Source organism: Limimaricola variabilis, assembly GCF_034371605.1.
Lineage (GTDB): Bacteria > Pseudomonadota > Alphaproteobacteria > Rhodobacterales > Rhodobacteraceae > Limimaricola > Limimaricola variabilis.
Window position 1 is genome coordinate 437,501 of record NZ_CP139691.1, and the last position, 887,411, is coordinate 1,324,911.

Genomic DNA, 887,411 nt, shown 5'->3' on the forward strand with positions numbered 1-887,411 from the left:
CATGAGTTCGTGGGATCAGACCCGAAACCGAGTGATCTAGGCATGTCCAGGATGAAGGTGCGGTAACACGCACTGGAGGTCCGAACCCACACCTGTTGAAAAAGGTCGGGATGAGGTGTGCCTAGGGGTGAAAGGCCAATCAAACTCGGAGATAGCTGGTTCTCTGCGAAATCTATTTAGGTAGAGCGTCATCCGAATACCCCGGGGGGTAGAGCACTGGATGGGTAATGGGGCCCCACAGGCTTACTGATCCTAACCAAACTCCGAATACCCGGGAGTACTAGATGGCAGACACACGGCGGGTGCTAACGTCCGTCGTGGAGAGGGAAACAACCCTGACCTACAGCTAAGGCCCCCAATTCGTGGCTAAGTGGGAAAGCAGGTGGGACGACCAAAACAACCAGGAGGTTGGCTTAGAAGCAGCCATCCTTTAAAGATAGCGTAACAGCTCACTGGTCTAAATAAGTTGTCCTGCGGCGAAGATGTAACGGGGCTCAAGCCACGAGCCGAAGCTTAGGATGCACTTAGTGCATGGTAGCAGAGCGTAGTGTGACATAATCCCATGTCTCCTTACCGTCCTCCGGGTCGGCTTGGAGACGCGGGATTTTCTGTGAAGCCGGGCTGTGAGGCATCCGGTGGAGAGATCACTAGCGAGAATGATGACATGAGTAGCGACAAACAGGGTGAGAGACCCTGTCGCCGAAAGTCCAAGGGTTCCTGCTTAAAGTTAATCTGAGCAGGGTAAGCCGACCCCTAAGGCGAGGCCGAAAGGCGTAGTCGATGGGAACCAGGTTAATATTCCTGGGCCAGATGGAAGTGACGGATCGCGGACGTTGTTCACCCTTATCGGATTGGGTGGGCAGCCAGGCGGTCCCTGGAAATAGCTCCATCATGAGATCGTACCCTAAACCGACACAGGTGGACTGGTAGAGAATACCAAGGCGCTTGAGAGAACGATGTTGAAGGAACTCGGCAAAATACCTCCGTAAGTTCGCGAGAAGGAGGCCCGGTTTTTACGCAAGTAGAGGCCGGGGGCACAAACCAGGGGGTGGCGACTGTTTACTAAAAACACAGGGCTCTGCGAAGTCGCAAGACGACGTATAGGGTCTGACGCCTGCCCGGTGCCGGAAGGTTAAAAGGAGAGGTGCAAGCCTTGAATTGAAGCCCCGGTAAACGGCGGCCGTAACTATAACGGTCCTAAGGTAGCGAAATTCCTTGTCGGGTAAGTTCCGACCTGCACGAATGGCGTAACGACTTCCCCGCTGTCTCCAACATCGACTCAGCGAAATTGAATTGCCGGTCAAGATGCCGGCTTCCCGCGGTTAGACGGAAAGACCCCATGCACCTTTACTACAGCTTCACACTGGCATCAGGATTGCGATGTGCAGGATAGGTGGTAGGCTTTGAAGCGGGAACGCCAGTTCCCGTGGAGCCTCCCTTGAGATACCACCCTTCGCACTCTTGATGTCTAACCGCGGTCCGTCATCCGGATCCGGGACCCTGTGTGGCGGGTAGTTTGACTGGGGCGGTCGCCTCCCAAACAGTAACGGAGGCGCGCGAAGGTTGGCTCAGAACGGTCGGAAATCGTTCGTCGAGTGCAATGGCATAAGCCAGCCTGACTGCAAGACTGACACGTCGAGCAGAGTCGAAAGACGGCCATAGTGATCCGGTGGTCCCGAGTGGAAGGGCCATCGCTCAACGGATAAAAGGTACGCTGGGGATAACAGGCTGATACTGCCCAAGAGTCCATATCGACGGCAGTGTTTGGCACCTCGATGTCGGCTCATCTCATCCTGGGGCTGGAGCAGGTCCCAAGGGTATGGCTGTTCGCCATTTAAAGAGGTACGTGAGCTGGGTTTAGAACGTCGTGAGACAGTTCGGTCCCTATCTTCCGTGGGTGTAGGATACTTGAGAGGAGTTGCCCCTAGTACGAGAGGACCGGGGTGAACGATCCACTGGTGGACCAGTTGTCGTGCCAACGGCAGTGCTGGGTAGCTATGATCGGACAGGATAACCGCTGAAGGCATCTAAGCGGGAAGCCCCCCTCAAAACAAGGTATCCCTGAGGACCGTGGTAGACCACCACGTCGATAGGTCGGAGATGTAAGCGCAGCAATGCGTTCAGTTGACCGATACTAATGGTCCGATAGGCTTGATCCGATCCAGAAACAGCAAGGCTGGATCCGAAAGCATACACAATCAAGGAAATGTACGACGACCTGGAACACCGCTCCCCCCAATCGGGGCAGGGCGGCTGATATGGTGACCTCCCCCCAAGCGACGCGACAGGCCACACCGGCCTCGAGCAGCGCCCCGCGCGGCAGGCCACCGAAGATGTTCTTTTCTCGGTCTGGTGGCCATAGCACGAGCAAAACACCCGATCCCATTCCGAACTCGGCCGTTAAGTGCCGTTGCGCTGATGGTACTGCGTCTCAAGACGTGGGAGAGTAAGTCACCGCCAGACCTAGTAAAGAACATCCCACATTCTCTCTGACACGATGCCAGAACCGATCCGGCCTCAAGCAGCGCTCCGCGCAGCAGGCCAAACATCCTGTCGCGGGATGGAGCAGCCCGGTAGCTCGTCAGGCTCATAACCTGAAGGTCGCAGGTTCAAATCCTGCTCCCGCAACCACTGAAATCTGCATCGCAGACAAGGCAGCGCCCCACGGGGCGCTTTCTGCGTTTCCCCCAGCGGGTCGGCAGATCCGGGACGCCTCGCCCCGGATCTCGATACGTACCCCATCCCGGGCGTCGGGGTCCTTCCAGACCCGCACGTCTCTGAGTATCTGCCGCAACAGCGCGTTCGCCTCCACGATCTGACCGCTTCCGGTCAGCAGATCCTCAAGCCGGCGAACCTGTTGGCCATAGATGGTTTCCAGACCCTCAAGGGTCGGCACGACCACCTCGGTGGCTTTCCCGAGTTCGATGATCTCGTCGCGTAGCGCGTCGCGCTCTGCCTCTCTGGTTTTCAGGCGCGCCAGCAGCGAGTCTCCTGTCTCCTCGGTTTCCAACCGATCCAACAAGCGTTCGATGGCCGTCTCGGTCCTCTTCAGCTGCGCTTCAAGCGCCTTTTTTTCAGCTTCGCCATTCGCCGGTTGCAGCAGGAGGAGGCGATTGACCTCTTCGGCAAACTGCCGGGCAAAGCCCGGGGTCAACAGTCCCTGTCGGATACGGGCCAGGACCCGGCTTTCAAGCTTTTCCCGTGCGATCGTACGGCTGTTCTCGCACTCTTGGCTGCCCTGGGTCTTGCGAGTGTAGCAGCCGTAGCGGTCCTTTCCGGTGATCGTGTAGCCTCCGCCGCAGCAACCGCATTTGACGATCCCATTGAGGACATACCGAGCACGGTGGCTGTCGTTCAGCGGTGCCGTTTTGCCCGCATACTGCTCATGCGTGGCCGCGAGGCGATCCTGTACCGCGTTCCAAACCTCGTCCTCGATGACTGCGAGCTGCGGCGCATCCCCGTGGACCCTGTGGTCCGGATCGGCAGGACGAGAGAGGCGATTACCAGTCTCGGGATCGCGGTAGAAGCGGTTTCGCCCGTAAACGATGATGCCGATATACGCCTCGTTGCGCAGCATGCCGTCCCGCTTCTTGGCATTGCCCCTGATGGTGCTGTCGTTCCATTTGCCTCCGGACGGGGAGGGAATACCCTCCTCGTTCAAGGACGCGGCAATCTTGCGGGGCGACAAGCCGTCGGCGTAGTCATCGAAGATGCGCTTTACGACAGCCGCCTGCTCCGGGACGATTTCACGATTCAGTCCCCGCGCGCCGGGGACGACGCGATAGCCATACGCAAGTCCGGCGGCCACACGTCCACCGACGGTTTCCCCCTGCTGGCCCCTGCGGGTCTTGTCGGCGATCTCCCGCGATTGATGCTCGGCGATGGCTGCGAGGAAAGGCACGAGCTTCCAATCAAATTTTCCCCCATTCGCGGCATACAGGTCGATGTTCCTGCTCTCGAACCACCCCGCAAGGATAGATATGTCGGCCGCCCGCCGACCGATCCGTTCGATGCCCTCCACGATGACGGCCGCGATGTCGCCTTGTGCGACGCGCTCCTTCATGGCCGTGACGCCAGGACGGGACCGTAGCAGCGTCAGGCCGGTCTTGGCCTCATCGCGATATTCGCCAGCGATCTCGAAACCCTGTTTTGTTGCGGTTTCCCGGGCGATCCGGAGTTGATGCTCGCAGGACTGGTCGTTCTGCTTGTCCATGGAGTAGCGGGCGTAAAGCACAACCTTCGGCTTCTCACCGGGGGCAGGCAGGGCGGTAGGCGCGCCGGTGGCGCGCCTCACATTGCGGACAGGGTCGGTCATGCCTGGCTCTCCCTCTTGTCGGTTTTGCCCGTGGCCACGTGAGCCCTGGCCATCAACGAAACGAACGAAGACAGCAAAACCGTGATCTCGGTGGCGCCCCCGGGATTGTCGTTCGCAGCGATAAGGGTTTGGGTTTCGGCGTTGGTCTTGGTCATGAGTTGATCTTTCAAGGTCTCACCACGCTTGTTGGTGGCAGACGGGAGATCGGGCCGGTTCTGGCGCATCGATTTAAGTTTATTGATGGGGTCCAGATCCCACGGAGGGTGACGCGCCGGCGCTGTCGTAGCAGCAGTGGAGCGGTGGCGATGCCGGCGCGTCGTTCGACGGTGATCCATGCCGTCGGATTGTGGAGCCGAGGCCCCTCAAGGAACGGCGCCCTACCGGGCGCCGTGCAGTCACTGCATGCCGAGCAGACGGAAGCTCTGCCTTATCGCGTCGGCGTGGTCGAGCGCCCTACGGGTGGCGCGATAGAGCACCCCGATCGGCTGCATGGCCGCCTGGAGCACCTCCTCCTCCGGGGTGAGCTGCCGACACGCCCCGAAGCTATGGTTGTTGCCGAGTGCACCGCTATCCGGGCCCGTGGCCTCCTTGCCGTGAGCCTCCGGCGGAAGCACCTTGCGGATCTCCCCGAGTGCGACATCGAGGAAGTAAGGGAGATCGTCGTCTATGTCGGTCTCTTCATCGAGATATTCGATGACCTCCCTGACCACCTCCTGCGCAGCCGGGTCGAGGTACGGCAGAACCTGCCGTGCCAAGTGCTGGCTCATGTCCGCCCGCAACTCGATGACGGGGCGGACGAGGGCGACCTGTTGTTCCAACAGGTTTCTGGCGGACTGGACGCTCATTTCTGCACCTCCTTTCCCGCATGGCGGGGCTGGTGAGGCAATTGCCTCTCACCATGGGTGTTCCGGCCACGAACGGTCCGTGAGCGGGAGCGCTGCCTCGACCGGCGATCGGCGGCGATGTCTCGCTCTGCGTGAATCCGACCGCGCACGGCGTTCATCGCTGCAAACGGCCTTCCGTCGAGGCGTCCGAGTACGGCCGAACCGGTGGTCCGGCAGATGCAGAAGCCGCTGTTCGTCAGCGGCACGAGCAGCCGCCGTGCGCCGACGAAGCGGGTGGGTTCGTTCAGTCCCGCAGAGAGGTACTCGGACCGGCGACGCGCGTGCACCTCATAGCCGATGTTAGAGCGACGGCGAGAGGTGGTGCCATACGCAAGCAGCGCGTAGCGCAGGCCGTCACGCTCCTCGATATCGAGGACGAGGCAGGGCCGCGCCTTCGGGCGCCCGGTGTGGCCCTCCTCGGCCAGCGGAAAGCGAAAGGAGAGGATGTCGCCGGCGGTGATGTGATCCTGCCAGGCCGGGGTCATGGTGAGATTGGTTTGGATGCTGTCGAGCATTGTCGGTGTCCTGAGATGGTGGATGTTCGACGCGCCCGATGTCGTCTTTTCCTCTCGGCCGGGTCCTTCCGTCGTGCGCGTCACAACGCGCGCGCACGGCGGAACGGGGCTGGCCTGCTTCCTCGTCCCATCATCATGCCTGCGCTGGTGGGGAGAGCGTCGAGAGGGGACGCCCCTCTCGACCCCGCCGAGAGGGCGAGCGGAGATGGGTTCGGGAAGAGGTGCGGTACGCTCTTCCCGGGAGTGGGAGGAGGTACGGAGGAGAGCGCGGAGCGGCGTCCTCTGGGAGTAGGGGGTCTTGGGGGAGAGCGGATCGACGACCCGAGCCCGTCGGGGGACGCCAGGGGGTGCAGGGGGAGCGGCGAGCGATGACCCTGCCGCCGTCTGCGGAGGACCGCACGCCGCGCAGGCGGCCCCCGGCAGGGCCCTCGGAGAGCCCCCGGAGGGCCGACGCGTATTGAGCCGCCATGGGCGGCGTCTCGCAATACGCAAAGTCGGTCCCTACACCTTGTCAGAGGGACCCTTGCAGGCCCGCCTTTCAAGGTCGGGCGTGACATCGACGCGTCGTTTTTTCGTGGCCTTGTATTTCCCTATTTCCGCTTCGCCGAAACCGAAAGAGGCGGAGCGAGATCATGCAGGGCTACCAGTTCGCCCATATTGAAACCTGGTCGCGGAAAGGCGTGGCCAAAAACAACGGCAAGGATGAAAAGGTCCGCCGAAATGGGCAGCGCGGATGGACCGCGGAACAGATCATCGATGAAGCCGCGCGGGAGCCATGGGCATCGGAACATGTGGGGCGAGGCAGGCGTGACCCGCTCGTCATTTCCGGCACCTGCGCCTCCTTCGATGAGCTGCGTGCAGCACATGAAGAAGCCTGTCGGGCCAAGGTTTCGGTGCCCTACACCAACCGGCAGACGAAGAAGAAAGGTACGCGAAGGCGGTCCGTTCGCGTCGACACGCACACGCTCTACACCGCGGTCATTTCCCTCCCGATCCTGAGTGCCGATGCCCGCGAGGATCAGACCGTCATGGACGAATGCAGGAAGGCTTTCGACCTCGTCATCGCCTGCGAAAAGCGCCGCATCAAAGACGCTGGCGGGGAGTTCGCTATGGGAGCCATTCATCTTGATGAACGCCACGTCCACCTCCACCTCTATGGCCTCGACCGACATCGCGGATCGGTAAATGGACTCCATCCGGGCAAGGCGGCGCTGGATGAGTTCCGGGCACGCCATGGGGCGCTTTCCTCGAAGGACTCCGATCTGTTCCAGCGATCGAAACGCGCCTACTGCGACGCGATGCGCGAGTGGCAGGATGACCTTCATCGGGAGGCGCTGGGGCGGGTCGGCCTCTGCCGCTTTGGCCCGCGGCGGTTCAGGTGTTCCCGCGGTCAATGGAACGAACGCAAGCGCGAGGAAGAAGAGCGGGCAAAGGCACAGACTACAATCGAAGCAGTCGGAAAAATTACAGCATCCCAGAGGGCCGCAAGCGATGCGCTGGCTGAACGGGAGGCGAATGTCTCGGAAATGCAGGAAAGCCTCCAAGCCGAACACGAGAAACTGGCCCAAGGGCGAGCTTCGGTGGAGGAGGATGCGCTTCGCCTCGATGCAGGGCTGGCAACGGTGGAGGCGATGGCCGCAGGGTATATTGAGGAGCATCAGAGCGCGGGCGAAAGTACCATCAGGGCTACGCCAGATACGAAGAAATCGGACAAGAAATGGCAAGAACTCCGGGCGCGACTGAGCCGTGCCCCAAGTGAAGCAAGCCGCATCGGCGCCCTGATTGGAGCATCACTTCGAGACCTCCGAGCGGAGGCAAAACGGCAGGCGCGGGAGACCGCGATGGCAGACGCGCGGGCCGAGATCGAACGACGTTTTCCGGGGCTGGGCGCGGTGCACAGGGTCGCTCAGGGCCTGATCAATCGCTTGTCGACACCGAGGGAACGGCTCGAGGCGACGAACGAGTTGGACAGAGCCGCAAAAGCGGAGGCCAAGGATGTCGCCAGCTTCCGTAAGGAGGGGGGGCCGCCGCCACGTTCTGGAGATGGCCAAGAGCAATAACCCAGCGGCCTCATGGCAGGATCAGGCGTGGCCGATCGCTGCCATTCTGGAGGGTCGCGATCATCTCATCCCGGGCTGCGAGTTCTGCCTCGAGATCATCAGTAAATCGCTCCAGGTTCTGCTTCTCCTGACTCGCCCGGGTCAGGGCCGCCTCAAGCTGGCCGATACGTTGCAGAAGCGGTGCCTTCGCTTCAGCTTGAGCACAGGCGATCACGGTAGCAAGCCCGCGGGAGTGTCCCTCGATCGCAGTAGTCAGTTCCGGCGACTGAATCTCACCGCCCAGCTCGATGCCAAGGCGTACGGGGAGCTGCCGGTCCCGGTGTTCGAGCCACGTGTCCCACGGTGTCTTGGAGAGGCCCCGCCGGCCGAGCTCGTTCCATAGCGTTGGCCGTTCGGGCTCGACGCCTCGAGCGCGCATGGCCATGCCGGCGGCGATCACCTCGGCGGGGGAGTAGGCGGGTTTCTGGGACATCTGAGGGCTCCGTAAGCTGGTGGAGCCCGGTAGATGTAGCCGAAGCTGAAAGATGAAAAACAATGATCCGCGGAGGCGTCTCAATCAAGCTCACAAGCTCACAAGCAATGCGACGTCGCCAATACCGGCACGAGCGTCCAGGCCGTGCCAACCACGGCAGCCGCGGCAAGCGTCATGCTGATGCCGTGGATGGCGGCACTGGGATGGGGCCATCGTGACGACCTCAGCACGGCAAGCAGCATGACCTGAAGCGCCACGGCGACGAGTGCCGCGCCGACAAGCAGGGCTCGGCCTGGAACCTCCGGGGCGATCGTCGCCCACCGGCTCGAGCACAGCAAGCCGTGCAGCCCGTAAACCGCGCTGAAGGCAGCGAGCCAAAGCGTCAGCGGCAGCGACAGGCGCAGGATAGCGTTCATGTCAGCACCCCGGGCAGCCCGATCGCCGCGGTCGTCAACAGGGCGACCAATAGGGTGTAGTCGCTCCACAGGCGGGCGATGCGCGTCGCGCCGAGCGTGGTACCCGCCGAATGGCCCGACAGGCGGCGTAGCCCCACGGCCGACCACATCAATATGCTGACGAGGCAGTGCAGCAGCCCGTACCCGACGAAAACCCAGACCGTCGCGTCATAGGCATGAAGGGTGGGATCGGGGCTCTCGGACAGCACGGGCAGCGCCGCGCCGGCGATGAGGGCGAGGCCGAAGAAGGCCGCGCTCTGACCCATCAGCGTGCCGAAACGGGGCCCGAGGAAGGCCAGACCGGCGCCGGCAAGCACGAGGACCAACGGAAGGACGCCCGGTTCGAGATAGGCCGGGGGCGGCCAGTTCGGGGCAATGGAGAACAGGAAGGCATAGCCGAACAGCAGCGAGCCGAAGAAGGTGCCGTTGGCCAGCAACAGGAAGACCGAGCCCCACCAGCCGGGCGGGTCGGACGCTTCGGCCGCCGTGGGCAGCGACAGGCCCCGACCTACCGGCAGATGCCCCTCCGGCGCGCGGCGCCCCAGCCCCCAGACCCAGACAAGCGCGCAGCTGATCACCCCCAGCGCCGAGATCGGCACGAGCCAGTAGGCCTTGAGCAGCATTCCGAGGAAGAACAGCCCCGTGATCGCCGACATCAGCATCGGAAGCGCGGTGTTGCCCGGGAAGATAACGACGTAGCGGGGCTCGCCGGTGGCGATATCGACCGAGAGCGTCTCGCGCCGGCCGCGGGCCGGGTCGCCGAGATATCCCTCACCGCGCGCCAGCCGCACCGGCAGTTCGGGGTCCTCGTAGAGCGGCTCGCGCGAGGTGACATGCGCGAGGCTCGCGAAATTGTAGGGCGCCGCCGGCGTCGGCATGGCCCAGTCGAGCGTGCCCGCGCCCCAGGGATCGCGCGAGCCGCGGATCGCCACCACGGCGTTCACGACCACGTCGATCAGCACCAGCGCGAAGCCGATCGCCATGACGAAGCCGCTGATCGAGGCGATGATATTGATCGTCTCCCAGCCTTGGCCGGCTTCGTAGCTGTCGATCCGCCGCCGCATCCCCAGGAGCCCGGCCCAATGCAGGGCCAGGAAGGTGCCATGGAACCCCGGCACCACGAGCCAGAACGCCGCGTGGCCGAGCTTGAAATAGGTCTTGCGGCCGGTGAAATGTGGCATCCAGTAATAGAGCGCGGCGATCATCGGGAAGACGAAGCCGCCGACCAGCACGTAGTGCAGGTGGGCGACGATGAAGTAGGTGTCGTGCGCCTGCCAGTCGAAGGGCACGATCGCCACCATCACGCCCGTCAGCCCGCCGATCACGAAGGTGGCGAAGAAGGCCAGGAGCCACAGCATCGGCAGATGCATCGCGGGCCGGCCCTTCCACAGCGTGCCGATCCAGGCGAAGATCTGCACCGCCGTCGGCACCGCGACCAGCGTCGAGGCGGCCGAGAAGAAGGCGAGCCCCATATGCGGGATGCCCGTGGTGAACATGTGGTGCACCCAGAGCCCGAAGCTCAGCACGCCGAGGCTCACCGCCGCCGCGATGATCCAGCCGTAGCCCATGAGCGTGGTGCGCGCCATCACCGGCAGGATGGTCGAGATCGCGCCCGCCGCCGGCAGGAAGATGATGTAGACCTCCGGGTGGCCGAACAGCCAGAACAGGTGCTGCCAGAGCAGCGCGTCGCCCCCTTGCGCCACCTGGAAGAAGGGCATGCCGAAGGCGCGTTCCAGCTCCAGCAGGATCGAGCCGAGGATCAGCGGCGGAAAGCCCGTCAGGATCATCACCGCCGTGACCAGCGCGTACCACGCGAAGATCGGCATCCGCGACAGCGACATGCCCGGCGCGCGGTAGCGCAGTACCGTCACGGTGATCTCGACCGCGGCCGAGATCGCCGAGATCTCGACGAAGGTGATGCCGATCAGCCAGAAGTCCGAGTTGATCCCCGGCGCGCCGATGGTCGACGACAGCGGTGGATACATGAACCAGCCGCTGTCGGGCGCAAGGCCCGCCAGCAGCGCGAAGATCATCATCGATCCGCCGAAGACGTAGCACCAGAAGCCGTAGGCGGTGAGCCGGGGGAAGGCGAGGTCGCGCGTGCCCAGCATCTTCGGCAGCAGGTAGACCGCGAGCCCCTCGAAGAAGGGGATCGCGAACAGGAACATCATGATGGTCCCGTGCATGGTGAAGATCTGGTTGTAGTGGTCGGGGCCGAGAAAAGCCGAGCGAGGGCTGGCGAGCTGCGCCCGGATCAGCATCGCGAGAATGCCGCCCACCACGAAGAAGGAGGTCGCCACGAGGAGGAACATCCGGCCCAGATCGGTGTGGTTCACGGTGGTGAACCAGCCCTTGAGGCCGGGGTCCGAGGCCCAGATCCGCGACAGGGCACGATGGCGCCTGAGCGCGTTCATGGTGTCTCTCCTTGCAGGAAGGTCCGCCAGCCCGCGTCGTCATGCGCGATCACGGTGAAGCGGTGGTCGCGGTAGCCCGCGCCGTTGAACTCCGATCCCAGCCCCTCGTATCGCCCCGGCAGGTCGGCCTCGAGCCGCAGCACGTTCACATGGCCCGGCACGGCGTCGAGCTTGCCCGCGAGCCGTGGCACCCAGAAGCCATGCACCACGTCGACCGTGGTGATGGCCACGTCGACCGGGCGGTCGGCCGGGATGTGCAGTACGTTGTTGGTCTCGAGCCCCGGCAGGTCGTCGTACCGGAAGCGCCAGGCCCATTGTCGCGCTTCGGCGTGAACGCGCACCAGATCGGGCGTCGCGCGCGGCAGCAGGCGCTCGCCCACGACGAGGCCATAGGCCAGCAGCGCGGCCAGCACGGTCATGGGGAAGGCCAGCCCGAGCCAGATCACGAAGCGCCGCTCCTCCGTTTCTGCCGGTGGCCGCCGCCAAGCGAGCACGATCAGCGCCGCGACGAAGAGGAAGATCGCCGTCGCGCCCCCCAGAAGCACCCACCACAGCTGGGCGATGACCGCGGCCGCCGGGCCCGCCGGGTGCACCGCCGAGAGGCTTTCCTCGCAACCCGCGAGCAGCAAGGGTGTTGAACCGGTGAGACCCCAGCGCAGGAGAGACCGGACATGGCCGAGGAAATGGTCCAGACGAAAAACGAAGAGCTTCACGACCCGATCGTGGAGGCCGCCGGCTACGACGAGACCGAATCCGTCGTCGGTATCTGGGGCCATCCGCTGCACGCGATGAGCGTGGCCTTCCCGGTGGCGCTGACCTTCTGCACCTTCGGGGCGGATGCGCTCTACTGGTGGTCGGGCGAGCTGTTCTGGGCGCGCGCCGCGATCTGGGCGGCGGGCACGGCTTTCCTGTTCGGTCTCGCCGCCGGCGCCACCGGCACAGCCGAGCTTCTGATGGTGCCGGGCATCCGCATCCGTGCCCCGGCGTGGTCGCATTTCGTGATCGCGGTGCTGCTGCTGTCGATCCTCGGCGCAAACTGGGGTTACCGGTTGCAAGGCTACGAGGCAGCGGTGCTTCCTTACGGCATACTGATCTCGGGATTCAGCGTGCTCGTGGTGATGGTCACGGGGTGGCATGGCGGCAAACTCGTCTTCGATTATCGTCTGGGCACGTCGAAGGGCAGCTGACGGTCGAGCGGCTCCGCCAGCCAGCCCGGCACCGGGATCTCGCCAAGCTCGGGCTTGGCGAGCACCAACGCCAGGATGCCGAGGATCGGCAGCATCAGAAGCATCAGCGGCCAGACCGGCCGCGGCGCGCGATGCGCGCCCTCACGCTCGGCCACCGCGACCAGAACGTAACCGACCCAGACATGGAAGCTCACCAGCGCCGCCACGAAGACCAGCTTGGCGAACATCCATGTCACGAAGACCTCGCGCAGGAAGATCAGTCCCGTGCCGGAGGCGATGGCGATCACCGCCGCCGGGGTGATGCCGAGGGTATAGGCGTAATGGGTGGCCCGGCGGATGCGCTCGTAGTCGCCTTGGCCGATCGCCGGGTCGTGCCGCGCCAGCATCAGGGGCAGGGCGAAGAGGCCGCCGCACCACAGGATCAGCATGCCGACATGCAGCGCCTTGAGGTGCGGGATCAGACCGTAGAGCCAGCTCACGCGAGGCCCCGCTCATTCCCGGCCCACCAGCCGCGCCGCGCCGAAAGCGCGATCATCGCGGCATAGGGCAGCATCGCCGGGACCCACATGATCAGCCCGCCGAGCTGCTGATCGGCCAGTGGCGTGAGACCCCAGGCCAGCGGCGCCAGCCCATGCACGGCATAGAGCGGCGCCGGCGCGAAGGTCAGCAGCGCGCCGAGCGCGCCCATCTGCATCAGCCCGGCCAGCGACCACAGCACGGCATCGATGCCGCCGCGCGCGCTCAGAACAGAACGCCAGAACCAGACGGCTGACCCCAGCAGGGTCAGCTGCATGACCCAGTAGACGACCACGTCGCTCAGCGCGAGGTCGTAGGCGGCCGGAAGATGCCAGGCCCAGAGCAGCGCCGTCGAGACGAGGAAGGACAGGGCAACGCCCGAGCGCCGGCGGGCGGGCAGGGTCGCGGCCAGCAGTGGCGCCGCGACCGCGACGAGAAGCACGTGATGCACCACGCGGGCCGAGAACAGGCCGACCGAGATCGCGCAGAGAGGAGAGACGAACGCGAACGCCAACACTCCGACGGCGGCGGGGCCGGTCCGCGCGTTTCTGAGGACCACCAGCAAAAGGAGCAGTCCCGCCAGCAGCAGAGGGTCGAGATTCCAGCTGCGCAACGCCAGTTCGGGCAGGGGCGCCGCGCCGCAATAGCTGCCCGGGAGAATGTCGATAGGCATTGTCACGCTCCTCACCCTGGCCGCGCCCAAAGCCAATCAACGAACTGCGCGGCCTAACGACGCTACGCCGAACCAGTTAGACCGGTAAGATTATGGTTCAAATGAATATTCCCAATGCCGATCGAAACTGTTCGCCCCGGGCTAATCGGACCGGTTTTCCTTCAGCCCCCTTGCTTTCATGCGCTCACACCCGGATCGCCGAAACCGGCTGCCCGAGCTCCCTGTCTCATGCAGATGATGATCGCCAATACCAAAAAAGGCCGATGATTGATAAGGGAAGGGCATTGGTGCGCTTCTTGGGTTTCGTTTGCCTCAATAGATGATGCCTGCTTCCTGACAGAGCCTTTCCGAGATGCCGGACATGTCGGGGCTTGCTCCTCCGGAGCCTTCGCTCTCGTTCTCTCCGGAAGCCAGCTGATCCAGTGCGACACCGGATGCGCCGTCGTCGAAACGGCGGGTCGAGGTCTGCTCGGGCCGTTCACTTTCCGCCTGTAGATCGGATGGCTCCTCCCCATTCGATCCACCACGCCCGGTTTCTCGCGCGACATCCGTACAATGCTGAACGATGGCCTCCATCGCGGCGCGGTTCCCAGTATCGAATTTCTCGTTCCCGAGGTAGAGGGCTTCGGCCTGCAAGGGGGCGGCTGAGGCAAGGGCCAAAGCAAGAGAGATAAGACATGAGCGCATCATGGGGTCACCTTCAGTGCTCCTCTTCGGCAAGATAGTCGCGCATCTCGGCTACTTGCGAGGCTGAAATCGGGCCGGCGCGCCGATCGCCGGTGCCGCGCAGGTAGGTCAGGAGGTCGGCGATCTGCGCATCGCTCAGCTTCCAGGAGAAGGGCGGCATGGCGAGCATGCTGGGAATGGTGTCGGTGGGCTGCGCCCGCGCCCCGCCGAGGATGATGCGGATAGCACTCGAGGGGTCTTCGGCATGGACCTTGTTGGACGTGCTCAGCGGCGCGAAGAAATATGGCACGCCGGACTGGTCCGCCGCGTGGCAGGCGGCGCAGTTGTCGAAGTAGATCCCGGCCCCGGTCTCGAGACGCGCCGCCTCGGGGGCATCTTCCACCTCAGGTATCTCGTCCTCGAGGCTCTTGAGATAGGTCGCTACGGCGCGCAGGTCCTCTTCGCGCAGGTGCTGGGTGGATATCGAGACCACTTCGCCCATGCGCTGCATGGGGGCGGTATGCTTGGCACGGCCATGCTTGAGGAACTCGACGATGTCGTCGGTCTCCCAGTGCGCTATGCCGCCGCCTGCCCCGGCGCGGATGTTGGGCGCGAACCAGTTCTCCAGCAGCCCACCGCGCAGGTATTCGTCCTCCTTGCTGGCCCCGAGCAGGTTTTTGCCCGAATGGCAGCCGCCGCAGTGCAGCGGTCCGTCCACGAGAAAGCGGCCTCGGTTCCAGTCTTCGGAGCGATCGGGGTCGGGGACAAACGTCTCGTCCTCGAAGAACAAGAGCTTCCAGCCAGCCACTGACATGCGGATGTTCAGTGGGAACGGCAGATCGTTCTCCGGATCTTCGGCATGGACTGGCTCGAGCGACTGGAGATAGGCGAAGATCGCGTCGGTCTCGTCGCGCGACATCAATGTGTAGTAGGGGTAGGGCATCGCCGGATAGAGATGTTGGCCCTCGTCGTCGATGCCTTCGTTCAGCGCGTTATGGAAATCCTCTCGCGTCCATCGACCCAGGCCGGTCGCGTCATCCGGAGTAAGGTTGGGGGAATAGATCGTGCCGAAAGGGGTGCCAAGCGCGCGACCGCCCGCGAAGGGCAGGCCGTCATTCTCGATATCTGTGTGGCAGGCCTCGCAATCGCCCGCGATGGTCAAGTAGCGGCCGCGCTCAACCTGCGACGAGGACAGCTCCTGCGCAGCGGGCGCGGTAGCCGTGACGGACGCCATGCAGCTGATGGCGGATATCAGTGCAAAACCCCTCATGCCTGCACCAGCGGGCCCGGCTGGCTCAGATACTTGCTGATGATCGCATCCACCGACCAGTAGGCCAGTGCGCCGACCGTGTCGGTCGGGTTGTAGCCAGCATTCTGCGGGAACAGCCCGGCCCCAGCGACGAAGAGGTTCGGCAGGTCCCAGCTTTGGCAATAGCGGTTGCACACGCTGGTTTGCGGGTCCGTCCCCATGATCGTGCCGCCGGTGTTGTGAGTGGTCTGGTAGGGGACCGAATCGTAGGAGCCCTTGCGCTCGCCAACCACGACCTCGCGTCCGCCCATGCCCCGCGCAATCTCCTCGGCGACAGGGGTGAGATGAGCGCTCAACCGGCGGTCGTTGAGTGTGAAGTCGAATGTCATGCGCAACAGCGGACGGCCATGCCTGTCGGTATAAGTCGGGTCGAGATCAAGGTAGTTGCTGCGATGCGCCATAGAAGCGCCATGGACCCCCACCGAGGCGGTCTTGAGAAAGTTGGCCTGCACTGCCTGCTTCCATTCGCTGCCCCAGCCAGGCACACCGTCCGGGACGGGGTGGCTCTCGATCGGGCGAGCATTGGTGGTGTAGCAGGCGATATAGCCGCCGCCAATGAAGCCGAGACCGGAATGGTCGAAGTTGTCGCCGTTGTAGTCGTCGACCGCCATGCCCAAGGCCCCAGCGCCGACGAAGCCGTTGGTGTATTCCTTGTCGAAGAATACTGTGGCGCCGGACATCACCTGATAGCAGTAGTTCTTGCCGACCACGCCTTCCCCACTGCGCGGGTCGTAAGGCTCGCCGATCTGCGAAAGGAGCATCAGCCGGGTGTTCTCCAGCGGATAGGCGCAGAGCACGACGATATCGGCGGGCTGGAAGAAGCTCTCACCGCTGGTATCGACATAGGTGACGCCCGTTGTCCGCGACCCGTCCGCCGATTTCTCGATCGACAGCACCTCGCTGTCGGTGCGCAGCGCAAAGTTCGGCCGTTTCATCAGCGCCGGGATGATCGTCGTTTGCGGCGAGGACTTCGAGTAGTTGCCGCAGCCGTGCTTTTCACAAAAACCACAATAGGTGCAGGGCGCCAGTTGCAGGCCCAGTGGATTGACATAGGCGCGCGACATGTTGGCCGAGGGCACCGGGAAGGGATTGAGCCCGACATTGCGCGCAGCCGCCTCGAAGCGGTCCTGCGAGAAGGTCATCTCCATCGGCGGGTTGGGATATTCGTCGCTGCGCGGACCCTCGAAGGGGTTGCCGCCCGCGACGATATTGCCATTCAGGTTGCCCGCCTTGCCGCAGATGCCGCAGATCTTCTCAAAATAGTCGAAATGCGGCTCGAGCTCCTCATAGGTGACACCGTAGTCTTGGATCGTCATCCCCTCGGGCAGGGGGCCGTAGCGCTCCTCGTTATGGCTCTTGGCCACGAAATCCGAGGGCAGGAAGCGATAGGTCTGGCCGTTCCAGTGCACCCCTGATCCACCGACGCCATTGCCCGGCAGGAACGACCCCCAACTGCGCATTGGCAGCGCCGTCTGAGCAGAGTTGTTTCGGAAGGTGACCGTTGATTGCGCCGCCTCTTGGAACATCCCGTGCCGCCAGTAGTAGCGCAGCTCGTCCTGCGCGAAGGTGGTGGCGAAATCCTTGGTCGTGTCGCGCCATGGCCCCCGCTCCAAGGCCAGAACGTCAAGCCCGGCGTCTGTCAGCTTCTCGGCATAGATCGCGCCGGTCCAGCCGAAGCCGACCAGGACCACGTCGACACCTGAGAGCTGCTTTGCCATTCGTTACCTCTTGGTTGACGTTTCAGGGACTGCTCCAGCCTGGGCGGCCCATAAGGCTGACTGGCTCCAACTGGATGCGTGCGCCATTGTGGCCGACGAAGTCGCGGTAATCGTAGCGGGTGCCAGGAAAGCCTATGTAACGCCAAGCGACCATGTCGCGGTTGCCGCCATAAATCGGGTCGGCGAAGAAGCCTTCGATCGTATTTTTCAGGATCAGGTCGAAGAAGGTCTTGGCCGATACCTTTTCAAAGGTGATCTCTTCTTCGTCCAGGCCCTTCAGCACCGCGTCCTGCCGGTCCTCGGAAAGCTCGGCGAAACCGGCCTCGTAGGCGTCACGGCAGTATGTGTCCAACGCGACGAGCGCATGGCGATAGAGCTGCGCGGGCGGGTGCTCGCTCTGGTAGCCCTGCGTTGCGGTGCCTTCGAGGAAGGGTCCCTGCATGTACCAATGCTGGCCGCGGCCGTAAAAGCTCGCCATCTGCCGATCGATAAAGGTCACCACATCGGCGTCAGACGCGCCCGGCCCATCGTCGCTTGGTATCAGCCGTGCGCATATCGCTGCCACCGCCCCGCGCTCTGCCGGGGTAAAGAACGAGGCTTCGACCGTTCCATAATAGGGCGGCTGGCCTCTGAACGGCGACCACGGCATGCCCTCACCGCGCCCGTATTCGGCCGCGTACAACGCAGAGGGCGCCGCGATGGCGGTGCCGCCGAACAGCAGAGCCTTCAAGACCTTGCGTCGTGTCGAAGAAAACAAACTATCTCTCCTGTTGCTGCCAGCTACGGTTGCACGAGATCGTGAGAGAAACTGGATTGGTTCTCTCGGCCGTCAAGGGAATAGCTGGCGCCGGTCGAAGCCAGAATGCGCATGCCATTTCATAAGCGGATCGAATATCCCTATTGTCGAAAGGCGCAGAAAGGGAGTTCAGATGTGAGTGCTCTTTGAATTTGGCAATGGTGCTCAGGTCCGCTTACGTGGGATTGCTACGATATTTGTAGCAGCGATCTCAGACGGTTTGCCCCTTCGATGTCGGCTCCACATCGGCTTGTGTGACAAGCGGCCAGATGATGCTGGCTTTTCAACCTGAGGAACAGCCAAGAATGCACAGATCTCGGTGGCTTCAGGCTCCCGCAACCAACAAACTCGTACCGAACGCACAACCGCCGTGGCCCGCAAGGGCGCGGCGGTTCCGCGTTGTGGCATCCTCCGAAACGAAGGCCAGAACCGAAGCCAGGGCGCCGACCAGCGTCACGCGGCAGGGCCCGCGTGTCGTCTGGGGTGGGCCGACCTCGATCCGGTCGATCAGGCCGCGAATGGCTTCCATCGCCTCCGGACGCGTCTCTTGGTTCTCCAGAAGCTCTGCCAGCTTCGCCACCTGGCGCCGGTACATCTCGGGCAGGTTGGGGTGAATCTTGATGGCCGGGGAGGGGAGGTCGGCCTCAAGTCCGGCGAGCTCCGCCTCGAGACGTGTCTTGTCGGCCTCCAGATCCTGCAGCTTGCTCCGCACGCTGGCGGGCGGCGTGTCACTCGACAGGATGTAGTCGAGGCAGCGGGCGATGCCGCGCTCCGTCTCGGCCAAGTCCCGGCGCAGCTTCGTCGCGTCCGACTGGCGACTGCCGCGCAATCGCGCGAGCTCTTGCCGGAACGCCTCCGCGAAGGCGTCGAGCAACGCCTCGTTGCCGACCAGCAGCCGCTGCAAACCGCCGAGCACCCGAGCTTTCAGATCGGCTACCGCGATGCCATGACGGGCGTCGCAGGTAACCTTCTCCCGCCGCGTGGCGCAGTAGTAGCGGTCGCGACGCGCGATGGTCATGCTGCCGCCACAGCAGGCGCAGACCGCGAGGCCCGACAGGAGCCGTTTCCTGGTCTGGCGGGTATTGCCGGCCCAGCCGGCATAACGGCTCTTCAGCTCCTGAACCCGGGCCCAGGTCTCGTCGTCGATGATCCGGAGCTCCGGGATCTCGGTGGTGATCCACTCCGTTTCCGGGTTGGGGCGGGAGATCCGCTTGCCGGTTTCGGGATCCTTCACGAAGTGCTGCCGGTTCCAGATCAGCCGGCCGAGATAGAGCTCGTTGTTGAGGATGCCGTTGCGGCGCTGGCGGCTGCCGTTGACGGTCGAGGCGTTCCAGGCGCCGCCCCTCGGACCCGGAATGCCCTCGGCGTTGAGGCCGGCCACGATCGTCCGCGGTGGGTGGCCCGCGGCGTATTCGTCGAAGATGCGCCGCACGATCTCCGCCTCCAAAGGCTCGATCTCGCGTTCTCCGGTGACGGCCGTGCCGTCAGCCAGAAAGCGGTGCACCACCCGGTAGCCGTAGCTGTTACCACCACCCGAAAAGCCGGCCTCGACCCGCCCGCGGAGACCGCGCCGGGTCTTCTGTGCCAGATCCTTCAGGAACAGTGCGTTCATCGTGCCCTTCAGCCCGATGTGCAGCTCGCTGATCTCGCCCTCGGCCAGCGTCAGCAGCCGGGCCTTCGCATGAGTGACCCGCTTGAAGATGGCCGCAATATCCTCCTGGTCGCGGCTGACCCGGTCCAGTGCTTCGGCGACACCAGATCGAAGCCTTTGGCGCGCAGATCCGCCAGCAAGGCCTGCATTCCGGGCCGGGTCTTCAGCGCGCCGCCGCTCAGCGCATAGTCGGTGTAGATCTCGACCGCCTGCGCACCCTCGCGCTCCATCACCTCTCGGCACAGGCGGATCTGGTCCTCGATCGAGCTGGCCGACTGCAAATCCGAGGAGTAGCGGGCGTAAATGGCGGCGCGCATGATGCGATCCTCCCTGTTCATGGGGTCTGCTGTAGGTCTGCCGCCGCGCGGTTGAGGCGGCCGCGCTCGACTGCTGCTGCTCTCGCGCTCCGGCGTCGGTCCTGCAGGTGTCTTTGCCAGAGGCTGACCGCGGTCGTGTCGCGGGCCTGATCGTAATGCATCTCGGCAATGCGCCGGTCGGCATGATGCAGCAGGGCGGGGGCAAGCCAGACCAGCTCGGGGTCGATCTCGCCGAGGCTGGTCACCGCGCAGTCCCGGAACCGGTGCGGCGGGATGCCAATGCCGAACGCGGCCCTGGTCCGGGCCATCACGCACGCGTAGACTCCGGTCTCGGCCAGCGGCGCGCCGCGCCCGGAGATCCACAGATGGTCGTCCTCGCCTTGGCCAATGAGCAAAGGCCGGTACTGCGCAAGGTAGCGCTCGATGGCGGGCGTGAGGGCCTCGGGAAGAGCTTGTTCGAAGCACCGGTGGTTCTTGGTTTCGCTCTCTTCGAGCAGGAGGACATAGCTGTTGTCCCGTTTCACGATGTGCCGCCCCAGCCGCAGCCCCGCCAGGTTGCTCCGCCGCAGCGGCCGGCAGGTGAGCATCAGGATCATCAGCCCGTCGCGATAGAGCGCCGCCCGCCAGAGCGGCCGGGCCACGGCGCCGTGCTCGGCGCGCAGGGTCAGCGGGGCGACAGTCGGCTGCAGCTCGACGATGAAGCCCCGGAGCCGATTAGGGGTAAGCCGCTCTACCGGCGCGCTGCCTTCGCCCAACCATCTGTTGCGGTCAAGGAAGGTGAGCCAGCGGCCATAGGCGTCCTGCACCGATTTCCGCGTCGCCGGCCGCCAGCGCCCCGCCAGCCTGCACTCGTCGAGAAGCCCGCCGGGAGTGACAGTAGCCTCCCAGGCGCGCCGATCCGCCTCGGGCCGGTCGGGCAGCTTGCGACAGCGTCGGGCCGGATCGCGCTTGGGGTCCATTCGTTTCGCGCCCTCAGACATGGCCGATCCCCTTCAGCACCGCGCCGCGGATTCCCAGCAACAGCGCATCGCAGCGGGACATCGCGATCTGGTCGTGTACCCCGGCATAGCTGCGTTGCGTCGTGTCGGCGCCGCGATGACCAAGCACTCGCCGGACCACGTCGAGGCCCTCGGGGTTTTCGGTGAGGTAGAGCGTCGCTGCGAAATGGCGCAGCAGATGCGGGTAGACGTAGATGGGCTGCTGCCGGTCCCGTAAACAGCAATTTAAGGTAGCATTGCGCGGGCCTCGAACTCCATCGGGCTGATATAGCCCAGCTTCGAGTGGCGGCGCTTCGAGTTGTAGAAGCGCTCGATGTAATCGAAGACGTCGCTGTGCGCGGCGTCCCGGGTGCGATAGACCTTGTGGGCGATGCGCTCGGTCTTCAGCGAGGAGAGTGAGCCGCGAACGCCATCGGTTCGAGAGAGCGGCGAACGCTCTCCATCGCAGAATTGTCCCAGACATTGCCGGCCCGGCTCATCGAGCAGGTGATGCCGTGATCGGCCAGAAGCCTCTGGAACTGGTCGCTCGTATACTGGCTGCCCTAATCCGAATGATGCAGCAGAGCGTCTGCCTTGCCGCGCCGCCAGACGGCCATCATCAGCGCGTCCATGACGAGCGCGGCATCGCGCTCCGCCTTCATCGACCAGCCGACAATGCGACGCGAGAACAGGTCGAGGACGGCGGCGACGTAGAGCCAGCCCTCGGCTGTCCAGACATAGGTGAAGTCGGCCAGCCACTTCTGGTTCGGTCCGTCCGCGCGGAAGTCTCGGCCGAGAAGGTTCTCGGCGATAACGGAGCGCGCCCCTTGGTCCTTCGGCAAGCCACGTCGACGGGGCCGTGCCCGCAGTCCTTCCTCAAGCACGTCCCGCCAGACGCGCCGGGCGCGCGTCACGTCCGATCGCTGGCTTGAAAGCCCAGGCGCATGACCTCGCTCAGCTTCTCGTCATAGATGGACCGGGCACTGACGGGCCGGTTCAGCCAGGCATGAAAGCCTGAGCGGGAGACCCGCAAAGCGGCGCAGATCCAGCTCACGGGCCAGACATGCCGGTGCTTGGCGACGAAAGCGAACTTCATGTCGCATCCCGCGCGAAGAACGCGGTCGCCTTTTTAAGATGTCACGCTTCGCCTTGAGACGGGCGACCTCCTTGCGCAAGGCCACGATCTCGGCCTGCTCCGGGCTGACCCGCCCGTGGCCGGGGAATGCTCCAAGCGGAGTGTCTCCCACCTCGCGCATCCATCGGCGCAGCACGCTTCCGGACAGCTCAAGATCCCGGCATGCCTGGATAACGGCGACACCGCGCTCCGTCACCAGCTTCACAGCCTCGAGCTTGAACTAGCGGCTGAACGTTCGTCTCTTCATATGAGGTCTCCAATCCCATGGTCACGATCTTATCGTCGTGTCCACGGGACCGGCAGCAGCCCACTCCTCCCAGGCCCAGCGGTCCAGTTTCTCGGAAGCAGGTCAGCGAGCCGGCGCAACCCGACCCCGCGCTACGCCCATCGACGGTTGACGGCGGCGCAGCTCAAGGGCGAGTTGGAGCGTGAGGATTTGGGCCGTCATGGGTGGGAGAGCTGGGTCTATGCTTGCGAGATCTTTGGCTTCCGGAAGGAGAAGCGGCCCAGAATCTTCCGATGCGCTGTCGTCATTGCCGCTGATATAGCGGCTCAACCCGGCGCGATCACCACCAGATGCGGCTGATGGGCCGCGGCGCGCATCGCCGCCGCGAGTTCCGGCAGGGCGCGTGCGCCTGCCGCGATCAGCTCGACCCGGCGGCGGGGGGCGGCGAAGTCGCCTGCCAGATGCGCCATGGCGCGGCTTATGATTTCCTCGCGCCAGGGCAAGGGTCGGTCGAGCATGGCCAGCGCGGGGACGATGCCGCGCTCGATCCCCTCGGCGCGGTCGAGCCAGTCAGGGGCCTCGGCAAAGACCGCGAGCGTGGCCTCGATGCCCGGGTCGCGGATCGAGATCAGCCGCAGATGGCCAGTCACCGGGTCGAGCCGGGCCTGCGCGCCATAGGCGCCGATCCGGTCGCGGACATTCGGCCAGAGCCAGCCAGTAGCGAGGCGCTGCGCCGCCGCCGCCACGCTGCCCGGCTGCGGGCCGAGATCGAGGCCGCGCGCCACCGTCGCCGCGGCGACCGGCAGCGCGAGGCGGACGGGTCCTAAGCAGGGGGGCGCCGGCCGTGCCGGGCTTGGCGGGGCGCCTTCGGCGACCGTTCGGGCCAGCGCGTCGTGCAGTGCGTCCAGCGTCGCAGCGGGACCGGAGAGCGCGCAGAAGGGGCGCGTGCCGAGCAGCTGGTCGCGCAGCGCGGCAAGGCGGGTGGCGTCGGCGCTGACGGGGGCTGTAAGCGCGGCCTCGGTCGCGCCCGCGGCCCCCATCTGGGCGCGCAGCATTAGGTCGGCGGCCTCGTGGCCCTGCCCGGTGAGGTGCGCAAGATGGCGGGCAGCGCGGGCCGCCGCCAGCGGCGCCGGGTCGGGCAGGGGGCTAGTGCGAAGCGCGAGCAGCGCGGCGACCAACTCGGGCGCATCGGCCACGGGCGCGGTGCCGCGCAGCCAGAACTGGGCGACCGGGCCGCCATTCGGGCGCGGCGCGGCGCGGGTCTCGGCGGTAATGCCAAGGGGCGCGGCGTGGCGCAGCGCCTCGGCCAGCAGACCGGCGAGGGGGAGGTCGGAGGCGGTCAGCTGCGCGAGGTCGAAGCCGAGATCGAGTTGTACCAACCCGCCTTCGCGCGGCATCGACAGCGCCTCGGCCGGGCCAATGCGGATCAGGTGGGCGGGCCTTTCGGGGGCGTCGCGCGGCCAGTCGGCGCAGGTGGGGGCGCCGAGTGCAGCGCGCGCGCCGGGCCGCTCGGGGCGGTCCATGGTTGCGGCGCGGCGGCGGGCGCGGCGGCGGGCCGCCGGATCGGCGGCCATTGCCTGGGCGCGGGCGGCGAGGGCCGGGGAGGGGTCGGTCGCCTCATAGGTCAGGGTGACGCGGTGCGGGTTGTCGCGGAGCGCGGTGGCGAGCAGCGCCGCGAGCCGGGCGGGGTCGGCGCAGCCGACTTGGCGCAGCGCCGCGATCGGGTCGCCGCCGTCCCGCCAGCCGCGCAGCGCTGCCAGCCCGCGCAGCAGCGGAGCGGGGCGGTGGGTATCCTCGGCCAGCCCGTGCCGCAGCACGAAGCGGGTGCGCGCGGCGTGGAGATCGCCCAAGTCGAGGCCGCGTGACAGCCGCGCGATCGCCGCGAGCAGGCAGGCCTCGAAGGCTGCGACCCGGTCGGGGGCGATGTCGGGCAGGGCGATGCGCAGCACCGGCTGGTCGGCCTCGAAGTCGATCGGCTCAAGTAGCGGCTCCGCCGCGAAGCCCGCATCGGCCAGCGCCCGTCGTAGCGGCGAAGTGGAGGTGCCAAGCAGCGTCTCGGCCAGGAGCGCGGCCTCTGCGCCGGTCGCGCCGCGCAGCCACCAAGCGATGGCGGCGGGGGCGGGGCCGCCCGCCGCGATCCGGCGGCGCGGCTCGGTCCAGCGGCTGGGTGTTGCGGGCGCTGGCGGTACCCGGCCGGGGGCCGCGTCGAAAGCGCGGGCCAGCATCGGCAGCCGCGCCTCAGGGTCCGGCCCGGCGATTACGGCCAGTGTGGCGGCGGCGCGGTAGTGGCGGGCGTGGTAGCGGCGCATCGCGGCGAGGCCAAGGTCTGGCAGTCGGGCCGGGTCGCCGCCGGGGTCGAAACCTTGCGCGGCGCCGGGAAATAGGGCCGAGCGGATCGCGTCGCCCAAGGCGCGCGGCGTGGCGCGGTGGCCCAGCATCTCGTTCAGCACCACGCCGGTGAGGCGCGGCGGGTCGAGCGCGAGGCGCCAGCCCTCGCGGGCGAAGGCGTCAGCGCGCAGGAGCGGGTCGAACGCCGCGTCGAGCCATATATCGGCCAGCCGGTCGAACTCACGGTCGTGGGCACAGGCGATCTCGTAGACGGTCAGGCCGGGCAGGGTGGCGGCGTTGAGATGGCCGTGCAGCGCGCCGTCGAGCAGCGCCGCGAAGCCCCGGCGCAGCGGAAAGCGGCGCGAGCCCTGCAGCACGCAATGCTCCAGAACATGGGCGATGCCGCTGTCGTCGGGCAACGGCGTTCGGATGCCGAGCGAGAGGGCGTGCAGATCGCCGCCGCGCAGGGTCAGCACCGCGCCGCCGCTCGGGTGGTGGTGCAGCCGGGCCAGCGCGCCGATCTCGGGCAGATGCGCCTCGGCGGCGACGGCGAAACCGCTCACCGCGCCGCCAACGCGGCGATCGCCGCGCGCAGGGCGGCGAAGGTGCCGCCATCGGCCATGTCGTGCCCGGCATCCTCGATGACCTCGACCGGCGCGCCCCATCGCGCGGCGAGCGCGTGGCTGGTCGCGGGCGGGCAAAGCAGGTCGTGGCGGCCCTGGACGATGTGGCCGGGGACCGGGCGCAGCGCCTGCGCCCGGTCGAGGAGCGGCGCGTCGAGGAAGCAGTTGGCGCGGAAGTAATGCGCCTCCATGAACGGGGTGGCGGGCAGCGGGCCGGGGGCGGAGAGCGCGTCGCGGTCGAGCCGGGCCGCGGCGGGGGTGATCCGCGACAGGATGCGCTCGGTCCCGGCCCAGGCGCGGGCGGCGGGGCGGTGAATCTCCGGGGCGGGGTCGAGAATGCGGGTCCAGTAGGATTCGAGCGGATCGGCACGCTCGGGCGCGTCGAGCAGCGACAGGAAGTCGTCGAAGAGCGCCGGGTGAAAGCGCGGCAGCGTGTCGAGAAAGGCGGTCTCCAGCTCGGCGCGGGTGCCGAGAAACACTGCCCGCAGCACGATCCCCGAGACCCGTTCGGGATGGGCCAGCGCGTAGGCCAGCGCCAGCGTCGCGCCCCAGGACCCGCCGACCACCAGCCAGCGGTCGATGGCGAAGCGGGCGCGCAACGCCTCGATGTCGCGGATCAGATGCGCGGTGGTGTTGGCGTCGCGCGCGCCATGCGGGCGCGAGCGCCCGGCGCCGCGCTGGTCGAACAGCACCAGCCGCGTGGCCTCGGGAAACAGCGCCCGGTGGGTGGGCTGGCAGCCGCTGCCCGGCCCGCCATGCAGGAACAGCGCGGCCGGAGCATGGTCGGGGCCAGTCAGCTCGGCATAGATCTCGTGGCCGTCGCCGACATCGACATGACCGGCGAAGCCGCTCATCTGTCGCGCTCGGGTGTGCCGCCGGAGAAGTCGCGATAGGTGTAGCGGTCGGAGCCTTCGGAGAAGGCCAGCGCCGCCTCGAACACCTCGGCATGGCGGGGCGAGAATGCGCAGGCCGGATCGGTCGCGCCTGCGTCGCCCAACAGCGCCGCCGCCTGGCAACGGCAGCCGCCCCAGTCGTCATGCTTGTGCGCGCAGGAGCGGCAGGGCTCGGGCATCCAGTCGGTGCCGCGATAGCGGTTCATCGCCTCGGAATGGTCCCAGATCCAGGCCAGCGGGTGGTCGCGCACCGAGTCGAAGCGCAAGCCTTTGATGCTCTCGGCGGCGTGGCACGGCAGCACCTTGCCCGAGGGCGAGATGTTGAACACCTGCCGCCCCCAGCCGCCCATGCAGGGCTTGGGCCGGGCGGCATAGTAGTCGGGCTCGACATAGTCGATGACGAGGCGGCCATGCAGCCTTTCGCGGGCCCCGTCGACCACGCGCGAGGCGTTGTCGATCTGGTCCGGCGTCGGCATCAGCGCGGCGCGGTTCTTCAGCGCCCAGCCGTAATACTGGACGTTGGCGACCTCGAGCCGGGCGGCGCCGAGATCGAGCGCCATCTCGATCATTTCCGGCAACTCGTGCAGGTTCTGGCGGTGCATGACGGCGTTGAGCGTCAGCGGCAGGTCGCGGGCGCGGACCCATGCGGCGGCGGCGCGCTTGCGCTCGAGCGCGCCGCGCAGGCCGCCGATCCGGGTGGCGAGCGCGTCCTCGACCGACTGGACGGAGATCTGCACGTGGTCGAGACCGGCCTGCGCCAGTGCATCGAGCCGGGCCTCGGTCAGGGTGACGGCCGAGGTGATCAGGTTGGTGTAGAGGTCGAGCGCGGCGGCGCGGGCGACGAGGGTTTCGAGATCGCGGCGGGCCAGCGGCTCACCGCCCGAGAAATGCATCTGCAGCACGCCGAGATCGGCGATCTCGCCCAGCACCCGCAGCCATTCCTCGGTCGACAGCTCGGCGCTGGCGCGTTCCAGCTCGACCGGGTTTGAGCAATAGGGGCATTGCAGCGGGCAGCGATGGGTGATCTCGGCCAGCACGGCGATCGGGATGCCATGGCTGCGGGCCGGGTCGGGGCGCAGGCGGGCGGAGAGCTCGGTCATGCCGCCTCGCGGTCGCAAAGGAAGCCCTTGGCCTCTAGGTCGCCTAGCATCGCGGTGACGTCCGTGAGGATCTGGGCCTCAGGGGCGTCGTAGCGGGCGGCGAGGATGGCGGCGATGGCCGAGAGCGTCGCCTCGCCGTCGCAGAGCTTCAGCACCTCGACTGCGATCTCGTCGGGGATCAGGATCCGCTCGGGTGCGAGCAGGAGCCAGGTGTCGCGGGCGCGGTCGAAGCGCAGTTTGACGAAGCGGGGCAGGGCGGGGCGGCTGTCGGGGGTCACAAGGCGTCCTCCGGGACGAAGGCGCCGGGCGGCGGGTGGCCGGTGACATAGGCGTGGTAGAGCGCGTCGAGCTGGACCCAGAGCACCTCGGTCTTGAAGAGCAGCGCCTCGCAGACCAGCGCGCGGCTCTCGTGCGTGCGGGCGTGGGTCCTGACGTGATCGAGCGCGAAGCCCGCGTCGCGCGGCGCCTGGCCGAGCCGGGTCCTGAAATAGGTCATGATCTCGGGGGTGATGAAGTCGTAATTCTCCAGCATCCCGGAAATGCGCCGCTCGTGGATGTTCGGCGCAAACAGCTCGGTCAGCGACGAGGCGATCGCCTCGAGCGGCGAGCGGGTGGCGACGAAATTGACATAAGCGTCGACCGCGAAGCGGGTGGCGGGCAGCACGCCGCGGGCCGAGGTAACGTAGCCGGGGTCGAGACCGAGGCCGGTGGTCAGCAGCAGCCAACGGTCGATGCCGCCGGCGTCGCTGTCGTGGCCGTCATGGTCCTCGATCCGGTGGCGCCATTCACGGCGCAGCGCCCGGTCGCGGAAGCGCGAGATCACCAGCGCGTCCTTGATCGGGATCGAGGACTGGTAATACCAGCGGTTCAGCGCCCAGGCCTGCACCTGGCCAAGGTTGAGTTTTCCGTCATGCAGCAGGTGATGGAACGGGTGGCGGTCGTGGTAGCGGGCGGCGCCTATGGCCCGCAGCCGGCGCTCCAGCGCTTCGGCGTCGTCGAGCGGCTCGTTCGTGAAATGGAACGTCGTGTCGAAATCGGGGGCGGGGGGCTGATGGGCGTTCATGGCGCGATCTCCTCTCCGGCGTGGGGCAGGCGCCAGCCTGCAGCCTCGATCGCGGCGCGCTCGGGCGTGCCGGGGCGCAGGATCGGGTTGGAGTTGTTGACGTGGACGAACAGCTTCTGCGCGATGTCGAGATCGGCCAGACGGGCCATCGCGCCCTCGGGGCCCGAGACCGAGACATGGCCCATGCGGCGGCCGGTCTTGGCGGCCAGCCCCTGGTCGATCAGCTCGTCGTCATGCCACAGCGTGCCGTCGAACATCACCATCGCCGCGCCGCGCAGCCGGTCGCGCAGGCCGTCGGTGACCCGGCCGCAGGCGGCGATGACGAAGGCCTCGGGCCCGCCGGTGGCGGCGCGCAGCCGCAGGCCGAGCGTGTCGCCGGGGCGCTCCTCGCTCGGCTCGGCCCGGCCCTCGAGATGCCAGGCGGGTTTGCCCGGTACCTCAAAGGCCTCGACGATCAGCCCCGAAGGGGTGCCGTCGGGCAGGGCGGGCTCGAAGGGGGCGTCGAGGGCGATGGCGTGGCGCGGCACGCGGGTGCGGTCGAGCACGTCGAAGAGCGGGTTCTCGGCCAGCACGTCGAGGACGCGGGGATGGGCATGGATCGAAAAGGGCGAGCCCTCGCGCAGCGACAGCAGGCCGGTGACAGCGTCGATCTCGCCATTGGTGAGGATGACGCCGGCGATCGGCGTGTCGCGCAGCCGACCCACGCGCGGGTGCAGGGTGGGCGTAGCGTTGATCTGGGCGCGGATGTCGGGCGAGGCGTTGATCAGGAACCAGTGCTCGCCATCGACCGAGGTGGCGATCCCGGCCTGTCCCTCCTGGGTGTCGGGCGCGGCGCGGGCGGCGCGGCAGCCGTCGCAGTTGCAGTTCCATTGCGGGTAGCCGCCACCCGCCGCGCAGCCTAGGGCGATGAATCTCAGCATGCGAGCCCCTCCCCAAGGCGTCGCGGCGGGCGCGGCCGCCGGTCACTTGCGCTTGGCGCAGGCGTACATGTTGATTTCCATGCCGGCTTCGACTTCGACGATCTTCGGGGCTTTCCAGGCCATGCAGCACTCCCTTCAAAGGCTCCGCCGGTGCGCCCGGCGGCGGCGCGGGGCCGGGGGCCGGTCCCTTGGGTCAGGCTAGCAGCGCAGCGGGGCGGGGCGGTATCGGCAAAAGGTCGTAGGCGCCGGGCCGCTTAGCCGGCGGGGCGGGGCGCGCCGGTCGAGCTGCGCATCTGCAGCGTCGGCCTTGGCCGATGCCCGAGATGTCCGGCGGTTGGGGGCAGCGCCTCGATGTGGCGTCGGGCCTTGCGCCAAGCGTGACCATCGCATGCTCCATGGCGCGGCCGGTCGCGCCAAACGGGCCTGCTCGGACACTCGAGGGTGCTGGTCTGCCACGGTGTGCGGAAAGGGCCGGGAGCCATGCCCTTGTGCCGATCGCGATGTGCGGGCGCAACTATAGGATGACTGTGGTTTCGCAGGAGATCAGGTAGGCTGCATGCCGCAAAACGCCGGATCGACTGACATTGACTGCAAATGAGTGCCGTGGCCGAACGTCGGGTGCGCGGCCCGCTTCGGACTTCAAGCGCGCGACGGTGATCATGTCGCGAGGTTGGCTAGCCGAGGACGAGATCCCGAAAAGATGCGCCCGGCCGGGGGGCCGGCCGGGCGCAATGGCAAGGCAGTGCCGGGTTACTGGGCGGAGGCCAGCTCGGCGAGTGCCTTGGGCAGCTTGAAGGTCCACAGCGTCGCGCCTTGATTGAGGAAGTTGACCTTCTTCGCCACCTCCCCGCCCCACAGAGGCACAGCGCCGCCCCAGCCCGAGATCACCGAGACGTACTGCTCACCATCCTGCTCCCAAGTGATCGGCTGGCCGACCACGCCCGAGCCGGTCTGGAAGCTCCACAGCTCCTCGCCGGTGGCGTCGTCGAAGGCGATGAACCGCCCCTCAGGGGTGCCAGTGAACACGAGACCGCCCTTGGTCGACATCACGCCCCCCCAGAGCGGGGCGTCGTTCTTGAACTCCCACACCCATTCGCCGGTGGCCGGATCGATCGCCTTGAGGCTGCCAATGTGATCTTCGTAGAGCGGCTTGATGGTGAAGCCCGCGCCCATGTAGGCCGCGCCCTTCTTGTAGCTTACCGGCTCGTTCCACATGTCCATGCCCCATTCGTTGGAAGGGACGTAGAACAGCCCGGTGTTCTCCGAGTAGCTCATCGGCATCCAGTTCTTGCCGCCGAGGAACGACGGCGCGGCGAAGATCGTCTCGCCCTTGGCCTCGCCGGTTAGCTCGGCCGGGCGGCCGGGGCGGTTGGCCTCGACGAAGATCGGCCGGCCGGTGTCGTCGATGCCCTCGGCCCAGGTAATGTCCTTCACGAAGGGGAAGGCGTCGACATAGCCGCCATCGGCGCGGTCGAGCACGTAGAAGAAGCCGTTGCGGTCGGCAGTGCCGTAGCGCTTGTTGCCATCCTTGTCGGTGAAGCCCACCACCTCGTTGACACCGTCGAAATCCCAGCCCTCGCGGGGCGTGGTCTGGAAGTGCCACTTGATCTCGCCGGTGGCCGGATCGAGACCGACGCGCGAGGCGGCGTAGAGGTTGTCGCCGGTGTTGCCTTCCGTGGGTTCGCCCGCGTTCCTGAGCCAGCTGTTCCAGGGCGCCGGGTTGCCAGCGCCAAACACCAGCGTGTCGGTGTCGGCGTCATACGCCCCGCCAAGCCAAGTGGCGCCGCCGCCCTGCTTCCACATGTCGCCCGGCCAAGTCGCGTTCAGCGTCCCGGTCATGGTCGATTCCTCGCCGTTCAGCGTGCCCATGTGGCCCTCGATCATCGGCCGGGTCCAGACCAGCTCGCCGGTCTCGGCGTCGCGGGCCTGCACCTCGCCGACGATGCCGAATTCGCCGCCGGAATTGCCGGTGATGATCAGCCCGTCGTGAATCAGCGGTGCGGCGGTGTAGCTGTAGCCTTCCTTGTAGTCGGCGATCTTCTTGTTCCAGACCACGTCGCCGGTCTTGGCGTCGAGCGCCACCAGCCGCGCGTCGAGCGTGCCGAAATAGACCTTGTCGCCCCAGAGCGCCGCGCCGCGGTTAACCACGTCGCAGCAGGGCAGGATGCCTTCGGGCAGTCGGGCGTCGTACTGCCACAGCTCCTGCCCGGTGCGGGCGTCGATGGCGTAGAGCCGCGAATAGGAGCCAGTGATGTACATCACCCCGTCCTTCACGAGCGGCTGGGTCTCCTGGCCGCGCTGCTTCTCGCCGCCGAGGCTGAAGGCCCAGGCGGGGATGAGATATTCGACCGTCTCGCGGTTGAGCGTGTCGAGCGGGCTGTAGCGCTGCAGCCCGCGGCCCATGCCATTGGTAACGACGTCCTCGACGGTGGTCGCGTCGTTGGCGATGTCCTCGTCGGTGACCTGAGCCTGTGCGGCGGTGCTTGCGATAAGCGTGGCGCATGCGGCGGCGATGAAGCGGTTCATAAGGGTCCTCCTCCCTGGCGTGGCGGCTCCGGCGGCCCTTAGGGACCCCTCGCGCCGCCCACATGATCCCCGGCGGGACGGAGCGCGGAAATCGGACGATGGTCGTAGCCGCACCCCCCCGCCAAGGTCGTAGATCGGCGACCCGCGCAGGGAGAGCCCCTTGAACGGCGACCGCCGCCCCCGGGAGAGACAGGGGCGGCGGCATGGTCGGCAGCAGGCCGAAGCGGGAAACGATCTTCGGGATGTCTCCAGTCTGGCCCGGAACGGCGCGCCTCGCAGCCCCGACCATGGTCGAGGGGTCAGTCGCCGCGCCTCCGGCGCGCCATAGCCCGGCCGCGGGCCGGCTCGTAGCCCCACAGCGCCAGACCCAGGAACACCGCCCCCGCCAGCGCCACCCAGCCCAGGGCCTGCCAGTTCGCCGCGCCGTAGAGGGCGAAGCGGATCAGCTCGACGGCATGGGTGAAGGGATTGACGGCGCAGATGTCGCGCAGCAGCGCGCTCGCCTCGGCCATCTTCCACAGCGGGTAGAGCGCGCTCGACATGAAGAACATCGGGAAGATCACGAAGTTCATCACCCCAGCGAAGTTCTCGAGCTGGCGCACCGTGCTCGAGAGGGCGAGCCCCAGCGCGCCGAGCATCAGCCCGGCCGCGAACAGCGCCGGCAGCACGGTGAGATAGCCGGCCCAAGGCAGCGTCGTCCCGAACAGCGCCGCGACGCCGAGAAACGCATAGACCTGCAGGATCGAGATCAGCGTCGAGGCCACCAGCTTACAAGACAGCAGCCACCAGCGCGGCAGCGGCGCGGTCAGCAGCAGCCGCATGGTGCCGGTCTCGCGGTCGAGCACGAGGCCGAGCGATGACTGCATGCCGTTGAACAGCAGGATCATCCCGCACAGCCCGGGCAGGATGTAGGTCTCGTAGGTGACGTAGGTCTGGTAGGGCGGCGTGATCGACAGCCCCAGCGCGGCGCGGAAGCCGGCGGCGAAGACCAGCAGCCAGACCAGCGGCCGCACCAGCGCCGAGACCAGCCTCGCCCGCTGGCGGAGAAAGCGCAGCGCCTCGCGGCGGGCGATCCAGAGCAGCGCCACGGCATGGGCGCGGACCGCGGCGCGGCGCGGGCTAGCCCCAGGCGCCGCCTGGGGGGCCGGTGACGGGAGCGTCGCGTCGCTCATGCCGCCGCCGTAAGGTCGAGGAACCGGGCGGCCAGATCGCCGTCGGGCGCGATGCCGCGCGCCGGGGCGTCCAGCACTACCCGGCCGCGATGCAGCACCACCACCTGGTCGTTGGGGGCCACCTCGTCGGCGAGATGCGTGGCCCAGAGCACGGTCAGCCCCCCCTGCCTAGCCAGATCGTGGACATGGGCGGTGATCGCCGCGCGGCTCGCGGCGTCGAGACCAACAGTCGGCTCGTCGAGAAGCAGCACCGCGGGGCGATGCAGCAGCGCGCGGGCGATCTCGGCCCGGCGCCTGTGGCCGCCATTGAGGTCGCTCACCCGCTCGCGGCCGCGCTCGGCCATTCCGAGCCGGACCAGCGCGGCCCCGATCCGGCGGCCCGCCTCGCGGCCCCAGATCCCGTGCAGCGCGGCGGCGTAGCGCAGGTTTTCGGTCACGGACAGGTCGGGGTCGAGCGAGGATTGCTGGAACACCACCCCGATTCGGGCCAGCGCCGCGCGCGGGGCGCGCGCCATCTCCTGCCCGTCGATCTCGATCCGGCCGGCCTGCAGCGCGGTCAGCCGCGTCAGCAGCGAGAACAGCGTCGACTTACCGGCGCCGTTCGGCCCCAGCAGGGCACAGAACCGGCCCGGGGTGATGCGGAACGACACCTCGTCGAGGGCGCGGCGCGCGCCGTGGTCATGGGTGACGCCGCTGACTGCCAGGCCGCTCATTCGATCGCCACGTCGAGGCGCTGGGTCTCGCCGGTGGAGCCGGGCACCCTGATCTCGTAACGGCCCGGCTTGATCGCCACAAAGCCGATCTCCATCACCCCCGCCTCGTCGAACTCGAGGCTGTCGAGGCCAAGCGGGCGGATCTCCAGCCCCTCGATGACGATTTCGTCGATCCAGATCGCGCGGAAGAACTCCGGCGCGACCAGTGCCAGCTCTTGGCTCCCGTCGGCCTCGATCTCGATTTCGTAATAGCCGCCGGATTTCAGTGTCAGCGGCGCCTCGGCCAGCGGAATCCCCGCCGAGAGGGTGATTGGCGGCAGGTCGTGCTTGTTGCCCGAGGACAGCACGCCCGCCGGGCCGAAGCCGGTCTCGTCGTGACTGTCGGCGAGCGCGGGTGCGGCCGCGAGGGCGAGCACGAGAACGTGGGATCTGATCATGCCGGGTCTCCCGGGGCAGGGCGGAAGGCCGCGCCCCAAGGGAAACGGCCGACCTTGATTGTCTTGAGGGCCTCACGTTCTGCGACGTCGATCACGGTGACGTCGCCCGAGACCCCGTTGGTAGTGAAGAGAAGCGAGCGATCGGCGTTGAAGGCCATGTGCCAGACCCGGCGGCCCACGAGGATGTAATCCTCGACCTCCCAGGTTTCGGCGTCGACCACCGCGACGTGGTTCGACGGCCCCAGCGCCACGAAGGCGGTGCTCTCGTCCACGGTCAGCTCGAAGCCCACTGGCTGGATGCGGTCGGGGTGGATGCCGGCGATCTCGAAGCGGATCTTGGCCTTTTCGGCCTGGGTAGCGACGTCGAACACCGAGATGGTGCCGCCGATCTCGGCCGAGACCCACAGCTCGGTCCCGTCCTTGACGAATTCGGCATGGCGCGGGCGGGCGTCGACCAGCGTGTTGGCGAAGAGCACCTCGTTCTCGGTGTCGATCCAATGCGCCATGTTGGTCGTCTCGGAAGTGGTGATGGCGATGCGGCCGTCCGGGCTCACCGCCATGCCCTCGGGCTCGATGCCGACGTCGATCTGGGCGATCACCGACCGTGTCTCGGTGTCGACCACGGTGGTGATCGCGTCGTCCTCGTTGGCGATGTAGAGTCGCCGGTCGTCGGGGTGCAGCACGAACTGCTCCGGGTCCTCGCCGGAGGGCAGGTCGTGCAGGATTTCGCCGGTCTCGGGGTCCATAACCTGCACCGCATCGCTGTCGGAGGCGCAGATGTAGAGCCGCGAGAAGTCATGGCTGAAGGTCAGCCCCCGCGGCCTCTCGCCGGTGGGGATGGTGCGTACCACCTCCAGCGTGGCGACGTCGATCACGCTCAGCGTGTCGTCCTTCTCGTTGGTAACCCAGATCTCGCCCTGGCCCTGTGCGAACGCCGGCGTGACGAGAAGCGCAAGGATGGCTGCGAATCTCATGATCTCTCCTCGAAGGCAGCGCAGAGGGTTTCGGGGGCGTCGGTGCCGAGCGTGTCCATCTCGCTCACCGGGTGCAGGAAACCTTCGAGGGGCGCGGTGGCGACCACGGCGCGCTCGGTCACCAGCGGGATCGGCTGGCGCATCTGGCCGTCCCAGCTCCGGAACGACAGTGGCGCGCCGAGAAAGCCTCCCAGTTCGAAATCGGGGCCGAGGATAAAGTCGCGCAGCACTTCGGGGTCGGCCGAGCCGGTGCGGGTCACGGCCTCGCCGATTGCGCGCATCCCCGCCCAAGCGGCGTAGTCGCGCGGACGCATCGCGCGGCCCGCCATCTCCTCGAAGCGCGATTGCAGCTGCGCCGCACCCCAAGCCTCGACCACCGGCGCCCAAGCCACCGGCCTGAGCCCCTCGGAGCCCGCGAGCGGGCGCGGCGTCCAGGCGTTGTACGCGATGTAGCGGGCGAAATCCCCGGCCTCGTCGGCGACCAGAAGCACGTCGTGATCGGGCAGGGCTTGGGTGAAGACCGGCACCTCCTGCCCGGCGTTGCGGCGGATGTCGGCATCATCGAGCCAGTCGCGCTCGGCGCGCAGCTTCAGACCGAACTTCGCCAGCGAGCCTCGCAGCGCCTCGGCATAATCGATGTCCTCCGGCCGCTGCCCGGCGATCAGCGCCAGATCGTCCCAGCGGCGCTGAACGAGGAACTGCGCCAGCGCGTCGGTGCGCATCGCGGTCGAAGGGAGGGTGTGCAGCAGGTTGGCGCGGCAATCGGCGCCGCGCAGCCGCGCCCCGGGGGCGGCGGCGTTGAACAGCAGCGCGCCCTGCGCCTCGGCCATGTCGGCCACCGCCAGAACGGCGTCCTCGGGCGCGTCGAGGATCAGCAGGCCACCGCGCGCCAGCGCCGCGCGGGCCGCCGCCTCGAGGTCGCCGCCCTCGGGCACCGAGACGGTCTCGAGCGCGTAGTCATGACCGAGGAAGCGCCCGGTGGTGGCGTTGTCGTCGCGGCCGAGCTCAGCGCCCGCGCGGCCCTCGTCCTGGGGGATCTCGTCGAGGTTCGACAGCACCGGCGGGTGCGCCACCTCCTGCCTGAGCCAGGTCACCGGCACCTCGATAGCGGCCTGCGCAGCGCCGGCCCAAAGGCCCAGCATCACGATGGATGTCGCCTGTCGCAGCATGGTCGTCCTCCCGACCCGCAGGCTAGCAGGGCCGTCCGGCCCGCCCCCATACGACCATGGTCGCGGCCCCGCCGAAGGTCGCATAGCGCCGCCCCCGCCGGCCCGGCTATCGCTGTGACCTAGGATTAAGGGAGGACCGACCATGCCCCGCACCATACGCATCTTGGCGTCGCTCGGCGCGATCGCCGCCGCTGCGACCATCGCCCAAGCCGCCGGCCTGCCGCTCGACATCCAGGCGGTGAACACCGACGCGCTGCCCGATGTCAGCGAGGAGTGGCTGACCGAGAACCCCTACCGCGACCAAAGCGAGGAGGTTTGGGCCAAGGCGATCGAGATCGGCGCATCGGGCTACAACCAGAACTGCGCCCGCTGCCACGGCTTGGGCGCGGTGTCAGGCGGCCTCGCCCCCGATCTGCGCTTCCTCGAAGCGGAGGAATACGGCGACGAATGGTACATGGAGCGGTTCCGCCACGGCTTCACCCAGAACGGCGTCACACGGATGCCGGCCTTCGGCGAGCTTCTGGGCCAGAAGGCCGGATGGGCGATCCGCACCTATCTCGAAACCCGTCCTGACGAGGACGCGGTGAGTGCCAGATCCGCTGAGCTCAAGGCGCTGCGCGACACGCTCGCGGCGGGCGACGAGGTCGACGCCGAGGCGGTCAAGGCCGAGCTGTCCGGCATCGCCGAGGAGATCGAGACCCTGTCGGGGGCGCCGGTGGCCGATTCGATCGCCTATCGCGCCGCCGCCCAGATCGACGGCACGCCCGAAAGCTTCCACAAGGCCGCGGAGACGCTGACCGTGGGCCTGTCGGCCGCGCAGTGACGCGCCGCGCGGGCCTTGCGCTGGCGCTCGGCCTCGCCCTCTCGCTCGCGGGGGGCGGGGCCCTTGCGCGTTGCGAGGATTGGGTGCCGCAGCCCAAGCCCCAGAACGCCGATCGCGACTATGTCGGCCAGACGCTGGACGAGATCCTCGACCGCGGCTTCGTCGAGTTCGCGGTCTACGAGGATTTCCCGCCCTGGTCCCATCGGGTCGGCGGCGCGGCTACGGGCATCGACGTGGAGATCGGCCAGCTGATCGCCGAAGGCATGGGCGTCGCACCGCGCTTTCGGCTGGTTGCCGCGGGCGAGGACCTGGCCGCCGACCTGCGCAACTGGGTCTGGAAGGGGCCAGTGGTCGGCGGGGCGGTCGTCAATGTGATGCTGCACGTCCCCTATGACAGCGCCTTTACCTGCCGGGTCGAGCAAGTGATGTTCACTGGCCTCTACGGGGTCGAGACGCTGGCGGTGGCTTATGACGCGGGCGTGTTCGGCGCCGAGGGTCCGGGCCCGGCAATGTTCCGGATGCACCGTGTCGGGGTCGAGAACGACTCGATTTCGGATTTCTACCTCTCGGCAATGGCGGGTGGGCAGTTGGGGCCGAACATCTCGCGCTATCCGACCACCGAAGCCGCGATGGCGGCGCTGGCCATTGGCGAGGTGACGGCGGTGATGGGGCCGCGCGCGCAGCTCGAGGCCGATCTCGGCGAGGCACAGGTCCATGTTCCGCCCTTCCCGGGGCTGATGAAGCCCGACTGGGCGCTGGGCGTCGCGGTGCATCACAGCCACCGCGACCTCGGCTACATGATCGAGGGCATCGTCGCCGAAGCGGTCGCCGACGGCCGGATCGCGGCGATCTTCGAGGATCACGGCCTGAGCTGGACCGCGCCGGAATGGTAAGGCTCTAGAGCGTCGTCAGGTCGCCCGCGGCATCGACCAGTCGCACGCGTCTCATCCCCGCGATGCGAAGCGCCGCGATCTCGTCGCGTCCCATCAGGCAGAAGGCGGTCGACAGCGCGTCGGCCAGCGCCGCGCTGTCGGCCTCGACGCTGACGCTCGACCAGGCGGGCGGCACCGCGCCGCCGCTTCTGGGGTCGAGGATGTGGCTCGCGCCGCCAGGCAGAAACAGCGCGCCGGGGCTCGATGTCGCGATCGCGCCGCCGGTAAGGGTCGCCCGCCCCAGCAGCCCCCGCGCATGGTCCTCGATGCCGATCCGCCACGGCCCACCTAGCGCCCGCATCTCGCCGATATTGACCAGCGCCCGGTCGAAGCCGCGCGCCGCCAGCCCCTCGGCCACGCGGTCGCTGGCATAGCCCTGGGCGATGCCGTTGAAGGTCAGCGCCTGCCCCGGCCCGAGCCGGAAGCTCGCGCCGCGCGCTACGCGCTCCCAGCCGACGCGCGCGGCGGCGGCGTGAACGTCGCCGTGCTCAGCCAGCGCCCGCCAGAGCGGTTGCACGGTCGGATCGAAGCGTCCGCCGGTGGCGGCGTGAGCCGCGTCGCACAGATCGATCACCGCCATGAATTCCGGTGCGGGCGCGTGGAGCCGGCCGGTGGCGTTGAGCCGGGAAAGCGCGCTGTCCGGGCGGTGCAGGCTGAACAGCGCCTCCATCCGCTCCAGCGTGGCGCGGGCCTCGGCCAGCGCCGCCTCGACCTCCCGGCGCGGCCCCGAAAGCGTGATCGCCGCCTCGGCGCCGAGCGCGGTGCCGCGCCAGCCCTCGGCGTGGATCGCGCCCGGCGCGGCGAGGGTGGCGGCGGCGATGGCGAGGAAACGGCGACGGGTCTGCATGGCGGCTCTCATTCGGCGGCGACGGGACGGGGCGGGGGGCGGCCGGGGCGACGGGCATCGAGCACCAGCGGCACGCAGCGCGCCGGGTCGTCATGGATCGACACGCAGTCGAGGCAGCCGAAGCACTCGGAATAGTCGATCCCACCGGTCTTCTCGATGGCGCCATAGGCGCATTTGACCCGGCAGAGCTGGCAGGGCGAGCCGCAGGCCGCGCGCCGGGCGATCCAGTCGCGCCCCCGCAGGAGCCCGCCGATCGCGATCACCGCGCCCAGCGGGCAGAGATAGCGGCAGAACCCCTTGAACAGCACCATGCCGAGAGCCAACCAGAAAGCGGCATAGGCGACATAGTACCACTCCCGGACGAAGAAGGTGGTGATTGCGGTCTTGAACGGTTCGATCTCGGCGGCGGTGTCGACATGCTCGGGCGCGAGGATGGCGATCAGCACCAGACCGGCCAGCGCCACGTATTTAAGGAGCTTGAGCCGCGCGTCCCAGGCCGCCGAGGGCCGGATCTGCGGCATGCGCAGCAACCGGCCCGCGTGATGTGTGAACTCCTGCAGCGCGCCGAAGGGGCACAGCCAGCCGCAGAACAGCGCCCGGCCCCACAGCACGAAGCCGATGACCGCCGCCCCCCAGACCGCGAGGCCGAACGGATCGTAGAGCAGGAAGGCGAAGCTGCGCCCCTCGATCGCGGTTCGGATCGCGCCCAGCACCGTGACCACCGACAGCTGCCCCTGTCCCCACCAGCCCACGAAACCCGTGGTCACCGCCAGCGCCCCGAGCCGCAGCGGCGTCAGCGTTCCCGGCGCGGCGGCGCGGCGCAGACCCGGCCCGAGGGCCGCGAGGAGCGCGGCGAGGAACACCGCCAGCATCCCGAGATCCCCGGCCCGCGCCGCCAGCGCCGCCATGGCCGGCGTCTGCGGGGTGACGACTTCGGGTCGCTCGAAGAACCGCTCGGGCGTGACGTGCGGCAGTTCGAACACGGTGGCGCCGATCTCGGGCATCAGCATGCCGTGTTCGCGGGTGGCGCGCACGTCCAGCACCCATTCCGCCGCCGGGTCGAAGCCCAGCCGCCGGTCGGCGCGCAGGATCATCGCCGTGCCCTCCGGCGCGCCGGGCGCGGTCTCGACGAAGATGTCGGCGTCGCGCAGCGCGACCGGCAGACCGCCCTGTCGGGCCGAGACCAGTTCGGGGGCGGTGTTGCGCACGAAGTCCGGCCCGACCAGACCGTGCCGCCCGGCCTCGATCAGCAGCAGGGGCTCGTCATGCGGGGCGATGGCGCGCAGCCGGTCGAGTTCGTCGAGGGCGCCGGGCGCAAGCGCCGCGCGGGCGATGGCGGGCGGGCCGAGATCGACCAGCCACAGATCGAGGAAGGCCGCGTCGGGGTCGTCGCGGGCCTGCGGGTCGTCGTCGGCCCAGATCGTGCCTTCGAAGCGGGCATCCAGTTCGGCGTTGGTGACGGATAGGCGGGCCACGAGCCCCTGCGCCACCAGCACCTCCCAGTCGAGCAGCTCGTCATGTGACATGTCGGGCCGGGCAGGCGGCGCGGCTTTGATGCCGCGCATACGCTCACGCGCGACCTTGAGTGCGGCGGCGAGGATGGTCTCATGCGCGATGCGCACGCTGGCCGTGGCCTTGCTCACCCCGTCGAGATGTACCAGCGCCGAGCCCGTCTCGCCCGCCCCGTAGGGCGTGCCGACCACCATGTTGTCGTCGATCGACAGCCCGCGATACTGCTCGAGAAACGCCCGGAACGGCGCCTCGCCCAGACCGGAGACGAAGATCGGCTCGTTGTGCGACAGGAGCTTCGCGTCGATGAAGCCGCCCGAGAGGTCGAGCGTCACTAGCATGTCGATTGGTGCGCCGGAAAACCCCGGCAGCGGTGCCAACGGTTCGGTGCGGAAGGCGTAGCCCGCCGCCGCGCCGCCCGAGTTCGAAAGCCGCCAGACCCCCTCGCCCAGTTCTTCGCCCAGCGCGTAGGGCGGCACGATCAGCGCCTCGATCTCCTCCCGCGCGGGCGCTTCGGCCCGCGCCAGGGTGAACGGCAGGCACGCGACGAGCGCGGCGAGAAGCAGGGCGCGGTGGCAAGACATGGCGGAAGGCTAGGCGCGCGCATGGGGGCGCGGGAATCCGACCTTGGTCGCGGGGCCCGCGGCATGGGACTTTTGGCCTATGGGGCGGCCGGGCGGACGCTGGTAGTCTGGACAGGGACGCAAGGCACGGGGTGCGATCATGGCCGGGACGCAGCAGGAGAACGGGGTCTTCGGGCGGGCGCTGGTGATCGACGACCACCCGCTGTTCTGCGACGCGCTGGGGCTGACGCTGAGGCACTTCGTGGGCATCGCGCAGATCGACACCGCCGACCGGCTGCAGGCGGCGCTCGACCGGCTGGGGGCGGGCGAGGTCTGGGACGTGGTCCTGCTCGATCTGCACCTGCCCGACGTGTCCGGCCTCGACGGGCTGGTGCGGCTGCGCCGGCTCGCCGGGTCGGCGCCGATCGTGGTGGTGTCGTCGCTCGCCGACCGGCAGGTGGTCTCGGCGGCGGTGCGCGCCGGGGCACGCGGTTTCGTGCCCAAGCACAGCGCGCGCGAGGTGTTCCTGACCGCCTTCCGGGTGATCGCGGCGGGCGGGCTCTACCTGCCCGACGGCATGGACCTGCCCGACGCCCCCGGCCGCGGCACCGAGGAGGCGATCGACCGGCTGGCGCAGCTGACCCCGCAGCAGGCGACGATCCTGCACAAGATCTGCTGCGGCGCGATGAACAAGCAGATCGCCTACGACCTGTCGATCGCCGAAACCACCGTGAAGGCGCATGTCACCTCGATCATGCGCAAGCTCGGCGTCCAGACCCGCACCCAGGCGGTGCTGCTGGCCAAGGAGGCGAGCTTCGGAAACATGTTGCCCGAGCAGCCGCCGGGACGATAGCCTCGCCGCGGGGAGGAGATCGTGATGCAGGCTGTCGCCGACGCGCAGGAGGAGGCGCGATCCGGGGCGAAGGCGGTGCTGCGCACCGCCAATGTCTCGGTCTTCGAGCCGGAGCCGGCCGCCGCGCTGATGCGCGCGCTGGGCCCCGGCCCCTTCGCCCTCGTGCTGATCTTCGCCGCGCCGCGCGCGCCGATGGAGGCGCTGGCCGCCGCCGCGGCGGCCTGGCCCGGCGCGCGGGCGGTGATCGGCTGCACCACCGCCGGCGAGATCACCGGCGCGGGCTATGCCGAGGACGAGATCGTCGGCGTCGGCCTGCCGGCCGAGCTGTTCGAGGTCGAGGTCATGCCGATCCCCGATCTCGACCGGATCGGCGACCGGGCGATGCTGCGCGACATGGCCGAGGCGCGGCAGCGAGTCGAGGGGCGGCGGCCGGACTGGTCGTCGGACTTCGCGATGCTGCTGGTCGACGGGCTGTCGCGGCGCGAGGACGCGCTCGCCGCCGCGCTTTCGGCCGGGATCGGCCGGATGCCGCTATTCGGCGGCTCGGCCGGCGATGGCGAGGCCTTCGGCCAGACCCGCATCCTGATCGACGGCAGGTGGCACGCCAACGCGGCGGTGCTGGCCTTCGTGCGGACCGCCTGCCGGGCCTCGGTGTTCAACCTCGACCATTTCGACCCGACCGAGGAGCGGATGATCGTCACCGAGGCCGACCCGGAGGCCCGCGTGGTGCGGCGCTTGAACGGTGAGCCCGCGGCGCGCGAATACGCGCGGGTGCTCGGGCTCGACCGGGCGCAGCTTTCGGCCTTCACCTTCGCGGCGCATCCGCTGGTGGTGCGGATCGGCGGGCGCCATCACGTAAGGGCGATCCAACGCGTCACCGAGGCCGGCGAGCTGGTGTTCTACGCCGCGATCGACGAGGGCATGGTGCTGTCGCTGGCCGAGCCGCGCGACATCGCCGCGCATCTCGACACCGCCTTCGAGGCGATGGCCCGCGCCGAGGGGCCGCCGGCGTCGATCCTCGCCTTCGACTGCATCCTGCGCCGGCTCGAGGCGACCGAAAAGCAGCTCGGCGGCAAGATGAGTGCGGTGCTGCGCAAGCACCATATCGTCGGCTTCTCGACCTATGGCGAGCAGATGAACGGGCTGCACGTGAACCAGACCATGACTGGCGTGGCGCTGCACCTGCCGTGACCGAGACCAGGATCGTGACCACGCCGATGTCGCATGCCTATCTCGACCCCGAGGACAGCCTCGAGCGCCAGAACGAGAAGCTGATCCAGATCGTCGACGCGCTGGTGCGCCAGGTCGAGCGCGGCGGCTCGGGCTCGGACGAGGCCTATGCCCAGTTCCGACGGGCCGCGCTGCTCGAGGAGCAGGTGCAGGCGCGCACCGCCGAGCTCGAGACCACGCTTGAGATGCTCAACCGCTCCAACGCCCGGCTGGCGCAGGCGATGCGCGAGACCGAGGCGGCGCGGCGCGACCTGTCCACCGCGATCGAGACGGTTCAGGAGGGCTTCGCCATGTTCGACCCCGAGGGGGTCATGGTGATGTGCAACTCGCGCTTCGGGATGCACATGGACGATATACGCGACACGCTGGCGCCGGGGTTGCGCTTTGCCGACTACATCGACAGCGTCGCCCGGTCGCGAGCGCTGTCGCTGCCGCCTGGCGAGACGCCGGAGATCTGGCGCGCGCGGCGATTGGCGCGGCACGACGACCGGCACGCAATCTTCAACATCTCGCTTTCGGGCGACCACTGGGTGCAGATCAGCCAGCATCGCACCCCCGGCGGCGGGACGGTGATCCTGCAGACCGACGTGACCGACATGATCCGCGCCGAGCGGCAGGCCCGCGAGCGGATGCTCGACGACCAGTCGCGGATGGCGCGGGCCACGCTCGACCACATCAAGCAGGGCATCTGCATCTTCGATGGCCGCATCCGGCTGGCGGGCTGGAACGATGGGCTGAGCCAGCTGATGGGGGTGCCAATGCCGCGGCTGCGGCGCGGGCTTCCCTTTCCGGCGCTGTGGCGGATGATCGAGGCCGATTTCGGTTTCGACGGCGAGATGACCCGCGAGCGGCTATCGGCCTGGGTCGAGACGCCACTGGCGCGTCAGCCGCTGCGCTTCGCGATGCGCAGCGAGGACCGCCGCTTCATCGACGCGTCGGCACAGCAGTTGCCCGATGGCGGCTTCGTGATCTCGTTTACCGACATCACCGCCGAGCGCCGGGCAATCGACAATCTGGCGCGGGCAAACGAGGCGCTGGAGGAGCGGGTGCGCGAGCGCACGCTGGAGCTTGAGGACGCGCTGGAGCGGGCCGAGCGCGCCAACGCCAGCCGCTCGCGCTTCGTCGCGGCGACCAGCCATGACCTGCTACAGCCACTCTCGGCGGCCAACCTGTTCCTGTCGGCACTGGTGCAGGACGACCCGGCCAACCGCGCGGTGTTGGGCAAGGCGCATGACGCGCTGCACAGCGTCGAAGCGATCCTACACGCGCTTCTCGACATCTCTAAGCTGGAGCTGGGCCACGCTTCGATGGACGTGGGCCCAGTGGCGCTCGACCTGGTGCTAGGCCAGCTGCGCGACCAGTTCGCGTTGCAGGCCGAGGCTAAGGGGATCGGACTGCGGATCCTGCCCTGCGCGCTCACCGTGACCAGTGACCGGACCTATCTGAAACGGGTGCTCCAAAACTTGATCGGCAACGCGCTGCGCTACACCGAGACGGGCCGGGTGCTGGTCGGCACGCGCCGCCGGGGCGGTGCGGTGGCGATCGAGGTCTGGGATACCGGGCCGGGCATCGCCGAGGAGGATTTCCAGACCGTCTTTCGCGAGTTTGCGCGGCTCAACGCCCGCGCCTCGGCCTCCGAGGGGATGGGGCTGGGGCTGGCAATCGTCGAGCGCGCCTGCGCGATCCTCGGCCATCCGCTCGATCTCGCCTCCGAGCCGGGGCGTTACACCCGGTTCTCGGTCACCGTGCCGGTGACCGAAGCGCAGGACCGGCTCGAGTCTCCGGCCCCGGCGAGCGTCGCGCAAGAGGAGACGGGCGACCGGGTGGCGCTCCTAGTCGAGAACGACGCCGAACTGCGTCGCGCCATGTGCCACCTGCTGGAGCGCTGGGGCGTCACCGTGCTCGACGTCGACAGCGGCGAGGCGGCGCTGGCGTTGATCGCGGAGACCGGGGCGGAGCCGGACTTACTGCTGGTCGATCAGCAGCTGGGCCGCGGGCTGACCGGCCTCGACACCATCTCGGCGCTGCGCGAACTGCTGCCAGAGGGTGTTGTGCGGCCGGTGCGTCTGGTCACCGCCGACCGCTCACCTGAGCTGCGCGAGGCGGCACGGCGGGCAGGGGTGACGATTCTGCCCAAGCCGGTCGGCGCCGAGGCGCTGCGTGCGGTGTTGGACCCTAGCCCCGGCGCCTGACGCCCCCCGCCCGCACGCGCCCTGCGACCAAGGTCTTACGACGATGGCCGCATTTCCGGCCCCCGCCCATTTCGGCATCCTTCCCTCGACGCCGCCCGCATCATGGCGGGGACCGCGTCCCTGTAGGGAGGACAAGATGAACATCCAGACGCAAGACGGTCAGAGCCGTTCGGTGAGCGCCGCGCTCGACACCAGCCATCTCGGCGTGCCGTTCCCGTTCAAGGCGCGCTACGGAAACTACATCGGCGGCGAATTCGTCGAGCCGCGCTCAGGGCGCTATTTTGAGAACCCGACGCCGATCACCGGCGAAACGATCTGCGAGATCGCGCGCTCCGACGCCTCCGACGTCGAGGCCGCGCTCGACGCCGCTCATGCGGCCTTCCCAGCTTGGGGCAAGACCTCGCTGGCGCATCGCTCGAACATCCTCAACCGCATCGCCGACGTGATCGAGCGCAACACCAACCTGCTCGCCGCCGCCGAGACCATCGACAACGGCAAGCCGATCCGCGAGTCGGTCAACGCCGACATCGCGCTGGCGATCGACCATTTCCGCTACTTCGCCGGCGTCATCCGCGCCGAGGAGGGCTCGATCGCCGAGATTGACCACCAGACCTTCGCCTATCACTTCAACGAGCCGCTGGGCGTGGTTGGCCAGATCATCCCTTGGAACTTTCCGTTGCTGATGGCGACTTGGAAGATCGCTCCGGCGCTGGCCGCCGGCAACTGCATCGTCCTAAAGCCCGCCGAGCAAACCCCGGCCTCGATCATGGTGCTGATGGAGCTGATCGGCGAGCTGCTGCCCGCGGGCGTGCTCAACATCGTGCAGGGCTTCGGCCTCGAGGCCGGCAAGCCGCTGGCGCAGTCGAACCGGATCGCCAAGATCGCCTTCACCGGCGAGACCACGACCGGCCGGCTGATCATGCAATACGCCTCGCAGAACCTGATCCCGGTGACGCTGGAACTCGGTGGCAAGTCGCCCAACGTGTTCTTCGAGGACGTGATGCAGGCCGACGACGCCTATTTCGACAAGTGCCTCGAAGGCTTCACCATGTTCGCGCTCAACCAGGGCGAGGTCTGCACCTGCCCGAGCCGGGCGCTGATCCAGGAATCGATCTACGACGACTTCATTGCCCGTGCGATCGAGCGGGTCGGCAAGGTGTCCCAAGGCAACCCGCTCGACATGAACACCATGATCGGCGCGCAGGCCTCGACCGAGCAGATGGAGAAGATTACCTCCTATCTCAAGCTCGGCCGCGACGAGGGCGCCGAGGCGCTGATCGGTGGCGACTGCGCCAGCCTCGGCTCGGGGCTGGAGAACGGCAACTACATCCAGCCCACCGTCTTCCGCGGCAACAACAAGATGCGGATCTTCCAAGAAGAGATCTTCGGCCCGGTGCTGTCGGTCACGACCTTCAAGGACGAGGCCGAGGCGCTTGAGATCGCCAACGACACGCTCTACGGCCTCGGCGCCGGTGTGTGGACCCGCGATGGCTCCCGCGCCTTCCGCATGGGCCGCGCGATCCAAGCCGGCCGGGTCTGGACCAACTGCTACCACCAGTATCCCGCCCATGCGGCCTTCGGCGGCTACAAGCAGTCCGGCATCGGGCGCGAGAACCACAAGATGATGCTGGATCACTACCGCCAGACCAAGAACCTGCTGGTGTCCTACGACCCGAACGCGCTGGGCTTCTTCTAAGAGGCTGCGCCTCCCCGCCCGGACCGGCGAACTCCCGCGCCGGTCCGGGCCCCATCCCCCTTCCGGAGACAGGCCCATGGCCGACACGCCCCGCCCGATGGTCACCGCCACCCCGGCCGCGCTGGACCTGATCGAGGAGATCAAATCACGCCACGGCGCGGAACTGCTGTTCCACCAGTCGGGTGGCTGCTGCGACGGCAGCGCGCCGATGTGCTTCGTCGCCTCAGAGTATGTCACCGGGCCACAGGACGTGCTGCTGGGCGAGATCGGGGGCGTACCGTTCTACATGAACCGCGACCAGCACGAGCGCTGGAAGCACACCGCCCTGACCATCGATGCGATCGACGGGGTGGGTGGCATGTTCTCGCTCGACAACGGCACCGGGCGGCGCTTCCTGACCCGCTCCGAGGTCTGTCTCTGACCCCCACCCGAAAGGACTGAACCGATGCGCTTCACCGCGACCCTTGTCGCGGCCATGACCTTGGCCGCCCCCGCCATCGCCGAAACCTACGAAATCGAGATGCTCAGCCGCGACGCCGAAGGCAATATGATGGTTTTCGCCCCCGCCTATCTGGAGATCTCGCCCGGCGACAGTGTTACCTTTCTCGCTACCGAGAAGTCCCATAACACCGAGACCGTGGACGACATGCTGCCCGAAGGTTTCGATGGCTGGAAGGGCAAGCGCGACGAGGAGGTCACCGTCACCTTCGACGCGCCAGGCTACTATCCGTACAAGTGCAAACCGCACGAGGCGATGGGCATGATCGGGCTGATCAAAGTCGGCGAACCCGAGTCGACGCCCGAAATCGGCAAGTTGCGTGGCAAGGCCGGGCCGATGATGAAGGAGCTGCTGGCGCGGGCAGGCTCTTGAAATGGCGAGGAGTGGGCTGCTGCCGGTCCCGTGGGCACGACGATAAGATCGTGACAATGGGATTGGAGACCTCATATGAAGAGACGAACGTTCAGCCGCGAGTTCAAGCTCGAGGCTGTGAAGCTGGTGACGGAGCGCGGTGTCGCCGTTGTCCAGGCATGCCGGGATCTGGAGCTGTCCGAAAGCGTGCTGCGCCGATGGATGCGCGAGGTGGGAGACATTCCGCTTGGAGCATTCCCCGGCCACGGGCGGGTCAGCCCGGAGCATGCCGAGATCGTGGCCTTGCGCAAGGAGGTCGCCCGTCTCAAGGCGGAGCGTGACATCTTAAAAAAAGGGCGACCGCGTTCTTCGCGCGGGATGCGACATGAAGTTCGCTTTCGTCGCCAAGCACCGGCATGTCTGGCCCGTGAGCTGGATCTGCGCCGCTTTGCGGGTCTCCCGCTCAGGCTTTCATGCCTGGTTGAACCGGCCCGCCAGTGCCCGGTCCATCTATGACGAGAAGCTGAGCGAGGTCATGCGCCTGAGCTTTCAAGCCAGCGATCGGACCCGACGCGCGCCCGGCGCGTCTGGCGGGACGTCCTCGAGGAAGGACTGCCCTGCGGTCTGCATCGGATCGAGCGTCTGATGAAGCTCAATGGCCTGCGGGCACGGCCCCGTCGACGCGGCTTGCCGAAGGACCAAGGGGCGCGTTCCGTTATCGCCGAGAACCTTCTCGGCCGAGACTTCCGCGCGGACGGACCGAACCAGAAGTGGCTGGCCGACTTCACCTATGTCTGGACAGTAGAGGGCTGGCTCTACGTCGCCGCCGTCCTCGACCTGTTCTCTCGTGTTCGGCATGGCCTCGAACCGGTGGCGGCGCATGCCTCACTGTCGGCTGGTCGATGAAGGCGGAGCGCGATGCCGCGCTCGTCATGGACGCGCTGATGATGGCCGTCTGGCGGCGCGGCAAGGCGGATGCGGGGCTCGCATCATTCGGATCAGGGCAGCCAGTATACGAGCGACCAGTTCCAGAGGCTTCTGGCCGATCACGGCATCACCTGCTCGATAAGCCGGGCCGGCAATGTCTGGGACAATTCCGCGATGGAGAGCGTTCGCCGCTCTCTCGAACCGATGGCGTTCGCGGCTCACTCTCCTCGTTGAAGACCGAGCGCACCGCCCGCAAGGTCTACCGCACCCGGGACGCCGCGCGCAGCGATGTCTTCGATTACATCGAGCGCTCCTACAACTCGAAGCGCCGCCACTCGAAGCTGGGCTATATCAGCCCGATGGAGTTCGAGGCCCGCGCAATGCTACCTTAAATTGCTGTTTACGGGACCGGCAGCAGCCCACGCAGCTGATCTTTCGCTTGGGAGAGAACCAACGTTCACAAGGCAAGAGGAAGCATTATAAGCAAGCTCACCGCGCTGACCGTTCTCACAGCTTCGATAGCAGCCTGACAAGTTGCGCCGCCTCGTGGGGCGACAACTTGTCCTCGATCTTCTCGAAGAGCACCTGCGCATAGACGGGCCACATCGCCTGCCTGACGGCGTGCCCCTTGTCCGAGATGCAGACGATCTGTCCGCGCCCGTCGTCGTCGCACTCCCGCCGGTCGATCAGTTCCGCCTTGGCCATCCGGTCCAGCAGGCGAGACGTGCCGTATTGTGGCAACAGAAGACGCTCCTTGAGTTCGAAGGGGCGCAAGCCGTCCGGACCGGCCTTCTCGATCTCCAGCAGCGCATCATACCAGGCCAGCTGTGGCAGCCCGGCATGCTTCAGCGCCGCCTCGACAGCTTCGAGGAGCGTTCGACTCTTGGAGACGATAGCTACCCAAGCAGCCTGAACGACGGGATCCGGTGTGTTCACATTTACAGTATGACATGTAGATGCATCTGCATCAAGATTGACATGAGGACCCAGTGAGAGCAATTTAGATGCAGGTGCATCTAAATGAGGACACCGTCATGTCACAGACATATCTCACCGAACTCGCCGCCTTCGTTCTGCGCGTGGCGCTCGGAATTATGTTCCTGGCCCACAGCCTCATCGTGAAGCTGTTCGTCTTCAAGCTGCCGGGCACCGCCCAGTTCTTCCAGGCGCTCGGGCTGCCGGGCTGGCTTGCCTATGCGGTCTTCGCCATGGAGGTCGTCTCGGGCCTTCTTCTCATTCTCGGCGTCCAGACCCGATGGGTGGCCCTCGCGACCGTGCCGATCCTTCTCGGCGCGACATGGGCGCATTCCGGCAATGGATGGATGTTCGCCTATGAGAATGGCGGCTGGGAGTATCCTGCCTATCTGGCGCTTCTGGCCGGCGTGCAGGGCCTGCTCGGCGACGGAGCCTTCGCGCTCAACCGCTCCTTGTCCCCCCGTGCGATTGTCGGATGGAGCAAGAGGGAGGCGATGCAATGAAACATGTGATCTGCAATCTCGCCGACGTTCCCGAAGAGGGCGAAGCGCGCGTGTTTCCGTTCTTCGGGCGGGAGGTTCAGGTCTGGCGGCGCGGAGATCGCATCCGCGCCGCCGCCAACACCTGTCTCCACCTCGGCGGTCCGCTCGAATGCCAGGACGGGGCGTTCGTCTGCCCCTGGCATGGGGCCCGGTTCGACATGGCCGATGGTCGGCACATGGATGGTCCGTCCCCGGCAAACGCGCGGCTCATGTTCCTTCCCACGCGCATCGAAGGGGAGGAGCTTGTCTATGTATGGGAGGAGCCATCATGACCCTTCATCTCATCAGCCACGACCTCTGCCCATACGTGCAGCGGGCCGTGATATCCCTCGCCGAAAAAGGCGTCGACTTCGAGCGCAGCAATATCGACCTTGGCAACAAGCCGGACTGGTTTCTTGCCATCTCGCCCCTCGGGAAGACGCCGGTCCTGCTGGCCCATGGCATGCCGATCTTCGAATCCGTCGTGATCCTCGAATATCTTGAAGAGACGCAGCCCCACCCGCTGCATCCGGGCAGCCCGCTCAAGCGCGCGCGGCATCGGGCGTGGATGGAGTTCGGATCGGCCACGCTGAACGACATCGCGGGCTTTTACTCCGCATCGGACGAGCGAACATTCGCTGCCAAGACCGCCGGTCTTCGCCGCAAATTCGAATGGCTCGAAGGCGAACTGGGGGAAGGCCCTTATTTCTCGGGGGACCGTTTCAGCCTTGTCGACGTCGTGTTCGGTCCCGTGTTTCGCTATTTCGACACGTTCGACCGGATCGCCGATTTCGGAGTTCTGGCAGAGCTTTCCAAGGTCGGAAGGTGGCGCCGGGCCCTGGCTGCAAGGCCGTCTGTCGCCCAGGCCGTCGCCGGCGATTACCCGCGCCTGCTGGAGCGGTTCATCGAGCGACGTGGGTCCAGGTTGTCGAGAATACTCGAAGAGAACACCCTTCAGCTCGATGGCGGCACTTGGCAGGCCACCTGAGCGATAGGGCATGAGCTCGTAAACGGACCCTGAGCGGATCTGCGCCACGCCTGGCAGGACGATCCGCTCAGGGCTACGCGTGACACCCAATAGAAGAGGCTGAGGCCGGCAGCTGCGGAGAAATATCGAGGCCACAGTCCCTGCCTGCCCCAGGCCATTGATCTACTCCGCGACCATCAGGCGCGCACCGACCCACGGCAGGACAAAGGTCTCGAGACGGTCACCGACTTGCTGGCGGTGGTCGCCGTCATGGACGTCCAGCAGATGGGGAATGCGCTCGGCTCCGAGGCGCTGCGACAGTTCGATCGTCCCGGGCGGGATGTGCAGGAACTGATCGCCCAGACCGACGTCGAGGCCGAGACCCCGCAGGGCGCGCAAGTCGTCTCGCGCCGCGCGAAGCTGACGGGTCGGCAGGGAATCGAGATACCGATCATAGGCCGCGTCATCGAGCACCACCTCACCGCGCACGATGTCGAACGGAAAATCTCCATGGACCGGCGGATCGCCGGCCTCCGCGCTGAAGGCCGACAGGATGCCCAACAAGGCAATGGCGTAAAAATCCTGATCGGCCAGAAGCTTTTCGATATCCTCCGCCGTGTCGACGCGCGCCGCGCGCTTCCACGCGTCATTGCCGAAGCCGAAATCATCGGTCGCGGCCAGGCAGCAGGGGCTCATCGACCAGACAACGGAGAAGGTGCCGGGGCGGCTGATCGCCAGATTGAGGGCGCCGTAGCCACCCATCGAATGACCGACGACCGCGCGGCTGTCCGCGCTGGCCATCGTGCGAAATTCCGCATCGACATGACCGACGAGATCGTCGGCAATGTAGTCCGCCCAGTTCCCGCTGATCGGTGAATTGCGGTAATAGCCGCCGCCATACTTGTTGCCGGCATTGGGCATGACCACCAACGCCTCCGGCATCGCCTTAGCCGTCATCAGGCGGTTCAGCCGCGCAGGCACATCCTCGATCTCGAGCCAGACCCCGTAGTCGTCGAAGATGCCGTGCAGCAGGTAGATGACGGGATAGCGGCGGTCGGGCGCGCTCTCGTAGCTCGGCGGCAGATAAACCGCTGCATCCTGCATTTCGGAGGTTCCGAGCAGGTTCTCCGCCAGTGCCGGAGCCGGCACCTCGATTTCGACGACCCGGCTGGTTGCGTCAGACAGTGACTGGGCGGTCGACGATACCGGCCCTCCGAAGATGAGCGCAGCTGCCACAAGAAGAGCGAGGTGCAGTTTCGGCATGGTCAACGCCTCCACAGATGCGTCACTCTACCGGTAGTCGTTCGAAACTCCAAACTAACGGACGGCACGGCCGCACAAGCAGTGTTGTCGTCCCGACATTCCGCTTCCGTCAGCTGCGGTGTCATCTCCGCAGGTGAAAGTGAGTTTTCACCACGCTTGAGCGGACGACCGCTTCTCGTGTCAGCTGCCTGACGGGCCCCCGGTCACGAGGGGCCAACTGACCCCGGTCACATACCTCGCTTTGGGGCCAGCCAGATAGGCGGCGACGACAGCGACTTCGCTCGGGCGGCCCGCGTTGCACGATGCGACATCGACGCGGCGATGGCCCACCGATGGGTGCTATCCACGGCACGCCTTACTCCACGCAGGTTCGGCATCTCGCCCAAGAGGATCGATCGGAGGCAATTGTCGCGGCGGCTGCCGAAGCAGATCGGGACCGCACGACATCCAAATCGAACCCAGCAGCCTGCGAGGTTGACTTGTACTCCACCAGAAAAGAATAGACGCCCGATTTTCGGCGGACCGAGGTTCGGGGCGGTGATACGGTCTGGCCATGCTGTTTGACTTGCCAGATCACGACGCGCTGTACCGCGCCCTCATTGACCGGGATGACCGTTATGACGGCCAAGCTTATGTCTGCGTCTCGACCACCGGCATCTTTTGTCGGCTGACCTGTCCGGCCCGCAAGCCCAAGCCCGAGAACTGTACGTTTCACGAGACGATCGGCGCCTGCATCGAGGCCGGGTTTCGTCCCTGCAAGCGCTGCCACCCGCTGCGCGCCGCGGCTCTCGCCGACCCGGCCATCGGTGCGCTTCTGGCGGCGCTGGACGAACGGCCCGACATCCGCTGGTCGGAGCGCCACGTCGAACAGCTCGGCTTCGATCTCTCGACAGTGCGCCGCAGCTTCAAGCGCCAGTTCGGCATGACATTCCTGGAGATGGCTCGGCAAAGGCGCCTGCGCGAAGGCTTCGAGGCACTCTCGAGCGGCGACAAGGTCATCACCGCGCAGCACGAGGCCAGCTTCGAGTCCGCGAGCGCGTTTCGGTCCGCCTTCGCGCGGCTGCTGGGCTGCTCGCCCGGCGCGCTGAGCCACGATGCGATGTTGCGCGCCAGCTGGATCACGACGCCGCTGGGCGACATGATCGCGGTGAGCAGTGCTACGCATCTGCACCTGTTGGAGTTCATCGATCGCAGGGCGCTCGCCGCCGAACTGAAAAAGCTTCAGGCACTGACGCCACAAGGCATCGGCTTGGGGCTGTTTGCGCCGACCGAACAGGCCGAGGTCGAGCTGTCGGCCTATTTCGCGGGCCAGAGCGCGCGGTTCGAGACGCCGCTGGCGTTTCAGGGCTCGGCGTTCAGCCGAGACGTCTGGCACGCGCTGCGCCGCATCCCGCCGGGCGAGACCCGCAGCTATTCCGAGATCGCACGCGAGATCGGCAACCCTGCGGCCACGCGCGCCGTGGCGCGGGCGAATGGTGCCAACCAGATCGCGCTCATGGTGCCTTGCCACCGGGTGATCGGCGCGGATGGCAGCCTGACAGGCTATGGCGGCGGGCTGTGGCGCAAGCAGCGCCTGATCGAGATCGAGCGTCAATTCAAGGCGGATACACAGGATACCCCACTTCATGTCTCAGGCTGACAGGGCGCGCGCGCTCAAAGCACTTCACGTCGCGAATGACCCGCTCGTGCTCTACAACATCTGGGACGCAGGCGGCGCGACCGCCCTTGCCAAGGCGGGCGCCGCCGCCATCGCGACGGGAAGCTGGTCGGTCGCGGCGGCGCATTGCTTTGAGGATGGCGAGGCGATGCCCTTCGACTTCGCACTGAGGATCATCGAGCGGATCGCCCGAAGCACCGACCTTCCCCTGACCGTGGACTTCGAGGGCGGCTATGCCGAAGCGCCCGAACAGGTCGCGGCCAACGCGCATAGGGTGATCCAGACCGGCGCGGTGGGCCTCAACTTCGAGGATCAGGTCGTGGGCGGAGAGGGGCTCCATGACGTCGAAGCACAGGCCGCTCGGATCGCTTCCATTCGCGGCGCGGCGCGGGAGGCAGGGGTGCCGTTGTTCATTAACGCGCGGACCGATCTGTTCCTGCAATCGGAGGCCAAGGACCACGCCAGCCTCGTCGACGCGGCCTTGGCGCGGCAAGCGGCCTATGCGGAGGCTGGAGCCGACGGCTTCTTCGTGCCCGGGCTGACCGACCCGACGCTCATTCGGGACATCTGTGCGCGAAGCTCGCAACCAGTCAACGTCCTGATGAGGGGCGGCTTGCGCGCGGTGCGGGACGTTGAGGGGCTGGGGGTGTCCCGGATCAGCTTCGGTCCCGCTCCCTATATCTCGGCGCTCGAAGATCTGACGAAACGGTTCATCGCGATCTGAGGCTTTCGCTCTGGCTCTGCTGCCTTACTCGGGAGCGTCCCCTTTGGTCGGCGGGAGAGGGCCCATGCACATCAGCCCTCGCCCAACAGCCGCTCGAATTCCTTCGCCCCGGTGCGGGAGAAGACCACGACCCGGGTCTTCGGATCGCGCCTTGCCCATGACAGCTCCTCGAAACGGGAGAGGAATGCGCGCCCCAAGCTGCCCGCCAAATGCGAACGTCGTTCGCTCCAGTCGAGGCATTCGCGGCAGAGCGGCGTGCGTTTGCGGCGCAGCTCGTCGAGGTCGATCTCGAACCGGGCGGCAAATTCCGCACCCGCGTCGGTGAGGCTGAGCCCCTCGTCCTCCACGGTCAGAAACCCCCGGGCGATCAGGCTGTCGAACAGCTGGGTGCCCATGTCGCCCGCGAGATGGTTGTAGCAGACCCGCGCCCTGCGCAATTCCGCATCCTTGGGACCGGTGCGCATACGGAGGTTTCCGGCCCCCGCCGCCAGCCCCATCAACCCTTCGAGCACCCGCGCCACCTCGTCGCTGGCCAGCGAGAAGTATTTGTGCCGGCCTTGCTTGCGCGGGCGAAGCAGTCCGCCAGCGTCTAGCTTCGACAGGTGGGAGCTGGCGGTCTGGATCGTCACCCCGGCTTCTTCGGCCAGCTCGCTGACGGTCAGGGCCTTGCCGCTCATCAGGGCTGTCAGCATGTTGGCACGGGCGGGGTCCCCGATGAGCGCGGCAACGCGAGCGATATCCGGACCTTCCTTCATGGTTCGATCGTAGTCGAACCATCCGCGTATCTCAACGGCGTAGTCTTTGATCAGGCCTCGATCAAAGGATACCCCCATGCTCACCTGTGTGATCCGCTACCACATCGACCCGACGAAGAAGGACCAGTTCGCGCGGTATGCCCGCAACTGGGGACAGGCGATCCCGCGCTGTGGCGCGGACCTGATCGGCTACTACGCGCCGCATGAAGGCTCGAGCACGCTCGCCTATGGCATCTACAACGTGGCGAGCCTCGCTGATTACGAGGCCTACCGTACGAGGTTGGCCGCCGACCCCCTTGGCCGAGAGAATTACGACTTCGCGCAGACCGAGAAGTTCCTGCTGCGAGAAGACCGGACCTTTCTGAAGTGCGTCTCGGCACCGCACGGCCCAGGGGTGTCGGCATGATCGCCGTGATCTTCGAGGTCGAACCTGCGGAGGGCCGGATGGACGACTACCTCGAACTGGCCGCCAGAATGCGGCCGCTGCTCGACGAGGTGGAAGGTTTCATTTCCGTGGAGCGGTTTCAAAGCCTGACCGATCCGAAAAAGATCCTGTCCCTGTCGTTCTTCGAAGACGAGGCGGCCATCGCGAAATGGCGGAGCTTGGAGGCCCATCGGGCGGCCCAAACGAAAGGCCGGGGCGGTGTCTTCGCCGACTACCGACTCCGAATTGCGAGCGTGGTTCGGGATTACGGCATGTTCGACCGAAACCAGGCTCCGGTCGACAGCAGAAAGGCACACGCAGAACATTCGCGCTGAGACTGATTTCGATGCTGCGCCGACGCGTTCCATGTTGGTCGGACCTACTGTCGGCGGCCAAAGTCACCGAAGCCTCGCATCCTCAAAGCTGCGCGTGTCGTGGCAAAGATTGCAGCTCTTGCCGAACTGGCCGTCATGGGCGTCGTCCTCGGCGTGGCAGGAGACGCAGTCCTGGGCGATCTGCAGGCTCGCGGCCTTGTCAGGCGTATGGCACGATCCGCAACTCATGCCCTGATGCGCGCCGGTGAGGGCGAAATCGGTCTGGGCGTCATGGTCGAAGGTCCAGAACTCCCAGCCATTCGGGTTGTGGCAGGTCTCGCATTGGTCGGAGAGGCTTCCCTCGTGGATGTCGTCATCCTCGTGACAGCTCGCGCAGGCCGGTTCGGCCGAGCGGAACGCGGGGTCGAGATGGCAGCCCTCGCAGGGCACGAGGGTGTGCAGCCCGAGAAGGGGGAAGCGGGTGATGTCGTGGTCGAAGGCCACTTCCTCGGCCCAGCCGCCGGGCGCGTGGCAGGTATCGCAGGCCTCGCCGAGCTGGCCGTCATGCGGATCGTCGGCCTCGTGGCAGGCGACGCAATCGGTGGCGAGGTCCTCGGCGAAGGCGTTCGTCGTGTGGCAGGCTTCGCAGGCGGCATCCTCATGCGCACCGACCAGGCTGAACTCGGTGTCACGGTCGTGGTCGAACCGCACCTCGGTCCAGACCTCGACCACGTGGCAGCTGTCGCAATCCTCCCCGAAGCGCCCCGAATGCACGTCTTGGATCTGGTGGCAGCCGACGCAGTCCGTGGGCAGGCCCTCATAGACCTCGCCGACATGGCAGGCCGAACAGGCCACCGCCTCATGCGCGCCTGCGAGCGCGAAGCCGGTCTCGGAGTGATCGAAAGGTTTGAGACCGGCCCACCCCGTCTCGGCATGGCAGGCGGCGCAGTCGGAGCCTAGTCGCCCCTGATGCGGCTGATCCTCTTCATGGCATCCGACGCAATCGCTCGCTGCGTCCCGGAACTTCGCCTCGGCTGCGTGGCACGAGGCGCAGGGCAGGGTCGCATGCGCTCCCTCCAGCGTGAAATCGGTATTTGTGTGGTCGAAGGTTTCCGTATCGAGCTGCACGATATCCGCGTCGCGACCGTCATGGTCGGTGTGGCAGTACCGGCATTCCTGCTCCAGAACCTCCTGTCTGCGGCCGTGAAAGCCGCGACGATCGGCGATGTCCTGATCGACCTTCTCGTGGCAATCGAGGCATAGCGCGGACTCGCCTTCCTCAGAAAAGGAGACATGGCAGTTCGCGCAGTCGCTTTCGAGATCGGCGTGCCCCTCGATGAGATCGCCCGGCATGACCAGCCGTTCGAGCAGCGATTGCGCGGAGGAGGGGGTGGGCATCAGCAGCAGGAAGACCCCGGCCAGAACCTGGCAGACGGCGCGGAGCGTTATGCTGCTAACAAGGCACATTCAATACAGATGAACCCCCACGACATGCACGATAGCAGCAAAGACGAGGATCACGAACAGCGGAAGGTGAAAGAGGTGCCAGAGCGCGAACAGCCGCTCATAAAGCGCGAAGGACTGCGCCCGCGCGACGGCGTGGAGATAGCTGTCGAGATGCTGTCTCACCAGGCCGCTGCGATCGCGCTTGGGGCCGTCCTGCCGGCGGAGGAGCTCGGCGTAGCGCCGCATGACCTCGCGCCGCAGCCGAAACCGCGAGACCGGTCCGGTCAGCGTGCGATGGAAATTCGACCATAGGTCCTGCGTCTGGGGCAGGCGACGCGCCTCGTAGGCCTTCAGGGTTTCCAGAAGCCAGGACGGATCCGGCATGTCCGTGTCGAACTCGTGCTTGAGGGCTTCCATGTCGTTCAGATATTCACGCACCGAAGCCCGCCGCCCGTAGAGCCCCTTGTGGATGCGCGCGTAGAACAGGCGCCCGATCAGGCCGCTGGCCGCCACGATGAGCATGGCAAACAGGGCCATCGTGCTGTTGAGCGATCCGAGCGTGAAGTTGGAATGCAGGATGATCAGCACCGGGCCGATGATGCCCAGCATCATGTGAATCCTGAACCAGTTGCGGACATTGCCGATGAAGCGCAGCCCCGCGAACCGTTTGCGCAGCGGGTAAAGAAGCAGGGTCAGCATCGCCAGCGCACCGCCGATCCCCAGGAAATATCCCAGGCCGGTCTCGGCTGTGAGATCCCCCTCGAGGCGCCGGGTCCAGGCATAGGCAAGAACGACGAAGGAGAGCGTCAGCATGATCGGCAGCTCGAACGCGCCGGTTTGCCGCCGCGCGGCCTTCGGCTTTTCACCCTTCGACGGGGGCGCATTTTCGCCCGACGAGCGGGCACCGGATTTCATTCCGGAAATTCCAGCGAGCGTTGCAGTCATCTACGAACCTCGGGGCAGGGAAGCTTTGCTTTCGACCGACGCCGCGTAACGCCCTCCCGAAATACGCGCCACGTTGCTCGCGCCGAGGCGCCGATTCCGGCGGGTTTGCGCGCGCGGGCGGGGCTGCCGCGGCGGAAACTGGCGCAAAATTGCACAGCTCATTGCCACATTTCTGGACAAAACTCTGTTATGGGCGAAGAATGCGAGGAAGCGCTCCGATCGGGCGGGACCCTTGGAGCGCCGCCTTGCAGTGTCCTCGATGACCGGCGGAGCGCCGCGAAGCCGTCGTCAGGCGCCGCCGAAAGATCAGGGGTGATCGGCGATGGTGGCGGAGATCGGACAATTCGCCCTCGTGCTGGCGCTGATGATCGCGCTCGCCCAATCGGTCGTGCCGCTGATCGGCGCCAGGCGGGGCGAGACCCAGCTCATGTCATTCGCCGATGTCGCAGCCGTGGTGCAGTTCGGCTTCGTCGTCATCGCCTTCGCGGCACTGGTCCGGGCGTTCATGGTGACCGACCTGTCGCTGCGCGTGGTCGTCATGCACTCGAACTCCGCGATGCCGATGCTGTTCAAGGTGACCGGCGTCTGGGGCAACCACGAAGGCTCGCTGCTCCTGTGGGTGCTGATCCTGACGCTGTTCGGCGCGGCGCTCGGCCTCAGGGGCGACAACCTTCCCGCCACGCTCAAGGCGCGCGTTCTCGCGGTGCAGGGCATGATCTCGGCGGCGTTCCTCGCGCTGATGATCTTCACCTCCAACCCCTTCGCGCGGGTGTCTCCGGCGCCGGCCGATGGACAGGAGCTGAACCCGCTGTTGCAGGATGTGGGTCTCGCGATCCACCCGCCGTTTCTCTATCTCGGCTATGTCGGGTTCTCGGTGACCTTCGCCTTCGCCATCGCTGCGCTCATGGAGGGCCGGGTGGACGCGAGCTGGGCCCGCTTTGTGCGGCCCTGGGTGCTCGCCGCGTGGTGCTTTCTGACCATCGGGATCACGCTCGGCAGCTTCTGGGCCTATTACGAGCTGGGCTGGGGCGGCTGGTGGTTCTGGGACCCGGTCGAGAATGCTTCCTTCATGCCGTGGATCGTCGGCACCGCGCTGTTGCACTCCGCGCTCGTGGTCGAGCGGCGCCAGACGCTGATCGTCTGGACCGTGCTGCTGGCGATCCTGACCTTCTCGCTGAGCCTGGTGGGGACGTTCCTGGTGCGCTCGGGGCTCCTGACCAGCGTCCACGCCTTCGCAACCGACCCATCGCGCGGCATGGGGGTTCTGGCGATCCTGTTTGCCGCAACCGGCGGCGGGCTGATCCTGTTCGCCATGCGGGCAGGGAAGTTCGACAAGCCGGCCGTCTTCGCACCGGTCAGCCGCGAAGGCGGGCTGATCCTGAACAACATCTTCCTCGTGGTCGCGGCCGGCACGGTCTTCGTCGGGACATTCTACCCGCTGGTGATCGAGGTGCTGGGACCGGACAAGATTTCGGTCGGGCCGCCCTATTTCAACCAGACCTTCGTGCCGCTGATGATCCCGCTGCTCGTCGCCGTCGCGGTGGGTCCGATCCTGCGGTGGAAGCGCGACAGCCTGCGCCGGGCGCTGGGCCAGCTACGCCCGCCGGCGGCGGTGGCGCTCGTCGTGGCGGCGGCGGTCTTCGTCGCGGGCGGCGGGGCGCATCCCTTCGCCGCCGCGGCATTCGGCCTCGCGGCATGGCTGGTGGCCGCGTCGCTCTGGGCGCTGGCGCTCTGGGTCCGGCTGTTTCGCGAGCCGTGGCGCCGCAGCGCGACGCTCGCCCGCAAGGTGCCACGCTCGGTCTACGGGATGGCGATGGCGCATGCGGGCCTCGGCCTTCTGGTGGCGGGCATCACCGGCGTCACCGCCTTCCAGGAGGAGCGGATTCTCTCCATGTCGCCGGGCGACCGGGTGACGCTGGCCGGCTACGAGGTCAGCCTCGACCGGGTCGAGCAGCTCACCGGCGAGAACTTCATCGCCGAGCAGGGCCAGTTCACGATTGAGCGCGACGGCGAGCCCTTCGCTGCCATGACCTCGGAACGCCGCTTCTACACGGTGAGCCGCAACACCACCACGGAGGCCGGTATCCGAGCGGTGTTCCTGTCGAACCTCTACGTCGCGATCGGCGAGCCGAATGACGGCGGGCAGTGGGTCGTGCGGCTCTATCACCATCCGCTGGCGCTGCTGATATGGCTCGGCCCGCTGTTCATGGCGGCGGGCGGTTTCGTGTCGCTGAGCGACCGCCGGATGCGCATCGGCGCGCCGCAGCGATCGCCCCGCCGCCCCCAAGGCGTGGAGGCGTGATGGCAGGTGGCATCCGCAAATCCGTGCTGATCCCGGTCGCCATCTTCCTGCTGGTAGGCGGGGTGTTGTTCTCTGTCGCGGCGGGCGGCCGCGAGGTGAGCGGCGAGGGATATCTCGACCGCCCGCTGCCGGAATTCGCGCAGCCGCCACTCATCGGCGACGAAAGGGGGCTCTCGGCCTTGGACATCCGGGGCGAGGTGGCGCTGATCAACGTCTTCGCCTCGTGGTGCGCCGTCTGTCTCAGCGAACACCCGATGCTGATGCGTCTGGCCGCCGAGGAGGGGGTCCCGCTTTACGGTCTCAACTGGAAGGACCGGCCGGGGGCGGGCAGGCGATTCCTCGACCGGCATGGCGACCCCTATGTCGCCACGGGGGAGGATGCCGCAGGCAGGCTCGGCGCGCAGCTCGCGGTGACCGGCGTGCCCGAGACCTATCTCGTCGATGCCGAGGGGCGCATTCGCTATCGCCATGTCGGCGCCCTGACCGAGCGGGTCTGGCAGGAGGTTCTCAGGCCCCTGATCCGCGATCTCGAGAGACCGTCATGACCGGGTTGCGGCAGCTTGCGCGCGCGCTGGCAGTCGCCTGCCTCTGCGCGCTTGCGCCGGTTTTCGCATTGGCCGTGCAGCCTGACGAGATGCTGGCCGATCCGGCGCTGGAGCAGCGCGCGCGGGCGCTGAGCCTGGAGATGCGCTGCCCGGTCTGCCGGAACCAGTCGATCGACGACTCCAACGCCGAGCTTGCGCGCGACCTGCGGGTGCTGATCCGCGAGCGGCTGGTGGCAGGCGACAGCGACGCCGAGGTGATCGCCTACCTCGTGGACCGCTACGGCGCCTATATCCTGCTTCGGCCGCAGATGGGCGCGGATACGCTGCTGCTGTGGCTGGCACCAGCGCTGATGCTGGGCGCGGCCTTCGCCGGTTTCTCGATCCTCTGGAGGCGCAAGGGACCGCCTCCGCCCGAGCCCGAGGCCTTGTCGGAGGACGAGAAAGCGGTGCTCGCACAGGCGCTGGGGCAGGGGCCGGGACAGGGGAGCAGACCATGACGCTATGGATCATCTTGACGGCCATGATCTCGGTGGCGGCCACGCTCGTGATTGCGCCGTTCCTGCGACGCCAGATGGGCGGCGCGGGCACGAATGAGCAGTCCATCGCCTTGGCCCGCAGCCAGATCGAGGCGATCGATGCGGAGGTGGCGCAGGGCCTGCTTGCGCCGCAGGAGGCTCAATCGGCGCGCCGGGAGATCGAGCGGCGGATCGTTGCGGCGACGCGGGCGCCGCAATCCGCGCTGGGCGAGGCATCCGACAAGGTGCGGCTGGTCTCCGTCGCGGTCGTCTCGGGATGGGTGGTGATCGGCTCGGCGGCGCTCTACCTGTCGATCGGGCGGCCCGACCTGCCGGCGGCGCCGCATATGCCGATGGCCAGCCTCGCCCAGCCCGTCGCACCCGCGTCTGCGCCGGCTACAGCGCCGCTCGCCAGCCCTGCGCAGGTGGAAATGTCCCAGCCCGCCGGCAGCGTCGACAGCTCGATCGCCAGCCTCGCCGCCCGCCTGCGCGAGACGCCCGAGGATGCCGAGGGCTGGCGGATGCTGGGCTGGTCCTACTTCAATACCGGGCGCCACGCCGAGGCTGCCGACGCCTATGCGCGGGCTGTGGCGCTCGTCGATGACGACCCCGATCTCTGGTCCCATTACGGCGAGACGCTGGTGAGGGCCGCCGACGGGCTGGTCACCACGCCCGCCAAGGAGGCCTTCGACGCGGCGCTCGCCCTGAACGCCGACGACGCGCGTGCCCGGTTCTTCAAGGGGATGGCGCTGGAGCAGGATGGCGATCCGCGCGCGGCCCTCGATCTGTGGATCGGGATGTTGGCCGATGCGCGGGCCGACGCCGACTGGGCGCCGGGCGTCTTGCAGCGCGTGCGCGAACTGGCTAGCCAGCACGGCATCGATATCGCCGGGCGGCTGCCTGAGACGGAGCCGCTGCTTCCGCCTGCTCCGGTCGCTCCGGGTCCGACGCAGGCGGATGTCGATCAGGCGGCGCGGATGACGCCCGCCGACCGGCAGGCGATGATCGCCGGCATGGTGGACGGGCTGGAGGCCCGGCTGAACGACGATCCGAACGATCCGGATGGCTGGATGCGGCTGATGCAGTCGCGGATGGTCCTGGACGGTCCCGATGCGGCCCGCGCCGCCTATGAACGCGCGTTGCGACAGTTTTCCCAGTCTCCCGACACACGTGCCCGGATCGATGCGAAGGCCACAGAGCTGGGCCTCCGGGCGGATTGAACAGAGGAACGGATCCCTGATTGATACGACATTCCTGATCTATGCCGTGCCGCTGGCATTGGTGTGGGTGGTGTTCGTGGTCCTGCGGCGGCAGGGCGAGCGCAGGGCGCTGGCAAAGAAGCAGGAGGCGCAGGCCGCTGGGCTGACCCAGCCCGCCTCGCTGCATCCGGACATCGACGCGAGCATGTGCATCGGCTGCGGGGCCTGCGTCCGCGCCTGTCCCGAGGGCCAGATCCTCGGGCTGGTGAACGGCAAGGCCGAACTGGTCGAGCCTGCCAACTGCATCGGGCACGGTGCCTGCGCCGCGGCCTGCCCGATGGACGCCATCAGCCTCGTCTTCGGCACCGCCGAGCGCGGCGTCGACATCCCCGAGGTGGGGCCGGATTTCCAGACCAACGTGCCCGGCATCTACATCGCGGGCGAGCTTGGCGGCATGGGGCTGATCCGCAACGCGATCGAACAGGGCCGCCAGGCGATCGGCGAGATCGCGAAGCGGAAGGCGCAGGCGCCGGAGGGCGAGGTCGACGTGGTCATCGTCGGTGCCGGCCCGGCGGGCTTCGCGGCCGGCCTCGGCGCCAAGCAGCACGGGCTCAAGCACGTGATCCTCGAACAGGAGAGCTTCGGCGGCACCGTCTCGCATTTCCCGCGCGGCAAGCTGGTGATGACCGCCCCGGTGACGCTGCCGATCTACGGCAAGGCGAACTTCCGCGAGACGACCAAGGAAAAGCTGATGGAGTTCTGGACCCAGGTGCTCGAGGACACCGGGCTCGAGATCAACTACGAGGAGCGGGTCACCGACATCGCGCCCGAGGGCGAGGGCTTCGTGGTCACCAGCACGAAGGGCACCTACCGCACCCGCTCCGTGCTCCTGACCATCGGGCGGCGCGGCACGCCGCGCAAGCTGGGCGTCGAGGGCGAGGAGCAGAGCAAGGTGGTCTATCGCCTGATCGACCCAGAGCAGTATCAGGGCCAGTCGGTTCTGGTGGTGGGCGGCGGCGACAGCGCGATCGAGGCGGCGACCAGCATCGCGGAACTGCCCGACACCGACGTCACGCTGTCCTACCGGAGTGCCGCTTTCTCGCGGGTGAAGCCCAAGAACCGCAAGCGGCTCGAAGAGGCCGAGACCGCCAAGCGCCTCGACGTGATCCTCAGCTCCAACGTCAAGATGATCGGCGAGACGCATGTGGAGATCGAGCAATCGGGCGAGACGACGAGTCGTCCCAACGACGCCGTCATCGTCTGCGCGGGCGGCATCCTTCCGACTCCCTTCCTGAAATCCATCGGCATCACCATCGAGACCAAACATGGCACTGCATAGACCGCCTCTCGTGTTGGCCTTGGCCCTGCTGGCTGCTCCGGGCCTTGCGGAGGAGCAAGGCGACCCGACCATGGCTCTTCGGATCGAGGAGGCGCAGACGGCGGTGCGCCAGCGCAACTACGCCGAGGCCGCCGAAACCCTCGCGGAGCTGGCCGCTGCCGGCAATGCCGAGGCGAACTACATGCTGGCCACGCTCTACCGGGACGGCCGTGGCGTGCCGCAGGACGAAGCGACGGCCTTCGATCTCACGCTGGCGGCGGCCGAAGCCGGACATGTTGAGGCGCAGTACAGCCTCGGCACCCTCTACCTCTCGGGCCGCGGAACCGAAGAGGAGGCCGCCGAGGGACGCCGCTGGATCGCCGCTGCCAGCGCCGCGGGGCATGCACGGGCCAAGGAGGCGCTGTCCGAGCTGGAGGCCCGCGCCGCCGAACCGGTCTCGGATGCGGAAATCTCGCCGCCGGAGGAGGCGCCCGAGGTTGCGGACCTGGCGCCATCGCAGATCGCGACCGAGCTGGGCTGGACCCTCCTGATCGAGGCCGCCCGCCGGGGAGAGGAGCAGACCGTTCGAGCCTTGCTCGAACAAGGCACCGCGCCGGACGAGACCGACAAGCAGGGGCGCACGGCGTTGATGCACGCGGCCGAGGCCGGGCATCTCGACACGGCCCGCTCGCTGATCGATGTGGGCGCCGATCTCGACCTGCAGGATGCCGAGGGCAAGACCGCGCTGGCGCTCGCGACCGAAGCCGGCCATTTCGAGATCGTCGAATACCTCGTCATGCAGGGCGCGCGGAGCGATCTGGCCGACGATGCCGGTGCCCGACCCCTGCTACGGGCGATCGAGGACGGGCAGGCACGCATCGCCATGCTGCTGGCGGGCGAGGCCCTTCCTGTCGAGGACACCGACCTCCAGACAGTCCTGCTCATGGCCGCGGCGCGCAGCAGCGGGCCCGAACTCCTGCGCCTGTTGTCCGATCACGGCCTGCCCTTCGATCTGGTGGACGAGGATGGCCGGGGCGCGCTCTGGCACGCGGCCGCGTCGGGCAACGCGGCGGCGACGGCCTTCCTGATCGAGAACGGCGTGGGCCTCGACCGGGCGGACGAGGCCGGGGAGGCGCCGCTGCACGCCGCCCTTCGATTTGGCCAGGCAGAGACGGCCAACTTGCTGCTCGCCGGAGGCGCCGATGGCAGCCTCGCGACCTCCACCGGCAACACGCCTTTGATGATCGCCGCGCAGCAGGGCAATCTGGACGCGGTCCGCCGCCTGCTGGAAGCGGGCGTCGATATCGACCTGCGCAACGCGAAACGCAACTCGGCGCTGATGCTCGCGGCGCAGGCCAACCGCGTCGAGGTCGTGCGCCTGCTGCTCGAAGCCGGCGCCGACAAGCGGCTCCGCAATCAGGATCGCCATCGCGCCCATGACCTCGCCGTCGCGGCGGGTCATGCGGAGATCGCGGAGATGCTGGAATAGGTCGCGGCTATGGGTCAGAAATCCTGCCTGATCCCGAAGAAGGCGTAGCTTTCGGTGCTGTTGTCGCGCGATGTCGATGTCTCGGTGCGCGACAGGCGGCCGCCCAGCTCGAGTTCGAGCATAGTGTTGTCCCGGATCTCGTAATCGATCGTCATCGAGGGGATCGCGAAGACCTCCGTGCCGCCGGTTCTCTTCAGGTCCCGGTGGCCCAGCCGGAGACGCGGACGCAGCCGCCACCGATCGGTCGGTTCGAACCGGTAGGAGGCGTCGGCGAGCACCAAGGTCGAGGAGGAGGTGTCGGCATAGCGCGCCGACGCGCTCACGACATCGGTCTCCGAGAACACGCCCGAGCCGAAGACGCCGATGGAGGCGTAGTAATCCTGTCCCGGCGCCGGGATCTCGGCCACGCCCCCGGAGGCCGGATTGCCCTCCGTGTCGAAGATCGTGGCATCCATGTTGAGCAGCCAAGTGTCGTCGATGGGATGGAAATAGGTGAGGGTGACCGAACGCGACGCGGTGGTGCGGTCGAGCGCGAGCTGCCGTAGCTGATCGAGCGTGAAGCTGTCCCGCAGGTCGTCCAGCGACCTGCCGAGCTGACCTTGCTCCGCATTGCTCAGCGCGAGGGTGGGGGACTGGACGAAATCGAGGCTGAGCGTGATCGTTGAGCGGTCCGCGAAGATATGCGTGCCCGAGACGCGGGCATAGTTCAGCCGGTCGAAGTAGATGTCGTAATCCATGGCCGTGCTGGCGCTGAACCACTCTTCCTCGTATTCCAGCTCGAACCCGACCGTGCGCCGATCGACCAGCGATCCGGCACGCTGTTCGTTGGCGTAGATCGTCAGATCGGTGTCGGGATAGATCTCCGCGAAATCGACGCTGGCGCCATAGGTCAGCCGGTCGAAGCCGAACAGCGGATCGCGCACGCTTTCGACGGGCGAGCCGATCTGGAAATGGGTGCTGACATCCTCCTGCAGCTGCCAGCTGATGGTCGCGCCGTCGAACCGGTCGAACACCCCGCCGGATCGGACCAGGTGCCGGCCGAAGCGGAACGACAGTTCGGACCCTTTCGGATCGTAGTCGAGATAGAGCCGCGAGAACCGGAAGTTCTCCTCGTCGTCATCGAAGTCGACCTCGAAGGCGCCCGCGACGCGCCAGGACAGGATGTAGTCTTCGGTCTCGTAGGAGCCGATGGTGCTCAGGCTCGTCACCAGCGAGTTCTGCAGCACGAAGTCGTCCACCGATCTCCGGGAGGTGTCGAACTCCGTGAAGCGGGTCGTGCCCTGCCGAAAGAAGTAGGTGGCATCGACGCTGCCCGAATATTCGAGCTTCGGCAGCGTCTCTTCCTCCTCGCGGTCGTCCTCCGCCGGCTCGGGCGCATCGGAGGGTCTCCGTGCGATACCGGACGGCTCGACGGGCCGTTCCTGATCGGTGGAGGCGGGCGCCTCCTCTTCCTCGTCCGCCGGTTCGGGAGCGGCGCGATCCGCTTCGGCGACCTCGCGCAGCGGCTCGGGCGGGGCGCCCCTTGCCGTGGTCAGCGCGTCCAGACGCTGCCGGACGCGAACCGCGCCCTCGCTGTCGGGATAGCGCTCCAGATAGAGCAGGTACTCGGCCTCGGCCTGCGCGAACTGCTCGTTGCGCTCGCGCACGACACCGAGCAGTTCGCGGGCCTCGGCGCTGCGGCTGTTCTCGGGCGCGTTCAGGATCCTGGTCAGCAGCCGGATCGCGAGGTCGTAATCCTCTGCGGTGATCGCTGCGCGCGAGTCGGCGAAATCGGTCTCGATATCGGCCTCATCTCGCGCGACCTCATCGGGCGCCGTCTCCGGTGCCTCGGCCTCCGGCTCCGGCGCGGCGGGTTCAGGGCCGTCCCCGGTGAGATTGGCGAGACATTCCCCGGTATCCTCGGCACCGGCCACCGCGATGGACAGGCGCGTCCCGTCTGCGGACATGATGGCATTCGTGACCATCGCGCTGGCAAAGGAGATGCCGAGTACGAGGTCGGCCCCGGACTGTTCAAGCTCGATGCGCGTCACGCCGAGATCGCTCGACGCAGGCGCGGGAACGACCTCCGGCGCCTCCAGTTCGAGGCCCTCGGCATCCTCGGCCTCGCCGCGCAGGACGAGATCGAGCCGGTCGCTGGCCTCGGCCCCGGATTGCACGAGAAGATCGAGCGGTTCCGCGAATTCCACCGCGAGGATCGGGCAGCCCAAATCCGAATTGAAATCCGCGCTCGCCCCGACAAGCAGTGCCTGCGCCCGGGCCGTTTCCGGGAAGGTCAGCGCGGCGAGCAGGGCAAGAGCCGCGGTCGGGCCGCAACCTGGTCTGCAGTCGAACCCGTTGCGGTCGCCCATCCCGATCCCTCCCCTTCGCACCAGTCCAGCTTCGGGGTTTCAAGAAACATGTCAATTAACCGAAATCGGGGGGTTAGCTGGGGATTCCCCGTATGGCCAGGCGAGATCCGGCTGACCGCCGGAGCTGCTGTCGATACCGCCGATGGAAGCGGGCGGCGCAGGCGGCCCGAACCGAAGACCCGCTGCATCAATCGTCCCAGTCGCGGGTGTTGTGGCAGTCATCGCAGGCGTTCGACGACTGCGGATGGTCGCTGGGCTTGCCCTCGGCAAAGCCGCCATTGTGGCAGGTGACACAGGCGCCGGCGACAGAGTCATGATTGACCCGCACCTCCGACCATTCCGTGGTCTGGTGGCAATCCTCGCACAGATCGCTGCTGGGGATGTGGTTGCCGGGCTTGCCGGTGGCGGTGCTGCCGTTGTGGCAGCTGGCGCAGGCGCCGGTGACCGAAGCGTGGTCGAAGCGGACATCGGTCCAGTCGGTGACGACGTGGCAGTCGTCGCAGGTGTTGCTGCTGGGGATGTGGTTGCCGGGCTTGCCGGTGGCGGTGCTGCCGTTGTGGCAGCTGGCGCAGGTGCCGGTCACCGAGGCGTGGTCGAAGCGGACATCGGTCCAGTCGGTGGTGACGTGGCAGTCGTCGCAGCTGTTGGTGCTGGGGATGTGGTTGCCCGGCTTGCCGGTCGCGGTGCTGCCGTTGTGGCAGCTGGCGCAGGCGCCGGTGACCGAGGCGTGGTCGAAGCGGACGTCGGTCCAGTCGGTGGTGACGTGACAGTCGTCGCAGGTGTTGGTGCTGGGGATGTGGTTGCCGGGCTTTCCGGTCGCGGTGCTGCCGTTGTGGCAGCTGGCGCAGGCGCCGGTGACCGAGGCGTGGTCGAAGCGCACGTCGGTCCAGTCGGTGGTGACGTGGCAATCGTCGCAGGTGTTGGTGCTCGGGATGTGGTTGCCGGGCTTGCCGGTGGCGGTGCTGCCGTTGTGGCAGCTGGCGCAGGCGCCGGTGACCGAGGCGTGGTCGAAGCGGACATCGGTCCAGTCGGTCGTGACGTGGCAGTCGTCGCAGGTGTTGCTGCTGGGGATGTGGTTGCCGGGCTTGCCGGTGGCGGTGCTGCCGTTGTGGCAGCTGGCGCAGGCGCCGGTCACCGAGGCGTGGTCGAAGCGGACGTCGGTCCAGTCGGTCGTGACGTGGCAGTCGTCGCAGGTGTTGCTGCTGGGGATGTGGTTGCCGGGCTTGCCGGTGGCGGTGCTGCCGTTGTGACAGCTGGCGCAGGCGCCGGTGACCGAGGCGTGGTCGAAGCGCACGTCGGTCCAGTCGGTGGTGACGTGGCAATCGTCGCAGGTGTTGGTGCTGGGGATGTGGTTGCCCGGCTTGCCGGTGGCGGTGCTGCCGTTGTGACAGCTGGCGCAGGCGCCGGTGACCGAGGCGTGGTCGAAGCGGACATCGGTCCAGTCGGTGGTGACGTGGCAGTCGTCGCAGGTGTTGCTGCTGGGGATGTGGTTGCCGGGCTTGCCGGTGGCGGTGCTGCCGTTGTGACAGCTGGCGCAGGCGCCGGTGACCGAGGCGTGGTCGAAGCGGACATCGGTCCAGTCGGTGGTGACGTGGCAATCGTCGCAGGTGTTGCTGCTGGGGATGTGGTTGCCCGGCTTGCCGGTGGCGGTGCTGCCGTTGTGGCAGCTGGCGCAGGCGCCGGTCACCGAGGCGTGGTCGAAGCGGACATCGGTCCAGTCGGTGGTGACGTGGCAGTCGTCGCAGGTGTTGCTGCTGGGGATGTGGTTGCCGGGCTTGCCGGTGGCGGTGCTGCCGTTGTGACAGCTGGCGCAGGCGCCGGTGACCGAGGCGTGGTCGAAGCGGACATCGGTCCAGTCGGTGGTGACGTGGCAATCGTCGCAGGTGTTGCTGCTGGGGATGTGGTTGCCCGGCTTGCCGGTGGCGGTGCTGCCGTTGTGGCAGCTGGCGCAGGCGCCGGTCACCGAGGCGTGGTCGAAGCGGACGTCGGTCCAGTCGGTGGTGACGTGGCAGTCGCCACAGCTATCCGTACTTGGTACGTGATCACCGGGCTTGCCGGTGGCGGTGCTGCCATCATGGCAGCTGGCGCATGTGCCGCTGACGGCGGCGTGGTCGAAACGGACATCGGTCCAGTCATTGGTGACATGACATGAATCGCAGGTGTCAGCGCTCTCGACATGGTCCTCGGGTTTGCCGGACGCGCTTTCACCGTCATGGCACTCGACACAGTCGCCGGTGACGAGGGCGTGGTCGAAGGCAAAGGGCTTCCAGTTCTGGACGGTGTGACATTGGCCGCAGCTGTCGGAGGCGGGCGGGTGCGATCCGGGCTTGCCGACCGCCATCTCGTTGTCATGGCAGCCGACGCAGGTTTCCGGGGTATCGGTCAGGACGCCGTCCAGATGGCAGCTTTCGCAACTCAGTTCCCCATGGGCGCCGTCCAATGCAAATCCGGTTGCGCCGTGATTGAAGTCGGAGAAGGCGCCCGCGATTCCCTCCTCATCCTGGGCCCGGAGGCTGGACCCCAGCACGACGAGGCAGATCAGAAGCAGGACCCGAAGACCCCATGCCACGGCGACGGTCAGCCCGGCTCTCTGGGACTTTCTCTGGACGCCAACGGCGCTTGCGCCATCCGGGTAACACATAAGGCAACCCCAGTACCGCTTGAGTACCGCTTAGAAGACCAGATTGCCTTCGAGACGTGCAGCACGGCCTGCAGCCGGGAAACCGGCGGGCAACGCGGTCGTCGAATTGCCCAAAGATAGCTCCAGCCCGATTTTTGAGCAACCTCGGCGTTGGCCGGCTGCGGCCTTCGGCAGCATTTCGCTGTCGTGAGATTGAGGATTGGATCACCTATATCCTCGATGATCGAGCAATCCACGCGAGGCTTTTTGAGCGTCAATCCTGCTGAAAATCGCGCCTTCGCAATCAGAGGTGCAGGATATTTCGCAGCCCGGTCGCAATGCGTTTCTCTTGGGGAGTGACGCCATACAGGACGGTTCGTCGTTCAAGGCGGGGCGAAGAAATATTGACCAAGCCTCTTGGTCCGGGTTCAAACACAGACCAACCCGAAACCGACACCGGTCATTTCCAAGTTCGAGCTCTGCTTCGTATCGAATTGTCTATTCGTCATCGAAGGGTTCAGCAGATCCAACTCAAGGAATCGTTTTTTCCATAAGAAGCGCTCTCGCAGTTTCCTGCGAGAGCGTATGCCCGTTTTACTGTTAGTCGGGGCCATCAGGCCTTGGCAGTCGCCTTCGAGGGCTTCGCCGCATTGACCTCGCCAACCGCCAGCGCGGTCAGCTTGGCGTTGGTCGCCTTCTCCTGGTCGAGGATCTGGGTCAACAGGTCGTGCGCCTCATCCTCGCCGAGCTGGCGCGCCCATTCGCGAAGCGTGCCGTACCGGGCGATCTCGTAGTGCTCGACCGCCTGGGCCGCGCCGATCAGCATCGCATCGAGAGCCGCACCCTCGGCTTCCTCGATGATGCCATCGGTCTCCTTGATCAGCCCCTCGATGGCATCGCATTTCTCGCCTTCGGCCTTCTTGCCGATCGATTTGAAGACCTGATCGAGCAGCTTGATCTGCTCCTTGGTCTCGGTCAGGTGCGCCTTCAATGCTTCCTGAAGATGGGCACTGCTCGCGGCCTTTGCCATTTTCGGCAGCGCCTTCGTCAGCGCGTTCTCGGCATAATAGATGTCTTGCAGCGTATGCTCGAAAGCGTCGTTCAGCGTCTTCATGATGAGCCTCGTCACTTGCGGGCACCGCGCCCGCGCTGCCGAGAAACGAGCAGAACCGTCCGGCGTTCCCTGCGCTCGGCACGGAAAGCGAGAGATGGCGCATTTGGTGATAAGAGCGCGCGGTGACTTGGCCATTCCGCCGAGCCGGGCCGGGGGAAGAAGACCAATTCCTGCCGCCGCGACCGACCAATGCGTGACCTAGAGGTTGGGGTGTTCGCAGTCCTGCCGGGCCCCCATGGAGGCTCGCCATTACTACTTCGGGCTATTGCCGATGGGAAAGGTGCGGCCGAAGCTGTCCCCAGGATGGAGATCCTCAGGGAAACAGCCCTCGGCCGCATTTCATTTCATGGTCAGCCGGACAGGGCCGCCTGCAACGCGTAATAAGAGCTCTTCGGGGTCCGCTCCAGCGTTTCGAAATCGACATGGATCAGGCCGAAGCGCTTTTCGTATCCCCACGCCCATTCGTAGTTGTCGAGAAGCGACCAGTAGAAAAAGCCCTTCACGTTGGCGCCGCCCTCTATGGCCCCGCGCGCGGCTTCGAGATGCCCGGCGATGTAGCTGGTGCGCTCGGCATCGGTCACGGTGCCATCCGTGACCTCGTCGGCCCAGGCCATGCCGTTCTCGGTCACGTAGATCGGAAGATCCCCGACATAGTCGCGGGCCATCCGGGTCAGGAGGTTGCTCAGTCCCTCGGGGTAGATCTCCCAGCCCATCTGCGTCTTCGGCAGCGGCCCTTCATGCCCCTTGGTGGCGGGCCAGGGCGCGCCGGGATCGGCGGAGACGATGCCGCGCGAGTAGTAGTTCACGCCGAGCCAGTCGATCGGGGTGGAGATCGTCGCCATGTCGTCCTGCCAGTTCGCCGGCAGGTGCGGTTCCAGCCCCTCGAGCGCGGCCTCGGGGTAGGTGCCCTTGGCGACGGACTCGATGAAGAAGCCGTTGTTGATGGCATCTGCCGTCGCCACGGCCTTCTCCTCGCCCTCGCGGAAGGGCAGGATGTCCGCAAGGTTCAGCACGATGCCGAGATTGTCGTGGCCGAGGCCGCGCAGCCGCTCGACACCGAGCCCGTGCGCGAGCTGGACATGGTGCATGGCGCGGGCGGCGGCACGGATGTCGCGCAGGCCCGGCGCCTGCTCGCCGAGGTAATGCGACAGCCAGCTGACGCACCACGGCTCGTTGATCGTCGCGGTCCGCTCGATCCGGTCGCCGATCCGTGCCATGACGGTTTCGGCGAAATCGGCGAAGCGCAGGGCGGTGTCGCGGTTCATCCAGCCGCCGTGATCGGCCAGCGCCGAGGGCAGATCCCAGTGGTAGAGCGTCAGGAACGGCCGCAGCCCGCGATCGACCATGCCGTCGACGAGGCGGTCGTAGAAGTCGAGCCCCTCCGGGTTGACGGTCCTGCCGTCGGGCATCACCCGGGCCCAGCTGGTCGAGAAGCGATAGGCGTCGAAGCCGCCGTCGCGGATCAGGTCGAGATCGCTTTCCCAGCGATGGTAATGGTCGCAGGCGAGCGACCCGTCCTCGCGACGCACGACGTTGCCGGGCGTCGCCGCAAAGCTGTCCCAATGCGACGAGCCGGCGCCGCCGAACTTGTGCCCCTCGATCTGGTAGGCCGCGGTGGCCGCGCCGAAGACGAAGCCCTCGGGAAAGCTGGAGCGGCGGGGCATCGTCACGTTGCGCGCGGTGCCGGGCTCTGGGCTGCGCTCAATACAGATGGCATCTGACATAGTGGTTCTCTTCGAGTTGGGTGATGGGCGGCATGTCGGCATGGCACTGGTCCATGACCTTCAGGCAGCGCCCGGCAAACGGGCAGCCCCGGCTTTCGGGGGTGCGCATCGGAATTTCCGCCTTCTTCGCCTTGCGCTCGCGGGTCTTGCGGATGCCGGCTTCGGGCACGGCGCTGATCAGCAGCTGGGTATAGGGGTGGCGCGGCGACTGGGTGACGCTGTCGCTCTCGCCCCATTCGACCATATGGCCGAGATACATGACCGCCGTGCGCTCCGCGAAGTAGCGCGCCGTGGCGATGTCATGGGTGATGTACATGAAGCCGATCCCCTCGCGCTTCATGTCGTCCATCAGGTTCAGGATCCCCAGCCGGATCGAGACGTCGAGCATCGAGATCGGCTCGTCCGCGAGGATGAACCGCGCCCCCACCGCAAGCGCACGCGCGATCGCGACCCGCTGGCGCTGGCCGCCCGACAGCTCGTAGGGGAACTTTCCGGCGGTCTGCGCGGCCGGCGACAGGCCGACCCGCTCCAGCGTCGAGATGACGCGCGCCTCCACCTCCGCCGCGCTCAGCTCCGGGGCATGGATCCGGATCGGCCGGGCGAGGTGATGGCGGATCGTGTGCACCGGGTTCAGCGAGCCGAACGGGTCTTGGAAGATCATCTGGACCTTGGAGGCGTAGTCGCGCTGGCTCTGCCGGAAACCGGGCGCGGTGATCTCGACCCCATCGACACGGATCGTGCCACCGGTCGGCGGGGTGATCCGGGCGATGGCGCGGGCGCAGGTGCTCTTGCCGCTGCCGCTTTCGCCGACGATGGCCAGCGCTTCTCCCGCGCGGAGCGACAGGCTGACGCCGTTGGCGGCGCGCAGGTATCGCTTGCGGAACAGGCCGCCGCCCACGGGGAAGTCGATGACCATGTCCTCGACGGTGATCTCGGCGATATCGCTCATGAGGTGGCCTCCTCGACGACCCTGGTGTCGGCCTCCGTGGCCGCGCTCACCAGATGACAGGCGGCAAGATGCGGCGGCACTTGGGCCACCGTCAGGAGCCGGGGCTCGTCGGTCTGGCAGCGCGAAATGCAGGCTGTGCAGCGCGACTGGAAATTGCAGCCCTGCGGCAGCTGGAGCAGGTTCACAGGATTGCCCGGGATGCCATGCAGCCGCGTCTTGGGCCCATGAATGGTGGGGAAGGAGCCAACGAGACCCTTGGTGTAGGGATGCCGAGGCTGTTCGAGGACCTGCCGGGCCTCGCCCAGCTCGACGAGGTTTCCGGCATACATGATGCCGATCCGGTCGCAGATCTCGCCCATCAGCCCGAGGTCGTGCGAGATGAACAGGATCGCGAAGCCGTAGCGCTCCTTGAGGTCCTGCAGCTCGTCCATGATCTCGCGCTCGACCACCACGTCGAGCGCGGTGGTCGGCTCGTCCATGACGATCAGCTTGGGGCGCAGTACCAGCGCGATGGCGATCACCACCCGCTGCCGCATGCCGCCCGAGAGCTGGTGGGCAAAGGAGGTCATCCGCGACTTGGCGATGCCGACTGTCTCGAGCAGCTCCTCGCCCCGGGCCCAGGCCGCGTCGCGGGAAATGTCCTGGTGCGCGAGGATCACGTCGATCAGCTGTTCGCCGATGGTGATCACCGGGTTGAGCGCGTTCATCGCGCTCTGGAACACCATCGCGGTCTCCTTCCAGCGGAACGCCCTGAGGTCCCGGTCGGACATCTTCAGCACGTCGCGACCCTCGAACAGGATCTCGCCTTCGGAGATCAGGGCGGGGGCGTTGTGCATCCGGGTGATGGCGAAGGCGAAGGTCGACTTGCCGCAGCCGGATTCACCCGCGAGGCCCACGGTCTCGCCGGGATGAATGTCGAGGGTGACGCGGTTGCAGGCCCGCGCGTTGAGATTGCCGACGACGTAGTCGACCGAAACGCCGCGACAGCTCAGCAAGGGTCGGGCAAGTGGGGTGGGATTGCCGTCCATGATCTCAGGCCTCCTGACGCTTGGCGTTGATCTCGGCGTTCAGCCGGCGCCATGTCCTGAGGTAGGAGCCGGTCTTGAGCTTCGGGTTCGAGATCTGGTCGATCGAGATGTTGATCAGCGCGAGCCCGCCGCCGACCAGCGCGATGAAGCTGCCCGGCACGATGAAGTCCCACCATGCGCCGACGAAGAAGGCCGCCGAGGATTGCGCCCAGTAGAGCATGGTGCCCCAGCTGGTCACCGTCGGGTCGCCGAGGCCGAGAAACTCGAGCCCCGCCTGCGCGCCGATCGCGTAGAGCGCGGTGCCCACGAACATGCCCGCCGCGAGGCTGACGAGGTTGGGCATGATCTCGATCACGATGATCCGCCACTTGGCCTCGCCCATGATTTCGGCGGCGGTGATGAACTCCTTGTTGCGCAGCGCCAGCGTCTGCGAGCGCATCACCCGCGCGCCCCAGGGCCAAGAGGTCAGGCCGAGGATCAGCGCGATCACCAGCGGGCCGACATTGCCGAGGAAGGCTGCGAGGATGATCAGCAAGGGTAGCTGTGGGAACACCAGCATCACATTGGTGACGGCCATCATGATCTCGTCGGTGCGGCCGCCGAAATAGCCCGAGGAGACACCCACGGCGAGCGCGATGATCGAGGTCACCGTGGCCGCGGCAAAGGCCACCATCAGCGACACCCGGCCGCCATAGAGCGCCTGCGACCAGACATCCTTGCCGGCGCGGGTCGTGCCCATGACGTGCTCCGTGCTGGGCGGCTGGTGGCCGCGGGCCACGCGCTTGTCGGGATCGAAGCCGGTCAGCGCCGGGGCGGCAAGGCACATGGCGAGGATCAGCGCCACGATGGTCGAGCCGACGATGCCGGCGGTGTTGCCGCGATAGAACCCGGCGATGCCGCCCAGAAGGGAGAGAAGTCGTGTCATGTCGGCCTCACTTGCGCAGTCGGGGATCGAGCCAGACGTAGAGGATGTCGGCGACGAAATTGGCCATCAGCACGCAGATGACGATGAGGAGGAAACAGGCCTGCATCAGCGGGTAGTCACGCGACGCCACGGATTTGATGATCAGCTGGCCGATGCCGGGATAGTTGAACACGGTCTCGATGAAGACCTGACCCGCCACCGCGAAGCCGAGCGCCATCGAGACGGCGGTGACCACCGGCAGGATCGCGTTGCGGGCCGCATAATGGGTCATGATCCGGCGCGAGGACAGGCCCTTGGCCTTGGCCATGGCGATGTAATCCTCGCCCAGCACGTTCACCATCGCGTTGCGCATGGTGAACACCCAGGTCGCGATCATCGACAGCATCAGCGTCACCAGCGGCAGCACCGCGTGATAGGCGACATTGGCCAGGAAGCCCGGCCGCAGTCCCGGGTCGAGATCCGGATCGAAGCCGAAGCCGAGGGGGAACCAGCGCAGGGTCAGGGCGAAGACGAAGAAGATCGTCAGCGCCGTCACCGCCTGCGGCATCGAGGCGATGAACTGCCAGAACACCGGCATCACCCGATCGACGATGCCGCCACGATTGTAGGAGGCGTAAAGCCCGATGAAGCAGCCGATCACGATCGACAGGATCGTCGCGATCCCGGCGAGGAACACGGTCCAGGGCAGGGTGTTCGACAGAACCTCGGTCACCGGCGTCGGGAACAGCATGATCGACGGGCCGAGATCGAGGGTCACGACGCTCTGGAGATATTGCAGGTATTGCTGCCACAGCGGCGCGTCGACGAAGCCGAGCATTTCCTTGTAGGCGGCAAGCGTTTCCGGCGGCAGCTTCCCCCCGGCGGCGGCGAACATCGCGTCCACCGGATCGCCCGGCATCAGCCGCGGCATCACGAAATTGAAGGTGATCGCGACGAAGATCGCGACGCAGTAGAAAACCAGTCGTCTCAGGATGAACGCCATTCGAGAGGCTCCTCCGGGCAAGGGGACGGGCGGGCAAGGGGACGGGCGGGCATGGGGAGAGACGGGCCCGGCGGGCAAACCCCGGGCGGCGTCGTCGCAGGCTGGCTGCGCGGTGCGGCTGCGGGTGGACTGAGGACCACCCGCATGCCGGCTCACTTCTGGTAGAGGCCTTCGAAGACCGCCAGCTTGCGCCCGACCGAGTAGAAGACCGGCTGCACCACCGAATTCTCGGCCGTGGGCCAGCCGCCGATCCGGGTGCTGTTGTACTGGTACCAGGTCGGGTTCGAGAACAGCGGCACGAAGGGCATGGTCTCGCCGGTATAGACCATCAGTTCGGCCAGGATCTCCTCCCGGCGGGCGGCATCCGTGGTCTGGCCGTATTCGTCGACGAGCGCGCCCATCTCCGCGGAGGCCTTGCCGTGATTGACGTGCCAGCCCTGGCCCACGCGGCTCGGGTGGTAGTAGTCGTTATAGGTCTGGATCGGATCGACGCCGGCGGTCGACCAGCTCATCGACACCTCGTAGCTGCCTTCCTTGAGGGTGCTGTCATAGACCGACCAGTCGACCGTCTCGGTACTGGCCCTGATCCCCACCTCGGCGAGGTACTCGGTCACCATCTGCGCCGACTGCACCCAATCGGTCCACCCGTTGACGACCTGGATGCCGAAGTCGATCGGCGCGCCATCGGGCGTCTCGCGGAAGCCGTCGCCGTCGACATCGACATAGCCGGCCTCGTCCAGAAGCGCGATTGCGGCGTCGGGGTCATATGCGACGTACTGGTCGTACTCGGCGTCGACCTCGTCGTTGAAGCTGGCCGCGTAGTATTCGCCCAGCCCCGTCGCATGGGTGGCGACGGTCGGATAGCCATAGGCCGCCAGGTCGACGATCGTCTCGCGGTCGAGCGCCATCGACATCGCGCGGCGGAACGCCAGGTCGTCGAACGGGGCCTTGCGGGTGTTGAGGTAGAGATTGACGAGGTCGTTGGCCGGGTACCAGAAGCCGTGGTTCTCGGGGTCTCGGGCGACATAGGTGCTCTCGATGTCGGCGATGAAGTTCGAGCCCCAGTCGATCTCGCCGGCCATCAGGGCGGGCTGGATCTGCGCGTTGTCCGAATACTGGCGGAACTTGATGCAGTCGAGGAAGGGCAGACCATCGCTCGCCTTGTAGTAATGCGGGTTGCGGCAGATCTCGACCTGGTTGTCGCGCATCGTCACGACCTCGGTGATCGGGCCGGAACCCACCGGGGCGGAGTTCTTGAAGGTGATCTTGTCCTCGACATCGCGCCAGACATGCTCGGGCACGATGTAGATCCCTTCGACATACCAATCGAAGGTCGAATCCGGGCGGTTGAAGGTCACCCGCACCGTGGTCGGATCGACCGCTTCGACCGAGGCGAGCAGCCCGTCGGCCCATTTGCCGGTCTTGTCGAGGGTCGCGTCCTCCTGGCCGAGGCCGATCGAGTAGGCCACGTCCTCGGCATCGAGCACCTCGCCGTCCGACCAGGTCAGGCCATCGCGCAGGGTGATGGTCATCGACATCAGGTCGTCGGCATAGGTGAACCCCTCCGCGAGGCGGAAGTCGATGCCGCCCTGCATCACGTTATGCGCCCAGAGCGGCTCGAACATCGTGCCGCGGACCAGATCCTCCTGCGCGTTCGAGAACGGGTTGAAGTCCTCTACGAAGGTGGCGGTGATGATCGGCACCGTCAGCGTGCCGCCCTGCGGATGCGCGCCTTGCGCGCTGGCGATGGCCGCAGCCGCTGTCGTGGCCATGGCCGACGTGATCAGGATCGAACGCTTCATGATGCTCCTCCAAGCGCGGTCTGTAACGTTACAGTCGGTTCTATAACGTTACAGTGCGTCTAATCAAGCGCTATTGAGGCGGGGTTGGCTTTCGGATAGCAACGCAGGATCGAGGAGGGGCCGTCATGAATGATATCAATGGCCAACCGCGTGACCGGAGCACCCGGCCGACCCTCAGGACCATCGCGGAGCTGAGCGGTCTCGCGGTGACGACGGTATCCCGCGCGCTGGGTGACGCCCCCGATATCAGCGCGGAAACCAAGAAGAAGGTGCGCGAAATCGCCGATTCGGTGGGTTACACGCCGAACCGGGCAGGGGTCCGACTGCGCACCGGCCGGACCAACGTGATCGCCCTCGTTCTGGAGCCCGAGCCGGACGGGCTGAACATGTCGCCACGCATGATCGCCTCGATCGCGCAGGCGCTCGCGGGCACGCCCTATCACCTGGTGATGACGCCCGAGATGCCGAACAGGACACCGCTGGACGCGGTGCGCTACATCGTCGAGACCCGGTCGGCCGATGCTGTGATCATCAACAAGATCCAGCCCGAGGATCCGCGCGTCGAGTATCTGCGCAGGCAGAATTTTCCATTCGTCACCCATGGACGGACCGTCTGGGCGGAGGACCATGCTTATTTCGACTACGACAACAGGGCGTTCGGCCGGGTCGCCGTCGAGACCCTGGCGCGCCATGGGCGCAGCAACCTGCTCCTGCTGGCACCGCCGCAGGACCAGAACTATGCGCGGGACATGATCGACGGCGCGGTCGAAGCGGCCGGGGAGCTCGGCCTCTCGCTGACGCTGGCACAGGAGATGACCAGCGACAGCAGCGAGGCGGAGATCCGGCGCGGCCTCGCCCGCAGTCTCGAGGCGCATCCCGATCTGGACGCCCTCATCTCGTCCAACCCGAACGGCACCATGGTCGCGACGGCCGCGATCGAGGCGACGGAACGCGTCATCGGCAAGGATTTCGACGTCTTCTCGAAAGAGACCATTCCGTTCCTGAAGCTGTTCCGCCCACAGATCCTGACGCTGGTCGAGGACATCCAGAAGGCGGGCACGTTCCTGGCCAAGGCAGCCGTCCACGAGGTCGCTACGCAGGGCGGCGACCACATGCAGATGCTCGATCGCCCGGAGAATGGCGCGGAAACGAGCTGACGGACCTGTACCCGGAAGAGCTGCAGATTCTCAGATTGGTTGCACGGTGCTTCCTAGGGTGATGGCTATCCTCGGATAACTCGAAGCGGCCCATGCTCGCCTAAATCTACAGACGGCAACCCCGCGGCCAGCTTCCTTCTCAGCCTTCATGCAAGGTGTTCCACCTAGTTGCATCCGTCCTGACAGACGGCCAGCTACCTAGTGCTGCGCGAGCAGCACGGTGAAACCCGACACGCCGGTCGCGCTTTCCATGCCACTCACCTCGTCGGACAGCTGTTGCGCTACCTTTGCTCCAAGCAGGGATTCGGACTTCTCCCGCAGCCGGTCGGCGATGCCGTTGGTATCGCCCGCGTCGAGAATGTCGTGGGACGCCTCGTGCACCTCGCCCGCCGCGCGCAGCCGGACGCGGGAGGCCGTGTCGGCAAGCCCCTCATCGGTGACGACGCGAACCTTGTCCCGGAGCGCGATCAGGTCGGGCCGGGCGCAGGTCGCGTCGCTGTAGCTGTCGAGCGCCGCGGTATCGATCCCCAGGAGCTGCATCGCGGCCGTGACCCGGTAGCTGAACTTGGCGCCGAGCCCGGTCTCGGGGGCGGGCTGGTTGCAGACCGCGAGCCAGCGGGGATGGGTGGTGATCTCGATCTCCTCGACTTGGGCCGGATTAATGGGGCCCAAGCTGCGTAGCGCCTCCAGCATGGCGTGGAGGCCGTGACAGCAGGCGTGGAACTTGTAGGAAATCCCCTTGAAGACCCAGCGCTCGCCGAGGCCTGCCCAGGCCGCCTCCTGCATCGCCGCCGCGTGCGTCGGGCCGAAGCCCTGCGCTCCCTCGATCGCCATCTCGGAGGAATGCGCACCCGTACTGGCCAGCAGCGCGCAGGTCACGCCCGCCTCGGCGGCGAGGCCCGCGTTGAGCGGCTTGCCCATGGTGCCGAACTGGCTCTTGAGGCCGGAGGCCCGGGTCGCGGTCAGGCCCAGCGCATGGGTCATGGCGTCGGCGTCGAGGCCGAGGAGCCGCCCGGCCGCGACGCAGGCGCCGAAGGCGCCCGAGGTGCCGGTCTGGTGGAACCCCGCCTCGTAATGCGACCGTCCCAGCCAATCGCCGATGCGGCAGGCCGTCTCCAGCCCAACCGCGAGGGCGTCGAGAAAGGCGGCACCGTCGATTTCCCGCGCCTCCGCTACGGCGAGGGCGGCCGGGATGACCGCGACGCTGGGATGACCGATATGGCCGAAATGCGTGTCGTCGTAATCGAGCGCGTGGCTGATCGCGCCATTGGCCAGCGCCGCGGCGCGCGGTGCAGCGCGACCGCCGCCGATCAGGGTCGCGCCGTCGCCCCCCTCCGACAGCGCCACGGCGCGGGCGGCGCGCGAGACCGGCTCGTCACGCCCGGCGATGCCGACCGTGGCCCAGTCGAGCAGCGACATCCGCACGTAGCGGGCCATCTCGGCGTCCGGGGCGATCGGCCCGGTGGCGAATTCGGCGATGCGACGGGCGATGCTCATGCCTGCTCCATGGCCTGAAGGATGGCGCGGGCGCGGATGCGGACCGGCTCGTCGACCATGGCGCCGTCGACGGCGACCGCGCCATCGCCGGAGGCCAGGACGCGGCGGGCCCAGTCGATCTCGGCCTCCGAGGGCAGGAAGGCCGCGCGCACCGGGGCGATCTGGCGCGGGTGGACGCAGAGCTTGCCGGTCATGCCCAGATCGCGGGCATGGCGGGCATCGGTGCGGGTGATCTCGGGGTCCGACAAATCGGCGGTCACGCCGTCGATCGGCGCGGCGATCCCGGCGAGGCGCGAGGCCAGCACCAGCTCGGCGCGAACGGGCAGCAGCCCCTCGCGCAGATGCGCGCAGCCCAGATCGGCGCAATAGTCGATCGAGCCGAAGACGAGCCGCGCGACGCCTTCGGTCGCGGCGATGGCGCGGGCATTGGCCAGCCCGCGCGCGCTCTCGATCAGCGCGAGGAGCGGCACGCCGCCCAGCTTGGAGACGAGGGCCGCGATCATGTCCGGCTCTTCGGATTTCGGCAGCAGGATTGCGGCCAGGGGCAGGGCACGCGCCGCCGCGATGTCGTCCTCGTGCCAATCGGTGCCCATGGCGTTGACCCGCAGGATCACCGGCAGATCTGTGAAGCCGGTCTCGACCATGCCGCGCGCCGCGGCCTTATCGTCCCGGGCCACCGCATCCTCCAGATCGAGGATCACCGCGTCGGCGCCGGAGGCCGCGGCCTTGGCAAAGCGCTCGGGGCGGTTGGCCGGCACGAAGAGCGGGGCGCGTATCATCGACAGATCTACCATTCGGCGCGCGCCTCCATCGCGACCGGGCCGCCCGCGCGGGCGGTCCATAGCTCGAGCGCTGTGCCGTCATCCTTGGCGTTCAGCGCGAAATCATCGGTATCGAAAAGCGGCGACAGGCTGCGGAAGGAGAACCGCGCCGGGGGCGCGCCGCGCAGCTCCGCCGCCAGATGCACCAGCATCGTCGCCTGCATCGGCCCGTGCACGATCAGCCCGGGATAGGCCTCGACCTCGCGGGCATAGGGCGCGTCGTAATGGATGCGGTGGCCGTTGAAAGTCAGCGCCGAATACCGAAACAGCAGGGTCGGGCTGGCCGTCACCACGCGGCGTATCCGGCCTTCGGCAGCGGCGGGCGCGGGCGGCGGGGTCGCCGTGCTGTCGGAGCGATAGACGATGTCGTGGCGCTCGGTCACGGCAGGCCGGCCGCCGCTTTCGATATGATGCATCACGGTGACGAAGCAGAGCGGGCCGGTGCGGCCGTGCTTAAGGCGGACATCCTCGATCACCGAGCGCCGGCGCACGACCTCGCCGATCCGGATCGGTTCGTGAAACTCGAGCGCGCCGCCGGCCCACATCCGGCGGGGCAGGGGAACCGGCGGCAGGAAGCCGCCCCGCGCCGGGTGACCATCCGGGCCGAGCGCTGCGGTGGGCGCGGCGGGCTGGCACAGGCAGAGATGGATCATCGGCGCGGCATCGGCCCCATCGTCGAGCGAACCGGCGCGGTCGAAGGTGGCGTCGAAGCGCTGCGCCAGCGCCGGGGTCAGAAGCTCCTCCTGCCGCTCCTCGCGGCCGATCCAGCCGCGCAGCTGCGCGATGTCGATCTCGGTGCTCATACGGGTTCTCCCCGTGCCGGCGACCTCATCAGAACGACCTCGGCAGGCCGAGCACGTGCTCGGCGACATAGGACAGGATCAGGTTGGTGGAGATCGGCGCCACCTGGTAGAGCCGGGTCTCGCGGAACTTGCGCTCCACGTCGTATTCGGCGGCGAAGCCATAGCCGCCATGGAATTGCAGGCAGGCATTGGCGGCCTCCCAAGAGGCCTTGGCGGCGAGGTATTTCGCCATGTTGGCCTCGGCGCCGCAGGGTTCGCCCGCATCGAACAGCCGGCAGGCCTTCTCGCGCATCAGGTTGGCGGCCTCGATCTCGATATAGGCCTCGGCGATGGGAAACTGCACGCCCTGGTTCTGGCCGATCGGCCGGCCGAACACCTCGCGGCCAGAGACGTAGTCCACCACCCGGTCGGTGAACCAGTAGCCGTCGCCGATGCATTCGGCGGCGATCAGCGTGCGCTCGGCGTTGAGCCCGGTGAGGATGTATTTGAAGCCCATCCCCTCCTCGCCGATCAGGTTCTCCTCGGGGATCTCGAGCTCGTCGAAGAAGATCTCGTTGGTCTCGTGGTTGACCATGTTGAGGATCGGCTTGACGGTCATCCCGGTCTTCATCGCCTGCGCGATGTCGACGAGGAAGATCGACAGGCCCTCGGATTTCTTCTTCACCTCCGACAGCGGCGTGGTGCGCGCCAGCAGGATCATCAGGTCGGAATGCTGGACGCGGCTGATCCAGACCTTCTGACCGTTGACCACGTAACGGTCGCCGCGCTTCACGGCGGTGGTCTTGATCTTGGTGGTGTCGGTGCCGGTGGTGGGCTCCGTCACGCCCATCGACTGCAGGCGCAGCTCGCCGCTGGCGATCTTGGGCAAGTACTTCTGCCGCTGTTCTTCGGAGCCGTGCCGGACCAGCGTGTTCATGTTGTACATCTGGCCGTGGCAGGCGCCGGAGTTGCCGCCCGCGCGGTTGATCTCCTCCATGATCACGCTGGCTTCCATCAGCCCCAGGCCCGAGCCGCCATAGGCTTCGGGAATGAGCGCCGCCATCCATCCGGCCCGGGTCAGCGCCTCCACGAACTCTTCGGGGTAGCCGCGTTCCTGGTCGATCCGGCGGTGATACTCGGCCGGAAACTCCGCGCAGAGCGCGCGCACCGCCTCGCGGATGTCCTGATATTCATCGGTCCTGTTGCGATACATTCCGTCCTCCGGGGAGCGTGCTCTCGCCCTGTCTGCGCCTCGACGGTCGAGATGGCCAATACGCATGCGGCCTGAGCGTCATAGGCAGGGGCGATGGTGTGGTGGGTCAGTCGAACTCGATCACCTGCCGGATGGCGGTGCCGTCGGCGAGCTGGTCCATGGCGAGATTGATCTGATCGAGGCGCAGCCGATGCGTCAGCATCCGCTCGACCGGAAGCTTGCCCGCCGCATGCAGCGACAACATCCGCGGCAGGTCGCGCTGCGGCACGCAGGAGCCGATATAGCTGCCCTTGAGCTGGCGCTCCTCCGCCACCAGCTTGAGCGGGCTGAGCGCCATGCGCTCGCTGGGATGCGGCAGCCCGGCGGTGACGGTGGTGCCGCCGCGCGCGGTCACATCGAAGGCGGTCTCGAGCGCGCGGGCCGAGCCCGCCATCTCCAGCGCCACGTCGACGCCGCCCGCCGTCAGCTCGCGCACCGCCTCCACCGTGTCGGCATCGGCCCTGACGCAATCGGTGGCGCCCATGGCGCGCGCAGCGTCGAGCTTGCTCTCGAACGGGTCGATCGCGACGATCCGGCCCGCTCCGGCCGCCGCGGCGCCCAGGATCGCCGAGAGGCCGACGCCACCGAGGCCCACCACCGCCACCGTGCTGCCCGGCGCCACCCGCGCGGTGTTGAAGGCCGCTCCCGCGCCGGTCAGCATGGCGCAGGAGAACAGCGCCGACAGATGCGGCGCGATCTCGTGCTCGACCTTGATCAGCGAGGGCCGGGCCAGCACCGCATGGGTCGCGAAGGCCGAGACGCCGACATGGTGGTGCACTGGGGCGCCGTCCATCGACAGCCGCCGCTGGCCGGTCATCAGCGCACCGACGCCGTGATGCTCGGCCGCCGTCACGCAAAGCGCCGGGCGCCCCTCGGCGCAGGGCCGGCACCGGCCGCAGCCGGGGGCGAAGATGCACAGCACGTGATCGCCCGGCGCCAGATCCTCGACGCCCGGCCCGACCTCCTCGACGAAACCCGACGCCTCGTGACCCAGAACCATGGGCAGGGGCCGGGGGCGGGTGCCGTTGATCACCGACAGGTCGGAATGGCAGATCCCGGCAGCGGCCATGCGGATCAGCACCTCGCCCGGTCCCGGCGGGGCGAGATCCAGTTGGCGGACCGTCAGCGCCTGGTTGGCCTCGAACCCGCTTTCGATGCCGCCTTCGGTCAATACCGCGCCGGTGATCTTCATGGCCCGCGTCCTCCCCTTCGCATGCTGGCCCCCATGCTAGCCGAGCCGCGCGGGATCGAAAGCCGCATGACCGAGCAATAGGCTGAGCCTATGCCCGAAATCGTACCTTGATATGGGGCGAGGGGCGGCATCCCCCGTAATGTTCCGGAACAGCCGGTCCGGGGAGTGGGCCGACGGCACGCCAGCGCATCGATCGCCGGAGCGTGCAGCGAGGGGAGGACGGGCCGTGCCGGGAGGGCACGCGCTCGCGGAACGAGCGGCGCCGGGGAGGCGCCCAGCCCCGTTCCGGCAACAACTGGAGGACCAAGCCGATGAAGACACTGTTCGTGACGACCGCGCTTTGCGCCGCGCTGCCGCTGGCGGCGCTGGCCGCCGAAAAGCCCGAGACGCTGAAGATCGGGATGACCACCTTCCTGACCGGCCCGGCCTCGGTGTTCGGGGTGCCGGCGCAGGAGGCTGCGAAGATCATCGTCGAGAACATCAACGCTGAGGGCGGCATCAACGGCGTGCCGCTCGAGGTCAGCTTCATCGACGAGGGCGCCGGCGCCGAGGCGCTGACCTCGGAATACCGCCGGCTGGTGGAGAGCGAGGGCGTCGAGGTGATGTTCGCCTCGATCTCCTCGGGCAACTGCCAGACGCTGGCGCCGCTGGCCGAGGACCTGCAGGTGCCGAACTTCATGTGGGATTGCGGCACCCAGAAGATCTTCGAGGAGCAGGATTACGAATACGTCTTCCGCACCCAGGCCAACGCCACGCCCGAGATGCTGGCCGCCGTGATCTACCTCCTGAAGACCAAGCCCGACTTCAAGACCATCGCCGTGGTCAACCAGGACTACGCCTGGGGCCGCGACAGCTGGAACATCTTCTCGACCGCGCTCAAGGCGATGAAGCCCGATGTCGAGGTGGTGGGCGAGTTCTTCCCGAAATTCGGCGCGCCCGACTTCTCGACCGAGATCTCGCGGCTGCAGGCGCTGCGCCCCGACGTGATCCTGAGCACCTCCTGGGGCGGCGATCTCGACACCTTCGTGCAGCAGGCCTCGCAGCGCGGGCTGACCAACAGCTCGACCTTCGTGCTGCCGCTGGCGGAATCCTCCTTCGAGCGGCTGGGCGCGAGCCTGCCGGCGGGCCATATCGTCGGCGCGCGCGGCGACCACTACTTCCTGCATCCCGAGCGCCGCGAGGACGCGGACTTCAAGGCCTTCATGGAGGAGTATGAATCCCGCACCGGCCAGGTCTCGGTCTATCCGGTCTTCCACACCAGCCAGGCCTTCGCGGCGCTTCAGGCCGCCTACAGCAAGGCGATCGAGGAGAATGGCGTCGACTGGCCAAGCGAGGAGCAGCTGCTCGCCGCGATGGAAGGGCTCGAGTTCCAGGGCCTCGGCCGACCGGTGAAGATCCGCGAGGATCACCAGGGCGTCGAGGACCAGATGATGGGCACCACCGTGCAGAACGGCGACTATCCCTTCGCCACGATGGAAAACATCATGATCTTCGACGGCGACGACATCACCACCCCGGTGGGCGAGGAGTCGATCGAATGGGTCAGCGGGCTCGATGCGGGCTTCATCGACACGGTCGCTGTCGACAGCTTCGAGAACTGAGCCTGCCGCGGCGGGCCATGCGCCCGCCGCATCCCTTCGCCAGCCATAGCGGGAGCCGCCATGAACCTGACGATCTTTCTCCTCGCCCTGTTCGACGGGATCGCCTACGCGGCGCTCGTCTTCATCGTGGCGCTGGGCCTCACGCTGATCTTCGGCGTGATGCGCATTCTCAACGTCGCCCATGGTTCGCTCTACGCGATCGGCGCCTATGCCACCGTGGCGCTCACCGGCTTCTTCCTGTCGCTGGGCCTCGCGCCCGCGCTGTCCTTTCCGCTGATGCTGGTTGCGGCGATCCTCGTCGGCATCCTCCTCGGCGGCCCGATCGAATGGCTGCTGCTGCGCCGGATCTACGACAAGCCCGAGGTGCTGCAGCTCCTGGTCACTTTCGCGGTGTTCATGATCCTCGAAGACGTGCAGCGCCTGGTCTGGGGCACGCAGCCCTATTTCGAGGCGCGGGCCCTGCAGGCGCTGGGCAACGTCACCGTCTTCGGCGTCACCTATACCGTCTACCAGCTGATCCTGCTGCCGGCGGTGGCGCTGGTGCTGCTGCTCGGCCTGCGCTTCTTCCTGCGGCGCACCATCCTCGGCAAGCTGATCACCGCGACCACCGAGGACCGCGAGGCGGCGCAGTCGATCGGCATCGACGCCGACAAGGTGTTCCTGCTCACCTTCATCGTCGGCGCGGCGCTGGGGGGCTTGGGCGGCGCGCTGGCCTCGCCGACCACGTCGATCCTGCCGGGCATGGGCGCCGACATGATCGTGCTGTCCTTCGCGGTCGTCGCCACCGCCGGCCTGGGCCAGATCGAGGGTGCGGCGCTGACCGCGCTGATGATCGGGCTGGGGCGGTCCTTCGCCGTCTATGTCTGGCCCGAGGTGGCGGTGCTGGTGCCGTATCTCATCATGGTGCTGGTGCTGCTGGTTCGCCCCGAGGGGCTGTTCGGCAGCCCCGCCGCCCGCAAGATCTGAGGAGGCCGCGATGTCGATCCATTCCGATGCCGGGGCGATGTCCCGAAGCCCCGCCGAAAAGGAAACGCGCATGACCGCCGGGACATGGCTGGCGATCGCCGGGCTGGTGCTGCTCGCCGCGGTTCCGATCTTCGCGCCGAGCCTGCAGCTGCTGGTCAACCTCGCGCTGGCCAAGGGGCTCGCCGTGCTCGGCGTGACCGTGCTGCTGCGCGCGGGGCAGGTCTCCTTCGGCCACGCGCTCTACTTTGCCGTCGCCGCCTATGCCGGGGCCTTTCTGCTGGCCGCGTGGCCGGGCGCCGACCTCCTCGTGGTGCTGCTCGCCGGCGCGCTGGGCGCCGCCGTCTCCGGCCTGCTGGTCGGGCTCTTCGTGGTCCGCTATCGCGGCATCTTCTTCGGGATGCTCAACCTCGCCTTCTCGATGATCTTCTGGTCGATCCTCGAGAAGTTCTACCACGTCACCGGCGGCGCCGACGGCATCCGCCTGCCGCGCCCCTCCGTGCTGGGCATGGAGATGGGGCGGCATGATTTCGAGCTTGTGCTGTTCTGGCTGACGCTGGCCCTGGTCGGCGGGCTGGGCTGGTTCACGCTGCGCTGGCTCGCCTCGCCGGTGGGGCAGCTGTTCCGCACCGTGAAGACCAACGAGACGCGGCTCGAATACTTGGGCGTCTCGCCGCGCCGGGCGCTGCTCTCGGGCTACCTGCTCTCGGCGGTGCTCTGTGGGGTGGGCGGCGCGATCATGGGCGTGGCGCAGGGCGTGGTGACGCCGGAATACGCCTGGTGGATCCGCTCGGGCGAAATGGTGTTCATCGCCGTTCTCGGCGGCGCGGGCTCGGTGCCGGGCGCGTTCATCGGCGCGCTGATCTACGAATTCGTGCGGGTCTTCGCCTCGGCCTTCGCCGGCGATGTCTGGCAGATGCTGCTGGGTGGGTTCCTGCTGGTCATCATCCTGTTCGCGCCGGGCGGCGTGGTGGGGCTGTTCGAACGCGTCACCCGCCGCGGGGCCGCCAAAGAGGAGGAGGCCGCATGAGCGCGCCGCTGCTGGAAACCCGCAACCTGATGATCCGCTTCGGCGGCGTCATCGCCGCCAACGACGTCTCGCTCAAAATCGAGGCCGGGCGCAACCTCGCCATCATCGGCCCCAACGGGGCGGGCAAGACCACCTTCCTCAACATCTGCACTGGCTGGATCAAGCCCAAGAGCGGGCAGGTGCTGTTCGAGGGCGAGGACATCACCCCGCTGCCGCCGCGCAAGATCGTGCGTCGCGGCGTCGCCCGGGCGTTCCAGATCCCGCAGCTGTTCACCGAGCACACCGCGCTCGAGAACCTGCTGATCTCGGCCGCTGCCCGCGAGGGGATGCGTCACCCGCTGCGCGACCTGTCGCGGGTGCCCGAGCGCGAGGAGATGATGCACCTGCTCGAGATGGTGAACTGCGCCGATGTCGCGCATCGCACCGTCGACGAGCTGTCCGAGGGCCAGCGCAAGCTGATCGACATCGCGGTGGCGCTGGCGCTCAGGCCGCGGCTGCTGCTGATGGACGAGCCGACCTCGGGCGTGGCCTCCTCGCAGAAGCACAAGATCATGGAGATCCTGATCCGGGCGCTGGCCGAGGCGCGCGTCACCTCGGTCTTCGTCGAGCACGACATGGGCATCGTCGGCGACTATGCCGACGAGGTGGCGGTCTGGAACGCCGGCAACGTGCAGCTGCGCGGCACGCCGACGGAAATACTGGAGCACCCGGACGTGATCCGGGACGTGATCGGGGAGGTGGCGTGATGCTGGAACTTCGGGACGTGAACGCCTCGATCGGGATCATCCCCATCCTGCGAAACCTCGACTTCTCCATCGGCGCCGGCGAGACCGTGGCGCTGATCGGACGCAACGGCGCGGGCAAGACGACGCTGCTGCGCACCATCATGGGCTTCACCAAGATCACCGGCGAGATCCGCTTTGACGGGCGCGCCATCGGGGCGATGCCGCCGCCGGCGCGGCCCGGCCTCGGCATCGGCTACGCCCCCGAGGACCGGCGGCTGTTCTCGGCCTTCACGGTCGAGGAGAACATCCTGCTGCCGGCCCAGGCGGCGCGGCTCTCGGCCGAGGAGACCAAGCGAAGGCTGGATCGCGCCTACATGATCCTGCCGGAGCTGCGCGAGATGGCGGGGCGGCCCGCCGGCAACGTCTCGGGCGGGCAGGGCAAGATGGTGGCGCTGGCCCGCGCGCTGATGCTGGGCACCAAGCTGGTCATGCTCGACGAGCCGTTTCAGGGCCTCGCTCCGGCGCTGGCGCAGCGCTACGCCGAGGCGCTTCGGGCGCTGCGCGACGCCGACCGCTCGGTGACGCTGATCATCACGGAATCGAACCCGGCGCTGCTGCGCGGCTTCGCCGACCGCACGCTCGTCATCGAGCGCGGCGAAGTGGCCGAGGGCGCGCTGGAGCCCGAGACGACCCCGGCGTGACGGGGTCGGAGAGAAACAGGGAGGACGGGAATGAGACTTGAGGGCAAGACGGCGCTGGTGACGGGCGCCGCATCGGGCTTCGGCCGGGGCATCGCCGAGGCCTATATCCGCGAGGGGGCGCGGGTCGCCATCGTCGATCTGAACGAGGAGGGCGCGCGGCGCGTGGCGGACGAACTTGGCGACAACGCCATCGCCCTGCGCTGCGACGTCAGCCGGGCCGAGGATGTCGAGGCGGCGGTGGCCGCCACCATGGAGGCCTTCGGCAGGCTCGACATCGTCGTCAACAATGCCGGCTGGACCAACCCGAACCGGCCCCTGATGGAGACCGACGAGGCGACCTTCCGCAAGATCTACGACATCAACGTCGTCTCGATCTTTCACATGACCAAGACCTGCGTGCCGCTCTGGCGCGAGCAGGGCGGTGGGGTGATGCTCAACGTGGGCTCGACGGCGGGCATCCGGCCGCGTCCCGGCCTCACCTGGTACAACTCGTCCAAGGGCGCGGTGAACCTGATGACCAAGTCGCTCGCGGTGGAGCTGGCGCCCGACCGGATCCGCGTCTGCGGCATCGCGCCGGTGATGGGGGTCACGGGGCTTCTGGAGCAGTTCATGGGCGTGCCCGACACGCCGGAAAACCGCGAGAAGTTCATCGCCACGATCCCGCTGGGCCGGCTGTCCGAGCCCCGCGACATCGCCAATGCCGCGCTCTATCTCGGCTCCGACGAGGCCGAGTTCATCACCGGGGTGATCCTCGAGGTGGATGGCGGTCGCACCGTCTGAGCTAACTGGACCTTCGGTAGACACGGGCCGCGGGATGATCCCGCGGCCCGTGTCATGTCAGGCGAGGATCAGCACGTCGCGGCGCCAGCGGGCGGGGCCGCTCTGGTGCACCGAGCGGCCCTGCGTGTCGACCGCGACCGTCACCGGCATGTCCTCCACCTCGATCTCGTAGATCGCCTCCATGCCGAGATCCTCGAAGGCCACCGGCCGGGCCGACCGGATCGCCTTCGACACCAGATAGGCCGCGCCGCCCACCGCGATCAGGTAGGCCGCGCCATGCTCGCGGATCGCCTCGATCGCCTGCGGGCCGCGCTCGGCCTTGCCGATCATCAGCTTGAGCCCGCTGGCGGCCAGGAGCTTCGGCGTGAACTTGTCCATCCGGGTCGAGGTGGTCGGTCCGGCCGGGCCGATCACCTCCGATCCCACCGCGTCCACCGGGCCGACATAGTAGATCGCGCGTCCCTTCAGATCGACCGGCAGGTCCTCACCCCGGTCGATCATCTCGACCATTCGCCGATGCGCCGCGTCGCGCCCGGTATAGAGCCGTCCCGACAAAAGCAGGGTCTCGCCGGGCTCCAGCCCGTCGAGCGTCGCCTGGTCGAGCGTGTCGAGATCGACCCGACGGCCGCCGGCCTCGCCCAATCCCAGATCCGGCCAGAGCGACAGGTCGGGGGGCGTGAAGACCGGCGCCTCGCCCGACAGGGTGAAGTGCAGGTGCCGGGTGGCGGCGCAGTTCGGAATGAGCGCCACCGGCAGCGATGCGGCATGGGTCGGGAAGCTCGCCACCTTCACGTCGAGCACGGTGGTCTGGCCGCCGAGGCCCTGCGCGCCGATGCCCAGCGCGTTGATCCGCTCGTAAAGCTCCAGCCGCAGCTTCTCCTCGGCGGTCTCCGCCCCCCGCGCGCGCAACTCGGACATGTCGAGCGGCTCGTTCAGCACCTTCTTGGCCATCGCCATCGCCTTGTCGACGCTGCCGCCGACGCCCAGCCCGATGACCCCGGGCGGGCACCAGCCGGCGCCGAGCTTCGACACCGTCTCGACCACCCAGTCGGCGACCGAATCCGAGGGGTTCAGCACCGCGAACTTGGTCTTGTTCTCCGAGCCGCCGCCCTTGGCCGAAACGGTGACCGACACCGTGTCGCCGGCCACCAGCTCGGTCTGGATCATCGCCGGGGTGTTGTCGCGGGTGTTGCGGCGCGCGCCCAGCGGATCGGCCACGATCGAGGCGCGCAGCGGGTTGGCCTCGAAGGCGTAGGCACGGCGCGCCGCCTCGTCGACCATCTCCTGCAGCGAGCGGGTCCAGTCGGTGCGCGCCTCCACGCCGACCTCGATGAAGACGTTGACGCTGCCGGTGTCCTGGCAGATCGGCCGCTTTCCGATCGCGGCCATCCGCGAATTGACGAGGATCTGCCGCATCGCGTGGCGCGCGCTCTCGCTCTCCTCGCTCTCATATGCGGCTGAGAGCGCGGTGATGAAGTCGGCGGGGTGATAATGCGAGATGAACTGCAGCGCCTCGGCGATGCCGTCGACCAGATGCGCTTCGGTGACGACACCGCTCATGCGGCGTTTCCTCGGACGGGGCGGGGCGTGCTCATGCGGGCCTCCTTGGCGGGTGGGGCGCGACGGACGCGCCATGATCTGGGCCGCTATATACCCCCGGCGCGGCCCCCCGGGCCATTCGATTCAGCGATGCCCCCCAGAGCGCCGGGCTATTCCCGTAACCGGTTTTCCATGTCCCTCTGCCCTGCGGCCTCTTCTCATCCTCCGGCCTTCTGTTCACACTGCCCTCGGGAGGACCGTCATGAACCTGCGCCAACTCAAGTACTTCGTTGCGATCGCCGCCGAAGGATCGCTGTCCTCGGCCTCGCAGAAGCTCAACGTGGCGCAGCCATCGCTGTCGCAGCAGATCCGAAAGCTCGAGGAAGACCTCGGCGTCGAGCTGTTCCTGCGCTCCTCGCGCGGGGTGGCGGTGACCGAGGCGGGGCAGTTGCTGCTGCAGCGCGCCGGCCAGATCCTCGACTGGGTCGCCGAGACCGAGACCGACCTGAAGCAGATGGGGGCCGACCCGGTGGGCGAGGTGAGCTTCGGCCTTCCGTCCTCGATCTCGATGGTGCTCTCGGTGCCGCTGGCCGAGACGGTGCGGATGCAGTTGCCCAAGGTGAAGCTGCGGGCGGTCGAGGCCATGTCCGGCTTCATCCAGGACTGGCTGGTCGAGCAATCGGTCGACATGGGGATGCTCTACGACGTCTCGGCGGTGCGCCATCTCGCCTACAAGCCGTTGATGACCGAGGAGCTGTGCTTCTTCTCGGCGCCCGACGCCTGGCCGTTCCGCAGTCGCGCCGGTCAGCCGGTGCGGCTCGCCGATCTGGCCGAGGTGGAGCTGGTGCTGCCCTCGCGCTCGCATGGGCTTCGGGCGCTGATCGACCGCGCCGCCCGCGCCAACCGGGTCGATCTCAACGTGGTGCTGGAGATGGATGCGCTCAGCCAGATCAAGGCGCTGGTGGCGCGCGGCAGCGGCTATACCATCCTCGCCCCGGCGGCCGCCTTCGACCGGGTGCAGCGCGGCGAGCTGCTGATGGCGCCGATCGTCGACCCGGCGATCAGCCGGTCGATCTATCTCGTGCGCAACCCGGCGCGGCCGCAGACCCGCGCCGCCCGCGCGATCGAGGAGGTCACCATGGAGGTGATCTCCGATCTCGTGCGCCGCGGCATCTGGCGGGCCGAGGAACTGCACACTCCATAGCTTTCGCCTATGGCCTCCATGCCACGCTGGTATTTCCGCGCCGGGTCCCGCCGCTGCTAGTCCTGTTTCCGGAGAGGAAGGCCGCATCGCTGAGCGGGCGGTCGGCACCGGGGAGGCAGGCATGAACATCCAGGCAGATGAGGCGACGCTCCGCATCGCCGCCGTCTCGGACGGGATCTTCATCGACAACGCCTTCCACGGCGCGGCCTCGGGCCGCAGCCTCGCCGTGCTGGACCCCGCCACCGGGCACGAGATCGCCCGCATCGCCGACGGCACCGCCGCCGATATCGACGCCGCCGTTGCCGCTGCCCGCCGGGCGCTTTCGGGCGAGTGGGGCGCATGGTCGGCGCTGAAGCGGGGCAGGGTGCTGGCGGAAGTGGGCCGCGCCATCCTGACGCAGGAAGAGGATCTGGCGCGCCTTGAATCTGCCGACACCGGCAAGCCGATGGCGCAGGCGCTGGGCGACATTCGGGCCTGCGCGCGCTACTTCGAATATTACGGCGCCGCCGCAGACAAGCTGCATGGCGACACCATCCCCTACCGTCCCGGCCATCTCGCGCTGACCGAAACGGTGCCGCATGGCGTCACCGGCCATATCATCCCGTGGAACCTGCCGGCCCAGATGTTCGGCCGCACCATCGCGCCAGCCTTGGCGATGGGCAATGCCTGCGTGCTGAAGCCCGCCGAGGATGCCTGCCTGACACCGATCCGGCTGTGCATGATCGCGGCCGAGGCCGGGCTGCCCATGGGCGCGCTCAACTGCGTGCCGGGGCGCGGCGAGACGGCGGGGGCGGCGCTCTCGGCCCATCCGGGCATCGACTTCATCTCCTTCACCGGCTCGCCCGAGGTGGGCGAGCTGGTGCAGATCGCCGCCGCCCGCAACCATATCGGCTGCACCCTGGAGCTGGGCGGCAAGTCGCCGCATCTGGTCTTCGACGACGCCGATCTCGACGCCGCGGTTCCGGCCATCGTCGCCGGGATCGCCGCCAATGCCGGGCAGACCTGCTCGGCCGGCAGCCGCGTGCTGGTGCAGGAAGGCATCCGCGCCGCGCTGCTGGCGAAGCTGGCCGAGGCATTCTCCAAGCTGGAGGCGGGGCCGCCGGGCAGCGGCAGCCAGCTCGGGCCGCTGATCAGCCTGACCCAGAAGCGCCGGGTGGAGCGCTTCTTCGCCCAGGCCGAGGCCGACGGGCTGCCGCTTCTGGCGGCGGGCCGGATCGCGGCGGGGGCCGAACCGGCAGGCTTCTTCGTCGAGCCGCGCGTCTACGGCCCGGTGCCGCATGACAACCGGCTGAACCAGGAGGAGATCTTCGGTCCGGTCCTCTCGGTGACGCTCTTCGCGGACGAGGAAGAGGCGCTACGCCTCGCCAACGGCACCGATTATGGCCTCGCCGCCGCGGTCTGGAGCGTGGATGGCGGACGTGCCCTGCGCGTCGCGCGCCGGATCCGGGCGGGGCAGGTCTTCGTCAACGGCTACGGCGTCGGCGGCGGCGTCGAGCTGCCCTTCGGCGGCATGAAGAAATCCGGCCATGGCCGCGAGAAGGGGTTCGCGGCGCTGCGCGACTTTTCGACCACCCGCACCCTCGTGGTCCGGCACGGCTGAACGACACTGCCCGGGGCCCCGCGCGTCGCGGGCCGGGCGGACCAATTCCCGAAATGGCATCGATCTCTGGGAGGAGACAACATGGGACTGAAGACATATCTCGCCAGCGCCGCCTTCGCGGCCGGCAGCCTCGCCGCCCCGGCGCTGGCGCAGGACGATCAGGTCAAGCTCTTGGTGCTCGACGACATGACCGGCACCTATTCCGGCAATGGCGGCCCGAACACGCTGCTGGCGGTGCAGATGGCGGTCGAGGATTTCGGCGGCGAGGTGCTGGGCCAACCCATCGAGGTGCTGAGCGCCGATCACCAGGGCAAGCCGGATATCGGCTCCTCGCTGGCGCAGCGCTTCATCGACGAGCAGCAGATCGACGTGATGACGCTGGGCGGCTCCTCGGCCGTGGGCCTCGCCGCGCAGGGTCGCGCCGCCGAGGCGGGCATCGTGACGCTGGTCAATGGCGGCTACGCACCGAACTTCTCGGGTGACCAATGCGCGCCCTTCGGCAGCCAGTGGGCCCCGACCACGCGCGAGCTGGCGCGCGGCGTCGCCGGCGCCGTGGTGAACGAGGGCGGCGAGAGCTGGTACATGCTGACCGCCGACTACGTCTTCGGCCACGGCCTTTCGGCCGATGCCGCGGCGGCGGTCGAGGAGGCCGGCGGCAAGGTGCTGGGCGAGACCGTGCACCCGCTCAACACCACCGACCTCGCCTCGGCGCTGCTCTCCGCCCAGGGCTCGGGCGCCGACGTGATTGGCCTCGCCAATGCCGGGCCCGATCTCGAGACCGCGATCAAGCAGGCCCGCGATTACGGCCTGTCCGACAAGCTGGTGGCGATGCTGGTCTTCACCAACAACGTGCAGTCGCTGGGCCTCGAGGCCACGCAGGGCATCCGCATGGCGGCGTCGAGCTACTGGGACATGAACGACACCACCCGCGAATGGGGCACCCGCTTCATGGAGCGCAATGGCGGCGACGTGCCGACCATGGGCCACATCGCGGCCTATGCCTCGGTGACCCACTACCTCAAGGCCGTGGCGGCCGCCGGCACCGACGACGCCGAGGCCGTCAACGCGAAGATGAAGGAGCTGCCGATCGACAGCGGCTTCTTCGAGAACGCCAAGATGCTCGATAACGGCCGGGTGGTCTACGACATGCTGCTGGTCGAGGTGAATTCGCCCGACGAGTCCACCGGCCCCGCCGATCTCTACGAGATCGTCGCCCGCATCCCCGGCGAGGAGCTGTTCCTCACCGCCGAGGAGAGCGGCTGCCCGCTGACCGCGAAGACCAACTGATCCCACGACCCGCCCCGGCCTTCCTGGTCCGGGGCGGGTCTCCCGCGCCCCGGCGCGCCTTCCATGAGGATGACCCCATGAAGCTGATGAAGAGCACGACATCGCCCTATGGCCGGCTCGCCCATGCGGCGCTGATCGAGGCCGGGGCCGAGCCCGAGATCGACCTGCTCAACCCCTGGGCCGATCCGGCGCAGCTGATCGAGATCAACCCCGCCCGCCGGGTGCCGACACTGGTCCTCGATGACGGCACGGTGCTGACCGAATCCTACGTGATCGCCGCCTATGCCCGCGACATCGCGCCCGAGGAATCGCACCTGAAATCCCCCGCGCCCGGCGCCTACGAGATCGCCGGTCTCGCGCAGGGCGTGATCGACGCCGCGGTCTACATCATGACCGGGCGCAAGATCACCTCCGACGACCTCGCCAACCCCGCCTTCGACGCCCATCCCGTGGCCGCGCGCCGCCGCCGCGCCATGGTCGAGGGGCTGACCCGGCTCGACGCCATGGCCGACCGGCTGAGCGAGACCGAGATCGGGCTGGCCGAGATCGGCGTGGTCAACGCGGTCCAGTATATCGACTTCCGCTTTCCCGACGCCCACTGGCGGCCCGAGATCCCGGCGCTGGATGCTTATGTCGCCCGCGTCATCGCGCGGCCCTCGCTGCAGCGGACGATCCCGTCATGAGCGCGCCGGCCATCGACACCGCCGCGCAGCCGATCCTGAGCGCGCGCGGCCTGGTGAAATCCTTCGGCGGCTTCAAGGCGGTCGACGGCGTCGATCTTGACGTCGCGCCCGGCTCGATCCACGCGCTGATCGGACCGAACGGCGCCGGCAAGTCGACGCTGTTTGGCCTGCTCACCCGGTTTCACACGCTGAGCGCGGGCAAGATCACGCTCGACGGGCACGACATCAGCCACACGAAACCGGCCGAGGTGGTCCGCCTCGGCATGGTGCGCAGCTTCCAGATCTCGGCGATCTTCCCGCATCTGTCCGCGCTGGAGAACGTGCGCGTCGCGCTGCAACGCCGGCACGGCTTCGACCGGCAGTTCTGGAAGCCGGTGGCCAGCCTGCGGGCGCTCGATGCCGAGGCGATGTCGCTGCTCGAGGCGGTGGGGCTGCAGGACCTGCGCGATCACGTCGCGGTCAACCTCTCCTACGGCCGCAAGCGGGCGCTGGAGATCGCCACCACGCTGGCGCTCGACCCCAAGGTGATGCTGCTCGACGAGCCGATGGCCGGCATGGCCGCCGCCGACGTGGCGGTCGTGGCCGAGCTGGTCCTCAAGGTCCGCAAGGGCCGCACCGTGCTGATGGTCGAGCACAATCTCGGCGTGGTCGAGGACCTGTGCGACCGGGTCACGGTGCTGGCGCGTGGCCGGGTGCTGGCCGAGGGCTGCTTCGACGAGGTTCGCGCCGACCCGGTGGTGAAAGAGGCCTATATCGGAGCGTCCGACGATGACTGAGCCGATCCTTCAGATCGAGAACCTGCACGGCTGGTACGACGAGAGCCACGTGCTGCACGGCGTCACGCTCGAGGCCCGGCGCGGCGAAACCGTGGCGCTGATCGGCCGCAACGGCGCGGGCAAGACCTCGACATTGCGCGCGGCGATGAACCTGCTCGGACGCCGCGAGGGGTCGATCCGCGTGAACGGGCGCGAGACGATCGGCATGCCGCGTCACAAGGTCGCCTATACCGGTCTCGGCTACGTCCCGGAGGAGCGCGGCATCTTCGCCTCCCTCTCGGTGCAGGAGAACCTGATGCTGCTGCCGAGCATCGGCGAGAACGGCATGAGCGTGGCCCGGATCTACGAGATATTTCCGAACCTGCGCGAGCGGCGCCGCGCCGCCGCCGGCACGCTGTCGGGCGGTGAGCAGCAGATGCTCGCCATGGCGCGGGTGCTGCGCACCGGGCCGCAGCTGCTGCTGCTCGACGAGCCGACCGAGGGGCTCGCCCCGGTCATCGTCAAGGCCATCGGCAGCCTGCTCGCGCAGCTCAAGGCCGACGGCATGACCATGCTGCTGGTCGAGCAGAACTTTCATTTCGCGCGGCGTCTCGCCGATCGGTTCTACCTGATCGAGAACGGCCGCATCACCGATCATTTCGACCGCGCAGGCCTCGAGGCCCATGCGGATCGCGTCGCCGACGTGGTGGGGGTGTGACATGACCGAACTGTTCGGAATCCCGATGCCGGTGCTCTCCGGCCAGATCCTGCTGGGGCTGTTCAACGGCGCCTTCTACGCGCTTCTGAGCCTCGGCCTCGCGGTGATCTTCGGCCTGCTGCGGGTGATCAACTTCGCGCATGGCGCGCTCTACATGATGGGCGCCTTCATCGCCTTCCTGCTGGGCCAATGGCTCGGCCTGCCGTTCTGGGCGCTGCTGGTGGTGGCGCCGATCCTCGTCGGCGTCTTCGCGGTGGCGATGGAAAAGCTGCTGCTGCGCCACGTCTACGGGCTCGACCCGCTCTACGGGCTGCTGCTGACTTTCGGCGTCGCGCTGGTGATCGAGGGCATGGCGCAATACATGTTCGGCGTCGCCGGAAAGCCGTTCTCGCAGCCGCAGGCGCTGTCGGGCGTGAGCATGATCGGCGGGATGATCCTGCCGCATTACCGGGTCTTCGTGATCGTCGTGGCGCTGATCACCTGCCTCGGCACCTGGGCGCTGATCGAGCGCACCCGGCTCGGCGCGTTCCTGCGGGCCGCGACCGAGAACCGCCCGCTGGTCGAGGCCTTCGGCGTCAACGTGCCGGTCCTGCTGACCGCGACCTACGCCTTCGGCGCGCTGCTCGCCGGTTTTGCCGGGGTGATGGGCGCGCCGGTGTTCCAGGTGAGCGCCTTCATGGGCTCGAACCTGATCATCATCGTCTTCGCGGTGGTGGTGATCGGCGGCATGGGCTCGATCGGCGGCGCCATCGCCTCGGGCTTCTTGCTGGGGCTGTGCGAGGGGCTGACCAAGGTGGTCTATCCCGAGGCCGCCAACATCGTCGTCTTCGCCATCATGGCCGTGGTTCTCTTCTTCCGCCCCTCGGGCCTGTTCGGAAAGGCTGCCTGACATGCAAAGCACCGATCTCTACATCCGTCCCGAACTGGGGCAGGGCGCGCGCCGCCTGCCGCTGCAGGCGCTGCTGCTGGCGGCCGGTCTGGTGACGCTCGCCGCCGCGCCCTTCCTGCTCTACCCGGTCTTCGTGATGAAGCTGCTGTGCTTCGCGCTCTTCGCCTCGGCCTTCAACCTGCTCCTGGGCTATGTCGGCCTCTTGAGCTTCGGCCACGCGGCGTTCTTCGGGGGCGCGGCCTATGTCACCGCGCACAGCGTGAAGGTCTGGGGGATCGACCCGGTGGCGGGCATCCTGCTGGGCACCCTCGCCGCCGCCGTGATGGGGGCCGCGATGGGCGCCATCGCGATCCGCCGGCAGGGCATCTACTTTGCCATGACAACGCTGGCGCTGTCGCAGATGATCTACTTCCTGTTCCTGCGCGCGCCTTTCACCAATGCCGAGGACGGCATTCAGAACGTGCCGCGCGGCCATGCCTTCGGCCTGATCGACCTGAGCCAGACGCTCAACATGTACGGCCTCGTCGTGGCGGTGTTCCTGATCGGCATGTTCGCGATCTGGCGGGTGATCAATTCGCCCTACGGGCAGGTGCTCAAGGCGCTGCGCGAGAACGAGACCCGCGCCGTCTCGCTCGGCTACCGGGCCGACCGCTACAAGCTCGGCGCCTTCGTCTTCTCGGCGGCGATCGCCGGGCTGGCGGGCGCGACCAAGGCGTTGGTGTTCCAGATCGCGACGCTGACCGACGTGGCTTGGCAGATGTCGGGCGAGGTGATCCTGATGTCGCTCCTGGGCGGCGTCGGCACGCTGGCCGGTCCGTCGGTCGGTGCCGGCCTGATCGTCACGATCCAGAACTATTTCGCAACCACCGGCTTTCCGGTGAACGTGGTACTCGGCCTGCTTTTCATCCTCTGCGTGCTGTGCTTCCGCTCCGGCATCGTCGGAGAGATCGCCAAGCGCGCCCGCCGCTGACCTAAAACCCGCGGTGCGGCCCCTTGGCCGCGCCGGTTCCCACCTCACCTCTGCACTGCCCGATCGGGGCACACGGGAGAGACATGCCATGACCGATCTCGCCGGGCTGAACGTCGTCAGCCTCGAACACGCCGTCGCCGCGCCCTACGCCTCGATGAAGCTCGCCGATGCCGGCGCGCGGGTGATCAAGGTCGAACGTCCCGAGGGCGATTTCGCCCGCGGCTACGACAACCTGGCCAAGGGCGGCAGCGCCTATTTCGTCTGGCTCAACCGGGGCAAGGAATCCGTGGCGCTCGACCTCAAGGACGAGGCCGACCGGGCGCTGCTCGACGCGATGATCGCCAAGGCGGACGTGTTCATCCAGAACATGGGGCCGGGCGTGATCGAGCGGCTGGGCTTTGCGCCGGAGCGGCTGCGCGCCCGCGATCCGCGCCTCATCATCTGCTCGATTTCGGGCTATGGCAGCGAGGGGCCGCGCGCCCGCCAGAAGGCCTACGACCTGCTGATCCAGGCGGAATCGGGGCTGGCGGCGATCAACGGCACGCCCGAGGGTCCGGCCCGCGTCGGCGTCTCGGTCTGCGACATCGCCGCCGGGATGACCGCCTATCAGGCGATCCTCGAGGCGCTGATCGGGCGCGGCATCTCGGGCAAGGGGCGGCATATCGAAGTGTCGCTCTACCACGCCATGGCCGACTGGATGAACGTGCCCTATATCCAGCACCATTACGGCGGCAAGACGCCGGGGCGTCAGGGGCTGAAGCATCCGACCATCGCGCCCTACGGCGCATTCGAGTGCGCCGACGGCCGGGCGCTGCTGCTCTCGGTGCAGAACGACCGCGAATGGGCGCAGCTCTGCGCCGCTTTCGGCGCGCCCGAAGCGGCGACCGACGACCGCTTCCGCACCAACAACGACCGCGTCGCGAACCGGGCCGAGACCGATGCGCTGGTCGCCTCCTGGCTGGCGCGCGCCGACCGCGAGGCGAACATCGCGCTGCTCGAGGAGGCCCGGATCGCGGTCGGCCGGCTGTCGGATTTGCAGGACGTGGTCGAACACCCGCAGAACCGCTTCGTCGAGGTCGAGACCCCGCAGGGCAGGCTGCGGCTGCTGGCACCTGGCGCCATCGACCGCGACGGTGCCGCGCGCCACTACGGGCCGGTGCCCGAGCTCGATCAGCATGGCCGCGCGATCCGCGCGGAATTCGCGGAGGCACGCGCGGCGGCCGAGAGCTGAGACCGATATGGAATGACGGACGGCATGGGGCCGACGCGGATCGGCCCCATGCTCTCGGAATAGACCTGTTTGCGCCCCTGAAGGGCTCGCAAGGCTGCTGGCCTTGGAACGAGTGCCGGGAGGCGCGTCGCGCAGCGGCGCCAAGGCGCCGGACCCCTGAGACGACCCGAACTCAGCGGCGGGCAGGGTCCCCGACCTGCCGCACGACATCGGTGACGCTGCCATCCCGATACTCCGACACGGCGACGACGCGCCCTTCGGCGCGCGGCGGAACGGGGCGGCTGGCGGCAGCTGCGGCGCGCGCGGCCAGATCCTCGATCCCGACCACGGGCAGACCCGCGGCCCGCAGCTGACCGGCCAGTTCCTCGCGGCGGGGGTTTACCGCGATCCCGCCATCGGTGACGATCACGTCCACCGTCTCGCCCGGCGTGGTCAGCGTGCCGACCCGCGGCACGATCTTGGCGAAGCCCGCCGCCGTCAGCCGCGTGGTGATGATCGCCAGCCGCGACCCGGCGGCGGTGTCGGCATGCCCGCCCGAGCCGCCGATGATCTCGCCGCCCGCCCGCGTCGTGACGTTGACGTTGAAGTCGAGATCGACCTCGGCCGCGCCCAGCACGACCGCGTCGATCCGGTCGACCACCGCGCCGCCGACATGCGGGCCGGCATAGACCGCGGCCGACATCGCCTGGTGCCGCGGATCGCTCTGGTAGGAGCGCACCGCCTCGAGATCGAAGCACTGCACGTCCATCAGACCGCGAAACAGCCCGGCCCGCAGCATCTCCACGTGGAAGCCGGTGATGCCCCCGGCGCAGAAGCTGCCGGTGACGCCGCGCGCGGCCATCGCCTGTCCGACCTCGGCGGCGGTGGCGAGCGAAATGCCCCCTGCGCCGGTCTGGAACGCGAAGCGGTCCTTCAGAAGCCCGCTCGCCGCGATCACCGCGGCCGCCTGCGCGCCGATGGCGCGGCTGCCCGGATCCTCGGCCGGGCGCGTGGTGCCCGAGGCGATGCCGGCGGGGTCGCCGATGCTGTCGACCAGCACGACGTGGTCGACCCGGTCCTGCGGGATGTCGATCGCCGCAGCGGGAAAGGGCACGAGCGTGTCGGTGACGGCGATGACGTGCTCGGCCGCCATCACGTCGGTCAGCGGGTATCCCAGCGTGCCGCAGGCCGTCCGCCCTGAGCGCCCCGACAGGTTCCCCAGCGCGTCCGCGGCGGGCGCGGCGACGAAGGCCGCGTCGATCTTCAGCTCGTCATGCGCGATCGCCCGGGCCCGGCCGCCATGGGTGCGCAGCACCACCGGCAGGTCGAGGGCGCCGCGGCTGATGGCGGCACCGACCGGGCCGGAGATGAAGCTGGCCGAGATCCGGGTCACCGTGCCGCTGGCGATGTGCTCCAGAAGCGGCGCATGCACCGGGAAGATCGAGGTCGCCGCGACATGCAGATCCTTCAGCCCGCGCTGCGCCAGCGCCGCCATCACGAGGTTGAGCACGCCGTCGCCGTCGCGCAGATGGTGATGGAAGCTGACCGTCGCGCCGTCGCGCAGGTCGCAGGCCTCGATCGCCGCCCTGATGCTTTCAAGCAGCTTGCCGCGACGCCGATCGGTCTGGGCGACGCGGATCCTGGTGGGGCGCAGCGGGCCGTAGCCGGGAAGGGCGGCGGGCAGATCTTGCATCACTCTCTCCATGACGGGCGCCGGATATGGGAGCGGCAGGCCGGACGTCTGTCGGGCCTGCCGTCATAGGGTCAGGGCCGGCGTCTGCGCGCCGGCCGGCTGTTAGCCCGGCAGCAGGCCGAGCTGTTGCTGCAGGCCGAGATTGTCGATCGCGGGCCATTGCTCGGCGATCTTGCCGTCCTGCATCCGGAACAGGTCGAGCACGGCGACGTCGAACCGCTTGCCGGTGGCCTCATGCGGGCCGAACGGGCCGGAGTGGACTCCCCGGAACTGCAGCCGCACCAGCACCTTGTCGCCCTCGGCCACGGTGTCCTGGATGTCGAGCTCGATCTCCGAGAAGGCGCCGAGCAGCAGATCGCCCAGCTGCAGAACCCCGTCCGGCCCTTCGACCGGAAAGGGAAGGGTGGTGTCGCGGCGGACATAGCTCGCGGCGACGTTCTGCTCGAGCCAGTCGCGATCCTTGGTGGCGAAGGCCTTGAAGTAGTCCTTCGCGCGCTGGCGGTTGGCCTCGATGTCGGTCTGGTCGGTCATGATGTGCGATCCTTGGAGCATGGGATGTCAGGCGACGCTGCGGACGGCTTCGGCCGCCGGCAGCACCTCGAAGCCGGCGCGGGGGAAGTGAACATGCACGCGGCCCACCATCGGGTCCTCGCGCGCGATCACCACCTCCTGCGCATCGGCGGCCACGAGCAGGCCCTCCACCGGCACGCGGGCGTTGTCGTCGGGCGTCACGGTGACCCGGCTGCCCTGCGCCAGTCCCGACGGGTCGTCGCAGCCGATGCCCGGCTCTGCAGGTTCGGCGGCGCGGGCCGCCTCGATCGCCGCCTCGGGCGCGATCTCGACGCAGGTGCCATGGCCGATCGCCGCGACCCGGTCCAGCCATGCGGTGACGCGGCCCGAGAGGCCGAGCTGGGCGTCGATCGTGTCGGCGCCGCAATTGGCCCGCAGCAGCCAGAGTGTGTGGTGGCAGGTCAGATCGGCGGCGCTGACGGCGGGGCCGGTCAGATAGTCGCCATGCTCCGCGAGCATCGAGTCGAGCCACTGCGCGAAGGCGGTCAGCTGCTGGACATAGGCGGGCAGCATCGGCGCCATGGCGGGTTTCGAAATGTCGTAGCCGAGATAGTTCATCTTGCGGTCCACGAGAAAGGCCTCTGGCAGATGCTCGCCGATGTGATGGACCAGCACGCCGATCGCGGGCTTCCAGGTGGCGCGGTCCCACCACAGCGACAGCGCCTTGGCGATGCCTTCGCCGCGCGGGTAGAGCGTCGGTTCCGGCGCGATCCGCTCGAGCGCGCGGTAGACCATCTCGCTGTCGCAGTAGATGTCGGCGCCGATCTGCAGCACCGGCAGGCGCCGGTAGCCGCCGGTAAGCGCGTCCAGCAGGGGCCGTGGCGGCACCGCCTCGACCTTGACCGAGCGCCAGGTCAGCCCCTTGAGGCCCAAAGCGAGGCGGATCTTTTCGCAAAACGGCGACAGGTCGTAATGGTGCAGGATGATGTCGGGCATGTCTCGGGTCTCCTCCGCGACCGCCGCTCCTCCCGGGGCCGCTCCCTGAGAGGGGACAATAGCAGGGCCTCGGGGCCGGCCGGTAAGAGCGTTTGATGAGGGCGGGTATAGGAGAGCGGAATGGGTCGGGTGACCGGGATCAGGCGGCATGCGAACCGGGTCTTCGACGCGGGGGCGTCCGATGGCCTGTCGCTGCAACGGGATGGCGCCCAGCGACCGCACCCCGGACCATAGGCAAAAATCGATGGTGAGAGGCTTGTCGGTCGGTCGTTCTCCTGGACCCATGTCCAGTACTGAGGGCGACAGTCGCCGGAGATCGGGCGCTCGACGCGCTGGCTATAGCCGCAAGCTATGCCCGCCAGATGGCAGCGATCTTTGCATCCGGGGGGGATTTGGGGCTTTCTGCCGCTCGACCGAGTGCGTTGAGTGGAGGCCGCGCGATGGGTGAACGTCTGAAGGACAAGGTGGTGTTCGTCACCGGCGCAGGTTCGATCGGGCCGGGCTGGGGCAACGGCAAGGCGGCGGCGGTGGCCTTCGCCCGCGAGGGCGCGAAGGTGTTCGCGCTCGACCTGAACGAGGCGGCGGTCGCGGAAACCGCCGGCATCATCCGCGAGGAAGGCGGCACGGTCGAGACCGCCGTCTGCGACGTGTCCAAGGCCGATCAGGTCGAGGCGGCGGTGGCGCAGGCGATGGAGGCCTTCGGGCGGATCGACGTGCTGCACAACAATGTCGGCATCATCGACCCCGGCAATCCCGAACAGCTCTCGGAAGAGCAGTGGGACCGGCTGATGGCGATCAACGTCAAGTCGATCTACCTGACCTGCCGCCACATCCTGCCGATCATGACCCGGCAGGGCGGCGGTTCGATCGTCAACATCTCGTCGATCGCCTCGACCCACAGCCTCGGCTACAGCTGCATCAGCTATTCGGCCTCGAAGGGGGCGGTGAACGCCTTCTCGCGCGACATCGCGCTGAACTACGGGCCCAAGGGCATCCGCTGCAACACGATCCTGCCGGGCCTGATGAACACGCCGCTGATCCACAAGGGCAACGTCACCGAGGTCTACGGCTCGACCGAGGCGATGGTGAAGCAGCGCGACGCGCTGGTGCCGCTCGGCCATATGGGCGACGCCTGGGACGTGGCCTGGGCCTCGGTCTTCCTCGCCTCCGACGAGGCCAAGTTCATCACCGGGATCGAGCTGGTGGTGGATGGCGGCATCACGCTGAAGGTCAAGTAGGCCGACGATCCGAACCCGCCCCCCGGCACGCCCGGGGGGCGATCCGCAGTTACCGGGCGCCCCAGCGCGCCATCCCGACGTCAGGAGGCAACCATGTCCGACCAGGCCACCCGCGCGAATGCGAGCGCCACCGAACTCGAGCGGCTCGACCACTGGATCGAGGGCGCGTCGGCGCAGCCCGCCACGGGCGACTACATCGAGACGGTGAGCCCGATGACCGGCGCGGCCCATCTGCGGGTCGCGGCGGGGGATGCGGGCGACGTGGCCCGCGCGGTCGCCGCCGCCGAGGCCGCGCGCGACGGCTGGCGCCGCTTCCCCGCGGCCGAGCGCGGGCGGCTGATGCTGGCGCTGGCGCAGAAGATGCGCGCCGAAAAGGAGCGCCTCGCCCAGATGGAGCGCGCCGATACCGGCAAGCCGATGGCCGGCGCGCTGGGCGAGATCGAGGGCTCGGCCCAGTATTTCGAATTCTATGGCTCGCTGGTCTACCTGCCCGTGGGCGACGTGCTCGACGTGGCGCCCGACCAGCACGTCTTCACCCGGCGCGAGCCCTATGGCGTGATCGGCGTGATCACCCCGTGGAACCTGCCGCTCAACCAGGCCGCACGGGCGATCGCCCCGGCGCTGGTGGCCGGCAACACCATCGTCGCCAAGCCCTCCGAGATCACCTCCCGCACCACGATCGAGATGGCGCGCATGGCCAGCGAGGTCGGCTTTCCGGCGGGCGTCATCAACATCGTGCTCGGCACCGGCGAGGCGGTGGGCGAGGCGATCGTGCGGGCCGAAGCGGTGCGCAAGGTGGCCTTCACCGGCTCGGTCGGGGTCGGGCGCGCGATCGGTCGGATCGCCGCCGAACGGATCATCCCGCTGACGCTGGAGCTGGGCGGCAAGTCGGCGAACATCGTCTTCGAGGACGCCGATCTCGACCTCGCGGCGGCCGAGGCGGTCAAGGGCTTCACCCTCAACGCGGGTCAGGTCTGCTCGGCCGGCACGCGGCTTCTGGTGCAGCGCTCGATCTATGACCGGTTCATGGACAAGCTCGCCGCCGAGATCGCCAAGATCGTGCCGGGCGAAAATCTCGGCCCGCTGATCACCCCGGCGCAGTTCGAGCGGGTAAAGGGCTATTTCACCACCGCCGAAGAGGATGGCGCGCGGCTGCTCGCGGGGGGCGGCATCGCCGAGGTCGCGGGGCAGGAGGGCGGCTTCTACGTGAAGCCCACGATCTATGCCGACGTGACCAACTCCATGCGCATCGCCCGCGAGGAGATCTTCGGCCCGGTCGGGGTGGCGATCGCCTTCGAGGACGAGGACGAGGCGGTGCGGATCGCCAACGATTCCGACTACGGCCTGATCGGCACGCTGTGGAGCCGTGATGTCAGCCGCGCGCTCAGGGTCGCCGACCGGATCGAGGCGGGGCAGATCTTCGTCAACGTCTGGAACACCATGTCGGTGCAGACCCCCTTCGGCGGCCACAAGAACTCGGGCTATGGGCGCGAGAAGGGGATCGAGGCGATCCATCACTACTCGCACCTCAAGACGGTGACGGTGAAGATCTGACGACCCGGTGGGTCGGGCGGCGCATGAAGACGCCGCCACCCGATCATGGTGCCGGGCAATCCGGCCCCTCCCGGCGTGACCGGATGGGGAGCCAGCTTGAGGGCAACGGGGCGATCCGAGCCCGTCACGGCTATCTCGAGCCCCGCAAAGGAAACCAGCCGTTTCGCGGATCAAGCGGCGCAGCTACCTGACACGCGAAGTAGCCTGACGGAACGTGTTCGGCTGCGTCGAGATGCTCTACAACCCCCAGCAAAAGCGCGCGCCGAACGGGAGGCTGTCGCCCGCCGGCTTCGGGCGGCAGCAGGAACTGAGGCGTCCGGGAAATGTGGGGCCATTCACCCGCAAGCGAACGGCCGCCCTCGGGCGGCCGTCGGTGTTTCCGGATCGTCGGCGTCAGAGTACGACGGTCGTGACCTCGATGTTGCCGTTGGTGGCGTGCGAGTAGGGGCAGATGCCGTGGCCCGCCTCGGCGACCTTCTCGGCCTCGGCGCGCTCGACGCCGGGCAGGCTCACCTCGAGCGTCACCACGAGGCCGAAGCCCTTGTCGGCGCGCGGGCCGATGCCGACCGTGGCGCGGACGGTGGCGTCGGCGGGCACGCGGGCGAGGCTCTTGTCCTGCGCGGTCGCGAAGCGGATCGCACCGAGATAGCAGGCGGCATAGCCGGCGGCGAAGAGCTGCTCGGGGTTGTTGCCGTCGCCGGAGCCGCCAAGCGCCTTGGGCGGGGCGAGCCGGAATTCCAGCATCCCGTCCTCGGTCTTCACCAGCCCCTCGCGGCCACCGCCGCTGGCGAGGGCGGCAACGCTGTATTTCGCTTCGATCGACATGACATGCTCCTGATGAGTCGGGTGCGATTGTATCGTGTGCGATGTATCTAGCCGGCGCCGCGCAGCCCTGCAAGAGATTGCGACAAGATCGTGCGCGATATATTTACCGCCCAAAGGAGGCCTGCCATGTCCGACAACGCACTGCTCTGCCTCAGCCTCTATGCCGCCTCGCGGGCGATGACCCGGGTCTACCAGCCGCTGCTCGACGCGCTGGACCTGACCTATCCGCAATACGTGGTGCTGCTGTCGCTCTGGGCCGAGGACGACCAGCCGGTGGGCGCGATCGGCCGGCGGCTGATGCTCGAGACCAACACGCTGACGCCGCTGCTCAAGCGCATGGAGGCGGCGGGGCTGCTGCGCCGAACCCGCAGCGCCCGCGACGAGCGGCAGGTGATCGTCTCGCTGACCGAGGCGGGCAGGGAGATGGAGGCGCGTGCCGCCCATGTGCCGGGCTGCATCGTCGCGGCGACCGGGCTGGATCTGGACGAGCTGCGCGATCTCGCCACCCGTGTCGCCGCCCTCAAGGATCGGCTGGCAGCGCAGGCGTGACGGCGCGGGGCCGGTTCGGCCATCGCATGCGGATCGCTCGCGGCATCGCTGCCTTCTTGACAGCTCCACGATCCGGCGCGCACCATGACGACATGGGGCCCGCGACCGCCCCACGAGGCGCCAGCCGAAGATCGCGTTCCATGCCACCCGTGTAACGGAGGAACGCAGATGCCTGCGCCAAATGCGATATCACCGGAAAAGCTCGCCCGCCTGATCGGCACGCCGAAGACGCCGCTGCTGCTGGATGTCCGCTCCGACGAGGACCGTGCCGCCGATCCGCGCCTGCTTCCCGGCGCCCTCGCGGTCGGCGACCGCGCCCCGACGGAGCTCGCCGCCGAGCTGGCCGGCAGGCCCTCGATCGCCGTCTGTCAGGCCGGCCACAAGCGCAGCCAGGGGGCGGCCGCGTGGCTGCGCGCCGAAGGCTGTCCGTCGGAATATCTCGAAGGCGGGTTCGAGGCGTGGCGCGAGGCCGGCCTGCCGCTGGTCGACACGAGGCATCTGCCGCCGCGCGACGGGCAGGGCCGGACCGTCTGGGTCACGCGTGCCCGGCCCAAGATCGACCGCATCGCCTGTCCCTGGCTGATCCGCCGCTTCGTCGACCCCCGCGCGGTGTTCCTGTTCGTCGCCCCGGCCGAGGTCGAGGGCGTGGCCGAGCGATACGGCGCGGCGCCCTTCGACGTGGAGAACGTGTTCTGGAGCCATCGGGACGCGCACTGCACCTTCGACGTCATGCTGTCGGAATTCGGCCTGTCGCTGCCCGCGCTCAAGCGGCTCGCCGTGATCGTGCGCGGCGCCGACACCGCGCGGCTCGACCTCGCGCCAGAGGCGGCGGGTCTTCTGGCCGCCTCGCTCGGCCTGTCGCGCATGCATGCCGACGATCTGGAGCAGCTCGACGCCGGGATGCTCATCTACGACGCCTTCTACCGCTGGGCGCGGGACGCCACCGACGAGACCCACAACTGGCCCACCAACAAGCCCGGACCGCACGGCCCGCAATGAGACAGGATCGCCCTTATCCCAGCCTCGCCGAGGCGACGCGCATCTGGGCTCGGATCGGCCTGCTGAGCTTCGGCGGGCCGGCCGGTCAGATCGCGCTGATGCACCGCATCCTCGTCGAGGAGCAGAACTGGCTGGGCGAGCGGCGCTTCCTGCACGCGCTCAACTACTGCATGCTGCTGCCGGGGCCCGAGGCGATGCAGCTCGCCGTCTATATCGGCTGGCTGATGCACCGCACCATCGGTGGGCTGATCGCGGGGCTGCTCTTCGTGCTGCCCGGCGTCGCGGCGATCATGGCGCTGAGCTGGATCTACGCGCTCTACGGCAATGTCGGGCCGGTGGAGGCGCTGTTCTTCGGGCTCAAGGCGGCGGTTCTGGCCATCGTCGTGCAGGCGGTGGTCCGGATCGGGTCCCGTGCGCTGAAGAACAGGGCGATGCTGGCGGTCGCCGCGGCTTCCTTCGTGGCGATCTTCGTCTTCGCCGTGCCGTTTCCGCTGATCGTCCTTGCCGCCGGGCTGATCGGCTTTCTCGGCGCGCGTGCGGGGCTGCCGGCCTTTCAGGATGGCGGCGGGCACGGCAAGGTGGGCGCCGTGCAGGTCGACGACGCCGAGACGCTGCTGGGCAAGGAGACGCCGGAGCATACCCGCGTCAACCGCGCCTGGGCGCTGCGCGTCTCCTCGGTTCTGCTCCTGCTCTGGTTGACGCCGGTCGCATTTCTCTTCCTCCTGGCGGGGCCGGCCGATGTCTTCACGCAGATCGCCGGGTTCTTCAGCGTCATGGCGGTGGTGACCTTCGGCGGCGCCTATGCGGTGCTGGCCTATGTCGCGCAGGAGGCGGTGCAGAACTTCGGCTGGCTCGCGCCCGGCGAGATGCTCGACGGGCTGGGCATGGCCGAGACCACGCCCGGGCCGCTGATCATGGTGACGCAGTTCGTGGGCTTCATGGGGGCCTATCGCGACGCCGGGGCCCTGCCGCCGCTGCTGGCGGGCACGCTGGGCGGGCTGCTGACCACATGGGTGACCTTCATGCCCTGCTACCTGTGGATCTTCCTCGGCGCCCCCTTCATCGAGCGGATGCGCGGCAACAAGGTGCTGGGCGCCGCCCTGACCGCGATCACCGCCGCCGTGGTGGGGGTGATCCTGAACCTCGCGATCTGGTTCGGGATGCACGTCATCTTCGAGGAGGTCAGACCCGTCGCGGGCATGGGCGTCGACATGGAACTGCCGGTGCCCGCTTCGGTCGACCTCGCGGCGCTGGCCCTGGTGGTGCTGGCCGCCATTGCCGTGTTTCGCCTCCGCCTCGGCCCGGTCACGGTGCTGGCCGCCTGCGCGGCGGCGGGCATGGTGATCGGGGCCGTGGGCTGGGCCTAGGCGCCGGGCAGGGCGCCGGCACCCCGCCTTCGGCACTTGCCCGGCGCTTCGGCCGACGATCTGGCAATGGAGCAATGGGTCGGTGTCGGCCTCAGGGCCGAAGCCCAGAACCCGCGCCGCCGCAACCGGCGGGAGCACGCGATCCTGACTGCGCCTCGCGTTTCCGGGTCGGCTGCGCCCTGTGCGAATTGGCGCCGGGTGTCACCGACATGCCGCAGCGCGCCTGGACGGGCTGTCCGCCGGTCGTCGCCTTTCCCGTGGCAGAAATGTCATTGGATCAGCGTGCGAAACGGTACCGCGCCGGCCACGCCACAGAAATGCCCGACTTCATGAGGAAAAGTTAACAGGGGAACGGCTCGATCCGCTGCGGCGGTGGGGCGACATGACGGGATACGAGGGAACGAGATATGCGCAACCTGAAATTCACGGGCGGCATGAAAAATGCCGGCGTCTCGCTTGCGCTGGCTTTGGCCATGGCGGGCGGTGCCAAGGCCGATCCGGCGGCGATGGACGCGCTGGCCGAACGCGGTGCCGCCGCGATCGGGCGGCTGCACGCCAACGCGCAGCGGGCGCTGGTGACGGTCGCCCAGGACGAGGCCTTCACCGCCTATTTCGAAACCCATGAGAATGGCGACCGTCATCTCCACAAGGCGCGCATCGACCAGGTGTCGCTCGCCACGCAGGACCGGTTCCACGTCGAGGAAATGTGCCTGATCGACCCCAACGGTGCCGAGATCTCGCGTATCGTCGGCGACCAGATCGCGCATGACCTCGCCACCGACGAGGCCGATGCCTCGTTCTTCGCGCCCGGTTTCGCCACCGCGCATCGGCAGGTCTATACCTCGCCGATCTACCTGTCGCCGGATGCCGACAAATGGGTGGTGGCCTATGTCACCCCGGTGATGGTCGGCGACGACAAGCGTTCGATCCTGCATTATGAGCACGCCTTCACCGCCTATGGCGACGTGCTGCAGCGGCTGGCCGCGAATGGCCCGGGCGAGTTGATGATCGTCGCCGATACCGGCCACGTGATCTATGACAGCCGTCAGGAGATCCCGACCGCGCGGGTCGGCGATCTCGAGGCGCGCGACGACTATTTCGAGCGGTTCGAGTTTGCCGGGCTCGACCTCGCGGGGTTCCGCGCGGCGATCGGCCAGGACGCGACCAGCGGTCAGGGCCGCATCGAGGCCGGTGACGTGGCGCGCGACGCCGCCTTCCGCGTCATCGGTCCCTGGACGCTCATCGGCTGGCAGGACAGCTGATCATGGCGAGGCGCATCCCCGATCTCGGTTGGGCGCGGGCGGGGCTGCGTCTCAAGGTCTCGGCGACCCTGTTCGCCTGCGCGGTGGCGTCGCTCGGCATCGGCACGGTGGTCGCCACCCAGTTCGGCGAGCGCGCCCTGCAGACCGAGATGGCGGACAAGGTCACCCGCGCGCTGCAGGCCGACATGCACGATTTCGAGCGGCTGCTCGACCGCGCGATGTACGACCTGACCACTCTCTCCGAGACGGCCGCGATGCAGGACGTGCTGATTGCCGACGGCATCGGCGAGATCGCGCGCTCGCTGCGGATGGTGCGGACCCGCTACCGCGAGTTCGGAGCCTTCGTGGTGACCGACGACACCGGCACGGTGATCGCGGCCGAGGGCGCCGACACCGCGCCCGGCGACAGCTTCACCTTCGATCAGCTGGGGCGCAGCCTCGAGGGCCTGCCGATGGTGGGCCAGTTCGACGCCCATCCCGAGCTTGCCGACGATTCCTTCCTGTTCAGCGTGCCGATCCGGGCCGAGTACGACCCGCTGACCGTGATCGGCGTGCTGTCCGGCGTGATCGACATGTCCCAGCTGCAGGCGCAGCTCGCCCGGATCCAGATCGTCGACGAGGCGCAGGGCGCCGAGCGGGCGCTGCTCTTGTGCGACGGCGAGGGGCGGCTGATCTACCGCACGCCGGACCCGGCCGCCGACGCCATCGTCGGGCGCCTGATGGACGCCGCGGTCAAGGCAGGGGCGGCCCAGCCGGTGGCCCGTGGCGGCGATCTCGTGACCGCGGCGGACATGCCCCGCGGCAGCGCCTTCGATCACCTCGACCTGCGGATGGTCGCCGGCGTCACCGAGCAGGCGGTGTTCGGCAGCATCGACCAGCTCAAGCGCAACCTCGCCCTGACCACCGCCCTGATCGCGCTGGTCATGCTGGTCCTCGGCCGGTTCGGCGCCCGCAGCCTGACCAACCCGATCACCGCCATGAGCGCGGCGATGAACCGGCTGTCGCAGCACAGCCGCGACGACGACCGCGTGCCCGAGGTCGACGGGCTGATCGCGCCCGCCATCCTCACCCGCAAGGACGAGATCGGCGTGCTGGCGCGCAGCTTCCGGCGGCTGATCTCGCAGCTCGCGGAGGCCCGCCAGCGGCTGATCGAGCAATCCGAGGCCGAGATCGCCCAGCGCGCCATCCAGCTCGATGCCGCGCTCAACAACATGTCGCTCGGCCTGTGCATGTTCGGCCCAGACGGCAAGCTGGTGGTGCACAACCACCGCTTCGAAGAGATCTACGGCCTGTCCGCCGAGGCGCTCCAGCCCGGCATGGCGATCGGCGAGCTGCTCGACGTGATCCGCGGCGCCGGCCACGACCCCGATGGCGAGGACCTCGATTTCGTCTCGGTTCTGGCGCGGCGCGACGGCAACCGGGTGACGCGCAGCCATCTCGCCACCACCGGCGACGGCCGCTCGGTGTCGATCTCCTGCGTGCCGATGCCCACGGGCGGCTGGGTCGCCACCTTCGAGGACGTGACCCAGCGCAAGTATGACGAGGCCCGGATCGAGCACATGGCGCATCACGACGCGCTCACCGATCTGCCCAACCGCCTGCTGTTCTCGCGCCGGATCGAAGAGACGATCGCCAGCTCGGCGCGCGGCCGCGAGCACGCGGTGTTCTATCTCGACCTCGATCATTTCAAGTCGGTCAACGACCTGCACGGCCACCCGATCGGCGACGCGCTGCTGCGCCAGGTGGGCGCGCGGCTGCAGGGCTGCCTGCGCCCCACCGGCGTCGTGGCCCGCTTCGGCGGCGACGAGTTCGCGATCGTCGAGAGCGACATCTCCTCGGGCGAGGAGGCGCGCAAGCTCGCCGAGCGGATCATCGAGGAGATCTCCCGGCCCTTCGAGATCGACGGTCACCTGGTCGTGGTCGGCACCAGCATCGGCATCGCGCTCTATCCCGGCGATGGCGGCGACGCCGAGACGCTGGTCAAGGCGGCCGACATGGCGCTCTACCGGGCCAAGGCCGATGGGCGCAACGGCTTCCGCTTCTTCGAGCAGGAGATGGACAGCTCGATGCAGCGGCGACGCCTGCTCGAGCGCGACCTGCGGCTTGCGCTCAAGAATGACGAGCTGGAGGTGTTCTACCAGCCGATCGTCAATATCGGCACCAGCCGGGTCAGCTGCTTCGAGGCGCTGCTGCGCTGGACCCATCCCGAGCGCGGCGCGGTCTCCCCGGCCGAGTTCATCCCGCTGGCCGAGGAGATTGGCCTGATCGGCGAGATCGGCCACTGGGTGCTGGAGCGCGCCTGCGAGGCCGCCTCCGGCTGGCCCGAGCATGTCCGCATCGCGGTCAACCTCTCGCCGGCGCAGTTCCGCGCCCACAGCCTCGTCGACCAGGTCGCGCGGGCGCTGGAGCGCACCGGTCTCGCGCCGCACCGGCTCGAGCTGGAGATCACCGAGTCGATCCTGCTGCGGCAGACCGATCTGGTGCTGACGATCCTCAAGCAGCTGCGGGCCATGGGCGTGCGCGTCTCGATGGACGATTTCGGCACCGGCTACAGCTCGCTGGGCTATCTGCGCTCCTTCCCCTTCGACAAGATCAAGATCGACCGCTCCTTCATCCGCGACGTCGAGAAAGGCGGCGACGCGCTGTCGATCGTGCGGGCGATCACCGGTCTGGGGGCGAGCCTCGGCATGACCACCACCGCCGAGGGGGTCGAGACCATTGAGCAGCTCAGCCGGCTGCGCTCGGAGGGCTGCGACGAGGTGCAGGGCTTCTATTACAGCCCGGCGGTCCGGCTCGAAGCGGTGCAGGCGCTGCTCGACGGCATCGGCGCGGTGCCGCAGCCCGGCTCGAAGGTGCCGACGGCGCTGAGCGCCTGAGGCGGGGGCGCGCCACTTCCGCACCGCCGGACCCCACCGGGCCCGGCGGTCTGGGCCGTGCCCGGGCCGCAAAACCCCGCGACGCTCGAAACAAAGGACCGAAGACCGGCCCGACTTTGCCCCATTCAGCCCCCAATCGGGTGGTGATGTGAACCTGACCATCAACGGCGGGGGCGCGTCATGGCTGTCTATCTCTTTTCGGGCTTCACCGAATCCGACCTGACGACCAGGGACCACATCGCTGTCGGTGACGCGATCGATGTGCCCGGCGCGACCACCCACAGCTTCCGCGTCGAGGATGACGACGCCCGGATGTCGGGCGACACGATCACCGAGGGCCAGAGCGACGACCGCACCCAGAGCGTCAGCATCCGCAAGGGCGCCACGAATGTCGTCGACGGCACGATCTATCTCGACGAGGTCTACACGCTCGAAGACCCCGACGGAAACCGCTACACCATGTACGAGATGGAGGTGGAGGGCACCGGCGAAGACTTCTACGTCTTCCAGGATCCGCCGCCGCCGCCGGGCACCAAGCTCATGGTCGTCGGCCGCGAGGACGCCACCGCCGGCGACGTCTCCTACGACCAGTTCTCGGGCAATGACGGCTTCGAAGCGAACGACCGCGAGGTCGGGACGGTCCATGGCGGGCCGGGCAACGACACCATCGCCGGCACGCCGGGCGACAACGCCCTCTATGGCGGCGCGGGCGACGACAAGATCAGCGGCGGCAACGGCGCCGACCAGATCTATGGCGGCGACGGCAACGACACCCTGAACGGCGAAGCCGGCAACGACACGCTCTATGGCGGCGCGGGCAACGACGTGGTCGAGGGCGGCACCGGCGACGACCAGCTCTATGGCGGGGAGGGCGCCGACAGCCTCTATGGCGGCCATGGCAGGGACACCCTCAATGGCGGTGCGGGCGCCGACACGCTCTATGGCGGCGAGGATGACGACCTCTTCGTGCTGGAGGACGGCTTCGGCGCCGACCGGATCTATGGCGGCGGCGTCGCGAACGGCACCGATGTCGACAGGATCGACCTGAGCGGGCTGAGCTCGGGCGTCGAGATCACCTATACCGGCGAGGAATCCGGCACCATCCGGCAGGGCGACAGCCTCGCCCGCTTCGAGGAGATCGAGCGCATCGACGGCACCGCCCATGGCGACCGGATCGATGCCTCGGCCCGCAGCGACGCCGCCACCATCGACGGCGGGGCCGGCAACGACACGATCACCGGCGGGGCGGGCAACGACACGCTGTCGGGCGGCGCGGGCGCCGACCGGATCGCCGGCGGGGCGGGCAATGACCGGATCGATCTCGGCGCCCAGCCGGGCGAGGCCGACACCGTCGTGCTCTCGGATGGCGACGGCCAGGACGTGGTGCTGAACTTCGAGCCACCGGTCGAGAACCCGAATGGCAGCTGGACCGCGATCGACCGGATCGACGTGTCGGGCCTGCACGATGCCAACGGCCAGCCGGTCAACATCTGGGACGCGACCGTGACCTCGGCCGACAATGGCGACGCGATCATCACCTTTCCGGGTGGCGAGAGCCTTCGCCTCGTCGGCGTGACCGCCGCCCAAGTCAGCTCCCCCGGCGCGATGACGGCGATGGGCATCCCGCCCTCGGACGGCACCATCACCGGCACCGCGGGGGACGACGTGATCACCCCGGGCTGGGCCGATGCCGATGGCGACCGGGTGGATTCGAACGACGCCATCCTCGAACGCCACAGCGGCGACGACGACCTGATCCTCGCCGGGGCGGGCAACGACATCGTCGAGGCCGGGGCCGGGAACGACACCATCGCCGGCGGCAGTGGCGACGACGAGCTTTATGGCGGCACCGGCAGCGACCGCTTCGTGCTGTTCAACGGGTTCGGCCATGACCGGATCGCGGGTGGCGAGGACACGAATGGCGACGATGTCGACAAGATCGACGGCAGCCACCTGTCGCAGGGCATGGACGTCACCTTCACCGGCGACGAGGCGGGCCGCCTCGAAGCGGGCACCGACAGCGCCGAGTTCAAGGAGATCGAGGCGGTGCAGGGCAGCGGGCAGGCCGACCGGATGGACGCCTCCGCGACCACCGGGGGCATCTCGCTCTCCGGCGGCGGCGGCGACGACACGCTGATCGGCGGCAGCGGCGAGGACCACCTCGCCGGGGGCACCGGCAATGACGATCTCACCGGCGGCCGCGGGGCCGATCGTCTGAACGGCGGTGACGGCAACGACACGCTGCGGATGTCGCATGGCGACGGCGCTTCGGGTGGGGCCGGCGACGATTTGTTCCTGTTCGAGGATCTGGGTGAGACCGGGACCGGCGATACCACCGCCAATGGCGGCGAGGGTTTCGACACGCTCGACCTCGGCATGGCCGCGCGGATGGAGACGCTCAGCATGACGAGCGGGCCCGACGGCTATTCCGGCTCGGTGCAGATGGACAACGGCTCCACCATGCGCTTCTCGCAGATGGAGCGGGTGATCTGCTTCACCGCCGACACCCGCATCGCCACGCCCTTCGGTCCGCGCCGCGCCGCCGATCTGGCGGTGGGCGACCTCGTGCTGACCCGCGACAATGGCCCGCGGCCGCTGCGCTGGGTCGGCAGCCGCCGCACCACCGCAGTTGGTCCGCGCGCGCCGATCCGGATCCGGCCCGGCGTGCTGCCGGGGCTGGAGCGGGACCTGCTGGTGTCGCCGCAGCACAGGATGCTGTTCGAAGGCTACCGCGCGCAGCTGTTGTTCGGCGCCGACGAGGTGCTGATCGCCGCGCGCTACCTCGTCGACGGCCACGACGTGACGGTCGAGCGGGGCGGCGAGGTGCACTATGTCCACCTGCTGTTCGACGCCCACGAGATTGTCATGGCCGAGGGCGCCGCGACCGAGAGCTTCCAGCCCGGCCTGCGCGGCATCATCGGCCTCGACGCGCCCTCGCGCGAGCGGCTCTTCACGGTCTGCCCGCAGCTGCGCGCGATGCCCGATGGCTGGGGCCGGTCGGCGCGCCCGACGCTCCGGGCGCACGAGGCGCGCGCGCTGCTCGCTGCTTAAAAAGGGAGTGTCTGCAAACCGTGTTGCGATACCAAGCGGACAAGGTCGAAACTCGGCATCCTTCACAACTGATGTGAGACAAGAACCGAAAATGACAGCTGCCTATCGCCTGCCCGAGGCATTCGAGACGGAGCGCTATCGCCTCAGACGCCTTCGGGTGGAAGATGCTCCAGCTATCTTTGACGCCTACGCGTCCGATCCTGCGGTCACGAAGTATCTGACATGGAAGCCGAGCGAGACCGTGGCGGAAACTGCTGCCGTCCTCAAGATCCTGTCCAGCAACTGGGATCGGGGCGAAAGCTTTCCGATGGTCGCGTTCCATCGTAAACAACCCGAGGACCTGCTTGGCATGTTCGAGGCCCGGCTGATCGGTTCGCGGGTGAATTATGGATACGTCCTGAAGGCCGCTGCTTGGGGTAAGGGATGCGCTTCGGAAATCATGCGCGCGCTCATTCCGCATGCGCTGTCCCATCCGGAGATATTCAGAACGGAAGCATATTGCGATGTCGACAATCCGGCATCGGCTCGAGTGCTGGAGAAGGCGGGCATGATCCGCGAGGGAACCCTGCGCCGCTACCTCGTTCATCCGAATGTTTCGGAGGAACCGCGCGATTGCTTCGTCTATTCGAAGGTCGCGTAGAAGCCTCTAGGAGGCACCCGCACGGTGTGCGGACACTCCCTGAAGAAGGCGCGGGGGTCTCCCCCCCGCGCCCATGGCCCTCAGAGCCGGATCACGAAGCGGGCGAAGCCGTCCGGCCCGTCGCCAGCAGGCGCGATCTGCACGTCCTTCACGTCGTTGAGATACTCGGCCGCGCGCGGGCCGGTGTCGAACAGCACCGAGGTGCCGTCGAGCGGCGTGAAGTGCCAGTTGGCGTCGGCCGAGGGGCTGATCGTGCCCTGTTCGACGATGTAGCGCACGATCACGTCGCGGTTGGTGTCGGGCGCCTCGAATACGATGGTCGAGCCGTCCGCGCCGGGGAAGCTACCGCCGCCGGTGGCGCGGTAGTTGTTGGTGGCGACGATGAACTCCTGTTCGGGATCAATGGGCTGGCCCTCGAACTGAAGGTTCTTGATCCGGCTGGCATCGGGGTTCACCACGTTGCCCTCGCGGTCGAACTTCGACGGCTCGGAGAGGTCGATCTCGTAGGTCACCCCGTCGATCACGTCGAAATTGTAGGACGGGAATTCGGGGTTCAGCAGGACCTGGTCCTCCTGTCCCGGTTCGACCTGGTTGAACATGCCCGCCGAGCGCTCCAGCCAGTCCTTGACCTGCGCGCCGGTGATCCGCACCGCCCGCACCGTGTTCGGGTAGAGGTAGAGATCGGCCACGTTCTTGATCGCCACGTCGCCGGTCGGCACGTCGGTGTAGTATTCCGGACCGCCGCGACCGCCGGCCTTGAAGGGCGCCGCCGCCGAGAGGATCGGCAGACCCTCATGCTCGGTGCCGGCCAGCATCTGCTCGATGTACCAGCGCTGCGCGTTGGAGACGATCTGCACCGACGGGTCGTCGGCCACCAGCGCGAAGTAGCTGTGCAGCGGCGCGTCGGTCTTGCCTACCGCGCGGCGCACGTAGTCGAGCGTCTCCTGGTGCTCCTGCGCGACCGATTCCAGCACCGGCTCGAAGCTCTCCACCAGCGGCGTGATCGACCGGTCCTCGCCGCGCTCGTAGATCGGGCGCGCCTCGACCTCGGCCTCGGCCACGCGCCAGCCTTCGCCGTCGCGTTCGATCATCAGGTCGACGAGACCCATGTGGCTGCCCCAGAAGCCCGCCATCACGCCCGGCTTGCCGCCGATCGTACCGGCGGCGACGTCGACCCCCTCATGCCCCTCGTAATCGGGGCCGGGGAAGACGAGGTGGCTGTGCCCGGTCAGGATCACGTCGATCCCCTCGACCCGCGCCAGCGGGATCGCGGCGTTCTCCATGCCTTCCTCGTGCTCGGCCGCCCCGATGCCGCTATGGCTCAGCGCGATGACGATGTCGGCGCCTTCCTCGCGGATCTTGGGGACATAGGCCTCGGCGGCGCGGACGATGTCGCGCGGCTCGACCTTGCCCTCGAGATGCTTGCGGTCCCAGTTCATGATCTGCGGCGGCACGAAGCCGATCACGCCGATCCGGATCGGATGGGTCTCGCCGTCGCCGGTGGTGATCTCGCGGTCGAGGATCACGTAGGGCGGCACCAGCGTCTCGTCCTCGACGATGCTCTCGCCCTTGGTCGTCACGACGTTGGCCGAGACGATCGGGAAGGCGGCGCCGGCGACCGAGTTCATCAGGAAGTCGAGCCCGTAGTTGAACTCGTGGTTGCCGAGCGTCGAGGCGTCGAAGCCGAGCGTGTTCATCGCCTCGATCACCGGGTGCATCGCGCCTTCGGGCATGCCGCGCTCATAGGCGATGTAGTCGCCCATCGGGTTGCCCTGCAGGAAATCTCCATTGTCGAACAGAACCGAGTTGGTGGCCTCGGCGCGGATGTCCTCGATCAGCCGCGCGGTGCGGGCGAGGCCGACCGTGTCGATCTCCTTGTCGGCGTAATAATCATAGGGGTAGACGTGGACGTGGATGTCCGTCGTCTCCATGATGCGCAGATGCGCCTGTCCACCCTGGGCCCTGACCGAGAAAGGGTGCAGCGCCAGCATGGCCGAGCTTCCGGCGAGAAAGCCGCGGCGGTTCAGGATCAGTGTCATGATCGTCTCCCTGCTGTCGGGGGTCGTGCGCCCCCGTGTCATGCCGGCAGGGTAACGGCTTCGCGTTACAGGGGAATGACCTTTCGCATCTTGCCGTCGCGGAAAGGCGGCGTCGCCTCAGGCGTGGAGGCGCTCCGCGGTCGCGGGCGGAAAGGCGATCAGCGCCGCCAGCCCCTCGGGCCGCCAGTCGAATTCGAGCCGCCCTCCCGCCGCCTCGACCATGCTGCGGATGATCGCGGCGCCGTTGCGCCGCTGCGGCGGCACCACCTCCGGGCCGCCGCTCTCGCGCCAGCGCAGCGCGAGGCCCTCGGCGTCGTCGACCGCGATTTCGACCCGGCCCGTGGCGCGGCTCAGCGCGCCGTGCTTGACCGCGTTCGCGGCCAGCTCGTGCAGCGCCAGCGTCAGCGCCGAGACAGCGGCCCCCGGCACCCGCGCATCCGCGCCCACCAGCTCCAACTGCGCCGCGCCTACCGGCGCATAGGCCGCGAGCAGCGGCTCGATCAGCGGGCGCAGCCGCACCGTCTCGTCCGGCGGGGTGGCGAAGGCGCGGAAATGCGTGTCGCTGAGCGCCCTGAGCCGCCGCTCGATCTGCACGGCCAGCGCCTGCGGGTCGCTCTCGTCGCGGGCCGACATCCGGATCGTGACCGACATCACGTTGACGATGTTGCGCAGCCGGTGCTCCAGCTCGCGCGTCGCCAGCTCGCGGCCGCGCCGCTCGGCCTCGCGCTGCGGGGCGGCGTCCATCTGCGTACCGAAGAAGAACCGGGCCCGGCCATTCTCGTCCTCGAGCGGCCCGATCTGCAGCGTGTTGATGAAGGCCTCGCCATTCTTGCGGTAATTGACCAGCTCGACCGTGCCGACCCGTCGCTCCGCCAGGATGCGGCCGATCTCCTCGACGCTTTGCGGGGTGGTCGCCGGGCCCTGCAGGAACCGGCAATTGCGGCCCAGCGTCTCCTCGGGCGGATAGCCGGTCAGCTCGCAGAAGGCGGCGTTGACATAGACGATCGGGTTGTCGGGCAGGGTGGGGTCGGTGACGCAGAGCGGCAGCCGGGTGTGGCGGATCGTGGCCAGCAATCCTGCCTCGTCGAATCCCGGTGCGCAGGCCCAGAGCGGTTCGTCGGTTGCCAGCTTCATGTCGCGCCCTCCGATGTCGCCATCAGGACGGCCCCAAGGGAGAGTCGGGTCAACCCGAACGGCCCGGATGGAGCCGATGTGACGTAGCGTCACAAGCGCGCCGCCGGGCTGGCGCCGGGACGTGGCAAACCTATGGGGAGCTTGACATGCGAAAGGGGCCGCACCTTCGGATGCGGCCCCTTCCGGGGTCTCGTGGCGGGGGCTTCAGCCCTCCGAGCCCTCATCGTCATTGGCGGCGCCGCCGATGTCGTCGAACAGGCCCTGGATCTCGAACTCGGCAGCGGCTTCTTCTTCCGCGGCCAGTTCCTGGATCGACTTGCCCGACGCCTGCAGCTCGGCTTCTTCGGCCGAGCGCGCGACGTTGATCGCGATGGTCGCTTCGACCTCGGGGTGCAGAACCACGCTCACTTCGTGCAGGCCCAGCTCCTTGATCGGGCCGCGCAGCACGACCTGCTTGCGGTCGAGGGTGAAGCCGTCGGCGGTCGCCGATTCCGCGATGTCGCGGGTGGTGACCGAACCGTAGAGCGCGCCGCCGTCGGAGGCGGAGCGGATCACGACGAACTGCTGTCCGTCGAGCTTCTCGGCCATCTTCTCGGCGTCTTTCTTCGACTCCAGGTTCTGCGCCTCGAGCTGCGCTTTCTGGTCTTCGAAGCGGGCCTTGTTGGCCTCGTTGGCGCGCAGCGCCTTGCCCTGGGGCAGAAGGAAGTTACGGGCGTAGCCGTCCTTCACCTTTACGATCTCGCCCATCTGGCCAAGCTTGGCCACACGTTCCAGAAGGATCACGTCCATGTGTCGGTCTCCTTATTTCACGGCGTAGGGCAGCAGCGCCAGGAACCGCGCGCGCTTGATCGCCTGGGCGAGCTTGCGCTGGTTCTTGGAGCCGACGGCGGTGATGCGCGAGGGCACGATCTTGCCGCGCTCGGAGATGTAGCGCTGCAGCAGACGGGTGTCCTTGTAGTCGATCTTCGGCGCGTTCTCGCCCTCGAAGGGGTCGGTCTTGCGGCGACGGAAAAACGGTTTGGTGGCCATTCTCTTATCCTTTCCTGGAGGCGATCAGCGGCGCTCGCGGCGCTCGCCGCGCTCTTCGCGCTTCTGCATCTGGACCGAGGGGCCCTCTTCGTGGGTGTCGACCTTGATGGTCAGGACACGCATCACGTCGTCATGCAGGCGCATCAGGCGCTCCATCTCCTGCACGGCGGCCGAGGGCGCATCCGAACGCAGGAAGGCATAGTGGCCCTTGCGGTTCTTGTTGATCTTGTAGGCCATGGTCTTGACGCCCCAGTACTCGTTCTCGAGCACCTTGCCGCCATTGTCGGCGAGGACGGTCGAGAAGTGCTCGACGAGGCTTTCGGCCTGCGCGTTGGACAGGTCCTGACGCGCGATGAAGACATGCTCGTAAAGCGGCATGCGTTCTCCAGTTCGGTTTCTCGGCGCATTTCATAGAACGGGGCCTGAGCCTTCCGCTCCCCGTTCACGAGAGTCTGCGCGGTTCATGCGAATGCGCGGAAGGATGCGGCCTTATACAGACTGCGCGGCGCGGCGCAAGCCTCGCCCCGGCAGGGCGTTTGGACGCGACGTCGAAAACGCGGGACGCAACGTCATAACGCCTGTTTGGCGCCACAATCGCGCCCCGTTCGATGCTCAACCTCAAGTTATCCCGATCGTCGCCGTCCAGAGGTGTCCATCATGACCGCAGCCGTCCCGACCCGCTCCATCCGCGCGCCCTTCATCCTGGGCGGGCAGCGCCGATGGCAGAGGATCGCCATGCTGACCGCTTTCGCGGCCTGGGCCTTCGCATTGGGCGTCACCGCGGCGGTGGGGGCCATCTGGCTGTCGCCGATGGGGCTGAGCCTCGACGGCGAGCTGTGGCTGCGGCTGGTCGTGGCGGTGACGCTGGGCGGCGGGCTGGTCTGCTACGGCGCGCTGGGGCGCCGCGAAGAGATGCATTTCGACGCCGAGCGCCGGATGGTACGGGCGGTGCTGCGGCGGCCCTCGGGCCGGATCGAGCCGGTGGCGCGCTGGCGCTTCGAGGATTTCAGTGGGGTCGAGATCCGCAGCCGGGCCGAGGCGCGCAGCATGGCGCTGCGGGCCGAGCTGCATCTCGTCGGCCGCGGCCTGTCGGTCCGCGTCGCCGAGGGCGACCTCGACGCGATGACCGCGCTGGCCCGGCGGATCGAGGCCGAGCTGGGCCTCTCGGCACCGCGCGGCGGCCGGCTGTTCCGCCGCGGCGCCTGACGCTTTCTTGTCGTGGCGGCGCCAAGCCGCTATGCGATGGCCCGACGCACCGCATCACAAGGGAGCAGGGCCATGCGCGCATTCGTTTTTCCGGGGCAGGGGTCGCAGACAATCGGCATGGGCCGGGCGCTGGCCGAGGCCTATCCGGCGGCGCGCGACGTCTATGACGAGGTCGATGCCGCGCTGGGGGAAAAGCTCTCCACGCTGATCTTCGAAGGCGAGATCGAGACGCTGACCCTGACCCGCAACGCCCAGCCGGCGCTGATGGCGACCTCGATCGCGGCGATGGCCGCGCTCAAATCCGAAGGCATCGACGTCACCGCGGCGGATTTCGTCGCCGGTCACTCGCTCGGCGAATACTCGGCGCTCTGCGCGGCGGGCGCGCTGCGGCTCGACGACACGGCGCGGCTGTTGCGGCTGCGCGGCGAGGCGATGCAGCAGGCGGTGCCGGTCGGCGAGGGCGCGATGGCGGCGCTCCTGGGCCTCGATCTCGACACCGCCCGCGCGGTGGCCGAAGCCGCGGCGCAGGGCGATGTCTGCCAGGCTGCCAACGACAACGACCCCTCGCAGGTGGTGATCTCCGGCCGCAAGGCGGCGGTCGAGCGGGCGCTCGACATCGCCAAGGAAAAGGGCGCCAAGCGGGCGATCCTGCTGCCGGTGAGCGCGCCGTTCCACTGCGCATTGATGGCGCCCGCCGCCCGCGCCATGGCCGAGGCGCTCGAGGGCGTCGAGATCCGCGAGCCGGCGGTGCCGGTCGTCGCCAATGTCCGCGCCGCGGCGGTCTCCGACCCGGCGCTTATCCGCACGCTGCTGGTCGACCAGGTCACCGGCGCGGTGCGCTGGCGCGAGAGCGTGGAATACATGGCCGGTCAGGGCGTGACCGAGTTCTGGGAGATCGGCGCCGGCAAGGCGCTGACCGGGATGATCCGCCGGATCGCCAGGGGCGCCGAGACCCGCGCCATCGGCACCCCCGAGGACGTGGCCGCGGCCAAGGGCTGATCCCGCTCCGGGCCGTATCCAAGATCAAGACGAAGATCCCGCCCGCGTGCCACGGCGCGCGGGCTGTGGCCCGGACGCGGCCTTGCTGCTAGACCGGGCACAAACTGAGATCCTGAGGAGAAAGAAGATGTTCGACCTGACCGGCAAGACCGCCCTCGTCACCGGCGCCTCGGGCGGCATCGGCGGCGCCATCGCCACCGCGCTGCACGGCGCCGGCGCCACGGTGGGGCTTTCGGGCACCCGCACCGCGCCGCTCGAGGAGCTGGCGGCAAGCCTGGGCGACCGCGCCCATGTCCTGCCCTGCAACCTCTCGGATGCCGAGGCGGTGAACGCGCTGCCCAAGCAGGCGATCGAGGCGATGGGCGGGCTCGACATCCTCGTCAACAACGCCGGCATCACCCGCGACAACCTGTTCATGCGGATGTCCGAGGAGGACTGGGCGCAGGTGCTGGAGGTCAACCTCACCTCGACCATGCGGCTGTGCAAGGGCGTGGTGCGGCCGATGATGAAGGCCCGCTGGGGCCGGATCATCAACATCTCCTCGATCGTCGGCGCCACCGGCAACCCCGGCCAGACCAACTACGCCGCCGCCAAGGCGGGCATGGTCGGCATGTCCAAGTCGCTCGCCTACGAGGTGGCCAGCCGCGGCATCACCGTGAACTGCGTGGCGCCGGGCTTCATCGAGACGGCGATGACCGACAAGCTCAACGACGAGCAGAAATCCGGCATCCTCGGCCAGATCCCGTCGGGCCGCATGGGCACGCCCGAGGAGATCGCCGCCGCCGTGCTCTACCTCGCCAGCCCGGAAGCCGGTTACGTCACCGGCGCGACGTTGCACGTCAATGGTGGCATGGCGATGCTCTGAGCCACCGCATTCCGTGCAGGGAAGGGGGCGAAAGCGTTTGCGCCTCCCGAAATCTCTGCTACATGACCACGTGATTTGCCGAATTTGGCGCTTTGGCGCCGGTCGGTCAGCGGCCCGAGCGGGCACATCAAGCCGCCCCCTGGGGCAAGCAGTGAAAAGGCCCGGAGTGGCCGGAAAGACGTGAGGAATTGACATGAGCGACGTCGCCGATCGCGTGCGCAAGATCGTTGTTGAGCATCTGGGTGTCGAAGAGGACAAGGTCGTCGAGAACGCCTCCTTCATCGACGATCTGGGCGCCGACAGCCTCGACACCGTCGAGCTGGTCATGGCCTTCGAGGAAGAGTTCGGGATCGAGATCCCCGACGACGCCGCCGAGACCATCCAGACCTTCGGCGACGCGGTCCGCTTCATCAAGGAAGCGCAGTAACATAACGGGCCGCGCCTTCGGGACGCGGCACCGGGCCGGGATCTTCGGATCCGAGGCATGCAGCGGCACCCCACGGGGTGCCGTTCGCGTTTCCGGGCCGCGTTTGCACGGCTCAGCCGGGCTGCGGCGCGGCGCCCTCGGGCTCCGGCAGGGTCAGGATCGGCGCCACCGCGTCCTCCGGCAGCGGCCGCAGGAACTGCACGCCGACATAGTGGCGGTTGCGCCAGCGCGCCCGCGCCCCGATCCGCCGGTCGCCCAGCGTGATGATCACCGCGCCCAGCGGCCCCGGCTCGAACTCCGGATCGAGCCGCAGCTTGGCGCCGAGCCGGCTGATATCGACGAGCCGGGTCTCGGTTTCCGACCGGCCGGCGCGCAACCGGGCCGGGAGATTGACGGCATGCCGCCGGGCCTGGCGTCGACGGCGGCGGTTGCGCCGCGCCAGCACGCGCCCGAGCAGGGTCCCGAGACCGGCCAGCACCAGCGTGCCCAGCCCCAGCCCGGCCAGATCGGCCATCCGCATCCCGGCAATACCGTCGCCCGCCGCCGGGCCGGGCCGCTCCTCGGCCTCGGGCACCGCCTGCGGCCCCGCCGCGCGCTCGGGCGCGCAGGCATGGCGCGCCAGCAGCAGCACGAGCCGCCCCTGCACCGCGCGCGCCGCGGGGGCGGCAAGCCGGGCCCGGGCCGCCGCCTCGCCGTCGCGCCGCGCCAGCGCCACCGCCTCCTCGGCCAGCCGCAGCGCGGCGTCGAGATCGGCGCGGTGCCGCGCCAGCGGGTGGCCGCGCAGATCCCACATCGCCCGTTCGGTATCGATCCGGCGCAACGCCCGGTCGAGCCCGGCGAGGTCGCCCGCGCGACTGCCCGCCGCGACCCGCCCCAGCGCCGCGATCGCCTCGCAGGCCGGGTCGGCGCGCAGCGGCGCCGCCATCAGCATCACGATCAGCGCCAGCCAAAGCCGCATCGAACCCTCCGTTTCGCACATTTGACCCAAGGAGGCTGAAGGTGGCGTTAAGCCCGACTGGGCGGCGGGCCGCCAAATTCGACACGCCCGCGCTCTTGCTCCCGCGCGAAGCCCTGCGGTATCAGGGCGCGAGTTTTGACGAAGAGGATGGTCAGATGCGGCGAGTGGTCGTGACGGGGCTGGGGCTGGTGACGCCGCTGGCCGACAAGGTCGAGCCGAGCTGGGAGGCGATCCTGGCGGGAAAATCGGGCGCGGGCACCATCACCCGCTTCGACGCCGATCACTTGGCGACGAACTACGCCTGCGAGGTGCCGCGCGGCGACGACGCCGACCCGGCGGTCCGGTTCGATCCGAACGCCTACATGGAGCCGAAGGAGCAGCGCAAGGTCGACGACTTCATCCTCTACGGCATCGCCGCCGCCCAGCAGGCGGTCGAGGATTCGGGCTGGATGCCCGAGGATGACGAGAGCCGCGAGCGCACCGGCGTGATGATCGGCTCCGGCATCGGCGGCCTCAACTCGATCGCCGAGACCGCGCTGCTCATTCGCGACAAGGGCCCGCGCCGCGTCTCGCCCTTCTTCATTCCCGGCGCGCTGATCAACCTGATCTCGGGCCAGGTCTCGATCCGCTACGGCTTCAAGGGGCCGAACCACTCGGTCGTCACCGCCTGTTCGACCGGCGCGCATGCCATCGGCGACGCGGCCCGGCTGATCAAGTACGGCTCGGCCGACGTGATGGTGGCCGGTGGCGCCGAGGCGGCGATCTCCGAGATCGGCATCGCCGGCTTCAACGCCTGCAAGGCGCTCTCGACCAAGCGGCGCGACGATCCGCAGGCCGCGAGCCGTCCCTATGACAACGACCGCGACGGCTTCGTCATGGGCGAGGGCGCGGGCATCGTCGTGCTCGAGGAATACGAGCACGCCAAGGCCCGCGGCGCCAAGATCTATGCCGAGGTGCTGGGCTACGGCCTGTCGGGCGACGCCTACCACATCACCGCGCCGTCGGAGGATGGCGAGGGCGGCGAGCGGGCGATGCGCGCCGCGCTCAAGGATGCCGGGATCACGGCCGACAAGATCGACTACATCAACGCGCATGGCACCTCGACCATGGCCGACACGATCGAGCTCGGCGCGGTGGAGCGGCTGATGGGCGAGGCGGCCAGGAACGTGACCATGTCCTCGACCAAGTCGATGACCGGCCACCTCTTGGGCGCGGCTGGCGCGATCGAGGCGATCTTCTCGATCCTCGCGATCCGCGACCAGGTCGCACCGCCGACCATCAACCTCGACAACCCGGCGGTCGAAACCGTCGTCGACCTCGCGCCCAACGCCAAGCGCGAGCGCAAGATCGACGTGGCGCTGTCGAACAGCTTCGGCTTCGGCGGCACCAATGCGAGCGTGCTCTTCGGCCGGGTCGCCTCCTGATGTGGCGTCATCTCGCCTCGAACACGATCACCTTCATGATCGTGGGGCTCGCAGGCGCCGCCGGCGTGATCGCATGGGGCGTCAACGAGTATTCGGGCGAGGGCCCGCTTGAAACGGCGATGTGCCTGCGCGTCGAGCCGGGCACCAACATGCGCGCCGTGAGCGCCCGGCTCGAGGAGCAGGGCGCGATCGGCTCGGCGCCGATCTTCCGCATCGGCGCCGAATATTCCGAGAAGGCCGGCCAGCTCAAGGCCGGCAGCCACCTGATCCCCGAACAGTCCTCGATGGAGGAGATTCTCGACATCGTGACCCGCGGTGGCGCCTCCACCTGCGGCACCGAGATCCTTTACAAGATCGGCGTCAACGCGGTCGCCGCCGAGGTGCGCGAGCTCGACCCCGCGACCTCGAGCTACACCGAGCTGGCCGAGTTCGACCCGACCGCCGAGGGCGTCGAGATCCCGGCCGAATACGAGACCATGCGCGAGCGCGCCGACACGCGCTACCGCATCTCCATGGCCGAGGGCGTGACCTCCTGGCAGGTGGTGCAGGCGCTCAACGCGATCGACACGCTCGACGGCGATGTCGAGGAAATCCCCGCCGAGGGCAGCCTCGCGCCCGACAGCTACGAGATCGCGCCGGGCACCCAGGTCGCGGCGGTGCTCGAACGGATGGAGGCCGCACAGGCGGCGATCCTCGCCGAGGCTTGGGAGAACCGGGCCGAGGGCCTGCCGCTCGAGACGCCGGAAGAGGCGCTGATCCTCGCCTCGATCGTCGAGAAGGAAACCGGTGTCGCCGCCGAGCGGCCGCAGGTCGCCAGCGTCTTCGTGAACCGGCTGCGGCAGGGCATGCCGCTGCAGACCGACCCGACCGTGATCTACGGCATCACCGAGGGCAAGGGCGTGCTCGGGCGCGGGCTGCGGCGCAGCGAGCTGCAGGCCGAGACGCCGTGGAACACCTACGTGATCAACGGTCTGCCGCCGACGCCGATCGCCAACCCGGGCCGCGCCGCGATCCAGGCGGCGCTCAACCCGGCGAGCACGGATTACGTGTTCTTCGTGGCCGACGGCACCGGCGGTCACGCCTTTTCCGAGACGCTGGCCGAGCACAACAGCAACGTCGCCAAGTGGCGCGAGATCGAGGCACAGCGCGCTGCGGGAAATTGATTTTCCGTAAACGGGTCGGGCGGTTATAGCCCGTTCCTCAGATCGTCGAGATTGACTTTTGGTACGCAGTGTCGTAGGGTAAACGTCAGGCTGAGACAAATGCACGGCGGCCCCGGAGAAATCCGGGGCCGCCTTTTTTCGTGCCCGCGTCTCGGCCGTAGGTTGAGGAGGAACAGGCATGACGACGGATGACACGGGCGGCGTGACGGCGGCCGAACAAGCCGCGCGCCGCAAGGAGTGGGAGGATGCGTGGACGCTGCTCTCATCGGTGCGCTCGACGTTGGCGGACCTGCTGGAAGCGGCCCGCTACGAAACCGGCGTACCAAGGGAAATTTCCAAGAAGATCAGTGATCTGGAAAGCGCGCTTAAGGCAGCGTTCGAAGTGGAGAGGCGTTTCAATGACTGGCTCAAGCGACAGGATGGCGGCCTCGCCGCAGGCGAGATCGACCTCGACGACGCCCGGCGGCGGATCACCTGCCGGCTGGATCGCCTGCGCGCCTGCTGCCGAGAGGACCGCCTTTCTTGACGGGCTCGACCCGGCCGCGCTGGCGGCGCTGCCGCATCTGTTCGATCTCTGGGCGCTGCCGCATCAGCGGCCGCCGGGCGGCGACTGGCGGACATGGGTGATCCTGGGCGGTCGCGGCGCGGGCAAGACCCGGGCCGGGGCGGAATGGGTGCGCGGCCAAGTGGAGGGTCCGCGTCCGCGCGATCCCGGCCGGGCCCGGCGCGTGGCGCTGATCGGCGAGACGCTCGACCAGGCGCGCGAGGTGATGGTCTTCGGCGATAGCGGCCTGATGGCCTGCGCGCCGCCCGACCGGCGGCCGGACTGGTCGGCGACCCGGCGGATGCTGACATGGCCCAACGGCGCCACGGCGCAGATCTTCTCGGCGCATGACCCCGAGGCGCTGCGCGGCCCGCAATTCGACGCCGCCTGGGCCGATGAGCTGGCCAAGTGGAAACGCGGTCAGGTGGCGTGGGACATGCTGCAGTTCGGGCTGCGGCTGGGCGATCCGCGCGCCTGCGTCACCACCACCCCGCGCAACGTCGCGGTGCTGCGCGACCTGCTGGCTGCCGACAGCACGGTGACCACCCATGCGCCGACCGAGGCCAACGCCGCCAATCTCGCGCCGGGCTTTCTGGACGAGATGCGCCGCCGCTACGCCGGGACACGGCAGGGCCGGCAGGAGCTCGACGGCGTGCTGCTGGCCGATGCCGAAGGGGCGCTGTGGACCGCCGCGATGCTGGCCGGCTGCGTGGTCGAGGGGGCGCCCGATCTCGACCGGATCGTGGTCGCGGTCGACCCCTCGGTGAGCGCGCATGCAGGCTCCGACGCCTGCGGCATCGTCGTCGCGGGCGCGGTCACGCATGGCCCGCCCGCCGACTGGCGGGCCTATGTGCTCGAGGACGCCACCGCGATCCGCGCCTCGCCGCAGGGCTGGGCGCGGGCCGCCTGCGCCGCGATGGCGCGGCACGGGGCCGAGCGGATGGTGGCCGAGGTCAATCAGGGCGGCGCGCTGGTCGAGACGGTGGTGCGGCAGGTCGACCCGCTGGTGCCGTTCAAGGCGCTGCATGCCGGGCGCTCCAAGGGGCTCCGGGCCGAGCCGGTCGCCGCGCTCTACGAACAGGGCCGGGTGCACCACCTGCGCGGGCTCGGTGCACTTGAGGACCAGATGGCGCAGATGACCGCGCGCGGCTTTCTCGGATCGGGCTCGCCCGACCGGGTCGACGCGCTGGTCTGGGCGCTGCACGAGCTGATGATCGCGCCCGCGCAGCACTGGCGCAGCCCGCGCCTGCGGATGCTCTGAGCCCGCGCCCCGGCTGGCCGCCGGGCGGGGTGTTGCGTGCCCGGCCGGGGCACCGCGCGCCGCGTTCCGGCTTTCCCAACCCCGCGCTGCCATTCTCCCTGCCAAGCCAAACGGACGACCAGCGGGGGGCGGCGATGTTCGAATTCTTCAAGCGCGGCAAGGGGGCGCCGGAGGCCAAGGCCTCTGCGGCGGGGCGCTGCCTGGCCTGGCCCGGCGCGGGCCGCCCGGCCTGGAGCGCGCGGGACACGGTCTCGCTCACCCGGGCGGGCTTCGTGTCGAACCCGGTCGGCTTCCGCGCCGTGCGGCTGATCTCCGAAGCCGCGGCGGCGCTGCCATTGGTGCTGACCGAGGCCGGGCGTCGCCATGACGCGCACCCGGCGCTGGCGCTGCTGGCGCGGCCCAATCCGGGCCAGGGCCGGGCCGAGCTGATCGAGGCGCTGGTCGGCCAGCTCCTGCTCACCGGCAACGGCTATGTCGAGGCGGTGGGCACCGACGGGCTGCCGCTGGAGCTGCACGTGCTGCGCTCGGAGCGGGTCGCGCTGGTGCCCGGCCCCGATGGCTGGCCGGTGGGCTATGACTACGCTGCCGGCGGCCGCACCCATCGCTTCGCGGTCGAGGGCGGCGTCTCGCCGGTCTGCCACATCAAGAGTTTTCACCCCCAGGACGATCATTACGGGCTCTCGGCGCTGTCGGCCGCGGCCACGGCGATCGACGTGCACAACGCCGCCTCGGCCTGGTCCAAGGCGCTTCTGGACAACGCCGCGCGGCCCTCGGGCGCGATCGTCTATCGCGGCGCCGACGGGCAGGCGTCTCTCAGCCCCGACCAGTACGACCGGCTGGTCGAGGAGATGGAGAGTCAGCACCAGGGCGCCCGCAACGCCGGGCGGCCGATGCTACTCGAGGGCGGGCTCGACTGGAAGCCGATGGGCTTCTCGCCCTCGGACATGGAGTTCCAGCAGACCAAGGCGGCGGCCGCGCGCGAGATCGCGGTGGCCTTCGGCGTGCCGCCGATGATCCTCGGGATTCCGGGCGACGCCACATACGCCAATTACCAGGAGGCCAACCGCGCCTTCTACCGGCTGACCGTGCTGCCGCTGATGGCGCGAGTTGCGGGCGCGCTGGCCGAATGGCTGTCGGACCTTTCAGGCACGCGCTTCGAGCTGCGCGTCGATCTCGACCAGGTGCCCGCCCTGGGCCCCGAGCGCGACGGCCAGTGGCGCCGGGTCTCCGAGGCGCTGTTCCTCACCGACGCGGAGAAGCGCGCGCTGCTCGGCCTGCCGTCGCGCGGGGAGGACGGGGATGGATGACCTGCGCGAGACGGGCTTCGCCTGCGCGCCGGGTCTCAGGATCGAGGCGCATGAGCGGCTGGTGGCGCTGCAATTCGCGCAGGTGGCCGCGACGCTGGAGCGGATCGAGGCGGTGATGGAGCGGCTGGAGCGCCGGCTCTGGATCGCCGTCTACGGCGTGGTCGCGGCGATCGGCGCGCAGGCGGCGCAGCAGATCGTGGGGATGTGAGGGAGGCGATGATGGAGTTGGAGCGCAAGTTCTGCGCGGGCGGCACGGATGGCACCGGGCCGCTGGAGATCGGCGAGGGCGCGGTGATCGCGGGTTACGCCTCGCTGTTCGACAGGCCCGACCAGGGCGGCGACGTGGTGGCGCCGGGCGCCTACACCGCCTCGCTGGAGCGGCTGGCGGCGGCGGGCGGGAGGGTGCGGATGCTGTGGCAGCACGATCCCGCGCGCCCGATCGGCGTCTGGGACGAGGTGCGCGAAGACGGCAAGGGGCTTTGGGTCCGGGGCCGCATCCTCGAGGCGGTGGCGCAGGGCCGCGAGGCGGCCGCGCTGGTCGCGGCGGGCGCGATCGACGGGCTGTCGATCGGCTACCGCACCCGCCGCGCGCAAAAGGATGGCGCCGGGCGCAGGCTCACCGAGCTGGAGCTGTGGGAGGTCTCGCTGGTGACCTTCCCGATGCTGCGCGAGGCGCGGGTGGGGGCGAAGCGCGACGACGCGCTGGTCGCAAAGCTGCGCGCGGCACGGCGCAGTCTCAGGGGTGACGAGGGGAAACAGGATGCGTGACGACGATGCGCTCGGCCGGGAGATCGGCGGGCTGATGGACGAGCTGGGCCGGTTCTCGGCCGAGATCCGAACCAAACTCAAGGCACAGGACGACCGGATGACACGACTGGACCGCAAGACCGCGCTGGCCGCGCGACCCGCCCTCGAAGCCAAGGCCGAGGGCCAGCCGCACCGCGCCGCCTTCGGCGCCTATCTGCGCACCGGCGAGGATGACGGGCTGCGCGGCCTCGGGCTCGAGGGCAAGGCGATGAGCACCACTGTCGCCGCCGATGGCGGCTATCTCGTCGATCCGCAGACCGCCGACCGGGTGCGCGGCGTGCTTGGCGCCACCGCCTCCCTGCGTGCGGTCTCGAACGTGGTGGCGGTGGATGCCGGCTCCTACGACGTGCTGATCGACCACGCCGAGGCCGGCGCCGGCTGGGCCGACGAGACCAGCGCCCGGGTCGAGACCGGCACGCCGCAGATCGACCGGGTCAGCATCCCGCTGCACGAGCTGTCGGCCCTGCCCAAGGCGTCGCAGCGGCTGCTCGACGACAGCGCCTTCGACATCGAGGGCTGGCTCGCGGGCCGTATCGCCGATAGCTTCGCCCGCTCCGAGGCGGCGGCCTTCATCTCCGGCGACGGCGTCGACAAGCCGGCGGGGCTCCTGAGCTACCCGCAGGTCGATGATGACGGCTGGGCCTGGGGCAGCCTCGGCTACGTCGCCACCGGCACCGATGGCGGCTTCGACATCGACAACCCGGCCGACGCGGTGATCGACCTCGTCTACCGGCTTGGCGCGCCCTACCGGGCGGGCGCGCGCTTCGTGATGAACTCGCGCACCGCAGGCAGCCTGCGCAAGTTCAAGGACGCCGATGGCCGGTTCCTGTGGACCGACGGCCTCTCGGCGAGGGAGCCGGCGCGGCTCTTGGGCTACCCGGTGCTGATCGCCGAGGACATGCCCGACATCGCCTCCGACGCCTGCGCGCTGGCCTTCGGCAATTTCGAGGCGGGCTACACCATCGCCGAGCGGCCCGACCTGCGGGTGTTGCGCGATCCGTTCTCGGCCAAGCCGCACGTGATCTTCTACGCGACCAAGCGGGTCGGCGGCGCGGTCAGCGACTTCGCGGCGATCAAGCTTCTGAAATTCGGCATCGCCTGATGGACCGCCGGGCCGCCCGGCAGGGGCGGCCCGGCTGCGGGCTGGGACCGGGGGAGGACGGGCGATGAGAGTGATCGAGACGGGCGCGGTGCCCGAGGCGGCCCTGCCGGTGGACGGGCTGCGGGCGCATCTGCGGCTGGGCACCGGCTTTGCCGAGGCCGGGCTGCAGGACCCGGCGCTGGCGGGCTTCCTGCGCGCCGCCATCGCCGCGATCGAGGGCCGCACCGGGCGGGTGCTGCTGGCGCGGGGCTTCGTGCTGGAGCTGGCGCGCTGGCGCGACGCGGCCTGTCAGGTGCTGCCGCTGGGGCCGCTGCGCGCGGTGACGGCGGTCGAGATGGTGGATGCGGAGGGCGCGGCGACGCCGGTCCCGGCATCGCTCTGGCGCGCGGTCGCCTGCGATCAGCGGCCCCGGATCGAGGCGTGCGGCGCCGCGCTGCCGTGGTTCCCGACGGGCGGGCTGGTACGGATCCGGTTCGAGGCGGGCTATGGCGCCGACTGGACCACGATCCCGGCCGATCTGGCGCAGGCCACGATGATGCTGGCCGCGCATTACCACGAATACCGCCATGACACCGGGCTAGGGCCGGGCTGCATGCCCTTCGGCGTCACCGCGCTGACCGAGCGGTTCCGCATGCTGCGGCTCTCGGCGGGGGGCCGGGCATGAGGCCCGCGCGGCTGAACCGGGCGCTCCTGCTCGAAGCGCCGCTGCGCCGGCCCGACGGCGCCGGTGGCTTCGACCAGGGCTGGGCCGCGCTCGGCACGCTCTGGGCCGCGATCGAGGCCCGCTCGGGGCGCGACCTCGACGACATGGGCGCGGCGCTGAGCCGGGTGCTCTTGCGGATCAAGGTCCGCGCCGCGCCGCCGGGCAGCTCGATGCGGCCCCAGGCCGGGCAGAGGCTGCGCGAGGGGGCGCGCCTCTTCGCGATCCGCGCGGTGCGCGAGGCCGACCCGGATGGCCGCTACCTGATCTGCGAGGCCGAGGAGGAGGTGGCGCGATGAGCTACGCGGTTTCCGAGGCTTTGCAGGCGGCGATCTATGCCCGCCTGACCGGGCATGGCCCGCTCACCGATCTGCTCGGCGGGGCGATCTACGACGCGCTGCCCGCCGGGCCGCTGCCACCGCTCTACGCCACGCTGGGCGCGGAACGGGCGCGCGACCGCTCCGACGTGACCGCGCGCGGCGCCGAGCACGATCTCATGGTCAGCGTGGTCAGCGACGCCGCCGGTTTCCGCGCCGCCAAGGCAGCCGCGGCAGCAGTGTCGGACGCGCTGGCGGCACCGCTGCCGCCGCTGGCGCGGGGCCGGCTGGCGGGGCTGTGGTTCCTGCGCGCCCGGGCGCGGCGCGAGGGCAGCGGCGACGCCAGGCGCATCGACATGGTGTTCCGCGCGCGCACCGAGGACATCTGAAAGAGGAGGGCCAGGCAATGGCGGCTCAGAACGGCAGGGATCTCCTGCTCAAGATCGACATGACCGGCGACGGGCTGTTCGAGACCATGGCGGGGCTGCGCGCGACGCGGCTCACGCTCAATGCCCAGAGCATCGACGTCACCCATCTGGGATCGGGCGGCTGGCGCGAGGTGCTGGGCGGCGCGGGGGTCCGCTCGGCGGCGATCTCGGGCTCGGGCGTGTTCCGCGACGCCGATACCGACGCCCGGGCGCGGCAGATCTTCTTCGACGGCGAGACCCCGGATTTCCAGGTGGTGATCCCCGATTTCGGCACCATGACCGGCCGGTTCCATATCGCCTCGATCGACTATGCCGGCAGCCATGACGGCGAGGCGAGCTTCGAGATCGCGCTGGTCTCGGCCGGGCCGCTCGCCTTCGAGGCGGCGGTCTGATGGCCAACCCGCTGGCCGGCGAGGTGGCGCTGGTGCTCGATGGCGAGCGGCGCGTGATGAAGCTGACGCTGGGCGCACTGGCCGAGCTGGAGGAGGCGCTCGGCGCCGACAGCCTGGCGGCGCTGGTGGCCCGGCTCGAGGGCGGCGAGGTTTCGGCCCGCGACGTGCTGGCGCTTCTGGTGGCGGGGCTCAGGGGCGGCGGCTGGCCGGGCCGGGCCGCCGATCTGGTCGCGGCCGAGATCGAGGGCGGGATCGCCGAGGCGGCGCGGCGTGCGGCGCTTCTGGTCGCCCGCGCCTTCGGCGAGGCGGCATGACCCGGCTCGATTGGGCGGCGATGATGCGCGCCGGGATCGGCGGGCTCGGGCTGCGCCCGGCGGAGTTCTGGGCACTGACCCCGGCCGAGCTGCGGCTGATGCTCGGGCCGGCCGGGCCGCGCCCGATGAGCCGCGCCCGCTTCGAGGCGCTATGCCGCGCCCATCCCGACGAGGAGAGGACATGACCGAGGACGAGTTCGAGGCGCTGGAACGCGCCATGGAAGAGGCGGGCGGCGTGGCCGAGAGCTTCACCCGCGAGCTGGACCGGATGCGCGCCGGGATCGGCGAGACGACCCGCGACCTGGGTCGGCTGGAGCGCGGCTTTTCGGGCGGAATTCGCCGCGCCGTCGACGGCGTGCTGTTCGAGGGGCGCTCGGGCGGCGCGGCGCTGCGCGGGCTGGCCGGGAGCATGGCCGACACGGTCTATGGCAACGCGATGCGCCCGGTGACCGACCGGCTGGGCGGGCTTTTGGCGCAAGGCGTGAACGGGCTGGTGGCGGGGCTGATGCCCTTTGCCGAGGGCGGCGCCTTCGCGGGCGGGCGGGTCACACCCTTTGCCAGGGGCGGCGTGGTCTCGGGGCCGGTCGCCTTTCCGATGCGCGGCGGCGCCGGGCTGATGGGCGAGGCCGGGCCGGAGGCGATCCTGCCGCTGGCGCGCGGGCCCGACGGGCGGCTCGGCGTGGCGGCGGGCGGCGGCAATGGCGGCGCGGCGCGGGTGACGGTCAACATCACCACGCCCGATGCCGAGAGCTTCCGCCGTTCGCGCGGGCAGGTGGCGGCGCAGATCGCGCGCGCGGTCGATCGCGGCCGCCGCGACAGGTGAGGGAGAGCGGGATGGCATTCCACGAGACACGGTTTCCCGTGGCGCTGAGCTTCGGCGCCGCGGGCGGGCCGGAGCGGCGCACCGACATCGTCACGCTGGAAAACGGACACGAGGAGCGCAACACCCCATGGGCGCATGCAAGGCGGCGCTACGATGCCGGGCTGGGGCTGCGGTCGCTCGACGATGTCGAGACCGTGCTCGGCTTCTTCGAGGCGCGGCGCGGGCCGCTGCATGGCTTTCGCTGGAAGGACTGGCTGGATTTCCGCTCGGCCCCGGCCGGGCGGCCGATCGGGCCGCTCGACCAGCAGATCGGGCTGGGCGACGACGCCACCGTGACGTTCCAGCTCGCCAAGAGCTATGGCGACGGCCCCGACCGCTATCTCCGCCCGATCGCCAAGCCGGTGATCGGCACGGTGCAGGTCGCGGTGGATGGCGATCCGCTGGCCGAGGGCGAGGGCGTGACGATCGACCACGCCACCGGCCGCGTGACCTTCGCGCTGCCGCCTGCGGTCGGCGCCGTCGTGACCGCGGGGTTCGAGTTCGACGTGCCCGCGCGCTTCGACAGCGAGAGCCTGACCGGCTCGCGCGCCAGCTTCGAGGCGGGCACGATCCCGGAGATCCCGGTGGTGGAGATCCGGCTGTGAGCGGGCTCGACGATCACCTCGTGGGTGGGGTCACGACGCTGTGCCGGGCCTGGGCGCTCAGGCGCGCCGACGGGCTGGAGCGCGGCTTCACCGATCACGACCGGCCGCTCTCCTTTGATGGGATCGCGTTCCGCCCGGAGACGGGCTTCGCCGCCAGCGCGCTGGTGCAGGGCGCCGGGCTGGCCGCCGATACCGGCGAGGCGCTGGGCGCGATTTCGGATGCGGGCATCACCGAGGCCGAGATCGCGCAAGGCAGGCTCGACGGGGCCGAGCTGCGGGTCTGGCGGGTCAACTGGGCCGCGCCCGAGATGCGGGCGCTCGAATTTCGCGGCCATCTGGGCGAGATCCGCCGCGAGGGGACGCTGTTCCGGGCCGAGCTGCGCGGCCTGTCCGACCTGCTCAACCGGCCGCTGGGCCGGGTCTACCAGCCGCGCTGCGACGCGGTGCTGGGCGATGCGCGTTGCGGCGTCGACACCGACGCGGTGGGGATCGCGGTCGACCGCCCGCTCGCCGTGGCCGATGGCGCGCGGCTGCGCTTCGACTGGCCCGGCGGGCCCAAGGCGGGCTGGTTCGCGCATGGCCGGGCCGAGATCCTCGACGGGGACGGCGCCGGGCTCTGGGCGGCGATCCGCGAGGACCGGGTCGAGGGATCGGCGCGGATCGTCGATCTCTGGGCGCCGCCTGCCACGGAGCTCGCGCCCGGCAGCCGGGTCCGGCTGGTGGCGGGCTGCGACAAGCGCGCCGGGACCTGCCGGCTCAAATTCGACAACTTCTTGAACTTTCGCGGCTTTCCACATCTGCCCGGGGCCGATTGGCTGATGGCGGCGCCGCGTCCGGGGGGCGGATGAGCGCGCGCGCCCTGATCGTCGCCGAGGCGCGCGGCTGGATCGGCACGCCCTATCTGCACGGCGCGGCCCAGCGCGGCGCGGGCTGCGACTGCCTCGGGCTGGTGCGCGGCGTCTGGGCGGCGCTGGCGGGGGCCGAGCCCGAGCCGGTACCCGCCTATCCGCGCCGCGAGGCGGGGCCGCGCGAGGCGCTGCGCGATGCCGCCCGCCGCCACCTGCGCGAGATCGCGCCCGATGCGGCGGGGCCGGGCGACCTGCTGCTGTTCCGGCTCGGCCCCGGCGCCCCGGCGCGGCATCTAGGGCTGCGCGCCGCGCGCGACGGCCACCCGAGCTTCATCCATGCCTATGAGGGGCACGGCGTGGTCGAGAGCCTGCTCACGCCGCCATGGCGGCGGCGCGTCGCCCATGCCTTCGCATTGACGGAAAGGATCGGCTGATGGCGACCATCGTGTTCGGAGCGGCGGGCATGGCGCTGGGCGGCAGCGTCGGTGGCAGCCTGCTGGGCCTGTCGGGGGCGGTCTGGGGCCGCGCGGCGGGGGCCATGCTGGGCCGGGCGATCGACGCGCGTCTCCTGGGCGGCGGCGCCGACCCGGTGGAGACCGGCCGGGTCGACCGCTTCCGCCTCACCGGGGCGGGCGAGGGCGAGCCGATTGCCCGGCTCTGGGGTCGGATGCGGATCGGCGGGCAGGTCATCTGGGCCTCGCCCTTCGAGGAGCGCAGCCATAGCTCCGGCGGCGGCAAGGGCGCGCCGCGCCCGGAGGTGACCGAGTATTCCTACGCCGTCAGCCTCGCCATCGGGCTCTGCGAGGGGCCGGTGCGCCGCGTCGCCCGGATCTGGGCCGACGGGGTCGAGCTGGGCCGCGACGAGATTACCTGGCGGCTCTACGAGGGGCGCGACGACCAGCTGCCCGATCCGGCGATCGAGGCGGTCGAGGGGATCGGTCTGGCGCCGGCCTATCGCGGGCTGGCCTATGTGGTGATCGAGGATCTGGACCTCGCGCGCTTCGGCAACCGGGTGCCGCAGTTCTCATTCGAAGTGCTGCGCCCGGCCGATATCGACGATCCGGCCGGGGCCGAGGACATCGCCCATCTGGTGCGCGGCGTCGCGGTGATCCCCGGCACCGGGGAATACGCGCTGGCCAGCGCGCCGGTGCATGTCGCCACGGGCTTTGCCAGCCGCGCCGCCGCCAACCGTCACGGCCCGACCGGGCCGAGCGACGCCGAGGCGGCGCTCGACGATCTGGTCGAGGAGCTGCCCAATTGCCGCGCCGCCTCGCTCGTCGTGTCGTGGTTCGGCGACGATCTGCGGGCCGGGCGCTGCCGCATCCGACCGCGCGCCGAACGGCTCACCGGCGAGGGCGAGGAAATGCCGTGGCGGGCGGGCGGGCTCGATCGCGCTGCCGCCGGCACCGTGCCGCTCCACGAAGGGCGGCCGGTCTATGGCGGCACACCGTCGGACCTGTCGGTGGTGCAGGCGATCCGGTCGATGAAGGCGCGCGGGCTGGAGGTGACCTACTACCCCTTCATCCTGATGGAGCAGATGGCGGGCAACGGGCTGCCGGACCCCTGGGGCGGGGCCGAGCAGGCGGCGCTGCCATGGCGGGGGCGGATCACCACCGCGCAGGCGCCGGGCCGCCCCGGCACGAGCGATCGCAGCGCCGCCGCCGAGGCCGAGGTCGCGGCTTTCTTCGGCACGGCGCGGGCCAGTGACTTCACCATCGGCGCGCAGGGGCCGGAGTATCACGGGCCCGCCGAATGGGGGCTCAGGCGCTTCGTGCTGCACCAGGCGCATCTGTGCGCCATGGCGGGCGGGGTCGAGGCGTTCTGCATCGGCTCGGAGCTGCGCGGGCTGACCACGATCCGGGGGCAGGGCGACCTCTACCCGGCGGTCGCGGCGCTGCGCGCGCTGGCGGGAGAGGTGCGGGCCGTGCTCGGCCCGGGGGTGAAGCTCTCCTATGCCGCCGACTGGTCGGAATATCACGGCCACCAGCCGGGCGGTGCCACCAAGCGGTTCCACCTCGACCCGCTCTGGGCCGACACGGAGATCGATTTCGTCGGCATTGACAACTACATGCCGCTGTCGGATTGGCGCGACGGCACCGATCATCTCGACGCCGCGAGATACCGCGCGATCCACGATCTCGACTACCTCGCGGGCAATGTCGCGGGGGGCGAGGGGTATGACTGGTACTACCATTCGCCCGAGGCGCGCGCGGCGCAGATCCGCACGCCGATCACCGATGCCGATGGCGAGCCTTGGGTCTGGCGCTACAAGGACATCGCGGGCTGGTGGGGTCACGCGCATCACGACCGCATCGACGGGGTGCGGCAGCCGCAGCCCACCGCCTGGCGGCCCGGCATGAAGCCGATCCGTTTCACCGAGCTGGGCTGCCCGGCGGTGGATCGCGGCACCAACCAGCCCAATGTCTTCCTCGATCCGAAATCCTCGGAATCGCATCTGCCCTATCATTCGCGCGGCCATCGCGACGAGCTGATCCAGATGCGCTACCTGCGCGCCGTGCATCGCCATTTCGCCGATCCCGCCGCCAACCCGGTCTCGGAGGTCTATGGCGGGCGGATGCTCGATACCGGCCGGATGCTGGTCTGGGCCTGGGATCTGCGGCCCTACCCGTGGTTTCCGGCGCTGTCCGAGGCCTGGTCGGATGGCGCGAACTGGGCGCGCGGGCACTGGATCACCGGGCGCACGGCGCATCGCGACCTCGCCTCGGTGGTGCGCGAGATCTGCGCCGAGGCCGGGGTCACGGCGATCGACACCTCGCAGCTCTTCGGGCTGGTGCGCGGCTATCTGGGGCAGGGCACCCAGAGCGCGCGGGCGCTACTGCAGCCCCTGATGCTTGCGCATGGCTTCGACGCGGTGGAGCGCGACGGGATGCTGGTGTTCCGCTCGCGCGACGGCCGGAAAGATGCCGAGATCGATCCCGGCGATCTGGTGCGCGAGCGCCCCGAGAGCCCGCCGCTCGAGATCGCGCGCGAAGGCGTGTCGGCGCTGCCCGACCGGGTGCGGCTGGTGCATGTCGCAGCCGGTGGGACCGGCGACGCGGCGAGCGTCGAGGCGGCGCTGCCGGGCAGCCCGGGGCGGCATATCGAGACCATGGAGCTGCCGATGGCGCTCACCCGGGCCGAGGCGCAGGGCATCGCCGCGCGCTGCCTCGCCGAGGCGCGGCATGGCCGCGAGACGGCGCGCTTCGCGCTGCCGCCATCGGGCCATCCACTCGGGCCGGGCGACGTGGTGGAGATCGGCGGACAGCCCGGCGGCTGGCGGATCACGCGGGCCGAGACCACCACCCATATGGGCGTCGAGGCGGTGCGCAGCGCGCCGGGCCTCTATCTGCCGCCGCCCGGCGAGGAGGAGGAGGCCGCGCCCGGCGCCCATATCCCGCCGGTGCCGGTGGAGGGGGTGTTTCTCGACCTGCCGCTGCTCACCGGGGAGGAGGTGCCGCACGCGCCGCATTTCGCGGCCACCGCCGATCCATGGCCGGGGGCGGTGGCGCTGCTGCGCGGGGTGGAGGATGCCGATCACCGGCTCGACCACGTGCAGCCGCTGGCCGCGACCATCGGCACGACCCTGACCTCGATGGCGGCGGCGCCGCCCGGCATCTGGGATCGTGGCCCGGCGCTCCGGGTGCGGCTGGCGCAGGGGCGGCTGGTCACCGCCTCCGAGGCCGCGGTGTTGTCGGGCGCGAACCTGATGGCGATCGGCGACGGGGCGAGCGATCACTGGGAGGTCTGGCAGTTCCGCGAGGCGGTGCCGGTCGCGCCGGGGGTCTATGACCTGTCGCTGCGGCTCAGGGGGCAGGCCGGGACTGACGCGGTGATGCCCGATCACTGGCCCGCCGGGAGCCGCGTGGTGCTGCTCGACGGGGTGCCGCGGCAGGTCGATCTGCCGGAGGCGGCGCGCGGGCTGGAGCGGCATTACCGCTATGGCCCGGCCCGGCGGCCGATGACCGATCCGAGCTGGCGGCACGAGCTCCGCGCCTTTGCCGGGGTCGGGCTCAGGCCCTATGCGCCCGCGCATCTGCGCGCGGCCGAGAGGGGCGGCGATCTGGCGATCTCGTGGATCCGGCGGGCCCGGAGCGGGGCCGATGCCTGGGCCGGGCGCGAGGTGCCGCTCGACGTGCCGCGCGAGGCCTATCTGCTGCGGATTCTGTCGGAGGGGCTGCTGCGGCGCGAGGTCGAGCTGCAGGCGCCGGGCTTCAGCTATGACGCGGCGATGCGGGCCGCCGACGGGGCGACGGGGCCGCTGGTGGTGCAGGTGGCGCAGGTCACGGACGCCTGGGGGGCGGGGCCCTTCGCCACGCTGGAGGTGCCCGGGTGAGGCCGATCCTGCCGGGCTGCCTCGATCGCGGGGTGGCGGCGCTGCTGGCGGCGCGGCCCGAGGCGCGGCCGGCGCTCGCCGCGCGGATCGTCGCGGAGGCGCGCGCCGCCGATGCCTGGCGGCGGCGGATGGGCCGGGCGCACCCGCTTTGGGGCGACGGGTCGCTGATGGCGGCGGCGCTGCGGCACCCGGCCCGGCCGCTGCCGCCCTCGCTCGGGCCAGAGGCGCGCGCGGCGTTGCGGCAACTGCTCGATGCCCTTGACGCGGCTTCGGGGCTTTGATCTTGGCGCGCAGGCCCTATCTTGGGCAGACGAGGACGCGGGATCAGGAGGCCATGGCGATGGCGACACCACAGGCGCAACTGGCCGAAATCGACCCGGTCTGGAGCCGAATTCGCGGCGAGGCAGAGGACGCGATCGCGGCCGAGCCGCTGATGGGCGGGCTGGTGCATTCCAGCGTGCTGCACCACCAGAGCTTTGCCTGCGCGCTGGCCTATCGGCTGTCGCTCAAGCTCGCCTCCGACGAAATGCCCGCGCAGATCCTGCGCGAGATCATCGACGGCGCCTATGCCGCCGAGCCGGAGCTGGTGGTCTCGGCCCGCGCCGACCTGGTCGCCACCTATGAGCGCGACCCCGCCTGCCATCGCTTCTTGCAGCCGCTTTTGTACTTCAAGGGCTACCAAGCGATCCAGTCCTACCGGCTCGGCCATTGGCTGTGGCAGGAAAACCGCCGCGACCTCGCCTATTTCGTGCAGATGCGGGTTTCCGAGACCTTCGGCGTCGACATCCACCCGGCGGCCCGGATCGGGCGCGGCGTGATGATCGACCACGCCCATTCGGTGGTGATCGGCGAGACGGCGGTGGTCGGCGACAACGTGTCGATGCTGCATTCGGTGACGCTCGGCGGTACCGGCAAGGAAGAGCAGGACCGCCATCCCAAGATCGGCAACGGCGTGCTGATCGGCGCCGGCGCCAAGGTGCTGGGCAACATCCGGATCGGCGACTGCTCGCGGATCGCGGCCGGGTCGGTCGTGCTGATCGACATCCCGGCCTGCAAGACCGTGGCGGGCGTGCCCGCGCGGATCGTCGGCGAGGCGGGCTGCGCCCAGCCCTCGGTGTCGATGGACCAGACCTTCAAGGGCGAGTAGCCCCGCCGCGGGGCGCGGGGCCGGGGAGACGAAGATGTCGAAGATCCTGTGCGCCGCGCTGCTGCTGACCGCCTCCGGGGCCATGGCTGAGGGGGTACTCCCGGGCGACGATCACCCCCGCCGCGCCGCGCGCGGGGTCTTCGATACCGAGGGGGTGATCGCCTGCGCGATGAACCCGGGCGAGGCGCTGGGCGAATGCGGCTTCGGCCTCGCGCTGGGCCCGGATGGCGACGCCACGCTGGTCGCGACCTTTGCCAACGGCTTTCGCCGCACGCTCAGCTTCGATGGCGGGCGCTTCGTGCGGGGCGATGCGACGATGTCGGGCACCGGCACGGACATCGACTGGCGGATCGAGGACGGGCTGCATCTGATCCGCGTCGACGACCAGCGCTACGAGGTGCCGACAGCGACGCTGCCGGGACCGGAGGCCGCGCCGCCCGAGTGATCTCGGGCGTTTGGGGCTATTTGTGGGGCCGGAGCAGGCGGCGCAGCAGGATCTCGACGACCATCCCGGCCAGCGACAGGGCCGCGAACCAAGCAAACCACGACCATTCGGTCGCCTCGGCGAGCCGGTAGGCGACCATCAGGACGATCACCGAGATTCCGCCTCGCAGAACTGCGATGCCCCACGCCTTCATGATATTCGACCCCGTGTGATGCGGCTTCGGGACGGATCGCCCGAGGCGATGCTGCTGAACGCGAGGGGTGCGTGCAAGCGTCATGTGCGACGACTTGCGATAGAGAAGGGGCCGCACCTTCGTTCGAAGGCGCGGCCCCTTGGCATCCGGGTGTGGTGCGGCCTCAGGCCAGCATCACCATCGGGTTTTCCAGCGCGTCGGCGATCTGCTTGAGCAGCTCGGCACCGAGCGCGCCGTCGATCACCCGGTGATCGACCGAGAGCGTCACCGACATCACCGTCGCCACCTCGATCTCGCCCGCGTCGTTGACCACCGGCTTCTTCACGCCGGCGCCGACCGCGAGGATCGCGCCATGCGGCGGGTTGATGACAGCGTCGAAGTTGTCGATGCCGAACATGCCGAGGTTGGAGATCGCGAAGCTGCCGCCCTGGTATTCATGCGGCGCGAGCTTCTTGTCGCGGGCCCGCTTGGCGAGGTCCTTCATCTGCGCAGAGAGCGACGACAGCGAGCGGCTTTCGGCGTCGCGCAGCACCGGGGTGAACAGGCCACCCTCGATCGCCACGGCGACGGCGACGTCCGACGGCTTGAGCTTGAGCACCCGGTCGCCGGCCCAGACCGCGTTGGCATCCGGCACCGCCTGCAGCGCCAGGGCCGAGGCCTTGATGATGAAGTCGTTGACCGAGAGCTTCACGCCGCGCCCTTCGAGCTGCTTGTTCAGCTGGCTGCGGAATTTCAGCAGCGCGTCGAGCTTGATGTCGCGGCGCAGGTAGAAATGCGGGATGGTCTGCTTGGCCTCGGTGAGACGCGCCGCGATGGTGCGGCGCATGCCGTCGAGCTTGACCTCCTCGAACTCGCGATCCGCATACATCTTGCGGATCTGCTCGGCCTGCGCGCCGGGAGCGGCGGGCGCGGCCACCGGGGCCTTGTCGGCCTGGGCGGCGGGGGCCTTGGCAGCCTCGGCCGCGGCGGGCTTCTGGCCCGGCTTGGCGCTCTCGACGTCGGCCTTGACGATGCGGCCGTTCGGGCCCGAGCCCTTGATCTGGCTCAGGTCGAGGCCCTTGTCGGCCGCGATGCGCCGCGCCAGCGGCGAGGCGAAGACCCGGTCGCCATCGCCCGAGCGGGCGGCAGGCGTGGCAGAGGCGGCGTCGTCGCCCTTGCCCTGCTGCGCGGCGGCGCCGTCATCGCCATAGCCCTTGGCCGGCGCGGTGGCCTGCTCGGGATGCGGTGCGGCGTGGCTGTCGGCGTCGCGATCCTTCGCGCCGCCGGTCTCGCCGATGTCATCGGCGCTTTCGCCTTCCTCGAGCAGCACGGCGATCGGGGTGTTGACCTTCACCCCCTCGGTGCCCTCGGCGATCAGGATCTTGCCCACGACGCCTTCGTCGACGGCCTCGAACTCCATCGTCGCCTTGTCGGTCTCGATCTCGGCCAGCAGGTCGCCGGAGGAGACGGTGTCGCCCTCCTTGACCAGCCATTTCGCCAGCGTGCCCTCTTCCATGGTGGGCGACAGCGCGGGCATCAGGATTTCGGTCGGCATGTCTCGCGCTCCGTTACTTGTAGGTCACTTTGCGCACCGCCTCGACGACCTCGTCGGTCGTGACCAGCGCGTGCTTCTCGAGATTGGCGGCATAGGGCATCGGCACGTCCTTGCCGGTGCAGTTGATGACCGGCGCGTCGAGATGGTCGAACGCCTCCTGCATCAGCACCGAGGAGATGTAGCCGCCGACCGAACCCTGCGGCCAACCCTCTTCGACGGTGACGCAGCGGTTGGTCTTCTTGACGCTCTCGATGATCGCGTCGGTGTCCATCGGGCGGATGGTCCGCAGGTCGATCACCTCGGCCTCGATGCCGTCGGCGGCGAGCTTCTCGGCCGCCTCGAGGGCGTAGGTCATGCCGATGCCGAAGGAGACGATGGTCACGTCGGTGCCTTCGCGGGCGATGCGCGCCTTGCCGAGCGGGATGGTGAAGTCATCCAGCACCGGCACCTCGAAGGAGCGGCCGTAGAGAATCTCGTTCTCGAGGAAGATCACCGGGTTGGGGTCGCGGATCGCGGATTTCATCAGGCCCTTCGCATCGGCGGCGGTGTAGGGCATGACGACCTTGAGGCCGGGGATCTGCATGTACCAGGCGGCGTAGTCCTGGGAGTGCTGGGCACCGACGCGGGCGGCGGCGCCGTTGGGGCCGCGGAACACCATCGGGGCGCCCATCTGGCCGCCCGACATGTAGAGCGTCTTGGCCGCCGAGTTGATGATGTGGTCGATCGCCTGCATGGCGAAGTTGAAGGTCATGAACTCGACAATCGGGCGCAGACCGCCGAAGGCGGCGCCGACCGCGATGCCGGCGAAGCCGTGCTCGGTGATCGGCGTGTCGACCACGCGCTTGGGGCCGAACTCGTCCAGCAGGCCCTGCGAGATCTTGTAGGCGCCCTGGTACTCGCCGACCTCTTCGCCCATCAGGAAGACGTTGTCGGCGCGGCGCATCTCCTCGGCCATGGCGTCGCGCAGCGCTTCGCGGACCGTGGTGGTCTTGGTCTCGGTGCCCTCGGGCCAGTCCGGGGTGCGCGGCGGCTTGGGCGCGGCAGCGGCGGGCGACGAGGCGGCGGGGACGTCGGCGGGCAGGGTGTCCTTGGCCTTAGTCTCTTCCTTGACCTCGGTCTTGGCCTCGCTGCCGGCGTTCGTTCCGGCGCTCTCGGCGGCGGAGGCGTCTTCGCCCTCCTCGAGCAGCACGGCGATCGGGGTGTTGACCTTCACGCCCTCGGTGCCCTCGGCGATCAGGATCTTGCCGACGGTGCCTTCGTCGACGGCCTCGAACTCCATCGTCGCCTTGTCGGTCTCGATCTCGGCCAGGATGTCGCCGGAGGAGACGGTGTCACCCTCCTTCACGAGCCACTTGGCGAGCGTGCCTTCCTCCATGGTCGGCGAGAGGGCGGGCATCAGAATTTCGGTCGCCATGGATCAGGCCTCCTGCGGGGCTTCGTCAGCGTAGATGTCGGTCCAGAGCTCCTCGAGCGCGGGCTCGGGGCTCTCCTTGGAGAACTCGGCGGAGTCGTTGACGATCTCCTTGATCTCCTTGTCGATCGCCTTGAGATCTTCCTCGGTCGCGTGGTTGCCGGTCAGCAGCAGCTTGCGGACCTGCTCGATCGGGTCGCGCTCGTCGCGCATCTTCTGCACCTCCTCGCGGCTCCGGTACTTCGCCGGGTCCGACATGGAGTGGCCGCGATAGCGGTAGGTCTTGATCTCGAGGATGTAGGGGCCCTTGCCTTCGCGGCAGTGGGCTACGGCGCGCTCGCCGGCTTCCTTGACCGCCAGCACGTCCATGCCGTCGACCTCTTCGCCCTTGATGCCGTAGGCGGCGCCGCGCTCCCACAGGGAGGGGCTCTTGGTCGAACGCTGGACGCTGGTGCCCATCGCGTACTGGTTGTTCTCGATCACGAAGACGACCGGCAGCTCCCACAGCTGGGCCATGTTGTAGGTCTCGTAGACCTGGCCCTGGTTGGCCGCGCCGTCGCCGAAATAGGTGAAGGTGACGCGCTTGTTGTCGAGATACTTGTCGGCGAAGGCGAGGCCGGCGCCGATCGGCACCTGCGCGCCGACGATGCCGTGGCCGCCGTAGAAGTGCTTCTCCTTCGAGAACATGTGCATGCTCCCGCCCTTGCCCTTCGAGTAGCCGCCCTCGCGGCCGGTCAGCTCGGCCATCACGCCCTTGGGGTCCATGCCGCAGGCCAGCATGTGGCCGTGGTCACGGTAGGAGGTGATCCGCTTATCGCCTTCCTCGGCCGCGGCCTCGAGCCCGACCACCACGGCCTCCTGGCCGATATAGAGGTGGCAGAAGCCGCCGATCAGGCCCATGCCGTAGAGCTGGCCGGCCTTTTCCTCGAAACGCCGGATCAGCAGCATCTCGCGGTAGTAGTGCTTCAGCTCATCGGCGGGGATGTTGGAGCCCTTGGGGGCAGGATTGGTACCCTTGGCGGGCGCCGCGTCGGAGGTCTTCCGGGTCGCCATGGCGTCTCCCTTCGCGCTGTGACGGATAGTTTAGCCTTGAACTATCCCTTACAGAACTTGCGCGGGATGCAACAGGGCAATTCGCGCAACCCGGAAATGCGCGACGCCGCGCGGATCGGATCCGGCGCGGCGCAACAAAACAAGGCGATGGAGGCTTCCGCCGGGTCAGCGGATGACGATCTCGTCGGCGCGGATCATGCCGAGCACCTCGCGGGCGCGGGCGTCGAGCAGGTCGAGATCGAGGTAACGGTCGGACAGGCGGCGGGTGAGATTCTCCATCCGCGCGACTTCCTCGCGCAGGCTGGCAAGCTCCTTCTCCAGGCCCCGTGCCTCGGATTCGACCTCTGCGCGGCGGAACACGCCGTAATCGCCCTGAACGGCGGCAAAGGTGAAATAGAGCCCGATCAGCAGCGAGCCGATCAGGTAGAGGGCGGGGCCCAGAGAAGGGGTGCGCTTCAACATCACTCGTGCCTCGTGCGCCGCCTCTTTGCCGGACGGCTGCCATCAGCCTGCCATGAAAAAGGCGGCGGAAACATCGCGTTCCGCCGCCTCGGCCCGAATTCGCCTAGTGCTGTGACCCTATTGCCTCTTTCGACAGGCCGATCGGGTCAGGCGCGGCGAAACCTGGTCGTCAGGCCTTGCCCAGATAGATGTCCTGCAGCTTGCCCAGCAGTTCGAGCGCCTCGGCGCGCGGCCGCTGGAACGAGTTGCGGCCGATGATCGAGCCGTTGCCGCCGCCGTCGCGGATCGCGCGGGCGTCGTCATAGACCGAATCCGTGCCCTTCTTGGCACCGCCCGAGAACACCATCAGGCGACGGCCGGCGAAGGCCGACTGCACGCAGTGGCGCACGCGCGCCGCCTGGGTCGAGATGTCGATGCCCTCGGCCTCGTAGACCTTCTTGGCCTCCGGAAGCGACAGGTGGTCGGTCGACAGCTTGATCTTGATGACATGGGCGCCGATCAGCGCCGCGATCTGGGCGGCATAGGCGGCGATGTCGATCGCGGTCTCGCCGTCCTTGTCGAGCGCCTCGCCGCGCGGGTAGGACCAGATCACGGTGGCCACGCCCTTGGCGGCGGCCTCCTTGCGCATCTCGACGATCTCCTCGAACATCTCGAGCGCGCAGTCCGAACCCGGGTAGATCGTGAAGCCGATCGCCGAGCAGCCGAGCCGCAGCGCGTCGTCGACGCTGGCGGTGACGGCCTGGTTCTTACCGGCGGTGCCCGACATCAGCGAGTTGGCGCTGTTGCATTTCAGGATGGTCGGGATCTGGCCCGCGAAGCTGTCGGCGCCGGCCTCGATCATGCCCAGCGGCGCGGCATAGGCGTTCAGCCCGGCATCGATGGCCAGCTTGTAGTGGTAATGCGGGTCGTAGCCTTCGGGGTTGGGCGCGAAGCTGCGGGCGGGGCCGTGCTCGAAGCCCTGGTCGACCGGCAGGATGATCATCTTGCCGGTGCCGCCCAGCTTGCCCGCCATCAGCATCCGGGCGAGGTTGGCCTTCACGCCGGGGGTCTCGCCCTCGTAGTTGCGAAGGATGTCGCGGACGATTTCGGTGGTCTGCATGGGGCGCCTTTCGGTTTGCATCTGCAGCGAACGTTAAGGCGCTCCCCGGTGGCTCACAATGCTGTTAGCGCCACCGGGGGGCAGTGTTAGCGCAACCAAAACCCCGTGATCTCAGGGGTTTGGGGATTCACGACCGGCCGTAGGCCCGGCCGGCGATCCGGGCGCTCAACCCGCGCGGCAGAACCCGTCCGGCGAAGGCCGCGATCCGGGTCATGCCGCCGGGCACGACGGTCTGCCGACCGGCCAGCATCGCTTCCCAGCCGGCCTGCGCGACGTCGCGGGCGCGGGCCGGGCGGACCGGTCCGGCCGGGCCGTCGGGATGCATGCCCGCGGTCTCGAAGAAGTTGGTCTCGACCGGGCCGGGGCAGAGCGCGGTCACGGTGACTTCGCTCTCCTCGGCGCGCAGCTCGCTCGAGACCGCGTCCGACAGCGACAGCAGATAGGCCTTGGTGGCGTGGTAGACCGCCATGCCGGGGCCCGGGATGAAGGCCGCGACCGAGGAGACGTTCATGATGTGGCCGGTGTTCTCGCGGCGCATATGCGCCACCGCCGCCTGCATCAGGATCGTCGCCGCCGAGACGTTGACCGCGACCAGCCGCTCGACCTCCTCGGTGCCGCCATCGCCGAAGCGGCGGTGCAGCCCGAGACCGGCATTGTTGATCAGGATCTCGATCCGGCGGCCCTCGGAGGCCTCGCGCCAGAGACGCTCGGCGCCGCCCGGGCGGGCGAGATCGGCGGGGATCACCACGACCTCGACGCGCTCGCGCAGCTCGGCGGCCAGCGCCTCGAGCTTGTCCTCGGAGCGGGCCGAGAGGATCAGCCGGCGGCCGCCGCGGGCGGCGATGCGGGCGAACTCGACGCCGAGGCCCGAGGAGGCCCCGGTGATCAGCGTCCAGCCGCGGCTTTGCGGGACCAGGTCGGTGCGTGCCAGCCCGCTCATGCGCCCAGCGCCTTCACGCCCGGCAGCACCTTGCCTTCCATCCATTCCAAGAACGCCCCTCCTGCGGTGGACACATAGGAAAAATCATCCGCGACGCCGGCCGCGTTGAGCGCCGCCACGGTGTCGCCGCCGCCGGCGACGGAGATCAGCTTGCCGGCGCGGGTCAGCTCGGCGGCCTTGCGCGCCGCGGCCACGGTGCCGCGATCGAAGGGCGCGATCTCGAAGGCGCCGAGCGGGCCGTTCCAGACCAGCGTCTTGGCCTGCTCCAGCGCCATCTCGACATGGGCGACGCTGTCGGGGCCGGCATCGAGGATCATCGCGTCGGACGGGGTGTCCTCGGCCTTGACCACCTCGTTCTCGGCGCCGGCCTTGAACTCGCGCGCCACGACGACGTCGCGCGGCAGCAGGATGCTGCAGCCCTTCTCGGCGGCCTTGGCGGCGATCTCCTTGGCGGTGCCGGTCAGGTCGTGCTCGCACAGCGACTTGCCGACATCGAGGCCCTGCGCCGCGAGGAAGGTGTTGGCCATGCCGCCGCCGATCACCAGCGTGTCGACCTTTTCGACAAGGTTCGACAGCAGGTCGAGCTTGGTCGAGACCTTGGCGCCGCCGACCACGGCGACCACCGGCCGCTCGGGGTTGCCGAGCGCCTTTTCGAGCGCCGAGAGCTCCTCGGCCATCAGCCGGCCCGCCGCGGCGGGCAGCAGCCGGGCCAGCGCCTCGGTCGAGGCATGGGCGCGGTGGGCGGCGGAGAAGGCGTCGTTGACGTAGACATCGCCCAGATGCGCCAGCTTCTCGGCGAAGTCGGGGTCGTTCTTTTCCTCGCCCGCATGGAAGCGGGTGTTCTCCAGAAGCAGCACCTCGCCATCGGCGAGCGCGTCGACCGCCGCCTGCGCGGCATCGCCGATGCAATCCTCGGCGAAGGCCACCTTGCGGCCGAGCTTCTCTTCGAGCGCGGGCAGGATCTGGCGCAGCGACATCTCCGGCACGACCCGGCCCTTGGGGCGGTCGAAATGCGCCAGCAGGATGACCTTGCCGCCCTTGTCGGCGATGTCGGCGACGGTGGGGCGGATCCGCTCGATCCGGGTGGCGTCGGTGACGCGGCCATTCTCGACGGGGACGTTCACATCCACCCGCACCAGCACCCGCTTGCCCGCGAGGTCCATCTCGTCGATCGTCTTCCAGCCCATGCGCCGTCCTTTCCGTTTCGTGTTGGCGAATAGGTAGCGCCGGGGGCCGTGGCTCTCAAGCCATTGGCTTGCGCGCGCGAGGGGCTTATGTCGGGGACAAAGCAGCAGGAGGACCGGCAATGGCCGAGATCAAGGACCCCGAGAACACCATCATCATCGAGCTGAAGGACGGCCCGGTGGTGATCGAGCTTCTGCCCGACGTGGCGCCGAAGCATGCCGAGCGCATGAAGGAGCTGGCCCGCGCCGGTGCCTATGACAACGTGGCCTTCCACCGCGTGATCGACGGCTTCATGGCGCAGACCGGCGATGTCGAGCACGCCAACATGGAAAAGGACTACAACCCGCGCCGCGCCGGCACCGGCGGCTCGGACAAGCCGGACCTCCCGGCCGAGTTCTCCAAGCTGCCGCATGACCGCGGCACGCTGGGTGCGGCGCGTTCGGCCAACCCGAACTCCGCCAACTCGCAGTTCTTCATCAACTTCAAGGACAACCACTTCCTCAACGGCCAGTACACCGTCTATGGCCGCGTGATCGAGGGGATGGAGCATGTCGACAAGATCGCCAAGGGCGAGCCGCCGGCGAATCCCGACCGGATGATCAGCGTCAAGGTGGCGGCCGATGCGTAAGCTCGCCGTTCTGCTGGCGCTCGCCGCCAGCCCCGCCGCCGCCACCGGCCTCGAGATCGACGTCGCGGGCCAGGCCAATGGCACGATCAAGATCGACCTGCTCGAGGACGTGGCCCCCGGCCATGTCGAGCAGATCACCGCGCTGGCCGAGGAGGGCGCCTATGACGGCGTCGTCTTCCACCGGGTGATCGACGGCTTCATGGCGCAGACCGGCGATGTCGAGTTCGGCCGCGAGGGCGGCGACATGTCGATGGCCGGCATGGGCGGCTCGGAGCGCGACGACCTGAAGCAGGAATTCTCGGACATCCCGTTCGAGCGCGGCACGGTCGGCATGGCCCGCAGCCAGGATCCGAACTCGGCCAACAGCCAGTTCTTCATCATGTTCGGGCCGGGGGATTTCCTCAACGGCCAGTACACTGTGGTCGGCCAGGTCACCGAGGGTCTCGAGGTGCTCGACGCGATCAAGCGCGGCGAGGGTCCGAACGGCGCCGTGATCGGCGCGCCGGACGTGATGCGCGAGGTCCGCGTCACCGAGTGACGCGACCGCTTCGTGACACGGCATCAGGGGGCGCTTCGGCGCCCCCTTTTGTCATTCATCGAGCTTGGGAAGCGGGAAGCGGATTTCGATCCGGGTGCCGTCCGGGCCGCTCTCGCGGTGGATCGCGCCCTCGATCCGGGCGACCGAGGCGTCGATGATCTGCCGGCCGAGTCCGGTGGGACGGGCCGGGTCGGTCACCATCCGGGCGCTGCCGGCGCCGTCATCGACGATCTCCAGCATGCCGTGATCGCCAAGCGCGGTGAGCCGCACGGTCACCGAGCCCGGCCGGTCGCCGGGGAAGGCGTGCTTGACCGCGTTGGTCACCGCCTCGTTGAGCGCCAGCGCCAGCGCCGCGGCCACCTCGGAGGGCACCTGCATCGCCTCGAAGTCGCGGATGATGCGCAGCTGCGGCGGCAGGGTCCGTTCCAGGTGCCGGATGATGTCGGGCAGGAAGTGATGCAGGGTGATCTCGTTGCGGGCCGAGACCTTGTGCAGCTCGGCATGCAGCATGGAGATCGCCGAAAGCCGGTCGATCGTCTCCGAGAGCGCCTCGCGGGTTTCCTCGCTCTGGGCCTGGGCGCGCTGGATGCGGACCAGCCCGGTGACCATCTGCAGCGAGTTCTTGACCCGGTGGTCGACCTCGGCGGCCAGCGTCTCCTGCACGACCAGCGCGCGGCGCAGCTCCATCCGGCGCGTCACCTGCCGCGCGAGGATGATCAGCAGGCGCTTGGTCTCCTCGGAGAGCTTGCGCGGCTCCCGGTCGAGCACGCAGAGCGCGCCGATCGGCACCTCGCGGCCGAGCTTGAGGATCGCGCCGCCGTAATAGCGGATCGCGTCCGGCCCGGTGACCAGCGGGTTCTCGGAGGTGCGCGGGTCGCGGGTGGTGTCCTCGATCTCGAAGAAATCCGGCCCGGTCAGCCCGTGCGAGCAGATGGACTCGTCCATCGTGTAGTCGCGCTGCCCGGTGCCGAAGGCGGATTTCGCCCATTGCCGGTTGGTGTCGACCAAGGTGACCAGCGAGATCGGCGCGCCGGTGATCTCGGCCGCATAAGCGGTGATCTCGTCGAAATCGACCTCGTCCTCGCTATCCATGATGCCAAGCGAGCGGATCGCCTCGGCGCGGCGTTCGGCAGTCAGATCTGGAACGTCACGCATTGGCATATACTCTGCTTGGTCCCGGTCAGCTGGGACGGAAACGGAAACGAAACGGGGCATTATTAAGACTTACTAGGTGCCGCAGAAGGTCCTGTCGACCCTATCACCTTCTCCGGGTGGGTCGACGTAACGTTTTGCAAGGTCCGGGTCGGGATCGAACGGCCGGGTCACCACGCCGAGCATCTCCTCGAACGGGGTGAGATCGCCGGTCAGGGCGGCGCTGATCGCCGCCTCGATGCGGTGCAGGCGCGGGATCACCTGCGGGTTGGCCCGGGCGGCGATCGCAAGGTCGGGGTCACGCGCGCGCCACGCCGCGATCCATTCGGCGTCAGAGGTCGCGCGCTCGGGCGCGTCGTCGGCCAAGGCCCGGAAGCTGTTGGTGAAGTCGCGCTCCTCGCGGGTCATGGCGGTAAGCAGCCCCTCGATCAGGGCGCGGTCCTCGGGCTGCGGATCGGCAAGGCCGAGCTTGGCCCCGAAGCGGCGCAACCAGGCGGCCTGGTAGAGATCGGCGAAGCGGTTGATGATCGCGGTGAAGTCGTCGACGGCCTTCTGCTGGTCGGGCATCAGCGGCACCAGCGAGGTCGCGAATTGCGCGATGTTCCACAGCGCGACCTGCGGCTGATTGCCATAGGCGTAGCGGCCATGTGCGTCGATCGAGGAGAAGACCCGCGCCGGGTGGTAGACATCCATCATCGCGCAGGGGCCGTAATCGATGGTCTCGCCCGCGACCGCGCAGTTGTCGGTGTTCATCACCCCGTGGATGAAGCCGAGGCTCATCCATTGCGCGATCAGCTCGGCCTGCCGCGCGACCATCTGCGCCAGCAATTCGGGCACCGATCCGGCCGAAGGGAAGTGCCGGGCCATGGTGTGCTCGGCCAGCGCGCGCAGGCCCTCGGTGTCGCTGCGGGCGGCCAGCACCTGGAATGTGCCGACGCGGATATGGCTTTGCGCCACGCGGGTCAGGATCGCGCCGGGAAGGGCGGTCTCGCGGATCACTTCCTCGCCGGTGGTGACGGCCGCGAGCGCGCGGGTGGTCGGCACGCCAAGAGCGTGCATCGCCTCGCTCATCAGGTATTCGCGGATCACCGGTCCGACCCAGGCGCGCCCGTCGCCCATGCGGCTGTAGGGCGTCTGGCCCGAGCCCTTGAGCGCGATGTCGCGGCGGACGCCGTCGGGGCCCACCACCTCGCCGAGCAGGATCTGCCGCCCGTCGCCGAGCTGCGGGTTCCAGCTGCCGAACTGGTGGCCGGCATAGAGCTGGGCGATGGGGGTGGCGCCCTCCGGCACGGCGCTGCCGGCGAAGACGCGCAGCCCCTCATCGGTGCGCAGCGCGTCGGGGTCGAGCCCCATCTCGCGGGCCAGACCGTCATTGAGGGCAATCCAGCCGGGATCGGCGACCGGCACCGGGGCCTGTCGGGTGAAGAGCCGCTCCGGCAGCCGGGAATAGGAATTGTCGAACGAGATCGCAATAGTCATAGATGGCATCTATGCCGTCGCGGCGCCGGGCCAAGATGCTCGGCCCGGCAAATCGCCTTCTCTTTGGGCCCGTGTCGGGACGGGCCCGGGTTTCGCGCCGTCCCGGAGCCGTGGCGCCCGCTCAGAGCCGGCCGATCCGCTCGGTCAGCAGGTCGAAGAAGCCGGCCCGGTCGACATCGCCGATGAAGAGCGCGTTAGGCGCGCGGTCGGTCACGCCCCACCAGTCGGCGACGGTCATGCCCAGCGTCAGCTCGGAGCCGGTCTCGATCTCGACATTGATCTCGCGGCCCGAGAAGAGATCGGGGCGCAGCAGCCAGGCGATCACGCAAGGGTCGTGCAGCGGCGCGCCCTCGGAGCCGTATTTCTCGGTGTCGAAGCGCTCGAAGAAATCGGTCCAGCTCGCCACCACCTCGCCGATCCGGCCCATGCCGCGCATCGTCGCGATCCAGTCGCGCGAGGTCAGCGCCTTGTGGGTGGCGTCGAGCGGCAGCACGGTGATCGGGCGACCGCAGGCGAAGACTTCCTTGGCGGCCTCCGGATCGACATAGATGTTGAACTCGGCCGCGGGGGTGATGTTGCCGCCCTCGAAGAAGCCGCCGCCCATCAGCACGATGCGCTCGACCTTCTCGACGATATCGGGGGCGCGGCGGAAGGCGGTGGCGATGTTGGTCAGCGGCCCGAGCGGGCAGAGCGTGACCGTGCCGGGCGCCTCGCGGCGCAGCGTCTCGATGATGAAGTCGACGCCGTGTTGTTGCTGCAGCGGCAGGTTGGGGTCGGGCAGAGTGATGCCGTCGAGCCCGGTCTTGCCATGCACGTGCTCGGCGGTGACGAGCGGGCGGGCCAGCGGTCGGTTGCAGCCGGCGAAGACCGGCGTGTCGCGGCCCGCGAGCTCCACCACCTGCCGCGCGTTGCGCTGGGTGAGGTCGAGCGGCACGTTGCCGGCCACGGCGGTGAGGCCCAGAATCTCCAGCTCGGGCGAGGCCAGCGCCAGCAGGATGGCGACGGCGTCGTCCTGGCCGGGATCGGTGTCGATGATGATCTTTCGCGCGCCCATGCGGTCCTCCTGTAAGATCCGCAGAAAGGCAGGAACGCCGCGCCGAGGCAAGCCCCGCGCGGCGTCAGGTCAGACCCGCGCCTCGGGGCCGCGCGACAGCGCCGCCACGCCGGTGCGCGCCAGCTCGGTCAGGCCGAGGGGGCGCATCAGGTCGGCGAAGGCGTCGATCTTCTCCGGGGTGCCGGTGATCTCGAAGACGAAGCTCTCGAGCGTCGAGTCGACCACGTTGGCGCGGAAGATGTCCGCGAGACGCAGCGCCTCGACCCGCGCGTCGCCCTCGCCGCGCACCTTGAACAGCGCCAGCTCGCGCTCCACGGTCGGGCCCTCGACGGTGAGGTCGTGGACCTCGTGGACCGGGACGATGCGGCCGAGCTGCGCCTTGATCTGCTCGATCACCTGCGGCGTGCCGGAGGTGACCAGCGTGATCCGCGAGCGGTGGCCGGTGTGGTCGATCTCGGCCACGGTCAGGCTTTCGATGTTGTAGCCGCGGCCCGAGAACAGGCCGATGACCCGGGCGAGCACGCCCGGCTCGTTGTCGACGATCACCGCGAGGGTGTGGCGTTCCTCGACGTCGGAATAGACCGAGCGGAGGTTGTAGGCGGAGTGGCTGGTCGAGCCGGCCTTGATGTTCAGCATGGGGTCGTCCTTTCCCCGGGCCGGGACCCGGGACGTTTCGAATTGTCCTGCGCAGCCCCCGGGGGGACCGCGGTCACACCAGCACCGCGCCGCCGGCCTCGATGGCATGCGCGGTCGAGACCTCGCCCATCAGCATCTCGTTATGGGCCTTGCCCGACGGGATCATCGGGAAGCAGTTCTCGTGCTTCTCGACGAGGCAGTCGAAGATGACCGGGCCGTCATAGTCGAGCATTTCCATGATCGCGTCGTCGAGATCGGCGGGGTCCGAGCACTGGATGCCCTTGGCGCCGAAGGCTTCGGCGAGCTTGACGAAATCGGGCAGCGCCTCGGACCAGCTCTGCGAGTAGCGCTCGCCATGCAGCAGCTCCTGCCACTGGCGCACCATGCCGAGCCGCTCGTTGTTGAGGATGAACTGCTTGACCGGCAGGCGGTACTGCACCGCGGTGCCCATTTCCTGCATGTTCATCAGCCACGACGCCTCGCCCGCGACGTTGATCACGAGCGCGTCGGGATGCGCCATCTGCACGCCGATCGAGGCCGGGAAGCCGTAGCCCATGGTGCCGAGGCCGCCGGAGGTCATCCAGCGGTTCGGGTCCTCGAAGCCGAGATACTGGGCAGCCCACATCTGGTGCTGGCCGACCTCGGTGGTGACGTAGCGGTCGCGGCCCTTGGTCAGCGCCTCGAGCCGCTGCAGCGCGTATTGCGGCTTGATGATCTTGTCGGAGTTGCGGAAGGCGAGGCAGTCCTTGGCGCGCCACTCGGCGATCTGCGCCTGCCATTGCGCCAGCCCCTCGCGGTCGGTCTTGCGGCCATTGGCGGACCAGGCGTCGAGCAGGTCCTTGAGCACATGCGCGACGTCGCCGATGATCGGGATGTCGGTGCGGATCACCTTGTTGAGCGAGGAGGGGTCGATGTCGATATGGGCGCGCACCGAGTTCGGCGAGAAGGCGTCGATCCGGCCGGTGATCCGGTCGTCGAAGCGGGCGCCGACGCAGATCAGCAGGTCGCAGCCATGCATCGCCATGTTGGCTTCATAGAGCCCGTGCATGCCGAGCATGCCCAGCCACTGCTCGCCCGAGGCCGGATAGGCGCCGAGGCCCATCAGCGTCGAGGTGATCGGGAAGCCGGTGGCGGAGACCAGCTCGCGCAGCAGCTTGCTGGCCTCGGGGCCGGAGTTGATCACCCCGCCGCCGGTGTAGAAGACCGGGCGCTTGGCGGTTTCCATGGCACGCGCCAGCGCCTCGATGCCGGCCGGGTCGCCCTTGACCGCGGGGGCGTAGCGGGTCGAGCGGGTTTCCTTGCCGCCATATTCGCCGGTGGCGAACTGCACGTCCTTGGGGATGTCGACCAGCACCGGGCCGGGGCGGCCCGAGGTGGCGACGTGGAACGCCTCGTGCAGCGTCGAACCGAGCCGGTCGGTCTCCTTCACCAGCCAGTTGTGCTTGGTGCAGGGGCGGGTGATGCCGACGGTGTCGGCCTCCTGAAAGGCGTCCGAGCCGATCATGAAGGTCGGCACCTGGCCCGACAGCACGACGATTGGGATCGAGTCGAGCAGCGCGTCGGTCAGGCCGGTGACGGCGTTGGTGGCGCCGGGGCCTGAGGTGACCAGCGCGACGCCCGGCTTGCCGGTGGAGCGGGCATAGCCCTCGGCCGCGTGGATCGCGCCCTGTTCGTGGCGCACCAGCACGTGGCGGATTTCGTTCTGCTGGAACAGCTCGTCATAGATCGGCAGCACCGCGCCGCCCGGATAGCCGAACACCGTGTCGACGCCCTGATCCCTGAGCGCCTGCACGACCATCTTCGCGCCCGTCATTTGCCCTGTCATCGTGCCGCTTCCCTGTCTGCTGCCCTGTCAGTGGATACGAAAAAGCCCCCGGTGATCCGGGGGCGCATGGTCGACCGTCATGGTCCTGCCGTTACCGGCCCACGCGCCCAACCTCACCAAGTACGAGAAGGAGATCCATGTTCTCCGGTCCTTTCCGTTCCGCCCGCGCAGATATGCACGGGCGGGCGGGAGCGTCAACCGCAAACGGCGGAGAAAATGTCGTGGACCCGCGCGTCAGGGTAACTTTCTTATGGCAAGGGGGTGCGTGACGGTCGAAGCGCAAAGCTTATTGCGCCACCGAATTGCCCGACTCGGCCTTTGCATCCTCCATCAGCGGGTCGTTCTTTGCATCCTCGGGTTGCGGGTCATGCTTGGCTTGGCGCTCCATCTCGCTGTCGAACTCGGCCCCCATCAGCACGATGAAAGAGGACAGCCACAGCCACATCAGCAGCACGATCACGCCGCCCAGCGCGCCGAAGGTCTCGTTGTAGCCGCCGAAATTGCGGACGTAAAAGGCGAAGCCGATCGAGCCCACCAGCCACAAAAGGCAGGCCAGCCCGGCGCCCGGCGTGATCCAGCGCCATTTCTTGTCGCCCCGGTCGGGGCCGTAGCGGTAGAGGATCGCCAGACCCAGCGCGACGAGGATCAGCAGCACGGGCCAGCGCACGAGGTTGATGATCCACTCGGTGGTCGCGCCCCAGGGCAGCACGCCCAGCACCGCCGGCAGCAGCGCCGCGACCGCGATGATCAGCAGGAAGCCCACGATCATGCCGAGCGTCAGCGCCAGCTTGACGAGGTTGAACCTGACCAGCCCGCGGGTCTCCTCGGCCTCGAAGGCGACGTTGAGCCCTTCCATCAGCGACTGCACCCCCTTGGAGGCGGAGTAGATCGCCACCAGGATGCCGAACAGCGCGGCGAGGCCGAGCCCGCCCTCTTCGGAGCCGGCGACCTCCTTGGCCTGGCTCAGAACGATCTCGGCGGCCTGTTGCGGCAGGAAGCCCGACAGCGCCTGCAGTTGGTCGACCACGGTGGAGGGTTCGAAGAACAGCCCGGCGATCGCCATGGCGGCGACGATGCCGGGGAAGATCGCCAGCAGGCCGTAGAAGGCGCAGCCGGCGGCGATCAGGCTGACATGGTCGTCGCCGATCTCGGAATAGACCCGTTTCAGCGTGGCGAACCAGCCGGGCTTGTTGATGTCGCCCGGATGGGCGTCGGGGTTCTTGGCATGCGCCATCTGGGCCTCCTTGCCTGTCTGTCGTGACGACAACGTGACAGCACGCGGCCCGTTCCCGCGGGTTCCCGCCGATCGGCGATGAGACAAAACTCTTACAGAACCGTCGCATGGGTTTCATCTGCCGCGCCTAGCAGGGCGGCGTGAGCCCCGACGGGGCTTTGATGACAAGGGACACGCCATGAAGCGCTTCAACATCAACAAGATCAGCTGGGACGAGCTGGACGAGCTGCGCCGCCCGACGCCCGAGACCACCGATTTCGATCGGGTGGTGCAGGCCGCTGTGTCGCGGCGCGGGTTCCTGACCGGCCTGGTGGCCTTCGGCTCCGGCGCGGCGGTGATGGGTGCCGGGGCGGTCCGCGCCTCCGGCGAGCTGAAGCAGGGCGCGGCGCGCTTCGCCTTCACCCCGATCGCGGCGCAGACCGATTTCACCGTGCATGTGCCCGAGGGCTACGAATGGAAGGTGCTGGCGAGCTGGGGCGATCCGCTGTTCTCCGACGCGCCGGCCTTCGACCCGGCCAATGGCACCACCCCCGAGGGGCAGGCGCGGGCCTTCGGCGAGAACACCGACGGCATGGAGCTGTTCGATATCGACGGCCACGAGGTGATCGCGGTCAACCACGAATACGCCAATCTCGACATCAACCTGCCGCAGAACGACGAGGGCGCGCCGCTGTCGGTGACCGATGTCCGCAAGATCCAGGACGCGCAGGGCGTCGCGGTGTTCGAGGTGAAGGAGGGCGAGAATGGCTGGGAGGTCGTGATCGACAGCCCGTTCAACCGTCGGATCACCCATAACACGCCGATGCGGATCGCGGGCCCCGCCGCCGGTCACGCGCTGCTGCGGACCGAGGCCGACCCGTCCGGCACCGAGAGCCTCGGCACCTTCAACAATTGCGGTGCGGGCCGCACGCCCTGGGGCACCTATCTGACATGCGAAGAGAACTTCAACGGCTACTTCGGCTCGACCGATGAAGCGTTCGAGCGCCCCGAGGGCTTCGCCCGCTACGGCATCGAGCTGGAGTCGGGCTATGACTACGAGAAGTTCGACCCGCGCTTCGACATCTCGAAGACCCCCAACGAGCCGCACCGCGCCGGCTACGTGGTCGAGATCGACCCTTCGGACCCCGCCTCGACGCCGGTGAAGCGCACCGCGCTGGGCCGGTTCAAGCACGAGAACGCCGAGGTGACGCTGGCCGCCGATGGCCGCGTGGTGGTCTATCTGGGCGATGACGAGCGCGGCGAGTTCCTCTACCGCTATGTCTCCGACGACGTCTATGTGGAGGGCGGCGACACCTCCGGGCTGCTCGATGCGGGCCAGCTCTATGTCGCCAAGTTCCACGAGGACGGCACCGGCGAGTGGCTGGCGCTGACGCCGGAGGCCACCGGCATGGATCGCGCGATGATCCACATCCACACCCGGCAGGCGGGCTCGGCGGTGGGCGCCACGACCATGGACCGCCCGGAATGGGTCGCGGTGAACCCGACCCGGGTCGAGGCCTATTGCGCGCTCACCAACAACAAGAACCGCGCGGTGAAGGCCAATGCCGGCGGCGACGAGACCCCGGCCACCGGTCCCAACCCGCGGGCCGAGAACAATTACGGCCAGATCGTCCGCTGGCGCCCCGAGAACGAGGACCATGCCGCCGACCGCTTCGACTGGGATCTCTATGTCATGGCGGGCAACCCGGAGGTGCATGCGGACGCCTATGCCGGTTCGGCGAACGTCACGCCGGGCAACATGTTCAACTCGCCCGACGGGATGAAATTCGACAGCCGCGGCATGCTGTGGATCCAGACCGATGGCGACGACAGCAACGAGGGCGAGTTTGCCGGCATGGGCAACAACCAGATGCTGGTGGGCGATCCGGCCTCGGGCGAGATCGCGCGCTTCATGACCGGGCCCAAGGGGTCCGAGGTCACCGGTGCGACCTTCTCGACCGACCGCCGGACGCTGTTCGTGGGCATCCAGCATCCCGAGAACTTCCCCGACCCCGAGGCGCTGCCGCGCAGCTCGATCGTGGCGATCCGCCGCGCCGACGGCGCCGAGATCGGCTGATCCGGAGAGGGGCCTCGGCCCCATGGGCGGCCCGGAGCGATCCGGGCCGCCCCTTCGCGCTCTCGCCGCCGGGTCGCGGCGGCCTAGCTGGTCGGGCAAAGGAGATCCTCCATGCTCGACCTGTGGTACAAGAACGCCGTCATCTACTGTCTCGACGTCGAGACCTTCATGGACGCCAATGGCGACGGGGTGGGGGATTTCAGCGGCCTGACCGACCGGCTCGACCATATCGAGGGGCTGGGGGCGACGGCGATCTGGCTCAACCCGTTCTACCCAACCCCGAACCGCGACAACGGCTACGACATCACCGATTTCTACGGCATCGATCCCCGGCTCGGGAACGCGGGCGATTTCGTGAGCTTTGCCCGCGCCGCCTCGGATCGCGGGCTCAAGCTGATCATCGACCTCGTGGTCAACCATTGCTCGGTCGACCATCCCTGGTTCCAGAGCGCCCGCTCGGACCCCGACAGCCCCTATCGCGACTGGTTCGTCTGGTCGAAGGAAAAGCCCGCCGACATCACCGAGGGGATCATCTTTCCCGGCGTGCAGGAGGCGGTCTGGACCTATGACGAGAAGGCGGGCGCGTGGTACATGCACCGCTTCTACGCGCATCAGGCGGATTTCAACATCGCCAACCCGGCGGTGCGGGCCGAGATCCTGAAGATCATGGGCTATTGGCTGGAGCTGGGGGTCTGGGGCTTCCGGATCGACGCGGTGCCCTTCCTGATCGAGTACAAGGGCCTCGACGAGGAGCCGGATCGCGACCCGATGCTGCTTCTGTCGGAGATGCGCGATTTCCTGAGCTGGCGGCGCGCGGGCGCGATCATGCTGGCCGAGGCCAATATCGAGCGCGAGAAGGCGCCGGAGTATTTCGGCGGCCGCGAGTTCGGCGCCGACGAGCGTATGCACCTGATCCTCGACTTCCCGCTGAACCAGGCGATGTGGCTGGGCTTCGCGCGCGGCGCGGCGACGCCGGTGATCGCGGCGCTGGGCAGCCGGCCCGAGGGCGCACCGCTGCAAGCGCAATGGGCGACCTTCCTGCGCAATCATGACGAGCTGTCGCTCGACAAGCTGACGGACAGCGAGCGGCAGGAGGTGTTCGACGCCTTCGGCCCCGATCCGGACATGCAGCTCTATGATCGCGGGCTGCGCCGCCGCCTCGCGCCGATGCTCGACGACACCGACCGGCTGGCGTTGGCGCAGTCGCTGCTGTTCGCGCTGCCGGGCACGCCGGTGATGTGGTATGGCGACGAGATCGGGCAGGGCGAGGATCTGTCGCAGAACGAGCGCGACGCGGTACGCAGCCCGATGCAATGGGCCGACGAGCATCGCGGCGGCTTCTCGCGTGGGACCGGCGACCTGCTGCGCCCGGTGGTCGAGGACGGGCCGTGGGGGTTCCACGAGACCAACGTTGCGGCCCAGCGTGGTCGGCCGGGCAGCCTGCTCACTCGCGTGCAGCAGCTGGTACGCTGCCGCCGCGCCTGCCCGGAGATCGGCTGGGGCGACACCGAGGTGGTCGAGGAGCTGCCGGAGCAGGTGCTGGGGTTGGTGTCGGCGTGGCGCGGTACGCGGGTGCTGACGCTGCACAATTTTTCGGCCGAGCCGGTGCGTTGCGCGCCGAAGATCGCGGATGCGCATCACCTCGTCGCACTGCTGGGCGGTCCGGACGAGGCCGCGCCCGGACAGCTCGATCCCGGCGGCGAGATCGAGCTGCAGGGCTACGGCTATCGCTGGTACCGGATCGACGGCGAGCGCGCATGATCGGGGCCAATGCGGACCCCGGCGGGGTCCGCGACCGCGCGTTCAGCGCGCCCGGACGGGTCGGGTTTCGGGGAGGGTGATCCGGGCCACCTGCTCGGAGATCGGCGCGACCGAGAGCGGGTGGGTCTCGGCGCGGTAGTCCTCCTTGTCGCCCATCGGCTGCCACTGGCCACCGCGATAGAGTTCGATCGCCGAGAAGCGGGACTTGTAGTCCATCTTGGGGCTGCCGGGGACCCAGTAGCCGAGATAGACGTAAGGCAGGCCCATTTCCTGCGCGATCCGCACATGGTCGAGGATCACATGGGTGCCGAGCGAGCGGCGGTCCTCGGCGGGGTCGAAGAAGGAATAGACCATCGACAGCCCGTCATCGAGGATGTCGGTCAGGCAGACCGCCCGCAGCCCGTGGCGCGCGTCATGCGCCGCCGACGGGTCGCTGTATTCGACCAGCCGGGTGCGGACCGGCGTCTCCTCGACCATCGCGGCGAACTCGAACATGTCCATGTCGGCCATGCCGCCGCTGGCGTGGCGGCTGTCGAGATAATCGCGAAACAGCGCGTATTGCTCCTCGGTGGCCCAGGGCGAGGTGGCGCGCCGCGCGAGGTCGCGGTTGCGCCGCAGCACCCGCGACTGGCTGCGCGAGGGGGTGAAGCGGGCGACGTCGATCCGGGCCGAGAGGCAGGCGGTGCATTCGGCGCAGGAGGGGCGGTAGAGCACGTTCTGGCTGCGCCGGAATCCCTGCTTGGACAGCGAGTCGTTGAGCTTCTCGGCCTGTTCGCCCTGCAGCGCCGTGAACAGCTTCCGTTCCATCCGCTCCGCGAGATACGGGCAGGGCTGCGGGGCCGTCACGTAGAATTGCGGCGCAAAGGGCAGTGTATGGCGCATCGGCAGGGCTCTGTCGGCAGCTACCGGCCAAAGCTAGCGCCGCGTCCGCGTCCTGCCAAGTCCCGGAGGGGACATGGCAGGCATTCGGCACGCGACGCTGCGTTCAGCGCCGGCGGCGCAGGGCGGTGGTGGCGAGCACGCTGTCGGTCAGGCCCTGGCCGTGCGGGGTCAGCAGCATCATCGCCATCGAGACCAGCTGCAGCGGGAAGATCATGATCGAAACCGCGTAGCCGGCCGTGTGCAGAAAGGCCTGCGTGGGATCGAGCGGCCGGTCGCTGCCGTCACGCAGTTCGATCGCCATCAGCCGCATGCCCCATGTCGCCGAGCCGCTCGCGAGGGTCCACCAGCGGTACAGGAAGCCCACGACCATCATCATCATCGGGAAGAAGAACAGCCCGACGAAGGCGGTGAGCGGAACCAGCAGCGCACAGATCACCGCGATCAGGGTCACGTCGACGAGCCAGGCGATGCCGCGCTTGAGCGCGACGCCCTCGTAGCAGTCGGGGCTCGTCTCGGGGTCGGGCAGGCCACGCAGCCGCGCGGCGAAGGTCGGTGAGGCGGTCATGGCACGATCCTCTCATGCGGGCAGGGAGGGGGCAAGCGGCCCCCCGTGGGGGCCGCCGCGTCGGGATCAGGCGGCGTCCTTGTCGCCGTTCTCGTCATCATTGCCGGCCTCGCGGGCCTTGGCGGCACGGTCGTCCATAAACTGGTCGAACTCGGCCTTGTCCTTGGCATCGCGCAGCCGCTCGAGGAAGCTCTCGAAGGCGCGCTGCTCGTCTTCGAGCCGGCGCAGGGTCTCGGCCTTGTAGGCGTCGAAGGCCGTGTTGCCCGAGGAGCGCATGGCGGTGAAGGGCGAGACGCGGGCCCGGTGACTGCGGCAGGATTTGGCGAACATGCGTTTGCTCCAGATCATGTAGGCGAGAATGGCGAGGCCGAGGGGCCAGAAGGCGATGAAGCCGAGCACCATGGCGGCGATCCAGGCGGGCTTGCCGCGGGCGTCGAGCCAGCTCTCGGCGCGGACGAGCCAGTCCTTGAACCCGGACCGTCCGACGTGGCGTGACAGGGGCATGTCGGTCGTGGACATCGAGGAACTCCTTCGTGGAAGGGGCCCGCTGCCGGGCCGGTTGGGGATGTGAATGTCTTTCACATTACGGCAGATGGGCGTGGCATGGCGGCGCTTCAAGGGGTGATGTGAAGGGTTTTCACATTTTTCGCGCCAAAGCCCCTTCCGGCGACCGTTGACGCTCCCCGCGCCGCGCGCCACCTTCGCGCCATGACAGACCTCGCCTCGCGCCTGAGCCGCGCCCCGCGCCCCTTTGATTCCGACATGGCCGCCGAGGCGCGCGCGGCCTGCGGCTGGGCCGACCCGGCCGTGGACGAGCTGATCGCCGGCACCGCCGGCTGCAGCCCCTTCCTCGCCGGGCTGATCGGCCGCGAGGGCGACTGGCTGGAGGCGGCCTGCGCCGATCCCGAAGCCGCGGTCGCCGCGGAGCTGGCGGCGATGAAGGGCAAGGACGCCGCGACGCTGGGCCCGCAGTTGCGCCGCGCCAAGCGCCGGGTGGCGCTGATCGCGGCGCTGGCCGATCTCGGCGGCGCCTGGCCGCTCGAGGAGGTGACGGGCAGCCTGACCCGGCTCGCCGACGCGGCGCTGCAGGCCGGGCTCGAGGCGTTGCTGGCGCCCGAGATCGCGCGCGGAAAGCTGCCGGGGATGGGCGAGGACGACATCGAGAGCGGCGCCGGCATGGCGCTCTTCGCGATGGGCAAGATGGGCGCCTTCGAGCTGAACTACTCCTCGGATATCGACCTGATCTGCCTTTATGACGAGACCCGCTACGAGGGCACCGACCAGCACGAGGCGCGCAGCGTGCTGGTGCGGGTGACCCGCAAGCTCGCCGGGTTGATCGGCGACATCACCGGCGAGGGCTACGTGTTCCGCACCGACCTGCGGCTGCGGCCCGACGCGGCGGTAACGCCGGTCTGCCTGTCGATGGGCGCGGCCGAGCAGTATTACGAGAGCGTCGGCCGGACCTGGGAGCGGGCGGCCTGGATCAAGGCCCGGCCCTGCGCCGGCGACCTCTCCGCCGGGGCCGATTTCGTCGAGACGCTGCGCCCGTTCGTCTGGCGGCGGCATCTCGATTTCCATGCGATCCGCGACGCGCATGACATGCGGCTCAAGATCCGCGACCACAAGGGTCTGGGCGGCGCGCTCAGCCTGCCGGGCCACGACATGAAGCTCGGCCGGGGCGGCATCCGCGAGATCGAGTTCTTCACCCAGACCCGGCAGCTGATCTCCGGCGGCCGCGACCCCTCGCTCAGGGTGCGTGGCACGGTCGAGGGGCTGGAGCGGCTGGCGCAGGCGGGCTGGATCGAGACGGAGACGGCCGAGGCGCTGACCCACCACTACCGCGCGCATCGCGAGATCGAGCACCGGGTGCAGATGATCGGCGACCAGCAGACCCATATGCTGCCCTCCAGCGAGGAGGGCTTCGCGCGGCTCGCCGCCTTCATGGATCGCGACCTCGCGGAGTTGAAGGACGAGCTGACCGAGCGGCTGGAAACCGTGCACGCGCTCACCGAGGATTTCTTCGCCCCGGGCCATGCCGCCGCCGAGACGCCGGATTTCGGCCAGGAGGTGACGGCGCGCTGGCCCGGCTACCCGGCGCTGCGCTCCGGCCGCGCGGTCGAGATCTTCGACCGGCTGCGGCCCGAGATCCTGAAATCGCTCTCCGAGGCGGCCCGGCCCGAGGAGGCGCTGGCCCAGTTCGACGCGTTTCTCGCCGGGCTCCCGGCAGGGGTGCAGCTGTTCTCGCTGTTCGAGGCCAACCCGCAGCTGACCCGGCTCATCATCGACATCTGCGCCACCGCGCCGGGGCTGGCGCAGTATCTGTCGCGCAACGCCGGCGTGCTCGACGCGGTGATCGGCGGCGGTTTCTTCGAGGACTGGCCCGGCACGGATGCGCTGCGCGCCGATCTGGCGGCGCGACTGGCGCGCCAGCCCGATCACGAGGCGCGGCTCGGGGCGGCGCGGATCTGGGCCAAGGAGCTGCATTTCCGGATCGGGGTGCACCACCTGCGCGGGCTGATCGACGCGGCCCGGGCCGGCACCGAATATGCCGAGCTGGCCGAGGCGGCGGTCGCCGCGCTGGTGCCGGCGGTGATCGACGAGATGGCCCGCCGCCACGGCCCGCCGCCGGGACGCGGCCTGTCGGTGCTCGGCATGGGCTCGCTCGGGGCCGGGCGGCTGGGGTCGTCCTCGGATCTCGACCTGATCGTGATCTACGACGCCGCCGGGGTCGAGGCCTCTGACGGGCCGCGCCCGCTCGCCGCGCGGGCCTGGTACGCGCGTTTCACCCAGTCGCTGATCACCGCGCTCAGCGCGCCGATGCCGGATGGCAAGCTTTACGAGGTTGACATGCGGCTGCGCCCCTCGGGGCGGCAGGGGCCGGTGGCGACCGCGCTGCCCGCCTTCCGCGCCTATCAGCGCGACGAGGCCTGGACCTGGGAGCATCTGGCGCTGACCCGGGCGCGGGTGGTGGCGGGCGAGCCGGGGCTCGGCGACGAGATCGAGGACTTCCGGCGCGCGCTGATCACCGAGAAGTCGACCGGGGAGACGGTCCTCGCCGATCTGGCCTCGATGCGCGCCCGGCTGGCCGAGGCCCGGCCCGGCGGTGCCGGCTGGGAGACCCGCGACGGGCCGGGTCGGCTGCAGGACGTGGAGCTGTTCGCCCAGAGCCTCGCGCTGCGCGCCGGGTCTCCCGAGCGCGCGGTCTCGGCCCAGATCGCGGCCGGGCGCGAGGCGGGGCTGATCGACGAGGAGGAGGCGGCGGTGCTGAGCGAGACCGCCGACCTGCTGCGACGGGTGCAATGCGTGGCGCGGCTGCTGACCGGGGGCGAGCCGCTGCCGGAGGCGCCGGCCGAGGGCGGCGTGCGGCTGCTGCTGCGCGAAAGCGGCTGCGACAGCCTCGACGACCTGCGCCGCGCCCTTGACGCCGCCGCGCGCCGCGCCGAGGAGGTGATCGACCGGGCGCTGGCCGGACACCGAGCGGGAGAGGCGAAATGAGCGACGGGATCGACCCCAAGGGGCTGGTGCGCGAGGCCTACCGGATCGAGGGGATCACCGAAGCGGAATGCCGGTCGATCTTTCTCGACTGGGCGCTGTCGCTGCCCGAGGGGCAGGAGAGCGGCATGGCGATCCGGCGTCTGCTGGAGCGCCACGCCACGGCCCCCGAGGGGCACCCGATGACGCGGGTGCTGACCGAGGGGCTCGACGTGTCGCCCGAGCCGCGCAGGCGCGGCGGGCGGGCGGGCCGCACGGCGGGCTGACCCGCCGCGCGACGGGGTTCAGCGCGCCAGCTGGGCGGCTTCGGCGGCGAGACGGGTGATCCCGGCCCAGTCGCCCGAATTGACCATCTCCTTGGGCGCGACCCAGCTGCCGCCGACGCAAAGCGTGTTGGACAGCGCGAGGTATTCGGGCGCGTTCTTGAGGCTGACGCCGCCGGTCGGGCAGAACTTCACCTGCGGGATCGGCGCGCCGATCGCCTTGAGCGCGGGCACCCCGCCATTGACCTCGGCCGGGAAGAACTTCTGCACGCTGTAGCCGCGATCGAGCAGGCGCAGCACCTCGGAGGCAGTGGCGGCGGCGGGCAGCAGCGGCAGGTCGTTGGCCTCGCAGGCATCGAGGATGCGGTCGGTCGCGCCGGGGCAGACGCCGAAGGTCGCGCCCGCCTCCTTGGCGGCCTCGACATCCTTGGGCGACAGCAGCGTGCCGGCGCCGACGACGCCGCCCTCGACCGAGGCCATCTCGCGGATCACGTCGAGCGCAGAGGGGGTGCGCAGCGTCACTTCGAGCGCGGGCAGGCCGCCCTCGACCAGCGCGCGGGCCAGATCCGCGGCCCGCGAGGCGTCATCGACCACCAGCACCGGGATGACCGGGGCGAGGGCGCAGACCTTGGCGGTGAGTTCGGAGGCGTGTTCGGGGGTCATGTCGCGATCCTGTCGTCTTTGAGTTGAAAGTGAGAAAAATCTGTCGCCGTTAACGTGCAGTTAACCAATCCTCGTCAAGCTGTAAGAGCTGGAGGAGGAAGGCAATGGCGAACGGCGGTTCGAGGGTCCTTGCGGGCGCCATTGTTCTGGCCGGGTGTGGCGGCGGCGGAGATGAGGCGAGCCCGCCGCCGCCCGCTTTCGACCGCTCCGACTTCGGCGCGCTCTCGGCGCTGCCGCCCGCGACCGACCTGCCGCTGCGCGGCGGTGCCCGTTACGCGGGCGGCTTTGTCGCCGACATCCGACATGCCGACGTGACGCCCTCCGGCCGGATCGAAGGGGAGCTGACGCTCGATCTCGACTTTGCGGACCGCAGCGTGACCCTGCCGATCGAGGGGCGGCTGGAGCGGATCTCCGGAGAATTCCTGGGCGAGGCGGTGGCCATCGACACGCTGCCGCTGGTGCCCGGGGCGGGGCAGCTCGCGCTGACGCGCGAGGGCGCGGCGATGCGCGGCGAGGTCACGGCGGGCTTTGGCGACGATCTCGCCTTGGCGGGCGAACGCCGCCGTCTCGACATCGACATCGAAAGCCCGCTGCGCGGACCCGGCGGACGGGCCCTCGCAGGGCCGGTGTCGGGCACGATCCTGACCGCGCCCTTCACCGACCAGCCGCATGTCCTGACGGGTCAGTTTCATGCGACGTCCGACTGATCAGACCACCACGGCCGCGCCATAGGCGGCGCCGCCGACCTGCTGGCGGAAGGTCTCGAACAGCTCGCGGCCGACGCCGTTGCCATTGCCGGCCAGATCGGCCGGGGCCGGCACGCGACCCTCGAGGCTTGCCAGCACCTCGAGCGTGCCCGCGGGCGCATCGAGCCGGACCATGTCGCCGTCGCGGATCAGCGCGATCGCGCCGCCATCGGCGGCCTCGGGCGTCACGTGGATCGCCGCCGGCACCTTGCCGCTCGCACCCGACATCCGGCCATCGGTGACCAGCGCCACCTTGAGCCCGCGATCCTGAAGCACCGCGAGGGTGGGGGTCAGGTTGTGCAGCTCGGGCATGCCGTTCGATTTCGGGCCCTGATAGCGAACCACGACGATCGTGTCCTCCTTGAACTCGTCGTTGCGGAACGCGGTCTTGACCGATTCCTGGTCGTGGAAGACCCGGGCCTTGGCCTCGATCACGTGGCGCTCGGGCGCCACGGCGGAGGTCTTGATCACGGCGCGGCCGATATTGCCGGTGAGCTGGCGCAGGCCGCCGGTCTTCTGGAACGGGTTGGTGGCCGGGCGCAGGATCTTGTCGTTGAGCGTCTCGCGGGTGCCGGGGGCATAGGCGACGCGGCCCTCCTGCAGCTTCGGCTCCTGGGTGTAGAGCTCGAGCCCTTCGCCCGCGACGGTGCGGGTGTCGGGGTGCAGCAGGCCGGCGTTCAACAGCTCGCCGATCATGTAGCCGAGCCCGCCCGCCGCGTGGAAATGGTTCACGTCGGCGAGGCCGTTGGGGTAGACCTTGGCCATCAGCGGGGTGATCGCCGACAGCTCCGCGAAATCCTCGAGATCGAGGATCACGCCCGCTGCCTTGGCCATCGCGGGCAGGTGCAGCACGAGGTTGGTCGAGCCGCCGGTGGCCATCAGGCCGACGATGCCGTTGACGAAGGCCCGCTCGTCGAGGACGTCCGAGACCGGCGTGAACTCGTTGCCGAGCGCGGAGATCTGCGCCGCGCGCTCGGTGCCCGCGACGGTGAGCGCGTCACGCAGCGGCGTGTTCGGGTTGACGAAGCTGGCGCCCGGCAGGTGCAGCCCCATGAACTCCATCAGCATCTGGTTCGAGTTGGCGGTGCCGTAGAAGGTGCAGGTGCCCGGCCCGTGATAGGAGGCCATCTCGGCCTTCATCAGCTCCTCGCGGCCCACTTCGCCCGAGGCGAATTGCTGGCGCACGCGGGCCTTTTCATCATTGGGCAGGCCGGAGGTCATCGGGCCCGCGGGCAGGAACACCGCCGGGATATAGCCGAAGGTGGCGGCGGCCATCACGAGGCCGGGGACGATCTTGTCGCAGACGCCCAGATAGACCGAGCTGTCGAACACGTTGTGCGACATGCCCACCGCCGCCGCGAGCGCGATCACGTCGCGCGAGAACAGCGACAGCTCCATCCCGGTCTGGCCCTGGGTGACGCCGTCGCACATCGCCGGCACGCCGCCCGCGACCTGCGCCGTGGCGCCGGCCTTGCGCGCCGCCTCGCGGATCATCGCGGGATAGGTCTCGAACGGCTGATGCGCCGAGAGCATGTCGTTATAGGCGGTGATGATGCCGATATTCGGCACCCGCGCCTCGGCCAGCGCGTCCTTGTCGGGACCGGTGGCGGCATAGGCATGGGCCTGGTTGCCGCAGGTCAGATGCGCGCGGCGCGGGCCTTCGGCGGCCGCGGCGGCCATCCGGTCGAGATAGGTGCGGCGCGACCCCTCGCTGCGGGCGCGGATCCGGTCGGTGACGGCTTCGAGCGTGCGGTTGAGGGCCATCTTCGGCTGCTCCTGTCGATAATCGGGTTGCCGCGCGCTTAGCACGGATCGTTAGCGCTAACAACCTGTCCCGGGGGTCTGGTCCGACGGGATCGGCGGCGCTTGGGAGAAAACCCGCGCCTGCCGGGCCCGGTTTCGTGCGGAGCGGCTTTTCGTGGCCCGGCGGGCGGGGTAGGAGGGCGCATGACACCGTTCCCGCACCTCCCGCCCTATCCGACCGTCCGGCTGCTGCCCAAGGCCGATGCCCGCGCGATCCGCCATGGATTTCCCTGGGTCTTCGCCAACGAGATGGTCCTCGACCGCCGCACCAAGAAGCTGGCCCCCGGTAGCCTCGCCATCCTCGAGGATGCCGAGCGGCGGCCGATGGCGGTGGTCACGGTCAACCCCGAGTCCAAGATCGCCGCGCGGGTGCTCGACCGCGACCCCGAGGCGGTGATCGACGGTGACTGGATCGCCGAGAAGCTGATCCGCGCGCTGCGCCACCGCGAGGCGCTGTTCGACGCGCCGTTCTACCGGCTGGTCCATGCCGAGGCCGACGGGCTTCCGGGCGTGGTGATCGACCGCTTCGGCGACATCGCGGTGTTGCAGCCCAATGCCGCCTGGGCCGATGCCGGGGCCGAAACCATCGCCGACGCGCTGCTCGCGGCGACCGGCATCCGCCGGGTGGTGCTCAACGGCTCCGGCCGCGCGCGCGGGCTCGAAGGACTGGGCGAGGAGCTGCGGATGCTGCGCGGCGACGCGCCCGAGGCGCCGGTCGAGGTGCCGATGAATGGTGCCCTCTACATGGCCGACCTGATGGGTGGCCAGAAGACCGGGCTGTTCTATGACCAGCGCCCGAACCACGCCTTCGCGGCCGGTCTGGCCAAGGATGCGCGCGTGCTCGACGTCTTCTCCCATGTCGGTGGCTTCGGCCTCGCGGCGCTGGCGCATGGCGCGGCTTCGGCGCTGGCGGTCGATGGATCGGCCCCGGCGCTCGATCTGGCGCGCAAGGGGGCCGAGGCCTCCGGCGTCGCCGACCGGTTCGAAACCCGCCAGGGCGACGCCTTCGACACGCTGGCCGCGCTCGACAAGGAGGGCCGCCGTTTCGAGGTCGTGGTCTGCGACCCGCCCGCCTTCGCACCGTCGAAATCGGCGCTGGAGCCGGGGCTGCGGGCCTATGAGCGGATCGCCCGGTTGGCCGCACCGCTGGTCGAGGAGGGCGGCTATCTCGTGCTCTGCTCCTGCAGCCACGCTGCCGACCTGTCGAAGTTCCGTGCCGCTTCGGCGCGCGGCATCGGCAAGGCGGGCCGCAAGGGTGCGATCTGCTACACCGGCTTTGCCGGGGCCGATCACCCGGTGCTGCCGCAGCTGGCCGAGGGCGGCTATCTCAAGGCGCTCGTGTTCCGGCTGTGAGGGTCCTGCTCGACGCCTGCGTTCTCTATCCCACGGTGATGCGCGAGCTGCTCTTGGGCTGCGCGTCCCGGGGGCTGTTCGATCCGCGCTGGAGCGCGCGGATCTCGGAGGAGTGGGCGCGGGCGGCGGCGCGGCTCGGGCCCGAGGGCGAGGCGATCGCGCGGGGCGAGATCGCGGTGCTGGCGTCGCGGTTTCCGCGCGCCGAGGTGGCACCGAACCCGGATCTGGAGCGGCGGCTCTGGCTGCCGGATCCGGGCGACATCCACGTGCTGGCCAGCGCGGTGGCGGGCCATTGCGACGTGATCGTGACCATGAACGCCAAGGATTTCCCGCGCGACATCCTCGCCGAGGAGGGGCTGTCGCGCGCCGATCCGGACAATTTCCTGCTCGGCCTGTTCGAGGCCAGCCCCGGCCCGGTGGGCGAGGTGGTGGCGGCGGTGGTGGCCGAGGCCACGCGCCTGTCGGGCGAGGCCTGGACGCCGCGCGCGCTGCTGAGGAAGGCGCGGCTCAACCGGTTCGGCAAGGCGGTGGAAGCGGCGGCGGGCTAGGCGCCCAGCCACTTCTTTTCGTTGGCGGCGATCGCCTCGATCCGCGCGGCGGTCTTGGGGTGGCTCATCAGCCAGGCCGGGGTCGCGCCATGCGCGCCGGCCATGGAGTCGAGCTTGGAGAGCAGCGATTTCTGCGGCCCCGTGCCGAAGCCCGCCTTGATCATCAGCGCCGAGGCATAGGCGTCGGCCTCGTATTCGTCGGAGCGGCTGATCCCGGCGGCGACCAGCCGGGTCAGCCCGGCGGCGATCATCCCGCCGATCCCGGGGATCAGCCGTGACAGCACCGCCGCAAGGGCGGTGCGCAGCGCGTTCTGGGCGGAGAAATCCACCATCCGCCGGCGCGAATGCCCGAGCGCCACGTGGCCCAGCTCATGCGCGACGACGCTGGCGATCTCCTCGGCTGTGACGGCGCCGGCCGCGAATTTCTCGAGAAAGCCTCGGGTGAGGAAGATCCGTCCGTCCGGCGCGGCGAGGCCGTTCACCGGGGCGATCTCGTAGACGTGAACCTTGATGCGGGGCAGGTCGAGCGCCCGCGCCAGCCGCTCGCAGACCGCGCGCAGCCTCGGCTCCGCCAGCTCCGTCGAGCGCGCGTCGAGTTCGCGCCGCGTCCGCCAGACCGAGACCTGGTAGACCGCGAATCCGTAAAGCAGCGCGAGGAGCAGCGGTGAGAGCTTCAGCATTATGGCAATATGGTGGCCGTCGGGCAGTGCGACAAGCACCGTTTCTGGTATGTCACATGCGTTCCTTCCGCCACAGGTTGCGTCAAGTGTGATTAACCTGAAGGGAACCGAATCCCGGCTAATGTTATTGTCCAACTGTCAGGGGGGTTGTCCAACTGAACGAGGCAACCATGAATTTCGAGCAACACGACCAGCAAGTCCGCGACGCGTCCCTCAAAAGGGCGTTTCCGGTCGAACGCGACACGCCCGAGCAGCTGCGCCAGTTGCTGGAGCAATTGTCGAGCCGAACCCGGCCCCGCGAAGGCGGCGAGGCCGAACGAACGCGCTGAGCCCCGGGCCCACGCGGTACAGGACGCGCGGGTATAGAGGTATCGGGATCACATCCCGAAAGATGTCGCGAAAGACCTAGGCCGCGAGACGGCTCAGCAGCAGAAGCAGGAATAATCCCACCACCGCGAGCGCGATGCCATGCGCGGCGCCCCACTGCGCCATGTCGGCGACCTTGCCGCCACGACGCCGGGCCCGCCAGGCACCCCAGATGCCGCCGATCAGCAGACCGGTCAGGGGAAGGATCATCGGGGTCACTCCGCTTGCCGCGGCCCTGCCGGCCGCCCCGGCCCCCTAGCGCGACAGCGGTCCCGCTGTCCAGAACCGGACCGCCCGGATCGCCGCGGCGCGGCGTCGCGGGCGCAGCGACGCCCCGTCATTCGCACCCTGCGGGAGAATCGTGATAGGATCACATCAATCCCCGGGCGCAGGCCCGAGGGGCCCAAAACGCTTGTTTTCAAAGCTGACGCGTCAGTTGCCGCTACGACACGGCAGTGCAGAAACAGGGGTGACAGGAGGTGACGCAGGGAGTAGGACGGCGGCATAAAAAGGGCAGGCCGGCCGCGGGGTGGATCTGGGGACCCGGCACAGGCCCTTCAACGGGAGCACACATGAAAGCCGAGTCCTTCCTTTCCGACGACTACCGGCCCGCCGAAGACGAGCCGTTCATGAACGAGCGTCAGCTCGAATATTTCCGTCGCAAGCTGTTGCACTGGAAAGCCGAGCTGCTCTCCGACAGCCGCGACACGATCGAGGGGATGAAGGACGCAACGCGCAACATTCCCGACATCGCCGACCGTGCCAGCGAAGAGACCGACCGGGCGCTGGAACTGCGAACGCGCGATCGCCAGCGCAAGCTGGTGTCCAAGATCGACGCCGCGCTGCGGCGCATCGACGAGGGCGAGTACGGCTATTGCGAGATCACTGGGGAGCCGATCTCGCTGCGCCGCCTCGATGCACGTCCGATCGCCACGATGAGCCTCGAGGCGCAGGAGCGTCACGAACGCCGCGAGCGCGTGCACCGCGACGACTGACCTTCGATGCCCGCGACGCCATTGCGTATTGCCGTCGCGGGTGCCGGCATCGGCGGCCTGAGCGCCGCCCTCTGCCTGGCCCGGGCCGGGCACCATGTCTCGATCTATGAACGCGCGCCTGCGCTGCGCGAGATCGGGGCCGGAATCCAGATCACCCCCAATGGCGCCGCCGTGCTCGAACGGCTGGACCTCGGAGCCGCGCTCGACGCCGCCGCGATCCGGGCGCGCGCGGTTGTGCCGACCGACGGGCATGACGGCCGCGCCATCGCGCGCTTCGCGCTCGATCAGGGGCGCTTTCCCTATCGTTTCCTGCATCGCGCCGATCTCGTGGCGCTGCTGGCCCGCGCCGCGACCGAGGCCGGGGCCACTCTCATGACCGATCACATGGTTACCGGGGCCGATCCGGTCGTCGGGCGGCTTTCATTCGCCGAAGGGGCCGATGTCGCGGCGGATCTCGTCATCGCGGCGGATGGGCTGCGCTCGGTGTTGCGCCATTCGGTGACCGAGGCGGCGGCGTCGTTCACCGGGCAGGTCGCTTGGCGCGCCGTGATCGAGGATGTCGCGGCGCCGCCCGAGGCAAGGATCTGGATGCTGCCGGGGCGGCACGTCGTGACCTATCCGCTGCCCGGCGGGCGGCTCAACCTCGTGGCGGTGCGCGAACAGGCCGACTGGGCGCCAGAGGGCTGGGACCATGAGGACGACCCGGACATCCTTCGTGCGGCCTTCGCCGACGCGGCCCCCGAACTCGCGGAGTTGCTGGCGCGGGTCACGCGGGTGCGCCGTTGGGGCCTGTTCCGCCACCCGGTGCCGGAGCGCTGGCACGTGGATCGACTGGTGCTTCTGGGCGACGCCGCGCATCCGACGCTGCCGTTCCTGGCGCAGGGGGCGAACCTCGCCATCGAGGATGGGTGGGCGCTCGCCCGCGCGCTTGAGGGAGACGGCGATCTCGACAGGAAGCTGCGGCGCTATGCCGAACTCCGTGCGCCACGGGTGCGGCGCGCCATCGCGGCGGCGCAGGCCAATGCGCGCAATTATCACCTGTCGGGCGTGGCGCGCCGGGTCGCCCATGCCGGCCTCGGCGCCATCGGGCGGGTCGCGCCGGCGCGGTTCACCGCGCGGATGGCTTGGCTGCATGATCACGACATCACAAGCGAATGGCCCGCCACCTGAAAGGTGACGGGCCGGGCTCTCCTGGAGTAGAGAGGCGGTCGCGCGATCAGTTGGAGACGCGCAGTTCGCGGGTCGCGGTCACCTGGCCGTCGGCGTCGTAGAGAACGGCGAAGACGTTGTCGCGATAGGGGCGGTGCGTCAGCTGCACGCGGACGTCGGATTCCAGCCCGGGACGGACGTCTTCGCTGCCGAGCAGCACGCCGGTGGCGATGCTGGAGCCGTCGAGGATCTCGACCCAGCCGCCGGTTTCGCTGACGACGCGATCGAGATCGACATGGCCGGCGTTCTCGACGCTGAACTGGGCACCGAGGTTGTCGGCGGAGGCGATCGCCGGGAGGGTGGCGGTCAGGGCGGTCGCAAGGGCGGCGGCGATGGTCAGGTTTTTCATGTCTCTTGCCTTTCGGTGGTCCCCGGGGAGGAGGGGATGGGTGGGCGCCGGGGAGGGCGGCGCGGGTTGCAGAACCGGATATCGGGGAGATCGCGGCGAATGGCCAACATGGCCTTGTCGCGGAATGTCGCAGAGGGGGAAGCTGTTACACGCGGCTACAAAACCATGAGCGGAAGGGGGAAATTTGAGTCCCTTTCCATTGGTCGATCCGGCTGCAGGCCCCTTCGGCGTCGCGTCTCCCTCATCCAGTGCTGCAGTTCACATAGGTGTCGCGACCGGTGAACTGAACAGTTCAGTATGTGCCGTTTTGCAGGGCGCCTTGTGCGGCGCATCTGCCGTCGGGGCAGGCGGGTGATGTGGCTTGCAGGTCCACGCGAAAACGGGCGCGGCACCCATCGGCGCCGCGCCCGTTTTCAGTAATCGGACGACTCTAGGCTCAGGCGTCGATGTCGATCCAGACCGGCACGTGGTCGGACGGCTTCTCGCGGCCGCGCACCTCGCGTTCGATCCAGGCGTCGTTGAGCAGATCGGCGGCCTGCGGGGCGAGCAGAAGGTGGTCGATGCGGATGCCGTTGTTCCGCTCCCAAGAGCTGGCCTGATAGTCCCAGAAGGAATAGTGGCCCGGCCCGCGCACCCGCGCGCGGAACGCGTCGGTGAAGCCCAGCGTCTCGATCCGGCGGAAGGCGGCACGGGTCTCGGGCCGGAACAGCGCGTCCTCGATCCAGGCCTCTGGCCGGGCGGCGTCCTCGGGCTGCGGGATCACGTTCCAGTCGCCCGCGAGCAGCGCCGGCGCCTCGAGTTCCAGCAGCGCCTGCGCCCGCGCCCGCAGCCGCTCCATCCAGGCCAGCTTGTAATCGTATTTCGGGCCGGGGGCGGGGTTGCCGTTCGGCAGGTAGAGACAGCCCACCCGCACCGGCCGGGTCTCGCCGATCACGGTCGCCTCGATATAGCGGGCCTGCTCGTCGCTGTCGTCACCGGGCAGGCCGCGCGTCACGTCCTCGAGCGGCAGGCGCGACAGGATGGCGACGCCGTTGAAGCCCTTTTGGCCATGGGTTTCGACCGTGTAGCCCATGTCCTCGAAATGCTCGCGCGGGAAGCCTTCGTCGGCCGACTTGATCTCCTGCAGCAGCGCCACGTCGGGGCGGCTTTCGGCCAGCCAGTCCGACAGGGCGCCGATCCGCGCCTTCACGCCGTTGATGTTGAAGGTGGCGAGTTTCATGCGGGCCTCCTTGGCGCGGGTGTGCCGCAGGCTTGTAGCAGCCTGCGGCGGACCCACAAGCCTAGCGGGTGCACAGCTTGCGCGGGCCGGAATAGGGCTGGAAGGTGCAGTCCGAGGCACGGAAGGAGCGATAGGCGCGCGAACAGGCGCGCACGTCGCATTGCGGCTGGGCCGCGGCGTTGTTGCGCAGCCGGTTGGCATTGGTGCTGACCACCTCGGTGCCGCGGCGCGCCCGGACCGGTGTCTGGCTCTCGGCCGAGGGTGCCCGCGCGGCGCCGGCACCGCCGGCCGCGAGCACGACCTCGCGCCAGATCTCGGCCGGAAGGCTGCCGCCGGTGACCGCGTCCATCGGCGAGTTGTCGTCATTGCCGATCCAGACGCCCACCACCAGCTTGTCGGTGAAGCCGATGAACCAGGCGTCGCGGCTGTTCTGGCTGGTGCCGGTCTTGCCGGCGGCGAAACCCGGAATCTGCGCGCGCTTGCCGGTGCCGTCGGTGACCACGGCCCGCAGCATCGACAGCATCGGCTCGCGGGTGCGATTCAGCTCGACCGCGTTGGGATCGGCGCCGGAGACCGACAGCGCGACGCCGGTCTCGCCGAGCTTGAGGCTGGCGATGCCAGTGGCCTTGATCGGTGCGCGGCCCGCGAGGATGGCGGCATAGGCCTCGGTCATGTCCAGCAGCGACACCTCGGAGGTGCCGAGCGCGAGGCTGGGGGTCTGGGTCAGCTTGCCCTCGATGCCGAGCTGGCGCGCCACCTCGATCACTTGGTCGATCCCGACCTCCTGCGCGAGTCGCACCGTGGCGGCGTTGAGCGAGCGCGCGAAGGCCTCGCGCAGCGTAACCACACCGGCATACTGGCCGTTGAAGTTCTCGGGCTTGTAGCCGTTGATGTCGATCGGCTCGTCGGGCAGGCGGGTGTCGGGGTCGGCGCCCATCACCAGCGCGGCGAGAAAGACCGGCAGCTTGAAGGTCGAGCCGGGCTGGCGCAGCGCGTCGGTGGCGCGGTTGAACTGGCTCTCGCCGTAATCGACGCCGCCGACCATGGCGCGCACGCGGCCGTCGGGGGTCATGGCGACGATGGCGCCCTGGCTCGCACCGGCCTGCGCGCCGGGACCGGCGAGCGCGTCGCGCAGGATCTTCTCGGCCTTGGCCTGCAGCTCCATGTCGAGTGTCGCGGTGACGGTGAGCGGGCCGTCGACGGCGCCGGACAGCTCCTGCGCCTCGCCCAGCACCCAGTCGGCGAAATAGCTGCCCGCGCGGGCGGGCGGCGGCGACGGCTCGAGCGCGGCCATCTCGCCGCGCGCGGCCTCGAAGGCGGCCTCGTCGATGCGGCCGAGATCGCGCATCACCGACAGCACCACCAGCCCGCGCTCGCGGGCGCGCTCCAGATTGGCTTCGGGGTTGATCACCGATGGCGCCCGGATCGTGGCGGCGAGGATCGCGCTCTCGGCGAGGCTCAGCTCCTGCACCGGCTTGTCGAAGTAGAGCTGGGCGGCGGCGGGCATGCCCCATGCGCCCGAGCCGAGATAGGTGGAGTTCAGGTAGAGCTCCATGATCCGGTCCTTGCCGAGCTGACGCTCGAGGCCCAGCGCGAGGACCATCTCCTGCAGCTTGCGTTTGTAGGTCCGGTCGGGGTCGAGATAGAGCACCTTGACCAGCTGCTGGGTGATGGTCGAGCCGCCCTCGACCACGCCGCCGGAGGAGAAGTTACGCCACATCGCGCGGCCGATGCCTTCGATGTCGACGCCGGGGTGATCCCAGAAGCGCCGGTCCTCGATCGCCGAGACCGCCTGGGCCAGATGGTCGGGCATCTCGTCGAGCGGGACGTAGCCTGCGCGGTAGGCGCCACGGGTGAACAGCGTGTCGCCCGCCTCGTCCTGCACGGTGAGCGTCGGCTCTTCGAGCGGCGGCAGCATGTCGGCCAGCGGCAGGTCGCGCACCGCCCAGATGAGGATGCCGCCGATCATCACGGCGCCGAGCAGCACGAGGAAGGCCAGCCCGAACACGGTGCGCCAGATCCAGCGCGTGGCGCGGACCGTGGCGGCCGGGCGCAGCTTGCGCTCTTCGAGCCGGGCCCGGCGGCGGGCGGAGGCGTCGCGCCAACCCTGCGCCGCGCGGGCGGTGAGCGAGGGGCGCGGGGCGCCGGCCTCGATCGGGGCCGTGGTCGCGGCATCGGGATCGGCGGTGGTGTCAGAACTGCGCTGCCGCGCCGCGCGCAGCCGTTGCGCGGTGGTCGCGGCCCCGGCGCCGGCGCGGGCCGACACCTCGCGCAGGGCCCGGCCGCCACGGTCGAGGCCGCTGGCCCCGGCGCGGCCCATCGCCCGTCCGCCACGGCCCATCGCCCGCATCAGGGCGGCCCAGAAGGCGCGCGCGGCCTCGCCCAGATCACCGCCCTGCGGCGGTTCGGCGGGTCGGTCCGACGGCGGGGTGATCGGCTCCGGCGCCGCCCCCTCGGGTTGATGAACGGAGGCGTCGGGCGTCTTGTCGTCGGTCATCTGCGTGAAATTCCGGTATTATCGGTACCGGAGGGTAGCCGGGCCGGGCGGCCCGTCAAGCGCGCCCGCGCTCAGATCGAGAAGCTGGTGCCGCAGCCGCAGGAACTGCTGGCGTTCGGGTTCTCGATCACGAAGCGCGCACCGATCAGCTCGTCGGCGAAATCGATCGTGGCGTCGGCCAGAAAGGGCAGGGAGACGCTGTCGACCACGACCTTCTCGCCCGATCCCTCGAGCACCAGATCGTCATCCTTGGGCTCGTCGAGCGCGATCTCGTACTGAAAACCCGAGCAGCCGCCGCCTTCGACCGCGACGCGCAGCGCCTTGCCTTGGGCATGGGCGCCGATCTCGGCCAGGCGCTCCCAGGCGCGTGGGGTGACCTTGGGGGGCAGCGTCAGCATGGCGGAACCTATCCGTGGGCAGCGTCATTGGGCCGGTCCGATCTTGGAAAACGCGGCGTTTTCCCTGTCCGGGCGGCATCATGCCCCATATAGGTAAGGTGAATAGTGACGACAAGCTGGCGGTGCACATGACGGCTCCCTACGCCTCCGACCCGCGCGACACGCGCGGCAGGCTTCATCCCGAGGAGGAAAGCGCGTTTCGTTCGCCTTTTCAGCGCGACCGCGACCGCATCATCCATGCGAGCGCCTTCCGCCGCCTCAAGCACAAGACCCAGGTCTTCATCGAGCATGAGGGCGATTATTTCCGCACCCGGCTCACCCATTCGATCGAGGTGGCGCAGGTGGCGCGGACCATCTCCGGCGTGCTCGGGCTCAACACCGAGCTGACCGAGGCGGTGGCGCTGGCGCACGACCTCGGCCATCCGCCCTTCGGCCATACCGGCGAGGACGCGCTCGATGCGCTGATGAAGCCCTATGGCGGTTTCGATCACAACGCGCAGGCGATCCGCATCGTCACCTCGCTCGAGCGGCACTACGCCGAGTTCGACGGGCTGAACCTGACCTGGGAGACGCTCGAGGGCATCGCCAAGCACAACGGCCCGGTGACCGGCGACATTCCCTATGCGCTGGCCGATTACGTGGCGCTGCACGATCTGGAGCTGCACACCCATGCCAGCGCCGAGGCGCAGGTGGCCGCGCTGGCCGACGACATCGCCTATTCGCATCACGACCTGCATGACGGTCTGCGCGCCGAGCTGTTCTCGACCGACGAGCTGGCCGAGCTGCCGATCCTCGACGCCTGCTTCGCCGAGGTCGACCGCAAATATCCCGGGCTGAACTACTACCGCCGCCGCCACGAGGCGCTGCGCCGCTTCTTCGGCGTGCTGGTCGAGGACGTGATCGGCGTGGCGCGGGCCAATCTCGCCGAGGCCGATCCGCGCTCGGTGCGCGACATCCGCGAGGCGGGGCGGATGATGGTGCGCTTCACCCCCGGCCTGTGGTCGGATCTGAAGGTGCTGCGCAAGTTCCTGTTCCATCGCATGTATCGGGCGCCCGAAGTGGTGGTGATGCGCGAGCGGGTGACCGGCGTGATCCACGACCTGTTCCCGCTGTTCATGGCGCATCCCGAGAACCTGCCGAAGCAATGGCGCAAGGACGTGGCCGAGGCAGCGGACGAAACTGCCTTGGCACGGATCGTGGCGGACTACATCGCCGGAATGACGGACCGTTTCGCGCTGCAGGAACATGCGCGGCTGACCGGCTCGGACATACTCGAAAAGACCAATCTCGCGGGGGCCTGGAGTGGCGATTGAAACGGCAACGGAGCAGGCGGCGGCGCTGAGCCCGATCATGGCCTTCGCGCTGGTCGGCGCGATCGGCGTCGGTTCGCAATGGCTGGCCTGGCGGCTCAGGCTGCCGGCCATCGTGCTGATGCTGGTGGCGGGTCTCGCCATTGGCCCGGGGCTGGGCTGGTTCGTACCTGACCGCGACATCGGCCCATTGGTGCGGCCGATGATCTCGATCGCGGTGGCGATCATCCTGTTCGAGGGCGGCCTGACGCTCAACTTCCACAGTCTGCGCGACGAGGCGAAGGGGGTGAGCCGGCTGGTCTTCATCGGCGCGCCGCTGGGCTGGCTGCTCTCGACGCTGGCGCTTCGCTACGGTGCCGGCATGAGCTGGGAAAGCTCGGCGGTGTTCGGCGGCATCATGATCGTCACCGGCCCGACGGTGATCGCGCCGCTCCTGCGCACCGCGCGGCTGGCACGCCGTCCGGCTTCGCTGCTGCAATGGGAGGCGATCGTCAACGACCCGATCGGCGCGCTCGCGGCCGTGCTCGCCTTCGAAGTGGTGCTGGTGCTGCGCACCTCGGTCACCGTCGGCAACGCGATATGGGAGCTGGCGCTCGGCATCGGCGTGGCGCTGGTGCTGGGCGCGGCCGGGGCGGCGGTGGTCGCCTGGGGCTTCCGCAAGGGGCGCGTGCCCGAATACATGAAGGTGCCGGTACTGTTCGCATTGCTGCTCGCCGTATTCGCGGTCTCCGACACGGTTCTGCACGAGAGCGGGCTGCTCGCGGTCACGGTGATGGGTATCGGCATCGCCAATGCCGACTTGCCCTCCTATGCAGAGCTGCGCCGCTTCAAGGAGCACGCCACGATCCTGCTGGTTTCGGGCGTGTTCATCCTGCTGGCGGCAGCGATCGAGTTCGAGACTCTGACCGCGCTCAACTGGCGGGCGGTGGTGTTCATACTGGCGGTGGTGCTGGTGGTGCGTCCGCTCACCGTCTTCCTCTCGCTCATAGGTGCGGGCGTGCCGTGGCGCGAGCAGTTGCTGGTGGCCCTGACCGGGCCACGCGGCGTGGTGCTCGTGGCCGTGGCCGGCCTGTTCGGCGAGCGGCTGGCCGATCTCGGCGTGCCGGACGGCGCGACGGTGGCGCCGCTGGCCTTCGTGCTGGTGGCGGTCACGGTGGTGGTGCACGGCTTCACCCTCGCGCCCTTCGCGCGAATGCTGGGCCTGTCGGGCGGCGCGGTACCGGGCGTGCTGCTGATCGGCGGCTCGCGCTTTACCCGCGGGCTGGCCGAGGCGCTCAGGAAGGTCGAGGTGCCGGTGCTGATCGCCGATCCCAACCACAACAACCTGCGCGCTGCGCGCTCGGAGGGGATCCCGACCTATTCCGGCGACATCCTGTCGGAATCGGCCGAGCACTGGCTCGAGCTGGTGAGCTACGACCTCGTCGTCGCCGCGACCGAGAACGACGCCTACAACACCCTCGTGGCGACCGATCTCGGCCCGGAATTCGGCCGCGACAACGTCTACCAGATCGCGCGGCAGAAGATGGAAAGCGCGCGTCACGCCCTGTCGAGCAGCCTCACCGGGCGCGAGTTCGGCCCCGAGGAGACCTATGATGGTCTCGAGCGGATGATGCGCGAGGGCTGGAGCTTCCGCGTCACCCGGCTGACCGAGGAATACGGGCTCGTGGAGTGGCGCGAAAAGCGGCCGCACGCGAAGGTCGTGGCCCGGATCGGGCCGCAGGGCACCACCGAGTTCATCCGCGAGGACGAGGACATCCGCCCCGCGCCCGACGTGCGGATCATCTCGCTGCTGCCGCCGGGCGAGGAGAAGGGCACCGATCCCGAAGCCGGGCACGAAATCGCGCGCCGCGCCGCCAAGAACAACAGCGGCAAGGGGACGAGCCATCCGCCCAACAAGGGCGGCAGCATGGCGGGCGTGAAAGCCCTGGGGCGGGGTCGCGGGCTGGCCGGGTTCGGCCGCAAGGGCGGCAAGCCGCCGCGCGCCGCCTGAGGGCCTCCAGCCGCGTCCACCGGTCTTTGGCGGCGCCTGCGCGTTGACGCGCGGCGCCGCCGTGGTAAAGGGTCGCATCTCGCGGCACGAACGGCCAAAAGGACTGCGCATGAACCTCTTCACCGACATCCGGGCGCTGGTGCTCGATACGCTGGACGCGATGGCGCGCGACGGCGCGCTCCCCGAGGGGCTGGAGACCGGCGCGGTCACGGTGGAGCCGCCGCGCGACGCGGCGCATGGCGACATGGCGACCAACGCGGCGATGGTGCTGGCCAAGCCCGCGGGCAAGAAGCCGCGCGACATCGCCGAAGCCCTGGTCGAGCGGCTCGGCGCCGACGACCGCATCGCCTCCGCCGAGGTGGCGGGGCCGGGATTCATCAACCTCCGCCTCGCGCCGTCGCTGTGGCAGGGCATCGTCCGCGCCGCGCTGACCGAGCAGGGCTTCGGCCGCTCGACCATGGGGCAGGGCGAGAAAGTCAACGTCGAATACGTCTCGGCCAACCCCACGGGGCCGATGCATGTCGGCCACGCCCGCGGCGCGGTGTTCGGCGACGCGCTGGCGCGGCTCCTGGCCTATGCCGGTCACGACGTGACCAAGGAATACTACGTCAATGACGGCGGCGCGCAGGTCGACGTGCTGGCGCGCTCCTCCTTCGAGCGCTACCGCGAGGCCTGCGGCATGACGCCGGAGATCGGCGAGGGGCTCTACCCGGGCGACTACCTCGTGCCGGTGGGCGAGAAGCTCAAGGAGATCTGGGGCGAGCAGATGCTCAACAGCCCGGAATCCGAGTGGCTCGACGAGGCCCGCGAAATCGCCACCGAGGCGATGATGGAGATGATCCGCGACGACCTCGCGGCGCTCGGCGTGACGATGGACGTGTTCTTCTCGGAGAAGTCGCTCTACGGCACCGGCCGGATCGAGGAGGCGATCGAGAGCCTGCGCGCCAAGGGGCTGATCTATCGCGGCACGCTCGAGCCGCCCAAGGGCAAGACCCCCGAGGATTGGGAGCCGCGCGAGCAGACGCTGTTCCGCTCCACCGCGCATGGCGACGACGTCGACCGCCCGATCATGAAGTCGGACGGCGCCTGGACCTATTTCGCCCCCGACATCGCCTATCACCACGACAAGGTAACGCGCGGCTTCACCCAGCTGATCGACGTGTTCGGCGCCGATCACGGCGGCTACGTCAAGCGGATGAAGGCGGCCGTCTCGGCGCTCTCCGAAGGGCGCGTGCCGCTCGACGTGAAGCTGATTCAGCTGGTGAAGCTGTGGAAGAACGGCGAGCCGTTCAAGATGTCCAAGCGCGCCGGCAACTTCGTCACGCTGCGCGATCTGGTCGATCAGGTCGGCTCGGACGCGGTCCGCTTCCACATGCTGACGCGCAAGAACGACGCACCGCTCGACTTCGATTTCGACAAGGTGCTCGAGCAGAGCCGCGAGAACCCGGTGTTCTACGTGCAATACGCCAATGCGCGCATCAACTCGGTGCTGCGCAAGGCCGACGCGATGGGCATCGCGGTGGATGACTCGACGCTGGCGGCGGCCGATCTCTCTGCGCTCGACCACGAGGCCGAGCTGGCGCTGATGCGCAGCCTCGCCGAATGGCCGCGCCTGGTGGAGATCGCGGCCAAGGGCCACGAGCCGCACCGCGTCGCCTTCTACCTCTACGATTTGGCCTCGGCCTTCCACGCGCTGTGGAACCGCGGCAATGACGAGCCCGGCCTGCGCTTCGTGCAGGAGGGTGATGCGGCCACCACGCAGGGCAAGATTTCGCTCGCGCGGGCGGTCGGCGTTGTGATCGCGGAGGGGCTTGGTATCCTCGGCGTCACACCGGTCGAGGAGATGCGCTGACGGCGCAGCACGACAAGGCAAGGGGCACCAGACCCCGTGGAAGCGAGCGGCGGAGAGTCTGACATGGCACAACCGAGCGATCCGCAGGGGCCGGGCCGACTGGCCGCAGCCACCGCGCTGGCGTTCCGCTATGCCGGGGCGCTGCTGTCGCTCGCGCTGGTGCTGGGCCTCGCCATCTGGGGCTGGAAGCTGTGGATGCGCGACGTCACCGGCATCCCGGTGGTGCGCGCCATGGAAGGCCCGATGCGCGAGGCGCCCGAGGATCCGGGCGGCGAGATCGCGCTGCATACCGGCCTCGCGGTCAACGACATCGCCGCGATGGGCGAGGCGGCCGGTCCCGAGGAGCGCCTGGTGCTGGCCCCGCAGCCGCCCGGCCTGACCGAGGAGGACCTGATGGTCCAGCCCACCGCCGAGGCCGGCGAGCGCCGCCCCGGCGACACCCCGGAAGACACGCTCGCCGCCTTCGACCCGGATCGGGCGATGTCTGCCGAGGACGTGGCCGAACTGGCCGACAGCCTGATCGAGGGCGTGGCGCCGCTGGGCGAGGTTGAGGCGCCGGCGCCGGGCACCGTCGACGGGCCCGACCCGTCGGTGATCGCCGCCGCCAACGGCGCCACGGCCGACCCGGCCTCCGGCGCGCCGGCGCGCCCGGCGCTGCGGCCGCAGGCGCTGCGCCCGGCCACCGCCATGGCCGCTGCCGCCGCGCCCACCTCGGAGCCGCAGGCCGCGCCCGTCAATGTCAGCACCCGCGAGATCCCGCCCGGCACCAGCCTGGTGCAGCTCGGCGCCTTCGAGAGCCCCGAGGTTGCCGGGCAGGAATGGCTGCGCCTGACCGCCCGCTTCGGCGAGCTGCTCGCCGGCCGCGAACGGCTGGTTCAGGAGGCGGTGAGCGGCGGCCGCACCTTCTTCCGGCTGCGAGCGACCGGCTTTGCCGATCTCGCCGAGGCCCGGCGCTTCTGCTCGGCGCTGGTCGCCGAGGACGCCGCCTGCATCCCGGTGGTGGTGCGATGACCGCCGCCGCGATCCTCGGCCCCGAAGGCGCCCGGCTCGGCCGCGACGAGGCGGCGTTCTTCCGCGACGCCGACCCTTGGGGCTTCATCCTCTTCGCCCGCAACGTCGAGACGCCCGATCAGCTGCGCCGCCTGACCTCCGATCTTCGCGAGACGCTGGGCCGCGAGGCGCCGATCCTGATCGACCAGGAGGGCGGCAGGGTGCAGCGGATGCGGCCGCCGCATTGGCACGCCTACCTGCCTGCGCTCGACCAGATGCAGCGCGCGCTCGATCCGCTGCGCGCGCAATGGCTGCGCCACCGGCTGATCGCGGCCGAGCTGCACGAGGTCGGCATCGACGTGAACTGCGCGCCGCTCGCCGATCTGGTCGAGCCGCAGACCCATCACATCCTGCGCAACCGCCTCTATGGCGACACGGTCGATGGCGTCGTGGCCGCCGCTCGGATCGCCGCGGACGGCCTACTGGCGGGCGGCGTGCTGCCGGTGCTCAAGCATATTCCCGGCTATGGCCGCGCCCATGTCGACAGCCACAAGGCGCTGCCACGCGTGTCGGTGCCGCTCTCAGAGCTGCGCGCACGCGACTTCGCGCCCTTCGTGGCGCTTGGCGACATGGCGATGGGCATGACCGCGCATATCGTCCTCGACGCCGTCGATCCCGACCGCCCGGCCACCACCTCGGCCAAGGCGATGCGGATGATCCGCGAGGAGATCGGCTTCGACGGGCTGCTGATGACCGACGACCTGTCGATGGAGGCACTCTCGGGCGACATCGACGCGCGGGCCGAGGCCAGCATCGCCGCCGGCTGCGACGTGGTCCTGCACTGCAACGGCGACCGGGATGAGATGGAAGCGGTGGTCGCGGCCTGTGGCGTGATGGGCACCGATGCAATGCGCCGGGCCGATACGGCGCTGGCGCAGCGCCGCACCCCCGAGTCCGCCGATCTCGACGCGCTGCGCGACGAGCTGGGCGCGCTCACCGGGGAGGACGTGTGATGGATGGCGGGCAGGAGAGCCTGGCGCGCCCCTCCAGCGTCGAGGAACGCCGCGCCGCCGAGGCGCTGATCGTCGATGTCGACGGCTTCGAGGGGCCGCTCGACCTGCTGCTGGTGCTGTCGCGCACCCAGAAGGTCGATCTGCGCCAGATCTCGATCCTCGCCCTGGCCGAGCAGTATCTGGGCTTCGTCGAGAAGGCCCGCGCGCTCAGGATCGAGCTCGCCGCCGATTACCTCGTCATGGCGGCCTGGCTGGCCTATCTGAAATCGCGACTGCTGCTGCCGCCCGATCCGACCACCGAGGAGCCGTCGGGCGAGGACATGGCCGCGCATCTGGCCTTCCAGCTCGAGCGGCTGCAGGCGATGCGCGAAGCGGCCGATGCGCTTTTCGCGCGGCCGCTTCTCGGCCGCGACGTCTTCGCGCGTGGCGATGCCGAGGCGGTGACCGTGCATCGCTCCACCGTGCATCACGCCTCGCTGCTTGACCTCATGCAGGCCTATGCGCGGGTCAAGACGCGCGACGAGTTCCGGCCCTTCGTCATGGACCGGCGCGACCTGATGACGATGGAGCAGGCGCTCGACCGGTTGCGCGCGCTGGTGGGCGAGAGCGCCGATTGGGCCGACATCTCGGCCTATCTGCCGGAGGACTGGCACGCCGCGCCGCGTCGCCGCCGCTCGGCCACCGCCGCGACCTTCGCGGCCTCGCTCGAACTGGCCAAGGAAGGCCGCATCGAGATCCGCCAAGGCGACATCTTTGCCCCGATCCAGATCCGCCGCAAGGAGCGCGCATGACCCAGCAGCCCGAACCCGCACAGTTCGACGCCCCGACCCGTGCCGAGGCGGCGCGGATGATCGAGGCGCTGCTCTTCGCCAGCCCCGAGCCGCTCTCGACCACCGAGCTGGGGCGTCGCCTGCCAGAGGGCACCGACCTCACCGCCGCGCTCGAGGAGCTGCGCGCCCGCTATGCCGGGCGCGGGGTCGAGCTGTGCCGGGTCGGCGACGCCTGGGCGTTCCGCACCGCGCCCGATCTCGGCCACCTGCTTGAGCGCCACGCGGTCGAAACCCGCAAGCTCAGCCGCGCGGCGACCGAGACGCTGGCGATCATCGCCTATCACCAGCCCGCCACCCGTGCCGAGATCGAGGAGATCCGTGGCGTCTCGGTCAGCCGCGGCACCATCGACCAGCTGATCGAGATGGGCTGGGTCCGGCTGGGGCGGCGCAAGATGACACCGGGCCGGCCCGCCACCTTCGTGGTCACCGAGGGATTCCTCGACCATTTCGGCCTGTCGAGCCCGCGCGATCTGCCGGGGCTGCGCGAGCTGCGCGCGGCCGGGCTGCTCGACAGCCGCCGGGCTCCCGACGAGGATGAGGGCGAGGCCGGCGCGGAGCAGGAGAACCTTTTCTGATCCTGAACGCGCTCCTTGGTGACACCACGTCATCGTTGGCCTTTATGGGCCGCTTTTGCGTTCAATGCCCGGCGTCAATCCTAACTTAAGCTCCGGCATGCATGCTCCCGGCAACGCAGCGCCGGCGCGACCCCGCCCGGCAGGACCAGACCGGGACCATCGACATGCCCATCGAAACGGCGCGGCAGATCTCGGCCCGCAACGTCGCCGAGATCCGGGGCGCGATCCGGATCATCCGCAGGATCGAGGCGCAGCAGCGCCGCTTCGCCGCGGCGGCGGTGTCGGTCTGCTTCGCCTCCCTGGCTGGCTACGCGCTCGACCTGCGGCTGCTCTATCTGCCCCTGGCCGAGGGCGGCGGCACCCACCCGCTGACCGCCGTGGTGGCGCTGCTGCTGGCCTCGGCGCGACTGTCGCGGCAGCGCCGCGGCGAGGTGGCCTTCACCATCCTGGCGCTCGGTCTGCTGGCCTGGCGCGCGGCCGAGCTGCTCTGGCAGGTCGCGCCGCTCCCGCTGGAGCGCTGGCTCGACGGGCCGGAGCGGGCGCTGCCCCGTCCGCCGGTGGAGCTGGGGCACAACACGCTGATGGCGCTGGCGGCGATCTCGGCCGCGATCCTGCTGCGACATCGGACCGCGCTCGGCATGGCGGCGCTGGTCACGGCGTTCGGCATCTGCGGCACGGTGATCGTCGCCTACAGCTACGCGCTCGACGCGGCACTCGGGGGGATGTCGCCGGTGACGACGCTGATCGCGTTGCTCTTGGCGCTGGCCTGCCTGTCGCGCCATCTCGACCCGATGGCGCTGCGGCTGCTCTTGTCGGACAGCACCGTGTCGCGGATGCTGCGCCGCCAGTTGCTGCTGGCGATGTGCGGCTTCTGGATCGGCGGACTGCTGCTCCTGCAGCTCGACCCGACCGAATGGGTGGCCGGGGCGCCGCTGATCGTCACGGTCATGCTGGTGGTCGCCGCTGCCGGGCTGATGTCGAGCGTGGCGATGCTGTCCTCGGCCGAGAGCGAGCGGCAGCGCCATCAGGCCGCGCTCGAGCGGCTCTCGGTCACCGACGCGCTCACCGGGCTCGCCAATCGCTGGGCCTTCGACCTCTTCGCCAGCCGGGCCGTGGCCGCCGCGCGGCGCGAGGGGACAGGCCTCGCCGTGGTGCTGATCGACATCGACCGGTTCAAGCTGGTCAACGACCGCTTCGGCCATGCCGCGGGCGACCGGCTGTTGCGCGAGGTGGGGCATCTGCTGCCGCGCTGGCTGCGCCGCTCGGACCTCGCCGCCCGCTGGGGCGGGGAGGAGTTCCTGTTGATCCTCACCACAACCCGACTGACCGGCGCGATGGCGCTGGCCGAACGGGTGCGCCGCTGCTTCGAAGATCGGCTGACGCTGCCCGACGGCTCGGCGCCGGTCACCGCCTCGATCGGCTGCGCCGAGCTGCTGCCGCATGAGGAGACGATCGACGCCGCGATCAGCCGCGCCGACGCGGCGCTCTACCGGGCCAAGAATGGCGGTCGCAACCGGGTCGAACCGCCACCGGCGCGGGGGTCCCGGAAGGATGCGGAAACCGAAGCGCCGCCGCATCGCCGCCGGTCGGCGGACAGGGTTGCCGCGAGCTGAGCGCCGCTCAGGGCGCGCGGAACTGCTTGGAAAGCTTGAGCCCCTGGCCCTGGTAGTTCGAGGCGATCCCCGCGCCGTAGAGCTGGTCAGGAATCTCGGCCATCCGCTCATAGACCAGCCGGCCGACGACCTGCCCATGCTCCAGCACGAAGGGCGCCTCGTGGCAACGCACCTCGAGCACGCCGCGCGAGCCCTGGCCCTGCGCCGATGCATGGCCGAAGCCGGGATCGAAGAAGCCCGCGTAATGCACCCTGAATTCACCCGCCATGGCGAGGTAGGGCGCCATTTCGGCGGCATAGGAGGGCGGGATGGTCACCGATTCGCGGCTGACGAGAATGTAGAAAGCGCCCGGATCGAGAATGATCCGGCCCTTCGGGCTCGGCACGGTTTCCCAGAACTCGGACACATCGTAATAGCCGATCCGGTCGAGATCGATCACGCCGGCATGCGGCTTGGCCCTGAAGCCCGCGCAGGCGGCGAGGGCGGGCGACAAATCGACCGAGAAACCCAGTCCTTCCGAGATCAGCGCCTCGCCATCGACCAGCGGCTCGCGCGCGTGCAGGTCGGCCAGTGCCGTGTCGTCGAGCACCGCCTGTCCCTGTCGGAAGCGGATCTGGTTGAGCCGCATTCCGGGCCGCACCAGAACCGAGAAGCTGCGCGGACAGATCTCGGCATAGAGCGGTCCGTCATGGCCGGGGGCGATCCGGTCGAATTCGGTGCCGCCATCGGCGATCAGCCGGGTCAGCAGGTCGAGCCGTCCGGTCGAGCTCTTGGCGTTGGCGACGGCGGTGACGCCGTCGGGCAGGGCCAGCCGCTCCATCAGCGGCACGACGTAGACGCAGCCCTTTTCCAGCACAGCGCCTTGGTCCAGATCGATGCGATGCATCTCGAATTCGGCCAGCCGGTCCTCAACTCGACGGCCTTCGCCGGCGAGGAATGAGGCGCGGACCCGGTAGGCGACGCGGCCGAGACGCAGGTCGAGACTGGCGGGCTGGATCTGCTCGGGCAGGATCGGTGCTTCGGCGGCGATGGCGCCGCTTTCGATCAGTCGGGCGATCCCCTGGCGGGGCAGAACTCCGGTCACGCGCGGCCTCCTTTGATATGACGACGCCCGCCGCTTGGAGGCGGCGGGCGGTCATAAATGGTCGGGCTAGCAGGACTCGAACCTGCGACCTTCCGTCCCCCAGACGGACGCGCTACCAGGCTGCGCTATAGCCCGACTGAGGCTGCTAATGCCTTATGTGGCGGGCAGGGGCAAGTCGAAACCGGCAAAAATTTCCCGAAATCAGGCGCTGCCCTCGCGTCCCGAAACCGCCGTTTCGGCCCGCGCCGCAGCCAACCTGGCACGCAGGGATTCGAGCCGCGACAGCAGCGGCGAGAGCCGGTCGGCGCGGCCGGCAAGACGCGGCGCGCCCTCGCGCAATAGCGCCATGAGAGAGGGGGAAACCTCCTGCCGGGGCCGCGCCACCACGCCGGTTTCGGCCGGGCAGACGGCGGCGGGGGGCGGGTCGAGCACCAGCACCGCATCCTCGATCTCGGCTGCGTTGCCGGCGGCGGAAGCGGGGGCCTGCGTTTCGGCCGGTACGCGCTCTTCGCGGCCCTGACCCGCGACATGGCGCACGCCCTTTTCGCGCAGGAGCTTCTGGACGCCCTTGATGGTCATGCCCTGATCGTGCAGCAGCATCTTGATGCCGCCGAGCAGTTCGAGATCCTCGGGTCGGTAATAGCGCCGCCCCCCGGCGCGCTTCACGGGGCGGACCTGAGAGAACTTGCTCTCCCAGAACCGCAGCACATGCGCGGGGGTGTCGAGCGCCTCGGCGACTTCGCCGATGGTGCGGAAGGCTTGAGCCGATTTCGCCATGAAGCCGGCCTCAGCTCCGGTTGCCCGAGGCGACCCTGTCCTTCATCAGATGCGAGGAGCGGAAGGTGAGCACTCGTCGCGGGTGAATCGGCACCTCTTCGCCGGTCTTGGGATTGCGGCCGATCCGCGCCGCCTTGTCGCGCACCGAAAACGTGCCGAAGGAGCTGATCTTCACCTGTTCGCCCGCCACCAGCGCGTCGGAGATGTGGCCCAGCACCGCTTCGACCAGCTCGGCGCTGTCGTTGCGCGACAGGCCCACCTCCTCATGCACCGCTTCGGCGAGATCCATCCGCGTCAATGTCTTGTCCGCCATCTCGATCTCCCTGCTCTGCCGCAACTCTAAGGGCAGCGGCAATTTCAAGTCAATCTCAAGCGGATGGCAGACACAGTTGCAGCGACGTCACGCTGATCACCAGCGCAGCACCACCGAGCCCCAGGCAAGGCCGCCGCCGATCGCCTCGGTCACCACCAGATCGCCGTCGCGGATCTGCCCGTTCGCGCGCCCGACCGAGAGCGCCAGCGGGATCGAGGCGGCCGACGTGTTGCCGTGATCCTGCACGGTGACGACCACCTTCTCCATGCCGAGACCGAGTTTCTTCGCAGTGCCTTGGATGATCCGGATATTGGCCTGATGCGGCACCACCCAGTCGATGTCCTCGGCCGTGAGGCCGGCCTTCTCGAGCGACAGTTGCGCGGTCTGGGCGAGCTTCTCGACGGCGTGGCGGAACACCTCGCGCCCCTCCATCCGCAGATGCCCGGTGGTGCCGGTCGAGACGCCGCCATCGACGTAGAGGATATCGCGGTGACGCCCGTCGGAGTTGAGATCGGCGGCGAGGATGCCGCGGTCGGCCGAGCTGCCTTCGCCCTCCTGCGCCTCCAGCAGCAGCGCGCCGGCGCCGTCGCCGAACAGCACGCAGGTGGTGCGGTCGGTCCAGTCGATGATCCGGCTGAAGGTCTCGGCCCCGATCACCAGCACGCGCTTGGCCTGTCCGGTGACGATCATCGCGTTGGCGGTGGTCAGCGCATAGACGAAGCCGGCGCAGACCGCCTGCACGTCGAACGCGAAACCGTGGGTCATGCCCAGTTCGCGCTGCACCATGGTGGCCGCCGAGGGGAAGGTCAGGTCCGGCGTGGAGGTGGCGAGGATGATCGCGTCGACCTCCTCCGCCGCCTTGCCGGCATCGGCCAGCGCGGCGCGGGCGGCATTGGCCCCGAGGCTGGAGGTCGTCTCGCCCTCGGCCGCGATGTGGCGCCGCTCGATGCCTGAACGCGACCGGATCCATTCATCCGAGGTGTCGACCAGCTTCTCGAACTCGGCATTCTCCATCACCCGTTCGGGGAGGTAATGGCCGACGCCCGTAACGACCGCGCGAATGGTCATGCCTTGATCTCCTTGGGCGCGTCGTGATGCAGGGCCGAAACGCCGGCGATGCGCGATGCCAGTCGTTTGGAAAAATCGGACCGCGCGAGCTGCGCGGCGAGGCTGAGCGCGGCGGCGACGCCGGTGGCGTCGGCCGAGCCGTGGCTCTTGACCACCAGCCCGCCGAGGCCGAGGAACACCCCGCCATTGACCTGCCGCGGGTCGATCCGGGTCCGCAGCCGGGCCATCGCGCCGCGCGTCATCAGCGCCGCGACCTTGGACAGCGCGGAGGACATGAAGGCCTCGCGCAGCAGGTCCGAGATGAGCCGGGCGGTGCCTTCGCCGGTCTTGAGCGCGACGTTGCCGGTGAAGCCGTCGGTGACGATCACGTCGACGCGGGTCGATGGGATATCGCCGCCCTCGACGAAGCCGACATAGTCGAAACCGCCCCGCTCGGCGGCGGCGGCGATCAATTCGGAGGCGGCCTTGAGCTCGGCCCGGCCCTTGTGCTCCTCGGTGCCGACATTGAGCAGCCCGACCCGGGGGCGCGACAGGCCGAGCCCGTTGCGCGCATAGGAGGCGCCCATCATCGCATAGGCGAGCAAATCGTCGGCATCGGCGCGGATATCGGCGCCGACATCGAGCATCACGTTGAAGCCCTGGGGATTGCGCGAGGGCCAGAGGCAGGCGATGGCCGGGCGGTTCACGCCCTCGGCCTTGCGCAGGCGGATCATCGACACCGCCATCAGCGCGCCGGTGTTGCCGCAGCTCACGCAGACTTCGGCGCGCTGGTCGCGCAGCGCGTCGACGGCGGCCCACATCGAGGTGGCCTTGCCATTGCGCATCACGTGGCTGGGTTTGTCGGTCATCGTCACCACGTCGTCGGCATGGTGGATCTCGACCCGCTCGGCGAGGGGGGAATTCTTGAAATGCGGTTCGAGCGCCTCGCGCCGGCCGTGCAGCAGCACGCGGGCGGTCGGATCGGTCTCGAGAAAGCGGATCACGCCACGGGCCACGGCATCGGGCCCCTGATCGCCGCCCATGGCGTCGACCGAAAGCGTGATGGATCTGTCATGGGACAAGCCCGTCATCGCGACCCCGATGTTCTGGGCGCGGTCATTTCAGGCGCGCGCCGGTCTTGGCAGCGGACATCCGGGCAAAACCCCGAGGGGCGGCGCGGCCGGGGCGAACCCGGTCCGCGCCATGGCCCGGCAAAGGGCTCAAGCCGCGTCGTCGTCCAGCTCGGTCTCGGCGGCCTGCGCGATCACTTCACGATCGGCATAGCTGCCGCAGGACGGGCAGACGTGGTGGGGACGCTTCAGTTCCCCACAGGAGGGGCATTCGTTGGGGTTGGCGCCGGTCAGGCCGTCATGGGCCCGACGCTGGTTGCGGCGCGACTTGGAGATCTTGTTCTGCGGAACGGCCATGTCACAACCTCGAAGTAATCTGGCTCTAGTCTAAATGGGCCGGCGCGTGTCCGGCCCGGTTGGCGGGTGGGCGCATGGCCCCGGTCAGGGGATCCATCCCGCGACGTCCGGCCGCTCTTAGGGGATAAGAACCGGGCTGTCGAGCCGTGGAATGGATGAAGGCCGCGAAAATACTGCGGCCGCTACGGAAATCAAGTGAAACCTCTCACTGGGGCGTCTCATCGCCGCCGCCGAGCTTGTCGCGGAGTCCCTTGAGCCCGGCAAAGGGCTTGAGGTCGGCGTCGCGCAGCGGCTCCACCCCCGGCTCGCTCACCGCCACATCGCCGGATCCGGCCTCTGGGGCGCGCGGGTAATCGGGCAGGGCGAGCGCCAGCGCCTCGATCATCACCTGCGCGATGTCGATCGCGGCGGGCAGCGGCTCGACCGTGTCGTCCTCGGGCATCTCGACCTCGGAGCCCTCCGGCTCGGACAGGCCGGGCATGTAGCGTCGCGTCACCGTCTCGTCGATCCGGGTCACCACCGGCTCGAGCGTCACCACGCATTCCTGCACCACGGTGGCGCCGAGCTCGCCGGTGAGCCGCCAGCCGCTGGCGCCCTCGGGCGTGAGCGTGGCGGCAAAGCGCAGCTTGCGGATTCCGGGAATGTCGAGCTGGCGCGCGACGGCGGCGCGGGCCCCGGCATCGGGTTCGATCAGCGCCTGGCTGTCGCGCCGCTGTGACAGTTCGGCGAGCCGGATCACGTGGCGCGGGAGTGGGGCGGCGTCGGCCATGGTCCGCTTCCTTCCTTGAAGATATACACGGGGTTGTTGTAAGCGGCTTTAGAAGCCGGAAAGGCTTGGGGCAAGAGCAGGGGCAGGCAGAGATGGTCAAGCATACCGGCGGCGACGGGATCGGCCGCGGGCTGCGCTGCGGCGTGGCACTCCTGGGGCTGGCGGCGCTGACGGCCTGCAGCCCGACGGAACGTTTTCACGGCTACGTCCCCGGCGATGCCGCACTGTCGAGCCTCTCGCTCGGCGAGGACCGCGCCTCCGTGGTCGAGAAGATCGGCCAGCCGACCACCACCGGCGCGCTGGGGGAGAACACCTTCTACTACGTGCGCTCGGTGTTCCGGCATTACGGCTTTCTCGCCCCCGAAGAGGTGAGCCGCGACGTGGTGGCGATCAGCTTCACCCCCGCGGGCGGCGTCTCCAACATCGAGACCTTCGACCTCAGCGACGGCCGCATCGTGCCGCTGACGCGCCGGGTCACCGAGGACACCGTCGCCGACGGCACCTTCCTGCGGCAACTCGCCGGCGCGGCCGGAAACTTCGATCCGAGCGCGCTGATCAACGACGAATGAGCGCGGCCTCAGGCCGCGCCCTCCGATTCCTCGGGGCGGAACACCAGCGCCACGCCATTCATGCAGTAGCGCAGCCCGGTCGGCGCCGGGCCGTCGGGGAAGACGTGGCCGAGATGCGATTCGCAGGCCGCGCAATGGACTTCGGTCCGCTTCATGAAGAAGCTGCGATCGGTCTTCTCGCCCACCGCGTCGGGCGAGAGCGGTGCGTAGAAGCTCGGCCAGCCGGTGCCGCTGTCGAACTTGGTCTCGGCGTCGAAGAGCGGCCGGCCGCAGCCCTTGCAGGCGAAGGTGCCGGGCGCCTTGGGAAAGTCGTCATGGGTGAAGGCGCGCTCGGTGCCGTGCTTGCGCATCACCTTGTATTCCAGCTCGTCGAGCTGCTCGCGCCACTCCGCGTCGGTCTTTTCGATCCTGTCCATCTCGTCCTCCGTGAACTCATGGCCCTATGTAGGCAGCCCCGCCGGAGATGCCAGCGGCGCCGCGCATGGGGATGATCCTGAAGGGCGGCGGCCTGGTGGCGCGCAGGGCCCGAACCACGGACATGGCGCGCGTCATGGCGCTGCGGGCGGCCTGCTTCGGGCCGGCGGGCGGGCCGGACCGGTTCGACCCGGCGTTCCGGCATCTGCTGGTCGAGGACGAGGCCGGTCGGGCGCTGTGCACGCTGCGATGGCAGGTGCTCGCGTCAGGGGATCTGCCGCGCGCCGCCTGCGCCGAGAGCTATGATCTCGCGCCGCTGGCCACGCGGCCGGGTCCGTCCATGGAAATCGGCCGGTTCTGCACCGCACCGGAGGCTCGCGACGGGACCGCGCTGCGGCTGGCGCTGGCGGCGCTGACCCGGCTGGTCGTGGCGGGGCGGGTGGCGCGGCTGTTCGGCAGCGCCTCGCTGCCCGGCGCCGATCCCGACCGCCACGCCCCGGCGCTGGCCTGGCTGGCCGCGCATCACCGCGCGACGCTCGACGCGCCGCCGGCTTGGCACGCGGCCGAGACCGTGCCCCTCACCGGGGCGGCGCCGGACCGCGCCGGGCTGCCGCCGCTGCTGCGCGCCTATCTCGATCTCGGCGCGCAGGTCGGCGATCACGCCGTGATCGACCGGGCGATGGATACGCTTCACGTTCTCTGCCTGCTCGAGGTGGAGGCGATCCCGCCGCGCCGTGCGCGGGCGCTGCGCGCCCTCGCATTCGGCACTTGAAGTGGCGCGCGGCGCCCTCTAGCTGGCGATCATGGCACGCGCACCCCTTCTTCAGCTCACCGATATTTCCCTCACCTTCGGCGGCGATCCAGTCTTCGACGGGCTATCGCTCGCGGTCCAGCAGGGCGACCGCGTCGCGCTGGTGGGCCGCAACGGCTCCGGCAAGTCCACCTTGATGAAGGTGATGGCCGGCCTCGTCGAACCCGATCGCGGCACCCGCGCGGTGCCCCCCGCGACCTCCGTGGGCTACATGGAGCAGGACCCCGATTTCGCGGGCTTTGCGACCTTGGGCGAATGGGCCGCGCAGAACCTCGACATGGGCGAGGAATACAAGCTCGACGTGGTGGCGGAGGGGCTGAAGTTTGACCCGCATCGCGACCCGGCAACGGCCTCAGGCGGCGAGCGGCGCCGCGCGGCGCTGGCGCGGCTGATGGCCGAGGCGCCGGAGCTGATGCTGCTCGACGAGCCGACCAACCACCTCGACATCGAGGCGATCGCCTGGCTCGAGGCCGAGCTCAAGCAGACCCGCGCGGCCTATGTGCTGATCTCGCACGACCGCGCCTTCCTCAGGGCGCTGACCCGCGCGACGCTGTGGATCGACCGTGGCGCGGTGCGCAGGCAGGAGACCGGTTTCGAGGGCTTCGAGGCCTGGCGCGACAAGACCTGGGAAGACGAGGACATGGCGCGCCACAAGCTCGATCGCAAGATCAAGTCCGAGGCGCGTTGGGCGGTCGAGGGGATCAGTGCGCGGCGCAAGCGCAACCAGGGCCGGGTGCGGGCGTTGCAGGATCTACGCGCCGAGCGCGCCAACCAGATCCGCCGTCAGGGCACGGCGGCGATGGCGCTCGGCGAGGGTCCAACCTCGGGCAAGAAGGTCATCGAGGCCTTCGGTCTGAGCAAGGAATACGCGGGCAAACGCATCGTGCAGGGCTTCGACCTGACGGTGATGCGCGGCGACCGGATCGCCTTCGTCGGTCCGAACGGCGTCGGAAAGACCACGCTGATCAAGATGTTGCTTGGCGAAGTTGAACCCGACGAGGGGCGCGTTAAGCACGGCACCAACCTCGAGATCGCGGTGTTCGACCAGGCCCGTGCCCGTCTCGATCCAGAGGCGACCCTCTGGGATAGCCTGACCAACGACCCGCTTATGGCGGTCTCTGGCAGCTCGGACCAAGTGATGGTGCGCGGTACGCCCAAGCACGTGGTGGGCTATCTCAAGGAATTCCTGTTCGACGAAGGGCAGGCCCGCGCGCCGGTCAAGTCGCTCTCGGGCGGCGAGAAGGCGCGACTGTTGTTGGCGCGGATCATGGCGCAGACCTCGAACGTGCTGGTGCTCGACGAACCGACCAACGATCTCGACATCGAGACGCTGGACCTGCTGCAGGACCTGCTCGGCGATTACGACGGCACCGTGCTGCTCGTGAGCCACGATCGCGATTTCCTCGACCGGGTGGCGAGCACGACCATCGCCATGGAGGGCGACGGACAGGCGACGCTCTATGCCGGTGGCTGGAGCGACTACCAGAGCCAGAGGAAATTCAACGAGACGCCCGCGCCGGCGCAGGCCCCCGCGCCGCGGGGAAGTGCGCCGACCCCGACGCCGAGCGCGCCGAAGCCGAAACCCGCTGCGCCGAAATCCGGCCTCAGTTTCACCGAGAAGCACCGGCTGGACGAATTGCCGAAGGTGATCGACCGGCTCACCGCCGAGATCGCCAAACTCGAGGAGCTGCTTGCCGACCCCGAGCTGTTCACCCGCGAGCCGGTAAAGTTCCGCAAGGCGACCGAGGCGATGGCCGAGCGTCAGGCGGCGCTGGACGCGGCCGAGACCGAGTGGCTGGAGCTGGAGGAGAAGGCGAGCGCCTGACCCAATTCACGGGTTTAAAAAGAAAAAGCCTCGCCTTCGGAACGAAAGCGGGGCTTTCTTTCGACTGGCCGGCATCAGCCGTCGAAGTTCACTTCTTCCATGATCCGCAGCGCGGCGGCACGGTGACCGGCGATGGTCGGCAGGTCGGTCTCGTCGGCGGTGAACTCACCCCAGCCCTTGACCAGCTCAGAGGCTTCGGCGCCGCCCAGCACGGGGTATTCGTAGTTCGCCTCGGCATAGACCTCCTGCGCCTCGGGGGAGACGAGGAATTCCATGAACTGGACCGCCTCTTCCTTGTTCGGCGCGGCCTGGGTCAGCGCGACGCCCGAGACGTTCACATGGGTGCCGCCATTCTCGAAGGTCGGGAAGACGATGCGCACGGAGTCGGCCCATTCGGTCTGCTCGGGATCCTCGAGCATCTTGCCCATGTAGTAGGTGTTGCCGAGCGAGATGTCGCACTCACCGGCCCAGATCGCCTTGACCTGCGCGCGGTCGTTGCCCTCGGGCTTGCGCGCGAGGTTGTCCTTCACGCCCTGCGCCCATTCCTTGGCGTATTCCTCGCCGTGATGGGCGATGATCGCGGAGACGAGGGCGAGGTTGTAGTCGTGCAGGCCCGAGCGGGTGCAGATCCGGCCTTCCCACTTGTCCGAGGCGAGGTCCTCGTAGGTGGTGACTTCGCCGTCAGCGACGCGCTCCTTGCTGGCATAGACGATGCGGGCGCGGGTGGTGACACCGAACCATTCGCCGTTCTCGCCGCGCAGGTTGGCGGGCACGGCCTCGTTCAACACTTCGCTCTCGACCGGCTGGGTGACGCCGGCATCGACGATCTGGCTCAGGTTGGCGATGTCGACGGTCATCACCAGGTCGGCCGGCGAACGCTGGCCCTCGGCTTCGAGCCGCTCGACGAGGCCGTCTTCAACGAAGGCGAGGTTGACGGCGATGCCGGTCTCTTCGGTGAAGGCGTCGACAACCGGCTGGATCAGCTCGGGCTGGCGGGTGGTGTAGACGTTGACGTCCGCCAGGGCCGAGGTGCCGGCCAGAGCGGCCGCGATGGTGAGGACGGGGCGAAGGGTCATGATGCGCTCCAATCAGGCATTGCGATTGGCGGCGCTTAAATCCGAGTGATTTGCTCGGGTCAATACCCGACTTTTTCAGTTGGCAGTTTTTTCCGCCCGCCGGATCTCGTTCCAGAGCGCGTCCATCTCGTCGAGGTCGCTCTCGACCAGACGCTTTCCGCGCTTCTCAAGTTCTCGTTCTATGTATTTGAAACGGCGCGTAAACTTTTCGTTGGACCGGCGGAGCGCCACCTCGGGATCTACCCCCATGTGGCGGGCGAGGTTGGACATGACGAAAAGCAGGTCACCGATCTCGGCCTCGATCTCATCCGGGCCGAGGCGGTCGCGCGCCTCCACCAACTCGTGCGCCTCTTCGATCAGCTTGTCGAGAACCTGCGTCGTCTGCGGCCAGTCGAATCCGACCCGGGCGGCGCGCTTCTGCAGCTTGGCCGCCCGCATCAGCGCCGGCAGACCAAGCGCCACGCCGTCGAGCACACCGGTCTCGGCCTTGCCCGCACGTTCGGCGGCCTTGATCGCCTCCCACGCGCTGGTCTGCTCCTCGGCGGTACGGTCGCGGCTCTCGTCGCCGAACACATGCGGGTGACGTGCGATCATCTTGTCAGCGATGGCCCGCGCCACGGCGGCGAGATCGAAATGTCCGGCCTCGCTCGCCATCTGCGCGTGATAGACCGATTGCAACAGCAGATCGCCCAATTCGCCCTTGAGCTCTGGCCAATCCTCGCGCGAGATCGCGTCCGCCACCTCGTAGGCCTCCTCGATCGTGTAGGGCGCGATCGACGCGAAATCCTGTTCGATGTCCCAGGGGCATCCGTGATCGGGATCGCGCAGCGCCCGCATGATGGCCGAAAGCCGCGCGACCTCGCGGGCGGCGTCAAGGTCGGTGTCGCGGATCTCGGGCGAGGTCTGGGGCATTGCGGTAGGCTCCTGTCGATGGCAAGCCGCAGGCTAGGATTTCAGAGCCCGGAGCGCCAGACATGCCCGTCGTCAACCGCATCGCCGATTTCGCAGACGAGATGAAGGGATGGCGCCGCGCGCTCCATGCGGCGCCGGAGGTCGGCTTTGCCTGCCACCAGACGGCGGCCTTCATCACCGAGCGGCTGCGCGAATTCGGTGTCGACGAGATCCACGAGAGCATCGCCACCTCTGGTGTGGTCGCGTTGATCCATGGCCGTGGCGAGGGGGCGGTGATCGGCCTGCGCGCCGACATGGACGCGCTGCCGATGGACGAGGAGACCGGCCTGCCGCACGCCTCGACCAACAAGGGCGCGATGCATGCCTGCGGCCATGACGGCCATAGCTCCATGCTGCTGGGCGCTGCGAAGTACTTGGCCGAGACGCGCAATTTCGCCGGCACCGTTGCGCTGATCTTCCAGCCCGCCGAAGAGGGCGGCGGTGGTGCCGGCGTGATGGTCGAGGAAGGCGTGATGGAGCGCTTTGGCATCAAGGAGGTCTATGCGCTGCACAACGAGCCGGGCCTGCCGGTCGGCCATTTCCGCACCGCGCCCGGCGCGATCATGGCGGCGGTCGACGATTTCACCATCACCGTGACCGGCAAGGGCGGGCATGGCGCGATGCCGCAGGACGCGGCCGACCCGGTGGTCGCCGCCTGCGGCATCGTCACCGCGATCCAGACCATCGTCAGCCGCAACCACGACGCGCGCGAGGATCTGGTGATCTCTGTCACGCAGATTCATACCGGCAGCGCCGACAACGTGATCCCCGCCACCGCCTGGATCAACGGCACGGTGCGCAGCTTCGACAAGAAGGTGCAGGCCATGGTGATGCGGCGGATGCGCGAGATCTGCGAGGGGCAGGCCATGGCATATGGCGTGCGCGCCGAGCTCGATTACTGCCTCGGCTATCCGGCAACGATCAACGACGCCGACCGTGCGGGATTCGCGGCGGAAATCGCGGGTGAGGTCGGTCTCGCCAGCGATCCGGACAGCCGGCGCGCGATGGGGGCCGAGGATTTCTCCTTCATGCTCGAAGCGCGTCCGGGCGCCTATCTCTTTCTCGGCAACGGCGAAACCGCCGGGGTGCATCACCCGGAATATGATTTCAACGACGAGACGGCGCCTTACGGCGCGTCCTTCTTTGCCCGGCTGGTCGAACGCTTGCAGCCCGCGCGGGGTTGAAGGCCCGAAGGCGCGCGCAGCGATGCCCGCCCCGACCATTTCGGCCCGCGCGGCCAAGCCCTGAAGATCGGACGGCAAGGGATTGAAAAGAATGGCTTTGATGACCGTGTCGGCGTTGGTCGCGGCGGCTGTGCCGCTTACCTGGATCCGGGTGGCACCCTCGGATGTCGCCCGGTGGCATGTCGATCCGATGGAGGTCGCGCGCGTGCCCGAGAAGCCGCGTCAGGGCGGCTGGTTGGTTCGCACCGGGCCCGCCAACGCGGCGCCGCCGGTCTTTGCGACCGATCCCGCCACGCTGTTCTCGGCGTTCGACGAGATCGTGCAGGCGAGCCCGCGTACCAAGGCCCTTTTCGTCAGCCCGTCCGAGGGGCGCGCGACCTACATGACCCGCAGCGCGGTGATAGGGTTCCCAGACTACACCAGCGTCAAGGCGGTGCCCGAGGCCGGTGGGGCGGCGCTGATGATCTGGGCGCGCAACCGCTTCGGCGGCACCGACATCGGCGTCAACCGGCGCCGGGTCGAGGGTTGGCTGGCCGAGCTCTCCACGCGGCTGCCGCGCCGCTGAGCGTCACTTGACGCCTCGGGGGCGATGGAGGATGGGTGATCCATGATCGCACAGGACAAGATCGACCAGATCACCGCCCGCTTCGAGTTCATCGAGGCGAAGATGTCGTCCGGCGCCTCGGGCGGCGAAATCGCCGAGCTGGGCCGGGAATACGCGGAGCTCAAGCCGGTGGTCGAGACCGCCGCCGAGCACGCCCGCCTTGCCACCGAAATCGCCGAGGCGCAGGCGATGCTGCGCGATCCGGAGATGCGCGACCTCGCCGAAGAGGAACTTCCCGGGCTGCGCGAGCGGCTGGAGGCGGCCGAAACGGCGCTGCGCCTCGCGCTCCTGCCCAAGGATGCCGCCGATGCGCGGCCCGCGATGATCGAGATCCGACCCGGAACGGGGGGCGACGAGGCCGCGCTCTTCGCCGCCGACCTGCTGCGGATGTATCAGCGCTATGCCGATACGCGCGGCTGGCGCTTCGAGATCATCGAGGAGCAGGCGACCGAGCTTGGCGGCGTCAAGGAAGTCGTGGCGCGGGTCGAGGGCGAGGGCGTGTTTGCCCGGCTGAAATATGAGAGCGGCGTGCACCGGGTGCAGCGCGTGCCCGAGACCGAGAGCGGCGGCCGCATCCACACCTCGGCGGCCACCGTCGCCGTGCTGCCCGAAGCCGAGGCGGTCGATGTGAAAATCGATCCGAACGACATCCGCATCGACACGATGCGTGCCTCGGGCGCGGGCGGCCAGCACGTGAACACCACCGACTCGGCGGTGCGGATCACCCATATCCCAAGCGGCATCGTCGTGACCTCGAGCCAGAAATCGCAGCACCGCAACCGCGAGCTCGCGATGGAGGTGCTGCGCTCGCGGCTCTTCGATCTCGAACGCAGCCGGGCCGAGGGCGCCCGCTCCGCCGATCGCCGCGCGCAGGTCGGCAGCGGCGACCGCTCCGAGCGGATCCGGACCTACAACTTCCCGCAGGGCCGGCTGACCGATCACCGGATCAACCTGACGCTCTACAAGCTCGACGCGGTGATGGCGGGCGATCTCGACGAGATCATCGACGCGCTGACCGCCGAGGCGCAGGCGGCGTTGCTGGCGGAGATGGAAGCATGAGCCCCTTGCCGAGCGGCCCGTTGACCGGGGCCACAGCGCTCTACGCGGCGACGCGCCGGCTTTCCGAGGCCGGGGTGGCCGATCCCGGCCGCGATGCGCGCAGGCTCTTTGCCCATGCGATCGGCGTCGATCCGGGCCGGCTGACGCTGGTCCTGCCGGAGCCGGTGGAGGGCGAGGCGCTCGCCGCCTTCGAGGCGCTGATCGAGCGGCGCTGCGCGCGCGAGCCGGTCAGTCACCTGACCGGCAGCCGTGCCTTCTACGGTCGCCGCTTCAGGGTCACGCGCGACGTGCTCGACCCCCGCCCGGAGACCGAGCTTCTGGTCGAGGCGGCGCTGTCCGAACCCTTCGGCCACGTCCTCGATCTCGGCACCGGCTCGGGCTGCATCCTGCTGAGCCTGCTGGCGGAAATGCCCGATGCGCGAGGCGTGGGCGTCGATGTCTCGGAGGCGGCCTGCGCCGTGGCGCGCGAGAACGCCGCCGCGCTGGGGCTGAGCGACCGGGCCCATATCTCGGTCTCCGACTGGGTCAGCCGGGTCGAGGGGGTGTTCGACCTCGTGGTGTCGAACCCGCCCTATATCGCGCAGGAAGAGATGGCCGAACTGGCGCCCGAGGTCCGCGACTGGGAACCCAGCGGCGCGCTGACCGATGGCGGTGACGGACTGTCTTGCTACCGCGCGATCCTCGACGGCGCGCAGGAGGTTCTGGCACCCGGCGGGCGGCTCTTGATGGAGCTCGGCGCCGGGCAGGCCGAGGCGGTTGGCACGCTCGCGGTTGCACGCGGCTTCGCGCCGATCGCGCTCATTCCCGATCTCGACGGGCGCGACAGAGTGATCGTGCTGGGAATGCCGCATTCGGGCTTCTAGCCCGCGAAAACGCGCGGATCCTGCGTTTTCGCGCAGTTTCCACTTGCCTGCGAGCCATTCGCATGGTTAGTCCTTGGTATCGGACGGAGGAAGGCGCGGGCCTTCCCGATCCGAACGCTGCCAGATCATCGCAGGCTCCCACGTCGCAGCAGCCGCGCTTTCCGCGCGCGGACCGGGGCCAGAGCGCAACGCCCGAGCCGGGCCGAAACCGAAGAATCACATGAGATCATCGAAGTCACGCTCGCGCGGCAACAAGAACCGCAACAACCGTCCGTCGGGTGGCAACATCGTCAACCGAGTGTTCGACAGTTCGGGCCCGGACGGCAAGGTACGCGGCACGCCGCAGCAGATCATCGAGAAATACACCCAGCTGCATCGCGACGCGCAGCTGTCGGGCGACCGCGTCGCCGCCGAGAACTTTGCCCAGCACGCCGAGCATTACCTGAGGATGCTGGCCGAGGCGCAAAAGGAGATCGACGCCAAGCGCGAGGAGGCCGAGGCCCAGAACCGCGAACGCCAGGCCGAGCGCGATCGCCAGGCCGAGCGCGACCGCGAGCGCGCCGCCCGGCTGCGCGCGCAGGAGGAGCAGGCCGCCGCCGCGCAAGCGCCGCAGCCCGAGCAGCGCCCGGCGCAAGAAGAGCGCCAGCAGCAGCCCGCCGCCGAGGCGCCCGAGCCCCGCGCATCGCGCGAGGAGATCCCTTTCCAGGCCGCCGAGACGCCCGCCGCCGAGGCGGATGCCGAGCCCAAGCCCAAGCGTCCCCGCAAGCCGCGCGTGAAGCGTGATACGCCCGAGGGCGAGGCCGCCCCGGCGCCGCGCACCCGGCGCAAGGCGTCCGAGAAGGCCACCGACAAATCCGACAATGGCGCGGCGGAAGCGGCCGAATAGGCCCACGCGACGTGGACGACATGAAAAGGGGCGGCATCTCGGATGCCGCCCCTTTGTCGTTCCGGGTTGTCGGTCGCGGCTCAGCCGGCGGCGACGGAACGGGCCAGCGCGCACCACTGCTCCAGCCCGACCTGCTCCGCGCGTTCGGTCGGCGGAATTCCGGCGGCGGCGAGGTGATCCTCGATCCCCGGCGCCACGCCCTTGAGCGAGGCGCGCAGCATCTTTCGCCGCTGGTTGAAACCGGCCGCCACGACGCGGCTCAGCACCGCCGGATCGGCCGGAAAGCGCGGCTCGGGCAGGGCGGTGAGGTGCACCACCGCCGACGACACCTTGGGCGCGGGCACGAAGGCCTGCGGCGGCAGGTCGAGCACGATCCGGGCAGAGGCGCGCCACTGCGCGAGGATCGCGAGCCGGCCATAGGCCTTGGAGCCCGGCTGGGCCACGATCCGCTCGGCCACCTCGCGCTGGAACATCAGCGTCAGGCTTTCCCAAAAGGGCGGCCATTCCTTGGGCGTCAGCCAGCGGACAAGCAGCTCGGTGCCGACATTGTAGGGCAGGTTGGCCGCGATCCGGATCGGCGGCGTCAGATGCGCCAGCGGGTCGATCTCGAGCGCGTCACCTTCGATCACTTGCAGCCGACCGGGATAGCGCGCCTCGATCTCGGCCAGCGCCGGCATGCAGCGCGAGTCCTTCTCGATCGCGAGGACCTTGCGTGCGCCCTCGGCCAGCAGGCCGCGGGTCAGCCCGCCCGGCCCGGGCCCGATCTCGAGGATGTCGGAGCCCGGCAGGTCGCCCGCCGCCCGCGCGATCCGCGCGGTCAGGTTGAGGTCGAGCAGGAAGTTCTGGCCCAGCGTCTTCTTGGCGCGCAGGCCGTGGGTCTCGATCACCTCGCGCAGCGGCGGCAGATCGTCGATGGCGGCCATGGGCATGTCCTGTTGCTGTGAAACTTGCGCGGCTCCGCGCGGGCGCGCCGCTCCCTTAGCGCGTGGCGCGGGCCTGCGCCATATCGGCAGCCATGCGGATCGCGGCGATCATCGACGACGGGTCGGCCAGCCCCTTGCCGGCGATGCCGAAGGCGGTGCCGTGATCGGGCGAGGTGCGGATGAAGGGCAGGCCGAGCGTGACGTTGACGCCGCCCGAGAAGTCGATGGTCTTGATCGGGATCAGCGCTTGGTCGTGATACATGCAGATCGCCGCGTCATAGGTGGCGCGCGCGGCGGCGTGGAACATCGTGTCCGCCGAAAGCGGCCCGGCGAGGTCGAAGCCCTCGGCCCGCATCCCGTCGAGCAGCGGCGAGATCATCGCGATCTCCTCGCCGCCCATCTTGCCATCCTCGCCCGCATGCGGGTTGAGCCCGGCGATGGCGAGCCGCGGCGCGGCGATGCCGAAATCGCGGATCAGCGCGTCGCGGGTGATCCGGATCGTCGCTTCGAGCAGTTCGGGCGTGAGTCGGGCGGGCACCTCGCTGAGCGGCAGGTGGATGGTCGTGGGCACGACGCGCAGCGCCGTGCAGGCGAGCATCATCACCACTTGGTCCACCCCGGCCAGATCGGCCAGGAATTCGGTATGGCCGGGATGGGCGAAGCCCGCCCCGTCGATCAGCGCGGCCTTGTGGATCGGCGCGGTGCAGAGCGCGGCGCAGTGTCCGTCCCGCACCAAATCGACGCCGTCGCGGATGGCGTCGATCACGCCCTGCGCATGGGTCGGGTCGGGGCGGCCCGGCACCGCGGGCGCGCCGAAGTCGCGCGCCAGCACCGGCAGCGCCGTGGCGGAGACCCGCGCGGCCTCGGAGGCGTCCGAGACGGCCTGCCAGCGCGTCTTTTCGGGCAGGTGGCGCGGATCGCCCAGCCACAGCAGCGGGATCTCGCCGCGCAGCCGCTCCCAGGCGGTGACCGCGATCTCGGGGCCGATGCCCGCAGGCTCGCCGCAGGAGATCGCGATCGGCTTCACGGCGCGATGCGCGCCTGCGCCCGCAGCTCTTCGAGCAGGATATCCGCCCGGGCGGCGAGCTTCTGGCCGACCAGCTGGTTGCGCACGGCATCGCGGTCGCTGCCCTCGGCGGCGGCCGGGGTGCGTGCGCACAGCATGGTGAACAGCAGCGCGCCGTTCTGCGTCAGGTTCCAAGAGGCCTCGTTCGGATCGAGACGCGCCAGCTCGAGCCCGAGATCGCGCGGCAGCGCGGCGGGGGCCACGGCGTTGCGCACCAGCCGTTCCTTGGGCAGGCCCTTGGCGACGCCGTAGAGGTCATCGCAGGTATCGACCGCGCCGCGCACCCGCTGCGCCTCGGCCAGCGCCTCGGCGGTGCCGGCGCCGGGGATGGCAAATTGCGCGTATTCGATCTCGGCGATTTCGGCCGGGGCCTGCGGCGCCTCGCGGATGTCGCGCAGCTGGAACAGTGCGACGCCGTTGGTGATCGGGATCGGCTGGCTGACCTCGCCCGGTTCGAGCGACAGGAACAGCCCGTGCAGCCCGGCGGGGAAATCGCTCAGCGCGCGCCATTCGAGCCGACCGCCCTGCTCGCGCGAGGGCAACGCCGAGACGGCGCGAGCCTCGGCCTCGAAGGCAGCGGTGGAGCGTAGCTTGGAGATCGCCTCGGCGCGCGCCATGGCGGCGGCGGCGCGGGGCGGCGGCGCCGGGATGATGATCTCCGACAGCAGCACCTCGACCGAATCCGGCCCGCCGGTGCGGGCCAGCGCCGCGTCGATCTCGGCCTCGGTGACATTGATCTGGGCGTTGTAGCGGCGGCGGATGTAATCGCGCCAGGAGACGTTGACCTTCACGAAGTCGCGCAGCGTCTCGCGGGCGATGCCCTGGCTCGCGAGCTGCGCGAGGAAGGCGTCGAGCGGCTGGTTCGCGCGCTGCGCGAAATCGGCCATCGCGGACTCCAGCCCCTCATCGGTGAGTTGCATCCCGGCCCGGGTGAGTTCCTGAAGCTTGAGCTTCTCCTCGACCAGCTGGGTGCGGGCCTCTTGCGCCGGGTCGCCCGGCGCGTTGAAGGCGGCAAGCAGCTTGGCGCGCTGGTCCAGCTCGTAATTGGTGACGGCGCTGCCGTTCACGGTGATCGCGGGGGCGAACATGCCCTGCGCGGCGGCCCCGAGCGGCGCCGCCATGGCGGTGGCGAGCGCCACGGCCTTCACGAAATCCAAAGCCCGCATTCCGGCTCCCATCCTCGTCCGATCCTTGCGTCTCATCCCTCGCAGTCGCCAGCGGCCGGCATGGCCGTCTGCGCGGTCGAGAACCCGTTCAGATTGACCGACAGCGCGAAGCTCGTGGAGGGGTCCACGTCGTCCGTGTCGGTGTAGCGGCGCGATGCCGAAACGTCCACCGTGACGCATTCGTTGCGCCAGCCGGCGCCGATCCGGGTCCGCACCGGCGACGCGGCGGCAATGTCGTAGCGGCCCTGCGCCGAGACGGTCCAGCGCTCACCCAGCCGCAGCGTGGTGTCGATCGACACCTCGCTGACCCGGTCGAGGCCGGTCTCGGAGGCGGGCTCCAACCACAGATAGGCGCCGGAGAGATCATAGTTCGGACGGTCGAGACCGAGCCGCGCCTCGGCGCCCGAGACGTCGAACGCGTCGTCGAATGTGGTCACCGTCTCGAGCCCCAGATCCGCGCCGAGATCGAGGCTGGTCGAGATCAGCCAGTCGGAGCGGGTCTCGGCGATGCCGGTGCTCTCCTCGAGGCCGCCCTGCGCGCGGTCGCGGATCAGCCGGCCCGCGAGGACCGACAGGCCGCGCCCCTCCTGGTCGAAGCGGCTCCAGCGCAGGCCAAGCCCGGCGCTCGCGCCTTCCTCCTGCAGATCCTCGCCGGGAAAGCGGTCGATCGCGAAGAGCGAGGCCGCATCGAGCTCCGCGAGGCGGGAGTCCTCGTTGGGCACATCGCCGCCCTGCACGGCGGCGTAGGACAGGCTGGCCACCGGCTCGAGGGTCTGCACCGCCACGTCGGACGCCTCGCGGCGCAGAAGCGGCCAACGCAGCGTGACGCCGACGCCCTGCGCCGCGCGCAGCACCGCCTCGTCATAGGCCGCGTCGTCGGTGATCGCGTAGCCATCGACGCGACCGCGCGCCTCGGCCGAGAGGCGCAGCCCAGGCCCGACCAGCCGGTCGCCCTGCCAAGCCGCCGACACGCCGGCCCGCGTCACGTCGCGCAGCGCGTCGGGGTCGTCCTCGCTGCTGTCGCGCCACAGCGCGTCGAGCTCGGCGCGGAGCGTCAGGCGACCGCCCATCGGTGCCGGGCGCAGCACCGTCTCGCGTTCGGCCCGGGCCACAAGCGGCGGCAGCGAGTCGCTGGATTCGTCGTCGCGCAGGCTTTCGTAATAGGTGATCTCGGCGAGCGCGTAGCCATCCTCGCCCAGCCGGTAGAGCCGCAACCGGCTGTCGAGCCGGTCCTGGTCCGAGAGGTCGTAATCCAGCAGGAAGGCGTCGTCGGAGACCGCCTCGACGTCAAATTCGAGGCGGATATCGCGGGGCAGGATGAAGGCGCCCTCGGAAAGCAGCGCGTAGCGGCCGGAATCACGGCTGTCATCCTCGGCGAGATGGGTCTGCACCTCGGCCCAGCCGCCCCGGAACGCCTGTCGGTAGCGCAGCTCGAGATTGCGCGCGCGGGTGGCGATCCACGGCGTGATGGTGAGGTCGCGACGCCCGCCCAGCCGCACGAAATAGGGCAGCTGCAAACCGAAGCCGAGCGTGTCCGAGGTGAAGAGTTCGGGGATGAGCAGGCCGGAGCCGCGCTCGAGCGTGGGGTCGGGCAGGCGCATGCGCGGCAGCCAGAGCAGCGGCACGCCACGCACCAGAAAGCGCGCATCGTCGAAGTAAAGCTGCCGCTCGACCTCGTCATGCACGACGCGGGCAGCCCGGATCTCCCAGAGCGGCGGGCCATCGCCGCAGACCCGGCAGGAGGTGGCGGCCGTGCGGGTCAGCGCGGTCAGGCCGGTGCCGGTGCGATCGATCCGTGCGGCCGAGACCTGCAGCTGCCGGTCGAGCACCAGCCGCGCGCCGCGCAGCAGGCCGGCCTCGAGGCGCGGATCGATTTCCGCCGCCTCGGCGGTGAACACTTCCCCATCCGGCGTGGTGATCAGGATCGGCCCGGTGACGCTCAGCCGGTCGGCGGCGCGATCATAGGTGATCGTCGAGGCCATGAGCCGGGTGCCGTCGTAGAAGGCCTCGACATTGCCGCGCGCCACCAGCACCTCGTCGGCGGTGACGGTCACGCTGTCGGCCACGAGCTGCGCCAGCCCCTGCGACAGGGCGGGCAGCGGCGCCAAAGCGGGCAGCAGCGCGGCCAGGGCGGTGGCCAGCCGCTTGCGCGCGCGGGTCATGAACAAGGGCCGCCCCGCCGGGGCCGCGAACCGGCGTTGAATCATCCGTCCTCCAGATGCAGTAGCAGGCCGAGCGAGGACAGGATCGCCGCCACCGGTGGCGCCCAGGCCGCCAGCGCCGGCGGGATCTGCCCGTTCTCGCCAAGGATCTGCGCGAAATTGCGCAGGAAATACACGCCGAAGCTCAGCAGGATCGCGCCCAGCACCATCACGCCGACCCGGCCGCCGCGCTGGTGGCGGAGCGTGAAGCCGGCGCCGATCAGCAGCATCGCGGTCAGGAAGGCGGGCTGCGCGAGCTCGGTATGCAGGAACACCTCGTGGCGCCGCGCGGTGAAACCCGCCTCCTTGAGCCGGGCGATGAAGCCCGGCAGCTTCCACACCGAGATCGCCGCCGGATCACCGAAGCTGTCGCGGATCTGGGTCGCGGTCAGCGACGAAGCGAGCGTCATCTGCGGCAGCCGTTCGGCCGCGGTCTCGGGGTTGTCGGCCGAGAGCGGCCAGCGTTTGACCCCGCGCATCAGCCAATGGCCCGGCTGCAGCTCGGCGAAATCGGCCTCGACGCGCTCGCGCGGGCGGCCCTCGGTATCGAAGGTCAGGAAGCTCGCCTCACGCAGCACGGTGCCGTCGAGATTGGCGCCCTTGGCCCGGATCACGGTCTGCGCCTCGGCGTCGCCCTGGCGCAGCCAGAGCCCGTCATCGGACAGGGCGATGACCCGCTGCTCGCCCTTGAGGCTGTCGGTGCGCGCCTCGTAGGCGCGGGTGGTTGCGGCGACCAGCGGGTTGAACAGCGCCACCGCCGCGATCCCCAGCAACAAGGTCACCGTGACCGGTGCGAGGAGCGCCGACAGCGCCGAGCGCCCGGCCGCCCGGGTCACCACCATTTCTGAGGACCGCGCGAGGCCGAGAAACAGCGTGATGCCGGAAATGATCACGATCAGCGGCAGGATCTCGTAGAGCTTCGAGGGCGCGTTGAGCAGGCTCACCGCCAGCAGCTCGGCGATGCCTGTGCTGTCGCCGTAGCGCCGCGCCTGCTCCACGAGGTCGATCATCGTCAGCAGCGTGAAGAACACGCCCAGCGTGCCGAGGAACGCCATCACGTAGCGGCGCGCGAAGTAGCGGTGCAGGATCATGTGGACACCCCTCGCCGTCGTCGCGCAGAGAGCGCAAGGGCCGCTGTACCCATGGCGAAAGCGGCTAGGCCCGGCAGGTAGATCAGTGGCCAGCGCTCGGGATCGCCGCGCAGCGCCGAGGTCACCGTCGATTCGAGCGCCTGCACCACGATGATCAGGCCGATCGCGGCGAGGATCTGCCGCCAGACGCCGAAGCGCGAGAAGCCCCCGGTGAGCAGCGTGGCAAAACCGATCAGCGGCGCCGCCGCCGCCAGCAGCGCCCCTGCGACGCGGTCATGCGCCTCGGCCGTCAACTGCGCCGCGCTGCGCCCGGTGGCTTCGAGCGTCTCTGGCGCGCCGCGCAGCAGCTCCAAGGTCGAGATCTCGCGCGGGCGGCGGCTGCCGCTTTCGGAGGCGCTGGTCAGCGGCGCGAGGTCAAAGGCGAAATCGTTGAAGCGGGTGGTCGCCAGCCGGGCGACACCGGGGCGCAGCACCTGGATCAGGCCGTCGATCATCACCAGCTGCGGCGCGGTCGCGGTCTCGACCAGATAGGCGCTCGAAGCAGTGTAGGTAACCGTCTCGTCCGGGTCGCGGCTGTCGGAGATCAGCAGGTCGCGCAGCTCGCCCTCCGGGGTGATGTCGCGGATGTAGATGGTGATGCCGTCGACCGGCGACAGGAACTCGCCCTCCTGCAGCAGTCGCGCCGTGGCCGAGCGGGCGATCTCCGCCTGCCGGTCGGCGAGGCGGGCATGGGCGAGCGGGTTGATCACCAGCGTCAACGCGCCGGTCAGCATCCCGGCCACCAGGCCGAACATCAAAACCGGTCGCGCCAGCCGCCAAGGCGAGAAGCCGGTGGCCTGCATCACCGTCAGCTCGCTGTCCGATGAGAGCCGGTTGGTGACGTAGAGTGCTGCGGCAAAGCCCGCGATCGGCAGCACCAGCCGGATCAGCGCCGGCAGGGTGAGCATGGTCAGTTCGAGAAACACCGACAGGTTCTGGCCGTCGGCCACCAGTTGGTCGAACAGCTGCACCGCGCTGTTGACCCAGTAGACCAGCACCAGCACCAGCGCGAAGAAGCCGAACAGCATCATCAGCTGCGACAGCATGTATCTGTCGAATCGCGCCACCGGTCCCTCGTCCATGTCGGGCCGCCGGGGAGGCCGCCTGTCTGCAGCGCATCCTAGCCGGTCCGCGTGGCGGGTTGAACCGCGATCTGGTCATCGCGGCGCGCGGCGGCTAGGCTCCGCCGCCAAAGCAAAGCGACCCGAAGGAGCCGGCATGTCCCGCACCCCCCGCATCGATTTCCAGCCCCATGACGCCGACGCACTGGCCCAGACCCAAGGCCGCATCGCCGTATTCGTGGCGGCGGACGGCCCCGACAGCGATGCCGCGCGCGGTCTCGACGCGCTGATGGGCGGGGCGCTGACGCGGCTCGCGGACGGCGCCCGCTGGGGCCGGGTCCGGCCGGGCGAGGCGGTCGAGATCGCGGTGCCCGCAGGCCTCGCCGCCGACGCGGTCATCGCCGTGAAGCATGACAGCGAGGCCGACCGGCTGGCGATGCGGCGCGCGGGCGGCGCGATCGCCGCCGCGGCCGGGCGCGGCGACCTGACCGTGCTGACCGCGGGGCTGCGGCATGCCGAGGAGGTCGCGCTGGGTGTCGCGCTCCGGGCCTATCGTTTCGATGCGCACCAGAAGCCCGACGACGAGGCCGGCCCCGAGGGCACCGTTCGGATCACCGGCGACGATTCGGAGGCGCTGGCCCGTGCCGCCGCGCCGATGGCCGCGATCGCCGAGGGCGTGGCCTTCACCCGCGATCTGGTGAACGAGCCCGCCAACGTGCTGACCACCGATGATTTCGCCGCCCGGCTCGCGGCGATGCAGGAGCTGGGACTCGAAGTCGAGATCCTTGAGGAGGACGAGCTCGCGCGGCTCGGCATGGGCGCGCTGCTGGCCGTCGGGCAGGGCTCCGACAGCCCCTCCAAGGTGGTGGTGATGCGCTGGCAGGGCGGTGGCGACGAGGCGCCGCTGGCGCTGGTCGGCAAGGGCGTGGTGTTCGACACCGGTGGCATCTCGCTCAAGCCCGCCGCCGGCATGGAGGACATGACCATGGACATGGGCGGCGCCGCCACCGTGGCCGGTACCATGCGGGCGCTGGCGCTGCGCCGGGCCAAGGCCAACGTTGTCGGCCTCGTGGGGCTGGTCGAGAACATGCCCTCGGGTCGCGCCACCCGTCCCGGCGACGTGGTGCGCTCGATGAAGGGCGACACCATCGAGGTGATCAACACCGACGCCGAGGGCCGGCTCGTTCTGGCGGACGTGATGTGGTACGCGCAGGAGCGGTTCAAACCCTCCGGCATGATCGATCTCGCCACGCTGACCGGCGCGGTGATCATCGCTCTGGGCCATGAGAATGCGGGCGTGTTCGCCAACGAGGACGGGTTCGCCGAGGCATTCCTCGCGGCGGCGCAGGCCGAGGGCGAGGGCGCGTGGCGGCTGCCGATGGGAGACGCCTACGACAAGGTGCTCAAGAGCCGGATCGCCGACATGCGCAACGTCGGCACCGGCCGCGAGGGCGGGTCGATCACCGCGGCGCAATTCCTCAAGCGCTTCGTGCAGGACGGCACGCCCTGGATCCATCTCGACATCGCGGGCACCGCGTCGCTGAAATCCGACAGCGCGCTGGCGCCCAAGGGCGCGACGGGCTGGGGCGTGATGGCGCTCAACCGCCTCGTGGCCGACCGTTACGAGGGCTGACGCGATGGGGGCGGCCCTGTTCTACCACCTGACCGACAGCCCGGCCGAGGCGCTGCTGCCGCAGCTTCTCGGCCTCGCGGGCAAGCAGGGCTGGCGGGTGGAGATCCGTGGCGGCAGCGCCGCCGCGATGGATCGGCTTGACGTCGCTCTGTGGCGGACGGGGCCGCCCGAGAGTTTTCTGGCGCATGGCCGCGCGGGCGGGCCGCATGACGCGGCGCAGCCCGTGCTGCTGACCGCCCAGGGCGAGGCGGCGCCGAAGCTGCCATGCGTGATCTGCCTCGACGGGGCGGAGGTCGCCCCCGACGAGGTTCAGGCTGCCGAGCGGGTTTGCATCCTGTTCGACGGGCATGACCCGATGGCGGTGCAGGCGGCGCGGGGACAGTGGAAGGGCCTTACCGGCGCCGGCTGCGCGGCGCAGTACTGGGCGCAGGAAGACGGCCGCTGGACAAAGAAGGCCGAGGGCTGATCTGTATCAGCGGGTCAGCATCAGGCGGCCGTTCTCGATCTCGATGCGGCCAAACAGCCGCAGATACCCCATGCCCAGAAGCGAGCCGGTCAGGTCGCCATCGGTAACCACGGCGCTCAGCCCCTCATCCTCGATCGAGCCCAGCGCCACGCTGTCGAGGGTGACGCGGGCGGTGCGGACCGTGCCGTTGGCGGTCGCGGCCGAACCCATATAAACCAGATCCTCGGGGTCGATCCCGGCCCGGCGCGCGTCGTTGCGGCCCAGCACCATGTCGGTCGCGCCGGTATCGACCACGAAGTCGATCGGCTCGCCGTTGATCTCCAGCGTCAGGTAGTAATGCCCGTCGCGCGCCTGCGGCACCTCGATGCCCTCGGCGCCGACCATGGTCTGCCGGGGCACGACGTCGTCGCGGATGTCCGACCACAGCCCGGCCGCGGCGATCACGCCGACGAAGATCAGCGCCCAGACGACGGCCTGCTGCGCCAGCTGACCCAGCCGGTCGCGGTTCTGCAGCAGGAACCAGCCGGCGATGGCGGCGCCGAGCAGTCCGAGATAGGCGAGGCTGGCGAGGTTGTCGGGGCTCATGCCCATAATATGGTGCGTTCAGGCGCCGGGAAAAGGCATGCCGAAGCCGGAGCCGTGCAGGCCGTCGATGATGAACTGCACCGCCAGCGCGGCGAGCAGCATGCCGAGCACCCGCGTCACGACGTTGAGCCCCACCGGACCCAGCACCCGCGCCAGCGGCCCGGCCAGCTTGAAGGCGATCCAGACGGTGCCGAGCACGGCGAGCGCCACGCCATAGATCGCGGCGTAGCCGGTCACGTCGGCCTCCGCGGTGAGCAGGATCAGCGTGGTGATCGCGCCGGGGCCGACGATCAGCGGCAGTGCCAGCGGAAAGATCGAGGGGTCGTGATCCGGCTCGGTATCCGGGCCGCTCGCCTCCTCGGCATTGTCGCGGCGCCGGGCCTGGCGGCGTTCGAACAACATGTCGAGCGCGGTCAGGAACAGCAGCACACCGCCCGCGATGCGGAAGGCCGGGACCGAGATGCCGATGAAGCGCAGCACCGCGTCGCCCAGCACCAGAAAGAGCAGCATCAGACCGGCCGAGGTGATGATCGCGCGCGCCGCGACCCGGCGCCGCTGGGCCGCGCTCATCCCGGCCGTCATCGCAACAAAGAGCGGCGCGAGGCCGATCGGGTCGACGATCACGAAGAGGGTGGTGAAGGCGGTGATCAGTGTGGCGAGGTCGAGCAAGTCCTGTCTCCGGTCCGAGATGCGTCGCCACCCTGAAGGCGGCCCCGCGGCGGGGCAAGCCCCGGGCGGGGCATGACGCGACGCCTGCGGGCGCTTTTGCGCGCGACGGCGCGGCGGCTCAGACCGCCTCCGCCGCCTCCAGTTTCTCGAGCGCGGCCATCCAGAGCGCTTCGGCCCGCCTCAGCGCTTCCATCGCCTCGGCGTATTTCTTGTTCCAGGTCTCGAGCTCGCCCTTGCGGCCGTCCTCGTAGAGCGCGGGATCGGCGAGCTTCTTGGCGAGCTTGTCGCGCATCTCGTTGATCTTGTTCACCCGCTCCTCGGCCTTGCGGGCCTCCGAGCGCAGCGCGAGGATCGCATCACGCGAGGGTTTCGGCGCCTTGGGCTTCTCGGCCTTGGGCTTCTCGGCGGGCTTTTCACCCGAGAGCAGCATCTTGCGATAGGCTTCGAGATCCTCGTCATAGGCGGTGACGCGGCCGTCCTTCACCAGCCAAAGCCGGTCGGCGACCATCGACAGCAGGTGCATGTCGTGGCTCACCAGGATCACCGCGCCGCTATAGGCGGTCAGCGCCTCGACCAGCGCTTCGCGGCTCTCGATGTCGAGGTGGTTGGTCGGCTCGTCGAGGATCAGCAGATGCGGCGCGTCGAGCGTGGCCAGCAGCAGCGACAGACGCGCCTTCTGACCGCCTGAAAGGCGGCCTACCTCGGTTTCGGCCTGCGCCGCGCCGAGGCCGAAGCCCGCGAGCCGCGCCCGGAGCTTGGGCGGCGCCACGTCGGGCAGGGCGCGCTGGATATGCTGCAGCGGCGTCTCCTCGACGCGCAGTTCGTCGACCTGGTGCTGCGCGAAGAAGCCGATCCGCAGCTTGTTGGAGCGGATGATCTTGCCGCCCATCGGCGCGAGCCGGTCCGACAACAGCTTCGACAGCGTCGACTTGCCTTCGCCGTTGCGGCCCAGGAGCGCGATGCGGTCGTCCTGGTCGATCCTGAGGTCGAGCTTGGACAGGACCGCCTTGCCGTCATAGCCGACGCTCACCCCCTCGGTGGCGATGATCGGCGGCGACAGCTCCTCGGGCTCGGGGAAGGTGAAGACGGTGCGCGCCGCATCCTCGGGTACGCGGATGGTTTCCATCTTCTCGAGCATCTTGACCCGGCTCTGGGCCTGCTTGGCCTTGGAGGCCTTGGCCTTAAAGCGGTCGACGAAGCTTTGCAGGTGGGCGCGCTGCGCCTCCTGCTTCTTGGCCGCCGCGACCTGCACGGCGCGCTGCGCTGCGCGGGCCTTGGCGAACTGGTCGTAGCCGCCGGTCCAGTAGGTGAGCTGACGGTTCTCGAGATGCAGGATGCCACCCACCGAGCGGTTCAGGAGCTCGCGGTCGTGGGAGACGATCAGCACCGTGTGCGGGTAGCGCACGAGGTAGCTTTCGAGCCAGAGCGCGCCTTCGAGGTCGAGATAGTTGGTCGGCTCGTCCAGAAGCAGCAGGTCGGGCTCGGAGAACAGCACCGCCGCGAGCGCCACGCGCATCCGCCAGCCGCCCGAGAAGGCGGAGCAGGGCATGAGCTGCTCTTCATGGGTGAAGCCCAAGCCGCGCAAAATGGTGGCGGCGCGTGCCTCGGCCGACCAGGCGTCGATATCGGCGAGCCTGGTCTGGATTTCGGCGATGCGGGCGGGATCGGTCGATTCCTCGGCCATCAGCGCCGCGCGCTCGGTATCGGCTGCGAGCACGGTGTCGATCAGCGACACTTCGTTGCCCGGCACCTCCTGCGCCACGCCGCCGATCCGGGCGCCCTTAAGCAGTTCGATCTCGCCGGTGTCGAGCGACAGCTCGCCACGGATCAGCTTGAACAGCGTGGTTTTCCCCGTGCCGTTGCGACCCACGACGCCGACCTTGTGGCCGGCCGGGATCACGGCGGAGGTATGTTCGAGGAGCGGACGGCCCTCGACCGAATAGGAGATGTCTGTGATGCGCAACATGGACGGGCCTTGCCCGAAGCGCCGTGCGAGGTCAACGGGGCGGGCGCTCGGGCCCAGGCGTGGCGCCCGCGTATTTGTGGAATGGTGAAGAAAAGAGGCGCGCGATCGTCCTTCACCATTCCGCAAATACGCATTTGCCAACGGCGGGGCCGGGCATGCCGCCAGGGCCTTCGGGCGGCTTGCGTCTTTTCAGCCCGCGTCCCGCATGCTAGGTCGCGCGGCGACCGGGGGTGCGTGTCGCGCCTCCCGACGCAACCCGTTCAAATGAGGGACATCATGGCCACCGAACGCACGCTCTCGATCATCAAGCCCGACGCCACCAAGCGCAACCTGACCGGCAAGATCAACGCCAAGTTCGAAGATGCGGGCCTGCGCATCATCGCCCAGAAGCGGATCCAGCTCACCCAGGAGCAGGCCGGCAAGTTCTACGACGTGCACCGCGAGCGTCCCTTCTTCGGCGAACTGACCGAGTTCATGGCCTCCGGCCCGGTCGTCGTTCAGGTCCTCGAAGGTGAAGGCGCGATCGCCAAGAACCGCGAAGTGATGGGCGCGACCAACCCGGCCGACGCCGCTGCCGGCACCATCCGTGCCGAGTTCGCCGAGTCGGTCGGCGAGAACTCGGTGCACGGCTCGGACGCCCCCGAGACCGCCAAGGAAGAGATCGCCTTCTTCTTCTCGGGCCTCGAGCTGGTCGGCTGAGCCGAAGCTTCGTGACCTGACGGAAAGGCCCGCGCGAGAGCGCGGGCCTTTTTCTTTGGGGATTAGCCTGATTGCGCGGCGCAGTGCGGTCGCTCAGGGCGCCTCGCCGATCTCGCCCTCGATCACGAATGTCCGCTCGGTCTCCGAGGCGGGCTTGATCTGCAAGGTGCCGACGCCGGTCATGCCCGCCAGCGCGCCGGTGCCCGATACCATCTCCCAATGGCCGTAATCGATGAGCCGGGGGCCTTCCTCGCCCTTCACAAATACCGCCCGGACGATCCATTTCAGATAGGCGATGTCACCCGCATCGGTCGTGACCTCCAGATAGCCCTGCGGGTCGCCGCCCGAGGGGGGCATGATGTCGTGATAGCCATGCTCGACCACGCGCGCGCCGTCGAACATGCCGTCCCCCGTGGCCTCGCCTTCGCGCCGGACCATGAGCAGGAAATGCTTGCTGTCGTCGCCGAACTCCATCCGGATTTCGTCGGTCGGCGCGAGGGTCGCCTCGAAGGCGATAGGCTCGGCCAGCGCCGCCGTGGAAGAAAGCGCCACGGCCGCGGCCGAGATGATGAAATGCTGTCTCATTGTAACTCGCTGAAAATATTATGATCAGGGAAAGGTTACAGGCCCCGGCTCCGGTGCCGAAACAACGTTTGCGTCATGAGTTGGCGGCGAAGACGGACCAGCCGGTGCGGTCGGCGAGCATCTCCAGCGCGATCGAGGCGAGATGCGAGTTGCCCACCGCGTTGAGCCCCGGCGACCAGCAGGCGATCGCCGCGCGGCCCGGCGCCACGGCGAGGATGCCGCCGCCGACGCCGCTCTTGCCCGGAAGCCCGACGCGGAAGGCGAATTCGCCCGAGCCGTCGTAATGACCGCAGGTCAGCATCAAGGCGTTGATCTGGCGGGCCATGCGCGGCGCGATGGCGCGCGACCCGCCGGGGCTGAGGCTGCCGTCAAAGGCCAGGAACCGCCCCGCATGGGCGAGCTGGCGGGCGGTCATGGCGATGGCGCATTGGTGGAAATAAGTGCCCAGCACCTTGTCCGGGTGGCGCTGGATCGTGCCGAAATCGCGCATGAAGTTGGCCAGAGCCGCGTTGCGCCAGCCGCTGGCGGTCTCGGACTTGGCCACCGCCGGGTCGATGGCGATGTCGTCATCGCCCGCGAGGAACCGTACGAATTGCAGGATCTGGCCCAGCGCCTCGCGCGGCTCCGACCGGGCGAGGATCGCGTCGGTCACCGCGATGGCGCCGGCGTTGATGAAAGGATTGCGGGGGATGCCGCGCTCGTGCTCAAGCTGGACGATGGAGTTGAACGGATCGCCCGAGGGCTCGCGCCCCACGCGGTTCCACAAGGCGTCGCCGACCCGGCCCAGCGCCACCGCCAGAGCGAAGACCTTGGAGACCGACTGGATCGAGAAGCGGGTGTCGGCGTCGCCGTCCGCGATCACCGCTCCATCGGGCAGCACCAGCGCGAGCGCGAATTGATCCGGATCGACATCGGCAAGCTGGGGGATGTAGTCGGCGACGCGGCCCCGCTCGGTCTCGGCGGTCATCGCGTCGCAGATCTCCTCAACGATCTCGCGCAGTCGCTCAGGATCGGTGACGCTCACCGGCTCAGCACTTCACTTCGCTGTCGCGCAGGCCGGTTTCGACCAGCAGGCAACGGTTGCGGGCTTCGTAGTAGTAGCCTTGCGAGTACCATTTCACCGCCTTGTCGCGGTTGCCGTTGGCGACGATCCAAGCGCCGCGCAGGTATTTCACCGCGTAGCGCAGGTTGGTGTCGGCATCGAGCAGTTCCTCGGCCGGGCCGCGATGGCCCATGGTGCGCGCGGTCTCGGGGCTGATCTGCATCAGCCCGTAATAGGAGCCGTTGCGGGCGCGGGGGTTGTAGGAGCTTTCGCGCTTTACCACCCGATGCACCAGATCGCGCGGCACCTTGTAGGCGTCGGCATAGGCGTTGATCAGTCGCCGGATCTGCGGCGACTCGTTCGGGTAGAGATCGGGGGTGGCGGGTTGGCGGCGGCCGCAAGCGGCAAGCGCGACGAAACCCAGAAGGGCGGCGCGGCGGTCGAGATGCATCGGGTCACTCCGTCGGTGTCGATGTCTCTCTAGCCCGCCGCGCCGCGCCTTGAAAGCTTTGCGCTCAGATCGCGGCGAAGTCGCGGAACAGCGGCTCGGGGGTCTGGCCGTCCTTGCGGTTCTGGGCAGGGGCGTCTTTCTGGTTCTGGTTGCTCGGCATGTCGCGTTCCTTAGTTGCGGCGTTGCATGTGCCGCCTCTGACGGGCTGCTTCACTCCGGCCGTTGCGATTCTTCAAGCCTGCACGCGCAAGGCGACAGCGGCCGGGCGAGAAAGCGACACCGTTTGGGCGACCTTCCGCCAATCCAACCGCTTTACGTGATCACAGGTCCCTCAACAGGGCGTGAGGGTCACCGGATCGCCGGCCTGCGTGGCCAGTTCGCGACACTGCCCGTCCGCGCAGAGTTGCCAGCCCGCGCCGGTCGCGCCCGAGGCGGCCAGCGAGAGTGACGGGACGACGAGGCCGGGGCTCCAGACCCACCAGCCGTCCCGCAGCACAGCGTCAGGCCCCGGCTCCATGCCCGCGCCCGATCCGCGGACGCGCGCTTCGACGAGCTCCAGCGCGTCGCGCTCGACGCGCCAGCGCTCGCGCCACTCGACCTTCTCGACCGAATGGGTCCAGGACAGCTCGAACGCGCCGGTGGCGAGGCCAAGCGCCGCCACCCCGACCATCAGGCAGGCGCTCATGCCGCGGCAGCGACCGGCCGGCGCCGGATCAGCAGCCCCACCAGCAGCGCGAGCGCGAGGCCGATCCAGTCGGTGATCGGCCAGGCCGCGACCAGCGTGAAGGCCGCGATCATGGCCAACGCCCGGAGCCAGCTCGGCAGCGGCCGCCCGACCCAGCCGATCACTGCCGCGCCCCACAGGCCGATCGACAGAAGCGACTTGGTCACGATCCAGGCGACGGCGGGCCAGTAGCCGATCGCCTCGGCCAGCGGTCCGCCCGCCTGCAGCATCAGCGCCGGCGAATATACCGCCATGAAGGGGATGACGAAGCCGGCCGCCGCGACCTTGATCGCCTCGATCGAGATCTTCAGCCCGCTCTCGCGCGCGATCGGCGAGGCGGCGAAGCAAGCCAGCGCCACCGGCGGGGTGAGGTCGGCGAGAATGCCGAAGTAGAAGACGAACATGTGGCTGACGATCAGCGGCACGCCCAGCGCAAGCAGCGCCGGTCCCGCGATCGAGGAGGTGATGATGTAGTTCGGGATGGTCGGGATCCCCATGCCGAGGAGCAGGCAGGTGATCATGGTCAGCACGAGGCTGAGGAAGAGGTTGTCCTGACCCACGGCCACGATGAACTGGCCGAAAGTGTTGGCAGCACCCGTTAGGGTCATCGCGCCGATGATCACGCCCACCAGCGCGCAGGCCACGCCGACCGGCAGGGCGGTGCGCGCCCCGTCTGCGAGGCTGTCGCGGCACAGGATCAGCGTCTCGCGCCCGCCGCGGAAGAACAGGCAGATGGCGATCAGCACGAGGATCGCCGCGACCAGCACCTCGATCCCCCATTGCAGGAAGGCCGCCGCCACGAGGCCGAGGCCGACCCAGACGATGGCGCGCAGAACTGCGTTGGGCAGGCCCAGAGCGATCGAGCCGCCGAGGATCAGCAGCACGGTGAGGCCGAGGCCGACGGTGCCCGCGAAGAGCGGCGTGTAGCCCGCGAACAGCAGCCAGACGAGGATGCCCAGCGGCACGATCAGCATCCAGTTCTTCTTGATCGCCGCGAGGGCCGAGGGCAGCTCGGCCTTGGACAGGCCGCGCAGCCCGTGCTTGCCGGCCTCGAGATGCACCATCCAGAAAGCGGAGACGAAGTAGAGGATGGCGGGCACGATGGCGGCCTTGACCACCTCGACATAGGCGACGCCCAGCGTCTCGGCCATGATGAAGGCGACCGCGCCCATCACCGGCGGCATGATCTGCCCGCCCATCGAGGCGGTGCTCTCCACGCCGCCCGCGAAGGCCGCGCGGTAACCAAAGCGCTTCATGAGGGGAATCGTGAACTGGCCGGTGGTGACGACGTTGGCCACGCCGGAGCCGGAGATGGTGCCCATCAGGCCCGACGACACCACCGCGACCTTGGCGGCGCCACCTTGGCGGTGACCGAACAGGCCGAGCGCCACATCGGTGAAGAGCCGGATCATCCCGGCCTTCTCGAGGAAGGCGCCGAACAGGATGAACAGGAAGATGTAGGTCGACGACACGTAGATCGGGATGCCGTAGATCCCTTCGGTGCCATAGGCCATGTGGTCGATGATCTGTTCGAAATCATAGCCGCGATGGATCAGCGGCGGCGGCAGCTGCCGGCCGAGGAAGGTATAGGCGAGGAACAGCCCCGAGATGATCGGCAGCGCCGGGCCCATCAGCACCAGCGCCGCGGCAAAGACGGTGACGAGCGCCACGACCCCGAAGAAGAGATCCATCGGCAAGGGCCGCCCAGCGCGCAGGATCAGCGGCTCATACTGCCACCACTGGTAGAGCGCGACCGCCACGCCCGCCAGCGCGAAGGCCCAGGCCACTGTCTTGAACGCCGCGCCGCGCCCGCGCGCGGCGGCGACCAGCGGAAAGGTCATCAGCATCAGGAAGCCGACATGCAGCGCCCGTGTCACCTGGCTCGGCAGGTCGACGAGATGCGCCGCCGTCACGATCTGGTAGGTCGAGAAGGCGACCGCGATCCAGAACAGAAGCCGCCCGGTCAGCCCCGGCGGAAAGGCCGAGATGTGGTGATCGGGTCCGCCCGCCTCGGCGGGGATCTCGGTGAGCGGGTCGGTTTGCGCGGTCATGGGGCGGGCCTCTCGTCTTGAGCGAAACGCCCCGTCATCCGAGGGATGGCGGGGCGCGGTCGGGAACAGGTCGGGCAGGGCGCAAGGGCCCCGTCGGGTCCGATCAGTCGATCATGCCCTGCTCGCGGTAGTAGCGCTCGGCGCCCGGGTGCAGCGGGATCGGCATGCCGTCGAGCGCGTTCTCGATCTTGATGTCGGCGGCGGCCATGTGGTTGGCCTCGAGCGTGTCGAGGTTCTCGTAGAGCAGCTTGGTCATCTGGTAGGCCAGATCGTCGGACACGCCGGCATGGGTGACGAGGTAGTTCGACACCGCGACGGTGGGCACGTCCTCTTCCTGGCCGTCATAGGTGCCCGCCGGGATGGTGGCGGCGATATAGGGCGCGCCGAGGCTTTCGGCGGCTTCGGCCGGGATCGCCACGACGTTGATGTCGATCGAGGAGGCGAGGTCGCGGATCGAGGCCACGCCCAGGCCGGCCGACTGCAAGGTCGCGTCGAGCTGACGGTTCTTGATCAGCTCCACCGATTCCGCGAAGGGCAGGTACTCGGTCTTGCCCAGATCGTCATAGCTCATCCCCATCGCGCCGAAGATGGCGCGGGCGTTGAGCTCGGTGCCCGATGCGGGCGCGCCGACCGACAGGCCCTTGCCCTTCAGACCCTCGAAATCGGTGATGCCGCTTTCGGCGGAGGCCACGACCTGAATGTAGTTTGGATAGATCGCCGCGATGCCACGGATCTGGTCGAGCGGCGCGGTGAAGCCCGCATCGGCGTTGCCGTCCCAGGCCATCGCCACGGTGTCGCCCAGCGCGAAGGCCAGCTCGCCGCGGCCGTCCTGCAGCAGGTTCATGTTCTCGACGCTGGCCTTGGTCGACTGCACCTGCGTGCGCGCGCCTTCGATGTTCTCGCCATAGATGTTCGAGAGGCCGACGCCGAGCGGGTAGTAGACGCCCGAGGTGCCCCCGGTGAGGATGTTAATGAATTCCTGCGCATTGGCGGCAAGCGGCGTGGCCATGAGGGCCGCGGCGGCGGTGGCGCCGCGCAGAATCGTGGTGATGGTCATGTAGTCCTCCCGATGTGGCGACCCTCCCCGGTCGCCGTTCCGGTGCCGAGACTGCATGAGGGGCGGAACTCTGGCAAGAAGCTTGGTCAGGAAAGCTGACCGGGACGCGCCGGTGGCGCGTCATGACGACGCTTTGCCGCCGATCCGGGCCGCGGCGCCATTTCCCGCGCCGCGACAAGGCTGTATCGGACGGTCATGGACATCGTCATCGCCACCGTCATCCTCGCCACCTTCTTCCTGCTGATCGGTCTGGGAGAGCCGCTCGCCGCGCGGTTGCGGCTGCCCTTCAACGTGATCCTCGCGGGTTTCGGCCTCGCGGCGGGTGCCGGCGCGACCTTCTTTCTCAACACGCAGCTGACGGATGCGCTCAACCCGGTGGCGGAGGCGATCCTGAACCTGCCGATCCGCTCCAACGTGTTCCTCTACGTGTTCCTGCCAACGCTGCTGTTCCAAGTGACGCTGGGGGTGAACCTGCGGCGGATGCTCGACGACTGGGTGCCGATCCTGACGCTGGCGGTGGTCGCGGTCGTGGTGGCGACGCTCACCGTGGGCTACGCGCTGTTCCTGACGGGCGTGCTGCCGCTGATGGCCTGCCTGCTGATCGGTTCGATCGTCTCGACCACCGACCCTTCCGCGGTGGTCTCGATCTTCCGCAACCTTGCCGCCCCACGCCGGTTGAGCCGGATCATCGAGGGCGAGAGCCTCTTGAACGACGCCGCGGCGATCGCGCTGTTCGGCCTGTTCATGGGTTTCGTGATGCGTGGCGTGCCCAACCCCGAGCTGGGACCGGCGCTGGCGCAGTTCCCCTGGCTCCTGGGGGCGGGCGGGCTGACCGGCTGGGCGATGGCGCAGCTCGCGGTGCGGCTGATGCGCTGGCTGGGACGCTTCCCGCTGGCGCAGATCTCGATCTCCGTGGCGCTGCCCTACCTCGCCTATATCGTCGCCGAGAAGCTGGTCGGCGCCTCCGGCGTGATCGGCGTGGTCGGGGCGGGCCTGACGCTCAACCTCGCGGCGCCGGGGCGGCTTTCGCCGCTGGCATGGACCAACATGCGCGAGGTCTGGGACCTGCTGGCGCATTGGGCCGGGGCCTTCATCTTCCTGCTGGCGGCGCTGCTGATCCCGCGCCTGCTCGATGGCGCGCAGCCGGTCGATTTCGCGCTCGTCGCCGTCGTCACGTTGGCCGCGCTGGGCGCACGGGCGCTGATCCTGTGGGGGCTGCTGCCGCTGTTGGCCCGGCTTCGCCTGTCGCCGCCGGTGGAGCGCAGCTACCGGGTGGCGATCCTTTGGGGCGGTCTGCGGGGCGCGATCACCCTGGCGCTGGCGCTCGCCGTGACCGAAAGCCTGCGGGTGCCCGAGGAGGTGCGGCGAATGACCGGCATCCTCGCCACCGGGTTCACCCTGTTCACCCTGATCGTGCAGGGCGTCACGCTCCGGCCGCTGATTAAGCGGCTGGGGCTCGAGAAGCTGTCGCCGATCGACGCGGCGCTGGCGCGGCAGGTGGTCGCGGTCGCCCTGCAGAGCGTGCGCGAGACCGTGGCCGAGGCGGCTGAGAATTACGGGCTGACCCGCGAGACGGTGCGCTCCGAGGCCAAGAGCTTCGCCGAGCGGCTCGACGACGCGGTGGCGCGCGCCGAGGAGGGCGAGGCGATCTCGGATCGCGACCGGATCACGCTCGGGCTAATCGCCCTTGCCGGTGCGGAACGCGAGCATGTTCTCCAATTGTTCCGTGAGCGCGCGATATCCAACCGGCAGGCCGAGCGGGCACTGGCCGAGGCTGACCGGCTGATCGAGACGACGCGGGCGGGTGGCCGTCCCGGCTACCGGCGTGCCGCGCGCGAAAGCCTCGGGCAGGGCGGGCCGACCCGCGTCGCCGCCTTCCTACACAATCGTCTGCATATCTCCGGGCCGCTGGCGGGGCTGACCGCCGACCGGTTCGAGTTGCTGCTCACCCAGGGCCTCGTGCTGCGCGATCTCGATGGTTTCATCGACAGCCGTATCCGGCGCATCCATGGGCGTCGGGTCGCCGAGTTGCTGCACGAGCTGATCGGGCGGCGACGCGAGGATGTCGAGCAGGCGCTCGACGGTCTGCGGCTGCAATATCCCGGTTATGCCGAAGAGCTGGAGCGTCGCTTCATCCGCCGCACCGCGCTCAGGATCGAGGAGCGCGAATATGCGGCGCTGCGCGATGACGGGCTGATCGGGCCCGAGCTGCACGCCACGCTGCTCAGCGGTCTGGAAGCGCGCCGGGCCGAGGCCGAAGCACGGCCGCGGCTCGACCTCGCGGTGCAGAAGGCCGTGCTGGTGCAGCAGTTCCCGCTCTTTGCCGATCTCGACAAGGCGGTACGCCAGCGGCTGTCCAAGGCGCTGGTGACCCGCTTCGTCGCCGCCGGTGAAGTGCTGCAGCATCGCGACGCGCCGGCCCGGTCTGTCAGCTTCATCGCCTCCGGCGCGGTGGAGATCGAGACCGCCGGCCAGACGTTGCGCCTCGGTCGCGGCGAGATGTTCGGCCAGCTCGCGATCCTGAGCCCGAAGCGACGCCGGGCCGAGGTCCGCGCGCTCAGCCACGGGGTGCTGCTGGAGCTGGACGAGGCGCGGTTCCTGCGGCTGCTGCGGCGCTCCCCGGCGCTGCGCGAGGCGGTGCGGGAAAGCGCGATCAAGCGTGGCATGGACCCCGAGCGCGCCGCCGCGCTGGGCGCCGCGCCTCAGGCGAGCGAAGCCTAGCCGCGCGCCGCCTGCCAGACCGCGAATTCGGGCTCGCGCTTGCGCCGGAGCTTGGCGGCGACATGGTCGTGCAGCTCCATCGGATGCTCCGGCGAGACGTTGAGGCGCGGCAGCTCGATCTGCATCGACAGCCGCTCCTCGAGAAAGCCGATCAGCTGGTCCATCGCCTCGTAGCGGAACAGGTGATCGACGCCGATGCTGCCCTCACCGTCGCCGACGAAGCGCGCCTGGCTGCCGACCGAGGCGAAGGGGGCGGGCTTGCCGCGCGCATACTGGTCGACGAATTCCTCGAAAGCGATGCCCCGCGTCGAATTGACATGCCCCACGAGATCGTCGCGCTGCCGGTAACGCCACCAGCTGCCGAGCCAGTCCACAGGCTCGCGCACCGCGGCGACGGTTTCGAATCCGCTGCCGCCCGCCGCCTCGATCAGCGGCACCACGAAGCGCCGGGCGCGGTAGAGCGGCGCGTGCTTGATCTGCGGCGGGTCGCGCAGCACGAATTGCGCGCGCGGCGCCAGCGCCCCCTCCAGCGCGGTGGTACCCGTCTTGGGCACCGCGAGCAGGATCAGTCGCTCTTTCCAGAAGACCAGCATGACGCTCTCCGTGTCGTGATCGCGTCAACCATACATTAACCCGGATGAAGGAAAACCGAACGCAGCTTTCACTTGCAATGTTCCCGTTCTGGTCTCATATGGGGTGGACAAGAACAAGACATGAACGACGCGATGATTGCCGCCATGTGGCGGGTGTGGGATAAGGATTGCGAATAATGGCAATGGCAGATCTTCTCCAGATGAGCGACAAGCGCACGGCAGACCGGCAGAAGGCGCTCGACAGCGCCCTGGCCCAGATCGAACGGCAGTTCGGCAAGGGCTCCATCATGAAGCTCGGCGGGGAAAACAAGTTTCCCGACATCGAGGCAACCTCCACCGGCTCGCTCGGGCTGGACATCGCGCTGGGCATCGGCGGCCTGCCCAAGGGGCGGATCGTCGAGATCTACGGCCCGGAAAGCTCGGGCAAGACGACGCTGACGCTGCATGCCGTCGCCGAGGAGCAGAAGAAGGGCGGCGTCTGCGCCTTCGTCGACGCCGAGCACGCGCTCGACCCGCAATACGCCAAGAAGGTGGGCGTCAATCTCGACGAGCTGCTGATCTCGCAGCCCGACACCGGCGAGCAGGCGCTCGAGATCGTCGACACGCTGGTCCGCTCCGGCGCGGTCTCGATGGTCGTGGTCGATTCGGTCGCGGCACTGACCCCCAAGAGCGAGCTCGAAGGCGACATGGGCGACAGCTCGGTCGGCGTGCATGCCCGCCTGATGTCCCAGGCGATGCGCAAGCTCACCGGTTCGATCTCGCGCTCCAACTGCATGGTCATCTTCATCAACCAGATCCGGATGAAGATCGGCGTCATGTTCGGCTCGCCCGAGACGACGACCGGCGGCAACGCGCTGAAATTCTACGCCTCCGTGCGCCTCGACATCCGCCGCATCGGCGCGATCAAGGATCGCGACGAGGTGGTCGGCAACTCCACCCGCGTGAAGGTCGTCAAGAACAAGGTCGCACCGCCGTTCAAGCAGGTCGAGTTCGACATCATGTATGGCGAAGGCATCTCCAAGACCGGCGAGCTTCTCGATCTCGGCGTCAAGGCGGGCGTCGTCGACAAGTCGGGCGCCTGGTTCTCCTATGGCGACCAGCGGATCGGTCAGGGCCGCGAGAACGCCAAGACCTTCCTCAAGGAAAACGCCGCCGTCGCCAACGAGATCGAGGACAAGATCCGCGCCGCGCATGGCCTGGAATTCGTGATGTCCGACGATGACGGCAGCAGCGGCGACGACGATCTCGTCGACATGTGATGCATGCCCCGACGGGCAATGCGAGGGCCGGGGCGCAAGCTCCGGCCCTTCGCGTTTGGGGCCCGCGCGCCCGCGCGGGACTTTACCTGCCTCATGGCCGGGGATAGGACGAGCCTGCCGCGACCCGAAGGAGACGACATGACCAGCCTCGCCGATATCCGCTCCACCTTTCTGGATTTCTACCGGCGGCAGGGCCACGCCGTGGTGCCCAGCTCGCCGCTGGTGCCGCGCAACGACCCGACGCTGATGTTCACCAATTCGGGCATGGTCCAGTTCAAGAACCTGTTCACCGGGGTCGAGACGCGCGACTACAGCCGCGCCACCACCGCGCAGAAATGCGTGCGCGCCGGCGGCAAGCACAACGATCTCGACAATGTGGGCTACACCGCGCGGCACCACACCTTCTTCGAGATGATGGGCAACTTCTCCTTCGGCGACTACTTCAAGGAAGAGGCGATCCGCTACTCCTGGGAGCTTCTGACCAAGGATTTCGGGCTCAACCCCGACAAGCTGCTGGTCACGGTGTTCCACACCGATGACGAGGCGGCGAACCTGTGGAAGAAGATCGCGAACCTGCCCGACGAGCGGATCATCCGCATCGCGACTTCGGACAATTTCTGGATGATGGGGCCGACCGGTCCCTGCGGCCCGTGCTCGGAGATCTTCTACGACCACGGCCCCGAGATCTGGGGCGGCCCTCCGGGCAGCCCGGAAGAGGATGGCGACCGGTTCATCGAGATCTGGAACATCGTCTTCATGCAGTACGAGCAGTTCGAGGACGGCACCCGCCGTGACCTCGACCAGCAGTCGATCGACACCGGCATGGGGCTGGAGCGGATCGGCGCGCTGCTGCAGGGCAAGCACGACAACTACGACACCGACCTGATGCGCTCGCTGATCGAGGCCTCGGCGCATGCGACCTCGTCCGATCCGGATGGTAACGGCCGCGTGCATCACCGCGTGGTCGCCGACCACCTGCGCTCGACCTCCTTCCTGATCGCCGACGGCGTCATGCCCTCGAACGAGGGGCGCGGCTACGTGCTGCGCCGGATCATGCGCCGCGCCATGCGCCACGCGCATCTGCTCGGCGCCCGCGATCCGCTGATGCACCGGCTCGTCCCGGCTCTGGTCAACGAGATGGGCGCGGCCTATCCCGAGCTGGGCCAGGCTCGCGCGCTGATCGAAGAGACCTTGCGCGCCGAGGAGACCCGCTTCCGCCAGACGCTGGAGCGCGGCCTGCGCCTGCTCGACGACGAGCTGGCCGGCCTGCCGGAAGGTGCGGCGCTGCCTGGTCAGGCGGCGTTCAAGCTCTACGATACCTATGGCTTCCCGCTCGACCTCACCCAAGACGCGCTGCGCGAAAAGGGCCGCAAGGTCGATACCGACGGCTTCGACGCGGCCATGGCCGAGCAGAAGGCCAAGGCCCGCGCGGCCTGGGCCGGCTCGGGCGAGGTGGCCGATGCCAACCACTGGTACGATCTCGCGGATCAGCACGGCGCGACCGAGTTCCTCGGCTATGACACCGAAGCGGCCGAGGGCCAGATCCTCGCCATCCTCGACGGCGCCGACCAGCTCGACAAGGCCGAGGCCGGCCGCAAGGTGCAGCTCGTGCTGAACCAGACGCCGTTCTACGGCGAGAGCGGTGGCCAGGTCGGCGACACCGGCACGATCCGCACCGAGAGCGGGCTGGTGCGCGTCTCCGACTGCCGCCGCATCGCCGGGCTCTTCGTGCATGTCGGCGAAGTGACCGAGGGCAATGTGAGCAAGGGGCAGGGCGCCGAGCTGAAGGTCGATCACGACCGCCGCACCGGCATCCGCGCGAACCACTCGGCCACGCACCTGCTTAACGAGGCGCTGCGCCGCGCGCTTGGCGAGCATGTCGTCCAGCGCGGCTCCCTCAACGCGCATGACCGGCTGCGCTTCGACTTCAGCCACGGCGCGGCGCTGACCGCCGAGGAGATCGAGAAGATCGAGGACGAGGTCAACGACATGATCCGGCAGAACAGCCCCGTGGAAACGCGGGTGATGACGCCGGACGAGGCGCGCGGCCTCGGCGCGCAGGCGCTGTTCGGCGAGAAATACGGCGACGAGGTCCGGGTCGTGTCGATGGGCAAGCTCGACGGTTCGGGCAAGGGCCACGATCAGGCCACCTATTCGATCGAGCTGTGCGGCGGCACCCATGTCCGCCAGACCGGCGACATCGGCGCCTTCGTCCTGCTGTCCGACAGCGCGTCCTCCTCGGGCGTGCGCCGGGTCGAGGCGCTCACCGGCCGCGAGGCACTCAAGCATCTCGCCAAGCAGGGCCAGACCCTCACAGAGGTGGCGCAGATCCTCAAGACGCCGGTGGCCGAGGTTCTCGACCGCGTCAAGGCGCTGGCCGATGAGCGCCGTCGCCTCGCCAACGAGGTGGCGCAGCTCAAGCGCGAGATGGCGATGGGCGGCGGTGGCGGTGCGGGCACGCAGGCGGTCGAGGTCGCCGGCGTGAAGTATCAGGGCCAGGTGCTCAACGGGGTGACCGGCAAGGACCTGCCCGCGCTGATCGACCAGATCAAGGCGCAGATCGGCTCGGGCGCGGTGCTGCTGATTGCCGATGCCGGTGGCAAGGCCGCTGTCGCCGTGGGCGTGACCGACGACCTGAAGGACAAGGTCTCGGCCGTCGACCTGCTGCGCGCGGCCGTGGCCGAGCTGGGTGGCAAGGGCGGCGGTGGCCGTCCCGACATGGCGCAGGGCGGCGCCGCGAGCGCCGAGAACGCCGAGGCTGCGATCAAGGCCGCCGAGGGCGTCCTCGCGCAGGCGTTGGAGCGCGTTGCATGAGCGCGCTCTGGATTGCCCATGTGAGCGTCACCGACGAGGCCGCCTACATGGAGTATGCCAAGCGCGCCACCGGGGCGATCGCCGATCACGGCGGCGTCTTTCTGGTGCGCGGCGGCACCTATGAGCAGCTCGAGGGACGCGACCGGCCGCGCAACGTGGTCGCGCGTTTCCCGAGCCTTCAGGCGGCGCATGACTGCTACCACTCGGCCGCCTACCAAGAGGCGCTGAGCTACGCCCAAGGTGCCGCCGAACGCGATCTGGTGATCGTCGAGGAGCTCTGAGGCTGGAGACGGTCGCCAGTCTCACGGGGCGGTTTCCCCACCCGGGCCGGGTCGACTGGATCGGCCTGCGCCCGGCGCGCCGCGCGGAACTCCGGGCCGTGGACGCCGCCGATATCGAGCTTTCCGGGCTTGCGGGCGACCATGCCCGCCCCGGCAAGCGCGCCGTCACGCTCATTCAAGCCGAGCATCTACCCGTCATCGCGGCTCTCGTCGGGGCAGGCGCGATCGCGCCTGAAACCCTGCGCCGCAACATCGTCGTCTCAGATCTGAACCTGATCGCCGCCCGGCACCGGTCGCTGCGCGTCGGTTCGGCGTTGCTGCGCATCACCGTGCCCTGCGCACCCTGTTCGCGGATGGAGGCGGCGCTGGGGCCGGGCGGCTACAACGCGGTGCGCGGCCATGGCGGCTGGTGTTGCGAAGTGGTCGAGCCGGGGCGGGTCGCCCTCGGCGACGAGGTGATCCCGGAGTAGGTCCCCCGATGGAACGAAAAACGCCCGGTCGTTCCGACCGGGCGTTTCGTATTCAAGGCCAGGGGCGATCAGCTCGCCTTGGCTTGCCGCTTGCGCTCATGCGGGTCGAGGAAGCGCTTGCGCAGGCGCACCGCGTTCGGGGTGACCTCCACCAGCTCGTCATCGTCGATATAGGCGATCGCCTGCTCGAGGCTCATCTCGACCGGCGGCGTCAGGCGCACGGCTTCGTCGGTGCCCGAGGCACGGACGTTGGTGAGCTTCTTGCCCTTGAGCGGGTTCACCTCGAGATCGTTGTCACGGCTGTGCTCGCCGATGATCATGCCCTCATAGACCGGGGCCTGCGGGTGCACGAACATCTTGCCGCGATCCTCGAGGTTCCACAGCGCGTAGGCCACCGCGGTGCCGTTCTCCATCGAGATCAGCACGCCCTGACGACGGCCCTGGATCGGGCCCTTGTGCGGGGTCCAGCCGTGGAAGATCCGGTTGAGCACACCCGAGCCGCGCGTGTCGGTCAGGAACTCGCCGTGATAGCCGATCAGACCGCGCGACGGGACATGCGCGATGATCCGGGTCTTGCCGGCACCGGCGGGCTTCATCTCGACAAGGTCGCCCTTGCGCGCGCCGGTCAGCTTCTCGACCACGGCGCCGGTGTACTCGTCATCGACGTCGATGGTGACTTCCTCGACCGGCTCCATCCGGACGCCGTCCTCGGTCTTGAAGATCACCTGCGGACGCGAGATCGACAGCTCGAAGCCCTCGCGGCGCATGTTCTCGATCAGCACGCCCATCTGCAGTTCGCCACGGCCCGACACTTCGAAGGCTTCGCCGCCCGGGGTGTCGTCGACGCGGATCGCGACGTTGGACTCGGCTTCCTTGAGCAGGCGCTCGCGGATCACGCGCGACTGCACCTTCTTGCCGTCGCGACCGGCCAGCGGGCTGTCGTTGATGCCGAAGGTGACAGTGATGGTCGGCGGATCGATCGGCTGGGCCGGGATCGCGTCTTCGACCGAGAGGTCGCAGATCGTGTCGGCCACGGTCGCCTTGGACATGCCGGCAAGGGTCACGATGTCACCGGCTTCGGCGACCTCGATCGGCTGCTGGCCGAGGCCACGGAAAGCGAGGATCTTGGAGACGCGGAACTGCTCGAGCTTCTCGCCCTTGCGCGACAGCGCCTTCACGGTCTCGCCGGCCTTGAGCGTGCCGCTCTCGACCCGGCCCGTCAGGATCCGGCCCAGGAAGGGGTCGGCCGACAGGGTGGTGGCGAGCATACGGAACGGCTCGGACTTGGCGGCCTGCTGCTTGGGGGCGGGGACGTGCTTGACGATCAGGTCGAACAGCGCGGTGAGATCCTTGCGCGGCCCGTCGAGCTCCATGTCGGCCCAGCCGGAGCGGCCCGAGGCGTACATCGCCGGGAAGTCGAGCTGCTGGTCGTCGGCGCCGAGATTGGCGAACAGGTCGAAGCATTCGTCGAGCGCGCGGTCGGGCTCGGCGTCGGGCTTGTCGACCTTGTTGAGCACGACGATCGGGCGCAGGCCCAGAGCCAGCGCCTTGGAGGTCACGAACTTGGTCTGCGGCATCGGGCCTTCGGCGGCATCGACAAGGAGAACCACGCCGTCGACCATCGACAGGATCCGCTCCACCTCGCCGCCAAAATCGGCGTGGCCGGGGGTGTCGACGATGTTGATCCGGGTGTTGCCCCACTCGACCGAGGTCGCCTTGGCGAGAATGGTGATACCGCGCTCGCGCTCAATGTCGTTGCTGTCCATGGCCCGCTCGGAGACGGCCTGGTTCTCGCGGAAGGCGCCGGACTGTTTCAGGAGCTCGTCCACCAGCGTCGTCTTGCCATGGTCAACGTGCGCGATGATCGCGATGTTGCGGATATCCATTCGATTCACTCTTTCAGGGGTCAGCGCGCCTCTACACCAGATACGCGCCGATGGCTACCCTTCTCGCCGCAGCGCGGCGTCATGGCGGTCATGCGCCGACGCGGCGGGATCGGAAGGGACGTCGTGCGGGCTGGTGCCCGAGAACAGGTTGATGACCAGGATGCCGGCGAGGATCAGCCCCATGCCCAGCACCGCCGGCGCGTCGAGCTTCTGGCCGAAAAGGCTCCAGCCGATGGCGGCGATCAGCACGATCCCGAGCCCCGCCCAGACCGCGTAGGCCACGCCCACGGGGATCGCCCTGAGCGCCTGGCTCAGCAGGTAGAAGGACAGGCAGTAGCCCAGCACCGCGATGATCGAGGGGCCGGGGCGGGTGAACTGGCGGCTGGCATGCAGCGCGGTGGTGCCGATCGTCTCGGCGAAGATGGCGACCATCAGGATGACCCAGGGCATGTCGGCTCCCCTCAAGTGGCGACGTAGCGGTCCCGCCGGTGGTTGATCGCGATCACCGTGTTGAGGATCACGGCGCCCAGAAGCGACCACAGCACGACCGGCGTGTCGAACAGAAGAAGCGCCGTCGCGAAGATCACCGCATCGGCACATAGCTGCACATAGCCCGCGCGGAAACCGAGGCGATCCTGAACGATCAGCGCGACGATGCCCAGCCCGCCGAGGCTGCCGTTGTGGCGGAACATGCCCAGCAGGCCGAGCCCGGTGAAGACGCCGAAGATCAGCGCCCCGAGCCAGGTGTCGAGGCGCGCGATGACGAAATGCCCGGGCAGGAACTCGGTCAGCAGCGACAGCGCCGTCACCGAAATGATCGACTTGAGCGTGAACTCCGAGCCGAGCCGGAACCATGCCAGCACGTAGAAGGGCAGGTTGATGACGAAGAACACCGCCCCGAAGGACCAGTTGGTCAGGTAGGAGATGATCACAGCGACGCCGGCAGTCTGGCCGGTGATCAGCCCGACATGGGTCAGCACCGTCAGCCCGATGGCGCAGGCAAAGACCCCGATGCCCAGCCCCTGGACGTCTTCGATCAGCGAATGGCGGGTGGGGGTGGAGGCACGGCGCATGGACGCCATCTAGGACAGTATTGTTGACCTGTCCAGTGGCTCAATCGCCCCTGAGCCGTGGCGGCAGTTCGCACCCCCAGCGGGTCAGCCCCGGCACCCATGCATGCGGCAATCGCGCGGGCAGGTTCGGGATCTTGCAGGCGTGGAAGGGCGGCTCGGCGTCGCGCGGCAGCGTCGCGCCAGGTGCCAGCCAGATCCGGCGGTCGAGACCCCCGACCTGCACGACGAGATCGGCCTCGCAGCGGTTGGTCTGCACGGCCGAGATGCAGTCATTGGCCAGCGGCAGCCGCTCGGGGCCGAGCCGGTCGCGGGCCACGGGCAGAAGAACGGCGGCCCCGAGAAGGGCCGCCGCGATCAGCTTGATCTTGCGCATCAGGCGCATCGCGCTCAGGCGAGCGACTTGTTGAGGTACTCGTCGATCTTCTCGAGGAAGCCCATGGTGGTGAGCCACTTCTGATCGGGGCCGACGAGCAGCGCGAGGTCCTTGGTCATGTGACCGTCCTCGACCGCCTGCACGGTGACCTTCTCCAGCGTCTCGGCGAAGTTCAGCAGCTGGTCGTTACCGTCGAGCTTGGCGCGGTGCTTGAGGCCGCCGGTCCAGGCGTAGATCGACGCGATCGAGTTGGTCGAGGTCTGCTCGCCACGCTGGTGCTGGCGGAAGTGACGCGTCACGGTGCCGTGCGCGGCCTCGGCCTCGACGATCTTTCCGTCCGGGGTCATCAGCTGCGAGGTCATCAGGCCAAGCGAGCCGAAGCCCTGCGCCACAGTGTCGGACTGCACGTCGCCATCGTAGTTCTTGCAGGCCCAGACATAACCGCCCGACCACTTCATCGCCGCGGCGACCATGTCGTCGATCAGGCGGTGCTCGTAGGTGATGCCCTTCTTCTTGAACTCCTCGGCGAACTCGTTGTCGAAGACTTCCTGGAACAGGTCCTTGAAGCGGCCGTCATAGGCCTTGAGGATCGTGTTCTTGGTCGACAGGTAGACCGGCCAGCCGCGGGCGAGGCCGTAGTTCATCGAGGCGCGAGCGAAATCGCGGATCGAATCGTCGAGGTTGTACATCGCCATGGTGACGCCGGCACCGGGGGCCTGGAACACCTCGTGCTCGATGGTCTCGCCATCCTCGCCGACGAACTTGATCGTCAGCTTGCCCTTGCCGGGGAAGCGGAAGTCTGTGGCGCGGTACTGGTCACCGAAGGCGTGACGGCCGACGACGATCGGCTGGGTCCAGCCCGGCACCAGACGCGGCACGTTGCGGCAGATGATCGGCTCGCGGAAGATCACGCCGCCGAGGATGTTGCGGATCGTGCCGTTGGGCGAACGGTACATCCGCTTCAGGCCGAACTCCTCGACGCGGGCCTCGTCGGGGGTGATCGTCGCGCATTTGACGCCGACGCCGTATTTCTTGATCGCCTCGGCCGCGTCGACCGTGATCTGGTCGTCGGTCTCGTCGCGCGCCTCGATGCCGAGGTCGTAGTATTTCAGGTCGATGTCGAGATAGGGCAGGATCAGCTTCTGCTTGATGAAGTCCCAGATGATCCGGGTCATCTCGTCGCCGTCGAGCTCGACGACCGGATTTTCGACTTTGATCTTGGTCACGGGGGCCTCCGCGTTTGTTGCACTGTCTCGCCGCGCGGCATAGCGCGTTCCGAGACGGTTTGGAAGACGGCATACACTGGTATACGGCCGAACTTCCGCCGGTCTCGCGGGTTGGGGCCGCGAAAGGAGCCCGCCCATGCCCAAGGATACCACCGGCGTCACCCGCCACGCCGAGGAACTGGCCCGTCTCGACCGGCTGGCGCATCTGATGGATGCGCGGTTCCGGCTGTTCGGCTTTCGCTTCGGCTATGACAGCCTGCTGGGGCTGATCCCCGGGATCGGCGATACGGTCGCGCTTGCGCCCTCGGCCTGGCTGGTCTGGCGCGCGCATCAGCTCGGCCTGCCCAAGAGCAAGATCGGCCGGATGGCCGTGAATACCGGGGTCGACTACGTGGTGGGCTCCATCCCAGTGGTCGGCGATCTGGTGGATTTCGGCTTCAAGGCAAACTTGCGCAACGCCGCGATCCTGCGCGAGCATCTGGAGCAGGAAGCGGCCACGGGGATTCGCGACGTCACCCCGCCGCGCCGCTGAGGCACACCTGCACCCGTCGGGGCTACTGCCCCGAAGTCAGTTTGCCGCGAACCAGGCGTCGATGCGGGATTTCAGCCCGGTCCAGAGGGCAGGCGCGCCGCGCGCCACCTTGGTGCCGACGCGGGTTTCGAGCTGCTCCGGCGTGACCTTGTATTCGGGCCAGGTGCCGCCGCCGGCCTCGAGGTTGGACAGCACCGGCTGCACCCGGTCGATCGACTTGGCAAAGACCGCGTCGTCGCTTTCGGCCGCCTCGAACTCTTCCCAGATGGCGCGCAGCGCCTCCCGCTGGTCGACGGGCAGCAGGCCGAAGATGCGGTCGGCGGCGGCCTGCTCCTTGGCTTCCTGCTCGGCCGGGTCGTGATCGCCATGGATCGGCGCGTCGCCGGCGTCGATCTCGACCAGGTCGTGCAGCAGCAGCATGGTCAGCACGCGGGAAATGTCGACCGGCCGCGCCGCGTGCTCGGCCAGCACCAGCGCGTGCAGCATGACGTGCCAGCTGTGCTCGGCCGAATTCTCGCGCCGCGAGGCGTCGTGCAGCGTGGTGGCGCGCAGCACCGACTTGAGCCGGTCGGCCTCCGCGAGGAAGGCCAGCTGCGCATCGAGCCGGGTCGGGCCGCCCGGCACGGTCACCGGGTGTTCTCGGTCAGCCTGCGCCCGACATAGCCCTTCACCGAGCCGATCAGCGTGTCCATGTGCGGGTCTTCGAAGAAGTGCCCGGCGCCATCGACGACTTCGTGGGTGATGGTGATGCCTTTCTGCTCGTGCAGCTTGTTGACCAGCCCGACCGTGTCGGCGGGCGGCGCGACGCGGTCGGCCGAGCCGTTGATGATCAGACCCGAAGAGGGGCAGGGCGCGAGGAAGGAGAAGTCGTACATGTTGGCCAGCGGCGCCACCGAAACGAAGCCGGTGATCTCGGGGCGGCGCATCAGCAGCTGCATCCCGATCCAGGCGCCGAAGGAGAAGCCCGCGACCCAGCAATGCTTGGCGTTGTTGTTCATCGACTGCAGGTAGTCGAGCGCCGACGCGGCGTCGGACAACTCGCCCACGCCTTGGTCGTATTCGCCCTGGCTGCGGCCGACGCCCCGGAAGTTGAAGCGCAGCACCGTGAAGCCCATCTCGTAGAAGGCGTAGTGCAGGTTGTAGACCACCCGGTTGTTCATGGTGCCGCCGAATTGCGGGTGCGGGTGCAGCACGATGGCGATCGGGGCGTCGCGGTCCTTTTGCGGGTGGTAGCGGCCTTCGAGCCGGCCCTCGGGGCCGGGGAAGATGACTTCGGGCATGGGCGTCCCTTGCGGCTGTGATGTCCATGACAGTTTCTTGACAGAAACCATCGGACACCTTAGAACGGTTCTAACTCCGCGAGACCGGCTGCGGAGCGGCTGTCAGGGAGTTAACCAGCCCCCTTTGCGGCGTCAATGAGAATGGCCCCTCGGCTGGGCGCCAAAGCGGAGCAGAAACGCAATGAAGCTGTCGACCAAGGGGCGCTATGCCATGGTGGCGCTGGCCGATCTGGCCTTGCAGCCCGCCGAGCGGCTGGTGACGCTGGGCGAGATCTCCAAGCGTCAAGACATCTCGCTGCCCTATCTCGAGCAGCTCTTCGTCAAGCTCCGCCGCGACGGTCTGGTCGAAAGCGTGCGCGGTCCGGGCGGCGGCTATCGCCTCGCGCGGCCGGCCTCCGAAATCCGCGTGGCCGAGATCCTCGGCGCCGTCGACGAGACGGTAAGCGCGATGCACAAGGGGGCCGGCGTCTCGGGCGGTGCCTCCGGCAGCCGGGCGCAATCGCTCACCAACCGGTTGTGGGAGGGGCTGTCGGCGCATGTCTATGTGTTCCTGCACCAGACCCGGCTGTCTGACGTGACCGGCAACGCTCTGGCGCCTTGCCCGGCGGTGCCCTCGCTGTTTCAGGTGGTGGACGAATGAGCCGGATCTATCTCGATCACAACGCGACCGCGCCGCTGCGGCGCGAGGCCCGCGACGCGATGATCGCGGCGATGGACGTCACCGGCAACCCGTCCTCGGTCCATGCCGAGGGCCGGGCGGCCAAGGCGATCGTCGAGCGCGCCCGGGCCGATCTGGCCGAAGCGGTGGGCGCGATGGCCGCCGATATCGTCTTCGTTTCGGGGGCGACCGAAGCGGCGGCGCTGGCGCTTGGCGATCGCGGCCTCGACGGCGCGGCGATCGAGCACGACGCCGTGGCGGCCTGGGTGTCGGACACGCTCGCGGTGGACGGGCAGGGCCGGGTGACGGTGCCCGAGCCTGCGCGCGCGACGCTGCAGCTCGCCAATTCCGAGACCGGCGTGATCCAGTCTTTGCCGCAGGGCCTCGCGGTGTCGGACATCACCCAAGGCTTTGGCCGCATCCCCTTTGCCTTCGACTGGGCGGGGCTCGACATGGCGATTCTTTCGGCGCACAAGTTCGGCGGCCCCAAGGGGGTCGGCGCGCTGATCGTGAAACGTGGCACCGAGGTCGCGGCACGGATCCGCGGCGGCGGGCAGGAGATGGGCCGCCGCGCGGGCACCGAGAACGTGATCGGCGTGGCCGGCATGGCGGCGGCGGCCAAGGCGGCGCAGCGCGATCTCGACGCCGGGGCCTGGGCGCGGGTGGAAAGCCTGCGTGACATGATGGAGCAGGCGGTGGAAAACGCCGCGCCAGATCTTATCTTCGCGGGCAGGGATGCCGCGCGGCTGCCCAACACGAGCTGCTTTGCAGCGCGGGGCTGGAAGGGCGAGACGCAGGTGATGGCGATGGACCTCGCCGGCATCGCGATCTCGGCCGGGTCGGCCTGCTCGAGCGGCAAGGTCCGCGCCAGCCGGGTGCTGACCGCGATGGGACATGACGAGGAGACGGCGCGATCGGCGATCCGCGTGTCGCTCGGACTGGAGACGACCGAGGAGGAGGTGACGCGCTTCGCGCAAGCCTGGGCCTCGGCTTACGGAAAAATGCGCGCCCGCGCGGCGTGAGGTGGAAAAGGAGACCGTCATGGCGATCCTCGAGCAGGACATGACCAAGGAAGCCAAGGAAGGCGTCGATCAGGAGACTGTCGATGCCGTGGCGAAGCTGTCGGGTGCCTACAAGCACGGCTGGAACACCGAGATCGAGATGGACTACGCGCCCAAGGGCGTGAATCCCGACATCGTGCGTCTGATCTCGGACAAGAACGAAGAGCCCGAGTGGATGACCGAATGGCGTCTGCAGGCCTTCGCGCGCTGGGAAAAGCTCGACGAGCCGAACTGGGCGATGGTCAACTACCCCAAGATCGATTTCCAGGACATCTTCTACTATGCTCGCCCCAAGAGCATGGAAACGAAGCCGAAATCGCTCGACGAGGTCGATCCGAAGCTGTTGGAGACCTACAAGAAGCTCGGCATTCCGCTGAAAGAGCAGATGATCCTCGCCGGTGTCGAGGGGGCCGAGAACGCCGCACCCGCCGATGGCGAGCGCAAGGTCGCCGTGGACGCGGTGTTCGACTCCGTCTCCGTCGGCACCACCTTCCAGAAGGAGCTGGAGAAGGCGGGCGTGATCTTCTGCTCGATCTCCGAGGCGATCCGCGAGCATCCCGAGCTGGTGAAGAAGTATCTCGGCACCGTGGTGCCGCAGTCCGACAACTTCTACGCCACGCTGAACTCGGCCGTGTTCTCCGACGGCTCCTTCGTCTACGTGCCGCCGGGCGTGCGCTGCCCGATGGAGCTGTCGACCTATTTCCGCATCAACGCCGAGAACACCGGCCAGTTCGAGCGGACGCTGATCATCGCCGACAAGGGCTCCTATGTGAGCTACCTCGAAGGCTGCACCGCGCCCAAGCGCGACACCGCGCAGCTGCACGCCGCCGTGGTCGAGATCATCGTCGAGGAAGACGCCGAGGTTAAATACTCCACGGTGCAGAACTGGTATCCGGGCGACGAGAACGGCAAGGGCGGCATCTACAACTTCGTCACCAAGCGCGCCGATTGCCGCGGTGACCGGGCCAAGGTGATGTGGACCCAGGTCGAGACCGGCTCCGCCGTGACCTGGAAGTACCCGTCCTGCATCCTGCGCGGCGACGACAGCCAAGGCGAATTCTACTCGATCGCAATCGCCAACAACCACCAGCAGGCCGACACCGGCACCAAGATGGTCCATCTGGGCAAGCGCACCAAGTCGCGCATCGTCTCCAAGGGCATTTCGGCCGGCCAGGCGCAGAACACCTATCGCGGCCTCGTCTCGATGCACCCCAAGGCCAAGGAAAGCCGCAACTACACCCAGTGCGACAGCCTTCTGATCGGCGACAAATGCGGGGCGCACACCGTCCCTTACATCGAGGTCAAGAACAACTCGTCGCGCGTCGAGCACGAGGCGACCACCTCGAAGGTCGATGACGAGCAGCTGTTCTACTGCCGCCAGCGCGGCATGGACGAGGAGGAGGCGGTGGCCCTCGTGGTCAACGGCTTCTGCAAGGAGGTGCTGCAGGCGCTGCCGATGGAATTCGCCATGGAAGCCCAGAGCCTCGTCGCGATCTCGCTCGAAGGCTCGGTCGGCTGATGGATCAGGTCGCGCCCCCGGACTTCGCCTTTCCGGAGGCGGAGGCCCGTGCCCTTGGCACGGCCTATGAGGGTGCGACCACGATCCTCGAATACGGCGCCGGCGGCTCGACCGCGATGGCGGCGCTGCTGCCGGGTCGGACGGTGTTCGCGGTCGAAAGCGATCGCGGCTTCATCGCCCGGCTGAACCGCTGGTTCGAGGCCAGCCCGCCCGAGGCCCGGGTGCATCTGCACCACGCCGATATCGGTCCCACTGGAAAGTGGGGCCAGCCGGCGGACGAGGCCGCGACCTGGCGGCGGTTTCACCGCTATCCGGCCTCGGTCTGGGATCGCGACGATTTCGTCCATCCCGACGTGGTGCTGGTGGACGGGCGGTTCCGCGCCGGCTGCTTCCTTGCCACGCTGTTCCGGATCACGCGTCCGGTGCGGCTGTTCTTCGACGATTATGCCGGACGTCCGATCTACCACGAGGTCGAACGCTACGGCGCCCCGGTGGCGATGCATGGCCGGATGGCCGAATTCGCCCTCGAACCCACACCGATCCCGGCAGGCGACCTGACCTGGATCCTCGAGACATTTACCCGCAGGAAGTGATGCGGAAGGAGAAAAACATGCTCAAGATCAGCGGCCTGAAGGTCAAACTTGAAGAAGAGGACAAGCAGATCCTGAAGGGTGTCGACCTCGAGGTCGGCGCGGGCCAGGTGCATGCGATCATGGGGCCGAACGGCTCCGGCAAGTCGACGCTGTCCTACGTGCTGTCGGGCCGCGACGGCTACGAAGTGACCGAGGGCTCGGCCGAGCTGGAAGGCGTCGACCTTCTGGACATGGAGCCCGAGGAGCGCGCCGCCGCCGGCCTGTTCCTGGCGTTCCAGTACCCGGTCGAGATCCCCGGCGTCGGCAACATGACCTTCCTGCGCACCGCCTACAACGCGCAGCGCAAGGCCCGCGGCGAGGACGAGGTCTCGGCCGCCGAATTCCTCAAGCTGGTGCGCGAGAAGGCCAAGGACCTGAAGATCGACGCCGAGATGCTCAAGCGTCCCGTCAATGTCGGCTTCTCCGGCGGCGAGAAGAAGCGCAACGAGATCCTGCAGATGGCGGTGCTCGAGCCGAAGATGTGCATCCTCGACGAGACCGATTCCGGCCTCGACGTCGACGCGATGAAGCTGGTCTCGGATGGTGTGAACGCGCTGCGCGATGCCGGCCGGAGCTTCCTGGTCATCACCCACTACCAGCGCCTGCTCGACCACATCACGCCCGACGTCGTGCACATCATGGCGAACGGCCGCATCGTGAAGACCGGCGGCCCCGAGCTGGCGCTCGAGGTCGAGAAGAACGGCTATGCCGACCTGATGGACGAGGTGCAGTAATGGCGCTGGCAAAAGCGAAATCCGACGCCACCGAGGCGCGGCTCGCCGGGCTGCCGCTGCCTGAGGGCGGCGCCTCCTGGGCCCGCGAGGCCCGTCAGGACGCGCTCAACCGCCTGACCGGCATGGGGCTGCCCCAACGCCGCGACGAGTACTGGCGCTTCACCAGCCCGGCCGAGTTCCTCGCCCCCGAGACGCCGCGGGCCGAGATCGCCCTCGACGCGCCGGGCTTCGACGACACCGAGGTGCTGCGCGTCGTCTTCACCGACGGCGTGTTCGATGCCGAGGCCTCCGACGATCTCGCGCAGGAGAACCTCGAGATCGAGCGCTACGCCGATGCCGTGACCAAGGATATCCATTGGATCAAGGGCTTGCTCGGCGTTCTTGAGACGGCCGGCCAGAACCGGGTCGACCGTCCCTTCGCGACCTTCAACACCGCCTTCGCCGAGGACGGCATCGTCCTGCGCGCGACCGGCAAAGTGTCGAAGCCGGTCCATCTCGACTATCGCCGCTCGGACGATCGGGCCGAGGCGGTGCTGCGCCACATGGTGCGGGTCGAGGATGGCGCCGAGCTGACGCTGCTCGAAAGCGGCGTCGGCGCCGCGCGGCTCAACACCGGCATGGAAGTGGACATCGCGGATCGCGGCACGTTCCACCACGTGCGGATGCAGGGCCGCGATCACGAGCGCCGCGCCGCCACCCATGTCTTTGCGCGTCTGGGCGAGGAAAGCGTGTTCAAGAGCTTCACGCTGTCGCTCAACGGCATGATGACCCGCAACGAGGTAATCATCACGCTCAAGGGCGATGACGCGGTGGCGCATGTGGCCGGGGCCGCGCTCGGCGACGGGCGCGACTTCCACCACGACGACACGGTGTTCATCACCCATGACGCGGTGAACTGCGAGAGCCGTCAGGTTTTCAAGAAGGTGCTGCGGAACGGTGCCACTGGCGTGTTCCAGGGCAAGATCCTGGTCGAGCCCGACGCGCAGAAGACCGATGGCTACCAGATCAGCCAGTCGCTGCTCCTGGACGAGGACGCCAACTTCCTCGCCAAGCCGGAGCTGGAGATCTACGCCGACGACGTGCAGTGCAGCCACGGCTCGACCTCGGGCGCCATCGACGAGACGGCGCTGTTCTACCTGAAGTCGCGCGGCATCCCCGAGGACAAGGCCCAGGATCTGCTGGTGCTGGCCTTCGTCGCCGAGGCGCTGGCCGAGATCGAGGACGAGGGGCTCGCCGAGACGCTGCGCGGGCAGCTGGCCGGCTGGCTCGAACGGCGCCGCTGAGATGGCGGTGTCCTCGGACATTCTGAGGACCTGGCGGCACCCCCGCCAGGTCGTGGCCGACCTGCTGGCGCAGGGGCGGCGCGAGGATCGGGCCATCGCCATCCTGATGGCGGGCTGTGGCCTGGTCTTCGTGGCGCAGTGGCCGCGGCTGGCGCGGGTGGCGCATGAGACCGGCGACGAGCTGGCCCGGCTCCTCGCCTATGAATTGCTCGCCTGGATCTTCGTCTGGCCGCTCGCCTTCTACGCGCTGGCCGGGCTGAGCTGGCTGATGCTGCGGATCGTGCGACGCTCGATCACCGCCTATGCCTCGCGGCTGGCGCTGTTCTGGGCCTTTCTCGCGGCCACCCCGGCAGGGCTGCTCTACGGTCTGCAGACGGGGTTCAACGGCGCCGATGCGGCCAGCCGACTGGTCGGCGCGGTCTGGCTCGCGGCGTTCTTCCTGTTCTGGGCGCAAGGGCTTCGCGCGGCGCTGGAGCGGCGGGGCTGAGATGTGGACCTATCTGACTGATCTATTGCGGCTGAGCCTGCGCGCGCCGGGTGACGCCGCCAGCCGTTTGCTGGTGACATGGCCCGGACGCACCGCCACTTGGCAGGCCCTGACCCTCGTCGTCTGCCTGAGCGTGGTTCTGACCGCACTGGTGCAGGGCGCCATGCCGATGATGCCGGTCGAGGCGACCGGCGCGGGCTTCGGCCTGACCCCCTTCGGCTATGCCGGCCTGCTCGGCGTGTCGCTGGTTCTGCTGGCGGCAGGTGTCGCCGGTGCGGGCCGGCTCCTGGGCGGAACCGGGCGCTTCGTGCCGGCGCTGACCCTCATCGTCTGGCTGGAAGTGCTGGCGATGGCGCTGCGCCTCGTCCAAGGCGTGCTGATCCTGGTGCTGCCGCCGCTGGGCGGGCTCGTCGGGCTCGCCGGTCTGTTCTGGCTGTTCTGGTGCCTCACGCGTTTCATCCAGGCGTTGCACGGGTTCAACGGCGTCGGCCGCGCCCTGGTCACGCTCTTCATCGCCTTCATCGCCATCGGGGCCGGTCTCGCGATGCTGTTGGCGCTCACCGGGCTCGGCGCCCAGGGAGGAATGCCCCATGTATGACATCGATCAGGTCCGGGCGCAGTTCCCGATCCTGTCGCGCGAGATCAACGGCAAGCCGCTGGTCTATCTCGACAATGGCGCCTCGGCGCAGAAGCCGCAGGTGGTGATCGACGCGATCACCCGCGGCTATGCCGAAGAATACTCCAACGTCCATCGCGGCCTGCACACGCTCTCGACCATCGCCACCGAGAAATACGAGGGCGTGCGCGAGGTGGTCCGCCGCTTTCTCAACGCGCCCAGCCAGGACGAGATCGTCTTCAACACCGGCACCACCGAGGGGATCAACATGATCGCCTATGGCTGGGCCATGCCGCGCATGGAGGCCGGCGACGAGATCGTGCTGTCGATCATGGAGCATCACGCCAACATCGTGCCGTGGCACTTCCTGCGCGAGCGGCAGGGCGTGGTGATCAAGTGGGTGGAGACCGACGCCAATGGCGATCTCGACCCGCAGGCGGTGATCGACGCGATCGGTCCGAAGACCAAGCTCGTCGCGGTCACCCACATGTCGAACGTGCTCGGCACGGTGGTCGACGTGAAGGCGATCTGCGACGGCGCTCGCGCAAAGGGCGTGCCGGTGCTGGTCGATGGCAGCCAGGCGGCGGTGCACCAGCCGGTCGACGTGCAGGAGATCGGCTGCGACTTCTACGCGATCACCGGGCACAAGCTCTACGGCCCCTCGGGATCGGGCGCGATCTTCGTGAAGCGCGAGCGCATGGCCGAGATGCGCCCCTTCATGGGCGGCGGCGACATGATCGACCAGGTGACCCGCGACGAGATCACCTACAACGTGCCGCCGATGAAGTTCGAGGCGGGCACGCCCTCGATCGTCTCGACCATCGGCATGGGCGTGGCGATCGACTGGATGATGGATCTCGGCATGGAGGCCATCGCCGCGCATGAGCGCTCCTTGCGCGATCACGCGGTCGCGCGGCTCGGCGGACTGAACTGGCTGAACCTGCAGGGCCGCTCGGCGGGCAAGGGGGCGATCTTCTCTTTCACCATCGAGGGCGGCGCGCATGCGCACGACATCTCGACCGTGCTCGACAAGAAGGGGATCGCCGTGCGCGCCGGCACGCATTGCGCGATGCCGCTGATGCAGCATCTGGGCGTGGGCGCCACCTGCCGCGCGTCGTTCGGGCTCTACAACACTCCGGCGGAGGTCGACCGGCTGGTCGAGGCGCTGGAACTGTGCCACGACCTGTTCGGCTGAAATTGACGCGGGGGCGGGCGCGAAAAGCCGTTGCGCCCGCCCGATCTTTCGCCTATCCCGGCGCTCAGGCACCCGTAGCTCAGCTGGATAGAGCGCTGCCCTCCGAAGGCAGAGGCCAGAGGTTCGAATCCTCTCGGGTGCGCCATTAACATTGGCATTTCCTCACATCGCAGCATTCGACCCGGCCCGGTTTCGTCCCGGGTTTCGCTCCATCACGTCCAGAACGGACTGATGATCGGAGGGGCTCAGATGCCAGTGGGCCCGCTTGATCGCCTCGATGTTTGAGGCTTGGCTTGCCCCTTAGGGGGGAGGCCGGTTCATCGGCCTCCGTTGATTACTCCTGCCATCGGCGGCCGGGCCCTGAGGCTTCCAAGAGGTATCAGCCTCCATGGGCAATAGACGACGACCTCGTCCTTACTTCTTACCTGCGGCCCCGGCCGAGACTTCGGCCTGAAAGTCCCGCTCGCGCTCGGGCCAGCTGGTCTTTATGAAGGCCAGCACCGCCTTGATGTCCGCGTCGCTCAGCACCTCCGCGAAGGCAGGCATGTCGCTCTCGTAGCCGGGCACGATCGCCCCGAGGCCGTGCTTGGTGATGGTGAAGAGGTCGCGGTCGGCATGGTGCCAGGTGTGTCCGCTCTCGTCGTGCGGCGGGGCGGGCATGCGCCCGTCTTCGGTCCGACGGCGCCAATCGGGCTGACCCTCAAGCTGCGCGCCATGGCAGGCGGCGCAATTCTCGGCATAGACCGCGTCCCCCCGCTCGACTATTTCGGGCGTGACGGGCTCTCCGAGGATGGAGAGCCCTGCGATATCTGTAGTCGGTGTCGTGGCATCGTCGATCAGGCCCTGCGCCACCGCCGCGATCGCCGCGGCGCCGAGCAGGCCCGCGCCGGCGGTGATGGCCAGCTTCTGTTTCATCGCGCGCTCCTCAGGAACTTGATCAGTGCCGCCACGCCCAGCACGAGCAGCACGAGTATCAGTACCATCACGAGGCCACCTCCGGCCATCATGGCGCCCATCATCGGTCCGTTCATCATCGATCCGTCCATCATCGACATCATTCCTTCCATGCAGTCATTCATCGGAGAACACCGTGATTTCGTCGCCCGAGAAGGCGTAGGTCTTGAGCGTGCCGCTCTTGCCGCCCATGCCGGGCGCATTCATCGGCATGCCGGGCAGGGTGATGCCGGTGATCTCGGGGCGCTCGGTCGTAAGCCGCGCCACGATCTCGGCCGGGACCAGCCCGCTGACATAATAGCCGTCGACCTCCGCGAGATGGCAGCCAAGGCCCTGTTCGGGCACCCCGGCCTCGATCGAGCGCTTGTCGAAATCGCGGTCGTCGATCCGCGTCACGTGATAGCCGTTTTCCTCCATGTAGTCGGCGTAGGCGTCGCAACAGCCGCAGCTCGGGTCGCGCCAGATCGTCATCTGCCGTTCGGCGGGGAGGGTGGCCTCGTCAGGCGCGGCTGCCGCGTTGTCTGGTTCGGCGGTGGTGATGTTCGCGATCCCGATGATGCCGGCGGCAGCGAGGGTCAGGGCGGTACCGGTGAATAGCTTGTGGTTCATATCAGTTGTCCTTGGAATTTTCGTAGGAGGTCCAGCTGGTTCCGCCGTCACGTGAGACGCGCAGCCCGGTGGTGCCTGCGGCCAGCACGTGCAGCGGATCGGAGGGATCGACGGTGAGAGCGATGAGAGGCTCGCGCGTGGCCTGCGCCCAGTTCACGCCCGCATCCTCCGACAGCCACAGCCCCGAGGGTAGCGCCGCATAGAGGCGCCCCGGCGCATTGGGCGCCAAGGCGAGGATCTCGACCGGTTCTCCCTCGGGCAGCGAGGCGGCGGCCACGGGGGTATCGCCTGCGACGAGGGCCTCCATCGCGTCGCCCGCAACCACGTCCTGCCAGCGGCAGAAGCAGTCGGGCACCCGTGTCAGCCCGGCCCGCGTCCCGGCATAGAGCCAGATGCCGCCCATGCCGGTCTCGTGGGCCACGGAGACGAGGCTTTGCACGTCATGCTCCGCGCCGCCGAGATAGGGGCGATCCATGACGAATTCCCACGTCGCGCCGCCGTTTTCGCTGCGCCACAGCCCGTCGCCTTCGAGCGCGGCATAGACGGTATCGGGTGCCTTTGCGGCCAGCGTGAGCGAGCGGATCGCGGCGCCCGGCAGCCCGTCATCGGCCGCGCTCCAGCTTTTCCCGCCATCCTGGCTGCGACGGAGGCTGCCATCCTTCCATCCCGCGAGGACCAGGCCCGGGCGGTCCGGATGGGTGGCGAGCGAGACGGGGCCCGGCGGAACGTCCAATCGGGTCCAACGATCGGCCTCCCGGCGCAGCAACCCGTCAGGCGTCGCGGCGAGAAGGGCAGCTCCGTCGAAGGCGAGACCTGTGACGGTATCCGGAGGAGACGACCGGGCAAGGCCCGGGGCGAGCATCGTCATGCCCATCGCGGCAAGGCCGGAGGATAGGACGCGACGGCGCGACAGCGCGCCTGCGACGAAAATGGTCATGAGGGGTATCCCGAGGAGGAGTAGGTCGGTTCGACGCCCGCCTGCGGTCAGGCAGACAAGGCGATACCGGGCCGTCACCTCGCGGTGCGGCCGGTCAGCTCAGGATGGTGGTTCGTGGGGGTGCGGGATCGAAGCCGGGCTGGCGCGCCCGCGCAGTCGCGTCGAGGGGCCATGAGAGAATAGTCCCGGCGACCGCCTGCGGCAGTGCCTCGGGCGACGTCTCTGTCGACAGCAGGGGGGCAGTGCAGTCGAAGTCGCAGACCATCTGCTCTTCCGCATCCTGCGCGCAGGCGGGGCAGGTGTCGTCCTGCTGCCCGGCCATGGCCGTCGCCGTCATGTCCAGCGACATCCGCGCCCCGGCAACGTCGTGCAACAGCACCCCTCCCAGAAGGGCGAGCGAGAGGCAGAACGAGGCGAGGCGGACCCAGAGGCGCATGATGCCGATCTAGGAAGGCGCGCGCTTCCTGTCCACTGGGCGACGCCGAAAGCCGCTCACGAAGCCGTCAGTATCGGGGGCGCCGTCGAAAGGCGCTCATCGCCGGAACGTGGGACGGTCTCATCCGTTCCTCCTGACATGCAACACAGGAGCGGATCATGCAGGTTCAGGACATCATGACGCGCGACCCCGCCTGCTGCGCACAGGACAGCACTATCCAGGAGGCCGCCAAGCTGATGGCGCAGCATTCGATCGGCGCCGTGCCGGTGCTCGACGATACGGGCGCGCCCATCGGCATCGTCACGGATCGCGACATCTGCTGCGGCGCGGTCGCCGAGGGCAAATCAGGGGAGATCGCGGTCGCGGAGATCATGACAAGGGACGTTCTCACCACCTCGCCCGAGGAGGATGTATCGTCGTGCTGCAACAAGATGGAGCAGCGCCAGGTGCGCCGTGCCGTCGTGACGGATGGCGACGGCAAATGCTGCGGGATCGTGGCGCAGGCCGACGTGGCGCGAAAGGCGCAGGGCGCGGAAACCGCCGACCTTGTCCAGAAGGTCTCGCAGCCCTGAGGCGGCTTCGGCGTTGCGACGAATGACCGGCAGCCGCCCCATTTTCCGGGCGGCTGCGCCGATGTGCCATGCCGGGTTACAAGGCGTTCAGGGCAGGACGGTCTGAGCCCCGCTCAGGTGGCCGCAGCTTCCAGAAGCGGCAGCTTGAAGGCGAAGGTCGTGACCCCGTCCTCGCAGTCGAGGTCGATCCGGCCGTTATGGGCGGTGGCGATGGAGGACGCGATATAAAGCCCCAGCCCCAGCCCTTCGCCATCCGCATGGACGCCCCGCTGAAACGGGTGGAACAGCTGCTGGCGCAGGCCCTCGGGGACCGCCTCGCCGCGGTTGGCGACCGTGATCGCAACCTCGCAGCTGCCGATCGAGCCATGGACCGCGACCGGATGCCCGGGCGTGCCGTAACGGACCGCGTTCGACAGCAGGTTGGAGATCGCCTGCGCGACACGGGGCGCGTCGCAGCTCACCGCCCGGTCGAAGGCGAGGTCGAGCGTGATCTCCTGATGGGGAGAGGCCGCGCGGATTTCCTCGACCACCTGGGTCACCGCCTCGGCCAGCGGCGCATCGGGCGAGGCAGAGATCCGGATGCCGCCGCCCAAACGCGCCCGGGCGTGCAGCATGATGTTCTCGATCAGGTCGTTCATCCTGTGCAGCGACGACCGCATCAGGGGCAGGATCTTTCGCGCCCGGTCGCCCAGCGGCTCCCGGTCGAGCTGCCGGAACCCCGCCTCGAGGGCGGCCACCGGATTGCGCAGATCATGCCCGAGCACGGCCACGAACTCTTCCTGGATGCGGGCCATCTCGCGCTCCTGCTCGACGAGGCGTTCCTGCGCCTCGAGCCGTTCCTCGGTTTCGAGGCTTTGGCCGATGATGTCGGCAAACATCTCCAGCATCGCGACGGCCCGGGGATGTTTGACATCGCGCGGCTCGGTGTCGATCGCGCAGAGCGTGCCGAAAAAACTGCCATCGCTGCGGCGGATCGGGATCGAGGCGTAGCTGACGATGCCGAACTGGGCGGCGAGCGGGTGATCGCCGTAATCCTCATCGGTCGCGGCATCGTTGAAGATGACCTTCCGCGCCGTCTCTCGCACCGTCTGGCAGAAGGTGGATTCGATCTGGATCTCGTCGCCCGGGGCGAGGCCGAAATCGATCTCGTCCACGGTGCGGCAGGCGACCCAGCGATCCGCCGTGACCCGGGCGACACCGGCGAAACGCATGTTGGTGGCGAGCATGACGGTTTCGAGGATCGTGCCCACCAGATCACTCTGCGTGAGCGTTGCGATGTCATCCTGGAAGTCGTGTCCACCTGCAAGAAATGCGGCATGATCCTGGATGGTCGCCTGCCGCAGCATCTCGTCGCTCATTCCGCACCCCTGTCAAAAGACATGAGGGGCAACCTCTCACGATCACAGGGGAACGACAATGGCAGCCCGTGCCCAACCGCAATAGGCTAAGGTACAGGTCACCCTGTGCGTTGGGACGCGAGCCTCGTAACGACACCCTCGCTGGGCCCACCGGGAACCCCGCCACCAGCGATCCCGTTTAGGTCGAAACATCCCTGTGCGGAGAACCGACATGGCATCGCGTCCCGTTTGGAAGGGCCAGCTGCGCCTGTCGCTGGTCGCGATCCCGATCGAGCTGCATTCCGCCCGTGAAAGCGGGTCGAAGACCTCGTTCCGGCAGATCCACAAGCCCTCGGGCAAGCCTGTGAGCTACCAGAAGGTGGTGGCGGGGCTCGGCCCCATCAACACGGACGAGATCGTGAAGGGCTTTCAGACCGCCAAGAACGAATACGTTCTGATCGAGCCCGAAGAGATCGAGGAGATCCGGCTCGAAACCAAGAAGACGCTGGAAATGGTGCAGTTCGTCGAGCAGGGCGAGATCGCGCCGCTCTACTACGATGCGCCGTACTACGTCGTGCCTGCCGACGAGCTCGCGCAGGACGCCTATCGCGTCGTCCGCGACGCGCTGCGCCAGACGGGCAGGGTGGGCCTGGGCCAGTTGACCATGCGCGGGCGCGAATACCTCTGCGCGATCCGGCCTTGCGGCGACGGGCTGCTGCTCGAGACGCTGCGCTACGAGGACGAGATCCGCAAGGCCGACCCGCTCTTCAGCCAGATCGAGGACGACCCGGCCGACAAGGAGCTTCTGAAGGTCGCGACCCAGCTGATCGAGAGCAAATCGGCGCCGTTCGACGCCTCGATCTTCGAGGATCACTATGCCCGGGCGCTCAGGGAGCTGGTGGCCCGCAAGTCCCGCTCCAAGAAGGCGCCGCGCGCCAAGCCGGGCGAAGACAAACCCGAGGTCGAGACCGATGCCAAGGGCAACGTGGTCGACCTGATGGCGGCGCTGAAGAAGAGCCTCGCAGCCGACAAGGCTTCGGGCGGCAAGAAGTCCACGCCGCGCAAGAAGGCCTCGTAGGAGGCCGCGCCGTGGACCGGCTGAAGGATTACGAGGCCAAGCGCGACTTCCGGGCAACCCCGGAGCCGCGCGGCAAGGGCCGGCGCGGCGACGATCGCCTGAGCTTCGTGGTGCAGAAGCATGACGCGACCCGCCTGCATTACGATTTCAGGCTCGAGCATGACGGCGCGCTGTGGTCCTGGGCCGTGACCCGGGGCCCGTCCGACGACCCGCAGGAGAAGCGCCTCGCGGTCCGCACCGAGGACCATCCGCTCGACTATGCGGGCTTCGAAGGCGTGATCCCCGAGGGACAATACGGCGCGGGCACCGTCATGCTGTGGGATCGCGGCCATTGGGAGCCGCAGGACGACGACCCGGCGGCGGCGCTTGCCGCGGGCAAGCTCAAGATCCGGCTGCATGGCGAGAGGATGCGGGGCGGCTGGACACTCGTCCGGATGAAGGGCGGGCGAAAGGGCGACAAGGGCCGCGAGAACTGGCTGCTGATCAAGGAGCGCGACGAGACGGCGACCGATCAGCCCGACGCGTTGACCGAACGCCATGACATCTCCATCGAGAGCGGCCGGCGCATGGAGGAGATCGCCGCCGGAAAAGGGTCGAAACGCCGCAAGAAGGCCGAAAAGAAGACCGGCAATGGGGCAGGGCGCGGCTACCCGACGCCCGCACCGGTGACGCCGCAGCTCGCTACGCTGCGCGAGACGGCCCCCGTGGGCGAGGAGTGGTGGCAGGAGCCGAAATTCGACGGCTATCGCTGCCTGCTCGCCATCGGCGCCGACGGGGTGAAGGCCTGGAGCCGCAATGGCCATGACTGGAGCGACCGCTTCGCGCCGCTGATCGGCCCGGCCGAAGCCTTGCCCTGCGAGGCGGCGTTGATCGATGGCGAGGTGACCGCCGGGGAGGGCGGCGGCGATTTTTCCACCCTTCAGAAGGCGCTGTCGAATGGCGATCCGCTGACCTTCTATGCCTTCGACCTGCTGCATCTCGACGGCGAGGATCTGGTCAGGAAACCGCTGCGCGCGCGTCGCGCGGCGCTCGACGCGCTGCTGGGTGACATGCCCGAGGACGGGGCGATCCGGCTTTCGCCCTATATCGAGGGCGCGGCGGAGAAGGTGCTGACCCATCTTTGCGGCGCAGGCGCGGAAGGCATCATCTGCAAGCGCGCCGACGCGCCGTATCGCTCCGGCCGCTCGACCGACTGGATCAAGGTGAAATGCATCAAGGGCGCCGAGTTCGTGATCGGGGGCTGGTCGCCCTCGGACAAGCGGGGCCGTCCTTTCGCCTCGCTGCTGATGGGCAGTTTCGAGGGCGACCGTCTGATCTATCGCGGACGGGTCGGCACCGGCTTCGACGCCGAGACGATGCGCGATCTGGCGGACAGGATCGAGCCGCTCGCGTGCAAGTCATCGCCCTTTGACGACGTGCCGCGCGAGGTGGCGAAGGACGCGCGCTGGATCACGCCCGAGCTGGTCGCACAAGTGCGCTACGCCGAGCTGACGGCCGATGGCCAGCTCCGCCACGGCGTGTTTCAGGGGCTCCGCGAAGACAAGGGCGCGAAGGAGGTCAGCGCCGCGCAGGAGCTTGCCGTCGATCGCGCCGACGGGGCAGGCGAGGTGGAGTATCGCGGCATCCGGATCTCCAGCGCCGACCGCGTGATCTATCCCGGACCGGCGCTCAGCAAGGGCGGCGTCGCGCGCTATTACGACCGCGTGGCCGAGCGAATGATGGAGCATGCCGCCGGGCGGCCCGTGGCGCTGGTGCGGATGCCCTCGGGCCTTGATGGGCAACGCTTCTTCCAGCGCCATCCCGGCAAGGGGTTTCCCGAGGCGGTGAAGTCGGTGCGGCTGACCGAGACCAACGGCAGCAGCGCAGATTACATAACACTTCCCGATCCCGCGGCGCTCCTCGGCGCGGTGCAAATGGGGACGCTCGAAGTGCATATCCATGGGGCGCGCAACGACCGGCTCGATCGGCCGGATCGGTTGGTCTTCGACCTCGATCCCGATGAAGATCTGGGCTTCGCCGCAGTGCGGAAAGCGGCTCGGGAGATCGGGGATCTAATGGCGCGGTTCGGCTTAGCCTCGGCGCCGATGGTCACCGGCGGCAAGGGCGTGCATGTCGTCGTCCCGCTGCGCCGTACAGCCGGTTGGGAAACGGTGCGCGGCTTCGCCGAGGCCGTGGCGCGCGGGTTCGAGCGGCGTGCGCCCGAACGCTTTACCGCGACGGCATCCAAGTCCGGCCGCAAGGGACGGATCTTCATCGATTGGCTGCGCAACGGCGCGGCGGCCACGGCCGTGTCGCCGTATTCACTGCGGGCGCGTCCCGGTGCACCGGTCGCGGTGCCCGTGGATTGGGACGAGCTCGCGCGACTGGACCGGGCAGACGGCTTCGACATCGAGGCGGCCGTCGCGAGAGCGCAACGAGATTGCCCGCTGCTCGACGCCAGCCGGGGCGCGCCGGGGCTGTCGCAATCGGTGCTCGACGCGATGGAGGATTGGCTCGAAGAGGCCGACTAGGCGGCTCTCCGAGCCCGGTGCTCATGATCAGGCGCTCTCAGCGAGAGCGGATGAATTGTAGAAGCTGCCACTCGCAGCATCCTGCGCTCATAAGAATGTCTGGCGCGAACAGAGGCGCGCCAGACACTTGATTTCAAACTGAGAAGGAGGAGACATCGACAGGTTACGACGTCTTATCTGCCGTCATAACGGATTGCTCATAACTGGTATTATGTAAGCACGCTGAACTACCAAGCGTATTCATCCATTACTCTATATACGGTTCACCTCTCACGGAACGCGCGCGTCATGCTGTCCTTGATCGGTTTCGTGATGTACTGGGCGAAGGTCCGCGACGCCGTCTGGATCATGATCTGCGCCGGCATGCCCGGCGTCGGTGAAAAGCCCGGTACCCGCTCCAGCTGCTCCGGCTCGAGCGAGATCCGTGCGAGATACACCTCCCGCATCTCCGGCCCCAGCCCTTCGGAAATCGCGTCGGCCGAGACGTAGAACACCTCTCCGTCCAGAACCGGCGTCGTCCTCTGGTTGAGCGCGGTCAACTGCACCGTCGCCGGCTGGCCGCGCCGCACGCTGTCGATCTCGACGCGCGGGATCTGGACCTCGATGATCAGCGGCTCGTCCACCGGCAGGATTTCGAGGATCGGCCGACCGCTCTCGATCACGCCGCCGGCCGTATGGAAGTACAGCCGAACCACAGTGCCGGAGACCGGCGCCACGACATCGGCCCGAGCACGGACCGACTGCGCCGCGCGCGATTGCTCGCGGATGCTCTCGAGTTCAGCCTCGACGGCCTGTAGTTCGTCGAGAGCCTTTTCGCGGTAACGGTCGACTTCCTGGGCGATCTGGTCCTGATGCTTCAGGATCACTTCCTCGATCTCGGCGATCTCCGCCTCGAGCCGGCCGATCTGGCCCTGCGCCTCGAGCTTTGCGCGCTCGATCGCCATCAGTTCAGGCCGACGCAGCAATCCGCGCTCGAATAGCTTGGCCTTGTCGGCGAGCTCCGCGGAAAGCAGTTCGAGCTGGCCACCATGGGTGATCAGCTGGGCCGCGTAGCCGCTGGCTCGGATCTTGAGGGCCTGCACGTTGCGCTCCAGGAGCGACAGATCGTTTTCGAGCGCAGCGCGCGACACCCGGAAGGTCAGCTCCTGCCCGTCAAGGATGTCGGCCACCGCCAGATCGGCGCGCGCCGCCTCGAGGTGGCGCGGGAAAGTCAGCTCCTCGCGACGCTCTTCCTCGGCCAGCAGCCGGGCTTGCGTCGCCTCGAGGCGCAGTTGCCGCAGCTGCAATTCTCGCTCAGTGGCCACCGCCTGCGTGCTGTCGAGCCGCAGCAGCAGATCGCCCGCCTCGACCCTGTCGCCCTCGGCCACGAGGATTTCGTCGATGATCCCGCCTTCGAGGTGCTGGACGATCTTGTTTTGGCCGGTGGCCACGAAGCTGCCCTGGGCGATCACCGCCGCGGCCAGCGGCGCGCCGAAGGCCCAGGCGCCAAAGCCACCGAAGGTCACCACCAGCAGCGCCAGCGCGATGACGGTATGCCGGCGCACCGAACGCGGCACCTCAACGAACCACTCACCTGCATCGGCTGTCGTCGTTTGCGGCAGGTTCATTTCCCGGCTCCCCCATTCGGGCCCGGCATGCGGGGTGCCCCGCCCTGCCCTGGCATGCGCGGCGTGCCGCCCGCCGCCTTGTCACCGGCCAACCGCTTGAGCACCTCCATCCGCTCGCCGAACATCTGGATGGTGCCGTCGCCGAGCAGCATGATCTTGTCGACCGCGGTGAGAAGCGACGGCTTCTGCGTCACCACGATCACCGTGATCTTGTTCTTCTTCGCGTGCTGGATCGCACGCGCCAGCGCCTTGTCGCCGGCGCTGTCGAGGTTGGAGTTCGGCTCGTCGAGCACCACGAAGCGCGGGTCGCCGAAGAAGGCCCGCGCCAAGGCGATGCGCTGCTTCTGCCCGCCCGAGAGCGGCGATCCGTCGGCAGCCACCACGGTCTCGTAGCCCTGCGGCAGGTTGGCGATCATCTCGTGGACGTCGGCCAGCGCTGCGGCGTGGTAGATCTGCGCGTCGGTCGCGTCCTCGCGCATCCGGCCGATATTGTCCTTGATGGAGCCCGGGAAGAGCTGCACGTCCTGCGGCAGGTAGCCGATATTCTCGCCGAGCTGGCGCGGATCCCAGTTGCGCAGATCCATCAGGTCGAGACGGACATTGCCCGATGTCGGCAGGATCGATCCCACCAGCATCTTGCCCAACGTGGTCTTGCCGGCGCCGGAATTGCCGATGATGGCGAGAGTGTCGCCCGGGCTGAGCGAGAAGCTGATACCGTTGAGCACGACCTGCTTGGTACCGCCCGGCACGTAGAGCAGCCGCTCCACGTCGAGCCGCCCTTCCGGTCGCGGCAGGTTCAGCCGCTCGAACTGCAGGCGCGAATTGCGCAGCAGCGCGGTGATCCGGCCATAGGAGGAGCGCGACATCGCATAGGCGCTCCAGCCGTCAATCGCGCCCTCGATCGGCGAGAGCGCGCGGCCGGCGATGATCGAGGCGGCGATCACCATGCCGCCGGTGATCTCGCCCTGGATCGCCAGATAGGCGCCCCAGCCGAGCATCGCGATCTGGGTGAGCAGCCGCACCGCCCGGGAGATCGCCGAAGCCGCGATGTTGCGGTCCTGCGCCTTCACCTGCGCGGTCAGCGAGGTGGCCGTGTCACGGCCCCAGATCCGCACCGCTTCGGGGATCATCGCCAGGGCGTTGATAATCTGGCTGTTGCGGGCCATCGACTCGAGATGCAGGTTGGCCCGACTCTGCGCGGCGTTGGCCTCGGCAAAGGAGCGCGCCGTGCATCTCTGGTTGATCAGCGTCACCACCAGCAGCGCCAGCGAGGTGCCGACCACGATCATGCCGAGATGCGGGTGCACGAGGAAGATCGCGAGGATGAAGAGCGGCGCGAAGGGCACGTCGAGGAAGGACAGAAGCGTCCCCGACACCAGGAAGCCCCGCAGCTGCTGCAGGTCGCCCAGCGTCTGGTACTCGCGGCCCGAACCGTGCAGCGCGGCCGCCGAGGCGGCGCTCAGGATCGGCGCGCCCAGACGGGCGGCGACCTCGACCGCGGTGCGCATCAGCATGAAGCGCCGGATCGCGTCGAACACCGCCTGCAGGATCACCGCGCCGACGATGACGATGGTGAGCATGATGAGCGTGTCGACCGAACGGCTGGTCAGCACCCGGTCCGAGATCTGGAAGAGGTAGATCGGGATGGCGAGGATCAACAAGTTGGTGGCGCAGGTCAGCACCAAAACCATCACCATGTTGCGCCGCACGGCACGGATGCCGAGCCGCAGCGCGCGGCCGTAATCCTCGGGTCCGACCCGCTTGTGGAAGCGCGGCGGCGCGGCGCCGCCATTGCCGCCGCCACCGCCGCCGCCGTCATCGCCGCTGCCGCGACCACCGGTGTCGCCGCCTTCGAGGCCCGGCGTCTTGCGGCGCAGAGGTCCACGATCGGCCTCGATGATCGGCCCCGGCAAGGTCGGATCCTCAGGCCCGCGCGCGACGGTTTCCTCCGGATCCGGCGTGGCACGGGCGGTCACCGGATCGGCGGCCCCTGCCCCTTTGGCCGTGGCATCGCCCGGCGCCTCGGGCGCCGCGGCCGGTGGGTCGGTCGGCACCACCTTCTGGGCCGGCGCCTCCGTCGTCGGTTGGGATGCGGCCTGCGGCCTTGCCACCTGCTGCGGCGCCGCCTGCACCGGGGTGACCTTGGCCGTCGTCGCCGGCGCTCTATTCGCCTGCTCCGGGACCGCCTGCACTGGCGCTGCCGTCGCCTTGGGGGCCTCGGCCTGCGGTGCTTCCGCCGTTCCGCCCTCGGCCATCCGGGCCGGACGAACCAGGAAACCAGGCAAGCCGGTCGGGTCCGTGGGGCGCCGCAAAGGCGGATCGACCCGGGTCGGACTGACGAACTCTGTCACGCGCATATCATAAACCCCGTCAACTCAGCATTGTTTGCATCAGATCGGCCTGGCCCGCCTGGGCCCCAGCCAATCCAGCCTGCGTCGCGGCATCTCCGGCCGCGATCGCGTCTTCCATCGTCCCGGCCGCAAGGCCCTCGGCGCCGTCGACCATCCCCTCTGCGAGGAAGGCCACCGCTTCGTTGGCCAAGGCCGCCATGCCGACGCCTTGCGGCGCGGCGGTCTCGTCGATCAGCCCCGCCTGGTGCAACAAGGCGTCGTCATAGGTGCCGCCCTTGGCCATGATCTGGCTGTCGACGCCCTGATCGTTGATCGAGGCGAGGTTGGCCAACAGGTTGGAATCGGTGATGATCTGCGCGCCGTCCTTCGCGGCGAGCTCGCCCTGCAAGGCATCGACCATGTCGGAATCGCCCATCACGTTGATCTGGTCGATCCAGTTCAGCGTGATGAAGTCGCCCTCGATGACCAGCACCTTCAGAAACTCGACGCCGTCGAAGAAATCGAGACCGAGCACCTCTTGCCCGATCTGCTGGGCGCCGCCGGTCAGGGCCTTGCTGGCATTGGACAGCGCGTTCGGCATCTCGGCCGCCGTGTCGACGCCCTTGGTCTCGATCCGCGCCTCGTTGTAGAGGAGGTTTGCCGGTGCCGGCTCGGCGGCCGGGGCTTTCGCCACCTCGGTCGTCTTCGGAGCGGTCTTGTCGCTGCCATTGCCTTTCGGCCCTTCGACGCCCTTGAGGTCGGCGGCGCTCTTGCTGCTGCCATCCACGGCCTTGCTGCTGCTGGCCGTCTTGTCGCCACCAATCTCCAGCGTCTTCTTGCTGCTGTGCACACTGTCGCTGCCGGCATCGAGCTTCTTGCCGCCGACCGCGGGCGCAGCGCCCGCACCGCCGGGCCCCGTGGCCCCGACCGTGCCGGTGATCTGATCGTCATCGAGCAACAGGTTGGCCTGCCGCACGATGTTCATGTCGATCATGTTGCCACCGACGAAGATCACGTCGAAGTTCCAGCCGAACTGGTTCAGCGTCGCGATGTTGGCGAGCGAGTTGTCACCGGTGCCGAGCCGCAGCTCGTAGCCGCCGAAACTGATCCGGACATGGTCGGTGTCGTTGACGAAGTTGTATTGCTGGACCGTGTTGATCTGCACCAGATCGCCCTCGATCCGGGCGATCGCATAGCCCATCGGGCCACCCATCCAGCCGCCCGTGGAAGCCACGTTCGACACGGTGGTGATCTGCGCCGCGTTGTGGGCGAGCGAAGGTCCGGACTCCATCGAAGCGCTGGGCCCGCTGTCGCGGTTGAACAGCAGGTTGACCTGCGAGATGGCGTCGAAGTTGCGGGCGTAGCCCTCGACGACGATCACCGGCGCGTCGAGCCAGTCGGAATTGATCGAGGCGGAGTTGATCGCCGTGTTGCCGCCGGTGACCAGCTGATGGGTCGGAAGATCCTCCCGGTAGGAGACCGGCCCGGCCTCGCCGCCGGGACCGCGCATCGCCTCGGCAAAGCGCGCCTCGAAGCTGTCGGCCGGGGCGGTGCCCGGCTCGCGCCCGTCCTCGTCCGGATCCTTGAGGCGCTGATAGATCGGCCGCAGCGTCATCCAGTCGGGCAGTTCCTCGACGCTGACCCCGTCGAGATGCAGCCCCTGCGCCGCCTCGCCGCGCAGCACCACCGCACCGAGCGCGCCGCCTTCGAGGCTCGCGGCCTTGACCATGATCTCTTCGGTCATACCGGCCCAGTCGAACCCGGCGCCCGCCTTGGCCAGGATCCCGGCCAGCGGTGCTGCGAATGGTGCGAGTTCATCGAGCTGTTCGGCAAGGGTCCGCAGCGCGCCGTCCATCTGCATCGCGTTCTGCAGCGCGCGGGCGAGGTCCGCCGGGTTAAGGATGCCGAACAGGTCGCTATCGTCGAGCCAGATTTCAGAAATCGTGACCGTCGCGACGCTCGAGGGCGGCGGCATCTCAGGCGTCACGCCCTCGGATCCCGTCTGCTCGAGCTTGACCTCGTCCTGCTGCTTGACCGGCATCGGGGGAAGCAGGTCGATCTTCTCGTCCGGCGGCAGGCGCAGCGGCGGCAACTCGGCCTCGCGCGGCGCATAGGGCGGCGGAAGCGGCGTGTACTTCACCTTAGGGTCGAGGTCCTCGATCTTGTACTTCTGGACCAGCCGCAACCCCTCGAAGACAAGCGGCCCGAGCTCCTGATCCTGGAGCTGGGCCGCTCTGAAACTGTCGTAATCGGCCCTGAGCCGTGCTGCCTCTTCGGCCAGCTCAAAGGTGCCTATGAAATGGGCAATGCTGTCGGTGACGCGTTCTCGGATCATGATGCTGCTGCTGACCCCGCCTTTCCCGAGCCGGGCCTGGACCCGTGGCTGCCAAGTGGAATTCGGATTGGCGGAGATTGACGATGCCGGTCCGCCACCGGCCGAATGGTGACCGGGGCCGGTCGCAAGACCGGCCCCGGATCGTCTCGCGGCTTACATGCCGTCCTGGTCGTCGCCGACATAGGTGGAGCTGAAGGAGCCGCCGACCACGTTCATGTCCACCGTGTTGCCGAGGACGTTGGCCCCCATCACGATGTCCTGGTTGAACGCACTCTGATCGAGCTGCGCCGCCGCCGAGGCGAAGGATTCGCCGGTGACGTAGCCGGAGTCGCCGTTACCCGAGCCCCAGCTTCCGCCGTTGCCGCCGCCGCCGCCGTCGCCATTCATGGCGTTGCCGGCATTGCCGCCCATCGCGTCACCGCCCCAGGCCATGCCGCCATCGGCCATGCCACCATTGGCGCTGCCGCTTGCACCGCCCATAGCGCTCGCTGCGCCGGCGTTGCCGCCATCGGCGGTCGATGCCACCGCGCCAGCCGCGGAGGTCGCCGCGTTGGTGGTCATGGAGCCGTCAGCCGCCCCGCCGTAGCCGGTGTCGATGTCGGAGTCGTTGTCGGCATCCGCCATCGCCATCGCTTCGAGGGCCATCTCCGACAGACCGCCGTAACCACCATCGCCTTCGGTAGTGCCGGTGTTGGTGCTGGTCGAGGTCGAGTCGTTGTCGGAACTGGTTGCACCGCCGACGCCGCCGGTGCCATCGGCCATCGCATCACCCGAGATGGTGTTGGTATGGGTGCCGTTGGTCGTCAGGGTTCCCCCGCCGGACTCGCCGGTGGTATGGCCGTTGGAGTTCGCATTGACTGCGTTGGTGGCGTCGTTGTCGGTGCCTCCGGCACCGCCATCGCCGGTGTGGACCTTGTTGCCATTGTCGGTGTCGACAGTAGCGTCATTGTCCGTGCCGGCTCCACCACCGTTCACGCCACCCACTTCGGCCTTGTTGTGCACGTCGCTGTGGGTCTTGTTGTCGGCCGTGCCGCCGTCACCGGAGGCGCTTCCTCCCGCTCCGCCATCATTGTCGGCCGAAGCGTCGGTATGCGCCTTGGACTTGTTGGCAGAGTCTGCCGCGCCGCCAGCGCCGCTATCCGAGTCGGTCGTGCCCTGGCTCTGGGCATTGGCCTTATCGGCGTGGGCTGCATTGCCGCCGGTTCCGGCACCGCCGTCGCCATCGCTTTGGGACTTGGCCTTCGACGTGTTGTCGGCATCGCCAGCCTTCGCCTTCGTTTCGGCCTCGCCCTTGGCTTTGGCATGGGCGTCGTTGTTGGCCGCGGCACCGGCACCGCCGTCGCCCTCAGCATCGGCCTTGGACTTGGACATGGAGTCGTTGTCGGCCGCACCACCGGCGCCGCCATCGCCATCGGCCATGGCCTTGGACTTGGCGTCGCTATCGGTCGATCCGGCACCGCCGGCCCCACCGTCGCCATCCGCCATGGACTTGGCCTTGACCTCGTGTTCGGCATCGCCGCCTTGGCCACCTTCTTCGCCGTTATTGCCACCTTTGCCGGGGCGGCCGTAGGGGATCATGTAGCCGTCGTCGTCGCCCCCTGCGTCGCCACCGTCGCCGTCAGCTTTGGCCTTAGTCGTAGCGTCGTTGTTGGTCTTGCCCCCATTGCCGCCATCGGCCCAACCATCGGCATAGGCCTTCGACTTGGCGTCGCTGTCAGATGCACCGCCCGCGCCGCCGTTACCGTCGGCCTTGGCCTTTGACATCGACATGGCGTCGTTGTCGGTTCCGCCGCCTGCGCCGCCGTCGCCGTCAGCCTTGGCCTTGGCCTCGGAGGTATTGGTGGCGTCGCCCGAGGTGGCGTCGGTGTCGGCTTTGCCCTTGGCCTTGGCGGTCGAGTCGTTGTCGGTATCGCCACCGATGCCCTTGCCGCCAGTGGCATCGCCGCTGGTCGTGGACGTGTTGGTACCGGTCACGTCGCCATCGGCCTTGCCGGATTCACCACCATCGGCATGGCCCTTGGCGGTAGAAGTGGCATCGCCATCGGTATTGCCGTTGCCATTACCACCGTTGCCGCCGTCATGCTTGGCATCCGCGTCGGCTTCGGTATCGGCGTGGATCTTGCCCTTCTGATCGCCGGTCGAGCCACCATTACCGGCCGTGCTGTTGGCATCGCCGGCCGTGCTGTTGGTCGTCCCGGTAGTGGCAGTCGGATCCGAGTTGCCACCATTGCCGCCATCGGCATCGCCCTTGGCCTTGGCCTTCACGTCGACGTCGTTCTTGCTCTTGATGTCGCCCGATTTGCCGCCGCTGGACATGATATGGGCAGACACATTGGCATCGCTGGCATCACCTTCGGCCTTGGTATCGACGTCGCCGCCATCGCCACCTTCATCGTCCGAATACGCCTTGGACTTGGTCTTGGTATCAAAGTCGTTGTCGTTGTCGGTGCTGCCACCGGTTCCGCCGGTCGACGTATTGTCGTTCTGGTTAGTTGAAGGAGTCTGAGTGGCGTTGTTGGTCGAGTCGTTGTCACCGCCACGGCCACCGGTGGCATTCGTGTTGCCGTCGGTATCCGCACCAGTGACCATATGTCCGTTGGCACCCGAGCCGCCGCCATTTCCACCGGTTCCACCGGTCGTGTTGGCGTTGCCGCCAGCGCCGCTCGCGCCACCATTGGCGGTGCCATTGGCCGTGCCGCCCTGGCCAGCATCGGGATCGCCGCCCTCGGAATGGGCGTTGCTGCCGCCTTGGCCGCCGTCGCCGCCGGCATTGATGCCGTCACCCGACTTGGCATGGCCACCTGTAGCAGTGCCATTCTGAGTGAAGGTGCCGCCGGCATTCGAAACGGTAGCGTTCTCGATGTTGTCGGTGTCGTCGAGGTTGATCTGCTGGAGGTTGACGATGCCGGCGTCATTGCCGCCGCCGCCCAGCGAGTCGCTCAGCACGTCATCCATGCCGACGTCATCGCCCGGGTTGTAATCGTAATCGATCGAGCCCTTGGCGTTGAAGAACTTGTTGCCGTTGGAGTTCTTCAGGTCGAAATCGCCGATGTCGTTGTCGTTATGGGCGCCGACATCATCGAGATCCATGCCAATACCGACGTTCACGTCGACGTCGACATCCGTCTTGCTGTAATTGTCGTTGTCGTTCGTATTGACGTTGTCGCTGCCGCTCCAGGCCTTGGCATGGGCGTCGCCCTTGGAGTGGCTGTGGCTGTCAGCGTCGCTTTCGGCGTCGCTCTTGGCTTTGCTCTTGTTCAGGTTCTTGTTGAAGTTCCCGTTGTGGTTGTCGTTGTCGTTGTCGTTATCATTGTCATTGTCATTGTCATTGTCATTGTCGTTGTTGTTGTTGTTGCCGTCACCCATCTCCTCTTCGGGATCGACTTCGCCATTGGGCTCTTCATAGTCGTACTCGTCTCCGTCCCAGTCGTCATGTTGACCACCGTTCGGGCCGAAGCTGAACAGGCCGTTTCCGCCGTTACCGTTGCGCGTGCTCATTTCAAAGTCTCCAGAGATGCCGCCACCGTGCACCGCCAGTCTGTCCAAAGCGGTGGTCGCGATCGCGTATGGTTGGAAGATTTGGTAGTTGCGTCCTGTCGGACAGCCGCCTCGAGGCCGATGGCCTCATGGGCGTCGTTCGTTCCCTATGGGTAAAACCTCCCCGACTGGTCCGCTAAAGCACCGACCCGAGGACAAACGCGGCGATCAATCAAAGGACGATCATCCGGCCAGTCCCGACCCGATGGGGAAAGGGTGCCGCGAAGCCATGAATCGAGCAGCCCGGAAATAGCGACTAGACCGATTCAGCGGCAGGACTGCCTGAAATCAGGGCAGTTCCTGTTTCGTGCCAACCGAACCGAACGATCACACTAACGTGAAGTTGCAGGGGGGAGGCAGGATCTTGCCGACATGAGGCGACCTTACGTCAACACAGCGGCATCTTAACGGCTTGTTTTTGATGTCGAGTTGCAGCTCTGGCGCGAGAAAACCAAAGGACAAGCTGTGGAGTGCAAGATACTGTCAATTTACCAAGTTTAATCTTTGGATATATGTGCCGTGCGTGGCCTCGTGGATACACTTCTTTTTGCCAGCATTGTGGCAAAATAGACGTCTCATTTTTCGAGGTGATCCATGTTTTCCCGCGACAGAGCCCTCGGGCTTCGCAAGGTTTCGGACCAGCACATTGCGCATAGTCCCTATGTTTCCATGGTCGGTGACGAGTTTTGTTTCCCAGACGGCCTCATTGACCTTCTTTCCAAAGGATTTCCCACGATTTCGTTCCGACGGGCCGCCCTTCACGATGAGGGCGAACCGCAGGCATGGGCGGAAGCCGAGGCGCATCACCGCTTGATCATCATGGACGCCACTTATGTGGCCGATCTGGCCGACGCCGCGCGCTTCTTGAAAATGAGCGGTGCCGAGAGACTGGTTCTCGCCTATCAGCATCAACCGCCCGACCAGGCTTTATTGCTGCATGCGCTGCAGCAGGATGCCACGCCGCGCTTGGGTCTCCTGCCGCTGAACGTGCAGATCGACGTGCTCATCTCCATGGTACGGCTGTTGCTTCACGGGCAGCTCGTCTTTCCGATCGAAGCCCTGCACGCGCTGAGCATCAGCAACGGACAGGTGACGACCCTCGAGGGTGAGCAAGCCGTGCAACTCACCCCCGCGGCGCTGCCAGCCGAGGACGACCACGCGGGCGAATTGACGCCGCGCGAATGGGAGGTGCTCACGCTTCTCGCGCAGGGCAAGCAGAACAAGATCCTCGCCGCCGAGCTCGGTCTGTCCGAGCACACGGTCAAGCTCCACATCCATCATCTGATCCGCAAGCTCGGCGTATCGAACCGAACCGGCGCGGTGGTCTGGTATCTGGGGCATGTCGAGGCCGCCCAGGCGGCGGCCGCGCGCAAATGACACCCGGAGCGGCCACCCAGCCGCTCCCTCCCGGCGCGGCGGAGCTGAGCGAGTTCGATCGGCTCCTGCTGCTCGTCGGGCACATGAATTACAGCTGGAGCAACACCGAAAGCTTGCTGATCCATCTGATCGCCGGGCTCGCGGGCACCGACAAGACCAGCGCCGTCATCATCTTTCTCACCCTGAACACCACCCGGGCCCGACTCGACCTGGTCGAGCGCCTTGCCAAGTCGGGCCGGAGCGCGCCGGAGCTGCGCGACCGCATCCTCGAACTGACCGGCCGGATCCGCCGGCATCAAGCGCTGCGCAACCATTACAGCCATTCGCTCTACAGCTTCGATGCCGAAAGCGGCGCGGCGCGGACCATCACCATGCGGATCGCGGATCGCAAGACCGGCCTGAAGATGGGCCAAAGTGACGCGGTCGACGCCGAGGCCATCGAGCGGGTCGTCGAAACCATCGACGCGCTGCGCCAACTGAACCACGATATCTGGACATTGATCATCGCCGAGAAATTCCCGGTCTGACTGAAGGGGCCGCGACCGACGACAGGACATGGAGATGCCGCCGACCGATATGCCGCCGAGGGACGACACCGCCGATTACATCCTCTCCCTCACCGCCATGACCGATCCCGAGCGGTTGTGGCGCGGCCATCACGCGCGCATGGCGGCCCATGGGATCGACCGGATCTGCTATGCCGCGCTGCCCGATCTCGATCCGGATACACTGACGCCGCGCGAGGGCATGCTGCTTTGCGCCGATCCTTGCGGCTGCAGCCTTCGTCCCCTCGGGATCGACGATACCGAGATCGCCCGGTGGGTGATCGGCGAGATGCACGCGCCCCCTTGCCAGCCGGGGCCGGCGCATACCCTGCGCTTCGGCGACGCGGGCGCCCGCTGGCGTGGCGCCATCGCGCTCGGCCGCGGCGACGGGACGGCCGCGTCGCCGCCTCATGCCGCCGTTCAGGCCGAGAATGCCGTCTTCCACCTCCGTCTGACCTCCCTGCCCGGCCGCTGCATCCAGCTGACCCCCCGGCAGGTCGAGGTGCTCGATCTGGTCGCGCTCGGTTACACGATGCGAGAGGTGGCCGAACGGCTCAATCTGACGCCGACCACGGTCGAGAAGCATCTTCGCCTGGCGCGGGAGGCGCTGGGCGCGCGCAACACCACGCATGCGGTGTTCCGGGCTGCTCAACTGGGCGGCGTACTGGACCAAAAGGACAGGTGACGGCAAAAACTGAGGAATACCCCACTTACGCCGAATCCCGATCCGTGACAGATTCGAGAAGTATTCAACCAGTGACGGTGTTTTGACCACTCGACATCAGGCCTGACCGGTCTGGTGACGATACCGACAGCAGCAGGTCGGTTAGTCCAGCATGAAGCAGTCGCGTCCGTCACCGCCGACGGGCGCGACGCTTTCGTTTGGGGCCCGCGTCGCGACACCGGACACGAAAAAGGACGCCGCCCGAACCGGGCGGCGTCCTCATTTCTCGTACCGATCGCGATGGATCAGCCCTTGGCGACCTTGGCGACCTCGGCGGCGAAGTCCTCTTCGACCTTCTCGATGCCCTCGCCCACGGCCATCCGGACGAAACCGGTGATCGTCGCGCCGGCGTCCTTGGCAGCCTGCTCGACGGTCAGGTCGGGGTTCACCACGAAGGCCTGACCCAGCAGGGTCGACTCGGCCATGAACTTCTTCATCCGGCCTTCGATCATCTTCTCGATGACCTGCTCCGGCTTGCCGCTTTCGCGGGCGATGTCCATCTGGACCTGCTTTTCCTTCTCGACGATCGCGGGGTCGAGATCGGCCTCGCCGAGGGCGGCGGGGTTGGCGGCGGCGATGTGCATCGCGACCTGACGGCCGAAGGCCTCGTCACCACCGGTCAGCGCGACCAGCACGCCGATGTTGCCCATGTCGGTCGCGGCGGCGTTGTGGACGTAGGTCACGACCTTCTCGCCCTCGATCGCGGCCAACCGGCGCAGGGTCATGTTTTCGCCGATCTTGGCGATCGCATCGGTGACCAGCGTGTCGACCGGCTTGCCGTCGACCTCGGTGGTTTTCAGCTCTTCGAGGCTCGACGCCTTGAGGCCGGCCTGGGCGATCTTCGAGACCAGCGCCTGGAAGTCGGCGTTCTTGGCGACGAAGTCGGTTTCCGAGTTCAGCTCGATCGCCACGCCGCGGCCACCCTCGACCGCGACGGCCACGAGGCCCTCGGCGGCGGTGCGGCCGGATTTCTTGGCGGCCTTGGCCAGACCCTTGGTGCGCAGCCAGTCGACCGCGGCTTCCATGTCGCCGTCGGTTTCGGTCAGCGCCTTCTTGGCGTCCATCATGCCTGCGCCGGTGCTCTCGCGCAGTTCCTTGACCATGCTCGCGGTGATCGCCATCGCGTCTCTCCTAGAATTTGAATGGACTCCGGGCGCGGCATATCCGCGCCCGGCAACCGTGATGTGACGGATCGCCCTTACTGGGCAGCGGCTTCTTCGGCCTCAGCGGCGAGCTGCTCTTCGGTGTACTGCTCCATCGCACCCATGTCGACGCCGGCGGCGCCGAGCTGCGCGCTCATGCCGTCGAGAGCGGCGCGGGCGGCGAGGTCGCAATACAGGGCGATCGCACGGGCGGCGTCGTCATTGCCCGGGATCACGTAGTCCACGCCCTCGGGCGAGCAGTTGGTGTCGACGACGGCGACGACCGGGATGCCGAGCTTCTTGGCTTCGGAGATCGCCAGGTCTTCCTTGTTGACGTCGATGACGAACAGCAGGTCCGGCACGCCGCCCATTTCGCGGATGCCGCCCAGCGACGCCTGCAGCTTGACCTGCTCGCGCTCCATGCCGAGGCGCTCTTTCTTGGTCAGGCCGGCAAAGCCCTGCTCGGCGGCTTCGTCGATGGCGCGCAGACGGTTGATCGACTGCGACACGGTCTGCCAGTTGGTCAGCGTGCCACCGAGCCAGCGGTGGTTCATGTAGAACTGCGCCGACTTCTCGGCGGCGTCGGCGATCGGCTGCGCGGCCTGGCGCTTGGTGCCGACGAACAGGACGCGGCCGCCCTTGGCGACGGTGTCACGGATGACCTGCAGAGCCTTGTCCAGCATCGGGACGGTCTGGGTCAGGTCCATGATGTGGATGCCGTTGCGGGCGCCGTAGATGTACTCGGACATCCGCGGGTTCCAACGGGCGGTCTGGTGGCCGAAGTGGACGCCGGCCTCAAGCAGCTGGCGCATGGAGAACTCGGGAAGAGCCATGTCTCTATACCTTTCCGGTTTAGCCTCGGCGGAGGATCAGGGCAGATGCCCCAACCGGTGGACCTTGGGGGATGTCTCCCCCCGAAGGCCCGCCCCCGCCTGCGGGATTGATCGTGCGCCGCCCTTAGCGCCGCACGCCGGAAAAGGCAAGCCCGGCCCTGCCCCGTTTCGCTCCGGTTCGCCCCGGATCAGCTCCGGGTCAGTTCCGGCGCAGCCGCTTGATCAGCGACGAGGTGTCCCAGCGACCGCCGCCCATCTGCTGCACCTCCTTGTAGAACTGGTCGACCAGCGCCGTCACCGGCAGGCTGACCGACAGCTCGTCGGCCGCGTCGAGGCAGATGCCGAGATCCTTGCGCATCCAGTCGACCGCGAAGCCATGCTCGAAATGATCGTCGAGCATCGTGCCGTGCCGGTTGACCATCTGCCAGCTGCCGGCGGCGCCCTGGCTGATCACCTCCACCAGCGCCCGCCCGTCGAGACCGGCCTTCTCCGCGAAGGCCAGCGATTCCGACAGGCCCTGCACCAGCCCCGCGATGGCGATCTGGTTGGCCATCTTGGCGAGCTGGCCCGCGCCGCTCTCGCCCAGCCGGCGACAGATCTTGGCATAGGCGTCGATCACCGGCTCGGCCCGGTCGAAATGCTCCTGTGCCCCACCGCACATCACCGAGAGCTGGCCGTTCTCTGCCCCTGCCTGACCGCCCGAAACCGGCGCGTCGACGAAGCCGAGTCCCTTCGCATCCGCCTCGGCCGCCAGTTCGCGGGTGACGGCGGCGCTGACCGTGGTGTGATCGACGAAGAGCGCGCCGGACGCCATGCCCGCGAATGCGCCGTCCTCGCCGAGGCAGACGCCGCGCAGATCGTCGTCATTGCCGACGCAGGCAAAGACGATCTCGGCATCCTGCGCCGCCTCGCGCGGCGTGGCAGCGTGGCGACCGCCATGTTCGGCGGCCCATTTCTCGGCCTTGGACGTGGTACGGTTATAGACCGTCACCTCATGTCCGGCCCGCGCCAGATGCCCCGCCATGGGATACCCCATCACGCCCAGTCCCAAAAACGTCACTCTTGCCATGGCGGCCTCCCTGCCTCGGGGCTTTCGCTCGCCCCCGAGGCGCGATACTCAGCATCCCCAACCGGCCCGTCAAGCGCGGGTGCCCAAGCCCCCCGGAGGATCGATGGCCACCCTGTTCCGCTGGCTCATGCGCCTGACCGTCGGCGCGATCCTGTTCGGCCTTCTAGCCTTCGTGCTGACCTACTGGTTCTTCGCCCGTTCGCTGCCCGATTACGACGCCCGCACCCGCGTAGCCGGGTTGGCGGCCCCGGTCGAGATCGTGCGCGACCACGCCAACGTGCCGCATATCTTCGGCAGCACCGATCGCGACAGCTTCTTCGCATTGGGATACGCCCATGCGCAGGACCGGCTGTGGCAGATGACGATCCTGCGCCGCACCGTGCAGGGCCGGCTGTCGGAGCTGTTCGGCCGCCGCACCGCCGACAGCGACATCCTGATGCGCCGGCTCGATCTCTACCGTGCCGCCACCGCCTCGGTCGACGACCAGGACGGCCAGACCCGCGCGGCGCTCGACGCCTATGCGGCGGGCGTCAATGCCTGGCTGGCCGAGGTCAATGCAGGGGCCCGCGGCCGCGGCGCGCCGGAAATGTGGCTGTTCAACCAGCCGGTCGCGCCCTGGCAGCCCGCCGACAGCATCGCCATCCTCAAGCTGATGGCTTGGCAGCAGACCGACCACCTGCAGGCCGAGGTCTTGCGCGCCCGCGCGTCGCTGGTGCTGGAGCCGGAGCGGCTGCGCGACATCCTGCCCGACGTGCCCGGCCCCGGCCTGACCGCGCTGCCGCGCTACGCCGATCTGGTGCCCGACATCCCTGAACGCCACGCCGCCGCCGCGACGCCGATCGATCCGCTGGCCGCCAGCCTGCCGGCCGGCTTCCCGGGCGCCTCCAACGCCTGGGCGGCCGGGCCCTCGCGATCCGCCAGCGGCGCGACGCTGCTGGCCAACGACCCGCACCGGCTGCTCACCGCGCCGTCGATCTGGTACCTGGCCCGGCTGGAGCTGGCCTCGGGCGGCGTGATCGGCGCGACGGTGCCGGGCATTCCGCTGATCCTCGCCGGGCGCAGCGCCGATCTGGGCTGGGGCATCACCGCCGCCTTCGCCGACGATCTCGACCTCTATGCCGAGGAGGTGAACCCCAAGAACGCCGCCGAGTACCGCACCCCCGACGGCTGGGCGCGGTTCGAAGCGCGCGACAGCATCGTCGAGATCAAGGATGCCCCGGCGGTGACCCTGCGGCTACAGCGCACCGCCAACGGCCCGGTCCTCCCGCCCGAGCAATTCGCGCTCGACACGATCCGGCCCCGCGGCCACGTGATGACCCTCGCCTGGTCGGGCCTGTCGGACAGCGACACCACCATGACCGCCGGGATGCGGCTGATGCGATCCCGCTCGATCGAGGAGGGCATCCGCGCCGGGCGGCTGCAGGTCGCGCCGAACCAGAACCTGATCCTCGCCGACCGCAACCGCGTCGCGCTCAAGACCGTGGGCGCCGTACCCCTGCGCGACCCGGAACATCAGAGCCAGGGCCGCCTGCCGACGCTGGGCCATGTCGCCGAGAACCGCTGGCGCGGCTGGATGGCCTATTCCGCCCTGCCCGAGACGACCGAACCGGCCGGTGGCCTCGTCGGCAACACCAACAACAAGACCATCGACCAGCCTTTCCCCGACCACGTCTCCTTCCACTGGGGCGACACCCAGCGCATCGCGCGCTGGCGCGGGCTGATGCAGTCGCGCGAGGTGCATACCCGCGACAGCTTCATCGAGGCGCAGCTCGACACCGTGAGTCCCACCGCCCGCGCGCTGCTGCCGATCGTCGGCGCCGATCTGTGGTTCACCGGTGCGCCGGCCGCCGAGGGCACGCCCGAGCGGCGCCGCCAGCGCGCGCTCGAACTCCTGGGCGAATGGAACGGCGAAATGAACGAGCATCTGCCCGAGCCGCTGATCTACGCCGCCTGGATGCGGGCGCTGCAGGAGCGGCTGATCCGCGACGAGCTCGGCCCGCTCACCTCGGCCTTCGTCCATCCCGAACCGCTCTTCATCGACCGGGTGTTCCGCGACATCGACGGCGCGAGCGCGTGGTGCGACATCCGCCCCTCGGCCGCCGAAGAGAGCTGCGCCGACATCGCGCGGCTGGCGCTCGACGACGCGCTGATCTGGATCGGCGAGACCTATGGCAGCAATCTCGACGCGCTGCGCTGGGGCGACGCGCACGAGGCACGCCAGGATCACCCGGTGCTGGGCCAAGCCCCGCTGCTGGGCTGGTTCGTCAACATCCGCCAAAGCACCTCTGGCGGCGACCACACTCTGATGCGCGGGCTGACCGACGGGCGCGCGCCCAACCCGTTCCACAACATCCATGCCGCCGGCTATCGCGGGGTCTATGACTTCGCCGATCCCGACAGCTCGGTTTTCATCATCTCGACCGGCCAGTCGGGCCACCCGCTGTCGCGCCATTACGACGATCTGGGCGAGTTGTGGCGGCGCGGCGAATACATCCCGATGTCGCTCGATCCCACCCTCGCGCGCGGTGCCGCCGTCGGCGTGACCCAGCTCTTGCCGGCGCGCTGAGGCGGAACCGCCCCGGTCCGCGCCGGTTTGGCCCCCGACAGCTGATGGAGGCCGGCATGAGCGGCAAATCGCATGACGAGATCTGGGACGAGTTCCGCGAGCTGGTGAACATGGCGCCCAAGGAGGTCGAGGATTTCCTCGAGACCGAGGAGAGCAAATCGGTGGGCGACACCGGTGGCGATGGCGAGAGCACCGGTCACAAGTCCGGCAAGCGGATCGTCGAGATCAAGCGCACCAACAAGTCGGATCTGAGCGACGACCAGTGGGACCACATGGCCAAGGTGGTGGGCTATATCAAACGTCACAAGGCGCAGGGCGGCCCCGAGGACGACGTCGAACATTCCAAGTGGCGTTACAGCCTGATGAACTGGGGCCACGATCCTCTGAAGTAGGATTCAGATCGTCTGGCAGATCTCGATCCGGTTACCGAAAGGATCGGCGACGTAGAGCCGGCGCAGACCCGGCAGGTCGATATCGGGACACGCCTCGATCCCATGGGCCTCGAGATGACGGCGCATGGCGTCGAGATCCGCGACCCGCAGCGCCGGATGCGCCTTGCGCGCCGGGGCGAAGGGCGTCTCGACGCCCAGATGCAGCGACAGCCCCGGCCCGTCGAACCAGACACCGCCCCGCCCCGCAAGCGCCTCGGGCTTGGCAACCTCGGCGAGACCGAGGATTTCGCCATAAAAGCCGCGCGCCGCTTCCTCCTCGCCCTCGGGCATGGCGAGCTGGACGTGGTGAAGGTCGATGATCATGGGTCTGCTCCGGTCTCGTGCCGTCCCGAAGTAGCGTCATCGGCCGGGGCCGTCATCCCCTTGCGCGTGCATGTCATCCACGACATGCAGCCCGCCGCGCGCGCGCAGCGGCGCCAGCAGGTCCTCGAGGAAGAAGCCGGTGAGTTGCGATCGGCTGGTCAGCCCAGACTTGCGATAGACGGCGGTGGCGTGCTGGCGGACCGTGGCGCTGGAACAGTCGCGCAACGTCGCGATTTCCTTGTGGCTCAGACCCTTGAGCATCAAGAGCGCGACCTCGCTCTCGGTCTCGGTCAGCTCCCATTGCGCGAACTGCGCGGCGATCGCGCGGCTCAGCCCGTCGACATGGGCGCGGCTGGCTTGCCGCCACTGCTCGCCCTCGCGACGCGCCCGGTCGAGATCGCCCAACAGACGCGCCCTCTCGCGCCGCATCTCGCGGCTGGCTTGCGAGCCAAAGGCGGTGAAGACGACCGCCCCGGCGAGGAGCGCGGTCTCGAACAGGTCGATGGCGAAACCTGCCCATGTGAAGGGCTCATCGGCCTGGAGCGCCTCGAGCACCACCAGCAGACCGAAAAGGCCCGCGGCGGCCGCGGCGAAGATGAGGATGCGGGACATGGCCGCCCTCCCTGACAACGGAAGGATGCCACGGTTTTCGTTCCGTGGCACCCCGCGGCTTCAGTCTTCGGTGACAAAGAAGCCGAGCGCGATGGTCTGGTTGCCCGAGCGCTCCAGCGCCAGCACCTCGATCTCGTAAAGCGTGCCGGGCCGCAGGAAGGTGGCCGGCACGGTGAAACTCGTGACGTCGGGTCCCAGATGCACGTCGAGTTCCGGCTGCGAAAAGCCGTGCGGATCCTCGTGCTCGTCATCGGTGACGATCAGCTCATAGCCGGTGATCTCCGGCGTCCGCTCGTCGAGCGAGGTCGTCACCGGCTCCCATGTCACCTGCAGGTCGGCGACGGGCATGACTGGCGCGTCCTCCTCGTCCTCCGACAGCGCGGGCGCGGTGATGACGGGCGGCTGCGGCACCAGCGTCGTGAACCGCGCGACGCCTTCGCGCCCGGTGCCGTCATAGAGCGTGGCACGGATCAGGTAATCGCCTTCGGAAAAGGCGGCCGACAGCGCCGCGTAGTCCCAGACCTCCTCGGGCGGCTCGCGGCTCTCAAAGAAGAACGAGCCGAGGCCCAGTTCGCCGAGTTGCGCCTGAGGGTCGATATGCAGCACCAGCGCGCCCGTGGGGTCGAGGATACACAGCGCGTTCCAGCCATCGTCATCGCCATAGCCATGCACGCCGATATCGCCGTCGGTGTGGTTGTATTCGATGATCAACCGGGCCGCCGCGATCGGCTCGGTTTCGGTGGGCATGTCGCCGCAGGGCTCCTGCGCCATCGCCGGCAGGGCGATGAGCGCAAGGAGGGGAATCGGGATCAGGTGTTTCATGGCGTCTCTCCCCTTGATGATCAGGGAAAGCCTGCGCCGGTTGCGTGGCCGCGCCCATCCGACAGGGCGCGGCCACGGCATTTGTCGGTGGCTCAGAGCCGGTCGTAACGGGCCTTTTGCGCCGCCGACCAGCGGACCTGCATCTTGTGCCCGTCCTCGGTCGGCGTGTCGGCCTCGACCAGCCCCTGCTCGAAGAGCCAGGCCCGCTTGCGGCCCGCGGCGAAGGGCACCGTTAGCTCCTCGACATGCTTCACGCCGCCGAGCGCCTCGGAGATCTCGGCCAGAAGCGCGTCCATCCCCTCGCCGGTGATCGCCGAGACGGCCGAGACGTTCTCGGTCCGCGCCGCCCGCTCCAGCGCCGCCTCGCGGCTATCCTCGGGCAGCGTGTCGATCTTGTTCCAGACCTCGATCTTCGGCGTGTCGTCCGACAGGCCGAGGCTCGACAGGATGCTCTCGACCTCGCGCGCCTGTTCCACCGTCTGGGCGTGCCCGATGTCGCGCACATGAAGCACCAGATCGGCGTCGAGCACCTCTTCGAGCGTGGCGCGGAAGGCCGCGACCAGCTCGGTCGGCAGATCCGAGATGAAGCCCACTGTGTCCGACAGGATCACCTCGTCGCCGGTCGGCAGCACGACGCGCCGCATGGTCGGGTCGAGGGTGGCGAAGAGCATGTCCTTGGCCATGACCTCGGCGCCGGTGAGCCGGTTGAACAGCGTCGACTTGCCGGCGTTGGTATAGCCGACCAGCGCCACGATCGGGAACGGCACCTTGGCGCGCGAGGCGCGGTGCAGCGCGCGGGTCTTCACCACCTTGTCGAGCTGACGGCGCAGCCGCACCAGCTGTTCGTCGATGGCACGACGGTCCGCCTCGATCTGGGTTTCGCCGGGGCCGCCGACGAAACCAAGGCCGCCGCGCTGCCGCTCGAGGTGGGTCCAGGCGCGGACCAGCCGCGTGCGCTGATACGACAGCGCCGCCATCTCGACCTGCAGCACGCCCTCTCGGGTGGCGGCGCGGTCGCCGAAGATCTCGAGGATGAGGCCGGTCCGATCGAGGATCTTGACCTTCCACTCCTTCTCGAGATTGCGCTGCTGCACCGGGCCGACATGGCCGTCGATCAGCACCAGCTCGATCTCGTTCTGCTTGAGACGGGTGCCGAGCTCCTCGATCTTGCCGGTGCCGAAAAGCATGCCGGGATGGCGCTTGGGCAGGCGGACGATCTCGGAGCCCTTGATCTCGAGCCCGGGCAGCGCATGGGCCAGCGCCACGGCCTCGGCCAGCGCGGCCACGGGCTCACGCCGGTTCTGGTCGTTCTTCACCTCGGGGTGGATCACCCAGGTGCGGGTGTCCGGCCGTTCGGGAATATAGTAATCGGTCAATCTTCACCGTCATAGAGGTTCACGGGCTGCGACGGCATGATGGTCGAGATCGCGCTCTTGTAGACGAGCTGGCTCTGACCGTCGCGACGCAGCAGCACGCAGAAATTGTCGAACCAAGTGATCACGCCCTGAAGCTTCACGCCATTGATCAGGAAGATCGTCACCGGCACCTTGATCTTGCGGACGTGGTTCAGGAAGGCGTCCTGAAGGTTCTGCTTGTCACCGGCCATCACTGTCCCTTTGTTCTTGTGGCCGCGTATCGGCCTTTTCCCTCGTTGGAAAGGAGTATGTCGCGCCCCCTGCGGAGTTTCCAGCCCGGAAATCAGCCCCTTTCGCGCAGGCAGGCCCTGCGTGGCCTAGCTGCGCCAGCCCGCAGGGTTGAGCAGCGCGATGATCGCCAACGTTTCTAGCCGGCCCAGCACCATTGCGAAGGCCAGCACCACCTTGGCCGCATCGGGGATGCCGGCATAGGAAATCGGGTACTGCGCGCCGATCTCCGCGAGCGGCCCGGTGGTCGACAGCGCCGCGACGGTGAGCGTCATCGCCACCTCGAACTGCACCCCGGTAAGCGACAGCGCCAGCATCACGCCCGTCACCGACAGCGCGAAAAGCATGAAGAAGATCCAGGAGATGAAGGCACCCTCGCGGCGGATGCGACGTGCCTCGATGCCGTCGCCGCCGACCGAATGCGGGTGCACCAGCCGCTCCAGCTCGCGCTTGCCATGCATCCAGAGCGCATAGACCCGCAGCAGCTTCACCCCGCCCGCCGTCGTCGCCACCCCGCCGCCGATCAGCGCCACGCCGACCAGGATCAGCCCCGGCGTCTCCAGCCCCGACCAATCGGCGGCGCCGAGCCAGTAGCGGCTCTCGAAGCCGGTGGTGGTGAGAAACGAGCCGACGGTGAACAGCGCGCCCCACAGCGCGGCGGCGGCCTGCGGCAGATCGGCGGTCACCCGGTCCTCGACCGCGCCGAAGAAGTGGCGCATGAACAAGAGCCCCGGCACGATCAGCACCAGCGCCAACCCCATGCGCAGCTCCGGGTCGCGCAGCAGCCGTCCGCCCTGATCGCCAAACATGTTGCGCGCGAAGGTCAGCCGCGACAGCGCAAATACCGAGAACAGCAGGATCAGCGCCTCGCCCAGAAAGCCCGAACTGTCGTAGCCCAAGCCCCCCAACGGGCTGATACCGCTGGTCGCGAGCGTCGACATCGCGTGGCAGAAAGCCACGAAGGGCCGGTCGCCCGCTGCCACCAGCCCCAACCAGAGCAGCCCCGTCAGGCCGACATAGACCGGCAGCAGCCGCTCGGTGTAGCGCACCAGCCGCTCGGAGGGATCGGCGACGCGGGTGATCTGGCTCAGCCGCATGCCGCCCGGACCGATGCTCGACGGCGCGCGCACTTCGAAGCCGCCGAGATTCATCGGCGCCAGAATCGAGACCGCCGTCACCCATACCAGCAGCCCGCCGAGCCAGCCGACCAGCGCCCGCCACAGATGCAGGCTGTCATTGAGCCGGACGACGTTGTCGTAGACCGTGGCCCCGGTGGTGGTGAAGCTCGACACCATCTCGAACCAGGCGTTGAGAAACGACGTCGTGCCGAGCGCCTCGTGGAACGGCACCGCGAACATCACCGGCAGCACGGTGAAGGCCGCCAGCAGCGCCGAGAGCTGGCTGCGCGGCACGCTGGCGGGCCGGTAATTGGCGGTAGCCAAACCGATCAGCAACGACAGCATCAGCCCGAGGATCGCGGCGTAGAGGAAGGTCCGCGAGGTCAGCCAATCCTCGCGGACCAGCGCATGGATCGCCGGCAGCATCATCGACGCCGCGCCGATCGCCATCAGCAGGACAAAGAAGGGGACGCGGGTGAGACGGCGTTCCATCGCGTCAGAAGAAGTCGATCGAGACCTGCAGCAGGCGCTCGACCTCCGGCACGTCCGAGGCCATGGCGAAGAGCGCGACGACGTCGCCCTCCTCGATCCGGAGCGCACCGTGGATCTTCATCATCCGGCCGTCCTTGAGCACGCCACCGACCAGCACGCCTTCGGGGAAGGCGATGTCGCGGATTCGCTGCCCGGCGATCGGCGAGGTGCCAAGCACCTGCGCCTCGATCATCTCGGCCTCGGCGTCACCGATCGAATAGACGCCCCGCACCCGGCCATGCCGGATATGGCGTAGGATCGAGCTCACGGTGGTGGCACGCGGGTTGATGTAGGCGTCGATATCCATCGCCTGCATCAACGGCACCAGCGTGGGATCGTTGACCAGACAGATCGCCAGCGGGCAACCGAGCGCCTTGGCGCGAACGCTGGCCAGCAGGTTGGTCTTGTCGTCGTCGGTGACCACGAGCACGGCGTCGGCGGTGCCGATCTGCGCCTCCTCGAGCAGCGCCGCGTCGAGACCGTCGCCGTTGAGCACGATGGTCCGGTCGAGCTGATCGGCGGCGCGCTCGGCGGCACCGCGGTCGCGCTCGATCATCTTGACGCGCATCCGCTCGACCCGGCTCTCGAGCGCACGGGCAACGCCGAGGCCGACATTGCCGCCGCCGATCACCACGACGCGCTCCTGCTTGGCGTGGCGCTTTCCGAAGATCTCCAGCGTGCGCAGCATGTCGTCGGTATCGGTGAAGACGTAGATCGAGTCGCCGGGGAAAATCTGGTCCTCGGGGCTCGGCGCGAACAGCCGCCCGCGGCGGCGGATGCCCACCACGATGGCGCGCAGCGTCGAGAACAGGTCGGTGAGCTGCCGCAGCGGTGTGTTGATCACCGGGCAGTCCTCGTCGATCGAGATGCCCAAAAGCTGGGCCCGGCCGTCGAGGAAGCTTTCGGCGTCGAAAGCCTGCGGCGCGGCGAGCCGCTGCAGCGCCGCCTCCGCGACCTCCTTCTCGGGCGAAATCACCACGTCGATCGGCATGTGGTCGCGCCGGTAGAGGTCGGAATAGATCGCGTCGAGATAGGATTGCGCCCTGAGCCGCGCGATCTTGCGCTGGATCGAGAACACCGAATGGGCCACCTGGCAGGTGACCATGTTGACCTCGTCGCTATGGGTGGCGGCGATGATCATGTCGGCGTCGCGCGCGCCGGCGCGGTCGAGCACGTCGGGATAGCTCGCGAAGCCAGTGATTCCCTGCACGTCGAGCGTGTCGGTGGCCCGGCGCACGAGATCGGGGTTGCTGTCGACGACAGTGACGTCGTTGCGCTCGCCAGACAGGTGGCGGGCGATCTGCCAGCCGACCTGGCCCGCGCCGCAGATGATGACCTTCATCCCTGATCCCGGTCCTTTGGGGCGCGCCCGTGGCGGCGCTCATGCCGCCACGAAGTGCCAGAGCCGGAGGGGCCGGTCAATCAGTCCTCGACATGCGCGACCCGCGCGCCGGCCTTGGACGAGGTCACCACGCCCAAGCTCTTGAGCTTGCGGTGCAGCGCCGAGCGCTCCATGCCGACGAAGGCCGCGGTGCGGGAGATGTTGCCGCCGAAGCGGTTGATCTGGGTCAGCAGGTATTCCCGCTCGAACAGCTCGCGCGCCTCGCGGAGCGGCAGCGTCGCCAGCCCGCCCGACAGCACGACCCGGCCGTCATCCTTGTTCGGATCGTCGAGGCCCGGCAGCTCGCGCGCGGTGATCTCACCCGAGGAATCTCCAAGGATAAGAACGCGTTCTATGACGTTCTTCAACTGCCGCACATTGCCCGGCCAGAGCATGGTCTGCAGCAGCGCACGGGCGTCTTCGCCCAGCGGGCGCAGCGGCAGGCCCTGGCTCTTGCTCAGCTCGGCGATGAAGTGCTCGGCCAGGACCGGAATGTCCTCGCGCCGCTCCTCGAGGCCAGGCACGTGGATCGGCACGACGTTGAGGCGGTGGTACAGCTCCTGCCGGAAGGAGCCGGCGCGGATCGCCGCCTGCAGGTCGCGGTTGGTCGAGGAGATCACCCTCAGGTCGACCTGCACCTTGCTGGAGCCGCCGACCCGCTGGAACGACTGGTCGACCAGCACGCGCAGGATCTTGGACTGGGTGCCGAGCGGCATGTCGGCCACTTCGTCGAAATAGATCACGCCGCCATTGGCCTGCTCGAGGAGGCCCGGCTCGATCCCCTTCTCGGCGCTCTCGCGGCCGAACAGCACCTCCTCCATCCGCTCCGGCTCGATGGTGATCGAGTTGACGGTGACGAAGGGGGCGTCGGCCCGGTTGGAGTTCGCGTGGATGTAGCGCGCCGCGATTTCCTTGCCTGACCCCGGCGAGCCGGTCAGCATCACCCGGCCGTTCGAACGGGTCACCTTGTCGAGTTGGCTGCGCAGCGAGCGGAAGGCCGCGCTCTCGCCCAGCATCTCGGCCGGCGGCGCGTCGCCGCGCTTGAGCTCGCTGTTCTCGCGCCGCAGCCGCGATGTCTCCATCGCCCGCTTGATCACTACCAGGAGCTGGTCGATGTTGAACGGCTTCTCGATGAAGTCGTAGGCACCCTGCTTGATCGCCGCGACCGCGATCTCGATGTTGCCATGGCCCGAGATGATCACGATCGGGATGCCGGGATGGTCGCGCTTGACCGCCTTGAGGATGTCGATCCCGTCCATCTGGCTGTCCTTGAGCCAGATATCGAGGATCATCAGCGCCGGCGGCTGATCTTCGATCGCGCTCATGCATTCATCGGAGGTGCCGGCGAGCCGGGTCGAATAGCCCTCGTCGCGCAGGATGTCCGAGATCAGTTCCCGGATGTCGCGTTCGTCGTCGGTAATCAGGATGTCGGTCATCTCTCGCCTCATGCTGTTGCCTGCAATGCCGGTTTCCCGGTCTTCTCGATGTCCCCCGATTCGCCATGACCCATGCGCAGCACCGGCAGGGTGATGACCGCCATGGCGCCCTTGCGGGCGCCCTCCTCGAAGGCTGGCGCGTCGACGAGGACAAGGCTTCCGCCATGCTCCTCGATGATCTTCTTGACGATGGGCAGGCCGAGGCCGGTGCCCTTGTCGCGCGTCGTCACGTAGGGTTCGAACAGTTTGGCCCGGTCCTCGGGCAGACCGATGCCGTTGTCGGCGATGGTGATGCGCGCATCGTTCTCCGACGCCTCGAGCCGGACCCGGATCGTCGGGACCAGCCCCTCGGGCGCGCCGCGCTCGACCAGCGACTCGATCGCCTCGCCGGCGTTCTTCATCAGGTTGGTCAGCGCCTGGGTGATCATCGTCGCGTCGATATCGGCCGGCAGGCTGCCATGCGACAGCTCGACCTCGAAACGCACATCGGGCTGCCCCACCTCCTGCAACGTCACCGCGTCGCGCAGCAGCGCCACCAGATCGTTGGGGCTCCGGTCGGGCTCGGGCATGCGGGCAAACTTGGAAAACTCGTCGACGATTCGCCGCAGATCGCCGGTCTGGCGCACGATCACCTCGGTCATCGAACTCAGCGCCTGCGCGTCGGTCTCGCCGAGCTGGCGGCCGAACTTGCGCTGGATACGCTCGGCCGAGAGCCGGATCGGCGTCAGCGGGTTCTTGATCTCGTGCGCGATGCGCCGCGCCACGTCGCCCCATGCGGCCATGCGCTGCGCGCTCACTAGGTCGCTGACGTCGTCGAAGGCCACCACGTAGCCTTCGAGCGCGCCGTCATCGGCACGGCGGGGCGCCATCCGCACCAAGAGAGTCTCCTGCGCGCCGCCACGGAGCAGCCGGACCTGCTCCTGCACGCTGTCGCGCTCTTCGCCGCACAGCGCCTCGAAGAGCGGCTCGAATTCCGGCACCAGCTGCCCCAGCGTCGTGCCTTCGGACAGCGTCTCGATCCCCAGCAAACGCAGGGCCGAGCGGTTGGCGAAATCGACCCGCCCGCTGGCATCGAGGCCGACCACGCCGGAGGTGACCGAGCCCAGCACGCTGTCGAACAGCCGCCGCCGCGCCTCGATCTGCCGGGTGTTGTCGAGCAGCCGGTCGCGCTGGACCTTCAGCTCGGTGGTCATCTGGTTGAAATAGGTGCCGAGCTGGGCGATCTCGTCGTCGCCCTCCTCCTCGATCACCCGCACGTCGAGATCGCCGGATCCGACCCGCTGGGAGGCCGCGACCAGTCGGCCGACCGGCTTGGACAAACGCTCGGCGAACCAAAGGCCGAGCCAGATCGCGGCGAGGATCAGGATCACCGCGAAGCCCAGATAGAGCAGGCCGAACTCGAATAGCAGGCGGCCGCGCTCGGCCTCGAGCTGCTTGTAGAGTTCGACCGTTTCCTGGGTGTCGTCGAGCAGCGCGAGAATGCCGCCATCGACCTCGCGGGTGACATAGAGGAACCGGTCGGTGAAGGCCGAGAGCGGGATCAGAGCCCTGAACTCGTTGTTGGTCCAGTCCTCGATGATGGCGATGCCCCGGGAGTTGGCGCGGCGGAAGGTCTCGGCCGCCGGCCGCTCGTAGTCGAATTCGTAGCTGCGGGCGCCACGGGCGCGGATTTCGCCCGCGCCGTCGATCACATAGGCCTCGGTCAGCCCGCGCTCGATCTGACCCTGCACCCGACCGAGCGCCTGACGCACCTCGCCATCGGACAGGAAGGGCTGGGCCTGCCGTTCCGAATTGAGAAACGCCGCCAGTTCGAGCCCGTCACGCGACAGGTCCTGGCGATGCTCTTCCTCATAGGCCTGCGCAGCCGTGAGCGAGGCGCCCAGAACGGTGCGCACCCGCTCCGAGAACCAGCCCTCAAGGCCGACATTGATGGTCAGGACCGAGAACACCGCGACCAGCACGGTCGGGATCAGCGCGATCAGCGCGAACACTCCGGTCAGCCGCAGGTGCAGCCGCGAGCCGGCCGAGCGCGCGCGCCGGTCCGAGATCATCCGCGCCACCCGGAACGACACCAGCGCCGCGACCAGCAGCGTGTAGACGAGGTCGGCCAACAGGACGAGGCGCAGCAGCGGCGAACTCGCGCCCTGGTCGAGCGGACCCAGCACCCAGAAGGTCGCCACCGCCAACAACGGGCCGAGAACCACCAGCGACAAGGTCGCAGCGTTCTGCACCCGCCGCTGGCGTCGCCAGCGCGCTACACGCGAGAATCGGGAGGTCGATAGCCGCCTCAAACGCCCTGCCCCATTGATGGGAACGCAAGTTCCGCAACCTCATTGCCGTGATCTCGCCCCGGTGCTGAGACCGGGGGGTCACGGTTCTGTTGCGGTTTTACATCAACTTGCGGCGTCGTGTCACGCGAATATCGAGGTCCGTGATTTTCTTGCGGAGCGTGTTCCGGTTGATGCCCAGAAGATCAGCACATTTCGCCTGGTTACCGCCGGTCGCGTCGAGCGCGATTTCGATCAGTGGCGTCTCAATCTCCTTGAGAATCCGCTGGTAGAGGCCCACCGGCGGAAGCTGGCCGCCATGCAGGTCGAAATAGCGGCGCAGATGCCGCTCGACGCTGGCCGAGAGCTTCTCGCCCTCGCCGCCGCCGCGCAGCGGCTCAGCCGCGGGCTGACCACCCAGAACCGATTCCACGTCGGTCCGGGTGATCTCCTCCTCGGAGGAGGTCACCACCAGCCGCCGCATCGCGTTCTCGAGCTGACGCACATTGCCGGGCCAGGAATAGGCGCGGATCATTTCCGTGGCCTGCGACGACAGCCGGCGCGGCCCGAGCCCGTCCCGCTCGGCCCGGACGAGAAAGTGCTCGGCCAGCAGCGGGATGTCGTCGACCCGCTCGCGCAGGCTCGGCACCTCGATGGTGACGCCGGCGAGGCGGTAGTAGAGATCCTCGCGGAAATCGCCCGCCTCGATCCGCTGAGCCAGATCGCCCTGCGAGCTGGCCATGATCCGCGGCGCGCTGTCGCCCATCGCGTCGAGCATCCGTACGATCCGGGCCTGCGCCTCGCCGTTCAGATCGCCGACCTCGTCGAACAGGATCGAGCCGCCGCGCGCCCGGCTCAGCACCGCGCCGGGGCCGTCCATGCCGGTCAGGTCGCTGGCCGAAACGGTGACGAAGGGCAGCGACCGGCGGTCGGAAAAATCGTGGATCGCCCGCGCGATGAGGGACTTTCCGGTGCCGCTCTCGCCGGTGATCAGTACCGGCAACGCGGTGTTCATCACCCGCGCCACCAGCCGGTAGAGCGCCTGCATTGCTTGGGTGCGCCCGACCAGTGGCAGATCGCCGCCAGCCGCGCTGTCGGGCGTGGTTTCGCGCGGTGCGGGGGCGCGGCGTTTTGTCTCGAGCGCGCGACCGGCCCGCTTCATCAGGTCCGGCAGGTCGAAGGGTTTGGGGAGATAGTCATAGGCCTCGGCCTCGGCTGCCTGGATCGCCGTCATGATCGTGTTCTGCGCCGAGATCACGATCACCGGCAGGCCCGGCCGGGCCTCGGCGATCTTGGGCAGCTGCTCGATGCCGTTGCCGTCGGGCATGACGACGTCGGAGATGACGAGGTCGCCCTTTCCTTCCTCTACCCAACGCATCAGCGTCACCAGCGACGAGGTGGCATGTACCTTGCAGCCCGCGCGCGTCAGCGCCTGGGTCAGCACGGTGCGGATGGTGCGGTCGTCATCGGCGACCAGGATCGTTCCGTCCATCAGTTCTCTCCGCTCGGGGGGTCGTCATTGGCGCGCGGCAGCGAGATCCGGAACACGGTGCGGCCCGGATCGGAATCGACCGAGATCCAGCCGCCATTCTCGGCCACCAGCTTGGAGACAAGCGCGAGGCCGAGACCGGTGCCGTTCTCGCGGCCCGACACGAAAGGCTCGAACACCTCGGCCGCGATTTCCGGCGGCAGGCCGGGGCCGTCATCCTGTATCTCGATCTGCAGCGGGAGCCGCGCGTGGCTGCCATCGGGCTGGCGGACCCGCAGCGACGGCTCGTAAAAGCTGCGCAGCCGGATCGTGCCACCGGGGCGACCGGCCTCGCAGGCGTTCTTGACGAGGTTCAGCACCACCTGCAGCAGCTGGTCGCTATCGACCTGAGCGCGCGGCAGCGAGGGGTCGTAATCCTCGACGAACTGCATATGCGCGCCGAAGCCCACCGTGGCCGACTGCCGGGCGCGGTCGAGCACGTCGTGCACGTTGACCGGGCGCCGCGCGGGCGGGCGCAGATTTCCGAACTGCTCGACCTGTTCCAGCAGCTTCACGATCCGGCGGCTTTCCTCGACGATCAGGTCGGTCAGCTCGCGATCCTCGGCCGACAGCCCCATCGACAGCAGCTGCGCCGCGCCGGTGATGCCCGCCAGCGGATTCTTGATCTCGTGGGCCAGCATCTCGGCCATGCCGATCGCCGATTTGGCGGCCTTGCCGGTGGCCTGGTGCTGGGTCAGCCGATGCGCCATCTCGCGCGGCGAGATCATCATCAGCATCTTCGACTCGCTGCCCATCAGCGGTGCGAACAGAAGCGAGCATTGGACCGGCCCGCGATCGCCCGAGCCGACATCGACGTCGTTGACGAAGAGCGAACTGCGCTGCGCCCGGGCCCGCGCGAATGCCTCTTCGAGCTGGGCGTCGGTCCTGACCCGGTCCCAGACCCAAGCGCCCTGCAACGCACGCTGCGAGAAGTTGAGGAACAGCTCGGCGGCGGAGTTTGCATCCGCGATGCTGTCATCCCCCGCCAGCAGCAGCGCCGGCACCGGCAGCGAGTTCCACAGGGCGGTGTCGAGGATCATGCCGCCCGCCTTTCGCCATCGAGCGCCAACGGCAGCGTCGCGAGAACCTGCTCTGGCTCGGCGGTCAGGACCTCGCGTCGCAGCGCCTCGGGCGTGCCGGCCTCGTCCATGTACCAGCCCAGATGCTTGCGCCCGACGCGACCACCGAGCGCCTTGCCATAAAACCTCAGCATCGCCTCGTAATGATTTGAAACCATGTCGATAAATTCGGACTCATTCGGCACGTTTGGCGGCCGGGTTCCGGTCAGGGCGGCGCGGATCACGGCCGGCATCCAGGGCCGCCCCTGCGCGCCACGCCCGATCATCACCCCCGCCGCGCCCGAGCGGTCGAGCGCCAGCCGCGCGCTGGCCGGATCGGTGATGTCGCCATTCGCGATCACCGGGATCGACACCGCCTCGCGCACCCGCGCGATCGCCGCCCAATCGGCCGAGCCCTTGTAGAACTGGCACCTCGTGCGGCCATGGATCGTCACCATACGCACGCCCGCCGCCTCGGCCCGCCGCGCGATCTCGGGCGCGTTGAGCAGATCGTCGTCCCAGCCCAGCCGGGTCTTGAGCGTGACCGGCACCGACACCGCGCCGACCACCGCCTCGATCAGGCGCAGCGCGTGGTCGGGGGTCTTCATCAGCGCCGAGCCAGACAGCCCGCCGGTCACCTTCTTGGCCGGGCAACCCATGTTGATGTCGATGATCTTCGCGCCGTTGGCCTCGACCATGCGCGCGGCCTCGGCGATCCAGTAGGGATCGCGGCCCGCGAGCTGCACCGCCGTATCGGCGCGGCCATAGCCCAGCTCGGCGCGCTCCCGCACGCCCGGCTTGGCCTGCACCATCTCCTGGCTGGCCACCATCTCGGACACCACCCACCCCGCGCCGAAGGAGGCGACGAGTTCGCGGAACGGCAGGTCGGTGATCCCCGCCAGCGGCGCCAGCGCCACGGGGGCGTCGATGATCGTGCCGGAGCCGAGATCGATGGGGGTAAGGGGGGCGGGTGTCATTTGCCTAAAACCTGTGCGTCTGGGTCCGATCTACGGAGCGGCGCCATGCGTCACAATCGCAAGGCGTGTGCAACTGCCACAGCATATCGCGTTTGCATAAAAAATGTGCAGCAATCTGCTGGAAAGGATGGAATTGCGCCGTCCCGAGGCAGCCCCTACACAAGCCCGAGCGCCGCGTGAAGGAGACGATGTGAGCGATAGCCCTGCCCCCGCCAATGCCGGCGCCGCCGTGATCATCGTCGCCGCCGGTCGCGGCCGTCGAGCCGGTGGCGAGTTGCCCAAGCAATGGCGCGATCTCGGCGGCCGCAAGGTTCTGGCGCGTACGCTCGATGCGTTTGCCGGGCTGGGACCGATCTGCCTCGTGCTGCACCCGGATGAAATCGGCCGCTATCCCGAGATCGAGGCCGCGGCTGATCTGGTGGTGCCGGGCGGCGCCGAGCGGGCGCTGTCGGTCCGCGCCGGGCTCGAGGCGCTCGCCGATCGCCCTCCCGCTAGGGTGCTGATCCACGACGCCGCGCGCCCGCTGGTGCCGCGGGGCGTGATCGAGGCGGTGATCGCCGCTCTCGACCACAACCTCGCGGCCGCGCCGGGTCTTGCGGTAACGGATGCGCTTTGGCGCGTGGCCGACGGCGCCGTAGTCGACGCCCCCTCGCGCGAGGGGCTGGCGCGGGCGCAGACGCCGCAGGGCTTCGATTTCGCCGCGATCCTCGCTGCGCACCGCGCCCATGACGGCCCACCCGCCGCCGACGACGTCGCGGTCGCCCGCGCCGCGGGGCTTGCGGTCGCGGTCGTCGCGGGCCACGAGAACAACGTGAAGATCACCGGGCCGGAGGATTTCTCCCGCGCCGAGAGGATATTGGGGTGCGACATGGATGTGAGAACGGGCAACGGCTTCGACGTGCATGCCTTCGAGCCGGGCGAGAGCCTGTGGCTCTGCGGCGTGGAGATCGCGCATGACCGCGGCCTCAAGGGCCATTCGGATGCCGATGTCGGCATGCACGCGCTGACCGACGCCATCTACGGCGCCATGGCGCATGGCGATATCGGCCAGCATTTCCCGCCCTCGGACCCGCAATGGAAGGGCGCCCGTTCGGAGGTGTTCCTGTCGCATGCCGCCGACCTCGCCCGGGTCGAGGGTTTCGCCATAACCCATTGCGACGTCACCCTGATCTGCGAGCGTCCCAAGATCGGTCCGCATGCCGAGAAGATGCGCGCGGAACTCGCGCGGATCATGCAGATCGAGCCGGGTCGGGTCAGCGTCAAGGCCACGACCTCCGAGCGGCTGGGCTTCCCGGGCCGCGAGGAAGGCATCGCCGCCATCGCCACGGCCACGCTGGTGAAGGCATGAGCCGGCTGATCGCCACCTTCTTCTACAGCGGCCTGATCCGCCCCGCGCCGGGGACTTGGGGCTCGCTTGCAGCCCTCGTCGCGGCGCTGCCGATCTACTGGATCGGCGGGCCGTGGCTGATGCTGGCGATGATCGCCCTCGCTCTGGCGGCGGGCTTCCCGGCCGCCCGGGCCGAGGCGGCGCGGTCGGGCGATCACGATCCCAGCCACGTCGTCATTGACGAGGTGGTGGGCCAGTGGATCGCGCTATGGCCGGTGCTGTTCGGTGCCGCCCATGTCGGCGCGCCGGTGCTCGACCTCTGGCCCGGCTGGATCGCGGCCTTCGGGCTGTTCCGCCTTTTCGACATCCTCAAGCCGGGCCTCGTCGGCCGGATGGACCGGCGCGGCGACGTGACGGGCCTCATGATGGACGACGTGGTCGCCGGGATCTTCGCTGCCATCGGCGTCGTTATCCTCGCGGTGCTGGCGCATGGCGTGATGATCCTCGGAGGCTGAGCATGGGCGACACGGCGAGACTGGTGAACGGGGCCCGCGAGGCCGGGCTCCGCGTGGCCACAGCCGAGAGCTGCACCGGCGGCATGGTCGCCGCCGCCATCACCGAAACGCCCGGCGCCTCAAACGTCTTCGACTGGGGCGTGGTCACCTATTCCAACGAGGCCAAGATGGCGTTGCTGGGCGTCTCCGCCGGCACGCTCGAGGCGCATGGCGCGGTCAGCGTAGAGGTCGCGCAAGAGATGGCGGAAGGTGCACGCGAGCGCTCCGGCGCCGACATCGCCGTCTCGATCACCGGCATCGCCGGCCCTGGCGCCTCGGAGCATAAGCCCGAGGGCCGCGTCTGCTTTGGCGTCGCGACCGCCGCGGGCTGCGAGACCGAGTTGGTGGAGTTCGGGGCGCGTGGCCGCGACACGGTGCGCAGCCTCGCGCGCGATCACGCCGTCGCGCTGGTGATCGGCGCGATCAAGGCTCAGGGCCGGTCGTAAAGCTCGTGCGCGCGGCGCTCGAAGGCGCGCACCACACGCTGCATTGCCTCGTTGAAGAACAGCCCTGCCGCGCCCTGCAGCAGCCGGTTGCGGAACTCGAAATCGACGTCGAAATGCACCTCGGCCCCGCCCTCTACATCGCGGAAGCTCCAGTTGCTGACGAGGTGATGGAACGGCCCGTCGATGTATTCGGTGTGGATCTTCTTCTGCTCCGGCCAGAGCGTCACCCGGCTGGTGAAGCGTTCGCGGAACACCTTGAAGGAGATCACCAGATCCGCGAGCATCACCTCGTGATCGCCCTGCGGCGTCACCGACTTCACCCGCGCCGCTGCCGTCCAGGGCAGGAACTCGGGGTAATTCCCGACATCGGCCACGAGGTTGTACATCTGCTGCGCCGAATAGGGCAGCGTTCGGGTCTCGGAATGTGTCGGCATCTGGACTCCCTGATCTGCGCGACCATCTCGCCGCTGGCGGGGGCGAACGCAACCCCGCCGGCGCGCGGTCTCGGCACCGATCTGGAGCGCGGCCGGCCTGAGGAAAGGGCGAGATGAACATCCATTGGTTGCTCCGGCTGGCGCATTGGGCGCGTCACCCGCCATCGCCCGGCCGCGTCGCGCTGATCCTCGCCGTCATCCTCGCCTGCCTCGTTCTCGTCGGGGTGGAGCGGATCTGGGGCTGGCCAGAGGCGCTCACCGTCGCCCCGTTCGGGCGGGGTCCTCTGCTGCGCTGAACGCCCAAGTGGCCACAACGAAATTTCTTTACCAATGCCTGCTTGCCGTTAGGGTAGTCACGACGAGTTCAACCACAAGGAACGACATCATGATTCACCTTCGCCGCCCCGCAATCGCCGCCGCCGCGCTCGCGCTGCTGGCCGCTCCGCTCTCCGCCGAGGTCTTCGAGCCGAAGAAGGCGCAGGAACTGCGCGAAAGCCACATGAAGCTGATGGGCGCGCATCTTGGGGTGCTCGGCACCATGGCCAAGGGCGAGATGGAGTATGACGCCAATGTTGCCTCCGCGGCGGCCGAGGCGCTGGCCGGACTCGCGCAGGGCACGAACGGCAACTACTGGGTCGAGGGCTCCTCCACCGAGGATCTCGAGGACAGCCGCGCCCTGCCCGAGCTGTGGCAGGACATGGAAGATGTCGGCCAGAAGGCCGCGGCGCTGCGCGACGCCACGCAGGCGATGCAGGAGGCAGCCGGCACCGATCTCGCCGCGCTGCAAGGTGCGATGAAGTCGGTGGGCGACGCCTGCGGTGATTGCCACAAGGCCTATCGCAAACCCGAGGAATGATCGCGCGCGCCCTCGGCGCGGGGGCTGCGATCATCCTGCTCGGGGCGGCCGGGGTCTGGGTGATCACCGCCCCTGAGCCGCTGCCCGCCGCGATGATCGAAGGCCCGCCGGGTGACGCCCAGCGCGGCGCGACGATCTTTGCGGCGGCCGGCTGCGCCGCCTGTCACATCGCGCCCGAGGCCGAGATCGACGATGCGCCGGTTCTGTCGGGCGGGCGCGCCTTCGCCTCGCCCTTCGGCACCTTTCACGCGCCCAACATCTCGCCCTCGCCGCAAGGCGTGGGCGACTGGTCGGATGCCGAGATCATGGATGCGGTGATGCGCGGCGTCGCGCCCTCCGGGGCGCATTACTACCCCGCCCTGCCCTATACCGCATACGCGCTGGTCGAGCCGCAGGACATGCGCGACCTGATCGCCCATCTCCGGACCTTGCCGCCTTCGGAGGCCGAGAGCCTGCCGCACGAGTTGCCCTTCCCGTTCTCGATCCGTCGCATGGTCGGCATCTGGAAGCGGCTGAACATGTCCGACGACTGGACGCTAGAGGGCGAGATCTCGCCGCAGGCCACGCGCGGGCGCTACATCGCCGAGGCGCTGGCCCATTGCGGCGAATGCCACACGCCGCGAGGGCCCTTGGGCGGGCTCGACCGGAGCCGCTGGCTCGCAGGCGCCGAGAACCCCTCGGGCGACGGGCGCATCCCGAACATCACCCCGGCCGGGCTCGACTGGTCGGAGGAAGATATCGCCTATTACCTCGAAAGCGGCTTCACCCCGGATTTCGACACCGCCGGTGGCGAGATGGCGCTGGTGGTCGAGGAGATGGGCCGGCTGACCGCCGAGGATCGCGCCGCCGTGGCCGCCTATCTCAAATCGGTGCCGCCGGTCGAGTGACCGGCGGGCACGTTGACGGCGTCAGGCGCCGAGACGGGCCAGCCGCGCCGCGCGCAGCTGCGCGAAGTCATCGCCTGCGTGGTAGGACGACCGCGTGAGCGGCGTGGCGGAAACCATCAGGAAGCCCTTGCCCCGCGCCGCCTTCTCGTAGCTCGCGAACTCCTCGGGCGTGACGAAGCGGTCCACGGCGTGATGCTTGGGCGTCGGCTGCAGGTACTGGCCGATCGTCAGGAAATCGATGTCGGCGGCGCGCATGTCGTCCATCACCTGATGCACGGACTGCTTGTTCTCGCCCAGCCCCACCATGATGCCCGACTTGGTGAACATCGACGGGTCGAGCTCCTTCACCCGCTGCAGCAATCGCAGGGAATGGAAATAGCGCGCGCCGGGGCGCACCTCCGGGTAGAGGCCCGGCACGGTCTCGAGGTTGTGGTTGAACACGTCCGGCTTGGCCTCGACCACCACCTCGAGCGCGCCCGGCTTCGCCTTGAGGAAATCGGGCGTCAGGATCTCGATCGTGGTGCCGGGCGACTGGCGCCGCACGGCGCGGATCGTCTGGGCGAAATGCGCGGCGCCGCCATCATCGACATCGTCGCGATCGACCGAGGTGATGACGACGTGGTTCAGGCCGAGCTTCTTGACCGCATCCGCCACGCGACCCGGCTCGAACACGTCGAGCGCGTCGGGGCGTCCGGTGGCGACGTTGCAGAAGGTGCAGCCCCGGGTGCAGATCTCGCCCATGATCATCATGGTGGCGTGACCCTGGCTCCAGCATTCGCCGACATTGGGGCAGCCCGCCTCCTCGCAGACCGTCACCAGCTTGTGCTCGCGCATGATGTCGCGGGTCTGCTTGTAACCCTCGGATGTCGGCGCCTTGACCCGGATCCATTCCGGCTTCTTGGGCTGCGGCGCGCTGTCGGCGCGGCGCGCCTTTTCGGGGTGGCGGTCGCCGGGGATCTTCAGGTCGCGCACGGTCATGCCTTTCCTCTTGGCCTGACCGATACATATGCCCCTCGCGGCGTCCACGCAACGCAGCTTGGGCCCCGCGCCTCCCGATTGCCGCAACCCTGCCATGCACCGACCGTTCCCCGGCTCTGCGCCGCAACGCAGCATTGCGCCCCCCGGCATGATTTCCTAGACCCGGGCCGAACCTTCGAACCGACCAAGACAGGAGCATCCCATGCAGCCCGGCGCCCGTATCCCCGACGTGACCTTCCGCACCCGCGTGCGCGACGAGAGCCTCGGCGGCCCCAACCCCTTCCGCTGGGAAGAGCGCGACACGGCGTCCTACTTCGCCGGCAAGCGCGTGGTGCTGTTCTCGCTGCCCGGCGCTTTCACACCGACCTGCTCGACCTACCAGCTGCCCGGCTTCGAGAAGAACATCGAGGCGTTCCGCGCCCATGGCATCGACGCGATCTACTGCATGTCCGTCAACGACGCCTTCGTGATGAACCAGTGGGCCCGCGCGCAGGAGCTCGAGCATGTCGAGGTGATCCCCGACGGCTCCGGCGAGTTCACCCGCCGTGCCGGCATGCTGGTCCGCAAGGACAATCTCGGCTTCGGCCTGCGCTCTTGGCGCTATGCGGCGATCATCAATGACGGCCGGGTCGAGGCGTGGTTCGAGGAGCCGGGCCTGTGCGACAACCACCCCGAGGATCCCTATGGCGTGTCGTCGCCCGAGAACCTGCTGAAGTATCTCGACGAGGCGTCGCGCGAAGCCGCCGCCTGATCCGTCACGCGCAGACGGCGCGGGCCGAGTCCAGAAGCTCGGCCCCCGCCTCCCCCAAAAGCGCCGCCAGCGGCGCGACCCAGCCGTCATCGCCCCCCGCGCGCCGGATCAGCGCCAGCTCCCGGGCAGGCTCCGGATCGGCGAAGCGGCGCAGTGCCAGCCCCGGCGCGGCCGCCGTCTCGGCCCTCAGCGCGATCTCGGGCAGCAGCGTCAGCCCGAACCCCTCGGCCACCAGCCCGGTCAACGTCGCCAGCGACGAGGCACCCAGATCGACGCGTCCCCGCCCCCTGAGCCCGCAGACCTCCAGCGCCTGATCGGCAAGGCAGTGCCCCTCGTCGAGCAGCAGCAGCTGGTCCGGCGCCAGCGCGTCCGGCCGCAGCGCCGAGCGCCCCTCCGCCCAGCGCGCCAGCCGCCCCGGGGTCCCGGCCAGAACGAAGCGGTCGGTGATCAGCGGCGTCACCGCGAGGTTCGGCTCGGCCACCGGCAGCGCCGCCACCATCGCGTCGATCCGCCCGGCCTCGAGATCGGCCAGCAGCGCCTCGGTCTGGGCCTCGCGCACCCGGATATCGAGCGTGAGGTCTCGCGCCCTGAGCCGGGTCAGCGCCAATGGCAGCAGGTAGGGCGCCACCGTCGGGATCACCCCGAGCCTGAGACGCCCCGACAGGCCCCGCGTCATCCGGGCCGCGCGTTCGAGATCCGCGACCTCGGCCATGATCCGACGCGACCTCTCCAGAACCTCGCGCCCAGCGCGGGTGAGCCGCACCCCGCGCGGCAATCGCTCGACCAGCTCGACACCGAGGATCGTCTCCAGCTCCTTGATCTGTTGGCTCAGCGCCGGCTGGGTGACATGCACGATCTCAGCGGCGCGGCCGAAACCGCCGGTCTCGGCCAGCGCCACGAAGTAGCGCAATTGTTTGAGTGATGGATTCATGACGAACCGATAACCTCAGCTTATGGCAAAGGCCAGAAAATCCGATTTTGCCTTTGCCTCCCCCCGGGCCATATTCCGCCCCGAAGCCAATCCCGGAGGACAGCCATGACCGATCGCCCCCGCCTCACGACATCCGCAGGCGCGCCCGTCGCCGACAACCAGAACGCCAAGACCGTCGGACCCCGCGGCCCCGTCCTGCTCGAGGACTACCAGCTGATCGAGAAACTCGCGCACCAGAACCGCGAGCGCATCCCCGAGCGCGTCGTCCACGCCAAGGGTTGGGGCGCCTATGGCACCCTGCGCGTCACCGAGGACATCACCAAGTACTCCCGCGCCGCGGTGTTCAAGCCGGGCACCGAGACCGAGATGCTGGCCCGCTTCTCTACCGTGGCCGGTGAACAGGGCGCGGCCGATGCCGAGCGCGACGTGCGCGGCTTCGCGCTGAAGTTCTATACCGAGGAAGGCAACTGGGACCTCGTGGGCAACAACACGCCCGTGTTCTTCGTGGCCGACCCCTACAAGTTCCCGGACTTCATCCACACCCAGAAGCGGCACCCCAAGACCAACCTGCGTTCCGCCACCGCGATGTGGGACTTCTGGTCGCTCTGCCCCGAGAGCCTGCACCAGGTGACGATCCTGATGTCGGATCGCGGCCTGCCGCAGACGCCGATGCACATGAACGGCTACGGCTCGCACACCTTCTCGCTGTGGAACGACCAGGGCGAGCGGTTCTGGGTGAAGTTCCACTTCAAGACCCAGCAGGGCCACAAGCACTTCACCAACGACGAGGCGGTGCAGGTCATCGGCAAGAGCCGCGAGACCTACCAAGAGGCGCTGTTCGGCACCATCGCCAACGGGCATTTCCCGAAATGGGACATGTTCATCCAGGTGATGCCCGAGATGGAAGCGATCGAGTTCGAGAAGAAGACCGGCTGGTCGGCATTTGATCTCACCAAGGTCTGGCCGCATGGCGACTACCCGCTGATCAAGGTCGGCGAGATGGAACTTAACAGGAACGCCGAGAACTACTTCACGGAAATCGAGCAGTCGGCTTTCAACCCGTCCAACGTGGTGCCGGGCATCGGCTTCTCGCCGGACAAGATGCTGCAGGGCCGTCTGTTCTCCTACCCGGACGCGCATCGCTACCGGATCGGCACGCATTACGAGAGCCTCGAGGTCAACAAGCCGAAATGCCCGGTGCATCACTACCACCGCGACGGCACCATGCCGTTTGGCCTGCGCACCAACCCCGACGCCTATTACGAGCCGAACTCCTTCGGCGGGCCGGTCGAGGATCCGTCGGTGGCCGAGCCGCCGCACCGCTACGAGGGTGAGGTCGGCCGCTACGACTTCCGTTCGGAGGCGGATCACTACAGCCAGCCGCGCGCGCTGTTCAACCTGTTCGACGACGGCCAGAAGAGCCGGCTGTTCTCGAACATCGCTACCGCGATGACCGGCGTGCCGCAGGAGATCATCGATCGCCAGCTGTCGCATTTCGACAAGGTCGATCAGGCCTATGGCGACGGCATCCGCGCGGCGCTCAAGCAGCAGCACAGCGAGAATGTCGGCGTCGACACCAGCCACGCCGCCGAGTGAACGGCTGACATCACCGGACTTGCAGACGGCGGCGGGGAAACCCGCCGCCGTTTTAATTCCATTGCCAGTTGCACGGGGCGCGCGCAGCATCCGCCACGTGTCATCAGCGATCGGAATCACCCGAAATGACCCCTGCAACGATCTACGGCTTTGCCCCGGCCTTCGGCCTGCCGACCTCGGGGCCCTTCACCCTGAAGCTTTTGGCTTGGTGCCGGCTCAACGGGGTGCCCTTCGAGTTCAAGGTCGAGAACAACCCCGGCAAGGGTCCGCTGAAGAAGAGCCCCTGGGCCGAGATCGACGGCGAGACGGTGGCCGACAGCGACGTGATCATCGCGCGCCTCGCCGCACGCCACGACGTGCCGCCTCCCGCCATCGACACCGCTCCGGCGGCGGCGGGCCGCGCCTGGAAGATGGCCGCCGAAGAGGGGCTGCACCAGATCTACGAGCACGAGCTGATCATGCTGCCGGAGGGGTCGGCCTGGTTCCGCGACTTCCTGCGCGCCGACATGCCCGCACCGATCGCGGCGCTGGCCCATGCCGCCTTTCGCCGCTCGCTGGGCCGGCAGCTCCACGCGCGCGGCATGACCCGGCTGGGGCCCGAGGGGATCGCGGCGCGCGGCCGCGATTTGCTCGACGCGCTCGACCTGTGGCTCGGCGTGCACGACTTCGTCGAAGGACCGGCGCCCGGCATCGCCGACGCCACGCTCTACGGGATGCTGGCGCCGATGCGGCGCTGGTCGATGCAAACCCCGGTCGCACGTCACGCGCGCGGCCTCCCGGCGATCGCCGCATGGGACGAGGAGCTGACACGCCGCTGCGGCTTTGCCGCCGACTAGCCGATCATCTCTCCGCCCCCCGTGGCGTCATAATGGCGCCTCAGCCGCTGCAGGGCGATGCGGAGCACGATCTTGCCCGAGCGCGCCGACCAGCCCATGCGCCGCTCGAGGCTCTCCATCCCCTCGAGGTGACAGCAGCAGCTCAGCGCCACGTCCCCCAGCCCCGGGCCGAGATCGTCGAGCGCCGCGGCCAGCCGCTCGCGCGCGGCGCTGGGCGGCTGGCGTGACCCGGTCCCGCCGCTGCAGCCGCCGGTGAGAAAGCGCGACCAGTCCTGCGTCGCCCGCGGCCCGATCTGGGCCAGCTCGAAATCCTCGCGCAGCCGCTCGCCGGCGGCGACCAGCGCCCGGTCGAGAAAGGGCCGCCCGTCCCGATCCCGACGCCGGGCCAGCAGGGTCAGCGGCCCCTCGGCGAGGGCCGGGCGGGCAGCGCCGGGAGCCGGGGCAAAGCTGGCGCCGGCCTCGGCGAAGCCCGCAGGCGCCTCGGTCTCGCGCAGCGCCGCGCGCCCGGCCGCGGTGATCCGGTAGCGCGCCACCCGTCCCTCTTCGGCGCGCGCCGCGATCCAGCCACGCAGCGCCAGCGCCTCGGCCACCGGCCGGTCGAGGCGGGCCAGCCGCTGGGTCGCGCCGTCCGGCGTCTCGCGGATCACCGCCGCCACCGGCAGGTCCGGCGCCACGGCCAGCACCGCGTCGGGCTCGGCCAGCCGCCGCAGCACCCGCATCGTCTGTGCCGTGGTCGTCTCATCGCGGGCTGTGCCCGATCCCATGCGCGCGTGACGGGTCATCGGAACCTCCCTCGGTGTGACGGATCTGTAGTCGCGCGACAGCCGTCGCAGCGCCGCGTCGACCAGCGGGTCGTCGCGTCGGCTTTCGAGATTGCGGACCTGGCGCAGCACGGTCGAGGCATGCACCGCCGCGCGCCGTGCCAGCACCCGGATCGGCGCGCCGCCCTCCACATGATCGAGATAATGCCGCACCGCGGGCGGCAGCCAACCCGGCAGCGGCCCCGCCGCGACGCGTGCAGGTGCTTCGTCTTCGACAGGCGGCGCCGGCCGTCCTACCGGCCCCGCCCTGACATCCCCAAGTCTCACGGTCCCAACTCTCGTTTGCCCCTGGTTACCGAAGGATTAACCACACTTCGGCCGCGTTCAGCTTGGTTGAAGAATCCCAAACAAGGCTGAAGCCACCGCGCGTCGCGGGGCCGCGTCACGCAACGCGGCCCGGGGCGTGAGACAAAGGGGACTGCCAACACAGCCTGTCAGGGAGAAGAGCCATGCTGGACCCGATGAGCCGGATCGCCGCGCTGCGGCGCCCCCAGATCCTGGTCGATGCCGCGCGTTTCGGGATCGACCAATACGACCGTGCCCGGCTGTTGCCGCGGCTGATCGGTCCCGGTCCCTGCGGCCCGGCGCGGGCGGTCACGCTGCTGCTCGACCGCGAGGCCGAACAGGAGCAGCGCCGCCGTGCCGGGACGGGCGACTACCGCCCGGCCCGGCATGTCGAGCTGATCGTGGCATTGATGGCCGAGGCGCGATTGTGGCGCGCCGCGCGGCCTAGCTGAAGCTGTCGCTCATCGAGGCCTTGCGTTTCTCGACATACTCGGTGAGCCGTTGCGCGATCTCCGGGTCGAGCGGCGGTTGCCGGTAGTCGCCCAGGAGCTTGGCCACCCGCGCCGAGGCGAGCGACTGGGTGTCGCGCGCGCCCTCCTCGTCCCAGGTCTCGAAGGGCTTGTAGTCGAAGGCCTCGGAGCGCCAGAAGGCGGTCTTGAAATTGGCTTGGGTGTGGGCGCAGCCGAGGTAATGGCCGCCCGGCCCGACCTCGCGGATCGCGTCCATCGCCTGCATCTCCTCGGAGATGTCGACGCCCTTGGCCATCTGGTGCAGCGCGCCGAGCTGGTCGGCATCCATCACGAACTTCTCGTAGGAGGCGACGAGGCCGCCTTCGAGCCAACCGCAGGCGTGCAGCATGAAGTTGACGCCCGACAACAGCCCCATGTTCAGGCTGTTGGCGCTCTCGTAGCCGGCCTGGGCGTCGGGCAGCTTGGAGCCGCAGAAGGCCCCGGCAGAGCGGTAGGGCAGCCCCATCCGCCGCGCCAGCTGGCCCATGCCATAGGTGATCAGCGAGGCCTCGGGCGTGCCGAAAGTCGGCGCGCCGGAGTTCATGTCGATCGAGGTGACGAAGGCGCCGACGATCACCGGCGCGCCGGGCCGCACGAGCTGGGAATAGGCCACGCCCGCCAGCGCCTCGGCCAGCACCTGGGTCAGCGTGCCCGCGACCGAGACCGGCGCCATCGCGCCGCCGACGATGAAAGGCGAGATGATGCAGGCCTGGTTGGCCTTGGCATAGACCTCGAGCGCGCCCATCATGATCCCATCGAAGGTCAGCGGCGAGTTGATGTTGATCAGCGAGGTCATCACCGTGTTCTCGGCGACGAACTCCTTGCCGAACAGGATCTCGCACATCTCGACGCAGTCCTGCGCCCGCTCGGGCGCGGTGACCGACCCCATGAATGGCTTGTCGGAATAGACCATGTGCGCGAGCAGCATGTCGAGATGGCGCTTGTTCACCGCCACGTCGGTCGGCTCGCAGACCGTGCCGCCGGAATGGTGCAGCCATTTCGACATGTAGCCGAGCTTCACGAAGTTGCGGAAATCCTCGATCGTGGCGTAGCGGCGGCCGCCTTCGGCGTCGCGCACGAAGGGCGGGCCATAGACCGGGGCGAGCACGAGGTTGCGCCCGCCGATCTCGACGTTGCGGGCGGAGTTGCGCGCGTGCTGGGTGAAGGTCGCGGGCGCCGTGGCGCAGAGCTTGCGCGCCAGCCCGCGCGGGATGCGGACCCGCTCGCCATCGATATGTGCCCCGGCCTGCCGCCAGCGCTCCAGCGCCTCCGGATTGTCCGAGAACACCACGCCGATCTCCTCGAGAACGGTCTCGGCATTGGCCTCGATCACCTCGATCGCCCGGGCGTCGAGCACCTCGTAATCGGGGATGTTGCGCTCGATGAAGCGCGCGGTCTCGACGCTCACGGCGGTGCGCTCGGCGCGTCGCGCGGCGCCTCCACCCGACCGCCCGCGTCGCCCTGCCCGCTCTCCGGCCATCTGTGCCGCTTCCGTCATCGCCCGCTCCCGTGATGCGTCCTCATCTCGTCATAGCCGGGCCGCCGTCGCCCGCTTGGCCGGATTGCGCCGCCTCAGACGCGAAAGCGACATCGCCACCGCCGGGGGACGGTTTTTCGAGGCCGACGCCTCTTGCGCGATGAGCCGCCCGGGCCTATGCGCAGGGCCATGACCGAGCATAGCCAACAGCACCAGCGCCTTCTCATCGTGGATTTCGGCTCCCAGGTGACGCAGCTCATCGCGCGTCGGCTGCGCGAGCTGAACGTCTATTGCGAGATCCATCCCTTCAACGCGGTGGACGAGGCCTTCCTCGACCGCTTCGAGCCGCAGGCGGTGATCCTGTCGGGCGGCCCCGCCAGCGTGCCCGACGAGGGCAGCCCGCGCCCGCCGATGCGGGTGTTCGAGCTGGAGGTGCCGGTTCTGGGCATCTGCTACGGCCAGCAGGTGATGATGCAGATGCTGGGCGGCGAAGTGCTGCGCGGCGACGGCACCGCCGAGTTCGGCCGCGCCTATGTCGAGCCCGAGGGCGAGGCCACCGACTTGCTGCGCGGCTGGTTCCTCGAAGGCCGCGAGCAGGTCTGGATGAGCCATGGCGACCACGTCTCCAAGCTGGCGCCAGGCTTCGCGGTCTGCGGCACCTCGCCCGGTGCGCCTTATGCGATCACCGCCGATCTGGAGCGTCGCTTCTACGCGGTGCAGTTCCACCCGGAGGTGCACCACACCCCGAACGGCAAGACCTTCCTCGAGAACTTCCTGCACATCGCGGGCTTCACCGGCGACTGGACCATGGGCGCCTATCGCGAAGAGGCGATCCGCCTGATCCGCGAGCAGGTCGGCGACCAAAAGGTGATCTGCGGCCTCTCGGGCGGCGTCGACAGCTCGGTCGCGGCGGTACTGATCCACGAGGCGATCGGCGACCAACTGACCTGCGTCTTCGTCGATCACGGCCTGCTGCGCGAGGGCGAGGCCGAGCAGGTCGTGACGATGTTCCGCGACCACTACAACATGCCGCTGATCCACGCGCAGGAGCAGGACCTGTTCCTCGACGCGCTGGAGGGGGTCTCCGACCCCGAGGTGAAGCGCAAGACCATCGGCAAGCTGTTCATCGACGTGTTCCAGAAGCACGCCTCCGAGGTCGGCGGCGCGACCTTCCTCGCGCAGGGCACACTCTACCCTGACGTGATCGAGAGCGTCAGCTTCTCGGGCGGGCCGAGCGTGACCATCAAGAGCCACCACAATGTCGGTGGCCTGCCGGAGAAGATGGGCCTGAAGCTCGTCGAGCCGCTGCGCGAGCTGTTCAAGGACGAGGTCCGCGCGCTCGGCCGCGAGCTCGGCCTGCCCGACAGCTTCATCGGCCGTCACCCTTTCCCGGGACCCGGTCTCGCAATCCGCTGCCCCGGTGAGATCACCCGCGAGAAGCTGGCGATCCTGCGCCGCGCCGACGCGGTGTTTATCGATCAGATCCGCAAGCACGGCCTCTATGACGATATCTGGCAGGCTTTCGTGGCGCTGCTGCCGGTGCGGACGGTCGGCGTGATGGGCGACGGGCGGACCTACGACTTCGCCTGCGCGATGCGCGCCGTGACCTCCGTCGACGGCATGACCGCCGACTACTACCCGTTCAGCCACGAGTTCCTCGGCGAGACCGCGACGCGGATCATCAACGAGGTGCGCGGCATCAACCGCGTGACCTACGACGTGACCTCGAAGCCGCCGGGCACGATCGAGTGGGAATGAACTGACTGGGGGCCCTTCGGGGCCCCTTTTTCATGGTGCCCGCTGATGCAGCGATGTGACGCTGCGACGTGCACGTCAACCTGCCGTTGCGTCATAGATTGCCGTAAGGCGCGCGCCGACCTCTCCTCGTCGCCGGAGGACGCATCATGCGACAGGGAGACAACATGAAACTGCATCACGGCGCCACGAGCGCGCTGGCGCTCGCGACGGCGCTGATGGCCAGCCAGGCCGGAGCGATCGGCCTCGACCGCTCGAACCAGGACATCACCGCCATCTTCGAAGAGGGCAACGTCCTCGAGCTGAGCTTCGGCAAGGTGTTTCCGGACATCTCGGGGAATGACGGCGAACATGCGATCGTTCCCACGACCGACGCTCGCTATGACAGTGTCGGGGAGGACTTCACCAACCTGTCCGGAAGCGTCAAGTTCGACGTCTCCCCACAGGTCTCGATGGCGCTGATCGCCGATCAGCCCTTCGGTGCCGACATCGCCTATTCCGAAAACCCGATGAGCAATCTCGGCGGCACCACCGCGCAGCTCGACAGCCACGCGATCACCGCCGTCGGCCGCTACAAGTTCAACGACAACTTCAGTGTCCATGCTGGCGTCCGGCGCGAAACGCTGTCGGCCGACATCGCCCTCTCGGGCTTTGCCTACGGGCCGACCTTCATCGGGACAAACCGCACTCTCAACGGCTATTCGGTGACGCTCGATGAGAGCAGCGCGAACGGCTATCTGGTCGGCGCGGCCTATGAGAAGCCCGAGATCGCGCTCCGCGTGGCGCTAACCTACAACTCGGCGATCGAGCACGAGTTCGATACCACCGAGCGGCTGGTGGGCAACGTCGTCGCGGCAGGCGGCACCACCGAGGTCGAGACCCCGGAATCGTGGAACCTCGACGCCCAGACAGGCGTCGCCGCCGATACGCTCGTCTTCGCGAACATCCGTTACGCTGCCTATGAGGACACCCGCGTGTCCCCGGCCGTGTTCGCCGGAGCCACGGGCGGCGCCAGCCTCACCAATATCGACGACAACTACCAGATGCAGGTCGGCGTCGGCCGTAAGCTCAGCGACATGTTCGCAGTGCAGGCGGCAATCGGCTTCGAGGCCGAGGGCGACGAGCGCATCTCACCGCTCGACCCGACCAACGGCAAGCGCTGGGTCAGCCTGGGAGGCGCCTACACCATGGAAACGGTGACCATCTCCGGCGGCATCCGTTACACCATGCTGGGCGACGCCAATCCCGAAACGACGAATCCGTTGACAGGTCGGCCCGAGGATCGCGCCGTTTTCAACGACAACTCCGCCGTCGCCATCGGCATGAGCGTCGCCTACCGGTTCTGAACCGACCGCACGAGACCCGAAGGGGCCGGCTCACCGCCGGCCCCTTTCGCGTTTGCATGCAAACCGCATGTTCCGGATTGCGCCTGCCCGTGCGGCGTGCAGAGTGCCCGCCATGACGGCACAAAAGACCATGACAAACGCGGCCTGGGCGCAGCTCGGCCTGCTCGCCCTGATCTGGGGCGGCTCGTTCCTCGCCGTCCGGGTGGCGCTCGACCAGATCGGCCCGCTCTGGGTGGTCGGGCACCGCGCCATCTGGGCGACGCTGGTGCTGTGGCCGGTGGTCCTTCTGCGCCGCCTGCCATTGCCGCGCGGCGCGCGGCTCTGGGGTGTGCTGATCGTCATGGGCGCGCTCAACAACGCCATTCCCTTCGGCCTGCTCGCTTGGGGCCAGCAGCATGTCGAAACCGGGCTGATCGCGATCCTCAACGCCGCCACGGCGATCTTCGGCGTGCTCTTCGCCGCGATCTTCTTTGCCGATGAGCGGCTCACGGCGCGCAAGGCGGCCGGTGTGGCGCTGGGCTTTTCGGGCGTGGTCTGGGTGATCGGGCCGTCGGCGCTGTCGGGCTTCGATCCCGGCGCGCTGGGACAGGTCGCGGCGATCGGGGCGACCGTCTCCTACGCGCTCGCCGGGGTCTGGGCACGCAAGATGATGGGCGGGCTGCCGCCGCTGACCGCCGCCGCCGGCATGACCACCGGTGCCGCGCTGATCATGGTGCCGCTGGCCTGGACCTTCGAGGGCGCGCCGCTGCTCGACCTCGCGCCCGCGACCATGGCCGGGATCGCCTATGTCTCGATCGGCTCCACCGCACTGGCCTACATCATCTATTACCGGGTGATCGCGCTGGCCGGCAGCGGCAACGTCCTGTTGGTGACGCTGATGGTCGCGCCGGTGGCGATCCTGCTGGGCGTGGTCGTTCTGGGCGAGACGCTGCCGCCGCGCGCCTATGCGGGCTTCGCGCTGCTGGCCGGCGGACTGGCGGTGCTCGACGGGCGGCTGTTGCGGCGGCCGCGGGCCCGCGGCGCCGCGCCCGCGCCGAAGTTCTGAGCGACGCCAACTTCGCGCTGGATTGTGTCGCGCGGCTTCTTTAGCCATGCGCGCATGATCCATTCTTCCGCCTCCGACTGGCTCTCCGCCCCCCGCAAGCGCGTCCTGTTCTTCGGCATGTCGGGGCTTGGCAAGACCCATGTGTCGAACCTGCTGCGCCGCTCGGGCGACTGGTTCCACTACTCGATCGACTACCGCATCGGCACGCGCCACATGGGCGAGCTGATCGCCGACAACGCCAAGCGCGAAGCGATGAAGGTGCCGTTCCTGCGCGACCTGCTGCTGTCGGACTCGATCTACATCGCCTCCAATATCAGCTTCGATAACCTTACCCCCGTCTCGACCTATCTCGGCAAGCCGGGCGACGCGCAGAAGGGTGGCCTGCCCTTCGACACCTATCGCGAGCGTCAGGCGCAGTTCCGCCGCGCCGAGATCGCCGCTCTCGAGGACACGCCGTGGTTCATCGAGCGGGCGCAGGCGCTCTACGGCTATCCGCATTTCGTCTGCGATACCGGCGGCTCGATCTGCGAATGGGTCGATCCCGACGACCCCAACGACCCGCTGATGACGCTCCTGTCGGAAAAGATGCTGATGATCTGGATCGAGGGGTCGGAGGCGCATACCGCCGAGCTGATCCGCCGCTTCGACCGGGCGCCCAAGCCGATGGCCTACAGCCCCGACTTCCTGCTCGACGCGTGGCAGAGCTATCTGGCCGAGACCGGCCTCGAAGAGGCGCGCGTCGATCCCGACGCCTTCATCCGCTGGACCTACGGCCGGGCGCTGGCGCATCGTCAGCCGCGCTATGCCAAGATGGCCGCGCGCTGGGGCCTCGCCATTCCGGCCGAGGCGCTGTCCGGCCTCACCTCGGCGGAGGATTTCGAGGGCGTCGTGGCCGAGGCGCTCGAGGCCAGACTTGGCAAGAGCCGCCGGGAAGCATAGATCACCCCTTCAAATCAGAAGGTTCGACCATGCCCATCAAGATCCCCGAAGCCCTTCCCGCCTATGACGTGCTGACGCGCGAAGGCGTGATGGTGATGTCGGAGGATCAGGCGGCGCGGCAGGACATCCGACCGCTGCGGATCGGCCTGCTGAACCTGATGCCCAAGAAGATCCAGACCGAGAACCAGTTCGCCCGGCTGATCGGCGCGACGCCGCTGCAGATCGAGCTGTCGCTGATCCGCATGTCGGACCACGAATCGCGCAACACCGCCGCCGCCCACATGGAGGAGTTCTACCGCCCCTTCGAAGAGGTCGCGGCCTCGGGCGAAAAATTCGACGGCTTCCTCGTGACCGGTGCGCCGGTCGAGCATCTCGACTTTGACGAGGTGACCTATTGGGACGAGCTGCGCCGGGTCTTCGACTGGACCGAGACCCATGCCCATTCGACCTTCGGCGTCTGCTGGGGCGGGATGGCACTGATCGCGCATCAGCATGGCGTGGCCAAGCACCTGCTCGACCGCAAGGCCTTCGGCTGCTTCCGACACCGCAACCTCAAGCCCGGCAGCCCCTATCTGCGCGGCTTCTCGGATGACTGCACCGTGCCGGTCAGCCGCTGGACCGAGATCCGGCAGGAGGACATCGACGCGCGGCCCGAGTTGGTGACTCTGCTGGCCTCGGACGAGGTCGGGCCCTGCCTGGTCGAGGACCCCGCGCGCCGCACGCTCTACATCTTCAACCACTTCGAGTATGACAGCCACACGCTCAAGGAAGAGTACGACCGCGATGTCGCCTCGGGCGCCGCGATCTCGGTGCCGGTGAACTACTTCCCCGGGGATGATCCGACCAAACAGCCGTCGAACCGCTGGCGCAGCCACGCGCATCTGCTCTACGGCAACTGGATCAACGAGATCTACCAGACCACCCCTTACGATCTGGCCGACATTGGCCGCTAGAATCACCGCCCTCGCCGCGATCCTGGCGCTCGCCGGCTGCGCGCTTGTCGACGCCCGCGCCGACAAACGCGAGGCCGAGGCCATCGCCGCGCATCCCCCCTTGGGCCGCTTCGTCGAGGTCGAGGGGCGGCAGGTGCATGCGGTGGTGACCGGCGAAGGCCCCGACCTGGTGCTGATCCACGGCGCCTCGGGCAACCTGCGCGACGTGGTCTTCGACCTGGCCGACCGGCTCTCGTCCCGCTACCGGGTCATCGCCTTCGACCGGCCGGGGCTGGGCTATTCCGACCCGATCGACCCGGCGGCCGGAGCGGCCTTCGGCACGCAGGCCGACAGCCTCGCGGCGCAGGCCCGCCTGCTGCAGGCGGCGGCGGCCGAGCTGGGCGCCGAGCGTCCCGTCGTCGTGGGCCACTCCTATGGCGGCGCGGTGGCCATGGCCTGGGCGCTGGAGCGGCCCAAGGACATCGCCGCGCTGGTCGACCTGTCGGGCGCGACCCTGCCCTGGGACACCGGCCTCGCCCCGCTCTACCGCGTCAACGGCTCGGCGCTGGGCGGCGCCGTGGCGGTGCCCGTCCTCGCGGCGCTCGCGCCCGAGCGGATGATCGACGACACGCTGACCGCGATCTTCGCCCCCGATCCGGTGCCCGAAGGCTATGCCGATTTCGTCGGCGCCGGGCTGGCGGCACGACGGGCCAGCCTCCGGATCAACGCCCGCCAGGTCAACGCGCTGCTCGATCAGGTGACGCGGATGCGCGCGCTCTACCCGTCGCTCGACCTGCCGGTCGAGATCGTTCACGGCACCGCCGACACGATCGTCCCGGCCGAGATCCATTCCATCCGGCTGGCGCGACTGATCCCCGGGGCGAACCTGACCCTGCTTGAGGGCGTTGGCCACATGCCGCATCATGCCGCCCCCGAGGCGGTGGTCGCGGCCATCGACCGGGCGGCGGCACGGGCGGGATTGCGCCGCGACGCCCCCTGAGGGCATCGTGGAGCGCGAGGAGAAACAGATGGACAAGCCGTTCGACGGGGCGATCAGCCGCTTCTACGAAGAGGAGGCGCCCGAGGAGGTCCGCGAGGCGCTGCGCAACGCCGGCAAGGACGACATCTCCAGCCCGCGCTTTCCCTATCCTTCGCGCTGGAAGCGCAAGGAATACGAGGCGGCGATGGACGCGCTGCAGGTCGAGCTGGTCAAGATGCAGGCCTGGGTGAAGGCCACCGGTCAGCGCGTCGTGGTGATCTTCGAAGGCCGCGACGCCGCCGGCAAGGGCGGCACGATCGGCCGCTTCCGCGAGAACCTGAACCCGCGCGGCGCCCGCGTCGTGGCGCTGGCCAAGCCGTCGGAGATCGAGGCCGGGCAATGGTATTTCCAGCGCTACGTGCGCGAGCTGCCGACCGCGGGCGAGATCGTGTTTTTCGACCGCTCCTGGTACAACCGCGCCGTGGTCGAGCCGGTCTTCGGCTTTGCCGACGCCGAACAGGTCGCGCATTTCTACGCCCAGGTCGAGAATTTCGAGCGGATGCTCTGCGAGGACGGCATCCTGCTGTTCAAGCTGTGGCTCAATGTCGGGCGGGCCACCCAGCTGGAGCGGTTCCTCAAGCGCGAGAACGACCCGCTCAAGCAGTGGAAGCTGTCCTGGGTCGATGTCGAGGGTCTGCGCAAGTGGGACGCCTATACCGACCGCATCGCCACCATGTTCGAGCGGACGCATTTCGAGCGCGCCCCTTGGACCGTGATCCGCGGCGACGACAAGCGGCGCGCGCGGGTGAACGCGATCCGCAGCGTGCTGGCGCGGCTCGACTACCCCGACCGCGACGCCGCGGCGGTCTGCGAACTCGATCCGAAGATCGCGGGCGGTCCCGATCTGTGGCCGCGCGACTGACGTGGCCAAGCAGGGATATCATCACGGCAACCTGCGCCAGGCGCTGGTCGAGGCCTGTCTCGAGCTGATCGAGGCCAAGGGCCCGACCGGTTTCACGCTGTCGGAGGCGGCCCGCGCCGCCGGCGTGACCCCCGCCGCCGTCTATCGCCATTTCGCCGGTCGCGAGGACCTGATCGCCGAGGCCGCGCGGCAGGGCTACGAGATCTTCGCCGACCTGCTGGAATACGCCTACGACTCCGGTCGGCCCTCGGTGCTGGCAGCCTTCGAGAAGACCGGCCGGGCCTATCTCGCCTTCGCGCGCAAGCATCCCGGACACTATGTCGCGATGTTCGAAAGCGGCCTGTCGATGCAGCGCAACCCGGACCTCGCCGCGGCCTCGCAGCGGGCGCTGGGCGTGCTCGAACGCGCGGCCGAAGCCCTGTCGCAGCGCATCCCGGCCGATCGGCGCCCGCCGCCGCAGATGTTTGCGGCGCATGTCTGGGCGATGAGCCATGGCGTGGTCGAGCTGTTCGCGCGCGGCTCGCCCGGCACGCGCGCGCCGTTTCCACCCGAGGAACTGTTGGAAACCGGTATCGGTGTCTATCTGCGCGGCCTCGGCCTGATCGCGCCTGACGAATGAGGGTGGCGGAGCCCGCCCGGATACCGGAAAACTAGGGGAACGACTAAATGAGCAGGCCCCGCCGGAACCATTCAATGTCATAGCACTTACTTTCGTGCATGGTGCGTTTGCACTAAACCCTAGATTGTTTTTCGAGTAAGTTTTAACCCCATGGTTATCAGTGCTGTCATCGAGCGGCTGAGGGATCATCTATACCAAAGCGCTATACGCCCTAACCTATGGGAATATCTGCCAAACCACCTCGCGGAGGCGGCTGGCGGCGGCGCTTGGGCCTTGCAGCTCGTCAGGCCCGGGGCGCCGCGCCGTGTCGAGATTCATGGCTTCAACTTCGATCCGACGCTGCTTCGGCAGTATCCGGAGCGCTTCGCGCAAAACAACCTGTGGTTGAGCGAGGTTCTCCAAGCCCCGATTCTCCAGCTCGTCGACAATGCCGGGATGGTGGATCAGAGCTGCTTTCTCGAGAGTCTCTACTATTCCGAGTTCCTGCACCCGCAGGGTGACCTCCGCCACAGCCTCGGTATGGGGCTGTCCCGCTCCTTTGCCGGGCAGCTGGTCGTCAGCTGCAACTTTGCCCCCGATCAGACAAGCGACGTAGGTCCGGCCGCGGGCGAGATCCTGTCGCAACTCGGTCCGGACCTCCAGCGCGCGGTCCAGCTGACGCGGCAGGCCGAGCGGGCGGCGATGGCGACCGGCATTCGGCTGGCCGCCGGGATGGATCGACAGCAGGCCTGCTATGTCCTCGACGCGCGCTCGCGACCGGTGGCGATCAATCCGCGGGGGCGCGAGATCGTGGCCCGCGACGCGGTGCTCGGCCTGAAGGCGGAGCGGCTGCGCTTTGACGACGAAAGCGCCAATGCGGCGCTCGACGAGGCGCTGGCGGGCACGATGCGGGCGGTATTCCCGATCGGGCATGATGGGCCGCACCGGCTTCTGGCCCGGCTGACGCCGGTGACCGAGCCCGGCCTGATCGCCCCGATCGAGGCGTTCCTGCATGGTGAAAAGGCGGTCGCGACTTTGCAACTGGTCGGATCCGGCAGCCCCGAGGCCGTCGAGGACGACCTGCACCTCCTGTTCGAACTGACCCCGGCCGAGACCTTTGTCCTGCGCCGCCTCTGCGAGGGCCTGTCGATGGCCGAGATCGCGGAGCTGCGCGGCGCGAGCACCAACACGGTGCGAAACCAGCTGCGCAGCTTGTTCGACAAGACCGGGACAAGCCGTCAGGCCGAACTGGTTGCACTGGTCGCACGTCTCGGAGCGTAGGACCGAAACGGCTTGCTCGAAGACAGGCCTGCGGCGAGGCTGGGAATGTCAGGCCCAGGAGGACCGCATGAACGGATCGCTCGCCGCGCTTTTCGCGATGGTATCGCTGACCGACCTCGCCTTTGGTGGCTGCGGTGACGATGTCTGCCAGTTGAAGGACCAGGGTCCGGGCCGCGTGGCACTGCAATATGGGGGCATGCTCTACCAGCGGGAGCGCGAGGGCGGCGAAGTCTATCTGCAATACCACGCCCCGACCCGGCTGGGCCGGTTAGAGCCGGTGCTTGGCCTGTCGGTCAGCGCCTCCGGCGACACCTGGATCGGCGCCGGGCTGCAATGGACCGGCGCGCTGCCATATGACAGCTTCGTGCAGCTGTCGCTGCTGCCGGGGATCTACGCGCGCAGCAGCGGGCCGGAGCTGGGACACCCGGTCGAGTTTCGCTCATCGGCCGGGGTGGGCTACGCCTTCGACAGTGGCGCGCGGCTGTCGCTGCAGTTCGACCATCGCTCCAATGCCGGTCTGTCGGGCGCCAATCCGGGGCTGGAAACCTTCGGCGTCAGGCTGGCCCTGCCTTATTGATCAGGCCGTGAGCAGCACCAGCGCCCGTTCGTCCCAGGCCAGCCGGGTCGTCGCGCCGACCTCGAGCACGGGCCGACCGATCAGGTTCTTCATCGACACGGTGAGCGGCCGGTCGATCCCGTCCACCCGGACCTCGTAATAGGTCATGTCACCGTAATAGACGACCTCGGCCACCGTGCCGCGCGTCTCGCGCCGGGGCGCGGTGTCGCCGTCGAACAGGATCGCCAGCGTTTCCGGCCGCAGGCCGACGGTGATCTCGCCGCCCTCCGGCAGCGCCTGCTCCGGCGCCAATTCGGCCCGGCCGAGCCCCGCGACCTCGATCGCGCCGCGCTGGTCCAGCATCCGCCCCGGCAGGAAGTTCATCTTGCCGATGAACTGCGCGACGCGCCGGTTGGCGGGCTTGCGATAGAGTGTCTCCGGATCGGCGAGCTGCCCGATCTGGCCGTCGAACATCACCGCGATGCGGTCCGACATGACCAGCGCCTCTTCCTGGTCATGGGTGACGAGGATGAAGGTGATGCCGACCTGGCGCTGCAGCCGCATCAGTTCGAGCTGCATCTGCTCCCGCATCAGCCGGTCGAGCGCGGAGAGCGGCTCGTCTAGCAGCAGCACCTTGGGCTCGAGGATCAGCGCGCGCGCCAGAGCCACGCGCTGCCGCTGGCCGCCCGAGAGCGCATGCGCGCGCCGCTTGCCATAGCCGCCGAGTCCCACCATCTCGAGCGCCTGCTCGACCGCCCGCGCCTTCTCGACCTTGGAGCGTGGATCGCGGCGCAGGCCGAAGCCCACATTCTCGGCGACGCTGAGATGCGGGAAGACGGCGTAGGACTGGAACACCATGTTGGTCGGGCGATGGTTCGCGGCCACCCCCTTCATGTCACGGCCGTCGATGCGGATCGTGCCGGACGAGACCTCCTCCAGCCCGGCGATGGTGCGCAGCAAGGTGGTCTTGCCGCAGCCCGAGGGGCCCAGCAGCGAGAAGAACTCGCCGGCCCGTATCTCGAGGTCGATGCCGCGCAGCGCGTGGTAGTCGCCGTAATGCTTCTCGACGCCTTTGAGTTCGATGAGTGCGGTCACAGGAAGCCTCCGGTATCCTTGATGCCGGCCCGGGCAAGGCCACGGCGGCGGAACAGTTCCGCGATGACGAGCAGCACGACCGACAGCGTCACGAGGATCGTGCCGAGCGCCATGACCACGGGCAGCTGCGCCGGAAAGCGCAGCAGGCCCCAGATATAGACCGGCATGGTCGGGTTCGCGCCGGTCAGGAAGAAGGCGATGATGAATTCGTCGAGGCTGATGGTGAAGGCGATCAGCATCGACGACACGATCCCCGGCATCACCAGCGGCAGCGTCACGAGGCGGAAGGCCGACAGCCGGCTTTCGCCCAGATCCATCGCCGCCTCCTCGATCGAGGGGTCGAGGTTCTGGAAGGCGCCGTTCAGGATCGCGATCGAGAACGGCGTGCAGATCAGCACATGCGCCGCGATCACCGTCCAGTTCGACAGGTTCAGCCCCAGCACCTGCCGCATCACGATCAGCAGCGAGACCGCGACGATGATCTCGGGCAGCACGAGCGGCAGCATCACGAAGCCGAGGATCCCGCCCTTGCCCGGAAACCGCGCCATGGCGCCGGCACGGGCGGCGCAGATCCCCAGCAGGGTCGCGAAGATCGCCGTCATCGCCGCGATGAAGAGCGAGTTGCCGACCGCCTGCCGCAGCGCCGCGTTGCCGGCGAGATCGCCGAACCAATGGGTGGTGAAGCCCGTGAGCGGAAAGGCGATGATCGTCGCGTCGTTGAAGGCGAAGAGCGGCAGCAGCGCGATCGGCGCGTAGAGGAACAGCAAATACAGGATCGCATAGACCCGGAGCGGCAGACCCTTCATCCCCGCCCCCTGAGCCAGCGGCGGTTGAGCATGACGAAAGCCAGCGCGATGGCGGTGACGCAGATCATCGCGACGATGGCGATGGCCGCACCCATCGGCGCGTTGTTGAGCTGCAGGAACTGCGTCTGGATCATGTTGGCGATGAGCTTGCCTCCGGCGCCGCCCATCAGCTCGGGCGTGACGTAGTCGCCGATGGTCGGGATGAAGACGATCAGCACGGCCGCGACGAGGCCGGGCATCGACAGCGGCAGCGTCACGCGGAAGAAGGTGGTGAGACGGGTCTCGCCCAGATCGCGGCTGGCCTCGATCAGCGAGCGGTCGATCTTTTCCAGCGCCACGAAGATCGGCAGGATCGCGAAGGGCGCGAAGGCATGCGCCAGCGTGATGATCACCGCGTTCACGTTGTAGAGGATGAAGCTCAGCGGCTCGTCGATGATCCCGGCGCCGATCAGGCCCGAATTGATCACGCCGTTATAGCCGAGGATCACCTTCCACAGGAACACCCGGATCAGGTAGCTGGTCCAGAACGGGATGGTGATCAGGAACAGCCAGAGCGACTTGCGCTCGGGCCGGACATGGAACGACAGGAAGTAGGCCACCGGGAAGGCCAGCACCACGGTGACCAGCGTGACGATCCCCGACACCATCAGCGACCGTCCGAGAAGCACGGTATAGATCGGCTTGTCGAAGAACTCGCGGTAATTTGCCAGCGTGAAGCTGGTGTCGATGGTCATGAAGTCCTGCGTCCAGAAGCTGAACAGCACGACCGCGAGAATCGGCAGCGCGAGCAGCGCCAGCGCGTAGAGAAAGGGCGGCGCCAGCAGCATGGCCGCGCGGCCGCCCTCGGATTTCGTGAAGTTCCCCAGACCCATGGCCGCCCCGTGATGCCCCGCGAGGATGCTTGACCGCGCAGCGGCAAAGATCAACCGCACGCGCGCCTTTCGCCGCATTCGCGACGCTGCGCAAGTGGTCTCGTGCGGCCGGAACCATCACGCGGCGATCCCGTGTTCGGCCGCCACATGCGAAAAGGGCGGCCCCCGCAGGGACCGCCCTTTCCTGTCGCGAAATCCGCGAGGGATCAGCGCTTCGAGAACTGGAAGCTACGACGCGCCTTGCGCTTGCCGTACTTCTTACGCTCGACGACGCGGCTGTCACGGGTCAGGAAGCCCGCGGCCTTGAGCGCGCCGCGCAGCGAGGGATCGTACAGCTGCAGCGCCTTGGAGATGCCGTGCTTCACGGCACCGGCCTGGCCCGAGAGGCCGCCGCCGGCGACGGTGGCGTAGACGTCGAACTGGCCCGAGACGTTCGCGACCTGGAACGGCTGGCGCAGGATCATCTGCAGCACCGGACGGGCGAAGTAGACGTTCATCTCCTTGCCGTTGACGGTGACCTTGCCGGAGCCCGGCTTGATCCAGACGCGGGCGACCGCGTCCTTCCGCTTGCCGGTGGCGTAGGAGCGGCCCAGCTCGTCGCGGACGGGCTCGCGCGGGGTCAGGGTCTCGGTCGCGGCGGCCTGGCCTTCGGTCGAGACGGCCGAGCCCAGCTCTTCGAGCGAATTGATCTGATCGGCCATTATGCGGTCCTCGTGTTCTTCTTGTTCATGGACGCGACGTCCAGAACCTCGGGCTTCTGCGCCTCCATGCCGTGCTCGGCACCGGCGAAGACGCGCAGATGGGTCATCTGCTGACGCGACAGGCGGTTGCCCGGCAGCATCCGCTTGACGGCCTGCATGACGACGCGCTCGGGGTGCGCACCATCGAGGATCTGCTGCTTGGTGCGCGACTTGATGCCGCCCGGGTGTCCGGTGTGCCAGTAGAAGTGCTCTTCGCGCTTCTTGCCGGTCATCTGCACCTTGTCCGCGTTGATCACGATGACGTTGTCACCCATGTCCATGTGCGGGGTGAAGGAGGCCTTGTGCTTGCCGCGCAGGCGCATGGCGATGATCGAGGCGAGGCGACCCAGAACGACGCCCTCGGCGTCGATCAGGATCCACTTCTTCTCGATATCCGCCGGGGTAGCGGTGAAGGTTTTCATGGTTCTGCCCTTGATCTGCAACGCGCACCGCCCCGAACGGGCCGCCCGCGCAAATTCGATGGGCGGGTTCTAAACGAAGCAGTGGCGCAGTCAAGCGCACATCTTCCAAAATAATCTTTACGAATCAATGGCTTGAAATTAAGGTATCAATATACCCCACTATTTCAGACCTCCATCACATGCGGCGGCGAGGAAAGCAGCGCCGCAAGCCGGTCGATCGCCGCCACGAAGGCCGCATCCTCGCGCAGGCCGGTCACCGCGATCCGCACCGCGGAGGGCGCCCGCCCGTCGATCAGCGCGAACTCGTCGGCGGGCTTGAGCCGCACGCCCTCGGCCTCGGCGGCGCGCGACAGCGAAGACGGGCGCCAGCCGCGCGGCAGGTCGAGCCAGGCGAAGGGCACGCCCTCCCGGGTGCGGGGCTGCCACGGCGCGAGCCGGTCGCGCAGGATCGCGAGGCGGCGGGACTGCACCTCGAGCACGGCGTCGCGGACCCGCGCCGCCACGCCCGAGGCCAGCGCCGCCTCGGCCAGCATCACGGTCGGGCGCGAGAGGCCGAAGAACTGCTGCTGCGCCGCGACGCGGGGCAGCGCCGCCCGGCCCGGCGAGGAGAGGATCGCGCCGAGCCGCAGATCGGGGCTCAGCGTCTTGGACAGCGTCGTCACCACCCATGAACGCTCCGGGGCGAGGCGGCGATAGCTGGCATCCTCCCCGGCATCGGAGCGGAAGCAGTCATCGTCGATGATCTGCATATTGTACTCTCGCGCGATGGATACAATTTGCGCGCGACGCGTCGGGGAGGTGCGGATGGTCGTCGGATTGTGTGCCTCTGCACTGGTACAAAGCAGCTGTGCCCCGGTCTCCCGGCAGGCCCGCTCCAACGCGTCGGGCAGCAGCCCCTCCTCGTCGAAGGCAACGCCCTGGATCTCGGCCCGGACCAGCGCCGCGGCGTGGCGGAAGCCGGGATAGGCCAGCTCCTCGGTCAGCACGACCGGGCGAGGCCCGTGCAGCAGCGCCTGCAGCAGCACCACCATGCCGTGCTGGGCGCCGGAGGTGAGCACCACGTCTTCGGCCGTGACCGGGCCATGGGCGGGCGCGGCGAACCATTCCCCCAACGCCGCGCGCAGCCCCGCATCGGCCTCCGGATCGGGATAGCTGACATAGGCGCCGGGGGCGGGATCCGGCAGTGTTTTCAGCAGATCATGCAGCATTCGCCCCTGCCCGACATCGGCCACCTGCGCGGTCCGCAGGTTCAGCATCCGGCCATCGGCGGCAAAGCCTGCCGTGTCGAGCAGCGCCGGCAGCGGTGCCGGAATATCCGGCTCGGCGACGAAGGTGCCGCGCCCGACCACCGCCCGCAGCACCTCCTGATCGACGAGGTCCTTGTAAGCGCGGGCCACGGTCCCCGGCGTCACGCCGAGCCGCCAAGCCACCTCGCGCACCGGCGGCAGACGGTGGCCCGGCGCGATCGCCCCGGTGCCGATCGCCTGCTGGATGGAGCGCTTCAGCGCCTGATGCTTGACCGGGCCACCCTCGTCGAGGCTGGGCCACCAGATTGTATCCATGACAAAACTTCCGTGGACGTCAATACGCGTTCATTGTATGCCTATTTTCACAGCATAGCAGCACATTGTATCGACACAAGAGAGACCGTCATGACCACCCTCGCCCGGACCACCCTGCCCTATGAGGCCGCCCTCGATCAGGGGGCCATCTCCGCCCTTCTCGTCGGCCTCGCCCGCAAGGTCGCCGTGTGGGAGCGTCGTGCCCGCACTCGCCGGGCGCTGTCGCATCTCGACGCGACGGCGCTGCGCGACCTCGGTCTCGACCCCATGACCGCGCAGGCCGAAGCCGCGCGCCCGTTCTGGAAGGGCTGATCCCCGGCCCGACCATGCCTGCGGGGCCGGATGCGTCCGGCCCCTTTTTTCATGCCGGTGCCGCGCCCTGCGCTGCGCCGGGCGGGATCGAGTAGGTCATCGAGGCCCGCGCCACCGGCGCCGCCTCCCCCTCGCTGAACAAGAGCGCCTCACCCACTGCCAGCCGGCGACCGAGCTTCAGCAGGCGCGTCTCCGCCAGGAGATCGCGCCCCGCATCCGGCTTGCGCAGGAAATCGATCGAGGCCCCGGTCGTCACGGCGAGCCCCACCGGGCCGATCCGCGACAGGATTGCCAGATAGATCGCCACGTCGGCGAGGCCGAACATTGCTGGCCCCGACACCGTGCCGCCCGGGCGCAGATGCATCTCCTCGACCAGAAGCCGCAGCACCAGCCGCGCCTCGGTCGCCTCCTCCACGGCGAACTGCGTCGCCACCTGCGCGAAATCGCGCGCCAGGAACGCGGCCAACGCCGCCCGGTCCATCTTCATATGGTCTCCTCCCGCCGTCACGTTCGGTCGGCGCCTCGATCCGCGCAAGCCCGGAGTTGAGCGCGCCTCATGATGGTGCTGCCCCGTTTTCATTTGCATCGCCGTCGGTTGCGATGCAGGCAGTGTCGGAAACGACCGCGACCGATGCCTCGATCCGGGCATTGATCCGACCGAAAGACATCGCCCGCCCCGAGGAGTGCCGCGACATGGCCGACGAAGACGACCTGATCCTTTCCGAACTCGATGACGAGGAACTCGTCGCGCAGATGTTCGACGACCTCTATGACGGCCTCAGGGACGAGATCATGGAGGCCACCCAGATCCTGCTCGATCGCGGCTGGGCGCCCTATGACGTGCTGACCAAGGCGCTGGTCGGCGGCATGACCATCGTCGGCAACGATTTCCGGGACGGGATCCTGTTCGTGCCCGAGGTGCTGCTCGCCGCAAACGCCATGAAGGGCGGCATGTCGATCCTCAAGCCGCTGCTGGCCGAGACCGACGCGCCGCGCATGGGCAAGATGGTGATCGGTACCGTCAAGGGCGACATCCACGACATCGGCAAGAACCTCGTCGCGATGATGATGGAGGGCGCGGGCTTCGAGATCGTCGATCTCGGGATCAACAACGCGGTCGAGAGCTATCTCGAGGCCCTGGCGCGCGAGAAGGCCGACATCCTCGGCATGTCGGCGCTGCTGACCACCACCATGCCCTACATGAAGGTCGTGATCGACACGATGAAGGAGCAGGGCATCCGCGACGACTACATCGTGCTGGTGGGCGGCGCGCCGCTGAACGAGGAATTTGGCCGCGCGATCGGGGCCGACGCCTATTGCCGCGACGCCGCCGTCGCGGTCGAGACGGCCAAGGACTGGATCTCGCGCCGCCACAATCAGATGCAGGCGGGCGCCTGAGCGGGCCCGGCCCCTCCGACGCCGCGCTGACGCGCGAGGGCCTCGCCCCATCCGGGCGGGGCCGCGTGCTGGTGATCGCCTGCGGTGCGCTGGCGCGCGAGATCCTCGCGCTGATCGGGCAGCGCGGCTGGGATCACCTCGACCTGCACTGCCTGCCCGCCATCCTGCACAACCGACCCGACCGGATCGCCCCGGCGGTCGAGGCGGCGGTGACCGCCCGGCGCGACCGCTATGACAGGGTCTTCGTCGCCTATGCCGATTGCGGCACCGGCGGCGATCTCGCCCGGAGCTGCACCCGGCTGGGCGTCGAGATGATCGAAGGCCCGCATTGCTACGCCTTCTACGAAGGCGTGGCGGCGTTCGAGGCCAAGGGCGAGGTGACCTGCTTCTACCTCACCGACTTTCTGGTACGGCAGTTCGACGCCTTCGTCTGGGAGCCGCTCGGCCTCGACCGGCATCCCGAGCTACGCGACATGTATTTCGGCAATTACACGACGCTGGTCTATCAGGCGCAGACCGACGACCCCGCGCTCACCGACCTCGCCCGGCGTCATGCCGAACGGCTGGGGCTGGGCTTCGAGCGTCGGCTGACAGGATATGGCGAGCTGGAGACCGCCTTGGCGCGGGCCTAGGCCGCGGCGAGCGCGGTCTCGCGGATCCGCTCGACCATGGCGCGCAGCCCGTTCGAACGTTGCGCCGAGAGATGGTCGTTGAGGCCGAGCCGGGCCAGCTCGCCGCCGGCATCGACCCGGGGCACCTCGGCCACGGGCAGCCCGTCATAGAGCGCGTGCAGCACCGCGATCAGCCCGCGCACGATCATCGCGTCGCTGTCGCCCCGGAAGTGGTAGGCACCGCCCTCGGGCGCAGGCACGAGCCAGACCTGGCTGGCGCAGCCATGCACCTTGGTCGCGGGCACCTTGAGCGCATCCTCGAGCGGCTCCATCGCGCGACCAAGTTCGATCACGTGGCGGTAGCGATCCTCCCAGTCATCGAGAAACTCGAAGGTCTCGGCAATTTCCTCGAAGGCGGGCTGGGCCATCTATGTCTCCTGCGGTTCGGGCATGCCTTCTACGTAAGGATGCCGCCCGGTTTTGCCAGTGGCAGGAGCGTCTTCCCCGCCGCTTGGATCATTGAAATGCCGGCGCGGCTCAGAGTTCGACGGTCACCACCTGCGCGCCCTTCGCGGCGAGCGCCACGCGGCCCTCGCACAGCGCCAGCGCCTGCTCGCCGAACACCTCGCGGCGCCAGCCATAGAGCGCGTGCACCTCGCGTTCGCCCGCCGCCAGCGCGTCGAGATCAGCCGACGACGCGATCAACTTGGGCGCGACACCCTCGGCCTCGGAGCGCGCCTTGAGCAGCACGCGCAGCAGGTCGGCGAGCGCCGGGTTGACCTGAAGCTGGTCACGCGGCTTCTCGGCCTTCGGCAGCTTGTCGGCGGGCAGCTTCGCGGCCCGGTCGATCGCCGCAAGGATGCCTTCGGCGATCTCGCCCTTGCGGGCCTCGCGCAGCAGCAGGCGTGACCGGCCCAGATCCTTTTCCGAGGCGGGCCGGGTCGAGGCCAGCTCGACCAGCGCGTCATCCTTGAAGACCCGCGAGCGCGGCACGTCGCGTTCCTGCGCGTAGGCTTCGCGGAACTGCGCCAGCTCGCGCAGCGCGGCGATGAATTTCGGGCTGTTGGAGCGCGTCTTGACCCGCTGCCAGGCTTCGGTGGGATCGACCCGGTAGGTGGCGGGATCGTTCAGCACCGCCATCTCCTCGGCAACCCAACGGGCGCGGCCGGTCTTCTTGAGCTGGGCCGCGAGCCATTCGTAGATCACCCGCAGATGCGTCACGTCGGCCAGAGCATAGGCCATCTGCGCCTCCGAAAGCGGGCGGCGCGACCAATCGGTGAAACGCGAGGACTTGTCGATCTCGGCGCGCGCGATCTTGCGCACCAGCGTCTCGTAGCCGGCCTGCTCGCCGAAGCCGCAGACCATCGCCGCGACCTGAGTGTCGAACAGCGGCGCGGGGATCAGCCCGGCCTCGACCTGGAAGATCTCCAGATCCTGACGCGCGGCGTGGAACACCTTGACCACGCCCGGGTCGCGGAACAGCGTGTAGAGCGGCGCGAGGTCGAGTCCCTCGACCAGCGGATCGACCAGCACGGCACTGCCCTCGCCGCCATCCGGGCCGTCGGCGCCGGGATGGGCGAGCTGGATCAGGCAGAGCTTGGAATAGTAGGTCCGCTCGCGCAGGAACTCCGTGTCCACCGTGACATAGGGGTGCTTCGCAGCCCTGTCGCAAAAGGCGGCGAGGTCTTCGGTGGTGGTGATCGTCTGCATGTCGTCCCGGGCTTGCGGAGAAAAGAGGGCGGCGCTGGCGCGCCGGTCCCCGTTCTCTTAGGCGATGCGCGCCGGGATGGAAAGCACGGCCCTCAGAGCAGCACCGGCCGGCGGTCGCCGACGGCGAAACGCCGCAGCACCATCGGGTAGAGCCGGTGCTCCTGCACCAGTACCCGGGCGGCCAGATCGTCGGGGGTATCGCCCGCCTCGATCCTGACCCGCGCCTGTCCGAGCACCGGGCCGCCGTCGAGCTCGGCGGTCACCTCGTGCACCGAGCAGCCATGCTCGGCATCGCCGGCCTCGATCGCCCGGGCATGGGTGTGCAGCCCGCGATATTTCGGCAGCAGCGACGGATGGATGTTGAGCATCCGGCCCTCCCAGCGGCTGATGAAGCCCGGGGTCAGGATCCGCATGAAACCCGCGAGGCAGATGATGTCGGGCCGGGCCCGCTCCAACCTCTCGGTCAGGGCGGCCTCGAAGGCGGCGCGATCCTTGCCGAAGGGCCGGTGATTGACCGCCGCCGTCTCGATCCCGAGATCGGCGGCCCGGGCCAGCCCGGCCGCCTGCGGGTCGTTCGATGCCACCAGCACCGGCCGCGCCGGGTGGTCGCCCGCCATGTCGCGGACCAGCGCCAGCATGTTCGAGCCGCCGCCCGAGATCAGGATGGCGACGCGCTTATGGTCGGTCACGACAGCGTGCCCTCGTAGGCGACCCCCTGCCCGGCCACGACCCGGCCGAGCCGATGCACCGTCTCGCCCTCGGCGACCAGCAGCTCGGTCAACGCGTCGGCACGCTCGGCCGAAACGGCCAGCACCATGCCGATGCCGGAGTTGAAGGTCTTGAGCATCTCGGCCTGCTCCAGCCCGCCTTCGCGCATCAGCCAGTCGAAGACCGGCGGCAGCGACCAAGCGCCCAGATCGATCTCGGCGCCCAGCCCCTCAGGCAGGACGCGCGGCAGGTTCTCGGTCAGGCCGCCGCCGGTGATATGCGCCAGCGCGTGCACCCCGCCCGCGCGGATCGCCGCGAGAACCTGCTTTACATAAAGCCGGGTCGGCGCCAGCAGCGCCGCGCCGAGGCTCTCGTCGGAGAAGGGCGACGCGTCGTCCCAGTCCAGCCCGGCGCGCTCGACGATGCGGCGCACCAGCGAATAGCCGTTCGAATGGACGCCGTCGGAGGCGAGGCCAAGGAGCACGTCGCCCTCGGTCACGCCGTCGGGCAGCGCCTGGCCGCGCTCCATCGCGCCCACCGCGAAACCGGCGAGGTCGAAATCGCCGGCGGGGTACATGCCGGGCATCTCCGCCGTCTCACCGCCGATCAGCGCGGCCCCGGAGGCCTCGCAGCCCGCGGCGATGCCCTCGATCACCCGCGCCGCATCGTCGAGCGCGAGCTTGCCGGTGGCGAAGTAGTCGAGGAAGAACAGCGGCTCGGCGCCCTGGCAGACGAGGTCGTTGACGCACATCGCCACGAGGTCGATGCCGACGCCGTCGACATGGCCGGTATCGATCGCGATCCGCAGCTTGGTGCCCACACCGTCGGTCGCGGCGACCAGGATCGGGTCGGTGTAGCCGGCGGCCTTGAGATCGAACAGCGCGCCGAAGCCGCCGAGGCCGGACATGGTGCCGGGTCGGTCGGTACGTTTCGCCGCGGGCTTGATCCGCTCCACGAGCGCGTTGCCCGCGTCGATATCCACCCCCGCCTGCGCGTAAGTGAGCCCGTCCTTCTGCATCGCGTCCCCCGAATGCCGGTTTGTGAAGTGACGCCGCGATACCTCAGACCCCCCGCGAGGGCCAGCGCCAACTTGACCCGGACAGGCTGTCTGCTAGGAGAAAGCCCGGGGGCCCGTAGCTCAACGGTCAGAGCAGACCGCTCATAACGGTTTGGTTGGGGGTTCAAATCCCTCCGGGCCTACCAAATCATCATCTCGAACCGCGGCAGTGGTGAAAGAACCGCCATGCGCGGTTTCGGACCTGTCCGGGGCTGGACCCGCACGGAACGCGTGTGGCACCCTCGAACGGGGGCCTTGGGGACGTGGAATAGCAGATGATCGAATTGCCTTGGGGGCTCGGCCGGCTCGACCGGCGGGTTCTGTTCACCCTCGTCGCGCTCGATCTCGTGCTGCTGGCGATCGGCATACGCTACGGGGTGATGGTGGCACTCGACCCGTCCGTGCATTGGCCCCGCCCGCTCCAGTTCGACCACGACTGGGGCATCGCCGAGATGCTCAACTACGTGAAATGGCTGGTCGCCGCCGCCGCGCTCGGCCTCGCATGGCGGCGGGATCGGGCGCTGCTGCCCGCGGCGATCGCGGCGACGTTGCTGCTCGCGGTACTCGACGATGCCGGGCGGCTGCATGAGCGCGGCAGCATCGCGCTGGCGCTCGGCACCGGGCTTTTCGACCGCATCGGCAGCCTCGCCTTCCAGCTATGCGAACTGGTGGTCTGGGCCGGGCTCGGCCTGCTCTGCCTCGGCCCGCTGCTGCTCGGCTGGCGCCGCGCGGATGCTGGGCTCCGGCGCCGGGCGGCGGGGCTCGGCCTGTTCTTCGGCGGCGTCGCCCTCTGCGCGATGGGCATCGACACGCTGCATGTGCTTGTCGGCCTGGCCTGGCCCGACCAGCCGCTGCTCGGCGGCCTGTTCATGGTGGCCGAGGGCGGCGGCGAGAACCTGTTTCTCAGCCTGATGACGGCGCAGGCGGTGGGCAGCTTCGGTCGTGGCGGCCTCAGCGCACCAGCACCAGTTCGGCCCTGAGCCCGCCGAGTCGCGGGCTGTCGCCCAGATGCAGCGTGCCGCCATGCGCATGCGCGATGTCGGCGACGATGGCGAGACCGAGCCCGACGCCGCTGCCGCGGTCCTGGTTGCGTGCCGGGTCGAGTCGGGTGAAAGGCCGCATCGCCTCCTCGCGCTGGTCGGCGGGAATGCCGGGGCCGTCATCCTCGACGAGGATCCGCAGGCTGCGCGGCCCGATGATCAGCGACACCTCGCAGCGCGTGCCGTAGCGCAAGGCGTTGTTGATCAGGTTCTCGAGCGCCCGCCGCAGGGCGAGCGGCCGCAGCGGCATCGGCTCGGAACGCCCCTGTCCCGGGCGCAGCGCCACCGCCTGCCCGGCGCGCTGCGCATCCTCGACCACCCGGGCCACCAACGTCTCGGGATCGGTCTGCTCCACCTTCTCGGACGCGTCGCCGCGCGCGAATTCGAGGAAGGCGTCGATCAGCCGGCGCATCTCGTCGACGTCACCGGCCAGCGGCGCGGCCTCCTCCTCCGGCAGCATCGACAGGCCGAGCCGGAGCCGGGTCAGCGGCGTGCGCAGATCGTGGCTCAGCCCCGACAGCATCAGGCGACGCGCCTGGACCTGCCGCTCGATCCGGTTGCGCATGTCGAGAAAAGCGTTGCCCGCCGCCCGCACCTCCCACGCGCCGCCGGCCCGGTAGGGCACGATCCGGCCCTTGCCATAGGCCGAGGCGGCCGCCGCGAGCCGGGTGATCGGCCGCAGCTGGTTGCGCAGGAAGAGATAGGCGATCAGCGTGAACAACGCTCCCAGCACCACGATCATCACCAGAAGTTGGTGCGGGTTGCGGGCCGAGATCCGGCGGCGGTCGAAATTGACCTCGAGCGCCCCGTGATCTGTGCCGAGCCAGACCCCCACCCGCCGCTTGGCGCCGAGATCGACCGCCAGCACTTCGTCGAGCCCGGCGTTCAGCGCCGCCACCACCTGCCGCCCCGACAGGTCCCAGCGATCCACGCGGTCCTCCGGCGGCGGCGGCGCGAAACGGGTCTCTAGCTCCAGAGCCCGGCCCAGCCGCGCCGCCACATCGCGGGCCGCGCTCGGACCGGGTGCGGCATCGACCGATTCGACCAGGTGGTTGAGTTCGAGCAGCACCGATATTGCCATCTGCCGCGTCACGCCCTCGTAATGGCGCTGCACGAAGCTGATCGAGATCACCAGCTGCAAGGTGACCACGGGCAGCAGCAGAATCAGCGTCGCGCGCCCTTGCAGGCCGCGCGGCAGCCATCGTTTCAACCAGTCGAAAGCCATGGCGCAGGCTAGCCGCGCCGCCGGGAAAGGAAAAGCATGACCGACGCGCCCCTGATCCGCTACGAGCCCGACCTGCTGCGGCTGCGCGCGCCGAATCCCTCGCCGATGACCGGCCCCGGCACCAACAGCTGGATCCTCGGCGACGACCGGCTCTGCGTGATCGATCCCGGCCCTGACGATCCGGCGCATCTCGCCGCGCTGTTGGAGGTCATCGCCGGCCGCCCGGTCGCGGCCATTCTCGTCACCCATGCCCATCTCGACCACTCGGCTCTCGCACAAAAGCTGGCGCAGGCCACCGGCGCGCCGGTCTGCGGCTTCGGACCTGCGGATTCGGGGCGCAGCCCGCTGATGCGCGCCCTCGCCCGGGACGGCGTGGGTGGCGGCGAGGGTCTCGACCACGGTTTTCGCATCGACCGGCGGCTGGAGGATGGCGCGACCGTGGCCTTCGGCCGAGACGAGCTCGTCGCATGGCACATGCCGGGCCACATGGCCGGGCATCTGTGCTTTGGCTGGCGAGGCACGGCGTTCTCGGGGGATCTGGTGATGGGCTGGGCCAGCACGCTGATTTCCCCGCCCGACGGCGATGTCGCGGCCTTCCGTGCCTCCTGCGCCCGGCTGCGCGACCTGCGCCCGCGCCGGCTCCTGCCCGGCCACGGCGACGCGATCGAGGACCCGGCCGCGCGCATTAACTGGCTCCTCGACCACCGCGCCGCGCGCGAGCGTCAGATCCTCGCGGCGCTCGAACAAGGCGCGCAGACGACTGCGGGGCTGGCCGCGACGATCTACACCGACACGCCTTCGGCGCTGCAGCCAGCTGCGCGACGCAACATCCTCGCGCACCTGATTGATTTGATGGAGAGAAAGCTCGTGAAGGCCGACGGCGCACCCCTGCCCGAGGCGCGGTTTGAATTGACGTCGGGAGAGGTCGAATTTTTCTCGGAGAGGCACTAGACACCGCCGAACGGATGACTGTATATCGCCCCCATGTTCCGGCGTAGCTCAGCGGTAGAGCAGTTGACTGTTAATCAATTGGTCGTAGGTTCGATCCCTACCGCCGGAGCCAAAATCCTCAAATAGTATCAGAGGATTACGAGTGAGCCCCCGCAAGGGGGCTTTTCTCGTTTAGGCTTGAATCGCCACCGAGTCGCCACCGTGACGGGAATTGCCTGCCTCGCGCCGCACAATCGTCAGTGACCTTGAGACCACATGCGGTCGGCTTGTGAGAGCGCCTGAACGTGCTTCATAGCCTTTCGCCCCTTCAAAGCATCCATGTCATAGCCAAAATTGGCGAAGAAGACGCTCTGCTCATCGGTCAAAAGCTTGGCGACCCGCGTAGCCGGGTAGAATGTCACGCCCTCGTTAGCCCGGCTCGTCGACACCCCTGGGCGGGACGCACGCTCTGCCATCAATGGAAGCAGACAGCGGGCCACTTTGTCGCCATAGTGCGGGGAAGCGCGCTCGATTGACTGGAAGAATGCGCTTACCAGAACATCCGCCAACTGCAATCCGGCCACCTGCGAGGCGGTGGCGCGTTCGATCTCGTTCCAGCGCAGCACGCCAGCTTTTATCTCTCGGGTGTTGAGATAAGTTGTTCCGGCCACGGCCTGATTCATCAACTGGGCGACATATGCCTTGAACCGCCCGAAATGATGGCCCTTCCGGCTTGCCATGACGATACGCAAGACCGGATCACGGATGCCGTGCCGGGGCGCAGAGTTGACCACATAGTGCGTGGCACGCTCAAGCAGCAGGCGGCCAACGAAGTTGAAGAGAACATCCCTTGGATTGCCCGAGGCCGATGCCGCTCGCTCATTATAGTGGCCGATCATGGTTTTCTTGTAGGAGCAGACCACAAACCCCCGTGCCGGATAGTCGCGCGAGGCAAGTTTCTGGGCTGCTAGTAGGCGGTTCTTAGGTTTCAGGTTGCGATAATGCAGAACCCCGCCCCTTTGCCCTCCAAAGGAAAGAAGGATTTCATCCCTTCTTCGGTCGAGGTCAGGCTCAACTTCTGCTCGGACCAAATAACCGCCAAGGCAAAGCCATTCAGAATTTCCATCATGGAAATCCGGCTTGAGGCGATCAACTTTATCATCGCCAGCTTCATCAATAAAAAGCGTGTAGTGGTGTGCCAACATTGGCTCCGACGGAAAAGAACTATCTAGCCATGCCCCCCGGCCTCCCTCGCAAGATCGCAAAGGGAAAAGGCGGATCACGTATACCCGGGGACCAAGAGTCGCAGATCTCCCATGAAGCTCTCAAGCGTCTGAATGTCCGTCCGGATGCTGGCCGGGAATTTCTCGATTAGAGGTTCGGGCACCACAAGCTGCACGTTGGCCTGCGTCATTTCCCGGAACTGCGCCTCGGAAACGCCCTCCTGCAAGGTCAGGAGGTGCTTCACCGGAATCCGGTCTGCCTCATTCAGAATTTGCCGCCAGCGGTCGCGGCAGGTGGTCTTAGTGGCGAGCATCCGAAGCCGCGAGGCCGGGAAGCTAGGGTCACGATAGGCCGCCTGCGACGGGAACAAGAAGTCCGGCCGCCTGCCAGGTTCCGATTGCGGCCCGTGCTCGAAGTCTGCCCCCTCCCGGAACCGTTCCTCTATCAGGATTTCACGGGTATGCAGTTCAAGCGAGCGCCCGGAGCGCGCCTTGCGCCGTTGAAGAACAGTCTGCGCGCGGGAGATAAAATCGTCTAAATTGACGAAGCCCGCCTTGATCGCGGGGAGCTCTATCGCCTCTTCCACGCTGCGGAAAATTTCAAATTCGCATTCCCGGCGGCGCAGAAGCCGCTTGTCAGGCAGGGTGCCGTGCTCGGGGCGAAGCTCTACCGTCTTGCGCACGATCTCGGCCCCGGACGGGAACTCTGCCAGCCATGCGGGCGGTATTTCGGCCGGATCAAGCCAGCAACTCGCGCGCCTAGTGGCATAGGGCGGAAAAAGCCCCGGTTGTTCGGGGGACCACATGACGAAGCGCCCGGGCTCAATCGGCCCGAACCGCTCCTCGGCTATATCTTCCTCGGTCTCGTGGCGGCACACCCAGACATGGCAGCTCCTCGCGGAGCCGTTCTCGTCCAGCGGAAAGGCGAAGACGGCAAGCGCGCCCGTACTTTCGGGGTCGAGTAGCGCCGAAGCCCCGCCCCCAAAATTGGTCAGCCGAGTTTCGTCGCGCCCGTTCGGTTTCCCCTCGTGGCGCTTCGAGTTGTAATAGATCACCCGCACTTCCCGGGCGTCCATGTGGGAGTCGACGGCAAGTTCAAAGCGATGATCGGGGTTCTTTTGGTCCGTCCGGTTGATCATCGGGAAGATGCGGAACAGGAAGTCTTTTGGGATATAGGGGCCTGCTTGATTCGCGCCGTTAGCGAGTGTGTCATTGCCCGAAAGGCGCTTCACGAAAAGTGCCACCCCGGGCGCGCAGAAAACCCCGAGCCAATCTGTGAAATCAGAAACTGCCATTTGCCCCGCCCGCAATCGTTTCTTCTATCGGGCCATTGGCCAGCCAATCCGCTGCTCGGTCAAGTACCTTGTCCACAGGCACCCGCTCCCGCCCCTTGAGAGCACATTCCCAGATCGTCAGAACCCGCCATCCATTGGCTAGAAGGGCGGCCTCGGCGGCCCGATCCCGGGCGCGGTTGCCCTCTATCTTCGCCTCCCAGAACTCGCGCCGCGTGGTGGGCAGCCGGAACAGGTGGCAGCCGTGACCGTGCCAGAAGCAGCCGTGAATGAAGATCACCGCGCGACGCCCGGGAAACACGAGATCGGGCGAGCCGGGTAACCGGCGATCGTGAAGCCTGTAGCGGAAGCCCCGGGCATGGAGCCCCCGCCGCAGGATCATTTCGGGCCGCGTGTCCTTTCCCCGGATTCCCGCCATCATCCGGGAGCGGGTCGCGGCGTCCACCACGTCAGCCAACGAGTGGCAACCGCCTTTGCAAGTGTTCTAGATTCTGCGCCGCCTCGGCAGTGATGTAAGGCAGCATGTGGCGGGCAACCGCTTCGATCACTGGCACGGCCACTGAGTTGCCGAACTGCTTGTATGCCTGCGTGTCGGAAACCGGGATGATGAACTTGGACTCGCCGGGATTGTCGAACCCCATCAAGCGGGCGCACTCACGGGGGGTCAGACGGCGCGGGTTCTTCCCCTCGCCCCGGTCAATCAAGATTTCCGAGCCGTCCTTGTAGTAGCGGGCCGAAAGGGTGCGCGCCGTGTCTCCTCGGCCCACGAGCCCGAAGCCGAACCCGTTCCCTGCCGCCCGGTGCTTGGCCGCGTAGTTTTGCAGATACTGCCAGAGGTGATCAGTCAGGGTGTATTTGTCGCTCACCCGGCCCGTGGCATCCGTATAGTGCTTGTCGGGCCCCTTCTCGGAGCCGTCTTCGGGGTGCAGGATCGTCCCGAGTTTCGGCCCGTTGAGCGGCGAAGGCACGTCCAGATCGGCAAACGAGAAATCGCACTCCTCCCGGAACCCGGCAATCAAGATACGTTCCCGATGCTGAGGTACATAGCCTTTGGCATTGATCACGCGCGGCGTGGGAACATGATAGCCGAGGTCGCGCAAGGTCCGCATGATCACCTCGAACGTGCGCCCCTTATCGTGACTCACGAGGTTTTTGACGTTCTCCAGCAAGAATGCCTTGGGGCGATGCTCGGAGACGATCCGAACCACATCGAAGAAAAGTGTCCCCTGCGTCTCGTCCGCAAAGCCGTGCGCGCGCTTGAGGGCGTTCTTCTTGCTTACTCCAGCGATGCTGAAAGGCTGGCAAGGAAAGCCCGCAAGTAGAAGGTCGTGCTCGGGAATATCCTTCGCCTCGGTTTTGGTAATGTCCCCCGAAATCTCGTGATCGTCGTGAGGGAAGTTCGCTGCATAGGTAGTCTTGGCAAAGCGGTCCCATTCCGAGGTAAAGACGCACTTGCCGCCCAGCGGCTCGAAACCCCGACGAATGCCGCCGATCCCTGCAAATAGGTCGATGAACCGAAATGCAGGCTTCTTAGGCTCGGGCGCACCGCGTTGGTTCACGAGGTCTTCCAGCACCATGAGTGCTGCTTGCCGGGGCATGGCCTCGCCGCGCTCCCACCGATAGAGAGTTGCGGGGGAATATCCCATCAAAGGCGCCAACGCCTCTACAGACAAGCCCGCGCGCTCGCGCAGTCGAGAAAAGTCAGAGCGGGGTTCATCAAGCATCGGCGGTCCCTCGGGGTCGATTTTTCTCATCCTTGCTACATGTGACACGAAGACACAAGAACAAAGGTGGAATTCCGTGCCGACCACCGCGTCGAAGAAGTCAACGTTCAATTTCCGGTGCTCCGAGGGCTTAGGACACCGGGCCGGGCAGTAGCTAGATCACAGGACGCGAAGAGGCTGAGCTACCGGGCCACAAGGGTCCGGGCCCGGAGTCATCGGTAGTCATGGGCTTAAGCGTGTTCGCTGACAAGCCAACGCAGGTAACGGCCTCAGCTAGGTTGAGCATCCATTGGAGCATGAGCGAGGGAGGCATCGTGAGTTCGGTCGTTTGGCCGGCTTGCCTCCCCGAGGACGATCAGGTTCCCGCCAATAGCACATGCCCGAACAAGCGAAACACCAAAGAGGCTGGCTGCTCAGAGGCGCTCGGGTCCTTCCGGCTAGAGTGCTTCTGTCGGGGGGTGCGTGGAGCCCCGGCTCAAGAAAGTTTTTCAGAATTTTTTGGATTTTGTTCAGTGTTTTTCGGAGTTGAGGGGGGCATTAGATTCAGAGGTAGTTGTGCGACGGGAAAGACTGGAGCGTCGCGTCCCCAGTGCGCAACCAGACGGAAGGGACCTGTAAGATAAGGATTGGAACTACAGTAATGACTTGCGCTGAGGGCGGGACGTGGGACATGCGGGACATGTTTGCCGGTTCCACCCCTATCGGAGTGGAAATGGTGCCTTAGTCGATAAACCGGAAGACATGTCCCACTCGTCCCAATTGAAACGTTACAAGGACTTATACCAGATCATCAAAATCATCCCGCACTCGCTCACGCAGTTTCAGTCCGATGAATCCTCGCCCACGAATCCCGCCCCTATTTTTGACGCCCTCGAACCCAGCCTTCTTTAACTTCTCGGGAAACGTTCTCTGCAACGAACCCGGGTCTTCCCGGTTGCGGTAAGCGTAGTCACGCCACGACTCGAAAAGCTCCGCCGTAAGGGTTGCCTTATCCGGAATTCGTTCGCATTCGTCTTCCAGCCAGCGGGCAAACGTGTCCTCCCTTGCGAAGTAATCCCGAGTTGCGGCTTCCACAACAGCCGGGCGAACCAAACCATTTTCCTGCCAGTCCAGCGCCCCCCGGATCGCCCACGACAAAATCCCCGGCCACTCGGACTTCAGCTTCTTGGGCAGGTGTTCGTCTTTTGCGGCGGGCGGATGGTCGAAGGGAAGAATCAGGAAGCGGCGCCGGATCGCGGAGTCTACGTCGCTCAAGCCAGGTGCATTGTTACCCACAATGGTCAGCTTGAAGGCCGGGCGGAACTCGAAGCTATCCTGACGCATGAAGCGCGCCGTGATCGGGTCGCCACCCGTCAGCGCCTTGATACGGTTCTCGGCCCATTTTGAGCCCGCTTCCGTTTCGCTGGCTACCGCCATGCGCGGCCCGTGGAGACGTGCCAGTTCTTCTGGATGCGCCTCATGCCGTTGCGCCGTCAGCGTAGAAGTGGCGACGTTGGCAGCATACTCGGCCATCAGATCATAGAGCACCGAAACTGCCGTGGTCTTTCCAGAGCCGCCCGGCCCGTAGATGAAAAGTAGCACTTGTTCGCGGGTCTCGCCCGTTAGGTTGTATCCGGCCCATTGCTGGAAGAAACGGATCGCCGCCGTGTCGCCGCCAAGCGCTTGGTCAAGGAATGCGAGCCAACGTGCGCAGTCGCTTTCGGGGTCGAAGGAGCCGAGCGGAACGGGCGTGATCGCCGTCGCTTTCGACACGTAGTCATCAGGCTGCCCGGGGCGAAGCTGCCCTGTCCGCAGGTCCACCACGCCGCCCGGGGTGCCGAGCAGCATGGCGTCACTGTCCCAACCAGAAGCCGAGAAAGCGAACTCGCGCACGGTGCGTGCGCCGCGCTCAATAGCTTCCCAGACGTTCACATTCTTCAGTGCCTTGGCTTTGGAATCGCGTGCCGCCAAATCAACGGAAATGGCGCGTGCGTAGTGCTTAGCGAGCTGCGTTTCTTCGCGCTCCCAACGATGCCCTATGAAGCGGAACCAGCGCCCAGCGTTATGGTCGAAGAGCAATTCCCCAACGTGCCTATCCGTGAAGGCGCGGATGACACCATCTTGGTCCAAATCAAAGCCAGCAAGTTCGTCAACAAGTTCGGGTTCTTCGCCGTCAGGGTGCTGGTCAATCCAGATTTCGTCGAACTCGGCCATCAGGTCGTCGTCCGCCGAGCGCACGACCTTGGACATTTCGCGGCCATAGACATACGTGAGAATATCCGGGATCGACTTTACGCGCTCATACCAGCGCGAGTCCCGCTCCGTGTCGGGCACTTCATTGAAAACACTGCGCAGTTTCTCGCCAACGCGCAGCAGGGGTTCGCCTCGTGCGGCCCAATGCCCGGCCAGCCGAATGGCGGCGACGTGGAAGTTTTCGGATGTACGGATCGCTTTCAACGCAGCGGCTACGTCCAGACGTTCGTCATTTCCAGTAGCTCCGCTAGTGGTCCCGGGCTTACCCATAGCCCCAGCGTCTAGGTCATCGGCCAGGTCGAGGTAGCGGCCCTCGGCAAGGAAGGTCTGGACAGGGGGTCTGCCCTCGACGCCCCCCGCATAGTAGCATTGAGATAGCACGAAGGACTCGCCTGCTAGGGCGCCCTTCAAGACACCATTGACGCGCGCTAGCAGGCCATATCGGTCGTTCGGTGGCATGGGCTTGCTGAAGGGGCAGATGACGCGCCAGCGAGGCTTCTGGGGCGTATGCGAAGCTGTAGTGTAGATCAGAGCCGCGAGGCGGGCCGCTTGCAGCAAAGCGCGCGCTTCCTCGGGTTGCATTGCCCCCGTGTCATGGTCCCCCTCCACGCCGTTCACTGCTTCCACGTTTGCATTAGTGCGGTAGCTTTTGCCGGAGGGCGAAAGCGACGTGTCGTCACCGAAGGTTGCCGCCTTAATCCACGGTAGCTCTTCCTTGCTCTTAGCGGTCTTGGCCCCAATTTGTGCGGCCAGCTTGCGCAGCGAAACGCGAACCTTTCTCTTCTCGTAGCCCGTTCGGTTCGGAAAGCGCGTGAAGGTCATAGGCCGGTCAAGCGGACCGCGGCCTATGCGTCTAGCCGAATTATGTTCAGGTGGCATGATTAATCCATTTTGGATGCTACGGCACAGGAGCTTGCAGCCCCAGCGCACCGGATTTCAGTCAGTTTCCCCCTCCGTACAGAAAGCGGCTTATTCGATTCAGAGGGTGCCCCGCGCAGAGCGTCGATGTCGGCGCGAAGCGAACGGCCCTAGTTTGTTACGCCGCTGGTATGCACTGTTAGGTCGAGAACAAGTTCAGTGCGGATCGCGCTGCAACAGGAAAATATAGGTGGCGAGCGCGGAACGGGCGGTCATTTCACCACCTCCAAATTTTGCCATGCAGAAGGGCAATAGCTTCCGCCGTGTCGTCGGATACCGCCTCGGGTTTGAGTTGGTCGCTTAAGATAAGGTGCGATTTCGCCCGCACCCCTTCTCTAAGTTTCTGGACAAGAGTAAAATGCGCTTTACCGCGAGGCGCGACGGGAAAATTCAACTTGGCGTCGGCGAAGAGAGCAGCGGAACGCATAACGGCGTCGGCAAGCGACTGTCCCTTTTTCGGCACTGGGAGATCGTCGGGATCAGGAAAGAACTCTCCCGGGATCATTCGGCGAATTCTAAAATTTCTTTCCGGATGGGCGTCAAACCAGTCGCGGTCTATGGGATTGATTTGATCGGTCATCATGCGGCCCCATGGCTAACGGTACGGGTTTTAGCCCATTCCAGTAGCGAGGGAACGTGGTACCGGATCGCGCCACGGCCGAAGACCACGAAGGGCGGCCCCTTGCTGTCGCGGAAATGGCGATATTTCTCAAGCGAAGAGCGCGAAATCCCAAGCAGGTTCGCGGCGGTCTGCGTGTCGATATAGAGCGGCTGGTTCTCGTGTTGCATATTCGTCTCCGGGCTTTGATTCGCCCAGCAACGAAAACACGGAACTCAGAAATAAACTAATCGACGCAGGCACTTATATTCTAACAGCTAGCACTGAGAATCTTCAGCCCTCCGCCTCCTCAGCATTGGTCGTAGTTTCAATCTCTCTTACCCACCGATAGACCGTGCCGCCCGAGGGAAGATTCTCGTCGGGCTCATCGCCAAAGTCATCAACCAGCCGCCGAACGATCTCTGCGGTGATGACTCCAGATTTATGGAGTTCCCGGACAATCGGGAAAAACCGTCGCCGCTTAGGGTCATTGTCACGCTTGGCCCTGCCCCCGAGCGAGGCGACTTCTCTGGCAGTCAGTGGGACGCGCGGCAGATCAGCTAAGGCGTCCACTGCCCCGGGCGGCAGGTATTTCCGGCACCACTCGTCATCACGGGCAACGTTAAGCCACGGTATCGGCACCCCGGCGGCAATCGTCTTCGCAATCACCTCTGTGGGGGGCATGGTGGTCAATCTCAACCCGCCGATGTAGCCACGTTGCTCCTCGATCCCGGCGTCCAGAGCCCGCAGGTCATCGGGTTCCCGCGCGCCCACCGGGACACCGTAGAAGTCATGCGCGCCCGGCAGCAAAGCCGTGTTAGCGGCGCAAGTGTTTTGTCCCACCTCGGGAACACAGCCGCACAGCACGTCCATCGCCTGCGAGGGCTTCCACGCAGGCACAGCTATCCAATCGCGCAGCCGCCGCATCATAGCCCGCTGTTTGGGAGGAAGGTGTGCAAGGTCGGGGTAGTCGTCCGACTCGCCCAGAAGGTGCATTTCCTCGATCACGCCGTTTTCTCCCGTTTCACGCCATCAATCGGCACCACGTTGGCCCCCAGCCCGAGCGCCGCCGCCACCTCACTCCCGATTAGATCGGCAGCCCGGCGCTGTGGATCGGCAGCAAGGTGGGCATAGCGTTTCGTGGTTGCCGTCTGCGAATGGCCGAGAAGAGCGCCGATCTGGTGCAGGCTCAGCCCCACCCCTGCCCCCACGGCTGCATTGGAATGGCGAAGATCGTGCAACCGCGTCCCTTCGATACCAGCCTCTCGGCAGACCGCCCGCCAGAGCCGGTTGACATCGGCGCGCGGCTTCTCGCCCTTCGTTCCAGCCGAGGTGCTGGCGATTACATAACGTCCGACGCGTGGCAGCCCGTCCAGCAATGCCAGCGCCGCCCCGCCGAGCACGATTACTTTCGCCCCGGTCTTGGAGTCAGTAAGGCGAAGCATCCCGCGCTGAAAATCGACGTGCTGCCATTCCAGATCAAGGATTTCGCGCACCCGGGCACCAGTCAAGAGAAGGAGCCGGATCGCCGCCACCGAGTGCAGATCAAAGTGGGCGCGGCGCTTCTCGGGCGCAGGCAGGTACTTCGCACCCGGCTTATTCTCGTTAACCTGCCAAGGCAGCCCTTGCGTCTCTGCTAAGGTCAGGGCGGCTCCGAGGCGTTGCATTTCTTCCGAAGAGAGGAAGCGTTCGCGGCCCTTCTCCTTGAACCCCTCGACACCCGAGGCCGGATTCGTTGAGCCTACCGGGAGCAAGCCCAGATCGGTAGCCCACGAGAACATCGCCTTGATAACCGCCAGCGCCCGGTTTGCGATGATCGGGCCGCCGCGCGTCTTGTGGGCAGCCGTGCGCTTAGCCCCGGGCCTCTTAGAGCTCTTCTCCTTCCGAGCGATTGCTCCGTGCAGCTTCGCTACGTCGCTGCGCGTGAGCGTCACCGCTTTCCGGGAGCCAATCGCAGGGAGAATGTGCGTAATAAGAACCCCGCGATAGAGCTTCGCGGTGGCCTCCTTACGCTTGGGCTCAACGTGTCGGGAAAGCCATTCGGCAGCAATTTCGGCAACCGTGTCAGCCGCCCGGGCTTCGGCTCGCTCGGCGGCAGGGTCAGCCCCAAGGCGCACCTTAGCGAGCATGTCTTTTGCCATGTCGCGGGCTTGCTCCGGCGTGACGGTTTGAGGGCTGCCTAGCACTACACGCTTCTTGGCCGCGCCGCGTCCACCCGCTCCTGTACGGTATTCGAGAATCCACGAGCGTGAGCCCGAGGGGCGAACGAGAAGCCCGAAGCCTTTTAAGGCGTCATCGTAATAGGTGACGGGCTTCTCAAGGGGCTCGATAGCCGCGATGCTGCGGCGGGCAATCTTGATGACAGGCATGGCGGTCTCCGCGCTTCCAGTGGCGACCTGAGGGCGGAATCGCCACCGAGTCGCCACCGACCATTGAAACCGCAAGATAGGTGATCCGGCTGCGCATACAATTATGAAAGAGAAAACAGTGCTTTATTGAAAGACCGTAAAACCTTATGAAATCCTGTGAAACCGGATTTCTATAACTGTTAATCAATTGGTCGTAGGTTCGATCCCTACCGCCGGAGCCAAACTTCCAGCAAGCCGCTGAAGTTTAGGCAGAAAACCCCCGAGTCTCGGCAGAGACCCGGGGGTTTTGCGTTTGGCTTTGCACAATGCTCTGCACAGGATCCCCGATTGCCTTGCGACACCTCCAACTCAGGAGGCCCCTCGCCGATGGCGATCAAGCAACCCCATCTCGAACGTCGAAGCACAGGTTACTACTGGCGCCGCCGCGTTCCCGCGCGTGCCAGATCCCGTTTCAAACCGGAATTCTTCTGCTTCCCACTGCGCACGCAAATCCCCCGCGATGCCGCAGAGCTCGCCCGGCGACTGACCGCCGTCAGCGACCTCTGCTTCAACGCGGAGTCGCTCGTGTCGCTAGAGGTCATGACGAACATCCTGGTCACCTACGCCGCGATCGACATCGAGGCCGCCGATCGCCTGCGCGCCTTGACCGGTCCTCGCACCAGACAGGCCGCTGAAGTGGCGATGGCGGTTGAGGAAGCGGCGCGCGCGTCTCTGCGCGATGCTATCTTCCTGTGCGATATCACTCCCGCCCTGGCCCCGATCCGGGATACCGCGAGCCGCTTGGGCCTCACCCTCGATGAGAGCGAAGAGGATTTTGCCATTCTGGCCGACAGGATGATCCGCCTCATGATCGAAATCAGCGAGGAAAAGGAACGCCGCGCCCGCGGCCATTTCTCCGAGCCCCAGCCCTATCTCTCGGCTGCGCTCGGCCAGTCGGCCGCTCCTGCACCCGCTTGCATGGCGCTCGCGGCCCCGGCTGTCTCGCCCGCAGCCCCGGCGCAGCCCGTCATTCAGGCAGAGCCGCAGGAAACGAAGATCGAAGTTGTAGATGCTGAAGATCTACCTTCGCACCGACAGCGGTCGAGGGCGAAGCCCCGGCGCCGTTTCACCAGCGGGAGGGGCTGGCGGTCTCGGTCGATGCCGGCCAGGGCGTGCCGGCGCGCTGCTTGGACGGGTCGGATCCCCGCCTCTTGGACCTCTGGGACGAATTGTTCGACGAGATGTCCCGTGGCGTGCGGACCGAGGGCGCCTACACCTTCGAAGATGCCGGCAAGGCCGAGCGCTTCGTGAAGGACGCTGACACCACCCGCTCCACCCGCAAGCTGATCGCAGATATCCTGGGCAACCCGCGCATTTCGGAAGTAGGCGGGGCGGACTGGACCCGGTTCAACAATACCCTGCGCCGGCTTACCAACAATCACGGCCGGTCCAGCAAGCTGCGGCACCTGACCATTCTCGAGTTCATCGAACATCAAGAGGATAAGGAACAGACGCAGATTGCCGCCGCTGAGAAGGAGATCGCAAGGCGTGGTCTTGAAGGTGATGCGAAGGAAGCGCTCCTGCGCAAGGCCAGGATCGCCCGCATCTCGCCGCGCACGTTCCAGCGCCACCAGAAATACCTGTCGGCGCCCCTGGATCATGCTGTGAGCAAGGGGCGGATTTCGCACAATCCGTTCAAGCTTTTCGTCGTTGGCGAAGCCACGATCGAGGACATGCGCAAATCGCTCCCCGCGACATCGCGCCAGTGAACTGCCCCCACTGAAGTGCTCCGCCCACTGAGATTGATTTATCTCGTTAGGAGGAGGACCACTGGATGGTTGGAAAGCGAGAGAAGCCCGAAGACATCGTGCTGAAGCTGCGGCAGATTGAGGTGCTGCATGGCCAAGGCATGCCGGTCGCCGATGCGGTGCGCCAAGTCGGGATCACGCAGCAGAGCTACTATCGCTGGCGCCGGCAATATGGCGGCATGAGCCGGAGCCAGCTGAAGCGGCTGAAGGAGCTTGAGAAGGAGAACCAACGGCTCAGGCGGGCGGTCTCCGATTTGACGCTCGACAAGCTCATCCTGGCTGAGGCGGCGCGGGGAAACTGTCTCAAGCCCCTCGCGCCGACGCCAGTGCATCGACCATGTGCGGCAGGAACTGGGCGTCTCCGAGCGCCGCGCTTGCCGCACACTCGGCCAGCATCGCTCCACGCAGAGAAAGGTGCCGCGCGGCCGGCCAGACGAAGCGCGCCTGACGGCGGACATCATCGAGCTGGCGCGCCAGTATGGTCGCTACGGATACCGTCCCATCACTGCGCTGCTGAAACAGTCCGGCTGGCAGGTGAACCTCAAGCGGGTCGAGCGCATCTGGAAACGCGAGGGGCTGAAAGTCCCGCAGAAGCAGAAGAAACGAAGCCGGCTCTGGCTGAATGACGGCTCGTGCGTCCGGCTGCGACCGGAGCGACCGAACCACGTCTGGTCCTACGACTTCGTCCAGGACCGGACGCATGACGGCCGAGCCTACCGCACCCTCAATATCATCGACGAGTTCACGAAGGAGGCGCTGATGATCCATGTCGATCGGAAGCTCAACTCCACCGACGTGGTCGATGCCCTGACGGACCTGTTCATCCTGCGCGGGCCGCCCGAGTTCATTCGCTCAGATAATGGCCCCGAATTCGTGGCCACGAAGGTGCGGGACTGGATCGAGGCCGTCGGTGCCAAGACCGCCTTCATCGAACCCGGATCACCTTGGGAGAACGGCTATTGCGAGAGCTTCAACGCCCGCTTCCGCAACGAGCTGCTCGATGGGGAAATCTTCTACTCACTGCGCGAGGCGCAGATCCTGATCGAGCGATGGCGAAAGCACTACAACACGGTCAGGCCCCACAGTGCCTTAGGCTATCGCCCGCCGGCACCGGAAAACATCGTGCCCATCGACCGGAGACCGACCATGCACTAACAATTGACCTGGAGCACTCAGGTGGGGCAGCTCAAGCATGGCGATGATTTGCTCCTCCTCGCTTGCCATGAGGGGGCGTTGTTTCCCTTTCTCGCGGACACGGAGGTTGTAGAAAAGCTGTTGCCTCTTCTTCTGATTCCGGGTGGTCTTGCGGGTCTTCGTCGTCATGTCGTGCACCTTGTGGGCTGTTTCAGTGCACGGGAGATGCAGACGTTCCCGAAAGGCCTCGCATCGGTTTGATCCCCATCCCACAGAGGGAGACCTCGGCCGTCGCCGACAGCCGACATCGATATCAAGCCATTGATATAGAAATATAAATTATGACGCCGGCAACCGACAGAGGACCGACATACCGCCGGCCTATTCTCCCGCTGAGCAGCCCTTGGTCGTCGAGATATGTCAGAGACATCGCGATATTTTTTCGACCGTCCTGAAGCAAACGTCAGAAGTCAGCTTCTTGCGGCGGCTTCAAGGATATCAGCGAGGAACTCGGAAATGGGTTCTACTCCTGACAGCCAGAGGTGATCTCTGGCACGAGTGGCTGCCACGTATAGGAGATGACGTTCAGTCGCCATCACCTCGTCCAACTGGGGTTCATCCCGGGCTGCGTAGATCCGCCCTTCGTCAGGCAGCTTGTCATGATCCAGTGCAGCGACAGCAACCGCTCGGAATTCCGCTCCTTTTGCTTCGTGCATGGGCAGCAGAACGAACTTGTCGAAGTCGGAAAACTCTTCAACCAGCTCTTCAGACCTGACCAGAACTGCAATCTCGTCCGGCTCAATGCCATCGCTTCGCAACAACTGAGCCCATTGGGACAGGGCAACGAGCTCGCTCTCACGATCCGGGAACACATGGATCTCCGGAGGCGGCCCGTCGAATACCGACGTTACCCCAAGTCTGCTCTCTTCAGAGCCATCTGCCTCTACGAGAGCTTCGGGGAGAAGCTCATCACCGCACCGCCGAATTTGATGAGAGGTGCGATAATTTACCTTTAAGCTCCGAGATCTACCGTAACCGCCCGATTGAGACCGCGGCTTAGGCGTCGGGCGCCCATCTCCACGGGAGCAATTCGGCGAGCCGATTGATCTTGTGATCGTGGATGCGCTCGAGCACGTCGGCGAGCCAAGCCTGCGGGTCCAGCCCATTCATCTTCGCGGTCTCGATGAGCGTCATGGCACGGGCAAGGGTCTCTCCGCCGCTGTCCGAGCCGGCAAAGAGCCAGTTCTTCCTTCCGATGCCGATCGGGCGCATGGCGCGCTCGGCCGGGTTGTTGTCGATGCCGATGCGTCCGTCCTCGAGGAACAGCTCGAAGGACGGCCAGCGGGACAGCCCGTAACGGAACGCCTTGGCGAGGTCGCCCTTGCCGGGAATACGAAGCAGCTGGGTTTCGGCCCACGCCTTGAAGGCGTCGACCATAGGTTTGGAATGCCGCTGCCGCGCGGCCTTGCGCATCTCGGCGGACTGGCCGGCGATCTCTCGTTCGACATCGTAAAGCTTCCCGATCCGGTCGAGTGCCTCCCGCGCGATCTCGGACTTCGTGGTCTCCCAGACGTCGTGGAAGTCGCGCCGCAGGTGTGCCCAGCAGGCGGCCTCGCGGAACTGGCTGCTACCGTCCGCGCGTTGCTCGTAGAGCTGGCCGAAGCCCGCATAGGCATCCGCTTGAAGGATGCCAGCACTACCTTGGAGGTGCCGCCGGGGATGCTCTCCTTTCCGGTCCGGTGAGAAGCGGTAGACCACGCCGGGCGGGGCCGCGCCGGCCCAAGGTCTCTGGTCCGAGACATAGGCCCAGATCCGTCCCTGCTTGACCCCCTTGCCCAAGCCCCGGTCGCGGCGGGACCGGTCCAGAACGCGGATCGGCGTGTCGTCGGCGTGCAGGACCGACGCGGCCATGACTTCGGCCTCGATCCTGTCGATGATCGGCTCGAGCACCTTCATGGCCCTGCCGCACCAGTCCAGCAGCGTGCTGTCGGGCACGTCCGCACCCATGCGGGCGTAGATCTCGTTGAGGCGATAGAGCGGCAGGTGGTCATCGAACTTGGAGACCAGCACATGCGCCAGCAGACCCGGCCCCGCCATGCTGCCAGGGATCGGACGGCTCGGGGCAGCGGGCTGCACCATCTTCTCACACCGGCGACAGGATTTCTTCAGCCGCGCGATCTGGATCACCTTCATCTGCGCCGCGACCATGTCGAGCAACTCGCTCACATCCTCGCCGACCACGCGGAGGTCGCCGCCGCAATCGGGACAGCAGGTGCCGGGGTCGAGCTCGCGACGTTCGCGGGGAGTGGCGTCGGACACCCGTGGCCTGCGACGGGGGCGCAGTTCAGCGGTCCCGGGATCAGCGGCCAGAGGCTCCTCGTCCTCTTCGTCGACCGGCTCGCTGCGCTGCTCGGCGGCCGCGACCAGCAGGTCTTCCAGCGCGAGCTCGAGCTGGGCGATCTCTCGTTCGATCTTCTCCGAGGACTTGCCGAAAGCCTGCTTCTGGAGCCTGGCGATCCGCAAGCGCAGGGCTTGGACCAGCTGCTCATGGGCCTGAAGCGTGGCCGACATGCGCGCATTCTCCGCCTGAAGCGCGGCTATCATCGCCTTCAGGACGGCAGGGTCATCGGAGAGAATGTCGGCGTCTTCGGACATGCCGACAGATACCATGCGGCATTCGGAATGGCCAATGAAACAAGGGACTTGAGCAGGACAAACTACCCGACGCGGGCCGGCGGCGCACCCCAGTCCGGACGCCGCCAATCGATGCCTTCCCAGAGCATCGCCAGCTGCGCAGAGGTGAGCCGGGCAGCACCACCCTCGGCACCAGGCCAGGGAAAGCGGCCGCGTTCGAGCACCTTGTAGTAGAGGCAGAAACCTTGGCCATCCCAGTAGAGCAGCTTCAGACGATCGCCCCGGCGCCCTCGGAACGCGAAGACCGCGCCGCTTGCGGGCTTCTGGCGCAGGACATCCTGTGCGATGGCGGAGAGACCGGCGATGCCCTTCCTCATGTCGGTGACGCCGCAGGCCAGATAGACCCGCACCCCCGTTCCGGGCCCGATCATGCCGCCTCCACCGCCCGGATCAGCCGGGTCAGCGCGTCATCATCCATGCTGCTGTCGAACCTCAGGCACCGCCCGTTGCTCAGCCGCAGTTCGATCAGGACCGGCCGCGAGGGGGCGGATACGGATGCGCAGGCAGGTTCCGGGGGCGCATCGAAGTCCACCGGAAGGAAGACAGTTCCGCGATCCGGCGACCATAGCCCTTTCTTCTTCAGATCCCGACGCCACCCATAGATCTGCGACCGGGTGAGCTCGTGGCGCTGCGCGACCTGCGTCACCGTCGCACCGCCAATGCCGACCTCCGAGAGGATCTCGAGCTTCTCGTCATCGCTCCATCGACGGCGCCGCTCGACGCCCAGAACTTCGCCCAGCATGGCCCCTCCAGATAAGACACGTCGTTAACGACGCCGTTATGCACGTGTCTTAGATCAGAGAGCCCCAGTCAGGCAGGCGGTCTCAATCGGGCGGTTACGGAGGAGCAGTGCAACGACCGGGTGCACCGGATTGGGCAATCTCGTCCGATCGAAGTGCACGTGCCAATGGCCGTCCATCCCGAATATGGTGCCAGCTCCTTCGATTGCCTGCTGCACAGCCTAATGCATCGCAAACGCCAGCTTGCCTCGCAGGCGCTTTGGCCGATGGGGGATACGAAGGGCGACCTCTCGACACTGCAGGCGGGGCTCGGCCAGGAGAAAGACCCGGCACGACCGATGTCGATTGCGGAGTGCATGGCCGAACTATTCCAGAGGGATCAGCTCCCCCCTCCCACCCCCGACCTGCGGGGCGCATACCGGATGCCCTGAACCTTCACGAGATGTGAAGGGGCGGCTCGAGGCGCACACCTTTTGGTGGGCGGCGTTTCCGGCTGAAATGAAGCGGGTTGAATCGAGACCGGCACGACACCCTGCTGTGCCGAACATGAACCCCTAACCGATCCCTTCGATCGGATGGGCGCCGCTCGCTTTTGCGGTTCCGGGGCTCTCTGGGACTTCCGCGAGGCGGCGTTCTACCACTCCGACCACCTGGGCATGATCAGGCAGCGCGACCGCCGACACCTCGCACATAGCCACTACGAATTCCCAGACCGCATCAACGAGCTCCTCGGCAGAAAGGCTCGTTATCTCAGGCTTGACCTCCAGCCCGCCCAAGGCACAGGCTGCGGCCCATTCGGCTTCACGGCCCTTGTTCCGTTCTATGGTATCGTCCCGCATGATTTCGACCCGCCTTTCATTCAAGCCGGCTGCAATGTAACCCGCGGACGCGCGCCCCCCAGATCCTGGAACGCCAGTTGTCGGCAGGAAAACACGAGGATCTGCTGCTCCGACGCCACGCGCGTCAATGCGGTGAACATCTTGATGATCCGGTCATCATCTGAATAGACGAGCGCGTCGTCCAACACGATCGGCATGCAACGCCCTTGACGCGCGAAAAGACGCGCGAAGGCGAGCCGCGTGAGAATTGCGAGCTGCTCCTGCGTTCCACCAGAAAGCGTTTCAACCATCTCCTCCACCTCGCCCCTTGCAAGGGCGCTGGGCAGGAGGGTCTGGCTGTCAAAGGTAAGGTCAGCGCCGCCGTGCAATATGGACAGAAGCGGCTTCAGCTCGTCTCGCACGGGGCCGAAATAGGCGTCCCTGGCCGCACACCGCTCCGCGTCGAGCGCGGACTGCAGGCGCATGAGGCTCTCGGCCTGCCGGGCAAATCGCGCCTCGCGCAGGCGCGCCTGCTCGAGCCGTTCCCTGCACTCGTCCCAACATTCCTCAACGCCAGCGCCGGCAAGCGCCCGGATTTCAGCGGACAGGGACGCCAACTGTTCGGATGTCTGGGCACGACGCTCGTTCACCGAAGCCACCGCCTGTCGCGCCCGATCAAGATCGGCTCGAAGGGTCTGCAGATCCGGTGCTGAGGCTTGCAAGTCTGCGACGGCGACTTCGGCTTCCTGCCTGTCGCTCTCGGCCGACTTGTGAGCTCGCAGGAGATCGGCCTGCCGGGCTTCCCGACTGTCGCCTGCGCCGGCTGCAGCCATCGCTCGATCGAGGTCGCGCTGGGCGGCCTGTGACGACGCCTGAGCAGCGCTGGATTGTTCTCTGAACTCTGCCAGCTGACGCGCGGCCGCTTCGGCTTCACGCCGAGCGGTGAGCTCCTCTTGCCTCGCATCTTCGACTTCGGCTTCGAGTTCGCTCCGCGGCGGTAGCTCCTCCCGTGACGCTTCACCGGCACGCAGATCGGCATCGGCCTTCTCAGCCCTGAGCGCATCGAGGCCCCGCGGCGCGAGGCCAGCGAGCAGCCTATCCGAGAGCTCCGCCGCCCGACTGGCGTCTTCGTGGCGTCGGGCAGCAATACGTGCCTCCGCGATCGTGGCCACCCCCACTTCGCCGAATATGGCGCTTCGCAATTGCCGCGCCTTGTCGAGCGCTTGCGTAATCTCCCGAGCCGAATGTCCTTCTCCCGACGTGACGATGAGCTGGCCGATCCCGGGAAGATCGAGTTGCGCCTGCGGCCCGAGCGGAACGGTTTCACCATCCCTAAGCTGGCGGCCGTCGACCGTCACTCTGGCTTCGGCGGTATACTCGACTCGCACCTTGGCCGATTGAGCCGCGGCTGCGTGCTCAAGCTGTATCACTTCTGCCTCTGCCACCTCGGCTCGATGGATCCAGGCCGCATCGGCTTTGGAGACCTTCAGTTGCGCCTTTGCCATGTCTCGCCGCCGGGCCTCGGCTTCAGCGCGCTCGACCACACCTGAGAGCCGCTCCGCATCGAGCCGCGCCCGCCGGGCCCCCTCCTGCCGGAGAGCCAGGTTCAATCTGGCGCGTCCCGCTTCCAAGCGTTCCTTTGCCCTGTCATGCGCCACACGGGCTTCAGCAGCCATGCCTTGATTCAATGTCACCTGGCCGGCCGCATCGGAGGCATTCGCGCGTTCCCTGTCCAGCGTCAGGCGGGCCAAACGCAAAGCTTCCTGGGCGGCAAGGAAATCGTCCAGGGCCTTGCGGGCGGCGTGCTCCCGAAGGGTCGCCAGATCCCGGGCCTGTTCAGCCTGGTGGAGCCGCGAGACATGGGCCTCAGCTGCTTGCATGGCGGTTTCCGCCGCCGCGCATGCGGCCTCACGCCGGTTTTTGGCCGCTGGATCATCAAGCCGCCTGATCTCTGCTTCACAGCTCCGGCGCGACAGCAGCGCTTCGTCAAGCGAACGCATTTTCGTTTCGAGTTCGGCGGCTTCGGCCTCAAGAGAGGCCACCTCATCCGCAGCGGCCTTCCAAGGGCCGGACTTTCTGCCGGTCTTGGTCGTGATTTTCATCAACTCCTCAGTGACGCGGCGCATTACCCGGTCCATGCGCCGCCCTCCGGTCATGATATCGATTTCGCCTGCGACGGAAGACAGCAGGTCCCGCCGTGTCTCCATCTGCTCGGTCTTCTCCTTGGCATTGTCCGGCTCGAGCCCGGTGAGGCCCTGACGCACCCACAGGAGGCCCGCCGGCCCACTGCCGGACGTTCCGAGCAAATTTGCAATCCAGCGTTCGGCTTCATCATCCTGCGCAATGGTGGTGCGGTCAGAGATCCGGATGATCCGTGCCGATTTCTTGCTCAGAAACCGCTTCTCCAGCCGGAACGCTCCGTCGTCGGTGTCGATCTCGGCCGCGATCTCAACAGCACCACCGGCGCGAGGTTGCAAAAGCTTCACGGGCTTCGCCACCGAGGAATACTTCTCGAAGAACAACGCGTGCAACGCGTCGAAGAATGTCGATTTTCCGAATTCGTTCGCCTCGGAGACCACAGTGACGCCGTCGCCAATGTCCGAGATCGAAGCTTGCTGACCGGTGAACTTCCGCACGTTGACGAGATGGAGGGCGCGCAGCTTCATGTCAGGTCTCCAAAGCGAATGCGAACAACGCCGAGAGCGCCGATTGCGCGGTCTCGCGCGAGGCGGGCGGCAGGTTGGGATCGGCCGCCTCGCGCGCGAGGGACTCGGCGGCGGCACGCAGCGCGCCCCGATGGTCCAAAACATCGAGATCTTCGGTGTCGTGCACCATCCCGAGGTCATCGAAATTGGCCACGTGCCAGAGGAAATCGTGGCTGATGTCCTGCACTGCCCGTTCCAGAGAAGCACGATCCGAGGCGCGCGCGCGCCCGGTGACCACGAGATCCATCAATGTCCTCGGGCGCGCCGAGAGTGTAGGAAGCAGAGCCTCATGCCTCGCCATGACGTCATCGCTCTCACTGAGATCCAGCGTCGCGCGTTGCCAGTTCAACGTGCCTGTCGGGATGCTCTTGGTCCGAACCGGGCTTCCGTCTCCCCTGATCTCGACCAAAAGCGCGGCGGTCGCGCCGTCATGCTTGAAGCTGTCCGCTTCCGGCGCACCGGAATACCAGGTTTCCGCCGCCACCCTCAGCTGTCCATGCCAGTCGCCCAGCCCAAGATAGGCCAAACCGGACCGCGTCGCGCGATCCGGCGGGATGGTCGAGGATCCGCCATCCTCACTCGAGCCGAAGCTGGTGACCGATCCATGCGCGAGACCAATACGGACGGAGTCTCCGGTCTCGGCACGATCGAACCACTGGGTAAGATCGCGCCCGGGATGACGCTCGGGGGGCGGTGCCGGCAGAAGGACTGCCCTATTACCGAGATCGAGCGGCTTGGGCTCAAGGGCGAGTTTCAGATTGTCTGGCGCGTCCTGCGCTACAGTGCGCCACAGTTCGGTTGCATTGGCGTGGTCGTGGTTCCCCGGCATGAGCACCCAAGTGAGATCCTGCGCCGCGCCCATTTCATTGAGTGCATGACGGATTACCCTTGGGGCCGGTGTCGTCTGGTCAAAGGTATCACCCGCCAGCAAAATGTGGGTTGCGGCGTTCTCGCGCGCGATCGCTGTCAACCGCGACAGACTATCTTGTCGCGCCTGTCGTAGGCGCACGCGAACGTCTTCCGGAAAGCGCCCGAAGGGCTTGCCCAGATGCAAATCGGACGAATGGAGAAAGCGGATCACGCCGGGCTCCTCAGATCACCTGAAAGCGGTCTTTCTGACGTCACGTAGCTCCAGCCTCGTAACCCAGTGCAGTTTCCAACGGCCGCATGGCCGCCAGCGGGGAGCGCGCCGCTGCAGATGTGACTTAGAGCGGACCTTAACGGTCCCACATCGCTGTCGGGCACGACGTTCCCGATCTGAACGAGGGGATCCCTCGCTTCGCGAACGCGCTTCATCATCAGCGTCTTACTCCGCCTCGCAGACGCTTCGGCCCACGTGAACAAGCCCCCGTCGGCCGGGACGCCATGAGACCGCGCCTTCGCGACCCGTAACATGTGGACGTGCATCAACCTCCCTTTCATTCCGCAGCTTCCGCGCGATCCGATACGGTGACGCTCCGTTCTGCAAGTGCGCAGAGCGTATTGACGCGCGCCATGTCTTCTATGCTCTCGCACTTCGCCTCGAGCAGGCGCGGCGCAGCGAAAACCAAGGCCAGCGCTTTGGCACGCGACAGCGCCACGTTGATGCGGTTGCGCGAGAGCAGGAAGTCGAGGCCGCGTGGCATGTCGTCGCCGCTCGACGAGGTCATCGAGACCAGACAGACCGGAGCTTCCTGACCCTGGAACTTGTCAACCGTGCCGACCCGGATGCCCGGCGGCAGAGCCGTGCGCAACGCATTCACCTGCATGTTGTATGGCGCCACCACGATGATGTCGGCCTCACGCAAGGAACGCACCGTCCCGTCCTTTTCGGTCCACAGGCCTCCCAGCAGCCTGCGCGCCGTTGCAGCGATCGCTTCAATCTCCTCAGGCGACATCTGCGCATTGCCCTCATGTGGCACGGGGACGAGATGCGCCCCAGCCCCAGGCAGTCCGTCGACATCGACAAACTGGGTTTCACAGTCAGCATGGCTTTCAAGGCGGCCCTCGTAGACTTGCTCTGAAACGAAGCTGCACAACGCAGGGTGCATTCGGCGCGAGACCCCGAGAAAGATGCCCCGATCCGCAGGGACCGTGTGGTGCTCACCCAGCATCCACTCGAGGCAGGACAGGTCCAGCGGGCTTGGATGCGCGCCCTGGATCACCTGTGGCAGCTGACAGGGGTCGCCCACCAGGACCACGTTTCTCGCCGCCGTAGCCATGGCCACGAGGTTCGCGAGACCCACCTGCCCTGCTTCGTCGACGAAGAGCGTGTCGAACTGTCCCCGGTTCTCGGGTCGGGCAAAAAAGAAGGCCGTGCCCCCCACGACAAGTCCACTCTCGGCCGCCTCTGCATTGCTCTTGGTGCGGCGCACACGGATCTCGTCTTCCGGGTAAGGGTCGTCGCTGATCTTGTGGATCACGTCGAATTCGCGATCATCGGAGCCACGCTCCTCCACAACCTTCAACAGCACATTCTTGACCGCCTCATGGCTGTTCGAGGCAACCGCGACACGGCGACCCTCCCGGACGAGCGCAAGAATGGCGTGAGATGTCACGTAGGTCTTGCCAGTGCCGGGCGGCCCCTGGATCGGCAGCACACCACCATCGAGGTCGAGCACCGAGGCGACGGTCCCCTCGACCGTGTCCCGCTCGCCCAGGATGTCAGCGCGTGAGCCCGAGCGAAAACGCGGCGTGCGACGCGAGAGCAGGTCATCGATGGCCGTATATGCCTGTGTCTCGCATTGGTCGGTAATCGCGTCGCGCACCGCCTCGGCAATGATACCGGTGTCGAGCGGCGGCGTCGGGTGCAGGCCGGTAATCCTGGGAAGCAGGGCGGCATTCGCAGCTCCGGTCTTGACCCAGACACGCCGCGCCTTCCGATCGAGCTCGGTGACGGTGAGGGTCTTGGATCCCTCAGGAGTCGGTATCGAGACGTTGGCCCGGTTCGAAGCGCGGATCTTGGTTTCCTGTTCGGGGAAAGCGTAGCACTGGACCACGGATCTTTTCACCGGCTCCGGCGCCCCAATGAGCACCAGCCCACCCATCGCATCAACGCTGTCGATTAGCTCATCCTGTTCCTTCGTGAAACTTTCGAACAACGCCCACCAGGCGGGCTTCGCCTCCCGCTTGTGGAACTGGGCCAAATCGAACAGCAGCTGCTGCCGGTCCGCGGGCAGATCGGAGGCCGCAAGCCGGGCGCGCAGGGCTGCCAGTTCAGCATCTTCCTGTTCCTCCTGCTCGGCCTTGCTTTCAAGCACCGGCCAGGGACCTTCTGGCCGCAGGCCGACCAGCCAGTTGCGCAGCATTTCGGTGCTCACGCAGTCGATGCGGTTGTAGTCCTCGATCTCGTCCAGGATCTTCTGGTCCCCGTTTTCGCGCCATGCCTCGTAGGCAACGACCGAACCCCCAGCGGTCTTCACTTCGCCAGCGCGCTTCACGCCGTAGAAGGCCTCCATCGACTTGATCGAGTAGTTCGGCTCGGAGGCGATCAGTCCGCCGCGCACAGCGGCATAGAGATCTACGAAGCGCCGCTCCCGCAGCAGCCGGTCGAGGAACACCTCCCCGACGCCGTATTTTGTCGTCAGGCGTTTGAGCGCGGTGACCTCGTAAGGCGCATAGTGGTAGATGCGCGCCTGAGGGTATGTCTCGAGCCGAACGCGCAACCAGTCGACCAGCCGCATCAGGGCGGCCTTCTCCTCGGCATGGTCATGCGCCCAGATCGCCAGGAACTCGCCGTCGAACCAGAGCCCGTGCAGGTATTCGAGGCCGCCCTCGAAATGCGGGTCTCCTTCGATATCGTAGAAGACATCGCCCGGCTTTGGCTGCGGCAGGAGATCGAATCCTTTTCCCGGCTGGCTCGGACGCAGTTCGACACTCGGCTCGCCCGATTTGCGGGCCTGCTGCAACCGCGCCTGCACACGAAGCCGGTCCCAGCTCGCCTCGGCCATGCCCCGCGGCTTCTCTTCGTTGGTGGCAAGTGCGGCCATGGTGCCAATGCCGGCGGCTTCGAGCCTCGCAACTTGCTGTTTTGTGATATTGGCAACGTTGAACAGGCTGTCGGTCTCGGTCCACGTCGCTTCGCAATGGTCAGCCCAGCGACAAAGCGCGCAATCCGAGCACGGCACTGGTCGCGTCGTCGGCGGCGCGGCTGCGAACGCCTCGAGCCGGTCGCGCATGCGGCGGGCATAGGCGGTATACTCCGCAAGGCGGAAGGAAGCCCGTTCGCTGGATCCAAGCTCGACATGGGCACGCTCGGGGGCGACCCCTTGCAACTCTGCAAGAAGATCGGAGTAGAGCACCAGTTGCAGAAGGTGCTTCGGGTGGGGCGTTCGCTTCAGCTTGGTGTCCGCTGCCTCGTAGGAATAGTTGCCGAAGCGAGACGGCCGCTCCGTCCGCTCCAGAAAATCCGTCCAACCACCCCAGACTCCGTTTGACAGCGCGCCCTGAAAGATGAAATCCGGCCCTGCCTCCATCGCAGCTCGCGTCGCCGCGACACCATCCGCGAAGGATTGCTCGCGCGAAATCTCAATGATGTTGAGTCCCGTCGCCTTCAGCCGCGCGAGGTGGTCGGCCTCATGACCATCTCCGCGCGCCTGCAACAAGACCGCGTCTTTACTGTCAGAACGGGGGTCCGGTCCGTTTCCGCTCAACCGCTTCAGATCGAGCGCGATGGCGTATGCGCACCCCGAAAACCGCATCAGGTCGGAAGCTGAAAAAAGAAGCCCATCATCAATCAACTGCACGAAAAGGTCCTTCCCAGGCAACCGGACTCGGAGCCAAGTGAGAGGACCAATTCCGAGGGCTGTCAATTGCTGTCGCCCCACACGGGGAGCGTGTATTGCAAATCTACGCCTGCCCTTGCATCGAAAAAGTTGCCGTCAGCTTTCGCCCTCGATCAAGCTCCAAGCTTCTCTGTATGTCAGTGGACAAGACCGAAGTTCCGTGCGCTCTTGACGCGATATGCCGCACGGAAAGATTGAAGGGAGGATCAGCCTATGGAAATCACACGCGGTCTGATCATTGCAGAACCCTGGATCGAATACATCCTTGACGGCAGCAAGATATGGGAGATGCGCTCGACAGCGACGTCGCATCGCGGCTGGTTCGGACTGATCCGGAAGGGCAGCGGCCAGATTCATGGCATCGCGCGCCTTGTCGACTGCGGAAAACCTCTGACGCCTGAGGAGATGATGGCAACGACCCAGCACCACTGCATTCCGGCCAGAATGATCGGGTCCGGTAAAATTGGCAAATGGGTCGTGCCTTGGCAACTTGAGGATGTGCGGCGCCTTCCGGTGCCCGTCGATTACCAGCACCGCTCGGGAGCCGTTACTTGGGTCAACTTCGACCAGGCCGTTCGCGACACCCTCACGGACATCATCAGGGGCCTGCCTGTCCGTGACCGGTCGAACGCGGCCTTGGACCACACGCCCACAAAGCTTTCGGCGACGGTGGCAACGACGGCCATTCCGGAGAAGCAGACTGGCTACAAGTGCCCTGCCAGAGGGCCCCTCGACTCTCTGAGGGTTGATGCGGACCATGTCATCGGACGGACCCAGCTGACCGGCGGGAATCTGCGGCACAATCACTTCTACCTGACACCGATGCTCGACAAGTTCCCGGCTGACGCGATCGGCGGGCCCAACAAGGCCTCGCGAGCTCCCAAGGACCTCATCATTCACTGGGGCGGACCGGCTCCGGTGCGCTGCGATATCGACAAGAAGAAAAAGCTCTTCAGGTCGAGAGGTTGGGTTGGCGATTTCCTTCAAGCGAGCGGTGCCCAGGAGGGAGACTGGGTCGTCGTTCATGGGGTGGCCCCATACGAGATCCGCGTGACCCTGGAAAAGGCTGTGAACTGAGGCGATGGATGCCCGATGATGGCAGCGTCGACGGGCCAGCCGACACTTGTCCTGTCTTTCTTTTTGCGGCGCTGGGCGCGGACCTCACCGCAGCTATGCGCCACGGCTTGCAACGTTTCCTGCCTCAACCTTGTGGGCTTCGTTCGTCCCATCAAAGGGGGTCGTGGCTCGGCCAGTGTGTCGCGATTCACAACGGCGACGACGATGCAGAAGTCCTTTGGGATTTGGTAGAGCCCGGCTTTCCCGGCGGCAATCTCTAAGGACCCTGCGGGTCGGTCTGTCCTTTTCCTGTTTCAGGGAAGGATGGGAGGGCGTGCGTCAGGGCAGGCCTGCTTGGCATGGACAAGACGGCAGAAGGCATAGAGGCCGATGTCTTCGCCGGCCCAGCCACGTCCCGCGAAGAACGCCTCCTCTTTCGAGCCCGGCTTGCCCGCCAGTTTCACAAAACGTTCCGTCCGGATCTCGCTATCCTCGGACGGGACCTCTCTGGTCGCTATCTCTCTTTGCAACGCCGCTTCGATCTCTACCTGATCGACCATGTGCCATCCCTTCCCCTCACGCATATCCACCATCTTCGATGCGAGAGAGATAGACCTTCACCGCCTATGCGCGCCCCGCGCGCAGCAGGTCCGCTGCCGTTTCCCCTGTGAACGACAAAAGTGGCTGCGAGGTAAAGAGAAAGAAGGCATGGCCGAAGGAGCCAGACCAGTCCGTCAGCTTCCTCAGAATCTGAACCAGATCCCCGATCCTGCGCTCGGTTTGTGGGCTTGCCGCCCGCGTGTCGTCACCCAGGGACTGCTCCGAGGCGCCGATGGTTTCGGCAAATTCGGTCCTGGTCAGCCCGAGGGACGACAGCAAGGCCTTGATGATAACACTCCCGTCCGAGCGAAGTAGGTGCGTAGATCCATCCTTCGTCCTTCTAAGACGAGGATAGCATCCCTGCAAACGCGGCCCTACGGTTCCTGCTGTTTACGCGGCTCACCGTTAAAGCGGGAGCGTTCGCAGATCATATGGGTCCGCCTTGGCTGACCGCCGATGATTTTGCCCGATCATGCAACACTGGGGGTGTGGAGGTTTCCAGGAGCCCCAGAACCCGGGTCTCGAGATACTGAACTGAAAAGGAAATCCCACTCCCCTCTACCCAACCCATCATGGGGCGTCACGCTTCAAGATATCGAAGTCTCAATGAACCTGGCAGCGATGCCATGCGACAACGATGATAGAAAAAGGAGGCTTCATGTTTCTTTGCAGGGGAGACGGTCTGGGAGCTACGGCTACTGTTGCCCTCAACGGTTCCCAAGGTGAATGAATGTTCCAGATTGACCGCTCCGCCAACCGCCTTCGTAAGCTTGAGCGCACCAGCTTCTCCGAAGTCGGGTTCCGGGAGCGCGAGCACCTTCAGGAGTGGCTCGCCACGATGCCCGACGCTCTTTGCGAGGCGATGAGTGAGGGCGAAGATGGCCTGCTGATCATTCAGAAGGAATTTGATGGGTTCGACGGGACGCGGGAGCGGCTCGACTTGCTGGCTCTCGACCGGGCCGGGCAGCTGGTGGTCATCGAAAACAAGCTGGACGATTCCGGCCGAGATGTTGTCTGGCAGGCGCTGAAATACGCTGCCTACTGCTCAAGCCTGAAGAAGGCCGAGATCGTGGGGATCTTCCAGCAGTATCTCGATCGCCATGGCGGTGGAGATGCGGCCAGCACAATCTGCGAATTTCTGGGCGAGGACACCCTCGACGAGGTGGTCCTGAATGACGGCATCAGCCAACGCGTCGTCTTCATCGCCGCGAACTTCCGTCGCGAGGTGACGGCCACGGTGCTCTGGCTTCGCGAGCATCAGATCGACGCACGTTGCGTGAAGGTCGTGCCTTACAGGTTCGGCGAGGAAACCTTTGTGGACCTCCGACAGGTCATCCCGACGCCGGAAGCGGCCGACTACATGATCCGCATGGCCGAGAAGGATAGTGAAGAAAAGTCAGCTAAAGGCGAATTACGCCGATCGCATCAGACACGCCTCGCATTCTGGACGGAAGTGTTGGAAGCGATGAATGCCGCCGGCCTTGAGCGGTGGCAAAATATTACTGCGTCACGTGATCATTGGCTCACCTCCAGCATTGGCGTCGCCGGATGTAGCCTTGTTCTGATTTTCGTGCGTGACGAGGTAAGAGTTGAATTTCAGCTCAACCGCCCCAGTGCATCAGAGAATAAATGGCTCTTCGATCAGCTCATCCAAGAGCGGGAGCGATACGAGCAACTTATGGGCGAAGAATTGGAATGGCGCCGGATCGATGAAAAGAAAGTCAGCATGGTGGTCTGCAAGACGCCGGCGCAGGGCTATAGCAAAGAAAACTGGCCAGAAATGATATCTTGGCTGGTCGAACGCTATCGCAAGATGGACAAAGTATTCTCAGAGCCCGTGCGCTCCCTCGCCTCTCGCGTGAGGCTCGGTGACGGGCAGGTCAAATCCAGTCACGACTGAGCGACGAGATCGGCGCGAGCATCTGTGCGCGCAATGAAATTTCTTAATCGTGCTTGATCAGCGAACGACACCACGATCAGAATGAAGATGATTGAGGACCACGCGAAATGGTCTTTTCATAGATAGGCCGCCTGAACCCGTGATGACCCTCCCTGCCCCTTCGTTGTCGCCCGATCCTGTTGTTGAGCTCGAACTGATCCGGTGGAGGCAAGCCCGCTTCGACCGCATTACCGAATGCGTGGAGGACGCACTCCCCGAGCTTATGACGAAGATCGAAAGCACCGTCGCCTCGATGACGTCGATCGCTGTGGGCAGGGCACAAATTTCGCCCGAAACCCTATGGAAAACGCTCTTTGAACCTTGGGCACGGCAGGTTGCCAGTCGCGTCGAAGCAGAGATGGAGGAAGAAATCGGTGTGCTCGCCGCGTCGCTTTCTGAGAAAGGCACCAGTCGGGATGTTCTGCGCGTCGCGCTACCCGCGCTCGCCGGAGCAGGTGTGCTCGCCGCATCCCTCGCCGCCATTCCCTCGGTCATTTCGATAGCAACGGTGACGACGACCTCTTTCTTCTTCATCACCACCACCACGATCTCCTGGCCGGTGCTTGCGGTTGGAGGCGCCGGGATCGCCGTGGCCTCGTTTACCGGCAGCCGTATTATCGACCGGCTCAGTGATCGAAATCGCGCCCATCTTGTCACCCGTCTGCAACTACGCGCCCGCATCGCAGCATTGGGTTGCGGGCTCGCTTCGAGCGAACGCAGTCTCGTCACGGATCTACAAGCGGCCACGCTGCGGAGCCTTGAAGCCAAATTGGAAACCGCCTGATGCCGCTGCTCTACGCCATTCCTCCAGGCCTTGATGCACTTGTCTCGTCCGGCCAGGCTCAACTGATTGGCGCGATCATCAAGGACGCTTCCTCTGGTCAGATCCTGGGTCACGTCCAGCAGACGCGGGGCTTTGCTCACGCATTGGCGCAAGCCGGTGGAGCCGCGGCACAAACGGGCTTCTCGCCCCTCGGAGTCGTGGGCCTCGTTCAAAACGAACAGATCAAAGCCTCCCTGAAGGAGTTGGGGCAAGGCATGGCACTGCTGCAGAATTTGCAGTTCGCCAATATGGCCCTGACCGGAATCGGGATCGGCGTGTCCGTTGCCGGCTTCGCGATCATGAAGATGCGCCTGGACGCCATCGAGAACCATCTCGGAACTCTGAGAGACGAGGTTCGAGAGATCGGCAGGCTGATACAGGGGGCCGAGCTTCGACGCCTCTTCAGCAAGATCCGCTCGGCGCTCAAGGATCTCGACAGCGTTGTCACCCGAACGGATTGCCTCTCCCTCGCAAGCAACCTGCAGAGACAGCTTTCCACCCATGTGAGCACCCTCTCAGACCTGCTGCGGGAGGCCATGGCTTTGGGTAAGGTCACTGTCCTTCCAATGGAACAACTGGACCTGATCTGGACCTTGAGCTCGGCGAAATGGCTCTGCGAGGAGGCCGAACTGCGAACGCTTTTCATTTCAGAGGATCTGGCACACGCGGGCGATTACGCGGCGCGCTACCGGGACGACAACATCAGGTGCCTGAACCAGCTGAACCCGGATGCGCTGGCGCGCTTGGTCGCCGCTGGCGAAAAGGATCTGGCCGACGCCGTTTCCGCACGACGCAACGCGGCGACACGTCTTGGCCGGATTGCCGACGGGTTTGCCGGTGCCGTCACCAGTCTCAGCCATCAGCATTCACTGGCACAGGCGCTCATTGATGGCGGAGTTGGAGGGCGCGCGTTCGTTCAGGCCGCCACCCAGGAAACAGACAGCCCCTTCCTCCTCGTCACGCCCAGGCGGTAGCCCACCCACATCGCCTTCTGTCGCGCAGCATGCCCCGTGTTTGACTGCGCAAAGCGGGCGCGTGGTGACATCTGGTTATGCCGATCCCGACCGACGTGAGCGGGCAAGCTGGTGGCGGCCACCGTCAGCTCCGAAATCGATCAGGAGAAACGCTCGTTCAGATCTCGAGACTGACGAAGCACTCTCTTCGCGACCGCTTGGCATGCTGCACAGCTCGTGGCACAGTCCTTTGCACAAACTGGTGTCGCATGTGCTGCTGCTCCAGGTTTTCGGTTTGAATTCAGCGCTGTGCATTTTGGCTCCGGGCCCTACCGCCGGAGCCAAATAATTCCAAGCTACGGCTTATTAAGGGCTTTTTCGACATAGCGTCGAAGAAGCCCTTTTTGCTTGCGCTTCCTGTTTTCGCTGCCTGGCACAGGAGCCGAAGCGCTGCACACCCGTCCAACCGACCAACCCCACCTCGCACACCGCCCCTCCGGCTTCCACGGGCGCCGACGCTGGCCCCGGAACTGGTTTGCCGCAGAGATCTGGACCACACCGAATAACTTGTCACTTCACTTTTCGCTTCGGTCGCACCTCCCGGCCGAAGCGAAGGTGGTGGCCTAGAAACCGACGACGGACACTGCTGAGTACCCGGCTCGCATCAGGCGATCCTGGCCAGGGGCTCACCCACTCGAAATAGGTGTTACTGGCAGCGGGCAGCTGCCCAACTATCGCCTCATAAGAGCCTCGCTCGATCGACGCCTCGCTAATTCTATCGCCGGTCTTGAGGCAGCCGCTGTATCAATAACGCTGGGGCTTGGTTCCAGTGCGGCCCCACTTCTGACGCCGCTCGCCACCGCAGAACGGGCACTTCTGGTTCAGGTTTGAGCGCGCTGCAATCTTCGTGATCGCCTAGTCTTACGCTGGAGATCTTGGATCTTCGTCTGGGCGTCCTCGATCTGGGCGGGGCTGAGAGCATCGAAAGCATCGAGGAACGCGTGCCAACGCGCTTTGCAGAGCGAGTGTGACCGGGCGCCTTGACGCCCGGTCTGCACGTGAGGATCAGACCTCGACGACCACCTTGCCGATGGCCTGACCGCTTTGCAGCCGGGCATAGGCATCCCCGACTTGCGTCAAAGCGAAGGCTTGTTCGTCCAGCAGCGGCTTCACCGCACCGGCATCGACCAGTTCGGCGAGCTTCGCGAGGATCTCACCATGAACCTCGCGCCGGACGTCATGCAGCATGGGAAGCAGCATGAAGACGATGTGCAGGGAAAGCCCTTTGAAGTGGGCGGGGGACAGGTCGATTTCCGACAGGGCGACCGTCGTGACCACATGGGCGTTCAGCGCCGCCGCCGCGAAGGAGTTCGTCAGATTCGCCCCGCCGACCGTGTCGAAGACCGCGTCGAAGCCGGTCCCGCCGGTTTGGGCCGCGACGTAGTCCTCGATCTTCTCGGCCATGAAGTCGATGGGTCGGGCCCCGTAACCTTCGATCACCGATAGCTGGCCGTCGCCGGTGCCCGTCGCGGACACCTCGGCCCCGAGGTGACGCGCCAGTTGCACGGCGAGATGCCCGACGCCGCCCGCACCGCCCTGCACGAGGACCTTCTTACCGGCGGCGACGCCCGCGCGCTCCAGCCCTTCCCAGGCCGTGATGCCCACCAGCGGCAAGGCAGCGGCCTCGCGCATCGACAGCGTCTTGGGCTTGGGCGCGGTCAGCCGGGCGTCGGCGGGGATGAACTCCGCCAGCGCGCCCTGAAGTTCGGCCAACCCGCCGGCGCAGCCATAGACTTCGTCGCCCACGGCATAGCCGGTGACGCCGTCACCGACCTCCTCGATGATGCCGGCGAAATCCATGCCCAGCACGGCCGGCAGATCGGGTGACAGGGGCAGGTCCTTGCCCATGGCCTTGATCATCGTGTCGATCGTGTTGACGCTCGTCGCCTTGACACGGACGAGGACCTGGCCGGCCTCGGGCTGCGGGCGCGGCATGTCGGCCTCATGGAAGGTCGCCTCGGTGCCGTAGTCGCTCAGGGTCATGGCTTTCATCGGTATCTCCTGCCGGGTGTTGCGTTGGTCAGGAAATACGAGAACGGCACTAAGGATATAATCCGCCCAGATCGGAGTTCAGATTTCGGATGTGGGATATAATCCTTTTGTCGGCAGCTCCCCGTCTTCAGCTGCCGCCACCTGTCTGCGCCTGTCTCGCCTCAAGAGTTTTGGGCCCGGAACCCTTTAGCAGGCGCAGGGTCGGTCGTGCAGCCTCGCGCGCGAGCCTGTGCTGCCGCTCGCAGCGGTGCCACGAGGTCGCGATCTCCGCCCGGCTGCCTGGGGCGCCCGTTGTCATGTCTCCTCCCCCGTGGCGGCTAAGGCGACCCTAGTGCGATCTCCAGAACCTATCCTCAGCCGTGCCCCGCTTCGCCGGTGAACTCGCGGATCGCCTCCATGACCGCGGCGACTTGGCGCTTGTCACTTGCCGCAGAGTGCGGCTGTGCGAAGCGCTCGCTGTCGTTGTCGAAGTAGCGGCCGGATGCATCGGCGAACTCATTCGACAGCGCGGCGCGGCCCAGGATGTCGGCCCCGATCGACAGGTCGTTGCCCGCCACGCCGAAGCCCTCCTTGACCATTTTCGAGGCCAGCAGGGAGCCGGGGTTCACGGCGATGAAGGCCGGGCCGTCCGGATGGGCGCGGGCCATCTCTTGCGTCCAGATCGTGATGGCGAGTTTGCTCTGGGCGTAGGCCTGCATGTGATCGAGCGCATGCCTGCCGCGTAGGGCGTTCGTATCCACCGGCGCCTGGGCCGCCGAGGACAGGTTCACCACGCGGCCATCCTGCGGGATGATTGGCAGCAACCGCCGCGTCAGCAGATAGGGTGCGAGGGTATTGACGACGAAGCGGGTGTCGAACCCCTCGGGCGTCCGGGCCTGGGGGGTCTTGAGGACGCCCGCATTGTTGATCAGCACGTCGATGCGGTCGTGGCGGCTCTGGATGTCTTCGGCCAGCGCCGCGACCTCTTCGAGGCGGGACAGGTCGGCACGGAACGTCTCGGGGGCACCGCCCACCTCCCGCGCGGCAGCTGTCAGCTTTTCGTCGCTTCGTCCGTGAAGCAGGATGGTGTGGCCTTGGGCGGCCAGCGTCTTCGCGGTCAGCAGGCCTATGCCATCGGTGGCGCCGGTGATCAGGATCGTCTTCGGCATTGGTGTCTCCTCAGCTGTGAAACTCCGGCAGGATCTCGTCCGCTAGCCGCCGCATGGTGTCCTCGATATCCGCGCCGTTGAACCGCAGGTTCAGGGCGACGTGGTTGATGCCGAGGTCGCGGAACTGCGTCAGGTAGCGCCGAAGGTGGTCCGTGCCCGACCGAAAGCCGAGATGGATCGGCTGGGGCGGCACACCCGTCTGGCTGGCGAGATCCACGTAGAGCGATTGCATCACCGGTTTGTCGGGCAGACCGGCCTCGGCGATCCGGTGTCTATACTCGCCGACCACGCGGCCCTGCGCCGCCGCATCACGCGGGTAGGTCATCCAGCCGTCGCCGTTCCGCGCGACCCAGTCGGGAGATTGCTGGCTGCCGCCCGTGATCAGAAGCGGCAGGCGGCCGCTCGCGGGCTTGGGCAACATGTCGATTCCGCCCGACAGCGTTCCATGCGCTGTGTCGCGGCGCGGGTAATTCTCGGCCATCGCCCGGATGTAGTCCAGGCTGTCGCGGAAGCGTGCGCCGCGATCCTCGAAGCCCATGTTCAGGGCGGGATATTCGTCCGGCCGGTCGCCGGAGGCGACACCAAGCAGAAGCCGCCCGCCCGAGAGCACATCCGCGGAAGCGGCGGCCTTGGCCACATGGGCCGGGTGGCGCAGTGGCAGGACGATGCTGGCCACGCCGAGTGCGATATCTCGCGTCGAGGCCGCCAGCGCCCCGAGGTAGACGAAGGGATCGAAGAGCTGCCCGGCATCTCCGAAGGAGGGCACGTTGAACGGCACGTCCCGCAGCCACAGCGCCGAGAAGCCGAGGCTGTCGGCCAGACGTGCGCGCTCGATGTGACGCGCCATGTCAGGCACGGCGCCGTGCGGATAGGCTTCGAGCGGAACGACCAGCCCGATGCTCATCCGTCCCGGCCTGAAGACGGTGTTGTAGGCGCGGTTCAAACTCGGGAAGGCCGCGGGTCCGGTCTTGTCCAACACCTTCGAACTCCTTGTCGCGCAGCCTCACAGGCCGTCCAGAACCTGCTTGCCGATCACCCGGCCACTCTCCTGCCGCAGATGCGCGGCGCGCAGGGTCTCGGTGCTCAGCGGGCCCGACCGTCCGGTCACCGTGGATTGCAGCGCGCCCGCGTCGACCATTTCCGACACGCGGTTCAGCAGCTCCCGCTGGGCACCGATGTCCCCGGTTTCGAACATCGAGCGGGTGAACATGAACTCCCAGTGGATGCTCAGCGCCTTGGGCTTCGCGGGCTTGATGTGGAGCGCCTCGGGGTCGTCGATCAGCGCGATCTGGCCGCGCGGTGCGATCAGCTCGATGATCGCGGGCCAGTGCTGATCCGTTGCGGTCAGCGCGGCGACATATCCAGGCGGCAGGCCCAGCTCGGCCACCTGCGCCGCGAGATCCCCGCGATGATCTACCACGTGATCGGCGCCCATCTTGCGCACCCAATCCTGCGTCTCGGGGCGCGAGGCGGTCGCGATCACCGTGAGACCCGTCAGCGCCTTGGCGAGCTGGATCAGGATCGACCCCACGCCACCGGCCCCGCCGATGACGAGCAGGGTCTGACCGGTGCCGCCCCCTTCGGTCAGGCGGAAGGACTCGAACAGCATCTCCCACGCCGTGATCGTGGTCAGCGGCAGGCCGGCGGCTTCGGCGAAATCGAGGCTGGCCGGCTTGCGCCCGACGATCCGTTCGTCGACCGCATGAAGCGCGGCATTCGTGCCGGCGCGCGTGACGTCACCGGCATAGAAGACCTCGTCACCCACCTCGTAGCCCGTAACCGCGTCACCGACCGCCACCACGACCCCCGCCGCATCGAAGCCCAAGATCCGTGCGCCGCCGTCGGGCTGCACCGCCGCGCGCAGCTTGACGTCCACCGGGTTGACCGAGACGCCCTTGACCTCGACTAGCAGGTCGCGCGGCCGAACTTCGGGCCGGTCCGCGTCGATGATTTCCAATTTGTCCGCCGCGCCCGCTGCGCGATAGCCGATCGCCTTCATCAGTCATGTCCTCGATGACGTCATTCCGTTGGCCCCAAGATATCTCTTGCGAATTCCTGCGAAACCGGCAGCTTCCGGATTAGATTATTCGGCCTCGGGATATAATCGCCATGGACACCGACAACCTGCGTCTCTTCGTGATGGCGGCCGAACGGCTCAATATCTCCGCCGCAGGGCGCGAGCTGGGCCTTGCCCCCGCGGTCGCGAGCGCGCGTCTCGCCAAGCTGGAGCAGGAGCTCGACGTGGAGCTGTTGCGCCGCACCACCCGCAAGGTGTCGCTGTCGCTGGAGGGGTCTGATTTCCTGCCATATGCCCGCGAAATTCTTGCCCAGGCCGATGCGGCCCGGGCTGCCTTGGGAGGCACGGAAACTGGTCCGAAGGGCACGCTACGCTTCGCCGCGCCGAGCAGCTTCGCGCAGCTGCACATCATGCCGCTGCTGCCCGAGTTCCACGGGCTCTACCCCGATCTCACCCTCGACCTGCGCCTGTCCGACACGCGCTTCGACGCGATCGAGGGCAGCTTCGATCTGGCCCTGCGCAGCGGGCCGCTGAGCGACAGCAGCCTGAAGGGTCGCAAGCTCGCAGACGATACGCGGGTTCTGTGCGCGTCGCCGGCCTATCTCGAGGCGCATGGCACCCCGGCCGCGCCGGCGGATCTGGCGGGCCAGCAGCTCATCGCCTGGAGCAACCTCGAGCCGCGGGAACTGGTGAATGCTGCCGGAGAGAAAGCCCTGCTCGACCCCGCCCGCATGGCCTGCCGAACCATCGTGGATGACGGCGACGCGCAGCGCGAGGCGACCCTAGCAGGCGCCGGGCTGTCGATGAACTCTCTGTGGAACGTCGCCCATGAACTGGCCGCGGGCCGGCTTGTCCGGGTTCTGCCGGAGTGGAAGTTGAACGACCGCTCCGTGCTCTGGCTGGTCTATCCCCGCACCAACGTGCTGACCCCGAAAACCCGGATCTTCATGGACTTCCTGATCGCTCGCCTTGTTAGTGCCGGACGTATTCTCCCCAAAAGTGCCGTTTGAAAATTCCCCAGCTTACCGGGTTTGAGCGCCAAGCTGTGGGGGGCATGCCCCCCACAGCTTGGCAGCGGCCACATCGCATCACCTGATCATGCCGACCGGAATGGAGGCGACGGGTGATCAGACTTGGGGAAGTTGTCATGATCCATGACTTGAAACGGCAGGGGCTTTCGATCTCTGCCATCGCCCGCAAGGTCGGGCTCGACCGCAAGACAGTGCGCAAGCACCTGGAGGTCGGCGTGACCGCACCGGTTTACGGTCCGCGCGCACCGCGGCCGCGGCTCCTTGAGGGGTTCGAGCCCTATCTGCACGAACGGATCCTTGCCTATCCCGACCTGTCGGGACGGCGGCTGCTAAGGGAGATCCGTGGAATGGGGTATGACGGGGGCTACACGGCCGTCACCGACTACCTTCGCGAAGTGCGTCCGGGTCGGATAAAGCCCTTCGAACGCCGCTTCGAAACCCCGGCCGGTCGTCAGGGTCAGGTCGACTTCGCCCAGTTCCGGGTCGAGTTCACCGATGAGCCCGGCGTGGTGCGGATCGTCTGGCTGTTCACCATGGTGCTTGGCCACAGCCGCTGGCTCTGGGGACGCTTCTGCGCCACGCAGGACCTGCAAACGGTGATGCGCTGTCATATCGATGCCTTCACCGCCATGGGCGGGGCACCGCAGGAGCTGCTCTACGACCGAATGAAGACGGCGGTGATCGACGAGGACGCCGAAGGGGTGATCACCTACAACAGCTCGCTGGTCGCGCTACTCACGCATTACGGCGCGCTGCCAAGAGCGTGCCGCCCTTACCGGGCCAAGACCAAGGGCAAGGTCGAGCGTCCCTATCGCTATGTGCGGCAGGACTTCTTCCTCGCCCGGACCTTCCGCAACATGGACGACCTGAATGCCCAGTTCGAGGACTGGCGCACGACCATCGCCAACTCCCGCCTCCACGCAACGACCCGGCGGATCGTCAATGAGCATTTCGCCGAAGAGCACCCACATCTGACCGCGTTGCCGGTCATCCCCTACAGCGCCGTCTTGACCGTGGAGCGGCGCGTGAGCCACGAGGGCATGGTTTCGGTGGGCGGCAATCTCTACAGCGTGCCGGACGCCACCCGCAAACGCGTGGTCGAAGTCCAGAACCATCCGCGCGAGATCCGCATTTTCGAGGACCGCGTGCTGATCGCCGTGCATCCGGTGCTGGAGGGCAAGAACCAGCGGCGGACCGATCCCAGTCACCGCAAACCCGTGCCGCCGAGACCGCCTGAGCTTTTGATGCCTGCCATGCCAGGACGGGTGACAGAGGTGGGGCGTCGACCGCTCGCCTTCTACGATGCCGTCGCCAAGCGGATGGCCTCAGGCGAGGGGCTGCGGAAATGACCGAAATCCTCGACCGCATTCGTGCCAGCCTTGTCGGCTTGCGCATGACCCGGGCGCTCGAGGCGCTCGACCATACCCTCCGCCGGCTCGAGCGCGGCGAGATCACCGCCATCGAAGCCATCGACGGCCTGTTGGCGGAGGAACATGTCACGCGTGAAGGGCGCAGAGTGACCGTCGCGGTGAAGACCGCGCGACTGATGCCGATCAAGACGCTCGAGAGCTTCGACTTCTCCTTCCAGCCTTCGCTCGATCGCGGGCGAATTCTGGCGCTGGCGCAACTCCACTTCATCGAGCGGGCGGAAGTCGTGCATCTGCTCGGCCCTCCGGGCACCGGAAAATCCCATCTCGCAACTGCCTTGGGCGTCGAGGCCGTCAGGGCCGGCAAGCGGGTCTACCGCGCCAGCCTGGCTGAGATCATCGACGCGCTCAGTCGGGCCGAGCGCGACGGCCGCTTGCCGGAAAAGCTCCGCTTCTTCAGCCGCAACAGCCTGCTCATCGTCGACGAGATCGGCTACCTGCCCATCACCCCTGGTGGCGCGAACTTGTTCTTCCAGCTGGTCAATCACCGCTACGAGAAGGGCGCTATGATCCTGACTTCGAACCGCGGCTTTGCCGAATGGGGCGAAGTGTTCGGCGACCCGGTCGTTGCGACCGCGCTGCTCGACCGCCTCCTGCACCATGCGATCGTCGTCCAGATCGAAGGCGCTAGCTACCGCTTGCGGGCCCATGCCGACCTCATGCCCGAACATACCCGCGCTCACGCTGCCATCGCGCCGCCTCCGCAGCCAAAACGCCGAGGGCGCCCCCCGAAAGACGGGAGGATCGATCAACTGCACGGCTGATCACCGCACCCGGAAACTGGGGAATTTTACTTCGGCACTTCTGGGGAAACTTCAGGCGGCGTTGACACGCCTGTCCGGACATGCGGGATGGAGCGAATGAGCTGTCGCCTGTCGCGAGAGTGCAAATGTCGCAGCCGAGGAATGCCGCTGCGCCGCTCCAGAGAATCGTCATCGGTCTCCTGGCAAGGGAGAATGGTTTTGACAGGTCTCGATGGGACCGATACCGAGATTCCATGATCCGTTGCCATCAGACCTCGAGCTATTACCGCCGTCCCTGACGGCGGCTCGATGATGCGTGACGATCAGAAAAGCCGCCGCCCATGGGCGGCTCGATCGGTTCAGAGGCGTCCGGGCTTGGTTCCCCAAAGGAGACCGGAATGACCCTCGATGACCTCTGCCACCGCTACCTCGACGCCCTGAACACGGGCGATCTGGAGGGCGTGCGCGCCCTCTTCACCTCCGACGCCGAGATCGTGTCGCCGCTCTACGGCGTCCGGCCCGCGCACGACTTCTACGCCGAGCTTTTCGCGGATACCTCCCGGTCGGAGACGACGCTCCTCAACGTCTTCGACAGCTCTGCCGAAGGCCGCTCCGTCGCTCTGCATTTCCGCTACGTCTGGACCCTGGCCAGCGGCAAGGTCGTGGAGTTCGAATGCGTCGATGTCTTCGAGTTGACCGAGGACCGGCAGCGCTTCACCCGGATGACCATCATCTACGACACCGCGCCTCTGAGGGCCGACTTCGAGGCTTCCCGGAAGCGAGCCTGAGCACTGCCATCTAAGCGGCCGTTCGTGTTGCGCGCAGGGAACGGCCGCTTCCCACCCTCCCCTGCTTTGGTGCTTCCAGCCCTAAGCCGACCTTCATGCCTTGCGTAGCAAAGGTCAGCTTCGAGCCCTTAGTATCCGTTACCTCAATACTTTGCTATTGGTCAGCATGATTCGAAATCTTCAGAAACTCATTGAGCGCCAGATACAGAAAGCGAAGCTGCAAGGTCAGCTTGAAGGTCTTGAAGGCGAAGGCACACCACTGCCCGATCACTCTGCGGATGCTTTTGTGGATGCGGGAGAAGCAGTGGGGTTCCGCATCATGGCTCAGGCCGGTGTCGTGCCGGAAGAAATCGAACTCAAGAAAAAGATGGCTGCGCATCAGAGCCACCTCGCCACGCTTGCGAACGGGCCTGAACGGAAGGAAGCGATGGCTGAACTCGCTCGCCTTGAACTGCGATACAATATCGCTCGTGAAGCTCGCCAGAAGTTCATGCGCAGATAAATTCTACTCCCCATCTTTTCTGGAAAGCACCGCGAGCACTTCTCCTGATCGTGCACCCTCAGCGCACGTCAGCTTCGTCCGCTCACTGGACCTCGGCCCGACCTGCGGCGAATGTCGGAATGTCGGCTTACCGGCCAATCTTTCACGGCCGATACTGGCCATAGGCTACCGCCCGAAGGCGCAGTGCAGCGTCCACTTTGCGTAATTCGGCCCAGGCCGCAGCGAAGGTAGGCTTCCTGCCCTTCCCTACCGAGGCAGTTCCAGGACCTCGGCCGACATTTCTTTCCCGCTCAGGGAACAGTTGCTTCTACCGCTTCGCGACGGCCGATGAGGCCGTCGCCTGTGTCCGACATCTTGGCATCAAACGGCGCTTAGTTGGGGCTTCCCCGGAACAGGTGCGTCTGCTCTGGGCGGAAGGTCAGACTCACCTCACGGCCACGCTCGAACACGGCATCCTCTGAGAGCGCAGCAATCAGAGGACTGCCATCGGTCAGCTCAAGATCGACCACGGTTTCCGAGCCGAGCCGTTCGGTCAGCTTCACTTTGCCGTGCAGCTTGCCCTCCGATGGGTCAAGCGAGGGGTGCAGGTATTGCGGCCTCAGGCCCAGCGTCAACCTTTCGCCGGGACGAAGCCCGTCGAGCTTGCAAGGCAGTTCGATCGGGTCGAGCGCAGGGTTCTTCACTACTGCCGAGCCGGTACGCGCCTCGGCCACCTCGACCTCGATCAGGTTCATGGATGGCGCGCCGAGGAACTTGGCGACGAAAAGGTTGGCGGGATTGTGATAGAGATCCATCGGCGCGCCGACCTGCTGCACCTCGCCATCCTTCAGCACCACGATCTTGTCAGCCAGCGTCATCGCTTCGACCTGATCGTGCGTGACGTAGATCATCGTGGTCTTGAGCTCCTTGTGGAGCCGGCCGATCTCCATCCGCATGTCCATCCTGAGCGCCGCATCGAGGTTCGACAGAGGCTCGTCGAACAGGAACACCTCCGGCTTGCGGGTGATGGCGCGCCCGATCGCGACGCGTTGGCGCTGGCCGCCGGAAAGCTGGCTGGGCCGTCGGTCCAGCAGGTGCTCCATCTGGAGGATGCGCGCCGCCTCCTGCACCGCGGCCTCCCGCTCGGCCTTAGGGGCCTTGGCGACGGTCAGGCCGAAGCCGATGTTCTCGCGCACCGTCATGTGGGGGAAGATCGCGTAGCTCTGGAACACCATGGCGATGCCGCGTTCCTTGGGCTGCACCTCGTTCACCACGCGACCGCCGATCTCCAGCGTTCCGTCGGAGATCGTCTCCAGTCCCGCGATCATCCGCAGCAAGGTCGACTTGCCGCAGCCCGACGGGCCCACGAAAACCACGAACTCGCCATCCTCGATCTCGAGGTCGATGCCCTTGATCACCTCCGTCGCGCCGAAGCGCTTGCGGATGTCCTTCAGCCTCACCGTCGCCATGTCATTTCCCCCTGTCGGAAGCTTCGATGTAGAGCAGTCCCTCGGCGTCGACCTTCACCGGCACCGGGTCCATCACATAGCCGCCGAAAGCCTCCTTGCCGCCGTCCCGAAAGCCCATCAGCACCGGGCCCGTTTCGGTCATCAGCACCCTTGCCGCGTAGCGATAGCAGGGCAGATCGCCGTCGAGGAAACCGGGGGCCACCCGCCATGGCCCGCGCGGTCCGTCACCGACGAGGTAGTGGTTGCCGGTGACCGGCGGCACGCCTGCCTTGGTTTTTCGGTCCTCGGACCAGTGGATGTCGGCGGTGCAGAACAGGCAGTACCAGCGCCCGTCGATCTCGAAGGGCTGCGGCACCTCGAGCTGGCCGTAGTCGCCGACGAAGACCGGGGGCTGGAGCGTCCACTCGTATAGGTCCGGCGAGGTCGCGAAGCCGATCGCGCCACCGGCATTGGCTTCCTCGATGCCCGGCGCACGGGCGGTGAAATACATGAGGTAGCCGTCGCCGTCGGGGTCCTTCATGACGAAGGGATCGCGCATCGCCCGGTCGGGCCAGAAGCCCACCTGCATTTCGGCCTCGTAATGCGCGGCATTCGGCCCTTCCATGTCGAGGCAGAGGCCGGAGCCCACGCGCTCCCAGGAATGCATGTCGGTCGAGGTGGCGTGGCCGATGCGCTGGTAGAGCCCCTTCTCGGCCGAGCCGCCGCCGGTGTAGAACAGGTGCCAGAGCCCGTCGGTCCCCTGGATCACCGAACCGGTCCATGTGGTGGTGTCGTCCCAAGCTGGCTTAGGCGCGGGCTCAAGGCAGGTGCCCTTGTGTTCCCAGTTCACCAGATCGTCCGAGACGGCATGGCCCTGAGAGACGTTGAAGTGGCGCAGGTCCGGATCGCCGAGCGACTTGTCGGCTTGCAGGAAGTAGCCGTGCCAGCGCTGCCCGTCATGGGCGTACCAGCTGTCCCAGATCCATTTGTCGTCGAGTGCGAGGGTCATGTCGTGTCCTTGCGAATGAATGGCGTCAGCCCTTCACGCCGGTCGAGGCGATCGAGGAGATGAAGGCGCGTTGCAGCACGAAGTAGAAGGCGAGCACCGGCAGGGTGATCAGCGACAGGTAGGCCATGATCTCGCCCCAGGCGCGGTTGAGCTGGAAGAAGTATTGCAGCCCGACCATGACGGGGCGGTAGGTCTCTTCCTGCACCACCATCAACGGCCAGAGGTACTGGTTGTACATCACCAGGAACTTCAGGATCGCGGCGGTGGCCAGCACGGGGCCAGCGAGCGGCATGACGATGCGGCGGTAGATCATCCACCAGCTTGCGCCCTCGACGCGGGAGGCCTCGATCAGTTCGCGCGGCAGGTCGCGGAAATACTGTACGAAGAGGAAGATGGTCAGACCGTCGGCGACGAAGGGCAGGATCTGCACCCTGTAGGAGTTCAGCCAGCCGAAGCTCAGCCCGTCGAAGCCGATCCAAGGCAGCTGGTTGACGATCAGCAGCAACGGGATGGCGATGGTCTCGAAGGGCACGATCAGCGTGGCGAGGATGATCGACAGCAGGACCCCCGAGCCGCGCCACTCGAGAAAGACGAAGGCGAAGGCGGCGAGCGAGCACACGAGGAGCGACAACACCACCGTGACCGCCGTCACAAGGATCGAGTTGAAGATGAACAGCCTCACCGGTGCGCGCTGGAAGGCGGCGGCGTAGTTGTCGAAGGAGATGTCGCCCACTGGGAGGAAGGCTCTCAGGCTGCCGGTGTCCGACAGAAGCTGCTGATCGGGTTTGAGCGAGCTCACCACCATGAACACCAGCGGGAAGATGAAGATCACCGCGATCAGCACCAGCACCGCATAGCGGACAGCCAGCCTGAGGCCGCGATTGGACGGATCGATCTGGGCCATCAGTTGCGCTCCCGCGTCAGGTATCGCTGGATCAGCGAGATGGTGAGAACCAGCAGGAACAGCAGTACCGAGATGGTCGAGCCGCCGGAAATGTCCTGCTTGCCATAGCCGCGTTCCACGGCCTGGAAGACGATGGTCTGGGTGCTGTCGAGCGGCCCGCCGCCGGTCATCACGTCGATCTGCGCAAAGAGTGCGAAAGCCTGCATGGTGATGACGATCAGGATCAGCACGGCGGTGTTTCGCAGCCCCGGCCAGGTCACGTAGCGAAAGGTCTGCCAGCGCGAGGTGCCTTCGATCTCGGCCGCCTCGTAGAGTGTCGGGCTGATCGTCTGAAGCCCGGCGAGCCAGATCACCATGTGAAAACCGACCGCCTGCCAGATCGACATCGCCATGATCGCGGGCAGTGCCGTGTCGGGATTGCCGAGCCAATCGACCGGCTCGAAGGCACCGAAGGTGACTGCCGAGAGGATGTTGTTCAGGAGGCCGTCATTGCCGTCATAGATGAAGCGCCACAGCAGCGAGACGACGACGATCGAGACCACCACCGGCATGAAGTAGATGGTGCGGAAGATGTTGATGCCCCTGAGCCGCTGGTTGATCAGCAGCGCCAGCCCCAGTGCCAGGGCGGCCTGTACCGGCGCCACGACGAGGACAAAGGTCAAGGTATTGACGATCGCGGTCATGAACACGACGTCGCGCGCCAGCACCACGACCTGGTTTTCGCCCCAGCTCCAGCTCAGCCATTCGCGCATGCCATCGAGATGCGCGTAGTCCGGATTGCCCCGGGTGAAATTGCGCAGCCGCGGATACGCGAGCGCGCCGTCCTCGTCGCGGATGAGGGCGCCCTCATCATCGCGCTCCGGTTCAAGCGTGAGGACCCCCATCCCCATCAGCTGGCGATAGTTGTCCAAGCCCACCCATTCGGTGGGGTTCGGCGATATCAGCCGCTGATTGGTGAAGCTCAGCCCGAAGGCGAAGAAGAAGGGCAGGATGATGAAGACCGCGATCAATCCGAAACCCGGGAGCGCCATGGCCCACCCGGCCCGGTTCGATTGCGTCAGTCTGGAGCGGGACATGGGTCACCTCGCGTCTGGGGCCGGCCCCCTCGGGAGGAAGGGGGCCGGGCTGGGGAGGATCAGTGGCCGTAGCCCTGGTTGCGCTCGATGTCGGCGTCGATCTCGTCGACCGCCGCATCCAGCGTGTCGACCACGTCGGCACCGTTGGCGATGTCCGCGAGCGCCTTCTCGAACACCTTGGCGGCAACCACGTAGCCGGGCGATACCGGCCGCAGCTTCGCCTGGCTTTCGGAGAGGTCATAGAACACCGCCATCGGGCCGCCGTCCTTGTAGTTCTCGGTCATTGCGGCCGCGCTTTCGGTCGGCGGGATCAGTCCGATGCCGTTCGAGAAGGCCGCGAGATACTCATCTTGAAGCGCGAACTCGATGAAGGCCGCCGCCCCCTCGGGGTGTTCGGAGGACGCCGAGACGCCGAACTGCCAGCTGGCCGCGCCGATCACCGGGCCATTGCCGAAATCCGGTGCCGGCAGGAACAGCGTATCTTCGCCGTATTCGTCGAGGATGTTCATCGCGGCCCAGTTGCCGTTCCAGCTGATCGCGTATTTGCCCTCGACGAAGCCGTTCTCGCGGTCGGCGGGGTCCTGGCTGGTGCCGGGCACAAGGTCGCGCTCGAACAGCGACTGCCACCATTCGCCGAACTCGACCGCGGCATCGCCGTTCAACGCGCCTTCGGCCGTGGTGTAGGTCTCGCGATCGACGATGTCGCCGCCGAAGCTTTGCAGGAAAGGACTGAAGGCATAGGGATACCATTCGCCCGTCCAAGCCATGCCGAGATCGAGCGGATACTGGAAGTCGCCGCTATCCTTCAGCGTCACCAAGGCGGCGTCGAATTCCTCGAGCGTCCAGGGCTCCTCGAGCGTCGGAATGCGGATGCCGTGCTCTTCGAGGTAGCTCTTACGCGTCACCATCGCCACCGCAGCGTCCCACAGTCCGATGGAATAGAGTTCGCCACCCCATTCGCCCTTGGTACCGGGCAGGAAGTTCTCGATGATCGTCTCGTCGATCGGCAGCGGCTGAAGGTAGCCGGACCAGGCCCAGTTCGGCATGACGGGGCCGTCGACATCGAGGATGTCGGGCAGGTTGCCCGCCAGCGCCGCGGCGATCACGCTGTCATTGTAGCTGCCCTGCGGGAAGCTCTGCAGGCTGACCTCCCATTCATTCTGGCTTTCGTTGAAGTCGTTGACGATGCCGTTGATGATATCGCTTTCGACCTCGTTGCCGGCGCCGTGATACCACATGCTCAGCTCGGTCTGCGCAGCCGCACCGGTGGCGAGGGCGCTGGCAAGGATCGTGCCTGCTATCAGGTTCGTTCTGGTCATTTTCGGGTCTCCTCCCAGTTGGATGTCAGTGTTCGGTTACGGATTGGCGCCAGCAGACCGGTCCGCCGACCAGTTCGACCTCGGTCGGTGCCGGTGCCCCCGCGATCAGCGAAAGAAGACGGCGCGCCGCCGCCTCGCCGATGCCGCGATAGTTCAGATCCGCCGTGGTGAGCGGCGGGTACAGCGTCTCGGAAATGACGCGGTAATCGTCGTAGCCGGCAACGGAGATTTCCTGCGGCACGCGGATGCCGCGATCGCGCAACTCGCCATAGAGCCGGAGGGCCAGTTCGTCGTTGCCGCAGCAGATCACGCTCGGCCGATCCTCGAGTGCCAGCAGTTGGTCGAGCGCGGAGGTGAGGAACGGCTTGGGTCCCTCGCCGCGATCCGCAAAGCCCTCGACCTCCAGCGCCGGGTCGAAGGCTATTCCCGCGGCCTCCAGCGCCTCGCGATAGCCTTGGCTGCGAAGTTCCGTCGCGACCATGCCCGCGGGAAGAGTGAGATAACCGATGCGACGATGCCCGGCAGCGATAACCCGTTCGACCAATGCGCGCTGGCCCGCGCGGTCGTCGGGCAGAACCGCGGGCGTGCCTGCGGCGTCGAAACAGTTGGCCAGCACCAGCGGGGTGCCGCGCGGGTCGAGATCATCGATCCGCTGATGATGATCGGCGACATAGACAAGCCCTTCCACCCGGTGCTGAGCGAAGGTCGCCATCAACTCGGAGGCGCGATCCGCCTCGCCCCCGGTATCGGCGATCATCAGGGTCATGCCCGCCTCGGCCACGACGCGTTGGATCGCCTGCACGATGAACAGGTCCGGCAGGCCGGATGGCCCGGCGCTTCCGTCACCGCGAGAGATCGCCCCGGTGATCAGCCCGATCAATCCGGACCGGCTGGAGCGCATCGTCCGCGCCGCACGCGAGGGGCGGTAGTCGAGTTCACGAATAGCAGCCTCAACCGCATCGCGTGTCTTGGGCCCGACCGGCGCATCACCATTGATCACCCGCGAGACAGTCTTGGGCGAGACGCCAGCTCGCTTTGCGACATCGTAGATCGTGGCCATCGTCTCGCTCCCCTCACCCTAGCCATTCACACCAGATGGAATGACATCGGTGTCATGACATCGGTGTCATAACGGATAGCATTCCGTTTGGTCAACCGTTTTCAGATTGCGCTCGCGGCTGCGGTTTAAGATCTGACACCGCGATTTACCGGCGCTGACAGGTGGTAATCCTGTCAGTCGCATCGAAGCCCGGAAGCGTTTTACAGGTGTATGAACACCGTCTGGCTCTGCCCTACACCTCTGCCCGCAGTCACCTACGCTGGAGGTGACGCTAATATTCAGGGACCGCTTACTGCCTGCTTCGGACCTTGGCACCGAGCGCGGCAAAGGTTGGCTCTCTGCCCCGCGCGACAGGGTCAGCACAGGCATCGGAACACGCGCCCTCGGGTGGCTGCGATGAGAAGGGACTTATAGAATCTCAGACGAAACGCCCCCGTAGGGGCGTTGTACCAAGCAGGTTTCCCTCGATGCCCGGCTTGACCGATTGTCTTTTCGATCCGCCGGTTCTCCCTTGCGGAGCCCCCCTCAAGAACCGGATCGCGAAAGCGAACGGCAGCTTGCCACTCTTCCCTGCTCTGGTGCTCCCGGCCCGCTGTGGACATTGATCCGGTGCGCCGCGAACTTTTCCACGCGCTCCAGAACGGTCCTGCGGCAGGAAAACTGCCGAGATAGCGTCGGAGCGCATCGCAAGACGTCTGATCTTCCCTCAGTTTGGGCCGCACCTCTGAGCAGGTTACTGGAGCGTCCAATGATGATGCTGGTGGGCGCCCTTCATTAGTCGATCTATCGCTTCAACCCTGCCGAGCTTCGCCACGCGCCATGCTGAGCAGCCAGTCCCTCACGCGCATGGCCGCATCGGATGCGCCCTGACGCGGCAGCAGGGCGTAGAAGTCCTGCCCCCCTTCGAGCGCGGCGTCGACAGGCTGCACGAGGCGACCCGCATCGAGGTCCCGCTGCACGAGGAAGCGGCTGGCCAGGGCGATGCCCTGACCGGCCAGAGCCGCGTCGAGGCTCAGCGTCGTCTGGCTGAACCGAGGTCCGCGTGGCGCGTCCAATTCGGTCCCGAATGCCATCTCGATGAACTGCGGCCAAAGATCATGCGTGTCGTGCAGCAATGTGATGTGGGAGAGCGCCGCCGCATCGAGAAGCCCACCCTGTTTGGCAACCAGTTGAGGCGAGCACACCGCGATAACCTCCTGCGGAAACAGCAGGTCGCCGCGCAGGCTCGCCCCGAATGGCGGGCGCCCCTGCCGAACCGCCAGGTCGATGCCGTCTGCATGAAAGCTCATGACCCGCTCGGTCGCGGTGATCCGCAGGTCGATCCCGGGATTGGCTTGGGTGAACTCCGCAAGCCGCGGGATGAGCCATTTCGATGCGAAGGTCGGGGTCACGCTGATCGTCACCCGCGACGGCGTTTCCCGAAGCGCAGCGGTCGCGTCCAAGAGCTGGGAAAAGGCCCGGGCGACAGCGACATGATAGACCCGCCCCTCCTCGGTGAAGCTCAGCCCCCTTGTCTCGCGAAGGAACAGACGCAGGCCGAGGTGTTCCTCGAGACCGCGCACCTGCTGGGCCACAGCCCCCTGTGTCACACCCAATTCCTCCGCCGCCCCGCGGAAGGACAGGTGCCTTCCGGCCGCCGAGAAGGCGCGCAGCCCGCTCAGGGAGGGCAGATCTGCTTCGCTCGACACGATAGTTCTCCTACACCCACGCGACAGTTCACCTGACTGGTCGCATTCATTCAAGCCTCTTATCTGAAGATCCATGGGCGCAACAGGCGCCGCAGGAAAGACAAGGAGCGCGCAGAGATGGCGACAGGAAAAGTGGCGCTGATCACGGCTGGCGGCAGCGGCATGGGGGCTGGAGCCGCGCGGCGGCTGGCGGCCGACGGATTCAAAGTCGGAGTGCTGTCCTCTTCGGGCAAGGGGGAAGCTCTGGGCAAGGAACTCGGCGGTTTCGGCGTCACGGGCTCGAACCGATCGGTCGAGGATCTGAGCCGTCTCGTCGACGGGGCGATGGAACGCTGGGGGCGGGTCGACGTGCTGGTCAACTCGGCGGGGCATGGGCCCAAGGGCGATATCCTCGAGATCACCGACGAGGGCTGGCACGACGGGCTCGAAGTCTACCTGATGAACGTGATCCGCCCCACCCGGCTCGTTACCCCGCTCATGGCGGCGCAGGGCGGCGGCGCGATCATCAACATCTCGACCTTCGCGGCTTTCGAGCCCGACCCGCTCTTTCCGACATCGGGCATCTTCCGGGCGGGTCTCGCCGGCTTCACCAAGCTCTATGCCGACCGGTATGCGGACCGGAACATCCGCATGAACAACGTGCTGCCCGGCTTCATCGACAGCCTGCCCGAAACGGAGGACCGACGGTCGCGCATCCCGATGGGCCGTTACGGCCGGGAGGAGGAGGTGTCCTCGCTGATCGGCTGGCTCGCCTCCGAGGACGGTGGCTACGTCACCGGCCAGAACTGGCGGATCGACGGGGGCCTGACACGTGGCGTCTGAGGCGACCGATATCGCGGGCCGGGACCGGACCGCCTTCGCCGTGAAGTGGGTGGCCTCGGTCATCCAGATCCTCGGCTATGCCGGGACGGCCTTCGGCTGGACGCCGTGGAACCTCTACCTGTTCGTCGTTGGAGTTCTCGGCTGGCTGTTCGTCGGCGTGCTGTGGAACGACAGGGCGATCATGCTGATTCACTTCGTCGCCCTCGGCGCGATGCTGACAGGCATGGCAAGCCAGTGAGGTCTATGCTGGCTTCGAGCGACGGATGGCGGCATCTACCTCGGACGAGCCAGGTCACCGGGTGGAACTCGTCGTCATGCGGCCTCGCGGCTCAGCAGGCCGTGCCCCAGCCGCTTCGCACTCGCTACGGCGGCATCGCGATGCAGCGACCACGCCTGCGTGAGACCTTCCATGATCACCGAGAGTTCGATCTCGTGGCCCTCGAGCCCGGTGGACGCGGCGGCGCGGCGTGCCACCTCGGCTTTGTGCCGCCCCAGCACCTCGCGCAGCCGCACGCTGCCGGGCTCGGCGGCCACTGCGCCGTGGAACAGGCAGCCATGCGCGGTCTCGGTTGCCATCCATGCTCCAACGCGGTCGAGCAACACGTCCAGCGCCGCCGCCGGTGCGTCCGGCAATCCGTCGAAAAGGTGCGCGAGGTAGCGCGTATGTCGATGCTCCAGCGCCGCCAGCACCATGTCCGCGCGCGACGGCACATACTTGTAGAGCGTGCGCAGGCTGACGCCTGCCGCATCGCGCAGATCCTCGACGCTGGGCTCGGCGAAGCCGCGTGCGGCGAAGGCCTGCTCCAGCCCGGCGGCGATCCTGGTCATCGTATCGGTCATGCTTGACGATGTAGAGTGATCCCTCTACCTGATCAAGTAGAGCAATCATTCTACACGACGGAGCAACCCGATGACCCTTCCTGACACGATGAAGGCGATGGTCCTGACCGGCCATGGTGGGCTCGACCGGCTGGAATGGCGCGAGGACATGCCGGTGCCGCGCCCCGCCGCTGGCGAGGTGCTGATCCGCGTCGGCGCGTCGGCGGTGAACAATACCGACGTGAACACCCGAACCGGCTGGTATTCGAAGGCCGTGCGCGGCGATACGAACTCCGCTGCGGCCACGGGCTATGACGGCGCCTCGGATGCCGACGGCGCTTGGTCAGGGGCCCTGAGCTTTCCGCGCATTCAAGGCGCCGATTGCTGCGGCGAGATCGTCGCTGTCGGCGAAGGGGTGGCCCCCGCCCGCATTGGCGAGCGGGTGCTGGTACGGCCGATGCACCGGCCCGCGGGCGGCGCCGAGGACGCGCTGGTCACCTTCGGATCGGAACGCGATGGCGGTTTCGCGGAGTTCACCACGATCGCGAGCGAACATGCGCTGCGTATCGACAGCCCGCTTTCGGACGTGGAGCTTGCCTCCTTCCCATGCGCCTTTTCGACCGCCGAGGGCATGATCCAGCGCGCGCGCCTCGGGGCCGAGCGGGTGCTGATCACCGGTGCCTCTGGCGGTGTCGGCTCGGCGGCGGTGCAGCTCGCCAAGCGGCGCGGTGCGCATGTCACGGCGGTGACCAGCCCGGCCAAGGCGGACGACCTCAAGGCTTTGGGTGCCGGCGCCATACTGCACCGCGACGACGCCCTGCCCGAGAGTGCCTTCGATGTCGTGCTCGACCTCGTCGGCGGCCCGCGCTGGCCTTTTTTGCTCGAGGCGCTGGCAGTGCGCGGTCGCTACGTGACCTCCGGTGCGATCGCGGGACCGATCGTCGAGCTGGACCTGCGCACGCTCTACCTCAAGGATTTGACGCTGATCGGCAGCACCCGGCAGAACCCCCGCGTCTTTACCGATCTGGTAGGCTATATCGAGCGGGCCGAGATCCAACCCGTCCTCGCCGACACCTACAAGCTGCGTGATCTGCGTGCGGCGCAGGAGGCGTTTCTGTCGAAGTCGCACATGGGCAAGATCGGGATCGAGATCGCGAACTGACGCGAGATTGCGAACACATCTTGCCATCGCGGGGCGTCATCACGCCATGATGCCGCCCCGCTCATCGGCCCCGACCATGCGTGCGATCAGCCTCCTAGGCCGTAATGCGCGAGGAACATGTCCACGCAGTCGGCGATGACGGCATCCGGATCGACCTCGGCCTTCGCGCCCATCAGGAACTGCGGCCAGATCAGGAAATGCTTCACCATCGACAGCAGCTGGCCCGCCGCGAAGCCCGGTTCGGCCTCGCGCAGCGCGCCCGCCTGCATTCCTTCCGCGATCAGCCCCGAGATCGGACCGTCCTGCATCGCGGCCTTGGCGAAGAAGGCCTGCGCCAGATCCTGATCGCGCAGCAGCTCCGACATGACCAGCCGGTTGAGGCCCATATATTGCTCGCCGGTCAGGTGGCCGACGTAATCCCGCACCGCCGAGATCAGCTGTTCGCGCAGCGGCACATCGGGCTGGTGGCGCAGCTTCGGCACTGCCGCGATCTCTTCGAGCAGGATCTCGGTGATCGCGGCGAACAGCAGCTCCTTGCTTTCGAAATGCTTGTAGAGCGTGCGCTTGGACACCTCGGCCAGTTCCGCGATCCGGTTCACCCGCGCGGCCGGAAAGCCCTGCTCCCGGAACTCCTGTATCGCCGCCACCAGAATATCTTTTCGTTTCTTATCAGTTAGTTTCATCGATTCCGTCCCGCCGCGCCGCGATTTTATAAACACAGGGGTTTACACCTACTGTTGCTTGCACCTATGTAAACACCACGGTTTACAAACGCAAGCGCTGCGGCGCCGGAGGACACCACGATGAAACATACTCAATTCGGACCGAAGGGCTGGACGCCCGAGCTTCTCGGCAACCTTGTCGGCAAGACCTATGTCATCACCGGCGCCAACGCGGGCGCGGGCTTTCAGGCGGCGCGCATCCTTCTGGGCAACGGCGCGGAGGTGGTGATGCTGAACCGCAGCGCCGAGAAATCCGCCGCCGCCGTAAACGAGCTGCGCGAGGAATTCGGTGCCGCCGCACCCGTGCGTTTCATCCGCATGGACCTCGCCGAGCAGGCTTCCGTCCGCATGGCCGCCGAAGAGGTGTTGAAGACAACCCCGCGCATCGACGCGCTGATCTGCAACGCCGCCATCGCCCAGGTGCCCACGCGCAAACTGACGCCCGACGGTTTCGAGAGCCAGCTCGGCACCAACCATTACGGCCACTTCACCCTGTGCGGCATGCTGTTCGACCGCATCGAGGAAGCGCAGGGCCGGATCGTGGTCGTCGCCAGCCTCGGCTACAACATGGGGCTGAAGACGATCCGCTTCGACGACATGAACTGGAACGAGGGCTACGGCGCGAACACCGCCTATTCCCAGAGCAAGCTGGCGCAGATGATGTTCGCCTATGAGCTTCAGGACCGGGTAAAGGCGGCCGGCCGCAACGTCGAGGTCTATGTCTGCCACCCCGGCTCGTCCGCGACCTCGCTGATCTCGACCAGCGGCAGCCGGACGATGCGTCTGATCTGGTGGCTGATGACCAAGACGCCGATGGTCCAGACCGCCGAGCAGGGCGCCTACCCGGAGGTGATGTGCGCCACCGAAGAGGCACTGACCGAGCAGCGCGCGCTCTATGGCCCCACCGGGACCAGGGAATTCGTCGGCCCGGTAGGACGCGGCACGCTGAACGCCCATGCGCACGACAAGCCGGTCATGGTCAGGCTGTGGGAGCGGTCCGAGAAGGACACCGGTTTCAGCTGGGCCCTGTAAGGGCCTCGCGATCCCGCCGAGACAGAGGAGGCTGGGCCTAGGGCGATCGGCCCACCGTGCCCGCCCCTCCGATCCCTGACATTGCTTCCGACGAGGGCCGAGAAAATGGACATCGTGAAAACGGCAACCGACTGGACGAGAGCCGAGATGCTCTCCTCCGCCTTCTTTATCCTTTTCGGCCTGTCCTTCCTCATGGCGAGCCTGGGGTTCTGGCAGATGGGCAAGACCGACATGGCGAGGGCCCATGTCGTCCCCATGCTGGTGGCGGGCACGCTGATCCTGATCATCGGGCTCGGCCTGTTCTTCCCCAGCCAAGCCCGGCTGACGAACTTCCCGGCGGCCTATGCCACCGATGCCGCCGGCCTCGTCGCAGACGAGATCGCGCGTGCCGACAGGGTGCTGAACGAATACCGGATCGCGGTGTTCAGGGTTATCCCGCTGATCATCGCCGTCTGCGCGCTGGCGATACCGTTCTTCGAGTCGCCCCTGTGGCGGGCGAGCCTGATCACGACCATTGCCATGATGGCGGTCATTCTGGTGATCGACACCAATGCCAATGCGCGGCTGGAAACCTATAGGGGTCAACTCGCGCTGGCAGAGGGGTCCGTACTGCTCCCGATGTGAAGCGCACATCCAATCCACGTGCAGCGAAAGGCTGCTTTCCGACTCTTTTCTGCGGGGGCGTAGCGAATGGCTCAATCTTGCCACTCAACAGGGCTCAGTTGCTCAACCGAATGCCACCCACCTGCCCTCTTGCCGAAACCGTTCGTAACTCTGGCTCAGCCACGCAGATGGGCGGACCCACACCTTATCAGTCCAACCAGCTCAGGGCGCAGGAAGCCGCTCGAAGGCATGGTTGGATACTCTTCGCGGCGAGTGACCTCAGAGGCTCCAGAAACGTGCTTCTCGGCGGCAGCGAGTTTCGTTCTCGCAAGCGCCCTGATGCCTGCCGGGCTCTACACGGTCGCAGTCGCTCGGTGCTCCGAAAGAGCATGACTGGCCCTCGTGGAGCTTCCACTGGCCTTCGGGCTACAGCAGGGCCTGGAAGATCTCGTTTGGCTTGGGATCGCCGGCGACACCTCGAAGCCGAAGGCTCGTTGCGCGCTCGATTTCGACCTCTGTATCGACTGACGACGTCACGGCGCTCGAGCATGGCTGCAACCTGCACCTTGGGCGCAATCGCGATAGTTATAGCGCAACGGCGCAGACTGAATGTTCTGAGCTAATTCATCGGAGCGACGAGGCCCGGCCCCGATCAGTCGCGCGCCTTTTCGAGCAAGGCGACCATTTCACGGAACTTGGTGCGTTGCTCGTCTTGATCGCCCGACAGGATCGCCGCCTCCATGCAATGGTTGGCATGGTCCTCGATCAACAACCGCTCGACCGCCTTCAGTGCCGAGCGTACCGCAGCGGTCTGCATCAACACGTCGACGCAGTAACGGTCCTCCTCGACCATGCGGGAGATGCCCCTGATCTGGCCCTCCAGCCGCGCCAGGCGTTTCTGGATCGCCGCCTTGTTCTTCTTTTCCTGCATCTCGTTCGCCTCCGACCGCCGACACCATACTCCAAAGGGTTGGGTGCGAACATACCCCAGATAGGTATCTCGACCGCACATACCCCATAGGGGTATATTCGATCAAGGCGGCACCGGATCGGTACCGTCGCAGCAAGGGAGACCTGCCATGGACCACAGCTGCCACGCACATGCGCATCACCATGATCAGCCGACCGAAGGACTGGCGATCGACCCGGTCTGCGGCATGTCGGTCGACGTTGAAACCGCCGAGCATGTCTCCGAGCATGAGGGGGAAACCTTCTACTTCTGCTCGGCCAAGTGCCGCGAGAAGTTCGACGCCCGGCCGGAAATCTTCCTCGACCCGCACCTGAAGGACGCCCCGCCCGTGCGCGAGGACGTGATCTACACCTGCCCGATGCACCCCCAGATCGAGCAGGTCGGTCCCGGCTCCTGCCCGATCTGCGGCATGGCGCTCGAGCCCAAGGGCATTCCCGCGACCGAAGGCCCGAGCGAGGAATACCTCGATTTCCGCCGCCGCTTCGTCCTGGGGGCGGCGCTGACGATCCCGCTCGCGATCATCGCGATGGGTCGACATTTCGCGCCACACGCCTTCGCCATCATCTCGGCACCGATGCTCGACTGGATCGAACTGCTCCTCGCGACACCAGTGGTGCTCTGGTGCGCCCTGCCGTTCTTCGAGCGTGGCTGGGCCTCGATCAGGAACCGCAGCCTCAACATGTTCACGCTCATTGCCCTCGGCGTCGGCGTGGCCTATCTCTACTCGGTCGTCGCCACCGTCGCGCCGGGCCTGTTCCCACCACAGTTTCGCGGCCATGAAGGCGAGGTCGGCGTCTATTTCGAGGCGGCGGCGGTGATCGTCACGCTGGTTCTGCTGGGCCAGCTGCTGGAGTTGCGCGCCCGCGAGCGCACCGGCGGCGCGATCCGCGCGCTGCTCGACCTCGCGCCCAAGACGGCGCGGCTCGTGGACGAGCGCGGCGAGCGCGACGTGCCGCTCGACATGGTCCGCTCCGGGGATCGACTGCGGGTGCGCCCTGGCGAGAGCGTGCCGGTTGACGGCGTCGTGCTGGAGGGACGCTCCGGCATCGACGAGAGCATGATCACCGGCGAGCCGCTCCCGGTCGAGAAGGCGGAGGGCGATCCGGTCACCGGCGGCTCGATCAACCAGACCGGCAGCTTCGTGATGGAGGCGCAGCGCGTCGGCGCCGACACTATGCTCAACCGCATCGTCGCCATGGTCGCCGAGGCGCAGCGCAGCCAGGCGCCGATCCAGAAGCTGGCCGACAAGGTCTCGGGCTACTTCGTTCCGGCGGTGGTCGGGGTGGCGATCCTCGCCTTCGTGGTGTGGAGCATCTTCGGCCCCGACCCGGCCATGGCCTTCGCGCTGGTCTCCGCGGTGTCGGTGCTGATCATCGCCTGCCCCTGTGCGCTGGGCCTCGCCACGCCGATGTCGATCATGGTCGGCGTCGGCAAGGGCGCGGGGCACGGCGTGCTGATCAAGAACGCCGCCGCGCTCGAACGCTTCGCCGCCGTCGACACGCTGGTCGTGGACAAGACCGGCACGCTGACCGAGGGGCGGCCAGCGCTGGTCGAGGTGGTGGCCGAAGGTATGGCCGAGGACGAGTTGCTGAGCATCGTAGCGGCGCTTGAGGCGCAGTCCGAGCACCCTCTGGCCCGTGCCATCGTCGAGGGCGCATCGGCGCGCGGCATCACCTTGCCCGAAGTCGAGAGCTTCGACAGCACCACCGGCAAGGGCATCTCGGGCCGCGTCGGAGGCCGCAGCATCGCCATCGGCAACGTCGCGATGATGCGGGAGGCAGGGGTCGACATCGCGGACTTGTCCGATCGGGCCGATGCCGCGCGCAGGAAGGGGCAGACGGCGATCCTCGTCGCGGTGGATGGGCGTGCGGCCGGGCTGGTGGTCGTGGCCGACCGGATCAAGAAGACGACGCCCAAGGCCATCGCCGCGTTGCATGACGAAGGCCTGCGCATCGTCATGCTGACCGGCGACAACGAGGTCACTGCCCGCGCCGTGGCCGCCGATCTCGGCATCGACGAGGTGATCGCCGAGGTGCTGCCCGCCGACAAGCAGGCGGCGATCCGCAGGCTGCAATCGGAGGGCCGCACCGTGGCGATGGCCGGCGACGGAGTGAACGACGCCCCTGCCCTCGCCGCCGCCGATGTCGGCATCGCCATGGGCACCGGCGCCGATGTCGCGGTCGAGAGCGCCGGCGTCACGCTGGTGCGGGGCGACCTGACCGCGTTGGTCACGGCTCGTCGGCTGAGCCGCGCCACGGTGCGCAACATCAAGCAGAACCTGCTCTTCGCCTTCCTCTACAACGGCCTCGGCGTGCCGGTGGCGGCCGGGCTGCTATACCCGTTCACCGGCCTGCTGCTGTCACCGGTGATCGCAGCGGCAGCCATGAGCCTGTCTTCGGTGTCGGTGATCGGCAACGCGCTCCGCCTGCGCGCCGTGCGGGTGGGCTTCGAGGCGGAATGAACTGCCCTTTGCACCGTCGGAGCCTGCTCCGGCGGTGCATCTGTGTGATTGAGAAGCTCGAAGTTCTGTTATCCTGAGAAGGCTCTCAGAGAGGATCGCGGCCACGACGGAAATCCTGTCCGGCTTGGAACGCGTCAAACCGATTACGTCTTGCTCGCAAAGGACCGGATCGACAGGGCGCTTGACGCAGATCAAGGCGGCAAGGTCACGCTGCTTCCATGGTGCATGGCGTAACTCGAACCAAGGAGGGTGCCATGACCCGTCTCATATCCGGCCTACTGTTCAGCCTGCCCGCGACTACCGCACTCGCCGACCCGGACGGCTACGGGCACATGATGGGCTGGGGCAGCGGCGGCTTCGGAATGATCTTCGGGCCGGTGCTGTGGCTGATCGTTCTGGGTCTCGTGGTGGCGGGCATCATCTGGATCGCCCGCCGCATCGACGAAGCCGCGCCGCCGCGACAGCAACCGGGCGCGGTTGCCGAACTCGACATGCGCTTTGCACGCGGCGAGATCGACGCGGAGGAATACGCCTCGCGCAAGAAGCTGTTGAGCACCTGAGGCGTAGCTGACGACTTGCCGGGACGGGCCGGAGCGCAGACCGAAACGGGCGCCCTGGAGCGCCCGTTCGTTTCCGGTTCGCCGATCACATCGGCGCGGCTCGCGGTCGAGGATGAACGGCCCCTCACTGCCTAATGCGCGGGTGCGACGCCGAGCGTGCCGGGTGCATCGACCGATGCGCCATGGCCATCGACCGCGTAGTGCCCCGAGGCATCGTGCGCGCCATGATGGCCATCGGCACCCTCATCGCCATGGGCTGAAGCTGCCGCCTCGCCATGATGCCCGGCGCTGGCCGGCAGGCTCTCCGCGTAGGCGCGCAGGCCGAGGTGAAAGACCGCCGCAAAGGCGAGACCCGCCACGATCATCATGAGCCAGCTCTTGCGATGCAGCACATAGCCTTGGCGAATCGCGAAGGCGAGCGAGGAGATGAAGACCCCAATCGGCGCGCTGTAGCTGGCAAAGAGCGGCGTGTCGTAGAAATGCTGCGCGGCGCCGGAGACCATGCCGATGCCGATGGCCAGAAGCAGCGACACCAGCACGTATTTCAGGACGTTGTCGCCCAGAATCCCGGTCTTGAAGAGCACCTCGTTGAGATAGGAGCCGAACGCGAACAGCGCGGCGCCCACGGCCATGAGGGCCAGCGCATAGGAGCGCATGTCCGGCTGGGCGGCATGCACGATGGATCCCGAGATCAGGCCCATTCCGAGGAACATGCTGAGATAGGAGAAATAGGGTTTGAAGACCTCCCAAGGCGGGGTGAAGGTCACTTCGTTGGGTTGGGCATTTACCGACATCTGGTCGACGCTTTCGTTGTGCTTGAGATTTGACTATCGCTCCGGCCTCGATGCCGAAGCCGGGTGTGCACGCGGGACAGCTGGTCGCCGCGCGGGTTTTCATGAAGAGCTCGGGTGGGACGCCGGCGGCTCCGGAGCGGGCAACCGGCGCGGCCCTCAGCCCGCCGTGACCGCGAACTCGGTCATCATCCCCGAGGCCAGGTGCGGCATCTGGTGGCAATGCAGCATCCAGCGCGCCGCCTCGCCCGCGTCGAGCGCCACGGTGACGGCGGCCATCGGTGGCACGTAGACCGTGTCGCGCACCGCCCCCGAGAAACGCTGCCCGTTGATCGCGACGACCTGGAACACATGCCCGTGCAGGTGCATCGGATGCCCCATCGACGACATGTTGTGAAAGGTCAGCTCGACCCGCTGGCCGCTGATCGCCGAGACCGGCCGGTGCTCGCTCCAGACCTTGCCGTCGATGGTCCAGACATAGGGCTGCATCTGCCCGCCGAGCATGACCATCGGCGCGAACTCCGCCGCCCGCTCGCTCAGCGGCTCGAGGGCGCGGAGCGCGCGCTCCTGCGCCATGTCGAGGTCGAAGGCCGGGGCGGCAGTGGGCGCGATGCCGGGGATCTTCTCGACGGATGCCCCCTTGCTCGCCAAAACGAGGCCGGTCCGCTCGCGTGCGCCCTCGCGCAGCGCGAGGATCGGGAAGGCGCCGCCCGCGGGCAAGTCGATCTCGATATCGAGCCGCTGCGCCATCGCCGCGCCGAACCGCCGGCCCGGCAGCGGCTGCACGGCATGACCGTCGACCGCCACCAGACGCGCCTCGACGGCGCCCGTCTCGATCCAGAACGTGGTCGCCGCCGCGGCGTTGATCACCCGCAACAGCACCCGGCCGGCGGGCTCGACCTGCACCACCTCGGGGTCGGACAGCGTGCGGTCATTTGCGAGATAGGCGTCGAAATCGTAATCGTTCAGATCGGCGGTCATCGGCATGGAGCCGTGATCCATCCCGGCCATGGCGCCATGGTCCATGCCGGTCGCGCTGCCCGTGGCGCCGTTGTGCATCCCGGCCATGCCCCCCATGCCGGACATGCCACCATGATCCATCCCCTGCATCGCCATGCCGGAGGTGATCTCCTCCATCACCTCATCCGGCGACTTGAAGGCAAAGTCATGCAGGAACATCACCACCTCCTGCCGATCTGAGGCGAGATCCTCGGCGCGGCGCACGATCAGCGGCGCGGCGAGCATGCCGAGTTCCTGCGTCGGGATGTGGCTGTGCATCCAATGGGTACCCGGCAGCGGCGCGAAATCGTAATCGCGGCTTTCGCCGGCAGCGAGCGGCGGCATCGGCATGTTGGGGACGCCGTCCTGCACGTTGGGCGGGATCTGTCCGTGCCAGTGGATCAACGTCTCGACGTCGAGCTGGTTCTCGAGCCGCACCGCGAAGCGCTGGCCCGGGTCGAGCGTCAGGCCGGGACGGCCGTCGGGGCCGAGAAGCCCCATGACGGACGCCGCGCGACCGTCGATGTCGAGCGTGCGGCGCGTCGCGCGCAGGGCGAGCGGTGCGCCCTGACCCCGGGCAAGGCCCGGCAGGGAAAGGGTCGCGGCCAAGGCCGCGCTGGCGGCGAGAAAGCCGCGACGGGAAATATGGGTCATCTGTCTGTCATCCTGGCGGCAGGTCATGCCGCGCGTGAATAATCCCGGCGGGCCGGGGAGGAACACGAAAGGTGTCAGACGATCTCGGGTGGATGCCATGGCGGCATCGGCACACGCCCGCGCATGGGCAGGCTTGCCGGCAGTACAGGGCCGCCATCGATGCGCGCAAGGCTGCGGAACCCCTCGGGGCCGGCAGCGACGGGGCGCTGGGCGAGGCACATCAACGCGCAGGCCGCATCTACCGTGGTGTCGTGATGGCCCTTGGGCGTGTGGGTCGGCGCGTGCGTCTCGGCATGATGGGCGGCGACCGGCGCCAGGTCCGTCGCAGCACCCTCGCCACCCCAGCCTGCCAACAACAGCAGCACCATCCCGATCAGAGCGGGCAAGGCGGAGAAGAGGCGGATTCGGCGGGTCATGTCCCGATCACAAATGGCAGGTCCCGCGCCCGACGCAAGTGGTCACGCGCAGGGCCGCGGCAGCTTCGGCGCCAAGTCGCGCGCCCACTGCCGCGCGTGCTCAGTCGATGCCGTTCTCACGCTGCAGCGCGCGCACATAGGCTACTACATTGGCGACATCGGCCTCGGTCAGCCCCTCGATCGAAGGCATGTCCCCGAAATCCCAGTGATGCGATCTCACGCCGTTCTGCACGGCGGCGAGAAAGGCGTAATCGCCATGGTGGCTGGGTTCGTAGGTCTTGTGCACCAGTGGCGGCGCAACGCCGTTCTTTCCGGCCGCGTTCGCGCCGTGGCAATCGGCGCAGACGCTATCGAAGGCGCGCTTGCCCATTTGCGCCTGATCGCCCAGCGCGGCCGGGAGAGTCACCTGCACGATCGGTGTGCCCTGCGGGATCTCGGAGGTGTCGGGCGGGGTCATGGAATGGCCCGCCATGCCGTCTTGCTCCGGGGTCGCGGCGATCCACAGCAGCCCGCCCGCGAGAATGACACCTGCGGTGCCGAGAATGATCGTCTTGTTCATCTGTCCGTCTTTCGAATGTGTTCGGCCCGACGCACCGATGCGCGCCTGAGCGGTCAGGTTGCCGCTCAGCGAAGCTGTGCCAGCGCGTCGGGATCCGCAGGCACGGGTGCTGCGTCGAGCAGATAGGTGGCGATGGCCCGCCTGTCGGCCTCGTCTAGGAAGCTGGTGCCCTGCTCCACCACCTCGGCCATGGAGCCGCCGAACACGTCGCCCGACGGGGTGATCCCGGTCTCCAGAGCATAGGCCAGCGCGCTCGCGGTCCATCCGTCCTCCTTCAGATCGGCGGCGCGGATCGACGGCGCGGCGGACCCGCCCGGCAGATCGTCATTGCCACCGAAGCTGTCGGCATCGAGCCCGCCAAGGAGTCCCCGCCCGGTATGGCAGGCGCCGCAATGCGCCGCCCCCTCCACCAGCTCGCGCCCACGGTTCCACTCGTCCGAGCGGCCAAGCACCGGCGCGCTCTCGGCCTCGAGGAGCGCGGTCGCGCGCCAGAGCTTCAGCCCGGAACGCATGCTGAACGGAAAGCGCATGTCGTTTTCGCCGCGCGTCTCGGCCACCGGTGGCACAGTGGCCAGCGCCGCCCAGAGATCGGCGATGTCCTGATCCGAGAAGCCGGCATAGAACTCGAAGGGAAAGGCCGGGTAGTAGGGCTGACCCTCGGGCGAGATCCCCTCGCGCAGCGCGCGGGCGAGGTCGTCCTTGCTCCAGCCGCCGATGCCATGAGTGAAGTCCGGCGTGATGTTGGGCGGCACGAAGCTGCCGAACGGCGTGTCCAGCGGCGCGCCGCCTGCCATCGCCGGTCCTTGTGCCGCGGTGTCGGTATGGCAGGCCACGCAGCCCGCGGCCCGCGCCAGATAGGCTCCGCGCCGGGCATCGCCATCGAGCGTGATCCGGGACGCGTCATCCCCGATCGGCCATGCGCGCAGCCCGGCATAGCCGCCACCCGCCAGCGCAGCCAGCAGAATGACACTTCTGAGCAATCCCCGCATGTTCAGCTTCCCGACCGGAAGCGACCATGACAGGCCGCGCAGGTTTCACTGATCATGCGGAACACTTCGCTCGCCGCCATGGTGGCATAATCGGGCGCCGTCGCCACTTTCGCCTGCGTGGCTGGCATGGCTTGGATGGAGGCGGCCTTGCGCGGCTCGAGCCCGAGCAGCTGTGCCACCGAATAGGACGCACCGGGTCCGGAAGACGGCGGCTTCGCCTCACCCATCTCCATGCCGGCATGTCCCTTCATTCCGCCCATCTCCATTCCGGCATGGGCGTCCGTCTGTGAGGCGGTCGCGTTCGGCGCGGCGCGCACCAGCCCCTCGGCATGGCGCTGCAGCTCCTCGGCAAGCGCGGCGAAATCCTGGGGCGCGGCCCAGACCGCCTCCTTCGCGAAGGAGGCGCCGCCCCCGGTGCCCTCCGGGAAGAGCGTCGTCATCGCCTCCCCGGCATGTTTTGCGATCGCCTGTCCCGCAGTAGCGATCGCCACCGGGTCATGCGGCGCCTCGCCGCGCATCATCGGGGTGAGGTCGCGCATCGCGTCGCGCATCGCCACCATGCCTTCCATCCGCTCGCGCACCACGCCGGTGGCGCCGTTATGCGCGACCGCCACGGCAGCGGCCATTGTCGCCGTCAGGGCGATGGCCGTCATTCTGTATGGGTTCATGTCTCACTCGCCTGTCTGGTTTGAAGAAGGGTTCAAACCAGGGGTCGTGGAGGCGGGGTGGCGATCCGGAGGATGTGGCTCGATCCCGGCCGGGACCGGAGCACGGGCGACAGACGCCGCGCACCTGTCATACGGGCCGGAAGCACGAGGCTGTCCGCCATGCTCAGGGCGTTGCATCGCAGCCCCGTATGGCAGCCGGCCTTGGAATGGGAGGGCTGGTCGCGATGCGGCTCTTCGACACCGATGCCGGCCGGGCTGGCATGGGTATGCCCGGTTTCGAACGCCATGGTGCCGATAAAGAGCGAAAGCGCCACCACGAGCCGAACGAGAAGATGAAGCATCGGGATCTTCATGAAGGCGCTCGGCACTCTCGCATGTCCTCGGATCCTGCTCGCTATACCCCATCGCTGGCCGCGCCGAAAGCACGTGCCCTTCCGCGCGCGGTCGCAGGGCGGCGAACCGCCCACCGGGCTGCCCCGACACGCGTTGGCGCGCAGGTCGGCCCGTGGACGTCCGTGGCGATCTTTGTCCCCGTCAGAACATCGAACCGACATCCGAAGCGGCCGTCGGATAGGCGGCGGGCATCGACTTCAGCTGCTGCGCGGTCAGGCCGAGCTTGATCGCCAGCGAGAAGAAGTTGATCAGCTCGGCATATTCCGGTCCGAACAGATGCGCGCCGAGGATCTTGCCGTCCTTGCCGGTGATGATCTTCGCGCCCGCATGGCTTTCGCCAAGCCGCTTCTGCGAGAACCAGCCAGAGGTATCGGTGAACGACACCTCGACCTCGCCGGTCTCGCGCGCTTCCTCTTCGAGCATGCCGACACGCGCCAGTTCGGGGATAGTGAACACCACGCTCGGCACGCCGGTATAGTCCGGCTCGGTCTGCTTGCCCTTCAGCATGTTCGAGGCGGCGATCTTGCCCTCGAACACCGCCACCGGGGTCAGGGGCTTGCCCGGCGAGGCGGCGGCGTCGCCCGCGGCAAAGATGCGTGGGTTGGACGCGGATTGCAGCCAGGGCGTGACCTTCACACCGTCACGCTCGGTCTCGATGCCAGCCGCGTCGAGATCGAGATGGTCGACGGCTGGCACCCGGCCGGCGCCGTGGACGACGAGATCGGCATCGATGGCGCGGCTCTCGTCGTCCTTCTTGTAGGTGACCCTATGCGCGCTGCCTGCCCCCTCGATCCGCTCGGGCGTGGCTTCGGCCACGATCTCGATTCCGGCGGCGCGGCTACGGTCGAGCAGCATGTCGACGAGGTCGGGGTCGAACATCTTGAGCTGTCGCGCACCGCGATCGAGGATCGTCACCTCCGCGCCCGCACGTGCCGCGATATGCGCGAACTCGAACGAGATGTAGCCCCCGCCGATGAAGACGATGCGCTTCGGCAGCTCCTTCAGGTTCAGGAAATCGGTGCTGTCGATCGCCCGATCCGCGCCGGGGAACTCCAGCGGGCGCGGCTTGGCCCCGGCAGCGATCAATGCGTGGCGGAAGGCGATCTCGCCATGGCCGTCAATCTCGATCCGGTCATCGGCGGTGAAGCGGGCGCGACCGTGCAGCGTGCGGACGCCCGCGTCCTTCAGCCCGCTCTCCATGCTCTCGGGCACCGGGTCGGTGAAGCTCTCCTTGTGCTTCATCAGCGCCGGCCAGTCGATCCGTACCTCGCCCGCGACGCCCTTGGCGGAGAGCAGCCGCGCAGCGTCGACCGCTTCGGCCCCGGCGCGCAGCATCTTCTTGGGGTCACAGCCCCTGAGCGCGCAGGTGCCGCCATAGGGCAGCTCGTCGACGATGGCGACGGACCAACCCGCATTGGCACATTTCTTGGCTGCGGCGATCCCGGCCATGCCGGCGCCGATGACGATGAGATCGAGGATGTCGGTCATGTCGTGTCCTTAGTCTCGAGATGAAAGGCCGGGCCGCCGCCCGCGCGGCTCAACGATAGCGGCCCAGCAATCGTTCACTGCCCCACCAGATCGCGGCCATGCCGCCCCCTGTGATGAGGCCGAGCCAGAGCCAGCCGCTTTCGCCCAACGGCACCAGCCCGGTGCCGTGGCCCAGCACCGGCAGGATCATCGCCAGCAGGAACGGCCCGGTGTAGCGGCAATGCACCCGGCCGCAGCGCCGCGCGTTGAACATGCAGGCCCCGCCCATCCAGGCCAGAGCCACCACCCAGATGGCCGTCTTGGGACCATCGGGCAGCGGGATCGCCAGAAGCATGGCGGCGAACGGCAGCCACCATGCCAGCACGCTGCTGCGCAGCGTCCCCAGGAGATCGTTGGTGGATTTGTCGGTCATGGCCTCACCCCGCGCAGCATGAGAGTGCGGCGACGTCCTTCTCGAAGGTCTGTGCCGCGAGCTTCAGCCCTTCCACGGTGGTGAGATAGGGCATGATGGTGTCGCCCAGCTCCTCGTAGGTCAGCCCGGCCCTCAGCGCCATCGCCGCGGTCTGGATGCTGTCGGCCCCTTCGGGCGCGAGGATCTGCGCACCCAGCAGGCGCTTGCTGCCCGCTTCCGCCACAAGCTTGATCAGCCCGCGCGTGTCCCGCGCGGCCAGCGCGCGCGGCACGGCATCGAGCGGCAGCACCGATGTGACGACCTCGTGCCCCTCGGCCTGCGCCTGCGCCTCGCTCAATCCAACACCTGCCACCTGCGGGTCGGAGAACACGACCCAAGGCATCAGGCTGTTGTCATAGGCGCGCTCTTCCCCGGCCACGGCGTTGCGGGCGGCGAGCTTGGCGCCGTAGGCCGCCATGTAGACGAACTGGTCGCGCCCGGTGACGTCGCCCGCGGCCCAGACCCGCTCGTTGGCGGTGCGCATATGAGAATCCACCCCGATGCCACCGCGTGCATCCACCGCGATCCCGGCGGCGGCGAGATTCAGATCGTCGCTGTTGGGCACTCGCCCCGTGGCCAGCAGCAGCCTTTCGGCGCGGAGCGGTTCCGCTCCGGTCACCTGCAGCTGCACGCCGTCCGCGTCCTGTGACACGCTCCCATAGCTCTCGACCCGCGCCAGCCGGATGCCTTCGTCCTCGAGGTAGCCCTCGAGCGCCCGGGAGACCTCCGGCTCGGCTTCGGGCAGCACGCCGCGGCGGCTCACCAGCGTGACGGCGACACCGGCGCGGGCGAAGATCTGCGCCAGCTCGACGCCGATATAGCCCGCACCCAGCACCAGCATCGAGGCGTGCAACGCCGTCATCTCCAGCGCCGATGTGCTATCGAGAGTCTCGACCGCCTCGATGCCGGGAATCTGCGGCACATGCGGGCGCGAACCGGTGGCGATGATCATCTTGGCCGCGGGGAAGACATCACCGTCGACGGTGAGCTGACCATCCGCGTCGAACCGCGCGCGCCCCTCGATGTAGTCGATGCCCTCGTAGCGGCTCAGCACGTCGGCATATTTGGCCCCGCGCAGCTCCTCGACCAGCGCCTGCTTCTGCGCCACGGTCGCGGCCCAATCGGTGACACGGGCCTCCGCCTCGATGCCATCGAAACGGCTGGTGGCGCGGGCGTGGTGCAGGCTCTCGACGGCGCGGATCAGCGCCTTGGACGGGACGCAGCCGACATTGACGCAGGTGCCGCCGATCGTGCCGTGGCCGATCAGCGCCACGCGCGCCCCGGCCTCGGCCGCGGTGATCGCGGCCGAGAAGCCGGCCGATCCGGCGCCGATGACGGCGAGGTCATAGGATTTGCCCTTGGGCGTGCAGCAGTCTTTCATGATCTTCCTTTCAGCTCCGGCCACGACGCCAGAGCGCGTAGAGCGTGATGCCGATGAACACGGCCAGCGCCGGCAACAGCACGTAGTCGAGCCAGCCAAGCACGGCCGACAGCCCGACCACGCCGAACAGCACCACCAGCAGCGGCGTGAAGCAGCACAGCGCCAGGACCACCGTGCCGATCAGGCCGAATTTCAGCAGACCCGAACGGTCGGGCTGGGTCTCAGGAGGCTCCTGCGGCCCGCTCACGACCCGGTCTCCGGCGACAGCGCTGCGCCGAAACCGACGCCATTGACCGCCGAGATGATCTCCTCGGGGCCGGTCACGGCATCGTCGTAACGCAGCTCATAGGTGCCGTCCTCGGAACTGCCTTCGGTGAAGGCCATGATCTCGACCGTGTCGATGCGCTTTAAGGTGGTAGCGACGATGTAGCTGCATGACGGACAGGTCAGGCCCGTGACGTCGATCGTGGTGGTGGCCTCCTCGGCCAGCGCGCTGCCCGCCGTGAGGATCAGGGCGGCGGCAGGAATGAGCGGTCTCATGTCAGGAAACTTCCTTGTCAGAATGTCAGGATCAGCGGGGCCACGGCCGGGAAGGCCAGTGCCAGCAGAACGACGCCGGTGGCGCCCCAGAGCAGCCCACGCATCACGCCTCGGTCGATCGGGCGCGCACAGGTCCCGCTCCCGCAGTCCTTGGCGGGCACCGGGCGATACGCGGCCCAGAAACCGTAGCCCAGCGCCCCCGCGGCGAGGCCGAAGGTCAGCCACTTATAGGCGTAGAGCGCCGTCAGCTGGCCGATGAAAACGCCTGTGACGCCAAGGCTCACGAGCACCAGGGGCAGGATGCAGCAGGAGGTCATCGCCAAGGCGCCTGCCACCCCGGCCCCGGTGGCGAACCAGCCGCCTCTCGCCTGAGGCGCCGGCGCTCTTTCCGTCTGCTCCATGTCGATCTCGGTCATCCCCGGTCCTCGTTGCCGCTCGATGACATGCAAGGTAGGGTCTGTAGCAACTACAGGATCAAGGAATTTCTTCATGGAACGCGATCACGCTGGCGCGAGCGAGCTGCGGCGTTCGGATCTGGCCCGCCGGACCGGCTGCAATCTCGAGACCATCCGCTATTACGAGAGCGTCGGCCTGATGCCGGACCCGCCGCGGAGTGCGTCAGGGCATCGCCGATACGGACCCGCCCATGTCGAGCGCCTGAACTTTGTCATGCGCGGTCGCGAACTCGGCTTCACCATGGAAGAGATCCGGGGCCTGCTGTCGCTGGTCGATCGCGGCAGCCATACCTGCGCCGAAGTGGAGGAACTCGGGCGTCATCACCTCGAAGTCGTTCAGGCTAAGATTCGCCACCTGCAGGCCATCGAGGCCGTCCTGTCCGAAACCATCTCGCGCTGCACCGGAGGCAGCGCGCCTGACTGCCCGCTGCTCGACGTTCTGACCGATCGACCGGCAGTCTCGTAGCGGCGAGCAAGGCTCGATCAGGGCGGCGGATAGGAGATCCGCCCGACCTGCTTGCAAGCCCAGCGACCGGAGCGCCTCTCCAGGAGGCAGGACGCCCAGTGCCCGGATCCGGAGCGCGGGAAAGCAGGTATCTGGTCGAGCAGCATTTTTTCGGCGCAGGTCACCATGGTCGGTTGCCATGGCTCGGGCTCGACCCACCTCCTTTGCCATGCGAGGCTTTCGCCTCGGGCCGATGATCGGAGGACGTGAATGCGCAGCAGCGCCAAGGAGATGGTCAGGGAACTCTACGAGGGCCACACGCCCCGCGCGCATCGTTTCCGCTACTGGCTGCTGGGCTTCGATCTCGTCGCCATCGCCTTCGTGATCATCACCTCTTTCATCTCATATGGCGGATGGATCCAGCTGATCGACCTCGTCTTCGGCGCGGTGATCGTGGCCGACTTGCTGGCGCGGATCTGGATCGCACCGCGGCGGCTGCGTTTCCTGGGCTACCCCACCACGATCGCCGACATGGTCAGCGCGGCCTCATTCTTCGCGCCCTTGGCCGGTGAGGGCTTCGCCTTCCTGCGGGTGCTGCGGACGCTGCGGCTGCTGCACATGTACCAGACCCGCGACAGGCTGCGGCAGGATTTCGATTTCTTCCGCGAGAACGAGCAGTTGCTGGTCGCGGCAACGAATCTGGGCGTGTTCATCTTCGTGATGTCGGGGTTCGTCTTCGCCACCCAGCACCGGGCCAGCGACGACATCGCCAATTATGCCGACGCGCTCTATTTCACGGTGACGGCGCTGACCACGACCGGCTTTGGCGACATCACGCTCGAAGGGACCGGCGGACACATGATCTCGGTCGCGATCATGATCTGCGGTGTCACGCTGTTCCTGCGGCTGGCGCAGGTGCTGTTCCGGCCCAGCAAGGTCCGGCACCCCTGCCCGACCTGCGGCCTGGTGCTCCATGATCCCGACGCGGTGCATTGCAAGCATTGCGGCACGACGCTCAACATCGTCACCGAAGGCGTCGTCTAACCACGCGGCGCGGTGCGATCGAGATAGATCCGCACCGCCTCCTGGACATGGCGGAACCTGTCGCCGCCCAGATGCTTGCCGCCGAACCAGCGGGTCACCACCACGAGATGGTCGTGCAGCTCCTCGCGCTCGAGCATGCGCAGGATGACCATGCCGGCGCCGGCCTCGCCGTCATCGGCCTTGACCGGCGTGCCATCCGTGATCAGCGCCCAGCTGTGATGCGTGGCCTTGGCGAATTTCTTGCGCCGCTGCAGGGATTTGACCAGCGCCTTCGCCTCCTCTTCGGAGCCGCAGGGCGCGCCGGACACCGCGTAGCGCGAGCCCCGATCGGAGATGACGTTCTGCAGGATCTCCATGACGCCTCAGCAGCGCAGCGGCACGCCGAGAAGGCGCTGGTAATGGGCCTCCGGCACGCCGTAGAAATCCGCCGCCAGTGTTTCGAGCCCGGCGCGGTCGCGGATCACCACGCTGCCGCGCCGCGACCGCACCAGACCGTCGCCCTCCAGCCGGTGCAGCGCCACGGTAACGCCGGAACGGCGCACACCGAGCATCAAGGCCAGGAATTCATGGGTTAGGTCGAGCTGGTCGCGACCGAGCCGGTCCTGGCACATCAGCAGCCAGCGCGCGAGCCGCACGTCGATCACCGCCTTGCCGTATGCCAGCGCGCTGTGGGAGAGTTGCACCAGCACCGTCTGTACGTAGCGCAGCAGCCGGTCGCGCAGCTCTTCGTCCGATTTCAGCGCCATGCGCAGTGCCTCGGCCGGCAGGCGCCAGCCATGCCCGCCGATCTGCATCATCGCGTCATGCACGCTCTCGGTCCCGCCCAGCAGGAGCATGTGGCCCGACATGCCGTCGCAGCCGACCAGCCCCGCCTCGACCGCGTGGCCGCCCGGCCCGCGCGCCACGACCGAAAGGATTCCCGACACCGGGAACACGATCTCGTCGATCGGATGCTCCATGCGCTCGACGAACAGGCCCTGCGGCAGATCGATGCGTTCGAGGAGTCCCGAATTGCGGATCGAATGCGATGCGGCGATGCTGTCGAGGAGCAGGTTGCCCTGTCCCGGTATCAGCCTGTCGATGGGTCCACCCTCCTCTCGTGGAAGGCGCGCGCCCCCCGGCTTGCGCGCATTCTACCGGATCCGGTGCGACGGGCCAATGTCGCCATCGCGTCTCGCGACGAGATGCACGCAATCGTAGCTCAGACCGAGTCGCCCGTCGGCCAAGGCGTGCCGCGCGCGCCAGTCCGCCTCGGCCGCGCGCAGCTCGGCCCGGCCCCAGCGAGCCCGGGCATTGCCGGTGACCCCGGTGGCCCGCAGGTGGCGCAGGAGTTGCGGCAGGTCGTCGAAGCCCATGACGCTGCGACGACGCTCGACCATGCGCAGCTCCAGCCCCGGCGGCAGCAAGTCCGGCCATTCATCGGGATTGGCGTAAAAGAGCGGCGCCGGTGCCCCGAGGGCCGCCACTTCGGCGAAATGGCCCCGGCCGAAGCCGCCAAGCAGCAACCGGCCGCCCGGCGCGAGATGCGCCGCCAGCCGCGCCAGCAGCGCACGGGGATCGGCGATCCATTGGATCGTCGCGCCGGAGGCGATGAGATCGTACCGCCCGTCGAGTGACAGCTCCTCGATCGGCCCAGCTAGAAACCCCTGCCGTGGACCGGGCGGCAGAAGCACGGCTGCTTCGGCCACGAGGTCGTTGGCGTGGAACGTGCCGATCTCGAACCGCGACAGCAGCGCGCGGGTGAGCAATCCGGTGCCGCAGCCGAACTCGAACACGCGCTCCAGCCGCGGCCCGGCGCCGTCGGCGGCGAGCAGCTCGGCCAGCCGCTCCGCGCTCTCGGCCTGAACGCGGGCTTCGGCGTGATAGCTCGGCAATCCCCGCCGGAAGGCCCGTGCCACCCGCTCACGCGGCGCGCTCATGCCAGCGCCTCGCGCCATTCGGACCAGAGCGCGAAGGGCGCATGCGGCGCGACCACCTCGCGCAGGGCCACGCCGTCGAAGGCGCGGCGCAGGTTCGCGGCGGGAAACACGTGGTCCTCCGTGGCGATCACGGCCGCGTCCCAGCGCATCTGCGGCGCCGCACCGCGCCGCTCAACGGCGTCGAGCTCGGCGCGCAGCGCCGGGATGTCGGGGGCCTCAACCGGCGCAGCCTCCGCGCGCTCCAGGAACGCCGCCAAAGTCGCTTCGTCCAGCCGGTCACGGGTCCGGGCAAAGATCGCCGGCGGGATGCCGAGGCGCCGCTCGACCGGCACCGGGCTGCCGCAAAGCGCCACCTGCCGGTCGAAGATCGGCTCCCGTCCAGCCTGCCAATGCGCGAAAGCGGCCACGCCGAACGACCAGGCGACGAGATGGCGCCGCGCGTAGCCGTCGAGCGGCGGCAGATCAGCGCCGAGATCGCGCCAATCCTCGACGAACAGCACGTCCATCCCCCGCAGATGGGCGACCGGCGCGGGTCCGGCGGCCCAGCCGCCGAACAGCACGACGACCTCCTCCGCCGTTCCGGGACCGCTCAGCCAGCGCCAGCGCATCGGATCAGAGCGCTTCGGCCAGCCGCAGCATCGCCGCGCAGACCCGGTCCTGCTCGTCCCCGGTCAGGATGTAGGGCGGCATGGCATAGATGTTGCGCCCGAAGGGTCGCAGCCAGACGCCGGTCTCTTGCGAGAACGGGTGCGCGGCGTCGGCGCTGATCGCGTGATCCATCTCGATCACCGCGATCGCGCCGAGCACGCGCACATCCGCCACGCCCGGCATGGCCCGCGCTGGTGCGAGCCCGGCCTCCATTCGTTGGGCGATGGCCGCTACGCGGTCGCGCCATGTCCCGTCGGCCAGCAGGTCGAGGCTGGCGCAGGCCGCAGTGCAGGCCAGCGGGTTGCCCATGAAGGTGGGCCCGTGCATGAACAAGCCGGGATCACCTGTGCCGATGGTCCGCGCCACCTGGCCCGAGGCCATGACGGCGGCGAAGGAAAGGTGCCCGCCGGTCAGCGCCTTGCCCAGACACATGATGTCGGGGACGACTCCCGCGAGATCGGCCGCGAAGAGCTCGCCGGTGCGACCGAAGCCGGTGGCGATCTCGTCGAAGATCATCAGGATGCCCAACTCGTCGCAGAGCCGGCGCGCCCGGCGCAGATACTCGGGGTGATAGAAGCGCATGCCGCCCGCGCCCTGCACCACCGGCTCCAGGATCAGCGCGGCGATCTGGTCGCCATGCTCGTGCAGCAGCCGCGACAGCGCGGCGATGCCATTGGCCTCGTCATCCTCGGGCCAGTCCTCGGCAATGGTAATCGGCGGGCGCGGCGCGAAATACTGGATGTTGAGCGCGCCTTCGAACAGGTGGTGCATGCCGTTCACCGGGTCGCAGACGCTCATCGCCTTCCAGGTATCGCCATGATAGCCGCCGCGCGGCGTGGCGAAGCGGGTCCGGCCCGGGAAACCGGCGGCGAGCTGGTGCTGCACCGCCATCTTCATCGCCACCTCGACCGCGACCGAGCCGCTGTCGCAGTAGAACACGTGGTCCAGCCCCTCGGGCGTCATCGCGACCAACCTGCGGCCGAGCTCGACCGCGGGGCGATGCGTCAGACCGCCGAACATCACATGCGGAAGACGGTCGATCTGGGCGTGCATCGCGTCGGTGATCGCCGGGTGACGATGGCCATGGATCGCGCACCACCAGGACGACATCGCGTCGATCATCTCGGTCCCGTCGTCGAGCGTGATCCACGCTCCCTCTGCCCGCTCAACCATATAGGTCGGCCCCGGAGCCATGACGTTGGTGTAGGGATGCCAGAGATGGTCGCGGTCGAAATCGGCGTCGGTCATGCGGTCTCCATGGCGGCGCGGATCGCGGTCATGTCGATCTGTGCGAAGCCCGCGCGCAGGCTGTCGGGCGTCAGCGGATCGAGCCGGTCCAGACGGCCCAGATGCGCCACGTCGCCCATCTCGGCAATGGTGCGCTCCACCCGAGGCTCGGCCTCGCCCGAAAAGATCACCCCCGCCACCGGCACGCCGCGCGACCGCAGCGCCGCCAGCGAGAGCAGCGAATGGTTGATCGTCCCCAGCGCGGTCCGCGCCACCAGCACGACCGGCGCGCCCCAACGGGCGAAAATGTCGAGAAAGGTGGTCTCGTCGTCGAGCGGCACCATCAGCCCGCCCGCCCCTTCGACCACCAGCGGGCGCGGGGCGTCGGGCAGGTTCAGCGCCCCGACATCGATCCGCACACCGGCGGCCTCGGCCGAGATATGCGGGCTGGCGGGCAGTTCGAGCCGCACCGCTTCGGGCAGCACCGGCGCGCCCGTGAGCCGGGCGACGATCTCGCTGTCGGTCTCCTCTTCGAGACCCGACTGCACGGGCTTCCAGTAGCTCGCCCCGAGCGCCTGCACGAGACCGGCCGAGATCACAGTCTTGCCGATGCCGGTGTCGGTGCCGGTAACGATGAGGGGCTTCATGCGGCGGCCTTTCGGAGATCGGCGAGATCGGCGAAGAGCGCATCGATCTCGCCCGGAGTGACATTGGGGGTGATCGAGACGCGCAGCCGGGCCGTGCCGCGCGGCACGGTGGGCGGACGGATCGCCCGCACGTCGTGACCACGCGCCTGCAGCGCGCGCGACAGAGCGACGGCCTCGGCGTCCGCACCGATGGTCACCGGCAGGATCTGCGTCTCGAACGGCCCGAAACCCGCGCGCCGGGCCGCTTCATGCGCGCGGCGAATGTTGCTCCAGGCCGCGTCACGCAGGTCGGCCCGCTCGGCCACAAGGCGCAGCGCAGCGCGGACCACGGCGGCATCGAGCGGCGAGGGCGCGGTCGAGAAGACAAAGTTGCGGGCCCGGTTGACCAGCGTGTCGATCAGCACCGGATCGGCACAGATCAGTCCGCCCGCGGCGCCGAGCGCCTTGCCGCAGGTATGCAGGCTGACGAGATCGACCGACGCGTCGAGACCATGCGCGCGTCCCTGTCCCCGGTCCCCATAGAGCCCGGTGGCATGCGCCTCGTCGACGACCAGAACCGCGCCGTCCTCGGCCGCGACGGCGGCGAGATCGGCCAACGGCGCGAGATCGCCCTCCATGGAGTAGAGGCTTTCGCAGGCGATCCAAACGCGCCCCGTTCCACCTGCCGCGCGCCAGGCCTTCAGCGCGGCGCGCGCGGCGTCGGCGTCGTTATGGGCGAAGCCGCGCGTCTCGGCCCGGCCCAGCCGCATCCCGTCATGCGCGCTGGCATGGACGAGCGCGTCGTGGAGCACCAGATCGCCCTGCATCGGCAGGGCCGAGAAGATCGCGACGTTCCCGGGAAAGCCCGCACCCATGTAGAGCGCCGCCGGCGCCCCGAAGAACGCCGCCGCCTCGGCCTCCAGGGCCTCGTGTTCGGCGTCGTTGCCGCGCAAGAGCCGCGAGCCGCCCGACCCCACCGCGACGCCCCGGTCGAGCGCCGCGCGCGCGGCGTCGCGCAGCAGATAGGAGGCCGCCAGCCCGAGGTAATCGTTGGAGGCGAAGTCGCGTCCCGCGCGGGGGCTCAGCGCACGCCTGCGGCCACGCGCGGCCAGCGCGTCGAGCGCCTCGGCGTGGCGCGCAAATCCGGGGCGGCCGCCTTGGGCCGCCGCGCTCATCGCGCCCCCGTCTCGCCGAGCTCCATCGGCTCGAGGCCAAGGCGGCCGAAGAGGACCGAGTCCTTGTCCTCGCCCGGGTTCTCGGCGGTCAGCAGCACGTCGCCGGAGAAGATCGAGTTGGCGCCCGCGAAAAAGCACAGCGCCTGCGTCTCCTCGCTCATCGCGGTGCGCCCGGCCGAAAGCCGCAGATGCGCCTTGGGCATCAGGATGCGCGCCAGCGCGATGACGCGGACGAAGTCGATCCCGTCGACCGGCTCGGCATCGGCGAGCGGCGTGTCGGGCATCGGCATCAGCTGGTTGATCGGCACGCTGTCGGGGTGCTCCGCGAGATTGGCGAGCGCCAGCAGCATGTCGATCCGGTCCATCTCGGTCTCGCCCATCCCGAGGATGCCGCCGGAGCAGACCTTAATCCCGGCCTCGCGCACGCGGTTGAGCGTGTCGATCCGGTCGGCGAAGGTCCGGGTAGTGATCACCTCCGGGTAATAGCGCTCCGATGTATCGATGTTGTGGTTGTAGTAGTCGAGCCCCGCGCCCTTGAGCCGGATCACCTGGTCGTCGTCGAGCATGCCCAGCGTCATGCAGGTTTCCATGCCCATGGCGCGCACGCCCTCGACCATGGCGACGAGCTGGTCCATGTCGCGTTCCTTGGGGGAGCGCCAGGCCGCGCCCATGCAGAAGCGGGTCGAGCCCTGCTCCTTGGCGCGGCGCGCCTCGGCCAGCACGCGCTCGACCTCGATCAGCTTCTTGGCCGGCAGGTGCGAACCGTTGCGTGCCGACTGGCTGCAATAGGCGCAATCCTCGGCGCAGCCGCCGGTCTTGATGTTGCTGAGCCGGCTCCGCTGGACCTTGTTGGGGTCGAAATTCTGGCGGTGCACGGTCTGGGCCTGGAACAGCAGGTCGTTGAACGGCTGGTCAAAAATCGCCTGCGCCTCGGCGCGGGTCCAGTCGTGGCGGATGATGCTGGCGTCGGTCAAGGCAGGTCCCGCTCTTTGCAAAGTGTTGACGACTTCTAGGCCCCCGGGGACGAGTGGTCAAACGGGTTCAGGCCGCGGCGCTGGTCGGGCGGGCACCATCGTCACCACCACAAGCCCGGCCAGCACCATCAGCGCACCGGCGAGTCGGGCCGGCGTGACCGGCTCTCCCAGCACCGAGACGGCGAGCAGCCAGGCGGTCACCGGCTCGGCCAAGGCCAGCGTCACCGCGGTCGAGGCGGCGACCCGCGTCAGCCCCCAGGTATAGAGCGCGTAGGACAAGGCGGTGGCGCCGACGCCGAGGAACAGCACCGCGCCCCATGCCGGGGCGCCGACGAGCCAGACGGGCGGTGACAGGAACAGCACCGGCAGCGTGACGATGGCGCCGATGGTGAAGGTGGCGGCGGCTCGCGGCAGCGGCGGGGCGGCATTGCTGGCGCGCGCGGTCGCCAGGGAATAGGCGGCGTAGCAGGCGCCCGCCCCGGCCGCGAGCGCGATGCCCAAGGGGCCGCCGCTACCGCCGCTGCCGGCCATCGCCAGCAGTGCCACGCCGGCGATCGACAGAAGCTGGCCCGCGCCCCGCCAGCGTCCCGGCCAGAGTCGCGCCGCCGCGATTTCCCAACCGGTGGTCCAGAGCGGCGCGCTGCCGATCGCCACGGCGGTCCCGATCCCGACCCCGGCCATCGATACGGCATGGAAGAACAGCAGGTTGTAGCCGGCGATGCAGAGCCCGGCGAGGCCGACCAGCCGCCAAGGCAGCCGGACCAGCGCGGCCCGGCTCGGCCCGTGCAGCATGGCCGCCAGCAACAGCGCCGCACCACCGATCAGCAGGCGCAGCGCCCCCACGGCGAGCGGGTCGCGCGTCGCGGGCAGCAGCGCCTGCACGGTGCCGGTGGTTCCCCAGAGCATCGCCGCCGCGATCACCGCGACCAGACCCATCAGACGCATGATCCCTCCCGTGTCGACAGCATCCGGTCTAGCCGCGACACGCGGAAAGGTCAGCCGTGAAAACCGGGTCCTCGGCCGCCACTAGCCGAGGGCGTAGCCTGCACCGCGCACCGTGCGCAGCGGATCGGCGCCGCCATGGGTGCACAGCACCTTGCGCAGCCGGCCGATATGGACGTCGACGGTGCGAGTATCGACATAGACATCACGCCCCCAGACCCTGTCGAGCAGCTGCTCGCGGCTCCAGACCCGGCCCGGCTTCTCGAGGAAGGTGGCGAGCAGCCTGAATTCGGTCGGGCCGAGCTTGAGGAGCTGGTCGCCGCGATGGACACGATGCGTCTCGGCGTCGAGGGTGATGTCCTCGTAGCGCAGCGTCTCGCCGACGCCCGCCGGGCGCGAGCGGCGCAGCTGCGCCTTCACCCGCGCCATCAGCTCGGTCACCGAATAGGGCTTCACCACGTAGTCGTCGGCCCCGGTCTCGAGCCCGCGCACCCGGTCGACCTCCTCGGAACGCGCCGAGAGCATGATGATCGGCACCTCGCGGGTCTCCGGGCGGGTCTTGATCCGGCGGCAGATCTCGATGCCCGAAACGCCCGGTAGCATCCAGTCGAGCACGATCAGATCCGGTACCTCCTCGGACACCATCAAGAGCGCCGCGTCGCCATCCTCGGCCTCCGAGATCCGGAAGCCTTCGGATTCGAGGTTGTAGCTCAGCACCGCGCGCTGCGACGGCTCGTCCTCGACGATCAGGACGTGCGGCTGGACCTGCTGGCGCATCGTCTCACTCCGGGCTGGCCACGTAGGAGGTGTTGTCGCCCTTGGGGCGATCCTCGTCCGGCATCTGCCCGGTGATCAGGTAGATCACCTGCTCGGCCATGTTGGTGACCAGATCGCCCATCCGCTCGATGTTCTTGGCGATGAAGTGCAGATGCATGCAGGCGGTGATCGCGCGCGGATCTTCCATCATGTGGGTCAGGAACTCGCGGAACAGCGCGTTGTACATCTGGTCGACGTCCTGATCGCGCTGCAGCACCTCGAAAGCGAGATCGGCGTCGCGCCGCACGAAGGCGTCGAGCGTGTCCTTGAGCATGTTCTGGACCTCGCGCGCCATGCGCTTGATCGCGGCGTCGGAGCCCTCGATCGGTCCGAGCTCGGCCAGCACGCTGGTCCGCTTGGCCATGTTCTTGGCATAGTCACCGATCCGCTCGAGGCTGGCAGCGAGCCGCAGCACCGACAGGATCACCCGCAGGTCGCGGCTCACCGGGGCACGGATCGCGATGACGCGGGCGGCCTCCTCGTTGAGCTGCTCCTCGAGCGCGTCGATCGCCTTGTCGCCACGGCGCACCCGCTCGGCGTTCTCGATGTCGCGGTCGGCGAGGCTCTGGGCGCCGTCGATGATCGCGGCCTCCACCAGACCGCCCATCTTCAGGATCAGCGCCTGGATGTTCTCGAGGTCGCGGTCGAAGGCCGAGGCGATATGCTGCTTGTCCTGCATTGGTCCCTGCTCCCTTACCCGATCCGGCCCGAGATGTAGCTCTCGGTGCGGCTGTCCTCGGGGTTGGTGAAAATCTTGCCGGTCTCGCCGTATTCGACGAGGTTGCCGAGATGGAAGAACGCCGTGCGCTGGCTCACCCGCGCCGCCTGCTGCATGGAATGGGTGACGATCACCACCGAGAAGTTCTGCCGCAGCTCGTCGATCAGCTCTTCGACCTGCGCGGTGGCGATCGGGTCGAGCGCCGAGCAGGGCTCGTCCATCAGCAGCACCTCAGGCTCGGTCGCCACGGCGCGGGCGATGCACAGACGCTGCTGCTGGCCACCCGACAGGCCGGTGCCCGGCGCGTGCAGCCGGTCCTTGACCTCGTCCCAGATTGCGCCGCGACGCAGCGCCTTCTCGACGATCTCGTCGAGCTCGGCCTTGTTCTTGGCGAGACCGTGGATCTTGGGTCCGTAGGCCACGTTGTCGTAGATCGATTTCGGGAACGGGTTCGGCTTCTGGAACACCATGCCGACCTTGGCGCGCAGCTGCACCGGGTCGACGCGGCTGTCGTAGATGTCGGCCTCGTCGATCTTGATCTTGCCGGTCACCACCGCACCCGGAATGGTGTCGTTCATCCGGTTCAGGCAGCGCAGGAAGGTCGACTTGCCGCAGCCCGACGGTCCGATGAAGGCGGTAACGGTGCGGTCGGCGATGTCGACGTCGACGCCCTTGATCGCGTGGGTGGTGCCGTAATGCACGTGCACGTCGCGCGCGGTGATCTTGGTCTCGTTCAGCACGGTGTTGTCCATGGTTCGCATGTCGTTCATGTCCGGGCCCCCTGCCCTTTGCGCGCTCACCAGCGCCGCTCGAAGCGGCGGCGCAGCAGCACCGCGATGAGGTTCATGGCCAAGAGGAACACCAGCAGCACGATGATGCCGCCCCAGGCGCGCTCGTAAAAGGCCGGATCGGCCCGCTTGGCCCATTCGTAGATCTGCGCCGGCATCGCCGAGTTCGGGCTCAGGAAGCCTTCGGCCACGCCTTCAGGATAGTTGGTCGCGATGTAACCGACCATGCCGATCAGCAGGAGCGGCGCGGTCTCGCCCAGGGCCTGCGCGAGGCCGAGGATGGTGCCGGTGAGAATGCCCGGCATCGCCAGCGGCAGCACGTGGTGCATCACCGCCTGCATCTTCGACGCACCGACGCCGAGCGCGGCGTCGCGGATCGAGGGCGGCACTGCCTTGAGCGAGGCCCGGGTGGAGATGATGATGGTCGGTAGGGTCATCAGCGTCAGCACGAGGCCACCGACCAGCGGTGCCGATTGAGGCAGGTGCATGAACTGGATGAACACCGCGAGGCCGAGGATACCGAAGACGATCGACGGCACGGCGGCGAGGTTCGAGATGTTGACTTCGATCAGGTCGGTGAACCGGTTCTTGGGCGCGAATTCCTCGAGATAGATCGAGGCCGCGACGCCGATCGGTAGCGACAGCACCAGCACCACCAGCATCATGAAAAGCGAGCCCAGCATGGCGACGCCGATCCCGGCCTGCTCGGGCCGCGAATCCGACGCGTCGGCCCCGGTGATGAAGGACCAGTTGAACCGCTTCTCGACGATGCCCGCTTCGCGCCAGGCGTCGATCAGGTCGAGATGCTCGGCGTCAAGGTTCTTGTCCCGCGCGAGGCTGGCGCGGCTGACCCGGCCCTTGAGATAGCCGTCGACCCGCGATGAGGCCAGCAGCTCGACCGAAACGGTCTGGCCGATCAGCTCGGGGTTGGCGAGCACGCGGTCACGCAGCTGCGCCGCGGCCGAGCCCGACAGCACCTTGGAGAGCGCCTTGGGTGCCAGCTCGGTCTCGACGCCGGTGGCCTCGACCTGTTCGACCAGCGCCTGCTCGATCAGCGGCGCATAGCCGAAGGTGGAAACCTTGGCGAGCTTGGCCGGGTCGCGGTCGCCATCCTTGTCGAGCTTTTCCTCGAGCAGCGGCACGTCGAGTTGCACATAGGTCTGGGTAAAGGCGGTGAGGCCGTTCGACAGGATCGCCCAGAGCAGCGCCGCGAGAAACGCCATGCCGATCGCCAGAGCGGCGATGCCATAGGCCTTGAAACGCGCCTCGGCCCGGTTGCGCCGCTTGGTGCGGTCATCGGTGACGAGCAGGGAGCCCGGGCGGGGGTCGGTCTGGCCGTCGGGGAGCGGGCCGGTTTGCGGGATATCGGTCATTCGTACTGCTCCCTGTAGCGGCGCACGATCCACAGCGCGACGACGTTGAGCGCCAGCGTGATCACGAAGAGGGTCATGCCGAGGGCGAAGGCGACCAGCGCCTCGGGCGAGGAGAAATCGGCGTCACCGGTGAGCTGGCTCACGATCTTGGCGGTCACCGTCGTCATGGCGTCGAAGGGGTTCATCGACAGCCGCGCCGCGGCGCCGGCCCCGAGCACGACGATCATCGTCTCGCCGATGGCACGCGACGCGGCCAGGAGGATCGCGCCGACGATGCCGGGCAGCGCCGCGGGCAGCACGACCTGGCGGATCGTCTCGGAACGGGTGGCGCCGAGGCCGAGGCTGCCGTCGCGCAGGGATTGCGGCACAGCGTTGATGATGTCGTCCGACAGCGAGGAGACGAAGGGCACGAGCATGATGCCCATGACGAGGCCCGCCGTCATGACCGCCGTGCCGCCCTGCATCCAGCCCAGCCCCAGATAGCCGCCGCGCCCGAAGGCTTCGACCAGCAGCGGACCGACGGTCAGCAGCGCGAACAGGCCGTAGACGATGGTCGGGATGCCGGCGAGCATCTCCAGCATCGGCTTGGCCCAGCTGCGGACGTTGCGATGCGCGTATTCGGCGAGGTAGATCGCGGCGAAGAGACCGATCGGCACTGCGACCAGCAGCGCGATCAGCGAGATGTAGAGCGTGCCCCACAGCAGCGGCAGGATGCCCAGCTCGGAGCCGCCGCCGAAGCTCGGGCTCCAGGTGGTGCCGAAGAAGAACTCGGAGGCCGGGTAGAGCCGGAAGAACTCGATGGTGTTGAAAATCAGCGCCAGCACGATGCCGACGGTGGTCAGGATCGCGATCAGCGCGGCCGAGATCAGCGTGCCGCGCATCGCCCGTTCGACCGCGTTGCGGGCCCGGAAATCGGGGGCCGCGCGCGACACACCCCAGGCGGCACCCGCGAGCGCCAGACCGATCACGGCAATGGTCCGGGCGAGATGACCGACACCGGCGAGACGGCGCCAGCGCAGCGCGGCGTCGCGGGTCGCAGGCGTCACCTCGGAACCCAGTGCCACGCCCTGCGCCGCCATCGCCGCACGCATTTCCTCGGCGGGCAGATCGCGGGCCGCCTCGCGGCTCAGCCGGCCGGTCTCCACCGCGGCGTCGAGGCCCGCGGCGAGCCGCTGGACATCGGCCATCATCAGCGACGGCACCGCGTTCGCGCTGGCCTCGGCCTCGAGCACGGGCCAGACCATCATGCGAGTGACGGCGGGCTGCGCGACCAACCAGATCGCCAGCAGCAGGAGCGCCGGCAGAGCAGCATAGAGGGCGGCTGTCCAGCCGTAATAGCCGGGCAGCGAGTGCAATCTGCGCCCCTCGCGCGCGGCGGCGCGCAGGGCGCGCGATCGCGCCAGCACGAAGCCGGCGGCCGCGATGGCCAGGACGATCAGGGCGATCCAGGACGGTGTCATGGCGGGGCCTTCAATTATCGAGGCCCGAAGCGGGGATCGCGTCGGGCCGGAGCGGTGTCGTATCTGTCACGCGCCGTGCGGGCGGTGGTCGGGGGCGGCAGCGCCGCCCCCTCCCGTAACGCCTGTGTTACATCGCGTCCATGGTGGTGCCGTTCGCGACCGTCTCCTGGGTCGCGGCCAGCTCGGGGTCGGCAACCAGGCCGTAGGCCGAGAGCGGGCCGTCGGGGCCGGCGATCTCGTCGGCGACGAAGAACTCGACGAACTCCTGCAGGCCGGGGATCACGCCGAGATGCGCCTTCTTGACGTAGAAGAACAGCGGGCGGGACACCGGGTACTCTCCGCTCGCGATGGTCTCGGTCGAGGGCTCGACGCCGGACATGGTCGCGACCTGCAGGCTGTCGGTGTTGTTCTCGTAGAAGGACAGGCCGAAGACGCCGATGCCCTGCGGGTTGGCCTCGATGCGGGCCAGGGTCTCGGTGTAGTCGCCGTCGATATCCACGGACACGCCGTCGGTGCGGGTCTCCATGCAGGCCGCCTCGGCCGCATCCTCGTCGCCGCCGTTGATCTCGAGGATCTGCTCGTAGGCGCCGCTCTCTTCGCAGCCTGCGAGCAGCACCTTCTCCTCGAACACTTCACGGGTGCCATGCTTGGTGCCCGGGATGAAGGCCAGGATCTCCTGGTCGGGCAGATCGGCGTTCACCTCGGCCCAGCTGCCGTTCGGGTTGGCGACCATCGCGCCGTCCTGCGGGATCTCGGCGGCCAGGGCCTGGTACCAGTCGGCCGGAGTGAAGGCGAAGGTCTCGCCGTCGATGTCCGAGGCGAAGACGATGCCGTCATAGCCGATCCGGACCTCGATGATCTCGTTCACGCCATTGGCGGCGCAGGTCTCGACCTCGCCTTCGCGGATCGCGCGGGAGGCGTTGGCGATGTCGATGGTGTTCTCGCCCACGCCCTCGCAGAAACGGGCGAGACCGGCGGAGGAGCCACCCGATTCCACGACCGGGGTCGGGAAGTCGAAGTTCTCGCCGAAGGCCTCGGCCACGATCGATGCGTAGGGCAGCACGGTCGAGGAGCCGGCGACCTGCACGTTGTCGCGACCTTGGGCGGTGGCGAAGCCGGCGGTGGCGGCGATGAGGGCTGCGCTCGAGGCGGTCAGCTTGACGAAGGACATGGATCGCTCCTGTTGTTCATTCCCGCGAAGAGCGCGAAGGCGCCCTCCGTTACGGCCCGATTAAGGGTCCGGGGACTCCGTTTTGTGACAGTCGTGTAAAAGTTTCATGACAGGCCGGAACCTAGTGCGGATGACCGTGCGGCAAGGGGTCATGCGACCGGCAGGATCACCGTGAAGGTGCTGCCCTGTCCCGGCGCGCTCTCGATCCGCAGGCGGCCGCGATGCCGGCTCACGATGTGCTTGACGATGGCGAGGCCAAGCCCGGTGCCCCCGACGGCGCGCGAGCGGTGCGTGTCGACCCGGTAGAACCGCTCGGTCAGGCGCGGCACGTGATGCGCGGCGATGCCCTCGCCCTGATCCGTGACAGAGAGGCGGACGCCCTGCCCGCGCAGCTCAGGCTGCGCACCGGGCATGCCCAGCTCCACCACCACCTCGCGATCGGCGCCGCCGTATTTGATGGCGTTTGAGACGAGGTTCGACAGCACCTGGCGCAGCTGCTCCTCGTCGCCCGGCACCCAGGCCGGTGCCCCGGGCAGACGCGTCTCGATCCGCACCTGGTCACGCGCCGCTACCGGCTCGAGCAGCGCCGCCACCTGCAGCGTGAGGTTCGACAGATCGACCTTGCCGGTCGGGCGCAGCCGCTCTTCCTGCTCGACCCGACTGAGCGACAGCAGGTCGGAGACGAGCTGCGACATCCGGGCCGCTTCCCGCTCCATGATGCTCAGGAACCGCTCCCGCGCCTTGGGATCATCGCGCGCGGCGCCGCGCAGGGTCTCGATGAAGCCCGCCAGGGCGGTGACCGGCGTGCGCAGCTCATGGCTGACATTGGCCACGAAATCGCGCCGCATCTCGCCGGCCTCCTCGACCGCCGTCACATCCTCGAAGCTGAGCGCCACGCCGCGCCCCTGCGGCAGGTCCACCGGGCCCGCCGACACCGACCAGGTCGTGTCGCGCCCGCCCTCGCGGCCCAGATAGCGGGCCTGACCGCCCTGCCCGTGACGCAGGCAGGTCTCCACCGCATCGAGCACGGCGGGTTGGCGCAGCGCGTTGATGTAGTGGCGCCCGACCTGCGCGCCGCCTAGCAACCGCAGCGCCGGCGGGTTGGCCGCGGCAATGCGCTCGGTCGAGTCGATCAAGAGGATCGGCATCGGCAGGGCGGACATCAACGAGGCGAGCGCGGAAATCGTCATGGGGCGTTAACCTTTTTTAAGTAACGAAGCGTCAACTGGCAGGTCTTTGAGGTTCCGTTTGTCATCCGCGACGAGTAATTCTTCCCTCGATACCCGCCAAGGTGGTCTCGCGCCGCCCCAGCCAAGAGGTGCCGAGATGCCCGGGGACAACCCTGACACGCCGCGCTCCGGCCGGCCACTGATGCTGATCGTCGGACAGTTCGCGAATTTCGACGGTGCCGCCACCCTACCCGTCACCAACGAACTGCATTGCGTCCGCTATTGCGGGCTGGAGCAGCTTTCGGCGGAACTGTTGGAGCGGCTGTCGCCGGCGGTGGTGGTATCGGCGCTGTTCGGGCCGCGCTTCGACGCGCTGGAACTGGCGCAGCATCTGGCCGCGCTCGGTTATCACGGGCCCTACCGGGTCTTGGGGGCACCGCTGCCCGACCCAGCTGCGGTGCGCATGGAGATCGCGCAGGCCGCACCGCAGCTCGACGTCGAACTGCTCGCCCGGCCGGGCTTCTGCTGACGACCTCAGAGCGGCGACAGCCCCGCGCGGAACCGGGCGGCATTGTCGCGGTAGTTCAGCGCCGATTTTCGAAGCTTTTCGATTGCGGCCTCGTCGAGTTGGCGCACCACCTTGCCCGGCGCGCCCATCACCAGGCTGCCATCGGGGATGTCCTTGCCCTCGGTCACCAGCGCGCCTGCACCGATCAGGCAGTTGCGGCCGATCCTGGCGCCGTTCAGCACCGTCGCCCCCATGCCGATCAGGCTGTTCTCGCCGATCGTGCAGCCATGCAGCATCGCCTTGTGGCCGACCGTCACGCCCGCGCCGATTTCGAGCGGGAAGCCCATGTCGGTGTGCAGCACGCAGTTTTCCTGAACGTTGGTGTTCGTGCCCAGAGTGATGCGTTCGTTGTCGCCACGGATCGTGGCCCCGAACCAGACCGAGCTGCCGGGAGCGAGCGTCACCTTGCCGATCACATGCGCGCCTGGGGCGACCCAGGCGGTTTCGTCGATCTCGGGCGCTTCGCCCTCCAGCGTATAGATGGTCATGTTCCCTCCTCGAACTCGGCCTGAAGCGCCCGGACGTGATCCACAAGCCAGGGCTGCTGGCTGCGGCGCAGGCGCTCGGCCTCGATGATGATCTTGAGCCGCGCCTCGGTGGCGTCAAGATCGTCATTGACCAGCACGTAGTCGTAGCCGTCCCAGTGGCTGATCTCGTCCCAGCTCTTGAGCATGCGCTTCTCGATCACCTCGGCGCTGTCCTGCGCCCTTCCCTCCAACCTGCGGCGCAGCTCGCGGATCGAGGGCGGCAGGATGAAGATCGACAGCACCTGGTCGGCCATCCGGCTGTTGGAGATCTGCTGCGCGCCCTGCCAATCGACGTCGAACAGCACGTCCCGCCCGGCATCGGTCGCCTCGGCCACGGGCCCGCGCGGGCTGCCATAATAGTTCTCGAAGACCCGGGCATGCTCGAGCATCTCGCCCTCCGCAACGAGATGCTTGAACCGCTCCTCGCTGACGAAGTGGTAGTCGGCGCCGTCGACCTCGCCCGCGCGGGGCGCGCGGGTCGTGGCCGAGACCGAGAAGCCCAGCGTCGGGTCCCAGTCGCGCAAGCGCCGTGCCAGCGTGGATTTCCCGGCGCCCGAAGGCGAGGACAGAATGATGAGAAGGCCGCGCCGCTGCATGATGTCCGCTGCTCCGTGGTGATGCCGTTCCGGATGCATCGGGGGTTAGGCGGATCGCGGCGGTCGGGCAAGGGCATGGCCGGCCGCGTTAACCAATTAACAAGGTATCGGGGGCGTGCCGTCGCGGCCCGGATTAGGATCATGGCCAAATTGAGGCGAATTGAAGGAGCCGACGGGATGGAAAGGCGCAATGAGCGGCGGGGGTCGGTGGCGGAGGCGATGGCGCAGCTCGCGCATCTTCAGACATATTGGCGCGGACTGATGCGGCATGGTCTGCCGCCGCGACGTGGCGATATCGAACCCGGTCGGATCGGTGCGGCCCTGCCCGGCGCCTTCGTGCTCGACAGGATCGCACCCGGCGAGGCCCGGCTGCGGCTCGCCGGACAGGCCCTGAGCGACGCCGCCGGCACCGAGGCCTGCGGACTGCCGCTGTCGCGGCTGTTCGAGCCCGCGTCGCGCCCGCGGCTCGCCGCATTGCTGGAACAGGGGTTCGCGCAGGCTTGGCCTTGCCAGGCGCCGCTGACATGCGGCCGTCTCGGCCATGTCGGCGGGCTGCTTCTCCTGCCGCTGCGCGGGCACGAAGATGCGGCACCCCAGATGCTCGGCGCGCTGCTGCACGGGCTGCCGCCGGGGCGGGTGCGCCGCTTTGCCTTCGTGGGACCGGCCAGCATCGGCGCGCCCGCCGCCTCGGCCCGGCCACTCCGGCTCGTATTGGCAGAGGCTCCTCCCGCCTGATCCGAACGAAAAAAGGGGGGCCGCAAAGCCCCCCTTTCCCAAACTCTGCAATTCTGTCCGTTCAGACGGCGGCGGCGGTGCGCATCCCGTCGCGGCGGCCCGACAGTTCCTCGGCGACGAGGAAAGCCAGTTCCAGCGATTGCGACGCGTTGAGGCGCGGGTCGCAGGCGGTGTGGTAGCGATCCGACAGGTCCTCGTCGGTCACCGCCCGCACGCCGCCGGTGCATTCGGTCACGTCGGCGCCGGTCATCTCGAAATGCACGCCGCCGGGGATCGTGCCCTCGGCGTTGTGGACGGCAAAGAACTCGCGCACTTCGCGCAGCACGCTGTCGAAGGGCCGGGTCTTGTAGCCCGAGGAGGACTTGATGGTGTTGCCGTGCATCGGGTCGCAGGACCAGGTCACCTTGGCGCCTTCTTCCTGAACCGCCTTGATCAGGCGCGGCAGGTGCTCACCCACGGAGCCCGCGCCGAAGCGCGCGATCAGGGTCAGGCGACCTTCCTCGTTGAGCGGGTTCAGCTTGGCCATCAGCGCCTTGAGGTGACCGGTGGTCATCGAGGGGCCGCATTTCAGGCCGATCGGGTTCTGCACGCCGCTGGCGAACTCGACATGCGCGCCGTCGGGCTGACGGGTGCGGTCGCCGATCCAGATCATGTGGCCGGAGCCCGCGAGCCACTTGCCAGAGGTCGAATCGAGGCGGCACAGCGCCTCCTCGTATTCCAGCAGCAGCGCCTCGTGGCTGGTGAAGAACTCCACCGTCTGCAGCGCATGCGCGGCCTCGTCACGGATGCCGGCGGCCTCCATGAAGTCGAGCGCATCGGTGATCCGGTTGGCCATGTCGCGGTATTTCTCGGCCTCGGGCGCGCCAATAAAGCCCAGCGTCCAGGCATGCACCTTGTGCACGTCGGCATAGCCGCCGGTCGAGAAGGCGCGCAGCAGGTTCAGCGTGCCGGCGGCCTGCGTATAGGCCTGCAGCATCCGCTCGGGCTCGGGGATGCGAGCCTCGGGGGTGAAGTCGAAGCCGTTGATGATGTCGCCGCGGTAGCTCGGCAGCTCGACGCCGTTCACCGTCTCGGTCGGCGCGGAACGCGGCTTGGCGAACTGGCCGGCCATGCGGCCCACCTTCACCACCGGCACCTTGGCACCGAAGGTCAGCACAACCGCCATCTGCAGCATCACCTTGAAGGTGTCGCGGATGTGGTCGGCATTGAAAGCCGCAAAGCTCTCGGCGCAGTCGCCGCCCTGCAGCAAAAAGGCCTCGCCGCGCCCGGCTGCGGCCAGCTTGGACCTGAGCTTGCGCGCCTCGCCGGCAAAGACCAGCGGTGGATAGGAGGCCAGGCGGGCCTCGACGGCGGAGAGACGCTCCGCGTCGGTATAATCGGGCATCTGCACCCGCGGCTTGGCGCGCCAGTTGGCCTTGGTCCACTCGGTCATGGTCTTCGCTCCCATGGAGGCTTGGGGATTATCGGCGGCCTCTATAGCGCGCATGACCCGGGGGGCCAACGCCAAAAGCCATTGCGCACGACCTCTTGCCCCGTCTGCGCAAACCTGTTTCCGTCGATCCCGCCGCGGATCGGACGCAGCGGCAATGCGGGCGAGACATGAACGACGATCGAGAAACATCCGTGCCGACCCTCGGCGACGCGCCCCGCGCCCGCCGCTTCGTATTCGTGCTGCTGCCCGAATTCACCATGCTGTGCTTCGCCTGCGCGATCGAGGCGCTCAGGATCGCCAACCGCATGGCCGGGCAGCCGATCTACAGCTGGGTCCTGGCCGGGGACGGCGGCGAGACCGCAACTTGTTCGAACGGCACGGTGTTCAAGCTTGACATGGATCTCGACGAGCTGTCGCGCGACGACATGGTGATGCTCTGCGGCGGGCTGGAGATTCAGGCAGCGAGCACCAAGCGCGTGCTGAACTGGCTCCGGCGCGAAGCGCGGCGCGGTGCGGTGATGGGCGGGCTGTGCACCGCGGGCTACACGCTGGCCAAGGCCGGGCTGCTCGACGGCAAGCGCGCGACCATCCACTGGGAGAACCAGGACAGCTTTGCCGAGGAATTCGAGGAAGTGACGCTCACCCGCTCGGTCTTCGTGATCGACGGCAACCGCATCACCACCGCGGGCGGCACCGCCTCGATCGACCTGATGCTCAAGCTGATTGCCGATCATCACGGCGAGGATCTGGCCAACGCGGTGGCCGACCAGCTGATTTATTCCTCGATCCGCACCGACCAGGACACGCAGCGGCTCTCCACCCCGACCCGGATCGGCGTGCGCCACCCCAAGCTGGCGCAGGTGATCAAGGCGATGGAGCAGGCCATCGAGGAGCCGGTGAGCCCGGCCCTGCTGGCCGAGCGGGTCGGCATGTCGACCCGGCAGCTGGAGCGGCTGTTCCGCCGATATCTCAACCGCAGCCCCAAGCGGTACTACATGGAGTTGCGACTGGCACGGGCGCGCAACCTTCTGATGCAGACCGACATGAGCGTGATCAACGTGGCGCTGGCCTGCGGCTTCGCGAGCCCGTCGCATTTCTCCAAATGCTACCGCGCTCATTACCAGACTACCCCTTACCGCGAGCGCGGAAGCCAGGCCACGCGCACTGCTAGCGAGTAGGCCGCAACGGTACGTCCTTGGCGTTACGGCAAGCTCGCGCAACCACTTTCTTTTCGTATGAGCGACGTCTAGCCTGCCGGTCATAATAATCAGGCGTCAGGGAGACGAAGATGAAGAAACTGCTGCTGGCCTCCGCCGCGACCGCGCTCGTCGCGGGTTCCGTTTCGGCCGAGAGCCACATGGACCCCGTGAAGATCGGCATCATCCTGGGCTTCACCGGCCCGCTCGAGTCGATCACCCCCGACATGGCGGGCGGCGCCGAGCTGGCGATCGATGAGGTCAACGAATCCGGTGCCTTCATGGACGGCGCCAAGATCGAGGCGGTCCGCGCCGATAGCACCTGCATCGACGCCGCCGCCGCGACCGCCGCCGCCGAGCGTCTCGTGACCACCGACGGCGTGGTCGGCATCATGGGCGCCGACTGCTCGGGCGTCACCGGTGCGATCCTGCAGAACGTCGCGCGCGCCAATGGCGTGGTGATGATCTCGCCTTCGGCCACCTCGCCCGCGCTCTCCGAGGCCGAGGATGACGGCATGTTCTTCCGCACCGCGCCGTCCGACGCGCGTCAGGGCGAGATCATGTCCCAGGTGATCATGGATCGCGGCATCAGCGAAGTCGCGCTGACCTACACCAACAACGACTACGGCAAGGGTCTCGCCGACAGCTTCCAGAAGGCCTTCGAAGCCGCCGGCGGCACGGTCACGATCTCGGCCGCGCATGAGGACGGCAAGGCCGACTACTCGGCCGAAGTCGGCGCTCTGGCCTCGGCCGGTGGCGAAGTTCTCGTCGTCGCGGGCTACACCGACCAGGGCGGCAAGGGCATCATCCAGGCCTCGCTCGACAGCGGCGCCTTCGACACCTTCGTGCTGCCCGACGGCATGATCGGCCAGCAGATCGTCGACGATCTCGGTTCGGGCCTCGACGGCTCCTTCGGCCAGCTGCCGGGTTCCGACAGCGAAGGCTCGGCGATCTTCCAGGAGATGGCGACCGAGGCGGGCATCAACCCGACCGGCATCTACACCGGCGAGAGCTATGACGCCGCCGCGCTGATGATCCTCGCCATGGCGAAGGCCGGCTCGACCTCGGCCGCCGACTACGCGGGCGAAATCATGAACATCGCCAACGCGCCGGGCGAGCAGATCCTGCCGGGCGAGCTGGGCAAGGCACTGGAGCTGATCGAGGCCGGCGAAGAGATCGACTATGTCGGCGCCACCGCCGTCGAGCTGATCGAGCCGGGCGAGAGCGCTGGCACCTTCAAGGAGATCGAGATCAAGGACGGCGCCATCGAGACCGTCGGCTTCCGCTGATACACCCGCGCCGCGCCCCCCGGGGCGCGGCGCATCCCGCAACAAGAACATGGCCCAGACCCCTGATGCATCGGGGAAACCGGGCCGATCGGGGACCAATGATCACCGTCGAGAACCTTCACCGCCACTTTGGCGGTTTTCATGCTGTTGATGGGGCGAGCCTCCGGATCGAGACTGGCTCGATCACCGGGCTGATCGGCCCAAACGGCGCCGGAAAAACCACGCTGTTCAACGTGATAGCCGGCAGACTTCCACCAACTTCCGGCCGCGTCACCATGGATGGCGAGGACATCACCGGCCTGCCGCCGCACGAGCTGTTCCACAAGGGCCTGCTGCGCACCTTCCAGATCGCGCATGAATTCTCCTCCATGACGGTGCGCGAGAACCTGATGATGGTGCCCGAGAACCAGCATGGCGAGCGGCTGTGGAACGCCTGGTTCGGCCGGGGCAAGATCGCGACCCAAGAGCGAGAACTTGCGAAGAAGGCCGACGAAGTCCTTGAATTCCTGACGATCTCGCACCTCGCCGATGAGCGGGCGGGCAATCTCTCGGGCGGTCAGAAGAAGCTCCTTGAGCTGGGCCGCACGATGATGGTCGACGCCAAGATCGTGTTCCTCGACGAGGTCGGCGCCGGTGTGAACCGGACGCTCCTCAACACCATCGGCGACGCGATCGTCCGGCTCAACAAGGAGCGCGGCTATACCTTCTGCGTGATCGAGCACGACATGGATTTCATCGGTCGCCTCTGCGACCCGGTGATCGTGATGGCCGAGGGCAAGGTGCTGGCCGAGGGCAGCGCCGACAGCATCATGAAGAACGAGGCGGTGATTGAGGCCTATCTCGGCACCGGTCTCAAGAACAAGACCGTCGGGGAGACGGCATGAGGGGACAGAACTTGGAAATTATCGGAATGGTGAAGCGCCATGGCTGAGCCGCATCTGATCGGCGAGGCGATGACCGGCGGCTACGGGCGCGGCGCGGACATCCTGCAGGGCTGCACGCTCTCGGTCGACAAGGGCGAGATCGCGGTGATCGTCGGCCCCAACGGTGCCGGCAAGTCGACCGCCATGAAGGCGGTGTTCGGCATGCTGAACCTGCGCGAAGGTAGCGTGCGGATCGGCGGCGAGGACATCACCCATCTGAGCCCGCAGGACCGGGTCGCCAAGGGCATGGCCTTCGTGCCGCAGACCTCGAACATCTTCCCGTCGATGACGGTCGAGGAGAACCTCGAGATGGGGGCGTTCCTACGCCGCGACGACATCCGCCCCACCATCGAGCAGGTCTATGACCTCTTCCCGATCCTCCGCGACAAGCGCCGCCAGCCCGCGGGCGAGCTGTCCGGCGGCCAGCGCCAGCAGGTCGCGGTCGGTCGGGCATTGATGACCCAGCCCTCAGTGCTGATGCTCGATGAGCCGACAGCGGGCGTGAGCCCCATCGTCATGGACGAACTGTTCGACCGGATCATCGAGGTCGCCCGCGCCGGCATCACCATCCTGATGGTCGAGCAGAACGCACGTCAGGCGCTCGAGATCGCCGACAAGGGCTACGTGCTCGTGCAGGGCGCCAACGCCTATACCGGCACCGGCGCCGAGTTGATGGCCGATGACGAGGTGCGTCGCACCTTCCTGGGGGGCTGATCATGACCGACTTCCTGAACGCGATCGTCGCGCTGTCGAATTTCGTGCTGATCCCCGGCGCCGCCTATGGCGCGCAGCTCGCGCTGGGCGCGCTCGGCGTGACGCTGATCTACGGCATCCTGCGCTTTTCCAACTTTGCCCATGGCGACACCATGGCCTTCGGCACGATGGCGACGATCCTCGTCACCTGGGGGCTGCAATCCATGGGCATCAGCTTCGGCCCGCTCCCCACGGCGCTGATCGCCCTGCCCGTCGGCATCGCCATCACCGGCCTGCTGCTACTGGGCACCGACCGCGCGATCTACCGCTTCTATCGCAAGCAGAAGGCCGCGCCGGTGGTGCTGGTCATCGTGTCGATCGGCGTGATGTTTGTGATGAACGGCCTTGTGCGCTTCATCATCGGCGTCGGCGACGTCAACTTCGCCGATGGCGCCCGCTTCGTGATCAACGCGCGCCAGTTCAAGGAGATGACCGGGCTCGACGAGGGTCTCGCCATCCGCTCCACCACGCTGATCACGCTGGTGACGGCGGCCGTCGCCGTGGCGTTGCTGTTCTGGTTCCTCAACAAGACGCGCACCGGCAAGTCGATGCGCGCCTTCTCAGACAACGAGGATCTCGCGCTGCTGTCGGGCATCAACCCCGAACGCGTCGTCGCGGTGACCTGGCTGATCGTGGCCGCACTCGCCACCACGGCGGGCGTGCTCTACGGCCTCGACAAGTCGTTCAAGGCCTTCACCTACTTCCAGCTGCTGCTGCCGATCTTCGCCGCTGCCATCGTCGGTGGCCTGGGCAACCCGCTGGGTGCCATCGCCGGCGGCTTCGTGATCGCCTTCTCGGAAGTGCTCATCACCTATGCGTGGAAGAAGGTGCTCGAATACCTGCTGCCCGAGAACCTCGAACCCTCGAGCCTCGTGCAGCTGCTCTCCACCGACTACAAATTCGCCGTGAGCTTCGCGATCCTGATCATCGTGCTGCTGTTCAAGCCCACCGGCCTCTTCAAGGGACAGTCCGTATGACTGCGCGTGGCTATCTTCTCTATGCCGGGATGGCACTGCTGATCGTCCTCACCGGCCTCGTGCAGGGCTGGAACCTGGCGCTGACGATCCTGAACATGGGGCTGATCTCGGCGATCATGTCGCTCGGCGTGAACCTGCAATGGGGCTTTGCCGGACTGTTCAACGTCGGCGTCATGGGCTTCGTGGCGCTCGGCGGCCTCGCGGCTGTGCTGGTGTCGATGCCGCCGGTGGCCGAAGGCTGGAACGCCGGCGGGCTGCGGCTCTTGGGCGCGCTGGCGCTGGGGGCCGCGATCCTGATCGCGGCGGTGCAGGTCTGGAAGCGCAAGATTGGCGGGCGGATGCGTACGCTGGTCATGCTGGCGCTGCTGGTCGGCGGCTTCTTCCTGTTCCGCGCCGCGCTTGATCCGGCGGTGCAGGCGATCGAGGCGATTAACCCGTCGCTTTCGGGCTATCTCGGCGGTCTTGGCCTGCCGATCCTGATCGCCTGGCCGGTGGGCGGACTGCTCGCCGCCGGCGCTGCCTGGATCATCGGCAAGGCGGCTCTGGGCCTGCGCTCGGACTACCTCGCCATCGCGACGCTGGGCATCGCCGAGATCGTGATCGCGGTCCTGAAGAACGAGGACTGGCTGTCGCGCGGCGTGAAGAACGTGATCGGCCTGCCCCGGCCCGTGCCCTACGAGGTCGAGCTGCAGCGCGATCCGGGCTTCGCCGAGCGCGCGGCGAGCTTCGGCCTCGATCCGGTCACCGCCTCGACGCTCTGGGTCAAGATCCTCTATTCCGGCCTCTTCGCCGTGGTGCTGATCGTGATCCTGTTCCTCGCCCAGCGGGCGCTGGCCTCCCCGTGGGGCCGGATGATGCGGGCGATCCGCGACAACGAGGTCGCCGCCAACGCGATGGGCAAGAACGTCACCGCGCGGCACCTGCAGGTGTTCATCCTCGGCTCCGCCGTCTGCGGCATCGCCGGCGCGATGATGACCACGCTGGACGGTCAGCTGACTCCGGGCACCTACCAGCCGCTGCGCTTCACTTTCCTCGTCTGGGTGATGGTGATCGTCGGCGGCTCAGGCAACAACTACGGCGCCGTGCTCGGCGGCTTCCTGATCTGGTGGCTGTGGGTGATGGTCGAGCCGCTCGGCCTCTGGGCGATGGAGCTGATCACCTCCGGCATGTCGCCCGACAGCTGGCTGCGCGCGCATCTGACCGACTCGGCGGCGCAGATGCGGCTGATGACCATGGGCATCATCCTGCTCGCGGTGCTGCGCTTCAGCCCACGAGGGCTCATGCCCGAACGGTAAGACGCACGACGCGTGAGACAGAGAAAGGGCGGCGACCGGATCGGTCGCCGCCCTTTTGCATGGCCGGGGCGCAAAGCTTCAGAGCAGGGTCCGCTCGATCACCCACCAGATGCCCACCAGCGCGATCGCCGCCGAGGCAGGGATCGCGATCACCTGCCGGTACCAAGGCTTGCGCCAGGCCCAGCCGACCAGCAGAAAAGCCGCCGCGATCACCGTGAGCTGACCCAGTTCGACCCCGATGTTGAAGCCGATCAGCGCCGGCACGAAGCTTCCCGCGGGCAGGCCGAACTCACCCAGCACGGAGGCGAAGCCCAGGCCGTGCAGCAGGCCGAAGCCGAACACGATCACCGGCCGCCACAGGCCCAGATGCGGGAAGACGATGTTCTCGATCGCGACGAAGGCGATCGAGGCTGCGATCAGCGGCTCGACGATCGATGCCGGGACCGAGACATAGCCGAGCGCGGCCAGCGCCAGCGTCACGGTATGGGCCAGCGTGAAGGCCGAGACCTGCCAAAGCAGCGGACGCAGCCTGGCCGCAAGGAAGAACAGCCCCAGCACGAACAGGATATGGTCGAGCCCCTTGGGCAGGATGTGATCGAAGCCCACGGGAATATAGCGCAGGAAGCTCTCCCAGCCGCTGGCCTGATCGCCACCGCCGAGCCGGATCGGATCGCTCACGGCACCGGCTTCCAGATAGCCGTCATAAGGGGCCTCGACCCCCTGCTGGCGCAGCACCAGCGTACCGAAAGCCGCGTCCCAGCCGACGCGCACCGTCTGCGCATTCTCAGGGAGCGGAACGAAAAACTGCAGCATCGCCGGGCGCGGCAGCGATAGGTCGCCCGGCTCCGGCACCACGACCTTGTCCAGCTCGGGCGCCGCGCGCACGCCGTCGATCTCGATGTCGATCTCCTCGGCCATCTCCGGCCAGAAGGCGCGGAACCGCGCCGCCATCTCTTCGGCCCCGAGCGCCCGCAAGGCATCGTAGGTGTCCGCCTCGGGCGCGGCGTTGGTGTCGTCGACCGCGCCGAGATCGACGCCGGCCACGAAGCCTTCGAGCGGCGTCTCGACCGTAAAGGTTAGCCGCTCCCCCTGCACCTCCATGTCCGCCAGCGCCGGCAGCACCTCATGCGCTGCGGCGAGCGCGGCCCAGCAGATCGCGATGCTTGACATCACGAGGCCAAGGATCACCCTGCCCCCAAACCCCGGGAGCCCCTGAATGCGTCTCATAACACTCTGCCTCGTATTGTTGTCCACGCCTGTCGCGGCGCATGAATTCTGGATCGAACCGCTCGATTGGCAGATCGCGGCGGACGATATGGTCCGGGCCGACCTTGTCAACGGCGACCACTTCGAAGGCATCCGCTATGCCCTTCTTCCGCAACGCTATGAAAGCTTCACTCTTCATTCGGGGGATGAGGCGCGCCCCGTCGAAGGCCGGCTCGGCGCGCGCCCCGCGCTCGCCATGGCCGCGCCCGAGGAAGGCCTGCTGATCGCGGCCTATGTCTCCAAGCCGAGCCTCGTCACCTATGACGACCCGGCAGTGTTCGAACGCTTCGTCGCGCACAAGGATCTTGGCACGGTGGCCGCCGATCATGCCACGCGCGGCCTGCCCGATGCGGGCTTCAAGGAGGCGTTCACGCGCTACTCCAAGGCGCTGATCGGGGTCGGCGACCCGCAGGGCGAAGATCACCGCCTCGGCCTCGCGACCGAGCTGGTGGCGCTGGACAACCCCTATGCCGACGACCTGTCGGAGGGGCTGCGGGTGCAGCTCTTCTACAAGGACGCGCCGCGCGCCGATGCGCAGGTGGAGCTCTTCGCCCGCGATGCCGATGGCGAGGTCGAGCTGACCCTTCACCGCACCGACGCCGAAGGCGTGGCCCTGCTCCCGGTCGAGGCCGGGCATGACTACCTCGCCAATGCGGTGGTGCTACGCGAACCCGACCATGCGATGCAGGTCGCCACGGGTGCCGTTTGGGAAAGCCTCTGGGCTGCGTTGAGCTTCGCCGTGCCGGATTGACCGGCGGGCGGGGCTGCGGCAGGACGGAAGCCATGAAACAGACTTCCGAAATCCTCTGCATCGGCTCCGTTCTGTGGGACGTGATCGGCCGTACCGCCAGCCACATGCGCGTCGGCTCCGACGTGCCGGGCCGCATCCACCGCCTGCCCGGCGGCGTCGCCATGAACATCGCCATGACGCTGGTGCGTTTCGGGCTTCGGCCGGTGCTGCTGAGCGCCGTGGGCCGCGATGCGGAAGGCGACGAGCTGGTCGCCGAGGCGGGCCGGATGGGCATGGAGACCGCCCATCTCTATCGCTCCGACGACTTGCCGACCGATATCTACATGGCGATCGAGGGCGCCAACGGGCTGATCGCCGCGATCGCCGACGCGCATTCGCTCGAACAGGCAGGTGACAAGATCCTGCGCCCCCTGGCCGATGGCCGCCTCGGGACGCCCGGCGCCCCCTGGGAGGGGCTGGTCGCGCTCGACGGCAACCTGACCGTCGAGCTGCTGGGCCAGATCGCGGAATCCGATCTGTTCGCCCGCGCCGATCTGCGCGTGGCCCCCGCCAGCCCCGGCAAGGCCGAGCGGCTGCTGGCCCTGATGGGTCACCCTTCGGCGACGCTCTATGTCAATCTCGAGGAAGCCGGCCTGCTCTGCCACGCGACCTTCGAGTCCTCCGAGGCGGCGGCGCGTGCGCTGGTCAAGCGCGGCGCGCACCGCGCGCTGGTCACCGATGGCGGCCGCGCCGCGACCGTGGCCACGCAGGACGCCTGCTTCACCCAGACCCCGCCAGAGGTGCTGGTCACGCGTGTCACCGGTGCCGGCGACACCTTCATGGCGGCGCACATCGCCTCCGAGGCCGAGGGCATGGACCCGAACGCCGCGCTGCGCCGGGCGCTCGTCGCCGCCGCCACCTATGTATCCGGAGACAACCCGCTGTGATCGAGATCGAATACTCCCCCGAGGTCGCGCAAGCCCGCGCCGAGGGTGCCCCCATCGTCGCGCTTGAAAGCACGATCATCACCCACGGCATGCCGTTCCCGCAAAACGTCGAGACCGCGCGCCGGGTGGAGGCCGAGATCCGCGCCCAAGGCGCGGTGCCCGCGACCATCGCGGTGCTGGGTGGCCGGCTGCATGTCGGCCTCACCGACGCGCAGCTCGACCGCCTGGGGCAGGCCAGCGACGTGGCCAAGCTGTCGCGCGCCGATTTCGCGGCCTGCCTCGCGCGTGGCGGCGATGGCGCCACGACGGTCGCCGCGACGATGATCGCCGCGCGGCTGGCGGGCATCGAGGTGTTCGCGACCGGCGGCATCGGCGGTGTGCATCGCGGCGCGGAGACCAGCTTCGACATCTCCGCCGACCTGCACGAGCTGGCGAAGACCCCGGTGACGGTGGTCGCGGCGGGCGCCAAGGCCATTCTCGACCTGCCCAAGACCTTCGAAGTGCTGGAGACGCTGGGCGTGCCGGTGATCGCCTATGGCCAGGACGTGCTGCCGGCCTTCTGGTCGGCGACCTCCGAGATGCCGGCCCCGCTGCGGATGAACAGCGCCGCCGAGATCGCGGCCGCGATGCGGATGCGCGCCGCGATGGGCCTCGACGGTGGCCAGCTCGTCGCCAACCCAATCCCGGCCGAGGCTGAAATCCCCGCCGAGGAGCTGCGCCCGGTAATCGAGCAGGCGCTCGCCGAGGCCGAGGCACAGGGCATCGCAGCCAAGGCGGTGACGCCCTTCCTGCTGGGTCGGATCTTCGAGCTGACCGAGGGCCGCTCGCTTGATGCCAATATCGCGCTGGTCCTCAACAACGCACGGCTTGGCGCCGCCATCGCGGTCGAATTGAGCGCCACGCGACGCTGAAGCGCTTTGCTGCGCGCGCCGCCCATTGCCGGGGCGCGCGCGGCCCCCTAGATAGGCAGGAGCCCCGACGCGCGCTGAAGGACGAGCCGCCAGTGACCCGCCCGCCGATCCTGCCGCCCGCCCATGGCGAGCCCCCTCGCCGCCGCCATCTGCTGGGCCTGCTGCGCAACAACTTTATCGCCGGCGTGGTCGTGATCGCGCCGATCGGCCTGACCGTCTGGCTGATCTGGACGCTGGTCGGCTGGATCGACAGCTGGGTGCTGCCCTTCGTGCCCGACCGCTTCAATCCCGAACAGTATATCGGGATCAACCTGCGCGGCGTCGGCGTCATCTTCTTTATCCTGTTCACCTTCTTGGTCGGTGCGCTGGCCAAGGGGTTCGTCGGGCGCAGCCTGATCCGCCTTGGCGAAGGCCTCGTCGGGCGGATGCCGGTCGTGCGCTCGGTCTATTCCGGGCTCAAGCAGATCGCCGAGACGGTGTTTGCCCAGACCGAGACAAGCTTCGACCAGGCCTGCCTGATCGAATATCCGCGCAAGGGGCTCTGGGCGCTGGCCTTCATCTCGACCAAGGCCAAGGGCGAAGTGGCGCGCAAGCTGCCGCCCGAGGGCGACATCGTCACGGTTTTCCTGCCCACGACGCCGAACCCGACCTCCGGCTTCCTGCTGTTCCTGCCGCGTGCCGACGTGATCATCCTCGACATGAAGGTCGAGGACGCGGCCAAGCTGGTGATCTCGGCCGGGCTAGTGACGCCGCCGGACCGGACGCGACCCTCCGATCAGGGCGCACCCACGCTGGTCACCGGCACCGGGCGCTGAGCCGCCTCAGGCGAACATCGCCCGCAGATCCACCGTATCCCGGCGTCCGATATCGTCCTTGTGGGTAGTGAGGAACCGGTCCATCGCAGTTTCGCCGGCATCGCGCAGCCGCGCCAGGATCACCGGTGCCGGGATCGTCTTGGTCGCGACGTTGAGATCGTTCATCAACGCGTCGTCGCCCACCATGTGGATCAGCACACGCTTCATCGTTCCTTCGGGCAGCGCATGCCCGGCAAGCAGGCGGCGCACGAAATCCACCGCCCGCAATTCGCGCAGCAGCGATGAATTGAAGCTGATCTCGTTGATCCGGTTCTGGATCGCGGCGCCGTCCTCGGGCACTTCCTCGCGGTAGAGCGGGTTGATGTTCACGATCAGAACATCGTCCGGCAACTCCTTGTCATACAACGGAAACAGCGCCGGGTTACCGGTGTAGCCGCCGTCCCAATACGCCTCGCCATCAATCTCCACCGCACGGAACATCGTCGGCAGGCAGGCCGAGGCCAGTACGGCGCGCGGGCCCAGATCCGCGCCCGAGAAGACCCGGATCTTGCCGCTGCGTACATTCGTGGCACCGACGAAAAGCCGCGGTCCCGGCGCGGCACGCACCGCCTCGAAATCTATCTCGCGCAGGATCCGCTCCAGCGGATTGCGCAGCAGCGGGCCGTAGGCATAGGGCGAGAGCATCCGGCGGGTCATGTCGAAGGCGGCGAAGGCGGGCGACCATTCGATCGCCCGTGCCAGCGCCGGAGCGGTGGGCGCCAGCGCCGAGATCCAATCCGACCAACGCGCATCCGTCACCGCGCCGATCCGGCCCCAGAACCGCGCCAGTTCGGCCCGCGCGCCCTCGCGCCCGCCCGCCACCAAACCGGCCTTGAGCGCGACCGCGTTCATCGCCCCGGCCGAGGTACCCGAGATCGCCGCGATCTCGATATCCTCCTCGTAGAGCAGCCGGTCGAGCGCGCCCCAGGTGAAGGCGCCATGCGCGCCGCCGCCCTGAAGCGCGAGGTTGATGCGGATCACAGCGCCGTCCAGCCGCCATCGACGCTGATGGTGGTTCCGGTGATCTGCGCCGCGGCGTCCGAGCACAGAAAGGCGCAGGTGCCGCCGAGCTGCTCGGTGGTGGCGAACTCCTTGGAGGGCTGGCGCTCGAGCATGACCTTCTCGATCACCTCGTCGCGGTCCATGCCGTATTTCTTCATGGTGTCGGGGATCTGCTCTTCGACCAGCGGCGTCAGCACATAGCCAGGGCAGATCGCGTTGGCGGTGATCGGCTCGCGCGCCGTCTCGAGCGCGGTGACCTTGGTGAAGCCCACGATGCCGTGCTTGGCGGCGACATAGGCTCCCTTGTAGGGCGAGGCCGTGAGGCCGTGGGCGCTGGCGATGTTGATCACCCGGCCCCAGCCGGCCTTGCGCATCATCGGCAGCGCGACGGCCGTGGTGTGAAACGCCGATGTCAGGTTGATCGCGATGATCGCGTCCCACTTGGCGGCGGGGAATTCGTCGATCGGCGCGACGTGCTGGATCCCGGCATTGTTGACGAGGATGTCGCAGCGCCCCGCCTGCTCGATCAGCTGCCGCGCAGCAGCGCCATCGGACATGTCGGCGGCGATATAGCGCGCCGTCACGCCATGCGCATCGGCGATCTCCTGCGCAAGCGCATGGTCCTCCGCACGGTCGGTGAATGAATTGAGGACCACGTCGGCGCCGGCCCGCGCCAACTCGCGCGCGATTCCCAGCCCGATTCCCGAGTTCGATCCGGTAATGATCGCGGTCTTGCCTCGAAGCTGCATGATCGGTCTTCCCTGTGCTGCATCCTGCCCCGATACTGGCGCGCCCACCGAGAAAAGCGAGGGGCAATCGAAGATAACCCCTTGATAAGGACGCCTTGTGTCGATAGCGCGCAAGAGCGCGTCACCCCGTGCCCGATCCCCGTCACATGCCAAAAAAAACGCCCGCACTAGGCGGGCGTTGAGTTATGAGGCAGGTTTCATACAGGCAAGAAACCTATCGAGCAGTGACTCCCTTATAAGCCTTTCGCCGCCATCGTCCAAGCTAAAAGTTTGATAAAGATCAGGGGGGGCTATACGGTCTTCTTCAACTACAAGTCTGGTCAGAAAACCGAACCGACAGGGGGTTTCCAACACGATGACGGCAACTATCTTCAAGCGCTTGGGCGGCGGCACGCTCGCCCTGCTACTCTCCTCTGGGGCGAGTTTCGCCGAGCCGGCACACGGCATTGCAATGTATGGAGAACCGGCGCTCCTCGAGGGCTTTACCGCCCTTCCCTATGCCAACCCCGAGGCGCCGACCGGGGGCCGGATGGCCACCGCGGAGGTCGGCGGCTTCGACAGCCTCAACCCCTACATCCTCAAAGGCTCGGTGCCATGGCAGCTGAGCTACCTTATCGGCGAAAGCCTGATGGGCCGCTCGCTCGATGAGCCGTTCACCCTTTACGGCCTGCTGGCCGAATCGATCGAGACCGCAGACGACCGGTCCTGGGTCGAATTTACGCTGAATCCCGAGGCGAAGTTCTCCGACGGCAGCCCGGTCACGGTCGAGGACGTGATCTGGTCCTTCGAGACACTCGGCACCGAGGGTCACCCCCGCTATCTCGGCTTTTGGGAAAAGGTCGAGAGCATCGAGGAGACCGGCGAGCGCAAGGTGCGCCTCACCTTCAACACCGATGACCGCGAGCTGGCGCTGCTCGCCGGCCTGCGACCAATCCTCAAGAAGGCCCAATGGGAGGGCAAGGACTTCGCCGAGAGCGGGCTCGACACCATCCCGATCACCTCGGCGCCCTACGTGATCGAGGATTTCGAGGCCGGTCGCTCGATCACGCTCAAGCGTGACGAGGACTACTGGGGTGCCGACATCCCGTTCCGCCGCGGCACCGCCAATCTCGACGTGATCCAGCTCGAGTTCTTCGGCGACGAAACGGCGGCCTTCGAGGCCTTCAAGACCGGCGAGACCAACTTCACCCGCGAGTTCAACGTCGCCCGCTGGGAGAGCCAGTACGACTTCCCGCGCGTCCGTTCGGGCGAGGTGGTGCTCGAGGAGCTGCCGCATGGCCGCCCGACCGGCATGACCGGCTTCGTGATGAACACCCGCCGCCCGGTCTTCCAGGACTGGCGCGTGCGCCAGGCGATGATCGAGGCGTTCAACTTCGAGTTCATCAACGAGGCGATGACCGGCGGCGCGCAGCCGCGCATCACCTCCTATTTCTCGAACTCGCCGCTCGGCATGGATGAAGGCCCGGCCGAGGGCCGTGTGAAGGAGTTCCTGGAGCGCTGGTCCGACGACCTGCCCGAGGGCGCGATCGAGGGTTACGCCCTGCCCGTTTCCGACGGCACCGAGCGCAACCGCAAGGGCACGGCCGCCGCGCTGGCGCTGCTGTCCAGCGCGGGCTGGGTGATCCAGGACGGCGTGCTCACCAACGAGCAGACCGGCAAGCCCTTCGCCTTCGACATCCTGCTCGAGACCGGCAGCTCCGAGAACGCGTCGATCATCGACATGTATGTGCAGGCGCTCGAGCGGATCGGCATCACGCCGACCATCAGCACCGTCGACAGCGCACAGTACAAGGAGCGCACTGACGCCTACGACTTCGACATGACCTACTTCCGGCGCGGCCTGTCGCTCAGCCCCGGCAACGAGCAGTACTCCTACTGGGGTGCCGACTTTGCCGAGACGCCGGGTGGCCGCAACCTGATGGGCGTGAAGAGCCCCGCCGTGGACGGGCTGATCGACCTGCTGCTCACCTCCGAGAGTCAGGACGACTTCGTCGCCGCGACCAAGGCGCTCGACCGGGTGCTGACGGCGGGACGTTACGTGATCCCGATCTACCAGTGGAACATCAGCCGCATCGCCTATGACGCCGACCTGCATCACCCGGAAGAGATCCCGGTCTTCGGCGACTGGCCGGGCTGGCAGCCCGACGTCTGGTGGCACGAGGAGGTCGCTAAGGGTGAAACGGCGGCCAGCGAAGAGGCCGGCGGCGAATCCGGCACGGAGACCGCCCAGTGAGGCGCGCCGCGCTGATCCTGATCGCGCTGGCGCTGGTGGCGGGCTGCACGCCCGTGCGCGTCGTCGGCGACGCGGCGGTCGGCACGGCGCAGCTCGGCCTCGGCGCGGTCGATCTCGTGCTCTGATCGGGCCACCGCGCCTGGCCCATTGAAGGGGGCGGACCGGAACCCGGTCCGCCCCCTTTCCGTTGCCGGAGCAAGACATCGGGCAGCATGAGGAGACCCGCGATGAAATGGAGCCACGTGGCCAAGCACTGGCACGCATTCGTGCCCAACATCCTGACGGAATGGCCGGATCTGGACGCCGACGAGGTGGAGGCCACCGAAGGCGAGCTTGGCCCTTTCCTCGACCATCTATGCGAAGTGACCGGGATGAGCCGCGAGGACGCGCGCGACGAGGTCTCCGAGTGGCTCGAAGGGACCGACCCCGCCGACGCGATGATGGACGAGACCCGCGACAACGAACGGATCATCGCCTCGGCCCGCTCGATTCACCCGTCGGAGGATGTCTACAGCGACGATGCGGCCTTCGGCGATGACGACAGCAAGGAAGAGCGCGACTGACGCCTCAGTCGAGCGAGGTGACCCACAGGATGGTGGCATCCTCCGGGCTGGTCGAGATCACGTTGTGTCCCATCGCGGCGTCGTAATAGGCGCTGTCGCCACGCTTCATCTCGACCGGCTCGTAAAACTCGGTGAGCAGCCGGATCGTGCCGGTGAGCACGTAGAGGAATTCCTCGCCGTCATGGCGCACCCAGCCGTCGAACTCTTCGAAGGCGCGGGCCCTGACACGGGCCCGATAGGGCAGCATCTTCTTGACCTTCAGCCCCTCGGCCAGAAGCTCGTGCTCGTAGGTGGCGGTGATCTGGCCCTTCCCTTCGCCCGCCCGCGTGGCGACCATCCGTCCCAGCACCTGATCGCGACGCGGCGGCGTGAAGAGCTGCGGCACCGTGATGCCGAGGCCCTGCGCCAGCTTCTTGAGCGCGTCATAGGTTGGCGACATCTGGCCGTTCTCGATCTTCGAGAGGGTCGACCTGGCCAGCCCCGCACGGTTCGCCGCCTGCTCCAGCGTCCAGCCCTGCGCGCGGCGCAGGTCGCGCACCCGCGCCCCGAGGTCGAGCGGCGGCGCGGTTTCCTGCGCGCCGTTCTCGCGGGCGATGCGGACGAGCGAACCGGGACGGGGATCAGAGGTGGTCATGGGGCCAGCCATACGATGGCGACGCCGAGACTTGCAACATCGGCGCGCAGCGCGTAGCCCTCGGGCCCTGTTCCGCAGGCCAAGCGCAAGGACCCGCCCCCATGGTGAAGCTCGACATCCTCTCCGACCCGATCTGCCCCTGGTGCTGGATCGGCAAGGCCGGTCTTGATGCCGCGATGGCGGAGCAGCCCGACCATCCCTTCACCATCGAATGGCATCCCTTCCAGCTCAACCCCGACATGCCGCGCGAAGGCATGGATCGGCGCGCCTATCTGGAGACCAAGTTCGGCGGCCGCGAGGGCGCCGCGCGCGCCTATGCGCCGGTCGTGGAGCGCGCGGCCGAGGCCGGGCTCGATCTGCATCTCGACCGTATCGCCACCACGCCCAACACGCTCGACGCGCACCGGCTGATCCACTGGGCCGGCATCGAAGGGCGCCAGACGGCGGCCGTCAGCGCGCTTTTCAAGGCCTATTTCACCGATGGCCGCGACATCGGCGACTGCGACGTGCTGGCCGATATCGCCGACGCGATCGAGATGGACGCCTCGGTGGTGCGCCGCCTGCTCACCAGCGACGCCGATCTCGACGGTATCCGCCAACGCGACGCGCATAGCCGCGAGATGGGCGTGACCGGGGTCCCGACCTTCATCGTGGCCCAGCAGCACGCCGTGCCCGGTGCCCAGAGCAAGGAAATGTGGCTCAAGGTGATCGAGGATATCCGCGCGCAGATCGCCGCCGGCTAGCGGCTGAGGGCGATGTCGAAGCGCGTGGTGCGAAAGCCCCGGGCGAGCTCGATCGCCTGGGTATCCTCGGCCATGCGTCCCCGCTCCTGCGCGAGCCCCTCGGCCGTGGGATCGGTATCGCGCACCGGCATGGTGATCCAGAGCAGCGGACCCTCCGGCAGGCCGGTGGGTCCGGACAGATCCTGCAGGTAGAGGATCTCCCGCTCCTGCAGGAACAGCGGCAGGATCCCGGCTATGCGGATTTCGTTGGTTACCACCGGCGTGCCCTCCGGGGCGGCGTCCCGCAGCGTGCCGGCTACCTGCGCGTAGTCGAGGCCGCGCCAACCCGGATCGACCCGTCCCTCGTAGAAGAGCAGCGCCGTCACCGACAGCCAGACCGCCCCGAGGCCGAGTTCGAACCGCCGCGTCCCACGCGGCGACATCACCTGCGCCAGTCGCAGCAGCACCAGCGGCGCGGCGAGATAGGCCAGCGGCAGCAGCCAGTGGTTCTGCATCCGCGTCGAGCCGCTCACCAGCATGGCGAGGAGCATGAGCCCGATCCCGGCCCCGAGCACGCGCCACAGGAACCGGTCGAGCGGCGGCATCGGCGGGCGGGACCGGCCCCGCATCCGCCGGGCCATTACGCCGGTCACCAGCGCGAGCAGTCCCAGCACCGCGCCCAGTGTCACGATCATGGCAACCACCGCCGCCACCGGTGCCGGCAGCGCGCCCTGTGCCTCGAAGCCGAGCTTGCCGAAGGTGCCCGTCGCCCGGTCGAAATGCGCCAGCGTCCAGAGCGCCGGCCCGGCCACGAGGGCCGCGGCGATGACGACGGCCAGCCCCACGCCGCGCCGCGACAGGCTCCGCGTCCGGCCGTCCCAGACCACCGCGACAAGAAGCGTCGCCGGGACCATCAGGTAATTCCACTTCGACAGCATGCCGAGACCCAGAGCGAGGCCGAGCGCGACCCAGTCGCGCCAGCGCCCGTTCTGGAGCGCGCGCCACAGCAGCCAGGTCGCGAGGATGGTCAGTCCGAGGGTCAGCACCGAATGCGTCAGCGCCCGCTGCGAACGCCACAGCACATCGGGCAACAGCGCCAGGCCGGCCACGCCAAGCCCGGCCAGCGCCGGCGGATGCGCCTCCCGCAGCAGCCCGTAGAGCGCGCAGCCCACCAGCGCCAGCGTGGCGGCCTTGAGCAGGCCGACCGCGAACACCGTCTCGCCGATCAGTTGGAACAGCCCCCATTGAAGCCAGAAATACAGCGGTGGCTGCGCGTCATAACCCAACCGCAGGTCGCGTGCGTAATAGAACGCTTCGGCCTCGTCATAGGAAAACCCGGCACCGTAGAACGGGCGCAAAACGGCGCCCAGCAAGGCATAGCCGAGGATCAGTCCGATCCAGACGAGATCGGCGCGACGCTCAGCCCTCATGCCCTGGCTCGCCTGCGCGGCGTTCGCTCCAGATGAAGTAGATGTTTCGCGCATAAACCAGCAATCCGAAGGCCTGGCCGAGAATGAAGACCGGGTCCTGGCGGTAGATGGCATAGGCCAGAAGCATCGCGCCCCCGGCGAAGGAGAAGTACCAGAAGGCCTCGGGCACGATTGACCGGCGGACTCGTTCGCTGGCGATCCATTGCACGAGAAAGCGCGCCGAAAACATCGCCTGCGCCAGGAAACCGACCGTCAGCCAGACGATTTCAGCCCATCCGGTGCGGGCGATCCAGTCGCTGAACATGGTCATTCGAGCTCCTCGGAGTGAACCGGCCGGGCCCGCGACATCAGCCAGCGCACCCCCAGCATGTCTGGCACGCCCTGCAGGCCGCGCTTCCAATTGGTGTAATTCGACGCGCCGTGCTGGCGCGCGCGGTCGCCGATCGGCACATAGGCCGTGCTCGCGCCATGTGCCTTGAACAGCGCAGGCAGGTAGCGGTGCTGGCCGTGAAAGAACGGCAGCGCGAGATGACGGTCGCGCTCGAACACCTTCAATCCGCAGCCGGTGTCGGGGCAGTCGTCGCCCAACAGGCGGCGGCGCAGCGCATTGGCGAGTTTCGAGGCGGTCCGCTTCGACCAGGTGTCGCGCCGTTTGGCGCGAACGCCCCCGACCAGCTGCGGCCCGGCGGGGTCATAGGCCGCGACCAGCGCCGGGATGTCACCGGGCGGGTTCTGACCGTCACCGTCGAGCGTCGCGATCAGCGGATGACGCGCGGCCATGACACCGGTACGGACGCTAGCGCTCTGGCCGGCATTGCTGAGGTGCCTTAACACCCGCAGCCGCGGCTCGCGGTCGCGCAACTCGAGCAGTCGCGCTACGCTGTCGTCCCGGGAATGGTCGTCGACAACGATCACCTCGCCTAGAAGGTCGCGTGGCAGCAGATCGAAGGCTTCCTGCACCAGCGCTTCGATGTTTCCAGCCTCATTGTAGCACGGAATAACAAGGCTGATCAAATACTTGTCTGCCGATGTTGATGTAGTCGCCTCGCTCATGCCTCGGCCTTCGCCTTCTTGGCGGCCTTCACCTTTTCGGCCAGCTCGCGGGCAATACCGAAGGCGCCGCGGATCTTGTCGGCTTCCTTCGACCAGTCGCGCATCACGACGATCTTGTTGTCCTTCACCTTGGCCTGGCCCTTCTGGTCCTGGATGAATTCGACCAACCCCTCGGGCGAGACGAACTTGTCGTTATGGAAGCGGATGGTCGCGCCCTTGGGCCCGCCATCGAGCTGGCTGATCCCGGCCTTGAGGCACATCGCCTTGATCCGGACGACGAGCATCAGCGTGTTGACCTCCTTGGGCAGCGGCCCGAAGCGGTCGATGAGCTCGGCGGCAAAGCCCTCCAGCTCCACCTTGGTGGTCAGCTCGGACAGGCGTCGGTAAAGGCCCAGCCGCACGTCGAGGTCGGGCACGTATTCCTCGGGGATCAGCACCGGCACGCCGAGATTGATCTGCGGCGCCCACTGCCCCTCATCCTCGGAAAGCCCTTCGGCCTCGCCCGAACGGATCTTGGCAATCTGCTCCTCCAGCATCTGCTGGTAAAGCTCGAAGCCGACCTCGCGCATCTGGCCGGACTGTTCCTCACCGAGGAGGTTGCCAGCACCGCGGATGTCGAGGTCCTGGCTGGCCAGCGTGAAGCCCGCGCCAAGCGAGTCGATGCTGCCCAGCACGCGCAGCCGCTTTTCGGCTCCAGGGGTGAGCGGCGCGCGCGGCTTGGTCGTCAGATAGGCATAGGCGCGGGTCTTGGAGCGCCCGACCCGGCCACGGATCTGGTAGAGCTGCGCCAGGCCGAACATGTCGGCGCGATGCACGATCATCGTGTTGGCGGTCGGGATGTCGAGGCCCGATTCCACGATGGTGGTCGCGAGCAGCACGTCGTAGCGGCCGTCATAGAAAGCGTTCATCCGCTCGTCGAGCTCGCCCGCCGCCATCTGGCCATGCGCCACGACATAGGAGATCTCGGGCACCTCGGTCTTGAGGAACTCCTCGATCTCCGGCAGGTCGGCCACGCGCGGCACGACGAAGAAGCTCTGCCCGCCCCGGTAGCGTTCGCGCAACAGCGCCTCGCGCACGGTGACGGTGTCGAACTCGCTGACATAGGTGCGGATCGCGAGACGGTCGACCGGCGGCGTGCCGATGATCGACAGGTCGCGCACCCCGGTGAGCGACATCTGCAGCGTCCGCGGGATCGGCGTCGCGGTGAGCGTCAGCACGTGGACATCGGTCCTGAGCGCCTTGAGCCGTTCCTTGTGGTTGACGCCGAAATGCTGCTCCTCGTCGATGATGAGAAGGCCCAGATCGCGGAACTTCACGCTCTTGGCGAGCAGCGCATGGGTGCCCACGACGATGTCGACCTTGCCATCGGCAAGGCCGGCACGGGTCTCGGACGCTTCCTTGGCGGAGACGAAGCGCGACAGCGGTCGGACATTGATCGGAAAGCCGCGGAAGCGTTCGGCAAAGTTCTTGTAGTGCTGGCGCGCGAGCAGCGTCGTTGGCGCGATGACGGCGACCTGTACGCCCGAGAGCGCTGCGACAAAGGCCGCGCGGATCGCCACCTCGGTCTTGCCGAAGCCGACATCGCCGCAGATCAGACGGTCCATCGGATGGCCGCTCTCGAGATCGTTGAGCACGTCCTCGATCGCCTGCAGCTGGTCCTCGGTCTCGTCATAGGGGAAGCGGGCGAGGAACTGCTCCCAGATGCTGTCCTGCGGCTCCAGCCGCGGCGCAGTCCTGAGCGCGCGCTCGGCGGCGATCCGGATGAGCCGGTCGGCAGCCTGACGGATACGCTCCTTGAGCTTGGCCTTCTTAGCCTGCCAAGCGCCGCCGCCCAGCTTGTCGAGCATCCCTTCCTCGTGACCGAAGCGCGAAAGCAGTTCGATGTTCTCGACCGGGAGGTAGAGCTTGGCGTTCTCGGCATATTCGAGGAGCAGGCATTCATGCGCCGCCCCGGCGGCGGTCACCACCTCGAGCCCGTGATAGCGGCCGACGCCGTGATCGACATGGACGACCAGATCGCCGGGGCTGAGGCTTTGCGCCTCGGTGAGGAAGTTGTCGGCCCGACGCTTCTTGCGGGCGCGACGGATCAGCCGCTCGCCCAGCACGTCCTGCTCCGAGATCACGGTCAGGTCGTCGGTCTGGTAGCCATGCTCCAGCGGCCAAACCGCGAGATGCAGGCCGCGCCTGCCGACGCCGGCCCAGTCGCGCACATGGATCGTCTCGGTGAGCCCCTCGTCCTCGATCAGCCCCGAGAGCCGTTCGCGCGCACCCTCGGAATAGGAGGCGATGACCACCGGCCCGGCCTTCATGCGCTCCTTCACATGGCTCGCCAGCGCGGCGAAGAGGCTGATGTTCTCCTGCTGCCGTTCGGGCGAGAAATTGCGCCCGATCCGCCCACCTGCGTCGATCACGCCGGGGCCGGTGGCCTGTGGCAATGGCGCGAAACGCAGCACGCGGCGGCCCTCGGTCGCGGCCATCCAGGCATCGTCGTCGAGATAGAGAAGCGCGGGAGGGGCGGGCTTGTAGACCGAATCCATCCGCCCCTTCTGCGCCAGCGCATGGCGGCGCGTCTCGTAGGCATCGGTGATCAGCGCCCAGCGGGCGTCGCGCTGCGGCGCGATCTGGTCGTCAAGCGTCACCGGTGCACCGGGGAGATAGTCGAACAGCGTTTCCAGATCGTCCTGGAAGAAGCCGAGCCAATGCTCCATGCCCGCCTGCTTGCGCCCGGCCGTCACTGCCTCGTAGAGCGGATCGTCCGTACCGGCGGCGCCGAACTCGATCCGGTAGGACTGGCGGAAGCGGGTGATCGCCGCCTCGTCGAGGATCACCTCGGAGACCGGCGCCAGCTCGATCCGGTCGAGCTTCTCGGTGGTGCGCTGGGTGGCCGGGTCGAAGCGGCGCGCCCCGTCGAGCACGTCGCCGAACATGTCGAGCCGGACCGGCCCGCCCTGCCCGGGCGCAAAGATGTCGATGATGCCGCCGCGGATCGCGTAATCGCCCGGCTCGGTCACGGTCGGACTCTGGGTAAAGCCCATCCGCACGAGGAAATCCCGCAGCCCCGCCTCGTCGATCCGGTCGCCGACGCGGGCCGAGAAGGCCGCGCCGCGCATGGTGGCGCGCGCGGGCACGCGCTGGGTCGCGGCGTTGAGCGTGGTCAGCAGGACATAGCGTTCGGGCATGCCATGCAGCAGCCCTGCCAGCACCGCCATCCGGGCCGCCGAGATCTCGGGCGCGGGCGAGACGCGGTCATAGGGCAGACAATCCCAGGCCGGGAAGGTGACGACCGGCATGTCGGGCGCGTGGAACGCCAGGGCCGCGCGCATCGCCGCCATCCGCTTGTCGTCGCGGGCGACATGGATGACCGGGCCGGAGGCCTTATCCGCCTCCTTCAGGACCAGTGTCGCGTCGAAGCCCTCGGGCGCGCCCGAGACGGTGATCCTGCTGGGGTTCGTCTTTGCCATTGCGCTGACCTACCTTTCGCGCCGGTGCTGTCAAGCGCCCCGCGGGGTCAGAACCCCGGCGCCACCGAAAGGTTCTGGTACATGCCGAACATGGCGGTGACGAAGATCGACACCATGCCGATGAGCTGGACCCAGAACCGGTGCCGCGCCAGCCGCTTGCACAGCAGTTCGGCCTCGGGCCGCTCGCGGGCGATGCGCCGGGCCGTGGCGAAGCTCATCGCGCCGACCACGCTGAGCGGCAGGGCCAACAGAGCGACCGCCTGCGCGAACTCGATACCGTACCAGAAACCCAAGAGAAGCAGGGACGACAGGATGAAGGCCACCACGCCGATCAGCCAGCTGCCGGCGACGTGCCCGACATGCAGCAGCCGGTTGACGTTGATCCGCACCAGGTCGACGAGGTCGCGCTCCGACTGACCACCGAAGCGGCGCGCGCGCGCCACCATGTCGAAGGGGACGCCGAGCACGCGGTGGCTGGCGCCGGACCAGATGAGTGCCAGCATGATCCAGAACCAGAGATTGGAGAAGGATCGCATGTCGATCACTTCGAAGAGAGTCTGGGTCAGTGTCACGGGGGGGCGTCATCCGGGTCTTGGCGTTGCGCGCAGCCTAGAGCCGGGCCCTGCCGATGCCCAGCCTTGTAGGCTGCGGCAAACCGTGCCACCCCCGTGATGTGATATGAATGCCCCGCACGAAAGGCGTCGCCATGCAGCCCTATGCCGCCCCCTACCCGCTGTCCCGTCCGCGCCGGCTTCGCCGCAGCGCCGCGCTGCGCGCCATGACCCGCGAGACGGCGATGACGCCGGACAACCTGATCTGGCCGATCTTCCTGCAGGCCGGGCGCGACGAGGAGAGCGCCATCGCCTCGATGCCGGGCGTGTCGCGGCTGACGGTGGACCGCGCCGTGACGGCGGCGCGCGAGGCGCATGCTCTGGGCATCCCGGCGATGTGCCTGTTCCCCTATACCGGCCCCGAGAGCCGCACCGAGGACTGCGCCGAGGCATGGTCGGACGACAACCTGACCAACACCGCGATCCGGGCGATCAAGGATGCGGTGCCCGAGATGGCGCTGATGACCGACATCGCGCTCGACCCTTACAACGCCAACGGCCATGACGGCTTCGTCGTCGATGGCGAGATCGTCAATGACCCCACGGTCGAGGCGCTGGTCAAGATGGCGCTGGCGCAGGCTCGCGCCGGGGCCGACATCCTCGGCCCGTCGGACATGATGGATGGCCGGATCGGGGCGATCCGCGCCGCGCTCGAGGCCGAGGGTCACGGCCATGTCGCGATCCTGAGCTACGCCGCGAAATTCGCGAGCGCCTTCTACGGCCCTTTCCGCGACGCGGTCGGCGCCTCCGGCGCCCTCAAGGGCGACAAGAAGACCTACCAGATCGACCCCGCCAATGCCGACGAGGCGCTGCGCATGGTCGGCCGCGACCTGTCCGAGGGCGCCGACATGGTGATGGTCAAGCCGGGGATGAGCTATCTCGACATCTGCACCCGCGTGAAGGACGCCTATGGCGTGCCGACCTTCGCCTACCAGGTGTCGGGCGAATACGCGATGATCGAGGGTGCGGCGCGCCAAGGCTGGCTCGATGGCGACCGGGTGATGATGGAAAGCCTGCTGGCCTTCCGCCGGGCCGGTTGCGACGGGGTGCTGAGCTATTTCGCACCGCGTGCCGCGCGGCTGATGAACGGCTGATCATCGCGCGAAACCCGGCCGCCCGGCCTGCCCCTGCGCCATCGGCGGATGACAGGCCGGGCCGGCTGGCCTATGGTCGCCCCGATCGCCCGGTCACAAGGGCGGCATGGATTGCATGAGGGGCAGCGACATGGACAAGACGACACGGCGGAGCCTTGTGCTCGGCCTGGGCGCCACCGGCCTGGTGGCGGCCTGCGGCAACGGTGTGGGCAGCGACGGCGCATCGCGCATCGACGCCCGCGTACAGAGCACGCTCGATCACATGTTCGACCAGTATCCGGGGACACGCGAGCTGGCGGCGCAGTCGCGCGGCATGCTGGTGATGCCTCTGGTCACCGAGGTCGGGCTCGGCCTGGGCGGCGCCTATGGGCGCGGCGCGCTTCTGGTGGGGCGCAGCGTGGTCGACTACTACTCGGCCACGACCGCGAGCGCCGGCTTCCAGATCGGCGCGCAGCAGTTCAGCCACGTGCTGTTCTTCATGACGGAGCAGGCGCTCTCGGACTTCCGCCGTGCCCCGGGCTGGGCCGCCGGCGCCGACATCGAATACGCGATCAATGATCGCGGCGAGATGCTCAAGGCGGAGACCACCACCTCGCTGTCGCCGGTCATCGCGGTGGTGTTCGCGCAGACCGGGCTGCGGGTCGGCGCGACGCTCGAAGGCACCAAGTACAGCCGGATCATTCCCTGATCCGGCCACGCGCCGCGATCTCGGGCGCGGCGCGTGCCAGCCGGTCGCGGTCACGGTCGAACTCGAGCGCGGCCCGACCGCGCTCGAGCGCCTCATGCGCCATCTCGCGCGCCGCCGCGGCGATGCCGGTGTCGGGATGGTCCTGCAGCGCGGTCAGGGTCTTGAGCATGGAGATCAGCACTTCGACCTGCGTGGCGCCGTCGCGCGCCATCGCACCAAAGCCGTCCTGCATCAGATCGAGCGGATCGAGAGGCACGACCCAGAGCCGGTCATGGATCGGCGCGTCGCGGCCATGCGCCATCTCGTCGCGAAACCCGCCGATGACACGGCCGATCCGGCCGATGACGTCGATCGCCGTCCCCGGATCGTTGATACCCGGCGACAGCGCCTTGCTGCCGACCTCGGACAGCATGATCAGGGCAAAGCGCGGATCCTGCTCGACGGTGCGCAGCTCGCCCATGTGGACCGCGCCCCGCACGGCCTCTTCGAGCGCCTCGCCGCCACCCTCGATGTGGGCGATGACCTCGCCGCGATGCACGAAGCGCCCGATCGGCGCGTCGAGATAGACCCGCCCGTCATGTTCCTCGGCCGCGGCCTGCAAGCTGTCCTCGTAGATGGCCTGGATATAGGCCGTCCGCTTGGCCCGGATCGGGCGTGCGGTGCCAGGAATGTCCTCCTGTTTCAGCGCATGTCCACCGAGGCAGGGCCGTTCCATCCGTGCCTCGAAGGCACGAACCGCCTCGCGCTCGATCCGTACGGTCGTGTCGACGAGGCTGCCCAGCGCCTGCAGGTGGAGGATCCAGCGCAATATGACGACGACGATCAGCACCAGAACCGCCAGCGTCGCGAGATAGAGCGTCACGATCTCCTTCTCGCCATAATAGGGGGTGGAGAGCAGGATGATCGCGGCCAGCGAATAGATATAGGCGCCGATGAAGGTGGCGAGCACGGTCTGCGTGGTGGTGTCGGCCAGTAGCATCCGATGCGCCCGCGGCGTCCAGCGCGACGAGGCTGATTGGTGGACGCTGACCATCACCGACAACGAGAAGGTGGTGACCGCCAGCATCGAGGTCGAGATGATGTCGAGCAACCGGTTCAGCGCGTCGGCCCCGATCGCCTCTGACAACCCATCGGGGATCATCGGCCCGAACAGCTTGGCCGCACCCAGCGCCACGAAGGCCATGCCGGAAATCAGCGCCACGCGCACCCACAGGCGGCGGGACAGGCGGTGGATCTTGCGCAGGGTGGTGGCGAACATCGGCTCTCCGGCTTGTGGAACGGCGCGGCCGATCCGATGACGGCGCGATCCGCGCCTTGCCCCACCAACGTCCTGCCGGAACGAGAAGTTTCGGAGTTGCCCTACCGATCCGCGAGGCACCCGCGACAAAAAAACGGGCGAAGAGGTGAAACCTCCCCGCCCGGCACCAAGCAAAACCGGTTAACCCCCCAGGTACTGGTAAAAGTAGCCGATCAGACCACCATCAGCCGCGCCTCGTGCCGCTTGAGCGCCTTGCGGGCCGCGCGGTAGTTGTCGATGCCAGCGCGCTGGCGCAGCTCGGGGAACAGCTCGAAGATCTCGTCCCGCTGCTCGGCACCGATCCCCTTGAGCGTGTGATCGCCGGGCTGGAAGCTCTCGGTCCAGGCGCCGTTCGACAGCACGACCTCGTGGCGGTCGAACATGAAGTGGATGTAGCTGGTGCGCGACACGTCGATCGAATGGATGCCCTTCGAGCCAACGAGGTGCTTGGCCGCGGCCAGAACCTCGCTGTCCTCGAAGTAGAGCTGTGCCCGGTCGCCGGTCAGCAGCACCCGGTGGTTCGGCGAGACCATCATGTCGCGCTCGGGCAGGCCGTTGCCCAGCGCGCCCGCGCGGATCATCACCGGCTTGAGGTGCGGGCTGGTCAGGAACTGCGCCGGTCCGACCTGCTTGTGGCCGACCCAGCGGATCTCCTGAATGCCGTTGTCACGGGTGATGATGCGGTCGCCTTCGCGCAGCTCCTCGACGAGACGCTCGCCGCGCGGGGTCGCGATCACGGTGCCGGGCGTGAAGCAGGGCACGACGTTCTCGATCTCCTCGAAGCGGAGCGTGGTCCCGTCCTTGAAGTAGACGATGCCGTCCTCGCGGTCGTCCGAGGTGTATTCGATGCGGTCGACATCGGTGCCCGACAGATCGAGCGTGTCGTAGTCGTCACCGCCCTCGCCGCCGATCACCCGATCGCCGCCATTTCCGCCGACGAAGTAGTCGCGATCGTCATCGCCGAACAGCAGGTCGTTGCCCTGCCCGCCGATGATCCGGTCGTCGCCCGCCCCGCCAAAGATGGTGTCGTCGTCGATGCCGCCGTCGAGATAGTCGTCGCCATCGCCGCCGAAGATGGTGTCGTCATCGTCCTGGCCGAGGATCGTGTCGTTGCCCTTGCCGCCGAACAGCTCGTCGCGGCCGTTGTCGGTGACGCGGTCGCCCCGATCGTCGCGAATGTTGAGGCTGTCGGGGAAGCGCGGGTCGAGGCCGCCGCGGATGACGTCGTCGCCATCGCCGCCGAAGACGGTGTCGTTGCCTTCGCCGCCGGTGAGCGTGTCATCGCCCTCCTCGCCGAGGATCAGGTCGTCGTCGATGCCGCCATCGATCCGGTCGTTACCGGTGCCGCCGAAGATCGTGTCGCGGTCGTCACCGGTGTGGATGATGTCGTCCCCGGCGCCGCCATAGACGGTGTCGCGGTCGTCATAGGGATCGGCGTCGCGGCCGAGCCCCGGATAGGGGTTGTCGAAGCGGTCGAGATCGGCTTCGCGGTCGCCATCGCTCGAGTCGATGCGATCATTGCCGTCGCCGCCATGGATCACGTCGTTGCCGGTGCCACCCAGGATCACGTCGTTCTCGGCACCACCGTCGATCTTGTCGTCGCCCTCGCCGCCGAACAGCTTGTCGCCATTGCGGCTGCCGATCAGCTCGTCGTCGCCGGCGCCGCCATAGAGTTCGTCGCCGCCGGTGCCGCCATCGAGACGGTCATTGCCGGCGCCGCCATAAAGCGTGTCGCGGCCGCCATCGCCGTAGAGGTCGTCGTCGCCGTCCTCGCCGTAGATCGTGTCGTTGCCCGCGCCGCCATAGACGAGGTCGTCGCCCTTGCCGGCCTTTACGGTGTCGTCGCCGCCGTAGGCCTCGATCCGGTCGTCATCGGGCGCGTCGTCGCCCAGAATGGCGTCGCCATTGTCGACCCGGTCGCCCTCGGGATCACCGTCATAGGCGAGATCGATGAGGTCGTCGCCCATCGTGCCCTCAACGATGCCGTCCGGCCCGGTCGGGCACTGCACCCGCAGCGCCACCGTGGCGTCGTCGAAACCACCGCGATCGTCGGTCACCTTGTAGGAGATGGTCACGTCGCCGGTGAAGCCCGGCTCGGGCGTGTAGCGCAGGGAGCCGTCTTCGTCGACATAGACCTCGCCATGATCGGCCCAGACCTCGCTCACCCGCAGGGCATCGCCATCGGGGTCGCTGTCATTGGCCAGCACGTCGATGTTGATGGCCATGTCGCGCTCGGTCGAGGCGCTGTCATCACGGGCCACCGGGGCGCGGTTGTCGCCCTGGTTGTCCTTCAGGAACTTCTCGATGTTGTAGAAATAGAGCTTTTCGCCGGTCGGCTTCATGTCCTCGTCGAGGAACTGGATCCAACCGTTCGAGCCGTTGCCGTCGCCATCGGGCTCGATGTCCTTGGCGTAGAGGTTGCCCATGCCGCGCAGGTCCAGCGTGTCGACATCGCCGAGGCTGCCGTCACCGCCGCCATAGACCACGCCGCCGCGACCCGGCTTGAAGGTGTCGGCGCCGTCGCCGCCATAGAGGGTGTCATAGGCGTCGCCGGTCAGGTGGTCGTTGCCGTCGCCGCCATGGACCTCGTCGCAGCCTTCGCCGCCATCCATCCAGTCGTCGCCTGCATTGCCGTAGAGCTTGTCGTTGCCCGCGCCGCCGAAGATCTCGTCATTGCCATCGCCACCGTAATAGGTGTCGTTCCCCGGCGTTCCGTCGAACCGCTTGCCCGCCATGCTTCGTCTCCTTACCGCGGGCGTCGCCTGCCCCGCTTCCGTTCAGACCGACCGCGCCCGGTCCCGCCGATCGGCGGGCTGGTGCCCTGGGGCACCGGCTCGGGCTGCGAGCCATGCTCTATGCTGCTGGTTCCCCCCACGGGTCGCATGCAGACTGGACCCGGTAGTTGCCTTGCGACCCGTCATCCGTTCTGGGCCACCCGTGCCGGGGTTGAGCCATAATTATCTCGCCACCAGCGGTCGACAAAGGAAAAAGTGGCGGAAAGGTGGTCCAACGGAGGCGAGAGACGGCCGCCATTGAGGCGCATTCGTATAGGCCCGCGCGGGATTGTTGACGAATAACGCCCACACCCTCGGCCGATCAGAAATGAATACCCATAAAAAACTAGGGCATCACGCCGTACGCCAGAATCCTTTGATGCCGATTTCGCAACAATACGGCACACTGAAGCAGGCCACGGCCATGCCCCAATGCGCCCATTTATTGCCGCAATTGTAGTTGCTTAGTGGCGATCAGTCCGCGCGGATCGGGCCCATTGTTCGCCCGAAGCGCGCATGCGCCCCGAAATCGTCGCGCGCGCGCCTCTCAGCCGCCGAAGCTGCGCACGCCGGTGCCGGTCCGGGTGGCTCCGAACCCACCGGTGCGGTTGACCGTGGCGCGCGTCATCGGCGCGGCGGTGCGGGTCGGCGTGCCGGCCCGGAAGGCGTTGGGGCTGAGCGACGTGGTACCCCGCGCCTGGTTGAGTACGGTGCCGCCCGGCGTGGCGAAGCCGCCGGAAGACCGCCCATAGAAAGGCTGCGCCATCGAACCGCGCCCGCCCAGCATGTTGCCGATCAGGTAGCCCGCCATCAGTGGCAGGAAGATCGATCCGCCGCCGCCGGGCCGCTCCTCGGCGACGCATTCACCGCCATGCTCGGCCTCGCACAGTGTCTGGTCGTCGTAGCGCGGCGCGGTCTCGACATGCGCCTCGAGCGCCTGGCCGAAGCCCTCCTCGCAGCTTTCCTCGGTAACCCAGGTGCCGGGCCCCGCCGCCGCCTCGAGACAGGCATCGAGCGTCGGGAACGCGGCCGAGGGCACATCCTCTTCGCGGCAGGCCGCGAGGCTGAAGGCGGCCGCGCCGAGAAGCGCAATGCGCACATGGCGGGAACGCTTGGAAGTGGTGGCCGGGGTCGCGGCGGATGTCTGGCTCATGGCGGTCCTCCTCGGGGCTCAGGCCCGGATGAAATGCGGCTTGAAGCGGCTCAGGTCGCGGGTGATGCGGCCGCGATCCTCTCGCAGCCCCATGCCGACGCAGGCGCGGCCGACGATCCAGGCGCCGATCACCGGGTGCATGCCGTCCATGACAGGCAGCGGGTGATAGGCCTGCAGGATCGCCGGATGCGCGTCATAGCTGCGGTCGGGCGACCGCTCGCCGCCATCGGGGCTGACGATGTCGACGCTCGCCCCTTCGCGCGAAAAGAGCGGTTTGCGAACATGGCCGCCGGCCAACGCGGCGCGGGCGGCAGGCGTGTCGGCCTCGTCCTCGAACCAGGCGGGCAGAAGGTTCGGGTGGCCCTCGAACAGCTGCCACAGCACCGGCAGGATGCCCTTGTTGGACAGCACCGCCTTCCATGGCGGCTCCAGAAACCGGCACTGCGCCCCCGGCAGGGCTTCGGCGAAATCATCGCGCAGCATGTCTTCCCAAGGGTAGAGCTTGAACATCGCGCCGATCACCTGGCCCTCGCCATCGGCAAACTGGCCGGCATCGGTCAGGCCGACTTCGGGGATCGGCACGAAATGCGCACCCAGCCCTGCCTCGCGCGCGGCCCAAGCCATGTATTCGGTGGTGGCGTAATCCTCGGGATTGTCCGGGAAGCAGGCGAAATGCAGGTCGGTGTCGGGCGCGAAGATCTCGGCCAGCCGCGCCACCAGCGCCTCGTGCAGGCCGTTGAACTGGTCGGTGCCTACCGGCAGACGCCCCGCTGCCAGCATGTCCTCCAGCCACTGCCACTGAAACGCCGCGCTCTCATAGAGCGCGGTCGGCGTGTCGGCGTTGTATTCCAGGAGCTTCGCAGGTCCCTCGCCGTCATGGGCGAGATCCATGCGGCCATAGAGTTCGGGCTCGTCCCTCTCCCAGCTCTCGATCACGAAGCGGCGCAGCGCCGACGGGATCGCCAGCCGCTCCATCAGCGCGTCGGAGCGCAGCACATGATCCACCGCCTCGCGACACATGCCGTGCAGCTCGGTCGCCGGATCCTCGATCACCTCTTCGACCTCGGCGAGGTCGAAGGCATAGACCGTCTCTTCCTCCCAGTAGGGCTCGCCATGCATGTGATGGAAGGTAAAGCCCGCCTCGCGGGCCTTTTCCTCGAAATCCGGTCGGGCGCCGATGGCGATGCGTTGCATGATGCTCCTCCGCTGCGCAGCCCCGGACCTAGCGCGCGGCCGCGGCGCGGGCCAGCCCCTTCACGAAAGGATGCGGGTGGTAGTGATGGGCCATGAGCACGGAGTCTCATGGAAAGCGCGTTTCGAGGCAGGTCGACCAGACCTACAATCAATGACTTAATCGAAAGTTTTGCTCCAGCCGATCGGCGCAGCCTGCTTCTGCGCTGACCTCATGACCCACGGCCTCACCCTCGGCAAACCCGAAATATTTCCGTCACCCCCATTCACGACTTGGGCAACGACCGGCAGCAACTTTCGCCGCGCTGGGTGGAGATACCAGCCTTCACGGTCACCCAAAGGCACGTCGCCTTCAAGGCGGTTCATGTCCGAATTGCGGTAGCGCGACACCCATTGAGACAGATGCGCCGCCCCGCCTCCCCGCGCCACGATGATGTGCAGAATGCTCCAAGACGGATTGGTACGATGCGAATGACAGGTGCGACGCCCGTTTCGGCCCCGGCCTCTCCTGGCGAGATCAACCTGCTCGGCGTCAAGGTTTCGGCGCTGAACCTCGAAAGCGCGACGGCCCGGCTGTCGGCGGCGATACGTGCCGGACGACGGGGCTATGTCTGCCTGTGCGGTGCGCATGGGCTCGTCGACAGTCAATCGATGCCGGAGCTGCGCCGCGCCTATAACGAGGCCTTTCTCGTCACCCCCGACGGCATGCCGCTGGTCTGGGAATTGCGGCGGCAGGGTCACACTGAGGCCGGGCGCGTCTATGGCCCCGACCTGATGCTCGAGCTGATGCGGGAGCCGGGGCTGCGGCACGCGCTGTATGGCACGACAGAGCATACGCTGACCAAGCTCGAGCACCGGTTGAAGGAGCTGGCGCCCGCGGCAACCATCGTCTGCCGGATCGCGCCCCCCTTTCGCGCCCTCACCCCGGAGGAGGAGGACAAGATCACGCGGGACCTCAACGCGGCGGATGCGGATCTGATCTGGGTCGGGCTTGGCGCGCCGAAACAGGAACTCTGGATGGCGCGGATGCGCGAAAGGCTAACCGCGCCAATGCTGATCGGGGTCGGCGCCGCCTTCGACTTTCACGCCGGGAACACCCCTCAGGCGCCGGGCTGGGTTCAGCAACGGGGGCTGGAATGGCTTTATCGGCTAACAAGGGAGCCGAAGCGACTTTGGCGGCGATATGTTCGGGTCGTGCCCGGGTACCTATACCTGCTTGCGCTGCAGCGAACCGGCCTCAGAGGCTTCGCAGCACCCCCGCAGATCGAAGTACAGGAGGCGCCTTGATTAACTCTTTAGGGGTATTTTCGGCCGTTCCTGCAATCCAAACGGACAGTTCAATCGCCCGATTTCGCCCCGTCACGTCAAAATGGCGGTTCTCCGCCATGTTAGCGCATTACAGGGGCGATTCAGACAAGCGACTGAAATCGCGCATCTTCTGCTGAAGCGCCGAAATGGGGGAAGAGCCGGCCGAGGCGGTTTGCCACGACGACTCGGTCATGCGGCAATTATCCGCCCATGCCGCAAGCCCATGTGCGAACGGGATTTTTGTCATGTCTGCAGCTGAGTGGAAAAGATTCGCCGCAATCCTGATCGGCACGTTGTTGCTTGCTGCCCAATTTAGCCTCTTCCCCTCAGATGCCGCGAGTCGATCGGTTTGGGTACGACCTGCTTGGATCCTCGAGCAAATCGGGGACGACGACCCAAGCAGAGGCAAAGACGACATGGCAATCTACTACGTCGACACGACCGGCAACGACAATGCGAATGGCAGCTCAGCGTCCCCCTTCCGCTCCATCCAGCGGGCCCTGGATGCGGGCCTCCAACCCAATGACGAAGTCGTCGTCCGTGCAGGCACCTACAACGAGCAGCTCAACATCAACACCGGCGGCTCCGCCGCGGGCAACGTCACGATCCGTGCTGAAGAGCCGGGCACGGCCCTGATCCGGCCGCCTTCGAACGCGTACAACGCTGTCAACGTGAACAGCAACTACGTCACGATCCAGGGCTTCGACATCACCGGCAATGGCGGTGACGGCATCGAGGCGAACAACGTTCATCACATCGAGGTGCTGGACAACATCGTCCATGACAGCGGCGAGTCAGGCATCCAGTTCAACTGGTCGGACTTCATCCTCGTCGAGGGCAACACCACCTACGGCAATGCCAGCGACGGCTGGTTCTCGGGGATCTCGATCTACCAGAACCGCAACATCACCGGCGACAATTCGACCGACGGGTTCCGCACCATCGTCCGCGACAACGTCTCCTACGACAACGTCACGCAGACCGGTCAGCACACCGACGGCAACGGCATCATCATCGATGACTTCCAAAGCACCCAGACCGCCGGCTATCCGAGCTACAACTTCCCGACCCTGGTCGAGAACAACCTGGTCTACGAGAACGGTGGCAAGGGCATCCAGGTCGTCTGGAGCGACGGCGTCACGGTGCGCGGCAACACCGCCTATCACAACAACCAGGACAATCTGAACACCGGCACCTGGCGCGGCGAGATCAGCAATTCGCAATCGAGCGACAACGTCTTCGTCAACAACATCGCGATCGCCGATCCGTCGGTCAATCCGAATAACACCGCCTATGACAACACCTCCTATGGCGGTTACAGCAACGACGTCGTCTTCAAGAACAACCTGAGCTTCAACGGCACCGAGGGTCAGGCTTCGGTGCGCACCGACGGCAACAACGCCATGCCGAGCGCGGCCGACGGCAACTTGCTCGGCGTCGATCCGGGCCTCGTGAACCCGCCGGTCGATTTCCGCCTCGCGAACGACTCGCCCGCGATCGACGCGGGGACGTCTGCCTATGGTCTGGCGACGCTCGATCTGGACGATACCGCCCGCGTCGAGGGCCGCGTCGATCTCGGTGCCTATGAGCTGGGATCTGGCAGCTCCGCGCCCACGCAGCAGCCTGCGCCTCAGCCGGAACCCGAGCCTCAGCCGCAACCCGAAACGCTGCCGGAGCCCGTGCCCCAGCCTGCCCCGCAGCCCGAGCCTCAGCCCGAGCTTCAGCCGGACCCCGAGCCGCGGCCCGAGCCTGCGCCGCAGCAGCCCGCGACCGAGATTCCGGCCGCCGATGGCGAAGCGTTCAGCCTGTGGGACACCGCGGCGGTCCAGCCGCAGAACGCCCATGGCGACCAGCGCGCGGTCGAGGTTGGCCTGCGCTTCACCGCCGATGTCGATGGTGAGATCGAGGGGCTACGCATCTATCGCGGCGAAGGCGCGACCGGCCTCGAAGCGATCAACCTGTGGAGCGCGGAGGGCAACCTCATCGCGACCGCCAACGCCCAGGAAACGCCGTCCGGCGGCTGGCAGGAGGTCAGCTTCGACGCCCCCGTGGCGCTGGAGGCGGGCACGACCTATGTCGGCTCCTACTTCACCGCTTCGGGTGACTATGCCGCGCAGACCGGCTTTTTCGACGGCGCGTTCGACGCCGGACCGATCAGCGTCGACAAGAGCGCCGGTGTCTACAGCTATGGCAACGGCGGCAACTTCCCCAACCAGAGCTACAACGCGTCCAACTACTGGGTCGACGTGATGTTCACGCCCGAGCAGGCGGCGCCCGTCGAGGCTGTGGCGAAGCCCGTCGAGGCTGTGGCGGAGCCCGTCGACACGTCCCCCGCAACCGTTGACACCCCGACCCCAGCTGCGGATCTGGCGGCCTCCTCCCCGGTAGACCTCCCGGCCGCCAACCCGGTTGTAACCGGCGGCGACGGGGTCATCGGTGAGGCCGGTGTCGCGGTCGCGGATCAGCGCGACGCGCAGACCTGGCACCGCGTCGACTTTGCGACGCCGCTCGACAACCCCTCGGTGGTGATGGGCGGCGCGACCGGAAACGGGTCAGACCCGTACAGCGTCCGGGTCAGGGACGTGTCCGATACCGGCTTCGAATACCAGATCGACGAATGGGACTACCTCGATGGCCGCCACCAGCAGGAGGCGATCAGCTGGGTGGCGCTCGAGCGCGGCACTCATGTTCTCGAAGACGGCCGGACGATCAGCGCGGGTCGCACGACCTCGGATGGCGATTGGAACGAGGTCACCTTCGCGCCCGACCAGTTCGGCGCCGCGCCCGTGGTCTTCGCCCAGGCGTCGGGCGACGCCAATTCCGGGGCGGTCTCCGATCAGATCAGGTCGGTCTCGAATGACGGCTTCCGCACCCGGCTGGTCGCCGAAGAAGGAGCTTCCACGGCGCCCCAAGCCGAAAGCGTCGACTGGATCGCCCTGGAGACGGGCGGCAATGCGCAGTCCGGCGCGGTGGCCGGCTCGACGGGACGCGCGGTCGACCACAGGGGCAGCCAGATCGATTTCGCCGGCGCCTTCGAGGACGAGGCCTTCGCGATGATCACCGATCTCCAAACCACGTTCGGCCGCGACACGGCGACCTTGCGGACCGAACAGATGGACGCGGACGCGGTGATGCTGCGGATCATCGAGGAAAGCTCGGGAGACGCCGAGACGCGTCATACGCGCGAGTCCGCGGGCTATGCGGGCTTCGACTGCGGCGAGATCCTCGGCGTCCCGCAACCAGTCGAAGACACCCTCTTCTGAGCCATCCCACGTCAGGCAGAACGGGACCGGCCGCGCGAAAGGCGCGGCCGGTTCGTCGTTGGGGCCACCGCCACGGCCCCCATTCATGCGAATTGCCGAATTGCCGGCGGATCGCACTCGATCGGATGAGAGCCCACCCTCCTTCGGACGCTTCCTCGAAAGTCCGATTTCCATAGGCTCGACGCAGGACAAGACCAGGCGGGATGCCCCGGCATCCGCTGCTTTCGGAGAACCCTGCCATGACGATCAGAGATTGTGACATCGCGCCCGATGCACAGATTTACCAACCCGACCTCGTCAACCTCTACGGCTGCACCATCGGTGCCCAGACCCGCATCGGTCCTTTCGTCGAAATCCAGGCAGGCTGCAGGATCGGGGCGCGGTGCAAGATCTCGTCCCATGCCTTCCTGTGCGAGGGGGTGACGCTCGAGGACGGTGTCTTCGTCGGGCATGGCGTGATGTTCACCAATGATCGCTACCCGGCCAGCACCACGGCCACGGGCGCGCTCAAGGGCGGCGACGACTGGACCTGCGAGCCGATCCTGGTCTGTCGCGGCGCGTCGATCGGATCGAACGCGACCCTCCTGCCGGGCATCCGCATCGGCGCCCGAGCGCTCGTCGGTGCCGGTGCCGTCGTCACGCGCGACGTGCCGGACGGGGCGGTGGTCGCAGGCGTCCCCGCCCGGTCGATTGCCGAACCGGCGCGCGGCGCTGGCGGGGCGACTTCGCTGGCGGTGCTGCGATGATCGGGGTCGGGATCGTCGGCTACGGCTACTGGGGGCCGAACCTCGCCCGCGCCGTGTCCGAAAGCGGTGTCGCCCGCGTCGAAATGATCGCCGACATGTCACCCGACGCGCTCGCCCGCGCGGCGCAGCGCCACCCGGCGGCCAAGCTTACCACAGATATCGCAGAACTGATCCGCGCCCCCGGCGTCGATGCCGTGATGATCGCCACGCCGGTGCACACCCATTTCCCGATCGCCCGCGACGCGCTCAGGGCGTCCAAGCACGTGCTGGTCGAAAAGCCGATGACCGACGACGTGGCACAGGCGATCCAGCTGGTCGAGGAGGCGGCCAAGCGGCGCAAGGTGCTGATGGTCGATCACACCTTCGTCTATACGCCGGCCGTTCGCGCCATTTCCGAGATGATCGATGCCGGGGAGCTCGGCGAGGTCTATTACTACGACTCCACGCGCGTGAATCTCGGCCTGTTCCAGCGCGATGTGAACGTGATCTGGGATCTCGCGGTGCACGACTTCGCCATCGTCGACCACCTGCTCGACCAGCATCCGGTGATGATCTCGGCCTCCGCCGCACGCTTTCTCACCGGCAGCCCCGAGAACATGGCCCAGCTCACCGTCCATTACGACGGTGGCGCGATGGCGCATCTCAACGTGAACTGGCTCGCGCCGGTGAAAATCCGCCAGACCCTGATCGGCGGCAGCCGCAAGATGGTGGTCTATGACGACATGCAGACCAGCGAGAAGGTGAAGGTCTACGACCGTGGCGCGATGTGCAGCGCCGACCCCTACGAGAAGCTGGTCTCCTACCGGCTGGGGGACATGCACGCCCCGGCCCTGCGCACGAAGGAAGCCCTCCTCACCGAGGTCGAGGAGTTCGTCCGCTGCATCGAAACCGGTGCGACCCCGCTGACCGACGGGCTCAGCGGGCTGCGCATCGTTGAAATGCTCGCCGCCGCCTCCCGCTCGGTGGAGCTGCGCGGTCATCCTGTAGATTTGACGAGTTTGAAGGTGGCATCATGATACCGTTTCTGGATCTGAGGCGGCAATACGCCGCCCTCGCCGAACCGCTTGAGGCGGCCGTGCTCGAGACGCTGCGCGGCGGCAGCTACGTGCTCGGCGAAGCGGTTGAAAGCTTCGAGGCGGATTTCGCGGCCCGTTGCGGCACCCGCCATGCGATCGCGGTGAACAGCGGCAGCTCGGCCCTGCATCTCGCCCTGCTGACCGCTGGCATCGGCCCGGGCGACGAGGTGATCACCGTACCGACCACCTTCGTGGCGACCGTGGCGGTCGTGCTTTATGTCGGCGCGGTGCCGGTGCTCGTCGATGTCGATCCAGAGACGCTGACCATGGATCCCGCCAAATTCGAGGCCGCGATCACGCCTCGGACGAAGGCGGTTCTGCCGGTTCACTTCCATGGCCGGCTCGCCGACATGGCCGAGATCGGGCGCATCGCCGAGGCGCATGGGCTGATCGTCATCGAGGATGCCGCGCAGGCGCATGGTGCCACGCGGGGCGCCCTGAGCGCGGGCGGCTTCGGCGCCCTCGGCTGCTTCAGCTTCTACCCCGGCAAGAACCTCGGCGCGGCCGGTGAAGGCGGCGCGATCACGACCAGCGATCCCGCCCTCGCCGACCGGATCAGGGCATTGCGCGACTGGGGCCAGGTGGAACGTTCCGTGCACCTGCTGCGGGGCTACAACTTCCGCATGGACACGATCCAGGGCGCGATACTCGGCGTGAAGCTGCGGCACCTCGCGGCCTGGACCGAAGGTCGCCGATGGGTCGCCCGGCAATACGACGCCGGCCTGTCGGAGCGCGTGACCCGCCCTGTGCCGGCTTCGGGCGAGGATCACGTCTACCATGTCTACGCGATCACCCATCCCGCGCGGGATGCGCTGCGGGCCGCGCTCGCCGAGGCCGGGGTGGCGACCAACATCCACTACCCCCGCCCCGTCCATCTTCAGCCCGCCTATGCCGACCTGGCCGGCGGTCCGGGCAGCTTCCCGGTTGCCGAGGCCTATGCGGCGCGCACCCTGTCCCTGCCGATCTATCCCGAGCTGCGGCCCGAAGAGATCGCCCAGGTGATTTCGGCGGTGAACTACTTCGTCGATGCGAAGGCCGGCCAGACCGACCGGCTCGACAGGACCACCTGCCCCGAGGAGATCGCGATATGACCGGCACCCGCACTCTCGAGGGCGCGCGCGTTCTCGTCACCGGCGGCAGCGGCTTCATCGGCTCGCATATCACCGATCTGCTGATCGAAGCGGGCGTGCGGGAGGTGACCGTGATCGACAACATGGTCCGCGGTCGCCCCGAGAACCTCGAAGACGCGATGCGCTCGGGCCGCGTGTCGCTGGTCGTCGGCGATATCCGCGATGCCGGGCTGATGGATCAACTCGTGGCGGGACAGGATGTGGTCTTTCACCAGGCGGCGCTGCGCATCACCCATTGCGCGGCCGAACCCGACACCGCGATGTCGGTGATGGTACAGGCCACCTACGATCTGCTGCGCCGTTGCGTCGAGCATCACGTCGACCGGGTGGTCATGGCCTCCTCGGCGTCGATCTATGGCCTCGCGCCACATTTCCCGACCCCCGAGAGCGATCCGCCCTATGACAACCGGACGCTCTATGGCGCCGCGAAGAGCTTTGGCGAAGGGCTGCTGCGGTCGTTCCACGACATGTACGGGCTCGACTATGTCGCGCTGCGCTACTTCAACGTCTACGGCCCCCGGATGGACCTGCATGGCAAGTATACCGAGGTCATGGTGCGCTGGATGGAGCGGCTGTCCGAAGGGCTGCCCCCAATCGTGTTCGGCGACGGCGCGCAGACCATGGATCTCGTGCATGTCCGGGACGTGGCCCGTGCCAACATCCTCGCGGCCCGCAGCGACGTGACCGACCGGGTCTACAATATCGGCTCGGGCACGGAGACCTCGCTGCTCGAGCTCGCCGGCCTGATCGCGCGCGGCATGGGACGCGAGGATCTCGTCGCCGAGCATACGGCCGAGCGGGCCGTCAATCCGGTGTCCCGGCGGCTTGCCTGCACGCACGCCGCGGCCCGCGAGATCGGCTTTCGCGCCGAGATCGGCCCCGATGCCGGGCTGGTTGACCTGATCTCCTATTGGCGCCGCGAACGTGAGGCGCGGCCCGGTTCGAGTGCGGCCGCATGATCCCCATCGCCAAGCCGTTCATCAACCGCTCCGAGGCCGATGCGGCGAGCCGGGCCGTGCTCTCGGGCTGGGTCTCTCAGGGGCCGCAGGTGGCCGCCTTCGAGGTGGAATTCGCCAATTTCGTCGGAGCGGCGCATGCCTGCGCGGTCTCGAACTGCACCACCGCCCTGCATCTCGCACTGCTCGGCGTTGGCGTCTCGCCGGGCGACGAGGTGATCACCGTCAGCCACTCCTTCATCGCCACCGCGAACACGATCCGCCAATGCGGCGCGACGCCTGTCTTCGTCGACATCGAACGAGATGGCTACAACATCGATCCTACGGCGATTGCCGCGGCGATGACCCCGGCGACCCGCGCGATCCTCGTGGTGCATCAGATGGGCATGCCCTGCGACATGCCCGCCATCCTCAAGCTCGCCGGCGCCCATGGCCTGCCGGTGATCGAGGACGCCGCCTGCGCCGCCGGCTCCGAGCTGCGGATGCGCAATGCCTGGCTGCGCATCGGGCGTCCCTTGGGCGACGTGGTCTGTTTCTCCTTCCACCCGCGCAAGGTGATCACCACCGGTGAGGGCGGGATGCTGACCACCAACCGCGTCGAGCTGGACGCCGGGTTCCGGCTCGCGCGGCAGCACGGGATGTCGGTGTCCGACGCGGTTCGCCACAACAGTCCGCAAGTCGTCATCGAAAGCTATCCCGTCACCGGGTTCAATTACCGGATGACAGATATCCAGGCCTCGATCGGGCGCGAACAGCTCAAGCGTCTGCCGGGCATCGTGTCGCGGCGGCGCACGCTGGCCGAACGCTATTCGACCCGGCTTGCGCTCCTTCCAGGCGTCTCTGCCCCGGTGGAGCCGCGCTGGGCGCGGTCCAACTGGCAGAGCTACTGCGTCCGCCTGTCAGACGGCATCGATCAGCTAGGCGTGATGCAGGCGATGCTCGACCGTGGGGTCGCGACCCGCCGAGGCATCATGAACGCGCATCAGGAAGCAGCTTATGCCGACATCGCCACGACCTCCCTGCTTCGGTCCGAGGCCGCGCGGGATCATTCGATTCTTCTGCCGCTCTACGCCCAGATGACCGATGAGGAGCAGGACAAGGTCCTCTCGGCTCTCGAGGAGACGCTCGCACTGGTGCGGCGGCGCGGTGCCCAGTCCGCCTGACGCCGCCAACCTCCTCGGGGGTGGGTCATCGGGGGGCCGGTCGCAGGGTCCGCGCCGGGTTGCCCGCGACCACCTCCCCCGGCGCGACGTCCTTCACCACGACCGAACCCATGCCGATCAGGGCCCCCGCCCCGATGGTCACGCCGTTGCGGATCGCGCTTCCGCTGCCGACATAGCAGCACTCGCCCAGCCGGGCGCCGCCGGCGATGATCACCCCCGCCCCGATGATCGAGAACGATCCGATCGTGACGTCGTGATGCACCAACGCGCGCGGCATGATGAGCACGTGCTCGCCGATTTGGCCGTTCGAGGTCACCAGCGCGCCGGAATAGAGAACCGATCCGTGACCTATCAGGGCCTGGCCCGACACCTCGGCTGCCGGGTGGACGAAGGTCGCGAACCGGTCAGGTTCGAGCCCGGTACGTGCGATGATCTCGGGTCGTGCATGGTAGCTCTTCTCCGATCCGACGAGGCAGAGGAAGCGGGCATGGGGGTGGTCGGCCATCCGCGCCATGGGCAGGATCGGCACGCCGTCGAAGGTCTGGCCCCGGTATTTTCCGGCGTCATCCAGAATTGCCGGCACGCGGGCCTGTCGAATCAAGGCCTCGATGATTTCGAGGCAATTCCCGCTATAGCCGATGGGAATGATGTCGGATCTTTCCATTTCAAACCGCGCCCGATGAAGGTGGAGAGGAGGAGCTACAACACGGTGCTCCCGCTCGAACAAGACAATAGACCGAAAGGCGATAAAATTCGGTGCGTTTCGTAATCCTTACGGTCTATGAAATTTGTTTCAATAGATCGCCTTAGAGGTGTCGCTGGTCAAAATTTGTGCTAACTTACTTCGTGTTGCCGGGTCGGGCCCGAAAGGGAGACTTCGTTACAAAAAAAATCGATCGTCATGACAAACGTGACGACAATACCACCCAGATGCTTGCTTGCATCCAATTCTAATTTCGACATCAGGCTGCTTCATTTTCTAGCCCCGTGGGTCCTACAATTGGAGTTTTGTGTTTATGGGCCGTTCTTTTTACAATGATGCGTTTCCCACGAAGAGAGACAATCCCATCAGTCCTGACGTCGCTGGAAATCCGACCCGGATTACCGACGGCCATGTGATTACCCTTATCGGAAAGCATCCCTTCGAACTCGAGGTTCTGGCCGCATCCCTGCGGCATGCCTTCCCGCGTGCAGCGATCCACAGCTACGGCTCCGAACTGGAATGGGCCGAAAACCGGGAACAGGACCAGGAAGACGGCATCGTTCTCTACAACATCGGCGACACGCCGTTGTCGAACGAGACGACGCTGCTTGAACTGCGCAGCTTCGTGCAGCATGCCGGCCGGCGGCGCGTGATCGTCATTTCGCGCCGCGACGACCTGATGGGGGTGCTCGACGCGATCGATTGCGGCGCGGTGGGGTTCATCCCCTCCAGCGTCGGGTTGGACGAGCTCGTCGAATGCATGCGCAACGCCTCGAGCAAGAGCGTGGTCATCCCACGCTGCAGCGTGCTGGCGCTCCGTGCCGCGGTGGCGCGAAACGGCGAGACCAATTCGGGGTTGGAGCGCCACTTCACCTCGCGCCAGCTCGCGGTCGCCAAGGCCCTGCGCCATGGTGCCGCGAACAAGACGATCGCCTATGAGCTCGGCCTTTGCGAAAGCACCGTAAAGGTCCATATCCGCAACATCATGCGCAAGTTGCGCGCGACCAATCGGACCCAAGCCGCGTTCCGCCTCAACGAGCTCGCGAATGGGAGCACCTCGGTCGACGTCCTGCCGGATGACTGAGCCGCTCACTGGCGCACCAGCGTGACAAGCTTGCGGACCGGTCCCTTCAAACGACCGGTCCGCAGGCGGTTCAGCCTTGGCGCCAACAGGTTGTCGGTCGCCGAGACACCGATGAACCAACCGATCATCGCGCCGAAAACGGCGATGGCGGTCATGCGCGTATCGGGCGTCGGCCCCTTGGTGATCATCACGGCGGCTGGGATCAGGATCGTCGCGCCGACGATGCCCAGACCGCGCCCGATCACCCGACCGAGCTCCGACCAGCGGAACGGAATATGCCGCCGAACCGCCGCCAGCAGGGCCAAGCCCTGCACGATGTTCAAGGGCAGCAGGCTCCAAGCCACCTCCATCAGTCCGAACTGCGCCGCCACGATGATAGTCGCGGCCAGCAGCGGAACGAAGATCAGGTTGAGGATCGCGAGGTCGCGGATCGCCTCGACCGCGACCAAGATCGGAAAGGCCAGGCTCGCCGGAAACAGGGCCATCCCCGCAAGCGAGACGACCTGAAGCAAAGGTATCGCCGCGAGCCATTGATCGCCCAGCAGGAGGCGCACCGCCGGATCGGCCAGGATCCCGAGGCAGGCCAGCGCGGGCCATTGCAGGATCACGACAAGCGACAGGGCCCCGAGATACACCTTGGACAGCTCGGCCTTGGCGCGGCGCAACTCGGCGAATGCCGGTAGTGCAACCGGCTGGACCGCACTCAGCACCAGGCGGTCGGGCAGCTGGGTGAGCGACACGGCACGCGCGAGCAGGCCGACCGCCGTAAAGCCCAGGATCCTCCCGATGATCAGCCGAGGCAGGGTTTCCGTGAGCAGTCCGAGGATCGTCACCAGGCAGGACCACGCGCCGAATGGCAATATCCGCCGCCAGTGGGCCAGCGTCGGCCGGTAGAGGTCCGGCTCCGGCCGCAGCGTCTGCGCCAGTATCGCGGCTGCGCAGGCCGTCGCCACCGACCCCCAGGCCAGCGACAGCGCCCCCCATCCGGAGATGGCGAGGCCCAGCGCCGTAAGCGTCCCCATGCCATTGGCGCCGAGGCCGATCGCGGCAACCCGACCGAACGCCATCTCCCGGCGCAGCAGCGCCAGACGGACGCTGCTGATCGGGGCAAACAGGAAGCCCAGCGCCGCCACCTCGAGCAGCGGCGCGAGATCGGCAGCGCCGTAAAGGGCGGCAATCGCACCGGCGCCTAAGTACAGTCCGAGCCCGAGCGAGAGCGAGAGCAGCGCCACGATCGTCGCCGCACTACGCAGGAACTCCGTCGACGGAGACGGCTCCTTGATGATGCTGCTGGCGACCCCGAAGTCGCGGAAGGTCTCGATCAGGATGACGGCGGCGCTCGACACTAAGAACAACCCGATCTCGGCGGGCGACAGGAGCCGTGAGACCACGACCATCATCCCCACGCTCATCAAGGTGCCGAGCGATTTGTCGACCAGCGAGAGAAGGAGGGACCTGCCTATGGTCACGACCGGCTTCTCCGGATGCGCGGCCCGTGCCTCGACATCTCGGCGGCACGCATGCCCAAGGCCCTGAGCCGGCGCCGTACGAGGGGCGGCAGCAGCCAACGGCCGACCGCGTCCCGCAGCTCGGCGAGATAGCCAAAACCCGGCGCCGGCGGCACGCGCGGCCGGATCACCCCGCCGGGGAGGCGGCGCAACGCCCGGTCGAGCGCGGCGAGGCCCTGCCAGCGCAGGCGAAGCCCGGCGCCACGCCGCCCACCCGATGGCGGCTGCCCGTTCAGGCTCTGTATCGCGACCAGCCAGGCGCCGTGCATTTCGGGTGTACGGGCTGGCAACGCGTGTAGGCTCGTGGCCGGTCGGGCCGCGACCGACCACGGCCCGACCGGCCGATCCGCCAGCCGGTCGAGAGCGGCGCGCATGAGGCGCAATTCCGCATGATCAAGTTCGGGATAGGCCGACCGCAGTCCGATCGCGGCCTCGCGATGCCCGGCGGCCAGAAGCGCCGCGAGGTAGTAGGCCCACTCCACCGGGTCGGGCCGCTCGGCGCCGTAATCCTTCAGCGTGGTCGCGATCAGGGCGGACAGGCGGTCAAGCGCCGCCGTCGCCCGGCCCTGCGCGAGGTCGCAGCGTGCGAGGCCGAAGCGCGCCTCGGGCAGATACGCCACGTAGTCGAGCGCCGCCTCGAACGCCGCTCTCGCCTCGTCCACGCGGCCGCGCGCGAGACACTGTTCGGCCCGCCGCAGCGCCGCACGGTCGAGGCCGGTCGTCGGCAGCCGAAGGCCCACCATGCCTTCCTCGGCAGTTGCGACTCGCAGCGGCCCAAAAACGTCTTCCTGCGCGATGCGCGCCCCGTCTTTCAGATCGCGGCTGAGGTCGAACCACTGGCGGATCTGCGGCCGGTGCGCGAGCGTGTGGCGGGCATGAACCAGTGCGTGGCCCCCAGCGATGATCTCGCTCATGCGCTCCGGCTCGGCCAGGAGCGCGTCCACCTTGTCGACCAGTTCGGGCGGATCGGCAAACACGCAGTTCACGCCGTCCAGAAACCCGGCCGCCTCGAGGACAGGAATGCGCTCGGTGACCAGCAAGCAGCCCGCGCCCGGGATTTCCAGATGCTTGCGCACCAGCTCATGGCCCATCGTGCCGCAACTCGGCGACAGCCAGCTCGCATTGAGGGCGCGGGCATAGGCCTCGCCGGCCAGCATCCGGCGCGCCGCGGCATCCTCGTAGCGGAAGGGCGGCGTCACGAGGCAGACATAGCGCTCGGCCAGCAGCTCATGCACCGCCTGCCGCCAAGGATAGAGCCCGTATACCTGACCGGTCAGCGTCACCGGCACCACCTTCTCGAGCCCGTAATGCCGAAATACCGCAGGGTCGATGAAATTGGGCCAGACGTAGCATCGCCCCGCGAGCGATGGCGTATAGCCGGGCGTGGCGGTCCCGATGGCAAACACCGTCTCGATGCCCCAGCCATCCATGTCGGCGAGCAGTCCGGCGCGCCGATCGCACCACGGATCGCCATTGTGCAGGGCAATCTTCGGGATGCCGGGATGCGCGTCGGTGCCGGTGATACGGGGGCGGGTCGAGCCATGCGTGCGGTATCCGGCCTCGAACAGGGCAAGGTCAGGCTCGAACCGGTCGCAGACCTCCCTGTAGTCGCAATCCTCGGAGATCACCTCGACCTCGAAATCGTGGGCGAGGCATTTGACGTGGAGCCGCGCATGCTGCTCGAGAAAGCCGGAAGCCCTGGCGTTCGGGCGGTGATTCCACTGAAAGAAGACGAGCAGGGGCTTCTTGCCCCCAGCCGCCGCTGGACCGGGTGTCATGGATGCAGGGCGTGATGCGGGTCGGCCGCGCCGTTGCTCCGGGATGCGGACCAACTCGGCGGGACGATCGGTGCGAGGCGGTCGCGGGATTGCGACAGCCGGCTTTCGAAATAGGCGATGGTGCGTTCCAACCCTGCCCTGAGCTCGGTACGCGGCGTCCAGCCCAGAAGCTCGCGCGCGCGGCTGATGTCGGGCTTGCGCTGCCGGGGGTCGTCGCGAGGCAGCGGCTGGAACACCATCTGCGAGCGCGTCCCCGTCAGCTCGATCACCAGTTCGGCAAGCTCGCGAATGCTGAACTCGCCGGGGTTGCCGAGATTGACCGGCAACGGCAGCCCGTCGGGGGCGTCCATAAGGGCGCGGAACCCGCGGATCAGGTCGTCGACATAGCAGAAGGAGCGGGTCTGCGCCCCTTCGCCATAGAGCGTGATCGGCTCTCCCTTCAGGGCCTGGACGATGAAGTTCGACACCACCCGTCCGTCGCCGACGGACATGCGCGGCCCATAAGTGTTGAAGATCCGCGCCACGCGGATGTTGACCCGGCATTCGCGTTGATAGTCGAAGAACAGCGTTTCGGCGCAGCGCTTCCCCTCGTCGTAGCACGAACGCGGCCCGATCGGGTTCACGTTGCCCCAATAGGCTTCGGGCTGCGGGTGGATCGACGGGTCGCCATAGACCTCGCTGGTCGAAGCCTGGAAGATCTTGGATTTGGTCCGCTTGGCCAGTCCCAGCATGTTGATGGCACCGATCACGCTGGTCTTGACCGTCTGCACGGGGTCGGTCTGGTAGTGGATCGGCGAGGCCGGGCATGCGAGGTTCCAGATCTCGTCGACCTCGACCCAAAGCGGCACGGTCACGTCATGGCGCAGCACCTCGAAACGAGGGTGATCCTGCAGGTGCATCACGTTCTCGCGCGAGCCGGTCTGGAAGTTGTCGACGCACAGCACCTCATGGCCGCTTTCGAGCAGGCTCTCGCACAGGAAGGAGCCGAGGAAACCGGAGCCGCCGGTCACGAGAACGCGTTTGGTTGCGGGCATGGATCAGGTCCTTTTGGGGATTGGGCGAAACGGGTCGGTCATGGCGGGATCAAAAGGCGCCGCGCCGGCCGATGACGGCGGGCAGCGTGCGCAGCAGGATCGACAGATCGCCCCAGAAGCTGCGGACCGAGATGTAGTGATCGTCGAGCGCCTGGGCCGTCGCGAGATCGGCGGAGCCGCGCTCCGAGATCTGCCACAGCCCGGTCAGGCCGGGCACCACCATGGCCCGCCTTGCCCGAAACGCCGGCGGCATCGCCTCGAGGTGATATTCGGGAAAGGGACGCGGCCCGACGAGGCTCATTTCGCCGCGCAGCACATTCCACAGCTGCGGCAATTCATCGATGCTTGATGCGCGCAGGAAGTGTCCGATGAATGGAAGGACACGTGGATCGCGGCGCAGCTTGAAATGCTCAGCCCATTCGGCACGGGCCTCGGGATTGCGCTCCAGCAGATCGGAAAGCATTTGCTCGGAGTCGAGATACATTGTCCGCAGCTTGAGGATGCCGATGCGGCGCCCGCCCTGCCCCTCGCGCGGCTGCACGTAGAAAGCGGGCCCCGGATCGGCGAGCCGCACCAGCAGCGCGCCGAGAAGGACCACGGGCGCGGCCAGAACCAGCAGGGGCACCACCAGGCACAGATCTGTTAACCGCTTGAGCGGGTCGGGAAGGCCGCAGGGCCGTGCCCGCACGAGTCGGAGTCCGAGATCGCCGCCATGCCGGTTCGGCGACACCCCCGAGAGCGGCAGCTTCGGAAGATCCGAAACCAGGATCACCTCCCGTCCCCCGGCGCTCAGCGCCTCGAGTTGCTGCCGGTCCGGCAGAGCAGTCGCGGCCCAGAGGACCGCATAATGCGGCGCGTCCTCCTCGTGAACCGGCACGAAGCCGATACCCGGATCGTCGGTGAGCCTCTTTGCGAGCTCCTCGACCGCCTCGGTCTCTCCGACGACACGCACCGGCAGCCCCGGCAGGCCGTTGGCTCTCAACAGCCGGCGCACGACCATCGCCGCACTTGCCTGCAGCAGCCCGACCACACCGAGGCAGGCCCAGAGCAGCGCGATGGCCGCAAGCCCTGCCCCCGCGAGCCCAAGGCCCGCAATTGTCGCGATCATCCCTGCCCCGAGCCAGGCGAGAGCGTTGTGCCGCAGTCGCGCTTCGGGCAGTGCGCCATATCCCGGGTAGAGCCCGACCGCGACCTTGAGGCCGATCTGCACGATCGCAGAGAAGATCAGCAGGTCCGGCACCAGTGGCCGGCCCGTCCCGCCCAGCGCGCCGCCGTTCCGGACATGGAACAGCGCCCAAAGTACCGCCACCACCACGAGCCCGTCGGCGAGGAGAAAGGCCGCACCCGCCTTCGCCTTCTGCCCGGCCACGCCCCCAAAGGGTGCGCTGCTCAGGGGATCGGCCTGCGTCCAATCCGTTCCCGCGGACGCCGTCGACGTCAACGTTGCGGTGGCTCCAACCATATGCGGGAGGTCGGGCGGGTCGAGATCCTTGGCGGTGTGCTGGAGAAGTTTCGGGCGCATGACAGTTCCCCGGAAAAACCATTACCTCCTCATGTTTGCACCGAGCCGGGACCCGTCGGTACGTGTCACATAGGTGGACGGCGGGCTCCGAACGACGCAGCGGGGTCCACCTCCCTGCTCCAAGTGCCCACTTTTGGTCATGGGGCTGACCCGCAGGGTCGAACCAACGGCATGACACAAGCAGCCATCTTGCACCCGGGGCTGGCTATCGAGTCTGCGCCCTAGGTGAACCGCTTGCATCGAGGGGGGTCAGATCGCCGGGGCCATCCGGCGAAGCGAGGCGGTCGCACCGTATCGCGCCTCTGCATGGGCGCGCGACACCGTCACGACCGCGATGGCGAGAAGCAGCCACATGAGGTCGCTCTGCATCAAGAAGGTGCTCTCCGAGAGGTTCAGAACGAGCGACCACCAGATCGCCAGGATGCACCATAGCCACCCCTCCTCCGGGGCCGCCAGATAGAGGTCGAAGGCCTGCTTCATCGCCCGCAGGATCATCACGGCGAACAGCCCTGTCCCGACCAGTCCGACGCCGAGCATGAGATCGCGATAGCCGTTATGCGCATGCGGCGCCTCCCACCCGGCTGCTCCCCAAATGCGCCAGGCAGCGTGGTTGCCCTCCGACCAGAAGGCGCCGTAGCCATGGCCGAGCATGGGACGCGCGGCGATCTCCGGATCGATGAGCTTCCACAGCGGGATCCGCCCGGTGAGGGTCGCATCCTTGCCCAGTGCTTCGAGCAGCGGCACCAACGAGAGCGCCAACAGCACGAAAAACGCCGCCGCGCCGAGGATCAGGGCGAGCCCCAGGCACAGCCGAGCCAGCCCGTGGCGACGGGAAATCATCCCCGCCATGTAGGCCATCACGACGGTGAGGCTGGCGGCGAAGAAGCTGGTGACCGAAGCCGACAGCAGCGTGCCCGCCCAGCCGATGGCGAGAATGATCCAGCCCGCCTGCCGCCGCGCCGCGGATCGGTCGTGCAGGGCCGCGAGGCCGAGCAGCACGGAAAAGCTCGCCAGCCAGCCGAGCACGTTCTTATGGACGAAAACACCGCGAAACGCCGGATCGCCGGGCATCCGCCCGAGGGACGGGAGAGCCAACCCGACCAGAAGGCTTGCCAGCGTGCAGCCGCAGAGCACCCAGGCAAGAAGCCGGACCTGATCGCGCGGGGAAAAGCGGATGGCGATCAGGTAGGCCAGCGACACCGACATCATCAGCGCGATCGCCCTGCGCACCGTGAGGCCGGGGGCGACCGACCACAAGGCGGACAGCAGGGCGAGCAGCAACAGCAACGCCAGCGGCCAGTTGCGGCACACCACGTCGAGCAGCCGGGCGGGCCAACGCATCAGCATCACGATTGTTCCCGCATAGATCGGCATGGACAGCAGCCGCAGTTTCGCGCGGGACGCCTCGTCGAGACTTCCGTCGGGCCCCAGCAGGAGCAGCGGGATCACCGCGCCCGACAAGATCACGAGACAGGCCGCGATCCAGAGCCATTCCCAGCGTTGCGGCGCGTCCCGGTGACGTGATCCCCTGATCGGCATGGCGGCCCCGCTTGTCCTTTCGCTGGCATGGCCGGCAGCAGGACCGGCCTGCGCCCCATTACAGATCGGCCCCTGCGCCATTGGCAGAGTCTCCGGAGGATGCACCGCTCGTCCTTTCGGACCGGGCTGCGTCCCCTCCTTCGGCAAAAGTGGAACTTTGCGCCCCGCGACACCCGAAGGGCGGCATTCCCACCCCCGACCATCCGGGACGATCCTGACCCCGACCTTTCTCCTCGCTCGCATCCCGGGCGGCCCTGCATGGAACACGTCATGCCGAACGGACCGCGATATCGACTTCCCCCCACCGCAAGCCTCCGGCAAGGCACTGCCGCGCTCATTCGGGCCGCGTTTCTGGGCGCCATTCTCGGGGTGGCCGCGCTCATCGGCCCCTCCTCCGCCCTGGCCGGCACGCTTGTCGAGCGCGGCGACGCCTTGCGGGTCGAGGTCCTCAACGTGCCCGAGCTGTCACGTGAGGCGGTCGTCGATGCCGACGGGGCGATCACGCTGCCTCGGCTCGGATCGATCGCCGTCGCCGGGCAGGACACGAAAGCGATCCAGGAACAGATCGCCGAAGCGCTCGACACGCGCGGCCTCATCCAGACCCCGGTGGTGATCGTCGAGGTCACGGCCTATCGGCCGGTCTATGTCGGCGGCGCGGTCGGCAAACCGGGTGCGGTAGAATTCGTCCCCGGCATGACCGCCCGACAGGCGATCATCGCCGCCGGCGGCATCCGCCTCGCCGGCACGACCGACGGCAGCAGCGACAATGCGCTCGCGACCCTCGCTGACCGCCGCGCCGTCGCGCTCGACTTCGCCCAGACGGTGGCGCGCATCGCCCGCATCGAGGCAGAGCTCGCAGGTGAGCCGACGCTCGACGCCCTTCCGGAAGAGGCCAATCTGGCCGGAGAAAAAGTCGTCGAGGCGATCCTCCGCGCCGAAGCCGCCCTCCTCTCCGACCGCCTCGCGCTCCGCGCCGCCAGCCGCAGCCACGGCGAAAACATGCAACTCATGGCGGAGAACGAGATCGAAACGCTCGAGCGCAGGGCGGTACTCGAGGTCGAGGAAACCGAAATCCAGAGCGCCGAGGTGACGCAAGCCCGGGACCTCGTCGGCCGCGGCCTGATGCCCCGGCCGCAGCTTCAGGAACTGCTGCGCGACCAGTCCCGGCTAAATCGCGACCTGCTCGCCACGGAGACTGCCAAGGCCCGCGCCCGCCAATCCGCGGCCACGCTGCAATACGAGCTGGCCAACGCCGAAACCCAGCGTCAGGCAGAGCTCCGCACCGATCTGCAGGCGGCGCAGAAAGCCCGGGTTGCGCTGCTAGCCGAACTGGAGAAGATCGACCTGCGCGTGCTGTCCGCAGGCATGGTCCGCTCTGACGGACAGGACGAGTTCGTGCCGAGCCTGGTCATCCATCGCCTGACCGGCGGTGTGGCACGACAGATCGCGGCCGATCTCGATGTGGCGGTGCATCCCGGCGACGTGCTCGACCTGTCACTGGTCCCGTCGCAGCGCGCGGCGACGAACGCGGCGGACCGCCCCGCCAAAATCGCCGCGGCGGAGGATCGACCATGACACCCGCGCCGCAGATCAGCGTTGTCATCAACAATTACAACTATGGCCGCTTTCTCGCGACAGCGATCGACTCGGCCTTGGCCCAGCGCGGCGTACGTGCCGAAATCATCGTCGTCGATGACGGATCGACCGACCGGTCCGCCGAGGTGATCCGCGGCTATGGCAGCCGCATCACGCCGATCTTTCAGCCCAACATGGGACAGGCGGCGGCGATCAATGCCGGTATCGCGCGGTCGCACGCACCGCTGATCGCGTTCCTCGACGCCGATGACTGGTGGTCCCCGGACAAGCTCTCCCGCGTCCTCGCAGCCCATGCGGCCGCGCCGCGCGCGGGGCTGATCTACCATCGGCTCCAGCCGAGCTTTTCGGACGGCAAGCACGCCTTTGCGCCGATCCCCCGCTCGCTCTGCAGCGGGGAGATGGCTCGGCACCTGCTGCGCAGCGGTGGGCTCTGGCCGTTCCCCATGACCTCCTCGCTCACTGTGACCCGTGCGGCCTGGAGCAAGGCCGGCGATATCCCCGACGGCTTCAGGATCTCGGCGGATGCGTGGATCACTGGTATCGTGCCGTTCCTCGGCCCCGTCGTGGCCCTGCCCGATGCGCTCGGCGCCTATCGCATCCACAATAATGCCTGGTACCGCGCCCGCGACGACCGCGACATGCTGATGCGTCGCGTCGCGCATTGGCAGGAGACGGTCCGCGTCACCAATCTGGCGCTCACCGCGCTGCGGCTGCGGGGCCAGGTGCGGCTGCGCGATCACTTCGATCACCAGGTCGCCGTCGCGCGGCTCGGCCATCCGGACGCCCCCGGCCCGCTGCGGCTGCTCTGGCTCGGCCTGCGCAATCCCGGAGAGCCCAACCTCGCTCGACGTCTGCGCGGGACGCTGCGGGCACTGATCCATCTCCGGCGCGACCGCGCCCAGTTGGCGGAGGTCGTCCGTCCATCATGAGGATCCTCCTGCTCTGTTCCGAACCGGTCGACTACGTCATTGCCTATGCGAACGGGGTTGCCGCGCATGCCGAGGTCACCGCGATCCTGCCGCGTGAGCGCTATGCCGGTCTGGCCCGCTGGTTCGACCCCCGGGTGACGCTGGTGCTGGTCGATTGGCCGCGCACCCGCAGCCCGGCCAACATCCCCTTCATCGCCGATCTGGTCCGCCGAATTCGGGCCGCGCAGCCCGATCTGCTGCACATGTTGAGCAACACCACCCTGTGGCTCAACCTGCTGCCGCCTTTGCTGGACGGGATTCCGGTCGTGACCACCGTGCACGACGTCCAGGTCCATCCCGGGGATCGAGACACCGCCCGGCTGCCGGGATGGGGCGCGCGGCTGATGGCGCGGCAGTCGGACCACCTGATCGTACATGGCGACAACCTGCGCCGCGCCGCCTGCGACAGCTTCGGCAAACTGCCGGATCAGGTGCATGTGGTCCCGCATCCGGCGATCCGCCGCTATGCCGATCTGGCCGCCGAGCTCGGCCTCACCCGAGATCCGCAGGATGACAGGTTCCGGGTCCTGCTCTTCGGCCGGATATTCGCCTACAAGGGCCTGGCGACGCTGCTGCGGGCGGAGGCGATGCTGTCGAACAGCCTGCCCACCTTGCAGGTGACAATCGCCGGGCGCGGTGATGACCCGATGGACCTCGCCCACCTGATGGGACGCTCGCAGCGCTACGAAATCCGGCGCGGCTTCGTGCCGGATCGCGAGGTGGCGCAGCTGTTCACTGATGCCGACCTCGTCGTGCTGCCATATGACGAGGCCTCGCAGAGCGGGGTGCTGCACCTCGCCGCGACTTTCGGCAAACCGGTGGTCGTCACCGATGTCGGAGAGCTGGGCGCCACGGTCACGCAGCACCGGATCGGCCGCGTCGTGCCGCCCCGCACCCCGTCCGCATTGGCCCATGCCCTGTGCGACCTTGCCCGGGAACACGAGGCACGCGACCAACTCGGCCGCAACGCGCGTGCTTGGTCGGAGGGGCTCAACGCGCCCGCCACGATCGGGCAGACGGCGGTCCAGCTTTACGACAGCATCGTCGATCGCGCGATGCTCTCCCACGCGGGGGTATACGGATGATGGCCCGCGACACGCACCCCTCGACCGCCCGGAATGCCCGAAAAGCGCCGGGCGACGTCATTCGGACCCGGCCAATCGGCACTGACGGCCCGCCGATCATCCGTCATTTCGTCGCCGGCGGCACCGAACATGGCGGCGGCATCGGCCGACTTGTCGGTTACGTCCTGTCCGACCCAAATGTCTCTTTGGAGCACAGCGTGGTCGACACGCGTGGCCCGCGCTGGCGGCCGCTTCCCGCCGCGCTTCGGCTGTCGATGGCGCTGGCGGGGATGGCGATGGACCGCGCTCGCGCGCGTCCCGTCTTGTGCCATTTCCACATAGCCGGGCGCGGCAGCACCGCCCGCAAGGCGATCCTCGGTGCATGCGCGCGCTGCTTCAGGCTGCGCTACGTGCTGCACCTGCATGATTACGATTACGAGGCCGACCTGCTGCGCCGCCCTACCTGGCAATTCAGGATCATCCGCGACCTGTTCCGCCATGCCGCGCAGGTCATCGTCCTCGGCTACCGGGACGAGACGACGGTTCGGGACAGGCTCGGCGTAGCACCCGGGCGCATCACGGTCTTGCGCAACTGCGTCCCGGCGCCGATCCCCGCCCCGGTCGGGCGGGATCCCGACCGGCCCGTCGAGATCCTCTTTCTCGGCCAGCTCGGCCCACGCAAGGGCGTGCCCGAGCTGATCGCCGCGCTCGCCGATCCGGCGATGCCCCAAGCGGGTTGGCGCGCGATCCTGGCGGGCGATGGCCCGACCGACACCTACCGCGCCGAGATCGCGCGTCGCGGCCTGTCCGACCGTGTCAGCCTGAGCGGCTGGGTCGGCGCCGAAGCCGCCGCCGCGCTGCGCGCCCATGCCGACATTCTTGTCCTTCCCTCACATGCCGAGGGCTTCGCCATGGCCGTGCTCGAAGGTCTGGCGCAGGGGATCGCGGTCGTCACGACGCGGGTCGGCGCCCATGACGAGGTGCTCGAAGACGGCAGGACCTGCCTGCTGGTTGCGCCGGGCGACGTCACCGGGCTGGCGCATGCGCTGGCCCGGCTCGTGGCCGATCCGGCGCTGCGACACGAACTCGGCGCCGAAGGACAGGCGCTCTACCGGTCCCGGTTCCGGATCGAGGAATACGTCCAGGCACTCGAACGGCTGCATGTCCGGCTCCACCGAACCGCCGCCCTTGCAGAGGATCCCGCATGAACACTCCGCTGAAAATCGCCGGTCCGCAGTCGATATCCTACGCGCGCGTCGAGGAGCCGCAGGACAGCCCGCAGGAAATCGGCTGGCCGGGAATCCTGCTGCTGCTGCGCCGGCAGATCCTGCGCGTGATCGGCGTCGCCGCCCTGGTCTGCCTGATCGCGCTGCCGGTCATACTTGCCCTGCCCCGGCTCTACTACGCAGAGACCCGAATGCTGCTGCGATCGACCCCGGTGCTCGACCTCGCCGCCGGAACGGATGTGCAGTTCGTGCCGGTCAATACCCCGGCCGAGATCGAGCGCATCCTGTCCCATCCCGTGACCGCCGAGGTCGTGCAGCGCTTTGCCCTGTCCGAGCGGGAGGAGTTCAACATCGCGCTCCGCCCCGAGGGTCTGACAGACTGGCTGCGCGAGATGGTCCACGCCGCGGCCGCGGTCATAGCTGGCCCGGTGGCAGGCATGCCGGAGGCGCCCCAAGTCGCCGACCGCGTCCATACGACCTTTCGCGAAGCGCTGACCGTGTCTCGCCAGGGCCCCACCGACGTGGTCACCATCGGCTTCACCTCGCGTGATCCCGACCTTGCCACCGCGATCCCCGCCGCCCTGGCCGATACCTATCAGCGGCAGAGCCAGGAGACTTGGCGTTCGGATCTGCAGGCCGGCTCCGCCTGGCTCGACGCACGCATCGATGCCGAGCAGACCCGGCTGGTCGAGAGCCGCGCCGCGCTGAACCGTTCACTGGAAAGTCTCGGCGCCGCCAGCGGTGAAAGCCCCGACACGATCTCGGCCCAGACGGGGGTGCTGGAGGCGCGGCGGGGCAAGATCGCCGACGACCTCGCCGATCTGCGCTCGATCCGGCATTCGATCGAAGCCGCCCTCGCCGCGCCGGAACGGCCGGCAATCGACGAGCCCATGCGTCTTCAGGAACTGCGGCGCGATTTGCGCCAGCAGCGGCGCGACCTCGATGAACTCGCGACCGTCTATGGCGAAAAGCATCCCGGTCTGACGGTCAACCAGAACCGCATCGCCATGATGGAGACGGATATCCGGCGCGAGCTCATGGCCTATGACGAAACGCTCGACCTGCGCCGGGAGGGCCTCGAGAACGAGCGCGCCGAACTGGACCGCGAGGCGGCGCGGCTTCGCGGCGAGCTGCGCGACATGCAGCGCCAGGCGCCCGAGCGCGAAAGGCTGATGGCGGCGCTCCAGGCGCAGGAGCTACGGCTCTCCGAACTGCGTTCGCGCCGCACCGCGCTGCAGTCGATGATCCCGGTCACGCCGACCCTGATCGAAGTGCTGGTGCCGCCGGTGCCGCCGATCCACGCGCTCGGACCGAGCCGCCAGCTCTACCTCGCTGCCGCCGGCATCATCGGCCTGCTCCTGGGGCTGCTCGCGGCCGGGCTCGCGGAGCTGCGCGATCACGGGTTGCGCAGCTTCGCGCAGCTCCCGCATTTGCCGCGCCTGATCCCCGTGGGCCTCGTCCCGGCGGTCCGGCGGCGGCTGTTCCGCGGCGGCTCGCCCGCACGGCGCAGCACGGCCGTGGCACCGGCCATCGCCGCTCTGGAGGACGCGCTCTTTCTGGTCGAATGCGGCTGCAACGGGCGGCTGCCGCCGGTCCTCGTGGTGGCAGAGGCACGGCAGGGCGACGCGGTGATCCCGATCGCGCGGTGGGTCTCGGATATCGTCTCGGCGCGCGGCGTGCCGGTCTGGCTGGTCGAATTCGACGGCACCGGAGCCGGACGGATGCGTGAGCCGGTGAGCAGGAACGTCACTCGCGTCTCATGGCCCGCCACCTGCCTGCGGGGCCACGACGTTGCCGCGCGGCTCGGGGCCCTGGAGGGGCTGGCACGGGACGCGAATGGCCTGGTGATCGTCGACGCGCCGCCGCTGCACCTGACGCGCAGCCTCGATCTGGTGCGCATCGCCGGCACGGTCCTCGTGGTGCTGCGCTGGGGCGCGACCCCGCGGCCGCTGGTCGAACTGCTCGCCGGTCTTCTCGACAAGCTGGGCACGGTCCAGGCCTTCGGGCTGATCGTCGACGTCAATCCCGGGCGGCACCGGCTTTACGGCTTCAATGACCGGCTCTCCCTCCTGCGAAGGGGGTGGCACGCGAGGCGGCGGGCAGCCTGATCTCTCGCGAGAGCTCGGGGCACGGAAAGGCAGCTTTTTCTTTGGTCAGGGGGATTTGACATGGCCAGCAATGCAATCGTCACGGAAAACGCCCGCACCGACGGGCGGATGCCCCAAACCTACTGGGATGTTCCGCATTCCAGACAGATCGAGGGGTTCACCACCGACATCAGCGTCAACGCCGGATCGACCGTCGATTTCAAGATCAACGTCAATGGCGGCGCGGGCAGCGACTACCGCGTCGAGATCTTCCGCCTCGGCTATTACGGCGGCGACGGCGCGCGGATGGTGGCCAGCTGGACCAACACCGAGGCGGTGGTCCAGCCCGGCGCCACCTTCGATCCGGTGCGCGGCACCGCCGATGCCGGAAACTGGAGCGTGACCGACAGCTGGACCACGCCCGTCGACGCGGTCTCGGGGGTCTACCTTGCCCGGCTGCAGCGCCTCGATGCCAACGGCAACCCGATCGCGGGCGCGGTCAACCAGATCCCCTTCATCCTGCGCGAGGACGACCGTCCCGCCGATATCGTGCTCCAGACCTCGGACACGACTTGGCAGGCCTATAATGGCTGGATCGGCAACAACGGTCAGGTCGGCGCGAATTTCTATGGCGACTCGAGCGGCACGATCAGCCACCCGGACATCGTGGGCGATCGCCAGGGCAACGCCGATCGCGCCTATGCGCTGAGCTACAACAGGCCCTTCGTCACCCGCGGCATTGAAGGGGTCGCGGGCGGGCCCGCCTCCGGGGCGCAGGACTACCTGTTCGGCGCCGACTACGCCGCGATCTACTGGCTCGAGCGCAACGGCTACGACGTGAGCTACATCGCCGGGGTCGACCCTGAACGGCTCGGTGCCGCGCATCTCGGCCAGTTCAAATCCTACCTGTCAGTGGGGCACGACGAATACTGGTCCGGCGGCCAGCGCGCCAATGTCGAAGCGGCACGCGACGCCGGCACCCACCTGCTCTTCTGGGGCGGCAACGACGTCTACTGGAAGACCCGCTGGGAACCGAGCGGCGTCGACGGCGCGAATTACCGCACGCTGGTCAGCTACAAGGAGACCTGGACCAACATCAACCCCAGCGCCGGTCCGGCCGATTACCTCAACCTCGATCCGACCGATATCTGGACCGGCACCTGGCGGGACACGCGCTTCATCGGCAACCCGGCGGCCGGCACCACCACGCCCGAGAACGCCCTGACGGGCCAGCTCTTTCTGGCCGACGGGACGGGCCAGTTCGGCGGCGCGCTCGATGTTCCCGCCAGCATGGCGGGGCTGCGCCTGTGGCGTGATACAAGCGTCGCCGCGAATGGCGGCGCGACCGGGATCTCGCCGGGGCTGATCGGCTATGAATGGAACGTCTCGCCGCAGGACGCCAACCGACCCGCCGGCCTGATCCACCTGTCGAGCACCGAGCTGGCTTGGGGCGAGTTCCTCGTCGATCAGGGCAACAGCTCGGCCCCCGGCACCGGGACGCACAACCTCTCGCTCTACCGCGCGGAGAGCGGCGCGCTGGTGTTCGGCGCCGGCACCGTGTTCTGGACCTGGGCGCTGAGCGACAAGCACGACAGCCAGCCCTACGGCGCCACGATCGCCAGCCCGACGCTGCAACAGTTCACCATCAACCTGTTCGCCGACATGGGCATCCAGCCCGGCGCGGCGGATCCGGTGCTGCTTGCGCAGGGGCTCATCCGCGCCTTCGGCTCCACCGACACCGTGGCCGGAAGCGCGTTGCTCGACCAGCTGCCCGCCTCCCTCCCGGCGTTCCAGCCGGTCACGATCACCGGCCGCGCGACCGATGATGACGGCAATCCACAGACCCAGGACGGCCGCATCGCCCTGGTCGAAGTTTCGCTCGATGGCGGCACGACATGGCAGGCGGCTAATGGCACCACGACTTGGAGCTACAGCTGGCTGCCCACCGTCGAGGCCACCTACGACATCCGCGTGCGCGCCATCGACGACAGCCTCAACCTGCCCTCGCTCGCCACGCTCGACCGCTGGCTGGTCGAGGTCACCGCCCCCACGACCCCGGGATCTCTCAACCTGTTCAGCCCGTGGAAGTCCTTTAGCGGCACCCTCTACCAGACCTCCCAAGCGCTGCAGCTCGGCACCCAGTTCTCGGCGACCTCAGGCGGCCAGATCACCGAGTTGCGCTACTTCCGGGCCGAGGCGGATTCGGGCGACACCGACGTCCGGGCCGGGCGGCTCTGGCGTGCCGACGGGACGCTGCTTGGGACGGTGGAGTTCACCTCCACCCCCGGCCAGAGCGGCTGGCAGACCGCCGCCCTGAACGCACCCATCCAGGTCTCGGCCGGGGCAACCTACATCGTCACCTACGAGACCCTCGATGCCTATGTCTCGTCGCATGGCTTCTTTGACAGCGTCTACCGGGAGCCCTATGGCCTGCTGCAGGCACCGGCCCAGACCGGCGGCGTCTTCGCGACCGGCGCCGGGGCGATCCTGCCCACCCAGAGCTATCGCAGTTCGAACTACTGGGTCGACGTGACCTTCGCCCCCTCGACCTCCGGCAACGCGGCCCCGACCATCACCTCTCCCGCCAACTTCGCGATCAGCGAGAACACGGGGCGCGTGGGCATCATCACCGCGCAAGATCCCGAGGCCGACCCGATCGCCTTTGCCATCACAGGGGGCGCAGACGCGGCGCGGTTCAGCATCGACGGCAAGACCGGCGCGCTGAACTTCGTCTGGGCGCCAGATTACGAAGCGCCAGGCGACGCCGACCGCAACAACGTCTACGAGTTGAGGGTCAGCGCCAATGACGGCAAGGCCGCCCCGGTGACCAAGGCGCTGACGGTTACGGTCGGCGACGTCGCGGACGAAACCAGCAAGACGATCTCGACCCTGTTCGGCCCGAGCCACACCCCGGCCCGCATCGTGACCGACGATCCGACCGATTACGAGCTGGGCACCCGCTTCACCGCGCGCTCCGCGGCCGAGGTCACGAGCCTGCGCTACTGGCGCGGCGCGGCGGATGCCTCGGACACGGATGTCCGCGTGCTGAACCTGTGGGACGCGAACGGCAACAGGCTGGCCTCGGCGACGGTGACCTCGGCGCCCGACCAGATCGGCTGGCAGGTCGCCGCGCTCGATACCCCGGTGCAGATCGCGGCGGGGGCGCGCTTTACCGTCTCCTACGGCACGACCCAGAACTACGCCATGAGCCAGAACTACTTCGCCACGCCCCAGACCGGCCCGGACGGGCTGATGACCTCCGCGGGCAGCGGCGTCTTCTCGGCCGGTGGCACCGGCGCCTTCCCGACGCAGACCTATTTCAACTCGAACTACTGGGTCGATGCGAGCCTGCGGGCCACCGGGACCACCAACGCCGCGCCGAGCTTCACCATGCCGGGAACGGCCTTCTCCTCGCCCGAAAACCAGACCCGCGTGACCACCATCACCGCGCGGGACCCCGACGGCGACAGCTTCATCTTCTCGATCGCGGGCGGCGACGACGCGGCCGCCTTCCGCATCGACCAGGCGAGCGGGGCCCTGTCGTTCCGCACGGCGCCGGATTACGAGCAGCCGGGCGACGCCAATCGGGACAACGTCTACAACCTCGTGCTCGCCGTCTCGGACGGCATCAAACCCGCGACCCAAAAGGCGATCACGGTCGCGGTGAGCGACGTGGAGCCGGAGACGGCGACCACGCAATGGAGCCTCTTCGGCAGCGCCGATCGCCCGGCCCTGATCAAGACGTCCGATCCCACCGATTACGAGTTGGGCGTGAAGTTCCGGGCCGAGGCCGCGGGCAGCGTCACCGCGCTGCGCTATTGGCGCGGGGCCGAGGACGCGTCCGACACCGATATCCGCACGCTCAACCTGTGGGGCGGCGACGGCGTCAAGCTCGCGAGCAAGACGGTGACCTCGGCCCCGGGAGAGGTTGGCTGGCAGGTCGCGGTGCTCGACACGGCGATCAACATCGACCCGACACGGACCTATGTGGCCTCCTATGGCACCACGCAGAACTATGCCTTCAGCAGCGGCTTCTTCGCCTCGGAATGGGTCGGACCGGGCGGCCATCTAAGCGCCCCCAGCGGTCCGGCATCGAATGGCAACGGCGTGTTCTCGGCGGGGTCGACCGGGTTCTTCCCCGAACAGACCTACCAATCCTCGAATTACTGGGTCGACGTGATCATGGCGCCGGTCACGACCACCGCCGACGTGTTCGCCTGATCCGGGCGGCATGAAATTCCGGTGACCGGCCCCTTGCAAAGAGGGTTCGACCGCCGCAGCCCCTAGGGGGACGGGCAAGGGCCGGGCATCTGCCCGGCCCTTCGCTATAGGGCATCCACGGATCTCAAGCCCCCGGTTCATCGGAGAGCGCAGGAACAATCCTGGGGAAAGCGTGACGGAGAACTGACGGGCAAACCGGCCTCGGCCCGTCGGTGTGCCGTGCGGATCGCATCCAACTCCTAGTCATGGGATGCGATCTGGTGCCGGTGAAGGGACTCGAACCCTTACGCCTTGTGGGCGGCGGATTTTGAATCCGCTGCGTCTACCATTCCGCCACACCGGCACGCCCGACCCGCATAGACCGGCCCCGCGACCCCGTCAACGCGGCTCAGAGCCGGTCGGTGGCGAAGGTGTCGCAGGCGGCCACGCTGCCACGTTCATAGCCGGTGGCGAACCAGCGCTGGCGCTGTTCGGACGAGCCATGGGTGAAGCTGTCGGGGCGCACGGTGCGGCCGGCTTCGCGCTGCAGCGTGTCGTCACCGATCCGCGCGGCGGCATTCATCGCCTCCTCGATGTCGCCGGGTTCGAGCGAGCCGAACATCGCCTCGGCGCGGCGCGCCCAGATGCCAGAGAAGCAGTCGGCCTGAAGCTCGATCCGGACCGACAGCGCGTTGGACGTCGCCTCGTCGCTACGCTGGCGCACCGCGTTGACCTCGTCCAGCACGCCCAGTTCGTTCTGCACGTGATGCGCGACCTCATGTGCCACCACATAGGCGGCGGCAAAGTCGCCGCGCGCGCCGAGCTGACGCTCGAGCGTGGTGAAGAAGCCGGTATCGAGAAAGATGCGCTCCTCGGGCGGGCAATAGAACGGGCCCGTCGCCGCCGAGGCGCCGCCGCAGGCCGATTGCGTCGCGCCCTTGAACAGCACCAGCTCGGCGGGGTCGTAGGTGGCGTCGAGCTCGCTTTGGAAGATGTCGGCCCAGATCTCCTCGGTATCGGCGAGGGTGACCGAGACGAACTGCGCCGCCTCTTCGTCTGCGGCGGTGATCTCTCCGCCGCCGCCGGTCTGCATCTGCCCCTCGTCGAGCAGGGGCGTCAGATCGACGCCGAGGAAGTAGCCGACCACGACGATCGCCAGCAGGCCGAAGCCGCCGGCGCCGCCCACTGCCACGCCGCGTCGGCCCGAGACGCGCCCACCCATGCGGCGTCTGTCGATGATGTTGCCGCTTCCACGGCGTCCGCGCCATTTCACGAGACCGTTCTCCCTTGAGACCCTGTGCGAGGTTGACCCCGGCGCGGGGCCGTGGTCCTGACAGGGTGACGTTTCACGAGCGATCCGGGTTCCATGCTGCGCCGTATCTATGACAAGACGATCTCGCTGGCGGCCCACCGCCATGCGCTTCCCGCGCTGGGCGCGGTGAGCTTTGCCGAATCCTCGGTCTTCCCGATCCCGCCAGACGCGCTGATGATCCCGATGATCGTCGCCCGACCTCGCCGGGCCTGGATCATCGCGCTGGTCTGCACGCTGGCTTCGGTGGCAGGCGCGCTTCTGGGCTACTGGATCGGTGCCGCGCTGTTCGACAGCCTCGGGCAATGGGTGCTCGATCTCTACGGCAAGGCCGAGAAGTTCGACGAGTTCCGGGTACGCTACAACGACTGGGGCGCCTGGGCGGTGCTGATCGCGGGTGTCACGCCCTTTCCCTTCAAGGTGATCACCATCGCTTCGGGCGTCACCGGCCTGTCGCTGCCGGTGTTCATCCTCTCCTCGATCATCGCCCGCGCCGCGCGCTTCTTCCTCGTCGCGGCGATCTTGCGGGTGTTCGGCGACGTGGCGCGCGATTTCATCGAGCGGCGGCTGGGGCTGGTCTTCACCGTCTTCTGCGCCATGCTCTTCGCCGGTTTCTACGCGACGAGGTATCTGTGAGCCGCCAACTGACCATCCTGCTCGCCACGCTCGGCTCCGCCGCGCTTCTGGGCGGGGCCTTCATTTTCCAGGCGCTGGGCTACCCCCCCTGCGCGATGTGCATCTGGCAGCGCTGGCCGCACGGCATCGCCATCGCGATCGGCATCATCGCCATGATGCTGCCCGGCCGCGTGCTGCCGCTGCTGGGCGCGCTGGCCGCCACCGCCACCGCCGCGATCGGGGTCTTTCACACCGGCGTCGAGCGCGACTGGTGGGAAGGCCCGTCGAGCTGCACCGGCAGCGGCCCCTCGCTGGGCTCGCTCTCGGGCGGCGACCTGCTGGCCACTGATGGGCCGCGACTGGTGATGTGCGACGTGGTAAGCTGGGAGATGCTGGGCCTGTCGATGGCGAGCTGGAACGCGCTGTTCTCACTGGTGCTGGTGGCGCTGTGGGTCTCGGCGCTGCGGCGCAGCTGACGGTTCCCCCGAGGACACCCCTTGTCCGGGCGCGCAAGCCCGCGCATGATCCGCGCCATGACTGATTGCATCCTAATCGGCGCCCCGGTGGATTGCGGCAAGCGCCGCCGCGGCTGTCTCATGGGCCCCGATGCCTATCGCACCGCCGGGCTGGCCGAAACGCTGGCGGCACTGGGCCATGGCGTCACTGACATCGGCAACGTCGCCCCCGACCAGGTCGAGGTGGCGCCGCCGCGCAATGGCGCGGTGTACGAACTGGCGCTCAATGTCGGCTGGACCGCGGCGCTGATGCGTGCCGCGCGCGAGCAGGCGCCCAACGGCTTTCCGATCTTCATGGGCGGCGACCATGCGCTGTCGCTCGGCTCGGTGGCGGGCATGGCCGCACATGCCGAGACCGTCGGCCGCCCGCTCTTCGTGCTGTGGCTCGACGCGCATAGCGACTTCCACACCCCCGACACCACCACCACCGGCAACCTGCACGGCACGCCGCTGGGCTATGTCACCGGGCGCGAGGGCTTCGACGCCTTCCCCGCCCTGCCCGCCACCGTTCCCGTCAGCCAGGTTGGCATGATCGGCCTGCGCAGCGTCGATCCCGAGGAGCGCGCGGCGCTCGAGGATGGCGACGCCACGCTGGTGGACATGCGGATGATCGACGAAGTCGGCATCGCCCGGCCGCTGTCTGAGTTCCTCGAGCGAGTCGAGGCCGCGAACGGCATTCTACACGTCTCGCTCGACGTCGATTTCCTCGACCCGATGGTAGCCCCGGCGGTCGGCACCACCGTGCCGGGCGGCGCCACCGTGCGCGAGGCGCATCTTGCGATGGAGATGCTGTCGGATTCCGGCCTTGTCGCCTCGCTCGACCTGGTCGAACTCAACCCCTCGCTCGACGAGCGCGGCCGCACCGCGGCCCTGATGGTGGAACTCACCGCCTCGCTGATGGGTCGGCGCGTGTTCGACCGCCCCACCCCGCGCGGCGTCTGAGACCAAGGCGGGTCCCACGCCCTCAGTGGTAGTGGAACTCGCCGGTCACGTTGCGCCATTCGCCCGGCGCGATCAGCTTGCGATGGGTGAAGCGCACCGAGTGCAGCGGTCCCTCGATCTCGTCCTGCCAGAACTCGATAAACCCGAACAACTTGGGGTGGTCCGGTGCGAGGTCGTATTCCTGCCAGACGAAGCTGTTGAGCACGTGCCGGTAGTCCGGCATGCGGTAGAACAGCTCGGCCGTGGTCAGGCCATATCCCCTCAGCATCAGCTCGGTTTCGGTGGCATTTCGCGACATTCAGGCCTCCTTGCGTGACCCGCGGGCTTGACCCCGCCCCACGATTCCAGCATGAAGCCTCAAAAAGTCAATTATCCCAAATTGTTAGCCACTTACCTTGCTGGCTGCCAAAGGACCGGCCCATCCTCTGTTGCGCCCCATATGGCGCGGGTGCTATAGCTTCGGCTCACAAGATATAGCAGTCACAAGACAGCAGGCCTCCCCCCGTGAGCGACATTCCCGACACACCCGAGACCGACGATTCCACGCCCGAGCGCCCCGTGCCCTCCGGCCCCACGGTCTCCATCGTCGAGGAGATGAAGACCTCCTATCTCGATTACGCGATGAGCGTGATCGTCAGCCGCGCGATCCCGGATCTGCGCGACGGGCTCAAGCCCGTGCATCGGCGCATCCTCTATGCCATGCACGAAACCGGCAACAGCCACGACAAGCCGTACCGCAAGTCGGCCCGCCCCGTGGGCGACGTGATGGGCAAGTATCACCCGCATGGCGATAGCGCGATCTACGACGCGCTGGTGCGGATGGCGCAGGACTTCTCGATGTCGCTGCCGCTGCTCGACGGCCAGGGCAACTTCGGCTCGATGGACGGCGATAACGCGGCGGCCATGCGCTACACCGAAGTCCGGATGGACAAGCCGGCGGCGTTCCTGCTGTCGGACATCGACAAGGACACGGTCGACTTCCAGGACAACTACGACGGCAAGGACCGCGAGCCGACCGTCCTGCCGGCGCGCTTCCCGAACATGCTGGTCAACGGCGCAGGCGGCATCGCCGTCGGCATGGCGACCAACATCCCGCCGCACAATCTCGGCGAAGTGGTCGATGCCTGCCTCGCGCTGATCGACGATCCGGACATGTCCTCCGAAGGGCTGATGGAGATCGTCCCCGGCCCCGACTTCCCGACCGGCGGCCTGATGCTCGGCCGCTCCGGCGCGCGCAAGGCCTATCTCGAAGGCCGCGGCTCGGTGATCATCCGTTCCAAGACCCATGTCGAGGAGCTGCGCAAGGACCGCTACGCCATCGTCGTCGACGAGATCCCCTATCAGGTGAACAAGGCGTCGATGATCGACCGGATCGCCGAGGCCGCGCGCGACAAGCGGATCGAGGGCATCGCCCACGTCCAGGACGAAAGCGACCGCAACGGTGTGCGCGTCGTCGTCGAGCTCAAGCGCGACGCGACCCCCGACGTGGTGCTGAACCAGCTGTTCCGCTTCACGCCGATGCAGACCTCGTTCGGCTGCAACATGCTGGCGCTCAATGGCGGCCGTCCCGAGACGCTGACCCTGCGCGGCTTCCTCACCGCCTTCCTCGACTTCCGCGAGGACGCGATCGCCCGGCGCACGGCCTACCTGCTGCGCAAGGCGCGCGAGCGCAGCCACATCCTGTGCGGCCTCGCGGTCGCGGTGTCGAACGTCGACGAGGTCGTGGCCACGATCCGCTCCTCCGCCGACGCGGCGGATGCGCGCGAAAAGCTGATGACGCGCAACTGGCCGGCGCATGAGATCATCGAATACATCAAGCTGATCGACGACCCGCTCCACCCGGTGAACGAGGACGGCACCTACAACCTCTCCGAGGCGCAGGCCCGTGCGATCCTCGAGCTGCGTCTCCAGCGCCTGACCCAGATCGGCGTGCAGGAGGTGACGGACGAGCTGCAGGAGCTGGCGGAGAAGATCCGCGACTATCTCGACATCCTCTCGTCGCGCGAGCGTATCCTGACGATCATCCGCGAGGAGCTGCGCGAGGTACGCGATCTCTTCGCCGTGCCGCGCCGCACCGAGATCGTCGACTGGGCCGGCGACATGGAGGACGAGGACCTCATCGAGCGCGAGGACATGGTCGTCACCGTGACCCAGGGCGGCTACATCAAGCGCACGCCGCTGGCCGAGTTCCGCTCCCAGCGGCGCGGCGGCAAGGGCCTGGGCTCGATGCAGACCAAGGAAGACGACGTCGTCACCTCGCTCTTCGTGGCGAACACGCATGACCAGATGCTGTTCTTCACCACCGAGGGCATGGTCTACAAGCTCAAGTGCTGGAGACTGCCGCTGGGCGGGCGCACCGCGCGCGGCAAGGCGATCGTCAACATCCTGCCAATCCCGACCGGCGTCTCGATCGCCGCGATCATGCCCGTCGACCGCCCCGAGGAGGAATGGTCCGACCTGCAGATCGTCTTCGCGACCTCCGCGGGCGACGTGCGCCGCAACGCGCTGTCGGACTTCACCAACGTCATGCGCAACGGCAAGATCGCGATGAAGCTTCCCGAGGGCGTGAGCCTCGTGAACGCGCGCATCGCCTCCGAGGATGACGACGTGATGCTGGTCACCGACTCGGGCCGGGCGATCCGCTTCCGCACCACCGACGTGCGGGTGTTCCAGGGCCGCTCCTCGACCGGTGTGCGCGGCATCCGGCTCGCGGATGACGACCACGTGGTATCGATGGCTGTGATCCCCCATTTCGAAGCCGAGGCCTCGGAGCGGGTCGCCTATCTCAAGATGCGCCGCGCGATGGCCGGTCTCGCCGACGACGCCGAGGCCGAGGATGACGACGAAGGCGTGGTCGCGGGCGCGCTCAGCCCCGAGCGCTACGCCGAGATGTCGGCCTCCGAGACGCTGATCCTGACCATTTCGGCGCGCGGCACCGGCAAGCTCAGCTCGAGCCACGACTACCCGGTGCGCGGACGCGGCGGCATGGGCGTCAACGCCACAGACAAGACGATGCGCGGCGGCCCGATCGTCTCGGCCTTCCCGGTCGAGACTGGCGACCAGATCATGCTGGTCACCTCCGCCGGCCAGTCGATCCGGGTGCCGGTGGACGGCATCTCCTTCCGCTCCCGCTCGGCGGGCGGCGTGAAGGTGTTCGACACCGGCCGCGGCGAAGAGGTCGTCTCGGTCGCGCGGATCGCCGATCAGGGCGACGCGGTCGAGGCGGTCACGCCCGAGGAATGAGACATCGCCCCGTCCGGTCCGCCGGACGGGGCTTTTCTTTGCCCGCGCGCCCGCCTATCTGGGCGCCATGACAGAACCCCTTCATATCGTCGGCGGCGGCATGGCCGGCTCCGAAGCCGCCTGGCAGGCCGCGAATGCCGGCATCCCCGTCATCCTACACGAGATGCGCCCAAAGGTGGCCACCTTCGCGCATCGCACCGGCGATCTCGCCGAGATGGTCTGCTCCAACTCGTTCCGCTCGGATGACGACGAGCAGAACGCGGTGGGCCTGCTCCATTGGGAGATGCGGGCCGCGAACGGCCTGATCATGCAGACCGCCGACCGTCACCGCCTGCCCGCCGGCGGCGCGCTGGCAGTCGACCGGGACCCCTTCGCCGCCGATGTGACGGCGCAGCTCAAGGCGCATCCGAACGTCTCCGTCAGCTACGAGGAAGTGACCGAGCTGCCCGAGACGGGGAACTGGATCTTCGCCACCGGCCCGCTGACCTCTCCGGCGTTGGCCGAGGCGATTTCCGCGGTCACCGGCACCGGCGCGCTGGCCTTCTTCGACGCGATCGCGCCGATCGTCTATGCCGACAGCATCGACATGTCGAAGGCGTGGCTTCAGTCGCGCTACGACAAGGGCGAGACCGAAGAAGAGCGGACCGCCTACATCAACTGCCCGATGACCAAGGATCAGCACGAGGCCTTCATCGACGCGCTGCTCGCCGCCGACAAGGCCGAGTTCCACGAGGGCGAGACGGCGGGCTATTTCGACGGCTGCCTGCCGATCGAAGTGATGGCCGAGCGCGGGCGCGAGACGCTGCGCCACGGGCCGATGAAACCGGTTGGCCTGACCAACCCGCACGACCCCCAGAACAAGCCCTACGCCGTGGTGCAGCTGCGCCGCGACAACAAGCTCGGCACGCTCTACAACATCGTCGGCTTCCAGACCAAGATGAAGTATGGCGCGCAAACCGATGTTTTCAGGATGATTCCCGGCCTCGAGAATGCGCGTTTCGCACGGCTGGGTGGGATCCATCGCAACACCTTCCTCAACAGCCCGACGCTGCTCGACGAGCAGATGCGGCTGAAGGCGCGGCCCAACATCAGGTTCGCGGGCCAAGTCACCGGCGTCGAAGGCTATGTCGAAAGCGCGGCCATGGGTCTGCTGGCGGGTCGTCTCGCCGCCGCGGAGATCCTCGGGGGCTCGGTGCCTGCCGTGCCGCAGACCACGGCGATGGGCGCGCTCGTCACCCACATCACCGGTGGCGCGGAGGCCAAGACCTTCCAGCCGATGAACGTCAATTTCGGTCTGTTCCCGCCACTCGACGGCGTGCGCGGTGGGCGGCGCGGCCGCAAGGATCGCTACAAGGGCTATACCGACCGCGCCAAGGAGGATTGGCAGGCCTGGCTCGACGGGCAGAAGACGGCCACCGCCTGAGCCCTTGCCGCGCGGCCCCCGGGACCACATCTCGGGGGCAGACAACGAATGGACGACCGATGCTCTATATTCTCGCGCTGCTGCTGCCGCCCGTCGCCATCATGCTCACCGGCCGGGTCATCCTCGGCATGGTGGTGCTGGTGATCTGGTTCCCCGCCATCCTGATCTCGGGCGGCCTCGGCCATCCGATCTTCATCCTGCTGGCCTGGCTGATCATTCATCAGAGCGCGGTCAAGCGCGGCTGAATGCGCGTCACTCGTTTTGCGCCGTCGCCCACCGGGCCACTGCATCTGGGCCACGCCTTCTCGGCGCTCACCGCCCAGGCGCGGGCCGATGGGGGCAAATTCCTGCTGCGGATCGAGGATATCGACCGCCAGCGGTCCAAGCCGGAATGGGAACGGCGCATCTATGACGACCTGCGCTGGCTCGGCCTCGACTGGCCCGAGCCGGTGATGCGTCAATCCGAGAGGCTGCCAGCCTATCGCGCGGCGCTCGATTGGCTCTGGGCCACCGGACTGCTCTATCCCTGCCTCTGCAACCGTCGCGACATCCTTGAGGCCGCGAATGCGCCGCAGGAAGGCGGGCCCCGTTTCGGCCCCGATGGCATGATCTACCCGGGGACCTGCCGGGGCCGCGCGCGCGGCGGTCCTCTGCCAGCCGACCTGCCGCTACGGCTCGACCTTGCCAAGGCGATCGAGCTTATCGACGGACCACTGAGATGGAATGAGACCGGCGAGGCACCGGGTCCGCGCGAAATCGCGCCCGAGACGTTGATCGACAGCGTCGGCGACCCGGTGCTGGCCCGGCGCGAGATGGGCACCTCCTACCACCTCGCCGTGGTGATCGACGACGCGGCGCAGGGCGTCACCGAGGCGGTGCGCGGTCGCGACCTGCAGGAGGCGACGCCGCTGCACGTCCTGCTGCAACGGCTGCTAGGCCTACAGGTGCCGGACTACCATCATCACCGGCTGATCCGTGACGAGACGGGGCGCCGCCTCGCCAAGCGCGACGATGCGCGCGCCATCGGCCTCTACCGGGCCGAAGGCGCGACACCCGCCGACATTCGCCGAATGATCGGCCTCACATAGGGCTGGCGATCTCGACCTCGTCGCCGTTCTGGACAGCGGAATAGAAGCAGTTGCGCCGCCCGGTGTGGCAGGCCGGACCGGATTGCTCGACCTGCAGGAGCAGGCAATCGCGGTCGCAATCTACGCGCATCTCGACCAGTTTCTGCTGATTGCCCGAGGTCGCCCCCTTCTCCCAGAACTCCTGCCGAGAGCGCGACCAGTAGGTCACCTTGCCGCTGGCGAGCGTCTTTTCGATCGAGGCCGCGTTCATCCAGGCCATCATCAGCACTTCGCCGGTCGCGGCCTCCTGCGCGATGGCGGGGATCAACCCGTTGGCGTCGTAGCGGAGCGTCTTGGGGTCGAACATCGGCACAAACCTTTTGCATCCCGGGGCGTCGTGCCTATCTAGAGGGACGACGGAAGAGAGGCAAACATGACCGAGCGCGCCAGCGGCGAGACCGACCTGATTAAGCTCTATTCGCAGCGTATCCTGGCGCTCACCACCGAGATGCCGCTGACCGAACGGCTGGCTGCGCCCGACGCCACGGTCCGCCGCCGCGCGCCGCTCTGCGGCTCGACGGTGACCGTGGACGTGACGGTCGATGACGGCCGGGTGACCGGCTATGGGCAGGACGTGAAGGCCTGCGCGCTGGGTCAGGCGGCGGCTTCGATCGTCGGCGGCGCGGTGATCGGCCGCGACCATGCCGAGCTGAGCCGGGCCCGCGACCAGCTGCGCGCCATGCTGACCGAGAACGGGCCAGTGCCGGACGCGCCCTTCGAGGAGTTCGAGGTGCTTCAGGCCGCTCGGGAATACCGCAACCGCCATGCCTCGATCCTTCTCGCTATCGAGGCCGCCACCCAAGCGGTCGAAGAGGCGCAAGCGCGACAGAGCGCGAGCGCCTAATCAGAAAAAACCGCCGCGCATCCCAGGGGATGGCGGCGGCGCAGGCGGGATCCTTCAGGCTCCGGTGTCGCATCGGAGCGAGGCTCCGAGTGGCGGACGGGCGATCCGCCAATGACGCCCTGCGGGACCGGGGCGCGTGACGACCGGGAACGGATCCGGGCAGATCAGATCAGGCCGGGCAGCCACAATCCGACGAACAACAGGATCATGAGAGAGGCTGCGCCCAGCGCGTCGGCCACGAGCGTGTCGCGGGAACGATCCACGACCAGTTTGATTTCGCGTGCCATAACCTCGTCTCCTCTCTGCTCCTGTTGCCACTTTGTTCTCATCGGGGCGGCGCTCTGTAAAGAACTTTATGAGAACACTTTGCGCGATTTTATCTAAGATACTGAAATTGAATAGAACTTTTTCAGCCGACCGAGATCAGGCGGATCGCCCGGTCCTGTTCCATCAGCCACAGGAGAACACGCGCGGCGCGTCCCCGTTCTCCTTCGAGCGCAGGATCGATGGTCAGAAGCGTGCGCGCGTCGCTTTGCGCCAGGGCCATCAGCCCGGCGTGACGTTCCAGATCGGCGATGCGGAATCGCGGCAGGCCGGACTGGGCGGTGCCGATCACGTCGCCCGCCCCGCGCATCGACAGATCCTCCTCCGAGATCCGGAACCCGTCCTCGGTCTCGCGCATGATCCCGAGCCGCCGACGCGCGGTCTCACCCAGCGGCGGCTGGTACATCAGCAGGCAGGTCGATTTGGCGCTGCCACGCCCGACCCGGCCCCGCAGCTGGTGTAGCTGCGCCAGCCCGAAATTCTCAGCCCTCTCTATCACCATGATCGAGGCGGCGGGCACGTTGACCCCGACCTCGATGACGGTGGTGGCCACCAGTACCTTGGTCTCCCCCGCGACGAAGCGCGCCATCGCCGCGTCCTTCTCGGCCGGCGGCAGCTGGCCATGAACCAGGCCCACCACGCCCTCGCCCAGCGCGGCGCGCAGGCGCTTGAACCGCTCCTCGGCGGCGGTCATGTCGGAGACCTCGCTCTCCTCTACCAGCGGGCAGACCCAGTAGGCCTGCCGCCCCTCGGCGATGGCGGCGCGCAGCTTGTCGACCACCTCGCCCAGACGTTCGTTCGAAACGAGCGCGGTGGTGACGGGCGACCGTCCGGGCGGCTTCTCGTCGAGCACGCTCACATCCATGTCGCCATACTGCGTAAGCGCGAGGCTGCGCGGGATCGGCGTGGCGGTCATCACCAGCACGTCGACGCCGCGGCCCTTGGCGCCAAGCTCCATCCGCTGTGCCACGCCGAAGCGGTGCTGCTCGTCGATCACGGCGAGACGGAGATCGCGGAACTCCACGTCCTTCTGGAACACGGCATGGGTGCCGACGAGGATCTGGATACGGCCCTCGGCCAGCGCTTCGAGCTTGCGGCGTCGTTCCGCTCCCTTGTCCCGTCCCGTGAGCAGCTCGATCACCACCCCTGCGCTCTCGGCCAGCGGCTTGAGGCCATCGAGATGCTGGCGGGCGAGGATCTCGGTAGGGGCCATCATCACCCCTTGCCCGCCAGCCTCCACGGCGATGAGCAGCGCCATCAGCGCGACCAGAGTCTTGCCCGAGCCGACATCGCCTTGCAGCAGCCGGTTCATCCGGCTCTCCGCGGCCATGTCGCGGGCGATCTCGTCCACGGCGCGGGCCTGCGCCCCGGTGGGCGCATAGGGCAGCGCGGCGAGTACGCGGCGGCGGTGACGCTTGTCGCCGACGCTGGGCCGCCCCGGCGCCCGGCGCGCGGTGGCGCGGGCGAGCGCGAGGGTGATCTGGTGCGCCAGCAACTCGTCATAGGCGAGGCGCAGCCGCGCCGGGTGGGTGGAGGACAGGTCGCCGATGCCTTGCGGGGCATGCGCGACGCTGAGCGCCTCGCGCCAGGAGGGCCAGCCCTCGCGCTTAAGCAGGCCCGGGTCGATCCACTCCGCCGGGTCGGGGGCGAGATCGAGGGCGGAGCGCGCGGCGCGGGCCATCTGCTTTTGCGTGATCCCGTTGGAGAGCGGGTAGACCGGCTCGAAGGCGAGGATCTCGTCCTCCTTATCGACCGGCAGCACGTGATCGGGATGCACCATCTGCGCCAGCCCGTCGAACAGCTCGACCTTGCCCGAGACGATGCGCCTCTCGCCGATGGGCAGCAGCTTGGGGACGTAATCGCCCCGGGCATGGAAGAAGACGAGCTGGAACGCGGTCTCGGCATCCTCGACCGTGACCCGCCATGGCTTTCCCTTGGCGGGCGCTGGGTGATGGCGCACCACCTCGACCTCGACCGTCACCACGGCGGGCGGCACGACGTCCCGGATCGACCGCTTGCGGGCGCGGTCGATCCCCGAATGCGGCAGAGTCAGCAGCAGGTCGCGCGGCCGCGCCAGCCCAGCCGCCTCGAAAGCCGCGACGCTCTTGGGTCCGATCCCCTTGAGCTTCTGCAGATCCCCGAACAGCGGAAACAGGATCTCGGGGCGGCCCTTGGCGCTCATGCGTCGCCGATCAGCGCGAGCCAGCCGTCCTCGTCCAGAACCTCGACCCCCAGCGCCTCGGCCTTGGCGGCCTTGGAGCCCGCGCCGGGCCCGGCGATGAGCAGGTCGGTCTTGCCGGAGACCGAGCCCGCCACCTTGGCGCCGAGCTGTTCGGCCCGCGCCTTGGCCTCGGCGCGGGTCATTCGCTCGAGCGTGCCGGTGAAGACCACTATCTTGCCGGCGACAGGACTGCCCTCGGCGCGGGGCTTTTCGGCGGGCTGGATATCGAGATGCGCGACCAGCCGGTCGACCGAGCCGCGCTCCCCCTCCTGGCTCATCGCGGTGACGAGGCTCACCGCAACGGTGAAGCCGATGCCGTCAATGCCGGTGATCTCGGCCCAGTGCGGGCTCTCGGGCAGCGCGGCCTTGCGGGCCTTGTCGTCCTCGGCCTGCGCTGCCGGCTCGCTCGCGGCGGCGTCGATGGCGGCGATCAGCGCGTCCCATGTCCCGAAATGCCGGGCCAGCACCTGCGCCGCGACCTCGCCGACATGGGGGATGCCGAGGCCGAAAAGCATCCGCGCCAGCGGCACGCGGCGCGCGGCGTCGATCGCGTCGAAGAGCGCGTTGGCCGACTTCTCGCCCCAGCCTTCGCGGTTCTTGAGCTGCTGCATGCCGGTGCCGAAGCGCTCGCGCAGGGTGAAGATGTCGGCCGGCTCGCGGATCCAGCCGTCCCGGTGGAACTGCTCGACCTGCTTGGCGCCCAGCCCGTCGATGTCGAAGGCGGCGCGGCTCACCAGATGGCGCAGCTTCTCGACCGCCTGGGCCGGGCAGATCAGTCCACCCGTGCAGCGGCGGATCGCGTCGCCCTCCTCGCGCGGGGCGGCGGAGCCGCATTCGGGGCAGTGATCGGGAAAGACATAGGGCACGCTGTCCTTGGGACGGCGCGCCAGATCGACATCGGCGATCTTGGGGATCACGTCGCCGGCGCGGTAGACCTGTACCCGGTCGCCCTCGCGGATTTCGCGGCCCTCGCGGATCTCCATGCCCCGGGAATCGCGTCCCCGGATGTAGTCCTCGTTGTGCAGCGTGGCGTTGGAGACGACCACGCCGCCGACGGTCACCGGCTTCAGCCGCGCCACGGGCGACAGCGCGCCGGTGCGCCCCACCTGGATCTCGATCTTCTCCAACGTGGTCCAGGCCAGTTCGGCCGGAAACTTGTGGGCCATCGCCCAGCGCGGCGTGGTCGAGCGCATGCCGAGCCGGCGCTGGAACGACAGGTCGTCGACCTTGTAGACCACGCCGTCGATGTCATAGCCCAGATCGGCACGCCTCGCCTCGATCTCGCGATAGGCGTCGAGCATCTTCTCGATGGTGTCGCAACGCCGGGTCAGCGGGTTAGTGCAGAAGCCCAACGCCTGCAGCCGGGCGATGGCGTCGTATTGATGCGTCGCCAGCGGCGCCGACAGCTCGCCCCAGGCATAGGCGAAGAAACGTAGCGGCCGGGACCGGGTGATCTCGGGGTCGAGCTGGCGCAGCGACCCGGCGGCGGCGTTGCGCGGGTTGGCGAAGGTCTTGGAGCCGCGCTCGGCATGGCGGGCGTTGAGCGCCGCGAAGTCGGCATGGCTCATATAGACCTCGCCGCGCACCTCCAGCACGTCGGGCGCGCCGTCGAGCGTCTCGGGAATGTCGTCGATGGTGCGGGCATTGGCGGTCACGTCCTCGCCCACGGCACCGTCGCCGCGGGTCGCGGCGCGGACCAGCCGGCCCATCTCGTAGCGCAGAGACAGCGACAGCCCGTCGATCTTGGGCTCGGCGGTGAAATCGAGCGGCGCGTCCTCGGCCAGACCCAGGAACCTGCGGATCCGGGCCGCGAAATCGACCACCTCTTCGTCGGTGAAGGCGTTGGAGAGCGACAGCATCCGCACCGCGTGCGGCACCTTGCCGAACCCGTCGGCCGGGGCGGCGCCGACCTGATCGGAGGGGCTGTCCGCCCGCTTGAGCGACGGAAACCGGGCCTCGATCTCGGCGTTGCGGCGGCGCAGCGCGTCGTAATCCGCGTCGCTGATCCGCGGCGCATCCTCGGCGTGATAGGCGGTGTTCGCCGCCCCGATCTCGGCCGCGAGCCGTTCCAGCTCCTCCGCCGCCTGCGCCTCGGTGAGTGCCGCGACATCCGTCGCGCGCAGATCCTGTTCCGCCGTCAATGCCGTTCCCTCGGTCCTCGTCACGGGCCGATCCGCCCGCGCGGCCAACCTAGAAGCCTGGCGGGGGGGCGTCCAGAGAGCGGAGCGGCTCAGGCGCCGATGGCGAGCGGCGAGGCCGCGACGTTCGGCTCCGGATCGCGCAGCACGTAGCCCCGCCCCCAGACCGTCTCGATGTAATGCTCGCCGCCCGTGGCCTGCGCCAGCTTCTTGCGCAACTTGCAGATGAACACGTCGATGATCTTCAGCTCCGGCTCGTCCATGCCGCCATAGAGGTGGTTGAGGAACATCTCCTTGGTCAGCGTGGTCCCCTTGCGCAGGCTCAGCAGCTCGAGCATCTGGTATTCCTTGCCGGTGAGATGCACCGTCTGGCCGCCCGCCTCCACCGTCTTGGCGTCGAGATTGACCGACACCGCGCCGGTGGTGATCACCGATTGCGCATGGCCCTTGGAACGACGAATGATCGCGTGGATCCGCGCCACCAGCTCGTCGCGGTGGAACGGCTTGGTCAGGTAGTCGTCGGCGCCGAAGCCGAAGCCCTTGAGCTTGCTCTCAGTGCCGTCGTCGCCCGACAGGATCAGGATCGGCGTCTCGATCCGGTTGAGCCGGATCTGGCGCAGCACCTCATGGCCGTTCATGTCCGGCAGGTGCAGGTCCAGCAGGATCAGGTCATAGTCGTAGAGCTTTGCCAGATCGATGCCCTCCTCCCCCATGTCGGTGGCATAGACGTTGAGATTGGCATGGGTCAGCATCAACTCGATGCTCTTCGACGTGGTCGGGTCATCCTCCACCAGCAAGACGCGCATTCCATCCCCTCCATGTGCCGGGTCCGCTATCGAGGCGAGTAAGCCAGCGGACGGTTAATTCACCGTTACCGTTCACCCAGCATGGCATTACACGTTATGGTTGTCTATACTTCTGGATAGAGGTTGCCCGCAGCCCCTTGCAGCCGTGCCGCGCGGCCAGCCGCTCCCAGCTTGCGAGTTCTTCCTCCGAGAGCCCGTAATCTGCGATCGCCCGCTCGCGCGAGATCAACCCCGAAGCAATTCCCAACAGAAGCCGTGCCTTGCGCGACGCGACCCAGCGCCCGGTGTCCCGCGCCGGCAGGTCGGCGCGCGTCAGCATGCGGCCATCGGGCAGCGTCACCGCCCGTGGCCCGTCGATCTTGCGAAGATACATTCCCACTCTCCTTTCACCCCGGGACGGAGCCTGACCGGCACGCGCTAAGGAGCGGTGAAGCGGGGGGTTGAGAATGGGGGCCATTTTCATATATTGCGGCCCGATCGACGCGCCCCCGTGCCTCTTCCCCCGCGCCAAGGATCGCCCCATGCCGCTCGACGCTCCGCTCAATTCGCTCGGCTTCGCCAAGCCCGTCTCCGAGACCCGCGTGGTCGTCGCCATGTCGGGCGGCGTCGACAGCTCGGTGGTGGCCGCGCAGCTCAAGGAAGAGGGCTACGACGTCGTCGGCGTCACCCTGCAGCTCTACGATCACGGCGCGGCGCTGGCCAAGAAGGGCGCCTGCTGCGCCGGACGCGACATCCACGACGCGCGCCGCGTGGCCGAAGCGATGGGCTTTCCCCACTACGTGCTCGACTACGAGAACACCTTCCGCGAGGCGGTGATCGACGAGTTCGCCGACAGCTACCTCGCCGGGGCGACGCCGGTCCCCTGCATCCGCTGCAACGAGCGGGTGAAGTTCAAGGACCTGCTGGCCACGGCCAAGGATCTCGACGCCGACTGCATGGCCACCGGCCACTACATTCGCCGCGAGATGGGGGCCGAGGGGGCGGAGCTGCATTCGGCCGCCGACGCCAACCGCGACCAGAGCTATTTCCTGTTCTCGACCACGCAGGAACAGCTCGATTACCTGCGCTTTCCGCTGGGCGGGCTGGCCTCCAAGGCCGAGACGCGGGCGCTGGCCGCGCGCTACGGGCTGTCGGTCGCCGACAAGCCCGACAGCCAGGACATCTGCTTCGTGCCCAACGGCAACTACGCCGCGGTGATCGAGAAGCTGCGCCCCGGCGCGGCCGAGCCGGGCGAGATCGTCCATGCCGACGGCCGGGTGCTCGGCGAGCATCGGGGCCTGATCCACTACACGGTGGGCCAGCGCCGCGGCCTCGGCATCGGCGGTCTCGACGAGCCGCTCTACGTGGTGAAGCTCGACGTCGACAACCGCCGCGTCGTGGTCGGCCCCAAGGAGATGCTGGCCACCCGCCGAGTGCCGATCCGCGAGGTCAACTGGATCGGTGGCGGCGGCTTTGCCGACCAGGCCGAGCGCGAGGTGCTGGTGCGCGTCCGCTCCACCCGGCCGCCCGCCCCCGCGGTGATCCGCCCGATCAACGCGACCGAGGCCGAGGTCGAACTGCTGTCGCCCGAGCAGGGCGTTTCGCCGGGGCAGGCCTGCGTGTTCTACGCCACCGAAGGCAGCCGTGTGCTGGGCGGCGGCTGGATCTGGAAGGGCCGCTGAGGGCGCATCACTTCGAGGAGTTGCGCTAACTTCTCGGGAAATCGCTCCTCAGCCCGCCCGATCCAGGATCGCGCGTGCCGCCCGAAGCCCGGGCGGCTCCCCGCCGGCGCCGAGCCGCAGCATCGTCTTGCGCAGCGCCGCGCGCTGGGCTTCGGGGCGCTCCAGCACCCGCAACAGCGCCCGGCCGATCGGCTCGGGCTGGCAGTTCTTGCCGATGAACTCCGGCACGCTGCGGGTCTCGCTCACCAGATTCACCAGCGTCACCGTGTCGGTGAGCAGCATCCGCCCGATGATCTGCCGCGAAATCCAGCCCATGTCGTAGGCCACCACCATCGGCGTGTTGGCGGCGGCCAGTTCCAGCGAGACGGTGCCCGACGCGGCGAGCGCCACGTCGGCGGCGCGGAAGGCCGCGCGCTTCTCGGACCCATCGACGTCCCGCGCGGGATCGATCAGCAGCGGTGCGACCGACCAATGGCGGGTTTCGGCCCGCACCAGATCGACCACCGGCGCCGCGCAGGGCAGCACCACGCGTGCCTCCGGCAGCGCCGCCTGCACCCGGGCGAGCGCCGCGCCGAAGGTCTCGGACAGGCGCTGCACCTCGCCACGGCGCGATCCGGGCAGCGCGAGGACCAGCGGCGCGTCACCGATCCCGTGGCGGTCGCGAAAGGCCCGCGCCTCCGCCTCGGTGGCCTGCGGTTCGGCGACGACCGGGTGGCCGACGAAGTCGCACTCCATCCCCGCCGCTTCCATGTAGGGCGGCTCGAAGGGCAGCAGCGCCAGCACCTGATCGATGCTGCGCGCCATCTTGGCCGCGCGCCCCGGTCGCCACGCCCAGACGCTCGGTGCGACGTAGTGCACGCAGCGCACCGGCGCACCGGCGGCCTTCACGCGCCGCGCCACGCGCAGGCCGAAATCCGGGCTGTCGATGGTCAATAGGATGTCGGGGGCGGTCTCGATCACCGCGCGCGCGGTTTCGTCGAGGCGGCGCATGAGCTGCCGGTAGCGGGGCAGCACCTCGGCGATGCCCATCACCGACAGCTCCTCCATCGGGAACCGGCTCGACAGCCCTTCGGCGGTCATTCCGGGCCCGCCGACGCCCTCGAAGCTTACGTCGGGCACAAGCGTCTTCAGCCCGGCCATGACCGCCTGCCCGAGCCGGTCTCCCGAGGGCTCGCCCGCGACCACGAAGACCCGCATCAGCGCGCCACCAGAGCGATGCCGTGACGGTCGGCCAGCGCGATCGTCTCCGCGCGTTCCAGCAGCAAGACCCCGCCCGCCTCGATCACGATGGCCGCCAGCCCTGCCCGGGCCGCGCCCTCGACCGTGGCCGGGCCGATCACCGGCAGGTCGGCACGCCGGTCCTGACCGGGCTTGGGCGCCTTGAACAGCAGCCCGCCACGCGCCTCGCCGCCCGACAGGCTCGCCAGCATCCAGTCGGTGCCTGGCAGCGCCTCGACTGCGAGGCAGAGCCCACCGCGCACCACGCAGGCCTGGCCCACATCGGCCTCGGCCATGGCGCGATGCACCACCTGGGCGCGGCTTGCATCGGCATCGAGGGCATCCGTGAAAGGGACCCCGCCGAGCGTGCCGGGTCCGGGCAGCAATCCGGGGGCAATCTCGTGGGCGGCGCGCAGGGCGAAGCCCTGCTCCTCGAGCAGCGCCATCACCGCCCGCAAGGTCGCGTCGTCGCCCTGCCCCATCGCGCCCATCAGTCGCGGCACGAGCGGCGCGGTGGCCGCATCGATGGCAGCGGGATCGATGGCCGGGCGGCTCATCGCCCCGGCGAGGCAGATCTCGGTGACGCCGCGCGCCCGGAGCTCGGCCAACAGCGTGCCAAGCGTCTCGACCCGGTAGCCGATCCGAATGGCGCCCTCGGGGACGCTCACCGGAACGCCCGCCATCTCGCAAACCAGCGCCTTGGGCCGCTGCGCGAGGATCGCGGCGGGCAAGGCGCCGGTCCCGGCCAAGAGCGCCAGCACCGTCTCAGCCCTGCGGGGTCAGGAACTGCCGGTCGCTCGCGGCGGAGACGAAGTCCGACAATTCGCGCACCAGTTCGCTCTCGACGCCGCCGAGCCCGGCGGCGCGTTCGTGGAAGGTGCCCTCGCCCTCCTTGAGCGCGCGGAAGGCCGCGCGCAGCGCGCCGATCTCCTCGCGCGAGGTGCCGCGCCGCTTGAGCCCGACGAGGTTGAGCCCGTCCAGCCGACCACGCGGCCCCTGCACGAGACCGAAGGGAATGACGTCGTTGGTCACCATGGTCACCGCGCCGATGATCGCGCCACGGCCGATCCGGACCCATTGATGGATGCCGCAGAGCCCGCCGACGATCACGTCGTCGCCGATCACGCAGTGCCCGGCAACGGAGGCGTGATTGACGAGGATCACCCGGTCGCCGACCATGACGTCATGCGCCACGTGGCAGCCGGCCATCAGCAGGCAGTCGTCGCCCACGCGGGTTTCGCCGCCACCGCCCGCCGTGCCTGTGTTGATCGTCACGTGTTCGCGGATCCGGTTGCGCGCGCCGATCCGGAGGCGGGTATGTTCGCCCCCGAACTTGAGATCCTGCGGGATCTCTCCGATCACCGCGAAGGGAAAGACCAGCGTGTCCGCGCCGATCACCGTGTCGCCGGTGACGACGACATGGGATTTCAGCTCGACCCCGGACTCCAGCACCACCTGCGGCCCGATATGGCAGAAGGGGCCGATCCGGCAGTCATCACCGATCCGCGCGCCGTCCTCGATCACCGCCGATGGGTGGATCGCGGTCATTTGCCCTGCAGGTCCATCATCGCGGTGAACTCGGCCTCGGCGGCCATCTCGCCCTCGACCGTGGCCACGCCCTTGAAGCGCCAGACCTTGCCGCCCGGCTTGCCGCGCGTGGTCTCGACCCGCATCTCGAGCCGATCGCCCGGCACCACCTTGCGGCGGAACTTGCAGTTGTCGATGCCCATGAAGTAGATCAGCATGTTGCCGTCGACGAGCCCCATCGAGGCGCCGACCATCACCCCGGCGGTCTGCGCCATCGCCTCGACGATGGTGACGCCCGGCATGATCGGCGTGCCCGGGAAATGCCCCTGGAAATGCGGCTCGTTCATCGTGACGTTCTTGAGCCCCGTGGCGCTCTTGGTGCCGTCGATGTCGATCACGCGGTCCACCAGCAGGAACGGGTAGCGATGCGGCAGGATGCGCTGGATCAGCTGGATGTCGGCGGTGGTCGGGCCCGTCTCGGGGGTTTCGGTCATGTCGGTCTCGTCCTTCCCTCGGGGGCCATTTCGGCCCCTGAGTAGCAAGCCGCCCCCGGCGCGGCAAGCCGGGCTGGCCTAGCGCGGCGCCGTCTCGCCCGCGCTCTCGGGTGCCGCGTCGGGCTCCGTCGCCGCGCTGCCGTCACCGATCGCCTCGTCGACGGCGGCGATGGCTGCGTCGGTGATGTCGACCGCCCCGGTGGAGAGAAAGACGGTGCGCCGGTCGAGGATCACCGCCGCGCCGCGCGACAGCATGAGCTGTCCCAGCGCCTGGCCCGACGCCGCGAGGAAGGTTTCACGCCCGGTCGCCGCCTCCTGCTGCAGCGCCCGCTCCTTGGCGTCGCGCTCGCGGCGGATCTCCTGAACCCGGGCGTCGAAGGCGTCGGCCTCGGCGCGGAAGTCCGCCGGAGCCATCGATGGGCGGCGCCGGGTCAGGTCCTGCTCCTCGGCGGTCAGCTCCGCCTCGATCCGGCGGTTTTCCTCGATGAGCGCCTCGGTCTTGGCCTGCAGATCATCCGCAAGCCTGCGCCCGAACAAGCTCTCGGTGAAGAGCCGCTCGGTGTCGAGCACCAGCACTTGCGCCACCGTTGGCTGCGCCTGCGCCCGGACGGGCCCGGGCGCGAGCTGCGACAGCGCCAGAGCGACGCCGAGAACCGCCGCCGCGCGTCGCATCAGAAGCGCGAGGAGATGGTCAGGTCGAAGTTGCGGGTCTCGTCGAACTCCTCGGCCTGCAGCGCTTCGGTGAAGTTGAAGCGCAGCGGTCCGAGCGGCGTGTCCCAGAAGATCGAGGCACCGACCACCGCGCGCGGCGTGTAGTCGTCGTAGAGAACCGTGGCACCGGTTCCGCGGGTCGAGCCGACCTCCCAGACCGAGCCGTAATCGACGAAGGCGCCGCCGGTGATCCCGTAATCCTCGGGCAGACCGAGCGGGAACTCCGCCTCGAGCCGGGTGACAGCGTATTTGTTGCCCCCCAGCGCGTCGTCGCTGTCCGCGTCCCGGGGCCCGATGCCGCCGGGCTCGAAGCCGCGCATGATCCGGCTGCCCATGAAGAAGCGGTCGGTGACGCGGGTGGTGCCGTCGGCGTGGTTAAGCATGCCGCCCTCGACCGTGGCGCGCAGCAGCACGTCCTCGCCCAGCACCCGGGTCTCGGCCGAAGCCAGCGCGGTGGTCTTGACGAAGGCCTCGTCGCCGATCCCGAACTCCTGACCGAAGCGCAGCAGCACGCCGGTGTCGGGATCGAGGCCGGAGCGGCGGGTATCGTAGCTGTAGGAATAGCCGACCGAGTTGGTCCAGACGCCGGCCTCCTCGCGCTCTTCCTGGATGATGTCGCTGGCATCCTCGTCGACATCGGTGATGTCGGTGTATTCGGCGGCGTAGAAGGTCTGCAGCCGGCCATTCTCGCTCACCGGGAAGGTGAAGGAGGGCGAGATCCGGAAGGTATCGGTGTCGTAGAGCGCCGCGTCGTTGTCGGTCGAGCGGTAATCGACGCCGAAGCCGAAGCGCAGATCACGGCCCAGGAAGGCGGGCTCGGCGAAGTCGAACGCGAGCCGACGGTCGTTCTGGCTGGTCGACAGATCGAGGCTGAAAAGCTGGCCGCGGCCGAGGAAGTTGCGCTCCTTGAAGCCCGCGACGAGGCCGAAGCCGTTATCGGTCGAGTAGTTGGCGCCGAAGGAGAGCGAGCCGGTCGGCTGCTCCTCGACATCGACGTCGATCACGACGGAGCCCGGCTCGGTGCCCGGGCGGGCATTGACCTGCGCGTCGGAGAAGTAGCCCAGCGCCCGGATCCGCTCGGCACTCTCGCGAATGGCGCGCGGGTTGAACGGGTCACCCTCGACGGTGCGGAACTGCTGGCGGACCACCCGGTCGAGCGTGGTGGAGTTGCCCTCGATGTCGATCCGCTCGACGAAGATCCGCTCACCGCGGGTCAGCACGTAGGTCACCTCGAGCGACAGGTCGCGCGGGTTGCGGGTGATGCGCGGCTCGATCCGCAGGAAGTCGATGCCGTCGCGGATCGCGATCCGTTCCATGCGGGCGATGTCGTCCTCGACCGCGGTCGGCGAGTAATAGTCGCCCCGGTCGAGACGGATCGCCTCGTCGAAGCGCGCGGTGGACAGGCCCTGGATTTCGCTGGCGATGCCGATCTTGCTGACCTGGTAGCGCTGCCCCTCGCGGACGTTGAAGGTCAACAGGTAGGCGTCGCGGGCGCGCGTCAGCTCGGCATCGACGTCGAGCACCTCGAAATCGATGTAGCCGCGCGAGCGGTAGAAATCGGTGAGCATCTGCCGGTCGAAGGCAATGCGGTCGGCGACGAAGGTGTCGCTCTTGATGAGCTGGCGCAGCGGGCCCGCCTGGCGGGTGGCGAGCACGCCGCGCAGGCGGCGGTCGGAAAAGGCGCGATTGCCGGTGAAGGAGATCCGCTCGATCTCGGTCACGTTGCCCTCGGTGATTTGGTAGACCAGATCGACCCGGTTGTCGGAGCGCTCGATCAGCGCCGGGCGCACCACGGCGTTGATCCGGCCACGCTCGGCATATGCGGCGGCGATCGCGTCGGCATCGGCCTGCGCCTGCACCGGGTTATAGACCCGGCGCTCGGTCGCGGAGATCAGCCCGGCCAGATCCTCGTCGCTGACCTTGGCGTTGCCCTCGAAGCTGATGCGGTTGATCGTCGGGAACTCGGTCACCGCGATCACCAGCCGACCGCCTTCGGGGCGGATCTCGACGTTCTGGAACAGCCCGCTTTCGCGGATCCGCTGGCCCGCGTCGTTGAGCGCCGCGGCGCTCAACGTCTCGCCCCGGGCGATGCCGGCATAGGTCAGGATGGTGCCGGTTTCGATCCGGCGGTTGCCCTCGACCGAGACCTGGTCAAATCGGAAATCCTGCGCGAGGGCCGGAGCCACCGCGCTGATCGCCGCGATCAGGGCGGCCATGCTCGCGGCACCCGTCATTTTGCGCGCCAAGGCGCCTCTGCTGCGAGCCGTCATCGTCACCATCCCTGCCACGCGTCGTTTCTTGGTCAAGGGAAGTATCGGCCATTCGGGGCGTTGTCAAAACTTCCCGGACCCGAAAGGACGATCAGGGTGCGGTCAGTTGCAAGGCCGCGCCAAGCGCCAGCACGATGGCCACCGGAAACAGCAGCCTGTCGAGATGCATGGCGATCAGCAGGCCCAGCCCGGCCTCGTTTCTCGTGGTCATCCTGACACCGTCGATTGGTTGAAGACGACCCGATCATACCCCGGGAATCGGGCGGCAATCAGGCCGCGCCGTGGCCCGGGCGCGACCTCAGGGGCACAGGAACAGGTCGTTGAGCACCGCAAAGACCGTCATCGTCAGGATCAGCGACAGGCCGAGCGCCATCAGCAGCCGGAGCGCCCGGTCGCCGGGCTGACGGCCGGTGATCGCCTCGTAGCCGAAGAACACCAGGTGGCCGCCGTCGAGCACCGGGATCGGAAAGAGGTTCAAAAGCCCCACCGCCGTCGACAGCACCGCGACGAACCAGATGAAGCTGGTGGCGCCCTGCTCGGCCATCGCGCCCGAGGTCTGGGCGATGCCGACCGGGCCCGACAGGTTGCACGAAGAGATCGCTCCGGTGATCATGTGCCCCAGCCCCGACAGCGACGAGGTGATGATCCGCCAGACCTGCGCCGACGCGTCGACGAGCGCGGTGCCCAGCCCCGGCGTCTCGGTCGCGGCCTCGAAGAACAGGCCCGAGGAAATCCCCAGCAGCCAGCGGGTCTCGAAGCCCCCCTCCTCGCGCGGCAGGTCAACCCGGCGCGGGGTCAGCGTGAGATCGCGGGTCGCGCCTTCGCGCCAGATCGTCATCTCGAGCGGGCGGCCATCCGAGGCGGTCACCGTCTCGATCAGCTGCGCGAAGGCGAAGACCTCGCTTCCGTCGAGGGACAGGATCACGTCGCCGGCGCGCAGGCCGGCGGCATCGGCGGCCGAACGCGGCGAGACACCACCCACCAGCGGCGGCTGCGGATAGGGGCCGCGCACCAGCATCTCGCGACCGTCGCGGCGCACCCGGTAGTCGAGCACCGGCTCGGCCGGGTAGCCTTCGGCCAGACGCGCCACACCGCCCTCGGAGGGCAGCTCCGCGCCGCCGATGGCGAGGATCTCGTCGCCCGCGCGCAGCTCGTTTACATAGGCGTCGGGCAGCGGCAGCATCCGCGCGATGGTCAGCGGATCGGCCGGGCGGCCCTGCACCAGCATGACGCCGGCAAAGATCGCAATCGACAGGATGAAATTGAACACCGGCCCTGCCGCCACCGTGGCCGCGCGCGCCCAGAGCGGCGCGCCGAGCATGGTGTGGCGCAGCCGGGCGGGATCGGTACCCGCCGCCTGCCCCACCGAGGCGGCATTGGCGTCGCCCAGGAACTTGACGTAGCCGCCGAAAGGCAGCGCCGCGATCTGCCAGACGGTGCCATGCCGATCCCGGCGCGACACCAGCACCGGACCAAAGCCGAGGCTGAACACCTCCGCATGGATGCCCGACCAGCGCCCGACGATGTAGTGGCCGTATTCGTGGATCGCCACGATCACCGAAAGCGCCACGACGAAGGCGCCGAGCGTGAAGGCGGCGTTTCCGAATTGCGGCAGGATCTGGGTCGGGTCCAAGGCGGCGTCCTATGCGGTCAGAAAATCGGTCCGAGCCGCGCGCGCGCGCGCCTCCGCGTCGGCCCCAAGGACCGCGTCGAGGCCGGGGCTGTCAACCCGAAGCGCGCCATCGCGCGACATCGTGTCCAGCACCCGCTCCACGACCTGCGCCATCTGCATGAAGCCGATGCGGCGGTCGATGAAGGCGTCGAGCGCGGCTTCCTTGGCGGCGTTGAAGGCGGCCCCGGCGAGGCCGCCCTCCTCCATCACCCGCCGCGCCAGACGCAGCGCCGGGTAACGGGCGTCCTCGGGCGCGCGGAAGCTCATGGAGCCCACCGCGGCGAGGTCGAGCCGCGCCACCGGCAGGTCGCGCCGCTCGGGCCAGTTGAGCGCGTAGCCGATGGCATGGCGCATGTCGGGTGCGCCCATATGCGCCATCAGCGCGCCGTCGTTGAAGCCGACAAGGGCGTGGATCAGGCTTTCGGGATGGATCACAACCTCGACCTGCGCAGGCGCGAGGCCGAACAACTCCTTCGCCTCGATGACCTCGAGCGCCTTGTTGAACATCGACGCGCTGTCGATGGTGATGCGCTGCCCCATCGCCCAGTTGGGATGGGTCGCGGCCTGCTCCGGCGTGGCCTGGGCGAGCTGCTCCAGCGGCCAGTCGCGGAAGGCGCCGCCCGAGGCGGTGAGGATCACCCGCTCCACCGCGCCGCGATCCTCGCCCGCAAGCGCCTGGAACACGGCCGAATGCTCGCTGTCCACCGGCAGCAGCGTCGCGCCGTGGCGGGCCGCTTCGGCCAGCACCAGCGGCCCGGCCGCGACCATCGTCTCCTTGTTGGCGAGGGCGAGAGTCGCGCCCTGCCCGATCGCCGCGAGCCCGGGCACCAGACCCGCCGCGCCGACGATCGCAGACATCACCCAGTCGGCGGGCATCGCCGCCGCCTCGGCGATCGCGGCGTCGCCCGAGGCCACGGCGATGCCGCTGCCCGCCAGCCGCTCGGCCAGCTCAGCGCGGCAGTCGTCATGGCAGGTGACGGCAATCTTCGCGTTCAGTCGCCGGGCCTGATCGGCCAGAAGCGCCACGTTGCGCCCGCCGGTCAGCGCCACGGTCTCGAACCGGTCGGGCGCCGCCTCGATCAGCTCCACGGTCTGGCAGCCGATCGAACCGGTGGCGCCCAGAATGCTGACGCGTCTCAAAAATGCACCCCGGGGATGAAGCCCAGCACGGAGGCCAGCAGCATGAAGAGCGAGGCGCCGAGCATCGCGTCGAACCGGTCGAACAGCCCGCCATGGCCGGGGATCAGCGCCGAGCTGTCCTTGACCTTCATGCGCCGCTTGAGCGCGCTTTCGGCGATGTCGCCCATCTGGCTGGCAAAGCTCAGCAGCATCGAGATCCAGACCAGATGCCATGGGCTATGGGTGAGCGCCGCGAAGGCCAGACCGACCACGCCAGCCGAGATCCACCCCGCCGAGGTGCCCGACCATGTCTTCTTGGGGCTGACCTTGGGCCAGAACTTCGGACCACCCAGCGCGCGCCCGGCGACATAGCCGAAGACGTCGGTGCAGATCACCACGAGGATAAGCCACAACAGCCAGGTGAAGCCGTATTCGGCCCGGAAGGTGACGAGGCCCCAGCCTGCCACCTCGATGCCCAGCGCGAAGGCCAGAAAGGTGAGCCGCTCGCGGCGCAGCATCGCGGCGCCCGCCAGCGGCGCGATCAAGAACAGCCACAACACCCAGGTGTCGCCGTTCGACAGTTGTCCCGACAGGACGCTCGCGCAGAGCGCGGCCAGCAGCATGCCGGGCGTCGGCTTGCCCGGCTCGATCATCATCCACAGCTCCCAGACCATGACCGCGGTGACGAACACCGTCAGCATCTGGAACCACAGACCGCCCATCATCACCGCGAGCGCGCCCAGCACGGCCATCGCCGCGCCGGAGGCCATGCGCACGCCCAGATCGCTCCAGCGGCCGGGATCGGCCAGCGCCGCCGCTACCCCCGGCGCCGTATCGCTGCTGCTATCCTCCCGCTGCGCCATCTCAGGCCTTGACGGCGCCGAAGCGGCGGTCGCGCCGGGCGTAGCCGTCGCAGACCCGCGCGAATTCCTCGGGCGTGAAATCGGGCCAGAGCGTATCGACGAACTCGTACTCCGCATAGGCCGACTGCCACAGCAGGAAGTTCGAGATCCGCGCCTCGCCGCTGGTGCGGATCACCAGGTCGGGATCCGGCAGCACATGGGTGTCGAGGAAGCGCGACAGCGTCTCGGCATCGACGTCCTTATGGGTCAGCCGACCCTGCTCGATCTCGTAGGCGAGCCGCTTGGCCGCGCGGGTGACCTCGTCGCGGCCGCCGTAATTGAGCGCGATGGTCAAGTGCACGCGGTCGTTGCCCGAGGTGAGAAGCTCGAGCTCGTCCATCATCGCGACCAGCTTCTCGTCGAGCCGGATCCGGTCGCCGATGAAGCGCACCCGCACGCCTTCGTCATGCAGCGCCCGCGCCTCGCGCACGATGTAGCGCCGGAACAGCGCCATCAGCCCGGAGACCTCGGCCTGTGTCCGCTTCCAGTTCTCGGTCGAGAAGGCGAAGATCGTCAGGTATTTGACGCCCAGATCCGGGCAGGCATTGACGATGTCGCGAACCCGCCGGGCACCGGCATGGTGCCCGAACAGCCGCGGCCGGCCACGGCTCTGCGCCCAGCGACCGTTGCCGTCCATGATGATCGCGACATGCTCGGGGCCGCCCCCGAATGTCGTGTCTTGCGCGTCGGCAGCCATGACGGCCTCCCTGCAATTGGCGAGGCGTCGGCCTCAGACCTGCATGATCTCGGCCTGCTTCGTCTCGAGCTGCTGGTCGATCAGCTTGATGTAGCGGTCGGTCAGCTCCTGGACCTCCTGCTCCCAGAACTTCTGGTCGTCCTCGGAGAGGCCGTCATTCTTGGCCTTCTTGATCTGGTCCATGCCGTCGCGGCGCAGGTTGCGGATCGCGACGCGGGCGTGCTCGGCATATTGCCCGGCCACCTTGGTCAGCTGGGTCCGGCGCTCCTCGTTCAGCTCGGGGATCGGCAGCATGATGATCGTGCCGTTGAGCTGCGGGTTGATGCCCAGACCGCTTTCGCGGATCGCCTTCTCGACCTTTCCCACCAGCGCCTTGTCCCAGACGTTGACCGTCACCATCCGCGGCTCGGGCACGTTGACGGTGCCGACCTGGTTGATCGGGGTCGGGCTGCCATAGGCGTCGACCATCACCGGCTCGAGCATCGAGGCCGAGGCCCGCCCGGTCCGGAGCGACGCGAATTCGGTACGCAGGGAAGCGATGGCGCCGTCCATGCGGCGCTGGAGGTCGTCGGTGTCGAGTTCGAAGTCGTCTGCCATCGGTCTCTTCTTGTCATTGAGGCGGGCTGTTGGCGCCGGTGATAGCGTCAACGGCTCCCGCGTTCCAGAACACTTTGCCTCGCCCCCGGGCGCCGTCGCATCACAACCACGCGGCGCGGGGCGCAAAGGTTTCGTCAGCCATGCACCCGGGTATAGGTGCCCTCGCCCGCGAGGATGCCGCGGAACCCGCCCGGCTCGTCGAGCGAAAACACGATGATCGGCAGGCTGTTGTCCCGCGCCAGCGCGATCGCCGAGGCATCCATCACGCCCAGATGCTTCTGCAGCACCTCGTCATAGGTCACGTTCTCGTAGCGCTTGGCGTCGTCGAACTTCTTCGGGTCCTTGTCGTAGACGCCGTCGACCTTGGTGCCCTTGAAGATCGCCTCGCAGCTCATCTCGTTGGCGCGCAGCGTCGCGGCCGTATCGGTGGTGAAATAGGGGTTGCCGGTGCCGGCGGCAAAGATGCAGACGCGCTTCTTCTCGAGATGGCGCACCGCGCGGCGGCGGATATAGGGCTCGCAGACCTGGTCCATCGGGATGGCCGAGATCACGCGGGTGAAAACGCCCAGCGTCTCCAGCGCCGACTGCATCGCCAGCGCGTTCATCACTGTGGCCAGCATGCCCATGTAGTCGGCGGTGGTCCGCTCCATGCCCTGGGCCGAGCCGGACAGGCCGCGGAAGATGTTACCGCCGCCGATCACCATGCAGATCTCGACGCCGAGATCGTGCACCGACTTGACCTCGCGGGCGATGCGTTCGACGGTCGGCGGATGCAGACCGAACGCCGTGTTCCCCATCAGCGCCTCGCCGGAGATCTTCAGCATCACCCTGCGGAAGGCAGGCTTATGGGTGTCGGTCATGGGCGCTCCGTACATGGCTCGGGGGAAATCGGGTCGCGGCGCAAGATGGACGAAAGCAGGCCCATGTTCAATGCCACGCGGGCGGCTTCGGCGGCGGCCGGCCGTCGATGAGCTCGCTTTTCGAGATCGCGCGCGGGCTCGATCCCGCGCGCCCGGTGCTGATCGCCGGGCCGACCGCCTCGGGCAAGTCGGCGCTGGCGCTCGCCATTGCCGAAACCGGCGGCGGCGTGGTGGTGAATGCCGATGCGCTGCAGGTCTATGCCGATTGGCGGGTGCTGTCGGCGCGGCCCTCGGCCGAGGAAGAGGCGCGCGCGCCGCACGCGCTCTACGGCCATGTCGGGCGAGAGACGACCTATTCGGTGGGCCATTGGCTGCGAGAGGTGGCACCGCTTCTGGACGGCCCCCGGCCGATCGTGGTCGGCGGCACCGGCCTCTATTTCTCGGCCCTGACCGAGGGGCTGGCCGAGATCCCGGCGACGCCGCCGGAGATTCGCGCACAGGCCGACGCCATCGCCCTGCCCGATCTGGTCGCCGGCCTCGATGCCGAGACCCGCGGTCGCATCGACCTCGCCAACCGCGCCCGGGTGCAGCGCGCCTGGGAGGTGCTGCGCGCCACCGGGCGCGGCATCGCCGCTTGGCAGGCGGACACGCCGCCGCCCCTGCTGCCGCTGCCCCGGGCCCAGCCGATCGTGCTGCGCCCCGACCCGGCTTGGCTCAACGCGCGCATCGCGCGGCGCTTCGACGCGATGCTGCAGGAGGGCGCGCTCGACGAGGCCCGCGCGGCCCTGCCGCACTGGCAGCCCGCCGCCCCCTGGGCGCGGGCGATCGGCGCCCCCGAGTTGGTCGCGCATTTGCGGGGCGAAACCGACCTCGCCACTGCCCGAGAGGCCGCGATCATCGCCTCGCGGCAATACGCCAAGCGCCAGCGCAGCTGGTTTCGCAGCCGGATGGGCGAGTGGCGCGGGCTCGACCCGGCGGTGATCACGGCAGACTGAACGGGGCCCGCGCTTCCCGGCGCGCAAGTTGACAGGCAGCCAGCTTTTCGACACGACCTGTCGCGAACGCGCCAGACCGGGCCCTGCCCCGGGGCGGCGCGCGCGGAGGACACCGAATCGCGACCCCTGCCGGGCGTCGATGCGGGCCGGCGCCGGAAGAAGGACGGACATCATCATGCGATCCAAGTTTCATCCCGCCGCGCAGATGTACGCCGCCGAGCATCGCGCCGGGCGCCTGTCGCGACGCGAATTCCTCACCCGCGCCACCGCGCTTGGCGTCGCCGCGCCAGCCGCCTTCGGGCTGATCGGCCTGCCCGCCCCGGCCCGGGCGCAGGCCGCACCCCGACAGGGCGGCACGCTGCGCATGGAAATGGAAACCCGCGAGATCACCGATCCGCGCCGCGCCGACTGGAGCCAGATCGCCAATTTCTACCGCGGCTGGCTCGACTATCTCGTGCAGTACGAAGCCGACGGCACGATCACCCCGATGCTGCTCGAAAGCTGGGAAGCCAATGAGGACGCCACGCAGTTCACGCTGCGAGTTCGTCCGGGCGTGACCTGGAACAATGGCGATCCGTTCACCGCCGACGACGTGGTGCGCAACATCACCCGCTGGTGCGACGCCACTGTGCCGGGCAATTCCATGGCCGGCCGCATGACCCAGCTGGTCGACCCGGCGACGCGGCAGGCCCGCGACGGGGCCATCACCCGGATCGACGACCTGACCGTGCAGCTCGAACTGGCCGCGCCGGACATCTCGCTGGTCGTCTCGATGACCGACTACCCGGCCGCCCTCACCCACGCGAGCTTCGACGGCGGCGACCCGTCGCTGAACCCGATCGGCACCGGCCCCTACCTTCCCGAGGCCAACGAGGTCGGGCTGCGACAGGTGCTGGTGCGCAATCCGGATCACGTCTGGTGGGGCAGCGACGTGTTCGGCGGCCCCCATCTCGACCGGATCGAATACCTCGATTACGGCACCGACCCCGCCGCCAAGCTAGCCGCCGCCGAGGCCGGCGAGATCGACGCCACCTACCAGACCACCGGCGATTTCGTCGACCTGTTCGACAGCATCGGCTGGAGCCGGTCCGAGGTGATGACCGCCGCGACGCTGACGGTGCGCTTCAACCAGGACAGCCCGCCCTTTGGCCATCGCGACGTCCGGCGCGCGATGCAGATGGCGGTCAACAACGCCATCGTGCTGGAGCTCGGCTATGACGGCCACGGGCTGGTGGCCGAGAACCACCATGTCTGCCCGATCCACCCCGAATACGCCCCCGTCGGGCCACCGGCCCACGACCCGGCCCGCGCCCGCGAGCTGCTGGCTGAGACCGGCTTCGGCGCGCAGGTCTTCGAGCTGATCTCGCTCGACGACGCCTGGCAGGCGGCGAGCTGCGACGCGGTGGCGGCGCAGCTGCGCGACGCCGGCATCAAGATCGAGCGGCGCGTTCTGCCGGGTGGCGAGTTCTGGAAGGACTGGCTGAGCTACCCCTTCTCGGCGACCGAGTGGAACATGCGCCCGCTCGGCGTGCAGATCCTCGCGCTGGCCTACAAGTCGGGCGAGCCCTGGAACGAGACCGGCTACGCCAACCCCGAATTCGACGCCGCCCTGGCCGAGGCCATGTCGCTGGCCGATGTCGAGGCGCGGCGCGCGGTGATGGCGCGGCTCGAACGGATGCTGCAGGAGGACGGGGTGGTCATCCAGCCCTTCTGGCGGACGCTCTACCGCCATGCCGCCGACCATGTGAGCGGGATCGAGATGCACCCCACCTTCGAGCACCATCACTACCGCTGGTCGCTCGCCGGCTGAGGCCCTTGCGTCATGCGCGTCGAATCCCTGCCCCGGTGATGGAACAAGCCCGCCACTCGCCAGCTTGAGCGGGCATGACACAGCAGGATCTTCAGTGGGCAGTGCCCGTCATGCGTCTCGGCTATGCCGGTCGTGGTCTCATCTATCTCGTCGTGGCGATCCTGTCGCTCGCGGCGATCTGGCGCGGCTCGACGCCGGGCGGCACCGGCGAAGCGATGGCCTCGCTCGAACGCGCCTGGTGGGGCATCGCGCTGCTGGCGCTGATCGCGCTGGGCCTCGCGGCCTATGGCGTCTGGCGGCTGGTCGCGGCCGGCTGGGATCTCGAGGCGCATGGCAGCGGCGCCAAGGGCGTGGTGGCGCGGATCGGCCAGGTCGTGACCGGCCTGATCCATCTCGGCCTGGCCTTCACGGCGGTGGCGATCCTGATGCCCTCCTCCTCCGGCTCGGGCAGCGGATCGAGCCTCGACAAGTGGACCGGCAAGGTGATGCAGATGCCGTTCGGCCAATGGCTCGTCGGCCTTGCCGGCGCGATCGGGCTGGGCGCGGGCCTTTACTACATCTGGAAGGGCTGGTCCCACAAATACATGGAGAACCTGCGCGCCAAGCCGCTGACGCTGAAGCTGCAGCCGGCCCTGACCGCGGGCCTCGCCGCCAATGGCGCGGTGATCGCCATCGTCGGCTTCCTGCTGGTCTACGCGGCCTGGACTCTCGACCCGAGCGAGGCCGGCGGCCTGGCCGAGGCTTTCGACTGGCTGCGTGAAAAGCCCTATGGCACCGTGCTCGTCACCGCGCTGGCGGTGGGCCTGCTCGGCTTCTCGCTGTTCTGCTTCGTCAACGCCGCCTACCGGATCGTGCCGAAGCTCAGGACCGACGACATGGAGACGCTGGCGCGCAAGCTGGCCGCCTAACGTCCGAGGATCGCCTTCACATAGTGCCGGGTCTCGGCGTAGGGCGGAATGCCACCGTATTTCTGCACCGCGCCCGGCCCGGCATTGTACGCCGCCAGAGCAAGCTGCCAGTCGCCAAAGGTGTCGTGCTGCATCCGCAGGTAGCGCGCGCCGCCCTCGAGGTTCTGGCGCGGGTCCATCGGATCGACTCGTAGCAGACGCGCCGTGTCGGGCATCAGCTGCGCGAGGCCCAGCGCCCCGACCCGGCTGACCGCGCGGGCGTTCCACCCGCTCTCCTGCTGCACCAGCCGCAGGAACAGGTCCTCGGGAATGCGATGCTTGCGCGCTGCTTCCCGGGCCAGCGTCAGATAGGGGCCGGAATAGCGCCCGGTGAAGCTCGGAGCGACGGCGACCTGCAACTCCTGAGGCACCTCGGCCCGAGGCGGCTGCAGCCGCGAGGAGCTCGCGTATTGCGATGCCGCGCGCCCGTCCAGCACGCTCAGCTGCGAAGCGTAGAGCCCCGGCCCCGAACTCGTGGAAACCCTGTCGGCCGAAGCCTGCGTCGCGCAGAGAAGTGCCAAGGCCGCGGCGGCGGCCCCCCGTGATCGAATATTCATCGCGTCCCTCCGTTCCGCCGGTCGATGCCGGCGCAGGCCATTCGCTGGTCCGTTCGATGTCGCGAGGCTAACCGCGTTCGTGGCGGAAAGGGAAGATGAAACCGGCGTTTGTGCTGTCATCCCGCGCTCGCGCGGCATAGTCTCGGCGCGACGAAAGACGAGATTCTAAGGCAGGAGGCGATAATGGCCGGTTCCGTCAACAAGGTGATAATCATCGGAAATCTGGGCCGTGACCCGGAGGTCCGGACCTTCCAGAACGGCGGCAAGGTGGTGAACCTGCGCGTCGCCACCTCCGAGACCTGGAAGGACCGCAACACCGGCGAACGTCGCGAGCGTACCGAGTGGCATTCGGTCGCGATCTTCAACGAGCCGCTGGGCCGGATCGCCGAGCAATATCTCAAGAAGGGCTCGACCGTCTATCTCGAGGGCCAGCTAGAAACCCGCAAATGGCAGGACCAGCAGGGCAACGACCGCTACTCCACCGAGGTGGTGCTCCGGCCCTATACCGGCAACCTGACCCTGCTGGGCGGCCGCGGCGACGGCGGCTCTGGCGGCGGCTTCGGCGGCGATGACCGGGGCGGCTATGGTGGCGGGTCGGGCGGCTATGACGACCGCGGCGGCTACGACGATCGCGGCGGCCAGGGCGGCGGTGGCGGCGGCAGCCGCGACATCGACGACGAGATCCCGTTCTAATCGGAACGGCCGGGGGCCGCTCCCCCGGCCGACCGGAGCCCCAGAATGCGCTACATCACCGCTGGACGAGTGACCTTTGCCCACAAGGCCGACGCGGAGCCGCCGAACATCGGCGATATCCTATGTTCGCCGCGGCATTACTTCGATTTCTTCTTCGAAGGACCGGGACGGGTATTGGTGGTTGGCGGCGGCGCGATACCCGATCCGCTGGCTGCTGATGGCGGCGACGATTTCGCACATCGTTTGGTTTGGGCGACCGGCGCATCGCGCCCGTTCTACCCGCGCCCCAAGGATCGTATCAGGGCGATCCAGCATCGCTTGCGTGAGGGTGCGTCGCGGCGGCGATGGCCTGATGCCCTGGTCGGAAGCCGCGATCCAGATGCGGCAGGGGCGGATGCGCTGCCCTGCCCCAGTTGCTTTCATGAGGTTTGCGAGACGCCGCGAGGCGCCGGCATCGGTGTCATTCTCAACGCCAATCCTCGCGTCAGCGGCGGCGGTCTGCCTGACTGGCTAGGGCAGGAGCACCCCGGCCTCTTGCTTGGAAGCAACGCTATGTCGGAGGCCGATCTGCTCGCCTTCTTCGGCGCCACGCGCCGGATTCTCACCAATTCCTACCACATGGCCTACTGGTCGCTTCTGAGTGGCGGCGAGGTAGCCATACTGGGCCATTCCAGCAAACTCGCGAGCCTGCTGACCCTGTTCGGCCTCGATCCGCTGCAGATCCACCGCTATCCGCAGGCCGATTACCGTCGGATGGAGGCCGCGTTACGCGATGCGCTGGCCGGTGGTCCCTGGCTGTCGCTCAAGGATCCGGCCGCCACACGTGAGGACTTCCGCGCCCGAAACATGGATTTTGCGGCGCGCGCGACACGGACCGTACCCGGACTGCGGATAACCCGTCGTTAACTGCCGGCCAGAGCCGCTCCTAGGCCGAGCTCCCCGGGTCGGCTGATTGTGCCGCCGCCCACGGCGGCGCGTACCCCGGTGGTCGAAGGGGCCGAGGTCGGCAGGCCGCGCGCCACCCGCGCGGCGAGAAAGGCGAAGGCCTGCGCCTCGAGCATGTCGCCGTCGAGACCGACATCCTCGACCGGCCCGACCGGGCAGTCGCAGCCCGCCGCGATCATCGCCATCATCACCGGGTTGTGCCGCCCGCCCCCGGTAACGAGCAACCGCTCGGGCGGGCTCGGACAATGCTCCATGCCGCGCATCACCGCCGCCGCGGCACAGGCGGTCAGCGTCGCCGCCGCATCGGCATCCGAAAGCGCCTCGACCTCTTGCGACAGGGCGGCGAAGGCATCGCGGTCGAGCGATTTCGGTGCCATGCGGTAGAAATGCGGGTGCTCCAGGAACCGGGCCACCACCGCGGCGTCCACCTCGCCCGCGGCGGCGAGCGCGCCGTCATCGTCGCGCGCCCGGCCCAGCCGCCCCTGCACCAGATCGTCGATCGGCGCGTTGGCCGGGCCGGTGTCGAAGGCCAGCAGCGCCCCCTCTGCCTCGGGACGCGCGAAGCCCGGATCGACGAAGGTCAGGTTGCCGACTCCGCCGAGATTGAGGAAGGCCAGCGGCGCTGTTGCGCCCACGAACTTCGCCAGCGCGAAATGATAGAACGGCGCCAGCGGCGCCCCCTCGCCGCCGAAGCGGACATCCGAGCTGCGGAAGTCCCAGACCACGGGGACGCCCAGTGCCTCGGCCAGAATCGCGCCCGAGCCGGCCTGATGGGTGCCGCGCCCCCTTGGGTCATGCGCGAAGGTCTGGCCGTGGAACCCGATCAGCGCGACATTCTCGAAGCGCGACAGGATCTCGGCATGGGCGGTCTCGACGATCTCCGCCGCGGTCTCCACCTCCGGCCCTTCCCAGTGGCCCAGCGCCGCGCGCAGCACCGCGCGCTCGGCCTCGGAATAGGGCCGGTAGGCGCTTTCGCCGAAGCCGAAGACGCTTTCGCCATCCGTTTCGATCACCGCCGCATCGACGCCGTCGAGCGAGGTGCCCGACATCGCGCCCAAGCACCTGATCCTGTCGCCCGTGCCGAACCGCCGCATCACGCTTTCCCTCGCCCCAGCTGATGCCTATAGAGTGGCGCGACCAAGAGAGGGGCACAAGACATGACCTACCACCCCAAGAGCGACTTCATGTCCGTGATGATCGAGCGCGGCTATCTCGCCGACTGCACTGATTACCAGGGCCTGGACGAGGCGCTGTCGAAGGGGGTCGTGCCCGCCTATATCGGCTATGACGCCACCGCGGCGTCGCTGCATGTCGGCCACCTGCTCAACGTGATGATGCTGCGCTGGCTGCAGAAGACCGGCCACAAGCCGATCACGCTGATGGGCGGCGGCACCACCAAGGTGGGCGATCCGAGCTTCCGCTCGGACGAGCGTCCGCTGCTGGGCCCCGACCAGATCGCCGCGAACATCGCGGGCATGAAGCAGGTCTTCGCGCGCTACCTGTCCTACGGCGACGCGCCGACCGACGCGCTGATGCTCGACAACGCAGAGTGGCTCGACAACCTCAACTACCTCGAGTTCCTGCGCGACATCGGGCGGCATTTCTCGGTCAACCGGATGCTGTCCTTCGAGAGCGTGAAGTCGAGGATCGACCGAGAGCAGTCGCTGTCCTTCCTCGAATTCAACTACATGATCCTGCAGGCCTACGACTTCCTGGAGCTGAACCGCCGCTATGGCTGCGTGCTGCAGATGGGTGGCTCCGACCAGTGGGGCAACATCGTCAACGGCATCGACCTGACGCGCCGGGTGCTCGACCACGAGATCTACGGCCTGACCTCGCCGCTGCTGACCACCTCGGACGGTCGCAAGATGGGCAAGAGCCAGGGCGGCGCGGTCTGGCTCAACGAGGACATGCTGAGCCCGTATGAGTTCTGGCAGTTCTGGCGCAACACGACCGACGCCGATGTCGGCCGCTTCCTCAAGCTCTACACCGAGCTGCCGGTGGATGAGTGCGAGCGCCTCGGCGCGCTGTCGGGCTCGGAGATCAACGAGGGCAAGATCGTGCTCGCCGACGAGGTCACCGCGCTGCTGCATGGCCGCGAGGCTGCCGAGACCGCCAAGGCCACGGCGCGCGAGGTGTTCGAGAAGGGCGGCGTGGGCGACGACCTGCCCACCCTCACCCTCACCGAGGAAGAGGTCGGCGGCGGCATCTCTGTGGTGCAGCTGCTGGTCCGCTCGGGCCTCGCCGGGTCGGGCAAGGAGGCCAAGCGCCTGATCGCCGACAACGGCGCGCGCCTCGACGACGCGCCGCTCACCGATGCGGGGCTGGTGATCGACCGCGCGGCGCTGACCGCGCCGATCAAGCTCTCGGCCGGCAAGAAGCGCCACGCGCTGGTGCGGCTGGGCTGAGACGACAAGGGGCGGCGCGAGCCGCCCCTTTTGCCTTGTGGCGCTCGACCGGCGGCGGAACCGTCATCGTCCCCCGCTGTTGGCCTCCTGTCCACCAGGAGAGCCGAGATGAAAGATGCCACCGGACAACCGGTCGACGCGGAACGCCCCTACCTGTTGCTGCTGCTGGCCGGAATCGGCTTTCTCGGCTGCCTGTCGATGATCGGCGGCACCATCGCCGCGCAGATCGTCGTGCCGGGCCATGACTGGATCGCCGACACGATCAGCGATCTCGGCGCCGGCGAGTGGGAAATCATCATGGACGTCGCGCTCTACGGCTTCGCCGCGGGGCTGTTCGCCACCGCGCTCGCGGCGGCGCATGCGCATCTGGGCGGGATCGGCTGGTCGGCGGGGGTCGTCTCGCTCGCCATCCTCGCGGCGCTTGTCGTCATGGTCGGCGCACGCAACGAATACGGCGATGCCGACAGTGACGGTGTCGTCATCCACATCTACCTCGTCTACGGCCTCGGCGCGCTGTTCCTCGCCGCGCCACTGAGCATGGCGTCGGGCTTCGGGCGCCACCACCCCGGGGCGCGTCGGGCCCTGATCGGCCTGGCCATCGCATGGGTCGTCATGGCGCCCCTGTTCCTCATGGCCCCCACCTCGATCGACGGGCTGGCCGAGCGGGTACTCGGCCTGATCGCCTGCGGCATGATCGCGGTGATGGCCTGGGTGTTCTGGCAGCGCGGCCGCGACGCGCATCGCGGCTAGCCGCCGAGCATCCATTCCCCCTGCGGCCAGAAAGCGTGGAAGGCGAATGCGAAGAGCACGTCATGCGGCACGTCGCGGCCCTGCGCGTCGCGCACCCGGACATTGCCCACGTCGCGCCCCTGCCCCACGCGCCCGGCGTCGAGGGCGCTGGCCTGACCCGCCTCCCAGCTGATCGTCACGCCGGCCTCCGTGACCTGCCCCGCCTCGCGCAGCCGCGAGAACGGCCAAGCCCGGTCGCCGACCCGCACCACGCGCATCAGCGCCGGCACACCATGCGGCGGCATCTCCCCCGAATAGAGAAAGGGCCGGCGCGAGCTGTCATAGCTCACATAGGGGTTGCGGCCGTAATCCCGGCTCCAGTCGGGCTCGTCCATCACCACCCCGTCGGGATGGGCCGCGCGGAACCGCTCCCAGCTGTCCATCCAGGCGGGCAGCAACTCCAGCTCCGCCCCGGTCATCTCGCCGACGATGGCGGTGCCGATGGCCTGCTGCCACCAGCTCTCGGTCTGGCGGTCATACATCACCATGTCCGAGGCGCGCAGCATCCCCGAGACCCCGAAGGACAGCTCGCGCCCGTCGATCCGCCGGTCGAAGATCATGCCGGAATTGCACAGCGGGCAGTAGGTCACGGCGACCGGCACGCCGCCGGCCGCGTCGTTGACGATCTCGTGCCACAGCAGGTAGCGGATCGGATAGGCCCGAGCCGGACCCTCCGGCGCCGGCCAGACCATAACCGGCTCCGTCGCATCGAGCCGGGTCTCGGCGGCGGCCGGGATCATGCGCGGCGCGTCGATGGCCGGGATGCCATCCTTGGGCGGCCCGCCCGACATGATCTCGGACCAGTCGCTGATGCTGGTGTTCGAGAAATCCGTATCGGGCCAAGCCCGTTGCCAACGGCCCGGCTCGGCCATGGCCGCGCCCGAAATCGCCATGGCGGCCAGTATCGCCAGAATGCGCATGATCGTGTCCTCCCTCCTCAGGAGCCTGCCGGGCGGCGCGGCCCGCGTCACCCCGCCTCACCCCAAGGTGACCCGATGCGAGCGGGCGTGTCCGAGGGTGGCGCCGCTGGGCCGAACCGGCTAGACCGGCGGCAAAAGACGTCACGGATCCCGCCATGCCCAAGACCATCCTGTTGCGCTGCGAGCAGAACGGCCTGCGCCTCACCGAACAGCGCCGGGTGATCGCGCGGGTGCTGGAGGCGGCCGACGACCATCCCGACGTCGAGGAACTGCATGCCCGCGCCGCGGCCGAGGATGCGCGGATCTCGCTGGCCACGGTCTATCGCACCGTGAAGCTCTTCGAAGAGGCCGGCATCCTCGAGAAGCACGAGTTCGGCGACGGGCGGGCACGCTACGAGACCACCGACCGCGAGCATCACGACCACCTGATCGACATGCATTCGGGAGAGGTGATCGAGTTCGTCGACGACGAGATCGAGCGCCTGCAGGAGCGCATCGCCGAGCGGCTGGGCTACCGGCTGATCGGTCACCGGCTAGAGCTTTACGGCGTGCCGGTCAGAAAGGACGGATGATGGAAAACCTGCGCGGCAGCCTGCTGATGGTCGCGGCAATGCTGGGCTTCGCGCTCGAGGACATGTTCATCAAGCTTCTGGCCGGGGCGCTGCCGGTCGGACAGATCCTGATGCTGCTGGGGCTGGGCGGCGGCGTGGCCTTCGCGCTGATGGCGATGTCGCGCGGCGACCGGCTCTGGTCGCCCGACTTCCACCACCCCGCCGTGATCGCCCGCAATCTGGGCGAGGTGATCGGCACCGGGGGCTTCATCACCGCCGTGGCGCTGTCGCCGCTGGCCACCGCCACCGCCATCGCGCAATCGATCCCGCTCCTGGTGACGCTGGGCGCGGCGCTGTTCTTCGCCGAACCGGTGGGCTGGCGCCGCTGGAGCGCGATCTGCGTCGGTCTCCTTGGCGTGCTGATCGTGATCCGGCCTGGTGCCGACGGCTTCACCCCCATGTCGCTCTTCGCCCTGATCGGCGCGATCGGGCTCGCCGGGCGCGACCTCGCCTCGCGCCGCGTGCCGCGCGCCATCTCTTCGACCAAGCTGTCGGTCTATGCCTTCCTGATCCTCGTCCCGGTGGGCTACGCCATGGTGCTGGTGGCCGACCAGAGCCTGGTCCGGCCCGATGCGACGCAGGCCGCGATGCTGGGTTTCGCGATCGTCATCGGCATTGCCGCCTATTACATGCTCACCGCCGCGACCCGCATGGGCGAGGTCTCGGTGATCGCGCCCTACCGCTACACCCGGCTGATCTTCGCCCTGGTGATCGCCGTCTCGGTCTTCGGCGAACGGCCCGATGGCCTCACCTATCTGGGCGCGGCGATCATCGTCGGCTCGGGCATCTACACGCTTCTTCGCGAGGCGCGTGTCAGGCGTGCTTCACGCCGGGTCACGCCCGCGTTATAGAGCGCACGAACCTTCCCATAGGAGTTTTCCATGAGCACGATCATCGACATCCACGCCCGCGAGATCCTCGACAGCCGGGGCAACCCGACGGTCGAGGTGGACGTGGTCCTCGAAGACGGCACGATGGGCCGCGCCGCCGTGCCCTCGGGCGCCTCGACCGGCGCCTACGAGGCGGTCGAGAAGCGTGACGGCGACAAGTCGCGCTACATGGGCAAGGGCGTGCTCGAGGCCGTGGCCGCCGTGAACGGCGAAATCGCCGAAGCCATCCTCGGCATGGACGCGACCGAGCAGGTCGAGATCGACCAGACGATGATCGAGCTCGACGGCACCGACAACAAGGGTCGCCTCGGCGCCAACGCGATCCTCGGCGTGTCGATGGCGGTCGCCAAGGCCGCGGCCGAGTTCACCACCCAGCCGCTCTTCCGCTATGTCGGCGGCATGTCGGCCCGCGTTCTGCCGGTGCCGATGATGAACATCATCAATGGCGGCGAGCATGCCGACAACCCGATCGACATCCAGGAATTCATGATCATGCCGGTGTCCGCCACCAGCATCCGTGAAGCCGTCCGCATGGGCTCCGAGGTGTTCCACACCCTCAAGAAAGAGCTTTCGGCCGCCGGCATGTCCACGGGCCTGGGCGACGAGGGTGGCTTCGCGCCCGAGCTCGGCTCGACCCGTGAGGCGCTCGATTTCATCCTGAAATCGATCGAGAAGGCCGGCTACAAGCCGGGCGAGGACATCTACCTCGCGCTCGATTGTGCCGCGACCGAGTACTACAAGAACGGCAAGTACGAGCTGAAGGGCGAAGGCAAGTCCCTGACCTCTCAGGAAAACGTCGCCTATCTCGAAGCGCTGGTGAACGACTACCCGATCATCTCGATCGAGGACGGCATGTCCGAGGACGACTGGGAGGGCTGGAAGGCTCTGACCGACGCCATCGGCGACCGCGTCCAGCTGGTGGGCGACGATCTCTTCGTCACCAACCCCGCCCGCCTCAAGGACGGCATCGAGAAGGGCTCCGCCAACTCGCTGCTGGTGAAGGTCAACCAGATCGGCACGCTGACCGAGACCATGCAGGCGGTGGAAATGGCGCAGCGCGCCCGCTTCACCTGCGTGATGTCGCATCGCTCGGGCGAGACCGAGGACGCGACCATCGCCGACCTCGCCGTCGCCACGAACTGCGGTCAGATCAAGACCGGCTCGCTCGCCCGTTCCGACCGGCTCGCCAAGTACAACCAGCTGATCCGCATCGAGGAAATGCTGGGCGAGACCGCGATCTACGCCGGCCGCTCGATCCTGCGCGGCTGATCGCTATCGACACGACGAAAAAAGGGCCGTGGCGGATGCCACGGCCCTTTCTCATGCGATGGGGACCGATCAGTTCCACCAGTTGTAGTAGCCCTCATTGGCCTCCGGCAGCGCTTCGAGCTGCTCCTGGCTCATGCGCGTCACGAGGGAGAAGTCGCCACCGACGTAGTCGCCGGCCAGACGCACTTCGTTGAAGTCCAGAATGACTTCCTCGTCACCGATGTCGAGCCAGCCGCCGGTCTCGATCACGAGGCCGATCATCTGGCCATCGGCGGAGATCACGATGTCCTCGACCTCGCCGATCTCTTCCCACTCGGCGTCGACCTCTTCGTAATAGGGCGTATCGGTCCAGACCGTCTCGTCATACTCGGCTTCGAGCGTGTAGATGTTCGAGCCGATCAGGCTTTCCGCCCGGATCGTGTTGCTGAGATTGTCGGCGGTCAGCCGGCCGCTGCCCATGCCCATCTCGGTGTGCGCCTCGGCGAGGGCGCCGCCGGCGGCGAGGGTCAGGCCGAGGGTCAGGGCGGTGGTGCTCATGATGCGGGTCATGCGAACTCCTTCATCTTGCGTTTCCATCTTCGGCGGGACAACGGTGCAGGCGCAGTCATGTTCCAACACGATGAGCCAGCCCGTGACCGAATCCCGTCCCCTCGCCGCGACCCGGAGCTATGACGCGCGCGGTCTTGCCTGCCCGCTCCCGGTGCTCAGGGCCCGCAAGCTGCTTGCGGAGATGGCCCCCGGTGAAGTTCTCGAGATCGTGACCGACGATCCGGTGGCGCGGATCGACCTGCCGCATTTCTGCGCCGAGGCCGGACATGCGCATCTCGGGCTGCATGAGGACGGACCCGACCAGATCCACATCATCCGCCGGGCCTGACGGAACGAAACAGACGATTTCGTTCCTTCTCCTGATACGCCTAGGGCCGCCCAGCTTCGACCGTCACCGGCAAAGAAAAAGGCCGGGCAGATCCCTCTGCCCGGCCTTCTTTACTGTCTTCGCTTGGCTCAGCGGCTGATCGACCACCAGCCACGACGGCGCGGCTTCTTGTCGTCGTCATCGCCGCCCGCATCGACGGTCTCGCGCGGGGCCTCTTCGGGCTCGGGGGCGCGCCGCGTCTCGGCCACGGTCTGCGCCACCTGCTCGGCGACCTCCGGCATCACCTCGGGCGTCTCGCTGGCGGGCGACTGCTCGGGCGCGTCGCCGGCGTCCTGTTGGGCGGCACCCGCGGCGGCGGGCTCCGCCGCGGCCGGCACGGGCGCGGTCTCGGCGACCTCCTCGGCCTTGGGTTCGGCCTTCTTGCGACGGGTCCGCTTAGGCTTGGGCGCCTCTTCGGCCGCCGCTTCGCCGGTCGCCTCACCGGCCTCGGCCGGTTTGGGCTCGGCCTTCTTGCGGCGGGTCCGCTTCGGCTTGGGCGCTTCCTCGGCAGCCGCTTCGTCGGCGGTTTCCGCGCCTTCGGCGGGCTTCGGCTCGGCCTTCTTGCGACGGGTCCGCTTCGGCTTGGCCGGAGCCTCGGCCTCGGCCGCCGGGGCAGCCTCGGCTGCGGGGGCGGCGTCCGACGTCACTTCCGGCGCGGCATCAGCGGCAGCGTCGGGCGTGGCCGAGCTCTGGGCGATCTCCGCCACGGTCGCGGGCTGGGCCTCGTCCTGGGTGGCGTCGCCTTCGGCGTCACCCGCGTCCGAGCCATCCTCGGCCTGGGTCTCGGCGCCCTCGCCATTGGCACCCCGACGACGCCGACGACGCCGACGCTTCTTGCGCGGCTTGCCGTCCTCGTCCTCGTCCTCGGCCCGCGGGCCGGTGGTCTCGGCGGGGGCCGCGGTGGCGGTGGTTTCGACCTCGGCTTCCGCCTCCTCGGTCTCGTCCTCTTCCTCGAGCGCTTCGAGGTCGATCTCGGCGTCGAGCTGTTCCATCAGAGCGGCCGAAGAGACGACCGGCGCGGCTTCGGGCACGGCCCGGGTCGCGGTCTTGAACTTCTCGATCACGAAATCGGGCGAAACCAGCGCCGCGTCGCCCTCGACCCGCACCGCCATGCCATAGCGCTGCTCGATCGCGGCCACGTGCTCGCGCTTGTGGTTCATCAGGAAGTTCATGATGGCGTAAGGCAGGCGCACCAGCACTTCCTTGGTGCGGCCGCGCACGCCCTCTTCCTCGAGCTGCCGCAGGATCGACAGGGCGACGTTCTCGTCCGAGCGCAGCAGGCCGGTGCCGTGGCAATGCGGGCAGGGCTGGGTGGTCGCCTCGAGCATGCCCGGGCGCAGACGCTGACGGCTCATCTCCAGCAGGCCGAAGCCCGAGATGCGGCCGACCTGGATCCGGGCACGGTCGGTCTTGAGCTTTTCCTTGAAGCGCTTCTCGACCGCGGTGTTGTTGCGCCGCTCGTCCATGTCGATGAAGTCGATCACGATCAGGCCGGCGAGGTCACGCAGACGCAGCTGGCGCGCCACCTCGTCGGCTGCCTCGAGGTTGGTCTTGAGCGCGGTCTGCTCGATCGAGCCTTCCTTGGTGGCACGGCCGGAGTTCACGTCGATGGCGACCAGCGCCTCGGTGACACCGATCACGATGTAGCCGCCCGACGGCAACTGCACGGTCGGGTTGAACATGCCGGAGAGGTAGCTCTCGACCTGGTAGCGCGCGAAGAGCGGCAGGCTGTCGGTGTAGGGTTTCACGTTCTTGGCGTGCGACGGCATGATCATCTTCATGAAGTCGCGTGCGGTGCGGAAGCCCTCGACGCCCTCGACGATCACCTCGTCGATATCCTTGGAGTAGAGGTCGCGGATCGACCGCTTGATGAGGTCGCCTTCCTCGTAGATCTTGGCGGGCGCGATCGACTTGAGCGTCAGCTCGCGGATCTGCTCCCACAGGCGCTGCAGGTATTCATAGTCGCGCTTGATCTCGGATTTGGTGCGCTGCGATCCGGCGGTGCGGATGATCAAACCCGCGCCCTCGGGCACGTCCATCTCGGCCGCGATCTCCTTGAGCTTCTTGCGGTCGGCGGCGTTGGTGATCTTGCGCGAAATGCCACCGCCACGGGCGGTGTTGGGCATCAGCACGCAGTAGCGGCCGGCGAGCGAGAGATAGGTGGTCAGCGCCGCGCCCTTGTTGCCGCGCTCTTCCTTGACGACCTGGACCAGCATGATCTGCCGGACCTTGATCACTTCCTGGATCTTGTAGCGCTTGGGCCGGGGCTTGCGGACCGGGCGCACATCCTCGCTGTCGTCCTCTTCGGCGACGCTTTCGATATCCTCGTCCTTGGCAGCCGCGTCGCCGTCATCCTCGGCATCGGCGTCGAAGGTCTCCATGCCGGAGACGGCGTCGCCGTCCTGGGTGGCGACGGCATCGCTGCCGGCATCGGCGGCACGGCGACGGCCGCGCGAGCGGCGGCGACGCGGGCGGTCACCCTCCTCGCCCTCGGCCTCGGCGTCGTCATCCTCATCCGACGAGGCGGCCTCGGCCTCGGCCTTCAGGCTTTCGGCATAGGCCTTTTCCTCGGCGAGCAGCGCCTCGCGATCCGCGACCGGGATCTGGTAGTAGTCGGGGTGGATCTCGGAGAAGGCCAGGAAGCCGTGCCGGTTGCCGCCGTAATCGACGAAGGCCGCCTGCAGCGACGGCTCTACGCGCGTGACCTTGGCGAGGTAGATGTTTCCGGCGAGCTGACGGCGGCTCTGGCTTTCGAAGTCGAATTCCTCGACCTTGTTTCCGTCACAGACCACGACGCGGGTCTCTTCCGCGTGCGTGGCGTCGATGAGCATTTTCTTTGCCATGTTATCCATTCGCATGGCGCGCCGGGCGGCGCCCCCGAGGGGGCGCGTGCCGCGCGCTCATGTCCGATTGTGGCGATGACGCGCGTATCGGCCTCCGTGCGGCCCCTCGGGGCCGTCAACGGGTCGCCTGCATGCTGCGCGCGTTGCATCGCGGTTCTTCCTCGGCCCGGGGGGCCAGTTCATGCCCGGCGGCCGCCCATGCGGACGGGCCGGTCGGGGTCAGGTATGCGGCCCCTCTCGGGGCCGGTCTCGTCCGCCGCCGGTGCCGGGCAACCCCGTCGCAAAGGTGGCGGAAAATCCGTCCGGGCGGTCGCGCATGGCGCGTGCCCGTTCCGACCTTCATAGCGGCACTTGTCCACATGACACAATGACGAATGTGAAAGGCCGCCCCGAAGGGCGGCCCGTTCCGGATCGGATTTCCCCGTCTTTCACAGGTAGTCGGAGCGCTGCAGCCCGTATTTGGCCATCTTCTCGTTGAGCGTCCGGCGCGGCAAGCACAGCTCGTCCATCACCGCCACGATCGACCCCTTGTGGCGCCGCATCGTGTTGTCGATCAGCATCCGCTCGAAGGCCTCGACGAATTCCTTGAGCGGCTTGCCCTCGGTGGTCATCGCCTGGTCGCTCTGCTCGTCGCCATCGGTCATCAGCAGCGAGGCGATCGAGCCCGAGCCGCGCCGGTTCTGCAGCACCGCCCGCTCGGCCACGTTGATCAGCTGGCGGACGTTGCCGGGCCAGGGCGCCTGCAGCAGCTGCGCCGCCTCCTGCGCGCTGACCTCGGGCGCGTCGCAGCCATACTCGTCGGCGAACTGCTCCGACAGGCGGGTGAAGAGCGACAGGATGTCCTCACCGCGCTGGCGGAGCGGCGGCACCACGATCCTGAGCGCCGCGAGCCGGTAGTACAGGTCCGGGCGCAGCACGCTCTCGCAGGTCTTGCCCTCGTCCTGAAGGTTGCAGATCGCAACGATCCGGGTCTCGGCCGGGCTGCCCTGGTCGTTGATCGCCGTCAGCAGCCGCGCCTGCATCGCGCCCGACAGCGCCTCGATATCCTCGAGCACCAGCGTGCCGCCGCGCGCCTCCTCGAGCGCCGGGATCGGCTCGTCCTCGCCGGCCGGACCGAAGAGCCGCGCGCTCAGCCGGTCCTCGTCATAGGCCGAGCAGGAGATCAGCACGAACTTCTTGGCCGCGCGTGCGCCCACCGCGTGCAGCGCGTGCGCCACCAGCGTCTTGCCGGTGCCGGTTTCGCCCTCGATCAGCACGTGGCCATCGGCTTGGCCGAGATCGAGGATATCCTCCTTGAGCCGCTCCATCGCCGGCGAGGAGCCGATCAGCTTGTTCATCAGCGCCGAACCGTCCGACAGCTCGCGCCGCAGCGCGCGGTTGTCGAGCACCAGCCGCCGCGCCGTGCTGGCGCGCTTGGCCAGCTCGGTCATCCGGTCGGGGTTGAACGGCTTCTCGAGAAAGTCGAACGCCCCCAGCCGCATCGCCTCGACCGCCATCGGCACGTCGCCATGGCCGGTGATCATGATCACCGGCAGCGTGCTGTCGACGCTCTTGAGCTTGCGGAGGAACTGCATGCCATCCATGCCGGGCATGCGGATATCGCTCACCACGATGCCCGGATAATCGGCTGTCAGCCCCTTCAGCGCCTCCTCGGCGCTGGCGAAGCTCTCCGTGTCGAAGCCCGACAGCGCCAGCCACTGGCTGATCGACTGACGCATGTCCTTCTCGTCGTCGACGATGGCGACTTTCATGGTCTTGCTCATGTGAGCCCCCTATTCCGCAGCGGCCATGCTTTCTTCCAAGATAGGCAGCTGCACTTCGAAAACAGCCCCACCGCCGGTTGCGTTCCGCGCGGTCAGCCGTCCCCCGAGATCGTTGACGATGCCCGACGAGATAGCGAGACCCAATCCCACGCCGTCGCCGGGCTGCTTGGTGGTGTAGAACGGCTCGAACAGGGCATCGAGATCCTCGATGCCCGGGCCGTTGTCCTGCACGGTGAGGACGACGGCGTCCTCGACCGTGAGCGTGATGTCGACGCGCGGATCGCGCACCTCCTTGGTGGCGTCGAGCGCGTTCCGAAGCAGGTTGATGATCACCTGCTCGAAGCGCAGCCTGTCGCCGAGGATCATCGCCGGCCCGGAGGGCAGCGTCCGGTTGATCGCCACCGAGCGGGTCTTGAGCTGCGGCTCCATCATCGCCAGCGCCGAGGAAAGCGCGGCGCGGGCATCGACCGGCTCGAAGGCCTGATTGCCCTTGCGCGCATAGGATTTGAGCTGGCGGGTGATCGCGCCCATCCGGTCGATCAGGTCATCGATCCGCTGGAACGAGGACAGCGCCTCCTCGGTGCGGCGACGCTGCAGCAGCAGCCGGGCGCCGGCCAGATAGGTCTTCATCGCTGCCAATGGCTGGTTCAGCTCGTGGCTTACGCTGGCCGACATCTCGCCCAGAACGGCGAGCTTGGAGCTCTGCGCGATGGTCTGCTCGGCGCTCTCGAGGTTGCGCTCGACCTGCTGGCGCTGGGCGATCTCGCGCTGCAGCCGCATGTTGAGCCGCCGCAGCTGGTCGCTCTCGCGGCGGACCAGCAGCAGTCGCGTCGCCGATTTGCGCGAGCTGATCCAGAAGATCAGCGCCAGCAGGATCGCGAAGCCCATGATCTCGAGCGCCAGCACCCCGTTTACCCGCTCGCGCACGGAGGTGTAGGCGGTGAAGGTGACCATCTTCCAGCCCTGGAACGGCACCCGCATCTCGCGCCGCATCACCGCCTCGCCGCGCAGATAGGCGTCGATCGGCAGCGCGGTCCAATCGGTCGCGAGGAAGGCCCGCTCGATCGCCGAGGGCGCGCTCTGCCGTTCCAGCGCCTCGCTCTCGGGCAAGCCGCGCCAGCGCGGCTCGGTCGACAGGATGATCTCGCCGGCGCTGTCGGTGACCAGAACCGCGTCGGCGGTGCCGGCCCAGCTGCGCTCGAGCTTGGCGAGGTCGACCTCGACCGAAATCACGCCGAGCGCCGCGCCATTGGCGTCGACCTTGCGCGAGTAGAGGAAGGAATAGCCCCCCGTCGGCTGCTGGAAGATCGTGAAGACGGTGGAGTTCGCCCGCATCGCGTCGACGAAATAGGGCGCGGAGCGATGCGTCTCGCCGAGCCGGTTGCGGTCGGTCGCCGCGACGATCCGGCCGTCGCGGTCATAGAGCATCAGGCTCGCCGCGCCGATCTCGTCGACGAAGGACAAGAGCCGCTGGGTCGAGCGCGAGAAATCCGACGACGACAGCGCGCCGATCAGCTCGGGGTCGCGTGCCAGCAGCTGCGGCACGATCGAGTTGCGCTGCAGCTCGGAGATCAGGTTGCCGACATAGAGCGTCAGCCGGACCTCGGCGCGGTTGCGCGTGGCCTCGGTGAAGCGCTCGGTCAGCAGCACGTTGGTGACCCAGATCACCGCCATCGCGACGACGCAGAACAGGGCCAGCGCGATGCGCGGGCCCCAGCTGCGGCGCGGACGTGGCGTTCTGGCGGTGTCGGTCGACATGGCCAAGGGTTTACGCCGCGCCGCCCGGCGCGGCAAGCGGCGGCGGATCACGCCACCTTCAGCGGCACGGCCCGCAGGCCGCCCCCGAGGTCTCAGGCGGCGACCAGCGCGCCCACCAGCCCCTCGAACAGGCCGCGCCCGTCGGTGCCGCCGTGACCGGCATCCACCGCCCGTTCGGGATGCGGCATCATGCCGAGCACCCGGCGGTTGTCGGAGAGCACGCCGGCGATGTCGCCGGTCGAGCCGTTGGGGTTGTCGCGATAGGTGAAGGCGATCCGGTCCTCGCCGCGCAGCCGCTCCAGCTGGGCGGCGTCGACGAAGTAGTTGCCGTCGTGATGCGCGACCGGGATCTGCAACTCGGCGCCCGCCGCGTAGCCGCGGGTGAAGTCGCTTTCGGCGGTGGTCACGACCAGCGGCACGGTCTTGCAGACGAAGCGGATGCCGGCGTTGCGCATCAGCGCGCCGGGCAGCAGCCCGGTCTCGGTCAGCACCTGGAAGCCGTTGCACACGCCGAGCGCGTAGCCGCCACGGTTCACGTGGTCGATCACCGCGCGGCAGACCGGCGACTGCGCGGCGATGGCGCCGCAGCGCAGGTAGTCGCCGAAGGAAAACCCGCCCGGAACGGCGACGAGGTCGACGCCGCGCGGCAGCCCGGCATCCTTGTGCCAGACCATCTCGACCTCGGCGCCCGCGGAACGCAGGGCGACGGCCATGTCGCGATCGCAATTGGAGCCGGGAAAGACGATGACGGCGGCCTTCATGGGGGCTTCCTTCGAGATTGGGGGGCGGCAGCGCCGCCGGGGTGGGATGCCGGTGGGCGCCGGCGGGGCTTGGGTCGGGGCGGTCAGGGCGGCGGTGGCGCCCTCCCCTGCAACCACCGCCGCATCGCTCCCGGTGCTCAGGCATCCCCGAAGGGGCCGAGCGATGCCCGAAAGCGAAACCCGCGCCGAAGACGCGAACGCCGCCCCGAGAGGCGGCGTGCGACCTCAGCTCAGGTCGATCTTGTAGCTTTCGATCACCGTGTTGGCGAGAAGTTTCTCGCACATCTCGGTCACTTGACGCTCGGCGGCCTCGGGATCGGTGCCCGCGAGGTCGATCTCGATCACCTTGCCCTGCCGGACGCCCTCGACGCCGTCAAAGCCCAGCGATCCGAGCGCGTGGCGGATCGCCTCGCCCTGCGGGTCCAGGACCCCTGCCTTCAGCATCACCTGCACGCGAGCCTTCATGCGCGCCGCTCCTTCTCGTCTGTCCTTGGGGTCCGGCTTCAGTTGATCAGCGTCGGACGGGGCCGGTGGGTCACGTTGGAGGGCAGCACGCCCAGCCGCCGCGCCACCTCGGTATAGGCGTCGGTGAGACTGCCCAGATCCTTGCGGAACACGTCCTTGTCGAGCTTCTGGCCGGTCTCGATGTCCCACAGCCGGCAGCTGTCGGGCGAGATCTCGTCGGCCACGACGAGACGCTGGAAGTCGTTGTCCCAGATCCGGCCGATCTCGATCTTGAAGTCGATCAGCTTGATGCCGACGCCGTGCATCACGCCCGACATGAAATCGTTGACCCGCAGCGCCAGCGCCACGATGTCGTCGAGATCCTGCTGGGAGGCCCAGCCGAAGGCGATGATGTATTCCTCGGGAACCAGCGGATCGCCGAGCTTGTCGTCCTTGTAGGAGAACTCGATGATCGGACGCGGCAGCGGCGCGCCCTCCTCCATGCCGAGGCGCTTGGCCATCGAGCCGGCGGCGAAGTTGCGCACGATCACCTCGAGCGGGATGATCTCGACCTGGCGAATCAATTGCTCGCGCATGTTGAGCCGCTTGATGAAGTGCGTCGGCACGCCGATCGACTGCAGGCCGGTCATGAAGAACTCGGACAGGCGGTTGTTGAGCACGCCCTTGCCCTCGATCACCGCCTTCTTCTCGGCGTTGAACGCGGTGGCATCGTCCTTGAAATACTGGACCAGCGTTCCCGGCTCGGGGCCTTCGTAGAGGATCTTCGCCTTGCCCTCGTAAATCTTCTTGCGACGTGCCATGCGCTCTCCACGAAGTTTCGCGCGCCTCGGCCCCGTGATGTCGGGGCGACGCAACGTTTCCGTGTCCGGAATGCTGCGTGGCGCGGTCTTGAGGGCCTCATAGTGCATGGTCCCCTTGCGGGCAAGGTGCCGCGGGGCGTATCCTGAGGCATGTGGGACGGAGGCGTGGGAAGGCAAGTCGGATGACACTTTTCGAGGAACGTGAACACGCATTCGAGGCGAAGTTCGCTCATGACGCCGAGATGAAGTTCCGCGCCGAGGCGCGGCGCAACCGCAAACTCGGCTTCTGGGCGGCAGGGCTGCTCGGCAAGGAGGGCGACGAGGCCGCCGCCTACGCCAAGGAGGTCATCAAGGCCGATTTCGAGGAGGCCGGCACCGACGACGTGTTCCGCAAGCTGCGGCGCGATATCGGCCACCTGCTCAGCGACGAGGAAATCCGCGACCGGATGACCGAGTACGATGCCGAGGCCAAGGCCGAGCTGGTCAAGGAAAGCTGACCCCCGATCGGGCCGGCTTTGTGGCGGCCTGCCCCGGAGCGGACATGATCGTCCCGCTCCCGTGACATGTTGATCGTTTAATCCCGTTTTCATAAACGAACCGCTACTGTCCGCGGACCGGCCGCGGCAGAATTCCCGGCATTTTGCCGCAGGAGTCGCCTGATGCACGATCCGCGCCCGTCCACTGCCACGCCCGCCACTGCCCGTCTCGGACGGCTGGCGCTCCGGCTGCTGCCGCTCGTCGCGCTGGCGATCGGCGGCTGGCTGCTGGCGCGGCGCTGCGGGACGATCGATTTCGGCGCGGTCTGGCCGGCGCTGGCGGCGCTGCCGCCGCAGCAATGGATCGGCGCGCTGGCCTGCACCGGGCTGAGCCTCTGGGCGTTGGGCCAATACGACGTCGTGCTGCACCGCGCCATGGGCACCGGCATCGCCCCCGATCGCGCCCGCGCCGCCGGGATGCGGGCGATGGCGATCTCGCAGACCATCGGCTTCGGCTCGATCACCGGCGCGCTGGTGCGCTGGCGGGCCCTGCCCGAATGCGACCTGTGGCTGGCGACGCGGCTCTCGGTCTGGGTCTCGGTCTCCTTCATGGCGGCGCTGGGCCTGCTCGCGGGGCTGTCGCTGCTGCTGCTCGAGGGGCACAGCGCGCTGGCCGCGCTGCTGGCGATTGCCGCGATCGCGGCGCTGACCCGGATCACCCGCCTTCCCGGCCTGCCGCAACTGCGCGCGGGCACCCTGCCCCGGCTTCTGCTGTGGACCGTCATCGACACCTCGGCCGCCGGCGCGGTGATCTGGCTGCTGCTGCCCGCCCATGTCGAGATCGCGGCCTCCGCGGCGATCTTCGCCTATCTTGCGGCGCTGGGCGCGGGGCTCGCCAGCCAGAGCCCGGGCGGCGTCGGCGCTTTCGAGCTGGTGCTGCTGGCGCTGATGCCGCAGCTGGCCGAGGCCGACCTGATCGCCGCGATCATCGGCTACCGCGTCGTCTACCACGCGGTCCCGGCGCTGATCGCGCTGCTGGCGCTGATCCGGCCGGTCGCGCCGGACATCCCCTCGGGGCTGACCCTCGCCCGCGGCGCCGAGCGGCACGCGGCGCTGGCGCAGGCGCCGCATTCGGAATGGGGCCTCGCGCATCAGGGCGCGCGGATCCTGCTGTCGCGCGACCGGCAGAACGGCTGGCTGGTGCGCCGCACCGGCGGCACGCTGGCGGTGATCGGCGAGCCGATGGGCCAGCCCGAGCTGTCGATGCTGCATGCCCATGCCAGCCGGCTGGGCCTGACCGCCGCGCTCTACAAATGCGGGCCGCGCCTCGCCCGCGCCGCCCGCGACGCGGGCTGGGCCGTCGAGCGGATCGCCACCGAGGCGGTGATCGACACCGCCAGCTGGAGCGCCGACCGCCCCGCCTGCCGCAGCCTGCGCCGCAAGCTCAAGGCCGCGGCCAAATCCGGGGTCGAGATCACCTGTGCGGGCGATCACCTGCCGCTCGAGGAGATGGCACGGGTCCATGCCGAATGGGCCGCGCGCTCGGGCGGCGAGCGCGGCTTCTCGATGGGCCGCTTCTGCCCCGAGCTGCTGGCGCATCAATACGTGGTGCTGGCCCGGCGCGACGGCGTGCTGGTTGGCTTCGCGAGCTTCCACCAGGGCCGCGGCGACTGGACCCTCGACCTGATGCGCCAGACCGCCGAGGCGCCGGACGGCACAATGATGGCGATTGTCGTGGCCGCGATCGAGGCGGCGCGCGAGGCGGGCGCGGCCAAGCTGTCGCTGGCGGCGCTGCCGGCGATGCCCTGCTGGATCCCCGGCTGGCTGGTGGCGCGGATCGCGGCCCGCCCGGGCTGCGCCGGGCTCGAGCAGTTCAAGCGCGGCTTCGGCCCCGGCTGGCGGCCGCTCTACATCGCGGCGCCGACCCGTGCGGGGCTGCTCCGCGCCGGGGTCGAGATCGCCCGCGCGATCCACGACCCCGCCCCGCTGGGCCGCGAGCCGGGGCTCGGTACGATTGAACTTGGCGCCCGTCCGGTGCAGAAGGGCCGAGACACTGCCCGGCGGCCGATCAGGCTACCGGTCCTGCGCGGCTTCGCGCCTCGCCTCACCGACCAGACAGGCCCTGCTCATGACCGACGCGCTCTCCCGACTTCTCGAAACCCGTGACTGGCTTCTGGCCGACGGCGCCACTGGGACCAACCTGTTCAACATGGGTCTGAGCTCGGGCGACGCGCCCGAGCTTTGGAACACCGACCAGCCGGACAAGATCCGCAAGCTCTATTCCATGGCGGTCGAGGCGGGCTCCGACCTGTTCCTGACCAACAGCTTCGGCGGCAATGCCTCGCGGCTCAAGCTGCACGACGCCCAGGACCGGGTGTTCGAGCTGAACCGCGCGGCTGCCGAGCTGGGCCGCGAAGTGGCCGACAAGGCCGGGCGTCCGGTGATCGTCGCGGGCTCGGTCGGCCCGACCGGCGACATCATGGCGCCGATGGGCAGCCTGACTCATGCCGTCGCGGTCGAGATGTTCCACGAGCAAGCCGAGGGCCTGAAGGCCGGCGGCGCCGATGTGCTCTGGGTCGAGACGATCTCGGCCGGCGAGGAATTCCGTGCCGCCGCCGAGGCCTTCGAGAAGGCCGGCATGCCCTGGTGCGGCACGATGAGTTTCGACACCGCCGGGCGCACCATGATGGGCCTGACCTCCGCCGACATGGTCAAGCTGGTCGGCAAGCTCCCGAACGCGCCGCTGGCCTTCGGCGCCAATTGCGGCACCGGCGCCTCGGACCTGATGCGCACCGTACTCGGCTTCACCGCCGCGGGGGCGGAGCAGCCGATCATCGCCAAGGGCAATGCCGGCATCCCCAAATACCATGACGGGCACATCCATTACGACGGCACGCCCGAGCTGATGGCCGATTACGCCTGCCTCGCCCGCGATGCCGGCGCCACGATCATCGGCGGCTGCTGCGGGACCATGCCGGACCACCTGCGCGCCATGCGCGAGGCGCTCGAGACCCGCGCGCCGGGCGAGCGGCCGACGCTGGAGACCATCGTCGAGAAGCTCGGCGGCTTCTCCTCGGCCTCCGACGGCACCGATGGCGCGGGCCCCGGGCGCGCGGCGCGACGCGGCCGCCGCCGGAGCTGAGCCCCCCGAAATGCAAAAGCCCCCGCGACTGACAGGTCGCGGGGGCTTTTTTGCGCCTCGCCTGATAGCTCAGAGGCCGTAGAGCGCCGCGAACTTGGCCTCGAGATAGTCGAGCAGCGGCGCCTCGGAGGGCTCGAAGCCGCAGGCCGCCCGGATCGTCTCGCGCGGCTCCATCAGCGCGCCATGCCGCTGCACCTTGTCGCGCAGCCAGGCCGTGGCCCCCGACAGATCGCCCTGCGCCAGCTCGGCATCGAGGCCCGGGCGATCGGCCCGGAGCGCCGCGTGGAGGCAGCCGGCATAGACGTTGCCGAGGCTGTAGGTCAGAAAATAGCCCATCAGCCCGACCGACCAGTGCACGTCCTGCAGGCAGCCATTCGAAGGCTTGTCGACGGCAAAGCCGAAATCGGCGGCGAAACGGTCGTTCCAGGCCGCCTCGAGGTCGGTCACCGCGAGATCGCCGGAGATCAGCGCCCGCTCGAGGTCGTAGCGCATCATGACATGCAGGTTGTACTGCACCTCGTCGGCCTCGGTGCGGATATAACCGTTCGAGACGCGGTTGACGGCGCGGGCGAAAATCGCGGGATCGTCGATGCCGATATCGCCGAAGACATTGCGCATCCGGCCCAGCAGCCACTCCGCGAAGGCAGGCGATCGGGCGAGCTGGTTCTCGTAGATCCGGCTCTGGCTTTCATGCACGCCCATCGACACGCCCCGCCCGATCGGCGTCAGCAGGTAGTCGGGCTCGACATTCTGCTCGTAGCTGGCGTGACCGACCTCGTGGATCGTCGAGTAGAGGCAGTTGAACGGATCGGCCGGGTCGGTGCGGGTGGTGACCCGCACATCGTTGCCCGAACCCGAGCAGAAGGGATGCACCGCCTTGTCGATCCGGCCGCGCGCGAAGTCGTAGCCGAAGACCCCGGCCAGCTCGCGCGACAGGGCGAGCTGCGCCGCCTCGTCGAAGCTGCCCGAAAGCGGCGTGGGCTGCGGCCGGTCGAGTATCGCCGCGCGCAGCGCGACGAGACGCGGGCGGAGCGCGCCGAACATCGCGTCGAGCTCGCTCGCCTTTGCGCCCGGCTCATAGTCATCGAGCAGCGCGTCGTAGACGTCGCCGCCCTGCGCCAGCGCCTGCCCCTCCTCCTGCCGGAGCGCCACCACGCGCTGCAGGGTCGGCAGGAAGGCCGCGACATCCTCGTCGGCGCGGGCCTGCGCCCAGATGCCCTGCGCGACGGAGGTGACGCGGGCGATCTCGGCGGCGAGCTTGGCGGGCACCTTGTTGGAACGCTCGAAGGCGCGGCGGATCTCGCGGAGATTGGCCGCGGCGACCTTGTCGGTGGCCTCCGCCGCCTCCAGCCATTCGCCGATGCGCGGATCGGTGCGGCGGGCATGCAGCACGCCCTCCATCGCCGCGCTCTCCTCGCCGCGCTGGGTGGCGGCGCCGCGCGGCATCACCGTCTCCTGGTCCCAGCCCAGCCGGCCGGCCACCTGCGCCAGCGCCTCGGTTTCGCGCGCATGCGCCATCAGATCGTCATAGGCGGTCATTTGCGGAGGCTCCTCACGGATTGCACGATCGGGTAGCGGGCGAGGAAGCGGGCGCGCAGGATCAGCACCCACAGCAGCACCGCACCGAGCTGGTGGGTGATCGCGGCGTGCAGCGGCGCGCTGTAGAGCGCGGTCACGATGCCGAGCACCATCTGCACCACCAGCATCGCCAGCACGGCGTTGACGGCGAAGCGGGTCTTGCCATGCGGCGAGCGGCTGCCCCGCAGCCAGACCACCACGCCGAGGACCAGCAGCAGGTAGCCCGCCATGCGGTGGATGAACTGCACCAGCCCCGGATCCTCGAAGAAGTTGCGCCAGACCGGCTCGAGCTGAAACGGGTCGGGCGGGAAGAAGCCGTCGCCCATCAGCGGCCAGGTCGGAAAGGCCCGGCCCGCATCGATGCCCGCGACCAGCGCGCCGAGCAGGATCTGCACGAAGCCCAGATGCATCAGCCCGGTCATGCCGCCCCAGAGCTTGCGCTCGGCCGAGCGGCGGGCCTGCAGCAGGTCCACCTCACGGCGGCCCAGCCGCAGGAAATACCAGGTGATCAGCCCGAGGATCGCGAAGGCGAGACCCAGATGCGCCGCCAGCCGGTAGGAGGCGACGGTCACCATCCCCTCCTGCAGCCCACTATGTACCATCCACCAGCCGACCGCGCCCTGCAGGCCGATCAGCGCGCCGATGCCGAAGAAGCGCAGGCCGTAGCCAGGCGGCACCCGCCGCGCCAGCGCGAAGCCCGCGAAGCCCAGCGCCCAGACCAGCCCGATGGTCCGGCCGAGCTGGCGATGCGCCCATTCCCACCAGAAGATGCGCTTGAAGGCGTCCACCTCCATGCCCTGGTTCATCAGCTCGTATTGCGGGCTGGCCTTGTAGTTGGCGAACTCCACCTCCCAGGCCTCGGCCGAGAGCGGCGGGATCGCGCCCGAGACCGGGTTCCACTCGGTGATCGACAGCCCGCTATCGGTGAGCCGGGTCATGCCGCCGACGAAGACGATGGCGACCACCAGCGCGAAGAGCAGGCCGAGCCAGATCCTCAGGCCGCGCCGCGCCTCGGCCCGGCCGCGGTCGATGCCGCCCGGTGTGGCGACCGACTTTTGCGTCGTGCCGACCTCCTCGAAGATCGAGCGGGGTCGCTTCTCCGCCTGTTTCGCCATGCATGCCTCCGGTCTGATCGGCGCGCAGCCTAGGATGCGCCCGCATGGGCGGCAACACCCCGCCCGGTCAACGGTTTGGAACGGATCGGACCTAGGTCCTCAGCCACGCTCCTTCCAGCGGACCATCTGTCGCATCACCCCGTGCAGCGTCTGCACGTCCGAACGGGTGAGCGGCATCCGGCTCCACAGGTTGCGCAGCGTCTGCTTCATATGGGCGGCCTTGTGCTCGGGGAAGAAGAACCCCGCCTCGCCCAGCCGTTCCTCGTAATGCTCGGCCAGCTTCTCGACCTCGTGCGCCTGCGCCCATTCGGCACCGGCCATCTCGATCCGCCGATCGGCGACCTGCGCGCTGGCGCGGCGCCATTCATAGGCCATCAGCAGCACGCATTGGCCGAGATTGAGCGAGGCGAATTCCGGGTTCACCGGCACCGAGACGATGGTGTTGGCGCGGGCGATGTCGTCGTTCTCCATGCCGGCGCGCTCGGGCCCGAACATCACCGCGACCTTCTGGCCCTGCGCGATCCGGTCGGCGGCGTCGCGCATCGCGGCCTCTGGCGTCATCACCTCCTTGGTGAGGCCGCGCGGCCGCGCCGTGGTGGCGTAGACATGGGTGCAGTCGGCGACCGCCTCGGCCGTGTCGGCCGCCAGCATCGCCTCGTCGAGCAGCCGCCCGGCGCCGGAGGCCAGCGCCACCGCGCGCTCCTGCGGCCAGCCGTCGCGCGGCGCCACGACCCGCATCCGGTCGAGGCCGAAATTCCACATCGCGCGCGCGGCCGCGCCGATATTCTCGCCCATCTGCGGGCGGATCAGGACGAAGGCAGGCTGCGGCAAAGGCTCGGTCATGGCGGTCCCGGGGCTGGTCGGAAGGATGCGCGGCGGTGTAGCCTCGGGGGACGGCCAAGACAAGGAGAAGGCCCATGGCCTATGACGAGGGGCTGGCGGAGCTGCTGCGCGGGGATCTCGAGGACCGGCCCGGCATCGCCGAAAAGCGGATGTTCGGCGGGCTGGCCTTCATGCTGTCGGGCCACATGGTCTGCGGCGTCACCGCGCAGGGCGCGATGTTCCGCGTCGGAAAGGCCCGCGAGGCCGAGGCCCGCGCCATCCCCGGCACCGGGCCGATGGAGTTCACCGGCAAGCCGATGGGCGGCATGGTGGCGGCGGATGACGAGGCGATGGCCGATGACGACCGGCGCGCCGCGCTGATGCGGCTCGCCCTCGCCCATGCGGAAAGCCTCGAGCCGAAGTAGCCAAGCCGCGCAAGGCCGGATATAGGGCGCCTCGAAGTGCAGGAGGCCCTCATGAGCGACCAAGACGACGCGCCGCAGATCTATCTCGTCACCCCCCCCGAATTCGAGCTGTCGAGCTTTCCCGACCGGCTCGCCGCCTGCCTCGACGCGACCGAGGTGGCCTGCGTGCGCCTCGGCCTCGCCAGCCGCGACGAGGATCGCATCTCCCGTGCCGCCGACGCGCTGCGCGAGGTCACCATCTCGCGCGACGTCGCGCTGGTGATCGACAGCCACCCCAAGCTCGTTACCCGGTTGGGTCTCGACGGCGTGCACCTCACCGATGGCGCCCGCTCGGTCCGCGCGATCCGCAAGGAACTGGGCGAGGACGCGATCGTCGGCGCGTTCTGCGGCAGCTCGCGCCATGACGGCATGACGGCGGGCGAGCTGGGCGCGGATTACGTCTCCTTCGGCCCGGTCGGCTCGACCGATCTGGGCACCGCGCCGCAGGCCGAGGCGGAGCTGTTCGAGTGGTGGTCGATGATGATCGAGGTGCCGGTGGTGGCCGAGGGCGCGCTCGACCCCGACCTGGTGCGTCGGCTCGCGCCGCATGCCGATTTCTTCGGCATCGGCGAGGAGATCTGGCGCGAGGAGGACGCGGCTGACGCGCTGCGCCGCTATGCCTCTGCGATGACCGCCGGCTGAGCATCGAGCGCGCCCGCCTCGGCGAGGCCGGCGCGCACCCGCTCCTCCAGCCGCCGGGCCAGCGCCTTGCGGTCGGGATGGTCGGCGACGCGCAGCGGCGCGTGGTAGACCAGCGCGATCTCTCCCTGCCGCCGGGCGGCGAGGATGCGCAGCAGATGCGGGCCGAACTCCATGTCGCCCCACCAGCCATAAAAGCGCGGCGACGCGCCATCCGGGTCGCGATAGACCACGCTCACCGGCTGGATCTCCAGCTCGGGCTGATCCGGCGACAGGAACGCCGCGAAGAGCGTCGGCTTGAAGGGCAGCACCCGGCGCCCGTCGGTCGAGGTCCCCTCGGGAAAGAACAGCAGCCGGTGGCCATGCGCCAGCCGCTCGCGCAGCAGTCCGACCTGTGCCATCGCCTCGCGCCGGTCGCGCCGGATGAAGACGGTGCCGGTGGCACGCGCCAGCCAGCCGATGCCGGCCCATCCGGCGACCTCGGCCTTGGCCACGAAATAGACCGAAGCGCGGGCGTTCAGTGCGAAGATGTCGAGCCACGAGGCATGGTTGGCGACCATCGCGCCCTGCCCGCGCATCGGCGCGCCGCTGACCCGGAGGCGCAGCCCCAAAATCGCCAGCCCGACGCGGCAGGCGACGCGGGTGATGCGCGACGTGACCGGGCGCTCCATCCCCCAGATTGCGGCCTCGGCCGGGCGCAGCGCCAGCGACACTAAAAGCGCGACCAGCATGGCCAGCGCCAGCAGCGGTCCACGCCAGGCCACGCGCAGCCAGCCGCGCGGGTCGGGCCCCGCCCAGGGGGCGGGATCGGCACCGTGCCAGGTCGGGCGTCCGGGGGCGCTGCTCAACTCCGCCCCCCGTAGCGGGCGCGCTGATCGGCATGGGTGCCGGCGACATCGAGGATCATGCAGACATCCGTGGTGTTGAAATCGCGATCGGCGAAGACGCCCTGCCCGATCCGCCCGCCGAGCCGCAGATAGGCCTTGATCAGCGGCGGGATGGCCCGCATCGCCGCAGCGCGGTCGATCTCGGGCAGCTCCGGCAGCCGGGCATGCTCGGGCTGGCGGCTGGTCACGCGCAGCGCCTCGGGCGCGAGGTGGTCCCGCCCCAGAAGCGCCAGCGGCATGGCGTGCAGCGCCGGATCGGCGCCGCGGAAGGAAGCGGTGCCGAACAGGATCTCGACCCCGCGCGCCTCGACATGCTCGGCCAGCCCCTGCCAGAGGCGGAACATGGCGGTGCCGCCCCGGTAGTCGCGGTGCAGGCAGGAGCGCCCCAGCTCGAGCAGCCGCCGCCCGGAGGCCCGCAGCGGCGCGAGGTCGAACTCGTCCTCGGTATAGAACTGGCCGATCTTCGCCGCGCCGTCATCGTCGAGCAGCCTGTAGAGCCCGACCACGCGCGCACCCTCGGGGCGGGCCTCGTCGATGAGCAGCAACTGCTCGGTCACGGCGTCGAAGCGGTCGCGTTCGCGGCCCGCTTCGTGATCGACCATCGGGCCGTCGCCGCCCAGCTCGCGCACGAAGACGTCGTAACGCAGCCGCTCGGCCTCGATCCTGTCGGTCTCGTCCCGGGCGAGCCGCATGGTCAGGGAGGGAGAACAGGAGATCATCGGCGGCGGGTCGGGCTCGGCACGGGCGCCATGCGGGCGGTCTCCGGAACTGGATGCGGCAGCCGGGTTCTAGGGGGCGCGGCGGAGAATGGCAACCAAAGCCGTCCCAACGCATAAGTTGACAGCCGTCAACTCATCGCTACTCTGGGTTGCAATCAACCCATTGCCGAGACGAGGATGAGCGTGACCTTGGCCCCGTCGAGCACCACCTTGCCCTCCTCGCGGAAATTGACGGTGATGCGCCCGTTGATGTTCGACTGCACCTGCCCCTCGCCCCATTCGGGGCGATCGGGATGGCGCACGATCATGCCGGGCGTGATGATGGAATTCATGTCGGCCATCTCGGCCTCCTCAATCTGCTGGAACGGATGATGACCGACGAGCCGGATCTCGACGCGCTGATCGCCTCGCGCCTGTGCCACGACCTCATCAGCCCGCTGAGCGCGATCGGCAATGGCGTGGAGCTTCTGGAAATGACTGCGCCGCCGGGGCCGGAGCTGTCGCTGATCGCCGAGAGCGTCGAGGCCGCGATTGCCCGGGTCAGGTTCTTTCGCCTCGCCTTCGGGGCGGCGTCGTCCGCGCAGGCGGTCGGCCGATCCGAAATCGTGGCGCTGCTCGACGGGCTGTCGCGCGGCAACCGGCTGCGCATCGAGTGGGAGGTCGCGGGCAGCATGCGCCGCGACCTGCTGAAGCTTGTGCTGCTGCTGCTGTGCTGCGCCGAGACGGCGTTGCCGCATGGCGGCCGGATCATCGTGTCGGGGCGCCCGGACGCCGCGCTGCGGCTGCGGGGCCATGGTCCGCGGTTCAGGATCGACGCTCCCGCCTGGGAGCGACTGCGCAAGGCCGAGATCGACCCCGCCGCACAGCCCAGCGAGGCGCAGTTCGCCGTGGCCGCCAAAATGCTGCGCGCCCAAGCCCGCCCGGTCACGATCGACACGGGCGAGCATGGGATCGAGATCGCGCTGTGATCAGCTGCGCACCGCGCCGTCGCCGACGACGAGATACTTGAAGCTGGTCAGCTGCTCGGCCCCGACCGGGCCGCGGGCATGCATCTTGCCGGTGGCGATGCCGATCTCGGCGCCCATACCGAACTCACCGCCATCGGCGAACTGGGTCGAGGCGTTGTGCACCAGGATCGCGCTGTCGACCCGCTCGAAGAAGCGCTCGGCGGTGGCCTTGTTCTCGGTCAGGATGCCGTCGGTGTGGTTCGAGCTGTAGGCACGGATATGCTCGATGGCGCCATCGACATCGCGCACGGTCTTGGCGGCGATATCCATGTCGAGATACTCCCGGCCCCAATCGTCATCGGTCGCGGCCACCGCGCCCTCGACGTCCTGGAACTCGGGCGCGGCGTGGACCGTGACGCCGGCCTTGGCCAGCGCCGCGACGATCTCGCGGCCGAGTCCGTCCTTCAGGTCCTCGTGCACCAGCAGGCATTCGGCGGCACCGCAGATGCCGGTGCGACGGGTCTTGGCGTTGAGCACGACCTCCATCGCCTTCTTCGGGTCGGCATCCTTGTCGACATAGATGTGCACGATGCCCTCGAGATGGGCGAAGACCGGCACGCGCGCCTCGCGCTGCACCAGACCGACGAGCCCCTTGCCACCGCGCGGCACGATCACGTCGATATAGTCGGTGGCCTTGAGCATCTCGGACACGGCGTCGCGGTCGCGGGTCGGCACCAGCTGGATCGCGTCGACCGGCAGACCTGCCTTCTCGAGGCCGGCCTTGAGGCACTCGGTCAGGATGGTCGAGGAGTTGAGGCCTTCGGAGCCGCCGCGCAGGATCACCGCATTGCCCGATTTCAGGCAAAGCGCGCCGGCATCGGCGGTGACGTTCGGACGGCTTTCATAGATCACGCCGACCACGCCGAGCGGCGTGCGCACCCGGCGGATGTTGAGCCCCGAGGGCATGTCCCATTCGGTCATCACCGCACCGACCGGGTCGTCCTGGCCGGCGATGGCGCGCAGCCCGTCGACGATCGACCGGATCCGGTCGTCGTCGAGCTTGAGGCGGTCCATCATCGCCGGGCTGATGCCCTTCTCGGTCGCGAATTCCTGGTCCTTGGCGTTGGCGGCCTTGATCTCCTCGGCACGGGCCAGCACCTGCTCGGCTGCGGCCTCGAGCGCGGCCTTCTTGGCCTCGGGCTTGGCGAAGGCCAGCTCGGCGGCGGCGGCACGGGCGCGCGCGCCGATGTCCTTCATCAGGGCGGGGATGTCGGTCTGGTCGGTCATGCGGGGCTCCTTCCGGAAGCGGGTTTCGGTTGCGAGGTGCGGGCCGGACTCAGACGACCATGTCGTCGCGATGCACCAGCGAGGCGCGGCCCTTGTAGCCCAGCACCTTCTCGATCTCGTCGCTCTGGTGGCCGCGCAACTTGCGGGTCTCCTCGGCGGTATAGCGGGTCAGGCCGAACCCCACCCGGATGCCGTCCGGGCCGGTGATCGCCACCGGATCGCCGCGGCCGAAGCGGCCCGACACGCCGGTCACACCGGCGGGCAACAGCGAGTTGCCGTCGGCCAGCGCCTTCGCGGCACCGGCATCGATGCGGATCTCGCCCTTGGGCTTCATCGCCGAGATCCAGTTCTTGCGCGCCGAATGCGGGTCGGTCTGCGCCTTGAACCAGGTGGCATTGCAGCCGTTCAGAAGCTGCTTCAACGGGTTCAAAGGCGAACCTAGAGTGATCGCCATGTCGCAGCCCGCCTCGGAGGCGACCTTGGCAGCGAGCAGCTTGGTGATCATGCCGCCCTTCGACAGGCCGGAAACGCCCAGCCCGGCCATGGCCTGGATCTCGGGGGTGATCTCCTCGACCTCCTCGAAGCGCTTGGCGTTCGGGTCGACATGCGGGTTGCCGTTGTAGAAGCCGTCGACATCCGACAGCAGGATCAGCTGGTCGGCGCCGACGGTCACCGCGACCTGCGCCGCGAGACGGTCGTTGTCGCCGTAGCGGATCTCGTCGGTAGCGATGGTGTCGTTCTCGTTCACGATCGGGATCGCCCCGAGCGACAGCAGCGTGTCAAGCGTCGCGCGGCTGTTGAGATAGCGGCGACGGTTCGTGGAATCATCAAGAGTGACAAGGACTTGCGCGGTGATCTTGCCATATGGCGTGAACACGTCCTCATAGGCGCGCGCCAAGCGGATCGAACCGACGGCGGCCGCGGCCTGGCTTTGCTCGACCGGCAGCTCGCCCTCGGGCAGGTGCAGAACCCGACGTCCCAGCGCGATCGAGCCGGACGACACGAGCGTGACCTCGGTGCCGTTGTCGCGCAGCATCGCCACGTCCTCGGCCAGGCTGCGCAGCCAATCGGATTTGAGCTGCCCGGTCTCCCGGTCCACCAGCAAGGCGGAGCCGATCTTTACGACCAGCCGCTTGGCGTCCGTCAGGGTTGCCATGTCTTGTCTTCCTCTTCCGGTATCTGCTTCTGACGCAGGCGATCCGCGTCGATGCGCGCGCGCAGCGCCCGCAACACCTCGGTCACGCCCTCGCCGGTGGCGCCGGACATCAACATCACCTCGCCGCCGGTCTCGGCAGCGAGTTCATCGGCCAGGAAGGCCCGTTCTTCGCTGTCCAGCGCGTCGATCTTGTTGAGCACCGTCACCCTCGGCTTTTCTGCCAAACCCCCGCCATAGGCTTCGAGTTCACCGATGATGGTACGATAATCGACCATCGGGTCGCCCGAGGTGCCATCGACGAGGTGCAGCAGCACGGCGCAGCGCTCGACATGACCAAGGAACAGATCGCCGAGACCGCGGCCCTCGGAGGCCCCCTCGATCAGCCCGGGAATGTCGGCGACGACGAATTCGACGTTGTCGACGCCGACCACCCCGAGATTGGGGGCCAGCGTGGTGAAGGGATAATCCGCGATCTTGGGCCGAGCGTTCGAGGTCGCCGCCAGGAAGGTCGACTTGCCGGCATTGGGCAGGCCCAGCAGCCCGGCATCGGCAATCAGCTTCAGGCGCAGCCAGATCTGGCGCTCCACCCCGGGCTGGCCGGGATTGGCCCGCCGAGGGCTCTGGTTGGTCGCCGATTTGAAATGCAGGTTGCCCCAGCCGCCATTGCCGCCACGGGCGAGCACCACGCGCTGACCGACCTCGGTTAGGTCGGCGATCACCGTCTCCTCGTCCTCGTCGATGATCTCGGTGCCCACCGGCACCCTGAGGATGATGTCGTCGCCATCGGCGCCGGTCTTCTGGCTGCCCTGCCCGGCGCGACCGTTCTGGGCGAAGAAGTGCTGCTGGTAGCGGAAGTCGATCAGGGTGTTGAGCCCGTCGACCGCCTCGGCGATCACGTCGCCGCCATTGCCGCCATCGCCACCATTGGGGCCGCCATATTCGATGAATTTCTCGCGGCGAAACGAGACACAGCCATTGCCGCCCGAGCCTGAACGGATGGTGACCTTTGCGAGATCGAGAAATTTCATGGGTCGGCGCCTCTTGCGGATAGGCGCTTGAGGTAGCCGATCATGCCGCCCTTCTCAAGGGCGCGTGCGGACGGCCCCCATCGGGGACCGCCCGCTCGTGTCAGGCGGCGGCGCGGCGCTCTTCCGCGACCAGCGCCTCCCAGCGGGCACGGGTCAGCCGCGTCCGCTGGCCCGGCACGTCGTGGCCGAGCACCATCGAGGGCAGCATCTGCGGGCCCACCCGCTCGAAGCCCAGCTTGGCCAGCACCCGGCCGGACCCCGCATTGTCGTCGTAATACCCTGCCTCGACCGCCTCGGCCGCGGTGGTGGCGAAATGCATCTCGAGCAGCGCGCGCCCGGCCTCGGTCGCATAGCCCCGGCCCCAACGGTCGCGCGCGAACCAGTAGCCCAGCGTCGGGTCGATAGCGATCACCCCGGCAAAGCCCTCGGCGTCGAGCACGGCGTAGGCCGGAATACGACCAGCCTCGACCTCGCCCGCGAACCACTCGGCATCGGTGCGGCCATAGGGATAGGGCACGCGGCTGAGCCAGCGCGCGATCTCGATATCCTGCAGCGTGGCATGGATTGCCACGACATCTTCCATGCGCACCGGCCGGAGCCGGAGGCGTTCGGTCTTCATTTCTTGGGTCATCAGCCGATCTTCAATGCGTAGGTCCAGGTCGGCGCGGTGCCGCCACGCGCCACGGAATAGGCCTCGGCATCGCCGAGATACTCAAAACCGCAATTCGTGAGCACGCGGGCCGAGACGGCATTGTCCTGAAACACCTCGGCGAAGAGCTGCGCCGCGCCATGCGGGTTGGCGGCGATCAGGGCCCGCAGCGCCTCGGAGGCGAAACCGGTGTTCCAGAAGGCGGGCGCGACCCAGTAATGCACCTCGGACTGGCCGCGATCCATGCGGGTCAGCGTGACCAGACCCAGCACCTCGGCCAGCTGGTTCCCCGAGCCGTCGATGGCCCAGACATCCTCGGTGCGGTCGGGACGCTGCGCCCGCTCGATCAGCTGGGTGACGGTGCCGGGCGGCAAGGGGTGCGGAATACGGCGGGTGCCGCGCGCCACGCGCGGATCGGCGGCGTAATGCGCGATCAGCCCCTCGTCCGAGCGGCGCAGGGGCCGCAGCACGAAACGCTCTGCCTCGATCACGGGCTGGCCGTCGCTCACCTTGATGTCGTTGCTCTTCATGGGCCGCCTCCTCCGCTACCCTGCTGCTCGGGTCCCGGTTCTGTGCCGAGACTCATGCCGCCATGCTGGGCGACACTTGTGTTCATAATGCGAACGGGGGACCGGCTCATCACCGATCCCCCGCTCTTGGTCAACGGATCGAGATCCGGCTTACTCCGCGGCCTCGGCCACCGGCAGCACCGAAATGAAGGTGCGGCCCTTGAGACCCTTGTGGAAGGTCACGCGGCCCTCGGCCGTGGCGAAGATGGTGTGGTCGCGGCCCATGCCGACGCCGGCGCCCGGCCACATCTTGGTGCCGCGCTGGCGCATGATGATGTTGCCCGGGATCACGGCTTCGCCGCCGAACTTCTTGACGCCGAGGCGGCGTCCGGCGCTGTCGCGCCCGTTGCGGGAGGAGCCGCCTGCTTTCTTGTGTGCCATGTGTCTCTCTCCTTAGGCCTTGAGGTCCTGGGACTGGGCGACCCAGCCCTCTTTCTCGATCTTGCCCTTCAGGCCCAGCTCTTCGTCGTAGCGGGCGATGTCCGCCTCCGACCAGCCAGCGATCTGGGCGAAGCTGGTGATGCCGGCGGCATTCAGCTTCTTCTCGAGCGCCGGGCCGACACCCGACAGCTTCTTGAGGTCGTCGCCACCGGTGGCGGCGGCCTTCGGCGCCTTGGCGGCCGGAGCGGCCTCGGCGGTGCGCGGCGCGGAGCCGGCGCCGATCGCGGCCTTCACGCCCGACTTGTCGGCGCCTTCGGCCAGCAGCTCGGTCACGCGGATCAGCGTCAGCTGCTGACGATGGCCCTTGGTGCGCTTGGACGAGTGCTTACGACGGCGGCGCACGAAGTGGATGACCTTGTCACCCTTGATCTGGTCGATCACTTCGGCCTGCACCGCGGCACCCGAGACGAAGGGCGCGCCGATGCTGTCGCCGATCATCAGAATGTCGTTGAACTGGACGGTGTCACCCGCCTCTGCAGCCAGCTTTTCGACCCGGAGCACATCGCCCGAGGCCACTTTGTATTGCTTGCCGCCGGTCTTGAGAACCGCAAACATGTGTCGTTCCTTCGTATGCCGCGTCGCTCAGGTCCCCCTGCGGGGCGTTGAAGGGCCGGTGGCCCACCTTTGGACAGCGCGCCCATCGGGCGTTCGTTGATATCGGCGGCGCATCCCTTGCGGATAGCCGCGCATCCCGTGACAAGGGGCTTGCCGGGATGCGGGCTTATCGGCGAGGCACGGGGGCAAGTCAACCCCCGCGAAAGGCCCGTCATGCGCGCAATGTTCTCCCTCCCCCTGCTCGTCCTGCTTGCGGCCTGCGCGCCAGGCGCCCTGCCCGGGTTGCGCCCGACGCTGCTGCCGGCCACGGCGCAGGACAACGCCCGACGCGGCGCGGTCGAGCTGGCAGTCAAGGGCAATTTCGGCGCCGTGCTGAACGACATCGAGGCCGGCGGCGGCCCGGCGCTCGAACGCGCCTTCGACGCGGCGGCTGTGCCCCTTTCCGACCGTCCGGCCCGGCGGCTGCAACTCGGCGGAGACCTCAGCCTCTACGAGACCAATCCCGGCGCGCTGGTGACCTCGCTGCTGCTCTGGGGCGGCTGACGTCGGGGCGCGCCAGGGCCGCACGGAAAAATCGTTCGAGGGGCCTTGCGCCCCCCCGCGGCAGTGGCTAAACGCCCCTCAGACCGCGGAGAGGTGCCGGAGTGGTCGAACGGGGCGGTCTCGAAAACCGTTGAGCCTGCAAGGGTTCCCAGGGTTCGAATCCCTGTCTCTCCGCCAGTCTCACCCTATCTTAGCTAATATCATCAAGGTCTTAGCAAGATGGGCGAGCCTGCTGTATGCCGTTTATACCATCTATTTCTGTGCCCGCCCCTCTCATCGCGTCTCGCGTACGCGCATTGTCGTCAGGAGCGGTCACACATGGCCTTTTCCGGCGCACGAGTTCACTTGAGATCGCTAGACTAGATCTGAAACGGTGGAAATTCGCCCGAAGCGGACATTATGCAAATCGTTCCGTTTCTAGCCGCTCTGAGGTGCCCCTGTCGAAAACCAACGCTTTTTCGACGTAGCGCCGCCGACCGTGCACCTTTGGCCAGCTCCGCCATGAGGCCGGGCCTAGGGCAAGTGCGGCCTCAAGGCCTTCTCGTCGCAGTGGATCAGTCCAGAGCGGCCAGCGCAGCTGGACTTCATGGCCATTCCCGCCGGTGACGAAGGGTGTTTTAAGCCCTTGCTATGCGGGGAGGCATTGTTGCAGAACTCAGGCCTGAGGCGCAGCTGCCCCTTTCCCCAGTGAGGTCATGTCACGCGCACGATCTCGGCGGTGCCGAGAACTGAGAAGCGGTGCATGAGGGCGATGCGGATGTGGACCCCGGCGGTCTGGCGGTCGGGATCTCTCGCGGCGATGCGCTCCCCGAACGCCTTCAGGTACCGTATCTTGGCCTCGATACGGCTACGGAGGTGGTAGCCGGTCCACCGCTTCCAAAAGGCTCGACCAAAATGCCATGTCGCCCGGAGGATGTCATGTCGGGCCAGGGCGGCCGGCCTGTCCTCTTTCCAGGGTCGTCCGTTCTTGCGGATCGGAATGATCGCCGTGGCCTGGCGCTCGATGATCGCGGTGCCGACTGGCTCGTCGTCGGGGATCTGGTCGAGCAGGTCCGGAAGGACCGGGCTGTCGCCGTCGCGGCTGGGAGTGAACTCCACGGCGCGAGTGTCGGACGTGGCCGTGTCCATCGCCAGGTAGATCTTCCGCCACTGGCGACAGCCCTGCGGTCCATGCTTGCGCGCCTGCCATTCGCCATCGCCTAGAAACTTTACCCTGGTGCTGTCAACGAGCAGGTTCAGCGGGCCGTCGGCCCGGCGATACGGGATCTGGCCAGCCAGGGTCTTCTAGCTACCATCCCGGCTGTTTGTCTCAGCGGCAGTTTAAACAGGACCTAGATCGACAAGCAAAACTGTATGGGGCCCTCGGAGAAGACCGGGAGACGTACCGTCCGCCCTCCGTGTGACGCGAGCCCCGCCCTCTCCCGGTCCCGCCGGATCAGCAGAGAGCCGCGCTTCCGCAGCGCCACATTGTAAGCGGACCAGTTCGTCGAGCGATAGCGGGCAGGCAGAGGCTTCGTCATGCCACCCAACTAAGCGGCTTCTTCGTTCTGTGAACCGTAGGGCCAGGAGTTCTGCAACAACACCTATAAGACTGCCGTCGCTGTATCCCCGGCTGTGAAGTTCTACTTAGACAACACGCTCGGTACTGCATGACTGGCGGAACGCCTAAGCTAAGGTAGAATGTACCGCCAAACAATCGCCCGAATGATGGCTTGCTGCCGCCACTCCCGACCTACACCCCTCGGTTGTAGTAAAGAGGAGTGGTAACGGTGATAGCGCATTTCAGCGTAATACTTAGGACTGTGTTTGGGCAAGTTTTCCGGCGCCATCTGGGATTGCTGGCGCTTGTCGCAATGCACGCCTGCATTGCGGTTGCTATCGGTATTGCCCTTGGAGTGCCCTATCAGTCAGGCATGGCTGGTCGTTTGATAACATTGTTCCAGATATTCTTACCGTGCTTCCTTTTCATCTTGCTGCTGTGGCAATTCGGGAAGATGGCACTTGTCATTCGGCCTGACAAGCCGATCGCATGGCTGGCATCATATCTGCGCCCCCTTCTTCTCGATTGCGATCGTCTTATGGGCGGACTGCTTGCGCTTGCTGCGGTGGCTCTTTTCATAGGAAGCTTTTCCTTCGTCAAACCACTTATCCCGCGCATGGCCCCTTTCTCGTGGGATCCGGAACTCGCCGAACTCGACCGGCTGCTGCATTTTGGCCTGGATCCGTACAAGCTGTTAATGCCCCTCATGGCCCATCCCTATGTGCTCAAGGCCCTGAATATCGCCTACCACGCTTGGTTCTTCCTGTTCTATTTCTTCGTCTTCGTCGCGGCCTTCTCGAAGGGGCGCGAACGCAACATCTTTCTCTGCGCGTTCGTGCTGACATGGGCTTTGGGCGGAAACGGGCTGGCGATCCTGCTGTCGTCGGGTGGCCCGGTCTATTATGAGGCTTTGGGTTTCGGGACCGATTTCGCTCCACTCATGGAGATGCTGCGCGCGGCTGATGATGTTACGACACTCTGGGCGCTCGATGTGCAAGCCTCGTTGTGGGACAGCTATCGGGGCTTGGCCGCACCACGCGGGATATCCGCCATGCCAAGCATGCATGTGGCCATCTCCGTGCTGATGACCTTATATGCCTATCGCCATTCCAGCTGGGCAGGGCGGATCTTGCTAGCCTTCACCGCGGTGATCATGGTCGGGTCGGTAGCACTGGCTTGGCATTATGCGGTGGATGGCTATGTGGGTGCGGCAGTGGCGCTGGCGTGTTGGCAGATGGCACGGCGCATGAACCGCGAAGCCGTCGTGGCATGTCAGGATATGAAACTTGCGATCTGAGTTCAAAAGGGTGAATAGCCCCGCATTTCTTAGACGCTCCCGGGCATCAATTTCTGCTGTCACTCGAAGTCGATGGGCGACAGCATTCCGATCCGCCGCCTGATCCGTTCGCGCTTGAGCAGGTTGAAGTGGCCCGGTCCACGCTGGTGAACTGGCTGCAATGATCGGAGTGGATCAGCACCTCGGCCTTCGGCTTCCTCCGCCATATAGCTATGAGCGGAGCCTGGAGGACGACATCAGGCAGCTGGCCGACTGCATGGACCGTCCGACCACGCGCAGAGAGAAGAGGTCGATCACCGCGGCAAGGTAAGCGAAGGCTTCCTGCGTCCGGATGGAGGTGATGTGGGTGACCCAGACCGTATCCGGAGCCTCGACATCAAATTGCCGATCGAGGGAGTTGTCGACCACTACGGACGGCTTGCCGCCATACTTGCCAGGGGGGCGCTTGCAGCCGATCTGCGCCGTGATCCCGGCCAGCTTGGTCAGGTGGGAGAGCGGTTCAGGCAGAGGCTTTCACTCTGTTCAACCAGGTCATCGTGCAGCTTCCGCTGCCCATAGACCCTGCCGCTCGCCCTCCCGAGCGCGCTTGTTCAACGGCGCCTTCAGCCAGGCATAAAAGCCACTCGGCTAGATGCGCAGGCACCGGCACATCGCCCGGACGGAGAACTGCCCTCGATGCTCGGCCACGAAGGCGTATCTCACTTTGCATCCTTGGCGAAATACGCGGTGGCCTTGTTTAAGATATCGCGCTCCTCCGAAACTCGAGCCAGCTCCTTCTTCAGGCGCCGGATCTCGGTATCCTTCTCTGCCTCGCCTGATGACGCCTTCACGAACTTCCTCTTCCAAGCGTGGAACGAATACGGGCTGACCCCGAGCCGCTGCGACACCTCCCTGACCGGCTAGCCCCACTCGATGATACGCGACCGCATCCCGCTAGAACTCATCGCTGATCTTGCTGCTGCTCATCATGGCCTCCTTGCCTCAAAATTAGCGAAGAAGGCGTCCACAAAACACAGGGCTATTCGATGCGAGTGCAGCTTCAGCACTCACTGCTTAGTCAACCAAGCGGCTCTGCGTCGCCCACCGAAGCTCATTCCACCTACATTCTTTCACCGTCACAGCTTCCCACCCGAGAAAAACTCTTGAATACCCCATGCTGTGCTCGCCGCCATTTTCTATCGGAGACTGCCCAGCTCCTCTCAACCAAATGATAAGTCATAGCGGCCAAGATGATCGCCGACGATAATGAAATGATGAATGCCTCGCCAGGAGACAGATACCCACGAGAAATGACAACAATCGGGTAGTGCCACAAATAAATCCCAAAAGACCAAGCGCCAAGAGTTCGCATGACTGGAGTTCGAAGAGCCGCTCCAAGCACACCGACGCCGGAAACCAGCGACGCAATCAATCCCATCGATGAGATTTCCACTATCGAAATCCAGAAAGTCAGAGCCGTAGCCGTATATGCATTAGCGAAAATGAAAGCCGTAAAGACGACAGAGATGGAAGCCGCGAATAAAGTTGGAGCGCAGCGAATGCGTTCAATTGGAAGGGTTGCTAGAAATGCGCCAAGAAAGAGCCCGGAAGAGTGAGCGAGTGGACTATAGTAGCCGTCATACCAGTTTGCGCCGTATGAATAATGCAGCCTAGCGGCAGTCGATATTATGAACAGACTTACGGCGATCACTCTAAAACGTGAGATGCTTGCTGTTGTAAATACGAGGAATGAAAGCCCCACGTAGAACTGCATCTCAGCGCCAAGCGTCCAAGTGTGGGGCATGAACTTTGGAGGTGACAAGAGTATTATCGAAAGGTTTCCAAGGAATAGAGCGCCAGGAATAACCTCGTGCCACATGGCCAGTCCCGAGAGAGAAACAATTAATGAAACAGCTGCGCTTACGCACAAAAGCAAGGGCCACAACCGGCAGAAACGCTTTTTAATAAACTCGCGGGGAGTGTAGCGCCCTGAAAGCGCGATTGCGGTCGTGAGATAACCGCTCAACACAAAGAATACGTCGACACCAAGAAACCCACCGGATACTCCTGGAAGCCTAACGTGGTATGCAACAACTGCTATCGCGGCAATTGCGCGCAGGCCGTCAAGTTCTGGGATGTATTTGATAGACATGTTTCGACACTCTTCTGCTTGATGGGTAACCTTAGAAAAGAGGTTGTCGAAAGCATGGCGTTAGGTGCGCTTGTTCGTTATCTTTCGAGACAGCTTCAAGTAAAGATCCCGGCTACTAGGATCAGGATGAAGTCCATCGCCCAGACGTCGTTCACCCCTTCGGCCTCGGCGCGGCCCGATCGGTAGCGGCAGGCCCGGCGGCGTTTCGGGCTGCGGGTGCGGATCGACAGCCCTTCCTCGCAGTAGATCCGATACAGGCGCTTGTGGTTCAGCTGCCAGCCTTCGCGTTGAAGCAGCACGTTCAGCCGTCGGTAGCCGTAGTGGCCTGCCCCCTGAAAAGTGGTCCTCCCTGGAGTAGGCTTTCGAGCCAGTTGGAGGGTGCAAGAATGCCCCAGAAGAAGCACAAGCCGGAAGAGATCGTCGTGAAGCTCCGGCAGGTCGACGTCCTGGTGCCTCAAGGCCGGACGGTGTCCGAAGCTGTGCGCACCATCGGCGTGACGCAGTTCACGTATTACCGGTGGCGCAAGGAGTTCGGTGGATTGAAGACCAATCAGGTGAAGCGCTTGAAGGAGCTCGAGAAGGAGAACGAGCGGCTGCGCGAGGCCGTCTCCGACCTGATGCTCGAGAAGCTGATCCTGAAGGAGGCGGCCTCGGGAAACTTCTAAGCCCCGCCCGCCGCCGTGCCTGTATCGACCACGTCCGGCAAAAGCTCGGTGTCTCGGAGCGGTTTGCCTGTCGCGTGCTCGAGCAGCACCGCTCGACCCAGCGGAAGACGCCGCGCGGACGGGCCGATGACGATGCGCTGACTACGGACATCATCGCGCTCGCCGGCCAGTTTGGCCGCTACGGCTACCGTCGCATCACCGCGCTCCTCCGGGAGGCTGGATGGGCAGTGAACGTGAAGCGCGTCGAGCGGATCTGGCGGCGGGAGGGGCTGAAGGTTCCGCGGAAGCAACCGAAGAAAGGTCGGCTTTGGCTGGGCGACGGGTCGTGCATCCGTCTGCGACCTGAGCGGCCAAACCATGTCTGGTCCTACGATTTCGTCGAGAGCCGGACCCATGACGGGAGGAAGTTTCGCATGCTCAACGTCGTCGACGAGTTCACCCGGGAGTGCCTGGCGATCCGGATCGACCGGAAGCTTAACTCGACCGCCGTGGTCGACGTCTTGACCGATCTCTTCATTCTACGAGGTGTGCCCAGCCATGTTCGATCAGATAATAGCCCGGAATTTATCGCAAAATCCGTCCGGGACTGGATTGATGCCGTCGGTGCGAAAACGGCGTTCATCGAGCCCGGCAGTCCATGGTAGAACGGCTACTGCGAGAGCTTCAATTCGAAGCTGCGCGACGAGCTTCTGGATGGCGAGATATTCTACTCGCTCCACCAGGCACGTGTGGTGATCGAAGCATGGCGCGTCCATTACAATACCGCGCGGCCCCACTCGTCTCTGGGCTATCGTCCACCCGCGCCAGAGGCCGTACAATGGCACCAAAACGAAGGTGGATCACCCCCGCCGAACGCACCAAAAGTGGCTCTGAAGCCCGTCATGCACTAAGACTGAAGCCGGATCACCCGATGGAGGCAGGCCAGCTGGTCAGCTTGCTCGCCGTCCGTTCAGGAATGATCGCCCGCATGTTTTCCGGCATTCAAGTTCAATAGACTGCGAGAAACTTTCAGACAGTGAGAGTACCTTTCGCCTCGTGGCGCCACTGACAGGGTACTGCTGGCCAGTTCGAACGTGAGCGGACATGCCCCCGCTTCGCCGAACACCCGGGAGACTGTGCTCTGGGCTGCGATGCATTCGTGCGGGCGCATCTTCAAACCTGAGGGCGTGCGACTGTCACCCCCGGCCTGCCTGGCGCGCCGATATGAGGGGAGGTGACGGCAGGATCAGTGGTCTGACAGGGACCTAGTCCTACTCTAAAGTTTCGACGAAGGACGCAGCGATGCCATTGCTCTGCGGGCCCTTCGCCTTCGAGGACGCAAGCAGATAACGTGCGGTGCAATCCCCGGAAGTGGCCGGAAAGAATGCCATATCTAGCCCCTTTATGGCTTGTATCACGTGCTCCACGCGGTCGCCCATGCACTCTATCCGAGACAAGGTGAGGCCTCTGAACTGACGCGGCAACAACGCCCAAGCCCCCTCCACCCCCGGAGGGACATGTTTCGTGAATTCAAGGTTGCCTGCCTCAAAAGAGATGCTCGAAAATTTCGACATGTTTCGGCCGTCGAGCCATTGCAGCATTTGATCCGCTGATATCAGGGGCACTCCACGGTCTATCGCAATCTCGGCCAGGACCTGGTCGTAGTCATCGGTGTAGTCGAAATGCGTGGCGAAGGCTCCAAAATATTGGTTCGGCCCCAATGCGCCGTCGATAAGCTGTGAGACCCCTTCGTGGTGCGGAACCAAATTCTCATTGACGAGATGCGTCGCCACCTGCGCGACGTCGAGAGCATTCCCGTCGAGATCGGCATAAGGCATGGGAAAACCGGAACCGTTCATGAAAATCTGGCGCCCTTGGATCCAGTCCGGCGGCCAGAGGTAGTAATTGAGATCAAGCCGTATTCCGGATTTCCGCTCTTCGAGCGGAACGTCGACCCAGCCCTGCCAGACGATGCAGTGGAGGCGATGCGTCCGTTGAGGTGGTAGTTCCGGGTAGGAACTTCGAAAGCTCTGGAACTCGGTTGATATGCGTTTGAGGAACGCGGCCGGCTTCGATCGCTCTGCGCATCCGGTGTCGACATGAACGCCCAGCTCGAAACCTTTCTCGACAAACTCGAGGGCAGTCTGTCGGTGAAACTTCGTGGGAAGCGTGAGGTAGGAAGAGGCACGAAAGCACTCCCATTGATCGACCCGGCACCCCGGCGCGCTCAGCTTGTCCAGTCGAAACATCATGTCTCGGGTGCCATCCACTGTGGCATGGTCGTCTCCCGTCATGATGAGAGCGGCACGCAGCTTTCGCGGCAGGTACCAGAAGCGGGGCAACGGGATCGGGGCACGCTCGATGATCAAGTTGACCAGGAGCCGCTGTAGCTCATCCGCCATCGGAACCTCCGCATAGCGGAGAGGCAAGAAGTCGGGGTAGAATAGATCGTTCGCGCGGACAGGTTTCGAGCCATCCCTGTCCTCGTTGATCCAGGCGGGGTTGCCTTGACGGCTCAGGACGATTGAGCGGGAAAGATCAAATGCGAAATCAGCGACATGCCCGCGCCCATGTGGGACCACCGACAAGGCGCTCAGAGGCAGGGTCGTACCGTCAAGACGAGCCAGATGCGCCAGTACGTCCGAATTTTTCGGGCTATTGCTCGGTACGCTGTCAATCGGACCATGCACCTGAAGCGGCTCGGCGTTGAAGCCGCGACTGATCTCAGTGTCGAGCGAAGGCAGCATCATCGCTGCCGTCAAGCTCTTCTCTCCTGCGCGCGACAGCCCCCACTCCTGACGAAGCTCGGCACCCGGACGCATCAGGACCAATAGCCCACCCTTCTGGACCCAGCCCTGCAATGCTATCCGGGTTATGGACGGAATATGCGCCGTATCGAGGATTACGACAGATCTGCGGGACAGGTCATCGGAGCCAAAATCGTCGGCAACCACATGGGCCGACGCGTTCAGCCCCTCAGCTTTCAGGATCTCTGCATAATAGCGGCTGAAAGGCCGATCAGCGCCTTCGATGACGAGAATGGGTGCCTCTGCGGATCCTGCCCTGCCCCGCTTACTCATGGTTCTGAACTGGGAGCAGCTCCATCTCCGCTCAGATCGCCAAGAGCTCAAAAATCCTGCTTCGCTCTTCCAGCAAAACTCGTAGCTCTCGTTCCAGCTTAGCGGCTCGACCGGTCTAGCGATGATGATCCTGTCGCTCTCGTCGTGTCGTATATCGAGATCAACCAGATACCCGTCCTGTGCCTGTAACTTGAGAATGACATCGTCCGGGGCACGCTTCGGAAATCTGACGATCAGTTCCCGTCCCGGATGGACATCTCGACTTTCCGGATCAGGAAGCAATAGGATCGGATCGCTTGCTGTTTGGCGCATGAGGTAAAAGCCGGACAGCGCAATTCCCATTACACACGCTGCGATCACGAGCATGCGGCTACGAGACACGTTCCATCCCATCATGCATCGAACCTGACAACAAACTACCTGGGTTCAAAAAATAGACCTCGCCTCCTCATGGAGAGCCGCTCTCTTTTGTGGCGCTCTGAGTATGGAATACACTCCAATTGGGACCGGACCCATGCTTGTCCCACTGGTCAATGAACCCTCCTGATGGAAGAAGGGAAAACAACCCGGTCGGGCTCGCCCATGAAAACGTTGCGCGGGAATCAACCTCGGGTCGAGGCTATCTTTGGATGTAGTCCAGCTACTCAACGGCTGGGATCTACAGCGCAACCCGATATGCCCCCCCTCATCTGGCCGGATCTTCCGGCCCTGATATGACGGTAGCAGGATGAGCTGGCTACGTATTGCGGCCGGGATCGGAAAGAAACTCGAGCAGTATTCTATCTCCCCACCCAAGCGCGGCCCCGTGAACCGCGAGAGTGCCTCAGTCTCGATCTAGCTGGAGGCGGCGTCCGCCGAACGACTCTCGAAGCTCTTCCACAGCGCAGTCGCGACCGGACCGATGACGGGACGAGGCTGACGAAAGGCGAAGATCCCGGCCTCGAAGGCGAGATGCGTGTGCGGGAGAGCGATCTCCCGCAGTTCGCCCTTAGCCAACTCTCCGGCGATCATGTGCTCCGGCAGGCGACCCCAGCCCAGCCCGGCAAGCAGCAGCGCCTTCTTGGTGTGCAGGTCGCCGACATACCAGCGACGTTGGCCCTTCTGGACACCGAGTTCGCGGTCGAACAGGCCGCTGGCCGGGCCGCTGTCGCGGGCGATCACCTGGGTGAAGCGGCGCAGGTCCGACAGCCGCTCAGGCCCGTCCATCGCGTCGATCAGCGTGGGGGCCGCGACGTTGCGCATGACGATCCGGTCGACGGCGATGTAATCGAGACCTTCCTCCTCCAGCATCACCGGCAGCATCGGCGCGATGGCGAGCGCGGCCTCGCCCGTCTTCACCGCGCCGACCGCGCCCGAGAGCACCTCCGCGCGCAGCACCATTCGCGTCTCGGGGAAAACGGGCTGAAGCTCCGCCAACACCGGCGTCAGGAGCGCGGGATCGGTGCTCGCATCGACGGCGACAGTGATTGTCTCCTCCTGGCCCTTTTCGAAATGGCGCACGAGTTGCGACAGATCATCGGCCTCCGCCAGCACCCGAAGCGATTGAAGATAGACCCGCCGCCCGACAGCGGTCAGCTCGAGCCGGTAGCCGGAGCGGTCGAACAGCTCCGTCCCGGTCTGGAATTCCAGAGCCTTCAACGCTTGGCTCACCGCCGGCTGCGTGCGGTTGAGCCGCTCGGAAGCCGCCTTGACCGAGCCGGTCTCGACAACGGCGCACAGTACCTTCAGCTGATCGAGTTTCACCTCGGCCTCCTCTAAATCGTTTCTTATATGGATCGGTAGAAAGTATAAATATCAATAAAGTCGGGCTGCCCCTATCTCGGTCGCAACACCAGAGAAAGGCACCTTTCCATGACCCAGCACATCGCGATCATCGGCGGCGGCTATATCGGCGCCGAGCTTGCCAAATCCCTTGACGCCAAGGCCGAGGTGACGCTGATCGAACCGCGCAGCCACTTCGTCCATGCCCCGGCGATGATCCGCGGCGTGGTCGATCCCGCGCTGCTCGACCGGGCGCTCATTCCCTATGACAGCCTGCTGAAACGCGGCCGCGTCGTCCAGGCGCGCGCCATGTCGGTGAACGGCTCTGGCGTGACGCTGGAGGACGGACGGCACATCGCTGCGACCCAGGTGGTCGTCGCCACCGGCTCCGGCAACGCCGCGCCCTTCAAGCCCAAGGGTGACGACATCGCCGCCTTTCGGGCCGAGAACGCCCGCATTCATGCGTTATTGAAAGCCGCAAAGAGCGTCGCCATCGTCGGTGCCGGGGCTGTCGGCACCGAGCTTGCCGGGGAGATCGCCCATGCGATGCCTGGCAAAAGGATCACCCTGATATCGGATCAGCCGCGGCTGTTTCCTGACAAGCCGGCGGCCCTCGGCGCCGGCTTGGCCAAAAAGCTGCAACGGGCCGGTGTGCAGCTGATCCTCGGACAACGGGCCCAGAACCTCGAAAGCCTGTCGGAGCCCTATGCCGGCAGCCTGCGGCTGGCGGACGGGTCGGAGCATGAGTTCGATCTCATCTTCCCCGTGCTTGGGTCGCGCGCCAACTCGGATCTCCTGCAGGCCTTGCCGGGTGCACAGGTCAGCTCGGCTGGCCGCATCAAGGTTGACCCCTGGCTGCGGCCCGGCTCCTTTCCGAACGTCTTCGCTGCGGGCGACGTTGCCGATGCCGGCGACGCGATGACCATCGTGGCCACGAGCCGTCAGCTGCCCTGGCTGCGAAGGACCTTGCTGGGCCTCGGCAAGGGCAAGTCGCTCGAGGAGATGAAGCCCTATGCGCCGTGGGGCGAAAAGTCCCCGCTCCTCGTGCCGCTCGGCCCGAGACGGGGCAGCTCCTTTCTCGGCATCATGACCGTGGGTGACCTGCTGACGCGGAAGATGAAGGGGGAGGATCTTTTCGTGAAGAAATACAGGACCTTGCTCGGGCAACCATAAGACTTGAGCATGGTCGCCCGCGTTCAACCTGAAATCCCTGCCAGCGCGCGTTTACCCCAATAGGCCTCCAGCCGCGCGTTGGCGTTGGTGTCGATCACCAGAATGACCGCCACCATGGCAATGGTCGTGACCAGGCTCGCCCGCCACAGAGGCGACTCGAAGCAGGGGATCGCCGGCGCGCAAACAGCGGTGGTCAGGGGGATGATCCTGAACACGGCGATCCGGTATTCGTTCGACGCCCTGTCGGCACGCGCGATCTCGTCTGCGACGAAGCCGGCGGCATCGGTGGCATAGGCCGCCTGGGAGCGCGTCAGCCAAGCTTGCCTCTTCGTCCGCAAGGCCAGCCTTGCTTGGAACTGCTTGGGGCCCGGCTAGTTCGTCGAACCAGCTCAGCTTATGGAAGGGCACGGCCAGACCCCGCCTTCTACGAGCTGGCCAGTGCCCCGGGATAGCCCGACTTGCCTCATACTCTCCAAGGCCCCATGGGGGCTTCGCTGGAGTTGCATACCGGCCAAGCACGTCGTCGAATGGCCGGAGGGCAATTCGAGGCGCATATGCTGGATCTTCCGAACACGTCGATCATCGAAGGCAACGCGATCAGGTGGGGGAGCTGCGGCGACGGTCCGCCGCTGGTCGCCATCCACGGCACGCCGTTCTCCTCGCAGGTCTGGCGCAGGATCGCGCCGCAACTCGCCGATCGCAGGACAATCTACTACTTCGACCTCGTTGGCTACGGACAGTCCGAGATGCGCGACGGTCAGGACGTATCTTTGGCGGTGCAGAACCGCGTCCTCGCAGCTCTGTTCAAGGAGTGGGAGATCGCGCGACCGGATGTCCTCGCGCATGACTTCGGAGGGGCCACCGCCCTGCGGGCCTATTATCTCGACGGTCTGCGCTACGCCTCGCTGACGATCTTCGATGCCGTGGCGCTGGCGCCCTGGGGGTCGCCATTCGTCCAGCATGTCAGGCAACACGAGGCCGCGTTTTCGGGGATGCCCGCCTACATGCATGATGCGCTTCTCGCCGCCTATCTGCAGACGGCGGCCCATGCCCCGCTCTCCGACGAGGCCATCGAGATCTACAGCGCCCCTTGGCGCGGGCCGGTCGGCCAGTCCGCCTTCTATCGGCAGATCGCCCAGATGGATCAGCGCCATACCGACGAGGTGCAGGGCCTCTATGGCAGGATGGATTGCCCCGTCACCGTACTCTGGGGACAGGAAGATGGCTGGCTTCCCCCTGCGCAGGGGGATGCCCTGGCGGCGCTGATTTCGGACCGCGCCTGTGTCCCCATCGAAGGTGCGGGGCATCTCGTTCAGGAGGATCGGCCGGAAGCGATCGTGGCGGCGGTTCTGAAGCAGATAAGGGCTGGCTGACGGCAGATGCGAGCCGGACGGCCTGCGCCGTCACCCTGCCCCGTCGGATGTCTGGCGGACCGGTGGCCGAGCCGGTGATACGGCTTCGTCATGCATCACCTCCTTCGCGGCAGGGGTCGCACGGTAATGCTTTATTAAGGGCGGCAACACGCTATGTAGGGCGGTGCTGCCAGGTTCGGGGCCAGCCCGAACGGCGTACTGAAAGGTCACCATGCTCGACGCTCCCAGCTTGTCCGGCAGGTCCATCCTGCACGCGATCCCGGTGCCTGCGATCATCATGTCGACCAATCTCGAGATCATCGACGTCAATGCGGCGTTCGAGTCCGCCGTGGCGCGCCAGCGCGCCACCTTGCTCGACCGCCCGCTGTTCGACGAGTTCCCGCCGCGCCCCGAGACCCCCAACCTCGAAGCGACGATCCGGGCATCGGTCGCGCGTGCGGTCGACACGCGGAAGACCGACGCGCTGGAGCCGGGACGGCACGACATCGTCATGTCGGATGGCGGCTTCGAGACCCGTTACTGGCGGCTGTCGCACTCCCCGGTGATCGAGGGGGGCGAGGTCACCTGCGTTCTGCAGCTGGTCGAGGACGTCACCGCCGAGGTGACGCGGCAGCTGCTTCTCGACGCGCGCGAGCGCACCGCCGAGGAAGGCGCCGCGCTGGCGTTCTGGGACCTGAACCTCGTGACCGGCAAGCTCGTCCGCTCGGGCGGCGTCGACACCATGCACGGCTTTGCCCCCGGCGAGGTCGGAGAGGACATTGAGCCGTTCATCGAACGGGTCCATCCCGAGGATCGCGATCGGGTGCGGATGGAGGTGTTCTCCGCCGCCGAGCAGGGCCCGGGTCCGACCAATCTCGAGCACCGGCTGCTCCTGCCCGACGGCACGATGCGCTGGATCTCGGCGCGCGGCGAGATCCTGCCCGGCCCGGTGAATGGCGAGCCGCATCTCGTCGGCATGGTCGTCGACATCACCGAGTTCCGGCAGAACGAGGAACGGCTGAAGACGGCGCTCGCCAACCAGAAGATCCTGCTCGACGAGGTCAATCATCGGGTCAAGAACTCGCTCCAGATGGTGGCGAGCCTGCTCAGCCTGGAAAGCGGCCGGGCCTCGCCCGAGACCCGCGAAAGGCTCATGTCCGCAAGCATCCGGGTCAACGCGATCGCCACGATCCATGCCAGCCTCTACCTCGATGGCGACGTGACCAGCGTGGCCGTCGACCAGCAACTGCGCGACCTGTGCGATCACGTCGCGGCCTCTTCGGGTTGCGACGTTCGCGGCATCACGATCGATCTCGACCTCGCGCCGATCCGGCTCTGCCCGAACCAGGCGATCAGCCTGTCGATCATCGTGAACGAGCTGATCACCAACGCCCTCAAGCACGCCTTCCCCGGCCGAGCCGACGGGAAGGTGCAGGTGCGCCTGACGCGCGACGAGACCGCGGATGAACTCGTGCTGACGGTCACCGATGACGGCACCGGTCCGTCCGAAGCCGCAGGTGGACAGGCCGGGCGGAGCTCCGGCCTGGGCCAGCGGCTGATCCATATGTCGGCCCGCCAGATCGGCGGCCGGATCGAGCAGTCGAGGTCGCCGGAAGGGTGGCGCACCACCCTCCGCTTCCCGGTTCCGGGCTGAGCCCGGCATGCGCATCCTCATCGTCGAAGACGAGGTCTTCATCGCTCTCGACCTCGAAATGCAGATCCTGGACATGGGCTACGAGGTCGTGGGGATCGCCGCGACGAAAGAGACGGCGATCGAGATCGCATGCGCGCAGGTCCCGGACCTCGCCCTCGTGGACCTGCATCTGGCAGGCCCCTCGAGCGGGGCGGAAGCGGCGGCCTTCCTGCGGGCCGAACTGGGCGTTCCGTCGATCATCGTCAGCGGCAGCCTGCACGAGTTGACGGAGCTGGACATCGCCTCCATCGCGCCGGTCTCCCTGCTGGGCAAGCCATTCAGCCCGGTGAAGCTGCAGGCCGCGATACGCGACGCAGACACCGGTCGCCATCGGTGACGATGCCGGACAAACCACTTCCGATGCCAAGCGTCTCGACTTGGCCGCAATACGAGGATAGCTCTGTTTTCATGGATAATGGAGGGGCGCGGTGAAGCACTTGGAGTCCCTCTTCGATCGCGCGCTCGATGCCGTGGTCGGAATGGACGAAGCAGGTCTGGTCGTCGCCTGGAACGGTGCGGCGGAGGAGATGTTCGGCTGGTCCCGCGCGGACGCGATGGGATCTTCGATGGGCGACCTGATCGTGCCGCCCCAACATCGCGAAGGCCATGCGCGCGGACTGGAACGCTACAACCGCACAGGTGAAGGGCCGGTTCTCGAACAGCGGGTCCGGATCACCGCCCTGCATCGCGACGGCGCCGAGTTTCCCATCGAACTGTCGATCTTCCCCATGCCCGGCGATGGCGGCGGGCGGATCTTCTACGCCTTCATCCGCAGCATGGTCGCCGAAGAAACCGCGCGCCGCGCCCAGGAGTTGCGGGCCCGCGAGGGAGAGGCGCTGCTCGCCGTCGCGCAGAAGCTTCTGGACGACGTCTCGCTCGACGAGTTCACGCAGTTCTGCCTCGACAACGTCTGCGCCGTGTCCGGGATGGAGGCGGGGCATTTCCACGTCGTGCGCGGGCGTGGCCCCCATGCGTGCCTGCACCCCACCGGCATCTGGCACTTGGCGGACCCACGTTTCCAGCCGGTGGTCGAGGCCACGAGCGTGGTGCGGTTCGGCCTCGGAGAGGGCCTGCCGGGACGTGCCTGGCAATCGGGTCAGCTGCAGTCGCTCGACGATCTCGCATCGTCCTGCCAGTTCGTCCGCCGCAGCGTGTTCGAGAAGGTCGGGCTGTCCCGCGCGGTCGCCCTGCCCGTCCGGCAAGGCGGGCAGATCCACGGCGTGCTCGAGTTCTTCGGGACCTCCAAGGCCCGGCTCGATCCGGAGATCCTCCGGATGCTCGAGACCATCGGAAGCCAGATCGGCGTCGCGATCCGGCGCAAGGAGAACGCGGAGCACCGCGAGACGTTGCGCCGCGAGATGAGCCACCGGGTGGGCAACAGTCTCTCGGTGCTGGCCTCGATCTATCGCAGCTGCTCGCGCGAGGCCCGGACCAAGGAAGAGCTGGACGAGGCCTTCCTGGGGCGCCTCGTGGCGGTGGGTCAGGCCAATCGCCTGGCTGTCGAGGATGCCAGCGAGAGCGTGGCATTGCCGGCGCTGATCGAGGAGGCGATCAGCATCCTCCCCGAGCGGAACAGGATCACCATCGAGGCGCCAGACATGACGGTCGACCGGGACAGCGTCATGCCGCTGGCGCTGATCCTGAACGAACTCGCCACCAACGCGCTGAAACATGGCAGCTCCTGCGAAGACAGCCGTCTTGTCGTCGCGGCCCGCTTCGGCGAGGGGCGCGACGAACTGGTCCTTGAATGGCACGAGCATCGCGCCGTCCCGTTGACCGTCCCGCCGCCGACGCCCGAGCGTGTCGGCTTCGGCACGAAGCTCATGCAGCACATGGTCGAGGGCCGGTTGGGCGGCAGCTTCGAGCGGCGCCTCGACGAAACCGGCTTCTGCGTGGTGATGAAGCTGCCACGCGAGCGCATCGAGGCGCTGCCTGATACCGACCTGATGGCCTGAACCCAGAAAGCGGCGCCTGCTGGGACGGCAGCCTGCCGCAGGTCGTGGGAGCACGGTCCGGGGCATTCTTGATCCGATGAAAGCCTACTGGCGCGGTCGGATCACGCATCCTCCGTGGTCGGCATGGTCAGGTGGACCCGCAACCCGCCATTCTTGCGATTGGCGAAGCGCAACTCTCCGCCATGGTCCTCCACGATCGCCTGCGCGATGGCGAGGCCGAGGCCATGGCCGCCCCCTTCCCGATCGGACCCGCTGGCGCCCCCCTTCTTGAACGGCAGCAGCAGTCGCGGCAGGTCCCCTTCGGGGATGCCCGGCCCGCAATCCTCGATGATCACCTCCGCCAACCGGCCTTTCCGGGCCACGACGACCTGGGCGGAGTGCCCGTATTTCACGGCGTTCTCGATGAGGTTGAGAATAGCGCGCTTCATCGCCACGCGCTTGCACCTGACGATGAGGCCGGTTTTGCAGTCATAATCCACCGGTGCGCCGCAATCCGCGAGATCGTCGCAGATCGTGCTGACCAGCGCACCCAGATCTACCTTCGAGCGGTGCTCCCCCTCATGCGAGGCATGCGCATAGGCCAAGAAGCCGCCGATCGAGGTGTTCATGTCGTCGATCGTGCCGAGGATCCTGGTCTGGTCTTCGCTGGCGGGCATCGCTTCGACGCGAAGCCGGATCTGGGTCAGCGGCGTGCGCAGATCGTGCGATATCGCCGCCAGCATTCCGGTCCGGCTCTGGATCAGCTGACGCAGCCGCGCCTGCATCCGATTAAAGGCGCGGGCCGCCTGCGACACCTCCTGCGGCCCCGAGACCGGCAAGGGCGAGCTGGAGAGGTCCTGGCCCAGCGCCTCGGCGGCCTGGGCAAAGCGCGCGAGCGGGCGCGTGACCCGCCCCACCAGCCAGAAGGCGACGAGGGCAATCCCGATCACTGCGGAAATGAGGTTGGCCATGAGCAGCCCCGGCGACAGCGGCACCGGGGTGCTGAAGGTCCCGAGGAAGTTGATCCATTCCTCCGGCCCGTGTCGGATGGAAACGAGGAGGCCGGGGCCATCCTGCGGCAGATCGATCGCCGCCGCCGGCGAACCAAGGCGGTTGGTGGGGTCGAACTCCGGCGGGCTGATCGCGTCCGAGACCCGCTCCAGCATGCGCACCTGCATCTCGTTGTCGGCGATCCGGGGCACCTGGGTGCGCAGATAAGCAAGCACGCCGCTCTCCTCCTCGGACATCTCTGCCTGGAGCGGGGGAGAGGTACTGCTGGTCCAGACCCGGAAGGCGCGGCTGTCGGAGAGCTGCACGACCTCGCCCCGCCAGGAGGGCGGAAGGTCGCGCAGCAGGCGGCTGATGCCGGCGGCCCGCTCGGCGAGATCAACTGCCTCGGTCAGCTCCAGCGCACCCTGCCGGTCGACATGATAGAAGGCGTAGCCGACCAGGTGCGACAACACGAAACTGGCCACGATGATGGCCGTGGTCTGCGCACGCATGCTGCGCCAGTTCATGAAAGCACGTCCGGCGTGAACAGGTAGCCGTCGCCCCAGATCGTCTTGATGATCCGGGGTGATTTCGGATCGTCGCCCAGCTTCTTGCGCAGCCGGCTGACCTGAATGTCGATGCTCCGATCCGAGATGATGGCCGACCGGCCGCGCGTGGCGTCGAGGAGTTTCTCGCGTGACAGCGTAACCTGCGGCCAGGTCAGGAAGGCCAGGAGCAGCTCGTATTCCGCGCCGCTCAGCAGCACGATCACCTCGTCATCCGAGATGAGCTCCCGCTTCGCGGTATCCAGCCGCCAGCCTTCGAAGCGGATGAAGCGGTCGGGACGCGGGCTGTCGTTCGGGCTGGCCGGAGAGGTGCGCCGCATCACGGCCTTGATGCGCGCGAGGAGTTCGCGGCCATGAAACGGCTTGGGGAGGTAATCGTCGGCGCCCATCTCGAGGCCCAGAACCCGGTCAAAATCGTCGCCCTTCGCGGTGAGCATGATGATCGGGGTGAGATCGCCCTCCCCGCGCAGCGCCCGGCAGAAGCTGAGCCCATCCTCCCCCGGCAGCATCAGGTCGAGCACGATGAGGGAGACCGAGCGATCCGCCAGCCGCGCCCTGGCCTGGGCGGTATCGGGCGCCTCGCTGACCCGGTAGCCCTCGCGGGACAGCACCTGCCCCACGAGCTGGCGGATCTCGGCGTCGTCGTCCACGACGAGGATGTTCGAAGCGGCGGTGGTCATGAGTCGCGTGCCTGGGAAGAGGGAATCTCCTTCAAGCCATTAGCAGATCTCCGACGCCGCCCTCGTTCAATTCCACGAACTCGGCGGCGGGAAACGCTGCCGACACATCTTGTCACAATTCGCCACGATGAGGCGGAAGTTCCCGACGCCGACTGTCCTATTCAGGTCCAGACCGCTTCGGGTACGAGAGGTAGACGCATGCAGCAGATGGTACGTACCACCAAACCATCGACTTCATACATCTCCCGTGCCTCGGGCGGCCGCACCAGATCCCTGGTCCTGCCTCAGGCGGGTGCCGGGGCAAACCGGAGAGACGCGGCGGACATCCCGCAGGATGCACCCTGTCAGGCGCCCTGCAGGGCCGACCCGTCCTTCACCGCTGTCGGTCGTGCCGTACCACGTCCCCGCCAGGGGTCGGCGTCCGACCTGGCCGACCGACTGCGCCGCGTCCAGCAGCGCCAGCAGGCACGCTTCGCCGCGTTGCCCTCATCGATGAAGGAGGATTTTCACATACTCATGTGGCACCAGCACCGGCTCCGCGCCAACCAGGCCGCGCATGATGCAGCCCTTGCCCGCCTGAAGCGCTCTGCTGCGCCACAATCCTGACGACCGCCTGTCAACTGCCTACCGCCTTCGGCGGACCAAGGCCTGTCCCGCCTTGGTCCGCCTTTTTTCGAGACCCATCCATGACCATCGCGCCCCGCAGCCTGCCAAGAACCATCGTTCCCCAGATCACCTGGGCCCAGAGCCTTCTCGGCAAGGTCCGCGCTTTCAAGGAGCCGGAACGTACCGGTGCCTTGGATGCGCAACTCCAATTGCCGACCCACGAGCTTCTCGCCGCCCTGCGCTCCGGCCATTCCATCTCGGCAGGCCTGCGGCGGATCGGAGGGCAGCACCTGCCCTATTACCGCGTCTGGGTGGACACCTCCGCGCCGATCACGCGCTTTCGGGTGCTCGAAGCCAATCCGGCCCTGCTGAGATGGGTCGGGCGGAGCGACACCGGCTTCGATGTCCTGCAACTTCCTCTTTCGGGCTTTCAATATCACTGGCGCAGCGACCTCGCCCGGGTGCAGGAGGGAAAGGTCGCGCTGGTCAGCCAGACCCATCTCGTCAGAAGCGGTGGCGATCTGGAGGTCGACCATGTCGCGTCCCCCATGCCCCGCTGCGAGCAGGGTCCGGTGATCGAGGGCTGCCTGGTCCTGCCCCCGGCCGACGGGGCCGACATGATGCCCCCGGTCTGGGAGAAGGTCCTGATCGCGCGGCGGCTGACGCCATGCCGGTTGCTGTCCTAGGATTCGCCGGGCCATCCGGCGCCGAGATGTGACCTTGCGGGATTGCAGCTTCGCGCACGCTGGGAGGCGGGCCGTCGCTACTCTCCGGCCTCGGCAATGATCCAGTCCCGAAACGCCGCGACCTCTGGCCGCTGCGCCGCACCGCGATCGAGCACGAGGTGATGGTGGAGATCCGAAATCGTGATCTCCTCAACCGGCCGGACGAGCCGTCCAGCGGCGAGGTCGTCGGCGACAAGAGAGGATCGTACGAGGGCAAAGCCCTGCCCCGCGCGGCAGGCATCCATCATCTCGGCGAAGGAGTCGAACTCCCCACCCGTCGGATCCGCGAGATGCTGCCTGATCCAAGGCTCGCCTGCGGCGGCTTCGCCGAAGATCTGGACCAGCCAACGCTGCCAATCGAGCACCGTGTGACGCCCGCCCCTGTAGCGCAGCAAGGGGGCGGCTCCGAAGGCCTTTGTCGCGGGGAGCCGGTCCGCGAGCGCGGGGGCGCAGACCGCGAACTCCTCCTCGAGCCCCAGACGCCGGCTGTCGAGGTCCGGGCTCCCGCCGCCGAGCCAGATGGCGATATCCGCTTCTCCGGCACGCAGATCCGCGCGCCGGTAATCCATCGTCAGGCTGACGCCAATTCCGGGATGGGCCTTGAGGAACCGCTCGAGCCGCGGCGCCAGCCACTGCGTGCCGAATTCGGGCGTGCTCTGGACCACGAGCCGCCCGGTCATCCCTGCCCGGCGCGCCGTGGCGAAGCCGTCGCGCAGAAGCGCCAGACCGCCCTCGACCGAGGGCAGCAGCGCCTGACCGAGCGGCGTGAGCGAAGCACCTGAGCGGCTTCGGACCAGAACCGGCTGCCCGACGAAGGCCTCGAGCTGCGCGATCTGGTGACTGACTGCGGTCTGCGTCAGGCCCAGCGCCTCGGCCGCCCTGGTGAAATTGCGAAGCTCCGCCACCGCCGCAAAGACGCGGAGGCAGGTCATCGAAGGAAGCGCCGTGGATTCGAGTATCATGAGCAGGATTGATGGATGCCATGTCGTCTATCCGTTTCACTCAAGCGCAGGGCCCGTCGATGATCAAGCCGAAGAATGGATCATCAGAGGAGTACGCCCGTGTTCGGCATCATGTTTCGCATCATTAGACATAACAGGCGCAGCCCCTCCTGCAACGCGCATCTGCGGCGCGATATCGGCCTGCCCGAGGAGATGCATAAGGATTTCGAATGGCAATACCCTCTTTTGCTCAGGTGAAGGGCCAGCGCTCCGCGTGTCGATGAAAGCCCCAGTGCTGTGGCGGTGGTGACGTCATCGGGGTCGGATCACGCGACAGACCCGAATGCGATGACAAGGACGCCTAATGACCGGACTCACTGCCTAGCCTGAACGGCCCCCGTTACCTGTGGCGCGTTGGCACGGACCGATGCGCCGTTCCGCCCGGTGATCGCGGGCGCCTCGCGAATGAGTGCCGGATCGGTCAGCGCCGTTACCATGAACAGCGCGAAATCGGTGCGCCGGGTCAGGTTGCTCGCGAGGATGGGGTCGCCCACATGCCGGGCCCAGACCGGCAGGCCCTCGCTCTCGCCCTCCTCCAGGTCGGAGCCGCGCACCACGGTCCAATCGCGGCTCGACGCGAAGACGAGATCCGTCGCGCGGACCTGGTCGTCGAGATCGACGAGCCGCAGCGCCTTCAGGATCGGGCCGCCGATCGCAACGATGGCACGGATCTTCCAGCCGTAGCGATCCCTGCCGTCGCGGCTGATGTGCCAGCCGCAGGAGAAGATCAGCCGCGCTTCGGGCGGGGCGAGGTCGAGCACGGCGCGCGCGGTGCCCGAGGCGTAGTCCTGCACCCCCCAGGGCGCGAGGACCACCAGCACGCCGTCGCAGCCTTCGGTGGCCTTGGCGATCACCGCCCGATCGGCGGTGCGGCCGGGATGGATGGTGATGCGGCCCGCGAACCTGTCGAGCTTGCCGACGCTTTCGGGACGGCAGACGCCGGTCACCTCGTAGCCGCGAGCGAGCGCGTGTTCGACGATGTATTGCCCGAGCTTGCCCGAAATGCCGACGATGCAGATGCGCTTCATGTTGAGTCTCCTTGAGGTGTGGGGATCAAACCGCGGCAGCGTGCCGTCGCGGCGCCCGCGGGCCACGGGTCAGCAGCCACAGCGCGAAACCGAGCTCGGCCAGCGTCACCACGATCAGCAGCGCGACCTTCACCGCCGCCAGCACCGTCGCTTCGGGAAAGGCGAACATCTGCACGCTGTCGAGGAGATAGCCCGTGCCACCCACGATCAGTCCCGCGCCGATGATCCGCGGATAGAGGCCGGAGCGCGCCACCAGCGTGCCCAGCAGGATCAGGTGAAGGCAGAAGAAGAGCTGCCAGATCCAGACGCCCGCGTCATGGACGTGGCGCATCAGCCCAGCCAGTTCGATGCGCTGGGCCGCGTCGAAGCTTTGGAGCGGCACCGTCCCGTCGGCTAGCGCCAGCGACGCCGCGTGAAAGAACAGCATGGCCGCCATCACCGCGACCATCATCAGCCGCGCATAGGCCGCCGCAAGCGACAGCGTCGCGTTCACCGGGCGGAACATGTGGTAGAGCATTGCTGTGACCAGCACCTCGGCGGTCATCATCACCACATCGCCAAGGAGGCCGGCGTGAAACAGGCCGCGCCGGTCCGCGATGTTGGCGAAGGTAGCGGCCGGGTCGCCATCGACGTTCAACGCCCCCGGCACGTAGAGGATCGAGAAGCCGCCGGCGACGGCGATGACGAGATAAAGCGCCCCGGTCACGCGGGTATAGGCGCGTGAAGAAGGGTCCTGAAAGGGATGCATGAGCGGCCTCCTGTCAGTCGAGAGCTGCGGAATGACCCTGTTCTACGCTCCTCCGTCCATGCAGAGAATTGACCGGTATTGCCGAGCTGATATGCAGAAATGCATGGATTGGCGCAGCGTTACCTTTGATTGGAACCGGGCTCGGGCCTTTCTGGTGACGGCCGAGGAAGGCTCGCTCTCCGCCGCTGCCCGCGCCCTGAAACTGGCGCAGCCCACGCTGGGCCGGCAGGTCGAAGCGCTCGAGGCGGAGCTTGGCGTGGCGCTGTTCGAACGCTCCGGCCGAGGGCTGCGCCTCTCCCCCGCCGGGCACGAGCTTCTGGAGCATGCCCGGCTCATGGGCGAGGGCGCGCGCGCGCTGTCGCTGGCGGCCTGGGGCCAGACCGAGGCGCTGGAAGGCGAGGTGGCGATCTCGGCCTCCGACGCCTATGCCAGCTACCTGCTGCCACCGATACTCGAACGCCTGCACGCTTCCGAGCCGCGTATTCGGATTGAGGTCGTCGTCTCCAACGACCTCTCCGACCTGTCGCGGCGCGAGGCCGACATCGCGGTGCGCAACGTCCGGCCCACCGAGCCCGACCTGATCGCGCGCAAGGTCCGCGACGCAATGGCCCGGCTCTACGCGGCCCCCGGATATCTCGACCGCATCGGGCGGCCACAGACAAAGATTGGTTTTTCGGGGGCCGAGTTCATCGAAATCGACGCGAAGGGCAGCCTCATGAACCTGCTCAACGCGCATGGCTTTGCCCTCGAGACGGCCAATTTTCCCTATCGCTGTCGCAACTTCACCGTGATGTGGGAGATGGTGCGCCGGGGAATGGGGATTGGCATCCTCGACGATCGCATCGGCGACGCCGACCCGGCGGTCGAGCGCGCCGCGCCGGATTTCGAGCCGATCGCCTTTCCGGTCTGGCTCGTCGCGCATCGAGACATCGCGCGATCCCGCCGGTTGCGGGTGGTCTTCGATGCGCTGGCGGAAGGGCTGGGGACGACGACAGGCGAAGGTAGCGGCTAGCCTGTTCGTGTTCAGGCCGCCGCAGGTATCCCCACGCCCTCCTCGCCAAGGATCGGCTTTCAGCGCCGTGACCGCGTCAGCAGGGCCCATGTCCGCAGGTCGAGCAGTACCTTGACCGTCACCGCCAGGATCGACGCACAGAGCACGACCTTGGAAACCGTCCCCATCGTCCCCTCGATCAGCAGCGCATGCACGACGCTGCCCAGAACCACCACCATCACCAACGACGTATGACCGAGCCTCCAGACTCTCGGGCGAAGGCGCAGCCGTCGGCGCAGGGCAGCTAGGGACGCGGCGGCGAAGACGGCCCACATGGCGATGACGCCCCAGGCGGAGAACGGCGTCGGCGATACGAAGAGCAAGGCGTCGATCACGTCTGGCGGGCTGGTCAGCAAGAGCCCGGCGACATGGAGCGCGACCGCCGTCACCAGCGCCGCGCCGACCCAGCGATGCAGGCGTCGACCGCGCGGCCTCGGCAGACCGGGCAGATATCCCCCGACCAGTAGCGGCTGAAAGAGAACGAGCGTCATGGCGACGACGCCCGCTAGGCCGGCGGCGATATAGACCGGGCTGCGCCAGGCCAGCAGCGGACTGTTGGCCGCTATGGCGACCGGCACGATGATGGCAACCGCGAGAGCGCCCCAGATCAGGACCGCACGCGTCGAAGCCAAGGGGCTCAGGCCGGTTGGAGCACGAAATCCGCGCTGAGGCTCGTGTCGCGCGAACTCGGCATCACCGGGCGCAGGAACACGGTCTCGAACGCCGCGTCATCATAGGCGAGGTGACCATGCGGCTGACCGAAGGCGGGCACGATCTGTGGCATTTCGAGCCGGAACCGGCCTTGGGCATCGGTGAGCGTGGCGCCGTGGCTGTGAGGGTCACGCTCGTGTCCCTCGGTCGTGTGGGCCCAGATCTGTATGCGCACGCCCTGAAGCGGCGCGCCATCGCCAGCCCGCCGGACGCTGCCAGTCATCCAGAAGCCGCCGCCGCCGATGCGTTCCACGATGGGCGCACCCGGCAGGTAATTGTTGGCGCCGCCGCGCATGCTGGGCGTGGGTGCGAGGCCTTGCGCCCGCGCCGGGACGAGCAGCCCGGATGCCGCGGTGGCGAGTGTGGCGACGGCCGCCGCACCGGTGGCGAGAAAGGCGCGGCGCGTTGCGTGTTCTCGGGTCATCTCGACTCCTCCTGATCGCCCGGCGAACAGATGCGGTGGATCGCCCGTGCCGTGCGCATCACGGCCGGCCGCGAAGCCCGCGTGCCAAGACTACCAAATCGCCGGTGAAGATGGGCGCGCGATGATGCGCGCCCCACGCCTTCGTGATGCCGAGGCGCATCGCTTCGGGACAGGGTCTTCCCCGCCCCGAGTCGCTTGGTACCTCAGTGCGCCTTCGCGCCGAAGGGCATCACGCTCTTGAGCGCAACCAGCACGCCGCCGACGATCAGCCCGACCACGCCCATCAGCGTCGCCCCGGCAAGCCAACCCAGCGCGCCGGAGAGGACCGGCGCGTTCGCGGCCACGATCTCGCGCGCCACCTCGACCGCGTGCTCGGGCCCGGAGATGTGATAGGTCTCGAGCCCGTGGATCAGGATGCCGCCGCTGACCCACAGCATGGCCGCGGTGCCGACCACCGAGAGCAGCTTGAGCACCCAGGGCATGCCCTTGACCAGCCCCCGGCCGATGGTCGGCAGAATGCCCGAGGGGCCGCGCGCGGCCAGCGCGGCGCCGACATCGTCGGCCTTCACGATAATGGCCACCGCGCCATAGACCGCGAAGGTGATGAAGATGCCGACCAGCCCGAGCACGATCGCCTGGGTCACGAAGGGCAGGCCTGTGACTGTCGACAGTGTGAGCGCCATGATCTCGGCCGAGAGGATGAAATCGGTGCGGATCGCGCCGCGCACGGTCGTGTCCTCGTCCAGCGCCTTCTTCTCGGCCTCGGCATGGGAGTGGCCGAGAAGCACCTCGGCCACCTTCTCCGCCCCCTCATAGGCCAGATACAGCCCGCCCAGCATCAGCAGCGGCGTGATCGCCCATGGTGCCAGGAAGCTCAGCGCCAGCGCCGCGGGCAGCAGGATCAGGATCTTGTTGCGGAGCGAACCGACGGCGATCTTGCGCACGATAGGCAACTCGCGCTCGGCGACGAAGCCGAGCACGTATTTCGGCGTCACCGCGGCGTCGTCGATCACCACCCCGGCCGATTTCGTCCCCGCCTTGAGCGTCGCGGCGGCGACATCGTCGAGCGAGGCCGCGGCGGTCCGGGCGATCAGGGCGACGTCATCGAGAAGTGCGAAAAGTCCTGAACTCATGGGCCTGCCATCTTGTGAATTGCATCTGCTCCGTCGGAGCCTAACCGGACCCAACCGCCCAGCGACAGATCAGGTCGGTCCGTTGGCGCATTTTTTCGATCGGCGATCATGGCTTGGCAGTCCCCGCGTTTCCGCCCAGTCTGCGCCGCATGAGCGGCCCCGCGAGGCCGAGGAGCGAGGAAGACGATGACCCTTGAGACCGACCCGATCGCCGCGCTGCGCGGCGTCACCACCGCCACGCTGACCACGGTCCTGCTGAAGAAGGGGCTGCGCAACGTCTGGATCCGCGGCGCCATGCCGATGCCCGAGGGCGAGACCCGGATCGTCGGTCCCGCCTTCACCTTCCGCTTTGTGCCCGCGCGCGAGGATCTGGCGACACCGGCCTCATGGAGCAGCCCGATCTCGACCCGCGCCGCGATCGAGGAGATGCCCGAAGGCGCCATCGCGGTGATCGACGCGATGGGCATCACCGACGCCGGCGTCTTTGGCGACATCCTCTGCGCGCGGATGGTCAAGCGCGGCGCGGCCGGGCTGGTCACCGACGGGGTGATCCGCGACCGGGCCGGTGTGGCCGCGACCGGTCTGCCGATCTGGGCACGCGGCGCCGCCGCGCCCCCATCTGTGGCTGGGCTGACCTTCACCGGCTGGCAGGAGACGATCGGCTGCGGCGGGGTCTGCGTGGTGCCGGGCGACATGATCGTGGCCGATGCAGACGGCGCGGTGGTGATCCCGGCCGCCCTCGTCGAGGAGGTGACGCGCGAGGCCATCGAGCAGGAGCGGATGGAGGGCTGGATCGTCGAGGAGGTGGAGCGCGGCGAAAAGCTGCCCGGCCTCTACCCGATGAACGAGGCGACCCGCGCCCGCTACGCCGCCTGGAAGGAGGGCGCAGAATGATCTCCGCCGAGACGCGCGGCGTCTTCGCCATCGCGCCGACGCCGTTCCTGCCGGACGGCGCGCTCGACATGGCTTCGCTCGGCCGGATGACCGAGCGCTATGTCGGCTGCGGCGTCGACGGGCTGACCATCCTCGGGATCATGGGCGAAGCGCAGAAGCTCGAGCCGGAGGAGAGCCTGTCGGTCGTGCGCGAGGTGATCGCGCATGCGGGCGGGCTGCCGGTGGTGGTGGGCATCTCGGCGCCGGGCTTTGCGGCGATGCGCAGGCTGTCGGCGGCGGCGATGGAGATGGGGGCCGCCGGGGTCATGATGACCCCGCCCCCTTCCATGCGCACCGACGACCAGATCGCGGGCTGGTTCGCGCAGGCGGTGGCGCAGATCGGGTCCGATGTGCCCTTCGTGCTGCAGGATCATCCCACCGCCACCGGTGTCGTGATGTCGAACGCGGTGATCCGCAGGGTGGTGGCGGAGAACCCCTCCTGCGTGATGCTCAAGCACGAGGACTGGCCCGGCCTCGACAAGATCTCGGCGATCCGGAACTGGCAGGAGCGCGGCGAGATGCGCGCCCTGTCGATCCTGTGCGGCAACGGCGCGCTGTTCCTGGACATGGAAATGGGGCGTGGCGCGGATGGTGCGATGACCGGCTATGCCTTTCCGGAAATGCTGCGCCGGGTGGTCGACCTCGCCGCGCAGGACCGCGACGCGGCACAGGACCTGTTCGACGCGCATCTGCCGCTGCTGCGCTACGAGCACCAGCCGGGCATCGGGCTCGCGGTACGCAAGCACATACTGGCGCAGCGCGGCTTCATCGCCCATCCCGATCTGCGCGCGCCGGGCGCGGCGCTGAACCCGGCCGCCCGGGCCGAGGTGGATTATCTGCTGGCGCGCCTCAAGGCCCGGGATCGCGGCTGCGGCCTCTAGCCCTCGTCGTCCTCAGGTCTCGTCGTCGCGGCCCTTGTAGCCGGTCGCGATGACGAATTTCTCCGAGCTGTCGGAGCGCGAGGCCGGCGGCTTGACGTTCTGCACCTTGTCGAACTTGCGCTTGAGCAACTGCTGCAGGCTGCCTTCGGCGCCGCCTGCCAGCACCTTGGCGACGAAGGTGCCGCCCGGCTCCAGCACGTCGAAGGCGAAATGGGCGGCCGCCTCGCACAGCGCGATGATCCGCAGGTGGTCGGTCTGCCTGTGACCCGAGGCCGAGGCGGCCATGTCCGACATCACCACGTCGGCGCCGCCGCCAAGCCATTCCTTGACCTGGAGATCGGCGTCGTCCTCCATGAAATCGAGCTGGTGGATCTCGGCGCCGGCGATCGGTTCGACCTCCTGCAGGTCGACGCCGAGCACGCTGCCCACCGCCTTGCCGGATTTCGCGCCGAGCGCGTTGACCCGCGCCACCGCGACCTGACACCAGCCGCCCGGCGCGCAGCCGAGATCGACCACCCGTGCGCCCGGCACGAGAAAGCGGAACTTGTCGTCGAGCTCGATGATCTTGTAGGCGGCGCGGCCCCGATAGCCCTCGGCCTTGGCGCGTTTGACATAGGGGTCATTGAGCTGCCGCTCGAGCCAGAGCTTGGAGCTCATCTTGCGGCCGCGCGCGGTCTTGACCTTGATGGTCAGGTCGCGCTGCCCGCGCCCTGAGGTGTTGCCAGTGCCCGCGCCGGGCTTTTTCGGTGTCTTTGCCATGCCGGGCTCTCCTGATCAGAGACCCCGACTATGCCAAGCGGGGGTGACGGGGCAAGCCCTGCCCCGTCACCCTTCCACTTTTACGCTGCCCTATCAGGCCCGCCGACGCCGACGCCCGCCATCGCGGCCGCCGCGCCCCTCGCCCGGCACGCCGGGCGGACGGTTGAAGCGGATCCATTCGGCGCCCGAGGGGTCGTTGTTGGTCAGGAAGTTGGCGGCGCGGATCGCGCTCATCTCTCCACCCGGCCGCGCCTCGCGGCTGCCGATGCCCATCAGCTGGCAGAAGGTCTCGTCATCCATCTCCTCGGGGATGACGATGCCCGCCGCCTCCAGCTCCGCCCGCTTCTCGGCGATCTTCGAAAGCGGCGTCGGCAGCGCACAGGGGTTCATGATCGCGCTGGTCATGCCCGAGGCCATCGCCATCGGCAGGAAGGCGTTGTTGATGCCGTGGCGGTTGGGCAGGCCGAAGGAGATGTTCGAGGCACCGCAGGTGGTGTTGACGCCCAGCTCGTCGCGCAGGCGGCGCACAAGGGCGAAGACCTGCAGACCGGCGGTCGCCATGGCACCGATCGGCATCACCAGCGGGTCGACCACGATGTCATGCGCCGGGATGCCGAAATCGGCGGCGCGCTCGACGATCTTCTTGGCGACCGCGAACCGCACATCGGGATCCTCGGAGATGCCGGTGTCGTCGTTGGAGATCGCCACCACCGGCACGTTGTATTTCTTGACCAGCGGCAGAACGAGCTCGAGCCGCTCCTCTTCGCCGGTCACGGAGTTCAGCAGGGGCCGCCCCTGCGCCGCCGCGAGACCGGCTTCGAGCGCCGCCGGAACCGAGCTGTCGATGCACAGCGGCACGTCGACCAGCCCCTGCACCAGCTCGATCATCTTGGTCATGAGCGGCGGTTCGGTCTCGTTCGGGTTGGGGTTGGAGTTGTAGACCACCCCCGCATTGACATCGAGCATGGTGGCGCCGCAGGCGACCTGCGCGATGGCGTCCTTCTCGACGGTCGAGAAGTCGCCCGCCTCGAGCTCGGCGGCGAGCTTCTTGCGCCCGGTGGGGTTGATGCGCTCGCCGATCACGCAGAACGGCTGGTCGAAGCCGATGATCGCGGTTTTCGTCTTCGATTCAACGATCGTGCGGGTCATTCTTTGTCCTTGTCATTGGCCAACGGCCTTGAAGTCTCACAGCGCGGCGCTGTGCCGGGCGGGGTGACGCGCGGCGAGCCAGTCGGCGCTGGCCTGGATGCCGCCCAGCGGGAAGAGATGTGCCTGCTCTATGCCCAGCTCCGGCTCGGTCAGCACCGCCTTCTCCAGCGCGTCGGCGATCTCGTCGGGCGCATAGGGCATGAGCAGGTGGCTCACGTCCATGGCTCGCTTCTGCAACACTTTGAGCGAGGGGCCAACCCCGCAGGCCATGGCGTATTTGATCAGCGTCTGCAGCTTGGCCGGACCGGCGAGACCGACATGCACCGGCAGGTCGATGCCCGCCGCGCGGATCGCGCGGGCCCAGCCGATTACCGGCGCGGCGTCGAAGACGAACTGGGTGACCAGCGCCATCCGCGCATCGGTCCGGTTCGAGAAATCCTGCTTCCAGCGCAGCGCGTCACGCACCAGAGCGTCGCCGCCATCGGGGTCGATGTCGCGGTTGCCCTCCGGGTGGCCTGCGACGTGCAGCCGGGTGAAGCCCGCGCGATCGAAGGCGCCGGTCTCCAGAAGCTGCATCGAGGAATGGAAGGCGCCGCGCGGGGCCGCGATGCCGCCCGCCAGCACCAGCGCCTCGGTCACGTCCGCTTCGCCCTGGTAGCGGGCGATCCAGTCACCGAGCTGGGCCTCGCTTTCGATGCTGCGGGCCGGGAAATGCGGCATGACCGCGAAGCCCTCGCCGGCGATGCGCGCCGCCGTCGCCACCATTTCCTCGATCGGCGTGCCGTCGATATGGGCGATATAGACCCGGGTCCCCGCCGGCAGCAGCGCCGCGAAGCTGGCGACCTTGGCGGCGGTGCGCGGCATCACCTCGATCGAGGCGCGGGCGGTCAGGTCGCCCCCCATCGCGGGGGCGGGCTTCGCGCGGCGGAAGCTCAGCAGGGACATCAGCACCTCCTTGAGGGCACGGTTCATTCGCGCCCGTTGTTGTCGATCAGCGCCTTCAGGCGCGCCGTGTCGTATTCCGCCTCGATCCGCTCCACCGCCTGGCGGGCGGCCTCCTCGGCCTCGCCGTCGATCTCGCCCCACGGCGCCTTGCGCCATTCGGCGAGGTAATCGTCGGTTCCGGCCGCGCCCGACTTCATCGCCGCGCGGTCGATCGCCTGCTCGAACCGCTCCGCGAGCGGAAGCTTGGCGGCGCGCCGGCCCTTGCCGACCAGCACCTGCGCGGGCATGTCGCGCCACAGAACGAGCGTGATCTCGGGCATCGCGGATCCTTTCCTCACCATCGCTGATATCGCGTCGCTTCTGCCCGGCGGGGTCGGATTTCGACAGTTTGACCACGGGCTGCGACGCGGGCCCTTTCTGGCAGCCAGGCCGCAGAAGCTCCAGTACCGCGAATCGTAGAAATCCCCATGATTGTGATGAACGCCGCTGCGTTCCGGCCCGTCGCGACGCTTGCGCGACGCGGGCGCATTCCCTACCCTCGGCTCAACTCGATATTGGAGGGCGTGTTGATGGCGCCCAAGCGTCCCGACGGTGCGGGCGCGTTCCCGAAAGCGGTGAGATCCCCCGCGCCAAGACCGGATCAGGCGACGCTTTATGCCGCGCTTGATCTGGGAACAAACAGCTGTCGCATGCTGATTGCCCAACCCAAGGGCAGCCAGTTTCACGTGGTCGACAGCTTCTCGAAGACGGTCCAGCTGGGCCACGGGCTCGAGCAATCGGGCCGGCTGTCGCGTGCCTCGATGAACCGCACGCTCGGCGCGATTCGCATCTGCCGGCAGAAGCTGTCCAAGCACGGCGTCACCCGGATGCGGCTGGTCGCGACCGAGGCCTGCCGCCGGGCCCGCAACGGTCGGGCCTTTCTTGCGCAGGTGCAGCGGGAGACCGGGCTCAGGCTCGACGTGATCCGGCCCGAAGAGGAGGCGCGGCTCGCGGTGATCTCCTGCGCGCCGCTGGTCTCTACCCGGACCGAGCAGCTGCTGGTGGTCGATATCGGCGGCGGCTCGACAGAACTGGTCTGGATCGACCTGAGCCATGTGCCGCGGCGCGAGCGCCCCAAGGCGATCATGCGGCTGCATTCCGGCTTCCAGCAGGATCCCGGCCCCTTCGCGGCGGCCAAGGTGGTGGACTGGATCTCGGTGCCGCTCGGCGTGGCGACGCTGCGCGACCAGTTCCAGGACGTCGAGGACGACGCGGCGCGCTTTGCCCTGATGAGCTGGTTCTTCGAGGAGAACCTGTCGGGCTTCGCTCCGTCGGCCTCCGAGCAGGTGCGCGAAGGCTTCCAGATCATCGGCACCTCGGGCACGGTGACCACCGTCGCGGCGAGCCATCTCGGCCTGCGGCGCTACGACCGCAACAAGGTCGACGGGCTGCGAATGAGCTCTGACCAGATCGACGCGGTGATCCGCGACTACCTCGCCATGGGACCGGAAGGCAGGCGCGCCGACCCGCGCATCGGTCGCGACCGGCAGGCGTTGATCATGTCGGGCTCGGCGATCCTGCAGGCACTGATGCGGCTGTGGCCCACCGACCGGCTCTCGGTCGCGGATCGGGGCCTGCGCGAGGGTCTGCTCTACGCCCAGATGAGCGCCGACGGCGTGCTGGAGGACGGGCCCTATTGAGGGCCCGCCCTGCCCCGCTCAGCGGTAGTAGAGCGATTTCCCGTCGCGGAAGACCTGCACCTTTTCGGGGGCGACGGTCATGTGCACGTGACGGCCGCGCAGGTCGCCATGAATGCCGGGCAGCTTGGCGATCACCGGGTCGGCCCCGCCGGCTTTCTGGAAGTAGAGGATCGTCACCTCGCCGAGCGACTCGGTGAAATCCACCTTGCCCTCGAAGATGTAGTCGCCGCCGGCCTCGACCTCGGTCATGTCCTCGGGCCGCACGCCGACATTGACCGTGGCGCCCATATCAGCCTCGGTCGAAGGCGCATTCGACACTGCCACGCCGCCGCCGTCGAGCTTCACGGTGGTCTGCGCCCCGGTGCCGGTGACCTTGCCCGGCAGCAGGTTCATCGCCGGGCTGCCGATGAACTGCGCCACGAATTCGTTCTCGGGCCGCTCGTAGAGCTCGAGCGGCGTGCCGACCTGGGCGATGCCCTTGTTGGCCAGAACCACGATCCGGGTCGCCAGCGTCATCGCCTCGACCTGATCGTGGGTGACGTAGATCATCGTCGAGTCGGGCATCGACTCCTTGAGCTGGGCGATCTCGATCCGTGTGGCGACGCGCAGCGCCGCGTCGAGGTTCGAGAGCGGCTCGTCGAAGAGATAGACCTTGGGATCGCGCACGATCGACCGGCCGATGGCGACCCGCTGCCGCTGGCCGCCCGAGAGCGCCTTGGGCAGGCGGTCGAGATAGGGCTCGAGTTGGAGGATGCGGGCCGCGTTGGAGATCGCGGCGTCGATCTCCTCCTTCGACTTCTTCGCGAGCTTCAGCGCGAAGGCCATGTTGTCGCGCACCGTCATGTGTGGATAGAGCGCGTAGGACTGGAACACCATGGCGATGCCGCGCTGCGCGGGCGGCACGTCGTTGACGACCTGACCATCGATCTCGAGCGTGCCGCCCGAGATTTCCTCGAGGCCGGCGATCATCCGCAGGAGCGTGGACTTGCCGCAGCCCGAGGGCCCGACGAAGACCACCAGTTCTCCCTTGCCGATCTCGAGGTCGATGTTCTTCAGGACCTCGACCGACCCGCCATAGGTCTTGGCCACGTCCTTCAGCTTCAGTTCCGCCATGGGGTTCCTCCCTGCTCCGTCCTCAGTCCGCCGGTCGCCGGAGCGCCAGGCAGCATTGCCATGGGCCGAGATGGATCAGCCCGTTCTCGGCCTTTGTCACCGTGCCCAGATCGGTGCCGATCGGGGCCCAGGCGCCTTGGGGCAGCGGCACTTCGGCCGGTTCTTCCCCGAGATTGAAGGCGCAAAAGATGGTCTCGTTCTCGTCATGGCGCACGAAATGCACCACGTCGCCGCGCGAATGCACGCCGTCATCCTCACCGGTGGCAAGCACCGGGTGGTCATGGCGCAGCGCGATGGCGCGACGGTAGTGATGCAGCATCGCCTTCGGATCGGCCTCCTGCTCGGCCACGGCGAGCGGCAGATGCGCGGGCGAGACCGGCAGCCAGGGCTTGCCCTCGGTGAAGCCGCCATTGGGGGCGCTGCCGTCCCAGGCGATCGGCGTGCGGCACCCGTCGCGACCCTTGTATTCGGGCCAGAACTCGATGCCGTAGGGGTCCTGCAGATCCTCGAAGGCGACCTCGGCCTCGGGCAGGCCCAGCTCCTCGCCCTGGTAGAGGCAGACCGAGCCACGCAGGCACATCAGCATGGTGGTGTAGACCCGCGCGGCCGCATCCGACAGCTTCCAGCGGGTCGGGTGCCGTTCCACGTCGTGGTTGGAATAGGACCAGCAGGGCCAGGCGCCGGGCGCGGCGTGGCTCAGCCGGTAGAAGGTGTCGGCAGCGGCAGCAGCGGTGAGACGCGGCGGCTGCAGCATCTCGAACGGGTAGCACATCTGCACCTTGTCGCCGCCCGAGGTGTACTCGGCCATGATCTCGAGACCGCGCTGGGCGTCGCCCACCTCGCCCACGGCTGCGGCGCCATAGGGCTCCAGCTCGGCGCGGAAGCGCTTGAGGAAGTCGAGGTTCTCGGACTGGTTCTTGGAGTAGAGATGCTCCTGCCAGTTATAGGGGTTCACGCCGGGCGCGATGGAATCGTTACGCCGCTCGGGCGGCAGCGCCGGGTTGTCGCGCAGCTGCTTGTCCGCGAAGTAGAAGTTGATCGTGTCGAGGCGGAAGCCGTCGACGCCGCGCTTGAGCCAGAACCGCTCCACGTCGAGCAGCGCCTCCTGGACGTCCGCGTTGTGGAAGTTCAGGTCAGGCTGGCTGGTCAGGAAGTTGTGCAGGTAATACTGCATCCGCCGCCCGTCCCATTGCCATGCCGAGCCGCCGAAGATCGACAGCCAGTTGTTGGGCGGCGTGCCGTCCGGCTTGGCGTCGGCCCAGACGTACCAGTCGGCCTTGGGGTTGTCGCGGCTCGACCGGCTCTCGACGAACCAGGGATGCGCCTCGGCGGTGTGCGACAGCACGAGGTCGATCATCACCCGGATGTTCAGGGAATGCGCCGTCTCGATCACCGCGTCGAAGTCGGCCAGCGTGCCGAACATCGGGTCGACGTCGCAGTAATCCGAGACGTCGTAGCCGAAATCCTTCATCGGCGAGGTGAAGAAGGGCGAGATCCAGATCGCGTCGACCCCCAGCGAGGCGATATGCGGCAGCCGCTTCACGATGCCCTTGAGATCGCCGATCCCGTCCCCGTCCGTGTCCTGATAGCTGCGCGGGTAGATCTGATAGATCACCGCGCCGCGCCACCAGTTGGGATCCTTCGGCATGCGGGTTCGGGCGGCCGGGGCCGGGACGGAATCGGGGGTGTTCATCGGAAGGCAGTCCTCATTTCACAGAGCCCGCGAGCAGGCCGCGCACGAGGTATTTCTGCATCGCGAAAAACACAACCAACGGAACCGCGATAGAGACGAAAGCCGCCGTCGCGAGGATCTCCCAGTTGCCGCCGCGCGTGCCCAGAAGCTCGATGATCTGCTTGGTCATCACCGTCGTCTCGCCCGAGCTGTCGATCAGGAACACGATCGCCACAAGCAGGTCGTTCCAGGTCCACAGGAACTGGAAGATCGCGAAGGAGGCGAGCGCCGGGAAGGAGAGCGGCAGGATGATCTTGGTGAAGATTTGGAAGTCGGTGGCGCCGTCGACCTTGGCGTTCTCGATGATGTCGCGTGGCAGGCCGACCATGTAGTTGCGCAGGATGTAGATCGCCAATGGCAGGCCGAAGCCGGTATGGGCGAGCCAGACGCCGAGATACCCCTTGCCGATGCCGATCTCGTTGTGGAGCTTGAGCAGCGGGATCAGCGCGAGTTGCAGCGGCACCACCAGCAGGCCGACGATCGCCGCGATCAGCAGCGCCCGACCGGGGAAATCCATCCAGGCCAGCGCATAGGCCGCGAAGGCCGCCACCAGGATCGGGATGATCGTGGCCGGGATCGACACGGTCAGCGTGTTGAAGAAGGCCTTGGCCATGCCGTCGATGTTGTTCGGATTGAACAGCATGTTCTCGTAGTTCTCGAGCGTGAACTCCGGCGCGACCTCGGCGGTGACGAAGATCCGCTGGCCGCGGCCCGACATCTCCTCCTGGGAGGTGTAGACGTAATCGCCGTTGCTCTCGACGGTGACGATCTCGCCATCGCCCATGTCGACCGTCTCGCCCGGCGCGTAGGCGCCTACGGCGCGCGAGGAAGTGCCGAAGGCCGAAATCTCCAGCGGCTCGCGGCCCTCATGGGCGAAGAGGTTGCCCGACACCGTGTAGAGCCCGTCGAGCTGCTCAGCCTCGTCGCCGGCCGCGGTGCGCAGCGTCAGGTTCTGCTCGGTCGGCAGCATCGAGCGCCACCAGCCGGAGGAGGCGATCTGATCGCCGGTGCGGAAGGACGAGATCAGCAGGCCGAGGGTCGGGAACACCCACAGCGCCACCAGCGCCAGAACCGCGATGTTGACGGCCCAGGTGAGCGCGGATTTCTTGCCGGCGATGTTGTCCATCAGCGCATCTCCTTGCGGGCGTTGTAGACGTTCCAGATCAGGATCGGCGTCACCATCAGCATGATGACCATCGCCCCCGCGGAGCCCACGCCCCAGTCGTTGGCGCGGAACAGCTTGTCATACATGTAGTTGGCGAGCACCTGCGTCTCCCACTGGCCGTTGGTCATCGCGAAGACGATGTCGAAGACCTTGAGAACGATGATGGTGATGGTGGTCCAGACCACGACGATGGTGCCGACGATCTGCGGCATCTTGATCTTGAAGAAGATCTGCCAGGGGTTGGCGCCGTCGACGATGGCGGCTTCGACCGTCTCCTCGGGGATGCCCCTGAGCGCCGCCGAGAGCAGCACCATGGCAAAGCCGGTCTGGATCCAGATCAGCACGATCATCAGGAAGAAGTTGTTCCAGAAGGGAATGGTGAGCCAGGTCTGCGGCTGGCCATAGGGGAAGTCGGTGGTGAAGACGTCGAAGATCTGGCGCAGCATCAGGTAGACGACCAGCGCCATCAGCACGGCGCCGAGCACGCGCAGCGCGCCGAAGACCAGACCGGGGGCGCGGCCCTCGCGGCCCAGCACCGGCTTCATCAGCGACCAGCCCAGCGCGGCCGCGCCGGCGGCCAGCGCGAGCAGCAGCAGCGACGGCACCAGCCGTAGCCAGACGAAGGAGCCGACGCCGCCGTCGAAGCCGAGCCAGACGGCGTTGAGGATGCCGATCTGCTCCTGCCCCACGGGGCGGGTGTCGTAGATCAGCTTGAAGATCACTGCCGCGCCGACGAAGGAAATCGCCATCGGCATGAAGATCAGCGACTTGGCGATGGCGCCCCAGCGGATGCGGTCGGTGAGCTGTGCGGCCAGCAGGCCGAAGGCGGTCGATGCGGCCGGTACCACGATCAGCCACAACAGGTTGTTGCGGAAGCCTTCCCAGAATTTCGGCTCGCGCAGCATCTGCTCGTAATTGGCGAGGCCCACGAATTCATAGCCGCCGCCGCGGACCCTTTCGGTCAGCGACAGGCGCAGGGTCTCGAAGACCGGATAGGCGAGGTAGAGGCCCAGCGCGAGGAGCGCGGGCAGAAGGAACAGCCAGGGGCGGATCATGTTGGCGCGGTTGATGTTGCGCCCGGCATCATTGCCGCGCGGCGGGAACAGCACCTTGTCCAGAAAAATATTGGAAAAATAGAAATAGGCGACGCAGCCGCCAACGCCGATCACGATGGTCAGCAAACCCTGTAGTGCCGGATTCATCGCGCCCTCCCCGAACCCTGATGCAAAGAGGCGGCCGCGACGCGAGTCACGGCCGCCATGCCTTATCGTTACACGCTTACTTCAGCGCGTCCCAAGAATCCTGGATCTCGGAGGCCACGCTCTCGGCGCTCTCGCCACCGACATAGTCCACCATGCCGGTCCAGAACGAGCCGGCGCCGACGCCGCCGGGCATCAGGTCCGAGCCGTCGAAGCGGAAGGTGGTCGCCTCGAGCAGGATGTCGTTCATCTTCTTGAGCGTCGGGTCGCCGAACACGTCGGTGTTGACGGTGGTCAGCGGCGTCAGGAAGCCGGTCTGGGCCATCCAGATCTCGTGGGCGATCGGGGTCTGCAGCCACTGGATGAAGACCTCGGCCGCCTCGGAGGCCTCGGTGATGCCGAACATCGTGCCGGCGCCGAGCACCGGTTGACCGAGATCCTTCTCCTCATAGGCGGGGAAGTAGAAGAAGTCGGCATCCACGCCCACCTCGGTGCCTTCGGGGAAGAAGGTCGGGATGAACGAGGCCTGGCGATGCATGTAGCACTGCGGCGGGCTGTCGAAGAGACCCTTGGGGCTGTCGCGGAAGTCGGTGGAGGCCACCGCCGCCTTGCCGCCGGCGACGTAATCGTCGGAGACGAACCAGCCGAACTCCTCGATCGCGCCGACCACCGCCGGATCGTTGAAGGGGATCTCGTTGGTGACCCACTTGTCATAGGTCTCGGGCGATTGGGTGCGCAGCATCATGTCCTCGACCCAGTCGGTCGCCGGCCAGCCGGTGGCGCCGCCCGAGCCCAGGCCGATGCACCAGGGCGTCTCGCCGTCCTCGACCATCTGCTCGGTGAGCGCCTTGAGCTCCTCCATGCTCTGCGGCACTTCGTAGCCCGCATCCTCGAAGTTCTCGGGCACGTACCACACGAGGCTCTTCACGTCGGCCTTGTAGAAGAAGCCGTAGAGGTTCTCCCCGCCCTCGGGGCCTTCGAAGGTCGCGAGATCGACCCAGGACTGGCCTGCGGCGTAGTTCTCGGCGACCCAATCACCCGTGCCCTCGGGCATCGGCTCGAGATAGCCCAGCGACGCGAGATCGCGGGCGAGGCCCGGCTGCGGGAAGACGGCGATGTTGGGAGCGGAACCGGCCTCGGTGTCGATGCGGATCTGGGTCTCGAAGCCATCCGAACCGGTATACTGCACGTCCGCGCCGGTCGCTTCCTCGAAATAGGCCAGCATCGACTCGAACAGCGCTTGGTCACCGCTCAGCCAAGGGCCGAAGATGGTCAGGGTCTGGCCCGACAGGTCGTGGCTCTCGGCGAACTGGTTGAAGCTGTCCCAGTTGAAATCGCCTTCGCCGACGGGGAACTTCAGCTCCTGCGCCGAGGCGGCGGAGGCAAGCGCGAGGCCCGCGACGCCTGCGAGGAAAATGGACTTCATGTGTTACCCTCCCGTAACCGCGACCCTGCCGGCCGCCATTGAAACTGCCCACGCCCGAGCCAGACGGCCAAAGCGCTTTGGACACGCCCAACCTGTCGGAGCCTCCGCTCCCTGTCAATGACCGTTTCCAGCCGTAGCTGGAGGGATAATGCGGCGTTAGCGGCGGCCCCCGACGAAAAAGCGCGCTTTGACGGGTATCGCTGCGCTGCATAAGCTGTCATCCATTGCAAAAGCGCTTTGGAAGGAGGGCGGCGGTGAATCTGAAGGAGCTTTCCGCCTTGCTCGGGCTGAGCCAGACCACGGTGAGCCGGGCGCTCAACGGCTACACCGATGTCAGCGAAGCGACCCGCGCCCGCGTTCAGGCCGCGGCCAAGCTGCACGACTACCGCCCCAACACCCGCGCGCAGGCGCTGGCCACCGGGCGCAGCCGGGTGATCGGACACGTGATTCCCAAGATATCGACCCATGCGATGGTGAACCCGATCTTCGCCGACTTCATTACCGGCGCGGGCGAGACCTATTCCCAGCATGGCTACGAGATGCTGATCTCCGTGGTCGACGTCGACGAGGAGGAGAAGGCCTACCGCGCGATGAAGCGGCGCGGCCTGGTCGACGGGTTGATCGTCAGCGCGCCGCGCCGCAACGATCCGCGGATCGAACTGCTCGACGGGATCGGCCTGCCCTATGCCGTGCATGGCCGCGCCACCGGCACCACGCGACCCTATACCTGGCTCGACGTCAACAACCGCCGGGCCTTCGCCCGCGCGACTGCCTTCCTGCTCGATCTCGGACACCGTCGGATCGGGCTGATCAACGGGCTGGAGGTGATGGATTTCGCGCATCGCCGCCGGCAGGGCTACGAGGAGGCGCTCCGCGCGCGCGGCCTCGCACGCGACCCGGAATTGATGCGGCAGGACGAGATGACCGAAGGCTATGGCTGGCGCGCGGCGCGCGACATGCTCGCCCTGCCCGACCCGCCGACCGCCTTTCTCGTCTCCTCCGTGGTCTGCATGCTCGGCGTGCGCCGAGCCGTCGACGAGGCAGGGCTGGTGCTCGGCCGCGACGTCTCGGCCGTCACCCATGACGACCAGCTCTCCTATCTGCGCGATGACGGGCCGGTGCCCGCCTTCACCGCCACCCGCTCCTCGGTGCGCGAGGCTGGACAGCGGCTGGCGCGGATGGTCATAGACCGCATAGACAACCCCGAGGCCCCCCATCGGCAGGATCTGCTCGAGGCCGACCTGATCATCGGCCGCTCCACGGGACCGGCCCCAAGTTGAGGCGAGCGACATGAATTTCACCCGTGCGGATTTTCCCGAAGGGTTCCTGTTCGGGGCGGCCACGGCCGCCTACCAGATCGAGGGACACGGCTTTGGCGGTGCCGGCCCGACCCACTGGGACAGCTTTTCCAAGGGCCCCGGCAACGTGGTGCGCGGCGAGGACGGGGCCGTGGCCTGCGACCACTACCACCGCTACGAGGCGGATCTGGACCTGCTGCAGGCGGGGGGCTTCGACGCCTATCGGTTCTCGACCTCCTGGGCCCGGGTGATGCCGGATGGTCGGACGGTGAACCCCGAGGGGCTCGACTTCTACGACCGGCTGGTCGACGCGACGCTGGAGCGCGGGCTGAAACCCTTCCAGACGCTCTATCACTGGGAGCTGCCCTCGGCGCTCGCCGATCGCGGCGGCTGGGCCAATCGCGACACCGCGCTGGCCTTCGCCGATTTCAGCGAGGTGATCAGCGCCCGGATCGGCGATCGCGTCGCCTCAACCGCCACGATCAACGAGCCTTGGTGCGTGGCCTGGCTGTCCCATTACCTCGGCCATCATGCGCCGGGCCTGCGCGACATTCGCGCCGCCGCGCGGGCGATGCACCATATCCTGCTGGCGCATGGCCTCGCGGTGGAAAGGCTGCGCGGCATGGGACGCAAAGAGCTGGGCATCGTGCTCAACTTCGAGCGCGCCCTGCCCGCCTCCGAGAAAGCCGCGGATGTCCGCGCTGCCGATCTGCAGGACCAGATCTACAACCGTTGGTTCCTCGAGGCGATCGCCCATGGGCGCTACCCCGAAGGCGCGCTCGAAGGCCTCGCGCCGCACATGCCCCAAGGCTGGCAGGACGACATGCGGCTGATCGCACAGCCGATCGACTGGGTCGGCGTGAATTACTACACCCGGTCGCTGATCGCCGCCGCGCCCGAGACGCCCTGGCCGTCGCTGACCGCCGTCGAAGGGCCGCTGCCCAAGACCCAGATGGGGTGGGAGATCTACCCTGAGGGGCTGCATCATTTCCTGCTGCGGGCGCGGGACGCGCTCGGCCTGCCCGTCCACGTCACCGAGAACGGCATGGCATGGGCCGACCGGCTCGAGGATGGGAGGGTCGCCGATGCCGAGCGGCAGGGTTTCGTCGCCGATCACCTCGCCGCGGCCCGTCGTGCCATCGCCGATGGCGTCGACCTGCGCAGCTTCTTCTACTGGTCGCTTCTGGACAATTACGAATGGGCCTTCGGCTACGAAAAGCGCTTCGGCCTCGTCCATGTCGATTTCGAAACACTGGAGCGGACCCCCAAGGCATCGTATCACGCCCTGAAATCCGCCATCACCCGCTGATCCCCGAGGAGCCGCCATGCACCCCGACAACGCCTATTCCCTGGTCGCCGATATCGGCGGCACCAACACCCGCGTGGCGCTGGCACGCGGGCTGGAGATCCGTGAAGACACGATCCGGCGCTATTCCAACGCCGAATATCCCGGCCTCGAATCCGTGCTGCGCCGCTTCATCGCCGAGGAAGGCGAGGTCGACTGCATCGGCGCATGCGTCGCCGTGGCGGGGCCGGTCCGCGACGGCCGGGCGACGATGACCAATCTCGACTGGACCATCGACAAGACGACGCTGGTCCGCGCCACCGGGGCCGAGCACGTCGCCATCCTCAACGACCTGCAGGCCCAGGGCCACGCGCTGGGCCATGTGGCCGAGGCCAACATCCGCGAGATCATCCCCTTCCCGGAGGCATCCCCCCACGCCGCCAAGCTGGTGATCGGCGTCGGCACCGGCTTCAACGCGACGCCGGTCTTCGACACCGAGGACGGTCGTTACGTGACGCCGTCGGAATCGGGTCACGTGAACCTGCCGGTCAACAGCGAGGCCGATCTGCGGCTGGCACAGTTCGTCTCGACCGCGCATGGCTTTCCGGCGGTCGAGGACGTGTTGTCGGGCCGCGGGCTGGAACGGGTCTATGCCTGGCTCGGCACCGAGGCCGGCGCGCCGGTCGAGAAATCGGCGGCGGCGATCATGCAAGGCTGCGCCGATCGCAGTGATCCGCGCGCCGTCGAGGCCGCGCGCGTCTTCGTGCGGATGCTGGGCGTCACGGCCGGAAACCTCGCCCTGATCCAGCTGCCCTTCGGTGGTGTCTATCTGGTCGGCGGCGTCTCGCGCGCCATCGCGCCCTATCTGCGCGAATTCGGCTTCGCGGAGGCGTTCCGCGACAAGGGGCGTTTCGCAGGCTTCATGGGCAATTTCGGCGTGGCGGTGATCGAGGACGATTATGCCGCCCTGATCGGCTGTGCGGCCCACCTGAACGGATTGATCCTGCCCGGTACGGCGAGCTGAGCCGCCCCTGCCCCGGTGCCTGAACGGCACTGGGGCTACCCTCGCAGCCCAGCAATGTGCCGCCTCGATCTTGGCCTCAGCAGGCAATCCGCGTCTGCACCGTCGTGGCCAGGTCGGTCAGCGAGAACGGCTTCGGCAGGAACACCGAGTTCGGAATCTCGGCCTGCTGCTCGGCGAAGGTGTCCTCGGCATAGCCTGAGACGAACACCACCTGAGTGTCGGGCCGCTCGACCAGCGCCTCGCGCACCCAGGTTGGCCCATCCTTGCCCGGCATGATGACGTCGGTGACAAAGATGTCCACTTTCAACGCCGGGTCGGACAGGATCGACAGCGCGGCGTCGGCGTCCTCGGCCTCGATCACGGTCAGCCCCCGCAGCCGAAGCGCCCGCGCCGCGAAGGCGCGCACCGGGGCCTCGTCCTCGACCAGAAGGACCACCCCGTCGCTGCGGCGGGTGATGGGTTTGGGGGGCTCGGGAGTGGTGGTGCCGACGCTCTCGGGCGCGGCATCGCGTCCCGGCAGCAGCAGGGTGAAGCAGCTTCCGCGCTCTGGCTCACTGTCGACGAAGATGTAGCCGCCGCTCTGCTTCACGATGCCATAGGCGGTCGAGAGGCCGAGCCCCGTGCCCTCGCCCGGGCGCTTCGTGGTGTAGAAGGGCTCGAACACCTTGGGCAGCTTCTCGGCCGGGATACCGCAACCCTGGTCGGTTACCCGGATCCGCACCCATAGTCCGGCCGGCACGACTGCCCGATCGCGTTCGAGCGGTCGTTCGAGATCGAAATTGTCCGTCTCGACCTGGATCTCGCCCCCCTCGGGCATGGCATCGCGAGCATTGACCACGAGGTTCATCACCACCTGTTCGAGATGGCGCCGGTCGGCGCGGACCTGGCACAGATCCGGGTCATGGTTGAGCGAAAGCACCACTTTCTCCCCCACCAGCCGATTGAGCAGATGTGTCAGGTCGGAGAGCGTGTCGCGCAGGTCGATCTGTTCGAACATCAGGTTCTGCTTGCGCGAATAGGCAAGAAGCTGGCCGACGAGGCTGGCGGCGCGATTGGCGTTCTGGTGGATCTGGATCAGGTCGCCATAATCCTGATCGTCCTTGTCATGGCGCAGCAGCAACAGGTCGCAATGCCCCGAGATGGCGGTGAGCAGGTTGTTGAAATCATGCGCGACGCCACCGGCGAGCTGGCCGATCGCCTGCATTTTCTGGGCCTGTACGAACTGCGCTTCGAGCGACTTGTACTCGGTCGCGTCGTGCAGCACCGCGACCAGACACCCCTCCTCGTCCGGCTCACCCAGAGTGACCTGCAGCACCCGGTCCTGCTGGGGTCCGCGCCCCTTGAGAAATTGCGGGCCCGGAACGGCCCGCCCCTCCGCCGCCTCGGCGAGCCAGTCGATGAGCGGACGCCCCAGCCCCTCGAGAAGGTCCGACAGCCTTGCCCCGGGCTCCGCTGCCGGCAGCAGCGTCCGTGCGGCCCGGTTCGCGCCAAGCAGCTGTCCCTGCCGATCCAGCCGCAGCAGCGGGACCGGCAGGATCTCGACCTCGCTCCAACCGGCGCCGCCGGAGCGCGCGGGCGACAGCGGTGGCAGCAGGTAGATCTCCCTCCGGCCGCCCGCCGCAGGAATCTCGGCCACCAGCGTATCGACGGGGCCGGAGACGCCGTTCACCTGTTGCACCTGCCCCGGTGCGACCGGCAACCGCTCGAACACCGCCTCGAGCGTACGGGCCCGGCCGCCGATCAGCGCCCGGCAGGCCTCGTTCATGTACAGGATCGTGCCCGACGGCCCGGCCGTGAGCATCGGCAGGCCGAGAGCGTCGGCGGCGCGTCCGGTGCCCGGACGCTCGGACAGATCCTCGACCCGCCACAGATACGTCCCTGCGCCCAGCCCGCTGACGGTGATGCGCAGATGGCCCCTGCGGGTCGCCACCATGTCCTGCGCCGAGCCTTCACGCATCGCCCTCTGGCGCAGCCGGGTCAGCGTGCGGCCGGGCGCCGCGAAATGCTGCGAGAGCGCGGTCGTCAGGCTGCCGCCGCGCCCGCCGAAACGCTGCGCCGCGGCCGGATTGCAGTCGAGGATCACACCCTGCGCATCGCTCAGGAAGCCGGGGACCATGTCCGGCCCGAGGATGCGCTGCCCGAGCCGGACCATCTGACGGCGCCGCCGCAGCCGATCGAGTCGTCGCAGCGCGAACATCGCGGCGACGCAGGCCAGCGTCGAGCCGACCAGCAACAGCGACAGCGCCATGTAACCGTCAGGCGTGAGCGCCGCTCCGGCCAACGACAGCGTCGCCGCGCCCAGGATCGAAGCCAATTGCCCCGGGCTCGGTAGGGCCACGCCCTCGTCGGACATGCCCGCCGGCAGATCGATTTCGACCACCTCACCCTCCTCGGATGCCAATGCATCCAGAAGGGGCCAAAATGCCTAACGCCCGGTAAAGAGCTAAGTGGGGGTTCGTTCGAACCGCGCGAGGAAGAACCCGTCGCCGCCGGGCCCAGGCAGCCATTGGGCGCGATCGGCCAGCCGCCAGCCGGGATTGCGACGCAGGAATGCCTCTGCCTGCGCGTCGTTCTCGGCGCGCAGCACCGAACAGGTCGCGTAGGCGAGGACGCCATCGGCGGCCACCGACACCGCCGCCTGATCGAGAATTTCTGCCTGCAGGTCGACCAGCGCCGCCAGCCCCGCCGGGTCGAGCCGCCATTTGCCTTCGGGGTCGCGCCGCCAGGTGCCGCTGCCGGAACAGGGCGCGTCGACCAGCACGAGATCGGCCTTTCGCTTGCCCACCCGCTCGATCACGTCGATGCGCACCCCGGCGCGCTCTGCCCGGGCCGGTATGTCGCGCATTCGGGTCGGGTTGGCGTCATGTGCCGCAACTTCGATCCGCGCCCGCGCAGCCAGCGCCAGCGCCTTGCCGCCGCCGCCCGCGCAGAAGTCGAGCACGCGCTGCCCGTCGCGCAGCGGCAGTCGCAGCATCGCCGCCTGCGAGGCGGCGTCCTGCAACTCCACGAGGCCATCGGCATAGGCGCGGCTCCGCGCCACGGCACGGCCGCCGGACACCACGCGCAGCGCGCCTGCGACGTCAGGATGGGCCACCGCCTCGACCCCATCGGCCGCGAGGCTCGCGATTGCCGCTGCCTGATCACCCCGACGGGGATTGACCCGCAGGAAAACCGGCGCTCGGTCGCGCAACGCCTGCGCCGCGTCCGGCCCGGCTTCGCCCAGATCCTCGAGGAAGCAGTCCCAGAGCCAGTCCGGCAGATCATGCGCCACGGCCGGCGCCGCCGGCTCGGTGGACAGGTGCATTTCATCTGCATCGAGCGACACCGGGGCGTGGTCGCGCCCGGTGAACAGTGTCTCCGGCTCGACCCCGTGCTGGCGCAGCAGGCCGATCATGATGCCACGTCCGGTTTCGGCGCCACCCGCATGCGCAGCGGACCGGCGGCGACGCCAGCCGTCGAAGACATGGTCGCGCACCGCCGCGCGGTCCTTCGACCCCGCGAAGCGGCTTGCGCGCGACCAGCGCAGCAACGCCTTCTCGACCGGCATCCCCGACAGGCAGTCATCGAGCACGCCGATGGCAGCGGCGACCCGCGCCGCCGGGGTCATGGAAGCCTCTCCGCCACCCGCCTCACCCGATCCGGTAGTTCGGGCTCTCGCGGGTGATCTGCACGTCGTGCACGTGGCTTTCCTTGAGGCCGGCGCCGGTAATCTTCACGAAGTTGCAGTTGCCGCGCATCGAGTCGACCGTCGGATGGCCGGTATAGCCCATCGCCGCGCGCAGGCCGCCGACCAGCTGGTGAATCACCGCTGCTGCCGTGCCCTTGTAGGGCACCTGCCCCTCGATGCCCTCGGGCACCAGCTTGTCGGAGGCCGCGTCCTTCTGAAAGTAGCGGTCGGCCGAGCCACGGGCCATGGCGCCGAGGCTGCCCATGCCACGATAGGATTTGAAGGTCCGGCCCTGGTAGAGGATCACCTCGCCCGGGCTTTCGTCGGTGCCTGCGATCATCGAGCCGACCATGGCGCAGGAGGCGCCCGCGGCGATCGCCTTGGCGAAATCGCCCGAGAACTTGATGCCGCCATCGGCGATCACCGGCACGTCGCCGGCGGCCTGCGCGCAATCCATGATCGCGGTGAGCTGCGGCACGCCGACGCCGGCCACCATCCGCGTGGTGCAGATCGAGCCGGGCCCGATGCCGACCTTGACCGCGTCCGCGCCGGCGCCGATCAGCGCGCGCGTCGCCTCGCCGGTCGCGACGTTGCCGGCGATCACCTGCACGTCGCCCGCCTCGCGCTTGAGCCGCTCGACCGCCTTGGCCACGCCCTCGGAATGGCCATGCGCGGTGTCGATCACCACGATGTCGACGCCGGCATCGACCAGCGCCATGGAGCGCTCGAACCCTGCATCGCCCACGGTCGAGGCGGCGGCGGCGCGCAGACGGCCGAGCCGGTCCTTGCAGGCCGAGGGGTTGAGCACCGCCTGCTCGCTGTCCTTGAGCGTCAGGAGACCGGTCAGGCGGCCCTCCTTGTCGGTGACGAGCAGCTTCTCGATCCGGCGCTCCTTCATCAGGTTGCGCGCCACGTCGAGATCGGCGGGCTCGGTCAGCATGGCGAGGTTGTCGGCGGTCATCATCGCCTTGACCGGGGTCGCGTCATCGGCGGCGAAACGCATGTCGCGGTTGGTGACGATGCCGACCACGCGGCCTTCGCCATCGACCACCGGGAAGCCGGTGATGGAGTATTGCTCCATCAGCTTGCGCGCGTCGGCCAGCGTCTGCTCGGGGCGCAGCGTGATCGGGTTGTAGACCGTGCCCGAGACGAAACGCTTGACCTGACGGATCTGCTCGGCCTGCTCGTCGACGGTGAAGTTGCGGTGCACCACGCCGATGCCGCCCGACTGGGCCATGCAGATCGCCATGCGCGCCTCGGTCACGGTGTCCATCGCGCTCGACAGGAGCGGGATGTTCATCGCGATCTCGCGCGTCACCTTGGTGCGTGTGTCGGCCGTGGACGGCAGGACGCTCGATGCTGCGGGAACCAGCAGGACGTCATCGAAGGTCAGAGCCTCGCGAATCTCCATCGGGACCACTCCTTTGGGATGCTTCGTTTGGCACGTCCCTATCGCACCGATCTTCCCGGGGGGAAAGGGAGAAAGCGGCGCGTCGCTTTGGCGTCGCCACCTGCCGCCCGCGCACCCTTTCCCTCGGGGCGCAATCGCCTATGGTCCGCGCAAACGACCGCCGCCCTCGAAAGGCCCGCCATGACCCAGGACCCGCTCGTCATCTTCACCCCCTCGGGCAAGCGCGGCCGGGTGCCCGCCGGCACCACCGTGCTGACCGCCGCGCGCCGCCTTGGCGTCGATCTCGACAGCGTCTGCGGCGGGCGCGGCATCTGCTCCAAGTGCCAGGTCAGCCCCGGCAAGGGTCGGTTCGACAAGCATGGCGTGACCGTGGCCGAGGATGCGCTGAGCGGCATCAACGCTGTCGAAGAGCGCTATGACCGGATCCGCGGGCTCAAGCCCGGGCGCCGCCTCGGCTGCCAGGCGCAGATCTGCTCTGACGTGGTGCTCGACGTGCCGCCCGAGAGCCAGGTGCACCGGCAGGTGGTGCGCAAGAACGCCGATGCCCGCCCGATCGAGATGGACCCGGCGACGCGGCGCTACTTCGTCTCGGTGCCCGAGCCCGACATGCACGAGCCGCGCGGCGACCTGGAGCGCCTGATCGAGGCGCTGGCGGGGCAATGGCGGATCGAGGGCGCGACGGCCGCCCCCGCCGTGCTGGCCAAATTGCAGCAGGCGCTCAGGAAGGGCGAATGGGAGGTGACGCTCGCCGTGCATCAGGGCGCGGAGACGGAGCCACCGCGCATCGTCGATCTCTGGCCGGGCTTTCGCGACGCGCCGCTCTGGGGGCTTGCCATCGATCTCGGCTCGACCACCATCGCCGCGCATCTGACCTCGCTCGAGGATGGCCATGTCGAGGCCTCGGCCGGAATCATGAACCCGCAGATCCGGTTCGGCGAAGACCTGATGAGCCGGGTCAGCTACTCGATGATGAACGAGGGCGGCGCCGCCGAGATGACCACGGCGGTCCGCGCGGCCATCGACGATCTGGCGCGCGGGCTGGCCGAAGAGGCGGGCATCGAACCGCGCGACATCGTCGAGGCGGTATTCGTATGCAACCCGGTGATGCACCACCTGCTGCTGGGCATCGACCCGGTCGAGCTGGGCCAGGCGCCCTTCGCGCTGGCCACCTCCGACGCGGTGTCCCTGCCCGCCCGCGATCTCGACCTCGGGGCGATCAATGCGGGCGCGCAGGTCTACGCGCTGCCCTGCATCGCCGGCCATGTCGGCGCCGATGCGGCGGCGGTGGCGCTGTCGGAACGGCCGGACCAGTCGGACGATCTGGTGCTGATCGTCGATGTCGGCACCAATGCCGAGCTGTTGCTTGGTGACCGGGCCCGGGTGCTGGCCTGCTCCTCGCCCACCGGTCCGGCCTTCGAGGGCGCGCAGATCTCGAGCGGGCAGCGCGCCGCGCCGGGCGCGATCGAAGCGATCCGCATCGACCCCGAGACCAAGGCGCCGCGCTTCCGCGTGATCGGCTGCGACAAGTGGTCCGACGAGGACGGCTTCTGGGAGGCGGTCGGACCGGGCGGCGTCACCGGTATCTGCGGCTCGGGCATCATCGAGGCGGTGGCCGAGATGCGCATCGCGGGTCTCGTCGACGCGCGCGGCCTGATCGGCTCGGCCGAGCAGACCGGCACCAACCGGATGATCGCCGAAGGCCGGACCCATGCCTATCTGATCCATGACGGCGCGGAGGCGGGCGGGCCGCGCATCACCGTGACCCAAGGCGACATCCGCGCGATTCAGCTCGCCAAGTCGGCGCTTTATGCGGGCGCGCGGTTGCTGATGGACGAGCGCGGCGTCGAGGCGGTCGACCGGGTGGTGCTGGCCGGGGCCTTCGGCGCGCATATCAGCCCCAAGCACGCCCTCGTGCTGGGGATGATTCCCGACGTGCCGGTCGAACGCGTGACCAGCGCGGGCAACGCCGCCGGGACCGGGGCGCGGATCGCGCTGTGTTCGCGCGCGGCGCGGCGCGAGGTCGAGGTGCTGGTCCGCGAGATCACCAAGGTCGAGACCGCGATCGAGCCGCGTTTCCAGGAGCATTTCGTCGCCGCCAACGCCATCCCGCATGCCACCGCGCCCTTTGCCGGGCTGCGCGCGACACAGCCCCTGCCGGAGCCTTCCTTCAACGCCAATGGCGGCGGCGAGGGCAGTGGCGGGCGCCGGCGGCGGCGGGCGCGCGACTGAGCGATCGCCGCTTGACGAGGGCGGTCGGCGCGGCTACCTCGGGGCCAGAGCGCGCGGGTATGGTGAAAAGGTATCACGAAAGCTTCCCAAGCTTCAGTTACGGGTTCGATTCCCGTTACCCGCTCCATCCCCTCCCGCCTGCATATATCCGAGGGGAAACCAGACATGGCCGATATCAAGCGCATCGAATCCAACGCCCGCATGAGCGCGGCGGTTGTCCATAACGGCATCGCCTACCTTGCCGGTCAGATCGGCACGCCGGGCAACGACGCCCGCACCCAGACCCGCGAAATCCTGGCCGAGATCGACCGGCTGCTCGGCCTCGCCGGCACCGACAAGACCAAGCTGCTGACCGCGCAGATCTGGCTGTCCGACATGGCGTTCTTCGCCGACATGAACGCCGAGTGGGAGCCCTGGGTCGCCGAGGGCTGTGCCCCGGCCCGCTGGACCGGCGAAGCCAAGCTCGCCACGCCCGAGCACCTCGTCGAAATCATCGTCACCGCCGCGATCTGACACGTCGCCCGTCCCGCGCCCACCAGCCGGCGCGGGACGAGCTTTGACAGGGCGCTTCGCTTCTGCACGAGAAAAAGGGGCGGCACGCTTTGGCGGCCGCCCCTTTTTCGTTGCCTCGCAGGGCGCTCAGGCGCCCTTCTGCGGTCAGGCGCCGTTGGCGCGCAGGAAGCCCACCAGCTGTGCGGTGGAGCCATCCTTGTCGTCGGCGCTCCGCTCTCCGTCGACGATCGGCTGCAGCGCGGTCGCGAGCTCCTTGCCCAGTTCCACGCCCCACTGGTCGTAGGAGTTGATGCCCAAGACCACGCCTTCGACGAAGACCCGGTGCTCGTACAACGCGATGATCTTGCCCAGCGTCTCGGGATCGAGCTTGGGATAGGCCAGCGTGGTCGAGGGGCGGTTGCCCGGGAACACGCGATGCTTGGCCTGACGCTCCAGCTCCGCGCCTTCGAACTTGCCCGCGACCTTGCCGCGTGCCTCGTCGAGATCGCGGCCCTTCATCAGCGCCTCGGACTGCGCGAGGCAGTTGGCGATCAGCAGGCGGTGCTGGTGCTCCAGCCCCTCCTCGTGCCCCTCGGCGGCGACGAGGAACTCGCAAGGCACAACCCGCGTGCCCTGGTGGATCAGCTGGTAGAAGGCGTGCTGGCCGTTGGTGCCGGGCTCGCCCCAGACCACCGGGCCGCTCTCGTAGCCGAGATCCTCGCCATCCATCGAGACCCGCTTGCCGTTGCTCTCCATCTCAAGCTGCTGGAGATAGGCGGGCAGACGCGCAAGGCGGTTGTCATAGGGCAGCACGGCGCGGGTCGCGTGGCCCAGCACCTGGTTGTGCCAGATCCCGACCAGCGCCAGCATCGCCGGCATGTTTTCCTGCCAGGAGGCAGCACGGAAATGCGTGTCCATTGCCTGACCGCCGCGCAGGAAGGCGCGGAATGCCTCCGGCCCGATGCCGATCATCAGCGACAGCCCGATCGGGCCCCACATCGAGTAGCGCCCGCCGACCCAGTCGGCAAAGCCGAAGACACGGTCCGGCGCGATGCCGAAATCGGCGGTCTTGTCGGCGGCGGTCGACAGCGCGGCGAATTGCGCGCCGGTATCGGAGACCACCTCGCCCATCCACGCCTTGGCGGTCCGGGCGTTGGTCATCGTCTCGATGGTGGTGAAGGTCTTCGAGGCGACGATCACCAGCGTCGTCGCCGGGTCGCAGGCCGAGAGCGTGTCGTGAATGTCGGCCGGGTCGACATTCGAGACGAAATGCAGCCGCGGCCCGTCGTGATAGGGCCTGAGCGCGATCGCGGCCATGGCCGGCCCGAGATCCGAGCCGCCGATGCCGATGTTGATCACGTCGGTGATCGCGCCGCCCTGCCCTTGGTACTCGCCCGAGCGCACGGCGCGGGCAAAGCCCTCCATGCGCTCCAGCGTGTCGAGCACCTCGGGCATCACGTCCTGCCCCTCCACCGTCACCGCCGCGCCGTCGAGGTTGCGCAGGGCGGTGTGCAGCACGGCGCGGCCTTCGGTCTCGTTGATCGGCGTGCCCGAGAACATCGCCTCGCGGCGGCCCGCCACGTCTCGCGAGTCCAAGAGCGCGATCAGCGCGTCGCGGGTCTCGGCGTCGATGTTGGTCTTGGCGTAGTCGAACAACATGCCCAGCGCGCTGACCGAGAAGTCGCGCGCGCGGTTCGGGTCCTCGAACAGCGTTTCGATCCGGCGCTCGGCAATGGCCGCGCGCCTGCTCTTCAGATCATCCCACATCTCAGCTCTCCGCCCAATGCACGGTCGCGCCCTTGAGGACGGCTGCCACCGGCGCCTCCTCGGGGCTCAGCCCCTGCGCTTTTTCCAACGCGGCGCGCTTCTCGGCGCCGATGATCACGATATGGCGGCGCATCGCGTCGTTCAGCACCTTGGCCGACAGCGTGATGCGCGGCTCGGGGGCGCCGGGCGCGCGCATCGCCACCAGCGTCGCGTCGCCGTTGAGCGCCGCGTCGAGCTGGTCGGCGCCGGGAAAGATCGAGGCGGTGTGCATGTCGGCGCCCATGCCGAGCAGCACCACCGACAGCGGCAGATGCGGCGCCAGCGCCTCCTGCAGCGCGTCGAGCTTTTCCTCGGGACGCTCGGCCGGGGCGTAGAGCGGCAGGTAATGCGCGGCCGCCGCGGCGCCGGTGAACAGCCGCCGCTTGAGCAGGCCGGTGTTCGACCGCTCGCTGTCCTCGGGCACCCAACGCTCGTCTGTGAGCATCACGTGCACCTTGTCCCAGTCGAGCCCGATCGCCGAGAGCGTGTCAAAGATCGGCCCCGGCGTGGTGCCGCCGGGCACCGCGAGGCTGGCACGTCCATCGGCGGCGATCGCCGCGCGCAGCTCACTCGCCAACCGGTCGGCGAGGTCGATCATCATCATCTCGGAATCGGCGTATTCGACGAATTCCATCGCGGGTTCCTTTCGGTCTCTCGGGGCCTCAGCCCTTGATCTCGCGCCAGCGGCGGCCGTCACGATGCATCAGCATCATCGCGTCCTCAGGCCCGGCGCTGCCGGCGTCATAGAGCTTGGGCACGTCGTTGCGCGCCTCCCAGCCCTCGATGATCGGGTCGGTCCAGGCCCAGGCGGCCTCGACCTCGTCGCCGCGCATGAACAGCGTCTGGTTGCCACGGATCACATCCATGATCAGCCGCTCATAGGCGTCGGGCGCGTCCTGGTCGGGGCCCAGCGCGTCGGCGAAAGTCATGTCGAGCGGCACGTCGACGAGGCGCATGCCACCCGGGCCCGGCTCCTTGATCGTCACCTGCAGATCCATCCCCTCATTCGGCTGCAGCCGGATCGACAGGATGTTGCGATGCCGGGCGGTGTCGCCCTCGAAGATGGTATGGCCGAGATCCTTGAAGACCACGGCGATCTCGGAGGAGCGCGCCTTCATGCGCTTGCCGGTGCGGATGTAGAACGGCACCTTGGCCCAGCGCCAGTTGGCAATGTGGCACTTGAGCGCGAGGAAGCTCTCGGTGAAGCTGCGCGGGTTCTCGGCATCCTCGCGATAGGAGGGGCCCTCGGCGGAAGCCTCGTATTGGCCGCGCACGATCTGGTGTGGCTCCACGGGCTGCAGCGCGCGGATCACCTTGAGCTTCTCGTCGCGCACGGTGTCCGCATCGTAGATCGAGGGCGGCTCCATCGCGATCAGGCACAGCAGCTGCATCAGGTGGTTCTGCACCATGTCGCGCATCGCGCCCGACTTGTCATAGTAGCTGCCGCGTCCGGTGACGCCCACGGTCTCGGCCACGGTGATCTGGATGTGGTCGATGTAATGCGAGTTCCAGAGCGGCTCGAACAGCACGTTGCCGAAGCGCACGGCCATCAGGTTCTGAACCGTTTCCTTGCCGAGATAATGGTCGATCCGGTAGATCTGGCTCTCGTCGAAATGCTCGGCCAGCGTCGCGTTGAGCGCCTTGGCGGAGGCGAGGTCGCGGCCGAAGGGCTTTTCGACCACGATCCGGCTCGAGGCGTCGGCGATGCCGTGCTGGTGCAGCCGCTCGGCCAGCGCACCGAAGAGCGAGGGCGCGACCGAGAAGTAGAAAGCCCGGATCACGCCGTCGCGCATCAGATCGCGCAGCTGGTGCCAGCCGCCCTCGCCTGTGGCGTCGATCGCGACGTAGTGCAGCCGCTCGACGAAGGCGTCGATGCCCGCCGTGTCCTGCTTTTCCTCGGAGCCGAACTCGGCGATCGCCTCGCGGATCATCTGCCGGTAGCCCGCATCGTCCATCTCGGAACGCGCGGCCCCGATGATGCGCGCCTCGGCCGGCATCTGGCCGGAGCGGAAGCGGCGGAACAGGCCCGGCAGGATCTTGCGCCGGGCGAGGTCGCCGGTGCCGCCGAAAATGACGAGGTCGAAGCTGTCGACCGGGATGACGCGCGATACCATGGCTGTCTCCGTCTGGGCGGCCGCTGAGGCCGTGCAGTTAGCGCTAACGCCGCCCTCTTAACGGCGGCTTCGCGCGCAGTCTAGGCATCGGCGTCGACACCGCAACCCGATCGGCCCTTCGGCGGGTTCAGGCTTCGAGTTCGGCATCCCAGTAGAGGTAGTCGACCCAGCTCGCATGGAGATGGTTCGGGGGGAAGCGGCGGCCGCTGTCGCGCAGCTCCTCCGCACCCGGGCGGCGCGGCGGCCGCTTGAGGCTCAGCCCCGACTGGCGCAGGCTTTTGGATCCCTTGCGCAAATTGCAGCGCGCGCAGGCGGCGACGACGTTTTCCCAGCTCGTCACCCCGCCCCGCGCCCGCGGGATCACGTGGTCGAAGGTCAGATCCCCGCGCGCGCCGCAGTACTGGCAGCAGAAACCGTCCCTCAAAAAAAGATTGAAGCGCGTGAATGCCACGCGCTTCTGGGGTTTGACGAAATCTCTGAGGACCACGACCGAGGGTATTCGGATCACCGTGGAGGGCGAATGCACCACCGCGTCGTATTCGGCGACGATGTCGACCCGGTCGAGGAACACGGCCTTGATCGCTTCCTGCCACGGCCACAATGACAGCGGGTAGTAGGAGAGCGGCCGGAAATCCGCGTTGAGCACCAGCGCCGGATGCTGCCGGAGTGCAACGGGATCGCGCACGAACTCGGTTCTGAAATCGCCTTGCATGATGAGTCCGTCCTCACTCTCGCAGCCCGTGCCGGACGACCAGAGCGGGAGCCCCGCTCCTGCCGTATCTCGACTATATATGGCGGCTCGAGTCTGACAAGTCTCAAGGTCGTGGTGCCGCCGCGATCAGCATGACCGCGCCGGGTGACAGCGATATGACGAAGACGGGGCGCGGACGCCCGGTTTTCAGGCGATGCCGAGACGTTCGCGCATGAAGGCCAGCGCCACTTCGAGCCCGTCGGGGGCGATTCCATGCGCCGTGCCCTTCATCACATGCGCGTATAGATCGGTCCAACCGGCCTCCTGCAGCGCCTGCGCGGCCTCGGGCAGCGATTGCGGCGGCACCACCTCATCCATGTCGCCATGTACCAGCAGGATCGGCAGCCGATTCTGCACCTCGTCGGCCAGAAGCTCGGGCTCGAGCAACCGCCCCGAGAAGGCCACCAGACCGGCGATCGGATCCTCGCGACGCGGCAGCACGTGCAGCGCCATCATCGTGCCCTGGGAGAAGCCCACGACCATCACCTGCTCGGGCAGCAGGTCCTCGTCGACCATGACGCCATCGAGAAAGGCGTTGAGATCCTCGGCGGCGCGCTGGAGGCCCTGGCGGCTCTCCTCCTCGCTCGATCCATCGATCCACGGGATCGGGAACCACTGGAAGCCCATCGGCGCGCCGATGCAGGCCTCAGGCGCGTCGGGCGCGAGAAACAGCGTGTCCGGCATGTGCTCGGCCAGCGGCTCGGCCAGCCCCAGCAGGTCGGCACCGTTGGCGCCGTAGCCATGCAGGAAAATCACGGCCGAGCGCATCTCGCCGCTGAGCGGCTCCACCCGGCCCGATTGCAATGCGCGCGTCATAGGATTCCTTCCCTGCCCTTCACGTGGTGGTAGTATTCCCACAGCCCCCGCGCCGCAACCGCGCGCCAGGGCGACCATTGCAGGGCAATCTCGCGCAGCGCGCGCTCCTTGGGACGCTCCTCGAGGCCCAGCAAATGCCGCGCCCCCTCCTGCAGTGCCAGATCGCCCGGCGCGAAGACATCCGCCCTCCCCAGCGCGAACATGGCATAGATCTCGGCGGTCCAGACACCGACGCCGGTGACGGCGGTGAGGGTCGAGACGACCTCTTGCGTCGGCGCGCGCCGTAATCCGTCAAAATCGATTCCCGACGCCGCCAAGGCCCGCAGGTAGCGCATCTTCTGGCGGGACAGGCCGCAGGCGCGCAGTGCCTCGTCCTCGGCAGTGGCGATGGTCTCCGGCCGCATCAGGTCGGCCGCCTCCAGCCGCCCACGGATCGCGCGGGCCGAGGCGGTCGAAACCTGCTGGCTGACGATCGCCGAGGCGAGCTGCGAAAAGCCATCGGGCGTGCGGCGCAGCGGCAGCGGCCCCGTGATCTCCAAAAGCCGCCCGAAATGATCGGTGTTGGCCGCGAGCCAGGCCGCGCCCTCGGCCACGTCCTCCTCATGCGTGATGATCCGTTCCGTCACAGCCCCTCCGCCCATTGCAATGCCGCCTCCACCGTCTCGACCACGCGTGCCCCTTCGGGCGGCGGCGGCCGGTCGAGCAGCACCACCTTCACCCCCAGCGCCCGCGCCGCGTCGAGCTTGGCCCGGCCGTCCTCGCCGCCCGAATCCTTGGTCGCCAGCACGTCCACGCCCATCAGCGACAGCAGCGCCGTCTCGTCCGCGAGGGTAAAGGGCGGGCGCGAGACCACCCATTGCCCCTCCTCGAAGGGAAACGGCCCCGGCGCCGGATCGATCCTGCGACACAGCACCCGCCGCCCCTCGAGCCCGGCAAAGGCCGCGAGCCGTTGCGGTCCCGTGGCGAGAAAGACGGTCGCTCCGCGCGGCACATGGGTCGCAAGATCCGCCTCGCGCGCGATCCGGGTCCAGTCGTCGCCGGGCCCCGGCGTCCATCCGGGCCGCCGCACGAGCAGATACGGCACGCCATCCTCGCGGCAGATCCGGGCGGTGCGCGCCGTGATGTGTTCGGCGAAGGGATGCGTGGCGTCGATCACGGCGGTGATGCCATGGTCGCGCAGCGCCGTGCGGAACCCCTCCTCACCGCCGAAGCCACCCGTCCGCACCGGCACGCCCGGATCGAGCGGCCGCCGCGTGCGGCCTGCCAGCGAGGCTAGGACCGGCAGGCGCCGCGCAGCGAGACCGGTCGCGATCTCGCGCCCTTCGCGCGTGCCGGCGAGCACGAGCAGCGTCACGAGGCGCGGCCCAATATTGCGCCCGCCCGGTCGATCACCACCACGTCGAAGCGGATCCGGCTGCCGTCATGGGCCGTGCCGAACCGCTCAGTCACCCGCGCAAGCGCCGTCTCGGCGACACATTGGCCGAGCTCCGGCGCGAGACGCGATGCCTCCAGCGCGGTGTTGGCCTCCGCGATGCCCGGCACCCCCGCCAGCTCGGCCAGCGCCGCGAAATCGACCTGACTGCGCGAGGAATGCAGGTCCACCGCGCCTTGCGCGAGCTTGGTGATCTTGCCGATCCCGCCGCCGATGGTGACGCGGGGCACCGGGTGCTTCGTCAAGTATTTCAGCATCCCCCCCGCGAAATCCCCCATGTCGAGCATCGCGTGATCGGGCAGGCCGTGCAGCGATTGGACGACTTTTTCGGAGGTCGCGCCGGTGCAGCCCGCCACATGGCCGAGCCCCGCGGCCCGCGCGACATCGACGCCGCGCTGGATCGAGGCGATCCAGGCCGCGCAGGAAAACGGACGCACGATGCCGGTGGTGCCGAGGATCGACAGCCCGCCGGTGATGCCCAGGCGCGGGTTCCATGTCCGCGCCGCCAGCTCCGCTCCGCCGGGCACGGAGATGGTGATCTCGATATCCGGCGCGCGGGCCTGTTCGGCGGCCAGCTCGGCCACGACCTCCTCCATCATCGCGCGGGGCACCGGGTTGATCGCGGGCTCGCCCGGCGGAATCGGGAGGCCAGGCCTCGTTACCATTCCCACGCCCTCGCCCGCTTGGAAGGTCACGCCGCCCGGCGCGCCGCGCACCCGCGCGACGATCAGCGCGCCATGGGTCACGTCCGGGTCGTCCCCGGCATCCTTGATGATCCCCGCCTCGGCCCAGCCCTCGCCCTCGGCGCGGTGGGTCACGGCAAAAACAGGCGTTTCGCCGCGTGGAAGCGTAATCGAAACCTGCTCCGGCCAATCGCCGCCCCATAGCCGGATCAGCGCCGCACGCGTGGCGGCGGCGGCGCAGGCACCGGTGGTCCAGCCGCGTCGAAGGGGGGCGGTCTCGCTCATGAAGGCGACATTAGGCGGGCGCGATGGGGGTGGAAAGCGCATCCGGGGTTTCCACGCGCCCGGCGCGCGGCAATAACGATCCCATGACCGACTCGATCTCCCTCCCCGATCACCAGTGGCCCACTCTCGAACCAGGCTGGGTCTGGCTTTGCGGCGCGGGACCTGGCGATCCGGGCCTGCTGACCCTGCACGCGCTCAACGCGCTGCGTCAGGCCGACGCCATCGTCTATGACGCGCTGGTGGATGAGCGCATCCTCGACTGGGCGCCCGAGGCCGAGAAGATCTATGCCGGCAAGCGCGGCGGCAAGCCGTCTGCCAAGCAGCGCGACATCTCGCTGCGTCTGGTCGAACTGGCGCAGGCCGGGCGCCGGGTGCTGCGGCTCAAGGGCGGCGATCCCTTCGTCTTCGGCCGCGGCGGCGAAGAGGCGCAGACGCTGGTGCAGCACGGGGTGCGGCTGCGGATCATCCCCGGCATCAGCGCCGGGATCGGCGGGCTCGCCTATGCTGGCATACCGGTCACCCATCGCGACGTGAACCAGTCGGTCACCTTCGTCACCGGCCACGACCAGTCAGGCGCCACCCCTTCCTCGCTCGACTGGGCGGCGATCTCGCGCGGCAGCCAGGTGATCGTGATCTACATGGGGATGAAGCATGCCGGCGCGATCGCAGGCGCCCTGCTCGCCGCCGGTCGCGATCCGGCGGAGCCGGTGGCGGTGGTCGCCGGCGCCACGACACCCGCGCAGCAGGTCCTCGAGACCCGCCTCGATCGCATGGCCGCAGACATCGCCGACAGCCGGCTGGAGCCGCCCGCGATCATCTGCATCGGCCGCGCCGCCCTGATGCGGCAGGTGCTCGACTGGCAGGATCAACTCGCAGGTGCGGCGCCGCGCGATCTCGACCCGCTGCGGCGCGGACGGCCCGCCGAGCAGGGCTGATGCCCGGCCTGCTGATCGCCGCACCCAGCTCGGGTGCGGGCAAGACCACGGTGACGCTCGGCCTGCTGCGGGCGCTGTCGCGGCGGGGTCTGGCGATCAGGGGTGCAAAATCCGGGCCCGACTATATCGATCCGCGATTTCACGCCGCCGCCTGCGGGGCGGAATGCGTCAATCTCGACGCCTGGGCGATGAGCGAGGACCGGCTGCGGGCGCTGGCCGCCGGGCCGGAAACGCTCGTGGTCGAAGGGGCGATGGGCCTGTTCGACGGCGCCCCGCCCCACGGGCGCGGTGCCTGCGCCGATCTCGCGCGGCTACTGGGGTTGCCTGTGCTGCTCGTCGTCGATGCCGCGCGGATGGCGCAGTCGGTCGCGCCGCTTGTGGCAGGTTTCGCGCGGTTCGACCCGGAAGTGCGAATCGGCGGTGTGGTCCTGAACCGCGTGGGCTCGCCTCGGCACGAGACAATGCTGCGCCGAGCCCTCGATGCGATCGGCATGCCGGTCCTCGGCGCCCTCCCGCGCACCGAAGGCATTGCACATCCCTCTCGGCATCTGGGGCTGGTGCAGGCCGAAGAGCGGCAGGATCTCGAGGCATTTCTCGATCGCGCTGCCGATCTGGTCGCGGCGCATATCGACCTCGATTCGGTTCTGGCGCTGGCCGCGCGCGCAGCGCCCCGCCGATCGGCCTCGGGCCCGCGCACGCCGCCTCCGGCGCAGCGCATCGCCCTCGCGCGCGATGCCGCCTTTGCCTTCGCCTATCCGCATCTGCTCGAGGATTGGCGAGCACAGGGCGCGGAGATTGCGACCTTTTCACCGCTGGCCGACGAGGTGGTCCCTGCGGCCGATCTGGTGCTTCTGCCGGGGGGGTATCCGGAGCTGCATGCCGGTCGGCTGGCAGCGGCGCAGAACTTCATGCAGAGCCTTCGTAGCGCCTCACATGTATCTAATATATATGGAGAATGCGGTGGATACATGACCCTCGGCGAGACCCTGACGGATGCCGAAGGCCATGCGCACCGGATGGCCGGCCTGCTCGACCTCGCGACCTCGTTCGAGCGGCGGCGACTGCATCTGGGGTACCGCAGGGTGGAGACCAGTCACGGTCCTTTCGCCGGCTGCTGGGCGGCGCATGAGTTCCACTATGCCACGACCCTCTCGGCCAAGGGGACACCGCTCTTCGAGGCGGTCGATGCCGAGGGCATGGCCTTGCCGCCGATGGGGCTTCGTCGCGACCGGGTCTGCGGCTCCTTCGCGCATCTGATCGACCGGGCGTGACAGCAGCGCGCCGGGAAGTTACCGGTATTGCATGACATCAGCACCCATCACCGACGACCGTCGCGCCCGCCGCAACACCGCGATCCTCGCCGCCGCGCAGGCGATCCTGGGGGCGCAGATGCCGATCTTGTTCGTGATCGGTGGGCTGGTCGGCGCGGAACTCTCGCCCACCCCCTGCCTCGCCACCCTGCCGATCTCGCTCATCGTGTTCGGGTCGATGACCACGGCGCCCTGGCTCTCGCTACTGATGCAGCGGTGCGGACGGCGCGCGGGCTTCGTCATCGGCGGGCTTGCAGGCGCGCTGGGCGCGGCGCTCGCCATCGCCGGGCTTTTCGCGGGCTCCTTCGCGCTGCTGCTGCTCGGCTCCTATGTCACCGGCATCTACATGTCGGCGCAGGGCTTCTACCGTTTCGCGGCCGCCGACAGCGCCTCGGACGCGTTCCGACCCAAGGCGATCTCCTGGGTGATGGCAGGCGGCCTCGGCGCGGCGATCATCGGGCCGCAACTCAACAAGGTCGTGCTCGACGCCTTCGCGCTGCCCTTCCTCGGCAGCTACCTCGCGGTGATGCTGCTCAATCTCGGCGGACTGTTGCTGTTCCTCGGCCTCGATCTGCCGACGGGCAGCCCGACCGATCCACAGGTGGCGCCGTCTCCGGCCCGCTCCCGCCGGACGCTGCTGCGCGAGCCCGAGATCCTGGTGGCCATGCTGTGCGGCATGGTGGCCTTCGGCATGATGAACCTCGTGATGACCTCGACCCCGCTCGCGGTCGTCGGCATGGGTCACGGGCGCGATCATGCCAACGACATCGTCTCGGCGCATGTGCTGGCAATGTATCTGCCGTCCTTCTTCACCGGCCACCTGATCGCGCGGTTCGGCGCCTCGAACGTCGTCGCCGCCGGGTTGGCGCTGCTGGGCTTCGCGGCGCTCACCGGGCTGACGGGAACCGGCCTGCCGATGTTCTACGGCGATCTCGTCCTGCTCGGGCTGGGCTGGAACTTCGGCTTCATCGGCGCCACCGCGATGCTGACGGCCGCGCATCGGGCCGAGGAGCGCGGACTGGTCCAGGGGCTCAACGACATGGCGGTGTTCGGCTTCGTCACGCTCGCCTCGCTGTCCTCTGGCGGGCTGATGAACTGCTCGGGCGGGCTGCCGGCGCAGGGCTGGATCTCGGTCAACACGGCGGTCTTCCCGGCGCTGGCGCTGGCCGGCGGGGCGCTGTTCTGGCTGCGGCTGCGCCGTCGCCGGCTCGCTACCAACGCCCCGTAGCTGCCTTCAGCGCGAGACCGGCACTGGCCGTCGCCGGCCCCGGGGCGAGCCGCCCCTCGGCCACGCGGCGCGGCTCGGCCACTGCGCGTTTCAGCACCGCTTCGGCCTGCCAAGCGGCCCGCAGCGCGGGGATCGCCGTACCGGTGATCCGGGTGCCACGCGCCTGCTTGAGCGCATCGAGGCCGCGCCGCGCGAAGTCGCGCACCGCCTCCGGCCGCCCATCGACGAGGGGCCGCTTGTTGCGCTCCTCGAAACCCGGAATCGCCATCAGCCACAGCGCCACGCCATGTCCGAAACCGATCTGCCTGATCGCGGCCTCTTCGGCGTCTTGCGCGCCGAGTGCCTTGGCCGAAAGCCACATCAGCCCGCCCGCCGTGGCGTCGAGATGGGCATCGAGTGCAGCCTGATCCTCGAAGGGATCGGCGTAGATGTCCCAGCGCCGCGCCGCGACAAGCGCGTCGAGCGCAGCCTCGGGCAGATTCGCCTCGCGCGCGACCTGTGCGAGCGGCGTCGCCACCTCGTGGGCGCGCACCGGCCCGCCGCCCGCGATCTGCTCGACCACGTCGCGCCACCATTGCAGCCGCATCTCGGCGATCATCGGCTCCTTGGTGACGAAGGGCGCGCGCGCTACCTCGAGGTTGAAGGCGTAGAGCGGGAACAGCCTGGACCGCGCCGACACGGGCGCGGCCATGGCGGCGCGAAAGCGATCCGGATCGCCGCGCTGAACCAGCCCGGCGCAGGCCTCGACGCTCATGCGCGCCCCTCCGTCATCATTGCGAAACCTCGCATGCCGCGCCTCAGGCCCGCGCGACCGGCTTGGCGCCATCGCGCACCAGCTTCCAGCGTATCGCGTCGACCAGCGCGTCGAAGCTCGCATCGACGATGTTGGCCGAAACCCCGACCGTCGACCACCGCTCGCCTTGCCCGTCCTCGCTGTCGATGATGACCCGGGTGACGGCCTCGGTGCCGCCATCGGTGATCCGCACCTTGAAGTCGACCAGATGCATGTCGTCGATGATCGATTGATAGGGGCCGAGATCCTTGCCCAGCGCGCGGGACAGCGCGTTGACCGGGCCGCGGTCCGAGCCGTCCGGCCCGGCGCTCTCGGAGACGCTCATCACCTTTTCGCCGCCGATCTTCACCACGACCACCGCCTCGGAGAGCGAGACCATCTTGCCGCGCTTGTTGCGACGGCGCTCGACCGTGACGCGGTAGCGTTTGACCTCGAAGAAATCCGGCAGGCGGCCCAATTCGTCGAGCGCCAGAAGCTCGAAGCTGGCTTGCGCCGTGTCATAAGAATAGCCGCGCGATTCCTGCTCCTTGATGCGATCGAGGATGCGGGTCAGCGCCGGATCGCCCTTTTCCACCTCGATGCCGGCGCGGGACAGGCGCTCGCGCAGGTTCGACTGCCCGGCCTGGTTCGACATCGGCACGATGCGGCTGTTGCCGACGAGGGCGGGCTCGATGTGCTCGTAGGTGGAGGGATTCTTGACGATGGCCGAGGCGTGCAGCCCGGCCTTGTGCGCGAAGGCCGAGGCGCCGACATAGGGCGCCTGCTTCATCGGCACACGGTTGAGGATGTCGTCCAGGAGACGCGAGGCGCGGCGCAGCCCCTTGAGCGCGTCGAGCGTCACGCCGGTCTCGTAGCGCGAGGCGAAAGGCTCCTTGAGCAGCAGCGTCGGGATCAGCGTGGTCAGGTTGGCGTTGCCGCAGCGCTCGCCGAGCCCGTTCAGCGTGCCCTGGATCTGGCGCGCCCCAGCCTCGACCGCGGCGAGCGAACAGGCGACCGCCTGCCCGGTGTCGTCGTGGCAATGGATGCCCAGATGATCGCCCGGGATGCCGGCGGCGATCACGTCGCGGGTGATGGCCGCGATCTCATCGGGCATGGAGCCGCCATTGGTGTCACACAGCACGACCCAGCGCGCGCCGGCGTCATAGGCGGCGCGAATGGCGGCGAGGGTGTAGTCCGGGTTGGCCTTCCAGCCGTCGAAGAAATGCTCGGCATCGAACAGCGCCTCGCGGCCCTGCGCCACGATATGCGCGATCGACTCGCGGATGTTGTCGAGGTTCTCCTCCAGCGTGATGCCCAGCGCCGTAGTGACGTGGAAATCATGCGTCTTGCCGACGATGCAGACCGAAGGCGTGCCCGCGTTCAGCACCGCTGCCAGCACCTCGTCATTGGCGGCCGAGCGCCCGGCGCGCTTGGTCATGCCGAAGGCGGTGATCGGGGCGCGGGTGTCGGGCGCCACCTCGAAGAACTCGCTGTCGGTGGGGTTGGCACCCGGCCAGCCACCCTCGATCTGGTCGATGCCGAGCGCGTCGAGCGCCCGCGCGATCTGGATCTTCTCGCGGGTCGAGAACTGCACGCCCTGGGTCTGCTGCCCGTCACGCAGGGTGGTGTCGTAGAGATAGAGCCGGTCGGTCATGCCGTGCCCTCCAGCTTGGCGGCGTCGAAATCCGGCCCGGGCTGCCAGCTCGCCTGACCGCCCATGTCGGTCACCTGCACGCCGGCGGCGTTGAGAATGTCGCGGATCCGGTCGGCCTCGGCCCAGTCCTTGGCGGCGCGCGCCTCGGCGCGGCGGGTCAGCAAGGCGGTGACCTTGGCGTCGATCTCGGGTGCGATCTCGGGCGCGGCTTCGGCCCCGGCGAGATCGGCCAGGGCATCCCAATCCTCGATCAGCCCCATCAGTTCGAGCGCGGCGGCAAAGGGCACCAGCTTGGCCGGGGTGCGGGCCTGGGCCAGCACATGCATCCGCGCGATGGCGCCGGGGGTGTTGAGGTCATTGGCTAGCACGCCGAGGAACTCGGAATCCATCGCCCAGTCGCCAGCGGCCTTGAGGTCGGCCACCATCTTGGCGGTGAAGCCATGCGCATGCAGCACGCCATACCACTTGGCGAGCGTCGCCTCGGCTTCGAGACGCTTCTCCTCGGTCCAATCCATCGGCTTGCGATAATGGGTGCCAAGCATGACGAAGCGGATCACTTCGCCGGCGACGCCCCGATCGAGCAGATCGCGCACGGTGAAGAAGTTGCCCAGGGACTTGGACATCTTCTTGCCCTCTACCTGCAGCATCTCGTTATGCATCCAGATGCGGGCGAAATCGCCCCCCGGATGGGCGCAGGCCGATTGCGCGATCTCGTTCTCATGGTGGGGAAACTGCAGGTCGATGCCGCCGCCATGGATGTCGAAGCTCTCGCCGAAGAGCTGGTAGGCCATGGCCGAGCATTCGATGTGCCAGCCCGGACGGCCGCGCCCGACGCTCTTGCCGGCGATCACCGGGCCGTCCCAACCGGGCTCGTCGTCAGCCGAGGGCTTCCAGAGCACGAAATCCATCGGATCGCGCTTGTAGGGCGCGACCTCGACGCGGGCGCCGGCGATCATGTCCTCGACCGCGCGGCCCGACAGCGCGCCATAGGCCTGGTAGCTTGCCACCGAGAACATCACGTGCCCTTCGGCGGCATAGGCATGGCCCGAAAGCGCGAGGCGCTCGATCATCGCGACCATCTGGCCCACGTAGTCGGTGGCCCGCGGCTCGTGATCGGGGCGCAGCGCGCCCAGGCTGTCCATGTCCTGATGATACCACAGGATCGTCTCGTCGGTGATCTCGCGGATCGGCCGCCCGGTGGCGGCGGCGCGGGCGTTGATCTTGTCATCGACGTCGGTGAAGTTGCGGGCATAGGTCACGCGCTCGCGCCCATGGACCTCGCGCAGCAGCCGGTAGAGCAGATCGAAGACCAGAACCGGGCGCGCATTGCCCAGATGCGCCCGGTCATAGACCGTCGGCCCGCAGACATAGAGCCGGACATTCTCCGGATCGATCGGCGTGAACTCCACCTTGCGGCGGGTTTTGGTGTCGTGCAGGCGGATCGTCGTCATGTGGGCCTCGCAGGCGGTGACGCCGGCGGGCTGATCCTGTGTTCCATGGGGAAACGTGAGAGCGGCCCGCGTGACGCAAGTCAGCAGGAAATGATGCAGCCGATGATGTTGCTCGTGCTCGTCATGGCCAGCGATCTAGCAGCCGCACCCCGCCCCGTCCAGCGTTTCGCGCGATTGACAGCGGCGCGGCCCTGCGGCCTGTTGCGCTGCATGACGCTTTCGCATCGCATCACCCGCATCACCGGCGGCGGCCCCGACGGCTGGGACCTGTTCCGCAAGGCCCGCCGCATGATCGCCGAGGGCCGGCCCGTCGTCGAGCTGACCATCGGGGAACACGACATCCGCACCGACTCGCGCATCCTCGACGCGATGGATGCGGCGGCGCGGGACGGGCATACCGGCTACGCCGCGGTGCCCGGTATCCCCGAGCTGCGCGCCGAGATCGCCCACCGCGTCACTGCCCAGAGCGGCATCGCCACCGCACCCGAGGAGGTGCTGGTCGTTCCCGGCGGTCAGGCGGCGCTGTTCATGGCGCATCATGCAAGCTGCGATCCGGGCGACGGTGCGCTCTATATCGATCCCTATTACGCCACCTATCCTGGCACGATCCGGGGCGCAGACGCCGTGCCCCTTGCCGTCGAGGCGAGGGCACGGGACGGCTTCGTGCCCCGCGCCGAGGCGATCGAGGCCGTGATCGACGGCTTCGAGGGCCACGCGCGATCGCTGCTGATCAACACGCCCAACAACCCGACCGGTGCGGTCTACGGGCGCCCGGCGCTTGAGGAGATCGGCGCGCTGTGTGGGCGCCGCGATCTCTGGCTGATCTCGGACGAAGTCTATGAAAGCCAGGTTTGGGAGGGGGAGCATCTCAGCCCGCGCGCCCTGCCCGGTCTGGCCGAACGCACGCTTGTGGTGGGATCTCTTTCCAAGGGTCATGCCATGACCGGTAGCCGGGTCGGCTGGATCGTCGGCCCGCGCGCCGCGATCGCCGCGCTGGAGGACCTGGCGACCCACATGACCTACGGCATTCCGGGCTTCGTGCAGGACGCCGCGCTGCACGCGCTCCGCATGGGGCCGGCCTTCGAAGCCGAGGTGGCCGCGCCGTTCCGGCGGCGGCGCGACATCGTCGCGCGGCTCCTTGCGGCGCAGGACGTGGTGCGGGCGGTGCCGATGCAGGGCGCGATGTATGCCTTTCTCGACATCCGGGCGACCGGTCTCGAGGGTGAGGCCTTCGCCCTCGCGCTGCTCGGAGAAGAGGCGATCGCGGTGATGCCGGGGGAAAGCTTCGGCCGTGCGGCGGCGGGGCATGTGCGCGTGGCCCTGACCGTGGCGGATGACCGCTTCGAGGACGCCTTGCGCCGTCTGCTCGGCTTCGCGGCGGAGCAGGCACGAAAAAGGGGGCCGTGACCGACCCCCTCTTGGACCGCCATGGCGGCCCTTGTCCCGATCGAACCGGCCCGGCGGAAACGCCGGGCCGGTGTGCGATCAGAACTGGTAGGACACGCGCAGCGCGGCGGTGGTCGCGTCGAGATCGACGTCGCTGTCGCCCAGGTCCTCGAACTCGTGCTGCAGCACTTCGCCGCCCACGATGATGTTCTCGCTGACCTTGTAGTCGACACCGGCACCGTAGACGTAGCCGTCGAACTGGTCGTCACCGGCGACTTCGTCCGCGGTGTAGGCGCTAGCGTAACCAGCGGTCACGTAGGGCAGGAAGGCGCCGGCGTCGTAGCCCGCGCGCAGCTTGGCGGTGGCCACGCCGTCGATCTCGGCGCCCGCATCCTCGTCACCGATCTCGGTGCCGACATAGGCGATCTCGCCGCCCATCACGAAACGGCCGAAGTCGTAGTTGTAGCCGAGCTGGGCACCGTAGGTAGCGCCTTCCTCGTCGAATGCGCCATCATCGGTTTCAGCTTGGCCGTAGCCGAGCTGGCCGCCGACATAGAGGCCGGTCCAGTCGGCGCTGGGCGCCACGGCGACGGGGGCAACGGCGACCGGGGCCGCGGGGGCCACCGGGTCGGCGACCGGCATGGAGAGGCCGCCAGCGAAGGCGGGGGCGGCAACAACGCCGAGGGCGAGTGCAATGGAGGAGGTCGTGAACTTCATGGTAGCTCCTGTTCTTCAAAGCCCGGCCGCCGGAAAATTCAGGGAGGCGACGACCGGAACGGACGGACCGGCTGTTCCAGCCCGTCCGCGCCTACAACACATGACGCAGTATGAAGTTCAATGCAGTTCCGCAAAACCGCACAACCCTGTCGCGGCAGCGGGCAAGCCCCTGCCGTCAATAGGCTAAATCACGCCGAAGTGGCGTGGTTGCTATCCCGCAACACCTGCAGCACCGCCTCGGCCGGCACATCAGAGGTGACGAAGGCCTGCCCGATGCCGCGCGCCAGGACAAAGCGCAGGCGCCCGTCGCGGACCTTCTTGTCCTGCCCCATCAGACCCAAGAGCGCTTCGGCCGGCGGCAGCGTGCCGGGGATGTGGCTCAGATCCGAGCGCATGCCCATCGCCGAGAGATGCGCACGCAGCCGCGAGGGGTCCTCCTGCGGACACAGGCCGAGCCGGGCCGACAGGTCGAAGGCCAGCGCGCAGCCGATCGCGACCCCCTCGCCGTGACGGAGCCGGTCGGAATAACCGGTGGCCGCCTCCAACGCGTGGCAGAAGGTATGGCCGAGATTGAGCAGCGCGCGGTCGCCCTGCTCGGTCTCGTCGCGCATCACGATCTCGGCCTTCATCTCGCAGGATCTCCGGACCGCCTCGAGTCGGGCGGCGCGGTCGCCATCGCGCAGCGCCGGGCCTTGGGCCTCGAGCCATTCGAAGAACGCCGCATCGCCCAGGAGCCCGTATTTCACCACCTCGCCATAGCCGGAGAGGAACTCGCGCGCGGGCAGCGTTTCCAGAAGCCCGATATCGGCCAGCACCATGACCGGCTGGTGGAACGCCCCGGCGAGGTTCTTGCCCTGCGCGGTGTTGATCCCGGTCTTGCCACCGACCGAGCTGTCAACCTGCGCCAGCAGCGTGGTCGGGATCTGCACGAAGCGGATGCCGCGCAGCGCGATGGCGGCCGCAAAGCCTGCCAGATCGCCGATCACGCCGCCGCCGAACGCGATCACCAGATCACCACGCTCGACCCGGTTCTCGATCAGCCACTCGGTCGCGCGCGACAGGCCCTCCCAGGACTTCGTCGCCTCGCCCGAGGGCAGCGCCAGACTGATCGAATCGATCCCCTCGACCGCCAGCCCGGCCTCGAGCGCGTCGAGATGGGCCGCGGCCACCGTCTCGTCGGTCAGGATCGCCACCCGGCGACGGCCCATCAGCGGCTTGAGCCACTGTCCGGTGCGCGCCAGGATGCCCGTGCCGATATGAATGTCGTAGGCGCGGCCGGGCAGATCGACCCGGACCGTGGCGGGGGCGGTGGCGGTCATCTTCAGCTCTCCAGTATGTCGGGCCGCGTGGCGAGCAGCGCCAGCACCCGGTCGGTGGTGGTGTCGATCGAATCGCCGGGCCGCGCGATCAGCCGCAGCGGCGCCTGCGCATAGACCGGGCGACGCTCCTCGAGCAGCCGCGCCAGCGTGCCGCGCGGGTCGGGCGTCCGCAGCAAGGGGCGTGTCGACTTGTGTCGCACGCGCTCCCAGAGCAGGTCGAGATCGGCATCGAGCCACAACGCCACGCCGCGTTCGGCGATGGCTTCGCGATTGCGGGGCGCGAGAAAGGCCCCGCCCCCGGTCGAGACGACGCGCGGCCCGGCGTCGAGCAGCCGCGACAGGACCTCGCTCTCGCGGGCGCGGAAGAATTTCTCGCCGTCACGGGCGAAGATCTCGGCGATCGAGCATTTCGCCGCCTCTTCGATGGCCGCGTCGCTGTCGACGAAACCGCAGCCGAGCCGGGCGGCGAGTGCCTTGCCGATGGCGGTCTTGCCCGACCCCATCATGCCGACCAGCACCACCGGCCGGCCGAGCCGCGCCGCTCGCGTCCGCCCCGTCCTGTGCGCCCTATCCGCCCCCATTGCTCCCCCGATCGCGACCCGACCGGCGGGCCCGTGCAAATTCATGCCCTGAATGACGTGATCTCGCTCGAAAGACCAGTTATGAATCGCTCGAAAGAGGCGGCGCGCGGCCGCCCGTGGACCGGGGCAAGAGGACGAGCGGGATGTTGAGACGACTGATCTGGGCGCTGGTGAAAGCGGCGCTGATCCTCGTGGTGCTGGCGGCGCTGGGGCTTCTGGCCTACGCCTATGTGGGGCCGATGCTGTTCCCCGCGGATTTCGCTGCCCCCGCCACGGAGGTGGTGAAGCCCATCACCCTCGAGATCGGGCAGTGAGCCGGGCGGGGCTGGCCGTCGCGCTGCTGCTGCTGGGCCAAGGCGTCGCGGCGCAGGAACAGCCGGAGGACGGTGCGCCGCTCTCGGCGATCGACTGGCTGTCGCGCTCGGTGGCACCGCTGCCCGAGACGCCCGGTGCCGGCGCGACCGAGCCGCCCGTCGCCGACAGCGCCGCTGCTCCGCAGGTTACCGTGCAGCCGCTCGACGCCAACCCGCCCGACGCGGTGGGTCTGGTGGCGCCGCGAATCTCGGGGCTGCCGCGCGGACTGTGGTCGCAAAGCGAGCAGGATCAGCTCGCCGCGCTGATCGCGGCGCAGAAGCTCGACTCGCTCCCCGCGGTCGAGCAGTTGCTGCGGCTGCTGATGATCGCCGAGACCGACCCGCCCCGTGACGCCGATGCCCGCGGCACGCTGTTTCTCGCCCGGATCGACCGGTTGCTGGAGATGGGGGCGCTGGAGCCGGCCGCCGAGATGCTGGCCGAGGCCGGCCCGGACGAACCCGAGCGATTCCGCCGCTGGTTCGACACCGCCCTGCTCACCGGCGAGGAGAACCGCGCCTGTCGCGCCATGCGCAACAAGCCGACGATCGCGCCGACCATGCTCGCGCGGATCTTCTGCCTCGCGCGCGAGGGCGACTGGCAAGCGGCGGCGCTGACGCTGAACTCCGCCCGGGCGCTGGGTGAGATCACCGATCTCGAGGATGCGATGCTCTCGCGGTTCCTCGATCCCGACCTCTATGAGGGAGAGCCGCCGCTCGAAGCTCCGGAGCGGGTTACGCCGCTGGTCTACCGGCTGCTCGAGGCGGTGGGCGAAGCGATGCCCGCCTCCGCCCTGCCCCGTGCCTTCAGCCAGGCCGACCTGCGTCCGACCAAGGCGTGGCGGGCGCAACTCGAGGCGGCCGAACGGCTGGCCCGCCACGGCGCGATCGAACCGGCGCGGCTGATCGGTATCTATACCGATCGCGTGCCGGCTGCCTCAGGCGGCGTCTGGGACCGAGCCAAGGCGGTCCAGGCGCTCGATACCGCGCTGCGCGACAACGCGGCCGACAAGGTGGCCGCCGCCCTGCCCGAGGCTTGGGAGGCGATGCGCGAGGCGCGGCTCGAGGTGCCCTTCGCGCAGCATTACGGCACCGATCTCGCGGCGCTCGACCTTGAGGATGACGCCGCCGATCTGGTCTTCGAGATCGGCCTGCTCGGCCCGGATTACGAGGCGGCCGCCCAAGCGCGCACGCCGCGCGATCCGCGCGAAGAGCTGTTGGTGGCGCTGGCGCGCGGTGTGCCGGATGATGCCCGGCCCGAGACCGACCCCGAGGAGCCCATCGCCCTCGCGGTGCTGAGCGGCTTCACCGAGGCCGAGCCGTCACAGCCACTGCTCGACATGATCGACGAGGGTCGCGTCGGCGAGGTGATCCTGCGTGCGATCTCCTTGATCGACGAAGGCCAGGCCGGGGATACCGGCGCGTTGGCCGAGGGGCTCGCCACGCTGCGCATGGTCGGGCTCGAGGATCAGGCCCGGCGCATCGCGCTGCAATCGCTGCTCTTGGGGCGCCACGGGTGAGCGCCACCCGCCCCATGGGGCACTGGATCTCGGCCTTTCTCGAAGCGCAGGCGGCCGAGCTCGACGCGGCGCGCAACACGCTCCTGGCCTATGGGCGCGACCTCAACGATTTCGCCGGCTGGCTGGCGCGGCGCGAGGCACATTTCGCCACCGCCACCCAGGACCAGGTCGAGGACTACCTGGTAGCCTGCGAGGCCGAGGGGTTGTCGAGTGCCACACGGGCCCGTCGGCTTTCCTCGATCCGCCAGCTCTACCGCTTTGCCTTCGAAGAAGGCTGGCGCGAGGACAATCCCGCGATCCGGCTCAAGGGGCCGGGCCGGACCCGGCGCCTGCCCGGTACGCTCACCCGCGAGCAGGTCGAGGCATTGCTCGCCGCGGCCCGCAGCCATCCACGCGATCCGCTGCGCGCCACCTGCCTGATGGAACTGCTCTATGCCACCGGCTTGCGGGTGTCGGAACTGGTAAGCCTGCCGGTCGCATCGCTCAGGGGCGATCCTGAGATGCTTCTGGTGCGCGGCAAGGGCGGGCGCGAGAGAATGGTGCCACTGTCGCGCCCGGCCCGCGCCGCCGTGGCGGCGTGGCTCGAACGCCGCGACGCACGCGAGGCCGAGGTTACGGCGGCGGGCAAGCCCGCGTCGCGCTTCCTGTTCCCGGCGCGCGGTCGCGACGGGCACCTGACCCGTCAGAGCTTCTTCGTGATGATCAAGGAGCTGGCCGCCGCAGCGGGCCTGTCCCCCGACCAGGTAACGCCGCATGTGCTGCGCCATGCCTTTGCCAGCCATCTGCTCGCCGGTGGGGCCGATCTGCGCGCGATCCAGGCGCTTCTCGGGCATGCCGATCTCTCGACCACCGAGATCTATACCCATGTCCAAGGCGAGCGATTGAGCGCGCTGGTGCACGAACATCACCCCCTCGCACGGCCACTTCGGCGCGGCGAGGGTTGAACCTGCGGCCCCACGGTCCATAAATCAGGGGACCATCCAACCGCGAAGGACCCCATGGACACCGCCCTAGACGCCGCCTTCTGGATCACAGCAACCGCGATCCTCCTCCTGCTGGTGGCTTCGGCCTTCTTCTCGGGTTCCGAGACCGCACTCACCGCCGCCTCGCGCGGCAAGCTGCGCGCCGCCGCCGATCGCGGGCATCGCGGCGCGGCGCAGGCGCTGCACGTCACCGAGGACAACGAGCGGCTGATCGGCTCGGTGCTGCTCGGCAACAACGTCGTCAACATCCTCGCCACCTCGCTGGCCACCGCCCTGCTCACCCGGGTCTTCGGCGACAGCGGCGTGGCGGCGGCGACGCTGGTGATGACGCTCCTGGTGCTGATCTTCGCCGAGGTGCTGCCCAAGACCTATGCCATCACCAACGCCGAAACGATGGCCAGCCGGGTGGCGCGGCCCATCGGCTGGGTCATCCTGATCTTCGCGCCCGTCGTCTCGGCCGTGCAGGTGCTGGTGCGAGCCCTGCTACGCATGTTCGGCGTGCGCACCGACCCCGATACCAACGTGCTCGCAGTGCGCGAGGAGATCGCCGGCGCGCTGAGCCTTGGCCATGAGGAAGGCGTGGTCGATCGCGAGGACCGCGACCGCATTCTCGGCGCGCTCGACCTCGGCGACCGCACGGTCGAAGAGGTGATGCTGCACCGCTCCAACATCGCGATGATCGATGCGAGCCTGCCCGCGACCGAGATCCTCAAGCTCTGCCTCGACAGCCCGCATACGCGACTGCCGCTCTATCGCGACGAGCCCGAGAACATCGTCGGCATCCTGCACGCCAAGGATCTGTTGCGCGCGATGCACAAGATGATGGGCGACGGCGCGGTCGAGACCGCGGAGCTCGAGAATTTCGACATCATGGATGTCGCGATGACGCCCTATTTCATTCCCGAGACCACAACGCTCGACGACCAGATGCGCCAGTTTCTGCGGCGGCACACGCATTTTGCGCTGGTGGTGGACGAATACGGCGCGCTGCGCGGCCTGATCACGCTCGAGGACATCCTCGAGGAGATCGTCGGCGAGATCTCGGACGAGTTCGACGCCGAGCGCGAAGAGCCGATCGCGATGACCGAGGACGGCGCCTACATCATCGACGGCTCGATGACGATCCGCGACCTGAACCGGCGCCAGGACTGGAACCTGCCCGACGAGGAGGCCAACACCATCGCCGGCCTGGTGATCCACGAGGCACAGATGATCCCCACCGAAGGCCAGGTATTCAGCTTCCACGGCTTCCGCTTCGAAGTGGTCGCCAAGGAAGAGAACCGCCTCGCGACGCTGAAGATCAGGCCGCTCGATCCGAGCTGAGCTGTGAGATGACCTGAACCGCTATGCAAAAAGCCGGTCCGCTATGCGGGCCGGCTTTTTCCCTGGGTTGGTTGGTTGCGAGGCGCCTATGCGGCGCCGAGCCGGGCTGCATCGCGATCGGGACGACGCAGGATCGCGACTTTCGACGCCGGATCCTGGATCGGCTCGCGCTCATGCGACAGCCGCAGCCAGCGGCCGTCATCGTCGAGATAGGTGGACGCGCAACGGGCGCGCAGCGGCGCCGAGCAGCAGTCGCGCCATGCGACGACACGGTAGCTGAGAAGCACGGTGTCGCCTTTTCGGGTCACGTTCTGATCGTACAATTCGATCGCCTCCCATTGGCGGGCGGGTTTGAGACCCTCCAGCGCATCGGCACGGTCCTGCAGCCCAGCGGGATATGGGATGACCATGGCAGCGCCCGGAGCCAACTCCCGCTCGTAGAAGGACGCGCCATCGAACCAGTGCTGTTTTTCCTGCGACCAGAGTTCCTCGGTCTTCGAATCCATGCTGTTCCTCCCCTGCATGATATTCTTCGCTCCCGTGGCACGAACGTTACACCAATGTTTCCGTTCCGTCAGCAACGTTAAACCGTGGGTTATGTCTAAAATCGTACACTCACTTCAGTGGTGTGCATTCACCGCCAATAGTCCTTGGCTTGCAGCCAGTTGGCCTTGGCGACACAGATTTGGCCGGAATTCGTGAACGGCGCGATTGAAGCAATCTCCTGTTAGCGGTTTCGTGATATGTTGATCCTGCCGGGCATGGCGCCCGGCGTCCTCCCTGTCAGACTTGCCGCGCCCTCGGGCGCGGTTTTTTTGCCGCATGTCCCGCCACTTGGCCCCGCTGCTTAGCGGTTGACGCGACGCTCGGCATTGCGTAGCTTGCGGCCAATTAGTCGGCCAAGTCCGACAGGGAGAACCGGGAAAGGGGTCGCTCGCGCGGTCCCTTTTTCGATTCGGCGGATCGCCGCGGCGTATCCTCATTCCCGCCTGACAGGACCCGGGCCGCGTGTTAAGCCGCTGTCGAAACAGACAAACGGGACCGCTACATGTCGAACCGACTGACCCTTCTGGCCAGCGCCGCGCTGCTGGCCCTCGCCGCCCCGCTGACCGCGCAGGAGGCCGCGACGCCGGCCCCCACCGAGCAAAGCGACGCCCCCGCCGACGCCGCCCCCGCAGAGACCCCGGCGGCGCCCGAAGCGCCCACGGAGGCCGAAGCGCCTGCCGATGCCGAAACCCCGGCAGAGGCCGACGTGCCCGCCGAGACCGAAGCACCGGCAGCCGAAGCGCCTGCTATGGAGGCACCCGCCGCCCCCGAGGGTGAGCGCCCGGGCCAGCCCTACGTCGCCGAGACCCATGGCGATTGGTCGCTGCGCTGCATGCGCGTCCCCGAGGGCGAGGCCGAGCCGTGCCAGCTTTACCAGCTGCTCGAAGATGGTGAGGGCAACGCCGTGGCCGAGGTCACCGTGCTGCCGCTGAACGCCGAGTCGCAGGCCGCGGCCGGCGTCACCGTGGTCGCGCCGCTGGAGACCCTGTTGACCGAACAGCTGAGCGTCTCGATCGATGGTGGCCAGGCGGCCCGTTATCCCTTCGGCTTCTGCAACCGGGCTGGCTGCGTGGCACGCTTCGGCCTGTCGCAACCGCAGCTCGATGCCTTCAAGCGCGGCGCCAAGGGAACGCTGCGGATCGTGCCCGCCGCCGCGCCCGACCAGGAGGTCCTGCTCGACATGTCGCTCTCGGGCTTCACCGCGGGCTTCGCGGCAGTTTCCGAACGCGCGCAGTAATACGGCCCATAGGCCTATCGACGGCGCGGTCCCGAGTGGGCCGCGCCGTTTTCACGTTCGGTTGCCAATCCTTGATCAGGCGGCCTTGAGGGCCAGAACCGCGTTCATGCCGCCGAAGGCAAACGCGTTGGACAGCACCGCCTCGACCCGCGCCTCGCGCGCCTCGTTGGGCACCACGTCGAGCGGGCAGTCCGGGTCAGGCGCTTCGTATCCGATAGTCGGCGCGATCACGCCCTCGCGCAGCGCCATGATGCAGGCCAGCAGCTCGACCGCGCCGGTGGCGCCGATCAGGTGGCCATGCATCGACTTGGTCGAGGAGATCATCAACTGCTCGGCGGCGGAGCCAAAGACCTGCGCCACGGCGGCACATTCGCTGCGATCATTGGCGGTCGTGCCCGTGCCATGGGCGTTGACATAGCCCACCGCCTCCGGCGCGAGGCCCGCATCGCTCAGCGCGGCCCGCATCGCCCGGACGGCCCCTTCCGTCGAGGGCATGACGATATCGGCCGCATCCGCCGTCATGCCGAAGCCCGTGACCTCGGCCAGGATCTCGGCACCGCGGGCGCGGGCATGTTCGTATTCCTCGAACACGAACACCGCCGCCCCCTCGCCCTGCACCATGCCGTTGCGGGTGGCGCTGAACGGGCGGCAGCCATCCTTGGACATCACCCGCAGCCCTTCCCAGGCCTTGATCCCGCCAAAGCACAGCATCGCCTCCGAGCCGCCGGTGAGCATGGCCCGGCACATGCCGGAACGGATCATCTGGAAGGCCAGCCCCATCGCGTGGTTCGAACTGGCGCAGGCGGTGGCGACGGTAAAGCTCGGGCCGCGCAGCCCGTAGGTCATGCTGACATGGCTCGCGGCGGCGTTGTTCATCAGCTTGGGCACGACGAAGGGGTGAACACGGTTCTTCCCCTCCTCATAGACGGCGCGGTAGCTGTCATCCGAGGTGCCGAGGCCCCCGCCGGCGGTGCCCAGCACCACGCCCGACATCTCGCCCGCCTCGCCGTCGAAGGTGATCCCCGACTGCGCCATTGCCTCGGCCGCGGCGATGAGCGCGAACTGGGTGAAACGATCGTAGAGGACGATCCGCTGGCGGTCGAAATGCGCCTGCGGGTCGAAATCACGGACCTGCCCGCCGATGCGCACCGAAAGGCGCTCGGCGTCGCGCAGGTCGAGCGGGCCGATGCCGCAGCGTCCCTCGCGCATCGCGGCCAGCGTCGTGGGCACGTCGTGGCCGAGGCTGTTTATCGTGCCCGAGCCGGTGATGACGACGCGACGCGCGCCGGTCATGCGGCGGCGTGCCGGTCCTGGACCAGCCGCTCGACCGCGGCGACGATCGCCCCGACCGAGGAGATGTCGAAGCCGCTCTCCTCGGGGGCGTTGGCGTTGAACGGCACCGAGATGTCGAACGCCTCCTCGATCGCGAAGATGCTCTCGACGAGACCGAGACTGTCGATTCCGAGATCGGCCGGGCTCTGCTCCGGCGTCACGTCCGCCGGCTCGAGCATCGCCTGATCGGCGATGATGGCAATCACCTTTTCACGCAAATCCATCCGCCCCGCATCCCCTGCAGCTGCTTGTCCTGCCCCTGATCTAATCGCTGCGACGCCGCATTGGAACCATGAATGGCCGCTTTCAGCCCTTGCGGGATGCCGCAAGGTCACGCATCAGCCGCGGCAGCCGGCGCAGGGCCTTGTAGCTCTCGACCTGGGTGTCGATCTTGGTCGCCGGATAGCCCATCATCACCCGCCCTGCCGGTACGTTCGACAGCACGATCGAACCGCCGGTCAGCACGACGTCGGCACCGATGACGAGGTTGTCGGACACCCCGACCTTGCCGCCCAGAACCGAGCGATCGCCGATCGTCACCGAACCGGCGAGGCCGACATGGCCGCAAAGCAGGCAGTGATCGCCGATGACGCAGTTGTGGCCGACCTGCACGAGGTTGTCGATCTTGCTGCCATTGCCGATCCGCGTCGGGCGGATCGTCCCGGCGTCGATCGTGGCGCAGGCGCCGATCTCGACATCGTCCCCGAGCGACACCGCGCCAAGGCTGTGGATCCGGTGCCAGGTCGGGTCGGCATCCGCGCTGACGCTGCCCTGCCCCAGCTCGGCCCGCGCGCTCTCGACGTGGCTCTCGGCCTCGGTGACGAAGGAGAAGCCATCGCCGCCGATCACCGCGTTGGGCTGGACGATCAGGCGCGCGCCCGCGACGACGTTGCGACCCAGCCGCGCCCCGGAATGGATCAGCGCGCCCTCACCGAGCCGCACGCCCGGCCCGATCGACGCCTGCGCCTCGATCCGGCTGCCGGCGCCGATCACCGCGCCCGCGCCGATCACGGCGAGCGGACCGACATGAACATCGGCGCCGATCTCGGCCGAAGGATCGATGACGGCCGAGGGGTGGATGCCAGGCTCCGCAGGCATGGGGTCGAGGAGCTGGGTCAGCCGCGCCATGGCGAGACGGCCACGCGGTGCGATCACTGCGCCCGCCAGACCCATCGCCTGCCAGTCGGCATCGGGCCAGACCAGCGCCGCCCGCGCGCTCCCCTGCTGCAGCGCCTCCGCGTAGCGCGGCGACATCGCAAGGGCGAGATCGTCGGCGCCCGCCATGCCCGGCTCGGCCGCGCCGGTGATGCGCAGGCTGCCATCGCCCTTCCATTCGGCGCCAAGCGCCTCGGCGATCTGTTGCAACGTGTAATTCATGCGCGGTCCCCTTGGCTTCGGGGCTGCGATCTAGCTCGCCGGGCCGAGGATCGCCACCCCCTCGCGCGCCAGGGCCGCCCAGATCGCCGCGTCGCGGCCATAGACGTCACGGCGAAACTCCAGCCGACCCTCGGGGTCGGTGAACGCGGTTCGGTAGATCAGATGCACCGGCACCGGCGTCTCGAGCGAGACGCGCGTCTCACGGCCGGAATTCAGCCGCGCGCGGAAAAACCCTTCGGGATCATCCTCCTGCGCCGCCAGCAGCGCATGCGCGAACTCGAACGGGTCGTTGAGTCGGACGCAGCCATGGCTGAAGGCGCGCACCTCACGGCCGAACAGCGACTTGGCCGGGGTGTCGTGCAGGTAGATGTTCCAGCGGTTCGGGAACATGAATTTCACCAGCCCGAGCGCGTTCGAGTTCGACGGCGGCTGGCGCATCGAGAATGGGAAGCTGCGCGCGTCGTAGCGCGAGAAATCGATGGCGTTGCGGCTGATCTCGCGGCCGGATCGGTCGGTGATCAGGATCTGGCTGGCGGCATTACGGTTGCGCTTGAGCTGCGGCAGGTACTCGTTCACCACGATCGAGCGCGGCACGTACCAGCTCGGATTGATGACCATGTGCTCCATGACATCCGAGAATTCGGGCGTCTGCCGGTCCGGCATCTCGGCGCCGATGACCGAGCGGGTCCGGAAGGTCTCGACCTCGTCGTCGACGATGGTGGCGCTGAAATCCGTCAGGTTGACCAGCACGTGCCGACGGCCACGCTCCATATTGGTCCAGCGCTCGCGCTCCATCGCGACCAGCACCGATTGCAGCCGCTCCTCCACCGGGCGATTCAGCTCCGCCCGCGTGCCGGGGCCGACCACGCCATCCACCGCGAGGCCGTGCCGCGCCTGGAAGTCGCGCACGGCCGCGACCATCGCCTCGTCCATCACCGCGACGGTGGTCGGGGCGAGATAGCCCATCGCGATCAGCCGGTCGCGCAGCGCCACGACGGCCGGGCCGCTATCGCCCTGGGAAATCTTCGTCTCCGGAAGCCGCGGCCCCCAGCCACCGGTATCGAGCGCATGCTGCAGCTCGGCCCGGGCCCGCATCAGCCGGCCATATTCGGGGTTCGACGGGGCGAGATCGCGCAGGAAGACGACCGGGTCCGCGTCGAGAAACGCGACCAGCGTCTTGGCCGGATCGCGCAGCGGCACCTCGCGTCGGATCAATGGCACGACCCGGCCAGGCTCGAGCATGCCGGTCTGCACGTCGCGGGCATAGCGCAGGAAGGCCCGCGTCAGCGCCACGTCCATCTCGGCCCGCTCCTGCACGGTCTGTGCATCCCGCATCCGGGCCATCAGCCCCTCGGGGTCGTAGCGCGACCGCGGCAGGCCATGCGCATCCGCCCCGGCCAGCGCCGAGAGAAGCGCGTTGCGCCGCGCCACCGCAGCCGCGTCGGTGCCGGTCCAGATGCCCGCGAAGCCATGCGCGCGGTAGCCTGCGGCCAGCTCCGACTGCCCGGCCACTGTTTCGGCGAGGGCCTGACGGAAGGGGCTGACCTGCGCCTGACCCGCGACCGGCATCGCCAGCGCGGCGATCAGCCCGGCCGGAAGACACAGACGGCGCAGCTTGGGAAGGAGGGAGGGGATGGGGACAACAGACATGCGGCACCGGCTTCGAAACGGACCTCGGGGATCTCGATCAGGACATAGGCCCGGCCACGCGGCCCGGCCATCGGCTCGTTTCCCACTGACGCGCAACGTGGCAAATGCGCAGCAATCGGGTCGCTCCAGAGACCCAATGCGGGCGCGTTGCGCAAGTTCCCGCCGATTTGGCCTTTCTTCACCCTGTTATCGGATAACCACCCTTGGTCGAGTCGTCCTCCCATGCGATAGAGGGTCTGCATCTGGGGATGGATGGCAAAAAACGCCCGTGAAACTGCGGGCCCACAGGTAAGCGACGGGACAGGCGCTCACATGATGAACACTCTTCGCACGGCGGGCATGACCCGCCGCGGTCTCCTTGGCGCGTTCGCGGCCACGGCAGTCACCGCAGCACCCACCTACTCGAATGCAGCAGGATTCCTTCGGCGCGCGGGCGACGTGCGCAGGCTTTCCATGTACTCCGAAAGGACCGGCGAGAAGATCGACACGATCTACTGGATCGAGGGGCAGTACATTGCCGAGGCGATCCGCGAGATCAACGTCTTCATGCGCGACTGGCGCAACAACCAGATGATGGACATCGACACCCGCACCGTCGACATCATGGCCGCCAGCCACGCCCTGCTCGAAGTCAACGAACCCTTCATGCTGCTGTCGGGCTACCGCTCGCCGGCGACCAACGCGATGCTGCGCAGCCGTTCCTCCGGCGTCGCCAAGAATTCCCTGCACCTCAAGGGCCAGGCCGCCGACCTCCGGCTCGCCTCGCGCTCGGTGGGCCAGATGGCCCGCGCCGCCAAGGCCTGCAACGCGGGCGGTGTCGGCACCTATTCCGGCTCGAACTTCGTCCACATGGATTGCGGCCCGGTCCGCAGCTGGGGCAGCTGAGCCAAAACCAAAAGACTGGACCTGCTGCACAGGTCGAGAGGGCGCTCCCGCAAGGGGCGCCCTTTTCTCTTGGGGCTCAGCTTTCGGCGAGCCGCGCCGCCACCTTCGTCATCAGCGCGGCGATGCGGACGGCCCGGGCCGGCATCTCGCGACCCCGCCGTTGCAACAGGTACAGATCGCGATGCCGCGGATGCGCCAGCTCCGCCACCTTCAGGCGATCGCGATCGGCGAACGCCTCGAAGCCGCTGCGCGGCAGCACCGTATAGCCGACACCATCCGCCACCGGCGCCGGAATCTGGCCGATCTGGTTGACGAAGGCCCGCACGGCGAGATGTTCGGCACCGCGGAACTCGCCCGGAAAGTTGAGGGCGAACAGCTCCTCGGCATAGAGCCAGCCATCGGGATGCGCGATGAACCCCAGCGCCTCCAGCTCGGCAAAGCGCGTATCCTCCATTCCGGTCGGCAACAGCAGGCACAGCGCCTCGCGGCCGATCTGCTCCGCCGCGAGGCGGGGATCCGACGGGGCGTGATCCACGACCCCGAGGTCGAAGCGCCCTTCGGCCACCCCGTCTATCACCCCACGCTGCGGCACGGCCTCGAGCCGCAACCTGAGTCTGGGCGCCTCGCGCAGCACCGGCCAGAAGGCGGGCTGCAGGGCCATGGCAAAGCTTCCCGAACATGCGACCGAGACTTCTCCGGCCTCGGGATCGTCGGAGCGGATCGCCTCGCGCAGCCTTCGCTCCTCGTCGCGCCGGTTCCGGGCCAGTGCGAGGACGGCCTCCCCCGCCGGGGTAAGCATGAATCCCTTGCCCTGCCGGCTCAGCAGCGGTCGCCCGACCTGTGTCTCGAGCTTGCGCAGATGCTGGGACACGCCGGGCTGGGTCATGTTCAGCCGCTCGGCCGCACGGGTGAAATGCCCGGTCTCGACCAGCGTGGCGAAGCTTTCGAGCCACAGGGCATTCAGCATAAGAAATCACGAACCGTTATCAAAATCATGCCACATGATAATTTCACGTTCGGATCGCGCAAGCATAGCTCTCCTCTGTCAGCGATGGAGAGACCCATGACCCCCTATCCCAGAAGCTTTTCGCATATCGGCCTGTCGGTTCCCGATCTCGACGCCGCCGTAACCTTCTACCGCGACGTCCTCGGGCTTTACGTCATCATGACGCCGACCGAGGTGATCGAGGACGACAGCGACATAGGCCGCATGTGCACCGACGTATTCGGGCCCGGCTGGAAGCGGCTGCAGATCGCGCATCTGGCTACGGCGGACCGGATCGGGATCGAACTGTTCGAGATGGACGGCAACCGCCCGCCCGAGGACAATCTCGATTTCCGCCGGCACGGCACCTTCCACTTCGCGGTCCAGGACCCGGACATCGAAGGGCTGGTCGCGCGGATCGTCGCCGCGGGCGGCAAGCAGCGGATGCCGATCCGCGAGTACTTCCCCGGCGAGAAGCCGTACCGCATGTGCTATGTCGAGGACCCGTTCGGCATCGTCTTCGAGGTCTACAGCCACGGCTACGAGCTGACCTATTCGGCCGGCGCCTACGACTGAGCCCCGCAGCTCTCCCAGAACAGTCCCCGAAACGACAAGGGCCGCCCCGAAGGGCGGCCCTTGTACGTTAGGAAGCGAGAGAGGCTCAGGCCTCGTCGTCGAGCGCCTCGACGGCCTTCTGGAGATCTTCCTTGGAGACCTCCTTCTCTTCGACCTTGGCCTGCTCGAAGATGTGGTCGATGACCTTGTCTTCGAAGATCGGGGCCTGGATCTGCTGGCGCATCTGCGGGTTCTGCTGGACGAACTCGAAGAACTGACGCTCTTGGCCGCGATACTGACGCGCCTGATTGAGGATCGCCTGGGTCAGCTCCTGGTCGGTGACCTTGACGTCAGCCTTCTGGCCGATCTCGGCCAGCAGGAGGCCCAGCTTCACGCGACGCTCAGCGAGCTTCACGTGCTCCTCGGTCGGCTCGATCTTGCCGTGGTCGTGGCCGTGATCCTCGGGATGCTCCTCGTGGTAGAGCTGGTGCGCGATCTGGTTCGCCTCGGCCTCGACGAGGCTCGGCGGCAGGTCGAAGGACACCTTCTCATCGAGAATGTCGAGCAGCTTGCGCTTGGCGACCGCGCGCGAGGCACCGGAATACTCGGCCTCGAGACGCTCGGCGATCTGCGCCTTCAGGGAGGCGAGATCCTCGGCGCCGAACTTCTTCGCCAGCTCGTCGTCGATCTCGGCCTTCTGCGGGGCCTTCACCGCCTTGACCTTGCACTCGAACACGGCGGCTTTGCCGGCGAGGTTCTTGGCCTGGTAGTCCTCGGGGAAGTTGACCTCGACGTTCTTGTCGTCGCCGGCCTTCACGCCCTTCAGGCCATCCTCGAAGCCGGGGATGAAGGAGTTGGAGCCGAGCACCAGCGGGTAGTCCTCGGCGGCGCCGCCTTCAAAGGCCTCGCCGTCGATCTTGCCCACGAAGTCGATGACGACCTGGTCGCCCTCTTCGGCGGCGCCGTCCTTGTCTTCGAAATTCTGCGCGGTCTCGGCAAGGTTGCCCAGCGCCTCGTCGATCGCGGCGTCGTCGGCCGAAACCTTCAGACGCTCGATCGAGATGTCCGAGAAGTCGGTCTCGGGGATCTCGGGCAGCTTCTCGTAGGAGACGGTGACTTCGACGTCGTCGCCTTCCTTCCAATCGTCATTGGCCATCTTCACCTCGGGCTGCATCGCCGGGCGATCGCCGCTTTCCTCGAGGTGGTTCGACAGCGCGCCGTCGATGCTTTCCTGCATGGCTTCGCCCAGCACGCGCGGGCCGAACTGCTTCTTGAGCAGCGACAGCGGCACCTTGCCCTTGCGGAAGCCCTTCATGGCGACCTCGGGCTGCGCCTCGACCAGCTTTTCCTGCACCTTGGCGTCCAGTTCGGCGGCGGGCAGCGTGATCTTGTAGCCGCGCTTGAGGCCGTCGTTGAGGGTCTCGGTGACCTGCATCTGTCGTCCTTTTCCTTCGTGTCTCATGGTGCGGGTGAAGGGACTCGAACCCCCACGCCTTGCGGCGCCAGAACCTAAATCTGGTGCGTCTACCAGTTCCGCCACACCCGCATGTCTCTGTTGGGGGCGGAACGGCCCCCGAAATCTCGGCGCTGTCTAGCAAAGCCCGAAGCCGCGCGCCACGGGAAAAAGCGACGACCTTGCGGCGGGGCTAGAGACCCAATTCGCGCAGCAGGCCGGGCAGCTGCTCAGGGAGATCCTCGGCGATGAGCCCCGGCCCGAAACGCCGCGCTGCGGCACTATGGAGCCAAGCCGCCGTAGAGGCCGCGTCGAAACCGTCGCGCCCGCGCGCCATCAGCCCCGCCGCGATCCCCGCGAGCACGTCGCCCGCCCCCGCCGTGGCAAGCCACGGTGCCGCCCGGTCGTAGACGCTGGCATTGACGCGAGCGCGGCCGTCCGGGGCGGCGATCACCGTGTCCGGCCCCTTGAGAAGCAGCGTGCAGCCCCTCCGCGCGGCAGCCTCGCGCGCGGCGTCGAGCCGCGAGAAGGCCGGGCCGCGGGTGGTCGGACCGGTCATCCGATCGGCGAGATCCGGGCAGAGCCGCGCGAACTCGCCCTCATGCGGGGTGAGCAGGCAGCCCGGATGCAACGCGCCGCGCAGCCCGTCGTCATTCGCCACCAGCGTCAGCGCATCGGCATCGAGCACGGTGGCGCGCCCGGCCGACAGCGCCTGCGCGACCAACGCGCGCTCGCGCGCCCCGGTGCCGAGGCCCGGCCCGAGCAGCAGCGCATTGAGCCGGGCGTCTTCGAGCAGCCCGGCCAGCGCCTCCTCGTCGCGCACAGACCGCAGCATGATCGCGTCGAGCCGGGCCGCGTTTTCCTGCAGCGCGGCCGCCGGGCAGCCCAGCGTCACCAGCCCTGCCCCGATCCTGAGCGCCGCCCGCGCCGCCATGCGCGCCGCACCGCCGCGTCCGACCCCGCCCGATAGCACCAGCGCATGGCCGTAGCCGTATTTGTGGCCCGCCCGCTTCGCGAGATCTGCCGGCACGCCGGTCAAGGCGATCTCCCCGCCCACGGCATCGAGGCCGATGTCGCGCAGATCGAGCCGCCCGCAGCGAGCCGGTCCCTCGGCCAGCACATGGCCGCGCTTGGGCGCGTGGAACGTCACCGTGAGATCCGCGTCAAGGCAGGTCTCGCCGATCAGCCGGCCGCTCTCGGAACACAGCCCCGATGGCAGGTCGATCGCCAGTCGCCGCGACGCCCTCACCTCGCGCAGCGCCGCGATTTCGGCGCCGAGCGGGCGGCTCAGCCCGATCCCGAACAGCGCGTCGATCACCAGCTCCGCGCTGGCAGCGGAGCTGGCCGCCCCGTCCCAACCACCGATCTCTCCCATCTCCCGCCACAGCGTGGCCTGCCCCGCCGCGTCAGGGTGGCTCGCCGGGGCCAGAGCGTGCAGCGCCACCCGCATGCCACGCGCCGCCAGCATCCGCGCCGCCGCGTAGCCGTCACCGCCATTGCCGCCCGGGCCACACAGCACGCAGATCCGGGCGCCGGGCTGCAGTTCAGGCCACTGCGCATCGATCGCCGCGACGACGCTGGCCGCCGCGCGTTCCATCAGAACCGCGCCGGGCGTGCCGGCGGCGATGGCCCGGGCCTCGGCCGCGCGCATTTCGGCGGCACTCAGCAGCCACGCCCCGTCGAGACTGCCCACGGAACGGGCGTCCATCTGATCCTGGAGCGGCCGAGAATTCCCAAACTGCATCAATAACCACCATCATGCACAATTTTTAATCACGCCTCGGCTTTTTTCGGTGGCCGCCCGGGGGCGCCCCGGAGCCGATGATTGAGGTCGCATCACCGGCATGGTTTCACCCCTCAGAACGCGGATGCAAGGGAGTCGCGCGACATGAAGAAGATCGAGGCGATCATCAAGCCCTTCAAGCTCGACGAGGTGAAGGAAGCGCTGCAGGAAGCGGGCGTCCAGGGCCTTTCGGTGGTCGAGGTGAAGGGCTTTGGCCGTCAGAAGGGCCATACCGAGCTCTATCGCGGCGCCGAATACGTCGTCGACTTCCTGCCCAAGGTGAAGATCGAGGTGGTCCTGCCGGACGACCAGGTGGAGCGCGCCATCGCTGCCATCGTCGACGCTGCCAAGACCGACAAGATCGGCGACGGCAAGATCTTCGTCAGCCCGGTCGAACAGGCGATCCGCATCCGCACCGGCGAATTCGGCGACGACGCGATCTGATCGCGGCGGCGCAGGGGCTCCGGCCCCTCATTCGAACACGAACCAACAAGGAAAGCATTCAGATGGACAGCTCCAAGCTTCTGAAGATGATCAAGGACGAGGAAGTCGAATACGTCGACATCCGCTTCACCGACCCCAAGGGCAAGCTGCAGCACGTCACCGTGGTCGCCGACCTCGTCGACGAGGACTTCCTCGAGGAAGGCTTCATGTTCGACGGCTCCTCGATCGCCGGCTGGAAGTCGATCGACCAGTCCGACATGAAGCTGATGCCCGACAATGACAGCGCCTATGTCGACCCGTTCTACGCCGAGAAGACGCTGTGCATCCATTGCACCGTGGTCGAGCCCGACACCGGCGAGCCCTATGACCGCGACCCGCGCGGCACCGCGCTGAAGGCCGAGGCCTACCTCAAGTCCTCCGGCATCGGCGACACCGCCTATATGGGCCCCGAGGCCGAGTTCTTCATCTTCGACGACGTCCGCTTTGCCGTGACCTCGAACAAGGTCTCCTTCTCGGTCGACGCGATCGACGGCGCCTGGAACACCGACACCGAGTACGAGGTCGGCAACACCGGCCACCGTCCGGGCGTCAAGGGCGGCTACTTCCCGGTCAACCCGATCGACGACGCGCAGGACATGCGTGGCGAGATGCTCTCGACCATGAAGCGCATGGGCATGAAGGTCGACAAGCACCACCACGAGGTGGCGTCGTGCCAGCACGAGCTGGGCCTGATCTTCGGCACGCTGACCAAGCAGGCCGACGAGATCCAGAAGTACAAGTACGTGATCCACAACGTGGCCCAGGCCTACGGCAAGTCGGCGACCTTCATGCCGAAGCCGATCTCGGGCGACAACGGCTCGGGCATGCACGTCAACATGTCGATCTGGAAGGACGGCAAGCCGCTCTTCGCCGGCGACAAGTATGCCGACCTGTCCCAGGAGGCGCTCTACTTCATCGGCGGCATCCTGAAGCACGCCAAGGCGCTCAACGCGATCACCAACCCGACCACCAACAGCTACAAGCGCCTGATCCCGGGCTTCGAAGCCCCGGTGCTGCGCGCCTACTCGGCTCGCAACCGCTCGGGCTGCGTCCGGATCCCGTGGTCGGAAAGCCCGAAGGCCAAGCGCGTCGAAGCCCGTTTCCCGGACCCGGCCGCCAACCCCTACCTCGCCTTCTCGGCGCTGCTGATGGCCGGCCTTGACGGCATCAAGAACAAGATCGACCCGGGCTCGGCCTCGGACAAGGATCTCTACGACCTGCCCCCCGAGGAGCTGGCCGAGATCCCGACCGTCTGCGGCTCGCTGCGCGAGGCGCTCGAGGCGCTCGAGGCCGATCACGAGTTCCTGCTCGCCGGCGACGTGTTCACCAAGAGCCAGCTCGAGGGCTACATGGCGCTCAAGTGGGAAGAGGTCTACGCCTACGAGCACACCCCCCACCCGGTCGAATACAAGCTGTATTACAGCTGCTGAGACCCGGTCATCGGTCAGATCACGGTCACGCGGGGCGCCCATCGGCGCCCCGTTTTCGTTGCGTCACATCCGAATGAACCGCTTTGCACAACCAAGGGCGGTGCCGCAACGCGGCGAAAATGCGGCGCCCGCGGGGCGGAACGCCATGTGCGACCTTGCTAATTCCCCCATTCGCGCTCAGCGCGAACACATTTCTTAATCAAGGATGAAGGAACACCTCACGCGGCCTTCGTGCCAGCCCATTCGGAGACCGGTCATGTCAGATCCGATCACCAGCACGATCGCCCAGCTGCTGTTCCGCAGCGGGCCCGATCTCGACTTCCCCGCCCTCGTCGACGACCTGCGCACCGCGCTGCATGACTGCCCGCCACGCGAATGCGGGCTGCGCTGGGATCACGAGGACACTGCGGTGTTCGAGCTCGACAACGCCCGGATCATCCTCGCCTACACCTCCGACCTGCATGGCCGCTACGCGGCCTGCCTGACCATCGCGGTCGGAGCCGATGACAGCGGTGACTGCCAGATCGGCATCGCCAGCCACCAGGGCACGATCACCCGCCTGCTCGCCGACCGCATCAACGCACGTTTCCAGTCGGACCGGATGCTGTGGAAGACCAGCAGCCGCAGCGCCAGCGTCGAGATGATCGACGAAGCGATCGAGCAGCTGCCCGGGCTCGACCCGACCCGTGCCGGTCCGCATGCCGGCGAGGCCGAGATCGACCGCATGCTCGCCCGCTACGACGCGGAGACCGCCGAGCAGGTCTCCGAGCTCGCCCCCGAGGTACCGACCTCCCGGCCGCGCCGGCCGCGCCGCCCCCAACGTCCGGTCTATCAGACCGAGCGGCCGAAGCCTGTCCGCCGCAAGACGGTCGCACCGCTGCCCGCCAACGACATGCCGGCCGCGTCCCACCCGATGATTCATGAGATGCGGCTGATCCGCGAGGCGCTCGAGCCGAGCGAGGAAGAGGCCCGCGCCGAACAGCCGCGCAGTCTGCTCGGGCTGGCGCTGTCCAAGCTGCGCCACCGCTCGGCCGTCGCCGCGGCAACCGGGCTTCTCGCGGCGCTGGTGCTGCAGCACGGGGCCGCCATGGCGCAGGCCTTCCCGCCGCTCTGAGGCCACCTCCGGCCCGCCCGCATCGGCACGCCCTGCCCCGGCGTCATCCCGCGACCTTGTGCGGGCGCCGCCCAGCCCCTATGACCCCGGCGAACCCTCCCCGAACGAGAGAGCGCCGATGATCCCCCGCTATTCCCGCCCCGAGATGACCGCCATCTGGGAGCCCGCCACCAAGTTCCGCATCTGGTACGAGATCGAGGCCCATGCCGGCGACGCGATGGCCGATCTGGGCGTGATCCCGCGCGAGAACGCCGACGCGGTGTGGAAGGCCAAGGATGTCGAGTTCGACGTCGCCCGCATCGACGAGATCGAGGCCGTCACCAAGCACGACGTGATCGCCTTCCTCACCCATCTGGCCGAGCATGTGGGTTCGGATCAGGCGCGCTTCGTGCATCAGGGCATGACCTCGTCGGACGTGCTCGACACCACCTTCAACGTGCAGCTCACCCGCGCCGCCGACCTGCTGATCGCCGACATGGAGCGGGTTCTGGCCGCGCTCAAGGCGCGCGCGATCGAGCACAAGGACACGGTCCGCATCGGCCGCAGCCACGGCATCCATGCCGAGCCGACCACCATGGGCCTGACCTTCGCCCGTTTCTATGCCGAGATGGATCGCGGTCTCGCCCGGCTCCGGAACGCCCGTGACGAGATCGCCACCGGCGCCATCTCGGGCGCGGTTGGCACCTTCGCCAACGTCGATCCGCGCGTCGAGGAGCATGTCTGCGCCAAGATGGGCCTCAAGCCCGAGCCGATCTCGACCCAGGTGATCCCGCGCGACCGTCACGCCATGTTCTTCGCCACGCTGGGCGTGATCGCCTCGTCGATGGAGAACATCGCCACCGAGATCCGTCACATGCAGCGTACCGAGGTGCTCGAGGCGGAGGAGTTCTTCTCCAAGGGCCAGAAGGGCTCCTCGGCGATGCCGCACAAGCGCAACCCGGTGCTGACCGAGAACCTGACCGGCCTCGCCCGGCTGGTGCGCATGTCGGTGGTGCCGGCGATGGAGAACGTCACGCTCTGGCACGAGCGCGACATCTCGCATTCCTCGGTCGAGCGGGCGATCGGCCCCGACACCACGGTGACGCTCGACTTCGCGCTCAACCGGCTCGCCGGCGTGATCGAGAAGCTGGTGATCTACCCCGAGACCATGCTCAACAACATGAACAAGTTCCGCGGTCTGGTGATGAGCCAGCGCGTGCTGCTGGCGCTGACCCAGGCCGGGGTGAGCCGCGAGGACGCCTACCGGCTCGTGCAGCGCAACGCGATGAAGGTCTGGGAGCAGGGCGCCGACTTCAAGACCGAGCTGCTCGCCGACACGGACGTGACCGCGGCGCTCACGCCCGAACAGATCGAGGAGAAGTTCGACCTCGGCTACCACACCAAGCATGTCGACACGATCTTCGCGCGCGTGTTCGGCTGAGGCATCGCGGCGGGCTTCGGCCCGCCGCCCCCTTCAGATCAGGCCGAATCCGGAAGCCAGCGTCGCCGCTTGGGTCGCAGTGTTGGCGCCGAGCTTGGTGCGGGCGTTCTTCAGCCGCTGCTTGATCGCCCCTTCGGTCACGCCGAGCGCATGGGCGATCTGCTTGAGACGATAGCCGTCCTTGACCATGCGCAGCACCTCGATCTCGGCCTGCGTGAGGTTGCTCGGCGGTGCAGCACCGGCATGCAGCGTCACCAGGATCTCGTGCAGGAGGCCAAGTTCGCGGTCGCTGAACTCGCGATCGACCCGCGCGAACAGACCGATCGAACGCAGCCCCGTTCCCTCATCGGCATGCGCCGCCACCGCGCCGTAGCGCAGCCCGTGCTTCCAGGCCTCGGCGAAGACACCCTTCGGATCCTCGAGCGCGCTCCAGCGCGTCACGCCGCGGTTCGCATGCCCCCAGCGCATCGCCGGATCGTCCGGGAGCATTCGCTCCACGGTATAGAGGTCGATCCAATTTTTCGGCAGATGATTGTATTCTTCGAGCGGGAATGCGAAGCCGATCCGCAGCGCGATGTAATGACCGGCCGGCGAAAGGCGCTCCAGAAGGTCGGTGTCGATACGACCCGTCATCCGCCGAAGCCGGCGCGTTCCGGGGCGGGACGAATGCGTTCGACTGTCGCGCCGGTAACGATTTCACGCCTCCCTTGGGACATAGGTCCACGGGGGCACGGCATTGCGAACACGAAGGTAGACGACACAAATGACCTTGCCCAATACGGTCATTATCAGTCAGGCGCTCTCGCATCTCAAGCATATTGCACCGACGGGATACGCGGTTGGCCTCCATATCCGCTTCACGACGCCACGTATCATGTTCGTGACCTATCCGGAGGTATGGCTGACCCTCTACGGGCGCGAAGGCCTTCTGATGAAGGACCCGACCGTGCGTTGGGGCATGTCACGGCCCGGCGTGCTCGATTGGAGCCGGATCGACGAAGCCATGGATCCGGACGGGGTCATGTCGCGGGCGGCGGATCACGGCCTCAGATACGGCTTCAGCTGCGCCCTGCAGGACCCGGTGCCGAGCCTCGCCGGGTTCGCCCGGCCCGACCGGCCTTTCACGGAGAAAGAGATCTCGGAGGCGGTCGAGCTGTTCGAGCGGTTGCACGAGTTGACCCGCGAGGAGTCGGCATTCGAGGCGGCGGAGATTGCGGAGTTGCAGGCGCATGTGGAGGCGCTTCGGACGCGCTAGGCACCGGTTGTTTACCCTGAATGTCTAACCTGCGCCGGACGAGACCCGAGCAGGAGGCCGCCCCTTGTCCGCACCGCAACCGATCGATGCCACCGACGCCCGTCCGGTCGACCCCGCCCTCAGCCGCCGCCGCAAGGCCGCGATGGTGGTGCAGCTGATGATCTCCGAGGGGCGCAGCCTCGATCTCGCGGCGCTGCCGGAGGAGGTGCAGGTCAGCCTGACGCGCGAGCTCGGCGCGCTGCGGCTGGTGGACCGGGCGACGCTCAGGGCCGTCGCGACCGAGTTCGCCGACGGCATCGAGGGGCTGGGCCTCGCCGTTCCGGGCGGCATGGACGGTGCGCTCGCGGCGCTCGACGGGCGGATCAGCCCGGCCACCGCGGCCCGGCTGCGGGCCGAGGCCGGCCCGCCCCGCGGCGACGACAGCTGGGCGCGGCTCACCGCGCTGCCCTGCCCCGAGCTGGTGCCGCTGATGACCGGGGAATGCGCCGAGATCGCCGCCGTCGCCCTGTCCAAGCTGCCGGTGGCCAAGGCGGCCGAACTGCTCGGCCTGCTGCCGGGAGAGCGCGCCCGCCGGATCACCCATGCGATGTCGCAGACCTCGACCATCGGCCCCGACGCGGTCGAGCGGATCGGCGCCGCGCTCGCCGCCGAGCACTGCCGCCCGGTGAACCACGCCTTCGAGCATCCGGCCCCGAACCGGCTGGGCGAAATCCTGAACTCCAGTGGTAGCGCTACCCGCGACGCCGTGCTCGACGGGTTGGAGGCCGACGATCCCGACTTCGCGCAGCATGTCCGCAAGGCGATCTTCACTTTCCCCGACATCCCCGCCCGGCTCGCCGCCAGCGACGCACCCGCCGTGCTGCGCCGGATCGATCAGCCGATGCTCATCACCGCGCTGGCAGCGGCGCAGGCGCTCGGCGAAGGCTTCGCGGCGGCGGCGGCGCATCTGCTCGACAACATTTCTCAGCGGATGGCGCAGGGGCTGCGCGACGAGATCGCGGAGCGCGGCACGGTCCGCAAAGTCGAGGGCGAAACCGCGATGAGCGAGGTTGTGGCCGCGATCCGCGCCGCCGCCGACGAGGGCGACATCACTCTCGTCACGGCCGAGGACGACGGCGAGGAATAGCGCCGCCCCGCTTGGCAACGCGCCCTCACCGCCCTATCCCCGGCACATCCGGGCGCAGACGGCGGTGAGGCGATGACACAGAACGGAACGCGACGGCCCTCGGGGCGCGGACCGGGAGACAGGATCGTCGATCTGGCCCTGCGCGGTGCGATCAACACGGCGCTGGCGCTGCCCTATGAGCGGCGCGTGGCGGCGATGGGCGCGCTCACGGCGCGGGCGATCGGCCCCCTCGCCGGCTACCGGCGCCGGGCGCGCGCCAATCTGGCGCTGATCCGGCCCGACCTGCCCGCGGCCGAGAGGGAGCGGATCGCGACCGCCGTCTGCGACAATCTCGGCCGGACCCTGATCGAAAACTATTCCGGCGCGGATTTCGCCGCACGGCTGCCGCCCCAACCGCAGCAGGGGGACGGGCTCGACGCCCTGGCCGCCGCGCGGGCGGAAGGGCGGCCGGTGATCTTCGTCACCGGGCATTTCGGCAATCACGAGGCGCCGCGGCGGGTGCTCACCCGCATGGGTTACGAGATCGGCGGCTTCTATCGCGAGATGTCGAACCGCTTCGTCAACGACCACTACGCCGCCACCATGCAGGGCGTGTCGGGGCCGGTCTTTCCCAAGGGGCGGCGCGGCCTCACCGGTTTCCTGCGCCACCTCAAGGCCGGCGGCATGGCGACCATCCTGTTCGACCTGCACGACCGCAACGGCGCCGAAATCCCGTTCCTCGGCCGACCGGCGCGCACCGCGCTCACCGCGGCCGAGCTGGCGCTGCGATTCGACGCGCTGCTGGTGCCCTATTTCGGCATTCGTCAGCCGGACGGGCTGAGCTTCGAGATCGCGGTCGAGGCGCCGATTCCCGCCGCTGCGCCGCTCGACATGATGCGCGAGGCCACGCGCCGTCTCGAGGCGCGCATCACGCGCGACCCGGGGCAATGGTTCTGGGTGCACAATCGCTGGAAAGAGCCGCGCAAGCGGCGCTAGGCGTGCGGCTCAGGGCAGCCGCGCTGCCGCGAGGATGGCGCCGGGGCCCTCCTCCTGCAGGATCACCGCGCCGGGCAGATCGCCGTCGAGCGGCGCCGAAAGCGCCAGATCCTCGGCGCCGGTCCAGCGTCCCAGAAGCGTCCAGGAGGTCACGACATTGGCATAATCGAGCTGATGGCCCGCATTCTCGCCGCTGTCGATCACGACGCTGGACGAGGGACGGTAGCGGACCAGCTGGACCAGGATCGGCGCGGTATCGCCGGTGGCCCGACGAGCGCTGACAAGCAGCGCCCCTGCCTCGCGGCCCAGCTCGACCTCGATCCGGGGCGGCGCTTCGGAGAGATCCATCACCGCCTGCATCACTTCCATCGGCTTGGCACCGACGATGCGCTCGCCGCCGCCGACGACGAATTGCGGGGTATAGACCATGCGCTCGCCCGCCGCGGCGGCATAGCTCTTCTGCCGCTTGGTGAAGCCCGGCTGCGCGAAACTGTCGGCCCAGCCGATATAGTCCCAGTAATCGACATGCAGCCCCAGCGCGATCACGTCGTCGCGGCGCGCCAGTTCGCTCAGGATATGATCGGCTGGCGGGCAGGAGGAGCAGCCCTGCGAGGTGAACAGCTCGACCACCACGGGCGACTCGGCCGAGGCCGCACCGATGGCAAGCCAACCCGCCATGCCCATTGCTGCCCAGAAATTCCGCATTCCGTCGCTCTCCGCCGTTCCGTCCTACCGGTCTAAGCCGTCGGCGGCTGCAATGCCAATCAAGCCGCCGCGAGAGCCTCGTGCGCGGCCGGACCGCATCGGCGATACTTGCCATTTGTGTGCCGTTGTATACATAGGCGGCGACGGCCTTGATCGCCTGCTGCCCTTGCGGCAGAACCGGGGCCAGACCCACAGCTCGCAGCCAGAAGGGACACTTCATGCCGATTCAAGTTGGCCAGGACAGCGCCAAGACCCGCCGGAAGCTCACGGTCGGGTCGCAGAGCCTGTCGTATTACTCGATTCCCGCCGCCACCGAGGCCGGTCTGGGTGATTTCGGTCGCCTGCCCGCCGCGCTCAAGGTCGTTCTGGAGAACCTGCTGCGCTTCGAAGATGGCGGCTTCTCCGTCTCCACCGACGACATCAAGGCCTTCGCCGAATGGGGTGCCAATGGCGGCAAGAACCCCCGCGAGATCGCCTATCGCCCGGCCCGCGTGCTGATGCAGGACTTCACCGGCGTGCCCGCCGTGGTCGACCTCGCGGCGATGCGCGACGGCATCAAGGCGCTGGGCGGCGACGCGCAGCTGATCAACCCGCTGAACCCGGTCGATCTCGTCATCGACCACTCGGTGATGATCGACGAGTTCGGCAACCCGCGCGCGTTCCAGATGAACGTCGACCGCGAATACGAGCGCAACATCGAGCGTTACCAGTTCCTGAAGTGGGGCCAGAAGGCGTTCCAGAACTTCCGGGTTGTGCCGCCGGGCACCGGCATCTGCCACCAGGTGAACCTCGAATACCTCGCGCAGGTGGTCTGGACCGACAAGGATCAGAACGGTGAGGAAGTCGCCTACCCCGACACCCTCGTCGGCACCGACAGCCACACCACCATGGTCAACGGCGCGGCCGTCCTCGGCTGGGGCGTTGGCGGCATCGAGGCCGAGGCCGCGATGCTGGGTCAGCCGATCTCGATGCTGATCCCCGAGGTCGTGGGCTTCAAGCTGACCGGCAAGATGGTCGAGGGCACCACCGCCACCGACCTCGTGCTGCGCGTCGTGCAGATGCTCCGTGAAAAGGGCGTGGTCGGCAAGTTCGTCGAGTTCTACGGCGACGGTCTCGACAATGTGCCGCTGGCCGACCGCGCCACGATCGGCAACATGGCCCCCGAATACGGCGCTACCTGCGGCTTCTTCCCGATCGACGCCGAGACGCTGCGCTACATGGAGCAGACCGGCCGCGACAAGGACCGCATCGCTCTGGTCGAAGCCTATGCCAAGGAAAACGGCCTGTGGCGCGACCCCGGCTACGAGCCGGTCTACACCGACACGCTCGAGCTCGACATGGGCACCGTCGTTCCTGCCATCTCGGGCCCCAAGCGCCCGCAGGACCACATCGCGCTCGACGAGGCGGCTCGCGCCTTCGGCGAATACGTGAAGGGTCAGCGCAAGGGCGAGGACACCTCGGCCAATTCCGAGATCCGCTGGGAAGGTGAAGGCGGCCAGCCCGAGCCGGTCGACATCCCCGGCGACGAAGGCCACCACAAACGCGGCTTCGTGGAAACCGAGGATGGCCACTACCAGATGCATGACGGTTCGATCGTGATCGCCTCGATCACGTCCTGCACCAACACCTCGAACCCCTACGTGATGATCGGCGCCGGCCTCGTCGCCCGCAAGGCGCGCGAGCTTGGCCTGAACCGCAAGCCGTGGGTGAAGACCTCGCTGGCGCCGGGATCGCAGGTCGTGTCGCACTACCTCGAAGCGGCCGGCCTGCAGGAAGATCTCGACGCGATCGGCTTCAACCTCGTGGGCTACGGCTGCACCACCTGCATCGGCAACTCGGGCCCGCTCGAAGCCGACATCTCGAAGGCGATCAACGAGAACGATCTGATCGCGACCTCGGTGCTCTCGGGCAACCGCAACTTCGAGGGCCGGATCTCGCCGGACGTGCGCGCCAACTACCTCGCCTCGCCGCCGCTCGTGGTGGCCTATGCGCTGGTCGGCGACATGAATGTCGACATCACCCGCGAGCCGCTGGGCCAGGACAAGAACGGCAACGACGTCTATCTCAAGGATATCTGGCCGTCGCAGTCCGAAATCGCCGAGCTGGTCGAGAAGACCGTCACCCGCGAGGCGTTCCAGTCGAAGTATGCCGACGTCTTCAAGGGCGACGAGAAGTGGCAGGCGGTCGAGACCGTCGACAGCGAGACCTACAACTGGCCGCCGCAGTCGACCTATGTCCAGAACCCGCCCTACTTCCAGAACATGTCCAAGGAGCCGGGCGAAATCCACGACATCGAGGATGCCCGCGTTCTGGCTATCCTCGGCGACATGGTGACCACCGACCACATCTCGCCCGCCGGCTCCTTCAAGGAGACCACCCCGGCCGGCAAGTACCTGGTCGAGCGGCAGGTGCCGGTACGCGAGTTCAACTCTTATGGTAGCCGTCGCGGCAACCACGAGGTGATGATGCGCGGCACCTTCGCCAACATCCGCATCCGCAACGAGATGCTGGACGGCGTCGAGGGCGGCTACACCAAGGGCCCCGACGGCAGCCAGATGGCGATCTACGACGCCGCCATGGCCTGGCAGGAGCAGGGCAAGCCGCTCGTCATCTTCGGCGGCGAGCAGTACGGCGCGGGCTCCTCGCGCGACTGGGCCGCGAAGGGCACCGCGCTTCTGGGCGTGAAGGCGGTCATCGCCGAGAACTTCGAGCGCATCCACCGCTCGAACCTGGTCGGCATGGGCGTGATCCCGTTCGAGTTCACCGGCGGCGACACCCGCAAGTCGCTGGGCCTCACCGGCGAGGAGAGCGTGTCGATCAAGGGCCTCAGCGACGTGAAGCCGCTGCAGGAGGTGACGGCGACGATCACCATGGCCGACGGCTCGACCAAGGAGATCACGCTGCGCTGCCGGATCGATACGGCGGTGGAGATCGACTACATCAAGAACGGCGGCGTGCTGCACTACGTGCTGCGCAACCTCGCCCAGTCGGCCGCCTGATCCTCGGATCGCCCTGCTGATACAGAAACCGCCCCGGACGCAATCCGGGGCGGTTTTTCTATGCAATCCTCCAGATTTATCTTTCTGGTTGCGCCATCAATTCCTATGGTTGCAAAGCCGGATCACGAACCGGTGAACACCAACAGGACCGACACATGGCACTCAGTACACAGCAACAGATCCTCCTCGAGCAGCAGGTCACCAACCAATCGAAAAGCGTGGGCGTGGCCTATCTGCTGCTCATCTTTCTGGGCGGTCTGGGTGTTCATCGCTTCTATCTCGGCCGTACGGGAAGTGGTGTTGCGATGCTGCTCCTCTTCGTTCTCGGATGGCTCACGGCAATCTTCATCATCGGCTATCTGTTCCTACTCGCCGTGGGCATCTGGTGGCTCGTCGATCTGTTCCTGATCCCCGGCATGGTCGCCAGCGATAGCGCGGCCCTGCGTTCGCGACTGAGCACAGCGATGCTGCCCGAAGCCAACGCCTGACAGGCGCAATCAAACGGAACGGAACGGGTGCTCTCGTTCCGTTCGATCACTCGAGACCGCCACCCATTGGCAAAGCTGGCAGCTGCCGCAGATAGGCAATGATCGCCGAGACATCCTCCTCGGTCATCTTCGCGTAGCTGCCAAAGGGCATCGGCGGCGACATCGCCTCGCCATCTGGTCGGACCCCTTGGGTGATCATCGCTCTAAGCTCGTCGTCGCTGTACTCCGCGATCCCGTCCTCGCCGGAGGTGATGTTGGGCGCGATCACCGTCCCCCAGGGCCCGTGGAACTCGAAGCCGCCCGCCCCGGTATGGCTGTCGGTCATCGGCCCCTGCGGTCCCATCGGGCTGTGGCACTCGATGCAGTGCGCGACGGGTCCGGCGAGATAGGCGCCGTATTCGGCGGTCGGCCCGCGCTCGGGCGCGCTGACATTCTCCACCGGCGGCCCATAGCTCGGCGGCAGCGGGATGTCGTAACGGCTCTCGCCCGGATCGTTCTCGACCGGAGGGACCTGACGCAGATAGAGCACCATGCTCATCACGTCGTCATCCGACAGGCCGCGATAGAGGGCGATCGGCATCGGCGGGCCGATGACCGAGCCGTCGGGCCGGACGCCCTCGCGGATCGCGCGGGCCAGCTCCTCGTCCGACCACTCCGCCACCCGGCTCGCCGGGGTGATGTTGGGCGCGATGGCGGTGAAGTCGGGCGTCTCCTCGACCAGACGCCCGGACAGGTGCATGTCGGGCACGGGCCCTTCCGGGCCCATCGGGCTGTGGCAGTTGCCGCAGGCGGCGGGCCCTTCGACTAGATAGGTGCCCCGCTCGAGCGACGGCTCGGCGGTTGCACCGACCGCGATCAGGGCCAGTGCGGTACTCAATAACGGTATGTACTTCATGAAAACCTCCCCATGAATGCGGGGAGAATTACCATGTGCGCTCAGGCTTACCTAGAGGCAGCTTCGTCCAGTGCGGGCTGCAACCTTTGGGTAATGGCGCGCTGGGTCACCGGCCCGGCCATGCGCGCCACGATCCGGCCTTCGCCGTCGACGACGAAGGTCTCCGGCACGCCATAGACGCCCCAATCCCGGGCCGCCGGCCCGTCATCGGTCCCGACCGCGGTATAGAAATCGCCCAGCTCCGCGAGGAAGTCCCCGGCGTTCTCCGCGTCGTCCTTGTAGTTGATGCCGTAGATCGGCAGCCCCTCATCGGCGAGCGCGGCAAGGTTGGGATGCTCGACCCGGCAGGGCGCGCACCAGCTGGCCCAGAAGTTCACCAGCTTGACCTCACCATCCGCGAGGATCGCGGGATCGAAGGCAGGCTTGCCCGGAAGCGTCCCGAGCGCGGTGGTAGGCGCCTCCTGCCCGATCAGCGCCGAGGGCAGCTCGTCGGGGTTGTCGCGCAGCATGCCCGCGGCAAAGAGCCCCGCCAGCGCAGCGAAGATTGCCGGGGGCAGGATCATCAGCGGCGAAATCCTAGCCATGGTCGCGCTCCGTCCTCTCGAGTTCAGCCCGCACCCGGCGGTCCCGCCTGACGCTCCACCAGACGAGCCCGGCCAGCGCCGCGAGGCTAATCCCCCAGGCCGAGATCACCTCGGCGGCGTATTTGCCCAGATCCATCATGCCCGCACCGCCCCGGTCCGGCGGGCCCGGTTGCGCAGCGCCTCGATCCGGCGAGCGCGGATCTCGGTGCCGGTGCGCAGCAGCACCAGCGCGAGGAACAGCAGCACGAAGCCCGCCATGCAGACCAGCAGCGGTATCCAGAACACGTCGGCGACGTTCTCCTGCTTGTCGAGGGAAAGCGAGGCGCCCTGGTGCAGGCCCTGGTTCCAGAAGTTCACCGCATAGCGCGACAGGATCGCGAAGACCGAGCCGACGAGGCAGAGCACCGAGGTCAGGTCGGCGGCGCCGTCCGGATCGGGGATCGCGGCCCAGAGAGCGATGTAGCCGAGGTAGAACAGGAACAGGATGAGAAAGGAGGTCAGCCGCGGGTCCCAGGCCCACCAAGTGCCCCACATCGGCTGACCCCAGATCGCCCCGGTGACCAGCGCGATCAGCGTCATCACCATGCCCACCGGCGCCGCCGCCCGCGCGGCCAGCGCCGAGACGTGGTGACGGCGGATCAGCCAGATCAGCGAGGCCACCAGCATCATCAGCCATGCATTGATCGCCATCAGTGCGGAGGGGACATGCAGGTAGATGATCTTCACCGACGAGCCGAAGCGCTCCGCCTCGGGCGTGAAGAAGAAGCCCCAGACGAGCCCCACGGCCAGCACGAGGGCCGAGAGCCACATGAGCCATGGCACCCAAGGGGCGGTGGTATCGAGGAACTTCCTCGGATTGGCGTAGGACCAGATCGACATGGCTTTTCCTATCCTTCCCCGGCCCACGGCTCAATGCTCATGCGTCTCAACGCAGCGTGACCCTGAGCGCCGCGGCGGTCGCGAAGGGCAGCAGCGCCACACAGCCCAGCCCGATGCCCGCGAGCAGCAGCAGCGGCGTCGCGGCGGGCAGCCCCTCGGCCCCGCGCCGCGCGGCCTCCGCTCCGAAGATCAGCACCGGCACGTAGAGCGGCAGCACGATCAAGGACAAAAGCAGCCCGCCGCGCCGCAGGCCCACCGTGAGCGCGGCGCCGAAGGTGCCGATGAGCGACAGGGCCGGGGTGCCGATCGCCAGCGACAGCAGCAGCCACGGCATGGCCTGTCCCGGCAGGTGCAGCAGAACGCCCAGCACCGGCGCCGCGACGACCAGCGGCAGACCGGTAGTGATCCAATGCGCCAGCGCCTTGGCAAGCGCCAGCATCTCCATCGGCAACGGCGCGGTCGCCAGGAGCGGCAGCGAGCCGTCCTCGTGATCGAGTGCGAAGATCCGGTCGAGCGACAGCAACGCCGCCAGCAGCGCCGCCACCCACAGCATGCCGGGCGCGATCCGGGCGAGAATCGCGGCCTCCGGCCCGACCCCGAAGGGCACCAGCACGACCACGATCAGGAAGAAGGCGAGGCCGAGGCCGAAGCCACCACCGGCGCGCACCGCAAGCCGCAGATCCCGCCTCAGAAGAGCCTTCACAGGAAAGCCTCGTCCGAGCCGCCCTGCGCCTCTGGCGCGGCGCGGTGGGGCTCCAGCTCCAGCTCCGGCAGATCGAGGCCGAGGTCGATATGGGTGGCGATCACGGCGATGCCGCCGCGCGCGAGGTGATGCTCGCGCAGGAAGGTCGCGAAGCGCTTCACCGAGAAGGCGTCGAGCGAAACGGTCGGCTCGTCCAGAAGCAGAACCTCCCGGCCGATCACGGCGAGCCGGGCGAGGCCCAGCCTGCGCCCCTGCCCGGCCGACAGCGTGCCGGCGGGACGGTCGCGCAGATCGGCGAGATCGAACAGCTCGAACACGTCCTCGGGAAGATCGGTCCGGTAGAGGTCGGCCCAGAAGCGCAGGGTTTCGGCGACGGTCAGCGCAGGCTTGATGCCGTCGGCATGGCTCGCATAGCCGGCCCGTTCGCCCGCCCCCTCGATACGGCCCGAGAGCGCCGGCTGCAGCCCGGCGAGGGTGCGCAGCAGGGTCGTCTTGCCCAGCCCGTTAGCGCCGCGCAGCACCAGCCCCTGCCCCGGCGAAAGCCGGAACGACACGCCGGTGAGCACCGGCCTGCCACCGCGCTCGACCGCGAGATCGGTGACGACGAGGTCGCTCAGACCGGCAACAGCGCGACCGCGACGCGCCGTCCTTCCGACAGGAGCACGTTGTAGGTGCGGCAAGCCGCCGGCGTCGCCATTGTCTCGACGCCCAGACCCTCCGCCTCCAGCCGCTCGCGGAAGGCGCGCGGCGCATGGGCGATCTCGGCGCCGGTGCCCACGAAGAGCACGTCGACCCGGCCCACCAGCGTCAGGATGGCGTCGAGATCCTCGTAGCCGCCCCAGCTCTTGAGCCCGGTCGGGGAGAGCGTTACCGCCCCTTCGACCACCTTCCCGCCGATCCGGAAAAAGCCCGGCCCGTAGCCGTCGATCGGCATCGAGTCGTCGTAGTCGATCTCGGTCATCCGCATGGCGCCCTCTCCTTCACCAGCTCCCGGCCATGCCGATCCGGCATGGCCGCAAGATCACGCGTCGATATTGGCGAACTGCGTCCCCGCCTTGGGGTCGTCCTTCTTGTCCCAATCCCGCTTCACGCCGAGCATCAGCACGATGTTCTTGGCGACGTAGATCGAGGAATAGGTACCGACGATCACGCCCCAGAAGATCGCGAAGACGAAGCCACGGATCACGTCGCCACCCAGCACCAGCAGCGCCAGAAGCGCCAGAAGCGTGGTGCCGGAGGTCATCACGGTCCGGCTCAGCGTCTCGTTGGCCGAGAGATTGAGCAGGTCGCGCAGCGGCATGGTCTTGTACTTGCGCAGGTTCTCGCGCGCCCGGTCGAAAACGACGACGGTGTCGTTGATCGAGTAGCCGACGATGGTAAGCAGCGCGGCGATGATCGCGAGGTCGAACTTGATCTGGAAGGCGGCGAAGATGCCGATGGTCAGCGTCACGTCATGGACCAGCGCCGCGATGGCGCCGACCGCGAACTGCCATTCGAAGCGCAGCCAGATGTAGAACAGGATCGCCGCGAGCGATCCAAGCACCGCGAAGATCGCAGATTGGATCAGCTCACCCGAGACCTTGGGCCCGACGCTTTCGACGCTCGGGAAGCTGACGGTCGGATCGACGCCCTGCAGCGCCGCCTCGACGGCGGCGATCGTCTCGGCCGAGACGCTCTCGGCGCCGTCCTGGGCCTGGATGCGGACCGAGGCCACGTTCTTGTCATCGCCGAAGGAGGGGTCGAACACCTCGGTGATGATGACGTCGCCGAGACCGAGCGGCGCGATGGCGTTGCGGTACTCACCGACATCGACGGCGCTCTCGCTTTCGGTGCGGATGGTGGTGCCGCCCTGGAAGTCGATGCCGAAGTTGAGGCCCAGCACCAGCGCGGCGATGATGCTGACGACCATCGCCAGCACCGAGGCGCCGAAGGTGATCTTGGCAGCTCGGAAGAAGTCGATCTTGGTGTCGTCGGGTACGATGCGCAGCCGCATGTCAGACCTCGATGGTTTTGGGGCGGCGGCGTTCGAACCACATCACGATCAGCAGCCGCGTCACGAAGATCGCGGTGAAGACCGAGGTGAGGATGCCGAGGCCGAGGGTGACGGCGAAGCCGCGCACCGGGCCGGAGCCCACGAGAAACAGGATAAGCGCGGTGATCAGCGTGGTCACGTTGCCGTCGAGGATGGCCGATAGCGCCTTTTCATAGCCCAGATCGATGGCACGGGCGGGCCCGCGCGCGGTCTTGAGCTCTTCGCGGATGCGCTCGTAGACAAGCACGTTGGCATCGACCGCCATGCCCATGGTGAGCACGATCCCGGCGATGCCCGGCAGCGTTAGCGTGGCGCCAAGGATCGACAACACCGCGAAGATCAGGATCATGTTGATGGTCAGCGCCACGGTGGCGAAGACGCCGAACAGCCCATAGGTCAGGATCATGAAGACGATAACGGCGAGCGCGCCGACCATCGCGGCGAGCTTGCCCGCCTCGATGCTGTCCGCGCCGAGCTCCGGCCCGATCGTCCGCTCCTCGAGGAACTCGAGCCCTGCCGGCAGCGCGCCAGCACGCAGCAGCACGGCAAGCTGGGTCGATTCCTCGACGGTGAAGTTGCCAGTGATGATGCCCGAGCCGCCGGGAATGTGGCTCTGGATGACCGGGGCGGAGATCACCTCCTCGTCGAGCACGATGGCGAAGGGCGAGCCGATGTTCTCGGCGGTGTAGTCGCCGAAGGCGCGCGCACCGGTCGGGTTGAAGCGAAAGTTCACCGCCGGGCGCCCGTTCTGGTCGAAGGCGGGCTGGGCGTCGACCAGCTCCTCGCCGGTGACGACCGGGTTGCGCTCGAGGATGTAATACACCCCCTGCTCGTCAAGCGAGGGCAGGATCTCGTTGTTGGGGCCGGGGTTCTCGTTGGCGTCGGAGGTGCGCGACACGACCGGCTGGAAGGTCAGCTGCGCGGTGGTGCCGATGATCTCCTTGACCTCCTCGGCCGAGCCCACACCCGGCACCTCGATCAGGATGCGGTCTTCGCCCTGGCGCTGGATGGTGGGCTCGCGGGTGCCGACCTCGTCGATCCGGCGGCGCACGATCTCGAGCGCCTGGCGGATGGTGCGGTCGTCGGTGGCGGCGCGCTCGGCCTCGCTCAGCGTGACGATTATCTCGGGGCCTTCGGCGCGCACGTCGATGTCGTTGGCGCCGCCGCCGGTCAGGCTCGCCACCGGGGTGGCGAGTCCGCGCACGATCTCGAGCGCGGTCGCGGCCTCGGAGGCTTCGGAGATGCGCACGCGCAGCTCGGAGGGATCGCCGCCCTCTTCGCGGGTGACGAAGCCCACCTTGTCGCGCTGCGCGGCCAGCGCGTCGCGGACTTCGGGCCACATCGCTTCCATGCGCGCGGCGTAAACCTCTTCGACCTGCACCTCGGCCAGAAGATGCGCGCCGCCGCGCAGGTCGAGGCCGAGATTGACCAGCCCGGAGGGCAGCCATTCGGGCCAGAGCCCGGCCTCGGCCTGCAATTCGGCGTCGGACAGGCCCGTTTCGATCACGGCGCGGGCGTCGTTCGACCGCTCGACCCTGTCGTAGAACAGGTTCGGCAGGGCGAAGAGAAGCCCGCCCAGGCAGACCAGCCAGATCAGGGCCCTGCGCCAGGTGGGGATATGCATCATGGTCGTCGTCCTCTGGCGCGGGGCCGGATCAAAGGGATCAGGCCTTGGCCGGTTCGGTCTTGGAGGTCACGGTGGCGATGGTCGAGCGAACCACGCGGACGGTCACGCCCTGGGCGATCTCGACCTCGATCTCGTTGCTTTCGTCGCGGACCTTCACGACCTTGCCGATCAGACCGCCCTGGGTGACCACCTGGTCGCCCCGGCGCAGCGCCGCGACCATGGCCTGATGCTCCTTCAGCTTCTTCTGCTGCGGGCGGATCAGGAAGAACCACATGATCGCGAAGATCAGGATCAGCGGGATAAAAGATTCGAGGCCTTGCATGGCGGTCCTTTGTGTCGGTCCGGGGGCGCGTTCGGCCCCCTCCTTTGAAGTCGCGGCACCCTAATGCCGGCATGGTGGGTTGTCCACCGCGCGGCGCGGGCGGCCGTCGGACCGGTTTGGCGGTTCACAACGGCGTCGCTTCGGGTGCATATGGGGGCGGGCCACGGCCCCTACAAACCCAATCCGAAACGGACGAAATCATGCACGACATCCGCGCCATCCGCGACAATCCCGACGCCTTCGACGCCGCCCTGGCCCGCCGGGGCCTGTCCGGCGTCTCGTCGCGGATCCTGGCGCTCGATGACGCCCGCCGGGCCAAGATCCACGCCGCCGAGACCGCCAAGGCCGAGCAAAATCGCGCCTCCAAGGAAGTCGGCGCGGCCAAGGGTCGCGGGGACGAGGCCGAATTCGAACGGCTGCGCGCGCTGGTCGCGGAGAAGAAGGCCGAGATCGCCCGGCTGAACGAGGAGGCGCAGGCCGAGGACGCAGCACTGCGCGACCTGCTGCTGACGATCCCCAACCTGCCCGCCGACGACGTGCCCGCCGGCGCCGACGAGGACGACAATGTCGAGGTGAAACGTCACGGCACGCCGCGCCAGTTCAACTATGCGCCCAAGGAGCACTACGAGCTTCCCGCGGTGCAGCGCGGCATGGACTTCGAAGTGGCGGCGAAGCTGTCGGGCTCGCGCTTCGTGGTGCTGTCGGGCTGCGTTGCCCGGGTCCACCGGGCGCTGGCGCAGTTCATGCTCGACACCCATGTCGACGAGCATGGCCTGACTGAGACCATGACCCCCGTGCTGGTGCGCGAGGAGGCGATGATCGGTACCGGCCAGCTGCCGAAGTTCGGCGAGGACAGCTACCAGACCACGACCGGCTGGTGGCTGATCCCCACCGCCGAGGTGACGCTGACCAACCTCGTGGCCGACTGCATGGTCGAGGAAAGCTACCTGCCGCGCCGCTACGTGGCCGACACGCAGTGCTTCCGCTCGGAGGCAGGCAGCGCCGGACGTGACACCTCAGGCATGCTGCGCCAGCACCAGTTCGAGAAGGTCGAGATGGTCTCCGTCACGCGTCCCGACGAGTCGGATACCGAGCAGAAGCGGATGCTGGGCTGCGCCGAGGCGATCCTCGAGAAGCTCGGCCTGCCCTATCGCACCATGCTGCTCTGCGCGGGCGACATGGGCGCAGGCGCGCGCCGGACCTACGATATCGAGGTCTGGCTGCCCGGGCAGGACCGCTACCGCGAGATCAGCTCGGTCTCGACCTGCGGCGACTACCAGGCGCGGCGCATGAATGCCCGCTTCCGCCCCGAGGGCGGCGGCAAGCCCGAGTTCCTGCACACGCTCAATGGCTCGGGCCTTGCCGTGGGCCGCACCCTCGTCGCGGTGCTGGAGAACGGCCAGGAGGAGGATGGCTCGGTCACCCTTCCCGAGGTGCTCCACCCCTATCTGGGCGGCCGCGGTCGGCTCACCGCCGAGGGCGAACTGAGCCGCGACTGAACGTCGCGCGTGACGAATGCCGCGCCGCCCGGTTGAACCGCCGGGCGGCACGAGGCGTAGTAGGATCATGAAAACCCTCATCGCCTGGGCCGTGCTCGCCCTGTCACTGGCCTTCGCGGCCGCGCCGCTGGTCACCTCGCCCTTCACCGGCTTCACCGCCGACCAGCTCCCCATCCCGCAGATCGACCCGCCGGTGCAGCCCGCCGGCTGGGCCTTCGCGATCTGGGGACTGATTTATCTGTGGCTCATCGTCTCCGCCGCCTATGGCGTCTGGAAGCGGGCCCATGCCGATGACTGGCATCGCGCGCGACTGCCGCTCTTCGTCGCGCTCGGCGTCGGCACGCCGTGGCTCGCCATCGCCAATGCCAGCGCGATCTGGGCCACGATCACCATCTTCATCATGGCCGCGGGCGCGATCGGTGCCTTTCTCGCCGCGCCCTGCCGCGACGTCTGGCTCGCCCGGGTGCCATTCGGGATCTTCGCGGGCTGGCTGTCAGCGGCGAGCTTCGTCAGCCTCGGCTCGACGGCGGCGGGATACGGGCTGGTCATGGGCCAGACCGGCTGGGCGATCCTGTGCGTGATCCTCGCCACGCTGCTGGCGCTCCTCGTGCAGTCGCGTCGGCCGCAGGCGGCGGAATACGGGCTGACGGTGGCATGGGCGCTTCTGGCGATCGTCGTGGCCAATGGCCTGACGGTGCCGGGACTCGTCGCACTCGCGAGCGCCGCCGCCGTGATCGGCGGGCTGGCACTAGCTCGAATCCGCAAATGAAAAGAGCGCCTTGCGGCGCTCTCTTCGATCAATCCTTGAGGTGCTTGCGGAGGCGCGAAGGCTGCGCCTTCTTGCGGCCCTTGTAAGGGTTCGCCTTGCCCTGATCGCGCAAATAAAGCCGGATCGGCGTGCCCGGCATGTCGAAATCAGCACGCAAACCGTTGACGAGATAGCGCGAATAGCTCTCGGGTACGGCATCGGGATGCGACGTCATGATCACGAAGGCCGGCGGACGCGTCTTGACCTGCGTCGCGTAGCGCATCTTGATCCGGCGACCGCCGGGGGCCGGCGGCGGGTGCTGTTCCAGCATGCCGACGAGCCAACGGTTTAGCTGCGCGGTCGAAACGCGGCGGTTCCAGACCTCGTGCGCGCGCAGGATCGCATCGTGCAGTCGCTCGAGGCCGCGACCGGTCTTGGCCGACACGGTCACCAGCGGTGCACCGCGCAGCTGCGGCAGCAGCCGCTCGAAGCTTTCCTTGAGTTCGCGCAGCTTGTCCTGCTTCTCGTCCTCAAGGTCCCACTTGTTGACGGCGATGACCACGGCACGGCCCTCGCGCTCGGCGAGGTCGGCGATGCGCAGGTCCTGCTGTTCGAACGGGATCTCCACGTCGAGCAGCACCACCACGACCTCGGCGAACTTGACCGCCCTGAGGCCGTCGGAGACCGACATCTTCTCGAGCTTTTCCTGCACCCGCGCTTTCTTGCGCATGCCGGCGGTGTCGAAGATCCGGAACGGCGTGCCGTTCCAGTCGATCGCGAGCGAGATCGCGTCGCGGGTGATGCCGGCCTCGGGCCCCGTGAGCAGACGCTCCTCGCCGAGGATCTTGTTGATCAGCGTGGATTTGCCGGCATTCGGGCGGCCCACCACCGCGACCTGGAGCGGCCGCTCTGGCGTCGGCGCGAAGGGGGCGTCCTCGTCGGTTTCGCCCTCTTCGTCGACGTCGATGTCCATGACAGGCGCGCTTTCCTCGGCGCGGGCTTCGAACTCGCCCGCCAGCGGCTGAAGCTGCGCGAGCAGGTCGCTCATGCCCTCGCCATGCTCGGCGGACAGGCCGATCGGCTCGCCCAGACCCAGCGCATAAGCCTCGATCAGTCCGCCCGCGCCCGCGCGCCCCTCGGCCTTGTTGGCGGCGAGGATGACGTGCTTGGCCCGCTTGCGCAGGATATCGGCAAAGATCTCGTCAGCGGGCAGAACGCCCGCGCGCGCGTCGATCATGAACAGGCAGACATCGGCCATGTCGACGGCGCGCTCGGTCAGCCGCCGCATCCGGCCCTGCAGGCTTTCGTCGGTGGCGACCTCGAGGCCGGCGGTGTCGATCACCGTGAACCGCAGCGGTCCAAGCTTCGCAGGCCCCTCCCGCAGGTCGCGGGTGACGCCGGGCTGGTCGTCCACCAACGCCAGCTTGCGCCCGACAAGGCGGTTGAACAACGTGGACTTGCCGACATTGGGCCGTCCGACGATGGCGAGGGTGAAGCTCATCTTAGGGTCTTTCGCGTGCGGAAGACGGCCCCATACACCGAACCGGCGTCAACGGAAAGCGGCAACCGCCCCGTCGGAGGTCGTCACGTAGAGAACGCCACCGGCAACCACCGGTGCCGCCGCCGCGCCGCCGGGCAGCGGCACCGAGGCGAGCAGCTGTCCCGAGACCGGATCGAACTGCCGCAGCGCACCGTCCGAGCCGGCAATGATCAGGCGGCCGCCGGCCAGCAACGGTCCGTAATGGGCAAAGCGCGTGCCGCGACGCAGCAGGCCGCCGGGCTCGCCTTCGGGCAGGTCGACCCGCCAGATCGCGGCGCCGGTCGCGGCGTCGGCCCGTACCAGCTGGTTCACGTCGTTGAGGAAGAACAGCGATCCGCCAGCCGGCACGACCGGGCCGATCGCACCGTCGGAAACGCTCCAGATGGTCTCACCGGTGAAATCGTCGAGCGCCGAGAGACGCCCGGAGGCGTTGCCGGCATAGACGCGGCCATCTTCGATCACCGGATCGCCCGAGATCCCGCTCGCCGCCCGCGCGGCCGCCGTGCCGGGCCTGCGGCCCGCGACGACCGCCGACCAGCGCTGCCGTCCGCCCTCCGGGAAGACGCCGACCACCTCGCCGGAGGCGAAGGGGAACACGGCGAGATCACCGGTGACGGAGGGACCGGCGCCGCCATCGTAGCGCGCCACGTCCTCGACGCCTCTCAGGCGCCACTTCACCTTGCCGCTCTGCCCGTCGATCGCGAGACCGGTGCCGTTGCGGGCCACGACATAGACCGTGTCGCCGGAGATCGCCGGGGCGCCGGCGCCCGGTGCGCCCAGATCCTGGGTCCAGAGCCGCGCACCGGTCGCCGCGTCGAGCGCGACCAGCTCTCCAAAGCCTGTGACCGCATAGAGCCGGGCGCCATCTGTGGCGAGGCCGCCGCCCGAGGCCTGACCGGGACGGTCGGCAGCGGGCACGAGATCGCGGTGCCACAGCGGCGCGCCACCGGTGGTGAGTGCCGTCACGCCGGCTTCGGCGTCCATGGCGAACACCCGGCCGCCGGCCACGACCGGCTCGGCGGTGATGCGGATGCGACGGGTTTCGGCAGCACCGATGGGGGTGCGGAACAGCGGGGTCAGCGTGCCCGACAGCGCCGGGTGGGCGATGTCGCGATCGGCCTCGCCGCCGCGCTGCGGCCAGGCCGCGTTGACGACCGGTGCCGCGAGCGCCAGCGGCGTGGCGCTGCCGCCCGCCTGCTGTTCAGCACCCGGAAGGGCGACGCCGATGCGGGCGCCGGGCAGGATCTCGTCGGGCTGGCTGCAACCCGCGAGAAGCGCGAGCGCTCCCACCTTGATGACTCCGCTGCGACGCATGGCTGCCCCTCGCCTCTGTTGTTTATGCTGCGCGACCTGTCCCGGCCGCTTGTCGTTCATTCGCTCGGGGCCACCGGACGGGCCGCCGTCTCGGGCGTCACGCCCAGCGCGACCATCAGGCTTGTGGCGCGGTCGCGCAAGTCTGCAGTTGCCTCGGCATCCTCGACGATCGCGCGCAATTGTTCGATAGCCGCCTCGGTGTCGCCCTGCTCCAGCCGGACCAGCGCGATCTGCTCGAGCGCCAGCATGCGCAGCGGCGCGCCGGGCGAAGCCAGCGCCTCGAGCGCCATCAGCCGGTCCTCGGCGGTGCGCTCGGAGTCGATCAGCAGCGATTTCAGCGCCGCGATGTCGCGGTAGATCTCTGGCGTCTCGCCATGGCCCGCCAGCGCGTCGAGCGTCGCGACGGCGGCCGCGCTTTCGCCGGCTGCCTGCTGCTCGGCGGCCAGCGCCAACGCCGCCACCGGGGCGCCCGGCTCGGCCTGGGCCACCGGCTCGAGCGCCGCGACCCGGGCCGCGGTGTCCGGCTCGGCCAGCGCCGCGCGCAGCGCATCGCCGCGGGCCTGCGCCTGCGCCTCGATCTGCGAGCGGCGCCATTCCCAGGCGGCAGCACCGCCGACGATCAGCAGCACGAGGACGAGGCCGATCCAGCCATAGCGGCGCAGATATCCGAACAGCCGGTCGCGCCGGACCTCTTCGCTGACTTCGTCGATGAAGCTGTCGGGATTGCTCACGCCTGGTTCCCCTCGGGTTGCGCCGTGGCGCTGTGTCCTTCGTACGAACGCCCATGGCGCCGCGGCTGCTCTCGTTCCGGCCCGTCTTATCGCAAGCCCGACCGGGGCGACAAGACCCGCCGGCCGGCTCCCGTGGCGCCATGTCGCGGGTCAAGCTTGACGATTGAGCGAAAGCGGATGTCGGCCTATTCTGAACCGGGCGGTTCAGCCTCGTGATCGCCCGCGACGGCCGCCCGACCGCCGGGCGGGCTTTCCCGGAAGGACGAGAGATGAAACTGATCCCCGCCCTCACCGCGCTGCTGGTGGCCGGCTTTCTATACCTGCTGATCGTCGACCGGGATCGGCTGCTGGCGATCGCGCAGATTGCGCCGGGTGGGGCAGAGGACGAAGGCATGACCGCCGATGCGCCGCCGGCGGGCATCGGCGTGGTAGCGTTGCGCAGCACCGCGCACGAGATCGATGGCGCGCTGGTGTTGCGCGGTCGCTCAGAGGCAGCCCGCGAGGTGGAGGTGCGCGCCGAGACCTCCGGTCGGGTGACGTCGGAGCCCCTGCGCAAGGGCGCGATGGTCGAGGCCGGCGATCTTCTGTGCGAGCTCGACCCCGGTACCCGCGAGATCGAACTGGCGGAGGCGCAGGCGCGTCTTGCCGAGGCCCAGAGCCGAGTACCCAGCGCCGAGGCGGCCAAGGCCGAGGCCGGGGCCCGGCTGCGCGAGGCGGAGATCAACCTCGCCAATGCCCGGCGGCTGAACCAGGGCGGCTACCAGAGCGAGACCGCTGTGATCAGCGCCGAGGCCGCGCTGGAGGCGGCGACGGCGCAGGTGCAGGCGGCCGAGTCGAGCATGGTTTCGGCCCGCGCCGGGATCGAGGCCGCGCAGGCCGGGGTGGCCTCGGCCCAGCGCGGCATCGAGCAGCTGTCGATCCGCGCGCCTTTCAATGGGCTTCTGGAGACCGACACCGCCGAGCTGGGCCTGCTGATGCAGCCCGGCTCGCCCTGCGCCACCATCGTCCAGCTCGACCCCGTGAAGTTGGTGGGCTTCGTGCCCGAGGTTGATGTCGACAAGATCCGGGTTGGCGCCGCTGCCAGGGGGGTGCTGGCCTCGGGTCAGGAGCTGACTGGCGAGGTACGCTTCGTGTCCCGCTCGGCCGACGAAACCACCCGCACCTTCCGCGTAGAGGTCGAGGTGCCCAACCCGGAGCTGCGCATCCGCGACGGTCAGACCGCCGAGATCCTGGTCGAGAGCGAGGGCGGCCTGGCGCATCTGCTGCCGCAATCGGCGCTGACGCTCGATGATTCCGGGCGGCTCGGTGTGCGGACTGTCGAGGGCGAGGAGTCGCCGGTGGCCCGCTTCGTTCCGGTCGAGCTGGTGCGCGACACGCCCGAAGGGGTGCTTGTCGCTGGGCTCGCGCCGCAGGCGGAGGTGATCGTGGTCGGGCAGGAATACGTCACCGACGGCGTCCCCGTCGCCCCGAGCTTCCGGGAGTCGACGCGATGACCGGCATCGTCGACTGGGCCGCATCGCGGGCGCGGATGATCCTCGCCTTCATCGTGCTGAGCCTGGTCGCCGGTGGCGCCGCCTATGTCGGCCTGCCCAAGGAGGGCGAGCCCGACATCGAGATCCCGGCCCTGTTCGTCTCGGTCCCCTTTCCCGGCATTTCGGCCGAGGATGCCGAGCAGCTCCTGGTGCGGCCGATGGAAACGCGGCTTGCCGATCTCGACGGGCTCGAAAGCATGACCGCGACCGCCGCCGAGGGCTATGCCGGCGTGGCGCTAGAGTTCGAGTTCGGCTGGGACAAGACCAAGATCATGGCCGATGTGCGCGACGCGATGAACGCCGCGGAGGCCGAGTTTCCCGATGGGGCCGAAAGCTGGTCGGTTAACGAGATCAATTTCTCGGAATTCCCGATCATCATCGTTAACCTGACCGGCCCGCTGCCCGAGCGGACGCTTATCCGCGTCGCCAAGGACCTGCAGGACCGGCTCGAGGCGCTCGATCCCGTGCTTTCAGCCGGGCTGGTGGGCCAGCGCGACGAGATGCTCGAGGTCGAGATCGACCCGCTCCGGCTTGAGGCCTACAACGTCACCGCCGCCGAGCTGCTGCAGGTCGTTACCCAAAACAACCTGTTGATCGCGGCTGGCGAGGTCGAAACCGCGCAGGGCTCCTTCGCGGTCAAGATCCCGTCGAGCTTCGATGATCCGGGCGATGTCTACGACCTGCCGATCAAGACGAATGGCGATCGGGTGGTGACGCTGGGCGATCTATCGACGATCCGGCTCACCTTCGAGGACCGCGCCTCGACCGCGCGTTTCGACGGCCGAACCACGGTGGCGCTGCAGGTGGTCAAGCGGCGCGGGTTCAACCTGATCGACACCGCCGCGCTGGTCCGGGAAACCGTCGCGGCCGAGCGCGCCTCCTGGCCCGAGGAGCTGCGCCGCGCCATCGAGGTCGGCACCTCGAACGACCAGAGCCGCAACGTCGCCTCGATGGTCAGCCAGCTCGAGGGCTCGGTGCTGACCGCGATCGCGCTGGTGATGATCGTGGTGCTGGCAGCCTTGGGCCCGCGACCGGCGCTGCTGGTGGGCTTCGCGATCCCGACCTCGTTCCTTTTGTGCTTCGCGCTGCTGGCGGTGATGGAGATCACCATTTCCAACATCGTGATGTTCGGCCTGATCCTCGCGGTCGGCATGTTGGTCGACGGCGCCATCGTGGTCGTCGAATACGCCGACAAGCGGATTTCCGAGGGCGTCGGCCCGATGCATGCCTATGTTGAGGCCGCCAAGCGGATGTTTTGGCCGGTGGTGTCTTCGACCGCCACGACGCTCTGCGCCTTCCTGCCGATGCTGTTCTGGCCCGGCGTGGCGGGGCAGTTCATGGGGATGCTGCCGGTCACGTTGATCTTCGTGCTCTCGGCCTCGCTGGTGGTGGCGCTGATCTACCTTCCGGTGATGGGCGGCGTGCTGGGCCGGTTAAGCCGCGGCTTCGGGCGGCTGTCGGACCGGCTGCGGCGTCGCCTGCCCTGGGTGGTCCGCGCCGCGCTCGTGCCGCCAGCGGCCGGGTTGATCTTCGTCGGGCTGATGCTGGCGCTCAACCCGGGCTACCTCACCGGCGAGGCCCGCCCTGCCCAGGGGCTCTTCGACGCGGCGCCGGGGCTGGCCCTCGCGCTGGTCGGGGCGATCGCCACCACCATCTTCGGCGGGGCCGCGCGGATCGTTCGATCACCCAAGCGGGTGCGCGCAGGCTATCGCCGCACCCTCTTCGGCCGGGTCATCGCGCTGATTGCCGGAAACCCGGTGATGCCGCTCGTCACCATCGCCGCGGTCGGTGTCTTCGTGGCCTCGACCTTCAGCTATTTCGGCACCCACAACAACGGCGTCGAGTTCTTCGTGCCGACCGAGCCAGAGCAGGCGATCATCTACGTCCAGGCGCGTGGCAATCTCAGCCTCGCCGAGAAGGACGCGATCGTCGCCGAGGCCGAACGCGTGGTGGTGGGCTTTCCCGGCATCCGCTCGGTATTCGCCTTTGCCGGGGATGGCGGGCTGAACTCCAACACCGCGGGCGCCGGCGGGCCGGCCGACGCGGTGGGCCAGCTTCAGATCGAACTGGTGCCCTGGGACGAGCGCCCCGCCTATGCGCGCGAGAACGAGCTCGACCTCGCCACGCTCGACGGCGACGTGGTGCTGGAGCGGTTGCAGGCGGCGCTCAACGCCATTCCCGGCATCCGCATCGAGATCCTCGATCTCGCCATGGGCCCCGGTTCTTCGAAGCCGGTGAACCTGCGCCTTACCGGCGAGGATTTCGAAACGCTGCGCGAGGCCACGGCCCAGCTCCGCACCCGGTTCGAGGCGACGCCGGGGCTGACGCTGATCGAGGACACGCTGCCGCTGCCGGGCATCGACTGGCAGATCGACGTCGACATCGAGAAGGCCGGCCGCTTTGGCGCCGACGTGGCCACGGTGGGCGCGATGGTGCAGCTCGTCACCCGGGGCATCCTGCTCGACACGATGCGGGTCGAAAGCTCCGACGAGGAAATCGAGATCCGGGTGCGGCTGCCCGAGAAGGACCGGGTCCTGTCGACGCTCGACAGCCTGCGGGTGCGCACCCCTAACGGTCTGGTGCCGCTGTCGAACTTCGTCACCCGCACCCCGGTCGCCAAGCTCGCGGAGATCAACCGCGTCGACCAGCGCCGCTACTTCGAGGTCAAGGCGGACGTGCTGCCCGGTCTGGTCAAGCTGATCGAGGACGGCGAGAGCCGGGTGCTGCGCGACGACGCGATCGACCCGGCACTGCAGGCACGGATCGACTCGGGCGAGGTGACCCGCGTGCCGGTCAACGCCAACGAGCGCATCGCCGCCCTGACCGAATGGCTCGAGGAGGCACCCTTCCCGCCGGGGATCGACTGGGAATGGACCGGAGACCAGCAGGACCAGACCGAGAGCCAAGCCTTCCTGCAATCGGCCTTCGCCGGTGCGCTGGGGCTGATGTTCATCATCCTGCTGGCGCAGTTCAACAGCTTCTACAACGCGGTGCTGGTTCTGCTCGCGGTGGTGATGTCGACCGCGGGCGTGCTGATCGGCATGCTGGTGATGGACCAGAGCTTCTCGATCATCATGACCGGCACCGGCATCGTCGCGCTGGCCGGGATCGTTGTGAACAACAACATCGTGCTGATCGACACCTACCAGGACTATGCGCGCTACATGCCGCGCACCGAGGCGGTGATCCGCACCGCCGAGGATCGTATCCGGCCGGTGATCCTCACCACCGTGACCACCATGGCGGGCCTCGCACCGATGATGTTCGGGCTCAGCCTCGACTTCTTCGGCGGCGGCTACACGATCGACAGCCCGACCGCGCTCTGGTGGAAGCAGCTCGCCACGGCGGTGGTGTTCGGCCTGGGCATCGCCACGGTGCTGACGCTGGTCTTCACCCCGGCGATGCTGTCTCTCAGGATCTGGGCCGCGCGCTACGCCCACTGGATGTCACGCCTGCTGGCGCGGCTCTCGATGGGTCGGGGCAGCAAGGCCGCGCGCGACTGGGCGCTGCGGCGCGAGGCGCGGCGGATCAAGGCGCCGGAGATCATCTGGGAGGACGGCGACGGCCCGCTGCCCCGCCCTGCCCCGAAGCTGCGCGCCGCCGAGTGAAGGGGCACAAGAGCGCTCCACCCCAGCTCAGGCGGCCTGAACGGTGCGTTCCCCTCGGCCCAGCGCCAGCAACGCGAGGCCCAGCGCCATCACCGCGCAGCCCGCGATCACCGCGACCATTGGCAGGGCGGTGCCATCGAAGAACGGCCCGGTGACCGCCACCATCAGCCCGCCGGTCAGCATCTGCAGCGTGCCGCCCATCGACGAGGCCAGCCCGGCGATCTCGCCATGCGGGTCGAGCGCCATGACCTGGCTCGTCGGGATGACGAGGCCGAGGCAGGCGTTGCCGCACAGCAGCAGGCCCATCAGGACCGGCAGCGATGCATAGCCCGCCGCCGTCAGGGCCAGCAGCGTCAGGCTGAAGAAGGCAAAGCCCGACAGCGCCAGCCGCAGCATCCGCGTCAGGCCGATCCGGCGCCCCAGCGTGGCAGCGAACTGGCTCGCGCCGAAAAAGCCGATCGCGTTGATCGCGAAGGCGAGGCTGAACTGCAGCGGGGTGAGCCCGTATTGCGCGGTGTAGACGAAGCTGGCGCTCGCGATGAAAACGAAGAAGCTCGCCATGCCGAAGCCCGACACGAAGGTCAGCGCCATGAAGGTCGGATCGCGGAACAGCCGCTTGGCCGAGGTCGCGAGGATGCGCGGGCGGACCGGGCGGCGGCGTTCGGCGGGCAGCGTCTCCTTGAGCGCGAAGATGGTGAGCAGCAGCGCCAGCCCGGCGACGACCGCCAGCGCGCCGAAGATGCCACGCCAGCCGGTGAAGGTCATCATGATCGCCCCGGAGAGCGGGGCCAGCATCGGCGAGACCGAGATCACCAGCATGATCATCGCCACCAGCCGCGTTGCCTCGTGGCCGGTATACATGTCGCGCACCATGGCGCGCGGCACCACCATCAGCGCCGCGCAGCCAAAGCCCTGCAGCGCCCGGAAGGCCACGAGCCAAGGCAGCGTCGGCGCCAGTGCGCAGCCGATGGTGGCGATAAGGAAGACCGAGACGCCGATATAGACAGGCGTCTTGCGGCCGACCGCGTCGGCCATCGGGCCATAGAGCAGCTGCGCCAGTCCGAAGGCCAGGAAATAGGCGCTGATCGTCGCCTGCGCTGCGGCCTCATCCACGCCGAGATCTGCGGCAAGGCCTGGCAGGCCCGGCAGGTACATGTCGATCGTGAACGGGCCCACGGCAGAGAGCAGGCCCAGCACCAATGCGGTGCGGAACATCGGGGATAACATAGGGCTGTCCTTGAACGCCGCGCACAGGCGCGGAGCGGCAATGGCCCGCACGCAGCGGACGACTCGAGCGAAAGCTAGACCGCTCGGTTCAGTTTGGCAATCACGCGGCCTCGGCTTCCTCGGCCTGCTGGCGCGACCAGAGCTGCGCATACCGCCCCTCGAGCGCCAGAAGATGCTCATGCGTGCCGGATTCCACCACTTTTCCGGCCTCCAGCACGACGATGCGATCGGCATCTGCAATGGTGGACAGGCGATGTGCGATGGTGATCACTGATCGGCCCTGCCCCATCACCCGCAACTGGCCCTGGATCTCGCGCTCGGTGTCGGTGTCGAGCGCGCTCGTCGCTTCGTCCAGGAGCAGGATCGGCGGATCCTTGAGCAGCGTGCGAGCGATGCCGACGCGCTGCTTCTCGCCGCCCGAAAGCTTCAGCCCCCGCTCACCCACGGTGGTGTCGTAGCCCTCCGGCAGCGACATGATGAAGTCGTGGATCTGCGCGGCGCGCGCCACCGCCTCGATTTCCTCGCGGGTGGCGCCGTCGCGGCCATAGGCGATGTTGTAGAGGATCGTGTCGTTGAACAGCACCGTGTCCTGCGGCACCACGCCGATCCGGGCGTGCAGGCTGTCCTGCGTGACCTCGCGCAGGTCCTGACCGTCGATCCGGATCCCGCCACCCGTCACGTCGTAGAAGCGGAACAGAAGCCGGCCGATGGTCGATTTCCCGGCACCGGAGGAGCCGACGATGGCGACGGTTTCGCCCGGCTTCACGGTGAAGCTCACGCCCTTGAGGATGCCGCGCGCCGCCTCGTAGCCGAAGGTGACCTCGTCGAAGACGATCTCGCCGCGCGTTACCTCGATCGGCGTGGCGCCCGGCCGATCCGTCACCTCGGGCGGCTGGTTCAGCAGGTCGAACATCTCGGCCATGTCGATCAGCGCCTGCCGGATCTCGCGGTAGACGGTGCCCAGGAAGTTGAGCGGCATGGTGATCTGGATCATGTAGGCGTTGACCATGACGAAATCGCCCACCGTCAGATCGCCCCGCTCGACGCCGATGGCCGCCATCACCATGACCACGACGAGCCCGCCGGTGATGATCAGCGACTGGCCGAAATTGAGGAAGGCGAGCGAGTAGTTGGTCCGCACCGCCGCGGCCGCGTATTTCTCCATCGCAGAGTCGTAGCGCGCCGCCTCGCGGCCCTCGGCGCCGAAATACTTGACCGTTTCGAAGTTGAGCAGGCTGTCGATCGCCTTCTGGTTGGCGTCGGTATCCTGGTCGTTCATCTGCTTGCGGATCTTCACCCGCCACTCCGTCACCTTGAAGGTGAAGGCGACGTAGAGGACGATCGTGACCAGAACGGCCACGAGATACCATACGTCGAACAGGAAGAAGAGCACGACCGCGACCAGCAGCAATTCGAGGATCAACGGTCCGATCGAGAACAGCAGGAAGCGCAGCAGGAACTCGACGCCCTTCACCCCGCGCTCGATGATCCGGCTGAGACCACCGGTCTTGCGGCTGATGTGGTAGCGCAGGCTCATCGCATGGATGTGCCGGAAGGTGCGCAGGGCGAGCTTGCGCAGCGCCCGCTGGCCAACCGGGGTGAACACCACGTCGCGCAGTTGCTGGAAGCCGACATTGGCGAGCCGGGCGAGACCGTAGATCACCGTCAGTCCCGCCGCACCGAGAGCCAGCAGCATCGCCGCGCTCTCGCCCTCGCCCGCCAGCGCGTCGACGGCCGCCTTGTAGAAAATCGGCGTCGCCACGGCGATCAGCTTGGCCACGACGAGCAGCGACACGGCGAGCACGACGCGCCGTTTCACCCAAGCCTCGCCCTCGGGCCACAGATAGGGAATGACCTGCCGGATCGTGTCCCAGCCCTTGACCGGCTGACCGGAGAGATTGGCGTCGGTCTTGGACAGGCGTCGCATCGGCGGGCTCCGGGGCTGGCGGCGGGCGGTTCAACCTAGGCCGGACCTCCGCCGATGGCCAGCGGGCGACCGGCGCTTGAGCCGGGCCGCCCGGCGCTCTACGACGAAAGGCGAGCAATTCCGGAGTTTCGCCATGCCCCTGCCCGTCTTTTCCGCCTCGGTCTGCGTGTTCTGCGGCTCTCGCCCCGGCATCCGACCGGCCTACGAGCTTGCCGCGCGCGAAACCGGCGAGATGCTGGCCCGGCGCGGCTGGCGCCTGGTCTACGGCGCCGGCGATGTGGGGCTGATGGGCACGGTGGCGCGCGCCTCGCAGGGCGCGGGCGGTGCCAGCATGGGGGTGATCCCGCGCCACCTCGTGGAGGCGGAGGTCGGCAAGACCGATCTCGACACCTACGTGGTCACCGAGACCATGCACGAGCGCAAGAAGGTGATGTTCATGAACGCCAATGCGATCGTGATGCTGCCGGGCGGCGCCGGATCGCTCGACGAGTTTTTCGAGGTGCTGACATGGCGGCAGCTCGGCCTGCATGGCAAACCGATCCTGCTGCTCGACTGCGATGGCTACTGGCAGCCGCTGCGCCAGCTGATCAACCACGTCATCGACGAGGGCTTCGCCGATGACGGGCTGAAGGCGTTCGTCCAATACGTCTCGAGCGTCAAGGCGCTGGAAAAGGTGCTGGCCGAAACGCTGGAGAGCTGAGGGCGGCCGGGGCCGCCTCTCCTCTGGTGCAATCAGGCCGTTTCGGCGGCGATTGCCTTCTCGATCTCGGCGACGGGGTGGTTGGTGAGCGTCTTCGGAATCTCGACCACCACCGTGTCGGCCACCTCCTTGTGCCATTCCTCGCGCAGCGCGCCGAGCACCTGCGGGCTGGCCACGACGACCAGCTTCTCGAACCGGCCCTTGTGGACGTGGCGGTAGAGGATGTCCGCGAGGTCGGCGGCGAAGCGGTCCTTGGCCAGCTGGTGGAAATCGGTCTCGGCGAGCGCGGTGCGCTGGCCGGGGCCGTTATCGGCGAGACGGCCCGCCTTGTCGGTCGCCTGCTCGCGGTCGGGCGGGTTCTCCTGCTCCTCCTTGCGCACCACGCGAAGGTTCGGGTGCTGATCGTCGGTGACGTTCTCGAGGATCAGGGCCTTCTCGCCATCGGCGACGAGCACCCATGTGCCGTTGTCGATCTTGGCCATCAGTCGTTGTCCTTCTCGTCGCTCTTGCGCACGCGGGTGGCGCCGGGGTCGTCCTGCTCGGCCCGCTTGAGATCGTCGCGGGTGCCGACCTTGCGCGTCAGGTCGCCGCCCTCGCGCCCCGGCTGGTTGCCCGCACCGCCCTTGTCCTCATCGGTCACATAGGCGTCGGTTTCCTTCACGCCGTCCTTGGATCGTGCCCTGTCGGCCATGGGAGCCTCCTTTCGTTGTTCGAGGGAGGAACGAATGGTGCGGGGGGCGGTTCCGGGTCCGGACGGCCCGGCATGCACATCGGCAGGGTTTGCGCCGCCGCCTGCTCCACATGCCGCGAACACCCGGGACCCTTCGCCATGCGAAGGCACCGGCGCCGAAGCGCGCCATCGGATTGGCTGCAAACGAAAAGGCCCCCGCGCCGAAGCGCGAGGGCCGGATAACCTGCAGCGGAAGCTGCCGTCGCACTCACATGCGCGAGGCGACGTTCTCCCAGTTCACGAGGTTGTCGAGGAAGTTGGAAATGTAGGCCGGACGCTTGTTGCGGTAGTCGATGTAGTAGGAGTGCTCCCACACATCGAGGCCCAGAAGCGCGGTCTGGCCGAAGCACAGCGGGTTCACGCCGTTCTCGGTCTTGGTGACCTTGAGGCCGCCATCGGCGTCCTTGACCAGCCAGGCCCAGCCCGAGCCGAACTGGCCGGCGCCGGCGGCGGCGAAGTCTTCCTTGAACTTGTCGACCGAGCCGAAGCTATCGGTGATCGCCTTTTCCAGCTCGCCCGGCATCTTGCTGTCGTTCGGGGTCATCATTTCCCAGAACTGGTTGTGGTTCCACAGCTGGGAGATGTTGTTGAAGATGCCGTTCTGGGCCACCGCGTTCTTGTCATAGGTGCCGCGGATGATCTCTTCCATCGGCTTGCCGTCCCACTCGGTGCCGGCGATCAGCTTGTTGCCGTTGTCGACATAGGCCTTGTGGTGCAGGTCGTGGTGATACTCGAGCGTCTCCTTGGACATGCCCTTGGAGGCGAGCGCGTCGTGGGCGTAGGGAAGGTCGGGAAGTTCGAAAGCCATGTCGGTCTCGCTTTTCTGCCAGAGGGTGGATTTGCGCCACATAACAGAACCCCTGCGCCCCAAAGGTCAATGGGATGCGCGGCAAAATCGGCCCTTGCGGGCCGCGATCAGAGCCAGCCGAGCTTCTCGCGGAAGGCCTCGCGTTCGGGAAATTCGCGGACATGCCGGTCGCGCAGCGTCAGCGCGGTGTCGCGTCGCCGGAGCGGGCGGCACAGGGTGATCAGCCGTTCCAGCGGATCGGCCCGGCCCGGGGCGAGCGCGACGGCGCGGGTCAGCACGTCCCAGGCCTCCTCCAGATCTCCCATCCGGCGCGCCGCGGTCGCCTCCAGCATCAGCGCGTCGATGCTGCCGTCGGTGAGCGCGCGATGCCGCGCCGCCAGCGCTCTGAGACCGGCGTGATCCTCGAGCCGGGCCAGCATCCGCATCGAGGAGAGCAGCGCTTCGAGCGTCATGCCCGGCACGGTGCCGCCGACATAGCGGTCCAGCACGTCTGCCATGATGCGCGCCACCAGATCGGGGGAGACATGCCGGTAATCGCCGCGCGACCAGGCGATGGTGGGGTTCGACAGCGTCACGAACTCGTATGACGGGAAGTAGTCCACCCCGCCACGCCCGGTCACGAATTCCTCGATCGCGGCCCGCTGGACCGATTTCGAATAGGCGTTGGCCACCAGCACGTCCATGTCGCGGAACGTCGCCAGGAGCGGGACCGGCGACACGGTGAGCAGCATCTTGAGCGGCTTCCTGCGGTGCCGCGCGAGCAGCGTCTCCAGCCGCTCCAGCCCGTCGAGCACATCGGCATGGCTCAGCACCCGGAACTCGAAACGCTCCGGCTCGGCCTTCACCGCCGTCGTCGGCGGGGCGACGTTGAGATAGAGGCCGAGATGCCGGTCATACCAGGTCTCGACATAGCCCAGCGTGACGATGATGACGTCGGCCTCGACCACCTGCGCCATCGCGTCGAGATAGCGATGCCGGAAGTCGAGGATCTCCTCGACCGAGAAGTCGAGCCGGGCCATGCCGAGCTGCGCGTCGCCGAAAGGACCGCCACCAGCCTCGTAAAGGATTGCGGCACCGGGGAACGTGTCGCGCTCCAGCGCCCATTCCAGCTCGTTCAGGACCGAGTGGATCGAGTATTTGTTGAAGAAGTTCGCCGCGTCGCCGAGGCTGTCGCCGATCGGACCGAGATCGAATTCGCGGCTGATCACCCGACGCCCGGTCTTCTCCAGCGCCCGCTCGACATTGCGGGCAAAGCAGGATCCGATGGCGAAGATCGTGTCGTCCGGGCCGATCTCGAAACCCGGCCGCACCGTCGGGGAGGCCAAGGGATAAAGCCGCTCGCCTCCGCGCTCGGGCGAAGGGTAGCGGCGATACGGGTTGCCGCGGGCCCGCGCGAGGGCCTCGGTGGCAGGAACGCTCTCGATATTGCGGTTCATGCGCACTCCCGTCTAGGTTGAGTCAAAGATTAGCCAGCGGGCGGCGGCCAGACAACAGTGCCAAGGATGAAAAGCCGTACCCGTGGCGGATTGGCGCCCGCTTGTCTAGGTAGGCGCAGCCAGCCCGCCGGAGGAGCCTCCATGATCGACGACCTTCCCCCTCCGCCGGACCTGTCGCGGCCGATCCAGGGGCTGACACGCTGTCTCGACCGCGCGCTCGTCGTGCCGCCGCCGATCGGGGCGCCGAACCGCGCGGTCCAGCATTCGGGGGTTCTGACCGAAGCCCGGCTGCCGGTCCCCGAGGCGATCACCTGGCGCGGCGACAGTGCCGTCACCCTGCCCCCACCGCCCCCGTCCGGCCCGGTCGAGACATTGGCAGGGCGATGGTTGTTCCTGGGGCCGCTCTTCGGACATTTCGGTCATTTCCTGGTCGAGAGCATCGCCCGGCTCTGGGCGCTGGAGGGGCTGCGTGACGAGATCGACGGGGTGCTCTTCGTGCCCAAGTTCCAGCACCGGGTGCAACAGGTGGCCGACACCTATCGACCCTTCCTCGCCGCGCTGGGGGTCGACTTACCAATGCGCAGCCTAGAGCGGCCGACGCGGGTCGAACGGCTGCACGTCCCGGTGCAGGGCTTCGGCATGTTCGGAATGATCGAGGGCGCCGCCGAATTCCGCCGCTTCATGCGCGAGCATGCCGGGAAGGCCGTGGCGCCAGCCGGGGCGGAGCGGATCTACATCTCGCGCAGCGGCCTGCCCGTGGGGCGCGGATCGATCCTGGGCGAAGCGCGGCTCGAAGCGTGGCTCGCGGACCAAGGCTACAGCATCTTTCACCCGCAGCAGCATGATTTCACCAGCCAGATCGCGGCCTATAAGGCGGCGCGCGAGATCGTGGCGGTCGATTGCTCGCCCCTGCACCTGCTGGCGTTGGTCGGAGACGCAGAGCAAAAAGTGGGGATCATCGCCCGGCGACCGGGCAGGCTCGCCGAGATCTTCGCGCGGCAGCTACGTGCCTTCAGCGGGGCCCGAGCGACGGCAATCGATGCGCTGCAGCGAAACTGGATCGAAGAAAAAGCGCAGCGCCCGAACCGGCTGAGCTGGGGCGAAGTCGATTTCGCCGCAATCCAGACCGCGCTTGCGCGCGGCGGGCTGGTATCGGCCGCGCCGGGATGGAGCGCACTCGGCGACGAGGACGTCGCAGCCCAGATCGACCGCATCGCCGCGGCCTCGGGCACCCGCTTCCGTCCCTACGAAGAATAAGGGGCCCCGCAATGAAACGGGGCCGCGGCACATGGCCCCGGCCCCGAAATCTTGGCGATGCCCCGAGCGGGGCGTGAAGGCGGCGTTACTGAACGACTTCCGCGTCGCCTTCGACCTCGATCACGTCGACGGAATCGCTGGGCGCTTCCTCGATCTCGGCGGCACCTTCTTCGATCTCGGCCTCGACCTCGGCGGCGCCTTCTTCCATCTCCTCGACCACGGCAGCACCGGATTCCTCGATGCTTTCCGCCGCGCCCTCGGCCTCGACGTTGATGTTGGTCTCGGTCGCGCCGAGATCCGCCTCGTTGACATCGTTGCCACCGGCGAAGAGCCAGTAGAGCACGATCACTGCGACGACGAGACCGCCGACGATCAGCGCGATCGAGGTGCCACCCTTCTTCGGCGGCGGGTTGACGTTGTTGTTGTTGAAGTTCGGGTCGGACATGCGAGATGCTCCGTCATTGTGTCATTCAACGGCCAACGTCGCCCGTGAGGGGGGGTTCCGCGCCGGGTTCAATTTTTTGCGAACCCGAGGCGTTGCAGCGGAACCGCCACAGTGGCTGCGTCTTCGGGCCGCGCCAAGCGGGGTTTCGGGACGGCGCGCCGACAGGTAGGAACGACGCGTACCGAAAGGAGAAGGCCATGCTGTTCTGGATCATCGCGCTGGCGCTTTCCGCCGTGGTGGCGATCGCGCTCGCCGCGCCGCTCCGGCGTGGTCCGGCCAGCACCGGCACCGACCCCGACATGGCCTTCTACCGGGCCCAGATCGCCGAGATCGAGACCGACCGCGCCCGGGGGCTGATCGGCGAGGAAGAGGCCGAACGCGCCCGCGCCGAGATCGGCCGCCGCCTGCTCGCCGCCGACAAGGACGTTCGTCAGGCCCCGGCGGCCGGGCGCGGCCCGATGCTGCCTGCCTTGCTGTTCGGCGCACTCGTGGTGATCGGCGGCGCCATGGTCCTCTACACCGATCTCGGTGCGCCCGGTTTGCCCGACCGGCCGTTGGCGGAACGGCTGGCCGAGGCCCGCGAACTGAGCGCGGCCCGCCCCAGCCAGGCCCAGGCCGAGGCCGTCGCGCCGCCTTTGCCGGTCGATGCGCCTGAGGAATATGTGGAAATGGTCGAGAAACTTCGCGCGGCGGTGCCCGAGCGGCCCGACGATCTGACCGGCTGGCAGCTTCTCGCGCGGCACGAGGCGGCTCTGGGCGATTACGCCGCTGCCGCCCGCGCGCAGGAACGGGTGATCGAGATCAAGGGCGCCGATGCGGGTTTCGAGGATCGCATGGCGCTGGTCGACCGTCTGGTGGCGGCGGCGGGCGGAATCGTCACCTCCGAGAGCGAGGCGCTGCTGCGCGAATTGCGCGCGGCGCGCCCGGACGCGGCCGGTCCGCTCTACTATCTCGGCCTGCTACAGGCCCAGATCGAGCGGCCCGACCTCGCCTTCCGCTTCTGGCGGCGGGCGATCGAGACCGGTGATCCGGCCTCGCCGCATGTCGAGCTGGCCCGCGCCCAGATCGGGCGCGCGGCGCAGTTCGCGGGTGTCGACTATACCCCGCCACCCGTGTCCGGCCCCACAGCCGAAGAGGTGGCGGCGGCGCAGAACATGGAGCCCGAGGCGCGGCAGGAGATGATCCGCAGCATGGTCGAGAACCTTGCCTCTAGGCTTGCAGAGAGCGGCGGTCCTGCGTCCGACTGGGCCCGGCTGATCCGGGCACTCGGCGTGCTGGGCGAGGCCACGCGCGCCGAGGCGATCTGGGGCGAGGCGCAGCAGGTCTTCGCCGGGGACCCGGCGCTCGAGGAAATTCGCGCCGCGGCGCAAGCGGCGGGGGTAACGCGATGATCCACGAGACCACCGAGGAGTTCGCCGCCGCCCTGCCCCGGTCCGGCGCACTGGCCGGGCTCGATTTCGGCACCAAGACGATCGGCGTCGCCGTCTCCGACGGGCTGCGCACGGTGGCGACCCCGCTCGAGACGGTAAAGCGCAAGAAGTTCACCGACGACGCGAACCGGCTTCTGGAGATCGCGACCCATCGAGGCATCGCAGGGCTGGTGCTGGGCCTGCCGCGCAACATGGATGGCTCGGAGGGGCCCCGGGCGCAGTCGACCCGGGCCTTCGCGCGCAACCTGTCGCGCCTGACGGATCTGCCGATCGGCTTCTGGGACGAACGCCTTTCGACGGTCGCGGCCGAGCGCGCGCTGCTCGAATCCGATCATTCGCGCAAGCGGCGCGGCGAGCTGATCGACGCGGTGGCGGCGAGCTATATCCTGCAGGGCCTGCTCGACCGGCTGAGCTATATGGGCCGGTCATGAGCGACGCGGTCTGGAAGCGCGGCGAGGTCGAGAGCCCCTGTGTGAAACTCTGCACGATCCATCCCGAGACGAGGCTCTGCCTCGGCTGCGCCCGCTCGATGGACGAGATCGCGGCATGGGGCCGGATGAGCGCGGAGGAACGCCGCGCGATCATGGACGACCTGCCACATCGCCAGGCGGCCCCGACGGCGCGGCGCGGCGGCCGCAAGGCACGGCTCAAGGACTAGATCAGCGCCTTGCGCAGCATGTTGAGCGCAACGAGGATCAGGAACCCGCCGAACACCCGCTTGAGCCGCTTTGGGTCGGTGCGGTGCGCCAGGGCCGCCCCCAGCGGCGCGGTTAGCAGGGTCATCGCGATGACGATCCCGAAGGCCGGCAGGTTTACCGCGCCCAGCGTCATCGGCGGCGCCACGCCCGCGGGCAACGGCGTCAGCAGGAACGCCGCGACCGAGGGCAGCGCGATCAGCAGGCCGAACCCCGCCGCCGTGGCGACGGCGCGATGGATCGCCATGCCGTGCAAGGTCATGATTGGCACGCCGAAGCTGCCGCCGCCGATCCCCATCAGCACCGACAGGAAGCCCACCAGCGGCGACATCGCGGCGCGGCGCCAGCCGGTCGGCATCGCCGACCCCAGCCGCCAATGGCTGCGCCCCAGCACCATGTAGAGCGAGACCGTCAGCGCCAGGATTCCGAAGATCAGCTGCAGCGTCATCGTCCGAAGCTGCGCGACCACGAGCACGCCGATCAACGCCCCTACCGCGATCCCCGGCGCCCAGCCGCGCAGCACGCCCCAATCGACCACGCCTTTGCGGTTGTGGCTCGCCACCGAGCGGGCCGAGGTGACGGTGATCGTGGCGAGCGAGGTGGCGAGACAGATCTGCATCAGCTGCGGCGTCTCGTAGCCCAGCGCGGCGAAGGCATAGAAATAGGCGGGGACCAGCACGATGCCGCCGCCGACCCCCAACAGCCCCGCCAGCACGCCGGCGAAGGCGCCAATCGCCATGAGCATGGCGGCCATGGAAAGAAGCAGCGTCGTATCAGGCATCTGGCGCTCCGGCTTGGACACGCGAGCGATGCCCTCTGCGCGGCGCGGCCACAAGGGCCCGCCGGCGCCCCTCAGGCCGCCTGTTGCAGATCCTCGATCCGGCCCAGCGCCTCGCGCACCAGCTCCGGCCCGGCGCCGGGGCGCGAGGCGCCCTCGGAGAGCACCCGCCGCCAGCCGCGCGCACCGGGGCGCCCGGCGAAGAGCCCCAGCATGTGCCGCGTCACCTGATGGAGACGGCCGCCGCCCGTAAGATGCGCCTCGATATAGGGCAGCATTTCTCGCACAGCCGCCTCGGGGGCGCTGTCCTCGCCCTCGCCCCAGATCCGCCGATCGGCGGCGCACAGGATGTCGGCCGGCTGGTGATAGGCCGCGCGCCCGATCATCACCCCGTCGAGCCCGGCCGCGAGAAAATCCTCGGCCGCGTCGAGCGTGGCGATGCCGCCATTGACCGAAAGATGCAGCTGCGGGAAGTCGCGCTTCATCCGCTTGACCAGATCGTAGTCGAGCGGCGGGATGTCGCGGTTTTCCTTGGGGCTCAGCCCTTGCAGCCAGGCCTTGCGGGCGTGGATCGTGAAGCGCGTCACCCCGGCCGCCGCGACCGTTTCGAGAAAGCGTGGCAGCACTTCCTCGGGCTCCTGCTCGTCGACGCCGATCCGGCACTTCACCGTGACCTCGACCGGGCTCGCCGCGATCATCTCGGCACAGCATTCGGCCACCAGCTCTGGCCGGGTCATCAGCACCGCGCCAAAGGCTCCCGACTGGACCCGGTCCGAGGGGCAGCCGCAGTTGAGGTTGATCTCATCATAGCCGAAATCGGCGCCGACCCGGGTCGCCTCGCGCAGTTCGGCCGGGTCGGACCCGCCCAGCTGCAGCGCTACAGGATGCTCGGACGGTGCGAAACCCAAGAGCCGCTCGCGGTCGCCATGCATCACCGCGGGCGCGGTCACCATCTCGGTATAGAGCAGGGCGCGGCGCGACAGCAGGCGGTGCAGGTGCCGACAGTGACGGTCGGTCCAGTCCATCATCGGGGCGACGGAAAGGCGGGCGGCGGGTTGGAGGGCGGTCAGGCCTTGGCTCATGTCTCGATCCGGGCGGTGCGGCAGGAAGCAGGTCGTTTAGCACCGCGTCGTGTCTTGGGCAAATCCTCGTGGGGCGGCGACCCGGCCGACGAAACGGCTGCTCCATTCCGGCAGGTTGCCCGAAGCGCGTCGGGGATCCAGCATCGCGAGGACACGGGGACGGAGAGGAGCATCATGACAGGTGACATGACCGGCGATCCGGAGGACGCCGAGGCTACGGCAAGGACCTTCACGATCTATCATCCCGACGGCACCACGACCCGGATGACCTCGGAAAAGGATGTCGATTTCGACGTACGGGAAGGCCGTTTGCTGATCCTCTACGATGGCAGGGTCCGCACGATCCTGCCCGAGTCGGATTGGGTGTCGGTCAACCACCGCCCGAGGGCGCGCTGACGCGCCGCTACTGGATGCCCCGGATGGCCGGATAGGACGCGCGGAAGGCGGCGTGACCCTTGGCAAAGGCGGAAAGCAGCGCGGTTTCGGGCTCGATCCGCGCGCCGATCGCGGGCGGGGTCACCACCGTCTCCGGCGCCTCGCCGGTGGCCGCCACCCGGCCCAGCCGCGCAGCGCCCAGCGCCGCGCCGAACTCGCCGTCCTGCGGCAGGTCGAGCGGCACGCCGAGAACCGTCGCGATCAGCCGCAGCCAGTAGCGCGACCGCGTGCCGCCGCCGATGGCCATCAGCCGGTCGATCCGGGCGCCGGTGCCGACCAACGCGTCGTAGGAATCGCGCAGCCCGTATGCCACCCCCTCGAGCACGGCCCGGGTCATGTCGTCGCGGGTGGTGTCAGTGCCGAGCCCGGTAAAGCTGCCACGGATCGCGGCATCGTTGTGCGGCGTGCGCTCACCCGAGAGGTAGGGCAGAAACCGCACCCGCCCCGGCGCGCGCAGGGTCTCGCCCAAGCTAGAGGTGAGCTCGGCCGGGCGGACCCTGGTGATCGAGGATAGCCAGTTCAGGCTATCGGTGGCCGAGAGCATCACACCCATCTGGTACCAGCGCGCCGGCACCGCGTGGCAAAAAGTGTGCAGCGCGGTTTCGGGCGCCGGGTGATACCCGTCGCGCGCCGCCAAAAGAACCCCGGAGGTCCCCAGCGAGACGAAGCCCTGCCCTTCGGACAGCGCGCCCATGCCGCAGGCCGCGGCCGCGTTGTCTCCGGCCCCGCCGGCCACCGCGACCGGACCCGCGATCCCCCAGGCGGTGGCGAGGTCGCGGCGCAGATCACCCGCCTTCTCGCAGCCCTCGACCAGGCGCGGCATCTGTTCGCGACGCATATGGCCTTCCGCGAGCAGGCGATCCGACCAGCCACGCGCGCCGACATCGAGCCAGGAGGTCCCGGCGGCATCCGACAGGTCGCAGACATGCTCGCCCGTCAGGTAGAGATTGAGATAGGCGGCGGGCAGCAGCACCTTGGCGATACGGGCATGGTTCTCGGGCTCATGCGCCCTAACCCATTCGAGCTTGGGCGCGGTGAAGCCCGGAAAGACGATGTTGCCCGACAATGCGCGGACCTCCTCGACGCCGTCGAGCCGCGCGGCCTCGGCATGGGCGCGGGTGTCGTTCCACAGGATGCAGGGCCGGATCACCCGGTCTGCATCGTCGAGCAGGGTCGCACCGTGCATATGGCCGGCAACACCGATCCCCCGGAGACCCACGAACTCGGGATGCGCGGCCCGCAGCTCGGCCACGGCACCCTCCAGTGCCGCGATCCAGTCGGAAGGGTCCTGCTCGCTCCAGCCGGGATAGGGATGCCTGGCGCTGTAGTGCCGCTCCACCGCGCCCAGCGGCTTGCCGTCGGCGTCAACCAGCAGGGCGCGCAGCCCCGAGGTGCCCAGATCGATTCCCAAGTAGCTCATCACGTCCTCCCCACCGGCATGAGGCAAGCATTAGCCCGGCGGCTGGGCGGATGCCAAGGTCGCTCGGGGGTCTTCGATTCGGCAGCTTCGGGGGTCTGCGGACCCGCCCGGCCGTTGCCGAGCATCATTGGGGGCGCGCCGCACCCGCGCCGACCACCCCCTGAGGCATAATGTTGCAGCCTTGAGCGCCGGAAATCGTCACGGATGTCTGGCCGTTGCCGCGCGTCTCCGCAATAGTGCGCGCCATGTCGCTATTCCTCATAGTCCTCCTCCCGTTCCTCGGCGCGCTGCTGCCCGGCCTGATGATCCGGGCCGGTCGCCAGGCCTGCTACACCGCCACCTTGCTGGTCACGGCCACGGCCGCGATCGGGTTGCTCACGCATCTGCCCGCCGTGCTGCGCGGCGAGACGCCCACCGCGCGGCTCGCCTGGTTGCCGGGCCTCGGGCTCGACGTGAACCTGTTCCTCGATCCGCTCGGGTTCATGTTCGCGGGGCTGATCCTCGGGATCGGCCTGCTGATCATCGCCTATGCGCGCCATTACCTGTCGCGCGACGACAATATGGGCGAGTTCTTCAGCTACCTGCTGCTGTTCCAGGGTGCGATGGTCGGCATCGTCCTGTCCGACAACATCCTGCTTCTACTGATCTTCTGGGAGCTGACCTCGCTGTCCTCCTTCCTGCTGATCGGCTTCTGGAAGCACCTGCCCGAAGGGCGCCAGGGCGCGCGGATGGCACTCGCCGTCACCGGCATGGGCGGGCTGGCGCTGATCGGCGGCATGCTGATGCTGGGCGGGATCGTCGGCAGCTATGATCTGAGCGTCATCCTCGAACAGCGTGACGTGGTGCAGGCCTCGCCGCTCTACGTTCCGGCCTTGCTACTGATTCTGCTGGGCTGCTTCACAAAGTCGGCGCAGTTCCCGTTCCACTTCTGGCTGCCGCACGCGATGGCCGCGCCCACCCCGGTTTCGGCCTACCTGCATTCGGCGACCATGGTGAAGGCGGGGCTGTTCTTGATGGCGCGGCTCTGGCCGGTGCTGGCGGGCACGCCGGAATGGACCTGGCTCGTCGCCAGCGCAGGCCTCGTGACCATGGTGCTCGGCGCCTTCATCGCGATTTTCAAGCACGACCTGAAGGCGCTCTTGGCCTTCTCGACCGTCTCGCATCTCGGCCTGATTACCTTTCTTCTGGGCACCGGCACCGCCTTCGGGGCGATGGCGGCTGTGTTCCACATCCTCAACCATGCCAGCTTCAAGGCCGCGCTCTTCATGAGCGCCGGCATCGTCGATCACGAGGCGCATACCCGCGACATGCGACGGCTGGGCGGGCTGCGGCGCCTGATGCCGATCACCTTCGCCATCGCCACGCTGGCGGGCCTGTCGATGGCCGGCATCCCGCTGCTGAACGGCTTCCTGTCGAAGGAGATGATGCTCGAGGAGGCCGCCCATACGACCCTGTTCGGCATGCCGATGCTGGTCACGGTGGTGGCGACGCTCGGCGCGCTGTTCTCGGCGGCCTACTCCTTCCGTCTGATCGCCCACACCTTCTTCGGTGCGGAGCGCGACGACTACCCCGCGCATCCGCATGATCCGAAGCCGGGCATGTGGCTGCCGCCCGCGCTGCTCATCATCCCCGTGGTGGTGATCGGCCTGTTCCCGGCCCTGGCCGAGCCCTTCGTCAAGCTCGTCACCGGGGCGGTGATCGGCACCGCCGCCGAACTGCCCGACGCGCATCTCAAGATCTGGCATGGCCTGACCCCGGCGCTGCTGATGTCGGCGATCGCGGTGGTCGGCGGCGCGCTGCTGCTGTCGGTCTTTGCGCCGCTGTCGCGGATCTGGGAAGCCGCGCCACGCCCCGAGGCCAAGGACATCTTCGACCGGCTCATCGCGGCCTGCGTCGGGCTGGCACGGCCCATCACGCGCGGGCTGCATGACGGCACCTTCACCCGCTACGCGGCGATCATGGTGCTGACGGTGGTGGCGGTAGGCGCGCATGCCTGGTTCTCGGGCACGACCGGCGCCGAAATCCGGCGGCCGCTGCTGCCCGTCACCCCGGTCGCCATCGCCGCATGGGCGATGCTGATCGCGGCCACCGGCTTTCTCGTCGCGGCCCATCGCAACCGTCTCGCGGTGCTGATGCTGATGGGGATCATCGGCCTGATGGTCTCGGTCGGCTTCAACCACTTCTCGGCCCCCGACCTCGCGCTCACGCAGATCTCGGTCGAGGTGGTGACGATCATTCTGCTGCTTCTGGCGCTCAACTTCCTGCCCAACACCACGCCCAACGAATCCGGTGCGGCGCGGCGCACCCGTGACGCGATCATCGCCGGCGCGGGCGGTGTCGCGGCGGCAGGGCTGATCTGGAGCATCCTGTCGACCGAATTTCCGATCGCGCCGATCTCGGACTACCACCTCGCCAACTCCTACAAGGGCGGCGGCGGCGACAACGTGGTCAACGTGATCCTCGTCGACTTCCGGGGCTTCGACACCTTCGGCGAGATCATCGTGCTCGGCATCGCCGCGCTGGTGATCTACGCGCTGACCGAGACGCTGCTCTCGGGCAAGGTGCGCCGCAAGCTGCTGAACCGTGGCCATGAAGAGGCCCGCGCAGGCGACGCGCATCCGCTGATGATGGTGGTGCTGACGCGGGTGATGATGCCGGTGATCCTGATGGTCGGGGTCTACATCTTCCTGCGGGGGCACAACTCGCCCGGCGGCGGCTTCGTCGCGGGCCTCGTCGTGGCGATCGCGGTGGTGACGCAGTACATGGCCTCGGGCTTCGCATGGGCCGCGCGCCGCCAGCGCTACCCCTATCACGGCATCATCGGCGCGGGCGTCCTCGTCGCCGGCCTCACCGGCATCGGCGCCTGGCTCGTGGGTCAGCCCTTCCTGACATCGGCCTTCGGATACTTCCGGATCCCGCCGATGGAGGAGTTCGAGCTGGCCACGGCGATGGGCTTCGATCTCGGCGTGTTCCTCGCCGTGGTCGGTGCAGTGATGCTGTCGCTCGAAAGTTTCTCGCGTCTGGGCTACAGGGCGGGCACGGAAACCTCCGACCACGCGATGGACATCGACCCCTCGCGCGACGCGGAGCTGGCCCCGGCCGCCGGCGGACAAGAGAAGGGTATTTGACATGGAACTCCTGATCGCGTCGGCCGTCGGTGTGCTGACGGCCGCGGGCATCTACATGGTGCTGCGCCTGCGGACATTTCCGGTGATCATCGGCACCTCGCTGCTGAGCTACGCCGTCAACGTCTTTCTCTTTGCCTCCGGGCGGCTCGCCATGGACGCGCCGCCGGTGCTGCGCGACGGGGCGGAGCGCTATACCGACCCGCTGCCGCAGGCCTTGGTGCTGACCGCCATCGTCATCTCCTTCGGGATGACCGCGGTGGTGGTGATCATCGCGCTGGGCTCGTGGCTTTCGGCCGATGACGACCTCGTCGACCGGCCCGCAGAACCGCGGGAGACCGCCCAATGAGCCACTGGATCATCACCCCCGTCGTGTTGCCTGCCATGCTGGCGGCGATCCTCGTGCTGATGGTGCGCGAGCACATTGTGGTGCAGCGCGCGCTGTCGATGGCCGGGGCGCTGGCACTGACGGTGATCTCGGCCGGCCTGTTCTGGCAGGCCTCCGATGGCACGATCACCCTCTACCAGCTCGGCAACTGGCCTGCGCCCTTCGGCATCGTCCTAGTGGCCGACAGGTTGTCGACGCTGATGCTGCTCCTGACCACGGTGCTGGCGCCGCTGGTGCTGCTCTATGCGATGGGCTCGGGCTGGGATCTGCGGGGGCGGCACTTCCATCCGCTGTTCCAGTTCCAGCTGATGGGCATCCTCGGCGCCTTTCTCACCGGCGACGCCTTCAACCTCTTCGTGTTCTTCGAGGTGCTGCTGATCGCCTCCTATGGCTTGATGATCCATTCGGGCGGGCGCCAGCGACTGCGGGCGGGCACGCAATACGTGCTCTACAACCTGCTGGGCTCGACGCTCTTCCTCTTTGCGCTGGGCACGATCTACGCCCAGACCGGCACGCTCAACATGGCCGATCTCGCCGGGCGCGTGGCCGAGCTCGACCCGGCCGCGAGCGCTGGGATCCGGGTCGCGGCGGTGCTGCTCCTGATGGTCTTCGCGATCAAGGCCGCGGTGCTGCCACTGCATTTCTGGCTGCCCGACAGCTATGCCCACGCCCCTGCCCCCGTGGCCGCGCTCTTCGCGATCATGACCAAGGTCGGCGCCTACGGCATCATCCGGGTCTACACGCTGGTCTTCCCGCCGGATCTCGAGATCACGCAGGGGCTGTTCGACGTCTGGCTCATGCCCGCTGCGCTGCTGACGCTCGCGCTCGGCATGATCGGCGTGCTGGGCGCGGCGCGGATCGACCGGCTGGTGGCGTTCTCGGTGATCGGCTCGATGGGCCTGCTGCTGGCCTCGGTTTCGCTTTTCACCCCCGAGGGCATCGCCGCGGCGCTCTACTACGCGATCCATTCGACCCTGGCGACGGCGGCGCTGTTCCTGCTGGTCGACCAGATCCGCGACGGGCGCGGCGCGGCCGGTCCGATGCTGGTGCATGGCCGGCCGATCGCCGGTGGTGCGCTGATTGCGGGAATGTTCTTCGTCGCGGCCATCGCCATGACCGGCCTGCCGCCGCTCTCTGGCTTTCTTGGCAAGCTGCTGATCCTCGACGCGGCGCTGGCCAGCCCGCTCGTATGGTGGGTATGGGCGGTGGTGCTTACCGGGTCGCTGGTCGCGGTGGTCGGCTTCTCGCGGGCCGGATCGCTGATCTTCTGGAAGGCGCATCAGGAGGGGCCGGACATCGGCGAGGCCGATCCGCAGACCGAACCCGAGGTCGAGGACGAGACCGTCCAGCCCGACAGCACCAAGGGTCCGGTCGCGCCGCGCCCTGTGACGCCGATGGTCGCCATTGGCGGGCTGATCGCGCTGCTCGTCGCACTCACGGTTCTGGCCGGACCGGTCAACCGCGCGCTGACGGCAACGGCGGCGCAGCTCTTTGCCCCCGCGCCCTATATCGAGCTGGTGCTGACCACCCCCGGCAAGAAGATCAAGGACGACTCGCATGGCGACGAGGCCTCGTCGCATGACACCGGGGCCGAGGTTGAGGCCGAGACCGGGGAGGACCACTGACATGGCGCTGCAGATGACGCGACGGCTGCTGCCGCACCCGCTCCTGACCACGCTCCTGATCGTGGTCTGGTGCCTCCTGATCAACGACATCACCCTCGGCACGGTGGTGTTCGGGGCGATCCTCGGCCTGCTGATCCCGATGGCCACGCGGGCCTACTGGCCGGACCGGCCGCGGATCCGCAACCCGCTGCGGCTGGTCTCCTATCTGGGTCTGGTGATCTGGGACATCATCGTCGCCAACGTGCAGGTGGCGATGATCGTGCTGTTCAAGCGCAACGCCGACATGGCGCCGAACTGGGTGGTGATCCCGCTCGAACTGCGCACCCCCGAGGCGATCACCATGCTCGCCGGCACCATCACCCTCACCCCCGGCACGGTCAGCGCGGATCTCTCCGCCGATGGCCGCGCCCTGCTGGTCCACGCGCTCGACGCGCCCGATCCGGACGCGGTGCGCGACGACATCAAGTCTCGCTACGAGCGCCGGCTGAAGGAGATCTTCGAATGATCGACACCGCTCTCTACATCGCCACGGGCGCGGTCGGGCTGGCGCAGATCCTCGCCATGATCCGGCTGGTGATCGGCCCGCATACCGGCGACCGCATCCTCGCGCTCGACACCATGGTGATCAACGCCATCGGCCTGATCATCCTTCTCGGGCTGATCTGGGGCACCCAGATCTATTTCGAGAGCGCGCTGATCTTCGCCATGTTGGGCTTCGTCTCGACCGTGGCGCTGGCGCGCTTCGTGCTGCGCGGGGACATCATCGAATGACCGATATTCTGTTTCTCGCCGAGATCCTCGTCGCCGTGCTGCTCATCATCGGCGCCGCCTTCACGCTGATCGGCTCCTATGGCCTGCTCAAGCTCGATCAGCCGATGAAGCGGCTGCACGCCCCGACCAAGGCCTCGACCCTCGGGGTGGGCTCGCTCCTCCTGGCCGCGATGATCCATGCCTTCGCGACCGGCGACGGCTCGTTGCACGAGATGCTGGTGATGGCATTCCTCTTCGTGACCGCGCCGATCTCTGGAAATTTCATCGCCAAGGTGCATCTGCATCGTCAGCGCGGCGGTGCCGAGCTGCCCGCACCGCCCGAGGAAGAGACCTGGGCGACCTACGCCGAGAAGTGAGCCGCCCGGCCTCCGGGCACGAGGAGGCCGACCCTTGACCGAACGTTCCGCATCCCGCCGCGCCGGCCCTATTCTGCACCTGCGCGGCCATGACGCGGCCGGGCTGCGCTTGGCCGCGATCGTCATAAGGCCCGAGCACGAGGCCTGCGGCCCGCTCAGGATCGACGGCAACGACCACCAGCCCCGCCGCATCGCCACGCTCGAAGGTCTCGCAGTCTGGCGCTTCGACTTCCGGCTCGCTCCGGGGGCGCCGGGCTATGAGTTCGAGGGCGAAAGCTTCCCGGTCGAGACCGAGCTTTCGGACAATCTGCGCCTCGGCTTCCTGTCCTGCAACGGCGAGGAGATCGGCGACCTCGACCGCGACCCGGCCGAACGGGACGCGATGTGGGAGCGCATGCGCGCCTTGCACGACGAGCGCCCCTTCGCGGTGCTGATCCAGGGCGGTGACCAGATCTATGCCGACGAGGTGACGCAGGGCCATCCGCTGAGCGATGGCTGGCCCGAGGATCTGCCCCGACGCGCCCCGACCGAGGAGGATCTCGAGGATCTGGCCGCGCATCTGCGCGCCGGCTTCGTGCGGCGCTACATGCGCGGCCTGTCCTCGCCAGCGGTTGCGGCGCTGATGGGACGGGTGCCGACGCTGGCCGTCTGGGACGACCACGACATCTGCGACGGCTGGGGGTCGCTGCCTGAAAAGGCGACCGACAGCGCCGTCGGTCGGACCCTGTTCCGCGTGGCGCGCGAAATGTATCTGTTGTTCCAACACGGCGCGGTCGAGGCCGAGGTCGCCGAGATCTTCGTCGATCCCACGGGCGGCAATCTAGGCTGGGAGCGGACCCTGCCAGGCGTCACGCTGCGCGCGCCTGACCTGCGCTCGGAGCGGCGACGCAGACGGGTGATGGGCGAGGCCGGCTGGAGCCTTCTGGAGCGGCCCGCACCCGAGGCGGAGCGGATGTTCCTCGTCTCCTCGGTGCCGCTCCTCGGCCCGCGCCTGTCGCTGGTCGAGGCGGTGATGTGGGTCTGGCCGGGGATGCAGAAATACGAGGACGACCTGCGCGACCAATGGCAAAGCCGGGCGCATCGGGAGGATTGGAAACGGGCGCTGCGCGCCGTGATCGGGCTGCGCGAGGCAGGGCCGGTGACGGCGCTTTCGGGCGAAATCCACCTCGCCACCCGGGCCGAGATGGCCGCCGCCCCCGGCCCGGTCCATCAGCTGGTCGCCTCCGGAATCGCGCACCGTGCCCCGCCCAAGGGTTATGCGCGCGGTCTGGGCTGGCTCGGCAGCCTCGGCGAAGGGCCGCTCTCGGGCCATCCGATCCGGATCCTGCCGCTGCCCGGCATGCGGCGGCGCTATGTGGCCGAGCGCAATTTCTTGGTGCTGGAACGCACGGGCGGAGCCTGGTCGGCGGTATGGCAGCTTGAGGAGAGCGGCCCGACACCGCCACTGGCGATCTAGGCCAGCGGCAGTTCGACCGCGGCCCAGAGCCCGCCCTCAGACCGGTTCGACAGCCGGATCTCGCCGCCATGGGCGCGGATGATGCCGCGCGCGATCGACAGGCCGAGCCCCGCCCCGCCGGTGTCGAGGCTGCGGCTTTCCTCGCCCCGCACGAAAGGCTCGAACATCTCGGACAGCCGGTCCTCGGGAATGCCGGGGCCGTCATCCTCGACGGTGATCCGCGCCATGCCCTGCCCCCGCGCCAGCGTCACCCGCGCCGTGTCGCCATAGCGCAGCGCATTGTCGACGAGGTTGCCGATCGCGCGCGAAAGCGCGACGCGCCGGCCGCGGACCTGCAGCGGGCCTTTCCCCTCGCACTGCGCGCCGCGTTCCGCGCAGAGATCGCGCAGCAGCTCGTTCAGGTCGATCTCGGTCGCGGCCTCGGAATCGTGGCCGGAGCGGGCGAAGCTCACCAGTCCCTCGGCCATCACCGCCATCTCGTCGAGGGTCCGGATCATCGGCGCCCCCTCCTCTTCGTCGAGCATCTCGGCGCGGATCCGCAGGCTGGTAATTGGGGTGCGCAGGTCGTGACCGACGGCGGCGAGGGTACGGGTCCGCTCGGCGTCGAACCGGGCGATCCGGGCCTGCATGTCGTTGAAGGCCACGGCGGCGGCCCGCATCTCCCGGGCGCCGCGTTCCGGCACGCGGGCGCTGCGGTCGCCGCGACCGGCGGCGCGCGCGGCCTCCGCCAGTGCGCCGAGCGGCCGGGTGAGCTGGCGCACGAACCACAGCCCCACCGCCAGCACCGCCAGCAGCGACAGGCCCAGCACCAGCAGAAGCACCTCTTCCTGAACCCCATCGGGCGGGCGCATCGTGGCCGCTGTCACGTTGAGCCAGCCCCCGCCCTCCAGCGCGATCGAGACGGCGGTGACGCCACCCCGCGCCGGTCGCCAGTTCGGCACCGGCGAATGGGCGCCCCGGTCACGCAGTGCCACCCGGGTCTCGCGCCCCTCCAGCGCCTGCCCGAGCCGCGCCTGCAACGCCGCAGCCCGTCCCTCGCGGGCGGGCGTCTCCACCAATGGCTGTGGCGCCACCTCGATCCGGGCCAGTCGGGTCGAGGCCTTGCGTGCCAGTGCGGCGCGCGCCATCGACGGCAGCGCCTCCATCGCCGGGACCAGCGCCACGATCCGCTCGACCTCGCGCGCTGCGCCCGCCTCGCGGTCGAGCCGGTTGCGCTCAAAGGAAAGCAGGCCTACCGCCACGAGATTGGCGGCGAGCAGTGCTCCGGCAAGCAGCAGGGCGAAGCGTGCGGCCAGACCTTTCGGCAGCCACCGGACCGATCTCATTCCAGCACCTCGACATCGGCCGCGAGCAGGTAGCCGCCGCCCCATTCGGTGACGATCAGCCGCGGCTGCTTGGGGTCGTCCTCGATCTTGCGTCGCAGCCGGCTGACCTGATTGTCGATGGCGCGGTCATAGGCCTTGGCTTCCCGCCCGGCCATCAGGTCCAGCAGGCGCACTCGGTCGAGCACGGTGCGGGGCGAGTCGAGCAGCAGGCCGAGAAGCTTGCTCTCGCCGGTGGTGAGATCGGCCATCCGCCCGTCCTCGTGGCTGAGCTTCCGGGTCGTGGGGTCGTGGGTCCAGCCGGCGAAGCGGCGGCGCGTGGCGTCGAGCACGGGCGCGGCGGTCGGTGTGCGGCGCAGCACGGCGCGCACCCGCGCCAGCAATTCGCGCGGGTTGAACGGCTTGGTCACGTAGTCGTCCGCGCCGAGTTCCAGCCCGACGATGCGATCGGTCTCGTCGGCCATGGCGGTGAGCAGGATGACCGGCGGCCCGCCATGCGCCACCAGCCAGCGGCACAGGCTCAGCCCGTCCTCGCCCGGCATCATCACGTCGAGCACCACGAGCGAGATCCGTGCCGACTCGACGATGCCCCGCGCCTCGGCCGCCGAGGCAGCGAGCCGCACCCGGTAGCCCTGCTTCTTTAGGTACTGGCCCAGCGGCTCGCGGATATCACGCGCGTCATCGACGACGAGGATCTGCTCGGCGGTGTCGGTCATGGCGGTCTCCTGCGGCTCGATCGCCCTTGTAGCGGCGGCTGCGGTCCGGTTTCCAGCCTCGGGGCGAGGAAGTTTTGTCGCCAGATGTATTCGGGCCGAGGCCGCTTGCCACGCCGCGCCGCTCTGGCTACACCGGCCGCGGGGCCGGCATAGCTCAGCTGGTAGAGCGTCTGATTTGTAATCAGGGGGTCGGGGGTTCGAGTCCCTCTGCCGGCACCACATCACTGTCGCATACCGCCGCGCGCAGTCGCACGTTTACACCATTCTCCAGTGCTTTAAAGGAATAGTTGTCGCATGGCGGCGCGCCCCGAGGCAGGGAAGCGCGGGGGCCGTTGGGGGACTAGCTGGGGGACTGAGAGATGCAGCACAAGCTGACGGCGGTAGCGGTGAAGCGCGCGGAGCCCGGCAAGCTCCATGACGGCGGCGGGTTGATGCTTAACAAAACGGGCGACACCGGCAAATGGGTATACCGGTACTCGCACCTCAAACGCCGGCGTGAGATGGGGCTCGGGAGCTGGCCAACCGTCAGCCTTGCAGATGCCAGAGCAGAGCGCGATCGATGGGCTCAGGTCCTCGTCGCCGGGAAAGATCCGATCGATGTTCGTAATGCCCAGCGCGCGGCCGAGCTCGCGGACCGGAGCCGGACTGACCCGACCTTCGCCGAGATGGTGGCCATCGTTTTCGAGGCGAAGCGCGATGGCCTGCGCGGCGGCGGCAAGCGCGGCCGGTGGCTGTCTCCACTTGAGGGATACGTCTTGCCAGTCATCGGGCACATGCGCATGTCGGAGATCGAGCAGACAGATATCCATCGCGCGCTCAAGCCGATCTGGCGAGCGAAACACCCGACCGCGATCAAGGCAGTGAATCGGACCCGGATCGTCTTTCGAGAGGCGAAACTGATGGGGTATGACTGCGAGCCGATGGCCGTCGACCAAGCGCAGTATCGGCTCGGCGAGGTCCTCTACAAGGCGACGCCCATGCCATCGACGCCATGGCAAGAGATGCCGGCCCTCTGGGAGAAGCTTGGCAAGGGAGCCGTCAGCGACCAGTGCCTTCGGTTCATGATCCTGACGCTAGTCCGCCTCGACGGATGCGCGGGCGCCCGCTTCGACGAGATCGAGGGCGGCATCTGGACGGTGCCGGCCGAGCGCATGAAAGGCCGCGAAGGGAAGGTCGAGGATTTCCGAGTGCCCCTATCGGCGGAGGCGATGAAGATCGTCCGCGAGGCGGAGCCATTCGCCGAGAATGGCCTGCTGTTCCACGGCGCCCGCGGGACACCGATATCGGCAACGGCCCTCGAGAAGCGGCTGACACATATCGGCGAGGCCGGGCGGCCGCACGGCTTCCGGTCCTCGTTCCGCAGCTGGGTCCAAGACACTGACGCGGGCAGCTGGGAGGTATCCGAGAAGATCCTCGCCCACACGATTGGGAGCAAGGTAGAGCGCGCCTATGCCCGGTCCGACCTGCTCGACCGGCGCCGGCCGGTGATGGAGGCATGGGCTGACTACGTCACCGGCCGGGCCGCAGCGAATGTGGTGCCGATCCGCGGCAGCGCATAGCCGACACGCGGCACGCCCCGAGGCCGGAGGCGCCGCGCCGTTTGGCCGCCCGACGCCTCCAGGTCGTTCTCAGGCCGCGATCTCGTTGCGCAGGGTGATCGACACCACCACGAGCGGCCCCTCTGGCGCAGGCAGGTTCGCCGCCACGTCTGCAAAGTGCTGGGCCGGCTCGACACCCCCCTCCGGCTCGAACCCCCAGATCAGCGACGCGATAACGGCATCGCGATCGGCCTCGGTCAGCCCAAACGCCTCGAGGTCGAGCCCGGCCACCACCTCGCCCCCGGCAGAGACAAGAGCCGGATCAACGTCCAGCCGCTCCAGCTCCTCTGGCGGCACCGCGCCCGCCGCCGCGAGCGTGGCGATGAAGATCGGCAGCACCCTGCTGCGAGAGCCGTAGTGGGTGACGGTATCGTCAGCTCCCAGAGGCACGGTGTAGCTGTCCGGGCCGTGGCCCAGAGCAGCACCGAGGGCGTTGGCCTTGTCCCAGAGGTCAGCCGGGACGATCAGAATTGCGGAATAGTGGGTCATTGGGTCACCAGCTTTTGCACTGAAATATCATCGAATTTCTGTGTGGCCGTGCCATTGGTATAAAGGCGAAACTGACCGTCGTTCCCTGCAATACCAGCGAAAGTGAACGTGTTTTCTTCTATCCCGTATTTAGCAAGGACTTGCGTCCCACCTAGAAGAACGAAAAATTGAGAACTGCTACTGGAAGGCGAAGTGCGCTTGACCTTCACGATATACGGATCGCCACCGATCAAGTTAATGTTTTGACGGAGATCACCGTTGCCGCTTCCGTCATAAGCGGCTACGCCATCAGCGCCCCAATCGAAGCCAACAGTCGTATCCCACTTGCTCAGATCGCTGTCGAACCCCCCATTCTCAATCAGTTCCACCCCGGACGACACAAGCAGCCCCTTCGCCCCCCGCTCTCGGAAATACTCGGTCAGCTTCGCCCGCTCATACGCATTGAGCGTCTGTGGTGCGTGATACCACGCTACGATGTCGCCAAGTGCCGGGATGATGCCGGGCGTCTTGGGGCTGTCCTTGCCCGAGATGGCGTTGAGCGTCCCACCGGCCGCTACGGAGACGCCGAGGTCGATCCAAGAGCCCTTCCTGCCAAAGATCATCAGGTCGCCGGTCTTGGCGGACGGGTAGACCTGCGGCAGCTTGTCATCCACGCCGTCGAAGCGGAGGTAAGAATAGCTGGGATTCCCGGGCTCGGTGATGTCGAAGCCATTGGCTTTGACCTTCTGGTACTCGCCAGTGCTTTCGCCTTTGGCCAGCATTGCCCCAGATATGACGCAATAAGGGGAGTTTGGCTCAGCCCCGTCCCTCCAAAATGACAGAGACATGTCGCGCTTCTTGATTGCCGTAGCGGTCACGGTGTAGCGAAAAACCCCCGAAGCCAACTCGTCGGTAAAGACGGGTCCGGCTGTAATTTCAAGATAAGAACTCGTCATCACCTGCGAGACTTCGCCTGTCACCGGGTTGATTGAAATCGTCACCCGATGGGACCCGCTGTCACCCAGACTGAAAGAGAACCTTCCCGAGCCATCCCCCCGAACCTGCGTTAAGTTTGTGTCCAAGACGATTGAACCAGTTACTTTCTCACCGGGTTGGGCGACGATTATCCCTTGATCATATATACGCGAAGCGCCTTGATCTGATTGCTCTACCTGACCCCATTCGGTAAACCCCGATTTTTCTTGATATACTGGGAAGATCTGAGCCCCTGCAGTCTGGACCCAAGAGCCTACGGCTTCGCTGAACTTGACTAAGTTTCGCCGCTCTTTCGGAGCCCGCCCCAACACTGGCTGAAGCGAAGTCGAGGGCTGATCGGCGTGGATGCCGGAGATTTCGCGGACGGAGACAAAATCGAAGACCCCCAGAGACCCATCGCCATCGCCATTGATCCCCAAGAGGCCGTTTTTTCCGGCACGTCCGATTACCCGACCCGAAAGGGGCGTGCCCGCATTGAAACCGCCGGGGAAAAGTCCCCCGCCGCCGTCAATACGGAAAGTCGTGGAACCGGAAAAGGTTTGGGTCGAGATCCACTCGACAACATACCAATTCCCATTAACGACGGGGCAAAGACCAATTGTTTCTTGCGGGTCGGGGGATTGACGATACACCCGATCCGTCAATCCGTCCCCGGCCACAAGAAGATCGCCATTCGTGACAAGTTCCGGCCCCAGTTCCAGCGCATTGACGTCCAGAAGCATCCGCACGTTATCGCCGGGCAGAGCCCCGATGCCGCCTGCATCTTTATAGATCGTCGGTAGATTGGTCATGTCAGGCTCCTGAAACGTCCATCAGCGCCGCGCCGGGGATCAGTCCGGCCGGCGCGAAGGGATGGGGGAAATGGTGGTGAGAAGCGTTCATCAATGGCGCAGCGGCCAGCCATCCGTGCGGATCGAGCGCGCGAATGCGGGCGCTCAGGAACAGCCCGGCGCCGGCGCGGCGCCCTCGCCTGCCGATAAGGTACATCAGAGCGCCTCGCGCCAGATCGCAGCCTCGGCGCCGGTCTCGCAACGGCAATAGACCGTATCGCCCGCGTTGAACGGATATACCTGCCCCGGGCGAAGCAGCACTCCGCCACGCGCCGTGCCGGATAGGGCTTTGCGCGATAGACGCACGGCAACGGCGCTGTCGTTCTGCCAGTCCTCATCCGAGCCGAGAGTAACGCCGGCGGACCATGTCGGGGATGCGTTGATATATGCCATGTCTGTCTCCTGCGACTTGACCGGATACTAGGCTGACGCGCCGCCCGTGCCCTCTGGCGGCTCCCCCGCGACCAAGCACCGATAGCCCGAGGAATTGAGGCGGTGCGTCACACGGGTGATGAGCCATGGCCCGTCGACATAGGACCGGAACTCGGTCAGCATCACGCGGCCCTCGGCGACGAGGTCGGGATTGCCGGGCAGGTCCAGATCGACCGACCGAATGGCACGCGCGGCGCGGCGATACTCGGCATCCGCCGCCGCCTGCGCCGCCGCCTGAGAGGGGTATCGGTGCCGAAGCCGCCTCACTGGTTCGCCCGATCCGGCGGTGACTTCGGCCGCATCACCCGCGTCCCGATCCCCCCAGGTCGCCACGACCTGCCCGACCCTCTCGAGGTTCCGCCCAGCGCGCCAACTCGAGACATCGCTGGGAACGAGCGGGATCACCGGCATCGGCTTGCCGCCGACCGCGAGGCTCTCGCCACGCTTGGCGACCACGATTTGCCCGTCGCCCGGCTTCACCAGAGCATCGAGGTCCCTCGAGATGCGGGAAAGCAGATGGATGTCCGACTCGTCGACCTGATCGAGATGCGGCAGCGGGATGGATGCGAGGCTTTCGGAAACCGCGGGTTTGAGCCCATGCTCGGAGGCGATGGTCGATACCAGCGTGCCGAGCGTCGTGCCGTCCGGCCATGAGCGGGACCGTTGCTCGGTCAGCGCCGACTTCCCACCGGAGCTCGGGCCGAACGGCGCCGCGACGGCGGTGATCGTCATCTCATCGGGCGGACCGCCGATCTCAACCCGGTCGGCGACGAACATCCCCATGTAGCGGACCGCCGCGCCATAGCCGAGCCACAGCTTCATTTCCGCGCCGACTGGCGGCTCCTGCAGCCGAGCAAAGAGCTCGGTGTCGGAAAGCCGAACCTGAAGCCGGTCCGACTCGACGCCCGCCGCATCGATCAGGGAGAGGTCGACGAGCCGCGGCGCAAAGCGCCCGGTCACGTCCTGCCCGTCGACCGTCAGCCGGAAGCGCGGAAGCCACTTCATCCCCAGAGCCTGACAGTTTCCGCCTGCGACGGGCCGGGTTCCGCCGGGAGCGTGATGAGCACGCCGGCAGGCAGGATCGGTCCGTAGTCCGCAAGCCCGGGGTTCGCCTCGAGCACGCGCTCGACGAGGCGGCCGTCTTGGCGGCCGTAGTGGCCCCACACCACGCGATCGACCACATCCCCCTCAGAGGAACGATAGGATTTGACGCCAGCCGCCATCATACCTCCGAAGTCTCAGGTCGAACTCTTGCCGCTGCGGCGCACCGCCCGCGGCGAACACCCGCTGTCCCTCTCGCACCGCTTCGATGATCCACAGGCCCAGCACCGACCCGGTGCCCGAGATCAGCGGCAGCGGAATGCCAAGCGATGCCTGCAGCCGCATCCGGTCGAGCTGCCCCAGCCCGCCCTTATGGAAGGGATAGATCACGCCGCGCAGGTCGATCGTTTCCGCCCGCGTCCCGGTGAACTGCAGCGCGTCGTGAGCACCTACCCGCTCCTGCGAAGCCCATCGGTACTCGGCCTCGCGGGAGAGCTCCTGGTAGGCGGCGGTGCCGATCGAGAATTGGTAGGCGCCGAGTTGCAGCATTGGCTCGCTCATGCCAGCGCCCCTCCGTATTGGCCGAAGTCATGCACCCCGTCATAGAGCCCGCCATTCGTCGCATTGCGGCGGCGCCGTTCGAACTCGTCGACCAGCTGCTGCACCGACATACCCTTGGCGTCGATATGGATGTTTTGCGTCACGTTCACGGGCGCGGCCGCCGGGCGTGGCTCGGCGCGGGCCGGCTGGGCGACGGGCGCCGCGAGCTCTGGTAACCCGGAGGCGACCGAGGACACCACATCGCGAGCGCGCGCGGTGAACGCATCGAGCGCCCTCGGCAGGCCGGCAATGGCGCGCGCCAGCACCTCGCCGGGCGTGGCCGCCGGACGCGGCTCGTTGCGCGCCGGGCGCGTGACGGGAGAGGCCGCATCGGCGCGCTGTGCCAGATCGGCGATCCGCTTGGTCTCCCGCGCCGTCGCCACGAAGCCGGAGCGGTTCTCGAACTTGAGCTCCGGCCCCTTCTCGCCGGTCAGGGTCCAGCCGGGCCGGAAATTGCCGCCGACCGCGCGCTGCTGGAGCTCGGTCTCCGGGCGGCTGACGGGTCGACCTGGCGCCGGGCGGCTGGCAGGTCGGACGGGCGCAGGCGGCGTCGGCGCAAACGCCGGTGCCGGAGGTTCCGCCGCAAGCGGAGCCGCCTCACCCTCGTCGCCGTGCCACCAATCGCGCGCGCCCTCATAGGCCCGCATGGCACCGCCGATGATTGGCGTGTTCCGCAACCCCTCCTCGGTGGCCCTGCGGTTGCGCTCGATCATCGAGCCGACTTCTTCGGGCGTGTCGGGGATCTGCAGAGCAGCAATCCCAAGGTTTGCCGCCAAGAGCGCACCGCGGATATTGAGAGCGCGGCGCATCCGGGCACCGGCCGCCTCGGCGGCGGCGGCGGAGGCATTGACCTCGGTGGTGATCGTCTGGCGGAGCGCCCCGAAAGCCCGGCCGGCCATGGCGGTCACGCCCACCAGTCCAAGCACGGCCGCGCCGAGGCGCCCCACGCTGAACACCAGCGCCCCGATCCTGAACGCGACCTTGGCCCCGAGCGCGGTCCCGACGATGATCCCGAAATTCTCCCAGCCGCCGACCATTTCGGCGACCTTGGCCGTCACGGCGCCGACCTGCGTCGCCACCCAGCCGAGGCCGGAGGCGAGCTCGGCTGCGATCGGCACTGCCGCGCCGAGCCTATCGGCGAAGGCCGTCGCGAAAGCGTCCACCTCTTCGCGGTTTTCGACGAGGTAGTCGGATATCCGCGACATCGAGTCGGACACCACCGGCATCACGGCGGTGCCGATGATGTTCCGCAGGCCGGTGAAGCCGCCGGTCAGACGCTGGAGCTCGGCTCGGAACCGCGCCGACGCCTCGATGGTATCGGCATCGAGGATGCGCCCCATGCGCTCGGCCTCGTCGCCCAAGCGCCGCGCCTCGGCGCCATTGTTGCGCAGCAGAGGGATCAGCGCCGTCGCGTCAGAAGCCATGGCCTCCAAGTAGAAGGTCATCTGCGCCTGCGAGAGGTTCGCCTTTTCCAGAGACGAGATGTAGAGTTGCAGCGCTTCCGGGCCGCTCAAGCCCTTGAAGTGCTTCGCGGTGACGCCGACTTTCGGGCCGATGTTCTCGAAGAAGTCGGCCATGGGGCCGCCGCCGGTTTCGACGAAGTCGCCGATCCGGTCGTTCACGTCCTTCAGGATGTCGCCCAGCTTGTCCTGCTCGATGCCGACCGTCTCGGCCGCGGCCGCAAGCCGCTGAAACTCGGTCGTTCCGGCATTGGCGACCTCGGACGCCAGCTGCACGTCGCGCGCCGCTGCGGCCGTCGAGGACGCCACACCGAACACGGCCGCGCCAACGGCACCGAGGGCGATGCCGGCATTGCGAGCGACCCGGCCGACCTCTCCGACCGTGCTGCGGAATTCCTCGCCAACCCGGGCGGAGGCGACGGCTACGCGCTCATATCGCTCCTGCTTTCGGCGCAGCCCGTCCAGTGTCCGGCCGAGCTCCTCGTACTCGCGATCGAGCGCCTCAACCGACCGCCCCTCTCGCTCCAGCACCTTGCGCTGCTTGGAGAGCTCGCGCTGCCGGTCGGTGACCTCCCTGATTTCGGAAGCCACACCCTCGAGGCCGCCGCGCAGGCCGCCGATGGCGCGCCCCACGGACTTGTTGAGCGCGCCTCCGATCGTGACGGTCGCGTTAAGGCGTTGGTTCGCCATCCTTCAGCCCCTCGAGCCACCAGAAAAACCGGGCGGTGCGCATGCCGAGGATCGACGCCTCGCTCCATCCGGTCTGCCGCGCCAAGCGAAGCGCGCCCGCGCGCACCGCGTCAGGCTTCAGCCATAAAAAAAACCGAGCGCGACCTGCAGCCGGGCATAGTCGCGCATCTTCACGTGGCGGAGCTCGTCGGGCGTGATCTCGGCGAGGTTTGCCAAAAGAGCGACCTCGCTCTCGGCGGTGCCGTTCTTGCCCGCCTGCGCCGCGAGCTGGTCGGCGAGCGTAGGCTCGCGCAGCTGGAGCTTCTTGACGGTGGCACCCGCGACCTCGATGCCCCGGGCAAGCGTGACGGAGAGGGCGCCGTCCGCCCCCTCGACGATGTAGTCGGGCAGTTTCCGGTCCATGCCTTATCCCCTCAGAGCCCGAGCGCGGCGCGGCGCGCGGCGAGTTGATCCACGCCATTGATGCGGCGCACCATGTTCGGCACGTCGATCTCATGCAGCTGCCGCCCGTCGAGCTCCTCGGCATAGTAGTCGAGGCGCATGGTGACGGTCAGCGGCGCCGTCTGGCCCGGTTGCCAGGTGCCCCGCGCGAGCGAGGTGATCTTGCCGCGCAGACGATGCACTGCAGGCTTGACGGCGCCGTCATGGCTCTCGACCGACCCGCGCGCCGTCGCGTTCAGCGACTGCCCCTCGGCCACGCCCCAAAGCGCGAGCACGTCCGCGTCGTAGGCGGTGAGCACGAAGGACGCCTCCAGCGCCTCCATGCCCATGTCGAGCGCGATCGGCGCGTCCATGCCGCCGGCCCGGAAGTCCTCGGTCGCGATCGTGAGATCGGGGGGCGAGTATTCCGAGACGTTGCCGGCATAGCCCCGGCCGTCCACGAAGAGGTTAAAATTCCGCAGGATATCGCGCGCAGCCATTAGCCCAGAGCCTCCGTGATGTAGTCGTCAACCAGGTGCGAGCGGAAGGTGATGTGCTCGGCCGGATACGGCGGCGTGAACCGCAGATTGAAATAGACCTTGCCCTCTTGGATCGAGGCGGCCGTGTTCAGGTCGGGGTCCGCGTAGCACTCGCCGCCCAGCAAGGCGCCGCGCTCGATGAGCGTGCGGATATAGCCGTTCACGCCGTCAGCGACATCCTCGAGATAGGTCTTGGTGATGTTGCGATCGACGGCCCAGAGATGGGCGCGCTGGATGCTCTCATGCAGCGTGTCCGCGATGCGGCGGACCGACAGGAACTGCCACTTGGGATCGGCGGTCGGCACCCGGTTGCCCCACAGGCGGAAGCCGTCCTGCCGGATGATGGTGGTCACGTCGTTCTCGTTGAGAAGGTTCGCGCGGCTCGCGCTGTCGCCCAGCTTGAAGTCGACGGGCCGCGAGGTGCCCATGATCCCGAAAATGCCCTTGTTCGAGGGCGAGTGCCAGAAGCCGCGATCCGCATCGGTCCGGGCGATGACGCCGGCCACGCGGGCCGAGGCCGGCTCGGAGACAGTGTTGCCGGCGCCGTCGAGGACGGTCACCCACGGATCGACGACATAGACGCGCCCCGAGCTGCCCCAATCGCCCGCATAAGTCTGCGCATCGGCATCGGTGGTGTTCGGGCCATCAGCGACGATGATGGCGCGCAAGCGATTGGCGATGCCCTCGAGCTCGGCCACGACCGGGTTGGCAGCGGCAGTCGGCCGCTGGTGGGTCCAGCCCGGCGCGCAAAGGATCTTCGGAGCGAAGCCGACCACAGCCTCGGCGCCCAGTAGCGCATGCACGCCCTCGAACTGCCCGGTCCCGCCATTGACGCCGCCCACCACGTTGGCGAGCGTCGCGTCCTCGTCCATACCCTCGTCGACCCGCACCACGATGCAGACCGCACCGATCTGGTCGAGGATGCCGTCGAGCGCGGCCGGGAGCGTGCCGCCGCCGGCGCCGTCCGGGTCGAGTTTCGCGGCCTTGGCGCGGGAGCCCGCCACCAGAACCGGCGTGTTCAGGGGGAACTCGGTCGCATCGGCTCCCGGCGCCGTGCCGACGATGCCGATGACGCCAGTGCGGACGGTCCGAATGGGCCGCGCACCGCTGTCGACTTCGAGCACCTCGACGCCATGCAGGAATGTCATGTCTCGCCCTCGCGTTTCGATCGTGTCGCGAGCAGGATGACGAGGCGGCCGGGGCTTTTCCTCTGGCGGTTCCCCCGCTGTGCAACCCTACGACTTGATGCAGGTCAGCACCGCGATGTTGCGCGGCCGGGTTTCCTTGCCGCCATAATCCGAGATCGACCTCGTGTCCTCGGCCGCCCGCTCCGCGTCGTCACGCGACAATACGGGCGCGGTCTTCTGGTCGCTCCAATCTCCGGCATCGTTGCCCTTGACCGTGTGCGTGTGCTTACGCAGCTCGTCCGCCTGCGCGGTACCGAAGCCCCGGCCCGCATCCACGCCGCGGCCGTTGTCCCAGCCGCGCCGGAACTCACCCCGGAAATCCGGCAGGCGGAAAGTGTTCACCCCGTTCCCGGCGCCGAAGGTCATGCCGATGGCATTATACAGGCCGGCGTAGGTCGTGCGGCTCACCTCTCGCCCATCACAGACCAGCCAGCCGGTTGGCGGGTTCGGCATCGCGAAATCCATCACCGCGCCCGGCGGCACCAGCTGCTGGTGCTGCGTCAGGCTCGGAACGGAGAGGTTCGATCGAGCGGCAGCCTTGTCCGGCAGGTCCGAGAGGTTCGCCGTTTCGCGCAGGAAGCCGTTGAAGTTGCCGGCAGGCTCGTTCTGAACCGCGATGATCTCGCTGCCTTCGGGATAGGACTGCCCGAGATGCAACCGGGTATCGACGACCGGGTCCGCCTGCCAGCCCTCGGCGATGTCCTCGTCGGGCAGGCGCTCGCCATCGATGTAGACCGCGAGCCCATTGGTGGTGGTCTTGGTCAGGTCGACCTGCGTCTGACCGGCCGAAAGCAGCTGCCGCTCTTCGACGGTCGCCATCACGACCGTGATCTGGTCAGGACTGGTCCACTCGACATCGCCGTCCGCATTCGACCGCTTGGCGAGCACCTGACTTGTGGTGCCGCCCGGCAGGATATGCGCGGCCGTCAGGTTCGACAGCGCCCACTGATGGGTCGCCACGGTGACGTTCGGGTCGTCCACGAGGACGATCTCCGAGGCATTCTCCGCGAAGAACTCGATCCGCACCACGGTGTCGGAATAGGCGCCCTCGGCGCTGTTGGGCTTGTAGGTTTCCGGCAGGTTGCCAACCGCGAACAGCGCGCCCTCGACATCGAACACCCCGACCTCGCGCAGCGTGAACCCGCCCTCCGAGGCCGGCACCACGAGCTCGGCCGCGTACTTGTTCGGCGCGTTGACCGGGTCGGGCTTGAAGATCCGGTTCACCGGCGCGCGGTAGACCTCGCCAGCGAGCACGGTCTGAGCGGGGTCCGGCGTCATCGGCTGGCCGCCCCCGTCCCCGACCGCCATCTCGAACAGACTTAGCTGCGTTCCGGTCGCGCCGCTTTCGTACATGGCCCGCAGGCCGGCATTCGTGTGGATCGTGCTGTAGGCCATACCCGTCCCTTTTTGCGAGCGAGGGCGCGATAGAGCCGCCCCGGAGAATAGCGCCAAGGCGTCGGCATCCCGAGCGCCGCGGCGATGATTTCAGAGCAGAACCAGCGGTCCTGCTGTCCCAGACGCACCGACTGCACGAACGACAGGACCGCGCCCCAGAAGTCGTAAGAAGCGCCGGCCCGCGCCGCGATGAAGCCGGCAACGGCCCATGCATCCGCGTCCAATTCGAGCACGGTCCAGTGGTCGGGATGGAGCTCGATCCACCGGCCCCGCACCCCGTTGTCCCGCCAGGAGGCCGAAAGGCAGTAGTGCTCGCCGCGCGCGTTGGGCGGCAGGACCACGAGCTCGACATGCGAATAGCGAGAGCACGTGGCCAGACGGACCACGGCCTCGATCAGCCGAGCCGAAGACGAGCCGCCCCAACCGCGGTAGAATGCAATCCAGACGACATCAGGTCGCATCGATCAGCACGGCCCCGTCGATCATGCCCGCCGGCGCGAAGGGATGCGGATGCCAGTCGGTCGTGACCGTCATGAGCGCGGCCCCGTCGATCATGCCGATCGGCCCGAATGGCTGCGGGTGCCAGTCGGCCGAGGCATTCATGAAGGCCGCGCCGTCGATCAGACCGGCCGGCTCGGGCGCGATGACCAACAGATCAGCGCCGAGGGTTCGAGCCACGAACCACCCTTCCGGCACCCCATCCGCGGAATGCGCATCGACGACCCGCTCTCGCCACTCGTTCGCCCCGACGACCACCTCCGAGCCAACATGCGCCACCGCGCCAACCCATACCCCCGCCCCAGAGTTGACCTCGATCAGAACGGTGTTCAGATGCGAGCGCAGCGACTTGACCTTGTCGACGGCCGCGATGGCGCCCTCCAGACCGTCCAGGTCGAAGCCCCGCTCCCGAACCCGGATGTAGAGATCATAGGTGTAGGGCGCCCCGATCACTTGCTTTCGGTGCCACTCCAGCAACTCGATGCCGAAGCCGAGCGAGCCCAGAACCTCCTTGACCGCCGCAGAAGTGCCCTTTGACCGATGCACCGCGGTGCTGCTGCGGATGATGGCGCGGCGCACCTCGTCGTCCCACGCCTCCGACCAATCATCGACGGAGAATGCCCAGGCGAGCCATGGCAGCGCGGCGGCCGGGCAGTTGTCGGGGCTCCATGCGTCGCGCACGGGAATGGGCACCCCGCGAAGTGCATCCGCCACCGCGTCATCGAGCAGCCGCTCGAACTCGGTCGCGTTGTAGGGCAGCAAGTCAGACACCCGTGCCCCCGATCGTCACGGTGACAGACGAGCAGTAGGACACCTCACCCTCGCTCACCTGCACATCGGCGACCGGCGACGTTAGGGACACGTTCTGCACGCCGGACTGGTGCAGCGCGGCGTAGAGGCCCGAAAGCGTCACATCCGCCGCGAGACGGTGCCGCTCCGCCACGTAGGCGTTCACGGCCTCGACCGCGTCCTGCTGGACGATCGAGCCGTCCGGCCCCGGGCGCACGGTGAGCTCGGCCACGACCGAGTAGGGGATGACGGTCGCGGACTTGACCTCAAGCTGGTCCGTCAACGGCCGGAGCGTATCCGCCGAAAGCGCCGCCTGCACCTGCGCGACCAGATCGACATCGGCCGCACCGTCGCCATCACGCGCCATGATGTAGACCACCACCTTGCCCGCCTCGGGGCTGACCGCCTGCGCGTCGGCCACGGCCGCATCGGCGGCAAGCGCATGGAACTCGTAGGAGCCCTTCGATCCGGCAGAGGTGTAGCCTTCGGGGGAGAGCTGGATACGGCGCCGGAAATCCGTGTCGCTTTCCAAGGTCGGCGGCACGGGCGGCACCGCATCCGGGTCGCCCTCGTCGACAACCAGGCGCGCCAGCGAATAGTTGGCTCCGATCTGGTCGAGATCGGCGCCGGTGGCATAGGCCAGCATCACCCCCCGCACGGCATCGTTCACCCGCTGCCGGATCAGGAGCTCGCGATACGCCGCGACCTCCAGCACCTTGTAGGCCGGGTCGCTCTCGACCAGCGCGTCGAACGCCGGACTGCGCTCCTGCAGCGAGCCGATCATCGCCGAAAGGATGGTCTCGAAGTCGAGCTCTTCGACGACCTGCGGCGGCGCCAGCTGGGACAGGTCAATCGCGGTAAAGGCACCGGCCATCAGCGCACCTCGATGTCGTCGAGCCGCACCTCGCGGCCCTCAGGAATGTAGACGCCAGACAGCGCCAGTGAGAGGCGCCCCGGCGCGGCCTCATTGAGCCGCACCTCGCGCACCTCGATCCGTGGCTCCCAGCGCGCCAGCGCCTCGGCCGTCGCCGCGTAGATTTCGAGAATGGTCGCGCGGTTCATCGGTGCGTCGACGAGCTCATGCAGCCGACTGCCATAGTCGCGGCGCATCACCCGCGAGCCGACAGGCGTCGACAGGATATCGACGACCGACTGCCGCAGATGGTCGATGCCGGACAGCGCCTTGCCCGTGTTCGCGTCAATGCCATTCATGCCCCGAGCATCGGCGCGGCGCGGCGCGGTTTCCTCTGGCGGTTCCCCCTACCCCGCGAACACGTCGCCCGACCCGACCGCAACGGTCGAGCCGCAGTCGACCGGATCGCCGACCCGGCCGAGCGCCTTCCCGTTGGCATAGACCGTGCCAGAGCCGCTCGCGAGCGCGCCGGGATGGCAGGAGCCGTCCGAGTTGCAATGCACCGGCCAAGCATCGCCCTGTCGATGCACACCGATACCGTTCGCGAACACGGTACCGGAGCCGCCCGTCGAGGCGCGCGGCGGGAACGCGCCGTGACCGCTCCCCATGTCACCGATGCGAGACACGGCCGGCATCAGTTGAGATCGATCCGGGCGCCGTTGAGCCGGATGCCGGCGGCATCCAGCACCAGCGAACTGCCGTTGCTTTCCAGAGAGATCGAGCCGTCGAGAACAACGATCTTCGACCCGCCGAGATGCACCTCGACCGCCTCGGCCTCCGTCGAGGGCGAGGGATTGGCGGCGGTGAAGGCGGAGCCGAGGATGACGCCCTGCGCGGTGTCGCCCGACTCGGAGAGCACCCACACGAGCTCCCCGGCCACAGGCGGCGCCCAGACCAGAGCCGCGCCGGCGCGCATCGTCATGAACGGAAGCCATGCGGACTGCGTCTCGCCGCCGAAGCTGACCTGCGCACGCGCCTTGGGCGCGTCGACCGCGACGACCCGTGCCGCCCGCACCAGGCCGGCGCCGCGGCGCTCGGCTTCGGAGGCTTGGTAGCTCATGCCTCGCCTCCCGACACCTCGTCATAGTCACCGACATGCGCCGGGCCGGTCTCCGGGTCGAGGCCGACCCACACCTGCGACGGCAGCACGCCATCGACCCACACCGAGGCGCCGAGATGCACGACCTGCTCCCATTCGACCGACCAGACCTCGTACTGGTCGAGCTCCGGGTCGAAGGCATCCGGTCCGATCACGGTGACGCGCGCCGGCTCGACCGGCAGGCCCCATCGGTTGAGGTGGACGACATGCGCCAGAGACGTCGCGGCCTTGCGGACCTGACGCTGCAGATCGGCGGTGCTCATGCCCAGTACGACCCGCGCCCGGAAGCGCGCCACGACTGCCAGCTGCTCGGTGCCCGGGTCCGCGTCCGGCGCCGCCTCGAAATCCTCGAGATCGACGAGCGCGGCAGGAAGCGGCAGCGCGGTGCGGCTCGACGGATAGGACTGCACCGAGCGGAAAGACGGCATCGCAGCGGCAATGGCGTCGGTGATGGCCGCATGCAGCGTGTCTAGGTCGATCTCGGTCTGCGCGTTCATCATCCCACCTCGTAGATCGTCCGCGCGCGGATTTCGGCGCGGAAGTTGCGGAAGAACACGTCCTCCACCTCGTCGAGCACCTCGTCCTCGATGAAGGTCTGCGCCTCGTCCTCAATGCCGAGCGTGGCCTCGGCGATCGGATAGCGCTTCGGGCTCGTGCGGCGCATGATGGTCCGCTTGCCCTTGCGGTTGCGCGCGACGAACCCGCTCGGCACCTCGCGCCCCGCCATCTCGGCGCCGCGCGCGGTCCGCTTCGGACGGCCCTTGAAGGCGGAGGCGCGAAGGTCGTTCAGACCAAACCACATCCGCACCCCGCCGAGGCCGGCGCCCTTGTCCCGGCTGAACCGGAAGCCATGCATGCGCCGCCGGAGCTCGGCGGCCGAACGCAGGTCGAGACGCTCGCGAAGCCCCTTCCGAGATTGCGTTTTCAGACGGGAGGCAGTGCGGCGCAGCGCGCGGCCGTAAGCCAGCTTCAGCTGCTTCTCGGTGGCCCCGAACTCGTCCGCGATGCGCCGGAGATCGGATGCGTCGAAGTCAAAATGCAGCATCGCCGGCCTCTTGCCGTGCGAGTTCGAGCACCGCCATGCCGGTGCCATCGGCTTGCGGCGACGTCAGCACCACGAAGGTCGCGCCGTCGATCACCATGACATCGTGGCGGCCGAGCCCGGCCAGGTCAGCCGCGCGGGCGGTGAAGCGCGGCCGGGTCGTGTCGAGATCATATTCGCCGATCGCGGTGTCGAGAAACGCCTCGTCGAAGATCCCCATCACCGAACGGGAAACGCCCCCCTGCGGCGTGACGGTCGCCACGGTGGCGAACTCGTCAGGCTGCAGGAAGGCGCCCAGATCGTCCCATGCCGGACGGGTCGGCATGGATCAGTCCTCGCCGCCCGCAGGCTCGCCCTCGGCCTTCTTGCCCTTGGCAGCGGCGGCGCCCTTCGCTTCGCCCTTGGCAAGGGTGACCTTGCCGCGCTCGAGCAACGGCTTCGCATCCCGCTCGGAGAGCGTGACGGTCGACTTCGGCGTGCGGATTTTACCCTCGTGAACGAAGGCGGACACCACGTTGAACTGGTGGGTCTTGGACATGCAGCAGGTCTCCAGAGTGGAAAGAGGCGGCCGGGGTCACCGGCCGCCAAGGTTCAAGGATTACGAGGCGTCGGAGCCGTAGCAGAAGCTCTCGGCGCGGCGCACCGCGAAGTCGACGTCCTGCATGGTGACGATCCGCAGGCGGCCCTTCTTGGAGTTGGAGTAGGGATCGACCGTGATGTCGAGGCCACCCCACATGCCGATGATCAGGTCCGCGAAGTTGCCGAAGAACAGGTCGCCGGCGGCGATCTGGTTGGTCACCTCCGAGCGGTAGCCGTTCACGGTGTTTCCGCTTTCCCAGAGGAACTGCCCGGTGCCGGCTTCCTTGGTGGTGGTCTTGAAGTGGCCACGCATGCCCGAGCCCATGACGTAGGCCATGGAGTTGACGTCCGCATTGTCAGCCGCGATCGCGCTCTCCATCTGGACGACCTCGCCCCAGGTCGGAAGCGCGCCGGCACCGCCGGAAGCCGCACCCGCGAAGTCCACCGCGTTGATGCCCGACACGTTCTTGATGCCGAGCGGCTGGTTCCCCGCGCCGGTGCCGTAGAAGCCGGCCTTGTCGATGGTCAGCGCCAGAGCGGTCGCCAGATCGCGGCGCACCAGGGCCTCGACGTCGAGGCTCGACTGCTTCAGCAGCTTGCGCGTGATCTCCGAGAAAGCCGCCACGGTCTTCGGGCCCATACCGAACTGGCTGAGCTCGAGGTTGTCCTCGGGCGCATCCTCGTCCTCACCGATCCAGTAGCCGGTCGCGCCGCTCGCCTGCTTCGGGATGTCGACGTTGCCCACGAGGCCTGCCAGCGGCGTGGCGAGACGCATCAGCACCGCGCGGTTGCGGAGCATGTCGACGAAGCTCTGCGAGAGCAGGGCGGTCGCGACCGAATGGCCGCCGGTGTCGCCCGCAGTGGCGCCAGAGGTGGCGGTGTTCAGCGCGCGGGTCAGCACGTCCGCAGGGACCATGATGCCCTCGGCCGAGCGGCCGGCAGCCTGAGCCGCGGCTTCGGACGCCTCGAACTCGAACGCGGCCGCTTCCTGTGCACGGCGATTGGTCGGATCGGCGAGCGCACGGATGGCGCGCACGAAGCTGAAACGGTCCGCCTCGCGCTCGGTCAAGCCGATGTTCGACCGCTCCGAAAGCGGCGAGGCTGAGCGAGCGCCATCGTTCAGGTGGTCGAGCAGAGCCCGCTGGAACTCGGCCGCACCGCGGCCATCACGCACGAAATCACGCGCCAGATCGGCGGCACCATACTGCTCCCCCATGTCCATGATCTCGCGGACGCGCGCGCGCTCGGCGTCGGAGCCTGTCCGCTGCAGCTGGCGCTCGGACTCGCCCACTTCCTCGAGCACCTCGATGGTTTCGACGATCTGGCCGTCCTCGTCGACTTTCGCGCGAACGAGGTTGCCCGCACCATCCCGCAGGATTTTCGTTTTCATCGCATCACTCCGTTTCTGCGAACCAGCGGCGGGCACCCCGTCCGCGCTATCAATGCCCCGATCATCCGAAACCGGAGGGGCCTGTTCCTCTGGCGGGTTCCCCGCGCCAGCTGCCCGACCGACACCCACCGAGGCATCCGCCGGGATCGAGACGATCGACACCTCGATCGGCTCCCAGTCGATGACGCGCACCAGGTCGGCCTGCCCGGCGCGTTCCTCGATCTCGAGCTTGTGGACGAGGTAGCCGACCGAGACATGCTTCCGGATGCCATCGCGGACATCGTCGAAGATCTCCTGCGCGCGCGCCGACTTGCCAAAGCGCACCACGGCCCGGCCGCGCCGGTCCGCATCGATCCGCGCACTTTCGATCACGCCGATCTGGTCGCGCCGGTTGTGGTCGAGCAGCAGCGGCGCGCCATCGAGCAGCCGCTCCATCCGGGCAGCGCCGGGATCGTGGCTCAGAACCTCGATGCCGAACCACCGCTCGACCTCGATCTCCGACGAAAAGGCGATCTCAACCGTGCGCGCCTCGGCATCGATCTCGCGGACCTCGGCCTGCCGCATGAGCGGCGCCCCGTCCTTCGCGGCGGCCGCGTTGATCTGCTCAGGCGTGACGCTCCGGGTCATCACCCGGCCGATGATGTCGCGGGCGGACCCCGACTGCTTAGGCGTTGCCGCCCGATCCGGCGCCGTTTCCGGCTGGCGCTTGTCCATTGGGAGCTCCCTCGGTTCTGCTGGTGATGACGGCGGCAATGACGTTCTCGGGAATGCCCGCCGCGCGCATGTCCTCGATGTCCCGCGCGATCTCGCGCCAGACCGTCTGCGGGTCGTGGCCGCGATCGCGGATGATCTGCGATGGCGCTATGAGCAGGTTGTCCTTCGCTGCGACGGCCGCCTTCACGTCGCTGTTCGGGTCGATCCAGTCCCAGCGGCGCGGCTGCCATGAGGCGGCCGCGAACTTGTCGCGCTTCGATGCCGGCAGCGGCTTTCCGACCGAGACGATCCGGCCCTCGAGCAGCGCGCGCGAAATCCAGCGATCATAGACCGGCTGGATCAGCGCCTCGACGAGCCATTCCTGAAGCTCTTTCCAGTGCTCGCGCTCGTCGAGCGTCCCCTGCCGGATGGATGAGAAATTCACGCCCTCGAGATCGGAGGCGAGGTTCACGTAGGAGACGCCGAGCCCGGAGGCGATGCCGCGCAGCTGGTGCTTGGTGAACACCGCGAACTCGCCGGAGGGGTAATTCGGGTCGTGCGACTTGAACCGCAGGCCCGCCGGGAGCTCGTGATAGACACCGGCCTCGCTTTCGATCTCGACATCCGCGTCGTCGTCGAGCTCCGGCCCGTAACCGTCCTCCCATTCGAGGAAGCCCTGCTTGTTCGCGGCCTCGCGCGCGTTGACGAGAGCGGCCTTCTCGAACTGGCCCAGCTGCTGCATCCGCCACAGGCTCGTCGCCATCCACGGAATGCCGCGCTTCTGCCCCACCATGTCGGTCACGAAGCCATGGATCACCTGATCCGCCGGAATGCGCGCGAAGGAGCGCGCGCCGAAGGTGTAGTCCGACTGCTCGGCGCCGGTGGTCGTGAAGTAGTAGGCCACCGGGCGCCCGAACTGCGTAAACTCGATGCCATGACGGATGAACCGCCCGCCGGGCAGGCCCACCTCGTCCAGGTCGACCGGGCACCGCTGCGCATCCAGCAGGTTGACGGCGAAGCCCCAGGGCCCCGCATCCCGGCCAATGACGATCTGGGCGATGAACTCGCCGTCGCGCGCCGCCGACTGGATGGCCGCCTTCTGGATCGAGCGCCAAGACATGCGGCCGGTGACGTCGCAGTTTTCGCGGCGGCCCCAGCGATCCCAAGCAGCCTCGATGGCGTCGTTCGCCAGCCGATCGAGAGTGCCATCAGCGTCCTTCGCCTGCGCCTGCAGCTGCACCCCGCGCGGACCAACGATGTTCTGGCTGACCATGCGCAGGAAGGACCGGCCGTAGTCGTTGTTCGCTGCTTGCTCGCGCGAGCGCGCCACGAGCACCCGCTGATTGCGGCGCACCACATCATCGGCCGTCAGCGGTGTCGTGCCCCAGTTGCCGGTGAGGCGATCGGACTGGCCCGCGTCGTAGTGGCGAACCGCCACCCGGGCGCCGCCGCGCCGAGAGCGGCTGACCTTCGGGACGTTGGTCGCCCCTTCGACCACGGGCTCGACACGCACCTCGGCCTCGCGTTTGCGGAACAGCGGCATGTCAGAACCTCACGAGATGACGCCGAGCGGAGCCGCGGCCGCGCCTCGCCATCCGCTGCGCCCGCACCTCGGCCCGGTACTGGTTGCGCAGCTTCAGCAGGTCGGAGACCGGCGTCCGCGTGAGCGAGCGGTTGTTGATCCGGTACTCGGACTGGTCGAGGGAGGCGCGGCCTTCGATCACGGCCTCGATCGCCGCAAGCACCTTTTCGGCATGCGAACGCCCGTCGAAGCCCGGACCGGCCGCGGCAAGGTCTTCGAGGATCCGAACCTGCCCCTCTTCGACCAGCTGCACGTCGACGTCATCGGTGGCGCGGATCTGATACCAGTAGGTGCCGGGCGCCCACCCGGCGGTGGTCGCGGCGTCCGCCGACAGATGGTGGTTCTCGCCCTCGCCCGTGGCCGAGACGTCGATCGATGCCGGGCCGCGAAGCGCGAGGGACAGCGTCCAGCCGGAAGTCGGAAATTCGGGCGCGGACACCGACGCCTCGAACGTCAGGCCTGCGGAGATCTCAGAGGGAATGGACGCCACCGCCTCACCTTGTGCCTACCTGCGGCGGCGCTTCTTCGGACGCCAAACCCGCTTTCCGGCAGTCTCGGGCAGGCGCGGCGTTTCTTCCTCTGGCGGGTTCCCCGCCTCCGGCTCGACAGCGGACGGCGGCTCGACCGCGTCGTTCTCCGCCTCCTCATCATCGGCCAGCGCAGCGGCGAGGCGTGGCAGGTTCGGGTTCACCAGCTTCAGCGCGGCATAGGCATAGACGCGGCAGTCGAGCGCCTCGTTGCGCTCGCGGACCTTGTGCCATTCGCGCACCGCGAAGCCTTTGACCTTGCGGGTTCGCAGCGCCTCGGCTGTCGCTTGGGCGAACCACTCCGGCGCGCGCGTGTCGGGCACATGGCAAAAGCCGGGCCCGGGATCCGCGATGGCGAAGCGCTTGGCGACCACGAGTTTGGCCTCGTCGACGCCCACCGGAAACAGCGGCACCGGACGCGTGCGCCTCGACTTTTTCCGGCTCGGCGCCGAGACGATCGGGCGGCCCCAGCCGCCGACGCCCTTGATGGCGAAGAGCCGGCGCGCCGTCTTGCCGCGAGCATAGTCATAGGCGGCCGAGGTCAGGCCCTCGCTGCCGCCGGTGTCGAGGCAGGCGCCGGAGACCCCGAGCTGCGCGCCGCTCTCATGCTCCCAGGTTTCGGCCAACACCGCGTCGAGTTCGGCCCAGACCTCCGGCCGCAGCGGGTCGCCCCAGAGCACCCGGTAGTCGATAGACCAGCTCTCCTCGCCCAGACCCCAACCCACGATCTCGACCTCGAGACGATCCTGCTGCATATCGATGCCGGCGGTGAGCATGGCCGCGCCGCGCGGCACCGGTGCCGAGAAGGCATGGGCCCGCTGCATCAGCGCGGCCCCGTCGACCTGGTCTCCCTCCTCCTCCCAAGTCTCTGCCAGCGACACATTGACGAAGGTCTGCAGATCCCCCTGCGCCTTCTTGTCGAGGAACGACTGCACGATGTCGCCGAGCTTGCGAAAGCAGCTGTAGAGCTCGTTGAGGTGATAGGAGGCATGGCCCCGGAACGGCCTTTCCGCCTTCCAGCCCGCACCCGCCCGCTCAGCCCCGCGGATTGCGGCAATGCGCTGCGCGTCGGTCCAGACGCTGCCGCAATCCTCGCAGACATAGCCCGCCGTCTCAGGCCGGTGCTCGCCCGCCTCGTCCTTTGACCAGCTGACCTGACTCCATTTGAGGTGCTGGTGGTGACCGCAGTCGGGGCAAGCCACATGGAAGCGCCGGCGGTCACCGGCCTCGAACGCGTCCTCGATATGCGAGGCGCCCTTGAAGGTCGGCGTCGAGATCTCCATCAGCAGCCGCTGGTCGCCGAAGGTCGCGGCTCGCTGCCAGAGCAGCGACACCGGGTGCCCCTCATGGGTCCGGTCATAGCCGTCCGTTTCGTCACAGACGATGAACGGCGCCGAGCGGCCACGCATGGTCTTGGGCGAGCCGGACCATGAGAACATCAGGAACCCGCCCGGGTAAGACTTCATGCGCTGATTGTTCACCCCGTCGCGCCCGCGCGGCTTGGCGATCAGCTCCTGCAGCGCGTCGTTGGCCTCGACCAACGGGTTGAACTTGGTCTCGAGCCAAGTGTGCAGGTCGCCTTGGCTCGGCTGCATCATGATCTGGCTGACCGGGTTGTGCTCGATCCGGTAAGACTGGGCACAGAGAGCAAGCAAGGTCTTCCCGACCTGGGCGCCCCACATGAGCGAAATCCGAGAGCAGGCCGGGTCGGCCGTCATGTCGAGTGGCTCGCGTTGGTAGGGTGCGTTGTCGAACCGGATCGGGCCCGGAACCGCGTTCCCGATTGGGATATGCACGGCGCGCTCGGCGTACTCGGACGGGCTCAGCCGCGGCGGCGGGCGCAGGAACGCCCCGGCCCGGTGCGCCGCGCGCACCAGCGCGGCGCCATTGGCGAAGGGCGCGAGATCCGTCACTCCTCCTCGCTCTCGTCCTCATTCAGCTCGAGATCGTCCTCGAGGATGAGGGTCTCGTCGGCGAGTGCCGTCAGCGCCTGGTCGATCTCGTCGAGCAGGACCGCCTTCACTCGCGTTTCGTCGCTCTCGCCGATCAGCCGACGCGCGGCCCGGCCAGGTACCACATTGCGCAGCCCGGCACGCACCTCGCCGAAGGCCTTGGCGAGCGCGCGCTCGAACTGCTCGACCGGCACCACGAGATCCTTTGCCTTGGCGAGTTCGAGCTCGACCGTCTCGGTCTCGGCCGCAAGCTTGCGCCGCTTGAGCTCTTCGGTGGAGGCGAGCCGCGTGTCGGCCATCTGGTGGCGGATGTCCTCGTCGCGCCAGGCGCGCACCTCGGCCGAGTTGAACTTCCACTGCCGCCCGCGCCCGCCACGCTCGACCACCGGGCAGCCGCGTCGCACCCACTCGTCGAGGGTGGGCATGGCGACACCGAGGTGCCGCGCCATCTCGGTGCGGTTCAGCACCTCGCCCCGCTGAACCCGGTTGCTCATGCGAGCCGCCCCCGCCGGCCGATATAATAAAGACCCGCGTTTCCAGCGGGCTCGCACAAATAAATTTTTGCGAGTAGGCACACCCTCATGGCGTCACCCCCTCGAAAGGACCCATTTTTTCGGGCGGCTTGAGGGCGGCGGGCAGGCCTCGGCCGGCGCAGGCCGCGAGGAATGCGTCGTAGGCGCCGCCGATCTCGGCGCGGGTCCGCTCGGTGTCGAGACGCGATCGCGTGGGCAAGGTCGCCGCCCACGCATCGCAGAGCGCCGCCTCAGTCGCGGTAGCCACGGTGGTCCCTGGGATCGAGCACCCCGTAGTTGCGACCGCGAGCAGCATCGACGCGGCTGCGAATGTCCGCCGCGCGGTCGCGGTCGATCCGTTGCGCTTCATCCCTCGCCCTTTCCCTGCCCTGCCGTGCCCCGCGGCTGCGCTCGAAGCGCAGGGCCCCGAGCAGCAGCACAGCCCCGGCCAGCATCGCCGAGACCCATGCACTGATCCGCGCGATCATTCCTGCCCTGCCCGAATGGCGCGCCATGCCACGAGACCGAGACCCACAATCGCCAGGACGGTGAAAGCCCAGGAGACGGCAGCATCGGGCAGCATTGGCGCCGCTTCGGTCACGACGCGCTCGGCCGCCACTGCGACCGCCGCGACGCCAGTGCCTTCCGCAGCCGCCTTCTGGACGCGCTTGGGCTCGGGCTCGGGAGCAAACCGGGTCGAGCGGGAGGGAAAGGGCGTCCCCCAAGACCGCGCCGGGCCCGTGTCGATGTGCATGAACCCGCTGTCTGGGTAGTAGCCGAAGCCGGTGAACCCGATGGCGCGCGCCGCGGCCTCGAACTCGGCGGGGTTGTGGTTGTCCATCCGGACATCGAAGGCCTGGCCCTTCATGTGGTAGGAGCTCTTCGCGCCGCCGACGCGCCGGTTATGAGCCGGATCCCGGTATGCCGAGGTGATCAGCATGGGACGGCCAAGATGCGTCCGCAGCGCCTGCAGCCGGTCCATCGCGTCGATATCGAGCACGAGCGAGCCGTCGCCCTTCGACGCCATCTCGGCGGGCCTGAAGTTCTCCCATGGCCAAGATGCTGCCGACACTCTCGACCAGTGGGCCGCTTTGAACTTGTCAGACATCGTCATCTCCTTTCGAGGGGGAGCGCCACCGCAGGCGCAGCGCTTGGACGGCACGCGCGAAAGCGGCGCGGTCGGGATACCAAGGCGCCTCGAGCAGCGACCAATCGGGCCGCTCCTCGAGGGGGATCAGCAGCCACAGCAAAACCAGAAGATGGTAGAGGCCGCGCAGGAAGATGGCGGAGAAGACCACGTTGATGGCCGTGCCGGTGATCGCGAACCAGTCGGACCACACGCCGGCCGCTGCCAAGGGCGCGAACTCCCAGTACAGCGAGCGCGCCACATAGGCCGAAATGACAAGGAACACGCCAGCTGAAAGCCGATAGGTGGCGCTCATGCCCCCACGGCTGCGGTGCCCGGTCCATACGCCTCGGAGGATCAGGCAGGACATGCCCACGCCCAGCGCCGCCAGTGCGGCCGCGATTGCTTCAATCAGTGCCAAGCTGACGCTCCCGTTTCATGTCGTTCACGAGTTGGTCGATGCGCTGGGCGCGGCGGACGACGCCCTCGACGTCCTGTCGCCGTCCTGCTTCGAGCGCGATCCGCTCAGCCTCGATCGCGGCCTTCCTCTGACGGCCGAGCAGTCGCACCCACAGATCACGGATCACGGCGCCCCTCCCGCTCGAGCATTCGGGTCAGGGCATCGAGGGACGAGTTGGACGCCTGGGCGAGCTCGCGCGTCTCACGGGAGTGTTCGCGCTGGTCCTTCAGCCGCCCCTCGTTCGAGGCGGTGTAGGCGTTCCACAGCTTGCCCACGGCAATGACCAGCCCGATGATCATCACCCCGGGCAGGCCATACGTTTCGATGAATGATTGGGTGTCCACTCCCGGCACCACGCGCCCCTGCTGCATCGCGGGCCGCGCAATGGATCAGGCGGCCCCTTGCGCCCGACCATGCCCAGCGCGCCGGGTGCGATCCTCTGGCGGTTCCCCCGCGATGCAAGAAAGTCACAAGGAACGATGCTTCAGCGGCCACAACCTATGGGCAATTGATTGCGGCTATGTGCGCTCATAATCAGAAAAAACGAACTAAATTGTTCAGATGAGGATTCGATGACCAAACTGATCTACGGTGGCCTGCTCGCCCTTCTTGCATCCCCGGCTCTGGCTGGCAGCCTTTCCCCGGTAGTAGAGCAACCGGCAATGGTCGTTACGCCAGCTCCGGTTGCGCCTCCGGTCATGAACTGGGCTGGCGCCTATGCAGGTGCCACGCTTGGCTATGGCGAGCTGGGCCTTGATGCTGATCTCGAAGAACTAGCGGCTGACTTTATTGGGGATGTCGAAATCGACGAACTTCCCTCGCTGAGCCTGACCGATGACGGCGTCGCGTATGGCGCACACTTTGGCTACAACTGGCAGAACCAGCGTACTGTGTTCGGTGTTGAGATGGCTGTTCTTGGCACCGAAGCCGAGCTTGAGATTGCTGCCGAAGGCGAGAGCTTTGGCGCTGAGCTGGACTATGCTGCTCGCCTTATGGGCAAAGTCGGCTACCAGTTTGCCGAAGCGCTGTTTTATGGCACTGCTGGCGTGGCCTATGCCGAGTTTGGCGGCACAGGTGATGCGTCGGGTGAGAGCGAAGATGAGACCGGCTACGCCTATGGCGTTGGCATGGAATACATGCTGACCCAGAATATCTCGCTCGGAGCTGAGTACGTGCGCCACCGCTTTGAAGACATCGGCGGCCTCGACGATGTGGATGCCGAGTTCGCGACTACCTCTGCGCGTATGTCCTACCACTTCTGAATGCTCGCAAATAGCGAGCAGCATTAATTAACTTCTGTTTGCCCGGTCATGCATTCCCGGGAATTTCCGGCCCTTCGGGGCCGGTTTTTTTCTTCCGATGGAGTGAGATGAGAAATGTCTGCTATTTTAAACTTAGCAGGCAGCGTCGATTTCTCGTAGGATCTCCCTCACCCGGTAGACGGAGAGCCCGATGTACTTGGCGATGTCGGTAGCGCTCATGCGCTGGGCGGCGCGCAGGTACCGGATCGAGTGCTGGCGCCATGCACGCTCGATGTAGCGCAGGTTCGATGTCTGCAGGATCTCACCCCCGAAGTGGCGAACCAGGCGGCGCGCGTCATTCCAGCCCAGCACCTCGACCAGCTGGTGATCGATGGGGAGGCGCTTGGGCACGTAGAAGCAGACGCGCCAGCTGCGACCAGTGGTGTCCCGCATGGCGCGGATGAGACGGATGGTCTGATCGCGACCGATCACCTCGGCGATCTCGCCGGCCACACCCTCAAGCGGGAGAGCGGGCGGCGGCGGGCAGGCGACAGCGGGCGCGATGGCGCTGCTCGGATGGTTCATGTCTGTCCCTCATGGGCGCCGATCTGCGTCGGCTTTGTTTCCGCCGGCCTCAGGCGGGGTCGGCGTGTGTCGCTATTTCTTCGGAGCTACGGCGGATCCGAAGCTGGGGGGTCCGGGCGGTGGCGTCAGGTGGCGGCGCGCATCAGCCTCAGTGAGGCCCCGGCGGCGAACCCCGCTGAATGCAGCGTGCCGATCGACGATTTCGAAGTACGGCTCGAGCCAGACCCAATCGCCGTCACTCATCTGGGTCGAGACCACCGCCCAGCGCCAGAAGCCCTGACGCTCTCGCTCGCGGCGCTGGGCGGTGGCCTCTCCCTTCCAGCGCATCAGCTGACCCCGCCCAGCGCGGCGATCTGCGCCCGATCCATGGTCTCGTCCACGAAACGCTGCTCCGGCGCGCTGGGCGCGAGCCGCTCACGGAGGCGGGCCACGGCGGCTCGCATTTCCGGGTCTGCCTGATCGATCCGCCGGATCGCGCTCAGCACGCTGGTGTGGTCCCGACGAAAGGCGCGTCCGATCTCCGGCATGGACCGCCCGGTGATTTCCCGGGCGAGCCACATGGCGGCATGGCGTGGCGCGACGATGTGCGCCTTGCGGCTGTGTCCCCTGACCTCCGAGGCGGGGACGCCCCATTCGGCCGCGCAGGCGTCGATGATGTCGGCGATCATAATGCGGGGCCGGGCGTCAGCCTGGTAAACGCGCTCGGCCGGGAGGCGCGGCATGCAGCTCACGCTGCGCCCTCCTCGGGCTCATCCCGCATCCCGGCGCGCATCAAAGGGTTGGCAAGGCGTGCGGCGCGCAGGGCCCGCATCTCGCTACTGTCGGCGGCTACGGTCTCGGACCAGTGCCGGTGCGGGGTGTCGGCGGCATCAAGGTTGAGCTCCTCGACGCTTCCCGCCATAGGGCGCTTGCCCACTGCACCGAAACGCTTGGGGGTGAAGCCACGGCCCGCGAGGATCCGGGCGGCCTCCTCAGGGCTGCATCGGCGTTCCCGGCGCGCACGCTCCTCGGCGGCGCGCTCTTCCTCGGCACGGCGGCGGCGGGCCAGCTCGTCGGTGATCGGCTGCAGGCGGCGCTGCGCGAGCATTCGGATCTCGGCTGGCGACGGGCGGCGGGCGATGGTGCGGTCGGCGTCGTCGAAGCCCCCCTGCACCGCCCAGGCCGGAAGATCACTCAGGGCGCGAGCGAAGCCGTCGAGGGTGCGAGCCATCTCGGCGTCCGACCGCTCGGGCTGGTAGTGAAACCCCAGGGTGGTGCGGGCGCGACGCTGGATCTTGGCCTCGGTCACCTCGGGCGCATCAGTTGGCCCACGGGTCGCTCGGATCAGGTCCTCGGTCGATTTCTCCCGCGGCGATGCGACGGAGGAGTTCATCGTGGCGTTGGTCGAAAGTGCCGTTCCGGTCATGTCGGGCTCCTTTGCGGGTGGAGGGGTTGGCTGGGGAGAGCGGGTCAGAAGCGAGGCGCTTCAGCTCAGCGGCGTGGCGCGCCATCGGCTTATCGAAGAACTTGAAACTGTTCGGCGGGCCATCCGGCTTGCGGGCCATGACCTCCCCGATGACGGTCAGCTGCTGATCGAGGGTCAGGCCGAGGTCGACCGCCCAACGCCGGGCGATTGCCATGTCGATCTCGGTGCCAATCTGGCGTGCATTCGGGCCAATGATGCCCGAGACCGGATCAACGCCCATCGCCTCGAGGAACTGCTCCCGAGGGGCGGCGATGAGAGGCGGATCGCGATCCTGCTCGCGCGCCTGTCCACCACCACCATGGTTCAAGGATGGTTCTAGGGTGGTTTGGGGTTCACCGTGACCCGGGTAGGGGGTTCCCTGTGAACCGGGTTCAGGATCACCCTGATACCGGTCGCACTGTGAACCGGGTTCACCCTGATACCGGTTCACGTCTGACACCGGTTCAGAACGGTGCGACTTTGCGCCCCGGGGTTGCTCAGATCCGGCCTCCTCGGGCTTCCGAAATTTGGTGCTGGGGACTTCGACCTTGGGCAGATCCGAGAGCACGTCGAGATTGATCGCGTACTCGATCGTCGCGCCATTCTCGCAAGCGCGCCGACCTCGCCGGCCGATCAGCCTCTCGGCCTCGAAATCGCGCATGATGCGCTTGACCGATGACAGGCTAAGCTCCGTCTCGGCGGCGATGGTGCCCTTGGACGCCCAGATACCAGAGCCGTCGTCTGATGCCTTGTCGGCGATGTACACGAGCACGGCCTTGCGCGATGGCGAGCCCGCCACGCGGCTGTAGGCCAGTGCGGAGACCTTGTTGCTCACGACGCGACCTCCAATGTGACGATGGTTTCTTCCCGCTCGCCCCAGCGCTTGCGCTTGCGTACGTCCGCGACCTGCTGGTCGTCCGCAAAGGCGATGCGGTTCAGCCCGTCGAGGATGGCCTTCTCGATGTTGTCGAGGTCGGGCTTCTGCGTGTGCAGGGTGCCCAGCGCGGCGGCGCGACGCTTCTTCGACCAGGACTTCGCCGGCACGAACACGGCCTCGAGCGTCATGGCGACCGGCCCTTCGAGCGGCGTGCGGATCTTCTGGGCGGCGAGCTCGCGCACGGTCTGCTCGAACGACACCGTCGCGTCCGGCGTGTATGCCCGGCCAGATCGCGGGTCGAACTTCGGGCGCTGCTTGCCGAAGGGCTTGCCTGGGATGACGATGGTGATGCGGTCCGGCATGGCTCAGCTCATGCCCAGCGCGGCTTTATACATATCGAGCACCGCCTCTTCCTCGGCGATGTCGTCGGGCTCGCGCTTACGCAGGACGATCACCTTGCGCAGGATCTTGGTGTCGTAGCCGCGTCCCTTGGCCTCGGCCATGACCTCCTTGATCTGCTCGGCGATGTCCTTCTTCTCGGCCTCGAGATGCTCAACGCGTTCGATGAACTGGCGCAGCTCGGCAGCGGCGGCCGCTTCGACGTTGGTGCGCACCGCCACATCCTCCGGCGTTTCCTTCATCCGAGGCTTGGCCGCCTTCGGATCCAGCGCGGGCGGGAGCTCGGACAGGAGAACCTTCCGCTTCTCGGTGCGGTCGGCTGGCCCGACCACGCCCAGCGCCTCGAGCGAAGCAATGATCTCGCCAGCGCGGAAGGGCCCGACCATGCAGGCCTCCCGGATGCCCTTTACGGATACCTTGCCGGTCCGGATGACATAGGCGGCCGCGCTACGGATCATCGGGTCAACGATCGCGGCCGCGGTGACATCGTCTTGAGAGGGGGCAGTCGAAAGGTCGGTCATTGGGTTCTCCGGGGATCGGTTGGCTAGGCGGCAGGGCCGGGCCGGGTGTTGGTGTGTGCTGACGTCACGGGTTGGTCTCGAAATGCCGGGCGATAGCGGCAGGCGACGCTGACAGACGCCGAGACCGTACAGGTGCTGACTTGCGGACAGATGCCGGGCGCGGCGGAGATTCCGCCTCTGGGGCGGATGCCGTATGAGGAGTAGCCCGGACCTTGGGCCTTGGACGGAGCACCAGCTCACGCGCGTCGACGTTCGAGTAGCCCGCTTGAGTGACCAGGATCTTGATGTCCTCGCGCTGCGAGCTGGTCAGGCCTGCTACGCGCTCATTCGGACCAAGCCTGCCCGGCCGGAACTCGATGCCCGCTTGGGCAGCGCGGCGCTTAATCGTGGTCTCGCCTACGCCATAGCGCCGGGCGGTCTCGGCCCTGCTCAGTCCAGCCTGCGCTGCCTCGCGGAGGTCTTCATCGCTGACCTTTACTCGCCGCGTCATGATCTTGACCCTTTCGATGCAACCTCGTGATCGCGGAGGCAGAGCTTCATGTGGCTCCGCCCCCGCTCGGACCCGCCCGCGTGGAACGCGACCAGGTGTTCAATGACGCCGCCACCGGCACGGGAGGAGGAAAGGCCGGTGGCGGCATTCGGCACAGGGGAGGAAACCCGGCCGAACTCTGGAAACAGGATCCCGATGATCGGGAGAACAGCCCACGCCCGGCCGAAGGGGCTTGGCGCAGGCCGGGGCATCAGTCGCCCACCTCGACGCCCAGCGCAGCGAGCTTCGCTTGGTAGCAGGCGACATCGGCGTCGCATTTGGCGCGCACGTCGAGCGTCTCCTTGAGCGCGCGGCGCAGCACCTCGGGATCGTCCGAGTTCTCGGCGGCGGCTTGGGCGGTGACGGCCTCGGTGCTCTCCTTGAGCGTGACGAGGTGGCATACGCGATCGGAGGTCAGCTGACCGGTCGACTCCAGCCGCCGGTTCCGATTGCGCGTGAACGGCATATTCTTGGCGGCATCCTCGAGCGCCCACGCCCAGCGCAGAGGAACCTCGAGCTGCCCTTTCTGGATCTTGGTCAGGGTGCCTTGAGAGATCGAGCCGCACCGCGCTTCTATGGCGGCGGTTGCGGCGTCGAAGCCTCCGGCCTGCTCGATCAGGTCGCCGAAGATCTGGGCCATAAGCAGCTTGTTCATGGAAAGCCTGTTTCCTTGGGCTTGCGCGCTTCTCGCACGAAGGTGGACTTGAGATCGGGGCAGAAGCCTGACCGATCAGCTGGCAGCGCGTAGGGGCTCGGGTTCTTGTTCCTCGTGATCGAAGGAGAAGAGAGAGTTGTGGGGAGCAGGCAGGCCGTGGGCTGCACACGCGGCCCTTGCCAGCAAGTATTTCTTAGCCGGGATGCAGTTCTCGGCCTTCCAGTTCGAGACAGAGTTCGCATGCGCTCTCAGAGCCAAGGCAAACTGCCGATGGCCGATAGCGTCGACAATTTGGGACACGGTCATCATGCACGAACACTATGACTCACATTTTGTGAGGTCAATACCATCAGATAATGGAATGTTCAAAAAATATGAGCTAAGGTGCAGTGTGCCCCCAAACTTACGGAGGGGCATGGCCTTGGAATATCGGGATAAGATCGAGATGACGCGCATGGGTGATGCATCTACCGAGGCCTGCGCCATGCGCCTATCAGTAGCGCGAGCAGCAACCGGGCTGACCAAGACCCAGTTCTGCAAAGAAGCCGGGGTCGGTCTTACGTCGTTCCTAAATGCAGAGGCTGGCCGGAGCTACCCATCGCGAGCGATCATGCTCTACCTGCACAGAAATCACCGGATCGACTTTAATTTCATACTTCACGGTGATTTTCAGCAGCTTCCTTCGGACGTTCAGTATGTGCTCCTCGAGCTGATCGAGAAGACCAACGAGATGAAAACGAGGGGCCTCATCCCCGCCGAACAGCGAACCGTCGAGCTATCGCAGATTGCGCTGCCCCCACAGGATCGAAGACCAGGTTGAGATCGACGCCCCATCTTGAGTGGAGGCCAATCACGACTCGGTACATAACTGCTCTCATACTTGCCTCAGTTTGTTCTTGTTTGGTTCTAGTCGCCGCTACGGCACTTTGCCAAGCACTGACCAATAGTGCATGCCCAGAAAGTTGAGCCCTCCCGCCATATACCTCATTTTTCGTGAGCGAAAGGTATTGCAAGCTCACATTAAATGAACTTTAAGCTCCCTTGCTGCATCAGGCGGCAAGAGGAGCCTCTATGCGACAAGCGAACGAGATTGCGATCACGCAGCGGCTGACCCCGGCCACGCTGAAAGCCACAGTGACGGGAGGGGCATCAGCCCCCATTCAAGGCCTTAGGCTCATCGCCACGAGGCTCGCATGACCCACATTGCAGACATCCCGCGCGCCCGTACCGCGACCCACTGGGATCAGGTGCGCGTGCACATGAACGACGCCATCGAGCCCGCGCCCAGCGCCCCGAGCCGAGTGATCGGTATTGTCGAAGCCGCAGTGACGACCGCCCTTGCCGGCCTCCTATGGGCACTTGGCGCAGCAATCTTGGCGATGGCCCTGCATCACCTTGCGACCTTCGGGTTGCCCTTCGGCGGGAGGAGCCAGTGATGCAACATAGCTTCGACGATCTCCCGGCGCTGGTTGAGCGCCTCGACGGAATGGACGACGCAGACCGCGCTGATGTCATCTGGCTAGCCGTGCAGGAAAGCGAGACCGGTCATTGGAAGGCCAAACGCGGTCGCGTGATGATCGAACTGCACGGCGTCGTTGCATGCGCCGACAGCGACGAAGCAGCGGCGCGAGCCTGGTACCGTGACGCGCGGATCTCGCGGCGTGTGACCGAGTGCGGGAGGGCGGCGTGATGGCCCGCATCCTGATCGCCTGCGAGTTCTCCGGCGTGGTCCGGCGCGCCTTCTCCACCCGGGGCCACGACGCCTGGTCATGCGACCTGTTGCCCGCCGAGGACGGCTCGAACCGCCACATTGTTGGTGACGCCCGCGACCTGCTGCACGATGGCTGGGACATGCTCGCTGTTTTCCACCCGCCCTGCACCCGGCTCTGCAACAGCGGTGTCCGCTGGCTGAGCGTCCCGCCGAAGGGCAAGACGGTCGAGCAGATGCAGGACGAGTTGCGCGAGGGCGCGGCGCTGTTCTCCGCCTTCTGGAACGCGCCCATCCCGCGCATCGCGGTCGAGAACCCGATCATGCACCGCCGCGCCAAGGCGCTGATCGAGGGCTACGAGCCGCCCGCACAAACGGTCCAGCCGTGGTGGTTCGGCGAGCCCGCCTTCAAGGCGACCAGCTTCTACCTGCGCGGCCTGCCGCCGCTGGAGCCGACGAACCGCCTGACGCCGCCTGCTGCCGGCACCGACGAGCATAAGGCATGGTCCGCGATCCACCGCGCACCCCCGGGCCCGAACCGCTGGAAGATCCGCAGCCGGACGTTCCCCGGCATCGCAGCTGCCATGGCCGATCAGTGGCCGGGCGAGGATGAAAGGACAGCAGCATGAACGCCCCCACCCGACCCAAAACGATCGCTGTAGCCGAAACCGTCTGCGTTGCTGCCGATGTTCTGCGTCTCGCGCAGAACCTGATACTGATGCCAGTTTGAGGCCTGCACGATGGTTCGACGCACCCAACCCAACCTAGAGCACTCGCTCGAGCTACTGCACGAGGTCTACACCGATTGCGGCGGCAACGCCGCGCAGGTGGTGGTGGTCTTGATGAACGCGGCCACCCTCGCGGGCCGGATCGCTTCTGTGGACCCCGAGCGCATGAAGCGGATGGTCGACGAACTCGCCCCGCATGCCGACAACACGATCCGCCTCCTCGAGGTAGCCAGAGATGGATTTCCCCAATGAGCACCACCCCCATCATGATCCGCACAAGCCGTGTGCAGGACTACTACGGCATCCATCGGTCAACCCTCTATCGCTGGGCGGAGGCTGAAGCAGCGGCCGCAAAGAAGGAGGGTCGAGAGCCACGCCTTCAAATCTACAAGCGTGGTGCGGCAGCCTTCATCAAGACAGCAAACTTGGAAGACTACATCACAAATCAGAGGTGTAGCAGCAACGTTCAAAGTCGTTAGGAGCAGACAAAGCGCAAGGGGATGGCAATCAGGAGGAGATCGATGCTACCGCCTTCTTGAATTGCACTACGCAGGTAGACTACTGATGGACGGCACGGTACAGGCGATACGGTTCAAGCAATGGTTGCCGGAATGGGACGATTTTGAGTTCGATCCCGCTCAGCACCGACGCAAGCCAGATGACCACATCCTACTCTTCTCCATGCCTGCGATCCAACTACGCGCCCTCAGCGGCGTGTACCGTAGGACACGCGGAGGTGATGGCGGCGAAGGCTTGCAGCGCCACCATGATCCCAAACGGTCAGCAGCGATCCGCGACTTCGTTCGCTATGGTCATCCATACAGTGGCTTGCCTCAAGCAGCACGCGACGAGGCTTCCGCAGGCATGCGCAAGCCGGGCTGGCTCCCAACTGCGATAGTCGTAAATATACTAACAGAAAATGACGAAAGACGGGGCCGGAAAGTCGCGCGGTCAGATATCGTTTCAGTTACCGAAGAGGGCGATAGTCGCGCTCAACTGACTTTGCCATACCGTGAACGTCTGCAGCGTTGGACACCGAAATCTCTTGAACCATTTGAAGTCATTGATGGACAACATCGCCTGTGGGCATTCGATGAAGCGCTGAAAAGCGGCAGTTTGCCGGGAGACTTTGAGCTACCAGTAGTTGCCTTCACTGGCCTAGATATCGGCTGGCAAGCCTATTTGTTCTGGTCAATCAACGTATCTCCAAAACGCATCAATCCGAGCCATGCCTTCGATCTCTTCCCCCTATTGAGATCCGCTGAATGGCTGGAGACCCTCTCAGATTTGCGCATTTATAGGCAAGCAAGATCACAGGAGCTAACGGAAATCCTATTTACCCAGCCGGATAGCCCCTTTTTTGACCGAATTAACATGTTGGGCGAATCCTCCAAAACCGCACCAGTTGGTGCGGGAGTGACACAAGCAGGATGGGTGCGCGCAATAACTACCAGCTTTCTATCTACCGGCAGCGGGCGATCTGCAAAGGGGTTGTTTTCTGCAAACATCACCGCCGCATCCGGCCCATTAGATTGGTCACGTGCGCAACAAGCGGCATTACTAATTATACTGTGGCGAGAAATTCAACAAGCGATTCTCGACAATAGCTTTGACTGGGTAAAGCACCTCACCGAACCAAATGGCCAGAGCAAAATCGATCGCGATACGATCGATGCGTTTTCTGGCACAAAGACGATGCTAAACCAAGAACAAGGAGTTCGAGGCGTACTCGCTGTTGCGAACGGAATATTTTTCTCACTCGCCCAAGTATCACCTGAGCTATTTGACATCGAAAGCAGAGTAGTACCAGGAACCGCGACGAGCACCGATGATGTACGCGCTGCCATTGAGGAAATAAAGAACAGTAGTATACATGCAGAGATTGTTAGACTAGCTACAGCAATTGCGAGCTTTGACTGGCGCTCTACAGATGCTCCCGGGCTTAGCGACGATCAGCGCAGGTTGAAGCGCGGATTCCGTGGCAGCAGCGGATACGTTGCACTACGAGAAGAATTGCTTCGTCATCTATCTGCCGGCACAGGGCAAATTGCGCAGGCATCCGAAGAAGCCTTGAAGCAGCTAGACTAACATGAGCTTCTCTCTTAACGGCGATGATAAAGCCAATATCAGGCAAGCCAGTCCAATCGCCATTGTAAACGAGTTGAGTGGCTTCCGGGACCCAAATCAATCACCTTGGTTGCCCCCAACATTTCCCTTCCCGAATGGCGAACTGCCCTCAGGACAAGCTGCATTCTCTAACGTTTCGCCTACGGACATGTGCAAGGTCATAGCAGTTCGCGGGCCTTTACACGCTATTGATGGATGGGGCTACCTAGGGAAAGCGCTTCTGTCCCTAATGAGCGGGCAGCCGCATATAGCCAGACATCTATCTTACTACGCAGAACTGCGGGCAGCGCTATCTATCCTGGCCAGCTCGGGAATTGGCGTATTCAATAGACGGAATGCAATTGTCAACAGTACAGGCGATGTGACGATTATACAGGATATTCCGACGCACGACATGGCATGGCTCGCACTATCCGAATGGTCAACGACTCAGCTGAGCATGGCCCGCCTAATTCAACCCCTTCGACTTTCAGGACTGCCCCTTACCGAAGTGCTTGACGAGTTCTTTCCCTCGCAAAATCGTGCCGTTGCCAGCAACCTGATGCGGGAATTGGGATTTGATCTTCGCCGCGGCGCCGATGACCGAAGCGAAAGAAACTGGTCGAGTTATCAGGCCACAGCGCTAAGCCCTTTGGCGACTAAGCCAGAGGAGGACGCCGCATTTCTCCGTATTTTCTGGGAGGCCTGTCGACCCAACGGTACAGCACTTGAGCGGCATTTGATCCGGAGGGTCCTTGAAACGCAAGCGCGAACACATGATATGGAGTTGTTCGAGTACGAGCATAGCTTTGGCCGACTGAATGAAACAACGAAGCAGGCGCTTCCTTTTAACTTCCTTATACGGGAAGTTGATCCTTCAGATCATGAATTCTTAATTCATGTTGCTAACACCTCTCTTCCAGCACCTCCTTATGCCATGATATGCCGAGCTGGCCTTCTTTTGAGATTGGCGACCGGCATGTCTGAAGAAAATCTGCGCGCCGCTGGCGTTCAACCGTTTCTCCATTTCGAAAGCTGGTGGCATGAGTTCGGCGCGAACCATGGCTTATGGCGCCCAGGTTCCCCCCCTGAAAATACAGCAGACTTGTGGGATGATATCGATCTCGCGTTGGAGGATACTGCCTTAGCTTCCTCGGAGTATCGGAGTGGATGGTTGTCGGCTCTTGGGGCCAATGCCATGCTCGTCTGTCAGACCGAACGGGCTGCCTTATGGAATCTCATTGCATGAAGTATATGGGCTCGAAACGTACGATGCTTTGCAATGGGCTGGGCGATGCTCTGAACCATGCGCTAGCCAAATCTGAACGCGTTTTAGATCTATTCACAGGATCTGCAGCAGTTTCTTGGCATGTAGCAGAGCTTTATGAGAAAGAAGTTCTTGCAACCGACCTGCAGATGTATTCGACCGTCTTAGCAGCGTCAGTTATCGAGCGGACAAGACCTATTATCGAGCGGGACTGGGTCGATATGTGGTTCGAGCGTGCTATGGTGCATCTACACGCCCATAGTTATTGGCTCGATGCTAAGGCTTTACAAGAGTCCTTGACCAACTACTCACCAATTGACGCCGCATTTGCCGCGCGATCCTTTCATTTTGGCTCGGACTTCTGCCTAAGCAAGGCATATGGAGGCTATTACTTTTCCCCGTGGCAAGCGATGTGGCTCGATGCGCTCCGCGTAACATTGCCCCCCACCGATAGCTACAAGAAGGTTGCGCTTGCAGCGCTCATACAGGCTGCAAGTCGCTGTGCGGCCTCACCTGGCCACACAGCCCAGCCCTTCAAAGCCAATGAAACTGCAGGCCGCTACTTGATCAAGTCCTGGCAGCGTGACCTACCAGAAATTGTTCGGGAACGAATTGAAGATATCGCTCCGCGCTTTTCATTGAAAAAGGGTGTTGCTTTTTGCCAGGACGCCTTAGAGCTCGCGCAGAAAGCTCAACCCGGCGACCTTGTGTTTTTAGACCCGCCCTATTCCGGAGTACATTATAGTCGTTTTTACCATGTACTTGAAAGTGTAGCTCGAGGACGAGTCGGAGAAGTATTTGGGGCGGGGCGTTATCCAGAAATAAGCGAGCGCCCTAGCTCAGAGTTCTCTGTCCGCAGGACCTCTAAAAAGGCGCTAAATGACCTCTTAAAAATTCTATCAGAGAGAGATGCTGAAGTATTGATAACGTTCCCCGCCGGAAAAGCTTCCAACGGCCTGAGCGGTGAGGATGTAAAGATAATTGCAGCAGATCACTTTGAGATCGAAGAAGAGAAAGTGTCCTCCCGCTTTTCTACTATGGGCGGGAATCTGCGGCATCGTGCTGCGCGACAGGAAGCGGATGAGCTCATTTTAAAGCTAACCCAACCCTTATAATTTTGGCCCTGTCGTCCAACATTATGAGTTTGGTTCCACTGTTGCCAACCTCGGCCTGACTGTAATTCGCGCTGTTGCACATATCGGTGAAGGGATTCACCGAGCGCGTGCTGACAGCTAGCTCGGGGACATGCCGAAGCCTTCCCCGATCCGCTACCGCACGACGAACTGGTCCGACCACAACGCGGCGCTGCGCAAGCGCGGCGCGCTGTCGGCCTGGTTCGATCCCGAGATGGTCTGGCACGCCGGCATGACCGGCAAGCGCGGGCGACCCGAGACCTTCTCGGACGCTGCCATCCACACATGCCTCACCCTGAAAATGCTCTTCGGTCTTCCGCTCCGGCAGACGGTCGGGCTGGTCGAGAGCCTGATCCGGATGGCGGGGCTGGATTGGCCGGTTCCGGACTATGCGACGCTGTGCCGCCGGCAGGCGCGGATCGCGGTGCAGGTCCCGTATCGCGCCTCGGGGCAGCCGCTGAACCTGTTGATCGACAGCACCGGCATCAAGTTCCGAGGTGATGGCGAGTGGCAGGCTCGAAAGCATGGCCCGTCACGCCGGAGGCAATGGAGAAACGTTCATATCGCCATGGACGCAGGAACCGGGGATGTGTGCGCGGTCGAGTTCACCTCGAGCCGCCGAGGTGTCAGTCCGCTGCTGCCGGATCTGCTGGCGCAGATCCCGCCGGAGGAGACGATCGGCACGGTCACCGCGGATGGCACTTACGATACGCGCCGCTGCCATGGCGCCATCATCGATCGAGGCGCTGATGCTGTCATACCGATCCGTCGCACTGGTCGCGCCTGGAAAGAAGATTGTCCCGCTGCTGCCGCCAAGAGCATCATGGGGGACTACATGGGGGACCACGTCTATGAATCAAAAATAACGCAATGTTTTCAGTGCCAATTGGTGCCCTCTGCCGGCACCACAAGATCCTCCAATGCATTGATGCGCCTCGGCTTTTGCTCGGATCAAGCCAAGGCGTAGTACATGCCGGAGTACATTTCTGCCCCTCACTGCTTCCTCAAGGACGGCATCTTCTACTTTCAGCGTCGTGTGCCGGCGGAACTGAGACGTCATTACACGTCGTCGAAAATCTCGTATTCGCTTCGGACGAGGTCAGCACGGGTGGCATCTGCGCGGGCCGTACGAGCCGCGAGCCAACTCGATGAGTATTGGTACCACCTCCGCAGTCAGGATGCGGACCTTCCAGGGAAGCACATGTTGCGACTGGGAGTGGCTGATCCCCGTCAGCGGGCTTCCGACGGCCGCACTGTCAACATCGACTGTATGAGCCTCTCTGAGGCTGTGGTGACATACCTGCGGCTCAAGGGTGACGGGAAAGGGGTTACCTTCCACCGGGCAGCAGAGCGGGCTTACGGCTATCTGATCGACACCTGCGGCGACAAGCCGCTCACCAGCTACACAAAGGCGGACGCCAACGCCTTCCGGGATGCGTTGATCGCTCGTGGAATGGCCGGGAGCAGCATCACCCGGGTCTTCGGCACGGTACGGTCAATCATCAATTTCGCTGCCAACGAAGAGGGGATAGAACTGACGAACCCCTTCGCCAAGGTCTACTACGACCGATCCGCAGGCGTGTCAGACCGTCAGCCTATTCCGGTCGAAGCCATCCGTGCTGTACAGGCCGAGTGCTACCGCCTGGACGATGAAATGCGCTGGCTGGTTGCTTTGGTCGCGGATACGGGGATGCGGCTAGCAGAGGCAGCGGGGCTGCTCTGCGAGGACATCGTGCAGGACGATGAGGGCAACTACTCCGCACGGATCACTCCGCATCCGTGGCGCAGGCTCAAAACGGCTGGAAGCACGAGAGAGGTTCCCCTTGTCGGTTCTGCTCACTGGGCTGCCGAGCGTCTACTTACTGCGCATGAAGGCTCGGGCCTCGCATTCCCTCGCTACAATAAGACCGACACGACGAATGCCAACGCTGCCAGTGCAGGCCTCAACAAATGGTTGAAGATCTTCGTGCCGGATGGATCGACGATGCACAGCTTCCGGCACTCGATGCGTGACCGGTTGAGAGCCGTGGAATGCCCGGCAGACATTGTTGATCAGATCGGCGGCTGGCAAACTGAGGGGGTGGGCCATGGCTATGGGAAGGGTTACCCGTTGACCGTAGTGAGAAAATGGATGGAAAAGGTTTCGTGCCGCTCTTGAAGTATCGTAGCCGAACAATCTGTTCACTCCGTGAAGGCTATTCGGCTACTTGGGTCTTATTCCCAATCGGTGCCATGATATGGGCAAACGGGCTTTCCGGCCATACGAGGAAAGGATCATCCTCTTCGGATATGATCGGTATGGTATCTAGATCCGAAGGATCTGGAGAGATGACCATGATGTATGGCCCCTCGAGACGCCTTCTATTCTCAATCTGCATGGAGCGATGAGGGTGTGGGCTAACTTTGCTACCCCTTTCGGCAAATACGAACGCAACTCCGTTCTTACCGGTTGTGAATGTTTCTTTCTCGCGATGGGCCTGTAGCCAATCTAGCCAGACTTGGTCCATGCACACAGGGCCGGGGAAAACGTCCGCGGCTGGCATACAGGTGTACTGCCCGCTGCCCGCTCGTAGGATGTTTCCTTCGCCATCCATCACTGTGGCCATTGCACGGATAGGTGGCGGAGCAGCCCGCAAGATATCCGAAATCAACTGTGCCGAATTTCCTGCCTCAGATTGAACCGATGTCTCCCCTGCTAAGTCGAGGATAAGGCGGCTAAGGATAACGGGTGCTTCGAAGGGTGCCATTGCGCATAGCGGGCCTATAAACATTACGCACCTACCTGAGGCTCGGAGAGATCTGCCCTAATTGCGCCGATCTCGGTGATAGAGCGGTTCCGTTGCAGAAGCGGGCCGGATTGACTTTCGTCTGCCTGGCAGAACCAATGCGGAGAATAATATTAATTCGGACTGCCGATGCGGATCGGTCGCCGCTACATCTCGAAAGACGCCCGATCCGTACCGTAACCCTATAAAACGCCGGGCAACACTCGTTAAGGTACAAGTAGAACCTAACAGTCGAAAGGCATTTGACCTAGCGTAAATTACTGCTCTGCGCAGGGTGTGGGCTTTTGGCATGTCCAAAAAGCGGACAGCTATCCGGCATGTACTACGCCTTGGCTTGATCCGAGCAAAAGCCGAGGCGCATCAATGCATTGGAGGATCTTGTGGTGCCGGCAGAGGGAGTTTTGTTCCCGTTGCAGGCACTTCCGTCGCTGTACGCCCCAGCAAAACAAGGGGTATCCGTACTCGCGCTAGGCGGTCAACAGGCACGGTCTGTACTACGGTTTGTACTACGGCTGGCCGGTGGCGTAGCTTTGGCTAACGGCAGCTCAGGAAGGGCCTGCTGGTACCGGAGGCGAGCATGATCGCTACGTCTCGTCAGGAGTCTTGAGAGGGCCGTGGAGAGTCATCTCGTGGTTCGGGAGTGGGTTACCCTTCCAAGGCCAAGATGGCGCTGTGCGATTCACTGCGAGGCTCTCCGTGGCTGCGCTGGGCGGTGGGGGGGCGAGTGCCACCCCAGGGGGTATGGGATATCGTGTACAGCCCCGACCGGCGAAGAGGTCTGAAGGTTGTCAACTTGCTCAGTCGTGGCGGGGCATCGGTCCGCATGGCGCCGTCGAAGAGCCAACCGGCACAGTTGACGAACACCCAGAACAGAGGGGGGAGCCGGCTCCGTGTACCCTTGACCTGTAACCTTGGCCCGGGGGGTATAGCCCCGTTACGCGGACAAAGTGCTATTAGTATATATATAGCTTCTTGTCCGGCTAAGGGGCTTCTTCACGGAAGACTTCCTCCACATGGGGATCACTAACCCCCGCCCACCCTGATCCTTCGATCTCCGGATCGCCATTCACGAGGAGCCGGACGGCACGCTCCAACGAGAAATGCCCCACCGAGATCATCCCGTGGCTCAAACCCGGCTCTCGGTAGCCGGTATGCCAATCGAGGAGGAACAGGTGCTGATGCTCCCGAGTACGCCCCGCATTCTTGGCCTTGAAAGTCAGAATGACAGCCCCTGTTCTTATCAGCTCGGGGATCGACTTGAGGCGGCTGACCTCCCTGACCCTGCTTCTTTGCAGAAGTTTCTCGGCAACGGCTTTCGAGGGAGCCAAGTCAGGACGCATCTTCAGCAAGCCGAGGGGGGTCAAGGGGATATTCCCCTTCTTCAGCAACTCCAGCTCCAAGCGGTCTGGCATCAGCTCATCGAAGGACACGAGCTGATCGACCGGAACTTCGACCGGCAAGTTGCTCAACAGGAAGACCCGTTTTCTATAGGGGGAATGCACCAGCCGTAACCGTCCAATGGCCTGCATCGTCTCGGCATCTCGTATCTGTGCATGAACGGCCTCGATGCGCTGATCGCTGAAGCTGGGAACCTTCACGCCCGACTGGGGCAGCGGGTTGAGAGACGACTGGACGTAGCCTCGCAGCTGAACTGGCAAGCGAGTGGGCCGATCGGACCGGCCTGCGGCGGCGGCATCATCGTGTAGTAATGGCTCCTCATCATCCCAGAACAAGGCCCGTGCTTTCAGATCCACCTCTGCGGCCGACGGCATATTGCGGCCAGTGACGAAAATGGTAGAGCATCCCTTAGCGTCATTGCTCCCGCGAAGCGCGGAGAAGTGGCCGACCCTTACGCTTGGATCGACGTTCTCGCTTCCCCGAAGCCTGTCTGCGAGTTCCTTGTGGCCGACAACAAGAGGCGGCTCACCGAACTCCGACCAAGCGTTCAAAACTCGTTCGAGCTGACCGACTGCTTCTGGGTTATCCGACCAGTAAGCCTTGCTGCCCGTCCGGTCGTACACCTGTGTGATCAAGGCGTTCTGCTTGACGTCGATCCGTACGAGGTCGATCGGACCGAGTAGTGGTTCCAGCAGGGTTTGGTCGGCAGTCGCATCAAGGCATAACACGGCAGTGTCATCGGTCACGACAGGTCCTTGGGTGAACGCCAACCGCACTACCGGTCCCTCGGATCCTGATGCATCGCACACGACCCGTGAGGCATCATCCCTGCAAGGATGAAGCCGCATCTCCTCTTGGAGAAGCCGCAGCATCGTAGTCAGCGATCGGTATAGTATTGCGTCGCCATTCATTGCCGGCTTCGCTAACCGATCAGGATCGAACGCCAGCGCCGGCTGTAGGTGACTAAGTCCTACACGTCCCAAGTCGCTGGCAGTAACACCGTCATTGCGCAGGCAGCGCAGTAGTGGTTCTCCATCCTCCAGATAGATTGCGATCTTTCGCCCGAGATCTGGGATATCCTCCGTACGGACATGCTGCCGGATGTCGCGCAGAGGGATCTTGACGTTTGTATCAACAACTTCTTGAAAAAATGCCTCGTCGATCACCACGAGGTCCGGCCTCGACATGAGGTAATTGCGCGGCATGCGCAGGTACTGGTGGACCATGATCCGCACCACGTTCCCGTGGTTGTCGCTGCTCGCTTCCACGTCCCGGAACTGCTGCAGGTACCGGCAACTTTCGAAGAACTTGCACTTAGTCCCGTCCTCCGTAGCGCAGGCGTTCCCGAAGACACTCAGCCGAGCTTGCTCCAGGCCGCGAACGTATTCAGGCCGCTCGCACAGTATTGGCATGGCTCCGGCCGATCCTCCGGTCCTTGGCCCTACATGAATGACTTCGGCCTGGAAGCCACCCAGCTCGTTGATCTCTTCGACGTACTGCTCCGCAAGATCATGACGTGGCACGTAGATCTCGACGGTCTGGCCCCAAGATGAGGCGAGGTAGTCCCGCAAATTGGACAGAGTGGCGTGTGTCTTGCCCGCCCCAGTCGTGATGCGAAGCGCCAAACGCGGCTTGTCGTGGAGCTGGCTGAAGAAGTCCGTAAGGGCCGAGTTCAGCTGTTCCTTGCCGGTGTCGGCATCTACTGTGGATAGGGTCGTAAACGGCTCGGAAGCGGGCAGCAGGACCGTGGCCTCGTTTCTGGACGTGAAGCTATAGCTGCCGCTTAGCAGTTCTTCATGTCGGCGCTGCGCCTCGGATAGCGCATTGTCGTATGACCACTTCCCATCTGTCAGATCGGCTTCGTGTGAGAAGAGGCGCCAAGTGAGGTCAGCGATCTCACGGACTCCTGGCGCGGTCTTCCGAGCCTTCTGGCCGCGAAGTAGTTCGCATGTCGCATCGTTGCTCTTCAGCAGCATGAAGCGTTCACGCCCGTCGATGACCAAACCAGTGTCGGGATCCCGGACGATACCCTGGGTATCGAGGGTTCCGGAAGCGGAGCGGTGCAGACGAAACCGAGGACGCAAAGCTCGCTCCGGAAGATCGGCAGGTGGCTGCACGGCAGCCCGACACCCAGGCGGGTGGTACAGTCCGAGCCGCTCTATCAGCGGATCCTCTACCCCCGCATCGAGGACAGGCGCGGCGGTGAAATGGGGTTGAACGGCTCCGAATACCAATAGATCAACGGGGGAGTTCTGCAGCCAAGCTTTGGCTTCCTGATCGGAAACCGCGCGTTCTAGCCAGAACCAGAGGTGAAGCCGAATTTCCCCGGTCTTGAAGCCCATACTCCCAGACCACTGGTACGCGCATGCCGCCCCCGAGAACTCTGGCGGCAGCAACGATATCACGTAGTCCAAGATATCGACCGTATGGTTCTCAAGGTCGATCCACTCCTCCGGCAGCGGGATGCCGTCGAGGTCGATCATCAACCATTGGCGGGGGCAGGCGATGAAGTTTGCCGGCTCCGTCCCATTCTGGCGAGAAGTTCGCTTAACGCCCGTTGTAGGCCGATCCTCCGCCAAGGCTCCTCGAATAACGAACTTGTTCGGATCGCTCTGTAGCCGGCACAGCTGCTGGTAGAGGCTTTCGAGGCACTCCACAGCCACCTGCTCGACATCGAAGCGTGAGCCGAACTGGCCGGAATCGACTTTCAGTTGTCCGCCCGCTTTCAGTCGAACCCGCTTTGCCGCAGTTACGTCAGATCGAAGGATCGTAAGCTGGTCCATGGCGTCGAATAACTATTGCTGGTTGCATCGGGGGGCGTCAGTATGCCCAGATGCCATGGCAAGCCAAGGGAAAATCTTGATTTCGCGATGCAATTCAGGATGTTACCCGGGCTATCGCCTTAACTCTTACCTTTAAGAAAGTCTTAGTCGATCTGAACGCTTGATGATCGCGGAACTGGAGAAAATGAGCGGAACTGACATCAAGCCCCTGAGTGCCTTCGTATGGTCCATCGCTGAGACGCTGCGCGGGGACTTCAAGCAGTCGGAGTATGGCAAGGTGATCCTGCCCTTCGTCGTTCTGCGGCGTCTCGACTGCATTCTCGAAGGGACCAAGAGTGCTGTCCTCGATATGGCCGACAGCCTGCCGAAGGACATCGACGATAAGGCCCGGGACACGATCCTGTTCGGCGCTGCTGGTCAGAACATGCAGCTCTACAACCTGTCACGCTTCACCTTCGAGAGCCTCAAGGGTCAGGACGCCAAGGACGTCCACAGCAACCTTCTGGACTACGTCACCAAGTTCTCCCCGAACGTACGTGACATCTTCCTCGAGAAGTTCTTGTTCACCGATCAGTTGAAGCGGCTGAACGACGCGGGACTGCTCTTCACCGTCTTCGAGCAGTTCACCCATATCGACCTCCACCCCGAAGCTATCTCCAACCTCGAAATGGGCTACCTGTTCGAGGAACTGATCCGCCGCTTCTCGGAGATCTCGAACGAGACCGCAGGCGAACACTACACCCCGCGCGAGGTGATCCGCCTCATCGTGTCGCTGCTCCTCATCAATGACCATGATGCCCTGACCGGCAGCGGAGTAATTCGGCAGGTCTATGATCCGGCAGCAGGTACCGGCGGCATGCTGTCCATCGCAGAGATGGAGATGAAGGCACTGAACGAGCGGATCCGGGTGGAGCTTTTCGGGCAGGAGCTAAATCCGGAATCCTTTGCGATCTGCAAATCGGACATGTTGGTCACGGGTCATGATCCTGAGAACATCGCCTTCGGCAACACGCTGACGCAGGACGCCCATGAGGGGCGGCGCTTCCACTACATGCTGTCCAACCCGCCCTACGGCGTGGATTGGAAGAAGTACAAGGACGCCATCGTGGCCGAAGCGGAGGCGCTTGGCATGGAGGGGCGGTTCGGAGCCGGGTTGCCGCGCGTATCGGACGGGCAACTCCTGTTCCTGCAGCATATGATCTCGAAGATGCGCGATGACGGGCAAGGATCCCGTATCGGCATCGTCATGAACGGCTCGCCACTGTTCACGGGTGGCGCGGGGTCGGGGGAAAGCGAGATCCGGCGCTGGATGCTGGAAAACGACTGGGTCGAAGCGATTATCGCCCTGCCCACGGATCTCTTCTACAACACGGGCATCCAGACCTATGTGTGGCTTCTGACCAATCGCAAGACGCGGGACCGCCAGGGCAAGGTGCAACTGATTGACGCCAGCGGCGAACGGTTCTGGAAGTCCATGAGGAAGTCGCTCGGCTCCAAGCGTCGCGAAATCACAGCAGAGGCTTGTGACGAGATCTCTCGGATCTATGCCGAGATGCTGAACGGCGAGGCGGGCTGGGGCGAATACTCGAAGATCTTCAAGACCACCGATTTCGGTTACCGGGAGATCCGTGTCGAACGCCCCCTGAAACTGGCCTTCGAAGTGACCGACCAGGCCCTGCAAGCACTGCAGGAAGTAAAGCCCTTCGCGAAACTGGACGCAGCCGAACGAGACGCCATTCTGACCACACTGCGAGAAAGCCTCGCTGTGGGCCAACGGTGGCTGGACAGGGCCAAGTTCGAGAAGGCCCTGACAGTGGCGCTGAAGGGTGCGGGCCTCAAGGTCGCCGCCCCGGTGAAGAAGGCGATCCTGTCCGCCCTGTCGGAGCGGGACGAGGACGCTATGGTCTGTATCGGCACGGACGGCAAGCCCGAACCTGATACCGATCTGCGCGATCACGAACTGGTGCCGCTGGAAAATGACTGGCGGGAGTACGTGCAGCGCGAGGTTCTGCCCTTCGTCCCCGATGCTTGGGTGGACGAGAGCCACACCGACGCGCAGGACGGTGGTGTTGGCCGTGTGGGCTACGAAATCAACTTCAATCGCTACTTCTACAAGTACACGCCGCCCCGGCCGCTGTCAGAGATCGACGCCGAGCTGAAGGCGCTGGAAGCTGAGATTGCAGGCCTGCTGCAGGAGGTGGTCGATTGAGTACCCTGTTTCAATCCGTTCCGGCAGGGTGGAAACGCACTTCTTTGCGGCACCTCGCTCAAGGACCTAAAAATGGTGCTTGGGGAAGCGAGGCGGGCGAAGATGAGATCGACGCCGTATGCGTGCGTGTTGCAGACTTTGATTGGTCGCGGCTGTCTCTTAAGCTTAGTGACCCAACGACACGTTCGTTCAAGAAACAGCAGTTCAAGAACCTTCAACTTCGCTCTGGTGATATCGTAATCGAGAAGTCAGGTGGTGGCGAGAAAACCCCCGTAGGTCGCGTAGTCTCATTTGATGAGGACGTGGATGCAGTAACGTCTAACTTCGTCGCCAGAGTACGACCGTACAAAGACGTCTGGAACCGATACTTTCTCTACCTGATCGCTGCTCACTACATGAGCGGATATAGCCACCAGTTTATCAAGCAGAACACAGGTATCCAAAACCTCGACGATAGAAATCTATTCCGCAGCGACGTGTGGGTACCCGATATCTCGATCCAACGCCAGATTGCCGACTTTCTGGACCGCGAGACCGCAAGAATTGACCAACTGATCGAAGAAAAGCAGCGGTTGGTGGCCTTGCTGGGAGAGAAGACAGAGGAAACTATCAGGCAATGCATCTCTTGGGGATTGAATCCTAACGTTTCGAAGAGACCAAGCCGTGTTCTCGCCGGAGATGACCTTGCCGAGCATTGGGGCGAACAGCCTCTATCTACTATCTGCCGTTTTGTTCAGGGTAAAGCGCATGAACCTTTCATCGAAGAGGATGGCAAATACGTTTGCGTCACCGCTCGTTTTGTCTCCACAAATGGGGAAAAGTACCGACGTTGCACTAAGAACCTGACCCCGGCTAAAGTAAACGATATCGCCATGGTAATGAGTGACCTGCCGAACGGCCGAGCATTGGCGCGGGCCTTCCTTATAGATCAAAACCGGTTATACGCGATCAATCAGCGTGTGTGTTTGATCACAGTACGGGAGGGAGATCCTCGCTTCTTCTGCTATCAGTTGAACCGAAACATCCAATTGCTGCGCTACAATGACGGCTTCAACCAAACGCACCTTCCCAATAGAGCGTTCACAAAGTTGTACCTTAAAGTTCCCCCAGTCGATGAACAGAAACGGATTGCGGACTATCTCGACACGGTGACGCAGAAAACGACCGTAATAAGTCATAACACCAATGCCTCCATCGACCGCCTTAAGGAATACCGCTCTGCACTGATCACCGCCGCCGTTACAGGGCAGATCAATGTGCAGCACTATGGCAGATCCGGCACCGTGGACCGGCAACTGGACGCCATTCAAGAGGAGTTGGAGGTGTGAGCATACGAACGTTCAAAGCATCTGCTCAAGGGTCTCTCGACGGCTTGTGTGGGGTATACGCCATCGTCAATGCTTGCGACCTACTGCTGGGCGGCCGGCTGAACTACGACTACCGAAGTAACCTTTTCTGCAAACTTACCAATCTCTTGGATGATGGGCGGCCTATCGGGGATATCATCTCTGAAGGCATTGATTTCAGGAAGCTTGGGAAGTTAGTCGACGTTGCTAGCCGTACTCTAGCACTTGAGTACAACATCTCCGTTCAGAGGGTCGTTGCTTGGAGAGCCAAGGAAGGTCAACTCGATCAGTTTTGGCGTGAGCTGGCCGATCACGTCAATCCATCCATGGGCCGGACGGCAATACTAGGCTTAGAAGGCAAGCACCATCACTGGACCGCGATAAATGAGGTTACACAGAACCGACTAAAGCTAGCGGATTCCGACAGTTTGACCCACCTCAACAAAGCTCATTGCAGCTTGGACGGTACTAGAACCCATCACCTATTTCCCACGCAGACGTATTTGTTAACTGCATGCCCTGTTGAGAGGTCTGATGTTTGAAGCTCATACCCCCGCCGACATTCATCAGGAGAAGGTCTTCGAAGCACATATCGTGAGTTGCCTGACCTCGAAGCAGGGCTATCTCGAACGCGATCCTGCTACAGACTATGACGTTGCCTACGCGCTGGACCGTGATCTGCTGTTCCGCTTCCTGCGGGACACCCAACCAGAGGCGTGGCAAACGCTAGTGGATCACTACAGCACGCAGGCCGAAGCAGAGGTTCTGAAGCGGCTGGAAAAGGCCTTGAAGGAGCAGCCTACCCATCAGGTGATGCGCCAAGGCATCAAGCTGGTTCCGAACATCAATATCAAGCTCTGCTACTTCAAGCCGGCGTCCAACCTGAACCCGGACCTGACCCGACTGTTCGAGGCCAATATCCTGTCGGTTATGCGGCAGGTGCGGTACTCCTCGAAGAACGCAAACGCCATCGACATCGTGACCTTCGTGAACGGTATTCCCGTCACCACGATGGAGGTGAAGAACCCGCTGACCGGGCAGACCTTCAAGCATGCCGAAGCCCAGTACCGCAAGGATCGCTCTCCTGCTGGTGAGCCACTTCTGACGTTCAAGCGCGGGGCTATCGTCCATTTCGCCGTGGATCCGGACAACGTGTCGATGACTACCCGGCTGATGAATGGCAAGACGCGCTTCCTGCCCTTTAATCGGGGACGGGAGGGCGGCGCCGGGAACCTGGATGTGCCGGACGAGAACCGCATTGCCTACCTCTACAAGGATCAGCCGGGGGCGAAGGCGGCCTTCTCGCGTGAAGTGTTGCTGGACCTCATCGGGCGGTTCATTCATTTGGAGCGGTCAGGCGGCAAGGAGGTGCTGATCTTCCCCCGGTTTCAGCAGTTGGATGCCGTTCGGCGTATTCTGTCCGATGCCAAGGCCACCGGCGCGGGACAGAACTACCTGATCCAGCACAGCGCAGGCTCGGGTAAGTCCAACACCATTGCTTGGACGGCTCACCAGATTATCAACCTGCACGACGAGGCTGACCGGCCCCTGTTCGATACGGCGATCATCGTCACTGACCGCTTGGTTCTGGACCGCCAGTTGCAGAACACGATCAGTGGGTTTGCCCAAACCGAAGGCGTGGTGAAGAAGATCGACGGCACCTCCCGTGACCTGAAACAGGCCATCGAGCAAGGCAAGCGGATCATCATCACCACCATCCAGAAGTTCGGTACCGAGCATCTGGCGACCATTTCGGGTCAGTCCTCAAAGAACTTCGCCGTGATCATCGACGAGGCGCATTCCTCGCAGTCCGGCAAGGCGGCACAGGCCATGAGCGACGCGCTGACACGGGAGAAGACCTCTTCCGAAGACATCGAGGACATGATCCTAGCTCATCAGGCCGCGAGAGGACCGCAGAAGAACATCTCTTTCCTCGCCTTCACGGCGACACCTCGGAACGTGACCTTGGAGCGGTTCGGACGTCTGGGGGGGGACGGCAACCCGCATCCGTTCCACCTCTACTCGATGCGTCAAGCCATCGAGGAAGGGTTCATCCTGGATGTCCTCCAGAACTACATGACCTATTCGGCCTACTACAAGCTGGAGAAGGCGATCGAGGAGGATCCTGCGTTCAAGGGCAAGAATGCGCAGAGGGCCGTCGCGAAATACGCTTCTCTTCACCCGTCTGCGATTGGGCAGAAGGTGGAGATCATCGTCGAACACTTCCGGCGTCATGTACGAGGCGAACTCGATGGTCAGGCCAAGGCCATGGTGGTCACGCAAAGCCGTGAACACGCATTCCGCTACTGGCAGCAGATCAAGACTTACATCGAGGAGAAGGGGTATTCCGACCTGAAGGCCTTGGTCGCGTTCTCGGGCGACCTGCGTGTCGATGACAACGACTGGACCGAGGCTGCAGCGAACGGCTTCCCCGAGACGGAGCTACCGCAGCGATTTGATACAGATGAGTATCAGGTGCTGGTCGTTGCCGAGAAATACCAAACTGGATTCGATCAGCCGAAGTTGGTCGCGATGTATGTCGACCGCAAGCTCGCTGGCCTGCAAGCGGTGCAGACCCTTGCCCGGCTGAATCGTACCTGCCCGGGGAAGAAGCGTACCTTTGTTCTCGATTTCCAGAACACGATGGAGGAGATCCGTGACGCCTTTGCGCCGTACTTTGAGGCCACAGAGCTGGAAGAGCGGACCGACCTCAATCAGATCTACGATCTCGAAAGCCGGATTTCGGCCTCCCCGTACACCATTCGCAGAGACGTGGAGCGTTTTGCCGATACGTTCTTCAGGGGCAACCTCAGTGGCCAAGACCGGGTTCGCCTGGAAGGCTTGGTGAAGGAGGCTGTGGGACGTTTTGAGGTCGATGACGATGAGGCACAGCAGGAGGAGTTCAGGCAGCTCCTTCGCAGCTACATACGCTTCTACTCGTTCGTAGCTCAGATCGTGGCCTTGGGTGATCCGTGGCTTGAGAAGCTGTTTGCCTACGTCTCATGGCTTTCCCGCTTGCTGCCGTCCCGGGAAGTCCCCGCAGACATCGCAGTCACGGAGGATATGCTGCAGCTATCGGCATTCCGTGTGCAGAAAGGGGCTGAAGGGTCTGCCTCCTTGCAAGCGGACGATACCAAAAAGCTGTCCGCGATCACGGAATTTGGCGCTAACCGGTACACGGAAGAGGAAGAGCGGTCGCTGTCCGAGATCATCGACTCCTTCAACGAGCGGCACGGGACCAACTTCTCGCGGGACGACTTCCTCCGGTTCGAACGCGTAAATCGCGAGATCATGGACGATGAGATGACGGATATGATGAGGAACAACCCGGCGGATGTCGTCTACGGGACATTCGAACGTGCCTTCTTCCAAGGAATGGTTCGGATGTTCCAGAAGGACAACGAGATGCGCAGCGCCGTAATGACCGACAAGGACGCGCGTGACCAAGCCACACGGCACTTCTTCAACAGAGCGATGCGAATGGCTACCGAGAGCCGGGTTTGAGCCACGGGATGATCTCGGTGGGGCATTTCTCGTTGGAGCGTGCCGTCCGGCTCCTCGTGAATGGCGATCCGGAGATCGAAGGATCAGGGTGGGCGGGGGTTAGTGATCCCCATGTGGAGGAAGTCTTCCGTGAAGAAGCCCCTTAGCCGGACAAGAAGCTATATATATACTAATAGCACTTTGTCCGCGTAACGGGGCTATACCCCCCGGGCCAAGGTTACAGGTCAAGGGTACACGGAGCCGGCTCCCCCCTCTGTTCTGGGTGTTCGTCAACTGTGCCGGTTGGCTCTTCGACGGCGCCATGCGGACCGATGCCCCGCCACGACTGAGCAAGTTGACAACCTTCAGACCTCTTCGCCGGTCGGGGCTGTACACGATATCCCATACCCCCTGGGGTGGCACTCGCCCCCCCACCGCCCAGCGCAGCCACGGAGAGCCTCGCAGTGAATCGCACAGCGCCATCTTGGCCTTGGAAGGGTAACCCACTCCCGAACCACGAGATGACTCTCCACGGCCCTCTCAAGACTCCTGACGAGACGTAGCGATCATGCTCGCCTCCGGTACCAGCAGGCCCTTCCTGAGCTGCCGTTAGCCAAAGCTACGCCACCGGCCAGCCGTAGTACAAACCGTAGTACAGACCGTGCCTGTTGACCGCCTAGCGCGAGTACGGATACCCCTTGTTTTGCTGGGGCGTACAGCGACGGAAGTGCCTGCAACGGGAACAAAACTCCCTCTGCCGGCACCAGACATCGGAACATCATGAAGCGTAATCGACCCGCGGGGGCACCCATCGCGCGCTCGCAGCCGTGCGCCGTGCCCTTCAGCGGTTCGCGCGCGCCAGAAGTCCGACCGCCACCAGCCCGACGGCAGTGATCATCAGCGCGGCCGGGGCGGCCTCGGCGATGTTCTCGAGACTGGCCTTGGCATGCACCCGGGTCGCCAGCGTGTCGTAGCCGAAGGGCCGCAGCAGCAGCGTCGCGGGCAGCTCCTTCATGCAGTCGACGAAGACCAGCAGCAGCGCCGAGCCGACGCTGGCGCGGATCAGGGGCACGTGAACCCGGCGCAGCGTGCCGCCGGCGCTCTGCCCCAAGGACCGCGCCGCCATCGGCAGGCTGGGCGAGACCCGGCCCAGCGCCGCGTCCGCGGTGCCCTGCGCGATGGCGAAAAACCGCACGCAATAGGCCAGCACCAGCGCCGCCGCCGTGCCGGTCAGAAGCAGCCCTGGATCGTGACCGGTCAGCGCCAGCACCGCATCGGCCAGCGCGTTGTCGAAGCCCGCCAGCGGGATCAGGATGCCGATGCCCAGCACCGCCCCCGGCGCGGCATAGCCGATCGCGGTTACCGGCAGGAGCAGCACCGGCAGGCGATGCCCGGAGAGCCGGGTGCCATAGACCATGAACAGCCCGGCCAGCACGGTGACGAAGGCCGCGATGCCGCCGGTGGTGAGCGTGTGGAACAGCGCCCGGCTCAGCCCCGGCGCGACCCATTCGCGCGCGTCAAAGGCATGGCTCGCCAGCACCGCGACCGGCAGCACGAAGCCCATCAGGAACGGCGCCAGACAGGCGGCGAAGGCCAGCGCCCCCTGCCTGCCCGTGAGCCGCACCGGCGTCACCGGCCGGGGCTGTCGCGCCGAGCCGAAGAAGCGCGAGCGGCGGCGGCTCAGCTTCTCAAGCGTCACCAGAAAGACGATCATCGCCAGCACCAGCGTCGCGATCTGCGCCGCGCCGCCGAGATTGCCGGCCTGCAGCCAGACGCTGAAGATCCCGGTGGTCAGGGTCTGGACGGCGAAGTAGTCGACCACGCCGAAATCGTTCACCGTCTCCATCATCACCACCGCCACGCCCGCGGCGATGGCGGGGCGGACCAGTGGCAGTCCGACCCGGAAGAACCGCCCCCAAGGGCCGACGCCCAGCGCGCGGGCCACTTCGAAGCCGGCACCGGACTGCTCGCGCAGCGCCGCGCGGGCCAGCAGATAGACATAGGGGTAGAGCGCCGCCGACAGCACCACGATCGCCGCCCCACGCGACCGGATCTGCGGAAAGGCATAGTCGCGCGCATCCTGCCAGCCCATCAGCGCCCGCAGACCGGTCTGGACCGGCCCGGCATATTCGAGGAAGTCGACCAATGCGTAGGCCCCGACATAGGCCGGCACCGCGAGCGGCAGCAGCAGCGCCCATTGCAGCCAGCCATGGCCGGGAAACCGGTACATCACCACCAGCCAGGCCGCGCCCGCCCCGGTGGCGGCGGTGATTGCCCCGACCGCCAGCATCAGCAGGACGGTGTTGCCGAGGTAGCGCGGCAGCGTCGTCGACAGCAGGTGCGGCCAGATGTTGTCGTCGGGATGGAAGGCCAGCCAGATCACCGACAGCACCGGCAGCAGCACCAGCGCCGCGATCAGAACGGCGCCGACCGACCAGGGGTCGGGGCGGCTAAACCGTGCAAGCGGACTTGTCTGACTGGTTTTATCGGACATGGGGGCCGCGGTAGCTCAAAGCTGTTTCGCTGTCCAGATAACAGACTATAAAGGATCGGATACGGCCGCCCGACCTCCCCGGTCTTGGCCAGGGCCGGACACGAACAGACCCGCTCCGGGCGGGTGGAAGGACCATACGCGCATGGACATCGCCTTTCACATCGGCGCCAACTGCACCGATGAGGACCGCCTGCTCAGATCGGTGACCAAGAACCTGCCCACCCTCGCGGGGCGCGGCACAAGGGTGCCCAACCCGGCGCGCTACCGGCGGCTTTTGCGCGAGACGATCCAGCATCTGCGCGGCGGCTCGCCCGAGCCGGACACCCGCGACGTGCTGATCGATGCGATCCTCGACCATGGCGAGACCACCGAGCGCCTGGTGCTCGGCAACCCGGCCTTCATCTGCACGCCGGCCCGGATCTGTGAGGCGGGGTGCTTTCACGAGCTGGCGGGCTTCAAGGCGCGCTCGCTCGCGGCGCTGTTTCCCGAGGACCGGATCGAGATGTTCCTCGGCATCCGCAACCCCGCGAGCTTCCTGCCGGCCTGCTGGGAGCAGGCGCGCGGCCGCGGCTTCGACGAGTTCATGGCCGGGCTCGACCCCAGAACGATCCTGTGGTCGGACGTTGTGTTCCGGCTGCGACAGGCGGCGCCGGAGGTGCGGCTGACGGTTTGGTGCGACGAGGATTCGGCGTTGATCTGGCCCGAGCTGGTGCGGGCACTGGCCGGGCTTGACGAGGATGCCCCGGTCGAGGGCGGGCTCGATCTGGTGGACGAGATCATGCGCCCCGAAGGTGCTGCACGGCTACGCGACTACCTCGCTTCGCATCCACCGGCCAATGCTGCCCAGCAGCGCAGGGTGGTCTCGGCTTTTCTGGACAAATACGCCCGCGCCGAGGCGGTCGAGACCGAGATCGACCTGCCGGGGTGGGACACGGCGCTGCTGGCCGACCTCACCGCGATCTACGAGGCGGACCTGCAGCGGATCGCGGCGATGGAGGGGGTGCGGTTTCTCGCCGCCTGAGCGGCGAGAAGTCTCAGCTCATTCCGAGCGCGGCCTTGTACATGTCGAGCACCGCCTCTTCCTCGGCGATGTCGTCGGGCTCGCGCTTGCGCAGGGCGATCACCTTGCGCAGGATCTTGGTGTCGTAGCCGCGCCCCTTGGCCTCGGCCATCACTTCCTTGATCTGCTCGGCGATGTCCTTCTTTTCGGCTTCGAGATGCTCGACGCGCTCGATGAACTGGCGCAGCTCCTCGCCGGCCGCGTTGCTCTGCACATCGATCACGGACGCGTCGCTCATGTCTCTCTCCTGTCGGGGCGGGTGTCGGGCCCCTTCCCTATCGCCCGGCAGGGGCGGCATCAAGCGCCCCGCGCCATGCATCCCGGCGGCAGGCGGGCTTGTGCCGCGTCGTCCGCAGGGCTAGTCCGGCAGCGAACGCGGATCAGCCGGGAGAACGGGCATGGAGATCGTCATCTGGATCGGCGCGGCGATCACGGCCGCGGGTTTCGCCGCGATCCTGTGGAGCTTGCTGGCGGTGCTGCGGCTCCGGCGTCAGGGCCTCGAGGATGCGGAGATGCGGGCCCGGCTGGCGCGGGTCGTGCCGCTCAACATCGGGGCGCTGATGCTGTCGATGCTGGGACTGATGATGGTGGTGGTCGGCATCATCCTGTCCTGACCTCGGGCACGCGGCCGCGCCTGAGCGCCGCGTCGAGATCACCATCGGCCTGCGCCGCCGCGCGCAGCAGCGGCGTTACCTCGAAGACCGGGTCTTCGTCGGCCCATCCCTGCATCCGCGCGACCAGCGATGCGATGCCAAGCACCCTCGATTCGTGGAAGGGGCCGCCCGAGAGGCGGGACCAGCCCAGCCCGTGCACCGCCAGCGCGTCGAGATCCGCGCTGCGGGCCACCCGGCCCGCCGCCAGCAGCCGCGCGCCCTGCGCCAGCAGAGCGGCCCGAAGACGCTCGCCGGTCCTGCCCTCGCTGCCGCGCGCCAGCGCCGCCAGAAGCCCGCGGCCCTGCGCGGTCGGGACCGGCCCTTCCGGCCCGCGCTCCAGCAAGGTTCCCGTGACGCGGCGCTCCGCGAAATAGACGTGCCGCAAGGCCGCGAATTGCGGATCGGCGAGGGCGTCGCGATGCGCCGTCCGCTCGAAGCGCAACGCCGAGGCCGCGGGCAGCAGCAGCGCCGCTTCGATGCAGTCGATCACCCGCGCCGCGCTGCGCAACGGTGCATCGTGCAGCGCCCGCCTGCGTCGGCGCAGCGCGTCGAGCCAGCCGACCCCGTCGGCCATGTGTTCGCGCCGCCCGGCGACCGGACGGGGCCGGATCCCGGCCCCGGCTAGTTGGGCGGCCAGTTCGTGCGCGGCCGCAACCGGATCTTCGCCGACCACGCCGTCGATCGCCCCGGCCCGGCGCGCCGCCTCGGCCGACACCGAACGGCCGCTCAGCAGCAGGTCGAGCGCTGCCTCGGCCCCGCAGAGCGCCGCGAGACGCTGGCCGCCCCCGGCGCCGGGCGGCAGGCCGAGCACGATGTCGGGCAGCCCGAACCGCGCGCCGGGGGCGGCCAGCCGGTAATGCGCCGCCAGCGCCAGCTCGGCGCCGCCGCCGATCGCGCTTCCCGAAAGCGCCGCCACCACCGGAACGGGCAGTCGCTCGATCCTGCGGTAGATCCGGTGCAAGGGAGGGGCGTCGCTCGCAGCATCGAGCTCGCGCAGGTCGAGGCCAACCGAGAACACGCCGTTTTCCGCGGCCAGCACCACACCGCGCGGCGTGTTCTGGCCACCGGAAGCTGAGATATCCGCCTCGATCCGGTCCAGCGCGGCGGAGAGCGCGCTGCGGGTCGCGGCGCCGAGCGCGTTGCCGGGCCCATGGTCGAGCGTCACTTCGACGATCCCGTCCGCGATCCGCGTCCTGACCGGCCCGTCCTCCATCGCCATCCCCTTGCACGCTGCCCCTGCGGGACCATGATCGGCGCCGCGCGGCCCCGGCGCAAGGCCCGGCGCAGCCATGAGGAGAGATCGTTGACCGCCGCGCAACGCCGCTTTACGCGCGCGAAGCCGCAGGCTAATCATCGGCCATGGATATTCGCCGCATCAGCCCCGACTACGCCGTCAGCCCGCAGATCGCGCCGGAGGACGTTCCCGCCATCGCCGAAGCCGGTTTCACCACCGTGCTGTGCAACCGCCCCGACGAGGAGGTGCCCAGCGAGCTTTCGGCCGAAACGCTGCGCATCGCCGCAGAGGCCGCCGGGCTGCGCTTCGCGGTCAATTCGGTGACGCATCAGGGCCTGAACCGCGAGACGGTGGACCGCCAGATGCAGGTGCTCGAGGCCTCGGACGGCCCCGTGCTGGCCTATTGCGCCTCCGGCACCCGCTCCTCGATCGTCTGGTCGCTGGGCCAGGTCGGCCGGATGGAAACCGACGACATCATCGCCGCCACCGCCAAGGCCGGCTATGATCTCGAGCGGCTGCGGCCGCAGCTCGAAGCGCTGCGCGAGCCGTCCGAAGACGACGAACCCGGCGCCGACTGAACCGCGTCGCCCCCCGGTCGGGACGGTATCTCGATCGGTGACGAAGGCCGAATTTCGGGCGCGGCGAGCCGTATCGCCCGAAGTCCTGCCTGCTGACCCAGCCGGACCGAGGCGATCCGGTGCCCCTGCCCGTCCTCCAACGCGACCGCGGTCAGGTCGACGCCGGGCAGCGGCACCTTTTCACCGATCGCAAAGCTGCCGATTTCGGCGGCAGGTACCTGCATCCGGTGCAGCACCACCTGTAGCTCCGCCGGCGCCTGCAACACGGCGCCGCGCAGCGCCTCCGCCCAGCGAACCTGCGGCGCCTCGGCAAGCGGGACGGCAGGACGTGGCAGCGCCAGCATCAGCCCGCCGAAGCGTCCGCTTCCGGGGCCGATTTCCAGATCGAAATACAACAGATCGTACTCCGCCTCCTGCAGGAGCAGCCCGGCCGCGCGCGCGTCCGAGAGCCGGGCACCGGGCCGAAGTTCAAGCGGACGGGCCTGCTCGTCATCCTCCAGCGCCGTCAGCCGGTCGAGCAGCCCTTGCAGCAACGGCGCCATCATCGCCGCCTCGGTTCCGGTGATCGGCTGGGATGGCGCCGGAGAGGCGCGCGGCGCACCGAGTGTTTGGGCCTCGACCACCGCCGCGCGGAGCTGCGGGTCGATCGCGGCCAGCCCCGTGGCTGCGCCGCCCGGCCCGATGGCGACCAGCAACGCGTCGGAGTCAAGTTCGGCGACCAGCGCTTCGCGGTCGCGGCGCTTCCGCTGCAGGCCTCGGATGCCGAGCGGCAGGCCGATCGTTTCCTGCGCCGCGCGGGCCAGGGCCAGCCTCTCCGGGCCGCCGGGAAGGCGCGGCGCGGCGCGGCGCGTCTCGCCGCCCAGCAGGCGGCGCAGCAAATGCTCCTGGGTCATCGCGGTCATCCTGTCCCGTCGCGGCGGCCAAGGCGGCCCGTCCCGATCCCGGATCTAGCCCGATGCCGGTTGCGCAATCGCTAACGCCATGTCGGCGCGCGGCAGTTCGACCCGGAAAGTCGTGCCGCCCGAGCCCGGCAGGTGCCGAATGGCGCCGCCCAAGCGGGTCATGATCTCGCGGCAGATCGCGAGTCCCAGCCCGGCACCACCGGACTTGTGCGGATCGCCCAGCCGCGAGAATTTTTCAAAGATCACCCGGCCCTGCTCTGCCGGGATGCCGGAACCGTTGTCGATGAAATCGACGGCGTTGAGATCGGGCCGCCATTCGATCCGCAGCTCGGGGCGCGGCGCGTCGCAGTATTTCCGGGCATTTGTGACGAGGTTGATGAAGACCTGCGCCAACCGGTCCGGGTCGGTCTCGATCTCGACTGCCTCGGCCGCGCGGTCGCGCACCAGCCGCAGCGCCTCGGGCTCGACCAACGCCGCGGCCAGCGCCCGGTCGATCACCTTGCCGAGCTCGACCCGCCGCCAATCCAGCCGGCCCTGCCCCGCTTCGAGCACCGACAGGTCGAGCAGATCGTCGAGCAGCCGTGTCAGCCGCGCCGCCTCGTCGCCGATGATCGACGCGAAGCGGTGCCGCTCCTCTTCCTTGAGCCCGCCCTCGCGCAGGATTTCCGCAAAGGCGCGGATCGAGGTCATCGGCGTGCGCAGCTCATGGCTCACCTGGCTGAGAAAGCCGTCCTTCTGGACCGACAGCGCGGTGAGCTGGGCGTTTGCGTCGCGCAGCGCCAGCGCGGTCCGTTCCAACTCGGCCGATTTCTGCTCCAGCCGGCCGGAATACTCGACGATCTGCGCGGTCTCGTCGGCCACGGCGATCAGCTCTTCGACGGTGACGCTGACGCCGCCTGTCAGCTGGCCGATCATGGCATGCGCGGTGGCCGCCCCGACCGAGCCTGCGAGCTCGCGCTCGAGGCCGCGAATGAAGTCGGGCGTCACCTCAGGCAACGCGCCGGGGCGGCCCTGGACCCGCGCCGCGCGGGCAAAGATCGCCTGCGCCTCTGTTGCGCCCAGGATCCGCTGCGCCATCACCAGGAGCGTCTCTGCATCGGCCCCGCCGCGCGACCAGGGGCCCGGGCCGCCGGACTGATCGAACACGCCGACGAACTGCGCGCCCTGAAGCCGCTCCACCGGGCCGGGAAAGCTCATCAGCGACACCGCGACGAAGGCCCCCGCGTTGAGCGCCAGGGACCACAGCGCCGCGTGCAGCACCGGGTCGAGACCGCCGGTGCCGAGCAGCGCCTGCGGCCGCAGCCATTCCAATCCGAACGGCCCCTCCGCCAGCACCTGCGCCGAGATCGCCCCGCCGCCGCCGACGCTGGGCAGGAACATGGTCCACAGCCAGACCGCGAAGCCGATCACCAGCCCCGCCGCCGCGCCGGAGCGGGTGGCCCCGCGCCAGAACAGCCCACCCAGCAGCGCAGGAAGCACCTGCACCACGCCGACGAAGGCCACGAGCCCGATCGCCGCCAGCGCGGTACCGCCGCCCGACAAACGGAAATAGAGATAGCCGAAGCCCAGCACGCCGATGATCGAGACCCGGCGCGCCGTCAGCACCACCGCTCGCACGTCGCCCGACATCACCGCGCCAGGCACCCGCGCCCGCAGCCATAGCGGCACGACGATGTGGTTCGACACCATGGTCGCGAGCGCGATCGTGGCGACCATCACCATCGACGCGGCCGAGGAGAAGCCGCCCAGGAACGCCCAGGCGGCCAAGCCGTCGCGCCCTTCGGACAATGGCAGGGTAAGGACGAACATGTCCGGGTTGCCGGTGGGCAGGCGCTCCAGCCCCATCACCGCGATCGGCACGACGAACAGGCTCATCAGGAGCAGATAGAGGGGAAAGGCCCAGCTGGCGGTCCCCAGATGCGCCTCGTCGGCATTCTCGACGACCAGCACCTGAAACATGCGCGGCAGGCACAACAGCGCCGCCGCCGACAGCAGGGTGAAGCCGATCCAGCGCCCACCGGACTGCTCCCAGGCGGCGATGGGCGAAGCGTCGATCCGCGCCAGCATCTCGGCCGGGCCACCGCCCAGCTCCCACACGACGAAGACACCGATCGCCAGCAGCGCGCCGAGCTTGACCACCGCCTCGACCGCGATGGCCATGACGATCCCGTGGTGGCGTTCATTGGCGTCGAGGTTGCGGGTGCCGAACAGGATCGTGAAGAGCGCCAGCCCGGCCGCCGACCAGAGCGCCACGGCCCCGCCGTCGGGCGAGGCTCCGGCGCCGGGGCGGGCGAAGACCTCGAGCGACTGGGCGATGGATTGCAGCTGCAGCGCGATGTAGGGCGTGACACCGACCACGGCGAGCAGCGTGACGATCACGCCCAAGAGCGTCGACTTGCCGTAGCGCGAGGAGATCAGGTCGGCGATCGAGGTGATCCGTTGCGCACGGCCCACTCGCACCAGCTTGCGCAGGAGCCACCACCAGCCCAGCATGACCAGGCTCGGACCGAGATAGATGGTCAGATATTCGAGACCTGAGCGCGCCGCGTAGCCAACCGCGCCGTAGAAGGTCCAGGCGGTGCAGTAGATCGACAGCGACAGCGTGTAGGTCCAGGGGCTGCGCAGCCAGCCATCGCGCCCGGTCGCGGCGCGCCGCTCGGCCGCGAAGGCGACGCCGAACAGGAACACCACATAGACCAGCGCGATGCCGATCAGGCCGTTGAAGCCCAGCATTCAGTCCTCCGGCCCGGCCCGCCGCAGGGCGCGCGCCAGCAGCCAGGCCCCTACCAGGCTCAGCGCCCATGTGGCGAAGAGATAGACCAGCACCAGCGACAGCGGCGTCTCGCCACGCGGCCACAGCAGCGGCAACCCCCACAAGAACCCCGCCACATAGGGCACCAGGCGCGCCGCGTCGTGGAGCCGTCGACGTCGGTAGGAGGCACGGGCCAGAAAGACCGGCCGGCGCGATGGCGGCTCAGCCCCCGGCAAGATCCCGCACCCGGTCGAGCACTTCGGCGTTGGAGAAGGGCTTGGTCATGAAATGGGTCGCGCCCAGGCTCAGGGCGAGCTCGCGGTCACGTGCCTGACCGCGCGCGGTCAGCATCATCACCGGCAGATCGCGGGTGGCCGCATCCTGGCGCAGTTCCTGCAGAATGTCGAAGCCCGACCGCCCTGGCAGCATCGCGTCGAGGATCACTAGCTCGGGTGGATGCGCACGCACCCGTTCGACCGCGCTGGCGCCGTCGGAATGGGTGTGCACCGTCCAGCCGGCTCGCGACAGGATGAAGCTGACCGCCTCGATGATGTTCGGCTCGTCCTCGATCAGCAGGACACGTCTGGCCATCCGTTCCTCCTCCGCCGGCTCCCTCCCCCGGGAGCCACGGCCGCGACGTCACTATCGCCGCGCCGCGCGATACTGTCAAAGCGCATCGGACCGTACCGGCACCAACGGTGGCTCGCGCCGCGCCGGGCAAGCGTCACGCGGGCAGAGCCGGCAGCCGGGACCGACCTCGCGCCTCGGCACGGCGCCGGAGCTCTCTGCCCCGCCCTCCTCGCGCAGCATCAGCATCGCTGCGCGCGGCCGCGCAGGCCCGGCCCAATCCGGCCCCGTCTCGATCCAGCCGACGGCGTGGCACAGCACCACCGCGCCGCTCTCGCCCGGCATCACGGCGCGCACCCGCAGCGGGCGGCCCGGCTGCGACAGCGCCTCGTAGAGCGGCCAGAGCGGACAGGCGGCCGCGCCGCGCGACAGGGTCAAACCGTCGAGCGCCCGGCGCGGGCTCAGCGCGCCGCCTGCGTCGCAGGCCACGAAGCCGACCTGCGCCGGCCCGGCCCCCGGCGGCAGAGTCGCCAGCCGACGCAGCAGCCGCGGCAAATCACAGCCGAGTCGCGCCGCGACCCCCAGCGGATCCGCAGCTTCGCGCCAGGCCTGCGCCAACTGATCGAGCGGCAATGCTTGTGCATCGGCGCGGTAGGTCACCAGCCAGCGGCGCAGCACCTCGCGCGCTGCCGGGTCGAGGTCGGGCGCGCCCATCGCGACCTCCTCCGGCGACAGCGCCGGGTTAGGGCCTTCGAGCGCGGCGACGTGGTGGCCCATGCGGTCGAGGAACCGCTCGACCCGGTCGAGCGGGGTCAGCGCCGCGTCGCTGGTGCCGGGGGCCTCGAGAAAACCGGCGAGTCTGCGGCTGCTCTCGGCCAGCCGCAGGCTCTCGGCGTGGATATTGCGGTGGAACCGGGCCTGCCAGTCGCGGTCGAGCGCCTCGCCGCCAGTGAGGATGGAGGCGGTTGAACGGATCGCGGTGGCGGCGGTGATCACCTGGTGCAGCGAGGCCGACAGCTCGGGGTCATGCGCCAGCCGGTCGCTCAGCCCCGCGACCTGCGCTTCCAGCGTTTCGATCCGCGCGGCCTGCGCCGCGATCAGCCCGGCCCAGCCGGGAAACCGCCCGGCCAGCACCTCGGCATCGGCCAGGGGCGCGTCGTGCTGCGCCGCCGCCGCCTCGAGGCGACCTACCAGCGCGCCATCGGCGCCTTGGGCAATCTGCGCCGGATCGAGATCAAGCACGCGGGCGATGGCGTTGAGCAACCGGCCCCCGATCCGGCGCCGGTCATGTTCGATCAGGTTGAGGTAGGAGGCCGAGATCCCGACCTCCTGCGCCAGCGCGGTCTGCGCCAGTCCAAGATCGAGCCGCCGCGCCCGGATCCGCGCCCCGGCGAGCCGCGCACCGCGCCTCTCAAGCCCCATGAAGCCCCCCGATACGCGCAGCCGGTGCCGCGCCGATGCTGCGCGCGCGAGAGAAATTGTTGACTGGTTTTCGGCGCGCCATGTTCAGAAATTTACAGGAAACTGGCGGCCCGCCAAGCATTTGTTGCTCGGTTTTCACCATTGCGTCGATACTTGCAAGGCACCGGAAGGTGTGGCGGCCAGCGGGAGCGGAGGAGGTTCCCGGCGGGTCGACCGATAATCCAGGGAGGAGACCACATGACACGACAGACCTTCTCGCGCCGCGGCTTGCTCAAGACCGGCGCGATGGGCGGTGCGGGGCTCGCGCTGCCCACGATCTTCACGTCACAGGCGCGCGCCTTCACCAACGCGCCCACCGGCTCGACCGTGACGCTCGGCTTCAACGTGCCGCTGACCGGCGCCTATGCCGACGAGGGCGCGGATGAGCTGCGGGCGCTCGAACTCGCCGTCGAGCATCTCAATGGCGGCGGCGATGGCGGCATGCTGCAGACCTTCTCGAGCCAGGCGCTCGACGGCACCGGCATCCTCGGCAAGAAGGTCGAATACGTCACCGGCGACGACCAGACCAAATCCGACGTCGCCCGCGCCACCGCCCAGTCGATGATCCAGAAGGACGGCGCGGTGATGATCACCGGTGGCTCGTCCTCGGGTACGGCGATCGCGGTTCAGGGCCTGTGCCAGGAAGCCGGCGTCATCTTCATGGCCGGTCTCACCCACTCCAACGACACCACCGGCAAGGACCGCAAGGCCAACGGCTTCCGCCACTTCTTCAACGCCTACATGTCGGCGCAGGCGCTGGCACCGGTGCTGCAGAACCTCTACGGCACCGACCGGCGCGCCTATCACCTGACCGCCGATTACACTTGGGGCTGGACCCAGGAGGAATCGATCGCGGCGGCGACCGAGGCGATGGGCTGGGAGACCACCGAGAAGGTACGCACGCCGCTCGGCGCGGGCGATTTCTCGTCCTACATCGCGCCGGTGCTGAATTCCGGCGCCGACATCCTCGTGCTCAACCATTACGGCGGGGACATGGTGAACTCGCTCACCCAGGCGGTGCAGTTCGGTCTGCGTGACCGGCAGGCCAACGGCAAGGACTTCCAGATCGTCGTGCCGCTCTACTCCGAGCTGATGGCGCGCGGCGCGGGCCAGGCGATCAAGGGCATTCCCGGCTCGCAGAACTGGGACTGGAAACTCGAGGACGCCGGCACCCAGGCCTTCGTGAAGAGCTTCGGCGAGAAGTACGGCTTCCCGCCCTCGCAGGCCGCGCATACCTGCTACGTGCAGACGCTGCTCTATGCGGACGCGGTGGCGCGGGCCGGCGACTTCAACCCCTGCGCGGTGGTCGAAGCGCTGGAGGGCTACGAGTTCGACGGGCTCGGCAACGGCCCGACGCTCTACCGCGCCGACGACCACCAGTGCTTCAAGGACGTGGTCGTGGTGAAGGGCGCCGAGAACCCGCAGGACGAGTTCCATCTCGTGGAGATCGTCGAGGTCACGCCGACCGAGCAGGTCACCTACGCGGCCGACCACCCGATGTTCGCCGGCGGCGCGCTGGGCGAGTGCAACCCGGGCGCCTGAGGCGTCACCACCTGAGACCGCCGGTCGCGCATGTCGCGACCGGCCCCTCCCGACGCGCGCCCATGCCGGGCGCGCGATCCGGGGCGGCTTGACCATCCTCACATACGGACGGGGACCATGGACGCCATACTCATCCAGATCCTGAACGGGCTCGACAAGGGATCGGCCTACGCGCTGATCGCGCTGGGCCTTACCCTCATCTTCGGCACGCTGGGCGTGGTGAACTTCGCGCATGGCGCGCTGTTCATGATCGGCGCCTTCTGCGCCGTGACCCTGCAGAAGATCCTGACCATCAGCGTCACCACCATCGACCCCGAGCGCACCGACTTCCTCGGCAACCCGCTGAAGGTCCAGACCCCCTATGTGGAGAACTGGTTCGGTCCCGAGATCGGCGCCGCCATCGTCGACTGGGCGGTGCCTTTGGCGATCGTGCTGGCGATCCCGGTCATGGTGCTGGTCGGCTTCGTGATGGAGCGCGGCCTGATCAAGCACTTCTACAAGCGCCCCCATTCCGACCAGATCCTCGTGACCTTCGGCCTCGCCATCGTGCTGCAGGAGATCATCAAGTATTTCTACGGCGCCAACCCGATCCCGACGCCCGCGCCCAGCGCCTTCCGCGGCAGCCTCGACATCGGCGTCTGGCTGGGCTTCGACCCCTTCACCATCATCTACCCCTACTGGCGGTTGGTCTATTTCTTCTTCGCCGGGACCATCATCACCGGCGTCTTCGCCTTCCTGCAGTTCACCACCTTCGGGATGGTGGTGCGCGCCGGCATGGCCGACCGCGAGACGGTGGGGCTCCTGGGCATCGACATCGACAAGCGGTTCACGCTGATGTTCGGCCTCGCGGCCGCCGTCGCCGGCCTCGCGGGGGTGATGTACACGCCGATCCTCAGCCCGAACTACCACATGGGCATGGACTTCCTGGTGCTGAGTTTCGTGGTCGTCGTGGTCGGCGGCATGGGCTCGCTGCCCGGCGCCGTGCTGGCCGGGTTCCTGCTGGGCATCCTGCAGAGCTTCGCCTCGATGAACGAGGTCAAGTCGCTGCTGCCGGGCATCGACCAGATCATCATCTATCTCGTCGCCATCGTCATTCTGCTGACGCGCCCCCGCGGCCTGATGGGCCGGCGCGGCGTGATGGAGGAATAAGCCATGCTCGGACTTGAGCGCAAAGACACACTCCTGATGTTCGCGGTGGCCTTCATCACCCTGCTCGCCCCGATCATCCTCAACCCCTTCCCGGCCGGGTCGGCGCTGGCGCAGTTCAACGCAGGCTATCCCGACCTGATGCAGCGCTTCGTGATCTTCGGGATCTTCGCGATCGGCTTCAACATCCTGTTCGGCCTCACCGGCTACCTCTCCTTCGGCCACGCCGCGTTCCTCGGAATCGGCTCCTACTCCGCCGTCTGGATGTTCAAGCTGCTGTCGATGAACGTGATCCCGGCAATCCTCTTGTCGATCATCATGGCCGGGCTGTTCGCGCTGGTGATCGGTTTCGTCAGCCTGCGCCGTTCGGGCATCTATTTCTCGATCCTGACGCTGGCCTTCGCGCAGATGAGCTACAACCTCGCCTACTCAGTGCTGACCCCGGTCACCAATGGCGAGACCGGCCTGCAGCTGACGCTCTCGGATCCCCGCATCCTCGACGGCGCTTCGAGCGGCGGGCTGCCCGTCACCTCGCTCTTCGGCGCCGAAATGCGCGACACCACCACGCTCTATGTCGGCCCGTGGACCTGGGATTTCTCGGTCGGCTACTACTTCTGCGCGCTGCTGATGCTCATCGCCTTCTACCTCTCGGTCCGCATCTTCCGCTCGCCCTTCGGCATGATGCTGCGCGCGGTGAAATCCAACCAGCAGCGGATGAACTACACCGGGCTGAACTCGCGGCCCTACACACTCGCGGCCTTCGTGATCTCGGGCATGTATGCCGGCCTCGCCGGTGGGCTGCTGGCGGCGATGGACCCGCTGGCGGGCGCCGACCGGATGCAGTGGACCGCCTCGGGCGAGGTCGTGCTGATGACCATTCTCGGCGGCGCCGGCACGCTGATCGGGCCGGTCCTCGGCGCCGGCTTCATCAAGTATTTCGAGAACATCTTCTCGAAGATCAACGACGGCATCCTGCACCAGTGGTTCGCCTTCATGCCCGACGGGCTGGAGAACTTCATGGTGACGGTCATCCATCCGTTCATCGGCAAGGGCTGGCACCTGACGCTGGGCATCATGTTCATGCTGGTCGTGATCTTCCTACCGGGCGGCCTCGTCGAGGGCGCGCAGCGCACGGGACGCCTGTTCCGCCGCCGCGACCGCAACGCCGACCACGTGGAATCCGACGCCGCGCGCCAGCGCGCCGCCGCGGAATAAGGAGGCCGAGATGGGCATTCTCGAAGTCAAAGGCGTCAACAAGCGCTTCGGCGGCCTTCAAGCGCTGGGCGACGTCAATCTCTCGGTCCGGGAGAACACTGTCCACGCCATCATCGGCCCCAACGGGGCGGGCAAGTCGACGCTGCTCAACTGCCTCGTCGGCAAGCTGATACCGGACTCGGGCTCGGTGATGTTCGACGGGCAGTCGGTGCTCGGGCGCAAGCCGCACGAGATCAACCAGATGGGAATCAGCCGCGTGTTCCAGACGCCGGAGATCTTTGCCGATCTCAGCGTTCTGGAGAACGTGATGATCCCCTGCTTCGCCCGGCGCGACGGGGCGTTCCGGCTGCATGCCTACGAGACGGTGCGCAAGGAGGCGGACATCCGCGAACAGGCCGAGGCGATGCTCGCGGACGTCAACATGCTCGACAAGCGCAACATGATCGCCTCGAGCCTGTCGCGCGGCGACAAGCGTCGGCTTGAGATGGCGATGTGCCTGGTGCAGTCGCCCAAGCTGCTGCTGCTCGACGAGCCGACGGCCGGCATGGCGCGGGCCGACACCAACAACACCATCGACCTGCTCAAGGAGATCAAGGCCAAGCGCGACATCACCATGTGCATCATCGAGCACGACATGCATGTGGTGTTCTCGCTGGCCGAGCGGATCACCGTTCTGGCCCAAGGTACGCCGCTGGTCGAGGAGACGCCCGAGAACATCAAGGGCCACCCAAAGGTGCGCGAAGCCTATCTGGGCGAGGCGCAGGTCTGAACGCGGGAGAACGCAGATGAACGAGACAGCGACATTCGACCGCGACCGCAACAGCGCCGCGACCCACCCCAAGTTTCTCTCCGTCTGGGACATCCAGGCCTATTACGGCGAGAGCTACATCGTGCAGGGGGTCAGCTTCGACATCCACGAGGGCGAGATCCTGGCGCTGCTGGGCCGCAACGGCGCAGGCAAGACCTCGACGCTCCGGACCATCGCCCGGCTCGACAACCCGGCACTCCGGCACGGCGAGATCTGGCTCGACCACAAGCCGCTGCACAAGATGAAGGCGCATGAGGCGGCATCCAACGGCATCGCGCTGGTGCCCGAGGATCGCCGCATCATCCCCGGCCTCACGGTCGAGGAGAACCTGCAACTGGCGCAGATCGCGCCCCCCGTAGGTTGGTCCCTGGAGCGGATCTATGGGCTGTTCCCCCGGCTGAAGGAGCGCCGCAAGCAGGAGGGCGTCACGCTGTCGGGCGGCGAGCAGCAGATGCTGGCCATCGCTCGGGCGCTGGCGCGCGACATCAAGGTTCTGCTGCTCGACGAACCCTACGAAGGTCTCGCTCCCGTGATCGTGCAGGAAATTGCTAAGACGCTGAACATCATCCGCGATCAGGGGATCACCACGATCATCGTGGAGCAGAACGCGGTCGCCGCGCTCAAGCTCGCCGACCGGGCCGTGATCCTTGACACCGGCTCGGTGGTCTATGACGGATCGGCACAGGAGGTGCTCGAGGACGAGGCATTGCGGCAGCGCTACCTCGCGATCTGAGCACGAGGGAGAGAATGAAGGATCAGCTCATGACACCGCAGCTTCACGAGCCGAATGAGGAGGTGCGCGCCCGCGCCCATATCGATCGCGCCGGCTATGACCGGCTCTATGCCCAATCGGTGAACGACCCGGACGCGTTCTGGGGCGAGCAGGGCAAGCGTCTCGACTGGATCAAGCCCTTTTCCAAGGTCAAGAACACCGACTTCACGCTGGGCCGGGTCGCGATCAACTGGTTCGAGGATGGCACGCTCAACGTCGCGCAGAACTGCATCGACCGGCATCTCGCCACGCGCGGCGATCAGACCGCGATCATCTGGGAGCCGGACGACCCGCAGGCCGAGGCGCAGCACATCAGCTACCGGCAGCTGCACGCGCAGGTCTGCAAGTTCGCCAACGTGCTCAAGAAGATGGGTGTGACGAAAGGCGACCGCGTCGTCATCTACATGCCGATGATCCTCGAGGCCGCCTACGCGATGCTCGCCAGCGCGCGGATCGGCGCGATCCATTCGGTGGTCTTCGCGGGCTTCTCGCCCGATGCGCTCTCGGCCCGCGTCACCGGCTGCGACGCCAAGGTGGTGATCACCGCCGACGAGGCGCCGCGCGGCGGCCGCAACACCCCGCTCAAGACCAATGCCGACAAGGCCTTCGAAAAATGCCCCGAAGGCACGAAGATGCTCGTCGTCAAGCGCACCGGCGGCGCGGTCGAGATGGTCGAGGGCCGCGACCACTGGCTGCATGAGATGGAGGATGGCGTCTTCGAAGACTGCCCGGCCGAGGAGATGGGCGCGGAGGACCCGCTCTTCATCCTCTACACCTCCGGCTCGACCGGTCAGCCGAAGGGCGTGGTGCACACCACCGGCGGCTACCTGACCTATGCCGCGCTGACGCATCAGTACGTCTTCGACTACCATGACGGCGACGTCTATTGGTGCACGGCAGATGTCGGCTGGGTGACCGGGCACAGCTACATCGTCTATGGCCCGCTGGCCAATGGCGCGACCACGCTGATGTTCGAAGGTGTCCCGACCTATCCCGATGCCTCGCGCTTCTGGAAGGTCTGCGAAAAGCACAAGGTGAACCAGTTCTACACTGCGCCCACCGCGATCCGCGCCCTGATGGGCAAGGGCGAGCAATGGGCCGAGGGCTGCGATCTGTCGTCGCTCAAGGTGCTGGGCACGGTGGGCGAGCCGATCAACCCCGAGGCCTGGGAGTGGTACGACCGGGTCATCGGCAAGGGCCGCGTGCCGATCGTCGACACCTGGTGGCAGACCGAGACCGGCGGTCACATGATCACCTCCCTGCCGGGCGCGATCGCGACCAAGCCCGGCTCGGCCACCCTGCCCTTCTTCGGCGTGCAGCCGGTCGTGCTCGACCCGCAATCGGGTGCGGTGATCGAGGAGACCGAAGCCGAGGGCGTGCTCGCCATCGCCGACAGCTGGCCGGGGCAGATGCGCACCATCTGGGGCGATCACGATCGCTTCGAGCAGACCTACTTCTCGCAGTACAAGGGCTACTACTTCTCGGGCGACGGCTGCCGCCGCGACGCCGACGGCTACTACTGGATCACCGGGCGCGTCGACGACGTGATCAACGTTTCCGGCCACCGCATGGGCACCGCCGAGGTCGAGAGCGCGCTGGTGGCGCACAAGGCGGTCTCCGAGGCCGCGGTGGTCGGCTACCCGCACGAGGTGAAGGGCCAAGGCATCTATGCCTATGTCACGCTGATGGAAGGGGTCGAGGCCACCGACGAGTTGCGCAAGGAGCTGCGTCAGTGGGTGCGCCAGGAGATCGGCCCGATCGCTAGCCCCGACCTGATCCAGTGGGCCCCCGGCCTGCCCAAGACCCGCTCGGGCAAGATCATGCGCCGCATCCTGCGCAAGATCGCAGAGAACGACTACGGCAGCCTCGGCGACACCTCGACCCTGGCCGAGCCACAGGTGGTCGAAGATCTCATCGCCAACCGCATGAATCGCGGCTGAAAGAGGCGCCGGGGGCCTGTTCGACAGCCCCCCGCCGCCTGCCTTACGTTTCGTCAAGAGATTGCCTTCATGCTCGGCCATGGTGGGGGCTCCTGATTCGGGAGCTTTTGATGGATTCGTTTAGACCGATTTCCCCGTATTCGGCCCCGGTATTCGCGGTCGGCCAACCCGAGCGGACCGGCGAGGTCTCTGCCGCGCGTCCGCGTCGCGACGTGCCGCCCGTCACCCGGGCGGCAACGCCCGCGCCCATCGCCCCGCGACCGCCGGATCAGAGCAGCATCGGGCTGGTGCAGGCAGGCCTGATGGCCGGAGGCTCCCCCGCGCAGGATTACTCGCCCGAGCGGGCGCTCAAACCCTGGGGCGTGGCCATCCTGCCCGATGCCGAAAGCGCGGAGGCCCGCCGGGAGGCGGAGGCGGCGCGCCTTGCCGATGCCGAAGCTACAGCAGAGCGAACCGCGCCGGACGACGGCGCCGCGCTTCCGGAAGTGCCACCCGCCCCCGTGGCGGCGGACCGGGAGCCGCCTGCGGCGGTGCCGGCCGATCCCCGGACGCCCCCCGCGCCCAGCTGACGCAGGGGCTGGCCTGGCATAGGTCGCGGCTGCTTTCCTCGCCCAGCGAACCGGCGTATAAGCCCCCGGAACTGCAGCCCGGACGGGCGTGATACGAGGGGCCCAGAGCTATGAGCGACAAGACCAGCCACGACAGCGATGTCAGCTTCATCCGCGCGCTGGCGGAACTGCTGAACCAGAACGACCTGACCGAACTTCAGGTGAAGCGCGACTACGGCGAGAATGACAGCCTGAACGTCCGCGTCAGCCGCGCCCGCGAAGTGGTCCAGCAGGTCGCCATGCCGCAGCAGAGCCATCCCGCGCCGATGGCTGCCGCGGCCCCCAGCCCGGCTGCCGCCCCCGCTGCCGCGGCCAACGAAGACCCCGCGAGCCATCCGGGTGCCGTCACCTCGCCGATGGTCGGCACCGCCTATCTGCAGGCCGAGCCCGGCTCGCCCGCCTTCGTCACCCCCGGCGCCCAGGTCAAGGAAGGCGACACGGTCCTCATCATCGAGGCGATGAAGACCATGAACCAGATTCCCGCCCCGCGCTCCGGCACGGTCAAGCGCATCCTCGTCGAGGACGGCAGCCCCGTCGAGTTCGGCGCGCCGCTGATGATCATCGAGTGAGCCCCATGTTCGACAAGATCCTCATCGCCAACCGCGGCGAGATCGCCCTGCGCGTCGTGCGCGCGGCCCGCGAGATGGGCATCAAGTCCGTCGCCGTCCATTCCACAGCCGATTCGGACGCCATGCATGTCCGCATGGCCGACGAGGCGATCTGCATCGGCCCGCCGCCTTCGTCGCAATCCTACCTTTCCTTCCCGGCCATCCTCTCGGCCTGCGAGATTACAGGCGCCCAGGCGATTCACCCGGGCTACGGCTTCCTTTCCGAGAACGCCGCCTTCGTGCAGGCGGTCGAGGATCACGGCCTGACCTTCATCGGCCCCAAGGCCGAGCACATCCGCGTCATGGGCGACAAGATCACCGCCAAGGACACGATGAAGGCGCTGGGCGTGCCCTGCGTGCCGGGCTCGGATGGCGGCGTGCCGTCCGTCGAGGCGGCCCGGAAGGTCGGCGCCGAGATCGGCTACCCGGTGATCATCAAGGCCACCGCCGGCGGCGGCGGTCGCGGCATGAAGGTCGCGAAGTCCGAGGCCGAGATCGAGCGCGCCTTCCAGACCGCGCGCTCCGAGGCCAAGGCCGCCTTCGGCAATGACGAGGTCTATATCGAGAAGTACCTCACCACGCCGCGCCACATCGAGATCCAGGTCTTCGGGGATGGCAAGGGTGGTGCGGTGCATCTGGGCGAGCGCGACTGCTCGCTGCAGCGCCGTCACCAGAAGGTGCTCGAAGAGGCCCCCGGCCCCTGCATCACACCCGAGCTGCGCGATCGGATCGGCAAGGTCTGCGCCGACGCCGTGGCCAAGATCAACTATGCCGGCGCCGGCACGATCGAGTTCCTGTTCGAGAATGACGAGTTCTACTTCATCGAGATGAACACCCGCCTGCAGGTGGAGCATCCGGTGACCGAGGCGATCTTCGGCGTCGACCTGGTGCGCGAGCAGATCCGCGTCGCCTCCGGCCTGCCGATGTCCTTCGTGCAGGAGGATCTGCAGATCCGCGGCCACGCGATCGAAGTCCGGATCAATGCCGAGAAGCTGCCGAACTTCGCGCCCTGCCCGGGCCGGATCACGCAGTACCACGCGCCGGGCGGTCTTGGCGTGCGGATGGACAGCGCGCTCTATGACGGCTACCGGATTCCGCCCTATTACGACAGCCTGATCGCCAAGCTGATCGTGCATGGCCAGGATCGGGCCGAGGCGCTGGCGCGGCTCAACCGGGCGCTGGGCGAGCTGATCGTGGACGGCGTGGACACCACCGTGCCGCTGCATCACGCGCTTCTGGGTGAGCCCGACATCCTCTCGGGCGACTACAACATCCACTGGCTCGAGCACTGGCTCGAGCAGACCCTGCAGGGATAAGGCGGGGCCGCGCAGCATGTCCTCGCGGCCCGACGACTCCCGGCTGACGCCCGAGCTGCTACTGCATGGCTATGCGCAGGGCGTCTTCCCGATGGCCGAGAGCCGGAACGACCCGGAGATCTTCTGGGTCGATCCGCGGCTGCGGGGTGTGCTGCCGCTCGACCGGCTGCGCATCTCGCGTAGCCTCGCTCGGCGGATGCGCCGCGGCGGGTTCGAGGTCGCGGTGAACCGCGACTTCGAAGCGGTGCTAGCGGGATGCGCCGACCGCACGGAGACCTGGATCAACGACGAAATCGCCGAACTCTACATGTCACTCCACAATCTGGGTTTCGCCCACAGCGTGGAGATCCGCCAGCAGGGGCAGCTCGTGGGCGGCATCTACGGCGTGACGCTCGGGGCGGCCTTCTTCGGAGAGAGCATGTTCTCGCGCGCCACCGACGCGTCGAAGCTTGCCATGGTCTGGCTGGTCGATCGGCTCAGGCTCGGCGGGTTCAGGCTGTTCGACGCGCAGTTCCTGACGCCGCATCTCGCGAGCCTCGGCTTTGTCGAGCTGTCGCGGGCGGAGTACCGGGCCGAGCTGCAGACCGCGCTCGAATCACAGGCAAGCTTCCTTGCGCCCGGGCCTCCGGCCCCGGCTCAGGACGTCTTGCAGCGCAACGCCCAGACGTCGTAGCGCGGGTGGTCCATGGCGTTGAGCGCCGGGGCCGAGGCGATCATCCATCCTTGGAAGACCGGCGTCTCTACCGAGCGGTAACGCACCTCCAGACGCTCATATGCGTCGCCTGAGGGGTTGTCGGCCGGGTAGCGGCATTCGTCGAGCACGATCGACAGATGGCCCACGGTGCCGCTCTCGCCCGCGGCGAGGTCGAGATCGGTGACGATGCCGGTAATCTTGTCGAGCACGCGCACCACGCCGCCCGGCGCCTGCGTGGCCTCCTGCGCGGCGGCAGGAGCCGCCAGCGCGATCGCCAGCGCGGCGAGGCGGATCATTCGGGCTGCCACGCGTCGTAATCCTTCATCTCGGCCGGGGCGGCGCGACGGATCGAGCCTTTGGGCGCATAGGCCATGGCCGTGCCGGTCAGGTTCTCCTGGTGCGGCTTCTCCCAGGGGCGATGCACGAGCGGCCGCTCGCTCGGCGGCTGGTCCCAGATCCGGTGCAGCCAGCCATGCCAGTCGGGATCGATGCGGGTCGCCTCGATCTCGCCGTTGAAGATCACCCAACGCTTCGAGTCGTCGGCGTTGCGGTAATAGACGTTGCCCTGCGCGTCCTCGCCCACCTTCGTGCCGTTGCGCCAGGTGAAGAGCTGCGTGCCGAAGCTCTGCCCGTGCCACCAGGTGAAGAAGCGCTTGAGGGTGCTGCCGAAGCTCATGATCCGTCTCCTGTCCTGCGGCCCGTCATGCCGCAAACGCGCGGCGAGGTCCAGCATCTAGAGGGCCCGCGCGGTGACCTCGATCTCGATCCGCATGGCGGGCTCCATCAGCCCGCATTCGATCATCGTCGCGGCTGGCGGCGCCGCGCCCCAAGCGGCGCGCAGCAGCGGCCAGCAGGCCGGAAACTCGCCGCGGTCGGGGAGCATGTAGGTGACGCGCACCACCCGGTCCATGCCCGATCCGGCGGCCTTCAGCGCCCGTGCCACGTTGTCCAACGCGTTGCGGCACTGGGCCTCGATCCCCTCAGGCAGCTTCATCGTGGCGTAGTCGTAGCCGGTGGTGCCCGAAACGAAGACCCATCCATCGCAAAGGACGGACCGGCTGTAGCCGATCCGTCCCTCGAATTCCGATCCGGAGGTGAAGCGCTCCATGGCCTCAGCCGGCGGAAGCGGTTTCCTTCTTGGCGCCATCAGCATGGATCATCAGCGGCTTGCCGTCGCCCACTGCCTCCTCGTTGACCACCACCTCGGTGACGCTCGCCAGGCTGGGCAGTTCGAACATGGTGTCGAGCAGGATGCCCTCCATGATCGAGCGCAGGCCACGCGCGCCGGTCTTGCGCTCGATCGCCTTGCGGGCAATCGCCTTGAGCGCGTCCTCGGTAAAGGTCAGCTTGGTGTCTTCGATCTCGAAGAGCCGCTGGTACTGCTTCACGAGCGCGTTCTTGGGCTCGGTCAGGATGGTGACCAGCGCGTCCTCGTCGAGGTCGGTCAGCGTGGCAATCACCGGCAGACGGCCGACGAATTCCGGGATCAGGCCGAACTTGAGCAGGTCCTCGGGCTCCAGATCGCCGAAGATCTCGCCGATGCCGCGATCATCGCTGGAGCGGACATCAGCGCCGAAGCCCATGGCCGAGCCCTTGCCGCGCTGCGCGATGATCTTGTCGAGACCGGCGAAGGCGCCGCCGCAGATGAACAGGATGTTGGTGGTGTCGACCTGCAGGAACTCCTGCTGCGGATGCTTGCGCCCGCCCTGCGGCGGCACGGAGGCGACGGTGCCTTCCATGATCTTCAGCAGCGCCTGCTGCACGCCCTCGCCCGAGACGTCGCGGGTGATCGAGGGGTTGTCGGACTTGCGGGTGATCTTGTCGACCTCGTCGATATAGACGATGCCGCGCTGCGCCCGCTCGACGTTGTACTCCGAAGCCTGCAGCAGCTTGAGGATGATGTTCTCGACATCCTCGCCGACATAGCCGGCTTCGGTCAGCGTGGTTGCGTCGGCCATGGTGAAGGGCACGTCGAGGATCCGTGCCAGCGTCTGCGCCAGCAGCGTCTTGCCGCAACCGGTCGGACCGATCAGCATGATGTTGGATTTCGACAGCTCGATGTCCGAGGACTTGGCCGCGTGGTTGAGCCGCTTGTAGTGGTTATGGACCGCGACCGAGAGCACGCGCTTGGCATGCAGCTGGCCGATCACGTAATCGTCGAGCACGTCGCAGATCTCGCGCGGGGTCGGCACCCCTTCGGAGGATTTCAGGCCAGAGCCCTTGGTCTCCTCGCGAATGATGTCCATGCACAGCTCGACGCATTCGTCGCAGATGAACACGGTCGGCCCCGCGATGAGCTTGCGCACCTCGTGCTGGCTCTTGCCGCAAAAGCTGCAGTAGAGCGTGTTCTTGCTGTCGCCGCCGGACGTGCTTGCCATATCGAACCCCCGGGCCATCGGCCCTGCTTATCTCTCTCGGACTGCCCTTCTCCAAACGATAGGGCAGCCATTTCGCGGCCACAACGCCAAAATCCCGGTGCAGGGAGAGCGATCACCCCGGATTGACGGGGTGACCGCGCGTCGCATCAACCGGCGGTGTTGGGCGTCTTGTCGTCGCCCTGATCGCGGTTGGTCAGGATCTCGTCGATCAGGCCCCAGTCACGCGCCTCTTCGGGCGACATGAAGTTGTCGCGCTCGAGCGCGGCCTCGACCTTCTCGAGCGGCTGGCCGGTGTGCTTGACGTAGATCTCGTTCAGCCGGTTCTTCAGCTTCTGGGTCTCTGCGGCGTGGATCATGATGTCCGTCGCCTGGCCCTGATAGCCACCCGAGGGCTGGTGCACCATGACGCGCGAGTTGGGCAGCGAGAAGCGCATGCCCTTCTCGCCGGCGGTGAGCAGCAACGAGCCCATCGAGGCCGCCTGGCCGATCACCAGCGTCGAGACCTTGGGCCGGATGTACTGCATGGTGTCGTAGATCGACAGGCCGGAGGTGACGACACCGCCGGGGCTGTTGATGTACATCGAGATCTCTTTCTTCGGGTTCTCGGCCTCGAGGTGCAGAAGCTGCGCGACGATGAGCTGGCTCATGCCGTCATGCACCGGGCCGTTGACGAAGATCACGCGCTCCTTCAGCAGGCGCGAGAAGATGTCATAGGCGCGCTCGCCGCGGCTAGTCTGCTCGACCACCATCGGGACGAGGTTCATGTAGGTCTCAACGGGATCGTGCATCTGCTCTGCCTTTTCGGGAACGCTTGCGTCTCGTGCGGATCTTGTCCTCACAGAGTCTTAGTTGTCCGCTTGGGGGGTTTCAACTGCACCTGGCGCGGCGCGGCGGTTCGGACCGCCGCGCCGCCGGCAGCGCCGGGCGGGGCGACGGCCCGGTGACCGTCCGGCAGCGAAACGGCCATGGTCCGCCCCTGCATGCTCAGTCGTCTCCGCCAGTCAGCACGAAGATCAGGAACGCAACCACCACCAGACCCGCAAGGGCGGCCACCATCGCAGCGATGGTCATGGCGTCCTCTCGGTCAAGTCGTGTGTCGCCCAACGCGGCCTACGCTGTGAGGTTCCGCCGCGACGCGGCGCCGGTCAGACCATCGCCTCTGGCACGCCCGGCAGGTTGCGGCCCAGACGCCAAGCGGGGCGGAGCGGATAGGGCAGCAGCTTGTGCTGGCGCAGCTCGGGCACGCGGGCGCGGTCGGCCTCGACGATGCCGCGCCAACGCGCCACCAGCTCAGGCCCGGTTTCGCCCGGTGCAGGAGGCGCATCCTCGCCCAGCCAATGCCGCATGCAGGCATCGCGCAGTTGCAGTGCCGAGCCGCCGTCGAGCCGCACCCCGGCCTCGGTATCCCAATGCATTGAGCGCCCGTTGAGATTGGCCGACGAGACGATCGCGTCGCGGCCATCCGCGACCGTCACCTTGGCGTGGACGTAGATGATCGGCGCCCGCCAGATCCGCGCCCGTGGCCCCTGATCCTTGGCATCGGCGCGGCGGGGCACGGCCGGCGAGACGATCAGCGCCCGATTGCCGAAGGCGCGGCGGATTTTGCGGATGCAACGCGCCTGCAGATAGTCGCCGTAGCGCGCGTCGACACGGGCCTTGGAAAAGGCCGCGTCCTCGGGCGCCGCCGGCAGGACCATGACGAGACCGAGACCGGGATTCGCCCGCGCCGCTCGCGCGAGATCGCGCGCAAGGTCACGGTCGCGCATGAATTGGGTCTCGATGTAGATCAGGTCGCGCGCCTTCGAGAACAAGTCGCGATGCGCCTCGAACAGCTCGCCCACCTTGCGCTTTGGCGACATACGCAGAATGGCGGGACGGCGATGGGCCGAGATCGTGCGCAGGATGCGTCCGGTGGGCTGCGGCTGCGCTCCGCAATTGATCGCGAGATAACTGTCGAGATGGCGGTGCGCATCGGCCACGACCGCGTCGCCGCCCATCAACAGCTGGACGTCGTGCCAGGTCTCCTGTGCGGGTCGGTCGTGACGCAGCGTGTCGTAGCGCCGGTCGTCGAGGTCGAGCCCGCCGATGTAGAGCCACTTGTCGTCGAACACCGCGAATTTCTGGTGATGGGTGGCGAGATACAGCTCCGGGATCGGCCAGAGCCGAGCCACCAGCTTGCCGCCACGTTCGGTAAGGTGCTTTCCGAGGCCGGGGCGCAGGCTGAGCATCTCCTCGCGCTCTTCACGCGGCATCCCATTCAGCCGCCGCGCGGTCAGGCGCAGCTCGCTCCAGGTCTTGTACCACATCAGCACCCGAGGCACCGCGCCGACGCGGGCGGGATGCATCGCCGCGCGTACGGTCAGCCGCTCCGGATGGCCCGAAGCCTCGCCCGCCGCGATCAGCCCGCGCATCGCGTCCCAGGTCATGGCGTGCATCGCGTTGACGGCGATCGGATCGAAATCGGTGATGGCGATCTCGACCTTCAACCCCTCGCGGAGCTTGTGCGCGATCAGGTCGAACCAGATATCGCCGATCTTGCGGGCCGAGACGCTGTGCAGCTGGGTGAAGGGATCGAATACCCGAAACGACATGCGGACACGGTCGCGGGCCTCGAGAAAGCAGCGCTCTAACACCGGGTAGGCTTGCTCGGCAGTGATCAGCGGCATCGGCGTCTCGGCATCCGCCGGCAAGACGGGGTCGGGCAGTACTGCCCGGCCCCAACGCTCATGCGCGGGATTATTCTCGGCGTAGTCGGTGTCGGTCAGCGGCGTGCCGCGTCGCTCGCGCAACGGGAACACGTCGCCTTCATCCGGGTCTCCGGCCATCAGTAATCCTGCGGGTCGTATTGCATCTCGCGTACCGCGAAACGCGTAGTGAGACGGTAGACACCCGCTTCGTGGCGGGTCTCGCTCGGGCCGCCGAGCTGCGCGGCGAAGGCCTGGATCAGGTTCATGCCGAGCCCCTGCCCCCGCGGCCCGGCGGAGGCTGCGTCGCGCGCTGCTGCGGAGTTCGCGATCTCGAGACAGGCCATGCCGTTCTCCTCCCTCCGCAACGCCACCGAAATCCAGACCGCGCCCTCGGCATCGGGTGCGGCATTGGCCAACGCGTTGGCCAAGGCCTCGGATGTCAGCAACGAGAGGGGAACGGCCTGATCCGGCAACAGTTCCAAATCCTCAAGGTCGAGCTTGACCGCGAGGTCGGCCCGCGTGCCTGCCCCGCCCGATTGCTGCGCCACGATCTCGCGCAGCAGCCGGGCCGCGTTCACCCGGCCCACATCCTCGCTTTCATATAGCGTGCGGTGGATCGTCGCCAGCCCGAGCACCCGGTCCTGCAGCCGGCTGAGGATCTCGCGCGTGGTGGCGTCACGGGTCCGCCGCATCTGCATCGACATGATCGAAGAGATGAGCTGCAAGTTGTTCTTGACCCGGTGATGCACCTCCTTGAGCAGGATGCCCCGCTCGCGCAGCTGATCCTCGAGCCGGGCCTCGTCCTGCAGGATGTTGCCGGCCATCTGCACGAACTCGCCCTCGATCTCCCGCAGCTCGCGCGACATGTCGCTGGGGCTGCCGCGCGGCGGCAATTGCCGGTTGGCGCCGAAACGGCGCATCGAGCGGCCCAGCCGGCTTACATGGCGGATCACCAGACGATGAATGGCATAATAGGCGACCAGCAGGCTCGCCGCCCACATCAGCACCGGGAACAGGCTCGGCAGCAGCGGCGAGGCGAAGCCTTCGGAGGCGGGCCAGACGCCCAACGCAAAGACTGCGCCGGTGACCAGCGGCGTCACCGCATAGACGAGACGCTCGCCCGAAGGCGAGCGCGCGGCGGTCACGGTGGCGCGCAGACCGGTCTTGCTGGCGAGGTCGAACCCCTCCGGCAGAAGGGTTTCGAGCGGGCGGTCAGGGTTTTGGATGGTCAGGATCTCGCCCAGCTCGTTGTAGGTCACGAGCTGCATCGGCTGCCGTTCGGCCTGCAGCGCGGTGACCGGAGAGGCGATGCGCCGCTGGGGGATCGCCAGCTGGACATAGCCCACCAGCGCGCCGTCCTCGACGATCGGGCTCGCGACGTTGATCACCGGCTCTTCGGCGATCTCGGGGCGCTGGCTCAGGGTGACGATCGCATTGGGGGCGATGTCCATCTGCTCCCAGATGCGCGTGCCGCGCATGTCGAGCGAGTCCGCCCGCGAGGAACAGCGCATGATCCCGTCGGGATCGACGAGGCCGATCATCGCGTAGAGCTTGCGGCCCTCGATATAGCGATTGAGATAGGCCGAGCAGCTCGCGGGATCGTCGAGTTCGTCGATCACCACGCCCAGCGCCTCGGCCACGCCGAAGGCGCGCTCGATGGTCTGTTCCACCGGCGCGCCGGCCTGCGCGGTCAGCGCAAGCAAAGACAGTTCGGACCGCCGCAGCGTCTCGCGCTGGAACTCGGCGGTCTGGTAGATCGCGATCAGGCCGATCGGCATCAATGCGATGGTCAGGAAAGCGACCACCCGCAGCACCAATCCGTGCGCGCTGAACCAGCCGCCGGCCCGCGCCGCCCGGTCCCGCTCGCCAATGCTTTGCGTCACAAGTGCGGCCCACCATGGGCTGCCAGCACCGCCATCGTCGCCTCGTCGGTCATCCCGAGCCCGTCTTCGTCCTCGAGCTCGAGCAGCTCTGCGAGGCGCACCCTTGCCCGGTTGGCGCGGCTCTTGATCGTGCCGATCGCCACGCCGCACATGCCCGCCGCCTCTTCATAGGAGAAGCCCGATGCGCCGACCAAGGCCAGCGCTTCGCGCTGTTCGTCGGGCAGCTGGGCAAAGGCCCGCAGAAAGTCGTTCATCTGCAGCCGGCCATCATGCGCGGGCTTTTCCGCCAGCGACGCGGTGAACACGCCGTCGACATCGGCCACTTCGCGCTGCGCCTTGCGGCGTCCCGAGTAGAAGGTGTTGCGCAAGATGGTGAACAGCCAAGCACGCAGATTGGTCCCCGGCTTGAACTTATCAAAGTTCGTCCAGGCCTTGACCACCGTATCCTGCACGAGGTCGTCGGCCTGGGCGCCGTTGCGCGTCAACGACAGCGCAAAGGCTCGCATGGCCGGGAGGTGCCCGACCAGTTCATCTCTCGGATCTTGATGGCTCATTCTAGCCCCTGCCCACCTTGCCTGCATGCGCGGTTTCCCGGTCCGGCGACGGCTGGTCGGCCTCGGACGATGCGGCTTCCGCACCCTCACCAGCTTTCAGTCTCGCCAACAGATCGGTGAACCGGTCCGGCAAGGCCTCGTCGGTGAGCTGCTGGAACGCGCGCTTGAGGTGGGCGTCGATATCGCCACGCGCGCTTCCCTGGTCCCTTTGTGTCATTCCCGCTTATACCCTCGTCATTATCGGCAGCCTCGCTTAGCATGGCCGCATCATGGAACCACAATGCCGATGGGCACGTTCGGTTCCAGAAAAAATGAATTTGGGGACTCTCAGCCGATGACGACAACCACCACCGCACCCGACCTCGCCACGGTGATCGGGCACGAGCTGCCCTACCTGCGCCGCTATGCCCGCGCGCTGACAGGGAGCCAGAATAGCGGTGACACCTATGCCGCGGCGACGCTCGAGGCGATCCTCGAGGATCGCTCGGTCTTCGACACGGACGCCTCTCCGCGCACCGCGCTGTTCCGGGTGTTCCATACCATCTGGATCAGCTCCGGTGCACCCGTCTCGGGTGACGAAAGCGGCCTCGCCGCCGCAGCTCAGGCGCATCTCGCCAAGCTGACCCCGAACACCCGCGAGGCGCTGCTGCTCCACACGATCGAGGATTTCTCCAGCGAAGAGATCGCCGAGATCATGCAGATCGACATCGACGAGGTCGAGCATCTCGTGAAGATCGCCCGGCAGGAGATGGAAGACAGCATCTCGGGCCGGATCCTGGTCATCGAGGACGAGGCGATCATCGCCATGGACCTGCAGTCGATCGTCTCCGACATGGGTCACGCCATCACCGGCGTCGCGCGGACCCGCGACGACGCGGTCAAGCTCGCCCAACAGGAGAAGCCCGACCTCGTACTGGCCGACATTCAGCTGGCCGACAACTCCTCGGGCATCGACGCGGTGCGCGACATCCTCGAGGCGCATGGCAACTTGCCGGTGATCTTCATCACCGCCTTCCCCGAGCGACTGCTGACGGGCGAGCGCCCCGAGCCGGCCTTCCTGATCTCCAAGCCCTATGGCGAAGAGCAGGTGCGTTCGGCGGTCAGCCAGGCGATGTTCTTCTCCTCGACCGGTCCGCTGCACGGCTGAGGACAGATCACGGCCCGGCGATCGCGCCGGGCCGTATTCACCCAATCCGGATCGGCCGATGTTCGATCGGAGAGGGCTGCGGCCGAGAAGGCGTCTCGGCACGTAGTACGCGCGCCCAGACCACGTTGACGGCGGCGCCCAGCAGCACCAGCCAAGCCGAGATATAGAGCCACATCAGCAGCGCCACCACGGCGCCGATCGAGCCGTAGACCTCGTTGTATTTGCCGAAATGCGACAGGTAGTAGGAAAACCCGGCCGAGGCGGCGAGCCAGAACAGGATCACGAGGAAGGCGCCCGGCGTGATCCAGCGACCGCGCATGCCGCGCGTGTTCGGCCCGAAGCGGTATATCACCCCGAGCCCGGCCAGCACCACCCCGAAGGCCGCGATCCAGCGCACCGCCTCGAGCGCCCAGCCGACCCGCAGGCCGAGGGGCAGCACCGCCAGCAGGATCGGCGCGATCACCACCACCAGCATGGCTAGGACGGCGATCGCGATCAGCGACACGGTCAGCAACAGCGCCACCAGGATCTGTCGCACCCCATTGCGGTTGGGACGGCCATAGATCTGGTTCAGCCCAAGGATCAACGAGGCCACACCGTTGCGGGCCGAGAACAACGCCACTAGCGTCGAAAGGATCGTCGCGAAGCCCAGTGTCTCCGGCCGCGTCGCCAGCATCAGGTTGAGCTGGTCGCGCAACAGGCCATAGGCCTCGACGGGAATGATTTCGTGCATCAGTTCGAGCTGCGCTTCGATGACCGTGGGGTCGGCCAGAAGGCCGAATACCGCGATCAGCGCCGCGATCGCGGGGAAGATGGCAAAGATCGAATAGAAGGCGACACCCGCCGCGATCAGCCCTAGCTGCACGTCGCCGGCCAGTGTCCACAACCCGCCCAGTAGCTTCGTGAACCGGCGAAAGGTCAGGCGCGTCCGGGCCGAAAGGATGGGCATGCAGGCTCCGCTCTATCCGAGCGGAATTTCGCTCACGGCGAAGATGGCATGGCAGCCGGAAGTTGTGAAGTGTGCGGGGAAAATGGGGTGGCCGGCGGTCGCTGCTCCCCGAGGGAATGATCAGAAGCAGCGGCCGCCGGCCTTGGGGAATGAGAGAGGCGAGGGAACGGCGCCTCTTCTTCCATCCAACCCGTCTCGCCGTCCAAGGTTCCCGAAAAAATGTGCCGCTTGAAAATCAGCGCGGCGCCTTCTCTTCCCTCTCCAAGAGCGCCGACAGATAGGTGCGCGTCCACCAGCCGATATCGGTGGCGCGGATGGTCTGCATCAGGCTCAGATGACGTGCCTGACGCTCGTGCAGTGGCATCGAGAGCGCCTGCTCGATCGCGCGGGCGGTCTCGCCCGGATCATAGGGGTTCACCATCAGCGCTGCCTCCATCTGCTCCGCCGCTCCGGCGAAATGGGACAGGATCAGCACACCGGGATCGGATCCATCCTGCGCGGCGACGAATTCCTTGGCGACGAGGTTCATCCCGTCGGCCAGCGGCGTCACCAAGCAGGCGTCGGCGCGTCGATAGAGCCCCGCCAAGATGTCGCGCTGGATGTTGCGGCGGATGTAACGGATCGGGGTCCAGTCGAGCTCGGCCATCTCGCCGTTGACGCGGCCGGTGATGGTCTCGAGTTCCTGGCGGATTTCCTTGTATGCCTCGACATCTTCGCGCGAGGGCGGCGCGATCTGCAACAGGGTGGCGCGGATCTTGGGATCGGGGCGGTTCGACAAGTATTCGCCGAAGGCCGCAAAGCGCTGCGGCAAACCCTTGGAATAATCGAGCCGGTCGACACCGAGCACGAGCCGTTCGCCGGGAGACAAGCGCAGATGTTCGCCGGAATCCGCGTGCTCCTCGGCGGCGCGCACGAAGGCATCGACATCGATGCCAATCGGAAAGCTCGCGATCTCGAAGCTGCGGTCGCCATATTTCATCTTGCCGCGCAGCAGCAGTTCGGCGCCGTTGTCGCGCAGGAAATCGAGCGCGTTGGACACGTCGCGCCGGGTCTGCAGGCCGATCAGGTCGAAGGCCGAAAGCCAGCCCGGCATCAGCTTGCGTTCCGACAAGGCGGGCATGTCGGAGGGGTTGGGGAACGGGATATGCAGGAAAAATCCGATCCGGTTGGCGACGCCGCGTTTGCGAAGCGCCTCGGCCAACGGCAGGAAATGGTAGTCGTGCACCCATATCGCATCGCCCGGCTGCACCACTTCGGCGATCAGCCCCGCCACGCGGTCGTTGACCTCGCGGTAGATGCGCGCCTGATCGGGGTCGACGGCCAAGAGGTCGGTACGGTGGTGGAACAGCGGCCAGAGCGTGGAGTTCGCATAGCCTAGGTAGAAGCCCGCATGTTCCTCTTCGGTGAGGTCGAAGCTGTAGCGTGCATAGGGAGTCTCGGCGATCCGGGTCAGGCCCTTCTGCGCCTCGTCAGACGCGACCCGTTTGCCGGAATTGCCGATCCAGACCCCGCCGCGCTCCTTGAGCGCGTCGTGCAAGGCCACGACGAGGCCGCCTGACGGGGCCTCTTCGGTGGGAATACGGTTGGAAACGACGATGAGGCGTCCGTCAGCCATGCTCAGGCCTCGACCCAACGCCGCAACGTCCTCCGCGCCGCTTGCGGATCCCCCAGCCGGCAACCGGCAGCGGTTTCGCCTTCGCCGACCTTGACGGCAATGCCGCCCTGCTCAGCCACCCAATGCAGCGCCGGCTCGTCGGTCACGTCGTCACCGAAGAAGATCGGCATGGTGCCCTTGAACTTCTCGCTCTCCATCAGGCGCTTCATCGACACGTCCTTGCCGATGCCCTGCGGGCGAAGCTCATAGGCCATCTTGGAATGGTGCAGGTCGAAGCCCTCATGGGTTTCCGACAGGGCCCGCAGGAAGGCATAGGCCTGCGAGGCGAGATCCTCGTTCTGGCGGAAATGCAGCACGACGCCGGTGGGCTTCTGTTCGCAGATCAGCCCCGGATGGGTCGCCGCGAAGGCGGTGGTCATTTCGCCCAGTCGCTTGACGGTCTCGGGGTTGGCCAACTCGTGGTTGCAGATCTCACCCTCGATCCGCTCCTGCGCGCCGTGGCCGCCGATGATCGGGCCGTCGAAGCCTTGCAGATACTGCGTCACGTCCTCGATCGCGCGGCCGGTGATGATCACCACCCTGCCCTCGGTCCGCTCGGAGAGGGAGCGAAGCAGGTCGCCCAGACCGGGATCGACCTCAATCGCATCGGGCCGCGGCGCCAGATCGACCAGCGTGCCGTCGAAGTCGAGAAACAATGTCGAGCGGTCGAGCTTCGGCTCCGGCACGCCATCGGCGGTGTGCTCGCTCTGGTGTTCACCGTGAAAGCCGATCATCTCGTAGTACATTCCCTGTCTCCAATTTACGGGCCCTCAAGGGCCTGGCATGCGTCCCGCGGGCGCGGGGCATGGCTTGCCGGCACAACCATTGCACGCCTAGGCAGGTTCCCGCGCGGTGCCGATCCATGGCCTGCCGTCGCGGCAGGCACCCTTCTGTTTGTCTGCCAAGTTGCGTCGCTTGACAAGCGCGACCCGCCGACCTCAGCCGGGTGTGAACCCCGAATGGGTGTTGAGCAGGAATTGCGCGACGATCGGTGCGCAGGCGGCGCCGAGCGCACGTGCGTTGCCCCCGACCGCACCAGCCTCGATCTCCGGCACGATCAGCCCGCGCAGGTCGACCCGGCCCAGCGCGGCGCGCACCCGCCCCACGAGGGCCGCGCGCACGGTTTCGGGAAAGCCGCCGTCGATCAGCACCGCCTCGAAATCGATCACCGCGCAAACCGTCGCAGCCGCGCGCGCGAGTTCCTCTGCGACCTCGTCGAGCCAAGGCTCGAGCACCTCCTCCATGCCCGACCAATCCTGTGGCAGCGCCCAGAGCTGGGCCGGATCGTGTCCTGCGGCGACGAGCCGCCGCTCGAGCAGATGCAGCGACGCGGTATCGATGAGCTGCGCCGGGCGGCCATGCGCGTCGCGGGTCGGCAGGGACCCCATCGCCCCCGCATTGCCATGCGGCCCCTCGAGCACGGTATGGTTGAGCACTACCCCGCCACCGATGAAGGAGCCGATGAAAAGATAGGCGTAATCGCGAAACTCGCGCCCCCGGCCGAAGATGTGCTCGGCGCGGCAGGCGGCGGTGGCATCGTTCTCGACCCAGACTGGCAGCGGCGAGAAGCGCGCGATCTCCGCCTGGAAGTCGAACTCGCGCCAGCCGTCGAGCGCGGCGGGCGGTGCGCCGATGGTTTCGGGCCAGATCCACAATTCATGCGGACGCGCCACGCCAATGCCGGCGATCCGGTCGCGGAGCCTCGGCCGCAGCCGCCCTGCCAGCTCGGCCACCCCATGTTCAAGGAAGCCCAGCACGCGGACCGGATCGGGATAGCCATAAGTGTCCTGCAGCCCGCCCCGCACCTGTCCGTGCAGATCGACGAGCAGCAGGTCGGCACTGCGTCGACCGATCTTGAGGCCGATCGAAAACGCCCCGTCCGGGTCGAGCCCCACGGGCACGCGCGGCTTGCCGACGCGACCGCGTTGCGGCGCACCGCGCGTGATCACCCCGTCCTCGTCGAGACGGCGCAGGATCACCGACACGGTCTGCGGCGACAGGCCCGAATGCCGGGCGAGATCGCTGCCGGGCATGGGGCCATGTCGCTGCATCAGGCTGAGCAGCAGCCTTTCGTTGTGGTCGCGCAACCCGCGCTGGTTCGCGCCGCCCGCAAGGCTGCGCACTTCGGATTTGTCCATCCGATCTCCTCCCCTGCCGATCATGGGAGCCGTTCGATTAATAAATCAACTTAATTTATTTATTGACCGGTCTCGGGTAACGAGACTAACGTTTGGTCAACCCCGGCGTTGAGGAGCGCCGGAGGTCATCTGGGAGGATACACCATGAAACGATTTCTCGCGGGAACCGCGCTCGCCCTCATTTCGGCCGGCGCTGCGCAGGCCGAAAGCCACATGCAGGATGTCTCGGCCTGCCTGATCACCAAGACCGACACCAACCCGTTCTTCGTGAAGATGCGCGAGGGCGCGCAGCAGGCCGCCGACGAACTCGGCATCACCCTGAACAGCTATGCCGGCAACATCGACGGCGACCACGAGACCCAGGTCGACGCGATCGAGACCTGCATCGCCAACGGCGCCTCGGGCATCCTGATCACCGCCTCCGACACTTCGGCCATCGTCTCGGCGGTGCAGCAGGCGCGCGACGCCGGTCTTTTGGTGATCGCGCTCGACACGCCGCTCGACCCGATCGACGCCGCCGACGCGACCTTCGCCACCGACAACTTCCTCGCGGGCGAACTGATCGGCAAATGGGCCGCCGCCAAGCTCGGCGAAGAGGCCGCCAACGCCAAGATCGCGATGCTCGATCTCGGCGTCAGCCAGCCTTCGGTCGACGTGCTGCGCGACCAGGGCTTCCTGACCGGCTTCGGCATCGACACCAAGGATCCGAACAAGTGGGGCGACGAGGACGACCCGCGCATCGTCGGCAACGACGTGACGGCCGGCAACGAGGAAGGCGGTCGCACGGCGATGGAGAACCTTCTCGCCAAGGACCCCGAGATCAACGTCGTCTACGCCATCAACGAGCCCGCCGCCGCCGGTGCCTACGAGGCGCTCAAGGCGATCGGCCGCGAGAACGACGTGCTGATCGTCTCGGTCGATGGCGGCTGCCCCGGCGTGCAGAACGTGGCCGACGGCATCATCGGCGCCACCTCGCAGCAATACCCGCTGGAGATGGCCCGGCTCGGCGTCGAGGCGATCGCGCAATACGCCGAGGATGGCACCCTGCCCGAGAACACCGAGGGCAAGGACTTCTACGACACCGGCGTGAAGCTGGTGACCGACGAGCCTGTCGATGGCGTCGAGTCGATCTCGGTCGAGGAAGGCCAGGAGCTCTGCTGGGGCTGAGGCCCTGTCACACAAATGATTTGTCCTGAGCCTCCTCGGGGGCGCAGGATGTCCCAGACGGGGCGGGCCCCGTGCCCGCCCCGATCACGAGGGGCTGCGCGCCGGTGGCGTGTGCCCTGACACACGCCACGGGAGGGGCGCGTCATGACAGATACCGATCACTACGAAGCCTCGGTGCGCGAGAAACGCGCCGAGACGGTAGCCGAGTTCCACGAACACCGCAGCAGCCCGCTCAGCCGCTTACAGCACGCGTTGCACGTCACGCCCGCGCTGGTGCCGCTGATCGTGCTGCTCGCCTCGATCGTGATCTTCGGCCTGCTCCTGGGCTCGCGCTTCTTCTCGCCCTTCGCGCTGACGCTGATCTTGCAGCAGGTGCAGATCGTCGGCATCGTCGCCGCCGCGCAGAGCCTCGTCATCCTGACCGCCGGAATCGACCTCTCGGTCGGCGCGATCATGGTGCTCTCCTCGGTCGTGATGGGTCAGTTCACCTTCCGATACGGCATCCCTGCCCCGATCGCGGTTCTGTGCGGGCTGACCGTCGGCACCGCCTGCGGCTTCGTCAATGGCTGGCTGGTCTCGGTGATGCGGCTACCGCCCTTCATCGTGACGCTGGGCAGCTGGCAAATCTTCCTCGCCACCAACTACCTCTATTCCGCCAACGAGACGATCCGGGCGCAGGAGATCGAGGCCGCCGCCCCGATCCTGCAGATCTTCGGCGCCAAGTTCCAGATCGGCGGCGCGGTGTTCACGGTGGGTGTGGTGTTCATGATCGCGCTGATCCTCGTGCTAGGATGGGTGCTGCGCCACACTGCCTGGGGACGGCACGTCTATGCGGTGGGCGACGATGCCGAGGCCGCGCAGCTGTCGGGCGTCAACGTCAAACGCACCCTCGTCTCGGTCTACATGCTGTCGGGGCTGATCTGTGCCTTCGCCGGCTGGGCGCTGATCGGTCGGATCGGCTCGGTTTCGCCCACCTCCGGCTACGACGCCAACATCGAAAGCATCACCGCCGTGGTGATCGGGGGCATCTCGCTCTTCGGCGGGCGCGGTTCGATCATGGGCTCGCTGTTCGGCGCGCTGATCGTGGGCGTGTTCTCGCTCGGGCTGCGACTGCTCGGGGCTGACGCGCAGTGGACCTATTTTTTCATCGGCGTGCTGATCATCGCCGCCGTGGCCGTGGACCAGTGGATCAGGAAGGTGTCGGCATGACCCAGCAAACCCGCAAACCCATCCTCACGGGCCGTAATCTCGTCAAACGCTACGGCAAGGTGGTCGCCCTCGATCACTGCGATTTCGACCTCTACCCGGGTGAGATCCTCGCGGTGATCGGCGACAACGGCGCGGGCAAATCGACGCTGATCAAGGCCCTCTCGGGCGCGGTCACGCCCGACGACGGCGAGGTCTCGCTCGAGGGGCGGCAGGTGCATTTCCACTCGCCCAACGACGCCCGCCATGCCGGCATCGAAACGGTGTACCAGCAGCTCGCCATGTCGCCCGCACTGTCGATCGCCGACAACATGTTCATGGGGCGCGAACTGCGCAAACCGGGCTTCCGGGGCAAGTGGCTCCGTCAGCTCGACCGCCCGGCGATGGAGCAGTTCGCGCGCCAGAAGCTGAATGACCTCGGGCTGATGACGATCCAGAACATCAATCAGGCGGTCGAGACGCTGTCGGGCGGGCAGCGCCAGGGTGTGGCGGTCGCCCGCGCCGCGGCCTTCGGCTCCAAGGTGATCATCCTCGACGAGCCGACCGCCGCGCTCGGGGTGAAGGAAAGCCGCCGCGTGCTCGAACTCATCCTCGACGTAAAGTCGCGCGGTATCCCGATCATCCTGATCAGCCACAACATGCCGCATGTCTTCGAGGTTGCCGACCGGATCCACGTGCACCGTCTCGGCAAGAGGCTTTGCGTCATCGACCCCAAGAATCATTCGATGTCGGACGCGGTTGCCTATATGACGGGGGCAAAGGAACCCGAAGACGAGTTCGAGGCCGCATGACGGCCGACCAGGACCGAGAGGCGCGCTTGCTCGACGTGACATCGCACATCAACGCGCTGGCGGAACGGGTCCACGAACTGGCCGAGCGCCAGCCCCGGGTGATCGTCGGCATCGCCGGCGCGCCCGGCAGCGGCAAGTCGACCCTTGCCGCCGAACTGGCCCGGCGGCTGGAGCGACAGAAACTCTCGGCTCGGCTCGTGCCGATGGACGGTTTTCACCTCGACAACGCCGTGCTCGACCGGCGCGGCCTGCGCAACCGCAAGGGCGCGCCGGAGACCTTCGACGCGCGCGGCTTCGTGCTGCTGGTCAAGCGGCTCGCGCGCGGCGAGGAGGTCGTGGCGCCCGTCTTCGACCGGACGCGCGACATCGCCATCGCCGGCGCGCAGCTGGTGGAGGCCGAGGCCCGGGTGGTGATCGTCGAAGGCAACTACCTGCTGTTCGACGAGGCGCCTTGGTCCGAACTGGCCCGGATCTGGGATATCTCGGCGCTGCTCGACGTGCCGCTTCCCGAGTTGCGCGCGCGACTCATCGCTCGCTGGCTCGGCCATGGGTTGAGCCGTGCGGCGGCGACGCAGCGGGCGATGCACAACGACGTGCCCAACGCGCAGCGGGTGATCGAGCACGCCTTGCCTGCCGATCTGGTTTTGCGCCCCTCTTACGCCGCGTCATCGGCTCAGCCCGCCGCGCGTCACGCATCGGATTAGCCTAAACCAAAAAAACCTGCGAAATCCGTGTGTTCCAAAGCGACTTTGGACGTTGCTGATAGCTGATTCTGCCCTATGCTCACGAACCTGAGAGCCTCCGCGCCGGGCGCGCGGGCAGGACGACGAGGGACAGGGAGGCCCGTACTCATGGCACAGACTCATCGCAGACTTTCGCAGCGCTCCATGGCCTTCGTACTTGCCGGCGGCCGAGGCTCCCGGTTGCGGGAGTTGACCGACCGCCGGGTAAAGCCGGCCGTCTATTTCGGCGGCAAGGCGCGGATCATCGACTTCGCGCTTTCCAATGCCATGAACTCCGGCATCCGCAAGATCGCGGTGGCGACGCAGTACAAGGCGCACAGCCTGATCCGCCACTGCCAGCGCGGCTGGACCTTCTTTCGCGCCGAGCGCAACGAGTTCCTCGACATCCTGCCCGCCTCGCAGCGGGTCTCGGAGAGCATGTGGTACCGTGGCACCGCCGATGCGGTGACGCAGAACATCGACATCGTCGACGGCTACGACGTCGATTACGTGGTGATCCTCGCGGGCGACCACATCTACAAGATGGATTACGAGATCATGCTGCAGCAGCACGTGGACTCGGGTGCCGACGTCACCGTGGGCTGCCTGACCGTGCCGCGCATGGAGGCCACCGCCTTCGGCGTCATGCATGTCGACGAGAACAGCCGCATCACCTCCTTCCTCGAAAAGCCCAAGGATCCGCCCTCGATCCCCGGCCAGCCGGACAAGGCGCTCGCCTCGATGGGGATCTATGTCTTCTCGTGGAAATTCCTGCGCGAGCTACTGGCGAAGGACGCCGAGGACGAGAATTCCAGCCATGATTTCGGCACCGACCTGATCCCCAACATCGTCAAGAACGGCAAGGCGATGGCGCATCGCTTCGACGATTCCTGCGTGCGTCCCGAGGGGCGCGAGGCCTATTGGCGCGACGTCGGCACGGTCGACGCCTTCTGGCAGGCCAATATCGACCTCACCAATTTCGACCCCGAGCTGAACCTGTGGGACCGCGAATGGCCGATCTGGACCTATTCCGAAAGCGTGCCGCCTGCCAAGTTCATCCATGACGAGAAGGACCGGCGCGGCTCGGCCGTCTCCTCGATGGTATCGGGCGGCTGCATCATCTCCGGTACCGAAGTGCGCAATTCGCTGCTCTTCACGCAGGTGCACACCAATTCCTACTCGGTGCTCGATCACACCGTGGTGCTGCCCTATGTCAACGTCGCGCGCCATGCGCGGTTGAAGAACGCGGTGATCGACGCGGGCGTGAAGATACCCGAAGGGCTCGTGGTGGGCGAGGATCCGGAAGAAGACGCCAAGCACTTCCGCGTCTCCGAAGGCGGCGTGACGCTGATTACCCAGGCGATGCTCGACAAGCGGGCGGCCTTGCTCTGATGCGGGTGCTGTCGGTCGCCTCGGAATGCGCGCCGCTGGTCAAGACTGGCGGTCTTGCCGACGTGGCGGGCGCCCTGCCCGCCGCGCTGCGCGCCGAGGGCGTCGAGATGCGCACGCTGTTGCCGGGCTACCCGGCGGTGATGGCGGCACTGGGCCACGGCGCGGGGCAAGTGGCCGCGGAATCCGACCTCTTCGGTGGTCCGGCCCGGCTGCTCGCCGGGCACGCGGCAGGGCTTGACCTGCTGGTGCTCGACGCGCCGCATCTCTTCGCCCGCGAGGGCTCGATCTATCTCGGGCCGGACGGGCAGGATTGGCCCGACAACCCCGAACGCTTTGCCGCGCTCAGCCTCATGGCGGCGCGGATCGGGGCCCGGGGTCTGACGATCGACGGCGCGGCATGGCGCCCCGAGCTGATCCACTGCCATGACTGGCAGGCCGGTTTCGTGCCTGACTATCTCGACCGCGAAGGCGGCGACTGCGCGACGGTGCTGACGATCCACAACATCGCGTTCCAGGGACTGACGGGCCACCACATGATCGAGCGGCTCGGTCTGCCACGATCACGCTTCCACGCCGACGGCTTCGAATATTACGGCAAGCTTTCGGCGCTCAAGGCCGGGCTGATGCGCGCCGACCGGTTGACCACCGTCTCGCCCACCTATGCGGCCGAGCTGATGCGGCCCGAGTTTGGCATGGGGCTCGACGGGGTGATGCGGGCCCGCCGGCGCGACCTGTCGGGCATCCTCAACGGCATCGACGAGACGGCCTGGAACCCCGCCACCGACCCGCATATCGCCGAAGGCTATCGTCATCCGGCAGGGAAGGCGCCCAATCGCGACGCGCTGCGCGCCGAGATGGGCCTGCCTGATGCCCCCGGGCCGCTGTGCTGTGTCGTGTCGCGGCTGACCGAGCAAAAGGGCCTCGACCTGCTGCTCGAGGCGCTGCCCGCGCTTCTGGATCGCGGCGGCCAGCTGGCGCTTCTGGGCTCGGGCGACCGGGCGCTGGAGGATGCGTTCCGCGATGCCGCACGGGAGGACAACGTGGCGGTACGGATCGGCTATGACGAGGCACTGTCGCACCGGCTGATCGCCGGCTCCGACGCGATCCTCGTGCCCTCGCGCTTCGAGCCCTGCGGGCTGACCCAGCTCTATGGCCTGCGCTACGGCACCATTCCCGTGGTGGCGCTGACCGGCGGTCTCGCCGATACCGTGATCAACGCCTCTCCCGCCGCGCTCGACCGTGGCGTGGCGACCGGGCTGCAGTTCCATCCGGTCGCCAAGGACCCGCTGGCCGTGGCGCTCGACCGGCTATGCGACCTTCATGCCGAGCCGGAGGTCTGGGCCCAGCTGCAGGCCAACGCGATGCGCCAGCCGGTCGGCTGGACCAGCTCGGCGAGGGCCTATGCGGCGCTCTACCGGGATGCTATCGCCGCGGCATGAACAGGAAGAACCGGATCAGCGCCGGCCGGCCCCACCCGCTCGGCGCAACCTATGACGGCGAAGGGGTCAACTTCGCCGTCTTCTCGCAAAACGCCACGCGAATGCAGCTCTGCCTGTTCGAGCGTCACGGCCGCGAGACCGCGCGGATCGATCTGCCCGAACGCGAAGGGCATGTCTGGCACGGCTACATCCCCGGACTGAAACCCGGCCAGCATTACGGCTTCCGCGCCCATGGCCCCTACCGCCCCGACGAGGGCCACCGCTTCAACCCCAACAAGCTGCTGCTCGACCCGTATGGCAAGCAGATCAGCGGCCATCCGATCTGGCACGACGCGCTGCATGGCTACGACACCCGCTCGAAGCTGCAAGATCTGAGCTACGACACCCGCGACAGCGCGCCCTACATGACCCGCTCGGTGGTCTGCGACACCTCCAAGCTGTTGCCCGCGCGCCATCCCGACCGGCCCATGGCCGATACGGTGATCTACGAGGCGCATGTCGCAGGCCTCACCGCAGACCGGCCCGACATCGCCAGCCGAGGCCGTTTCCAGGGGCTGGCCTCGGACCGGATCATCGACCATCTCGGACGCCTCGGCATCACCGCGATCGAGCTTCTCCCGGTGCATGCCTTCGTCAATGACCGCTTCCTTGTCGAAAAGGGCCTTTCGAACTACTGGGGATACCAGTCGATCGGCTTCTTCGCCCCCGAGCCGCGCTACCTCGCCTCCCACGATATCGCCGAATTCCGCGCCATGGTCGACCGGTTCCACTCCGCCGGGATCGAGGTACTGCTCGACGTGGTCTACAACCACACCGGCGAGGGCAACCAGCTCGGCCCGACACTGTGCTTCCGCGGCCTCGACAACGCCAGCTACTACCGGCTGGCGGAGAACCGACGCTACCACATCGATGACACCGGCACCGGCAACACCCTCAATATCGAGCATCCAATGGTGCTGCGCATGGTGATGGACAGCCTGCGCTACTGGGTCGAGGTGATGGGCGTGGACGGCTTCCGCTTCGACCTGTGCACGACGCTGGGCCGTCGGCGCGATGGCTTCGACCGCAACGCCCCGTTCTTCCAGGCACTGCGCCAGGACCCGGTGCTGGGCCGGGTCAAGCTGATCGCGGAGCCTTGGGACATTGGGCCAGGCGGCTACCAGCTCGGCGCCTACCCGCCGCCTTTCTCGGAGTGGAACGACAAGTTCCGCGACGAGGTGCGGGATTTCTGGCGCGGCAGCCCCGACATGATCGGCAAGCTGGCCAGCCGGCTTTCGGGATCGGCCCAGCAATTCGACCACGACAACCGGCCTGCCACCGCCTCGATCAACTTCCTGACCGCGCATGACGGCTTCACGCTGATGGACCTGGTGTCCTACAACGAGAAGCACAACGAGGCCAATGGCGAGGACAACCGCGACGGCCATTCCGCCAACCACAGCGACAACATGGGCGTCGAGGGACCGACCGACGACGTGTCGATCAACGCCGCCCGCGCCCGGCGGCGTCGCAACATGCTGGCGACGCTGATGATCAGCCAGGGCACGCCGATGCTGCTTGCCGGCGACGAGTTGGGCAACAGCCAGCAGGGCAACAACAACGCATATTGCCAGAACAACGAAATCGGCTGGGTCAACTGGTCGGGCAACGACCCGGACTTCCTCGCCTTCGTGCGCAAGCTGGTGGCGTTCCGACGCGCCCACCCGATCCTGCGGCAGAAGCGTTTCCTGCACGCCCGCAGCCGCAAGATCGACAACCGCACCGATCTGTTCTGGCGCCGCGCCGACGGCCGACCGATGACCGACGCCGACTGGCAGGACCCCGAGCGGCGACTGCTGGCCTGCGAGATGCGCACCGCGTCGGGAACGCCAGACTACGCGGCGTTGGAATACGCGCTGTTCATCGTCATCAACAATGGCGGCCCCTGCCCGGTCGCCTTGCCCGCCCCGCCCGAGGGCTATCAATGGGTGCGCCATATCGACAGCGCCCGGCCCATGGCCGATCCGCGCCCGCACGGGCTGCGCACCCGCATCCGCGGCCGATCCGTGGTGGTGATGGTGCTCGAACCCGCAGAGACCGCCCAGACACCCGCAAGCCGAGGAGACTGACATGAAACCGATCACGGTCGATACCAAGCCGATCCAGGGCCAGAAGCCCGGCACCAGCGGCCTGCGCAAGAAGACGCGCGTCTTCATGGGCCCGCATTTTCTCGAGAACTACGTGCAGTCGATCTTCGACGGCATCGGCGGGGTCGAGGGCAAGACTCTGGTTCTCGGAGGCGACGGGCGCTACTTCAACGACCGCGCGGCGCAGGTGATCCTGCGCATGGCTGCCGCCAACGGCGCCGCCAAGGTCATCGTCGGTCAGGACGCGGTCCTGTCCACCCCCGCCGCCTCGCACCTGATCCGCAAGCGCGGCACCGATGGCGGGCTGATCCTCTCGGCCAGCCACAACCCCGGCGGCGAGGACGAGGATTTCGGGCTGAAGTTCAACGCCGCCAATGGTGGCCCCGCCCCTGAGAGCATCACCGACAAGATCCACGCCGCGACCCAGGGGTTGACCCGTTACCGCATCGTCGAGGCGCAGGACGTCGATCTCGTCTCCCCCGGCACGACCAGCCTCGGCGATATGCAGATCGAGGTGGTGGACCCGGTGGCCGATTACGCGATGCTGATGGAGGAGATCTTCGACTTCGACGCGATCCGCGAATTGCTCGCCTCGGGCTTCCGCGTCCGGTTCGACGCGATGCACGCGGTGACCGGCCCCTATGCGGTCGAAATCCTCGAAAACCGGCTCGGCGCTGCTTCGGGATCGGTGGTCAACGGCACGCCGTCGCCTGATTTCGGCGGCGGTCACCCGGATCCGAACCCGATCTGGGCCAAGGATCTGGTCGATGCGATGATGGGCGACGACGCGCCCGATTTCGGCGCCGCCTCGGATGGTGACGGCGATCGCAACATGATCATGGGGCGCGGCGTCTACGTCACCCCCTCCGACAGCCTCGCGCTGCTCGCGGCCCATGCCCATCTCGCACCGGCCTACAGCGGCGGCCTCAAGGGCGTGGCCCGCTCCATGCCGACCTCGGCCGCCGTGGACCGCGTCGCCGAGAAGAAGGGCATCGCCTGCTACGAGACGCCGACCGGCTGGAAGTTCTTCGGCAACCTGCTTGATGCCGGGAAGGCGACGCTTTGCGGCGAAGAAAGCGCCGGCACCGGCTCGGACCACGTGCGCGAGAAGGACGGGCTCTGGGCGGTGCTCCTTTGGCTCAACATCCTCGCTGTGACGAAGAAGAGCGTGAAGGAGCTGCTGGCCGAGCATTACGCCGAATACGGGCGCAACTACTACTCGCGCCACGACTACGAGGATGTGGAGACCGACAAGGCCAACACGCTGATGGACGGGCTGCGCGGCAAGCTGGGCAGCCTGCCGGGCCAGAGCTTCGGCGGGCTGACGGTGAAGTCCGCCGACGAGTTCTCCTATGACGATCCGGTCGATGGCAGCCGTGCCACGGCGCAGGGTCTGCGCATCGGCTTCGAGGATGGCGGCCGGGTTGTATTCCGGCTCTCGGGCACCGGCACGGTGGGCGCGACGCTGCGCGTCTATCTCGAAGCGCTGGAGACCGACCCCGCCAAATGCGACCGCGACCCGCAGGACGCGTTGGCGCCGATCATTGCCGCCGCCGACGAGATCGCGGGCATCAAGGCCCATACCGGCCGCGACGCGCCCAACGTCATTACCTGACGAATCCGGCCCCGCCGTCCCGAACGGCGGGGCCTCGGCCTCACAGCCAGCCCTTGGCCTTGAACCAGATCCAGGTTCCCACCGCCGAGGCCACCATCGCGCTCAGCGCGATGAAATAGGCATAGGGCTCGTCCAGCTCGGGCATGTGGGCAAAGTTCATCCCGTAGATCGAGGCGATAAGCGTCGGCGGCAGGAACAGCGCTGCGACGACCGAAAGCGTGCGCACCACGGCGTTCTCGTCGAGATTGATCATGCCCAGCGTGGCGTCGGTCGCCAGCGCCACGCGGCTGTTGAGAAAATCCAGATGCACCTCGAGCGCGTTGATGTCGCGCATCTGCGCCTTGGCGAGCGTGGCAATCTGCGGATCGCGGCTCTTCATGGTGCCGTTCCAGACGATGAAGGTCGACAGCATCCGCTCCATGGTGAACAGCGCCAGCCGCACCTTGGCGGTCAGCTCGCCCTGCTGGCCGATATCGCGCAAGGCCAGCCGCAGCCCCTCCACGTCGTTGGCCTCCTCGCCATAGACTTCGCTCGCCACGCGGTCGAGCACCCGGCCCGTCGCTTCCAAAAGGTCGGCCTGACGCGCGATGATCTCCTCGACCAGCCCGAGGAAGACCCGCACCGGACTGCCGATGCCCGCGCTCGACCGCTCGGCCCGGGTGCCGAAGGTCTCGAAGGGGCGCGGCGTGTGGTGGCGCACCGTGATCAGTCGCTCGGGCGTCAGAAGGAAGGTCACCGGGCCAGAGAACTGCCGCCTTTCGGCGTCTCGCCCGGGCAGCATCACCGTCATCACCTGGCAGTCGCCCGCGCGATGCAGCCGGTTGGAGATCTCGATCTCCTCCATGTCTTCGAGGGTCGGAACCGACAGCCCAAGCGCCTCGACCCGCGCGGTCTCTTCGGCATCGGGCTCGAGCAGGTCGATCCAGATCGCCTTCGCAAGATCGCCCTCGGCCTCGAGCGGCGCGAGACCGGGGGCATCGGGTCGGTAGGCAGCCAGCATCGCGTCTCTCCTGTTTCATGCGTCGCATGAGGGAGATAGCGCCACCTCGCCCCGGTCCAGCCCGGCTCAGCGGTCGCGGTCGGTGTCGTCCTCCGGGAGGCGGAAATCGAAGAAGAACTGCCAGCCGATCCAGAGCGCCGCGACGCCGAACAGCAGCGCCCATCCCGGCGCGCCGCGCCACAGCTCCAGCAGCGCCCAAGCCAGAACGAGGCCGAACACCAGCACCCGCCGCCAAAGCGGGATGAAGATCGGACTGCGCACGTCGAAGAATCTCATCTGGCGGCCTCCGTTGGCATTGCCGTGGCCCCTTCGGGCCCCGACATCGTCCGCGCGATCATGCCCGAGAGAGCGGAACGAAGCACGGGGTTTCGTTCCGCTTGGGAAGTTTACGTCAGCGCAAGCCGGACTTGGCGATCAGTTCGGCCAGCTCGGTCATCGCCTTGGCGCGCGCCGCTGCGAGACCGGCCGCACCGGGGGCCTCGGGGATCGGCACGGCGATGGCGAAGGTCTCTGCCTTGTCACGGCCGAGCGCGTCGCGCGTGGCCACGAAATATTGCCCCGCCACCCGGAAGCGGCCCTGCGCGTCGGCCAGGAACTCCTCGACGCGGACCTCGACCCGCGCCTCGGCGAAATCGTCGAAGGGCCACGGTTCGGGCGCCACCCGTGCGCCCGTCGACAGTCCGAGGGCGCGCGACAGCTCCAGCGTCGCGGCACGCGCCGGATCGTCGGCCCAGAGCAGCTTGTCGGCGGTGGTGATCACCCCTTCGGGCGTCTCGACGAAGATCTCCTCGAGCGCCGCATAGGTCGGCAGCGTGATCTCGCGCACCTCGACCGAGGCGAAGGCGATCGAAACCTTCTCGGTCGGGGCGATCTGCGGCACCGCGTAGCGCAGTTCCGGCCCGCCGCAGGCGGCCAGCAGAGCGAGGAGCGCCAAGGCGGCGAACGGACGGTTCTTCATGGTCTAGCGTCCTGTCAGAAGCGAATTGGGGCGGCGTTCGATGGCCCGGGCAAGCGAGCCCACGGCCTCGGCGGCCTGAGACACCTCGCGCAGCGCCGCGCGCAGGTCGCGCAGCGCCGGTTCGGTGCTGTCGCCGATCGTTGCCACCGTGCCGTTCGAGGTCACCAGCAGCGCCTCGGCGCGGCTGACCAGCGAGGGCAGCGTGCGGGCGGCCTCGGCCAGACGGTCGGCGGCGTTGGCGGCCGAAGCGAACGTGGCGTTGGCGTTCTCGACCACGCCGCCCTCGCTGATCTGCGCGAGGATGACCCGCAGCTCGCCGAGCGCGCCGTTCAGCTCACCCGGCAGCGCACGCACCGAGTCCTGCTTGATCAGCCGGTCGGCGCTGTTGAGCAGGCTGTTGGCCTCGGCCACGAGCACCTCGAGCGGCAGATCGGCAGCCTTGCCCGCCACCGCGTTCAGGCTGTCGATCAGCTGCGGCGCGCCCGACAGCGAGCGGTCGAGGCTGTCGGCCGCGCGTGCGGCGCTGTCGATCGCTGCCACGAGGCTTTCGCCCCCGCCGCCCGCGTTAACCTCGGCCAGCAGGGTACGCGCTTCGGCGACCCCCAGCTCGAGCTCGCCCGCAAGCGTGCCGAGCTGGCCCGGCAGCGCCCGCGCCGCCTCGGTGCCGATCAGAGCGCGCGCGTCCTGCGCGAGGCCCGAGACCCGGTCGAGCAGCGTGTCGACCGGCAGTTCCTGGGCCATCGCGGCCACGGCGTCGATCCGTTCGATCAGCTGCGGCACGCCCTCGAGCGAAGCGTCGAGCCGCGACGCCGCCTGTCCTGCCGCGTCGACGGTCTCCAGCAGGCGCGTCACGCCCTGTTCCTCGTTGAGCGTGGCGATCAGGGTCCGCGCCTCGGCAGTGCCGGTCTCGAGCTCGGCCAGCAGCGCGTTGACCCGGCCCGGCAGGGCGCGGGCGTCGTCCGTGTCGATCAGGCCGCGCGCGGCGCCGGCGAGATCGCCGACCTCGGTGAGCAGCGTCTCGAGCGGCAGTTCGTTGGCGGTGGCCGCCAGCGTGTCGAGCCGCGACACCAGCTGCGGAACGCCGGCCAGCGACTCGTCGAGCGTCGTCACCGCGGCGCGGGCCGCGTCGACCGTCTCCAGCAGCCGCGTGACGGCCTGCTGTTCGTTCAGCCCGGCGATCAGCGTCCGTGCCTCGGCGGTGCCGCCTTCCAGCTCGGCGAGGAGCGTGTTGACACGCCCCGGCAGGGCCTGCGTCTCCTCGGCACCGATGAGGCCACGTGCCTCCTCGGCCAGACCCGAGACCTCGGTCAGCAGGGTCTCGAGCGGCAGCTCGGCGGCCATCTCGGCCACGCGGTTGAGGTTGTCGATGAGCTCCGGCACGCCGTCGAGCGCGGTGTCGAGATCGGCGGTCACCGCCGTGGCACCATCGACCGCCGCGAGGATGCGCGTCACGGCCTCGGCCGCGCGCACGTCGTCGAGGATCGCGCGGACATCCGAGACAGCGAGCTCGATCTCGCTCATCACCACGCCGATCTGCTCCGGCACGGCCTGCACTTCATCGGAGCCGACGAAGCCGCGGATATCGCCGAGCAGCGCGCGGATGTCGCTCGGGGTCTGCTGCAGATCCTCGGAGCCGATCAGCCGGGCCGAGTTCTCGAGGAAGCTCGTGGCCGAGGCCAGCAGTTCCTCGATCGGCAGGTTGTTGATCCGGTCGAGCGTACCCTGCGCCGTGGCCTGCACGTCGGAGATCTCGCTCTCGGTCACCGGGATCGCCGGATAGGGCAGAGCATTGACGTTCAGCACGGCCTGCTCGGTGGCCGGCACGTCGATCAGCTGCACCTTGAGGCCGCCGGTCAGGATCGACCCGGTGACGAGCCGCGCGCGCAAACCATCGGCCACCTCGTCGACGAAATACTGAAGCGCCTCCTCGACACCACCATCATCGGCCATGCCGAGCCTCGACGGCAGGATGGTCAGCACGGTCTGGAGCCTGACGCCGCGATCGCCGAAGCGCTCCTCGTCGACGAGGCCGTTGAGACCGGACACCGAGCCGATGCGCACGCCGTCGAGCTCGACCGGCGCGCCGACCGCGAGACCCGAGACGTTGCCGTCGAACACGGCCACGAGGTTGAGCGAGGGGCCGTCCGGGGTGTTGAACACCGAGTTGCGGGCGGTTTCCTCGGCGTCATAGACCTCGAAGGTCTGGCCGCTCTGGGCCAGCGTCGCGCCCGACACGAAGGTGTCGAAGGCGAGCCCGCCCGCGAGCAGCGCCGCGACGCTGTCGAAGTCGATCTCGGCCCCACCGGTGCCGATCTTGACCGAGAAGCCGGAGGTATCCCAGAACCGCGTCGTCTCGGTGACGAGGTTGTCATAGGGCGCGTAGATCACCGCAGGCGCCTCGACATAGAAGCCGTCGGCGGACACGCCGGCCTGGCCAATGCGTCCCGCCTCCACGCCCTTGTAGAGGATCGGGCTGTTGCCGGAGAGCACGCCCTCGGTCGCGCGCAGCGTGATCTCGATGCCATCGCGGTCGGGGCCGAGCAGCGGTGCGCGCTCGAGCCCGGCGAAGCTTCGTCCGGCCTTGCCGGCCTGACCATCCCACTGGCCGCGGATATAGACCCCAGACAGCACCGTATCGAGGCCCGACACGCCCTCGGTCGAGACCTCGGGACGGACGATCCAGAAATCGGCGTCGTCGTCGATATAGGGGGCGATGTCCTTGTCGACCCGGATCGAGATCGCCACTTGGTCGAGGCCTTCGGTGAAGCTCACCTGCTCGACGATGCCGACCGCCACGTCACGGAAGCGCAGTTCGGTCTCGCCAGCCAGCACGCCGCCCGCCTCGTCGAACTGCACCTTGATCAGCGGCCCCTGCTCGCTCCACTGCTTCCAGCCGATGCCCAGCGCCACCGCCAGCGCGCCGAGCGGCACCAGCCAGACGACCGAGACGCGGCTGCGCAGCGGCCGCCGCTCGCCCTCGACGGGCACGTCGGGTATCTCGCCGCTCACGCGCGTTCGTCCGAGGCGGAATCATCCGCCGCGCGATCCCAGATCAGGCGCGGGTCGAAAGCTTGGGCGGAGAGCATCGTGAAGATCACCGAGAGTGCGAAAGCGAGCGCCGCCGGGCCCGGCTTGATCGAGGCGGCCAGATTCAACTGCACCAGCGCCGTCAGGATCGCAACCACGAAGACGTCGATCATCGACCAGCGCCCTATATACTCCACGATTTCATAGAGCCTGTGGCGCGATTGCGGCGGCGTACGCGAGCCGCGCCGCACCGAGGTGGCGAGCCAGGCGATGGCCGCGAACTTGCCGATCGGGATCGCCACCGAGGCGATCAGGATGATGATCGCCACGAAGGGCGCGCCCTGCTTCGCCAGCTCGATCGCGCCGCCGACGATGGTGTCCTCGGAGACCTGGAACAGCACCTGGGTGCGCAGCATCGGGTAGAGGTTCGCCGGAAAATAGCACAGCAGCCCCGCCGCCCACCACGCCCAGACCCGGCTCAGGCTATGGGTGTCGCGCGACACCAGCGTCTTGCCGCAGCGGCCGCAGCGGTCGGTTCCCATCGGCCAGACCCGGGTGCAGCGCGTGCAGGCGACGAGACCCGCCTCGCGAGCGGTGGTCATGGGGGTAGCGGCGCCGCTCATGCCGGGGCCTTCGTGCGACGCGCGCCATAGCCATGTTCCAGCGACTCCCAGACCGACCAGCGGCACATCCAGCGGTCGTGGATCACCGTCAGGAAGACGAGCGCGGCGAACATCCAGAAGGCCGGGCCGAAGCTCAGATGCGCAAGGTCGGCGACCTTGACCAGCGCCACGGCGCAGCCCAGCGCGAAGATCTCGGCCATCGACCATGGCCGCAGCGCCTCGGCCAGCGCAAAGAGGCGAAGTGCTCCCGGCGGCGCGGGCCGATCGAAGACCAGCGGGCCGAGCACGTAGATGGTCAGGATCGCGCGCGCCATCGGCACCAGCACGATCAGTGCCGTCACCGCGATGGACAGTAGAAGCAGCGGCCCGCCAGTGAAGCTCAGCGCGGCGTCAAGCAGCGTCGCCTCGTTGACGAAGCCCTGCCGGCTGATCTTCAGGAACGGAAACCACACCGCGCCGAGCACCAGGATCAGCGAGGTGGCGGAGAGCATGATGATGATCATGCCCGCGCGTTTTCTCGGGGCGATCAGCACGGTGTGGCAGCGCGCGCAGACCGCGCGTTCGCCCTGCTCCGGCATCCGGGCACGGTAGATCGCGTCGCATTGCGGGCAGGCGATGAGATGCGCCGGATCGACGCGCGCGATGTCTGTGCTGTGCATGGGGTCCGCCCGTCAGATCACTTGGCCCGAATACTACGGCCGCATGAGGGGAAAGGCCACGGGCCGAACACGACACTGCGCGCACGGCACCGTGACGGTGCACGGCCCAAAGCTCGGCAAGCGCAGGTCCGCGAGAGAACGGGCGTCGGCTCTGCGCTCGCAAACGTTCCCCGGCGTCCTTCTCGAGACATGCGCTACCGTCGTCCGCTCTCAGTCCCTCCGCCCGACACCCCCGGGCGTCGGCGTCACCACGGTGACCGTCTCACCCGGTCGCAACCGGGTCTGCGCGCAGGCGGCCAGCGTCTCCACGGAGCCGTCCAACCGCCCGACCTCGGTGCGGCCAACCTCGCCCGCGCCGCCACCGTCGAGGCCCTCCGGCGGGCGGTGCCGGTGCGAGGACAGGATCGACAGGTCCATCTCCTCGAGGAACCGCAGCCGTCGCGTCGTGCCGTCGCCGCCCCGGAACGCCCCATCGCCGCCCGAGCCGGGGCGCAGCCCGAAGCTCTCCAGCAGCACCGGGAACCGCGTTTCCAGCACCTCCGGGTCAGTGAGCCGCGAATTGGTCATGTGGGTGTGGACGCCGGATGTCCCGGCAAAGCCGCGCCCGTCATTCAGCCGTCCCGCCGGGCTGCCGGAGCAGATCGTCTCGTAATACTGGTACCGTTCATTGCCGAAGGTGAGGTTGTTCATCGTCCCCTGGGCATTGGCCAGCGCGCCCAGCGCCTGGAACAGCGCGTTGGTCACGTGCTGCGAGGTCTCGACATTGCCCGCCACCACGGCGCGCGGATAGGCGGGGCGCAGCATGGAGCCCTCGGGGATCACGATCTCGATCGGCCTGAGGCAACCCGCGTTCATCGGGATCGGCTGCTCGCACATCACCCGGAAAACATAGAGCACCGCGGCACGAGCAACCGGTTCGGGCGCGTTGAAGTTGTTGTCGCGCGCCTCGGAGGTGCCGGTGAAGTCGACCCGTGCCCGCCGCGCCTCGCGATCCACGGTAATCCGCACCCGGATCACCTGACCGGTGTCGGTCTCGTAATCGCAATCGCAGTCCGACAGCCGCTCGATCAGCCGCGCCACCTCCTCGGCGGCGTTGTCCTGCACATGCCCCATATAGGCGCGCACCACGTCGAGGCCGAACTCGCCGACCATACGCCGCAGCTCCGCCGCGCCACGCGCGTTGGCGGCGACCTGTGCCTTGAGGTCGGCGATGTTCTGGTCGGGGTTGCGGCAGGGGTAGCGATGCGCGGTCAGAAGCTCGCGCAAGGCCTCCTCACGAAACGCACCCCGATCGACAAGGTGGAAGTTGTCGATCAGCACCCCTTCCTCGTCCACCGTCGTCGCCAGCGGCGTCATCGAGCCGGGCGCGGTCCCACCGACATCGGCATGGTGTCCCCGGCTCGCCGTCCAGAATAGGATCTCCGCCCCAGCTTCATCGAAGACCGGCGAGACGACGGTGATGTCCGGCAGATGGGTGCCGCCATTATAGGGCGCGTTCAGCGCGAAGACGTCGCCCGGCCGGATCGTCTCGTTCTGCCGGATGATCGCCTCGACCGAGCGATCCATGCTGCCCAGATGCACCGGCATGTGCGGCGCGTTGGCCACCAGCGCGCCGTCGCGATCGAAGACCGCGCAGGAGAAGTCGAGCCGCTCCTTGATGTTGACAGACTGGGCGGTGTTCTGCAGCGCCACGCCCATCTGTTCCGCGATGTTCATGAACAGGTTGTTGAACACCTCAAGCAGGATCGGATCGGCCTCGGTTCCGGCCGCAAGCTGGCGCGGGGCGCGTTCGTGACGGGTAAGCAATATGTCGTCGCGCGCCGTCAGCCGCGCGGTCCATCCCGGCTCGACCACGATGGTCTGGTTCGGCTCGACGATCAGCGCGGGCCCGCGCATCTCGTGGCCCGGGGCGATATCGGCGCGGCGGTGCACCTGCGCCTCGTGCCAGGCGCCGCCGGAAAAGAAGCGCGCCGTCTCGCCCGTGCCGGCCTGCCCGCGCGCGGGCGCATCACTACCGGTCTCGGCCATCGCATGCGGCGGCTCGGTGCCCTCGACCTCGACCGCCTCGATCACCAGTTCCCGTCCTGGGCTGAGGAAGCCGAACTGCGCCTCGTGAGCGGATTCGAAGGCGACGCGGGCGGCCGCCATGTCGCCCGAATAGCTCACCTGCAGCGCGGTATCGGTGCCGGCATAGCGCAGGTGCAGCCGGGTCGCATAGCTCTCCTGCGTCACGCCCTGCCCGGCCAGATCACGGCGCACCTGATCGGTCAGATCCGCGATCACCGCGTCGAGCGCCGCGCGCGTGGCCTCTTCCATCGGCTGCACCAGCCCCTGCTGGCGGCTGGCCGAAACGGTGGCCAGCCCGATGCCGTAGGCCGAGAGCAGGCCCGAGAGCGGGTGCACCAGCACCGCCTCCATGCCCAGCGCGTCGGCGACGAGGCAGGCATGCTGGCCGCCCGCCCCGCCGAAGGAGTTGAGCAGGTAGCGCGTCACGTCATGGCCGCGCTGGACCGATATCTTCTTGATCGCGTTGGCCATGTTCTCCACGGCGATCCTGACGAAGCCCTCTGCGGCCTCCTCCGGGCTGCGCTCGCCCGCGATCTCCGCGAAGGCCGCCCTCACCCCGTCACGATCGAGCGGCTGATCCTGACCAGGCCCGAAGATCGCCGGAAAAAGACTCGGGTCAAGCTTGCCCAGCATGACATTCGCATCGGTCACGGTGAGCGGCCCGCCACGCCGGTAGCACAGAGGCCCCGGATCGGCGCCCGCGCTGTCAGGCCCGACGCGAAAGCGGCCCGGCTCGGCATGCAGCACCGATCCTCCGCCCGCCGCGACCGTGTGGATGCGCATCATCGGCGCCCGGATCCGCACACCCGCGACCTCTGTGTCGAAGGCGCGCTCGAAATCGCCGGCGCAGTGCGCCACGTCGGTGGAGGTCCCGCCCATGTCGAAACCGATCACCTTGTCCCAACCGGCAGCCCGGGCCGTCTCGACCATGCCGACCACGCCGCCCGCCGGTCCCGACAGGATCGCGTCCTTGCCCTGGAACGCCTCGGCCGCGGTCATGCCGCCGGAGGACATCATGAATTGCAGCGTCGGTCCCGCCTCGCCCGGCGGCGTCGCGCCCAGCGCGCCGGAAACCCGCGCCACGTAGCGCCGCAGGATCGGCGAGAGATAGGCGTCGACCACCGTGGTGTCGCCCCGGCCGACGAGCTTCAACAGCGGCGACACCTCATGGCTGACCGAGACCTGCCCGAAGCCCATGCCACGCACCATTTCCGCCAGCGCCGCCTCGTGGGCGGGTGCGGTCCAAGCGTGCATCAGCACGATTGCCACGGCGTCGATGCCATCGGCGCGCAGCCGCTCGAGTTCCGGACGCAGGGCTTCCGCGTCCATCGGCCGCTCGACGGCGCCATCGGCCCGCACCCGCTCATCGACCTCGATCACGCGACTGTAGAGCTGTTCGGGCAATTCGATCTGCTTGGCAAAGATGTCAGGCCGGGCCTGATAGGCGATCCGGAGGGCATCTCGGAAGCCCCGGGTGATCAGCAGCGCCGTTCTGTCACCTTTGCGCTCCAGGAGCGCGTTGGTGGCGACGGTGGTCCCCATCTTGACCGTGCCGATCCGCGAGGGGTCGATCGCGCCGCCGAGCAGGCGCCGGATGCCCTCGATCGCCGCGTCCTCGTAAGCCTCGGGATTTTCGGACAGGAGCTTGAGCGGATGGAGCGCACCGTCGGGCGCCCGTCCCACCACATCGGTGAAGGTGCCGCCACGGTCGATCCAGAAATCCCACACGCTCATGCTCCGCCCCTCTCGCAATTCCCGCACAGGGGTGCGCAATCCTCCTCCAGTGGTCAAGCCGCTCCGAATCTCGCGCATTAGCTCAGGCACTGGGCAAATGCCCGAAGCTGTGGCAGTCTGCCCCCGGAGGAGATAAGGGCCGCGAACTGCATGGAGGATGGCATGGCGCGCGACTGGGACCTGATCATATTCGACTGCGACGGTGTACTGATCGACAGCGAGCTGCTGAGCGCCGAGGTGCTGATCGCTCTGCTGGCCACCGAAGGCGTCGAGATCGACTTCGACCACGTGCGCCGCAATTTTCTCGGCCGCAGCTTTCCCACCGTGGCCAGGCATATCCGCGAAGAGCTGGGTCATCCGCTCGCGCCGGAATTCGAAGCGCTCTACCGGTCCCGGCTGCTGGCGCGGTTCGAGACCGAACTGCGGCCGATGCCCGGGATCGCTCCGGCTCTGGCGCTGCTCGCCGCGCGCGGAATGCCGGTCTGCGTCGCGACCTCCTCTTCGCCTCAGCGCGCAGCGCGCTCGCTGGCCATCGCGGGCCTCGCGCCGGCGCTGCCGCATGTCTTCACAGCGAGCCAGGTCGAGCGCGGCAAGCCCGCCCCCGACCTGTTCCTGTTCGCTGCGGAGCGCATGGGTGCCACCCCTGGCCGCTGCCTGGTGATCGAGGACAGCCTGCCGGGGCTGGAGGCTGCCGAGGCGGCCGGCATGACGGCGGTGCGCTTCATCGGCGGCGGCCATCTCGCCGGCGCCACTCTCCGCCACGACCCTGATGTGCCGCTCCTGCGCGACTGGGCGGAGCTGCCAGCCCTGCTCGACAGTCTGCCCGCCCAGGAGGCCGTATGAGCCAGTCCCGCTTTACCCCCGAGGCGACGCGCCTCGATGATGCCGCGCGCGCGGGCTGGCTCTACTACGTCGCCGGCAACACCCAGGACGAGATCGCCAGAAAGCTGGGCGTCTCGCGGCAATCGGCGCAGCGGCTAGTGTCGCTCGCCGTGTCCGAAAAGCTGGTCAAGGTGCGACTCGATCACCCGATCGCCCGCTGCATGGACCTGTCGGGGGCCCTCGCGGAACGCTACAAGCTCAGGGTCAGCGAGGTCGTGCCTTCGGATCCCAACGCCCCGGAACTGCTGACGGGCATCGCCATCGCGGCCGCGGCCGAGCTGGAAAAGATGCTCAAGAGCCCCGACGAGAAAATCATCGCGCTGGGCACGGGACGCGCACTGCGCGCCTGTGTGGAGCAGTTGCCGCGCATGGATTGCCCGCAGCACCGGATCGTCAGCCGGCTGGGGAATATGATGTCGGACGGCTCGGCCACGCCCTACAACGCCGTGATCCGGATGGCCGAGCGGGTCGGCGCCAAGCACTACCCCTACCCGCTGCCGGTCGTGGCGCGCGACGAAGCCGAGCTTCAGATCATGCATGGGCAGGAGCCGGTGCGGCATACGATGGAGCTGTGCGCGCGCGCCGATCTGACGCTTGTCGGCGTCGGACAGGTCGGCGCGACCGCGCCGCTGCATGTCGATGGCTTCATGGAGGCGGCGGAAATGCAGATGCTCGTCGATCAGGGCGCTGCGGGCGAGATCACGAGCTGGGTCTATGATGCCGAGGGCCGGATCATGGACTGCGCCTTCAATGCCCGCGTCGCCTCGGCGCCATTGCCGGTGCAGGGCGGCGGGCCGGTGATCGGCCTCGCCACCGGCCCGGCGAAGGCTCAGGCGATCGCCGCGGCGCTGCGCGGGCGGCTGATCGACGGGCTGATCACCGACGAGGTGACGGCCGGGCGGTTGCTCAAGGCCTGACCGCCCGACCCGGTTTCATCACTTGGCGTAGCGGTCGAGCGTGGCTGCAACGCCGTCGGACCACAGCGCGCGCAGCTGGCGCGCGAAGGCATCGGCGAAGGCCGGCCGCTCGCCCAGATCACCGAACACCGTCTCGTTCGACAGGAAGGCCGCAGGATCGTCCTTGGCGGCCAGCGCCCGGCGCTTGAGGTCCTCGGCGTTGTCGTCATTGGGGGCGATCGCGTTGCCTTCTTCGTCGGTGCCGGCGCAGTAACGGCACCACAGCGCCACTTCGAGGGCGAGCCCATCCACGTTGCTGCCGGCGTCGAGCGCGTCGCGGATCACCGGCAGGACGAATTTGGGTTGCCGGTTCGAGCCGTCATGGCAAAGCCGCGGGATCGTGTCGCCGATCTCGGGGTTGGCGAAGCGCTCGGCCACCTTGCGGCGATAGGCCTCGAAATCGACGCCCTCGATCGGCGCCAGGGTCGGGATGATCTCGCGCGTCTCTAGAGCGGCGAGCCAGGCCACGATACGCGGATCGGCCATGGCGTCGTGCACGAAGTGATGCCCGAGCAGCGCCGAGGGATAGGCAATGGCGGCATGGCCACCATTGAGAATGCGCAGCTTCATCAGTTCGTAGGGCGCGACATCCTCGACGAACTCCGCCCCGACCTTCTCGAGCGCCGGGCGCCCCTGCGGGAAGTTGTCCTCGAGCACCCACTGCCGGAACGGCTCGCAGACCACCGGCGCCGCGTCGGTCACGCCGAAGCGGTCGCGCACCAGCGCGCGTTCGCGGTCCGAGGTCGCCGGGGTGATGCAGTCGACCATCGTGTTCGGGAAGGCCACGTTCGACGCGACCCAGCTGGCGAAATCCGCGTCCGACAGCTTCGCCAGCCCGACGACGGTCTGCTTGGCGACATGGCCGTTCTCGGGGAGGTTGTCGCAGGACATCACGGTGAACGGCGCGTTGCCAGCCGCGCGACGCTGCTTGAGCGCGGCGAGGATCATGCCGAAAGCCGTCTTCGGGCTGTCGGGGTTGGTGGCGTCGTGCCGGATATCGGGATGGTTCTCGTCGAAGCCGCCGCTGCGCGCATCGACGAACCAGCCGCCCTCGGTCACCGTGAGCGAAACGATGCGGATCGCCGGATCACTCATCCGCTCGACCAGCGCGGCGGAGTCGATCTCGGTAAAGTCGATCATCGCGCCGGTGACGCTGGCCGAAAGCCCTGCCGGGTCAAGCTCGACCACGGTGGTGAGCCAATCCTGCTTCTGCAGGGCGTCGCGCATCTTCGCGTCGCCGGGACGGACGCCCGCGCCGCAGATCGCCCAGTCATGGCTTTCACCGGTGGCGAAGAGCCGGTCGAGATAGACCGCCATATGGGCACGGTGGAAGTTGCCCACGCCGATATGGACGATGCCCGCGCTCAGCGCGTTCCGGTCGTAGCCCGGCCCCTTCACGGCGTCGGGAAGGCGGCCCAATGCTGCGGCGTTGAGATCAATGGCCATTGTCAGCCTCCTGTAAAATTGGGGAAAGAGCCTCAGCTCATCCACTGGCCGCCATCGACGTTGTAGGTCTGCGACACGATGTAGTCGGCCTCGTCCGAGGCCAGGAAAACGGCCATGCCGGTCAGGTCGTCCGGCGTGGCGAAACGGCCCGCGGGCACGCCCGCGGCGACCTCTGCCTTCTTCTGGCCCGGCTGCTTGCCCTCGAGCTTGGCGAACATGGAATCGACATGCTCCCAGTGCTCGCCATCGACCACGCCGGGCGCGATGGCATTGACGTTGATGCCGTGCTTGATGAGGTTCAGCCCGGCCGACTGGGTCATCGAGATCACCGCCGCCTTGGTCGAGCAGTAGACCAGCACCAGCGGCTCGCCGCGACGTCCGGCCTGGCTTGCCATGTTGATGATCTTGCCACCCTGGCCTTGGGCGATCATCTGCCGCGCCGTGGCCTGCATGGTGAACAACGTGCCGGCGACATTGACGGCGTAGAGCTTGTCATAACTCTCGCGGGTGATGTCGACGGTCTCGGCGGCATCGAACAGCGCGGCATTGTTGACGAGTATGTCGATCTTGCCCGCGTGCTCCACCACCGTGGCGATGGCGGCATCGATGCTGTCCTGACGGGTCACGTCGATCTCGACCGCGTAGGCGCCCGCGCCGATCTCGGCGGCGGCGCTCTGCGCCGCGCCGAGATTGATGTCCGCGATGGCGACCGTCGCGCCCTCACGGACATAGGCCTCGGCGAAGGCGCAGCCCAGGCCGCGCCCCGCACCGGTGATCAGCGCCGATTTTCCGGCGAGACGGCTCATGCGATCCGCAGCCCCTGCCCGTCGAAGCGATGCAGCTTGTCGGCCTGCGGGGTCAGGAACACGGTGTCACCGTGATGGAGTCCCACCTCGCCGCCGGCGCGGATGGTGATGGTTTCCGCCAGGCCCGTGTCGTGCACGTGGAAGAACGTGTCCGACCCCAGATGCTCGGCGACTCCGATCCGACCCTTCCAGGTGCCTTCGCTCGGCGACACGTCGATGTGCTCCGGCCGCACGCCGATCGTCTCGGCGCTGTGCTTCTTGGCCTCGGCGCCGTCGATCAGGTTCATCTTGGGCGAACCGATGAAGCCGGCGACGAAGGTGTTGCGCGGGTTGCGGTAGAGCTCGAGCGGCGAGCCCACCTGCTCGATGTTGCCGGCGCGCAGCACCACGATCTTGTCGGCCATGGTCATGGCTTCGACCTGGTCGTGGGTGACGTAGATCATCGTGGTATCGAGCTTCTTGTGCAGCTCGGAGATCTCCATCCGCATGCCGACCCGCAGCGCCGCGTCGAGGTTCGACAGCGGCTCGTCGAACAGGAAGGCCGCCGGTTCACGAACGATGGCGCGACCGATCGCGACCCGCTGACGCTGGCCGCCCGAGAGCTGGCCGGGACGGCGGTCGAGATAGTCGGTGAGGTTGAGCGCCCGTGCCGCGTTGTCGATGCGCCGCTTCTGCTCGTCCTCGGGCATGCCCGCCATCTTCATCGGGAAAGCGATGTTCTTGCGCACCGACATGTGCGGATAGAGCGCGTAGCTCTGGAACACCATGGCGAGGCCGCGCTTGGCGGGCGGCAGATCGGTGGCGGGCTTTCCGTCGATGCGGATCTCGCCGCCGGAGACGTCCTCGAGCCCGGCGATCAGCCGCAGCAGCGTGGACTTGCCGCAACCCGAGGGGCCGACGAAGACCACGAACTCACCGTCTTCGATGGTCAGGTCGAGGGGCGGGATGACCTCCACATCCCCGAATTTCTTGGTCACCTTGTCGAGCGTGATGCGTCCCATGGGTATATTCCTTATTTCACTGCGCCGAAGGTGAGCCCGCGGACGAGCTGCTTCTGGCTGAACCAGCCGAGGATGAGGATCGGCGCGATGGCCATGGTCGAGGCGGCCGAGAGCTTGGCGTAGAACAGGCCCTCGGGGCTCGAGTAGCTGGCGATGAAGGCGGTGAGCGGAGCGGCCTTGGCGGCCGTGAGGTTGAGCGTCCAGAACGCCTCGTTCCAGGCGAGGATGACGTTGAGGAGCAGCGTCGAGGCGATGCCCGGCACGGCCATCGGCGTCAGAACATGGATGATCTCGTCGCGCAGGGTGGCGCCGTCCATCCGGGCCGCTTCGAGGATCTCGCCCGGGATCTCCTTGAAGTAGGTGTAGAGCATCCAGACGATGATCGGCAGGTTGATCAGCGTCAGCACGATCACCAGACCGGTCTTGGTGTCGAGAAGGCCCACGTCGCGGAAGATCAGGTAGATCGGGATCAGCACGCCGACGGGGGGCAGCATCTTCGTCGACAGCATCCACATCAGCACGTCCTTGGTGCGCTTGCCGGGCACGAAGGCCATCGACCAGGCAGCCGGGATCGCGATGATCAGGCCCAGAACGGTCGAGCCGAGCGAGATCACCACCGAGTTCCAGAAGTGCCGGAAGTAGTTCGAACGCTCCTGCACGGTGGTGTAGTTCTCGAGCGTCCAGTCGAAGAACAGGAAGCTCGGCGGCGATGAGATCGCCTCGGCCTCGGTCTTGAAGCTGGTGAGGATCGTCCAGAGGATCGGGAAGAAGATCGCGAGGCCAACGGCCCAGGCGGCGATGGTGAAGCCGATCTTGCGGCGGGTGGAGACGGCGCGGGCCATGTCAGGCGCTCCCTCTGTTCGGCGTGCGGGGCGTGCGCGGGGTCAGGCCCCGCGCGGCGAAGGTGATCTGCTCAGGCATCGAGGTTCTTTCCGATCATCCGCATCAGGAAGATCGCGACGATGTTGGCGAGGATGATCGCGACCACACCGCCGGCCGAGCCGCCGCCCACGTCGAAGTTCAGCAGCGAACGGGCGTAGACGAGGTAGGTCAGGTTGGTCGAGGCGTTGCCCGGACCGCCATTGGTGGTCACCAGGATCTCGGCGAAGACCGACAGCAGGAAGATCGTCTGGATCAGGATCACCACGGTGATGGCGCGCGAGAGGTGCGGCAGGGTGATGTACCAGAACCGCGACAGCGCCGAGGCCCCGTCCATTTCGGCCGCTTCCATCTGCTCGCTGTCGAGCGACTGGATCGCGGTGAGCAGGATCAGCGTGGCGAAGGGCAGCCACTGCCAGGACACGATGCCGATGATCGAAGCCAATGGTGCCTGACTGAGAAAGTCGAATGGTGCCAAACCCACCGCCTTGGAGAACTCCGCGAAGAGCCCCGAGACCGGGTTCATGAACATGTTCTTCCAGACCAGCGCCGACACGGTGGGCATGACGAAGAAGGGCGCGATGACGAGGATGCGCACGATCCCCTGCCCCCAGATCGGCTGATCGAGCAGGATCGCCAGGAGGATGCCCCCGACCACGGTGATGATCAGCACCCCGCCCACGAGGAGCAGCGTGTTGATCAGCGCGGTGAAGAAGGCCGGGTTGTTGAAGAACAGCTTGTAGTTCAGCAGCCCGACGAAGCGCTCGGTGCCCGGCATCAGCAGGTTGTAGCGCAGCAGCGAGAAGTAGATCGTGAGCGCCAGCGGAACGATCATCCACGCCAGCAGAAGCACGACGGCGGGCGAAATCATGATCCGCGCGGCGGAGCGGGAATGTTGGGTGGCCATCGGTCTCTCCGATTGTCTGGGACGGGCGGCGGCGCGCGATCCCCCGACCCGGTCGCGAATGCGGCCGGAGAGGATGGCAGGCGGCGGCCCGTGACGATGATGGGGTGATCGGCGGGGGTCGGCGGGGCCGGCCGGGAGGGTCCGGCCCCGCCTGTCATGCGGTGGGGGTTACTGGCCGTAGCCCGCCGCCTGCATTTCCTGGGAGGTCAGCTCCTGAGCCGCCTGCAGCGCTTCTTCGGCCGACTTCTGACCGGCAAGCGCCGCCGAGAACTGCTGGCCCACCGCGGTGGCGATGCCCTGGAACTCGGGAATGGCGACGAACTGCACGCCGGTATAGGGCACCGGGTCCACGGTCGGGTTGTTCGGGTCGGCCGCGTTGATGCTGTCGAGCGTCATCTGCGCGAAGGGCGCCGCGTCCAGGTACTCCTGGTTCTCATAGAGCGAGGTGCGGGTGCCCGGCGGCACGTTGGCCCAGCCTTCCTTCTCGGCGACCAGCTCGGCGTACTCCTTGGAGGTCGCCCAGGCCACGAAGGTCTTGGCGGCGTCTTCGGCGTCGGTGCCGGCCGGGATGCCGAGGCTCCAGGCCCAGAGCCAGTTGCCGCGCTTGCCCAGACCGTTGTCGGGAGCGAGCGCGAAGCCCACCTTGTCGGCCACGGTGCTGTCATCGCCGGTCACGAAGGACGCGGCGACGGTGGCGTCGATCCACATGCCGCACTTGCCCTGCTGGAACAGCGCCAGGTTCTCGTTGAAGCCGTTGTTCGCGGCGCCCGGAGGACCGTAGTTGTTCAGCAGATCGAGATAGTCGGTCAGCGTCGCCTTCCAGGCCTCGCTGTCGAACTGCGGCTGCCAGTTCTCGTCGAACCAGCGGGCGCCGTAGCTGTTCGACATGGCGGTGAGGAGAGCCATGTTCTCGCCCCAGCCGGCCTTGCCGCGCAGGCAGATGCCGTAGACCTCGTTCTCCTTGTCGGTCATCGCCGCGGCGGCTTCCTTGATGAAGTCCCAAGTCGGCGCGTCGGGCATCTCGAGCCCGGCCTCTTCCATCAGGTCGGTGCGATACATGACCATGGAGCTCTCGCCGTAGAACGGCGCGGCATAGAGCGTGCCGTCGACCGACAGGCCACCGGCGATGGCCGGCAGGATGTCGCCGGCGTCATATTCCTCGGGAAGGTCGTCAAGCGGGACAAGCCAGTTCTGCTTGGCCCAGATCGGAACCTCGTAGGTGCCGATGGTCATCACGTCGTACTGGCCGCCCTTGGTGGCGATGTCAGTGGTGACGCGCTGACGCAGCACGTTCTCCTCAAGGGTCACCCAGTCGAGTTCGATGTCCGGATGCTTCTCGGTGAAGTCCGAAGACAGCTCCTGCATGCGGATCATGTCACCGTTGTTCACGGTGGCAATGGTCAGGGTCTCTGCCTGCGCAATGGCGGCCATGCCGCACAGCGCGGTCGCCCCCATGAGGATACGGGTCGTCTTGGTCATGTCTCTCCTCCCAAGTTCTGCCAGGGCATTTGCCTAGCCGATGAGCAATTACTCACCGATTTAGTGAGTCGTGTCAAGCCGCACGCATGGCGGCATTGCGGCGGGCGCATGGTTAACCCTAGGTGAATGGCCGAGTCGTGATAGGGGCGGCCTTCGCATTCCGGCTCGGTCGATCTAGGCTGCATGGCGGATCACAGGGGGGCCGATCATGGATGAGGAGCGAGGCCGCGCCGCGGCGCGGAGCCTGCGCCATGCGCGCGAGATCGAGGGACATCTCGATTGGCTCGACAGCTTCACCGGCACGGCGCTGGGCGTGCTGTCGGTGGCCAGCGGCATCTACACCTATCTCGGCGTCTCGACGCTGCTTGACGATACCGGCGCGCTGTCGGTCTTCGCGGCGATGGCCTATTCGATCGCGGTCTCGGTCGGGATCTTCGTGTTCTGGTCCTACATGCTGCGCCTTTTGCCCGCGATGCGCTCGGCCGGGTCCCGGATCGGGCTCGCCGCCTCCATGGCATTGGGATCGCTGGCAATCGTGGCGATGTCGTCTTGGCTCAACGCCGCGGCGCTTGCCGGGGCGGCGGCGGTCGAGCAGCATCTGGCGACCACGGTTCAAAGCTACCAAGGCGCGCTGGAACGGGCGAACACCATCGCCGTTTCGGCGCAGGGGCTGGGCCGCGACGTCGCCCGGGTCCGCAGCAGCTTCGAGGATCTGGGCGAACAGGAAGCCAGCGGCGGGCTATCGGGCTTTGCCGGTCGCGGGGCGGTGTTTCGCCTGCTGCGCCAGAAATCCGACGAGCTCTCCGCGCTCGAAGCGCAAATTACCAGCCAGCAGCCGTTGCTCGACGCGGCCTTCGCCGAGGGCAACGCGATCCTCAGCCGGATGCGCGCGCTCACCGTCGAGCCCGGACCGGTCGAAGCCCGTTCGGTCGAGTTCTCCGAAGAGGCAGTGCGGCTCGCAGGCGTCATCACGACGCTTCGTCAGCTGTCTGTGGCGCCCCTCGTGGTCCGCGCGGCCAGCGACCTGTCCGCATCGGTGGTGCTACCGCAGCTCGACGGCGGCGACGACGCGGCGCGGTCCGGGCAACAGGCGACCATCGATTCGGTCCTGACCGTGCTGGGCCAGCGGGCCGAAACCCTGCGCCGCGCCGCCGAGACGGTGATCGCGATGCCCCCGCCCGCCGACACCACCTATACGCCTATCTCGGCTGCGGACGCGGTCATCCTCTATGCCCGCAACTTCGTGCCCTCCTGGGCCGGCGCGATCGCCATCGACCTGCTGCCGGCCGTGCTCGTGCTGATCGTCGCGGTCGCGCAGGCAGCGATGCGCTCGGGCCGCGAGGGTGTGGCGGTCGAGGAACGGATGACGCTCGCGGAGCTGCGCGGGGCGCTACTGGCGCTGCGCGATATCGAGGCGGCGGCGCCGGACGGGCCGCTCGTACGAGAGGAAACCGGCGCGGAGCCGCCGGGCGACCGGCCCCAAACGGTCGAGATCGCGCGGCCGGCCGAATGAGCGGGCCGCGCCGCTGGCTCGTGGCGGTGCTCGCGGCCGAGATCGCGCTCGGGGCGCTGCTCTTCAGCGGCGATCTGAGCCGGGCCCTGCCCCGCATCGCCTGGCCCTCCACCGCCCCCCAGCTGACCGAACCGGCCCGCCCCGGCGACCAGACCCGTCGCTTTCGCCCCGACCAGCTGCCGGTCAGGCAGCGGCCCGATGGCACGCCACTGCCCGACACCGCCGACATGCCCGAGCGGCTACAGATCGAAACGGTGGAGGACGGGCTGCATCTATGGGGTCGCATCGCGCCAGGCGACGCGGCCCGGCTGGCCGAGAGGCTCGAACGCCGCGACGAGGCGGACATCACCATATGGCTCGACAGTCCCGGTGGTTCGGTCACCGACGCGCTGGAGATCGGTCGGGCTCTGCGGGCCGGCGGCTTCGACACCGCCATGCGAACCGGCGCCGTCTGCCTCTCTGCCTGCCCCTACATCCTCGCCGGGGGTGCCACGCGGCGGCTGGAGGATGGCGCAATGGTAGGTGTGCACCAGCATTACTTCGACCAGAACGTCGCCTTGCCTGCCATTTTCGCGGTCGAGGACATCCAGCGGGGTCAGGCCGAAGTAATGGGCTATCTCATCGAGATGGGGATCGACCCGGCGCTGATGCGCCACGCGCTCGCCACGCCCCCGGACGAGATCTACCTGCTCTTGCCGGAGGAGCTGGAGCGCTACGGCATCGTCGAGACGCCCGCACCCGCCGGTTGACGCGGCGCCGCCGGGCAGCCTCTTGACGCGACGCGCGCCTCTGTCACAAGGCAGGGCATGAGCACTGGCGCCCTTACCATCGATCTCGACGCGCTCGCCGCCAATTGGCGCGCGCTTGACGCCATGACCGGTTGCGAGACCGGCGCCGTGGTCAAGGCCAACGGCTACGGGCTGGGCGCAGGACGCGTCGCCCGCAAGCTGGCCGAAGCGGGGGCCCGACGGTTCTTCGTCGCGGTCGCCGAGGAGGGCGCCGCCGTCCGTCGCGCCGTCGGACCCGAAGCCGAAATCTACGTTTTTGCAGGACATATGGAGGGTGATGCCCGCCGCCTGAGCGAAGCCGGGTTGATCCCGATGCTGAACTCGATCGATCAGCTGGCGCGCCACATGGAGGCCCTGCCGGGCCATCCCTTCGGCATCCAGCTCGACACCGGGATGAACCGTCTCGGCTTCGAATGGGCGGATTGGGCCGAAGCCGCGCCGATCGCCCTCGACAACGGGCCGCTCTGGCTGATGAGCCATCTCGCCTGCGCCGACGAGCCGGACCACGAGATGAACGCCTACCAGCTCGACATCTTCCGGCAGATGACCGACGGGCTGGGCGTGCCCCGCTCCCTCTCGGCCACCGGCGGCATCCTGCTCGGTCCCGATTACCATTTCGACATGACCCGCCCGGGCATCGGCCTCTATGGCGGGCTGCCCTTCGAGGACGCCCAAGCAGTGGTCCGCCTCGACCTACCCGTGGTCCAGTGCCGCGACCTCGTGGCCGGTGAGGTGGTCGGCTATGGCAATTCCTGGCAGGCCGACCGGCCGAGCCGGATCGCCACGATTTCCGGCGGCTATGCCGATGGGCTGCTCCGGTCGCTGTCCGGCAAGGCCACCTTCTGGCACGGGGACACGCCCTGCCCGCTTGTCGGTCGGGTCTCGATGGACCTGATCACCGTGGACGTTACCGATCTCGAAGGTGATCCGGCCTACCTGACCCTGCTCGGTCCGCACCAGGGCGTCGATTCGCTGGCTCGCGATGCCGGCACGATCGGCTATGAGGTCCTCACCTCGCTGGGTCGGCGCTACGTTCGCCTCGAGAATCCGGCCTGATCAGGGCGACCAAGGTCCGCTTGGATCAAATTTGACGACAATCGCATCACAATTCACCGTGATGACGTCCTTTCAGGAACCGGCAAGGAGCCGCCGAGGTTAGAGTGGAAACTGACACATCCGTGCCGGAGACCGCTCGTGCCAAAGTCCAGCCCTGCCGCCCTCGCCACACGTGCCTTGCAGCTGATCGCCATGGCGGTCCTCGCGATCGCCGCCGCCGCTGCCTTGGCCGCGACCATTGCCGCCGCGCTGGGCTATCTGCCCTGGCTCGAACTGACCGCCCGGTTCGGCGAGACCGCCGTGCCGTGGGCCGGGATGGCGCTCCAGATTTTCCTGACCACCCTGCTCGTGACGCTGGTGTTCTTCCTGCCGTCCTCGGGCCGAGTCCTCGCGCTTGAGAACAGCCACCGCAACTTCCGCATCTCGATGAACGACGTGGCACGCGCCTACCATGTCGCCCACACCGCCGATCGGGCCGGTGTCTTCACCATGTCGTCCGAGTTCGACGCGGTCCGCGAACGACTCGCCTTCCTGCGTGATCATCCCGATCTCGGTCATCTCGAGCATGAGGTGATGGAGGTCGCGGCACAGATGGGGGAGCAGGCCCGCGAGCTTGCCGACATCTACTCGGACGAGAAGGTCGCCCGCGCCAAGAAATTCCTCGCCGCACGGCAGGAGGACGCCGAGCGCCAGCAGGAGCGCATCATCGAGGCGCTGCATATCTGCCGCGAGCTCAAGCGTTGGTCCGACCAAGTCGAGCTGGAGGAAAGCGTTGTCGCCAGCCAGTTGGCCCAGCTCGACGACCAGCTGCGCGAGATCCTGCCGGAACTGGGCTACGATGCCACCAAGCGCGACAGCCACACCCCGGAGGAGGACGCGCCCAAGGTGGTCAACATGAAGCCCGCGGCCGAGTAATAATCGGGTCAACGCAAGGTGAACATTCATGGCCCGGCGCGCTGCGCCGGGCCATTGCTCGTCCCGCCCCGATCGGTGAAAAGACCCCATGGCCAAGGATCTTGCTTACGTCTGCACCGAATGCGGCGCGACCCATTCGAAATGGTCGGGGCGCTGCGACGCCTGCGGCGCGTGGAACACCATTCAGGAAGAGGCACCGCTGACCGCGGGTCCGGGCGCCAAGGCGCTCGGCGCGCAACGCGGCCGAAAGCTTGTGCTGACCGATCTTGCCTCCACCCCCGAAGCGCCGCCGCGCACCGTGTCCGGCGTGGCCGAACTCGACCGGGTCCTTGGCGGCGGTCTCGTTGCGGCCTCGGCGCTATTAGTGGGTGGCGATCCCGGCATCGGTAAGTCGACCCTGCTTCTGCAGGCCGCGGCCCGCTTTGCCCGAGGGGGCCTCAAGGTAATGTACGTCACCGGCGAGGAATCGGCGGCGCAGGTGCAGATGCGCGCCCAGCGCCTCGGCCTCACCGAAAGCCCGGTCACGCTCGCGGCCGAGACCAACCTGCGCGACATCCTGACCACGCTCGATGCCGAGCGGCCGGACCTCGTGATCATCGATTCGATCCAGACCATGTGGTCCGACAAGGTCGAGGCCGCGCCCGGCTCGGTCAGCCAGGTGCGCACCGCGGCGCATGAGCTGACGACATTCGCCAAGACCCGCGGCATCGCGGTCATCATGGTCGGCCACGTCACCAAGGAGGGCACGCTGGCGGGTCCCCGGGTGGTCGAGCACATGGTCGATTGCGTGCTCTACTTCGAGGGCGAGCGCGGCCACCAGTTCCGTATCCTGCGCGCCCACAAGAACCGCTTCGGTCCGGCAGACGAGATCGGCGTGTTCGAGATGACCGGCAAGGGGCTCGCCGAGGTCAAGAACCCCTCGGCGCTGTTCCTCTCCGAGCGCGACACCGCGGCGCCCGGCTCGGTCGTCTTCGCCGGCATCGAGGGCACGCGCCCGATCCTGTGCGAGATCCAGGCACTGGTCTCGCCCGCCGCGCCGGGCCAGACCAGGCGCTCGGTCGTGGGCTGGGACGGGGGCCGACTGGCGATGATCCTCGCCGTGCTGGAGGCCCGATGCGGCGTCTCCTTCTCCGGTCTCGACGTCTATCTCAACGTCGCGGGCGGCCTCCGGATCACAGAGCCCGCCGCCGATCTCGCGGTCGCCGCGGCGCTGATCTCGGCCCGCGAGGACAGTGCCTTGCCGGTCGACTGCGCGATCTTCGGCGAGATTTCTCTCTCCGGGGCGGTGCGGCCCGTGGCGCAGATGGAAAACAGGTTGAAAGAAGCCGCGAAACTTGGTTTCACGCAGGCGATCCTGCCACAGCGCCCCAAGCGCCGCGCGGCGGCGGAGATGGCGGCCGGGCTGGAACTGCGCGAAATGCGCGACCTGCCAGGCTTCGTCGACACGGTGTTCGGATTGGCGCCGGGCGAACGGGAATAAGGGCTCTCATGGAAAGTTTCACGATCATCGACGGCATCGTCGCGCTCATCGTCGTGGTGTCGGCGCTTCTCGCCTATTCGCGCGGATTGGTGCGCGAGGCGCTCGCCATCGCTGGCTGGATCGGCGCGACGATCCTCGCCTTCATCTTTGCCGACCAGGTGCGGCCGCTGGTGCGGCAGATCCCGGTCGTCGGCGACTTCATCGGTGACAGCTGCGAGCTGTCGATCATCGCCGCCTTCGCGGTGGTCTTTGCGGTGGCGCTGGTCATCTTCTCGATTTTCACGCCGGTCTTCTCCGGCGCGGTGCAGCGTTCGGCGCTGGGCGGCATCGACCAGGGCCTCGGCTTCCTGTTCGGCGTGGGGCGCGGCATTCTGCTCGTCGCGGTGGGCTTCTTCGTCTACGAGGTGATCCTCTCGGCGCAGCAGATCCCGATGGTCGAGAACAGCCGCGCCGCGGCGGTGTTCGGCCAGATCACCGAAAGCTTCTCGACCGAGGAGCCGCAGGCGGCGCTGGCCTGGGTCACGCTGCAATACGAGCAACTCGTCGGCCTTTGCGGCGCGCCGGCCTGATCGCTAGAGAATGACGGCGCGGATGGCATAGGCCACCGCGCCGACAACCCCGACCCCCATTGCCCAGAGCGCGATGAACCAAAGCACCCGCTGCAACATCAGTGGTAGCCTTTCTCGGGGTCGAGCTTTCCGCGGAAGACCCAGTAGGCGTAGGCAGTGTAGCCGAGGATGATCGGCACCAGCACGATCGCGCCCACGAACATGAAGAGCTGGCTCTTGGCCGGTGCGGCCGCTTCCCACAGGGTGATCTCCTGCGGCACCGCCAACGGCCAGATCGAGATCCCCAAGCCCAGAAAGCACAATGCGAAGAGCACCAGCCCGAGAATGAAGGGCAGTCGGTCGCGTTCGGGGTGGAACAGCGTGCGGAACAGCAGCAGCGCGATCCCGGCGATCAGGATCGGCACCGGCGCGGTCAACGCGATCTGCGGCCAGTCGAACCAGCGCGCGGCGTAGCCCGCGCCAAGGAACGGTGTGGCAAGGCTGACCGCTGCGATGCCAATGATCGTCGCCACGAAGAAGCCACGCGCCATGATCCGAACCCGATGCTGGATCTCGCCCTCGAGCTTCATGTTGAGCCAGCAGGCCCCCAGAAAGGCGTAGCCCGCAACCACCGCCACGCCGCACAGGATCGAGAACGGGGTGAGCCAGTCCCACCAGCCGCCCGCATAGGCGCGGCCCTCGACTTCGATCCCCTGCAGGAAGGCACCGAGGATGATCCCCTGCGCCAGCGCTGCCGTAACCGAGCCACCGATGAAGGCCGCGTCCCAGGCTCGCTTGGACAGTCGCGAATTGGCACGCCAGCGATATTCGAAAGCGACGCCCCGGAAGATCAGCGCCAGCAGCATCGCGATGATCGGTGGATAGACCGCCGGCATGATTATGGCATAGGCCATCGGGAAGGCGGCAAAGAGTCCGCCGCCGCCCAACACGAGCCATGTCTCGTTGCCGTCCCAGACCGGTGCGACCGAGTTCATCATGATGTCCCGGTCCGACTTCTCCCGGAAGAACGGGTAGAGGATACCGATCCCGAGATCGAACCCGTCCAGCACGACATAGACGAAGACCGAGAAGGCCAGCAGCAGGGCCCAGGCGATAGTGAGGTCGATGGAGTAGAACATCACGGGGTCTCCGGGGCGATGTCATGACCGCTTTCGCGCATCTGGTTCTGCGGCGTCACGCCGGCGGTGCGGATCGGGCCCGGCTCGACCCGCACGCCCCGCTCGCCCAGCGCCGGCGCATGGTGCATGAGCTTGAGGATATAGGCGACGCCGGCGCCGAAGATGACGAAATAGATCACCACGAAGGCGATCAGCGAGGCCCCCACCGCGCTGGCGCCCAGAGGCGAATGCGCCTCGGCGGTCCTGAGCGCTCCATAGACCACGTAGGGCTGCCGCCCGACTTCGGTGGTGATCCATCCCGCGATCACCGCGACCAGCCCCGAGGGCCCCATCACCAGCGCCGCGCGGTGCAGCCAGGGCGCTTCGAAAAGCCGCTTTCGAAACCGCGCCCAGAGCGACCATATCCCGATCCCCAGCATGGCAAAGCCGATCCCGACCATGACCCGGAAGCTCCAGAACACCACCGCCACGGGCGGCTGCTCGTCGCGCGGGATGGTGTCGAGCCCGTCGAGCGGGGCGTCGAGGTGGTGCTTGAGGATCAGCGAGGACAGCTTGGGGATGCCGACGGCGTATTTTAGCTCCTGCGCCTCTTGATCCGGAATCCCGAAGAGGTAGAGCGGCGCGCCGTCGGGATGGCTCTCGAAATGCCCCTCCATCGCCATGACCTTGGCGGGCTGGTGTTCGAGCGTGTTGAGACCATGCGCATCGCCGAGGAAGATCTGGACCGGCGCCACGATGGCGGCCATCCACATCGCCATGGAGAACATGGTGCGCACGCCGGGATTCTCGTGCTGCCCGCGCAGCAGGTGCCACGCCCCGACCCCGCCGACGATGAAGGCGGTGGTGAGATAGGCCGCGGTCAGCGTATGCGCGAGGCGGTAGGGAAAGGACGGGTTGAAGATGATCGCCCACCAGTCCTCGGGCACGAACTGGCCGTTCTCCGCCACGGCAAAGCCCTGCGGCGTCTGCATCCACGAGTTCACCGACAGGATCCAGGTGGCCGAGATCGCCGTGCCCACCGCGACCATCAGGCAGGCGAACATGTGCAGCCCTGGCCCCACCTTGTCGCGGCCGAAGATCATGATCCCCAGGAACCCGGCCTCGAGGAAGAAGGCGGTCAGCACCTCGTAGGCCATCAGCGGCCCGATCACCGGCCCGGCGATGTCGGAGAACACCGACCAGTTGGTGCCGAACTGGTAGGACATGGTGATCCCAGAGACGACGCCCATGGCGAAAGTGATGGCGAAGATCTTCAGCCAGTACTTGAACAGCCGCAGATAGGCCTCGTCCTTGGTCCACAGGAACAGCCCGTTGAGCACCGCGAGAAAGCTCGCCAGCCCGATCGAGACCGCCGGAAAGATGAAATGGAAGGCGACGGTGAAGCCGAACTGCATCCGCGCCAGCATGACCGCGTCGAAGCCGAGAAAGGTGTCCATGGCCGGGTTCCTTGTGCCTTGACCCTGACTTAGGGACCTATCTGCCCCTGACAACGCGACATCGTGACCCTGCGGCACGCGGTCCGGCTTGCGCTGCGCCGCTGGATTGGGCATTGGGCGACCCGACGGAAAGGATGATATGATCCTTTCGTGACACTCGGACGCGGAGGTCGTAAACGGACCCCGCAACGCACCGGATTCGGAGCCAGCCAGATGCGCGATTTCCCCGCCCACCCCTTCGATGACGACAAGCTCAAGGAGGAATGTGGCGTATTCGGCGTTATCGGCGTCGCGGACGCCGCGAACTTCCTCGCGCTCGGGCTGCACGCCCTGCAGCATCGCGGCCAGGAAGCCGCCGGCATGGTCACCCACGACCCCGAAGCCGGCTTCTGCTCGGCCCGCCGGATGGGTTACGTGCGCGACAACTTCACCTCGCGCGAGGTGCTCGAGACCCTGCCCGGCACGCTCGGCATCGGCCATGTCCGCTATTCGACCTCGGGCCACAAGGGCCAGACCGCGATCCGCGACGTGCAGCCCTTCTTCGGCGAATTCTCGATGGGCGGCGCCGCCGTGGCCCATAACGGCAACCTGACCAACGCCGCCGCGCTGCGCCGCGAGTTGATCGAGCGTGGCTCGATCTTCCAGTCCTCCTCGGACACCGAATGCATCATCCACCTGATGGCGCGCTCGATGGGTCGTTCGATCCCCGACCGGATGGAGGAAGCGCTGCGCAAATGCGAAGGCGCCTTCTCGATCGTCGCGATGACTCGTACCAAGCTGATCGGCTGCCGCGATCCGCTGGGCGTGCGCCCGCTGGTGCTGGGCAAGCTGGGCGATGGCTGGGTGCTATCGTCGGAGACCTGCGCGCTCGACATCGTCGGCGCCGAGCTGGTGCGCGAGATCGAGCCGGGCGAGATGGTGGTGATCACCCCCAAGGGCGTCGAGAGCAACTTCCCCTTCAAGAACCGCGCTTCGCGCTTCTGCATCTTCGAGCACGTCTATTTCTCGCGCCCCGACAGCATCCTCGGCGGCCGCTCGGTCTATGAGACGCGGCGCCAGATCGGCGTCGAACTGGCCCGCGAGGCCCCGGTCGAGGCCGATCTGGTCTGCCCGGTGCCCGATTCAGGCACGCCAGCGGCTATCGGCTACAGCCATGAGAGCGGTATTCCCTACGGCATGGGGATCATCCGCAACCAGTATATGGGCCGGACCTTCATCGAGCCCTCCGAGCAGATCCGCAACATGGGCGTGCGGCTCAAGCTCAACGTCAACCGCGCGCTCATTCGCGGCAAGCGGGTGATCCTCGTCGACGACTCGGTGGTGCGCGGCACCACCTCGCGCAAAATCAAGGAAATGATCCTCGATGCGGGCGCGGCCGAGGTGCATTTCCGGATCGCCTCTCCGCCGACCGCCTGGCCCTGCTTCTACGGCGTCGACACGCCCGAGCGCGAAAAGCTGCTGGCCTCGCATATGAGCGAGGAGGAGATGCGCCGCCATCTCGACGTGGATAGCCTCAAGTTCATCTCGCTGGACGGCCTCTACCGCGCGGTCGGCGTGTCCGAGGGCCGCGATCCCAAGGCGCCGCGCTATTGCGACGCCTGCTTCTCTGGCGACTATCCGGTGGTGCCGGCGGACATGGTCGACAAGGGCTTCCAGCTCAAGACCGCCGCCGAGTGAGATCGCGCGCGGCGCGGTGGTGGCCTCATTCGGCCTCCCGCGCCGCCGCTTCCAGCACCGCGATGTCGATCCGGCCCATTTCCATCATCGCCTCGGCCATGCGCCCGGCCGCGTCGCGGCTGGCGCGGGCGAGCATGTGCGGCAACGCCTCGGGCAGGATCTGCCAGGACAGGCCGAAGCGGTCTCGCAACCAACCGCAGCGCCCGCCTTCCCCGCCATCCGCCGTCAGCGCCGCCCAAAGGCGGTCTGTCTCGGCCTGATCGCGCGTCATCAGGGAAATCGGCACGGCCTCGGTCAATCGCAGATGCGGGCCGCCATCGAGCGCCAGATAGGCCGCGCCACCGAGCGTGAAGGCGACCACGGTCGCCACCTCGTCATTGGGTCGGCGCAACATCTCGTCGATCCGGCTGTCCGGCAGGAGCGTGACGTAGAACGACGCCGCCTCCTCGCACTGGCCGTAGAACCAAAGACATGTCCGCTGCGGCGACCACCCCATGCGCGTGCCTCCCTTTCGGCAAGGCTACATGCCGCGGGGCCACCTGTCTCAACCGCCGCGAGGCGGTGCTTCCGGCTGAGCGGTCATCCGCCGCCCATACCATGGCGGCACCCCGCGCCGCTCCAACTCGCCCCCGACCAGCCGCGCCACGAGCACCGCAAGCGTGGTCTTCACCAGCTTGCCGACGAGGAACGGCGCCGCGCCGGTCATCACGGCGGCACCGAGCGTCAGCGACGTGCTCGCCGCGAGCCACAGAACACCCGGCACCAATAGCGCCAGGGACGGCAGGAAGGCTGCGACGTACAAGGCTCCGAAGCTGTGCCGCCGCAACCGGCCGACCAGCCATGCGGTCATCCATGCCATGCCGACGAAGCCCCACAGATAGCCCGCCGTGGGCCCAGAAAGCGCCGCAAGGCCGCTATTGCCACCGGCGAACAACGGCAACCCCGCCGCCCCCAGCGCCAGATAGGTGAGGAGCGTCACCGCCGCCAGCATCGGCCGACACAGGAGCCCGATCACCGAGACGGCGAAGGTCTGGAGCGACATCGGCACCGGATACATCGGCACGTCGATCTGCGCCGCCAGCCCCACCAGCAGCGCCCCCCCCAGCGCGATCCCGACCGGGACGAACAGGCTCTCTCTCCAGAGGGTTCGGACCAGTACGCGCGTTCCGTTCATGAGGCCGCTCCTCGATCTTGGTACCGGGTCAGGGTCATCGGCAGCCCCCGTCGGGTCAAGCCCGCAGGCCTTGCCGGGCCGGGGATAATGCTTCAAATGCAGGAGAAATGATCGACCATCCGCCCCCCCTTTCTGCGCCGGAGCGCCCGGACCTCGTGCTCGTGCTGTGCACGGGGCGCTGCGGCTCGACGACGTTGGCCCGGGCCTGCGCGCATCTCGACGGCTGGAGCGCGGCGCATGAAAGCCGGACCCATCTGGTCGGCGCGGCCCGGCTTTCCTACCCGTCGCGCCACATCGAGATCGACAACCGGCTGAGCTGGTATCTGGGGCGGATTGGCCGCGACATTGGTGACCGTGCGGCCTATGTGCACCTGACCCGTGATGCTGAGGCGGTGGCACAGAGCTTCGCGCGTCGCGCCAATCAGGGCATCATGCGCGCCTGGCGGCAGGACGTGCTGACCCACACCCGTTGGCGGGAGCCGAAGGCTTCACTGATCGAGCAGTGCCGGGACCATGTCGAGACCGTCACCGCCAATATCGAGGCCTTCCTCGCCACTCGCCGCCACGTGATGACGATGCGACTGGAGACGATCGAGGCCGATTTCGAGCGCTTCATCGGCTGGATCGGCGCACAAGGCGATCTCGCCGCCGCCCGCGCCGAACTGGCGCGCCGCCACAACGCGACCCAAGGAGACACCCCGGCATGACCGATACCGCCAAGCCCGTCCTGATCACCGGCGCCAGCCGCGGCCTCGGCGCCGCCCTGGCCGAGGCGCTGGCGCCGGGCCGCCACATCGTTGCCGTGGGCCGCACGACCGGTGCGCTCGAAGAGCTCGACGACCGGATCCGCGCCGCCGGCGGCCAGGCGACGCTGGCACCGATGGACATCACCGTCCCGGAAGCGATGCAGCAGCTCTGCCGCTCGATCCATGACCGCTGGGGCGGGCTGTCGATGTGGGTGCACACCGCCATCCACGCAGGCCCCCTCGCCCCGGCGCCGCATCTGGCCGACAAGGATCTCGACCGATCCATCGCCACCAACCTGCGCGCCACGGCGCGGTTGATCGCCTATGTCGCGCCGCTTCTGGGCCAAGACGGGCGGGCGGTGTTCTTCGACGACCCCATGGGCGGCGAGAAGTTCTTCGGTCATTACGGCTCGACCAAGGCCGGTCAGATGGCGCTGGCGCGGAGCTGGCAGGCCGAGACGGTGAAGACCGGGCCGCAGGTCCGCATCCTGGCCCCGCACCCGATGCCCACCGCGACCCGCGCCCGGTTCTACCCCGGCGAGGACCGCAAGCCGCTGGCCGACATTCGGGCCGAGGCGGCGCGGCTGCTGCCCGAAATCCTGGCGGACTGAGCGCCCCGGCGCGCCTGCCGCGCGCAGCGCTTGCCGCATCCCGGCGGCTCCCGTAACAAGGGGCCAAAGGGGGCCCGGCATGCGTATTCTCATCACCAATGACGACGGCATCAACGCGCCCGGGCTCAAGGTGCTCGAGGAGATCGCCGCCGAGATCGCCGGCCCCTCCGGCGAGGTCTGGGTCGTGGCCCCCGCCTTCGAGCAATCGGGCGTGGCCCATTGCATCTCCTACACCCATCCCACGATGATCGCAGAGCTGGGCCCGCGCCGTTTCGCGGCCGAGGGCAGCCCGGCGGATTGCGTGATGGCCGGGTTGCACGACGTGCTGGCCGACGGCCGCCCCGACCTAGTGCTGTCCGGCGTCAACCGCGGCAATAACGCCGCCGAGAACGCCATGTATTCCGGCACGGTGGGTGGCGCGATGGAGGCGGCGCTGCACGGGCTGCCCGCGATCGCGCTGTCGCAGTTCTACGGCCCCGGCAATGCGAGACGCGACGACCCGTTCGACGCGGCCCGCCGGCACGGCGCCGCAACGGTACGGCGCCTGCTCGATCATGGGATCTGGGACGCGGATGCAGATTACCGGCTGTTCTACAACGTCAACTTCCCCGCCCTGTCGGCGGCCGAGGTGCGCGGTCTGAAGGTCGGGCGGCAGGGCTTCCGCCGCGAGACCAGCTTCGGGGTCGAGCCGCATGTCTCCCCGTCCGGGCGGCGGTTCTTGTGGGTGCGTGGCGGGCGGCAGGACGTCCCGACCGGCCCCGGCACCGACGCGCAGGACAATCTCGACGGCTACATCTCGGTGGTGCCGATGCGCGCCGACCTGACCGCCCATGACGCGCTCGACGCGGTGAGCGCCGCGCTCGGAGATGCCGTGGCATGAGCTTCGACGCCGACGCCAAGATGAAGTTCCTCTATGCGCTGCGGTCGCACGGGGTGACGGATGCGCGGGTGCTCGACGCGATGGAAAAGATCGACCGTGCCCGCTTCGTCAAAGGCCTGTTCGCAGAGCGTGCCTATGCCGACATGCCGCTGCCGATCGCCTGTGGTCAGACCATCTCCCAGCCCTCGGTGGTGGGACTGATGACACAGGCGCTCGACGTACAGCCGCGTGACAAGGTGCTCGAGGTCGGCTGCGGCTCGGGCTACCAGGCCGCGATCCTGAGCTATCTGGGCCGACGGATCTACACCATCGACCGGTTTCGCAGCCTGGTCGCCGAGGCCCGCACGATCTTCACGGAACTGGACCTGCCCAACATCACGGCGATCACCGCCGACGGCTCGCACGGGCTGCCCGAGCAGGCACCCTTCGACCGCATCATCGTGACCGCCGCCGCGGAGGATCCTCCGGGGCCGCTCTTGGCGCAGCTCCGGGTGGGCGGTATCATGGTGCTTCCGGTCGGGCAGTCGGATACGGTGCAGAGCCTGATCCGGGTGACGCGGAACGAAACCGGCTTCGATTACGAGGAGCTGCGCGCTGTGCGTTTCGTGCCCCTCGTCGAGGGGCTGGGTCAGGATTGAGGGCACGCGCCCACAGGCATGAAACCCCCGGACGACACGGGGGAAATCGGGAAACGAGGTCAGATCGATGCAGAACACATCACTCCGCCGGGCGTGGCGCCTGCTGTCTTGCTCCACGGCGCTGGCGCTGTTGGCGGCTTGCGCGGAGCCCTTCGACCCGGACCTGCGCGACATGGGCAACGGCTTCGACACCTCGGCCGACGCTCTGAACCCCGCGCCCCGGCCCCGGCCCGATGATCGCGGTGTCATCTCCTACCCCAACTACCAAGTTGCGGTCGCCCGCGAGGGCGACAGCGTCGTGACTCTGGCGAACCGGCTCGGCCTCGAGCCGGCCGCGCTGGCACGCTACAATGGCATCGCCGCGAATGCGGGCCTGCGCGGCGGCGAAGTGATCGCCCTGCCCAGCCGCGTGGCCGAACCGTCGCCTGCCACCGGCGCCACCGTCACCGGCCCGATCACCCCGTCCAACACCGGCACGCCGCCCGTCAGCACCGGCCGGATCGACGTCACCACGCTGGCAGGCGCAGCGATTGACCGTGCCGCGCCGCAGGCGCAGCCTACCTTCCCGACCCCGGCTCCGGCCCCTCAAACCCCGGCCGCCAGCGCCACCGCCAGCTCGACCCCGACGGTGCGCCCAGTGCAGCCCACGGGTCAGGAGCCGGTGCGGCATCAGGTCGGGCGCGGCGAGACCGCCTATTCGATCGCGCGACTCTACAACGTGCCGGTGCGCAGCCTCGCGGAGTGGAACGGGCTGGGCTCGGACCTCGCGGTGCGCGAGGGGCAATTCCTGCTGATCCCGCCAGCCGCCGCCGCAACCGCTTCGGCGGCCCCCGCACCGGCGCCTGCCCCCGCCTCGGTAACGCAGCCCGGTCAGGGCAGCCCGACGCCGACCCCGCCCTCGGCCTCGGCGCCGCTGCCCGAGGAACGTCCGGCTGCGGTCGCCGCCGCGACGCCCAGCACGCCCCAGACGCCTGCCCCGGCGCCCACGCCTCAGCCCGTGGCCGAGCAATCGGCGCCCAAGCCATCTGCGATGGCGATGCCGGCGCAGGGCAGCATCATCCGCGCCTACGCCAAGGGCCGCAACGACGGCATCGACATCGGCGCCCCGGCGGGCAGCGCGGTTAAGGCCGCCGCCGCCGGCACCGTGGCGGCGATCACCACCAACACCGAAGGCATCCAGATCGTCGTGATCCGCCATCCCGACGAGCTGCTCACGGTCTATACCCACGTGGTCGACCTGACCGTCGAGCGTGGCGCGTCGGTCTCCAAGGGCCAGACCATCGGCAAGGTGAAGGCCGGCTCGCCCAGCCTGCTGCATTTCGAAGTGCGCAAGGGCATGGAGAGCCAGGACCCGACCAACTACCTGCCCTGATCGCCCGAACAGGATCCCAATACGCGAAGGGCCGCTCCGAGGAGCGGCCCTTTCGTCGTTCAATCCGGCGTCAGGTCAACCGATCCTGATGCCTTTGCGCCCGGCGAGATCGGTAAAGAACTGCCATGCGACCCGGCCCGAGCGGCCGCCCCGCGTCGCCTGCCATTCGATCGCCTCGGCGCGCAGCCGCGCGTCGTCGATCTTCAGCCCGAAGGCGTCGCAGTAGCCACGGATCATCGACAGGAACTCGTCCTGATCGCAGGGGTGGAACCCGAGCCAGAGACCGAACCGGTCCGACAGCGACACCTTCTCCTCGACTGCCTCGGATGGGCTGATCGCGGTGGAGCGCTCGTTCTCGATCATGTCGCGCGGCATCAGATGGCGCCGGTTCGAGGTGGCATAGAGCACCACATTCTCGGGCCGCCCCTCGATACCCCCGTCGAGCACCGCCTTGAGCGATTTGTAATGCGCGTCGTCATGGCTGAAGGACAGGTCGTCGCAGAACAGGATGAAGCGCTGCGGTGCGGCCCGCAGGATCGACAGGCAGCGGTCGATCGAGGCCAGATCCTCGCGCTGCACCTCGACGATCTTGAGCTGCGGAAACTCGGATTGGAGTGCGCCGTGCACCGCCTTGACGAGGCTCGACTTTCCCATGCCCCGCGCGCCCCAGAGCAGCGCGTTGTTGGCCGGAAGCCCGGCCGCGAACCGCCGGGTATTAGCCAAAAGCGTGTCGCGCGCCCGATCGATGCCGACCAGCAGGTCGAGATCGACCCGGCTTACCTTTGGCACCGCGACCATGCGGTCGGGATCGGGCTGCCACATATAGGCCGGCGCGCCGCGCAGGCTGGGCGCCGGCTGTGGCGGCGGGCTGATCCGTTCGAGCGCCAGTGCGATACGGTCGAGCGCGTCCTGGCTCATTTCACGGCCTCCTCGTCATCCTCGTCCTCATCCTCGACCCACAGCCCCTCGGCCCGGAGCCGCGCTTCGCGCTTCTTCTCGACGCGGGCGACAAGCAGGATCGACACCTCGTAGAGGCCATAGACCACGGTGAACAGGATCACCTGGCTCACCACGTCGGGCGGCGTGGCGACGGCGGCGAGCAGCAGGATCGCCACGACCGCGTATTTGCGCACGCTGCCCAGCCCCTTGGCCGAAACCAGCCCCGCCTTGCCCATAAGCGTCAGCAGGACGGGCAGCTGGAAGCACAGCCCGAAGGCCACGATGAACTTGATGGTGAGCGCCAGATAGGCTTGGGCCGAACCCTGGAAGGCAATGCCTGCCACGGCGGTTTCGGCATCGGGGCCCTCGACCAGACTGCCGGGCTGCTGGAAGCCGAGGAAGAAGTCGAAGGCCAGCGGCGTCACGACGTAATAGGCGAAGGACGCACCGAGGAAGAACATGAAGGGCGAGGCGATCATGAAGGGCAGGAAGGCGCCCTTTTCGGACTTGTAGAGCCCCGGTGCCACGAAACGCCACATCTGATAGGAGATCACCGGGAAGGCAAGCACCAGCCCGCCCAGCATCGAGATCGACACCGCGACGAAGAAGCCTTCCTGCAGCGCGATCAGGATCAGCCCGCAATCCTCCTGCCCGCGCGTCGCCATGGCAGCGCAGAGCGGTCGGGTCAGGAAGTCGAAGATCGGGTTCCAGACGGTGAAGCACACGACCATGCCCGCCACGAAGGCGAGCAGTGAGCGGATCAGTCGCGACCTGAGTTCGGCCAGATGCTCGATCAGCGGTGCGGAGCTGTCCTCGATCTCGTCGACAGGGGTCATGATGACGTCTCATCCTTTCGCGCGGGGGCAGCGGGCGCGGGGTCGTCCAGCGGTTCGGCCGGGGCGCTGATCGGCTCGGGCTCGAACTCCGGCTCGAGATCGGCCAGTTCTTCCTCGGTCGGCGCGGCGGCGGCGGCGCGCGCCTGCCGTTCGGTCGCAGCCTTGGCGGCGGCCTCCTCCACCTTGCGACGCGTTTCGGCCCGCTCCTCGGAGAGCGGCTTGTCGCTGCCCGACTTGAAGTTCTTCTTCAGCGCATCGGTCCCGAAGCTCTTGGGATCGGCGGCGGCCTTGATGGTCTTCTGGATGTCGCGCATGCCGCTTTCGTCCGCAGCATCTTCCATGGCACGCGAGAACTCCCGTGCCATGGCCTTGGCCTTGCCGGTGAAGCGACCGATTTCGCGGAACATGCCGGGCAGGTCCTTGGGACCGACCACGATCAGTGCCACGATCCCGATCAGCAGAAGCTCGCTCCAGCCCAGATCGAACATGTCGGTCTATCCTGTCTTGGGCTCAGGCCCGGTCCTTGTCCTCGACGGTGCCCGGCTCGTGCACGGTGCCCGCCTCGTTGACGGTCTTGGACTGGTCGTCGATCTCGCGCTTGCCGTCGTCGACGCCGCGCTTGAAGGCGGTGATGCCCTTGCCGACTTCGCCCATCAGCGAGGAAATCTTGCCGCGGCCGAACAGCACCAGCACCACGACGGCGATCAGAAGCAGGCCCGGCAGGCCGATATTGTTGAGCATGGCGTGTCTCCCATTCCGGCGGCCCTCGGGGCCGCGCCTTGTCTCGCAGCCCCGAGATACGCCGACCCGCCCCGCTACGAAAGAGCGCAAGCGGTGAAAGGCAGCGCTTTTCTTGACACGAAACTGTCAGGAGCGCATCCAGACCGCGACAGGAGAACCGCCATGCCCCGCTCCGACCGCCTTGTCGAGATGATCCGCATCCTGCGCGACGGGCGGTTGCACCGCGCCGAAGACATGGCCGAACGGCTCGGCGTCTCTGCGCGCACGGTCTATCGCGACATGGACCGGCTGATCGCCTCGGGCGTGCCGATCGAGGGGCGCAGGGGGCTGGGCTACCGCGCCACCGCCGCCGTCACCCTGCCGCCGCTGAACCTGACGATGACCGAATTGGAAGCGCTGCATCTGGGGCTCGCGGCAGTGACGCGTGCCGAGGATGCCGAGCTGCGCGCCGCCGCGCTGTCGCTTTCGGGGCGGATCGATGCGGTTCTGCCCGAGGATCGCGACCGCGCCGGCGGCTGGAGCTTTGCCACGCCCCCCTTGGGCGATGCCGTGACGGGGTTCCGGCACATGGGCAGCCTGCGCGCCGCGATCCGGGCGCGGCAGAAGCTGCAGGTGACGATGCGCGATGCACCGGTCACGCAAGTGCTGCGGCCGCTGCGGCTCGATTACTGGGGACGGGTGTGGACGCTGACCGGCTGGAACGAGACCACGCGCGATTTCGCCGAGCTGCGGGTCGATCGTATCGCCGCGCTCAAGGTGCTGCCACAGCTCTTCGTGGACGAGCCGGGGCGCATGCTCGCCGATCTCGAGGCCGCGCGAGGGGCCCGGGCATAGGGCTCGGAGGATTGGGGGCGGATGATCTGCCCGAAGTTCAGCGCGCGGAACTTGCCTCCGGCCGCGGTGCCGCAGAAAAGCGGCGTATCGTTCTCGTTCAGAAGGCCGCCATGAACCTCAGACCTGCACAGGCGGCCGACGCGTCGAGCCTCGCGGCCCTCTCCATCGAAGTCTGGCTGGGCACCTATATCCGCAACGGCGTGAACGGTTTCTTCGCGGATTACGCGTTGACCCAGTTCACGCCAGAGAGATACCGCGCCTGGCTCGATGACCCTGACGAGCATGTCATCGTGTCCCTGAACGCGGACGGGATAGACGGCTTCGCCCGTGTCAGCTCGGGCAAAATGGCACCGCTCGACCCGCGCTCGACCGTGGAGCTGTCCACGCTCTACGTGCAGCCGCGGCACCACGGCAAAGGCATTGGCCGAGCCCTTCTGGAGGCGTCTTTGTGCCACGCACGTACGACCGGCAGCCCGTCGATCTGGCTGACGACGAATGCGGAGAACATGCAAGCGATAGGATTTTACCGATCCCAAGGCTTCGAGAGGATCGGAACCACGCAGTTCCGGATCGGGGACCAGAGCTATCCGAACGACGCCTTTCGCTACAGCTTCTGAGAGCCGCTCAGAAACTCACATCCGAATTTTGGCCCATTTAGCCCAGCGCACCGATACGCGGCGCCCGGAGCGTCAGCCTCGGCGTCGCTTGGGAAATACGAAGCAGCGGTCGCGGCGCATCATCAGCCACAGCCGCGTGCCGGGCTTGGGCAGGAAGACCGACGGCACGGAAGCGCGCAGGATCTCGTTGTCGTGGTCCATGCGGAACTCCACGAGACTCGACGCGCCGAGGAACCGCGACCGCTCCACCGTCCCGGCGGCGGGCGTGCCTTCGCGTGCGGTGGGGTTCGGGCCACGCCCCTGCCGGTCGAAATCGATCTTGAGGTGCTGGGGCCGGATCACGATCTCGACCTCGGTGCCGTCGGGCAGGCCCGGTGTCAGGAAATCGCCAAAGGGGGTGTCGCATAGGGCCCCCTGCACCACGCCTTCGATCACGTTGATGTCCGAGAAGAACGCCGCCGCCTCACGGTCCTTGGGCGCGTTGTAGATGTTGTAGGGCGCACCGTGCTGCACCACCCGGCCGTCGCGCATCAGCGCGATCTCGTCGGCCATGCGCATCGCCTCGGCGGGCTCGTGGGTGACCAGCAGCACCGCCGTCCCCTCGGCCTTGAGCACGCCCAGCGTTTCGTCGCGGATGTCGTCGCGCAGCCGGTCGTCGAGGCCCGAGAACGGCTCGTCCATCAGCAGAATGCGCGGGCTGGGCGCCAGCGCCCGCGCCAAGGCCACCCGCTGCTGCTCGCCGCCCGACAATTCATGCGGATAGCGGTCGATGTGGCGGCGCATGCCCACCTTGTCGAGCAGCGTCTCGACCCTTGTCCGGATCTCGGCCTTGCTGCCCTTGATGCCGAAGCCCACGTTACGCGCCACGTCGAGATGCGGAAACAGCGCGAAATCCTGAAACATCAGCCCGATGCCGCGCGATTCCGGCGGTACGTGCAGCGCGCCTTCGGAGATCGGCGCGCCATCGACATAGACGCCGCCCGCATCCTGCCTATCGACCCCGGCGATGATCCTCAGCGTCGTCGACTTGCCGCAGCCCGACGGCCCGAGCAGGCAGGTCACCTGCCCCGGCATCACCTTGAGCGACACGCCCGACACCACCTCGCGGCCCCCGAACACACGGGTCAAGTCGCGGATCTCGAGGCGCGGTGCGGGCGCGGTCTGCGCGGCAGTGGTCCGGGCGGGAGGGGCGGTCTCGAACAAGGTCAAATCCCGATCAAATACGTCGGATTGCCCTAGCAATCCCGCCTCCCGCCCGCAAGTCACATGGTCTGGTTGCCCGCGCCGCCGTCGAGCAGCACGTTCTGCCCCACCATGAACCCGGCATGCTGCGAGCACATGAAGGCGCAGGTGGCGCCGAATTCGGCCGCGGTGCCATAGCGCCGGACCGGGATCGTCGCCTCGCGCTTGCGGCGCGCATCTTCGACGCTGATACCTTCCTTCTGGGAGACGCCGCCATCGAGCGACGCGGCCCGGTCGGTATCGTGGATGCCGGGCAGCAGGTTGTTGATCGTCACGCCCGCATGGGCCACCTGCCGCGAGGTACCCGCGACAAAGCCGGTCAGGCCGGCACGTGCCGAGTTGGACAGGCCCAGCACCGCGATCGGCGTCTTCACCGATTGCGAAGTGATGTTGACCACGCGGCCCCAGCCGCGCTCCATCATCCCCGGCACCAGCGCCTTCATCAGCGCGATCGGGGTGAGCATGTTGGCGTCGAGCGCGCGGATGAAATCCTCGCGGTCCCAATCGGTCCACATGCCCGGTGGCGGGCCGCCCGCATTGGTGACGAGGATGTCGACGCCCTGCGCCGCCTCGATGACCTTGCTCTGCCCCTCCGGGGTGGTCACGTCGCAGGCGACGGTCGTGACCTCGACACCGAACCGGTCGCGGATCTCCTGCGCGGTCTGCTCCAGTGCCTCGGCGCCGCGAGCGTTCATCACCAGATCGACGCCCGCCTCGGCCAGCGCCTCGGCGCAGCCACGGCCCAAGCCCTTGGACGACGCGCAGACCAGCGCCCGCTTGCCCCTGATGCCCAGATCCATCAGATAACCTCCCTGTTTACCCGGATGGCCTAGCATCGGTCCGGACCCCGGGCAATGATGCCCGTGACTGCGGAGGGGAAGCGCGCGGATGGATGATGACCAGGTGCAGCAGCTCGGCGTCTACGAGGCCGGGGCGTTCCGGGTGGTGCAGGGCGTGGCCCGCGGCGAGGCGCTGAGCTTCGCCGACGATCTCGTACCGGGCGATGTCTATCGGCTTGCCGCCGATGCCCAGCTACGGCAGATCAGCGTCCGGCCCGAGGCCGCAGGCGGGTTCAGGATCCTGTCCGGCGGCGCCGCCGAAAAGCCCGGGCGTATCCTGCATCTCGACAGCTGCCTGACCCTGATGGCCAAGAGCGGCGCCTCCGGCGAGGCGATCATCCTCGTCGAGGTCGAGGACGGCCATGCCGTGGCGATCTATCTGCTGCCGCTGGGACGGCTGGAGCCCGAGGGGGAGTATCGGCTGGTCGGGATCGACCGGCACGCGGGAACGGAACGCCTGGCTCAGGTGACCTGCGTGTCCTTCACTCGCGGCACCCATATCGCCCTCGCCAGCGGCGCGCAGGTGCCGGTCGAGGATCTTCGCCCCGGCGACCGCGTCCTGACGCGCGACGACGGGCCGCAGCCTCTACGCTGGATCGGCCAAACGACGTTGCGCGCCACCGGAGGCTTCGCTCCGGTGCTGATCCGCGAAGGGGCCCTGCACAACGCGCGCGACCTGCTGTTGAGCCCCGATCACCGTGTCTTCGTCTGGCAGCGCGAGGATCGGCTCGGCGTCGGACGGGCCGAGCTTCTGGTCAAGGTACGCCATCTGATCAACGGTGACAGCGTGCAGCAGCGCGAAGGCGGCTTCGTCGATTATTTCCAGCTGGTCTTCGACTCGCACCAGATCGTCTATGCCGAGGGGATCGCCGCAGAGTCCCTGCTGATCGACCACCGCAACCGTAGCGCCTTGCCCGACGATCTCTCCGCACATCCGACGCCGCGCCATCTCGACTACGAGGTCAGCGAACGGCTGGTCTCGGGGGGCGAGGCCGTGGCCCTCCTGCGGCGCGCCTCGGGATTGTAGGCCGAGCCGCGGCAAGCGGCCCGGCGCATGTCACGCGAAGCGCTCAGCCGCCGATCCCGACATCGACCTGCGCGTCGAGGAGCCGTTTCGAACCCGTCTTGCTGGGCTTGCCAGCCGACAGGCCGACATCCGCATCAAGCAGCAACCCGCCATTCGAGCGCGAGCCGCCGACCGAGGCATCGACACCGGCATCGACCAAGCCGCCTGAGGAGCCCGAACCGCCGGACGATCCAGACCCTCCGGAGCCGGTGCTTCCGACCGAGACATCGGCCCTGGCATCCACGAGACCACCCGACGAACCCGATCCGCCGGAGCCGCCAGAGCCGCCAGAGCCGCCAGAGCCGCCAGAGCCGCCGACAGAGACGTCCGCATCCGCATTCGCAACCCCGCCCGAACTTCCTCCGGACTGCGAACCCGAACCGGAGCCGCCGGACGAACCGGAACCGCTACTGGAACCCGATCCGCCGGAGCCGCCGGAGCCGGACCCAGCACCCGACCCTGAGCCGGAGCCGGAGCCGCCGCTTGCACCGCCCGATGCGCTCCCGTTGCCCGAGGCTGTTGCCGCACCACCGGTGCCCGCACTGCCCCCAGCGTCGCCGCCGTTCGTCGATCCCCCGCCGGAACCGCCTGCTTCGCCACTGGCGCTGAGCGCGAGCGAGCGGTCCGTCCCTGCTCCGCCACGGAACGCCAGATTATCCGGCTCACCGCATGCGGTGAGCGTCGAGCCGACCAGCAGCATTCCGATCGTGGTCCGAATGGTCATTGAAGTCATGATCCGTTCCTTTCAGATGCAGCCGATGACGCACGCGCCACCGGCACTTACCACCTCAGGTTGCTCAGGGACCATGGCAAACTTGTGGCAATAGTCACCTTAAGTATATGATTTATATGCTCTTTATTACCAAACATCGTGGAACCGCTCGACGACGAATGCGTTGAACCTTCGGCATGCCGTCACGGCAGATCGGTTCGATCCCGGCAATTGTCTCGGCGCTTCGGAGTGGCTATAGCGCCCGCATGAACAACCGCCCCGCCCTCCCGCCCGAAATCGCCCGCCGCCGGACCTTTGCGATCATCTCGCACCCCGACGCCGGCAAGACCACGCTGACCGAGAAGTTCCTCCTCTTCGGCGGGGCGATTCAGATGGCCGGCCAGGTCCGCGCCAAAGGCGAGGCGCGGCGCACGCGCTCGGACTTCATGCAAATGGAGAAGGATCGCGGCATCTCGGTCTCGGCCTCGGCGATGTCCTTCGACTTCGAGCGCTTCCGCTTCAACCTCGTCGACACGCCCGGCCACTCGGACTTCTCCGAGGACACCTACCGTACGCTGACCGCCGTGGACGCGGCCGTGATGGTGATCGACGGCGCCAAGGGCGTGGAGAGCCAGACCCGCAAGCTGTTCGAGGTCTGCCGCCTGCGCGACCTGCCGATCCTGACCTTCTGCAACAAGATGGACCGGGAAAGCCGCGACACCTTCGAGATCATCGACGAGATTCAGGAAAACCTCGCCATCGACGTGACCCCGGCCTCGTGGCCGATCGGCGTCGGCCGGGATTTTCTCGGCTGCTATGATCTCCTGAACGACCGGCTCGAACTGATGGACCGCGCCGATCGCAACCGCGTGGCCGAAAGCGTCCGCATCTCGGGTCTCGACGACCCGAAGATGGAGGAACATGTTCCCGCCCACCTGCTCGAGAAGCTGCGCGAAGAGGTCGAGATGGCACGCGAGTTGCTGCCCGCGCTCGATCCTCAGGCCGTGCTCGAAGGGCACATGACGCCGATCTGGTTCGGCTCGGCGATCAACAGCTTCGGCGTGCGCGAGCTGATGGCCGGCATCGGCACCTATGGCCCGGAGCCGCAGGTGCAGAAGGCCGAACCGCGCGAGATCGCGCCCGAAGAGGACAAGGTCGCGGGCTTCGTCTTCAAGGTGCAGGCCAATATGGACCCCAAGCACCGCGACCGTGTCGCCTTCGTGCGCCTCGCCTCCGGCCATTTCCAGCGTGGCCAAAAGCTCACCCATGTCCGCTCGAAGAAGCAGATGGCGATCACCAACCCGGTGTTGTTCCTCGCCTCCGACCGCGAACTCGCCGACGAGGCCTGGGCCGGCGACATCATCGGCATCCCCAACCACGGCCAGCTGCGCATCGGAGACACGCTGACCGAGGGCGAGATGCTGCGCGTGGCGGGGATCCCCTCGTTCGCACCCGAACTGCTACAGACCTGCCGCGCAGGCGACCCGATGAAGGCCAAGCATCTCGACAAGGCGCTCAGCCAGTTTGCCGAGGAAGGCGCCGCCAAAGTGTTCAAGCCGACCTTCGGTTCGGGCTTCATCGTGGGCGTCGTCGGCGCGTTGCAGTTCGAGGTGCTCGCCAGCCGGATCGAGATGGAATACGGCCTGCCGGTGCGCTTCGAGCCGTCGCAGTTCACCTCGGCGCGCTGGATGGCCGGCGACAAGGCGGCGGTCGAGACCTTTGCCGCCAAAAACAAGCAGCACATCGCAACCGATAATGACGGCGATCTGGTCTATCTCACCCGGATGCAGTGGGACATCGACCGGGTCGAGCGCGATCACCCGGAGATCCGCCTCACCGCCACCAAGGAAATGATGGTGTAATAGAAAGAATAAGAGATGCGGCCCTAGTTGGGCCGCATCTCTTCCCTCTTCCGAACCATCACTCAGACGAGCTTCGCGTCCATCGTGATTTCGGCCCCCTTGAGTAGTTTCGACACCGGGCAGCCGGTCTTAGTGGCCTCGGCCGCCTTGCGGAACTGCTCCTCGGAGGCGCCGGAGACCTTCGCGCGCACGTCGAGATGGATATTTGTGATCTCGAAGCCCTCGCCGACCTTCTCCAGGGATACGGTCGATTGCACGTCGATATCGTCGGCGGTCAGCTCGTCCTTGCCCAACTCCAGCGACAGCGCCATGGCGTAGCAGGCGGAATGGGCCGCGCCGATCAACTCCTCGGGGTTGGTGCCAGGGCCGCCTTCGAAGCGGGCGTTGAAGCCGTAGGGCTCGTCCCTCAGGACACCGGTCTGGGTCGAGATCTTGCCGCCGCCCTCCTTGATGCCGCCGCTCCAATGGGCCTTGCCGTGTTTCTTGATCATCGCCGTCTCCATCTCGGTCGCGCCCGCTTTGCGGGCTGTCGGACGCAACGCACGCAAGCAGGCCCCGTTCCTTCGCCAAACTTGACCTGCACGGGCTTTCGGCATAAGGCGGGCCAAGTCGAACGACCCGGCAATCCGGCCGGGCGGGCCGCGCCTGCTCCTGCGGCCAATCGGTGCCGCAGTCTCGAAAGGCTCACATGACCCAGTTCAACGACCTCAATCTCGACCCCAAGGTACTCAAGGCCATCGCCGAGGCGGGCTATGAGACGCCGACGCCGATCCAGGCCGGCGCCATTCCGCCCGCGCTCGAAGGCCGCGACGTGCTGGGCATCGCCCAGACCGGGACCGGTAAGACGGCGAGCTTCACGCTGCCGATGATCACCCTCCTGGGTCGTGGCCGCGCCCGTGCCCGAATGCCGCGCAGCCTCGTGCTGTGCCCGACCCGCGAACTCGCCGCTCAGGTGGCCGAGAACTTCGACACCTATGCCAAGCACACTAAGCTCACCAAGGCGCTGCTGATCGGCGGCGTCTCGTTCAAGGAGCAGGATGCGCTGATCGACAAGGGCGTCGACGTGCTGATCGCCACCCCCGGCCGCCTGCTCGACCATTTCGAGCGCGGCAAGCTGCTGCTCACCGGCGTGCAGATCATGGTCGTGGACGAGGCCGACCGCATGCTCGACATGGGCTTCATCCCCGATATCGAGCGGATCTTCGGGCTGACGCCCTTTACCCGCCAGACGCTGTTCTTCTCGGCCACCATGGCGCCCGAGATCGAGCGGATCACCAACACCTTCCTGTCGAACCCGGAAAAGATCGAAGTGGCCCGCGCCGCCACCACGGGCGAGAACATCAAGCAGGGCGTGGTGATGTTCCGGGCCAGCCGCAAGGAGCGCGAGGCCGACGAAAAACGCGAGCTGCTGCGCGCCCTGATCGACGCCGAAGGCGAGGCCTGCACAAATGCGATCATCTTCTGCAACCGCAAGATGGACGTCGACGTGGTGGCCAAGAGCCTCAAGAAGCACGGCTACGACGCCGAGCCGATCCACGGCGATCTCGACCAGAGCCAGCGCACCCGGACGCTGGACGGCTTCCGTGCCGGCGAGGTGAAGATCCTCGTGGCCTCCGACGTCGCCGCGCGCGGCCTCGACGTCCCCTCGGTGAGCCACGTGTTCAACTTCGACGTCCCGAGCCATGCCGAGGACTACGTGCACCGGATCGGCCGCACCGGCCGCGCCGGCCGCAAGGGCACCGCGATCATGATCTGCAGCCCGCGTGACGAGAAGAACCTCGACGACGTGGAGCGGCTGGTCCAGTCGGCGATCCCGCGGCTCGAGGACCCGCGCGGCGCGCGCCCCGCTGCCGCGCCTGCCGCCGAGGCCGCGACCAGCGAGGAAGAGCGTCCGCGTCGCAGCCGCAGCCGCACCCGGTCCCGCAGCCGCGACGACGCCAAGCGCGAGGAGAAGCCCGTAGCGGCCGCTCCGCAGGCCGAGACCGTCGTCGAAACCAAGCCGGAGCCTGCCCCGCAGCCGGAACCCGCACCCCAACCGGTTCCCGAGCCTGCCGCAGCAGCGGCGCCGGCGCAGGCCGAGCCGCGCCGTAATGATCGAGGCAATCGCGGCCGCGACCGTCGTCGCAACGAGCCGCGCGAAGAAGAGGTGGTAGGCATGGGCGACGATACCCCCGCCTTCATTCTCAAGAGCTTCGAGGAGCGGCGCGCCGGCTAAGGCCGCGCCCGAACGCGATGCGCAGCCTGATTGCCCTCGCTTTTGCCATGCTGCTCCCGGCCCTGCCCGCGCAGGCCGAGGAGCGGCGCTGCACCGCCAGCGTCAACGGACGCGAGACCGTTGTCACCTATGACGACGAGATCGCCTTCGACACCAAGCTCGGCACCCGCGAGCGCCTCTCGCGCTGGCCGGGCCGGGTCTGGAACAAGGCCTGGGGCACGCCGCCCGCCTGCGACAGCCGCGTGCTCTTCACCTATCTCTCGGTCGAGTTGCCGCCCAAAGAGACCGAGGGCTACTGCCTCCAGCGCGATCCCGACGATGATGGCTGGCTGCTGGTCCCCGGGGCGCGTGGCGCTACGGCGCAATGCAGTGTCACCACCTGCGACCGCGTCAATGCCGCGGCCGATGGCGCGATCGATACCGGCGCGGCGCTGGCCGGGCTCATGCTGACTCCGCCGCCCAGCCCGGCCGAGGCCGTGGCGGAGCCCTCGCGGCTGCTGCACAGCTCGGGCGCGCTGGTGCTGAAGGGCACGGCGGACTGGCTCGCCACCAGCATCGGCACCGCCGCGCCCGGCGTCACCGCCGCGCTGACCGGCCCCGTGGCGCTTGGCGCTGCCGCGGCATCGGTCGTGGTGATCGGCGGGGCGGTCTATGTCTGCAGCGGCTGAAGCCGTATTCCGCAGCGAGCACGCATTCGATCGATGAAATGCAACGGGCCGCGCCCTCCTCGGAGAGCGCGGCCCGGTTCGTTTACGGATGCGCCGTGAGGTCCGGGGCCGAATGGCACCGAACCTCGCGACCGAGCGATCAGCTCAACCGGCTCACCACAACGTTGACCTCGGGCTTCTTTCCGGTCTCGGCCTGGGTGGTCGAACGCGCGATACGCTTGAGCTCGCGGTCGAGCTTGTCCTCGTCGCGCAGCATCTTGCGGCCCGCGCGATTGACGAACTGCGCCAGATCCGACTCGAGCGTCTCGACCAGCGAGGCGTTGGAACGGCCTTTCTCAGGCAGGCCCATGATCTCGCACCACGGATCGCCCAGCGGCTCGTCATCCTCGTCGATGATCATCGTCACCGTGACATGGCCATTGAGCGCCATGCGGATCCGGTCGCGTACGATGCCGTCCATGGCACCGATCATCACCGAACCGTCAAGGTAGCTGCGGCCGGTGTCGATGTACTCGGCCACCTTCGGCGCGTTGCCCGACAGGTCCAGCATCATGCCGTTGACCGCCACGATGCCCGAGAGCCCGCGCTCGGCGCCCAGCTTCACATGCTCACGCAGGTGGCGGTGCTCGCCGTGCATCGGCACCAGGAACTGCGGCCGCACGATGTCGTGCAGCAGCTGTAGGTCGGGCCGGTTGGCGTGGCCGGAGACATGGTAGAGGCCATGCGTGTCCTCGATCACGTCCACACCCTTTTCCGAGAGCTGGTTCATGATCTTGATCACGCCGCGCTCGTTGCCGGGGATGGTGCGCGAGGAGAACAGGAAGCTGTCGCCTTCCTGCAGCTTCAGGCCGAGATAGCTGCCCTGCGCCAGCTGGGCGCTGGCGGCGCGGCGCTCGCCCTGGCTGCCGGTGACGAGCAGCAGCAGCTTCTCGCGCGGGATCGAGGCGGCCTCTTCCGGCCCGACGGTCTTGGGAAAGCCGTGCAGCAGGCCGCACTCGGTCGCGGTCTCGACCATGCGGCGCATGGCGCGGCCGAGCAGGCATACGGTGCGTCCGGCGCGGTCGGCGGCCACGGCGATGGTCTTGAGACGTGCCACGTTCGAAGCGAAGGTCGTGGCGACGACCATGCCCGGCTGCGAGGCGATCAGCTTCTCGATCTCGGGGGCGAGCGTCGCCTCCGAGCGGCCCGGCTGGGGCGAGAACACGTTGGTCGAGTCGCAGATCAGCGCCTTGACCCCGCCCTGCGAAACCTCGGCCCAGAGATCGGGGTTGAACGGCTCGCCCACCACCGGGGTGTGGTCGATCTTGAAGTCGCCCGAATGGATTACCCGCCCCTCGGGGCTGTCGATCACGAGGCCCGAGCTTTCGGGGATCGAGTGGCTGATCGGCACGAAGCCGACCTTGAACGGCCCCGCCTCGACCGTGGCGGGCCAGGGCTCGACCACGTTGAGCACGCTGTCCGGCGCGCCGTGCTCGTCGAGCTTGTGCCGCGCGATCGCGGCGGTGAATTTGCGGGCATGGATGGTGGCGCCGAGACGCTTCCAGAAATGGCCGACCGCGCCGACATGGTCCTCATGCGCGTGGGTGATAAAGATCGCCTCAATGCGATCCTTGCGCGCCTCGAGCCACGAAATGTCGGGCATGATCAGGTCGACGCCGGGTGTCGTGTCCATGTCGGGGAAGGTCACGCCGAGATCGACGACGATCAGCCGTTCCTGCCCCGGTTTGCCGTAGCCGTAGACATAGGCGTTCATGCCGATCTCGCCGGCACCGCCGAGAGGAAGGTAGATCAGTCTTTCGCCGCTCATGCGGTCTCCTTGTTGTAGCTATGGATGACGGTCAGCCCGTGCATCGTCAAATCGTCTTCGATATCGTCGAACAGCATGTCGCCCTGCGCGAACAGGGGCGCAAGCCCCCCGGTTCCGATGATCCGCATCGGACGGTCGCGCTCCGCCCGGATGCGGTCGCATATCCCGCGTACGAGGCCGACATAGCCCCAGAAGATGCCCGACTGCATGCAGGCAACGGTGTTGGTGCCGATCACCCGCTCGGGCTTGCTCACATCGACATGCGGCAGCGCGGCCGCCGCCTGATGCAGCGCCTCGAGGCTCAGGTTCACGCCGGGCGAGATGACGCCGCCGACATAGGCACCATCGGTGTCTACTACGTCGAAGGTCGTCGCCGTGCCGAAATCGACGACCACCAGATCGCCGCCATGCCGGTCCCAGGCACCCGCAGTGTTGACCAGCCGGTCCGGGCCGACCTGCGTGCCCGCATCAACGCGCGGTGCTACGGGCAAGCGGCAATCCGGCTTGCCCACGACGAGCGGACGGCAGTTGAAATAGCGATCCGCAAGCACACGCAGGTTGAAGACCACCCGCGGCACCGTGGAGGAGACGATCATCTCGTCGATCTGGGCCTCGATACCGCGCATCTTCATCAGCGTCGACAGCCAGACGAAATACTGGTCCGCCGTCCGCTGCCACTCGGTCGAGGTACGCCAAGTGGCGAGGAACTCGGACCCGTTCCAGATCGAGAACACGGTATTGGTGTTGCCGCAGTCTATCGCGAGAAGCATTCCCGACCTCTCAGAAAAATACGTCGGCGGCGCTGATCGCGCGGGGCCCCTTGGCTGTCCGCAGCATCAGGTTGCCGGCCAAGTCCACGGTTTCGAACACGCCGGTGATCTCTTCGGTGCCGGTACGCGCGGAGATCACCTCGCCCAGCCGGGCGGCGTGACGCAACCAGTCCTCGCGGATGCGCTCGAAGCCAAAGGCGTCGAGCTTGCCCTCCTCGGTGGCAAAGGCGTCGGCGAGATGGGTCAGGAATTCCTCCGGATCGACCAGCGGCCCGCCATTGTCGGCGACCGCGATCGGCGGGAAGGCCGCGTCGCCCAGCCCCTCGGGCGCGCGCGCGAGGTTCACGCCGACACCAATGGCCAGCCAGTCGACATAGGGCCCCTGCCCGGCGCTCTCCAGAAGGATGCCCGCGACCTTGCCGCCGTCGAGCAGCACGTCGTTGGGCCATTTGAGCGAGAGGCGGGTCCGGTCGACATGGATCGCCAGCGCCTCGAACAGCGCGACGGCGGCGAGGAAGCTGCGCCGCGCGGCTTCTGCCGGCGTCGCCTCGGGCTTGTAAACCAGCGTTGCCGAGAGATTGCCCGCCTCGCTGCTCCAGACCCGGCCGCGACGGCCGCGCCCAGTGGTCTGCTCATGCGCCATTATCCAGGTCGGCCCGGCAAGACCAGAGGCCGCGCGTCGCGCGGCCTCGGCCATGGTGCTGTCGACGGTGTCGAGCACCACCCGCTCCCACCCCTCGGGCCAGAGCCCGCGGGATGTGGGGTCAGTTGACAAGGGTCGCCGCCGCGGCCGCGGCCAACGGCTCGATGCCGAACAGGTTGATCACGCCGAACACCATCACCGCGGCCGAGGCCATGAGCACGCCCCACAGCAGCGGCGAGGTACCGGTGTCGAGCGCTTCGCGCTCTTCGCCGAAATACATGTAGTAGACGATGCGCAGGTAATAGAACGCACCGATCACCGAGGCGATCACGCCGAGGATCGCGAGCCAGGTCAGCCCACCTTCATAGGCCGCGCGCAGCACGTAGAGCTTGCCGAAGAAGCCGACCATCGGCGGCACGCCGGCGAGGCTGAACAGCAGCACCAGCATCGCCAGCGCCCGCATCGGCGCATAGCGCGAATACATGTGCAGAGCGTTGATGTCGGTCACTGGGCGACCGTCACGCTCCATCGACAGGATGAAGGCGAAGGTGCCGATGTTCATGGTGACGTAGATCGCCATGTAGATCAGCATCGCCTGCACGCCGAAGGCGGTGCCGGAAGCGAGGCCCATCAGCGCGAAGCCCATATGGGCGATCGAGGAATAGGCCATCAGGCGCTTGATGTTGGTCTGGCCGATCGCGGCGACGCCGCCCCAGAACACCGAAACCAGCGACAGGAAGGCGACGATCTGCTGCCAGTCGCCCACGACCCCGCCGAAGCCGTCATAGACGACGCGGGCGAAGAGCGCGATGGCCGCCACCTTGGGCGCGGTCGCCATGAAGGCGGTCACCGGCGTGGGGGCGCCCTCGTAGACGTCCGGCGTCCACATGTGGAACGGTGCGGCCGAGACCTTGAAGGCAAAGCCGACCATCAGGAAGACGAGGCCGAAGATCAGGCCGAGCGGCGCGCCGAGCGCGGTGGCGATGAAGATACCCTCGAACTGGGTCGTGCCGGCGAAGCCGTAGACCAGCGAGGCACCGTAGAGCATCAGGCCCGAGCTGAGCGCGCCCAGCACGAAGTACTTGAGGCCGGCCTCGGTTGACTTCTCACTGTCGCGGCGCAGCGAAGCCACGACATACATCGCCAGCGACTGCAGCTCGATGCCCATGTAGAGCACCATCAAGTCGCCAGCCGACACCATCACCATCATGCCGACCACGGCCAGCGTCACGAGCACCGGATACTCGAAGCGCAGCAGGTTGCGGCGGGCGAGGTATTCCTGGCTCATCACCAGCACGACGGCGGCCGAGAGCAGGATCGTCACCTTGGCGAAACGGGCGAAGCCGTCATCGATGAAGCTGTTAAAGAAGGCCGGATCGGTGCCCTCGCGGGTGGCGATCAGGAAGGCCATCAGGGTGAACATCGCGGCGGTCGCCCAGATCAGTAGACCGGCCGACTTGTCCTTGGTGGTGTAGACGCCCGCCATGAGCGCGACCATCGCATAGACCGAGAGGATCACCTCGGGCAGGACGGTCTGGAGATCGAGTGAGAACATGTGTCCTGGTCCTTAGTGCTGTGCCGGGGCCGCGACTTCGGCCGCCGCGACGGCGCTCTGGCTGCCATGGGCCGCGACCGCGACCTCGACCTGATCGACGAGCGCCGCGACGCTCGGGCCGGTGATGTCGGTGACGAGGCTCGGATAGACGCCGAGCAGGATGGTCATGACCACGAGCGGCGCGAAGATCCACTTCTCGCGGGCCGTCATGTCGGTGATCGACTTCAGGCTTTCCTTGATCAGGTCGCCCATCACGACCCGGCGATAGAGATAGAGCGCGTAGGCGGCCGAGAAGATCACGCCCGTGGTGGCCACGGCGGCGACCCAAGTGTTGGCCTGGAACATGCCCATCAGCGTCAGGAATTCGCCGACGAAGCCCGAGGTGCCCGGCAGGCCGACATTGGCCATGGTGAACAGCAGGAACACGGCGGCATAGGCCGGCATCCGGTTCACGAGGCCACCATAGGCGTCGATCTCGCGGGTATGCATCCGGTCATAGATCACGCCGACGCCAAGGAAGAGCGCGCCCGAGATGAAGCCGTGGCTGATCATCTGGAACACCGCCCCGTCGAGACCCTGCTGGTTCAGCGCGAAGATGCCCGCGGTGACGAAGCCCATATGGGCGACCGAGGAGTAGGCGATCAGCTTCTTGATGTCCTTCTGCACCAGCGCCACCAGCGAGGTGTAGACGATCGCGATTGCCGAGAGCCACAGCACCAGCGGCGCCCAGATCTCGGAGGCGACCGGGAACATCGGCAGCGAGAAGCGCAGGAAGCCGTAGCCGCCCATCTTCAGCAGGATCGCGGCCAGAACCACCGATCCGGCGGTCGGCGCCTGCACGTGGGCGTCGGGCAGCCAGGTATGGACCGGCCACATCGGCATCTTCACCGCAAAGGAGGCGAAGAAGGCGAACCACAGCAGCGTCTGCACGCCGCCCAGGATCTGCACGCCGAGGATCGGGAACGTCTGCGACGAGAAGTTGTAGGCCATCAGCGTCGGGATGTCGGTGGTCCCGGCCTGCGCGAACATCGCCACCATCGCCACCAGCATCAGCACCGAGCCGAGGAAGGTGTAGAGGAAGAACTTGAAGCTCGCATAGATGCGGTTCTTGCCGCCCCAGATGCCGATGATCAGGAACATCGGGATCAGGCCCGCCTCGAAGAAGAGGTAGAACAGCACGAGGTCCAGCGCCACGAATACGCCGATCATCAGCGTCTCGAGCACCAGGAACGCGATCATGTATTCCTTGACCCGGTGCGTCACGTCCCAGCAGGCGGCGATGACGAGCGGCATCAGGAAGGTGGTCAGCATCACGAACAGGAGCGAGATGCCGTCAACGCCGAGCTTGTAGCGCAGCCCCAGGAGCCACTGCCGGTCCTCGACGAACTGGAAGCCCGGCGCCGCAGGGTCGAAATCGGCGAGGATGAACAGCGACACCAGGAAGGTGAAGACGGTGGTCGCCAGCGCCACCCACTTGGCGTTGCGCTGTGCCGCCGCGTCGTCACCGCGCAGGAACAGCGCGAGGATGCCGGCGCCCAGAAGCGGGATGAAGGTGGTCAGAGAGAGAAGGTTGCCCATCTGTTATTCGGCCCCCCCGGCCAAGGTCATCCAGGTCAGGATCAGGGCGAGGCCCAGAACCATCGCGAAAGCGTAGGTGAAGACGTATCCGTTCTGCGCGCGACCGGCGAGGCGGGTGAAGAAGGGCACGATGCCCATCGCCACGCCGTTGATGCCGCCGTCGATCACGCTGCCGTCGCCGCGGGTCCACAGGAACCGGCCGATGGCCTGCGCCGGGCGCACGAACACGAAATCGTAGAGCTCGTCGAAGTACCACTTGTTGAGCAGGAAGTTGTAGAGCGGCCGCTGGTTGGCAGCGAGCTTGCCCGGCAGATCCGGCCTGCGGATATACATCAGGTAGGCGAGGCTCAGGCCCAGCAGCATGGCGACGAAGGGCGAGACCTTGACCCAGACGGGGGCGTGGTGCGCCTCGTCGATGACGTCGTTGCCCGGCGCCATGTAGATCGCGCCCTGCCCCGGACGGGCCACCGCGACCTCGGCCGCGGTCGGCGCATGCGCCACCTCGCCCATGTCGGCATGCTCGCCCTCGACCAGCGTCTCCTCGACGATCGCTTCGGCGGCGTGGTCGAGATCGCCCTCGGCCAGCTCGGTCGCCGCATCGACGGGACCATGCGCCTCTTCGATCGCGCCATGCGCCGCCGCCGTCACCGGCATCCCGAACCAGCGCTGCACGCGCGCCTCGTCGCCGAAGAACGGGGCGTACCACAGCATGCCGGCGAAGACTGCGCCGAGCGACAGCACGCCGAGCGGCACCAGCATCACGGCCGGGCTTTCATGCGCGTGGTCATGGGTGTGGTGATCGCCGCGCGCCTTGCCGTGGAAGGTCAGGAAGATCAGGCGCCAGGAATAGAAGCTCGTCATCGCGGCGGCGAGCACCAGCAGCCAGAAGGCGTAGGGCGTGGCACCGGCATAGGCGCTCTCGATGATCGCGTCCTTGGAGAGGAAGCCCGCGAAGCCGAAATGCGTGAGCGGGATGCCGACGCCGGTGATCGCCAGCGTGCCGATCATCATCGCCCAGTAGGTGTAGGGGATCTTCTTCCGCAGGGCGCCATAATTGCGCATGTCCTGCTCGTGATGCATCGCGTGGATGACCGAGCCGGCCCCGAGGAACAGCAGCGCCTTGAAGAAGGCGTGCGTGAAGAGGTGGAACATCGCCACCGAATAGACGCCCGAACCGGCGGCCACGAACATGTAGCCCAGCTGCGAACAGGTCGAATAGGCGATGACGCGCTTGATGTCGTTCTGCACCAGACCCACGGTCGCGGCGAAGAAGGCGGTCGAGGCACCGATGAAGACGATGATCGACTTGGCGTCGGGCGCGAATTCGAGGATCGGCGACATCCGGCAGACCAGGAACACGCCGGCCGTCACCATGGTCGCGGCGTGGATCAGCGCCGACACCGGGGTCGGGCCTTCCATCGCGTCAGGCAGCCAGGTGTGCAGCAGCAGCTGCGCCGACTTGCCCATCGCGCCGATGAACAGCAGCAGCGAGACGATCTCTACCGCCTGGAAATCGAGCCCGAGGAAGTTCAGCTCGGTGCGCGCCATCTGCGGCGCGGCGGCGAAGACGTCGGAGAAGTTGATCGAGTCCGCGAGGAAGAACAGCGCGAAGATGCCGAGCGCGAAGCCGAAATCGCCGACCCTGTTGACGATGAAGGCCTTCATCGCCGCGGCATTGGCCGAAGGCTTGCGGTAGTAGAAGCCGATCAGGAGGTAGGAGGCGACGCCCACGCCCTCCCAGCCGAAGAACATCTGCACAAGGTTGTCGGCGGTCACCAGCGTCAGCATCGCGAAGGTGAAGAAAGACAGGTAGGCGAAGAAGCGCGGCCGATAGCTCTCGCCGGGGCGGAAGTTCTCGTCATGCGCCATGTAGCCGAAGCTGTAGAGATGCACGAGGAACGACACGCTGTTGATCACCACCAGCATGATCGCCGTGAGCCGGTCGAGTCGGATGGCCCAATCGGTCGAGAGCGAGCCGCTCTCGATCCAGCGCAGGATCTGGATCTGCTCCATCTGCCCGTCATGGCCGAGGAACACGATCCACGACAGCAGGCAGGCGAGACCGACCAGCGAGGTCGAGACCCACTGCGCGCCGGCCTCGGTGATCAGTCGCCAGCCGAAGCCCGCGGTCAGGGCGCCGACCAGCGGCGCGAAGAGGATGATCGTCTCCATGATCCTCAGCCTTTCATCACGTTGACGTCTTCGACTTCGATGGAGCCGCGGATCCGGAAGAAGCAGACGAGGATGGCGAGGCCGATCGCGGCCTCGGCGGCGGCGACCGTCAGCACGAAGAGCGTGAAGACCTGTCCGACCAGATCGCCCAGATAGGCGGAGAAGGCCACGAAGTTGATGTTCACCGCGAGCAGCATCAGCTCGATCGACATCAGGATGATGATGACGTTCTTGCGGTTCAGGAACAGCCCGAAGATGCCGATGACGAACAGCGCCGCCGCGACGGTGAGATAATGTTCGAGCCCTATCGGGGCTTCAGCGAGATAAGCGTCCATCATTGTCCCTCCGGGCTTTTGCCCGTTCGCGGTCTATCAGAGGCCCTGGCCGGGCTTCACGTCCTTGAGTTCCAGCGCCTTGGCCGGGTCGCGATACATCTGCGCCAGAATGTCCTGGCGCTTCACGTCCTTGCGGTGCCGCATGGTCAGCACGATCGCGCCGATCATCGCCACCAGCAGCACGAGGCCGGCGAGCTGGAACAGCAGGATGTAGCGATCGTAGATCAGCAGGCCGAGCAGCTGGGTGTTCTCGACATCGACGATGAAGGGCGCGGCGAGGCGCTCGTCATAGCCCTCCGAGTAGTCCCAGACGCCGAAGGCCAGCGCCAGCTGCATCAGCAGGACCACCCCGATCAACAGCGCCAGCGGCATGTACTTCGCCATCTCCGCCTTCAACTCGGCGAAATCGACGTCGAGCATCATCACCACGAAGAGGAACAGCACCGCGACGGCGCCGACATAGACGATCACCAAGAGCAGTGCCACGAACTCGGCGCCGACCAGGATGAACAGCCCCGCCGAGCTCAGGAAGGCGAGGATCAGCCACAGCACGGAATGGACCGGGTTGCGGGCAACCACGGTGAACAGCCCGCCGACCACGGTCGACAGCGCGAAGAGGTAGAAGATGATGGCGGCGGCGGTCATCGTGCGGTGTCCTTTCCGGTGTCCTCGTCCATGACCTCGGTGGCGAGTTCCATCGCCTTGGTCATCGCGGGCACGCCGCCGAACATCCCCGCCTGGGCGATGGTCTCGGCGATCTCCTGTTTCGTGGCACCCGCCTCGCGCGCGTGGCGCACGGTGAGGCGGACCTGGCTCTCGGCCTGCGCGCCGAGGATGGTCAGACCGGTCAGCGTCAGCAGCAGCCGCGTCTTGGCGTCGAGACCCTCGGGGTTGAGGGTGCGTCCCATGAACGCCTCCATCATCTCCTTGGGCATGGTCGGCCAGAGCTGCTCGAAGCCCTTCGGCGTGAAGTGCTCGAGCGCGGGATTCATCTTCCGGGCCCAGTCCTGGCCCATTTTCATCATCTGCGCGAAGGGGTTCTGATCGGTCACGGCCTGCTCCTCAGCGGTAGGGCGCGTCGAGCTCGAGGTTGCGGGCGATCTCGGCTTCCCACCGGTCGCCATTCGCCAGAAGCCGCTCCTTGTCGTAGTAGAGCTCCTCGCGCGTCTCGGTCGAATACTCGAAGTTCGGCCCCTCGACGATCGCGTCGACCGGGCAGGCCTCCTGGCAGAAGCCGCAATAGATGCACTTGGTCATGTCGATGTCGTAGCGCGTGGTCCGGCGCGAGCCGTCCTCCCGCGGTTCGGCATCAATGGTGATCGCCTGCGCGGGGCAGACCGCCTCGCACAGCTTGCAGGCGATGCAGCGCTCTTCGCCCGACGGGTAGCGGCGCAGCGCGTGTTCGCCGCGGAAGCGCGCCGAAAGCGGGCCCTTCTCGTGCGGGTAGTTCACGGTGGCCTTTGGCTTGAAGAAGTATTTCAGGCCCAGCTTCATGCCCTGCATGAAGTCCTGCAGCAGGAAATACTTGGCGGCGCGGGTGTAGTCGATCTGCGTCATGCTCAGACTCCCAGGGTCCAGCGGGCCCAGAACCCGCCAAGGACCTCGAATTTCGCGAGGAAGGCCACGATCACGACCCAGGCCAGCGACAGCGGCAGGAACACCTTCCAGCCCAGGCGCATCAGCTGGTCGTAGCGGTAGCGCGGGGTGATCGCCTTCACCATGGCGAAGATGAAGAAGACGAAGAACATCTTCAGCACCATCCACAGCACGCCGTCGGGCAGGCCGGGGATCGGCGACAGCCAGCCGCCGAAGAACATCAGCGACACCAGCGCGCACATCAGTACGATGGCCACGTATTCGCCGATCATGAAGAGCAGGAACGGCGTCGAGGAATATTCCACCTGGTAACCGGCGACGAGCTCGGATTCGGCTTCGGGCAGGTCGAAGGGCGGGCGGTTGGTCTCGGCCATGGCCGAGATCAGGAACAGGAACAGCATCGGGAAGTGCGGCAGCCAGTACCAGTTGAACAGGCCGAAATCGCCGTCCTGCGCCGCAACGATCGCGCCGAAGTTCAGGCTGCCGGTCGAGATGATGATGCCGACGATGATCAGGCCGATCGAGACCTCGTAGGAGATCATCTGAGCGGCCGAGCGCAGCGAGCCGAGGAAGGGATACTTGGAGTTCGAGGCCCAGCCACCCATGATCACGCCGTAGACCTCGAGCGAGGAGACCGCGAAGACGTAGAGCAACGCCACGTTCAGATCCGCGAGCACCCAGCCATCGGCGAAGGGGATCACCGCCCAGGCGATCACCGCCATCACGAAGGAGATCATTGGCGCCAGGAAGAACACCGGGCGGTCGGCGCCGGCGGGCACGACCACTTCCTTGACGATGTATTTCAGGAAGTCGGCAAAGCTTTGCAGCAGGCCGAACGGCCCCACGACGTTGGGGCCCTTGCGCAGCTGCACGGCGGCCCAGACCTTGCGGTCGACCAGCAGCAGGAAGGCCAGCGCGACCAGCAGCGGCACGAGCAGCAGCATAGACTGACCGAGGATCAGCAGCACGGCTCCGATGCTGGTTTCGGTGAAGAATTCGACCATGGTGCTTCCCTCAGACCGTCGGGATGCCGTTCAGTCCGCAGTTCTGGACGGTGACTTCGGCATCGATCGTGCGCAGCCCCTCAGGCAGGGCCGGCGAGATGGTGTAAACAGCATCGGCGCGCCAGTTTCCAGCCGATTCATCGAGTTGCGTACGGACGTGACGGGCGAAGCCATAGCCCCGGATCAGGGCATATTGCGCCGCCGCGCACTCCGCATAGGCGATCACGTCCTCGGCCTTGGCACCGCCGCTCATCGCGACGTGGAAGTTGACCAGGTCGCCGTCGAGAAGGCGGGTCTCGACGCCGTCGTGGCGCGGCGCGCCCTCCCGCCCGGCCGAAGCGTCCGCCTCGGCACAGCCGGCGGCGAGCGCCACCAGGGGCAGGAGGAGCGCGCCCCGCATCGTCACTCGGCCGCGATCTTCTGCTGCCGCCGCGCGCGGGCGTTGCCGGCAAGCTCGCCCATCAGCTCGCTGGCGCGGGCGATCGGGTTGGTCAGGTAGTGCTCCGCGACGATGCAGTCGAAATCGCCCAGGCTCTCATCCAGCGTGCCCAATTCGAGCGGCTGCCACTCATTCTCGGCGACCTCGTCGATACGGCCCAGATGGGGATGCGCTTCGACCAGCTTCTGGCGCAGCTGCGCGAGGCTGTTCCACGGCTGGACCGCGCCCAGCTCGGCCGAGAGCGCCCGCAGGATCGCCCAGTTTTCCTTGGCTTGTCCGGGCGCGAAGGAAGCGCGCAGCGCCAGCTGCGGACGGCCTTCGGTGTTGACGAAGAGGCCCTGCTCCTCGACCCAGGCCGCGGCCGGCAGGATCAGGTCGGCGGCATGCGCGCCGCGATCGCCATGGCTGCCCTGGTAGATCACGAAGGTGCCCGAAGGCAGCGCGATCTCGTCCGCACCCATGTTGTAGATCACCTCGGCACCCTCGAGCGCAGCCTCGACGCCGCCCTCGGAGGTGGCGCCGACATCCATGGCGCCCACCCGGCTCGCGGCCGAGTGCAGAACCATGAACTTGCTCTTGGTCCGGCTCGCCAGCTCCATCGCATAGGACAGCACGGCCTCGCCGTCGGCGCCGGTCAGTGCCCCCTGCCCCACGATGACGACCGAGTCTTCGTCGAGAATGCGGGTGAACTTGTGCTCGATGGTCCGCGACAGCGGCCCGCGGCCGGGGCCGACATGGGTGTAGTCGTAGGTCAGGTCGACGGGCTCGCCGACCAGGCCGACATTCGCCCCGGCGAGCCATGCCTTGCGGATCCGCGCGTTAAGCACCGGCGCCTCGGCGGCGGGGTTGGTGCCGACGAGCATGATGTGCTTGGCGGTGTCGAGATCCTCGATCCGCGCCGTTCCGACATAGGCCGAACGGTTGCCGGCGGGCAGCTTGGCCCCATCGGTGCGGCATTCGACGACGCCCCCCTGCCCTTCGATCAGCTGCTTGAGCGCGAAGGCGGCTTCGGTCGGGGCGAGATCGCCCACGAGGCCGACCACCCGCTTGCCCTTCATGGCAGCGGCAGCGGCGGCCAGCGCCTCGGGCCAGTCGGCCTTCCGCAGCTTGCCGTTCTCGCGGATATAGGGCGTGTCGAGACGCTGGCGCGCGAGCCCGTCCCAGACGAAGCGCGCCTTGTCCGACAGCCATTCCTCGTTCACGCCGTCATGGTTGCGCGGCAGGATGCGCATCACCTTGCGGCCCTTGGTGTCGACCCGGATCGAGGAGCCGAGCGCGTCCATGACGTCGATCGTCTCGGTCTTGGTCAGCTCCCACGGGCGGGCGTTGAAGGCATAGGGCTTGGAGACCAGCGCGCCCACCGGGCACAGGTCGATGATGTTGCCCTGCAGATTCGAATCGAGCGTCTGGCCGAGATAGGAGGTGATCTCCGCATCCTCGCCGCGCCCGGTCTGGCCCATCTGCGAGATGCCGGCCACCTCGGTGGTGAAGCGCACGCAGCGGGTGCAGGAGATGCAGCGGGTCATGTGCGTCTCGACCAGCGGGCCGAGATCGAGATCCTCGGTGGCGCGCTTGGGCTCGCGGTAGCGCGAGAAGTCGACGCCATAGGCCATCGCCTGATCCTGCAGGTCGCATTCGCCGCCCTGGTCGCAGATCGGGCAATCGAGCGGGTGGTTGATGAGCAGGAACTCCATCACCCCCTCGCGGGCCTTCTTAACCATGGGCGAGTTGGTCTTGACCTGCGGCGGGGCACCTTCGGGCCCGGGGCGCAGATCCTTGACCTGCATGGCACATGAGGCCGCCGGCTTCGGCGGGCCGCCGACCACCTCGACGAGGCACATGCGGCAATTGCCGGCGATGCTCAGTCGCTCGTGATAGCAGAAACGGGGGATCTCGATCCCCGCGGTCTCGCAGGCCTGGATGAGCGTCATCGCCCCCGGCACCTCGATGACCTTTCCGTCGATGCTGACTTTGCGCAAATCGGACATGGCAGGCCGCCCCTTTCCTCGCGTCGGACGCGTGTCCCCGGATCGGGGGCCGCGATCGAGGGGGGTTCTAGCGCGGCTCGCCCGGTGATGCCAGCGCATCCACGTGCCGGATCGGGGAAATTTCCGACCTCGGGCGGCTTCGGGGCTGCGGCACGCGGGCGCAGCCCCGACCTGCCTACTGCAGCAGCGTGCCGATCCGGCTGCCCGCCGCCATCTCGCGGCGGCCGACCTCGCAATAGGTTTCCCAATCGCCCTCGACCCCGCCCTTCTGGCGCAGCAGCGCACGCGCCTCGGCCTCGAGCTTGTCCTTCTCTTCCTTGTCATCGATGAAGGCGGAAATCTGGGCGCGAGTATATCCCAGCTCCAGCGCGTGGCTGCGCAGCGAGTTGAGGAATCCGATCCCGGTCAACCAGCGCGAGTCGATGCTGTCGCATTTGCGGCCGATCTCATAGGCGATCGCGGTCGAGATCAGGCCTTCGCGGATCTTGGCGTTGTCGCGCAGCGCGGGCAGCGCGGCGGTCGCACCGGCGGCAATGGTAAAGCCCAGGATCAGCGCGGCAGTGCGCGCGAAATGGGGGATGGTCATGCGGGTCTCTCCTATCGGGCCGGTTCCGGAAACTGCTCTTTCCGGCCGGCGCTTCTGGGTGAGACGTTGGACCCGAAGACGCGCTATTCAATATCACGCTGCAGAGAGCGTCTTTCGGTGAGCGGAACCCTGCCCGACTAGCCGCGCGGGCCGCCCTCGGCCTGATCAGCTTCCTGATGCTTGAATTCGGCGGCGGTCTCGCCCTTGGCATGGGCAAGACGCTTTTCGACCCACGGCACCGCGACATAGGAAATGAGCGGCACGGTAAAGGCGGTGGATATCAGGATCTCCAGCTAGAGCGGGACCCCCGGCGCCAGCCACGAGAACATGTAGCTGGAGATCAGCACGGCCGGATAGACCGCGAGCCAGACGCCGAAATTCTTCAGCGCTTGGTCGCGCCAGGTAACGGTGCGGCGTTGATCGCCGCGCCCGGTCATTGAGCGGCGATGGTAGCCGCGACGCCGCGGCCCCGGATCCGATCCTCGATCTCGTCGCGGAAGTTGCGGATCAGGCCTTGGATCGGCCAGGCAGCGGCATCGCCGAGCGCGCAGATCGTGTGACCCTCGACCTGCTTGGTCACGTCGAGCAGCATCTCGATCTCCTCGATCGCCGCGTCGCCGCGCACCATCCGCTCCAGCACCCGCATCATCCAACCGGTGCCTTCACGGCAGGGCGTGCACTGGCCGCAGCTCTCGTGCTTGTAGAATTTCGACAGCCGCCAGATCGCCTTCACCATGTCGGTCGACTGGTCCATGACGATGACGGCGGCCGTGCCGAGGCCCGAGCGCTGCTCGCGCAGCCAGTCGAAATCCATGATCGCGTCTTCCATGGTCTCGGCGCGCAGCACCGGCACCGAGGAGCCGCCCGGAATGACGCCCTTGAGGTTCTTCCAGCCGCCGCGGATGCCGCCGCAATGCTTGTCGATCAGTTCCTTGAAGGAGATCGACATCTCCTCCTCGACGACACAGGGCTTGTTGACGTGGCCCGAGATCGCGAAGAGCTTGGTGCCGGTGTTGTTCGGACGACCGAAGCCCGCGAACCATTCCGGCCCGCGACGCAGGATCGTCGGCGCGACGGCGATGGACTCGACGTTGTTCACCGTGGTCGGGCAGCCATAGAGGCCCGCGCCCGCCGGGAAGGGCGGCTTCATGCGCGGCATGCCCTTCTTGCCTTCGAGGCTCTCGAGCAGCGCCGTCTCTTCGCCGCAGATATAGGCGCCCGCGCCGTGATGCAGGTAGAGATCGAAATCCCAGCCCGACCCGGCGGCGTTGCGGCCCAGCAGGCCCGCGTCATAGCACTCGTCGATCGCCTGCTGCAGCGCCTCGCGCTCGCGGATGTACTCGCCGCGCAGGTAGATGTAGCTGGCATGCGCGCCCATCGCGAAAGAGGCGATCAGGCAGCCCTCGATCAGCGTGTGCGGATCGTGGCGCATGATCTCCCGGTCCTTGCAGGTGCCGGGCTCGGATTCGTCGGCGTTGACGACGAGATAGGAGGGACGGCCGTCGCTCTCCTTGGGCATGAAGGACCACTTCAGGCCGGTCGGGAAGCCCGCGCCGCCACGGCCGCGCAGACCGGAAGCCTTCATCTGCTCGACGATCCAGTCGCGGCCCTTCTGGATGATGCCGGCGGTGCCGTCCCAATGCCCCCGCGCCTGCGCGCCTTTCAGCGTGCGGTCATGCATCCCGTAGATGTTGGTGAAAATGCGGTCCTGATCCTTGAGCATCGGCTCACCTTTCGTCGTCCCGGCGCGCACGCCAGGTTTGATAAGTCATCCACAATCCCATGACGAACCCGGCAAGGGCCATCAGGTCGAACAATCCGCGCCATCTATGCGGCAGGTCGAACGCGTTGCCCGCGACGATGGCGATCACCCAGAACACGCCGGTCCCGGCGAGCACCAGCGCCGCGCGCCGACCCGCCGCACCGCTCATGCCTCGTCCTTCGTCAGCTCGCGCGCCTGACCGATCCAGTCATCGCGCAGGATGCGGCCCTTGAAGCCTTCGAGATGGTCGTCGACCCAAGCCGCCTCGCCCTCGCTCCACGACGCGATCTGCCGCAGGTGCCAGACGCCGAGCCGGTTCAGCTGCTCCTCGAGCCGCGGGCCGACGCCGCGCAGCTGCTTGAGATCGTCGGGCTGGCCGCGCGGCGCGTCGAGCAGCTCGGGCTTCTCGCGCATGTCGGCGGCGACGCCGTCGGGCATCGGCAATTCGGACGCATCGCCCTTTTCCCTTCCGCCCGCGCCATCATCCGCTTCGGCAGCCGCACGATCGAGGTCCTCGGTGCGCGACACCTCCTCGCCCAGATCGCCTTCGTCCGAGGCGGCGTCGTCATCCGCGCCCTCGAGCACGGCGCTGTCGTTCACACGACCCGCCTCACCGCCCTTGGGCTTTATGCTTTCGGTGCGACGACCGCCGGTCTCAGCCTCTGCCGCGCCTTTCGCAGGTGCACTCTGCGGGGCTTCGCTATCGCGCTGAGTGGTCTCCGGCGCCGGCACCGCATCCTTGCGATCCACGGCCGGGGCCGGGGACGATGCGGTCTCTGTCTCCGGCTCGTCGTCACGGCAGACCAGCGCCAGCGCGAGAAGCGCCCCCGCGGCGGCGAGGAGCGCCGCGATCAGCAGCGAGGAGAACCAGCCGCGCTCACCCAGCGCGAGCAGGATCCACAACAGCACCCCGCCCAAGGCGGCGCCGCCGATGGTGATGGTCCGACAGTTTCCCAAGCCGTTCATGCCGCGTCCTCCCGATGGCCGGGGCCAAATGCCCCGTCCTTCGTCATAGGACGGATGCCCGCCGAATCAAACGGATGCGCGAAGCCTTCCGGCCCGCGCACCGCGTCGATCCAGAGGGCGCCGCCGCCCATCACTTGTCTTCGGAGGAAGAGTCGGACTTGGCCGTGTCGCCCGGCTTCTGGGTCTTGGGCGCGTTGTAAGCGCCACCCGGTGCCACCGGGTCGGCGGTGCCCACCTTGTCCTCGGTCGCGTCATCGGCATCGGTCGCGGGCGCGCCTTCACCCGAAGGAGCCACCGGCTTGCCGCCCTCGGGCGCCTCGTTGCCCTCGGTCGCGTTTTGCGGCTCCTCGGCCGGGAAATCGGCCGAGACCGGCTTGGCCGCGCTCGAGGCCGGGGCCTCCTGCTCGGTCACGCCGGAGGCGTCGGCCGGACGGCCATGCGCCGGGGCGGGCTCCGCGGGATCCTCGTAGCCTTCGGCCTCGTGGTCGTCCTGGCGCTGCCACGGCGTGGTCAGCGGCACTTCGGTGCCGTCGATCCGCTTGATCGTGTCGCCGATCTCCACGGCCAGCGCCACGGCGGCGTTGTGCGGGTCACGGTCGTCGGCGCCCTCGGCCAGCGAGGTCAGGTTGTCCTTGGGCTCGGCAGCGTAGCGGCCGTTCTGCGGCCCAGGCGTCGGCACGCGGCCGGCAGCCATCTCATCGATGATCTCCGACAGCCGCTCGGTGGTCAGGTCCTCGTAATAGTCCTTGCCGATCTGCGCCATCGGGGCGTTGGCGCAGGCGCCGAGGCATTCGACCTCTTCCCAGGAGAACTTGCCGTCCGCCGACAGGTCATGCGGCTTCTTCGCGATCTTTTCCTGGCAGACCTTCATCAGGTCCTCCGAGCCGCACAGCATGCAGGACAGCGTGCCGCAGACCTGGATGTGCGCGACCGAGCCCACCGGCTGGAGCTGGAACATGAAGTAGAAGGTCGCGACCTCGAGCACCCGGATATAGGCCATGTCGAGCATCCGCGCGACTTCCTCGATCGCGGGGCGCGAGAGCCAGCCTTCCTGCTCCTGCGCTCGCCACAGCAGCGGAATCACCGCGCTGGCCTGCCGTCCCTCGGGATACTTCGTGATCTGCGCCTCGGCCCAGGCCTGGTTGGCCGGGGTGAAGGCGAAGCTCTCGGGCTGTTCGGGATGAAGTCTGCGCAGCATTCGCTCGTTCCGGTGTTCTGGGCGCCTCCCCTCGGGCGGCGCGGATCATGTCGTGAGGGCGTGCCCTCAGATGCAGTTGTCGGTCAGCACCCGGATGGTGCCGTCATCGGTGACCTCGGCGCGACCCTGGGCGGTCAGCTGCGGCCCGAGTTCGAGCAGCTGCTGCTGGGTCAGGTTGGCCTTGAGCAGCACCTGCGCCACGTTGTCGGCGGTGATCGCGCAGCCTTGGGCTTCGATCGCGGCCACCAGCCGGTCGGCAGGCGCGGCCTGCGGGGCGCGCGCGGCGGCCGGACTGACGCTGCCGAGGCTGCCCTGCGCACCGATTCCGCCGATCTGCGCACCCGCCGTGCAGGCCCCGAGCGCGCCGAGCGCCAGGAAAGCCGAGATCATCCGCATCGCCGTCATCTGCAGTTCCGTCCTGTCTGGGCCGCCGCGCGGCCGGTTGCCTCGATTGGCCCGCCTCAGCGGTCCACTTCGCCGAACACGATGTCCATGGTGCCGATGATGGCGGCCACGTCAGCCAGCTGGTGGCCGGTGGCGACGTGGTCCATCGCCTGCAGGTGCAGGTAGCCCGGGCCGCGCAGCTTGGCGCGGTAGGGCTTGTTGGAGCCGTCGGCCACGAGATAGACGCCGAACTCGCCCTTGGGCGCCTCGACGGCGGCATAGACCTCGCCCGCCGGTACGTGGAAGCCCTCGGTGTAGAGCTTGAAGTGGTGGATCAGCGCTTCCATCGAGGTCTTCATGTCCGACCGCTTCGGCGGCGTGAGCTTGCCGCGGGCCAGCACGTCGCCCGGCTCGTTGCGCAGCTTCTCGCAGGCCTGGCGGATGATCTTGGTCGACTCGCGCATCTCGGCCATCCGCACGAGGTAGCGATCGAAGCAGTCGCCGTTCTTGCCGACCGGGATCTGGAAGTCGAACTCGTCATAGCACTCGTAGGGCTGCGCGCGGCGCAGGTCCCAGGCGAGGCCCGAGCCGCGCACCATGACGCCGGAGAAGCCCCAATCGGTGGCCTCCTGCTCGCTCACCACGGCGATGTCGACGTTGCGCTGCTTGAAAATGCGGTTCTCGGTCAGCAGCCCGTCGATGTCGTCGAGGAAGGCCGGGAAGCCGGCGGCCCAGGCGTCGATGTCCTCGATCAGCTCGGGCGGCAGGTCCTGATGCACGCCGCCGGGCCGGAAATAGGCCGCGTGCAGGCGCGCGCCCGAAGCCCGCTCGTAGAACACCATGAGCTTTTCGCGCTCTTCGAAGCCCCACAGCGGCGGCGTCAGCGCGCCGACATCCATGGCCTGCGTGGTGACGTTGAGCAGGTGGTTCAGGATGCGGCCGATCTCGGAGTAGAGAACGCGGATCAGTGAAGCGCGACGCGGCACCTCCGTGCCGGTCAGCCGCTCGATGGCGAGACACCAGGCATGCTCCTGGTTCATCGGCGCCACGTAGTCGAGCCGGTCGAAATACGGCAGGTTCTGCAGGTAGGTCCGGCTTTCCATCAGCTTCTCGGTGCCGCGATGCAGCAAGCCGATATGCGGATCGCAGCGCTCGACGATCTCGCCGTCGAGCTCGAGCACCAAGCGCAGCACGCCGTGCGCCGCCGGGTGCTGCGGGCCGAAGTTGATGTTGAAGTTGCGGATCTTCTGCTCGCCGGTCTTCGTGTCCTCGAAGCCGCGGGCGTTGATGGTCGAGCCGTCCATGACTTACCCCTTCGCGCCGGTGTCGGCGGCCTTGTCATCGCCCGGGAGCACGTATTGCGCGCCTTCCCACGGACTCATGAAATCGAACTGACGGTATTCCTGCACGAGCTTCACCGGCTCGTAGACCACCCGCTTCTGCACCTCGTCGAAGCGCACCTCGGTGTAGCCCGTGGTCGGGAAGTCCTTGCGCAGCGGGAAGCCGCGGAAGCCGTAATCGGTGAGGATGCGGCGCAGGTCCGGATGGCCCGAGAACAGGATGCCGAACATGTCGAACACCTCGCGCTCGAACCAGTTGGCCGAGGGGTGGATCTCGATGATCGAGGGCACCATCTCGTCCTCGCGCAGCTGGGCGCGAAGCCGGATGCGCTGGTTCTGGTACATCGACAGGAAGTGGTAGACCACGTCGAAGCGCTTCTCGCGGCCCGGATAGTCGACGGCGGTGATGTCGACGAGCGTCGAGAACCGGCAGGTCGGGTCGGTCTTCAGCAGTTCTACGAAGCCGGGGATCGCCTCGGGCGTGACGGTGACGGTGAGTTCGCCGAAGGCGATCTCCCAGCCGGTCACGCAGTCGGGGCGCTTGGCTTCGAGATGCGCGCCCAGGTCGTTCAGTGCCTCGCTCATGGCGATTCCCCCGAAAAAGATGTCTTGGCGGGCCGGTCCGGCCCGCCGGGGCCTCAGCGGACGATCGTGCCGGTGCGGCGGATCTTGCGCTGCAGCTGCAGAATTCCGTAGAGCAGCGCCTCGGCGGTCGGCGGGCAGCCGGGAACGTAGACGTCCACGGGCACGATCCGGTCGCAGCCGCGCACCACCGAGTAGCTGTAATGGTAGTAGCCGCCGCCATTGGCGCAGCTGCCCATCGAGATCACGTAGCGCGGCTCGGGCATCTGGTCGTAGACCTTGCGCAGCGCCGGCGCCATCTTGTTGGTCAGCGTGCCGGCGACGATCATCAGGTCGGACTGGCGCGGGGAGGCGCGCGGCGCGGTGCCGAAACGCTCGAGGTCGTAGCGCGGCATCGAGGTGTGCATCATCTCGACCGCGCAGCAGGCCAGACCGAAGGTCATCCAATGCAGCGAGCCGGTGCGCGCCCAGTTGATCATGTCCGCCGTCGAAGTGACGAGGAAACCCTTGTCGCTCAGCTCGCGGTTCAGGTTCTGCGTCGCGACCTCACGGTCCGCACCCGCAGTGTTGGCGCCGGTCATCACTCCCATTCGAGAGCTCCCTTCTTCCATTCGTAGGCGAAGCCGATGGTCAGCACGCCGAGGAACACCATCATCGACCAGAAGGCCATCATCGACACGTCACCGAAGGCCACGGCCCAGGGGAAGAGGAAGGCCACCTCGAGGTCGAAGATGATGAACAGGATCGAGACGAGGTAGAACCGCACGTCGAACTTCATCCGGGCGTCGTCGAAGGCGTTGAAGCCGCATTCATAGGCCGAGACTTTCTCGGGGTCGGGCCGGCGCACGGCAAAGACCACCGCGGCGAGAATGAAGACCAGCCCCAGGCCGATCGCGAGGCCGAGGAAGATCAGGATGGGAAGGTATTCCGCAAGAAGCAGTTCCACGTCGGGTCCTTTCGCGCGGGAGCTGTCGGTCGATTGCGCGATCCATAAACCCCGGCCCCGCAAGGGTCAACCGAGCCCGGCACGCCCAAGCTGCGTCCGATGCGCGCGTTTCAGTCCGATCGCCCCTCGCCCTGCAGCTCGTGCTTCACCTGTTCCAGCTCGCGATCGAGGAAGAACGAGATCAGCGAGCGGATGATCACCAGGAGCCCCAGGAATACCAGATCCGCGAAAGCGAGGCTCAGCGCCGTGTGGATGATGTCCGAGACGATGAACAGCTCGAGCCCTGCGAGGATGTAGCGTCCCAGCTCGATCCGTTCCAGATTGGTGCCGCGCACCCGCGCCGCGTCGTCGCGTCGCGTCTCGGCCCGGATCACCCCGGCCACGAAGCGCGCCGCCCCCACCAAAAGCAGCGCGATGGCGAAGAGATCGATCAGCGCCGCGACCCATTCGAGCCCGGCGACCAACCAGCCGAGATGCGCGTGCAGAACGCCCTCCTCGGCCCCGAATTCCCAGATCGACCCCATACGGCCCCCTTTCGCCTGTCACCCGGATACTGTCTCGGGGCGCTGACCGGTCAAGCGGGGGAACCGGGGCTCCGCACCGGCGTTGGCCGCGCATGACACGCATGACTCGCCTCGCGGCCGCCGCCCTCGCCCTCCTTCCCCTTTCCGTCTCAGCCGAGGTGGTCGGCAAGGTCGGGGTCGACTGGGTTGGCAACGACGTGATCGTCGAGGCGATCCCCGACCCCAAGGTCGAGGGCGTGACCTGCCACATCGCCTATTTCGAACGCTCGGTGATCGATCGGCTGAGCCAGGGAAACTGGTTCGAGGATCCCTCAAACGCCTCGATCGACTGCCGTCAGACCGGACCGATCACGCTGGGCGACATCAATCGCTCGCGCGATGGCGAATCCGTGTTCCGCGAGAGCCGCTCGATCATCCTGAAATCCCTCAGGATCACGCGAATCTACGACGAGACGAACCAAGTGCTGATCTATCTCGCCCATGGCAGCGAACTCACCCAAGGCTCGGCCAAGATGTCGCTTTCGACGATCCCGCTCTACGACACCGGGGCCGCGCAGTAACGTGCCCCATTTCCTGGCCACTCGAGGCTAGGCCTCAGTCCAAGGCCTGAACCGCCGCCACCAGCTCGTCGTAATGACTGATCAGAGCCTCAGGATGCAGGTCGGCGGTGCGATGACCATTGGGGCCGAACTTCACCAGGATCGAAGGCACGCCGGCGGCACGGGCGGTGATCCGATCGGTCTCGGTATCGCCGACCAGAACGCAATGCGCCGGATCCCCGCCCGCGCGCCGCACCGTCTCCCGCAGGCATTCGGGGTCGGGCTTGCGCATCGCCAGCGTGTCGGCCCCGACGAGGCAGACGAAATGGTCGCGCACCCCGAGCCGGATCATCAGCTTCTCGGCCAGCGCCTCGGGCTTGTTGGTGCAGATCGCGACCGGATGGCCGAGCCGCTTGAGCTCCGCGATCGCCTCCATCGCGCCGGGAAACAGCGTCGAATGGCGGTCGATCTCCTCCTCGTAATAGGCGAGCAGGCGCGGATACTGCCGGTCGACCTCGGCCTCGTCGACCTCGCCCACCCGGCTGAGGCCAAGCCGCAGCATGGCACGCGCGCCATGCATTGCGGTGGCGGCGTCCTCGCGGGGATCGAGCAACGGGCCGAGCCCCAGATCCGAAAAGCAGCGGTTCGCGGCAGCGATCAGGTCGCCGCTGGTTTCGGCCAGCGTTCCGTCGAGGTCGAAGATCACGGCGCGCATGAACGGCTCTCCTGTAACGATGCGTAGGCTGAATTGATCGGCCGGGGACGGCCCCGGGCTTGTGCCTAGAGTTGCGGCTAGTAGAAGACGCTGCAAGCAACAAGAGGGGCAGTGATGGGCACGGCATTGATCGTCCTGGCCGCGGGCCGGGGCACGCGGATGAACTCGGACCTGCCGAAGGTCCTGCACGAGATCGGCCAGTCGCCGCTTCTCCATCACGCGATGGCGGCGGGCATGGCGCTCGAGCCGTCGCGGATGATCGTGGTGGCGGGGCATGGCGCCGAAGCGGTCGAGCGCGCCGCGACCGACTTCGACGAGGGCATCGTGACGGTCCGCCAGGAAACCCAGGATGGCACCGGCCATGCCGTGATGCAGGCCCGCGCCGCGCTGGACGGCTTCTCCGGCGACGCGATCGTGCTCTATGGCGACACCCCCTTCATCCGACCCGAAACGCTCGAGGCGATGCTCGCCGCGCGGGGCCGCGCCGATGTGGTGGTGCTGGGCTTCGAGGCGGCCGATCCGGGCCGCTATGGCCGGCTCGTCACGCAAGGCGACAGGCTCGAGCGGATCGTCGAGTTCAAGGACGCCGATGACGCGACCCGCGCCATCACCCTTTGCAATTCCGGCGTGATCGCCGCGAGTGCCGAGACGCTCTTCGCCCTGCTCGACCAGGTGACCAACGACAACGCCTCGGGCGAGTACTACCTGACCGACATCGTCGGGCTGGCGCGCGAAGCCGGGCTCACCGCCGAAGTCGTACGTTGCGACGAGGCCGAAACGCTGGGCATCAACACCCGCGCCGAACTGGCCGCCGCCGAGGCGGCGTTTCAGTCGCGTCGCCGCCTCGAGGCCATGGAGGACGGCGTCACCCTTCTCGCCCCTGAGACCGTCACCTTCGCCCGCGACACGGTGGTCGGCCGCGATACGGTGATCGAGCCCAATGTCGTGTTCGGCCCGAACGTCACGATCGAGAGCGGCGCCAGGATCCGCGCGTTCTCGCATCTCGAGGGATGCCACGTCTCGCGCGGCGCCACCGTCGGCCCCTTTGCCCGGCTGCGTCCCGGCGCCGAGCTGGCCGAGGACGTCCATGTCGGCAACTTCGTCGAGATCAAGAACGCGCAGGTCGGCACCGGCGCCAAGGTCAATCACCTGACCTATCTCGGCGACGCGGATATCGGTGCCGGCACCAATGTCGGCGCCGGCACCATCACCTGCAATTACGACGGCGTGTTCAAGCACCGCACCACCATCGGGCGCGACGCCTTCATCGGCTCGAACACCATGCTGGTGGCGCCGGTGACGCTGGGCGACGGCGCGATGACCGCCACCGGCACGGTGGTGACCCACAACGTGCCGGCGGGCGACATGGCCGTGGGGCGTGCCAAGCAGACCAACAAACCGGGTTTCGCCACCCGGTTCTTCGAAAAACTGCGCGCCGCCAAGGCCGCCAAGTCGAAAGGCGAATGAAATGTGCGGAATCGTAGGCGTTCTGGGCAGCCACGAGGTTGCGCCCATCCTGGTCGAGGCGCTGGGTCGGCTCGAATATCGCGGCTATGACAGCGCCGGCATCGCCACTGTGCATGAGGGCCAACTCGACCGCCGCCGCGCCGTGGGCAAGCTGGTGAACCTGTCGGACAAGCTGGTCCGCGAGCCCCTGCGTGGGTTTGCCGGGATCGGCCACACCCGCTGGGCCACCCATGGCGCGCCGACCGAGGCCAACGCCCATCCGCATGCCGGGCCGCGCGTGGCAGTGGTCCATAACGGCATCATCGAGAACTTCCGCGAACTGCGCGCCGAACTGGCGGCAGAAGGGATCGAGACCCGCACCGACACCGATACCGAAACGGTGGCGCTGCTGTGCCAGCTCTTCCTCGACCGACAGATGACGCCCCGCGCCGCGGCACAGGCGACCATCGCCCGGCTGACCGGGGCCTACGCGCTGTGCTTCCTCTTCGAGGACGAGCCCGACCTCCTGATCGCCGCGCGCAAGGGCAGCCCTTTGGCAGTGGGCCATGGCAAAGGGGAGATGTTCGTGGGCTCCGACGCGATCGCGCTCGGCAACCTGACCGACCGGATCACCTATCTCGAGGAAGGCGACCGGGCCGAGGTGACGCGCGCGGGCGCAGTGATCTTCGATGCGCAGGGCCGCCAGGTCACGCGTCCGGAAAAGCGCATCGCGCAGGCGGCCGCGCAGGTCGACAAGGCCGGTCACAAGCACTTCATGTCCAAGGAGATCGCCGAGCAGCCCCGCGTGCTCGCCGAGGCACTGCGGCACTACCTGACCCCTGAGGGCGGCATCACCCTGCCCGAGCCCGGCATCGACTTCACCGCGATCGACCGGCTGACGCTGGTCGCCTGTGGCACCGCCTTCTACGCCTGCAACGTCGCGAAGTACTGGTTCGAGCAGGTGGCGCGGTTGCCCGTCGAGATCGACGTCGCCTCGGAGTTCCGCTACCGCGAGCCGCCGATCCCGGCGCGCTCTGCCGCGCTGTTCGTCAGCCAGTCGGGCGAGACCGCCGACACGCTGGCGGCGCTGCGCTACGCCAGGGGACAGGCCGACAGCATCCTGTCGGTGGTCAACGTCACCGAGAGCTCGATCGCGCGCGACAGCGACATCGCGCTGCCGATCCTGGCCGGTGCCGAGATCGGCGTCGCCTCGACCAAGGCCTTCACCTGCCAGCTTCTGGTTCTGGGCATGCTGGCGCTCGAGGCGGCGCGGCAGCGGGGCACGCTCGATGCGGCCGAACTGGCGGCGCATGTCCGCGGCCTGCGGGAACTGCCGGCCCTGATCGAGCAGGGGCTGAGCATCGAAGCGGAGTGCCAGCGTGTCGCGCGGGGGCTCTCCGAAGCACGCGACATCCTGTTCCTTGGCCGCGGCCGGATGTTCCCGCTCGCGCTGGAAGGCGCACTGAAGCTCAAGGAAATCAGCTACATCCACGCCGAAGCTTATGCATCCGGCGAACTGAAGCACGGCCCGATCGCGCTCGTCGACGAGCATGTGCCGGTGATCGTCATGGCGCCGCATGACGAGCTGTTCGACAAGACCGTGTCGAACATGCAGGAGGTCATGGCGCGCGGCGGCAAGGTGCTGCTGATCACCGACGCCAAGGGCGCGCAGGTCGCGGCCGAGGGTGCCTGGGAGGTCATCACCCTGCCCGAGATCGACCCGCTCTGGGCCCCGATCCTCTACGCGCTGCCGGCGCAACTTCTGGCCTATCACACCGCTGTGGCCAAGGGCACCGATGTCGACCAGCCACGCAACCTCGCCAAATCGGTCACCGTCGAGTGACATGCAAAGGGGGCCGCAACGGCCCCCTTTCCGTTCTCATCTATACATCGCCACCGTTCAGCCGCTGTAGACCGTCAGTTCCGGCAACGAGGTCAGCGGCACTTCGAGCAGCCGCATCGCCGGCAGGCTGATTTCGCTGCCCGATCCGGCAGCCCCGCCCGAGGGGCGCAGCTCGAGCTTCACCGATTTCCCGTTCGCCGCCTCGACGCGGCCTTGGGTCACGCTGCTCACCAGCGGGGTCTCGATCCACAGTCCTGGATCAGTCGGCGCGCCGAGCGAGGCGATGGTGGTGCCGAGCCGCTTTTCGGCCGCGGGTTCGGGGGTAGCGGTCGCCGCGGCGCGCTGCTCGGCCGTGGTGGTGTCGAGCGCCTCGGCGCTGGCCCCGCCAGCGGGCGGCGGAGGCGGGGCCGGCGCGGCGGTGGGTGCGGGCTGAGCGGCCGGGGCCGGCGCGGTCGCCGAAGGCGCCTCGGCCGGGGCGGCAGCCTGTTGCAGCTCGGCGCAGGCCGAGAGCAGGCCAAGCGCGGTGAGGGCGGAGGGGATGATGAGGCGTGTCATGCGCCAAGGATAGCGGCCCGCCCCTCACCGGCAAGTGCGGCTCGCCCGCTTGCTTTCATACCGGCCCCCGCCTAGTTTCCCGACATGACAGCAGTCTCCGACCACGCCCTGACGGCGCCCCTGATCGACCCCTTCGCGCGGGCCATCCGATACCTGCGCGTCTCGGTGACGGATCGCTGCGATTTCCGTTGTGTCTACTGCATGTCCGAGAAGATGCAGTTCCTGCCCAAGGCCGATCTGCTGACACTGGAAGAGCTCGACCGGCTCTGCTCGGCCTTCGTGCGCCTCGGCGTGGAGAAGCTGCGCATCACCGGCGGGGAACCGCTGGTGCGCCGCAACATCATGCAGTTCTTCCGCTCCATGACGCGCCATCTCGACAGTGGGGCGCTCAAGGAGCTGACGCTGACCACCAATGGCAGCCAGCTGGGCAAGTATGCCGAGGAGCTCTTTGCTGCCGGGGTGCGGCGGGTGAACGTCTCGCTCGATACGCTCGACGAGGCCAAGTTCGCCCGCGTCACCCGCTGGGGCCGGCTGCCGCAGGTGCTTGATGGCATCGACGCGGCGCTCGCTGCCGGGATCAAGGTCAAGATCAACACCGTCGCGCTCAAGGGCTTCAACGAGGACGAACTCTTCACCCTCACCGAGTTCTGCGCTGCGCGTGGAATGGATCTGACCTTCATCGAGGTCATGCCGATGGGCGATATCGGCAACGAGGATCGGATCGGTCAGTATTGGAACCTGCGCGAACTGCGCGACACGCTCGGCACCCGCTACACGTTGCACGACCTGCCCGATCGGACCGGTGGTCCGGCGCGCTACGTGCGGCTGGGCGAGACGCGCCAGAGGGTGGGCTTCATCACGCCGATGAGCCACAATTTCTGCGAAAGCTGCAACCGGGTCAGGATCACCTGCACCGGCGAGATCTATACCTGCCTCGGGCAGGAGGGGCATTCCGACCTGCGCGGTCCGCTCCGGGCCAGCGAAGGCGATCCTGCCCTCGAAGCGGCGATCCGCGATGCGATCGCGCTCAAGCCCAAGGGCCATGATTTCGACTATTCGCGCCAGACCGTCGAGGGTCGGGTCAGCCGCCACATGAGCCATACCGGCGGATGACCGCCGCGCCTTGGCCGCTCAGGCTGTGGCTCGGGGGATCCCGCGCCCTTCCCCGTCTCGCCGAGATCGCGCTGGCGCGTCGCGTGCATCGCGGCCAATCATCGGCCCCGGCCCGGTTGGCCGAACGCCTTGGCAAAGCTACCCTGCCCCGTCCCGAAGGACGGCTGGTCTGGATCAACGCGGCCTCTGTGGGAGAGGTCGCCTCCGTGGCCGATCTGGCGCATGACCTGCAGGCCCGGGGCTACACGGTCTTGATGACCACGACGACGACCACGGGGGGCGTGCGGGCGCGGCGGATCGACGGCGTGCTGCACCAGTATCAACCCCTCGACACGGCGCGGGCGACCCGGCGCTTCCTCGACCATTGGTCCCCGGACCTCGCCTGCTTCGTTGAAGGCGACCTCTGGCCTCGCCTGCTCGCCGAGACCGAGCGCCGCCGGATTCCGCTCGCTTTGCTCAACGCGCGCCCGTCGCGCTCGCGCAATCGTGCGCCAAAGAGCACGGCGACCTTGTTGCAGGGGTTCGACCTCGTGACCGCGCAGACGCCGGCAGTTCGAGATGAAATCGTGGCGCTGGGGCTGCCCGCCGCGCGCGTCCTTGCTCCCGGCGACCTCAAGGCCGCCGCAGCCCCCCTACCCGCCGATCCTAACCGGCTCGCCGCGCTTCGAAGCGACCTCGGGCTTGCCCCCTGCTGGGCCGCCGTGTCGACCCATGCCGAGGATGAGGGTCCGGTCATCGCCGCGCATCTCGCAGCCCGGAAGCGCCATGCCGGCCTGCGGCTGATCCTCGCGCCCCGGCATCCCGACCGGGCCGACGCCGTGGCGCGCACCCTCGCGGCGGCCGGGCTGGAGGTCGCGCGAGGCGATAGACCCGGCAAGGCCGAGGTCTGGCTGGTCGACCGGCTGGGCGAGACAGGGGCAATCTTCCGGCTTGCGCCATTGGTGTTTCTCGGCGGCTCCTTCGGTCCGCAAGGCGGCCACAACCCTTGGGAGCCGGCAGCGCTGGGCGCAGCCCTGCTGCACGGCCCGCATGTCGCCAACGCCGCCGAAGCCCATGCCGCGCTCGACGCGGCGGGGGCGGCGCGCATGGTCGCGAATGGCGAGGCGCTGGGCGAAGCGGTCGCGACGCTGCTCGGCAGCCCGGCGCTCGACGAGATGCGGGCTGCCGCGAGCCGGGTCATGGCCGATCGCGGTCAGGCCCGGCCACGAACCTTCGCCGCGCTGATCGGGCTGATGGAAGCCACGCCCCCGAACGGAGGCACGAGGTGACCCTGAACGCCGTGATCCTCAACGACACCTCGACCCGTTACCACCATGGCTGTTCGCGGGTGATGCGGCTGCTGGTCGAGGGGCTGGAGCGGCACGGCCTGACGGTCACGGCCCGCAGCCCGGCCCGGCATGACTGGGCCCGGGACGAGGCGTTCCTGACGGCCATGCGCGAGGCGGACGTCATCGTCGTCAACGGGGAGGGGACGCTGCATCACGGTCGGCCCTTCGGTGCCCGGTTGCTCGACGTGGCGATGCACGAGGCGCGCGGTACGACGCCGCTCGTTCTGGTCAACGCGTTGTGGCAGGACAATCCGGACGACTGGTCTCGCCCGCTGGCCCGCTTCGACCTCATCGCCGCGCGCGACAGCGTTAGCGCCGAGGCGATGGCCCGCGCGACCCGCCGCGACGTGCGCTGGTTGCCCGATCTGTCGCTCTCGGCCCCCGCCGAAGTCACCGCGGCCGAGCGCCACGGCGTGATGATCGGCGACAGCGTGAAACCGGGGCCGCGCAGGGCGCTGGGACGGGTGGCGAAGGATTGCCCCGACGCTGTTCTCGTCCCGACCAAGACGCTCATCTCGCCGGTCTGGCGCAACAGTGCCGCGCGCACGGCATTGGCAGCCGCATGGTATGGCGGGTTCGGATTGCCGCGCCTCGAGATGCCCGAGGACGAGTTCGCCTATCTCGACCGCATCGCCCGATCGCGGCTGCATCTCACCGGTCGCTTCCACGCGGTCTGCCTGTCGATGCTGACCGAGACGCCCTTTCTGGCGCTCGGCTCCAACGCCTCCAAGATCGAGCGGTTGCTGTCGGATGCAGGACTGGGAACGGAGCGGCTGGTCCCGCCCGACCATCTCGACACGAACGATCGCCCCTTCAATGCGGACGAGCTCGAGCGGATCCGCGCGTTTCGCGACAGAGCCGCGCGCGATGCCGAGGCCCTCTATGCCGATATCGCGGCGCTGGCACGGGGGACGGCATGAACCGGCTGGTGTTCGAGATCGCCAAGCGGCGGGGCGACGAGGCTCGGCTGTCACGGCTGGGACTGCCAGAGACCGGTCTGCTGGAGCGGCTCGCGGGACGGGGCGTGGCGCTGGTCGGGAATGCACGTTCGCTGGCAGAGAAGGTGCAAGGCGCCGAGATCGACGCGGCCGACATCGTGATCCGGCTCAACGCCGCGCCGATGCCCGAGCCGGCCTCGCATGGTTGCCGCACCGATTGGCTCGCCATGTCGATTCCGGTCCCGGACGAGGTGATCGCCGCGCGCGACCCCGAATTGCTGCTGTGGATGACCCCCAAGCGCAAGCGCCTGCCCTGGCGCGTGGCGCATGCGCCGGGCTTTGCGATGCTGCCCGCCGTGCGTGCCGATGCGCTCAGGGCTGCCTTGGGCGCGCGGCCGACCACCGGCATGCTCGCCATCGACCTACTTACGCGCTCAGATCTGGCGCAGGCGCGGCTGTATGGCTTTGACTTCTTCGCCTCGAAATCGCTCTCGGGCGGGCGGGGCGCCGCCGATGTCCCGCATGATTTCGCGGCCGAGCGGGATCGGGTCGCGGCGCTGATCGCCGCCGACCCGCGTTTCACCCTGGCCTGAGGTCAGGCCGCCGGCATCCGCCGTTCGACGACGCCGGCCCACCACGAACATCCCGCCGGGATCGCCTCGTCGGAGAAGTCGTATTCGGGGTGATGCACCGAGGCCGTGTCGCCGTTGCCGACGAGGATGTAGGCGCCCGGCCGTTCCTCGAGCATGTAGGCGAAATCCTCGCCGCCCATCACCAACGGCGCCTCGGCACAGTCGCCCGAGATCTCGCGCGCGACTTCGGCCGCGAACTCGGTCTCGTCGGGATGGTTGATCATCACCGGGTAGCCCTTGATGTAGTTCACCTTGGCCTCGGCCCCATAGGCCCGCGCCGTGGACTCGGCGATGGCCGTCAGCCGCTCCTGCCCCAGCTTGCGCAGCTCGGGCGACATGGTGCGGACCGTGCCCTTCATCTGCACCCGCTGGGCGATCACGTTGAACGCCTTGGACGAGGTCTCGAAAGAGGTCACCGACACCACCATCTGCTCGGTCGGATCGGCGTTGCGGCTCGCGATCGACTGCAGCGCCAGCACGATATGCGAGGCGACGAGCGTCGAATCCACCGTCTCGTGCGGCTTGGCCGCATGGCCGCCCCGGCCTTCGACGGTGATCTCGAACTGGTCGGTCGAGGCGAAGAAGGCGCCGGGCCGGATCGCGAACTGCCCGAGCGGGATACCAGGCCAGTTGTGCATGCCATAGACTTCCTGGATGCCGAAGCGCTCCATCAGCCCGTCGGCGCACATCTCGCGGCCACCGCCGCCGCCCTCCTCGGCGGGCTGGAAGATCACCACGACCGTGCCGCCGAAATTGCGGGTTTCGGCGAGGTACTTCGCCGCGCCCAGCAGCATCGCGGTGTGCCCGTCATGGCCGCAGGCATGCATCGCGCCGGGCGTCTTGGACGCATAGTCGCGGCCGGTCTGCTCGTGGATCGGCAGGGCATCCATGTCGGCCCTGAGCCCGATCACCTTGCCCGACGCGGTCGAGCGGCCTCTGATCACGCCGACCACGCCTGTCCGACCCAGCCCCTCGACCACGTCGTCGCAGCCGAAGGCGCGCAGCTTTTCCGCCACGATCCCCGAGGTGCGGTGCGTCTCGTAGAGGATCTCGGGGTTCTCGTGCAGGTCGCGCCGCCAGGCGGTGATTTCGGGAAGAAGCTCGGCGAAGCGGTTCTTGATCGGCATGATGCGTCCTTCGGGCCTATCGGGTGCGGCCCGAGACTGCGCCCAAGCGGCGCGCTGTGCAAGCCGATGCCGGCGCTGCCGCGCAGTCAGGCGCGCCAGTGCTCCGCCACCCAGGGCGCGGGCCGGATGTAGTGCCGCAGGTAGCGCAGCGGCTTGTCCTGCCGCACCTCAGAAAACAGGCCGCGCAGATGCTCGCCGGCACTGTCGGGCGCATAGGGCGGGTAATGCCCGTCGATGGCGTGGCTGGGATGCAGCCCGCCGGGAAAGATCACGATGCGCGCGTCGCGCGGCAGCTTGGGGGCGGCCACGTAGTTGAGGGGGAACGGCCGGCGGCAATGCATGCGGAAATGCCGGACCCAGGCGTTGGGAAAGAGCTTGGCCCCGCCCGGCGCGTTGCGGGTCACGAAGCGCTGCTCGAAGCGGTACTCGTCGGCGATGCCTTGCGGATCTGCGCGGAACCGCTCCTGCAGCGGCAGAAGCCCGCCCACCGGAAAGCGGAACACCGAGGTCTGGCCCAACTTTTCGAGCGGCGTGTTCGGGTTGCGCGACAGGATCACGTCCTGCGGATCGCCATAAGTGAAGAAGTCGTCGAGCGAGCCGGTGATGACGAGGTCGAGATCGAGAAACAGCACCGGACCGGTCAGGTCTCCCAGCCTCGGCCCCCAGAGGCGCGACTTGGGCCAGATGCCCTTGGAATTCTTCGGCATCTCCACGTCGATCGGCGGCAGGTCCTGGCAATCCACCTCCGGTCGGATGCCCTCGCGATTATCGGTGAAGCAGGTGAAGCTGAAGGGCGGCGTGATGTTGCGCGCCACCATGCCGTAGAGCCGGTTGATGAAGGGCGCGCCGTATTTGGTGCCCCAGTTGATGCAGATCACCTGCTTGATCATCGCTCGCCCCCGTCAATTGCCGCGCCTGTCTAGCGTGGCAAGCCCATGGCGGCCAGCCGGGTCAGTGCAGGCCGCGGCGGATCCGGCGGAGCATCAGCGCGACCATCGCCACGACCGGCAGCACAAGCGCCGCGGTCAGCGCCGTCTTGTCGAGCCCCATGGGATAGGCCAGCGGCGCCAGCAGGTAGGTGGCGAGGCTCACCGCGTAGTAGCTGATCGCCACGACGCTGAGCCCCTCGACCGTGTGCTGCAGTCTGAGCTGCGCATCGGCGCGGCGGTCCATCGAGGCCAGCAGCGCCTGGTTCTGGGCGGAGCGTTCGACATCGACCCGCGTGCGCAGCAGATCGCCCGCCCGCGCCGCCCGCTCCGACATCACGGCGAGGCGTCGGTCGGTCGATTCGACCGTGCGCATCGCCGGGTCGAAACGGCGCATCATGAACTCCGCAAAGGTCTGCCGCCCGCCGAAGCGCGACTCGCGCAGCACGCTGATGCGCTGGTTCACCAGTGTTTCGTAGGCTCGCGTCGCGCCGCTGCGGAAGCCCGACTGCGCGCGCAGCTTCTCGAGCTCGGCCGACACCTCGAGCAGCACCGCAAGCGTCTCGGCCGGATCCCCCGGCCCGCCCGCCATTTCCGCCACCAGATCCGACAGCCGGGTTTCCAGCGCACCGATCCGCTCACCCATGCCGCGCGCCTGAGCGAGGCCGAGCATCGCCATGGTCTTGTAGGTCTCGATCTCGCAGAGCCGCTGCACGACCCTGCCGATCCGTCGTTCGCCCGTACCGGGTCGGGCAAAGACCGCGAAGCGCATGTGCCCTGCCGCATCTATCCGGAAATCGCCGGCGACGATCAGCTGGTCGTCGAGCACCCGCGCCATCGCCATGCTCTCGGCCACGAACCACGCCTCCGCCCGCCGGGCGATCTCCTCCTCGCCCGCCGCGAGTTCCACCCGGACCAGCGCCGAGGTCAGGCGGCGGCCCGGGGCGCGTGCCAGCCAGTCGGAGGGAAAGCCCGACAGCCCCTCGCGGAACGGCGGCTCGGAGGGGCCGTCGCTCAGGATCATGTAGCTGACGAACTCGGTATGGCTTTCCCATTTCAGCCGATGCCGGCCGATCTGCCCGGACCAATGGGTGGCGCCGGGCTGCGGATGCGGCGCGCCGAACCAGTCCAAGAGCGCCAGCAGATGCGCGCGTTCGGCCTCGGTATCGCGCGGCTGCCCCTCCGCTGGACCGATGGCGAGAAAGGCCGCCTGCCCCGGCGCGCCGAGGCTGGGAAAGGGCCGGGCGTGCAGCTCGTTCGCCAGTTCCTGGCGCAGCGGGTGGTCGGCGAGGGTCATGGTGGCTCCGGCTTGACGTCGGGGGAGGATGGCCGGGCGCGACGGCACTGTAAACAGGGGAAAAGGTCGCATGAACAGCGGCTTGGCGCATGCGTTCGCATACCGCGTCCGGGTTGTGCATGCGGGGCGGTTTTCGCCGCGCTGTCATGCGCCCATATCGGCATCGACGCAGGAGCCATGACATGCAGAAGTTTTCCCTACTCGATCTCGCCCCGGTGACCGAAGACGAGACGCCGGCGCAGGCTTTGGCCCATGCCGCCGACCTTGCCCGCCACGCCGAGGCGCTGGGCTATCACCGCTACTGGCTGGCCGAGCATCACAACATGCCCGGCATCGCCTCGGCCGCGACCGCGGTGGTGATCGGCCATGTCGCGCAGGCCACCTCGACCATTCGCGTGGGCGCGGGCGGCATCATGCTGCCCAACCACGCGCCGCTGATCGTGGCCGAGCAGTTCGGCACGCTCGACGCGCTGCACCCGGGCCGGATCGACCTCGGGCTGGGCCGCGCGCCCGGCACCGACGGGGCGACCGCCCAGGCGCTGCGCCGCTACCACCAGTCGGCCGACGCCTTCCCGCAGGACGTGGTCGAGCTGATGGGCTACCTTGACGACGATGCGGGCCAAGGCCCGGTCCGCGCGGTGCCGGGGATGGGGTCGCATCTGCCGGTATGGATCCTCGGCTCCTCGACCTTCGGGGCGCAGCTCGCCGCCTATCTCGGCCTGCCCTACGCCTTTGCCAGCCATTTCGCGCCGCAGATGCTGGAGGCCGCGATCCAGGCCTATCGCGAGGGATTCCGCCCATCGGAGCGGCTGGAGAAGCCTTATTTCATGATGGCCGCCGGCCTGCACGCCGCCGATACGGACGAAGAGGCGTATTATCACCGCTCCTCGCAGATCCTGTCCTTCGCGCGGCTCAGGACCGGCACGCCGGGCCGCCTCTCCCGCCCGGTCAAGAACGTCGCGGACCACGTTCCGGCCAGCGCCATCGCCGGTGCCGAAGCGGCGCTTTCGGTCTCGGCCACCGGCAGCCGGGACACGGTCCGTCGGCAGCTGCGCGAGATCATCGAGCGCTATCGGCCGGACGAGCTGATGCTCACCGGCATGATGTTCGACCCTGAGGCACGCAAGCGCAGCTTCGAGATCGGCGCCGAGGTGCTCTCCGACATGAAAACGCCCGCCATGGCCTGAGGGCCATGGCGGGCGGAGACCTGTTCGGGAATGCAGCCCCGTGGGTCGTCAACCGGGCGGCAGCGCCGCCCGGTATCTCTCAGAGGATGACCACGTCCAGCGGCGGGAAGCCGTTGAAGCAGACCGAGGAATAGGTCGAGGTGTAGGCCCCGGTGTTGCGGATCAGTACCCGGTCGCCCGATTTGAGGCCGAGCGGCAGGTTCATCGGGCGCTTCTCGTAGAGCACGTCGGCGCTGTCGCAGGACGGACCGGCGAGGATGCAAGGCCCGGTGGCCTCGCCGTCATGCGAGGTCACGAACTGGTAGCGGATCGCCTCGCCCTCGGTTTCGGCCAGGCCGGAGAAGCGGCCGATCGACAGATAGACCCAGCGGTGCAGGTCCCGGTCCGACTTGCGCGAGGTCAGCATCACCTCGCAAGCGATCACCCCCGCCTCGGCCACCATGCCGCGGCCGGGCTCGGCCATGATGCGCTCGGCCCCCGGGAAACGCGCCTCCACAAGCGCCATCACCGCGGCGGCATACTCTGTCGGCGCCTGGATCTCCTCGCCGTAGAAGGCCGGGAAACCGCCGCCGATGTTCAGGAGTTGCAGCCGGTGGCCGGCCTCCTGCGCGGCGGTCCAGATGCGCGACAGCTCGTCGAGGACCGGCACCCACATCTCGGCATGGCGGGTCTGCGATCCGACATGGAAGGAGAAGCCCAGCGGTTCGAGACCCAGCTCGATGGCTCGGTCGAGCAGCTTGAGCGCGGTGTCGCGGTCGCAGCCGAACTTGCGAGTCAGCGGCCAGTCGGCCGAAGACGTCTCGACGATCAGGCGGACATAGACCTGCGCGCCCGGTGCGTGCTCGGCGATCTTCTCCAGCTCTTCCTCGGCATCGACCGCGAACATGCGGATGCCGGCGCCATAGGCGAAGGCGATGTCGGAGACGCGCTTGATGGTGTTGCCGAAGGAGACATGCTCGGGCCGCGCGCCCTGGCTCAGGCACAGCTCGATCTCGGCGCGCGAGGCGGCGTCGAAATGCGAGCCGAGCTGCACCAGCCGCTCGATGATGGCGGGATGCGGGTTGGCCTTCACCGCGTAGTGGATGTCGGCGCGGCCGAGGCCAGCTTTCAGCGCCTCGAACTGGGTCTCCACGCGGTCGACGTCGATCACCAGCGTCGGCCGGTCGAATTCGGCAGTCGCGGCATAGGCTTCGAGGCGATTGGCAACGGCGAAGGAGGGGGCGCTGGCGCCCGCGACATATGCAGTCATGTGCATCTCCGATAGACTGACGGGGGCCCCGAAAGGCCGGCGGTTCCAAGGGAGACGTTACCGTCGCTGCATAAACGCGTGCTGGGTCTGTGCGTAGGCCCCCTTTGGGGAGGCTTGCGTCCAGGCGTGGCCAGAGGCGCGTGCGTTGGCGTCTTGCGGGGGCATTTGGGATAAACGCCGGGTCGGATCAAGAGCGAATTCCGACCCGAGGGGGTATTTTTTCCCAGCCCGGTTTTCTTTCCGCCCCCTCCCGTCCTAGGGATGCCGCACCCATCCGGAGACCAGCCATGCCGTGCCTCGTCCTGTTCAACAAGCCGATGAACATGCTGTCGCAGTTCACCGATGCCAAGAGCCCGCGCCCGCGCGCCACGCTGTCGGACTTCATCGACCGGCCCGGCATCTATCCCGCCGGACGGCTGGATCGCGACAGCGAGGGGCTGCTGCTGCTCACCGATGACGGGCGGCTGCAGGCGCGGATCTCCGACCCGAAGCACAAGATGGAAAAGACCTATCTCGTGCAGGTGGAGGGCGCGCCGACCGAGGCCGATCTCGAACCGCTCCGGCGCGGCCTGACGCTCAAGGACGGGCCGACGAAGCCCGCCCGCGCCCGGCTGATCGCGCCACCTGCCCTGTGGGAACGCGACCCGCCGGTGCGGTTCCGCAAATCGGTGCCCGACGCCTGGATCGAGATCGCCATCCGCGAGGGGCGCAACCGCCAGGTCCGCCGCATGACCGCCGCTGCCGGCTTCCCGACGCTGCGGCTCGTGCGCTGGCGCATCGGCGACTGGGCGCTCGACGGGCTGGCGCCGGGGGAATGGCGCGAGATCGACGCCTGAGCCGCGAAGGCGCCGAACGCCGGCCCGCCTGTGCGGGATGCGGTGGAGGGCTCAGCTCGCCGGCTGCCACAGCTCGATCGGGTTGCCTTCGGGGTCGTGGATACGCGCGAAGCGGCCTATCTCGCTGTCCCATTCATCGCGGCGTTCGACCGCGATGCCCGCCGCATCAAGCTGCGCCACCATCGCGTCGAGATCGGCGACGCGGAAGTTGATCATCCATTGCTGCTCGGACCGGCCGAAGTAGTCCGTCTCCTGCGCGAATGGCATCATCACGGTGGGCCCGGCTTCCTGTCGCCAGATCGAAGGCCCCGGACCCTCGATGCCCAGATGGTCGAGATACCATTTCGCGAGCGCCTCCGGGTCCCGGGCCCGGAAGAACACGCCGCCGATACCGGTCACCTTTTCCATCGTCTGGCTCCCTTTTCGCCCCGGGAAGCCTAGCACATCCTCAGCGGGTCGGCGTCCGGCTTCGCCCCGGTCGCTCCGGCCGCCCCGGCTTCCAGGTGGCAAAGGTCACCATCAGGGCCGCCCCGGTGATCGCCGCCACGCCCGTGAGGCCGAGCCCATCCGGCATCACGCCGAACAGCACCGCGTCGAAGCCGAGCGCCCAGACCAGCCCGGTGAAATCGAACGGCGCCAGCACGCCGACCGGCGCCCGGGCCACCGCCTCGGTCGCCGCGACATGCGCCAGCCCGCCGGTCAGCCCCGCGCCGATCAGCCAGGGCAGCATCTGTGTCGAAGGCATCTCCCAGCCGAAGGGCAGCGTCGCGAGCCCCGCCAGCGCCGATACGGCGGCAAACCAGAAAGCGATGGTCGACGGGCGCTCGCTCACCGTCATCGACTTGATATGCACCCGCACGAAGGCCATCGTCACGGCGTAGCCCAACCCCGCCGCGATGCCGATCAACGCGCCCTGCCCCGGCGCCTCGAGCGCCGCGCCGAGCATCGCCATGACGCCGGCAAAGCCGAGGCAGGCAGCGCCCCAGACCATCGGTCCGATCCGTTCGCCGAGCAGGAGCGCCGCCAGTGGCAAGGTCAGCACCGGGGCGAGGTATCCCAGCGCCTGCGCATTGGCGACCGGCAGGTAGGCGAGCGAAACGAAGGACAGCGCCATCGACAGCGCGCCGAACAGGCTGCGCGTCAGGTGCAGGCCGGGGCGACGGGTGGCGATGGCGGCGGGAAACTCGCGGCACAGGGCCATGTAGGCGCAGATCGGGACCAGCGCCACGGCCGAGCGCCAGAACACGATCTGGCCGAGCCCGACCTCACGCGTCGCCACCGCCACCATCGCCGACATCGCGGTGATGAGGAACGCCGCGAGCAACCGCAGGCCGATGCCATGCAAAGGGCTATTCGTCATGCGACGACACTCGCCCAATGCGTGCACCCCTGCAACGCAAAAGGCCCCGCGCGGGGCGGGGCCTTCCTGTGATCCGGGCCGGGATCAGGCGATCTTGGCCAGCAGTTCGTCGAGCGATTTCTTGGCGTCGCCGTAGAACATGCGTGTGTTGTCCTTGAAGAAGAGGGGGTTTTCGATGCCGGAGTATCCGGTGCCCTGGCCGCGCTTGGAGACGAAGACCTGTTTGGCCTTCCAGACCTCGAGCACCGGCATGCCGGCGATCGGGCTGTTGGGGTCGTCCTGCGCGGCGGGGTTCACGATGTCGTTCGAGCCGATGACGATGGCGACGTCCGTCTCGGGGAAGTCGTCGTTGATCTCGTCCATCTCCAGCACGATGTCGTAGGGCACCCGGGCTTCCGCGAGCAGCACGTTCATGTGGCCGGGCAGACGCCCCGCCACCGGGTGGATCGCGAAGCGCACGGTCTTGCCCTGCGCGCGGAGCCTGCGGGTCAGCTCGGAGACCGACTGCTGCGCCTGCGCCACCGCCATGCCGTAGCCGGGGATGATCACCACGCTGTCGGCGTCCTCCAGCGCCTGCGCCACGCCGTCGGCGTCGATCGCGATCTGCTCGCCCTCGACCGCCATCGCCGGGCCCGAGGTGCCGCCGAAGCCGCCGAGGATGACGCTGACGAACTTGCGGTTCATCGCCTTGCACATGATGTAGCTCAGGATCGCGCCCGAGGAGCCGACCAGCGCGCCGGTGACGATCAGCAGGTCGTTGCCCAGCGTGAAGCCGATCGCGGCGGCGGCCCAGCCCGAATAGGAGTTCAGCATCGAGACGACCACCGGCATGTCGGCGCCGCCGATGCCCATGATCAGGTGCCAGCCGATGAAGCCCGCGATGATCGTCACCAGCACCATGGTCCAGATGCCGGCGCCGGTGAGGTAGAGAAGCCCCAGCGCCAAGCACAGCGCCAGCGCCGCGGCGTTGAGCATGTGCCCGCCCGGCAGCTTCTTCGGCTTGCCGTCGACCTTTCCGGCGAGCTTGCCGAAGGCCACCACCGAGCCGGTGAAGGTCACCGCGCCGATGAAGATGCCCAAAAACACCTCGGTCTTGAGGATGCCGATCTCGGCCGCGTCCTTCAGCGCCAGCTTCTTGCCGAAGCCGGTGAGCTCGCCGAAGAAGCCGCCGCCCGCCTGCGCGAGCTCGGTCGGGTCCAAGAGCGCCAGCGCGGCGCGGTCGAGCCCGTGGCTGGCCAGCAGCGCGTTGACGTCGTGCAGCATGATGTCGGCGTTCAGGCCGATGAACACCGCCGCCAGACCGACGAAGCTGTGCAGCGCGGCGACCAGCTGCGGCATCTCGGTCATCTGCACCCGGCCGGCGACGATCCAGCCGGCGAAGCCGCCCGCCGCGATCGCGACGAGGATGAGAAACAGGTTGTGCACGCCGGGGCCGAACACGGTGACGAAGACCGCCACCGCCATGCCGGCAATGCCGTACCAGACCGCGCGCTTGGCGCTTTCCTGGTTCGACAGGCCGCCGAGCGACAGGATGAACAGGATGGCCGCGACGATATAGGCGGCGGAAACGATGCCGATGCTCATGATCCGGCCCCCTTACGACTTGCGGAACATGGCGAGCATCCGGCGCGTGACCAGGAAACCGCCGACGATGTTGATCGAGGCGATCAGCACCGCGATGAACGACAAAAACACCACCAGCCAGTTGCCCGAGCCGATCTGCAAGAGCGCGCCGAGGATGACGATGCCCGAGATCGCGTTGGTCACCGCCATCAGCGGCGTGTGCAGGCTGTGGCTGACGCCCCAGATCACCTGGAAGCCGACGAAGCAGGCCAGCGCGAAGACGATGAAGTGGCTCATGAAGCTCTCGGGCGCGACCGCGCCGATCAAGAGCATCACCAGCGCGCCCGCGGCCAGAAGGCCGATCTGGTCCTTGGTCTGCTTCCTGAAGGCCGCGATCTCGTTCGACCGCTTCTCCTCGACCGTCAGCTCGCGCGCCTTCTCCTTCTTGGGCGCGGCGGCGATGGCGGCGGTCTTCGGCTTCGGCGGCGGGTAGGTGATCTCGCCGCGATGCGTCGCGGTGGCGCCGCGGATCACGTCGTCCTCCATGTCGTGGTCGACGACGCCGTCCTTGTTCGGCGTCAGGTCGGCCATCATGTGGCGGATGTTGGTGGCGTAGAGCGTCGAGGCCTGCGCCGCCATGCGGCTGGGGAAATCGGTGTAGCCGATGATCGTCACGCCGTTGTCGGTGACGAACTTCTCCTCCGGCACCGTCAGCTCGCAGTTGCCGCCGCGCTCGGCGGCGAGATCGACGATCACCGAGCCGGGCTTCATCGCCTCGACCATGTCGCGGGTCCACAGCACCGGCGCGTCGCGGCCCGGGATGAGGGCGGTGGAGATGACGATGTCGATCTCGGGCGCCAGCTCGCGGAACTTGGCGAGCTGCTTCTCGCGGAACTCGGGGCTGGAGGGGGCGGCGTAGCCGCCCGTGGCCGCGCTGTCCTGGCTGTCCTCGAAGTCGAGATAGACGAACTCGGCGCCCATGCTCTCGATCTGCTCGGCCACCTCGGGACGCACGTCGAACGCCAGCGTCACCGCGCCCAGCGAGGTCGCGGTGCCGATCGCGGCGAGGCCGGCGACGCCGGCGCCGATCACCAGCACCCGGGCGGGCGGCACCTTGCCGGCGGCGGTCACCTGGCCGGTGAAGAAGCGGCCGAAATTGCTGCCCGCCTCGATCACCGCGCGGTAGCCCGCGATGTTGGCCATCGACGACAGCGCGTCCATCTTCTGGGCGCGGGAGATCCGCGGCACCATGTCCATCGCGATCACCGTGGCGCCGGCGTCCTTGGCGCGGCCCAGCGCTTCGGCGTTCTGGCCCGGATAGAAGAACGAGATCAGCGTCTGGCCCTCGCGCAGCCGGTCCATCTCGGCGTCGAGCGGCGGCCGCACCTTGGTGACGATCTCCGCCTCGGCCCACAGCGTCTCGGCATCCGGCACGACCCGCACCCCCGCCGCCGCGTAGGCCGCGTCGGTGAAGCCCGCCGCCAGACCCGCCCCCGCCTCGATCAGGCACTCATGCCCAAGCTTCTGCAAGTCACGCGCCGAAGACGGGGTCATCGATACCCGCGCCTCGCCGTCATGGAGTTCCCTCGGTGCCCCGATCCTCACGCCACGTCCCCTCCGGTCATTCTGCGTTGGCGAAGGAGTAGCGGGGGAAAGAATGTTGCACAAGGGCGGCGCAGGACTTTGCTGCCGCCGGGTCACAAGGCCTCAGAGCCAGCGTCGTGTGCGTCCGGACCAAGCCTCGAAAGCGGGGCCGAAACGGGCGCGCAACATCTCCTCCTCGGGCCGGATGAAGCGGCGCGACAGGATCGCGGCGAGGACCGGCACGAGCGCCAGCGCCAGCGGCGCGTCGAGGATCAGCGCGCCGCCCGTGAGCAGCACCAGATCGCCCAGATAGATCGGGTTGCGCGAGAAGCGGAACGGCCCGGTGGTCACCAGCGTCGCCGCCTCGCGGCGCGGCATGACCTGGGTGCGGTGCCACAGCATCACTGCACTCGCCCAGAGCATCAGCCCGAGGCCCAGCGCGATCACCACCATGCCCAGCGCCGCGTGATGCATGCCGAAACCGAGCCATTCGGGCTCCAGCACGGAGATCCCCCAGGCGGCAAGCAGCGCGTAGAGGGTCCAGGCGGGGGGAAAGTCGATCCAGTACATGCCATTGTTCTGCCTTGCCGTCGGGGCGCTGTCACCCGCTGTTGCGCGGATCGAGCCGGGCTGCCATCAATCTGCGACATTTGCGGGGAGGCATGCCATGACGACCGATTTCCGGGCCACCAAGGCCCTGTTCGAGCTGCCCGAGGGCGTGACCTATCTCGACGGCAATTCGCTCGGCCCGCTGCCCAAGGCGGCGCCGGCGCGCATGGCGCGGGCGATGACGGAGGAATGGGGCGAGATGCTGATCACCGGCTGGAACAAGGCCGGCTGGATGGCGCAGCCCGCGACGCTCGGCGACCGGATCGGTCGGCTGATCGGCGCGCCCGAAGGCACCACGGTGCTCGGCGACACGCTGTCGATCAAGGTGCATCAGGCGCTGGCGGCGGCGCTGGCATTGCGCCCCGAGCGGAAGGTGATCCTGACCGACAGCGGCAATTTCCCGTCGGACATCTACATGGCCGAGGGGCTGATCGAACAGCTCGGGCGCGGCCACGAGTTGCGCGTGGTGGCACCCGAGGAGGTCGAGGCCGCGATCGACGAGGACGTCGCGGTGATGATGATCACCGAGGTCGACTACCGCACCGGGCGCCGTCACGACATGCCGAAGCTGATCGCGCGTGCGCATGAGGCCGGGGCGCTCGCCATCTGGGATCTGGCGCATTCGGCCGGGGCGGTCGATGTCGACGTCGCTGCTGCCGACACCGATTTCGCCGTCGGCTGCACCTACAAGTTCCTCAATGGCGGCCCCGGCGCGCCGGCCTTCATCCATGTGGCGCCCCGGCTGATCGACGCGGTACGGCCGGCGTTGTCGGGCTGGCTCGGCCATGACGCGCCCTTCGCCTTCGAACCGAGCTATCGCCCCGGCGCCGCGATCGCCCGGATGCGGGTCGGCACGCCCCCCGTGCTGGCCATGGCGGCGCTCGACTCCGCGCTCGACATCTGGGACGGCGTCGACATGGCGGATCTGCGCGCCGCCTCGCTGGCGCTGTCGGACCGCTTCATCGAGGGCGTCGAGGCCGCCTGCCCCGGTCTCGAGCTGGCGACCCCCCGCGATCACGCGCGACGCGGCAGCCAGGTCTCGTTCCGGCATCCGCAGGGCTATGCGGTGATGCAGGCGCTGATCGCGCAGGGCGTGATCGGCGATTTCCGGGCGCCCGATATCCTGCGTTTCGGCATCACGCCGCTTTATCTCGACGAAGCCGATATCGACCGCGCGGTCGAGGTGATGGCGTCGATCCTGCGCGACGGCTCTTGGGATCGGCCCGAATTCCACGCCCGCGCCGCCGTGACATGACGTCGTGGGACGAGACGTAGCGTCCGCCCCCTCGTCGCCGCATTCTCGCCACGTCTCCGCCCCGAACCGCGGAAATTCCGGGGTTAATGTAACCTTTCCTCAAGGGTTTCATTCCAAAACGGAGCCGATCGCGAGGGGAATGAAATGCAGCGGGCGCCTATCCCGGAGGATGCCGTGGCCTGCCCGGGCCTGTTTCTGCCCGGCACCCGGATCGCCACGGCACGCGGCGCCCGCAGGGTCGAGACGCTGCAGCCCGACGACCGGGTGCTGACCCGCGATCACGGCTTCCAACCGGTGCTCGAGCTGTCTTGGCGGGCTTGCGATCCGCACAGGGTCCTGCAGCCCGAGAATGGCCTTGCCCTGCTGCCCCGACAGAGGCTGCTGCTGCGCGGCACGCTGATCCTGCAGCTGTTCGGCACCAGCGAAGTGCTGGCCGAAGCAGGGCATCTGGGCCACGCGCCCGCGACCGAGGGGCGGCTGCCGGATCAGGCCCTGCGACTGCGCCTGCCTAGGGCCGAGTTGATCTGGGCCGATGGCCGGATCATGGAGACGGCCATTGCCGCAAAAGCCGCCCCTGCCCGGCGCTGCCTCGACTGGCACGAGGCGGCGCAGTGGCGCGCGGCGCGCGATCAGGGCATCGGCATTGGCACTGGCAGCCCGCTCGGCACCGTCTCCGGAATGCCGAGCCGCCCCGTCTTGGCAACCGGGTCGGTCAACGCTTCGAGAAAGGCCACCAGCGCGTCGATCTCCGCCGGGGCGAGGTCGAGCGGCGTTCGCGTGGCCGCCGCGCCGATCGCCGCCGTCTCGGCCGGATCGTCGAGGATCCGCCAGTCCGCCGCGTCCATCTCCGGCAGCACCGCCTGCGCCCGGTCGTAGCGGCCCAGTGCCGCAGCAGGGTCGAGGTGGTCGGCAACGAAGTCGCGCAGGCTCGCATGTGCCCCGGCATGGCCATAGGGCGCGGTCAGCGCCACGTTGCGCAGGCTCGGCGTGCGGAAGGCATGCAGATCCTCGACCCGGCCGGTCACCCGGAACCGACCTTCGTCGCGGGCATGGGTCTCGAAGCGCGCGCCCTTGCCGGGGCCGAGCTGCGGCACGGCCATGGCGTGAAAGCCGTGATCGGTCTGCAGCGGGCCGGAATGGCACTCGGCACAGCCCGCCTCGCCGTAGAACAGCGCCAGACCCGCTTCGGCCTCGGGTGCGAGCGGCGTGCCATCGCGCAGCCGCGCATCGAACGGGCTGGTATCTGAGCGGAACTCATGCGCCATGAAGGCGGCGATGACGTTGGAAATGTCGGTAAAGCCGATCTCCTCGGGCGCGAGATCGTAGAGCGTCTCGAAACTGCGGGCGTAGTCCGGTATCGCCGCAACCCGCCGCGCGATCAGCTCCCATGCGCCGCCCGGCCCGGTCAGCCGCCCCAGCCGCACCGCCTGCGCCACCTCGTTCTCACTGTAATGCCCGGCCATTTCATCCGGGCTCAGCACCGGAAACATGGTCTGGGCGGAGAGCATCGAGTCGAACCCCTCCAGCATGTCCGCGTCGAGCGGCGTACGCATGCCTCCCGGTTGCGCCGCATCGATCTCCACGCGGCCGTCATGGAACAGCGAGACGTATTCCCGCGCGCCGAGATTCCACAGCGCCTGGGAGTTGCGGGGCACCCGCTGCTCGGGCGCGTTGCCGGGATCGACGACACGCGCCGGACCGAGGCCCCGGCCGCCATCGCCCAATGGCAGGGACAACCCGTCCGAGGTGCCGAAGGCCGGGTGGTGGCAGGTCGCGCAGGCCACCTCGCGGTTGCCCGACAGGATCGGGTCGTAGAACAGCAGGCGCCCCAGCGCCGCCGCCTCCGGATCGACCGCGACATAGGCCGCGTCGTCGAGCGGCGCGGGCAATGTCTGTGCCGACACCCCGGCCGGCGCCGCGACGAGCGCCAGTGCGGCGAGACGTTGGATGGTGCGGCGCATCGGATCCCCCTAGGGCGAAGCCCCCCGCTTCACAGGGCGACGTTGCCGCAGCGCCACGCGCGGCGCAATGCCGCACGGAGGATTTGACGGAAGGTCCCGACAGGACTAGAACAAAACAGGAACATAAATTTGCAGAGAGATCCCGTGACGTGGTCGCCTCCCGCCTCATGCCCCGCCCCCGACGCGACGCCGCACAAGGCGCCGGCGCTACGCCAGCCCAGCTTGTCCGAGATCTTTCCCGAGACCGCGGCGGACGCAGCCGCGCCGGCCTTTGCGCTGGCGCATCTGTCCCCCCGCAGCGGACCGGTGCTGTGGATACAGGATCGGCTCTCGGCGCGCGAGACGGGGCGCCCCTTCCCCCCCGGGATGGGGGGATGCGAATTGCTGCACTTGCAGGTCTCGCGCGCGATCGACGTGCTCTGGGCGATGGAACAGGGGCTGGGATGCCCGGCGCTCGGCGCGGTGATCGGCGAGGTCTGGGGCAGCGCGCCCGCGGTCGACTTCACCGCGACCAAGCGGCTGGCCCTGCGCGCCGAGGCGCATGGGGTGCCCGCCTGGTTGATCCGGCGCGCCGCCCCGCCCGAGCTGAGCGCCGCGCGCGAACGCTGGCGGCTCTCCTCGCTGCCGGCCCGGCCCGAACCGGACGACGCCCGCGCGCCGGGCACGCCGCTATGGAGTGCCGAGCTGTTCCGCACCCGGTTCCGGGCGCCGGGGCGCTGGGTGGCCGGCCATGACCCCGGGACCGGCGATCTCGCCTTCGATCACGCCATCGGCATGGAGGCGGCCGAAGCCGCCCGCGCCACGGCCTGACCCGGCCGCGTGGCGGTCGACAGGGCGCGCCTATCGAATGGATGACGAGGCGGGGCATATGCGCCCTGCCCCGTGCGCGCCGCTTCCCGACAGGCCCGAGCGGTCGCGTCTCTCGCCAGAGAGACGACGACGATGACCGGCGGGGACAAGCTGCCTGTCCTCGCCTTCCGCGCGCCCCATATCGCCAAGGCCCGGCCCCGTGCCGCCAACCCGCGCCAGCTCGCGCGGGCCGCCGAGGCCTTGCGCCAGGCAACCGGCACCGCGCCGGAGCCTCGGCCCGCGCCCGCTCCCGGGCCGATACCTGCCGCGCCGGAGGACAGCTTCAGCCCCGTGGGCATCCCGCGAAGGCGACCCGGCCCCGCCGCCGCGCCGCCGGAGATCCGGCGCGGCGGTGCATCGGGCGGGACGGCATCCGATGATGGCGGCCCCGTGGCCCGGCGCATCCTGTCGCTGCATCTGCCCCGCTTCGCGGTCGAGCGCTGGCGCCACGAGGCCCTGCGGCGAGGCGAGGCACCCCCCGATGACCTTCCCTTCGCGCTCGCGCTCGAAGGCGCGCAGGGTCCGGTGATCCACACAGTGAATCCGGCCGCGCAGGCGCTGGGCATCGCGCCCGGCGCGCGGCTGGTGGACATGCGCGCGATCTGCCCCGAGCTGCGTGCCGCCTTCGCCGACCCGCGGGGCGACAAGGCGGCGCTTGGTCGTCTCATGCTCTGGGCCCGGCGGTGGTGCCCCTGGACCGCCATCGACGGCACCGACGCGCTGGTTATGGACGTCACCGGCTCGGACCATCTCTGGGGCGGCGAGGCCGCCATGCTGGAGGAGATCGCGGCGCGGCTCGCGGGGCTTGGCCTGACCTGCCGCGCGGCGATCGCGCCGACCCGGGGCGCGGCTTGGGCGCTGGCGCGCTTCGCACCTGGCCTCTGCCCCGCCGAGGAGCTGGCCACGCGCACCGACCCGCTGCCCGTGGCGGCGCTGCGGCTCGACGCGGCGACGATACGGACGCTCGATCGGCTGGGCCTCTCGACCATCGGCGCGCTGCGCGCCGTGCCGCGCCTGTCGCTGGCGCGGCGGTTCCGCGCGGGCTTGCCCGAGGCCGACCCGCTGCTGCGCCTCGACCAGCTTTCGGGCCGCACGCCCGAGCCGGTCGACAGCCCCGACGACCCGCCGCGCTTTGCGGTACAGGCCCGGCTGGCGGAGCCCGTGCTCGACCCGCTGCCGCACCTGCCGGAGTTGACGCGTGCCCTCTGCGCCGCGCTGGCTGCCGAAGGCTTCGGCGCGCGCCGGCTCGCGCTCGCGCTCTATCGGACCGATGGCGAGGTGGCGCAGGCGCAGGCCGCGACCTCGCGTCCCTCGCGCGATCCCGATCATCTGCTGCGGCTGTTCGACGGGCGGCTCGACCGGCTTGATCCGGGCTTCGGCTTCGACCTGGTCACGCTGGCCGCGCTGGTGGCCGAGGCGTTGCCCGACCGCCAGCGTCGCCTCGACCATGCGGCGGAGGATGCCGACGACTTGGCGCGGATGATCGACCGGCTCTCGGCGCGGTTCGGGCCGCAGACCCTGACCCGGCCGCTGCCCGCCCCCAGCCACATCCCCGAGCGGCAGGTGCTCTGGCGTCCGGCACTGCACGCCGTCTGCCGCCCCTTCGCGCCGCGCCTGCATCGCCCCTTGCGGCTGTTCGAGCCGCCCGAGGAGGTGCAGGTGCTCTACGCCGTGCCGGAAGGCCCGCCCGCGCAGTTCCTGTGGCGGCGCCAGCGGCTGCGCGTGGCGCGCTTCGCCGGCCCTGAGCGGATCGCACCCGAATGGTGGCGCGACCGCCCCGGCACCCGGCTGCGCGACTATTTCCGCATCGAGGACCAGACCGGTCGCCGCTTCTGGCTCTACCGTGAGGGCCTCTTGGGCGACGGGCGCGGGGCCGAGCCGCGCTGGTTCCTCCATGGCGCCTTTGCCTGAGCCATGCCCGAGACCGAGAAACATCCCCGGCGCGACGTGCCACAGCAGGCGGAGTTCCCGCCCAACCCGCCCAGCGCCTATGTGGAGCTGGGCCTTGCCACCTGCTTTTCCTTTCTGCGCGGCGCCTCGGATGCGGTGGATCTCGCAGTGCAGGGCTGGAGCCTGGGCTACGACGCGCTGGGCGTCGCCGACCTCAACACGCTGGCGGGTGTGGTGCGGATGCATGTCGCGGCGAAGCGGGTGAATGTCAGGCCGGTGATCGGTGCGCGCCTTGCGCTGGTCACCGGCGAGACGTTCCTCGCCTACCCCACTGACCGCGCCGCCTATGGCCGCCTCTCGGCGCTGCTGTCGAAGGCCAAGATGCGGGATGTCGAGGGCCGCTGGCAGAAGAAGGGGGTGAGCGACGTCACGCTCGACGACCTCGCGGATCATGCCGAGGGGTTGAAGCTGATCCTCGTGCCGCCCGCCGATCTGGCGGGGTTCGAGGCCACCCTGCCTCGCCTCGCCCGCCGTCTGCCGGCGCTGACCCATCTGGCCGCCGCGCATCTCTATCGCGGCGACGACCGCGCCCGGATCAACGCGCTCGAACGCATGGCCCGCGCCGTCGGGCTGGCGCTGATGGCCACCAACGAGGTGCTCTACCACGCGCCCGAACGCCGCCCGCTGCAGGACGTGATGACCTGCATCCGCGAGGGCGTGCCGCTGGCCGAGGCCGGGCCGCACCTCGCCCCCAATGCCGAGCGGCACCTCAAGTCGCCCCAGACGATGCAACGGCTCTTCGCCGAATGGCCGCAAGCCATCCGCGCCACGCGCGAGATCGCCGATGCCTGCCGCTTCGATCTCGAGGAGCTGGCCTACGAATACCCGCGCGAGGTGGTGCCCGAGGGGCGTGGCCCGCAGGACCACCTCGAAAAGCTGACATGGGAGGGGGCGGCGGCACGCTGGCCCGAGGGCATCCCGCCCGCCACCCGCGCCGTGCTGGAGAAGGAGCTCGCGATGATCGGCCGGCTCGACATCGCGCGCTACTTCCTCACCATCCATGACATCATCCGTTTCGCGCGCGAAACGGCCCAGCCGCCGATCCTGTGCCAGGGGCGCGGCTCGGCGGCGAACTCGGCCGTGTGCTTCGTGCTGGGCATCACCGCCGTCGACCCGGCGCAGCACCAGCTTCTGTTCGAGCGCTTCATCTCCGAGGAACGCCGCGAGCCGCCCGACATCGACGTCGATTTCGAGCATGAGCGCCGCGAGGAGGTGATCCAGCACATCTATGCCAAGTATGGCCGCGAACGCGCCGGGCTCTGCGCCACGGTGATCCATTACCGCCCGCGCTCGGCGATCCGCGAGGTGGGCAAGGTGATGGGGCTGTCGGAGGACGTGACCGGCGCGCTGGCCAAGACCGTCTGGGGCCACTGGGGCAGCGGCATCGCCGAGGAGAACGTGCGCGAGGCCGGGCTCGACCCGACCGATCCGCTGCTGCGCAAGGCGCTCCTGATCGCCGGGCAGCTGGTGGGCATGCCGCGCCATCTCTCCCAGCATGTCGGCGGCTTCATCCTGACCGAGAAACCACTGACCGAGACGGTCCCGATCGGCAATGGCGCGATGGCCGATCGCAGCTTCATCGAATGGGACAAGGACGACATCGACGCGCTGGGCATCCTGAAGGTCGACATCCTCGCGCTCGGTATGCTGACCTGCATCCGCAAGAGCCTCGATCTGGTGGCGGCGCATTGGGACCGGCGCGAGGATCTGGCCTCGATCCCGCGCGAGGATCCGCGCGTCTTCGACATGCTGTGCCGCGCCGACAGCCTCGGCGTGTTCCAGGTCGAGAGCCGGGCACAGATGAACATGCTGCCCCGGCTGCGCCCGCGCTCGTTCTACGACCTCGTAATCCAGGTCGCCATCGTCCGCCCCGGTCCAATCCAAGGCGACATGGTGCATCCCTATCTGCGCCGCCGCGCCGGCGAGGAGGCGGTCGAGTACCCCTCGCCCGGCCATCCGCATGATCCGGGGGAGCTGAAATCGATCCTCGGCCGGACGCTGGGCGTGCCAATCTTTCAGGAACAGGCGATGAAGATCGCCATCGACGCCGCGCGCTTCTCGCCCGCCGAGGCGAACGAGCTGCGCAAGGCGATGGCCACCTTCCGCTCGCGTGGCACGATTGCGCTTCTGCAGGAGAAGATGGTCGGGCGGATGGTCGCGCGCGGCTATGATGAGGATTTCGCCACGCGCTGCTTCGAGCAGATCAAGGGCTTCGGCGAATACGGCTTTCCCGAAAGCCATGCGGCGAGCTTCGCGCATCTGGTCTATGTCTCGTCATGGCTGAAATGCCATTTCCCCGGGGCCTTCGGCGCGGCGCTGCTGAACTCCCAGCCCATGGGCTTCTACGCGCCGGCGCAGATCGTGCGCGACATGCGCGAGCATGGAGTCGAGGTCAGGCCGGTGGACGTGAACATGTCCGAATGGGACTGCACGCTGGAGCCGGTCTCGTCGGGCGGCTTCGCGGTGCGGCTGGGGCTGCGGATGATCGGCGGGCTGGCAAGCGAGCTGGCGGCGCGGATCGTCGCGGCGCGCGATGCGCCCTACGAGACGCCCGAGGACCTCAAATCCCGCGCGGGCATCGGCGCGGCGGTGGTGCGGCGGCTGGCGGCGGCGGATGCGATGCGCTCGATGTTTCTCGACCGGCGGCAGGCGCTGTGGGAGGCACGTTCCTTGCGCGACGCGCCCGATCTGCCGCTGTTTCGCGAGGTACGCGACGAGGGGGCGGAGGTGCCGGTCGCCCTGCCCGCCATGCCGGTCTGCGAGCAGGTGGTGGCCGACTACCAGACGCTGCGCCTGTCGCTGAAGGCGCATCCCATGGCCTTCCTGCGCAAGAGCCTGCGCGCGCAAGGCTATGCCAGCGCCGCCGACCTGGCCCGCGCCGGCCAGGGCCAGCGGCTCAAGCTCGCCGGGCTGGTGCTGATCCGCCAGAAGCCGGGCAGCGCCAAGGGGGTGTGCTTCATCACGCTGGAAGACGAGACCGGCGTCGCCAACCTCGTGGTGTGGCCCAAGGTGATGACGCAGTTCCGGCGCGTAGTGATGCAGGCCCGGCTTCTGGTGGTGGAGGGTTACGTGCAGCGCGACGTGGAGATCGTGCATTTCGTTGCGCAACGGCTCGAGGACCGCTCGGACGCCCTCACCCGGCTTGCACCCGGAGGCCTCGTCCCCCCGCTGAGCCATGCGGATGCGGTCAAGAACCCGGTCCAAGGCTCCGCTCGCGGCAGCGGCGCACCTGCGAACGGGCATCCGCGCAACGCCCGCATCCTGCCGCCGAGCCGCGACTTCCACTGACCTTCAATGCCCGGAGAAACGCGCCCTAAGCGCACGCCTCCCCTTCACCATTCCTGAAATACGCAAATCCCCCGGCCACCGCCGGGCACAAGGCCTCAGGCGCTGCGCCGCGCCGATGTCGCGGGCTGCTTGCGCGCGGCCCAGTCGCGGGCCGCCTCGCCGAAGGCCTCGAACAGCGGACGCGACACCGGGTCGTCGCCGGCCTTCCATTCGGGATGCCATTGAACCGCCATGGTGAAGCCCGGCGCGCCTTCGACATAGAGCGCCTCGGGCGTGCCGTCGGGGGCATGGCCGTCGATCACGATGCGGCGGCCGGGGCGGTTCACCCCCTGCCCGTGCAGCGTGTTGGTCAACACCTCGCGCGCGCCGAAGAGCCGATGGAACGGGCCGCCCTCGGTCAGCGTCACGACATGGCGAAGCGCGAACTTCTCCTC

General features: G+C 67.6%; 851 protein-coding genes, 10 tRNA genes, 2 rRNA genes and 12 pseudogenes (2 of these 875 running past the window's edge). 376 read left to right on the forward strand and 499 right to left on the reverse strand.

What is annotated here, in order from left to right; translation table 11 throughout:
- From T8T21_RS02165 to T8T21_RS02175, 3 genes are all read left to right on the forward strand, one after another.
- Positions 1–2,159 (forward strand): 23S ribosomal RNA (locus T8T21_RS02165); it begins 676 nt to the left of the window's first position.
- A gap of 189 nt (positions 2,160–2,348) precedes the next feature.
- Positions 2,349–2,463 (forward strand): 5S ribosomal RNA (rrf, locus tag T8T21_RS02170).
- Positions 2,464–2,554: 91 nt separating this feature from the next.
- Positions 2,555–2,631, forward strand: a tRNA-Met gene (locus T8T21_RS02175).
- Here the strand turns inward: T8T21_RS02175 and T8T21_RS20825 are convergent.
- The 4 genes from T8T21_RS20825 to T8T21_RS02195 all read right to left on the reverse strand — a co-directional run bounded on the left by T8T21_RS20825 (position 2,588) and on the right by T8T21_RS02195 (position 5,714).
- Positions 2,588–4,315 carry a recombinase family protein gene (locus tag T8T21_RS20825; protein ID WP_407660126.1) on the reverse strand — a complete coding sequence of 576 codons (1,728 nt, stop codon included), beginning with the start codon at positions 4,313–4,315 and terminating at the stop codon, positions 2,588–2,590. The two genes, T8T21_RS02175 and T8T21_RS20825, sit on opposite strands and share 44 nt — an antisense overlap.
- Positions 4,312–4,470, reverse strand: coding sequence for a hypothetical protein (locus T8T21_RS02185; RefSeq protein ID WP_322336619.1), 159 nt, complete (start codon positions 4,468–4,470; stop codon positions 4,312–4,314). Before T8T21_RS02185 ends, T8T21_RS20825 begins: the two co-directional genes overlap by 4 nt.
- Positions 4,471–4,710: 240 nt before the next feature.
- On the reverse strand, positions 4,711–5,160 hold the full coding sequence (locus T8T21_RS02190) for a hypothetical protein (RefSeq protein WP_322336620.1): 450 nt from the start codon (positions 5,158–5,160) through the stop codon (positions 4,711–4,713).
- A complete protein-coding gene (locus tag T8T21_RS02195; protein ID WP_322336621.1) occupies positions 5,157–5,714 on the reverse strand; it encodes a hypothetical protein in 558 nt (185 codons plus the stop codon). Before T8T21_RS02195 ends, T8T21_RS02190 begins: the two co-directional genes overlap by 4 nt.
- A gap of 632 nt (positions 5,715–6,346) precedes the next feature.
- On the opposite strand from T8T21_RS02195, the gene T8T21_RS02200 reads away from it, so the two are divergent.
- A complete protein-coding gene (locus T8T21_RS02200; protein ID WP_322336622.1) occupies positions 6,347–7,774 on the forward strand; it encodes a hypothetical protein in 1,428 nt (475 codons plus the stop codon).
- Positions 7,775–7,784: 10 nt separating this feature from the next.
- Here T8T21_RS02200 and T8T21_RS02205 read toward each other — a convergent pair whose 3' ends face one another.
- The 4 genes from T8T21_RS02205 to T8T21_RS02220 all read right to left on the reverse strand — a co-directional run bounded on the left by T8T21_RS02205 (position 7,785) and on the right by T8T21_RS02220 (position 11,828).
- Complete coding sequence (locus T8T21_RS02205; RefSeq protein WP_322336623.1) at positions 7,785–8,246, reverse strand: DNA-binding protein; 462 nt, start codon at positions 8,244–8,246, stop codon at positions 7,785–7,787.
- 98 nt (positions 8,247–8,344) lie between these two features.
- Positions 8,345–8,662, reverse strand: a complete 318-nt coding sequence (locus tag T8T21_RS02210; RefSeq protein ID WP_322336624.1) for a hypothetical protein — start codon at positions 8,660–8,662, stop codon at positions 8,345–8,347.
- Complete coding sequence (gene ctaD / locus T8T21_RS02215) at positions 8,659–11,115, reverse strand: cytochrome c oxidase subunit I (protein WP_322336625.1); 2,457 nt, start codon at positions 11,113–11,115, stop codon at positions 8,659–8,661. Before ctaD ends, T8T21_RS02210 begins: the two co-directional genes overlap by 4 nt.
- A complete protein-coding gene (locus T8T21_RS02220) occupies positions 11,112–11,828 on the reverse strand; it encodes a cytochrome c oxidase subunit II (protein ID WP_322336626.1) in 717 nt (238 codons plus the stop codon). The genes ctaD and T8T21_RS02220 overlap by 4 nt, the downstream gene beginning before the upstream one ends.
- On the opposite strand from T8T21_RS02220, the gene T8T21_RS02225 reads away from it, so the two are divergent.
- The gene (locus tag T8T21_RS02225) at positions 11,787–12,302 is read left to right on the forward strand and encodes a DUF2231 domain-containing protein (protein WP_183475306.1); all 516 of its coding nucleotides are present in this window, start codon (positions 11,787–11,789) and stop codon (positions 12,300–12,302) included. The two genes, T8T21_RS02220 and T8T21_RS02225, sit on opposite strands and share 42 nt — an antisense overlap.
- Here the strand turns inward: T8T21_RS02225 and T8T21_RS02230 are convergent.
- The 24 genes and pseudogenes from T8T21_RS02230 to T8T21_RS02345 all read right to left on the reverse strand — a co-directional run bounded on the left by T8T21_RS02230 (position 12,272) and on the right by T8T21_RS02345 (position 36,204).
- A complete protein-coding gene (locus T8T21_RS02230; protein WP_322336627.1) occupies positions 12,272–12,781 on the reverse strand; it encodes a CopD family protein in 510 nt (169 codons plus the stop codon). The genes T8T21_RS02225 and T8T21_RS02230 overlap by 31 nt on opposite strands.
- The gene (locus T8T21_RS02235; RefSeq protein ID WP_322336628.1) at positions 12,778–13,491 is read right to left on the reverse strand and encodes a cytochrome c oxidase assembly protein; all 714 of its coding nucleotides are present in this window, start codon (positions 13,489–13,491) and stop codon (positions 12,778–12,780) included. Before T8T21_RS02235 ends, T8T21_RS02230 begins: the two co-directional genes overlap by 4 nt.
- Positions 13,492–13,803: 312 nt before the next feature.
- Positions 13,804–14,181, reverse strand: coding sequence for a hypothetical protein (locus tag T8T21_RS02240; protein WP_322336629.1), 378 nt, complete (start codon positions 14,179–14,181; stop codon positions 13,804–13,806).
- A 10-nt stretch (positions 14,182–14,191) separates the two neighbouring features.
- The gene (locus T8T21_RS02245; RefSeq protein ID WP_322336630.1) at positions 14,192–15,391 is read right to left on the reverse strand and encodes a c-type cytochrome; all 1,200 of its coding nucleotides are present in this window, start codon (positions 15,389–15,391) and stop codon (positions 14,192–14,194) included.
- Positions 15,392–15,423: 32 nt separating this feature from the next.
- Entirely contained in the window at positions 15,424–17,184 is a 1,761-nt protein-coding gene (locus tag T8T21_RS02250) for a GMC family oxidoreductase (RefSeq protein WP_322336631.1), read from the reverse strand.
- Positions 17,185–17,206: 22 nt separating this feature from the next.
- Positions 17,207–17,914, reverse strand: a complete 708-nt coding sequence (locus tag T8T21_RS02255; RefSeq protein ID WP_322336632.1) for a gluconate 2-dehydrogenase subunit 3 family protein — start codon at positions 17,912–17,914, stop codon at positions 17,207–17,209.
- Between the two features lie 391 nt (positions 17,915–18,305).
- The gene (locus tag T8T21_RS02260) at positions 18,306–19,592 is read right to left on the reverse strand and encodes a recombinase family protein (RefSeq protein ID WP_322336633.1); all 1,287 of its coding nucleotides are present in this window, start codon (positions 19,590–19,592) and stop codon (positions 18,306–18,308) included.
- A 50-nt stretch (positions 19,593–19,642) separates the two neighbouring features.
- A complete protein-coding gene (locus T8T21_RS02265) occupies positions 19,643–19,948 on the reverse strand; it encodes a recombinase family protein (RefSeq protein ID WP_322336634.1) in 306 nt (101 codons plus the stop codon).
- A gap of 17 nt (positions 19,949–19,965) precedes the next feature.
- Positions 19,966–20,907 carry a hypothetical protein gene (locus T8T21_RS02270; RefSeq protein ID WP_322336635.1) on the reverse strand — a complete coding sequence of 314 codons (942 nt, stop codon included), beginning with the start codon at positions 20,905–20,907 and terminating at the stop codon, positions 19,966–19,968.
- Between the two features lie 13 nt (positions 20,908–20,920).
- On the reverse strand, positions 20,921–21,067 hold the full coding sequence (locus T8T21_RS02275; protein WP_322336636.1) for a hypothetical protein: 147 nt from the start codon (positions 21,065–21,067) through the stop codon (positions 20,921–20,923).
- Between the two features lie 104 nt (positions 21,068–21,171).
- A pseudogene (locus tag T8T21_RS02280) lies at positions 21,172–22,265 on the reverse strand (IS3 family transposase).
- 347 nt (positions 22,266–22,612) lie between these two features.
- On the reverse strand, positions 22,613–25,177 hold the full coding sequence (locus tag T8T21_RS02285) for an insulinase family protein (protein WP_322336637.1): 2,565 nt from the start codon (positions 25,175–25,177) through the stop codon (positions 22,613–22,615).
- Positions 25,174–26,091, reverse strand: a complete 918-nt coding sequence (locus T8T21_RS02290) for an alpha/beta fold hydrolase (RefSeq protein ID WP_322336638.1) — start codon at positions 26,089–26,091, stop codon at positions 25,174–25,176. The genes T8T21_RS02285 and T8T21_RS02290 overlap by 4 nt, the downstream gene beginning before the upstream one ends.
- Positions 26,088–27,230: a pyrroloquinoline quinone biosynthesis protein PqqE gene (pqqE, locus tag T8T21_RS02295; protein ID WP_322336639.1), complete on the reverse strand. Its 1,143-nt coding sequence runs from the start codon at positions 27,228–27,230 to the stop codon at positions 26,088–26,090. The genes T8T21_RS02290 and pqqE overlap by 4 nt, the downstream gene beginning before the upstream one ends.
- Positions 27,227–27,508 (reverse strand): pyrroloquinoline quinone biosynthesis peptide chaperone PqqD, encoded by a 282-nt coding sequence (pqqD, locus tag T8T21_RS02300; protein WP_322336640.1) that lies wholly within the window; start codon positions 27,506–27,508, stop codon positions 27,227–27,229. The genes pqqE and pqqD overlap by 4 nt, the downstream gene beginning before the upstream one ends.
- Entirely contained in the window at positions 27,505–28,293 is a 789-nt protein-coding gene (gene pqqC / locus T8T21_RS02305) for a pyrroloquinoline-quinone synthase PqqC (protein WP_322336641.1), read from the reverse strand. Before pqqC ends, pqqD begins: the two co-directional genes overlap by 4 nt.
- Positions 28,290–29,213: a pyrroloquinoline quinone biosynthesis protein PqqB gene (gene pqqB, locus T8T21_RS02310; RefSeq protein ID WP_322336642.1), complete on the reverse strand. Its 924-nt coding sequence runs from the start codon at positions 29,211–29,213 to the stop codon at positions 28,290–28,292. The genes pqqC and pqqB overlap by 4 nt, the downstream gene beginning before the upstream one ends.
- A 42-nt stretch (positions 29,214–29,255) precedes the next feature.
- Positions 29,256–29,336, reverse strand: a complete 81-nt coding sequence (gene pqqA / locus T8T21_RS02315) for a pyrroloquinoline quinone precursor peptide PqqA (protein ID WP_099278443.1) — start codon at positions 29,334–29,336, stop codon at positions 29,256–29,258.
- A 627-nt stretch (positions 29,337–29,963) separates the two neighbouring features.
- Complete coding sequence (locus T8T21_RS02320) at positions 29,964–31,739, reverse strand: PQQ-dependent methanol/ethanol family dehydrogenase (RefSeq protein WP_322336643.1); 1,776 nt, start codon at positions 31,737–31,739, stop codon at positions 29,964–29,966.
- A gap of 299 nt (positions 31,740–32,038) precedes the next feature.
- Entirely contained in the window at positions 32,039–32,911 is an 873-nt protein-coding gene (locus T8T21_RS02325) for an ABC transporter permease (protein ID WP_322336644.1), read from the reverse strand.
- Entirely contained in the window at positions 32,908–33,624 is a 717-nt protein-coding gene (locus T8T21_RS02330) for an ABC transporter ATP-binding protein (protein WP_322336645.1), read from the reverse strand. The genes T8T21_RS02325 and T8T21_RS02330 overlap by 4 nt, the downstream gene beginning before the upstream one ends.
- Positions 33,621–34,061: a cupredoxin domain-containing protein gene (locus T8T21_RS02335; RefSeq protein WP_322336646.1), complete on the reverse strand. Its 441-nt coding sequence runs from the start codon at positions 34,059–34,061 to the stop codon at positions 33,621–33,623. Before T8T21_RS02335 ends, T8T21_RS02330 begins: the two co-directional genes overlap by 4 nt.
- Positions 34,058–35,035: a YVTN family beta-propeller repeat protein gene (locus tag T8T21_RS02340; protein ID WP_322336647.1), complete on the reverse strand. Its 978-nt coding sequence runs from the start codon at positions 35,033–35,035 to the stop codon at positions 34,058–34,060. Before T8T21_RS02340 ends, T8T21_RS02335 begins: the two co-directional genes overlap by 4 nt.
- A complete protein-coding gene (locus T8T21_RS02345; RefSeq protein WP_322336648.1) occupies positions 35,032–36,204 on the reverse strand; it encodes an ABC transporter substrate-binding protein in 1,173 nt (390 codons plus the stop codon). The genes T8T21_RS02340 and T8T21_RS02345 overlap by 4 nt, the downstream gene beginning before the upstream one ends.
- Before the next feature lie 142 nt (positions 36,205–36,346).
- Between T8T21_RS02345 and pedF the strand changes: the two genes are divergently transcribed.
- Together pedF and T8T21_RS02355 are read left to right on the forward strand one after the other, a co-directional pair.
- Complete coding sequence (gene pedF, locus T8T21_RS02350; protein ID WP_322336649.1) at positions 36,347–37,027, forward strand: cytochrome c-550 PedF; 681 nt, start codon at positions 36,347–36,349, stop codon at positions 37,025–37,027.
- Complete coding sequence (locus T8T21_RS02355) at positions 37,024–37,920, forward strand: substrate-binding periplasmic protein (protein ID WP_322336650.1); 897 nt, start codon at positions 37,024–37,026, stop codon at positions 37,918–37,920. Before pedF ends, T8T21_RS02355 begins: the two co-directional genes overlap by 4 nt.
- 4 nt (positions 37,921–37,924) lie before the next feature.
- Here T8T21_RS02355 and T8T21_RS02360 read toward each other — a convergent pair whose 3' ends face one another.
- Together T8T21_RS02360 and T8T21_RS02365 are read right to left on the reverse strand one after the other, a co-directional pair.
- Positions 37,925–38,806, reverse strand: a complete 882-nt coding sequence (locus tag T8T21_RS02360; protein ID WP_322336651.1) for an FAD:protein FMN transferase — start codon at positions 38,804–38,806, stop codon at positions 37,925–37,927.
- Between the two features lie 8 nt (positions 38,807–38,814).
- Positions 38,815–40,899 carry a 4Fe-4S binding protein gene (locus T8T21_RS02365; protein ID WP_322336652.1) on the reverse strand — a complete coding sequence of 695 codons (2,085 nt, stop codon included), beginning with the start codon at positions 40,897–40,899 and terminating at the stop codon, positions 38,815–38,817.
- A 139-nt stretch (positions 40,900–41,038) separates the two neighbouring features.
- On the opposite strand from T8T21_RS02365, the gene T8T21_RS02370 reads away from it, so the two are divergent.
- From T8T21_RS02370 to T8T21_RS02400, 7 genes and pseudogenes are all read left to right on the forward strand, one after another.
- The gene (locus tag T8T21_RS02370) at positions 41,039–41,731 is read left to right on the forward strand and encodes a response regulator transcription factor (RefSeq protein WP_322336653.1); all 693 of its coding nucleotides are present in this window, start codon (positions 41,039–41,041) and stop codon (positions 41,729–41,731) included.
- 24 nt (positions 41,732–41,755) lie between these two features.
- The gene (locus T8T21_RS02375) at positions 41,756–42,922 is read left to right on the forward strand and encodes an FIST N-terminal domain-containing protein (protein ID WP_322336654.1); all 1,167 of its coding nucleotides are present in this window, start codon (positions 41,756–41,758) and stop codon (positions 42,920–42,922) included.
- A gap of 26 nt (positions 42,923–42,948) precedes the next feature.
- Positions 42,949–45,153, forward strand: coding sequence for a hybrid sensor histidine kinase/response regulator (locus T8T21_RS02380; RefSeq protein WP_407660127.1), 2,205 nt, complete (start codon positions 42,949–42,951; stop codon positions 45,151–45,153).
- A 136-nt stretch (positions 45,154–45,289) separates the two neighbouring features.
- Positions 45,290–46,849 (forward strand): aldehyde dehydrogenase, encoded by a 1,560-nt coding sequence (gene adh / locus T8T21_RS02385; protein WP_322336656.1) that lies wholly within the window; start codon positions 45,290–45,292, stop codon positions 46,847–46,849.
- 76 nt (positions 46,850–46,925) lie between these two features.
- Positions 46,926–47,270, forward strand: coding sequence for a DUF779 domain-containing protein (locus T8T21_RS02390; protein ID WP_322336657.1), 345 nt, complete (start codon positions 46,926–46,928; stop codon positions 47,268–47,270).
- A gap of 24 nt (positions 47,271–47,294) precedes the next feature.
- Positions 47,295–47,720 (forward strand): pseudoazurin, encoded by a 426-nt coding sequence (locus T8T21_RS02395; protein WP_322336658.1) that lies wholly within the window; start codon positions 47,295–47,297, stop codon positions 47,718–47,720.
- A 75-nt stretch (positions 47,721–47,795) separates the two neighbouring features.
- Positions 47,796–49,018 (forward strand): annotated as a pseudogene (locus T8T21_RS02400) (IS3 family transposase).
- Positions 49,019–49,133: 115 nt separating this feature from the next.
- On the opposite strand, the gene T8T21_RS02405 reads toward T8T21_RS02400, so the two are convergent.
- A complete protein-coding gene (locus T8T21_RS02405; RefSeq protein ID WP_322336659.1) occupies positions 49,134–49,562 on the reverse strand; it encodes a MarR family winged helix-turn-helix transcriptional regulator in 429 nt (142 codons plus the stop codon).
- 98 nt (positions 49,563–49,660) lie between these two features.
- Between T8T21_RS02405 and T8T21_RS02410 the strand changes: the two genes are divergently transcribed.
- From T8T21_RS02410 to T8T21_RS02420, 3 genes are read left to right on the forward strand one after another with little or no spacing between them, the layout of a single operon-like run.
- The gene (locus T8T21_RS02410) at positions 49,661–50,104 is read left to right on the forward strand and encodes a DoxX family protein (protein ID WP_322336660.1); all 444 of its coding nucleotides are present in this window, start codon (positions 49,661–49,663) and stop codon (positions 50,102–50,104) included.
- Entirely contained in the window at positions 50,101–50,415 is a 315-nt protein-coding gene (locus tag T8T21_RS02415) for a Rieske (2Fe-2S) protein (protein ID WP_322336661.1), read from the forward strand. The genes T8T21_RS02410 and T8T21_RS02415 overlap by 4 nt, the downstream gene beginning before the upstream one ends.
- A complete protein-coding gene (locus tag T8T21_RS02420; protein WP_322336662.1) occupies positions 50,412–51,110 on the forward strand; it encodes a glutathione S-transferase family protein in 699 nt (232 codons plus the stop codon). The genes T8T21_RS02415 and T8T21_RS02420 overlap by 4 nt, the downstream gene beginning before the upstream one ends.
- Positions 51,111–51,272: 162 nt before the next feature.
- Here T8T21_RS02420 and T8T21_RS02425 read toward each other — a convergent pair whose 3' ends face one another.
- Positions 51,273–52,352 (reverse strand): alpha/beta hydrolase, encoded by a 1,080-nt coding sequence (locus tag T8T21_RS02425; protein ID WP_322336663.1) that lies wholly within the window; start codon positions 52,350–52,352, stop codon positions 51,273–51,275.
- Positions 52,353–52,905: 553 nt separating this feature from the next.
- Between T8T21_RS02425 and T8T21_RS02430 the strand changes: the two genes are divergently transcribed.
- Positions 52,906–53,991 carry a bifunctional transcriptional activator/DNA repair enzyme AdaA gene (locus T8T21_RS02430; protein WP_322336664.1) on the forward strand — a complete coding sequence of 362 codons (1,086 nt, stop codon included), beginning with the start codon at positions 52,906–52,908 and terminating at the stop codon, positions 53,989–53,991.
- The gene (locus tag T8T21_RS02435; protein WP_322336665.1) at positions 53,978–54,733 is read left to right on the forward strand and encodes an isocitrate lyase/PEP mutase family protein; all 756 of its coding nucleotides are present in this window, start codon (positions 53,978–53,980) and stop codon (positions 54,731–54,733) included. Before T8T21_RS02430 ends, T8T21_RS02435 begins: the two co-directional genes overlap by 14 nt.
- 71 nt (positions 54,734–54,804) lie before the next feature.
- Here T8T21_RS02435 and T8T21_RS02440 read toward each other — a convergent pair whose 3' ends face one another.
- Positions 54,805–55,488: an ArsR/SmtB family transcription factor gene (locus tag T8T21_RS02440; RefSeq protein ID WP_322337444.1), complete on the reverse strand. Its 684-nt coding sequence runs from the start codon at positions 55,486–55,488 to the stop codon at positions 54,805–54,807.
- 76 nt (positions 55,489–55,564) lie between these two features.
- Here T8T21_RS02440 and T8T21_RS02445 point away from each other — a divergent pair, with 76 nt between their 5' ends.
- Both T8T21_RS02445 and T8T21_RS02450 read left to right on the forward strand, forming a co-directional pair.
- Positions 55,565–55,894 (forward strand): NIPSNAP family protein, encoded by a 330-nt coding sequence (locus T8T21_RS02445; protein WP_322336666.1) that lies wholly within the window; start codon positions 55,565–55,567, stop codon positions 55,892–55,894.
- Positions 55,891–56,247: an antibiotic biosynthesis monooxygenase family protein gene (locus tag T8T21_RS02450; RefSeq protein ID WP_322336667.1), complete on the forward strand. Its 357-nt coding sequence runs from the start codon at positions 55,891–55,893 to the stop codon at positions 56,245–56,247. Before T8T21_RS02445 ends, T8T21_RS02450 begins: the two co-directional genes overlap by 4 nt.
- Before the next feature lie 63 nt (positions 56,248–56,310).
- On the opposite strand, the gene T8T21_RS02455 is transcribed toward T8T21_RS02450, so the two are convergent.
- Both T8T21_RS02455 and T8T21_RS02460 read right to left on the reverse strand, forming a co-directional pair.
- A complete protein-coding gene (locus T8T21_RS02455) occupies positions 56,311–57,624 on the reverse strand; it encodes a cytochrome c3 family protein (RefSeq protein ID WP_322336668.1) in 1,314 nt (437 codons plus the stop codon).
- A 69-nt stretch (positions 57,625–57,693) separates the two neighbouring features.
- A complete protein-coding gene (locus tag T8T21_RS02460) occupies positions 57,694–58,485 on the reverse strand; it encodes a hypothetical protein (RefSeq protein ID WP_322336669.1) in 792 nt (263 codons plus the stop codon).
- Here T8T21_RS02460 and T8T21_RS02465 point away from each other — a divergent pair.
- From T8T21_RS02465 to T8T21_RS02495, 7 genes are all read left to right on the forward strand, one after another.
- Complete coding sequence (locus T8T21_RS02465) at positions 58,484–58,666, forward strand: hypothetical protein (protein WP_322336670.1); 183 nt, start codon at positions 58,484–58,486, stop codon at positions 58,664–58,666. The two genes, T8T21_RS02460 and T8T21_RS02465, sit on opposite strands and share 2 nt — an antisense overlap.
- A 273-nt stretch (positions 58,667–58,939) precedes the next feature.
- A complete protein-coding gene (locus tag T8T21_RS02470; protein WP_322336671.1) occupies positions 58,940–60,919 on the forward strand; it encodes a heme lyase CcmF/NrfE family subunit in 1,980 nt (659 codons plus the stop codon).
- Positions 60,919–61,464, forward strand: a complete 546-nt coding sequence (locus T8T21_RS02475; protein WP_322336672.1) for a DsbE family thiol:disulfide interchange protein — start codon at positions 60,919–60,921, stop codon at positions 61,462–61,464. The genes T8T21_RS02470 and T8T21_RS02475 overlap by 1 nt, the downstream gene beginning before the upstream one ends.
- Complete coding sequence (locus tag T8T21_RS02480; protein WP_322336673.1) at positions 61,461–61,961, forward strand: cytochrome c-type biogenesis protein; 501 nt, start codon at positions 61,461–61,463, stop codon at positions 61,959–61,961. The genes T8T21_RS02475 and T8T21_RS02480 overlap by 4 nt, the downstream gene beginning before the upstream one ends.
- Positions 61,958–63,199 carry a c-type cytochrome biogenesis protein CcmI gene (gene ccmI / locus T8T21_RS02485; RefSeq protein WP_322336674.1) on the forward strand — a complete coding sequence of 414 codons (1,242 nt, stop codon included), beginning with the start codon at positions 61,958–61,960 and terminating at the stop codon, positions 63,197–63,199. Before T8T21_RS02480 ends, ccmI (T8T21_RS02485) begins: the two co-directional genes overlap by 4 nt.
- A gap of 46 nt (positions 63,200–63,245) precedes the next feature.
- On the forward strand, positions 63,246–64,517 hold the full coding sequence (locus T8T21_RS02490) for an NAD(P)-binding domain-containing protein (protein WP_322336675.1): 1,272 nt from the start codon (positions 63,246–63,248) through the stop codon (positions 64,515–64,517).
- 70 nt (positions 64,518–64,587) lie between these two features.
- Positions 64,588–65,985 (forward strand): ankyrin repeat domain-containing protein, encoded by a 1,398-nt coding sequence (locus tag T8T21_RS02495; protein WP_322336676.1) that lies wholly within the window; start codon positions 64,588–64,590, stop codon positions 65,983–65,985.
- A gap of 14 nt (positions 65,986–65,999) precedes the next feature.
- On the opposite strand, the gene T8T21_RS02500 is transcribed toward T8T21_RS02495, so the two are convergent.
- From T8T21_RS02500 to T8T21_RS02540, 9 genes are all read right to left on the reverse strand, one after another.
- Positions 66,000–68,333, reverse strand: coding sequence for a tetratricopeptide repeat protein (locus tag T8T21_RS02500; RefSeq protein ID WP_322336677.1), 2,334 nt, complete (start codon positions 68,331–68,333; stop codon positions 66,000–66,002).
- Positions 68,334–68,520: 187 nt separating this feature from the next.
- Positions 68,521–70,902 carry a hypothetical protein gene (locus T8T21_RS02505; RefSeq protein ID WP_322336678.1) on the reverse strand — a complete coding sequence of 794 codons (2,382 nt, stop codon included), beginning with the start codon at positions 70,900–70,902 and terminating at the stop codon, positions 68,521–68,523.
- A 664-nt stretch (positions 70,903–71,566) separates the two neighbouring features.
- Positions 71,567–72,202 (reverse strand): YciE/YciF ferroxidase family protein, encoded by a 636-nt coding sequence (locus T8T21_RS02510; RefSeq protein WP_322336679.1) that lies wholly within the window; start codon positions 72,200–72,202, stop codon positions 71,567–71,569.
- Positions 72,203–72,417: 215 nt separating this feature from the next.
- On the reverse strand, positions 72,418–73,731 hold the full coding sequence (locus T8T21_RS02515) for a GH1 family beta-glucosidase (protein WP_322337445.1): 1,314 nt from the start codon (positions 73,729–73,731) through the stop codon (positions 72,418–72,420).
- 37 nt (positions 73,732–73,768) lie between these two features.
- Entirely contained in the window at positions 73,769–74,740 is a 972-nt protein-coding gene (locus tag T8T21_RS02520; protein WP_183468673.1) for an ABC transporter ATP-binding protein, read from the reverse strand.
- On the reverse strand, positions 74,737–75,768 hold the full coding sequence (locus T8T21_RS02525) for an ABC transporter ATP-binding protein (RefSeq protein ID WP_322336680.1): 1,032 nt from the start codon (positions 75,766–75,768) through the stop codon (positions 74,737–74,739). Before T8T21_RS02525 ends, T8T21_RS02520 begins: the two co-directional genes overlap by 4 nt.
- A 4-nt stretch (positions 75,769–75,772) precedes the next feature.
- Positions 75,773–76,693 (reverse strand): ABC transporter permease, encoded by a 921-nt coding sequence (locus tag T8T21_RS02530; RefSeq protein ID WP_322336681.1) that lies wholly within the window; start codon positions 76,691–76,693, stop codon positions 75,773–75,775.
- A gap of 7 nt (positions 76,694–76,700) precedes the next feature.
- Positions 76,701–77,675 (reverse strand): ABC transporter permease, encoded by a 975-nt coding sequence (locus tag T8T21_RS02535; protein ID WP_322336682.1) that lies wholly within the window; start codon positions 77,673–77,675, stop codon positions 76,701–76,703.
- A gap of 152 nt (positions 77,676–77,827) precedes the next feature.
- Positions 77,828–79,477 carry an ABC transporter substrate-binding protein gene (locus tag T8T21_RS02540; protein WP_322336683.1) on the reverse strand — a complete coding sequence of 550 codons (1,650 nt, stop codon included), beginning with the start codon at positions 79,475–79,477 and terminating at the stop codon, positions 77,828–77,830.
- A gap of 125 nt (positions 79,478–79,602) precedes the next feature.
- On the opposite strand from T8T21_RS02540, the gene T8T21_RS02545 reads away from it, so the two are divergent.
- A complete protein-coding gene (locus tag T8T21_RS02545; RefSeq protein ID WP_322336684.1) occupies positions 79,603–80,634 on the forward strand; it encodes a LacI family transcriptional regulator in 1,032 nt (343 codons plus the stop codon).
- 198 nt (positions 80,635–80,832) lie between these two features.
- Here T8T21_RS02545 and T8T21_RS02550 read toward each other — a convergent pair whose 3' ends face one another.
- The 5 genes from T8T21_RS02550 to T8T21_RS02570 form a co-directional block, all read right to left on the reverse strand.
- Positions 80,833–82,131: an MmgE/PrpD family protein gene (locus tag T8T21_RS02550; RefSeq protein ID WP_322336685.1), complete on the reverse strand. Its 1,299-nt coding sequence runs from the start codon at positions 82,129–82,131 to the stop codon at positions 80,833–80,835.
- Positions 82,128–82,925 carry an HpcH/HpaI aldolase/citrate lyase family protein gene (locus tag T8T21_RS02555; protein ID WP_322336686.1) on the reverse strand — a complete coding sequence of 266 codons (798 nt, stop codon included), beginning with the start codon at positions 82,923–82,925 and terminating at the stop codon, positions 82,128–82,130. Before T8T21_RS02555 ends, T8T21_RS02550 begins: the two co-directional genes overlap by 4 nt.
- Entirely contained in the window at positions 82,919–83,755 is an 837-nt protein-coding gene (locus T8T21_RS02560) for an FAS1-like dehydratase domain-containing protein (protein ID WP_322336687.1), read from the reverse strand. Before T8T21_RS02560 ends, T8T21_RS02555 begins: the two co-directional genes overlap by 7 nt.
- A 28-nt stretch (positions 83,756–83,783) precedes the next feature.
- Entirely contained in the window at positions 83,784–84,947 is a 1,164-nt protein-coding gene (locus T8T21_RS02565; RefSeq protein WP_183468749.1) for an acyl-CoA dehydrogenase family protein, read from the reverse strand.
- A 106-nt stretch (positions 84,948–85,053) separates the two neighbouring features.
- On the reverse strand, positions 85,054–86,178 hold the full coding sequence (locus T8T21_RS02570; protein ID WP_322336688.1) for a zinc-binding dehydrogenase: 1,125 nt from the start codon (positions 86,176–86,178) through the stop codon (positions 85,054–85,056).
- A 311-nt stretch (positions 86,179–86,489) separates the two neighbouring features.
- Between T8T21_RS02570 and T8T21_RS02575 the strand changes: the two genes are divergently transcribed.
- The 6 genes from T8T21_RS02575 to T8T21_RS02600 are packed head-to-tail and all read left to right on the forward strand — an operon-like array spanning position 86,490 to position 91,978.
- Positions 86,490–87,779, forward strand: coding sequence for an ABC transporter substrate-binding protein (locus T8T21_RS02575; RefSeq protein WP_322336689.1), 1,290 nt, complete (start codon positions 86,490–86,492; stop codon positions 87,777–87,779).
- Positions 87,780–87,839: 60 nt separating this feature from the next.
- Positions 87,840–88,745 (forward strand): branched-chain amino acid ABC transporter permease, encoded by a 906-nt coding sequence (locus T8T21_RS02580; RefSeq protein ID WP_183468754.1) that lies wholly within the window; start codon positions 87,840–87,842, stop codon positions 88,743–88,745.
- A gap of 10 nt (positions 88,746–88,755) precedes the next feature.
- Positions 88,756–89,772, forward strand: coding sequence for a branched-chain amino acid ABC transporter permease (locus tag T8T21_RS02585; RefSeq protein ID WP_322336690.1), 1,017 nt, complete (start codon positions 88,756–88,758; stop codon positions 89,770–89,772).
- Positions 89,769–90,518, forward strand: a complete 750-nt coding sequence (locus tag T8T21_RS02590) for an ABC transporter ATP-binding protein (protein ID WP_183468756.1) — start codon at positions 89,769–89,771, stop codon at positions 90,516–90,518. The genes T8T21_RS02585 and T8T21_RS02590 overlap by 4 nt, the downstream gene beginning before the upstream one ends.
- Entirely contained in the window at positions 90,518–91,198 is a 681-nt protein-coding gene (locus tag T8T21_RS02595) for an ABC transporter ATP-binding protein (RefSeq protein ID WP_322336691.1), read from the forward strand. Before T8T21_RS02590 ends, T8T21_RS02595 begins: the two co-directional genes overlap by 1 nt.
- A 30-nt stretch (positions 91,199–91,228) precedes the next feature.
- A complete protein-coding gene (locus T8T21_RS02600) occupies positions 91,229–91,978 on the forward strand; it encodes an SDR family oxidoreductase (RefSeq protein ID WP_322336692.1) in 750 nt (249 codons plus the stop codon).
- A gap of 57 nt (positions 91,979–92,035) precedes the next feature.
- Here the strand turns inward: T8T21_RS02600 and T8T21_RS02605 are convergent, their stop codons facing one another.
- Positions 92,036–93,538, reverse strand: a complete 1,503-nt coding sequence (locus tag T8T21_RS02605; RefSeq protein WP_322336693.1) for a fumarate hydratase — start codon at positions 93,536–93,538, stop codon at positions 92,036–92,038.
- Between the two features lie 241 nt (positions 93,539–93,779).
- Between T8T21_RS02605 and T8T21_RS02610 the strand changes: the two genes are divergently transcribed.
- The 9 genes from T8T21_RS02610 to T8T21_RS02650 all read left to right on the forward strand — a co-directional run bounded on the left by T8T21_RS02610 (position 93,780) and on the right by T8T21_RS02650 (position 102,854).
- Positions 93,780–94,721, forward strand: coding sequence for a LysR family transcriptional regulator (locus T8T21_RS02610; protein ID WP_183468764.1), 942 nt, complete (start codon positions 93,780–93,782; stop codon positions 94,719–94,721).
- Between the two features lie 121 nt (positions 94,722–94,842).
- The gene (locus T8T21_RS02615; RefSeq protein ID WP_322336694.1) at positions 94,843–96,321 is read left to right on the forward strand and encodes an aldehyde dehydrogenase family protein; all 1,479 of its coding nucleotides are present in this window, start codon (positions 94,843–94,845) and stop codon (positions 96,319–96,321) included.
- An 81-nt stretch (positions 96,322–96,402) separates the two neighbouring features.
- Positions 96,403–97,608 (forward strand): ABC transporter substrate-binding protein, encoded by a 1,206-nt coding sequence (locus T8T21_RS02620; protein ID WP_183468768.1) that lies wholly within the window; start codon positions 96,403–96,405, stop codon positions 97,606–97,608.
- 77 nt (positions 97,609–97,685) lie between these two features.
- Complete coding sequence (locus tag T8T21_RS02625) at positions 97,686–98,291, forward strand: glutathione S-transferase family protein (RefSeq protein WP_322336695.1); 606 nt, start codon at positions 97,686–97,688, stop codon at positions 98,289–98,291.
- Positions 98,288–99,067 (forward strand): ABC transporter ATP-binding protein, encoded by a 780-nt coding sequence (locus tag T8T21_RS02630; protein ID WP_322336696.1) that lies wholly within the window; start codon positions 98,288–98,290, stop codon positions 99,065–99,067. Before T8T21_RS02625 ends, T8T21_RS02630 begins: the two co-directional genes overlap by 4 nt.
- A complete protein-coding gene (locus T8T21_RS02635; protein ID WP_322336697.1) occupies positions 99,060–99,764 on the forward strand; it encodes an ABC transporter ATP-binding protein in 705 nt (234 codons plus the stop codon). The genes T8T21_RS02630 and T8T21_RS02635 overlap by 8 nt, the downstream gene beginning before the upstream one ends.
- 1 nt (position 99,765) lies before the next feature.
- Entirely contained in the window at positions 99,766–100,653 is an 888-nt protein-coding gene (locus T8T21_RS02640; protein ID WP_322336698.1) for a branched-chain amino acid ABC transporter permease, read from the forward strand.
- A 1-nt stretch (position 100,654) separates the two neighbouring features.
- Complete coding sequence (locus T8T21_RS02645; RefSeq protein WP_322336699.1) at positions 100,655–101,623, forward strand: branched-chain amino acid ABC transporter permease; 969 nt, start codon at positions 100,655–100,657, stop codon at positions 101,621–101,623.
- Between the two features lie 88 nt (positions 101,624–101,711).
- A complete protein-coding gene (locus tag T8T21_RS02650) occupies positions 101,712–102,854 on the forward strand; it encodes a CaiB/BaiF CoA transferase family protein (RefSeq protein ID WP_322336700.1) in 1,143 nt (380 codons plus the stop codon).
- 172 nt (positions 102,855–103,026) lie between these two features.
- Here the strand turns inward: T8T21_RS02650 and citF are convergent, their stop codons facing one another.
- The 3 genes from citF to T8T21_RS02665 form a co-directional block, all read right to left on the reverse strand.
- Positions 103,027–104,526: a citrate lyase subunit alpha gene (gene citF, locus T8T21_RS02655; protein WP_322336701.1), complete on the reverse strand. Its 1,500-nt coding sequence runs from the start codon at positions 104,524–104,526 to the stop codon at positions 103,027–103,029.
- A 102-nt stretch (positions 104,527–104,628) separates the two neighbouring features.
- Entirely contained in the window at positions 104,629–105,057 is a 429-nt protein-coding gene (locus T8T21_RS02660; protein ID WP_322336702.1) for an ester cyclase, read from the reverse strand.
- Positions 105,058–105,084: 27 nt separating this feature from the next.
- On the reverse strand, positions 105,085–106,032 hold the full coding sequence (locus T8T21_RS02665) for a glutathione S-transferase family protein (RefSeq protein ID WP_322336703.1): 948 nt from the start codon (positions 106,030–106,032) through the stop codon (positions 105,085–105,087).
- Positions 106,033–106,472: 440 nt separating this feature from the next.
- Here T8T21_RS02665 and T8T21_RS02670 point away from each other — a divergent pair, with 440 nt between their 5' ends.
- Together T8T21_RS02670 and T8T21_RS02675 are read left to right on the forward strand one after the other, a co-directional pair.
- A complete protein-coding gene (locus tag T8T21_RS02670; RefSeq protein WP_183468787.1) occupies positions 106,473–107,270 on the forward strand; it encodes an SDR family NAD(P)-dependent oxidoreductase in 798 nt (265 codons plus the stop codon).
- A gap of 93 nt (positions 107,271–107,363) precedes the next feature.
- The gene (locus T8T21_RS02675) at positions 107,364–108,824 is read left to right on the forward strand and encodes an aldehyde dehydrogenase family protein (protein WP_322336704.1); all 1,461 of its coding nucleotides are present in this window, start codon (positions 107,364–107,366) and stop codon (positions 108,822–108,824) included.
- 393 nt (positions 108,825–109,217) lie between these two features.
- On the opposite strand, the gene T8T21_RS02680 is transcribed toward T8T21_RS02675, so the two are convergent.
- Complete coding sequence (locus T8T21_RS02680) at positions 109,218–109,649, reverse strand: organic hydroperoxide resistance protein (protein WP_322336705.1); 432 nt, start codon at positions 109,647–109,649, stop codon at positions 109,218–109,220.
- 126 nt (positions 109,650–109,775) lie between these two features.
- On the opposite strand from T8T21_RS02680, the gene T8T21_RS02685 reads away from it, so the two are divergent.
- From T8T21_RS02685 to T8T21_RS02715, 7 genes are all read left to right on the forward strand, one after another.
- Complete coding sequence (locus tag T8T21_RS02685; protein ID WP_322336706.1) at positions 109,776–110,198, forward strand: MarR family winged helix-turn-helix transcriptional regulator; 423 nt, start codon at positions 109,776–109,778, stop codon at positions 110,196–110,198.
- A 168-nt stretch (positions 110,199–110,366) separates the two neighbouring features.
- Complete coding sequence (locus tag T8T21_RS02690) at positions 110,367–111,197, forward strand: sulfurtransferase/chromate resistance protein (protein ID WP_322336707.1); 831 nt, start codon at positions 110,367–110,369, stop codon at positions 111,195–111,197.
- Positions 111,194–112,564 (forward strand): chromate efflux transporter, encoded by a 1,371-nt coding sequence (gene chrA / locus T8T21_RS02695; RefSeq protein ID WP_322336708.1) that lies wholly within the window; start codon positions 111,194–111,196, stop codon positions 112,562–112,564. Before T8T21_RS02690 ends, chrA begins: the two co-directional genes overlap by 4 nt.
- Before the next feature lie 407 nt (positions 112,565–112,971).
- Positions 112,972–113,826 carry a cache domain-containing protein gene (locus tag T8T21_RS02700; RefSeq protein ID WP_183468799.1) on the forward strand — a complete coding sequence of 285 codons (855 nt, stop codon included), beginning with the start codon at positions 112,972–112,974 and terminating at the stop codon, positions 113,824–113,826.
- A 2-nt stretch (positions 113,827–113,828) separates the two neighbouring features.
- Complete coding sequence (locus T8T21_RS02705) at positions 113,829–116,702, forward strand: bifunctional diguanylate cyclase/phosphodiesterase (protein ID WP_322336709.1); 2,874 nt, start codon at positions 113,829–113,831, stop codon at positions 116,700–116,702.
- A gap of 180 nt (positions 116,703–116,882) precedes the next feature.
- Entirely contained in the window at positions 116,883–119,753 is a 2,871-nt protein-coding gene (locus T8T21_RS02710; protein WP_322336710.1) for a Hint domain-containing protein, read from the forward strand.
- A 91-nt stretch (positions 119,754–119,844) separates the two neighbouring features.
- Positions 119,845–120,393 carry a GNAT family N-acetyltransferase gene (locus T8T21_RS02715; protein ID WP_322336711.1) on the forward strand — a complete coding sequence of 183 codons (549 nt, stop codon included), beginning with the start codon at positions 119,845–119,847 and terminating at the stop codon, positions 120,391–120,393.
- A gap of 80 nt (positions 120,394–120,473) precedes the next feature.
- On the opposite strand, the gene T8T21_RS02720 is transcribed toward T8T21_RS02715, so the two are convergent.
- From T8T21_RS02720 to rpsF, 5 genes are all read right to left on the reverse strand, one after another.
- Positions 120,474–122,432 carry a bifunctional 2',3'-cyclic-nucleotide 2'-phosphodiesterase/3'-nucleotidase gene (locus tag T8T21_RS02720; protein ID WP_322336712.1) on the reverse strand — a complete coding sequence of 653 codons (1,959 nt, stop codon included), beginning with the start codon at positions 122,430–122,432 and terminating at the stop codon, positions 120,474–120,476.
- 117 nt (positions 122,433–122,549) lie between these two features.
- Positions 122,550–123,566: a PAS domain-containing protein gene (locus T8T21_RS02725; RefSeq protein WP_322336713.1), complete on the reverse strand. Its 1,017-nt coding sequence runs from the start codon at positions 123,564–123,566 to the stop codon at positions 122,550–122,552.
- Positions 123,567–123,770: 204 nt separating this feature from the next.
- The gene (rplI, locus tag T8T21_RS02730; protein ID WP_183468811.1) at positions 123,771–124,355 is read right to left on the reverse strand and encodes a 50S ribosomal protein L9; all 585 of its coding nucleotides are present in this window, start codon (positions 124,353–124,355) and stop codon (positions 123,771–123,773) included.
- Between the two features lie 12 nt (positions 124,356–124,367).
- Positions 124,368–124,595 carry a 30S ribosomal protein S18 gene (gene rpsR / locus T8T21_RS02735; RefSeq protein ID WP_017929480.1) on the reverse strand — a complete coding sequence of 76 codons (228 nt, stop codon included), beginning with the start codon at positions 124,593–124,595 and terminating at the stop codon, positions 124,368–124,370.
- A gap of 24 nt (positions 124,596–124,619) precedes the next feature.
- Entirely contained in the window at positions 124,620–124,973 is a 354-nt protein-coding gene (gene rpsF / locus T8T21_RS02740; RefSeq protein ID WP_183468813.1) for a 30S ribosomal protein S6, read from the reverse strand.
- Positions 124,974–125,252: 279 nt separating this feature from the next.
- Between rpsF and T8T21_RS02745 the strand changes: the two genes are divergently transcribed.
- The 4 genes from T8T21_RS02745 (at position 125,253) to T8T21_RS02760 (ending at position 128,092) form a co-directional block, all read left to right on the forward strand.
- The gene (locus tag T8T21_RS02745) at positions 125,253–125,801 is read left to right on the forward strand and encodes an ABC-2 transporter permease (protein ID WP_322336714.1); all 549 of its coding nucleotides are present in this window, start codon (positions 125,253–125,255) and stop codon (positions 125,799–125,801) included.
- Between the two features lie 72 nt (positions 125,802–125,873).
- Positions 125,874–126,800, forward strand: coding sequence for an ACP S-malonyltransferase (gene fabD / locus T8T21_RS02750; RefSeq protein ID WP_322336715.1), 927 nt, complete (start codon positions 125,874–125,876; stop codon positions 126,798–126,800).
- A 127-nt stretch (positions 126,801–126,927) separates the two neighbouring features.
- Entirely contained in the window at positions 126,928–127,665 is a 738-nt protein-coding gene (gene fabG / locus T8T21_RS02755; protein ID WP_183468819.1) for a 3-oxoacyl-ACP reductase FabG, read from the forward strand.
- Positions 127,666–127,858: 193 nt separating this feature from the next.
- The gene (locus T8T21_RS02760; protein WP_017929475.1) at positions 127,859–128,092 is read left to right on the forward strand and encodes an acyl carrier protein; all 234 of its coding nucleotides are present in this window, start codon (positions 127,859–127,861) and stop codon (positions 128,090–128,092) included.
- A gap of 112 nt (positions 128,093–128,204) precedes the next feature.
- Here the strand turns inward: T8T21_RS02760 and T8T21_RS02765 are convergent, their stop codons facing one another.
- Positions 128,205–129,050: a PilZ domain-containing protein gene (locus tag T8T21_RS02765; protein ID WP_322336716.1), complete on the reverse strand. Its 846-nt coding sequence runs from the start codon at positions 129,048–129,050 to the stop codon at positions 128,205–128,207.
- A gap of 155 nt (positions 129,051–129,205) precedes the next feature.
- On the opposite strand from T8T21_RS02765, the gene fabF reads away from it, so the two are divergent.
- The 22 genes from fabF to T8T21_RS02875 all read left to right on the forward strand — a co-directional run bounded on the left by fabF (position 129,206) and on the right by T8T21_RS02875 (position 147,049).
- Positions 129,206–130,474, forward strand: a complete 1,269-nt coding sequence (fabF, locus tag T8T21_RS02770) for a beta-ketoacyl-ACP synthase II (protein WP_183468823.1) — start codon at positions 129,206–129,208, stop codon at positions 130,472–130,474.
- Complete coding sequence (mltG, locus tag T8T21_RS02775; protein WP_322336717.1) at positions 130,474–131,637, forward strand: endolytic transglycosylase MltG; 1,164 nt, start codon at positions 130,474–130,476, stop codon at positions 131,635–131,637. Before fabF ends, mltG begins: the two co-directional genes overlap by 1 nt.
- Before the next feature lie 178 nt (positions 131,638–131,815).
- Positions 131,816–132,163, forward strand: coding sequence for a hypothetical protein (locus T8T21_RS02780; protein ID WP_322336718.1), 348 nt, complete (start codon positions 131,816–131,818; stop codon positions 132,161–132,163).
- Entirely contained in the window at positions 132,057–133,442 is a 1,386-nt protein-coding gene (locus T8T21_RS02785; protein ID WP_322336719.1) for a DNA-packaging protein, read from the forward strand. The genes T8T21_RS02780 and T8T21_RS02785 overlap by 107 nt, the downstream gene beginning before the upstream one ends.
- A 134-nt stretch (positions 133,443–133,576) precedes the next feature.
- Positions 133,577–134,749, forward strand: a complete 1,173-nt coding sequence (locus T8T21_RS02790; RefSeq protein ID WP_322336720.1) for a phage portal protein — start codon at positions 133,577–133,579, stop codon at positions 134,747–134,749.
- The gene (locus T8T21_RS02795) at positions 134,742–134,957 is read left to right on the forward strand and encodes a GTA head formation protein, RCAP_rcc01685 family (RefSeq protein ID WP_322336721.1); all 216 of its coding nucleotides are present in this window, start codon (positions 134,742–134,744) and stop codon (positions 134,955–134,957) included. Before T8T21_RS02790 ends, T8T21_RS02795 begins: the two co-directional genes overlap by 8 nt.
- An 11-nt stretch (positions 134,958–134,968) precedes the next feature.
- Positions 134,969–135,517, forward strand: coding sequence for an HK97 family phage prohead protease (locus T8T21_RS02800; RefSeq protein WP_322336722.1), 549 nt, complete (start codon positions 134,969–134,971; stop codon positions 135,515–135,517).
- Complete coding sequence (locus T8T21_RS02805; protein WP_322336723.1) at positions 135,510–136,658, forward strand: phage major capsid protein; 1,149 nt, start codon at positions 135,510–135,512, stop codon at positions 136,656–136,658. Before T8T21_RS02800 ends, T8T21_RS02805 begins: the two co-directional genes overlap by 8 nt.
- A gap of 64 nt (positions 136,659–136,722) precedes the next feature.
- Positions 136,723–137,322, forward strand: a complete 600-nt coding sequence (locus T8T21_RS02810; RefSeq protein WP_322336724.1) for a head-tail connector protein — start codon at positions 136,723–136,725, stop codon at positions 137,320–137,322.
- A complete protein-coding gene (locus T8T21_RS02815; RefSeq protein WP_322336725.1) occupies positions 137,319–137,657 on the forward strand; it encodes a head-tail adaptor protein in 339 nt (112 codons plus the stop codon). Before T8T21_RS02810 ends, T8T21_RS02815 begins: the two co-directional genes overlap by 4 nt.
- On the forward strand, positions 137,654–138,064 hold the full coding sequence (locus T8T21_RS02820; protein ID WP_322336726.1) for a DUF3168 domain-containing protein: 411 nt from the start codon (positions 137,654–137,656) through the stop codon (positions 138,062–138,064). The genes T8T21_RS02815 and T8T21_RS02820 overlap by 4 nt, the downstream gene beginning before the upstream one ends.
- Positions 138,065–138,081: 17 nt before the next feature.
- On the forward strand, positions 138,082–138,495 hold the full coding sequence (locus T8T21_RS02825; RefSeq protein ID WP_322336727.1) for a phage major tail protein, TP901-1 family: 414 nt from the start codon (positions 138,082–138,084) through the stop codon (positions 138,493–138,495).
- Entirely contained in the window at positions 138,495–138,809 is a 315-nt protein-coding gene (locus T8T21_RS02830) for a gene transfer agent family protein (RefSeq protein ID WP_322336728.1), read from the forward strand. Before T8T21_RS02825 ends, T8T21_RS02830 begins: the two co-directional genes overlap by 1 nt.
- A complete protein-coding gene (locus tag T8T21_RS02835; RefSeq protein WP_322336729.1) occupies positions 138,806–138,994 on the forward strand; it encodes a rcc01693 family protein in 189 nt (62 codons plus the stop codon). The genes T8T21_RS02830 and T8T21_RS02835 overlap by 4 nt, the downstream gene beginning before the upstream one ends.
- Positions 138,991–139,632, forward strand: a complete 642-nt coding sequence (locus T8T21_RS02840) for a phage tail tape measure protein (protein ID WP_322336730.1) — start codon at positions 138,991–138,993, stop codon at positions 139,630–139,632. The genes T8T21_RS02835 and T8T21_RS02840 overlap by 4 nt, the downstream gene beginning before the upstream one ends.
- A gap of 11 nt (positions 139,633–139,643) precedes the next feature.
- Positions 139,644–140,276 (forward strand): DUF2460 domain-containing protein, encoded by a 633-nt coding sequence (locus tag T8T21_RS02845; protein WP_322336731.1) that lies wholly within the window; start codon positions 139,644–139,646, stop codon positions 140,274–140,276.
- A complete protein-coding gene (locus tag T8T21_RS02850; protein WP_322336732.1) occupies positions 140,273–141,124 on the forward strand; it encodes a DUF2163 domain-containing protein in 852 nt (283 codons plus the stop codon). The genes T8T21_RS02845 and T8T21_RS02850 overlap by 4 nt, the downstream gene beginning before the upstream one ends.
- Positions 141,121–141,558, forward strand: coding sequence for an NlpC/P60 family protein (locus T8T21_RS02855; protein WP_322336733.1), 438 nt, complete (start codon positions 141,121–141,123; stop codon positions 141,556–141,558). The genes T8T21_RS02850 and T8T21_RS02855 overlap by 4 nt, the downstream gene beginning before the upstream one ends.
- Positions 141,558–145,457: a baseplate multidomain protein megatron gene (locus T8T21_RS02860; RefSeq protein ID WP_322336734.1), complete on the forward strand. Its 3,900-nt coding sequence runs from the start codon at positions 141,558–141,560 to the stop codon at positions 145,455–145,457. Before T8T21_RS02855 ends, T8T21_RS02860 begins: the two co-directional genes overlap by 1 nt.
- On the forward strand, positions 145,454–145,738 hold the full coding sequence (locus tag T8T21_RS02865; protein ID WP_322336735.1) for a DUF7742 family protein: 285 nt from the start codon (positions 145,454–145,456) through the stop codon (positions 145,736–145,738). Before T8T21_RS02860 ends, T8T21_RS02865 begins: the two co-directional genes overlap by 4 nt.
- 59 nt (positions 145,739–145,797) lie before the next feature.
- On the forward strand, positions 145,798–146,604 hold the full coding sequence (gene cysE / locus T8T21_RS02870) for a serine O-acetyltransferase (RefSeq protein ID WP_183468830.1): 807 nt from the start codon (positions 145,798–145,800) through the stop codon (positions 146,602–146,604).
- Between the two features lie 34 nt (positions 146,605–146,638).
- Positions 146,639–147,049, forward strand: a complete 411-nt coding sequence (locus T8T21_RS02875) for a hypothetical protein (protein WP_322336736.1) — start codon at positions 146,639–146,641, stop codon at positions 147,047–147,049.
- Positions 147,050–147,065: 16 nt separating this feature from the next.
- On the opposite strand, the gene T8T21_RS02880 is transcribed toward T8T21_RS02875, so the two are convergent.
- The 8 genes from T8T21_RS02880 to T8T21_RS02915 form a co-directional block, all read right to left on the reverse strand.
- Positions 147,066–147,326, reverse strand: a complete 261-nt coding sequence (locus T8T21_RS02880) for a hypothetical protein (RefSeq protein WP_322336737.1) — start codon at positions 147,324–147,326, stop codon at positions 147,066–147,068.
- Positions 147,327–147,405: 79 nt separating this feature from the next.
- The gene (locus T8T21_RS02885) at positions 147,406–148,776 is read right to left on the reverse strand and encodes a pyruvate dehydrogenase complex dihydrolipoamide acetyltransferase (protein WP_322336738.1); all 1,371 of its coding nucleotides are present in this window, start codon (positions 148,774–148,776) and stop codon (positions 147,406–147,408) included.
- Positions 148,777–148,789: 13 nt separating this feature from the next.
- A complete protein-coding gene (locus tag T8T21_RS02890) occupies positions 148,790–150,190 on the reverse strand; it encodes a pyruvate dehydrogenase complex E1 component subunit beta (protein ID WP_322336739.1) in 1,401 nt (466 codons plus the stop codon).
- A 3-nt stretch (positions 150,191–150,193) separates the two neighbouring features.
- Positions 150,194–151,240, reverse strand: coding sequence for a pyruvate dehydrogenase (acetyl-transferring) E1 component subunit alpha (gene pdhA, locus T8T21_RS02895; protein ID WP_246390865.1), 1,047 nt, complete (start codon positions 151,238–151,240; stop codon positions 150,194–150,196).
- Positions 151,241–151,405: 165 nt separating this feature from the next.
- Complete coding sequence (locus tag T8T21_RS02900) at positions 151,406–151,702, reverse strand: FtsB family cell division protein (RefSeq protein ID WP_183468840.1); 297 nt, start codon at positions 151,700–151,702, stop codon at positions 151,406–151,408.
- 169 nt (positions 151,703–151,871) lie between these two features.
- Positions 151,872–152,801, reverse strand: coding sequence for a class I fructose-bisphosphate aldolase (locus T8T21_RS02905; RefSeq protein WP_322336740.1), 930 nt, complete (start codon positions 152,799–152,801; stop codon positions 151,872–151,874).
- A 127-nt stretch (positions 152,802–152,928) separates the two neighbouring features.
- Positions 152,929–153,741 carry an SDR family NAD(P)-dependent oxidoreductase gene (locus T8T21_RS02910; protein WP_183468845.1) on the reverse strand — a complete coding sequence of 271 codons (813 nt, stop codon included), beginning with the start codon at positions 153,739–153,741 and terminating at the stop codon, positions 152,929–152,931.
- On the reverse strand, positions 153,738–154,928 hold the full coding sequence (locus tag T8T21_RS02915; protein ID WP_322336741.1) for a phosphoglycerate kinase: 1,191 nt from the start codon (positions 154,926–154,928) through the stop codon (positions 153,738–153,740). Before T8T21_RS02915 ends, T8T21_RS02910 begins: the two co-directional genes overlap by 4 nt.
- 119 nt (positions 154,929–155,047) lie before the next feature.
- Here T8T21_RS02915 and T8T21_RS02920 point away from each other — a divergent pair, with 119 nt between their 5' ends.
- Positions 155,048–155,554, forward strand: coding sequence for a peptidylprolyl isomerase (locus tag T8T21_RS02920; RefSeq protein WP_183468849.1), 507 nt, complete (start codon positions 155,048–155,050; stop codon positions 155,552–155,554).
- Positions 155,547–156,092, forward strand: coding sequence for a peptidylprolyl isomerase (locus T8T21_RS02925; RefSeq protein WP_183468851.1), 546 nt, complete (start codon positions 155,547–155,549; stop codon positions 156,090–156,092). The genes T8T21_RS02920 and T8T21_RS02925 overlap by 8 nt, the downstream gene beginning before the upstream one ends.
- 51 nt (positions 156,093–156,143) lie before the next feature.
- On the opposite strand, the gene T8T21_RS02930 is transcribed toward T8T21_RS02925, so the two are convergent.
- The 6 genes from T8T21_RS02930 to T8T21_RS02955 form a co-directional block, all read right to left on the reverse strand.
- Positions 156,144–157,247: a sensor histidine kinase gene (locus T8T21_RS02930; RefSeq protein ID WP_322336742.1), complete on the reverse strand. Its 1,104-nt coding sequence runs from the start codon at positions 157,245–157,247 to the stop codon at positions 156,144–156,146.
- Positions 157,248–157,319: 72 nt separating this feature from the next.
- Entirely contained in the window at positions 157,320–158,723 is a 1,404-nt protein-coding gene (locus tag T8T21_RS02935; protein ID WP_322336743.1) for a protein adenylyltransferase SelO, read from the reverse strand.
- A 121-nt stretch (positions 158,724–158,844) separates the two neighbouring features.
- Positions 158,845–159,777: a nucleoside hydrolase gene (locus T8T21_RS02940; RefSeq protein ID WP_322336744.1), complete on the reverse strand. Its 933-nt coding sequence runs from the start codon at positions 159,775–159,777 to the stop codon at positions 158,845–158,847.
- A 69-nt stretch (positions 159,778–159,846) separates the two neighbouring features.
- Positions 159,847–160,413 carry an acetolactate synthase small subunit gene (gene ilvN, locus T8T21_RS02945; protein ID WP_183468858.1) on the reverse strand — a complete coding sequence of 189 codons (567 nt, stop codon included), beginning with the start codon at positions 160,411–160,413 and terminating at the stop codon, positions 159,847–159,849.
- A gap of 73 nt (positions 160,414–160,486) precedes the next feature.
- Entirely contained in the window at positions 160,487–162,238 is a 1,752-nt protein-coding gene (locus T8T21_RS02950) for an acetolactate synthase 3 large subunit (protein WP_183468859.1), read from the reverse strand.
- Between the two features lie 286 nt (positions 162,239–162,524).
- Positions 162,525–163,472: a YihY/virulence factor BrkB family protein gene (locus T8T21_RS02955; RefSeq protein WP_183468860.1), complete on the reverse strand. Its 948-nt coding sequence runs from the start codon at positions 163,470–163,472 to the stop codon at positions 162,525–162,527.
- A 178-nt stretch (positions 163,473–163,650) separates the two neighbouring features.
- Here T8T21_RS02955 and T8T21_RS02960 point away from each other — a divergent pair, with 178 nt between their 5' ends.
- Both T8T21_RS02960 and T8T21_RS02965 read left to right on the forward strand, forming a co-directional pair.
- On the forward strand, positions 163,651–165,528 hold the full coding sequence (locus T8T21_RS02960) for a PhoX family protein (protein ID WP_322336745.1): 1,878 nt from the start codon (positions 163,651–163,653) through the stop codon (positions 165,526–165,528).
- A 111-nt stretch (positions 165,529–165,639) separates the two neighbouring features.
- Positions 165,640–167,289, forward strand: coding sequence for an alpha-amylase family protein (locus tag T8T21_RS02965; RefSeq protein ID WP_322336746.1), 1,650 nt, complete (start codon positions 165,640–165,642; stop codon positions 167,287–167,289).
- 42 nt (positions 167,290–167,331) lie between these two features.
- On the opposite strand, the gene T8T21_RS02970 is transcribed toward T8T21_RS02965, so the two are convergent.
- From T8T21_RS02970 to T8T21_RS02980, 3 genes are all read right to left on the reverse strand, one after another.
- Complete coding sequence (locus T8T21_RS02970; protein WP_322336747.1) at positions 167,332–168,171, reverse strand: arginyltransferase; 840 nt, start codon at positions 168,169–168,171, stop codon at positions 167,332–167,334.
- A gap of 103 nt (positions 168,172–168,274) precedes the next feature.
- Positions 168,275–168,736, reverse strand: a complete 462-nt coding sequence (locus tag T8T21_RS02975; RefSeq protein ID WP_322336748.1) for an RDD family protein — start codon at positions 168,734–168,736, stop codon at positions 168,275–168,277.
- 66 nt (positions 168,737–168,802) lie between these two features.
- Positions 168,803–169,255, reverse strand: a complete 453-nt coding sequence (locus T8T21_RS02980) for a DUF2852 domain-containing protein (protein WP_183468865.1) — start codon at positions 169,253–169,255, stop codon at positions 168,803–168,805.
- A 189-nt stretch (positions 169,256–169,444) separates the two neighbouring features.
- Here T8T21_RS02980 and T8T21_RS02985 point away from each other — a divergent pair, with 189 nt between their 5' ends.
- Positions 169,445–172,231, forward strand: a complete 2,787-nt coding sequence (locus T8T21_RS02985; protein WP_322336749.1) for a [protein-PII] uridylyltransferase family protein — start codon at positions 169,445–169,447, stop codon at positions 172,229–172,231.
- The gene (locus tag T8T21_RS02990) at positions 172,228–172,494 is read left to right on the forward strand and encodes a hypothetical protein (RefSeq protein ID WP_183468869.1); all 267 of its coding nucleotides are present in this window, start codon (positions 172,228–172,230) and stop codon (positions 172,492–172,494) included. The genes T8T21_RS02985 and T8T21_RS02990 overlap by 4 nt, the downstream gene beginning before the upstream one ends.
- 18 nt (positions 172,495–172,512) lie before the next feature.
- Here T8T21_RS02990 and eda read toward each other — a convergent pair whose 3' ends face one another.
- Positions 172,513–173,154, reverse strand: a complete 642-nt coding sequence (gene eda / locus T8T21_RS02995; protein ID WP_322336750.1) for a bifunctional 4-hydroxy-2-oxoglutarate aldolase/2-dehydro-3-deoxy-phosphogluconate aldolase — start codon at positions 173,152–173,154, stop codon at positions 172,513–172,515.
- Between the two features lie 104 nt (positions 173,155–173,258).
- On the opposite strand from eda, the gene T8T21_RS03000 reads away from it, so the two are divergent.
- Positions 173,259–173,861, forward strand: coding sequence for a hypothetical protein (locus T8T21_RS03000; protein WP_322336751.1), 603 nt, complete (start codon positions 173,259–173,261; stop codon positions 173,859–173,861).
- Here the strand turns inward: T8T21_RS03000 and edd are convergent, their stop codons facing one another.
- The gene (edd, locus tag T8T21_RS03005) at positions 173,862–175,664 is read right to left on the reverse strand and encodes a phosphogluconate dehydratase (protein WP_322336752.1); all 1,803 of its coding nucleotides are present in this window, start codon (positions 175,662–175,664) and stop codon (positions 173,862–173,864) included.
- Positions 175,665–175,847: 183 nt separating this feature from the next.
- Here edd and T8T21_RS03010 point away from each other — a divergent pair, with 183 nt between their 5' ends.
- Positions 175,848–177,056 (forward strand): RSP_2647 family RNA methyltransferase, encoded by a 1,209-nt coding sequence (locus tag T8T21_RS03010; RefSeq protein WP_322336753.1) that lies wholly within the window; start codon positions 175,848–175,850, stop codon positions 177,054–177,056.
- On the forward strand, positions 177,053–177,604 hold the full coding sequence (locus T8T21_RS03015) for an RSP_2648 family PIN domain-containing protein (protein ID WP_322336754.1): 552 nt from the start codon (positions 177,053–177,055) through the stop codon (positions 177,602–177,604). Before T8T21_RS03010 ends, T8T21_RS03015 begins: the two co-directional genes overlap by 4 nt.
- Here the strand turns inward: T8T21_RS03015 and T8T21_RS03020 are convergent.
- On the reverse strand, positions 177,601–178,284 hold the full coding sequence (locus T8T21_RS03020; RefSeq protein WP_183468881.1) for a M48 family metallopeptidase: 684 nt from the start codon (positions 178,282–178,284) through the stop codon (positions 177,601–177,603). The two genes, T8T21_RS03015 and T8T21_RS03020, sit on opposite strands and share 4 nt — an antisense overlap.
- A gap of 170 nt (positions 178,285–178,454) precedes the next feature.
- Between T8T21_RS03020 and T8T21_RS03025 the strand changes: the two genes are divergently transcribed.
- On the forward strand, positions 178,455–178,613 hold the full coding sequence (locus T8T21_RS03025; protein ID WP_322336755.1) for a hypothetical protein: 159 nt from the start codon (positions 178,455–178,457) through the stop codon (positions 178,611–178,613).
- A gap of 76 nt (positions 178,614–178,689) precedes the next feature.
- On the opposite strand, the gene T8T21_RS03030 is transcribed toward T8T21_RS03025, so the two are convergent.
- Positions 178,690–178,860, reverse strand: coding sequence for a hypothetical protein (locus T8T21_RS03030; protein ID WP_183468885.1), 171 nt, complete (start codon positions 178,858–178,860; stop codon positions 178,690–178,692).
- 362 nt (positions 178,861–179,222) lie between these two features.
- Here T8T21_RS03030 and dksA point away from each other — a divergent pair, with 362 nt between their 5' ends.
- Both dksA and T8T21_RS03040 read left to right on the forward strand, forming a co-directional pair.
- Positions 179,223–179,645 (forward strand): RNA polymerase-binding protein DksA, encoded by a 423-nt coding sequence (gene dksA, locus T8T21_RS03035; RefSeq protein ID WP_183468887.1) that lies wholly within the window; start codon positions 179,223–179,225, stop codon positions 179,643–179,645.
- Between the two features lie 6 nt (positions 179,646–179,651).
- Entirely contained in the window at positions 179,652–180,815 is a 1,164-nt protein-coding gene (locus tag T8T21_RS03040) for an FAD-dependent monooxygenase (RefSeq protein ID WP_322336756.1), read from the forward strand.
- A gap of 46 nt (positions 180,816–180,861) precedes the next feature.
- On the opposite strand, the gene T8T21_RS03045 is transcribed toward T8T21_RS03040, so the two are convergent.
- The 4 genes from T8T21_RS03045 to T8T21_RS03060 form a co-directional block, all read right to left on the reverse strand.
- Positions 180,862–181,203, reverse strand: coding sequence for a DUF7282 domain-containing protein (locus tag T8T21_RS03045; protein ID WP_322336757.1), 342 nt, complete (start codon positions 181,201–181,203; stop codon positions 180,862–180,864).
- A 436-nt stretch (positions 181,204–181,639) separates the two neighbouring features.
- On the reverse strand, positions 181,640–182,422 hold the full coding sequence (xth, locus tag T8T21_RS03050) for an exodeoxyribonuclease III (RefSeq protein WP_322336758.1): 783 nt from the start codon (positions 182,420–182,422) through the stop codon (positions 181,640–181,642).
- Between the two features lie 61 nt (positions 182,423–182,483).
- Positions 182,484–184,919 (reverse strand): PBP1A family penicillin-binding protein, encoded by a 2,436-nt coding sequence (locus tag T8T21_RS03055; protein ID WP_322336759.1) that lies wholly within the window; start codon positions 184,917–184,919, stop codon positions 182,484–182,486.
- 71 nt (positions 184,920–184,990) lie between these two features.
- On the reverse strand, positions 184,991–185,317 hold the full coding sequence (locus T8T21_RS03060) for a HesB/IscA family protein (RefSeq protein WP_183468898.1): 327 nt from the start codon (positions 185,315–185,317) through the stop codon (positions 184,991–184,993).
- 128 nt (positions 185,318–185,445) lie between these two features.
- On the opposite strand from T8T21_RS03060, the gene T8T21_RS03065 reads away from it, so the two are divergent.
- From T8T21_RS03065 to T8T21_RS03100, 8 genes are all read left to right on the forward strand, one after another.
- Positions 185,446–186,630: a deoxyguanosinetriphosphate triphosphohydrolase gene (locus tag T8T21_RS03065; protein WP_183469703.1), complete on the forward strand. Its 1,185-nt coding sequence runs from the start codon at positions 185,446–185,448 to the stop codon at positions 186,628–186,630.
- Positions 186,631–186,667: 37 nt separating this feature from the next.
- Positions 186,668–188,617, forward strand: coding sequence for a cation:proton antiporter (locus T8T21_RS03070; RefSeq protein ID WP_183469705.1), 1,950 nt, complete (start codon positions 186,668–186,670; stop codon positions 188,615–188,617).
- Between the two features lie 109 nt (positions 188,618–188,726).
- Complete coding sequence (gene argS, locus T8T21_RS03075) at positions 188,727–190,469, forward strand: arginine--tRNA ligase (protein WP_322336760.1); 1,743 nt, start codon at positions 188,727–188,729, stop codon at positions 190,467–190,469.
- 63 nt (positions 190,470–190,532) lie between these two features.
- Positions 190,533–191,480 (forward strand): SPOR domain-containing protein, encoded by a 948-nt coding sequence (locus T8T21_RS03080; protein ID WP_322336761.1) that lies wholly within the window; start codon positions 190,533–190,535, stop codon positions 191,478–191,480.
- On the forward strand, positions 191,477–192,472 hold the full coding sequence (locus T8T21_RS03085) for a glycoside hydrolase family 3 N-terminal domain-containing protein (RefSeq protein WP_322336762.1): 996 nt from the start codon (positions 191,477–191,479) through the stop codon (positions 192,470–192,472). The genes T8T21_RS03080 and T8T21_RS03085 overlap by 4 nt, the downstream gene beginning before the upstream one ends.
- Positions 192,472–193,263: a segregation and condensation protein A gene (locus tag T8T21_RS03090; protein WP_183468906.1), complete on the forward strand. Its 792-nt coding sequence runs from the start codon at positions 192,472–192,474 to the stop codon at positions 193,261–193,263. Before T8T21_RS03085 ends, T8T21_RS03090 begins: the two co-directional genes overlap by 1 nt.
- Positions 193,260–193,877 carry an SMC-Scp complex subunit ScpB gene (gene scpB / locus T8T21_RS03095; RefSeq protein ID WP_322336763.1) on the forward strand — a complete coding sequence of 206 codons (618 nt, stop codon included), beginning with the start codon at positions 193,260–193,262 and terminating at the stop codon, positions 193,875–193,877. Before T8T21_RS03090 ends, scpB begins: the two co-directional genes overlap by 4 nt.
- A 101-nt stretch (positions 193,878–193,978) precedes the next feature.
- Positions 193,979–195,490: a GGDEF domain-containing protein gene (locus T8T21_RS03100; RefSeq protein WP_322336764.1), complete on the forward strand. Its 1,512-nt coding sequence runs from the start codon at positions 193,979–193,981 to the stop codon at positions 195,488–195,490.
- Positions 195,491–195,497: 7 nt separating this feature from the next.
- Here the strand turns inward: T8T21_RS03100 and T8T21_RS03105 are convergent, their stop codons facing one another.
- From T8T21_RS03105 to T8T21_RS03140, 8 genes are all read right to left on the reverse strand, one after another.
- Positions 195,498–196,574, reverse strand: coding sequence for a 2'-deoxycytidine 5'-triphosphate deaminase (locus T8T21_RS03105; RefSeq protein ID WP_322336765.1), 1,077 nt, complete (start codon positions 196,572–196,574; stop codon positions 195,498–195,500).
- Positions 196,575–196,632: 58 nt separating this feature from the next.
- A tRNA-Pro gene (locus tag T8T21_RS03110) sits at positions 196,633–196,709 on the reverse strand.
- 66 nt (positions 196,710–196,775) lie between these two features.
- Positions 196,776–197,351 carry a MerR family transcriptional regulator gene (locus tag T8T21_RS03115; RefSeq protein WP_322336766.1) on the reverse strand — a complete coding sequence of 192 codons (576 nt, stop codon included), beginning with the start codon at positions 197,349–197,351 and terminating at the stop codon, positions 196,776–196,778.
- Between the two features lie 10 nt (positions 197,352–197,361).
- A complete protein-coding gene (gene ihfA, locus T8T21_RS03120; RefSeq protein ID WP_183468916.1) occupies positions 197,362–197,664 on the reverse strand; it encodes an integration host factor subunit alpha in 303 nt (100 codons plus the stop codon).
- 96 nt (positions 197,665–197,760) lie between these two features.
- Positions 197,761–198,732, reverse strand: coding sequence for a beta-ketoacyl-ACP synthase III (locus T8T21_RS03125; protein ID WP_322336767.1), 972 nt, complete (start codon positions 198,730–198,732; stop codon positions 197,761–197,763).
- Positions 198,729–199,802, reverse strand: coding sequence for a phosphate acyltransferase PlsX (gene plsX, locus T8T21_RS03130; protein ID WP_322336768.1), 1,074 nt, complete (start codon positions 199,800–199,802; stop codon positions 198,729–198,731). Before plsX ends, T8T21_RS03125 begins: the two co-directional genes overlap by 4 nt.
- A gap of 129 nt (positions 199,803–199,931) precedes the next feature.
- Positions 199,932–200,138 (reverse strand): 50S ribosomal protein L32, encoded by a 207-nt coding sequence (gene rpmF, locus T8T21_RS03135; RefSeq protein WP_183468922.1) that lies wholly within the window; start codon positions 200,136–200,138, stop codon positions 199,932–199,934.
- 205 nt (positions 200,139–200,343) lie between these two features.
- Positions 200,344–200,907, reverse strand: a complete 564-nt coding sequence (locus tag T8T21_RS03140) for a YceD family protein (RefSeq protein WP_322336769.1) — start codon at positions 200,905–200,907, stop codon at positions 200,344–200,346.
- A 92-nt stretch (positions 200,908–200,999) separates the two neighbouring features.
- Here T8T21_RS03140 and T8T21_RS03145 point away from each other — a divergent pair, with 92 nt between their 5' ends.
- Positions 201,000–201,476, forward strand: coding sequence for an outer membrane protein assembly factor BamE (locus T8T21_RS03145; protein WP_322336770.1), 477 nt, complete (start codon positions 201,000–201,002; stop codon positions 201,474–201,476).
- An 8-nt stretch (positions 201,477–201,484) separates the two neighbouring features.
- Here T8T21_RS03145 and msrB read toward each other — a convergent pair whose 3' ends face one another.
- Positions 201,485–201,892, reverse strand: coding sequence for a peptide-methionine (R)-S-oxide reductase MsrB (msrB, locus tag T8T21_RS03150; protein WP_183468928.1), 408 nt, complete (start codon positions 201,890–201,892; stop codon positions 201,485–201,487).
- 65 nt (positions 201,893–201,957) lie between these two features.
- On the opposite strand from msrB, the gene T8T21_RS03155 reads away from it, so the two are divergent.
- Positions 201,958–202,662, forward strand: coding sequence for a GNAT family N-acyltransferase (locus T8T21_RS03155; protein ID WP_322336771.1), 705 nt, complete (start codon positions 201,958–201,960; stop codon positions 202,660–202,662).
- 31 nt (positions 202,663–202,693) lie between these two features.
- Complete coding sequence (locus T8T21_RS03160) at positions 202,694–204,526, forward strand: ABC-F family ATP-binding cassette domain-containing protein (protein WP_322336772.1); 1,833 nt, start codon at positions 202,694–202,696, stop codon at positions 204,524–204,526.
- A gap of 74 nt (positions 204,527–204,600) precedes the next feature.
- Here T8T21_RS03160 and T8T21_RS03165 read toward each other — a convergent pair whose 3' ends face one another.
- On the reverse strand, positions 204,601–205,602 hold the full coding sequence (locus T8T21_RS03165) for a Fe(3+) ABC transporter substrate-binding protein (protein ID WP_322336773.1): 1,002 nt from the start codon (positions 205,600–205,602) through the stop codon (positions 204,601–204,603).
- Positions 205,603–205,677: 75 nt separating this feature from the next.
- Entirely contained in the window at positions 205,678–206,514 is an 837-nt protein-coding gene (gene mazG, locus T8T21_RS03170) for a nucleoside triphosphate pyrophosphohydrolase (protein WP_322336774.1), read from the reverse strand.
- Positions 206,515–206,576: 62 nt separating this feature from the next.
- Between mazG and T8T21_RS03175 the strand changes: the two genes are divergently transcribed.
- From T8T21_RS03175 to T8T21_RS03195, 5 genes are all read left to right on the forward strand, one after another.
- Complete coding sequence (locus tag T8T21_RS03175) at positions 206,577–207,737, forward strand: M20 aminoacylase family protein (RefSeq protein WP_322336775.1); 1,161 nt, start codon at positions 206,577–206,579, stop codon at positions 207,735–207,737.
- A gap of 91 nt (positions 207,738–207,828) precedes the next feature.
- Entirely contained in the window at positions 207,829–208,302 is a 474-nt protein-coding gene (locus T8T21_RS03180) for a DUF1499 domain-containing protein (RefSeq protein ID WP_322336776.1), read from the forward strand.
- Between the two features lie 42 nt (positions 208,303–208,344).
- Positions 208,345–209,400 (forward strand): peptide chain release factor 1, encoded by a 1,056-nt coding sequence (gene prfA / locus T8T21_RS03185; protein ID WP_322336777.1) that lies wholly within the window; start codon positions 208,345–208,347, stop codon positions 209,398–209,400.
- On the forward strand, positions 209,397–210,263 hold the full coding sequence (gene prmC, locus T8T21_RS03190; protein ID WP_322336778.1) for a peptide chain release factor N(5)-glutamine methyltransferase: 867 nt from the start codon (positions 209,397–209,399) through the stop codon (positions 210,261–210,263). The genes prfA and prmC overlap by 4 nt, the downstream gene beginning before the upstream one ends.
- Before the next feature lie 220 nt (positions 210,264–210,483).
- Positions 210,484–211,149 (forward strand): DUF4167 domain-containing protein, encoded by a 666-nt coding sequence (locus T8T21_RS03195; protein ID WP_322336779.1) that lies wholly within the window; start codon positions 210,484–210,486, stop codon positions 211,147–211,149.
- 80 nt (positions 211,150–211,229) lie between these two features.
- Here the strand turns inward: T8T21_RS03195 and rsmA are convergent, their stop codons facing one another.
- The 6 genes from rsmA to lptF are packed head-to-tail and all read right to left on the reverse strand — an operon-like array spanning position 211,230 to position 218,717.
- Positions 211,230–212,072 carry a 16S rRNA (adenine(1518)-N(6)/adenine(1519)-N(6))-dimethyltransferase RsmA gene (rsmA, locus tag T8T21_RS03200; RefSeq protein ID WP_322336780.1) on the reverse strand — a complete coding sequence of 281 codons (843 nt, stop codon included), beginning with the start codon at positions 212,070–212,072 and terminating at the stop codon, positions 211,230–211,232.
- Positions 212,073–212,127: 55 nt separating this feature from the next.
- Positions 212,128–213,099: a 4-hydroxythreonine-4-phosphate dehydrogenase PdxA gene (gene pdxA, locus T8T21_RS03205; RefSeq protein ID WP_322336781.1), complete on the reverse strand. Its 972-nt coding sequence runs from the start codon at positions 213,097–213,099 to the stop codon at positions 212,128–212,130.
- Entirely contained in the window at positions 213,096–214,304 is a 1,209-nt protein-coding gene (locus T8T21_RS03210; RefSeq protein ID WP_322336782.1) for a peptidylprolyl isomerase, read from the reverse strand. The genes pdxA and T8T21_RS03210 overlap by 4 nt, the downstream gene beginning before the upstream one ends.
- A gap of 32 nt (positions 214,305–214,336) precedes the next feature.
- A complete protein-coding gene (locus T8T21_RS03215) occupies positions 214,337–216,466 on the reverse strand; it encodes an LPS-assembly protein LptD (protein ID WP_322336783.1) in 2,130 nt (709 codons plus the stop codon).
- 41 nt (positions 216,467–216,507) lie between these two features.
- Positions 216,508–217,596, reverse strand: coding sequence for an LPS export ABC transporter permease LptG (lptG, locus tag T8T21_RS03220; RefSeq protein ID WP_322336784.1), 1,089 nt, complete (start codon positions 217,594–217,596; stop codon positions 216,508–216,510).
- The gene (gene lptF, locus T8T21_RS03225) at positions 217,593–218,717 is read right to left on the reverse strand and encodes an LPS export ABC transporter permease LptF (protein ID WP_322336785.1); all 1,125 of its coding nucleotides are present in this window, start codon (positions 218,715–218,717) and stop codon (positions 217,593–217,595) included. The genes lptG and lptF overlap by 4 nt, the downstream gene beginning before the upstream one ends.
- Positions 218,718–218,853: 136 nt before the next feature.
- Between lptF and T8T21_RS03230 the strand changes: the two genes are divergently transcribed.
- Entirely contained in the window at positions 218,854–220,329 is a 1,476-nt protein-coding gene (locus T8T21_RS03230) for a leucyl aminopeptidase (protein ID WP_322336786.1), read from the forward strand.
- Positions 220,330–220,333: 4 nt separating this feature from the next.
- Positions 220,334–220,795 carry a DNA polymerase III subunit chi gene (locus tag T8T21_RS03235; protein WP_322336787.1) on the forward strand — a complete coding sequence of 154 codons (462 nt, stop codon included), beginning with the start codon at positions 220,334–220,336 and terminating at the stop codon, positions 220,793–220,795.
- A gap of 6 nt (positions 220,796–220,801) precedes the next feature.
- On the opposite strand, the gene T8T21_RS03240 is transcribed toward T8T21_RS03235, so the two are convergent.
- The 3 genes from T8T21_RS03240 to T8T21_RS03250 all read right to left on the reverse strand — a co-directional run bounded on the left by T8T21_RS03240 (position 220,802) and on the right by T8T21_RS03250 (position 224,015).
- On the reverse strand, positions 220,802–221,380 hold the full coding sequence (locus T8T21_RS03240) for a retropepsin-like aspartic protease family protein (RefSeq protein WP_183468959.1): 579 nt from the start codon (positions 221,378–221,380) through the stop codon (positions 220,802–220,804).
- Positions 221,381–221,398: 18 nt separating this feature from the next.
- Entirely contained in the window at positions 221,399–222,049 is a 651-nt protein-coding gene (locus tag T8T21_RS03245) for a MarC family protein (RefSeq protein WP_322336788.1), read from the reverse strand.
- A gap of 118 nt (positions 222,050–222,167) precedes the next feature.
- Positions 222,168–224,015 (reverse strand): ABC-F family ATP-binding cassette domain-containing protein, encoded by a 1,848-nt coding sequence (locus T8T21_RS03250; protein WP_322336789.1) that lies wholly within the window; start codon positions 224,013–224,015, stop codon positions 222,168–222,170.
- Between the two features lie 276 nt (positions 224,016–224,291).
- On the opposite strand from T8T21_RS03250, the gene ndk reads away from it, so the two are divergent.
- Complete coding sequence (ndk, locus tag T8T21_RS03255; RefSeq protein ID WP_183468965.1) at positions 224,292–224,714, forward strand: nucleoside-diphosphate kinase; 423 nt, start codon at positions 224,292–224,294, stop codon at positions 224,712–224,714.
- 93 nt (positions 224,715–224,807) lie between these two features.
- Here the strand turns inward: ndk and T8T21_RS03260 are convergent, their stop codons facing one another.
- The 6 genes from T8T21_RS03260 to T8T21_RS03285 all read right to left on the reverse strand — a co-directional run bounded on the left by T8T21_RS03260 (position 224,808) and on the right by T8T21_RS03285 (position 230,624).
- Positions 224,808–225,299 (reverse strand): hypothetical protein, encoded by a 492-nt coding sequence (locus T8T21_RS03260; RefSeq protein ID WP_322336790.1) that lies wholly within the window; start codon positions 225,297–225,299, stop codon positions 224,808–224,810.
- Positions 225,300–225,372: 73 nt separating this feature from the next.
- Entirely contained in the window at positions 225,373–226,323 is a 951-nt protein-coding gene (locus T8T21_RS03265; RefSeq protein WP_322336791.1) for a glutaminase, read from the reverse strand.
- A 4-nt stretch (positions 226,324–226,327) separates the two neighbouring features.
- A complete protein-coding gene (locus T8T21_RS03270) occupies positions 226,328–226,792 on the reverse strand; it encodes a lytic transglycosylase domain-containing protein (RefSeq protein ID WP_322336792.1) in 465 nt (154 codons plus the stop codon).
- Between the two features lie 331 nt (positions 226,793–227,123).
- Positions 227,124–227,477: a DUF1850 domain-containing protein gene (locus tag T8T21_RS03275; RefSeq protein WP_322336793.1), complete on the reverse strand. Its 354-nt coding sequence runs from the start codon at positions 227,475–227,477 to the stop codon at positions 227,124–227,126.
- Complete coding sequence (locus T8T21_RS03280) at positions 227,474–229,567, reverse strand: TRAP transporter permease (protein WP_183468975.1); 2,094 nt, start codon at positions 229,565–229,567, stop codon at positions 227,474–227,476. Before T8T21_RS03280 ends, T8T21_RS03275 begins: the two co-directional genes overlap by 4 nt.
- A gap of 103 nt (positions 229,568–229,670) precedes the next feature.
- Complete coding sequence (locus tag T8T21_RS03285; protein WP_183468977.1) at positions 229,671–230,624, reverse strand: TAXI family TRAP transporter solute-binding subunit; 954 nt, start codon at positions 230,622–230,624, stop codon at positions 229,671–229,673.
- Positions 230,625–230,819: 195 nt separating this feature from the next.
- Between T8T21_RS03285 and T8T21_RS03290 the strand changes: the two genes are divergently transcribed.
- A complete protein-coding gene (locus tag T8T21_RS03290; protein WP_183468979.1) occupies positions 230,820–233,345 on the forward strand; it encodes a cation:proton antiporter in 2,526 nt (841 codons plus the stop codon).
- Here the strand turns inward: T8T21_RS03290 and T8T21_RS03295 are convergent.
- Complete coding sequence (locus tag T8T21_RS03295; RefSeq protein ID WP_183468981.1) at positions 233,342–233,938, reverse strand: gamma-glutamyl kinase; 597 nt, start codon at positions 233,936–233,938, stop codon at positions 233,342–233,344. The two genes, T8T21_RS03290 and T8T21_RS03295, sit on opposite strands and share 4 nt — an antisense overlap.
- A gap of 176 nt (positions 233,939–234,114) precedes the next feature.
- Here T8T21_RS03295 and recA point away from each other — a divergent pair, with 176 nt between their 5' ends.
- The 4 genes from recA to T8T21_RS03315 all read left to right on the forward strand — a co-directional run bounded on the left by recA (position 234,115) and on the right by T8T21_RS03315 (position 238,762).
- Positions 234,115–235,197 carry a recombinase RecA gene (gene recA, locus T8T21_RS03300; RefSeq protein WP_183468983.1) on the forward strand — a complete coding sequence of 361 codons (1,083 nt, stop codon included), beginning with the start codon at positions 234,115–234,117 and terminating at the stop codon, positions 235,195–235,197.
- A 138-nt stretch (positions 235,198–235,335) separates the two neighbouring features.
- The gene (gene alaS / locus T8T21_RS03305) at positions 235,336–238,011 is read left to right on the forward strand and encodes an alanine--tRNA ligase (protein WP_322336794.1); all 2,676 of its coding nucleotides are present in this window, start codon (positions 235,336–235,338) and stop codon (positions 238,009–238,011) included.
- Positions 238,008–238,292, forward strand: coding sequence for a DUF1330 domain-containing protein (locus T8T21_RS03310; RefSeq protein WP_183468987.1), 285 nt, complete (start codon positions 238,008–238,010; stop codon positions 238,290–238,292). Before alaS ends, T8T21_RS03310 begins: the two co-directional genes overlap by 4 nt.
- A gap of 98 nt (positions 238,293–238,390) precedes the next feature.
- Entirely contained in the window at positions 238,391–238,762 is a 372-nt protein-coding gene (locus T8T21_RS03315; RefSeq protein WP_407660103.1) for an MOSC domain-containing protein, read from the forward strand.
- 68 nt (positions 238,763–238,830) lie between these two features.
- Here T8T21_RS03315 and typA read toward each other — a convergent pair whose 3' ends face one another.
- The 5 genes from typA to T8T21_RS03340 are packed head-to-tail and all read right to left on the reverse strand — an operon-like array spanning position 238,831 to position 243,320.
- Positions 238,831–240,648: a translational GTPase TypA gene (typA, locus tag T8T21_RS03320; RefSeq protein WP_322336795.1), complete on the reverse strand. Its 1,818-nt coding sequence runs from the start codon at positions 240,646–240,648 to the stop codon at positions 238,831–238,833.
- 54 nt (positions 240,649–240,702) lie between these two features.
- On the reverse strand, positions 240,703–241,098 hold the full coding sequence (locus T8T21_RS03325) for a DMT family transporter (protein ID WP_183468991.1): 396 nt from the start codon (positions 241,096–241,098) through the stop codon (positions 240,703–240,705).
- Between the two features lie 11 nt (positions 241,099–241,109).
- Positions 241,110–241,721 (reverse strand): YitT family protein, encoded by a 612-nt coding sequence (locus T8T21_RS03330; RefSeq protein ID WP_183468992.1) that lies wholly within the window; start codon positions 241,719–241,721, stop codon positions 241,110–241,112.
- 40 nt (positions 241,722–241,761) lie between these two features.
- Positions 241,762–242,094 (reverse strand): hypothetical protein, encoded by a 333-nt coding sequence (locus T8T21_RS03335; RefSeq protein WP_322336796.1) that lies wholly within the window; start codon positions 242,092–242,094, stop codon positions 241,762–241,764.
- A 14-nt stretch (positions 242,095–242,108) separates the two neighbouring features.
- Entirely contained in the window at positions 242,109–243,320 is a 1,212-nt protein-coding gene (locus T8T21_RS03340) for an NADP-dependent isocitrate dehydrogenase (protein WP_183468996.1), read from the reverse strand.
- Positions 243,321–243,456: 136 nt separating this feature from the next.
- On the opposite strand from T8T21_RS03340, the gene T8T21_RS03345 reads away from it, so the two are divergent.
- Complete coding sequence (locus T8T21_RS03345; RefSeq protein ID WP_322336797.1) at positions 243,457–243,852, forward strand: DUF4112 domain-containing protein; 396 nt, start codon at positions 243,457–243,459, stop codon at positions 243,850–243,852.
- Between the two features lie 36 nt (positions 243,853–243,888).
- Here the strand turns inward: T8T21_RS03345 and T8T21_RS03350 are convergent, their stop codons facing one another.
- The gene (locus tag T8T21_RS03350; protein WP_322336798.1) at positions 243,889–244,482 is read right to left on the reverse strand and encodes an HD domain-containing protein; all 594 of its coding nucleotides are present in this window, start codon (positions 244,480–244,482) and stop codon (positions 243,889–243,891) included.
- Positions 244,479–245,132, reverse strand: a complete 654-nt coding sequence (locus tag T8T21_RS03355; protein ID WP_183469000.1) for an alpha/beta hydrolase — start codon at positions 245,130–245,132, stop codon at positions 244,479–244,481. The genes T8T21_RS03350 and T8T21_RS03355 overlap by 4 nt, the downstream gene beginning before the upstream one ends.
- A 181-nt stretch (positions 245,133–245,313) precedes the next feature.
- Between T8T21_RS03355 and iscR the strand changes: the two genes are divergently transcribed.
- From iscR to T8T21_RS03405, 10 genes are all read left to right on the forward strand, one after another.
- Complete coding sequence (gene iscR, locus T8T21_RS03360; RefSeq protein ID WP_183469002.1) at positions 245,314–245,772, forward strand: Fe-S cluster assembly transcriptional regulator IscR; 459 nt, start codon at positions 245,314–245,316, stop codon at positions 245,770–245,772.
- Positions 245,769–246,812, forward strand: coding sequence for a cysteine desulfurase family protein (locus tag T8T21_RS03365; protein ID WP_322336799.1), 1,044 nt, complete (start codon positions 245,769–245,771; stop codon positions 246,810–246,812). Before iscR ends, T8T21_RS03365 begins: the two co-directional genes overlap by 4 nt.
- 19 nt (positions 246,813–246,831) lie before the next feature.
- Positions 246,832–248,370, forward strand: a complete 1,539-nt coding sequence (gene sufB / locus T8T21_RS03370) for a Fe-S cluster assembly protein SufB (RefSeq protein WP_183469006.1) — start codon at positions 246,832–246,834, stop codon at positions 248,368–248,370.
- Positions 248,370–248,963, forward strand: a complete 594-nt coding sequence (locus tag T8T21_RS03375; protein WP_183469008.1) for a hypothetical protein — start codon at positions 248,370–248,372, stop codon at positions 248,961–248,963. Before sufB ends, T8T21_RS03375 begins: the two co-directional genes overlap by 1 nt.
- 17 nt (positions 248,964–248,980) lie before the next feature.
- Positions 248,981–249,736, forward strand: a complete 756-nt coding sequence (sufC, locus tag T8T21_RS03380) for a Fe-S cluster assembly ATPase SufC (RefSeq protein ID WP_322336800.1) — start codon at positions 248,981–248,983, stop codon at positions 249,734–249,736.
- Positions 249,736–251,019, forward strand: a complete 1,284-nt coding sequence (gene sufD / locus T8T21_RS03385) for a Fe-S cluster assembly protein SufD (protein WP_322336801.1) — start codon at positions 249,736–249,738, stop codon at positions 251,017–251,019. Before sufC ends, sufD begins: the two co-directional genes overlap by 1 nt.
- 1 nt (position 251,020) lies before the next feature.
- Complete coding sequence (locus T8T21_RS03390) at positions 251,021–251,506, forward strand: hypothetical protein (RefSeq protein WP_322336802.1); 486 nt, start codon at positions 251,021–251,023, stop codon at positions 251,504–251,506.
- 1 nt (position 251,507) lies between these two features.
- Positions 251,508–252,104, forward strand: coding sequence for a YIP1 family protein (locus tag T8T21_RS03395; RefSeq protein ID WP_322336803.1), 597 nt, complete (start codon positions 251,508–251,510; stop codon positions 252,102–252,104).
- Entirely contained in the window at positions 252,097–253,317 is a 1,221-nt protein-coding gene (locus T8T21_RS03400) for a cysteine desulfurase (protein WP_183469018.1), read from the forward strand. The genes T8T21_RS03395 and T8T21_RS03400 overlap by 8 nt, the downstream gene beginning before the upstream one ends.
- Positions 253,318–253,385: 68 nt before the next feature.
- Positions 253,386–253,462, forward strand: a tRNA-Arg gene (locus T8T21_RS03405).
- Between the two features lie 269 nt (positions 253,463–253,731).
- Here T8T21_RS03405 and T8T21_RS03410 read toward each other — a convergent pair.
- From T8T21_RS03410 to T8T21_RS03430, 5 genes are all read right to left on the reverse strand, one after another.
- Positions 253,732–254,232, reverse strand: a complete 501-nt coding sequence (locus tag T8T21_RS03410) for a c-type cytochrome (RefSeq protein WP_322336804.1) — start codon at positions 254,230–254,232, stop codon at positions 253,732–253,734.
- A complete protein-coding gene (locus tag T8T21_RS03415) occupies positions 254,229–254,384 on the reverse strand; it encodes a hypothetical protein (protein WP_322336805.1) in 156 nt (51 codons plus the stop codon). The genes T8T21_RS03410 and T8T21_RS03415 overlap by 4 nt, the downstream gene beginning before the upstream one ends.
- Positions 254,385–254,388: 4 nt before the next feature.
- Entirely contained in the window at positions 254,389–254,880 is a 492-nt protein-coding gene (locus T8T21_RS03420) for a DUF411 domain-containing protein (RefSeq protein WP_322336806.1), read from the reverse strand.
- A 1-nt stretch (position 254,881) separates the two neighbouring features.
- The gene (locus tag T8T21_RS03425) at positions 254,882–255,817 is read right to left on the reverse strand and encodes a beta propeller repeat protein (protein ID WP_322336807.1); all 936 of its coding nucleotides are present in this window, start codon (positions 255,815–255,817) and stop codon (positions 254,882–254,884) included.
- A gap of 94 nt (positions 255,818–255,911) precedes the next feature.
- Positions 255,912–256,253: a hypothetical protein gene (locus T8T21_RS03430; protein WP_322336808.1), complete on the reverse strand. Its 342-nt coding sequence runs from the start codon at positions 256,251–256,253 to the stop codon at positions 255,912–255,914.
- A gap of 158 nt (positions 256,254–256,411) precedes the next feature.
- Between T8T21_RS03430 and T8T21_RS03435 the strand changes: the two genes are divergently transcribed.
- Positions 256,412–256,825, forward strand: coding sequence for a CBS domain-containing protein (locus tag T8T21_RS03435; protein WP_322336809.1), 414 nt, complete (start codon positions 256,412–256,414; stop codon positions 256,823–256,825).
- 113 nt (positions 256,826–256,938) lie between these two features.
- Here the strand turns inward: T8T21_RS03435 and T8T21_RS03440 are convergent, their stop codons facing one another.
- Positions 256,939–258,183: a GAF domain-containing sensor histidine kinase gene (locus T8T21_RS03440; RefSeq protein ID WP_322336810.1), complete on the reverse strand. Its 1,245-nt coding sequence runs from the start codon at positions 258,181–258,183 to the stop codon at positions 256,939–256,941.
- Between the two features lie 211 nt (positions 258,184–258,394).
- Between T8T21_RS03440 and ku the strand changes: the two genes are divergently transcribed.
- Positions 258,395–259,240, forward strand: coding sequence for a non-homologous end joining protein Ku (ku, locus tag T8T21_RS03445; protein WP_322336811.1), 846 nt, complete (start codon positions 258,395–258,397; stop codon positions 259,238–259,240).
- 11 nt (positions 259,241–259,251) lie between these two features.
- A complete protein-coding gene (ligD, locus tag T8T21_RS03450; RefSeq protein WP_322336812.1) occupies positions 259,252–261,750 on the forward strand; it encodes a DNA ligase D in 2,499 nt (832 codons plus the stop codon).
- A gap of 263 nt (positions 261,751–262,013) precedes the next feature.
- Here the strand turns inward: ligD and T8T21_RS03455 are convergent, their stop codons facing one another.
- From T8T21_RS03455 to T8T21_RS03470, 4 genes are all read right to left on the reverse strand, one after another.
- On the reverse strand, positions 262,014–263,357 hold the full coding sequence (locus T8T21_RS03455) for an HlyD family type I secretion periplasmic adaptor subunit (protein ID WP_322336813.1): 1,344 nt from the start codon (positions 263,355–263,357) through the stop codon (positions 262,014–262,016).
- Positions 263,354–265,612, reverse strand: a complete 2,259-nt coding sequence (locus T8T21_RS03460; RefSeq protein ID WP_407660128.1) for a type I secretion system permease/ATPase — start codon at positions 265,610–265,612, stop codon at positions 263,354–263,356. The genes T8T21_RS03455 and T8T21_RS03460 overlap by 4 nt, the downstream gene beginning before the upstream one ends.
- Before the next feature lie 115 nt (positions 265,613–265,727).
- Positions 265,728–268,022, reverse strand: coding sequence for a hypothetical protein (locus tag T8T21_RS03465; protein ID WP_322336815.1), 2,295 nt, complete (start codon positions 268,020–268,022; stop codon positions 265,728–265,730).
- Positions 268,023–268,175: 153 nt separating this feature from the next.
- Positions 268,176–271,520 carry a hypothetical protein gene (locus tag T8T21_RS03470; protein ID WP_322336816.1) on the reverse strand — a complete coding sequence of 1,115 codons (3,345 nt, stop codon included), beginning with the start codon at positions 271,518–271,520 and terminating at the stop codon, positions 268,176–268,178.
- Positions 271,521–272,153: 633 nt separating this feature from the next.
- Between T8T21_RS03470 and T8T21_RS03475 the strand changes: the two genes are divergently transcribed.
- From T8T21_RS03475 to T8T21_RS03485, 3 genes are read left to right on the forward strand one after another with little or no spacing between them, the layout of a single operon-like run.
- On the forward strand, positions 272,154–272,936 hold the full coding sequence (locus tag T8T21_RS03475; RefSeq protein WP_322336817.1) for a helix-turn-helix transcriptional regulator: 783 nt from the start codon (positions 272,154–272,156) through the stop codon (positions 272,934–272,936).
- Positions 272,933–273,463 carry a hypothetical protein gene (locus T8T21_RS03480; RefSeq protein WP_221188670.1) on the forward strand — a complete coding sequence of 177 codons (531 nt, stop codon included), beginning with the start codon at positions 272,933–272,935 and terminating at the stop codon, positions 273,461–273,463. The genes T8T21_RS03475 and T8T21_RS03480 overlap by 4 nt, the downstream gene beginning before the upstream one ends.
- A gap of 28 nt (positions 273,464–273,491) precedes the next feature.
- Positions 273,492–274,166, forward strand: coding sequence for a helix-turn-helix transcriptional regulator (locus T8T21_RS03485; protein ID WP_322336818.1), 675 nt, complete (start codon positions 273,492–273,494; stop codon positions 274,164–274,166).
- A gap of 284 nt (positions 274,167–274,450) precedes the next feature.
- On the opposite strand, the gene tsf is transcribed toward T8T21_RS03485, so the two are convergent.
- The 3 genes and pseudogenes from tsf to T8T21_RS03500 all read right to left on the reverse strand — a co-directional run.
- The gene (gene tsf / locus T8T21_RS03490) at positions 274,451–275,326 is read right to left on the reverse strand and encodes a translation elongation factor Ts (RefSeq protein ID WP_322336819.1); all 876 of its coding nucleotides are present in this window, start codon (positions 275,324–275,326) and stop codon (positions 274,451–274,453) included.
- 77 nt (positions 275,327–275,403) lie between these two features.
- Positions 275,404–276,180, reverse strand: a complete 777-nt coding sequence (gene rpsB, locus T8T21_RS03495) for a 30S ribosomal protein S2 (protein WP_183469050.1) — start codon at positions 276,178–276,180, stop codon at positions 275,404–275,406.
- A 199-nt stretch (positions 276,181–276,379) separates the two neighbouring features.
- Positions 276,380–277,264 (reverse strand): annotated as a pseudogene (locus T8T21_RS03500) (NAD(P)-dependent oxidoreductase); the annotation flags it as partial.
- A gap of 88 nt (positions 277,265–277,352) precedes the next feature.
- Here T8T21_RS03500 and T8T21_RS03505 point away from each other — a divergent pair.
- Both T8T21_RS03505 and T8T21_RS03510 read left to right on the forward strand, forming a co-directional pair.
- A complete protein-coding gene (locus T8T21_RS03505) occupies positions 277,353–279,815 on the forward strand; it encodes a penicillin acylase family protein (protein ID WP_322336820.1) in 2,463 nt (820 codons plus the stop codon).
- Positions 279,816–279,871: 56 nt separating this feature from the next.
- Positions 279,872–280,207 (forward strand): DUF3140 domain-containing protein, encoded by a 336-nt coding sequence (locus T8T21_RS03510; RefSeq protein WP_322336821.1) that lies wholly within the window; start codon positions 279,872–279,874, stop codon positions 280,205–280,207.
- A gap of 3 nt (positions 280,208–280,210) precedes the next feature.
- Here T8T21_RS03510 and T8T21_RS03515 read toward each other — a convergent pair whose 3' ends face one another.
- The 12 genes from T8T21_RS03515 to dusB form a co-directional block, all read right to left on the reverse strand.
- Complete coding sequence (locus tag T8T21_RS03515; RefSeq protein ID WP_322336822.1) at positions 280,211–280,570, reverse strand: VOC family protein; 360 nt, start codon at positions 280,568–280,570, stop codon at positions 280,211–280,213.
- Between the two features lie 36 nt (positions 280,571–280,606).
- Positions 280,607–281,182, reverse strand: a complete 576-nt coding sequence (locus T8T21_RS03520) for a helix-turn-helix transcriptional regulator (protein ID WP_322336823.1) — start codon at positions 281,180–281,182, stop codon at positions 280,607–280,609.
- Between the two features lie 60 nt (positions 281,183–281,242).
- On the reverse strand, positions 281,243–282,004 hold the full coding sequence (locus T8T21_RS03525; protein ID WP_322336824.1) for a fibronectin type III domain-containing protein: 762 nt from the start codon (positions 282,002–282,004) through the stop codon (positions 281,243–281,245).
- A gap of 92 nt (positions 282,005–282,096) precedes the next feature.
- Positions 282,097–283,380: a GTPase HflX gene (hflX, locus tag T8T21_RS03530; RefSeq protein WP_322336825.1), complete on the reverse strand. Its 1,284-nt coding sequence runs from the start codon at positions 283,378–283,380 to the stop codon at positions 282,097–282,099.
- On the reverse strand, positions 283,377–283,610 hold the full coding sequence (hfq, locus tag T8T21_RS03535) for an RNA chaperone Hfq (RefSeq protein WP_017928544.1): 234 nt from the start codon (positions 283,608–283,610) through the stop codon (positions 283,377–283,379). The genes hflX and hfq overlap by 4 nt, the downstream gene beginning before the upstream one ends.
- 126 nt (positions 283,611–283,736) lie before the next feature.
- Complete coding sequence (locus T8T21_RS03540; RefSeq protein WP_183469066.1) at positions 283,737–285,257, reverse strand: TrkH family potassium uptake protein; 1,521 nt, start codon at positions 285,255–285,257, stop codon at positions 283,737–283,739.
- A 4-nt stretch (positions 285,258–285,261) separates the two neighbouring features.
- On the reverse strand, positions 285,262–286,638 hold the full coding sequence (gene trkA / locus T8T21_RS03545) for a Trk system potassium transporter TrkA (RefSeq protein WP_183469068.1): 1,377 nt from the start codon (positions 286,636–286,638) through the stop codon (positions 285,262–285,264).
- An 80-nt stretch (positions 286,639–286,718) separates the two neighbouring features.
- A complete protein-coding gene (ntrX, locus tag T8T21_RS03550) occupies positions 286,719–288,113 on the reverse strand; it encodes a nitrogen assimilation response regulator NtrX (protein WP_322336826.1) in 1,395 nt (464 codons plus the stop codon).
- An 8-nt stretch (positions 288,114–288,121) separates the two neighbouring features.
- Positions 288,122–290,344, reverse strand: a complete 2,223-nt coding sequence (locus tag T8T21_RS03555; RefSeq protein WP_322336827.1) for a sensor histidine kinase NtrY-like — start codon at positions 290,342–290,344, stop codon at positions 288,122–288,124.
- Positions 290,345–290,501: 157 nt separating this feature from the next.
- Positions 290,502–291,872, reverse strand: a complete 1,371-nt coding sequence (locus tag T8T21_RS03560; RefSeq protein ID WP_322336828.1) for a response regulator — start codon at positions 291,870–291,872, stop codon at positions 290,502–290,504.
- Complete coding sequence (locus tag T8T21_RS03565) at positions 291,872–292,948, reverse strand: two-component system sensor histidine kinase NtrB (RefSeq protein WP_322336829.1); 1,077 nt, start codon at positions 292,946–292,948, stop codon at positions 291,872–291,874. The genes T8T21_RS03560 and T8T21_RS03565 overlap by 1 nt, the downstream gene beginning before the upstream one ends.
- Positions 292,945–293,943, reverse strand: a complete 999-nt coding sequence (gene dusB / locus T8T21_RS03570) for a tRNA dihydrouridine synthase DusB (RefSeq protein WP_322336830.1) — start codon at positions 293,941–293,943, stop codon at positions 292,945–292,947. The genes T8T21_RS03565 and dusB overlap by 4 nt, the downstream gene beginning before the upstream one ends.
- Positions 293,944–294,133: 190 nt before the next feature.
- On the opposite strand from dusB, the gene T8T21_RS03575 reads away from it, so the two are divergent.
- Genes T8T21_RS03575 through T8T21_RS03585 form a run of 3 tightly spaced genes read left to right on the forward strand, consistent with a single transcriptional unit; the run spans position 294,134 to position 296,270 of the window.
- Entirely contained in the window at positions 294,134–295,291 is a 1,158-nt protein-coding gene (locus tag T8T21_RS03575) for a bifunctional 2-C-methyl-D-erythritol 4-phosphate cytidylyltransferase/2-C-methyl-D-erythritol 2,4-cyclodiphosphate synthase (protein WP_322336831.1), read from the forward strand.
- Positions 295,288–295,785, forward strand: a complete 498-nt coding sequence (locus tag T8T21_RS03580; protein ID WP_322336832.1) for a phosphatidylglycerophosphatase A family protein — start codon at positions 295,288–295,290, stop codon at positions 295,783–295,785. The genes T8T21_RS03575 and T8T21_RS03580 overlap by 4 nt, the downstream gene beginning before the upstream one ends.
- A gap of 2 nt (positions 295,786–295,787) precedes the next feature.
- The gene (locus tag T8T21_RS03585) at positions 295,788–296,270 is read left to right on the forward strand and encodes a CinA family protein (RefSeq protein ID WP_322336833.1); all 483 of its coding nucleotides are present in this window, start codon (positions 295,788–295,790) and stop codon (positions 296,268–296,270) included.
- Here T8T21_RS03585 and T8T21_RS03590 read toward each other — a convergent pair.
- Complete coding sequence (locus T8T21_RS03590; RefSeq protein WP_322336834.1) at positions 296,255–296,704, reverse strand: type II toxin-antitoxin system RatA family toxin; 450 nt, start codon at positions 296,702–296,704, stop codon at positions 296,255–296,257. The two genes, T8T21_RS03585 and T8T21_RS03590, sit on opposite strands and share 16 nt — an antisense overlap.
- 113 nt (positions 296,705–296,817) lie before the next feature.
- On the opposite strand from T8T21_RS03590, the gene T8T21_RS03595 reads away from it, so the two are divergent.
- The 3 genes from T8T21_RS03595 to T8T21_RS03605 all read left to right on the forward strand — a co-directional run bounded on the left by T8T21_RS03595 (position 296,818) and on the right by T8T21_RS03605 (position 298,447).
- Positions 296,818–297,000, forward strand: a complete 183-nt coding sequence (locus T8T21_RS03595; RefSeq protein WP_322336835.1) for a hypothetical protein — start codon at positions 296,818–296,820, stop codon at positions 296,998–297,000.
- 89 nt (positions 297,001–297,089) lie between these two features.
- Complete coding sequence (locus T8T21_RS03600) at positions 297,090–297,560, forward strand: c-type cytochrome (protein WP_183469088.1); 471 nt, start codon at positions 297,090–297,092, stop codon at positions 297,558–297,560.
- Positions 297,557–298,447, forward strand: a complete 891-nt coding sequence (locus T8T21_RS03605) for a cytochrome c (protein ID WP_322336836.1) — start codon at positions 297,557–297,559, stop codon at positions 298,445–298,447. The genes T8T21_RS03600 and T8T21_RS03605 overlap by 4 nt, the downstream gene beginning before the upstream one ends.
- Positions 298,448–298,468: 21 nt before the next feature.
- On the opposite strand, the gene lipA is transcribed toward T8T21_RS03605, so the two are convergent.
- On the reverse strand, positions 298,469–299,425 hold the full coding sequence (gene lipA / locus T8T21_RS03610) for a lipoyl synthase (RefSeq protein WP_183469092.1): 957 nt from the start codon (positions 299,423–299,425) through the stop codon (positions 298,469–298,471).
- A gap of 202 nt (positions 299,426–299,627) precedes the next feature.
- Here lipA and T8T21_RS03615 point away from each other — a divergent pair, with 202 nt between their 5' ends.
- Entirely contained in the window at positions 299,628–300,176 is a 549-nt protein-coding gene (locus tag T8T21_RS03615; RefSeq protein ID WP_322336837.1) for a peroxiredoxin, read from the forward strand.
- A gap of 4 nt (positions 300,177–300,180) precedes the next feature.
- Here T8T21_RS03615 and T8T21_RS03620 read toward each other — a convergent pair whose 3' ends face one another.
- Positions 300,181–301,107, reverse strand: coding sequence for a hydrogen peroxide-inducible genes activator (locus T8T21_RS03620; RefSeq protein WP_183469096.1), 927 nt, complete (start codon positions 301,105–301,107; stop codon positions 300,181–300,183).
- A gap of 105 nt (positions 301,108–301,212) precedes the next feature.
- Here T8T21_RS03620 and T8T21_RS03625 point away from each other — a divergent pair, with 105 nt between their 5' ends.
- The gene (locus tag T8T21_RS03625) at positions 301,213–302,703 is read left to right on the forward strand and encodes a catalase (RefSeq protein ID WP_322336838.1); all 1,491 of its coding nucleotides are present in this window, start codon (positions 301,213–301,215) and stop codon (positions 302,701–302,703) included.
- A gap of 125 nt (positions 302,704–302,828) precedes the next feature.
- Positions 302,829–303,539, forward strand: a complete 711-nt coding sequence (locus tag T8T21_RS03630) for a glutathione S-transferase family protein (RefSeq protein ID WP_322336839.1) — start codon at positions 302,829–302,831, stop codon at positions 303,537–303,539.
- Here the strand turns inward: T8T21_RS03630 and T8T21_RS03635 are convergent.
- Positions 303,536–304,537, reverse strand: coding sequence for a DUF6456 domain-containing protein (locus tag T8T21_RS03635; protein ID WP_322337447.1), 1,002 nt, complete (start codon positions 304,535–304,537; stop codon positions 303,536–303,538). The two genes, T8T21_RS03630 and T8T21_RS03635, sit on opposite strands and share 4 nt — an antisense overlap.
- 272 nt (positions 304,538–304,809) lie before the next feature.
- Between T8T21_RS03635 and T8T21_RS03640 the strand changes: the two genes are divergently transcribed.
- On the forward strand, positions 304,810–305,097 hold the full coding sequence (locus tag T8T21_RS03640; RefSeq protein ID WP_322336840.1) for a DUF6477 family protein: 288 nt from the start codon (positions 304,810–304,812) through the stop codon (positions 305,095–305,097).
- Here T8T21_RS03640 and T8T21_RS03645 read toward each other — a convergent pair.
- Positions 305,090–306,652 carry a trimethylamine methyltransferase family protein gene (locus tag T8T21_RS03645; RefSeq protein ID WP_322336841.1) on the reverse strand — a complete coding sequence of 521 codons (1,563 nt, stop codon included), beginning with the start codon at positions 306,650–306,652 and terminating at the stop codon, positions 305,090–305,092. The two genes, T8T21_RS03640 and T8T21_RS03645, sit on opposite strands and share 8 nt — an antisense overlap.
- A 168-nt stretch (positions 306,653–306,820) precedes the next feature.
- Between T8T21_RS03645 and guaA the strand changes: the two genes are divergently transcribed.
- From guaA to T8T21_RS03695, 10 genes are all read left to right on the forward strand, one after another.
- Positions 306,821–308,389: a glutamine-hydrolyzing GMP synthase gene (gene guaA, locus T8T21_RS03650; RefSeq protein WP_183469105.1), complete on the forward strand. Its 1,569-nt coding sequence runs from the start codon at positions 306,821–306,823 to the stop codon at positions 308,387–308,389.
- Positions 308,390–308,553: 164 nt separating this feature from the next.
- The gene (locus tag T8T21_RS03655) at positions 308,554–309,732 is read left to right on the forward strand and encodes an OmpP1/FadL family transporter (protein WP_322336842.1); all 1,179 of its coding nucleotides are present in this window, start codon (positions 308,554–308,556) and stop codon (positions 309,730–309,732) included.
- Between the two features lie 112 nt (positions 309,733–309,844).
- Positions 309,845–310,777 (forward strand): DMT family transporter, encoded by a 933-nt coding sequence (locus T8T21_RS03660; RefSeq protein WP_322336843.1) that lies wholly within the window; start codon positions 309,845–309,847, stop codon positions 310,775–310,777.
- 54 nt (positions 310,778–310,831) lie between these two features.
- Entirely contained in the window at positions 310,832–311,716 is an 885-nt protein-coding gene (locus tag T8T21_RS03665; protein ID WP_322336844.1) for an ATPase, read from the forward strand.
- Between the two features lie 29 nt (positions 311,717–311,745).
- Entirely contained in the window at positions 311,746–312,669 is a 924-nt protein-coding gene (locus tag T8T21_RS03670) for a homoserine O-succinyltransferase (RefSeq protein WP_183469113.1), read from the forward strand.
- On the forward strand, positions 312,659–313,648 hold the full coding sequence (locus T8T21_RS03675) for an alpha/beta fold hydrolase (RefSeq protein WP_322336845.1): 990 nt from the start codon (positions 312,659–312,661) through the stop codon (positions 313,646–313,648). Before T8T21_RS03670 ends, T8T21_RS03675 begins: the two co-directional genes overlap by 11 nt.
- A gap of 28 nt (positions 313,649–313,676) precedes the next feature.
- Positions 313,677–314,549, forward strand: coding sequence for a polyphosphate kinase 2 (gene ppk2 / locus T8T21_RS03680; RefSeq protein ID WP_322336846.1), 873 nt, complete (start codon positions 313,677–313,679; stop codon positions 314,547–314,549).
- Position 314,550: 1 nt separating this feature from the next.
- Entirely contained in the window at positions 314,551–315,168 is a 618-nt protein-coding gene (locus T8T21_RS03685) for a TetR/AcrR family transcriptional regulator (protein WP_183469119.1), read from the forward strand.
- Positions 315,169–315,441: 273 nt separating this feature from the next.
- Positions 315,442–316,428 carry a helix-turn-helix transcriptional regulator gene (locus T8T21_RS03690; protein WP_322336847.1) on the forward strand — a complete coding sequence of 329 codons (987 nt, stop codon included), beginning with the start codon at positions 315,442–315,444 and terminating at the stop codon, positions 316,426–316,428.
- 67 nt (positions 316,429–316,495) lie between these two features.
- Positions 316,496–317,005: an acyloxyacyl hydrolase gene (locus T8T21_RS03695; RefSeq protein ID WP_322336848.1), complete on the forward strand. Its 510-nt coding sequence runs from the start codon at positions 316,496–316,498 to the stop codon at positions 317,003–317,005.
- Here the strand turns inward: T8T21_RS03695 and T8T21_RS03700 are convergent, their stop codons facing one another.
- The 6 genes from T8T21_RS03700 to T8T21_RS03725 form a co-directional block, all read right to left on the reverse strand.
- Positions 317,006–318,079 (reverse strand): ABC transporter ATP-binding protein, encoded by a 1,074-nt coding sequence (locus T8T21_RS03700; RefSeq protein WP_322336849.1) that lies wholly within the window; start codon positions 318,077–318,079, stop codon positions 317,006–317,008. It lies immediately after the preceding gene.
- Positions 318,076–318,885 carry an ABC transporter permease gene (locus tag T8T21_RS03705; protein WP_322336850.1) on the reverse strand — a complete coding sequence of 270 codons (810 nt, stop codon included), beginning with the start codon at positions 318,883–318,885 and terminating at the stop codon, positions 318,076–318,078. Before T8T21_RS03705 ends, T8T21_RS03700 begins: the two co-directional genes overlap by 4 nt.
- On the reverse strand, positions 318,882–319,757 hold the full coding sequence (locus tag T8T21_RS03710; protein ID WP_322336851.1) for an ABC transporter permease: 876 nt from the start codon (positions 319,755–319,757) through the stop codon (positions 318,882–318,884). The genes T8T21_RS03705 and T8T21_RS03710 overlap by 4 nt, the downstream gene beginning before the upstream one ends.
- 206 nt (positions 319,758–319,963) lie before the next feature.
- Positions 319,964–320,458: a 30S ribosomal protein S9 gene (rpsI, locus tag T8T21_RS03715; RefSeq protein WP_183469131.1), complete on the reverse strand. Its 495-nt coding sequence runs from the start codon at positions 320,456–320,458 to the stop codon at positions 319,964–319,966.
- Positions 320,458–320,919 (reverse strand): 50S ribosomal protein L13, encoded by a 462-nt coding sequence (rplM, locus tag T8T21_RS03720; protein WP_322336852.1) that lies wholly within the window; start codon positions 320,917–320,919, stop codon positions 320,458–320,460. Before rplM ends, rpsI begins: the two co-directional genes overlap by 1 nt.
- Before the next feature lie 164 nt (positions 320,920–321,083).
- A complete protein-coding gene (locus tag T8T21_RS03725; RefSeq protein ID WP_322336853.1) occupies positions 321,084–322,481 on the reverse strand; it encodes an aminotransferase-like domain-containing protein in 1,398 nt (465 codons plus the stop codon).
- Positions 322,482–322,571: 90 nt separating this feature from the next.
- On the opposite strand from T8T21_RS03725, the gene T8T21_RS03730 reads away from it, so the two are divergent.
- Positions 322,572–322,793 carry a DUF1127 domain-containing protein gene (locus T8T21_RS03730; RefSeq protein WP_183469137.1) on the forward strand — a complete coding sequence of 74 codons (222 nt, stop codon included), beginning with the start codon at positions 322,572–322,574 and terminating at the stop codon, positions 322,791–322,793.
- Positions 322,794–322,842: 49 nt separating this feature from the next.
- On the opposite strand, the gene T8T21_RS03735 is transcribed toward T8T21_RS03730, so the two are convergent.
- On the reverse strand, positions 322,843–323,280 hold the full coding sequence (locus T8T21_RS03735; RefSeq protein WP_183469139.1) for a PaaI family thioesterase: 438 nt from the start codon (positions 323,278–323,280) through the stop codon (positions 322,843–322,845).
- A gap of 206 nt (positions 323,281–323,486) precedes the next feature.
- Between T8T21_RS03735 and T8T21_RS03740 the strand changes: the two genes are divergently transcribed.
- Together T8T21_RS03740 and T8T21_RS03745 are read left to right on the forward strand one after the other, a co-directional pair.
- Positions 323,487–324,191 carry a corrinoid protein gene (locus T8T21_RS03740; RefSeq protein ID WP_183469141.1) on the forward strand — a complete coding sequence of 235 codons (705 nt, stop codon included), beginning with the start codon at positions 323,487–323,489 and terminating at the stop codon, positions 324,189–324,191.
- Between the two features lie 65 nt (positions 324,192–324,256).
- Entirely contained in the window at positions 324,257–324,823 is a 567-nt protein-coding gene (locus T8T21_RS03745; protein WP_407660107.1) for a DUF1638 domain-containing protein, read from the forward strand.
- Here T8T21_RS03745 and T8T21_RS03750 read toward each other — a convergent pair.
- The 4 genes from T8T21_RS03750 to purM all read right to left on the reverse strand — a co-directional run bounded on the left by T8T21_RS03750 (position 324,820) and on the right by purM (position 328,238).
- Positions 324,820–325,230 carry a SufE family protein gene (locus T8T21_RS03750; protein ID WP_322336854.1) on the reverse strand — a complete coding sequence of 137 codons (411 nt, stop codon included), beginning with the start codon at positions 325,228–325,230 and terminating at the stop codon, positions 324,820–324,822. The genes T8T21_RS03745 and T8T21_RS03750 overlap by 4 nt on opposite strands.
- Before the next feature lie 109 nt (positions 325,231–325,339).
- Complete coding sequence (gene rnd, locus T8T21_RS03755) at positions 325,340–326,512, reverse strand: ribonuclease D (RefSeq protein WP_183469145.1); 1,173 nt, start codon at positions 326,510–326,512, stop codon at positions 325,340–325,342.
- Positions 326,513–326,604: 92 nt separating this feature from the next.
- Positions 326,605–327,201, reverse strand: a complete 597-nt coding sequence (purN, locus tag T8T21_RS03760) for a phosphoribosylglycinamide formyltransferase (RefSeq protein WP_322336855.1) — start codon at positions 327,199–327,201, stop codon at positions 326,605–326,607.
- The gene (purM, locus tag T8T21_RS03765; protein WP_322336856.1) at positions 327,198–328,238 is read right to left on the reverse strand and encodes a phosphoribosylformylglycinamidine cyclo-ligase; all 1,041 of its coding nucleotides are present in this window, start codon (positions 328,236–328,238) and stop codon (positions 327,198–327,200) included. The genes purN and purM overlap by 4 nt, the downstream gene beginning before the upstream one ends.
- A gap of 109 nt (positions 328,239–328,347) precedes the next feature.
- Between purM and T8T21_RS03770 the strand changes: the two genes are divergently transcribed.
- Positions 328,348–328,423, forward strand: a tRNA-Ile gene (locus tag T8T21_RS03770).
- 129 nt (positions 328,424–328,552) lie between these two features.
- Positions 328,553–329,257 (forward strand): hypothetical protein, encoded by a 705-nt coding sequence (locus T8T21_RS03775; protein ID WP_322336857.1) that lies wholly within the window; start codon positions 328,553–328,555, stop codon positions 329,255–329,257.
- Here T8T21_RS03775 and T8T21_RS03780 read toward each other — a convergent pair.
- Positions 329,229–330,542 carry an ATP-binding protein gene (locus T8T21_RS03780; RefSeq protein WP_322336858.1) on the reverse strand — a complete coding sequence of 438 codons (1,314 nt, stop codon included), beginning with the start codon at positions 330,540–330,542 and terminating at the stop codon, positions 329,229–329,231. The genes T8T21_RS03775 and T8T21_RS03780 overlap by 29 nt on opposite strands.
- A gap of 36 nt (positions 330,543–330,578) precedes the next feature.
- On the opposite strand from T8T21_RS03780, the gene T8T21_RS03785 reads away from it, so the two are divergent.
- Together T8T21_RS03785 and T8T21_RS03790 are read left to right on the forward strand one after the other, a co-directional pair.
- Positions 330,579–331,493 (forward strand): MBL fold metallo-hydrolase, encoded by a 915-nt coding sequence (locus T8T21_RS03785; RefSeq protein WP_322336859.1) that lies wholly within the window; start codon positions 330,579–330,581, stop codon positions 331,491–331,493.
- Between the two features lie 37 nt (positions 331,494–331,530).
- Positions 331,531–331,605 (forward strand) — tRNA-Asn (locus tag T8T21_RS03790).
- A 124-nt stretch (positions 331,606–331,729) separates the two neighbouring features.
- On the opposite strand, the gene T8T21_RS03795 is transcribed toward T8T21_RS03790, so the two are convergent.
- The 9 genes from T8T21_RS03795 to T8T21_RS03835 form a co-directional block, all read right to left on the reverse strand.
- Positions 331,730–332,674: a DUF3800 domain-containing protein gene (locus tag T8T21_RS03795; RefSeq protein ID WP_322336860.1), complete on the reverse strand. Its 945-nt coding sequence runs from the start codon at positions 332,672–332,674 to the stop codon at positions 331,730–331,732.
- Positions 332,675–332,751: 77 nt separating this feature from the next.
- On the reverse strand, positions 332,752–333,990 hold the full coding sequence (locus T8T21_RS03800) for a type II restriction endonuclease (protein WP_322336861.1): 1,239 nt from the start codon (positions 333,988–333,990) through the stop codon (positions 332,752–332,754).
- On the reverse strand, positions 333,977–334,435 hold the full coding sequence (locus T8T21_RS03805) for a very short patch repair endonuclease (RefSeq protein WP_407660129.1): 459 nt from the start codon (positions 334,433–334,435) through the stop codon (positions 333,977–333,979). The genes T8T21_RS03800 and T8T21_RS03805 overlap by 14 nt, the downstream gene beginning before the upstream one ends.
- A 1-nt stretch (position 334,436) precedes the next feature.
- A complete protein-coding gene (gene dcm, locus T8T21_RS03810; protein WP_322336863.1) occupies positions 334,437–335,741 on the reverse strand; it encodes a DNA (cytosine-5-)-methyltransferase in 1,305 nt (434 codons plus the stop codon).
- 747 nt (positions 335,742–336,488) lie between these two features.
- On the reverse strand, positions 336,489–338,765 hold the full coding sequence (locus T8T21_RS03815) for a phage/plasmid primase, P4 family (RefSeq protein ID WP_322336864.1): 2,277 nt from the start codon (positions 338,763–338,765) through the stop codon (positions 336,489–336,491).
- A gap of 313 nt (positions 338,766–339,078) precedes the next feature.
- The gene (locus T8T21_RS03820) at positions 339,079–339,441 is read right to left on the reverse strand and encodes a hypothetical protein (protein ID WP_322336865.1); all 363 of its coding nucleotides are present in this window, start codon (positions 339,439–339,441) and stop codon (positions 339,079–339,081) included.
- Positions 339,441–339,650 (reverse strand): helix-turn-helix transcriptional regulator, encoded by a 210-nt coding sequence (locus tag T8T21_RS03825; RefSeq protein ID WP_322336866.1) that lies wholly within the window; start codon positions 339,648–339,650, stop codon positions 339,441–339,443. Before T8T21_RS03825 ends, T8T21_RS03820 begins: the two co-directional genes overlap by 1 nt.
- Before the next feature lie 103 nt (positions 339,651–339,753).
- Entirely contained in the window at positions 339,754–340,467 is a 714-nt protein-coding gene (locus tag T8T21_RS03830; protein WP_322336867.1) for a hypothetical protein, read from the reverse strand.
- Positions 340,464–341,828 carry a tyrosine-type recombinase/integrase gene (locus tag T8T21_RS03835; protein WP_322336868.1) on the reverse strand — a complete coding sequence of 455 codons (1,365 nt, stop codon included), beginning with the start codon at positions 341,826–341,828 and terminating at the stop codon, positions 340,464–340,466. The genes T8T21_RS03830 and T8T21_RS03835 overlap by 4 nt, the downstream gene beginning before the upstream one ends.
- Positions 341,829–342,194: 366 nt before the next feature.
- Between T8T21_RS03835 and T8T21_RS20830 the strand changes: the two are divergent.
- Positions 342,195–342,371, forward strand: a pseudogene (locus T8T21_RS20830) (DUF6538 domain-containing protein); the annotation flags it as partial.
- 27 nt (positions 342,372–342,398) lie between these two features.
- Here the strand turns inward: T8T21_RS20830 and T8T21_RS03840 are convergent.
- Positions 342,399–342,719: a hypothetical protein gene (locus T8T21_RS03840; RefSeq protein WP_322336869.1), complete on the reverse strand. Its 321-nt coding sequence runs from the start codon at positions 342,717–342,719 to the stop codon at positions 342,399–342,401.
- Between the two features lie 299 nt (positions 342,720–343,018).
- Here T8T21_RS03840 and T8T21_RS03845 point away from each other — a divergent pair, with 299 nt between their 5' ends.
- The 3 genes from T8T21_RS03845 (at position 343,019) to T8T21_RS03855 (ending at position 345,010) form a co-directional block, all read left to right on the forward strand.
- Positions 343,019–343,576, forward strand: a complete 558-nt coding sequence (locus T8T21_RS03845; RefSeq protein ID WP_322336870.1) for a hypothetical protein — start codon at positions 343,019–343,021, stop codon at positions 343,574–343,576.
- 65 nt (positions 343,577–343,641) lie between these two features.
- A protein-coding gene (locus T8T21_RS03850; RefSeq protein ID WP_322336871.1) for an IS3 family transposase occupies positions 343,642–344,770 on the forward strand; the annotation gives its coding sequence in 2 pieces (ribosomal slippage) (positions 343,642–343,920 and positions 343,922–344,770; 1,128 coding nt in all).
- A 21-nt stretch (positions 344,771–344,791) separates the two neighbouring features.
- On the forward strand, positions 344,792–345,010 hold the full coding sequence (locus T8T21_RS03855; RefSeq protein ID WP_322336872.1) for a hypothetical protein: 219 nt from the start codon (positions 344,792–344,794) through the stop codon (positions 345,008–345,010).
- A 209-nt stretch (positions 345,011–345,219) separates the two neighbouring features.
- Here the strand turns inward: T8T21_RS03855 and T8T21_RS03860 are convergent, their stop codons facing one another.
- From T8T21_RS03860 to tnpA, 4 genes are all read right to left on the reverse strand, one after another.
- On the reverse strand, positions 345,220–345,621 hold the full coding sequence (locus T8T21_RS03860; protein ID WP_322336873.1) for a 3'-5' exonuclease: 402 nt from the start codon (positions 345,619–345,621) through the stop codon (positions 345,220–345,222).
- A 184-nt stretch (positions 345,622–345,805) separates the two neighbouring features.
- Entirely contained in the window at positions 345,806–347,404 is a 1,599-nt protein-coding gene (tnpC, locus tag T8T21_RS03865; RefSeq protein WP_322336874.1) for an IS66 family transposase, read from the reverse strand.
- Between the two features lie 62 nt (positions 347,405–347,466).
- Positions 347,467–347,814, reverse strand: coding sequence for an IS66 family insertion sequence element accessory protein TnpB (gene tnpB, locus T8T21_RS03870; protein WP_322336875.1), 348 nt, complete (start codon positions 347,812–347,814; stop codon positions 347,467–347,469).
- Positions 347,811–348,185: an IS66-like element accessory protein TnpA gene (gene tnpA / locus T8T21_RS03875; protein ID WP_322336876.1), complete on the reverse strand. Its 375-nt coding sequence runs from the start codon at positions 348,183–348,185 to the stop codon at positions 347,811–347,813. The genes tnpB and tnpA overlap by 4 nt, the downstream gene beginning before the upstream one ends.
- 165 nt (positions 348,186–348,350) lie before the next feature.
- On the opposite strand from tnpA, the gene T8T21_RS03880 reads away from it, so the two are divergent.
- Positions 348,351–348,614: a hypothetical protein gene (locus tag T8T21_RS03880; protein ID WP_322336877.1), complete on the forward strand. Its 264-nt coding sequence runs from the start codon at positions 348,351–348,353 to the stop codon at positions 348,612–348,614.
- 123 nt (positions 348,615–348,737) lie between these two features.
- Here the strand turns inward: T8T21_RS03880 and T8T21_RS03885 are convergent, their stop codons facing one another.
- The 4 genes from T8T21_RS03885 to T8T21_RS03900 form a co-directional block, all read right to left on the reverse strand.
- Positions 348,738–349,022, reverse strand: a complete 285-nt coding sequence (locus tag T8T21_RS03885) for a hypothetical protein (RefSeq protein ID WP_322336878.1) — start codon at positions 349,020–349,022, stop codon at positions 348,738–348,740.
- Between the two features lie 20 nt (positions 349,023–349,042).
- A complete protein-coding gene (locus T8T21_RS03890) occupies positions 349,043–351,667 on the reverse strand; it encodes an AAA family ATPase (protein ID WP_322336879.1) in 2,625 nt (874 codons plus the stop codon).
- Position 351,668: 1 nt separating this feature from the next.
- Positions 351,669–352,787, reverse strand: a complete 1,119-nt coding sequence (locus T8T21_RS03895) for a metallophosphoesterase family protein (RefSeq protein ID WP_322336880.1) — start codon at positions 352,785–352,787, stop codon at positions 351,669–351,671.
- A gap of 337 nt (positions 352,788–353,124) precedes the next feature.
- Positions 353,125–356,430 carry a TM0106 family RecB-like putative nuclease gene (locus T8T21_RS03900; RefSeq protein WP_322336881.1) on the reverse strand — a complete coding sequence of 1,102 codons (3,306 nt, stop codon included), beginning with the start codon at positions 356,428–356,430 and terminating at the stop codon, positions 353,125–353,127.
- 252 nt (positions 356,431–356,682) lie between these two features.
- Between T8T21_RS03900 and T8T21_RS03905 the strand changes: the two genes are divergently transcribed.
- The gene (locus T8T21_RS03905) at positions 356,683–357,546 is read left to right on the forward strand and encodes an ASCH domain-containing protein (RefSeq protein WP_322336882.1); all 864 of its coding nucleotides are present in this window, start codon (positions 356,683–356,685) and stop codon (positions 357,544–357,546) included.
- A 293-nt stretch (positions 357,547–357,839) separates the two neighbouring features.
- On the opposite strand, the gene T8T21_RS03910 is transcribed toward T8T21_RS03905, so the two are convergent.
- On the reverse strand, positions 357,840–358,085 hold the full coding sequence (locus T8T21_RS03910; protein WP_322336883.1) for a hypothetical protein: 246 nt from the start codon (positions 358,083–358,085) through the stop codon (positions 357,840–357,842).
- 64 nt (positions 358,086–358,149) lie between these two features.
- Entirely contained in the window at positions 358,150–358,404 is a 255-nt protein-coding gene (locus tag T8T21_RS03915) for a hypothetical protein (RefSeq protein ID WP_322336884.1), read from the reverse strand.
- Between the two features lie 451 nt (positions 358,405–358,855).
- On the opposite strand from T8T21_RS03915, the gene T8T21_RS03920 reads away from it, so the two are divergent.
- From T8T21_RS03920 to T8T21_RS03930, 3 genes are all read left to right on the forward strand, one after another.
- Positions 358,856–360,025 (forward strand): DUF4268 domain-containing protein, encoded by a 1,170-nt coding sequence (locus T8T21_RS03920; protein ID WP_322336885.1) that lies wholly within the window; start codon positions 358,856–358,858, stop codon positions 360,023–360,025.
- A gap of 142 nt (positions 360,026–360,167) precedes the next feature.
- Positions 360,168–360,848, forward strand: coding sequence for a hypothetical protein (locus T8T21_RS03925; protein ID WP_322336886.1), 681 nt, complete (start codon positions 360,168–360,170; stop codon positions 360,846–360,848).
- Positions 360,848–361,861, forward strand: a complete 1,014-nt coding sequence (locus T8T21_RS03930; protein WP_322336887.1) for a hypothetical protein — start codon at positions 360,848–360,850, stop codon at positions 361,859–361,861. The genes T8T21_RS03925 and T8T21_RS03930 overlap by 1 nt, the downstream gene beginning before the upstream one ends.
- A 1,044-nt stretch (positions 361,862–362,905) precedes the next feature.
- On the opposite strand, the gene T8T21_RS03935 is transcribed toward T8T21_RS03930, so the two are convergent.
- From T8T21_RS03935 to T8T21_RS03950, 4 genes are all read right to left on the reverse strand, one after another.
- Positions 362,906–363,892 carry a zinc-dependent alcohol dehydrogenase family protein gene (locus tag T8T21_RS03935; RefSeq protein WP_322336888.1) on the reverse strand — a complete coding sequence of 329 codons (987 nt, stop codon included), beginning with the start codon at positions 363,890–363,892 and terminating at the stop codon, positions 362,906–362,908.
- A gap of 353 nt (positions 363,893–364,245) precedes the next feature.
- The gene (locus T8T21_RS03940; RefSeq protein WP_322336889.1) at positions 364,246–365,040 is read right to left on the reverse strand and encodes an SDR family NAD(P)-dependent oxidoreductase; all 795 of its coding nucleotides are present in this window, start codon (positions 365,038–365,040) and stop codon (positions 364,246–364,248) included.
- Positions 365,041–365,050: 10 nt separating this feature from the next.
- The gene (locus T8T21_RS03945; protein ID WP_322336890.1) at positions 365,051–366,019 is read right to left on the reverse strand and encodes an LLM class oxidoreductase; all 969 of its coding nucleotides are present in this window, start codon (positions 366,017–366,019) and stop codon (positions 365,051–365,053) included.
- A 24-nt stretch (positions 366,020–366,043) separates the two neighbouring features.
- Positions 366,044–367,039, reverse strand: a complete 996-nt coding sequence (locus tag T8T21_RS03950; protein WP_322336891.1) for a zinc-binding alcohol dehydrogenase family protein — start codon at positions 367,037–367,039, stop codon at positions 366,044–366,046.
- Positions 367,040–367,149: 110 nt separating this feature from the next.
- On the opposite strand from T8T21_RS03950, the gene T8T21_RS03955 reads away from it, so the two are divergent.
- The 5 genes from T8T21_RS03955 (at position 367,150) to T8T21_RS03975 (ending at position 371,548) form a co-directional block, all read left to right on the forward strand.
- Positions 367,150–368,067 carry a LysR family transcriptional regulator gene (locus T8T21_RS03955; protein WP_322336892.1) on the forward strand — a complete coding sequence of 306 codons (918 nt, stop codon included), beginning with the start codon at positions 367,150–367,152 and terminating at the stop codon, positions 368,065–368,067.
- Between the two features lie 113 nt (positions 368,068–368,180).
- Entirely contained in the window at positions 368,181–369,437 is a 1,257-nt protein-coding gene (gene istA, locus T8T21_RS03960) for an IS21 family transposase (protein WP_322336893.1), read from the forward strand.
- Positions 369,434–370,279, forward strand: a complete 846-nt coding sequence (istB, locus tag T8T21_RS03965) for an IS21-like element helper ATPase IstB (RefSeq protein ID WP_322336894.1) — start codon at positions 369,434–369,436, stop codon at positions 370,277–370,279. Before istA ends, istB begins: the two co-directional genes overlap by 4 nt.
- A gap of 377 nt (positions 370,280–370,656) precedes the next feature.
- Positions 370,657–371,046, forward strand: coding sequence for a nuclear transport factor 2 family protein (locus T8T21_RS03970; protein WP_322336895.1), 390 nt, complete (start codon positions 370,657–370,659; stop codon positions 371,044–371,046).
- A 166-nt stretch (positions 371,047–371,212) separates the two neighbouring features.
- On the forward strand, positions 371,213–371,548 hold the full coding sequence (locus T8T21_RS03975) for a DnaJ family domain-containing protein (protein WP_322336896.1): 336 nt from the start codon (positions 371,213–371,215) through the stop codon (positions 371,546–371,548).
- Positions 371,549–371,919: 371 nt separating this feature from the next.
- Here T8T21_RS03975 and T8T21_RS03980 read toward each other — a convergent pair whose 3' ends face one another.
- The 7 genes from T8T21_RS03980 to T8T21_RS04010 all read right to left on the reverse strand — a co-directional run bounded on the left by T8T21_RS03980 (position 371,920) and on the right by T8T21_RS04010 (position 380,031).
- Positions 371,920–372,996 (reverse strand): ABC transporter ATP-binding protein, encoded by a 1,077-nt coding sequence (locus T8T21_RS03980; protein ID WP_322336897.1) that lies wholly within the window; start codon positions 372,994–372,996, stop codon positions 371,920–371,922.
- A 1-nt stretch (position 372,997) separates the two neighbouring features.
- A complete protein-coding gene (locus tag T8T21_RS03985) occupies positions 372,998–373,984 on the reverse strand; it encodes a glycoside hydrolase family protein (protein WP_322336898.1) in 987 nt (328 codons plus the stop codon).
- 25 nt (positions 373,985–374,009) lie between these two features.
- A complete protein-coding gene (locus T8T21_RS03990) occupies positions 374,010–374,888 on the reverse strand; it encodes a carbohydrate ABC transporter permease (protein ID WP_322336899.1) in 879 nt (292 codons plus the stop codon).
- On the reverse strand, positions 374,888–375,964 hold the full coding sequence (locus tag T8T21_RS03995; RefSeq protein WP_322336900.1) for a carbohydrate ABC transporter permease: 1,077 nt from the start codon (positions 375,962–375,964) through the stop codon (positions 374,888–374,890). The genes T8T21_RS03990 and T8T21_RS03995 overlap by 1 nt, the downstream gene beginning before the upstream one ends.
- 59 nt (positions 375,965–376,023) lie before the next feature.
- On the reverse strand, positions 376,024–377,283 hold the full coding sequence (locus tag T8T21_RS04000; protein ID WP_322336901.1) for an ABC transporter substrate-binding protein: 1,260 nt from the start codon (positions 377,281–377,283) through the stop codon (positions 376,024–376,026).
- A gap of 25 nt (positions 377,284–377,308) precedes the next feature.
- Complete coding sequence (locus T8T21_RS04005; protein WP_322336902.1) at positions 377,309–378,343, reverse strand: LacI family DNA-binding transcriptional regulator; 1,035 nt, start codon at positions 378,341–378,343, stop codon at positions 377,309–377,311.
- Positions 378,344–379,134: 791 nt separating this feature from the next.
- Complete coding sequence (locus tag T8T21_RS04010) at positions 379,135–380,031, reverse strand: LysR substrate-binding domain-containing protein (protein WP_322336903.1); 897 nt, start codon at positions 380,029–380,031, stop codon at positions 379,135–379,137.
- A gap of 117 nt (positions 380,032–380,148) precedes the next feature.
- Here T8T21_RS04010 and T8T21_RS04015 point away from each other — a divergent pair, with 117 nt between their 5' ends.
- Together T8T21_RS04015 and T8T21_RS04020 are read left to right on the forward strand one after the other, a co-directional pair.
- Positions 380,149–380,853: an SDR family oxidoreductase gene (locus tag T8T21_RS04015; protein WP_322336904.1), complete on the forward strand. Its 705-nt coding sequence runs from the start codon at positions 380,149–380,151 to the stop codon at positions 380,851–380,853.
- Positions 380,843–381,091: a DUF6552 family protein gene (locus tag T8T21_RS04020; RefSeq protein WP_322336905.1), complete on the forward strand. Its 249-nt coding sequence runs from the start codon at positions 380,843–380,845 to the stop codon at positions 381,089–381,091. The genes T8T21_RS04015 and T8T21_RS04020 overlap by 11 nt, the downstream gene beginning before the upstream one ends.
- A gap of 74 nt (positions 381,092–381,165) precedes the next feature.
- Here T8T21_RS04020 and T8T21_RS04025 read toward each other — a convergent pair whose 3' ends face one another.
- Positions 381,166–381,693 carry a TetR/AcrR family transcriptional regulator gene (locus T8T21_RS04025; protein ID WP_322336906.1) on the reverse strand — a complete coding sequence of 176 codons (528 nt, stop codon included), beginning with the start codon at positions 381,691–381,693 and terminating at the stop codon, positions 381,166–381,168.
- A 70-nt stretch (positions 381,694–381,763) separates the two neighbouring features.
- Here T8T21_RS04025 and T8T21_RS04030 point away from each other — a divergent pair, with 70 nt between their 5' ends.
- On the forward strand, positions 381,764–382,834 hold the full coding sequence (locus T8T21_RS04030) for an alcohol dehydrogenase family protein (protein ID WP_322336907.1): 1,071 nt from the start codon (positions 381,764–381,766) through the stop codon (positions 382,832–382,834).
- 86 nt (positions 382,835–382,920) lie between these two features.
- Here T8T21_RS04030 and T8T21_RS04035 read toward each other — a convergent pair whose 3' ends face one another.
- Entirely contained in the window at positions 382,921–383,517 is a 597-nt protein-coding gene (locus T8T21_RS04035) for a TetR/AcrR family transcriptional regulator (protein ID WP_322336908.1), read from the reverse strand.
- 120 nt (positions 383,518–383,637) lie between these two features.
- Here T8T21_RS04035 and T8T21_RS04040 point away from each other — a divergent pair, with 120 nt between their 5' ends.
- The 3 genes from T8T21_RS04040 (at position 383,638) to T8T21_RS04050 (ending at position 385,719) form a co-directional block, all read left to right on the forward strand.
- Entirely contained in the window at positions 383,638–384,588 is a 951-nt protein-coding gene (locus T8T21_RS04040) for an SDR family oxidoreductase (protein WP_322336909.1), read from the forward strand.
- A gap of 105 nt (positions 384,589–384,693) precedes the next feature.
- On the forward strand, positions 384,694–385,212 hold the full coding sequence (locus tag T8T21_RS04045; protein ID WP_322336910.1) for a hypothetical protein: 519 nt from the start codon (positions 384,694–384,696) through the stop codon (positions 385,210–385,212).
- Positions 385,213–385,593: 381 nt separating this feature from the next.
- Complete coding sequence (locus T8T21_RS04050; protein ID WP_322336911.1) at positions 385,594–385,719, forward strand: hypothetical protein; 126 nt, start codon at positions 385,594–385,596, stop codon at positions 385,717–385,719.
- A gap of 124 nt (positions 385,720–385,843) precedes the next feature.
- On the opposite strand, the gene T8T21_RS04055 is transcribed toward T8T21_RS04050, so the two are convergent.
- Positions 385,844–386,122 carry a metal-sensitive transcriptional regulator gene (locus T8T21_RS04055; protein WP_183469196.1) on the reverse strand — a complete coding sequence of 93 codons (279 nt, stop codon included), beginning with the start codon at positions 386,120–386,122 and terminating at the stop codon, positions 385,844–385,846.
- A 148-nt stretch (positions 386,123–386,270) separates the two neighbouring features.
- Between T8T21_RS04055 and T8T21_RS04060 the strand changes: the two genes are divergently transcribed.
- Positions 386,271–388,622: a heavy metal translocating P-type ATPase gene (locus tag T8T21_RS04060; protein ID WP_322336912.1), complete on the forward strand. Its 2,352-nt coding sequence runs from the start codon at positions 386,271–386,273 to the stop codon at positions 388,620–388,622.
- A 254-nt stretch (positions 388,623–388,876) separates the two neighbouring features.
- Entirely contained in the window at positions 388,877–389,182 is a 306-nt protein-coding gene (locus T8T21_RS04065; RefSeq protein WP_322336913.1) for an SHOCT domain-containing protein, read from the forward strand.
- Between the two features lie 131 nt (positions 389,183–389,313).
- Here the strand turns inward: T8T21_RS04065 and T8T21_RS04070 are convergent, their stop codons facing one another.
- The 13 genes from T8T21_RS04070 to T8T21_RS04130 all read right to left on the reverse strand — a co-directional run bounded on the left by T8T21_RS04070 (position 389,314) and on the right by T8T21_RS04130 (position 398,927).
- On the reverse strand, positions 389,314–389,976 hold the full coding sequence (locus T8T21_RS04070) for a hypothetical protein (protein WP_322336914.1): 663 nt from the start codon (positions 389,974–389,976) through the stop codon (positions 389,314–389,316).
- 156 nt (positions 389,977–390,132) lie between these two features.
- Positions 390,133–391,626 (reverse strand): multicopper oxidase family protein, encoded by a 1,494-nt coding sequence (locus T8T21_RS04075; protein WP_322336915.1) that lies wholly within the window; start codon positions 391,624–391,626, stop codon positions 390,133–390,135.
- Positions 391,627–391,700: 74 nt separating this feature from the next.
- Positions 391,701–392,042: a hypothetical protein gene (locus T8T21_RS04080; RefSeq protein ID WP_322336916.1), complete on the reverse strand. Its 342-nt coding sequence runs from the start codon at positions 392,040–392,042 to the stop codon at positions 391,701–391,703.
- A 100-nt stretch (positions 392,043–392,142) separates the two neighbouring features.
- A complete protein-coding gene (locus T8T21_RS04085) occupies positions 392,143–392,601 on the reverse strand; it encodes a c-type cytochrome (protein WP_322336917.1) in 459 nt (152 codons plus the stop codon).
- Positions 392,602–392,666: 65 nt separating this feature from the next.
- Positions 392,667–393,590, reverse strand: a complete 924-nt coding sequence (locus T8T21_RS04090) for a cytochrome c (RefSeq protein ID WP_322336918.1) — start codon at positions 393,588–393,590, stop codon at positions 392,667–392,669.
- Positions 393,591–393,592: 2 nt separating this feature from the next.
- Positions 393,593–394,243 carry a cytochrome c gene (locus T8T21_RS04095; protein ID WP_322336919.1) on the reverse strand — a complete coding sequence of 217 codons (651 nt, stop codon included), beginning with the start codon at positions 394,241–394,243 and terminating at the stop codon, positions 393,593–393,595.
- A 47-nt stretch (positions 394,244–394,290) separates the two neighbouring features.
- Entirely contained in the window at positions 394,291–394,611 is a 321-nt protein-coding gene (locus tag T8T21_RS04100; protein WP_183469212.1) for a hypothetical protein, read from the reverse strand.
- A 181-nt stretch (positions 394,612–394,792) separates the two neighbouring features.
- Entirely contained in the window at positions 394,793–396,139 is a 1,347-nt protein-coding gene (locus T8T21_RS04105) for a dihydrolipoyl dehydrogenase family protein (protein ID WP_322336920.1), read from the reverse strand.
- A gap of 49 nt (positions 396,140–396,188) precedes the next feature.
- Complete coding sequence (locus T8T21_RS04110) at positions 396,189–396,551, reverse strand: hypothetical protein (RefSeq protein WP_322336921.1); 363 nt, start codon at positions 396,549–396,551, stop codon at positions 396,189–396,191.
- 4 nt (positions 396,552–396,555) lie between these two features.
- A complete protein-coding gene (gene merA / locus T8T21_RS04115) occupies positions 396,556–397,971 on the reverse strand; it encodes a mercury(II) reductase (protein ID WP_322336922.1) in 1,416 nt (471 codons plus the stop codon).
- A 10-nt stretch (positions 397,972–397,981) separates the two neighbouring features.
- Positions 397,982–398,218: a mercury resistance system transport protein MerF gene (merF, locus tag T8T21_RS04120; protein WP_407660108.1), complete on the reverse strand. Its 237-nt coding sequence runs from the start codon at positions 398,216–398,218 to the stop codon at positions 397,982–397,984.
- Complete coding sequence (locus tag T8T21_RS04125; protein WP_322336923.1) at positions 398,215–398,511, reverse strand: heavy-metal-associated domain-containing protein; 297 nt, start codon at positions 398,509–398,511, stop codon at positions 398,215–398,217. The genes merF and T8T21_RS04125 overlap by 4 nt, the downstream gene beginning before the upstream one ends.
- 17 nt (positions 398,512–398,528) lie before the next feature.
- On the reverse strand, positions 398,529–398,927 hold the full coding sequence (locus tag T8T21_RS04130) for a mercuric transporter MerT family protein (RefSeq protein WP_322336924.1): 399 nt from the start codon (positions 398,925–398,927) through the stop codon (positions 398,529–398,531).
- A 73-nt stretch (positions 398,928–399,000) separates the two neighbouring features.
- On the opposite strand from T8T21_RS04130, the gene T8T21_RS04135 reads away from it, so the two are divergent.
- Positions 399,001–399,432, forward strand: coding sequence for a MerR family transcriptional regulator (locus tag T8T21_RS04135; protein WP_183469226.1), 432 nt, complete (start codon positions 399,001–399,003; stop codon positions 399,430–399,432).
- A gap of 249 nt (positions 399,433–399,681) precedes the next feature.
- Complete coding sequence (locus T8T21_RS04140; protein ID WP_183469228.1) at positions 399,682–400,455, forward strand: potassium channel family protein; 774 nt, start codon at positions 399,682–399,684, stop codon at positions 400,453–400,455.
- Here the strand turns inward: T8T21_RS04140 and T8T21_RS04145 are convergent.
- From T8T21_RS04145 to T8T21_RS04220, 16 genes are all read right to left on the reverse strand, one after another.
- Positions 400,452–400,811 (reverse strand): YigZ family protein, encoded by a 360-nt coding sequence (locus tag T8T21_RS04145; RefSeq protein WP_322336925.1) that lies wholly within the window; start codon positions 400,809–400,811, stop codon positions 400,452–400,454. The two genes, T8T21_RS04140 and T8T21_RS04145, sit on opposite strands and share 4 nt — an antisense overlap.
- A 6-nt stretch (positions 400,812–400,817) precedes the next feature.
- The gene (locus tag T8T21_RS04150) at positions 400,818–401,414 is read right to left on the reverse strand and encodes a Crp/Fnr family transcriptional regulator (protein ID WP_322336926.1); all 597 of its coding nucleotides are present in this window, start codon (positions 401,412–401,414) and stop codon (positions 400,818–400,820) included.
- Between the two features lie 174 nt (positions 401,415–401,588).
- On the reverse strand, positions 401,589–402,374 hold the full coding sequence (locus T8T21_RS04155) for a methyltransferase domain-containing protein (RefSeq protein ID WP_322336927.1): 786 nt from the start codon (positions 402,372–402,374) through the stop codon (positions 401,589–401,591).
- Positions 402,371–402,982, reverse strand: coding sequence for a pimeloyl-ACP methyl esterase BioG family protein (locus T8T21_RS04160; protein WP_322336928.1), 612 nt, complete (start codon positions 402,980–402,982; stop codon positions 402,371–402,373). Before T8T21_RS04160 ends, T8T21_RS04155 begins: the two co-directional genes overlap by 4 nt.
- Before the next feature lie 4 nt (positions 402,983–402,986).
- Complete coding sequence (bioA, locus tag T8T21_RS04165) at positions 402,987–404,270, reverse strand: adenosylmethionine--8-amino-7-oxononanoate transaminase (protein WP_322336929.1); 1,284 nt, start codon at positions 404,268–404,270, stop codon at positions 402,987–402,989.
- Entirely contained in the window at positions 404,267–404,896 is a 630-nt protein-coding gene (gene bioD, locus T8T21_RS04170; RefSeq protein WP_322336930.1) for a dethiobiotin synthase, read from the reverse strand. The genes bioA and bioD overlap by 4 nt, the downstream gene beginning before the upstream one ends.
- Positions 404,893–406,050, reverse strand: a complete 1,158-nt coding sequence (locus tag T8T21_RS04175; protein WP_322336931.1) for an aminotransferase class I/II-fold pyridoxal phosphate-dependent enzyme — start codon at positions 406,048–406,050, stop codon at positions 404,893–404,895. Before T8T21_RS04175 ends, bioD begins: the two co-directional genes overlap by 4 nt.
- Positions 406,047–407,009, reverse strand: a complete 963-nt coding sequence (bioB, locus tag T8T21_RS04180; RefSeq protein WP_322337450.1) for a biotin synthase BioB — start codon at positions 407,007–407,009, stop codon at positions 406,047–406,049. The genes T8T21_RS04175 and bioB overlap by 4 nt, the downstream gene beginning before the upstream one ends.
- A 72-nt stretch (positions 407,010–407,081) precedes the next feature.
- A complete protein-coding gene (locus T8T21_RS04185) occupies positions 407,082–407,969 on the reverse strand; it encodes a DMT family transporter (protein WP_322336932.1) in 888 nt (295 codons plus the stop codon).
- 81 nt (positions 407,970–408,050) lie between these two features.
- Entirely contained in the window at positions 408,051–408,743 is a 693-nt protein-coding gene (gene phoB / locus T8T21_RS04190) for a phosphate regulon transcriptional regulator PhoB (protein ID WP_322336933.1), read from the reverse strand.
- Between the two features lie 4 nt (positions 408,744–408,747).
- Complete coding sequence (gene phoU, locus T8T21_RS04195) at positions 408,748–409,461, reverse strand: phosphate signaling complex protein PhoU (protein ID WP_183469250.1); 714 nt, start codon at positions 409,459–409,461, stop codon at positions 408,748–408,750.
- Positions 409,462–409,475: 14 nt separating this feature from the next.
- A complete protein-coding gene (gene pstB / locus T8T21_RS04200) occupies positions 409,476–410,270 on the reverse strand; it encodes a phosphate ABC transporter ATP-binding protein PstB (protein WP_183469252.1) in 795 nt (264 codons plus the stop codon).
- 26 nt (positions 410,271–410,296) lie between these two features.
- On the reverse strand, positions 410,297–411,661 hold the full coding sequence (gene pstA / locus T8T21_RS04205; RefSeq protein WP_322336934.1) for a phosphate ABC transporter permease PstA: 1,365 nt from the start codon (positions 411,659–411,661) through the stop codon (positions 410,297–410,299).
- Positions 411,658–413,121 (reverse strand): phosphate ABC transporter permease subunit PstC, encoded by a 1,464-nt coding sequence (gene pstC, locus T8T21_RS04210; protein ID WP_322336935.1) that lies wholly within the window; start codon positions 413,119–413,121, stop codon positions 411,658–411,660. Before pstC ends, pstA begins: the two co-directional genes overlap by 4 nt.
- 127 nt (positions 413,122–413,248) lie before the next feature.
- Complete coding sequence (locus T8T21_RS04215) at positions 413,249–414,292, reverse strand: substrate-binding domain-containing protein (protein ID WP_322336936.1); 1,044 nt, start codon at positions 414,290–414,292, stop codon at positions 413,249–413,251.
- Positions 414,293–414,441: 149 nt separating this feature from the next.
- Positions 414,442–415,482, reverse strand: a complete 1,041-nt coding sequence (locus T8T21_RS04220) for an ATP-binding protein (protein ID WP_322336937.1) — start codon at positions 415,480–415,482, stop codon at positions 414,442–414,444.
- 136 nt (positions 415,483–415,618) lie between these two features.
- Between T8T21_RS04220 and T8T21_RS04225 the strand changes: the two genes are divergently transcribed.
- Entirely contained in the window at positions 415,619–415,990 is a 372-nt protein-coding gene (locus T8T21_RS04225; RefSeq protein WP_183469259.1) for a hypothetical protein, read from the forward strand.
- Between the two features lie 5 nt (positions 415,991–415,995).
- Here T8T21_RS04225 and T8T21_RS04230 read toward each other — a convergent pair whose 3' ends face one another.
- Together T8T21_RS04230 and gmk are read right to left on the reverse strand one after the other, a co-directional pair.
- Positions 415,996–416,517 carry a gamma carbonic anhydrase family protein gene (locus tag T8T21_RS04230; RefSeq protein ID WP_322336938.1) on the reverse strand — a complete coding sequence of 174 codons (522 nt, stop codon included), beginning with the start codon at positions 416,515–416,517 and terminating at the stop codon, positions 415,996–415,998.
- Positions 416,514–417,152, reverse strand: coding sequence for a guanylate kinase (gmk, locus tag T8T21_RS04235; protein ID WP_322336939.1), 639 nt, complete (start codon positions 417,150–417,152; stop codon positions 416,514–416,516). The genes T8T21_RS04230 and gmk overlap by 4 nt, the downstream gene beginning before the upstream one ends.
- 177 nt (positions 417,153–417,329) lie before the next feature.
- On the opposite strand from gmk, the gene T8T21_RS04240 reads away from it, so the two are divergent.
- A complete protein-coding gene (locus tag T8T21_RS04240; protein WP_322336940.1) occupies positions 417,330–417,887 on the forward strand; it encodes a PAS domain-containing protein in 558 nt (185 codons plus the stop codon).
- A gap of 61 nt (positions 417,888–417,948) precedes the next feature.
- Here T8T21_RS04240 and T8T21_RS04245 read toward each other — a convergent pair whose 3' ends face one another.
- Positions 417,949–419,319, reverse strand: a complete 1,371-nt coding sequence (locus T8T21_RS04245; RefSeq protein WP_183469263.1) for a class II 3-deoxy-7-phosphoheptulonate synthase — start codon at positions 419,317–419,319, stop codon at positions 417,949–417,951.
- A 167-nt stretch (positions 419,320–419,486) separates the two neighbouring features.
- Here T8T21_RS04245 and T8T21_RS04250 point away from each other — a divergent pair, with 167 nt between their 5' ends.
- The 6 genes from T8T21_RS04250 to T8T21_RS04275 all read left to right on the forward strand — a co-directional run bounded on the left by T8T21_RS04250 (position 419,487) and on the right by T8T21_RS04275 (position 425,752).
- On the forward strand, positions 419,487–420,497 hold the full coding sequence (locus T8T21_RS04250) for a GlxA family transcriptional regulator (RefSeq protein ID WP_183469265.1): 1,011 nt from the start codon (positions 419,487–419,489) through the stop codon (positions 420,495–420,497).
- A 110-nt stretch (positions 420,498–420,607) separates the two neighbouring features.
- A complete protein-coding gene (locus T8T21_RS04255; protein WP_322336941.1) occupies positions 420,608–421,804 on the forward strand; it encodes an ABC transporter substrate-binding protein in 1,197 nt (398 codons plus the stop codon).
- Between the two features lie 98 nt (positions 421,805–421,902).
- Entirely contained in the window at positions 421,903–422,688 is a 786-nt protein-coding gene (locus tag T8T21_RS04260) for an ABC transporter ATP-binding protein (protein ID WP_322336942.1), read from the forward strand.
- A 39-nt stretch (positions 422,689–422,727) separates the two neighbouring features.
- Positions 422,728–423,441: an ABC transporter ATP-binding protein gene (locus tag T8T21_RS04265; RefSeq protein ID WP_183469271.1), complete on the forward strand. Its 714-nt coding sequence runs from the start codon at positions 422,728–422,730 to the stop codon at positions 423,439–423,441.
- 2 nt (positions 423,442–423,443) lie between these two features.
- On the forward strand, positions 423,444–424,457 hold the full coding sequence (locus T8T21_RS04270; protein WP_183469273.1) for a branched-chain amino acid ABC transporter permease: 1,014 nt from the start codon (positions 423,444–423,446) through the stop codon (positions 424,455–424,457).
- Complete coding sequence (locus tag T8T21_RS04275) at positions 424,454–425,752, forward strand: branched-chain amino acid ABC transporter permease (RefSeq protein WP_322336943.1); 1,299 nt, start codon at positions 424,454–424,456, stop codon at positions 425,750–425,752. The genes T8T21_RS04270 and T8T21_RS04275 overlap by 4 nt, the downstream gene beginning before the upstream one ends.
- A 78-nt stretch (positions 425,753–425,830) precedes the next feature.
- Here T8T21_RS04275 and T8T21_RS04280 read toward each other — a convergent pair whose 3' ends face one another.
- Positions 425,831–426,922: a HupE/UreJ family protein gene (locus T8T21_RS04280; protein ID WP_322336944.1), complete on the reverse strand. Its 1,092-nt coding sequence runs from the start codon at positions 426,920–426,922 to the stop codon at positions 425,831–425,833.
- Between the two features lie 76 nt (positions 426,923–426,998).
- Here T8T21_RS04280 and T8T21_RS04285 point away from each other — a divergent pair, with 76 nt between their 5' ends.
- The 4 genes from T8T21_RS04285 to T8T21_RS04300 all read left to right on the forward strand — a co-directional run bounded on the left by T8T21_RS04285 (position 426,999) and on the right by T8T21_RS04300 (position 430,421).
- Positions 426,999–427,769, forward strand: coding sequence for a DUF4198 domain-containing protein (locus tag T8T21_RS04285; RefSeq protein ID WP_322336945.1), 771 nt, complete (start codon positions 426,999–427,001; stop codon positions 427,767–427,769).
- Between the two features lie 32 nt (positions 427,770–427,801).
- Positions 427,802–428,695, forward strand: a complete 894-nt coding sequence (locus tag T8T21_RS04290; protein WP_322336946.1) for a PfkB family carbohydrate kinase — start codon at positions 427,802–427,804, stop codon at positions 428,693–428,695.
- A complete protein-coding gene (locus T8T21_RS04295; protein WP_322336947.1) occupies positions 428,692–429,606 on the forward strand; it encodes a pseudouridine-5'-phosphate glycosidase in 915 nt (304 codons plus the stop codon). Before T8T21_RS04290 ends, T8T21_RS04295 begins: the two co-directional genes overlap by 4 nt.
- 92 nt (positions 429,607–429,698) lie before the next feature.
- Positions 429,699–430,421: a DUF502 domain-containing protein gene (locus tag T8T21_RS04300; RefSeq protein ID WP_322336948.1), complete on the forward strand. Its 723-nt coding sequence runs from the start codon at positions 429,699–429,701 to the stop codon at positions 430,419–430,421.
- Positions 430,422–430,427: 6 nt separating this feature from the next.
- Here the strand turns inward: T8T21_RS04300 and T8T21_RS04305 are convergent, their stop codons facing one another.
- Both T8T21_RS04305 and T8T21_RS04310 read right to left on the reverse strand, forming a co-directional pair.
- Positions 430,428–431,441 carry a patatin-like phospholipase family protein gene (locus T8T21_RS04305; protein WP_322336949.1) on the reverse strand — a complete coding sequence of 338 codons (1,014 nt, stop codon included), beginning with the start codon at positions 431,439–431,441 and terminating at the stop codon, positions 430,428–430,430.
- Positions 431,438–432,211, reverse strand: coding sequence for a 3-hydroxybutyrate dehydrogenase (locus T8T21_RS04310; protein ID WP_322336950.1), 774 nt, complete (start codon positions 432,209–432,211; stop codon positions 431,438–431,440). The genes T8T21_RS04305 and T8T21_RS04310 overlap by 4 nt, the downstream gene beginning before the upstream one ends.
- Positions 432,212–432,566: 355 nt before the next feature.
- Between T8T21_RS04310 and T8T21_RS04315 the strand changes: the two genes are divergently transcribed.
- From T8T21_RS04315 to T8T21_RS04325, 3 genes are all read left to right on the forward strand, one after another.
- Positions 432,567–434,444 carry an extracellular solute-binding protein gene (locus T8T21_RS04315; RefSeq protein WP_407660109.1) on the forward strand — a complete coding sequence of 626 codons (1,878 nt, stop codon included), beginning with the start codon at positions 432,567–432,569 and terminating at the stop codon, positions 434,442–434,444.
- The gene (locus tag T8T21_RS04320; RefSeq protein WP_281372244.1) at positions 434,441–434,569 is read left to right on the forward strand and encodes a hypothetical protein; all 129 of its coding nucleotides are present in this window, start codon (positions 434,441–434,443) and stop codon (positions 434,567–434,569) included. Before T8T21_RS04315 ends, T8T21_RS04320 begins: the two co-directional genes overlap by 4 nt.
- A gap of 102 nt (positions 434,570–434,671) precedes the next feature.
- Entirely contained in the window at positions 434,672–435,007 is a 336-nt protein-coding gene (locus T8T21_RS04325; RefSeq protein ID WP_183469290.1) for a hypothetical protein, read from the forward strand.
- 4 nt (positions 435,008–435,011) lie between these two features.
- Here the strand turns inward: T8T21_RS04325 and T8T21_RS04330 are convergent, their stop codons facing one another.
- Positions 435,012–435,641 carry a helix-turn-helix domain-containing protein gene (locus T8T21_RS04330; RefSeq protein WP_183469291.1) on the reverse strand — a complete coding sequence of 210 codons (630 nt, stop codon included), beginning with the start codon at positions 435,639–435,641 and terminating at the stop codon, positions 435,012–435,014.
- 101 nt (positions 435,642–435,742) lie between these two features.
- On the opposite strand from T8T21_RS04330, the gene T8T21_RS04335 reads away from it, so the two are divergent.
- Entirely contained in the window at positions 435,743–436,384 is a 642-nt protein-coding gene (locus T8T21_RS04335) for a DsbA family oxidoreductase (RefSeq protein WP_322336951.1), read from the forward strand.
- Here the strand turns inward: T8T21_RS04335 and T8T21_RS04340 are convergent.
- Genes T8T21_RS04340 through T8T21_RS04360 form a run of 5 tightly spaced genes read right to left on the reverse strand, consistent with a single transcriptional unit; the run spans position 436,381 to position 442,879 of the window.
- On the reverse strand, positions 436,381–437,793 hold the full coding sequence (locus T8T21_RS04340) for an ArnT family glycosyltransferase (RefSeq protein WP_322336952.1): 1,413 nt from the start codon (positions 437,791–437,793) through the stop codon (positions 436,381–436,383). The two genes, T8T21_RS04335 and T8T21_RS04340, sit on opposite strands and share 4 nt — an antisense overlap.
- Positions 437,783–438,103 (reverse strand): lipid-A-disaccharide synthase N-terminal domain-containing protein, encoded by a 321-nt coding sequence (locus T8T21_RS04345; protein WP_183469294.1) that lies wholly within the window; start codon positions 438,101–438,103, stop codon positions 437,783–437,785. The genes T8T21_RS04340 and T8T21_RS04345 overlap by 11 nt, the downstream gene beginning before the upstream one ends.
- Positions 438,100–438,846, reverse strand: coding sequence for a glycosyltransferase family 2 protein (locus T8T21_RS04350; RefSeq protein ID WP_322336953.1), 747 nt, complete (start codon positions 438,844–438,846; stop codon positions 438,100–438,102). Before T8T21_RS04350 ends, T8T21_RS04345 begins: the two co-directional genes overlap by 4 nt.
- Positions 438,843–442,307, reverse strand: coding sequence for a transcription-repair coupling factor (mfd, locus tag T8T21_RS04355; protein ID WP_322336954.1), 3,465 nt, complete (start codon positions 442,305–442,307; stop codon positions 438,843–438,845). Before mfd ends, T8T21_RS04350 begins: the two co-directional genes overlap by 4 nt.
- Positions 442,308–442,354: 47 nt before the next feature.
- Entirely contained in the window at positions 442,355–442,879 is a 525-nt protein-coding gene (locus tag T8T21_RS04360) for a component of SufBCD complex (RefSeq protein ID WP_322336955.1), read from the reverse strand.
- Positions 442,880–443,013: 134 nt separating this feature from the next.
- Between T8T21_RS04360 and hemB the strand changes: the two genes are divergently transcribed.
- Both hemB and T8T21_RS04370 read left to right on the forward strand, forming a co-directional pair.
- On the forward strand, positions 443,014–444,012 hold the full coding sequence (gene hemB / locus T8T21_RS04365; RefSeq protein ID WP_183469732.1) for a porphobilinogen synthase: 999 nt from the start codon (positions 443,014–443,016) through the stop codon (positions 444,010–444,012).
- A gap of 130 nt (positions 444,013–444,142) precedes the next feature.
- Complete coding sequence (locus tag T8T21_RS04370; RefSeq protein ID WP_322336956.1) at positions 444,143–444,700, forward strand: lipid-binding SYLF domain-containing protein; 558 nt, start codon at positions 444,143–444,145, stop codon at positions 444,698–444,700.
- On the opposite strand, the gene T8T21_RS04375 is transcribed toward T8T21_RS04370, so the two are convergent.
- From T8T21_RS04375 to T8T21_RS04390, 4 genes are all read right to left on the reverse strand, one after another.
- Positions 444,690–445,958, reverse strand: coding sequence for a DUF2254 domain-containing protein (locus tag T8T21_RS04375; RefSeq protein WP_322336957.1), 1,269 nt, complete (start codon positions 445,956–445,958; stop codon positions 444,690–444,692). The genes T8T21_RS04370 and T8T21_RS04375 overlap by 11 nt on opposite strands.
- Before the next feature lie 212 nt (positions 445,959–446,170).
- Entirely contained in the window at positions 446,171–448,732 is a 2,562-nt protein-coding gene (locus T8T21_RS04380; RefSeq protein ID WP_322336958.1) for a Hint domain-containing protein, read from the reverse strand.
- A gap of 586 nt (positions 448,733–449,318) precedes the next feature.
- Positions 449,319–449,924, reverse strand: coding sequence for a DUF1190 domain-containing protein (locus T8T21_RS04385; RefSeq protein WP_322336959.1), 606 nt, complete (start codon positions 449,922–449,924; stop codon positions 449,319–449,321).
- Positions 449,925–449,942: 18 nt separating this feature from the next.
- Positions 449,943–451,118 (reverse strand): glutathionylspermidine synthase family protein, encoded by a 1,176-nt coding sequence (locus T8T21_RS04390; protein ID WP_322336960.1) that lies wholly within the window; start codon positions 451,116–451,118, stop codon positions 449,943–449,945.
- Positions 451,119–451,517: 399 nt separating this feature from the next.
- On the opposite strand from T8T21_RS04390, the gene T8T21_RS04395 reads away from it, so the two are divergent.
- The 7 genes from T8T21_RS04395 (at position 451,518) to T8T21_RS04425 (ending at position 460,757) form a co-directional block, all read left to right on the forward strand.
- Positions 451,518–452,402: a WecB/TagA/CpsF family glycosyltransferase gene (locus T8T21_RS04395; protein WP_322336961.1), complete on the forward strand. Its 885-nt coding sequence runs from the start codon at positions 451,518–451,520 to the stop codon at positions 452,400–452,402.
- A gap of 266 nt (positions 452,403–452,668) precedes the next feature.
- Entirely contained in the window at positions 452,669–455,686 is a 3,018-nt protein-coding gene (locus T8T21_RS04400; RefSeq protein ID WP_322336962.1) for a DUF4082 domain-containing protein, read from the forward strand.
- A 239-nt stretch (positions 455,687–455,925) separates the two neighbouring features.
- Positions 455,926–456,432, forward strand: a complete 507-nt coding sequence (locus tag T8T21_RS04405) for an acyltransferase (protein WP_322336963.1) — start codon at positions 455,926–455,928, stop codon at positions 456,430–456,432.
- Positions 456,429–457,448 carry a Gfo/Idh/MocA family protein gene (locus T8T21_RS04410; protein ID WP_322336964.1) on the forward strand — a complete coding sequence of 340 codons (1,020 nt, stop codon included), beginning with the start codon at positions 456,429–456,431 and terminating at the stop codon, positions 457,446–457,448. Before T8T21_RS04405 ends, T8T21_RS04410 begins: the two co-directional genes overlap by 4 nt.
- Positions 457,445–458,599, forward strand: coding sequence for a DegT/DnrJ/EryC1/StrS family aminotransferase (locus T8T21_RS04415; protein WP_322336965.1), 1,155 nt, complete (start codon positions 457,445–457,447; stop codon positions 458,597–458,599). Before T8T21_RS04410 ends, T8T21_RS04415 begins: the two co-directional genes overlap by 4 nt.
- On the forward strand, positions 458,596–459,597 hold the full coding sequence (locus tag T8T21_RS04420; RefSeq protein WP_322336966.1) for an NAD-dependent epimerase/dehydratase family protein: 1,002 nt from the start codon (positions 458,596–458,598) through the stop codon (positions 459,595–459,597). The genes T8T21_RS04415 and T8T21_RS04420 overlap by 4 nt, the downstream gene beginning before the upstream one ends.
- Complete coding sequence (locus T8T21_RS04425) at positions 459,594–460,757, forward strand: DegT/DnrJ/EryC1/StrS family aminotransferase (RefSeq protein WP_322336967.1); 1,164 nt, start codon at positions 459,594–459,596, stop codon at positions 460,755–460,757. The genes T8T21_RS04420 and T8T21_RS04425 overlap by 4 nt, the downstream gene beginning before the upstream one ends.
- Before the next feature lie 25 nt (positions 460,758–460,782).
- On the opposite strand, the gene T8T21_RS04430 is transcribed toward T8T21_RS04425, so the two are convergent.
- Entirely contained in the window at positions 460,783–461,421 is a 639-nt protein-coding gene (locus tag T8T21_RS04430) for a NeuD/PglB/VioB family sugar acetyltransferase (RefSeq protein ID WP_322336968.1), read from the reverse strand.
- A gap of 352 nt (positions 461,422–461,773) precedes the next feature.
- Between T8T21_RS04430 and T8T21_RS04435 the strand changes: the two genes are divergently transcribed.
- Entirely contained in the window at positions 461,774–462,544 is a 771-nt protein-coding gene (locus T8T21_RS04435) for a LuxR family transcriptional regulator (RefSeq protein WP_322336969.1), read from the forward strand.
- 5 nt (positions 462,545–462,549) lie between these two features.
- Here the strand turns inward: T8T21_RS04435 and T8T21_RS04440 are convergent, their stop codons facing one another.
- The 5 genes from T8T21_RS04440 to T8T21_RS04460 all read right to left on the reverse strand — a co-directional run bounded on the left by T8T21_RS04440 (position 462,550) and on the right by T8T21_RS04460 (position 470,006).
- On the reverse strand, positions 462,550–464,112 hold the full coding sequence (locus T8T21_RS04440; protein ID WP_322336970.1) for an oligosaccharide flippase family protein: 1,563 nt from the start codon (positions 464,110–464,112) through the stop codon (positions 462,550–462,552).
- Positions 464,010–465,830 (reverse strand): glycosyltransferase family protein, encoded by a 1,821-nt coding sequence (locus tag T8T21_RS04445; RefSeq protein ID WP_322336971.1) that lies wholly within the window; start codon positions 465,828–465,830, stop codon positions 464,010–464,012. The genes T8T21_RS04440 and T8T21_RS04445 overlap by 103 nt, the downstream gene beginning before the upstream one ends.
- Positions 465,827–466,864, reverse strand: a complete 1,038-nt coding sequence (locus T8T21_RS04450) for a UDP-glucuronic acid decarboxylase family protein (RefSeq protein WP_183469326.1) — start codon at positions 466,862–466,864, stop codon at positions 465,827–465,829. The genes T8T21_RS04445 and T8T21_RS04450 overlap by 4 nt, the downstream gene beginning before the upstream one ends.
- Positions 466,865–466,913: 49 nt before the next feature.
- Positions 466,914–468,233 carry a sugar transferase gene (locus T8T21_RS04455; protein WP_322336972.1) on the reverse strand — a complete coding sequence of 440 codons (1,320 nt, stop codon included), beginning with the start codon at positions 468,231–468,233 and terminating at the stop codon, positions 466,914–466,916.
- A 402-nt stretch (positions 468,234–468,635) separates the two neighbouring features.
- Positions 468,636–470,006 (reverse strand): O-antigen ligase family protein, encoded by a 1,371-nt coding sequence (locus T8T21_RS04460; protein WP_322336973.1) that lies wholly within the window; start codon positions 470,004–470,006, stop codon positions 468,636–468,638.
- A 177-nt stretch (positions 470,007–470,183) separates the two neighbouring features.
- Between T8T21_RS04460 and T8T21_RS04465 the strand changes: the two genes are divergently transcribed.
- From T8T21_RS04465 to T8T21_RS04490, 6 genes are read left to right on the forward strand one after another with little or no spacing between them, the layout of a single operon-like run.
- The gene (locus T8T21_RS04465; protein WP_322336974.1) at positions 470,184–471,500 is read left to right on the forward strand and encodes a polysaccharide biosynthesis/export family protein; all 1,317 of its coding nucleotides are present in this window, start codon (positions 470,184–470,186) and stop codon (positions 471,498–471,500) included.
- Entirely contained in the window at positions 471,497–472,450 is a 954-nt protein-coding gene (locus T8T21_RS04470; RefSeq protein WP_322336975.1) for a glycosyltransferase family 2 protein, read from the forward strand. The genes T8T21_RS04465 and T8T21_RS04470 overlap by 4 nt, the downstream gene beginning before the upstream one ends.
- Positions 472,447–473,574, forward strand: coding sequence for a glycosyltransferase family 4 protein (locus T8T21_RS04475; protein WP_322336976.1), 1,128 nt, complete (start codon positions 472,447–472,449; stop codon positions 473,572–473,574). Before T8T21_RS04470 ends, T8T21_RS04475 begins: the two co-directional genes overlap by 4 nt.
- Positions 473,574–474,761 (forward strand): glycosyltransferase family 4 protein, encoded by a 1,188-nt coding sequence (locus T8T21_RS04480; protein ID WP_322336977.1) that lies wholly within the window; start codon positions 473,574–473,576, stop codon positions 474,759–474,761. Before T8T21_RS04475 ends, T8T21_RS04480 begins: the two co-directional genes overlap by 1 nt.
- Positions 474,758–476,887 carry a GumC family protein gene (locus tag T8T21_RS04485; RefSeq protein WP_322336978.1) on the forward strand — a complete coding sequence of 710 codons (2,130 nt, stop codon included), beginning with the start codon at positions 474,758–474,760 and terminating at the stop codon, positions 476,885–476,887. Before T8T21_RS04480 ends, T8T21_RS04485 begins: the two co-directional genes overlap by 4 nt.
- Positions 476,888–476,947: 60 nt before the next feature.
- A complete protein-coding gene (locus tag T8T21_RS04490; protein ID WP_322336979.1) occupies positions 476,948–481,087 on the forward strand; it encodes a DUF4082 domain-containing protein in 4,140 nt (1,379 codons plus the stop codon).
- A gap of 258 nt (positions 481,088–481,345) precedes the next feature.
- On the opposite strand, the gene T8T21_RS04495 is transcribed toward T8T21_RS04490, so the two are convergent.
- Positions 481,346–481,430 (reverse strand) — tRNA-Leu (locus T8T21_RS04495).
- A gap of 45 nt (positions 481,431–481,475) precedes the next feature.
- Positions 481,476–482,339 (reverse strand): KPN_02809 family neutral zinc metallopeptidase, encoded by an 864-nt coding sequence (gene ypfJ, locus T8T21_RS04500; protein WP_322336980.1) that lies wholly within the window; start codon positions 482,337–482,339, stop codon positions 481,476–481,478.
- Between the two features lie 93 nt (positions 482,340–482,432).
- On the opposite strand from ypfJ, the gene T8T21_RS04505 reads away from it, so the two are divergent.
- Genes T8T21_RS04505 through rocF form a run of 3 tightly spaced genes read left to right on the forward strand, consistent with a single transcriptional unit; the run spans position 482,433 to position 484,447 of the window.
- Positions 482,433–483,011, forward strand: coding sequence for a YqaA family protein (locus T8T21_RS04505; protein WP_183469344.1), 579 nt, complete (start codon positions 482,433–482,435; stop codon positions 483,009–483,011).
- Positions 483,008–483,466: a disulfide bond formation protein B gene (locus T8T21_RS04510; RefSeq protein ID WP_322336981.1), complete on the forward strand. Its 459-nt coding sequence runs from the start codon at positions 483,008–483,010 to the stop codon at positions 483,464–483,466. The genes T8T21_RS04505 and T8T21_RS04510 overlap by 4 nt, the downstream gene beginning before the upstream one ends.
- A gap of 57 nt (positions 483,467–483,523) precedes the next feature.
- Positions 483,524–484,447 (forward strand): arginase, encoded by a 924-nt coding sequence (gene rocF, locus T8T21_RS04515; protein ID WP_322336982.1) that lies wholly within the window; start codon positions 483,524–483,526, stop codon positions 484,445–484,447.
- Between the two features lie 22 nt (positions 484,448–484,469).
- Here the strand turns inward: rocF and T8T21_RS04520 are convergent, their stop codons facing one another.
- A complete protein-coding gene (locus tag T8T21_RS04520; RefSeq protein ID WP_322336983.1) occupies positions 484,470–484,745 on the reverse strand; it encodes an usg protein in 276 nt (91 codons plus the stop codon).
- Between the two features lie 206 nt (positions 484,746–484,951).
- On the opposite strand from T8T21_RS04520, the gene gyrA reads away from it, so the two are divergent.
- From gyrA to gluQRS, 4 genes are all read left to right on the forward strand, one after another.
- Positions 484,952–487,690, forward strand: coding sequence for a DNA gyrase subunit A (gene gyrA, locus T8T21_RS04525; RefSeq protein WP_183469352.1), 2,739 nt, complete (start codon positions 484,952–484,954; stop codon positions 487,688–487,690).
- Positions 487,691–487,757: 67 nt separating this feature from the next.
- A complete protein-coding gene (gene trmFO / locus T8T21_RS04530) occupies positions 487,758–489,113 on the forward strand; it encodes a methylenetetrahydrofolate--tRNA-(uracil(54)-C(5))-methyltransferase (FADH(2)-oxidizing) TrmFO (protein ID WP_322336984.1) in 1,356 nt (451 codons plus the stop codon).
- Positions 489,114–489,172: 59 nt separating this feature from the next.
- A complete protein-coding gene (locus T8T21_RS04535) occupies positions 489,173–489,358 on the forward strand; it encodes a hypothetical protein (RefSeq protein WP_085896641.1) in 186 nt (61 codons plus the stop codon).
- Positions 489,359–490,201: a tRNA glutamyl-Q(34) synthetase GluQRS gene (gene gluQRS, locus T8T21_RS04540; protein WP_322336985.1), complete on the forward strand. Its 843-nt coding sequence runs from the start codon at positions 489,359–489,361 to the stop codon at positions 490,199–490,201. It begins immediately after the preceding gene.
- On the opposite strand, the gene hisI is transcribed toward gluQRS, so the two are convergent.
- Positions 490,194–490,547, reverse strand: a complete 354-nt coding sequence (hisI, locus tag T8T21_RS04545; RefSeq protein ID WP_183469358.1) for a phosphoribosyl-AMP cyclohydrolase — start codon at positions 490,545–490,547, stop codon at positions 490,194–490,196. The two genes, gluQRS and hisI, sit on opposite strands and share 8 nt — an antisense overlap.
- Positions 490,548–490,613: 66 nt before the next feature.
- Between hisI and T8T21_RS04550 the strand changes: the two genes are divergently transcribed.
- On the forward strand, positions 490,614–491,084 hold the full coding sequence (locus T8T21_RS04550; protein WP_322336986.1) for an iron-sulfur cluster assembly scaffold protein: 471 nt from the start codon (positions 490,614–490,616) through the stop codon (positions 491,082–491,084).
- A gap of 164 nt (positions 491,085–491,248) precedes the next feature.
- Here T8T21_RS04550 and T8T21_RS04555 read toward each other — a convergent pair whose 3' ends face one another.
- The 5 genes from T8T21_RS04555 to sciP all read right to left on the reverse strand — a co-directional run bounded on the left by T8T21_RS04555 (position 491,249) and on the right by sciP (position 496,946).
- Entirely contained in the window at positions 491,249–491,371 is a 123-nt protein-coding gene (locus T8T21_RS04555) for a hypothetical protein (RefSeq protein ID WP_281372245.1), read from the reverse strand.
- Positions 491,372–491,493: 122 nt separating this feature from the next.
- Positions 491,494–493,590: an ATP-dependent DNA helicase RecG gene (recG, locus tag T8T21_RS04560; RefSeq protein WP_322336987.1), complete on the reverse strand. Its 2,097-nt coding sequence runs from the start codon at positions 493,588–493,590 to the stop codon at positions 491,494–491,496.
- Positions 493,587–495,770: an NAD-dependent DNA ligase LigA gene (ligA, locus tag T8T21_RS04565; RefSeq protein ID WP_322337452.1), complete on the reverse strand. Its 2,184-nt coding sequence runs from the start codon at positions 495,768–495,770 to the stop codon at positions 493,587–493,589. The genes recG and ligA overlap by 4 nt, the downstream gene beginning before the upstream one ends.
- 89 nt (positions 495,771–495,859) lie before the next feature.
- Positions 495,860–496,573: a response regulator transcription factor CtrA gene (gene ctrA / locus T8T21_RS04570; protein ID WP_322336988.1), complete on the reverse strand. Its 714-nt coding sequence runs from the start codon at positions 496,571–496,573 to the stop codon at positions 495,860–495,862.
- Between the two features lie 94 nt (positions 496,574–496,667).
- Positions 496,668–496,946, reverse strand: coding sequence for a CtrA inhibitor SciP (gene sciP / locus T8T21_RS04575; protein WP_322336989.1), 279 nt, complete (start codon positions 496,944–496,946; stop codon positions 496,668–496,670).
- 148 nt (positions 496,947–497,094) lie between these two features.
- On the opposite strand from sciP, the gene mnmA reads away from it, so the two are divergent.
- Positions 497,095–498,234, forward strand: coding sequence for a tRNA 2-thiouridine(34) synthase MnmA (gene mnmA / locus T8T21_RS04580; protein ID WP_322336990.1), 1,140 nt, complete (start codon positions 497,095–497,097; stop codon positions 498,232–498,234).
- A gap of 48 nt (positions 498,235–498,282) precedes the next feature.
- Here mnmA and lpxB read toward each other — a convergent pair whose 3' ends face one another.
- From lpxB to pyrH, 12 genes are all read right to left on the reverse strand, one after another.
- Positions 498,283–499,431 (reverse strand): lipid-A-disaccharide synthase, encoded by a 1,149-nt coding sequence (gene lpxB / locus T8T21_RS04585; protein ID WP_322336991.1) that lies wholly within the window; start codon positions 499,429–499,431, stop codon positions 498,283–498,285.
- Positions 499,431–500,213 carry an LpxI family protein gene (locus T8T21_RS04590; RefSeq protein ID WP_322336992.1) on the reverse strand — a complete coding sequence of 261 codons (783 nt, stop codon included), beginning with the start codon at positions 500,211–500,213 and terminating at the stop codon, positions 499,431–499,433. Before T8T21_RS04590 ends, lpxB begins: the two co-directional genes overlap by 1 nt.
- Before the next feature lie 4 nt (positions 500,214–500,217).
- Positions 500,218–501,000, reverse strand: a complete 783-nt coding sequence (gene lpxA / locus T8T21_RS04595) for an acyl-ACP--UDP-N-acetylglucosamine O-acyltransferase (RefSeq protein WP_322336993.1) — start codon at positions 500,998–501,000, stop codon at positions 500,218–500,220.
- Entirely contained in the window at positions 500,997–501,473 is a 477-nt protein-coding gene (fabZ, locus tag T8T21_RS04600; protein ID WP_183469376.1) for a 3-hydroxyacyl-ACP dehydratase FabZ, read from the reverse strand. The genes lpxA and fabZ overlap by 4 nt, the downstream gene beginning before the upstream one ends.
- Before the next feature lie 78 nt (positions 501,474–501,551).
- Positions 501,552–502,145 carry an OmpH family outer membrane protein gene (locus T8T21_RS04605; RefSeq protein ID WP_322336994.1) on the reverse strand — a complete coding sequence of 198 codons (594 nt, stop codon included), beginning with the start codon at positions 502,143–502,145 and terminating at the stop codon, positions 501,552–501,554.
- Positions 502,145–504,400, reverse strand: a complete 2,256-nt coding sequence (bamA, locus tag T8T21_RS04610) for an outer membrane protein assembly factor BamA (RefSeq protein ID WP_322336995.1) — start codon at positions 504,398–504,400, stop codon at positions 502,145–502,147. The genes T8T21_RS04605 and bamA overlap by 1 nt, the downstream gene beginning before the upstream one ends.
- 352 nt (positions 504,401–504,752) lie before the next feature.
- Complete coding sequence (gene rseP, locus T8T21_RS04615; protein ID WP_322336996.1) at positions 504,753–506,087, reverse strand: RIP metalloprotease RseP; 1,335 nt, start codon at positions 506,085–506,087, stop codon at positions 504,753–504,755.
- Between the two features lie 9 nt (positions 506,088–506,096).
- Positions 506,097–507,266, reverse strand: coding sequence for a 1-deoxy-D-xylulose-5-phosphate reductoisomerase (dxr, locus tag T8T21_RS04620; RefSeq protein WP_322336997.1), 1,170 nt, complete (start codon positions 507,264–507,266; stop codon positions 506,097–506,099).
- Positions 507,263–508,108 (reverse strand): phosphatidate cytidylyltransferase, encoded by an 846-nt coding sequence (locus tag T8T21_RS04625; RefSeq protein WP_322336998.1) that lies wholly within the window; start codon positions 508,106–508,108, stop codon positions 507,263–507,265. The genes dxr and T8T21_RS04625 overlap by 4 nt, the downstream gene beginning before the upstream one ends.
- A 1-nt stretch (position 508,109) precedes the next feature.
- Positions 508,110–508,844 (reverse strand): polyprenyl diphosphate synthase, encoded by a 735-nt coding sequence (gene uppS, locus T8T21_RS04630; RefSeq protein ID WP_183469389.1) that lies wholly within the window; start codon positions 508,842–508,844, stop codon positions 508,110–508,112.
- Between the two features lie 33 nt (positions 508,845–508,877).
- On the reverse strand, positions 508,878–509,441 hold the full coding sequence (gene frr / locus T8T21_RS04635; RefSeq protein WP_183469391.1) for a ribosome recycling factor: 564 nt from the start codon (positions 509,439–509,441) through the stop codon (positions 508,878–508,880).
- Between the two features lie 134 nt (positions 509,442–509,575).
- On the reverse strand, positions 509,576–510,301 hold the full coding sequence (gene pyrH, locus T8T21_RS04640; RefSeq protein ID WP_183469393.1) for a UMP kinase: 726 nt from the start codon (positions 510,299–510,301) through the stop codon (positions 509,576–509,578).
- A 107-nt stretch (positions 510,302–510,408) separates the two neighbouring features.
- Here pyrH and miaA point away from each other — a divergent pair, with 107 nt between their 5' ends.
- The 3 genes from miaA to T8T21_RS04655 all read left to right on the forward strand — a co-directional run bounded on the left by miaA (position 510,409) and on the right by T8T21_RS04655 (position 514,014).
- Positions 510,409–511,296, forward strand: coding sequence for a tRNA (adenosine(37)-N6)-dimethylallyltransferase MiaA (gene miaA / locus T8T21_RS04645; RefSeq protein ID WP_322336999.1), 888 nt, complete (start codon positions 510,409–510,411; stop codon positions 511,294–511,296).
- Between the two features lie 175 nt (positions 511,297–511,471).
- Positions 511,472–513,106, forward strand: coding sequence for an ABC transporter substrate-binding protein (locus tag T8T21_RS04650; protein WP_322337000.1), 1,635 nt, complete (start codon positions 511,472–511,474; stop codon positions 513,104–513,106).
- 74 nt (positions 513,107–513,180) lie between these two features.
- The gene (locus T8T21_RS04655) at positions 513,181–514,014 is read left to right on the forward strand and encodes a DUF1206 domain-containing protein (protein WP_246390918.1); all 834 of its coding nucleotides are present in this window, start codon (positions 513,181–513,183) and stop codon (positions 514,012–514,014) included.
- Here the strand turns inward: T8T21_RS04655 and T8T21_RS04660 are convergent.
- A complete protein-coding gene (locus T8T21_RS04660; protein ID WP_183469397.1) occupies positions 514,011–514,610 on the reverse strand; it encodes a lytic transglycosylase domain-containing protein in 600 nt (199 codons plus the stop codon). The genes T8T21_RS04655 and T8T21_RS04660 overlap by 4 nt on opposite strands.
- A 183-nt stretch (positions 514,611–514,793) precedes the next feature.
- Here T8T21_RS04660 and ssb point away from each other — a divergent pair, with 183 nt between their 5' ends.
- Both ssb and T8T21_RS04670 read left to right on the forward strand, forming a co-directional pair.
- Positions 514,794–515,303 carry a single-stranded DNA-binding protein gene (ssb, locus tag T8T21_RS04665; RefSeq protein WP_183469399.1) on the forward strand — a complete coding sequence of 170 codons (510 nt, stop codon included), beginning with the start codon at positions 514,794–514,796 and terminating at the stop codon, positions 515,301–515,303.
- Positions 515,304–515,348: 45 nt separating this feature from the next.
- Positions 515,349–516,209: a hypothetical protein gene (locus tag T8T21_RS04670; protein ID WP_322337001.1), complete on the forward strand. Its 861-nt coding sequence runs from the start codon at positions 515,349–515,351 to the stop codon at positions 516,207–516,209.
- Here the strand turns inward: T8T21_RS04670 and T8T21_RS04675 are convergent.
- Positions 516,206–517,342, reverse strand: a complete 1,137-nt coding sequence (locus tag T8T21_RS04675; protein ID WP_322337002.1) for an anhydro-N-acetylmuramic acid kinase — start codon at positions 517,340–517,342, stop codon at positions 516,206–516,208. The genes T8T21_RS04670 and T8T21_RS04675 overlap by 4 nt on opposite strands.
- A 63-nt stretch (positions 517,343–517,405) precedes the next feature.
- Here T8T21_RS04675 and tyrS point away from each other — a divergent pair, with 63 nt between their 5' ends.
- Together tyrS and T8T21_RS04685 are read left to right on the forward strand one after the other, a co-directional pair.
- Positions 517,406–518,656, forward strand: a complete 1,251-nt coding sequence (gene tyrS, locus T8T21_RS04680; RefSeq protein ID WP_183469405.1) for a tyrosine--tRNA ligase — start codon at positions 517,406–517,408, stop codon at positions 518,654–518,656.
- Positions 518,657–518,764: 108 nt separating this feature from the next.
- Complete coding sequence (locus tag T8T21_RS04685) at positions 518,765–519,406, forward strand: DUF998 domain-containing protein (RefSeq protein WP_322337003.1); 642 nt, start codon at positions 518,765–518,767, stop codon at positions 519,404–519,406.
- Here T8T21_RS04685 and T8T21_RS04690 read toward each other — a convergent pair.
- Positions 519,403–520,365 carry a DUF3179 domain-containing protein gene (locus T8T21_RS04690; RefSeq protein ID WP_322337004.1) on the reverse strand — a complete coding sequence of 321 codons (963 nt, stop codon included), beginning with the start codon at positions 520,363–520,365 and terminating at the stop codon, positions 519,403–519,405. The genes T8T21_RS04685 and T8T21_RS04690 overlap by 4 nt on opposite strands.
- A 155-nt stretch (positions 520,366–520,520) precedes the next feature.
- On the opposite strand from T8T21_RS04690, the gene T8T21_RS04695 reads away from it, so the two are divergent.
- From T8T21_RS04695 to eno, 3 genes are read left to right on the forward strand one after another with little or no spacing between them, the layout of a single operon-like run.
- A complete protein-coding gene (locus T8T21_RS04695; RefSeq protein WP_183469411.1) occupies positions 520,521–520,937 on the forward strand; it encodes a Fur family transcriptional regulator in 417 nt (138 codons plus the stop codon).
- Positions 520,937–521,827: a DMT family transporter gene (locus T8T21_RS04700; protein ID WP_183469413.1), complete on the forward strand. Its 891-nt coding sequence runs from the start codon at positions 520,937–520,939 to the stop codon at positions 521,825–521,827. The genes T8T21_RS04695 and T8T21_RS04700 overlap by 1 nt, the downstream gene beginning before the upstream one ends.
- Before the next feature lie 30 nt (positions 521,828–521,857).
- Positions 521,858–523,135 (forward strand): phosphopyruvate hydratase, encoded by a 1,278-nt coding sequence (eno, locus tag T8T21_RS04705; RefSeq protein WP_322337005.1) that lies wholly within the window; start codon positions 521,858–521,860, stop codon positions 523,133–523,135.
- Between the two features lie 69 nt (positions 523,136–523,204).
- Here the strand turns inward: eno and T8T21_RS04710 are convergent, their stop codons facing one another.
- Positions 523,205–523,684 (reverse strand): PRC-barrel domain-containing protein, encoded by a 480-nt coding sequence (locus T8T21_RS04710; protein ID WP_322337006.1) that lies wholly within the window; start codon positions 523,682–523,684, stop codon positions 523,205–523,207.
- A gap of 70 nt (positions 523,685–523,754) precedes the next feature.
- On the opposite strand from T8T21_RS04710, the gene T8T21_RS04715 reads away from it, so the two are divergent.
- Entirely contained in the window at positions 523,755–524,012 is a 258-nt protein-coding gene (locus T8T21_RS04715) for a sulfurtransferase TusA family protein (protein WP_407660111.1), read from the forward strand.
- A 128-nt stretch (positions 524,013–524,140) separates the two neighbouring features.
- Here the strand turns inward: T8T21_RS04715 and T8T21_RS04720 are convergent, their stop codons facing one another.
- The 6 genes from T8T21_RS04720 to purC form a co-directional block, all read right to left on the reverse strand.
- Entirely contained in the window at positions 524,141–526,894 is a 2,754-nt protein-coding gene (locus T8T21_RS04720; RefSeq protein WP_322337008.1) for an Rne/Rng family ribonuclease, read from the reverse strand.
- Positions 526,895–527,322: 428 nt separating this feature from the next.
- On the reverse strand, positions 527,323–528,657 hold the full coding sequence (locus tag T8T21_RS04725; protein WP_183469423.1) for a sigma-54-dependent transcriptional regulator: 1,335 nt from the start codon (positions 528,655–528,657) through the stop codon (positions 527,323–527,325).
- A 9-nt stretch (positions 528,658–528,666) separates the two neighbouring features.
- Entirely contained in the window at positions 528,667–530,415 is a 1,749-nt protein-coding gene (locus T8T21_RS04730) for a sensor histidine kinase (protein ID WP_322337009.1), read from the reverse strand.
- Positions 530,416–530,507: 92 nt separating this feature from the next.
- The gene (gene purQ, locus T8T21_RS04735; protein WP_183469427.1) at positions 530,508–531,176 is read right to left on the reverse strand and encodes a phosphoribosylformylglycinamidine synthase subunit PurQ; all 669 of its coding nucleotides are present in this window, start codon (positions 531,174–531,176) and stop codon (positions 530,508–530,510) included.
- Positions 531,177–531,401: 225 nt separating this feature from the next.
- Positions 531,402–531,641 (reverse strand): phosphoribosylformylglycinamidine synthase subunit PurS, encoded by a 240-nt coding sequence (gene purS, locus T8T21_RS04740; RefSeq protein WP_183469429.1) that lies wholly within the window; start codon positions 531,639–531,641, stop codon positions 531,402–531,404.
- A gap of 38 nt (positions 531,642–531,679) precedes the next feature.
- Entirely contained in the window at positions 531,680–532,441 is a 762-nt protein-coding gene (gene purC, locus T8T21_RS04745) for a phosphoribosylaminoimidazolesuccinocarboxamide synthase (protein WP_183469431.1), read from the reverse strand.
- A 182-nt stretch (positions 532,442–532,623) separates the two neighbouring features.
- Here purC and T8T21_RS04750 point away from each other — a divergent pair, with 182 nt between their 5' ends.
- From T8T21_RS04750 to bmt, 3 genes are all read left to right on the forward strand, one after another.
- Positions 532,624–532,938, forward strand: coding sequence for a DUF1476 domain-containing protein (locus T8T21_RS04750; protein WP_183469433.1), 315 nt, complete (start codon positions 532,624–532,626; stop codon positions 532,936–532,938).
- Positions 532,939–533,100: 162 nt separating this feature from the next.
- Positions 533,101–535,083 (forward strand): phosphatidylglycerol lysyltransferase domain-containing protein, encoded by a 1,983-nt coding sequence (locus T8T21_RS04755; protein WP_322337010.1) that lies wholly within the window; start codon positions 533,101–533,103, stop codon positions 535,081–535,083.
- Positions 535,046–536,059: a betaine--homocysteine S-methyltransferase gene (gene bmt / locus T8T21_RS04760; RefSeq protein WP_322337011.1), complete on the forward strand. Its 1,014-nt coding sequence runs from the start codon at positions 535,046–535,048 to the stop codon at positions 536,057–536,059. The genes T8T21_RS04755 and bmt overlap by 38 nt, the downstream gene beginning before the upstream one ends.
- A gap of 69 nt (positions 536,060–536,128) precedes the next feature.
- Here bmt and T8T21_RS04765 read toward each other — a convergent pair whose 3' ends face one another.
- The 3 genes from T8T21_RS04765 to T8T21_RS04775 all read right to left on the reverse strand — a co-directional run bounded on the left by T8T21_RS04765 (position 536,129) and on the right by T8T21_RS04775 (position 539,595).
- Positions 536,129–537,598 (reverse strand): carboxypeptidase M32, encoded by a 1,470-nt coding sequence (locus T8T21_RS04765; protein ID WP_322337012.1) that lies wholly within the window; start codon positions 537,596–537,598, stop codon positions 536,129–536,131.
- Positions 537,595–538,752 (reverse strand): heme A synthase, encoded by a 1,158-nt coding sequence (ctaA, locus tag T8T21_RS04770; protein WP_322337013.1) that lies wholly within the window; start codon positions 538,750–538,752, stop codon positions 537,595–537,597. Before ctaA ends, T8T21_RS04765 begins: the two co-directional genes overlap by 4 nt.
- A 99-nt stretch (positions 538,753–538,851) precedes the next feature.
- Entirely contained in the window at positions 538,852–539,595 is a 744-nt protein-coding gene (locus T8T21_RS04775) for an RNA methyltransferase (protein ID WP_183469443.1), read from the reverse strand.
- Between the two features lie 74 nt (positions 539,596–539,669).
- On the opposite strand from T8T21_RS04775, the gene T8T21_RS04780 reads away from it, so the two are divergent.
- Entirely contained in the window at positions 539,670–539,999 is a 330-nt protein-coding gene (locus tag T8T21_RS04780; RefSeq protein WP_322337014.1) for a TfoX/Sxy family protein, read from the forward strand.
- 51 nt (positions 540,000–540,050) lie between these two features.
- Positions 540,051–540,680, forward strand: a complete 630-nt coding sequence (locus T8T21_RS04785; protein WP_322337015.1) for a thiamine phosphate synthase — start codon at positions 540,051–540,053, stop codon at positions 540,678–540,680.
- On the opposite strand, the gene T8T21_RS04790 is transcribed toward T8T21_RS04785, so the two are convergent.
- The 3 genes from T8T21_RS04790 to T8T21_RS04800 all read right to left on the reverse strand — a co-directional run bounded on the left by T8T21_RS04790 (position 540,653) and on the right by T8T21_RS04800 (position 542,624).
- Complete coding sequence (locus T8T21_RS04790) at positions 540,653–541,525, reverse strand: lysophospholipid acyltransferase family protein (RefSeq protein ID WP_407660112.1); 873 nt, start codon at positions 541,523–541,525, stop codon at positions 540,653–540,655. The genes T8T21_RS04785 and T8T21_RS04790 overlap by 28 nt on opposite strands.
- Complete coding sequence (locus T8T21_RS04795) at positions 541,522–542,256, reverse strand: GNAT family N-acetyltransferase (RefSeq protein WP_322337016.1); 735 nt, start codon at positions 542,254–542,256, stop codon at positions 541,522–541,524. The genes T8T21_RS04790 and T8T21_RS04795 overlap by 4 nt, the downstream gene beginning before the upstream one ends.
- Before the next feature lie 182 nt (positions 542,257–542,438).
- Positions 542,439–542,624: a DUF3553 domain-containing protein gene (locus T8T21_RS04800; protein ID WP_183469451.1), complete on the reverse strand. Its 186-nt coding sequence runs from the start codon at positions 542,622–542,624 to the stop codon at positions 542,439–542,441.
- A 30-nt stretch (positions 542,625–542,654) separates the two neighbouring features.
- Between T8T21_RS04800 and T8T21_RS04805 the strand changes: the two genes are divergently transcribed.
- Complete coding sequence (locus tag T8T21_RS04805; RefSeq protein WP_322337017.1) at positions 542,655–543,251, forward strand: histidine phosphotransferase family protein; 597 nt, start codon at positions 542,655–542,657, stop codon at positions 543,249–543,251.
- Here the strand turns inward: T8T21_RS04805 and T8T21_RS04810 are convergent, their stop codons facing one another.
- The 7 genes from T8T21_RS04810 to T8T21_RS04840 all read right to left on the reverse strand — a co-directional run bounded on the left by T8T21_RS04810 (position 543,252) and on the right by T8T21_RS04840 (position 548,915).
- Positions 543,252–544,517 (reverse strand): glutamate-5-semialdehyde dehydrogenase, encoded by a 1,266-nt coding sequence (locus T8T21_RS04810; RefSeq protein ID WP_322337018.1) that lies wholly within the window; start codon positions 544,515–544,517, stop codon positions 543,252–543,254.
- A 49-nt stretch (positions 544,518–544,566) separates the two neighbouring features.
- Entirely contained in the window at positions 544,567–545,673 is a 1,107-nt protein-coding gene (gene proB / locus T8T21_RS04815) for a glutamate 5-kinase (RefSeq protein ID WP_183469457.1), read from the reverse strand.
- The gene (gene obgE / locus T8T21_RS04820; RefSeq protein ID WP_183469459.1) at positions 545,661–546,701 is read right to left on the reverse strand and encodes a GTPase ObgE; all 1,041 of its coding nucleotides are present in this window, start codon (positions 546,699–546,701) and stop codon (positions 545,661–545,663) included. Before obgE ends, proB begins: the two co-directional genes overlap by 13 nt.
- 100 nt (positions 546,702–546,801) lie before the next feature.
- The gene (locus T8T21_RS04825) at positions 546,802–547,320 is read right to left on the reverse strand and encodes a GNAT family N-acetyltransferase (RefSeq protein ID WP_322337019.1); all 519 of its coding nucleotides are present in this window, start codon (positions 547,318–547,320) and stop codon (positions 546,802–546,804) included.
- A gap of 11 nt (positions 547,321–547,331) precedes the next feature.
- Positions 547,332–547,880: a GNAT family N-acetyltransferase gene (locus T8T21_RS04830; protein WP_183469463.1), complete on the reverse strand. Its 549-nt coding sequence runs from the start codon at positions 547,878–547,880 to the stop codon at positions 547,332–547,334.
- Positions 547,881–548,030: 150 nt separating this feature from the next.
- Positions 548,031–548,300, reverse strand: a complete 270-nt coding sequence (rpmA, locus tag T8T21_RS04835; protein WP_183469465.1) for a 50S ribosomal protein L27 — start codon at positions 548,298–548,300, stop codon at positions 548,031–548,033.
- A gap of 12 nt (positions 548,301–548,312) precedes the next feature.
- The gene (locus T8T21_RS04840; protein WP_183469467.1) at positions 548,313–548,915 is read right to left on the reverse strand and encodes a 50S ribosomal protein L21; all 603 of its coding nucleotides are present in this window, start codon (positions 548,913–548,915) and stop codon (positions 548,313–548,315) included.
- A gap of 213 nt (positions 548,916–549,128) precedes the next feature.
- On the opposite strand from T8T21_RS04840, the gene T8T21_RS04845 reads away from it, so the two are divergent.
- Positions 549,129–549,458, forward strand: a complete 330-nt coding sequence (locus tag T8T21_RS04845; protein WP_322337020.1) for a hypothetical protein — start codon at positions 549,129–549,131, stop codon at positions 549,456–549,458.
- Positions 549,459–549,545: 87 nt separating this feature from the next.
- Positions 549,546–549,635 (forward strand) — tRNA-Ser (locus tag T8T21_RS04850).
- A gap of 516 nt (positions 549,636–550,151) precedes the next feature.
- Here the strand turns inward: T8T21_RS04850 and T8T21_RS04855 are convergent.
- Positions 550,152–550,978, reverse strand: a pseudogene (locus tag T8T21_RS04855) (IS5 family transposase).
- A gap of 249 nt (positions 550,979–551,227) precedes the next feature.
- On the opposite strand from T8T21_RS04855, the gene T8T21_RS04860 reads away from it, so the two are divergent.
- Positions 551,228–552,295, forward strand: a complete 1,068-nt coding sequence (locus T8T21_RS04860; protein ID WP_322337021.1) for a phosphatase PAP2 family protein — start codon at positions 551,228–551,230, stop codon at positions 552,293–552,295.
- Between the two features lie 59 nt (positions 552,296–552,354).
- Here the strand turns inward: T8T21_RS04860 and T8T21_RS04865 are convergent.
- The 3 genes and pseudogenes from T8T21_RS04865 to T8T21_RS04875 form a co-directional block, all read right to left on the reverse strand.
- A pseudogene (locus tag T8T21_RS04865) lies at positions 552,355–553,264 on the reverse strand (IS3 family transposase).
- 130 nt (positions 553,265–553,394) lie between these two features.
- Positions 553,395–554,426 carry an acyltransferase family protein gene (locus tag T8T21_RS04870; RefSeq protein ID WP_322337022.1) on the reverse strand — a complete coding sequence of 344 codons (1,032 nt, stop codon included), beginning with the start codon at positions 554,424–554,426 and terminating at the stop codon, positions 553,395–553,397.
- 125 nt (positions 554,427–554,551) lie between these two features.
- A pseudogene (locus tag T8T21_RS04875) lies at positions 554,552–554,746 on the reverse strand (IS3 family transposase); the annotation flags it as partial.
- A 66-nt stretch (positions 554,747–554,812) separates the two neighbouring features.
- On the opposite strand from T8T21_RS04875, the pseudogene T8T21_RS04880 reads away from it, so the two are divergent.
- Positions 554,813–555,981: pseudogene (locus tag T8T21_RS04880) on the forward strand (IS3 family transposase).
- 360 nt (positions 555,982–556,341) lie between these two features.
- Here the strand turns inward: T8T21_RS04880 and T8T21_RS04885 are convergent.
- Both T8T21_RS04885 and T8T21_RS04890 read right to left on the reverse strand, forming a co-directional pair.
- Complete coding sequence (locus tag T8T21_RS04885) at positions 556,342–558,546, reverse strand: hypothetical protein (RefSeq protein WP_322337023.1); 2,205 nt, start codon at positions 558,544–558,546, stop codon at positions 556,342–556,344.
- A 438-nt stretch (positions 558,547–558,984) separates the two neighbouring features.
- A complete protein-coding gene (locus tag T8T21_RS04890; RefSeq protein WP_322337024.1) occupies positions 558,985–559,893 on the reverse strand; it encodes a LysR family transcriptional regulator in 909 nt (302 codons plus the stop codon).
- Between the two features lie 108 nt (positions 559,894–560,001).
- Here T8T21_RS04890 and T8T21_RS04895 point away from each other — a divergent pair, with 108 nt between their 5' ends.
- A complete protein-coding gene (locus T8T21_RS04895; protein WP_322337025.1) occupies positions 560,002–561,084 on the forward strand; it encodes an NAD(P)/FAD-dependent oxidoreductase in 1,083 nt (360 codons plus the stop codon).
- 23 nt (positions 561,085–561,107) lie between these two features.
- Here the strand turns inward: T8T21_RS04895 and T8T21_RS04900 are convergent, their stop codons facing one another.
- Positions 561,108–561,422, reverse strand: a complete 315-nt coding sequence (locus tag T8T21_RS04900) for a hypothetical protein (protein ID WP_322337026.1) — start codon at positions 561,420–561,422, stop codon at positions 561,108–561,110.
- Positions 561,423–561,638: 216 nt separating this feature from the next.
- Here T8T21_RS04900 and T8T21_RS04905 point away from each other — a divergent pair, with 216 nt between their 5' ends.
- The 4 genes from T8T21_RS04905 to T8T21_RS04920 all read left to right on the forward strand — a co-directional run bounded on the left by T8T21_RS04905 (position 561,639) and on the right by T8T21_RS04920 (position 566,084).
- The gene (locus T8T21_RS04905) at positions 561,639–562,457 is read left to right on the forward strand and encodes an alpha/beta fold hydrolase (RefSeq protein WP_322337027.1); all 819 of its coding nucleotides are present in this window, start codon (positions 561,639–561,641) and stop codon (positions 562,455–562,457) included.
- A 211-nt stretch (positions 562,458–562,668) separates the two neighbouring features.
- Positions 562,669–564,090, forward strand: coding sequence for a sensor histidine kinase (locus T8T21_RS04910; RefSeq protein WP_322337028.1), 1,422 nt, complete (start codon positions 562,669–562,671; stop codon positions 564,088–564,090).
- A 7-nt stretch (positions 564,091–564,097) separates the two neighbouring features.
- On the forward strand, positions 564,098–564,466 hold the full coding sequence (locus tag T8T21_RS04915; protein WP_183469483.1) for a response regulator: 369 nt from the start codon (positions 564,098–564,100) through the stop codon (positions 564,464–564,466).
- A 91-nt stretch (positions 564,467–564,557) separates the two neighbouring features.
- On the forward strand, positions 564,558–566,084 hold the full coding sequence (locus tag T8T21_RS04920) for a GAF domain-containing protein (protein ID WP_322337029.1): 1,527 nt from the start codon (positions 564,558–564,560) through the stop codon (positions 566,082–566,084).
- A 101-nt stretch (positions 566,085–566,185) separates the two neighbouring features.
- On the opposite strand, the gene T8T21_RS04925 is transcribed toward T8T21_RS04920, so the two are convergent.
- Together T8T21_RS04925 and T8T21_RS04930 are read right to left on the reverse strand one after the other, a co-directional pair.
- The gene (locus T8T21_RS04925) at positions 566,186–567,580 is read right to left on the reverse strand and encodes an ATP-binding protein (RefSeq protein WP_322337030.1); all 1,395 of its coding nucleotides are present in this window, start codon (positions 567,578–567,580) and stop codon (positions 566,186–566,188) included.
- Positions 567,577–568,299: a response regulator gene (locus T8T21_RS04930; protein ID WP_322337031.1), complete on the reverse strand. Its 723-nt coding sequence runs from the start codon at positions 568,297–568,299 to the stop codon at positions 567,577–567,579. Before T8T21_RS04930 ends, T8T21_RS04925 begins: the two co-directional genes overlap by 4 nt.
- 686 nt (positions 568,300–568,985) lie before the next feature.
- On the opposite strand from T8T21_RS04930, the gene T8T21_RS04935 reads away from it, so the two are divergent.
- The gene (locus T8T21_RS04935; protein WP_322337032.1) at positions 568,986–569,591 is read left to right on the forward strand and encodes a hypothetical protein; all 606 of its coding nucleotides are present in this window, start codon (positions 568,986–568,988) and stop codon (positions 569,589–569,591) included.
- Between the two features lie 77 nt (positions 569,592–569,668).
- Here the strand turns inward: T8T21_RS04935 and T8T21_RS04940 are convergent, their stop codons facing one another.
- Positions 569,669–570,592: a LysR substrate-binding domain-containing protein gene (locus tag T8T21_RS04940; RefSeq protein ID WP_322337033.1), complete on the reverse strand. Its 924-nt coding sequence runs from the start codon at positions 570,590–570,592 to the stop codon at positions 569,669–569,671.
- A 99-nt stretch (positions 570,593–570,691) separates the two neighbouring features.
- Here T8T21_RS04940 and T8T21_RS04945 point away from each other — a divergent pair, with 99 nt between their 5' ends.
- Positions 570,692–570,829, forward strand: a complete 138-nt coding sequence (locus T8T21_RS04945; RefSeq protein WP_322337034.1) for a hypothetical protein — start codon at positions 570,692–570,694, stop codon at positions 570,827–570,829.
- A 116-nt stretch (positions 570,830–570,945) separates the two neighbouring features.
- Here T8T21_RS04945 and T8T21_RS04950 read toward each other — a convergent pair whose 3' ends face one another.
- Positions 570,946–571,659 carry an NAD(P)-dependent oxidoreductase gene (locus tag T8T21_RS04950; RefSeq protein ID WP_322337035.1) on the reverse strand — a complete coding sequence of 238 codons (714 nt, stop codon included), beginning with the start codon at positions 571,657–571,659 and terminating at the stop codon, positions 570,946–570,948.
- A 25-nt stretch (positions 571,660–571,684) separates the two neighbouring features.
- A complete protein-coding gene (locus T8T21_RS04955) occupies positions 571,685–572,407 on the reverse strand; it encodes a DUF4386 domain-containing protein (RefSeq protein WP_322337036.1) in 723 nt (240 codons plus the stop codon).
- Between the two features lie 103 nt (positions 572,408–572,510).
- Here T8T21_RS04955 and T8T21_RS04960 point away from each other — a divergent pair, with 103 nt between their 5' ends.
- On the forward strand, positions 572,511–573,419 hold the full coding sequence (locus T8T21_RS04960) for a LysR family transcriptional regulator (protein ID WP_322337037.1): 909 nt from the start codon (positions 572,511–572,513) through the stop codon (positions 573,417–573,419).
- 59 nt (positions 573,420–573,478) lie between these two features.
- Here T8T21_RS04960 and T8T21_RS04965 read toward each other — a convergent pair whose 3' ends face one another.
- The 3 genes from T8T21_RS04965 to T8T21_RS04975 form a co-directional block, all read right to left on the reverse strand.
- Positions 573,479–574,090: a ferric reductase-like transmembrane domain-containing protein gene (locus T8T21_RS04965; protein WP_322337038.1), complete on the reverse strand. Its 612-nt coding sequence runs from the start codon at positions 574,088–574,090 to the stop codon at positions 573,479–573,481.
- A gap of 5 nt (positions 574,091–574,095) precedes the next feature.
- Positions 574,096–574,593 (reverse strand): peptidase associated/transthyretin-like domain-containing protein, encoded by a 498-nt coding sequence (locus T8T21_RS04970; RefSeq protein WP_183469502.1) that lies wholly within the window; start codon positions 574,591–574,593, stop codon positions 574,096–574,098.
- A gap of 203 nt (positions 574,594–574,796) precedes the next feature.
- Positions 574,797–575,726, reverse strand: a complete 930-nt coding sequence (locus T8T21_RS04975; protein WP_322337039.1) for a DUF808 domain-containing protein — start codon at positions 575,724–575,726, stop codon at positions 574,797–574,799.
- 186 nt (positions 575,727–575,912) lie between these two features.
- Here T8T21_RS04975 and T8T21_RS04980 point away from each other — a divergent pair, with 186 nt between their 5' ends.
- Both T8T21_RS04980 and T8T21_RS04985 read left to right on the forward strand, forming a co-directional pair.
- The gene (locus T8T21_RS04980) at positions 575,913–576,620 is read left to right on the forward strand and encodes a ribonuclease activity regulator RraA (protein ID WP_322337040.1); all 708 of its coding nucleotides are present in this window, start codon (positions 575,913–575,915) and stop codon (positions 576,618–576,620) included.
- Positions 576,617–577,540 (forward strand): dihydrodipicolinate synthase family protein, encoded by a 924-nt coding sequence (locus tag T8T21_RS04985; protein WP_322337041.1) that lies wholly within the window; start codon positions 576,617–576,619, stop codon positions 577,538–577,540. Before T8T21_RS04980 ends, T8T21_RS04985 begins: the two co-directional genes overlap by 4 nt.
- A 12-nt stretch (positions 577,541–577,552) precedes the next feature.
- Here T8T21_RS04985 and T8T21_RS04990 read toward each other — a convergent pair whose 3' ends face one another.
- From T8T21_RS04990 to T8T21_RS05005, 4 genes are all read right to left on the reverse strand, one after another.
- Positions 577,553–578,299: an RlmE family RNA methyltransferase gene (locus tag T8T21_RS04990; RefSeq protein ID WP_322337042.1), complete on the reverse strand. Its 747-nt coding sequence runs from the start codon at positions 578,297–578,299 to the stop codon at positions 577,553–577,555.
- 93 nt (positions 578,300–578,392) lie between these two features.
- Positions 578,393–579,448 (reverse strand): methyltetrahydrofolate cobalamin methyltransferase, encoded by a 1,056-nt coding sequence (locus T8T21_RS04995; RefSeq protein WP_183469510.1) that lies wholly within the window; start codon positions 579,446–579,448, stop codon positions 578,393–578,395.
- Positions 579,449–579,484: 36 nt separating this feature from the next.
- Positions 579,485–580,420, reverse strand: coding sequence for a methylenetetrahydrofolate reductase (locus T8T21_RS05000; protein WP_322337043.1), 936 nt, complete (start codon positions 580,418–580,420; stop codon positions 579,485–579,487).
- Complete coding sequence (locus T8T21_RS05005; RefSeq protein ID WP_183469513.1) at positions 580,417–580,713, reverse strand: virulence factor; 297 nt, start codon at positions 580,711–580,713, stop codon at positions 580,417–580,419. The genes T8T21_RS05000 and T8T21_RS05005 overlap by 4 nt, the downstream gene beginning before the upstream one ends.
- 249 nt (positions 580,714–580,962) lie before the next feature.
- Here T8T21_RS05005 and T8T21_RS05010 point away from each other — a divergent pair, with 249 nt between their 5' ends.
- On the forward strand, positions 580,963–582,072 hold the full coding sequence (locus T8T21_RS05010; protein WP_183469515.1) for a Ppx/GppA phosphatase family protein: 1,110 nt from the start codon (positions 580,963–580,965) through the stop codon (positions 582,070–582,072).
- Positions 582,073–582,090: 18 nt separating this feature from the next.
- Here the strand turns inward: T8T21_RS05010 and T8T21_RS05015 are convergent, their stop codons facing one another.
- From T8T21_RS05015 to T8T21_RS05035, 5 genes are all read right to left on the reverse strand, one after another.
- Positions 582,091–583,185 (reverse strand): ABC transporter ATP-binding protein, encoded by a 1,095-nt coding sequence (locus T8T21_RS05015; protein ID WP_322337044.1) that lies wholly within the window; start codon positions 583,183–583,185, stop codon positions 582,091–582,093.
- 22 nt (positions 583,186–583,207) lie between these two features.
- Entirely contained in the window at positions 583,208–584,833 is a 1,626-nt protein-coding gene (locus T8T21_RS05020) for an alpha-amylase family glycosyl hydrolase (protein WP_322337454.1), read from the reverse strand.
- Between the two features lie 58 nt (positions 584,834–584,891).
- A complete protein-coding gene (locus tag T8T21_RS05025; RefSeq protein ID WP_322337045.1) occupies positions 584,892–586,043 on the reverse strand; it encodes a carbohydrate ABC transporter permease in 1,152 nt (383 codons plus the stop codon).
- Positions 586,043–587,284 carry a carbohydrate ABC transporter permease gene (locus tag T8T21_RS05030; RefSeq protein ID WP_322337046.1) on the reverse strand — a complete coding sequence of 414 codons (1,242 nt, stop codon included), beginning with the start codon at positions 587,282–587,284 and terminating at the stop codon, positions 586,043–586,045. Before T8T21_RS05030 ends, T8T21_RS05025 begins: the two co-directional genes overlap by 1 nt.
- 76 nt (positions 587,285–587,360) lie before the next feature.
- Entirely contained in the window at positions 587,361–588,707 is a 1,347-nt protein-coding gene (locus tag T8T21_RS05035) for an ABC transporter substrate-binding protein (RefSeq protein WP_322337047.1), read from the reverse strand.
- A 254-nt stretch (positions 588,708–588,961) separates the two neighbouring features.
- On the opposite strand from T8T21_RS05035, the gene T8T21_RS05040 reads away from it, so the two are divergent.
- From T8T21_RS05040 to T8T21_RS05050, 3 genes are read left to right on the forward strand one after another with little or no spacing between them, the layout of a single operon-like run.
- Entirely contained in the window at positions 588,962–589,987 is a 1,026-nt protein-coding gene (locus T8T21_RS05040; RefSeq protein WP_322337048.1) for a LacI family DNA-binding transcriptional regulator, read from the forward strand.
- Between the two features lie 10 nt (positions 589,988–589,997).
- Complete coding sequence (locus T8T21_RS05045) at positions 589,998–591,314, forward strand: GH1 family beta-glucosidase (protein ID WP_322337049.1); 1,317 nt, start codon at positions 589,998–590,000, stop codon at positions 591,312–591,314.
- A gap of 16 nt (positions 591,315–591,330) precedes the next feature.
- Positions 591,331–592,314 carry a glucokinase gene (locus T8T21_RS05050; RefSeq protein ID WP_322337050.1) on the forward strand — a complete coding sequence of 328 codons (984 nt, stop codon included), beginning with the start codon at positions 591,331–591,333 and terminating at the stop codon, positions 592,312–592,314.
- Positions 592,315–592,390: 76 nt separating this feature from the next.
- Here T8T21_RS05050 and T8T21_RS05055 read toward each other — a convergent pair whose 3' ends face one another.
- The 3 genes from T8T21_RS05055 to guaB all read right to left on the reverse strand — a co-directional run bounded on the left by T8T21_RS05055 (position 592,391) and on the right by guaB (position 597,392).
- Positions 592,391–594,667, reverse strand: coding sequence for an ATP-binding response regulator (locus T8T21_RS05055; RefSeq protein WP_322337455.1), 2,277 nt, complete (start codon positions 594,665–594,667; stop codon positions 592,391–592,393).
- A 90-nt stretch (positions 594,668–594,757) separates the two neighbouring features.
- Positions 594,758–595,921 (reverse strand): RsmB/NOP family class I SAM-dependent RNA methyltransferase, encoded by a 1,164-nt coding sequence (locus T8T21_RS05060; protein ID WP_322337051.1) that lies wholly within the window; start codon positions 595,919–595,921, stop codon positions 594,758–594,760.
- 22 nt (positions 595,922–595,943) lie between these two features.
- Positions 595,944–597,392, reverse strand: coding sequence for an IMP dehydrogenase (gene guaB / locus T8T21_RS05065; protein WP_322337052.1), 1,449 nt, complete (start codon positions 597,390–597,392; stop codon positions 595,944–595,946).
- 180 nt (positions 597,393–597,572) lie between these two features.
- Between guaB and T8T21_RS05070 the strand changes: the two genes are divergently transcribed.
- The 3 genes from T8T21_RS05070 to T8T21_RS05080 all read left to right on the forward strand — a co-directional run bounded on the left by T8T21_RS05070 (position 597,573) and on the right by T8T21_RS05080 (position 600,134).
- A complete protein-coding gene (locus tag T8T21_RS05070; protein ID WP_322337053.1) occupies positions 597,573–599,621 on the forward strand; it encodes an ASKHA domain-containing protein in 2,049 nt (682 codons plus the stop codon).
- A 53-nt stretch (positions 599,622–599,674) separates the two neighbouring features.
- Positions 599,675–599,748: transfer RNA gene (locus T8T21_RS05075), tRNA-Gly, on the forward strand.
- Between the two features lie 38 nt (positions 599,749–599,786).
- A complete protein-coding gene (locus T8T21_RS05080) occupies positions 599,787–600,134 on the forward strand; it encodes a RidA family protein (protein ID WP_183469537.1) in 348 nt (115 codons plus the stop codon).
- A gap of 144 nt (positions 600,135–600,278) precedes the next feature.
- Here T8T21_RS05080 and pgi read toward each other — a convergent pair whose 3' ends face one another.
- The 8 genes from pgi to T8T21_RS05120 all read right to left on the reverse strand — a co-directional run bounded on the left by pgi (position 600,279) and on the right by T8T21_RS05120 (position 608,000).
- On the reverse strand, positions 600,279–601,880 hold the full coding sequence (gene pgi / locus T8T21_RS05085) for a glucose-6-phosphate isomerase (protein WP_322337054.1): 1,602 nt from the start codon (positions 601,878–601,880) through the stop codon (positions 600,279–600,281).
- Between the two features lies 1 nt (position 601,881).
- The gene (pgl, locus tag T8T21_RS05090; protein ID WP_183469541.1) at positions 601,882–602,553 is read right to left on the reverse strand and encodes a 6-phosphogluconolactonase; all 672 of its coding nucleotides are present in this window, start codon (positions 602,551–602,553) and stop codon (positions 601,882–601,884) included.
- Between the two features lie 28 nt (positions 602,554–602,581).
- Positions 602,582–604,033: a glucose-6-phosphate dehydrogenase gene (gene zwf, locus T8T21_RS05095; RefSeq protein ID WP_183469543.1), complete on the reverse strand. Its 1,452-nt coding sequence runs from the start codon at positions 604,031–604,033 to the stop codon at positions 602,582–602,584.
- A 127-nt stretch (positions 604,034–604,160) separates the two neighbouring features.
- Positions 604,161–604,745 (reverse strand): HNH endonuclease, encoded by a 585-nt coding sequence (locus T8T21_RS05100; RefSeq protein WP_183469546.1) that lies wholly within the window; start codon positions 604,743–604,745, stop codon positions 604,161–604,163.
- Positions 604,746–604,931: 186 nt separating this feature from the next.
- Positions 604,932–605,600 (reverse strand): alpha/beta hydrolase, encoded by a 669-nt coding sequence (locus T8T21_RS05105; protein ID WP_183469548.1) that lies wholly within the window; start codon positions 605,598–605,600, stop codon positions 604,932–604,934.
- Positions 605,597–606,241, reverse strand: a complete 645-nt coding sequence (locus T8T21_RS05110; protein WP_183469549.1) for a DNA-3-methyladenine glycosylase family protein — start codon at positions 606,239–606,241, stop codon at positions 605,597–605,599. Before T8T21_RS05110 ends, T8T21_RS05105 begins: the two co-directional genes overlap by 4 nt.
- Entirely contained in the window at positions 606,223–606,954 is a 732-nt protein-coding gene (locus T8T21_RS05115; RefSeq protein ID WP_322337055.1) for a cobalt-precorrin-6A reductase, read from the reverse strand. The genes T8T21_RS05110 and T8T21_RS05115 overlap by 19 nt, the downstream gene beginning before the upstream one ends.
- The gene (locus T8T21_RS05120) at positions 606,951–608,000 is read right to left on the reverse strand and encodes a cobalt-precorrin-5B (C(1))-methyltransferase (RefSeq protein ID WP_322337056.1); all 1,050 of its coding nucleotides are present in this window, start codon (positions 607,998–608,000) and stop codon (positions 606,951–606,953) included. Before T8T21_RS05120 ends, T8T21_RS05115 begins: the two co-directional genes overlap by 4 nt.
- Before the next feature lie 83 nt (positions 608,001–608,083).
- On the opposite strand from T8T21_RS05120, the gene cobA reads away from it, so the two are divergent.
- Genes cobA through T8T21_RS05135 form a run of 3 tightly spaced genes read left to right on the forward strand, consistent with a single transcriptional unit; the run spans position 608,084 to position 611,473 of the window.
- Positions 608,084–608,935, forward strand: a complete 852-nt coding sequence (gene cobA, locus T8T21_RS05125; RefSeq protein ID WP_322337057.1) for a uroporphyrinogen-III C-methyltransferase — start codon at positions 608,084–608,086, stop codon at positions 608,933–608,935.
- Complete coding sequence (locus tag T8T21_RS05130) at positions 608,935–610,206, forward strand: cobyrinate a,c-diamide synthase (RefSeq protein WP_322337058.1); 1,272 nt, start codon at positions 608,935–608,937, stop codon at positions 610,204–610,206. Before cobA ends, T8T21_RS05130 begins: the two co-directional genes overlap by 1 nt.
- Before the next feature lie 31 nt (positions 610,207–610,237).
- Positions 610,238–611,473, forward strand: coding sequence for an MFS transporter (locus T8T21_RS05135; protein ID WP_322337059.1), 1,236 nt, complete (start codon positions 610,238–610,240; stop codon positions 611,471–611,473).
- On the opposite strand, the gene T8T21_RS05140 is transcribed toward T8T21_RS05135, so the two are convergent.
- The 3 genes from T8T21_RS05140 to cysS are packed head-to-tail and all read right to left on the reverse strand — an operon-like array spanning position 611,457 to position 615,350.
- Positions 611,457–612,227 (reverse strand): squalene/phytoene synthase family protein, encoded by a 771-nt coding sequence (locus T8T21_RS05140; protein WP_322337060.1) that lies wholly within the window; start codon positions 612,225–612,227, stop codon positions 611,457–611,459. The genes T8T21_RS05135 and T8T21_RS05140 overlap by 17 nt on opposite strands.
- Positions 612,228–612,270: 43 nt before the next feature.
- A complete protein-coding gene (gene cimA / locus T8T21_RS05145) occupies positions 612,271–613,899 on the reverse strand; it encodes a citramalate synthase (protein ID WP_322337061.1) in 1,629 nt (542 codons plus the stop codon).
- Positions 613,896–615,350 carry a cysteine--tRNA ligase gene (gene cysS, locus T8T21_RS05150; RefSeq protein ID WP_322337062.1) on the reverse strand — a complete coding sequence of 485 codons (1,455 nt, stop codon included), beginning with the start codon at positions 615,348–615,350 and terminating at the stop codon, positions 613,896–613,898. The genes cimA and cysS overlap by 4 nt, the downstream gene beginning before the upstream one ends.
- Before the next feature lie 210 nt (positions 615,351–615,560).
- Here cysS and T8T21_RS05155 point away from each other — a divergent pair, with 210 nt between their 5' ends.
- A complete protein-coding gene (locus T8T21_RS05155) occupies positions 615,561–616,757 on the forward strand; it encodes a pyridoxal phosphate-dependent aminotransferase (RefSeq protein WP_322337063.1) in 1,197 nt (398 codons plus the stop codon).
- A 78-nt stretch (positions 616,758–616,835) separates the two neighbouring features.
- Here T8T21_RS05155 and T8T21_RS05160 read toward each other — a convergent pair whose 3' ends face one another.
- From T8T21_RS05160 to T8T21_RS05170, 3 genes are all read right to left on the reverse strand, one after another.
- A complete protein-coding gene (locus T8T21_RS05160; protein ID WP_322337064.1) occupies positions 616,836–617,453 on the reverse strand; it encodes an outer membrane protein in 618 nt (205 codons plus the stop codon).
- A gap of 188 nt (positions 617,454–617,641) precedes the next feature.
- Positions 617,642–618,772: a 3-dehydroquinate synthase gene (aroB, locus tag T8T21_RS05165; RefSeq protein WP_322337065.1), complete on the reverse strand. Its 1,131-nt coding sequence runs from the start codon at positions 618,770–618,772 to the stop codon at positions 617,642–617,644.
- Positions 618,773–618,774: 2 nt separating this feature from the next.
- On the reverse strand, positions 618,775–619,353 hold the full coding sequence (locus tag T8T21_RS05170) for a shikimate kinase (protein WP_322337066.1): 579 nt from the start codon (positions 619,351–619,353) through the stop codon (positions 618,775–618,777).
- Between the two features lie 143 nt (positions 619,354–619,496).
- Here T8T21_RS05170 and T8T21_RS05175 point away from each other — a divergent pair, with 143 nt between their 5' ends.
- Genes T8T21_RS05175 through T8T21_RS05190 form a run of 4 tightly spaced genes read left to right on the forward strand, consistent with a single transcriptional unit; the run spans position 619,497 to position 623,529 of the window.
- Positions 619,497–619,667: a hypothetical protein gene (locus tag T8T21_RS05175; protein WP_183469772.1), complete on the forward strand. Its 171-nt coding sequence runs from the start codon at positions 619,497–619,499 to the stop codon at positions 619,665–619,667.
- Positions 619,664–621,223 (forward strand): hypothetical protein, encoded by a 1,560-nt coding sequence (locus T8T21_RS05180; protein WP_322337067.1) that lies wholly within the window; start codon positions 619,664–619,666, stop codon positions 621,221–621,223. Before T8T21_RS05175 ends, T8T21_RS05180 begins: the two co-directional genes overlap by 4 nt.
- A 14-nt stretch (positions 621,224–621,237) precedes the next feature.
- The gene (locus T8T21_RS05185) at positions 621,238–622,167 is read left to right on the forward strand and encodes a site-specific tyrosine recombinase XerD (protein ID WP_322337456.1); all 930 of its coding nucleotides are present in this window, start codon (positions 621,238–621,240) and stop codon (positions 622,165–622,167) included.
- Positions 622,168–622,221: 54 nt separating this feature from the next.
- A complete protein-coding gene (locus T8T21_RS05190) occupies positions 622,222–623,529 on the forward strand; it encodes an HlyC/CorC family transporter (protein ID WP_183469576.1) in 1,308 nt (435 codons plus the stop codon).
- Between the two features lie 86 nt (positions 623,530–623,615).
- Here the strand turns inward: T8T21_RS05190 and T8T21_RS05195 are convergent, their stop codons facing one another.
- Entirely contained in the window at positions 623,616–624,035 is a 420-nt protein-coding gene (locus T8T21_RS05195) for a DUF4440 domain-containing protein (RefSeq protein WP_322337068.1), read from the reverse strand.
- A 542-nt stretch (positions 624,036–624,577) separates the two neighbouring features.
- Between T8T21_RS05195 and T8T21_RS05200 the strand changes: the two genes are divergently transcribed.
- A complete protein-coding gene (locus tag T8T21_RS05200; protein WP_322337069.1) occupies positions 624,578–625,312 on the forward strand; it encodes an invasion associated locus B family protein in 735 nt (244 codons plus the stop codon).
- A 75-nt stretch (positions 625,313–625,387) separates the two neighbouring features.
- On the opposite strand, the gene T8T21_RS05205 is transcribed toward T8T21_RS05200, so the two are convergent.
- The 4 genes from T8T21_RS05205 to T8T21_RS05220 form a co-directional block, all read right to left on the reverse strand.
- Positions 625,388–626,605, reverse strand: coding sequence for a beta-ketoacyl-[acyl-carrier-protein] synthase family protein (locus T8T21_RS05205; protein ID WP_322337070.1), 1,218 nt, complete (start codon positions 626,603–626,605; stop codon positions 625,388–625,390).
- Complete coding sequence (locus T8T21_RS05210) at positions 626,602–626,868, reverse strand: acyl carrier protein (protein ID WP_322337071.1); 267 nt, start codon at positions 626,866–626,868, stop codon at positions 626,602–626,604. The genes T8T21_RS05205 and T8T21_RS05210 overlap by 4 nt, the downstream gene beginning before the upstream one ends.
- Before the next feature lie 82 nt (positions 626,869–626,950).
- Positions 626,951–628,021, reverse strand: a complete 1,071-nt coding sequence (locus tag T8T21_RS05215; protein WP_322337072.1) for a UDP-3-O-(3-hydroxymyristoyl)glucosamine N-acyltransferase — start codon at positions 628,019–628,021, stop codon at positions 626,951–626,953.
- Positions 628,022–628,051: 30 nt separating this feature from the next.
- Positions 628,052–629,671, reverse strand: coding sequence for a L,D-transpeptidase family protein (locus T8T21_RS05220; protein ID WP_322337073.1), 1,620 nt, complete (start codon positions 629,669–629,671; stop codon positions 628,052–628,054).
- Between the two features lie 312 nt (positions 629,672–629,983).
- Here T8T21_RS05220 and T8T21_RS05225 point away from each other — a divergent pair, with 312 nt between their 5' ends.
- The gene (locus T8T21_RS05225; RefSeq protein WP_407660114.1) at positions 629,984–630,556 is read left to right on the forward strand and encodes a YcbK family protein; all 573 of its coding nucleotides are present in this window, start codon (positions 629,984–629,986) and stop codon (positions 630,554–630,556) included.
- Positions 630,557–630,632: 76 nt separating this feature from the next.
- Here the strand turns inward: T8T21_RS05225 and T8T21_RS05230 are convergent, their stop codons facing one another.
- A complete protein-coding gene (locus tag T8T21_RS05230) occupies positions 630,633–631,523 on the reverse strand; it encodes a LysR family transcriptional regulator (protein ID WP_322337074.1) in 891 nt (296 codons plus the stop codon).
- 96 nt (positions 631,524–631,619) lie between these two features.
- Between T8T21_RS05230 and T8T21_RS05235 the strand changes: the two genes are divergently transcribed.
- Positions 631,620–632,117, forward strand: a complete 498-nt coding sequence (locus T8T21_RS05235; protein ID WP_322337075.1) for a lactoylglutathione lyase family protein — start codon at positions 631,620–631,622, stop codon at positions 632,115–632,117.
- An 85-nt stretch (positions 632,118–632,202) separates the two neighbouring features.
- Here T8T21_RS05235 and tig read toward each other — a convergent pair whose 3' ends face one another.
- The 3 genes from tig to T8T21_RS05250 all read right to left on the reverse strand — a co-directional run bounded on the left by tig (position 632,203) and on the right by T8T21_RS05250 (position 635,257).
- The gene (tig, locus tag T8T21_RS05240; protein ID WP_183469592.1) at positions 632,203–633,531 is read right to left on the reverse strand and encodes a trigger factor; all 1,329 of its coding nucleotides are present in this window, start codon (positions 633,529–633,531) and stop codon (positions 632,203–632,205) included.
- 26 nt (positions 633,532–633,557) lie between these two features.
- A tRNA-Leu gene (locus T8T21_RS05245) sits at positions 633,558–633,642 on the reverse strand.
- Between the two features lie 100 nt (positions 633,643–633,742).
- Complete coding sequence (locus tag T8T21_RS05250; RefSeq protein WP_322337076.1) at positions 633,743–635,257, reverse strand: NAD(P)H-hydrate dehydratase; 1,515 nt, start codon at positions 635,255–635,257, stop codon at positions 633,743–633,745.
- Between the two features lie 180 nt (positions 635,258–635,437).
- Between T8T21_RS05250 and T8T21_RS05255 the strand changes: the two genes are divergently transcribed.
- From T8T21_RS05255 to purB, 4 genes are all read left to right on the forward strand, one after another.
- Positions 635,438–635,776, forward strand: a complete 339-nt coding sequence (locus T8T21_RS05255; RefSeq protein ID WP_021693083.1) for a P-II family nitrogen regulator — start codon at positions 635,438–635,440, stop codon at positions 635,774–635,776.
- A 62-nt stretch (positions 635,777–635,838) separates the two neighbouring features.
- Positions 635,839–637,245: a type I glutamate--ammonia ligase gene (gene glnA / locus T8T21_RS05260; RefSeq protein WP_183469594.1), complete on the forward strand. Its 1,407-nt coding sequence runs from the start codon at positions 635,839–635,841 to the stop codon at positions 637,243–637,245.
- A 256-nt stretch (positions 637,246–637,501) separates the two neighbouring features.
- The gene (locus tag T8T21_RS05265; RefSeq protein WP_183469596.1) at positions 637,502–638,359 is read left to right on the forward strand and encodes a hypothetical protein; all 858 of its coding nucleotides are present in this window, start codon (positions 637,502–637,504) and stop codon (positions 638,357–638,359) included.
- A 118-nt stretch (positions 638,360–638,477) separates the two neighbouring features.
- Entirely contained in the window at positions 638,478–639,779 is a 1,302-nt protein-coding gene (gene purB, locus T8T21_RS05270) for an adenylosuccinate lyase (protein ID WP_322337077.1), read from the forward strand.
- Positions 639,780–639,812: 33 nt separating this feature from the next.
- Here the strand turns inward: purB and T8T21_RS05275 are convergent, their stop codons facing one another.
- Positions 639,813–640,412, reverse strand: a complete 600-nt coding sequence (locus T8T21_RS05275) for a helix-turn-helix transcriptional regulator (protein ID WP_183469601.1) — start codon at positions 640,410–640,412, stop codon at positions 639,813–639,815.
- A 241-nt stretch (positions 640,413–640,653) separates the two neighbouring features.
- Here T8T21_RS05275 and T8T21_RS05280 point away from each other — a divergent pair, with 241 nt between their 5' ends.
- The 3 genes from T8T21_RS05280 (at position 640,654) to T8T21_RS05290 (ending at position 643,135) form a co-directional block, all read left to right on the forward strand.
- Positions 640,654–641,034 (forward strand): autoinducer binding domain-containing protein, encoded by a 381-nt coding sequence (locus T8T21_RS05280; RefSeq protein ID WP_322337078.1) that lies wholly within the window; start codon positions 640,654–640,656, stop codon positions 641,032–641,034.
- A 64-nt stretch (positions 641,035–641,098) separates the two neighbouring features.
- The gene (locus T8T21_RS05285) at positions 641,099–642,160 is read left to right on the forward strand and encodes a FliG C-terminal domain-containing protein (RefSeq protein WP_322337079.1); all 1,062 of its coding nucleotides are present in this window, start codon (positions 641,099–641,101) and stop codon (positions 642,158–642,160) included.
- Between the two features lie 72 nt (positions 642,161–642,232).
- Complete coding sequence (locus T8T21_RS05290) at positions 642,233–643,135, forward strand: lysophospholipid acyltransferase family protein (protein ID WP_322337080.1); 903 nt, start codon at positions 642,233–642,235, stop codon at positions 643,133–643,135.
- A gap of 9 nt (positions 643,136–643,144) precedes the next feature.
- Here T8T21_RS05290 and T8T21_RS05295 read toward each other — a convergent pair whose 3' ends face one another.
- Positions 643,145–643,840 (reverse strand): DUF1223 domain-containing protein, encoded by a 696-nt coding sequence (locus tag T8T21_RS05295; protein WP_322337081.1) that lies wholly within the window; start codon positions 643,838–643,840, stop codon positions 643,145–643,147.
- Positions 643,841–644,058: 218 nt separating this feature from the next.
- Here T8T21_RS05295 and acnA point away from each other — a divergent pair, with 218 nt between their 5' ends.
- Positions 644,059–646,839 (forward strand): aconitate hydratase AcnA, encoded by a 2,781-nt coding sequence (gene acnA / locus T8T21_RS05300; protein ID WP_322337082.1) that lies wholly within the window; start codon positions 644,059–644,061, stop codon positions 646,837–646,839.
- A gap of 155 nt (positions 646,840–646,994) precedes the next feature.
- On the forward strand, positions 646,995–647,327 hold the full coding sequence (locus T8T21_RS05305; RefSeq protein ID WP_322337083.1) for a TM2 domain-containing protein: 333 nt from the start codon (positions 646,995–646,997) through the stop codon (positions 647,325–647,327).
- A gap of 46 nt (positions 647,328–647,373) precedes the next feature.
- On the opposite strand, the gene T8T21_RS05310 is transcribed toward T8T21_RS05305, so the two are convergent.
- The 10 genes from T8T21_RS05310 to yajC are packed head-to-tail and all read right to left on the reverse strand — an operon-like array spanning position 647,374 to position 654,369.
- Positions 647,374–648,222, reverse strand: coding sequence for a c-type cytochrome (locus tag T8T21_RS05310; protein ID WP_322337084.1), 849 nt, complete (start codon positions 648,220–648,222; stop codon positions 647,374–647,376).
- A 47-nt stretch (positions 648,223–648,269) separates the two neighbouring features.
- Entirely contained in the window at positions 648,270–648,806 is a 537-nt protein-coding gene (locus tag T8T21_RS05315) for a DsbE family thiol:disulfide interchange protein (protein WP_322337085.1), read from the reverse strand.
- Positions 648,799–648,945 (reverse strand): heme exporter protein CcmD, encoded by a 147-nt coding sequence (ccmD, locus tag T8T21_RS05320; RefSeq protein WP_322337086.1) that lies wholly within the window; start codon positions 648,943–648,945, stop codon positions 648,799–648,801. Before ccmD ends, T8T21_RS05315 begins: the two co-directional genes overlap by 8 nt.
- On the reverse strand, positions 648,942–649,685 hold the full coding sequence (locus T8T21_RS05325) for a heme ABC transporter permease (protein WP_322337087.1): 744 nt from the start codon (positions 649,683–649,685) through the stop codon (positions 648,942–648,944). The genes ccmD and T8T21_RS05325 overlap by 4 nt, the downstream gene beginning before the upstream one ends.
- Before the next feature lie 46 nt (positions 649,686–649,731).
- Entirely contained in the window at positions 649,732–650,388 is a 657-nt protein-coding gene (gene ccmB, locus T8T21_RS05330) for a heme exporter protein CcmB (protein WP_322337088.1), read from the reverse strand.
- A complete protein-coding gene (ccmA, locus tag T8T21_RS05335; RefSeq protein WP_322337457.1) occupies positions 650,385–651,005 on the reverse strand; it encodes a heme ABC exporter ATP-binding protein CcmA in 621 nt (206 codons plus the stop codon). Before ccmA ends, ccmB begins: the two co-directional genes overlap by 4 nt.
- Positions 651,002–651,355, reverse strand: a complete 354-nt coding sequence (locus T8T21_RS05340) for an Mth938-like domain-containing protein (RefSeq protein WP_322337089.1) — start codon at positions 651,353–651,355, stop codon at positions 651,002–651,004. Before T8T21_RS05340 ends, ccmA begins: the two co-directional genes overlap by 4 nt.
- A gap of 54 nt (positions 651,356–651,409) precedes the next feature.
- Positions 651,410–652,381 (reverse strand): protein translocase subunit SecF, encoded by a 972-nt coding sequence (gene secF, locus T8T21_RS05345; protein WP_322337090.1) that lies wholly within the window; start codon positions 652,379–652,381, stop codon positions 651,410–651,412.
- Between the two features lies 1 nt (position 652,382).
- Positions 652,383–654,047 (reverse strand): protein translocase subunit SecD, encoded by a 1,665-nt coding sequence (secD, locus tag T8T21_RS05350; RefSeq protein WP_183469626.1) that lies wholly within the window; start codon positions 654,045–654,047, stop codon positions 652,383–652,385.
- A gap of 37 nt (positions 654,048–654,084) precedes the next feature.
- Positions 654,085–654,369, reverse strand: coding sequence for a preprotein translocase subunit YajC (yajC, locus tag T8T21_RS05355; RefSeq protein WP_183469628.1), 285 nt, complete (start codon positions 654,367–654,369; stop codon positions 654,085–654,087).
- A gap of 200 nt (positions 654,370–654,569) precedes the next feature.
- On the opposite strand from yajC, the gene serS reads away from it, so the two are divergent.
- Positions 654,570–655,868 carry a serine--tRNA ligase gene (gene serS / locus T8T21_RS05360; protein ID WP_322337091.1) on the forward strand — a complete coding sequence of 433 codons (1,299 nt, stop codon included), beginning with the start codon at positions 654,570–654,572 and terminating at the stop codon, positions 655,866–655,868.
- Between the two features lie 67 nt (positions 655,869–655,935).
- Positions 655,936–656,637, forward strand: coding sequence for a hypothetical protein (locus T8T21_RS05365; protein ID WP_322337092.1), 702 nt, complete (start codon positions 655,936–655,938; stop codon positions 656,635–656,637).
- 28 nt (positions 656,638–656,665) lie between these two features.
- Here T8T21_RS05365 and der read toward each other — a convergent pair whose 3' ends face one another.
- Genes der through T8T21_RS05380 form a run of 3 tightly spaced genes read right to left on the reverse strand, consistent with a single transcriptional unit; the run spans position 656,666 to position 660,201 of the window.
- Positions 656,666–658,117 (reverse strand): ribosome biogenesis GTPase Der, encoded by a 1,452-nt coding sequence (gene der / locus T8T21_RS05370; protein WP_322337093.1) that lies wholly within the window; start codon positions 658,115–658,117, stop codon positions 656,666–656,668.
- A 48-nt stretch (positions 658,118–658,165) separates the two neighbouring features.
- Positions 658,166–659,470: a PQQ-like beta-propeller repeat protein gene (locus tag T8T21_RS05375; protein WP_322337094.1), complete on the reverse strand. Its 1,305-nt coding sequence runs from the start codon at positions 659,468–659,470 to the stop codon at positions 658,166–658,168.
- Between the two features lie 56 nt (positions 659,471–659,526).
- Positions 659,527–660,201, reverse strand: a complete 675-nt coding sequence (locus T8T21_RS05380) for a tetratricopeptide repeat protein (protein ID WP_322337095.1) — start codon at positions 660,199–660,201, stop codon at positions 659,527–659,529.
- A 269-nt stretch (positions 660,202–660,470) separates the two neighbouring features.
- On the opposite strand from T8T21_RS05380, the gene T8T21_RS05385 reads away from it, so the two are divergent.
- Both T8T21_RS05385 and T8T21_RS05390 read left to right on the forward strand, forming a co-directional pair.
- On the forward strand, positions 660,471–661,694 hold the full coding sequence (locus tag T8T21_RS05385; RefSeq protein ID WP_322337096.1) for an efflux RND transporter periplasmic adaptor subunit: 1,224 nt from the start codon (positions 660,471–660,473) through the stop codon (positions 661,692–661,694).
- Positions 661,691–665,341: an efflux RND transporter permease subunit gene (locus T8T21_RS05390; RefSeq protein ID WP_322337097.1), complete on the forward strand. Its 3,651-nt coding sequence runs from the start codon at positions 661,691–661,693 to the stop codon at positions 665,339–665,341. Before T8T21_RS05385 ends, T8T21_RS05390 begins: the two co-directional genes overlap by 4 nt.
- 27 nt (positions 665,342–665,368) lie before the next feature.
- On the opposite strand, the gene T8T21_RS05395 is transcribed toward T8T21_RS05390, so the two are convergent.
- Together T8T21_RS05395 and T8T21_RS05400 are read right to left on the reverse strand one after the other, a co-directional pair.
- On the reverse strand, positions 665,369–666,556 hold the full coding sequence (locus T8T21_RS05395) for a multidrug effflux MFS transporter (protein WP_322337098.1): 1,188 nt from the start codon (positions 666,554–666,556) through the stop codon (positions 665,369–665,371).
- A gap of 112 nt (positions 666,557–666,668) precedes the next feature.
- Entirely contained in the window at positions 666,669–668,495 is a 1,827-nt protein-coding gene (locus T8T21_RS05400) for an ABCB family ABC transporter ATP-binding protein/permease (protein ID WP_322337099.1), read from the reverse strand.
- Between the two features lie 133 nt (positions 668,496–668,628).
- Between T8T21_RS05400 and T8T21_RS05405 the strand changes: the two genes are divergently transcribed.
- Complete coding sequence (locus tag T8T21_RS05405) at positions 668,629–669,195, forward strand: LOG family protein (protein WP_322337100.1); 567 nt, start codon at positions 668,629–668,631, stop codon at positions 669,193–669,195.
- A gap of 32 nt (positions 669,196–669,227) precedes the next feature.
- Here T8T21_RS05405 and T8T21_RS05410 read toward each other — a convergent pair whose 3' ends face one another.
- The 4 genes from T8T21_RS05410 to T8T21_RS05425 all read right to left on the reverse strand — a co-directional run bounded on the left by T8T21_RS05410 (position 669,228) and on the right by T8T21_RS05425 (position 672,169).
- On the reverse strand, positions 669,228–669,677 hold the full coding sequence (locus tag T8T21_RS05410; RefSeq protein WP_183469648.1) for a host attachment family protein: 450 nt from the start codon (positions 669,675–669,677) through the stop codon (positions 669,228–669,230).
- Positions 669,677–669,886: a hypothetical protein gene (locus T8T21_RS05415; RefSeq protein ID WP_183469650.1), complete on the reverse strand. Its 210-nt coding sequence runs from the start codon at positions 669,884–669,886 to the stop codon at positions 669,677–669,679. The genes T8T21_RS05410 and T8T21_RS05415 overlap by 1 nt, the downstream gene beginning before the upstream one ends.
- A 247-nt stretch (positions 669,887–670,133) precedes the next feature.
- Positions 670,134–670,733, reverse strand: a complete 600-nt coding sequence (locus tag T8T21_RS05420; RefSeq protein ID WP_322337101.1) for a superoxide dismutase — start codon at positions 670,731–670,733, stop codon at positions 670,134–670,136.
- A 107-nt stretch (positions 670,734–670,840) separates the two neighbouring features.
- Positions 670,841–672,169: a GSCFA domain-containing protein gene (locus tag T8T21_RS05425; protein ID WP_322337102.1), complete on the reverse strand. Its 1,329-nt coding sequence runs from the start codon at positions 672,167–672,169 to the stop codon at positions 670,841–670,843.
- A gap of 141 nt (positions 672,170–672,310) precedes the next feature.
- Here T8T21_RS05425 and T8T21_RS05430 point away from each other — a divergent pair, with 141 nt between their 5' ends.
- Positions 672,311–673,426: a glycosyltransferase family 61 protein gene (locus T8T21_RS05430; protein WP_322337103.1), complete on the forward strand. Its 1,116-nt coding sequence runs from the start codon at positions 672,311–672,313 to the stop codon at positions 673,424–673,426.
- A gap of 85 nt (positions 673,427–673,511) precedes the next feature.
- On the opposite strand, the gene T8T21_RS05435 is transcribed toward T8T21_RS05430, so the two are convergent.
- Complete coding sequence (locus T8T21_RS05435) at positions 673,512–673,871, reverse strand: hypothetical protein (RefSeq protein WP_183469658.1); 360 nt, start codon at positions 673,869–673,871, stop codon at positions 673,512–673,514.
- Positions 673,872–674,068: 197 nt separating this feature from the next.
- Between T8T21_RS05435 and ccmI (T8T21_RS05440) the strand changes: the two genes are divergently transcribed.
- From ccmI (T8T21_RS05440) to T8T21_RS05450, 3 genes are read left to right on the forward strand one after another with little or no spacing between them, the layout of a single operon-like run.
- Positions 674,069–675,262 (forward strand): c-type cytochrome biogenesis protein CcmI, encoded by a 1,194-nt coding sequence (ccmI, locus tag T8T21_RS05440; protein WP_322337104.1) that lies wholly within the window; start codon positions 674,069–674,071, stop codon positions 675,260–675,262.
- Complete coding sequence (gene ruvX / locus T8T21_RS05445; RefSeq protein WP_322337105.1) at positions 675,259–675,732, forward strand: Holliday junction resolvase RuvX; 474 nt, start codon at positions 675,259–675,261, stop codon at positions 675,730–675,732. The genes ccmI (T8T21_RS05440) and ruvX overlap by 4 nt, the downstream gene beginning before the upstream one ends.
- The gene (locus T8T21_RS05450; protein ID WP_183469664.1) at positions 675,729–675,959 is read left to right on the forward strand and encodes a DUF1289 domain-containing protein; all 231 of its coding nucleotides are present in this window, start codon (positions 675,729–675,731) and stop codon (positions 675,957–675,959) included. The genes ruvX and T8T21_RS05450 overlap by 4 nt, the downstream gene beginning before the upstream one ends.
- Here T8T21_RS05450 and T8T21_RS05455 read toward each other — a convergent pair.
- Together T8T21_RS05455 and dusA are read right to left on the reverse strand one after the other, a co-directional pair.
- On the reverse strand, positions 675,956–676,777 hold the full coding sequence (locus T8T21_RS05455) for a sulfite exporter TauE/SafE family protein (RefSeq protein ID WP_322337106.1): 822 nt from the start codon (positions 676,775–676,777) through the stop codon (positions 675,956–675,958). The two genes, T8T21_RS05450 and T8T21_RS05455, sit on opposite strands and share 4 nt — an antisense overlap.
- Positions 676,778–676,848: 71 nt before the next feature.
- Positions 676,849–677,856 carry a tRNA dihydrouridine(20/20a) synthase DusA gene (dusA, locus tag T8T21_RS05460; protein WP_322337107.1) on the reverse strand — a complete coding sequence of 336 codons (1,008 nt, stop codon included), beginning with the start codon at positions 677,854–677,856 and terminating at the stop codon, positions 676,849–676,851.
- Between the two features lie 174 nt (positions 677,857–678,030).
- On the opposite strand from dusA, the gene T8T21_RS05465 reads away from it, so the two are divergent.
- Complete coding sequence (locus T8T21_RS05465) at positions 678,031–678,252, forward strand: hypothetical protein (RefSeq protein WP_322337108.1); 222 nt, start codon at positions 678,031–678,033, stop codon at positions 678,250–678,252.
- Positions 678,253–678,259: 7 nt separating this feature from the next.
- Here T8T21_RS05465 and xylB read toward each other — a convergent pair whose 3' ends face one another.
- Positions 678,260–679,711, reverse strand: coding sequence for a xylulokinase (gene xylB / locus T8T21_RS05470; protein ID WP_322337109.1), 1,452 nt, complete (start codon positions 679,709–679,711; stop codon positions 678,260–678,262).
- Positions 679,712–679,956: 245 nt separating this feature from the next.
- On the opposite strand from xylB, the gene T8T21_RS05475 reads away from it, so the two are divergent.
- The 7 genes from T8T21_RS05475 to T8T21_RS05505 are packed head-to-tail and all read left to right on the forward strand — an operon-like array spanning position 679,957 to position 687,432.
- On the forward strand, positions 679,957–682,839 hold the full coding sequence (locus T8T21_RS05475) for a monovalent cation/H+ antiporter subunit A (RefSeq protein WP_322337110.1): 2,883 nt from the start codon (positions 679,957–679,959) through the stop codon (positions 682,837–682,839).
- 1 nt (position 682,840) lies between these two features.
- Positions 682,841–683,185: a Na+/H+ antiporter subunit C gene (locus T8T21_RS05480; protein WP_183469676.1), complete on the forward strand. Its 345-nt coding sequence runs from the start codon at positions 682,841–682,843 to the stop codon at positions 683,183–683,185.
- Complete coding sequence (locus T8T21_RS05485) at positions 683,182–684,849, forward strand: monovalent cation/H+ antiporter subunit D (protein WP_322337111.1); 1,668 nt, start codon at positions 683,182–683,184, stop codon at positions 684,847–684,849. The genes T8T21_RS05480 and T8T21_RS05485 overlap by 4 nt, the downstream gene beginning before the upstream one ends.
- A gap of 13 nt (positions 684,850–684,862) precedes the next feature.
- Positions 684,863–685,354, forward strand: coding sequence for a Na+/H+ antiporter subunit E (locus T8T21_RS05490; protein WP_322337458.1), 492 nt, complete (start codon positions 684,863–684,865; stop codon positions 685,352–685,354).
- On the forward strand, positions 685,351–685,620 hold the full coding sequence (locus T8T21_RS05495; protein ID WP_183469680.1) for a K+/H+ antiporter subunit F: 270 nt from the start codon (positions 685,351–685,353) through the stop codon (positions 685,618–685,620). Before T8T21_RS05490 ends, T8T21_RS05495 begins: the two co-directional genes overlap by 4 nt.
- Positions 685,617–685,976 carry a Na+/H+ antiporter subunit G gene (locus tag T8T21_RS05500; protein WP_183469682.1) on the forward strand — a complete coding sequence of 120 codons (360 nt, stop codon included), beginning with the start codon at positions 685,617–685,619 and terminating at the stop codon, positions 685,974–685,976. The genes T8T21_RS05495 and T8T21_RS05500 overlap by 4 nt, the downstream gene beginning before the upstream one ends.
- A gap of 34 nt (positions 685,977–686,010) precedes the next feature.
- Entirely contained in the window at positions 686,011–687,432 is a 1,422-nt protein-coding gene (locus tag T8T21_RS05505; RefSeq protein WP_322337112.1) for an alkaline phosphatase D family protein, read from the forward strand.
- On the opposite strand, the gene T8T21_RS05510 is transcribed toward T8T21_RS05505, so the two are convergent.
- Positions 687,429–688,757: an ATP-binding protein gene (locus tag T8T21_RS05510; RefSeq protein ID WP_322337113.1), complete on the reverse strand. Its 1,329-nt coding sequence runs from the start codon at positions 688,755–688,757 to the stop codon at positions 687,429–687,431. The two genes, T8T21_RS05505 and T8T21_RS05510, sit on opposite strands and share 4 nt — an antisense overlap.
- Positions 688,754–689,470 (reverse strand): response regulator, encoded by a 717-nt coding sequence (locus T8T21_RS05515; RefSeq protein WP_322337114.1) that lies wholly within the window; start codon positions 689,468–689,470, stop codon positions 688,754–688,756. Before T8T21_RS05515 ends, T8T21_RS05510 begins: the two co-directional genes overlap by 4 nt.
- 143 nt (positions 689,471–689,613) lie before the next feature.
- Here T8T21_RS05515 and T8T21_RS05520 point away from each other — a divergent pair.
- Both T8T21_RS05520 and T8T21_RS05525 read left to right on the forward strand, forming a co-directional pair.
- Positions 689,614–689,689 (forward strand) — tRNA-Thr (locus T8T21_RS05520).
- A 140-nt stretch (positions 689,690–689,829) separates the two neighbouring features.
- A complete protein-coding gene (locus T8T21_RS05525; protein ID WP_322337115.1) occupies positions 689,830–691,029 on the forward strand; it encodes a tyrosine-type recombinase/integrase in 1,200 nt (399 codons plus the stop codon).
- Between the two features lie 69 nt (positions 691,030–691,098).
- Here the strand turns inward: T8T21_RS05525 and T8T21_RS05530 are convergent, their stop codons facing one another.
- The 33 genes from T8T21_RS05530 to T8T21_RS05690 all read right to left on the reverse strand — a co-directional run bounded on the left by T8T21_RS05530 (position 691,099) and on the right by T8T21_RS05690 (position 714,632).
- Complete coding sequence (locus tag T8T21_RS05530; RefSeq protein ID WP_322337116.1) at positions 691,099–691,557, reverse strand: hypothetical protein; 459 nt, start codon at positions 691,555–691,557, stop codon at positions 691,099–691,101.
- Positions 691,554–693,323, reverse strand: a complete 1,770-nt coding sequence (locus T8T21_RS05535) for a hypothetical protein (RefSeq protein ID WP_322337117.1) — start codon at positions 693,321–693,323, stop codon at positions 691,554–691,556. Before T8T21_RS05535 ends, T8T21_RS05530 begins: the two co-directional genes overlap by 4 nt.
- 1 nt (position 693,324) lies before the next feature.
- A complete protein-coding gene (locus tag T8T21_RS05540) occupies positions 693,325–693,519 on the reverse strand; it encodes a hypothetical protein (protein WP_322337118.1) in 195 nt (64 codons plus the stop codon).
- Positions 693,519–693,755: a hypothetical protein gene (locus tag T8T21_RS05545; protein WP_322337119.1), complete on the reverse strand. Its 237-nt coding sequence runs from the start codon at positions 693,753–693,755 to the stop codon at positions 693,519–693,521. The genes T8T21_RS05540 and T8T21_RS05545 overlap by 1 nt, the downstream gene beginning before the upstream one ends.
- Positions 693,756–693,782: 27 nt before the next feature.
- Positions 693,783–694,799, reverse strand: coding sequence for a contractile injection system protein, VgrG/Pvc8 family (locus tag T8T21_RS05550; RefSeq protein WP_322337120.1), 1,017 nt, complete (start codon positions 694,797–694,799; stop codon positions 693,783–693,785).
- The gene (locus T8T21_RS05555) at positions 694,796–695,017 is read right to left on the reverse strand and encodes a tail protein X (RefSeq protein ID WP_322337121.1); all 222 of its coding nucleotides are present in this window, start codon (positions 695,015–695,017) and stop codon (positions 694,796–694,798) included. The genes T8T21_RS05550 and T8T21_RS05555 overlap by 4 nt, the downstream gene beginning before the upstream one ends.
- Complete coding sequence (locus T8T21_RS05560) at positions 694,983–695,396, reverse strand: phage tail protein (protein ID WP_322337122.1); 414 nt, start codon at positions 695,394–695,396, stop codon at positions 694,983–694,985. Before T8T21_RS05560 ends, T8T21_RS05555 begins: the two co-directional genes overlap by 35 nt.
- Positions 695,393–697,585 (reverse strand): hypothetical protein, encoded by a 2,193-nt coding sequence (locus T8T21_RS05565; RefSeq protein ID WP_322337123.1) that lies wholly within the window; start codon positions 697,583–697,585, stop codon positions 695,393–695,395. The genes T8T21_RS05560 and T8T21_RS05565 overlap by 4 nt, the downstream gene beginning before the upstream one ends.
- Positions 697,586–697,702: 117 nt before the next feature.
- Positions 697,703–697,987, reverse strand: a complete 285-nt coding sequence (locus T8T21_RS05570; protein WP_322337124.1) for a phage tail assembly protein — start codon at positions 697,985–697,987, stop codon at positions 697,703–697,705.
- Between the two features lie 11 nt (positions 697,988–697,998).
- On the reverse strand, positions 697,999–698,505 hold the full coding sequence (locus tag T8T21_RS05575) for a phage major tail tube protein (protein WP_322337125.1): 507 nt from the start codon (positions 698,503–698,505) through the stop codon (positions 697,999–698,001).
- Positions 698,505–699,692 carry a phage tail sheath subtilisin-like domain-containing protein gene (locus T8T21_RS05580; RefSeq protein WP_322337126.1) on the reverse strand — a complete coding sequence of 396 codons (1,188 nt, stop codon included), beginning with the start codon at positions 699,690–699,692 and terminating at the stop codon, positions 698,505–698,507. The genes T8T21_RS05575 and T8T21_RS05580 overlap by 1 nt, the downstream gene beginning before the upstream one ends.
- A gap of 87 nt (positions 699,693–699,779) precedes the next feature.
- The gene (locus tag T8T21_RS05585) at positions 699,780–701,126 is read right to left on the reverse strand and encodes a phage tail-collar fiber domain-containing protein (protein ID WP_322337127.1); all 1,347 of its coding nucleotides are present in this window, start codon (positions 701,124–701,126) and stop codon (positions 699,780–699,782) included.
- Positions 701,051–701,512 (reverse strand): hypothetical protein, encoded by a 462-nt coding sequence (locus tag T8T21_RS05590; RefSeq protein WP_322337128.1) that lies wholly within the window; start codon positions 701,510–701,512, stop codon positions 701,051–701,053. The genes T8T21_RS05585 and T8T21_RS05590 overlap by 76 nt, the downstream gene beginning before the upstream one ends.
- A 64-nt stretch (positions 701,513–701,576) precedes the next feature.
- Entirely contained in the window at positions 701,577–702,386 is an 810-nt protein-coding gene (locus T8T21_RS05595; RefSeq protein ID WP_322337129.1) for a phage tail protein I, read from the reverse strand.
- A 1-nt stretch (position 702,387) separates the two neighbouring features.
- A complete protein-coding gene (locus T8T21_RS05600) occupies positions 702,388–703,287 on the reverse strand; it encodes a baseplate assembly protein (protein ID WP_322337130.1) in 900 nt (299 codons plus the stop codon).
- Positions 703,287–703,625, reverse strand: coding sequence for a GPW/gp25 family protein (locus tag T8T21_RS05605; RefSeq protein WP_322337131.1), 339 nt, complete (start codon positions 703,623–703,625; stop codon positions 703,287–703,289). The genes T8T21_RS05600 and T8T21_RS05605 overlap by 1 nt, the downstream gene beginning before the upstream one ends.
- A gap of 48 nt (positions 703,626–703,673) precedes the next feature.
- Entirely contained in the window at positions 703,674–703,961 is a 288-nt protein-coding gene (locus T8T21_RS05610) for a PAAR domain-containing protein (protein ID WP_322337132.1), read from the reverse strand.
- Complete coding sequence (locus tag T8T21_RS05615) at positions 703,961–704,386, reverse strand: phage baseplate assembly protein V (protein ID WP_322337133.1); 426 nt, start codon at positions 704,384–704,386, stop codon at positions 703,961–703,963. Before T8T21_RS05615 ends, T8T21_RS05610 begins: the two co-directional genes overlap by 1 nt.
- Positions 704,383–704,922: a hypothetical protein gene (locus T8T21_RS05620; protein WP_322337134.1), complete on the reverse strand. Its 540-nt coding sequence runs from the start codon at positions 704,920–704,922 to the stop codon at positions 704,383–704,385. Before T8T21_RS05620 ends, T8T21_RS05615 begins: the two co-directional genes overlap by 4 nt.
- Positions 704,922–705,518, reverse strand: a complete 597-nt coding sequence (locus T8T21_RS05625) for a phage tail protein (RefSeq protein ID WP_322337135.1) — start codon at positions 705,516–705,518, stop codon at positions 704,922–704,924. Before T8T21_RS05625 ends, T8T21_RS05620 begins: the two co-directional genes overlap by 1 nt.
- Entirely contained in the window at positions 705,457–705,792 is a 336-nt protein-coding gene (locus T8T21_RS05630; RefSeq protein WP_322337136.1) for a head-tail joining protein, read from the reverse strand. The genes T8T21_RS05625 and T8T21_RS05630 overlap by 62 nt, the downstream gene beginning before the upstream one ends.
- Before the next feature lie 3 nt (positions 705,793–705,795).
- Positions 705,796–706,005, reverse strand: a complete 210-nt coding sequence (locus T8T21_RS05635) for a hypothetical protein (RefSeq protein ID WP_322337137.1) — start codon at positions 706,003–706,005, stop codon at positions 705,796–705,798.
- Positions 706,006–706,065: 60 nt separating this feature from the next.
- A complete protein-coding gene (locus T8T21_RS05640; protein ID WP_322337138.1) occupies positions 706,066–708,150 on the reverse strand; it encodes a phage major capsid protein in 2,085 nt (694 codons plus the stop codon).
- Positions 708,101–709,672, reverse strand: coding sequence for a phage portal protein (locus tag T8T21_RS05645; protein ID WP_322337139.1), 1,572 nt, complete (start codon positions 709,670–709,672; stop codon positions 708,101–708,103). The genes T8T21_RS05640 and T8T21_RS05645 overlap by 50 nt, the downstream gene beginning before the upstream one ends.
- A gap of 1 nt (position 709,673) precedes the next feature.
- Positions 709,674–710,150: a hypothetical protein gene (locus tag T8T21_RS05650; protein ID WP_322337140.1), complete on the reverse strand. Its 477-nt coding sequence runs from the start codon at positions 710,148–710,150 to the stop codon at positions 709,674–709,676.
- A gap of 66 nt (positions 710,151–710,216) precedes the next feature.
- The gene (locus T8T21_RS05655) at positions 710,217–712,151 is read right to left on the reverse strand and encodes a phage terminase large subunit family protein (protein ID WP_322337141.1); all 1,935 of its coding nucleotides are present in this window, start codon (positions 712,149–712,151) and stop codon (positions 710,217–710,219) included.
- Entirely contained in the window at positions 712,148–712,684 is a 537-nt protein-coding gene (locus T8T21_RS05660) for a terminase small subunit (RefSeq protein ID WP_322337142.1), read from the reverse strand. The genes T8T21_RS05655 and T8T21_RS05660 overlap by 4 nt, the downstream gene beginning before the upstream one ends.
- Positions 712,685–712,769: 85 nt before the next feature.
- Complete coding sequence (locus T8T21_RS05665; RefSeq protein WP_322337143.1) at positions 712,770–712,922, reverse strand: hypothetical protein; 153 nt, start codon at positions 712,920–712,922, stop codon at positions 712,770–712,772.
- Between the two features lie 31 nt (positions 712,923–712,953).
- On the reverse strand, positions 712,954–713,190 hold the full coding sequence (locus tag T8T21_RS05670) for a hypothetical protein (protein WP_322337144.1): 237 nt from the start codon (positions 713,188–713,190) through the stop codon (positions 712,954–712,956).
- A complete protein-coding gene (locus T8T21_RS05675; protein WP_322337145.1) occupies positions 713,187–713,810 on the reverse strand; it encodes a YcbK family protein in 624 nt (207 codons plus the stop codon). Before T8T21_RS05675 ends, T8T21_RS05670 begins: the two co-directional genes overlap by 4 nt.
- Positions 713,803–714,249 carry a hypothetical protein gene (locus T8T21_RS05680; protein WP_322337146.1) on the reverse strand — a complete coding sequence of 149 codons (447 nt, stop codon included), beginning with the start codon at positions 714,247–714,249 and terminating at the stop codon, positions 713,803–713,805. The genes T8T21_RS05675 and T8T21_RS05680 overlap by 8 nt, the downstream gene beginning before the upstream one ends.
- Positions 714,236–714,415, reverse strand: coding sequence for a hypothetical protein (locus T8T21_RS05685; RefSeq protein WP_322337147.1), 180 nt, complete (start codon positions 714,413–714,415; stop codon positions 714,236–714,238). Before T8T21_RS05685 ends, T8T21_RS05680 begins: the two co-directional genes overlap by 14 nt.
- On the reverse strand, positions 714,405–714,632 hold the full coding sequence (locus T8T21_RS05690; RefSeq protein ID WP_322337148.1) for a hypothetical protein: 228 nt from the start codon (positions 714,630–714,632) through the stop codon (positions 714,405–714,407). The genes T8T21_RS05685 and T8T21_RS05690 overlap by 11 nt, the downstream gene beginning before the upstream one ends.
- 228 nt (positions 714,633–714,860) lie before the next feature.
- Between T8T21_RS05690 and T8T21_RS05695 the strand changes: the two genes are divergently transcribed.
- Positions 714,861–715,550 (forward strand): outer membrane protein, encoded by a 690-nt coding sequence (locus tag T8T21_RS05695; protein WP_322337149.1) that lies wholly within the window; start codon positions 714,861–714,863, stop codon positions 715,548–715,550.
- Positions 715,551–715,682: 132 nt separating this feature from the next.
- Here T8T21_RS05695 and T8T21_RS05700 read toward each other — a convergent pair whose 3' ends face one another.
- The 7 genes and pseudogenes from T8T21_RS05700 to T8T21_RS05730 form a co-directional block, all read right to left on the reverse strand.
- Positions 715,683–716,114, reverse strand: a complete 432-nt coding sequence (locus T8T21_RS05700; RefSeq protein WP_322337150.1) for a hypothetical protein — start codon at positions 716,112–716,114, stop codon at positions 715,683–715,685.
- Positions 716,115–716,440: 326 nt separating this feature from the next.
- On the reverse strand, positions 716,441–716,782 hold the full coding sequence (locus T8T21_RS05705) for a helix-turn-helix domain-containing protein (protein WP_322337151.1): 342 nt from the start codon (positions 716,780–716,782) through the stop codon (positions 716,441–716,443).
- Between the two features lie 59 nt (positions 716,783–716,841).
- Positions 716,842–717,519: a hypothetical protein gene (locus tag T8T21_RS05710; protein ID WP_322337152.1), complete on the reverse strand. Its 678-nt coding sequence runs from the start codon at positions 717,517–717,519 to the stop codon at positions 716,842–716,844.
- On the reverse strand, positions 717,413–718,393 hold the full coding sequence (locus T8T21_RS05715) for a hypothetical protein (protein ID WP_322337153.1): 981 nt from the start codon (positions 718,391–718,393) through the stop codon (positions 717,413–717,415). Before T8T21_RS05715 ends, T8T21_RS05710 begins: the two co-directional genes overlap by 107 nt.
- A complete protein-coding gene (locus tag T8T21_RS05720) occupies positions 718,390–718,797 on the reverse strand; it encodes a RusA family crossover junction endodeoxyribonuclease (protein WP_322337154.1) in 408 nt (135 codons plus the stop codon). Before T8T21_RS05720 ends, T8T21_RS05715 begins: the two co-directional genes overlap by 4 nt.
- A 3-nt stretch (positions 718,798–718,800) precedes the next feature.
- The gene (locus tag T8T21_RS05725) at positions 718,801–719,076 is read right to left on the reverse strand and encodes a DUF2312 domain-containing protein (RefSeq protein ID WP_322337459.1); all 276 of its coding nucleotides are present in this window, start codon (positions 719,074–719,076) and stop codon (positions 718,801–718,803) included.
- Between the two features lie 57 nt (positions 719,077–719,133).
- A pseudogene (locus tag T8T21_RS05730) lies at positions 719,134–719,355 on the reverse strand (DNA translocase FtsK); the annotation flags it as partial.
- 265 nt (positions 719,356–719,620) lie between these two features.
- Here T8T21_RS05730 and T8T21_RS05735 point away from each other — a divergent pair.
- Positions 719,621–719,875: a hypothetical protein gene (locus T8T21_RS05735; RefSeq protein ID WP_322337155.1), complete on the forward strand. Its 255-nt coding sequence runs from the start codon at positions 719,621–719,623 to the stop codon at positions 719,873–719,875.
- A gap of 220 nt (positions 719,876–720,095) precedes the next feature.
- Here T8T21_RS05735 and T8T21_RS05740 read toward each other — a convergent pair whose 3' ends face one another.
- Positions 720,096–720,539, reverse strand: coding sequence for a hypothetical protein (locus tag T8T21_RS05740; RefSeq protein ID WP_322337156.1), 444 nt, complete (start codon positions 720,537–720,539; stop codon positions 720,096–720,098).
- 415 nt (positions 720,540–720,954) lie between these two features.
- On the opposite strand from T8T21_RS05740, the gene T8T21_RS05745 reads away from it, so the two are divergent.
- From T8T21_RS05745 to T8T21_RS05800, 12 genes and pseudogenes are all read left to right on the forward strand, one after another.
- The gene (locus T8T21_RS05745) at positions 720,955–721,359 is read left to right on the forward strand and encodes a helix-turn-helix domain-containing protein (RefSeq protein WP_322337157.1); all 405 of its coding nucleotides are present in this window, start codon (positions 720,955–720,957) and stop codon (positions 721,357–721,359) included.
- 373 nt (positions 721,360–721,732) lie between these two features.
- Complete coding sequence (locus T8T21_RS05750; RefSeq protein ID WP_322337158.1) at positions 721,733–721,975, forward strand: hypothetical protein; 243 nt, start codon at positions 721,733–721,735, stop codon at positions 721,973–721,975.
- A complete protein-coding gene (locus T8T21_RS05755; protein ID WP_322337159.1) occupies positions 721,975–722,229 on the forward strand; it encodes a hypothetical protein in 255 nt (84 codons plus the stop codon). Before T8T21_RS05750 ends, T8T21_RS05755 begins: the two co-directional genes overlap by 1 nt.
- The gene (locus T8T21_RS05760) at positions 722,229–722,876 is read left to right on the forward strand and encodes a hypothetical protein (protein WP_322337160.1); all 648 of its coding nucleotides are present in this window, start codon (positions 722,229–722,231) and stop codon (positions 722,874–722,876) included. Before T8T21_RS05755 ends, T8T21_RS05760 begins: the two co-directional genes overlap by 1 nt.
- A gap of 111 nt (positions 722,877–722,987) precedes the next feature.
- Positions 722,988–723,227 (forward strand): hypothetical protein, encoded by a 240-nt coding sequence (locus tag T8T21_RS05765; protein ID WP_322337161.1) that lies wholly within the window; start codon positions 722,988–722,990, stop codon positions 723,225–723,227.
- Positions 723,224–723,454, forward strand: a complete 231-nt coding sequence (locus T8T21_RS05770) for a hypothetical protein (protein WP_322337162.1) — start codon at positions 723,224–723,226, stop codon at positions 723,452–723,454. The genes T8T21_RS05765 and T8T21_RS05770 overlap by 4 nt, the downstream gene beginning before the upstream one ends.
- An 85-nt stretch (positions 723,455–723,539) precedes the next feature.
- A complete protein-coding gene (locus T8T21_RS05775; RefSeq protein WP_322337163.1) occupies positions 723,540–725,063 on the forward strand; it encodes a DGQHR domain-containing protein in 1,524 nt (507 codons plus the stop codon).
- Position 725,064: 1 nt separating this feature from the next.
- On the forward strand, positions 725,065–726,330 hold the full coding sequence (locus tag T8T21_RS05780; protein ID WP_322337164.1) for a hypothetical protein: 1,266 nt from the start codon (positions 725,065–725,067) through the stop codon (positions 726,328–726,330).
- On the forward strand, positions 726,327–727,463 hold the full coding sequence (locus tag T8T21_RS05785; protein WP_322337165.1) for a DNA adenine methylase: 1,137 nt from the start codon (positions 726,327–726,329) through the stop codon (positions 727,461–727,463). Before T8T21_RS05780 ends, T8T21_RS05785 begins: the two co-directional genes overlap by 4 nt.
- A 130-nt stretch (positions 727,464–727,593) precedes the next feature.
- A pseudogene (locus T8T21_RS05790) lies at positions 727,594–728,301 on the forward strand (IS5 family transposase); the annotation flags it as partial.
- Between the two features lie 150 nt (positions 728,302–728,451).
- A pseudogene (locus T8T21_RS05795) lies at positions 728,452–728,640 on the forward strand (DUF6538 domain-containing protein); the annotation flags it as partial.
- Positions 728,641–728,697: 57 nt separating this feature from the next.
- Entirely contained in the window at positions 728,698–729,639 is a 942-nt protein-coding gene (locus T8T21_RS05800) for a site-specific integrase (protein ID WP_322337460.1), read from the forward strand.
- A 1,608-nt stretch (positions 729,640–731,247) separates the two neighbouring features.
- On the opposite strand, the gene T8T21_RS05805 is transcribed toward T8T21_RS05800, so the two are convergent.
- Positions 731,248–734,448: a DEAD/DEAH box helicase family protein gene (locus tag T8T21_RS05805; protein ID WP_322337166.1), complete on the reverse strand. Its 3,201-nt coding sequence runs from the start codon at positions 734,446–734,448 to the stop codon at positions 731,248–731,250.
- Positions 734,449–734,611: 163 nt separating this feature from the next.
- On the opposite strand from T8T21_RS05805, the gene T8T21_RS05810 reads away from it, so the two are divergent.
- The 3 genes from T8T21_RS05810 (at position 734,612) to T8T21_RS05820 (ending at position 741,507) form a co-directional block, all read left to right on the forward strand.
- Positions 734,612–736,657 (forward strand): type I restriction-modification system subunit M, encoded by a 2,046-nt coding sequence (locus tag T8T21_RS05810; RefSeq protein ID WP_322337167.1) that lies wholly within the window; start codon positions 734,612–734,614, stop codon positions 736,655–736,657.
- Positions 736,654–737,985 (forward strand): restriction endonuclease subunit S, encoded by a 1,332-nt coding sequence (locus T8T21_RS05815; protein ID WP_322337168.1) that lies wholly within the window; start codon positions 736,654–736,656, stop codon positions 737,983–737,985. Before T8T21_RS05810 ends, T8T21_RS05815 begins: the two co-directional genes overlap by 4 nt.
- 552 nt (positions 737,986–738,537) lie before the next feature.
- The gene (locus tag T8T21_RS05820) at positions 738,538–741,507 is read left to right on the forward strand and encodes a type I restriction endonuclease subunit R (RefSeq protein WP_322337169.1); all 2,970 of its coding nucleotides are present in this window, start codon (positions 738,538–738,540) and stop codon (positions 741,505–741,507) included.
- Positions 741,508–742,327: 820 nt separating this feature from the next.
- On the opposite strand, the gene T8T21_RS05825 is transcribed toward T8T21_RS05820, so the two are convergent.
- Positions 742,328–743,980 carry an ABC transporter permease gene (locus tag T8T21_RS05825; RefSeq protein WP_322337170.1) on the reverse strand — a complete coding sequence of 551 codons (1,653 nt, stop codon included), beginning with the start codon at positions 743,978–743,980 and terminating at the stop codon, positions 742,328–742,330.
- A 142-nt stretch (positions 743,981–744,122) separates the two neighbouring features.
- Between T8T21_RS05825 and T8T21_RS05830 the strand changes: the two genes are divergently transcribed.
- Positions 744,123–745,001 (forward strand): hypothetical protein, encoded by an 879-nt coding sequence (locus T8T21_RS05830; RefSeq protein WP_322337171.1) that lies wholly within the window; start codon positions 744,123–744,125, stop codon positions 744,999–745,001.
- Positions 745,002–745,014: 13 nt separating this feature from the next.
- On the opposite strand, the gene T8T21_RS05835 is transcribed toward T8T21_RS05830, so the two are convergent.
- Entirely contained in the window at positions 745,015–745,278 is a 264-nt protein-coding gene (locus T8T21_RS05835) for a DUF2312 domain-containing protein (protein WP_183475353.1), read from the reverse strand.
- 160 nt (positions 745,279–745,438) lie between these two features.
- Here T8T21_RS05835 and T8T21_RS05840 point away from each other — a divergent pair, with 160 nt between their 5' ends.
- On the forward strand, positions 745,439–745,654 hold the full coding sequence (locus T8T21_RS05840; RefSeq protein WP_183475352.1) for a hypothetical protein: 216 nt from the start codon (positions 745,439–745,441) through the stop codon (positions 745,652–745,654).
- On the opposite strand, the gene T8T21_RS05845 is transcribed toward T8T21_RS05840, so the two are convergent.
- Positions 745,641–746,906, reverse strand: coding sequence for an enoyl-CoA hydratase/isomerase family protein (locus tag T8T21_RS05845; protein WP_322337172.1), 1,266 nt, complete (start codon positions 746,904–746,906; stop codon positions 745,641–745,643). The genes T8T21_RS05840 and T8T21_RS05845 overlap by 14 nt on opposite strands.
- A gap of 146 nt (positions 746,907–747,052) precedes the next feature.
- Here T8T21_RS05845 and T8T21_RS05850 point away from each other — a divergent pair, with 146 nt between their 5' ends.
- A complete protein-coding gene (locus tag T8T21_RS05850) occupies positions 747,053–747,505 on the forward strand; it encodes a TIGR01244 family sulfur transferase (RefSeq protein WP_322337173.1) in 453 nt (150 codons plus the stop codon).
- Here T8T21_RS05850 and T8T21_RS05855 read toward each other — a convergent pair.
- From T8T21_RS05855 to T8T21_RS05875, 5 genes are all read right to left on the reverse strand, one after another.
- Positions 747,427–748,398: a hypothetical protein gene (locus T8T21_RS05855; RefSeq protein WP_322337174.1), complete on the reverse strand. Its 972-nt coding sequence runs from the start codon at positions 748,396–748,398 to the stop codon at positions 747,427–747,429. The genes T8T21_RS05850 and T8T21_RS05855 overlap by 79 nt on opposite strands.
- Positions 748,399–748,452: 54 nt before the next feature.
- Positions 748,453–751,140: a sensor histidine kinase gene (locus T8T21_RS05860; RefSeq protein WP_322337175.1), complete on the reverse strand. Its 2,688-nt coding sequence runs from the start codon at positions 751,138–751,140 to the stop codon at positions 748,453–748,455.
- Positions 751,141–751,395, reverse strand: coding sequence for a hypothetical protein (locus T8T21_RS05865; protein ID WP_183475347.1), 255 nt, complete (start codon positions 751,393–751,395; stop codon positions 751,141–751,143). It lies immediately after the preceding gene.
- Positions 751,382–751,750, reverse strand: a complete 369-nt coding sequence (locus tag T8T21_RS05870) for a response regulator transcription factor (protein ID WP_183475346.1) — start codon at positions 751,748–751,750, stop codon at positions 751,382–751,384. Before T8T21_RS05870 ends, T8T21_RS05865 begins: the two co-directional genes overlap by 14 nt.
- Before the next feature lie 75 nt (positions 751,751–751,825).
- Positions 751,826–753,148, reverse strand: a complete 1,323-nt coding sequence (locus T8T21_RS05875; RefSeq protein ID WP_322337176.1) for a short-chain fatty acyl-CoA regulator family protein — start codon at positions 753,146–753,148, stop codon at positions 751,826–751,828.
- Positions 753,149–753,385: 237 nt separating this feature from the next.
- Between T8T21_RS05875 and T8T21_RS05880 the strand changes: the two genes are divergently transcribed.
- The 10 genes from T8T21_RS05880 to aat all read left to right on the forward strand — a co-directional run bounded on the left by T8T21_RS05880 (position 753,386) and on the right by aat (position 763,815).
- Positions 753,386–754,729 carry a substrate-binding protein gene (locus T8T21_RS05880; protein ID WP_322337177.1) on the forward strand — a complete coding sequence of 448 codons (1,344 nt, stop codon included), beginning with the start codon at positions 753,386–753,388 and terminating at the stop codon, positions 754,727–754,729.
- Between the two features lie 117 nt (positions 754,730–754,846).
- Entirely contained in the window at positions 754,847–755,878 is a 1,032-nt protein-coding gene (locus T8T21_RS05885; RefSeq protein ID WP_322337178.1) for a branched-chain amino acid ABC transporter permease, read from the forward strand.
- Between the two features lie 3 nt (positions 755,879–755,881).
- Positions 755,882–757,090, forward strand: coding sequence for a branched-chain amino acid ABC transporter permease (locus T8T21_RS05890; RefSeq protein ID WP_183475342.1), 1,209 nt, complete (start codon positions 755,882–755,884; stop codon positions 757,088–757,090).
- Between the two features lie 10 nt (positions 757,091–757,100).
- The gene (locus T8T21_RS05895) at positions 757,101–757,859 is read left to right on the forward strand and encodes an ABC transporter ATP-binding protein (protein WP_183475341.1); all 759 of its coding nucleotides are present in this window, start codon (positions 757,101–757,103) and stop codon (positions 757,857–757,859) included.
- A gap of 16 nt (positions 757,860–757,875) precedes the next feature.
- Positions 757,876–758,631, forward strand: a complete 756-nt coding sequence (locus tag T8T21_RS05900; protein ID WP_183475340.1) for an ABC transporter ATP-binding protein — start codon at positions 757,876–757,878, stop codon at positions 758,629–758,631.
- 29 nt (positions 758,632–758,660) lie between these two features.
- Entirely contained in the window at positions 758,661–760,610 is a 1,950-nt protein-coding gene (gene acs, locus T8T21_RS05905) for an acetate--CoA ligase (RefSeq protein WP_322337179.1), read from the forward strand.
- Positions 760,611–760,720: 110 nt separating this feature from the next.
- Positions 760,721–761,179, forward strand: a complete 459-nt coding sequence (locus T8T21_RS05910; protein WP_322337180.1) for a hypothetical protein — start codon at positions 760,721–760,723, stop codon at positions 761,177–761,179.
- Between the two features lie 110 nt (positions 761,180–761,289).
- Complete coding sequence (accB, locus tag T8T21_RS05915) at positions 761,290–761,787, forward strand: acetyl-CoA carboxylase biotin carboxyl carrier protein (protein ID WP_322337181.1); 498 nt, start codon at positions 761,290–761,292, stop codon at positions 761,785–761,787.
- 5 nt (positions 761,788–761,792) lie between these two features.
- Positions 761,793–763,142 (forward strand): acetyl-CoA carboxylase biotin carboxylase subunit, encoded by a 1,350-nt coding sequence (gene accC, locus T8T21_RS05920; protein WP_183475336.1) that lies wholly within the window; start codon positions 761,793–761,795, stop codon positions 763,140–763,142.
- A gap of 16 nt (positions 763,143–763,158) precedes the next feature.
- Positions 763,159–763,815 (forward strand): leucyl/phenylalanyl-tRNA--protein transferase, encoded by a 657-nt coding sequence (gene aat / locus T8T21_RS05925; protein ID WP_183475335.1) that lies wholly within the window; start codon positions 763,159–763,161, stop codon positions 763,813–763,815.
- Here aat and T8T21_RS05930 read toward each other — a convergent pair.
- The 9 genes from T8T21_RS05930 to T8T21_RS05970 all read right to left on the reverse strand — a co-directional run bounded on the left by T8T21_RS05930 (position 763,779) and on the right by T8T21_RS05970 (position 771,555).
- On the reverse strand, positions 763,779–764,144 hold the full coding sequence (locus T8T21_RS05930) for a DUF2155 domain-containing protein (protein WP_407660115.1): 366 nt from the start codon (positions 764,142–764,144) through the stop codon (positions 763,779–763,781). The two genes, aat and T8T21_RS05930, sit on opposite strands and share 37 nt — an antisense overlap.
- Complete coding sequence (locus T8T21_RS05935) at positions 764,129–764,512, reverse strand: NADH:ubiquinone oxidoreductase subunit NDUFA12 (protein WP_183475334.1); 384 nt, start codon at positions 764,510–764,512, stop codon at positions 764,129–764,131. Before T8T21_RS05935 ends, T8T21_RS05930 begins: the two co-directional genes overlap by 16 nt.
- Positions 764,513–764,569: 57 nt before the next feature.
- The gene (locus T8T21_RS05940; RefSeq protein ID WP_322337182.1) at positions 764,570–764,944 is read right to left on the reverse strand and encodes a Rid family hydrolase; all 375 of its coding nucleotides are present in this window, start codon (positions 764,942–764,944) and stop codon (positions 764,570–764,572) included.
- A gap of 4 nt (positions 764,945–764,948) precedes the next feature.
- Positions 764,949–766,214, reverse strand: a complete 1,266-nt coding sequence (clpX, locus tag T8T21_RS05945; RefSeq protein WP_183475332.1) for an ATP-dependent Clp protease ATP-binding subunit ClpX — start codon at positions 766,212–766,214, stop codon at positions 764,949–764,951.
- Positions 766,215–766,360: 146 nt separating this feature from the next.
- Positions 766,361–767,002, reverse strand: coding sequence for an ATP-dependent Clp protease proteolytic subunit (locus tag T8T21_RS05950; RefSeq protein WP_183475331.1), 642 nt, complete (start codon positions 767,000–767,002; stop codon positions 766,361–766,363).
- A 357-nt stretch (positions 767,003–767,359) separates the two neighbouring features.
- Positions 767,360–769,039, reverse strand: coding sequence for a phospholipase D-like domain-containing protein (locus T8T21_RS05955; RefSeq protein ID WP_322337183.1), 1,680 nt, complete (start codon positions 769,037–769,039; stop codon positions 767,360–767,362).
- Positions 769,039–770,784 (reverse strand): sensor histidine kinase, encoded by a 1,746-nt coding sequence (locus tag T8T21_RS05960; RefSeq protein ID WP_322337184.1) that lies wholly within the window; start codon positions 770,782–770,784, stop codon positions 769,039–769,041. Before T8T21_RS05960 ends, T8T21_RS05955 begins: the two co-directional genes overlap by 1 nt.
- Positions 770,781–771,338, reverse strand: a complete 558-nt coding sequence (locus T8T21_RS05965) for an RNA polymerase sigma factor (RefSeq protein ID WP_085894851.1) — start codon at positions 771,336–771,338, stop codon at positions 770,781–770,783. The genes T8T21_RS05960 and T8T21_RS05965 overlap by 4 nt, the downstream gene beginning before the upstream one ends.
- A gap of 1 nt (position 771,339) precedes the next feature.
- Entirely contained in the window at positions 771,340–771,555 is a 216-nt protein-coding gene (locus tag T8T21_RS05970; RefSeq protein ID WP_183475328.1) for a NepR family anti-sigma factor, read from the reverse strand.
- 117 nt (positions 771,556–771,672) lie between these two features.
- On the opposite strand from T8T21_RS05970, the gene T8T21_RS05975 reads away from it, so the two are divergent.
- A complete protein-coding gene (locus T8T21_RS05975) occupies positions 771,673–772,485 on the forward strand; it encodes a response regulator (RefSeq protein ID WP_183475327.1) in 813 nt (270 codons plus the stop codon).
- 37 nt (positions 772,486–772,522) lie between these two features.
- Here the strand turns inward: T8T21_RS05975 and T8T21_RS05980 are convergent, their stop codons facing one another.
- The 4 genes from T8T21_RS05980 to T8T21_RS05995 all read right to left on the reverse strand — a co-directional run bounded on the left by T8T21_RS05980 (position 772,523) and on the right by T8T21_RS05995 (position 777,226).
- Positions 772,523–773,434 carry a YihY/virulence factor BrkB family protein gene (locus tag T8T21_RS05980; RefSeq protein ID WP_322337185.1) on the reverse strand — a complete coding sequence of 304 codons (912 nt, stop codon included), beginning with the start codon at positions 773,432–773,434 and terminating at the stop codon, positions 772,523–772,525.
- A 235-nt stretch (positions 773,435–773,669) separates the two neighbouring features.
- Complete coding sequence (locus T8T21_RS05985) at positions 773,670–775,049, reverse strand: alpha,alpha-trehalose-phosphate synthase (UDP-forming) (protein ID WP_322337186.1); 1,380 nt, start codon at positions 775,047–775,049, stop codon at positions 773,670–773,672.
- Between the two features lie 2 nt (positions 775,050–775,051).
- Entirely contained in the window at positions 775,052–775,834 is a 783-nt protein-coding gene (otsB, locus tag T8T21_RS05990) for a trehalose-phosphatase (protein ID WP_322337187.1), read from the reverse strand.
- A 192-nt stretch (positions 775,835–776,026) separates the two neighbouring features.
- Entirely contained in the window at positions 776,027–777,226 is a 1,200-nt protein-coding gene (locus T8T21_RS05995) for an ROK family transcriptional regulator (protein WP_322337188.1), read from the reverse strand.
- A 144-nt stretch (positions 777,227–777,370) separates the two neighbouring features.
- Here T8T21_RS05995 and T8T21_RS06000 point away from each other — a divergent pair, with 144 nt between their 5' ends.
- The 8 genes from T8T21_RS06000 to T8T21_RS06035 all read left to right on the forward strand — a co-directional run bounded on the left by T8T21_RS06000 (position 777,371) and on the right by T8T21_RS06035 (position 787,684).
- Positions 777,371–778,393, forward strand: coding sequence for a sugar ABC transporter substrate-binding protein (locus T8T21_RS06000; RefSeq protein ID WP_322337189.1), 1,023 nt, complete (start codon positions 777,371–777,373; stop codon positions 778,391–778,393).
- A gap of 144 nt (positions 778,394–778,537) precedes the next feature.
- The gene (locus T8T21_RS06005) at positions 778,538–779,602 is read left to right on the forward strand and encodes an ABC transporter permease (RefSeq protein ID WP_322337190.1); all 1,065 of its coding nucleotides are present in this window, start codon (positions 778,538–778,540) and stop codon (positions 779,600–779,602) included.
- Complete coding sequence (locus T8T21_RS06010) at positions 779,599–780,390, forward strand: ATP-binding cassette domain-containing protein (RefSeq protein ID WP_322337191.1); 792 nt, start codon at positions 779,599–779,601, stop codon at positions 780,388–780,390. Before T8T21_RS06005 ends, T8T21_RS06010 begins: the two co-directional genes overlap by 4 nt.
- The gene (locus tag T8T21_RS06015; RefSeq protein WP_322337192.1) at positions 780,387–781,094 is read left to right on the forward strand and encodes a nucleoside/nucleotide kinase family protein; all 708 of its coding nucleotides are present in this window, start codon (positions 780,387–780,389) and stop codon (positions 781,092–781,094) included. The genes T8T21_RS06010 and T8T21_RS06015 overlap by 4 nt, the downstream gene beginning before the upstream one ends.
- Before the next feature lie 147 nt (positions 781,095–781,241).
- Positions 781,242–782,504 (forward strand): glucose-1-phosphate adenylyltransferase, encoded by a 1,263-nt coding sequence (gene glgC, locus T8T21_RS06020; RefSeq protein WP_322337193.1) that lies wholly within the window; start codon positions 781,242–781,244, stop codon positions 782,502–782,504.
- A complete protein-coding gene (gene glgA / locus T8T21_RS06025) occupies positions 782,504–783,943 on the forward strand; it encodes a glycogen synthase GlgA (protein ID WP_322337194.1) in 1,440 nt (479 codons plus the stop codon). Before glgC ends, glgA begins: the two co-directional genes overlap by 1 nt.
- Positions 783,940–786,051 (forward strand): glycogen debranching protein GlgX, encoded by a 2,112-nt coding sequence (gene glgX, locus T8T21_RS06030; protein WP_183474767.1) that lies wholly within the window; start codon positions 783,940–783,942, stop codon positions 786,049–786,051. Before glgA ends, glgX begins: the two co-directional genes overlap by 4 nt.
- 1 nt (position 786,052) lies before the next feature.
- Complete coding sequence (locus T8T21_RS06035) at positions 786,053–787,684, forward strand: alpha-D-glucose phosphate-specific phosphoglucomutase (protein WP_322337195.1); 1,632 nt, start codon at positions 786,053–786,055, stop codon at positions 787,682–787,684.
- Between the two features lie 40 nt (positions 787,685–787,724).
- Here the strand turns inward: T8T21_RS06035 and T8T21_RS06040 are convergent, their stop codons facing one another.
- From T8T21_RS06040 to T8T21_RS06070, 7 genes are all read right to left on the reverse strand, one after another.
- Positions 787,725–788,684 carry a magnesium transporter CorA family protein gene (locus T8T21_RS06040; protein ID WP_322337196.1) on the reverse strand — a complete coding sequence of 320 codons (960 nt, stop codon included), beginning with the start codon at positions 788,682–788,684 and terminating at the stop codon, positions 787,725–787,727.
- Positions 788,685–788,750: 66 nt separating this feature from the next.
- Positions 788,751–788,960 carry a hypothetical protein gene (locus T8T21_RS06045; RefSeq protein WP_322337197.1) on the reverse strand — a complete coding sequence of 70 codons (210 nt, stop codon included), beginning with the start codon at positions 788,958–788,960 and terminating at the stop codon, positions 788,751–788,753.
- A gap of 115 nt (positions 788,961–789,075) precedes the next feature.
- A complete protein-coding gene (locus T8T21_RS06050; protein WP_322337198.1) occupies positions 789,076–789,642 on the reverse strand; it encodes a PqiC family protein in 567 nt (188 codons plus the stop codon).
- Between the two features lie 3 nt (positions 789,643–789,645).
- Entirely contained in the window at positions 789,646–792,651 is a 3,006-nt protein-coding gene (locus T8T21_RS06055) for an MlaD family protein (protein WP_322337199.1), read from the reverse strand.
- A complete protein-coding gene (locus T8T21_RS06060; RefSeq protein ID WP_322337200.1) occupies positions 792,648–793,271 on the reverse strand; it encodes a paraquat-inducible protein A in 624 nt (207 codons plus the stop codon). Before T8T21_RS06060 ends, T8T21_RS06055 begins: the two co-directional genes overlap by 4 nt.
- 17 nt (positions 793,272–793,288) lie before the next feature.
- Positions 793,289–793,951, reverse strand: a complete 663-nt coding sequence (locus T8T21_RS06065; protein ID WP_322337201.1) for a paraquat-inducible protein A — start codon at positions 793,949–793,951, stop codon at positions 793,289–793,291.
- Positions 793,952–794,161: 210 nt separating this feature from the next.
- Positions 794,162–797,752, reverse strand: a complete 3,591-nt coding sequence (locus T8T21_RS06070) for a hydantoinase B/oxoprolinase family protein (protein WP_322337202.1) — start codon at positions 797,750–797,752, stop codon at positions 794,162–794,164.
- Positions 797,753–797,914: 162 nt separating this feature from the next.
- On the opposite strand from T8T21_RS06070, the gene T8T21_RS06075 reads away from it, so the two are divergent.
- Both T8T21_RS06075 and T8T21_RS06080 read left to right on the forward strand, forming a co-directional pair.
- Complete coding sequence (locus T8T21_RS06075; RefSeq protein WP_322337203.1) at positions 797,915–798,595, forward strand: HAD family hydrolase; 681 nt, start codon at positions 797,915–797,917, stop codon at positions 798,593–798,595.
- Positions 798,592–799,551: a sugar-binding transcriptional regulator gene (locus T8T21_RS06080; RefSeq protein ID WP_322337204.1), complete on the forward strand. Its 960-nt coding sequence runs from the start codon at positions 798,592–798,594 to the stop codon at positions 799,549–799,551. Before T8T21_RS06075 ends, T8T21_RS06080 begins: the two co-directional genes overlap by 4 nt.
- Before the next feature lie 18 nt (positions 799,552–799,569).
- Here T8T21_RS06080 and T8T21_RS06085 read toward each other — a convergent pair whose 3' ends face one another.
- From T8T21_RS06085 to T8T21_RS06110, 6 genes are all read right to left on the reverse strand, one after another.
- Positions 799,570–801,036, reverse strand: coding sequence for a mannitol dehydrogenase family protein (locus T8T21_RS06085; RefSeq protein WP_322337205.1), 1,467 nt, complete (start codon positions 801,034–801,036; stop codon positions 799,570–799,572).
- A gap of 32 nt (positions 801,037–801,068) precedes the next feature.
- Complete coding sequence (locus T8T21_RS06090) at positions 801,069–801,842, reverse strand: L-iditol 2-dehydrogenase (RefSeq protein ID WP_322337206.1); 774 nt, start codon at positions 801,840–801,842, stop codon at positions 801,069–801,071.
- Positions 801,839–802,843, reverse strand: coding sequence for an ABC transporter ATP-binding protein (locus tag T8T21_RS06095; protein ID WP_183474754.1), 1,005 nt, complete (start codon positions 802,841–802,843; stop codon positions 801,839–801,841). The genes T8T21_RS06090 and T8T21_RS06095 overlap by 4 nt, the downstream gene beginning before the upstream one ends.
- 11 nt (positions 802,844–802,854) lie before the next feature.
- On the reverse strand, positions 802,855–803,685 hold the full coding sequence (locus T8T21_RS06100) for a carbohydrate ABC transporter permease (RefSeq protein ID WP_183474485.1): 831 nt from the start codon (positions 803,683–803,685) through the stop codon (positions 802,855–802,857).
- A 71-nt stretch (positions 803,686–803,756) separates the two neighbouring features.
- Positions 803,757–804,629, reverse strand: a complete 873-nt coding sequence (locus T8T21_RS06105; protein ID WP_183474753.1) for a carbohydrate ABC transporter permease — start codon at positions 804,627–804,629, stop codon at positions 803,757–803,759.
- A 168-nt stretch (positions 804,630–804,797) separates the two neighbouring features.
- On the reverse strand, positions 804,798–806,108 hold the full coding sequence (locus tag T8T21_RS06110) for an ABC transporter substrate-binding protein (RefSeq protein ID WP_183474752.1): 1,311 nt from the start codon (positions 806,106–806,108) through the stop codon (positions 804,798–804,800).
- A 208-nt stretch (positions 806,109–806,316) separates the two neighbouring features.
- On the opposite strand from T8T21_RS06110, the gene T8T21_RS06115 reads away from it, so the two are divergent.
- The 6 genes from T8T21_RS06115 (at position 806,317) to T8T21_RS06140 (ending at position 812,429) form a co-directional block, all read left to right on the forward strand.
- Complete coding sequence (locus tag T8T21_RS06115) at positions 806,317–807,621, forward strand: hypothetical protein (protein ID WP_322337207.1); 1,305 nt, start codon at positions 806,317–806,319, stop codon at positions 807,619–807,621.
- Entirely contained in the window at positions 807,618–808,370 is a 753-nt protein-coding gene (locus T8T21_RS06120) for a COG3904 family protein (RefSeq protein WP_322337208.1), read from the forward strand. Before T8T21_RS06115 ends, T8T21_RS06120 begins: the two co-directional genes overlap by 4 nt.
- Positions 808,371–808,427: 57 nt before the next feature.
- Positions 808,428–809,465 carry an alanine racemase gene (gene alr / locus T8T21_RS06125; RefSeq protein ID WP_322337209.1) on the forward strand — a complete coding sequence of 346 codons (1,038 nt, stop codon included), beginning with the start codon at positions 808,428–808,430 and terminating at the stop codon, positions 809,463–809,465.
- Between the two features lie 192 nt (positions 809,466–809,657).
- A complete protein-coding gene (locus tag T8T21_RS06130; RefSeq protein ID WP_183474779.1) occupies positions 809,658–810,380 on the forward strand; it encodes a DNA repair protein in 723 nt (240 codons plus the stop codon).
- An 88-nt stretch (positions 810,381–810,468) separates the two neighbouring features.
- On the forward strand, positions 810,469–811,860 hold the full coding sequence (radA, locus tag T8T21_RS06135; protein ID WP_183474748.1) for a DNA repair protein RadA: 1,392 nt from the start codon (positions 810,469–810,471) through the stop codon (positions 811,858–811,860).
- A gap of 8 nt (positions 811,861–811,868) precedes the next feature.
- The gene (locus T8T21_RS06140; protein ID WP_322337211.1) at positions 811,869–812,429 is read left to right on the forward strand and encodes a CvpA family protein; all 561 of its coding nucleotides are present in this window, start codon (positions 811,869–811,871) and stop codon (positions 812,427–812,429) included.
- Between the two features lie 3 nt (positions 812,430–812,432).
- Here the strand turns inward: T8T21_RS06140 and T8T21_RS06145 are convergent, their stop codons facing one another.
- From T8T21_RS06145 to T8T21_RS06155, 3 genes are read right to left on the reverse strand one after another with little or no spacing between them, the layout of a single operon-like run.
- Positions 812,433–812,528, reverse strand: coding sequence for a DUF2474 domain-containing protein (locus tag T8T21_RS06145; RefSeq protein WP_183474746.1), 96 nt, complete (start codon positions 812,526–812,528; stop codon positions 812,433–812,435).
- The gene (cydB, locus tag T8T21_RS06150) at positions 812,528–813,547 is read right to left on the reverse strand and encodes a cytochrome d ubiquinol oxidase subunit II (RefSeq protein WP_183474745.1); all 1,020 of its coding nucleotides are present in this window, start codon (positions 813,545–813,547) and stop codon (positions 812,528–812,530) included. Before cydB ends, T8T21_RS06145 begins: the two co-directional genes overlap by 1 nt.
- Positions 813,547–814,983, reverse strand: coding sequence for a cytochrome ubiquinol oxidase subunit I (locus tag T8T21_RS06155; protein ID WP_322337212.1), 1,437 nt, complete (start codon positions 814,981–814,983; stop codon positions 813,547–813,549). The genes cydB and T8T21_RS06155 overlap by 1 nt, the downstream gene beginning before the upstream one ends.
- Before the next feature lie 213 nt (positions 814,984–815,196).
- Here T8T21_RS06155 and purF point away from each other — a divergent pair, with 213 nt between their 5' ends.
- On the forward strand, positions 815,197–816,660 hold the full coding sequence (gene purF, locus T8T21_RS06160) for an amidophosphoribosyltransferase (RefSeq protein WP_183474743.1): 1,464 nt from the start codon (positions 815,197–815,199) through the stop codon (positions 816,658–816,660).
- A gap of 25 nt (positions 816,661–816,685) precedes the next feature.
- Here the strand turns inward: purF and T8T21_RS06165 are convergent, their stop codons facing one another.
- Complete coding sequence (locus T8T21_RS06165) at positions 816,686–817,156, reverse strand: VOC family protein (RefSeq protein WP_322337213.1); 471 nt, start codon at positions 817,154–817,156, stop codon at positions 816,686–816,688.
- A gap of 48 nt (positions 817,157–817,204) precedes the next feature.
- On the reverse strand, positions 817,205–817,834 hold the full coding sequence (locus T8T21_RS06170; RefSeq protein ID WP_322337214.1) for a biotin transporter BioY: 630 nt from the start codon (positions 817,832–817,834) through the stop codon (positions 817,205–817,207).
- Between the two features lie 107 nt (positions 817,835–817,941).
- Here T8T21_RS06170 and T8T21_RS06175 point away from each other — a divergent pair, with 107 nt between their 5' ends.
- The 5 genes from T8T21_RS06175 to T8T21_RS06195 all read left to right on the forward strand — a co-directional run bounded on the left by T8T21_RS06175 (position 817,942) and on the right by T8T21_RS06195 (position 822,081).
- Complete coding sequence (locus T8T21_RS06175) at positions 817,942–818,541, forward strand: hypothetical protein (RefSeq protein ID WP_322337215.1); 600 nt, start codon at positions 817,942–817,944, stop codon at positions 818,539–818,541.
- Positions 818,538–819,191: an SDR family NAD(P)-dependent oxidoreductase gene (locus tag T8T21_RS06180; RefSeq protein ID WP_322337216.1), complete on the forward strand. Its 654-nt coding sequence runs from the start codon at positions 818,538–818,540 to the stop codon at positions 819,189–819,191. The genes T8T21_RS06175 and T8T21_RS06180 overlap by 4 nt, the downstream gene beginning before the upstream one ends.
- A 79-nt stretch (positions 819,192–819,270) precedes the next feature.
- A complete protein-coding gene (gene surE, locus T8T21_RS06185) occupies positions 819,271–820,071 on the forward strand; it encodes a 5'/3'-nucleotidase SurE (RefSeq protein ID WP_322337217.1) in 801 nt (266 codons plus the stop codon).
- The gene (locus T8T21_RS06190) at positions 820,068–820,709 is read left to right on the forward strand and encodes a protein-L-isoaspartate(D-aspartate) O-methyltransferase (RefSeq protein WP_183474737.1); all 642 of its coding nucleotides are present in this window, start codon (positions 820,068–820,070) and stop codon (positions 820,707–820,709) included. Before surE ends, T8T21_RS06190 begins: the two co-directional genes overlap by 4 nt.
- A 67-nt stretch (positions 820,710–820,776) precedes the next feature.
- Positions 820,777–822,081 (forward strand): peptidoglycan DD-metalloendopeptidase family protein, encoded by a 1,305-nt coding sequence (locus tag T8T21_RS06195; protein WP_322337218.1) that lies wholly within the window; start codon positions 820,777–820,779, stop codon positions 822,079–822,081.
- Between the two features lie 75 nt (positions 822,082–822,156).
- On the opposite strand, the gene T8T21_RS06200 is transcribed toward T8T21_RS06195, so the two are convergent.
- Genes T8T21_RS06200 through T8T21_RS06215 form a run of 4 tightly spaced genes read right to left on the reverse strand, consistent with a single transcriptional unit; the run spans position 822,157 to position 824,597 of the window.
- A complete protein-coding gene (locus T8T21_RS06200) occupies positions 822,157–822,999 on the reverse strand; it encodes an ATP-binding protein (RefSeq protein ID WP_322337219.1) in 843 nt (280 codons plus the stop codon).
- The gene (gene tatC, locus T8T21_RS06205; RefSeq protein WP_322337220.1) at positions 822,996–823,856 is read right to left on the reverse strand and encodes a twin-arginine translocase subunit TatC; all 861 of its coding nucleotides are present in this window, start codon (positions 823,854–823,856) and stop codon (positions 822,996–822,998) included. The genes T8T21_RS06200 and tatC overlap by 4 nt, the downstream gene beginning before the upstream one ends.
- On the reverse strand, positions 823,853–824,344 hold the full coding sequence (gene tatB, locus T8T21_RS06210) for a Sec-independent protein translocase protein TatB (protein WP_322337221.1): 492 nt from the start codon (positions 824,342–824,344) through the stop codon (positions 823,853–823,855). The genes tatC and tatB overlap by 4 nt, the downstream gene beginning before the upstream one ends.
- Positions 824,345–824,366: 22 nt before the next feature.
- Complete coding sequence (locus T8T21_RS06215) at positions 824,367–824,597, reverse strand: twin-arginine translocase TatA/TatE family subunit (RefSeq protein WP_183474732.1); 231 nt, start codon at positions 824,595–824,597, stop codon at positions 824,367–824,369.
- 162 nt (positions 824,598–824,759) lie between these two features.
- Here T8T21_RS06215 and T8T21_RS06220 point away from each other — a divergent pair, with 162 nt between their 5' ends.
- Positions 824,760–825,431: a helix-turn-helix transcriptional regulator gene (locus T8T21_RS06220; protein WP_322337222.1), complete on the forward strand. Its 672-nt coding sequence runs from the start codon at positions 824,760–824,762 to the stop codon at positions 825,429–825,431.
- A 110-nt stretch (positions 825,432–825,541) separates the two neighbouring features.
- Entirely contained in the window at positions 825,542–826,048 is a 507-nt protein-coding gene (locus T8T21_RS06225; protein WP_322337461.1) for a GNAT family N-acetyltransferase, read from the forward strand.
- Positions 826,049–826,120: 72 nt separating this feature from the next.
- On the opposite strand, the gene T8T21_RS06230 is transcribed toward T8T21_RS06225, so the two are convergent.
- Together T8T21_RS06230 and T8T21_RS06235 are read right to left on the reverse strand one after the other, a co-directional pair.
- The gene (locus tag T8T21_RS06230; protein WP_183474729.1) at positions 826,121–827,251 is read right to left on the reverse strand and encodes an ABC transporter ATP-binding protein; all 1,131 of its coding nucleotides are present in this window, start codon (positions 827,249–827,251) and stop codon (positions 826,121–826,123) included.
- A gap of 59 nt (positions 827,252–827,310) precedes the next feature.
- Entirely contained in the window at positions 827,311–828,090 is a 780-nt protein-coding gene (locus T8T21_RS06235) for an SDR family oxidoreductase (RefSeq protein WP_183474728.1), read from the reverse strand.
- Between the two features lie 88 nt (positions 828,091–828,178).
- Here T8T21_RS06235 and T8T21_RS06240 point away from each other — a divergent pair, with 88 nt between their 5' ends.
- Positions 828,179–829,156, forward strand: coding sequence for a Hint domain-containing protein (locus T8T21_RS06240; protein WP_322337223.1), 978 nt, complete (start codon positions 828,179–828,181; stop codon positions 829,154–829,156).
- Between the two features lie 43 nt (positions 829,157–829,199).
- On the opposite strand, the gene T8T21_RS06245 is transcribed toward T8T21_RS06240, so the two are convergent.
- On the reverse strand, positions 829,200–829,919 hold the full coding sequence (locus T8T21_RS06245) for a hypothetical protein (RefSeq protein ID WP_322337224.1): 720 nt from the start codon (positions 829,917–829,919) through the stop codon (positions 829,200–829,202).
- Between the two features lie 254 nt (positions 829,920–830,173).
- On the opposite strand from T8T21_RS06245, the gene T8T21_RS06250 reads away from it, so the two are divergent.
- Positions 830,174–831,769 (forward strand): peptide chain release factor 3, encoded by a 1,596-nt coding sequence (locus T8T21_RS06250; protein WP_183474725.1) that lies wholly within the window; start codon positions 830,174–830,176, stop codon positions 831,767–831,769.
- A 62-nt stretch (positions 831,770–831,831) separates the two neighbouring features.
- Here the strand turns inward: T8T21_RS06250 and T8T21_RS06255 are convergent, their stop codons facing one another.
- A complete protein-coding gene (locus T8T21_RS06255) occupies positions 831,832–832,260 on the reverse strand; it encodes an OsmC family protein (RefSeq protein ID WP_322337225.1) in 429 nt (142 codons plus the stop codon).
- 197 nt (positions 832,261–832,457) lie between these two features.
- Here T8T21_RS06255 and T8T21_RS06260 point away from each other — a divergent pair, with 197 nt between their 5' ends.
- Together T8T21_RS06260 and T8T21_RS06265 are read left to right on the forward strand one after the other, a co-directional pair.
- A complete protein-coding gene (locus tag T8T21_RS06260) occupies positions 832,458–833,984 on the forward strand; it encodes a DEAD/DEAH box helicase (RefSeq protein WP_322337226.1) in 1,527 nt (508 codons plus the stop codon).
- Between the two features lie 47 nt (positions 833,985–834,031).
- Entirely contained in the window at positions 834,032–834,652 is a 621-nt protein-coding gene (locus tag T8T21_RS06265) for a hypothetical protein (RefSeq protein WP_322337227.1), read from the forward strand.
- Between the two features lie 139 nt (positions 834,653–834,791).
- Here the strand turns inward: T8T21_RS06265 and T8T21_RS06270 are convergent, their stop codons facing one another.
- The 26 genes from T8T21_RS06270 to T8T21_RS06395 form a co-directional block, all read right to left on the reverse strand.
- Complete coding sequence (locus T8T21_RS06270) at positions 834,792–836,459, reverse strand: ribonuclease J (RefSeq protein WP_183474721.1); 1,668 nt, start codon at positions 836,457–836,459, stop codon at positions 834,792–834,794.
- Entirely contained in the window at positions 836,456–837,229 is a 774-nt protein-coding gene (locus T8T21_RS06275) for a type III pantothenate kinase (RefSeq protein WP_183474720.1), read from the reverse strand. The genes T8T21_RS06270 and T8T21_RS06275 overlap by 4 nt, the downstream gene beginning before the upstream one ends.
- A gap of 10 nt (positions 837,230–837,239) precedes the next feature.
- A complete protein-coding gene (locus T8T21_RS06280) occupies positions 837,240–838,004 on the reverse strand; it encodes a biotin--[acetyl-CoA-carboxylase] ligase (protein WP_322337228.1) in 765 nt (254 codons plus the stop codon).
- Positions 837,994–839,427 carry an NADH-quinone oxidoreductase subunit NuoN gene (gene nuoN / locus T8T21_RS06285; RefSeq protein WP_322337229.1) on the reverse strand — a complete coding sequence of 478 codons (1,434 nt, stop codon included), beginning with the start codon at positions 839,425–839,427 and terminating at the stop codon, positions 837,994–837,996. Before nuoN ends, T8T21_RS06280 begins: the two co-directional genes overlap by 11 nt.
- A gap of 12 nt (positions 839,428–839,439) precedes the next feature.
- Entirely contained in the window at positions 839,440–841,005 is a 1,566-nt protein-coding gene (locus T8T21_RS06290; RefSeq protein ID WP_322337230.1) for an NADH-quinone oxidoreductase subunit M, read from the reverse strand.
- Positions 841,006–841,008: 3 nt separating this feature from the next.
- Positions 841,009–843,177 carry an NADH-quinone oxidoreductase subunit L gene (nuoL, locus tag T8T21_RS06295; RefSeq protein ID WP_322337231.1) on the reverse strand — a complete coding sequence of 723 codons (2,169 nt, stop codon included), beginning with the start codon at positions 843,175–843,177 and terminating at the stop codon, positions 841,009–841,011.
- 5 nt (positions 843,178–843,182) lie between these two features.
- Entirely contained in the window at positions 843,183–843,512 is a 330-nt protein-coding gene (gene nuoK, locus T8T21_RS06300; protein ID WP_183474715.1) for an NADH-quinone oxidoreductase subunit NuoK, read from the reverse strand.
- A gap of 36 nt (positions 843,513–843,548) precedes the next feature.
- The gene (locus tag T8T21_RS06305; protein ID WP_322337232.1) at positions 843,549–844,157 is read right to left on the reverse strand and encodes an NADH-quinone oxidoreductase subunit J; all 609 of its coding nucleotides are present in this window, start codon (positions 844,155–844,157) and stop codon (positions 843,549–843,551) included.
- A complete protein-coding gene (locus T8T21_RS06310) occupies positions 844,154–844,564 on the reverse strand; it encodes a carboxymuconolactone decarboxylase family protein (protein WP_183474713.1) in 411 nt (136 codons plus the stop codon). The genes T8T21_RS06305 and T8T21_RS06310 overlap by 4 nt, the downstream gene beginning before the upstream one ends.
- Before the next feature lie 10 nt (positions 844,565–844,574).
- The gene (gene nuoI, locus T8T21_RS06315) at positions 844,575–845,069 is read right to left on the reverse strand and encodes an NADH-quinone oxidoreductase subunit NuoI (protein ID WP_183474712.1); all 495 of its coding nucleotides are present in this window, start codon (positions 845,067–845,069) and stop codon (positions 844,575–844,577) included.
- Positions 845,070–845,071: 2 nt separating this feature from the next.
- The gene (nuoH, locus tag T8T21_RS06320) at positions 845,072–846,112 is read right to left on the reverse strand and encodes an NADH-quinone oxidoreductase subunit NuoH (protein WP_322337233.1); all 1,041 of its coding nucleotides are present in this window, start codon (positions 846,110–846,112) and stop codon (positions 845,072–845,074) included.
- 10 nt (positions 846,113–846,122) lie between these two features.
- Entirely contained in the window at positions 846,123–846,512 is a 390-nt protein-coding gene (locus T8T21_RS06325; protein ID WP_183474778.1) for a hypothetical protein, read from the reverse strand.
- Positions 846,513–846,514: 2 nt separating this feature from the next.
- Positions 846,515–848,539 (reverse strand): NADH-quinone oxidoreductase subunit NuoG, encoded by a 2,025-nt coding sequence (gene nuoG, locus T8T21_RS06330; protein WP_322337234.1) that lies wholly within the window; start codon positions 848,537–848,539, stop codon positions 846,515–846,517.
- A 175-nt stretch (positions 848,540–848,714) separates the two neighbouring features.
- Entirely contained in the window at positions 848,715–849,125 is a 411-nt protein-coding gene (locus T8T21_RS06335) for a DUF5333 domain-containing protein (protein ID WP_322337235.1), read from the reverse strand.
- A 137-nt stretch (positions 849,126–849,262) separates the two neighbouring features.
- The gene (locus T8T21_RS06340; protein WP_322337236.1) at positions 849,263–849,388 is read right to left on the reverse strand and encodes a hypothetical protein; all 126 of its coding nucleotides are present in this window, start codon (positions 849,386–849,388) and stop codon (positions 849,263–849,265) included.
- Positions 849,389–849,418: 30 nt separating this feature from the next.
- Positions 849,419–849,562, reverse strand: a complete 144-nt coding sequence (locus tag T8T21_RS06345) for a hypothetical protein (RefSeq protein ID WP_322337237.1) — start codon at positions 849,560–849,562, stop codon at positions 849,419–849,421.
- Positions 849,559–850,848 (reverse strand): NADH-quinone oxidoreductase subunit NuoF, encoded by a 1,290-nt coding sequence (gene nuoF / locus T8T21_RS06350; RefSeq protein ID WP_183474707.1) that lies wholly within the window; start codon positions 850,846–850,848, stop codon positions 849,559–849,561. Before nuoF ends, T8T21_RS06345 begins: the two co-directional genes overlap by 4 nt.
- Before the next feature lie 4 nt (positions 850,849–850,852).
- Positions 850,853–851,056, reverse strand: a complete 204-nt coding sequence (locus T8T21_RS06355) for a DUF5337 domain-containing protein (protein WP_183474706.1) — start codon at positions 851,054–851,056, stop codon at positions 850,853–850,855.
- Positions 851,053–851,853, reverse strand: coding sequence for a hypothetical protein (locus T8T21_RS06360; protein ID WP_322337238.1), 801 nt, complete (start codon positions 851,851–851,853; stop codon positions 851,053–851,055). Before T8T21_RS06360 ends, T8T21_RS06355 begins: the two co-directional genes overlap by 4 nt.
- Positions 851,854–851,983: 130 nt before the next feature.
- Positions 851,984–853,051 (reverse strand): NADH-quinone oxidoreductase subunit NuoE, encoded by a 1,068-nt coding sequence (gene nuoE, locus T8T21_RS06365; RefSeq protein WP_322337239.1) that lies wholly within the window; start codon positions 853,049–853,051, stop codon positions 851,984–851,986.
- A 66-nt stretch (positions 853,052–853,117) separates the two neighbouring features.
- Entirely contained in the window at positions 853,118–853,456 is a 339-nt protein-coding gene (locus T8T21_RS06370; RefSeq protein ID WP_322337240.1) for a hypothetical protein, read from the reverse strand.
- 56 nt (positions 853,457–853,512) lie between these two features.
- Positions 853,513–854,739 carry an NADH-quinone oxidoreductase subunit D gene (locus T8T21_RS06375; RefSeq protein WP_183474702.1) on the reverse strand — a complete coding sequence of 409 codons (1,227 nt, stop codon included), beginning with the start codon at positions 854,737–854,739 and terminating at the stop codon, positions 853,513–853,515.
- Positions 854,740–854,742: 3 nt separating this feature from the next.
- Entirely contained in the window at positions 854,743–855,360 is a 618-nt protein-coding gene (locus tag T8T21_RS06380) for an NADH-quinone oxidoreductase subunit C (protein WP_183474701.1), read from the reverse strand.
- Between the two features lie 53 nt (positions 855,361–855,413).
- Positions 855,414–855,938 carry a NuoB/complex I 20 kDa subunit family protein gene (locus T8T21_RS06385; protein WP_183474777.1) on the reverse strand — a complete coding sequence of 175 codons (525 nt, stop codon included), beginning with the start codon at positions 855,936–855,938 and terminating at the stop codon, positions 855,414–855,416.
- Complete coding sequence (locus tag T8T21_RS06390) at positions 855,938–856,303, reverse strand: NADH-quinone oxidoreductase subunit A (RefSeq protein WP_183474700.1); 366 nt, start codon at positions 856,301–856,303, stop codon at positions 855,938–855,940. The genes T8T21_RS06385 and T8T21_RS06390 overlap by 1 nt, the downstream gene beginning before the upstream one ends.
- A 110-nt stretch (positions 856,304–856,413) precedes the next feature.
- Positions 856,414–856,827 (reverse strand): DUF1622 domain-containing protein, encoded by a 414-nt coding sequence (locus T8T21_RS06395; RefSeq protein ID WP_322337241.1) that lies wholly within the window; start codon positions 856,825–856,827, stop codon positions 856,414–856,416.
- 92 nt (positions 856,828–856,919) lie between these two features.
- On the opposite strand from T8T21_RS06395, the gene T8T21_RS06400 reads away from it, so the two are divergent.
- Positions 856,920–857,387, forward strand: coding sequence for a CreA family protein (locus tag T8T21_RS06400; protein ID WP_322337242.1), 468 nt, complete (start codon positions 856,920–856,922; stop codon positions 857,385–857,387).
- Positions 857,388–857,421: 34 nt separating this feature from the next.
- Here T8T21_RS06400 and T8T21_RS06405 read toward each other — a convergent pair whose 3' ends face one another.
- On the reverse strand, positions 857,422–858,081 hold the full coding sequence (locus T8T21_RS06405; RefSeq protein ID WP_322337243.1) for an HAD-IA family hydrolase: 660 nt from the start codon (positions 858,079–858,081) through the stop codon (positions 857,422–857,424).
- A gap of 114 nt (positions 858,082–858,195) precedes the next feature.
- Here T8T21_RS06405 and glmU point away from each other — a divergent pair, with 114 nt between their 5' ends.
- Positions 858,196–859,548 (forward strand): bifunctional UDP-N-acetylglucosamine diphosphorylase/glucosamine-1-phosphate N-acetyltransferase GlmU, encoded by a 1,353-nt coding sequence (glmU, locus tag T8T21_RS06410; protein ID WP_322337244.1) that lies wholly within the window; start codon positions 858,196–858,198, stop codon positions 859,546–859,548.
- A gap of 1 nt (position 859,549) precedes the next feature.
- Positions 859,550–861,370, forward strand: coding sequence for a glutamine--fructose-6-phosphate transaminase (isomerizing) (gene glmS, locus T8T21_RS06415; protein ID WP_322337245.1), 1,821 nt, complete (start codon positions 859,550–859,552; stop codon positions 861,368–861,370).
- Positions 861,371–861,427: 57 nt separating this feature from the next.
- Here the strand turns inward: glmS and T8T21_RS06420 are convergent, their stop codons facing one another.
- Positions 861,428–861,925 carry a D-galactarate dehydratase gene (locus T8T21_RS06420; protein ID WP_322337246.1) on the reverse strand — a complete coding sequence of 166 codons (498 nt, stop codon included), beginning with the start codon at positions 861,923–861,925 and terminating at the stop codon, positions 861,428–861,430.
- Between the two features lie 108 nt (positions 861,926–862,033).
- Here T8T21_RS06420 and moaA point away from each other — a divergent pair, with 108 nt between their 5' ends.
- Genes moaA through T8T21_RS06440 form a run of 4 tightly spaced genes read left to right on the forward strand, consistent with a single transcriptional unit; the run spans position 862,034 to position 865,897 of the window.
- Positions 862,034–863,038 carry a GTP 3',8-cyclase MoaA gene (moaA, locus tag T8T21_RS06425; protein WP_322337462.1) on the forward strand — a complete coding sequence of 335 codons (1,005 nt, stop codon included), beginning with the start codon at positions 862,034–862,036 and terminating at the stop codon, positions 863,036–863,038.
- Positions 863,035–864,306 (forward strand): 3-deoxy-D-manno-octulosonic acid transferase, encoded by a 1,272-nt coding sequence (locus tag T8T21_RS06430; RefSeq protein WP_322337247.1) that lies wholly within the window; start codon positions 863,035–863,037, stop codon positions 864,304–864,306. Before moaA ends, T8T21_RS06430 begins: the two co-directional genes overlap by 4 nt.
- Positions 864,303–865,286 (forward strand): polysaccharide pyruvyl transferase family protein, encoded by a 984-nt coding sequence (locus tag T8T21_RS06435; protein ID WP_322337248.1) that lies wholly within the window; start codon positions 864,303–864,305, stop codon positions 865,284–865,286. Before T8T21_RS06430 ends, T8T21_RS06435 begins: the two co-directional genes overlap by 4 nt.
- Positions 865,283–865,897, forward strand: a complete 615-nt coding sequence (locus tag T8T21_RS06440; RefSeq protein WP_322337249.1) for a glycosyltransferase family 29 protein — start codon at positions 865,283–865,285, stop codon at positions 865,895–865,897. The genes T8T21_RS06435 and T8T21_RS06440 overlap by 4 nt, the downstream gene beginning before the upstream one ends.
- 2 nt (positions 865,898–865,899) lie before the next feature.
- Here T8T21_RS06440 and T8T21_RS06445 read toward each other — a convergent pair whose 3' ends face one another.
- The 3 genes from T8T21_RS06445 to T8T21_RS06455 form a co-directional block, all read right to left on the reverse strand.
- Positions 865,900–867,063, reverse strand: a complete 1,164-nt coding sequence (locus T8T21_RS06445) for a M20 aminoacylase family protein (protein ID WP_322337250.1) — start codon at positions 867,061–867,063, stop codon at positions 865,900–865,902.
- Between the two features lie 86 nt (positions 867,064–867,149).
- Positions 867,150–867,953, reverse strand: coding sequence for a glycosyl transferase (locus T8T21_RS06450; RefSeq protein WP_183474689.1), 804 nt, complete (start codon positions 867,951–867,953; stop codon positions 867,150–867,152).
- Between the two features lie 61 nt (positions 867,954–868,014).
- Complete coding sequence (locus tag T8T21_RS06455; protein ID WP_322337251.1) at positions 868,015–869,286, reverse strand: DUF3422 family protein; 1,272 nt, start codon at positions 869,284–869,286, stop codon at positions 868,015–868,017.
- Between the two features lie 182 nt (positions 869,287–869,468).
- Between T8T21_RS06455 and T8T21_RS06460 the strand changes: the two genes are divergently transcribed.
- A complete protein-coding gene (locus T8T21_RS06460) occupies positions 869,469–870,473 on the forward strand; it encodes an LLM class flavin-dependent oxidoreductase (protein WP_322337252.1) in 1,005 nt (334 codons plus the stop codon).
- Positions 870,474–870,552: 79 nt separating this feature from the next.
- On the opposite strand, the gene T8T21_RS06465 is transcribed toward T8T21_RS06460, so the two are convergent.
- On the reverse strand, positions 870,553–871,722 hold the full coding sequence (locus T8T21_RS06465) for a type III PLP-dependent enzyme (RefSeq protein WP_322337253.1): 1,170 nt from the start codon (positions 871,720–871,722) through the stop codon (positions 870,553–870,555).
- Between the two features lie 287 nt (positions 871,723–872,009).
- Here T8T21_RS06465 and T8T21_RS06470 point away from each other — a divergent pair, with 287 nt between their 5' ends.
- Entirely contained in the window at positions 872,010–872,558 is a 549-nt protein-coding gene (locus T8T21_RS06470; RefSeq protein ID WP_322337254.1) for a pseudouridine synthase, read from the forward strand.
- Between the two features lie 51 nt (positions 872,559–872,609).
- Here the strand turns inward: T8T21_RS06470 and T8T21_RS06475 are convergent, their stop codons facing one another.
- The 5 genes from T8T21_RS06475 to T8T21_RS06495 all read right to left on the reverse strand — a co-directional run bounded on the left by T8T21_RS06475 (position 872,610) and on the right by T8T21_RS06495 (position 877,635).
- Positions 872,610–872,966, reverse strand: coding sequence for a VOC family protein (locus T8T21_RS06475; RefSeq protein ID WP_322337255.1), 357 nt, complete (start codon positions 872,964–872,966; stop codon positions 872,610–872,612).
- A gap of 40 nt (positions 872,967–873,006) precedes the next feature.
- Positions 873,007–873,918, reverse strand: a complete 912-nt coding sequence (locus T8T21_RS06480) for a DMT family transporter (RefSeq protein WP_322337256.1) — start codon at positions 873,916–873,918, stop codon at positions 873,007–873,009.
- 84 nt (positions 873,919–874,002) lie between these two features.
- The gene (locus tag T8T21_RS06485) at positions 874,003–875,502 is read right to left on the reverse strand and encodes an NAD(P)(+) transhydrogenase (Re/Si-specific) subunit beta (RefSeq protein WP_322337257.1); all 1,500 of its coding nucleotides are present in this window, start codon (positions 875,500–875,502) and stop codon (positions 874,003–874,005) included.
- Positions 875,503–875,514: 12 nt separating this feature from the next.
- A complete protein-coding gene (locus T8T21_RS06490) occupies positions 875,515–877,086 on the reverse strand; it encodes a Re/Si-specific NAD(P)(+) transhydrogenase subunit alpha (RefSeq protein WP_322337258.1) in 1,572 nt (523 codons plus the stop codon).
- Between the two features lie 102 nt (positions 877,087–877,188).
- Positions 877,189–877,635: a methyltransferase family protein gene (locus T8T21_RS06495; RefSeq protein ID WP_322337259.1), complete on the reverse strand. Its 447-nt coding sequence runs from the start codon at positions 877,633–877,635 to the stop codon at positions 877,189–877,191.
- 97 nt (positions 877,636–877,732) lie between these two features.
- On the opposite strand from T8T21_RS06495, the gene kynU reads away from it, so the two are divergent.
- Together kynU and T8T21_RS06505 are read left to right on the forward strand one after the other, a co-directional pair.
- Positions 877,733–878,929: a kynureninase gene (gene kynU, locus T8T21_RS06500; RefSeq protein ID WP_322337260.1), complete on the forward strand. Its 1,197-nt coding sequence runs from the start codon at positions 877,733–877,735 to the stop codon at positions 878,927–878,929.
- 144 nt (positions 878,930–879,073) lie between these two features.
- A pseudogene (locus tag T8T21_RS06505) lies at positions 879,074–879,427 on the forward strand (Hint domain-containing protein); the annotation flags it as partial.
- 131 nt (positions 879,428–879,558) lie between these two features.
- Here the strand turns inward: T8T21_RS06505 and T8T21_RS06510 are convergent.
- On the reverse strand, positions 879,559–880,890 hold the full coding sequence (locus T8T21_RS06510; RefSeq protein ID WP_322337261.1) for a cytochrome-c peroxidase: 1,332 nt from the start codon (positions 880,888–880,890) through the stop codon (positions 879,559–879,561).
- A 222-nt stretch (positions 880,891–881,112) separates the two neighbouring features.
- Here T8T21_RS06510 and T8T21_RS06515 point away from each other — a divergent pair, with 222 nt between their 5' ends.
- From T8T21_RS06515 to T8T21_RS06525, 3 genes are all read left to right on the forward strand, one after another.
- Positions 881,113–881,700: a hypothetical protein gene (locus T8T21_RS06515; RefSeq protein ID WP_322337262.1), complete on the forward strand. Its 588-nt coding sequence runs from the start codon at positions 881,113–881,115 to the stop codon at positions 881,698–881,700.
- A 132-nt stretch (positions 881,701–881,832) separates the two neighbouring features.
- Complete coding sequence (locus T8T21_RS06520) at positions 881,833–883,650, forward strand: Y-family DNA polymerase (protein ID WP_322337263.1); 1,818 nt, start codon at positions 881,833–881,835, stop codon at positions 883,648–883,650.
- A 3-nt stretch (positions 883,651–883,653) separates the two neighbouring features.
- Entirely contained in the window at positions 883,654–886,977 is a 3,324-nt protein-coding gene (locus T8T21_RS06525; protein ID WP_322337264.1) for an error-prone DNA polymerase, read from the forward strand.
- Between the two features lie 95 nt (positions 886,978–887,072).
- Here T8T21_RS06525 and T8T21_RS06530 read toward each other — a convergent pair whose 3' ends face one another.
- Positions 887,073–887,411: the 3' portion of a gamma-glutamyl-gamma-aminobutyrate hydrolase family protein gene (locus tag T8T21_RS06530; RefSeq protein WP_322337265.1), read on the reverse strand. It continues 444 nt past the right edge of the window; only the last 339 of its 783 coding nucleotides appear in the window; the start codon falls outside the window, past its right edge; its stop codon occupies positions 887,073–887,075.

What these genes read in the sequence shown, in the direction of transcription:
- T8T21_RS20825 (WP_407660126.1), bottom strand. Translation starts at nt 4,315, where the DNA reads ATGACCGACCCTGTCCGCAATGTGAGGCGCGCCACCGGCGCGCCTACC.
- T8T21_RS02185 (WP_322336619.1), bottom strand. Translation starts at nt 4,470, where the DNA reads ATGACCAAGACCAACGCCGAAACCCAAACCCTTATCGCTGCGAACGAC.
- T8T21_RS02190 (WP_322336620.1), bottom strand. Translation starts at nt 5,160, where the DNA reads ATGAGCGTCCAGTCCGCCAGAAACCTGTTGGAACAACAGGTCGCCCTC.
- T8T21_RS02195 (WP_322336621.1), bottom strand. Translation starts at nt 5,714, where the DNA reads ATGCTCGACAGCATCCAAACCAATCTCACCATGACCCCGGCCTGGCAG.
- T8T21_RS02200 (WP_322336622.1), top strand. Translation starts at nt 6,347, where the DNA reads ATGCAGGGCTACCAGTTCGCCCATATTGAAACCTGGTCGCGGAAAGGC.
- T8T21_RS02205 (WP_322336623.1), bottom strand. Translation starts at nt 8,246, where the DNA reads ATGTCCCAGAAACCCGCCTACTCCCCCGCCGAGGTGATCGCCGCCGGC.
- T8T21_RS02210 (WP_322336624.1), bottom strand. Translation starts at nt 8,662, where the DNA reads ATGAACGCTATCCTGCGCCTGTCGCTGCCGCTGACGCTTTGGCTCGCT.
- ctaD (WP_322336625.1), bottom strand. Translation starts at nt 11,115, where the DNA reads ATGAACGCGCTCAGGCGCCATCGTGCCCTGTCGCGGATCTGGGCCTCG.
- T8T21_RS02225 (WP_183475306.1), top strand. Translation starts at nt 11,787, where the DNA reads ATGGCCGAGGAAATGGTCCAGACGAAAAACGAAGAGCTTCACGACCCG.
- T8T21_RS02235 (WP_322336628.1), bottom strand. Translation starts at nt 13,491, where the DNA reads ATGCCTATCGACATTCTCCCGGGCAGCTATTGCGGCGCGGCGCCCCTG.
- T8T21_RS02240 (WP_322336629.1), bottom strand. Translation starts at nt 14,181, where the DNA reads ATGATGCGCTCATGTCTTATCTCTCTTGCTTTGGCCCTTGCCTCAGCC.
- T8T21_RS02245 (WP_322336630.1), bottom strand. Translation starts at nt 15,391, where the DNA reads ATGGCGTCCGTCACGGCTACCGCGCCCGCTGCGCAGGAGCTGTCCTCG.
- T8T21_RS02250 (WP_322336631.1), bottom strand. Translation starts at nt 17,184, where the DNA reads ATGGCAAAGCAGCTCTCAGGTGTCGACGTGGTCCTGGTCGGCTTCGGC.
- T8T21_RS02260 (WP_322336633.1), bottom strand. Translation starts at nt 19,592, where the DNA reads ATGAACGCACTGTTCCTGAAGGATCTGGCACAGAAGACCCGGCGCGGT.
- T8T21_RS02265 (WP_322336634.1), bottom strand. Translation starts at nt 19,948, where the DNA reads ATGCGCGCCGCCATTTACGCCCGCTACTCCTCGGATTTGCAGTCGGCC.
- T8T21_RS02270 (WP_322336635.1), bottom strand. Translation starts at nt 20,907, where the DNA reads ATGGACCCCAAGCGCGATCCGGCCCGACGCTGTCGCAAGCTGCCCGAC.
- T8T21_RS02290 (WP_322336638.1), bottom strand. Translation starts at nt 26,091, where the DNA reads ATGAGCGGCTTCGCCGGTCATGTCGATGTCGGCGACGGCCACGAGATC.
- pqqE (WP_322336639.1), bottom strand. Translation starts at nt 27,230, where the DNA reads ATGACCGAGCTCTCCGCCCGCCTGCGCCCCGACCCGGCCCGCAGCCAT.
- pqqC (WP_322336641.1), bottom strand. Translation starts at nt 28,293, where the DNA reads ATGAACGCCCATCAGCCCCCCGCCCCCGATTTCGACACGACGTTCCAT.
- pqqB (WP_322336642.1), bottom strand. Translation starts at nt 29,213, where the DNA reads ATGCTGAGATTCATCGCCCTAGGCTGCGCGGCGGGTGGCGGCTACCCG.
- pqqA (WP_099278443.1), bottom strand. Translation starts at nt 29,336, where the DNA reads ATGGCCTGGAAAGCCCCGAAGATCGTCGAAGTCGAAGCCGGCATGGAA.
- T8T21_RS02320 (WP_322336643.1), bottom strand. Translation starts at nt 31,739, where the DNA reads ATGAACCGCTTCATCGCCGCCGCATGCGCCACGCTTATCGCAAGCACC.
- T8T21_RS02325 (WP_322336644.1), bottom strand. Translation starts at nt 32,911, where the DNA reads ATGAGCGACGCGACGCTCCCGTCACCGGCCCCCCAGGCGGCGCCTGGG.
- T8T21_RS02330 (WP_322336645.1), bottom strand. Translation starts at nt 33,624, where the DNA reads ATGAGCGGCCTGGCAGTCAGCGGCGTCACCCATGACCACGGCGCGCGC.
- T8T21_RS02335 (WP_322336646.1), bottom strand. Translation starts at nt 34,061, where the DNA reads ATGATCAGATCCCACGTTCTCGTGCTCGCCCTCGCGGCCGCACCCGCG.
- T8T21_RS02340 (WP_322336647.1), bottom strand. Translation starts at nt 35,035, where the DNA reads ATGAGATTCGCAGCCATCCTTGCGCTTCTCGTCACGCCGGCGTTCGCA.
- T8T21_RS02345 (WP_322336648.1), bottom strand. Translation starts at nt 36,204, where the DNA reads ATGCTGCGACAGGCGACATCCATCGTGATGCTGGGCCTTTGGGCCGGC.
- pedF (WP_322336649.1), top strand. Translation starts at nt 36,347, where the DNA reads ATGCCCCGCACCATACGCATCTTGGCGTCGCTCGGCGCGATCGCCGCC.
- T8T21_RS02360 (WP_322336651.1), bottom strand. Translation starts at nt 38,806, where the DNA reads ATGCAGACCCGTCGCCGTTTCCTCGCCATCGCCGCCGCCACCCTCGCC.
- T8T21_RS02365 (WP_322336652.1), bottom strand. Translation starts at nt 40,899, where the DNA reads ATGTCTTGCCACCGCGCCCTGCTTCTCGCCGCGCTCGTCGCGTGCCTG.
- T8T21_RS02370 (WP_322336653.1), top strand. Translation starts at nt 41,039, where the DNA reads ATGGCCGGGACGCAGCAGGAGAACGGGGTCTTCGGGCGGGCGCTGGTG.
- T8T21_RS02375 (WP_322336654.1), top strand. Translation starts at nt 41,756, where the DNA reads ATGCAGGCTGTCGCCGACGCGCAGGAGGAGGCGCGATCCGGGGCGAAG.
- T8T21_RS02380 (WP_407660127.1), top strand. Translation starts at nt 42,949, where the DNA reads ATGTCGCATGCCTATCTCGACCCCGAGGACAGCCTCGAGCGCCAGAAC.
- adh (WP_322336656.1), top strand. Translation starts at nt 45,290, where the DNA reads ATGAACATCCAGACGCAAGACGGTCAGAGCCGTTCGGTGAGCGCCGCG.
- T8T21_RS02390 (WP_322336657.1), top strand. Translation starts at nt 46,926, where the DNA reads ATGGCCGACACGCCCCGCCCGATGGTCACCGCCACCCCGGCCGCGCTG.
- T8T21_RS02395 (WP_322336658.1), top strand. Translation starts at nt 47,295, where the DNA reads ATGCGCTTCACCGCGACCCTTGTCGCGGCCATGACCTTGGCCGCCCCC.
- T8T21_RS02410 (WP_322336660.1), top strand. Translation starts at nt 49,661, where the DNA reads ATGTCACAGACATATCTCACCGAACTCGCCGCCTTCGTTCTGCGCGTG.
- T8T21_RS02415 (WP_322336661.1), top strand. Translation starts at nt 50,101, where the DNA reads ATGAAACATGTGATCTGCAATCTCGCCGACGTTCCCGAAGAGGGCGAA.
- T8T21_RS02420 (WP_322336662.1), top strand. Translation starts at nt 50,412, where the DNA reads ATGACCCTTCATCTCATCAGCCACGACCTCTGCCCATACGTGCAGCGG.
- T8T21_RS02425 (WP_322336663.1), bottom strand. Translation starts at nt 52,352, where the DNA reads ATGCCGAAACTGCACCTCGCTCTTCTTGTGGCAGCTGCGCTCATCTTC.
- T8T21_RS02430 (WP_322336664.1), top strand. Translation starts at nt 52,906, where the DNA reads ATGCTGTTTGACTTGCCAGATCACGACGCGCTGTACCGCGCCCTCATT.
- T8T21_RS02435 (WP_322336665.1), top strand. Translation starts at nt 53,978, where the DNA reads ATGTCTCAGGCTGACAGGGCGCGCGCGCTCAAAGCACTTCACGTCGCG.
- T8T21_RS02440 (WP_322337444.1), bottom strand. Translation starts at nt 55,488, where the DNA reads ATGAAGGAAGGTCCGGATATCGCTCGCGTTGCCGCGCTCATCGGGGAC.
- T8T21_RS02445 (WP_322336666.1), top strand. Translation starts at nt 55,565, where the DNA reads ATGCTCACCTGTGTGATCCGCTACCACATCGACCCGACGAAGAAGGAC.
- T8T21_RS02450 (WP_322336667.1), top strand. Translation starts at nt 55,891, where the DNA reads ATGATCGCCGTGATCTTCGAGGTCGAACCTGCGGAGGGCCGGATGGAC.
- T8T21_RS02455 (WP_322336668.1), bottom strand. Translation starts at nt 57,624, where the DNA reads ATGCCCACCCCCTCCTCCGCGCAATCGCTGCTCGAACGGCTGGTCATG.
- T8T21_RS02465 (WP_322336670.1), top strand. Translation starts at nt 58,484, where the DNA reads ATGATCGGCAGCTCGAACGCGCCGGTTTGCCGCCGCGCGGCCTTCGGC.
- T8T21_RS02460 (WP_322336669.1), bottom strand. Translation starts at nt 58,485, where the DNA reads ATGCTGACGCTCTCCTTCGTCGTTCTTGCCTATGCCTGGACCCGGCGC.
- T8T21_RS02470 (WP_322336671.1), top strand. Translation starts at nt 58,940, where the DNA reads ATGGTGGCGGAGATCGGACAATTCGCCCTCGTGCTGGCGCTGATGATC.
- T8T21_RS02475 (WP_322336672.1), top strand. Translation starts at nt 60,919, where the DNA reads ATGGCAGGTGGCATCCGCAAATCCGTGCTGATCCCGGTCGCCATCTTC.
- T8T21_RS02480 (WP_322336673.1), top strand. Translation starts at nt 61,461, where the DNA reads ATGACCGGGTTGCGGCAGCTTGCGCGCGCGCTGGCAGTCGCCTGCCTC.
- ccmI (WP_322336674.1), top strand. Translation starts at nt 61,958, where the DNA reads ATGACGCTATGGATCATCTTGACGGCCATGATCTCGGTGGCGGCCACG.
- T8T21_RS02495 (WP_322336676.1), top strand. Translation starts at nt 64,588, where the DNA reads ATGGCTCTTCGGATCGAGGAGGCGCAGACGGCGGTGCGCCAGCGCAAC.
- T8T21_RS02500 (WP_322336677.1), bottom strand. Translation starts at nt 68,333, where the DNA reads ATGGGCGACCGCAACGGGTTCGACTGCAGACCAGGTTGCGGCCCGACC.
- T8T21_RS02510 (WP_322336679.1), bottom strand. Translation starts at nt 72,202, where the DNA reads ATGGCCAAGTCACCGCGCGCTCTTATCACCAAATGCGCCATCTCTCGC.
- T8T21_RS02515 (WP_322337445.1), bottom strand. Translation starts at nt 73,731, where the DNA reads ATGCCCCGCCGCTCCAGCTTTCCCGAGGGCTTCGTCTTCGGCGCGGCC.
- T8T21_RS02520 (WP_183468673.1), bottom strand. Translation starts at nt 74,740, where the DNA reads ATGAGCGATATCGCCGAGATCACCGTCGAGGACATGGTCATCGACTTC.
- T8T21_RS02525 (WP_322336680.1), bottom strand. Translation starts at nt 75,768, where the DNA reads ATGGACGGCAATCCCACCCCACTTGCCCGACCCTTGCTGAGCTGTCGC.
- T8T21_RS02530 (WP_322336681.1), bottom strand. Translation starts at nt 76,693, where the DNA reads ATGACACGACTTCTCTCCCTTCTGGGCGGCATCGCCGGGTTCTATCGC.
- T8T21_RS02535 (WP_322336682.1), bottom strand. Translation starts at nt 77,675, where the DNA reads ATGGCGTTCATCCTGAGACGACTGGTTTTCTACTGCGTCGCGATCTTC.
- T8T21_RS02540 (WP_322336683.1), bottom strand. Translation starts at nt 79,477, where the DNA reads ATGAAGCGTTCGATCCTGATCACGTCGGCCATGGCCACGACAGCGGCT.
- T8T21_RS02545 (WP_322336684.1), top strand. Translation starts at nt 79,603, where the DNA reads ATGAATGATATCAATGGCCAACCGCGTGACCGGAGCACCCGGCCGACC.
- T8T21_RS02550 (WP_322336685.1), bottom strand. Translation starts at nt 82,131, where the DNA reads ATGAGCATCGCCCGTCGCATCGCCGAATTCGCCACCGGGCCGATCGCC.
- T8T21_RS02555 (WP_322336686.1), bottom strand. Translation starts at nt 82,925, where the DNA reads ATGGTAGATCTGTCGATGATACGCGCCCCGCTCTTCGTGCCGGCCAAC.
- T8T21_RS02560 (WP_322336687.1), bottom strand. Translation starts at nt 83,755, where the DNA reads ATGAGCACCGAGATCGACATCGCGCAGCTGCGCGGCTGGATCGGCCGC.
- T8T21_RS02565 (WP_183468749.1), bottom strand. Translation starts at nt 84,947, where the DNA reads ATGTATCGCAACAGGACCGATGAATATCAGGACATCCGCGAGGCGGTG.
- T8T21_RS02570 (WP_322336688.1), bottom strand. Translation starts at nt 86,178, where the DNA reads ATGAAGATCACCGGCGCGGTATTGACCGAAGGCGGCATCGAAAGCGGG.
- T8T21_RS02575 (WP_322336689.1), top strand. Translation starts at nt 86,490, where the DNA reads ATGAAGACACTGTTCGTGACGACCGCGCTTTGCGCCGCGCTGCCGCTG.
- T8T21_RS02580 (WP_183468754.1), top strand. Translation starts at nt 87,840, where the DNA reads ATGAACCTGACGATCTTTCTCCTCGCCCTGTTCGACGGGATCGCCTAC.
- T8T21_RS02585 (WP_322336690.1), top strand. Translation starts at nt 88,756, where the DNA reads ATGTCGATCCATTCCGATGCCGGGGCGATGTCCCGAAGCCCCGCCGAA.
- T8T21_RS02590 (WP_183468756.1), top strand. Translation starts at nt 89,769, where the DNA reads ATGAGCGCGCCGCTGCTGGAAACCCGCAACCTGATGATCCGCTTCGGC.
- T8T21_RS02595 (WP_322336691.1), top strand. Translation starts at nt 90,518, where the DNA reads ATGCTGGAACTTCGGGACGTGAACGCCTCGATCGGGATCATCCCCATC.
- T8T21_RS02600 (WP_322336692.1), top strand. Translation starts at nt 91,229, where the DNA reads ATGAGACTTGAGGGCAAGACGGCGCTGGTGACGGGCGCCGCATCGGGC.
- T8T21_RS02605 (WP_322336693.1), bottom strand. Translation starts at nt 93,538, where the DNA reads ATGAGCGGTGTCGTCACCGAAGCGCATCTGGTCGACGGCATCGCCGAG.
- T8T21_RS02610 (WP_183468764.1), top strand. Translation starts at nt 93,780, where the DNA reads ATGAACCTGCGCCAACTCAAGTACTTCGTTGCGATCGCCGCCGAAGGA.
- T8T21_RS02615 (WP_322336694.1), top strand. Translation starts at nt 94,843, where the DNA reads ATGAACATCCAGGCAGATGAGGCGACGCTCCGCATCGCCGCCGTCTCG.
- T8T21_RS02620 (WP_183468768.1), top strand. Translation starts at nt 96,403, where the DNA reads ATGGGACTGAAGACATATCTCGCCAGCGCCGCCTTCGCGGCCGGCAGC.
- T8T21_RS02625 (WP_322336695.1), top strand. Translation starts at nt 97,686, where the DNA reads ATGAAGCTGATGAAGAGCACGACATCGCCCTATGGCCGGCTCGCCCAT.
- T8T21_RS02630 (WP_322336696.1), top strand. Translation starts at nt 98,288, where the DNA reads ATGAGCGCGCCGGCCATCGACACCGCCGCGCAGCCGATCCTGAGCGCG.
- T8T21_RS02635 (WP_322336697.1), top strand. Translation starts at nt 99,060, where the DNA reads ATGACTGAGCCGATCCTTCAGATCGAGAACCTGCACGGCTGGTACGAC.
- T8T21_RS02640 (WP_322336698.1), top strand. Translation starts at nt 99,766, where the DNA reads ATGACCGAACTGTTCGGAATCCCGATGCCGGTGCTCTCCGGCCAGATC.
- T8T21_RS02645 (WP_322336699.1), top strand. Translation starts at nt 100,655, where the DNA reads ATGCAAAGCACCGATCTCTACATCCGTCCCGAACTGGGGCAGGGCGCG.
- T8T21_RS02650 (WP_322336700.1), top strand. Translation starts at nt 101,712, where the DNA reads ATGACCGATCTCGCCGGGCTGAACGTCGTCAGCCTCGAACACGCCGTC.
- citF (WP_322336701.1), bottom strand. Translation starts at nt 104,526, where the DNA reads ATGCAAGATCTGCCCGCCGCCCTTCCCGGCTACGGCCCGCTGCGCCCC.
- T8T21_RS02660 (WP_322336702.1), bottom strand. Translation starts at nt 105,057, where the DNA reads ATGACCGACCAGACCGACATCGAGGCCAACCGCCAGCGCGCGAAGGAC.
- T8T21_RS02665 (WP_322336703.1), bottom strand. Translation starts at nt 106,032, where the DNA reads ATGCCCGACATCATCCTGCACCATTACGACCTGTCGCCGTTTTGCGAA.
- T8T21_RS02670 (WP_183468787.1), top strand. Translation starts at nt 106,473, where the DNA reads ATGGGTGAACGTCTGAAGGACAAGGTGGTGTTCGTCACCGGCGCAGGT.
- T8T21_RS02675 (WP_322336704.1), top strand. Translation starts at nt 107,364, where the DNA reads ATGTCCGACCAGGCCACCCGCGCGAATGCGAGCGCCACCGAACTCGAG.
- T8T21_RS02680 (WP_322336705.1), bottom strand. Translation starts at nt 109,649, where the DNA reads ATGTCGATCGAAGCGAAATACAGCGTTGCCGCCCTCGCCAGCGGCGGT.
- T8T21_RS02685 (WP_322336706.1), top strand. Translation starts at nt 109,776, where the DNA reads ATGTCCGACAACGCACTGCTCTGCCTCAGCCTCTATGCCGCCTCGCGG.
- T8T21_RS02690 (WP_322336707.1), top strand. Translation starts at nt 110,367, where the DNA reads ATGCCTGCGCCAAATGCGATATCACCGGAAAAGCTCGCCCGCCTGATC.
- chrA (WP_322336708.1), top strand. Translation starts at nt 111,194, where the DNA reads ATGAGACAGGATCGCCCTTATCCCAGCCTCGCCGAGGCGACGCGCATC.
- T8T21_RS02700 (WP_183468799.1), top strand. Translation starts at nt 112,972, where the DNA reads ATGCGCAACCTGAAATTCACGGGCGGCATGAAAAATGCCGGCGTCTCG.
- T8T21_RS02705 (WP_322336709.1), top strand. Translation starts at nt 113,829, where the DNA reads ATGGCGAGGCGCATCCCCGATCTCGGTTGGGCGCGGGCGGGGCTGCGT.
- T8T21_RS02710 (WP_322336710.1), top strand. Translation starts at nt 116,883, where the DNA reads ATGGCTGTCTATCTCTTTTCGGGCTTCACCGAATCCGACCTGACGACC.
- T8T21_RS02715 (WP_322336711.1), top strand. Translation starts at nt 119,845, where the DNA reads ATGACAGCTGCCTATCGCCTGCCCGAGGCATTCGAGACGGAGCGCTAT.
- T8T21_RS02720 (WP_322336712.1), bottom strand. Translation starts at nt 122,432, where the DNA reads ATGACACTGATCCTGAACCGCCGCGGCTTTCTCGCCGGAAGCTCGGCC.
- T8T21_RS02725 (WP_322336713.1), bottom strand. Translation starts at nt 123,566, where the DNA reads ATGAAGCTGGCAACCGACGAACCGCTCTGGGCCTGCGCACCGGGATTC.
- rplI (WP_183468811.1), bottom strand. Translation starts at nt 124,355, where the DNA reads ATGGACGTGATCCTTCTGGAACGTGTGGCCAAGCTTGGCCAGATGGGC.
- rpsR (WP_017929480.1), bottom strand. Translation starts at nt 124,595, where the DNA reads ATGGCCACCAAACCGTTTTTCCGTCGCCGCAAGACCGACCCCTTCGAG.
- rpsF (WP_183468813.1), bottom strand. Translation starts at nt 124,973, where the DNA reads ATGCCGCTTTACGAGCATGTCTTCATCGCGCGTCAGGACCTGTCCAAC.
- T8T21_RS02745 (WP_322336714.1), top strand. Translation starts at nt 125,253, where the DNA reads ATGACCGCAGCCGTCCCGACCCGCTCCATCCGCGCGCCCTTCATCCTG.
- fabD (WP_322336715.1), top strand. Translation starts at nt 125,874, where the DNA reads ATGCGCGCATTCGTTTTTCCGGGGCAGGGGTCGCAGACAATCGGCATG.
- fabG (WP_183468819.1), top strand. Translation starts at nt 126,928, where the DNA reads ATGTTCGACCTGACCGGCAAGACCGCCCTCGTCACCGGCGCCTCGGGC.
- T8T21_RS02760 (WP_017929475.1), top strand. Translation starts at nt 127,859, where the DNA reads ATGAGCGACGTCGCCGATCGCGTGCGCAAGATCGTTGTTGAGCATCTG.
- T8T21_RS02765 (WP_322336716.1), bottom strand. Translation starts at nt 129,050, where the DNA reads ATGCGGCTTTGGCTGGCGCTGATCGTGATGCTGATGGCGGCGCCGCTG.
- fabF (WP_183468823.1), top strand. Translation starts at nt 129,206, where the DNA reads ATGCGGCGAGTGGTCGTGACGGGGCTGGGGCTGGTGACGCCGCTGGCC.
- mltG (WP_322336717.1), top strand. Translation starts at nt 130,474, where the DNA reads ATGTGGCGTCATCTCGCCTCGAACACGATCACCTTCATGATCGTGGGG.
- T8T21_RS02780 (WP_322336718.1), top strand. Translation starts at nt 131,816, where the DNA reads ATGACGACGGATGACACGGGCGGCGTGACGGCGGCCGAACAAGCCGCG.
- T8T21_RS02785 (WP_322336719.1), top strand. Translation starts at nt 132,057, where the DNA reads ATGGCGGCCTCGCCGCAGGCGAGATCGACCTCGACGACGCCCGGCGGC.
- T8T21_RS02790 (WP_322336720.1), top strand. Translation starts at nt 133,577, where the DNA reads ATGTTCGAATTCTTCAAGCGCGGCAAGGGGGCGCCGGAGGCCAAGGCC.
- T8T21_RS02795 (WP_322336721.1), top strand. Translation starts at nt 134,742, where the DNA reads ATGGATGACCTGCGCGAGACGGGCTTCGCCTGCGCGCCGGGTCTCAGG.
- T8T21_RS02800 (WP_322336722.1), top strand. Translation starts at nt 134,969, where the DNA reads ATGGAGTTGGAGCGCAAGTTCTGCGCGGGCGGCACGGATGGCACCGGG.
- T8T21_RS02805 (WP_322336723.1), top strand. Translation starts at nt 135,510, where the DNA reads ATGCGTGACGACGATGCGCTCGGCCGGGAGATCGGCGGGCTGATGGAC.
- T8T21_RS02810 (WP_322336724.1), top strand. Translation starts at nt 136,723, where the DNA reads ATGAGAGTGATCGAGACGGGCGCGGTGCCCGAGGCGGCCCTGCCGGTG.
- T8T21_RS02815 (WP_322336725.1), top strand. Translation starts at nt 137,319, where the DNA reads ATGAGGCCCGCGCGGCTGAACCGGGCGCTCCTGCTCGAAGCGCCGCTG.
- T8T21_RS02820 (WP_322336726.1), top strand. Translation starts at nt 137,654, where the DNA reads ATGAGCTACGCGGTTTCCGAGGCTTTGCAGGCGGCGATCTATGCCCGC.
- T8T21_RS02825 (WP_322336727.1), top strand. Translation starts at nt 138,082, where the DNA reads ATGGCGGCTCAGAACGGCAGGGATCTCCTGCTCAAGATCGACATGACC.
- T8T21_RS02830 (WP_322336728.1), top strand. Translation starts at nt 138,495, where the DNA reads ATGGCCAACCCGCTGGCCGGCGAGGTGGCGCTGGTGCTCGATGGCGAG.
- T8T21_RS02835 (WP_322336729.1), top strand. Translation starts at nt 138,806, where the DNA reads ATGACCCGGCTCGATTGGGCGGCGATGATGCGCGCCGGGATCGGCGGG.
- T8T21_RS02840 (WP_322336730.1), top strand. Translation starts at nt 138,991, where the DNA reads ATGACCGAGGACGAGTTCGAGGCGCTGGAACGCGCCATGGAAGAGGCG.
- T8T21_RS02845 (WP_322336731.1), top strand. Translation starts at nt 139,644, where the DNA reads ATGGCATTCCACGAGACACGGTTTCCCGTGGCGCTGAGCTTCGGCGCC.
- T8T21_RS02855 (WP_322336733.1), top strand. Translation starts at nt 141,121, where the DNA reads ATGAGCGCGCGCGCCCTGATCGTCGCCGAGGCGCGCGGCTGGATCGGC.
- T8T21_RS02860 (WP_322336734.1), top strand. Translation starts at nt 141,558, where the DNA reads ATGGCGACCATCGTGTTCGGAGCGGCGGGCATGGCGCTGGGCGGCAGC.
- cysE (WP_183468830.1), top strand. Translation starts at nt 145,798, where the DNA reads ATGGCGACACCACAGGCGCAACTGGCCGAAATCGACCCGGTCTGGAGC.
- T8T21_RS02875 (WP_322336736.1), top strand. Translation starts at nt 146,639, where the DNA reads ATGTCGAAGATCCTGTGCGCCGCGCTGCTGCTGACCGCCTCCGGGGCC.
- T8T21_RS02880 (WP_322336737.1), bottom strand. Translation starts at nt 147,326, where the DNA reads ATGACGCTTGCACGCACCCCTCGCGTTCAGCAGCATCGCCTCGGGCGA.
- T8T21_RS02885 (WP_322336738.1), bottom strand. Translation starts at nt 148,776, where the DNA reads ATGCCGACCGAAATCCTGATGCCCGCGCTGTCGCCCACCATGGAAGAG.
- T8T21_RS02890 (WP_322336739.1), bottom strand. Translation starts at nt 150,190, where the DNA reads ATGGCGACCGAAATTCTGATGCCCGCCCTCTCGCCGACCATGGAGGAA.
- pdhA (WP_246390865.1), bottom strand. Translation starts at nt 151,240, where the DNA reads ATGGCGACCCGGAAGACCTCCGACGCGGCGCCCGCCAAGGGTACCAAT.
- T8T21_RS02900 (WP_183468840.1), bottom strand. Translation starts at nt 151,702, where the DNA reads ATGTTGAAGCGCACCCCTTCTCTGGGCCCCGCCCTCTACCTGATCGGC.
- T8T21_RS02905 (WP_322336740.1), bottom strand. Translation starts at nt 152,801, where the DNA reads ATGCAGACCACCGAAATCGTCCGCGACATCCTTCGCAACTACGAGGGC.
- T8T21_RS02910 (WP_183468845.1), bottom strand. Translation starts at nt 153,741, where the DNA reads ATGAGCGGGCTGGCACGCACCGACCTGGTCCCGCAAAGCCGCGGCTGG.
- T8T21_RS02915 (WP_322336741.1), bottom strand. Translation starts at nt 154,928, where the DNA reads ATGGGCTGGAAGACGATCGACGAGATGGACCTCGCGGGCAAGCGGGTG.
- T8T21_RS02920 (WP_183468849.1), top strand. Translation starts at nt 155,048, where the DNA reads ATGGCCGAGATCAAGGACCCCGAGAACACCATCATCATCGAGCTGAAG.
- T8T21_RS02925 (WP_183468851.1), top strand. Translation starts at nt 155,547, where the DNA reads ATGCGTAAGCTCGCCGTTCTGCTGGCGCTCGCCGCCAGCCCCGCCGCC.
- T8T21_RS02930 (WP_322336742.1), bottom strand. Translation starts at nt 157,247, where the DNA reads ATGCGTGACGTTCCAGATCTGACTGCCGAACGCCGCGCCGAGGCGATC.
- T8T21_RS02935 (WP_322336743.1), bottom strand. Translation starts at nt 158,723, where the DNA reads ATGACTATTGCGATCTCGTTCGACAATTCCTATTCCCGGCTGCCGGAG.
- T8T21_RS02940 (WP_322336744.1), bottom strand. Translation starts at nt 159,777, where the DNA reads ATGGGCGCGCGAAAGATCATCATCGACACCGATCCCGGCCAGGACGAC.
- ilvN (WP_183468858.1), bottom strand. Translation starts at nt 160,413, where the DNA reads ATGCTGAACATCAAGGCCGGCTCGACCAGCCACTCCGCCTACAACCTC.
- T8T21_RS02950 (WP_183468859.1), bottom strand. Translation starts at nt 162,238, where the DNA reads ATGACAGGGCAAATGACGGGCGCGAAGATGGTCGTGCAGGCGCTCAGG.
- T8T21_RS02955 (WP_183468860.1), bottom strand. Translation starts at nt 163,472, where the DNA reads ATGGCGCATGCCAAGAACCCCGACGCCCATCCGGGCGACATCAACAAG.
- T8T21_RS02960 (WP_322336745.1), top strand. Translation starts at nt 163,651, where the DNA reads ATGAAGCGCTTCAACATCAACAAGATCAGCTGGGACGAGCTGGACGAG.
- T8T21_RS02965 (WP_322336746.1), top strand. Translation starts at nt 165,640, where the DNA reads ATGCTCGACCTGTGGTACAAGAACGCCGTCATCTACTGTCTCGACGTC.
- T8T21_RS02970 (WP_322336747.1), bottom strand. Translation starts at nt 168,171, where the DNA reads ATGCGCCATACACTGCCCTTTGCGCCGCAATTCTACGTGACGGCCCCG.
- T8T21_RS02975 (WP_322336748.1), bottom strand. Translation starts at nt 168,736, where the DNA reads ATGACCGCCTCACCGACCTTCGCCGCGCGGCTGCGTGGCCTGCCCGAC.
- T8T21_RS02980 (WP_183468865.1), bottom strand. Translation starts at nt 169,255, where the DNA reads ATGTCCACGACCGACATGCCCCTGTCACGCCACGTCGGACGGTCCGGG.
- T8T21_RS02985 (WP_322336749.1), top strand. Translation starts at nt 169,445, where the DNA reads ATGACAGACCTCGCCTCGCGCCTGAGCCGCGCCCCGCGCCCCTTTGAT.
- T8T21_RS02990 (WP_183468869.1), top strand. Translation starts at nt 172,228, where the DNA reads ATGAGCGACGGGATCGACCCCAAGGGGCTGGTGCGCGAGGCCTACCGG.
- eda (WP_322336750.1), bottom strand. Translation starts at nt 173,154, where the DNA reads ATGACCCCCGAACACGCCTCCGAACTCACCGCCAAGGTCTGCGCCCTC.
- T8T21_RS03000 (WP_322336751.1), top strand. Translation starts at nt 173,259, where the DNA reads ATGGCGAACGGCGGTTCGAGGGTCCTTGCGGGCGCCATTGTTCTGGCC.
- edd (WP_322336752.1), bottom strand. Translation starts at nt 175,664, where the DNA reads ATGGCCCTCAACCGCACGCTCGAAGCCGTCACCGACCGGATCCGCGCC.
- T8T21_RS03010 (WP_322336753.1), top strand. Translation starts at nt 175,848, where the DNA reads ATGACACCGTTCCCGCACCTCCCGCCCTATCCGACCGTCCGGCTGCTG.
- T8T21_RS03020 (WP_183468881.1), bottom strand. Translation starts at nt 178,284, where the DNA reads ATGCTGAAGCTCTCACCGCTGCTCCTCGCGCTGCTTTACGGATTCGCG.
- T8T21_RS03025 (WP_322336755.1), top strand. Translation starts at nt 178,455, where the DNA reads ATGAATTTCGAGCAACACGACCAGCAAGTCCGCGACGCGTCCCTCAAA.
- T8T21_RS03030 (WP_183468885.1), bottom strand. Translation starts at nt 178,860, where the DNA reads ATGATCCTTCCCCTGACCGGTCTGCTGATCGGCGGCATCTGGGGTGCC.
- dksA (WP_183468887.1), top strand. Translation starts at nt 179,223, where the DNA reads ATGAAAGCCGAGTCCTTCCTTTCCGACGACTACCGGCCCGCCGAAGAC.
- T8T21_RS03040 (WP_322336756.1), top strand. Translation starts at nt 179,652, where the DNA reads ATGCCCGCGACGCCATTGCGTATTGCCGTCGCGGGTGCCGGCATCGGC.
- T8T21_RS03045 (WP_322336757.1), bottom strand. Translation starts at nt 181,203, where the DNA reads ATGAAAAACCTGACCATCGCCGCCGCCCTTGCGACCGCCCTGACCGCC.
- xth (WP_322336758.1), bottom strand. Translation starts at nt 182,422, where the DNA reads ATGAAACTCGCCACCTTCAACATCAACGGCGTGAAGGCGCGGATCGGC.
- T8T21_RS03055 (WP_322336759.1), bottom strand. Translation starts at nt 184,919, where the DNA reads ATGACCGACGACAAGACGCCCGACGCCTCCGTTCATCAACCCGAGGGG.
- T8T21_RS03060 (WP_183468898.1), bottom strand. Translation starts at nt 185,317, where the DNA reads ATGCTGACGCTGCCCCCCAAGGTCACCCCACGCGCCTGGGAGCGCCTG.
- T8T21_RS03065 (WP_183469703.1), top strand. Translation starts at nt 185,446, where the DNA reads ATGACGGCTCCCTACGCCTCCGACCCGCGCGACACGCGCGGCAGGCTT.
- T8T21_RS03070 (WP_183469705.1), top strand. Translation starts at nt 186,668, where the DNA reads ATGGCCTTCGCGCTGGTCGGCGCGATCGGCGTCGGTTCGCAATGGCTG.
- argS (WP_322336760.1), top strand. Translation starts at nt 188,727, where the DNA reads ATGAACCTCTTCACCGACATCCGGGCGCTGGTGCTCGATACGCTGGAC.
- T8T21_RS03080 (WP_322336761.1), top strand. Translation starts at nt 190,533, where the DNA reads ATGGCACAACCGAGCGATCCGCAGGGGCCGGGCCGACTGGCCGCAGCC.
- T8T21_RS03085 (WP_322336762.1), top strand. Translation starts at nt 191,477, where the DNA reads ATGACCGCCGCCGCGATCCTCGGCCCCGAAGGCGCCCGGCTCGGCCGC.
- T8T21_RS03090 (WP_183468906.1), top strand. Translation starts at nt 192,472, where the DNA reads ATGGATGGCGGGCAGGAGAGCCTGGCGCGCCCCTCCAGCGTCGAGGAA.
- scpB (WP_322336763.1), top strand. Translation starts at nt 193,260, where the DNA reads ATGACCCAGCAGCCCGAACCCGCACAGTTCGACGCCCCGACCCGTGCC.
- T8T21_RS03100 (WP_322336764.1), top strand. Translation starts at nt 193,979, where the DNA reads ATGCTCCCGGCAACGCAGCGCCGGCGCGACCCCGCCCGGCAGGACCAG.
- T8T21_RS03115 (WP_322336766.1), bottom strand. Translation starts at nt 197,351, where the DNA reads ATGGCGAAATCGGCTCAAGCCTTCCGCACCATCGGCGAAGTCGCCGAG.
- ihfA (WP_183468916.1), bottom strand. Translation starts at nt 197,664, where the DNA reads ATGGCGGACAAGACATTGACGCGGATGGATCTCGCCGAAGCGGTGCAT.
- T8T21_RS03125 (WP_322336767.1), bottom strand. Translation starts at nt 198,732, where the DNA reads ATGACCATTCGCGCGGTCGTTACGGGCGTCGGCCATTACCTCCCCGAA.
- plsX (WP_322336768.1), bottom strand. Translation starts at nt 199,802, where the DNA reads ATGACGGGCTTGTCCCATGACAGATCCATCACGCTTTCGGTCGACGCC.
- rpmF (WP_183468922.1), bottom strand. Translation starts at nt 200,138, where the DNA reads ATGGCCGTTCCGCAGAACAAGATCTCCAAGTCGCGCCGCAACCAGCGT.
- T8T21_RS03140 (WP_322336769.1), bottom strand. Translation starts at nt 200,907, where the DNA reads ATGGCCGACGCCGCCCCACTCCCGCGCCACGTGATCCGGCTCGCCGAA.
- T8T21_RS03145 (WP_322336770.1), top strand. Translation starts at nt 201,000, where the DNA reads ATGGTCAAGCATACCGGCGGCGACGGGATCGGCCGCGGGCTGCGCTGC.
- msrB (WP_183468928.1), bottom strand. Translation starts at nt 201,892, where the DNA reads ATGGACAGGATCGAAAAGACCGACGCGGAGTGGCGCGAGCAGCTCGAC.
- T8T21_RS03155 (WP_322336771.1), top strand. Translation starts at nt 201,958, where the DNA reads ATGGGGATGATCCTGAAGGGCGGCGGCCTGGTGGCGCGCAGGGCCCGA.
- T8T21_RS03160 (WP_322336772.1), top strand. Translation starts at nt 202,694, where the DNA reads ATGGCACGCGCACCCCTTCTTCAGCTCACCGATATTTCCCTCACCTTC.
- T8T21_RS03165 (WP_322336773.1), bottom strand. Translation starts at nt 205,602, where the DNA reads ATGACCCTTCGCCCCGTCCTCACCATCGCGGCCGCTCTGGCCGGCACC.
- mazG (WP_322336774.1), bottom strand. Translation starts at nt 206,514, where the DNA reads ATGCCCCAGACCTCGCCCGAGATCCGCGACACCGACCTTGACGCCGCC.
- T8T21_RS03175 (WP_322336775.1), top strand. Translation starts at nt 206,577, where the DNA reads ATGCCCGTCGTCAACCGCATCGCCGATTTCGCAGACGAGATGAAGGGA.
- T8T21_RS03180 (WP_322336776.1), top strand. Translation starts at nt 207,829, where the DNA reads ATGGCTTTGATGACCGTGTCGGCGTTGGTCGCGGCGGCTGTGCCGCTT.
- prfA (WP_322336777.1), top strand. Translation starts at nt 208,345, where the DNA reads ATGATCGCACAGGACAAGATCGACCAGATCACCGCCCGCTTCGAGTTC.
- prmC (WP_322336778.1), top strand. Translation starts at nt 209,397, where the DNA reads ATGAGCCCCTTGCCGAGCGGCCCGTTGACCGGGGCCACAGCGCTCTAC.
- T8T21_RS03195 (WP_322336779.1), top strand. Translation starts at nt 210,484, where the DNA reads ATGAGATCATCGAAGTCACGCTCGCGCGGCAACAAGAACCGCAACAAC.
- rsmA (WP_322336780.1), bottom strand. Translation starts at nt 212,072, where the DNA reads ATGGCCGCCATCGACGATCTGCCGCCGCTGCGCGAGGTGATCGAGACC.
- T8T21_RS03210 (WP_322336782.1), bottom strand. Translation starts at nt 214,304, where the DNA reads ATGCGGGCTTTGGATTTCGTGAAGGCCGTGGCGCTCGCCACCGCCATG.
- T8T21_RS03215 (WP_322336783.1), bottom strand. Translation starts at nt 216,466, where the DNA reads ATGACCCGCGCGCGCAAGCGGCTGGCCACCGCCCTGGCCGCGCTGCTG.
- lptG (WP_322336784.1), bottom strand. Translation starts at nt 217,596, where the DNA reads ATGATCCTGCACCGCTACTTCGCGCGCCGCTACGTGATGGCGTTCCTC.
- lptF (WP_322336785.1), bottom strand. Translation starts at nt 218,717, where the DNA reads ATGGACGAGGGACCGGTGGCGCGATTCGACAGATACATGCTGTCGCAG.
- T8T21_RS03230 (WP_322336786.1), top strand. Translation starts at nt 218,854, where the DNA reads ATGTCCCGCACCCCCCGCATCGATTTCCAGCCCCATGACGCCGACGCA.
- T8T21_RS03235 (WP_322336787.1), top strand. Translation starts at nt 220,334, where the DNA reads ATGGGGGCGGCCCTGTTCTACCACCTGACCGACAGCCCGGCCGAGGCG.
- T8T21_RS03240 (WP_183468959.1), bottom strand. Translation starts at nt 221,380, where the DNA reads ATGAGCCCCGACAACCTCGCCAGCCTCGCCTATCTCGGACTGCTCGGC.
- T8T21_RS03250 (WP_322336789.1), bottom strand. Translation starts at nt 224,015, where the DNA reads ATGTTGCGCATCACAGACATCTCCTATTCGGTCGAGGGCCGTCCGCTC.
- ndk (WP_183468965.1), top strand. Translation starts at nt 224,292, where the DNA reads ATGGCCACCGAACGCACGCTCTCGATCATCAAGCCCGACGCCACCAAG.
- T8T21_RS03260 (WP_322336790.1), bottom strand. Translation starts at nt 225,299, where the DNA reads ATGAGACAGCATTTCATCATCTCGGCCGCGGCCGTGGCGCTTTCTTCC.
- T8T21_RS03270 (WP_322336792.1), bottom strand. Translation starts at nt 226,792, where the DNA reads ATGCATCTCGACCGCCGCGCCGCCCTTCTGGGTTTCGTCGCGCTTGCC.
- T8T21_RS03275 (WP_322336793.1), bottom strand. Translation starts at nt 227,477, where the DNA reads ATGAGCGCCTGCCTGATGGTCGGGGTGGCGGCGCTTGGCCTCGCCACC.
- T8T21_RS03280 (WP_183468975.1), bottom strand. Translation starts at nt 229,567, where the DNA reads ATGACCGCGCAAACCGACCCGCTCACCGAGATCCCCGCCGAGGCGGGC.
- T8T21_RS03285 (WP_183468977.1), bottom strand. Translation starts at nt 230,624, where the DNA reads ATGACCATCACCACGATTCTGCGCGGCGCCACCGCCGCCGCGGCCCTC.
- T8T21_RS03290 (WP_183468979.1), top strand. Translation starts at nt 230,820, where the DNA reads ATGGACATCGTCATCGCCACCGTCATCCTCGCCACCTTCTTCCTGCTG.
- T8T21_RS03295 (WP_183468981.1), bottom strand. Translation starts at nt 233,938, where the DNA reads ATGCTGGTCTTCTGGAAAGAGCGACTGATCCTGCTCGCGGTGCCCAAG.
- recA (WP_183468983.1), top strand. Translation starts at nt 234,115, where the DNA reads ATGGCAATGGCAGATCTTCTCCAGATGAGCGACAAGCGCACGGCAGAC.
- alaS (WP_322336794.1), top strand. Translation starts at nt 235,336, where the DNA reads ATGACCAGCCTCGCCGATATCCGCTCCACCTTTCTGGATTTCTACCGG.
- T8T21_RS03310 (WP_183468987.1), top strand. Translation starts at nt 238,008, where the DNA reads ATGAGCGCGCTCTGGATTGCCCATGTGAGCGTCACCGACGAGGCCGCC.
- typA (WP_322336795.1), bottom strand. Translation starts at nt 240,648, where the DNA reads ATGGATATCCGCAACATCGCGATCATCGCGCACGTTGACCATGGCAAG.
- T8T21_RS03325 (WP_183468991.1), bottom strand. Translation starts at nt 241,098, where the DNA reads ATGCCCTGGGTCATCCTGATGGTCGCCATCTTCGCCGAGACGATCGGC.
- T8T21_RS03330 (WP_183468992.1), bottom strand. Translation starts at nt 241,721, where the DNA reads ATGCGCCGTGCCTCCACCCCCACCCGCCATTCGCTGATCGAAGACGTC.
- T8T21_RS03335 (WP_322336796.1), bottom strand. Translation starts at nt 242,094, where the DNA reads ATGCGCAAGATCAAGCTGATCGCGGCGGCCCTTCTCGGGGCCGCCGTT.
- T8T21_RS03345 (WP_322336797.1), top strand. Translation starts at nt 243,457, where the DNA reads ATGCCCAAGGATACCACCGGCGTCACCCGCCACGCCGAGGAACTGGCC.
- T8T21_RS03355 (WP_183469000.1), bottom strand. Translation starts at nt 245,132, where the DNA reads ATGCCCGAAGTCATCTTCCCCGGCCCCGAGGGCCGGCTCGAAGGCCGC.
- iscR (WP_183469002.1), top strand. Translation starts at nt 245,314, where the DNA reads ATGAAGCTGTCGACCAAGGGGCGCTATGCCATGGTGGCGCTGGCCGAT.
- T8T21_RS03365 (WP_322336799.1), top strand. Translation starts at nt 245,769, where the DNA reads ATGAGCCGGATCTATCTCGATCACAACGCGACCGCGCCGCTGCGGCGC.
- sufB (WP_183469006.1), top strand. Translation starts at nt 246,832, where the DNA reads ATGGCGATCCTCGAGCAGGACATGACCAAGGAAGCCAAGGAAGGCGTC.
- T8T21_RS03375 (WP_183469008.1), top strand. Translation starts at nt 248,370, where the DNA reads ATGGATCAGGTCGCGCCCCCGGACTTCGCCTTTCCGGAGGCGGAGGCC.
- sufC (WP_322336800.1), top strand. Translation starts at nt 248,981, where the DNA reads ATGCTCAAGATCAGCGGCCTGAAGGTCAAACTTGAAGAAGAGGACAAG.
- sufD (WP_322336801.1), top strand. Translation starts at nt 249,736, where the DNA reads ATGGCGCTGGCAAAAGCGAAATCCGACGCCACCGAGGCGCGGCTCGCC.
- T8T21_RS03390 (WP_322336802.1), top strand. Translation starts at nt 251,021, where the DNA reads ATGGCGGTGTCCTCGGACATTCTGAGGACCTGGCGGCACCCCCGCCAG.
- T8T21_RS03395 (WP_322336803.1), top strand. Translation starts at nt 251,508, where the DNA reads ATGTGGACCTATCTGACTGATCTATTGCGGCTGAGCCTGCGCGCGCCG.
- T8T21_RS03400 (WP_183469018.1), top strand. Translation starts at nt 252,097, where the DNA reads ATGTATGACATCGATCAGGTCCGGGCGCAGTTCCCGATCCTGTCGCGC.
- T8T21_RS03410 (WP_322336804.1), bottom strand. Translation starts at nt 254,232, where the DNA reads ATGAAACAGAAGCTGGCCATCACCGCCGGCGCGGGCCTGCTCGGCGCC.
- T8T21_RS03415 (WP_322336805.1), bottom strand. Translation starts at nt 254,384, where the DNA reads ATGGAAGGAATGATGTCGATGATGGACGGATCGATGATGAACGGACCG.
- T8T21_RS03420 (WP_322336806.1), bottom strand. Translation starts at nt 254,880, where the DNA reads ATGAACCACAAGCTATTCACCGGTACCGCCCTGACCCTCGCTGCCGCC.
- T8T21_RS03425 (WP_322336807.1), bottom strand. Translation starts at nt 255,817, where the DNA reads ATGACCATTTTCGTCGCAGGCGCGCTGTCGCGCCGTCGCGTCCTATCC.
- T8T21_RS03430 (WP_322336808.1), bottom strand. Translation starts at nt 256,253, where the DNA reads ATGCGCCTCTGGGTCCGCCTCGCCTCGTTCTGCCTCTCGCTCGCCCTT.
- T8T21_RS03435 (WP_322336809.1), top strand. Translation starts at nt 256,412, where the DNA reads ATGCAGGTTCAGGACATCATGACGCGCGACCCCGCCTGCTGCGCACAG.
- T8T21_RS03440 (WP_322336810.1), bottom strand. Translation starts at nt 258,183, where the DNA reads ATGAGCGACGAGATGCTGCGGCAGGCGACCATCCAGGATCATGCCGCA.
- ku (WP_322336811.1), top strand. Translation starts at nt 258,395, where the DNA reads ATGGCATCGCGTCCCGTTTGGAAGGGCCAGCTGCGCCTGTCGCTGGTC.
- T8T21_RS03455 (WP_322336813.1), bottom strand. Translation starts at nt 263,357, where the DNA reads ATGAACCTGCCGCAAACGACGACAGCCGATGCAGGTGAGTGGTTCGTT.
- T8T21_RS03460 (WP_407660128.1), bottom strand. Translation starts at nt 265,612, where the DNA reads ATGGCCGAGGGCGGAACGGCGGAAGCACCGCAGGCCGAGGCCCCCAAG.
- T8T21_RS03465 (WP_322336815.1), bottom strand. Translation starts at nt 268,022, where the DNA reads ATGATCCGAGAACGCGTCACCGACAGCATTGCCCATTTCATAGGCACC.
- T8T21_RS03470 (WP_322336816.1), bottom strand. Translation starts at nt 271,520, where the DNA reads ATGAGCACGCGCAACGGTAACGGCGGAAACGGCCTGTTCAGCTTCGGC.
- T8T21_RS03475 (WP_322336817.1), top strand. Translation starts at nt 272,154, where the DNA reads ATGTTTTCCCGCGACAGAGCCCTCGGGCTTCGCAAGGTTTCGGACCAG.
- T8T21_RS03480 (WP_221188670.1), top strand. Translation starts at nt 272,933, where the DNA reads ATGACACCCGGAGCGGCCACCCAGCCGCTCCCTCCCGGCGCGGCGGAG.
- T8T21_RS03485 (WP_322336818.1), top strand. Translation starts at nt 273,492, where the DNA reads ATGGAGATGCCGCCGACCGATATGCCGCCGAGGGACGACACCGCCGAT.
- tsf (WP_322336819.1), bottom strand. Translation starts at nt 275,326, where the DNA reads ATGGCGATCACCGCGAGCATGGTCAAGGAACTGCGCGAGAGCACCGGC.
- rpsB (WP_183469050.1), bottom strand. Translation starts at nt 276,180, where the DNA reads ATGGCTCTTCCCGAGTTCTCCATGCGCCAGCTGCTTGAGGCCGGCGTC.
- T8T21_RS03505 (WP_322336820.1), top strand. Translation starts at nt 277,353, where the DNA reads ATGGCCACCCTGTTCCGCTGGCTCATGCGCCTGACCGTCGGCGCGATC.
- T8T21_RS03510 (WP_322336821.1), top strand. Translation starts at nt 279,872, where the DNA reads ATGAGCGGCAAATCGCATGACGAGATCTGGGACGAGTTCCGCGAGCTG.
- T8T21_RS03515 (WP_322336822.1), bottom strand. Translation starts at nt 280,570, where the DNA reads ATGATCATCGACCTTCACCACGTCCAGCTCGCCATGCCCGAGGGCGAG.
- T8T21_RS03520 (WP_322336823.1), bottom strand. Translation starts at nt 281,182, where the DNA reads ATGTCCCGCATCCTCATCTTCGCCGCGGCCGCCGCGGGCCTTTTCGGT.
- T8T21_RS03525 (WP_322336824.1), bottom strand. Translation starts at nt 282,004, where the DNA reads ATGAAACACCTGATCCCGATTCCCCTCCTTGCGCTCATCGCCCTGCCG.
- hfq (WP_017928544.1), bottom strand. Translation starts at nt 283,610, where the DNA reads ATGGCCGGTGACAAGCAGAACCTTCAGGACGCCTTCCTGAACCACGTC.
- T8T21_RS03540 (WP_183469066.1), bottom strand. Translation starts at nt 285,257, where the DNA reads ATGGAACGCCGTCTCACCCGCGTCCCCTTCTTTGTCCTGCTGATGGCG.
- trkA (WP_183469068.1), bottom strand. Translation starts at nt 286,638, where the DNA reads ATGAAGGTCATCATCTGCGGCGCGGGCCAGGTCGGCTGGCAGATCGCC.
- ntrX (WP_322336826.1), bottom strand. Translation starts at nt 288,113, where the DNA reads ATGACCGACATCCTGATTACCGACGACGAACGCGACATCCGGGAACTG.
- T8T21_RS03560 (WP_322336828.1), bottom strand. Translation starts at nt 291,872, where the DNA reads ATGGACGGAACGATCCTGGTCGCCGATGACGACCGCACCATCCGCACC.
- T8T21_RS03565 (WP_322336829.1), bottom strand. Translation starts at nt 292,948, where the DNA reads ATGATCCTCGACACCGCCCTGTGGAACTCGCTGCCGGTGCCGGCGCTG.
- dusB (WP_322336830.1), bottom strand. Translation starts at nt 293,943, where the DNA reads ATGACACCCGCCCCCCTTACCCCCATCGATCTCGGCTCCGGCACGATC.
- T8T21_RS03580 (WP_322336832.1), top strand. Translation starts at nt 295,288, where the DNA reads ATGAGCCGGCTGATCGCCACCTTCTTCTACAGCGGCCTGATCCGCCCC.
- T8T21_RS03585 (WP_322336833.1), top strand. Translation starts at nt 295,788, where the DNA reads ATGGGCGACACGGCGAGACTGGTGAACGGGGCCCGCGAGGCCGGGCTC.
- T8T21_RS03590 (WP_322336834.1), bottom strand. Translation starts at nt 296,704, where the DNA reads ATGCCGACACATTCCGAGACCCGAACGCTGCCCTATTCGGCGCAGCAG.
- T8T21_RS03595 (WP_322336835.1), top strand. Translation starts at nt 296,818, where the DNA reads ATGAACATCCATTGGTTGCTCCGGCTGGCGCATTGGGCGCGTCACCCG.
- T8T21_RS03600 (WP_183469088.1), top strand. Translation starts at nt 297,090, where the DNA reads ATGATTCACCTTCGCCGCCCCGCAATCGCCGCCGCCGCGCTCGCGCTG.
- T8T21_RS03605 (WP_322336836.1), top strand. Translation starts at nt 297,557, where the DNA reads ATGATCGCGCGCGCCCTCGGCGCGGGGGCTGCGATCATCCTGCTCGGG.
- lipA (WP_183469092.1), bottom strand. Translation starts at nt 299,425, where the DNA reads ATGACCGTGCGCGACCTGAAGATCCCCGGCGACCGCCACCCCGAAAAG.
- T8T21_RS03615 (WP_322336837.1), top strand. Translation starts at nt 299,628, where the DNA reads ATGCAGCCCGGCGCCCGTATCCCCGACGTGACCTTCCGCACCCGCGTG.
- T8T21_RS03620 (WP_183469096.1), bottom strand. Translation starts at nt 301,107, where the DNA reads ATGAATCCATCACTCAAACAATTGCGCTACTTCGTGGCGCTGGCCGAG.
- T8T21_RS03625 (WP_322336838.1), top strand. Translation starts at nt 301,213, where the DNA reads ATGACCGATCGCCCCCGCCTCACGACATCCGCAGGCGCGCCCGTCGCC.
- T8T21_RS03630 (WP_322336839.1), top strand. Translation starts at nt 302,829, where the DNA reads ATGACCCCTGCAACGATCTACGGCTTTGCCCCGGCCTTCGGCCTGCCG.
- T8T21_RS03640 (WP_322336840.1), top strand. Translation starts at nt 304,810, where the DNA reads ATGCTGGACCCGATGAGCCGGATCGCCGCGCTGCGGCGCCCCCAGATC.
- T8T21_RS03645 (WP_322336841.1), bottom strand. Translation starts at nt 306,652, where the DNA reads ATGACGGAAGCGGCACAGATGGCCGGAGAGCGGGCAGGGCGACGCGGG.
- guaA (WP_183469105.1), top strand. Translation starts at nt 306,821, where the DNA reads ATGACCGAGCATAGCCAACAGCACCAGCGCCTTCTCATCGTGGATTTC.
- T8T21_RS03655 (WP_322336842.1), top strand. Translation starts at nt 308,554, where the DNA reads ATGAAACTGCATCACGGCGCCACGAGCGCGCTGGCGCTCGCGACGGCG.
- T8T21_RS03660 (WP_322336843.1), top strand. Translation starts at nt 309,845, where the DNA reads ATGACGGCACAAAAGACCATGACAAACGCGGCCTGGGCGCAGCTCGGC.
- T8T21_RS03665 (WP_322336844.1), top strand. Translation starts at nt 310,832, where the DNA reads ATGATCCATTCTTCCGCCTCCGACTGGCTCTCCGCCCCCCGCAAGCGC.
- T8T21_RS03670 (WP_183469113.1), top strand. Translation starts at nt 311,746, where the DNA reads ATGCCCATCAAGATCCCCGAAGCCCTTCCCGCCTATGACGTGCTGACG.
- ppk2 (WP_322336846.1), top strand. Translation starts at nt 313,677, where the DNA reads ATGGACAAGCCGTTCGACGGGGCGATCAGCCGCTTCTACGAAGAGGAG.
- T8T21_RS03695 (WP_322336848.1), top strand. Translation starts at nt 316,496, where the DNA reads ATGAACGGATCGCTCGCCGCGCTTTTCGCGATGGTATCGCTGACCGAC.
- T8T21_RS03705 (WP_322336850.1), bottom strand. Translation starts at nt 318,885, where the DNA reads ATGAAGGGTCTGCCGCTCCGGGTCTATGCGATCCTGTATTTGCTGTTC.
- T8T21_RS03710 (WP_322336851.1), bottom strand. Translation starts at nt 319,757, where the DNA reads ATGGGTCTGGGGAACTTCACGAAATCCGAGGGCGGCCGCGCGGCCATG.
- rpsI (WP_183469131.1), bottom strand. Translation starts at nt 320,458, where the DNA reads ATGGCCGATCAGATCAATTCGCTCGAAGAGCTGGGCTCGGCCGTCTCG.
- rplM (WP_322336852.1), bottom strand. Translation starts at nt 320,919, where the DNA reads ATGAAAACCTTCACCGCTACCCCGGCGGATATCGAGAAGAAGTGGATC.
- T8T21_RS03725 (WP_322336853.1), bottom strand. Translation starts at nt 322,481, where the DNA reads ATGGATACAATCTGGTGGCCCAGCCTCGACGAGGGTGGCCCGGTCAAG.
- T8T21_RS03730 (WP_183469137.1), top strand. Translation starts at nt 322,572, where the DNA reads ATGACCACCCTCGCCCGGACCACCCTGCCCTATGAGGCCGCCCTCGAT.
- T8T21_RS03735 (WP_183469139.1), bottom strand. Translation starts at nt 323,280, where the DNA reads ATGAAGATGGACCGGGCGGCGTTGGCCGCGTTCCTGGCGCGCGATTTC.
- T8T21_RS03740 (WP_183469141.1), top strand. Translation starts at nt 323,487, where the DNA reads ATGGCCGACGAAGACGACCTGATCCTTTCCGAACTCGATGACGAGGAA.
- T8T21_RS03750 (WP_322336854.1), bottom strand. Translation starts at nt 325,230, where the DNA reads ATGGCCCAGCCCGCCTTCGAGGAAATTGCCGAGACCTTCGAGTTTCTC.
- rnd (WP_183469145.1), bottom strand. Translation starts at nt 326,512, where the DNA reads ATGCAGACGATCACCACCACCGAAGACCTCGCCGCCTTTTGCGACAGG.
- purM (WP_322336856.1), bottom strand. Translation starts at nt 328,238, where the DNA reads ATGCAGAAGGACGGGCTCACTTACGCGCAGGCGGGGGTGGATATCGAC.
- T8T21_RS03775 (WP_322336857.1), top strand. Translation starts at nt 328,553, where the DNA reads ATGATCGAATTGCCTTGGGGGCTCGGCCGGCTCGACCGGCGGGTTCTG.
- T8T21_RS03780 (WP_322336858.1), bottom strand. Translation starts at nt 330,542, where the DNA reads ATGGCTTTCGACTGGTTGAAACGATGGCTGCCGCGCGGCCTGCAAGGG.
- T8T21_RS03785 (WP_322336859.1), top strand. Translation starts at nt 330,579, where the DNA reads ATGACCGACGCGCCCCTGATCCGCTACGAGCCCGACCTGCTGCGGCTG.
- T8T21_RS03800 (WP_322336861.1), bottom strand. Translation starts at nt 333,990, where the DNA reads ATGGCAGTTTCTGATTTCACAGATTGGCTCGGGGTTTTCTGCGCGCCC.
- dcm (WP_322336863.1), bottom strand. Translation starts at nt 335,741, where the DNA reads ATGAGAAAAATCGACCCCGAGGGACCGCCGATGCTTGATGAACCCCGC.
- T8T21_RS03815 (WP_322336864.1), bottom strand. Translation starts at nt 338,765, where the DNA reads ATGACCTTCACGCGCTTTCCGAACCGAACGGGCTACGAGAAGAGAAAG.
- T8T21_RS03820 (WP_322336865.1), bottom strand. Translation starts at nt 339,441, where the DNA reads ATGACCGATCAAATCAATCCCATAGACCGCGACTGGTTTGACGCCCAT.
- T8T21_RS03825 (WP_322336866.1), bottom strand. Translation starts at nt 339,650, where the DNA reads ATGCAACACGAGAACCAGCCGCTCTATATCGACACGCAGACCGCCGCG.
- T8T21_RS03835 (WP_322336868.1), bottom strand. Translation starts at nt 341,828, where the DNA reads ATGCCTGTCATCAAGATTGCCCGCCGCAGCATCGCGGCTATCGAGCCC.
- T8T21_RS03840 (WP_322336869.1), bottom strand. Translation starts at nt 342,719, where the DNA reads ATGGCCGCGGGCGCGGCGTTCCTTTTCCTCGCTGATTTCGATCATGAG.
- tnpC (WP_322336874.1), bottom strand. Translation starts at nt 347,404, where the DNA reads ATGTCCGAAGACGCCGACATTCTCTCCGATGACCCTGCCGTCCTGAAG.
- tnpB (WP_322336875.1), bottom strand. Translation starts at nt 347,814, where the DNA reads ATGATCGGGCCCGGAACGGGGGTGCGGGTCTATCTGGCCTGCGGCGTC.
- tnpA (WP_322336876.1), bottom strand. Translation starts at nt 348,185, where the DNA reads ATGCTGGGCGAAGTTCTGGGCGTCGAGCGGCGCCGTCGATGGAGCGAT.
- T8T21_RS03880 (WP_322336877.1), top strand. Translation starts at nt 348,351, where the DNA reads ATGGCCGTCCATCCCGAATATGGTGCCAGCTCCTTCGATTGCCTGCTG.
- T8T21_RS03885 (WP_322336878.1), bottom strand. Translation starts at nt 349,022, where the DNA reads ATGCGGGACGATACCATAGAACGGAACAAGGGCCGTGAAGCCGAATGG.
- T8T21_RS03890 (WP_322336879.1), bottom strand. Translation starts at nt 351,667, where the DNA reads ATGAAGCTGCGCGCCCTCCATCTCGTCAACGTGCGGAAGTTCACCGGT.
- T8T21_RS03905 (WP_322336882.1), top strand. Translation starts at nt 356,683, where the DNA reads ATGGAAATCACACGCGGTCTGATCATTGCAGAACCCTGGATCGAATAC.
- T8T21_RS03910 (WP_322336883.1), bottom strand. Translation starts at nt 358,085, where the DNA reads ATGGTCGATCAGGTAGAGATCGAAGCGGCGTTGCAAAGAGAGATAGCG.
- T8T21_RS03920 (WP_322336885.1), top strand. Translation starts at nt 358,856, where the DNA reads ATGTTCCAGATTGACCGCTCCGCCAACCGCCTTCGTAAGCTTGAGCGC.
- T8T21_RS03925 (WP_322336886.1), top strand. Translation starts at nt 360,168, where the DNA reads ATGACCCTCCCTGCCCCTTCGTTGTCGCCCGATCCTGTTGTTGAGCTC.
- T8T21_RS03930 (WP_322336887.1), top strand. Translation starts at nt 360,848, where the DNA reads ATGCCGCTGCTCTACGCCATTCCTCCAGGCCTTGATGCACTTGTCTCG.
- T8T21_RS03935 (WP_322336888.1), bottom strand. Translation starts at nt 363,892, where the DNA reads ATGAAAGCCATGACCCTGAGCGACTACGGCACCGAGGCGACCTTCCAT.
- T8T21_RS03940 (WP_322336889.1), bottom strand. Translation starts at nt 365,040, where the DNA reads ATGCCGAAGACGATCCTGATCACCGGCGCCACCGATGGCATAGGCCTG.
- T8T21_RS03950 (WP_322336891.1), bottom strand. Translation starts at nt 367,039, where the DNA reads ATGAAGGCGATCGGCTATCGCGCAGCGGGCGCGGCGGACAAATTGGAA.
- T8T21_RS03955 (WP_322336892.1), top strand. Translation starts at nt 367,150, where the DNA reads ATGGACACCGACAACCTGCGTCTCTTCGTGATGGCGGCCGAACGGCTC.
- istB (WP_322336894.1), top strand. Translation starts at nt 369,434, where the DNA reads ATGACCGAAATCCTCGACCGCATTCGTGCCAGCCTTGTCGGCTTGCGC.
- T8T21_RS03970 (WP_322336895.1), top strand. Translation starts at nt 370,657, where the DNA reads ATGACCCTCGATGACCTCTGCCACCGCTACCTCGACGCCCTGAACACG.
- T8T21_RS03975 (WP_322336896.1), top strand. Translation starts at nt 371,213, where the DNA reads ATGATTCGAAATCTTCAGAAACTCATTGAGCGCCAGATACAGAAAGCG.
- T8T21_RS03980 (WP_322336897.1), bottom strand. Translation starts at nt 372,996, where the DNA reads ATGGCGACGGTGAGGCTGAAGGACATCCGCAAGCGCTTCGGCGCGACG.
- T8T21_RS03985 (WP_322336898.1), bottom strand. Translation starts at nt 373,984, where the DNA reads ATGACCCTCGCACTCGACGACAAATGGATCTGGGACAGCTGGTACGCC.
- T8T21_RS03990 (WP_322336899.1), bottom strand. Translation starts at nt 374,888, where the DNA reads ATGGCCCAGATCGATCCGTCCAATCGCGGCCTCAGGCTGGCTGTCCGC.
- T8T21_RS03995 (WP_322336900.1), bottom strand. Translation starts at nt 375,964, where the DNA reads ATGTCCCGCTCCAGACTGACGCAATCGAACCGGGCCGGGTGGGCCATG.
- T8T21_RS04000 (WP_322336901.1), bottom strand. Translation starts at nt 377,283, where the DNA reads ATGACCAGAACGAACCTGATAGCAGGCACGATCCTTGCCAGCGCCCTC.
- T8T21_RS04005 (WP_322336902.1), bottom strand. Translation starts at nt 378,343, where the DNA reads ATGGCCACGATCTACGATGTCGCAAAGCGAGCTGGCGTCTCGCCCAAG.
- T8T21_RS04015 (WP_322336904.1), top strand. Translation starts at nt 380,149, where the DNA reads ATGGCGACAGGAAAAGTGGCGCTGATCACGGCTGGCGGCAGCGGCATG.
- T8T21_RS04025 (WP_322336906.1), bottom strand. Translation starts at nt 381,693, where the DNA reads ATGACCGATACGATGACCAGGATCGCCGCCGGGCTGGAGCAGGCCTTC.
- T8T21_RS04030 (WP_322336907.1), top strand. Translation starts at nt 381,764, where the DNA reads ATGACCCTTCCTGACACGATGAAGGCGATGGTCCTGACCGGCCATGGT.
- T8T21_RS04035 (WP_322336908.1), bottom strand. Translation starts at nt 383,517, where the DNA reads ATGAAACTAACTGATAAGAAACGAAAAGATATTCTGGTGGCGGCGATA.
- T8T21_RS04040 (WP_322336909.1), top strand. Translation starts at nt 383,638, where the DNA reads ATGAAACATACTCAATTCGGACCGAAGGGCTGGACGCCCGAGCTTCTC.
- T8T21_RS04045 (WP_322336910.1), top strand. Translation starts at nt 384,694, where the DNA reads ATGGACATCGTGAAAACGGCAACCGACTGGACGAGAGCCGAGATGCTC.
- T8T21_RS04055 (WP_183469196.1), bottom strand. Translation starts at nt 386,122, where the DNA reads ATGCAGGAAAAGAAGAACAAGGCGGCGATCCAGAAACGCCTGGCGCGG.
- T8T21_RS04060 (WP_322336912.1), top strand. Translation starts at nt 386,271, where the DNA reads ATGGACCACAGCTGCCACGCACATGCGCATCACCATGATCAGCCGACC.
- T8T21_RS04065 (WP_322336913.1), top strand. Translation starts at nt 388,877, where the DNA reads ATGACCCGTCTCATATCCGGCCTACTGTTCAGCCTGCCCGCGACTACC.
- T8T21_RS04070 (WP_322336914.1), bottom strand. Translation starts at nt 389,976, where the DNA reads ATGTCGGTAAATGCCCAACCCAACGAAGTGACCTTCACCCCGCCTTGG.
- T8T21_RS04075 (WP_322336915.1), bottom strand. Translation starts at nt 391,626, where the DNA reads ATGACCCATATTTCCCGTCGCGGCTTTCTCGCCGCCAGCGCGGCCTTG.
- T8T21_RS04080 (WP_322336916.1), bottom strand. Translation starts at nt 392,042, where the DNA reads ATGACCCGCCGAATCCGCCTCTTCTCCGCCTTGCCCGCTCTGATCGGG.
- T8T21_RS04085 (WP_322336917.1), bottom strand. Translation starts at nt 392,601, where the DNA reads ATGAACAAGACGATCATTCTCGGCACCGCAGGTGTCATTCTCGCGGGC.
- T8T21_RS04090 (WP_322336918.1), bottom strand. Translation starts at nt 393,590, where the DNA reads ATGCGGGGATTGCTCAGAAGTGTCATTCTGCTGGCTGCGCTGGCGGGT.
- T8T21_RS04095 (WP_322336919.1), bottom strand. Translation starts at nt 394,243, where the DNA reads ATGACGGCCATCGCCCTGACGGCGACAATGGCCGCTGCCGTGGCGGTC.
- T8T21_RS04100 (WP_183469212.1), bottom strand. Translation starts at nt 394,611, where the DNA reads ATGAAGATCCCGATGCTTCATCTTCTCGTTCGGCTCGTGGTGGCGCTT.
- T8T21_RS04105 (WP_322336920.1), bottom strand. Translation starts at nt 396,139, where the DNA reads ATGACCGACATCCTCGATCTCATCGTCATCGGCGCCGGCATGGCCGGG.
- T8T21_RS04110 (WP_322336921.1), bottom strand. Translation starts at nt 396,551, where the DNA reads ATGACCGACAAATCCACCAACGATCTCCTGGGGACGCTGCGCAGCAGC.
- merA (WP_322336922.1), bottom strand. Translation starts at nt 397,971, where the DNA reads ATGAAAGACTGCTGCACGCCCAAGGGCAAATCCTATGACCTCGCCGTC.
- T8T21_RS04125 (WP_322336923.1), bottom strand. Translation starts at nt 398,511, where the DNA reads ATGAGACCGCTCATTCCTGCCGCCGCCCTGATCCTCACGGCGGGCAGC.
- T8T21_RS04130 (WP_322336924.1), bottom strand. Translation starts at nt 398,927, where the DNA reads ATGACCGAGATCGACATGGAGCAGACGGAAAGAGCGCCGGCGCCTCAG.
- T8T21_RS04135 (WP_183469226.1), top strand. Translation starts at nt 399,001, where the DNA reads ATGGAACGCGATCACGCTGGCGCGAGCGAGCTGCGGCGTTCGGATCTG.
- T8T21_RS04140 (WP_183469228.1), top strand. Translation starts at nt 399,682, where the DNA reads ATGCGCAGCAGCGCCAAGGAGATGGTCAGGGAACTCTACGAGGGCCAC.
- T8T21_RS04145 (WP_322336925.1), bottom strand. Translation starts at nt 400,811, where the DNA reads ATGGAGATCCTGCAGAACGTCATCTCCGATCGGGGCTCGCGCTACGCG.
- T8T21_RS04150 (WP_322336926.1), bottom strand. Translation starts at nt 401,414, where the DNA reads ATGGAGCATCCGATCGACGAGATCGTGTTCCCGGTGTCGGGAATCCTT.
- T8T21_RS04155 (WP_322336927.1), bottom strand. Translation starts at nt 402,374, where the DNA reads ATGAGCGCGCCGCGTGAGCGGGTGGCACGGGCCTTCCGGCGGGGATTG.
- T8T21_RS04160 (WP_322336928.1), bottom strand. Translation starts at nt 402,982, where the DNA reads ATGCGCTGGCGCTGGCTGAGCGGTCCCGGAACGGCGGAGGAGGTCGTC.
- bioA (WP_322336929.1), bottom strand. Translation starts at nt 404,270, where the DNA reads ATGACCGACGCCGATTTCGACCGCGACCATCTCTGGCATCCCTACACC.
- bioD (WP_322336930.1), bottom strand. Translation starts at nt 404,896, where the DNA reads ATGAAGCCCCTCATCGTTACCGGCACCGACACCGGCATCGGCAAGACT.
- T8T21_RS04175 (WP_322336931.1), bottom strand. Translation starts at nt 406,050, where the DNA reads ATGAGCGCGGCGGCCCAAGGCGGCCGCCCCGGATTTGCGCGCCACGCC.
- T8T21_RS04185 (WP_322336932.1), bottom strand. Translation starts at nt 407,969, where the DNA reads ATGCGTCTGATGGGTCTGGTCGCGGTGATCGCGGCGGCGATGCTCTGG.
- phoB (WP_322336933.1), bottom strand. Translation starts at nt 408,743, where the DNA reads ATGCGCCAGCAGGTCCAGCCGCACGTCCTGATCGTCGAGGACGAGCCG.
- phoU (WP_183469250.1), bottom strand. Translation starts at nt 409,461, where the DNA reads ATGCAGGACAAGCAGCATATCGCCTCGGCCTTCGACCGCGACCTCGAG.
- pstB (WP_183469252.1), bottom strand. Translation starts at nt 410,270, where the DNA reads ATGAACGACATGCGAACCATGGACAACACCGTGCTGAACGAGACCAAG.
- pstA (WP_322336934.1), bottom strand. Translation starts at nt 411,661, where the DNA reads ATGACCGATATCCCGCAAACCGGCCCGCTCCCCGACGGCCAGACCGAC.
- pstC (WP_322336935.1), bottom strand. Translation starts at nt 413,121, where the DNA reads ATGACACCGTCCTGGATCGCCCTGATCGTCCTGGCCATCGCGGCCGCC.
- T8T21_RS04215 (WP_322336936.1), bottom strand. Translation starts at nt 414,292, where the DNA reads ATGTCCTTCGTCAAGCTGACCGCCTCGAGCGCAGCCCTCATCGCCGCC.
- T8T21_RS04220 (WP_322336937.1), bottom strand. Translation starts at nt 415,482, where the DNA reads ATGACGATTTCCGCGCTCGCCTCGTTGATGTCCGCCCTGCCGATGCCG.
- T8T21_RS04225 (WP_183469259.1), top strand. Translation starts at nt 415,619, where the DNA reads ATGCCCGGGGACAACCCTGACACGCCGCGCTCCGGCCGGCCACTGATG.
- T8T21_RS04230 (WP_322336938.1), bottom strand. Translation starts at nt 416,517, where the DNA reads ATGACCATCTATACGCTGGAGGGCGAAGCGCCCGAGATCGACGAAACC.
- gmk (WP_322336939.1), bottom strand. Translation starts at nt 417,152, where the DNA reads ATGCAGCGGCGCGGCCTTCTCATCATTCTGTCCTCGCCTTCGGGCGCC.
- T8T21_RS04240 (WP_322336940.1), top strand. Translation starts at nt 417,330, where the DNA reads ATGGAAAGGCGCAATGAGCGGCGGGGGTCGGTGGCGGAGGCGATGGCG.
- T8T21_RS04245 (WP_183469263.1), bottom strand. Translation starts at nt 419,319, where the DNA reads ATGACCGAGTGGACCAAGGCCAACTGGCGCGCCAAGCCGCGGGTGCAG.
- T8T21_RS04250 (WP_183469265.1), top strand. Translation starts at nt 419,487, where the DNA reads ATGAACGACGATCGAGAAACATCCGTGCCGACCCTCGGCGACGCGCCC.
- T8T21_RS04255 (WP_322336941.1), top strand. Translation starts at nt 420,608, where the DNA reads ATGAAGAAACTGCTGCTGGCCTCCGCCGCGACCGCGCTCGTCGCGGGT.
- T8T21_RS04260 (WP_322336942.1), top strand. Translation starts at nt 421,903, where the DNA reads ATGATCACCGTCGAGAACCTTCACCGCCACTTTGGCGGTTTTCATGCT.
- T8T21_RS04265 (WP_183469271.1), top strand. Translation starts at nt 422,728, where the DNA reads ATGGCTGAGCCGCATCTGATCGGCGAGGCGATGACCGGCGGCTACGGG.
- T8T21_RS04270 (WP_183469273.1), top strand. Translation starts at nt 423,444, where the DNA reads ATGACCGACTTCCTGAACGCGATCGTCGCGCTGTCGAATTTCGTGCTG.
- T8T21_RS04275 (WP_322336943.1), top strand. Translation starts at nt 424,454, where the DNA reads ATGACTGCGCGTGGCTATCTTCTCTATGCCGGGATGGCACTGCTGATC.
- T8T21_RS04280 (WP_322336944.1), bottom strand. Translation starts at nt 426,922, where the DNA reads ATGTCAAGCATCGCGATCTGCTGGGCCGCGCTCGCCGCAGCGCATGAG.
- T8T21_RS04290 (WP_322336946.1), top strand. Translation starts at nt 427,802, where the DNA reads ATGAAACAGACTTCCGAAATCCTCTGCATCGGCTCCGTTCTGTGGGAC.
- T8T21_RS04310 (WP_322336950.1), bottom strand. Translation starts at nt 432,211, where the DNA reads ATGCAGCTTCGAGGCAAGACCGCGATCATTACCGGATCGAACTCGGGA.
- T8T21_RS04315 (WP_407660109.1), top strand. Translation starts at nt 432,567, where the DNA reads ATGACGGCAACTATCTTCAAGCGCTTGGGCGGCGGCACGCTCGCCCTG.
- T8T21_RS04325 (WP_183469290.1), top strand. Translation starts at nt 434,672, where the DNA reads ATGAAATGGAGCCACGTGGCCAAGCACTGGCACGCATTCGTGCCCAAC.
- T8T21_RS04330 (WP_183469291.1), bottom strand. Translation starts at nt 435,641, where the DNA reads ATGACCACCTCTGATCCCCGTCCCGGTTCGCTCGTCCGCATCGCCCGC.
- T8T21_RS04335 (WP_322336951.1), top strand. Translation starts at nt 435,743, where the DNA reads ATGGTGAAGCTCGACATCCTCTCCGACCCGATCTGCCCCTGGTGCTGG.
- T8T21_RS04340 (WP_322336952.1), bottom strand. Translation starts at nt 437,793, where the DNA reads ATGAGGGCTGAGCGTCGCGCCGATCTCGTCTGGATCGGACTGATCCTC.
- T8T21_RS04345 (WP_183469294.1), bottom strand. Translation starts at nt 438,103, where the DNA reads ATGACCATGTTCAGCGACTGGATCGCCCGCACCGGATGGGCTGAAATC.
- T8T21_RS04350 (WP_322336953.1), bottom strand. Translation starts at nt 438,846, where the DNA reads ATGAGCGAGGCGACTACATCAACATCGGCAGACAAGTATTTGATCAGC.
- mfd (WP_322336954.1), bottom strand. Translation starts at nt 442,307, where the DNA reads ATGGCAAAGACGAACCCCAGCAGGATCACCGTCTCGGGCGCGCCCGAG.
- hemB (WP_183469732.1), top strand. Translation starts at nt 443,014, where the DNA reads ATGCAGCCCTATGCCGCCCCCTACCCGCTGTCCCGTCCGCGCCGGCTT.
- T8T21_RS04370 (WP_322336956.1), top strand. Translation starts at nt 444,143, where the DNA reads ATGGACAAGACGACACGGCGGAGCCTTGTGCTCGGCCTGGGCGCCACC.
- T8T21_RS04375 (WP_322336957.1), bottom strand. Translation starts at nt 445,958, where the DNA reads ATGTTCGCCACCACCCTGCGCAAGATCCACCGCCTGTCCCGCCGCCTG.
- T8T21_RS04380 (WP_322336958.1), bottom strand. Translation starts at nt 448,732, where the DNA reads ATGGCGGGCAAGCGGTTCGACGGAACGCCGGGGAACGACACCTATTAC.
- T8T21_RS04385 (WP_322336959.1), bottom strand. Translation starts at nt 449,924, where the DNA reads ATGAGCCAGACATCCGCCGCGACCCCGGCCACCACTTCCAAGCGTTCC.
- T8T21_RS04390 (WP_322336960.1), bottom strand. Translation starts at nt 451,118, where the DNA reads ATGCAACGCATCGCCATCGGCGCCCGACCGGATTTCGAGGAAAAGGCC.
- T8T21_RS04395 (WP_322336961.1), top strand. Translation starts at nt 451,518, where the DNA reads ATGCGCCGCCCCGCCTCCCCGCGCCACGATGATGTGCAGAATGCTCCA.
- T8T21_RS04400 (WP_322336962.1), top strand. Translation starts at nt 452,669, where the DNA reads ATGTCTGCAGCTGAGTGGAAAAGATTCGCCGCAATCCTGATCGGCACG.
- T8T21_RS04405 (WP_322336963.1), top strand. Translation starts at nt 455,926, where the DNA reads ATGACGATCAGAGATTGTGACATCGCGCCCGATGCACAGATTTACCAA.
- T8T21_RS04410 (WP_322336964.1), top strand. Translation starts at nt 456,429, where the DNA reads ATGATCGGGGTCGGGATCGTCGGCTACGGCTACTGGGGGCCGAACCTC.
- T8T21_RS04415 (WP_322336965.1), top strand. Translation starts at nt 457,445, where the DNA reads ATGATACCGTTTCTGGATCTGAGGCGGCAATACGCCGCCCTCGCCGAA.
- T8T21_RS04420 (WP_322336966.1), top strand. Translation starts at nt 458,596, where the DNA reads ATGACCGGCACCCGCACTCTCGAGGGCGCGCGCGTTCTCGTCACCGGC.
- T8T21_RS04425 (WP_322336967.1), top strand. Translation starts at nt 459,594, where the DNA reads ATGATCCCCATCGCCAAGCCGTTCATCAACCGCTCCGAGGCCGATGCG.
- T8T21_RS04430 (WP_322336968.1), bottom strand. Translation starts at nt 461,421, where the DNA reads ATGGAAAGATCCGACATCATTCCCATCGGCTATAGCGGGAATTGCCTC.
- T8T21_RS04435 (WP_322336969.1), top strand. Translation starts at nt 461,774, where the DNA reads ATGGGCCGTTCTTTTTACAATGATGCGTTTCCCACGAAGAGAGACAAT.
- T8T21_RS04445 (WP_322336971.1), bottom strand. Translation starts at nt 465,830, where the DNA reads ATGACACCCGGTCCAGCGGCGGCTGGGGGCAAGAAGCCCCTGCTCGTC.
- T8T21_RS04450 (WP_183469326.1), bottom strand. Translation starts at nt 466,864, where the DNA reads ATGCCCGCAACCAAACGCGTTCTCGTGACCGGCGGCTCCGGTTTCCTC.
- T8T21_RS04460 (WP_322336973.1), bottom strand. Translation starts at nt 470,006, where the DNA reads ATGGCGCAGGGGCCGATCTGTAATGGGGCGCAGGCCGGTCCTGCTGCC.
- T8T21_RS04465 (WP_322336974.1), top strand. Translation starts at nt 470,184, where the DNA reads ATGGAACACGTCATGCCGAACGGACCGCGATATCGACTTCCCCCCACC.
- T8T21_RS04470 (WP_322336975.1), top strand. Translation starts at nt 471,497, where the DNA reads ATGACACCCGCGCCGCAGATCAGCGTTGTCATCAACAATTACAACTAT.
- T8T21_RS04475 (WP_322336976.1), top strand. Translation starts at nt 472,447, where the DNA reads ATGAGGATCCTCCTGCTCTGTTCCGAACCGGTCGACTACGTCATTGCC.
- T8T21_RS04480 (WP_322336977.1), top strand. Translation starts at nt 473,574, where the DNA reads ATGGCCCGCGACACGCACCCCTCGACCGCCCGGAATGCCCGAAAAGCG.
- T8T21_RS04485 (WP_322336978.1), top strand. Translation starts at nt 474,758, where the DNA reads ATGAACACTCCGCTGAAAATCGCCGGTCCGCAGTCGATATCCTACGCG.
- T8T21_RS04490 (WP_322336979.1), top strand. Translation starts at nt 476,948, where the DNA reads ATGGCCAGCAATGCAATCGTCACGGAAAACGCCCGCACCGACGGGCGG.
- T8T21_RS04505 (WP_183469344.1), top strand. Translation starts at nt 482,433, where the DNA reads ATGCTGCGCCGTATCTATGACAAGACGATCTCGCTGGCGGCCCACCGC.
- rocF (WP_322336982.1), top strand. Translation starts at nt 483,524, where the DNA reads ATGACTGATTGCATCCTAATCGGCGCCCCGGTGGATTGCGGCAAGCGC.
- T8T21_RS04520 (WP_322336983.1), bottom strand. Translation starts at nt 484,745, where the DNA reads ATGTCGCGAAATGCCACCGAAACCGAGCTGATGCTGAGGGGATATGGC.
- trmFO (WP_322336984.1), top strand. Translation starts at nt 487,758, where the DNA reads ATGACAGAACCCCTTCATATCGTCGGCGGCGGCATGGCCGGCTCCGAA.
- T8T21_RS04535 (WP_085896641.1), top strand. Translation starts at nt 489,173, where the DNA reads ATGCTCTATATTCTCGCGCTGCTGCTGCCGCCCGTCGCCATCATGCTC.
- gluQRS (WP_322336985.1), top strand. Translation starts at nt 489,359, where the DNA reads ATGCGCGTCACTCGTTTTGCGCCGTCGCCCACCGGGCCACTGCATCTG.
- hisI (WP_183469358.1), bottom strand. Translation starts at nt 490,547, where the DNA reads ATGTTCGACCCCAAGACGCTCCGCTACGACGCCAACGGGTTGATCCCC.
- T8T21_RS04550 (WP_322336986.1), top strand. Translation starts at nt 490,614, where the DNA reads ATGACCGAGCGCGCCAGCGGCGAGACCGACCTGATTAAGCTCTATTCG.
- T8T21_RS04555 (WP_281372245.1), bottom strand. Translation starts at nt 491,371, where the DNA reads ATGGCACGCGAAATCAAACTGGTCGTGGATCGTTCCCGCGACACGCTC.
- recG (WP_322336987.1), bottom strand. Translation starts at nt 493,590, where the DNA reads ATGAGCGCCAAGGGCCGCCCCGAGATCCTGTTTCCGCTGTTCGGGGAT.
- ctrA (WP_322336988.1), bottom strand. Translation starts at nt 496,573, where the DNA reads ATGCGCGTCTTGCTGGTGGAGGATGACCCGACCACGTCGAAGAGCATC.
- sciP (WP_322336989.1), bottom strand. Translation starts at nt 496,946, where the DNA reads ATGTATCTTCGCAAGATCGACGGGCCACGGGCGGTGACGCTGCCCGAT.
- mnmA (WP_322336990.1), top strand. Translation starts at nt 497,095, where the DNA reads ATGCCGCTCGACGCTCCGCTCAATTCGCTCGGCTTCGCCAAGCCCGTC.
- lpxB (WP_322336991.1), bottom strand. Translation starts at nt 499,431, where the DNA reads ATGCGGGTCTTCGTGGTCGCGGGCGAGCCCTCGGGAGACCGGCTCGGG.
- lpxA (WP_322336993.1), bottom strand. Translation starts at nt 501,000, where the DNA reads ATGACCGCGATCCACCCATCGGCGGTGATCGAGGACGGCGCGCGGATC.
- fabZ (WP_183469376.1), bottom strand. Translation starts at nt 501,473, where the DNA reads ATGACCGAAACCCCCGAGACGGGCCCGACCACCGCCGACATCCAGCTG.
- T8T21_RS04605 (WP_322336994.1), bottom strand. Translation starts at nt 502,145, where the DNA reads ATGCGACGCGCGGCGGCGGTTCTCGGCGTCGCTCTGGCGCTGTCGCAG.
- bamA (WP_322336995.1), bottom strand. Translation starts at nt 504,400, where the DNA reads ATGGCCGCCCTGATCGCGGCGATCAGCGCGGTGGCTCCGGCCCTCGCG.
- T8T21_RS04625 (WP_322336998.1), bottom strand. Translation starts at nt 508,108, where the DNA reads ATGGCGCAGCGGGAGGATAGCAGCAGCGATACGGCGCCGGGGGTAGCG.
- uppS (WP_183469389.1), bottom strand. Translation starts at nt 508,844, where the DNA reads ATGGCTGCCGACGCGCAAGACACGACATTCGGGGGCGGCCCCGAGCAT.
- frr (WP_183469391.1), bottom strand. Translation starts at nt 509,441, where the DNA reads ATGGCAGACGACTTCGAACTCGACACCGACGACCTCCAGCGCCGCATG.
- pyrH (WP_183469393.1), bottom strand. Translation starts at nt 510,301, where the DNA reads ATGACCGACACCCATAAGCCTGCCTTCCGCAGGGTGATGCTGAAGATC.
- miaA (WP_322336999.1), top strand. Translation starts at nt 510,409, where the DNA reads ATGAGCTCGCTTTTCGAGATCGCGCGCGGGCTCGATCCCGCGCGCCCG.
- T8T21_RS04650 (WP_322337000.1), top strand. Translation starts at nt 511,472, where the DNA reads ATGCGATCCAAGTTTCATCCCGCCGCGCAGATGTACGCCGCCGAGCAT.
- T8T21_RS04655 (WP_246390918.1), top strand. Translation starts at nt 513,181, where the DNA reads ATGACACAGCAGGATCTTCAGTGGGCAGTGCCCGTCATGCGTCTCGGC.
- T8T21_RS04660 (WP_183469397.1), bottom strand. Translation starts at nt 514,610, where the DNA reads ATGAATATTCGATCACGGGGGGCCGCCGCCGCGGCCTTGGCACTTCTC.
- ssb (WP_183469399.1), top strand. Translation starts at nt 514,794, where the DNA reads ATGGCCGGTTCCGTCAACAAGGTGATAATCATCGGAAATCTGGGCCGT.
- T8T21_RS04670 (WP_322337001.1), top strand. Translation starts at nt 515,349, where the DNA reads ATGCGCTACATCACCGCTGGACGAGTGACCTTTGCCCACAAGGCCGAC.
- T8T21_RS04675 (WP_322337002.1), bottom strand. Translation starts at nt 517,342, where the DNA reads ATGCGGCGGTTCGGCACGGGCGACAGGATCAGGTGCTTGGGCGCGATG.
- tyrS (WP_183469405.1), top strand. Translation starts at nt 517,406, where the DNA reads ATGACCTACCACCCCAAGAGCGACTTCATGTCCGTGATGATCGAGCGC.
- T8T21_RS04685 (WP_322337003.1), top strand. Translation starts at nt 518,765, where the DNA reads ATGAAAGATGCCACCGGACAACCGGTCGACGCGGAACGCCCCTACCTG.
- T8T21_RS04690 (WP_322337004.1), bottom strand. Translation starts at nt 520,365, where the DNA reads ATGCGCATTCTGGCGATACTGGCCGCCATGGCGATTTCGGGCGCGGCC.
- T8T21_RS04695 (WP_183469411.1), top strand. Translation starts at nt 520,521, where the DNA reads ATGCCCAAGACCATCCTGTTGCGCTGCGAGCAGAACGGCCTGCGCCTC.
- T8T21_RS04700 (WP_183469413.1), top strand. Translation starts at nt 520,937, where the DNA reads ATGGAAAACCTGCGCGGCAGCCTGCTGATGGTCGCGGCAATGCTGGGC.
- eno (WP_322337005.1), top strand. Translation starts at nt 521,858, where the DNA reads ATGAGCACGATCATCGACATCCACGCCCGCGAGATCCTCGACAGCCGG.
- T8T21_RS04710 (WP_322337006.1), bottom strand. Translation starts at nt 523,684, where the DNA reads ATGACCCGCATCATGAGCACCACCGCCCTGACCCTCGGCCTGACCCTC.
- T8T21_RS04715 (WP_407660111.1), top strand. Translation starts at nt 523,755, where the DNA reads ATGAGCCAGCCCGTGACCGAATCCCGTCCCCTCGCCGCGACCCGGAGC.
- T8T21_RS04720 (WP_322337008.1), bottom strand. Translation starts at nt 526,894, where the DNA reads ATGGCAAAGAAAATGCTCATCGACGCCACGCACGCGGAAGAGACCCGC.
- T8T21_RS04725 (WP_183469423.1), bottom strand. Translation starts at nt 528,657, where the DNA reads ATGAGCAAGACCATGAAAGTCGCCATCGTCGACGACGAGAAGGACATG.
- T8T21_RS04730 (WP_322337009.1), bottom strand. Translation starts at nt 530,415, where the DNA reads ATGTCGACCGACACCGCCAGAACGCCACGTCCGCGCCGCAGCTGGGGC.
- purQ (WP_183469427.1), bottom strand. Translation starts at nt 531,176, where the DNA reads ATGAAGGCCGCCGTCATCGTCTTTCCCGGCTCCAATTGCGATCGCGAC.
- purS (WP_183469429.1), bottom strand. Translation starts at nt 531,641, where the DNA reads ATGAAGGCTCGCGTGCAGGTGATGCTGAAGGCAGGGGTCCTGGACCCG.
- purC (WP_183469431.1), bottom strand. Translation starts at nt 532,441, where the DNA reads ATGGCACGTCGCAAGAAGATTTACGAGGGCAAGGCGAAGATCCTCTAC.
- T8T21_RS04750 (WP_183469433.1), top strand. Translation starts at nt 532,624, where the DNA reads ATGACACTTTTCGAGGAACGTGAACACGCATTCGAGGCGAAGTTCGCT.
- T8T21_RS04755 (WP_322337010.1), top strand. Translation starts at nt 533,101, where the DNA reads ATGCACGATCCGCGCCCGTCCACTGCCACGCCCGCCACTGCCCGTCTC.
- bmt (WP_322337011.1), top strand. Translation starts at nt 535,046, where the DNA reads ATGACCGACGCGCTCTCCCGACTTCTCGAAACCCGTGACTGGCTTCTG.
- T8T21_RS04765 (WP_322337012.1), bottom strand. Translation starts at nt 537,598, where the DNA reads ATGACCGCCTATGACGATCTGATGGCGCATGCGCGCGAAACCGAGGCG.
- ctaA (WP_322337013.1), bottom strand. Translation starts at nt 538,752, where the DNA reads ATGGCGAAACAGGCGGAGAAGCGACCCCGCTCGATCTTCGAGGAGGTC.
- T8T21_RS04775 (WP_183469443.1), bottom strand. Translation starts at nt 539,595, where the DNA reads ATGACCGAGCCTTTGCCGCAGCCTGCCTTCGTCCTGATCCGCCCGCAG.
- T8T21_RS04780 (WP_322337014.1), top strand. Translation starts at nt 539,670, where the DNA reads ATGGCCTATGACGAGGGGCTGGCGGAGCTGCTGCGCGGGGATCTCGAG.
- T8T21_RS04785 (WP_322337015.1), top strand. Translation starts at nt 540,051, where the DNA reads ATGAGCGACCAAGACGACGCGCCGCAGATCTATCTCGTCACCCCCCCC.
- T8T21_RS04795 (WP_322337016.1), bottom strand. Translation starts at nt 542,256, where the DNA reads ATGCGGCTCGCCCGGGACGAGACCGACAGGATCGAGGCCGAGCGGCTG.
- T8T21_RS04800 (WP_183469451.1), bottom strand. Translation starts at nt 542,624, where the DNA reads ATGGCCGACATGAATTCCATCATCACGCCCGGCATGATCGTGCGCCAT.
- T8T21_RS04805 (WP_322337017.1), top strand. Translation starts at nt 542,655, where the DNA reads ATGACCGACGAGCCGGATCTCGACGCGCTGATCGCCTCGCGCCTGTGC.
- T8T21_RS04810 (WP_322337018.1), bottom strand. Translation starts at nt 544,517, where the DNA reads ATGACCGACCAGACCGACATCCCCGCCCTGATGAAGGACATCGGCGCG.
- proB (WP_183469457.1), bottom strand. Translation starts at nt 545,673, where the DNA reads ATGGCAACCCTGACGGACGCCAAGCGGCTGGTCGTAAAGATCGGCTCC.
- obgE (WP_183469459.1), bottom strand. Translation starts at nt 546,701, where the DNA reads ATGAAATTTCTCGATCTCGCAAAGGTCACCATCCGTTCAGGCTCGGGC.
- T8T21_RS04825 (WP_322337019.1), bottom strand. Translation starts at nt 547,320, where the DNA reads ATGAAGACCGAACGCCTCCGGCTCCGGCCGGTGCGCATGGAAGATGTC.
- T8T21_RS04830 (WP_183469463.1), bottom strand. Translation starts at nt 547,880, where the DNA reads ATGAAGAGCAACGACATCAAGGTGAGCGACGGCCAGCCCGTGATCGAG.
- rpmA (WP_183469465.1), bottom strand. Translation starts at nt 548,300, where the DNA reads ATGGCACACAAGAAAGCAGGCGGCTCCTCCCGCAACGGGCGCGACAGC.
- T8T21_RS04840 (WP_183469467.1), bottom strand. Translation starts at nt 548,915, where the DNA reads ATGTTTGCGGTTCTCAAGACCGGCGGCAAGCAATACAAAGTGGCCTCG.
- T8T21_RS04845 (WP_322337020.1), top strand. Translation starts at nt 549,129, where the DNA reads ATGCGCGCAATGTTCTCCCTCCCCCTGCTCGTCCTGCTTGCGGCCTGC.
- T8T21_RS04870 (WP_322337022.1), bottom strand. Translation starts at nt 554,426, where the DNA reads ATGTCTATCAAATACATCCCAGAACTTGACGGCCTGCGCGCAATTGCC.
- T8T21_RS04885 (WP_322337023.1), bottom strand. Translation starts at nt 558,546, where the DNA reads ATGATGGGATGGAACGTGTCTCGTAGCCGCATGCTCGTGATCGCAGCG.
- T8T21_RS04895 (WP_322337025.1), top strand. Translation starts at nt 560,002, where the DNA reads ATGACCCAGCACATCGCGATCATCGGCGGCGGCTATATCGGCGCCGAG.
- T8T21_RS04905 (WP_322337027.1), top strand. Translation starts at nt 561,639, where the DNA reads ATGCTGGATCTTCCGAACACGTCGATCATCGAAGGCAACGCGATCAGG.
- T8T21_RS04910 (WP_322337028.1), top strand. Translation starts at nt 562,669, where the DNA reads ATGCTCGACGCTCCCAGCTTGTCCGGCAGGTCCATCCTGCACGCGATC.
- T8T21_RS04915 (WP_183469483.1), top strand. Translation starts at nt 564,098, where the DNA reads ATGCGCATCCTCATCGTCGAAGACGAGGTCTTCATCGCTCTCGACCTC.
- T8T21_RS04925 (WP_322337030.1), bottom strand. Translation starts at nt 567,580, where the DNA reads ATGAACTGGCGCAGCATGCGTGCGCAGACCACGGCCATCATCGTGGCC.
- T8T21_RS04930 (WP_322337031.1), bottom strand. Translation starts at nt 568,299, where the DNA reads ATGACCACCGCCGCTTCGAACATCCTCGTCGTGGACGACGACGCCGAG.
- T8T21_RS04935 (WP_322337032.1), top strand. Translation starts at nt 568,986, where the DNA reads ATGACCATCGCGCCCCGCAGCCTGCCAAGAACCATCGTTCCCCAGATC.
- T8T21_RS04940 (WP_322337033.1), bottom strand. Translation starts at nt 570,592, where the DNA reads ATGATACTCGAATCCACGGCGCTTCCTTCGATGACCTGCCTCCGCGTC.
- T8T21_RS04950 (WP_322337035.1), bottom strand. Translation starts at nt 571,659, where the DNA reads ATGAAGCGCATCTGCATCGTCGGCATTTCGGGCAAGCTCGGGCAATAC.
- T8T21_RS04955 (WP_322337036.1), bottom strand. Translation starts at nt 572,407, where the DNA reads ATGCATCCCTTTCAGGACCCTTCTTCACGCGCCTATACCCGCGTGACC.
- T8T21_RS04960 (WP_322337037.1), top strand. Translation starts at nt 572,511, where the DNA reads ATGGATTGGCGCAGCGTTACCTTTGATTGGAACCGGGCTCGGGCCTTT.
- T8T21_RS04970 (WP_183469502.1), bottom strand. Translation starts at nt 574,593, where the DNA reads ATGACCCGAGAACACGCAACGCGCCGCGCCTTTCTCGCCACCGGTGCG.
- T8T21_RS04975 (WP_322337039.1), bottom strand. Translation starts at nt 575,726, where the DNA reads ATGAGTTCAGGACTTTTCGCACTTCTCGATGACGTCGCCCTGATCGCC.
- T8T21_RS04980 (WP_322337040.1), top strand. Translation starts at nt 575,913, where the DNA reads ATGACCCTTGAGACCGACCCGATCGCCGCGCTGCGCGGCGTCACCACC.
- T8T21_RS04985 (WP_322337041.1), top strand. Translation starts at nt 576,617, where the DNA reads ATGATCTCCGCCGAGACGCGCGGCGTCTTCGCCATCGCGCCGACGCCG.
- T8T21_RS04990 (WP_322337042.1), bottom strand. Translation starts at nt 578,299, where the DNA reads ATGGCAAAGACACCGAAAAAGCCCGGCGCGGGCACTGGCAACACCTCA.
- T8T21_RS04995 (WP_183469510.1), bottom strand. Translation starts at nt 579,448, where the DNA reads ATGACCCGCACGATCGTTGAATCGAAGACGAAAACCGCGATCATCGGC.
- T8T21_RS05000 (WP_322337043.1), bottom strand. Translation starts at nt 580,420, where the DNA reads ATGAACCGTGCCCTCAAGGAGGTGCTGATGTCCCTGCTGAGCTTCCGC.
- T8T21_RS05005 (WP_183469513.1), bottom strand. Translation starts at nt 580,713, where the DNA reads ATGCCCGAGATCACGCTCGTTCTGTGGCGCGACATGCCCGCGCAGGTG.
- T8T21_RS05010 (WP_183469515.1), top strand. Translation starts at nt 580,963, where the DNA reads ATGGCGCCCAAGCGTCCCGACGGTGCGGGCGCGTTCCCGAAAGCGGTG.
- T8T21_RS05015 (WP_322337044.1), bottom strand. Translation starts at nt 583,185, where the DNA reads ATGGCGGAACTGAAGCTGAAGGACGTGGCCAAGACCTATGGCGGGTCG.
- T8T21_RS05020 (WP_322337454.1), bottom strand. Translation starts at nt 584,833, where the DNA reads ATGCCGAAGGATCCCAACTGGTGGCGCGGCGCGGTGATCTATCAGATC.
- T8T21_RS05025 (WP_322337045.1), bottom strand. Translation starts at nt 586,043, where the DNA reads ATGGACAACATCGCCGGCAAGAAATCCGCGCTCACCTGGGCCGTCAAC.
- T8T21_RS05030 (WP_322337046.1), bottom strand. Translation starts at nt 587,284, where the DNA reads ATGAATCCGGCACTACAGGGTTTGCTGACCATCGTGATCGGCGTTGGC.
- T8T21_RS05035 (WP_322337047.1), bottom strand. Translation starts at nt 588,707, where the DNA reads ATGAAGTCCATTTTCCTCGCAGGCGTCGCGGGCCTCGCGCTTGCCTCC.
- T8T21_RS05045 (WP_322337049.1), top strand. Translation starts at nt 589,998, where the DNA reads ATGAATTTCACCCGTGCGGATTTTCCCGAAGGGTTCCTGTTCGGGGCG.
- T8T21_RS05050 (WP_322337050.1), top strand. Translation starts at nt 591,331, where the DNA reads ATGCACCCCGACAACGCCTATTCCCTGGTCGCCGATATCGGCGGCACC.
- T8T21_RS05055 (WP_322337455.1), bottom strand. Translation starts at nt 594,667, where the DNA reads ATGTCCGACGAGGGCGTGGCCCTACCGAGCCCGGGGCAATTGGCTTCG.
- T8T21_RS05060 (WP_322337051.1), bottom strand. Translation starts at nt 595,921, where the DNA reads ATGACCCCGGCGGCGCGGGTCGCCGCTGCCATCGGCGTGCTCGATGAC.
- guaB (WP_322337052.1), bottom strand. Translation starts at nt 597,392, where the DNA reads ATGGAGATTCGCGAGGCTCTGACCTTCGATGACGTCCTGCTGGTTCCC.
- T8T21_RS05070 (WP_322337053.1), top strand. Translation starts at nt 597,573, where the DNA reads ATGACCCAGGACCCGCTCGTCATCTTCACCCCCTCGGGCAAGCGCGGC.
- T8T21_RS05080 (WP_183469537.1), top strand. Translation starts at nt 599,787, where the DNA reads ATGGCCGATATCAAGCGCATCGAATCCAACGCCCGCATGAGCGCGGCG.
- pgi (WP_322337054.1), bottom strand. Translation starts at nt 601,880, where the DNA reads ATGTGGGATGATCTGAAGAGCAGGCGCGCGGCCATTGCCGAGCGCCGG.
- pgl (WP_183469541.1), bottom strand. Translation starts at nt 602,553, where the DNA reads ATGGAATTCGTCGAATACGCCGATTCCGAGATGATGATGATCGACCTC.
- zwf (WP_183469543.1), bottom strand. Translation starts at nt 604,033, where the DNA reads ATGGTATCGCGCGTCATCCCGGTCGACAGCTTCGACCTCGTCATTTTC.
- T8T21_RS05100 (WP_183469546.1), bottom strand. Translation starts at nt 604,745, where the DNA reads ATGCAAGGCGATTTCAGAACCGAGTTCGTGCGCGATCCCGTTGCACTC.
- T8T21_RS05105 (WP_183469548.1), bottom strand. Translation starts at nt 605,600, where the DNA reads ATGACGCGCGCATTGCAATCGGGCCGGGTGGAGCCGCTCAGCGGCGAG.
- T8T21_RS05110 (WP_183469549.1), bottom strand. Translation starts at nt 606,241, where the DNA reads ATGGGCGGAGGGGCTGTGACGGAACGGATCATCACGCATGAGGAGGAC.
- T8T21_RS05120 (WP_322337056.1), bottom strand. Translation starts at nt 608,000, where the DNA reads ATGAGCGAGACCGCCCCCCTTCGACGCGGCTGGACCACCGGTGCCTGC.
- cobA (WP_322337057.1), top strand. Translation starts at nt 608,084, where the DNA reads ATGACCGACTCGATCTCCCTCCCCGATCACCAGTGGCCCACTCTCGAA.
- T8T21_RS05130 (WP_322337058.1), top strand. Translation starts at nt 608,935, where the DNA reads ATGCCCGGCCTGCTGATCGCCGCACCCAGCTCGGGTGCGGGCAAGACC.
- T8T21_RS05135 (WP_322337059.1), top strand. Translation starts at nt 610,238, where the DNA reads ATGACATCAGCACCCATCACCGACGACCGTCGCGCCCGCCGCAACACC.
- T8T21_RS05140 (WP_322337060.1), bottom strand. Translation starts at nt 612,227, where the DNA reads ATGAGCGTCGAGGCCTGCGCCGGGCTGGTTCAGCGCGGCGATCCGGAT.
- cimA (WP_322337061.1), bottom strand. Translation starts at nt 613,899, where the DNA reads ATGACCGACCGGCTCTATCTCTACGACACCACCCTGCGTGACGGGCAG.
- cysS (WP_322337062.1), bottom strand. Translation starts at nt 615,350, where the DNA reads ATGACGACGATCCGCCTGCACGACACCAAAACCCGCCGCAAGGTGGAG.
- T8T21_RS05155 (WP_322337063.1), top strand. Translation starts at nt 615,561, where the DNA reads ATGACGCTTTCGCATCGCATCACCCGCATCACCGGCGGCGGCCCCGAC.
- T8T21_RS05160 (WP_322337064.1), bottom strand. Translation starts at nt 617,453, where the DNA reads ATGAAGTTCACGACCTCCTCCATTGCACTCGCCCTCGGCGTTGTTGCC.
- aroB (WP_322337065.1), bottom strand. Translation starts at nt 618,772, where the DNA reads ATGACCGCCACCGCCCCCGCCACGGTCCGGGTCGATCTGCCCGGCCGC.
- T8T21_RS05170 (WP_322337066.1), bottom strand. Translation starts at nt 619,353, where the DNA reads ATGGGGGCGGATAGGGCGCACAGGACGGGGCGGACGCGAGCGGCGCGG.
- T8T21_RS05175 (WP_183469772.1), top strand. Translation starts at nt 619,497, where the DNA reads ATGTTGAGACGACTGATCTGGGCGCTGGTGAAAGCGGCGCTGATCCTC.
- T8T21_RS05185 (WP_322337456.1), top strand. Translation starts at nt 621,238, where the DNA reads ATGGGGCACTGGATCTCGGCCTTTCTCGAAGCGCAGGCGGCCGAGCTC.
- T8T21_RS05190 (WP_183469576.1), top strand. Translation starts at nt 622,222, where the DNA reads ATGGACACCGCCCTAGACGCCGCCTTCTGGATCACAGCAACCGCGATC.
- T8T21_RS05195 (WP_322337068.1), bottom strand. Translation starts at nt 624,035, where the DNA reads ATGGATTCGAAGACCGAGGAACTCTGGTCGCAGGAAAAACAGCACTGG.
- T8T21_RS05200 (WP_322337069.1), top strand. Translation starts at nt 624,578, where the DNA reads ATGTCGAACCGACTGACCCTTCTGGCCAGCGCCGCGCTGCTGGCCCTC.
- T8T21_RS05205 (WP_322337070.1), bottom strand. Translation starts at nt 626,605, where the DNA reads ATGACCGGCGCGCGTCGCGTCGTCATCACCGGCTCGGGCACGATAAAC.
- T8T21_RS05210 (WP_322337071.1), bottom strand. Translation starts at nt 626,868, where the DNA reads ATGGATTTGCGTGAAAAGGTGATTGCCATCATCGCCGATCAGGCGATG.
- T8T21_RS05215 (WP_322337072.1), bottom strand. Translation starts at nt 628,021, where the DNA reads ATGAATTACACGTTGCAACAGATCGCCGAGGCGCTTGGCGCCGAATGG.
- T8T21_RS05220 (WP_322337073.1), bottom strand. Translation starts at nt 629,671, where the DNA reads ATGTCTGTTGTCCCCATCCCCTCCCTCCTTCCCAAGCTGCGCCGTCTG.
- T8T21_RS05225 (WP_407660114.1), top strand. Translation starts at nt 629,984, where the DNA reads ATGATGAACACTCTTCGCACGGCGGGCATGACCCGCCGCGGTCTCCTT.
- T8T21_RS05230 (WP_322337074.1), bottom strand. Translation starts at nt 631,523, where the DNA reads ATGCTGAATGCCCTGTGGCTCGAAAGCTTCGCCACGCTGGTCGAGACC.
- T8T21_RS05235 (WP_322337075.1), top strand. Translation starts at nt 631,620, where the DNA reads ATGACCCCCTATCCCAGAAGCTTTTCGCATATCGGCCTGTCGGTTCCC.
- tig (WP_183469592.1), bottom strand. Translation starts at nt 633,531, where the DNA reads ATGCAGGTCACCGAGACCCTCAACGACGGCCTCAAGCGCGGCTACAAG.
- T8T21_RS05250 (WP_322337076.1), bottom strand. Translation starts at nt 635,257, where the DNA reads ATGGACGCCCGTTCCGTGGGCAGTCTCGACGGGGCGTGGCTGCTGAGT.
- T8T21_RS05255 (WP_021693083.1), top strand. Translation starts at nt 635,438, where the DNA reads ATGAAGAAGATCGAGGCGATCATCAAGCCCTTCAAGCTCGACGAGGTG.
- glnA (WP_183469594.1), top strand. Translation starts at nt 635,839, where the DNA reads ATGGACAGCTCCAAGCTTCTGAAGATGATCAAGGACGAGGAAGTCGAA.
- T8T21_RS05265 (WP_183469596.1), top strand. Translation starts at nt 637,502, where the DNA reads ATGTCAGATCCGATCACCAGCACGATCGCCCAGCTGCTGTTCCGCAGC.
- purB (WP_322337077.1), top strand. Translation starts at nt 638,478, where the DNA reads ATGATCCCCCGCTATTCCCGCCCCGAGATGACCGCCATCTGGGAGCCC.
- T8T21_RS05275 (WP_183469601.1), bottom strand. Translation starts at nt 640,412, where the DNA reads ATGACGGGTCGTATCGACACCGACCTTCTGGAGCGCCTTTCGCCGGCC.
- T8T21_RS05280 (WP_322337078.1), top strand. Translation starts at nt 640,654, where the DNA reads ATGTTCGTGACCTATCCGGAGGTATGGCTGACCCTCTACGGGCGCGAA.
- T8T21_RS05290 (WP_322337080.1), top strand. Translation starts at nt 642,233, where the DNA reads ATGACACAGAACGGAACGCGACGGCCCTCGGGGCGCGGACCGGGAGAC.
- T8T21_RS05295 (WP_322337081.1), bottom strand. Translation starts at nt 643,840, where the DNA reads ATGCGGAATTTCTGGGCAGCAATGGGCATGGCGGGTTGGCTTGCCATC.
- acnA (WP_322337082.1), top strand. Translation starts at nt 644,059, where the DNA reads ATGCCGATTCAAGTTGGCCAGGACAGCGCCAAGACCCGCCGGAAGCTC.
- T8T21_RS05305 (WP_322337083.1), top strand. Translation starts at nt 646,995, where the DNA reads ATGGCACTCAGTACACAGCAACAGATCCTCCTCGAGCAGCAGGTCACC.
- T8T21_RS05310 (WP_322337084.1), bottom strand. Translation starts at nt 648,222, where the DNA reads ATGAAGTACATACCGTTATTGAGTACCGCACTGGCCCTGATCGCGGTC.
- T8T21_RS05315 (WP_322337085.1), bottom strand. Translation starts at nt 648,806, where the DNA reads ATGGCTAGGATTTCGCCGCTGATGATCCTGCCCCCGGCAATCTTCGCT.
- ccmD (WP_322337086.1), bottom strand. Translation starts at nt 648,945, where the DNA reads ATGATGGATCTGGGCAAATACGCCGCCGAGGTGATCTCGGCCTGGGGG.
- T8T21_RS05325 (WP_322337087.1), bottom strand. Translation starts at nt 649,685, where the DNA reads ATGTCGATCTGGTCCTACGCCAATCCGAGGAAGTTCCTCGATACCACC.
- T8T21_RS05340 (WP_322337089.1), bottom strand. Translation starts at nt 651,355, where the DNA reads ATGCGGATGACCGAGATCGACTACGACGACTCGATGCCGATCGACGGC.
- secF (WP_322337090.1), bottom strand. Translation starts at nt 652,381, where the DNA reads ATGCGGCTGCGCATCGTACCCGACGACACCAAGATCGACTTCTTCCGA.
- secD (WP_183469626.1), bottom strand. Translation starts at nt 654,047, where the DNA reads ATGATGCATATCCCCACCTGGCGCAGGGCCCTGATCTGGCTGGTCTGC.
- yajC (WP_183469628.1), bottom strand. Translation starts at nt 654,369, where the DNA reads ATGCAAGGCCTCGAATCTTTTATCCCGCTGATCCTGATCTTCGCGATC.
- serS (WP_322337091.1), top strand. Translation starts at nt 654,570, where the DNA reads ATGCACGACATCCGCGCCATCCGCGACAATCCCGACGCCTTCGACGCC.
- T8T21_RS05365 (WP_322337092.1), top strand. Translation starts at nt 655,936, where the DNA reads ATGAAAACCCTCATCGCCTGGGCCGTGCTCGCCCTGTCACTGGCCTTC.
- der (WP_322337093.1), bottom strand. Translation starts at nt 658,117, where the DNA reads ATGAGCTTCACCCTCGCCATCGTCGGACGGCCCAATGTCGGCAAGTCC.
- T8T21_RS05375 (WP_322337094.1), bottom strand. Translation starts at nt 659,470, where the DNA reads ATGCGTCGCAGCGGAGTCATCAAGGTGGGAGCGCTCGCGCTTCTCGCG.
- T8T21_RS05385 (WP_322337096.1), top strand. Translation starts at nt 660,471, where the DNA reads ATGAAACTGATCCCCGCCCTCACCGCGCTGCTGGTGGCCGGCTTTCTA.
- T8T21_RS05390 (WP_322337097.1), top strand. Translation starts at nt 661,691, where the DNA reads ATGACCGGCATCGTCGACTGGGCCGCATCGCGGGCGCGGATGATCCTC.
- T8T21_RS05395 (WP_322337098.1), bottom strand. Translation starts at nt 666,556, where the DNA reads ATGTTCCGCACCGCATTGGTGCTGGGCCTGCTCTCTGCCGTGGGCCCG.
- T8T21_RS05400 (WP_322337099.1), bottom strand. Translation starts at nt 668,495, where the DNA reads ATGCGACGCCTGTCCAAGACCGACGCCAATCTCTCCGGTCAGCCGGTC.
- T8T21_RS05405 (WP_322337100.1), top strand. Translation starts at nt 668,629, where the DNA reads ATGCCCCTGCCCGTCTTTTCCGCCTCGGTCTGCGTGTTCTGCGGCTCT.
- T8T21_RS05410 (WP_183469648.1), bottom strand. Translation starts at nt 669,677, where the DNA reads ATGGCCAAGATCGACAACGGCACATGGGTGCTCGTCGCCGATGGCGAG.
- T8T21_RS05415 (WP_183469650.1), bottom strand. Translation starts at nt 669,886, where the DNA reads ATGGCCGACAGGGCACGATCCAAGGACGGCGTGAAGGAAACCGACGCC.
- T8T21_RS05420 (WP_322337101.1), bottom strand. Translation starts at nt 670,733, where the DNA reads ATGGCTTTCGAACTTCCCGACCTTCCCTACGCCCACGACGCGCTCGCC.
- T8T21_RS05425 (WP_322337102.1), bottom strand. Translation starts at nt 672,169, where the DNA reads ATGAACCGCAATATCGAGAGCGTTCCTGCCACCGAGGCCCTCGCGCGG.
- T8T21_RS05430 (WP_322337103.1), top strand. Translation starts at nt 672,311, where the DNA reads ATGATCGACGACCTTCCCCCTCCGCCGGACCTGTCGCGGCCGATCCAG.
- T8T21_RS05435 (WP_183469658.1), bottom strand. Translation starts at nt 673,871, where the DNA reads ATGTCCGACCCGAACTTCAACAACAACAACGTCAACCCGCCGCCGAAG.
- ccmI (WP_322337104.1), top strand. Translation starts at nt 674,069, where the DNA reads ATGCTGTTCTGGATCATCGCGCTGGCGCTTTCCGCCGTGGTGGCGATC.
- ruvX (WP_322337105.1), top strand. Translation starts at nt 675,259, where the DNA reads ATGATCCACGAGACCACCGAGGAGTTCGCCGCCGCCCTGCCCCGGTCC.
- T8T21_RS05450 (WP_183469664.1), top strand. Translation starts at nt 675,729, where the DNA reads ATGAGCGACGCGGTCTGGAAGCGCGGCGAGGTCGAGAGCCCCTGTGTG.
- T8T21_RS05455 (WP_322337106.1), bottom strand. Translation starts at nt 676,777, where the DNA reads ATGCCTGATACGACGCTGCTTCTTTCCATGGCCGCCATGCTCATGGCG.
- dusA (WP_322337107.1), bottom strand. Translation starts at nt 677,856, where the DNA reads ATGAGCCAAGGCCTGACCGCCCTCCAACCCGCCGCCCGCCTTTCCGTC.
- T8T21_RS05465 (WP_322337108.1), top strand. Translation starts at nt 678,031, where the DNA reads ATGACAGGTGACATGACCGGCGATCCGGAGGACGCCGAGGCTACGGCA.
- xylB (WP_322337109.1), bottom strand. Translation starts at nt 679,711, where the DNA reads ATGAGCTACTTGGGAATCGATCTGGGCACCTCGGGGCTGCGCGCCCTG.
- T8T21_RS05475 (WP_322337110.1), top strand. Translation starts at nt 679,957, where the DNA reads ATGTCGCTATTCCTCATAGTCCTCCTCCCGTTCCTCGGCGCGCTGCTG.
- T8T21_RS05480 (WP_183469676.1), top strand. Translation starts at nt 682,841, where the DNA reads ATGGAACTCCTGATCGCGTCGGCCGTCGGTGTGCTGACGGCCGCGGGC.
- T8T21_RS05485 (WP_322337111.1), top strand. Translation starts at nt 683,182, where the DNA reads ATGAGCCACTGGATCATCACCCCCGTCGTGTTGCCTGCCATGCTGGCG.
- T8T21_RS05490 (WP_322337458.1), top strand. Translation starts at nt 684,863, where the DNA reads ATGACGCGACGGCTGCTGCCGCACCCGCTCCTGACCACGCTCCTGATC.
- T8T21_RS05495 (WP_183469680.1), top strand. Translation starts at nt 685,351, where the DNA reads ATGATCGACACCGCTCTCTACATCGCCACGGGCGCGGTCGGGCTGGCG.
- T8T21_RS05500 (WP_183469682.1), top strand. Translation starts at nt 685,617, where the DNA reads ATGACCGATATTCTGTTTCTCGCCGAGATCCTCGTCGCCGTGCTGCTC.
- T8T21_RS05510 (WP_322337113.1), bottom strand. Translation starts at nt 688,757, where the DNA reads ATGAGATCGGTCCGGTGGCTGCCGAAAGGTCTGGCCGCACGCTTCGCC.
- T8T21_RS05515 (WP_322337114.1), bottom strand. Translation starts at nt 689,470, where the DNA reads ATGACCGACACCGCCGAGCAGATCCTCGTCGTCGATGACGCGCGTGAT.
- T8T21_RS05525 (WP_322337115.1), top strand. Translation starts at nt 689,830, where the DNA reads ATGCAGCACAAGCTGACGGCGGTAGCGGTGAAGCGCGCGGAGCCCGGC.
- T8T21_RS05530 (WP_322337116.1), bottom strand. Translation starts at nt 691,557, where the DNA reads ATGACCCACTATTCCGCAATTCTGATCGTCCCGGCTGACCTCTGGGAC.
- T8T21_RS05535 (WP_322337117.1), bottom strand. Translation starts at nt 693,323, where the DNA reads ATGACCAATCTACCGACGATCTATAAAGATGCAGGCGGCATCGGGGCT.
- T8T21_RS05540 (WP_322337118.1), bottom strand. Translation starts at nt 693,519, where the DNA reads ATGTACCTTATCGGCAGGCGAGGGCGCCGCGCCGGCGCCGGGCTGTTC.
- T8T21_RS05545 (WP_322337119.1), bottom strand. Translation starts at nt 693,755, where the DNA reads ATGGCATATATCAACGCATCCCCGACATGGTCCGCCGGCGTTACTCTC.
- T8T21_RS05550 (WP_322337120.1), bottom strand. Translation starts at nt 694,799, where the DNA reads ATGAAGTGGCTTCCGCGCTTCCGGCTGACGGTCGACGGGCAGGACGTG.
- T8T21_RS05555 (WP_322337121.1), bottom strand. Translation starts at nt 695,017, where the DNA reads ATGGCGGCTGGCGTCAAATCCTATCGTTCCTCTGAGGGGGATGTGGTC.
- T8T21_RS05560 (WP_322337122.1), bottom strand. Translation starts at nt 695,396, where the DNA reads ATGAGCGAGCCAATGCTGCAACTCGGCGCCTACCAATTCTCGATCGGC.
- T8T21_RS05565 (WP_322337123.1), bottom strand. Translation starts at nt 697,585, where the DNA reads ATGGCGAACCAACGCCTTAACGCGACCGTCACGATCGGAGGCGCGCTC.
- T8T21_RS05570 (WP_322337124.1), bottom strand. Translation starts at nt 697,987, where the DNA reads ATGGACCGGAAACTGCCCGACTACATCGTCGAGGGGGCGGACGGCGCC.
- T8T21_RS05575 (WP_322337125.1), bottom strand. Translation starts at nt 698,505, where the DNA reads ATGGCTGCGCGCGATATCCTGCGGAATTTTAACCTCTTCGTGGACGGC.
- T8T21_RS05580 (WP_322337126.1), bottom strand. Translation starts at nt 699,692, where the DNA reads ATGACATTCCTGCATGGCGTCGAGGTGCTCGAAGTCGACAGCGGTGCG.
- T8T21_RS05585 (WP_322337127.1), bottom strand. Translation starts at nt 701,126, where the DNA reads ATGGCCTACAGCACGATCCACACGAATGCCGGCCTGCGGGCCATGTAC.
- T8T21_RS05600 (WP_322337130.1), bottom strand. Translation starts at nt 703,287, where the DNA reads ATGGCCGGTGCCTTTACCGCGATTGACCTGTCCCAGCTGGCGCCGCCG.
- T8T21_RS05605 (WP_322337131.1), bottom strand. Translation starts at nt 703,625, where the DNA reads ATGAATGGCATTGACGCGAACACGGGCAAGGCGCTGTCCGGCATCGAC.
- T8T21_RS05610 (WP_322337132.1), bottom strand. Translation starts at nt 703,961, where the DNA reads ATGCCGGCCGTGTCTCGCATCGGTGACATGGGGAGCGGTCACGGCGCG.
- T8T21_RS05615 (WP_322337133.1), bottom strand. Translation starts at nt 704,386, where the DNA reads ATGAGCTACCAAGCCTCCGAAGCCGAGCGCCGCGGCGCCGGCCTGGTG.
- T8T21_RS05620 (WP_322337134.1), bottom strand. Translation starts at nt 704,922, where the DNA reads ATGAACGCGCAGACCGAGATCGACCTAGACACGCTGCATGCGGCCATC.
- T8T21_RS05625 (WP_322337135.1), bottom strand. Translation starts at nt 705,518, where the DNA reads ATGGCACCGGCATGGCGGTGCTCGAACTCGCACGGCAAGAGGCCGGCG.
- T8T21_RS05630 (WP_322337136.1), bottom strand. Translation starts at nt 705,792, where the DNA reads ATGCCGACCCGTCCGGCATGGGACGATCTGGGCGCCTTCCTGCAGCCT.
- T8T21_RS05635 (WP_322337137.1), bottom strand. Translation starts at nt 706,005, where the DNA reads ATGTCCAAGACCCACCAGTTCAACGTGGTGTCCGCCTTCGTTCACGAG.
- T8T21_RS05640 (WP_322337138.1), bottom strand. Translation starts at nt 708,150, where the DNA reads ATGGACAAGCGCCAGCCGGAAACGGCGCCGGATCGGGCGGCAACGCCT.
- T8T21_RS05645 (WP_322337139.1), bottom strand. Translation starts at nt 709,672, where the DNA reads ATGCCGCTGTTCCGCAAACGCGAGGCCGAGGTGCGTGTCGAGCCCGTG.
- T8T21_RS05660 (WP_322337142.1), bottom strand. Translation starts at nt 712,684, where the DNA reads ATGAGCAACCGGGTTCAGCGGGGCGAGGTGCTGAACCGCACCGAGATG.
- T8T21_RS05670 (WP_322337144.1), bottom strand. Translation starts at nt 713,190, where the DNA reads ATGATCGCGCGGATCAGTGCATGGGTCTCGGCGATGCTGGCCGGGGCT.
- T8T21_RS05675 (WP_322337145.1), bottom strand. Translation starts at nt 713,810, where the DNA reads ATGTCTGACAAGTTCAAAGCGGCCCACTGGTCGAGAGTGTCGGCAGCA.
- T8T21_RS05695 (WP_322337149.1), top strand. Translation starts at nt 714,861, where the DNA reads ATGACCAAACTGATCTACGGTGGCCTGCTCGCCCTTCTTGCATCCCCG.
- T8T21_RS05700 (WP_322337150.1), bottom strand. Translation starts at nt 716,114, where the DNA reads ATGAACCATCCGAGCAGCGCCATCGCGCCCGCTGTCGCCTGCCCGCCG.
- T8T21_RS05705 (WP_322337151.1), bottom strand. Translation starts at nt 716,782, where the DNA reads ATGATCGCCGACATCATCGACGCCTGCGCGGCCGAATGGGGCGTCCCC.
- T8T21_RS05710 (WP_322337152.1), bottom strand. Translation starts at nt 717,519, where the DNA reads ATGACCGGAACGGCACTTTCGACCAACGCCACGATGAACTCCTCCGTC.
- T8T21_RS05720 (WP_322337154.1), bottom strand. Translation starts at nt 718,797, where the DNA reads ATGCCGGACCGCATCACCATCGTCATCCCAGGCAAGCCCTTCGGCAAG.
- T8T21_RS05725 (WP_322337459.1), bottom strand. Translation starts at nt 719,076, where the DNA reads ATGAAGGAAACGCCGGAGGATGTGGCGGTGCGCACCAACGTCGAAGCG.
- T8T21_RS05740 (WP_322337156.1), bottom strand. Translation starts at nt 720,539, where the DNA reads ATGAACAAGCTGCTTATGGCCCAGATCTTCGGCGACCTGATCGAGCAG.
- T8T21_RS05745 (WP_322337157.1), top strand. Translation starts at nt 720,955, where the DNA reads ATGGCCTTGGAATATCGGGATAAGATCGAGATGACGCGCATGGGTGAT.
- T8T21_RS05750 (WP_322337158.1), top strand. Translation starts at nt 721,733, where the DNA reads ATGACCCACATTGCAGACATCCCGCGCGCCCGTACCGCGACCCACTGG.
- T8T21_RS05755 (WP_322337159.1), top strand. Translation starts at nt 721,975, where the DNA reads ATGCAACATAGCTTCGACGATCTCCCGGCGCTGGTTGAGCGCCTCGAC.
- T8T21_RS05760 (WP_322337160.1), top strand. Translation starts at nt 722,229, where the DNA reads ATGGCCCGCATCCTGATCGCCTGCGAGTTCTCCGGCGTGGTCCGGCGC.
- T8T21_RS05765 (WP_322337161.1), top strand. Translation starts at nt 722,988, where the DNA reads ATGGTTCGACGCACCCAACCCAACCTAGAGCACTCGCTCGAGCTACTG.
- T8T21_RS05770 (WP_322337162.1), top strand. Translation starts at nt 723,224, where the DNA reads ATGAGCACCACCCCCATCATGATCCGCACAAGCCGTGTGCAGGACTAC.
- T8T21_RS05775 (WP_322337163.1), top strand. Translation starts at nt 723,540, where the DNA reads ATGGACGGCACGGTACAGGCGATACGGTTCAAGCAATGGTTGCCGGAA.
- T8T21_RS05780 (WP_322337164.1), top strand. Translation starts at nt 725,065, where the DNA reads ATGAGCTTCTCTCTTAACGGCGATGATAAAGCCAATATCAGGCAAGCC.
- T8T21_RS05785 (WP_322337165.1), top strand. Translation starts at nt 726,327, where the DNA reads ATGAAGTATATGGGCTCGAAACGTACGATGCTTTGCAATGGGCTGGGC.
- T8T21_RS05805 (WP_322337166.1), bottom strand. Translation starts at nt 734,448, where the DNA reads ATGGACCAGCTTACGATCCTTCGATCTGACGTAACTGCGGCAAAGCGG.
- T8T21_RS05810 (WP_322337167.1), top strand. Translation starts at nt 734,612, where the DNA reads ATGATCGCGGAACTGGAGAAAATGAGCGGAACTGACATCAAGCCCCTG.
- T8T21_RS05820 (WP_322337169.1), top strand. Translation starts at nt 738,538, where the DNA reads ATGTTTGAAGCTCATACCCCCGCCGACATTCATCAGGAGAAGGTCTTC.
- T8T21_RS05825 (WP_322337170.1), bottom strand. Translation starts at nt 743,980, where the DNA reads ATGTCCGATAAAACCAGTCAGACAAGTCCGCTTGCACGGTTTAGCCGC.
- T8T21_RS05830 (WP_322337171.1), top strand. Translation starts at nt 744,123, where the DNA reads ATGGACATCGCCTTTCACATCGGCGCCAACTGCACCGATGAGGACCGC.
- T8T21_RS05835 (WP_183475353.1), bottom strand. Translation starts at nt 745,278, where the DNA reads ATGAGCGACGCGTCCGTGATCGATGTGCAGAGCAACGCGGCCGGCGAG.
- T8T21_RS05840 (WP_183475352.1), top strand. Translation starts at nt 745,439, where the DNA reads ATGGAGATCGTCATCTGGATCGGCGCGGCGATCACGGCCGCGGGTTTC.
- T8T21_RS05845 (WP_322337172.1), bottom strand. Translation starts at nt 746,906, where the DNA reads ATGGAGGACGGGCCGGTCAGGACGCGGATCGCGGACGGGATCGTCGAA.
- T8T21_RS05850 (WP_322337173.1), top strand. Translation starts at nt 747,053, where the DNA reads ATGGATATTCGCCGCATCAGCCCCGACTACGCCGTCAGCCCGCAGATC.
- T8T21_RS05855 (WP_322337174.1), bottom strand. Translation starts at nt 748,398, where the DNA reads ATGACCCAGGAGCATTTGCTGCGCCGCCTGCTGGGCGGCGAGACGCGC.
- T8T21_RS05860 (WP_322337175.1), bottom strand. Translation starts at nt 751,140, where the DNA reads ATGCTGGGCTTCAACGGCCTGATCGGCATCGCGCTGGTCTATGTGGTG.
- T8T21_RS05870 (WP_183475346.1), bottom strand. Translation starts at nt 751,750, where the DNA reads ATGGCCAGACGTGTCCTGCTGATCGAGGACGAGCCGAACATCATCGAG.
- T8T21_RS05875 (WP_322337176.1), bottom strand. Translation starts at nt 753,148, where the DNA reads ATGGGGCTTGAGAGGCGCGGTGCGCGGCTCGCCGGGGCGCGGATCCGG.
- T8T21_RS05880 (WP_322337177.1), top strand. Translation starts at nt 753,386, where the DNA reads ATGACACGACAGACCTTCTCGCGCCGCGGCTTGCTCAAGACCGGCGCG.
- T8T21_RS05885 (WP_322337178.1), top strand. Translation starts at nt 754,847, where the DNA reads ATGGACGCCATACTCATCCAGATCCTGAACGGGCTCGACAAGGGATCG.
- T8T21_RS05890 (WP_183475342.1), top strand. Translation starts at nt 755,882, where the DNA reads ATGCTCGGACTTGAGCGCAAAGACACACTCCTGATGTTCGCGGTGGCC.
- T8T21_RS05895 (WP_183475341.1), top strand. Translation starts at nt 757,101, where the DNA reads ATGGGCATTCTCGAAGTCAAAGGCGTCAACAAGCGCTTCGGCGGCCTT.
- T8T21_RS05900 (WP_183475340.1), top strand. Translation starts at nt 757,876, where the DNA reads ATGAACGAGACAGCGACATTCGACCGCGACCGCAACAGCGCCGCGACC.
- acs (WP_322337179.1), top strand. Translation starts at nt 758,661, where the DNA reads ATGACACCGCAGCTTCACGAGCCGAATGAGGAGGTGCGCGCCCGCGCC.
- T8T21_RS05910 (WP_322337180.1), top strand. Translation starts at nt 760,721, where the DNA reads ATGGATTCGTTTAGACCGATTTCCCCGTATTCGGCCCCGGTATTCGCG.
- accB (WP_322337181.1), top strand. Translation starts at nt 761,290, where the DNA reads ATGAGCGACAAGACCAGCCACGACAGCGATGTCAGCTTCATCCGCGCG.
- accC (WP_183475336.1), top strand. Translation starts at nt 761,793, where the DNA reads ATGTTCGACAAGATCCTCATCGCCAACCGCGGCGAGATCGCCCTGCGC.
- aat (WP_183475335.1), top strand. Translation starts at nt 763,159, where the DNA reads ATGTCCTCGCGGCCCGACGACTCCCGGCTGACGCCCGAGCTGCTACTG.
- T8T21_RS05935 (WP_183475334.1), bottom strand. Translation starts at nt 764,512, where the DNA reads ATGAGCTTCGGCAGCACCCTCAAGCGCTTCTTCACCTGGTGGCACGGG.
- T8T21_RS05940 (WP_322337182.1), bottom strand. Translation starts at nt 764,944, where the DNA reads ATGGAGCGCTTCACCTCCGGATCGGAATTCGAGGGACGGATCGGCTAC.
- clpX (WP_183475332.1), bottom strand. Translation starts at nt 766,214, where the DNA reads ATGGCAAGCACGTCCGGCGGCGACAGCAAGAACACGCTCTACTGCAGC.
- T8T21_RS05950 (WP_183475331.1), bottom strand. Translation starts at nt 767,002, where the DNA reads ATGCACGATCCCGTTGAGACCTACATGAACCTCGTCCCGATGGTGGTC.
- T8T21_RS05955 (WP_322337183.1), bottom strand. Translation starts at nt 769,039, where the DNA reads ATGGCCGGAGACCCGGATGAAGGCGACGTGTTCCCGTTGCGCGAGCGA.
- T8T21_RS05965 (WP_085894851.1), bottom strand. Translation starts at nt 771,338, where the DNA reads ATGAGCCATCAAGATCCGAGAGATGAACTGGTCGGGCACCTCCCGGCC.
- T8T21_RS05970 (WP_183475328.1), bottom strand. Translation starts at nt 771,555, where the DNA reads ATGACACAAAGGGACCAGGGAAGCGCGCGTGGCGATATCGACGCCCAC.
- T8T21_RS05975 (WP_183475327.1), top strand. Translation starts at nt 771,673, where the DNA reads ATGACGACAACCACCACCGCACCCGACCTCGCCACGGTGATCGGGCAC.
- T8T21_RS05980 (WP_322337185.1), bottom strand. Translation starts at nt 773,434, where the DNA reads ATGCCCATCCTTTCGGCCCGGACGCGCCTGACCTTTCGCCGGTTCACG.
- T8T21_RS05985 (WP_322337186.1), bottom strand. Translation starts at nt 775,049, where the DNA reads ATGGCTGACGGACGCCTCATCGTCGTTTCCAACCGTATTCCCACCGAA.
- otsB (WP_322337187.1), bottom strand. Translation starts at nt 775,834, where the DNA reads ATGTACTACGAGATGATCGGCTTTCACGGTGAACACCAGAGCGAGCAC.
- T8T21_RS05995 (WP_322337188.1), bottom strand. Translation starts at nt 777,226, where the DNA reads ATGGACAAATCCGAAGTGCGCAGCCTTGCGGGCGGCGCGAACCAGCGC.
- T8T21_RS06000 (WP_322337189.1), top strand. Translation starts at nt 777,371, where the DNA reads ATGAAACGATTTCTCGCGGGAACCGCGCTCGCCCTCATTTCGGCCGGC.
- T8T21_RS06005 (WP_322337190.1), top strand. Translation starts at nt 778,538, where the DNA reads ATGACAGATACCGATCACTACGAAGCCTCGGTGCGCGAGAAACGCGCC.
- T8T21_RS06010 (WP_322337191.1), top strand. Translation starts at nt 779,599, where the DNA reads ATGACCCAGCAAACCCGCAAACCCATCCTCACGGGCCGTAATCTCGTC.
- T8T21_RS06015 (WP_322337192.1), top strand. Translation starts at nt 780,387, where the DNA reads ATGACGGCCGACCAGGACCGAGAGGCGCGCTTGCTCGACGTGACATCG.
- glgC (WP_322337193.1), top strand. Translation starts at nt 781,242, where the DNA reads ATGGCACAGACTCATCGCAGACTTTCGCAGCGCTCCATGGCCTTCGTA.
- glgA (WP_322337194.1), top strand. Translation starts at nt 782,504, where the DNA reads ATGCGGGTGCTGTCGGTCGCCTCGGAATGCGCGCCGCTGGTCAAGACT.
- glgX (WP_183474767.1), top strand. Translation starts at nt 783,940, where the DNA reads ATGAACAGGAAGAACCGGATCAGCGCCGGCCGGCCCCACCCGCTCGGC.
- T8T21_RS06035 (WP_322337195.1), top strand. Translation starts at nt 786,053, where the DNA reads ATGAAACCGATCACGGTCGATACCAAGCCGATCCAGGGCCAGAAGCCC.
- T8T21_RS06040 (WP_322337196.1), bottom strand. Translation starts at nt 788,684, where the DNA reads ATGCTGGCTGCCTACCGACCCGATGCCCCCGGTCTCGCGCCGCTCGAG.
- T8T21_RS06045 (WP_322337197.1), bottom strand. Translation starts at nt 788,960, where the DNA reads ATGAGATTCTTCGACGTGCGCAGTCCGATCTTCATCCCGCTTTGGCGG.
- T8T21_RS06050 (WP_322337198.1), bottom strand. Translation starts at nt 789,642, where the DNA reads ATGAAGAACCGTCCGTTCGCCGCCTTGGCGCTCCTCGCTCTGCTGGCC.
- T8T21_RS06060 (WP_322337200.1), bottom strand. Translation starts at nt 793,271, where the DNA reads ATGACCACCGCTCGCGAGGCGGGTCTCGTCGCCTGCACGCGCTGCACC.
- T8T21_RS06065 (WP_322337201.1), bottom strand. Translation starts at nt 793,951, where the DNA reads ATGCACAGCACAGACATCGCGCGCGTCGATCCGGCGCATCTCATCGCC.
- T8T21_RS06070 (WP_322337202.1), bottom strand. Translation starts at nt 797,752, where the DNA reads ATGAGCGTGTGGGATTTCTGGATCGACCGTGGCGGCACCTTCACCGAT.
- T8T21_RS06075 (WP_322337203.1), top strand. Translation starts at nt 797,915, where the DNA reads ATGGCGCGCGACTGGGACCTGATCATATTCGACTGCGACGGTGTACTG.
- T8T21_RS06080 (WP_322337204.1), top strand. Translation starts at nt 798,592, where the DNA reads ATGAGCCAGTCCCGCTTTACCCCCGAGGCGACGCGCCTCGATGATGCC.
- T8T21_RS06085 (WP_322337205.1), bottom strand. Translation starts at nt 801,036, where the DNA reads ATGGCCATTGATCTCAACGCCGCAGCATTGGGCCGCCTTCCCGACGCC.
- T8T21_RS06090 (WP_322337206.1), bottom strand. Translation starts at nt 801,842, where the DNA reads ATGAGCCGTCTCGCCGGAAAATCGGCGCTGATCACCGGTGCGGGGCGC.
- T8T21_RS06095 (WP_183474754.1), bottom strand. Translation starts at nt 802,843, where the DNA reads ATGGGACGCATCACGCTCGACAAGGTGACCAAGAAATTCGGGGATGTG.
- T8T21_RS06100 (WP_183474485.1), bottom strand. Translation starts at nt 803,685, where the DNA reads ATGGCCCGCGCCGTCTCCACCCGCCGCAAGATCGGCTTCACCATCGCC.
- T8T21_RS06105 (WP_183474753.1), bottom strand. Translation starts at nt 804,629, where the DNA reads ATGGCCACCCAACATTCCCGCTCCGCCGCGCGGATCATGATTTCGCCC.
- T8T21_RS06110 (WP_183474752.1), bottom strand. Translation starts at nt 806,108, where the DNA reads ATGACCAAGACGACCCGTATCCTCATGGGGGCGACCGCGCTGTGCGGC.
- T8T21_RS06115 (WP_322337207.1), top strand. Translation starts at nt 806,317, where the DNA reads ATGGATGAGGAGCGAGGCCGCGCCGCGGCGCGGAGCCTGCGCCATGCG.
- T8T21_RS06120 (WP_322337208.1), top strand. Translation starts at nt 807,618, where the DNA reads ATGAGCGGGCCGCGCCGCTGGCTCGTGGCGGTGCTCGCGGCCGAGATC.
- alr (WP_322337209.1), top strand. Translation starts at nt 808,428, where the DNA reads ATGAGCACTGGCGCCCTTACCATCGATCTCGACGCGCTCGCCGCCAAT.
- T8T21_RS06130 (WP_183474779.1), top strand. Translation starts at nt 809,658, where the DNA reads ATGGCGGTCCTCGCGATCGCCGCCGCCGCTGCCTTGGCCGCGACCATT.
- radA (WP_183474748.1), top strand. Translation starts at nt 810,469, where the DNA reads ATGGCCAAGGATCTTGCTTACGTCTGCACCGAATGCGGCGCGACCCAT.
- T8T21_RS06140 (WP_322337211.1), top strand. Translation starts at nt 811,869, where the DNA reads ATGGAAAGTTTCACGATCATCGACGGCATCGTCGCGCTCATCGTCGTG.
- T8T21_RS06145 (WP_183474746.1), bottom strand. Translation starts at nt 812,528, where the DNA reads ATGTTGCAGCGGGTGCTTTGGTTCATCGCGCTCTGGGCAATGGGGGTC.
- cydB (WP_183474745.1), bottom strand. Translation starts at nt 813,547, where the DNA reads ATGTTCTACTCCATCGACCTCACTATCGCCTGGGCCCTGCTGCTGGCC.
- T8T21_RS06155 (WP_322337212.1), bottom strand. Translation starts at nt 814,983, where the DNA reads ATGGACACCTTTCTCGGCTTCGACGCGGTCATGCTGGCGCGGATGCAG.
- purF (WP_183474743.1), top strand. Translation starts at nt 815,197, where the DNA reads ATGCGCGATTTCCCCGCCCACCCCTTCGATGACGACAAGCTCAAGGAG.
- T8T21_RS06165 (WP_322337213.1), bottom strand. Translation starts at nt 817,156, where the DNA reads ATGGGGTGGTCGCCGCAGCGGACATGTCTTTGGTTCTACGGCCAGTGC.
- T8T21_RS06170 (WP_322337214.1), bottom strand. Translation starts at nt 817,834, where the DNA reads ATGAACGGAACGCGCGTACTGGTCCGAACCCTCTGGAGAGAGAGCCTG.
- T8T21_RS06175 (WP_322337215.1), top strand. Translation starts at nt 817,942, where the DNA reads ATGATCGACCATCCGCCCCCCCTTTCTGCGCCGGAGCGCCCGGACCTC.
- T8T21_RS06180 (WP_322337216.1), top strand. Translation starts at nt 818,538, where the DNA reads ATGACCGATACCGCCAAGCCCGTCCTGATCACCGGCGCCAGCCGCGGC.
- surE (WP_322337217.1), top strand. Translation starts at nt 819,271, where the DNA reads ATGCGTATTCTCATCACCAATGACGACGGCATCAACGCGCCCGGGCTC.
- T8T21_RS06190 (WP_183474737.1), top strand. Translation starts at nt 820,068, where the DNA reads ATGAGCTTCGACGCCGACGCCAAGATGAAGTTCCTCTATGCGCTGCGG.
- T8T21_RS06195 (WP_322337218.1), top strand. Translation starts at nt 820,777, where the DNA reads ATGCAGAACACATCACTCCGCCGGGCGTGGCGCCTGCTGTCTTGCTCC.
- T8T21_RS06200 (WP_322337219.1), bottom strand. Translation starts at nt 822,999, where the DNA reads ATGAGCCAGGACGCGCTCGACCGTATCGCACTGGCGCTCGAACGGATC.
- tatC (WP_322337220.1), bottom strand. Translation starts at nt 823,856, where the DNA reads ATGACCCCTGTCGACGAGATCGAGGACAGCTCCGCACCGCTGATCGAG.
- tatB (WP_322337221.1), bottom strand. Translation starts at nt 824,344, where the DNA reads ATGTTCGATCTGGGCTGGAGCGAGCTTCTGCTGATCGGGATCGTGGCA.
- T8T21_RS06215 (WP_183474732.1), bottom strand. Translation starts at nt 824,597, where the DNA reads ATGCTCAACAATATCGGCCTGCCGGGCCTGCTTCTGATCGCCGTCGTG.
- T8T21_RS06220 (WP_322337222.1), top strand. Translation starts at nt 824,760, where the DNA reads ATGCCCCGCTCCGACCGCCTTGTCGAGATGATCCGCATCCTGCGCGAC.
- T8T21_RS06225 (WP_322337461.1), top strand. Translation starts at nt 825,542, where the DNA reads ATGAACCTCAGACCTGCACAGGCGGCCGACGCGTCGAGCCTCGCGGCC.
- T8T21_RS06235 (WP_183474728.1), bottom strand. Translation starts at nt 828,090, where the DNA reads ATGGATCTGGGCATCAGGGGCAAGCGGGCGCTGGTCTGCGCGTCGTCC.
- T8T21_RS06240 (WP_322337223.1), top strand. Translation starts at nt 828,179, where the DNA reads ATGGATGATGACCAGGTGCAGCAGCTCGGCGTCTACGAGGCCGGGGCG.
- T8T21_RS06245 (WP_322337224.1), bottom strand. Translation starts at nt 829,919, where the DNA reads ATGACCATTCGGACCACGATCGGAATGCTGCTGGTCGGCTCGACGCTC.
- T8T21_RS06250 (WP_183474725.1), top strand. Translation starts at nt 830,174, where the DNA reads ATGAACAACCGCCCCGCCCTCCCGCCCGAAATCGCCCGCCGCCGGACC.
- T8T21_RS06255 (WP_322337225.1), bottom strand. Translation starts at nt 832,260, where the DNA reads ATGATCAAGAAACACGGCAAGGCCCATTGGAGCGGCGGCATCAAGGAG.
- T8T21_RS06260 (WP_322337226.1), top strand. Translation starts at nt 832,458, where the DNA reads ATGACCCAGTTCAACGACCTCAATCTCGACCCCAAGGTACTCAAGGCC.
- T8T21_RS06265 (WP_322337227.1), top strand. Translation starts at nt 834,032, where the DNA reads ATGCTGCTCCCGGCCCTGCCCGCGCAGGCCGAGGAGCGGCGCTGCACC.
- T8T21_RS06270 (WP_183474721.1), bottom strand. Translation starts at nt 836,459, where the DNA reads ATGAGCGGCGAAAGACTGATCTACCTTCCTCTCGGCGGTGCCGGCGAG.
- T8T21_RS06275 (WP_183474720.1), bottom strand. Translation starts at nt 837,229, where the DNA reads ATGCTTCTCGCGATAGACTGCGGCAACACCAATACCGTGTTCTCGATC.
- nuoN (WP_322337229.1), bottom strand. Translation starts at nt 839,427, where the DNA reads ATGTTCTCACTCGATCTCCAGACCGTCCTGCCCGAGGTGATCCTCTCG.
- T8T21_RS06290 (WP_322337230.1), bottom strand. Translation starts at nt 841,005, where the DNA reads ATGGGCAACCTTCTCTCTCTGACCACCTTCATCCCGCTTCTGGGCGCC.
- nuoL (WP_322337231.1), bottom strand. Translation starts at nt 843,177, where the DNA reads ATGGAGACGATCATCCTCTTCGCGCCGCTGGTCGGCGCCCTGACCGCG.
- nuoK (WP_183474715.1), bottom strand. Translation starts at nt 843,512, where the DNA reads ATGGACGCTTATCTCGCTGAAGCCCCGATAGGGCTCGAACATTATCTC.
- T8T21_RS06305 (WP_322337232.1), bottom strand. Translation starts at nt 844,157, where the DNA reads ATGACCGCCGCCGCCATCATCTTCTACCTCTTCGCGCTGTCGACCGTG.
- nuoI (WP_183474712.1), bottom strand. Translation starts at nt 845,069, where the DNA reads ATGACGCAGATCGACTACACCCGCGCCGCCAAGTATTTCCTGCTGCAG.
- nuoH (WP_322337233.1), bottom strand. Translation starts at nt 846,112, where the DNA reads ATGGTCGAATTCTTCACCGAAACCAGCATCGGAGCCGTGCTGCTGATC.
- T8T21_RS06325 (WP_183474778.1), bottom strand. Translation starts at nt 846,512, where the DNA reads ATGCGGGGCGCGCTCCTCCTGCCCCTGGTGGCGCTCGCCGCCGGCTGT.
- nuoG (WP_322337234.1), bottom strand. Translation starts at nt 848,539, where the DNA reads ATGTCCGATTTGCGCAAAGTCAGCATCGACGGAAAGGTCATCGAGGTG.
- T8T21_RS06335 (WP_322337235.1), bottom strand. Translation starts at nt 849,125, where the DNA reads ATGACCATCCCCCATTTCGCGCGCACTGCCGCGCTGATCCTGGGCTTT.
- T8T21_RS06345 (WP_322337237.1), bottom strand. Translation starts at nt 849,562, where the DNA reads ATGACCGGGCGCGGCGATCAACGCCGCACCGTTACCTGGCGCGACCAA.
- nuoF (WP_183474707.1), bottom strand. Translation starts at nt 850,848, where the DNA reads ATGCTCAAGGATCAGGACCGCATTTTCACCAACATCTACGGGATGCAT.
- T8T21_RS06355 (WP_183474706.1), bottom strand. Translation starts at nt 851,056, where the DNA reads ATGAGCGGTGCGGCGGGTCGGCGCGCGGCGCTGGTGCTCGCCGGGACC.
- T8T21_RS06360 (WP_322337238.1), bottom strand. Translation starts at nt 851,853, where the DNA reads ATGAACGGCTTGGGAAACTGTCGGACCATCACCATCGGCGGCGCCGCC.
- nuoE (WP_322337239.1), bottom strand. Translation starts at nt 853,051, where the DNA reads ATGCTGCGCAGACTTCATCCCGAACAGCCCGAGAGCTTCGCCTTCACC.
- T8T21_RS06370 (WP_322337240.1), bottom strand. Translation starts at nt 853,456, where the DNA reads ATGACGGCGATGCGGATGATCTCGGCTTTCCTGGCGCTCGGCGCGCTC.
- T8T21_RS06375 (WP_183474702.1), bottom strand. Translation starts at nt 854,739, where the DNA reads ATGGACGGCTCGACCATCAACGCCCGCGGCTTCGAGGACACGAAGACC.
- T8T21_RS06380 (WP_183474701.1), bottom strand. Translation starts at nt 855,360, where the DNA reads ATGAGCGAGGCACTGAACGACCTGGGCGCGCATCTCGAAGCCAAGCGC.
- T8T21_RS06385 (WP_183474777.1), bottom strand. Translation starts at nt 855,938, where the DNA reads ATGACCGGCGCCAACACTGCGGGTGCGGACCGTGAGGTCGCGACGCAG.
- T8T21_RS06395 (WP_322337241.1), bottom strand. Translation starts at nt 856,827, where the DNA reads ATGGGGTCGATCTGGGAATTCGGGGCCGAGGAGGGCGTTCTGCACGCG.
- T8T21_RS06400 (WP_322337242.1), top strand. Translation starts at nt 856,920, where the DNA reads ATGACACGCATGACTCGCCTCGCGGCCGCCGCCCTCGCCCTCCTTCCC.
- T8T21_RS06405 (WP_322337243.1), bottom strand. Translation starts at nt 858,081, where the DNA reads ATGCGCGCCGTGATCTTCGACCTCGACGGAACGCTGGCCGAAACCAGC.
- glmU (WP_322337244.1), top strand. Translation starts at nt 858,196, where the DNA reads ATGGGCACGGCATTGATCGTCCTGGCCGCGGGCCGGGGCACGCGGATG.
- glmS (WP_322337245.1), top strand. Translation starts at nt 859,550, where the DNA reads ATGTGCGGAATCGTAGGCGTTCTGGGCAGCCACGAGGTTGCGCCCATC.
- T8T21_RS06420 (WP_322337246.1), bottom strand. Translation starts at nt 861,925, where the DNA reads ATGACACGCCTCATCATCCCCTCCGCCCTCACCGCGCTTGGCCTGCTC.
- T8T21_RS06430 (WP_322337247.1), top strand. Translation starts at nt 863,035, where the DNA reads ATGACCGCCGCGCCTTGGCCGCTCAGGCTGTGGCTCGGGGGATCCCGC.
- T8T21_RS06440 (WP_322337249.1), top strand. Translation starts at nt 865,283, where the DNA reads ATGAACCGGCTGGTGTTCGAGATCGCCAAGCGGCGGGGCGACGAGGCT.
- T8T21_RS06445 (WP_322337250.1), bottom strand. Translation starts at nt 867,063, where the DNA reads ATGCCGATCAAGAACCGCTTCGCCGAGCTTCTTCCCGAAATCACCGCC.
- T8T21_RS06450 (WP_183474689.1), bottom strand. Translation starts at nt 867,953, where the DNA reads ATGATCAAGCAGGTGATCTGCATCAACTGGGGCACCAAATACGGCGCG.
- T8T21_RS06455 (WP_322337251.1), bottom strand. Translation starts at nt 869,286, where the DNA reads ATGACCCTCGCCGACCACCCGCTGCGCCAGGAACTGGCGAACGAGCTG.
- T8T21_RS06460 (WP_322337252.1), top strand. Translation starts at nt 869,469, where the DNA reads ATGCAGAAGTTTTCCCTACTCGATCTCGCCCCGGTGACCGAAGACGAG.
- T8T21_RS06465 (WP_322337253.1), bottom strand. Translation starts at nt 871,722, where the DNA reads ATGACTGCATATGTCGCGGGCGCCAGCGCCCCCTCCTTCGCCGTTGCC.
- T8T21_RS06470 (WP_322337254.1), top strand. Translation starts at nt 872,010, where the DNA reads ATGCCGTGCCTCGTCCTGTTCAACAAGCCGATGAACATGCTGTCGCAG.
- T8T21_RS06475 (WP_322337255.1), bottom strand. Translation starts at nt 872,966, where the DNA reads ATGGAAAAGGTGACCGGTATCGGCGGCGTGTTCTTCCGGGCCCGGGAC.
- T8T21_RS06480 (WP_322337256.1), bottom strand. Translation starts at nt 873,918, where the DNA reads ATGACGAATAGCCCTTTGCATGGCATCGGCCTGCGGTTGCTCGCGGCG.
- T8T21_RS06485 (WP_322337257.1), bottom strand. Translation starts at nt 875,502, where the DNA reads ATGAGCATCGGCATCGTTTCCGCCGCCTATATCGTCGCGGCCATCCTG.
- T8T21_RS06495 (WP_322337259.1), bottom strand. Translation starts at nt 877,635, where the DNA reads ATGTACTGGATCGACTTTCCCCCCGCCTGGACCCTCTACGCGCTGCTT.
- kynU (WP_322337260.1), top strand. Translation starts at nt 877,733, where the DNA reads ATGACGACCGATTTCCGGGCCACCAAGGCCCTGTTCGAGCTGCCCGAG.
- T8T21_RS06510 (WP_322337261.1), bottom strand. Translation starts at nt 880,890, where the DNA reads ATGCGCCGCACCATCCAACGTCTCGCCGCACTGGCGCTCGTCGCGGCG.
- T8T21_RS06520 (WP_322337263.1), top strand. Translation starts at nt 881,833, where the DNA reads ATGACCGGCGGGGACAAGCTGCCTGTCCTCGCCTTCCGCGCGCCCCAT.
- T8T21_RS06525 (WP_322337264.1), top strand. Translation starts at nt 883,654, where the DNA reads ATGCCCGAGACCGAGAAACATCCCCGGCGCGACGTGCCACAGCAGGCG.